General features: G+C 65.5%; 780 protein-coding genes, 8 tRNA genes and 6 pseudogenes (2 of these 794 running past the window's edge). 328 read left to right on the forward strand and 466 right to left on the reverse strand.

What is annotated here, in order from left to right:
- Positions 1-1026 carry the 5' portion of an ABC transporter substrate-binding protein gene (locus S58_RS22490; RefSeq protein WP_015667669.1) on the reverse strand. 66 nt of this gene lie to the left of the window's left edge, so 1026 of the gene's 1092 nt are visible here — the first part of the coding sequence; the start codon lies at positions 1024-1026; its stop codon lies off the left edge, out of view.
- 578 nt (positions 1027-1604) lie between these two features.
- On the opposite strand from S58_RS22490, the gene S58_RS22495 reads away from it, so the two are divergent.
- Positions 1605-3029: an FAD/NAD(P)-binding protein gene (locus tag S58_RS22495; protein ID WP_042340129.1), complete on the forward strand. Its 1425-nt coding sequence runs from the start codon at positions 1605-1607 to the stop codon at positions 3027-3029.
- Here S58_RS22495 and S58_RS22500 read toward each other — a convergent pair.
- From S58_RS22500 to S58_RS22525, 6 genes and pseudogenes are all read right to left on the reverse strand, one after another.
- Positions 3011-3310 (reverse strand): annotated as a pseudogene (locus tag S58_RS22500) (MetQ/NlpA family ABC transporter substrate-binding protein); the annotation flags it as partial. The gene S58_RS22495 and the pseudogene S58_RS22500 sit on opposite strands and share 19 nt — an antisense overlap.
- 65 nt (positions 3311-3375) lie before the next feature.
- Positions 3376-4221 (reverse strand): CmcJ/NvfI family oxidoreductase, encoded by an 846-nt coding sequence (locus S58_RS22505; protein WP_015667672.1) that lies wholly within the window; start codon positions 4219-4221, stop codon positions 3376-3378.
- 185 nt (positions 4222-4406) lie between these two features.
- Entirely contained in the window at positions 4407-4601 is a 195-nt protein-coding gene (locus tag S58_RS22510) for a hypothetical protein (protein ID WP_015667673.1), read from the reverse strand.
- A 574-nt stretch (positions 4602-5175) separates the two neighbouring features.
- Positions 5176-5249, reverse strand: a tRNA-Gly gene (locus tag S58_RS22515).
- 457 nt (positions 5250-5706) lie between these two features.
- Positions 5707-6309, reverse strand: a complete 603-nt coding sequence (locus S58_RS22520; protein ID WP_015667674.1) for a TMEM175 family protein — start codon at positions 6307-6309, stop codon at positions 5707-5709.
- A 152-nt stretch (positions 6310-6461) separates the two neighbouring features.
- The gene (locus S58_RS22525; protein WP_244440626.1) at positions 6462-7403 is read right to left on the reverse strand and encodes a hypothetical protein; all 942 of its coding nucleotides are present in this window, start codon (positions 7401-7403) and stop codon (positions 6462-6464) included.
- A gap of 241 nt (positions 7404-7644) precedes the next feature.
- Here S58_RS22525 and S58_RS22530 point away from each other — a divergent pair, with 241 nt between their 5' ends.
- Positions 7645-9540, forward strand: coding sequence for an acyltransferase family protein (locus tag S58_RS22530; RefSeq protein WP_015667676.1), 1896 nt, complete (start codon positions 7645-7647; stop codon positions 9538-9540).
- Positions 9541-9556: 16 nt separating this feature from the next.
- Here the strand turns inward: S58_RS22530 and S58_RS22535 are convergent, their stop codons facing one another.
- Positions 9557-11455 carry an acyltransferase family protein gene (locus S58_RS22535; protein ID WP_015667677.1) on the reverse strand — a complete coding sequence of 633 codons (1899 nt, stop codon included), beginning with the start codon at positions 11453-11455 and terminating at the stop codon, positions 9557-9559.
- 262 nt (positions 11456-11717) lie between these two features.
- Between S58_RS22535 and S58_RS22540 the strand changes: the two genes are divergently transcribed.
- Positions 11718-12167, forward strand: coding sequence for a hypothetical protein (locus S58_RS22540; protein ID WP_042340133.1), 450 nt, complete (start codon positions 11718-11720; stop codon positions 12165-12167).
- 93 nt (positions 12168-12260) lie between these two features.
- On the opposite strand, the gene S58_RS22545 is transcribed toward S58_RS22540, so the two are convergent.
- The 7 genes from S58_RS22545 to S58_RS22575 form a co-directional block, all read right to left on the reverse strand.
- Positions 12261-27290, reverse strand: a complete 15030-nt coding sequence (locus S58_RS22545) for a T1SS-143 repeat domain-containing protein (protein ID WP_015667679.1) — start codon at positions 27288-27290, stop codon at positions 12261-12263.
- Positions 27291-27701: 411 nt separating this feature from the next.
- Positions 27702-28055 carry a hypothetical protein gene (locus tag S58_RS22550; protein ID WP_015667680.1) on the reverse strand — a complete coding sequence of 118 codons (354 nt, stop codon included), beginning with the start codon at positions 28053-28055 and terminating at the stop codon, positions 27702-27704.
- An 80-nt stretch (positions 28056-28135) separates the two neighbouring features.
- On the reverse strand, positions 28136-29110 hold the full coding sequence (locus tag S58_RS22555) for a transglutaminase-like cysteine peptidase (RefSeq protein WP_015667681.1): 975 nt from the start codon (positions 29108-29110) through the stop codon (positions 28136-28138).
- A 221-nt stretch (positions 29111-29331) separates the two neighbouring features.
- Entirely contained in the window at positions 29332-30666 is a 1335-nt protein-coding gene (locus tag S58_RS22560) for an HlyD family type I secretion periplasmic adaptor subunit (protein ID WP_015667682.1), read from the reverse strand.
- A gap of 1 nt (position 30667) precedes the next feature.
- A complete protein-coding gene (locus S58_RS22565) occupies positions 30668-32863 on the reverse strand; it encodes a type I secretion system permease/ATPase (protein ID WP_042340863.1) in 2196 nt (731 codons plus the stop codon).
- A gap of 265 nt (positions 32864-33128) precedes the next feature.
- Positions 33129-34703 carry a TolC family outer membrane protein gene (locus tag S58_RS22570; protein WP_052351220.1) on the reverse strand — a complete coding sequence of 525 codons (1575 nt, stop codon included), beginning with the start codon at positions 34701-34703 and terminating at the stop codon, positions 33129-33131.
- Positions 34704-35173: 470 nt separating this feature from the next.
- Positions 35174-35259: transfer RNA gene (locus tag S58_RS22575), tRNA-Tyr, on the reverse strand.
- A 213-nt stretch (positions 35260-35472) separates the two neighbouring features.
- Here S58_RS22575 and rlmB point away from each other — a divergent pair.
- Positions 35473-36303 carry a 23S rRNA (guanosine(2251)-2'-O)-methyltransferase RlmB gene (gene rlmB, locus S58_RS22580; protein ID WP_015667685.1) on the forward strand — a complete coding sequence of 277 codons (831 nt, stop codon included), beginning with the start codon at positions 35473-35475 and terminating at the stop codon, positions 36301-36303.
- 55 nt (positions 36304-36358) lie between these two features.
- Here rlmB and S58_RS22585 read toward each other — a convergent pair whose 3' ends face one another.
- Together S58_RS22585 and S58_RS22590 are read right to left on the reverse strand one after the other, a co-directional pair.
- Positions 36359-36835, reverse strand: coding sequence for a hypothetical protein (locus S58_RS22585; protein WP_244440627.1), 477 nt, complete (start codon positions 36833-36835; stop codon positions 36359-36361).
- Between the two features lie 53 nt (positions 36836-36888).
- A complete protein-coding gene (locus S58_RS22590) occupies positions 36889-37353 on the reverse strand; it encodes a hypothetical protein (protein WP_015667687.1) in 465 nt (154 codons plus the stop codon).
- Between the two features lie 315 nt (positions 37354-37668).
- Here S58_RS22590 and S58_RS22595 point away from each other — a divergent pair, with 315 nt between their 5' ends.
- Together S58_RS22595 and S58_RS22600 are read left to right on the forward strand one after the other, a co-directional pair.
- The gene (locus S58_RS22595) at positions 37669-38160 is read left to right on the forward strand and encodes a hypothetical protein (RefSeq protein WP_015667688.1); all 492 of its coding nucleotides are present in this window, start codon (positions 37669-37671) and stop codon (positions 38158-38160) included.
- A 172-nt stretch (positions 38161-38332) separates the two neighbouring features.
- Positions 38333-38407, forward strand: a tRNA-Thr gene (locus tag S58_RS22600).
- A 63-nt stretch (positions 38408-38470) separates the two neighbouring features.
- Here the strand turns inward: S58_RS22600 and S58_RS22605 are convergent.
- From S58_RS22605 to S58_RS22615, 3 genes and pseudogenes are all read right to left on the reverse strand, one after another.
- On the reverse strand, positions 38471-39079 hold the full coding sequence (locus S58_RS22605; protein WP_015667689.1) for a DUF2147 domain-containing protein: 609 nt from the start codon (positions 39077-39079) through the stop codon (positions 38471-38473).
- 171 nt (positions 39080-39250) lie between these two features.
- Positions 39251-39912 (reverse strand): annotated as a pseudogene (locus S58_RS22610) (DUF3313 domain-containing protein).
- A 166-nt stretch (positions 39913-40078) separates the two neighbouring features.
- Entirely contained in the window at positions 40079-40666 is a 588-nt protein-coding gene (locus S58_RS22615; RefSeq protein WP_015667692.1) for a TetR/AcrR family transcriptional regulator, read from the reverse strand.
- Between the two features lie 322 nt (positions 40667-40988).
- On the opposite strand from S58_RS22615, the gene S58_RS22620 reads away from it, so the two are divergent.
- On the forward strand, positions 40989-41489 hold the full coding sequence (locus S58_RS22620) for a flagellar biosynthesis protein FlhF (RefSeq protein ID WP_015667693.1): 501 nt from the start codon (positions 40989-40991) through the stop codon (positions 41487-41489).
- A gap of 54 nt (positions 41490-41543) precedes the next feature.
- On the opposite strand, the gene S58_RS22625 is transcribed toward S58_RS22620, so the two are convergent.
- The gene (locus S58_RS22625; protein WP_042340866.1) at positions 41544-41651 is read right to left on the reverse strand and encodes a hypothetical protein; all 108 of its coding nucleotides are present in this window, start codon (positions 41649-41651) and stop codon (positions 41544-41546) included.
- Positions 41652-41833: 182 nt separating this feature from the next.
- Between S58_RS22625 and S58_RS22630 the strand changes: the two genes are divergently transcribed.
- Positions 41834-42082, forward strand: a complete 249-nt coding sequence (locus S58_RS22630) for a hypothetical protein (RefSeq protein ID WP_015667694.1) — start codon at positions 41834-41836, stop codon at positions 42080-42082.
- 319 nt (positions 42083-42401) lie between these two features.
- Here S58_RS22630 and S58_RS22635 read toward each other — a convergent pair whose 3' ends face one another.
- The 4 genes from S58_RS22635 to S58_RS22650 form a co-directional block, all read right to left on the reverse strand.
- Positions 42402-42641 (reverse strand): DUF6719 family protein, encoded by a 240-nt coding sequence (locus S58_RS22635; protein ID WP_015667695.1) that lies wholly within the window; start codon positions 42639-42641, stop codon positions 42402-42404.
- Between the two features lie 191 nt (positions 42642-42832).
- Positions 42833-43546 (reverse strand): outer membrane protein, encoded by a 714-nt coding sequence (locus S58_RS22640; protein ID WP_015667696.1) that lies wholly within the window; start codon positions 43544-43546, stop codon positions 42833-42835.
- Positions 43547-43903: 357 nt separating this feature from the next.
- Entirely contained in the window at positions 43904-44350 is a 447-nt protein-coding gene (locus tag S58_RS22645; RefSeq protein ID WP_052351247.1) for a hypothetical protein, read from the reverse strand.
- A 158-nt stretch (positions 44351-44508) separates the two neighbouring features.
- Positions 44509-44883, reverse strand: coding sequence for a hypothetical protein (locus S58_RS22650; protein WP_015667698.1), 375 nt, complete (start codon positions 44881-44883; stop codon positions 44509-44511).
- A gap of 290 nt (positions 44884-45173) precedes the next feature.
- Between S58_RS22650 and S58_RS22655 the strand changes: the two genes are divergently transcribed.
- The gene (locus S58_RS22655; RefSeq protein ID WP_015667699.1) at positions 45174-45719 is read left to right on the forward strand and encodes a tetratricopeptide repeat protein; all 546 of its coding nucleotides are present in this window, start codon (positions 45174-45176) and stop codon (positions 45717-45719) included.
- Between the two features lie 305 nt (positions 45720-46024).
- Complete coding sequence (locus S58_RS22660) at positions 46025-47413, forward strand: serine hydrolase domain-containing protein (RefSeq protein ID WP_015667700.1); 1389 nt, start codon at positions 46025-46027, stop codon at positions 47411-47413.
- A 173-nt stretch (positions 47414-47586) separates the two neighbouring features.
- Here the strand turns inward: S58_RS22660 and S58_RS22665 are convergent, their stop codons facing one another.
- On the reverse strand, positions 47587-49182 hold the full coding sequence (locus S58_RS22665) for a S10 family peptidase (RefSeq protein ID WP_015667701.1): 1596 nt from the start codon (positions 49180-49182) through the stop codon (positions 47587-47589).
- Between the two features lie 232 nt (positions 49183-49414).
- Between S58_RS22665 and S58_RS22670 the strand changes: the two genes are divergently transcribed.
- The 5 genes from S58_RS22670 to S58_RS22690 all read left to right on the forward strand — a co-directional run bounded on the left by S58_RS22670 (position 49415) and on the right by S58_RS22690 (position 54783).
- Positions 49415-50098 (forward strand): hypothetical protein, encoded by a 684-nt coding sequence (locus tag S58_RS22670; RefSeq protein WP_015667702.1) that lies wholly within the window; start codon positions 49415-49417, stop codon positions 50096-50098.
- An 18-nt stretch (positions 50099-50116) separates the two neighbouring features.
- Positions 50117-52264 (forward strand): adenylate/guanylate cyclase domain-containing protein, encoded by a 2148-nt coding sequence (locus S58_RS22675; protein ID WP_015667703.1) that lies wholly within the window; start codon positions 50117-50119, stop codon positions 52262-52264.
- Positions 52265-52641: 377 nt separating this feature from the next.
- Positions 52642-53421, forward strand: coding sequence for an NAD kinase (locus S58_RS22680; RefSeq protein WP_015667704.1), 780 nt, complete (start codon positions 52642-52644; stop codon positions 53419-53421).
- A 112-nt stretch (positions 53422-53533) separates the two neighbouring features.
- Positions 53534-54079 carry a response regulator gene (locus S58_RS22685; RefSeq protein WP_015667705.1) on the forward strand — a complete coding sequence of 182 codons (546 nt, stop codon included), beginning with the start codon at positions 53534-53536 and terminating at the stop codon, positions 54077-54079.
- 119 nt (positions 54080-54198) lie between these two features.
- The gene (locus tag S58_RS22690; protein WP_015667706.1) at positions 54199-54783 is read left to right on the forward strand and encodes an Hpt domain-containing protein; all 585 of its coding nucleotides are present in this window, start codon (positions 54199-54201) and stop codon (positions 54781-54783) included.
- Between the two features lie 153 nt (positions 54784-54936).
- On the opposite strand, the gene S58_RS22695 is transcribed toward S58_RS22690, so the two are convergent.
- The 4 genes from S58_RS22695 to folE (S58_RS22710) all read right to left on the reverse strand — a co-directional run bounded on the left by S58_RS22695 (position 54937) and on the right by folE (S58_RS22710) (position 58801).
- Complete coding sequence (locus S58_RS22695; protein WP_015667707.1) at positions 54937-56112, reverse strand: DUF2336 domain-containing protein; 1176 nt, start codon at positions 56110-56112, stop codon at positions 54937-54939.
- A gap of 289 nt (positions 56113-56401) precedes the next feature.
- Positions 56402-57430, reverse strand: coding sequence for a transglycosylase SLT domain-containing protein (locus S58_RS22700; protein ID WP_015667708.1), 1029 nt, complete (start codon positions 57428-57430; stop codon positions 56402-56404).
- 207 nt (positions 57431-57637) lie between these two features.
- The gene (gene hisI / locus S58_RS22705; RefSeq protein ID WP_015667709.1) at positions 57638-58066 is read right to left on the reverse strand and encodes a phosphoribosyl-AMP cyclohydrolase; all 429 of its coding nucleotides are present in this window, start codon (positions 58064-58066) and stop codon (positions 57638-57640) included.
- Positions 58067-58093: 27 nt separating this feature from the next.
- A complete protein-coding gene (folE, locus tag S58_RS22710) occupies positions 58094-58801 on the reverse strand; it encodes a GTP cyclohydrolase I FolE (protein ID WP_015667710.1) in 708 nt (235 codons plus the stop codon).
- Between the two features lie 229 nt (positions 58802-59030).
- Here folE (S58_RS22710) and S58_RS22715 point away from each other — a divergent pair, with 229 nt between their 5' ends.
- Positions 59031-59492, forward strand: a complete 462-nt coding sequence (locus S58_RS22715) for an iron-sulfur cluster assembly scaffold protein (RefSeq protein WP_015667711.1) — start codon at positions 59031-59033, stop codon at positions 59490-59492.
- A 189-nt stretch (positions 59493-59681) separates the two neighbouring features.
- Here the strand turns inward: S58_RS22715 and S58_RS22720 are convergent, their stop codons facing one another.
- Positions 59682-60584: a COG3904 family protein gene (locus tag S58_RS22720; protein WP_015667712.1), complete on the reverse strand. Its 903-nt coding sequence runs from the start codon at positions 60582-60584 to the stop codon at positions 59682-59684.
- 263 nt (positions 60585-60847) lie between these two features.
- Between S58_RS22720 and yidD the strand changes: the two genes are divergently transcribed.
- Positions 60848-61201 carry a membrane protein insertion efficiency factor YidD gene (gene yidD, locus S58_RS22725; RefSeq protein ID WP_015667713.1) on the forward strand — a complete coding sequence of 118 codons (354 nt, stop codon included), beginning with the start codon at positions 60848-60850 and terminating at the stop codon, positions 61199-61201.
- 144 nt (positions 61202-61345) lie between these two features.
- A complete protein-coding gene (locus tag S58_RS22730) occupies positions 61346-61570 on the forward strand; it encodes a hypothetical protein (RefSeq protein ID WP_015667714.1) in 225 nt (74 codons plus the stop codon).
- A gap of 10 nt (positions 61571-61580) precedes the next feature.
- Here S58_RS22730 and S58_RS22735 read toward each other — a convergent pair whose 3' ends face one another.
- Both S58_RS22735 and S58_RS22740 read right to left on the reverse strand, forming a co-directional pair.
- The gene (locus tag S58_RS22735) at positions 61581-62819 is read right to left on the reverse strand and encodes a hypothetical protein (RefSeq protein ID WP_015667715.1); all 1239 of its coding nucleotides are present in this window, start codon (positions 62817-62819) and stop codon (positions 61581-61583) included.
- Between the two features lie 2 nt (positions 62820-62821).
- A complete protein-coding gene (locus S58_RS22740) occupies positions 62822-64198 on the reverse strand; it encodes an APC family permease (protein ID WP_042340869.1) in 1377 nt (458 codons plus the stop codon).
- A 348-nt stretch (positions 64199-64546) separates the two neighbouring features.
- Here S58_RS22740 and S58_RS22745 point away from each other — a divergent pair, with 348 nt between their 5' ends.
- Positions 64547-65791, forward strand: coding sequence for a hypothetical protein (locus tag S58_RS22745; RefSeq protein ID WP_015667717.1), 1245 nt, complete (start codon positions 64547-64549; stop codon positions 65789-65791).
- Positions 65792-65823: 32 nt separating this feature from the next.
- On the opposite strand, the gene S58_RS22750 is transcribed toward S58_RS22745, so the two are convergent.
- From S58_RS22750 to S58_RS22760, 3 genes are all read right to left on the reverse strand, one after another.
- The gene (locus S58_RS22750; RefSeq protein WP_015667718.1) at positions 65824-66195 is read right to left on the reverse strand and encodes a hypothetical protein; all 372 of its coding nucleotides are present in this window, start codon (positions 66193-66195) and stop codon (positions 65824-65826) included.
- 148 nt (positions 66196-66343) lie between these two features.
- Positions 66344-67519, reverse strand: coding sequence for an MFS transporter (locus tag S58_RS22755; protein WP_015667719.1), 1176 nt, complete (start codon positions 67517-67519; stop codon positions 66344-66346).
- An 83-nt stretch (positions 67520-67602) separates the two neighbouring features.
- Complete coding sequence (locus S58_RS22760; RefSeq protein WP_015667720.1) at positions 67603-69039, reverse strand: COG3904 family protein; 1437 nt, start codon at positions 69037-69039, stop codon at positions 67603-67605.
- Positions 69040-69301: 262 nt separating this feature from the next.
- On the opposite strand from S58_RS22760, the gene thrS reads away from it, so the two are divergent.
- Complete coding sequence (thrS, locus tag S58_RS22765) at positions 69302-71389, forward strand: threonine--tRNA ligase (RefSeq protein ID WP_015667721.1); 2088 nt, start codon at positions 69302-69304, stop codon at positions 71387-71389.
- A 130-nt stretch (positions 71390-71519) separates the two neighbouring features.
- Here the strand turns inward: thrS and S58_RS22770 are convergent, their stop codons facing one another.
- The gene (locus tag S58_RS22770; protein WP_015667722.1) at positions 71520-72425 is read right to left on the reverse strand and encodes a hypothetical protein; all 906 of its coding nucleotides are present in this window, start codon (positions 72423-72425) and stop codon (positions 71520-71522) included.
- Between the two features lie 249 nt (positions 72426-72674).
- Here S58_RS22770 and S58_RS22775 point away from each other — a divergent pair, with 249 nt between their 5' ends.
- On the forward strand, positions 72675-73238 hold the full coding sequence (locus S58_RS22775) for a nitroreductase family protein (protein ID WP_015667723.1): 564 nt from the start codon (positions 72675-72677) through the stop codon (positions 73236-73238).
- A gap of 361 nt (positions 73239-73599) precedes the next feature.
- On the opposite strand, the gene S58_RS22780 is transcribed toward S58_RS22775, so the two are convergent.
- The 3 genes from S58_RS22780 to S58_RS22790 form a co-directional block, all read right to left on the reverse strand.
- The gene (locus tag S58_RS22780; protein WP_015667724.1) at positions 73600-76071 is read right to left on the reverse strand and encodes a putative bifunctional diguanylate cyclase/phosphodiesterase; all 2472 of its coding nucleotides are present in this window, start codon (positions 76069-76071) and stop codon (positions 73600-73602) included.
- A 904-nt stretch (positions 76072-76975) separates the two neighbouring features.
- Positions 76976-77146: an RNA polymerase sigma factor region1.1 domain-containing protein gene (locus S58_RS22785; RefSeq protein ID WP_015667725.1), complete on the reverse strand. Its 171-nt coding sequence runs from the start codon at positions 77144-77146 to the stop codon at positions 76976-76978.
- Between the two features lie 235 nt (positions 77147-77381).
- Positions 77382-78461 (reverse strand): hypothetical protein, encoded by a 1080-nt coding sequence (locus S58_RS22790; RefSeq protein ID WP_042340140.1) that lies wholly within the window; start codon positions 78459-78461, stop codon positions 77382-77384.
- A gap of 281 nt (positions 78462-78742) precedes the next feature.
- Between S58_RS22790 and S58_RS22795 the strand changes: the two genes are divergently transcribed.
- Positions 78743-79759 carry a patatin-like phospholipase family protein gene (locus tag S58_RS22795; RefSeq protein WP_015667727.1) on the forward strand — a complete coding sequence of 339 codons (1017 nt, stop codon included), beginning with the start codon at positions 78743-78745 and terminating at the stop codon, positions 79757-79759.
- Here the strand turns inward: S58_RS22795 and S58_RS22800 are convergent.
- Both S58_RS22800 and S58_RS22805 read right to left on the reverse strand, forming a co-directional pair.
- Entirely contained in the window at positions 79746-80174 is a 429-nt protein-coding gene (locus tag S58_RS22800) for a CBS domain-containing protein (RefSeq protein ID WP_015667728.1), read from the reverse strand. The two genes, S58_RS22795 and S58_RS22800, sit on opposite strands and share 14 nt — an antisense overlap.
- A gap of 273 nt (positions 80175-80447) precedes the next feature.
- Positions 80448-81239, reverse strand: coding sequence for a rhomboid family intramembrane serine protease (locus S58_RS22805; RefSeq protein WP_042340871.1), 792 nt, complete (start codon positions 81237-81239; stop codon positions 80448-80450).
- Between the two features lie 528 nt (positions 81240-81767).
- On the opposite strand from S58_RS22805, the gene S58_RS22810 reads away from it, so the two are divergent.
- Complete coding sequence (locus S58_RS22810) at positions 81768-82325, forward strand: PAS domain-containing protein (protein ID WP_015667730.1); 558 nt, start codon at positions 81768-81770, stop codon at positions 82323-82325.
- Between the two features lie 80 nt (positions 82326-82405).
- On the opposite strand, the gene S58_RS22815 is transcribed toward S58_RS22810, so the two are convergent.
- From S58_RS22815 to S58_RS22830, 4 genes are all read right to left on the reverse strand, one after another.
- Positions 82406-85543 carry an nSTAND1 domain-containing NTPase gene (locus S58_RS22815; protein WP_015667731.1) on the reverse strand — a complete coding sequence of 1046 codons (3138 nt, stop codon included), beginning with the start codon at positions 85541-85543 and terminating at the stop codon, positions 82406-82408.
- A gap of 3 nt (positions 85544-85546) precedes the next feature.
- Positions 85547-86869, reverse strand: coding sequence for a hypothetical protein (locus tag S58_RS22820; RefSeq protein ID WP_015667732.1), 1323 nt, complete (start codon positions 86867-86869; stop codon positions 85547-85549).
- A gap of 44 nt (positions 86870-86913) precedes the next feature.
- Positions 86914-88026, reverse strand: coding sequence for a trypsin-like peptidase domain-containing protein (locus S58_RS22825; protein WP_015667733.1), 1113 nt, complete (start codon positions 88024-88026; stop codon positions 86914-86916).
- Positions 88027-88214: 188 nt separating this feature from the next.
- A complete protein-coding gene (locus S58_RS22830) occupies positions 88215-88655 on the reverse strand; it encodes an MBL fold metallo-hydrolase (RefSeq protein WP_244440821.1) in 441 nt (146 codons plus the stop codon).
- Between S58_RS22830 and S58_RS39100 the strand changes: the two genes are divergently transcribed.
- The 6 genes from S58_RS39100 to S58_RS22855 all read left to right on the forward strand — a co-directional run bounded on the left by S58_RS39100 (position 88536) and on the right by S58_RS22855 (position 93250).
- A complete protein-coding gene (locus tag S58_RS39100; protein WP_015667735.1) occupies positions 88536-88907 on the forward strand; it encodes a hypothetical protein in 372 nt (123 codons plus the stop codon). The two genes, S58_RS22830 and S58_RS39100, sit on opposite strands and share 120 nt — an antisense overlap.
- Before the next feature lie 67 nt (positions 88908-88974).
- Positions 88975-89589, forward strand: coding sequence for a PilZ domain-containing protein (locus S58_RS22835; protein ID WP_015667736.1), 615 nt, complete (start codon positions 88975-88977; stop codon positions 89587-89589).
- Between the two features lie 333 nt (positions 89590-89922).
- The gene (locus tag S58_RS22840) at positions 89923-90549 is read left to right on the forward strand and encodes a transglutaminase-like cysteine peptidase (RefSeq protein WP_015667737.1); all 627 of its coding nucleotides are present in this window, start codon (positions 89923-89925) and stop codon (positions 90547-90549) included.
- Between the two features lie 237 nt (positions 90550-90786).
- Positions 90787-91215: a hypothetical protein gene (locus S58_RS22845; protein ID WP_015667738.1), complete on the forward strand. Its 429-nt coding sequence runs from the start codon at positions 90787-90789 to the stop codon at positions 91213-91215.
- 261 nt (positions 91216-91476) lie between these two features.
- Positions 91477-91998, forward strand: a complete 522-nt coding sequence (locus tag S58_RS22850; protein ID WP_015667739.1) for a hypothetical protein — start codon at positions 91477-91479, stop codon at positions 91996-91998.
- A 439-nt stretch (positions 91999-92437) separates the two neighbouring features.
- Positions 92438-93250 carry a dienelactone hydrolase family protein gene (locus S58_RS22855; protein WP_377812144.1) on the forward strand — a complete coding sequence of 271 codons (813 nt, stop codon included), beginning with the start codon at positions 92438-92440 and terminating at the stop codon, positions 93248-93250.
- Between the two features lie 316 nt (positions 93251-93566).
- Here S58_RS22855 and S58_RS38190 read toward each other — a convergent pair whose 3' ends face one another.
- The 3 genes from S58_RS38190 to S58_RS22865 all read right to left on the reverse strand — a co-directional run bounded on the left by S58_RS38190 (position 93567) and on the right by S58_RS22865 (position 94849).
- The gene (locus S58_RS38190) at positions 93567-93707 is read right to left on the reverse strand and encodes a hypothetical protein (RefSeq protein ID WP_160167608.1); all 141 of its coding nucleotides are present in this window, start codon (positions 93705-93707) and stop codon (positions 93567-93569) included.
- Positions 93708-93848: 141 nt separating this feature from the next.
- The gene (locus S58_RS22860) at positions 93849-94157 is read right to left on the reverse strand and encodes a hypothetical protein (RefSeq protein WP_042340146.1); all 309 of its coding nucleotides are present in this window, start codon (positions 94155-94157) and stop codon (positions 93849-93851) included.
- Positions 94158-94318: 161 nt separating this feature from the next.
- The gene (locus S58_RS22865) at positions 94319-94849 is read right to left on the reverse strand and encodes a hypothetical protein (protein ID WP_015667742.1); all 531 of its coding nucleotides are present in this window, start codon (positions 94847-94849) and stop codon (positions 94319-94321) included.
- A gap of 75 nt (positions 94850-94924) precedes the next feature.
- On the opposite strand from S58_RS22865, the gene S58_RS22870 reads away from it, so the two are divergent.
- Entirely contained in the window at positions 94925-95182 is a 258-nt protein-coding gene (locus S58_RS22870) for a hypothetical protein (RefSeq protein WP_042340148.1), read from the forward strand.
- On the forward strand, positions 95179-95346 hold the full coding sequence (locus tag S58_RS38685) for a hypothetical protein (RefSeq protein WP_015667744.1): 168 nt from the start codon (positions 95179-95181) through the stop codon (positions 95344-95346). The genes S58_RS22870 and S58_RS38685 overlap by 4 nt, the downstream gene beginning before the upstream one ends.
- Before the next feature lie 55 nt (positions 95347-95401).
- Here the strand turns inward: S58_RS38685 and S58_RS22875 are convergent, their stop codons facing one another.
- Together S58_RS22875 and S58_RS22880 are read right to left on the reverse strand one after the other, a co-directional pair.
- Entirely contained in the window at positions 95402-95932 is a 531-nt protein-coding gene (locus S58_RS22875) for a gamma carbonic anhydrase family protein (RefSeq protein ID WP_015667745.1), read from the reverse strand.
- Between the two features lie 85 nt (positions 95933-96017).
- Positions 96018-96347 (reverse strand): DUF6949 family protein, encoded by a 330-nt coding sequence (locus tag S58_RS22880; protein WP_042340150.1) that lies wholly within the window; start codon positions 96345-96347, stop codon positions 96018-96020.
- 221 nt (positions 96348-96568) lie between these two features.
- Here S58_RS22880 and S58_RS22885 point away from each other — a divergent pair, with 221 nt between their 5' ends.
- Complete coding sequence (locus S58_RS22885) at positions 96569-97267, forward strand: hypothetical protein (protein WP_042340152.1); 699 nt, start codon at positions 96569-96571, stop codon at positions 97265-97267.
- Between the two features lie 414 nt (positions 97268-97681).
- Here S58_RS22885 and S58_RS22890 read toward each other — a convergent pair whose 3' ends face one another.
- Both S58_RS22890 and cysE read right to left on the reverse strand, forming a co-directional pair.
- Positions 97682-97894 carry a DUF3126 family protein gene (locus S58_RS22890; RefSeq protein ID WP_006611186.1) on the reverse strand — a complete coding sequence of 71 codons (213 nt, stop codon included), beginning with the start codon at positions 97892-97894 and terminating at the stop codon, positions 97682-97684.
- Between the two features lie 270 nt (positions 97895-98164).
- On the reverse strand, positions 98165-98992 hold the full coding sequence (gene cysE, locus S58_RS22895; protein ID WP_015667748.1) for a serine O-acetyltransferase: 828 nt from the start codon (positions 98990-98992) through the stop codon (positions 98165-98167).
- A gap of 609 nt (positions 98993-99601) precedes the next feature.
- Here cysE and S58_RS22900 point away from each other — a divergent pair.
- Positions 99602-100798: a hypothetical protein gene (locus S58_RS22900; protein ID WP_015667749.1), complete on the forward strand. Its 1197-nt coding sequence runs from the start codon at positions 99602-99604 to the stop codon at positions 100796-100798.
- Between the two features lie 241 nt (positions 100799-101039).
- Here the strand turns inward: S58_RS22900 and S58_RS22905 are convergent, their stop codons facing one another.
- Both S58_RS22905 and S58_RS22910 read right to left on the reverse strand, forming a co-directional pair.
- Positions 101040-101789 (reverse strand): alpha/beta fold hydrolase, encoded by a 750-nt coding sequence (locus S58_RS22905; protein ID WP_015667750.1) that lies wholly within the window; start codon positions 101787-101789, stop codon positions 101040-101042.
- A gap of 40 nt (positions 101790-101829) precedes the next feature.
- Positions 101830-103008: a hypothetical protein gene (locus tag S58_RS22910; protein ID WP_042340158.1), complete on the reverse strand. Its 1179-nt coding sequence runs from the start codon at positions 103006-103008 to the stop codon at positions 101830-101832.
- A gap of 252 nt (positions 103009-103260) precedes the next feature.
- Here S58_RS22910 and S58_RS22915 point away from each other — a divergent pair, with 252 nt between their 5' ends.
- Both S58_RS22915 and S58_RS22920 read left to right on the forward strand, forming a co-directional pair.
- Positions 103261-103503 carry a zinc-finger domain-containing protein gene (locus S58_RS22915; protein ID WP_015667753.1) on the forward strand — a complete coding sequence of 81 codons (243 nt, stop codon included), beginning with the start codon at positions 103261-103263 and terminating at the stop codon, positions 103501-103503.
- 10 nt (positions 103504-103513) lie between these two features.
- Positions 103514-104713 (forward strand): FAD-dependent monooxygenase, encoded by a 1200-nt coding sequence (locus S58_RS22920; protein ID WP_015667754.1) that lies wholly within the window; start codon positions 103514-103516, stop codon positions 104711-104713.
- Positions 104714-104724: 11 nt separating this feature from the next.
- Here the strand turns inward: S58_RS22920 and S58_RS22925 are convergent, their stop codons facing one another.
- Entirely contained in the window at positions 104725-105192 is a 468-nt protein-coding gene (locus S58_RS22925) for a hypothetical protein (RefSeq protein WP_015667755.1), read from the reverse strand.
- A 401-nt stretch (positions 105193-105593) separates the two neighbouring features.
- On the opposite strand from S58_RS22925, the gene S58_RS22930 reads away from it, so the two are divergent.
- Positions 105594-105680: transfer RNA gene (locus tag S58_RS22930), tRNA-Leu, on the forward strand.
- 148 nt (positions 105681-105828) lie between these two features.
- Here the strand turns inward: S58_RS22930 and S58_RS22935 are convergent.
- The 3 genes from S58_RS22935 to S58_RS22945 all read right to left on the reverse strand — a co-directional run bounded on the left by S58_RS22935 (position 105829) and on the right by S58_RS22945 (position 107807).
- Complete coding sequence (locus S58_RS22935; RefSeq protein WP_015667756.1) at positions 105829-106449, reverse strand: Crp/Fnr family transcriptional regulator; 621 nt, start codon at positions 106447-106449, stop codon at positions 105829-105831.
- A gap of 550 nt (positions 106450-106999) precedes the next feature.
- The gene (locus S58_RS22940; RefSeq protein WP_015667757.1) at positions 107000-107485 is read right to left on the reverse strand and encodes an SRPBCC family protein; all 486 of its coding nucleotides are present in this window, start codon (positions 107483-107485) and stop codon (positions 107000-107002) included.
- On the reverse strand, positions 107478-107807 hold the full coding sequence (locus tag S58_RS22945; protein ID WP_015667758.1) for an ArsR/SmtB family transcription factor: 330 nt from the start codon (positions 107805-107807) through the stop codon (positions 107478-107480). Before S58_RS22945 ends, S58_RS22940 begins: the two co-directional genes overlap by 8 nt.
- 215 nt (positions 107808-108022) lie before the next feature.
- On the opposite strand from S58_RS22945, the gene S58_RS22950 reads away from it, so the two are divergent.
- On the forward strand, positions 108023-109426 hold the full coding sequence (locus S58_RS22950) for a methyl-accepting chemotaxis protein (RefSeq protein ID WP_015667759.1): 1404 nt from the start codon (positions 108023-108025) through the stop codon (positions 109424-109426).
- 400 nt (positions 109427-109826) lie between these two features.
- On the opposite strand, the gene S58_RS22960 is transcribed toward S58_RS22950, so the two are convergent.
- The gene (locus tag S58_RS22960) at positions 109827-111440 is read right to left on the reverse strand and encodes an ABC transporter substrate-binding protein (RefSeq protein ID WP_015667760.1); all 1614 of its coding nucleotides are present in this window, start codon (positions 111438-111440) and stop codon (positions 109827-109829) included.
- A gap of 262 nt (positions 111441-111702) precedes the next feature.
- Between S58_RS22960 and S58_RS38195 the strand changes: the two genes are divergently transcribed.
- A complete protein-coding gene (locus S58_RS38195; protein WP_160167609.1) occupies positions 111703-111843 on the forward strand; it encodes a hypothetical protein in 141 nt (46 codons plus the stop codon).
- A 99-nt stretch (positions 111844-111942) separates the two neighbouring features.
- Here S58_RS38195 and S58_RS22965 read toward each other — a convergent pair whose 3' ends face one another.
- Positions 111943-113556 (reverse strand): ABC transporter substrate-binding protein, encoded by a 1614-nt coding sequence (locus tag S58_RS22965; RefSeq protein WP_015667761.1) that lies wholly within the window; start codon positions 113554-113556, stop codon positions 111943-111945.
- Positions 113557-113838: 282 nt separating this feature from the next.
- Between S58_RS22965 and S58_RS22970 the strand changes: the two genes are divergently transcribed.
- The 8 genes from S58_RS22970 (at position 113839) to S58_RS23005 (ending at position 124882) form a co-directional block, all read left to right on the forward strand.
- Entirely contained in the window at positions 113839-114969 is a 1131-nt protein-coding gene (locus S58_RS22970) for a M20/M25/M40 family metallo-hydrolase (protein ID WP_015667762.1), read from the forward strand.
- Positions 114970-115434: 465 nt separating this feature from the next.
- Positions 115435-116376 carry an ABC transporter permease gene (locus tag S58_RS22975; protein WP_015667763.1) on the forward strand — a complete coding sequence of 314 codons (942 nt, stop codon included), beginning with the start codon at positions 115435-115437 and terminating at the stop codon, positions 116374-116376.
- 11 nt (positions 116377-116387) lie between these two features.
- Positions 116388-117275, forward strand: coding sequence for an ABC transporter permease (locus tag S58_RS22980; protein WP_015667764.1), 888 nt, complete (start codon positions 116388-116390; stop codon positions 117273-117275).
- A 166-nt stretch (positions 117276-117441) separates the two neighbouring features.
- Positions 117442-119088 (forward strand): ABC transporter ATP-binding protein, encoded by a 1647-nt coding sequence (locus tag S58_RS22985; protein ID WP_015667765.1) that lies wholly within the window; start codon positions 117442-117444, stop codon positions 119086-119088.
- 250 nt (positions 119089-119338) lie between these two features.
- The gene (locus S58_RS22990) at positions 119339-120838 is read left to right on the forward strand and encodes a M81 family metallopeptidase (protein WP_015667766.1); all 1500 of its coding nucleotides are present in this window, start codon (positions 119339-119341) and stop codon (positions 120836-120838) included.
- Positions 120839-120869: 31 nt separating this feature from the next.
- Positions 120870-122033 (forward strand): M20 aminoacylase family protein, encoded by a 1164-nt coding sequence (locus S58_RS22995; protein WP_015667767.1) that lies wholly within the window; start codon positions 120870-120872, stop codon positions 122031-122033.
- Positions 122034-122099: 66 nt separating this feature from the next.
- Positions 122100-123521: an amidase gene (locus S58_RS23000; protein WP_015667768.1), complete on the forward strand. Its 1422-nt coding sequence runs from the start codon at positions 122100-122102 to the stop codon at positions 123519-123521.
- A 470-nt stretch (positions 123522-123991) separates the two neighbouring features.
- Entirely contained in the window at positions 123992-124882 is an 891-nt protein-coding gene (locus tag S58_RS23005; protein WP_015667769.1) for a crotonase/enoyl-CoA hydratase family protein, read from the forward strand.
- A gap of 411 nt (positions 124883-125293) precedes the next feature.
- Here S58_RS23005 and S58_RS23010 read toward each other — a convergent pair whose 3' ends face one another.
- The 4 genes from S58_RS23010 to S58_RS23025 form a co-directional block, all read right to left on the reverse strand.
- Positions 125294-127333, reverse strand: coding sequence for a methyl-accepting chemotaxis protein (locus S58_RS23010; protein WP_042340160.1), 2040 nt, complete (start codon positions 127331-127333; stop codon positions 125294-125296).
- A gap of 92 nt (positions 127334-127425) precedes the next feature.
- Positions 127426-128403 (reverse strand): NADPH:quinone oxidoreductase family protein, encoded by a 978-nt coding sequence (locus tag S58_RS23015; protein ID WP_015667771.1) that lies wholly within the window; start codon positions 128401-128403, stop codon positions 127426-127428.
- On the reverse strand, positions 128403-129008 hold the full coding sequence (locus tag S58_RS23020; RefSeq protein WP_015667772.1) for a 2-hydroxychromene-2-carboxylate isomerase: 606 nt from the start codon (positions 129006-129008) through the stop codon (positions 128403-128405). Before S58_RS23020 ends, S58_RS23015 begins: the two co-directional genes overlap by 1 nt.
- A gap of 232 nt (positions 129009-129240) precedes the next feature.
- Entirely contained in the window at positions 129241-129945 is a 705-nt protein-coding gene (locus S58_RS23025; protein ID WP_015667773.1) for a glutathione binding-like protein, read from the reverse strand.
- A 149-nt stretch (positions 129946-130094) separates the two neighbouring features.
- Between S58_RS23025 and S58_RS23030 the strand changes: the two genes are divergently transcribed.
- Positions 130095-131117, forward strand: coding sequence for a methionine synthase (locus S58_RS23030; RefSeq protein WP_015667774.1), 1023 nt, complete (start codon positions 130095-130097; stop codon positions 131115-131117).
- 324 nt (positions 131118-131441) lie between these two features.
- On the opposite strand, the gene S58_RS23035 is transcribed toward S58_RS23030, so the two are convergent.
- From S58_RS23035 to S58_RS23060, 5 genes are all read right to left on the reverse strand, one after another.
- Entirely contained in the window at positions 131442-131720 is a 279-nt protein-coding gene (locus tag S58_RS23035; protein ID WP_015667775.1) for a hypothetical protein, read from the reverse strand.
- 69 nt (positions 131721-131789) lie between these two features.
- Positions 131790-133304: a glycoside hydrolase domain-containing protein gene (locus S58_RS36795; RefSeq protein ID WP_015667776.1), complete on the reverse strand. Its 1515-nt coding sequence runs from the start codon at positions 133302-133304 to the stop codon at positions 131790-131792.
- A 155-nt stretch (positions 133305-133459) separates the two neighbouring features.
- On the reverse strand, positions 133460-134092 hold the full coding sequence (locus S58_RS23050) for a hypothetical protein (RefSeq protein ID WP_015667777.1): 633 nt from the start codon (positions 134090-134092) through the stop codon (positions 133460-133462).
- A 104-nt stretch (positions 134093-134196) separates the two neighbouring features.
- Complete coding sequence (gpt, locus tag S58_RS23055) at positions 134197-134718, reverse strand: xanthine phosphoribosyltransferase (protein ID WP_015667778.1); 522 nt, start codon at positions 134716-134718, stop codon at positions 134197-134199.
- A gap of 38 nt (positions 134719-134756) precedes the next feature.
- Positions 134757-135494, reverse strand: coding sequence for a competence/damage-inducible protein A (locus S58_RS23060; protein WP_015667779.1), 738 nt, complete (start codon positions 135492-135494; stop codon positions 134757-134759).
- A gap of 227 nt (positions 135495-135721) precedes the next feature.
- On the opposite strand from S58_RS23060, the gene S58_RS23065 reads away from it, so the two are divergent.
- From S58_RS23065 to S58_RS23085, 5 genes are all read left to right on the forward strand, one after another.
- Positions 135722-137140, forward strand: a complete 1419-nt coding sequence (locus S58_RS23065) for a circularly permuted type 2 ATP-grasp protein (RefSeq protein ID WP_015667780.1) — start codon at positions 135722-135724, stop codon at positions 137138-137140.
- Positions 137141-137376: 236 nt separating this feature from the next.
- A complete protein-coding gene (locus S58_RS23070) occupies positions 137377-138321 on the forward strand; it encodes an alpha-E domain-containing protein (protein ID WP_015667781.1) in 945 nt (314 codons plus the stop codon).
- A gap of 153 nt (positions 138322-138474) precedes the next feature.
- Entirely contained in the window at positions 138475-139335 is an 861-nt protein-coding gene (locus S58_RS23075; RefSeq protein WP_015667782.1) for a transglutaminase family protein, read from the forward strand.
- Between the two features lie 227 nt (positions 139336-139562).
- On the forward strand, positions 139563-140321 hold the full coding sequence (locus S58_RS23080) for a hypothetical protein (protein WP_015667783.1): 759 nt from the start codon (positions 139563-139565) through the stop codon (positions 140319-140321).
- Between the two features lie 46 nt (positions 140322-140367).
- Positions 140368-141123, forward strand: coding sequence for an SDR family oxidoreductase (locus S58_RS23085; protein WP_015667784.1), 756 nt, complete (start codon positions 140368-140370; stop codon positions 141121-141123).
- A 205-nt stretch (positions 141124-141328) separates the two neighbouring features.
- Here S58_RS23085 and S58_RS23090 read toward each other — a convergent pair whose 3' ends face one another.
- Entirely contained in the window at positions 141329-142555 is a 1227-nt protein-coding gene (locus S58_RS23090) for an MFS transporter (protein ID WP_015667785.1), read from the reverse strand.
- Between the two features lie 117 nt (positions 142556-142672).
- On the opposite strand from S58_RS23090, the gene S58_RS23095 reads away from it, so the two are divergent.
- Positions 142673-143923: a NupC/NupG family nucleoside CNT transporter gene (locus S58_RS23095; protein ID WP_015667786.1), complete on the forward strand. Its 1251-nt coding sequence runs from the start codon at positions 142673-142675 to the stop codon at positions 143921-143923.
- On the opposite strand, the gene S58_RS23100 is transcribed toward S58_RS23095, so the two are convergent.
- The 3 genes from S58_RS23100 to S58_RS23110 form a co-directional block, all read right to left on the reverse strand.
- A complete protein-coding gene (locus S58_RS23100) occupies positions 143861-145882 on the reverse strand; it encodes an acyltransferase family protein (RefSeq protein WP_015667787.1) in 2022 nt (673 codons plus the stop codon). The genes S58_RS23095 and S58_RS23100 overlap by 63 nt on opposite strands.
- A 220-nt stretch (positions 145883-146102) precedes the next feature.
- Positions 146103-146708 carry a cupin domain-containing protein gene (locus tag S58_RS23105; protein ID WP_015667788.1) on the reverse strand — a complete coding sequence of 202 codons (606 nt, stop codon included), beginning with the start codon at positions 146706-146708 and terminating at the stop codon, positions 146103-146105.
- A 209-nt stretch (positions 146709-146917) separates the two neighbouring features.
- Positions 146918-147202, reverse strand: coding sequence for an usg protein (locus S58_RS23110; protein ID WP_015667789.1), 285 nt, complete (start codon positions 147200-147202; stop codon positions 146918-146920).
- Positions 147203-147582: 380 nt separating this feature from the next.
- On the opposite strand from S58_RS23110, the gene groES reads away from it, so the two are divergent.
- Complete coding sequence (gene groES, locus S58_RS23115; RefSeq protein ID WP_015667790.1) at positions 147583-147897, forward strand: co-chaperone GroES; 315 nt, start codon at positions 147583-147585, stop codon at positions 147895-147897.
- A 90-nt stretch (positions 147898-147987) separates the two neighbouring features.
- The gene (gene groL / locus S58_RS23120) at positions 147988-149628 is read left to right on the forward strand and encodes a chaperonin GroEL (RefSeq protein ID WP_015667791.1); all 1641 of its coding nucleotides are present in this window, start codon (positions 147988-147990) and stop codon (positions 149626-149628) included.
- 165 nt (positions 149629-149793) lie between these two features.
- Here the strand turns inward: groL and lepB are convergent, their stop codons facing one another.
- From lepB to S58_RS23170, 10 genes are all read right to left on the reverse strand, one after another.
- Complete coding sequence (gene lepB, locus S58_RS23125) at positions 149794-150576, reverse strand: signal peptidase I (protein ID WP_015667792.1); 783 nt, start codon at positions 150574-150576, stop codon at positions 149794-149796.
- Between the two features lie 82 nt (positions 150577-150658).
- Positions 150659-151240 carry a 2OG-Fe(II) oxygenase gene (locus tag S58_RS23130; RefSeq protein WP_015667793.1) on the reverse strand — a complete coding sequence of 194 codons (582 nt, stop codon included), beginning with the start codon at positions 151238-151240 and terminating at the stop codon, positions 150659-150661.
- Positions 151241-151392: 152 nt separating this feature from the next.
- On the reverse strand, positions 151393-152733 hold the full coding sequence (locus S58_RS23135; protein ID WP_015667794.1) for an RtcB family protein: 1341 nt from the start codon (positions 152731-152733) through the stop codon (positions 151393-151395).
- 605 nt (positions 152734-153338) lie between these two features.
- Complete coding sequence (locus S58_RS23140) at positions 153339-153626, reverse strand: GIY-YIG nuclease family protein (RefSeq protein WP_015667795.1); 288 nt, start codon at positions 153624-153626, stop codon at positions 153339-153341.
- A 238-nt stretch (positions 153627-153864) separates the two neighbouring features.
- Positions 153865-155016: a slipin family protein gene (locus S58_RS23145; protein ID WP_015667796.1), complete on the reverse strand. Its 1152-nt coding sequence runs from the start codon at positions 155014-155016 to the stop codon at positions 153865-153867.
- 371 nt (positions 155017-155387) lie between these two features.
- A tRNA-Pro gene (locus tag S58_RS23150) sits at positions 155388-155454 on the reverse strand.
- Between the two features lie 553 nt (positions 155455-156007).
- Positions 156008-156544 (reverse strand): HNH endonuclease, encoded by a 537-nt coding sequence (locus S58_RS23155; RefSeq protein ID WP_015667797.1) that lies wholly within the window; start codon positions 156542-156544, stop codon positions 156008-156010.
- A gap of 39 nt (positions 156545-156583) precedes the next feature.
- Positions 156584-156658, reverse strand: a tRNA-Asp gene (locus tag S58_RS23160).
- Between the two features lie 40 nt (positions 156659-156698).
- Complete coding sequence (locus S58_RS23165; protein WP_015667798.1) at positions 156699-156887, reverse strand: hypothetical protein; 189 nt, start codon at positions 156885-156887, stop codon at positions 156699-156701.
- A gap of 1225 nt (positions 156888-158112) precedes the next feature.
- Positions 158113-159285, reverse strand: coding sequence for a DUF2778 domain-containing protein (locus tag S58_RS23170; protein WP_083938661.1), 1173 nt, complete (start codon positions 159283-159285; stop codon positions 158113-158115).
- Positions 159286-159996: 711 nt separating this feature from the next.
- On the opposite strand from S58_RS23170, the gene S58_RS23175 reads away from it, so the two are divergent.
- Positions 159997-160797 (forward strand): FkbM family methyltransferase, encoded by an 801-nt coding sequence (locus tag S58_RS23175; RefSeq protein WP_015667800.1) that lies wholly within the window; start codon positions 159997-159999, stop codon positions 160795-160797.
- 8 nt (positions 160798-160805) lie between these two features.
- Here the strand turns inward: S58_RS23175 and S58_RS23180 are convergent, their stop codons facing one another.
- From S58_RS23180 to S58_RS23190, 3 genes are all read right to left on the reverse strand, one after another.
- Positions 160806-162323 carry a glycosyltransferase family 39 protein gene (locus S58_RS23180; RefSeq protein WP_015667801.1) on the reverse strand — a complete coding sequence of 506 codons (1518 nt, stop codon included), beginning with the start codon at positions 162321-162323 and terminating at the stop codon, positions 160806-160808.
- On the reverse strand, positions 162320-163453 hold the full coding sequence (locus S58_RS23185; RefSeq protein ID WP_015667802.1) for a glycosyltransferase family 2 protein: 1134 nt from the start codon (positions 163451-163453) through the stop codon (positions 162320-162322). The genes S58_RS23180 and S58_RS23185 overlap by 4 nt, the downstream gene beginning before the upstream one ends.
- Positions 163454-163809: 356 nt before the next feature.
- Entirely contained in the window at positions 163810-164010 is a 201-nt protein-coding gene (locus tag S58_RS23190; protein WP_015667803.1) for a hypothetical protein, read from the reverse strand.
- Between the two features lie 155 nt (positions 164011-164165).
- On the opposite strand from S58_RS23190, the gene S58_RS23195 reads away from it, so the two are divergent.
- Positions 164166-164990 (forward strand): DUF72 domain-containing protein, encoded by an 825-nt coding sequence (locus S58_RS23195; RefSeq protein WP_015667804.1) that lies wholly within the window; start codon positions 164166-164168, stop codon positions 164988-164990.
- Between the two features lie 14 nt (positions 164991-165004).
- On the forward strand, positions 165005-165466 hold the full coding sequence (locus S58_RS23200; protein WP_015667805.1) for a DUF488 domain-containing protein: 462 nt from the start codon (positions 165005-165007) through the stop codon (positions 165464-165466).
- Between the two features lie 4 nt (positions 165467-165470).
- Here S58_RS23200 and S58_RS23205 read toward each other — a convergent pair whose 3' ends face one another.
- The 17 genes from S58_RS23205 to S58_RS23285 form a co-directional block, all read right to left on the reverse strand.
- Complete coding sequence (locus S58_RS23205; RefSeq protein WP_015667806.1) at positions 165471-167150, reverse strand: tannase/feruloyl esterase family alpha/beta hydrolase; 1680 nt, start codon at positions 167148-167150, stop codon at positions 165471-165473.
- A gap of 93 nt (positions 167151-167243) precedes the next feature.
- Entirely contained in the window at positions 167244-168557 is a 1314-nt protein-coding gene (locus S58_RS23210; protein WP_015667807.1) for an adenylate/guanylate cyclase domain-containing protein, read from the reverse strand.
- 39 nt (positions 168558-168596) lie between these two features.
- Positions 168597-169757, reverse strand: a complete 1161-nt coding sequence (locus tag S58_RS23215) for an ABC transporter permease (RefSeq protein ID WP_015667808.1) — start codon at positions 169755-169757, stop codon at positions 168597-168599.
- Positions 169754-170692 (reverse strand): ABC transporter ATP-binding protein, encoded by a 939-nt coding sequence (locus S58_RS23220; RefSeq protein WP_015667809.1) that lies wholly within the window; start codon positions 170690-170692, stop codon positions 169754-169756. Before S58_RS23220 ends, S58_RS23215 begins: the two co-directional genes overlap by 4 nt.
- Complete coding sequence (locus tag S58_RS23225; protein ID WP_015667810.1) at positions 170689-171465, reverse strand: HlyD family secretion protein; 777 nt, start codon at positions 171463-171465, stop codon at positions 170689-170691. Before S58_RS23225 ends, S58_RS23220 begins: the two co-directional genes overlap by 4 nt.
- Positions 171462-172124 (reverse strand): TetR/AcrR family transcriptional regulator, encoded by a 663-nt coding sequence (locus tag S58_RS23230; RefSeq protein WP_015667811.1) that lies wholly within the window; start codon positions 172122-172124, stop codon positions 171462-171464. Before S58_RS23230 ends, S58_RS23225 begins: the two co-directional genes overlap by 4 nt.
- Before the next feature lie 320 nt (positions 172125-172444).
- Positions 172445-173470 carry an alcohol dehydrogenase AdhP gene (gene adhP, locus S58_RS23235; protein ID WP_015667812.1) on the reverse strand — a complete coding sequence of 342 codons (1026 nt, stop codon included), beginning with the start codon at positions 173468-173470 and terminating at the stop codon, positions 172445-172447.
- Positions 173471-173609: 139 nt separating this feature from the next.
- On the reverse strand, positions 173610-174023 hold the full coding sequence (locus tag S58_RS23240; protein WP_015667813.1) for a DUF2000 family protein: 414 nt from the start codon (positions 174021-174023) through the stop codon (positions 173610-173612).
- Between the two features lie 126 nt (positions 174024-174149).
- Entirely contained in the window at positions 174150-174554 is a 405-nt protein-coding gene (locus S58_RS23245) for a DUF4189 domain-containing protein (protein WP_015667814.1), read from the reverse strand.
- Between the two features lie 172 nt (positions 174555-174726).
- Positions 174727-176334 (reverse strand): NTP transferase domain-containing protein, encoded by a 1608-nt coding sequence (locus S58_RS23250; RefSeq protein ID WP_015667815.1) that lies wholly within the window; start codon positions 176332-176334, stop codon positions 174727-174729.
- On the reverse strand, positions 176331-177032 hold the full coding sequence (locus S58_RS23255; protein ID WP_015667816.1) for an XdhC family protein: 702 nt from the start codon (positions 177030-177032) through the stop codon (positions 176331-176333). The genes S58_RS23250 and S58_RS23255 overlap by 4 nt, the downstream gene beginning before the upstream one ends.
- Before the next feature lie 3 nt (positions 177033-177035).
- Entirely contained in the window at positions 177036-177359 is a 324-nt protein-coding gene (locus S58_RS23260) for an XdhC family protein (protein WP_015667817.1), read from the reverse strand.
- A gap of 20 nt (positions 177360-177379) precedes the next feature.
- Positions 177380-178585, reverse strand: a complete 1206-nt coding sequence (locus S58_RS23265) for a vWA domain-containing protein (RefSeq protein ID WP_015667818.1) — start codon at positions 178583-178585, stop codon at positions 177380-177382.
- Between the two features lie 133 nt (positions 178586-178718).
- Positions 178719-179627 carry an AAA family ATPase gene (locus S58_RS23270; protein WP_042340161.1) on the reverse strand — a complete coding sequence of 303 codons (909 nt, stop codon included), beginning with the start codon at positions 179625-179627 and terminating at the stop codon, positions 178719-178721.
- A 46-nt stretch (positions 179628-179673) separates the two neighbouring features.
- Positions 179674-180531 carry an FAD binding domain-containing protein gene (locus S58_RS23275; RefSeq protein WP_015667820.1) on the reverse strand — a complete coding sequence of 286 codons (858 nt, stop codon included), beginning with the start codon at positions 180529-180531 and terminating at the stop codon, positions 179674-179676.
- 27 nt (positions 180532-180558) lie between these two features.
- Positions 180559-181044 (reverse strand): (2Fe-2S)-binding protein, encoded by a 486-nt coding sequence (locus S58_RS23280; RefSeq protein ID WP_015667821.1) that lies wholly within the window; start codon positions 181042-181044, stop codon positions 180559-180561.
- 162 nt (positions 181045-181206) lie between these two features.
- A complete protein-coding gene (locus S58_RS23285; RefSeq protein ID WP_015667822.1) occupies positions 181207-181653 on the reverse strand; it encodes an SRPBCC family protein in 447 nt (148 codons plus the stop codon).
- 233 nt (positions 181654-181886) lie between these two features.
- Between S58_RS23285 and pcaD the strand changes: the two genes are divergently transcribed.
- On the forward strand, positions 181887-182669 hold the full coding sequence (pcaD, locus tag S58_RS23290; protein ID WP_015667823.1) for a 3-oxoadipate enol-lactonase: 783 nt from the start codon (positions 181887-181889) through the stop codon (positions 182667-182669).
- 43 nt (positions 182670-182712) lie between these two features.
- Here the strand turns inward: pcaD and S58_RS23295 are convergent, their stop codons facing one another.
- Together S58_RS23295 and S58_RS38690 are read right to left on the reverse strand one after the other, a co-directional pair.
- Positions 182713-183270 carry a hypothetical protein gene (locus S58_RS23295; RefSeq protein WP_015667824.1) on the reverse strand — a complete coding sequence of 186 codons (558 nt, stop codon included), beginning with the start codon at positions 183268-183270 and terminating at the stop codon, positions 182713-182715.
- A gap of 206 nt (positions 183271-183476) precedes the next feature.
- Positions 183477-183626 (reverse strand): hypothetical protein, encoded by a 150-nt coding sequence (locus S58_RS38690; RefSeq protein WP_015667825.1) that lies wholly within the window; start codon positions 183624-183626, stop codon positions 183477-183479.
- A 332-nt stretch (positions 183627-183958) separates the two neighbouring features.
- Here S58_RS38690 and S58_RS23300 point away from each other — a divergent pair, with 332 nt between their 5' ends.
- From S58_RS23300 to S58_RS23320, 5 genes are all read left to right on the forward strand, one after another.
- On the forward strand, positions 183959-184876 hold the full coding sequence (locus S58_RS23300; protein ID WP_015667827.1) for an ABC transporter permease subunit: 918 nt from the start codon (positions 183959-183961) through the stop codon (positions 184874-184876).
- A 13-nt stretch (positions 184877-184889) separates the two neighbouring features.
- On the forward strand, positions 184890-186218 hold the full coding sequence (gene livM / locus S58_RS23305; protein WP_015667828.1) for a high-affinity branched-chain amino acid ABC transporter permease LivM: 1329 nt from the start codon (positions 184890-184892) through the stop codon (positions 186216-186218).
- Positions 186215-187048, forward strand: coding sequence for an ABC transporter ATP-binding protein (locus S58_RS23310; RefSeq protein WP_015667829.1), 834 nt, complete (start codon positions 186215-186217; stop codon positions 187046-187048). The genes livM and S58_RS23310 overlap by 4 nt, the downstream gene beginning before the upstream one ends.
- A complete protein-coding gene (locus S58_RS23315; protein WP_015667830.1) occupies positions 187045-187776 on the forward strand; it encodes an ABC transporter ATP-binding protein in 732 nt (243 codons plus the stop codon). The genes S58_RS23310 and S58_RS23315 overlap by 4 nt, the downstream gene beginning before the upstream one ends.
- Positions 187777-188095: 319 nt before the next feature.
- Positions 188096-189214, forward strand: coding sequence for a branched-chain amino acid ABC transporter substrate-binding protein (locus tag S58_RS23320; RefSeq protein ID WP_042340162.1), 1119 nt, complete (start codon positions 188096-188098; stop codon positions 189212-189214).
- 226 nt (positions 189215-189440) lie between these two features.
- On the opposite strand, the gene S58_RS23325 is transcribed toward S58_RS23320, so the two are convergent.
- Complete coding sequence (locus S58_RS23325) at positions 189441-189845, reverse strand: response regulator (protein ID WP_042340163.1); 405 nt, start codon at positions 189843-189845, stop codon at positions 189441-189443.
- 249 nt (positions 189846-190094) lie between these two features.
- On the opposite strand from S58_RS23325, the gene S58_RS23330 reads away from it, so the two are divergent.
- A complete protein-coding gene (locus tag S58_RS23330; protein ID WP_042340164.1) occupies positions 190095-192869 on the forward strand; it encodes a PAS domain S-box protein in 2775 nt (924 codons plus the stop codon).
- A 171-nt stretch (positions 192870-193040) separates the two neighbouring features.
- A complete protein-coding gene (locus tag S58_RS23335; protein WP_015667834.1) occupies positions 193041-194039 on the forward strand; it encodes a P1 family peptidase in 999 nt (332 codons plus the stop codon).
- A gap of 2 nt (positions 194040-194041) precedes the next feature.
- Here S58_RS23335 and S58_RS23340 read toward each other — a convergent pair whose 3' ends face one another.
- A complete protein-coding gene (locus tag S58_RS23340; RefSeq protein WP_015667835.1) occupies positions 194042-194818 on the reverse strand; it encodes an EF-hand domain-containing protein in 777 nt (258 codons plus the stop codon).
- A gap of 230 nt (positions 194819-195048) precedes the next feature.
- On the opposite strand from S58_RS23340, the gene rpe reads away from it, so the two are divergent.
- From rpe to S58_RS23355, 3 genes are read left to right on the forward strand one after another with little or no spacing between them, the layout of a single operon-like run.
- Positions 195049-195750, forward strand: a complete 702-nt coding sequence (gene rpe, locus S58_RS23345; protein WP_015667836.1) for a ribulose-phosphate 3-epimerase — start codon at positions 195049-195051, stop codon at positions 195748-195750.
- Between the two features lie 12 nt (positions 195751-195762).
- Complete coding sequence (locus S58_RS23350; RefSeq protein ID WP_015667837.1) at positions 195763-196248, forward strand: ureidoglycolate lyase; 486 nt, start codon at positions 195763-195765, stop codon at positions 196246-196248.
- Positions 196249-196292: 44 nt separating this feature from the next.
- Positions 196293-197123, forward strand: coding sequence for a bifunctional allantoicase/(S)-ureidoglycine aminohydrolase (locus S58_RS23355; RefSeq protein ID WP_015667838.1), 831 nt, complete (start codon positions 196293-196295; stop codon positions 197121-197123).
- A 118-nt stretch (positions 197124-197241) separates the two neighbouring features.
- Here the strand turns inward: S58_RS23355 and S58_RS23360 are convergent, their stop codons facing one another.
- From S58_RS23360 to S58_RS23390, 7 genes are all read right to left on the reverse strand, one after another.
- Positions 197242-198573: a dicarboxylate/amino acid:cation symporter gene (locus S58_RS23360; protein WP_015667839.1), complete on the reverse strand. Its 1332-nt coding sequence runs from the start codon at positions 198571-198573 to the stop codon at positions 197242-197244.
- Between the two features lie 523 nt (positions 198574-199096).
- Entirely contained in the window at positions 199097-200551 is a 1455-nt protein-coding gene (locus tag S58_RS23365; protein ID WP_015667840.1) for a serine/threonine protein kinase, read from the reverse strand.
- A gap of 3 nt (positions 200552-200554) precedes the next feature.
- Positions 200555-201295, reverse strand: a complete 741-nt coding sequence (locus S58_RS23370; protein WP_015667841.1) for a metallophosphoesterase family protein — start codon at positions 201293-201295, stop codon at positions 200555-200557.
- A gap of 450 nt (positions 201296-201745) precedes the next feature.
- Positions 201746-202684, reverse strand: a complete 939-nt coding sequence (locus tag S58_RS23375; RefSeq protein WP_015667842.1) for a S1/P1 nuclease — start codon at positions 202682-202684, stop codon at positions 201746-201748.
- Positions 202685-203253: 569 nt separating this feature from the next.
- Positions 203254-203862: a hypothetical protein gene (locus S58_RS23380; protein ID WP_015667843.1), complete on the reverse strand. Its 609-nt coding sequence runs from the start codon at positions 203860-203862 to the stop codon at positions 203254-203256.
- The gene (locus S58_RS23385) at positions 203859-204530 is read right to left on the reverse strand and encodes a hypothetical protein (protein WP_015667844.1); all 672 of its coding nucleotides are present in this window, start codon (positions 204528-204530) and stop codon (positions 203859-203861) included. The genes S58_RS23380 and S58_RS23385 overlap by 4 nt, the downstream gene beginning before the upstream one ends.
- A complete protein-coding gene (locus tag S58_RS23390) occupies positions 204527-205306 on the reverse strand; it encodes a MotA/TolQ/ExbB proton channel family protein (protein ID WP_015667845.1) in 780 nt (259 codons plus the stop codon). Before S58_RS23390 ends, S58_RS23385 begins: the two co-directional genes overlap by 4 nt.
- A gap of 200 nt (positions 205307-205506) precedes the next feature.
- On the opposite strand from S58_RS23390, the gene S58_RS23395 reads away from it, so the two are divergent.
- On the forward strand, positions 205507-206865 hold the full coding sequence (locus tag S58_RS23395; RefSeq protein ID WP_015667846.1) for a sensor histidine kinase: 1359 nt from the start codon (positions 205507-205509) through the stop codon (positions 206863-206865).
- Between the two features lie 10 nt (positions 206866-206875).
- The gene (locus tag S58_RS23400; protein WP_015667847.1) at positions 206876-207523 is read left to right on the forward strand and encodes a response regulator; all 648 of its coding nucleotides are present in this window, start codon (positions 206876-206878) and stop codon (positions 207521-207523) included.
- 201 nt (positions 207524-207724) lie between these two features.
- On the opposite strand, the gene S58_RS23405 is transcribed toward S58_RS23400, so the two are convergent.
- Positions 207725-208312, reverse strand: a complete 588-nt coding sequence (locus tag S58_RS23405; RefSeq protein ID WP_015667848.1) for a TetR family transcriptional regulator — start codon at positions 208310-208312, stop codon at positions 207725-207727.
- Entirely contained in the window at positions 208309-208482 is a 174-nt protein-coding gene (locus tag S58_RS38695) for a hypothetical protein (RefSeq protein WP_015667849.1), read from the reverse strand. Before S58_RS38695 ends, S58_RS23405 begins: the two co-directional genes overlap by 4 nt.
- 286 nt (positions 208483-208768) lie before the next feature.
- On the opposite strand from S58_RS38695, the gene purB reads away from it, so the two are divergent.
- Positions 208769-210070, forward strand: coding sequence for an adenylosuccinate lyase (purB, locus tag S58_RS23415; protein ID WP_015667850.1), 1302 nt, complete (start codon positions 208769-208771; stop codon positions 210068-210070).
- 33 nt (positions 210071-210103) lie between these two features.
- Here purB and S58_RS23420 read toward each other — a convergent pair whose 3' ends face one another.
- Together S58_RS23420 and S58_RS35840 are read right to left on the reverse strand one after the other, a co-directional pair.
- Positions 210104-210868, reverse strand: a complete 765-nt coding sequence (locus S58_RS23420; RefSeq protein WP_015667851.1) for a hypothetical protein — start codon at positions 210866-210868, stop codon at positions 210104-210106.
- 159 nt (positions 210869-211027) lie between these two features.
- Complete coding sequence (locus tag S58_RS35840) at positions 211028-213505, reverse strand: DUF2235 domain-containing protein (protein ID WP_015667852.1); 2478 nt, start codon at positions 213503-213505, stop codon at positions 211028-211030.
- A gap of 343 nt (positions 213506-213848) precedes the next feature.
- Here S58_RS35840 and S58_RS23430 point away from each other — a divergent pair, with 343 nt between their 5' ends.
- Positions 213849-214451 (forward strand): cytochrome b, encoded by a 603-nt coding sequence (locus S58_RS23430; protein WP_015667853.1) that lies wholly within the window; start codon positions 213849-213851, stop codon positions 214449-214451.
- Positions 214452-214680: 229 nt separating this feature from the next.
- On the opposite strand, the gene ftsH is transcribed toward S58_RS23430, so the two are convergent.
- The gene (gene ftsH, locus S58_RS23435) at positions 214681-216528 is read right to left on the reverse strand and encodes an ATP-dependent zinc metalloprotease FtsH (protein ID WP_015667854.1); all 1848 of its coding nucleotides are present in this window, start codon (positions 216526-216528) and stop codon (positions 214681-214683) included.
- A gap of 78 nt (positions 216529-216606) precedes the next feature.
- Positions 216607-217560 (reverse strand): lipid kinase, encoded by a 954-nt coding sequence (locus S58_RS23440; protein WP_015667855.1) that lies wholly within the window; start codon positions 217558-217560, stop codon positions 216607-216609.
- Between the two features lie 572 nt (positions 217561-218132).
- Here S58_RS23440 and S58_RS23445 point away from each other — a divergent pair.
- The 5 genes from S58_RS23445 to S58_RS23465 all read left to right on the forward strand — a co-directional run bounded on the left by S58_RS23445 (position 218133) and on the right by S58_RS23465 (position 223761).
- Complete coding sequence (locus S58_RS23445) at positions 218133-219110, forward strand: TerC family protein (RefSeq protein WP_015667856.1); 978 nt, start codon at positions 218133-218135, stop codon at positions 219108-219110.
- 32 nt (positions 219111-219142) lie between these two features.
- Complete coding sequence (locus S58_RS35845) at positions 219143-220090, forward strand: exopolysaccharide biosynthesis protein (protein ID WP_015667857.1); 948 nt, start codon at positions 219143-219145, stop codon at positions 220088-220090.
- 245 nt (positions 220091-220335) lie between these two features.
- Positions 220336-222078 carry a CYTH and CHAD domain-containing protein gene (locus tag S58_RS23455; RefSeq protein ID WP_015667858.1) on the forward strand — a complete coding sequence of 581 codons (1743 nt, stop codon included), beginning with the start codon at positions 220336-220338 and terminating at the stop codon, positions 222076-222078.
- Positions 222079-222162: 84 nt separating this feature from the next.
- The gene (locus S58_RS23460) at positions 222163-222375 is read left to right on the forward strand and encodes an MJ0042-type zinc finger domain-containing protein (protein WP_042340883.1); all 213 of its coding nucleotides are present in this window, start codon (positions 222163-222165) and stop codon (positions 222373-222375) included.
- A 213-nt stretch (positions 222376-222588) separates the two neighbouring features.
- Positions 222589-223761, forward strand: a complete 1173-nt coding sequence (locus S58_RS23465) for a M20 aminoacylase family protein (protein ID WP_015667860.1) — start codon at positions 222589-222591, stop codon at positions 223759-223761.
- Positions 223762-223930: 169 nt separating this feature from the next.
- Here S58_RS23465 and S58_RS23470 read toward each other — a convergent pair whose 3' ends face one another.
- Complete coding sequence (locus tag S58_RS23470) at positions 223931-224944, reverse strand: zinc-dependent alcohol dehydrogenase family protein (protein ID WP_015667861.1); 1014 nt, start codon at positions 224942-224944, stop codon at positions 223931-223933.
- A gap of 128 nt (positions 224945-225072) precedes the next feature.
- Positions 225073-225207 (reverse strand): hypothetical protein, encoded by a 135-nt coding sequence (locus S58_RS39375; protein WP_015667862.1) that lies wholly within the window; start codon positions 225205-225207, stop codon positions 225073-225075.
- A 185-nt stretch (positions 225208-225392) separates the two neighbouring features.
- Between S58_RS39375 and S58_RS38840 the strand changes: the two genes are divergently transcribed.
- Positions 225393-225662, forward strand: coding sequence for a hypothetical protein (locus tag S58_RS38840; protein ID WP_015667863.1), 270 nt, complete (start codon positions 225393-225395; stop codon positions 225660-225662).
- Here S58_RS38840 and S58_RS23480 read toward each other — a convergent pair.
- Entirely contained in the window at positions 225611-226450 is an 840-nt protein-coding gene (locus S58_RS23480; protein WP_244440628.1) for an HWE histidine kinase domain-containing protein, read from the reverse strand. The genes S58_RS38840 and S58_RS23480 overlap by 52 nt on opposite strands.
- Positions 226451-227056: 606 nt before the next feature.
- Here S58_RS23480 and S58_RS23485 point away from each other — a divergent pair.
- The 5 genes from S58_RS23485 to S58_RS23505 all read left to right on the forward strand — a co-directional run bounded on the left by S58_RS23485 (position 227057) and on the right by S58_RS23505 (position 230661).
- Entirely contained in the window at positions 227057-227470 is a 414-nt protein-coding gene (locus S58_RS23485) for a hypothetical protein (RefSeq protein WP_042340885.1), read from the forward strand.
- 151 nt (positions 227471-227621) lie between these two features.
- Positions 227622-227888 (forward strand): hypothetical protein, encoded by a 267-nt coding sequence (locus S58_RS23490; protein WP_015667866.1) that lies wholly within the window; start codon positions 227622-227624, stop codon positions 227886-227888.
- 98 nt (positions 227889-227986) lie between these two features.
- Positions 227987-228478: a thermonuclease family protein gene (locus tag S58_RS23495; protein ID WP_015667867.1), complete on the forward strand. Its 492-nt coding sequence runs from the start codon at positions 227987-227989 to the stop codon at positions 228476-228478.
- 361 nt (positions 228479-228839) lie between these two features.
- Positions 228840-229943 carry a D-alanine--D-alanine ligase family protein gene (locus S58_RS23500; protein WP_042340168.1) on the forward strand — a complete coding sequence of 368 codons (1104 nt, stop codon included), beginning with the start codon at positions 228840-228842 and terminating at the stop codon, positions 229941-229943.
- An 85-nt stretch (positions 229944-230028) separates the two neighbouring features.
- Complete coding sequence (locus S58_RS23505) at positions 230029-230661, forward strand: hypothetical protein (RefSeq protein WP_015667869.1); 633 nt, start codon at positions 230029-230031, stop codon at positions 230659-230661.
- 35 nt (positions 230662-230696) lie between these two features.
- Here the strand turns inward: S58_RS23505 and S58_RS23510 are convergent, their stop codons facing one another.
- From S58_RS23510 to S58_RS23540, 8 genes are all read right to left on the reverse strand, one after another.
- Positions 230697-230969: a hypothetical protein gene (locus S58_RS23510; protein WP_015667870.1), complete on the reverse strand. Its 273-nt coding sequence runs from the start codon at positions 230967-230969 to the stop codon at positions 230697-230699.
- A gap of 85 nt (positions 230970-231054) precedes the next feature.
- On the reverse strand, positions 231055-232305 hold the full coding sequence (locus S58_RS23515; RefSeq protein ID WP_015667871.1) for an extracellular catalytic domain type 1 short-chain-length polyhydroxyalkanoate depolymerase: 1251 nt from the start codon (positions 232303-232305) through the stop codon (positions 231055-231057).
- Between the two features lie 4 nt (positions 232306-232309).
- A complete protein-coding gene (locus tag S58_RS23520) occupies positions 232310-232729 on the reverse strand; it encodes a hypothetical protein (protein ID WP_015667872.1) in 420 nt (139 codons plus the stop codon).
- Positions 232730-232840: 111 nt separating this feature from the next.
- On the reverse strand, positions 232841-233224 hold the full coding sequence (locus tag S58_RS23525; protein ID WP_015667873.1) for a thiol-disulfide oxidoreductase DCC family protein: 384 nt from the start codon (positions 233222-233224) through the stop codon (positions 232841-232843).
- Between the two features lie 204 nt (positions 233225-233428).
- On the reverse strand, positions 233429-233629 hold the full coding sequence (locus S58_RS39105) for a hypothetical protein (protein WP_244440629.1): 201 nt from the start codon (positions 233627-233629) through the stop codon (positions 233429-233431).
- A complete protein-coding gene (locus S58_RS39110; protein ID WP_244440630.1) occupies positions 233626-233850 on the reverse strand; it encodes a hypothetical protein in 225 nt (74 codons plus the stop codon). The genes S58_RS39105 and S58_RS39110 overlap by 4 nt, the downstream gene beginning before the upstream one ends.
- A gap of 38 nt (positions 233851-233888) precedes the next feature.
- Positions 233889-234647: a hypothetical protein gene (locus S58_RS23535; protein WP_015667876.1), complete on the reverse strand. Its 759-nt coding sequence runs from the start codon at positions 234645-234647 to the stop codon at positions 233889-233891.
- The gene (locus tag S58_RS23540; protein ID WP_015667877.1) at positions 234644-235315 is read right to left on the reverse strand and encodes a transposase; all 672 of its coding nucleotides are present in this window, start codon (positions 235313-235315) and stop codon (positions 234644-234646) included. The genes S58_RS23535 and S58_RS23540 overlap by 4 nt, the downstream gene beginning before the upstream one ends.
- A gap of 406 nt (positions 235316-235721) precedes the next feature.
- Between S58_RS23540 and S58_RS23545 the strand changes: the two genes are divergently transcribed.
- Positions 235722-235937, forward strand: coding sequence for a hypothetical protein (locus S58_RS23545; RefSeq protein ID WP_015667878.1), 216 nt, complete (start codon positions 235722-235724; stop codon positions 235935-235937).
- A gap of 377 nt (positions 235938-236314) precedes the next feature.
- Complete coding sequence (locus S58_RS23550; protein WP_015667879.1) at positions 236315-236641, forward strand: hypothetical protein; 327 nt, start codon at positions 236315-236317, stop codon at positions 236639-236641.
- A gap of 117 nt (positions 236642-236758) precedes the next feature.
- On the opposite strand, the gene S58_RS23555 is transcribed toward S58_RS23550, so the two are convergent.
- The 3 genes from S58_RS23555 to S58_RS23565 are packed head-to-tail and all read right to left on the reverse strand — an operon-like array spanning position 236759 to position 237995.
- Complete coding sequence (locus S58_RS23555; RefSeq protein ID WP_042340886.1) at positions 236759-237172, reverse strand: GFA family protein; 414 nt, start codon at positions 237170-237172, stop codon at positions 236759-236761.
- A 17-nt stretch (positions 237173-237189) separates the two neighbouring features.
- A complete protein-coding gene (locus S58_RS23560) occupies positions 237190-237669 on the reverse strand; it encodes an SRPBCC family protein (RefSeq protein WP_015667881.1) in 480 nt (159 codons plus the stop codon).
- A complete protein-coding gene (locus S58_RS23565; RefSeq protein WP_015667882.1) occupies positions 237666-237995 on the reverse strand; it encodes an ArsR/SmtB family transcription factor in 330 nt (109 codons plus the stop codon). The genes S58_RS23560 and S58_RS23565 overlap by 4 nt, the downstream gene beginning before the upstream one ends.
- Positions 237996-238981: 986 nt before the next feature.
- Here S58_RS23565 and murI point away from each other — a divergent pair.
- From murI to S58_RS23600, 7 genes are all read left to right on the forward strand, one after another.
- Complete coding sequence (gene murI / locus S58_RS23570) at positions 238982-239782, forward strand: glutamate racemase (RefSeq protein WP_042340170.1); 801 nt, start codon at positions 238982-238984, stop codon at positions 239780-239782.
- A 12-nt stretch (positions 239783-239794) separates the two neighbouring features.
- The gene (locus S58_RS23575; RefSeq protein WP_015667884.1) at positions 239795-240568 is read left to right on the forward strand and encodes an HpcH/HpaI aldolase family protein; all 774 of its coding nucleotides are present in this window, start codon (positions 239795-239797) and stop codon (positions 240566-240568) included.
- Positions 240569-240619: 51 nt separating this feature from the next.
- Positions 240620-241006 (forward strand): cupin domain-containing protein, encoded by a 387-nt coding sequence (locus tag S58_RS23580; protein ID WP_015667885.1) that lies wholly within the window; start codon positions 240620-240622, stop codon positions 241004-241006.
- A 97-nt stretch (positions 241007-241103) separates the two neighbouring features.
- Positions 241104-241880, forward strand: a complete 777-nt coding sequence (locus tag S58_RS23585; RefSeq protein ID WP_042340171.1) for a hypothetical protein — start codon at positions 241104-241106, stop codon at positions 241878-241880.
- A gap of 283 nt (positions 241881-242163) precedes the next feature.
- Positions 242164-242781 (forward strand): 30S ribosomal protein S4, encoded by a 618-nt coding sequence (gene rpsD, locus S58_RS23590; protein ID WP_015667887.1) that lies wholly within the window; start codon positions 242164-242166, stop codon positions 242779-242781.
- A gap of 330 nt (positions 242782-243111) precedes the next feature.
- A complete protein-coding gene (locus S58_RS23595; protein WP_244440631.1) occupies positions 243112-243540 on the forward strand; it encodes a hypothetical protein in 429 nt (142 codons plus the stop codon).
- Positions 243541-243615: 75 nt separating this feature from the next.
- Positions 243616-244683: a threonine aldolase family protein gene (locus S58_RS23600; RefSeq protein ID WP_015667889.1), complete on the forward strand. Its 1068-nt coding sequence runs from the start codon at positions 243616-243618 to the stop codon at positions 244681-244683.
- An 82-nt stretch (positions 244684-244765) separates the two neighbouring features.
- On the opposite strand, the gene S58_RS23605 is transcribed toward S58_RS23600, so the two are convergent.
- Genes S58_RS23605 through grxD form a run of 3 tightly spaced genes read right to left on the reverse strand, consistent with a single transcriptional unit; the run spans position 244766 to position 246918 of the window.
- Entirely contained in the window at positions 244766-245983 is a 1218-nt protein-coding gene (locus tag S58_RS23605; RefSeq protein ID WP_042340887.1) for a serine hydrolase domain-containing protein, read from the reverse strand.
- A gap of 30 nt (positions 245984-246013) precedes the next feature.
- Positions 246014-246583, reverse strand: coding sequence for an O-acetyl-ADP-ribose deacetylase (locus tag S58_RS23610; RefSeq protein WP_042340172.1), 570 nt, complete (start codon positions 246581-246583; stop codon positions 246014-246016).
- Entirely contained in the window at positions 246580-246918 is a 339-nt protein-coding gene (grxD, locus tag S58_RS23615; RefSeq protein ID WP_015667892.1) for a Grx4 family monothiol glutaredoxin, read from the reverse strand. Before grxD ends, S58_RS23610 begins: the two co-directional genes overlap by 4 nt.
- A 296-nt stretch (positions 246919-247214) precedes the next feature.
- On the opposite strand from grxD, the gene egtB reads away from it, so the two are divergent.
- Together egtB and egtD are read left to right on the forward strand one after the other, a co-directional pair.
- A complete protein-coding gene (gene egtB / locus S58_RS23620) occupies positions 247215-248468 on the forward strand; it encodes an ergothioneine biosynthesis protein EgtB (RefSeq protein WP_015667893.1) in 1254 nt (417 codons plus the stop codon).
- Positions 248469-248523: 55 nt separating this feature from the next.
- A complete protein-coding gene (egtD, locus tag S58_RS23625; RefSeq protein ID WP_015667894.1) occupies positions 248524-249495 on the forward strand; it encodes an L-histidine N(alpha)-methyltransferase in 972 nt (323 codons plus the stop codon).
- Here egtD and S58_RS23630 read toward each other — a convergent pair.
- Entirely contained in the window at positions 249471-250673 is a 1203-nt protein-coding gene (locus S58_RS23630) for a low temperature requirement protein A (RefSeq protein ID WP_042340173.1), read from the reverse strand. The two genes, egtD and S58_RS23630, sit on opposite strands and share 25 nt — an antisense overlap.
- 40 nt (positions 250674-250713) lie before the next feature.
- On the reverse strand, positions 250714-250953 hold the full coding sequence (locus S58_RS23635; protein WP_015667896.1) for a BolA family protein: 240 nt from the start codon (positions 250951-250953) through the stop codon (positions 250714-250716).
- Positions 250954-251202: 249 nt separating this feature from the next.
- On the opposite strand from S58_RS23635, the gene S58_RS23640 reads away from it, so the two are divergent.
- The gene (locus S58_RS23640) at positions 251203-251568 is read left to right on the forward strand and encodes a DUF427 domain-containing protein (protein ID WP_015667897.1); all 366 of its coding nucleotides are present in this window, start codon (positions 251203-251205) and stop codon (positions 251566-251568) included.
- Between the two features lie 91 nt (positions 251569-251659).
- Here S58_RS23640 and S58_RS36020 read toward each other — a convergent pair whose 3' ends face one another.
- Positions 251660-251833, reverse strand: a complete 174-nt coding sequence (locus S58_RS36020; RefSeq protein WP_042340888.1) for a DUF1328 domain-containing protein — start codon at positions 251831-251833, stop codon at positions 251660-251662.
- A 425-nt stretch (positions 251834-252258) separates the two neighbouring features.
- On the opposite strand from S58_RS36020, the gene S58_RS23650 reads away from it, so the two are divergent.
- Complete coding sequence (locus S58_RS23650; RefSeq protein ID WP_015667899.1) at positions 252259-253455, forward strand: acyltransferase family protein; 1197 nt, start codon at positions 252259-252261, stop codon at positions 253453-253455.
- A 308-nt stretch (positions 253456-253763) separates the two neighbouring features.
- Here the strand turns inward: S58_RS23650 and purL are convergent, their stop codons facing one another.
- Positions 253764-255974 carry a phosphoribosylformylglycinamidine synthase subunit PurL gene (gene purL / locus S58_RS23655; RefSeq protein WP_015667900.1) on the reverse strand — a complete coding sequence of 737 codons (2211 nt, stop codon included), beginning with the start codon at positions 255972-255974 and terminating at the stop codon, positions 253764-253766.
- A gap of 198 nt (positions 255975-256172) precedes the next feature.
- Between purL and S58_RS23660 the strand changes: the two genes are divergently transcribed.
- Positions 256173-256655: a PaaI family thioesterase gene (locus S58_RS23660; protein ID WP_015667901.1), complete on the forward strand. Its 483-nt coding sequence runs from the start codon at positions 256173-256175 to the stop codon at positions 256653-256655.
- A gap of 96 nt (positions 256656-256751) precedes the next feature.
- Here the strand turns inward: S58_RS23660 and S58_RS23665 are convergent, their stop codons facing one another.
- From S58_RS23665 to S58_RS23685, 5 genes are all read right to left on the reverse strand, one after another.
- A complete protein-coding gene (locus S58_RS23665) occupies positions 256752-257489 on the reverse strand; it encodes a tetratricopeptide repeat protein (protein WP_015667902.1) in 738 nt (245 codons plus the stop codon).
- Between the two features lie 162 nt (positions 257490-257651).
- Complete coding sequence (locus S58_RS23670) at positions 257652-258512, reverse strand: amidohydrolase family protein (RefSeq protein ID WP_244440632.1); 861 nt, start codon at positions 258510-258512, stop codon at positions 257652-257654.
- Between the two features lie 16 nt (positions 258513-258528).
- Entirely contained in the window at positions 258529-259329 is an 801-nt protein-coding gene (locus S58_RS23675; RefSeq protein WP_015667904.1) for an SDR family NAD(P)-dependent oxidoreductase, read from the reverse strand.
- A gap of 2 nt (positions 259330-259331) precedes the next feature.
- Positions 259332-259880 (reverse strand): carboxymuconolactone decarboxylase family protein, encoded by a 549-nt coding sequence (locus tag S58_RS23680; protein ID WP_015667905.1) that lies wholly within the window; start codon positions 259878-259880, stop codon positions 259332-259334.
- Between the two features lie 14 nt (positions 259881-259894).
- Positions 259895-260713 carry an alpha/beta fold hydrolase gene (locus S58_RS23685; RefSeq protein WP_042340174.1) on the reverse strand — a complete coding sequence of 273 codons (819 nt, stop codon included), beginning with the start codon at positions 260711-260713 and terminating at the stop codon, positions 259895-259897.
- A 116-nt stretch (positions 260714-260829) separates the two neighbouring features.
- Here S58_RS23685 and S58_RS23690 point away from each other — a divergent pair, with 116 nt between their 5' ends.
- Positions 260830-261768 (forward strand): LysR family transcriptional regulator, encoded by a 939-nt coding sequence (locus tag S58_RS23690; protein WP_277996615.1) that lies wholly within the window; start codon positions 260830-260832, stop codon positions 261766-261768.
- Positions 261769-261782: 14 nt separating this feature from the next.
- On the opposite strand, the gene S58_RS23695 is transcribed toward S58_RS23690, so the two are convergent.
- The 5 genes from S58_RS23695 to purC all read right to left on the reverse strand — a co-directional run bounded on the left by S58_RS23695 (position 261783) and on the right by purC (position 266749).
- Entirely contained in the window at positions 261783-263087 is a 1305-nt protein-coding gene (locus S58_RS23695; RefSeq protein ID WP_015667908.1) for a C4-dicarboxylate transporter DctA, read from the reverse strand.
- Positions 263088-263327: 240 nt separating this feature from the next.
- Positions 263328-264710, reverse strand: coding sequence for a DUF1236 domain-containing protein (locus S58_RS23700; protein ID WP_015667909.1), 1383 nt, complete (start codon positions 264708-264710; stop codon positions 263328-263330).
- Between the two features lie 114 nt (positions 264711-264824).
- On the reverse strand, positions 264825-265526 hold the full coding sequence (purQ, locus tag S58_RS23705) for a phosphoribosylformylglycinamidine synthase subunit PurQ (protein ID WP_015667910.1): 702 nt from the start codon (positions 265524-265526) through the stop codon (positions 264825-264827).
- Positions 265527-265714: 188 nt separating this feature from the next.
- Positions 265715-265957: a phosphoribosylformylglycinamidine synthase subunit PurS gene (gene purS, locus S58_RS23715; protein WP_015667911.1), complete on the reverse strand. Its 243-nt coding sequence runs from the start codon at positions 265955-265957 to the stop codon at positions 265715-265717.
- Between the two features lie 24 nt (positions 265958-265981).
- Positions 265982-266749: a phosphoribosylaminoimidazolesuccinocarboxamide synthase gene (purC, locus tag S58_RS23720; RefSeq protein WP_016843454.1), complete on the reverse strand. Its 768-nt coding sequence runs from the start codon at positions 266747-266749 to the stop codon at positions 265982-265984.
- Positions 266750-267061: 312 nt separating this feature from the next.
- Here purC and S58_RS23725 point away from each other — a divergent pair, with 312 nt between their 5' ends.
- On the forward strand, positions 267062-267385 hold the full coding sequence (locus tag S58_RS23725; RefSeq protein ID WP_015667913.1) for a DUF1476 domain-containing protein: 324 nt from the start codon (positions 267062-267064) through the stop codon (positions 267383-267385).
- Positions 267386-267490: 105 nt separating this feature from the next.
- On the opposite strand, the gene cynS is transcribed toward S58_RS23725, so the two are convergent.
- The 7 genes from cynS to S58_RS23760 all read right to left on the reverse strand — a co-directional run bounded on the left by cynS (position 267491) and on the right by S58_RS23760 (position 274329).
- Positions 267491-267979: a cyanase gene (gene cynS / locus S58_RS23730; RefSeq protein WP_015667914.1), complete on the reverse strand. Its 489-nt coding sequence runs from the start codon at positions 267977-267979 to the stop codon at positions 267491-267493.
- A 46-nt stretch (positions 267980-268025) separates the two neighbouring features.
- Positions 268026-268931 (reverse strand): ABC transporter ATP-binding protein, encoded by a 906-nt coding sequence (locus S58_RS23735; protein ID WP_015667915.1) that lies wholly within the window; start codon positions 268929-268931, stop codon positions 268026-268028.
- Positions 268932-269204: 273 nt separating this feature from the next.
- On the reverse strand, positions 269205-270044 hold the full coding sequence (gene ntrB / locus S58_RS23740) for a nitrate ABC transporter permease (RefSeq protein ID WP_015667916.1): 840 nt from the start codon (positions 270042-270044) through the stop codon (positions 269205-269207).
- Between the two features lie 181 nt (positions 270045-270225).
- Positions 270226-271611, reverse strand: coding sequence for a CmpA/NrtA family ABC transporter substrate-binding protein (locus tag S58_RS23745; protein WP_015667917.1), 1386 nt, complete (start codon positions 271609-271611; stop codon positions 270226-270228).
- A 96-nt stretch (positions 271612-271707) separates the two neighbouring features.
- Entirely contained in the window at positions 271708-272583 is an 876-nt protein-coding gene (locus S58_RS23750; RefSeq protein WP_015667918.1) for a sulfurtransferase, read from the reverse strand.
- Between the two features lie 48 nt (positions 272584-272631).
- On the reverse strand, positions 272632-273753 hold the full coding sequence (locus S58_RS23755; protein ID WP_015667919.1) for an acyl-CoA dehydrogenase family protein: 1122 nt from the start codon (positions 273751-273753) through the stop codon (positions 272632-272634).
- Positions 273754-273786: 33 nt separating this feature from the next.
- Complete coding sequence (locus S58_RS23760) at positions 273787-274329, reverse strand: OsmC family protein (RefSeq protein WP_015667920.1); 543 nt, start codon at positions 274327-274329, stop codon at positions 273787-273789.
- A 247-nt stretch (positions 274330-274576) separates the two neighbouring features.
- On the opposite strand from S58_RS23760, the gene S58_RS23765 reads away from it, so the two are divergent.
- Positions 274577-275257 carry a TetR/AcrR family transcriptional regulator gene (locus S58_RS23765; RefSeq protein ID WP_015667921.1) on the forward strand — a complete coding sequence of 227 codons (681 nt, stop codon included), beginning with the start codon at positions 274577-274579 and terminating at the stop codon, positions 275255-275257.
- A gap of 170 nt (positions 275258-275427) precedes the next feature.
- Here S58_RS23765 and S58_RS23770 read toward each other — a convergent pair whose 3' ends face one another.
- The 7 genes from S58_RS23770 to S58_RS23800 all read right to left on the reverse strand — a co-directional run bounded on the left by S58_RS23770 (position 275428) and on the right by S58_RS23800 (position 285163).
- The gene (locus S58_RS23770; protein ID WP_015667922.1) at positions 275428-275652 is read right to left on the reverse strand and encodes a hypothetical protein; all 225 of its coding nucleotides are present in this window, start codon (positions 275650-275652) and stop codon (positions 275428-275430) included.
- Positions 275653-275685: 33 nt separating this feature from the next.
- On the reverse strand, positions 275686-276795 hold the full coding sequence (locus tag S58_RS23775; protein WP_042340177.1) for a DUF2336 domain-containing protein: 1110 nt from the start codon (positions 276793-276795) through the stop codon (positions 275686-275688).
- Positions 276796-276947: 152 nt separating this feature from the next.
- A complete protein-coding gene (locus S58_RS23780; protein WP_015667924.1) occupies positions 276948-278366 on the reverse strand; it encodes an HlyD family type I secretion periplasmic adaptor subunit in 1419 nt (472 codons plus the stop codon).
- Between the two features lie 10 nt (positions 278367-278376).
- Positions 278377-280494 (reverse strand): type I secretion system permease/ATPase, encoded by a 2118-nt coding sequence (locus S58_RS23785; RefSeq protein ID WP_015667925.1) that lies wholly within the window; start codon positions 280492-280494, stop codon positions 278377-278379.
- Positions 280495-280688: 194 nt separating this feature from the next.
- Complete coding sequence (locus tag S58_RS23790) at positions 280689-282413, reverse strand: C2 family cysteine protease (protein ID WP_015667926.1); 1725 nt, start codon at positions 282411-282413, stop codon at positions 280689-280691.
- A gap of 357 nt (positions 282414-282770) precedes the next feature.
- Entirely contained in the window at positions 282771-283616 is an 846-nt protein-coding gene (locus S58_RS23795) for a hypothetical protein (RefSeq protein WP_015667927.1), read from the reverse strand.
- Positions 283617-283963: 347 nt separating this feature from the next.
- On the reverse strand, positions 283964-285163 hold the full coding sequence (locus S58_RS23800; RefSeq protein WP_015667928.1) for a TrmJ/YjtD family RNA methyltransferase: 1200 nt from the start codon (positions 285161-285163) through the stop codon (positions 283964-283966).
- A gap of 302 nt (positions 285164-285465) precedes the next feature.
- Between S58_RS23800 and S58_RS23805 the strand changes: the two genes are divergently transcribed.
- From S58_RS23805 to S58_RS23815, 3 genes are all read left to right on the forward strand, one after another.
- Complete coding sequence (locus S58_RS23805) at positions 285466-286680, forward strand: NADP-dependent isocitrate dehydrogenase (RefSeq protein WP_015667929.1); 1215 nt, start codon at positions 285466-285468, stop codon at positions 286678-286680.
- Between the two features lie 98 nt (positions 286681-286778).
- Positions 286779-287285 (forward strand): DUF3455 domain-containing protein, encoded by a 507-nt coding sequence (locus tag S58_RS23810; RefSeq protein ID WP_015667930.1) that lies wholly within the window; start codon positions 286779-286781, stop codon positions 287283-287285.
- Positions 287286-287375: 90 nt separating this feature from the next.
- Positions 287376-288155 (forward strand): hypothetical protein, encoded by a 780-nt coding sequence (locus S58_RS23815; protein ID WP_015667931.1) that lies wholly within the window; start codon positions 287376-287378, stop codon positions 288153-288155.
- A 318-nt stretch (positions 288156-288473) separates the two neighbouring features.
- On the opposite strand, the gene S58_RS23820 is transcribed toward S58_RS23815, so the two are convergent.
- The 4 genes from S58_RS23820 to S58_RS23835 are packed head-to-tail and all read right to left on the reverse strand — an operon-like array spanning position 288474 to position 291930.
- Positions 288474-289766 carry an NAD(P)/FAD-dependent oxidoreductase gene (locus S58_RS23820; RefSeq protein ID WP_015667932.1) on the reverse strand — a complete coding sequence of 431 codons (1293 nt, stop codon included), beginning with the start codon at positions 289764-289766 and terminating at the stop codon, positions 288474-288476.
- Between the two features lie 16 nt (positions 289767-289782).
- A complete protein-coding gene (locus tag S58_RS23825; RefSeq protein ID WP_015667933.1) occupies positions 289783-290514 on the reverse strand; it encodes an amino acid ABC transporter ATP-binding protein in 732 nt (243 codons plus the stop codon).
- Complete coding sequence (locus tag S58_RS23830; protein WP_015667934.1) at positions 290511-291164, reverse strand: amino acid ABC transporter permease; 654 nt, start codon at positions 291162-291164, stop codon at positions 290511-290513. The genes S58_RS23825 and S58_RS23830 overlap by 4 nt, the downstream gene beginning before the upstream one ends.
- Before the next feature lie 7 nt (positions 291165-291171).
- Positions 291172-291930 (reverse strand): ABC transporter substrate-binding protein, encoded by a 759-nt coding sequence (locus S58_RS23835; RefSeq protein ID WP_015667935.1) that lies wholly within the window; start codon positions 291928-291930, stop codon positions 291172-291174.
- Positions 291931-292111: 181 nt separating this feature from the next.
- On the opposite strand from S58_RS23835, the gene S58_RS23840 reads away from it, so the two are divergent.
- On the forward strand, positions 292112-292753 hold the full coding sequence (locus tag S58_RS23840; RefSeq protein ID WP_042340179.1) for a helix-turn-helix domain-containing protein: 642 nt from the start codon (positions 292112-292114) through the stop codon (positions 292751-292753).
- 5 nt (positions 292754-292758) lie between these two features.
- On the opposite strand, the gene S58_RS23845 is transcribed toward S58_RS23840, so the two are convergent.
- Together S58_RS23845 and S58_RS23850 are read right to left on the reverse strand one after the other, a co-directional pair.
- The gene (locus S58_RS23845) at positions 292759-294417 is read right to left on the reverse strand and encodes a copper resistance D family protein (RefSeq protein ID WP_015667937.1); all 1659 of its coding nucleotides are present in this window, start codon (positions 294415-294417) and stop codon (positions 292759-292761) included.
- 9 nt (positions 294418-294426) lie between these two features.
- Positions 294427-294792 (reverse strand): copper resistance CopC family protein, encoded by a 366-nt coding sequence (locus S58_RS23850; protein ID WP_015667938.1) that lies wholly within the window; start codon positions 294790-294792, stop codon positions 294427-294429.
- 342 nt (positions 294793-295134) lie between these two features.
- Here S58_RS23850 and ilvD (S58_RS23855) point away from each other — a divergent pair, with 342 nt between their 5' ends.
- The gene (gene ilvD / locus S58_RS23855; RefSeq protein WP_015667939.1) at positions 295135-296973 is read left to right on the forward strand and encodes a dihydroxy-acid dehydratase; all 1839 of its coding nucleotides are present in this window, start codon (positions 295135-295137) and stop codon (positions 296971-296973) included.
- Between the two features lie 260 nt (positions 296974-297233).
- Here ilvD (S58_RS23855) and S58_RS23860 read toward each other — a convergent pair whose 3' ends face one another.
- A complete protein-coding gene (locus tag S58_RS23860) occupies positions 297234-298145 on the reverse strand; it encodes an amino acid ABC transporter substrate-binding protein (RefSeq protein ID WP_015667940.1) in 912 nt (303 codons plus the stop codon).
- Positions 298146-298327: 182 nt separating this feature from the next.
- Between S58_RS23860 and S58_RS23865 the strand changes: the two genes are divergently transcribed.
- Positions 298328-298636 (forward strand): DUF3303 domain-containing protein, encoded by a 309-nt coding sequence (locus S58_RS23865; RefSeq protein WP_015667941.1) that lies wholly within the window; start codon positions 298328-298330, stop codon positions 298634-298636.
- A gap of 148 nt (positions 298637-298784) precedes the next feature.
- Here the strand turns inward: S58_RS23865 and S58_RS23870 are convergent, their stop codons facing one another.
- The 6 genes from S58_RS23870 to S58_RS23895 all read right to left on the reverse strand — a co-directional run bounded on the left by S58_RS23870 (position 298785) and on the right by S58_RS23895 (position 308814).
- A complete protein-coding gene (locus S58_RS23870; RefSeq protein ID WP_015667942.1) occupies positions 298785-299984 on the reverse strand; it encodes an adenylate/guanylate cyclase domain-containing protein in 1200 nt (399 codons plus the stop codon).
- 216 nt (positions 299985-300200) lie between these two features.
- On the reverse strand, positions 300201-301487 hold the full coding sequence (locus S58_RS23875) for a carbohydrate porin (protein ID WP_244440633.1): 1287 nt from the start codon (positions 301485-301487) through the stop codon (positions 300201-300203).
- 401 nt (positions 301488-301888) lie between these two features.
- Positions 301889-304846 carry a bifunctional [glutamine synthetase] adenylyltransferase/[glutamine synthetase]-adenylyl-L-tyrosine phosphorylase gene (locus S58_RS23880; RefSeq protein ID WP_015667944.1) on the reverse strand — a complete coding sequence of 986 codons (2958 nt, stop codon included), beginning with the start codon at positions 304844-304846 and terminating at the stop codon, positions 301889-301891.
- A complete protein-coding gene (locus tag S58_RS23885; protein ID WP_015667945.1) occupies positions 304843-306303 on the reverse strand; it encodes a sensor histidine kinase in 1461 nt (486 codons plus the stop codon). The genes S58_RS23880 and S58_RS23885 overlap by 4 nt, the downstream gene beginning before the upstream one ends.
- Positions 306287-306967, reverse strand: coding sequence for a response regulator transcription factor (locus S58_RS23890; RefSeq protein WP_015667946.1), 681 nt, complete (start codon positions 306965-306967; stop codon positions 306287-306289). The genes S58_RS23885 and S58_RS23890 overlap by 17 nt, the downstream gene beginning before the upstream one ends.
- Positions 306968-307227: 260 nt before the next feature.
- Complete coding sequence (locus S58_RS23895; RefSeq protein WP_015667947.1) at positions 307228-308814, reverse strand: Do family serine endopeptidase; 1587 nt, start codon at positions 308812-308814, stop codon at positions 307228-307230.
- Positions 308815-310526: 1712 nt separating this feature from the next.
- Here S58_RS23895 and S58_RS23900 point away from each other — a divergent pair.
- On the forward strand, positions 310527-311738 hold the full coding sequence (locus S58_RS23900) for a pentapeptide repeat-containing protein (RefSeq protein ID WP_015667948.1): 1212 nt from the start codon (positions 310527-310529) through the stop codon (positions 311736-311738).
- A 74-nt stretch (positions 311739-311812) separates the two neighbouring features.
- Positions 311813-312382: a hypothetical protein gene (locus tag S58_RS37735; RefSeq protein ID WP_144058380.1), complete on the forward strand. Its 570-nt coding sequence runs from the start codon at positions 311813-311815 to the stop codon at positions 312380-312382.
- Positions 312383-312699: 317 nt separating this feature from the next.
- On the opposite strand, the gene S58_RS23905 is transcribed toward S58_RS37735, so the two are convergent.
- The 11 genes from S58_RS23905 to S58_RS38700 form a co-directional block, all read right to left on the reverse strand.
- On the reverse strand, positions 312700-314700 hold the full coding sequence (locus S58_RS23905; RefSeq protein ID WP_015667950.1) for a methyl-accepting chemotaxis protein: 2001 nt from the start codon (positions 314698-314700) through the stop codon (positions 312700-312702).
- A 472-nt stretch (positions 314701-315172) separates the two neighbouring features.
- Positions 315173-316516, reverse strand: a complete 1344-nt coding sequence (locus S58_RS23910) for a methyl-accepting chemotaxis protein (protein WP_015667951.1) — start codon at positions 316514-316516, stop codon at positions 315173-315175.
- 124 nt (positions 316517-316640) lie between these two features.
- The gene (locus S58_RS23915) at positions 316641-317129 is read right to left on the reverse strand and encodes a cytochrome c-type biogenesis protein (protein ID WP_015667952.1); all 489 of its coding nucleotides are present in this window, start codon (positions 317127-317129) and stop codon (positions 316641-316643) included.
- Between the two features lie 5 nt (positions 317130-317134).
- Positions 317135-319114 carry a heme lyase CcmF/NrfE family subunit gene (locus S58_RS23920; protein ID WP_015667953.1) on the reverse strand — a complete coding sequence of 660 codons (1980 nt, stop codon included), beginning with the start codon at positions 319112-319114 and terminating at the stop codon, positions 317135-317137.
- Positions 319111-319662, reverse strand: coding sequence for a cytochrome c maturation protein CcmE (gene ccmE, locus S58_RS23925; protein ID WP_042340182.1), 552 nt, complete (start codon positions 319660-319662; stop codon positions 319111-319113). The genes S58_RS23920 and ccmE overlap by 4 nt, the downstream gene beginning before the upstream one ends.
- A 22-nt stretch (positions 319663-319684) precedes the next feature.
- Entirely contained in the window at positions 319685-320788 is a 1104-nt protein-coding gene (gene ccmI / locus S58_RS23930) for a c-type cytochrome biogenesis protein CcmI (protein WP_015667955.1), read from the reverse strand.
- 138 nt (positions 320789-320926) lie between these two features.
- On the reverse strand, positions 320927-321196 hold the full coding sequence (locus S58_RS23935; protein ID WP_015667956.1) for a hypothetical protein: 270 nt from the start codon (positions 321194-321196) through the stop codon (positions 320927-320929).
- Positions 321197-321305: 109 nt separating this feature from the next.
- The gene (locus S58_RS23940) at positions 321306-322769 is read right to left on the reverse strand and encodes a hypothetical protein (RefSeq protein WP_042340183.1); all 1464 of its coding nucleotides are present in this window, start codon (positions 322767-322769) and stop codon (positions 321306-321308) included.
- Positions 322770-322879: 110 nt separating this feature from the next.
- Positions 322880-324256 carry a sensor histidine kinase gene (locus tag S58_RS23945; RefSeq protein WP_042340891.1) on the reverse strand — a complete coding sequence of 459 codons (1377 nt, stop codon included), beginning with the start codon at positions 324254-324256 and terminating at the stop codon, positions 322880-322882.
- A gap of 60 nt (positions 324257-324316) precedes the next feature.
- Entirely contained in the window at positions 324317-324991 is a 675-nt protein-coding gene (locus S58_RS23950; RefSeq protein ID WP_015667959.1) for a response regulator transcription factor, read from the reverse strand.
- 290 nt (positions 324992-325281) lie between these two features.
- Positions 325282-325434 carry a hypothetical protein gene (locus S58_RS38700; RefSeq protein ID WP_015667960.1) on the reverse strand — a complete coding sequence of 51 codons (153 nt, stop codon included), beginning with the start codon at positions 325432-325434 and terminating at the stop codon, positions 325282-325284.
- A 248-nt stretch (positions 325435-325682) separates the two neighbouring features.
- Between S58_RS38700 and ku the strand changes: the two genes are divergently transcribed.
- From ku to S58_RS23965, 3 genes are all read left to right on the forward strand, one after another.
- Complete coding sequence (gene ku, locus S58_RS23955; RefSeq protein WP_015667961.1) at positions 325683-326672, forward strand: non-homologous end joining protein Ku; 990 nt, start codon at positions 325683-325685, stop codon at positions 326670-326672.
- A gap of 500 nt (positions 326673-327172) precedes the next feature.
- On the forward strand, positions 327173-328174 hold the full coding sequence (locus S58_RS23960; RefSeq protein WP_015667962.1) for a LysR family transcriptional regulator: 1002 nt from the start codon (positions 327173-327175) through the stop codon (positions 328172-328174).
- Positions 328175-328573: 399 nt separating this feature from the next.
- On the forward strand, positions 328574-330070 hold the full coding sequence (locus S58_RS23965) for a porin (protein WP_015667963.1): 1497 nt from the start codon (positions 328574-328576) through the stop codon (positions 330068-330070).
- 335 nt (positions 330071-330405) lie between these two features.
- Here the strand turns inward: S58_RS23965 and S58_RS23970 are convergent, their stop codons facing one another.
- Positions 330406-330570, reverse strand: coding sequence for a Flp family type IVb pilin (locus S58_RS23970; RefSeq protein ID WP_015667964.1), 165 nt, complete (start codon positions 330568-330570; stop codon positions 330406-330408).
- Positions 330571-330956: 386 nt separating this feature from the next.
- Here S58_RS23970 and S58_RS23975 point away from each other — a divergent pair, with 386 nt between their 5' ends.
- From S58_RS23975 to S58_RS23990, 4 genes are all read left to right on the forward strand, one after another.
- Positions 330957-332489, forward strand: a complete 1533-nt coding sequence (locus S58_RS23975; protein WP_015667965.1) for a thymidine phosphorylase family protein — start codon at positions 330957-330959, stop codon at positions 332487-332489.
- A gap of 45 nt (positions 332490-332534) precedes the next feature.
- Positions 332535-334127 carry an MBL fold metallo-hydrolase gene (locus tag S58_RS23980; RefSeq protein ID WP_015667966.1) on the forward strand — a complete coding sequence of 531 codons (1593 nt, stop codon included), beginning with the start codon at positions 332535-332537 and terminating at the stop codon, positions 334125-334127.
- 255 nt (positions 334128-334382) lie between these two features.
- Positions 334383-336506, forward strand: a complete 2124-nt coding sequence (locus tag S58_RS23985; RefSeq protein WP_015667967.1) for an OmpA family protein — start codon at positions 334383-334385, stop codon at positions 336504-336506.
- 12 nt (positions 336507-336518) lie between these two features.
- The gene (locus S58_RS23990) at positions 336519-338369 is read left to right on the forward strand and encodes a hypothetical protein (RefSeq protein ID WP_015667968.1); all 1851 of its coding nucleotides are present in this window, start codon (positions 336519-336521) and stop codon (positions 338367-338369) included.
- Positions 338370-338638: 269 nt separating this feature from the next.
- Here the strand turns inward: S58_RS23990 and S58_RS23995 are convergent, their stop codons facing one another.
- Together S58_RS23995 and S58_RS24000 are read right to left on the reverse strand one after the other, a co-directional pair.
- A complete protein-coding gene (locus tag S58_RS23995; protein ID WP_015667969.1) occupies positions 338639-340222 on the reverse strand; it encodes an MDR family MFS transporter in 1584 nt (527 codons plus the stop codon).
- 178 nt (positions 340223-340400) lie between these two features.
- Positions 340401-340913, reverse strand: coding sequence for a YcgN family cysteine cluster protein (locus S58_RS24000; protein WP_015667970.1), 513 nt, complete (start codon positions 340911-340913; stop codon positions 340401-340403).
- A 341-nt stretch (positions 340914-341254) separates the two neighbouring features.
- Between S58_RS24000 and S58_RS24005 the strand changes: the two genes are divergently transcribed.
- From S58_RS24005 to S58_RS24025, 5 genes are all read left to right on the forward strand, one after another.
- Entirely contained in the window at positions 341255-343534 is a 2280-nt protein-coding gene (locus S58_RS24005; RefSeq protein ID WP_015667971.1) for a transglycosylase domain-containing protein, read from the forward strand.
- 14 nt (positions 343535-343548) lie between these two features.
- Positions 343549-344130: a DUF1214 domain-containing protein gene (locus S58_RS24010; protein WP_015667972.1), complete on the forward strand. Its 582-nt coding sequence runs from the start codon at positions 343549-343551 to the stop codon at positions 344128-344130.
- Positions 344127-344711 (forward strand): DUF1254 domain-containing protein, encoded by a 585-nt coding sequence (locus tag S58_RS24015; protein ID WP_015667973.1) that lies wholly within the window; start codon positions 344127-344129, stop codon positions 344709-344711. Before S58_RS24010 ends, S58_RS24015 begins: the two co-directional genes overlap by 4 nt.
- 134 nt (positions 344712-344845) lie before the next feature.
- Positions 344846-345349 carry a CYTH domain-containing protein gene (locus tag S58_RS24020; protein ID WP_015667974.1) on the forward strand — a complete coding sequence of 168 codons (504 nt, stop codon included), beginning with the start codon at positions 344846-344848 and terminating at the stop codon, positions 345347-345349.
- Positions 345350-345458: 109 nt separating this feature from the next.
- Positions 345459-346949 carry an acetyl-CoA hydrolase/transferase family protein gene (locus S58_RS24025; protein WP_015667975.1) on the forward strand — a complete coding sequence of 497 codons (1491 nt, stop codon included), beginning with the start codon at positions 345459-345461 and terminating at the stop codon, positions 346947-346949.
- Here the strand turns inward: S58_RS24025 and S58_RS24030 are convergent.
- Entirely contained in the window at positions 346923-347783 is an 861-nt protein-coding gene (locus S58_RS24030; protein WP_015667976.1) for an MBL fold metallo-hydrolase, read from the reverse strand. The genes S58_RS24025 and S58_RS24030 overlap by 27 nt on opposite strands.
- A gap of 103 nt (positions 347784-347886) precedes the next feature.
- On the opposite strand from S58_RS24030, the gene S58_RS24035 reads away from it, so the two are divergent.
- Positions 347887-348786 carry a LysR family transcriptional regulator gene (locus S58_RS24035; RefSeq protein WP_015667977.1) on the forward strand — a complete coding sequence of 300 codons (900 nt, stop codon included), beginning with the start codon at positions 347887-347889 and terminating at the stop codon, positions 348784-348786.
- Here the strand turns inward: S58_RS24035 and S58_RS24040 are convergent, their stop codons facing one another.
- Positions 348787-349536 carry a hypothetical protein gene (locus S58_RS24040; protein ID WP_083938826.1) on the reverse strand — a complete coding sequence of 250 codons (750 nt, stop codon included), beginning with the start codon at positions 349534-349536 and terminating at the stop codon, positions 348787-348789.
- A gap of 30 nt (positions 349537-349566) precedes the next feature.
- On the reverse strand, positions 349567-349755 hold the full coding sequence (locus S58_RS24045) for a hypothetical protein (RefSeq protein WP_015667979.1): 189 nt from the start codon (positions 349753-349755) through the stop codon (positions 349567-349569).
- A 397-nt stretch (positions 349756-350152) separates the two neighbouring features.
- Here S58_RS24045 and S58_RS24050 point away from each other — a divergent pair, with 397 nt between their 5' ends.
- Complete coding sequence (locus S58_RS24050) at positions 350153-351118, forward strand: DUF2336 domain-containing protein (RefSeq protein WP_015667980.1); 966 nt, start codon at positions 350153-350155, stop codon at positions 351116-351118.
- Between the two features lie 48 nt (positions 351119-351166).
- Here the strand turns inward: S58_RS24050 and S58_RS24055 are convergent, their stop codons facing one another.
- Genes S58_RS24055 through S58_RS24065 form a run of 3 tightly spaced genes read right to left on the reverse strand, consistent with a single transcriptional unit; the run spans position 351167 to position 354007 of the window.
- A complete protein-coding gene (locus tag S58_RS24055; protein ID WP_015667981.1) occupies positions 351167-351517 on the reverse strand; it encodes a DUF1491 family protein in 351 nt (116 codons plus the stop codon).
- Between the two features lie 53 nt (positions 351518-351570).
- Positions 351571-352254: a peptidoglycan-binding domain-containing protein gene (locus S58_RS24060; protein WP_015667982.1), complete on the reverse strand. Its 684-nt coding sequence runs from the start codon at positions 352252-352254 to the stop codon at positions 351571-351573.
- Positions 352247-354007, reverse strand: a complete 1761-nt coding sequence (locus tag S58_RS24065) for a PAS domain-containing sensor histidine kinase (protein WP_015667983.1) — start codon at positions 354005-354007, stop codon at positions 352247-352249. Before S58_RS24065 ends, S58_RS24060 begins: the two co-directional genes overlap by 8 nt.
- Positions 354008-354465: 458 nt before the next feature.
- Here S58_RS24065 and S58_RS24070 point away from each other — a divergent pair, with 458 nt between their 5' ends.
- On the forward strand, positions 354466-354927 hold the full coding sequence (locus S58_RS24070; RefSeq protein ID WP_015667984.1) for a DUF5330 domain-containing protein: 462 nt from the start codon (positions 354466-354468) through the stop codon (positions 354925-354927).
- Between the two features lie 74 nt (positions 354928-355001).
- Positions 355002-355427 carry a SufE family protein gene (locus tag S58_RS24075; RefSeq protein WP_042340893.1) on the forward strand — a complete coding sequence of 142 codons (426 nt, stop codon included), beginning with the start codon at positions 355002-355004 and terminating at the stop codon, positions 355425-355427.
- Between the two features lie 12 nt (positions 355428-355439).
- On the opposite strand, the gene S58_RS24080 is transcribed toward S58_RS24075, so the two are convergent.
- Together S58_RS24080 and S58_RS24085 are read right to left on the reverse strand one after the other, a co-directional pair.
- Positions 355440-355856, reverse strand: coding sequence for a MucR family transcriptional regulator (locus S58_RS24080; RefSeq protein WP_015667986.1), 417 nt, complete (start codon positions 355854-355856; stop codon positions 355440-355442).
- Between the two features lie 200 nt (positions 355857-356056).
- Positions 356057-356986 (reverse strand): hypothetical protein, encoded by a 930-nt coding sequence (locus tag S58_RS24085; RefSeq protein ID WP_015667987.1) that lies wholly within the window; start codon positions 356984-356986, stop codon positions 356057-356059.
- Between the two features lie 443 nt (positions 356987-357429).
- Here S58_RS24085 and S58_RS24090 point away from each other — a divergent pair, with 443 nt between their 5' ends.
- A complete protein-coding gene (locus tag S58_RS24090; RefSeq protein ID WP_042340185.1) occupies positions 357430-359082 on the forward strand; it encodes a glycosyltransferase family 39 protein in 1653 nt (550 codons plus the stop codon).
- A gap of 106 nt (positions 359083-359188) precedes the next feature.
- Positions 359189-359968 carry a class II aldolase/adducin family protein gene (locus S58_RS24095; protein WP_015667989.1) on the forward strand — a complete coding sequence of 260 codons (780 nt, stop codon included), beginning with the start codon at positions 359189-359191 and terminating at the stop codon, positions 359966-359968.
- 108 nt (positions 359969-360076) lie between these two features.
- Here S58_RS24095 and S58_RS24100 read toward each other — a convergent pair whose 3' ends face one another.
- The 3 genes from S58_RS24100 to S58_RS24110 all read right to left on the reverse strand — a co-directional run bounded on the left by S58_RS24100 (position 360077) and on the right by S58_RS24110 (position 361622).
- Complete coding sequence (locus tag S58_RS24100; protein WP_015667990.1) at positions 360077-360646, reverse strand: hypothetical protein; 570 nt, start codon at positions 360644-360646, stop codon at positions 360077-360079.
- Between the two features lie 88 nt (positions 360647-360734).
- Complete coding sequence (locus S58_RS24105) at positions 360735-361184, reverse strand: Hsp20 family protein (protein WP_015667991.1); 450 nt, start codon at positions 361182-361184, stop codon at positions 360735-360737.
- A 207-nt stretch (positions 361185-361391) separates the two neighbouring features.
- A complete protein-coding gene (locus S58_RS24110) occupies positions 361392-361622 on the reverse strand; it encodes a hypothetical protein (protein WP_015667992.1) in 231 nt (76 codons plus the stop codon).
- A 461-nt stretch (positions 361623-362083) separates the two neighbouring features.
- On the opposite strand from S58_RS24110, the gene S58_RS24115 reads away from it, so the two are divergent.
- Positions 362084-363181, forward strand: a complete 1098-nt coding sequence (locus S58_RS24115) for a trypsin-like peptidase domain-containing protein (protein ID WP_015667993.1) — start codon at positions 362084-362086, stop codon at positions 363179-363181.
- 153 nt (positions 363182-363334) lie between these two features.
- Complete coding sequence (locus S58_RS24120; RefSeq protein ID WP_015667994.1) at positions 363335-364552, forward strand: GGDEF domain-containing protein; 1218 nt, start codon at positions 363335-363337, stop codon at positions 364550-364552.
- Positions 364553-364881: 329 nt separating this feature from the next.
- Here the strand turns inward: S58_RS24120 and S58_RS24125 are convergent, their stop codons facing one another.
- From S58_RS24125 to S58_RS24135, 3 genes are read right to left on the reverse strand one after another with little or no spacing between them, the layout of a single operon-like run.
- Positions 364882-366285, reverse strand: a complete 1404-nt coding sequence (locus tag S58_RS24125; RefSeq protein WP_015667995.1) for a M20/M25/M40 family metallo-hydrolase — start codon at positions 366283-366285, stop codon at positions 364882-364884.
- Positions 366286-366313: 28 nt separating this feature from the next.
- The gene (locus S58_RS24130; RefSeq protein WP_015667996.1) at positions 366314-367630 is read right to left on the reverse strand and encodes a glycosyltransferase family 87 protein; all 1317 of its coding nucleotides are present in this window, start codon (positions 367628-367630) and stop codon (positions 366314-366316) included.
- Positions 367631-367664: 34 nt separating this feature from the next.
- Positions 367665-369275, reverse strand: coding sequence for a helicase HerA-like domain-containing protein (locus S58_RS24135; RefSeq protein ID WP_015667997.1), 1611 nt, complete (start codon positions 369273-369275; stop codon positions 367665-367667).
- Between the two features lie 583 nt (positions 369276-369858).
- Between S58_RS24135 and S58_RS24140 the strand changes: the two genes are divergently transcribed.
- The 12 genes from S58_RS24140 (at position 369859) to S58_RS24195 (ending at position 379929) form a co-directional block, all read left to right on the forward strand.
- On the forward strand, positions 369859-370266 hold the full coding sequence (locus S58_RS24140) for a DUF4332 domain-containing protein (protein WP_015667998.1): 408 nt from the start codon (positions 369859-369861) through the stop codon (positions 370264-370266).
- Positions 370267-370340: 74 nt separating this feature from the next.
- Entirely contained in the window at positions 370341-371198 is an 858-nt protein-coding gene (gene folP, locus S58_RS24145) for a dihydropteroate synthase (RefSeq protein WP_015667999.1), read from the forward strand.
- Positions 371195-371563: a dihydroneopterin aldolase gene (gene folB / locus S58_RS24150; protein WP_015668000.1), complete on the forward strand. Its 369-nt coding sequence runs from the start codon at positions 371195-371197 to the stop codon at positions 371561-371563. Before folP ends, folB begins: the two co-directional genes overlap by 4 nt.
- Positions 371564-371568: 5 nt before the next feature.
- Entirely contained in the window at positions 371569-372060 is a 492-nt protein-coding gene (gene folK, locus S58_RS24155) for a 2-amino-4-hydroxy-6-hydroxymethyldihydropteridine diphosphokinase (RefSeq protein ID WP_042340894.1), read from the forward strand.
- Positions 372061-372161: 101 nt separating this feature from the next.
- Positions 372162-374045 (forward strand): methylmalonyl-CoA mutase subunit beta, encoded by a 1884-nt coding sequence (locus tag S58_RS24160; protein ID WP_015668002.1) that lies wholly within the window; start codon positions 372162-372164, stop codon positions 374043-374045.
- Entirely contained in the window at positions 374042-374506 is a 465-nt protein-coding gene (locus S58_RS24165) for a GFA family protein (protein ID WP_015668003.1), read from the forward strand. The genes S58_RS24160 and S58_RS24165 overlap by 4 nt, the downstream gene beginning before the upstream one ends.
- A 19-nt stretch (positions 374507-374525) precedes the next feature.
- Positions 374526-376682: a methylmalonyl-CoA mutase gene (gene scpA, locus S58_RS24170; protein WP_015668004.1), complete on the forward strand. Its 2157-nt coding sequence runs from the start codon at positions 374526-374528 to the stop codon at positions 376680-376682.
- Between the two features lie 124 nt (positions 376683-376806).
- Entirely contained in the window at positions 376807-377583 is a 777-nt protein-coding gene (locus S58_RS24175; protein ID WP_015668005.1) for a DUF3298 and DUF4163 domain-containing protein, read from the forward strand.
- A gap of 50 nt (positions 377584-377633) precedes the next feature.
- The gene (locus S58_RS24180) at positions 377634-377948 is read left to right on the forward strand and encodes a nucleotidyltransferase family protein (RefSeq protein WP_015668006.1); all 315 of its coding nucleotides are present in this window, start codon (positions 377634-377636) and stop codon (positions 377946-377948) included.
- 1 nt (position 377949) lies between these two features.
- Entirely contained in the window at positions 377950-378291 is a 342-nt protein-coding gene (locus tag S58_RS24185) for a HepT-like ribonuclease domain-containing protein (protein ID WP_015668007.1), read from the forward strand.
- A 1-nt stretch (position 378292) separates the two neighbouring features.
- Positions 378293-379276, forward strand: a complete 984-nt coding sequence (gene meaB, locus S58_RS24190) for a methylmalonyl Co-A mutase-associated GTPase MeaB (RefSeq protein WP_015668008.1) — start codon at positions 378293-378295, stop codon at positions 379274-379276.
- Positions 379273-379929, forward strand: a complete 657-nt coding sequence (locus tag S58_RS24195; RefSeq protein WP_015668009.1) for a pyroglutamyl-peptidase I — start codon at positions 379273-379275, stop codon at positions 379927-379929. The genes meaB and S58_RS24195 overlap by 4 nt, the downstream gene beginning before the upstream one ends.
- Before the next feature lie 40 nt (positions 379930-379969).
- Here the strand turns inward: S58_RS24195 and S58_RS24200 are convergent, their stop codons facing one another.
- Positions 379970-380257, reverse strand: a complete 288-nt coding sequence (locus tag S58_RS24200; protein ID WP_015668010.1) for a GlsB/YeaQ/YmgE family stress response membrane protein — start codon at positions 380255-380257, stop codon at positions 379970-379972.
- Positions 380258-380476: 219 nt separating this feature from the next.
- Between S58_RS24200 and S58_RS24205 the strand changes: the two genes are divergently transcribed.
- Positions 380477-381853: a TIGR03808 family TAT-translocated repetitive protein gene (locus tag S58_RS24205; protein ID WP_042340895.1), complete on the forward strand. Its 1377-nt coding sequence runs from the start codon at positions 380477-380479 to the stop codon at positions 381851-381853.
- 13 nt (positions 381854-381866) lie between these two features.
- On the opposite strand, the gene S58_RS24210 is transcribed toward S58_RS24205, so the two are convergent.
- The 6 genes from S58_RS24210 to S58_RS24235 all read right to left on the reverse strand — a co-directional run bounded on the left by S58_RS24210 (position 381867) and on the right by S58_RS24235 (position 387831).
- Entirely contained in the window at positions 381867-382733 is an 867-nt protein-coding gene (locus tag S58_RS24210) for a DMT family transporter (protein ID WP_015668012.1), read from the reverse strand.
- 69 nt (positions 382734-382802) lie between these two features.
- On the reverse strand, positions 382803-383339 hold the full coding sequence (locus tag S58_RS24215) for a TetR/AcrR family transcriptional regulator (protein ID WP_015668013.1): 537 nt from the start codon (positions 383337-383339) through the stop codon (positions 382803-382805).
- Positions 383340-383539: 200 nt separating this feature from the next.
- Positions 383540-384169 carry a TIGR03809 family protein gene (locus tag S58_RS24220; RefSeq protein WP_042340188.1) on the reverse strand — a complete coding sequence of 210 codons (630 nt, stop codon included), beginning with the start codon at positions 384167-384169 and terminating at the stop codon, positions 383540-383542.
- 467 nt (positions 384170-384636) lie between these two features.
- Positions 384637-386325: a S8 family serine peptidase gene (locus S58_RS24225; RefSeq protein ID WP_015668015.1), complete on the reverse strand. Its 1689-nt coding sequence runs from the start codon at positions 386323-386325 to the stop codon at positions 384637-384639.
- 34 nt (positions 386326-386359) lie between these two features.
- Entirely contained in the window at positions 386360-387265 is a 906-nt protein-coding gene (locus S58_RS24230; protein WP_042340189.1) for a zf-HC2 domain-containing protein, read from the reverse strand.
- Positions 387262-387831: a sigma-70 family RNA polymerase sigma factor gene (locus S58_RS24235; RefSeq protein WP_042340190.1), complete on the reverse strand. Its 570-nt coding sequence runs from the start codon at positions 387829-387831 to the stop codon at positions 387262-387264. The genes S58_RS24230 and S58_RS24235 overlap by 4 nt, the downstream gene beginning before the upstream one ends.
- Positions 387832-388152: 321 nt before the next feature.
- Between S58_RS24235 and S58_RS24240 the strand changes: the two genes are divergently transcribed.
- Positions 388153-389301, forward strand: coding sequence for a GGDEF domain-containing protein (locus S58_RS24240; protein ID WP_015668018.1), 1149 nt, complete (start codon positions 388153-388155; stop codon positions 389299-389301).
- Positions 389302-389312: 11 nt separating this feature from the next.
- Entirely contained in the window at positions 389313-390422 is a 1110-nt protein-coding gene (locus S58_RS24245) for a DUF2336 domain-containing protein (protein ID WP_015668019.1), read from the forward strand.
- A 19-nt stretch (positions 390423-390441) separates the two neighbouring features.
- On the opposite strand, the gene S58_RS24250 is transcribed toward S58_RS24245, so the two are convergent.
- Complete coding sequence (locus S58_RS24250) at positions 390442-391080, reverse strand: NrsF family protein (protein ID WP_015668020.1); 639 nt, start codon at positions 391078-391080, stop codon at positions 390442-390444.
- A 2-nt stretch (positions 391081-391082) separates the two neighbouring features.
- Positions 391083-391628 (reverse strand): sigma-70 family RNA polymerase sigma factor, encoded by a 546-nt coding sequence (locus S58_RS24255; RefSeq protein WP_083938827.1) that lies wholly within the window; start codon positions 391626-391628, stop codon positions 391083-391085.
- A gap of 323 nt (positions 391629-391951) precedes the next feature.
- On the opposite strand from S58_RS24255, the gene S58_RS24260 reads away from it, so the two are divergent.
- From S58_RS24260 to S58_RS24280, 4 genes are all read left to right on the forward strand, one after another.
- Positions 391952-392335, forward strand: coding sequence for a hypothetical protein (locus S58_RS24260; protein WP_015668022.1), 384 nt, complete (start codon positions 391952-391954; stop codon positions 392333-392335).
- An 83-nt stretch (positions 392336-392418) separates the two neighbouring features.
- Positions 392419-393198 (forward strand): enoyl-CoA hydratase, encoded by a 780-nt coding sequence (locus S58_RS24265; protein WP_015668023.1) that lies wholly within the window; start codon positions 392419-392421, stop codon positions 393196-393198.
- A gap of 509 nt (positions 393199-393707) precedes the next feature.
- Positions 393708-395138, forward strand: coding sequence for a TolC family outer membrane protein (locus tag S58_RS24270; RefSeq protein ID WP_144058381.1), 1431 nt, complete (start codon positions 393708-393710; stop codon positions 395136-395138).
- 367 nt (positions 395139-395505) lie between these two features.
- Entirely contained in the window at positions 395506-396471 is a 966-nt protein-coding gene (locus tag S58_RS24280; protein ID WP_015668025.1) for an amidohydrolase family protein, read from the forward strand.
- A 271-nt stretch (positions 396472-396742) separates the two neighbouring features.
- Here S58_RS24280 and S58_RS24285 read toward each other — a convergent pair whose 3' ends face one another.
- The gene (locus tag S58_RS24285; protein WP_015668026.1) at positions 396743-396994 is read right to left on the reverse strand and encodes a TonB-dependent receptor plug domain-containing protein; all 252 of its coding nucleotides are present in this window, start codon (positions 396992-396994) and stop codon (positions 396743-396745) included.
- 171 nt (positions 396995-397165) lie between these two features.
- Positions 397166-398245 (reverse strand): AI-2E family transporter, encoded by a 1080-nt coding sequence (locus tag S58_RS24290; protein WP_015668028.1) that lies wholly within the window; start codon positions 398243-398245, stop codon positions 397166-397168.
- A 1028-nt stretch (positions 398246-399273) separates the two neighbouring features.
- Here S58_RS24290 and S58_RS24295 point away from each other — a divergent pair.
- The 7 genes from S58_RS24295 to S58_RS24325 all read left to right on the forward strand — a co-directional run bounded on the left by S58_RS24295 (position 399274) and on the right by S58_RS24325 (position 406818).
- A complete protein-coding gene (locus S58_RS24295) occupies positions 399274-400449 on the forward strand; it encodes a transporter substrate-binding domain-containing protein (protein WP_015668030.1) in 1176 nt (391 codons plus the stop codon).
- Between the two features lie 14 nt (positions 400450-400463).
- Positions 400464-401087: an ANTAR domain-containing response regulator gene (locus S58_RS24300; protein WP_015668031.1), complete on the forward strand. Its 624-nt coding sequence runs from the start codon at positions 400464-400466 to the stop codon at positions 401085-401087.
- A 240-nt stretch (positions 401088-401327) separates the two neighbouring features.
- The gene (locus S58_RS24305) at positions 401328-402203 is read left to right on the forward strand and encodes a nitrilase family protein (RefSeq protein ID WP_144058382.1); all 876 of its coding nucleotides are present in this window, start codon (positions 401328-401330) and stop codon (positions 402201-402203) included.
- Between the two features lie 44 nt (positions 402204-402247).
- Positions 402248-403411 carry a substrate-binding protein gene (locus S58_RS24310; RefSeq protein ID WP_015668033.1) on the forward strand — a complete coding sequence of 388 codons (1164 nt, stop codon included), beginning with the start codon at positions 402248-402250 and terminating at the stop codon, positions 403409-403411.
- Between the two features lie 62 nt (positions 403412-403473).
- Entirely contained in the window at positions 403474-404310 is an 837-nt protein-coding gene (locus S58_RS24315; protein WP_015668034.1) for a branched-chain amino acid ABC transporter permease, read from the forward strand.
- 43 nt (positions 404311-404353) lie between these two features.
- On the forward strand, positions 404354-406120 hold the full coding sequence (locus tag S58_RS24320; protein ID WP_042340899.1) for a branched-chain amino acid ABC transporter ATP-binding protein/permease: 1767 nt from the start codon (positions 404354-404356) through the stop codon (positions 406118-406120).
- A complete protein-coding gene (locus S58_RS24325; protein WP_015668036.1) occupies positions 406117-406818 on the forward strand; it encodes an ABC transporter ATP-binding protein in 702 nt (233 codons plus the stop codon). Before S58_RS24320 ends, S58_RS24325 begins: the two co-directional genes overlap by 4 nt.
- On the opposite strand, the gene S58_RS24330 is transcribed toward S58_RS24325, so the two are convergent.
- The 6 genes from S58_RS24330 to S58_RS24355 all read right to left on the reverse strand — a co-directional run bounded on the left by S58_RS24330 (position 406815) and on the right by S58_RS24355 (position 418559).
- Positions 406815-409937 carry an efflux RND transporter permease subunit gene (locus tag S58_RS24330; RefSeq protein WP_015668037.1) on the reverse strand — a complete coding sequence of 1041 codons (3123 nt, stop codon included), beginning with the start codon at positions 409935-409937 and terminating at the stop codon, positions 406815-406817. The genes S58_RS24325 and S58_RS24330 overlap by 4 nt on opposite strands.
- A gap of 42 nt (positions 409938-409979) precedes the next feature.
- Complete coding sequence (locus S58_RS24335; RefSeq protein ID WP_377812043.1) at positions 409980-411218, reverse strand: efflux RND transporter periplasmic adaptor subunit; 1239 nt, start codon at positions 411216-411218, stop codon at positions 409980-409982.
- Between the two features lie 168 nt (positions 411219-411386).
- Positions 411387-411869 carry a hypothetical protein gene (locus tag S58_RS38310; RefSeq protein WP_015668039.1) on the reverse strand — a complete coding sequence of 161 codons (483 nt, stop codon included), beginning with the start codon at positions 411867-411869 and terminating at the stop codon, positions 411387-411389.
- A gap of 451 nt (positions 411870-412320) precedes the next feature.
- On the reverse strand, positions 412321-415947 hold the full coding sequence (locus tag S58_RS24345; protein ID WP_015668041.1) for an error-prone DNA polymerase: 3627 nt from the start codon (positions 415945-415947) through the stop codon (positions 412321-412323).
- Positions 415948-416281: 334 nt separating this feature from the next.
- On the reverse strand, positions 416282-417871 hold the full coding sequence (locus S58_RS24350) for a Y-family DNA polymerase (protein ID WP_015668042.1): 1590 nt from the start codon (positions 417869-417871) through the stop codon (positions 416282-416284).
- Complete coding sequence (locus S58_RS24355) at positions 417765-418559, reverse strand: ImuA family protein (protein WP_015668043.1); 795 nt, start codon at positions 418557-418559, stop codon at positions 417765-417767. The genes S58_RS24350 and S58_RS24355 overlap by 107 nt, the downstream gene beginning before the upstream one ends.
- A 183-nt stretch (positions 418560-418742) precedes the next feature.
- On the opposite strand from S58_RS24355, the gene S58_RS24360 reads away from it, so the two are divergent.
- Both S58_RS24360 and S58_RS24365 read left to right on the forward strand, forming a co-directional pair.
- Positions 418743-419981, forward strand: coding sequence for a putative DNA modification/repair radical SAM protein (locus S58_RS24360; RefSeq protein ID WP_015668044.1), 1239 nt, complete (start codon positions 418743-418745; stop codon positions 419979-419981).
- A 100-nt stretch (positions 419982-420081) separates the two neighbouring features.
- Positions 420082-421566, forward strand: coding sequence for a UdgX family uracil-DNA binding protein (locus S58_RS24365; RefSeq protein ID WP_015668045.1), 1485 nt, complete (start codon positions 420082-420084; stop codon positions 421564-421566).
- 104 nt (positions 421567-421670) lie between these two features.
- Here S58_RS24365 and S58_RS24370 read toward each other — a convergent pair whose 3' ends face one another.
- Positions 421671-422840, reverse strand: coding sequence for a M20 aminoacylase family protein (locus S58_RS24370; protein WP_015668046.1), 1170 nt, complete (start codon positions 422838-422840; stop codon positions 421671-421673).
- A 175-nt stretch (positions 422841-423015) separates the two neighbouring features.
- On the opposite strand from S58_RS24370, the gene S58_RS24375 reads away from it, so the two are divergent.
- The gene (locus S58_RS24375; RefSeq protein WP_042340900.1) at positions 423016-424635 is read left to right on the forward strand and encodes a GMC family oxidoreductase; all 1620 of its coding nucleotides are present in this window, start codon (positions 423016-423018) and stop codon (positions 424633-424635) included.
- A gap of 371 nt (positions 424636-425006) precedes the next feature.
- Here S58_RS24375 and S58_RS24380 read toward each other — a convergent pair whose 3' ends face one another.
- Positions 425007-426179: an acyltransferase family protein gene (locus tag S58_RS24380; protein ID WP_015668048.1), complete on the reverse strand. Its 1173-nt coding sequence runs from the start codon at positions 426177-426179 to the stop codon at positions 425007-425009.
- 221 nt (positions 426180-426400) lie between these two features.
- On the opposite strand from S58_RS24380, the gene S58_RS24385 reads away from it, so the two are divergent.
- From S58_RS24385 to S58_RS24400, 4 genes are all read left to right on the forward strand, one after another.
- Positions 426401-427345: a metallophosphoesterase family protein gene (locus tag S58_RS24385; RefSeq protein ID WP_015668049.1), complete on the forward strand. Its 945-nt coding sequence runs from the start codon at positions 426401-426403 to the stop codon at positions 427343-427345.
- 14 nt (positions 427346-427359) lie between these two features.
- On the forward strand, positions 427360-427677 hold the full coding sequence (locus S58_RS24390; protein WP_015668050.1) for a cupredoxin domain-containing protein: 318 nt from the start codon (positions 427360-427362) through the stop codon (positions 427675-427677).
- Between the two features lie 97 nt (positions 427678-427774).
- Positions 427775-428329 carry a sigma-70 family RNA polymerase sigma factor gene (locus S58_RS24395; protein WP_042340901.1) on the forward strand — a complete coding sequence of 185 codons (555 nt, stop codon included), beginning with the start codon at positions 427775-427777 and terminating at the stop codon, positions 428327-428329.
- On the forward strand, positions 428326-429108 hold the full coding sequence (locus S58_RS24400) for an anti-sigma factor family protein (RefSeq protein WP_015668052.1): 783 nt from the start codon (positions 428326-428328) through the stop codon (positions 429106-429108). Before S58_RS24395 ends, S58_RS24400 begins: the two co-directional genes overlap by 4 nt.
- Positions 429109-429414: 306 nt before the next feature.
- Here S58_RS24400 and hpnO read toward each other — a convergent pair whose 3' ends face one another.
- Positions 429415-430806 carry an aminobacteriohopanetriol synthase HpnO gene (gene hpnO / locus S58_RS24405; RefSeq protein ID WP_015668053.1) on the reverse strand — a complete coding sequence of 464 codons (1392 nt, stop codon included), beginning with the start codon at positions 430804-430806 and terminating at the stop codon, positions 429415-429417.
- Between the two features lie 101 nt (positions 430807-430907).
- Between hpnO and S58_RS24410 the strand changes: the two genes are divergently transcribed.
- Positions 430908-431525, forward strand: a complete 618-nt coding sequence (locus S58_RS24410) for a DUF2147 domain-containing protein (protein WP_042340192.1) — start codon at positions 430908-430910, stop codon at positions 431523-431525.
- A 73-nt stretch (positions 431526-431598) separates the two neighbouring features.
- On the opposite strand, the gene hpnN is transcribed toward S58_RS24410, so the two are convergent.
- The gene (gene hpnN, locus S58_RS24415; protein WP_015668055.1) at positions 431599-434187 is read right to left on the reverse strand and encodes a hopanoid transporter HpnN; all 2589 of its coding nucleotides are present in this window, start codon (positions 434185-434187) and stop codon (positions 431599-431601) included.
- Between the two features lie 475 nt (positions 434188-434662).
- Between hpnN and ispH the strand changes: the two genes are divergently transcribed.
- Entirely contained in the window at positions 434663-435589 is a 927-nt protein-coding gene (gene ispH / locus S58_RS24420) for a 4-hydroxy-3-methylbut-2-enyl diphosphate reductase (RefSeq protein WP_015668056.1), read from the forward strand.
- 34 nt (positions 435590-435623) lie between these two features.
- Positions 435624-436772 carry an adenosyl-hopene transferase HpnH gene (hpnH, locus tag S58_RS24425; protein WP_015668057.1) on the forward strand — a complete coding sequence of 383 codons (1149 nt, stop codon included), beginning with the start codon at positions 435624-435626 and terminating at the stop codon, positions 436770-436772.
- 263 nt (positions 436773-437035) lie between these two features.
- Here the strand turns inward: hpnH and S58_RS24430 are convergent, their stop codons facing one another.
- The 5 genes from S58_RS24430 to S58_RS24450 form a co-directional block, all read right to left on the reverse strand.
- A complete protein-coding gene (locus S58_RS24430; RefSeq protein ID WP_377812042.1) occupies positions 437036-437800 on the reverse strand; it encodes a phosphorylase in 765 nt (254 codons plus the stop codon).
- A gap of 305 nt (positions 437801-438105) precedes the next feature.
- Positions 438106-439356 carry a hydroxysqualene dehydroxylase HpnE gene (hpnE, locus tag S58_RS24435; protein WP_015668059.1) on the reverse strand — a complete coding sequence of 417 codons (1251 nt, stop codon included), beginning with the start codon at positions 439354-439356 and terminating at the stop codon, positions 438106-438108.
- Positions 439356-440195 (reverse strand): presqualene diphosphate synthase HpnD, encoded by an 840-nt coding sequence (gene hpnD / locus S58_RS24440; RefSeq protein WP_015668060.1) that lies wholly within the window; start codon positions 440193-440195, stop codon positions 439356-439358. The genes hpnE and hpnD overlap by 1 nt, the downstream gene beginning before the upstream one ends.
- Positions 440192-441070 (reverse strand): squalene synthase HpnC, encoded by an 879-nt coding sequence (hpnC, locus tag S58_RS24445; protein ID WP_015668061.1) that lies wholly within the window; start codon positions 441068-441070, stop codon positions 440192-440194. The genes hpnD and hpnC overlap by 4 nt, the downstream gene beginning before the upstream one ends.
- Positions 441071-441295: 225 nt before the next feature.
- A complete protein-coding gene (locus S58_RS24450; RefSeq protein WP_015668062.1) occupies positions 441296-441529 on the reverse strand; it encodes a hypothetical protein in 234 nt (77 codons plus the stop codon).
- Positions 441530-442012: 483 nt separating this feature from the next.
- Between S58_RS24450 and S58_RS24455 the strand changes: the two genes are divergently transcribed.
- Positions 442013-442507, forward strand: coding sequence for a hypothetical protein (locus S58_RS24455; protein ID WP_015668063.1), 495 nt, complete (start codon positions 442013-442015; stop codon positions 442505-442507).
- A 252-nt stretch (positions 442508-442759) separates the two neighbouring features.
- Here the strand turns inward: S58_RS24455 and S58_RS24460 are convergent, their stop codons facing one another.
- Both S58_RS24460 and S58_RS24465 read right to left on the reverse strand, forming a co-directional pair.
- The gene (locus S58_RS24460; protein WP_015668064.1) at positions 442760-445117 is read right to left on the reverse strand and encodes an efflux RND transporter permease subunit; all 2358 of its coding nucleotides are present in this window, start codon (positions 445115-445117) and stop codon (positions 442760-442762) included.
- A 385-nt stretch (positions 445118-445502) separates the two neighbouring features.
- On the reverse strand, positions 445503-447089 hold the full coding sequence (locus tag S58_RS24465; RefSeq protein ID WP_015668065.1) for a B12-binding domain-containing radical SAM protein: 1587 nt from the start codon (positions 447087-447089) through the stop codon (positions 445503-445505).
- Between the two features lie 616 nt (positions 447090-447705).
- On the opposite strand from S58_RS24465, the gene S58_RS24470 reads away from it, so the two are divergent.
- From S58_RS24470 to S58_RS37745, 11 genes are all read left to right on the forward strand, one after another.
- On the forward strand, positions 447706-449436 hold the full coding sequence (locus S58_RS24470) for a methyl-accepting chemotaxis protein (RefSeq protein ID WP_015668066.1): 1731 nt from the start codon (positions 447706-447708) through the stop codon (positions 449434-449436).
- A gap of 115 nt (positions 449437-449551) precedes the next feature.
- Complete coding sequence (gene folE, locus S58_RS24475; RefSeq protein ID WP_015668067.1) at positions 449552-450172, forward strand: GTP cyclohydrolase I FolE; 621 nt, start codon at positions 449552-449554, stop codon at positions 450170-450172.
- A gap of 205 nt (positions 450173-450377) precedes the next feature.
- A complete protein-coding gene (locus S58_RS24480; RefSeq protein WP_015668068.1) occupies positions 450378-450923 on the forward strand; it encodes a sigma-70 family RNA polymerase sigma factor in 546 nt (181 codons plus the stop codon).
- Positions 450920-451570 (forward strand): ChrR family anti-sigma-E factor, encoded by a 651-nt coding sequence (locus S58_RS24485; protein ID WP_015668069.1) that lies wholly within the window; start codon positions 450920-450922, stop codon positions 451568-451570. Before S58_RS24480 ends, S58_RS24485 begins: the two co-directional genes overlap by 4 nt.
- A 90-nt stretch (positions 451571-451660) precedes the next feature.
- Positions 451661-452257, forward strand: a complete 597-nt coding sequence (locus tag S58_RS24490) for an RNA polymerase sigma factor (protein ID WP_015668070.1) — start codon at positions 451661-451663, stop codon at positions 452255-452257.
- A gap of 16 nt (positions 452258-452273) precedes the next feature.
- Positions 452274-453800, forward strand: a complete 1527-nt coding sequence (locus S58_RS24495; protein WP_015668071.1) for a cryptochrome/photolyase family protein — start codon at positions 452274-452276, stop codon at positions 453798-453800.
- 100 nt (positions 453801-453900) lie between these two features.
- Entirely contained in the window at positions 453901-455184 is a 1284-nt protein-coding gene (gene nhaD, locus S58_RS24500) for a sodium:proton antiporter NhaD (protein ID WP_015668072.1), read from the forward strand.
- Positions 455185-455198: 14 nt separating this feature from the next.
- Positions 455199-457238: a PQQ-dependent sugar dehydrogenase gene (locus S58_RS24505; protein WP_015668073.1), complete on the forward strand. Its 2040-nt coding sequence runs from the start codon at positions 455199-455201 to the stop codon at positions 457236-457238.
- Between the two features lie 181 nt (positions 457239-457419).
- Positions 457420-458313, forward strand: a complete 894-nt coding sequence (locus S58_RS24510; RefSeq protein ID WP_015668074.1) for an SMP-30/gluconolactonase/LRE family protein — start codon at positions 457420-457422, stop codon at positions 458311-458313.
- A gap of 144 nt (positions 458314-458457) precedes the next feature.
- Complete coding sequence (locus S58_RS24515) at positions 458458-459294, forward strand: hypothetical protein (RefSeq protein ID WP_015668075.1); 837 nt, start codon at positions 458458-458460, stop codon at positions 459292-459294.
- The gene (locus S58_RS37745) at positions 459291-461543 is read left to right on the forward strand and encodes a UvrD-helicase domain-containing protein (RefSeq protein WP_015668076.1); all 2253 of its coding nucleotides are present in this window, start codon (positions 459291-459293) and stop codon (positions 461541-461543) included. The genes S58_RS24515 and S58_RS37745 overlap by 4 nt, the downstream gene beginning before the upstream one ends.
- An 18-nt stretch (positions 461544-461561) precedes the next feature.
- Here S58_RS37745 and S58_RS38200 read toward each other — a convergent pair whose 3' ends face one another.
- The 5 genes from S58_RS38200 to S58_RS24545 all read right to left on the reverse strand — a co-directional run bounded on the left by S58_RS38200 (position 461562) and on the right by S58_RS24545 (position 469536).
- Complete coding sequence (locus S58_RS38200) at positions 461562-461957, reverse strand: hypothetical protein (RefSeq protein WP_160167610.1); 396 nt, start codon at positions 461955-461957, stop codon at positions 461562-461564.
- 341 nt (positions 461958-462298) lie between these two features.
- Positions 462299-462679 carry a hypothetical protein gene (locus tag S58_RS24530; RefSeq protein ID WP_042340195.1) on the reverse strand — a complete coding sequence of 127 codons (381 nt, stop codon included), beginning with the start codon at positions 462677-462679 and terminating at the stop codon, positions 462299-462301.
- Positions 462680-462781: 102 nt separating this feature from the next.
- Positions 462782-463660: a transglutaminase family protein gene (locus S58_RS24535; RefSeq protein ID WP_042340196.1), complete on the reverse strand. Its 879-nt coding sequence runs from the start codon at positions 463658-463660 to the stop codon at positions 462782-462784.
- Positions 463657-466191: a circularly permuted type 2 ATP-grasp protein gene (locus S58_RS24540; RefSeq protein WP_015668079.1), complete on the reverse strand. Its 2535-nt coding sequence runs from the start codon at positions 466189-466191 to the stop codon at positions 463657-463659. The genes S58_RS24535 and S58_RS24540 overlap by 4 nt, the downstream gene beginning before the upstream one ends.
- A 30-nt stretch (positions 466192-466221) precedes the next feature.
- Complete coding sequence (locus S58_RS24545) at positions 466222-469536, reverse strand: transglutaminase family protein (protein ID WP_042340904.1); 3315 nt, start codon at positions 469534-469536, stop codon at positions 466222-466224.
- 436 nt (positions 469537-469972) lie between these two features.
- Here S58_RS24545 and S58_RS24550 point away from each other — a divergent pair, with 436 nt between their 5' ends.
- Positions 469973-470170, forward strand: coding sequence for a hypothetical protein (locus S58_RS24550; RefSeq protein WP_008964013.1), 198 nt, complete (start codon positions 469973-469975; stop codon positions 470168-470170).
- 183 nt (positions 470171-470353) lie between these two features.
- Here the strand turns inward: S58_RS24550 and S58_RS24555 are convergent, their stop codons facing one another.
- The 4 genes from S58_RS24555 to hpaR all read right to left on the reverse strand — a co-directional run bounded on the left by S58_RS24555 (position 470354) and on the right by hpaR (position 474675).
- The gene (locus tag S58_RS24555) at positions 470354-471877 is read right to left on the reverse strand and encodes a UxaA family hydrolase (protein WP_015668081.1); all 1524 of its coding nucleotides are present in this window, start codon (positions 471875-471877) and stop codon (positions 470354-470356) included.
- A 113-nt stretch (positions 471878-471990) separates the two neighbouring features.
- Complete coding sequence (locus S58_RS24560; protein ID WP_015668082.1) at positions 471991-472770, reverse strand: HpcH/HpaI aldolase family protein; 780 nt, start codon at positions 472768-472770, stop codon at positions 471991-471993.
- A gap of 136 nt (positions 472771-472906) precedes the next feature.
- Entirely contained in the window at positions 472907-473992 is a 1086-nt protein-coding gene (locus S58_RS24565; RefSeq protein WP_015668083.1) for a malate/lactate/ureidoglycolate dehydrogenase, read from the reverse strand.
- Between the two features lie 167 nt (positions 473993-474159).
- Positions 474160-474675, reverse strand: a complete 516-nt coding sequence (gene hpaR, locus S58_RS24570) for a homoprotocatechuate degradation operon regulator HpaR (RefSeq protein ID WP_015668084.1) — start codon at positions 474673-474675, stop codon at positions 474160-474162.
- Between the two features lie 114 nt (positions 474676-474789).
- Between hpaR and hpaH the strand changes: the two genes are divergently transcribed.
- From hpaH to S58_RS24595, 5 genes are read left to right on the forward strand one after another with little or no spacing between them, the layout of a single operon-like run.
- Positions 474790-475596: a 2-oxo-hept-4-ene-1,7-dioate hydratase gene (gene hpaH, locus S58_RS24575; RefSeq protein ID WP_015668085.1), complete on the forward strand. Its 807-nt coding sequence runs from the start codon at positions 474790-474792 to the stop codon at positions 475594-475596.
- A gap of 22 nt (positions 475597-475618) precedes the next feature.
- On the forward strand, positions 475619-476017 hold the full coding sequence (locus S58_RS24580; RefSeq protein ID WP_015668086.1) for a 5-carboxymethyl-2-hydroxymuconate Delta-isomerase: 399 nt from the start codon (positions 475619-475621) through the stop codon (positions 476015-476017).
- Positions 476010-477548: a 5-carboxymethyl-2-hydroxymuconate semialdehyde dehydrogenase gene (gene hpaE, locus S58_RS24585; RefSeq protein WP_015668087.1), complete on the forward strand. Its 1539-nt coding sequence runs from the start codon at positions 476010-476012 to the stop codon at positions 477546-477548. Before S58_RS24580 ends, hpaE begins: the two co-directional genes overlap by 8 nt.
- Positions 477549-477560: 12 nt before the next feature.
- Entirely contained in the window at positions 477561-478433 is an 873-nt protein-coding gene (locus tag S58_RS24590) for a fumarylacetoacetate hydrolase family protein (RefSeq protein WP_015668088.1), read from the forward strand.
- A 21-nt stretch (positions 478434-478454) separates the two neighbouring features.
- The gene (locus tag S58_RS24595) at positions 478455-480080 is read left to right on the forward strand and encodes a thiamine pyrophosphate-dependent enzyme (RefSeq protein WP_015668089.1); all 1626 of its coding nucleotides are present in this window, start codon (positions 478455-478457) and stop codon (positions 480078-480080) included.
- A 34-nt stretch (positions 480081-480114) separates the two neighbouring features.
- Here S58_RS24595 and S58_RS24600 read toward each other — a convergent pair whose 3' ends face one another.
- From S58_RS24600 to S58_RS24610, 3 genes are all read right to left on the reverse strand, one after another.
- On the reverse strand, positions 480115-481341 hold the full coding sequence (locus S58_RS24600) for an MFS transporter (RefSeq protein ID WP_015668090.1): 1227 nt from the start codon (positions 481339-481341) through the stop codon (positions 480115-480117).
- 64 nt (positions 481342-481405) lie between these two features.
- A complete protein-coding gene (gene alkB, locus S58_RS24605) occupies positions 481406-482059 on the reverse strand; it encodes a DNA oxidative demethylase AlkB (RefSeq protein WP_042340197.1) in 654 nt (217 codons plus the stop codon).
- Positions 482060-482064: 5 nt separating this feature from the next.
- A complete protein-coding gene (locus S58_RS24610; protein WP_042340198.1) occupies positions 482065-482808 on the reverse strand; it encodes a 2OG-Fe(II) oxygenase in 744 nt (247 codons plus the stop codon).
- 192 nt (positions 482809-483000) lie between these two features.
- Between S58_RS24610 and S58_RS24615 the strand changes: the two genes are divergently transcribed.
- Entirely contained in the window at positions 483001-483807 is an 807-nt protein-coding gene (locus S58_RS24615; protein ID WP_015668093.1) for a transglycosylase domain-containing protein, read from the forward strand.
- A gap of 16 nt (positions 483808-483823) precedes the next feature.
- On the opposite strand, the gene S58_RS24620 is transcribed toward S58_RS24615, so the two are convergent.
- Positions 483824-485176, reverse strand: coding sequence for an amidase (locus tag S58_RS24620; protein ID WP_015668094.1), 1353 nt, complete (start codon positions 485174-485176; stop codon positions 483824-483826).
- Between the two features lie 6 nt (positions 485177-485182).
- Positions 485183-485509 (reverse strand): AtuA-related protein, encoded by a 327-nt coding sequence (locus S58_RS24625; protein WP_015668095.1) that lies wholly within the window; start codon positions 485507-485509, stop codon positions 485183-485185.
- 218 nt (positions 485510-485727) lie between these two features.
- Here S58_RS24625 and S58_RS24630 point away from each other — a divergent pair, with 218 nt between their 5' ends.
- The 4 genes from S58_RS24630 (at position 485728) to S58_RS24645 (ending at position 489733) form a co-directional block, all read left to right on the forward strand.
- Positions 485728-486141: a Zn-ribbon domain-containing OB-fold protein gene (locus tag S58_RS24630; RefSeq protein ID WP_015668096.1), complete on the forward strand. Its 414-nt coding sequence runs from the start codon at positions 485728-485730 to the stop codon at positions 486139-486141.
- A 4-nt stretch (positions 486142-486145) separates the two neighbouring features.
- Positions 486146-487285, forward strand: coding sequence for a thiolase C-terminal domain-containing protein (locus S58_RS24635; RefSeq protein ID WP_015668097.1), 1140 nt, complete (start codon positions 486146-486148; stop codon positions 487283-487285).
- A gap of 291 nt (positions 487286-487576) precedes the next feature.
- Positions 487577-488491 (forward strand): SDR family oxidoreductase, encoded by a 915-nt coding sequence (locus S58_RS24640; protein ID WP_015668098.1) that lies wholly within the window; start codon positions 487577-487579, stop codon positions 488489-488491.
- A 126-nt stretch (positions 488492-488617) separates the two neighbouring features.
- The gene (locus S58_RS24645) at positions 488618-489733 is read left to right on the forward strand and encodes an SMP-30/gluconolactonase/LRE family protein (RefSeq protein ID WP_015668099.1); all 1116 of its coding nucleotides are present in this window, start codon (positions 488618-488620) and stop codon (positions 489731-489733) included.
- A 945-nt stretch (positions 489734-490678) separates the two neighbouring features.
- On the opposite strand, the gene ppc is transcribed toward S58_RS24645, so the two are convergent.
- From ppc to S58_RS24660, 3 genes are all read right to left on the reverse strand, one after another.
- Entirely contained in the window at positions 490679-493465 is a 2787-nt protein-coding gene (ppc, locus tag S58_RS24650) for a phosphoenolpyruvate carboxylase (RefSeq protein ID WP_015668100.1), read from the reverse strand.
- A gap of 138 nt (positions 493466-493603) precedes the next feature.
- Positions 493604-495148: an acyl-CoA synthetase gene (locus tag S58_RS24655; RefSeq protein WP_015668101.1), complete on the reverse strand. Its 1545-nt coding sequence runs from the start codon at positions 495146-495148 to the stop codon at positions 493604-493606.
- Positions 495149-495295: 147 nt separating this feature from the next.
- A complete protein-coding gene (locus S58_RS24660; RefSeq protein ID WP_015668102.1) occupies positions 495296-496105 on the reverse strand; it encodes a crotonase/enoyl-CoA hydratase family protein in 810 nt (269 codons plus the stop codon).
- A gap of 103 nt (positions 496106-496208) precedes the next feature.
- On the opposite strand from S58_RS24660, the gene S58_RS24665 reads away from it, so the two are divergent.
- Together S58_RS24665 and S58_RS24670 are read left to right on the forward strand one after the other, a co-directional pair.
- Entirely contained in the window at positions 496209-497084 is an 876-nt protein-coding gene (locus S58_RS24665; RefSeq protein ID WP_015668103.1) for an SDR family oxidoreductase, read from the forward strand.
- A 128-nt stretch (positions 497085-497212) separates the two neighbouring features.
- Complete coding sequence (locus tag S58_RS24670; RefSeq protein WP_015668104.1) at positions 497213-498793, forward strand: fatty acid--CoA ligase; 1581 nt, start codon at positions 497213-497215, stop codon at positions 498791-498793.
- 293 nt (positions 498794-499086) lie between these two features.
- Here the strand turns inward: S58_RS24670 and S58_RS24675 are convergent, their stop codons facing one another.
- Positions 499087-500361, reverse strand: coding sequence for an acyl-CoA dehydrogenase family protein (locus S58_RS24675; protein WP_015668105.1), 1275 nt, complete (start codon positions 500359-500361; stop codon positions 499087-499089).
- 178 nt (positions 500362-500539) lie between these two features.
- On the opposite strand from S58_RS24675, the gene S58_RS24680 reads away from it, so the two are divergent.
- Positions 500540-501319: an enoyl-CoA hydratase-related protein gene (locus tag S58_RS24680; RefSeq protein ID WP_015668106.1), complete on the forward strand. Its 780-nt coding sequence runs from the start codon at positions 500540-500542 to the stop codon at positions 501317-501319.
- A 280-nt stretch (positions 501320-501599) separates the two neighbouring features.
- Here S58_RS24680 and S58_RS24685 read toward each other — a convergent pair whose 3' ends face one another.
- The 3 genes from S58_RS24685 to S58_RS24695 are packed head-to-tail and all read right to left on the reverse strand — an operon-like array spanning position 501600 to position 503766.
- Complete coding sequence (locus S58_RS24685; protein WP_015668107.1) at positions 501600-501986, reverse strand: DUF6285 domain-containing protein; 387 nt, start codon at positions 501984-501986, stop codon at positions 501600-501602.
- On the reverse strand, positions 501986-502975 hold the full coding sequence (locus S58_RS24690; protein WP_015668108.1) for a phosphotransferase family protein: 990 nt from the start codon (positions 502973-502975) through the stop codon (positions 501986-501988). Before S58_RS24690 ends, S58_RS24685 begins: the two co-directional genes overlap by 1 nt.
- A complete protein-coding gene (locus S58_RS24695) occupies positions 502972-503766 on the reverse strand; it encodes an enoyl-CoA hydratase/isomerase (protein ID WP_015668109.1) in 795 nt (264 codons plus the stop codon). The genes S58_RS24690 and S58_RS24695 overlap by 4 nt, the downstream gene beginning before the upstream one ends.
- Before the next feature lie 180 nt (positions 503767-503946).
- Between S58_RS24695 and S58_RS24700 the strand changes: the two genes are divergently transcribed.
- Entirely contained in the window at positions 503947-504726 is a 780-nt protein-coding gene (locus tag S58_RS24700) for an SDR family NAD(P)-dependent oxidoreductase (protein WP_015668110.1), read from the forward strand.
- Positions 504727-504894: 168 nt separating this feature from the next.
- Positions 504895-505728 carry an alpha/beta hydrolase family protein gene (locus tag S58_RS24705; RefSeq protein ID WP_015668111.1) on the forward strand — a complete coding sequence of 278 codons (834 nt, stop codon included), beginning with the start codon at positions 504895-504897 and terminating at the stop codon, positions 505726-505728.
- 237 nt (positions 505729-505965) lie between these two features.
- On the opposite strand, the gene S58_RS24710 is transcribed toward S58_RS24705, so the two are convergent.
- On the reverse strand, positions 505966-506259 hold the full coding sequence (locus tag S58_RS24710) for a hypothetical protein (protein WP_015668112.1): 294 nt from the start codon (positions 506257-506259) through the stop codon (positions 505966-505968).
- A 186-nt stretch (positions 506260-506445) separates the two neighbouring features.
- On the opposite strand from S58_RS24710, the gene S58_RS24715 reads away from it, so the two are divergent.
- Complete coding sequence (locus tag S58_RS24715; RefSeq protein WP_015668113.1) at positions 506446-507057, forward strand: flavin reductase family protein; 612 nt, start codon at positions 506446-506448, stop codon at positions 507055-507057.
- A 40-nt stretch (positions 507058-507097) separates the two neighbouring features.
- Here S58_RS24715 and sorB read toward each other — a convergent pair whose 3' ends face one another.
- From sorB to yghU, 3 genes are all read right to left on the reverse strand, one after another.
- On the reverse strand, positions 507098-507421 hold the full coding sequence (sorB, locus tag S58_RS24720; protein ID WP_015668114.1) for a SorB family sulfite dehydrogenase c-type cytochrome subunit: 324 nt from the start codon (positions 507419-507421) through the stop codon (positions 507098-507100).
- A gap of 11 nt (positions 507422-507432) precedes the next feature.
- Complete coding sequence (sorA, locus tag S58_RS24725; RefSeq protein ID WP_015668115.1) at positions 507433-508632, reverse strand: SorA family sulfite dehydrogenase catalytic subunit; 1200 nt, start codon at positions 508630-508632, stop codon at positions 507433-507435.
- A gap of 490 nt (positions 508633-509122) precedes the next feature.
- Complete coding sequence (gene yghU / locus S58_RS24730) at positions 509123-509998, reverse strand: glutathione-dependent disulfide-bond oxidoreductase (protein ID WP_015668116.1); 876 nt, start codon at positions 509996-509998, stop codon at positions 509123-509125.
- Between the two features lie 172 nt (positions 509999-510170).
- Between yghU and S58_RS24735 the strand changes: the two genes are divergently transcribed.
- A complete protein-coding gene (locus S58_RS24735) occupies positions 510171-511685 on the forward strand; it encodes an acetyl-CoA acetyltransferase (protein WP_042340199.1) in 1515 nt (504 codons plus the stop codon).
- Between the two features lie 16 nt (positions 511686-511701).
- Here the strand turns inward: S58_RS24735 and S58_RS24740 are convergent, their stop codons facing one another.
- From S58_RS24740 to ltnD, 14 genes and pseudogenes are all read right to left on the reverse strand, one after another.
- Positions 511702-512040, reverse strand: coding sequence for a hypothetical protein (locus S58_RS24740; protein WP_015668118.1), 339 nt, complete (start codon positions 512038-512040; stop codon positions 511702-511704).
- A 120-nt stretch (positions 512041-512160) separates the two neighbouring features.
- Complete coding sequence (locus S58_RS24745; RefSeq protein WP_015668119.1) at positions 512161-513255, reverse strand: J domain-containing protein; 1095 nt, start codon at positions 513253-513255, stop codon at positions 512161-512163.
- Between the two features lie 39 nt (positions 513256-513294).
- A complete protein-coding gene (locus tag S58_RS24750; RefSeq protein WP_015668120.1) occupies positions 513295-514260 on the reverse strand; it encodes an MBL fold metallo-hydrolase in 966 nt (321 codons plus the stop codon).
- Between the two features lie 377 nt (positions 514261-514637).
- Positions 514638-516329 (reverse strand): methyl-accepting chemotaxis protein, encoded by a 1692-nt coding sequence (locus tag S58_RS24755; RefSeq protein WP_042340200.1) that lies wholly within the window; start codon positions 516327-516329, stop codon positions 514638-514640.
- Between the two features lie 275 nt (positions 516330-516604).
- On the reverse strand, positions 516605-518233 hold the full coding sequence (locus S58_RS24760; RefSeq protein WP_042340906.1) for a methyl-accepting chemotaxis protein: 1629 nt from the start codon (positions 518231-518233) through the stop codon (positions 516605-516607).
- A gap of 283 nt (positions 518234-518516) precedes the next feature.
- On the reverse strand, positions 518517-520223 hold the full coding sequence (locus S58_RS24765; RefSeq protein ID WP_015668123.1) for a methyl-accepting chemotaxis protein: 1707 nt from the start codon (positions 520221-520223) through the stop codon (positions 518517-518519).
- 238 nt (positions 520224-520461) lie between these two features.
- A pseudogene (locus S58_RS39115) lies at positions 520462-520647 on the reverse strand (methyl-accepting chemotaxis protein); the annotation flags it as partial.
- 4 nt (positions 520648-520651) lie between these two features.
- Complete coding sequence (locus S58_RS24770; RefSeq protein ID WP_015668124.1) at positions 520652-522169, reverse strand: ABC transporter substrate-binding protein; 1518 nt, start codon at positions 522167-522169, stop codon at positions 520652-520654.
- 162 nt (positions 522170-522331) lie between these two features.
- Positions 522332-524035, reverse strand: a complete 1704-nt coding sequence (locus tag S58_RS24775) for a methyl-accepting chemotaxis protein (RefSeq protein WP_015668125.1) — start codon at positions 524033-524035, stop codon at positions 522332-522334.
- A 527-nt stretch (positions 524036-524562) separates the two neighbouring features.
- Positions 524563-526254 carry a methyl-accepting chemotaxis protein gene (locus tag S58_RS24780; RefSeq protein WP_015668126.1) on the reverse strand — a complete coding sequence of 564 codons (1692 nt, stop codon included), beginning with the start codon at positions 526252-526254 and terminating at the stop codon, positions 524563-524565.
- Positions 526255-526563: 309 nt separating this feature from the next.
- Complete coding sequence (locus S58_RS24785) at positions 526564-528591, reverse strand: methyl-accepting chemotaxis protein (RefSeq protein ID WP_015668127.1); 2028 nt, start codon at positions 528589-528591, stop codon at positions 526564-526566.
- 262 nt (positions 528592-528853) lie between these two features.
- Positions 528854-530128 carry a 3-oxo-tetronate kinase gene (otnK, locus tag S58_RS24790; RefSeq protein ID WP_015668128.1) on the reverse strand — a complete coding sequence of 425 codons (1275 nt, stop codon included), beginning with the start codon at positions 530126-530128 and terminating at the stop codon, positions 528854-528856.
- Positions 530125-530907, reverse strand: a complete 783-nt coding sequence (gene otnI, locus S58_RS24795; protein WP_015668129.1) for a 2-oxo-tetronate isomerase — start codon at positions 530905-530907, stop codon at positions 530125-530127. Before otnI ends, otnK begins: the two co-directional genes overlap by 4 nt.
- A gap of 22 nt (positions 530908-530929) precedes the next feature.
- A complete protein-coding gene (ltnD, locus tag S58_RS24800) occupies positions 530930-531853 on the reverse strand; it encodes an L-threonate dehydrogenase (RefSeq protein ID WP_377812142.1) in 924 nt (307 codons plus the stop codon).
- 120 nt (positions 531854-531973) lie between these two features.
- Between ltnD and otnC the strand changes: the two genes are divergently transcribed.
- The 7 genes and pseudogenes from otnC (at position 531974) to S58_RS24835 (ending at position 538214) form a co-directional block, all read left to right on the forward strand.
- Positions 531974-532636 carry a 3-oxo-tetronate 4-phosphate decarboxylase gene (gene otnC, locus S58_RS24805; RefSeq protein WP_015668131.1) on the forward strand — a complete coding sequence of 221 codons (663 nt, stop codon included), beginning with the start codon at positions 531974-531976 and terminating at the stop codon, positions 532634-532636.
- A 22-nt stretch (positions 532637-532658) separates the two neighbouring features.
- Entirely contained in the window at positions 532659-532871 is a 213-nt protein-coding gene (locus S58_RS24810; protein WP_042340907.1) for a hypothetical protein, read from the forward strand.
- 508 nt (positions 532872-533379) lie between these two features.
- A complete protein-coding gene (locus tag S58_RS24815; RefSeq protein WP_015668133.1) occupies positions 533380-534417 on the forward strand; it encodes an ABC transporter ATP-binding protein in 1038 nt (345 codons plus the stop codon).
- A 36-nt stretch (positions 534418-534453) separates the two neighbouring features.
- Positions 534454-535746 carry an ABC transporter substrate-binding protein gene (locus S58_RS24820; protein WP_015668134.1) on the forward strand — a complete coding sequence of 431 codons (1293 nt, stop codon included), beginning with the start codon at positions 534454-534456 and terminating at the stop codon, positions 535744-535746.
- Between the two features lie 129 nt (positions 535747-535875).
- Complete coding sequence (locus S58_RS24825; RefSeq protein ID WP_377812141.1) at positions 535876-536778, forward strand: ABC transporter permease; 903 nt, start codon at positions 535876-535878, stop codon at positions 536776-536778.
- Between the two features lie 2 nt (positions 536779-536780).
- Entirely contained in the window at positions 536781-537683 is a 903-nt protein-coding gene (locus S58_RS24830) for an ABC transporter permease (RefSeq protein WP_015668136.1), read from the forward strand.
- Positions 537684-537929: 246 nt separating this feature from the next.
- Positions 537930-538214 (forward strand): annotated as a pseudogene (locus S58_RS24835) (GIY-YIG nuclease family protein).
- Between the two features lie 211 nt (positions 538215-538425).
- Here the strand turns inward: S58_RS24835 and S58_RS24840 are convergent.
- The 6 genes from S58_RS24840 to S58_RS24865 form a co-directional block, all read right to left on the reverse strand.
- Complete coding sequence (locus S58_RS24840; protein WP_015668137.1) at positions 538426-539130, reverse strand: ABC transporter ATP-binding protein; 705 nt, start codon at positions 539128-539130, stop codon at positions 538426-538428.
- Positions 539114-539845, reverse strand: coding sequence for an ABC transporter ATP-binding protein (locus S58_RS24845; RefSeq protein WP_015668138.1), 732 nt, complete (start codon positions 539843-539845; stop codon positions 539114-539116). Before S58_RS24845 ends, S58_RS24840 begins: the two co-directional genes overlap by 17 nt.
- A complete protein-coding gene (locus tag S58_RS24850; RefSeq protein WP_015668139.1) occupies positions 539842-540846 on the reverse strand; it encodes a branched-chain amino acid ABC transporter permease in 1005 nt (334 codons plus the stop codon). The genes S58_RS24845 and S58_RS24850 overlap by 4 nt, the downstream gene beginning before the upstream one ends.
- The gene (locus tag S58_RS24855; RefSeq protein ID WP_015668140.1) at positions 540846-541724 is read right to left on the reverse strand and encodes a branched-chain amino acid ABC transporter permease; all 879 of its coding nucleotides are present in this window, start codon (positions 541722-541724) and stop codon (positions 540846-540848) included. The genes S58_RS24850 and S58_RS24855 overlap by 1 nt, the downstream gene beginning before the upstream one ends.
- A 157-nt stretch (positions 541725-541881) precedes the next feature.
- Positions 541882-543126, reverse strand: coding sequence for an ABC transporter substrate-binding protein (locus S58_RS24860; protein WP_015668141.1), 1245 nt, complete (start codon positions 543124-543126; stop codon positions 541882-541884).
- A gap of 81 nt (positions 543127-543207) precedes the next feature.
- Complete coding sequence (locus S58_RS24865) at positions 543208-544026, reverse strand: putative hydro-lyase (RefSeq protein ID WP_015668142.1); 819 nt, start codon at positions 544024-544026, stop codon at positions 543208-543210.
- 113 nt (positions 544027-544139) lie between these two features.
- Here S58_RS24865 and S58_RS24870 point away from each other — a divergent pair, with 113 nt between their 5' ends.
- From S58_RS24870 to S58_RS24880, 3 genes are all read left to right on the forward strand, one after another.
- A complete protein-coding gene (locus S58_RS24870; RefSeq protein ID WP_015668143.1) occupies positions 544140-545102 on the forward strand; it encodes a LysR family transcriptional regulator in 963 nt (320 codons plus the stop codon).
- A complete protein-coding gene (locus S58_RS24875; protein ID WP_015668144.1) occupies positions 545099-546349 on the forward strand; it encodes a Zn-dependent hydrolase in 1251 nt (416 codons plus the stop codon). Before S58_RS24870 ends, S58_RS24875 begins: the two co-directional genes overlap by 4 nt.
- 224 nt (positions 546350-546573) lie before the next feature.
- Positions 546574-547485 (forward strand): NAD(P)-dependent oxidoreductase, encoded by a 912-nt coding sequence (locus S58_RS24880; protein WP_015668145.1) that lies wholly within the window; start codon positions 546574-546576, stop codon positions 547483-547485.
- 297 nt (positions 547486-547782) lie between these two features.
- On the opposite strand, the gene S58_RS24885 is transcribed toward S58_RS24880, so the two are convergent.
- Complete coding sequence (locus S58_RS24885) at positions 547783-548856, reverse strand: tartrate dehydrogenase (RefSeq protein WP_015668146.1); 1074 nt, start codon at positions 548854-548856, stop codon at positions 547783-547785.
- A gap of 160 nt (positions 548857-549016) precedes the next feature.
- On the opposite strand from S58_RS24885, the gene S58_RS24890 reads away from it, so the two are divergent.
- The 6 genes from S58_RS24890 (at position 549017) to S58_RS24915 (ending at position 556030) form a co-directional block, all read left to right on the forward strand.
- Positions 549017-549793 carry an SDR family oxidoreductase gene (locus S58_RS24890; RefSeq protein WP_015668147.1) on the forward strand — a complete coding sequence of 259 codons (777 nt, stop codon included), beginning with the start codon at positions 549017-549019 and terminating at the stop codon, positions 549791-549793.
- A gap of 79 nt (positions 549794-549872) precedes the next feature.
- A complete protein-coding gene (locus S58_RS24895; protein WP_015668148.1) occupies positions 549873-551294 on the forward strand; it encodes an amidase in 1422 nt (473 codons plus the stop codon).
- A gap of 338 nt (positions 551295-551632) precedes the next feature.
- Entirely contained in the window at positions 551633-552958 is a 1326-nt protein-coding gene (locus S58_RS24900; RefSeq protein ID WP_015668149.1) for an MFS transporter, read from the forward strand.
- Between the two features lie 26 nt (positions 552959-552984).
- Positions 552985-553647 (forward strand): sulfite oxidase-like oxidoreductase, encoded by a 663-nt coding sequence (locus S58_RS24905; protein ID WP_015668150.1) that lies wholly within the window; start codon positions 552985-552987, stop codon positions 553645-553647.
- 187 nt (positions 553648-553834) lie between these two features.
- Complete coding sequence (locus tag S58_RS24910; protein ID WP_015668151.1) at positions 553835-554200, forward strand: hypothetical protein; 366 nt, start codon at positions 553835-553837, stop codon at positions 554198-554200.
- A gap of 603 nt (positions 554201-554803) precedes the next feature.
- Positions 554804-556030 carry a bifunctional alpha/beta hydrolase/OsmC family protein gene (locus tag S58_RS24915; RefSeq protein WP_015668152.1) on the forward strand — a complete coding sequence of 409 codons (1227 nt, stop codon included), beginning with the start codon at positions 554804-554806 and terminating at the stop codon, positions 556028-556030.
- 182 nt (positions 556031-556212) lie between these two features.
- Here the strand turns inward: S58_RS24915 and S58_RS24920 are convergent, their stop codons facing one another.
- Positions 556213-557259 carry a YeeE/YedE family protein gene (locus S58_RS24920; RefSeq protein ID WP_042340909.1) on the reverse strand — a complete coding sequence of 349 codons (1047 nt, stop codon included), beginning with the start codon at positions 557257-557259 and terminating at the stop codon, positions 556213-556215.
- A gap of 298 nt (positions 557260-557557) precedes the next feature.
- Between S58_RS24920 and paaI the strand changes: the two genes are divergently transcribed.
- Together paaI and paaK are read left to right on the forward strand one after the other, a co-directional pair.
- A complete protein-coding gene (gene paaI / locus S58_RS24925) occupies positions 557558-557953 on the forward strand; it encodes a hydroxyphenylacetyl-CoA thioesterase PaaI (RefSeq protein WP_377812140.1) in 396 nt (131 codons plus the stop codon).
- A 42-nt stretch (positions 557954-557995) separates the two neighbouring features.
- A complete protein-coding gene (gene paaK / locus S58_RS24930) occupies positions 557996-559318 on the forward strand; it encodes a phenylacetate--CoA ligase PaaK (RefSeq protein ID WP_015668155.1) in 1323 nt (440 codons plus the stop codon).
- A 147-nt stretch (positions 559319-559465) separates the two neighbouring features.
- On the opposite strand, the gene paaE is transcribed toward paaK, so the two are convergent.
- The 8 genes from paaE to S58_RS24970 all read right to left on the reverse strand — a co-directional run bounded on the left by paaE (position 559466) and on the right by S58_RS24970 (position 565826).
- On the reverse strand, positions 559466-560545 hold the full coding sequence (gene paaE / locus S58_RS24935) for a 1,2-phenylacetyl-CoA epoxidase subunit PaaE (protein WP_015668156.1): 1080 nt from the start codon (positions 560543-560545) through the stop codon (positions 559466-559468).
- Between the two features lie 99 nt (positions 560546-560644).
- Positions 560645-561148: a 1,2-phenylacetyl-CoA epoxidase subunit PaaD gene (gene paaD, locus S58_RS24940; protein ID WP_015668157.1), complete on the reverse strand. Its 504-nt coding sequence runs from the start codon at positions 561146-561148 to the stop codon at positions 560645-560647.
- Complete coding sequence (gene paaC / locus S58_RS24945) at positions 561142-561918, reverse strand: 1,2-phenylacetyl-CoA epoxidase subunit PaaC (protein WP_015668158.1); 777 nt, start codon at positions 561916-561918, stop codon at positions 561142-561144. The genes paaD and paaC overlap by 7 nt, the downstream gene beginning before the upstream one ends.
- A 133-nt stretch (positions 561919-562051) precedes the next feature.
- Positions 562052-562339, reverse strand: a complete 288-nt coding sequence (gene paaB, locus S58_RS24950; RefSeq protein ID WP_015668159.1) for a 1,2-phenylacetyl-CoA epoxidase subunit PaaB — start codon at positions 562337-562339, stop codon at positions 562052-562054.
- A gap of 15 nt (positions 562340-562354) precedes the next feature.
- Complete coding sequence (gene paaA / locus S58_RS24955) at positions 562355-563344, reverse strand: 1,2-phenylacetyl-CoA epoxidase subunit PaaA (protein ID WP_015668160.1); 990 nt, start codon at positions 563342-563344, stop codon at positions 562355-562357.
- A 78-nt stretch (positions 563345-563422) separates the two neighbouring features.
- On the reverse strand, positions 563423-564304 hold the full coding sequence (gene paaX / locus S58_RS24960; protein WP_015668161.1) for a phenylacetic acid degradation operon negative regulatory protein PaaX: 882 nt from the start codon (positions 564302-564304) through the stop codon (positions 563423-563425).
- A gap of 91 nt (positions 564305-564395) precedes the next feature.
- Positions 564396-564872 (reverse strand): phasin, encoded by a 477-nt coding sequence (locus S58_RS24965; protein WP_015668162.1) that lies wholly within the window; start codon positions 564870-564872, stop codon positions 564396-564398.
- Between the two features lie 150 nt (positions 564873-565022).
- Positions 565023-565826, reverse strand: a complete 804-nt coding sequence (locus S58_RS24970; RefSeq protein ID WP_015668163.1) for a hypothetical protein — start codon at positions 565824-565826, stop codon at positions 565023-565025.
- A gap of 147 nt (positions 565827-565973) precedes the next feature.
- Here S58_RS24970 and S58_RS24975 point away from each other — a divergent pair, with 147 nt between their 5' ends.
- Entirely contained in the window at positions 565974-566894 is a 921-nt protein-coding gene (locus S58_RS24975; RefSeq protein ID WP_015668164.1) for an alpha/beta fold hydrolase, read from the forward strand.
- Positions 566895-567184: 290 nt separating this feature from the next.
- Here the strand turns inward: S58_RS24975 and S58_RS24980 are convergent, their stop codons facing one another.
- The 3 genes from S58_RS24980 to S58_RS37770 form a co-directional block, all read right to left on the reverse strand.
- Complete coding sequence (locus tag S58_RS24980) at positions 567185-568186, reverse strand: alpha/beta fold hydrolase (protein WP_015668165.1); 1002 nt, start codon at positions 568184-568186, stop codon at positions 567185-567187.
- Positions 568187-568323: 137 nt separating this feature from the next.
- Positions 568324-568584, reverse strand: a complete 261-nt coding sequence (locus S58_RS24985; RefSeq protein WP_015668166.1) for a DUF6489 family protein — start codon at positions 568582-568584, stop codon at positions 568324-568326.
- 254 nt (positions 568585-568838) lie between these two features.
- Positions 568839-569030 carry a hypothetical protein gene (locus S58_RS37770; RefSeq protein ID WP_015668167.1) on the reverse strand — a complete coding sequence of 64 codons (192 nt, stop codon included), beginning with the start codon at positions 569028-569030 and terminating at the stop codon, positions 568839-568841.
- Between the two features lie 80 nt (positions 569031-569110).
- Here S58_RS37770 and S58_RS24990 point away from each other — a divergent pair, with 80 nt between their 5' ends.
- The 10 genes from S58_RS24990 to S58_RS25035 all read left to right on the forward strand — a co-directional run bounded on the left by S58_RS24990 (position 569111) and on the right by S58_RS25035 (position 581278).
- On the forward strand, positions 569111-570706 hold the full coding sequence (locus S58_RS24990) for an ABC transporter substrate-binding protein (protein ID WP_015668168.1): 1596 nt from the start codon (positions 569111-569113) through the stop codon (positions 570704-570706).
- 107 nt (positions 570707-570813) lie between these two features.
- A complete protein-coding gene (locus S58_RS24995; RefSeq protein WP_015668169.1) occupies positions 570814-571794 on the forward strand; it encodes an ABC transporter permease in 981 nt (326 codons plus the stop codon).
- Positions 571795-571796: 2 nt separating this feature from the next.
- A complete protein-coding gene (locus tag S58_RS25000; RefSeq protein ID WP_015668170.1) occupies positions 571797-572762 on the forward strand; it encodes an ABC transporter permease in 966 nt (321 codons plus the stop codon).
- Positions 572763-572793: 31 nt separating this feature from the next.
- On the forward strand, positions 572794-573777 hold the full coding sequence (locus tag S58_RS25005; protein WP_015668171.1) for an ABC transporter ATP-binding protein: 984 nt from the start codon (positions 572794-572796) through the stop codon (positions 573775-573777).
- Positions 573774-574769 (forward strand): ABC transporter ATP-binding protein, encoded by a 996-nt coding sequence (locus S58_RS25010; protein WP_015668172.1) that lies wholly within the window; start codon positions 573774-573776, stop codon positions 574767-574769. Before S58_RS25005 ends, S58_RS25010 begins: the two co-directional genes overlap by 4 nt.
- Before the next feature lie 148 nt (positions 574770-574917).
- A complete protein-coding gene (locus S58_RS25015; RefSeq protein ID WP_015668173.1) occupies positions 574918-576720 on the forward strand; it encodes a gamma-glutamyltransferase family protein in 1803 nt (600 codons plus the stop codon).
- A gap of 12 nt (positions 576721-576732) precedes the next feature.
- On the forward strand, positions 576733-577440 hold the full coding sequence (locus tag S58_RS25020) for a DUF1028 domain-containing protein (RefSeq protein ID WP_015668174.1): 708 nt from the start codon (positions 576733-576735) through the stop codon (positions 577438-577440).
- 239 nt (positions 577441-577679) lie between these two features.
- On the forward strand, positions 577680-579191 hold the full coding sequence (locus tag S58_RS25025; protein WP_042340910.1) for an ABC transporter substrate-binding protein: 1512 nt from the start codon (positions 577680-577682) through the stop codon (positions 579189-579191).
- Positions 579192-579441: 250 nt separating this feature from the next.
- On the forward strand, positions 579442-580383 hold the full coding sequence (locus S58_RS25030; RefSeq protein ID WP_015668176.1) for an ABC transporter permease: 942 nt from the start codon (positions 579442-579444) through the stop codon (positions 580381-580383).
- 1 nt (position 580384) lies between these two features.
- Complete coding sequence (locus tag S58_RS25035) at positions 580385-581278, forward strand: ABC transporter permease (protein ID WP_015668177.1); 894 nt, start codon at positions 580385-580387, stop codon at positions 581276-581278.
- A gap of 197 nt (positions 581279-581475) precedes the next feature.
- Here the strand turns inward: S58_RS25035 and S58_RS25040 are convergent, their stop codons facing one another.
- From S58_RS25040 to S58_RS25050, 3 genes are all read right to left on the reverse strand, one after another.
- Positions 581476-584574 carry a MexW/MexI family multidrug efflux RND transporter permease subunit gene (locus S58_RS25040; protein WP_015668178.1) on the reverse strand — a complete coding sequence of 1033 codons (3099 nt, stop codon included), beginning with the start codon at positions 584572-584574 and terminating at the stop codon, positions 581476-581478.
- Between the two features lie 85 nt (positions 584575-584659).
- Positions 584660-585850 carry an efflux RND transporter periplasmic adaptor subunit gene (locus S58_RS25045; protein ID WP_015668179.1) on the reverse strand — a complete coding sequence of 397 codons (1191 nt, stop codon included), beginning with the start codon at positions 585848-585850 and terminating at the stop codon, positions 584660-584662.
- 1 nt (position 585851) lies between these two features.
- Positions 585852-586538, reverse strand: a complete 687-nt coding sequence (locus S58_RS25050; RefSeq protein ID WP_042340203.1) for a TetR/AcrR family transcriptional regulator — start codon at positions 586536-586538, stop codon at positions 585852-585854.
- 280 nt (positions 586539-586818) lie between these two features.
- Here S58_RS25050 and S58_RS25055 point away from each other — a divergent pair, with 280 nt between their 5' ends.
- Entirely contained in the window at positions 586819-588039 is a 1221-nt protein-coding gene (locus S58_RS25055) for a cytochrome P450 (protein ID WP_015668181.1), read from the forward strand.
- A 139-nt stretch (positions 588040-588178) separates the two neighbouring features.
- Here the strand turns inward: S58_RS25055 and S58_RS25060 are convergent, their stop codons facing one another.
- The 5 genes from S58_RS25060 to S58_RS25080 form a co-directional block, all read right to left on the reverse strand.
- Complete coding sequence (locus S58_RS25060) at positions 588179-589177, reverse strand: hypothetical protein (protein ID WP_015668182.1); 999 nt, start codon at positions 589175-589177, stop codon at positions 588179-588181.
- Between the two features lie 16 nt (positions 589178-589193).
- A complete protein-coding gene (locus tag S58_RS25065) occupies positions 589194-589430 on the reverse strand; it encodes a DUF6471 domain-containing protein (RefSeq protein ID WP_015668183.1) in 237 nt (78 codons plus the stop codon).
- Positions 589431-590445: 1015 nt separating this feature from the next.
- Positions 590446-591387, reverse strand: a complete 942-nt coding sequence (locus tag S58_RS25070; RefSeq protein ID WP_042340204.1) for an NAD(P)H-binding protein — start codon at positions 591385-591387, stop codon at positions 590446-590448.
- 63 nt (positions 591388-591450) lie between these two features.
- Positions 591451-592299 carry a VOC family protein gene (locus S58_RS25075; protein WP_015668185.1) on the reverse strand — a complete coding sequence of 283 codons (849 nt, stop codon included), beginning with the start codon at positions 592297-592299 and terminating at the stop codon, positions 591451-591453.
- Entirely contained in the window at positions 592296-593555 is a 1260-nt protein-coding gene (locus S58_RS25080) for a Glu/Leu/Phe/Val family dehydrogenase (RefSeq protein ID WP_042340911.1), read from the reverse strand. Before S58_RS25080 ends, S58_RS25075 begins: the two co-directional genes overlap by 4 nt.
- A 203-nt stretch (positions 593556-593758) precedes the next feature.
- On the opposite strand from S58_RS25080, the gene S58_RS25085 reads away from it, so the two are divergent.
- Positions 593759-594652, forward strand: a complete 894-nt coding sequence (locus S58_RS25085) for a sugar kinase (RefSeq protein ID WP_015668187.1) — start codon at positions 593759-593761, stop codon at positions 594650-594652.
- 22 nt (positions 594653-594674) lie between these two features.
- Positions 594675-595583 (forward strand): ribokinase, encoded by a 909-nt coding sequence (locus tag S58_RS25090; protein ID WP_015668188.1) that lies wholly within the window; start codon positions 594675-594677, stop codon positions 595581-595583.
- Here the strand turns inward: S58_RS25090 and S58_RS25095 are convergent.
- Positions 595580-596815, reverse strand: a complete 1236-nt coding sequence (locus S58_RS25095; protein WP_015668189.1) for an NAD(P)/FAD-dependent oxidoreductase — start codon at positions 596813-596815, stop codon at positions 595580-595582. The genes S58_RS25090 and S58_RS25095 overlap by 4 nt on opposite strands.
- Positions 596816-596926: 111 nt before the next feature.
- Here S58_RS25095 and S58_RS25100 point away from each other — a divergent pair, with 111 nt between their 5' ends.
- Positions 596927-597712 carry an enoyl-CoA hydratase/isomerase family protein gene (locus tag S58_RS25100; protein ID WP_015668190.1) on the forward strand — a complete coding sequence of 262 codons (786 nt, stop codon included), beginning with the start codon at positions 596927-596929 and terminating at the stop codon, positions 597710-597712.
- A 14-nt stretch (positions 597713-597726) separates the two neighbouring features.
- Here S58_RS25100 and S58_RS25105 read toward each other — a convergent pair whose 3' ends face one another.
- The 5 genes from S58_RS25105 to S58_RS25125 form a co-directional block, all read right to left on the reverse strand.
- On the reverse strand, positions 597727-599067 hold the full coding sequence (locus tag S58_RS25105) for a TRAP transporter large permease (RefSeq protein ID WP_015668191.1): 1341 nt from the start codon (positions 599065-599067) through the stop codon (positions 597727-597729).
- Positions 599064-599648: a TRAP transporter small permease gene (locus tag S58_RS25110; RefSeq protein WP_015668192.1), complete on the reverse strand. Its 585-nt coding sequence runs from the start codon at positions 599646-599648 to the stop codon at positions 599064-599066. Before S58_RS25110 ends, S58_RS25105 begins: the two co-directional genes overlap by 4 nt.
- 83 nt (positions 599649-599731) lie before the next feature.
- Complete coding sequence (locus tag S58_RS25115; RefSeq protein ID WP_042340912.1) at positions 599732-600712, reverse strand: TRAP transporter substrate-binding protein; 981 nt, start codon at positions 600710-600712, stop codon at positions 599732-599734.
- A 139-nt stretch (positions 600713-600851) separates the two neighbouring features.
- Positions 600852-602558, reverse strand: a complete 1707-nt coding sequence (locus tag S58_RS25120) for an IlvD/Edd family dehydratase (protein WP_015668194.1) — start codon at positions 602556-602558, stop codon at positions 600852-600854.
- A gap of 144 nt (positions 602559-602702) precedes the next feature.
- On the reverse strand, positions 602703-603521 hold the full coding sequence (locus tag S58_RS25125; RefSeq protein ID WP_015668195.1) for an NAD-dependent epimerase/dehydratase family protein: 819 nt from the start codon (positions 603519-603521) through the stop codon (positions 602703-602705).
- Between the two features lie 89 nt (positions 603522-603610).
- Between S58_RS25125 and S58_RS25130 the strand changes: the two genes are divergently transcribed.
- Positions 603611-604573, forward strand: a complete 963-nt coding sequence (locus tag S58_RS25130; RefSeq protein ID WP_015668196.1) for an SMP-30/gluconolactonase/LRE family protein — start codon at positions 603611-603613, stop codon at positions 604571-604573.
- A gap of 130 nt (positions 604574-604703) precedes the next feature.
- Here S58_RS25130 and S58_RS25135 read toward each other — a convergent pair whose 3' ends face one another.
- Together S58_RS25135 and S58_RS25140 are read right to left on the reverse strand one after the other, a co-directional pair.
- Entirely contained in the window at positions 604704-606134 is a 1431-nt protein-coding gene (locus S58_RS25135; protein WP_015668197.1) for an aldehyde dehydrogenase family protein, read from the reverse strand.
- A gap of 502 nt (positions 606135-606636) precedes the next feature.
- Positions 606637-609000: a dehydrogenase gene (locus S58_RS25140; protein ID WP_015668198.1), complete on the reverse strand. Its 2364-nt coding sequence runs from the start codon at positions 608998-609000 to the stop codon at positions 606637-606639.
- Between the two features lie 140 nt (positions 609001-609140).
- Here S58_RS25140 and S58_RS25145 point away from each other — a divergent pair, with 140 nt between their 5' ends.
- Positions 609141-609602, forward strand: coding sequence for an Lrp/AsnC family transcriptional regulator (locus S58_RS25145; protein ID WP_015668199.1), 462 nt, complete (start codon positions 609141-609143; stop codon positions 609600-609602).
- A gap of 197 nt (positions 609603-609799) precedes the next feature.
- Here the strand turns inward: S58_RS25145 and S58_RS38205 are convergent, their stop codons facing one another.
- Positions 609800-609958, reverse strand: coding sequence for a hypothetical protein (locus S58_RS38205; RefSeq protein WP_160167611.1), 159 nt, complete (start codon positions 609956-609958; stop codon positions 609800-609802).
- 1247 nt (positions 609959-611205) lie between these two features.
- Here S58_RS38205 and S58_RS25150 point away from each other — a divergent pair.
- Both S58_RS25150 and S58_RS25155 read left to right on the forward strand, forming a co-directional pair.
- Positions 611206-612309: a ferredoxin gene (locus S58_RS25150; protein WP_042340205.1), complete on the forward strand. Its 1104-nt coding sequence runs from the start codon at positions 611206-611208 to the stop codon at positions 612307-612309.
- Positions 612310-612366: 57 nt separating this feature from the next.
- Positions 612367-613626, forward strand: coding sequence for a 2Fe-2S iron-sulfur cluster-binding protein (locus tag S58_RS25155; RefSeq protein ID WP_015668201.1), 1260 nt, complete (start codon positions 612367-612369; stop codon positions 613624-613626).
- Positions 613627-613831: 205 nt separating this feature from the next.
- On the opposite strand, the gene S58_RS25160 is transcribed toward S58_RS25155, so the two are convergent.
- From S58_RS25160 to S58_RS25200, 9 genes are all read right to left on the reverse strand, one after another.
- Positions 613832-615004, reverse strand: coding sequence for a fumarylacetoacetate hydrolase family protein (locus S58_RS25160; RefSeq protein WP_015668202.1), 1173 nt, complete (start codon positions 615002-615004; stop codon positions 613832-613834).
- Positions 615005-615118: 114 nt separating this feature from the next.
- On the reverse strand, positions 615119-616072 hold the full coding sequence (locus S58_RS25165) for a DMT family transporter (protein ID WP_042340913.1): 954 nt from the start codon (positions 616070-616072) through the stop codon (positions 615119-615121).
- 197 nt (positions 616073-616269) lie between these two features.
- Positions 616270-617109: an aldo/keto reductase gene (locus S58_RS25170; RefSeq protein ID WP_042340914.1), complete on the reverse strand. Its 840-nt coding sequence runs from the start codon at positions 617107-617109 to the stop codon at positions 616270-616272.
- A gap of 168 nt (positions 617110-617277) precedes the next feature.
- The gene (locus S58_RS25175) at positions 617278-619971 is read right to left on the reverse strand and encodes a nitrate reductase (RefSeq protein WP_015668205.1); all 2694 of its coding nucleotides are present in this window, start codon (positions 619969-619971) and stop codon (positions 617278-617280) included.
- A gap of 19 nt (positions 619972-619990) precedes the next feature.
- Positions 619991-621205 carry an NAD(P)/FAD-dependent oxidoreductase gene (locus tag S58_RS25180; protein WP_015668206.1) on the reverse strand — a complete coding sequence of 405 codons (1215 nt, stop codon included), beginning with the start codon at positions 621203-621205 and terminating at the stop codon, positions 619991-619993.
- A 4-nt stretch (positions 621206-621209) separates the two neighbouring features.
- Positions 621210-621635 (reverse strand): globin family protein, encoded by a 426-nt coding sequence (locus S58_RS25185; RefSeq protein ID WP_015668207.1) that lies wholly within the window; start codon positions 621633-621635, stop codon positions 621210-621212.
- Between the two features lie 84 nt (positions 621636-621719).
- On the reverse strand, positions 621720-622514 hold the full coding sequence (locus tag S58_RS25190; RefSeq protein WP_144058540.1) for an ABC transporter ATP-binding protein: 795 nt from the start codon (positions 622512-622514) through the stop codon (positions 621720-621722).
- A gap of 10 nt (positions 622515-622524) precedes the next feature.
- Positions 622525-623442: a nitrate ABC transporter permease gene (gene ntrB, locus S58_RS25195; RefSeq protein ID WP_015668209.1), complete on the reverse strand. Its 918-nt coding sequence runs from the start codon at positions 623440-623442 to the stop codon at positions 622525-622527.
- Between the two features lie 64 nt (positions 623443-623506).
- A complete protein-coding gene (locus S58_RS25200; protein WP_015668210.1) occupies positions 623507-624823 on the reverse strand; it encodes a CmpA/NrtA family ABC transporter substrate-binding protein in 1317 nt (438 codons plus the stop codon).
- A gap of 677 nt (positions 624824-625500) precedes the next feature.
- Between S58_RS25200 and S58_RS25205 the strand changes: the two genes are divergently transcribed.
- Both S58_RS25205 and S58_RS25210 read left to right on the forward strand, forming a co-directional pair.
- On the forward strand, positions 625501-626334 hold the full coding sequence (locus S58_RS25205; protein ID WP_015668211.1) for a formate/nitrite transporter family protein: 834 nt from the start codon (positions 625501-625503) through the stop codon (positions 626332-626334).
- 66 nt (positions 626335-626400) lie between these two features.
- Positions 626401-628131 (forward strand): bifunctional protein-serine/threonine kinase/phosphatase, encoded by a 1731-nt coding sequence (locus S58_RS25210; RefSeq protein ID WP_015668212.1) that lies wholly within the window; start codon positions 626401-626403, stop codon positions 628129-628131.
- 50 nt (positions 628132-628181) lie between these two features.
- Here the strand turns inward: S58_RS25210 and S58_RS25215 are convergent, their stop codons facing one another.
- The gene (locus S58_RS25215) at positions 628182-629096 is read right to left on the reverse strand and encodes an intradiol ring-cleavage dioxygenase (protein WP_015668213.1); all 915 of its coding nucleotides are present in this window, start codon (positions 629094-629096) and stop codon (positions 628182-628184) included.
- Positions 629097-629244: 148 nt separating this feature from the next.
- Here S58_RS25215 and S58_RS25220 point away from each other — a divergent pair, with 148 nt between their 5' ends.
- Together S58_RS25220 and S58_RS25225 are read left to right on the forward strand one after the other, a co-directional pair.
- Positions 629245-630519 (forward strand): serine hydrolase domain-containing protein, encoded by a 1275-nt coding sequence (locus S58_RS25220; RefSeq protein ID WP_015668214.1) that lies wholly within the window; start codon positions 629245-629247, stop codon positions 630517-630519.
- A gap of 245 nt (positions 630520-630764) precedes the next feature.
- Positions 630765-632279, forward strand: a complete 1515-nt coding sequence (locus S58_RS25225) for a sensor histidine kinase (protein WP_015668216.1) — start codon at positions 630765-630767, stop codon at positions 632277-632279.
- A 45-nt stretch (positions 632280-632324) separates the two neighbouring features.
- Here S58_RS25225 and S58_RS25230 read toward each other — a convergent pair whose 3' ends face one another.
- Positions 632325-633059: a cytochrome c biogenesis CcdA family protein gene (locus tag S58_RS25230; protein ID WP_015668217.1), complete on the reverse strand. Its 735-nt coding sequence runs from the start codon at positions 633057-633059 to the stop codon at positions 632325-632327.
- A gap of 323 nt (positions 633060-633382) precedes the next feature.
- Positions 633383-633628: a hypothetical protein gene (locus S58_RS25235; RefSeq protein ID WP_042340916.1), complete on the reverse strand. Its 246-nt coding sequence runs from the start codon at positions 633626-633628 to the stop codon at positions 633383-633385.
- Positions 633629-634143: 515 nt separating this feature from the next.
- On the opposite strand from S58_RS25235, the gene S58_RS25240 reads away from it, so the two are divergent.
- The 3 genes from S58_RS25240 (at position 634144) to S58_RS25250 (ending at position 637037) form a co-directional block, all read left to right on the forward strand.
- Entirely contained in the window at positions 634144-635373 is a 1230-nt protein-coding gene (locus tag S58_RS25240; RefSeq protein ID WP_015668219.1) for a LysR family transcriptional regulator, read from the forward strand.
- A 7-nt stretch (positions 635374-635380) separates the two neighbouring features.
- Positions 635381-635776: a helix-turn-helix domain-containing protein gene (locus S58_RS25245; protein WP_015668220.1), complete on the forward strand. Its 396-nt coding sequence runs from the start codon at positions 635381-635383 to the stop codon at positions 635774-635776.
- Positions 635777-636218: 442 nt separating this feature from the next.
- Positions 636219-637037: an enoyl-CoA hydratase gene (locus S58_RS25250; RefSeq protein WP_042340919.1), complete on the forward strand. Its 819-nt coding sequence runs from the start codon at positions 636219-636221 to the stop codon at positions 637035-637037.
- On the opposite strand, the gene S58_RS25255 is transcribed toward S58_RS25250, so the two are convergent.
- From S58_RS25255 to S58_RS25265, 3 genes are all read right to left on the reverse strand, one after another.
- The gene (locus S58_RS25255) at positions 637034-638113 is read right to left on the reverse strand and encodes an isocitrate/isopropylmalate dehydrogenase family protein (RefSeq protein ID WP_015668222.1); all 1080 of its coding nucleotides are present in this window, start codon (positions 638111-638113) and stop codon (positions 637034-637036) included. The two genes, S58_RS25250 and S58_RS25255, sit on opposite strands and share 4 nt — an antisense overlap.
- 130 nt (positions 638114-638243) lie before the next feature.
- Positions 638244-639311 (reverse strand): alcohol dehydrogenase, encoded by a 1068-nt coding sequence (locus tag S58_RS25260; protein ID WP_015668223.1) that lies wholly within the window; start codon positions 639309-639311, stop codon positions 638244-638246.
- A 233-nt stretch (positions 639312-639544) separates the two neighbouring features.
- Positions 639545-640666: a CaiB/BaiF CoA transferase family protein gene (locus S58_RS25265; protein ID WP_144058542.1), complete on the reverse strand. Its 1122-nt coding sequence runs from the start codon at positions 640664-640666 to the stop codon at positions 639545-639547.
- 289 nt (positions 640667-640955) lie between these two features.
- Between S58_RS25265 and glgA the strand changes: the two genes are divergently transcribed.
- Positions 640956-642371: a glycogen synthase GlgA gene (glgA, locus tag S58_RS25270; protein WP_015668225.1), complete on the forward strand. Its 1416-nt coding sequence runs from the start codon at positions 640956-640958 to the stop codon at positions 642369-642371.
- Between the two features lie 161 nt (positions 642372-642532).
- Here the strand turns inward: glgA and S58_RS25275 are convergent, their stop codons facing one another.
- The 12 genes from S58_RS25275 to S58_RS25330 all read right to left on the reverse strand — a co-directional run bounded on the left by S58_RS25275 (position 642533) and on the right by S58_RS25330 (position 655651).
- Positions 642533-644656: a methyl-accepting chemotaxis protein gene (locus tag S58_RS25275; RefSeq protein WP_042340920.1), complete on the reverse strand. Its 2124-nt coding sequence runs from the start codon at positions 644654-644656 to the stop codon at positions 642533-642535.
- A 244-nt stretch (positions 644657-644900) separates the two neighbouring features.
- On the reverse strand, positions 644901-646055 hold the full coding sequence (locus S58_RS25280; RefSeq protein WP_015668227.1) for a DUF3734 domain-containing protein: 1155 nt from the start codon (positions 646053-646055) through the stop codon (positions 644901-644903).
- 110 nt (positions 646056-646165) lie between these two features.
- Entirely contained in the window at positions 646166-646351 is a 186-nt protein-coding gene (gene ccoS / locus S58_RS25285) for a cbb3-type cytochrome oxidase assembly protein CcoS (protein ID WP_015668228.1), read from the reverse strand.
- Entirely contained in the window at positions 646342-648543 is a 2202-nt protein-coding gene (locus S58_RS25290; RefSeq protein ID WP_015668229.1) for a cation-translocating P-type ATPase, read from the reverse strand. The genes ccoS and S58_RS25290 overlap by 10 nt, the downstream gene beginning before the upstream one ends.
- 13 nt (positions 648544-648556) lie before the next feature.
- Positions 648557-649057 carry a FixH family protein gene (locus tag S58_RS25295; protein ID WP_015668230.1) on the reverse strand — a complete coding sequence of 167 codons (501 nt, stop codon included), beginning with the start codon at positions 649055-649057 and terminating at the stop codon, positions 648557-648559.
- 21 nt (positions 649058-649078) lie between these two features.
- Positions 649079-650545 carry a cytochrome c oxidase accessory protein CcoG gene (ccoG, locus tag S58_RS25300; protein WP_015668231.1) on the reverse strand — a complete coding sequence of 489 codons (1467 nt, stop codon included), beginning with the start codon at positions 650543-650545 and terminating at the stop codon, positions 649079-649081.
- Positions 650546-650656: 111 nt separating this feature from the next.
- The gene (gene ccoP / locus S58_RS25305; RefSeq protein ID WP_015668232.1) at positions 650657-651529 is read right to left on the reverse strand and encodes a cytochrome-c oxidase, cbb3-type subunit III; all 873 of its coding nucleotides are present in this window, start codon (positions 651527-651529) and stop codon (positions 650657-650659) included.
- 6 nt (positions 651530-651535) lie between these two features.
- On the reverse strand, positions 651536-651700 hold the full coding sequence (locus S58_RS25310; RefSeq protein WP_015668233.1) for a CcoQ/FixQ family Cbb3-type cytochrome c oxidase assembly chaperone: 165 nt from the start codon (positions 651698-651700) through the stop codon (positions 651536-651538).
- Between the two features lie 18 nt (positions 651701-651718).
- Positions 651719-652453 carry a cytochrome-c oxidase, cbb3-type subunit II gene (ccoO, locus tag S58_RS25315; protein WP_015668234.1) on the reverse strand — a complete coding sequence of 245 codons (735 nt, stop codon included), beginning with the start codon at positions 652451-652453 and terminating at the stop codon, positions 651719-651721.
- An 11-nt stretch (positions 652454-652464) separates the two neighbouring features.
- Positions 652465-654084: a cytochrome-c oxidase, cbb3-type subunit I gene (ccoN, locus tag S58_RS25320; protein ID WP_015668235.1), complete on the reverse strand. Its 1620-nt coding sequence runs from the start codon at positions 654082-654084 to the stop codon at positions 652465-652467.
- A 270-nt stretch (positions 654085-654354) separates the two neighbouring features.
- Positions 654355-654780 carry a CBS domain-containing protein gene (locus S58_RS25325; RefSeq protein ID WP_015668236.1) on the reverse strand — a complete coding sequence of 142 codons (426 nt, stop codon included), beginning with the start codon at positions 654778-654780 and terminating at the stop codon, positions 654355-654357.
- 37 nt (positions 654781-654817) lie between these two features.
- Positions 654818-655651, reverse strand: a complete 834-nt coding sequence (locus tag S58_RS25330; RefSeq protein ID WP_015668237.1) for a universal stress protein — start codon at positions 655649-655651, stop codon at positions 654818-654820.
- A 290-nt stretch (positions 655652-655941) separates the two neighbouring features.
- Between S58_RS25330 and fixL the strand changes: the two genes are divergently transcribed.
- From fixL to S58_RS25350, 4 genes are all read left to right on the forward strand, one after another.
- Entirely contained in the window at positions 655942-657453 is a 1512-nt protein-coding gene (gene fixL, locus S58_RS25335) for a sensor protein FixL (RefSeq protein ID WP_015668238.1), read from the forward strand.
- Positions 657446-658063, forward strand: a complete 618-nt coding sequence (gene fixJ, locus S58_RS25340; RefSeq protein WP_042340922.1) for a response regulator FixJ — start codon at positions 657446-657448, stop codon at positions 658061-658063. Before fixL ends, fixJ begins: the two co-directional genes overlap by 8 nt.
- Positions 658064-658141: 78 nt before the next feature.
- A complete protein-coding gene (locus S58_RS25345) occupies positions 658142-658546 on the forward strand; it encodes a response regulator (RefSeq protein ID WP_042340208.1) in 405 nt (134 codons plus the stop codon).
- Between the two features lie 111 nt (positions 658547-658657).
- Positions 658658-659350 (forward strand): helix-turn-helix domain-containing protein, encoded by a 693-nt coding sequence (locus tag S58_RS25350; protein WP_144058543.1) that lies wholly within the window; start codon positions 658658-658660, stop codon positions 659348-659350.
- 14 nt (positions 659351-659364) lie between these two features.
- Here S58_RS25350 and S58_RS25355 read toward each other — a convergent pair whose 3' ends face one another.
- The 4 genes from S58_RS25355 to S58_RS25370 all read right to left on the reverse strand — a co-directional run bounded on the left by S58_RS25355 (position 659365) and on the right by S58_RS25370 (position 665320).
- The gene (locus S58_RS25355; protein ID WP_015668242.1) at positions 659365-660684 is read right to left on the reverse strand and encodes an MFS transporter; all 1320 of its coding nucleotides are present in this window, start codon (positions 660682-660684) and stop codon (positions 659365-659367) included.
- Between the two features lie 98 nt (positions 660685-660782).
- Complete coding sequence (locus S58_RS25360) at positions 660783-661295, reverse strand: PRC-barrel domain-containing protein (protein ID WP_015668243.1); 513 nt, start codon at positions 661293-661295, stop codon at positions 660783-660785.
- The gene (locus S58_RS25365; protein ID WP_015668244.1) at positions 661292-663493 is read right to left on the reverse strand and encodes an amylo-alpha-1,6-glucosidase; all 2202 of its coding nucleotides are present in this window, start codon (positions 663491-663493) and stop codon (positions 661292-661294) included. Before S58_RS25365 ends, S58_RS25360 begins: the two co-directional genes overlap by 4 nt.
- A gap of 63 nt (positions 663494-663556) precedes the next feature.
- Positions 663557-665320, reverse strand: a complete 1764-nt coding sequence (locus tag S58_RS25370) for an ABC transporter ATP-binding protein (protein WP_015668245.1) — start codon at positions 665318-665320, stop codon at positions 663557-663559.
- A gap of 320 nt (positions 665321-665640) precedes the next feature.
- On the opposite strand from S58_RS25370, the gene S58_RS25375 reads away from it, so the two are divergent.
- Positions 665641-666711: a glycosyltransferase family 4 protein gene (locus tag S58_RS25375; protein WP_015668246.1), complete on the forward strand. Its 1071-nt coding sequence runs from the start codon at positions 665641-665643 to the stop codon at positions 666709-666711.
- Between the two features lie 60 nt (positions 666712-666771).
- Here the strand turns inward: S58_RS25375 and S58_RS25380 are convergent, their stop codons facing one another.
- The 5 genes from S58_RS25380 to bioB all read right to left on the reverse strand — a co-directional run bounded on the left by S58_RS25380 (position 666772) and on the right by bioB (position 673107).
- Positions 666772-668637: an alkyl/aryl-sulfatase gene (locus S58_RS25380; protein ID WP_042340925.1), complete on the reverse strand. Its 1866-nt coding sequence runs from the start codon at positions 668635-668637 to the stop codon at positions 666772-666774.
- 163 nt (positions 668638-668800) lie between these two features.
- A complete protein-coding gene (locus S58_RS25385) occupies positions 668801-670066 on the reverse strand; it encodes an adenosylmethionine--8-amino-7-oxononanoate transaminase (RefSeq protein WP_015668248.1) in 1266 nt (421 codons plus the stop codon).
- On the reverse strand, positions 670063-670695 hold the full coding sequence (gene bioD, locus S58_RS25390; RefSeq protein WP_015668249.1) for a dethiobiotin synthase: 633 nt from the start codon (positions 670693-670695) through the stop codon (positions 670063-670065). The genes S58_RS25385 and bioD overlap by 4 nt, the downstream gene beginning before the upstream one ends.
- The gene (locus S58_RS25395) at positions 670677-671801 is read right to left on the reverse strand and encodes an 8-amino-7-oxononanoate synthase (RefSeq protein WP_244440636.1); all 1125 of its coding nucleotides are present in this window, start codon (positions 671799-671801) and stop codon (positions 670677-670679) included. Before S58_RS25395 ends, bioD begins: the two co-directional genes overlap by 19 nt.
- Before the next feature lie 268 nt (positions 671802-672069).
- Entirely contained in the window at positions 672070-673107 is a 1038-nt protein-coding gene (gene bioB, locus S58_RS25400; protein ID WP_042340210.1) for a biotin synthase BioB, read from the reverse strand.
- Between the two features lie 121 nt (positions 673108-673228).
- On the opposite strand from bioB, the gene S58_RS25405 reads away from it, so the two are divergent.
- The gene (locus tag S58_RS25405; protein WP_144058388.1) at positions 673229-673861 is read left to right on the forward strand and encodes a GntR family transcriptional regulator; all 633 of its coding nucleotides are present in this window, start codon (positions 673229-673231) and stop codon (positions 673859-673861) included.
- Positions 673862-673878: 17 nt separating this feature from the next.
- On the opposite strand, the gene S58_RS25410 is transcribed toward S58_RS25405, so the two are convergent.
- Positions 673879-674937: an isocitrate/isopropylmalate dehydrogenase family protein gene (locus S58_RS25410; RefSeq protein WP_015668253.1), complete on the reverse strand. Its 1059-nt coding sequence runs from the start codon at positions 674935-674937 to the stop codon at positions 673879-673881.
- Between the two features lie 180 nt (positions 674938-675117).
- On the opposite strand from S58_RS25410, the gene S58_RS25415 reads away from it, so the two are divergent.
- From S58_RS25415 to soxA, 8 genes are all read left to right on the forward strand, one after another.
- On the forward strand, positions 675118-676509 hold the full coding sequence (locus S58_RS25415) for an MFS transporter (RefSeq protein WP_015668254.1): 1392 nt from the start codon (positions 675118-675120) through the stop codon (positions 676507-676509).
- Positions 676510-676650: 141 nt separating this feature from the next.
- Entirely contained in the window at positions 676651-677100 is a 450-nt protein-coding gene (locus S58_RS25420; RefSeq protein ID WP_015668255.1) for a (2Fe-2S)-binding protein, read from the forward strand.
- 10 nt (positions 677101-677110) lie between these two features.
- Entirely contained in the window at positions 677111-679294 is a 2184-nt protein-coding gene (locus S58_RS25425) for a xanthine dehydrogenase family protein molybdopterin-binding subunit (RefSeq protein WP_015668256.1), read from the forward strand.
- Positions 679295-679349: 55 nt separating this feature from the next.
- Positions 679350-680627 carry an NAD(P)/FAD-dependent oxidoreductase gene (locus S58_RS25430; protein ID WP_042340926.1) on the forward strand — a complete coding sequence of 426 codons (1278 nt, stop codon included), beginning with the start codon at positions 679350-679352 and terminating at the stop codon, positions 680625-680627.
- Positions 680611-681057: a sulfur oxidation c-type cytochrome SoxX gene (gene soxX / locus S58_RS25435; RefSeq protein WP_042340212.1), complete on the forward strand. Its 447-nt coding sequence runs from the start codon at positions 680611-680613 to the stop codon at positions 681055-681057. The genes S58_RS25430 and soxX overlap by 17 nt, the downstream gene beginning before the upstream one ends.
- A gap of 6 nt (positions 681058-681063) precedes the next feature.
- Complete coding sequence (locus tag S58_RS25440; protein ID WP_083938672.1) at positions 681064-681552, forward strand: SoxY-related AACIE arm protein; 489 nt, start codon at positions 681064-681066, stop codon at positions 681550-681552.
- Positions 681552-681872 (forward strand): thiosulfate oxidation carrier complex protein SoxZ, encoded by a 321-nt coding sequence (gene soxZ / locus S58_RS25445; protein WP_015668260.1) that lies wholly within the window; start codon positions 681552-681554, stop codon positions 681870-681872. The genes S58_RS25440 and soxZ overlap by 1 nt, the downstream gene beginning before the upstream one ends.
- Complete coding sequence (gene soxA, locus S58_RS25450; protein WP_042340927.1) at positions 681872-682651, forward strand: sulfur oxidation c-type cytochrome SoxA; 780 nt, start codon at positions 681872-681874, stop codon at positions 682649-682651. The genes soxZ and soxA overlap by 1 nt, the downstream gene beginning before the upstream one ends.
- Before the next feature lie 285 nt (positions 682652-682936).
- On the opposite strand, the gene S58_RS25455 is transcribed toward soxA, so the two are convergent.
- On the reverse strand, positions 682937-683896 hold the full coding sequence (locus S58_RS25455) for a LysR family transcriptional regulator (protein ID WP_015668262.1): 960 nt from the start codon (positions 683894-683896) through the stop codon (positions 682937-682939).
- Between the two features lie 114 nt (positions 683897-684010).
- On the opposite strand from S58_RS25455, the gene S58_RS25460 reads away from it, so the two are divergent.
- The 3 genes from S58_RS25460 (at position 684011) to S58_RS25470 (ending at position 685575) form a co-directional block, all read left to right on the forward strand.
- On the forward strand, positions 684011-684448 hold the full coding sequence (locus S58_RS25460) for a DoxX family protein (RefSeq protein ID WP_015668263.1): 438 nt from the start codon (positions 684011-684013) through the stop codon (positions 684446-684448).
- Between the two features lie 64 nt (positions 684449-684512).
- The gene (locus S58_RS25465; protein WP_015668264.1) at positions 684513-684977 is read left to right on the forward strand and encodes a DsrE family protein; all 465 of its coding nucleotides are present in this window, start codon (positions 684513-684515) and stop codon (positions 684975-684977) included.
- Positions 684970-685575: a TlpA disulfide reductase family protein gene (locus tag S58_RS25470; RefSeq protein ID WP_015668265.1), complete on the forward strand. Its 606-nt coding sequence runs from the start codon at positions 684970-684972 to the stop codon at positions 685573-685575. Before S58_RS25465 ends, S58_RS25470 begins: the two co-directional genes overlap by 8 nt.
- Positions 685576-685641: 66 nt before the next feature.
- Here S58_RS25470 and S58_RS25475 read toward each other — a convergent pair whose 3' ends face one another.
- The 6 genes from S58_RS25475 to S58_RS25500 all read right to left on the reverse strand — a co-directional run bounded on the left by S58_RS25475 (position 685642) and on the right by S58_RS25500 (position 694178).
- Positions 685642-687285 (reverse strand): hypothetical protein, encoded by a 1644-nt coding sequence (locus S58_RS25475; RefSeq protein WP_015668266.1) that lies wholly within the window; start codon positions 687283-687285, stop codon positions 685642-685644.
- 66 nt (positions 687286-687351) lie between these two features.
- A complete protein-coding gene (locus S58_RS25480; RefSeq protein WP_015668267.1) occupies positions 687352-688059 on the reverse strand; it encodes a cysteine hydrolase family protein in 708 nt (235 codons plus the stop codon).
- A gap of 1183 nt (positions 688060-689242) precedes the next feature.
- A complete protein-coding gene (locus tag S58_RS25485) occupies positions 689243-690289 on the reverse strand; it encodes a S1C family serine protease (RefSeq protein ID WP_015668268.1) in 1047 nt (348 codons plus the stop codon).
- A gap of 67 nt (positions 690290-690356) precedes the next feature.
- Entirely contained in the window at positions 690357-691610 is a 1254-nt protein-coding gene (locus S58_RS25490) for a cytochrome c (protein ID WP_015668269.1), read from the reverse strand.
- 8 nt (positions 691611-691618) lie between these two features.
- Positions 691619-693385: a GMC family oxidoreductase gene (locus tag S58_RS25495; protein ID WP_015668270.1), complete on the reverse strand. Its 1767-nt coding sequence runs from the start codon at positions 693383-693385 to the stop codon at positions 691619-691621.
- 1 nt (position 693386) lies between these two features.
- Complete coding sequence (locus S58_RS25500; protein ID WP_015668271.1) at positions 693387-694178, reverse strand: gluconate 2-dehydrogenase subunit 3 family protein; 792 nt, start codon at positions 694176-694178, stop codon at positions 693387-693389.
- A gap of 223 nt (positions 694179-694401) precedes the next feature.
- On the opposite strand from S58_RS25500, the gene S58_RS25505 reads away from it, so the two are divergent.
- Complete coding sequence (locus S58_RS25505; protein WP_015668272.1) at positions 694402-695169, forward strand: thermonuclease family protein; 768 nt, start codon at positions 694402-694404, stop codon at positions 695167-695169.
- Between the two features lie 187 nt (positions 695170-695356).
- Here the strand turns inward: S58_RS25505 and cyoD are convergent, their stop codons facing one another.
- The 6 genes from cyoD to S58_RS25535 form a co-directional block, all read right to left on the reverse strand.
- The gene (gene cyoD / locus S58_RS25510; RefSeq protein ID WP_015668273.1) at positions 695357-695752 is read right to left on the reverse strand and encodes a cytochrome o ubiquinol oxidase subunit IV; all 396 of its coding nucleotides are present in this window, start codon (positions 695750-695752) and stop codon (positions 695357-695359) included.
- A complete protein-coding gene (locus tag S58_RS25515; RefSeq protein WP_015668274.1) occupies positions 695749-696390 on the reverse strand; it encodes a cytochrome c oxidase subunit 3 in 642 nt (213 codons plus the stop codon). Before S58_RS25515 ends, cyoD begins: the two co-directional genes overlap by 4 nt.
- Before the next feature lie 39 nt (positions 696391-696429).
- Positions 696430-697263, reverse strand: coding sequence for a cytochrome ubiquinol oxidase subunit II (locus tag S58_RS25520; RefSeq protein ID WP_042340930.1), 834 nt, complete (start codon positions 697261-697263; stop codon positions 696430-696432).
- A 72-nt stretch (positions 697264-697335) separates the two neighbouring features.
- The gene (locus S58_RS25525) at positions 697336-698664 is read right to left on the reverse strand and encodes a PQQ-dependent sugar dehydrogenase (RefSeq protein ID WP_042340214.1); all 1329 of its coding nucleotides are present in this window, start codon (positions 698662-698664) and stop codon (positions 697336-697338) included.
- An 81-nt stretch (positions 698665-698745) separates the two neighbouring features.
- Positions 698746-700542 carry a chloride channel protein gene (locus tag S58_RS25530; RefSeq protein WP_015668277.1) on the reverse strand — a complete coding sequence of 599 codons (1797 nt, stop codon included), beginning with the start codon at positions 700540-700542 and terminating at the stop codon, positions 698746-698748.
- A 294-nt stretch (positions 700543-700836) separates the two neighbouring features.
- Complete coding sequence (locus S58_RS25535) at positions 700837-702069, reverse strand: acetyl-CoA C-acetyltransferase (RefSeq protein ID WP_015668278.1); 1233 nt, start codon at positions 702067-702069, stop codon at positions 700837-700839.
- 470 nt (positions 702070-702539) lie between these two features.
- On the opposite strand from S58_RS25535, the gene S58_RS25540 reads away from it, so the two are divergent.
- The 5 genes from S58_RS25540 (at position 702540) to S58_RS25560 (ending at position 708529) form a co-directional block, all read left to right on the forward strand.
- The gene (locus S58_RS25540; RefSeq protein ID WP_173424436.1) at positions 702540-703988 is read left to right on the forward strand and encodes an MmgE/PrpD family protein; all 1449 of its coding nucleotides are present in this window, start codon (positions 702540-702542) and stop codon (positions 703986-703988) included.
- Positions 703989-704088: 100 nt separating this feature from the next.
- The gene (locus S58_RS25545; protein ID WP_042340215.1) at positions 704089-705060 is read left to right on the forward strand and encodes an amidohydrolase family protein; all 972 of its coding nucleotides are present in this window, start codon (positions 704089-704091) and stop codon (positions 705058-705060) included.
- 49 nt (positions 705061-705109) lie between these two features.
- The gene (gene dctA / locus S58_RS25550) at positions 705110-706423 is read left to right on the forward strand and encodes a C4-dicarboxylate transporter DctA (protein WP_015668281.1); all 1314 of its coding nucleotides are present in this window, start codon (positions 705110-705112) and stop codon (positions 706421-706423) included.
- Between the two features lie 122 nt (positions 706424-706545).
- Positions 706546-707253, forward strand: coding sequence for an ABC transporter substrate-binding protein (locus S58_RS25555; protein WP_244440637.1), 708 nt, complete (start codon positions 706546-706548; stop codon positions 707251-707253).
- Positions 707254-707611: 358 nt separating this feature from the next.
- A complete protein-coding gene (locus S58_RS25560; RefSeq protein ID WP_015668283.1) occupies positions 707612-708529 on the forward strand; it encodes a PepSY domain-containing protein in 918 nt (305 codons plus the stop codon).
- 3 nt (positions 708530-708532) lie between these two features.
- Here S58_RS25560 and S58_RS25565 read toward each other — a convergent pair whose 3' ends face one another.
- A complete protein-coding gene (locus S58_RS25565; protein ID WP_015668284.1) occupies positions 708533-709261 on the reverse strand; it encodes a TetR/AcrR family transcriptional regulator in 729 nt (242 codons plus the stop codon).
- 102 nt (positions 709262-709363) lie between these two features.
- Between S58_RS25565 and S58_RS25570 the strand changes: the two genes are divergently transcribed.
- The 5 genes from S58_RS25570 (at position 709364) to S58_RS25590 (ending at position 716309) form a co-directional block, all read left to right on the forward strand.
- Positions 709364-710926, forward strand: a complete 1563-nt coding sequence (locus tag S58_RS25570; RefSeq protein ID WP_015668285.1) for an efflux transporter outer membrane subunit — start codon at positions 709364-709366, stop codon at positions 710924-710926.
- Positions 710926-712041: an efflux RND transporter periplasmic adaptor subunit gene (locus tag S58_RS25575; RefSeq protein WP_015668286.1), complete on the forward strand. Its 1116-nt coding sequence runs from the start codon at positions 710926-710928 to the stop codon at positions 712039-712041. The genes S58_RS25570 and S58_RS25575 overlap by 1 nt, the downstream gene beginning before the upstream one ends.
- A gap of 34 nt (positions 712042-712075) precedes the next feature.
- The gene (locus tag S58_RS25580; RefSeq protein WP_015668287.1) at positions 712076-715150 is read left to right on the forward strand and encodes an efflux RND transporter permease subunit; all 3075 of its coding nucleotides are present in this window, start codon (positions 712076-712078) and stop codon (positions 715148-715150) included.
- Positions 715151-715272: 122 nt separating this feature from the next.
- Positions 715273-715977 (forward strand): PadR family transcriptional regulator, encoded by a 705-nt coding sequence (locus S58_RS25585; RefSeq protein WP_015668288.1) that lies wholly within the window; start codon positions 715273-715275, stop codon positions 715975-715977.
- 29 nt (positions 715978-716006) lie between these two features.
- Positions 716007-716309, forward strand: coding sequence for a DUF3861 domain-containing protein (locus S58_RS25590; protein WP_015668289.1), 303 nt, complete (start codon positions 716007-716009; stop codon positions 716307-716309).
- A gap of 330 nt (positions 716310-716639) precedes the next feature.
- Here S58_RS25590 and S58_RS25595 read toward each other — a convergent pair whose 3' ends face one another.
- Both S58_RS25595 and S58_RS25600 read right to left on the reverse strand, forming a co-directional pair.
- On the reverse strand, positions 716640-717479 hold the full coding sequence (locus S58_RS25595; RefSeq protein WP_015668290.1) for a class III extradiol dioxygenase family protein: 840 nt from the start codon (positions 717477-717479) through the stop codon (positions 716640-716642).
- Between the two features lie 5 nt (positions 717480-717484).
- The gene (locus S58_RS25600) at positions 717485-717838 is read right to left on the reverse strand and encodes a protocatechuate 4,5-dioxygenase subunit alpha (protein WP_015668291.1); all 354 of its coding nucleotides are present in this window, start codon (positions 717836-717838) and stop codon (positions 717485-717487) included.
- A 121-nt stretch (positions 717839-717959) separates the two neighbouring features.
- On the opposite strand from S58_RS25600, the gene S58_RS25605 reads away from it, so the two are divergent.
- Positions 717960-718892, forward strand: coding sequence for a LysR family transcriptional regulator (locus tag S58_RS25605; RefSeq protein ID WP_015668292.1), 933 nt, complete (start codon positions 717960-717962; stop codon positions 718890-718892).
- A gap of 16 nt (positions 718893-718908) precedes the next feature.
- Here the strand turns inward: S58_RS25605 and S58_RS25610 are convergent, their stop codons facing one another.
- The 3 genes from S58_RS25610 to S58_RS25620 form a co-directional block, all read right to left on the reverse strand.
- Positions 718909-719295, reverse strand: a complete 387-nt coding sequence (locus S58_RS25610; protein WP_015668293.1) for a VOC family protein — start codon at positions 719293-719295, stop codon at positions 718909-718911.
- Positions 719296-719358: 63 nt separating this feature from the next.
- Positions 719359-720636 (reverse strand): flavin monoamine oxidase family protein, encoded by a 1278-nt coding sequence (locus tag S58_RS25615; protein WP_015668294.1) that lies wholly within the window; start codon positions 720634-720636, stop codon positions 719359-719361.
- The gene (locus S58_RS25620; RefSeq protein ID WP_015668295.1) at positions 720629-721348 is read right to left on the reverse strand and encodes a RibD family protein; all 720 of its coding nucleotides are present in this window, start codon (positions 721346-721348) and stop codon (positions 720629-720631) included. The genes S58_RS25615 and S58_RS25620 overlap by 8 nt, the downstream gene beginning before the upstream one ends.
- Positions 721349-721560: 212 nt before the next feature.
- On the opposite strand from S58_RS25620, the gene S58_RS25625 reads away from it, so the two are divergent.
- Together S58_RS25625 and S58_RS25630 are read left to right on the forward strand one after the other, a co-directional pair.
- The gene (locus S58_RS25625) at positions 721561-723045 is read left to right on the forward strand and encodes an alpha/beta hydrolase (RefSeq protein ID WP_015668296.1); all 1485 of its coding nucleotides are present in this window, start codon (positions 721561-721563) and stop codon (positions 723043-723045) included.
- A 64-nt stretch (positions 723046-723109) separates the two neighbouring features.
- Positions 723110-723463: a DUF2200 domain-containing protein gene (locus S58_RS25630; protein ID WP_015668297.1), complete on the forward strand. Its 354-nt coding sequence runs from the start codon at positions 723110-723112 to the stop codon at positions 723461-723463.
- A 41-nt stretch (positions 723464-723504) separates the two neighbouring features.
- On the opposite strand, the gene S58_RS25635 is transcribed toward S58_RS25630, so the two are convergent.
- Positions 723505-724422 carry a PaaI family thioesterase gene (locus S58_RS25635; RefSeq protein WP_015668298.1) on the reverse strand — a complete coding sequence of 306 codons (918 nt, stop codon included), beginning with the start codon at positions 724420-724422 and terminating at the stop codon, positions 723505-723507.
- Between the two features lie 300 nt (positions 724423-724722).
- Here S58_RS25635 and S58_RS25640 point away from each other — a divergent pair, with 300 nt between their 5' ends.
- Positions 724723-725394 carry a hypothetical protein gene (locus S58_RS25640; RefSeq protein ID WP_015668299.1) on the forward strand — a complete coding sequence of 224 codons (672 nt, stop codon included), beginning with the start codon at positions 724723-724725 and terminating at the stop codon, positions 725392-725394.
- 57 nt (positions 725395-725451) lie between these two features.
- Here S58_RS25640 and S58_RS25645 read toward each other — a convergent pair whose 3' ends face one another.
- Together S58_RS25645 and S58_RS37795 are read right to left on the reverse strand one after the other, a co-directional pair.
- Complete coding sequence (locus tag S58_RS25645) at positions 725452-726996, reverse strand: L,D-transpeptidase (protein WP_042340216.1); 1545 nt, start codon at positions 726994-726996, stop codon at positions 725452-725454.
- Between the two features lie 236 nt (positions 726997-727232).
- Positions 727233-727667, reverse strand: coding sequence for a hypothetical protein (locus S58_RS37795; RefSeq protein ID WP_144058390.1), 435 nt, complete (start codon positions 727665-727667; stop codon positions 727233-727235).
- A 98-nt stretch (positions 727668-727765) separates the two neighbouring features.
- Here S58_RS37795 and fabA point away from each other — a divergent pair.
- Positions 727766-728296, forward strand: a pseudogene (gene fabA, locus S58_RS25655) (bifunctional 3-hydroxydecanoyl-ACP dehydratase/trans-2-decenoyl-ACP isomerase).
- 44 nt (positions 728297-728340) lie between these two features.
- Entirely contained in the window at positions 728341-729108 is a 768-nt protein-coding gene (locus S58_RS25660; RefSeq protein WP_015668303.1) for an alpha/beta fold hydrolase, read from the forward strand.
- Here S58_RS25660 and S58_RS25665 read toward each other — a convergent pair.
- The 9 genes from S58_RS25665 to S58_RS25705 all read right to left on the reverse strand — a co-directional run bounded on the left by S58_RS25665 (position 729062) and on the right by S58_RS25705 (position 739079).
- On the reverse strand, positions 729062-729934 hold the full coding sequence (locus S58_RS25665) for a bifunctional helix-turn-helix transcriptional regulator/GNAT family N-acetyltransferase (protein ID WP_015668304.1): 873 nt from the start codon (positions 729932-729934) through the stop codon (positions 729062-729064). The genes S58_RS25660 and S58_RS25665 overlap by 47 nt on opposite strands.
- Before the next feature lie 366 nt (positions 729935-730300).
- Positions 730301-731236 (reverse strand): sugar-binding protein, encoded by a 936-nt coding sequence (locus tag S58_RS25670; RefSeq protein ID WP_015668305.1) that lies wholly within the window; start codon positions 731234-731236, stop codon positions 730301-730303.
- An 84-nt stretch (positions 731237-731320) separates the two neighbouring features.
- The gene (locus S58_RS25675) at positions 731321-732433 is read right to left on the reverse strand and encodes an ABC transporter permease (RefSeq protein ID WP_015668306.1); all 1113 of its coding nucleotides are present in this window, start codon (positions 732431-732433) and stop codon (positions 731321-731323) included.
- Positions 732433-733194: an ATP-binding cassette domain-containing protein gene (locus S58_RS25680; RefSeq protein WP_173424437.1), complete on the reverse strand. Its 762-nt coding sequence runs from the start codon at positions 733192-733194 to the stop codon at positions 732433-732435. Before S58_RS25680 ends, S58_RS25675 begins: the two co-directional genes overlap by 1 nt.
- Positions 733195-733240: 46 nt before the next feature.
- Positions 733241-734563: a xylose isomerase gene (xylA, locus tag S58_RS25685; protein WP_015668308.1), complete on the reverse strand. Its 1323-nt coding sequence runs from the start codon at positions 734561-734563 to the stop codon at positions 733241-733243.
- Positions 734560-736017 (reverse strand): xylulokinase, encoded by a 1458-nt coding sequence (xylB, locus tag S58_RS25690; RefSeq protein ID WP_015668309.1) that lies wholly within the window; start codon positions 736015-736017, stop codon positions 734560-734562. The genes xylA and xylB overlap by 4 nt, the downstream gene beginning before the upstream one ends.
- 129 nt (positions 736018-736146) lie before the next feature.
- Positions 736147-737175 (reverse strand): LacI family DNA-binding transcriptional regulator, encoded by a 1029-nt coding sequence (locus S58_RS25695; protein WP_015668310.1) that lies wholly within the window; start codon positions 737173-737175, stop codon positions 736147-736149.
- A gap of 119 nt (positions 737176-737294) precedes the next feature.
- A complete protein-coding gene (locus S58_RS25700; protein WP_015668311.1) occupies positions 737295-737627 on the reverse strand; it encodes a PAN domain-containing protein in 333 nt (110 codons plus the stop codon).
- Positions 737628-737780: 153 nt separating this feature from the next.
- Positions 737781-739079 carry a sensor domain-containing diguanylate cyclase gene (locus S58_RS25705; protein ID WP_244440638.1) on the reverse strand — a complete coding sequence of 433 codons (1299 nt, stop codon included), beginning with the start codon at positions 739077-739079 and terminating at the stop codon, positions 737781-737783.
- Between the two features lie 79 nt (positions 739080-739158).
- On the opposite strand from S58_RS25705, the gene S58_RS39120 reads away from it, so the two are divergent.
- Positions 739159-739452: a hypothetical protein gene (locus S58_RS39120; protein WP_244440639.1), complete on the forward strand. Its 294-nt coding sequence runs from the start codon at positions 739159-739161 to the stop codon at positions 739450-739452.
- Between the two features lie 620 nt (positions 739453-740072).
- On the opposite strand, the gene S58_RS25710 is transcribed toward S58_RS39120, so the two are convergent.
- The 3 genes from S58_RS25710 to S58_RS25720 all read right to left on the reverse strand — a co-directional run bounded on the left by S58_RS25710 (position 740073) and on the right by S58_RS25720 (position 744098).
- Entirely contained in the window at positions 740073-741704 is a 1632-nt protein-coding gene (locus S58_RS25710) for a tannase/feruloyl esterase family alpha/beta hydrolase (protein ID WP_244440640.1), read from the reverse strand.
- A 129-nt stretch (positions 741705-741833) separates the two neighbouring features.
- On the reverse strand, positions 741834-743006 hold the full coding sequence (pobA, locus tag S58_RS25715) for a 4-hydroxybenzoate 3-monooxygenase (RefSeq protein ID WP_015668315.1): 1173 nt from the start codon (positions 743004-743006) through the stop codon (positions 741834-741836).
- Positions 743007-743177: 171 nt separating this feature from the next.
- Positions 743178-744098 carry a helix-turn-helix domain-containing protein gene (locus S58_RS25720; protein WP_015668316.1) on the reverse strand — a complete coding sequence of 307 codons (921 nt, stop codon included), beginning with the start codon at positions 744096-744098 and terminating at the stop codon, positions 743178-743180.
- A 133-nt stretch (positions 744099-744231) separates the two neighbouring features.
- Between S58_RS25720 and S58_RS25725 the strand changes: the two genes are divergently transcribed.
- Positions 744232-745395, forward strand: a complete 1164-nt coding sequence (locus S58_RS25725) for a cytochrome P450 (protein ID WP_015668317.1) — start codon at positions 744232-744234, stop codon at positions 745393-745395.
- Between the two features lie 375 nt (positions 745396-745770).
- On the opposite strand, the gene S58_RS25730 is transcribed toward S58_RS25725, so the two are convergent.
- A complete protein-coding gene (locus S58_RS25730; protein WP_015668318.1) occupies positions 745771-746889 on the reverse strand; it encodes an NADH:flavin oxidoreductase in 1119 nt (372 codons plus the stop codon).
- Positions 746890-747070: 181 nt separating this feature from the next.
- Between S58_RS25730 and S58_RS25735 the strand changes: the two genes are divergently transcribed.
- Positions 747071-747394: a winged helix-turn-helix transcriptional regulator gene (locus S58_RS25735; RefSeq protein ID WP_042340936.1), complete on the forward strand. Its 324-nt coding sequence runs from the start codon at positions 747071-747073 to the stop codon at positions 747392-747394.
- A gap of 17 nt (positions 747395-747411) precedes the next feature.
- On the opposite strand, the gene S58_RS25740 is transcribed toward S58_RS25735, so the two are convergent.
- Complete coding sequence (locus S58_RS25740) at positions 747412-748872, reverse strand: AMP nucleosidase (protein ID WP_244440641.1); 1461 nt, start codon at positions 748870-748872, stop codon at positions 747412-747414.
- A 278-nt stretch (positions 748873-749150) separates the two neighbouring features.
- Between S58_RS25740 and S58_RS25745 the strand changes: the two genes are divergently transcribed.
- Genes S58_RS25745 through S58_RS25755 form a run of 3 tightly spaced genes read left to right on the forward strand, consistent with a single transcriptional unit; the run spans position 749151 to position 752046 of the window.
- Positions 749151-749993 (forward strand): shikimate dehydrogenase, encoded by an 843-nt coding sequence (locus tag S58_RS25745; protein WP_015668321.1) that lies wholly within the window; start codon positions 749151-749153, stop codon positions 749991-749993.
- Between the two features lie 23 nt (positions 749994-750016).
- Positions 750017-750868 carry an amidohydrolase family protein gene (locus S58_RS25750; RefSeq protein WP_015668322.1) on the forward strand — a complete coding sequence of 284 codons (852 nt, stop codon included), beginning with the start codon at positions 750017-750019 and terminating at the stop codon, positions 750866-750868.
- Positions 750869-750891: 23 nt separating this feature from the next.
- Positions 750892-752046, forward strand: coding sequence for an ABC transporter substrate-binding protein (locus S58_RS25755; protein WP_015668323.1), 1155 nt, complete (start codon positions 750892-750894; stop codon positions 752044-752046).
- Positions 752047-752116: 70 nt separating this feature from the next.
- On the opposite strand, the gene S58_RS25760 is transcribed toward S58_RS25755, so the two are convergent.
- The 10 genes from S58_RS25760 to S58_RS25805 form a co-directional block, all read right to left on the reverse strand.
- Positions 752117-753076 (reverse strand): Gfo/Idh/MocA family oxidoreductase, encoded by a 960-nt coding sequence (locus S58_RS25760; RefSeq protein WP_015668324.1) that lies wholly within the window; start codon positions 753074-753076, stop codon positions 752117-752119.
- Entirely contained in the window at positions 753077-753940 is an 864-nt protein-coding gene (locus S58_RS25765; protein ID WP_015668325.1) for a class III extradiol dioxygenase subunit beta, read from the reverse strand.
- The gene (ligA, locus tag S58_RS25770; RefSeq protein WP_015668326.1) at positions 753941-754330 is read right to left on the reverse strand and encodes a protocatechuate 4,5-dioxygenase subunit alpha; all 390 of its coding nucleotides are present in this window, start codon (positions 754328-754330) and stop codon (positions 753941-753943) included. It lies immediately after the preceding gene.
- 11 nt (positions 754331-754341) lie between these two features.
- The gene (locus tag S58_RS25775; RefSeq protein ID WP_015668327.1) at positions 754342-755256 is read right to left on the reverse strand and encodes an amidohydrolase family protein; all 915 of its coding nucleotides are present in this window, start codon (positions 755254-755256) and stop codon (positions 754342-754344) included.
- An 8-nt stretch (positions 755257-755264) separates the two neighbouring features.
- A complete protein-coding gene (locus S58_RS25780; RefSeq protein WP_015668328.1) occupies positions 755265-756188 on the reverse strand; it encodes a DUF1932 domain-containing protein in 924 nt (307 codons plus the stop codon).
- A gap of 5 nt (positions 756189-756193) precedes the next feature.
- The gene (gene ligK, locus S58_RS25785) at positions 756194-756889 is read right to left on the reverse strand and encodes a 4-carboxy-4-hydroxy-2-oxoadipate aldolase/oxaloacetate decarboxylase (RefSeq protein ID WP_173424438.1); all 696 of its coding nucleotides are present in this window, start codon (positions 756887-756889) and stop codon (positions 756194-756196) included.
- A 16-nt stretch (positions 756890-756905) separates the two neighbouring features.
- Positions 756906-757931, reverse strand: coding sequence for an amidohydrolase family protein (locus tag S58_RS25790; RefSeq protein WP_015668330.1), 1026 nt, complete (start codon positions 757929-757931; stop codon positions 756906-756908).
- A 49-nt stretch (positions 757932-757980) separates the two neighbouring features.
- Positions 757981-759357: an MFS transporter gene (locus S58_RS25795; protein ID WP_015668331.1), complete on the reverse strand. Its 1377-nt coding sequence runs from the start codon at positions 759355-759357 to the stop codon at positions 757981-757983.
- A 457-nt stretch (positions 759358-759814) separates the two neighbouring features.
- Entirely contained in the window at positions 759815-760714 is a 900-nt protein-coding gene (locus tag S58_RS25800) for a LysR family transcriptional regulator (protein ID WP_015668332.1), read from the reverse strand.
- Between the two features lie 248 nt (positions 760715-760962).
- Positions 760963-761418 (reverse strand): TspO/MBR family protein, encoded by a 456-nt coding sequence (locus S58_RS25805; protein WP_015668333.1) that lies wholly within the window; start codon positions 761416-761418, stop codon positions 760963-760965.
- Positions 761419-761635: 217 nt separating this feature from the next.
- Between S58_RS25805 and S58_RS25810 the strand changes: the two genes are divergently transcribed.
- A complete protein-coding gene (locus tag S58_RS25810; RefSeq protein ID WP_015668334.1) occupies positions 761636-762595 on the forward strand; it encodes an AAA family ATPase in 960 nt (319 codons plus the stop codon).
- A gap of 6 nt (positions 762596-762601) precedes the next feature.
- Complete coding sequence (locus S58_RS25815) at positions 762602-763975, forward strand: VWA domain-containing protein (RefSeq protein WP_015668335.1); 1374 nt, start codon at positions 762602-762604, stop codon at positions 763973-763975.
- Positions 763976-764389: 414 nt separating this feature from the next.
- Here the strand turns inward: S58_RS25815 and S58_RS25820 are convergent, their stop codons facing one another.
- The 4 genes from S58_RS25820 to S58_RS25835 form a co-directional block, all read right to left on the reverse strand.
- Positions 764390-764665: a hypothetical protein gene (locus S58_RS25820; RefSeq protein WP_015668336.1), complete on the reverse strand. Its 276-nt coding sequence runs from the start codon at positions 764663-764665 to the stop codon at positions 764390-764392.
- A gap of 957 nt (positions 764666-765622) precedes the next feature.
- On the reverse strand, positions 765623-766069 hold the full coding sequence (locus S58_RS25825; RefSeq protein ID WP_015668337.1) for a RidA family protein: 447 nt from the start codon (positions 766067-766069) through the stop codon (positions 765623-765625).
- A gap of 21 nt (positions 766070-766090) precedes the next feature.
- Positions 766091-767779 carry a benzoate-CoA ligase family protein gene (locus S58_RS25830; RefSeq protein ID WP_015668338.1) on the reverse strand — a complete coding sequence of 563 codons (1689 nt, stop codon included), beginning with the start codon at positions 767777-767779 and terminating at the stop codon, positions 766091-766093.
- A gap of 177 nt (positions 767780-767956) precedes the next feature.
- On the reverse strand, positions 767957-768451 hold the full coding sequence (locus S58_RS25835) for a MarR family winged helix-turn-helix transcriptional regulator (RefSeq protein ID WP_009026164.1): 495 nt from the start codon (positions 768449-768451) through the stop codon (positions 767957-767959).
- Between the two features lie 303 nt (positions 768452-768754).
- On the opposite strand from S58_RS25835, the gene S58_RS25840 reads away from it, so the two are divergent.
- A complete protein-coding gene (locus S58_RS25840) occupies positions 768755-769927 on the forward strand; it encodes an ABC transporter substrate-binding protein (RefSeq protein WP_015668339.1) in 1173 nt (390 codons plus the stop codon).
- 20 nt (positions 769928-769947) lie between these two features.
- Complete coding sequence (locus S58_RS25845; RefSeq protein WP_015668340.1) at positions 769948-770406, forward strand: cupin domain-containing protein; 459 nt, start codon at positions 769948-769950, stop codon at positions 770404-770406.
- 124 nt (positions 770407-770530) lie between these two features.
- Here S58_RS25845 and S58_RS25850 read toward each other — a convergent pair whose 3' ends face one another.
- From S58_RS25850 to S58_RS25865, 4 genes are all read right to left on the reverse strand, one after another.
- Positions 770531-771778 (reverse strand): flavin-dependent oxidoreductase, encoded by a 1248-nt coding sequence (locus S58_RS25850; protein WP_015668341.1) that lies wholly within the window; start codon positions 771776-771778, stop codon positions 770531-770533.
- Between the two features lie 54 nt (positions 771779-771832).
- Positions 771833-774181: a bifunctional salicylyl-CoA 5-hydroxylase/oxidoreductase gene (locus S58_RS25855; protein ID WP_015668342.1), complete on the reverse strand. Its 2349-nt coding sequence runs from the start codon at positions 774179-774181 to the stop codon at positions 771833-771835.
- 87 nt (positions 774182-774268) lie between these two features.
- Positions 774269-775105 (reverse strand): enoyl-CoA hydratase family protein, encoded by an 837-nt coding sequence (locus tag S58_RS25860; protein ID WP_015668343.1) that lies wholly within the window; start codon positions 775103-775105, stop codon positions 774269-774271.
- Between the two features lie 42 nt (positions 775106-775147).
- On the reverse strand, positions 775148-775909 hold the full coding sequence (locus tag S58_RS25865; RefSeq protein WP_015668344.1) for an SDR family NAD(P)-dependent oxidoreductase: 762 nt from the start codon (positions 775907-775909) through the stop codon (positions 775148-775150).
- Positions 775910-776079: 170 nt separating this feature from the next.
- Here S58_RS25865 and S58_RS25870 point away from each other — a divergent pair, with 170 nt between their 5' ends.
- From S58_RS25870 to S58_RS25890, 5 genes are read left to right on the forward strand one after another with little or no spacing between them, the layout of a single operon-like run.
- Positions 776080-776910, forward strand: a complete 831-nt coding sequence (locus tag S58_RS25870) for an alpha/beta fold hydrolase (RefSeq protein ID WP_015668345.1) — start codon at positions 776080-776082, stop codon at positions 776908-776910.
- Positions 776907-778193 (forward strand): acyl-CoA dehydrogenase family protein, encoded by a 1287-nt coding sequence (locus tag S58_RS25875; RefSeq protein WP_015668346.1) that lies wholly within the window; start codon positions 776907-776909, stop codon positions 778191-778193. Before S58_RS25870 ends, S58_RS25875 begins: the two co-directional genes overlap by 4 nt.
- A gap of 2 nt (positions 778194-778195) precedes the next feature.
- Complete coding sequence (locus tag S58_RS25880) at positions 778196-779710, forward strand: class I adenylate-forming enzyme family protein (protein WP_015668347.1); 1515 nt, start codon at positions 778196-778198, stop codon at positions 779708-779710.
- A 19-nt stretch (positions 779711-779729) separates the two neighbouring features.
- Positions 779730-780824: an NAD/NADP-dependent octopine/nopaline dehydrogenase family protein gene (locus S58_RS25885; protein WP_015668348.1), complete on the forward strand. Its 1095-nt coding sequence runs from the start codon at positions 779730-779732 to the stop codon at positions 780822-780824.
- Positions 780821-781807 carry a 3-hydroxybutyryl-CoA dehydrogenase gene (locus S58_RS25890; RefSeq protein ID WP_015668349.1) on the forward strand — a complete coding sequence of 329 codons (987 nt, stop codon included), beginning with the start codon at positions 780821-780823 and terminating at the stop codon, positions 781805-781807. Before S58_RS25885 ends, S58_RS25890 begins: the two co-directional genes overlap by 4 nt.
- 996 nt (positions 781808-782803) lie before the next feature.
- Here the strand turns inward: S58_RS25890 and S58_RS25900 are convergent.
- The 6 genes from S58_RS25900 to S58_RS25925 form a co-directional block, all read right to left on the reverse strand.
- Positions 782804-783850: a M29 family metallopeptidase gene (locus S58_RS25900; RefSeq protein ID WP_015668351.1), complete on the reverse strand. Its 1047-nt coding sequence runs from the start codon at positions 783848-783850 to the stop codon at positions 782804-782806.
- Between the two features lie 32 nt (positions 783851-783882).
- Complete coding sequence (locus tag S58_RS25905) at positions 783883-784650, reverse strand: ABC transporter permease (RefSeq protein WP_015668352.1); 768 nt, start codon at positions 784648-784650, stop codon at positions 783883-783885.
- Entirely contained in the window at positions 784647-785423 is a 777-nt protein-coding gene (locus tag S58_RS25910; protein WP_015668353.1) for an ABC transporter permease, read from the reverse strand. The genes S58_RS25905 and S58_RS25910 overlap by 4 nt, the downstream gene beginning before the upstream one ends.
- The gene (locus S58_RS25915; RefSeq protein WP_015668354.1) at positions 785420-786265 is read right to left on the reverse strand and encodes an ABC transporter ATP-binding protein; all 846 of its coding nucleotides are present in this window, start codon (positions 786263-786265) and stop codon (positions 785420-785422) included. The genes S58_RS25910 and S58_RS25915 overlap by 4 nt, the downstream gene beginning before the upstream one ends.
- Before the next feature lie 106 nt (positions 786266-786371).
- Entirely contained in the window at positions 786372-788078 is a 1707-nt protein-coding gene (gene ilvD / locus S58_RS25920) for a dihydroxy-acid dehydratase (protein WP_015668355.1), read from the reverse strand.
- Positions 788079-788108: 30 nt separating this feature from the next.
- Positions 788109-789086 (reverse strand): ABC transporter substrate-binding protein, encoded by a 978-nt coding sequence (locus S58_RS25925; protein ID WP_042340219.1) that lies wholly within the window; start codon positions 789084-789086, stop codon positions 788109-788111.
- Positions 789087-789405: 319 nt separating this feature from the next.
- On the opposite strand from S58_RS25925, the gene S58_RS25930 reads away from it, so the two are divergent.
- Complete coding sequence (locus tag S58_RS25930; RefSeq protein ID WP_015668357.1) at positions 789406-789756, forward strand: RidA family protein; 351 nt, start codon at positions 789406-789408, stop codon at positions 789754-789756.
- A gap of 21 nt (positions 789757-789777) precedes the next feature.
- Here the strand turns inward: S58_RS25930 and S58_RS25935 are convergent, their stop codons facing one another.
- The 24 genes from S58_RS25935 to S58_RS38210 all read right to left on the reverse strand — a co-directional run bounded on the left by S58_RS25935 (position 789778) and on the right by S58_RS38210 (position 850866).
- The gene (locus tag S58_RS25935) at positions 789778-790014 is read right to left on the reverse strand and encodes a hypothetical protein (protein ID WP_042340938.1); all 237 of its coding nucleotides are present in this window, start codon (positions 790012-790014) and stop codon (positions 789778-789780) included.
- Positions 790015-790151: 137 nt separating this feature from the next.
- The gene (locus S58_RS25940; protein WP_015668359.1) at positions 790152-791528 is read right to left on the reverse strand and encodes a sigma-54-dependent transcriptional regulator; all 1377 of its coding nucleotides are present in this window, start codon (positions 791526-791528) and stop codon (positions 790152-790154) included.
- Positions 791529-791541: 13 nt separating this feature from the next.
- The gene (locus S58_RS25945; protein ID WP_015668360.1) at positions 791542-793353 is read right to left on the reverse strand and encodes a sensor histidine kinase; all 1812 of its coding nucleotides are present in this window, start codon (positions 793351-793353) and stop codon (positions 791542-791544) included.
- A 197-nt stretch (positions 793354-793550) separates the two neighbouring features.
- Positions 793551-794873 (reverse strand): NAD(P)/FAD-dependent oxidoreductase, encoded by a 1323-nt coding sequence (locus tag S58_RS25950; protein WP_042340940.1) that lies wholly within the window; start codon positions 794871-794873, stop codon positions 793551-793553.
- Positions 794874-794936: 63 nt separating this feature from the next.
- Positions 794937-797213: an NADP-dependent malic enzyme gene (locus tag S58_RS25955; RefSeq protein ID WP_015668362.1), complete on the reverse strand. Its 2277-nt coding sequence runs from the start codon at positions 797211-797213 to the stop codon at positions 794937-794939.
- A gap of 71 nt (positions 797214-797284) precedes the next feature.
- Positions 797285-798604 (reverse strand): dicarboxylate/amino acid:cation symporter, encoded by a 1320-nt coding sequence (locus S58_RS25960; protein WP_015668363.1) that lies wholly within the window; start codon positions 798602-798604, stop codon positions 797285-797287.
- A 48-nt stretch (positions 798605-798652) separates the two neighbouring features.
- On the reverse strand, positions 798653-800398 hold the full coding sequence (gene lpdA, locus S58_RS25965; RefSeq protein WP_015668364.1) for a dihydrolipoyl dehydrogenase: 1746 nt from the start codon (positions 800396-800398) through the stop codon (positions 798653-798655).
- Between the two features lie 263 nt (positions 800399-800661).
- Positions 800662-802209 (reverse strand): dihydrolipoyllysine-residue acetyltransferase, encoded by a 1548-nt coding sequence (locus S58_RS25970; protein WP_015668366.1) that lies wholly within the window; start codon positions 802207-802209, stop codon positions 800662-800664.
- Between the two features lie 23 nt (positions 802210-802232).
- A complete protein-coding gene (gene aceE, locus S58_RS25975) occupies positions 802233-804923 on the reverse strand; it encodes a pyruvate dehydrogenase (acetyl-transferring), homodimeric type (RefSeq protein ID WP_015668367.1) in 2691 nt (896 codons plus the stop codon).
- 420 nt (positions 804924-805343) lie between these two features.
- Positions 805344-805724, reverse strand: a complete 381-nt coding sequence (locus S58_RS25980; protein ID WP_015668368.1) for a hypothetical protein — start codon at positions 805722-805724, stop codon at positions 805344-805346.
- Between the two features lie 177 nt (positions 805725-805901).
- Positions 805902-807233 carry a lysine N(6)-hydroxylase/L-ornithine N(5)-oxygenase family protein gene (locus tag S58_RS25985; RefSeq protein ID WP_015668369.1) on the reverse strand — a complete coding sequence of 444 codons (1332 nt, stop codon included), beginning with the start codon at positions 807231-807233 and terminating at the stop codon, positions 805902-805904.
- 14 nt (positions 807234-807247) lie between these two features.
- A complete protein-coding gene (locus tag S58_RS25990) occupies positions 807248-808315 on the reverse strand; it encodes a GNAT family N-acetyltransferase (RefSeq protein ID WP_015668370.1) in 1068 nt (355 codons plus the stop codon).
- Between the two features lie 39 nt (positions 808316-808354).
- Positions 808355-810046 carry a cyclic peptide export ABC transporter gene (locus S58_RS25995; RefSeq protein WP_015668371.1) on the reverse strand — a complete coding sequence of 564 codons (1692 nt, stop codon included), beginning with the start codon at positions 810044-810046 and terminating at the stop codon, positions 808355-808357.
- A complete protein-coding gene (locus S58_RS26000; protein WP_015668372.1) occupies positions 810046-811026 on the reverse strand; it encodes an alpha/beta hydrolase in 981 nt (326 codons plus the stop codon). Before S58_RS26000 ends, S58_RS25995 begins: the two co-directional genes overlap by 1 nt.
- Positions 811027-811033: 7 nt before the next feature.
- Positions 811034-827455, reverse strand: a complete 16422-nt coding sequence (locus S58_RS26005; protein WP_015668373.1) for a non-ribosomal peptide synthase/polyketide synthase — start codon at positions 827453-827455, stop codon at positions 811034-811036.
- A complete protein-coding gene (locus tag S58_RS26010) occupies positions 827448-834029 on the reverse strand; it encodes a non-ribosomal peptide synthetase (protein WP_042340220.1) in 6582 nt (2193 codons plus the stop codon). Before S58_RS26010 ends, S58_RS26005 begins: the two co-directional genes overlap by 8 nt.
- The gene (locus S58_RS26015) at positions 834029-843748 is read right to left on the reverse strand and encodes a non-ribosomal peptide synthetase (RefSeq protein WP_015668376.1); all 9720 of its coding nucleotides are present in this window, start codon (positions 843746-843748) and stop codon (positions 834029-834031) included. The genes S58_RS26010 and S58_RS26015 overlap by 1 nt, the downstream gene beginning before the upstream one ends.
- Positions 843749-843800: 52 nt before the next feature.
- Positions 843801-844685 (reverse strand): TauD/TfdA family dioxygenase, encoded by an 885-nt coding sequence (locus S58_RS26020; RefSeq protein WP_015668377.1) that lies wholly within the window; start codon positions 844683-844685, stop codon positions 843801-843803.
- A 158-nt stretch (positions 844686-844843) separates the two neighbouring features.
- A complete protein-coding gene (locus tag S58_RS26025; protein WP_015668378.1) occupies positions 844844-845572 on the reverse strand; it encodes a thioesterase II family protein in 729 nt (242 codons plus the stop codon).
- Between the two features lie 19 nt (positions 845573-845591).
- Entirely contained in the window at positions 845592-845822 is a 231-nt protein-coding gene (locus S58_RS26030; protein ID WP_015668379.1) for an MbtH family protein, read from the reverse strand.
- A 360-nt stretch (positions 845823-846182) separates the two neighbouring features.
- Positions 846183-848504 (reverse strand): TonB-dependent receptor, encoded by a 2322-nt coding sequence (locus S58_RS26035; RefSeq protein WP_042340222.1) that lies wholly within the window; start codon positions 848502-848504, stop codon positions 846183-846185.
- A 663-nt stretch (positions 848505-849167) separates the two neighbouring features.
- Positions 849168-849434 carry a hypothetical protein gene (locus tag S58_RS26040; RefSeq protein WP_015668381.1) on the reverse strand — a complete coding sequence of 89 codons (267 nt, stop codon included), beginning with the start codon at positions 849432-849434 and terminating at the stop codon, positions 849168-849170.
- The gene (locus tag S58_RS26045) at positions 849431-850561 is read right to left on the reverse strand and encodes a PepSY-associated TM helix domain-containing protein (protein WP_015668382.1); all 1131 of its coding nucleotides are present in this window, start codon (positions 850559-850561) and stop codon (positions 849431-849433) included. Before S58_RS26045 ends, S58_RS26040 begins: the two co-directional genes overlap by 4 nt.
- A gap of 152 nt (positions 850562-850713) precedes the next feature.
- A complete protein-coding gene (locus S58_RS38210) occupies positions 850714-850866 on the reverse strand; it encodes a hypothetical protein (protein ID WP_160167612.1) in 153 nt (50 codons plus the stop codon).
- A gap of 358 nt (positions 850867-851224) precedes the next feature.
- Between S58_RS38210 and S58_RS26050 the strand changes: the two are divergent.
- From S58_RS26050 to S58_RS26060, 3 genes and pseudogenes are all read left to right on the forward strand, one after another.
- A pseudogene (locus S58_RS26050) lies at positions 851225-851545 on the forward strand (beta-ketoacyl synthase N-terminal-like domain-containing protein); the annotation flags it as partial.
- 158 nt (positions 851546-851703) lie between these two features.
- Positions 851704-852183 carry a peptidoglycan-binding domain-containing protein gene (locus S58_RS26055; RefSeq protein WP_015668384.1) on the forward strand — a complete coding sequence of 160 codons (480 nt, stop codon included), beginning with the start codon at positions 851704-851706 and terminating at the stop codon, positions 852181-852183.
- A 107-nt stretch (positions 852184-852290) separates the two neighbouring features.
- The gene (locus S58_RS26060; RefSeq protein ID WP_015668385.1) at positions 852291-852539 is read left to right on the forward strand and encodes a hypothetical protein; all 249 of its coding nucleotides are present in this window, start codon (positions 852291-852293) and stop codon (positions 852537-852539) included.
- 291 nt (positions 852540-852830) lie between these two features.
- Here the strand turns inward: S58_RS26060 and S58_RS26065 are convergent, their stop codons facing one another.
- On the reverse strand, positions 852831-853715 hold the full coding sequence (locus S58_RS26065) for an SDR family oxidoreductase (RefSeq protein ID WP_015668386.1): 885 nt from the start codon (positions 853713-853715) through the stop codon (positions 852831-852833).
- Positions 853716-853807: 92 nt separating this feature from the next.
- On the opposite strand from S58_RS26065, the gene S58_RS26070 reads away from it, so the two are divergent.
- Positions 853808-854716 (forward strand): helix-turn-helix transcriptional regulator, encoded by a 909-nt coding sequence (locus S58_RS26070; protein WP_015668387.1) that lies wholly within the window; start codon positions 853808-853810, stop codon positions 854714-854716.
- A 51-nt stretch (positions 854717-854767) separates the two neighbouring features.
- Here the strand turns inward: S58_RS26070 and S58_RS38215 are convergent, their stop codons facing one another.
- From S58_RS38215 to S58_RS26100, 7 genes are all read right to left on the reverse strand, one after another.
- Positions 854768-854908, reverse strand: coding sequence for a hypothetical protein (locus S58_RS38215; RefSeq protein WP_160167613.1), 141 nt, complete (start codon positions 854906-854908; stop codon positions 854768-854770).
- Positions 854905-856281 (reverse strand): FGGY-family carbohydrate kinase, encoded by a 1377-nt coding sequence (locus S58_RS26075; protein ID WP_015668388.1) that lies wholly within the window; start codon positions 856279-856281, stop codon positions 854905-854907. Before S58_RS26075 ends, S58_RS38215 begins: the two co-directional genes overlap by 4 nt.
- Positions 856282-856355: 74 nt before the next feature.
- Complete coding sequence (locus S58_RS26080) at positions 856356-857462, reverse strand: autoinducer 2 ABC transporter substrate-binding protein (RefSeq protein WP_015668389.1); 1107 nt, start codon at positions 857460-857462, stop codon at positions 856356-856358.
- 70 nt (positions 857463-857532) lie between these two features.
- Positions 857533-858513, reverse strand: coding sequence for an ABC transporter permease (locus S58_RS26085; protein WP_015668390.1), 981 nt, complete (start codon positions 858511-858513; stop codon positions 857533-857535).
- A gap of 5 nt (positions 858514-858518) precedes the next feature.
- Positions 858519-859508: an ABC transporter permease gene (locus S58_RS26090; RefSeq protein ID WP_015668391.1), complete on the reverse strand. Its 990-nt coding sequence runs from the start codon at positions 859506-859508 to the stop codon at positions 858519-858521.
- Positions 859505-861061 carry a sugar ABC transporter ATP-binding protein gene (locus S58_RS26095; protein ID WP_015668392.1) on the reverse strand — a complete coding sequence of 519 codons (1557 nt, stop codon included), beginning with the start codon at positions 861059-861061 and terminating at the stop codon, positions 859505-859507. Before S58_RS26095 ends, S58_RS26090 begins: the two co-directional genes overlap by 4 nt.
- Positions 861058-861870 (reverse strand): DeoR/GlpR family DNA-binding transcription regulator, encoded by an 813-nt coding sequence (locus S58_RS26100; RefSeq protein ID WP_015668393.1) that lies wholly within the window; start codon positions 861868-861870, stop codon positions 861058-861060. Before S58_RS26100 ends, S58_RS26095 begins: the two co-directional genes overlap by 4 nt.
- Before the next feature lie 179 nt (positions 861871-862049).
- Between S58_RS26100 and S58_RS26105 the strand changes: the two genes are divergently transcribed.
- Positions 862050-864146, forward strand: a complete 2097-nt coding sequence (locus S58_RS26105) for a bifunctional rhamnulose-1-phosphate aldolase/short-chain dehydrogenase (protein WP_015668394.1) — start codon at positions 862050-862052, stop codon at positions 864144-864146.
- A gap of 24 nt (positions 864147-864170) precedes the next feature.
- Positions 864171-865466, forward strand: coding sequence for an L-rhamnose catabolism isomerase (gene rhaI, locus S58_RS26110; protein ID WP_015668395.1), 1296 nt, complete (start codon positions 864171-864173; stop codon positions 865464-865466).
- A gap of 281 nt (positions 865467-865747) precedes the next feature.
- On the opposite strand, the gene S58_RS38075 is transcribed toward rhaI, so the two are convergent.
- Together S58_RS38075 and S58_RS26115 are read right to left on the reverse strand one after the other, a co-directional pair.
- Positions 865748-865852 (reverse strand) — tRNA-Gln (locus S58_RS38075).
- 151 nt (positions 865853-866003) lie between these two features.
- Positions 866004-867329 (reverse strand): NAD(P)/FAD-dependent oxidoreductase, encoded by a 1326-nt coding sequence (locus S58_RS26115; protein ID WP_015668396.1) that lies wholly within the window; start codon positions 867327-867329, stop codon positions 866004-866006.
- A gap of 241 nt (positions 867330-867570) precedes the next feature.
- On the opposite strand from S58_RS26115, the gene S58_RS26120 reads away from it, so the two are divergent.
- Positions 867571-868047, forward strand: a complete 477-nt coding sequence (locus tag S58_RS26120; RefSeq protein WP_042340943.1) for an Lrp/AsnC family transcriptional regulator — start codon at positions 867571-867573, stop codon at positions 868045-868047.
- Between the two features lie 17 nt (positions 868048-868064).
- Here S58_RS26120 and S58_RS26125 read toward each other — a convergent pair whose 3' ends face one another.
- From S58_RS26125 to S58_RS26155, 7 genes are all read right to left on the reverse strand, one after another.
- On the reverse strand, positions 868065-869720 hold the full coding sequence (locus S58_RS26125) for an ABC transporter ATP-binding protein (protein ID WP_015668398.1): 1656 nt from the start codon (positions 869718-869720) through the stop codon (positions 868065-868067).
- The gene (locus S58_RS26130) at positions 869720-870574 is read right to left on the reverse strand and encodes an ABC transporter permease (RefSeq protein ID WP_015668399.1); all 855 of its coding nucleotides are present in this window, start codon (positions 870572-870574) and stop codon (positions 869720-869722) included. The genes S58_RS26125 and S58_RS26130 overlap by 1 nt, the downstream gene beginning before the upstream one ends.
- Positions 870571-871521, reverse strand: a complete 951-nt coding sequence (locus S58_RS26135; protein WP_015668400.1) for an ABC transporter permease — start codon at positions 871519-871521, stop codon at positions 870571-870573. Before S58_RS26135 ends, S58_RS26130 begins: the two co-directional genes overlap by 4 nt.
- 88 nt (positions 871522-871609) lie before the next feature.
- Positions 871610-873217: an ABC transporter substrate-binding protein gene (locus S58_RS26140; protein ID WP_015668401.1), complete on the reverse strand. Its 1608-nt coding sequence runs from the start codon at positions 873215-873217 to the stop codon at positions 871610-871612.
- 51 nt (positions 873218-873268) lie between these two features.
- Complete coding sequence (locus S58_RS26145; RefSeq protein ID WP_015668402.1) at positions 873269-873988, reverse strand: HAD-IA family hydrolase; 720 nt, start codon at positions 873986-873988, stop codon at positions 873269-873271.
- 155 nt (positions 873989-874143) lie between these two features.
- Positions 874144-875520 (reverse strand): aspartate aminotransferase family protein, encoded by a 1377-nt coding sequence (locus S58_RS26150; protein WP_015668403.1) that lies wholly within the window; start codon positions 875518-875520, stop codon positions 874144-874146.
- Positions 875521-875533: 13 nt separating this feature from the next.
- On the reverse strand, positions 875534-876376 hold the full coding sequence (locus S58_RS26155; protein WP_015668404.1) for a GNAT family N-acetyltransferase: 843 nt from the start codon (positions 876374-876376) through the stop codon (positions 875534-875536).
- A gap of 169 nt (positions 876377-876545) precedes the next feature.
- Between S58_RS26155 and S58_RS26160 the strand changes: the two genes are divergently transcribed.
- Together S58_RS26160 and S58_RS26165 are read left to right on the forward strand one after the other, a co-directional pair.
- A complete protein-coding gene (locus tag S58_RS26160; RefSeq protein ID WP_015668405.1) occupies positions 876546-877214 on the forward strand; it encodes a haloacid dehalogenase type II in 669 nt (222 codons plus the stop codon).
- Positions 877215-877228: 14 nt separating this feature from the next.
- Entirely contained in the window at positions 877229-878503 is a 1275-nt protein-coding gene (locus tag S58_RS26165) for an NAD(P)/FAD-dependent oxidoreductase (RefSeq protein WP_015668406.1), read from the forward strand.
- An 18-nt stretch (positions 878504-878521) separates the two neighbouring features.
- Here S58_RS26165 and S58_RS26170 read toward each other — a convergent pair whose 3' ends face one another.
- Both S58_RS26170 and S58_RS38220 read right to left on the reverse strand, forming a co-directional pair.
- Positions 878522-879445, reverse strand: a complete 924-nt coding sequence (locus S58_RS26170; protein WP_015668407.1) for a 2-hydroxyacid dehydrogenase — start codon at positions 879443-879445, stop codon at positions 878522-878524.
- A gap of 57 nt (positions 879446-879502) precedes the next feature.
- Positions 879503-879649, reverse strand: coding sequence for a hypothetical protein (locus S58_RS38220; protein WP_160167614.1), 147 nt, complete (start codon positions 879647-879649; stop codon positions 879503-879505).
- Between S58_RS38220 and S58_RS26175 the strand changes: the two genes are divergently transcribed.
- From S58_RS26175 to S58_RS26185, 3 genes are all read left to right on the forward strand, one after another.
- Entirely contained in the window at positions 879648-880544 is an 897-nt protein-coding gene (locus S58_RS26175; RefSeq protein ID WP_015668408.1) for a GNAT family N-acetyltransferase, read from the forward strand. The two genes, S58_RS38220 and S58_RS26175, sit on opposite strands and share 2 nt — an antisense overlap.
- 280 nt (positions 880545-880824) lie before the next feature.
- On the forward strand, positions 880825-881025 hold the full coding sequence (locus S58_RS39125; protein WP_407637877.1) for a hypothetical protein: 201 nt from the start codon (positions 880825-880827) through the stop codon (positions 881023-881025).
- 467 nt (positions 881026-881492) lie between these two features.
- Entirely contained in the window at positions 881493-882578 is a 1086-nt protein-coding gene (locus S58_RS26185) for an SbmA/BacA-like family transporter (protein ID WP_042340224.1), read from the forward strand.
- A gap of 689 nt (positions 882579-883267) precedes the next feature.
- On the opposite strand, the gene S58_RS26190 is transcribed toward S58_RS26185, so the two are convergent.
- Positions 883268-883342: transfer RNA gene (locus tag S58_RS26190), tRNA-Gln, on the reverse strand.
- Positions 883343-883631: 289 nt separating this feature from the next.
- Here S58_RS26190 and S58_RS26195 point away from each other — a divergent pair.
- The gene (locus tag S58_RS26195; RefSeq protein ID WP_015668411.1) at positions 883632-885410 is read left to right on the forward strand and encodes an acyl-CoA dehydrogenase; all 1779 of its coding nucleotides are present in this window, start codon (positions 883632-883634) and stop codon (positions 885408-885410) included.
- 817 nt (positions 885411-886227) lie between these two features.
- On the opposite strand, the gene S58_RS26200 is transcribed toward S58_RS26195, so the two are convergent.
- On the reverse strand, positions 886228-886920 hold the full coding sequence (locus S58_RS26200) for a phytanoyl-CoA dioxygenase family protein (protein WP_015668412.1): 693 nt from the start codon (positions 886918-886920) through the stop codon (positions 886228-886230).
- A 258-nt stretch (positions 886921-887178) separates the two neighbouring features.
- Here S58_RS26200 and S58_RS26205 point away from each other — a divergent pair, with 258 nt between their 5' ends.
- From S58_RS26205 to S58_RS26225, 6 genes are all read left to right on the forward strand, one after another.
- Positions 887179-888876, forward strand: a complete 1698-nt coding sequence (locus tag S58_RS26205; RefSeq protein ID WP_015668413.1) for a BBE domain-containing protein — start codon at positions 887179-887181, stop codon at positions 888874-888876.
- Positions 888877-889096: 220 nt separating this feature from the next.
- A complete protein-coding gene (locus S58_RS26210) occupies positions 889097-889390 on the forward strand; it encodes an HdeA/HdeB family chaperone (protein ID WP_015668414.1) in 294 nt (97 codons plus the stop codon).
- 640 nt (positions 889391-890030) lie between these two features.
- Positions 890031-890285 carry a hypothetical protein gene (locus S58_RS26215; protein ID WP_015668415.1) on the forward strand — a complete coding sequence of 85 codons (255 nt, stop codon included), beginning with the start codon at positions 890031-890033 and terminating at the stop codon, positions 890283-890285.
- Positions 890286-890299: 14 nt separating this feature from the next.
- Positions 890300-890491, forward strand: coding sequence for a hypothetical protein (locus S58_RS37805; RefSeq protein WP_144058394.1), 192 nt, complete (start codon positions 890300-890302; stop codon positions 890489-890491).
- 317 nt (positions 890492-890808) lie between these two features.
- Entirely contained in the window at positions 890809-891177 is a 369-nt protein-coding gene (locus S58_RS37810; RefSeq protein ID WP_144058395.1) for a hypothetical protein, read from the forward strand.
- Between the two features lie 293 nt (positions 891178-891470).
- On the forward strand, positions 891471-891728 hold the full coding sequence (locus tag S58_RS26225; RefSeq protein WP_015668418.1) for a hypothetical protein: 258 nt from the start codon (positions 891471-891473) through the stop codon (positions 891726-891728).
- 272 nt (positions 891729-892000) lie between these two features.
- Here S58_RS26225 and S58_RS26230 read toward each other — a convergent pair whose 3' ends face one another.
- A complete protein-coding gene (locus S58_RS26230; protein ID WP_015668419.1) occupies positions 892001-893269 on the reverse strand; it encodes a DUF892 family protein in 1269 nt (422 codons plus the stop codon).
- Between the two features lie 357 nt (positions 893270-893626).
- Here S58_RS26230 and S58_RS26235 point away from each other — a divergent pair, with 357 nt between their 5' ends.
- The 3 genes from S58_RS26235 to S58_RS26245 all read left to right on the forward strand — a co-directional run bounded on the left by S58_RS26235 (position 893627) and on the right by S58_RS26245 (position 895025).
- Positions 893627-894127 (forward strand): hypothetical protein, encoded by a 501-nt coding sequence (locus S58_RS26235; protein ID WP_015668420.1) that lies wholly within the window; start codon positions 893627-893629, stop codon positions 894125-894127.
- Positions 894127-894504, forward strand: coding sequence for a hypothetical protein (locus S58_RS26240; protein WP_015668421.1), 378 nt, complete (start codon positions 894127-894129; stop codon positions 894502-894504). Before S58_RS26235 ends, S58_RS26240 begins: the two co-directional genes overlap by 1 nt.
- Positions 894505-894740: 236 nt before the next feature.
- Complete coding sequence (locus S58_RS26245; protein WP_042340226.1) at positions 894741-895025, forward strand: hypothetical protein; 285 nt, start codon at positions 894741-894743, stop codon at positions 895023-895025.
- A gap of 29 nt (positions 895026-895054) precedes the next feature.
- Here S58_RS26245 and S58_RS26250 read toward each other — a convergent pair whose 3' ends face one another.
- The gene (locus S58_RS26250) at positions 895055-895873 is read right to left on the reverse strand and encodes a hypothetical protein (RefSeq protein ID WP_015668424.1); all 819 of its coding nucleotides are present in this window, start codon (positions 895871-895873) and stop codon (positions 895055-895057) included.
- A gap of 237 nt (positions 895874-896110) precedes the next feature.
- Between S58_RS26250 and S58_RS26255 the strand changes: the two genes are divergently transcribed.
- Both S58_RS26255 and solA read left to right on the forward strand, forming a co-directional pair.
- On the forward strand, positions 896111-896875 hold the full coding sequence (locus S58_RS26255) for a crotonase/enoyl-CoA hydratase family protein (protein ID WP_015668425.1): 765 nt from the start codon (positions 896111-896113) through the stop codon (positions 896873-896875).
- Positions 896876-896905: 30 nt separating this feature from the next.
- Positions 896906-898099: an N-methyl-L-tryptophan oxidase gene (solA, locus tag S58_RS26260; protein ID WP_015668426.1), complete on the forward strand. Its 1194-nt coding sequence runs from the start codon at positions 896906-896908 to the stop codon at positions 898097-898099.
- Positions 898100-898110: 11 nt separating this feature from the next.
- On the opposite strand, the gene bla is transcribed toward solA, so the two are convergent.
- Positions 898111-898998 carry a subclass B3 metallo-beta-lactamase gene (gene bla, locus S58_RS26265; protein ID WP_042340227.1) on the reverse strand — a complete coding sequence of 296 codons (888 nt, stop codon included), beginning with the start codon at positions 898996-898998 and terminating at the stop codon, positions 898111-898113.
- A 111-nt stretch (positions 898999-899109) separates the two neighbouring features.
- Here bla and S58_RS26270 point away from each other — a divergent pair, with 111 nt between their 5' ends.
- The 8 genes from S58_RS26270 to S58_RS26305 all read left to right on the forward strand — a co-directional run bounded on the left by S58_RS26270 (position 899110) and on the right by S58_RS26305 (position 908138).
- Entirely contained in the window at positions 899110-900786 is a 1677-nt protein-coding gene (locus tag S58_RS26270) for a bifunctional metallophosphatase/5'-nucleotidase (RefSeq protein WP_015668428.1), read from the forward strand.
- A gap of 109 nt (positions 900787-900895) precedes the next feature.
- Positions 900896-901825, forward strand: a complete 930-nt coding sequence (locus tag S58_RS26275; RefSeq protein WP_015668429.1) for a histone deacetylase family protein — start codon at positions 900896-900898, stop codon at positions 901823-901825.
- 101 nt (positions 901826-901926) lie between these two features.
- Positions 901927-902178: an exodeoxyribonuclease VII small subunit gene (locus tag S58_RS26280; protein ID WP_015668430.1), complete on the forward strand. Its 252-nt coding sequence runs from the start codon at positions 901927-901929 to the stop codon at positions 902176-902178.
- Positions 902179-902662: 484 nt separating this feature from the next.
- Positions 902663-902893, forward strand: coding sequence for a hypothetical protein (locus tag S58_RS26285; protein WP_015668431.1), 231 nt, complete (start codon positions 902663-902665; stop codon positions 902891-902893).
- A gap of 380 nt (positions 902894-903273) precedes the next feature.
- A complete protein-coding gene (dxs, locus tag S58_RS26290; RefSeq protein ID WP_015668432.1) occupies positions 903274-905199 on the forward strand; it encodes a 1-deoxy-D-xylulose-5-phosphate synthase in 1926 nt (641 codons plus the stop codon).
- A gap of 32 nt (positions 905200-905231) precedes the next feature.
- Positions 905232-905789 carry a nucleoside 2-deoxyribosyltransferase gene (locus tag S58_RS26295; protein ID WP_015668433.1) on the forward strand — a complete coding sequence of 186 codons (558 nt, stop codon included), beginning with the start codon at positions 905232-905234 and terminating at the stop codon, positions 905787-905789.
- Between the two features lie 383 nt (positions 905790-906172).
- A complete protein-coding gene (locus tag S58_RS26300) occupies positions 906173-906910 on the forward strand; it encodes a TlyA family RNA methyltransferase (protein WP_015668434.1) in 738 nt (245 codons plus the stop codon).
- Positions 906903-908138 carry a class I SAM-dependent RNA methyltransferase gene (locus tag S58_RS26305; protein WP_015668435.1) on the forward strand — a complete coding sequence of 412 codons (1236 nt, stop codon included), beginning with the start codon at positions 906903-906905 and terminating at the stop codon, positions 908136-908138. The genes S58_RS26300 and S58_RS26305 overlap by 8 nt, the downstream gene beginning before the upstream one ends.
- A 366-nt stretch (positions 908139-908504) precedes the next feature.
- Here the strand turns inward: S58_RS26305 and S58_RS26310 are convergent, their stop codons facing one another.
- The 3 genes from S58_RS26310 to S58_RS26315 are packed head-to-tail and all read right to left on the reverse strand — an operon-like array spanning position 908505 to position 910293.
- Positions 908505-909077: a septal ring lytic transglycosylase RlpA family protein gene (locus S58_RS26310; RefSeq protein ID WP_042340228.1), complete on the reverse strand. Its 573-nt coding sequence runs from the start codon at positions 909075-909077 to the stop codon at positions 908505-908507.
- Positions 908963-909409: a hypothetical protein gene (locus tag S58_RS38315; protein ID WP_162472346.1), complete on the reverse strand. Its 447-nt coding sequence runs from the start codon at positions 909407-909409 to the stop codon at positions 908963-908965. The genes S58_RS26310 and S58_RS38315 overlap by 115 nt, the downstream gene beginning before the upstream one ends.
- Before the next feature lie 32 nt (positions 909410-909441).
- Positions 909442-910293, reverse strand: a complete 852-nt coding sequence (locus S58_RS26315; protein WP_015668438.1) for a DUF1194 domain-containing protein — start codon at positions 910291-910293, stop codon at positions 909442-909444.
- Between the two features lie 223 nt (positions 910294-910516).
- Between S58_RS26315 and clpS the strand changes: the two genes are divergently transcribed.
- Positions 910517-910822 (forward strand): ATP-dependent Clp protease adapter ClpS, encoded by a 306-nt coding sequence (gene clpS / locus S58_RS26320; RefSeq protein ID WP_015668439.1) that lies wholly within the window; start codon positions 910517-910519, stop codon positions 910820-910822.
- 21 nt (positions 910823-910843) lie between these two features.
- Here the strand turns inward: clpS and S58_RS26325 are convergent, their stop codons facing one another.
- The 4 genes from S58_RS26325 to fabI all read right to left on the reverse strand — a co-directional run bounded on the left by S58_RS26325 (position 910844) and on the right by fabI (position 914726).
- Positions 910844-912022: an adenylate/guanylate cyclase domain-containing protein gene (locus S58_RS26325; protein ID WP_015668440.1), complete on the reverse strand. Its 1179-nt coding sequence runs from the start codon at positions 912020-912022 to the stop codon at positions 910844-910846.
- A 57-nt stretch (positions 912023-912079) separates the two neighbouring features.
- Positions 912080-913165 (reverse strand): chorismate synthase, encoded by a 1086-nt coding sequence (gene aroC, locus S58_RS26330; RefSeq protein WP_015668441.1) that lies wholly within the window; start codon positions 913163-913165, stop codon positions 912080-912082.
- Between the two features lie 114 nt (positions 913166-913279).
- A complete protein-coding gene (locus S58_RS26335) occupies positions 913280-913879 on the reverse strand; it encodes a histidine phosphatase family protein (RefSeq protein ID WP_015668442.1) in 600 nt (199 codons plus the stop codon).
- A 13-nt stretch (positions 913880-913892) separates the two neighbouring features.
- Complete coding sequence (gene fabI / locus S58_RS26340) at positions 913893-914726, reverse strand: enoyl-ACP reductase FabI (RefSeq protein WP_035644487.1); 834 nt, start codon at positions 914724-914726, stop codon at positions 913893-913895.
- Between the two features lie 302 nt (positions 914727-915028).
- Between fabI and S58_RS26345 the strand changes: the two genes are divergently transcribed.
- Positions 915029-915517, forward strand: a complete 489-nt coding sequence (locus S58_RS26345; protein WP_015668444.1) for a sigma-70 family RNA polymerase sigma factor — start codon at positions 915029-915031, stop codon at positions 915515-915517.
- Between the two features lie 100 nt (positions 915518-915617).
- Positions 915618-916391 (forward strand): anti-sigma factor family protein, encoded by a 774-nt coding sequence (locus S58_RS26350; RefSeq protein ID WP_015668445.1) that lies wholly within the window; start codon positions 915618-915620, stop codon positions 916389-916391.
- A 351-nt stretch (positions 916392-916742) separates the two neighbouring features.
- Here the strand turns inward: S58_RS26350 and S58_RS26355 are convergent, their stop codons facing one another.
- Together S58_RS26355 and S58_RS26360 are read right to left on the reverse strand one after the other, a co-directional pair.
- A complete protein-coding gene (locus S58_RS26355) occupies positions 916743-917705 on the reverse strand; it encodes a DnaJ C-terminal domain-containing protein (RefSeq protein ID WP_015668446.1) in 963 nt (320 codons plus the stop codon).
- 113 nt (positions 917706-917818) lie between these two features.
- A complete protein-coding gene (locus S58_RS26360) occupies positions 917819-918223 on the reverse strand; it encodes an RT0821/Lpp0805 family surface protein (protein WP_015668447.1) in 405 nt (134 codons plus the stop codon).
- A 125-nt stretch (positions 918224-918348) separates the two neighbouring features.
- Here S58_RS26360 and pdxH point away from each other — a divergent pair, with 125 nt between their 5' ends.
- Positions 918349-918999 (forward strand): pyridoxamine 5'-phosphate oxidase, encoded by a 651-nt coding sequence (gene pdxH / locus S58_RS26365; RefSeq protein WP_015668448.1) that lies wholly within the window; start codon positions 918349-918351, stop codon positions 918997-918999.
- Between the two features lie 135 nt (positions 919000-919134).
- The gene (locus S58_RS26370) at positions 919135-919887 is read left to right on the forward strand and encodes an SDR family NAD(P)-dependent oxidoreductase (protein ID WP_015668449.1); all 753 of its coding nucleotides are present in this window, start codon (positions 919135-919137) and stop codon (positions 919885-919887) included.
- A 266-nt stretch (positions 919888-920153) separates the two neighbouring features.
- On the opposite strand, the gene S58_RS26375 is transcribed toward S58_RS26370, so the two are convergent.
- Both S58_RS26375 and S58_RS26380 read right to left on the reverse strand, forming a co-directional pair.
- Positions 920154-920390, reverse strand: coding sequence for a hypothetical protein (locus tag S58_RS26375; RefSeq protein ID WP_015668450.1), 237 nt, complete (start codon positions 920388-920390; stop codon positions 920154-920156).
- A gap of 413 nt (positions 920391-920803) precedes the next feature.
- Entirely contained in the window at positions 920804-921781 is a 978-nt protein-coding gene (locus tag S58_RS26380) for a magnesium transporter CorA family protein (protein ID WP_015668451.1), read from the reverse strand.
- A gap of 344 nt (positions 921782-922125) precedes the next feature.
- Here S58_RS26380 and S58_RS26385 point away from each other — a divergent pair, with 344 nt between their 5' ends.
- Positions 922126-922746 carry the 5' portion of a L,D-transpeptidase gene (locus S58_RS26385; RefSeq protein ID WP_015668452.1) on the forward strand. It continues 60 nt past the right edge of the window, so the window shows 621 of its 681 coding nt (coding positions 1-621); the start codon lies at positions 922126-922128; its stop codon lies off the right edge, out of view.

Consider the following 922746-nt stretch of genomic DNA (forward strand, 5'->3'; position numbering starts at 1 on the left):
CACGGAAACGACCTTCAGGTCGTCGGCATAGGCCTTCAGCTCCTGCTTGAGCGCAGGGCCATGCGGATGGTGACGGTGGGTGTGATAGCGCACCATGCCTTCGAGGTCGGCGAGCGTCGCCTGCTTCGGCGCATAGGCCTGGAACGATTTGGCCGCGTCGCCCGGGTTCTGAGCCGTGAACATCGCGGCATCGAGCAGCGCCTGGGTGATGGCGCGGCCGACCTGCGGCTCCTCGCGCACCAGGCTGCCGCGCAGGCCGAGGATGCAGCACACCCGGTTCTGGTACTCGCCATCGAGATTGGACGCGACCTCCTGGTAGGACGGATCCTTGAGCCAGAGATAGGCGAGCGGATCGGAGGCGAGGAACGCCTGCACCTCGCCCTTGTCGGCTGCGACGTTGACGACGGCGCCCGGATAGACGCGCCAATCGACATCCTTGACCGGGTCGATGCCGAGCCGCGCCAGCTGGATCGAGAAGAAATTCTTGTCCGGCCCGCCGAGGTCACCGACCGCGACCGCCTTGCCCTTGAGATCGGCGAGCCTGGTGATGCCGGCATCATTGCGCGCGAGCACCCGCATGCAACCGCCATGCGTGCCGGCAGCGATCTTGACGTCGAACCCCTGCTCCAGCGGCTTCAGCCAGCGTAGCGCCATGCCGAGACCGGCATCGCTCTTGCCGGTCGCGATCGCCTCGAGCAGCTGATCGGTCGAGCCGCTGTAGTTGATCAGCTCGACATCGAGATTGTACTTCTTGAAGAAGCCCTGGTCGATCGCAACAGGAACCGGAGTCAGGCAGACCGCACCCGCATTCCAGGACAGTTTCAGCTTGCGCGGCGCGCCGGTCAGCGGCGCTCCTTCGGCCGCCGCCCTGCAGATTGGAAACTGCGAGAGATCAATCTCGGCCGCGGTTCGCAACGACAGCGCCTGCGCAGCGAGGCCGCCGAACGGCGCCACCAAGGCCGCACCGGCGCCTGCCTGCAACAGTCGGCGCCTGCTCAGCGCAGCTGTCTTTTCAGTGTTGTCCATCACCCTCTCCTGCCGACGACGCTCCGCCGACGCGCTGGCGCGTGACGCCCACACTCCGCCGCGGATAGCATCGATGTCTGTTTGAACGAGCGCTTTCGTCAACGCCCCAATGACGGACAAATGATGCGTTCGCATGTGCACATCGTCAATGAAATGGATTTTCGAATGTGGCGCAGCGGCGAACGAATATCTCCACCCACGACGATGTTCACAAAGCAATCAGTTCGTCGCCAGGTCCCGGAAGTCGGATCATCCCGCCCTGCGATCGGAATCGCGCCCCGCCAGGCGACGATGATAGCGCCCTGTTCTCGCCGCGATCCGTTGCCGAAGAAGAATTCAGTCGAACGGATCAGCAATGCTGAGGGAGAGATTCGTGCAGGCCCTGCACCTATAACAATTCTATCGCGCGGTCGCTTTCGACGACACATGTTCGACAACAATCTTGATTTTCTTGGAACAACATCGATCGGAACAACGCAACAAATAGAATATTTGTCTTTCCGACGTCGGCCAATGTTTTACGTGCTAGCATCGGAACGTTACGTATCATCAGTGCTCGCGAGAAAAGGCATCTTTGCATGAGCCGTTTTCCAGAACGACACATGATCATCGTCGGCGGCGGAGCCTCCGGTGTTCTCTTGGCCTATCAGCTGCTGCAGCACCCCGACTCGGATGTCCGGGTCACCCTGATCGAGAAGCGTTCGGAGATCGGCCGCGGGCTTGCCTATCACACCGGCAATGCCGATCACCTTCTCAACGTGCGTGCCGCCAACATGAGCGCGCTGCCTGACGATCCCGACCATTTCTGGCGCTGGCTGTCGACGCAGGAGCATGGCGAGCGGCTTTGTCCAGATCCCTTCTGCTTCGTGCCGCGCCGCGTCTATGGCGACTACATCGCCAGCTTGATCGCACCGCATCTCGCCGAGGCGGACGGCGCGCGGCGCCTCACCATCATCCGCGGGGAATGCGTCGCCGTCAGCGAGGGCCGCAGCGGCGTGACCGTCAGCCTGGCCGACGGCACACGCCAGCTCGGTGATGTCGCCGTGCTCGCCACCGGGCACGACGCTGCAATCCCGCGCTCGGCCTGGCATGCCGACCCCTGGATCTCGCCCTCCGTTCCCGGGTTCAGCCAGGATGCGACGGTGCTGATCCTGGGCACCGGCCTGACGATGGCGGACTACGTGCTGTCGCTGCTGCGCGCAGGCCATCGCGGTCCGATCGTCGCGATGTCGCGACGCGGCCTGATGGCGAGGGGGCATCGGCGCATCAGTCCCTGCAAAATCAGCGAGGACGAGGTTCCGTTTGGCGCCAAAGGCAGCACGCTGTTGCACTGGTTCCGTCAGCGCATTGCCGCTCATATCGCGGAAGGCGGCGACTGGCGTGGTGTCATTGACGCCGTCAGGCCGTTCAGTCACCGTCTGTGGCACGAATTGCCGCAGGCGTCCAAGCGCGCCTTCCTGGAGCATGCGCGGGCGTGGTGGGATGTCCATCGGCATCGGATGGCGCCGGAGGTCGAGGAGCGCGTCGCAAGAGCAATCGCGGACGGGCAGTTGCGCATTGCGGCGGCAAAGCTGGTCAAGATCGCCGGCGGTACCATTGGCGGACGGGCGCATTATCGCCGTCGTGGCCGCAGCGAGATCGAAACCTTGGAGGTCAGTGCGGTGATCGACTGCACGGGGATCGTCAGGGATCCCCGGGCCACCGCCAATCCGGCCGTCCGCAGCCTGTTCGACCAGGGGCTGGCGCGCTGCGATCCGCTGCGGATCGGCATCGAGGTCACGGCCGATTGCGCCGTCGTCGGCGCCGACGGTGCCCCCTCGCAACGCCTGTTCGCGATCGGCCCGCTGACCCGCGCTGCGTTCTGGGAAATCATGGCGATCCCCGATATCCGCAGCCAATGCGCCGCGCTCGCCGGCAAGCTGCTACAGGGCCGGCCGATCGTGGTGCCGGCGCTGGATGCGCCGGCCCTCGCGGCGGCTCCGGATCACCAGGCTGCGATGTAGGTGCCCTTGAAGCGGGTCTGCAGGAACGCCTTGACCGGCTCGGACTGATAGGCCTCGATCAATTGCCTGACCCAGGCCTTGTCTTTGTCCTCCTCGCGCACCGCAGGGATGTTGAGCCACGGCCCTTCGGCATTCTCGCGTGCGATCGCATCCTTGGCCGGATTGAGCCCGGCCTGGACAGCGTAGTTGTTGTTGATCGCGACCAGGGCGACGTCTGCGAGCGCGCGCGGCAGCTGGGCCGCATCGAGCTCGACGAAGCGCAGCTTCTTCGGATTGTCGGAATCGACACCGGGGGACACCGTCCCGCATGTCGCTTGCGCTCATGCGGGCTACGATGGCTACGACCTCATTCGCGATGAAACACCAGCGTCCGCAGCTCGATGCTCTCGCGCGGCGGCGCATCAGCCGGCGTCGTCGGATCGACGAAAGCTGTATGCGGCCCAAAGCGCGTGCGCCCGTCGGTCGCCGAATCGTAGCATTTCAGCAGCAGCGCCTCGTCGGCGGTCATCTCCGGGAAATAGAACCAGCGATGCGCCGGGTTGTAGGTCACCGAATAGGTCTCCCCTTTTCGGTTAGGATAGATCAGGTCGGAGGCGACGAGATCATCTGGCGCGACGGTCGTCCCGTCGCACATCGCGAGCGGCGTATCGCGCAACGGTCCGATGATCGGCCGCCACAGATTGATCACCTGCACCCGTCCGCGCAACAGATCCTCCGCCTCGGCGCCGAGATGCTCGCGCACCCGGTTGGCGCCCGATGCCGCCGTCTGGTCCACGTGCACGCGCGTCGCCGGCTGGCGTGGCCCGCCATCACGAATATCCGCGGCCCCGGCCACGCGCTTGCGGACGGTGTGATCGAAGATGACGACGCGATCGGCGCGCAGGGTCGCGCGAATGAACGCCTCGGCCGCCGGGTAGTAGACGCTGCGGATTTCCTTCTCGCTCGTGAAGTCGCGCACGAATGTCGGGTGACGCACCAAGGCAAACCCCTCGCGATCGAGCGAGAACGATGGCGCGATCGGCCGGCCGTTGAACACCGGCACCTGGCGCGGCTCCGGCAGCGCCGTGGTTTTCGGCTCACCGGGCGGCGGATCGAACGCATAGGTGCGCGGCTTGGCCGAGGTCGGCGCCAGGTAGTTCAGCTCGGCGAGAACGAACGGCAGCGATTCGATTTTTCTCTCGACCAGGCTCATGGAGGTCTCCTGACATTTTTCATGCGATTGCATGTATCTTGGTCCGCCCGGAGGACAGCGGCAAGCTGGCCTCGAAAATAGCAACGCCCTGCTCTCCGCGGCCCTGCAGCTAGCATCGCTTGTCGTGCAGGGCCCGGGCGGTGGACGATTTATGCTTCTTGCAACGCGCGACTCCACAGCCGCACTCAGCCGCGGCGGATACGTCCCCTGGAGGTGACGAGTGCGCGGACCGCGCGTTCGGCTTCGCGCGCGGATGCAAAAGACTGCCCCTCCAGGCTGTCGAAGGCGCGTTCGGACGAGAAGAAGCTGAAGCCGCGCTCATCGCCCGTGACGATGCCGGCGGTGCGATTGTGGACCTCGATGACGAAGGCTGTCGACATGGCTGTTCGTTCGCCGCCTGCGCAGCGGCGCTCCTGTCTGATCTGCAGATTTTGGTAAAGGTGTCGCGTTCGGCTGCAGCGATCAGCAACAGGCCCCGGTCGCCGCGGAGAAGCAGCGTCCGGCGAGGCGCTTGCGCACCAGGCGGAGGGCTGCGGTTCTCGTACTCATCTGGCGATCCGTGGTTGAGCAATGACGGCGGTGACTATCCGCGCAGGACATCGCCAGGTCAATGAAATGGAACTTCAAAGATCCGCAGATCGCGCCAGATTTGTTTCGCGGGGCGCTCACCGAAACAAACGAGCTGCTGTGGAGCCACATATGAGGAAAGCACGAGAGAATTGCACCAACGCGAAAGCCGGGCCGGCCACGCAGGCGCATTGCGGGCCCCCGGGCTTAGAGCCGCCACACGACGCCGAATGTGCTGCCGCCATCGCTGCTGAACATCACGGCGCAAATCGTCAGTGGCGCGAAGATACGACGAGCAGCCCGAACGAAAGGCGGACAATATTCCGGCTGAGCCGGAGTACTCTTGCCGAACAGACCAAAAGAGGTCTCGCAAGTGCCTGAAATCGCTGGAGCGGGTGAAGGGAATCGAACCCTCGTATTCAGCTTGGAAGGCTGCTGCTCTACCATTGAGCTACACCCGCATCGCCGCGTTCCCTAACATGGTCCGCCGCGGGTCTCAACCTCTTCGGAAGGGGCTGAGACCGGGGATGCGGCTCCCGCTGGACAGCCGGCGAATCGACGCCCGACGACCTCGAGACTGCAACGCAGCACGCGGTTGCGGTGCATCAGGTTCCGTATTCGGCCCCCCTACCGTCCGGGCCCAAGCGGCCCTATATTGGCTTCTCCATCAACAACGAAAGGAGGTGATCCAGTGTCTTTCACCAAGCGCTGTCACCTCGCTGGGATCGCCCGCTGAGCGGCTCTTTGATGAGCGACGTTCGATGAGCGCGTGATCCGTCAGCGGATCGCGCCATCACGGCTTGGCAACGGGGCGGTCTCGGCCCTGGACCAGCGAGTTCAAGATCGAAGACGCGGCGGGTCTGATGGCCCGCCGCGTTTTTGTCGCCTACCGTCTCCAGAGGTTCTCAAGAGGGGTTCTCAAGTCGGGTCGTCAGCGGCTTTTTCCGGTTCCGCACGCACGAAGCGCCGGGCCACCAGGCCGCCGAAGCCGAGCATCCAGAAATATTGCACGTACTCCGGGGCCAAGGCTGCGATCGCGATGCCCGGAACGAACACGATGACAGGGAAGACCGCTCCGACGATCTCGGCATGGCGGCCGCCCCTGATCGCGAGCCACCACAGCCCGGCGTTCAGCGACGCGATCGCCGTCAGGTGCAGGCCGTAGAGCACGGCGACGGCGCTCGAGAGCCGGTAGTTGCCGTAGAGCCCGTTGGTGACCGGCAGCAACACGATCGACAACAGGAAGAACAGGTTGAGAATCACGACGCCCCGGCTGCAGAGCGGTTGCCGCGCCAGCCGGCGGTGATGGCTGATCCAGAACACCCCGGCGATGATGAAGCTGAGGACCAGTCCGGCAAGGCGGCCCGAATAAGTGTGGACGAGGTCCAACCAGCCCGGCATCTGCGCGAAATTGGGCTTCGGCAGATCATAGGCCAGCAGCGTCATCGCCACACCGAAGATGGTGTTGGAAAGTGACTCCAGCCGGCGCATCTCGAACAGGTCGGATTCAGGCTCGGTCATTTCGGATCGAAGGGGGCGGCACGCATGCGGGTGAATGTCGGTTCCGCACTATAGCAGGTCTCGGACATCATTGTCTGGTCCGCGCGGCGACGGCGCTCTGCGCGCCGCCGTCACACAAGCCGATGTTGACGTCGACCGCGTCGATTCCAACCTCACCGGCAGGAATAGGTATGGCCGTCGAAGCCGCGATAGCTGCGCGTGGTGGGATTGTAGCTGCGAAACTGGACACAGGCGGGCATGCCGGCGGTGCGCAGCCGCGGCCTGTCCTCGGACTGCGACCGGGCCGCCACCGGGGTCGCGACGGCTGCAGGCTTCGCCATCACGATCATCGATTTGATCGCCGAGATGGCCGAGGGCCTGGCGTCCTTGCCGGCGGCTTTCGGCGCCTCGGTCTGCCCCGCCTTGGGCGCCGGGTCCTTGACGGCAACGACCACGGTCTTGCCGGAGACGAGCTTGCCGGATGACGGCTTGCTCGGCGCCGTGCTCATAGCGGTCCTGCTCGACGCCGCGTTGCCCGCCCCCTTGTCGCCGGACATCGTCTTGGTCTTGCCGGATGCGCCATTGGTGGAAGCTTTGGTCGAAGCCGGCTTCTTCAGGCTCGTGGCGGCCGCGGCGGGATCGAGGGAGACGGCCTTGTGAGCCGCCTCAGGCTTGTCGGCAGCCGCCGCAGGCTTCGGCTCGGCGGGTGCTGGCGTGACTGCCGCCGTCTCGCTCGCTGCCGGCTTGGCGTCAGCGGCCGCCGGCTTATCGGCGGCGGCAGACTGGCTCGGCACGGCCGGCCTCGCGTCCGTCGACGCGGTTCTGTCCTCGGCAGTTGCGGGGTCGTCGGCTGCGACCGGAGCCTCGGCCGGCTTCTTGATCAGCTTCTTGCAGTCGAGCGGAAACACCAGCTCGCCGGACGCGGTGAGCCCGATCGGCTCGCATCCGCCGAACGGCCCGCCCTCCTTGCCGATCTCCTTGGTCACCTCGCCTGTCGATGGCGGCGCGCCGCCAGGCTCTGCGCTGCGCGCAAGCGGGACGCCGACCGCAACCTGAAATAGAAAAATGCCGCACAATAAACCGGCATGGCCGGCCTTCCGCCCCAATGTACGCATGACACGCTCGCTCGACGCACAAACTTCCGCAAGGCCATCACGCCATTGAGGCAAGTCTGTGAAGGCAAGCCGCGGACTCCTGCCGGGATGTCAATTCGATGGCATTGTGACATGTCTGCACGGGCAGCCGCGCCGCAGGAATCCCTCAATACGGTTGCAATCGGAGCCTACCAGGGGTGCCTCGCGCGCGGTGACGACCAGGAATTGACGGCCGCCGCTTCCGAGCGTCCGGACGGTTCTCTTGCGTTCAACCGATCATCGCCCCGACATCGACTGCCTGCGCGCCTTCGCCGTCCTGTCGGTGATCGCGTTTCACTACGACGTCTCGCCGTTCCGCAGCGGCTATGTCGGCGTCGACATGTTCTTCGTCATCTCGGGCTTCCTGATCACGCGGATCATTCATGCCGAGGTCCGGGACGGGACGTTCTCGTTTGCGGCGTTCTACCAGCACCGCGCCCGCCGGATCCTGCCCGCGGCGCTCGCCATGCTTGGCGTCACCCTGCTCGGCGCCAGCGTGATCCTGCTGCCGCGGGATACGGTGTCGGTGGCGCAGCAGGCGCTGGCCATGCTCGCCTTCTGCTCCAACATCCTGCTTTGGTCGCAGCAGGGGTATTTCGACGCCGCCGCCATCACCAAGCCGCTGCTGCACACCTGGTCGCTCGGTGTCGAGGAGCAGTACTATGTCCTGTTTCCCGTCCTCGCGCTGGCGGTCTTCAGGCTGAGGCGCCCGCTGATGCTCGCGAGCCTTGCAACCATCTGCGCGCTCTCGTTGCTGCTCTGCGTGATCCAGACCAGGACCCAGCCGGGCGCCGCGTTCTATCTGCTGCCGGCGCGCGCCTGGCAGCTCATGCTCGGCGCGCTGCTTGCCGTGGAGGCCCTGCCGGCCCTGCGCAGCGAATGGCTCAAGGTCGGCGTGGCCGCGCTGGGGTGGATCGCGCTCGGCGCCTCGGTCAACATCTACTCGCCGCACACGCCCTACCCCGGTGTTGCGGCGCTCCTGCCCTGCCTCGGCACCGCCGCCGTGATCTGGGCCAACCCGGCCCCGAGCAAGGCCGTGCTCACAATGGCGCGGCCGATGATCGTGGTCGGGCTGTGGTCCTACTCGCTCTATCTCTGGCACTGGCCGGTCGTCTCGTTCGCCACCGCCATCTGGGGACCGCCGAGCTCGGGCACGGACAAGCTCGCATTGCTCGGCGCCTGCACGACATTGGCGCTGACGAGCTTCTATCTCATCGAGCAGCCGGGCCGCCGTGCCGCGTGGCCGATCACGGCGCGTGCGCTGGCGGCGACGGGCGCGGCCGCGCTCGCGGCCAGCGCGATCGTGATCTGGTCGTCCGGCTTTCCCGCACGGTTGTCGCCGCAGCAGCAGGCCCTGGCCGGCTTCCTCAGCTACGACCACACCAGCATCTATGAGGATGGCACCTGCTTCCTGAGCCCGGGCCAGACATTCGAGGCGTTGCAGCCCGCCTGCCTCGCGCGGGGCCGGCGTGCCACCGTCCTGCTGTGGGGCGACAGCCACGCCGCGCATCTCGCTTACGGGCTGAAACGCGCTCTGCCGCAGGCCACGCTGCTGCGCGCGACGATGGCGCAATGCGCGCCTTACCAGGAACCGGGCCAGTCGGCCGCCTGCACCGACTACAATGGCCGGCTGCCCGGGCTGGTGCGCGATCTCGCCCCCGACACCGTGATCCTTTCGGGCAATTGGACGCGCACCGCGATGGCGCCGGCCGCGCGCGCGAGCCTGCTCGCCACGATCAGGAGCATTTCCGATGCCGGCAGCAAAGTCCTCGTGGTCGGACCGAGCCCGCAATTCGACCGGCCGTTGCCGCACCTCCTGATCGCGGCGCAACGCTTCGGCGTGGGCGCCGATGGCCACGTGCCTGAGCTGATCGGCGAGGTCGACGCCTTCCTGCGCGCGTTGCTGAAGGACGCGCCGCAGACGAACTACGTGTCGCTGCTCGCGCTGCTCTGTCCCGGCAAGGATTGCATGTTGCAGGCCTCCGACGGCGCCCCGATCGCCTGGGACGACGGCCATTTCACGGCACAAGGATCGGAGCTCGCGGCAGCCCGCATCGTCGCCGCCGCACCGCGGCTTGCCGCTTCGCTCACGCGCGAAAGCGAAGCCGAAAACGAATAGCGACAAGCATGCTCGACTAATCGTCCGAGAGAAAGGCCGCAAAGATCGGCGCCGCGCGCTCGCCCATGCGCTGCGCGCCCGCCACCGTGAAATGACCGGCATCCTGGAACAGCCACACGCCGTCCTGGACGACCGGACAATCCTGGTCGCAATAGACCTCCGTCGGCCTCAACAGCGCCACCTTGGCGAGCGGCATGATCGCCTGCGCCAGCACCGCATCGATGGTCCGGTTCGCCGCCATCGCCTCGGCCCTCGGCACGGCGTCGCACGGCTTGGCCGGTGCATGCCAGCGTGGGCCCGGCAGCATGCGCAGTTGATCGAAGGCGCAGTTCACCGGCCGGACCTGGCCGCCGATCACGAGGAAGTGGCGGCCGGGCCGATCGAGCAGGCGGATCGTCTCGGCCAGATGACCGGCCACTTCGGCGTTGCGGGCCTGCGCCTCCGGCCCGTCGCCGAGGTCGAGATATTGCTGCCACGCCTGGCCGATCACGACGAAATCGGCCCGCGACTGCTGGATACGCGGCAACTCGCTGTCACGCAGCTCCGCACAGACTTTCGCGCGCGGTCCTTCTGCGGTCAGGCCGGCGAGCGTCGGGCAGCCGCTCATGGTGGAGACGTGCCCGATCATGCCGCGCGACTTCAACGGTTCATCCAGCGCCGCGACATATTGCTGGACGTAGGAATCGCCGAGCAGCTCGACGCCGCGCGTGCCTTCGAGATCGCCGAACGCACACATGCGACCTGCCGCCCGGCCACATTTGTTCAGGCCGAAGCCCTGCAGCTGGAATAGCGCGAGCTGATCTTCCGGCAGGCGCGAGGCGACGCCATTGGCACGGAAGGTCACGTGGGTCAGCGCTGCTCCGATGATGAGCACGGTCGCAAAGCTTGCCACCTGCGTCCAGCGCGGCCAGGGGAGCCGCCGCAGCGGCTGCTCGACGGCAACGAACATCAGCGCAGCCACACCGGCCGTCAGCGCGAGCTGGGCCGCAAGTGCCAGCGGCGTCTGCGCGACCTCGCCGAAGATGAAGCGGACGAAGAAGATGACGGGCCAATGCACGAGATAGAGCGAATAGGAGGCGAGGCCGATGGCGCGCACCGGACGGGCCATCAGCAGCGACGTCGGCGCATTGGCCGCGATGATGATTGCAGCCGCGAGGCATGGCGCGAGCGCCGCGACACCGGCATAGGCCTGGGCGCGGCCGATGACGACCAGGCTGCCGAACAGGACGACGTCGCCGCAGGCGGCCAGGATGGAGCGTGCCCGCGGTGACGGCGCGAGGCGCGCTTCCAGCGGTATGGCGAGCGCGCCGAGTGCGAATTCGAACACCCGGAACGGCGTCAGGAAGAACACGGCGTCCGGATCATGCGGCAGCCAGATTGCGGCAGCCGCAAACGACAACAGCCCGATCGCGGCGATGGCGCGGAAGACATGCCCGCTGCGGCAGGCCCATATCAGCAGCAGCGGCGCCAGCGCGTAGAACTGCACCTCCAGCGACAACGACCACAGATGCAACAGCGGCAGCTGGTCCGCGCTCGGTGCGAAATAGGCGCTCGCCTCGCGCCAATACTGAATGTTGGAGATCGACAACAGCCCGTGCGTCGCCTCCTTCGCCAGCTGGCGCAGGGCTTCGGGCGACAGGAACAGCCAGCCGACGGCGAAGGTCAGAGCGATCGTCGTGACCAGCGCCGGCAGGATGCGCCGCGCCCGCCGCAGATAGAACTCGGACAGCGAGAACCGCCCTGCCCTGACGTCGCGCAGGATCTGGCCGGTGATCAGATAGCCCGAGATGACGAAGAAGACGTCGACGCCGGCGAAGCCCGCTTCGAAGCCAGTGATTCTCAGGTGAAACAGAATGACGACGACGACGGCGATCGCCCTGAGGGCATCGATGTCAGCACGATGACTGCGTTCCAATGTGGTTCACCCCCGCGCATTCTTCGAGGCGAACGAAATGGAAGATACGAATGGCAACAGCGGGAAACAGTCATGACATCATCGGACCCATCCCATGACGCCGGGCCGGCAGCGGTGAGGCGGATGTGAAGGAGATTTCTGAAGTCGGCCGAAAATCCGGCGATACGTTGAAGGATCGGCCCGAATGCGGCAATCTGGCGATGCTGAGCGGAGTGCGGGGTTGATGGCGGTGACAGGATCGTTGCAACGGGGATGGCGGGCCATGCGTGGAGGACCCGTGGTGGCGGTGATGCTGGTCGCCGCCGGCGCGGCATTGGCCCAAGCCCAGGCGCCTGCTCCCAACGCGCCTGCTCCCACCCCAGCTCCGAGCACCGTCGAGCGCAATGCCAAGGGGCTCGCCGGCAAGCCGATCCAGGTCGGGATCTATCTCAACGTCCAGCCCGACTGCTCATCCGGCCCGCTTCCCTCGATCCGCCTGGTGACGCCGCCCGGCAACGGCACGGTCACGATCAAGCGCGGCAAGGTCAGCGCCACCAACTACAAGCAATGCCTGGCGCTGGAAGTGCCCGGCTTCATCGCCTTCTACCAGTCGAAGACCGACTTCGCCGGCACCGACACCGTCACGCTCGAGGTCAAATTCCCGCAGGGCCGCACCGAAGTGCAGCGGATCATGATCAATGTCGGCGTCGGGCCGGCGGGGCAGAAGATCTGAGCCACTGCCCTCTCGGAAGCGGGACGCCCGCTCCGGAAAAAAGGGCCGCCTGATCGGCGGCCCTTTGATTTTGCCTGGCGTAGCCCGTCCGGATCAGACGTGGACCTGCGTCTGGGCGTGGCTGTTGTCGATGATCATCTTGATCACATCGTCGCCTGCCGTGAGATTGCCGCCGGTGTCCTTGATCGTGGCGACGTTGGTCCAGCCCGAGCCGGTATTGACCTGCAGTGTCAGGTCGCCATTGTTCAGCACGCTGCTGCCATTGGCGGAGGCCAGGCTGCTGTGCCCGCCGCTGTCGACGAAGCGGACCGCATCGGCGTGATTGCCGGAGACGCTCGCCAGCAGGCCCGAGAGGTCGATGACGTCGCCGGATGTCCCAGTCTGGAAATCCAGGATGGTGTCGAGCCCGCCACCGGCGAGATCGCCGGCGTTCCACTTGAAGGTATCCGAGCCGCCATTGCCGGTGAGCTGGTCGGAGCCGGCGCCGCCGACCAGGACGTCGTTGCTCGACGAGCCGTTGATGACATCGTTGAAGGCCGATCCGATGACACCTTCCATGTTCTTGTAGGTGTCCTGGCCGATCCCGGACAAGGTCGGGCCGGTGGTGTTGCCACTGCTCTGGCTCAACGTGAAGGTGATGCCGGCCGTCGCATCGGAGAAGTCGAGCAGGTCGATCCCGACCCCACCATCGATGGTGTCGTTGCCGCCACCGCCGCGGATGATGTCGTCGCCGTCGCCACCATTGATCGTGTTGGCAGCACTGCTGCCGATCAGGATGTCGTTGCCCGAGCCTCCCGTCACGCGCTCGATATTGGCAATCGAGCTGAAGCCGGTGGCCGTGCCGGCTCCGAGATTGACCGTCACGTCCTCGCCCGTGATGTAGGTCAGCGTATCGCTGCTGCTGCTGCCGAGATCGGCAGTCACCGCCTCGATATTGCTGAGCTTGGTCCCATTGATATCGGTGATCACGCCGCCGGTAAGCGTGGCGTAGACCAGATCCTGGGACGTCGTTCCCTCGATGACGAACGTGTCGGTGCCGGTGCCGCCGTCGACGATGTCGACGCCGTCGTTGACGCCCCAATAGAAGGTGTCGGTGCCGGAGCCGCCGATCGCGACGTCATTACCGCTACCGCCCCGGATGGAGTCGTTGCCGGCGCCGCCATTGATGTAGTCGTTGCCGGCGCCGCCGAGCAGCGTGTCATTGCCGCCGAGGCCGTAGATGCCGTCGTCGTCGGCACCGCCGTTGAAGTTGTTGCCGCCACTCGACCCGATCATGACGTCGTAGCCGTTGTTGGCGTTGGCTTCGAGCGTGTTGTCGACCGTGGCGGTGATCGCATCGCCGTCATTGGCGCTGTAGCCGGACAGCCACGGTGCCGAACCGGTCACCCACGACTTGTCCGACAGCGAATTGATGGTGAGATTGAACGCACCATTGTCGAGCGCGTTGAAGGCGAGATAGGTCGACACCGAGGACACCGAGTCGGTGGCCGTCACCTTGTAGACGTAAAGGCCGGCGTCGTTGTTGTTCGGATCTCCGGTGAACTGGTTGCCGGTCCGGTGAATCCAGCTGTCATCCCCGGTCGAGCTGTAGACCAGGCTGTAGGTGTAGGTCACCGCTCCCATTCCGCCGGAGAACAGCGTCGCCGCGTTCAGGCTGATCACATTCGGCGAGTCGCCGTTCTGCGACAGCGCATAACGTCCGTCCGCGCTCGCGGTGTCCACGACCGCCAGCGGCGCCGGCTCATTGGTGCCGTTGATGGTGACGTCGATGACCTGGGTCGCGGTGCCGTCGACCGACTTCACCGTCAGCGTATCGTGCTTGACATCGCCATCGTTGAGCGCCTGCACGTTGGCGGCCGAATTGTTGAGCGTATAGCCCCAGGCCCCGGTCGCCGCGTTGAAGGTGAAGGTGCCGTAGGTTCCCGCCAGCGACGCCGGCGTCTGGAACTGGGCTTCCCCGGTATCGACGTCGGTGACCGTCAGCGTCCCGGCGGCCGTCAGCGTGCCGTCCTCCTTCACAGTGCCCGCCGCCGGGCCCGCGATCGAGGCCGCATCGTTGACGCCGTTCACCGTGACGGTGACGATCTGCGTGGTCGTCCCGCCATGACCGTCGTCGATCTTCACTGTATAGGTCTGATCGATATGGTCGCTGGCGCGCAGCGACTGGATGTCCGCGTCATTGACGCTGAAGGTCCAGTTCACCTTGTGGCCGGTGTTGTCGACCGTGGCATTGAACGCCCCGTAATAGCTGCTGCCATTCGGAGTCGTGTAGCTGACGGTTTGCGCGTCGCCGTCGGCATCGGTGAAGGCAATCGCGCCGGACGCCTTCTCAACGCCGGGCGTCACGACCGTGCTGGATTGCACCGAGATGTCGTCGATGACGGCGCCGCCACCGCTCGCGAACTTGATCGTCGTCGACGTCGCGGTCGCCGTGAACTGGTAGGTCTGCTCCGTCCAGCCGAGGTTCCAGGCGCTCGTGGTGAGAACGGTTGTTCCGTCGACGCCCGATGTCACGGCGGTGCCGTAGCTCATCACGTAGAAGTCGACGGTATAGGTCATGCCGATGACGGTGCTGATGGTCTGGCTCATCGAGCTTGATGCGCCGTAGAAATCCGCCGAGCCGCCGTCCGTGCGGCCGCCCACGACGGTGACGGCATGGGCCCCCCCGACGGTCCACGCATCCAGCGTGTAGAAGTTGCCGTTGTAGTAGCCGAACGAGCCGTTCTGGATCAGGTTGCCGGTCGGCGCCGCATAAGAGGCGTCCTCGGTGAGGCTTGCCGTGGTCGTGCCCGATCCGAACACCGGGGCATGGTTCGGCGTCGTGACGGAGCCGGTCTGGCTGCTGGTCACGTTCTCGGCAAAGCCCTGGCCGTCGGTGTAGGTGACGTTGGCCGAAATCTTGTGGCCGACGTCGCCGGAGCCGAGCGTGTAGGTCGAGCCGGTCGCGCCGTTGATGACGGCGCCGTCCCGCAGCCAGTGATAGGCGACGTTCGACGCGGCCCCATCCGGATCGCTGCCGAGATTGGCGGTCAGCACCTGGCCCTGCGTCGCAGTGCCCGTCACCGTCACGGTCGCAGCACCATCATTGACCGGCGTGATCGTCAACGTAAAAGCGTCCGAGGCGGCATACTCGCCGTCGCTGGCATAAACAGTGACGTTGACCGCGCCGGCGAAATTCGCCGGCGGGGTGCCGCTGAAGGTGCCGGTCGCCGCGTCGAAGTGCAGCCACGCCGGCAGAGCGCTGCCGTCGCTCAGGTTCGCCGACAGCGTCAGCGGACCATTGGTGCCGTCGAAGCGGCCATCGACATCGGCGAAGGTGTTCGACGGAATGCTGAAGCTGAACGGCTGGTCTTCCGCCGAGTTGCGGTCGACGATCGCGGTCTGCAAGGTCGGCGCGTCGTTGTTGCCGATGATCTGGACTGTCACCGTCTTGGCGGTGCCATCCTCGGTGTAGACCGTGAAGCTGTCGGTCAGCGTGGTCTGGTTTTCCTTCAGCGCCTGGATCGTCGGGTTGTTGTCGTAGAGCCCGTAGGTCCACTTGCCGGCACTGTCGATCATGTACCAGCCATAGCCGGTGGCCGTATTCGAGTCGGCAGTCTGCCAGACATCGTTGTGGCCATCGACGTCGGTCGCATTGAGATCGCCGCGGGCGATGCCGTAGAGCGGGCTGCTCTGGCTGTTGGCGATGCCGCCGAGCTCCGCGATCGTGCCGGTGGTGTCGCCGGTGATCACCGCGGCGTCGTTGACGCCGGTCACGGTGATCTTCAGCGTTGCGGTGTTGGACACCGCGCCGGACGGATCGTGGTCGGTATAGGTGAAGGTATCGATTGCGGGCACGCCCGCCGCCAGCGCATCGGCTTTGTCTGCGACGTACTTATAGGAGCCGTCCGCATTCAGCGTCAGGTGGCCGTAGGTGCCCTCGATCGAGGTACCGACGCCGGTCCCTTGCGTCACACTGCCGGTGCCGGCGACGACGCCGGAGACGACGAGCGAGGTGACGGGATTGTCGACATCGCTGTCGGCGACCGAGCCGCCGGTCGAGCCGCGGATCACGCCGTTCGCGGCCGAGATCGTGAGGGTGTCGTCCTCCAGCACCGCATGGGTGTCGGAGTTCGCCACCGGCGGGTGGTTGGCCGGGATCACCTCGACGCTGACCGTCTGGGTCGCACTCAGATCGCCGCCGCCGACATTGCCGTTGTCGTTGATGGTGATCGTGACCGATCCCGGGTGATCGCTGTTCGGCGTGAACACCGCCGACGCCAGATAGGTGTTCAGATCGCTGATCTTGAACCCGCTCATCGAGAGCAACTGTTCAGCGTTGAAGACGCCGAGCGACGGAATCGACAGCGTACCGCCGGAGATGTCGAACCTCACGGACTCGACGACATCGCCGTCCGCGTCGGAGAAGGTGATTGCGTTGGCGCCTGTGAAAGCGAACGCGGCGCCTTCATTTGTGATCACGTGCGTCGGGGCATGGACCTCCGGTGCGTCGTTCACCGGCGCCACGTTGATCGTCAGCGTGCCGGTGTCCGTCTGTCCGGCCGCGTCACGCACCGTATAGTCGACGGTATCCGCGCCATAGAAGTCTGCCTTGGGGTTGTAGACGTAGGTGCCGTCGGCATTGAAATGGATGGTGCCGCCCTTGGCTGTCGTGAAATCGCCCGCGATCACGCTGAGCGTATCGCCGGTGTCCGGATCACGATCGTTGTGCAGAACGCCCTGCGCCGGGTCGGACACCGTCAGTGTCGTGTCCTCGTTCACGCTCGCCGTGTCATCCACGGCCCTGGGAGCATCCTCGATCGGGTTGATGTTGATCGTGATCGTCTGCGTCGCGCCCAGATTGCCACCACCGACATTGCCGTTGTCGTTGATGGTGATCGTGACCGATCCCGTCGCGTCGTTGTCGGCTGATGGCGTGAACACCGCAGACGCCAGAAGGGTGTTCAGATCGTTGATCTTGAACCCGCTCATGGAGAGCAGCTGTTCAGCGTTGAAGACGCCGAGCGACGGAATCGACAGCGTGCCGCCGGAGATGTCGAACCTCACGGACTCGACGACATTGCCGTCCGCATCGGAGAAGGAGAACGCGTTCGCGCCGGTGAAGGCGAATGGTGTATCCTCGTTCGTCGTCACCTGCGTCGGCGCATGGATCTGCGGCGCGTCGTTGACCGGGGTCACCGTGACATCGATCGTCTGCAGCGCGGTGCTGGCAACGTCGGTGTGGACATGGCCGTCCGACAGCGTGGCCTGGTCGGTGACTTCGGCGACGACCGACAACGAGAACGTGCCGTTGTAGTTCGCGGGCGGCGTGATCTGCAGCGGATGGCTGTCGAACGCGGCGATCGCGGCGGCGCTGTCGATCACCCATTTGCCGGCGTCGGCGCCGGTTCCGGCATGGCCGACCGAGAAGGTCGCCCCGTCCGGATAGCCCGTAATCAGCAGCCGCAGGCTTTCCGAGCCGTCGGTGTCGGTGACGGCGGCGCTGATGAGCTTCAGGTTGATCGTCTGATCCTCGGCACCCGAGGCGGGCCCGAGGTCCATGAAGCTCAAGGTCAGCGAGTCGGCCTTCGGCGCGACGTCGACCGTGACATGCGCTGTCGCGGTGCCGCCATCGCCGTCGCTGACCGTATAGTCGAAGCCGGCGACGCCGGAGAAGTTATGGTCCGGCGTGAACACCGGATTGCCGTTGTTCAGCGAAACCGTGCCGTGCGTTGCATTCGACACACCGGTGACGGACAAGGTGTTGTTGTCGATGTCGGTGTCGTTGTTGAGCAGGCTGAGCAGCGCGTTGACGGTGAGCGGAGCGTCCTCGCTCGTCTGCACCGTGTCGTCATGAGCCACCGGCGGCGTGTTGAACACACCGGTCAGCGTGCGCGTGCCGTCGGTGAAGCCGAAGCTCTCATAGTTCGTGAACGTATCGGTCACGCCATTATGGGTGACCTGCACGCCGATCAGCGTCACGCCGTCGGCCGCGAACACCTTGGTGTAGCTCGCGTCGGCGAAGTTGAAACCGAACTTGACCGTGTCGGTGTCGCCGCCGCCGTCCGACACCACGCTGGTGTTGCCGGCAAAGCGCGTGAGATCGAGCGTGTCGTTGCCGGTGCCGCCGTCGAAGACGATGGTCGAAGGTGCGATCGCGGTTCCGGTGATGTCGGTGATCGTCAGCGTATCGCTGGCGGTGCCGCCGGTGATGGTGACGCGCTCGATCTCGTCGGCGCGGATGGTCGCCCCGTCGGGACCGTCGTACCGGACCAGAATGTCGGTGGCGTTGGTCGCCGCCGGATCGTTCAGCGTCGGGTTGATGTCGGTGCCGCTGGTCGCCTTGCCGATGGTGAAATTGCGCGCATTGCCATCGCCGGTGATCGCAAGCACGTCGTAGTTCGGGGAGGTCGCGCCGGTCTCTGAGCCGCCGTCGATGACGTCGTTGCCGTCGCCCACCGTGTACAGGAAGGTATCGTTGCCGGCGCCGCCGAACAGCCGATCGGCCCCTGCACCGCCCTTGATGATGTCGTTGCCGGCGCCGCCATACAGGCTATCGCCGCCCACGCCGTTGCCGCCGACCAGGATGTCGTCGCCATTCGATCCGTGGGCTTCGGTCACGCCGCCGAGCTTGTCGGTGCCGACCACCTTGTCGGTCACCGCGGCGCGGTCGGTCACGCTGTGCGCCCCGAGCGTCTCGCCGAGGATCGTCTGCGACGTGTCGCCGAGATTGACGAATACCGGCGAGTTCGGCGCGTCATAGCGCACCGTCGTCACCGTGCCTGCGGCATCGACCCGCACGGTGAAGTCGTTGGTCGCCGTATCGTGATCGCGGTCTTCGACCTGGAACGCGAAATTGAGGTCGAGATACTGGCTGGCCGAGCTCGATGTTCCGACCGGGGCCGGGTGATCGAGCGGCTGCAGCAGGGTGAAATTGTAGGCGCCGGTGCCGGCATCCGTCAGCGTCACCGTGAACACCGCAGCATCGGCGGCGTTGCCCGTCACCAGCCCGTTCTGGCCGATATAGCTGCCGCCGCTCATGCGATAGGCGGTGAGCGTGGTGTGGTCGGCCGACATCACATAGGTGAGGCCGATGCCGAGCGAGGTCAGCCCTGCGAGCTGATGACTGGCCGCATCGTAGACCTTCGGCGACGCAGCTGAGAACGTCAGCGACGCGCCCGAGCTGTCGCCATCGGCGCCATAGGTGACCTTCAGGTCGACCGCACCGGTCGAGACGTTGCCCGCGGCCTCCTCGAGCGACACCGTGTTGACGTGCTGCGACGACGGCGTGTCGTCCTTGACGCTGACGAGGAGCTGGTCGTGCAGCGCGATCGCATCGCCATCGGAGTCGGTGGCGGTCACCGCCGTCGACAAATCGAGCGTCAGTTTGTCGTCGTTGCCGTTGCCGACATGATCGAGCGCGCCCTTGAGCCGGAACGAATACTGGCCGGTCGTCGGATCGACCTGGAATTCGAAGATCGTGACGCCGCCCGCCTTCGCGATCAGCGTGTTGTCGACGCCGATGCTGTAGGTGAGCGCCACGCCGCCCGAGGTGAGCGACAGCAGGCCGGGCGCGAGGTTGGTGGTCTCGACGGTGTAGCTGCCGAGCTTGTCGGCGCCGAACGACACCAGCGAGCTGACATTGCCGGTGAAGACGGAATCGTCGGTGTTGCTGTCGCCGTTGAGGTCGCCGCCCCGCGATCCCGTGGTGGTGACCACTGAACCAGTCGACAGCTCGCTCTCATAGACCGTCGTGGTCAGCACGGTCGCGGTCGCCACAGGGCTGTCATCGTTGATCGTGACCGCGAAGGACGAGCTGGTGCTGTCGCCATCGGCATCGGTCGCGGTGAAGCCGAAGGTGAGCTTGACGTCGTTCTCGCCTTGCCCCGCCGGATGATCGACGTGCTTCAGCAGCGTGAAGCTGTAGCTGCCGGCGCCGCTGTCATCGAGCGTGACCTTGAACACCTGGCTCGCGGCCGACGGCGCGTTGCCGTTGACCGGATTGCTGCCGGTGTAGCCATAGACCGTATCGCCGACCACCCAGAGCTTGACCTGGGCGCCGTCGACCTTGAGCAGCCCCGCATCGGTCGACGCGTTCTGGCCGTTGGCGATGCCTGAGAACGCAACCGCGCGGTTGACGGAGCCTGCGTTGTTGTCGTCGGCGCCCCAGGAGATTGCGAGCGAGCCAGTCGCGGCGACATTGGCGCCGGCGACGTCGCCGGTCGCGGCTGCGGTGTTGCCGCCGGACAGGCCGTCCTCGTCGACGACGCCGGCCACCGGCGCGCCGATCGCAGGCCGGCCATTGTCGTCATTGATCGTGACGGTGAAGTTGCCGGAGGCCGCATCCCCGTCGGAATCCGTCGCGGCGAAGCCGAGCTTCAGCGACAGCGCATTGGTCTGGCCGGAGCCGATGTGATCGACATTGTCGAGCAGTTCGAACGTGTAGCTGCCGGAGCCGTCATCGGACAGCGTGATGTGGAACACCTTGCGGTCGCTCGTCGTGAGCTGGCCGCCATTGTCATTGGCGACGCCCCAGATCTCGGTGTCCGACACGCGGATGAACTGCACCGCCGTCCCGTTCGACGTCAGCGTCGGGCTGCCCGCGCCGGTCGTCTTCACGACGTCGCCGGTATGGATCGCGCTGTCGAACGCCACGCTGCGATTGGCCACGCCCGAATTGCTGTCGTCGGCGCCCCAATTGATATTGAGGGCGACATTCGATGCGGTCTGGGTCGCGAACACCTCCGCGCCGGCCGGACCGGTAGTGTTCTCGGTCAGCGATGCGCCTGCGGACGTGCCGATCACCGGCACGTCGTCCTTGACCGAGACCGTAAAGCTGTTGCTCGAAATGTCGCCATCACCGTCGGTGGCCGTGAAGCTGAAGGACAGCTTGACGATGTTCTCGGCGCTGCCGGCGGGATGATCGAGGTTGCCGAGCAGCTTGAAGCTGTAGGAGCCGTCGCTCTGGTCGCTCAGCGACACTTCGAACACATGGGTGCCATGGGCGAGATCGCTGCCGGTGTAGCCGACCAGCACGCCGTTCTCGAAACCGTATTTCACGGTCTGGCCGTCCGACGTCAGCGTCAGATTGTGGCCCGTGCTGTCCTCGGCGTCGACATTCGCGCCTGCGCTCGTGTAGCGGAAGGTGACAGAGCGGTCGCCGAGGCCGCCGCCCGTGGTCTTGTTGCTGTCGTCGGTGCCCCAGGTGATGTTGAGGTCGCCGCTGACCGAGGTCGACTCCTTGGAGGAGTCGGTGCCGTTCGGCAAATCGTCCTCGTCGACGGTCCTGGCATCGCCGACTGCTGCGACCGGCGCGGTGTCGAGGATCGTGACCTTGAAGCTGCTGGTGACGCTGTCGCCGTCGGAATCCGTGGCCTTGAAGCCGAACGTCAGCGGCAGGCTGTCGTCGTTCGGGCCGGACGCCGGATGGTCGATGTTGTCGTACAGCGTGAACTTGTAGCTGCCATCGCCGCTGTCGGACAGCTGGATGGTGAAGACGGTGCGGTGATCGGCGGTGACCGCCGTCAGCAGCGTGCCGTCGCCGGAGATCGTGTAGCTGATCGCCGAGCCGTCGGAGGTCAGGCCGGTCGCTCCAGCCCCGGTGGTGAACGCCACCGCGCGGTTGTGACCGACGCCGGTATTGTTGTCGTCGGCGCCCCAGGAGATGTCGAGGCTGCCGGTCTGCACCGTCGAGTTCGATGCGTCGGGATGGCTGGTATCGTAGCCGTCGGTCGGCAGGCTCGCCTCGCTGACGGTCTCGTCCTTGGCGCAGCCGACGGTCGGCACGTCGTCGGTCACCGCCACCGTGAAGCTGCTGGTGGCGCTGTCGCCGTCGGAATCGGTGGCCTTGAAGCCGAAGCTCAGCGACAGGCTGTCGGCGCCCGCCTTGCCGTGATCGAGATTGTCGAGCAGCGTGAACTTGTAGCTGCCGTCGCCGTCATCGCCGAGCGTGACGGTGAAAACGGTGCGGTGATCGATGGTCACGGCGCTGAGCGTGGTGCCGTCCGCCGAGACCACGTAGCTGATCGCATAGCCGTTCGACGTCAGCCCTTCCGGCGCGCTCGTGTTGAAGAACGACACCGAGCGGTTGTTGGTCGCGCCGGAATCATTGTCGTCGGCGCCCCAGGAAATGGCGAGGTGGCCCGTCTGCACCGTCGAATAAGGCGAATCCGGGAACACGACGTCATAGAGGTCGGTCGGCAGGTTGGATTCGCTGACGGTCTCGTTCTCGGCATGCCCGATCGTCGGGACGTCGTCGACCACCGTGACGGTGAAGGTGCTGCCGCTCGAATCGCCGTCGGAATCGGTCGCGGTGTAGTCGAACGTCAGCTTCAGGACGTTGGTTCCCTGCCCGGCCGGATGGTCGAGATTGCCGAGCAGCTTGAAGGTGTAGGAGCCGGTGCCGTCGTCATCGAGCGACACCTCGAACACGCGCTGCCCGTAGGCCAGGCTGCCGCCGCTGTAGCCGACCAGCACACCGTGATCGAAGGCGTATTTCACCGGCTGACCATCCGACGTCAGGCCGCTGAGGCCGACATCGCTGCCGTTGGTCACATGGACGTCGGCGGCCGCGTTGGACGAATTGGTGAAGCGGACCGAGCGATCGGCCGCGCCGCTGTCGTTGTTGTCGGCGCCCCATTTGATGTTGAGCGCGCCGGTCACCGAGGCATCGTGGCCACCGCCATCATGGCCACCGAAATCCGGGCCGCAGTCGCCGCCGCCGGCGTTGATGTCGGCCTCGCTGATGCTCTTGGCGGTGCCGGTGTGCGCCTCCGGACTGTCGTCGTTGACGCTGACCTTGAACGTGCCGCCGACCTGGTCGCCGTCGGAATCGGTCGCGACGTATTTCAGCGTCAGCGCGATGCTGTCCTCGGTATTCGGTACCGGATGGTCGAGGTTGTCGAGCAGCGTGAAGGTGTACGAGCCGGAGTTCAGGTCGGACAGCTTGACCGTGAACACCGCGGCGTTGGCCGGATTGCCGGTCCAGTTGCCGTTGCCGTCGATATAGTGGTGCCCGTCGTAGCGATAGGCCGTGATCTCAGTGCCGCCCTCGCTGAGCGCGTAGGACAGGGCAACGCCGTTCGAGGTCAAATGCAGCGCGGAGAGCGTGGTGGTGGCGTCGGATGCGAAGGTGACGGCGCGGTCGCCGTTCACCGACGACGCGCCGGCGATCCCGACATTGCCGAGATTGTTGGCGCTGTCGGCGCCCCAGGAGATGCCGAGATCGCCGGTCGCGACGGTGTTCTGGCCGGGGACGTCGCCCGGCCCATCGGCAAGCCCGGTCGGGAGACCATCCTCATCGACCACACCGGTGGCAATCTCGCGGTTCAGCACCGGAGCGTCATCGTTGATCTTGATGCTGAAAGTGTCGCTGACCGCATCGCCGTCGGAATCGGTGGCGACGAAGCCGAGGGTGAGCGTGACGTCGTCCTCGGTGTTGTGGACGGGGTGATCGACATTGTCGATCAGCGTGAAGGTGTAGGCGCCCTGCCCCTGATCGGACAGCGCCACCGTGAACACGGCAGCGTTGGCCAGGGTGCCGGTGGCATGGCCCTCGCCGTCGACATAGGTCTGGTGCGCTTCGTCGTAGCGATAGGCGGTCAGCGTCGTGCCGTCGGCGGAGACGGTGTAGGTCAGCGCGACACCGTTCGAGGTCAGGTGCTGGGCGGTGAGCGTCGAGATCACGTCGGAGGCGAAGGTGACCGCACGGTCGCCGTTGACAGGCGCGCCGGTGATGCCGCCGTCGACATGGCTGTTGGCGCTGTCGGCGCCCCAGCGGATGCCGAGGGAGTCGGTCACCGTCAGATTGACGCCATCGGCGTCGTTGCCATCCTTGTAGCTGTTGCCGGGGTTGCCGAGGCCGTCCTCGTCCACGACCGAGTAGCTTGGCTTCTCGCCGAAGGTCGGCGCGTCGTCGTTGACCTTCACGGTGAAGGTGTCGGTGACCGCATCGCCGTCGGAGTCGGTGGCGACGAAGCCGAGGGTGAGCGTGACGTCGTCCTCGGTGCCGTGAATCGAATGATCGAGGTTGCCGGACAACGCGAAGGTGTAGGAGCCGAAGCCCTGATCCGACAGCGTCACCGTGAACACCAGCGCGGCGCTCTGGTCCGAGGTGGCGTGACCTTCGGCGTCGATGAAGCTCTCACCGTCAAAACGGTAGGCGGTCAGCGCGGTGCCGTTCGGCGACACCTCGTAGTGCAAGGCAAAGCCGTCCGAGGTGAGATTCTGGGCGTCGAGGGTCGCGACCACGTTGGCCGCGAAGGTCACCGCGCGGTCGCCGTTGACCGAGGAGCTGGTGATGCCGCCGTCGACATGGCTGTTGGCGCTGTCGGCGCCCCAGCGGATGCCGAGCGTGTCGGTCACCGTCAGATTGGCGCCGTCGGCGTCGTTGCCGTCCTTGTAGCTGTTGCCGGCATTGCCGAGGCCGTCCTCGTCGACCACCGAATAGCTCGGCTTCTCGCCGAAGGTCGGTGCGTCGTCGTTCACCTTGACGGTGAAAGTGTCGGTGACCGCATCACCGTCGGAGTCGGTGGCGACGAAACCGATGGTGAGCGTGAGGTCGTCCTCGGTGCCGTGCACCGGGTGATCGAGATTGCCCTTCAGCTCGAAGGTGTAGGAGCCGAGGTCCTTATCGGACAGCGACACCGTGAACACGGCGGCGCCCGACAGCCCCTCGCCCTCCAGCGGCTTGCCGTTGGCGTCGACATAGGTCTCGTGGGCGGCGTCGTAGCGATAAGCCGTCAGCAGCGTGCCATTCTCGGACACGACATAGGTGAGCCCAAAGCCGTTCGACGAGAGATTCTGGGCCTCGAGCGTCGTGACCACGTCTGCGGCAAAGGTGACGGCGCGGTCGCCGTTGACCGACGCGCCGGTGATACCACCGTCGACATGGCTGTTGGCGCTGTCGGCGCCCCAGCGGATGCCGAGCGTATCGGTGACCGTCAGGTCTTCGCCATAGGCGTCGTTGCCGTCCTTGTAGCTGTTGCCGGCATTGCCGAGGCCATCCTCGTCGACCACCGAATAGCTCGGCTTCTCGCCGAAGGTCGGGGCGTCGTCATTGACCTTGACCGTGAAGGTGTCGGTGATCGCATCGCCGTCGGAATCGGTGGCGACGAAGCCGAGGTTCAGCGTGACGTCGTCCTCGGTGCCGTGCACCGGATGATCGAGGTTGCCGGACAGGGTAAAGGTGTAGGAGCCATGGCCCTGGTCGGACAGCGACACCGTAAACACCAGGGCGGCGCTCGGATCCGAGGTGGCGTGTCCCTGCGCATCGACGAAGCTCTCGCCATCGACCCGATAGGCTGTCAGCACGGTGCCGTTCGGCGACACCTCGTAGTGCAACGCGAATCCGTCCGAGGTGAGATGCTGGGCCTCGAGCGTGGAGACCACGTTCGAAGCGAAGGTCACCGCGCGGTCGCCGTTCACCGGCGAACCGGTGATGCCGCCGTCGACCGTATGATTCGCATCATCGGAGCCCCAGCGGATGCCGAGCGTGTCGGTGACCGTCAGGTCTTCGCCATAGGCGTCATTGCCGTCCTTGTAGCTGTTGCCGGCATTGCCGAGGCCGTCCTCGTCGACCACCGAATAGCTCGGCTTCTCGCCGAAGCTCGGACCGTCATCGGCGACGTTGACGGTAAAGGCGCTGTCGACGGGGTCGCCGTCGGCGTCGGTCGCGACAACCTTGAAGGTCAGCGGCAGCGACGCGTCGTTGACGCCATTGTGGTCGATGTTGTCGGACAGCGTGAAGGTGGCGCTGCCGGAGCCGGTGTCGGACAGCGACACGGTGAAGATGGTGCGCGCGCCTTCACCCTCGCCTGCGGTGGCGATGATCTCGGTGCCGTTGGCCGACAGCGTGTAGGAGATGGCCTCGCCGTTGGAGGTCAGGCCCAGCGCCTGCAAGGTCGCGATCTCGGACGTCGCGAAGACGAGCGAGCGGTCGCCGTCGACCACGGTGCCGTCGGAGCCGCCATCGACCTTGCTGTTGCCGTTGTCGGCGCCCCAGCCGATGTGGAGGTCCACGCTGGCGGTGGTCGGCTCGAAGCCGTCGCCGCCCACGACCTTGGCGCTGAGCTCGCTCTCGCCGCCGCCTTCACTGCCGCTGCCGGTGTGCTCGGCGACGTTGATCGCCTCGACCGTGCCCGCGACCGGCGAATCGTCGTTGACGCCGATCACGATCGTGACCGGCGCGCTGTCGCCGCTGCCGTCGATCGCGATCACGCTGACGGTCAGGTTGAGCGTATCTTCCGTCCCGATGATCGGGTGATCGAGTGGCTGCAGCAGCGTGACCGTGTAGGTGCCGTCGATGGTGGAGTTCGCGTCGAGCGTGATCGTGAAGACATGGCTCGCCGCGTTCGACGGATCGTTGCCGATGTAGCCGATCAGCTCGGGCTGGCCGTTGACGGTGGTGATCTGCAGATGCACCTCCTGGCCGCCGGATGTCAGCCCGGCGAGACCGGGCTGCGACGCCGCGAACGCAAAGGCGCGGCCGATGACGTCGGTGCCGAAATCGACGTGCAGCGAGCCGGTGAAGCTGGTGGTCAGGCCGCCGACGTCACCACTCCCACCGGGCCTGCCTTCGGACAGGCCATCCTCGTTGAGCACCACGCGATCGGCGACGCCTACGATCGGCGTCGGATTCGGCGTCACCGGATTGCTGCCGAAATTGCTCGTCGTATCCTCGCCCGCGAGCAGCGCCAGCGGGTTGCCGACCGTCAGCGGATCGACCTTGAACGAACCGAAATTGGCGCCGGCGGGGACGCCCGGCGCGCCCGGCGTGCCCGCGGCCGGCAGCACCGATTGATCGGTCGTGATCGGAAACAGCTCCGCGAACTGATCACCATTGATGACCCGGTCCGGCGTGACCTCGAAGGCGACGTCCTTCAGCGGTGCGCCGTTGGTATCGAACACCGGCTCGATCGAGACCGTCGACTGATTGTCGAACAGAACGATCAAACGGCTGCCGATCTTGATGAAGGTCAGCTTCTCGCCGGCGATATCGCTGAAGTCGATCCGGCTCCCGCCATCGAGATGGACCGTGACGGCCTGGCTGCCCTGAGGTTTTTCGATCTTCAGGTTCTTGGCCGAAGGCGGGGATGACTGCGTGGACGTGCCGGTCAACTGGGCCAGCAGGACAGGAGCATTCATTCTCCGCAACCTCCAAATATGAGGCGCTGCCGTGGCGCGCCCATTTCTACGGTTAAACTATTATTAAACTTTAATTTCGGTCAATATTACCGGGGTCTCTTAACCCGACTTTAGGGAGTTTGGGTAAATGCAGTCAAGTGCAGCCGCGGTGACGAAGGTCGACGGGCCGGCCGGAATGCTTGGCTGTTGCGCGGGAATTGAAGACAGACTCAAGAATAGACGTGGTCTATTCTGTATAAACGCGATCCGTCCGGCAGGTATTCGGGCCGCCTATACTGTCGTGGAACAATACGCACGATGCGGGGAAGAGGCGGCAGCGCCCCAAAATAAACAAAATGGAACCCGCCTCCTGCGATTTATTTGCGGGAGACGAGACCTATTCTTCTGAAAGGCTGAAATATGCCGGAGCGGTCAGATGCGGCTGACGACGCAGGGGATCGGCTGGTACTTGCTCAGGTACAACAAAGCCTGGTCATTGATGCCGTCGAGCCACACACCCCGGCCGGCATAGCGATAACCATTGCCCATCGGGATCAGGCGGACCGGAATCGCGTGACGCGGATTGAGGAACAGCCTGGCCGTGACGATGTCGCCGGGCGCGAGCACGGGGCGTGACTGCAGCACATAGCTGCCGCCATTGTCGCAGGCAATCGAGAACGCCGCGCCTGGCAGAATGAGCTCATGGGCCCTGGCCTGACCGGCAAATCCGCCGATCGCCGACGCCATCAGCGTCACCCCCACCATCATCAGTTGCTTGATTTTCACCGCGGCCCCTCCGCTCGCCAGTTTCCCGCGCGCATTAAGACCGCAAATCACACCAACGACAAGCCGCTCAGTCGCGCTATTCAGAGCAACAAGGGCAGACCGGGATCCCCGCTGCCGGCGAATCCAGCCTCGGCCGCCGGAGCCAGATCGCTCTCGCTTTCATGGTGCCGACGTTCGGCATAGGGCGCCGCGAACAGGCTGACGCCGCGGTGATCGATCGCAAACAGCGGCATGAACGACTGCAGATCACGGCCTTCCATCAGCGTGCTCCGGCGGTTGTCGAGCACGAGCCACTTGCCGTCGAGCCGGACTGCCAGAACCGCGTGATCTTGTCGCACGGCCATATCGCGCACCAGAAGCAGCTTCAGATCGGCTTCCGGCGTTCCGGCCGCGAGCATCAGCGCGTATTTGGCAATGGCGTAGTCCTCGCAATCGCCGAGCCCGGTGCGCAAGGTCTGCAGCGGCGAGCTCCAGACATCGGCAACGCCATGCTGCTGATCGTCGCTGACATAGCGCACCGCCTGGTTCACGCTGCGATTGACGATTTCGGCGCGCGCCCGTGCGTCGCTCGCCGATGCCGCCGACCGCGTGAGTGCAACGAAGATGCGCTCCGATGCGGAACAGCGCGCGTCATCTCCATTGCAACGGTCGATCGCCGCCCGCTCGCTGGCCATCGCGCCCTGGATGCCGCGCCATTTCACCCACAGCACGCCTTCCGGCGCGCGGAACGTCATCAGGCCGAACGGCTCGTTGCTGGGTGTCGCGACCGCGGGCCCCTGCGGCGCATCGCTGCCGGTGCGCGACTCCGTCGTGGTGGACGCGAGCTCGACCGGCCCCGAGGCGGCGCGACGCAATCCATCGTGCTTGGCGAGCACGGCGTTGATGGTGAAGAAGCGGACGGGTGGCGCGACCTGCGCATGGCCGCTGCTATCTGGCGAGACCTGCCGGCTCAGCGCCTCGGCGGAGGCCGTCCCCATACAGCCCACCCCCGCGACAAGCGCGAGCGCAAGCCCCAGCGCGCGCGGAAAAACCCGCGGCCGATCGATCCGCAACATGACTGACGCCCCGTATGCTCCGGGGACATCGGCCGACATCATCGCGTCGATCCCTGCCCCGGTCGTTATGGGACCAGGGATAGGACCGGGGCATCTTCGGGCCGGTTAAACAGCGGTCATCGCGGCGGCCATGTTTGCCGACGCGACTAATCGAACCCGACTGGACCGCGTCGTATTTTAACGATTCAGGATCTGGTAACGCTGGTAGCCGGCGCAGCGATTCAGCGCTCGCGCAGTGCCTCGTCGCGCAGCATGCGCGCGGGCCTGACGAGATAATCGAGCACCGATTTCTTGCCGGTCAGAACCTCGACGGTTGCGACCATGCCGGGAATGATCGGGAGCGGATGCTCCGCCGTTCCGAGATAGTTCTTCTCGGTGCGCACCGTGACGCGATAGAACGTCTCGCCCCGTTCGTTCTTGTCGCCCTTCTCGTCGGTGATGGTGTCGGCGCTGATGCGCTCGACGCGGCCGTGCAACGAGCCATACACCGATGAATCATAGGCGCTGAGCTTGACCACCGCCTCGTGGTTGGGACGGATGAAGGCGATGTCCTGCGGCCGGATGCGGCCTTCGACCAGCAGCGTGTCGTCGAGCGGGGTGATCTCCATCAGGCTGGCGCCCGGGGCGACCACGGCGCCGATGGTGGTGACGTTGAGCCTGTTGACGACGCCACGCACGGGCGAACGCAGCTCGGTGCGCCGCACCCGGTCCTGGGCCGATTTGATGTTCTCGTCGAGCACGGCGAGATCGCCGCGGGATTTCGCGAGATCGTCCTCGGCCTGGGCGCGGAACGCCGTGACGATGTTGAGCCGGCGTGCGCGCGCCTCCTGCACCGCCGCCTCGGTCTTCACGATGCTCGCCTGCACGACGGCAAGCTGGCCGCGCATGTCGGTGGCCTGGCGGTCGGCGCGCAGCATCTCGATCTCGGGCACCACCTTCTGGTCGTAGAGCTTGCGGGTCAGGCCCAATTCCCGATTGAGCAGCGCCAGCGTCTCCGAGAAGCGCTTCTCGGTGGCCCTGAGCTCGTCGATCTCCTTGGTCTTCTGCTGCTCCTGCTGCTGCACCACGTCGACGTCCTGCGCGAGCTTGCGCGCATGGGCGTCAAACACGGAGCGCTCGCTCTGCACCGCGCGCGGCGCGTCCGCGACGAGCTCGTCGGGAAACACGACGGGGCTGCGGCCTTCGGTCTCCGCCGCCAGCCGGATCACGCGGGCCGCCATCGCGCCGCGGCGCTCACGAATCTCGCCGAACTGCGAGGCGAAATTGGTGTCCTCGATCCGTGCCAGCGGCTGATCCTTGTCGACGATCGCGCCCTCCTGCACCAGCAGATCGGCGATGATGCCGCCTTCCAGCGACTGCACCACCTGGGTCTGTCGCGACGGCACGACCTTGCCATTGCCGCGCTTGACCTCGTCGAGCACGGCGAAATGCGCCCAGATCAGGAAGGTGAAGAACAGGCCGAGCGAGGCGAACAGCAGCATCCGGGCCGTCTTCGGCGTACGGAGTTCGACGGCCGCGCGGATGTCGTTGGAGAACGCGAAATCACTGTGCGCCATGTCACCTCGTCCCCTGGACCGGCTTCACGGCGTGGCTCGCGGCCGGCGCCGCCGCGGGCTGCTGCGGACGCAGCATGGTGAGAATCTGCGCGGTCGGACCGTCAGCGACGATCTTGCCGGCGTCGAACACCAGGATGCGATCGACCAGCGACAGCAGCGAAGGCCTGTGGGTCGAGACGATGATCGACATCTCGCCGGTCTTGTCGCCCTTGGCCAGGACCTTCAGCCGCTCGAGGAATTCGCCTTCGCTGCGCACGTCGAAATGCGCGGTCGGCTCGTCGAGGAACAGCACGCGCGGCTTGCGGATCAGGACCCGCGCAAGCCCGATCGCCTGCTTCTGCCCGCCCGACAGGCTGCGGCCGCCTTCCGCGATCATCATCTCATAGCCCTGCGGATGGCCCGCGATGAACGTCTCGACACCGGCAAGCCTCGCCGCCTCCAGCACCTCCTCGTCGGTCGCCGCAGGGCGCCCGAGCGTGATGTTGTCGCGCAGCTTGCCGTAGAACAGGTCGGTATCCTGCAGCACGAAGCCGATGCCGGCGCGCAAGTCCGCGGGATCGTATTGCTGGATGTCGATGCCGTCGATCAGGATGCTGCCTTCGGTCGGCGGATAGAACGCGGTGGCGAGCCGCCCGACCGTGGTCTTGCCGGAGCCGACCCGACCGATGATGCCGATCTTCTCGCCGGGCTTGATGTCGAACGAGACGTTGTCGAGCGCCTTGGTCTGGCTTCCCGGATAGGAGAAGCTGACGTTCTTGAACTGGATGCGGCCCTGGTTGATTTCGCGGGCGACGTAGATCTTTTCCGGCGGCCGCTCGCGGTCCATCGACATCAGCCGGTCGATCGAGCGCAGCGCCGACGTCGTCTGGGTGAAGCGCGTCATCAGGCCGGCGATGCCGGCGATCGGACCGAGCACGCGGCCGGACAGCATGTTGGCCGCGACCAGCGCGCCGACGGAGAGCTTGCCGTCCAGGATCAGGAACACACCGACGGTCACCAGAAGCAGGCTGCAGAGCTGGCTGGCGACGCTCGCCGCGGTCATGGCCATCGAGGCCCAGAACTGGACGTCCTCGCTGGAGCGCGCCTGCGCCGCCACCGAGCGCTCCCACACCGTCTGCACCCGGCTCTCGCCCGCCACCGCGCGGACCGTCTCCATCCCGTTCAGCGATTCCACCAGAATGCCGTGGCGCGCCGCCGATTGCGCCTGCATCCGCCGCATCGCGCGGTCGAGCGGCCGCTGGATGAACAGTCCGACACCGATCATCACCGGCAGCATCAGCAGCGGAATCCAGGCGATCGGGCCGGCAATGATGAACAGCACGATGATGAACACGACCGCGAACAGCATGTCGGTCGCCGACACCACGGTGCCGGAGGTGAAGAACTCGCGCACGGAATCGAAGTCGCGCATCTGGTTGGCGAGGATGCCGACCGAGGGCGGCCGCTTGTCCATCTTCAGCGCCATCACATGCTCGAAGATGTTGGCGGCGAGCACCACGTCGATCTTCTTGCCGGTCATGTCGATGATGCGGCTGCGCACGACCTTGAGCAGGAAGTCGAAGCCGATGGCCAGCGCCAGGCCGACGCCGAGCGCAACCAGCGACGGGATCGCGCCGTTCGGAATCACCCGGTCGTAGACGCTCATCGTGAACAACGGCGCTGCCAGCGCCAGGATGTTGACGATGAACGCGGCGATCGCGACATGGCCGTAATTGGCGCCGAAGCGGCTGACTACGGACCAGAACCAGTGCGTCTTCGGCAGTTCGCTGGCGGCCATCACGCGCGGATCGGCGATCGCCGCGGGCCGCACCAGATAGGCGAACCCGACATATTGCGCGGCGACCATCTCGACGCGCTCGATCGCCGGCGCCTCACGATGCGAGGGATCGACGATGGTGACGCGGCCGGCCGCCTCGTCGATCGTCAGCAGGATGCGCGTGGTGCCGTCGTGAAACATCAGCACGCAAGGCAGCACCAGCGCCGGGATTTCGCTGAGCGGCCGTTCGACCAGTTGCGCCTCGAGCCCTGCCCGCTGCGCGGCACGCTCATAAAGGCCGATGCTGAGGACACCGGTTTCGAGCGGCAGGCCCGACAGCAGCGCGCTCCGGCTCAGGGCACGGCCATGATGAGCTGCAAGGTAAAGCAGGCTGTCGCTGAGCGGATCAGGTGCCGGTGCTGCTGGACTCACCGGCGACATCACGGGCGGCGCCTCTTCGAGTTCGAACCTGGTCGGACGAATATTCAACGATTCCTCGAAAATCCATTTGGCCAGCCGAGCCATGCGGGCCTGCATCGATCGCGTATTGCTAATAATTTGCTTTAGCCCAGTTCTTTGGCCCACACCTGACTTTTTCGAGGTTTTTGCAGGTGCTTCTTGACAATCTCAGCGCAAAGTAAATGCGCAAAGTAAATGCGTATGGTGAAAAGCCGGCGCGAGATGCACCGGCTTTCGTTAGTCCCAGCTATTTCGGCGCCGGCCCGGTGGGGCCCTTTGAAAATCCGCCGTACTTTCCTGACGCGACGAACAGCGTCGTATCAGCAGGATCGCTCGAGGCCCAACGATCACCGAAGGTAATCGGCGCCGGCTGGTTCGGCTGGCCGTCATTGGAGCCGAACAGAGGCACCGGACGCGTGGTGTTCAGCGGCTCAGGCCCCGGCGACGGCGCGCTCAGCCGAATGGGCGGCAGGCTGTAGCCGATGAATCCGCTCGGCGTGTCGACCGGCTCCGTCTCCGGAGGATGTCCGGTCTTCAGATAGTTGAGCATCTGCCCCATCGCGGCGAGCAGCTGATAGTCAGCGAACACCACGACCCCGCGCGCCGACACCAGCGACACGTTGGCATTGAAGTACTGGTTCTGAGAGTTGAGGAGGTCGATCAGCGTCCGCTGGCCGAGCTCATACTCCTTGTTGTAGGCGACGAAGGTGCGGCGCGCGGCTTCGACATCGCGGACAAGAGCCGCGACACGATCGGCGGTGATGATCCGGGCCGACCAGGCCTTGTCGATCGATTCCAGCGCATCGCGCTGCAGCCGCGCGTGCTTCTGCTGCTCCTGGATCATCCGCTGCGCGGCTTCCTCGCGGCGCCAGCTGTTCTGGCCGCCATTGAAGATGTCCCACGACGCGACGACCTTGCCGCTCACCTCGTCGTAGCGATTGGTGTAGGTGATGGACTCCTTGCCGGTCGTCGCACGGCCTTCAAGGGACAGCGTCGGCAGGAACGTGCCGGTGGTGGCATCGAAGCCCCGCTTGGCGGCGGTGACGTCGGCAGCGGCAGCGCGCAGCGTCGGGTTGAACTTGTAGGCGATGTCGAGCGATTCCGCCTTGTCTCGCGGCATGTCCGACAGCCGGCCCGGGAAGCGCAGATTGTACGGCTCGACGCCGACGACCTTGCGATATTTCGCCCGTGCCACTTCCAGACTGAGACGGAATTCTTCGAGCACGGCCTGGGCTGCAGCGACGCGTTCTTCCGCCTGCTGCGTATCGCCTTCGCCGGCGCGGCCGCCCTGGAAACGAGCCAGCACATTCTTGCGCAGCTCGAGATGAACCTTGAGGTTCTTCTCGGCCAGTGCGACCAGCCTCGTGTAGCGCACGACGTCGACATAGCCCTCGGCGGCATCCAGGCCGATCAGCTCGGTCCGCTCGAGCACCCGGAATGCAGCTGCATCCACGCGCGCGGCCTGACGCCACACTTCATTGATCGAGGAAAAGCCGTCGAACAGCAATTGACGGACCACCACGCTGGCCTCTCGGCCGCGCAGGTAGCGACCGTTATTGGCCGGCGCAGGCGAGACATATTGTTTAAGCATTTCAGGCCCGGCGCTGGCATCGAGCCGGACCTGCGGCAGGAGCGTTCCCTGGGACTGGCGAAGCTCCGCTTCCGTCGCGCGGCGATTGGCTGCTGCCTCGCCGACACCCGGATTGGTCTTCACCGCCTGGTTGATGGCGTCCTGGATCGTGAAAGGCTCAGCGCCCAAAGCCGGGCTAAAGCTCAATCCCGCAACACATATCAAAATCGGTGTATATATGATCTTCAACATACGGAACCGATAACAAACGCGCGATCAGCTCGCAACGAGAGTCGCCACATGTGCGGCTGAAAATCGACCGGTTGTTGCAGAATGGCGACTCTCCGCCACATTTCCCGGAAAATGGAATGACCGGTTTTGAGGAGTATCAGAATATTGCTGTCGGCACGGCCGTCGATGGACGAAGGCCAACGCCGCTGATTTAATTGTTTAATAAGATGGCTTCGAGAAAGATCTCAGGAAGCAGAATTTTCCGTTTAGTTTCAATATATTGTATGATTTTTTGACATCTACCGCAGCTCGGACGATCGCCGCGGCAGGGACCGCTTCCCTCGTATCATGCGTTCAGGACTGCGCCGCCCAGGCCCCGGTGACAAACCGCGTCTAGGATGGCCTGCACGCACAGCCCAATGCGGGGCACGCCTTCGATGGGGCGATCGCTGAGTTACGGAGTTTCGCGGTGCGCACGGAGAGGCAAAGGATGGTGGGGGAGGCAGGACTCGAACCTGCGAAGCCATGAGGCGGCTGATTTACAGTCAGCTCCCTTTGCCACTCGGGACACTCCCCCGTAACGATGGCAGCTAACGGCCGGCCGCAGAACAGCGGTTGAGCGACAATCAGCGCCATGGAGACGGTAAGACCGCGGGGCCCGATGAGGGCGCGCGCGGCCGGGGCCCTTATGATCGAACCGGAGCTGTAAAGTCAACCAAGGGCGACGAATTTTCCCGCCTCGGCGGTGCGAAATTGCCAGAATCCGCACCGTGTGACAGAAGCTCGTGTCATGAGCGAACGCGACCGAAAGCCCCCTTTCCGCCGGCAGGGTGGCAAATCTCCCGGCAAACCGCGCGGATTCGAACGCTCGCAGCCGTGGCGTGAGCGCGGGTCCGACTCGGACGGTCCGGTCATTCTCTATGGCTGGCATACCGTGACCCTGGCGCTCGCCAATCCGAAGCGCAGGATTCGCAAGCTTTACCTCACCGAGAACGCCGCGCACCGGCTCGCCGACGAACGGATCGAGACGCGGGTCGCGCCCGAGATCGTACGCCCCGGCCAGATCGATCAGCGGCTCGGCCCAGACGCCGTGCACCAGGGCCTGCTCGCCGAGGCCGATCCCCTGCCCTCGCCCGACATCGACACCTTGGCGGCCGAGGGTCTGATCCTGGTGCTCGACCAGATCACCGACCCGCACAATGTCGGCGCCATCCTGCGCTCGGCCGCCGCGTTCGACGTCAAGGCGATCGTCACCACCGCGCGCCACAGCCCGGAAGCGACCGGCGTGCTGGCCAAGTCCGCCTCCGGCGCGCTGGAGCTGGTGCCGATCATCACCGTGCAGAACCTCGCCCGCGCGCTGACCCGGCTCAACGAGCGCGGCTTCCAGACCGTGGGCCTCGACAGCGCCGGGGCTGAGGACATCGCGGCGGTGGCGCTGCAGGAGCCGCTGGCGCTCGTGCTCGGCGCCGAGGGCAAGGGCCTGCGCCAATTGACGCGGGAGACGTGCAGCGTGGTGGCGCGGCTCGACATGCCCGGCGCGATCAAGAGCCTCAACGTCTCCAACGCCGCCGTGCTCGCGCTCTATATCGGCGCGAGCCGGCTCGGGCTGATGCACAAATAGAAAACGCCCGCGCGCATGATGCGCACGGGCGGTGGCGGTGAGCTCGGCCGGTCGATCAGTAGTAGCGGCGCAGCACGCGCTGGCCGTGATAGTAGGACGAGGCGCCCCAGCGATAGCCGCCCTGCGGATGGCCGTACTCCATCGCAGGAGCCATGCGGGTCTCCTCATAGGCGTGGTGACGATGGTGATAGCGATAGACCGGGATCGCGCTCTCCTGGTACACTGGATACGGTGCGAACGCGCCGGGACCGCTGTAGGTCGGGCCCTGGTTCACGTAGTAGTACTGCCGCGTCGGCTCGGCCAAACGCTCATAGCGTACGCCGCAGCTGCCGCATCCGGTCGATCCGTAGCCATAGCCGGGCTGGTAGGTGTAAGTCGGTTGATAGGTGACGGTGGGTGCACACGGGCTGGCATAGCCGCACGGCGCACATGAGGAATAGCCGCAGGCCATGGCGGGCGCGCTGCCTGCAATGGCCAGGCCGGCAATGGCGACAGCTCCTGCGGCGACAAGTCCTGACATCGTTCGACGCATCATTCTCTCCTGTTCATTTGATTTTGTTTGTTTTGGCTTTCGACGGATGGCCGCTACCGGCGATAGGCCGGCGGCGGATTGGGATAGTTGCGCGGGCTCCCGCCCTCCCGTGGCGCGAGGATCACGGCAGGCGGATACATCGGCACTGCCGGCTCGGCCGGCTGCATCTCGGACTGGGCGCCCCAGGAGCGGGAATAGCTCTCGGCCGGCTTCGGCAGCTTGCGATCCGGCGGCGGCTCGATCTCCATCCGGCCATAGCCGGGCGTCGCTCCGAGCGTCGGATAATAGTGACCGACGTGGGGCTCCGGCTCGACCGGCCGCCCGCCATAGAGCGTGGGCTGCATCCAGGGGCCCTTGCCAAGACTGGTCTGGCCTTCGACGACGGCGTAGGACGCATCGATGCCGTTGATGATGACCGGGACGCCGGGCCGCTGGGGGATCACGATATCGAAGCCTTCGCTGGCGAGCGAAGGCGAAGCCGCCCCGATCAGAATCGCAAGAGCTGTTGCAAAACGCATGAATTCACGCCCTGGTTGCCAACTACCAATACCGCAACACGCGCCGCCATGGGTTAAGCGCGCGGTTCAATCTGCCGGTAAGGCTAACGCATGGGCCATTCGCCCGGGTTAATGGGCGCCGCCTGCTTCGGCGAGAACGGTTAATGGATCAGCCGATCGCGGCGGCAAGGATGCTCGGAGCAAGCCGGGCCTCCACCGCCGCGCGGGCTTCGCAAGAGCGCTGGCGCCTCATGTCGTTCCAAAACATTCCCGGCGCGGCGGGAACGACGCGGCCGGCTTGCACTTAGCAGGTGGGGCGCAACGACGGAGTATTCCATGACACGATTTGCTATTCTCGGGGCTGCTGTACTCGCAACGGCGCTGGCCGGCCCGGCCATGGCGCGCGACATGCACCACCGGCACATGAACCACCAGCACGAAGGAATGATGCAGCATCGGCACATGGGCACCCAGGACGGGGCGATGATGCAGCAGCGCACCGACGCCGGGTGGAACAATAACGGCTGGGATCGCCGCAACCGCAACAGCGGCTTCTGGCCGGCCGACGTTGCCGCCGGAGCAGTCGGCACCGCTGCCGGCATCGCCGGTGCAGCCATCGGAACCGCCGGCGCCATCGCCACCGCGCCGTTCCGCACCGCGGATGCCTATGCCTACGGTCCCGGACCCTCCTACGGCCAGCCGAGCTATGATCGCGGCCCGAACGGCTATTACGGTGACTGGAACAGCTACGCCACCCGCAACGGCCTGGTCTGCCGCCCCGGCACCATGTTCAAGGGCAGCGACGGCCTGATGCACATCTGCCAGTAGGCTTGCGCGCCTCGATTGCGTCGACAGGGGCGGCCTCACGGCCGCCCCTTTTGCGACCGGGATTGTTGCCGGCCGAGAGCTGTGACGGCAGTAGCCTGACCGCATCAACTCTGGTAGGAACACCGCGCTTCGGAGCCCCTCGCCGCGCTCCGCCGCCACTCACGGTGCATTCGCCGGCTTAGCTCAGCGGTAGAGCAGCGGTTTTGTAAACCGAAGGTCGGGGGTTCAATCCCCTCAGCCGGCACCATCGACCGTCGCGTTTCAATCCCTCGTGTCTCGATTGCTGTGCCTCTACCCGTTGCGGCATTGCTCAATTCGCCTTGGTCTTGATCGTCCCCGCTGCGGGCGGCTTGGCGGCACCGGCCGTCGGCGGCGGCTTGGGCGCGGCCCATTCCGGATCCGGCAGCGGTCCGCCGCCCTCGCCGGTCGCACCGACGAGCTGGCCCGGCACCAGGTCCGTCACCTGCGCCCAGCCCTGGGTGGCGCAGAACAGCCCGAGCAGGCAGCCTTTGACGGCCAGCATCTTCGGTCCCTCGCGCCAGATCGAAACGCTGTAGGTCTTGCCGTCCTCGGCATTGTAGACCTCGCCCACATAGCGGCCGTCCGGATTCAATTTGAGCCCGAGCAGCATCTGGTGGCCAAGCAGCAGGCGCGCGCGCCTGGCCGGATCGGGATGCAGCCGGTCGCGGAACGGCTGCCCCTTGGCGTCCGCCGTCTCCTTCATCCAGACGATGTAGCCGCAAATGCGATCGGGCATCCCGCCGCAACGCTCGATGCGAACCCGGGCGCGCCCGTCTTCGGTGAGCCAGGTGCCCGCGGGATCGCTGACCGGGGCGGCGTGGCCACGGCTTTCCGCCATCGACAGCAACAGGCTGACGACGATGCGCAGCCCGACGCGAAGGACGAATCTCAATGTCATGTCCAGGGACCTCGTTATCTCCACGGCTTCGAGCCACGCACTCGCGCGGCGCGTTCGAAGTTCAAAACCGGCTCTCCGGCTCCTGCCCGTGCCGGTGCCTTCGATGCCAATTTGTGAAAGCGAAGGTGCCGCGATGCGACTCGACCTGCGTGATCGGAGCATTCGTCCGCATCACTGCAGCTGTGCGACCAGGGCGTCCGCACCCTTGTCGATCCCCGCTTCCGCGGCTGCGAGCGCACCGACGCTGGCCTTGATGTCGTAGGGCGCGGGGTATTGCTTGCTGACGAAGGCGTTCAGCAGCCGTCCGTTGGCGGCATCGAGGATCTCCGCGGCATAGAACACCGAGCCGGTCAGCAGCCCCTCGCCGTCACGCGCGCTCTGCACGCCATTATAGACGGCGCCTGCGAGATCGAAGCGCGAGGCCGTGCCGAGCACCGGCGTGTTGGTGACGGCGCCGGTCAAGGTGAGGCGCACGCGCAGGGTGTTCCGGCCCCGCTGGCTGACGACCTGGAAGCGCGCCGACAGACTCTCCAGGAAGCGCGACCGCATGTAGGCGGCAAGCTTCGCCTTGTCCTGCTCGGACAGCTCGCCGAACTGATGATCGCGGCCACGATAGATCACCACCGGTCGAGCATGACCTTGTCATAGCTGCGCCAATCAGCAGATGCGGCGTAGCGGTAGGGCACGCGCCCCGATGAATCGGATCCATTCGGGGCCAAATAGCGCGTCGATGCCACCTCGGAATAGGCCGCCGGCGTCACCGTGTTGCAGCCACCGCAAAGGCCGGCCACGGCAATTGCCGCAAAGCCGGACGCCCGGGATCGAACCGTCATCTCCTTCTCCTCCGTGTAAGCTGCTGCGAAGCACAATCAGCAATCATTAAAACCGACTGGACGGTTTGTAAAGTAGCGTGATGAACACACGGTCAAGGGGTGAGCGCGCCGCGACAGCAACGGCCAGGGGATCGCGACGTCGTCACCCGCCCCGAACCAACTCCTGTCAAGCGTCCCGAGGCGCTCCCGCCTGCTCGAATGCCGTCCATTGGCTGTCGTCGAGCAGTCGCGCGAACAGGCGATCCAGGTCCGGCTGCTCTAGCGGCGAGACCCGCAGCATGGTCATCAGCGCGAGACCGCGGGCGGCGGCCCAGCGCAGCACCGCGAGATCGGCGTCGCGGGCTTCGGCCCGGACCTCCAATACCCGCTCGGCATCCTTGGCGCGGGCATCCTCCAGCAAAGCGGGCTCCTGGGCGAGCGCGCCCAGCATCGCCTGGGACACGGAGTACTGCTGCGCGATCAGCTCCCGCGAAGCCGCAATCTGGGTGGCAAGTTCGGGCTGACTCACCGCTTCGCCCAGTTCAGCCCTGAATTTCCTGGCGAATTGGTCGAAATGCGTGAACTGCTGTTCAAGCAGAGCCTTGAGCACCGCTTCCTTGTTGGGAAACTGGTGCATCAGGCCGCCTTTGCTCAGGCCGCTTTCGCGGGCAATGGCATCGAGCGTGAGCCGACCCGGACCATCGCGGCCGATGATGGTGAGGGCGGCGGTGAGCGCGGCCTTGCGTGACCGCTCGGAGCGTGAGGGATTGTCCATCGGAAACTGCGGGGCGCCGGGGGTAGCGAGCAGCAAAAATCCCACAAGCGGGACTGCCCGTCCCCTCTTAGGCGAGAGCGCCCCTGCCCTGTCAAGCCAAGCAGAGCAAAGTCGGCAGCCCGACATCCTTGGGAACCATCTGCGCGAGACCGAATTGACGGCGTCGCTCTCGGCGTGTGAGCACGGATCCGGTTCAGACTGTGGCAACAATGTTGTCACATCTCAACCAGGACTCGCGCTTATCCCCAGAAGTCACTGGTGTTCCAACTTGATTTAGGGACCGGCTTTTGTTGCAATTGCGGCAGTCTGGGGGACGACGGGCATGACGTGGAAGGAAGAGCGTGATGCGCTGATCGCGCAGACCATGGCCTTCGTACAGTCGGTCACGGGCAAGCCTGCCGACTTCTCCCAGTTCGAGCTCCCCCCCGTTCCGGTCAGGATCCCGATCGCCCCCCGGCAGGCCGCCGCACCGCGCGAGATCATGTCGGCTGAGCCGGTCGTGGCCGCTGGCACCGCCCCCGACGCGCCGCACAGCGAGCCTCCACAGCAAATGCCTGCCCGCGCGCCCGAGCCCGCCATCATGAAAGAGCAGGCATCCGCCATTCCCGAAGCGTCTCGTCCGGGCCCTGCCCTGCCTGCGCGCTTCACCAGCATCGCCTCGCAGCTGGATCTGCAGCGCGACATGCAGGCGGAAATCCGCGCCCGCGTGGCCCGCTTCCGCGCCCATCAGGAACGTTTCACGCGGGAACGCCAGGAATATTTCAGCTCGGAGCTGGCCCGCCTCAAGGCCTCTGCCGAAGGGACCGGACTTCCCGAGGATTGAGCGGACCACATCGGTGACAGACGGAACGAGCTTCGAAAAACCGGCACGCCGGCCTCACAGCCACGCACACAGCAGCGCCACATTGGCCACGAAGGCAAGCAGCAACCCAAGGGTGAGCGTCAGCTGGATCCGCCCGCAAAAGATGTGGAGATCGGTTCCCATGGGCTTAACCATCTGGCGATTCTAGCCCCGGAGTCCCACGGATTCTTTTTCCAAAAATTTAGGACTCGTTTACGACTCGCGGCGAGCCGAAAAGGCCGCTTTCCGGCCGCGAACGCGCCCGTGTCTCGCTACAACCCCTGTTCATCGTCGGTTCATCCTTCGCTTCTCTGGAGCTGCTTGGAATGCCCTATGCCCTGTTCTGCAACGAGGCCAAGCTGAGCAAGGCCTATCCAACCGAAGCCGACGTCTGGCGGCTGGCGCGGCAAAGCGGACTGGTGGTGGACGTGATGATCAACGCTCGGCGCACGGCCGGGCATCTGCAGCTCGACAATGACTACGAGATCAGGCCCTGCGCCGCCGAGCCGGAGGAGGATCCCTGGCAGAACCGCGTCGAAGCCGAGCAGGAATTCAACATTCCATTCGCGTCCTGATCGACCCGGATATCGGCCGGACGAGCGCAAGCGCTATCCGGCGGCGTCCATTCGCACGTGCGGATCGTTGTGCGCGAGCCCAGCAATGAGATCGAGACTGTCCCAGCAGCAAAAATTTTCGGATTTTTCGCTGCCGTCGCAATGACGCGGAGCGGACGCGCCTGGCCGAGGAGAGCGCCAGCAAGACCCGAGGGCCGTCCGCGCATGGCTGACGGCCCTTCGGGTGAACTTCTATTGAAGCGACAGATATGGCATTCGGCGGGCAGCCAAAGCCGCCCGCCGTGTGATCGCCAAGAAGCCCGCGACTCCAAGCCCGCGACTACGGCGTCGCCGTCGCCAGCGATGCGGTTTCGGACGGAAGGGCGACACAGGCGCGCTTGCGGCTGACGCCGCGGATTGCGCCGGTCACCTTCAGCACCTTCCCCGACGGGCAGGACGCGGTTTGCACCAGCGCGACCTCGTAGGGGGCCAGCATCAACGGTTCGGACTTCAGGACGGTCTGGGCGGAGCACGGCACGACGGCCGCCGACAACAACAGCACGGACAACAAGATACGCATGTGGGATGATCCATCAAACCGGCGGACTCATAATAGCCACTGATGGCGAAAGTTTCACGAAGGTTTGAAAATTTTTTTGCACTGCGTGAGCGACCTCGAAACCATGGCCCGTCACGACGCCGCCACAGCAAAACGCCCGCGCGAGGGCGCGGGCGTGTGGCGATTTGTCGTCCGGCGCAGCCGGGAGCCGGTCAGTACTTGCCGGCGACCGGGCCACCCCAGCCGAAGCGATAGTTCACGCCGAGCTTGACCGTGTGCTCATCGCTGTTGAAGCGGCTGCCCACCACCGGTGCCGGGCCGCCCGTGAAAGTGGTGTTGCCGAAATTGTAGTACTGGTACTCGGCCTTGGCCGACCAGCTTGGCGCGAACATGTATTCGAGGCCGGCGCCGACGGTGTAGCCGCCCTTGGTGTTGCCGCTGGTCGTGAAGCCGGCCGGCACGCCGGCGACGTTCACGCCGAGGCCATTGCCGTCACGCCAGGCATAACCACCCTTGGCGTAGAGCAGCGCCGGTCCCCAGGTGTAGCCGAGCCGGCCGGTCACCGAGCCGAGCTGGTTGGCGCCGGTGGAGCTCACGACCGTTGCACCCGGGAAGCCGAAATTGGTGGTGTTGCGATCCATCCAGCTGTACTGGGCCTCGACGCCCATCACCCAGTTCGGGGCGAACTGGTAGTCGAAACCGCCCTGCACGCCGCCGAGGAAGCGGGCGTTGTTGCCTTCGAGGCTGTTGTTGCCGGCAAAGGCGCCGCCGAGATGGCCGCCGATATAGAACCCGGTCCAGTTATAGACGACCTGCGGAGCCGTGAAGGCCGGCGCCTTGGTGTAGGTGCGCGCGGGCATGTCGGCGGCAAACGCCGGGACAGCCAAAGCGGACAAAGCCACCGCACTCAAAAAAAAGCGTTTCATGGGACGTCCCCGTTATTCATTTGCGACATCTATCGAACATCGTGGCCGCATTTGGGTTGCCCGGTGGCTGTGACGCAGCTGTGATTGCTCGTCGCGTGTCACCAGCGGGCAACAAAGGCCTTTTGTTCCATAGGCTTCCCGAATATTTCGTGAAGCTGCGCGTCTCGCCCGACATTTGGTCGCGCCAAGGCGGCAAAGCGTTTGAACCCGTCTCCTAATTGTGATGCCCGCCGTGCCCCCGCAAGGTGCTGCGACGACGTGGCAGGTCTGCATGGCCGTGTGATCAGCGCGTGACGTGGGAGCCTGGTGATACCGGGACCGGTCCTGCATGGCGCGCCCTGCTCATGCGGGCAGGCGCTACCGCGTCAGGCCCGCGAGCTCGGGAAAGGCCTGATAGCTCGACCCGGCGCAGAGCTCGCCGGCATCCTCGATCAGCCGATCGAAGCGGCCGTCGACATAGACCGCCGCCCGCTCCTTCGCCGGCCGGTAGCTGCCGTCCGACTCGCGCGCCGCATAGCGCAAACAGCTGATATATCGCTGGCGGCCGCCGACGGTCCGCTGCACCGGCTCCGCCAGGACGCCGTCACGCACCCCGACAGGGTTGTTCAGGTAGGTCCGGAGATAGGACACGATCTCGGTGCGGTAGTTCGCCGGAAAGGGCTGGTTCGAGACGCCGCGATCGTCTGTATAGGAGATCCCGCGATTGTCCTCGCTCATGAACGACGCGGGACCGCCGCTCGCACAGCCTGACAGCAGCAACAGAATCACCGCCGCCGGCCGCCAGTTCGTTGTCCCCATGCCCACGGCGCCCGCCTCGTCCGATACCCGTCGCGTCACCGGTTTCTAGCCGAAAGCGGCCGGCGATGGAAATCGCTGCGTCGCCCGGATTAAGTCCGGAAGCAAATCGTCGATGCCGACGCCCCTTGGGCGTCGGCGATCGCTGATACGGGCTTGCGGAGACGTTACCCGCGGCGCGTCGCCGGCGTGACGCGCTTGAAGCTCACCTTCTTGTGGCTGATCGCCTGCGAGACCTTCACCTTGTTGTGATGGCGGATATGCGCGACGTGCCGATGGGAGTGGCGGAGCAGCGAAGCATGCGGCTTGCTCTTCGACTTGCCGACCGTCGGCTTCATCTCGTTGGCCTTGTCGCCGGCCTGCGTCCCGCCCGACTTCGCGGCGTCGGTCTTGGTGGCGTCGGTCTTCGCGGCATCGGTCTTGGCGGTCCCGGTGGTCTGGCTGGACTTCGCGGAAGTGTCGGTTTTTGCAGGACCAGCGGCGAACGCGGGCGCAGCCAGGATCGACACGGCGAGCAGCGCAACAGACATTGACTTCAGCATGGTCGTCTCCGTGATGTGAAGATCTGGAGGTACCATCCAGAGTGGATGGGCTCGTGATCATGGAAACGACCATAGGGAACCGGCACTGAACCCACCCTGAAGTAAAGCTGGGCTTTCAGTTCATGGACATGAAGGGATAGTCATCGAGATGACTGGCCTGTCATCATGTGGCCAGTATAATGCACCGATCGCGGCGCAAAATCCGCGCAAACGACCGGGAATATTTCGCAGCTGCGGAAGTTCTTCTCCGTATGCAGTCACCTGTTGGATCGACAACTCGGGAGATACGAATGAAAAAGTCTGCGATCAGGATTGCCACGCTGGCTCTGTTCTCGATGGCCGTGGCCTCCGGGCCGCTGCTTCTGTCGAAGGCCTATGCCGCGGGAAGCGATACGCCCTCGTCGCCGCCGGCGTCGGATTCGGGCAAGAAGAAGAAGGACAAGAGCTCGAGCATCGAAGATCCGAAGTTCCTCGCGGCCTACCGCACGGCCTACACCTCGATCTATGACCGCGGCGACTATGCCACCGCGATCGAGCAGCTCAAGGCGCTGAACCGTGAGGACGTCGCCGACGTCGCCAATCTGATCGGCTACTCCTACCGCAAGCTCGGCAACTACCAGGCTTCGAAGCAGTACTACGAGCAGGCCCTGGCGGACGATCCGAACCACGTGCGCACCTGGCAGTATTACGGCCTGTGGCAGCTCGAACAGGGCAACCGCGAACAGGCCAAATATCACCTCGACAAGGTGGCACAGCTCGCCGGCACCAACAGCACCGAATATCGGTCGCTCGCCGACGCGCTCGAGAAGCAGCCGGGCACCGGCCTCGTCTACTGAGGACGCGATCGGATACGTCCGATCTCAAAAGTCTGTCTCAGATGCATGGCGCAACCCGAAAGGGTTGCGCCATTTCTGCGTCGTAGCTTCGTAGCCTGGATGAGCGCAGCGACATCCGGGTTCTCCCGTGCAGCTCATGTGAACCCGGATGTCGCTTGGGCTCATCCGGGCTACGGGATGGCTCTTCGCCGCCTGCACGGCTGCGCTTCTGCCCAACCGGCTATTGTCCGCCGCCGTTCCTCCGCTCATGATGCGCTCCTGGCGCACGAACGTTCTCATCGCGCCTCTGAACGGGAGATTGCCTCGTGGAGCCCTGGCTTGGCGCCGCCCTCGGTTACATCAAGGATTGGCTGGCCTTCCAGGTCGCGGTCTCCGAGCAGCCCGGCTGCATCATCGCGATCGCCCATCGTGGCGAGATCGTGCTGGAGGCCGCGTTTGGCCACGCCAATCTCGACAGCGGCGAGAAGCTGACGCCGCGGCATCGCTTTCGCATCGCCTCGCACACCAAGGCCTTCACCGCCGCCGGCATCATGCGCCTGCGCGAGCAGAAGCGCCTGAAGCTCGACGACGCCGTCGGGCAATATGTCAAAGACCTGCACCCCGAGGTCGCAGCGGCGACCATCAGCCAGCTGCTGTCGCACACGGCAGGCCTGATCCGCGACGGGAAGGACTCCGGCCAGTTTACCGACGGCCGCGCCTATCTCGACCACGATGAACTGCTCGCCGAGCTGAAGCTGCCGCCCGCGATCGATCCCAACAGCCGCTTCAAATATTCCAACCATGGCTACGGCCTGCTCGGCCTCGTTATCGAGGCGATCACCGGAGAGCCCTACCCCGCCTGGCTGCAGCGCGAGGTCATCGAGGCGGTTGGCCTGCGCGAGACCGCGCCCGACATGACGCTGCTCGGCAAGGGCTTGCCGTTCGCGCGCGGGCACTCGCGCACCGTGCCGGTTGGCCGCCGCGTCGTGATTCCCGGTGACAATCCGACCAACGCCATCATGGCCGCAGCCGGCGTGGTCGCGACAGCCGCGGACACTGCCCGCTTCTTCGCCCAGCTGGCGCCGAACGCCAAAAAGAGCCTGCTGTCGGTGGCGAGCCGGCGCGAAATGATCCGCAGGCAATGGCGGGTGCCGCAAGACATCGAGGAGGCCTATTACGGGCTGGCGCTGATGAGCGGGACGACGGCCGGCTTCGACTGGTTTGGCCATGGCGGCGGCTTCCAGGGCTACATCTCGCGCACATCGGTCATTCCCGCACGCGAGATCACGGTCACCGTGCTGACCAACGCCCTCGACGGCTGGGCGCCGGCATGGGCGAACGGCGTCAAGTTCATCCTGCAGGCCTTCGCCACCAACGGCGCGCCGTCCCGCAAGACGCGCGACTGGACCGGGCGCTGGTGGACGCTGTGGGGCGCGATCGATCTGGTCCCGTTCGCGGCGCAGGTGATGGTCGCCAATCCGGCCTTCATCAACCCGTTCATCGATGCCGCCCGCATCGAGCCGACGGGGCGCGACGCCGGCCGCATCGTGCAGGCCACGGGCTATGCCAGCCACGGCGAGGCGGTCAGGCGCCTGCGCGGCAAATCCGGCGTCAGCGAGATCTGGCTCGGCGGCGCACGCATCCGCCCGGAGCGCGTCGTGAAGGCCGAGATGGAGCGGAAATATCCGAAGGGCCGCCGCAAGAAGGACGTTTGAGCCCACCGCCGTTCCATTTGCTCCGTCATTGCGAGCGCAGCGAAGCAATCCAGAGTCGTGGGCGGGACTCTGGATTGCTTCGCTGCGCTCGCAATGACGTGGAGAGAGCGTCGCCCGGATGAGCGGACGCCGGCGCCCGCTGGGCAAAGACGGGAGCGCATCCGGGCTAGCTGCTACTTCATCAGCGCCTCGGCCTCGCCGCGAAAGGCTCTGCGCGCATCGTCGCGGGAATAGAACATGTGGCCGCCGGGATAGACGACGAGCTTGACCCGCGGCGGGCGGGCGAAGGCCGGCAGCTGGTCGAGCAGGATCTTCGAGCCGTAATAGGGCGTGGCGAGATCGAACAGGCCGTGACCGACCAGGAGCTTGAGCTTGGGATCGAGCGCCAGGATCTGCCGGAGCTCACCGGTGGATTCCGGCGGGCTGATGCCGCGGCCGAAATCCCAGTTCATGTTCACCGCCCCGCTCAGCAGCTCATAGGAGCCGTCGGGACGCCAGCTCAGCTTGCGCGTCGTCAGCTCGACCGCGGCGCTGGTGAGCGGCGCGGTCAGCACGTCGCCGGAAGGATCGGAGCCGCGCGAACGGCTCGCATCCGGATAGGGATCGAGGCCCAGCACCGAGCCGTCGTAGCGGCCGGTGATGCGGCCGTTCTTGCGATCGAACTCGCGGCGAAACTCCGAGACGTCGAAGCGGCCGGCCAGCCTGCGGCTGACCGCCTGGTCGATCCCGGTCAGGCTCGCGACCTTGTCGGCGATCCGGTTGGTGGCGTCGCGATCGGCCTCGCCCTTCACCAAATCGAGCAGGAAATCACCGCTGGCGTAACGCTCGACATCGGCGAGGTCGGCGCGTGTCACCGGCCCCTTCATCTGCTTCGCGACGGCGGCGAAGCTCGGCAGGCTCGCGACATATTGCATCAGGCTCGAGCCGGAATAGTCGCGGAAATCCATCAGCGGCGACAGCAGGATCAGCCCGCTGATGCCGATGCCCTGGTCGTGCTGCAGATTGTTGACGATCTTCGGCCCGCGAATGCCGCCATAGCTTTCGGCGGTGATGAATTTCGGCGACCCGAGCCGGTCGTGCTTCTCCAGCCAGCGCCGCACCACCAGCGACAGCGCGCGCACGTCGCCGTCGACCGAGAAGAACCGCTTGCGGACCTCGTCGCCGGACGCGACGAAGCGGCTGTAGCCGGTGCCGACGGGATCGACGAAGACGAGATCGGTGAAGTCGAGCCAGGTGTCGGCGTTGGGCATCAGCTCCGGCTGCGACGACGGCGTCACGCTGGCCGCATCGATTCCGATCCGCCACGGCCCGGCATTGCCAAGCTGCAGATAGGCCGACGACGCGCCCGGCCCGCCGTTGAAGAAGAAGGTGACCGGACGGCTGCCGTGCTCGGTACCGTCGAGCTGATACGACGTATAGGCGATGTCGGCCTGCGGCTCGCCCTTGCCGTCGAACAGACGGATCGAGCCGGCGGTGGCGGTGAACGACAGCTTGCGGCCGGGCAGCTCGAGCGTGTGGGTCGTGGTGGAATCGGCCGGCAGCTTGTGCTGCTCGGCCGTCGATGACGACGACGGATTACTGGCGGCACGAGCGCCGGCCGCGGCGGGGCGCGGTGCAGAGGAGGCGCCCTGCTCCTGCGCCGCCGGCGCATCCTGGGCGCGCACGGCCTGGCCTGTGACCAGCGCCGTCAGCGCCACGACACCAACCTGCAAAGCCATCTGCAACGCAACCAGACGCGGCCTCACGGCGGACGACCTCAAACCTGCCATCAACTCAACTCCTCTGCCCCGCGCCTCGACGCGCCCGGTCGAAAGCCCGCTTTCTGTAGCGCATGAACCGCGGCGCACCCACAAGCTCAACCAACTCTTCCGTGATCCACGTCACATCGGGGACGTGCCTGATCCCGCCGTTTGTGCTATGGGCTCGAACCTCTCGATCCCGTCCGACGTCCTAATCCATGGGACAAAAGGCGCGCCGCCGGGTGCGATCACGGAGCACAGCATGAAATTCCCGACGTTCATCGTCGCAGCCCTGACCGGGCTCGCCGCACCGGCGCTCGTTGGGCCGTCGGCGGCCTGGGCCGGGCCGCCGGCTGCCCTGGTCGAGGACGTCCAGGGCGAGGTGGCCGGCGCCGAGCTGATGGACTATGTCGCGCCCGGCCAGGTGATCAAGCTCGGACCCGACGGCGCCGTGGTCATGAGCTACCTCAAATCGTGCCGCCGCGAGACCGTCAGCGGCTCGGGCAGCGTCACGGTGGGGCCCGGCGAAAGCAAGGTCGACGGCGCCACGCTCAAGAGCGACATCGTCAATTGCGACGCCAGCCACGCCCAGGCCACCACACGCGAGACCAGCGAGGTCGCGGCGACGATCGTGCGCAGCCTCGGGCCGGACTCGGCGCCGGTGGCGCAGGCCGTCATCTACGGGGCGTCACCGATCGTCGAGGCCAGGGGACGCGGCACGCTGATCGTCGAGCGGCTCGACCAGCCCGGCGAACGCCAGCAGGTCGAGCTGTCGGGCCGGCAGTTCAAGGGACGGTTCTACGATTTTGCCGGCACCAGCCATCCGCTGACGCCTGGTGGCACCTATGTTGCGAGCTTCGGCGCCTCCCGTCTCGTGTTCAAGGTCGACGCTCAGGCCAAAGCGGGCCCCGGCCCCGCGGTCGGACGCTTGATCCGGCTCAACTGAAGCTGAAAGCAGTTCTCAGTGGCGATCGGACGCCGGACGCGCGACGCGCTTGCCGTCATCGCCATTGCGCTGGCGAGTGCGGCCTTGTTCGTTTCGCCGGCGTTCGAGCGCGGCCGGGGGCTGTCGCTGGATGCGCTGACATGGCTGCGCTTCGAGGGGTTCGGCAACCGCTACGAGGCCGCGACCAGCCCGGCCGTCGTGATCGCGATCGATGAGGAAAGCTATCAGGCGGCGCCTTTCAAGGGCGCGCCGCTGTTGACCTGGACCGGCGAGATCGGCCGCGTGCTGACGGCCGTGCTCGACGGCGGCGCAAAAACCGTCGGCTTCGACATCGTGTTCCAGACCTCGATCGAGCAGTCGGAGATTCCGCTCGGCGACGGCACGCTGGGTGAGCGGACGCGCGGCTTCGACCGCGATTTTTTGCGCGCACTGGCGTCAGCGGCGGCCAGCGGCAAGGTGGTGCTGGGTGAGATCTTCGGCAAGCCGCCCATCCTTCCCGCCCCGGGACAACGCATCGCGGTGCGCCAGCAGCAGAACTTGAGGCCGCTCAACACCTACACCGACAGCGACGATGTCGTTCGCCGCCATCCGCTGACGCTGAATGCCGAAGGCAAGGCGGTGCCGAGCATGGCGCTGGAATTGGCGGCGCGCGCAACCGGCAAGGCGCCGGTCATCGCGGCCGACGGCGTGACGCTCGGCGACTACACGGTGCCCAGCAGCGTGCCCGGCACCATGACGCTGAATTTCGCCGGTGGCGCCGACGACATTCCGACCTACTCCTTCGCCGATCTGCGCGCCTGCGCGCTCAAGGGCGACAAGGACTATTTCCGCCGCGAGTTCGAAGGCAAGATCGTCCTGATCGGCACCGTCGGCATCGAGGATCGGCGGCTGACCTCGAAGCGCTTCGCGACCCGTGCCGAGGGCGCGCGGCGTCCGCGTTGCGTGCTGGGAGAACGCAGGGTCACCGAGACCTTCGCACGCAGCACGATTGCCGGCGTCTACATCCACGCCACGGCGGTGAACAATCTGGTGAGGCAGGACGCCGCGACCGAAATGAGCCGGCCCGCGACTTTTGCGGTCGCAGCCGGGATGGCGCTGCTGGCCGCGCTGCTCGCCCGGCTGCTGCGTCCCACCTCCGCAGCCGCGATCCTCGCGGGGCTCGCGCTGCTCTACACGGCGCTCGCGACCGCCCTGTTCAACCACGCCCAGCTGCTGCCACTGGCGGAGCCGCTGGCGGCAGGCGTGCTCGCGCTGGCTTCGACCACCGGCTATCGCTTCATGGTCTCCGACAAGGACCGCCGGCTGCTGCAGAAGAGCTTTGCCTACTACCTCGCGCCGCGCGAGATCGACCGCATGCTGGCCTCGCGCCGGCTGCCGCAGCTCGGCGGCGAGACCCGCGAGGTCACCGTGTTCTTTTCCGACATCGAGGGCTTCTCGCGCATCGCCGAGCAGATGTCGCCGGAGCAGTTGATGGCGCTGACCAACGAATATCTCTCGGCGATGACGGACGTCATCGAAAGTCATGACGGCTATGTCGACAAATATATCGGCGACTCCGTGGTCGCGGTGTTCGGCGCCCCGCTCGACGATCCCGATCATGCCAAGAGCGCGGCTCGCGCGGCGCTCGACTGCAAGGCGAGGCTCGCCGAGCTCAACCTTTCGTCCACGGCATTCCAGGGCATCAAGGTGGCGCAGCGCATCGGCATCAACAGCGGCGCCGCGCTGGTCGGCAATTTCGGCTCGCAGCGCCGCTTCAATTATTCCGTGATGAGCGACGCCGTGAACGTGGCGTCGCGGCTCGAAGGCGCGAACAAGTTCTACGGCACCACGATCATCGCCTCCGACAGCACGGTGGCGCTCGCCGGCGACGAATTCGCCTGGCGCGAGCTCGACACCATCCGCGTCAAGGGCCGCGAGCAGCAGCTCAAGATCTACGAGCTGCACGGCCGCACGGCCGAGCTGTCCGCGCCGGAGCACGCGCTGCTCGCCGGCTACGCGGCTGGCCTCGCGCATTGGCGGGCCGGCGAGCTTCCGCGGGCCGCCGATTGCTTCGCGCCGGCGGCTGCGAGCGACACCCCCAGCGCGCTGTTCGCCGAACGCGTCGCCGCCGCTCTGAAAGGCGGCACCACCGACTGGGATCCCATCCGCAGTCTGCAGGAAAAATGACGCTGCCATGACGGTCTTGTAGCCAGCATGTCGCTTTCGTCGAAGGGCGAAGGCGGGAGCTCATCCGGGCGACGCTCTCTCCGCCGTCATTGCGAGCGCAGCGAAGCAATCCAGAGTCCCGCCCACCACACTGGATTGCTTCACTCCGCTCGCAATGACGGAGCAAATGGAAATTGCGGTGGGCGTCAGGGGCACCGCTGCCGTAGCCAGACATCATCCGTCGCCGATGCCGCATCCTGAGCCCATTTCCGAGCGAGATCGGCCTTCATCCCGGCCCCATTGCCCTGGCATACCCGGCGCGATGGACAAGCACGGCCAAGGTCGGGTAGACGACACGGCGCCTTCATCCGGCAACCGACCAGCGAGCCTTGCGACGCATGACCACGCCCAAGCGATATGAGCGGATCGCCTTCGTCGCGAGTCCGAGTGGCGAGGCGCAGGCCGCGCTGACGCAGCTGAGCGCACTGTACGGCAATGCCGATCCGGATCTGGCCGACGTCGTGGTGGCGCTGGGCGGCGATGGCCTGATGCTGCAGACGCTGCACGACCACATGCGCTCGGGCAAGCCGATCTACGGCATGCATCGCGGCACGGTCGGCTTCCTGATGAACGAGTTCAGCACCATCGATCTGCATGGCCGGCTCGAAGCGGCGCAGGAATCGGTGATCCATCCGCTGCTGATGCGGGCGACGGACGCCGGCGGCGTCGTTCACATCCATCACGCCATCAACGAGGTCTACCTGTTCCGCCAGACCGCGCAGACCGCGCGGCTGCGCATCCTGATCGATGAGCGCGAGCGCATGCCGGAACTGATCGCCGACGGCGTGCTGGTGGCGACGCCGGCGGGCTCCACCGCCTATAATCTCTCGGTGCAGGGACCGATCCTGCCGATCAATGCCGCGCTGCTGGCGCTGACGCCGATCAGCGCCTTCCGGCCGCGGCGCTGGCGCGGCGCCCTGCTCCCGAACACCGCCTATGTGATCATCGAGGTGCTCGAAGGCGACAAGCGTCCGGTCGCGGCGGTAGCCGACCATGACGAGGTCCGCGACGTCCGGCGGGTCGAGGTGCTCTCCGACAAGACCATCTCGATGCGGATGCTGTTCGACGCCGGCCACAGCCTGGAAGAGCGGATCCTGAGCGAGCAGTTCGGCTATTAGGCGCAGCGCTTTTCGCTGCGTTTGGCCGGACCGCAACGCTTTGTTAACGCGCGGCTCCGTATGGTTAATGCGCGTTGACCACCTTCACCGGTGATGCCTCCAGGCCGGCCCAATGTATCGGATAGACTTCAACAAGCTGCGCTTCCTCGTCTGCGACGACAACCCGCACATGCGTCGCATCCTGCGCACGCTGCTGCATTCGTTCGGCGCGCGCGAGGTCAACGAGGCCGAGGACGGCGCGACCGCGCTCGAAATGTACACCCATTTCTCGCCCGACATCGTCATCACCGACTGGGCGATGCCGATCTTCGACGGGCTCGAGCTCGCGCAGATGATCCGCCAACCGGAAGCGAAGGGGAACCCCTACGCGCCGATCATCATGCTCACCGGGCATTCGGAGAAGCGCCGCGTCACCGTCGCGCGCGACGCCGGCGTCACGGAATTCCTCGCCAAGCCGATCTCGGCAAAGGGCCTCTATCAGCGCATCCTCAACGTGGTCGCCAATCCCAGGCCCTTCATCAAGACCAAGACCTATTTCGGCCCGGACCGGCGCCGCAACACCAACACGGCCTATGTCGGCCCCGAGCGCCGGGTTGGTGGCGAGGCGGAAATCTTCCAGCAGCCGTCGCTGCTGGATAAAGCGCGCTCCGTAGTTTAGGGCGCGGCAGTGAGCCCGCGTTAACGCAATGCGGGGATCGGGGTCCGGTGCGCACGAATCCTCGGTTATGAATCGGGGCAATCGGTCAGAGTGCGTCGGCATCATCAGGGGATATCGAGATGGCGAAAGACAAGGCCCCGGCGATCCAGGTCAAGACCTACGCCTCGCACCATGTGATCACCCAGCCCAATCCGCTGAAGAAGGTGCTGCACCGCGCCGAGGGCAAGGATCTCGACGATCCGATCGCCCGTGCGGAAGCGGCGCTCGCCGGACTGTCCGGCGAATTCAAGTCGTGGATGGACACCGAAGCCGATCGCCTGTCGAAGGCGTATGCGGCCGTGCTCAAGACCGGCTTCGATGACAATGCCTGCGAAGAGATGTTTCGCGCCACCCACGACATCAAGGGCGATGCCGCGACCTTCGGCTATCCGGCGGCGGCCGAGGTTGCCGACAGCCTGTGCCGGATCATCGAGCACGCGCCCGATCTCGAAAAGGTCCCCGCCGAGCTGTTCGAGCATCACGTCAACGCCATCCAGGCGATCGTGCACGATCACACGAAATATGACAGCGTGACGGTTGCGAACGAGCTCAGCCGTCGCCTGCGCCGCGTCGCCGACGACTATCTGGTCCAGGTCAACCGCGACCGCCCCGAGCATCTCGAAGCGATCCTGGCGCCGAGCCTCGTGCCGGGCGATCAGCCGTAGTCGCGAAGGGTTGCGCTCGCAAGACGCGGAAAGAATGTAGCCCGGATGAGTTCCGGCGAAGCCCGAAGGTCTTCGACGAAGCGACATCCGGGGTCTCACGCGCTGCACATGTGAACCCGGATATCGCTGCGCTCATCCGGGCTACAGCACCCCTCACGCTGCGATCAGCCCGAACTCCAGGCCGGCGACGAAATCCTCCGCCATCACCTCATCGCAGAACTCGCGGGCCTCGTCGCGCGCGGATTCGGTGGCGAAGCGGCGCAGCAGAATCAGCAGCGGCTCGGCAGCATCGCGGTCGGTCGTGCAATGCGTCAGCACGCGCTCGACCATCTTGCGGCGCAGGATCGCTGCGCCGCTCAGCGTATCGGCAAAGCCGTTCTCGCGGCAGACGTCGAGCGCGATCCTGAAGGCATCGAAGGTGGTGTCGGGAATGCCGGCCTTGCGCAGCAGCCCCTGCAGGCTCGCGCGACCGCGATCGTTGAGCAGTCCGGACACCCGCGCCCGCGGCATGTCGGCGAGCTCCGACAGCGCGATCTCGAACAGCTCGACGTTGCCGGACAGCAGCGCCCGCAAAATCAGGCCGGCTGTCAGTTGCGACGTCGCGCGCAGATGCTGAACCAGCCCGCGCAATTCCTCGCCGCGCGTGCGCGCCGCGATTGTGATGGTCGAGCGGTCGCGCGCCTCACTGGTGATGCGCCCTGCTCGGTCGATGCTCAGCCAATTCCTGGCGACCACGAACTGCGCCAGCGTCTCGGACAGCTTGTCGACCAGCGCCGCGCGCGTCGCGGCTGGCAGATCGTCAAGCACCAGCATCGCTTCGCGGATGGCCGCGAGATGGCCGTGACGCTCGACGATGCGGTCCCAGGAGAACGGCGCGAGCTCGGCATAGGCATTCTCGATCAACTCGAGCGCGGCAGCCGCGCTGCCGACCTCGGCGATCGCAGCACAGACCGGCGCCGGCAGACCCGCGCGGCGCGCGATGGCGCATTGTGTTTCCGAGTTGCCGGTCGCGACGATGTCGACGAGGTCTGCATCGATCAGCAGCGGCGAATGTTCGAGGATGATGGCGGCGACCGAAGGCTGGTCGGTGGCGAGCGCCTGGACGATGGCGGCGGGCGCCTCTTCCGAGCGCGCGAACACCTCCGCCATCGCCTGCCGCACCAGCGGCGACGGATCGTCCAGCAGCATGAGGAGCGCGCCTTCGGCGGCGCCACGATCCTCGTCGCCGAGATCCGACAACAACCACGCCCGCGCGAGGGCCCTGGTGGCCTCGGCCCGCTCACCGGCGGGGGCGGTTCTGACCCAACTGAGAAACTGCCGAACGATCATGGTCTTTCCGGCTTACGCAACTTGCAAAGAAGGCCACGAGGGCCTCAACAGCACCGAAAATAAACCACGACGCTTAACAAAGCGTTCACCATAAGTGGCTGGTTTTGTTGATGTTTTGTTAAGCCGTCGGCTCAATACAATATTATGATACCTCTCAATGCTTCATTTGGCCGTAGTCTCACGGACGAAACGCGACCATGGCCCGCCACGGGAGCCGTGGCAGGGCGTCGAAAATAATTCTTTTTGATCAAGGACTCAGCGACGGGTGACGACCGCAGCAGTCGGCCCGTCAGCCCGAGAACGTCCCATTGGGATCGCTGAACAGGTCGAGTCGACGCGGAGCACTGCCGCCGCCATCGTTGCTCCCGCCGTCCGGCGACGCTGCGCTGGCGACCGATGAATGGCCCCACAATTCGCGCACGGTCGGCGAGACCGCCTGGTTCGACTGGCCGTCGACCTGGAATAGCGAGCGGAACATCGGATCGGCCGGCCGGCCCGCGGTCGATGCGTCAGCCGTCGTCGCGGACGCGGCCTGCGTCGCGCCACGTGCATCGGGAAACATCGACAAGAAGGTCGCAGTATCCGTAGTTGGCAATGCGCCGCCGCCCGCCGCATTGGCCGCGACATTCGTCGAGCCGCCATAGAGGGCAAGCGCGCCGCGCGTGGCCGAGGAGTTGGCCGCGCCGGAATAGCGCGTGGTCAGGACCGCATAGACCTGCGAGACGCTGCGGGCCTGTCCGTCGCGATCATAAAAGATCGGACGGTTGGCGGCGGCGGCGCTGGGAAAGATCCGGGCCGCGGATGCGTTCGGCGTCTCCTGGGCGCTGGTGATCAGCTTGGCCGCGCCGCCCGCCCCCATGAAATGCGCCATATAGAGTTCGGCATCGGTCGGCCGCCGGCCGATCATGCCGGTGAGCTGAAAGCTGTTGTTCTGCGTCAGCGCCGCCGCCATCGCCGACGACGCCTTGGGGTCGTCGCGCAGCTTCATGATCGCCTGGCGCATGCCGGGATCGCTGACCGTGTAGTCGCCGGACGATGTCCGGGTGATCGCGTCGGCATACTGGCCGTAGCCGAGATCGGCGCCGGCCTGCTTCACCGTGCCGAGCCAGGTCTGGTCGATGAACTGGTAGAGCCCGCGCGCTGATGACGTTGATGCGCCTGCGGTCGGGTTGAAGTCCGACTCCATCTTCGCGGTCGACAGCAGATATTCGAAGCTGGTGCCGACGCTGTCGGCGGCCTGCTTGATCGCGCCGGCGACCTTCGCCCGGACGCTATCGAGGATCCCGGTGGGCGAGGAGTTGGATGCATCGACCGACATAGGAAGACCCGCTGTTTGCAGATTCGCTGGCAGACAAACGCGCCGGAAACATCATGCAAAATGCGATCGGCATGGTTAATGGCGAGTTAATTCGCCACGCCAGGCAGGCCAATGAACGACCGCCAATGAACGACCCCAATTAAACGAGTCCAATTAAACGGGCCCGGACATGTCCGGATGCAGGTCGCTGGCCGACTGCGCGGCTCGCTACTTGCGATAGACCGAAGCGGGATCGAACAGCCGCTCGGCGTCGACGAAGACGAGCCGCGCCTGCCCGCTGTCGTCGGCCCGCTCGACCTTGCGATAGAAGCAGGAGTGGCGGCCGGTGTGACAGGCTGCCCCGAGCTGCTCGACGCGCAGCCAGACCGCGTCCTGGTCGCAATCGGTGCGCATCTCGAGCACGCGCTGGGTCTGACCCGAGCTCTCACCCTTGCGCCACAAGGCGTTGCGCGAGCGGCTGAAATACCAGGCCTCGCCGGTCGCGACCGTCCTGCGCAACGCCTCGTCGTTCATGTGGGCGACCATCAGCACGTCGCCACTGGCGGCGTCGGTGGTCACGCAGGTGACCAGCCCGGCGGCGTCGAATTTCGGCAGGAAGGCCAGGCCTTCCTCGCGCTCGACTGAGGATGAGGACACGAAACTCTCGCTAAGATGCTGGCGGGCCTACCGTTGCGGCGAGCGCACCATGGACAGAAAGCGTCCCTGCTCCGCCGGATTGTCCCGGAACATGCCGGTAAAGCGGCTGGTGAAGGTGATCGCGCCGTGCTTGGCGACGCCACGCACCGACATGCAGGTGTGCTCGGCCTCGATCATGACCGCGACGCCCCGCGGCTTCAGCACCTCGTCGATCGCAGCCGCGATCTGGGCGGTGAGATGCTCCTGGGTCTGCAGCCGGCGGGCGAAGATGTCGGTCAGGCGGGCGAGCTTGGACAGGCCCACGACCCGCTCGACCGGCGTATAGGCGATATGCGCGCGGCCGTAGAAGGGCATCATGTGATGCTCGCATTGCGACGTGAACTCGATGTCGCGAATCAGCACGAAGTCGTCGTAGCCGGCGGTCTCGCCGAAGGTGCGGTCGAGCACCTCGGCCGGGCACTGGTGGTAGCCCTGGTACAGCTCGTCATAGGCCTCGACGACCCGGCGCGGCGTGTCGACGAGCCCCTCGCGGGTCGGATCCTCGCCGATGTAATTCAGCAACGTATAGACGGCGGCCTCGGCCTCGGCCCGCGACGGGCGCGCGCGGTCGGGCCGCACGGCAGCGGCGAGGAACTCAGCCGGATCGAGCTCTGCAGCGCGAGCGTCAGTCAGCTTGGCGTCTAACGGCTTGCTCTCGGGCTTGTTCGCACGCAACGTCTTGATCAAAGTGTCCATCTCAACTCCGTTCGACCGGTCGGCGGTCCGACCGGAGTGTCACCGGCACAGCATCACCTTGAGGGCGTCACCTGCAGAGGCGCCACACGCAGACTGGGCGCTTCTGGCGCCGGACGCCTGTAGATGTGGCTGGAATTCCTGCCAATCGTTTCCATATACTCGCAATATAGGGCGATGAAACCCGGCCGCCAAGGCCGACCCCGCCGGTAATTGGCTGGACCTCAGGCACATGCTGAACGACATCTACAACAAGCGCATCATCGAGCTCGCCGGCAACATTCCGCGGCTCGGACGGCTCGACCATCCGGATGCGTCAGCGACCGCCCATTCCAAGCTGTGCGGCTCGACCGTGAAGGTCGACCTCAAGATGGACGGCCCGGTGGTGACCGACTTCGCCCATGACGTGAAGGCCTGCGCGCTGGGCCAGGCGTCCTCCTCGATCATGGCCCGCCACGTCGTCGGCTCCAGCGCCGCGGAACTGCGCGAGCTGCGGGAGCTGGTCCGCCGGATGCTGAAGGAGAACGGCGCCCCGCCGGAGGGCAAATGGGCCGACATCGCCCTGCTCGAGCCTGTCAGGGATTACAAGGCCCGGCATGCGTCGACGATGCTGACCTTTGATGCCGTGGTGGACGCGATCGGCCAGATCGAGGCCAAGACCAAGGGCGAGGCAGCTGCCGCGGCGCAGGGCTGAACAAGGGGGCTGAACAAGGCCGAAGTCGTAGCCCCGGATGATCTCCGGCGAAGCCCTGGGGGCTTCGACGAAGCGACATCCGGGATCTCAAACGCAGCTCGCGAGAACCCGGATGTCGCTCCCGCCTTCGCCCTTCGGCGCAGTCGTGCGCTCATCCGGGCTACAGGCGGCCCCGGGCTACCGCACGGCCTATTGCTGCGGCGTGGCGGCGACCGTCGCCGGCGGAAGGGCTTCGGCGGTGCGGGACAGTTGCTTGTCGAGCGCCACCGGGAAGCGGTCCTGCTGCTTGTCCTTGTCCTTGGCCTTCTCCGCGGCCTTCGGCGCGAGCTCGGCGACCGGAATCGTGCCCTTCAGCGGCAGCACGTCCGCGACCATGTCCGTGGTCACGAGATTGGTCAGCCGCAACTCGGTGCGCGACAGCTCGTGCAGATCCTCCCAGGGCGGCACGTTCAGCGCCAGCGACAGCAGATCCCCGGCTCCGCCCATGTCGAAGGTGTATTTGGCCAGCCGGCCGATGTCGCGCTCGACGATCATCAGGTCCTGCGCCGTGTAGCTGGCGGCCTTGGCGTCGTCGGCGCGGTCCCCCATCCAGATCTGATGGACCCGCACATGCGACGCATCGGGCACATAGCGGGTGGTTCCAGCCAGCAGCAGGAACACGCACATCGACTCGCAATAGGCTTCGGACACCACGCGCGGCCGGTCGTTGGCCCGGCTCGGCCGCATCGTCATCCCGACCGTCGTGCGCATCTTGAGGCCACGGAACCGGCGCCCGAGCGTAATGGCGTCATTGACCGAGCCGCCGCTGGAGTCGAGCACGAGGGTGGTTCCTGCGAGATCGCGATCCCTGGCGAAATCCTCGAAATCCTTGGGACTGTCGCCGGTGACGATGCCGACCGCGCTCACCCAGCCGCAATTGGGCTCGCAGGCCACCCAGCTAAACCGCATCGGGAGCTTGCGCTCTTCGAGCGCGCCACCGGCGCGCGCCGTGTTCGACAAGGTGGTGATGGTGCCCCCCAGCACCGCCCCAAGCGCTGCAACACCGAGAAGCATCCAGCGCAATTCACGCGACCGCAGCAATCTCACGCCCAATCCGCCCCCCTCGCTAAGCTCGGTACGCAGTTCCTCGTTTCCTTCGCGGCAAGACCTGACAAGCTGGCCTCAAATCCGTTATTAGTCTGTCACATCCTTGTCCCGAAACGTATCCGGGCAATCCCTGAGCGTCCAGCTGCGGCGTGCTGCGGCGCCGCTGAAAACCTGTCATTGTTGCATCACATCACCACAAATGCGCGCGAGCTGCAGTTCCCCGCGCAGGAACCGGTCAAACGTTCGCTCACCGGTCCGGCACGACGCCCATGAAGCACTCATGTCCTCATCCGCGCGGCCACTCGGCGCACATGCAGCCCGATTCGCTGTTGCGAATCCCCAGGCGCGGAGCGCGCGCTCTGATCTGGCTCTATCGCCACACGCTTTCGCCGCTGGTCGGCTACAATTGCCGCCATCTGCCGACGTGCTCGGTTTATGCCGATGAAGCAATCGAAACCTACGGGCTCTGGGCCGGCGGATGGATGACGCTGGCCCGCCTGTTGCGCTGCCAGCCCTTCGGCACCTCCGGCATCGACAACGTTCCGGCCGAGATTCCCCCGCGCGCCCGCTGGTACCTGCCGTGGCGCTATGCGCGCTGGCGTGGCGTCAACGGACCCCATTAGTTGCACTGCATCATCCAATTTGAAGCAAATCGGACTGGCAAGATGTCGTGGCAGGATTAATCTGATGTGATCAGGCGGCCCGTCGGTAGGAACGTCGCCGCTGTTGTTGCATTGATGTCGAAATCCGTTTCGGGAGGACCAGCGATGCGCTGGACGATCAACCCGAGATCGCGCCGATCCCGCACCGGCGTCGAACCCGACCTGCACGGCCATGATCGCATGAGTCACGATGTGCGGCAGGTCGACCTGCTCTGCATCATCGCGCTGCTCATCGTCATTGTCGGCGCCTGGCGCTATCTCGCCGACAGCACCACCCTGCCCCCGACCACGACGACCTACATCGATCCGAGCCAGAGCGTGCACTGGTGAGTGCAGCCCGTCACCAGCGCGGCCAGAAGATGAAGTCGTCGCGCCGCGGCGGCGGTGGATAGACAGGACTATACTCCGGCGGACGCGGCGGACGGCGCGCCCGCGACGGCTGGTAGCTGGTTTCCGCAGGCCCCGTCGCCTCGGCCGAGACCGTGGCGTCGGCCGAAGGCGCTCTCACCGACAGCAGCACGTTCGATTCCCGCGTCCGCCAGCGATAGCCGATGCCAAAGTCCAGCGGCTGCGCGCGATCGAACAGTCTGGCGTAGCTGTTCTGGTACATGTCCGGGAACTTATCGATCGGCCCGGCATAGCGTCCGAACGGGAAGAAGCGCCAGGCCCTGGCATCGTAGCTCGCGAGCGGAATGCCGGAATCGTCCTGGACGATACTGGCGCTGTTCTTCAGCAGCCAGCTGCGAACCTGGGAGAAGCTGTTCGCGTGCAGCAGGTAGGACGCGCTCTTCAGCAGACTGTTGCCGGGAGCGAACGGCTCGCAGAATTTGAGAAAACCGCTGGCCTTCACGCCGGAGTCGGACAGATCCGTCGAAAAGTAATACAGCGTCTTCTGGACACCGTCGGCCCCGGCAAACACGATGCGGGCGCCGGTCGTCGCGTTGCGTGTCGCCGGCTCATTGGCCGCATGCACCACGCCGGTCGCATCCAGCCAGATCAGATCAGCACTGCGGATCGTCTTGCCGGTGCGGGCGAGGAAAACATAGAGGATCGGGAGCGTGCCGTTGATCTCGCCGTCATGCAGGTCGACCTTCATGTTCTTGGTGATGAAGAACGAGAAGCTCAGGATCGACTGCAGCGAACGCTGGACATAGGCGAGCGCCGGGCCGACGCTGCCGCGCGGCAATCTCGTCAGATCCGGGATCGGGCCGGTCGGCTCGAGCGCGGCCATGACATAGGTCACAGCCTTCGGATGGAATGCATCGGCGTAGAGGAAATCCGGCCCCGAAAAGAAGTAGAACATCGCCTGCTGCGGCGTCGCGAGATTGGCATCCGCCCAGCTGCGGATCTTCGACAGCTGCCGCTGCTCGAGCTGATCGAACGCGTTGTCGAAGAACGCCGCGTGCCGGCGCCAGGCCGGGTCCTGCGTCAGCGCGCTCAAGGGGGAGCCCGCCGACGGCGCCATGCCCGCCAGCACCCGTGCCGTATCGTCCGGCGTCACGGTTTGAGCCTGAACCGCAGAGATCATCGACACGATCAGACAGGCGAATAGCAACCACAGCCTCGACACGACGCGCATTCTCACTCCGACCCCGACACGGCTGTTGCGGCGGTCCGTTGCGACCGCGCGTGTGCGAACCAGTAGATCAGCAATCCCGAGAGCATCGCCAAAGCGCCGAGCGCGGCCTGCCAGGGGCGCGTGGTGACCAGATAGTACATCATGAACCCGGTCACGCTGAGGAAGATCAATGGCGTGATCGGATAGCCCCAGGCGCGGTATGGGCGGTCGAGATCGGGCCTGGTGATGCGCAGCCAGAACAGGCCGAGCACCGCGAGGAACGAGCAGCACAAGAGCGAGAACTGGACCAGGTCCAGCACGGCCTCGAAACTCTCCGTGAACAGCATTGCCGTCGCGACAATGAGCTGGAACAGGACGGCGTAGGTCGGCGCGCCCCGGCGCGAGCGACGGGCGAACACCGCGAGCGACGGAATGTCCTCGCCCATGGTCATCAGCACGCGCGGGCCGATCCACATCATCGCTGCGATCGACGGAACCAGCCCGGCACAGATCATCGCCGCGACGAAGCGCCCGCCCGTCTCGCCGAACATGTGGGCACCGGCGATGCTCGCGACCTGGAGCTGGCCCGTGAGCTCGCTCATCGGCGCCGCCAGGAGGAACACCGCATTCAGCGCCATGTAGAGCGCGAGCACGATCAGCGTGCCCGCCAGCAGCGCGCGCGGCAAGGTCCACTCCGGCGCGTGCAGCTCGCCGATGATGTAGGTCGCCGCGTTCCAGCCCGAGAATGCGTACATCACGAACACGAGGCCGGTCGCAAATGCCGCGCTGGTGATATAGCCGATGTCGGCCGCGACCGGCAGGAACGAGACCGGTTGCGGCACCGAGATGGCGGCGCCCGCAATCAGGAACGCCACGATCAGGCCGAGCTTCAGCAGGGTCGACAGCAGCTGGAAGCGGCTCGATTGGCGGATGCCGCCGAGCTGCACCGACGTCACCACCCAGACGGCGCCCAGGGCCAGCACGAGCGGCGGGACCCCGGCCAAAACGGCTCCGCCATATTCGCCGAACGCCATCGCCGCGAGCGCCACCGGCGCCGCGAACCCGACCGTCGACGACACCCAGCCGGCCATGAAGCCGATCGCCGGGTGGAAGGCGCGCGTCAGGAAATTGTACTCGCCGCTCGAGCGCGGAAACATCGCGCCGAGCTCGGCATAGGACAGCGCCCCGCAGACCGAGACGACGCCGCCCACCGCCCACAGCGCCAGAATGGCAAAGCCGGACGGGATGTCCTTGACCTGAAAGCCCAGGCTCGTGAACACGCCGACGCCGATCATGTCCGCAATCACGATCGCGGTCGCGACCGGCAATGACACGGACGCCAGCGCGGCGCCGCCTGACCGGCCCGCCGAGGTCCCATCGTCCGCCTCGGATGCAGCCATTTCGTTGAAGGACGCGCGGCGCCCCTTCCCTTGCTCCAGGCTCATGTTCCGGCCGAAGCATTCAATCATAGTTAACGCGCACTAAATATGGCGGTGCAGAACGGTAATATAGAACCTATTTTTCGAGATCGGGAGCCCCTGGCGTTGCATCGGCCCCGCGCGCGTCTCACAATCACGACAAGATCGCGTGGTGTGTCCCCCTTCTGCACCGGACTTCACCGGGACCATCCTTAACGCGACCTCAACGTCGGCGGCGCAGGTTTAATGAAGTCCGATGGTTGGAAGAGCCGCGCTGCCGGCTCCAGCTCGTCTTGGGGACGGATGATCGCGGCGGATCAGAAACTCGCAATGCCCGGACGTACACGACGATTCGCGTGGACGGGGAGGCGCGCGCGATCGATTGCGTCCGGCTGGCTCCCCGCTGCGGCTGCAGCGACGATATGTCTATCGCTCACTCAATGTGGCCAAGCCCCCAATCCGGAAGCGCTGGCGGCGAATGCCGCGCCCGCGCAGGAGTTGAGCTTCGACGAACGGTTCCCGGCGGCGGAGTTCAGCGACCGTTTCCCATCGACGCGTGAGAGCTTCCAGCTGCACACGCCGTCCGACTTCGCGCCCAAGCCGCCGCCTTATCAGGTCGCCTCGCTGGAGCCGCAGCGCCCGGCTGGACGGCAGCGCGAAGATCTCACGACGCTCGTCAGCATGAAATCGTCGGCCTTCCCTTATTTCGGCAACAATCCCGCATCGGATGCGCCCTTCCTCAACGTCAGCAGCGGCGAGCGGCGCGGCCACCGCAGCTTCTCGGGCCGGGTCTACTGGCAGGACCAGACCTACAATGACAGCCGCGTGCTGGTGCACGTTCCCGAACAGTTCGACGTGCGCAAGCCGGGCGTGATCGTGGTGTTCTTCCACGGCAATGGCGCCACGCTCGAACGCGACGTGCGCGACCGCCAGCTGGTGCCGCAGCAGATCACCGGGTCCGGCGTCAACGCGGTGCTGCTCGCGCCGCAGATGGCGGTCGACGCTGCCGATTCGAGCGCCGGCAAGTTCTGGCAGCCGGGCGGCTTCAAGCGCTTCATGGACGAGGCGGCAGCCAGCCTCGCCCGCCTGACCGGCGATCCGGCGAGCGCCAGGACCTTCGCCAACATGCCGATCGTGATCGTCGGATACAGCGGCGGCTTCCTGCCGACCGCATGGAGCCTCGAGGTCGGCGGCATCAGCGAGCGTGTGCGCGGCGTCGTGCTGCTCGATGCCGTCTATGGCCAGCTCGACAAGTTCGCCAACTGGATCGAGCGCAACCGGTCCGGCTTCTTCATCAGCTCCTACACGCGCTATACCGCACGGCACGATCAGGAGCTGATGGCGATGCTGCGCAACCGCGGCATCGACATCTCCGAGGACATGGACCGTCCGCTGCGCCCCGGCAGCGTCGTCTTCGTCGAGACCGACGAAGGGATCACCCATCGCGACTACGTCACGCAGGCCTGGACCCGCCACCCGGTCAGGGATGTGCTGACGAAGATGGCGGCGGCCCAGCCGCCGATCCGGATCGCGGCCGGGGTCCAGGCGTCCCCGAACGGCACATCGAGCCGCTGAGGCCGATCAGCCTTGGTGGCGAGCGGAACGTCTCAGGACTTCGGCAGCTTCGGCATGTTCTCGACGAAGCCGTTGAAGCAGGCGAGCCGCTCGTCCTCTTCCTTGGTGAACTTACAGTCGGCCACCGCCTTGGCCTTCGTCGCCTTCGGCTTGGCTGCGGGCGGAATGACGCCGTCGTAGCAGTTCAGCCGCTCCTTGGTTCCGTCGTCGATCTCCAGGCAGGCCTGGAGTTTCGCGGCCATCGATTGCGGCTTGGATTGCGGCTTGGCCGGCGCGGCGGCTGCGGTCTTCATCCCCTTCGGCTTGACCTGCAGCAGCGGGCGGTCGCCGACCATCGGGCCGCTCTGCGCAAGCGCAGAGGTGCAAAACAGCACTGCGGCAAGGCTCAATATCGTCTTTTTCATGCCATATCTCTTTCATCCAGACCGTAGAGACGAAAGACGACGCGCCTGACAGGCGCAGTCTCCGCCCCACAGCCTCCCACCACAGCGGCTTTAATCCGGTCCGACCGGTTTTGCCAAGCGCCAAGCCGCTGTTCGCAAGTGGGGACCCTCAGGCCAAAGCCGCAACCGGCGCCCGGGGACGGCTGGCGAGGATGGCGAGCAGCGCCAGCATCACGAAGGCGACGGCGACGTATCCGGTGGCGCCAAGCAGATCGCGCGCGAACAGGCCACCGCCGATCGCGGAACCGATGGCCTGGCCGATATAGAGCACCGAGGTGTTCAGCGACACCGAGGCCGACGCCAATGGCGGCGCCGCCGCGACCAGGCGGACCTGCTGCATGGAGTTGGCCGATGCAAATCCCAGCCCCCAGATCGCCACTGCGACCGCCATCATGGAATATACGCCCGCGCCGGCCGTCCAGACCGTGATCCCCGCGAACAGCAGGCAGGTGAACAGCAGCGAGGCCCGATAGGCGCCCCAGCCGTCGACGATGCGGGTGGCGATGACGACGCCGAGGAAACCGCAGGCGCCGTAGATCGCAAACACCAGTCCGATCTGGTTGGCATCCGCGCCGGTCAGCTTGTTCAGCAGCGGCCCCATGAAGGTGAAGATCACGAACTGTCCCGACATCTGCAGGGTCGTGACCAGGAGCAGCAGCAGCACCATGCGGTTGCGCCCGAGCTCGGTCCAGGTCTTCAGATCGACCGGTGCGCCCTTCAGCCCGGAGGGCAGCCGCCATGTCAGCAGTCCGAAGCTGACCGCTCCGGCGGCGCCGACGGCTAGATAGGCGGCCCACCAGCCCGAATGGCTGGCGATGAAGGTGATCAGCGGAAGTCCAACGGCCGCGGCCAGCGACCAGCCGAGGAACACATAGGCCATGGTGCTGCCGCGCTTGTCCACCGGGCTGATCAGCGCGGCCATGCCCGCCGCCTGCGGCGTATACAGCGCTCCGACCGCCAGCATCAGCAGCCGGACCGTGAGCAGGCTCGCATAATCCGGCGCGAATGCGGATGCGAGATTGCCGAGCGTGAGCACCAGCAGTGTCGCCGTCAGCAGCAGGCGGCGGTCGAAGCGGCTGGTGAGCCAGGCACTCAGCGGCGAGCAGATGCACAGCAACACCGCACCGAACGTGATCAGAAGCCCGGCCGTGTGCACGCCGATGCCGAACCCCGAAGCGAGCTCGGGCAGCATGCCGGCGGGCGCCATCACCGAACAGCCGGTGACGATGTTGCCGAGCATCAATGCGGTCGGGGCGAAACGATGGGGAATCTGGCTGGACGTCATGGGGGCTCATTAGCAGAGATTTTCATGCATCTGCATGAAAACATCTCATGCCGTCCATGACATTCTCTTCTCCGTTCAGACCATTACGGCGCCGGCTGCGCCGAGGCCTGCGGCCACGGAACCTCGGTCCAAGGCACCGGCGCCCCTGAGGGATGGACGACGGCCTTCGGCGGCGGACAGGTGTCCGTCAGCCGCTTCAGCGCGCTCTGCAGACCATCGCCTGCGACCGGAAAGGTCGCGACGTTGGGACGCGCGGCATTCAACAGCGCGTCACGCAGCTCGGCGCCGTCAGCGGAGGCCAGCGCCCGCATCTGGCTTGCGTTCAAGAACACACCCCAGGTCTCGCGGTCGCCGGCCCGCCGTGGCGGCGAAAGAAAGTTGAGCCGGACCTCGCCGCCCGCCAGCGACAGAGCCCCCGCTCCCACCGTGGACACTGCGTTGCGCTCGACGTCGAGCTCGAAGCGATCCTGGTCGAAGCAGACGAGCTGCAGGCGCGTGGTCCGGAACGTGGCCTCGCCATCCTTCCGCGTCAGGATCGTCTTGTAGGCGATGCCGCGACTGGCGGCCTCGAACATCCAGGGGCTCTCGACCCGGTCGCGACGATCGAGCGCAAAGCGCGCGATCTCCTCCCGCGTCAGGATGCGCATGCTCTCGAACGGCACCGACCGGGCCACGGTCAGCAGACCCGGATCCGCCCCGAGCTTGGCGATATAATCGAGCACCATCTTGTCGGAGCGTTCCATCGCCCGCTGCAGGGCCTGCGCCCGCATTTCACGGGTCGGCACGCCGCCGGTGAAGTTCAGGATGACGCGCGGCGAATGCACCGCGAGCGTCACGTCGGGGGCGATGTCGCGCGAAGGCGCACCGAGGATCAGATAGGGGCAGGCCGAATTGCATATCGCGCCGCGCGTCCAGACCTCGCCGTGCAGCTCACGCCCGGATTGCTTGAGCCTGGTGCAGGCCTCGCCTTCCTGGGGCTCGAAGCCGCATTCGCGCAGCGTGGTCCGTCCGATCCGGACCACGGCCTTCTTCTCGCGCAGCATGGTGCCGATCGCGAGCGCCTGCTCGAGATTGCCGCCCGGCGAATTGAAGTAGATCGGCAGCTTCCGCTCGCCGATCTGCTTCATGAACTTGCGGAAGCGCGCCGCGGCGCTGTTGTCGATCTTGCCTTCGGCCGCAATCCAGCCGTCGCAGCCAGGGCCGCAGGCGCCGGGCGCACCCTTGACGAGGGCAAACGAGATCGGCGCGATGCCCTCGCCGATCCCCGGCGATCGCCGCGCCGCGCGGCCCGCAGGCTTGAGCTCCGTGGCAGGCTTGACCTGGGGTGCGGGCCTGGCCGCCATCGCCGGATTGGCTTGCAGTGCCGGCCTGGTTTGCAACGCAGGCTTGGCTTGCTGCGCGGGCTTGGCTTGCAGCGCAGGCTTGGCCTGGAGCACGGACCTCGCCGGCACCGCGGGCTTCGCCGTCGGCGGCACCGCCCCACGCGCTGGCGCGACCATCAGCACGATCGCGAGCACCATTGCCGCAACCCGTATGCCGCCACACCGATGAAGAGAGAGCGGCGCCTCCCCTATGGACACCATCGCCAAACGCGTCCCCACGCCCCGAACACTTGAAGTTGTATCATACCGGCCCGCCGCGGCAATCTCCGCATCGTCCCCAGCGGCGCCAATCAGCCAGTTTTCCCGTCCCTTGCCCGGTTGCAGCCTCCGAATCCCCTGCTATACCGCTTGCTCCCGCTTACCTGCGCTCGTTCGCAGGAGTGAGCTCACGGAGAGACCCATGCCCGATTCCAAGCCTGACCATTCCAAATCCGACCAGTCCAAGCTCGACCCGGCGAAAGCCGAATCCGGCTTCCAATACAGCCTCAGCAATTTGAAGCCCGCCGCCCCGGTCGAGAAGATCACGATCAGCTTCCCCGACGGCGCGAGGCGCGAATATCCCAGGGGCACCACCGGTTTCGACATCGCCAAGGGCATCTCGCCCTCGCTCGCCAAGCGCACCGTCGCCATGGCGCTGAACGGCGACGTCGTCGACCTCAACGATCCCATCCATGACGATGCCAAGCTCGAGCTCGTCGACCGCGACGATCCGCGCGCGCTGGAATTGATCCGGCACGATTGCGCGCATGTGCTCGCCGAGGCCGTGCAGGCGCTGTGGCCGGGGACCCAGGTCACCATCGGTCCGGTGATCGAGAACGGCTTCTATTACGACTTCTTCCGCAACGAGCCGTTCACCCCCGAGGACTTCGCCGCGATCGAGAAGAAGATGCGCGAGATCATCGGCCGCGACAAACCCTTCACCAAGGAGGTGTGGGACCGCGAGAAGACCAAGCAGGTGTTCCGCGACAAGGGCGAGGCCTTCAAGGTCGAGCTGGTCGACGCCATTCCCGGCCAGGAGCCGATCAAGATCTACTACCAGGGCGACTGGTTCGACCTGTGCCGCGGTCCGCACATGACCTCGACCGGCAAGATCGGCAACGCCTTCAAGCTGATGAAGGTGGCGGGCGCCTATTGGCGCGGCGACAGCAACAATCCGATGCTGACCCGCATCTACGGCACCGCTTTTGCCAAGCAGGAGCAGCTCGACGCCTACCTCAAGCAGATCGAGGAGGCCGAGAAGCGCGATCACCGCAAGCTCGGCCGCGAGCTCGACCTGTTTCATTTCCAGGAGGAAGGTCCGGGCGTCGTGTTCTGGCACCCCAAGGGCTGGAGCATCTTCCAGGCGCTGATCGCCTATATGCGCCGACGTCTCGCTGGCGAATATGACGAGGTCAATGCGCCGCAGATCCTCGACAAGTCGCTGTGGGAAACCTCCGGCCACTGGAACTGGTATCGCGAGAACATGTTCGCGGCCCAGTCCGCCGGCGACGAGGCCGAGGACAAGCGCTGGTTCGCGCTGAAGCCGATGAACTGCCCCGGCCACGTGCAGATCTTCAAGCATGGCCTGAAGAGCTACCGTGACCTGCCGCTGCGGCTCGCCGAGTTCGGCGTCGTGCACCGCTACGAGGCCTCCGGCGCCATGCACGGCCTGATGCGCGTGCGCGGCTTCACCCAGGACGATGCGCACATCTTCTGCACCGAGGAACAGCTCGCCGAGGAGTGCCTGAAGATCAACGATCTCATTCTCTCGACCTACTCGGATTTCGGCTTCGAGGGCGAGTTGACGGTGAAGCTCTCGACCCGGCCGGACAAGCGCGTCGGCACCGACGAGATGTGGGATCACGCCGAGCGCGTGATGGCGACCGTGCTGAACGAGATCAAGGCGCAGAGCAACCACATCAAGACCGAGATCAATCCGGGCGAAGGCGCGTTCTACGGGCCGAAGTTCGAATACGTGTTGCGCGACGCCATCGGCCGCGACTGGCAGTGCGGCACCACGCAGGTCGACTTCAACCTGCCCGAACGGTTCGGTGCGTTCTACATCGACGCCGACGGCGCCAAGAAGCCGCCGGTGATGGTGCATCGCGCGATCTGCGGCTCGATGGAGCGCTATATCGGCATCCTGATCGAGCACTATGCCGGCAGCTTCCCGCTGTGGCTGGCGCCGACCCAGGTCGTGGTCACCACCATCACCTCGGAAGGCGACGAATACGCCAAGCAGGTGCTGGCGGCGCTGCGGCGGGCCGGCTTGAGGTGCGAGATCGACCTGCGCAACGAGAAGATCAACTACAAGGTCCGCGAGCACTCGCTGCAGAAGATCCCGGCGCTGCTCGTCGTCGGCAAGAAGGAGGCCGAGACGCATTCCGTCTCGGTGCGCCGGCTCGGCCGCGACGGCCAGACCGTGATGCCCACCGCGGAGGCGATTGCCGCTCTGGTCGACGAGGCGACGCCGCCGGACGTGAGGCGCCGTCAGCGCGAGGCGGCGTGACGTCGTAGCCCGTAGCCCGCATGAGCGCAGCGACATGCGGGTTCACCACCGCTGCGCGTGAGACCCCGGATGTCGCTCCCGCCGTCGCCCTGACGGGCTCCGGCGTGCGCTCATCCGGGCTACGCATCTGTTACGCGGACAGACTGACGCCCGCATCGGTCGCTCTCTCCTCTCTGCCCGCCGCCTGCAGCGCCACCTCGGCGCAGTCGGCCATGTAGAGAAACATCGTCGCGAGCATCTGCTCGATCGCCTCGCGTCCCCGCGGCAGGATGGTGAGGGCATCGTTGCCGGCGCCGCCGCGGGCGAGCACCCCCTGCGCCTCGGCGTCGCGCAGCAGGGTCAGCACGTGCTTGCGCGACACCGAGAAGCGCGTCGCGAGCCCGTTAATCGAGAGCGGCACGGGGCCATCGGGCGGGAACGGCTGGCCCGGCTCGCCGCTCGAGGCCAGGCTGAACAGGATCACCATGCCGGCGGTGCGCTCGGCAAACGGCCCGAGCTCGGGCGCGCCTTCGAGGATCCGCACGCCGGCGATGAAGCGGCGGCCGAGCTCGAGCACGAAGGACTTGACGAAGGCCGGATGGTTCAGCGCGGCGCGATAAGCCACGGCCGCCGGGATCACCGCGCTCATGGCGTCGAACTGTACGCCCCAGCGCTCGCGATGCAGCGCGATCAGTTTGTCGGTGGGCACCAGCGGACGCCGGCGCCGGTTCGGATTGGAGGCGGACGCGACCAGCCCGGTCGCGCGCATCAAGGCCAGCATCGCCTCGCAGCGGCCACCGCTGCACAGGCCGAGCCTGACGCACATCTCTTTCATGGCGCCGACCGTGAGACCGAGCTCGCCGTCCCGCTCTTCGGCGAAATGCAGATACAGCGCGACATGCGGAAACAGCGCCCGCGCCCGGTCGCTCAGCAGCGCATTGAGGATCCGATCACCCCGGTAGAGCCTGACCGCGGCCGCCGTCGAGGCTCGCATCGCCAAGATAAAGCCGGGCTGCGCGCGCAGCCGGATGACGGCGTCGGGTGAAGGTGTCAGCATCGTCATTTGCAGGTCGGACCGTGCACTTGGAGCGCCCCCTCGCGGATCCCTCAGCATTATGTTTTTACCGGCCGGCCCAAGGTTCGACAATTCGCCGGAAGGATTGCGGCTCGGGCAGATGGCCGCAGCTCCCTGCAGCTGCCCTGGCCGAGCCGGGCCGTAGAAGCGATCAAAACGCCGTGCCGTGGCCTCGTTGGCGGCAGTCGCGCATGCTATCTGTCGCCTGAAACGCAAGAAAGATCCCGCCACGTGCCTGATGCCCTTGAACTCCTGAAGACCCGCCGTTCCGTGAAGCCGCGCGAGATGAGCGGCCCCGGCCCCTCGCCCGCCGAGCTCGACACCATCCTGACCATCGGCGCCCGCGTGCCGGACCATGGCAAGCTCGCGCCGTGGCGCTTCATCGTGTTCGAGGGCGACGGCCGCCGCCGCGCCGGCGACGTGATCGCGTCGGTGTTCGCCAGCAAGAACCCGCAGGCCAGCGCCGCCGAGCTCGAGGTCGAGAAGAACCGCCTCATGGAGGCGCCGCTGGTGATCGGGCTGGTCAGCTTCACCAAGCCGCATCCCAAGGTGCCGGCATATGAGCAGGAGCTGTCCGCCGGCGCCAGCGCCATGAACATCCTGACCGCCGCAACGGCGCTCGGCTATGGCGGCTGCTGGCTGTCCGGCTGGTTCATGTTCGACCGCGACGTGATGGACGGGCTCGGCCTGAAGGCCGACGAGAAGCTGGCGGGGCTCATTCATGTGGGCAAGCCGACCAGACCGAGCGAGGACCGCCCGCGGCCGGCGCTGACGGACATCGTGACGCGGTTCTGAGCGCCACAACCTCCGCTGTCGTCCCTGCGAGCGCACTAGCGGATCTACACATCTCATTGGAGCATTTCGATCGGCTCGGCGAAAAACATGAATTATCCGAGTCACTTGCATCGATTGCGCTGACGTCAGATGGTCCAAGGTAGACGCTTCGCTAACCCATTGAAGATGAGTCTGTTTTTGAGATGTGTAGATCCGCTAGTGCGAGCGCAGGGACCCATAACCACCGGCGGCAGTGGCGACACAAGCTCGTTCGACACCGCCCGCCACCACATCTTCTCGGGGTTATGGATCCCGGATCGGCGCGCGCCTACGGCGCGCTTGTCCGGGACGACAGTTGGGGGTGTGGCGGCCGTCATCGCATCTACGCCGCCTTCGATGCTCTCGCGCCGAACTGCGCCAGCAGACCGGCAATCTCCGACGCCGGCCGCGCCGCGCTGAACAGAAAACCCTGGACCTGGTTGCAGCCTTCGGCGCGCAGCCAGTCGAGCTGATCCGATGTCTCGACACCCTCGGCGGTGGTGATGATGTTGAGGCTCTTGCCCAGGCCAGAGATGGCGCGGACGATGGCGAGGCAGTCGGAGCGCTGCGCGAGGTCCTTCACGAAGGAGCGGTCGATCTTGATCTTGTCGAACGGAAAGCTCCTGAGATAGCTCAGGCTGGAATAGCCGGTGCCGAAATCGTCCATCGAGATGCGGATGCCGAGCTGGCGCAGCTGATGCAGCGTCGCGAGATTGGCCTCGGTCTCGGCCAGCAGGATCGACTCGGTGATCTCCAGTTCGAGCCGCTCAGGCGCCAGCGCCGACTGCGCCAGCGCCTGCATCACGACCTGCACCAGGTTGCGGCTGCGGAACTGCACGGCCGAGAGGTTCACCGCGACCTTGATGCCCTCGGGCCATTTGGCCGCTTCATGGCTGGCCTCGCGCAGCACCCATTCGCCGAGCGGCACGATCAGGCCGATGTCCTCGGCCACCGGGATGAAATCCGCCGGCGAGATCATGCCCTTGTCGGGGTGGTGCCAGCGCAGCAGGCATTCGAACGCGGAGATGGCGGTGGTCGCAACGTCGACCAGCGGCTGGTAGTGCAGCTCGAACTCGCCTTGCGCAAAGGCCAGGCGCAGATCATGCTCCATGTCGCGCCGCTTCTGCGCCTGGCGGTCCATCTCCTTCTCGAAGAACCGATGCACGCGGCCGCCGTCCTGCTTGGCGCGGTACAGCGCCATGTCGGCGTTCTTCATCAGCTCCTCCCAGCTCGCGCCGTCGCCCGGCGACAGCGCGATGCCGATGGAGGCGCCGATCACGAGCTCGTTGCCGCCGATGTCGTAGGGCGCGCTGAGCGCCGAGATCAGATGGGCCGCGCTCGCGCTCGCCTCATCGGCCCCGGTCCGCCCGAGGATCACGGCGAACTCGTCGCCGCCCAGCCGCGCCGCAAGATGATCGCCATGCATCTGCTGCCGGAGCCGGCCCGCGACCGCCTGCAGCAGCCGGTCGCCCATCGGATGACCGAAGGAATCATTGATGGTCTTGAACAGATCGAGGTCGATGCACATCACAGCGATGTGCTTGTTCTCCAGCACGGCGCCATCGAGCTCCTGCGTCAGGCGCTGCTGAAAGAATTCACGGTTCGGCAGGCCGGTGAGGCCGTCATGATGCGCCATGTAGGCGATGCGCGCCTCGGCGCGGCGGCGCTCGGTGATATCCACGATTGCGACCAGCACACCGTCACGGCCATCGAAAGCGATTTCGCGTCCGTAGGTCAGCACCTCGATCTCGCTGCCGTCGGCTGTGCGGTGACGCCAGTCGCGGTGAAACTCGTTGCTATCGGCGAGCCGTGACAGCGCATCGTCGAGCGTTTCCCATTCGCCCGGCGGCCACAGGTCCCAGACGCTCATGCGCAGGAAATCCGGCCGGCCATAACCATAATGCCGGACCAGGGCGTCGTTGACGTTGAGGAACTGAGCCGTTGTCCTGTCGAGGATGCACATCGGGACCGGATTGACATCGAACAGCAGCCGGAACGACGCCTCGCGCCGCTTCATCGCCGTGACGTCGGCGATGGTCAGCGAGACGATGTCGCCGAAGGCATGAGCGCCGAGCCGCAGGCTGCGATCGTCGCAGTCGAGCTCGAACTGATCGCGCTGCCCGAGACCGACCACCTTGAACAACCGCGCCAGCACCTCGGGCGAGCACAGCATGTTGCCGCCCTGCTTCAGGCGGTGCCATTGCAGCGTCGCCGACGGCAGCCGGAGCAGGTCGGCCGCCGCGCGATTGTGATGGACGATCTGGAAATCGCTCGGCGCGCCCGCGCTGTCGCGGATGGTCGCGAGCGAGACGACACCGTCATCGGTCGTCGAGAAGATCGCATCGAGCAGATTGTATTGCGTCGTGCGCTCGTTGACATAGGTGCCGACGAGCGTGCTGCCCCAGCGCGAGTTGGTCGGCAGCGCCAGGACGTCATAGGTGCGGACCATGCCGTCGCGCACGCAATGCGCATTGGCGAGATAAGGCTGGCCACTCGCGAGCGCGCAATTGGCGGCCTCCACCAGCACGGTGGCGCAATCCGGCGACACGGAGTCGACGGCGATGTCCCAACGCTCGTCCTGCAGCCATTGCTGGACGTAGCGGCCGCTGCGCGAAATCTGCAGGCGGCCGTCCTCGTTGTTGAGCACCGCGATGTGATCGGCGAGGCGCCCGAGGCTGCCGAGCATGACGTCCTCGTAACGCGGCAATGTCTGGCCGGGCTTCAGCGCCGCCTGCCATTTGCGCCTGAGCACCGGGATGTCGTCGAAGAGATCGTTGCTGATCGTTGCAGGCGCTTTGGTCGTCGCGGCACTCATCATTCCACTCAATCGCCACCCTGTCGGTCCCAGCGGTATCTGAAGCAGACGCGTCTTTAATGAGCTGTAAATCGACTGGCTTCGCGCCGTGCGCGCAGCCATTGTGACAGTTTTAAGTGGTTCCATGGTTATCGCGCATTAGCGACTATGACAGCATCGCTTCAAGTTCATCGTCGATGCCATAACCGTGTGGTCGATACGGATGTGAGTTCGCGATCTCGCGACAATATCTGTCCGAGTTTTGCTGATAGAACCGCCCTTTTCAAACAGAGGGCGCAGGGAAGGCCGGACCTCGACTGAGGCCCGTGGCCCGCCTGCGAAAAAAATGCAGGCGGCAGGTACCACAGGTCAGCCGGAAACCCGGCCCTCCCTGCGCGATGGTCTAACGGCTGCTTCGCGTTCTCCCTGGTGCGCCGGGCTTTCTGGCCACCATATCGCGACAATGCGCTTGCGCGCATTGCGCGGGATATCAGCATCGGGATATCAGGACCGCGCGACTTGACCGTGCGCAGCAGATCGTTCGTCGGCGCGAGAAACCCGCGCTGCAATCCACCACGCCCACCGCTCCCCGCCTCGCGTCTCGTGACGACCGCGATACGCCCCTCATCTCGAGGCGGGATGCGCGGAAATATCCGCCTGATTTGCCCGACGGCGCAAGGACTAGTAACTGCGACAAAGCAACCCGACGGGCAAAGGCGGAAAAGATCGGCGATGCGCGTTGCGCACCACTGCTTCGACAATCACCGCTGTCGTCCCGGCCTTGAGCCGGGACCCATAGCCACCGGCCGTGGTGATGCGGGCCGTTGACAGCTACGTCCCCCGATAGAATCCGCGGTATGGGTCCCGGCGTTCGCCGGGACGACACCGTTGGTGGGACGCGATCCTACAAAACTCTGCGCTCGCATCACTCCTCCTCCAGGCGAATGCCTTCATCGCTGAACGCCTGCATGATCCGCTCGATGTCCTCTGGCTCAACCTCGGCGCCGGGGCAGATCTCGTTCAGCTCGTCGAACGTGATCCAGCCCTTGCGCTCGCCGACCTCGATGGCTTGGCGGATGATGTCGGATATGCGCATGCTGCTCTCCCGGCGAATGGCCCTCATAGATAGGGAGAAGAGCGATCGTAGCCCGCATGAGTGGCAGCCGAAGCCAGGCGGGCTTCGGCGAGAGCGACATGCGGGTTCAGCCGTGCCTCCGCGAGACGCCCAAAATCATTCCCCGCGTCACCCGCCGAAGCCACGAGTACCGTCGTGAACCCGGGGTCGCTGCGCTCGCCCGGGCTACGAGGGCATCATGAGATCGACCCGTCGCTCAGCGCGCCAGCACCTCGACCTCGCCGTCGACGCCGTTGACGACGTTGAAGGAGCGTTCGAACACCTTGCCTTCGTTCTTGGCGATGGCGCGGTAGTCGCCTTCGGAGAGCACGACCTTGGGGAAGGCGCCGATCGATTCCTTGATCACGTCGCCGCCGGGGTTGATGACGGACCAGGCGGTGTTGGCGAGCGCCTCGCCGCCCTTGTCGGAGACCAGCTTCAAGGTGATGACCGCCGCGCGATGGGTGACGGTGACGTCGGTCAGCTTGCTGGCCTGGACGCGGATGTCGGAGCGCACCACGGAATTGGCGTCGCCATAGTTGGAGACGATGTAATAGGTGCCCTCGGGCAGCATCAGCACGTCGCCGGCGGCGACGTTCGGCACCACCGGCGCGCGTTCGCGGCCGTCGAACTGGCTGCCCTTGTAGATCGCGAACGAGATCTGGTTCTGCGGGATCTTGCTGGACCCCACCCGGCCCTCGAGGCGCAAGCCCCCGGCGGGCAGCAGGAACGCCTCGCGATCGGTTTCCGCCTTCAGGCTGACCGAGCGGACCGCGCTGACCAGGCCGAGCGCAACATGGACGACGTAATTGCCGGGCGGCAGCACGATGTTCGGCGTGGCGCCGCGATCCTCGCGCAGCATCTTGAAGGCGCCGGTCTCGTCGGGCCGGTCGGCGAAAACGCGCCAGACCAGGCCGCCATTGATGCCCGGCAGGTCCTTGCCGTAACGCGCCGAGAGCGACAGCACCCCCTGGTTGGGCGCGGCGGCGGGCGGAGCGGCAACCGGCGGAATCGCCGCCGGCGCCCCCGGCGGAATCGCGGCCATCGGCGGTCCCGGCAACGCCTGCGGTGCGGGGGGCACGACGGGACCGGCGCCAGGGCCGGAGGGCGGAGCCAGGCTCACGGCGGCGCCGGGATCGGGCACCGAGGCCGGGGGAACTGGCGGCGGCCGGTCGCCGAACAGCTGCGCGGCGGCGGGAGACATCGCGAGGCCGGCGAGCAGGCACGACAAAACGGGCACGAGCGATCGCCGCCCGCTGCGCCGGAAACTGCTGAACCCGCGACCTGTCGTCATCATCCCTGCTTTTGACCGAAAACGCGGCAAATTCAAGCCTCTACTAAACCCGCGGACGAGCCGGCCCCAAGGCGGCGTCATCAGGCGGCTTGATCAGGCGGCTGATCAAGGCGCCTTGCCCCGGCTCGACGGCTGTCATGACCATGCGATCTGCGGAACCTTCAATTCGGCGGCATCTGGTGTCCCCGGTCAACCGGCATAAAGGATGCTTCTGGTAAGTTGGCGGGCGTCATGAGTCCGTTGCCGACTCGTTGCACACAGTTTGCGTCAGCGTGGAGATCACGGTGCTGGATATCTTGAAAGGACGCCGCCCGAGCGGAACCGAGGGCTCCGATGTCGGCCTCGGGACGATCCGCAAGCCGGTCATCGGCCTTGCCCTCGGCGGCGGTGCGGCGCGCGGTTTTGCCCATATCGGCGTGATCCGGACCCTGATGGCGCATGGCATCGTGCCCGACGTCGTGGTCGGCACGTCGATCGGCGCCGTGGTCGGCGGCGCCTATGCGGCCGGCCAGCTCGATACGCTGGAGGAATGGGCGCGCAGCCTGCAGATGCGCAACATCCTCGGCTATCTCGACATCCGCCTCAACGGTTCCGGCCTGATCGGCGGCGAGAAGCTCGCAGCCCAGCTCGAAGCCTCGCTCGGCCGCATCGCTATCGAGGAGCTGCCGATGAAGGTCGCGACGGTGGCGACCGAAATCCGCACCGGTCACGAGATCTGGCTGACCCATGGCAGCCTGGTCGACGCGATGCGCGCGTCCTACGCCCTGCCCGGCATTTTCGCGCCGGTGCTGATCGGCGATCGCTGGCTGGTGGACGGCGCCATGGTCAATCCGGTGCCGGTGTCGGCGGCGCGCGCGCTCGGCGCCGAGATCGTGATCGCCGCCAACCTGTCGAGCGACGTGTTCACGCATTCGACGACGATCTATTCGCATGGCCAGCCGGTCGAGGTGCCGGAGACGGTGATGGAGAGCTCGCCGCCCAAGCGCCGCTTCGGCAAGCTGTTCTCGCCGGAGCGCGCGGTGAAGCGGCAGTTCTTCGGCGGCGGCGGCCGGCCCGGCATTTCATCGGTGATGGTCGATGCCTTCAACATCATGCAGGACCGCATCACCCGCGCCCGGCTCGCCGGCGATCCGCCCGATCTCCTGATCTCGCCGCGGGTCGGACAGATCGGATGGTTCGACTTCCACCGCGCGTCGGATCTCATCGCATTCGGCACCAGGGCGGCCGAACGCGCGCTCGATTCGATCCAGGACGCGATCGGCGTCGCGACGCCGACCAGCGGCGGGACTATGCCGTCTTGATGTACTGACGCAGCGCTTCCTGCTCGTTCTCGTATTCCTGGACGCGCCACTTCACGACGTCGCCGATCGAGATCAGGCCGACGACGACACCGCCTTCGATCACCGGCAGATGCCGGAACTTGCCGTTGGTCATCATTTCCATGATCGATGCGACCGTGTCCTGCGGCTTGCAGTTGACGACGCGGCGCGTCATCACGCTCGACAACGGCTCGGCGAGAACCGCGGCGCCGCGCTCGCCCAGCGCGCGCACGATGTCGCGCTCGGAGAGGATGCCCTCCATCCGTGCTCCCGACATCACCAGCACCGCACCGATCTTGCGATCGGCCAGCAGCTTGGCGGCGTCAGCGAGTGTGGTTTCGGGCTCGACGCTCTCGACCTTGTGGCCCTTGATGTCGAGGATCGCACGTACTGTCATTGCCTGTCTCCTTGAGAGGCCGGTGCGCCCTCTTGAGCGGGGCGTCGTTGCGGCCGATGCCTGCAGCAGTTTTCAGTCAAGCGAGTTTAGATCGGGAGTCTTCATCAACAGTCTGGCAATGCCCCTGTCGCGTTTGGGTTGCATTGCCGTCGGCAGGCCGGTCCATCACCGAGCGAAATCGCCTGCCTTATTTGCCCGGAATCGTGCCCCGGTTGCATCGGAGGCAAATGATGAATGAAATCACGCCCGCTCGCAAGCGCAGGATCGCGGCAACTAACTGTCGGAAATGTCAGATGGCAACGCAGGTGCAGCATCGTGCCGCACATGCGGGATCGGGTCGAACAGCGCAAACAGGATGAGCCCGGCGACGAAACCGCCGATATGAGCCTGCCAGGCAACATTGGCGCCATCGGCGCCGGGCGTGAGGTCGCCGACGCCGAACACGACGTTGACCCCGAACCATACCGCCAGGAAGCCGAGCACCCGCGGATTGCGCAGCGCACGCGACAGCGACAGCGCCGGCACCGTCGCCGCCGCCTCGGCATCGCCGCGGCTGAACGACAGGAAGCTGCCCTTCACGAAGGCAAAGCGCATCGCCGCCGCCATGGTGCCGGATACTGAGGCCGACGCGCCGATCATCGGCGCCAGCGCATGCTCATGAGTGATGAGGTGCGCCAGCGCGCCGGCCGCCGCGGTCACCGCCATGAAGAGATAGAACCTGACGGCGCCGAAGCGGCGCGCCAATGCGCTGCCGAACGGCAGCAGCCACAGCACGTTGAAGCCGATATGGGTGAGATTGGCATGCAGCAGCGAGTAGCTGACGAACGTCCAGATCTTGGCCGGCGTTCCGCCGGGAAAGGCGCCGTCCATCAGGGTCTGGTCGTACCGTTTCGGGACGAAGGCGAACAGGTCGATGATCCCTGCGTCCCACTCGTCCGGCAGCAGCACACGCAGATGGATCACCGCGATCAGGAGTATGTAGGCGGTCAGCGCGCCCGGCAGGTTGAGGATCGGTTCGCGCGGTGCCTGTCGCGGCGGATCCTGGGGGAGGTCTGGAGAATCCAAGGGGCCGAACGCTTTCGACGAGAGGAACAGACCCGTCAGATAGGCGTCTTTGACAGCGATGTGCAAGCGCACGCGTGCAGAGTTGATGTGCGGCCTGGTGGCCCGAATGAGGCGCAGGGCTTCGAAACGGCGAGTCTTCCAAAAGAAAAGAGGGAGGACTCTGAGAAAGTCCTCCCTCGCGAGATCCGCCGGTCTTTTCGCCGCGGGGAGCCCGGGGTTGTTCCCCACCCCTCCCCGTCGCGGCGACCGGACTTGTTTGACGCCGCCTTCGTGTACCTCACCGTATCGCGGCGGACCTTCCACCTTCCGGCCGCGACCTGATGAACGCATTGTTAACGATCGGGGTGCCGCCGCCAAGCACATCGTTAATTTAACCTTAACGCGCGGAAGGCCGGGGGAAAGCCGGCACGATCGCACCATCGGCATGGACGCTGCACAGCCCCTCCTGCACAACGAACCAGGGAGACGCCTGGACGAAAGCGGGACAGCAATGTCCTGGTGACGTCGAGGGCGCGAGGGGTCATCCAGATGAAACATCCGTCCAATCGCGAGCTCTTCGCCTATTGGAACGACAGGCGCGGCCATGCCAAGGCGCCGGAGCGCTGCGACTTCGAGCCGTCAGCCGTGCGCGAGCTGCTCGGCGACATCTTCGTGCTGTCCTGCGATGCCGACAGCGGCTTTCCGTTCCGCATGGCCGGCACCCGGCTGTGCGCCCTGCTCGGCGGCGACGTCAAGGACAAGAGCTTCCCCGCGCAGTTCACTCCCGCGAGCCGCCGCGAGATCGAGGAGATCGCGATGGTGGTCAGCGAGGAGACGCTGCCGGCGATCGCCGGCGTGACGGCGCTGGCGCCGGATCACACCACCGCCCATTTCGAACTCCTGCTGCTGCCGTTCGCGACCCGCGCGCACGAGCCGATCAGCCTCACCGGCCTGCTCGCACCATTCGAGCCCCCGAAGGGCGCGCTCGGACCGCTGGAAATGGTCTCGTGGCGCTACATCCATCCGCCGGCCGAGCCGATCGTGCCGCGCACGCTGCGCAAGCTCGCGCTCGCCCGCGGCCTGATGGTCTATGAGGGGCTGCGCTGACCAATTGCGACGCGCGTAGTTCGGGCTGCTGTGCGGAGGAAGACGGAAAATTCCACCGCAAATACCAAATGGCGTGACCGCTAGCGGATCGTTGTCAGGGCCGAGAGTTTCGCCTGGAGCCTGTCGCGCACCTTCTCTGCCCCGCTGTTCGGGTTTTTGGCGATGAGTGCGCTGACGACGACGAGGCCCTTGCGATAGGCCTCGACGGCATCTTGCAGGGAGCTGGCATCTTGTCCCGGCTCGCTCTGCTCGCGCGCGGCGTCACCGATGCGCTCGTAGCCTTCCGCCAGCTCAAGTTGACGATTGCCATCGTCGGGAAACCTTGTCGCGAGCTGCAACCGGATTTGCAGGCCGGCATCATATTCCCTGAGCGTGTTTACGAAGTCGTGCTGCCTTCGCCACGCGCTCCCAAGCCTGTCGTGCGCGTCGGCTACGTCGCGCGTCCATGCCACGTTATTGAGGTCCTTTGCGGTGACCTCCTCGCGAATTGCCAGAGCGCTGCGGTATCTGTCGATCGCGCCCGCCGGATCCTGTTCTGCCACCGAATCGCCGATGATGACGTATTGGCGGGCGAGACGAATTTTCCAGTCGACATTGTCGGGATCGTCGCGGGCGAGGCCGGCTGAGAGGTCGACTGCCATCTGGAAATACTTCAATGCGTCGTCAGGCTGGCCTTGCATCTTGTGCACACGGCCGACCTGCTCGTAGATCTTCGACAAGTTGGATCGATAGACGTTGTTTTTGGATTCCCTGCGGACCAAGGCCTCCCGTATCGTCATTGCCTGCTCGTATTCGGCCAGAGCTTCCTTCAGACGATCGTGCGCAGCAAGGACATCGCCAATCCGGGTCCGGGCATCCGCCACGGCCTTCTGCGCATCCGGGTCGTTCGGGTCCTGAGCCAGGAGGGCGGTGCCAATCGCAAGGGATTTCCGGTACCAATCCAGGGCGCCGTTCCAGTCCTTTTTCAGGAGGCTGTCCGCAATCTTGTTCTCGACAAAGGCGATTCTTCGGCGCGCCTCGCTGTCCGCGGGATTCTTGTCAGCCAGCTTCTGCGCAATCCGCAGCGCATAATCAAGTTCCGCTGCGGAGCGCTTCAGATCACGGCCCTCGAAGGCGTCTCCAATCCGGAACGCGACCTCATAACGCAGTTCCTGCCACTCGTCGTTCTCGGCGTCCTTCGCGAGAAGCTGATCAGTGAGGTTTTTGGCCTCTTCGATTCGTTCCACGGTATGGCGATGGTCTCCAACCAGCAGGTACACGTCCGAGGACTTCGTCAGCAGCTTGGCGCGATACTCCATGAATTCCGGCCGTTTCTCGACGGCATCGTAAATCTTCTCCGCACCGCTCAGCAGCCGTCCCGCATTCGAGACCCGGATTTCACCGGTATTGAGCTGCTTCTGGATTACATCGAGCACGCTCCCAACGACGGAAAATGCACTTTGCGCGCTCTTCTGCGCGGATTGTTCCTCCCGGAAAGCCTTTAGCCAGCCCGACACCGCAACGACGAGCAAGGTCGCCATGACAATCAGCGCGCCGTTCCTGGCGCGGGAATATCGTCGCGCCTGCAGTTCGTTGTAGGTTCGACTGGCCGCCACGAGTTCCTTGAGCTCCGGCGCGCCCTCCATGTAGGACGCCGCGTCGTCCAGAGCGGCGCCAGAGAGCAGGTAACCGGCATCGAAGCCGGATGCTTGCCAGCGCTGCGCCGTCGCGATGAGCTGCAGCTTCGCCTTGGACCGGTCCCGCTCCTCCTGCAGCCAGTCGCGCAATCGCGGCCAGCCGTCGATGAGCGCGCTGTGGGCCAGGTCGAAGCGATCGTCGTCCCAGCCGACGCCTGGGCTGCGCCGGACGAGCTCGGCATCCACATATCTCTCCAGAACGTGGTCGACGCGGCCGGCAGGCGCGATCTGCACCAGGACGTCCCGCCGCACCCGGCGGCGGATGAACCCTTCCACGTCGGGCTGCACCAGTTGCAGGAAGACGCACCTCGCGGCGGCCTGGTCGTCAGACGTCAGGCCGGCGTAAATCGTTTCTGCTGTACGGATCAGAGCGTCTCGCGGCTTGCCCACCTTGTGATAGGCTTCCCAGGTGATGCGGTTGCGCTGGCGCTGGTGCCACAGCCTGCCCAGGGTAAATTGCAGCATGGCCAGCGCGCCCGCATCGCCGGCAACGTTCTTGGCGAGGTCTTCGACGATTCCCTCGTCGAACTTGAGCCCGACCGTGGTGGCCGCGCTCTCGATGATGTGCTGCACTTCGGCAGCGTTGGGCGGCCCAAGCGAGAAGCGTGCGGCCGGATTTTCCCCGATCGACTTGAGCGCGGCGAGCTGAAGCGCCGGTTGCTGGTACCGCTCCTCGATAATGAGAATGGTCCGATCCGGCTGACCACGCGTTCCGATCAGTGCCTGAACGAAGCCCTCCCTCGTCTTCTCGTCCGAGCAGATCGTAAAGATCTGCTCGAGCTGATCGACGACCATGATAACGGGTCGCCCCGGAAACAAGCCGTCGAGCAGGCCGCCAAAAGTCTCTGGCGAACGTTCGAGCTTCTGCTTCTGCTCGGTGATCCATGTTTCGAGTTTGGGTAATGCGGGATCGGCAGCGACCTCATGGATGCTCGCGAGCAACGCGGCGAACGGATCTGCTCTCGGCACTACGACCAGAACGAGCGGGCTCTTGCCTTCCCCGGCAAGCTGCGACTTCATCCTTGGGATGACGCCGGCCATTACGATCGATGTCTTGCCGCTTCCCATCGGGCCGGAGACGAGCACGGCTCGCTGCTCGCGAAGCTGCTCCAGAAGTTTTCTGACGGCCTCCTCGCGCCCGAAAAAGCGTCCCGCGTCGTCTTCGTCGAATGGGTTCAACCCAATGTAGGGATTGGCAGCGCTGGTGAGGTCGGGGGCGTGCGATGGGTCGAAGGGGTCGAGGGCTGGCAGCGTGGCAGAGAGAGCCTCCCGATCGCCGGCCGAAAACTGATACGACGTCCAGTAGGTAATGATATTCTGGGCAGCCTCGCGGTCGGCCGGTGAATCTATCCATCGTCCCGCCGCCTGCGCCCGATCGATGAACGCATGGACGTCGGCGAGCAGATCCCGATCGTTCTCTCGATCGCGGGCCGTGCGCATCAGCGCAATGTGTTCGGCGCGCAATTCGGTGAGCGAGGTGAATGTTGACGGCGCCGATCCTGGTGCCGACGCTTCCGGCGCAACTTGGTGATCGTTCGACATGGCTCACACCTTGTCAGATAGTTCTCTCAAAGGCTCACGGATCTTCAGGATGTCGCCGCACTGCGCCTTGAGATCTCGGTCGACATTGAAAAAGTGAAGAAGCGCCGTATCGCGGAAGAGCTTGAAATTTCTGCGCAGCGAACCGAAATTGGTGACGCGACCGGCAATCGTCTCGTCGACGCGGCTGGCATACTCCTTCGCATCCTTGGCCCAGTCCGCCTCAGCCTGCGTGGAAGCGATCTCGTCGACGCGCGATTTGATCGCTGGCCAGAACTCCTTGAACAAGTCGAGCGATTCCGGTGTGTTCTTTTCGATGTTGTCCTCGGCCTCCCAGAAATCCTTCTCGATTCTCTGCCATTTGTCGTGTTCCGCGACCCGGCTGCTCAGCTGCGACTTGATGTTCCTCAAAGACGCGATCGCCTCTTGAAGGTCGGCTGCCGACGCATCTCCCGCTGGCTTGGCAGCGACTGCATTCGCGAGGATTTCGCTCAGCTCTCTCAACGGAAGCTCTTCGGCATATCGGTTGAGGGATGCGTTGACCCTGCTCTGTTCGGAGACGATCACGCTCCGAAACGGGAACACCGCAGTGATCACATCGTGGGAATCCTCATCGCGAACCGCCTTTCGTAATTTCGGAATCGCCGATTCGAGCTCCTCTATCCATCCGCGCACATGCGTCCGATCGGCACCGACCTCCGGCAGCCGTTCGGCCGCCTCGCGCACACGGCTGCAGATTTTCGCAAGGTCGATGACGTGTTGTTGGAGCCCGAACGATGCTTGCGGATCGCGCCCCAGTTCCTTGGCGCAATCGATGATCTCCCGGTAGTGCCGCAACTGGATATCGTGCAGGCAATCATGCAGCTCCTTGTAGTGAAAAAGGGCGTCGATTCTGCTGCTGACCTGGTCGAGCGTCTTGCGCGAGGCGGCGACGACAGAGCGAATCCCGGCGTCCTCCTCGACCTCCCGCCGCAGACTGTTGATCCCGGTGTTGAGCGTCTTGACGCTGGCCGGGGTGGAAATGCGCTGCAGGTGCTCGCCGACGACCCTCTGAAGGGCTTCGTTGGACTGTTGACCCTTCCAGTTCTTGATGCGATTGAGCAGGTCGAGCAGCCGTCCATCCCGCTCGACCATGTCCAGAAAATCGAGAACAACGTTCTGCTTCGGTTGCTCCCAAGACAGTCGATCGGAAACGTCTTTACCCATTGTAAAGCGAACCAGGACCTTCAGATCGTTCATGTTGAACGCATCGCAGATGCTATCGAGTAGCATCTTGTCCAAGAGAGATTCCGGCCCTATCGCGGAGCCGGCAGCGTCTGTCTCGATCATTGGCCTCTACGCCCTTTCACTCGAAGCGAAGCGGACCCGGCGCGTCATGGCGCCTCGAATTCGATCTTTCCTGCAAGCCGCTGGCGGATAACGCCAATCGGAATGCCCTGGTTGAATTTCGGCGAGCCCCAGGCAGGGTCGCCCATGTGATGCATCGCAACCAGCGACCATTCCATATTGAAGCACGGGGACCCCGATGAGCCTCGGTCGCTGTTAGTGGCATAGCGAACCCGTGTGCCGTTGCCGTTCACGCCGAGCACGGCTTGCGTGTCGACGGCGAGTTTCAAAGGGCTCCCGTCCGGATGCTGGGCTATCAGCAGCGGCATGTCGATCTGAAGTGGCGGCTGTGTCTTGGGCATTGCGATCCAGCGCCGTCGAGGGGCACCGGAGCCGGCGTTCTTGTCGATCGGTTCGTTGCCGATGGATCGCGCCAAGCGCGCGAGTACGAAATCGAGTTCGTCCGCCGCTGGAAGATCACGATCCGGCTGACCGTCGGCCTCGGCCTGGCTGTAACGCGCGAAGTCGATGCGCCAGTCTGAAGCGTGTAGCGGCACGACAACTCCTTCCGAGCGCGAGCCGCCGGTGAGAACCTTGTAGTCAAAATGGCAGGTGATCGCGGCCGGACGTGCCGTCCCCTCGATTGCGGACTCGAGCACGTGGTAGTTGGTAAGAACGAGATCCGGTCCGATCAAGAAGCCGGTGCCCATCGCGTTGCCGTCAAACTCGATGCGGCAAACTTGGCCCTCGATCTGCGCCATGCACTCTCGCCACACGCCCATGTCGAAGATCGTGAGTCGCGGACGCACGATGGCTTCGAGGCCGCTTGCCGTGACGCGCTCGGGCGCCCCGGTGACGGACTTGCCCGCGCTCTGCACCGACATCGTCGGCGCCATGCCGAATTTCTCGTAAAGGCGTCGTACTTTCTCGTGGTCCGGCTTCGTAAGATATGCAGCGCGGGCCAGATCGAGGACGATCGTCGCGCCTTTGCGCTCGGCCCAGTCGATCAGCTGAAACGCCACGTAGTCGTTCGGACCGGGGGCAACAATGTTCTCCAGCCGCTCGTTTAACCGAACGCGGACCATCATCTCCAACTCTCTAGGGTTGAACGCTGCGACAAGCGCTTCCTGGAATTCGCCGAAATCGACCCCCGGTATCACCGCACCAACTCCTGAGCGACGTGAGATTCCCGCCCGCCGACGACCGGCATGCGGCGTCTCGTAAAGCCGATGGGCTCGCCGTCTTGGTGCCCCTCATCGCTCCATGGAAGAATGTGCTGCGTTCAAGTTCTACTTTCAAGGGCGTTGTCTACGGTATGTAACCTCTCGGTGAAGCTACGGCCTCCGCCTCACTGCGCGCCGGTCAGCGGCGCGATCGGACTGCCGTCGGGCGCGAACGCTTTGACATCATCGGAGATGATCAACGAGCTGACATCCCGCCCGACGACGAGCGGGCCCTGATAGCTCGTTGGTGTGCGCGCGATCAGCGCATCTTCGGGCACGTTCTGCACCGGTTTCACGGTCGCAAACACGATGTGCGAGTACACCGCGAGCTTCGGCTTCGCCTCGCTGAAGATCCTGCCGGCCTCCTCGGGCGAGGTGTGGTGGTCCTGGATGGCACGGTAGCTCGGAAAGGATGTGAGCAACCCCGGATCGATCACGGCCACCTCATGGATGAGGAGATCGGCAGCTTCCGCCGCCTTCTCGACGCGGGGATCGGGCTTGGTGTCGCCGGACAGCACGACCTTCTTGCCGTCGAATTCGACGACATAGCCGAGCGCCGGCTTGATCTTCTCGCCGCGATTGACCTCGATGGCGCTGACCCTGACGCCGTTGCGCTCGTAGACGACGCCGTCGGCGACGATCCAGCCGCCGCGCAGACCACGACCGCCAGGACGCCCAACAAGGCTCCCAGCCAGCTCCGCACGAACGTCTCTCCCATCTTCGGTGATGTCATTGGCGCGATGCTGCGCCCGGCCATTCTATCAGCTCGCACAGGCCGTGGCAGAGCGCCGAGAGAGCACAACGTAACGCTGAATTAACCGTGCAGGACGTAGTTTCAGCGCTGGATCATCCGGCACGCTAAGAGCCGGCTTTGAGTGGCGAAACATGGCGTTGCCGAATAAAAAACTCTCTCTTCCGGCCGCCGAGGAGCGCCGCCGTTTCCAGCGGGTCAAGGTCCACCTGCTCGGCCGCTACATGCTGCCCGACCGCCGTGAGTTTCCCTGCCAGGTGATCAACATGTCGCCGGGCGGGCTCGCGCTGCTCGCCCCCGGCATCGGCAATGTCGGCGACCGCGTGATCGCCTATCTCGACCATATCGGCCGCGTCGAGGGCAAGATCACCCGCATCATCGACAACGGCTTTGCGATGACGATCGGCGCGACCGCGCGCAAGCGCGACAAGCTCGCGGCCCAGCTGACCTGGCTCGCCAACCGCGACATCCTCAATTTGCCGGAGGATCGCCGCCACGACCGTATCATTCCGCGCAACCCGATCGCGGTGCTGACGCTCGAGGACGGCACCAAGATGACCTGCCGCATCATCGACATGTCGCTGTCGGGCGCGGCCATCGCGGCGGAGACCAAGCCGCCGATGAAATCGCTGGTCATGCTCGGCCGCGTGCAGTCGCGCGTGGTGCGAAATCTCGAGGGCGGCTTCGCCATCGAGTTCATGCACGCACAACTTGCCGAAACGCTCGAAGAGAGCGTTACCGCGCGGTAAAGCCGAAAGTCGCATAAATCCCGCAACTTCACGGAGTGCACGGCGTCCGCCACCGCGGGCGCCGTGTGGCGTTCGGCCATCGCACCGGCGGTCCGATGCAGTTAATGGCCGGGCCGCAAACGGCGCGCAACGCTGCAACGGCAGCGGTTCCCGCCTTAATGCAACGCATTCGATTCAAGCCCGAACGATTCAAATTTTAGCTAGATTCGATTCAAGTGAGAGTCGAATAAGCCCTTTGTTTTACTCGCATTTGCGTCAAATCCATCGTGGCGATTTAGCGGCAGCGAAAAATCTTTGTGAGACACATGGTCCCAACGAAAACGGGGGGCCAAAATGGTCAAGCGGACGGGACAGGCAAAGGGATTGGCGGTCGCAGCCTTCCTGATGGCGATGGGGACGATGGCGCATGCCGGTGATGACCGGGTGCTCTATGCGAGCCTTGGCGACACCACGCGGGCCCCGATCGGCTGGATCGAGTTCTGCACCGAGACTCCCGAGGAATGCCGCGGCGGCGCGTCGCAGGCCCGCGACATCGTGCTCTCCCAGACGGCGTGGCGCGACCTGCTAAAGGTCAATCGCTGGGTCAATGAGAACGTCAAGCCCATCACCGACATGGACCATTGGGGCGTGGTCGAGAAATGGTCGCTGCCGACCGACGGCTACGGCGACTGCGAGGACTACGTGCTGTTGAAGCGTAAGCTGCTGATCGATGCCGGCTGGCCCCGCGAGGCGCTGCTGATCACGGTGGTGCGCGACAAGAAGGGTGAAGGACATGCCGTCCTCACCGTGAAGACCGACAAGGGTGAATACGTGCTCGACAATCAGAACGAGAACGTCGTCGCCTGGACCGAGACCGGCTACCGCTTCGTCAAGCGGCAGTCGCAGAGCGACCCGAATGTGTGGGTCTCGCTCGGCGACGGTCGCCCGGCAGTGGCCACCGCCAGCGCAAGAGAGCGCTGAGGCGCAGGAGAGCGCCAAGCGAGCGCTGAACAGAGAGGCGAGACACGAATTCGAGTTACGCGACCCGGTCACATCCCCACCCCTCCCCGTCCCAGACCGGTTCGCGCGCGGCCAGCTCTCCCCCAAGAGCTGGCCGCAACTTTTTTTGGCCTTGCTTCGACGATATGTCGCACGCAGGCCGCGACAACTCCTCGGCCAACCTTGTTTTCCCTCGACGGTCGGGTTTAGGTTGTCGGCATGATGATGATCCTGCGAAGCGCGGCGCTCGTGGCCGCAGCCCTGACCCTGGCGAACTGCTGCATGTCGGGGACCGGCTGCTCCGGTCCGCTCGCCTCGGCCACTGCGCCCGCGGCCTCTCCGGCGATGGCCGCTTCGCCCACCGTGATACAGGCGCAGCCGACCGCCGCTGCAGCCGACTGGGACGGCCGCGTCGCCTCCTCCGAAGCCGAGGCCGACATGGCGATGGAGCCCGATATCGGCAGCGCCCCGCGCAAGGGCAGCAAGCGCCGCGGCGATTCCCGGGTCGACGTGATGTCGTCCCAGTCGGGCTCCGGCTATCGCAGCGGCCGCATGACCTATGAAGAGGAACAGGCGGCCGACCTCGCCGACGAGGCCCGCCTGAAGCAGAAGCTCACGATCTGCCGGAACTGCAGCGCCAACCAATAAGCCGCTGGCACTGCTTGGCTTCAGGGCTGACGCCCTGCTCGCTAGAAGACGCCGGTACCGCTGCGCCGGGATCCGACCCGGCTGCCGTTTTTCGGGCTTGCGGACCTCTCTTTTGTCCGATTTGCTAATAAAGTCTTGCGGTCGGGATCGGACCGCCCAGGCTCGCGTTTGCTGCCTTGCGGGCGTTCCGGCCGCATGCCTTTTCGCCGCTCCATTTTTCGGGACGGCTTCCGAAGCTTTTTCGATTAGGGTGGTTTCGTGATGAACCCGGTGACGCGCGACACCAGACGCTATCCCGAGAAATCCAGCGCCAGCGCTGTCAGGAGCTCCCAGCCGATCGCGCTCGCGGCCGCCACCCTCGTGGTGCTGATCGCGGGCATCGGCGGCATCGTGCTGTGGCGAGCCTACGGCGCTCCGCCTGCCGCCGAGGCCGAACGCGGCGCGGTGACGCGTCAGCTGCAGGCGCGCACGGTGCAGGCCTCCGAGCAGCTCGTGGAGAAGACCAAGGGCCTCGAAGCCACCCAGCAGGAATCGATCGACCAGCTGCAGATGATGCAGGAGCAGTTGCAGAGCATGCGCCGCCTGCTCGCGGCCCAGCAGGCCGACACCAAGCGGCTGTCGGACCAGGTCTCGACGTTGAAGGATTCGATCGACGGCCTGCGCCAGTCCTTCGCCAGCACGCAGTCCTCGGAGCAAACCTCGCCGGCGTCGGGTAACCGCAGCATCCGCGCCCGCGCTCATGCGAGCCGCAGCGGACACCGGCATCGCCGCAGCCGATCCTGAGCAGTGAACTGAGCAGTGAACTCCTGGCTGTACTAATCCCGCCGAATTTTCCCGGGGTCTTGTGAAGTGCTTCACAGAGCCAGACGGGGATTCGGGCCATCTTGAGTTCACCGGATGGCGAGCCAATTTCAGGATGGCGCAGGGCCAATTTCAATATCCGGGGCTGGCAAGGTCGTTGGCGCCATACTGCGCCGACGACCTTGTTTTTTGTAGTTCACCTCTGATCGCCAGATCTCTGATCGCAAGATCCCTGATCGCAAGGTCTTTGGAACTGCGCTGCGGCGCCGGCCTCTCCGGCTGGTGACTTGCTTTTCCCCGGCACTTCTCTGCTCAATGCGCGCGTCATCTTTCGAGAGGAGCCCTCATGGCCGCCGACCCTGCACTGACGTCCGATGTCATCGGACTGACCAAAGTCGCCCCGTTCTCGCGCCGTGGTTTCATGACGGCATCCGCGGCCGTCACGGCCGGCTACACCTTGGCCGCAGGCCCCGTCCGGGCCGAGGTCATCACCACCGACACCAGCGGCCTCAATGCAGGCGACGCGAAGGTCAAGGTCGCGGACGGCGAGATGCCGGTCTATTTTGCCAGGCCCGCCAGCGCCAGCAATCCGCCCGTCGTCCTGGTCGCGATGGAGATCTTCGGCCTGCATCAATACATCAAGGACGTGACGCGCCGTCTCGCCAAGCTCGGCGTCCTCGCGGTCGCGCCGGACTACTACTTCCGCAAGGGCACCGACCTCACCAAGATCAGCGAGATCAAGGATCTGCTGCCGATCGTGAATGCGAAGCCTGATGCGGAGCTGCTGTCCGACCTCGACGCGACGGTGGCCTGGGCCAAGTCACAGGGCGGCGACACCTCGCGACTCGGCATCGTCGGCTTCTGCCGCGGCGGCCGCAACGTGTGGGAATATGCCGCCCACAATGCCGGACTGAAGGCCGGCGTCGCATTCTACGGTCCGCTGATCGATCCGCCCAATCCGGTCTGGCCGAAGAGCCCGACGCAGCTCGCGCCCGACATGAAGGCGCCCGTGCTCGGCCTCTATGGCGAAGCCGACACCGGCATTCCCGTCGCCAGCGTGGAGGCGATGAAGGCGGCGCTCGCCGAGCACAAGAAGACCGCGGAGTTCAAGATCTATCCCGGCGCGCCGCACGGCTTCCATGCAGACTATCGCCCGAGCTATCGCCAGGAGGCGGCCGAGGACGCCTGGGCGCAGATGCAGGCGTGGTTCAAGAAGTATGGTGTGCTGAGCTGAGGCGACGGCCTCGGAGCCGTAGCCCGGGCGAGCGCAGCGACACCGGGGACGGACCGTCCCCGCATCGCGCTCTCGCCTTCGCCCTCCAGTTGACGCTCATGCGGACCACGCGACTGCGCCCGTTGCGCTTCTCCGCCATTGCGATCGCAGCGAAATAGTCCAGGCTGCCTCCGCAGAGAGATTCTGGATTGCTTCCGCCGACGGCCGTTGGGTGTCGGCGGACACGTCGCCGCGTTCGCAATGACGCGAAAGAGCGCGTGCCGGCGAAATGTCCCGCATGTCGCTTCGCCCATGCAGGTTACGATGGCGCCGCGCGTCAGCGCTGCCGGCGAACCTTCGCCGGCTGCCGGGCGCCTTGCTCGAGCTCCCACACCATCCAGACCAGCGCGATGCCCAGGCTGAAGACGACGCCCATGAAAAGGAAGGTGAGTTCAGGGGATGTGAGTGAGTTCATCATGCCTGGATCCCATGCAAGCGTTACGCCAGCTCTTTCTCCATTGCCGCTCTGTTGCTCACTGCGGCAGGAAAATCGTGACGAGATATCGTTAAGGCGAAGTGACTGGCCAACGCGTCACCCCGCCCCGAGGTTCACCTCAGTTCACTCGCAGACTTCGACGGGTCGCGTGCGCCAGCCGTGCGCTGTCCGCACGCGCTTGCGGATCACGTAGCAGCCGCCGAGATCCTCATAGGTGTAGGGGTAGTAGTAGCCCGGATAGCCACCATAATAGGGATAGCCGAACCCGAAGCCGATCCCGAATCCCGGTCCAAAGCCGCCAAATCCGTGATGGCCGAAGCCATGATAAAAGCCACCGCCGTGGTGAAAGCCGCCGCGCGCCGACGCCGTGACGGGGACCATCATCAACGCGATCACGCCGCCAGCCAGCAATCCCATCCATCTCTTGCGCATCGATCCGTCTCCAAATTGCAGGCAGCCCAACTCAACAGGCAATGACACTGGTCATTACACGCTGGTCTCTTAAACCCTGATTTGGAACAGCTCGCGGGCAACGATGCTCACATCTGCGCGATCGGGTATCCGGATGTCACCACGACGGGCGGCGGCAACAATCAGCAACCGCGGCAGATGCTTTTGACCTTCTGGTCGACCTTCTGATTCTCCTGCTGAATCTCGACATCACCGGCCTGGTTCGGTCCGGTCGCGCCGGTGCCGCCGGCCCCGCGACCTGATCCGGTGGTCACGCCGGAATTGCCTGACGCAGATCCGGCGCCGCTCGCGCCAGAGCCCGATGACTGCGCGGTGCCGAGGCTGTTGGTGCCGTTGGCGTCGGTCGCGCCCGGCTGGGACAGCCGCGCGCCATTGCCGGCGCCGTTCAAATCGCTCGTGTTGCCGAGGCCGGCGGCGTTGCCCGAAGCCGCGCCACTCGTCCCGGTGCCGGCGGTGCCTGTCGTCGTACCCGAACTCGGCGCGCCGGCCGTGCCGCCGGCTGTCCCGCCGCTCGCACTGCTCGCAGCACCGCCACCGGCCGCTCCGCCGCCAGCACCGCCTCCCCCGCCGCCACCACCACCTTGCGCAAACACGGCGGTGGCCGTGGTGAGACCTGCAATCAGGATCAGCATGCTCAACGAATGTCTGGCCATCGGATGGTCTCCCTTTAGACTTCAACCCGACCGGGCAGACCGCGTTCCGGAACGAATGTGGATCGGAGGGGATTGATGAGGCGAGGAGAGCAAGGGTCTGTGCGGAAGCTGATCGCCTTCGACGAGGACACGTTCGACAAGCTCAAGCAGCTCGGCCGTGATCAGATGCTCAGCCTGCAGGACCTCGCCGACGAGGCCTTCATGGACCTGCTCGAGAAGCACGGCGTGCCGGCCGACCTGAAGGATGCCTTGCGCAAGAGCGCGGCTGACGCCGGCGACAGCACAGCAAAGGCCGGGCGCAAACCGAGGAAGAGGAGCAAGACGGCAGCATGAGCACCGACCCCGATCCGTTCGAGCAGGGCGAGCGCGCCGCGCGCGAGAACATTCCGGCCGAGGCCAATCCCTATCAGGACGGCAGCGAGCAACATGCGCTCTGGGCGAGCGGCCATGAACGCATCGCCAGTGCCCGCGAGGCCGGAGAGTCGGAAGGAACGTGACGAGCATAGGTCGACCAGGCCGTCATCGGGGTCGACGCGCGCGACGCTCTCGGTCTCAGCCGATCTTCTTCAGGCCCTTGGTGTAGCGCGGTCCCTTGGCGACATAGGCTTTGGCCGCGATCCCCATCCGCTCGACCTGCGCCGGCTCGAGCGTGCGGACGACGCGGGCGGGCGCACCGATGATCAGCGCGTATTCCGGGAAGTCCTTGCCTTCGGTGATGATGGCGCCGGCGCCGACGACGCTGCCGCGGCGGATGTGGGCGCCATTCATGACGATGGAGCCCATCCCGATCAGCGCGTCATCCTCGACGGTGCAGCCGTGCAGGATCACGTTGTGGCCGACCGTGACGTTCCTGCCGACCCGCAGCGGGAAGCCGGGGTCGACATGGCAGGTGGCGTTGTCCTGGATGTTGGAGCCGTCGCCGATCTCGATCCGGTCATTGTCGCCGCGAATGACGGCGCCGAACCAGACGGTGACCTCAGCGCCAAGCTTCACGCGTCCGATCACCGTCGCATTGTCGGCGATGTAGTAGTTGCCGTCGGCCGGCAACTCGGGCGCCTGCCCGTCGAGTTCGTAGATGGCCATCAAGGTCTCCCGTTCGCAAGGTGACCTTGGCACAGCCCATCGAGCGAATTCAAGCAACGGCGCCGACGCCCGGCGCGAGATGGAACTAGGCCAGCACGCCCGCGGCGCGCAGGGTCATCACGATGAAGGTGCCGGACATCATGCTCCAGAAGCCGGCGATCACGGTCGCCAGCATGACGAACTCGAAGCGGCGGCGCTCGATGCGGGCACCGCGCAGGGTGTTGCGCATGATGATGAAGGGGGCCGCGAACACCAGGAAGGGCACGGCAGCGAAGCGGCGTGGCGTGACGCCCTCCTGCAGCAGCTCGAAACCGGGGGGACGCTCGGCATAGACCTGATAGCCGCTGGCCAAGGCGCCGGCCAAGGCGAAACCGATGAGGAGCGAGAACAGGGAATTGAACGCTTCTGCCGACATCGTACGCACCCACACACTTGCAAAACTGCCCGGTGTGCTGGTTTGGCAAAATCGCAGGCCCGCCGCCACATTATCCTTAAGGAAGGGTTAACCCCGGCCATGTGCGGCGCGCGGCCGCCTGCCGGCAAGATTCTGCAGAAAACCGCATTGACGTGGCATAGTCGCGCTGATTCGCCCTGAGATCCCTTGCCCTCATTCCCCTGCCCCCATTCCCCTGCTCCATGACGATGTTTTCGGTCAGAAGTGCTCGCTGTTCGAACGGACATGGCCACGCCGTGCCGATCGTTGTCGGCTGCGTGCTGGCCGCGTCCGCGGTGGCGCTGGTCGCCTATCTGCTGTGGCCGACATGGCGCGCCACGGCCTTCAAGGGGCCCGAGCGTCTGCCGGTCAGCATCGGCGGCACCCTGTTCAACGTGCCGTCGGCGGCGATCCGGGTGAAGATCCAGCGCCACACCGGCCCGCAGGAGCGCGTCGATCTCGGCTTCGACTATCCGTCGCTGACGCCGCCCGAAGCGCCGCATCACGTCAGTGCCGACCAGATCGACCAGGCGCCGCACCCGATCGATCGCATCTTCGTGTCGATCTCTGCGCATCATGATGCGATGTCGCCCGAGACGCGGCTGAAGACGATCTATCCGCGCTATCTGAACCCCGCCGCGGTCTCGGTGCAGGACGGATTGACGATGCGCGGCTTCCGCGCCGGCACGCCCTATGATGTCGAGGATCTGTTCGTGGCCGAGCAGCCGGCGCTGGTCGCGCGCTGCACCCGCGACGCCGCCACGCCGGGCATGTGCCTCAGCGAACGCCGCGTCGAGGGCGCCGATCTCGTGTTTCGATTTCCGCGCAGCTGGCTGTCGCAATGGCAGGACGTCACCGCCGCCATGGACCGGCTGACGGCGCAGATGCATGCGGTGAAGTAGTTGGTGCCGTAGCCCGGATGAGCGCAGCGACATCCGGAGTCTCCCGTGCAACGCGTGTGAACCTGGATGTCGCTACGCTCATCCAGGCTACGCGATGCGTGCCTTCCGACTAATTTCAGCTCATATCCACAGCGCTTGAATGTCGGATGGATCGGAGCGGTGCTCATGACTGCGCCCTCTCCCCTTGCGGGAGAGGGCATGTAGGACAGAGCCGCAAACGCGCTTGGGTGAGGGGTATGCCTCGACGAGCGCAGCTCGAGGAGAGATACCCCTCACCCAAGCGAGCAAGTTGATGGGCCGGTGTAGCCCTCTCCCGCAAGGGGAGAGGGCACATTAACTTGCACCGCGCCTGCACTGGCACTGCGCCTGAACCGCGCCTGATCGTGGTGCGTTCTCAAGCGCTGCGCAATTTGACTACTCCACCAAATCGTCTTCCAGAATAGCCATCTGGAACTGGAACGAGCGATCGTCGTCCTCATCGTCGACGAACAGCACGCCGATGAACTCCTCGCCGATATAGACTTCGGCTGAGTCTTCCTTCTTCGGCCGCGGCACCACGCGGATCTTGGGATTGCCGAACACGCGCTTCAGATATGCGTCGAGCTTCCTGACTTCCTGAACGTCCACGGGTGATCTCCAATCGCAGCGGGGTTTGCATGGTGTTGAACGCGTGACGAGGCGATTGCGCCTCTGTCCTTGAGCTCGACATTCCAGCCCGTCGATGTTGGCGAGGCAGCGCCAGCTTCATCGAACGGACGTGAAAGGAACGCCGTGGATCTCACTTCATTCCGCCGCGGCAGCGGCGGATCGTCAAATCCACGGACGGTCGATGTGTTGGCACGAAATCCCGCTATTGAAAAGCTCTTGACTTCGAGATTGCAGCGCGCGCGTCGTGGCTCAGATGCCGATCGCGTTGATCATCTGGTCCATGGTGCGCGACGGCTCCGCACATCCGGCCTCGCCGACGATCTTCGCCGGCACGCCTGCGACGGTGACATTGTTCGGCACCGGCTTCACGACGACGGAGCCGGCGGCGATACGCGCGCAATGACCGACCTCGATGTTGCCGAGCACCTTGGCGCCGGCGCCGATCAGCACACCGTGACGGATCTTGGGGTGACGGTCCTCATTCTCCTTGCCGGTGCCGCCGAGGGTCACGCCGTGCAGGATCGAGACGTTGTCCTCGATGATGGCGGTCTCGCCGCAGACGAAGCCGGTGGCATGATCGAGGAAGATGCCGCGGCCGATGCGGGCGGCCGGATTGATGTCGGTCTGGAACACCGCCGACGAACGGCTCTGCAGATAGAACGAGAAATCCTTGCGGCTCTTGCGATGCAGCCAGTGCGCCAGCCGGTGCGTCTGCAGCGCGTGGAAGCCCTTGAAGTAGAGCAGCGGATCGATGAAGCGCGAGGTCGCGGGATCGCGATCGTAGACGGCGACCAGATCGGCCCGAAACGCGTGGCCGAGATCCGGCTCATCGCGCAGCGCATCATTGAAGGTCTGGCGGATCAGGTCGCCGGACAGCGCCGAATGATCGAGGCGGTCGGCGACGCGGTGCACGACCGCATCTTCCAGCCGGCTGTGGTGCAGGACCGTCGAATAGATGAACGTCGCGAGCTCGGGCTCGCGCCGGACGATCTCTTCGGCCTCGTGGCGAATCCGATCCCAGATCGGATCGAGGGCTGCGAGCTTTCCGCTCTGTTGATGGGTCTGATGAATGGCCATGGCCGCTTCTCGCACGTTCAGTGGGCAGGCAATATAGCACGACGCGTGGAATGCTGTCCTCCGCCGGCTGCTCACGGGCGTCGGTCCATGCCAGCCAGCCTCGCTCCCAGAGAACATGGGATTGAGACAATTCCGTTACGTCCCGGTTACGCCGCCCTGCGGCGGCGCGTCGGATGAAGGTGGTCAGCCGGAACCCAAAATCAAGCGGCGCCGACCACCCGACCGTGACGATGTTTCGAGGCCGCGATCGGCAGCCCCGGCTGGGCACCGGCGCGGTCCGATACCTCCGCTGAGACAAAAAGGAACCACTCGAGGCGAGAAAGGCCCGGCGTCCCCCGCTCGATCACGGGGTCAGCTTTACCCGCCATCGCTCTGCGTCTATTGGTGAATATCGCCTTGACCCTATTTTGGCCATGGTGCTCCTAACCGGGGGACGCAGGCATCAGTAACACTCAGATCCTGGACGAACGCGTAACCGAGGCCGGAACGGCCTGGCTCCCCGTCATCGTCATCCCCCTCTTCCTGGTCGCGCCGGCGCTGTGGAACGGCTACCCGCTGCTGCAGTGGGATACGGGCGGCTATCTCGCGCGCTGGTACGAAGGCTATCTGGTGCCGAGCCGCTCGACCGTGTTCGGCCTCTATCTGCATTGGGGCGAGGGGTCGAGCTTCTGGCTCAATCTCGGCCTGCAGGCGCTGGCGACGCTGTGGATCCTGCAGCTCACCTTGCGCGTCCTCGGGCTCGCGCAACCGTTGCGGCTATTGTGGATCGGCCTGCTGCTGATCCTGACCACCGCTTTGCCGTGGCTCGCCAGCATGCTGCTGACCGACATCTTCGCCGGCCTGTCGGTGCTCGCGCTCTTCATCTTGGTGACGCAGGCCCCCCGGATCTCGTCGCTGGAGAGATGGGCGCTGTTCGGCTTCGTCGCCTTCACCTCCGCCACCCACAGCGCCACGCTCGGGGTGCTGTTCGGCCTGTGCTGCGCCGGCTGGATCGCCTTCCCGTTCCTGCGCCGGCAGATCGCGCTCTCCGGCCTGGTCCAGGGCAGCCTGACCATCGTCGCCGGAGCGGCGATGCTGCTCGCGGCGAATTTCGCGCTGTCCGGCCAGCTGGCCTGGACGCCCGGCGGCACCGGCGTCGCCTTCGGCCGCATGCTGCAGGACGGCATCGTCGCGCAGTACCTGAAGGACCATTGCGCGCGCGAAAGGCTGAAGCTCTGCCCCTATCGCAACGAGCTGCCACCCACGGCCGACGACTTCCTGTGGGGCAACAGCATGTTCAACAAGCTTGGCCGCTTCGAGGGCATGAACGAGGAGATGGGCACCATCGTCAAGCAGTCGCTCGCCGCCTATCCGCTGTGGCAGGCCAGGGCGGCGGCGGTAGCGACGGCGGAGCAGCTGGTGCATGTGGCGACCGGTGAAGGCACCAGCGGCTGGGTGCCGCACACCTACGGGATCATCGAACGCTACATCCCGGCGCAGACGAGGGAAATGCGCGCGGCGCATCAGCAGCATTGGGAGATCAATTTCGCCGTCGTGAACTGGCTGCACGTGCCGGTCGCGCTCGGCTCGATGCTGGCGGCGGCGGCGATCGCGGCGCACGCGATCTGGCGCCGGCGCCGCGACGACGTTGCCCTGCTCGCCACGACCGTCACGCTCGCTTTGCTCGGCAACGCCGTGATCTGCGGCGTGATCTCCGGCCCGCACGACCGCTACGGCGCCCGGCTGGTGTGGATCGCCACCTTCACGGTGCTGATCGCAGCAGCGAGGTGGTTCAGCGGCGAGCGCGCGGACGGCTCCGCCGCATGACGCCCCGTAGCCCGCATGAGTGACAGTAGTCGTAGCCCGGATGAGCGCAGCGATATCCGGGGTCTCCTCCACAGCACGTGTGAACCCGGATGTCGCTGCGCTCATCCGGGCTACGCTCTCTCCACGTCATTGCGAGCGCAGCGAAGCAATCCAGAATCCCGCCCACCACTCTGGATTGCTTCGCTGCGCTCGCAATGACGGAGCAAGTCGAAGCGACGGAGCACGTCAGCGGGCTACGCGGTCAGCGCTGCGCGAGAAAATCCACAACGCCGGCCTTGTAGACCTTGTCGCCGACGGCGCGCATGTGATCGCGGTTGGGGATGTCGAGCACCTTCGCGCCTGGAATGAGCGCGCCGAGCGCTGGCCCCGAGCCCGACACTTCGTCTGTGGTGCCGACGGCCACCAGCACCGGCACGGCGATGCGGCCGGCCTCCTCGCGCGAGATCAAGCCACGCGAGCCGCGCATGCAGGCCGCGAGCGCGAGACGGTCCGAGCGGGTCTGGTCGGCGAAAGCGCGGAACGTCCGTCCCACCGGATCCGTCACCTCATCGATCGACGGCGCCTCCAGCGCGGAGGCGACGTTCTCGCCGGGGCCGCCGCCCTCGATCATCGCCATGCCGATGCCGCCGAAGATCGCCGAGCGCAGCCGCTCCGGCGTGGCGAGCGCGATGTGGGCGGCGATCCGGCCGCCGAGCGAATAGCCCATGACGTCGGCCGCAGCGATGCCGAGATGATCCATCAGCGCGGTGACGTCGCTCGCCATCTCCGCGATCGAATACAGCGCGGGATCGTAGAGCTTGGCGGAATCGCCATGGCCGCGATTGTCGAGCGCGATGACGCGACGGCCATCCTTGCGCAGCTCCGAGACCCAGGCCGGATAGACCCAGTTGACGTTCTTGGTCGAAGCGAAGCCATGGACGAGCACGATCGGATCGCCCTCCCCCTCGTCGATGAAGGCAATGTCGACGGCGCCGTTGTGGAAGCTCGGCATCGGAGCTGGTCCCAAAAATCTCGAGTGAAGATGGCGAAGTCTAGCCGCAGGGCGCGGCTGCGACCAGTTCGCCGCTGGCGATGGCCGCCTGCATCTGCCGCAGCCGGCGCCGCCTGCGGCGGTCGAGCCAGGCCTGCGTCGTGCGCTCGGTCATCGACTTGAGCGAGACGACGAAGCCGAACAGGGTCATCACCGCGCTGAACAGCCAGAGCGCGAGATTGAACGCGCCCGCGGTCAGGAGCAGCGCGCCACGGCCGAACAGCTTCAGGATCGCGCGTGTCTGGCCACCCTTGGCCTCGGCGAGCCGGGCGGCGCGGGCGATGTCCTTCGGCCCCTCGGCCAGCTTGAGCGAATCGAGCGCGCCGCGGGTTCCGACCTTCTCGGTGATGCGGCCGACATCCTTGGCGAGCCGCACCAGCGCGCCCGCCTTCTCTGCCCGAAAGGCAGCCCTGATCGCGGTCGCGGTCTCGCCCGGGCGCAACACCGAGCCGGTGGCGACCGCCTGCTGCAGCACGGGCGCATCCACCACCTCGCGTGCCGACCGTCCCGCCCAGGCCGCGAGCCCTTCGCCGAGCCGGCCGACCTTCCGCGCATCCTTGACCAGGGTCAGCCCGGCCCGCACCGGCGCCGCGCCGCCAGCCGAGACGTAGGTCGCCGCGGTCACGGCAAGACCGGCGGTGGCGAGACCCAGCACCAGCCGGTCGGTTTCCTCGCCCATCACCAGGTGCTTGCCTTCGCGCACCGCGTCGCGGATGTCGCCGAACACGAACAGATCGCCGGCCACGGTGCCCGAAAGGCTTGCGACGTCATCGGCCTGCCCGGTGACGAGGCCGGTCGCAAAGCGCCTGGCGACACTCGTCGGCGCCTGCTCCGCCGCGACGGCATCGCTCACCCGCCGGACCTGAGTTTCATCGAGCGCGACCCGATGCTCCCGCGCCAGTGCGACGAAGCTCTCGGCGAGATCGGGGTCGCTGGCGGCGAGCGCGTCGTCGATGCCGCGTGCAATGCGCGTCGGATCGGTCTGCAGGACGGACGTGGTCTGGAGCTCCGACAGCCGCGCCGGATCGTCCTGAGCCGCGATCACGGCTCCGGCACGATGCGCATGCGGCCACAACGCAACGCCGACCGCTGCAGTGAACGCGAGGCCTGCGAGGGCCAGATTGATTCGTCCCGGGATCACGCCGCCTTCACGTTTTCGCGTGGATGACACAACAGACATAGGATCTCCGGTGACGGACACAACGGCCCCGACGAAAGAAGGGCTTCTCGGCGGCCCTGAGTTTGTGTCGAATCCACAGGCCAGAACATAACGGCGTGCGTCTCTCCCAAACCCGGGTTCCCAACACTAGGAATTGGCCTTAAGGCTCAGTATGGTCGCGCCGTTTTCGACTGGTGTGGCCATGCGACGAGTCCCGTCCTGCTCCGTCGTGCTGACCATATACGCTCCCGTTGCCACTCCAAGGTGATACCGATGGCCGACAACATCGTCCCGCATTTCCACAACGATGCCGGCGTCCCCGTCATCGAGATCGGCTCGCATGAGTTCATGTGCGTGGGCGCCAATCCGCCGTTCGATCATCCGCACGTGTTCCTCGATCTCGGCAACGACAACGAAATCATCTGCCCGTACTGCTCGACGCTGTACCGCTACGCGCCTGACCTCGCCGCGGGCGAGGCGCGGCCGCCGGAATGCGTGCTGAAGGACGTCGCCTGATCGGCGTGTCGTGGCATCTCGTACCGTCTTTGTCGCAGGGGCCGGGATCGGCGGCCTGACAGCCGCGCTGGCGCTCGCCACCAAGGGGTTCCGCGTCGTCGTGCTGGAAAAGGCCGAGCGGCTCGAGGAAGTCGGCGCCGGCCTGCAACTCTCGCCCAATGCCAGCCGCATCCTGATCGATCTCGGCCTGGGGCCGCGGCTGACCGCGCGCGCCGTGGTGCCGGAGGCCGTCAGCATCATGAGCGCACGGACCGGCGGCGAAATCGCCCGCCTGCCGCTCGGCGCCGCGGCGAGCGAGGCCGCGGGCGCGCCCTATTGGGTGATCCACCGTGCCGACCTGCAGGCGGCGCTGGCGGCCGAGGCGATGGCGCATCCGGACATCGAGCTGCGGCTCGGCTGCCAATTCGAGGACGTCGCGGCCCACGCCAAGGGGCTGACGGTGGTGCATCGCCGCGGCAATGAGCGCCGCCAGGACGTGACGCTGGCGCTGATCGGCGCCGACGGGGTGTGGTCGGCGGTGCGGCATCACCTGTTTCCGCAGGCGCGCGCCGAATTTTCCGGGCTGATCGCCTGGCGCGGCACGCTCGAGGCGCGGCAATTGCCCCGTGAATACACCAGCGCGCGGGTGCAGCTCTGGATGGGGCCGGACGCACATCTCGTCGCCTATCCGATTTCCGCCGGCCGTCAGGTCAACGTCGTCGCCGTGGTGCCCGGCACCTGGAACCGGCCCGGCTGGAGCACGGAAGGCGATCCGAACGAGCTGAAGGCTGTGTTCGGCCCGCCGCGCTGGCCGGCGGCGGCGCGCCTGCTGCTCAACGCGGTCGATGGCTGGCGCAAATGGGCTCTGTTCGCGGTCCCCGAAGGCATCGAATGGACCGAAGGCAACGTCGCGCTGCTGGGCGACGCTGCGCACGCCATGCTGCCGTTTGCCGCGCAGGGCGCGGGCATGGCCATCGAGGATGCGGCGGTGCTGGCCAAGACCCTGAGCGAGGCCCGTTCCGACGGGCCGGCGGCGATCGAGGGCGCCCTGCAGCGCTATGCCGAGCTGCGGCGTCCCCGCGTCGGCCAGGTGCAGCGTACGGCACGCGATCAGGGCCGCGTCTACCACATGACCGGGCCGCTGGCGCTGGCGCGGGATCTCAGCATCAAGGCGCTGGGACCGCAGCGGCTATCGGCGCGGCAGAGCTGGATCTACGACTGGCGGCTATAGGCTGTGCTGGGTCAGTAGACCGAGCCGTCGCGCGGCAAGGTCGACGGTGTGCGAGGGCTCGTGGACGCCATCGGCCGCACGGTGCGCGCCGGCTTGACCGGCTTGCCGCCCTTTGCAGCCACGGGCGCCGGCGGCGTCTCGACACATTTGTTGCGACGCCAGGCCTCTTCGGCAAATTGCGACTGGCCGCGGACGGCGATGTAATCGTTGCGATAGGCGACCTCGGCGACAACAGCGCCGCCGGCCCCGGTCTCCGCCTTGGCCATCAATCCCTGCAGCTCGGCCGTGCGCCCGGCGAGCGCCTTGCGCTCGGCTTCGAGCTGCTTGCAGTCGTAGAGATCGTACTTGGCGGGATCGGCGAAGGCCGTCGACACGCTGTCGCTCATGCCCGCGCAGCCCGAGAGCAGCGTTCCGCAAGCGAACAGTCCCGCGGCGAGCGCGAGGCGCCAATGGATCGGGCGATGGCAGTCCGTCGTCATGCAGCCTCGATAATGCAGCCGGCTTAAAACATCGTCTCGATCGCGGGTACGCGCCAATCGGCCGCGCCCGGCGTTGCGGACGGCAGCAGCGCACGTCGCAGCGATCTTGTCCGCCCGATTCGTCACCCTCACCTCGTCCACTCGATGGCCCCGGATTCCCTCGGGATCATTTCCCGTGGTGCCTCCGTGCCTTATAACGGCCGCCTCGTCCATGTCATGCATCACGCCAGAACGGACTTCGCGGATCGCTTCAGCTCGGAGGCAATCTCAAAGCAGCTGGTGACGGCGGGATTGAGGCTTTACCAAGGCGGCGGTGCTGGCTTAAGCAGAGGATGAGCTTCGGGGCCGCACGCAACCTCATTCCGTCTCGCCGGATGATGCGCTACGTCTCTGATCCCAAGGCGGACGTGGCGGAATAGGTAGACGCAAGGGACTTAAAATCCCTCGATGGCAACGTCGTGTGGGTTCGAGCCCCACCGTCCGCACCAGGCTTTCACATTCATGCGAGCGACGACGAGTGTGGCTGAGCATCGCGGAAAAGAGCCGGTCCGCCCGCCATGACGACATCGCCTCGATCGCCGACCTTGCTGAGATCGGCACCATCTTCGACGCTGTCCGGCAGGCCGCCCTGCCCGCTCAGTTCAACGCCGCCAACCGCTCGAGGGCAGCGGGATCGGTCACCTGCAGAGTGCGGTCGGCAAGGGTCAGGATGTTGCGTTCGCGGAACAGCGCCAGCACGCGGCTGACATGCACCGAGGTCAGGCCCACCGCATCGGCGATGTGCTGCTGCTTGAGCGGGAATGGATAGCGCTGGTCCGGGATTTCGCCGTGCGCGGCGATCCGCCGTATCAGGCTGAGCAGCAGATGCGCAATGCGCCGCTCCGCGGGGCGCTGGCCGAGCACGGTGATGAGTTCGTAGGAGGCGCGCCCGTTGTCGCCGAGCGAGCGAAACACCTCCATCATGACGAGCTCATCCGCGCGACATTGCGTGCGGACCTCCTCCCCGTCGAGCCGGCTGACCTCGACTTCGGTCAGCGCCTTGGCCGAGAAGCTCATGCCCTTGGAGAAGATCGCCGCCGGCGAGAAGATGTCGCCCGGCAGCAGGAAGCGTAGGATCTGCCGGCCGCCATCCGACAGCTGGATGTAGCGAAACGCCCAGCCGCTGCAGAGCACGAGCACATCGTCGCGTGCTTCGCTCTGGCATTTGATCTGGTGACCGGCCTTGACCGTCATGAACTGCTGATTGAGCCGCGGCATCGCGGCCCGCTCCACGCAGGCATTGAACAGGGCCGCACAGAACCCGGAATTGCGGTGGACACAGCCAACGCAGCGAGGGGACAGACCGCTTTCTGATCTCAGCATCGAGAGCCGTGCTCGCCTTTCACGCATCCGGCGCAATCACGCGTGCACCGGCTGCTCTGAGGCGTACAGCACTACGGCTTGTCACGACCGCCGAAGCCCAGTGTGACGTGCGGCTCTCGCCTCCTCGCTCACTACTGATCTACGGGAGAAACCGGCGCTGAAGATATAACCTATATTAATTAGCCGCATGCGCCATCATCGCGCAGCCGGGCCGGAGGGGGACGACAAAATCAGAGCACCGGATCCGGGCTGTCGAACAGCAAAGCATCTCGAGAGATGAGAGGACGCGACCATGCTTCCGGCATGCGACCTCGATGAGACCGGCAACCCGCGGCACCGCCACCGCCCCAGATGGGCCGGAGACTTCGCCTCTCCCGGCGCCAGCGCTGCAAGACGATATGGCGCCCCTCGGACATCACGCTCTCCCACCCCGATGTTGAACTGCTCACGACGATGATGAGGGGCGTTCCGCCTCTGCCACGAAGCGCTGCAGCAGGCCGGGCCAGCCGCCGTCGACATCCCTGCGCATCGATGCGCCGGCCTCGCTGCCCATCGTTTCAAACTTGTGATGCAGCAGCTCGACGCGCGTCTTCTCCGCTTCCTCCGCAAAGAACCGCACGTCGACCTCCGAACGCATCGCTGCATCCGGCTTCCACTGCGCATTGATCTGCCACACCATGACGAAGCGATGCGGCGGCTCCCACAGCGCGATGGTTGCGACCGGCGTCTGACTGCCATCCTCGGCAATCTCGAGCCAGCGCCCGCCGAGCTTGGGCTCCAGCAGCACCTTTGCGATCGGCTTGCCGCCGACCCCATGCGTATGCGGCCACCAGCGGGTCAGGCCGCTGGTGAACACGGCGAAGGCATGGTCGATCGGCGCCTGGACATGGACCTGCTTCCGAACCGGCGCAATCACGACGGGCTCACTCATTCCTCGTCCCTTTCGTCTGTCGATGCCTGCGCTCGGCCTCGATCTTGAAGGCGAGCAGCGCGTCGTCCCAGAAGCTGTCGAGCCAGTCGCGCAGCTCGGCCAATCCCTCGCGGCGCAACGAGTAGATGCGCCGTACACCTTCGCTCCGCTCCTCGACCAGCCCGGCGTCCTTCAGCAGCTTCAGATGCTGCGATACCGCAGGACGCGACACAGGCAGTCCGGCCGCAATCGCATGGACCGGGCGCGGCCCGTCCCGCAGGCGCTCGAACACCTGCCGCCGCGTCGGGTCCGCAAGCACCGCCAATGCCGTTTCGTAAGCCATGTCTTACCGTAAGCTTGAGCTTACCAAGAGGTCAAGAGAAACGTACGATTGGTACCCGGCAGTCCGGATCACCCCGGTCTTCGCCACCGGCGGTTGCAGCGGGAAACCTTTTGGTAACCAAACCCCGAGCAGGTTGGAACCGAAGGCTGCCGCCTGACGAATCGGCGAGACACAGCGGCATCGCGCGCGCCGCCGCGATCGCATCGAGAGGAAAAATGCTGGGATTCCGCAGCCGCAAAACCAACGAACCGCAGCCCTCTTCCGCGTTCGACACTGCTGCCTCCGACGCATTTCAGGAGGCCCTGGCGCAGTGCCTTGGCGACTGGGCCGAGGGCAAGCTCAACCGCGAGATCGCCAGCCTCGACGCCGCGGCACTGCGCGCCCGGCTCAGGCCTGATCTGATCGAGGCCATCCATCGGCTCGGCACGGCGCTCACCGCACGGGCGTCTCAGGATCTCGATTCCATCGTCGATCTCTGCATCAACAGCAACGAGGCCTCGATCAGCGCGGCCCGCCTGATCGGCGCCTCCAACAATCAGTCCGAGCGCTGCCAGAGCCTCGCTTCGGCGTCGGTCGAGATGCAGGCCTCGGTGCACACCATCAGATCGACATCGACCGAAGCCGCCGCCGAGGCGGCCGCGACCCGCCAGGCCGTCGACAACAGCGTGACCGCCGTGCGCCGGACGCTGCAGACCATGAACGGCATCGCCAGCTCGGTGCGCGACACCTCGGCCAAGATCGCCGATCTCAGCGCGGCCTCCGCGGAGATCGGCTCGATCGTCGGTACCATCGATGCGATCGCCAACCAGACCAACCTGCTGGCGCTGAACGCCACCATCGAGGCCGCCCGCGCCGGCGAGTTCGGCCGGGGCTTTGCCGTCGTCGCGGCCGAGGTGAAAAACCTGTCGCAGCAGACCACCAAGGCGACCGAGGACATCAAGGGCCGCATCGAACGGCTGCAGGCCGAGATGGGCGGCATCGTCGAGGCCATGGCCGGCGGCGCCAAGGCGGTCGAGATCGGCATGACCGAGATGAACGATCTGGCGCAGACGATCGATCAGGCCGGCTCGCGGACCGCGGTGGTCAGCTCCAAGATGGACGAGATCTCCGGCATCCTCGCCGAGCAGAGCGCGGCGACCGACGAGGTGGCGCAGGGCATCACCATCATCGCCGATCTCGCGACCGCCAACGCGAACGAGGTGATGTCGCTCGCCGATACGATGAGCAGGACCGATTCGAAGGTCGGCAAGATGCTGGGCGACATCGCCAGGCTCTCGCTCGACAATCAGGTCGTCCGGCTTGCCAAGGCCGACCACGTGATCTGGAAGAAGCGGCTCGTCGACATGTCCGTCGGGCGGCTGCAGCTCAAGGCGGATGAGCTCACCGACCATCACAATTGCCGGCTCGGCAAATGGTATTATGGCGAAGGTGGCCAGCGCTTCGCCGGCAACGCGGCGTTCCGCGCCCTCGAACGGCCGCACGAGGCCGTGCATCGCCACGGCAAGGAAGCCGCCCGTCTGTTCAGCTCAGGACGCATCGAGGAAGCGCTCAGCGAAATCGGCAAGGTCGAGGTCGCCTCGACCGACGTCCTGGCTTCTCTCGACCAGATCAAGGAGTGATCGCACGACGATGCCCGGACCGTTTCCAGCGCGATGGGTGTTGCAGCCAGGATGTGTCCGACATGCGATCGGGAAAAACGCGCCATCTGGTCCATGCGCCCCGCTGATGGCACGCGACCCGGAAACGATTCGATCCACTCAAGCGCCAACTATAAGTTACAACTTTAGCGGTTCGGAACCCGGAGCAGGACGAGCGCAGCGAAGCAATCCAGAGTCGTGGGCGGGATTCTGGATTGCGTCGCTGCGCTCGCAATGACGGAGCAAGTGGAAACGGCGGAGGACGTCAGCAGCCGCGCGGTCGTAGTCGTAGCCCGGATGAGCGAAGCGATATCCGGGGTCTCCTCCACAGCACGTGCGATCCCGGATGTCGCTTCGCTCATCCGGGCTACGCGGCTCGCGCCTACTCGCTCTTGTCGACGTTCCAGAACACCGGCACCGCCTGGCCTTCCAGCATGCCGGTGACCGATTTGCGCCAGGCGCTCGGCATGAACCACTGCCCGAGCGGCACGTAGATCACCTGGTCATAGACCTCCTGCTGGATCTCGGCGGCGATGCGCTTCTGGTCCTCTGGCTTGCCGGCCTTGGCGAAGGCGTCGCGCAGCTCCTCCATCTTCGGATCGTCAGGCCAGCCGAACGGGCTCTTCTGACCGCGCGCGCCGACGAAGGTGCTGCCGATCGGGTTGCCGGAATCGGCGATCACCGAATTGGTGAAGAACATGTTCCAGCCGCCCTCCTTCGGCGACTTCTGACTGGCGCGCCGCGTCACCACGGTCTGCCAGTCCGTCGTCTGCAGATCGACCTTGAAGCCCGCGGCGCGCAGCAGCTGCGCGGCGATCACCGGCTGCGCCTTCAAGGTGATCGCGTCGCCCGGCGCGAGGATCACGACAGGCGTGCCGTCATAGCCGGCTTCGGCCAGCAGCTTCTTGGCCTGCTCCATGCCGTTGCCCTTGACCAGCGTCTCCGAGCCGAGCTCGGTTTCGAGCGGCGTGCCGCAACCGAACACGGCGCCGCAGACCTTGTAGTATTTGGAATTGCCGACCAGCGCGTCGAGCACGTCCTTCTGGTTCAGGGCGAGGAACGCCGCGCGGCGGATCTTCACATTGTCGAACGGCGGAAACAGGAAGTTCATCCGGCCGAGCGTCTGGTAGCCGAACTTGTTCAGCACGTTCATCGTCAGGTCGGGACTGGCTGACAGCACCGGCTCGAGGTCGAGCGGCGGAAACTCCATGAAGTCGATGTCGCCCGACTGCAGCGCGTTCACCGCGGTCTGGGCGTCCGGCATCGAGATCCACTCGACGCGATCGACCTTGACGACCTTGCCGCCGGCGGTCCAGCTCGGCGGCTCCTTGCGCGGCACGTAGCCGGTGTTCTTCTCATAGACCGCCTTCACGCCCGGCTGGAACTCAGCCTTGACGAACTTGAACGGGCCCGAGCCGATCTGCTCTGATATCTGCTGGTTCGGCGGCGTCTCGGCGAGACGCTTGGGCATCATGAACGGCACGTAGGACGACGGCTTGCCGATCGACTCCAGCACCAGCCCATAGGACTCCTTCAGCTTCAGCGTGATTGTCTTGGCGTCGGTCGCTTCGAGCGAGGCCGTCGCATCCATCAGCTTCTGGCCCATGCTGTCGTTGCGGCTCCAGCGCTGCAGCGAGGCCACGCAGTCCTCGGCGGTGACATCAGTGCCGTCATGCCATTTCAAGCCGTCGCGCAAGGTGAAGGTGTAGGTCAGCTTGTCGTCGGAGACCTTCCACTCCGCCATCTGCGGCTGGACCTGAAAATTGGCGTCGGTCCCGAGCAAGGTGTCGTACACCATGTAGCCATGGTCGCGCGTGATATAGGCCGGCGTGAACACGGGATCGATCACGCGCAGATCCGAATGCATCACCGCCGTGATCGTCTTCTTCGCGGCGGCCAGGGCCGGCGACATCACGGCCGCCGACGACAGAGCCATGACCGAGGCGACGAACCATGAAACGAGCGCGGATGACGACCGGCGCGAAGTGTGTGACATGCGATCTCTCTTGACGTGAGCTTCCATCTGGAGGGCCCTGACACCGATCAAGGCCGGGCGAGGCGTCCTGCGTCGCATCTGCAAACGCTGAGCAGACAAGTCTCGACAGCGAGACTTGCAGCAGTTCCACCGCAGGTCAATCGCCATGGTCGCGTGGTCACAGCATCACGAGGCGCACGGTACGCAGAAGCGGCGATCGCGTCCCGCCATCTGGAACTCAGCTGCTTCTGATCTGTTATGCGCAGCAGCAAGGAGCCCGATGATGCCCAGTGAAGTCACCAAACCGCATGACAGCCGACGCCCGGCCGCACCGATCCGCACCGGCACGACCCGGCCTCAGGACCAGATCAACCCGCCCTTGATGGTCGAGGGTCTGGAAGCGGTGCGCGATCCGCACTGCTGAAGGGCCGCCCAAGCGGGCGACTGCAAGACCAAAAAAAGAAACGCGGCGAAGTTTCCACTTCGCCGCGTCTTGGCTTGCGTCACGAGCGCGGCGCGCCGCCTACTCGCTCTTGTCGATGTTCCAGAAGACCGGCGTCGCCGGGCCGTCCAGGACCCCGGTCAGCGATTTGCGCCAGCCGCTCGGAAGCAGGTACTGCCCGAGCGGCACGTAGATCACCTTCTCGTAGTTCTGCTTCTGGATCTCGGTCGCGATCTTCTTCTGCTCGTCGAGCGAGGACGACCGCGCATAGGTGTCGCGCAGCTTCTCGATCTCGGCATCCTCGGCCCAGCCGAACCAGCCGCCCTTGGTGCCGCGGCCGCCGATCGAGACGTTGACCACGGGATTGGCGACGTCGGCGCCGACCCAGTTGGTGAAGAACATGTTCCAGCCGCCTTCCTTGACAGGCTTCTGGCTGGCGCGCCGCGTCACCACGGTCTGCCAGTCGGTGGCCTGCAGGTCGACCTTGAAGCCGGCCGAGCGCAACAGCTGCGCGGCGACGACCGGCTGCGCCTTCAGCGTGCTAACATCGCCGGGCGCCATGATCGCGATCGGCGTGCCGTCATAGCCGGATTCCGCCAGCGCCTTCTTGGCCTCGGCCATGCCGTTGCCCTTGATCAGCGTCTCCGCGCCGACATCGGTTTCCAGCGGCGTGCCGCACACGAACACCGCGCCGCAGACCTTCTGATACTTCTCGTTGCCGACCAACGCGTCGAGCACGTCCTTCTGGTTCAGCGCCAGGAAGGCGGCGCGGCGCACCTTCACGTTGTCGAACGGCGGATTGAGGAAGTTCATGCGGCCGAGCGTCTGGTAGCCGAACTTGTTGAGGACGTCGATCTTGAGATCGGAGTTCGTCTCCAGCACGGACATCATGTCGTAGGGAAGGTTCTCCATGAAGTCGATGTCGCCCGACTGCAGCGCATTCACCGCGGTCTGCGCATCCGGCATCGTGATCCACTCGACGCGGTCGACCTTCACCACCTTGCCGCCGGAGGTCCAGCTCGCGGGCTCCTTGCGCGGCACGTAGTCGGTGTTCTTCTCGTAGACCGCCTTCACGCCCGGCTGGAATTCCGCCTTGACGAATTTGAACGGACCCGAGCCGATCTGTTCCGGAATCTGCTGGCCCTGCGGCGTCTCGGCGAGCCGCTTCGGCATCATGAACGGCACCAGCGAGGACGGCTTGCCGATCGACTCCAGGACGAGACCGTAGGGCTCCTTCAACTTGAGCACGATGGTCTTGGCGTCGGCCGCGTCCAGGCTCGCCGTGAAGTCCATCAGCTTCTGGCCCATGCCGTCATTGCGGCCCCAGCGCTTCAGCGAGGCGACGCAATCCTCCGCCGTCACATCAGTGCCGTCATGCCATTTCAAGCCGTCGCGCAGGGTGAACGTGTAGGTCAGCTTGTCGTCCGACACCTTCCAGTCGGCCATCTGCGGCTGGACCTTGAAGCTCGAATCGGTCGCCAGCAGCGTGTCGTAGACCATGTAGCCGTGGTCACGGGTGATGTAAGCCGTGGTGAAGCCGGGGTCGATGACGCGCAGATCCGAATGCATCACCGCCGTGATCGTCTTCTTGCCAGCAGCGATGGCCTGCGTGGTCAAAGCCGTCGAAAGCGAAAGCATGGAAACGGCCAGGCTCGTGGCGAGCGTCAGGCGTTTCCAGCGCGGGATGTGGAACATTACGAGGTCTCCTGGAGGAATGGTTTGACCTGAAACTGATCAGATCCAGATCATTCGTTGTGCGTGCAGGTCAATCCTTGTGCGAACTAACACGCTGTAAGTCGTGAGATTTCGACAGTTGCAGAGGTCGCGTTTCGCGTCAATCCGCATTCAGCGCATGCCACGGGCCGCTCAGAATGCCGTTAACGCCCGCATAGCTTTGGCTTTACAAGGCCCCCGCGACTCCGTTTCGTGTCTCGCTCGTGTCGCGAGATCACGACAAAGCCAAGAAGAGAGCACAGCATGAACCCAGCCGATCTGCCCTTTGATACTGAAGCCATGCTGCAGGGCCTGCGCGGCTGGGTCGAATGCGAAAGCCCGACCTGGGACGCTGCTGCCGTCGCGCGCATGCTGGACCTCGCCGCCCGCGACATGGCGGTCATGGGTGCGACGATCGAGCGCATCTCCGGACGGCAGGGCTTCGCCGGTTGCGTGCGCGCCCGCTTCCCGCACCCGAGACAGGGTGAGCCCGGCATCCTGATCGCCGGACACATGGATACCGTTCACCCCGTGGGGACGCTCGCCAAGCTGCCGTGGCGACGCGACGGCAACAAATGCTTCGGGCCCGGAATCTGCGACATGAAAGGCGGCAACTATCTCACGCTGGAGGCGATCCGGCAGCTGATGAAGGCCGCCGTGACGACGCCGCTGCCGCTCACCGTGCTGTTCACGCCGGACGAGGAGGTCGGCACGCCCTCGACCCGCGACATCATCGAAGCCGAGGCGCAGCGCAACACATACGTGCTGGTGCCCGAGCCGGGCCGCGCCGACAACGGCGTGGTGACCGGCCGCTATGCAATCGCACGCTTCAATCTCGAAGCCACCGGGCGCCCCAGCCATGCCGGCGCGCGGCTCGGCGCCGGCCGTTCCGCGATCCGGGAAATGGCACGGCAGATCCTCGCCATCGACGCCATGACGACGGAGGATTGCACCTTCTCGGTCGGCATCGTGCATGGCGGCCAGTGGGTCAACTGCGTCGCCACCACCGCCACCGGTGAAGCGCTCAGCATGGCCAAGCGGCAGGCCGATCTCGACCGCGGCGTCGAGCGCATGCTGGCGCTGTCAGGCACCACCGACGACGTGACGTTCAAGGTGACGCGCGGCGTGACGCGGCCGGTCTGGGAGCCGGATGCCCGGACGATGGCGCTGTATGACAAGGCGCGCGGCATCGCCGAACAGCTCGGCCTGTCGCTGCCCCACGGCTCGGCCGGCGGCGGCTCGGACGGCAACTTCACCGGCGCGCTCGGCATTCCCACCCTCGACGGCCTCGGCGTGCGCGGCGCCGACATGCACACGCTGAACGAATATATCGAGGTCGACAGCCTCGCCGAGCGCGGCCGCCTGATGGCCGGCCTGCTCGCGAGCCTCGCGTGAGCAAGCGGCTCGCCCCGCTGCCGTAGGGTGGGCAAGCAGCCGCCGCAGGCGGCAGCGTGCCCACCGTCGATCCGCGTATTCAGCGGCGAGACGGTGGGCACGGCGCAACCGCGAACCCGCAAGCGGCGACAGCATCTTCGCGCCTTTGCCCACCCTACGGATCATCACGTCGCCTGCTGCGCAGCAGCACGGTTTCATTTTCCGGGACCAATATCGGGCAAGTGGACATTCGCCCCATGGCGCGCGCATGATGGCATGCGGCTTGCAAAGTTTCTCCGCAAAGTTCGTTGCAAAGTTGCCGCGAGATTGTTCGCAAATGCGATGGATCGAAGCGATGGCAACGTCCGCGTCATCAGCGTGCAAACGAACACCGGAGATCTTGAAAGCAATGGATATCGGTGACATGCAAACTCAGTCGCGACACCGTGCGCGTCGTCCCAGCACCATGAAGGCGGTTCTCTCCCGATGATCGGTTATCTGCTTCGCCGCATTCTCGCGGCCATCCCCGTGATGGGCGTGGTGGCGCTGTTCGTCTTCCTGCTGCTGCGGCTGACGCCCGGCGATCCCGCCGCGATTCTCGCCGGCGACAATGCAACTCCCGAACAGCTCGAACGCATCCGCAGTTCGCTCGGGTTGAACGAGCCGCTCTACATTCAGTTCGTCACCTGGATCAATCAGCTCATTCACGGCGATCTCGGCGTTTCCTTGATCTCGAAGGTGCCGGTGCTGCAGATGATCGGCCAGCGCGTCGAGCCCTCGATCTCGGTCGCGATCTCGACCATCATCCTGTCGATCCTGGTCGCGGTCCCGCTCGGCGTCATCGCCGCATGGAAGCACGACACCTGGATCGATCGTTTCGTGATGGGCCTGTCGGTGCTCGGCTTCTCGGTGCCGGTGTTCGTGATCGGCTACATCCTGATCCAGATGTTCGCGATCAATCTGCGCTGGGTCCCCGTGCAAGGCTTCAAGAGCCTCTCGGGCGGCTTCGGCCCGTTCTTCGAACGCATCATCCTGCCGACCTGCACGCTGTCCTTCATCTATGTCGCGCTGATCGCGCGCATGACTCGCGCGGCCATGCTCGACGTGCTCGGCGAGGATTTCGTCCGAACGGCCCGCGCGAAGGGCGTCAGCGAGGTCGCGGTGCTGCTGCGTCATGCGCTGCGCAATGCCGCCGTTCCCGTCATCACCGTGATCGGCACCGGCTTTGCGCTCTTGATCTCGGGCGTCGTCGTCACCGAGAGCGTGTTCAACCTGCCCGGCATCGGGCGGCTCACGGTGGACGCGGTGCTGGCGCGCGACTATCCGGTGATCCAGGGCATGATCCTGCTGACCTCGTTCATCTACCTCGCGGTCAATCTGCTGATCGACCTCGCCTACACCCTGCTCGATCCACGCATCCGTTATTGAGGCCTGCTCCGATGGCGATCGTTACCACTCCTGAGCCGTCGATTCCGGTCACCACGCGACTGGGGCCTCGATTCGGCTTTCTCACCTCGACCCCGATCATCGCGGTCGCCACGATCTGCCTCGCGGTGATCGTGATCGTCTCGGTGCTGGCGCCGCTGCTCGCGCCGCATGATCCGCTGCTGCTCGCGCCTTCGCAGCGGCTGAAGCCGTCGAGCGCGCAGTTCATTCTCGGCACCGATGCCTATGGCCGCGACCTGTTGTCGCGCACGATCTATGGCGGCCGCATCTCGCTGCTCGTCGGCGTCGGCGCGGCCATCGTCTCGATCGCGATCGGGCTGTTCATCGGCCTCGTCTCGGGCTTCTTCAAATGGGTCGACGCCGTGATGATGCGCGTCATGGACGGCCTGATGGCGATCCCGAGCATTCTGCTCGCCATCGCGGTGGTGTCGCTGTCGGGCGCCAGCGTCGGCACGGTGATGATCGCGATCACGATTCCCGAAATCCCGCGCGTCGCACGCCTCGTCCGCTCGGTCGTGCTGACCGCGCGCGAGGAGCCCTATGTCGAGGCCGCGATCTCGGTCGGCTCGTCGCTGCCCAAGATCATGTGGCGGCATCTGATGCCGAACACGATCGCGCCGCTGATCGTGCAGGGCACCTATGTCTGTGCGTCCGCGATCCTCACCGAAGCGATCCTGTCGTTCCTCGGCGCCGGCATCAGCCCGGAAACGCCGACCTGGGGCAACATCATGGCCGAGGGCCGCTCCTACTTCCAGATCAAGCCGTCGCTGATCTTCTGGCCGGGCCTGCTGCTCTCGATCGCCATCCTCTCGATCAACCTGATCGGCGACGCCGCCCGCGACGCGCTCGACCCCCGCATGAAGCAGCGGGAGGGCAAATGACACGCCCTGCAATCGTAGCCCGGATGAGCTCCGGCGAAGCCCGAAGGGCTTCGACGAAAGCGATATCCGGGTTCACCGAGACACTGCGTGCGAACCCGGATGTCGCTTCGCTCATCCGGGCTACGCGCTCACACTTCCTCGCATTGACGACAGCGATAAAAGACAGATGACCGACACCATTCTCGACATCGACAATCTCGTCGTCGCCTTGGGCAAGACGAAGAATCCGAACGGGCCGCGCATCCTCGATGGCATCTCGATCCAGGTGGCCAAGGGCGAGACGCTGTGCGTCGTCGGCGAAAGCGGCTCCGGCAAATCGGTGACGTCGCTGACCACGATGGGCCTGCTGCCGAAGAACGCGCTCCACGCGGTCGGCGGCAGCGTCAAGCTGGTCGGCGAGGAACTGTTGACCGCCAGTGATCGCCGCCTGCGGGAATTGCGCGCCACGCGGATGGCGATGATCTTCCAGGAGCCGATGACCGCGCTCAATCCGGTGGTGCCGGTCGGACGCCAGATCGACGAGGTGCTGCGCGCTCACACCTCGCTCGACGGGCGGGCGCGGCGCAAGCGCATCCTCGACATGATGGAGCAGGTCCACCTGCCCGAGGTCGAGCGCATCTTCGCCTCCTACCCGCATCGGCTGTCCGGCGGCCAGCGCCAGCGCATCATGATCGCGATGGCGCTGGTGCTGGAGCCCAAGCTGCTGATTGCGGACGAGCCGACGACGGCGCTCGATGTCACCACGCAGAAGCAGATCCTGTCGCTGATCCGCGAATTGCAGCGCGACCACGGCACGGCGGTGCTGTTCATCACCCATGACATGGGCGTGGTCGCCGAGATCGCCGACCGCGTCGCGGTGATGCGCCAGGGACGCCTGGTCGAAACCGGGCCGCTCGACAAGATCCTGCGCGACCCCGAGATGGACTACACGCGCAACCTGCTGGCGGCGGTGCCGAGCCTGATCCCGCGTCCGCCCCGGCCCGAGACCAAGGAGCCGGTGGTGCTGGAGACCAACGAGCTCGGCAAGGTCTATCGCGAGCGCTCGTTCCTCGGCAAAGCGCGCGAGGTCGTCGCCGCCCAGAATGTCACGCTGACGCTGCGCAAAGGCCGCACGCTCGGCATCGTCGGCGAAAGCGGCTCGGGCAAATCCACCGTGGCACGCTGCATCGTGCGTCTGATCGACCCGACCTCGGGCGGCGTCCGCCTCGCCGGCCACGAGATCTCGATCCTGACCCGCCGCCTGCTGCAGCCGCACCGCAAGCGCATCCAGATCGTGTTCCAGGACCCCTACCGCTCGCTCAACCCGCGCCTGACGGTCGGCGAAAGCATCTCGGAGGGTCCGGTCAACTACGGCACGCCGCACGACAAGGCGATGGCGCGGGCACGCGAGCTGCTCGAGCTGGTCGGCCTGCCCGCGGACGCCATCTCGCGCTACCCGCACCAGTTCTCCGGCGGCCAGCGCCAGCGCATCGCCATCGCCCGCGCGCTCGCGCTCGATCCCGACGTGCTGGTGGCCGACGAAGCGGTGTCCGCGCTCGACGTGTCGGTGCAGGCGCAGGTGCTGGAGCTGCTCGACGAGATCCAGCGCCGGCTCGGCATCGCGATCCTGTTCATCACCCATGACCTGCGCGTCGCCGCCCAGATCTGCGACGACGTCGTGGTGATGCAGAAGGGCCGCATCGTCGAACAGGGGCCGGCCGGCGAGATCCTGACCCATCCGAAGGAAGCCTACACCAAGTCACTGCTCGAAGCCGCGCCCGGCCGGAACTGGGACTTTGCGAACTTCCGGCCGGTAGCTGAGGCAGTGGCGTAGCAACGGCCGCTCCCGTAGCCCGCATGAGCGACAGCCGGTGCGCGGAACGCGCGGCGGCGACAGCGACATGCGGGATCTCACGAACTGCGGCGATGAACCCGGATGTCGCTCCGCCTTCGCCCTTCGGGCTGCGGCGCCGCTCATCCGGGCTACGCGTTAGCGGCATGCAAAACGGCATCGCTCCATCGCTTGCGTGGGCCGCGAAGGCGGGTCTAACGTCACTGTACGTTCAACGGCCTGAGGCGAAGTAATGACGCGCGTCGCGATTGGCGGCTTCCTGCACGAGACCAACACCTTCGCACCGACAAAAGCGGACTACGACGCCTTCATGCATGGCGGCGGCCGTGCCTCGATCGCTGATGCAGCCAGCGTGCTCACGACCATGCGCGGCATCAATGCCGGCCAGGCCGGCTTCATCGCAGTCGCGGAGGCCAACGGCTGGGAAATCGTTCCAACCATCGCCTGCGCGGCGAGCCCGTCGGCGCACGTCACCAAGGATGCGTTCGAGCGCATCACGACCACGATGGTCGACCGGATCAAGGCGGCCGGTCCGCTCGACGGCGTCTATCTCGACCTGCACGGCGCGATGGTGGCCGAACATCTCGACGACGGCGAAGGCGAGATCCTCGCCCGCGTGCGCGAGGCGATCGGTCCGGACGTGCCGCTGGTCGCGAGCCTCGACCTGCACGCCAACGTCACGCCCGAGATGATCGCGCAGGCCGACGCGCTGATCGCCTATCGCAAATATCCGCACACCGACATGGCCGACACCGGCCGCGCGTCGGCCGAGCACCTCGCGCTGCTGCTGGGCGCGCAGGCCCCGCTTGCAAAAGCGTTCCGGCAGCTGCCGTTCCTGATCCCGATCAGCTGGCAATGCACCAACGACCAGCCGACCAAAGGCATCTACGAACAGCTCGCCGCGCTGCAGAGCGAGGCCGTGCCGACGCTGTCGTTCGCGCCGGGCTTTCCGGCGGCTGATTTCACGCATTGCGGCCCGAGCGTGTTCGCCTATGGCCGCACGCAGGCCGATGCGGACGCCGCGGCGGATGCGATCGCGGCGATCGTCATGGGCCATGAGGATGATTTCGATGGCCGCATCTACACGCCCGATGACGGCGTCCGCCATGCGATGACGCTGGCGAAGACGGCGAGCCGCCCGATCGTGATCGCCGACACCCAGGACAATCCCGGCGCCGGCGGCGATTCCGACACCATGGGCATGCTGCGCGCGCTGGTGCGCAACCGCGCCAGCCGCGCCGCGATCGGCATGATCTATGATCCGCAATCGGCGCTGGCGGCGCATGCGGCCGGCGAAGGCGCAACTGTCACCCTGTCGCTCGGCGGCAAGAGCGGCATATCAGGCGATGCGCCGTTCGAGGAGAGCTTCATCGTCGAGAAGCTCTCCGACGGCCGCTTCATTGCGCCCGGTCCGTTCTATGGTGGTCGCAAGATGGAGATGGGTCCCTCTGCGGCGTTGCGCATCGGCAATGTCCGGGTCGTGCTCTGCTCGCACAAGGCCCAGCTCGCCGACCAGGAAATGTATCGCTTCGTCGGCATCGAGCCGACCGAGCAGGCGATCCTCGTCAACAAGAGCTCGGTGCATTTCCGCGCCGATTTCGAGCCCATCGCTGAACAGCTCCTGATCTGCGCCGCGCCCGGCGCGATGCCCGCCGATCCCTCCACCCTGCTCTGGACACGCTTGCGTCCGGGCATCCGGCTGAAGCCGAACGGCCCGGCGTTCCCAGCTTAGACCCATCAACGACTTCCAACGGAAAGCCATCATGCCCACGATCGACCGCATCCAAGGTTACGCCGACGAACTCACCGCCATCCGGCGCGACCTGCACGCCCATCCGGAGATCGGCTTCGAGGAGACGCGCACCTCCGGCATCGTCGCCGAGAAGCTGTCGCAATGGGGCATCGAGGTGCATCGCGGCCTCGGCGGCACCGGCGTGATCGGCGTGCTCAAGGGCAGGAACGACGGCGGCAAGAAGATCGGCCTGCGCGCGGACATGGATGCGCTGCCGATGGAGGAGAACACCAACCTGCCCTGGCGTTCGACCATCCCCGGCAAGTTCCATGGCTGCGGCCATGATGGCCACACCACGATGCTGCTCGGCACCGCGCGCTATCTCGCCGAGACCCGCAACTTCGACGGCACCGTGCATTTCATCTTCCAGCCGGCGGAAGAAGGCCTCGGCGGCGCGCGGGCGATGATCAAGGACGGGCTGTTCCAGAAATTTCCCTGCGACGAGCTCTACGGCCTGCACAATGCGCCCGACCTGGAGCATGGCGAGATCGCGATTCTGCCGGGACCAGCGATGGCCGGCGCCGACTTCTTCGATATCCGCATCTCCGGCTATGGCGCCCATGGCGCGATGCCCGAGCGCTCCAAGGATGCGGTGGTGATCGCGACCAGCGTGGCGCAGGCGATCCAGACCATCGTCAGCCGCAATGTCGAGCCGCTGCAGGCGGCCGTGGTCTCGATCACCCAGATCCATGCCGGCTCGGCCTACAACGTCATTCCCGGCGACGCCTGGCTGTGCGGCACCGTGCGTGCCTTCTCCGACTCCGTGCGCGCGCTGGTGCGCGAGCGCATGCGCGCGATCTGCGCCGGCATGGCGGCTGCGTTCAATTGCGAGATCGATGTCGACATCCGCGACACGTTCAGCGTGCTGGTGAACCAGGAGGAGCAGTCCAAGGTGGTCGAGCAGGTCGCGCGCACCGTGGTCGAGCCGTCGAAGGTGCTGACGCGCGCGACGCCGAAGATGGGCAGCGAGGATTTCGCCGACATGCTGCAGACGATTCCGGGCGCCTATTTCTGGGTCGGTCATGACGGCTCGGTGCCGGTGCACAATCCCGGCTACGTGCTCGACGACAAGATCCTGCCGATCGGCGCCAGCATGTTCGCGCGCATCATCGAGACGCGCCTGCCGGCGGGCTGATGCCGTCTGACATACGTCAATGAGCGGGCGGCCATCTCATACGAAGTTCGGCGTGGGAGTACCAGCATGCACAAGCCCGTCTCGGATGACGTCACCTCGCTGCACGATCTCTCCGCCGTCGATCTGATCGCCGGCTATCGCGCGCGCCAGTTCTCGCCGTCCGAGGTGATGGACGATGTGCTGGCGCATGTCGCGGCCTGGGAGCCTGCTATCAAGGCGCTGTATCTGCTCGACCCCGACGCCGCGCGAACCGCGGCCAAGGCGTCGACCGAGCGCTGGGCCAATGACGAGCCGGCGGGCGTGCTGGACGGCGTGCCGGCGACGGTGAAGGACAACATCGCCACCAAGGGCCAGCCGATGCCGCTGGGCGCGGCCAGCGTCACGCGCACGCCGTTGGCAGCCGACGCGCCGCCGGTGGCGCGCCTGCGCGAGGCCGGTGCGATCATCTTCGCCAAGACCACGATGCCCGACTACGGCATGCTGTCGTCGGGCCTGTCGAGCTACCATCCGCTGACGCGCAATCCGTGGGATCTCCGCATGAACCCCGGCGGCTCCAGCGCCGGCGCGGGCGCTGCCGCGGCTGCGGGCTATGGCCCGCTGCATGTCGGCACTGACATCGGCGGCTCGATCCGGCTGCCGGCGTCGTGGTGCGGCCTCGTCGGCCTCAAGCCGAGCTTCGGCCGCGTGCCGATCGATCCGCCCTATGTCGGCCGCGTCGCCGGTCCCATGACGCGGATCGTCGACGACGCCGCGCTGATGATGAGCGTGCTGTCGAAGCCGGACAGGCGCGACGGCACCAGCCTGCCGCCGTCCGACCTGCACTGGAAGGTCGCGGAGAAGCCTACCCGCAAGCTGCGCATCGGCCTGATGCTCGACCTCGGCGGCGTCGGCCAGGCGCTGGAGGCGCCGGTGCGCGCAACAACGCTCGCGGCCGCCAAAGCGTTCGAGGACGCAGGCGCCGTCGTCAGTGAGGTGAGAGGTTTTCTGACCCGCGAGATGCTCGACGGCCTCGACAATTTCTGGCGCGCGCGGCTGTGGGACGATCTGGCGCGGCTCGCGCCCGAGGTGCGCGCCAAGACCCTGCCCTACATTTTGCAATGGGCGGAGCGCGGCGCCGCGCTGTCGGGCGTCGAGGTCGTCCGGGGCTTCAACGTCACCATGACCCTGCGCGCGTCGGCCGCAAAGCTGTTCTGCGACTACGACTACATCATCTCGCCGGTCTCGCCGGGCGTGAAGTTTCCGGCCGAGTTCGCCTCGCCCGTCAACGATCCCCAAGCGCCGTTCGAGCACATCACCTACACCGTGCCGTGGAACATGTCGGAGAACCCGGCGATCTCGGTCAATGCCGGCTTTGACGACGACGGCTTCCCGATCGGCCTGCAGATCATCGGCCGCCGCTTCGACGATGTCGGTGTGCTGGGGATGGCGAAGACGTTCGAGAGCCTGCGCGGCGAACAGCGGCCGTGGCCGAAGGCGCCAACCGCGTAGCCCGGATGAGCGCAGCGACATCCGGATTCACCGACACACCGCGTGAGACCCGCATGTCGCCGCGCTCATCCGGGCTACGAACATCTCCACGAGTCATTGCGAGCGAAGCGAAGCAATCCAGAGTCCCGCCCACGACTCTGGATTGCTTCGCTTGCGCTCGCAATGACGGGGAGAGAGTGTGGGCCACATCGCTACTGGATCGCTTGCTGAGAGAACAATGCTGCGCGCGGCGCTTTTGCCCGCCCCGCGGAATGTCATGCGCACTTTGACGCGGCCCAGCGCTGAACTATTGTAGTCCGATCGTCGATCTCAATTTCGCCGTCACTCCGGGGCGTGCGAAGCACGAGCCCGGAGTCCATACTCACGATCGTGGTTATGGATTCCGGGCTCACGCCTGCGGGCGTGCCCCGGAATGACAGCGGAGTTTGTGGCACGCACAACCAACAACAACGACCGCATCAGGAAACCCCATGGCCTACCAGACCATCCTTTACGATGTCGCCGACAAGATCCTCACCATCACGCTGAACCGGCCGGAGAAGCTCAACGCCTTCACCCCGACCATGCAGCGCGAGCTGATCGATGCCTTCGATCGCGCCGACAAGGACGATGGTGTCAGGGCCATCATCGTCACCGGCGCGGGCCGCGCGTTCTGCGCCGGCGCTGATCTTTCTTCCGGCGCCGACACCTTTGACCGCGACGCGAGGCGCGGGCCGGTGAAGCGTCATGCCGACGGCCGTGTCGACTACTCCGATCCGCAGGTGCGCGATGGCGGCGGCCAGGTGACGTTGCGCATCTTCAAGTCGCTGAAGCCGGTCATCGCCGCGGTGAACGGCCCGGCGGTCGGCATCGGCGTCACCATGCAGCTTGCGATGGACATCCGCATTGCCTCGGAGGCAGCGCGGTTCGGCTTCGTGTTCTCGCAGCGCGGCATCGTGCCGGAGGCGGCCTCGAGCTGGTTCCTGCCGCGTCTCGTCGGCATCTCGCAGGCATTGGAATGGTGCTACACCGGCCGGGTGTTCCCGGCGCAGGAGGCGCTCGCCGGCCGCCTCGTCAGCCGCCTGGTGCCGCCAGATGATCTCCTGCCGACCGCACGCGCTCTGGCGCGCGAGATCGCAGAGAAGACCGCGCCGGTGTCGATCGCGCTGATCCGCCAGATGATGTGGCGCATGATGGGCGCGGACGATCCGATGGAGGCGCACAAGATCGACAGCCGCGGCATCTACGCGCGCGGGCGTTCCGACGACGTCAAGGAAGGCGTGGTGTCGTTCCTGGAGAAGCGCCCGGCGCAGTTCAAGAATACGGTCACGGCCGACATGCCGGATTATTTTCCGTGGTGGGATGAGCGGGATTACAGATAGTCTCTCCCCGTCATTGCGAGGAGCACTTGCGACGAAGCAATCCAGAGTCTTTTCGCAGCCCTGGATTGCTTCGCTTCGCTCGCAATGACGGCGGCGCGCCTAGCCTTCGTAGCCCGGATGAGCGCCCGCCGGAGCCCGAAGGGCGCAGACGGAAGCGATATCCGGGATCTAACATGCGGCGTCGGAGACCCCCGCATGTCGCACCGCTCATGCGGGCTACCAGCCTCGCCATCGTCCCGACCTCCGCGCCGGAACTCATAGCTACCGAACGCTGTTTGACGAAGGTTGATGCCCAGGCTGCCTCAAAGACAAATCACGCGGTATGGGTCCCGGCGCGGAGGCCGGGACGACAGCGAGGGTGGAGCGACGCCTTGCGCGCGATGAGCAGCCCATCACATCGCCTGCGATCGCTCACGCCGCCTTGATGCCGCGAATGAAGGCGTCGACATGGCGGCGCATGCTCTCGGACTGGCGCAGCAGCTCGGCCGACGCCCCGAGCACCTGGCTGGCGGTGACGCCGGATTCGTTTGCGGCGGCCGTGACCTGCTGGATGTTCTGCGAGATCTCGTCCGTCCCCTTGGCCGCGTGCTGAACGTTGCGCGCCATCTCGCGCGTGGCCGCGCCCTGCTCCTCCACCGCATTCGCGATCGACGACGCGATCTCGTTCAGCTCGCCGATGGTCGTGGTGATGCCGCGGATGGCGCGGACGGCCTCGGTCGACACCTCCTGCATTCCGGAGATCTGCGCGCGGATCTCGCCGGTCGCCTTGGCCGTCTGCTCGGCCAGCAGCTTCACCTCGCCGGCGACGACGGCAAAGCCGCGGCCGGCATCGCCCGCCCGCGCGGCCTCGATCGTCGCGTTGAGCGCGAGAAGGTTGGTCTGGCCGGCAATGTCGCTGATCAGCCGCACGACGTCGCCGATCCGCTCGGCCATGCTGGAAAGGCCCTGCACGGTCTCGTTGGTCCGCTGTCCCTCCGCGACCGCCTTCTGCGCAATGTCGGCCGACTGCGTCACCTGGCCGCCGATCCCGGCGACCGAGCTCGACAGCTGGTCCGTCGCCGCCGCCATCGTCTGCATGTTGCTCGATGCGGCCTCGGTCGCCTGCGCGACGCTGCTCGCTTCGCCGCAGGTCCGGCTCGCGGTCCGGTTCATCACCGCAGCCGTCGATTCGAGTTGCGTCGAGGCCGCGATCACGCTGTCGATCACGGCCGCGATGTCGCCGCTGAAACGGTCGGTCAGCTCGCCGACCCGCTTCGCCTTCTCGGCGCGCTGGCTCATCGCGTCCGCGTCCCTGGCGGCGAGCTCGGCGCCATGGATCATGTTCTCCTTGAAGACCTGCACCGCCCTTGCCATCAGGCCGACTTCGTCCCGCCGGTCGACGGCGTCGATCGCCGTGCCTACATCGCCCTTTGCCAGCCGCGTCATCGTATCGGCCAGCACGTTGATCGGCCGGGTGATGCTGCGCGCCAGCGCGACGACGATCGCGAGGCTCAGCACCAAGGCCAGCAGCAGCATCACGCCGACGGCGGCGAGGCTGGCCGTGGCCGCGGCCTGCTTGCCAGCCATCAGCGCCGACAGCTCGGCGGCCAGCGCGTCTTCGACCTGCTTCAGCAGGTCGATCCGCAGCGTGGCCGCATCGAACCAGGCTTTGCTCGTGAGCCCCTTGAAATCACCGCTGACGCCACCCTGCTCCACCACCTTGCGCATGGCAACGACGCCGTCGATCGCCGGTCCGGTCATCGCCGCATCGAATGCCGCGCGCGCTCTCGCCGAGGCGGTGGCGCGAAATGCCCCGAAATAGCTGTCCTGTGCCGCAGCCAGCCCCATCGCGCGCGCGTAGGCGGCCTGCTCGAAGCGGCCGGCGGCGAGGCCTCCCGCCACGACCGCGCGCTCCAGGCCGGCGCGCTCCTTGCCTTCGGTCAGATTGCCATAGGCGATGATCGCCTTGGAGATCTCGTCGTCGTCGCTCAGCACCGATATGCCGCTGATCAGGCTGGTCAGCCGGCCGACGATCTCGGTGAGCGAGCCAACCGCCACCGCCGGCGTGACGGCCTGCGCATCGATGTCGCCGCGGCGGCGGTCGAGCTGCGCCAACGCCTGCTCGCTCGCCTGCGCCGCCTCGGCCAGCGCGCCGCTCCGGCGCAGCCCGTCCAATGCGGCGACCGCATGCGCGCGCTCGCCATCGGTCAGCTGGCGCTGCTGATCCAGTTCGGCCCGCATCTGCGTGCCCTTGCTGCTGAGGAAGGCCGACGACATGCCGCGCTCGCGCTGCAGCTCATGAACGAAACGGCTGAGCCTGCCGACGGCATCCGCCGCCGGCTGCATCTGCATCATCTCGACGCGCACCGCCCATTTCGTGGAGATCTCGTAAGCCGCCAACGCAGCCAATGTGAGGATGGGCAGCAATGCAGAAAGGGCTATGCGGTGAAGTATCTTCGACGTCTTCAACATGATCGGCCTCGACCTGTCCGATCATTCTATGAATCCAGTGGTAAAAAAATACAGAGTCCCATCCGCCACATTTTTGGGCAGACGCCTGCCAACTAATCCATCATCAGCGCGACGCGACCGATCGCCTTGCGCTCGATCAATAGCCGCATCGCGCGCGCGTAGTCCGCGAACGGGACGCGATGCGATACGTTGGGCCGCAGTCTGCCTTGCTCGGCGAACGCGAGCAGCGCGGCCATGCGCCGCTTGCCCGATTCAGGATCCTTGCGCGCGGCCTCGCCGGCGCGGACGCCGAGCACACTCGCGCCCTTCATCAGGATCAGATTGGTACGCGCCAGGCCAATGCCGCCGGTGAAGCCGATCACGAGCAGCCGCGCGCCCCAGGCGATGCAGCGCACGCTGTTCTCGAACACCTCGCCGCCGACCGGATCGAACACGACGTCGACACCGCGGCCGTCCGTGATGCGCTTCACCGCATCACGAAACGGCTCGCGCGAATACAGCACGAGATGATCGGCGCCACGCGATTGTGCCACCGCTAGCTTCTCCTCCGACGAGGCCGCTGCGATCACGGTCGCGCCCAGGAGCTTGCCGAGCTCGACGGCGGCAAGGCCGACGCCACCACCGGCGCCATGCACCAGCAGCGTCTCGCCGGCCTCGAGCTGGCCGCGATCGACCAGCGCGTGATAGGCGGTGCCGTGGCCGGCGAGATAGGTCGCGCCTTCCGCGTAATCGAAAGTCGACGGCAGCGGCGTAAGCTGGCTGGTCGCAACCACCGCCTCCTCGGCATAGGCGCCGAAGCGCATGCGGACGATCACCTTGTCACCGATGGCTTGCCCCGTCACAGCGGCGCCGGTCTCGATCACGTCGCCGGCCGCTTCCACCCCCGGCGTGAACGGCAGCTCCGGCTTGAGCTGATATTCGCCGGCCGCCATCAGTATGTCCGGAAAGTTGATGCCGGCGGCGCGGATCTTCAGCCGCACCTCGCCGTCACCGAGTGAGCGCGGCGGTAGGGCCTCCAGCCGCAGCGTCTCCGGCGGGCCGAGCGCGCGACAGACGATCGCGCGTGGCATCAGACGCGCCCCTTCGTCCGCGCCAGCGCCTCGCGGATCAGTGGCAGGCGATCATTGCCGAAATACATGTCGGTCGCATCGAGGAAGATCGTCGGCGAACCGAAGCCGCCGCGCTTGACGACCTCCTCGGTGTTGATGCGCAGCTGATCCTTGATGCCCTGCTGCGCGATGCCCTCGAAGAACGCCTGCGGATCGATGCCGACTCTGCGGCAGACTTCGGTCAACACGTCGTCCTTGGAGATGTCCTGGTCCTCGCCCCAATAGATCTCGAACACGGCGCGCGCGAACGGCACCATGTCCTGCCCCAGCCAGATGCAGCCGCGCATCGCCTTGACGCTGTTCACCGGAAATACCGTGGGCGGCATCTTGATCTTGAGCCCGGCCGAGCGCGCCCAGTCGCCGAGGTCTTTCAGCGTGTAGGCCGCCTTGGCCGGCACCGGCGTCTCACGCTGCGCGTAGACGCTGGGATTGACGGTGTTGAAGATGCCGCCGACCAGGATTGGCCGCCAGACGATGTCGGCGCCGAACTCGCGTGCGAGCGGCTGGATGTTGTGGAAGGCGAGATAGGTCCAGGGGCTGGAGCAGTCGAAGAAGAATTCGATCATCGGGTGTCCTCAATATCTCTATGAGATCGTCGAGAGCGTAGCGGAGTCATTCAGCTTGTACGTTGTGGCCCCTGGATTGCTTCGCTGCGCTCGCAATGACGGCGGAAAGAGTTGGCGCGCACCACTCTCTCCGCCGTCATTGCGAGGAGCGGAGCGAGGAAGCAATCCAGGGGCTGCGACAACGGTCTAGATGGTTTTTCGGCGACGCCCCTCGCACAGCCGTAGAGCTCGCTCACGATCTCCCCCTCATCTCCTTCGCCCGCGCGCCGAACATCACGTGGCGCGTCTCGTCGTTGAACGGCTCCTTGACGAATTTGCCGATCGCGAGTCCCGCCTGCAGCTTGGGCCGCGCGCGCAGCACCGCGTACCAGCGCTTGATGTTTGGATAGTCGTCGAGCGTGAAGCCCTGCGCCTTGTGGGTCATCATCCAGGGGAAGCAGGCGATGTCGGCGATCGTGTAGTCGTCTCCCGCAACATAGGCGCCGGTCTTGCCGAGCTGCACGTCGAGCACGTGGAACAGCCGTGCGACCTCGTCGCGGTAGCGCTGGATCGCATACGGAATCTTCTCGGCAGCATAGAGCGCGAAATGACCGTGCTGGCCCATCATCGGCCCGAGCCCCGCCATCTGCCACATCACCCATTGGATGACGCGCGAGCGCGCGCGCAGCTCCGATGGCAGGAAGCGGCCGGTCTTATCGGCGAGATAGATCAGGATGGCGCCGGTCTCGAACACCGGGAACGGCGCACCGCCATCGGCCGGCGCGTGATCGACGATCGCCGGAATCCGGTTGTTGGGGCTGATCGCCAGGAACTCCGGCTTGAACTGGTCACCGGCGCGAATGTCGACGGGAATGACGGTATAGGGCAGCCCGAGTTCCTCGAGCATGATCGAGACCTTCCAGCCGTTCGGCGTCGGCGCGTAATGGAGATCGATCATGCCTTTTCTTGATCCCTTGCCCGATTCCTGCCGGACCATTATGCCGCGCTGCGGAACATCCGAGGCGGTCTCGTTCTTCTGTACCTGAAGGGTAAGCCATGGCAGACAGGCGCTCAAGCCTGACCGCCCCTACGCCGGAGAGTTCGACCATGCTGTTTCCATCGACCATCGCAGGCTCGCTGCCGAAGCCGGAATGGCTGGCCGAGCCGAACGTGCTGTGGGCCCCGTGGAAGTCGAAGGGCGAGGAGCTTGCGCGCGCCAAGCGCGACGCGACGATCCTGGCGCTGAAGCTGCAGGAGGATTCCGGCATCGACATCCTCACCGAGGGCGAGCAGTCGCGGCAGCATTTCGTGCACGGCTTCCTCGAGCGTGTCGAAGGCATCGACTTCGCGCACAAGGTCGAGATGGGAATCCGCAAGGATCGCTACAAGGCGATGGTGCCGCAGGTCGTGGCCCCGCTGTCGCTGAAGGGCCGCGTGCATGGCGACGAGGCGCGGATCGCGCGCACGCACACCACGCGGGCCGTGAAGTTCACCCTGCCCGGCCCGATGACGATCATCGACACCATCGCCGACAACTACTATGGCGACCGCGTCAAGATGGCGTTCGCGTTTGCCGAGCTGCTGAACCAGGAAGCCAAGGCGCTGCACGACGACGGCATCGACATGATCCAGTTCGACGAGCCGGCCTTCAACGTCTACATGGACGAGGTGCGCGACTGGGGCATCAAGGCACTGGAGCGCGCCGCCGAGGGGCTGACCTGCCCGACCGCGGTCCACATCTGCTACGGCTACGGTATCAAGGCCAACACCGACTGGAAGGAGACGCTGGGCGGCGAGTGGCGGCAGTATGAGGAGACCTTCCCGGTCATCGACGCCAGCACGATCCAGCAGGTCGCGGTCGAGTGCCGCAATTCGAAGGTGCCGATCGAGCTGCTCGGCCTGCTCAAGAACAAGATCGTGCAGGCCGGTGTTATCGATGTCGCCAGCGACGAGATCGAGACCGCTGAGGACGTCTGCAAGACCATCGAGGACGTCATGAAGGTGGTGCCGAAAGAGAACATCATCGCCACGACCAATTGCGGCATGGCACCGATGCGGCGCGAGGTCGCCGAGGCCAAGCTGATGGCGCTCGGCACCGGCGCGAAGCTGGCGCGGCAGCGGTTCGCCTGAATCAGGTGCGGGTTCAGACCCGCGGCGAGGGCGTCGACGGCTCGCCGCGCCCGTCTCGAAGCAATGACGCCTGCCGAGATCGACAGGGGCCTGCGCGCATCGTGCGCGGGGCCATGACACCATCCTCAATGGCGATCGCGCCGGGAGGCGACGCACAAGTGATTCCAGAGTGACGGAAACAGCGCATCCGCGGTGAGCACCCTCACCATGCGATTCGTTGCGACAGCACGTCCGCGCCTTTGCCGCCGCTGCACGACGCCGCCAACATCGCCTCAGTCTTTCATATGCACTCTTCTGTTGTTTTGCGGCAGACCGCGACCATCATCAATCACGGACGGCCGATGGAAACATCGCCTTTTGGTAGCAACTTACCGGATACACAACATTCCACAAGGCAGGGCCGCGCAAGGCAAGGCTACGCAAGGAAGGCAACCAGCCCGCGCGGATTGGAGGGATGATCTGCAGAGGCAGACGATTGCGCCCGGAATCCAGCACGACGTCGTCGCCCGCCTGCAGCGCACGCAGCGTCGCGCGTGGCGTGAGCAGCGGCACATCAAGGTGAGCCGCGAACAGCGGCACGTCGATGGACTTGGCTGATCTCATCGATGTCGGTTGCCCGATCAGCGCGGGCAACCATCGAGCAGCATGCGACTGACGTCGAAGGTCGGCGCCTCACGGCTCGCAAAAGTCGAGGTAGCCCAGCAGGACGCTGTTGCTCAGCGGCCTCGCGTCGCGGCGAAACACGCCGAAGCCATCGGAGGATCCGCCGGGGTTGGTGTTGCCCTCGATCGTGACGATGTTGTCGCCGCTCACCTCGATCACCAGGCCGGCGTGCCCCTTGCCGCCGCCGAGATCGAGCGCGAAGATCATGCCGGGCTTGACCGTCTGCGCGCTGACCTCGGACTTGTGCACGATCTGCGCATCGGTGCGGCGCGCCAGGGTCCACAGGGCGATGACGCCGGCGGTCTTCGGCAGCGGGTTTTCGATGCCCTTGATCTTCGCCGCCTGGTTGAACACCCAATAGAGGAAGCAGACGCACCACGGGAAGCTGTCGGTGGTCGGATCGAGCCCGGCGGTGCGGATGTAGACGTCGACCTCCGGCCCGCGGTTCGAGCCCCGCGGCTGCTCGACGACACCGATCTGGGAGGCCGCGATATCGATCACGAGCTGACGGATCGACGCGTTGCGATCGAAGTCGGCCGAGTTGAAGACCGCGCCCGGACCGAACAGCGCCGCCCATGTGGCGGCATCGACCTCGCCCGTGATCTGCAGCGGCTGGCCGTTGGGTGTCGAGTTGCGGGCCTGGAAGTGGAAGACGGCATTCTGGGTGCCCTCGCCGAAATCGCCGTCGACCACCAGAGGGCCGAAGCGAAGCTCGTTGAGCCTGTTCTGCACGGCCTTGACGCTGGCTGATCCGAACTGGCCACGATGCAATGGCTGGCCCGGAAACGACGGGGCTGCGGGAAAGTCGAGCTCAGCCGGAGCAGCATCGGCGGCCGGCGCCATCGCGGGAGCCACAGCGTCTGCGACGGCCTGGGGCTGCGCCGCCTGACCGAGCAGGAAGCCGCCGAAGTCGGGAAGCTCGAGATTGAGCTGATCCGGATCGACATCGTCATCGAAGTTGCAGAAATGCCTGACCGGCATGCCCTGGAGAATATTCCAGCGCCGCGAGGCATTGAACTGGGCCGTGCCGCGAAATCCGGTCGACTGCGACAGCCAGGTCAGCTGCACCAGGCCGGCGTCGAGCAGCGTCCTGCAGACCGCGCCAGAGCTGTAGACTCCGATGCGGTAGGGACGGCCGGCCCGCTCAAAGGCCGCGGCGATGGCTTCGAAATGCGGCCGGATGGCGATGCTGACATCGGCTTCGGTCGCATCGAAATCGGCCGAGAAGTAGATCGCCGAGCCCGCCGGCTGGCCGATGACGTGCTGCGCGTAGTCGAGCGCGTCTTCCGCTTCCTGCTTGCCTTTGATGGCGCTGAAATCGGCGCGCAGGCGATGGCGGATTTGATAGACGGGCCAGATCCGGATCCCCGCCGCGGACAGCGCTCGCGCCTCATCCGGCTTGAGGATCTTGGGGTTGGAGCGGTTGCGAGTGTAGTAGCGTCCGATTGCGGTGATGCCCTGCGCCCTCATGCAAGGGACCATGCGGGTCGAGGTCTGGTTGGTGTCGAGCGCAACAAAGGCCATCTGATGCTCTCCCGGTTCATCGGCGCGTTTCCCGTGACATCGCTGGGCTGGCGATGGATGGCGCGCCGCGCCACGCTATCGCAACCGTGGCGGGAGCAGTGTGAAGCCGTTCACAGACTCGATCGGCGATGACGAACGCTCGGAAGATCGATCAGTCAGCTGATCTGGCCGCTCGGCCGCGGTCGATCGTGCAGGACCGGACGATAGCCGGCGCGCAGCGCCCGGACCGTCGACGGTGGTGTCAGCAGCAGCGCGGCACCGAGGTCGTCGCGCGCCGCGCCATAGCCGGCGAACGACCACTGCAGCGCCCTGCCCTGCAGGATCACGTAGCTCTCGCCGCCCGCCTGCACCATCGCACCGTCAGGCAGCTCATGCAGGTGCGAAGGCAACGGATGCAGCCGCTTGCGGCCGTGGTCCAGCCGCTCGCGATGCAGCACCTTGTCGATCTCTGCGGCGCGAACACCGCTGACACCATTGCCCTCTTCCCACGCATCGCGGAAGCGTGTGGCATCGTCGCGGCGGCAATAGAAGCAGGGCCGATGGCCGGCAGCAAAGGCGGTGGCCTCGTCGAGGAAGAACAGCTCGGTCCAGCTGCGCTGCGCCATCACCTCGCGGCGTTTGCCGCGGAAGTCGCACAGGCAGACCAGCCAGGCGGGGCTCGACCAGCGCTTCCGCAGCAGCGTCTTCGTCGCCGGATCATGGATGATGCCGCGATTGCCGGTGAACAGGCCGCGATGCAGCGTGGCGACGATGTCGCCTGATGGCGTGACGCGGTTCTGCAGCGGCATGGCGAGCCTTCGGCTGGCGAACAGCGAATGGGGAGTAGCGAATAGCGAACGGCTCGCCCACCCGGATTCCCTATTCGCTACTCCCTACTCGCCACTCGCCCGGCTCACGCCGCGCCATCGCGCAGCGGCGGCGCGAACGACAGCGCGGTGTCCCAGGGGAAGAAGATCCAGGTGTCCTGCGACACCTCGGTGATGAAGGTGTCGACCAGCGGCCGGCCCTTCGGCTTGGCGTAGACGGTGGCGAAATGGGCGTCGGGCAGCATCTCGCGCACCAGCTGCGCGGTCTTGCCGGTGTCGACGAGATCGTCGACGATCAGGAGCCCCTTGCCGGTGCCGCTACCGAGCTTGAGCGTGTCCTCGGAGATCGCCTTCAGGACGTTCAATTCGCCCTGCCGGGTGTGATCGTAGCTCGCGACACCCACGGTATCGATCACGCGCACGCCGAGCTCGCGCGCCACGATCGCGGCCGGCACTAGCCCGCCGCGAGTGATGGCGATGATGGCCGCAAACGGGCCAGCCTCGTTGAGCCGCCAGGTCAGCGCCCGGCAGTCGCGGTGAAACTGGTCCCAGGACACCGGAAAGGCCCGGCCTGCCCGCTCCTCTGCGCTCAACGTCTTGTCCGCCATTGCTCTCGTCCGTGGCTCTTTTGAAAGTTACACCTGCTTTAGCGCGTCACGTTGAGCCCGGCGAGCATCTCCTTCACGGCCGCCATCGCGGCGGCCAGCTTGTCGGCATCGCGCGAGCGCACCACGAGATGCGTGTTCGGCTTCTGGTCCTCGTCGGTGAAGGGATAGCTGCCGATGATGGTGTCCGGGTGCGCCTTGGCGATCTCGCGCAAGGGGCCGCCGATGTCGCCCTCGCGCGCATTGGCGCGGACGGTCTCCGACAGCATCCGCACGCCCGATTTCAGCTTCGGCGCCACGATGTCCATCATCGCCTGCATGATCGAGGGTACGCCGGCCATGACGATGACGTTGCCGAGCTTGAAGCCGGGCGCCAGGATGGTGGCGCTCTGGATCAGCTCGGCGCCATCGGGGATGCGCGCCATCCGCAGCCGCGCCTCGTTGAGCTCCTGCTCGCTCCAGCGCTCGCGGAAGCGCGCCACCACCTCGGGATGGTGGTCGATGCCGACGCCGAATGCCTTGGCGATCGAGTCGGCCGTGATGTCGTCATGGGTCGGGCCGATGCCGCCGGTCGTGAACACATAGGTGTAGCGGTGCCGCAGCGCGTCGAGCGCGGCGATGATGTCGCCCTCGTCGTCCGAGACCACCCGGACCTCCTTGAGGTCGATGCCGAGATTGGTCAGGTATTCGGCGATGAAGCCGATGTTCTTGTCCTTGGTCCGGCCGGACAGGATCTCGTCGCCGATGACCAGCAATCCCGCGGTGACGATGTCGCTCATGGCTTCTCCTCGCATCTCCCTCTCTTTTGGCCCGGGCCGGCGCCAATGTCATCCAGTACGTCACCGGTTATGCCGCGGTTTTGAGCATTGCGCAGCCGGTTTTTCGGGCACGATTTCGGCGCCCGCCGCGAAATGCCGCTGAGGAATGCATATCGGGCTGGCCCGGGCCTTGCTACCATCATGGGGAGTCATGCAGTGTATGGCGAGGCTGGGACACACGGGCATCTATGGCAGTTGCGTTCGACGAGATGAACGAGCCGGGCGGCGAAGTCCGTCAGGCCTATCATGAACTGTCGCGGTGGCTGAAGGAAACGCCGCCGGACGCGCTGGAATATCGCCGTCAGGAGGCGGAGCTGCTGTTCCGGCGGATCGGCATCACCTTCGCGGTCTATGGCGAGGCGGAGGCGCAGGAGCGGCTGATCCCGTTCGACGTCATTCCGCGCATCCTGTCGGCTAAGGAATGGACGTTGCTGGAAAAGGGGCTGAAGCAGCGCGTCAAGGCGCTGAACATGTTCCTGCGCGACATCTATCACGGCCGCGACATCCTGCGCGCCAATGTCGTCCCGGATGACCTGATTTTCCAGAACCCGGTCTTCCGGCCCGAGATGAACGGCCAGGACGTCCCGCACGACGTCTATGTCCACATCGCCGGCATCGACATCGTCCGCGTCGACGCCAACGACTTCATCGTGCTGGAGGACAATGCGCGCACGCCGTCCGGCGTATCCTACATGCTGGAAAACCGCGAAATCATGATGCGGCTGTTTCCGGACCTGTTCGCGCGCCACCGCGTCGCGCCGGTCGAGCGCTATCCGGACGAATTGCTGTCGTGCTTGCGCTCGGTCGCGCCGCTCAGCGCCTCGGCCGAGCCGACCGTGGCGCTGATGACGCCCGGCATCTACAATTCCGCCTATTACGAGCACTCGTTCCTGGCCGACAAGCTCGGCATCGAGCTGGTCGAGGGCCGCGACCTCATCGTCAAGAACGACGAGGTGTTCATGCGCACGACCGAAGGCCTGAAGCGGGTCGACGTGATCTACCGCCGCGTCGACGACGACTTCCTCGATCCCCTCACCTTCCGTCCCGATTCGGCGCTCGGCGTGCCCGGCCTGATGTCGGCCTACATGGCCGGTAACGTCACGCTCGCCAACGCCGTCGGCACCGGCATCGCCGACGACAAGGCGATCTACTCCTACATGCCGGATATCGTGAAGTTCTATCTCGGCGAGGAGCCGATCCTGAAGAACGTGCAGACCTTCCGCTGCCGCGAGCCGCAGGACCTGTCCTATGTGCTCGACCATCTCGGCGAGCTCGTCGTCAAGGAGGTCCACGGCTCCGGCGGCTATGGCATGCTGATCGGCCCTGCCGCGACCAAGGCCACGATCGAGGCGTTCCGCGACAAGCTGAAGCGCGAGCCGGAGGGCTTCATCGCGCAGCCGACGCTCGCGCTGTCAACGTGCCCGACCTGCGTCACGGCGGGGCTTGCCCCGCGGCATGTCGATCTCAGGCCGTTCGTGCTGACCGGCCGCGACCGCACCACCATCGTGCCGGGCGGCCTCACCCGCGTGGCGCTGAAGGAAGGCTCGCTGGTGGTGAATTCCAGCCAGGGCGGCGGCACCAAGGACACATGGGTGCTGGATGAATAGAGGTTGGTTTGCACACATCGAGCCGCTTGCTCGCTGCAACCTCACCCCGCCTGCGGGGGCGCGACGAGCTTCGCTCGCGCTGAGAGGTCGGATTGCATCGAAAGATGCAATCCGGGTGAGGGGGTACAGGTCTTACAACTCGCACCGCCCGTGCGTCAGCCCCTCACCCCACCCCTCTCCCCGTGAAGAACGGGGAGAGGGAGCGCACCGTCTCCTCCGCACCTCATAGATTGCCCATGCTGTCGCGCACCGCCGAAAACCTGTACTGGCTCGCCCGCTATGTCGAGCGCGCCGAGTATCTCGCCCGCACCATCGACGCTACGTTGCGCGTCACGGCCCTGCCCGCGGCCTATATCGGCAAGACCAATGAGTGGGAATCGGCGCTGATGACCGCCGGCGTCAATGTCAGCTTCTACGAGCATTATTCCGAGGCCAACGAGCAGAACGTCGTCGAATATCTCTCCTTCAATCAGTCGAATGCGTCATCGATCAGGAACTGTATCGAGGCCGCCCGGCTCAACGCCCGCTCGGTCCGCACCGCGCTGACCTCGGAGATGTGGGACACCCTCAACGGCTCATGGATCGAGCTGCAGGAGGTGTGGAGCAAGGGCACCAAGACGCGCGAGGAGCTGGCGCGCTTCCTCCGCTTCGTGCAGGAGACCTCGCTGCGCTTCGACGGTTCGGCCTACCGCACCATGCTGCGCAACGACGCCTATTGGTTCTCGCGGCTCGGCCTGCATCTGGAACGTGCCGACAACACCGCGCGCATTCTCGACGTGAAGTATCACGTGCTGCTGCCCGAGGAGGAGCATGTTGGCGGCCCGCTCGACTACTATCAGTGGACCTCGATCCTGCGCTCGGTGTCGGCGCTGACGGCCTATCACTGGGTGTATCGCGAGACGCTGAAACCCTGGCTGATCGCCGATCTCCTGATCCTCAACGACACGCTGCCGCGCTCGCTGGCCAGCTGCTATGGCAATCTCGTCCGCAATCTCGACCAGATTGGCGTCGCCTATGGCCGCCAGGGTCCGTCGCAACGCCATGCCCGCGGCGTCCGCAACCGGCTGGAGCACTCGAACATGGACGACATCTTCCAGCGCGGCGTGCACGAGTTCATCCAGGAGTTCATCTCAGACAATTCACGGCTCGGAGAGATCATCACCAAGCAATATCTGATCTGATCGAGTAAGGTGAAAGCTCTCGGTCACCGTCATGGCCGGGCGACGTCCTGGCCATCCGCGCTTTGCTTGTTCTCCCGGTGAGAAGCGCGCGGATGCCCTGGCCTGCGCCCAGGGCATGACGATGGATAAACCGGCATTCCATCGGACACGACCATGCGCCTGCGTATCTCTCATTCCACCACCTACCGCTACGAGCCGGCGGCGACCGGCGCCATTCAGATCATCCGCATGACGCCCGGCAGCCATGATGGCCAGTATGTGGCGGAATGGCAGATCGACGTGTCGACCGATTCACGCCTCGACATGCATGAGGACGCGTTCGGCAACGTCACCCACGTGATCACCCACGATGCGCTGGAGGAGCTCACCATCACCGCCGAAGGGCTGGTGGAGACGCACGACACCGGCGGCGTGCTGAAAGGCGCGGACGAGCGGTTTCCGCCCGGCTTCTTCCTGCGGCAGACCCCGCTGACGGCAGCCAATGCGGCCATGGCTACGATCGTGCGCGACCTGCGCGCGGAATCGGAAGCCGACGTGCTCGGCTTCCTGCACACGCTGATGACGCAGATCTACGAGCACATGACCTTCGACGAGAGCCCGACCCACAGCGGCACCTCGGCCGCCGAGGCGTTCGGCCTGCGGCGCGGCGTCTGCCAGGATTACGCGCACATCTTCATCGCCTGCGCGCGCGCCGGCGGCATCCCGGCGCGCTTCGTGTCCGGACACTTCCTGCGCTCTGATGGTGCGGTGCACCAGGAGGCCGGTCACGCCTGGGTCGAAGCCTATATCCCCGATCTCGGCTGGGTCGGGTTCGACGCCGCCAACTGCATCTGCACCACGGATGCTCACGTGCGGGTCGCCCTCGGGCTGGATTATCTCGGCGCCGCGCCGGTGCGCGGCACCCGCTATGGCGGCGGACAGGAGACGCTCACCGTGAAGGTCAAGGTCGAGCAGGTCGGACGCGGCGGCCCGTCGCAATCGCAGTCCCAGTCCCAGTCCCAGCGGCAGTCCTGAATTCCGGAACGCGCGCCCCACCACCGGTGTCATTCCGGGGCGGCGCGAAGCGACGAGCCCGGAATCCATTTCTCTACGCGTTCTGTCGCCCGATGGAATCCGGGCTCGCGCTTACGCGCGCCCCGGAATGACACCGATGGTGGAGCTCCGGGCGCGCGCTTCACTGCGGGGGTTGGACGGACCGCCGATTTTCGCTAGTAATTCGCGTAACTGCTCGGGGGACGACGATGACCTATTGCTGCGGAATTCTGGTGCGTGACGGGCTCGTCATGATCGCGGACACCCGAACCAATGCCGGCCTCGACAACGTCTCGACCTTCCGCAAGCTGCACATCTTCTCCAATCCCGGCGAGCGCATCGTGGCGGTCGCCAGCGCCGGCAATCTCGCGGTCAGTCAGTCCGTGCTGTCGACGCTGACGGAGGGCATGGAAGATCCCGAGACTGGCGATGTCGAGACCCTGATGAACGCGCCGACCATGTTCCAGGCCGCGCAGCGCATTGGCAAGGCAATCCGCATGGTGCACGCCACCGAAGGCCCGGCGCTCAAGGCCGAGGACATCTCGTTCGACGTGTCGTTCCTGTTCGGCGGCCAGATCAAGGGCTCGCGGATGCGGCTGTTCATGGTGTACACCGCCGGCAACTTCATCGAATGCACCACCGACACGCCCTACTTGCAGATCGGCGAGCACAAATACGGCAAGCCGGTGCTCGACCGCGCCATGCATTACGACGTCGAGCTCTATGATGCGCTGAAGACCGGGCTGATCTCGATGGATTCGACGATGCGCTCGAATCTCGGCGTCGGCATGCCGATCGACGTGCTGGTGGTGCGCGCGGAGGCTTGCGAGGCCGACCTCAACCATCGCATCGAAGCCGGCGAGCCCTATTTCCACGATCTCCGCTCGCGCTGGTCGGCGGCCCTGCGCGCGGCGCATAACAACATTCCCAGGCCGCCCTATAAGACTCAGAGCGAGTCGAAACACTAAAACTGCAGAGAACACTGCAAACTTTGACAACTGAAGGTGAGGAAACATGGCTGAAGCGGCAAAGAAGATCGCGCTGGTGACGGGCGCAGGCACGGGCGTGGGCCGCGCCGCATCGCTCGCGCTGATGAACTCCGGCTTCACCGTGGTGCTCGCCGGCCGTCGCAAGGAGATGCTGGAGGAGACCGCGAAGCTCGGCCCGTCCGGCATGAGCTTGCCCGTTTCCGCCGACATGATGGACCCCGCCTCGATCGCGGCGCTGTTCGACACCGTCAAGTCGACCTACGGCCGCCTCGACGTGCTGTTCAACAACGCCGGCATGGGCGCGCCGCCGGTGCCGCTCGAAGAGCTGACGCTGCAGCAATGGCAGCAGGTGGTCGCAACCAATCTCACCGCGCCGTTCCTGTGCACGCAGCATGCGTTCCGGATCATGAAGGACCAGTCGCCGCGCGGCGGCCGCATCATCAACAACGGCTCGATCTCGGCGCACGCGCCGCGGCCGTTCTCATCGCCCTACACCTCGACCAAGCACGCGATCACGGGCCTTACCAAGGCCTCGAACCTCGACGGCCGGGCCTATGACATCGCGGTCGGCCAGGTCGATATCGGCAATGCCGAGACGCCGATGACCGAGCGCATGGTCGGCGGCGTGCTGCAGCCGGACGGCCGCATGATGCCGGAGCCGCGCATGGACGTGAAGGCCGTCGGCGACGCCGTCGCCTACATGGCCGGCCTGCCGCTCGACGCCAACGTCCTGTTCATCACGGTGATGGCAACAAAGATGCCGTTCGTCGGGCGGGGCTGATCGCCTCGATCCGGGTGCAGCCCTCGCTCTCTCCCCACGTCATTCCGGGGCGCGCGGAGCGCGAGCCCGGAATCCATACCCACAGGATCGACTGTGAGGCACGCGCGGAGTGAGCATCTCTCGTCGCCATGACCGCTCGTGGTTATGGATTCCGGGCTCATCGCTCCGCGATGCCCCGGAATGACGGAGAGAGCGGCACCCAGCCCTACTCCAGCTTCTCCACATTCCGCAGCTCCGGAAACAGCTTCATCCACGCCAGCGCGATCGCGATGGTGCCGACGCCACCGAGCACGGCGGCGGGCATCGCGCCGAACAAGGCCGCGGTGAGACCGCTCTCGAATTGGCCGAGCTGATTGGAGGCGTTGATGAACAGGAAGTTCACCGCGCCGACGCGGCCGCGCATCTCGTTGGGCGTCGCGAGTTGCACCAGCGAGAAGCGGATCACGACGCTGATCGTGTCGGCGGCGCCGAGAATGGCGAGCGCCAGAACCGAGATCAACATCACGTGTGAGACGGCAAAGACGACGGTGGCCGCGCCGAACACGATCACCGCCTGGAACATGCGCAGGCCGACGCGCCGCTTGATCGTGGTGCGCGCGAGCACCGCGGTCATCGCCAGCGCGCCGACCGCGGGCGCTGCGCGCAGCACGCCGAGCCCGAACGGCCCGGCCTCCAGGATGTCGCGCGCGTAGATCGGCAGCAGCGCGGTGACGCCGCCGAGCAGCACGGCAAACAGATCGAGCGAGATGGTGCCGAGGATCGCCGGATTGGCGCGGATGAAGCGGATGCCGGCGAACAGGTCCGCGTTGCTGCCATCGCGGCGCTCGGCCGGCACGTCCTCCGGCACCTGCATCAGGCCCGTCAGCGCCATGCCGCCGAGCCAGAACAGCATCATGATGCCGTAGGGCAGACCAGGCGCGACCGCATAGGCGAAGCCGCCGATCGCGGGACCGGCGATGGTCGCGAGTTGCGCCGCGCCGCTCGACAGCGCGCTCGCCCGCTGCAACGTGCCCGATGGCGCGATCAGCGGCAGCAGCGCGGCGGTGGCCGGGCTCTCGAACGCACCGGCGATGCCGAGCACGAAGACGGCTGCGAACAGCTGCAATTCGCCGAGCTGGCCGGCATAGGCGCCCCAGCACAGATAGAGCGCGGTGAGCGCCTCGGCGAGCTGACAAAGCTGCACGACGCGCTTGCGCTGGAAGCGGTCGGCGGCACTGCCGGCCGCGAACACGAGCAGGGCCGTTGGCAGGAACTGGATCAGCCCGACCATGCCGAGATCGAAGGCGCGCCCGGTGAGATCGTAGACCTGCCAGCCGATCGCCACCGCGGCGATCTGGCTCGCGAACCGCGACAGGCTGCGGGACGACAGGAACAGCAGGAACGCGCTTTGCTTCAGCAGATCGCGCGCGCCGATCGGGACGGTGGTCGACATGATGGCGCCTGCGTGACGCAGGCTCCTGCGCTTGTCAATTGCAGCCCCGCGCATGGCCGCACGGCATTGCGCGGGGCCGTTCCATCAGCTCATAATCGGGCGGGTTTGGGGGATCTGATGCTTCAGCTGCAATCGGCGTTCGGGATCGTCGCGCTGCTCGCGATCGCATGGGCGCTCGGCGAAAACCGGCGCGCGGTGTCGCTGAGACAAGCCGCGCTCGGGCTGGTGGTGACGATCCTGACCGCGGTCGTCCTGCTCAAGGTCCCGACGGTGGCTCGCGCCTTCGGCGCCATCAACGACGCCGTCGGCGCCATCTCCTCGGCCTCGCGCGCCGGCACATCGTTCGTGTTCGGCTATGTCGGCGGCGGCGCCCTGCCCTTCGACTTGAAGGCCCCCGGCGCCGATTTCGTGCTCGCCTTCCAGGCGCTGCCGATCGTGCTGGTCATGAGCGTGCTGACGACGCTCTTGTTCTATTGGCGGGTCTTGCCGCCGCTGGTGCGCGGCATGGCGTGGCTCTTGGAGCGCACGCTCGGCGTCGGCGGCGCCGTCGGCCTGTCGACCGCTGCCAACGTCTTCCTCGGCATGGTGGAAGCGCCGCTGTTCATCCGGCCCTATCTGGCGCAGATGACGCGCAGCGAATTGTTCCTGGTCATGACCGGCGGCATGGCCGGCATCGCCGGAACCGTGCTGGTGCTGTATGCGACGCTTCTTGCTCCGCTCATTCCCGATGCCGCCGCGCATTTCGTGATCGCCTCGGTGCTAGGCGCACCGGCTGCGATTCTGATCAGCCTGATCATGGTGCCGGAGACGTCGAAGCAGCTCACCGGCGGCACGCTCGGCGACCCCGACACGCAGGCCACGTCGACGATGGATGCCATCGTCAAGGGCACCAGCGCCGGGCTCGAACTGCTGATGAACATCGTCGCGCTGTTGCTGGTGCTGGTCGCGCTGGTTCATCTCGCCAATGCGATCCTGTCGCTGTTGCCCGCGATCGGCGGCGCCGACATCTCGTTGCAGCGGCTGCTCGGCCTCGTCATGGCGCCGGTGTGCTGGCTGATGGGCCTGCCGTGGTCGGAGGCCGTCACCGCCGGCAGCCTGATGGGCACCAAGACGGTGCTGAACGAGCTGATCGCCTATGTCGAGCTCGCCAAGCTCGACACCACCGCGATCGACCCCCGCGCGCGGCTGATCATGCTCTATGCGATGTGCGGCTTCGCCAACTTCGCCAGCCTCGGCATCATGATCGGCGGCCTCGGGACGATGGCGCCGACGCGGCGCGACGAGATCAATGCGCTCGGCCTCAAATCAATCGTCTCGGGCACCCTCACCACCTGTCTGATGGGAGCCATCGTCGGCCTGCTGACGTGAGCCGAGCTCGGTGTTGTCCGGCTGCAGCAGCGGGGCGACCCTCGCCATCACCGCATCCGAGCCTTCCGCCGTGAGATGCGCATGGTCGAAGGAGAGCGGGACATCGCCCGCGGTGAGCGGACAGCGCCCGTTCTCGCAGACGATCGACAGGATCGAGACGTAGGAGAGCCCCTCGCCCGTCGGCAGCGCCGCCTGCATCGCCGCGTCCAGCGCAAAGATATCCGACCGGACGAACGTCGCACCGTCGGGTGTCACGCCGCGCAAGGTCGCGCGCGCCAGCATGGATGGCAGCCGCGCCCGAAACTGCACGGATGGGCCGAGCAGCACCACCGGAATGCCCGCGTCCTGAAGGCGTCCGATGGTCTGTCTGAGGTCGCGCAGCATGCCCGGAAAGCGCGGCGGCCGCGCATTCTCGAGCCAATCGGCCGACATCACCACGAGATCGGGCCGCGCTTGCGCGAAATAGTCTCGCATCTGGCTTGCGAAGGCGCGGCAGGACGCGACGCCCTGTGTCTCCGCGCTGAAGGTCGGCATGCACGTCGGCTGGCTCGCCTGCATGATGTTGACGGTGCGTGGATCGAGGTGAGCTGCGAGGCCGTGATAGTAGTGCGCGGCAAAGCTGTCGCCCCACAGCAGGACGTTGGTCTTGCCGGTCACCGGACGGAGACACTCTGCGGGCACGCGGCCGTCCGGTGTCGTGAAGCAGGTGCCGTAGCGATAGACCGGCTTCATGTCATAGCTGTTATAGGCATCGTAGCGCTGCGCCGCGCGGTCGTCGTCAGACGCGGACCCGGCGCGCAGCAGGCCTACGCCGCTGCCGACGAGCAGCAGCAGGCTCGCCAGCGCGGCCAGGCCGAAGGCGGCGCGCGGTGTCGGCGCGAGTTGCCGCGTCCGGAATGGCTGCTCGACGAAGCGCCAGGACAGCGTGGCCACAGCGACCGTCAGGGCGAACAAGGCCGCCCGCTCCCAGCCCTCGAGTGCGAGACCGGGCTTGGCGAAGCGCGCAAACGCAAACAGCGGCCAGTGCCAGAGATACAGCGAATAGGAGATGCCGCCGAAGAACGCCGCCACATTGAGCGGCGACAGCCGGCTGCGCGGCACGTTGGCAACGCCCACCCCGCTCCACAGGAACAGCGCGGCGCCGAGGCATGGCGCGAGCGCGTTGACGCCGGGGAAGCCCGGTCCGGCACGCAACGACAGGATCGGGATCGCCATCAGCAGCAGCGACAGCGCGCGAGCGAGGCGCTGCGCCAGGCCGGGACGCAATGCGGGCAGGCCTGAAACCGCAACGAGGCTGCCGAGCAGGAATTCCCAGGCACGCGGCGGGCTGAGGAAGAACGCGCTCGCAGATGCGTTGCCTCGCATCAGCATCAGGCCGAGCACGAACGAGCCTGCAGCAAGCAGCGCCAGGGTGAGCGGCAGCGCCAGCCGGCGCCCACGCGCCAGCCGCAGCACGGCCCAGACCACCACCGGCAGCACCAGATAGAACTGCTCCTCGACCGCCAGCGACCAGGTATGCAGCAGCGGCTTCTCGACCGCCGCGTGGTCGAAATAGCCGGACTGCAGCCAGAAGAAGATGTTCGAGGTGAAGGTGACGACGGCGGCCGCGGACCGGAAGAACTCGACGCGCTCGGAGCTCAGCATGTCCTGCGACGCAGGGATCGCCGCGAATGCCACCATGACGTAGAGCGCCGGCAGCAGCCGTCGCACCCGCCGCTCGTAGAATTGCGCGAACGAAAAGCGCGCCTGCGCCATCTCCGACGCGATGATGCCGGTGATCAGGTAGCCGGAGATCACGAAGAAGATGTCGACGCCGACGAAGCCGCCGAAGATCGCGGGCGCCTCGAAGTGAAATGCGACGACGGAGAGCACCGCAATGGCGCGCAGCCAATCGATGTCCTCGCGATGAGCGGGAGGTGAATCTGAAGCTGCGCGCGCGCCGGCGATACGGGGCTGCATCGATGCGCGCATTCGCGGCGCGATCGTGCTCCTTGGAGCGAACTGGACGACAAAGGGCGGCAACGGGACGGGTCAGCCTTACGCAAGCCCACGGCGAACACGTCTGACGGATCCGTCGCCGGCCCATCCGTCCCAATGACGCGAGACTGGATGTCGACACACACGCGCGATGGGACCGCCGTCCATCGCACGCTAATGTTTCCATCCATTTCTGTCGGCTTTACGTCGACAGTTCGACCGTTTTGAAGTCGGCCGGCAGGATCACTTCGAGCAGCTCGACGTCGTTGGAATAGTCGAGGATCATGTGCCGGATCTTCGGCGGCTGGGTCCAGCAGCTGCCTTCTTTCATCAGCGTCTCGCCGACGCCTTCGAGATAGCTCTTCACCCAGCCCTTCAGCACATAGACCATCTGGAAGTCGACGGCATGGGTGTGCAGCTTCGACACCTCGTGCGGATTGCACGGCGGCAGCATGCGGATGACGTGCGCCCGCGCCAGGCCGTGGGTTGCGTGGGCAATGCCGAGGTCGCGGTAGACAGCGTAGGTGCGCAGGCCGTCGGCCTTGAAGTCCTCCTCGCGGTGATGGCTGATCGCGACCTTCTGCTTCGGCCGCCGCGGCGCCGGCGCCAGCCGTCCCTGGCTGACGAGCGCATTGCGCGCGGACGGCGCGGCGGCCGCGCCCGGCTTGGCCGGCACTTTCGCGAGCGTCCTGGTGTTGGTCTTCGTGACGGCCTTCGCCGTCGCCTTGCTGCTCTTGCCAGTCCTCAGCGATGCGGCCTTGGCGGCGGCACGCGATGCGGGCTTGGTGGTGCGGCTCTTCGTGGCCATGGTGCTCTCCCCTGCGAGTCCTCGATGCAAGGTTAGCACACATTGGAGAAGCTCAGCAGAGCCACGACGAGAGGTCGTCATTCCGGGGCGTGCGAAGCACGAGCCCGGAATCCATTGCTCCGCACGTTCTGCCGCCCGATGGATTCCGGGCTCGCGCTTCGCGCGCCCCGGAATGACAGCGTTGGTAGAGCGACCAACGCGCCGTCAACTCAATGCAGCACGAACACGCCGTCGACGGCGCGCAGCTCGGCCGGCTTGATCAGCTTGGAATGCGCCACCGTGACCGAGTACAAGGGGCCCTCGATCTTCTCCTCCCAGAACGCCAGGAAATCCTTCAGAGCCGGGAATTTCGGGAACAGGTCGTAGTTCTGCCAGACGTAGGTCTGCAGCAGCGAGCGGTGATCCGGCATCCGATACAGGATCTGCGCGGTCGTCAGCCCGTAACCCAAGACCTGTTTCCGAAAGTCCTCGGAAACTTCACCCTTCGACGCCATGCCAACCTCCGTTTCTGGAGCGCATGTCCGGTGTGGCGACCGGGATTGGAGCCAGCCGGCGAAGATGCGCTCACTCGTCAAGAAATGTGACGCATGTCATCAATCCATCACAAGCCTAAATGTTTAACGGGCTGTTGAAATATGCTGCATTAGCAGCGACTTAGCCCGGGTGCTAATACGGGGTTTCACGATCCGTTCCGCCGCCATTAACGATATCGGAGCGCTTTGGCAGAGCCCGCGTTCGACTGCCAATTTTTCTGCTACAAGCCCTTGCTCGGCATAGAACTCTCGCTTATCTCCAGCCTGCGTGCTGGCACTCGCCGGCGCCGACTGCCAAAATCCCAGAAACTGAAATCGCCTCAATAAATTAGGAGGACCGTATGGCTTTCCGTCCGCTTCACGACCGCGTCGTGGTCAAGCGCATCGACGCCGAAGAGAAGACCGCTGGCGGCATCATCATTCCCGACTCGGCCAAGGAAAAGCCCTCGCAGGGCGAAGTGATCGCGGTGGGCCCGGGCGCCCGCGACGAGAGCGGCAAGCTGGTCCCGCTCGACGTCCAGGTCGGCGATCGCGTGCTGTTCGGCAAGTGGTCGGGCACCGAGGTCAAGATCGACGGCCAGGAGCTGCTCATCATGAAGGAAAGCGACATCATGGGCGTGATCACCGACACCGCGGCAAAGAAGAAGGCCGCCTAAGCCAAACCCGCTCAACGCTCACCCCTGAGGAGCGCCTGCGGGCGCCCTTTCCGAGGGTGAGACGAATAGTTCAACTCAGGGAAACCCAATATGTCAGCGAAAGACGTGAAGTTCGGCGTCGAAGCCCGCGACCGCATGCTGCGCGGTGTGGACATCCTCGCCAATGCCGTGAAGGTCACGCTCGGTCCGAAGGGCCGCAACGTCGTCCTCGACAAGTCGTTCGGCGCTCCCCGCATCACCAAGGACGGCGTCACCGTCGCCAAGGAGATCGAGCTCGACGACAAGTTCGAGAACATGGGCGCGCAGATGGTGCGCGAGGTCGCCTCGAAGTCCGCTGACGCGGCCGGCGACGGCACCACCACCGCGACCGTGCTGGCCCAGGCCATCGTCCGCGAGGGCGCCAAGGCCGTTGCCGCCGGCATGAACCCGATGGATCTGAAGCGCGGCATCGACCTCGCGGTCGAGGCGGTCGTGGCCGACCTCGTCAAGAACTCCAAGAAGGTCACGTCGAACGACGAGATCGCCCAGGTCGGCACCATCTCGGCGAACGGCGATGCCGAGATCGGCAAGTTCCTCGCCGACGCGATGAAGAAGGTCGGCAACGAGGGTGTCATCACCGTCGAGGAAGCCAAGTCGCTCGAGACCGAGCTCGACGTCGTCGAGGGCATGCAGTTCGACCGCGGCTACATCTCGCCCTACTTCGTCACCAACGCCGACAAGATGCGCGTCGAGATGGATGACGCCTACATCCTGATCAACGAGAAGAAGCTGTCGTCGCTGAACGAGTTGCTGCCGCTGCTCGAGGCCGTGGTGCAGACCGGCAAGCCGCTGGTCATCGTCGCCGAGGACGTCGAGGGCGAGGCTCTGGCCACCCTGGTCGTCAACCGCCTGCGTGGCGGCCTGAAGGTCGCCGCCGTCAAGGCGCCGGGCTTCGGCGATCGCCGCAAGGCCATGCTGCAGGACATCGCGATCCTGACCGGCGGCCAGGCGATCTCGGAAGACCTCGGCATCAAGCTCGAGAACGTCAACCTCTCCATGCTCGGCCGCGCCAAGAAGGTGATGATCGACAAGGAGAACACCACCATCGTCAACGGCGCCGGCAAGAAGGCCGACATCGAGGCGCGAGTTCAGCAGATCAAGGCGCAGATCGAGGAGACCACCTCGGACTACGACCGTGAGAAGCTGCAGGAGCGTCTGGCCAAGCTCGCGGGCGGCGTCGCGGTGATCCGCGTCGGCGGCGCGACCGAGGTCGAGGTCAAGGAGCGCAAGGATCGCGTGGATGACGCGATGCATGCGACCCGCGCGGCTGTCGAGGAAGGCATCCTGCCGGGCGGCGGCGTCGCCCTGCTCCGTGCCTCCGAGCAGCTCAAGGGCCTGCGCACCAAGAACGACGACCAGAAGACCGGCATCGAGATCGTCCGCAAGGCGCTCTCCGCCCCGGCCCGCCAGATCGCGATCAACGCGGGCGAGGACGGCTCGGTCATCGTCGGCAAGATCCTGGAGAAGGACCAGTACGCCTATGGCTTCGACAGCCAGACCGGCGAGTACGTCAACCTGGTCTCCAAGGGCATCATCGACCCGACCAAGGTGGTTCGCGCCGCGATCCAGAACGCCGCCTCCGTGGCTGCGCTGCTGATCACGACCGAGGCCATGGTCGCCGAGCTGCCGAAGAAGAACGCCGGCGGCCCCGCGATGCCTCCGGGCGGCGGCATGGGCGGCATGGACTTCTAAGTCCAGCCTTCCTCGCGAAGACACACGAAGGGCGCGGCGCAAGCCGCGCCCTTTTTGTTTGTGACGTAGCCCGGATGAGCGAAGCGACATCCGGGGCCTCACGAGCCGTGCTGGTGAACCCGCATGTCGCTTCGCTCATGCGGGCTACGACATCTGCGACCGCCGCTACCTCACCATCGTCCCGATCCGCTCGAAGCGGATCCGACCCGGCTTGCCTTTCTCGGCGGCCGCTGTCGAGAAGAAGATCATGGCGGCGCGACCTATGACGTTCTCGATCGGCACATAGCCGATCGCGCTAAGCACGCGGCTGTCGGTGGAGTTGTCGCGGTTGTCGCCCATCATGAACAGGTGGCCGGCGGGCACGACATAGACGCTGGTGTTGTCGAAGAAGCCGTTGTCCACGCAATCGAGCGTCTCGTAGCTCACGCCGTTCGGCAGGGTCTCGCGCCAGCGCTTGACGCGCTCGCTCGCATCGCCGCCGCAGGCTGGCTCTCCGGTCAGATCCTCGACCCGCTCGCGCGCGACGGCTGTGTCGTTGATGTAGAGCACTCCGTCCTTCATCTGGACACGATCGCCGGGCAGTCCGACGATGCGCTTGATGTAGACGGTCGCATTGTCCTTCGGCAGGAAGAATGCGACCACGTCGCCGCGCGCCGGCGTCGCGCCCCAGATCCGCGCCGAGGGCGGCAAGGAGGATGGCCAGGGCAGCGGCCACGTGAAGCGGCTGTAGCCATAGGGATATTTCGACACGAAGAAGACATCGCCGACAAGAAGAGTTGGAATGTTCGAGGATGATGGAATGTTGAACGGCTGAAACAGAAAGGTGCGGATCAGCACCGGCGAGGCCAGCAGCAGGCACAGCAGCACAAAACCTGCGACGAAGATGGCCGCGATCGCCCACCACGGCTCCTGCCGTCGCCTGACCTCTCCGGCGTCCACGCTCGTCATGACGTTCCCCAGCCTACCGCGTACGAGGATGATCGATCGCGACACTGCGCGCAATCGCAAATTGCGCGCAGTGCGGCAACCTTCATCTCGCGCGTCGGTACATCACGTCCGTTCGCAGCACGTATTTGCGGCCCCGGATCACGGGATCGCCCCGATGCATGATTGGATGATGAAACAGCAGTGCCATGCCCTTCTCCGGAATGATGCGCAGCGGACCATCCGGCATCAGGCCGGTGTCGTCGCAGAACGACGTCGCCCCACCTTCGAAATCATCGTTGAGATAGATCAGGAAGGTGAAATAGCTGCGCTCGCCATTGTCGCGTGCGAAATGGCTGTCGCGATGCCAGTCGAACTTCTGGCCGACATCGTAGCGATACAGCCGCAGTCGCTCGTTCAGCCCGACCGGTTGCCAGCGATGCTGGAACGACGGTGCGAGGTGACGGCTCAGCCGCGAATAGAGCGCCTGCGCGCGATCGCGATCATCGACCATAACCCGCTCATTGTTGCGCACGTCCTTTGCCATGATCATGCCCATCGAGGTCGAGATCGGCGCGTCGTTGAAGCCGATCGCCTCACCCCAGCTCACATAATCATCGCACTCCGCGGCGGAGAGGAAATTCGCGATCGTCTCGATATTGTCCGCACGCCAAGTCAGCTCGGTCATGATCATATCTCCTGCAACAATCGCAATCGCGTAGCCCGGATGAGCTCCCGTCTGCGCCCGTCAGGGTGCAGGCGGGAGCGACATCCGGGCCCTCACGCGCTCTAGCCGTGAATCCGCATGTCGCTTCGCTCATGCGGGCTACGAGGCTCCGCTCAATCCTTGAACGGATCGAACTCGCCGTCGCCGGCCATCACCACGGCGAACGGCCGCAGCGTATGCACCACCTTCACCGAGCCGGCGTGCTCGGCGAGCACCTCGGGCAGACGGCGATAGGCCATCGGGCTCTCGTCGAGATCGGCCCCGATCAGGGTGACGCCGCGGCCCTGCAGCCATTCGTCCATCTCGGCGCGCGTGAAACGCCGCTTGGCCTCCTTGCGGCCGAACAAGCGGCCGGCACCGTGCACCGTCGAGTACAGCGAGGCCTTGGCCTCCTCCGACTCGACGCCCTCGATGATGACGGCGTCGTCGCCCATCGAGCCGCCGACAAAGCCGCGCTGGCCGGGAAAGGCCGGCGTCGCGCCCTTGCGCACCACCCACAGATCACGCCCGCCATGGGTCTCACGCCAGGCATAGTTGTGGTGGTTGTGCACGCTGTCGGTGACCACGCCGCCGATGATCTGGCGCACGCGCTCGGTCACCCACTCGCGTCCCGCATAGGCGTAGCGCCCGGCGAGCTGCATCGCGGCGACGTAGCGCTGCCCGACCTCCGAGTCCTCGTCGACCACGGCGGGCGGCACGTTCATGCCGTCCTTGCCGCCGGCGGCCTTGAGGTAGCGCGTGGCCGAGGTGTGGCCGAGACCACGGCTGCCGAAATGCACGCCGATCCAGACGAAGCCGTCTCCGTCGCGCATCAGATCGACATAGTGGTTGCCCGATCCGACCGTGCCGAGCTGTCCGACCGCTTTCTGCCGGTACTCGCCCATATCCGACTCGCGCCAGGCATCGGCATCGTCGAACAGCTCGTGATCGACCCGCTCGGCGTTCTTGCGTCCGATGCCGAACGAGATCACCTTGGCGACATCCTTGATGATCGCGCCGACGTCGGACTCGATCGCGCTGAACTGCGTGTCGAGCCGCACCGCCATGTTGCCGCAACCGATGTCGAAGCCGACACCGGAGATGCTGATCTGCTTCTCATAGGCGATCACGCCGCCGACCGGCTGCGCATAGCCGAGATGACCGTCGGCGCAGATCACCCCGGCCACGGCGTTGCCGACCGCCATGCAGTTCTTCATCTGCGCGATGGTTGCGTCCTCATGGCGACCAAACACCTTCAGCGGGCTGTTCTGGTACTGCGCCGCCTGCGGCCTGCCCGCGACCGTCTCAGCCAGCGCCCCGGCCTCGCGCGCCAGCTGCTCCTTGCGCGCGGCATCGCGGAACGTGCACCACAGCGGCATCGAGCGCTGCCCGGGCCGCTCGACCCGTGCATCCGGATCGAGGCCGGCTTCGACCGCCAGCTGTCGGGCGCGCTCCTGGTAGGGATCGGCTCGCATTTGATGCTCCTCTCTTGCTCATGCACCACACGACCGCGCCAATGCGCCGCCATGATCGGAGTCACCCGGCCTGAGGCCCGGCGACCATTTGTGCAGAGAGATGACTTTGAGGATGCAGTCCCGGTAAGGGAGGTCGTCCGGCGGATCGTCTCTCTGGCCTCGAAGGCAGAGGGACGGCCCGCTGCCTCAACTATGCGTCTGGTCGAATGCTGTGTAGCAGCGCGGTGCTTGCGGAGACGGCCGGCACGCGCACGAGCCAATCACGGCGGCCGCAATGCGGCAGCGCGATGGCCTCGATCAGGCGTGATATCGAATTCGGCATGGATCTCTCGCTGGCGGATATCCGCACAATACGTTGGCGCGTGCTCTTACAGCAAATTCGAAATTTGTAAAGTCGACGATCGAAATCGCGATCGCTTCTTCGCGATGTGCCGTGGACCGAGCACATCATGGCCGATCGTGGCTATGGATTCCGGGCTCATCCGCTACGCGGCTGCCCCGGAATGACGCGTGGAGAGAGCCAGTACACTCTCCACGCGTCATTCCGGGGCGCCCGAAGGGCGAGCCCGGAATCCATACTCATTATAGAAGTTTGAGGCAGGCCTTCAGCCGCAGATGCCTAGGTACAGATCATCCCAATTCGGGTTCTGCTCCTCGATCAGCCTGATCTTCCAGCCGCGCCGCCACTTCTTCAGCTCCTTCTCGCGGGAGATGGCGGCGATGGCGTCGTCGTAGATCTCGAACCAGACGAGCTTGCCGATGTCATAGCGCGAGGTGAAGCTTGGTACAGACTTCGTCCTATGCTCGTACACGCGACGCACGAGATCGTTCGTCACGCCCAGATAGAGAGTGCCGTGCTTCTTGCTCGCAAGCAGATAGACGTAATGCGCCATCGGACAGTCGTGGTTATGGATTCCGGGCTCATCCGCTGCGCGGCTGCCCCGGAATGACGCGTGGAGAAAGCCAGTAAACTCTCCAGGCGTCATTCCGGGGCGCACGAAAGCGCGAGCCCGGAATCCATACTCACCAAACTCAGTTGGTATTTCAACTCTCTCCCACACACCCTTAGACGGTCGAAAGGCCGCCCGTGGGCGGCCTTTCCTATCAACGATGCAGTCTGGCACTCAGCCATCACGCCGCATCCGGCGCCTTCAGCCGCACCAGCTGCGTCAGCAGCGCGTCGAGGCCTGCACCCTCACCGGCATGCAGGTCGATGCGGCCGACCTTCTCGACGAGGCGCTCCAGCGACTCCAGCTCCTTGAGCCGCAGCAGCAGCGGGTTCTCCTCCATCAGCTTGGCGGTGTTCAGGAGCGAGCGCGTCGCCGCGGTCTCCTCCTGGCGGCGGATCAGGTTGGCCTTCGCCGTCCGCTCCGCCTCCACCACCTTGTTGACGAGCTCGCGGATCTCGCCGGGCAGGATCACGTCCTTCACGCCGAGCTCCGTCACCTCGACGCCCGAGCCGTCGAGCCGCGCACGCACGTAGTCGCGCAGCTCGGCATCGAGCGAGGCCTTGGCCGCCAGCACCTCGTCGAGCGTGCGTGACGCCACTGCCTCGCGGATCGCGAACTGCACCAAACGATACAGCCACGCATCCACGTCCGGCGTGGTCGCCACCGCCGCCTCCGCATCGACGATCCGCCGGAACGCCGTCAGGGTCACCCGCAGTGCGATGCGATCCTTGGTCAGCATCTCCTGCGCGGTGATCTCGAGCGCGGTGGGCCGCAGATCGAGGCGCTTGACCTCGATCTTGCGGCCGACGGCCCAGAAGGCGTGCCGGCCCGGCGCCAGCCGATCGGCCAGCTTGCCGTCGACATGAAGCAGACCGGCCTCGTGGTTCTCGACCACCGCCTCGGTCACGATGCCAGGCCGGTTGCGCTCGATCATCGCCAGATGCCGCGCGCTGACGCGTACGTCATCGGTGATGTCGATCCGCTCGACATCGATCCTCGTCGCCACCTTCCAGTAGACGCGGCTCTGCCAGGGCGTGAGCAGATGCGCCGGCCGGCCATCGAGGCTGACGATCGCGATCTCGTTCGCACCGGTCTCCACCGCCTCGAACAGCTCGGCGGCGAGATCGGGCCGTGCGGCCTTCAGCACCGCGTAGCGATCAGCCGGGTACTCGGCCTTGACCACGTCGAACAGCTGGACCGTCAGCCGGTGCAGCGGATCGAGCAGCGCATGACGGCCGGTGCCGAGCACGCGCACGAGCTGGCCGTCACGCCAGACCAGCGCCCGCTCCCCATCCGCCACCGTCACTGACTTCGTCATCACATGCCAGCTCATGGCACTCTCCTGTCACGCAAGGTCCGGCGTCGTGCCGGGCCGTGCTCTGTTGGCTGTCCCTCCATCGGCGACAGCAGTTTCAAACTCAAAGGACGTGAGGACCGGACGGCGCTTCCTGCGCGAACCGAGCGGACCGCGGCTTGAGCGTCGGATGATGCCCGGCGCACGCGTGCGGTCGCGCGAGCCGCAGCCCGCGTGTCCATACGCAGCATTCCCGACAACACGCGACGCGGTATCCACCGCGGCACAGAGCCGGCTCTGCAGTGTCTTGATCTGGTCGATGAGCCTTGCGGCAAAACGGCCGGACCGCGACTGAAGCGCGCGTCCGGTCCTCGTCAGAGGCGCCTAGCTTTTACGCTATTCCGGAGCGCTTGGAGCGGGAGTCGAACCCGCGACCCGATGATTCCTGGTCATCTGCTCTAACCAACTGAGCTATCCTTTGTTCGCCGATCGGATTCGAACCGATGCCCTCGGGCTCACACCCGATGCTCACCATGAGCTTCGACGCGCATCTTCTCTTCAGCGGAATACGCCACCGGAGACCGGCGCGCACCAGTCGGGATCTCAGCGAGCCCGAACCCATGGCCAAAGCGAAGGACGGTGCAAATAGAACAACTATTACGTCAACGCAAGTGTTAGTTTGTCGTTTCGTCAGATATTGCAGATCAGTTGATCATGATGATCGCAACTACATCCTCATCGTCATTCCGGGGCGCGCGCAGCGCGAGCCCGTAATCCATGACCACGAGCGGGAGTTGGTCGAAGACAAGCGCCACTCGCATCGCGCGCCACATCAACAGATGTGGCTATGGATTCCGGGCTCGCGCTACGCGCGCCCCGGAATGACGATCAATCGATACAGCACCTTTGTAGCCCGGATGAGCGAAGCGACATTCGGGTTCACACGCGCCGCTCATGAGAACCCGGATGTCGCCCACGCCGCCGCCCCAGTGGGCGGCGACGTGAGCTCATCCGGGCTACACGACCGTCTTCACCGCTCCAGCTCCGCGTCCCAATACAGATAGTCCTGCCACGTCTCGTGCAGGAATCGCGGCGGGAACAGGCGTTGCGCGGCCATCAGCTCGTGCCGCGTCGGCTCGAAAGGCGGCCGCCGCGGCTTGAGGTAGCGCCGGTCCTTGCGCGCATTGCACGGACTGCACGCCGCGACGATGTTCGTCCACGACGTCTCGCCGCCGTCCGCCCGCGGCACCACGTGATCGAACGTCAGCTCTCCGTGGAGATGACGGCCGCCGCAGTACTGACACGTGAAGCGATCGCGCAGGAAGACGTTGAAGCGCGTGAACGGCACCCGCATCGCCGGCCTGACGTAGTCGCGCAGCGCGATCACCGACGGCAGCCGCATCGTCACGCTCGGGCTGCGAACGACGCGATCGTACTCCGCAACGACGACGTGCGATCCGCTGACCACGGCCCTGATCGCATCCTCCCAGCCGAACACCGACAGCGGAAAGTAGCTCAGCGGCTGGAAATCGGCGTTGAGAACGAGCGCCGGGTTCGTTGCTGACATCGTCGACCTCCTCTCTTCGTTTGATCCGCCCGGTCGTGTTGGCGCCCATGACGGGAATCGAACCCGCCTTTCCGGATCGACAGTCCGGTCCCTTCGCCAGATGGGGACATGGGCAGTTGGACGCGCCCGGCCTGCCCGGGCATGTCATCGTTGATCAGTCTAACGCAGCCGGAGCGTGCTCCGGCCGAACGCCATTGATGTAGTCGAGATAGATCTGGCGAGCGCGTGCCTCAGTGACGCCGCGGCAAGCCATGACGATGCGCACGAACGCAAGCGCCACCGGCGAGCACAGTGCTCGCGCATGGTCGGATGTCTCGGAGTCCGGGATCGTCATGCGGGTCATCAGACCCTCCGCTCTATCTGCGGAGGATGAGATCCCGCCGCCGGTTACGCTCTTGCTGGAATTCGGAGTCCCGGTCTGGCCAGGGACTTCATCAGATCATCTGGACCCTGACAGGCGACGCCCATGCCGGACCAATCGCGCGACCAGGTAAACGGTCGTTCGTTGGCGGGGGCGTTCGCGAGATGTGAGCGCAGGCTCAACACGGTCGTGGTCCTCAAGAGCGCGCCGACAAACGGCGCATCGATTTCGATGGGGCAGAGCTATGCGCAGAATTTCTCGAGGCCGTCAAGGCCGCAGCGCGAAGCGATGATCTTGCAGCCCGCTGCACCGCGACAGATTTGCAACAACCAGACTGCTCGTCGGGCAAATCAGTTGCGCATTCTCGCGAGCGACAAGGTCGCAACCGGTCATTCGCGCGATCGAAAACGCGTGCGCGCGAAAACTCATTTTTCGAGCACGTCCAATGGGATCACCACGCTCACCTGCTGTCCCTCGCATTTTCTTGTTTCCAAAAATCAGAAACCGTGCATTCTATGCCGGTCCCGTCCTCATGAGAGGGGCGCTTCGCGATCGTCATGAACGTGGAGGGCGGGATGCGGTGGGCGTATCGCCTCGCAGCGTGACCTCGGTCATGCCGACGAACGCGGTGATGCGCACGGCGAAATCGTGATGTCCTGACACCCCGACGCTGGTGTCAAGGTCGAGAGAGACGAATGCTCCGACCGATGGTGGCCAGAAAGCCGGCGCACCAGGGAGACCACGTATAAGCCGTCAATCCATCGCGCGGGGAATGCCGGATGATGCGGCTGAACCTGTGGTAACTGCCGCCTGCTTTCTTTGTTGCAGGCGGGCCATGGGTGAGGCCCTCACCCGGCATTCCTCGCGCCCTCTCCTGTATTTGGAGGGCGATGTTGTCAGCAAGACTCGGGCGTCGTCCGCCGCGAGAACGCGGTGTCGTGGCCTGAGCTGTTTGTGTGTCTTCGCTCTCGCGCGATGGCAGGCAGCCGCGGCACGCGACGGCGCGTAGGGTGGGCAAAGGCGCGCCCCCGCTCTGTCCTCGCGCGAGATCGCAATGGCGCCGTGCCCACCACACCTCGCGACGAACACGCCGACCGACGGTGGGCACGCGGCCGCCTGACGGCGGCTGCTTTGCCCACCCTACAGTTCAAGAGCGGTGCTGGTTATGAGAACGAAGATGCAGACCACACATCGACTTCTGCCCGCCTCAGTCGATGCGGGCGAGCACGGCGAGCTTGCGGATGCCCTTGTTCTTGTAGGCATCGAGGAAGGCGGAGTAGTCGCGGAACGAGACGCAGCCGTTGGAATCGCCGTTCGGCCCGAGCATGAAGGTGTGGGCCAGAAGGCCGTTGCGGCCGTGGATCGCATCCTCGCCGCCGATCGGGTTGAGCCGCAGCGCCGGGACGCCGTGGAACAGCGCCTCGCGCGGTTTCAGCTCATAGATGTGCGGCGGCGTGACGCCGCGCATCTTGATCTTCTCCGATCGCGGATTGTCGAGATTGTCGCCGAGGCCCGAATGCGCCTCGAGCTTGGTGCCGTCCGGCAGGTACACCGCCTTGGCCGAAATGTCGTAGACCGCCGTGCTGGTGTCATAGGGCGGTCGGCCGCCGCCCGTCGGGTCCTTGCTGATCGTCGCGGTGATGTTGGCATCAGCCGAAGCGTAGGCGAGCAGCCCGCCGTCCTGGTTCTCCGGCTTGCCCCAGAGCTTCTCCTGGATCGAATGGCGGTCGCCGGACAGCGAAAGCACGGCGGCCTTGGCGCGCTCGGTCATCGCGCGCAGCGAGAAGCCGCTCTTCGGCGCATTGGCCTCGGCGCTCTGTGCGGGCGCCGCGGCCGGCGGCTGCTTGGGATTCGGATTGGCCAGCGCCAGCTGCATCGGCGGCCGGACGTCCTTCTTCGGCGCCTCGGCGACCTTCGCGGTCTCGGCCGGCTTGATCTCGGCAGACTTCATCTCGGAGGACTTGGTCTCGACCGGCCGGGGCGCAGCGTCCGCGAGCTTGGGCAGCGGCGGCGCGCCAGCGGCGGCGTTGGAGGCGATGCCCTGCGGGACGGCGGCGCCGAAGCGGTCGTTGAACATCTGCGGTGTGATGACGGCGACGGTGGCGGCCGGCATGGCCTCTGGGAATGCCGAGAAGGCATCGCCGACGGCGTCGGCCGCGCTGCGTGTTGCGAGCCGCGGCGCCGGGCGCACAGGCTCTTCCTGATCGATGCTGCCCAGGGTCGGATAGGCGTCGGCGGCGATGATCTTGGTATAGACCGTCACCGCGCAGCCCCCGATCAGGCATGCGATTGCCGCGCCACCGATCAATTTGTGAGAGAACGCGATCAGGGAAGATTTCCTGCGGTTTCGTACGGCCAACGCAGCTCGACTGTTACTCATTCACTCACGCCCGAACGAATACTCGAAAACTCTCGCGCGATGCGCCACGGACACCCGCTTTGCATCTCGCAGAAGCACAGAGCTTCATTAAGGCGACTTTTAGTTAAATGCTGATTAAGTTTTGGCGGATTAGAGGCGGGTTAACCATGGAGGTCTGTTTTGCCGGCAAAGAGGGCAAAAACAGGGCAAAATTGCGTGTCCGCCCGAGAAATCGGCTCCGGACAACTCCGGTGTCGGGGTGCCTTTACTCTGCGGCGATCAGTAAAACATCGCACGCAGCGTTAACGATTGCGTGCCCGCGGCGGGGTGCGATCAATCACCTCGCGTTTCGGCGCACCGACGAGGTCAAAGGCGTAGTTTTCGGTGGTCTAAGTTCCCTTCCGAGGCGCAGCCTCGCCGATCTTCTGGACGCCAGCGGAAGTATTCGCCGGGTAAAACCGCAAGTCGATCGACCGTACGACTCAAGGGGCAGGCCACGCGGAATCGAGACCGGCGCACCCCCACTCGCGGTCGCCGGCCATCAGATCGAGGCAGCGGCCGCCAAGGTCGCAATCGCGATGACGGTCGCGCGTGGATCGCCTCCGTAGCATCCGGGATTTTCGGATCTGTGGCCGCTGTCGGCAATATGGTACAGGAAGCGATTCCCAACGGCATTGGTTCGGCCATCGTACCGCGTCCCTCCCCGCCGAGACGACACGAGAGGACTCCCTTATGCAGATCCCCGAACGGAAGCTGGCCTTCGTTCTGGCCTCGACCAATCAAGGTACGATGATCGTCAACCGGCTCGACTATCGCATGGTCGACGCCAACCGCGGCTACGGTGTCGGCTTCCAGATCCTCAACACCGGCGCCTTCGATCCGGGAGAGGTGCAACTCGCCGTTCGCCTGCTCGGGGTGCGCCGCAGGCACTATGGCGACGGCGCGGTCGCGATCGACTGCGGCGCCAATATCGGCGTCCACACCGTCGAATGGGCGAAGGCGATGACCGGCTGGGGATCCGTGCTCTCGATCGAGGCGCAGGAGCGGATCTACTACGCGCTTGCCGGCAATATCGCGATCAACAACTGCTTCAACGCGATCGCCATCCATGCCGCGGTGTCCTCGGAGCGCGGCGTGCTCAATATCCCGAGCCCGAACTATCTGACGCCGTCGAGCTTCGGCAGCCTCGAGCTGCGCCAGCGTCCCAATACCGAGTTCATCGGCCAGGCCATCGACTACGCCAACGACACCGTCGAGGTGCGCAAGCTGCCGCTGGACGATTTCAACCTGCCGCGCTGCGATCTGATCAAGATCGACGTCGAGGGCATGGAGATCGAGGCGCTCGAAGGCGCCGCGGCAACGATCGAACGCTGTACGCCGATCATGCTGGTCGAGAAGATCAAGACCGATGCCGACCAGCTGCGGCAATGGTTCGATCGCCGCGGCTACAAGACCATCGACGCCGACATCAACATGGTCGCGATCCACAGCCGGGACAAGTCGCTGGCGGACATCATTCCGCAGCAGGCCTGAGGCGCATGTCAGCGCTGCAGCTCCGGCGGAGGGGTGCGATCGAGGACCTCGCCCCTGGGCTGGCTGAGCGCGTAGAACGCGTAGGTTTCGATCGTCAGAGGGCCCCGCTTGCGCGCGGCCTCGCCGACCTTCTCGACGCGAGCGAAAGAATCGCTGACGTAGAACCGCGGCCCGATCTGCGCTTCATCCACGAACAGCTGCGTGCCCGCGAGCTGGCCGGCGTCGGGCTCCGGAAAATTGACCCAGCGTATCCGCTGGATCGGCTGCAGCACGCAGGTCCCCGGCGGCAGGTAGAACGACAGCCAGGCGGTGGTGCCATAATCCATAGCGAGCACGCAGGAGGCGCCGGCCCGGACGCGGGCCGCCTCGATCTCGGCCGCCAGCGGTCGCCACCCGACGCCGACGCTGCGCACGGTGGCGTCGCGCCGGTAGCCCGACAGCCAGCCGGTGTTGGCCTGCACGATCAGCGCCACGAACATCACGATGCCGGCAGGCAACGCCCAGCGCAGGCAGAAGGTCGCGGTGCGCTGCTCGCGCGGTTGCCAGGCGACGAGATGCGCAGCAGCAGCCGCAGCCACGACGAAGGCCGGATAGATCGGCGCGAACCAGTTGGCTTCGACCCGGGCATGCAGCCCGTGCCAGAAGAAATAGGCCACGATGACCCACACCATGACCTCGACCAGCACGCGCGAGGCCGCCTCGCCTGCCCTGCGCCGCGCCAGCGCGTAGAGGCCCATCACGCCGAGGATGAAGACGAGCGGTGTGGCGAACACGAACTGGGTGGGAACGAGCTCGGCGATGTAGACCGGCCGGAAGTCCTCGATCCTGGCGCGGCCGAGCTGCTTGATGAACGACACCCATTGGTGATCGGCATTCCAGAGGATGACGGGCGAGAAGATCGCGAATGCCACAAGGCCGCCAAGATAGGGCCAGGGCGACACCAGCCAGGGACGCATCTTCGGCACGGCGAGCAGCCAGATCAGGATCGCGGCGCCGAAGAACATCGCGGTGTATTTCGACAGCAGCGCCGCACCGACCGCGGCGCCGACGCCGAGCCACCAGACGCCCCTGCCCGTCTCCAGAACCTTGGCGCAGAACAACAGCACGAAGCTCGAGGCCACCAGCAGCGGCGCATCGGGCGTCACGATCAGCGTGCCCACGGCGGCCATCAGCGTGACGTTGAGCAGCAGCGCCGCAGTCGCCGCCACGCGTACGCGGCCGAACAGGATCTCGGCTGCGCGATAGACTGCGTAGCTCATGGGAAGGCCGAGCAGGATCGAGACGACGCGGACGCCGAACTCGGTGTCGCCGGCGATCATCGTGCCCAGACGGATCACGACCGCGACCATCGGCGGATGATCGTAATAGCCGCCGGCGAGATGCTTCGACCACATCCAATAATAGGCTTCGTCGAAGGTGATCGGCGTGACCGCGGAGGCGATCAGCCTGACAACGACGAGGCCGGCGATGGTCAGCCAGACATTGCGGACCAGCCGGGCGTCGTCGGCGCCTGCCGCAGGGATCATCGCTTGCGCCAGACGAACAATCCGGAGATCGCGTAGTTCCAGACCACGCCCATCAGCGCGCCGGCGGCGCCCGCCAGCCACCAGATCGGCTCCTGATCGTAGACCGAGAAGGCGACACCGACATTGGCGAGGAGGCCGACCGAGCAGACCAGATAGAACGCGAGCAGGCCGCGCAGAATGGCAAAGCCCTTCAGCCGCTGGTCGCGATAGGTGAGGAAGTTGTTGAGGATGAAGTTCGAGGTCATCGCGATGAAGGCGCCGAGCGCCTGCGCTTCCGCGAACGGCATGTCGAACAGATTGAGACCGAGAAAGAGCGTGGCCAGATGCACGAACAGGCCGATGCCACCGACCATCGCAAACATCAGGAAGCGCAGCGACACCACGTCGTTGGTCATCTTGGCCAGCACGAGGCCGAGGAAATCGAGCGCCACCATCGAGTCGAGCTTGCTCTCGCCATGCAGGCGCGAGCCGAACGTGTAGGGCACCTCGACCGTGCGCAGCCCGCCCTCGGCGCTGGCGATGATGTCGAGCAGGATCTTGAATCCCTGCGTCGACAGTTTTGGCGCGATCTGTTCGAAGCGGTCGCGGCGGATCATGAAGAAGCCGCTCATGGGGTCGTTGACCTCGACCTTGAGCGCGCGGCGCGCGATCTCGGTGGCGAAGGCGCTCGCTCCCGCACGCTTGGTGTCGAAGCTCGCGGCGCTGCCGCCCTCGATGTAGCGGCTGCCGACGACGAGTTCGGCAGCCCCGCTCTGCAGCAGCGACAGCATCTTCGGCAGCTGGGTCTCGTCATGCTGCAGGTCGGCGTCGATCACGGCCGCAAACGGTGCGCTGGCGGCCAGGATGCCCTCGATACAGGCGCCGGACAGGCCGCGGCGGCCGATGCGACGGATGCAACGGACGCGGCTGTCGTTGCGCGACAATTCGCGCACCACCTGCCAGGTCCCATCCGGGGAATTGTCGTCGACGAACACGACCTCCCACGGCACGTCCTTGAACGCCGCCTCCAGCCGCCGGTACAGCGTGGTGACATTGTCGCGCTCGTTGAAGGTCGGGACGACGACCGAAACGATCGGAATATCAGCGGTTTGCAGGGGCACTGGCGGGGCCGGTCGGATGGCTTCGTTCATGGTGCGGATGCGTATATCTGCCGCATCCCGCACTGCCAAGCGCGGCAACCGGGGATGGTGCAAAAAGCCCTGCCTGTGGTGCCGCGGCGCATCGCCTCAAACGACGAGGCCCAAAATGCCAACGACCACAAACAAAGGGCGCGCGTACATCCGGCGCAACCGCTCTGCCGTGGTCGTCTCGGTGCCGGAGCCCTGAGAGCTCGACGACGCCATCTTCACCTAGATGGGGTGTCCTTGCCGGAATGCAAGGGCCATCAAGCCCGTAGCCCGGATGAGCGAAGCGACATCCGGGGCCCACCAGCTGCGTGTGAGAACCCGGATGTCGCTTCGCTCATCCGGGCTACGGCAGACTTGCCCTAGTTCGGAACCTCACGGACCACAGGCCCGCGCACGGCCGGCGCCACGGGCACCGTCTGGACCTGCGTCGGCGGCACATCGACGCGGGCCGGCTGCATCGGGCGGGCCATCGGCCCGACTGGAACGTAATAGAAGGCAGCCGCAAGCACGGCGGCCGCGACGACCGCGCCCAGGAGGCCGCCGACCGATTCTGCTCTCATGTGCATATCTCCCCTTCCCGCCCCGTGCCCTGGATACACGAGGCGCCGGGCGGCTGGAAGAGCCGCCGCGCCACCGCACCGAACTGGCCAGAACCGCCGCAGTTGACTACTGTCCCTACCTCAACACCCCTCCCCATCGGCAACGGAACAACTCCGTGAGCAAAGCTCCTGCACGCGCTTCGCAATCCAAGAGCCACATCTACATCGGCATCGGCGGCTGGACCTTCGCGCCGTGGCGCGGCGTGTTCTATCCGGACAAGCTGCCGCAGTCGAAGGAGCTCGAATACGCGGCCTCCAAGCTGACCTCGATCGAGATCAACGGCACCTATTACGGCTCGCAGAAACCGGAAAGCTTCCGCAAATGGGCGCGCGAGGTGCCCGACGGCTTCATCTTCTCGCTGAAAGGGCCGCGCTTCGCGACCAACCGCCGCGTGCTCGCCGAGGCGGGCGATTCCGTGAAGCGCTTCTACGACACCGGCGTGCTCGAGCTCGGCGACCGGCTCGGACCGGTGCTGTGGCAGTTCGCGCCGACCAAAAAATTCGACGAGGCCGATTTCGGCAAGTTCCTCGAACTCCTGCCGCGCGAGATCGACGGCCGCAAGCTGCGCCACGTCGTCGAGGTCAGGCACGACAGTTTCTGCGTGCCCGGCTTCGTCGCGCTGCTGCGCGAGTTCGCGACGCCGGTGGTGTACGCCGAGCACGGCAAATATCCGGCGATTGCCGACGTCGCCGCCGACTTCGTCTATGCCCGACTGCAGAAGGGCAATGACGAGCTTGCGACCTGCTATCCGCCGAAGCAGCTCGATGCCTGGGCGAAGCGGCTGCAGCTCTGGGCCGGCGGTGGCGAGCCGGACGATCTGCCCCGGGTCGACGACAAGGCGCCCAAGAAGACGCCGCGCGACGTGTTCGCCTATGTCATCCACGAGGGCAAGGTGCGCGCGCCTGCCGGTGCGATGGAATTGATCGAGCGGGTGAGCTGAAGCACGAGGCGCATATGGCCAAGACCAAGACGCTGTTCACCATCGGCTACGAGCAGACGCCGGCCAAGGCGGTACTGGACGAGTTGCAGTCCGCCGGTGTCAAGCTGCTGGTCGACGTGCGCGCGGTGGCGGCGTCGCGCCGGCCGGGCTTCTCCAAGAGCCAGCTCGCCGCGGGGCTCGACGAGCGCGGCATCGGCTATGTGCATCTGCGCGGGCTCGGCACGCCGAAGGAAGGCCGCGAAGCCGCGCGCAGCGGCCATTACGACACGCTCCACAAGATCTACAACGCGCATCTGAAGACGCCGCAGGCGAAGGAGCAGATGGACGAGCTGGAGTCACTGGTGAAGAGCGCGGGTCCCGTGTGCCTGCTCTGCTACGAGCGCGACCACGCCCATTGCCACCGGCAATGGATCGCCGAGATCATCGAGGACCGCGACCAGGTCAAGGTGAAGAACCTGGTCGCACCGCAGACTTGAGCCGTTACTCCGCGACGCAGGTGAAGGACGACGCCTGCTCGACGTCGCCGCTGGTGTACTTCGCGAATTTCGGCCACGGGCACAGCGGCCGCGTGCGCTGCGCGCTCCAGCTCGATGGGACCTCCTTGTTGGCCGCATTGACCGAGGCCGTGATCGCCTCGGGCGCCTTGCCCTTTTCGACCCAGTCCATCAGCGCGCCCAGCGCATCGAACTTCTCCAGGGTGACGCCGCCGCCGCAATGGGTCTCGCCGGGCAGCGCGAACAGGCGGGCGAACGTATCGGCCTTGCCCTGCACGTTGGCATCGAGCTTCTCGTACCAGCGGATGGTATCGTTGATCGAGAACACCGGATCCGCCTGGCCGTGATAGATCAGCATCTTGCGGGCGCCGCTCTGGAATGCCGGCAGGGTCGGATTGTCGACCGCGGGCGGCGCCATGAAGTCCATCGCGGACTCCGTGAACGGGCCGTCCTTCGCGTAGATCTTCGGCGCATCCTTGTCGAAGTCAAAAGCCTGCAGCTTCTCGACGAGCTTGTCGGGCGAGCCTTCGATCTCGACCGGCGGGGTCGAGAAGATGTAGTTCAGCGACGCGCCGCCCATGGTGGCGATGATCGGAAAATTATTCCACGGCGCCACCGGGCTTTCGACCTTCCAGGCACGCCAATTGCCGGTGCCGACGCCGCCGTCGACCGGCCAATCGGAATACAACTGCTCGCCCTTCGAATTGTGCGGCCCGGCGAAGCTCTTCTTCAGCGCATCGACCTTGGCAGCCGGCAGGCAGGCCTCGGTCGCGCCTGCTGCGCAGCGCAGGCTGTCAAAATCGAAGGCCTTCTGGCAGGCCTTGAGGTTCGTCGTCAGACCGTCCTTGGCGCCGTCGAGCCCGTCGCAGACCTCGGTGATCTTCGACGAGATCAGCTTGGCGTCCTCGCGGGTGATCGACTTGCGGATGTCGGCATCGGCCTTTGTCAGCGCCTGCACGTCCCAGGCGTGCTGGACCGCGGCGCGCGGCAGGTTGAAGCCGGGATTTCCGACCAGGAAGCCGTCATATTGCTCGGGCATGCGCTCGGCCGCGACCATGGTGTGGCGTCCGCCATTGGAGCAGCCGGCGATGTAGGAGTAGTCGGGCTTCTTGCCATAATGCGCAGAGATGATCGCCTTCGCGATCGGCGCCAGCGTCGTGTCCGCCGAATAGCCATAGTCGCGCCGCGCCTGCGGATCGAGCCCGAACGCCGAGCCGGCCGCGAGCCCACGCGGCTTGTTGGCGGGATCGTTGCCGGAGTGACCGCTATCCGATGACAGCACGGCAAAGCCGCGCGCCAGCGGCGTCACGCCGCCACTGACGAGACCATCGGCCTTGTCGCCGAGCGCGGGCACCACGACGCCGTCATTGCCGCCATTGACCTGGTGCAGGAAGCGGCCGTTCCAGGTCTCCGGCAGGCGGATCTCGAACTGGATCGCATAGGCATGGCCGTCGACGCCGGTGCGCTCATTGACCTTGCCGGAGACGATGCAATGCCGCGGCAGGCCATCTGCGGCCTCCTGCAGCTTCGATCCGGTCAAGGTCAGTCCCGCGACCTTCAGCGCCTCCGCCGTCACCTTGCTGCAGCCGGCCTCCTCGGCTCGCGCAGCGCTCGCTGCGCCGACAAGGCCGAGCCCGGCCAATACCAACGCCCCGGTTCGGATCATGCATTCCCCCTGACTGTCCTGTTCGTTGGCGGGCAGTTAAACGCGGAGACCCTGCAATGTAAATCGCCGACATCGCGCACCACGCTGCTCGCTCTATTGCAATTGCCACACCTCGAACGGCCGGTCATAGCCCCGTACCGAAACTTCGCCGTGAAAGACCGCGTCACTCGCGCCGTCTCCAGCCGCTTGCCGCACCTCGGACGAGATCAGCAGTTGCGAATCGAGCTCCTTGTTCAGCGCTTCCAGGCGCGAGGCGAAATTCACGGTGTCGCCGATCACGGTGTACTCCTTGCGCCGGGGCGAGCCGATGCTGCCGGCCACCACTTCGCCGAGATGGATGCCGATCCCGATCCGCAACGGCCAGGACGACGCCGCGTTCACACGCCCCATCGCCGCCACCATTTCACGCGCGGCTTCGACCGCCTGCGCGGCTGCATCTCGCGACTCGAACGGCGCTCCGAACAGCGCCAGGAAGCCGTCGCCGAGGAATTTGTTGACGATGCCGCCATGGCGCTCGAGGATCTCGACGAGCACGGCAAACGCGCCGTCCAGACGATCGACGACCTCCTGCGGCGTCTTCGCACGCGATGCTGCGGTGAAACCTCTGAAGTCGACGAACATCACGGCGACCTCGCGGATGTCGCGCGCCTCCGCCGTACCCTCTTTCATCAGACGTTCGACGACCTGCGGCGAAACGTGCTGACCGAACAGATCGGTCACGCGGTCGCGCGCCGATGCGGCCTCGATGCTCGCTGCGAACTGCCGTCGCAGCTGCACGCTGACGGCACCGGCCAGGAGGCCGCACAGCAGGATGATGAAGCTGCGCTCACCGTGATAGTAGATCTCGGGATTCTGGCTGACATCGATGGACGGTCGATCGAGCAGCGCGACCGTCAGCAATTCCGCTGCGGCAACCAGGCCGGTGAAGCTCGACAACCAGAAATCGAGACGAAGCGTCGAGAGAATGATGAAGATGAAGTAGACCAGAGGCGCGCCGAATCCGAGTGCCCTGTCCGCGCCGATGCCTTCGATCTGCAGCATGAGCACGAGCGTGGGCAGCGACGTCTCGACCAGGGCGCTGACGTAGCGCCAGATCACCGGCACGTCCCGGCCGTGGCGAATGTCCGCCTTGATCCTGAAGAGGATGAGAGTCTCAAAGCTGATGAATGCAGCGATGATCGCGTAGACGTAGAGGACCCCGACCCGGCTCGGCCAGATCCACTCCGAGATTCTCGGCTCGAAGATCTCGACGAACATCGAGATGACGAGGAACAGTCCCGCCGTGGCGATCAGCGCTTTCACCCGCAGCAGCTCGGTGTGCAACGTCTGACGCATGAGCGCCCGGTTGAACTCCGCCGACGCCCCCGCCGGCGCATCGCTCGCCTTTCCGATTTTCGAGACCTGCATCCTGCCCCAGCCGCCTCTGTGCCCGGCTGCCATTCTGCCTCAATCGAGGGTGCGACGAAAGCGCAACACGGCGACCGTCATGGCGAACAGCATCAGGCCGAACAAGGCGATCGTATCATACTGCAGGTTCTGAAGCGTCGAGCCTTTGAGCATGATGGCACGGACGATCCGCAGATAGTGCGTGAGCGGCAGGCATTCGCCGACAATTTGCGCCCATTGCGGCATACCGAGAAACGGGAACATGAAACCGGACAGCAGGATGCTGGGCAGGAAGAACATCATCGACAGTTGCATCGCCTGCAACTGATTCTGCGCCAAGGTCGAGAAAGTGTAGCCGATCGAGAGGTTGGCGGCGATGAACAAGGTCGACAGCAGCGCCAGCAGCAACAGGCTGCCGAAGATGGGCACGCCGAACAGGAGCACGCCGATGCCGATGATGATGGACGCCTGCAGGAAGCCGACCATCACGTATGGAATGATCTTGCCGAGCATGACCTCGACCGGCGTGATCGGCATCGACAGCAGGCTTTCCATCGTGCCGCGCTCGATCTCGCGCGTCACCGAGAGCGCCGTGAAGATCAACATCGTCATGGTCAGGATGGTCCCGACGAGGCCGGGCACGATATTGAGGCGCGACGATGCCGCCGGATTGTAGCGGGCGTGAGCCCTGATCTCGAACGGCGCGGCGACCGGATCGCCGGTGTAGAGATCATGCGCGAGCGCCGTCTGCACGATCATGCCGAGCGACGACAACGCCGAGGACGCAGCCACCGGGTCGGTCGCGTCGGCCGCCACGAGCAGCGCCGGACGATCGCCGCGGCGGACCCCGCGCTCGAAGCCGCGCGGGATCTCGACGCCGAACAGAACCTTGCCGGAGAGAAGCAGGTCGTCGAACTCGGCGACGTCTTTGACTTCGCGGGTGAAGCGGAAATAAGCCGTGTTCTCCATCGCCTTCAGGATCGAGCGGCCGAGATCGCTGTCCTCCTGCAGCAGCACCGCCGCCGGCAGATGATGCGGCGTGGTGTTGATGGCATAGCCGAACAGCATCAGCTGCATCACCGGGAGCATCACGATCATCGCGAACGACACCCGGTCGCGCTTGAGCTGAATGAACTCCTTGACCAGCATCGCATAGGTCCGGCGCCAGAAGCCGAACCGCGGCTCCGACGTCGCGTGATGGCGGGCGGGTGCGTCGCTCATTGGAAGTTGTCCCGGGAGCGGTTCATCAGATCGATGAAGACGTCCTCGAGCGACGGCGCGGCAGGCTGCCAGTGCAGCCCGTCCTTGTTGCGCCATGGCGCGATCGAGGACTCCAAGGCCGTGCGGTCGCGGCCCGACACGTGGAGGCTGGTGCCGAACGGCGCCACCATGTCGACGCCCGGCTTGCCGGCAAGATCGGCCGTGAGCTCGCGCAGATCATCGCCGCTGACCGTGTATGTCGTCAGCTCGGATTGCGCGATCACCTCGGAAACGGTGCCGTGCGCCAGCAGATGACCATAGGCGATGTAGGCGATCTCGTGACAGCGCTCGGCCTCGTCCATGTAGTGGGTCGAGACCAGCACGGTCAGCCCTTCGCCCGCGAGCGCATGGATCTCGTTCCAGAAGTCGCGCCGGGCCTTGGGATCGACGCCGGCGGTGGGCTCGTCGAGCAGCAGCAGTTGCGGATTGGGCAGGGTGCAGGCGCCGAGCGCCAGCCGCTGCTTCCAGCCGCCGGACAATTCGCCGGCCAGTTGCCGCTCGCGCCCGGCGAGGCCGAGCCGCTGGACCATGTCGCGCGCGGAGCCTTGGGGATCAGGCATGCCGTAGAGCCTCGCGACGAATTCGAGATTCTCGCGCACCGACAGGTCCTGATAGAGGCTGAAGCGCTGCGTCATGTAGCCGACCCGGCGCTTGATCTTGTCGGCATCGCGGCGGATGTCGAAGCCGAGGCAGGTGCCCTCGCCGCCATCCGGCGTCAGCAGGCCGCAAAGCATGCGGATCGTCGTCGTCTTGCCCGAGCCGTTCGGACCGAGGAAGCCGTAGATCGAGCCGCGTCGCACCTGCATCGACAGATCATGCACCACCTCGCGTCCGCCAAAGGACTTGCTCAGCCCCTTGACCTCGATCGCGATCTCGGCCGGCGTCGCCCCGGTCATTGCTTGTCCGCCACCGGAGTCTTGGCATTTGGATAGATGCTGACCGGCTGGCCCACGCGCAGCGCATCCGGCCGCGACGGCCGTGCCTGGATCAGGTAGACGAGCTTGTTGCGCTCATCGAGGCTGTAGATGACCGGCGGCGTGTACTCCGCCGTCGTCGCCAGGAAATAGACCCGCGCGGTGAGATCGGCGGCGCAATTGTCGCAGGTGACGCGGACCTCGTCTCCAACGGTGAATTTCGGCAGATCCGGCTCCGACACGTAGAAGCGCAGCTTCATGTTGCCGGGCGGCATGATCGACAGCACCGGCCGTTGCGCCGCCACCATCTCGCCCTCACGGAAGTAGATCTGCTGAATCGTGCCGGCGACCGGCGCGATGCCTCTGCGCCGTGCCAGACGGGTCTGCGAGGTCACGAGATGGGCCTCGGCCACGCGCAACGCCGAAACGGCCGAGTCGAGCGTCGCCTGCGTCCCAGCGCCGGTCTTGCTCAGGGCCGCGGCACGGTCATAGGTCTGCTGCGCATTGGCGAGCGTCGCCTTGGTCTGGTTGAGATCGGCCTGCTGCAGATCGTCGTCGACCGAATAGAGGGGGTCGCCGACCTTGACCACGTCGCCCTCATGCACGTTCAGCTTCGTGATCCGCCCCGCTTCATCGGGACTGACGAAGATCATGTCTGCCTCGACCCAGCCCTGATAGCCGGGATCGGGCGTCTCCTTGCAGCCGTTGAAGCTGAAGGCCGTGACGAGCACGGCAAGGCAATGCAGCAGGCTCATGTCGGCCTCCTCGGCCCGAAGATCAGATCGAGATGCGCCTGCAGCATCGCTTCCGCGTCGAGCGGCGCATGGCGCTCGAACAGGCTCTTCCAGAGCACGGCGACCATCATCGGTGCGATCATCAGTTGCGGATATTGCGCCAGCTTGGGTTCGCGGATTTCGCCGCGCGTGATCGCAAGCTGGATTAGCGCGCGCATGGCGGCGAGACCGCGGGAGACGACCTCACGGTAGTAGAAATCGGCAATCGCCGGGAAGCGCGGGCCCTCCGCGATAATGAGCCGGACGAGATCGCCGCGCCTTGTGCCGGCGACCTCCTGCAGGAACATGCGCGCCAAAGCCTCAACCATGTCGCGCACCGAGCCGCCTGCCGGTAGCGGTGCGGCCAGACGGCCGACGAAGGGCACGATCGCGGTGCGGATCAATTCCTCGAACATCGATTCCTTGTCCTTGAAGTGCAGGTAGATCGTCCCCTTGGCGACGCCGGCGCGCTTGGCAATGTCGTCGAGTCGGGTCGCGGCAAAGCCGCGGGCAATGAACTCGTCCATCGCGGCCTGCACGATCGCCACCCGGCGCTCGGCGGCGCGATCAGCTCTGCGCGAGGCGGCGGCGGGACTCGCCGCACGCGACTTGCGCTTGTTGGAGGTGATGGAACCGGACATGGAGTATACAATGACTGACTAGTCAGTCATTGTCAAGATGCCCGGGAGCCCAGATGAGCGCAGGCCAGCGTCCGACGGGCGCAGGCAGAGGCGACAGGTAGGGTCTCACGCGTTGTCTCGGTGAACCCGAATGTCGCTACTCTCATCCGGGCTACGCGTCGTCCCGGTGTCAGCTCAAATCCAGGAGGTGCTCTCGTAGCCCGCATGAGCCGACGCCTAAGCCCAACGGGCGCAGGCGGAGGCGACATGGGGGGTCTCAGGCGTTGCCACGGTGAACCCGGATGTCGCTGCGCTCATCCGGGCTACGCAGCGTCCGCGGCTCAGGTGAAGTCGAGCACCACGCGGCCGTCGATCTTGCCGGCCTTCATGCGGTCGAAGATCGCGTTGATCTCCGACAGCGGCGCGGTGGTGACCTCGGCGCCCACCTTGCCCTCGGTGGCGAAGGCGATGGCCTCGTCGAGATCGCGCCGCGTGCCGACGATCGAGCCGCGCACCGTGATGCGCTTCAACACGACGTCGAAAATGGGCGTCGGGAATTCGCCCGGAGGCAGGCCGACCAGGCTCACCGTCCCCTTGCGGCGGACCATCTTGAGCGCCTGCGCAAAGGCCGGCGTCGACACTGCGGTGACCAGGACGCCATGGGCCCCTCCCCCGGTGATCTGGATCACCCGCTCCACGGCATCCTTGTCGAGCGCGTTGACGGCATGCTCGGCGCCCGCCTCCATCGCCAGCTTCAATTTGTCATCGGCGATGTCGACACCGATCGCCTTCAGTCCCATCGCCTTCGCATACTGGATCGCGACATGGCCGAGACCACCGACGCCGAAGATGACCACCCATTCGCCCGGTCGCGCGTCGGTCTCTTTCAGGCCCTTGTAGGTCGTGACACCGGCGCACAGGATCGGAGCGATCTTCGCAAAGTTCACGTTGGCCGGCAGGCGCGCCGCGAAAGCCGCTGATGCGATGACGTATTCCGCGAAACCGCCATTCACGCTGTAGCCGGTGTTGTGCTGATGCTCGCACAGGGTTTCCCAGCCGGTCTCGCAATATTCGCATCGCAGGCAGGCATCGTGCAGCCACGCCACCCCAACGGCGTCGCCGACCTTGAAATCGGCGACGTCAGGTCCGAGCGCGGCAACGATGCCGGCCGCCTCGTGGCCCGGAATGAACGGCGGCACCGGCTTCACCGGCCAGTCGCCGGAGGCGGCGTGAAGGTCGGTATGACAGACGCCGCACGCCTTCAGCTTGACGAGTAGCTCGCCCGGCCCCGGCACAGGCACCGGCACGTCCTCGATGACCAGCGGCTTGCCGAAGGCTTTGACGATGGCGGCTTTCATGGTCTGCATCAGTCTGCTCCTCATGTTGGGGCGCAAACTAACGAGAGCCGCGACGTTGGGTCTTGATCGGCGTCAAACCCCGCTGCTGCTTTGATGCGCAGCATGTAACAGTTTCATGACGACATGGACGGCCGCGCGGCGCACGATCTCATGCATGAAACTTCAGACCGTCGACGATCTTGTCCACCACCTTGCGTTCGGCACGGAGCGCCAATCCCACCAGGTTGAGATCAGTCCGAGCGACGGCCTTCACCGCCGCACGGTTGGCTTCGTCATGCGTGGTCTTGAACATGTCCTCGGTATAGAGCGCCGGCTTCACACTGCGCGACAATGCGCGATCCAAAGCACGCGCCAGCGCTGCAGGATCCGGGGCGGCGTAGATCAGGATGGGCTGGCCGATCAGCGCGTGATAGGGCGTCGACGATCCATCCTCATAGGGCGCGCCGATGCAGTCGGGAAAGGCGGCGGCGATGCCGCTGGCGAGAAACGCCGCCACGTTCAGCTTCTGCCAGGCTTCGAGATCGTTACGGATGATCAGCGCGATCTTGGTGTCGAATTGCATGTCACTTCCACGGTCCGATGTCCACGAGCGCTCAGAATAGCGGAGCCGTCTCGCGCGTGAAGCATCGAAATTGAAAGCGCGTGCCGCAGAACCCGACGGATGAGTCCATTGGGACTTGAGCCTGGATCAGCCCTTGGCGTCGCAGACCCAGGCGCGGATGACGCATTCCTTGCCGCCATATTTGTAGCATTCGCGCGTTGCGTCGTTGAGCGAGGCCGAGATCTTCGGCCTCACGGCATAGCCGTGCGGACCGCAGGGATTGGTGAGGTCGACGGCGAACGCGGCACAGGCCTTCTTCATCGTCACGGCGGTGCATTCGCCCTTGCACTGCTTCAGCGCGGCCGCCTTGGCGAGATGCTCCGCGGGATAGTCGAACGCCTGACCATAGGCGGCGCACTGGCCGATGGCGAAGGCGCCGGCGGCATGCGCCGGGCTGATGGCGCCGTAGGTCGCAACGCGCGCAGCGCCGACGAGCACGGTCAATCCAAGTGCAAATGGCGCGAACCGTCGCGCGGTCGTGGAAATGATCACCTTTTCCTCCCCCGAGGCCCAATGTCGGCAAATCTAGCCGGGGGTCGTTGAAACTTGGTGAACGAGAGGTTGCGAGGGAGAGATCGTAGCCCGCATGAGCGCAGCGATATGCGGGGTCTCACGCACAGCCTCGATAACCCGCACGTCGCTTGCGCTCATGCGGGCTACGGGCTCACCCGCGCCGCGCGGCTTCCAGCGCCTGCGGGGTGTCGATGTCGAGGAAGGCGCCGTTGCCGTCGACGGGCACCTCGGCGACGGCCTCGGTGTGCTTGGCGATCAGGTGCCGCGCGCCGACGTCGCCATCGAGCGTCATCAGCTCGGCGAAGAAGCGGCGTGACCACAGCACGGGATTGCCGCGGCGCCCCTCGGACACGGGCACGACGATCAAATTGCCGCGATCGGGCGCGAAGGCGCCGATCAGGCGGTCGAGCAGATCGGACGAGACCATCGGCATGTCGCCGAGACAGACCACGGCGCCATCGACACCCTCGGGCACCGCGCCGATGCCGGCCTTGACGGAGCTGGCGAGGCCACCGGCAAAATCAGGATTGCGGACGAAGCGGACGTCGAGGTCGGACAGCGCCTGCTCGACCAGCTCGGCCTGATGGCCGGTCACGACGATGACCTCGCGTGCCCTCGACGCCAGCGCCTGCTCGGTGACGATCCGCACCAGCTTCTTGCCGTCGAGCTCGGCGAGCAGCTTGTTCGGCCCGCCCATGCGCGTCGAGCGTCCGGCGGCGAGCACGACCGCGGCGACCTTGCGCTCGCCGTCGGCCTCCTCCGGCTTGGCGCGCGGCTGCGGCCGGGTCACGATCTCCATCAGGAGTCCTCCGACGCCCATCGCGGTCAGCTCGCTGCGGGTGACCTTGATGCCGGCGAGCAGCCGCATCAGCACCCAGTCGAAGCCGTTCTCGGCCGGCGAACGCGCACAGCCGGGCGCGCCGAGCACCGGCACACCGCCGGCGCTGCCGATCAGCAGCAGATTGCCGGGATCGACCGGCATGCCGAAATGCGCGATGGCGCCGCCGATGCCGGTGATCGCGGCCGGGATCACGTCGCGGCGATCGGCGATCGCCGACGCGCCGAACACGATCACGAGCTCTGCGCCGAGACCCAGAAGTTCTTTGATCGCCACGGCCAGCGCGGCCTGCTCATGCGGCACGCGGCGCTCGGCGATGATCGCAGCCCCCGCCGGCGCGAGACGCTCGGCCGTGACCCGCAGCGTCTTGTCGATCACCTTGGGTGCGAGCCCCGGAAGAATGGTCGAGACCACGCCGACGCGCTTGACGACATAGGGCGCAATGCTGAGCGCGCCCTTGCCCGCCGCCGCCACCGCAGCATCGCGCAGGCGGCCTTCGACGCCGAACGGGATCAGCTTGACGGTGCCGACCATCTCGCCTTCGACCACCGGCTTGAAGGCCGGCAAGGTCGCGAAGGTGATGGCCTCGTCGACGCCGTTGATGCGCTCGACAGCGGCGCGGTCGATCACCAGCACGCCGGCCTGCGCCGCGAACAGATTGGCGCGCCCGGTGAAGGCGCGATCGACATGAATGCCCTCGCCGGCCACCACCTTGGCAACGTCAGCGGCCGCCTCGTCCTCCGAGACGTCGCCGTCCTCGAGCCGGACGACGACGATCTCCTTGACGCCTTCCCTGGCCAGCGCGTCGACCTCGGCGGCCCCGATCAACGTGCCCTTCTTGAGCACCAGCGATCCCTTGCGCAGGGTGTGCACGGTCACCCCGCCGATCGCCTCCGTCGGACTGGCAGGACCGAACTTCATGCCGCCTGCTCTTTTTCCTTGGCCGGCAGCCGCAAGGTCGCGGTGATCTGCGCCATGATGGAGACGGCGATCTCCGACGGCGACACCGCGCCGATGGCAAGCCCGATCGGCGCATGAATGCGGGCGATGTCGGCATCGCTCGCACCCTGCGCGCGCAGGCGATCGCCGCGCTTGGCATGCGTCTTCCGCGAGCCGAGCGCGCCGATATAGAAGCAGTCGCGCGCGAACGCGTGCAGCAGCGCCGGATCGTCGATCTTCGGATCATGCGTCAGCGCGACGAACGCCGTGTAGTGATCGACGTTGAGCGGCGGCAGCGCCACGTCAGGCCATTCGGCGATCAGCGGCACGTCGGGGAAGCGCTCCGGGCTGGCAAAGGCCGTGCGCGGATCGATGACCGTCACGTCGTAACCGAGCGACTTGGCGATCGGCGCCAGCGCCTGGCTGATATGGACGGCGCCGATGATGACGAGACGCGCGGTTGGGGCGTAGACATTGAGGAACAGCCGCTTGCCCGCGGCCTCGACCATGCCGCTCTTGCCCATGCGCAGATGCGTCGTCAGCTCATTGCTCAGCGGGTCCGTGCCGATGGCGGCGGCCTTGACCAGGCGCTGCTCGCCGGAGGCGACGTCGGTGACGAGAATGGCCGGGCGGCGTGCGGCGCGCTCGGCATTGAGTTCGGCGAGCGTGGCAAGCTGCATCGGTCAGCCCACCTTCTCGACGAACACGCGGATGGTGCCGCCACAGGACAGCCCGACGTTCCAGGCGGTCTCGTCGGCGACGCCGAACTCCAGCATCTTGGGCTGGCCGCTGGTGATCACGTCGAGCGCCTCGGTGACGACGGCGCCCTCGACGCAGCCGCCGGACACCGAGCCGAGGAACGTGCCCTCGTCGTTGATGACGAGGTTGGAGCCGACCGGACGCGGCGCCGAGCCCCAGGTCTCGACCACGGTGGCCAGTGCCACGCCGTGACCTGTCTTGTGCCAGTCCTCGGCGGCCCTGAGGATGTCTTCGTCGCGATTGAGCATGGCTGTCTCCTTCGAGCTGATCAGGCGGCGGGCCGGATTGCACTGCGATGATGCGGCGGCAATTGCGACGACAGCGCCGAGATCAGCGTCTCGATCGACGTCAAGTTATGTACCGGGCGGAATTCGTCAACGTGGGGCAGCATGGTTTTGATGCCCTGTGCCTTGGCCTCGAAGCCGGAATAGCGCAGCAGCGGGTTCAACCAGATCAGGCGGCGGCAGGAGCGGTGCAGCCGGTCCATCTCGAAGGCGAGCTTGCTGTCGGCCTCGCGCTCCAGCCCGTCGGAGATCAGCAGCACGATCGCGCCCTGCCCGAGCACGCGCCGCGCCCACAGCTTGTTGAAAGTCTGCAGCGAGGTCGCAATCCTTGTGCCGCCGGCCCAGTCCTCGACATTGGCCGAGCAGCTCGCCAGCGCCTCGTCGGGATCGCGCTGGCGCAGCGCCCGGGTCACGTTGGTCAGCCGCGTGCCGAACAGGAACACCGAAACGCGCTTGCGCGCATCGGTGATCGCGTGGAGGAAATGCAGGAACAGGCGGGTGTACTCGCTCATCGATCCGGAGATGTCGAGCAGCGCCACGATCGGCGCCGGCTTTTCCAGCCGCCCCAGGCGATGGAAGTTGATGATCTCGCCTTCGGTGCGCAGCGCCTGGCGCAGCGTCTTGCGCATGTCGATGCGGTGGCCGCGCGGGTCCGTGGTGTGGCGGCGGGTCTTCAGCTCGGCCTGCGGCAGCCGCATCTTGGCAATGGCGCGCGCGACCTCGGCAATTTCAGCCGCGCTCATCTGCGCAAAATCCTTCTTCTGCAGCACCTCGCGGTCGGACACCGACAGCCGCAGATCCTGCTCCTGGGCCTTCGGCTCCTCATGGGTCTGCGGCCGGGCCATCGCCTCCTGGACGCGGCGCGAAGCCGGCGGCGGCTTCTTCTTGGCGTGGTCCGGCAGCGGCACCGAATCGAGCATCGACTTCCATTCCTCGGCGGGACGGAAGAACAGGTCGAAGGCCTGGGCGAAGATCAGCGCATGCTCGTGGCGCTTGACGAAGATCGATTCGAGCGTGGTGAAGACGTCCGCGCGCTTGCCGATGTCGATGACTTCCAGCGCGGTCATGGCATCGATCACGGCGCCCGGACCCACAGGGAGGCCGGCGGCGCGCAAGGCGCGCGCAAAGCCCGCGATGTTGTCGGCGATGCCGCCGGTCGGCGGCGCGAGGTGATTGATGCTGGTGGGCATGGTCTATCCCCTCGTCATTCCGGGTCATGCGAAGCATGAGCCTGGAATCCATAACCACGATCGTGAGTATGGATTCCGGGCTCGCCCTCCGGGCGCCCCGGAATGACGACCTTTGTTGTTGCGCGACCGCGACTCACGTCTCGCTGGTCGCGTCCTTGATCGCCTTCTGCAGCTGATCGCCCTGCATGCGCGTGATGTCGTCCTGGTACTTCAGCAGCGCGCCCAGCGTGTCGCCGACGACTTCCGCATTCAGCGAGCGGGCATCGAGCTCGGTCAGCGCAGTGGCCCAGTCCAAGGTCTCCGCCACGCCCGGCGATTTGTAGAAATCCTGGTCGCGCAAGGCCTGGACGAAGCGCACGATCTGCTGCGACAGCCGCTGCGAGATGCCGGGCAGCCGGGTCTTGACGATCGCGAGCTCGCGTTCGGCGGAGGGATAGTCGACCCAATGATACAGGCAGCGCCGCTTCAGCGCGTCGTGGATCTCGCGGGTCCGGTTCGAGGTGATGATCACGATCGGCGGATGCGGCGCCTTGACGGTGCCGAACTCGGGGATCGTGACCTGGAAGTCGGAGAGGATCTCGAGCAGATAGGCCTCGAACGCCTCGTCGGCGCGGTCGAGCTCGTCGATCAGCAGCACGGGCGCGCCGGCCACGTCCGGCTCGAGCGCCTGCAGCAGCGGGCGCTTGATCAGATAGCGGTCGGCGAAGATGTCCGACGTGAGCTGATCGCGATCGACGTCGCCGCCGGCTTCCGCCAGCCTGATCGCGATCATCTGCGCGGCCGAATTCCACTCGTAGACTGCGGAGGCGACGTCGAGCCCCTCATAGCACTGCAGGCGGATGAGCTTGCGCCCAAGCGCCGCCGACAGCACCTTGGCGATCTCGGTCTTGCCGACGCCGGCCTCGCCCTCGAGAAACAGCGGCCGCCCCATGCGCAGCGACAGGTAGGTCACCGTCGCCAGCGCCCGCTCGGCCAGATAGCCGCGCGAGGACAACAATTCGAGCATCGCATCGACCGATGTCGGCAGCGCTGCAGCACTCACTGGAGGGCTCATGGGCGAGACCGCCTTCCTTGACCGCGGACGCCCGTCACGAAGCCGGAGCCTCGGGCTCCGCAGCACCCTCTGATCCGGACGAGGCCTTGGCCCCGGCGTTCGCCGCATCGACCGCACGCCGCGCGAGCACGCCGATCAGGTGGGCGCGATATTCGGCGCTGCCGTGAATGTCGCTGTTGAGGCCTTCCGCCGACACCGGGATGCCCTCGAGCACCTTCGGCGAGAAGCGCTTCTGCAACGCCTCCTCGAACGCGGTGACGCGGAACACGCCATTGCCGCCGGCGCCGGTCACGGCGACGCGCACGTCCGAAGGACGCCGCGCGACGAACACGCCGACCAGCGCATAGCGCGAGGCCTGGTTGCGGAATTTCACATAGGCCGCCTTCTTCGCCAGCGGGAAGCTCACCTTGGTGATGATCTCGTCCGGCTCCAGCGCGGTCGTGAACAGCCCAAGGAAGAACTCCTCGGCCTTCAGCTTGCGTTTGTTGGTGACGATGGTGGCGCCGAGCGCCAGACATGCCGCCGGATAGTCCGCCGTCGGATCGTTGTTGGCGATCGAACCGCCGATGGTGCCACGGTGACGGACCGCGGGATCGCCGATCAGACCTGCGAGTTCGGCAAGCGCCGGGATCGCCTCGCCCACCGTGGCGGAGTTCGCCACATCGGCGTGACGCGCCATCGCGCCGATCACGAGGTTGCGGCCCTTCACCTCGATCGTGTCCAGCCCCTCGACGTGGGAGAGGTCGACCAGATGCGGCGGGCTAGCGAGCCGCTGCTTCATGACCGGCACCAAGGTGTGGCCGCCCGCGACCAGCTTGGCGTCCTCGTTCTTGGTGAGGAGATTGGCGGCCTGGCGCACGGTGGCCGGCCGATGGTATTTGAATTCGTACATGGGGATTGTCCTGTGCGCGGCGGCGGCTTAGGCGAGGTCCGATTTGGCCATCGCCTTGGCGCCGGCGGCGATCGATTCCACGATGTTCTGATAACCGGTGCAGCGGCAGAGATTGCCCTCCAGCTCCTCGCGGATGGTCTCCTCGCTGAGCTCGTGGCCCTTGCGGTGCACGAGATCGACCGCGGTCATGATCATGCCGGGCGTGCAGAAGCCGCATTGCAGACCGTGATGCTCGCGAAACGCTTCCTGCATCGGATGCAGCGGCGCGCCGTCGGCAGCCAGCCCTTCGATGGTCCGGACCTCATGACCATCGGCCATCACGGCCAATGTCGTGCAGGACTTCACGGCCTTGCCGTCGAGATGGACGACGCAGGCGCCGCATTGCGAGGTGTCGCAGCCGACATGCGTACCGGTGAGGCGCAGATTTTCGCGCAGGAACTGCACGAGCAGCGTCCGCGGGTCGACGTTCGCCGTGACGGGATTACCGTTCACAATCATGGAAATCTTGGCCATTCAGGACTCTCTATTATCCGCTACCACAGCGTTGCACTGCAGCGCAGCCCAGCAAAATCAGTCGAAAACCATCATATGGGCGCTCCCGGCGGCGGGCAACCTCGCCACCGGACGAGCATGGGTCAGTTGCAGTCAGCTTCGATCCATCAACCTTGAACGGCCTCAACCTTGAACGGCTTTGGCGAAGTTCGCGAAGAATTCGTCGGCCAGCTTCTTGGCTGTGCCGTTGATCAGGCGCTGACCGAGCTGCGCCAGCTTGCCGCCGATCTGCGCCTCGACATTGTAGGTCAGCAGGGTGCCGCCGTCCTTCTCCGCCAGCGCGACGACCGCGCCGCCCTTGGCGAATCCCGCGACGCCGCCCTCGCCTTCGCCGGAGATCTTGTAGCCGTTGGGCGGATCGAGATCGCTCAAGGTGACCTTGCCCTTGAAGCGCGCGGAGACCGGTCCGACCTTCATCTTGGCGACGGCACGGAAGCCGCCATCCTCGGTCCTCTCCAGTTCCTCGCAGCCGGGAATGCAGGCCTTGAGCACGTCCGGATCGTTCAGCTTGGCCCAGACCGACTCTCGCGGAGCCGCCAGCTGGACCTCGCCCGTCATCGTCATTGCCATGAGCATCTCCCCCCGATTGGCGCTGTTAGAGGCATTCAAGTAAAGCACTGAACGCCCAAAAGGAAGGGCGGGCAGCGCCCGGAAGCGTTGCAGAAACGCAGGAGCACCGCAGCATTGCGGGCCTCGCGACCTCCTGGTTTTGATTGGCAGACGGCGGCGGCAATGTTTAGTTCGCCATCAAATCCGCACGATTCTCCCCGGTGGCGCTGCCGCCTTCGACGAGGACTCCGCCCATGCCGATGATCGATGCCGACGGCTGTCTGTTGAATGTGACCGTCGAGGGCCGCGACGGCGGGCCGACCCTGATGCTGTCGAACTCGCTCGGCTCGACCTTGCAGATGTGGGAGCCGCAGATGCGCGCTTTCGCGCAGGTGTTTCGCGTCATCCGCTACGACCGGCGCGGCCACGGCAAGTCGCAGGTGCCACCCGGCCCCTATTCGATCGAGCGATTCGGCCGCGATGCGCTGGCGATTCTCGATGACCTGAACATCGAGAAGGTGCACTGGTGCGGCGTGTCGATGGGCGGCATGGTCGGGCAATGGCTCGCGGCCCACGCCCCCGAGCGCGTCGGCAAGCTCGTGCTCGCCAACACCGCCTGCTACTATCCGGATCCCACGATCTGGGATGCGCGCATCAAGGCTGTTCGGGACCATGGCCTCGCCGGCATTGCCGATACCGTGATCGCCGGCTGGCTGACGCAAGAGTTCCGCGATGCCAATCCGGACGTCGCCGACCGCATGAAGGCGATGCTGGTGGCGACGCCGGTCGAGGGCTATCTCGCCTGCTGCGCGGCGCTGCGCGCGCTGGACCTGCGCGAGGATATTCCGGGCATCAAGAGCCCGACGCTGGTCGTTGCCGGCCGCTATGACAAGTCGACGCCGATTGCCATGGCGGAAGCGATTCGCAGCCGGATCCCCGGCGCCAGCATGACCATCGTCGACGCCGCGCACATCTCGAACGTCGAGGCCGCAGGCGCCTTCAACGACGCGGTGCTCGGTTTCCTCACCCAGCGCTGATCGCGCGCCAACCCGCCAAGGTCCGGCGCTCGCACCGGGATGATCAGAACTTCACGCTTGCCGCAGCGCCGGGAGCCGTGGCGGACACCATCGCCTTCGGCTGAACGGATGCGGAGGACGGCGCGGCCTGCATCGCCGGCTTCTCCACCAGCATGACGATGGCCGTGCCGAGCAGCATCAGCAGCTCCGTGGCATGCAGACGCAACGCCTGCGTCTCGCCGACCTTGGCGGCCATGATCATGCTGAAGAAGCAGAGCGCGCTGCCAAGGCCGAGCGCGATCGACAGCGCTTCGACGTAGCCGGCCATCCTTCGCACTCGCGGCACGAGGATCAGCACCAGGAACATCGCGAAGAAGCCTGCGACCGTCAGTCGCGCCAGCGCGAGCAGCCAGGCGGCGCGGACCGTCTCGATTCCCGAGAGGTGCAGATGGTCGCTGATGAACAGCGCGATCGCGATGTTGGGCCGTTCGAACAGCCCCTGGATCGGCGAGACCATGGTGTGGAACGCGATCACCGTCCAGGCGGGGACGAAATAGAGCGCCAGCAGCACACCATTGAAGCAGCTCAGCCGCCAGTTCCTGATCACACAGTTCTTGATCATGTCACGCCCGCCTTTGCATACCGCCCGCCCGTCCGGCGAGTTCAAGACGAGCTAACGCGCGGCAAATGCAGCCGGCAATTTAAACCCTTTGTTTACCTTAACAGGGCGCCCGGAGCCTCAGGGTACCCGTCCCGGACCTGCGGCGGAGGGGCTGCAGAGGGCGCTGATGTGCCCTCCCTCCCCCATCCGGCCGCGATGTCGCACCGCTAGCGCTTCTCCGGGGCCTCCTCCTGCGCCTGCCCACCGGGCGGTCGCCTGCCGCCGCCCCGCTGCTGGATCGGCTTGCCCTGGGTCTGCCCTTGCTGATTCTGCCCCGGGTTCTGATGGCCCTGGTTCTTGTCCGTCAGGCTGCTCATGTGCGTCTCCCGTCAAAGAGGTAACAAGACAACCAACGCGGGAACGGGCTGATGCGCTGCCTGGCATCCCAACCGATCATTCGTGGCAATGGCCCGGCGCAATGGTGGCAACGGAACTTCGCCATCAAACCAGGCGGGATAAGCCCGCAATTGCGGCAGTGCACGCTGTTGCCGCAGCCGGTTCCTACCTGTTAGGTATTGCGCCGCGCATCGCCTTCGGTGCACAGCTGCTCGGCCTCACGAATGAGGTGAGTGCTTGTCCCGCAGGCCCCCGCCGCGTTGCGAACCACTATCGGCAGTCTCACTCTCGGCAGTCTCACTATCGGCAGTCCATGGATTATTTTGCGCAGCAGCTCATCAACGGCCTCGTCCTGGGCTCGATCTACGGCCTGATCGCCATCGGTTATACGATGGTCTATGGCATCGTCGGCATGATCAATTTCGCCCATGGCGACATCTTCATGATCGGCGGATTCATCGCACTGATCTCCTTCCTGATCCTGGTGTCGATGGGCCTGACCGTGGTTCCGGTCATTCTGCTGATCGTGCTCCTGGTCTCGATGGCGATCACGGCGCTCTATGGCTGGACGGTGGAGCGCATTGCCTACCGTCCGCTGCGGCACTCGTTCCGCCTCGCGCCGATGCTGTCGGCCATTGGCATGTCGTTCGTGCTCACCAACTATTCGCAGGTCTCGCAGGGCGCGCGCGTCAAGCCGGTGCCGCCGATCATCACCGGCGGCTACACGCTGCACGAGGGCGCCAGCGGCTTCGTGGTGCAGCTCTCCAACGTCCAGATCGTGGTTGTGATCACCACCATCGTGCTGCTCCTGCTGTTCACCTGGCTGGTGTCGCGCACCCGGCTCGGCCGCGACATGCGCGCCTGCGAGCAGGACCAGACCATGGCGGCGCTGCTCGGCGTCGACGTCGACCGCACCATCTCGATGACCTTCGTGATCGGTGCCGCACTCGCCGCCGTCGCCGGCATGATGTACCTGCTATATTACGGCCTGGTCGATTTCTTCATGGGCTTCGTCGCGGGCATCAAGGCGTTCACGGCGGCGGTGCTCGGCGGCATCGGCTCGCTGCCGGGCGCCATGCTCGGCGGCCTCGCGATCGGGTTGATCGAGACGTTCTGGTCGGCCTATTTCTCGGTGGAGTACAAGGACGTCGCGGCGTTCTCGATCCTCATCGTGGTGCTGATCTTCCTGCCGACCGGCCTGCTCGGCCGGCCGGAAGTTGAAAAAGTCTGACGACGGAGCCCGTGTGAGCGCGTCAATTCCCGCTTCCTCGAAAGGCTCCGAACCGGTCGGAGTCGCATTCATCCTCAGGAAGGCCTTCCTCAGCGCGCTGGTGGCGCTCGGCCTGTTCTCGCTCATGATCGGCATCCGCACCGAAGCGGGCCAGAGCGGCCAGCTCGTCTACTGGACGCGCTTCAACGAACTCGCCGGGCTCGTCTTCGCGGTGTTCGTAGGCTCGATCGTTGTCGAGTTGTTGCGAATGTGGCTCGGGCCGCGTCGCGGCGTCGGCAGCTTCGTGCCGCAATCGGTCCGGAGCGGGCTGTCCGTTGCCGGGCGCTACCTCGCGCCGGCGCTGCTGATCTTCGCGCTCCTCGTGCCGGTGATCTTCTACAATCAGCGCTACATTCTGGATCTCGGCATTCTGGTTCTCACCTACGTGATGCTGGGCTGGGGGCTCAATGTCGTGGTCGGTCTCGCCGGCCTGCTCGACCTCGGCTACGTCGCCTTCTACGCGGTGGGCGCCTATTCCTACGGGCTGCTGTCGACCACGTTCGGCCTGTCATTCTGGGTGTGCCTGCCGCTCGCCGGCATTCTCGCCGCGTTCTGGGGCGTGCTGCTCGGCTTCCCCGTGCTGCGCCTGCGCGGCGACTATCTGGCGATCGTGACGCTCGCCTTCGGCGAGATCATCCGCCTCGTGCTGATCAACTGGCAGGAGGTGACCGGTGGTCCCAACGGCGTCTCCGGGATCCCGCGTCCGACCCTGTTCGGGATTCCGCTGACCCCCGGCCCCGACGGTCTTGCCGCCCTGCTCGGCATTCCGTTCTCGCCGACGCATCGCATCGTCTTCCTGTTCTATCTGATCCTGGCGCTGGCGCTGCTCACCAACTGGGTCACGATCCGGCTGCGCCGTCTGCCGATCGGCCGCGCCTGGGAGGCGCTGCGCGAGGACGAGGTCGCCTGTCGCGCGCTCGGCATCAACACCACCACGACCAAGCTGACGGCGTTTGCGACCGGCGCCATGTTCGGCGGCTTCGCCGGCGCCTTCTTCGCAACGCGCCAGGGCTTCATCAGTCCGGAATCCTTCACCTTCCAGGAATCGGCGCTGGTGCTCGCCATCGTCGTGCTCGGTGGCATGGGATCCCAGCTCGGCGTAGCACTGGCGGCGCTCGCCATGATCGGCGGCTTCGAGCTGTTCAGAAGCCTCGAAGTGTACCGCATGCTGGTGTTCGGTCTCGCCATGGTGCTGGTGATGATCTGGCGCCCGCGCGGCATCGTCGGCCATCGCGCGCCGACCGTTTTTCTCGAGAAGTCCGAGGCCATCTCGTCGGACCTCGTCAAGGAAGGCCACGGATGAACTCCGCCCCTATCCTCGCGCTCGAAAATCTCACCATGCGCTTCGGCGGCATCGTCGCCGTCAACGCGTTGTCGTTCACCGCGGGCCGCGAGCAGATCACCGCGCTGATCGGCCCCAACGGCGCCGGCAAGACCACCGTGTTCAACTGCATCACCGGCTTCTACAAGCCGACCTCCGGCGTCATCCGCCTGACCCATGACGACGGCACGCAGTTCGAGATGCAGAAGCTGAAGGACTTCAACATCTCGAAGCAGGCCAAGGTCGCGCGCACGTTCCAGAACATCCGCCTGTTTCCAGGCATGACGGCGCTCGAGAACCTGATGGTCGCGCAGCACAACGCGCTGATGCGCGCGTCCGGGCTCACGCTGCTGGGGCTGCTGGGCGTGCCCTCCTGGCGCGCAGCCGAGCGGAGCGCGATCGATGCGGCCGTGTTCTGGCTGAAACGCGTCGGGCTGATCGATCGCGCCGATGAAGCTGCCGGCAATCTCGCTTATGGCGACCAGCGGCGGCTGGAGATCGCGCGGGCGATGTGCACCACTCCCGCTCTGCTCTGCCTCGACGAGCCGGCCGCGGGGCTCAACGCTCGCGAGAGCGGCGCCTTGAGCGAGCTGCTGCTGTCGATCCGGGCGGACCACGGCACGTCGATCCTCCTGATCGAGCACGACATGAGCGTCGTGATGGAAATCTCGGACCGGATCATCGTGATGGACTACGGCGTCAAGATCGCGGAAGGCACGCCACGCGACATCCGCGACGACCCCAAGGTCATCGCGGCCTATCTCGGCACCGACGAAGAGGAAGCCGCTGCTGTGATGGAGGCCGAGGCGTGAGCGCTTCTCTCCTCTCGATCCACAGCCTGCGCGCCTCCTACGGCAAGATCGAAGCGCTCAAGGGTGTTGATCTCGACATCACGGCCGGCGAGATCGTCGCACTGATCGGCGCCAACGGCGCCGGCAAATCGACGTTGATGATGTCGATCTTCGGCCGCCCGCGCGCAAGCTCCGGCCACATCATCTATGACGGCAACGACATCACCCAGGTGCCGACGCATCAGATCGCACGGCTGCGCATTGCGCAGTCGCCGGAGGGGCGTCGCGTCTTCCCGCGCATGAGCGTCGCCGAAAATCTGCAGATGGGCGCCGACGCGGGCGGCTCCACGGAGGCCGAGCGCGCCGTCAGCCTGGAGCGCGTGCTCGCGCTGTTCCCCCGCCTGAAGGAACGCATCGATCAGCGCGGCGGCACGCTGTCCGGCGGCGAGCAGCAGATGCTGGCGATCGGGCGCGCGCTGATGAGCCGGCCGCGTCTGCTGCTTCTCGATGAGCCTTCGCTCGGCCTCGCGCCGCTGATCGCCCGCCAGATCTTCGACGCCATTCGGACGCTCAACAGGCAGGACGGGCTGACCGTCCTGATCGTCGAGCAGAATGCCAACCATGCGCTGAAGCTCGCGCATCGCGGCTACGTGCTGGTGAACGGCCTGATCACGCTGTCGGGCACCGGCGCCGAACTGCTGCAACGGCCGGAGATCCGCGCAGCCTATCTCGAGGGCGGTCGCCACTGAGCGGCCCGCGAAGGCTCGGCCATAATTGCCTTAGCCCTTCGTCTAGTGCGGTGAATTCGCCGTTTCGATCAGCCTGCCCTGCGTGCTTGTCATCGAAGTTTCAACTTCGAAGCGGCACTGGAATCAAGGCGTTGCCGGCGCTGTTCGTCCCCGAAGGTCGCGAAAGAACGTGCGGCGATCTGATACGAACTTCGGAAACCTCACACTGTCGGCCGTGAAATTTGCCGGTGACTTCGGCGGAAAATCAGCCACAATGCGCGCGGTCTGCAGCCCGCCGTTCGGGCTGTTCCGTGTCGACTACCCCCCGCGAGGATTTCTCATGAAACCACTCAAACTCATCGGCCTGGCTCTGGGCGCATCGCTGGCGCTCTCGACCGCCGCTCTCGCCGAAGACATCAACATCGCCGTCGCCGGCCCCATGACCGGCAGTGAATCGGCCTTCGGCCGTCAGATGCAGAACGGCGCCGAGATGGCGGTTGCCGACCTCAATGCCGCCGGCGGCGTGCTCGGCAAGAAGCTCGCTCTGCAGGTCGGTGACGATGCCTGCGATCCGAAGCAGGCGCGTTCGGTCGCCGAGAAGCTCGCCGGTTCCGGCATTCCGTTCGTTGCCGGCCATTTCTGCTCGTCATCGTCGATCCCGGCCTCCGAGGCCTATGCCGACAGCAACGTCCTGCAGATCACGCCGGCCTCGACCAATCCGCTGTTCACCGAGCGCAAGCTGTGGAACGTGGCGCGCGTCTGCGGCCGCGACGATCAGCAGGGCCTCGTCGCCGCCAACTACATCGCGAAGAACTTCAAGGGCAAGAACATCGCGATCCTCAACGACAAGACCACCTACGGCAAGGGTCTCGCCGACGAGACCAAGAAGGCGCTCAACAAGGCCGGCGTCACCGAGAAGATGTTCGAGTCGTACAACAAGGGCGACAAGGACTTCAACGCGATCGTGTCGCGCCTGAAGCGTGAGAACATCGACCTCGTCTATGTCGGCGGCTATCATCAGGAAGCCGGCCTGATCCTGCGTCAGATGCGCGATCAGGGTCTCAAGACCATCCTGATGGCGGGCGATGCGATGAATGACAAGGAATTCGCCTCGATCACCGGCCCGGCCGCGGAGGGCACGCTGTTCACCTTCGGCCCCGAGCCGCGCAACAAGCCGACCGCGAAGGCGATCGTCGACAAGTTCAAGGCCAAGAACATCGATCCGGAAGGCTACACCCTGTACACCTACGCCGCGATCCAGGTGTGGTCGCAGGCCGTGAAGAAGGCCAACACCACCGACGCCAAGAAGGTGATGGACACCATCAAGGCCGGCGAGTGGGACACGGTGCTGGGCAAGCTCGGCTTCGACGCCAAGGGCGACATCAAGCAGATCGACTACGTCGTCTACAAGTGGGACGCCAAGGGCAGCTATGCCGAGCTCGGCGGCAAGGGCTCCTGATCAAGGATCCTGATCGATCATCATCGACATGAAAACGCCCCGGTCCATGACCGGGGCGTTTTGCTGAGAGCGTTGCTTTGGGGCTTTATGCGTTGGCTGAAGGCGAGCAGCGTGCCCACTCGATCAATGACCTCATCAGCAAGGTGGGGCGCACGGCACCATCGATAGTTGGATCGGAGAGAGAGCGCGGCAGTCCCCTCGCCCATCCCTGCAGCTGCGAAACGATTTACCCCGCGCAGGCCGAGAGCGACGCCGCACTCTTGTTGTCCTTCACGGCCGTACGAGCCAGTTCCACCGCATGCATCAGTTCGGCCGGACGGAACGGCTTCTGCAGGTAGACCACGCGGGTCAACTCGTCCGACATCGCGGCGCCGTCGAACGCGCTCATGCCGGATACGGCGACGACCGGAAGATCAGGCATCAGCGCACGCAGACCGCTGACCAGATCGAGGCCGTTCGACTCTTCGAGATAGATGTCGACGATCGCGGCGTCGAAGGCCTGCTCGCGGAACAGTTGCAACCCCGCCGTCGCGGTTCCCGCTTCGACCACGTCGAACTGATTGACGCGCAGCACCATGCTGATCATGGCGCGCACATCCTTCTGATCGTCGACCACCAGGATCCGCATCAACCTCTCCAGGAATTTTTGTTGGACAGCCTACAACATAAGAAGGAATCGGGTACAACTACGGGTATATTTATCCCGACCGCGGTAAAGGTGCAGTTACTCCAACTCACGACTCATTCGACAAAACAGCTTTTCTACAGAACGTTTTAAGCGGTATAATACAACCATTATTAGAATAATTGAATTTTTCGCGCGACGGTAGCGACCACGCACGCTTCAGCACGTTGATGCCTCGCGCACAGGATTTCGGAGATGCAGAGCATCGAGGACACAAGCGAAGTACTTCTATCGACCTCTACCGCAAAGCGCCGAGATCAACTCGCAGCACTCGCTGCGGTTGCAATGTCCGCTGTGCTTTTTGCCGCCGCCGCTCCCTTTGCCAAGGTGCAACTGCCGGCCGTCCCGGCGTTCATCGCGAGCTACCAGTCCGCCTTGGCGCTGAACGATCTGATGACGGCGTTCCTGCTGTTTTCCCAGTTCGTGCTGCTGCGCTCGCGCGCGCTGCTCTGGCTTGCGTCCGGCTACCTGTTCACTGCGCCCGCCGCCTTGCTGCACACGCTCGTGTTTCCCGGCCTCTACTCGCCGACCGGCCTGCTCGGCGCCGGACCGCAGAGCGCGGTCTGGATCTACATGATCTGGCACGTCGGGTTCCCGCTGTTCGTCCTGGCCTATGCGCTGCACAGGCGCGACCGGCCCACATCAGTCGACGCTGTCGCGGCGCCGCTGTTGCTCGCCATTTCGGGCGTTGCGATTGGGCTTGCGGCGCTGATCTGGACCGCAATCGCCTATGATACGTCGCTGCCCGCGCTCGTCAGTGACGGCGCCGCGACGCCGGCCTTGAAGGTCGTCGTCGGCGCCATCTGGTGCGTGACGTCGGCCGCCCTCGTTGTGCTGGCGTGGCGCCGGCCGCATACCATTCTCGACCTTTGGGTCATGGTGGTGCTGTGCGCCTGGTTGTTCGATCTCTCCCTGGCCTCGCTGCTCAATGCCGCGAGGTTCGATCTCGGCTACTATGCCGGGCGCATTTACGGCCTGCTGGCGGCGAGCTTCGTGCTCGGCGTGCTGCTCGCCGACAATGTCGGCCTGCAGGCGAGGCTCACGCGCCTGCTCCAGCAGCAGCGCCGGCAGAATGAAACCGAGCGCGCCCGCTTCATCGCGCGCGAGCGGCTGTTCAGCGCCGTCGTGGAATCCTCCAGCGACGCCGTCATCACGCTGACTCTGCACGGCAAGATCACGTCCTGGAACCGGGCCGCCGAGCAGCTGTTCGGATATGGCGCTGACGAGGCGCTCGGCAACGACATCGGTCTGATCGTGCCCTCCGAGCGGCGCTGCGAGGTCGATGGCATCCTGGAGCGGATCGGCAGCGGCGAGAAGATCGAGCATCACGAGACGGTGCGCCGTCACAAGGACGGCCACGAGATCGAAGTGTCGCTCAGCATCTCTCCGATCCTCGATGCGCGCGGCACCGTGATCGGCGCTTCGAAGGTCGCGCGCGACATCACCGAGAGCAAGCGCACCCGCAGCGCTCTGACCCGGGAAACCGAGGAACGGCGGCGCATCTTCGAGACCTCGCAGGATCTGATCCTGATCGCCGACTCCTACGGCCAGCTGATGCAAGTCAGCCCGAGCTCGCTCGCTGTGCTCGGCTACCGGCCCGAGGAGATGGCCGGCCGCAACGCCAGCGACTTCGTCTATCCGCCCGAGCTCGAAGCCGTGCGCAGCCAGATGCGCGACTGCCGCGGCGGCCGCGACATCCGCAATTTCGAGGCGCAGCTGCTGCACAAGGAGGGCCGCGGCGTCGTCCTGAACTGGATGGCGAGCTGGTCGGAACCGGTGCAGCGCCACTTCTTCATCGGCCGCGATCTCACCGAGAAGCGCGCCGCCGAGGCGCAGTTCCGCCAGGCGCAGAAGATGGAGGCGGTCGGCCACCTCACCGGTGGCGTCGCCCACGACTTCAACAACATTCTCACCGTCATCACCGGCAGCATCGGCATCCTCGCCGACGCCGTTGCCGAGCGGCCGGAGCTCGCATCGATCGCCAAGCTGATCGACGATTCCGCCGATCGCGGCGCTCAACTCACGCGCCAGCTGCTGGCCTTTGCCCGCAAGCAGCCACTGCAGCCGACCGATTTCGACGTCAATGCGCTGATGAACGAAACCGCCGCGCTGCTGCGCCCAACGCTCGGCGAGCACATCGAGATCGAGCGCGTTCTCAGCACCGATCCATGCACCGCGCTGGCCGATCCGAACCAGCTCGCCACCTCGATCGTCAATCTCGCGCTCAATGCACGCGATGCCATGCCGCAAGGCGGCAAGCTCACGCTGGAGACGGCGAACGTCGCGCTCGATCAGGACTATGCCGACGCCAACGCCGAGGTCGTCGTCGGCGACTACGTGATGATCGCGGTGAGCGACACCGGCTGCGGCATCCCGCCGGCCTATCTGGAGAAGGTGTTCGATCCGTTCTTCTCCACCAAGGGCGTCGGCAAAGGCACCGGGCTCGGCCTCAGCATGGTGTTCGGTTTCGTCAAGCAGTCCGGCGGCCACATCAAGATCTACAGCGAGGTCGGTCACGGCACCTCGATCAAGCTCTATCTGCCTCGCTCGGCGGCCGCTCCGACGGCATCGACGGGCCAGCAAGCGCCGGACACGACCGGCGGCGACGAGACGATCCTGATCGTCGAGGACGATCCGCTGGTCCGCCAGCACGTCGTCACGCAGGTGGTGAGCCTCGGCTACACGACCTTGGCGGCCGCCAACGCCGCCGAGGCGCTCGACGTGCTGGAGCGCCATCCGGAGATCGACCTGCTGTTCACCGACGTCATCATGCCCGGGGCGATGAACGGCCGGCAGCTTGCCGACGCTGCGCGCGTGCTCCGGCCTTCGCTGCGAACGCTGTTCACATCCGGCTATACCGAGAACGCCATCGTGCACCACGGCCGCCTCGACGCCGGCGTGCTCCTGCTGCCCAAGCCCTATCGCAAGCCGGAACTCGCCCGCATGATCCGCATCGCGCTGGAGCGGTGAAGCGCGTAGCCCGGATGAGCGCAGCGATATCCGGGTTCACCGAGACAGCGCGTGAGATCCCGGATGTCGCTGCGCTCTCATCCGGGCGACAGGGTCCGCGCGCCAAGACATTGAGCCCCCGCGCCGGGCGCGCTATCCATCCGGCATCATCCCCTGCAGCCGAGGGCGACCGTGCAGAACCTCCTTACCGACATCGCAGGCGTGCGCGTCGGACACGCCGATGATGCGGCACTGGCTTCGGGCGTGACCGCGATCCTGTTCGATCAGCCCGTGGTCGCCGCGATCGACATCCGCGGCGGCGGACCCGGGGTGCGCGAGGATGCGCTGCTCGATCCCGTGAACACGGTGGAACGGATCGACGGCATTGCGCTGTCGGGCGGCTCGGCCTTCGGGCTGGAGGCTGCGAGCGGCATCCAGGCCTGGCTGGCGGAACGGGGCCGCGGCTTCGCCATACGTGACGCGCTGATCCCGATCGTGCCCGGCGCGATCATGTTCGACCTGCTGAACGGTGGCAACAAGGCCTGGGGCCGCTACGCGCCCTATCGTGAGCTCGGCTATGCGGCCGCGGCCGCCGCCGACACGACCTTCGCGCTCGGCAGCGTCGGCGCCGGGCTGGGTGCCACCACGGCCAATCTCCAGGGCGGGCTCGGCTCGGCGTCGGCGACGACGCGAGGCGGCATCAAGGTGGCCGCGATCGCCGTCGTCAATGCGGTCGGCAGCGTCACCGTCGGCGACGGCCCCTGGTTCTGGGCCGCGCCTTACGAGATGGATGGCGAGTTCGGCAGTCGCGGCCTGCCGGCCAGCTTCACGCCGGACATGCTGGCGATGCGCATCAAGGGCGGCCCGGCAGCCTCAGCGTCCGAGAATACGACGATCACCCTGGTCGTGACCGATGCCATCCTGACCAAGGCGCAGGCCAAGCGGCTCGCGATGATGGCGCAGACCGGCATGGCGCGGGCGATCTATCCGGTGCACCTGCCGCTCGACGGCGACATCGTGTTCGCGGCCGCCACCTGCGCCAAGCCGATCGAACCGCTGGTCGAACTGAGCGAACTCGGCATGGTCGCGGCCAATGTGCTGGCGCGGGCCATCGCCCGCGGCGTCTACCACGCGAGGCCGCTGCCGTTCGCCGGCGCGCTGCCGTCCTGGCAGGATCGCTTCGGCAGCTGAGCTTACGCGCTCACCGCGGTCGGTGGAGACGTCGAGGCCGACAGCATCTGGGACTGACGCTGGATCAGCTTCTCGATCATGTTGTAGGACGAGGTCGCGGCGTTCGAGGACGTCGTCGCCGCCGGCGTGTTCAGGGTCACCTTGGAGCCGTCGGCGTAGGTGATCGTGGTCGTGGTCGAGCCGTCGCTGTTGGTGGACGAGGAGCTCGACGCGCCCGACAGCGCTTGCATCAGCGCATCCGCCCCCGCTCCGGACGAACTGCCGGAGCTGCCGGACCCGCCCGAGCCGGCCTGATGGTGATGATGACCGCGACCGCTGCCCGCGCCCTTCAGCGCCGATGTCAGCTCATCCATGCTGACATTGCCGTCGGCATTGGTATCGAGCTTGCCGAATACCTTGTCGGCATTGGCGAGGTTGGTGCCGCCGGCGCCGAGCGCAGTCTCGAACTCGGACTTCGTGATCTGCCCGTCACCATCGCCGTCGATCTGCGAGAACAGATCCTGCAACGGGTTGGCCGTCGAACTCGCGCTCGACGACGTGCCGGACTGGCTCTGCGCCGCCAGCAGCGCGTTCATCGTCTCCGGCGCGATCTGCCCGGAGCTGCTGCTGCCGGAGCTCGACCACGGGCTGAAATTGCCCGAGCTGCTCGAGCCGCCGCCGTTCAGACTGAACAGGCCGCCGCCGGAATTGCCCGATTTGCCGGAACCGGACTTGGTGGATCCCAGCGACTGCAGTCCATCCAGGACCGACGACGCGGCCCCCAGTGCAAGACCCCACATGGCGCAACTCCGAGAAGGCCGCTATGAGCGGCGGCGAAACCAATCCTGCGCCTTCCCTCGCAATCGCCGTGCCAGCGCCAAACCGCTGATATGTCCGGATATTTCGCCACGTTGCTGACGCCTGAACCCGGCAGTTCGTGCCGCGCCCGGCAGATTTTTCCCGCTCGCGTTGCCGGACCGGCCCCTGCATGATACGGCGACATCCCCGATCGCACTGGAACAAGCTGCCCATGACCCAGTCCTTCACGCCGCGTCCGCTCGTCATCGCGCCTTCGATCCTGGCGTCGGATTTCTCCAAGCTCGGCGAGGAGGTTCGCGCCGTCGATGCCGCCGGCGCCGACTGGATCCATCTCGACGTCATGGACGGCCATTTCGTGCCGAACATTTCCTACGGCCCCGACGTCATCAAGGCGCTGCGCCCGCATACGACCAAGATCTTCGACGCGCATCTGATGATCACGCCGTGCGATCCCTATCTCGAGGCCTTCGCCAAGGCCGGCTGCGACCATATCACCGTGCACGCCGAGGCTGGCCCGCATCTGCATCGCTCGCTGCAGGCGATCCGCGCGCTTGGCAAGAAGGCCGGCGTCTCGCTCAACCCGTCGACCCCACTCAGCGTGCTGGAATACGTGCTCGACCTCGTCGACCTCGTGCTGATCATGTCGGTCAATCCCGGCTTCGGCGGCCAGGCCTTCATTCCCTCGGCGATCGGCAAGATCCAGGATCTGCGCGCGATGACGGCTGGCCGGCCCATCGACGTCGAGGTTGATGGCGGCGTCGGCCGCGACAATGCCGGCGCGCTCGCCGCCGCCGGCGCCAACGCCTTCGTCGCCGGCTCGGCCGTGTTCAAGGGCGGCACGACAGAGGCCTATCGCAGCAACATCGCCGCGATCCGCGACGCTGCCGCGTCCGCGCGCGGCGAAGCGATCTGAGCACGGCAGGCAATGCAAAGGCTCACGCCGCAGCCGCTGACCAAAGCGACCTTCGCCCGCTTCGGCGACGTCGTCGAGACCGATGGCGCCGCGCCGATCGAGATCAACCAGGGCTTTGCCCGCCGCTGCAACGGCCTTGCCGTCATCGACGTGACGTCGGGCGGCGCGGCCGTGAACATCAGCCTGTTCGAGGCCAAGCCGCGGCCGCTCCCGATCGAGATCAAGCTGATGGAGCGGCATCCGCTCGGCAGCCAGCTGTTCATGCCGCTGCAGGACCGGCCCTGGCTGGTCGTGGTATGCGACGACCCGCGCGATGCCGCGAGCTATTGCGCCTTTGCCGCGAGCGGCCGCCAGGGCGTGAACTACGCCCGCAACGTCTGGCACCATCCGCTCTTGGTGTTCGATGAAGCCTCACGCTTCATGGTGGTCGACCGCATCAGCGCCGACAATCTCGAGGAGCTGTGGCTGGAGCAGCCGCTGTTTTTGAGCATCCTTTGAATGGTGGCGCGCGGGCGACTGATCCGCGCGCAGGAGAGACGATGATGGACAAGCCGAACTACTTCGTGCCGCATGGCGGCCATCCGCCGCAGACCGATCTGCTCACCGGGCGCGCCGTCTTCACCGAAGCCTACGCCGTCATCCCCAAGGGCGTGATGCGCGACATCGTCACCTCAGCGCTGCCGTTCTGGGACAAGACCCGGACCTGGATCATCGCGCGTCCGCTGTCGGGCTTCTCCGAGACGTTCTCGCAATACATCGTCGAGGTGTCGCCGGGCGGCGGCAGCACCCAGCCTGAGCCCGACCCGGAAGCCGAAGGCGTGCTGTTTGTGGTCGGTGGCGAGATTACGCTCACCATCGCCGGCACCGAACATCGCCTCGGCAAGGGTGGCTACGCCTTCTTGCCGCCATCCTGCAAATGGACGCTGAAGAACGACAGCGCGGCGCCCGCGACCTTCCACTGGATCCGCAAGGCCTACGAGGCCGTCCCCGGCATCCCCGTGCCCGAAGCCTTCGTCACCCACGAGGCGTCGATCGCCCCTGCCCCGATGCCGGAAACGCAGGGCCGCTGGGCCACCACGCGCTTCGTCGATCCGCTCGACGTCCGCCACGACATGCATGTCAACATCGTCACCTTCGAGCCGGGCGCCGTGATCCCGTTCCTCGAGACGCATGTGATGGAGCACGGCCTCTACGTGCTCGAGGGCAAGGCGGTCTACAAGCTCAACCGCGACTGGGTCGAGGTCGAGGCCGGTGACTTCATGTGGCTGCGCGCCTTCTGCCCGCAGGCCTGCTACGCCGGCGGCCCCGGCCGCTTCCGCTATTTGCTCTACAAGGACGCCAACCGCCACATGAAGCTGCGGCCGTTCCGGTGAGGTGAGCGGCGCTCGTGCCCCTCGCCGGTCATTGCGAGGAGCGTAGCGACGACGCAATCCAGAGTCGTTGGCTGAGCTCTGGATTGCTTCGCTTCGCTCGCAATGACGGGTGTAGCAATCACGCCCCCTGGTACTCCACCTCCTCTGCCGTGCCGCGGTCGAGCACGGCCATCGCCTTGGCGTGGTCGAGGTCGTTCTCCCAGGCGGCGACGACGACGGTGGCGACGCAATTGCCGATGAGATTGCCGACGGCCCGCGCAATGCCGACGAACCAGTCGACTGACAGCACCAGCACCAGACCGATCGCGGGGATGGCCGGCACGGCGCCGAGCGTCGCCGCGAGGATCACGATCGCCGAGCCCGGCACGCCGTGCGCGCCCTTGGACGTGATCAGGGATACGCCGAGCACCAGCAGAAGGTCGCTGACCGACAGCGGTGTGTTGGTGGCCTGGGCGATGAACACGACGGCGAGCGTCAGGTAGATCGAGAACGCATCGAGATTGAACGAGTAGCCGGTCGGGATCACCAGGCCGACGACCTCCTGCTTGACGCCCATCGCCTCGAGCTTGCGCATGATCTGCGGCAGCACGGAATCCGACGAGGCCGTCGCCAGCACGATCAGCAGCTCCTCTTTCAGGTAGCGCAGGAACTTGAACAGGCTGAGGCCGGCGATGCGCATCACGATGCCGAGCGCGATGATGACGAACAGCGCCACCGAGACGTAGAACAGCACGACCAGCGCCAGCAGCTGCTTGAGCGAGCCGATGCCGTATTTGCCGACGGTGAATCCGATCGCGCCGAGCACGCCGAGGGGCGCGACCCGCACGATCAGCCCCATCGCCTTGAACAGCACCTTGGCGATGGAATCGATCAGGTCGACCACGGGCTTGCCGGGCTCGCCGACCAGCGCCAGGCTGACGCCGAAGATCACGGCGAAGAACAGCACCTGCAGTACGTCGTTGCGGGCGAAGGCATCGAACACGGTGGGCGGAATGATGTTGAGGACGAAGCCGCCGAAGCCACCGCCCTGCAGCTTATGGGCATTATCGGCGAAGCTCGCGAGCTGCTTGGCATCGAGCTTGGAGACGTCGATATCCATGCCGTGGCCGGGACCGAACAGCAGCGCCAGGACGAGGCCGAAGGCCAGCGCGATCGTGGTCATGCCCTCGAAATAGACCAGCGACTTGACGCCGACACGGCCGACCTTCTTCAGGTCACCGGCGCTGGCGATGCCGTGCACGACGACGCAGAACACGATCGGCGCGACGACCATGGCAATCAGGCGCAGGAAGGCGTCGCTGAAGAATTTGAGCGCCTGCGCGGTCTCCGGTGCGAGGACGCCGATCAGGATACCAACCACGAGCGCAGCCACGACCTGGAAGAACAGCGAGCCGAACAGGCTGCCCTTCGGCGACGCCGTCTGCGCCATGCTCACATCGGTTGCGGCCATCGATCGTCCCCCTCGTCAAACAAGAACGACGCGCCCCACGCGCGTCACAATGTCACTGTGGCGACAGAGCGCTTGAAAGGCAATCGCAGCCGCGCCCGAATTTGAGGCTGCGGATGCTGCTTCGAACGTCATGCTTGAAAGGTGAAGAAATGGGGTTGTGTTGCTCATGACGTGTCCGGTTGCAGCTTCGTAGCCCGGAGGAGCGAAGGCCGGCGCCCGAAAGGGCGGAGGACGGAGCGACATCCGGGGTCTCACGCGCGGTGTCGGTGAACCCGGATGTCGCTTCGCTCATCCGGGCTACGCGGCGGCGGGTGGGCAAAGGCGCGGCCGGGCTACGTCACATGCGAGATCGCAGTGGCGCCGTGCCCATCATTCCTGCTGATGAGTTCGCGGTGGGACTCCGCCGTTGCAACATGCTCCGTCATTGCGAGCGCAGCGAAGCAATCCAGAATCCCTCCGCGGCGGCAGCCTGGATTGCTTCGCTGCGCTCGCAATGACGGGGAGAGAGCGGGGCCTGCACTCCTCATCCCCCCGACACGACCTTCGCCGGCACATCATCATCCTCATCATCCGCCTCCCGCGTGGCATGGCGCGTGCGCACCACCGTCACCGTGCAGCCCGCCTCCGCGGCGACCTTCGCCGAGACGCTGCCGAGCAAGGAGCGCAGCACGGAATCGCGGCGGGCGCCGATGATGATGTGGTCGACCTGGTTGACCTCGGCGAACTCGATGATGGCGGCGGCCGGATCGACCGCTTCGAGCACGTGGACCGTCAGCCGGCTGGCGTCCAGCTTCAGCGGCGTCGCCCAGTGCTTCAGCGCGACCATGCGGTCGATGTGCTTGTTGTTGCCCTCCTCGTCCAGAGTGCGGTCGATCGTGAGACGGCCGAGCTTCAGCACGTTGACGCAGGCGAGCCGCGCCGCCGGCAATGTCGCCAGGATGCGCTGCGCGGTCACGCGCAGCGCGCCGTTGAGCTCCTCGCCGCCTTCCGACGTGTCGATCGCGACCGCCACGATCGGGCTGGAGGCGATCTGCAGCGCGACGTCGGATTTCTGTTCCGGCTGCACCAGGCCGCGATTGAAGCGGCGGCGCCACACCGTGGTGATCGGATCGCGCTTGACCTTCTCCGAGCGCGCCGTGAGCTTGACCTGGTCGGGATGGCCGAGATCGAAGGCGAGCTGCGCGGCCGTGGGATAGCGCCAGACCGGCTCGATCTCGAGACAGCGCAGCACGATCTCCTGCAGCCATGGCGGGTAGTCCGGCTTCAATTGCCGCGGCGGATAGGGATCACGCCACAGCCGCCGGCGCATGCCGCGCAGCGTCTCGGTCTCGCCGAACGGCCGCACGCCGGTGGTGAAGAAATACAAGAGCACGCCGAGCGAAAACAGATCGCTGCGCGGATCGCTGCGGGTGCCCATCATGCGCTCGGGCGCCATGTAGGGCGCGGTGCCGTAAGGCAGGCGGAATTCCTCCTGCAGCAGGTCCGGCAGATGCTTGTGGCACGACAGGCCGTAGTCGATCAGCACCGCCTCTCCCGTGGGCCGGAACATGATGCTGGACGGCTTGATGTCGTGATGGATGACGTGCTGCCGGTGCAGATCGGCGAGCGCGGTGGCGATCCGCGCCACCAGGCTGCGCGCCTCCTCGTAAGGCAGCGGCAGCTCCGGCAGCCGCTTGTACAGAGTCTCACCCGGAATCTGCTCGATCACCACATAGGCCTGGGTGGCGAAATCGCCGGTGCCGAAACAGGCCGGCACGTGCGGCCCCGACAGCTTCGGCAAAATCATCTGCTCCATCTCGAAGCTGACGATCGCCGCGGGGTCCTCGCCCTCGGAGACGCGCGGCACCTTCATCAGGATCGGACGGTCGATGTCGGGACGTGTGACGCTCCACAACGTCGCCATGCCGCCGGAATGCACGCAGTCACCGACCGTGAAGCCGTCGATGACGACGCCGGGCTGAAGCTTGGAGTGTGGCATGCTCTAACGCCCCATCGAGAGCCGCTGCGCCAGCCAGGGCGGCAGGCCGTTGTCGCGAATGCGCTGCGCCGCCGCCTCGACGTCATAGGGCACGCGGCAATAGGTCAGCTCGCGCGTTTTCGTATCGAAGGTCACGAACGACGCCGCCGGATCGCCGTCGCGGGGCTGGCCGACCGAGCCGACCACGGCGAGCCATTGCCGTCCACGCAAGAGCTGAACCGGCATGTTCGCGGTCGGCGTGAAGCTCGTCATCTTGGCGGTCGCCGACATCGAATACAGCGCGGGGCGATGGATGTGGCCGCAGAACGTCACCTGGGCCTCGGTCGCGATCATGCTGCGCGCGGCGTCGGCCGACGACTGCACATAGCGCCAGCGCGGCGGGCTCGACGCCTCCGCATGCACGAACAGACGATCGTCATCGCCGACGCTCATCGGCAGCTCGGCGAGGAAGCGGCGTTGCTCGGCGCTGAGACGTCCGCGCGTCCACTCGATCGCCGCCTGCGCCTCGGCATTCATCGTCTCGCTGGCGGTGGAGATGGCATTGTCATGGTTGCCGCGCACCGCGAGCCCACCATTGGCGACCATCTCCATGACGGTGTCGACCGACCACTCCGGATCGGCACCATAGCCGACGATGTCACCGAGGCAGATCAGCCGCTCGGCGCCCCGTGCACGCGCAGCTTCGAGGCAGGCCGCGAAGGCCTGCCGATTGGCATGGATGTCCGTGAAAATCGCCAGCAGCACTCCGGTCCTCCCGTCCCCAAGCTAGCGGCCGTGGTCGCACGGGGCTTGAGGAACATCAAACCAGGATAGGCCGGCAGGCGCCGAATGTCAGCGGTTCAGGCTCGCGACCGCCCGAGCCTCTGCGCGCGCCCCGAGCGAACGCCGCAGCCCGGATGAGCAGACGCCGAAGCCTGAAGAGCGCAGGCGGATGCGATATCCGGGGTCTCACGCGGTGCGGAGATGATCCCGGATGTCGCTATCGTCGAATCCCTTCGGGCTTCGCCGGAGCTCATCCGGGCTTTAGGCGTGCTGCTGCCGACGATCTCCGCCGTTTCAGCTTGCTCCGTCATTGCGAGCGCAGCGAAGCAATCCAGAGTCCCGCCCACGACTCTGGATTGCTTCGCTGCGCTCGCAACGACGTGGAGAGAGTGTGCGTCATCGCCTATGACCGGATGAGCGGCAGCTCCCCCGCTACCGCAACAACACCTCGAGCAGATTGGCCAGCCGCGCGGCTGCGAGTGCGGCCTGCTTGCGAGCGGTTTCGCGGGCGTTGGTCTCGTACTCGCGGGTCAGCTCGGCCGGCTGCTTGTCGGTGCGCACGGGCGCGGCATAGGCTGTGGTCTTGGCGAGATCGAAGCTCTCCTGGGCCCATGTCGCGGGATCGATGATCTGCGCCTTGGCAGCGTCGGCGGTGACCGATGACAGGCCGCCGCGCTGGTCGGCATCGAAGACGGCGCCGAACACCGTCGAATAGCCGCCGAAGATCCCGTCCCAATACGCATGCAGCGCCAGCGTCTCGCCGTTGGCGGCGACCACCTGCTCCTCGTTGCCGCCGCGGTCGCCGCCCTTGTCCGGCAACGCGGCCGAATAGCGCGCGATGGCGTGCAGCGGCTGATGCAGATCTCCCACCAAATGGATCATCCAGCTGAGACTATACGAGCGCAGGGTCTCCGAGGCGTCGCTGTTCGCCGGCAGCTTCGCGATCATCAGCTTGAGCTGGGACACCGCATCCACGGAGTCCGGGCGCGGCAGCGGTGTATCATCAGCCGAGAACAGCGCGTCCTTGTAGTGCCAATAGGCATGCTTGAGGTGGCCGTACGGCACCAGCTGCTTCGCAGTCGAATCCGTCACCTGGTCGTCGTAATAGTCCGGCTTCATCTTGATGTCGTCGGGCCACGTCGCCGCGTGCACGAAAGCGTAGAGCTGCTCCTGGCCTTGCGGAGCTCCGGCGATCCAATTGGCATAGTCGGGATTGAGCTTGAGCAGCGCATCGGCCCGGTCTCGCGCCGCAGGTGTCAGCTTCTTGTAGGCCACATAGGCAATCTGCATGTGGCCTTCGTCCCACCATGCCAGGGCCGGTGCCGCCGGCGACACCAGCGCAACGACGAATGCAATCGCCAGCCTGCGCATCGCAATGCTCCCTCGAGATCGAATGGACCGGACAAGATCGACTGACGTCATCAGCAATGATCCGGAGCCTAACGCGCGCCGACGGACTTGGCAATTTCACCGTCGCCCGCCGGCAGGCGCGATCGCGGCGGCCTGGCAGCCGTCATGCGCCTGTCATGAAGCGGACGGAGTTATATGCATTGTCACTGTAGCTAACCCCAGCGCCCTTTCGGACGCCGGCTGTCGTTCATCCGGGCACAGGCGACGACGCACACTCTCTCCACATCATTGCGAGCGCAGCGAAGCAGATCCAGAGTCGTGGGCGGGACTCTGGATTGCTTCGCTGCGCTTGCAATGACGGAACAAGCTGAAACAGCGGAGAACGTCGGCGGCAGCACGCCCGTAGCCCGGATGAGCTCCGTCGAAGCCCAAAGGGCTTCGACGATAGCGACATCCGGGTTCATCGCCACTCCTCGTCCGACCCCGCATGTAGCTATCGCCGACGCCCTTTCGGGCGCCGGCTGTCGCTCATGCGGGCTACGGGAGCGTCATTGCGGACGCGACACGTGTTCCTGCTCGGTCGTCGCCCCCTACTGCTCATCCTTCGGCGGCATGCGCGGCGGCAGCAGTGGCGTGAAGGAGACGCCGTCGCCGGCGTTCTTGGCGGCCTTGAACTCGCCGGTGGAGGGATCGCCGCCGGCAGTTTCGATGATGGTCTTCGGCAGGATGTATTCGCGCGCGGCGTCGATGATGCCGCCATCGCCGGTGCCGAAATCGGCGGCGCGGCCGCCTTGCAGATGGCCGGCGGCGATCTGGTCGGCGGCGTGCTGGGCCTTCTCGGCGAGCTTGTCGCTGAAGGGAATGCGGTAGGCACGCGGCACGCCGCTCGGGCGGTTGTCGTCGTCGAGCGTCTCGACCCACAGATAGACCGCGCCGGGATCACCCTCGACGGTGTGCGGATCGACGATCCGCACCTGCAGCACCTTGAAGCTCTTCGGCAACCGGTCGATGCTGGCCCAGCCGAGCAGGCTGCGGGCGCCGACGAAGCTGCCGACATAGAACGCGCTGGTGACGACGACCGCCACCGCCTTGGCCTGCCACGGCAGCCGGGCATAGACCAGCACCAGCAACAGCAGCGCGCCGATCAGCGCGTAGCAGACGGACAGCGTGACGATGACGGTCTGCAGATGGCTCATCATCGCCTGATCATCCTGACGCCGGTCTTGGGATCGAGGTCGGCGCCATTGGCGCGGACGTTGCGGAACGTCTCCAGCAGTGATTTCGGCCTACGCTGCACCTCGACGACCTTGCCTTCCGCGTCGAGCCTGAAGCGCAGCGCGGTCTTCTCGTCGCCGGAATGATCGAGCACCACCTTGTCGTCGAAGATCACCTGCGCCGTCGGATTGAGCTTCTGCACCTTCACCTTGGCCTCGACCGGCGCGCCGCTGACGTTCTGGAAATGCGAGATGTTGACGGTGTATTCGCCGGCCACGATGCCGCGCACCGTGACGATCTCCTCGCGGATCGGCGACGGGATCTTCAGGCCGTTGACCAGGATGAAATCGTTGGCGCCGCCGCGATCGTCGCGGTCGAGCGTGAGAAACCCGGCCTCGCGATGCCGGTACCACGCGATGTTGCCGACGGGGTCCTGCACGAACAGATCGAGATCGTCGGGATGGTTGTCCGGCCAGTCCATCGTGATCAGGAACTCGGCTTTCGAGTCGACCTTGCCGTCCTTGGCGTCCGGCGAGATCGCGAGCACCGCGATGAAGAAGAAGAACGCGACGATCTGCAGCGCCTTGAACAGCATCACGCTGAACGGGTCGAACTGCTCCTCGCGCGGATAGAGCCCGAAATCGTCCATCATGCGCCGTGCTCCGGAGAACGCTCCATCGCGCGCTCCAGCCGCGGCGTCACCCGAGTCTCCGTCAGCATCACGGCATCGGAGAACACCCGTCCCGTCGCCCCATCCAGCAGGTAGTACTGGATGCGCACCAGGATCGAGCCGACGAGGCCGGCGAGCGTGGTGTACATCGCCACCGCCATGCCGTCGCTCATCAGCCCCATCGACGACTTCATCGCCAGCTTGTCGTTGACGTCGAGGCCGGCGATCGGCGCAAGCATGATGATGAAGCCGATGATGGTACCGAGCAGGCCGAGCTTCATCAGGGTGTCCGAGGCAAAGCCGCCGAAGCCGTTGGAGCCGCGCAGCCGATCGGCAAGCGTGCGCAGCAGCAGCGTCTGGTCGAGGCGCCCTGCCCCTTGCGTCCTGGCCTTGGTGACGAGGCTCCTGATGTGGTTGGCGACGAGCCCGGGCGGCAGCAGTTGCGCATCGGGTTCGAGCGCGCGGGCGGCATCGGGTCCGATCAGGACCGCGCGACAGCGCCGGGCGGCGTCCGCCTCGCGCGCGATCGCCCGGGTGCGCCAGAAGCAATGGCCGCACGTGACCACATAGAGCACGGTGACGACGCTCGAAATGTAGGTGCGGTCCGAGGCGACCATCAAATGGAAGTAGCCGTAGCGCGCCAGCACGACCGCCGCGAACACGGTCAGGCCCGTGAAGATCATCCAGAGCAGCAGCGGCCCGCGCTCGGCTGCGTCGCGCGCAGGTTCCACCCTTTCGGCACTGTTGACCACGCTCATGCAGGCACTCCCCGATGGCGGCGCCTGTCGCATGCGGCGCCTTTGACCGCGAAGTTAAGCAGAGCGGCGGAACATCGTCCAAAGACATCTGCCTCGGGGCGCTCGGGAAATTTGCCTGACCTGGCGCTTGCTGCAGTGCATTCGCTTGGCGGGGCACCGGCCGGTTGTTACGCTGCGGCAAAAGCCTTGGAGAGCATCGCATGCGTCTCGTGCTTCAGCTCATCGCGCGCCTCGCACTGATCGTGCTGCTGTGTCTGGCGGCCGCAGCCCTATGGGTCACCGTCGACGCCTATCGCAGTGTGGATCGCGCCACCGCAGCCTCGGCCGACCGGGTCTCGCAGGCGCTGGAGGCGCTGTATTGGCGCGAGCTGCTGTTGCGCAGCAACAGGTCGCGCGACCGGCTGCTGCCGCTGCCCGACTGGCGCACCACCGAGACGATGAAGCTGATCGCACCCGGCATCTGCGTGCAGCTCAAACCCGAGGCCGCCTTCGAAAAGCCGCTGTGCGGCCAGAGCAAGGGCCTCGGCGCCGCGCCGCCGCGCTGGTTCTCGCAGCTCGTCCAAGCCATCCTCGGCGACCACGCCGCGGTCGCGCGAGCCATCAGCGCCCGCGCGACGACCGCCGGCACCGTGTCGGCGATCGCCGATCCCGATGCGGCGATCCAGCTCGCCTGGCAGCGCATCCAGGACAGCTTTGGCGTGGCGCTGGCGATGGCGATCGCGATCGGCGTGCTGGCTTCGCTCGCGATCGCGCATGCGCTGGCGCCGGCGCGCAGCATCGTCCAGGCGCTGCAGCGGATGGCCGAAGGCGATCATCGCCCGGCGCTGCCGCGCTTTCGCTCGATGGAGCTCGCGATGATCGGCCGCGCCGTCGGCGAGCTCGGCGACCGGCTGTCCCAGTCCAACGAGCAGCGTGCCGCGCTGACCGAGCGGTTGCTCGACATCCGCGACGAGGAGCGGCGAGCGCTGGCGCGCGAGCTGCACGACGAGTTCGGACAGAACCTCACCGCGATTCTCGCCTTCGCCTCGACGATCGAGAACGCCGGCGCCGGCCGCGGCGATCAGGTGGCGCAGGACGCGCGCATGATCACGCAGTCCGTCAGCCATCTGATGGCGTGCCTGCGCGGCACCTTGAGCCGGCTGCGCCGTCCGCTGACCGAGGAGCTCGGACTCGAGGCCGGCCTGGTGGCGCTGACCCAGAATTATCAGCACGCCGCGCGGCCGGCGATCCGGCTCGACCTGCACGGCGATCTCGCCGACATCCAGGGCCCGGTCGCGGTGACCGCCTATCGGATGGCGCAGGAATGCCTGACCAATGCGCTGCGCCACACCGACGCACGCGAGGTGTCGCTGCGCGTCGAGCGGCGCTCCGGGCCTGACGGCGCGCTATTGATCTCGATCGAGGATGATGGCGGCGGCGACGCCGGCCAGCTCGTGCAATCGACCGGTTACGGCCTCACCGGCATCCGCGAGCGGATCGCAGCCGTCGGCGGCTCGCTGTCGATTGGCCCGGCCGCGCGCGGGCTCAGCGTGTCGGCCACGATCCCGCTGGCGGCCTGAGACCACCGGCATGCCCGAGCCCTCAGGCATTTCGATTCTGCTGGTCGACGACCACCCGGTGGTCCGCCAGGGCTATCGCCGCGTGCTGGAAAGCCAGGACGGCTTTCGCGTCATCGCCGAGGCCGACAGCGCGGCGGCCGCCTATTTGGCCTTCAAGGCCCATGCGCCCGACGTGGTCGTGCTCGACATCTCGATGAAGGGCGCCAGCGGGCTGGAGGCGATCCGCAACATCCGGGCCCGCGACCATCGCGCCTGCATCCTCGTGTTCTCGATGCATGGCGAGGCGCCGCTGGTGAAGGCGGCGTTCGCGGCCGGCGCCAGCGGCTTCGTCACCAAGAGCAGCGAGCCGTCGGCGCTGGTGCGCGCCATCCGCATGGTGATCCGCGGCGAGCGCGCGCTGAGCGACGACGTCGCCCATGTGCTGGCCGCCGACAGCCTGGACCCGCAGCAGACCGTGCTGGATCGATTGGGCGAGCGCGAGATCGAGATCCTGCGCCAGTTCGCGTCCGGCCTGACCACCGAGCAGATCGCTGCGAACCTTCATCTCAGCGTCAAGACGGTCCAGAACTATCATTATCTGGTGAAGGCGAAGACCGGATTGCAGACCGATGCGCAACTCGTGCGGCTCGCCGTGAACAGCGGGCTGACGGATTTGTAGCAGCGCTCGAGCCGCTCGTTTGCGAGCGAGCTTTCTCCACCCGTCATTGCGAGCGCAGCGAAGCAATCCAGAGTCCCGCCCACCACCCTGGATTGCTTCGCTGCGCTCGCAATGACGTGGTGGGAGATCGCGCCACGCTGCCAATGGCGCCTGCAGCTAGCGCTCCCCTACAGGCCTCGTGCCCGTCACCTATCGCGTGCGCTAGCGTGCCGCCAGCCCGCGCAACAACAAGGTCAGCACGGCATCGACCCGGCCCTGACAGGCGCAATCAGCCCATTCCTCGGCGTGGGCGGGATGGTGAAAACTTCTCGTCGCATCGAAGATCGCGGCGGCCGCGGTCTTTGGATCGGCGACGTCGAATGCGCCCTGGGCGACGCCCTCGGCGATCATGCCCTCGACCTGGGCGATCAGGACCTGCTTGTGGGCTTTGACCACCGAGCAGGCCTCGCGCGCCAGCGTCAGGTAGGTCGCGAACATCTCGGGATCTTCGCAGACTCGTCTCTGCTTGGCGCCGAACAACTCGCGCAGCCAGCGTTCGAGCTTCGCTGGCGCAGGTCCCGGCTCGGCCGCGATCTGCGCCAGCGGCGCGCTGACCCGTTCGAGCCAGCGGCGCGCGACGGCCTCGCGCAGCGACGCCTTGCTCGGAAAGTGCCGGTAGACGGAGCCGTGGCTGACATCGAGCGCTCTCGCGACGTCGACCACCGTCGCTTTGGCGAGCCCATAACGGCGCAACACATCCTCGGTGACTTCGAGAATGCGCTCTGATGTCAGAACCACGGCCTCATTCATGCGTGCACCATATCGGCGTCCGGCGTATGCGCCTTGATCTGCATCGTCTCCGCCCCATCGAGGGACGACGAGACGCGAAACTTCGCGGCCTGCGCCTCCAGGTGACGCGCGACCTGGAGATTCAGCCAGTCCTGGAATTGTGTGTGCAGCAATCGCTTTTCAATCTTCATCGAAGCGGTCCTTCGCAGTTCGAAACCGCTGAACCCATGGTCAGACAGTACAAGGTTGGTCGTAAGCACGATGGCAGAATCGATATACACCATCGCGCTGACAGATTTCAATATCTGTCAGCGCGATTTCGAAAAATGGTATTATAATCCCTCTGATCGGCGAAACAGCGCTCGAACCGCCCCGTTTGTATCGTCCCAGCCGCTCTGCTAGAGCACGGCGTAAAGCCGCTGGCGCCAGTGCGATGCTGGATTCGCCCGCCTTCCCTCCCGCCCTGGAGCGCCGTCGATGATCCCCCGCTATAGCCGTCCCGAAATGGCCTCGATCTGGGAGCCGCAGACCCGGTTCAAGATCTGGTTCGAGATCGAGGCGCATGCGGCGGACGCGCTGGCCGAGCTCGGCACGATCCCGAAGGATGCCGCCAAGACCATCTGGGCCAAGGCCAAGAACGCCACCTTCGACGTCGCCCGCATCGACGAGATCGAGCGCGAGACCAAGCACGACGTCATCGCCTTCCTGACGCATCTGGCCGAGATCGTCGGTCCCGAGGCGCGCTTCGTGCATCAGGGCATGACCTCCTCCGACGTGCTCGACACCTGCCTCAACGTCCAGCTCACCCGCGCCGCGGACCTGCTGCTGGCCGATCTCGACCGCGTGCTGGCGGCGCTGAAGACGCGCGCCTTCGAGCACAAGATGACGCCGACCATCGGCCGCTCGCACGGCATCCATGCCGAGCCGGTGACGTTCGGCCTCAAGCTTGCCTACGCCTATGCCGAGTTCGGCCGCGCCCGCGAGCGCCTGGTCGCGGCGCGCAAGGAAATCGCGACCTGCGCCATCTCCGGCGCGGTCGGCACCTTCGCGCAGATCGATCCCCGCGTGGAGGAGCACGTCGCCAAGGCGATGGGTCTCAGCCCCGAGCCGATCTCGACGCAGGTGATTCCGCGCGACCGCCACGCGATGTTCTTTGCAACCCTTGGCGTCATCGCCTCTTCCGTGGAGCGCCTGGCGACCGAAGTGCGCCATCTGCAGCGCACCGAGGTGCTCGAAGCCGAGGAGTTCTTCTCGGAGGGACAGAAGGGCTCGTCGGCGATGCCGCACAAGCGCAACCCGGTGCTGTCGGAGAACCTCACCGGCCTCGCCCGCATGGTGCGCGCCTATGTGACCCCGGCGATGGAGAACGTCGTGCTGTGGCACGAGCGCGACATCTCGCACTCGTCGGTCGAGCGCATGATCGGCCCCGACGCCACCGTGACGCTCGACTTCGCGCTGGTGCGCCTCGCCGGCCTGATCGAGAAGCTGCTCGTCTATCCCGCCAACATGGCTAAGAACCTCGACCGCCTTGGCGGCCTTGTGCACTCGCAGCGCGTGCTGATCGCGCTGACCCAGAAGGGCGCAAGCCGCGAGGACTCCTACAAGCTCGTCCAGCGCAACGCGATGCCGGTATGGCGCGGCGAAGGCGACTTCCGCACCTTGCTCAAGGCCGACACCGAGGTGAAGAAGTATCTGACGGATGCCGAAATCGACGAGCAGTTCGACCTCGGCTACCACCTGAAGCACGTCGACACGATCTTCAAGCGCGTGTTCGGGTAAGGCTGATCGCGCGTCGAGCAGGCGGACGCCGCGTCAGTCCGCCTCCTCGCACTTGTCCTGCTTGACCTTGAACATCTTCCGGAACTGAGTCTCGAGCGCGCTCCGCATCGCTTCCATCTTCTTCTCGCCGGTATTGCGGAGGTTGTAGTTGATAGCGCAATTGCTCCAGCCGAAATTGACCAGGTAGATCCGCATGCGCTCCTGTCCGTCCGGCCTCTGCGCTTCGGCGGCATAGCGGGCGGCGCAGGCCTTCGGACTGGCGTTGTTGGCGCAGCCCTGATCGACGGTCTGGCGAAACATCTGCTGCAGGTCGGTCTTGCCCTCGATCGCATCGACGAACCGCGCGCAGGCGGCGGCGGGCTGATAGTCGCGCAGCGCCGAGGCCGTCTTGAAGCTGCGGGTCTGCGCCAGATCGAAATCGCAGCTGTCCTTCAGCTCCGCGATCCTGGCCCGGCGATAGTCGTCGATGCCGGGCAGCGCGATGAATTCGAGCCGCGCGGCGGCATCGAGCGTGGCCTTGCAGGTGCGGTCGATCTTGTCGGGGTCGAGCGCCGCGACCGCCTTCGGCTCGAACGCCGGCAACGTGCCCGGGGACTCGAAATCGGACGGGCCGAACAGTAGACGCGTGGTGTTGCGCAGCCGCGTCTCGTCGTGCTTGGCGGGATCGTACCGGACCGTGAAACGGCAGCCGCTGTCCCAGGACATCGTGCGCTCGGCCGCACTAGCGCCCGCGCCACCGATCGTGACGGCGGCGAACGCCAGGCGTGCGATCCATCCGGTCCAGCTTCGTCGCGTCATGGCACTCCTCGCAGGCGACCTATGCCCGCATCCTACCCTGTCCCGGCGCCAACGCTAGCCCGTGCCGCGCACCATCCGAAGCGCGACGTCGTCACGCTTGATGCGGTGATGCCAGACCGCAGCGATCTTCAAGCGCGTGTTCGGTAACAGAGCGCGCAGCTACAGCTTCTTCAACGAGACGGCCGCATTGCCCTTGTTGTTGAAATAGAACCGATACAGCAACCAGGGAAACAGGATGGAGGTGTCGTTGACGTAGACGAACACCTCGCCATCGCTGCGTGCGGTGAACTTGGCTGTCCAGCGGCTGCTGCCGGGCGTTTCCTGCCGGAAAACGGGGAGATGCTCCTCCAGCCCCGTGCTGCCCACCCGCACGATGGGTGCGAACCAGTTCGACCAGATCAGCCGCTTGAACGGGACGCCCGGCAGTTGCGTCCAGGTGCCGTAACCAAAGCCGGCCGGGCTCGCGGCGATGCCGCCGTCGCTCCATGCCTCGCCGACATCGAGCGTGATCTGATACGTCTCGTCCTGGGCCACGCTGAGCCCGGTCGGATAGCAATGATGGCGCGTCTCGAACACTGGCCGGACGCTTCCTCCATGGTATGCGCCGATCTCCGTCTCGTCGACCTCGGTCGGCCTGAGCGTATCCTTGCAGAACAGGCCGGCCGTGTTGGCCGCACCGAACGCCAGCCACCAGAACAGCCAGAACATGATGGCGGTTGGGAATATCCACGTCTTCAGCACGTAGAAGCCGGCGATGTACCAGCCCTGCCGCCGCAGCGAATAGACGGTTGAGCGCCAGCCGGTCACCGGCTTGTGCCGCGAGGGATCGTTCCAGGCGATGCGTGCGGCGTCGCGGATCGTCTGCTGCAGCGAGGTGCCCCACAGGGTCAGGCCGATGGCAGCGGCCGCGCCGACGACCAGCAGACCGGGCGAATCCCGAAACGCGACGAACCATGGGTCGAGAATTTTCGGCAGGAAGGCCGCGGCTCCGTTGACCACCGGATTGACCAGCCCGTGCAAGGGCTCATAGAGCACGCGCGGCCAATAGATGACGAGATACGGGATCGCCACAACGAACAGCAGCGCGAACATGGTGGCGAAATACACCACGCGGCGCAGCCACACCCAGTTCCACACGTCGTCCTGGACGCGGGTCCGCACATGCCCCTTGTCGAGCGGATGCGGCGCATCGACCGGGGTATCGGTCGCGTCGGTGACGCGATAGGTGGCGGGTATGACCACAGGTGCATAACGATCCGGGCCCGACCGGATGCGCTCGAACACGGTGCGGTGGATAGTCGGCTTCACCGGCGGCAACGGCGGCTGCAGGCTCGGATGCAAATCAACGCCAAGGAGTTCGGTCTGCGGCTTGAAAGGCGAATGAAGCAGCCACTTGATGCGACGGACATCGTAGCGGAGCGACAATCGATAGGGCGGCGCGTCATAGATCTCGCGCAGATTGCGCGGCTTGTAGCGGTAATAGGCCGCAAGCCCCTTGCGGGAGTCGTTGAGCTTGTCGAGCGGATCGATCTCGGGGTCGTAGAGCAGGCTGCGCCGCTCGTCGAGATAGACGAGACCATAGGCCTCGGCCCGGTCCAGCATCCAGTCGAGCGCCACATAGGACAGGCCGTCCTGCGGATAGCCGCCGCCGATGTCGGAATGCACGCCGGTGAACCACATCTGGCTGATGCGCTCGCGGTCGCGAGGCGGCAGGTCGGTGCGCAGATGCGGCGGCGGGTCGGCGAGTTTCGCAGCCTCGCTGCGCGGATCGTGATCGATGCCGAACAGCCAGTCCTTCTTGTCGCTCCGGCCCGGAACGGCCTCGTCCCGTCCCCACACATAGCGCTCGTCCCAGATCACCGGGCGGAAGGCGTCGCGCTCCTCCTCGATCGCGAGCGCGTGGCAGGCGCGATGGATCTTCGAACTCATGAACTGGTCCGGCATCGACAGCGGCCAGATCCAATAGTCGATGGCCCGGGTCATCTCCTCGATCGGGCCGCCATAGGCGTCGACGGTGTCCCAGATGCCGACGAAATGCACGCTCTCGACCTCGACCGCGGGCGGGGCCTCGGGCGCCACGCCCTGCACTCTGCGCAGCGTCCTGATTCCCCAGTCGCGCCATCCGCGCAGGTCCAGGCCGATCTTGCCGAGATATCTGAGAATTCCGGTATTGTAGCGACGCCGGTAGCGGCGATAGGCGTCGGCGGCAAAGCGGGCGAGATCCGCTTCATTGTCGCGGTAGGCGACGAGCCCCTGCCCCGCGATCATGGCCGCCACGATACGGATGGTGAAGGCGCCGCGGCTGAAACCGAAGCAGTAGATGCGGTCGCCGCGCTTGTAGTTGCGGCAGCAGAAGCTGTAGATCGCGATCACGTTTCGCTTCAGGCCAAAGCCGAAGATGCCGCCGAGCGCCGCGAACAGCTTGAACGACGAGGTGCCGACGCCATCGTCGTAGAAGGCGATCTGCCGGCTTGGATCGCGGAGATCCAGGACCTGAAACAGGCGCCACACATTGGTCTTGAACACGGCCTTGGCGCTGTTGCCGGTCCCGTCCGACAGCAGGACGATATTCCTTGGACGCGTGCTGCCTGGCTGAGTGTTGCTTGGCTGAGTGTTGCTTGGATGAGTGTTTGACATGAGGCCCCCCGACCATGATGCCGGGAGAGAGCTTGATCCTCAATTGCACGAAAATCAAGGCGCAATCGGTGCGCGAATATCGGTGAGCGACCGGTTAGCTCGCCGCACCTCGCATCATCCGTAGCACGACATCGTCACGCTTGATGCGATGTTCACAGAACCCATCTGCGATTGCGCATGGGCGGACTGCCTCGGTCCGGTGCGAACTCTTCCGAGAGGCAGCGAACCTTTTCGAGGCGCTTCGGTATGGCGCGAGAATGGAATCCTTCGAAACCGACGAGGACACATCTGCGCCGTCTGGTGGTCATCGACTTGTGAGCCGACAGCGGCAACGACATCCATTATGGACCTCACATTGCGCCCGACGATGGAGACCTGCGTGCCGCCGATCGAGACCACCTATGATCCTCTGCTGCGACGGATTCACTGGGCGACCGCTTTGCTCTTCATCACGGCCATGCTGATCGGGCTCTATTGCGGCCTGCAGCCGGCAGGCACATCGCCGCGGCGTGAACTGCTCGAGATTCACAAATCGATCGGCGTCACGCTGTTTCTGCTGGCGATCCTCCGCCTGATCGTGCGCGCGACGACGACCGCCCCGCCCGCTCCTGCGACCTTCGGCTCGCTCGTCCGCGCGCTGTCGCAGCTCAATCATTGGGCGCTCTACGCGCTGCTGCTGGTCATGCCCGTCACCGGCTACATGTTCTCGTCGGCCGGTGGCTATTCGCTGCGCTACTTCTGGACGTTCAGCTGGCCGCGCCTGTTCGCTGGCGACAAGGCGATCGCGCAGGCCGGCGAGATCACGCATGATACGCTCGCCTATGTCGTCTATCTCGTGGTCGGCCTGCACGTTGCCGCCACGCTCTGGCACGAGTTCGTCAAGAAGGACGAGACGCTGGCCCGGATGTGGCCGCGACGGGCCCTTCGTAGCCCGGATGAGCGATAGCGATATCCGGGGTCATCGCGAGCGGTCGCGCTGAACCCGGATATCGTTGCGCTCGTCCGGGCTACAGCATCGACGCGATGCGTAGGGTGGGCAAAGCAGCCGCCCGCAGGGGCGGCAGCGTGCCCACCGTCGACCGGCGAGCTCAGCAGTAAGACGGCGGGCACGGCGCCACCGCAATCTCGAACGTCGCGACAGCACGGCTCTCGCCTTTGCCCACCCTACTCCACAACTACATCGGCTTGGCGGCGGCGACAAGATCACCGGCCCGCTGGTCCGGCTTGAGCAGCGCGGTGAGCTCGGTCTCGTCGAGGGTCTCCTTGACCAGCAGCCGCCGCGCGGCGCGCTCCAGCACGTCGCGCTTGTCCTGTAGCAGCTTGCGGGTTCGCTCCAGCGCTGATGTCACGATGGCGCGCACCTCGGCGTCGATCGCATCGCCGGCCGCCTCGCCATAGTCGGCGCTGCGCGCGGCGCCCGGGGCGAGGAAGGACTGGTTGTCGCGCTCATAGGCGACCGAGCCCAATTGCTCCGACATGCCGTAGCGCGTCACCATTGAGCGCGCGATGTCGGTGACGCGGCGCAGGTCGTCGGCCGCCCCGGTCGACAGATGGCCGTAGACGACGAGCTCCGCGGCACGGCCGCCGAGCAGCACCGCCATCTTGTTCTCGAGCTCCTCGCGCGTCATCAGGAAGCGGTCCTCGGTCGGGCGCTGGATGGTGTAGCCGAGCGCGCCGACGCCGCGCGGGATGATCGACACCTTGTGCACGGGATCGGTACCCGGGAGGCTCATCGCGACGATGGCATGACCCATCTCGTGATAGGCGACGATCTCGCGCTCCTTGGGATTGAGCAGCCGGTTGCGCTTCTCCAGCCCCGCGACGATGCGCTCGATCGCATTGTTGAAATCGTCCAGCGAAACCTCGTCGGCGCCGCGCCGTGTCGCCAGCAGGGTCGCCTCGTTGACGAGGTTGGCGAGATCAGCGCCGGTGAAACCCGGGGTCAGCGCCGCGACCTTCTCGGGATCGACGTCGGCGGCGAGCTTGGCCTTCTTCAGATGCACCTGCAGGATCTGGATGCGGCCCGGCTTGTCGGGACGGTCGACCAGCACCTGACGGTCGAAGCGGCCGGCGCGCAGCAGCGCCGGATCGAGAATCTCGGGACGGTTGGTCGCCGCCAGCAGCACCAGGCCGGTCGAGGAATCGAAACCGTCGAGCTCGACCAGCAGCTGGTTCAGCGTCTGCTCCTTCTCGTCGTGACCACCGGCGAACGGGCCCATGCCGCGGGCACGTCCCAGCGCATCGAGCTCGTCGATGAAGATGATGGCCGGCGCCTTGGCGCGCGCCTGCTCGAACAGGTCGCGCACCCGCGCGGCACCGACGCCGACGAACATCTCGACGAATTCGGAGCCCGAGATCGAGAAGAACGGCACACCCGCCTCGCCTGCGACCGCCTTGGCGAGCAAGGTCTTGCCGGTGCCGGGCGGGCCGACCAGCAGCACGCCCTTCGGCATGCGGCCGCCGAGCCGGCCATAGGATTTCGGGTCCTTCAGGAAAGAGACGATCTCGCGCAGCTCGTCCTTGGCCTCATCGACGCCGGCGACGTCCTCGAACCGGACTCCCGTATTGGATTCGACATAGACCTTGGCCTTGCTCTTGCCGATCTGCATCAGGCCGCCACCGAGGCCGCCGGCGCCGCCCATCATCCGCCGCGACAGCCAGTACCAGACGCCGAAGAACAGCGCGATCGGCATCACCAGCGACAGGATGTCGCCGAGGATGTTGCTCTCGACCCGGCCGGTGAAGGTGACGTTGGCCTTGGCGAGCTCCTTGGCGAACTCCTGATCGACGCGCGTGGTCGCGAAGCGCGTCTGGCCGCCGGGCAACGGCTCCTTCAAGCTGCCTTCCAGGTAGTTCTCGGAGACGCCGACCTCCTTCACCTTGCCGGCGGCCAGGAGATCCTGAAACTGGCTGTAGGGAATGATGGCGACCTGGCGATAGCTCGTCCACGCATTGTGGATCATCATCGCGACGAAGATCGCGATGATCGCGTACCAGAGATTGAAACGGGTCTGCTTGGTCATGGGTCTCTCAATCGGTGATCGGCCGAAAACGCGTGGCCGCGAGCTGCGGATCAAGCGGGCATTCAAACGGGCTTGGCGTCAGGCTTGGTCCTGCCCCGTAGCTTTCGGCACGAAGACGGACACCGCGCGGGGCAGCACGCCGAAACGCGCGGGGGTGAAGGTGACGAGCTCGCCATCGGCATTGATCGGGCGCGGACGCCGGGTGCGGATCTCGAACGACGTGTCGCGCGAGGCCCGCACCTCCTGCCACAGGCCGTGGCGGCCCTTGCGGAAATCATAGGCCATCGCCAGCAGCTTCCAGACCCGGCCGATCTCCAGCGAATAGAGGTCGAGATGGGAATCGTCGATCTCGGCGCGGTGATCGACGGCCATGCCGCCGCCGTAGTAGCGGCCGTTGCCGACTGCGATCTGCAAGGTCTTGACGCGCACCGCGCCGTCGGACGACACGATCATCGCGCGGAACGGCCGCGCATTGGTGAGCACCTTCAGCGCCGTGATCGCATAGCCGAGCCGGCCGAACTTCCGCTTGGTCTCCTTGGTCAGCTGCCGCGCAAGCTCGGCGCTCAAGCCAAGGCTGGCGACGTTGAAGAACGGATGTCCGTTGACCTCGCCAAGATCGATCTGACGGCGGTGGCCGGCTGCAATCACGTCTGTGGCCGCCTCCATGTCCTGGGGCAGGCCAAGCGTGCGGGCCAGATCATTGGCGGTGCCGGCCGGAATGATGCCGAGCGGCAGGCCGGTCTTCACCAGCGCGGGCGCAGCCGCATTCAGGCTGCCGTCGCCGCCGGCAACGACCACCGCTTCCGCGTCGTCAGCATGCGCTTCGATCCACGGTGCGACTTCGCGCGGGCTGTGCGGCGCGGAGATCACGAGGTCATAGCCGGCCGCGCTCAGCCGCGATACGGCAAGGCCGGCCGCCTCGCCGCCGGAGCGGCTGCCACGGTTGATGATCATCAGGAGCCGGCGTACCGAGGCGCTCGGCCGCGCCAACCTGGCGTTCGCGACGATCGTCTGGTCACCCCCCGCAGTCACGACAAGCTCCCGTCCACAAACCGACGCGCGCTGGGCATCAGGCGCGGGTTCCATACAAAGTGACGAGCACGCGTTCGGGTTCCATCACGATCGTCGTCGCCAATCGGCTGCCCCCGGGACGGCCAGGCGGTGTTTCGAAAGCTGTCGGAATCGTCAGAGCTGAAGCAGAAGGCACAAAGGTCATTGGTCACAAGCGACGCGTGTGGCCGCATCTCATCAAACTCCCCAGGAGCGCCCTCAGAGCGGCAAGACCGCCAGCGGCATCTGTCATGAAAGAGAGTCCGACATCATAGTCTCGCAGACTATCAGAGGGGCCCGGATCTCCGGCCCCCTGGAGTTAGTTCGCGGTCGCGCCGCTGCAAGACGGGTTAGGCAGGTAGCAGACACTCTGTCGCACCTCATCGTTCATCTAGCTGAACGTCGACACGCACGCGTGCGCTCTTGAAACCCAATCAGGCGACACATATTTTCGCTTAACACCCCTTGGTCCGGGCCCCTCTGGTGAAGCTGCCGGTGCGCTCACGATGTCGGACCTGACGACATCCATCTCACCGGCCTCGAGAGGACCCGTCGTGGAATTCCTGTTCATCGCGTTTGCCGGCAAGCCCGTCTGGATGTGGCTTGCCTTTATTGCAATCGTGCTCGCCCTCCTCGTCTTCGATCTCGGCATCCTCCATCGCAAGACGCGCGAGATCTCGGTCCGCGAGAGCCTCGTCATGAGCGCCGTCTACATCATGCTCGCGCTCGCCTTCGGCGGCTGGGTGTGGTGGCAGCTGGGCGGAGAGGCCGGCACCGCCTATCTCACCGCATTCACGATCGAGAAGGCGCTGGCGATGGACAACGTCTTCGTCATCGCGATGATCTTCAGCTACTTCGCGATTCCACGCGCCTATCAGCACCGCGTGCTGTTCTGGGGCATCGTCGGCGTGATCGTGCTGCGCGCCATCATGATCGGCCTTGGCGCAGCCATCGTGGCGCAGGCGAGCTGGATCCTCTACGTCTTTGCGCTGTTTCTGGTCGCGACCGGCATCAAGATGCTGGTGTTCAAGGACAAGCCGCATGATGTCGGCGCCAACCCGGCGCTCAACTGGGTGCGCCGCCGCTTCGACGTCACGGACCGCCTGCATGGGGAGCGCTTCTTCGTGCGTCAGCCCGATGCCAAGGGCAAGCTGACCTGGTTCATGACGCCGCTGTTCCTCGCACTGATCCTGATCGAGTTCGCCGACGTCATCTTCGCCGTCGACTCGGTGCCTGCGATCTTCGCGATCTCGACCGACCCATTCGTAGTCTACACCTCGAACATCTTCGCAATCCTGGGGCTGCGCGCGCTGTACTTCGCGCTGGCTGCGATGGTCGATCGCTTCCAGTATCTCAAGCTGGCACTGGCGGCGGTGCTGATCTTCATCGGCTCGAAGATCTTCCTGGCCGACCTGCTCGGGCTCGAGAAGTTTCCGCCGGCGCTCTCGCTCGGCATCACCTTTGGTCTGCTTGGCGCCGGCATCGCCTATTCGCTGTGGAAGACCCGGCCTGCGGTCGGGCAGGCCGAGTGACGAACTCAAGCAAGCATAGGTCGAGCGTGGCAATGAACGATGTCGCACCCAACGAAGAGATGTCGTCGGCGCCGCGCCGCCATAATGGGCCGATCAGCCGGCGGCTGCTGGCCATCGCGCGCACCGTCCGATCAGACGAGCCTTCGGTCGGCGAACTGTTCGACGGCCTGGAGTCGGAGGGGCTGGGCCTCACTCTGCTGCTGCTGACGCTGCCGGCGCTGATCCCGCTGCCCGGCCCGTTCGGCATGGTGTTCGGCACGCTGGTGGCCCTGGTCGCGCTGCAGATCCTGTTCGGCGCCGAGCGGCTGTGGCTGCCGGAGACGCTGCGCCGGCGGCCGGTGCCGCAGCGGCTGCTGCGCAACGTGATCCGCGCCGGGCTCGACTGGGCCGGCTTTGCCGAGCGCGGCCTGCGCGAGGAACGCCTGGTCTGGCTGACCGGGCGCCCTGCGCGGATGCTGCTCGCATTGCCGCTGCTGCTGATGGCCGTCACCATCATCCTCCCGATTCCGATGGGCAATGTGATGCCGGCACTGGCGCTGATCGCCGCATCGATCGGCTTCATGGCCTGCGACGGCCTTGCCGTGCTGGTGTCGATCCTGATTGCCATGGCCGCGGTGGTCTGGACGGCGGTCCTGCTCTACACCGGCGCTGCAGCAGCGGACTACGCGGCCACGCTGCTGGCGCGTCTCGCCGTGCAACTGCGCGCGATGCTGGAGAGCGTCGGCGTCGATCTCGGCTTTGCCGCAGGCGTTGCGACGGCATTTGCGATCGCAACCGGTATCGCCGCCCTCGCCTTCTGGATCCAGGCCGTGCGCCATCGGCGACGCCCGCGCACGGTGGCCGATCCGGCGCAGGACCCACGCGAGCGCACGCGCGCAATGACTCGCCGCGGCCGCGGCCTGGTGGCCGCCGCGAGCATTGCCACCGTCGCCGCCGCGGTCTGCATCGCGACGCGCTTCATGCTCACGGGTTGGATCTGATGTTCCGCCCCTGACGAGCGTGGCCGTGATGCAGATGGGCGTCGCAATGCCCGGCGGACATATCTTCGTGAGCGAGCGTCAGCCCCAACGGTTGCCCTTGTCATTGAAGCAGCAACAAAAAATGCGACCCATAGGTCCTGGCGTGCCAAGCACCACCAGCCGACTGCCAGAAATGCCACTGTCCCTTCCCGCAGGCCGGGGCTATACGAGACATGACTGTCACTAAACGGTTACAGAATCGACACATGCCCGATTCGGACGCAACGGCGGCGATCCGCGGCAGCGACCGTGGCGTCGGCGTGCTGGATAAAGCTCGGTCCGCGAACAGCGATCAAACCGGCGCCGCCGACACCCTCGCGCAGCAACTCCCGGAGCAGACGGCCACGCAGGGTGACGCGGCAGCGCCTGGCACAGACGTCGCGGCACCGTCCTTGCCGGATCCGGCGGCCGGCACCGGCCATGAGATCGAGCTGAAGCTCATCGTCGCGCCCGATCAGCTCGCCGGCTTCAACAACGCACCGATCGTCGCGGCGCATGCGCGCAACAAGGGTTCGCGCAAGCACCTGACATCCGTCTACTACGACACGCCGAAGCGCACGCTGTGGAAGAACGGCTTCACCTTGCGTGTGCGCCAGAGCGGCTCACGCTTCGTGCAGACCATCAAATCGCAGCACACCGACGATCCGCTCAAGCGCGGCGAATGGGAGGCGAGCGTCGCCTCGCTGGCGCCGGATGCGGCGCTGGCGGCCGCGCTGTTGCCGGAGGAACTTCGCGCCACGCTCGCGGATGCGACGCTCGAGATGGTGTTCACGACCGATGTGCATCGTCACGCGCGCCTGCTCGATCTGCCGGGCGCGACGATCGAGATCGCGTTCGACAGCGGCGTCGTCAAGGCCGGCGAGCACAGCGAGGTCGTGAGCGAGATCGAGCTGGAGCTCAAGAGCGGCAATCCGGCCGCCATCTATGAGATCGCGCTGCGCCTTGCCGAGCACGGCCCCATCAAGCCTTCGATCCGCAGCAAGTCGGCGCGCGGCTTCGATCTCGCAGCCGGCGCGGCACCAGGCGCCGAGAAGCCGCGCAAGCCGCGCCTCGATCCGGCGGTGTCGCTGGACGAGAGCTTCGCCATCGTCCTGCGCGGCAGCCTGCAGCATCTGCTGCAGGCGATGCCGGCCGCCGAGGACGGCCGTGATCCGGAAGGCGTGCACCAGCTGCGCGTGGCGCTGCGCCGCCTGCGCGCCGCGCTGCATTTGATGCAGCCGCTCGGCGCCTCGGCGACGCTCGATGGCCTCGAGGCAGATGCACGCTGGCTGGCGCAGAACCTCTCGGCGGCGCGCGACCTCGACGTGTTCCTGACCGACACGCTGCCCGAGATCGCGGAGGCCTGCACCACCGTCACAGGCTTCGACGCGCTCCGCGCGCTCGCGGAACGGCAGCGTGATCTCGCCTATCGCAAGCTGCGCATCGCGCTCGCAGACCGCCGCTGCGCCAGCTTCGTGCTCGGCCTCGGCGAATGGATCGAGGCCCGCGGCTGGCGCAACGACGTCTCCCCCGATGATCTCAGACGTCTCGCGGCGCCTGCGATCGATTTCGCCGGAGATGTGCTGTCGGAGCGGCATCAGAAGGTGCTCAAGCGCGGACGCCGCTTCAAGAAACTCCCCGCCGAGCGGCGCCATCGGCTGCGGCTCGCGTTGAAGAAACTTCGCTACAGCATCGACTTCCTGCTGCCGCTCTACGGCGCGAGCAAGCCGGCAAAGAAATATGCCAGGACGCTCGCCGGCCTGCAGGAGCAGCTCGGTCACTACAACGACATGGCCGTCACCGCCGGCGTGATCGACAGCCTCGGCACCACCTCGACCGACGCGGCGGTCGCGGCCGCCGCGATCAGCGGCTGGCACGCCCACGCGATGGCCGGCGTCGAGGGCCCGTTGCGCGAAGCGTGGCGCGCCTTCGCCAAGGCGCCGACGCCGTGGGAGGCCGAGGACGCGTGAAGCTCGGTTGCCGATGATCTCGGTTGGTGGACTGCATTGATCTGGTTCAAGACGTTCGGTCGAAACGTGTGTCAGCGTGAACGCATGAAGATATCCAGCATGACATGTCCGCATTGCCGTGCAGCCTATGAGATCGCGGAGTCGACGTCCGCCGTGGGCGCTGCCGGTCGGTTCGACTGTGGCGTCTGCGGGACGCCACTGGCGGTGTGGGACGAGCCGAAGCTGCGGGCCTTCCGTCTGGAAGTGCCGCCCGAGCACAAATATCCGCGCGTGCCGACCCCGCCCTGCTTCGCCTGAGACCCGCGTTCCGGATTCCGGAACGTCTCGTCGCGATCTGCCGGCGTCGTCCACGCATCCATGCATAGCGCCATGATCCGGCCAGTGGCGGGCGGCAGCTTGCCTCGCTTTTTGGACCGGGCCATAGTTGCCGGATTGCGCGGCAGCCACGCGGCCTTTCGGGCCGCCTCTGCAGCAGCGCCCCAAATCTCCACAGCGAGCAGATCCCTTCTCATGCCCATCCTCAACAGCATCGCCGCGCTCTCCGATGAAATGGCCGCCTGGCGCCACGACTTCCACGAACATCCCGAGCTGCTCTATGAAGTGCATCGCACCGCCGGCATCGTCGCCGACAGACTGCGCGCATTCGGCTGCGACGAGGTGGTGACCGGGATCGGCCGCACCGGCGTGGTCGGCGTGATCCGCGGCCGCAAGTCCGGCTCGGGCAAGACCATCGGCCTGCGCGCCGACATGGACGCGCTGCCGATCGAGGAGACCTCGGGCGTGCCCTACGCGTCGAAGACGCCGGGCCTGATGCATGCCTGCGGCCATGATGGTCACACCGCGATGCTGCTGGGTGCCGCGAAATATCTCGCCGAGACCCGCAATTTCGACGGCACCGTGATCGTCATCTTCCAGCCTGCCGAGGAAGGCGGCGCCGGCGGCAAGGCGATGGTCGACGACGGCCTGATGACGCGCTGGGGCATCCAGGAGGTCTACGGCATGCACAACATGCCGGGTGTCCCCGAAGGCCATTTCGAAATCTCGCCGGGCGCGATGCTGGCCTCGGCCGATGCGATCCACATCAAGGTCACGGGCAAGGGCGGCCATGGCGGCGCCGGCCCGCACAAGGCGATCGACAGCATCCTGATCGCCGCACAGATCGTCAACGCGCTGCAGTCGATCGTCGCGCGCAACGTCGATCCGCTGAAGTCGGCCGTGATCTCGGTCTGCGCGATCCATGGCGGCACCACCTTCAACGTGATCCCCGAAACGGTCGAGATGCTCGGCACCGTGCGCACGCTCGATCCGGAGATCCGCGACCTCGTCGAGAAGCGCATCGTCGAGGTCGTCGAGGCCACGGCGCGCGCCTATGGCGGCTCGGCCGAGGCGATCTACGAGCGCAAATATCCGGTGACGATGAACCATCCCGCCCAGGCCGCTTTCGCCGCCGACGTCGCCCGCGAGATCGCCGGCGGTGAGCGCGTCAACGACCGCGCCATTCCCCTGATGGGCGGCGAGGATTTTGCATTCATGCTGGAAGCGCGGCCCGGCGCCTTCGTGTTCCTCGGCATGGGCCCCGGCAACGAGTGCCACCACCCGGCCTACCGCTTCAACGACAACATCCTCAGCGCCGGCGCATCCTACTGGGTGAAGCTCGCCGAAAAGAGCATGCCGGCGAACTGATCACCCCGTGAAGACGTAGGGTGGGCAAAGCAGCCGCCGAAGGCGGCAGCGTGCCCACCGTCGGGCCGCATTCTTCGCCGCAAGATGGTGGGCACGGCGCCACCACGATCTCACGCGGCGAGACAGCACGGCCGCGCCCTTGCCCACCCTACATTCTACCTAACCTGCTTTATCCGATCGCGATCGCCACCTTGCCGAAATGCGTGCCGCTCGACATGTAGTGGAACGCCTCGCGCGCCCCGGTGAACGGAAACACGCGATCGACGACCGGCTTGACCTGATGCAGCGCCAGCGCATTCGCCAGAGCCTGCAGATCCTCGACCGATCCGACCGTGACACCCTGCAGCCGCTGCTGCTGCATCACCATCAGCGGCAGGCGCAGCTCTGATGCCGGCGCGCCGGCCAGCACGCCGATGAAGGCGATGGTGCCGCCGATCCTGGTGGCGCGGATGGACTCATTGAGCGTGCCGACGCCGCCGACCTCGACGACGAGATCGACACCCTGCCCGGTGATTTCGCGCGCCTTCCTGCCCCAGTCCGTCGTCGTCCTGTAGTTCATGACGACATCGGCTCCCATCGCCTTCAGCCGCTCGATCTTGGCCTCGCTCGACGAGGTCGCAATCACCCGGGCGCCCGCCATCTTCGCGATCTGCAGCGCCGCGATCGAGACGCCGCCGGTGCCCTGCGTGAGCACGGTCTGGCCCGGCCTGATGCCGCCGAGCTTGACCACCGCGCTCCAGGCGGTGACGCCGGCGCACGGCAAGGTCGCGGCCTCGATGTCGGTGAGATGCGCCGGTGTCCGCACCAGCGCATGCGCAGGAAAGATCCGATACTCCGTGAGTGTGCCGTCGACCGCGCCGCCGAGCGCCGCGCGCATCCTGGCCTCGCTTGGCTCGCCGCCGATCCAGCTCTCGAAGAAGCTGCCGATGATGCGGTCGCCCGGCGCCAACGCCGTCACGCTCTCGCCGACAGCCTCGACCACGCCCGCGCCGTCCGACAGCGGCACCAGCGGAAACTTCTGCCGCGAGCCGTAGCCGCCCTTCACGGTCAGCAGGTCACGGTAGTTGAGGCTCGCCGCCGTCAGCCGCACCAGCACCTCGCCGCGCCCGGGCTGCGGCACGGGCTTGTCGACCAGCGCGAGCGCATCGATCCCGCCCGGGCCCTGCAGCTCATAGCATCTCATCCGATGTCTCCCGCCCTCGGCCGCGCTGTCACCGCACGCATTCCCGACCGATGGTGGAGCGTTTCGCATCCTTGATCAAGCCGCCCCTCGTTCCGCGTCGCGGACAAACAAGCCGCACGTCGCGGCGTTCACGGCATGAACCGGCCGGGCGCCGGCAGCTGGTCGTCATCGATCAAGGGGATCACGAGGGAGTTGAGCACATACTCCGTGCCCAGCCACGTCATGATCGTGGAAATCAGCAGCACTGCGGCCAGCAGCATCATGTCGCGTCGGTCCATTGAACAAATACGGCGCAATGATGTGACCGTTTCACATTGGAGCCATGCTTACGACGCGCCTGTGGAACTCTCGCACCGCATGGGCGCTGCGGCGCCAGAGGTCCAGCCTGGCTGCTCCCACACAGTTCGCCCGTGATCGAAACGTCAGGGGCGGATCCAGGGCTAGAGGGATGACACCCTTCCCGCCACCGGGCTTCACCATGACCGACAAATTCCCGCTCGCGACCGAGCTCGCGCTTCTGCTGCTGCTTTCCGCGCTCTGGGGCGCGTCCTACAGCATCGGTGTGCTGTTGCTGGGCGAGCAATTGTCCCTCACCGCCTGGGCGGGGCTTGCCTGCGTGGTAGCGGGCGTCATCGCCATGACGCTGCCGACCAACGCCGCACGCGATCATGCATCGGCCTCGAACCTGATGCGGCATACGAGACCGCCGTCGCGATAATCCTGCTCGATACTGCCGCCGATGGCCGCAAGGCTCGCACGGATCATGCGCGTGCCGAATCCCTCACCTTGCGGCGGCGCCACCGGGGTCGGATTGAGCTCGTGCCAGGTCACGACGCGGCGGCCACCATCTTGCGCGACCTGCACCTCGAGCCGGCCGCCGTCGCCGCGCAGCGCGCCGTATTTGACGGCATTGGTCGCGAGCTCATGAAACACCAGCGCGAGATTGCGGATGGCGTCCGGCCCGAGCTGCACGTCGGGCCCGTCCACCGTGACCGCTCCCGATGACCGATAGGGCTGCAGCTCGGCCTCGAGCAGCATGCGCAGGGTCATGATGCGCTGATCCGACCAGGCGAGAGTATTGGCGCGCGCGACCGCGTCGAGTCGCAGCGCGATCGCCTCGCCCTTGTCGCGATCCTCGCCCGACAGACTCGACCGGACGATCGATTGAAACAAGGCGAGCTGATTGTTGACGCGATGCCTGAGCTCGCCGAGCAGCAATTCGCGCGCATGCTCGCTGCGCTTCAGCGCCAGCAGCGCATTGCGGCAGAGGTTCACGAGCCAGATGGCCAGCGCCGAGGTGCCCAGGAACGCGACGAGATTGACGGCCTCCTCATGCCCGGGACGATCGGTGAACCCGATCAGCACGACGGCGGCCGACAGCCAGGCGGCAAAAATGGCCGGGGGAACTCCGCCGAGCAGCGCGGCAAAGACCACCGCCGGGAAGAAGGTCGCGTAAGGCAGCGTTGCGCCCGCGAAATCCAGCCCGATGCGGCCGGCGGTCGACATGGCGACAGCAACGACCGTGAGCACAAGCGTGGTCGCCGACCACGGCCTGCCCCGAATGATCCAGTCTGAAAAACTCCGACCCACGCGCACGATTGACCCCGAAGCCAAACCTCTATCGCCGTAGGCGAAGCGGAACAAGCTGAAGGAACTGCCGATCCTGACGAAAGTTTTGGAACTTTTCTGACGTAGTTGCGTTCAGCTGCCGTTTTGCGGGAAGTGGAACTCCATCCTGCCGCGACATGGAAAGAGCGGCGCATGAAACCACCACGGTGAGCGAGCGTCTCCAAGAGAGACCGCCGGCATGAGAACCATCTCTGAAAGCCGCCGGCGTGAGAGACGATCGTGCAGCGCTTCGGTGCAGTCGCGATTCCTGGACGACACGTCCTGCGACCTGCCGCAAGGGTTGCGCCATCGTGGCTGCGGATCATTGAGACTGTAGGTGTTGCCTGCAGGGACGCTCTCGCTCCGCCCGGAGTTCGACCAGCCTCCCGCACACCGCAACGGTATTCGAGCGCTCCGTTGTGAGCCGGCTTGTAGTTCGGCGGCTCGCACGGCGCAAAACCTAGCGGCTTGCCGCTGAGCGCCGCAGCGTCGATCATGCTGGTCATGACGACGAAATCACGCGAGAGACTTTATGGCGCCGGCATCCGCATCGCGCAGGAGCAGGCCGCGCGCGCCCGCAAGGAAGCCGATCGTCTGGCCTGCGATGCGTGGAATAGGCGCATGCTCGGCTACAAGGGGCCGGCGCAGCCCTCGCCGCTGCTCGGCGACGCGCTCAACGCCGGCTACTACTATCTCGAAGTGCGCTGTCTCGGCTGCGACACCAACCAGACCGTCGCGCTCGACATCATCAGACGTCCCAAGACGACTCCGATCCACGAGCTCGAGCGCTACATGCGCTGCCAGGATTGCTCGCGGCTGCGCGGCCATCCCTACAAGCGCAGCGCGCTGGTGGCTTTGCGCGAGACCAAGATCTCGGCCGCGCATCCGGCATCGATATGGTGGCCCGATGACCGCTAGGCGCACGGACCACGCTCGAGGTCGGCATCGAACGTGGCTCAGAGGTACTCCGGTCGGACGACGCATCGATCGATGAATTTTTCTAAGACAGCGCGGAACAATGTCGAGCTCCGGCGGTTTCGAAATTTGCCGGCGCGGCAGGGAAGTAAACATGTCAGAGTTGATGACCCAGCCGGACAAGCTGCGGGCCGACGCGGCCGAGTGCGCCCTCATCCGTGATCTCGCCACCGATCGCGACAAGCGCGAGCTGTTCGCACGGCTTGCCGAACATCTGAGCACACTCGCTGTCGAAGTGGAGCGTCGCCCGCACGCAGGGCTCCAGCCTCAGCTGAGCGACAACGGCAACTCACGCCAAGCGGGCGTGGTCGCTGATGCCGGGACCTCGGCCACACAATCGCGCAACTCGGCTTCGCTATAACACGTCACGAGCAGCGTCTGATTCGTCCGGCGACGAAACGACGATCCCCTCGTGCACGGGTGCCGATCTTGCGACTGTCTCTTCCTCACCTCGCCTGCATGGCTCTGTTGCTTGCATCGGCGCAACCCGCCGCCGCGCTCGACCTCGTCGGCCGCGGCAGCATCGTCGATGGCGATACGCTGGACATTCACGGCGCGCGCATCCGCCTGTGGGGCATCGACGCTCCCGAGACCGCGCAACTCTGTCGCGGCCGCGACCGCAAGCCCTATCGCTGTGGCGCGCTCGCCGCCAACACGCTCGATGCCTTCACGCGAGGCAAGATTCTCCGCTGTACGCCCGTGGACGGCGATCGCTATGGCCGCATCGTCGCGCGCTGTGCGGCCGGCGTCACCGATCTCGGCCGGTTCATGGTGTCGCGCGGGCTTGCGATCGAGGAGCCGCAATATTCGCACGGAGCCTACGCCGCCGATCAGCTCACCGCGCGCCGCGCCGCCCGCGGCCTCTGGTCCGGCCGCTTCGTCGCGCCGCCGCTGTATCGCAGCTGCATGCATGAAGGCGGCACGATTTCGCTGTGTTCGAACGGTGAGTAGCCGGCCTGTAGGCTGAGCAAAGGCGCAGCCGTGCGGTCTCCTCACGCGCCCCTTGCAATGGCGCCGTGCCCACCATCTCACGACCGAATACGCTGCACGACGGTTGGCACGCTCCGCCGGACGGCGGCGCTTTGCCCACCCTACAGATTGCGCCTCGGTCATTGCGAGCGAAGCGGCGCAATCCAGGGCCAGGGAGCAAGTCTGGATTGCTTCGCTGATCTGGTCGCGATGCGCGACCAATGGCTCGCAATGACCGAAAAAGCGAGGGCCGAATTCCTCCGCAACGATCGCGTCAATTGCCACGCTCTCTGATCCGGCTGTAAGGTCACACACCGCAAGTACCCGGGGCTGGCTGACGATGATGACAGAAAAGACAACGCGCGTGGCGATCCTGTTCGGCGGGCGCTCGGCGGAGCATGACGTGTCCCGGGCCTCCGCCGCCAACATCTTCCGTTCGCTCGACGCCAGCCGCTACGCCATCACCTTGATCGGCATCACCAGCGACGGCCGCTGGGTGCTCGCCGACGCTGCGAATGACGGCACCGCCACGGCGTTGACCGTGCCTGCCGACGGCCCCCAGATCGTGCTGCTGCCGGCCGGCCAGGGCCGCGCGCTGGTCATCGGCGATGGCACAGCCGGCACGCGCGACCTCGTCTTCGACGTCGTCTTCCCGGTGCTGCATGGCCCGAACGGCGAGGATGGCACCGTGCAGGGCGCGCTGGAGCTGGCCGACGTCGCCTATGTCGGCGGCCGCGTGTTGGGATCGGCGGCGGCGATGGACAAGGACGTCGCCAAGCGGCTGCTGCGCGATGCCGGCCTGCCGATCGTGCCGTTCGTCACGATGACGGAAGCAGCGCCGGTCACCTATCAGGATGCGGTTCACGCCGTCGGATCATCCGAGCTGTTCGTCAAGCCGGCCAATCTCGGCTCATCGGTCGGCATCTCCAAGGCGCGCAACGAAGCGGAGTTCGACGCCGCCTGTCGCCTCGCGCTGCGCTTCGACCGAAAGATCCTGATCGAGCGCTGCATCACGCCGGTGCGCGAGATCGAGTGCGCCGTGCTCGAGCACGCCGACGGCAAGGTTGCGGCCTCCGAGCTCGGCGAGATCGTGCCGGCCGACAGCCATGGCTTCTACTCCTACGAGGCGAAGTACACCGACGCATCGGGCGCCTCGCTCCACGTCCCGGCGCAGCTCGAGCCGGCGCTTTCCGAGCGCATCCGCAAGCTCGCGACCGAGGTGTTCGGCGTGCTCTGCTGCGAGAGTCTCGCACGGGTCGATTTCTTCGTCCGCGGCGACGAGGTCTACGTGAACGAGGTCAACACGCTGCCCGGCTTCACCAACATCAGCATGTATCCGAAAATGTGGGAAGCCACCGGCCTGCCCCAGCCCGCGCTGATGGACCGCCTCATCGCGCATGCGCTGGCGCGGCATGCCCGGCTGAGGCAGCTGGCGTCGCAGCGGTGAGGCTCCTATATACGGCCAGTGACATCGTCACGCCGTTCACGGATCGGCTCCGGCGAACGCGAGCAAGCGAAGCCGAGACCATCACGTGACACGACACCGCCGATCCCTCGTCCGGCCGCTGCTGGCCGCGCTCTGTCTGATCGTAGCGATCGCCGCACCGGCGCGGAGCGAAGACGAAGCCTCGCACATCACGAAGCTCGAGAACCGTGAGTTCGACGGCATCAGCTTCAAGGGGCAAAGCGAGTTTGAAATCCACGACCCGGAGCTGTTGCCGAAGCAGCTGGTGCGGGCGATCGAGCCCGGTTGCGAGTACAGGAGCGGTCTCAAGGAACAACCGGTCCGTTTCATGGCCGTGGACGGATGGCGGTTCGCGATCGTCCCTTGCTCCGCTATTGTTGGATGGGATGAGATATTCGATCTCCGGGAGATGAGGCGGCCGCGACTGTTGCAGATCCCGATGGCCAACTGGGATCGCGGCTTCGTTGCAACCTCCCAACCTGGTGCTGTCACCTGGAACAAGGAGGCAAAGGTATTCGAAATTACACGTCGTACCGATCTTTGTCCGAGCCCGACGACTCGCCACATCTACCGGCTCATGCCCGCCGCATGGGCGCCGGTCCTGGTCCGCATCGATGTCCGGAAGGACGGCTGCGTTGATGGTGAGTGGGCCACCATCTGGGAGGCGCCGGCCTGGCCGACGCAGGAGGATCTTCGTTAGACGCTCATCGACAGGCTGCGCGACGTCAAAGCCGATCAGATCAGCGTCGCGACCTCATAGATCATCACGGCAGCGCCGAGGCAGCGACGCCAGGGATTGACGCCGCGCAGGAGTTCGTCGAACGCCCATACGACGAGGCCGGCTTTGACCAGGCAATCCAGATCGAAGCCGGCGCGTGCGGGAGGATGCCAGATCCAGCTCACGACGCTTGCCACGAGCACGATCCACAGCGCCGGGTTCGGCATCTGCGCGATCGTGATCTCGCCGGTCTGGCGATTTCGGAAGAACCAGTCGAGACATCGGCGCATCGCACCACCGGCTTGAGATGTGAAATGGCTTGCGTGACCGCGCGCGATTGCGTGCAGCGTCAGCGGGATGACCTTCCGCCCGCATCTAACCGTCCGCGCGCGCATGCGCGAGGAAGAAGCGCAGCATCTCGCGCGATGCGTCCGGGCCTTTCGGATCGGTGTAGGAGCCGGCCGGACTGCCTCCCGACCAGGCGTGAGCGGCGCCGTGGATGGTCCAGTACTCCGACGTCACCTGCCCGCGATCGGTCAGGATCTTCCGCGTATAGGCGTGGCCCCCGGGCTCGCGGCCGCGCACCACGGACACCGTCCCGCGCGCGCCGGCGGACTGGGCGATCCGGTCGCTGTTGATGGGATGCACGGTCGCGTCGCGATCGCCATGGAAGACGATGGTCGGCACGGCCGGGCCACGCGCGGCCGCAGGCGCGGCGCCGCCCTGACGCATGGCCATCAGCGCCGAGGGCAGATCGCGGGCGGCCCCGCAGGCGAGGCCCGAATGGATGCCGGCGGCCGCGTAGAGATCGGGATAGGTGGCGGCCATGATGGCGGCGGCGGCACCTCCGGCCGACAGGCCGGCAACGTAGACCCGCCGGGGATCGACCGCATGGTCCTGCATCACCTGGCGGGTGATGCCTGCGATCAGGGATGGCTCGCCGCCGTCGCGCTGCTGGTCGCCGGTGCGAAACCAGTTCCAGCATTTCGATTGATTGGCGCCGCTCGGCTGCTCGGGATAGACGACGAAGCAGCCCTGCTCCTCCCCTGCAAAATTCATTCGCGTGCCCGCGGCGAAATCGTCCGGGGATTGCGTGCAGCCATGCAGCATGACGACGAGCGGCAGCTGGCGTCCATGCGTCCCGCTCGGGATCAGCAGCTTGTAGGACCGGTGACCGGCCGCATTGCTGAAGCCGCCTTGGACAAAGCGCGCGCCCTCGGGCGCGATCTCATGCGCCGCCGGCGCGCGCAGGCCGGGACCTCGCAAGCCGCCCCCCGGGAGACCGCCAAATCCGTCACGACGGACGAAGCGCTTGCGCGCCAAAGCGGACGCGCCCCGCGAGGGCATGTCTTGCTTTGAAGTGCCTTGCGCTGTCGTGTGTTGCACAGTGTGCACCTGCGCAGCCGCGTCCCTGGCGGCGGACCGCGCGCGCTCGCCGACGCGCGTGGCTTCGCCGTCGATGGTCAGGGGTGAAAGCCGCGCCGGCGTTGACCTCGCGGGACCGGCCTCTGCCGCAGTTGGGGCGCCGACACCGTGCAACATGCGCTGCAGGAGTGCCGTGGCCTCGACCAATTGGCCGGCCCGCGTCAGGCGCGTCGCTTCGCGCATGATATCCTGATCGAGCATGACGCTACCTCATTCTGTCGGCGAGAGCGGCCTTGACCGCGGGGGTGGCATGGAGCGCGCCCAGCACCGCGACCGAGGCGATGGTGGCGCGGGCGAGCTCAGGCGTGACATCGGCGGCGATGGTGGCGAGCCCCAGGACATTGATCTGCAGCATCTCGCCAGCGCGCTGCACCGCTTCGAGATCAGCGCGGCTGAAGTTGCGCAGGCCCAGGTCCAGGCTGTGGCGCAGCGTGGACTGCTTGAGCACGTCGGCATGGCGATCGAGCTGGTTGCGGATCGCGGTGCGGATGAAGTCGGTGCGGTTGGAATAGAATCCCTCCTGCACCATCAGGTCGACCTGACCAAGATCGACATAGCCGAGATTGACCGTGATCTTCTCGGTGTCGGGCGCTTTGGCGCGGAGGGGGAGGATATTGTCGGGCATCGCTGGCATCCGTTTTACCATCCAATTGGATGTTCTATGGATGGCATATGGATGTCGGTCCGAGCCGTTCAAGGCGCCGGCGCATTCTTGAACGCACGGGCCGCCGAAACGTCACCCGCGCGGGGCACCGTCGGAAACCGCCCTGCGCTGCTGGAGGCGCGCGACGCGGCGGGAAATGAACGGCCGCACGGGAAGAAACAGCCGGTAGCCCAGTTCCAGCCCAGCCAGGACGCCCGGCAGCGACGCCAGGCGTGCCGCCCAGCGCCATCTCGGCAACCGCCGCCAGACCTCGACGAAGGCCGCGGCGCCCGAGAGCACCCGCCCATCTCCCGCGCGGACGTGGAACCGCTGCATGGCCTCTCGCTGGGTCATGCCGTCCGGCGCCGCGGCGTCCGCGGTCGAGACGTCGACGAAGCACAGCGCGCCGGCCTCGTCGGTGCGACGGTAATATCCGATTTCCGCCCGGCACAGCGGACAGGAGCCGTCATAATACACGGTCGATCTTGCTTGCTCTGGCTCCACACGGCTCTCCTTGGCGGCGGACCGATCTCAGCCCATGACCCGATACGTCCGGGCGGGCGGTTTGGGTCTGCGTTCCCCCGGGATCGTGATCAGCCCGACGGCTCCCGGCACGCAAAGGACGCAAGTTACGGTGACAGTGCACGAAACTATGCCGGTCCCCCGCAACGTCCCTCCCGCTTAATCCTCCTCCGCCGGCTTCGGCCCGCGTTTCGCCGGCTTGAGCACGCGTCCGGTCATCTTCTCGATCCGCGCGAGGAAGCGGTCGCTGCCGATCGGACGGCCGATGCTCTCGGCCGCGCGCAGGCGGGCGAGCAGCGCCTCCTCGTCCTCCGGCGCGTGGCCCAGCAGCCCGGCCATGTCCGGGAACATCTTCTTCACGGCTCGCGCGCGGTCACGCCGTCGTCGCGCCCGCGCAGATGCGCGCGTGTGCTCGACCACGCCCAATCCTGGGGCCGCGCCACCATCCGCGCTCGCACCGGGTTGAGGCTGACATAGCGCAGCGCGGCGGCGAGATGCGCCTCGTCCATCGCCACCGCGCCGAACCGCCCCTGCCAGAAATGTCCGCTGCGCTTGGGATGCAGTCCAGTGCACATAACCATGCGACCCGGCAACAGAAGTTCGGCTGCGCCAGTCATTGCTAAATGCCGTCGGTTTCAATCATTCTGGTGCGGTTGGGCTTGAAAATTCCGCTCTTGGAATAAACCGCGCTGTTCGTCTTCTGGTCGATTCTGATTTCGTCGAGCCAAGGTGCCTTGATTTCTAGCCGTGTCAGCAGCGGAGCATCCGGAGCGGCCTCGATCGTCACGGACTGTAGTTCGATATTGGCGCCGATCACGCTGGAGAACTCCTCCGGGCAGAGCTGCTGCGCCTGCTCATAGGGCTGGCCGGTCGGAAACCAGATGAAGGCGGGGTAGGAATCGTCCCCCAGGTCGAGCTTGCCCCCGCGGAGACCAGCTAGCGCCGCCGGCTCGAGGCGGAATTTGCCGGGCAACGACTCCGCTGGAAGCGGCGGCTTGCAGGCCTTCCGGCTGGTCCATACGTCGACGTCGTAAGCCATCGCTGCGACCAGCATGCCGTATTGGCCAAGATCGATGACCGGGGCGACGCCCTTTACGACGGTATAGGTCGCCTCGCCAGTCCCCCAAGACGCTCCCCCTCTCCAATAGCGTACCGAGATGATGCTTGAGCCGGACTTCGCGACTCCATTGGCGCTGACCGAGAAGGACAGCCGATAGCGAAAGCTTGCGTCGCTTCCACCGCAAGCCGACAGCAGCAATGATAGACAGCCTGCAATAAGACCCACTATGCCGCGCCGCCCCATCATCATGCAATATCCGGTTCCGGTGACAGTGCACAAAACTGCGTACCCCTCGCTGTAGCGTGCCTCCTCGCTCAATCCTCCTCTGCTGGCTTCGGCCCGCGCTTGGCCGGCTTGAGCACGCGGCCGGTCAGCTTCTCGATCCGCGCGAGGAAGCGGTCGCTGCCGATCGGACGGCCGATGCTCTCGGCCGCGCGCAGGCGGGCGAGCAGCGCCTCCTCGTCCTCCGGCGCGTTTCTCAGGAGCCCGGCCATGTCCGGGAACATTGTCTTGACCGGCTCGCGCGCGGTGACGCCGTCGTCGCGCCCGCGCAGATGCGCGCGTGTGCTCGACCACGCCCAATCCTGGGGCCGCGCCACCAGCCGCGCCCGCACCGGGTTGAGGCTGACATAGCGCAGCGCGGCGGCGAGGTGCGCCTCGTCCATCGCCACCGCGCCGAACCGCCCCTGCCAAAAATGTCCGCTGCGCTTGCGGCGCGCCTGGATGATGCCGGCATAGATGCGATGCACCCGCGACAGCGCCCGGCGCAAGCCGTCAGCATCCGACGGCACCAGGATCAGATGCACGTGGTTCGGCATCAGGCACCACGCCCACACCGCGACGCCGGCCGCCTCGCAATGGGTCGCGAGCAGGTCGCGGTACAGCGCGTAGTCGTCGTCACCGAAAAAGGTTCGCGCGCGGCCGTTGCCGCGCTGGGTGACGTGGTGCGGCAGACCGGGAATGACGACACGGGCAAGACGGGCCATGCGCCATCCTGCGCGTTCGGACGACGGGTGTCAAATTAAGTGCACTGTCACCGTAATCCATGGCGCCGTGCCCCCTCTCGCGACGCAAGCCGCCCCGCCCCAGGCACGGCTATCGCATATGACAAATCTGAGTTTGTCGCGAAACTGTATCCTCATCGTCATGCCCGGGCTCCGTCCCGGGCATCCACGTCGTTCTCAGCGCGCCGGACGACGTGGATGGCCGGGACACGCCCGGCCATGACGACGTGGAGAAATATGAGCGCAAAGCTGCGATCGTCAAATGCGATCGCCCTGCCGCCCAGGGGTCCGCGACACGACCGCAATCAGCCGATGCACGCCCGATCCGACACATGCCCGCCATACGCCGCGGCTACCAATCGAACGCACAGCCTTGATGAGGAGCACCATGGCCGACAACGACCTCGACGTCTACCTGACCGCGCGCAACGTGCTGGTCGAAATGCGCCTGAATTTGGCCAAGGCCGTTTCGGCCGGTTACAAGAAGGGCGAAACCGAAACTGCGGTCAAGAGCCTCGTCGAGGTCCAGCAGGCCATCGACGTGATCGACCACGCGAGCGAGGAGCTGGAGGAGCCCGACGAGGGCGAGCACGACGAGGACTGAAGCACTGCGCGATCAGCCCGTGCCGTGCTGCATCGACCATCCTCAGAGTGAGTACGACACCGAACGTCTCCTGCAGGGAGATTGAGGTCCGTAAGGTGGGCAAAGGCGCAGCCGAGCCGTCGCCTCACACCCAGTTCGTCATGGCGCCGTGCCCACCATCACCGCCCCGCATGCCGCCCGACGGCGGGCACACGCCGCCTGACGGCGGCGCTTTGCCCACCCTACGCGATCACTCATGAGAGGGGAGATGTCAAAATGAATGGTGGCTGCAAGCTCGGACGCAGCCAAAATGGGGAAGAGAGGGATTGGTTCGCCTTGGACTGGACGCGAGCCGTCGGATCCTGCGGAGAGAATGCGATTCAGATTGGAGAGTCTTGATGTCAAACGCCGATATCACCGAAAATGATCTAGACGTTATGGAAATCATGATCTCCGTGATGCGGAGCAAGGATGCATCAGCGGAAACAGCAGTTCTGGCGGCCGAGGCTATTGCGGCTCATGCGCGATTTAATATCCGTTTCGGTAATCTCAAAGAGGCGCTTACCAAATCGGATGACGAAATGTTGGCCCTATTGGACGAGTCCGAGGCTCTGGTAGTGAGTTGCAGGAACTCAGTCAAAGTGTTTCACGAAACTGGTGACAAGGAGCGGTTGCACGCGAGTCTTGTCCATCTCAGGGACGCATTCGATAAGCTAGCAATCTAGTTCGAAATTACGAAATTACGAAACTACGGTGACAGTGCACCTAATTCCCGACTGTCGCGCAACTTCGATTCAGGCGGGCCCCATCGGTGAGCGCGCCTCGATCCCGGCCGCCCGGCGTCACCGCGGCGGCATCTTGTCGAATCTCGGCAGCGCCGGATCGAGGTGATCCCAGGCCTGCCCCGCCGCCGTCCAGGACACCAGCTGCGGCTTGTAGCGGCTGGGGTCGTCGAGGCTCGCTGGCGGAACAATGAACACATCGGGCATCGCGGGAAATGTCAGGTGGACGTGCGAGCCGCAGGTCGGGCAGAACGCGCGCTGCTTCACGGTGCCGCCGTCGCCTGTGCTCTGCCAATGCGACACCTCGCCTTCGACCTTGACCTCCGCCGCAACGAAGGTGAGGTGCGATTGATGCCCGGTGCCGCTGTCGCGCTGGCATTGCCGGCACTGGCAGTCCAGCATCACGGCTGGCTCGCCCGAGATCTGGTAGCGAACCGCGCCACAGGCGCAGCCGCCGGCATAGGACTGGGTCATGTCGTTCTCCCGTTGCATCAGTGCAGCTGTTTCGACGACGCCTCTTCGCCGGCGATCCGGTCGAGATTGGCGACGACCTTCTTCCAGCCTTCGCTCATCTTGCGATAGGCGGTCTCATTGGCCGGAAGCACGAAGCCGGAATGCACCAGGCGCAGGCGCGTGCCCGTCTCGGCCCTCGACAGGCTGAAGGTGACCACCGTCTCCAACGGCGCGCCGTAGCCGACGTTGCTGTCGTGGCCGCCCTTCCACGCGTAGGACAGCCGCTCGTTCGGCGCGACCTCCAGCACCTCGCAGTGAATGGTGCCGTCCCATCGGCCGGCCGGCGTGGTCTGGAAGGTGAAACGATTGCCGACGACGGCCTCGAACCCCGTGGGTGCCATCAGCCAGCGGCCGATCAGCTCGCCATTGGTCAGGGCTTTCCAGATGACCTCCGGCGCATGGGGGAAAATCTCCTCCACGACGATGCCCTGCGTATCCGGCTTCACGGTCTGGTTCATGGATCGATGTCCTTCAGCAAGTTTCTCAGATCGGCAAAACGGTCGCGCCAGAACACGCCGTAGTGGCTCATCCAGTCGGCCAACGGCGCGAGGCCGCGTGGCTCGGCGCGGTAGTAGACCTTGCGCCCTTCTGGGCGCTCGCAGACCAGACCGGCCTGCTTCAAGGATTTCAAATGCTGCGAGATGGCGCCCTGCGTCACGGTGCTGCCGCGGGTCAACTCGACCACGGTGATCTCGTCGGCCTCGACGATGCGCTCGAACACCGCGCGCCGCGTGGGGTCGGCCAGCGCGCGCATGACGGCCGTGATGGGTTCAGACTGGATCATGCGAAAGCAATAGCCTTCACTAATTCATTAGTCAACACTAATATTATCGAAAGATCCGCGTAGCATTTCGCCGCCGCGACCCATCTCCTGCGGAATCGCGCCGTAGGAAAATCCGAATTTCTTCTCTTCCGCTTTTCAGAAACACATGCTATGTTGCGTCCATCCCGCCTCACTTGAGGGGCGTTTCGCGATCGTCACGAGCGTGGAGTGCGGGATGCGGTGGGCGTGTCGGGTTGCAGCGTGAGCGATCATGCCGACGAACGATCCGATGCGCACGGCGAAATCGTGTGGTTCTGGCATCCCGTTGCTGATGCCAAGCTGGCGCTGCAAGTTCGACGAGCGCGCTGGCGACGGGGGCAAGACAGCCGGTCCCCGGGGAGATCACGTATAAGCCGTAACGCCATCGCGCGGGGAAGGCCGGGAGGATCGGCTTGTACCTGTGGTTCCTGCCGCCTGCATTTTTTTCGCAGGCGGGCCATGGGTGCGACCGGCACCCGGCCTTTCCCGCGCCCTCATCTTCGAGAGGGCGATGAGACGAGCAACACTCGGACGCGAAAGCGGGTGCGAGGATGAAAGCGCATGTCCATCGACCGTCATTGCGAGGAGCGAAGCGACGAAGCAATCCAGAGTCCTTGCGGGACTCTGGATTGCTTCGCTGCGCTCGCAATGACGCTTTCATCTCCGCTGTCATCCCGGGCAAGCTGCGACGACGCGAAAGCGTCGGCGCGGCGCCGACCCGGGACCCAGACGCCGCGGCGGCCGTGTGAGTCACGATGGAGCGGACAGCATTGGCGGCGATTTCTGCCGGTGGTTATGGATCCCGGCGTTCGCCGGGATGACACTGAGATTTTGGCAGGCGCTGTGGTCTCCATAGGCATCTTTGAACCTTCGCCTTCGCCGCCGGAACACATCCAGACGCCCTATTCCCGCCAAACCCAGCATAAAAACCGACTGAACCCACCTCCCCATTCCGGTACACTCGCCACGTGACCCATCGCCCGACGATTCTCGTGTTCGACTCCGGCCTCGGCGGCCTGTCCGTGCTGCGCGAGGTCGTGCGCGCCCGCCCCGATGCGCATTACGTCTATGTCGCCGACGACGCCTTCTTTCCCTACGGCCATCACAGCGAGCCGGCGCTGATCGCGCGCGTGGTGCCGCTGATGGGCGAGTTGATCGCGGCGCACCGGCCGGGCCTGATCGTGATCGCCTGCAACACCGCCTCGGTGCAAGTGCTGGCGCCGCTGCGCGCTGCCTACGCCACGCCCTTCGTCGGCACCGTGCCGGCCATCAAGCCCGCCTGCGCGCAGTCGCAGACCAGGCGCGTCTCCGTGCTCGGCACCAAGGCGACGGTGCAGCGCGAATACACCCACGCCCTGATCCGCGACTTCGCCGGAGGCTGCGAGGTCACCCTGGTCGGCTCCCCCGAGCTGGCCTCGCTCGCCGAGGCCGCCCTCAGCGGAACCACCGTCAGCGATGACGCGATCGCCGCCGAGATCGCGCCCTGCTTCACCGGCGACGCCGCCGACCCCGCCGGCCGCACCGACACGGTCGTGCTGGCCTGCACGCATTATCCGCTGCTGCTCGACCGGCTCGAACGCCTCGCGCCGTGGAAGGTGACCTGGATCGACCCGGCCCCCGCGATCGCGCGTCGCGTCGGCGACCTGTTGGGTCCCTCGACCGGCCATGCCGGCGACGACGGCGGCGCCACGATGATCTTCACCTCCAACAAGCCGCATCAGCTCAGCCGCGCACTCACGCCCTATTTCGGCGGCCGTGTTCCGGCCTGACGGAGGCCCAGCATGTCTGCGACGCCCAAACCGCTCAATCGCCTCAAACAAGCCTGGCGCGACAAGCGGCCGACTTTCGGCGCCATAGCCACCATCCCGAGCATACAGACCGTGCGGATCATGGCGCAGTCGCTCGACTGGATCATCGTCGACCTCGAGCACGGGCCGATCGACCTTTCGACCGCGCATGCGATGATCACGGCCACGGCAGGCACGCCCTGCGTGCCGCTGGTGCGGATCGCCGCCAACGAGCCGCATCTGGCCAAGGCGCCGATGGACCTCGGCGCGCTCGGCATCAACTTCCCGATGATCTCGAGCCGCGCTGATGCCGAGAAGGCGGTGCGCAGCGTGCGTTATCCGCCCGTTGGCGACCGCCTATGGGGTCCGTTCCATGCGCCGTTCCACTGGAACGTCTCGATGGCCGAGTACATGGCGACCGCCGATGACGACATGATCTGCATGGTGACGATCGAGCATGTCGAGGCGGTCGAGCGCATCGACGAGATCATGGCCACGCCCGGCATCGACATTGCCGTGATCGGCCCCGGCGACTTGGCCACCTCGATCAACAAGCGCGGCCAGCTCGATGATCCCGCAGTGAAATCGCTGATCGCGCGCGCCGAGGCCGGCATTGTCAAATCGGGCGTGCCGATCGGCGGCGCGGCGCGCAGCGCCGAGCAGGCCAACGCGATGATCGATCGCGGTTATCTGGCGCTGGCGCTCGGCTTCGACTGGTCCTTGTTCCAGCGCGGCATTGCCGCAAGCTTCGAGGGGATCAGGCGCTGATTCGGCGTCGCTTCACGTTCCGAACGAAAAACAACATAGGGGGAGAAGACCATGATGAAGAAGACGATTTTCGGCCTGTCGCTGGCCGTGCTCGGGCTCGGGGCCGCACTGGCGCAGCAGCCGGCGATCAAGCGGACCATGCTGCAGAAGACCGATTTCCCCGACGGCTATGCCATCGTCGAGGCGATCGCCGAGATCACGGCCGGCGGCGCGGCGGGCCGCCATACCCACCCCGGGGTCGAGACCTCGTACATCCTTGAGGGAGAGGCCGAGCTGATCATCGAAGGCCAGCCCGACCGGCACCTCAAGGCGGGGGATTCGTTCCAGATCCCGGCCGGGGTGGTCCATGACGCCAAGGTCCATGGCGACAAGAACCTGAAGGTGCTCGGCGTCTACGTGGTCGACAAGACCAAGCCGCTCGCCTCGCCGGCGCCATAGACCGGCGCTTCCGTAACCCGGCCTGCGGTGTTAACAGCAGCCGCCGCCGGGATCGGACCAGGCCAACCAGAACCAACGGGGAGCGACACGTTTCAGGATGCGCGGAACCACCAGGACAATCTCGTTGCCGCGCCGCCTGATCATCGATCTGATGCGCGCCTCCTGCGACGTTCCGTTCGTCTCGCTGGCGCGGACCCTCAACATCCGGCCGCTGCTGGAGGCCCGTGGCGCCGCCGCCTCCCCGCCGGGCTTCGCCGCGGTCTTCGTCAAGGCGTTCGCACTGGTCGCCAGGGACGAGCCGACCCTGCGGACGCTCTACGTCAAATGGCCCTGGCCCGCTTTCTACGAGCTGCCGCGCAACATCGCGATGGTGGCGACCGCCCGGGTCGAGGATGGCGAGCCCTGCGTGCTGCCGCAGCGGGTCGGCGATCCCGACCGGCTGACATTGGCCGAGGTCGACGCCATCATCCGCTGGGGTAAGGAAGCACCAGCCGATCAGGTGCCGGCATTCCGCAAGATGCTGCTGACCACCCGCCTGCCCTGGCCGCTACGCCGGCTCGCCTGGTGGGTCGGGCTCAGCTTCGGCCGCCAGCGCGCCAACTGGTTCGGCAATTTCGCCGTCACCGGCGTCTCGGCCTATGGCGGCGGCGAGCTGCATGCGCTCAGCCCCGGGCCCTACATCCTGAGCTTCGACGTCGCCAAGCCCGACGGCACCATCGGTGCCATGATCCGCTGGGACCACCGGGTCACGGACGCCGCCCTCATCGCCCGGACCTTTGCCCGCCTGGAAGAGGTGCTGAATGGCGAGATCGCGGCCGAGATCAGGGCGTCGCGGGCCTCCGAACCCAAGCCGGTCCGGGCGATCGGCGCCTGAGCGGACGGAATCGGTGCCGTTTGCGACTTACGACGGCCGTCGAGCATGAAATTGAGCGGGAGGGACGATTTGATCGCAAAAAGTGGTCCTAGCGGTTTGACAGAACGGCGGTTTCTCCCGTAGAAACCGCCCTGCTCGCGGGCCGCTTTCGGCCCGCGTTGCGTTTCGCGACCCGTGGCCTCGTCCCTTCATGCTTTGGGGACGGGCCTGTCGGTGGACCGGATTTTCCGGACACACAGGAGGGCGCGTTTCCTCAAACCCTAACTTAATCGAAGAGGACGCGATGACTAAGCGCAGTGAGGCGAAGTACAAGATCGATCGCCGCATGGGCCAGAATATCTGGGGCCGCCCGAAGAGCCCTGTCAACCGCCGTGAATATGGCCCCGGCCAGCACGGCCAGCGCCGCAAGGGCAAGCTCTCGGACTTCGGCGTGCAGCTGCGCGCCAAGCAGAAGCTGAAGGGCTATTACGCCAACATCTCCGAGCGCCAGTTCCACGGCATCTATGTCGAGGCCGGCCGCATCAAGGGCGACACCGGCGAGAACCTGATCGGCATTCTCGAGCGCCGTCTCGACACCGTCGTGTTCCGCGCCAAGTTCGTCTCGACCATGTTCGCCGCGCGCCAGTTCATCAACCACGGCCACATCAAGGTGAACGGCCGCAAGGTCAACATCTCGAGCTACCAGGTCAAGCCGGGCGACGTGATCGAGGTCAAGGAAGCCTCGAAGCAGCTCGCCGTGGTGCTGGAAGCCACCCAGCTCGCCGAGCGTGACGTGCCCGACTACATCGAGGCCGATCACTCCAAGATGACCGCGAAGTTCATCCGCATCCCGGCGCTGTCGGACGTGCCGTTCGCGGTGCAGATGGAGCCGCATCTGATCGTCGAGTTCTACTCGCGCTGATCTTGACCGGACGGAAGTCCGATCCCATCTGATAATCCGAAGGCCCTGGCACGCGCCGGGGCCTTTTCTTTTTGGACTTCTTTCGGATCAGGCGAACCGATTCCCGAATGCCACACTTGCCACGAAATCGCCTCAACGGTGGCTGACAGCGAATCCGTCCCGTGATTCACTGTCTGCAGTTGTAAAGTAAGCGGGGCGTTCGCCATGGAGTTCAACAGGCGCAATATCATCTTTGGCGCGTTGCCGACCGATGCGGTCGGTGCTCCGCCTCTGCCGCCGTTGCGGGCACCGCCCCTCAGTGCTTCACCGTTACGCGCACGGACCTCCGGCGTGCGCTACCGCTTCAACGACGGTCTCTATCCGTCCACCGTCTTCGACCTTCTCGAACGCTCCTGCTGGCACGTCCAGTCCGATGCGACAGCCCATGTGATCCGCCATGTCGGAACCGGGCTCACCTTTGCCGACGCGCAGCTTCGCACCGATCCGTTCGCGCTCGAGCTTCTGCATTGCTTCGACGATTCCCGCGAGCTCGCCGACGAATGGCACACCATGCTGGTCGGCTGGGCCGCGGTGAACATGGGCTGGAACGTCAAGCGGCAGCGTCCGGGCGCCGCGTTGCTTCTTTCGCCGTCGCGACAGAGCCCGATGGACTCCTGGGTGTTCGATTGCACCGAGGCGCCGCCGCTGGTCGCCGAGCCGATCGAGACCCGGCCGTTGCGGCGGCCGGACATCTGGCTCAATCCGCCGCGCGCGGCGTAGCTCGCGGAGGAGCGTTTTGCGGGAGCATTGCGAGTTGGGTAAGGTCCGGCCGTGAAAGCCGAACGAGGACTGCCGATGTATTACACCCCGCCCCCGCGCGATCCCAAGGCGCCGCCCGTGCGCGTCAACCTGTTGTCGGATACGCAGACCCGGCCTACCCCGGCGATGCGCGAGGCGATCGCGCGGGCGGAGGTCGGCGACGAGCAGATCGGCGACGATCCGACCGTGCACGAGCTCACCGCCCGCGTCGCCGCCCTGCTCGGCAAGGAAGCCGCGGTGCTAATGCCGTCGGGCACGATGTGCAACGTTACGGCGACACTGGTGCATTGCCGGCCGGGCGACGAGATCCTGGCGCACGAGACCGCGCACATCATCTCGCGCGAGGGCGGCGCGCATGCGGCGCTGGGCGGTTTCCAGGTCACGCAGCTGAAGGGCCCTGACGGGCAGTTCACGCCGGAGACGTTCCGCGCCGCGCTGCATCCGCGCAGCCGCTACCAGCCGCCGCAGACGGTCGTCAGCGTCGAGCAGACCGCCAATATCGGCGGCGGCACGATCTGGAAGAAGGCCGCGCTCGACGAGATCGTCGCGATCGCCAAGGCCCAGGGCATGGCGACGCATATGGACGGCGCGCGGCTGCTCAATGCCACCGTCGCCACCGGCATTCCGGCGGCCGACATGGCGGCAGGCTGGGATTCGGCCTGGATCGATTTTTCCAAGGGGCTCGGCGCGCCGATCGGCGGCGTGCTCGCCGGCAGCGCCGCCTTCATCGACGAGGTCTGGCGCTGGAAACAGCGGCTCGGCGGCGCAATGCGCCAGGCCGGCGTGGTCGCCGCAGCCTGCATCTACGCGCTGGACCACCATGTCGACCGGCTGGCCGACGATCACGCCAATGCGCGCGCGCTGGCGCGCGGCCTGTCGCAGATCCAGGGCGTCGAGGTGCAGGAGCCCGAGACCAATCTCGTGTTCTTCAAGCCGGATGGCGCAGGCGTCAGCGGCGAGAAGATGGTGAGCGGACTCCGCAAGCGCGGCGTGCTGCTGGCCATGATGGACGGCCGCATCCGCGCCTGCACCCATCTCGACGTGACCTCGGCGATGATCGAAGAGACCATCGGCCATGTCCGGGAGATCGTGCGCGGCGCTTAACCTCGTAGCCCGGATGAGCGCAGCGACATCCGGGGTTCGCGATGCAGCACGTGAGACCCCGGGGTCGCTCCGCTCGCCCGGACTACGCGAGCGCGCCATAGACCAGCTGCCGCACATCGCTCGCGATGCGGCCGCGCTGCGACGGCGCCTGCATCATGACGATGACGAACAGATCGTCGGCGGGATCGATGAAGAAGAACGTCCCGCCGACACCGTCCCAGCCATATTCGCCGGATGGCAACGGTGGTCTCTCTGTGATGCGCACGGAGAATCCCAAGCCGAAACCGTGGTCGGCACCGGGGAAATAGAGGTCATCGCGACGAATCCCCACTCCCACCACATGATCCCGCGTCATCAACGCGACGGTCTCGGGCTTCAAATAGCGGCGACCGTCGAACATGCCGCCATTCAGCAGCATCTGCGCGAACCGCGCGTAGTCGGAGATGGTGCTGATCATCCCCGCCCCGCCCGACTCCCAACGTCTGCGGCGGATCGGATCATCCAGGCCGGCAACGGGACGATCGAACCAGTCGCGCGGCGACGGCTCGGCAACGCGGTTGCGCCGGCTCGGGTCAGCCAGGAAGAAGGCCGTCTCGTGCATGCCGAGCGGACCGAGCAGCCGGTCCCGCTCGAACTGAAACAACGAGCTGTCGGAGGCGATCTCGATCACCCGTCCGAGCACGTCGGTCGAGTGGCCGTAGTCCCACAATGTCCCCGGCTGCTCGGCGAGCGGAAGCTTGGCGAGACGCGCGGCGAATGTCTCGTTGTCGATGTCGCCATCGAACAGCTGCGCATTGGCGTAGTGCCGGCGAACCGCCGTCTCGCCGTAGAAGCCGTAGGTGAGACCCGAGGTATGGCGCAGGAGGTCGAGAATGGTGATCGGACTAGCAAGCGGCCGACCGTCGACCTTTACATCGGCGAACGCAGGAATGTAGGTCGAGAGCGCATCATTCAACCTCAGCCTGCCGTCATCGACCAGCATCATCGCCGCCACCGACGTGACAGGCTTCGACATCGAATAAATGCGGAAAATCGCATCCTCCGCCATGGGCGAGCGGGTCGCCGGATCGCACAATCCGAAGCTCTGCAGCAGGACCGGATTGCCATGCTGCTGGACCAGCACGACCGCGCCGGGAATGGTGCCGGCGGAGACCTCGTTGCGGAAATAGTCGGAGACCTTGTCGAGCCGCGACCGATCGAGATCGCGCGGCGACGGTCCGCCCGCGCGGGCCAAGGCAGGCAGCATGGGCGCGGCCAGGAATGCGCCGAGCAGCGACCTTCGCGAGACCTGCCGAGCCACCTTATCGGCTCCGCCGCCGGCCGGCCGCAATCATCTCGCCGAACGCGCGCGAGCGCGGCTGGCGATCGCCTCGCTCAGGGCCTGGTCGTGCAGCTCGGCGCTCTGTTCGGAGAAGCAGCAGAACACGATCTGGGACAGCGAGGTCTCCGTGCTGATCGCCTCGATCGAGGTCGCGACCGCGATCGACGCTGCACGATCGGCGGGAAAGCGGAAGATGCCGGTCGAGATCGCAGGAAATGCGACGGAGTCGAGGAGGAGCTTGTGACACAGCTCAATCGAGCGCCGGTAGCACGACGCCAGCAGCTCCGGCTCGCCGCGGTCACCGCCCTGCCAGACCGGGCCGACGGTGTGAATCACATGACGGGCCGGCAGGCGATAGCCCTTGGTGATCTTGGCCTCGCCGGTCTTGCAGCCATGGAGCATGCGGCATTCCATGACGAGGTCCGGACCCGCGGCGCGGTGAATCGCGCCATCGACGCCGCCACCACCGAGCAACGACGAATTCGCGGCGTTGACGATGGCGTCAACGCCGAGCTTGGTGATGTCGGCTGTGATGACCTCGAACCGGGTCGCGCCGATCTTTCGGACTGGATAGCTCAGGCCGAGGCTGCCGTGCCGACCGGAACGCCCTTGTCGGTGAACAGCTGCTGCAGCTCGCCGCTCTGGAACATCTCGCGGATGATGTCGCAGCCGCCGACGAACTCGCCCTTCACATAGAGCTGCGGGATCGTCGGCCAGTTCGAGAACGTCTTGATGCCGTTGCGCAGCTCGGCGGATTCGAGAACGTTGAGGCCCTTATAGCCGACGCCGACATGGTCGAGGATCTGCACGACCTGGCCGGAAAATCCGCACTGCGGAAACTGCGGCGTCCCCTTCATGAACAGGACGACGTCGTTCGACTTCACTTCGTTGTCAATGAATTGCTCAATGCTCATCTTCGCTTCCTCTAGGGCGTCTCAAGGAACGCCTGGGGCTCGGTGCCGCTCCGATCGCGCCAGGACGCATTCCGCCCGGGCCGACCGTCACTCCCTCTATATGTAGCGCAAACCGTTGTTCAGCCAAAGTAAAATGCCAAGGAGCCACCGTTGCGGGGGCCACCATGGCCTGCGGACATCAATAAGATAGCCCGCCACGAGGGTTTTATCCGGTAACCAAGCGCCTATTTAGGACGAACTGTCCAAAGGAACTTGTTCCTTGGAACATCGTTTTCTCCCGGCATACGGAGACCCTCGTGACCAGTTCAGCGTCCGCCACGGCCCCGCCCCCCATCACCGATGCGCCGCAGGCCCCCAGGCCCGGACCTGTGGCCGGGGGCCTGATCGAGGCGTTTCTGGTGGTTCGAGGCGAGACCGAGCGCCGGGCTGCGCCGCTGAGCCCGGAGGATCAGGTCATCCAGTCGATGCCGGACGCCAGTCCGGCCAAATGGCACCGCGCCCACACCACCTGGTTCTTCGAGCAGTTCGTGCTGGGGGAGCACTGCCGGGGATATACTCCCTTCCATCCGGATTACGCCTTCCTGTTCAATTCCTATTACGTCAGTGCCGGCCCGCGCCACACGCGGGGCGAGCGCGGCCTGATCACCCGCCCGGGCGCGGCCGACATCACCGCCTATCGCCGGCATGTCGATGCGGCCATGGTCGAATTCCTGGGCCGCGCCGACGCGGCGACATTGGAAGCCGTGGCGCCCCTGGTCGAGGTCGGCCTCAATCACGAGCAGCAGCATCAGGAGCTGATGCTGACGGACATCCTGCATGCGTTCGCGCAGAACCCGACGGCGCCGGCCTACGATCCGTCATGGAGCTTTCCTGCCCCCGCCCATGCGGGTGAGGGCTGGATCAACCTTCCCGAGGGCATCCACACCGTCGGGCACGCCGGCGACGGCTACCATTTCGACAATGAGCGGCCGGCCCATCGGGCCCTCGTCGGACCGGTGAGACTGGCGCGCAACCTCGTCACCAATGCCGAGTGGCTCGCCTTCATGGATGGCGGCGGCTATGAGACGGCCACGCTCTGGCTCATGGACGGTTTCGCCACCGCGACGCGCGAGGGCTGGCAGGCTCCAGGCCACTGGTACAAGGTCGAGGGTCAGTGGCGCATCATGACGCTCGGCGGGCTCCGTGCCGTCGATCCGAATGCGCCCGTCTGCCACGTCAGCTACTACGAGGCCGACGCCTTCGCACGCTGGTCCGGCAAACATCTGCCGACCGAGATGGAATGGGAGGTCGCCGCGCGCGGCCATCAGCTCAACGACGCCTTCGGCGTCGTCTGGCAATGGACCCGCAGCGCCTACAGCCCCTATCCCGGCTATCGCGCGATCGAGGGCTCGCTCGGCGAATACAACGGCAAGTTCATGGTCAATCAGCTGGTGCTGCGCGGGTCGTCGCTGGCGACGCCGGCCGGCCACAGCCGCGTCACCTACCGCAATTTCTTCTATCCGCATCACCGCTGGCAGTTCACGGGGTTGCGGCTCGCCGAATACGACTGAGCAACTCACATCAACGACCCGACACGTCGCGCCCGTGCGCGTCCAGGAGAGTATCATGAACGTGCATGTCAATGCTCTAGTCAACGCCCATCTTCCTGACGAGAAGACGTCGGCCTTTGCGTCGGATGTGGTGGCAGGTTTGACGCATCAGCCCAAGCAACTGTCGCCCAAATATTTCTATGACGCTGCCGGATCCGACCTGTTCGAGCAGATCACGCGATTGCCGGAGTACTACCCGACCCGCACCGAGCTCGACATTCTCCGGGATCGAGGCGCCGAGATCGCCGCAATCATTGGTGACAACGCCGCCCTGGTCGAGTTCGGAGCCGGCGCGACCACCAAGGTGCGTCTGCTGCTGGAAAGCTGCCGCTTCGCGGCCTACGTCCCGGTCGACATCTCCGGCGACTTCCTGACGGCACAGGCCGACGATTTGCGGCGCGACTTCCCGGAGCTCGCCGTCCATCCGGTCATTGCCGACTTCACCACGGCCTTCAAGTTGCCCGCGGCCATCGAAGGACAGCCGAAGGTCGGCTTCTTTCCGGGATCGACGATCGGCAATTTCGAGCCGCACGAAGCCTGCCGCTTCCTGCGCTCGGCGCGTGAGATCCTGGGCGTCGGGGCTCGCATGATCGTTGGCGTCGACCTCGAGAAGGACGAGCGCGTTCTGCATGCCGCCTACAATGATGCGGCCGGCGTGACCGCGCGCTTCAATCTGAATCTGCTGCTGCGGATCAACCGGGAGCTCGGTGGCAATTTCGACCTGTCGGCCTTCGTCCACCGGGCGATCTACAATCGCGAGCAGCACCGCATCGAAATGCATCTGGTCGCGCGCAAGCAGCAATCGGTTCGCCTGCTGGGCACCACGATCTCGTTCCGGGCCGGCGAGAGCATCCACACCGAGAACAGCTACAAATACAGCATCGAGCGGTTCGGCGCGCTGGCGCGCGGGTCGGGCTGGAAAGTCCAGACCGTCTGGACCGACGCGGCGAAAATGTTCTCGGTTCAGGCGCTCGTTGCCGAAGCGTGAGGCTCCGGTTTCGAGCGCAGCGAGAGCGTCTCCCAGAGGGCCACGATCGCCAGCAGCACGCTCGTCAGGGCTGAAAGAACCAGCGGCGACAGCTCGGTCGCAAACCAGCTGAGCCCGATCAGGGCCAGCAGGCCCGCACCGTGCGACAGCTGCAGGAAGCCGCGGATCCTGAGCTTGAACAGGATGGTCCCGAGCAGGAACACGAACGGACCGCCGATCGTCGTTGCCGCCGTATTCCAGTCGGCATGTCCGAGCGGATGCTTCAGGACGATCTCGTCGGACACCGCCGAGACGATGATGCCGGCGACGATCGGCATGTGCAGATAGGTGTAGGCGGAGCGCGCCATCAGCCCGGACTGGGTCGACCGCGAAATCACCTCCGAGCCCGCCTCGGCCCCGCGGTTGAAATACACCGCCCACATCGCGACCGTGCCGACGAAGGCGCCGGCAAAGGCGGCGATGTTGGCCCCGGTCCAGTCGAGTTCGGCCAGGGTCGCGCCGGTCACCACGATCGATTCGCCGAGCGCGATGATGATGAAGAGCGCGCAGCGCTCCGCCATGTGGCCGCCCTCGACCATCCAGTCGTCCACCGTCGACCCGCCGAGGCCTGGAATCCAGAAGCGGACGGCCGGCGAGATGTATTCGAGCGTGAGCGCCGCCCCCCAGAGCGCCATCCGCGCCGAGCCGTCGGCAAAGCCGCCGAGCAGCCAGAGCACCGCCGAGGCGCTCAGCCAGGACAGAATACGAGCCGCGTTCAGGCGCACGGCGGATCGCTGCGGCGGGGTCGCCGTAAGCCAGAACGCCGTCCGGCCGACCTGCATGGCGGCGTAGGCGATCGCGAACCACAGGCCGCGATCCTCGAATGCCCGCGGGATCGACATCGACAGCACGAGGCCTGCCAGCATCAAGGCAAACAACAGGCCGCGGACCAGCGCCTTTTCGGGATCGAGCCAGTTGGTCACCCAGGCGGTGTAGACCCACACCCACCACACCGCGAGAAACAGGGCAGCGGTCTGCGCAGCGCCCAGCGGGGTGAAATGGCCGATCAGGTAATGCGAGATCTGCGTCACGGCGTAGACGAAGACGAGATCGAAGAACAGCTCGACGAACGTAACCCGGCTGCGCTGGTTCGGCTCGAGCACGCGGAACAGCGCGCCACGCGGATTGTCCACCGCCATCTCCCCCAAGGATGCGTGCTGCCCTGCCTATTCCGGACGGTCAGCGCGGGTCAGGCACCCCGGTCTGCAACGCCAGGGCATGCAGCACGTCACCCATCTGCCCGCGCAGCGATTGATAGACGAGCTGGTGCTGCTGCACGCGGGACTTGCCGCGGAAGGCCTCCGAAATCACGGTCGCGGCGTAATGGTCGCCATCGCCGGCGAGATCGCGAATCGTCACCTGGGCGTCAGGGATGGCAGCCTTGATCATCTGCTCGATATCGTGGGCATCCATGGGCATCCCGGTGCATCTCCTTCTGTCGGGCGACGGGTGGTGCAAGGCCTGCGGTGCGCCTGCAGCCCCCATCAGTGCGCCGTCAAAGGCGGCGAATCAAGGCGTTCTCGCGCGACCGTGATGGTCGAATTTAGCGCGAACCGCTTCCGAGGTCACGCCCGGAACCACTATATAGAAACATCAGGCAAAAAGCGCCGGACCGGGTGCCGCACCCCGATGCCGGATCCGCGAAGGTTATCACACTAAGGTTATGACATGAAGCTGCCAGGACCGGATCACCCCATCACCATCACCCGTAACCCGAAGCGTGTGCGGGTGCTCGCCGACGGCGTCGTGATCGCAGATACCACCAGTGCGCTGACGCTGAAGGAAGCAAGCTACCCGGCTGTTCAATACGTGCCGCGCGACGATGCCAACATGGCGGCACTGCAGAAGACCGATCGCGTCACGCATTGCCCCTACAAGGGGGATGCCAGCTATTTCAGCATCGTTGCCAACGGCAAGACGCTCGACAACGCGATCTGGAGCTACGAGGCGCCCTTCCCGGCCATGACCGAGATTTCAGGCCATCTGGCGTTCTATCCCGACAAGGTGCGGATCGAGGAAGTTGCGGCTGACTAAGGTCTGACGGATCGACCGCCGCGGGTTGGCCCGAAGCCAGCACCGGCGCGGCGGTCGCATCCCCAAAACCTTCAGCTTCACGAAGTCTTTGCTACACCCTGAAGATCGTGAGCCCGAGGATCAGGAGCACCAGGAAGATCACCAGGAAGACGTAGAACAGGATTCGCGCGATGTCGGCGGAAGCTGCCGAGATTCCCGTGAAGCCGAGAATGCCGGCGACCACCGAGATCACGAAGAACAGCAGCGCCCATTTGAGAAGAGTCACGGTATATTCCTCCGGTCCAGCGCCGAGCCGGCGCGTCGCCTCTCTAACGACGCCGCTGGGAACCGGTTCCTTCGAGCGACCGAGGGCGCGGAGATTTCCGCTGCTCCGGACCACGGAAGCGTAACTTCGTAGGTGGTCTGTCCGTAAAGACAACGAGTGCGAAAAATCGGCTTGTGTGTGAGAAATCGGCTTGCAGGCCGCTGCACTTGCTGATTTGCAGCATCGACGACGAACATTTGGTATTCCGGCGCCGTCATGCATCGTTCGGGACAATGCCCCGGCGAATGATGGTGCCAAAGTTACACGAGCTCATTTATTGCAAGCTCGCAGCCTTGGATTGACGCATGCATCACCGCCCGCAGCGGGGGGGATGCTGATGTCACGCCAGCGGCAAGGGCACGGCTGCAGCGGCGCTGGGGGACGACATGGTCATATCTGTTACGCAATCGGCGGCGGCCGCGAAGGTCGAGCTTCAGGCCCGCCCGCGCGCCAGGGCGCGCAATGCAGCTCTCGACCACGCCCGCACCTTCCTGACGCTGGTGGTGCTGCTCCACCACGCCGTGATTCCCTACACCTATTTCGGGCACACCGATCCGACGTCCTTCCTCGGCTTCGATGGCATCGTGCTGGCCACCGACAGCTTCTTCATGGCCATGTTCTTCTTCCTCTCAGGCCTGTTCGTGTGGTCGGGGCTTGCTCACAAGTCGACGCTGCAATTCTTGCGCGACCGGCTGCTGCGCCTTGGCTTGCCGTTCGCCGTCGCGGCGCTGACCCTGATTCCGATCGCCTATTATGCGATCGAGCTGCGCGCCAACCCCGAGGCCACCTTCACGGCGTACTGGTGGAAGACGGTCACGGTCGGTCCATGGCCGAGCGGACCGATCTGGTTCATCTGGGTGCTGCTGGCGCTCGACACCTCGGCGGCGCTGCTGTACCGGGTGTCGCCGCGCCTGCTCGAGCCGATCAACCGGCTGTCGCAACGCGCCTTCGAGCATCCGCGCGACTTCTTCCTGGTTTTCCTCCTGATCACGGGCTTGCTCTACATTCCATCCCGCGTCTATTTCGGCCCGAATAACTGGTTCGAGGCCGGTCCGTTCTCGGTCCAGGTCAGCCGCATTCTGCTCTACGCCGCCTATTTCTACGTCGGGGCCGGCATCGGCTCAGCCAATTTCGAACGCGGGCTGCTGGCTGCGGAAGGGCAGATCTCGCAGCGCGGGCTCGGCGCCTGGACCGTGGTGACGATCGTGCCCTACGCGCTGTTGTGGGTGCTGATCACGATCAAGCGCCAGGTGCTCGGCAATCCGCCTCAGCTGCCGGATTGGTACGAAGCGGCGTACGGATTCTTCTTCGTGATCTTCAGCGCCGCGATCCTGTTCGCGATCCTGTCCTACTTCCTCAACAACCGCCGCTCGGAATTCTCCGTGCTCGACCGCATGCAGGCCGATGCCTATGGCATGTTCCTGGTACACTACCCGATCGTGCTGTGGCTCCAGTACTGGCTGTTCGATCTCAATCTGCCGGCCATCGCCAAGGCCACGATCGCCTTCGTCGCCACCGTGCTCCTGAGCTGGGGCGCAACGTGGGTGCTCCGGCAGATCCCGGGTGCGAAGAGCGTGCTCTAGGAATTGTTACCGTCATTGCGAGGAGCGAAGCGACGAAGCAATCCAGGAGTCCCTTCGGAGCCCTGGATTGCTTCGCTGCGCTCGCAATGACGCGCTGGGAAAGGCCCACGGCGCTCACAACAAACTCCGCTGTCGTCCCTGCCTAGTGCGCAATTGCGCACGCGGCGCAGGGACCCATAACCACAGGAGTTTGTTGTTGGCGCGGGTCAACGACCAGCTGCCCAGCAACTCCGGTCCCGGAGTATAGGTCCCGGATCGGCGCCACGTCGGCGCGTTGCGCCGCCGTGGCTTGTCCGGGACGACAGCGGTTAGGCGGCGCTACCACCCATGTAGTTCGGCAGCCAGCTTTCGAACCGGGTCTTGAGCGACGCGATCTCGACCGCAGCTTCGCCGGCGATGGCCAGCGCGGTGCCGCCCGTCGTGCCGATCCGCGTGCAGGGCACGCCGGCGCCGCGCATCTTGGCGAGTACGCGGCCGGCCTCGGTTTCCGGCACCGTCACGAGATAACGCGCCTGGTCCTCGCCGAACCAATAGGCATGCGGCACGATCGACGCCGGCGCAGCCAGCAGCCGCGCGCCGATGCCGGAGGCCATCGCCATCTCGGCGAGCGCCACCAGCAAGCCGCCATCGGACAGGTCGTGCGCCGCGGTCGCCGTGCCCGCATGGATCATGCCGCGCACGACATCGCCGATGCGCTTCTCGGCAGCGAGATCGACCGGCGGCGGGGCGCCCTCCTCGCGGCCGCAGACATCGCGCAGATACGCCGACTGGCCAAGCCAGCCATGGGTGTCGCCGACCAGCAGGATCGCCTCGCCCTCGGCCTTGAAGGCGATGCTCGCCGACTTGGTGAAGTCGTCGAGCAGACCGACACCGCCGATCGAAGGCGTCGGCAGGATCGCGCGGCCATTGGTCTCGTTGTAGAGCGAAACGTTGCCGGACACGACCGGGAAGTCGAGCGTGCGGCAGGCTTCCGCGATGCCCTGCAGGCAGCCGACGAACTGGCCCATGATCTCAGGCCGCTCCGGATTGCCGAAATTGAGATTGTCGGTGATGGCGAGCGGCCGGCCGCCGACAGCCGTGATGTTGCGCCAGGCTTCGGCGACGGCCTGCATGCCGCCTTGATACGGATCGGCCTCGCAATAGCGCGGCGTCACGTCGACGGTGAGCGCGAGGCCCTTCGGGCCGTCCTGGACACGCACGACGGCGGCATCGCCGCCGGGGCGCTGCACGGTGTTGCCGAGAATGACGTGGTCGTACTGCTCCCACACCCAGAGCTTGGAGCACAGATCCGGAGTTGCGATCAGCTTCTCCAGCGCCGGGATGATGTCCATCGGTGGCTTGACGTCGCGGGCATGGATCACCGGCAGCGCCGATGAGGCGACATGCGGGCGGTCGTAGAGCGGCGCCTCGTCGCCGAGCTCCTTGATCGGCAGGTCGGCCATCACGTCGCCGCCATGCTTGACGACGAAGCGCTTGCTCGGCGTGGTGTGGCCGACGACAGCGAAATCGAGGCCCCATTTGCGGAAGATCGCCTCGGCTTCCTTTTCCTTCTCGGGCTTGAGCACCATGAGCATGCGCTCCTGGCTTTCCGAGAGCATCATCTCGTAGGCGCTCATGCCGGTCTCGCGCGTCGGCACGGCGTCGAGATCGAGATCGACGCCGAGATCGCCCTTGGCGCCCATCTCGACTGCCGAGCAGGTCAGGCCGGCTGCGCCCATGTCCTGGATCGCGATCACGCAATCCGCCGCCATGATCTCGAGGCAGGCTTCCAGCAGCAGCTTCTCGGCGAAGGGATCGCCGACCTGAACGGTCGGGCGCTTCTCCTCGGAGGAATCGTCGAACTCCGCCGAGGCCATCGAGGCGCCATGGATGCCGTCGCGGCCGGTCTTGGAGCCGAGATAGACGATCGGCATGTTCACGCCGGAGGCCGCCGCATAGAAGATCTTGTCGGCGTCGGCGAGGCCGACCGCCATGGCGTTGACCAGGATGTTGCCGTCATAGCGGGTGTGGAAGCGGGTCTGGCCGCCGACCGTCGGCACGCCGAACGAGTTGCCATAGCCGCCGACGCCGGCGACCACGCCCGACACCAGATGCCGGGTCTTGGGATGCTCCGGGGCGCCGAACGACAGCGCGTTCAGGCAGGCGATCGGCCGCGCGCCCATCGTGAACACGTCGCGCAGGATTCCGCCGACGCCGGTGGTGGCGCCCTGGTACGGCTCGATGTAGCTCGGATGGTTGTGGCTCTCCATCTTGAACACGACCGCCTGGCCGTCGCCGATGTCGATCACGCCGGCATTCTCGCCCGGACCCTGGATCACCCAGGGCGCCTTGGTCGGCAGGCCCTTGAGATGGATGCGCGACGACTTGTACGAGCAGTGCTCGTTCCACATCGCCGAGAAGATGCCGAGCTCCGTGAAGGTCGGCACCCGCCCGATCAGCTTCAGGATGCGCTCATACTCGTCGGGCTTCAGGCCGTGGGCGGCGACGAGCTCGGGGGTGATCTGCGGTTCATTGCGCATGGAGAAATGCCTCTGCCCCGTGGGCCGCTGGTCCCGTGAAGCCTGTTCATAGAAAGATAGGGCTGACGGGAAAAGGCCTTTTACGGCCCTATTCCGCCCTGTCCAGAGCTTTGGCCCGGGGGCCAGGAACGAGTAGATTTGCAGATTGGCGACCAATCGGATTTAAGACGGTAAATCAACAGTTAAAGGCCCTCGCACGTGCACGATCTGACCCGTTCCGCCTTCGAGAACCGCCCCGGTATCCATATCGCCACGGACGGCGAGTTCGCCGGCTGGCGGACCTGGATGCGCGACAGCTACGAATCCCACACCGGGCCGTTCTGGCACCGGATGGAGGACGACGGCACGATCCGCTGCGCCTTCCGGGTCGAGAAGAAGCATTTGAACGGCGGCGGCAACGTCCATGGCGGCTGCCTGATGACCTTCGCCGACTATTGCCTGTTCGCGTTCGCCGCGCCGATCATGCAGGGCCCGGGGGTCACGGTGTCGTTCTCGTCCGAATTCCTCGATGCCGCGCGCGAGGGCGAACTGATCGAGGCCACCGGCGAGGTCACCCGCGCCGGCGTCTCGCTGATCTTCCTGCGCGGCATGCTGCATTCCGGCCCAAAGCCGCTGTTTTCGTTCTCGGGCACGATCAAGCGCATCAGACGGCGGACGCCGGAGGCGGCGAACTCGCCGTAGCCGGAGTCGTAGCCCGGATGAGCGCAGCGACATCCGGGGTCTCACGCGCGCTATCGGTGAACCCGGATATCGCTGCGCTCATCCGGGCTACGGGCCCTACCCCGCGATCTGCTTCTCGGCGATCGCGATCCATTCCGCCTGGGCCTTGCGGACATGGCGCGGGGCGCGCTTCATCTGGATCAACAGCTCGGTGAACACGATCTTGGCTTCGGCAATCCGGCCGACCAGCTTGAGCAGCATGCCGTAGCGGACTTTCGCTTCGCTACCCGGCGCATAGTCCAGCAACGCCTGATATTCCTCGATCGCCTCGTCGGTGCGGCCGGCCTCCTGCAGCGCCCGCGCGTACAACAAATGCGCCTCGGCCGAATTGTAGTCCGGCCAGCTCTTCTGCAGCGCATCGAGCGTCGCCAGCGCGTCCGCAGGACGGCGGCGCGCAAACTGCGCCTTGGCCTTGCCGAGCGCGAACAGCGGCTCGTGGCCCATCGGCAGGCTGAGGATGTGGTCGTAATGCTGCTCGGCCTCGTCGTAGCGGCCGATCGCGACGCATTCTTCGGCGAGCGCCGCACGGTTGGCGATCGTGTCCGTGATCGCGACGCGATCGGACAGCTCGCGGTAGTATTTCTCGGGATCGAGCTTGTTGGCAACGCGCTTGCGCGCCTTCTGCACGTCGTGGCTGCCGAGCCATTCGGGCACCAGCTCGACCACGATGTAGGCGAGCGCGCCGATCATCGGCACCATCAGGATGATGAAAGCCCAGGGCTGCAGCCGTCCGGTACGCGAAGCATGGTAGATCAGCGAGATATCGAGAAGCAGAACAACGAGGGCGACAGGCACGGCAGACCCCACTCACGGCCGGAACTTTACACGCCGACGTTGATAACGTGACCAAGCGCGGCCGACAATCCCACGTCTTTGCAGGCCATGTTGACGACATCAGTGTGACGCGGCGACGTCACGGACGGTTCAAAGAGCGCACGTTGAGTGATGTCGAAGAGGTCAGCGCGGCGGAGTGTCGAAGCCGAATAGCTTGGCAGGATTGTCGACGAGAATCCGGCGCCGCAACCAATCCGACGGCGCGATCTCGGTCAGCAGATCGACCAGCGCGGCGTCGTCGGGCATCGGACCACTGATGTTGACGTGCGGCCAATCGCTGCCCCACAGCACGCGCTCCGGCGCGTGCGCGGCGAGATCGCGGGCGAACGGCACGACGTCGCGATAGGGCGCGCCCATCAGCGAGATGCGGTCGGCGCCGCTGAGCTTGACCCAGACCCGTCCGCTGTCGAGCAGGCGACACAGGATCTCCCGGCCTGCGGCGAGGTTCTGGCTCAGATCCGGACGGGCCATGTGGTCGATGACGACGCGCGCCTCGATCGCTGCGATCAGATCGGCGTAGCGGATGAGATCGGCGCCGGTGACGTGGATGGCGACATGCCAGTCGAACGGCCTGACGAGCGCGAGCACGGCCTGGATGCGCTCCGGCGCCGGCGCGCCGCCGAGATGCGCCAGGAAGTTGAAACGCGTGCCGCAGACGCCGGCCACGTCCAGACGCGCGACCTCCTTGGCGGAGACATCCGGCCCGAGCACGGCGACGCCGCGATAGCGGCCGCGCCCCACGGCAAGGGCATCGAGCAGCGGGCGATGGTCCCGGCCGTGGCCCTGGCTGTGCACGATGACGGCACGGTGGAAGCCGAGCCGGTCATGTAGCCGGCGCAGCGCCGTTTCCGGCGCCTCCGGCGGCGTGAAGCTGCGATCGCCCGGCAACGGAAAGCGATCGAACGGGCCGAAGATGTGGCAATGCGCGTCACAGGCGCCGGGCAACAGCACGCCGCGCTCGGCCGGGATCGAAACGTCAGGCATCGCAGGGCTCATGGTCTCAGTCACAGCGGGCGCTCATGCCGCCATCGACGATGATCTCGGTGCCGGTGATGAAGCGGGCCTCGTCGGAGACGAGAAACAGCGCGGCGTTGGCGGTGTCGCGGCCGTCGCCCATGAAGCCGAGCGGAATTCGGGCCTGCCGCGTCTGCAGCAGCGCCGCGACATCGCCGCCGGCGCGCTGGCCGGCGAGGCGGGCCTCGACCATCGGGGTATGCATCTGGCCGGGCACGACGGTGTTCACGCGCACCCGCTGCGGCGCATACTGCACGGCGACGACGCGCGAGAACTGGATCACCGCAGCCTTGGCCGAGGCGTAGCCGACCTGCGCCGACCCGGTCCAGCGGATGCCGGAGGTGGAGGCGGTGTTGACGATGGCGCCGCCGCCCTGCGCGGCCATGTGCGGAAGCGCCGCCTTGCAGGTCAGGAACACGCTTCTGAGGTTGAGATCGAGCTGGCGGTCCCAGCCCTCCTCCGTCAGTTCGACCGGGCCGCCCGGCGCCGATCCGCCGACATTGTTGACGAGAATGTCGACCCGTCCGAACGCGGCGATGCAGGCATCGACCATGGCGCTGACCGCCGCCGCGTTGGTGACGTCGCAGCTATGAGCGGTGATCGTGCCGCCTTCGGCATGGGCGCGGGCCAGAGTCTCGTCCATGCGTTCGGCGTTGCTGTCGACGGCGAACACCTTGGCGCCCTCGCGCGCGAAGATGACCGCGGCCGCCCGGCCGTTGCCCCAGCCCGGACCGACGCATCCGGCACCGGTGATGATCGCGACCTTGCCGTCGAGGCGCTTCGTCATGCTCAGGGCTCCAGCTCCGGCCTCTCGCCATCCGGCAGGCCGATCTCGAAGGCGTTGAGGGTGAGCGCCACCAGCGCGTAGTAGCCGATGATGCCGACGAGATCGACCACGCCGCGTTCGCCGAGGGCATCAGTCGCAGCCGCATGCAGATCATCCGGCACCCGGCCGGTCGCGAGCAGCAGTTTCGTGTAGTCATGAACAAGTTTCGCTTTGGGGTCGGTGAACTCAGGCGCACGCCGCATCGCGAGCGCGTCGATGACGGCGGGGTCGATGCCGGCCGCAAGCCCGTCGCGCTTGTGGGCGTACCATTCGACATGCGAGGTCCAGTGCCGTGCGGTCACCAGGATCGCGAGCTCGGACAGCGCCGGCGGCAGCGACGTGTCATAGCGGACGAACTCGCCGAGCTTCTGGGCGCGGCGCCCGAGCTCCGGACTGTGCAGCCAGGCCCGCAGCGGCGCCGGGATGCGGCCGCGCTTTCCCGCGATGGCCTCTTCCGCCACGGCACGCTGCGCATCATCCATATCGGCGAGCGTGAGCTCCTTGATCCGCATGCGATCACTCCCGGTCACGAGGCGCGCGGCAGCACCGGCCGTGCTGCGGGTGGCGCGAGAAACGCGAGCAGGCGCCGCGCCAGCTCGGCCGGCGCCTGCACCTGCATCAGATGACCGGCCTCGTCGATCCTCGCGTAGTCGGCGTGCGGGATCATCAGCGCCAGCGCCGCGACCTGCGCCTCCGGCCGCAACAGATCATGCGCTCCGGCGAGCACCAGACAGCGGTGCGGGATGTCGCGCAGACGGCCGCGCAGGTCGACCTCGGCGAACGCAAGATTGTTATGGGCGTAGCCGACCGGATCATTGCCGAGGAAGCGGCCGAGATAGGTGAGATATGTATTGCGGTCACGCCGCAGCGCGGGCGGATAGGAGCGGTCTAGCGTCTCGGCCGCCACCGCCCGCATGCCGGAACGCATGCACAGCTCGGAGCGCCGGGCCAGATAGTGCACGCGATCGGCATCGACGCTGAGCGCAGGCGCGCACAGCGCCAGCGCGGACACGCGGTCCGGATAGGCCAGCGCGAAGCTGACCGCCACCGCAGCCCCGGCCGCGACGCCTGCAATGTCGATAGGTCCCTCGATCCCAAGCGCGGTCAGCAGCCGGTCGAGATCGCAAACATGATCATCGAAGCTGAAGGATGATCGCGGCTTCTCCGACAGGCCAGCGCCCCGCAGATCATAGCGCAGGATACGTCGCCCCTCGCCGAGTTCGGACATCAACGCATCGAAGCTTTCGAGGCTGCCGCCGAGCTCGTGCAGCAGCACCAGCGTCTGCGCTCCGCTGCCCCGCAGCTCGTAGCGCAGGGTCAGTCCGTCCAGGTGGATCCAGTTCATCGGCAAGGCGCTCGTCTCATCCCAATTGGCGCCGGCACGGCGGCGCGGTTTGACTCGCCATGGCCCGCTTGCAATAGATCGCGGCGGGCGGCGGCGCGGAGGACATAGCCATCGACATCCGCGAGCTTCGTTACTTCGTGCAGGTGGCGCGCGCCGGCAGCCTGAGCCGGGCGTCGACGATGCTCAACGTCGCGCAGTCCGCGCTGAGCCGTCAGCTGATGAAGCTGGAGGACGAGCTCGGCGTCGCGCTGCTGGTCCGCCACGGCCGCGGGGTCCGTCTGACGCGCGCCGGCACGACGTTTCTCGAGCATGCCCATGCGGTGCTGCTGCAGATCGATCAGATGCCGGGCGCGGTGCGCTCGCCGGATTCGAGCTTCGCCGGCCACATCGTGCTGGGGGTGCCGCCCGTGGCCGGCCTGCGCATTGCGCCATCGGTGGTGGTCGAGCTGCGTAAGCGCTGGCCGCAGGCATCGGTACAGGTTCGCGAGGGCATCAGCTCCTCGCTCGAGGAGTGGCTGCTGGACCGCCGGCTCGACATCGCCGTGCTCTACAATCCGCCGCCGCTCGACGGCATCGCGCTGGCGCCGATCCTTCACGAGCGCATGGTCGTCGCCGGCCCGCCGGCCAAACGCGGCGAGGCGGTCGCGGAGACCATCAGATGGCGCGAGCTGGCCGGGCTGTCGCTCATCCTGCCGAGCCTTCCGCACAGCAATCGTCGCCTGATCGAGCAGGCCGCCATCCAGAACGGCGCGCGCCTCAACGTCGCCTTCGAGGTCGACAGCGTCAGCATGACCAAGGCCATGGTCAAGCGCGGCCTCGGCGCAACCATCCTCGCTTATGCAGCGGTCGCGGCCGAAGCCAAGCGCGGCGAGCTCACCTTGCGGTCGATCGAGCGACCGCCCCTGATCTCGACCGTCTCGATCGGAATGCCCAGGGAACGGCAGCCGACTTGGCTGGCCGAGGAGCTGCTGGCGCTCGTCCGCGAGGTGATTGCGCAGAGTGTCGCCGACGGCGACTGGCCCGGCGCCAAGATCATCGGCGACTACGTTCGCTGAAGCCTGCGCCGATCTCATTCGCCGGCACCGACGATCGCCGCGCGCGCGGCCTCGGCCTCATCGGCGACCGGTGCCGCCGTGCCCGCGAGATAGGCGTCGAGCTTGGCCGTATCCAGCGCATTCTCCCAGCGCGCGATGACAAAGACGGCGACGGTGTTGCCGATGACGTTGGTGAGCGCCGTGCAGGTCGCCATCAGCCGGTCGATCCCGAACAACAGGCCGAGGCCGTTGAGCGGCAGCACCCGCACCGACTGAAGCGTTGCTGCGAGCTTGATGAAGGCGCCCCCGGCAACCGTCGTTCCGCCCTTCGAGGTCAGCAGCATCACCGCGAGCACCGCCACCTGCTGGCCGTAGGTGAACGGCGTATCGGTGGCCTGGGCGATGAAGCCCACGGCGATCGCCATGTAGATGCCGGTGCCGTCGAGATTGAAGCTGTAGCCGGCCGGCAGGACGAAGCCGACGATCGATCCGTCGCAGCCGGCCTGCTCGAGCTTCTGCATCAGGCGCGGCAGCGCGACCTCGCCGGAGGCGGTGCCGAGCACCAGCAGGAGCTCCTCGCGGATGAGCCGCAGCAGCTTGAGCAGCGACAGCCGCATGATGGCGCAGACGCTGCCGAGAACGACGGCCACGAAGAGGACAGCCGTGATCCAGTAGAGCAGCACGACCTTGCCGAGATAGAGCAGCGTGCCGCTGCCATGGGTGCCGATCGCCGCCGCCATGGCGCCGAAGGCGCCGATCGGCGCCAGCTTCATGATGAAGCCGAGCATGCGGAACAGAATATCCTGCCCTTCCTCGATGCCATGCAGGATCGCCGAGTCCTTCTTCAGGCCGACGCTCAGCGCCGCACCGACCATCACCGAGATCAACAGGACCTGGAGGATCTCGCCCTTGGCGAAGGCGTCGACGATCGTGGTCGGAATGATGCTGAGGAAGAAGCCGACGGCGGTGAAGTTGCTTGCCGAGTTGGAGAGGCGCGTCACGCTCTCATTGAGCGCGAGATTGCCGGCGTGCAGTCCGGCCCCCGGCTGGAAGACGTTGACCGCGATGAAGCCCACGACCATGCCGAGCGTGGTCAGGATCTCGAAATACAGCAGGGATTTGAAAGCGAGCCGGCCGAGCTGGCGCATGTCGCGCACATGGGTCAGGCCGAGCACGACCGAACAGAAGATGATCGGTCCGAGCATCATGCGCAACAGCGCGATGAACGCGTCGCCGAGCGGTTTCATCTGAACGGCGGCCTCGGGCGCCGTCAGGCCGACAACGATCGCGATGATGATCGCGATCAGGACCTGGACGTACAGCTGGCGGATGATCGCCATGGCTCGTTTCGCTCCCCTCATGGACGAGATGGAATCCTCGTTCCCGTTTGTGGGCGAACTAGAGCAGACGCAGGCGCGCTATGTCCAAATCAATCTTTAGATTGCGTGCTATGCCGGCCAGGCATGGCTCGCGGCCAGCGCCCAGACATCGTAACTGAGGCGATCCGGCATGCCGTCGGCGAGCAAAACGGGCGGAAGCGCGTTGCGCTCCCGCCCTTGGCCGCTCACATGGAGCAACTGCTATTGCTGCTGGTCGATGACCTGGACCACCTTCTGGTCACGCGGATCGATCAGCACGACCTGATCGCCGATCGCCAGATACTGGTAGTTCGCGAGTTCCGGATTGGCGCGGGCGAGTTCGTCGGGCACGCGACGCAGGCTCAGGCAGCTCGAGCCGGATGAGGTTGATGACGACGTCGTCGTCGATCCGACGGTGCCCGTCTCCGTCGCCGCGCGGCGCAGGATCTGGCGCTGATCGTCGGACAGCACGATGCGGGTCGAGTTCACGCCATAGCTGCCGCGGTCATAGCCGCCGCGATCGGCGCGCATGCCGTTCTGCGGGATGACGTCGACGATCTCGCGGCTGCGCGGGTCGATGATCGCGATCTCGTCATGCACGACCGTGTATTCGTAGCCGCGATATTCCGGCACGATGGTCACGATGTCGGTCGGCAGCGGACGCGGCCGCACGCGCTCCGGCAGGCGCTCGCCGACGTTGATGCGAATGTCGATATCAGTGCGGGCGCGGTCGAAATCGTGATCGCGGCGCAGCTGATCGACCACGCGCGTCTTCTGCTGGTCGTTCACCGAGACCTGCGTGCTGGTGCGGTTGCTGTTGGTCTGGGCCTGATTGTTGGCCTGTCCAGTCGCATCCGGCTTGCTCGCGCCGGCCGGACCGGTCGGCTGGTTCTGCTGCGCGGTGGTATTCTTGTTATCAGTGCTGCCCGGCTGGTCGGCCTGTTTGTTGCGATCGGTGGCCTGCTTGTCAGTGGCCTGCTTGTCGGCGGCCTGCTTGTCGGCGGCCTGGTCCGACGTACCGGTCTTGCGTTCATCCTGGCTTTGCCGGCTCTTGTCGGCGCCGTTGCGATCGGCCTCGCGATCCGACTTCCGGTCCGTCGCGCCCGACTTGGTCTCGGTGGCCCGATCCTCGCCCTTGCGCGGCTCGTCGGCGCGGCCCTGCTGCTGCTTCGCGTCAGCCTTGCCCTTGCTGTCCGGCTGCTTGTCGGCCTGCTTGCTGTCGGACGGCGACTTGGTCTCTGCGCTCTCCTTGGCGTCGCGATCGCGCTGGGCCGAGGCGGGTCCGCCCTTGCTCTGTTCTGCGCTCTGCTTGGCATCGTGCGCCGAGCGCTCCGGCGAACGCTCTTGAGCCTGTTCCCGGCCCGCTGCCGCCGGCGACGGCTCGCTGCGGCGCAACTCCTGCGCGTTCTGCTTCGTCTCTGACGCGCCGCGTTCCGTAGCCGCTGCACCGCCCTTGGCCTCAGCGGCCGGACGCGCTGCCTCGCGCGGCGACGCAGCTGCAGCGCCGCCCTCGTGCTTCATCTCCGATTGCGCCGATGCAGCACCCGATGCCGTGCCGATCGTGAGGATGATTGCGGCCGTTCCCAGCCAATGTTTCGTCGTCATATGAAAACCTCCTTGGTTCCATGCCCCGTGGGAATCGGGCGGACAACGCAAACAGCCGCCCGGCGTTGCCGGACGGCGCGAGAAAAAACTACGGAACGATTTGGATGAACGGCGTCAGGCCGCGCGATCGAGATGGGCGACCAGGCCGGCGAACAGGCCGCGGCCGTCGGTGCAGCCCATGATGTCCTCGACGTGATTCTCGGGATGCGGCATCATACCGAGCACATTCCCGTTCTCATTGACGATGCCGGCGATCGAATGCGCGGCGCCATTGATGTTGCTGGTGTCGCCGACGTTACCTTCCGCCGAGCAGTAGCGATAGAGCACGCGGCCGTCGCCGTTGAGCCGCTTCAGCGTCTCCTCGTCCGCGGCATAATTGCCCTCGCCATGCGCGACCGGCACGCGGATCACCTGGCCCGCATTGTAGCCGCGGGTGAACGGCGAGTCCGAGCGCTCGACCCGCAGATGCACGTCCTTGCAGATGAATCTGAGCCGGTCATTGCGCATCAGGATGCCCGGAAGCAGCCCCGATTCGCACAGGATCTGGAAGCCGTTGCAGACGCCGAGCACGAGGCCGCCCTTGGCCGCGTGATCGCGCACCGCATCCATGACGGGCGCCCGCGCCGCGATCGCGCCACAGCGCAGATAATCGCCATAGGAGAAGCCGCCGGGGACGACGACCAGATCGGTGCCCTTGGGCAGCGACGTCTCGGCGTGCCAGACCATCGCCGGCTCATGGCCGGAGATCATGCGCAGCGCCCGCGCCATGTCGCGTTCGCGATTGATGCCGGGGAAGACGAGAACGGCGGATTTCATGATCTTTAAGTGCTTGCTCGAGGATCGCTCCCTCGCGGCCACGCGAGAGTATTTGAGTCAGACGAGAGCTCCCGGTTCAACGCGCGCACGCCGGCAAGGAGATCATCGACCGAATGTTCGACATGGACCAAGTCACGCGAGATCTCCAGCATAAGCTCGTAGATCTCGCGGACCGTCACAGCCATCGCCTACCCCAAGAGCTCCACCCGGTAATTCTCGATCACCGTGTTGGCGAGCAGCTTGTCGGCGGCCGCCTTGAGCGCAGCCTCCGCCTTGGCCTTGTCGGCACCGGCGAGCTCGATGTCGAACACCTTGCCCTGCCGCACGCTCGCGACGCCGTCGACGCCAAGCGATTTCAGGGCACCCTCGATCGCCTTACCCTGGGGATCGAGGACACCGGATTTCAGCGTCACCGTGACACGCGCTTTCACGTCATTCACCTCAGAAACTTGCCCTTAGCTCTTGACCAGGACCGGACCGGAGCCCGCCGGACGCTCGTTCTCGATGAGGATGCCGAGCCGCTTGGCGACCTCAGTATAGGCCTCCAGAAGGCCGCCAAGATCACGGCGGAAGCGGTCCTTGTCGAGCTTCTCGTTCGACTTGATGTCCCACAACCGGCAGGAATCGGGGGAAATCTCGTCGGCGACGATGATCCGCATCATCTCGTTCTCGAACAGCCGGCCGCATTCCATCTTGAAATCGACGAGGCGGATGCCGATGCCGAGGAAGAGCCCGGTCAGGAAGTCGTTGACGCGGATGGCGAGCGCCATGATGTCGTCGATCTCCTGGGGGGTGGCCCAGCCGAACGCGGTGATGTGCTCCTCCGACACCATAGGGTCGTTGAGCTGGTCGTTCTTGTAATAGAATTCGATGATCGAACGGGGCAGCTGGGTGCCTTCCTCGATGCCGAGGCGCTGCGACAGCGAGCCCGCCGCCACGTTGCGCACGACGACCTCGAGCGGCACGATCTCGACCTCGCGAATCAGCTGCTCGCGCATGTTGAGCCGGCGGATGAAGTGAGTCGGCACGCCGATGTCGTTGAGGTGCTGAAACAGGTACTCCGAGATCCGGTTGTTGAGGACGCCCTTGCCTTCGATCACCTGGTGCTTCTTGGCATTGAAGGCGGTGGCGTCGTCCTTGAAGTGCTGGATCAGGGTGCCCGGCTCGGGACCTTCATAAAGGACCTTGGCCTTGCCTTCATAAATGCGACGCCGACGGCTCATTGGGATGTACCGTGTTTTGTTGAAATCCATGAAATGGTGGGCTCCGGATGACTTTAGGACAGGACCACGACGGAGCTGCCGCGAGGGCCTGGACCTGAATGAAACAGAACAAGAACCGGGCCTGTGGGAAACCTATCTCATTGGTGTCCCGAGCACAATCGATCCAGACCGTGGGAGCGGAGTTTTACCGCCCTTCCCTGCGGCCCCGTATCCGTTGTATTGGCAAGGTGTTCCAATTATTTAGGCGTGCGGACACCGACCCGCAACCGCCTGCGCGGTTAACCCTTTTCGGCAACACTGGAAGTTCCGGCCATGACGACGTTCGATAAGCGCGAGGACGCCTTCGAGAGGCAATTCGCCCATGACGAGGAATTGAAATTCAAGGCGGAAGCCCGCCGCAACAAGCTCCTCGGCCTGTGGGCGGCCGAAAAGCTCGGCAAGAGCGGCGCGGACGCCGATGCCTATGCCAAAGAGGTCGTCGCGGCCGATTTCGAGGAAGCCGGCGATGCCGACGTGCTTCGCAAGGTGCTGGGCGATCTCACCGCCAAGGGTGCCGCCGTCACCGAGGCGGACGTGCGCGCCAAGATGAGCGACCTGCTCGCGACCGCCGTGGCCCAGATCAAGGCGGGACAGTGAGAAGAAGCGAATAGCGACGGGAGGCGAATAGCGAATGGCGAGTAGCGAATAGGGAGATCCTTCCCCGACCGCTACGCCCTGCTCGCTATTCGCACTCCCTGTTCGCTACTCTTCCTTGAAGCCATATTCCGGCACGTTGCCGCTGGCGCCGTAATATTTGTACGGCAGGAACTTGCCCGACATCGAGATCTTGACGCGATCGCCCTTCGGATTGGGCAGGCGCTCCATCACCATGTCGAAATCGATCGCCGACATGATGCCGTCGCCGAACTCCTCCTGGATCAATTCCTTCCACGCCGGGCCGTTGATCATCACGAGCTCGTAGAAGCGGTAGATCAAAGGATCGGTCGGCGGCATCTGCACGCCCTCGCCCCGCATCGGCGTCTCGTTCAGCATCGAGATTTCGCTCTTGGAGAGGCCGAACAGCTCGCCGGCGTTGGCCGCCTGCGGCTTGGTCAGCTTCATCTGGCCGAGAATGGCGCCGACGATCAGCACCTCGGAATAGCCGCCGATCTGCTCGCAGATGTACTTCCAGCTCCAGCCCTTCTCGCGCTTGATGTCGAGCAGCTTCTCGGTGAGGTCGGATCGCTTCATGCTTGGTCTCCCTTGATGGGCCTTCGTTGAGGGTTTCTTCTGAGCGTCAGCGCGCGACCGCCTGCGGCGCGTCGCTCTCGGCCGGCTTGGACACGACGATCGTCGGCTCCGTCCGGCCAATCTTCACCACCGGCACCTTGCGCGGATCGTGATCGGGCGTCTCCGCGGTGAAGATCTTGCTGCGGCTGACGAGGAAGTCGATGATGTGGTTGCGCAGCGCGTAGTACAGCGGATGCCGGTGCAGGTCACCGCGCAGACGATCTTTCGGCAGCGGGTTCTCGACGATCTCCGCCAACACCGCGCCGGGCCCGTTGGTCATCAGCACGATCTTGTCGGCCAGATAGATCGCCTCGTCGACGTCGTGGGTGATCATGAACACGGTCTGCCCGGTCTCGACGCAGATGCGCCGGACCTCGTCCTGCAAGGTCCCGCGCGTCAGCGCATCCAGCGCCGAGAACGGCTCGTCCATCAGCATGATCTTCGGTGTGATCGCCAACGCCCGGGCAATGCCAACGCGCTGCTTCATGCCGCCGGACAGCTCCGACGGCCGCTTGTGCTCGGAGCCGGCGAGGCCGACGAGTTCGATGTATTTCAGCGCATGCGCCTTGACCTTGGCGCGATCCCATTTGCGCCATTTGGATGAGACCGCATAGGCGACGTTGCCGAGCACGGTCCGCCACGGCAGCAGCGCATGGCTCTGGAAGATGACGGCGCGGTCGAGGCTGGGGCCTTCGATGGCCTGGCCGTCGACGACGACCACGCCCTCGCTCGGCGCATCGAGCCCGGCGAGGATGTTGAGCACCGTCGTCTTGCCGCAGCCGGAATGCCCGATCACGCAGACGAACTCGCCGCGGGTCATGCCGAGCCACAGGTTCTCGAAGATCGTCGTGCTGCGCGCGCCATCATAACGCTTGGCAATGCCCTCGATGGAGATGAATTTGTCGGAGGTCATCCTCGAACTCTCCACGAAGCACGTGCGCTCCCTCTCCCCGTTCTTACAGGGTCGCGACGAGCTTCGCTCGCGCTGAGAGGGTCGGGGTGAGGGGCAGCCCCGCGAGAGGTGCGCGTGGAGCGTAGAGGTAAGGGGCCGGCGCTCCGGGAGTGTACGTCGAGAGACCTGTACCCCCTCACCCGGATCGCCCGCTGACGCGCGCGATCCGACCTCTCTCCGCAGGCGGGGAGAGGTAAGAAGGCAGCTTCGCTTGGGATCACGACCGTCATACCCCTACTCCGGAAACGTCACGAGCCGCGAGACTCGGGCCAGGATCTGGTCCAGCGCCATGCCGACGAGACCGATCAGCAGGATGGCGATGATCACGTTGGTGATCGACAGGTTATTCCACTCGTTCCAGACGAAGTAGCCGATGCCGGTGCCGCCGACGAGCATCTCGGCGGCGACGATCACGAGCCAGGCGATGCCGATCGAGATCCGCATGCCCGTCAGGATCGTCGGCGCTGCGGCGGGCAGGATGACCGTGAAGGCCCGGCGAAAATTCCCGACTTCGAGCGTGCGGGCGACGTTGATCCACTCCTTGCGGACGCTGGCGACGCCGAAGGCGGTGTTGATCAGCATCGGCCACACCGAGCAGATGAAGATCACGAAGATCGCCGACAGGCTGGAATCCTTGATCGTGTAGAGCGCGAGCGGCATCCAGGCGAGCGGCGAGATCGGTTTGAGGATCTGGATGAACGGATCGAGCGCCTTGCTCATCAAGGGCGACATGCCGATCAGGAAGCCGAGCGGAATCGCGATCGCCACAGCAATCAGATAGCCGAGCATGACCCGTCCCAGCGAGAAGGCGAGCTGGATGCCGAGGCCTTTGTCGTTCGGTCCATTGTCATAGAATGGCCGCTTGAGATGCTCCCACAGCTTGACGCCGACATCGAGCGGCCCGGGCATCGCGGATTTGCCCTGCGTGGCGGTCAGTCCCATCAGCTTGGCGTATTCGGGACTCATGGTGGCGGTCGTGCCCGTGCTGCGCGTGGCGAGGTGCCAGGCCCCGAGGAACACGGCGAGCAGCACGATGGAGACCACGGCGGCGCGCAGGCGGAGTGAGGCGGTCATACGTCGCCCCACCAACAGCTGTCGTCCCTGCGAACGCAGGGACCCATAACCACCGCCGGCAGTTGGTGGAAAAGATTGTCGCTACCGCCCCTACCCCAAGACAGGTCACGGCGTATGGGTCCCCGCGTTCGCGGGGACGACAGCGGTGGCCTGGTCGGCAGCGTCACGTCTAACTCCCCCATCACGACGCCTTCTTGATCTTGAAGCTGGCGACGTAGTCATCCGGCTTGGTCGGATCGAACGGCTTGCCCATCACCGAGAACGACTTGTAGGAGTCTTTCGGCGGCGTCAGGCCCATCTCGGTCATGACCTTGCGGGTGTCGGTGGCGAGATAGATCTGCTCTGCGACCGATTTGTAGTCGACGTCGCCCTTGATCTGGCCCCAGCGCTTCATCTGGGTCAGCATCCACACCGCGAAGGACTGCCACGGGAACGGATCGAAATCGACCCGCTTCGGATCGGTCTTCACCCCGCCGAGGCCGTCGGCATAGGTGCCGGTCAGGACCTGCTCCAGCACCGTCACCGGCGCGTTGATGTAGTTGGCCGGCGCGATCGCCTCGGCGATCTGCTTGCGGTTCTCGGCCTTCGCCGCGTACGCCGTTGCATCGACGATGGCGCGGGTCAGCGCGGCAAAGCTGTTCGGGGCGGCCGTGATGAACTCGCGGCTGGCCGCGAAGCTGCAGCAGGGATGGCCGTCCCAGATCTCCTTGGACAGGATGTGCAGGAAGCCGACACCGTCATAGATCGCACGCTGGCAGATATTGTCGGGCGCCAGGAAGCCGTCGATGTTGTCGGCGCGCAGGTTCGCCACCATCTCCGGCGGCGGCACCGAGCGCAGCTGAACATCGGTATCAGGATCGATGCCGTGCTCCGCGAGATAGTACCGCAGCAGATAATTGTGCATCGAATAGTCGAATGGAATGGCGAACTTCATGCCCTTCCAATCCTTGGGATCGCGCTTGTCCTTGTGCTTCATCGCCAGCACGATGCCCTGCCCGTTGATGTTCTCGATCGCAGGCACGGTGAACGGGATCGGCTGCGCACCGAGGCCGAGCGAGATCGCGATCGGCATCGGCGCCAGCATGTGCGAGGCGTCATATTCCTTGTTGATGGTCTTGTCGCGGATCACGGCCCAGCCGGCGGTCTTGACGACCTCGACGTTCAGCCCGGCCTTGGCGTAGAAGCCGAGCGGCGCGGCCATGATGATCGGCGTCGCGCAGGTGATCGGGATGAAGCCAACCTTGAGGTCCTTCTTCTCCGGCGTGCCCGCTTCGGCGAAGGCTTCCGTCGCCGTCTTCAGCGGGAAAAACTGCGAAACCGCGGCGAGCGCCGTGGCGGCGCCCACCGACTTCAGGAACGCACGTCGCGTCGTGGCTTCCGGAAATACCGCGCGCAGCACGGCTGACGCCACGACGTTCTCATAACGCTTCTCATGAGAGAGGGCCACTGGCTCACAGCGCAGCGCCAGCGCGGCGTGCTCATGTTCGGCCGGACTGCGATGCTGGCCGCAAATACAACCGGCATTCACGTTTGCCTCGGCATCGAACGGATCATCGAAAATCGACATGTGCTGCGCCCCTTTGTCACACCTGCGCTGACTGCGCCCTCGAACGGCTCATCCGGCCGCATTTTTCAGCGGCCGGATGTGCATATCATGCAGCTTCTATGCCGCTTTGCTGGTCAGCGCCGGCGTTGGCAGGCCCTCTTCGATCGGCAGCGACGGGTCGCGCGACCACTCGTTCCACGAGCCGAAGTACATGCGCACATCCTTCACGCCGGCGTTCTTCAGTGCGAGGAACGTGTTCGACGCGCGTGCGCCCTTGAAGCAGTAGAGATAGACCGGCGTGTCGACCGTGATGCCGACGGTGGCGCATTCGGCGAGGATCTCGTCCTTCGACTTGAAGCGCGGGCCTTCCCCGGTCGGCTTCATCATGCGGTACCATTCGAGCCAGACGGCGCCGGGGATGCGCCCCTTGCGCGGGCAGAAATCCTTGCCGTAGGGCGAGGACGAGTCCCCGATCCACTCGTCGACATCGCGGACGTCGAGGATCGCGATGGCCGGATTGCCGACGGCGGCCAGCATGGCCTTGGCGTCGATCAGGATGCTGCCCGCCTCCGGCACGATCGCGAACGAAGCCTTGGTTGGCGACGGCACATCTGTGGTCACCGGCATGCCGGCGGCGACCCAGGCGTCGTAGCCGCCGTGCAGCACCTTGACCTTGGGATAGCCGAGCATGGTCAGCAGGAAGTAGCCGCGGCACGACTGGCCGAAGCCGGAGTTCATCGACTGCTCATAGACGATTGCGGTCTCGCTGCCGGACAGGCCAGCTGCGCCGAACGCGTCGGCGAACTTGGTCTTCAGTTCTTCCATGCCTTCGGGAGTCGACGTCGCGAGATAGGTGAAGATCTCATGGACGTTGACGGCGCCGGGAAGATGTCCCGCACCATAGGCGTCGGGATTGCGCGTGTCGATCACGACACACGGCTCGGTCTTGATGAACTCGGCGAGTTCGCCGGCAGTAATCAGAACGTCCGTCATGGCAGGCCTCTCCTGGTGGGATGTGTTGGTGTGCCGTTCTCGCCGGCGTCAGCCGTCGGCGAGCATCTTGCGGAGCTGTTTGGTCGCGGGGGTCACGATCGCGACGAAATAGGCCTCGCGCAGGCGACGTTCGGCGCGATTGCCCTTGAGGTAGCCGCGCGCTCCGCAATGGAGCATCGCGGCATGAGCCGCAGCGACGCTGGCCTCGCCGGCCCGCAGGCGCAGAGCAACGACCTTGCGCCAGTAGGTCTCGTCGGTGTTGTAGGGATCAGCGGCGAGAATGGCCGTCTCAGTTGCGAGCTCGTCGGCGAGCGCACGGAAGTCGACCGGCTGTTGCGGCAGATAGCGGTTGACGTGGCCGAGCGGCGCCGCGACCTCCTGCATGATCTTGATGCAGTCCTTGATCAGGCCGAGCGCCATGCCGGCCTGCAGCAGGATGAAGCCGGCCCGGATCTTCTTCACGAACGGACCAGCGGGATCGGCGAGGATCAATTCGTCCGGCACGAACAGGTCGCGGAACTGGATGCCGTAGGTGCCGGTGCCGTCCATTGCCAGGAACGGCTGGCATGGCTGCAAGGTCACCGCCGGATCGGCGCAATCGGCGACGAACATCACGATCTCGCCGGGCGCATCCTCGCGTTCGAAGATGGTGCCGAACATGTGGTCCGGCCCCAGGTTCGAGACCCAGGGCAGCGCCCCGCGCACGACGTAGCCGCCCTCGACCTTCCGGCCCTTCAGCTTGAGCTTCTCGATGCCGAAGAAGCTCTTCATCGGGTTGGAAAGCCCGGTGCCGCCAAGCAGCCGACCGCTCGCGACATCGTCGAGCAGACGCTCCTTCAGCGTTTCGTTCGACGAATTGGCGACGTACCAGACCAGCGTATTCTGGCACCACGCCATGAACGCCGAGGCGCCGCAGACCTCGCCGATCGCACCGATCGCGTCGATGGCGCAGTTGAGATCAGCCGCTCCATCTTCCGGCACGTGGCTGCTCCACGCACCGACCTCGCCGAAGCGGCGGAGCACGTCAGCCGGGTACACCGTTCCGGCGTCGATTCCGCAGGCCAGCGGCGCGAGCTCGTTGCGCGCGATCGCCGCGACCTGCTCCACGATCGACGGCACGGGCATCACGCCCGCGCCATCGATCGCCAGATGCTGTCCGAGTGAACCCATGACGTCCTCCGCTTCTCAGGCACTCAACCCAGATCAGATCCCGACTTCGAGATTGACCGGGCGCGTGAAGGTGTTGGCGACCGGCGACCACTTCTTCACGTGATCGACCAGGGCCTGAACCTCGTCCTTGGAGATGCCTTCGCACTCCATGTCTACCTTGACGCGCACATCGGTGAAGCCGACCGGCTTCTCGCTCACGTCGCCTGTGCCCCAGACAGCGGTGATGTTGAGGTCGCCTTCGAGCTCCAGTTCGAGCTTGTTGACGGTCCAGCCGCGATGCACGGCGTTGGCGTGCAGGCCGACGGCCAGGCACGAGCCGAGCGCGGCCAACGAGGCTTCCGACGGATTCGGCGCAGTGTCGTCGCCGAGCAGGCCCGGCGGCTCGTCAACGATGTAGGGTGCGAGGTTGCGGATGTAGTTGGCGTGACGAAACTTGCCTTCGGCCACGGTCTTGCACTTCAGGGTCTTGATGACCTTGGGGTTGGCCTTGCCGTTGGCGATGAGCTGTTCGAGCCCACCTTTGTCGATGGGGGCGAGGCAGCCCGTCAAAGCCGTCTTTTGAACCACAGCGGTCATCTCATTTCTCTCCCTGGGATGAGGATACCGAACGGTCTGTATCCTGCACGAAGCGTGCCAGCGAGACCGGATTTCAAAAGGCGGAATGATCTTCGCGGCTTACACGATCATGGCGGAACGGCGTCTGCTCCCGCCTGCTCAAGTGCGATGCAGAATGCTGCCCATCGCGATCAAATTGAGCGCAACGCCGCCCCAACGGCATCAGCAGTCTTGCTGACTCGGGCGCACAGCGATTAAGCTTGCGCCCATGGGCAAGTCAGCTGCGGGCAAACGAACCGGCAAGAAGCCAGCGGTCGCGAGAACGATGGCCACTGTTGATGATGAATCCGCGCGCGGCCGCCTGCTCGGCGCGGCGACGCATCTGTTCTGCAAGAACGGCATCAACGCCACTGGCATTGACGCCATCATCAGCGAGGCCGGTACCGCCAAGACCACGCTCTACAAGCTGTTCGGGTCGAAGACCGCGCTCGTCACCGCCGTGCTGGAAAGCGAAGGCAGGCAGTGGCGCGAATGGTTCATCGCGGAGATGGAGACCGGCGGCGGCGATGCGCAAACCAAGCTCACGCGCATCTTCCCGGCGCTGAAGAGCTGGTTCAGCGAGGAGCGCTTCTACGGCTGCCCGTTCATCAATGCGGTGGGCGAGCACGACAAGGATCAGAAGCAGTTTCGCACCATCGCGATGCGCCACAAGAAGGTGGTGCTGGCCCATATCGAGAAGCTCGCCCGCGAGATGGGGGCCGTGGAGCCGGAGAGCTTTGCGCATCAGCTCGCGCTGTTGATCGACGGCGCGATCGTGGCGGCGATGGTGTCGCGCAATCCGGAGGTTGCCGACACGGCCGGCCTGGCGGCGAGCGCGCTGTTCGAGCCGGCGAAGCAAAAGACGGCCAAGCGTCCCGGAAAAGCTGATCCGCAGCTTGCGACGGTGTAGACTAGGCCCATCGTCGCCGTCACGTTGGTACCCGGGCTACGAGCTTTTCGTTTGAAGGGAGAGATGGTGCGTTACTTGCGTGGATCGTAGGGCCGCGCGCATCGCGATCCAAGAGCAATCGCGATCCAAAAGCAAACGTCCTGCCGTTGCAGCGGACCACGTCGCGAGACCTAGCGAAAGTAATCCGTCACGAGCTGAATATCCGCACGATCCGCGCCCGCGCCGTTGAGGCTCGCATCGATGACGCGGCGACAGGCCGCGACCGCGGTCTCGTCGCCGAGCTCGTTGGCGGCTTCGAGCACGTGCCAGGCCGCGTCGATCGCTGCGTGATCGGCCGACGCCGCGCCACGGCCAGGCTGTTGCCGGTCGGCGGGTCGGAAACCCAGATCATTCATTCGCGATCACCTGTCGTTTCATGCCGGGCTGCCTCAATGCGCAAGGGCGCGCGGTGTGCCGCTCCTCGCGGGATTCTTGCGCGACTGATAGAATTCGAGCACGCTGCGCGAGGTCTGCACTTTGATCTTGGCATAGTCGCGCTCGAGATCCTGCAGTTCGCCGGCGGTGATGCGCTGGTCGCGCGCGCCGAGGAAGGCGAGCGCCATCGTGGTATCCCAGGAGAAGTCGAGCGCCCTGGCCAGCATCAGCAGCATCTCGCGATCACGATCGAACAGCGCCCGCTCGACGACGTCGGGCGGCAACCCCGACAGTAGCGCCAGGCCGATCATCACCTCTTCGACCTTGTGGGCGACGGCATAGCCCGCGATGGCCATCTCGTGTAGATTGCCGAGGCGATGCTGGATCGAGACGGTGCGCTTGGCAACGAAGTAGTTGCGAGAACCGGGCCCGAACTTGGACTGAAGATCGCCGGCGATAGTGGCGACCGAGCTATGGATCTCGCCGAGAAGCTCCGGCCGCTCGCCGGCCAGCCGTTTGCCGACGTCGTCCGAGGCCTTGGCGATCAGCTGCTGGAACAGGTGCCGGGGAATGTCGAGGCGCCGCCCGAGATGCTCGGCGAGGATCGAATCGTTCTCGGCCCGCTGCACCATGTGCAGAAAACCCTGGCCGGAGAACTGCGCGCCGTGATTTCGCGCCACCGCAGTGGCGACCGCGCGGTTGCCGCGCGAGGCCAGCACGTCGGTGACCGCCGGGCTCAATGTCTTGCGCTCGGCGATCGCGAGCAGATGCTCCTGGCTCTTGGTGCTGGCGTTCTCGACCAGCGTGGCGTCATCGAGCCGCTCCGAGTCGCGCAGCACCGGGCCCGCGACGTAGATCTCATCGTCGAAGGCGAGCTTGCGGATGACGCTCGCCGGTGAATATTCGATCCTGGCGAGGCGATCCGCGAGCTTGGCACGCGCCTCGGTCTCGATCTCGTCGGCGAGCCGGCCGATGACCTCGCCGAAGGTCGCGATCTCGTCCTCGCAATAGCGTCCGGCGAGCAGAAGGTCCGTCGCATGCCACAGCGCGCGCTCACGGCTGTCGGCGGTGCCCCGCGCAATCGCATCCTCGAGGTCCCGCAACACCGATCTGGTTTCGTTCATGATGAAAGCCGCAACGTCCCAACGAGGAAAAGGCAATGCCGCAACATACCTCTCGAACGCGAGCGTTCCGTAAGCGCGTCCATGAGGATTTGACGGGGACCATTCGATTAAATTCGCGCAGGTCCGTTAAGCATGCCGGCGAACCGGCGTCCTCAGCGCTCGCGCATCGCATCGTGAACGTGCTCGCGCAACGGCGCCAGCAGGAAGTCGATGATCCGCCGCTTGCCGGTCAGGATCTCCGCCTTGACCGACATGCCCGGCACCAGCGCCGCCATGCGGCCGTCGACGTCGAGCGTGCTGCGGTCGAGCGCGATGTGCACCATGTAGCGCAGGCGCTCGCTGGCCTCGACCCGGTCGGTCTGGTCGGCCTGCCGTTCGGCGCCCTGCACGCCGTTCGGATTGACGGGCGCTGCCTCGGCATCGCGGTCGACCGCGGTCACCGCGCCGGCGAGCAGCCCGTAGCGCGTGAAAGGAAACGCATCGACCTTGAGCTCGACGCGCTGGCCGACCTCGACGAAGCCGACATCGCGGTTCTCGACCACAGCCTCGACCTCGATCCTCTCGTCGTCGGGAACGACCGACAACAGCTGCTGCGCCGGCGTCACCACGGCACCGGCGGCAGCGAGATGCATCTGCTGCACTGTACCGTCGATCGGCGCGCGCAGCGTCTGCAGTTCGGCACGACGCATCGCCTTGGTCAGCGCCTCGCCGGCGGCGCGGGCGCGCTCGCGCGCGGTGGCGAGATCGCGCATCGCCTTGTCGCGGATGTCGGCCTCGGTCGCGACGATCTTCTGGTCGAGCCCGGCGATCGTGGCATCGAGCGAGTTGATCTTGGCGCGTGTGATCTCGAGCTCGGCGCGGGTCTCGACCAGGAGCTGCTGGCTTTCCAGCCGCGCGATGATCGAAGCATTGCCGATCTCGCTCGCCTTGATGCGGATATCGGCGCGCTGCGCGACCATCGGGAGCGTCTGCTCGTATTTGCCTGCGGTCTGCAGCAGCGCCTCGCGCTCGGCGACATGCTGGGCGCGCTCCTGCGCCAGCGCCGCCAGTTGGCTGGCACGCATCGCGGCCTGTGCGGTCAGCTGGGCCTGTGCCCGGTCGCCGTCGAGCGGGACGGCACCGACCACGAGATCGAACGGCGCGGTCGTCACGCCATCGAGAAAGGCCGCCAGTCGGACCTCGTCGAGCAGGCCCGCGATCAGATCGCTGCGGGCGCGATCGGCCTCCGCGGTGACCGCCGTCTTGTCGAGCTCGATCAGCGCATCGCCGGCGCGCACCCGCTGCCCCGGCTGCACCAGGACGGCCTTGACGCTCGCCGTCTCGAACGGCTGCACGACCTGCGTACGGGTGTGCGAGATCACCTTGCCGCTGGCAACCGCGACGATGTCGACCTTGCCGAACACCGCCCAACCGAGCGCCGTCAAGGTCACCGCGCACAGCGCCAGCGCCGTCAGGCGTCCGAGCGGGTTGGGCGGCGTCTCGGCAATTTCGAGCGCCGCCGGCAGGAATTCCTGCTCTGGCGTCGCGCTCCCGAACGAGACCGCACGCAGAAGGTTCGCAGGCGTCGCCATCCTCATCTCCTCAGCGGCCTGCGGACTGGATCCGATGCAGCGTCGCGTAGCGGCCGCCGCCGTCTACCAGCTGCTCGTGGGTGCCGTCCTCGATGATGACGCCGTTCTCGATCGTCAGGATGCGGTCGGCGTTGCGTACCGTCGACAGCCGGTGCGCGATGATCAGCACGGTGCGGCCGCGCACGATGTCGCGCATGTTGGCCTGGATGATGCTCTCGGATTCGTAGTCGAGCGCCGATGTGGCCTCGTCGAAGATCAGGACACGGGGATCGCCAACCAGCGCACGCGCAATCGCGATGCGCTGGCGCTGGCCGCCGGACAGCGACACGCCGCGCTCGCCGATCTTGCTGTCATAGCCCTGCGGCATCCGGCAGATGAATTCATGCGCGCCGGCAAGCTTGGCCGCATCGACGATCTTCTCCATCGGCAGCGCGGGATCGGCGAGTGCGATGTTCTCGCGCACCGAGCGGTTGAACAGCACGTTCTCCTGCAGCACGACGCCGATCTGCCGCCGCAGCCAGGATGGATCGAGCACCGCAGTGTCGACGCCGTCGACCAGCACGCGCCCCGCCTCGGGCTGGTACAGACGCTGCGCTAGCTTCGCGATCGTGCTCTTGCCGGAGCCGGAGGGGCCGACGATGCCGACCACCTGCCCTGACCCGATCTTCAGGGAGACGTCGCGCAGCACCGGCTGGGTGTTGAGGCCATAGCGGAAGGTCACGCGCTCGAACTCGATGGTGCCCTCCAGCGGCGGCTGGTTCTGCTCGGCGCCACCGCTATGCGCCTCCACCGGTGTGTTGAGGATGTCGCCGAGCCGCTCGACGGACAGCCGCACCTGATGGAAATCCTGCCAGACCTGGACCAGCCGCAACACCGGACCCGACACCTGGTTGGCCAGCATGTTGAAGGCGACGAGCTCGCCGACCGTCATCTTGTTGGCGATCACGAGGCCGGCGCCGACGAACAAGGTCAGCGCACCGACGCCCTTGTTGAGCAGGCTCGCGGCCTGGCTCGCCCAATTGCCGATCTGCGACGCCGAGAACGACGCGCCGACATAGCTCGCGAGCTGCTCCTCCCAGCGCCGCTGCATCAGGGGCTCGACCGCCATCGCCTTGATGGTTTCGACGCCGGTGACGCTCTCGACCAGAAATGCCTGGTTCTCGGCGCCGCGGCGGAATTTCTCGTCGAGCCGGCGCCGGAACGCCGGTGTCGTGGCGAGCGACAGCAGCGCATAGACCGGCAAGGTCGCGCAGACGATCCAGGCCAGGGTCGCGCTGTACAGGAACATCACCGCGATGAAGACCGCGGCAAAGGCGAGATCGAGCACCAGGGTGATCGAGGACGAGGTGATGAACTGCCGGATCGTCTCCAGCTCGCGCACCCGCGCCACGCTGTCGCCGACGCGCCGACTCTCGAAATAGGCCAGCGGCAGCCGCATCAGATGCCGGAACAGCCGCGCGCCGAGCTCGACGTCGATGCGGTTGGAGGTGTGCGTGAACAGATAGGTGCGCAGGCCCGACAGCACCGCCTCGAACAGCGCGATCAGCGCAAGGCCCACGACCATGACTTCGAGCGTCGACAGGCCGCGATGCACCAGCACCTTGTCGATCACGACCTGGAAGATCATCGGCGTCGCCAGGCCGAACAGCTGGATCACGAACGACGCCAGCAGCACCTCGATCAGGATGCGGCGATACCTGCCGATGGCGGCGACGAACCAGCTGAAATTGAACCGGCGCGCGGTGTCCGACAGTTCCGCCCGCTTGGCGATCAGGATCAGCTGGCCGGACCAGATGGCTTCGAACTCGGAAAACGTCAGCAGACGCGGCCCGGCATCGGCCATCGCCTGAATCAGAACGCCGCTGTCGGTCACCTTACCGATCACGGCAAAGCCGCCGTCCTCGAGCACCGCGAGCGTCGGCGTGGGCGTCGTCTTCAGGCGCGCTGCTTTTGATTTGACGAGTCTTGCCTTGACGGGGAAGCGCGCGGCTGCGCGCAGGAGATCATCGGTTGATAGCGCGTCGCTGCGGCCGGCCTCGTGCTGGATACGGCCGGGATCGGCAACGATGCCGAGCAGATGCAGCGACAGCGCCAGCGCCCATGCGCCCTGATCCGTACACGCCTGCATCGACTGGTCCCGCCTCGTGGTCTCGACAATCCCCGCCGACACACTCCGAAGCCCGCGTTGGCACGACGTTAAGCTGGATGCTTAACAGATGGCGCACGGTGCCAGGCCGCGCAGCCAGAGCGTACCGGGCTGGTACGACAAGACCGTCCCAGTCATACTGGGACGGTCCATTTCTCAGTCGCCGAACTTTTAGATCAGGCCGCCATCGGCATCGCCAGCGTATGCTGCTGTGAGCCCAGCCCTTGCGTGAACGCGACGCTCGAGGAGCCGCCGTCAGGAAGCGAGGCGATCGCCTGGACGAAGCCGGAGGCCGCGGCAGAGAGATCGTTGACGTCGGCGGTGAGCTTGAGGCCCGACGATGTCGTGGTCGTCGTCGCCGCCAGCTTCTTGGCGTCGCCGACATTGTCGACGGTGATGGTGTCGCCGGCCGCGAGCAGCGTCGCGAGGCTGACCTCGAAGGTGGTCTGCCAGTATTGTCCGGACGCCGAGCCCCAGGGGTTGCGGACCTGCAGCATGCCGTTTGAGCTGTTGTAGCCGTAGATCGACATCGCGTGATTGGCGACCAGCGTAGTCTTGCCGGTCGAATCCTTGGCATTGGTGTAGGACGACAGGATGACGTCGTCGCCCGCGGCAAGGCTGGCGGCGATGGTCGCCAGCACGCCCGATGTCGAGTTTCCGGTCGTATAGGCGTTCACGCCGAACGACGAATTGTAGACCACCTTGCCCCACGAGCCGCCCATGGCGCGGAAGTCGGTGATCTGGCTGGCGCCGGTGATCGCTTCGAGCGCGATCTCGGGCGCGCCGCCATTGCCTATCGTGGTGTAGGAATTGCCGTAGTTGATCGAGTTGCCGGTGTAGACGCCGCTGGCCTGCAGCTCGGCATAGGCCTTCTCGGCGAGGCTCGCCCAGATCGCGCTGCCGCCATTGTTGAAGATGTTGCCGCCATTGGCGAGCGCGGTATTGACGGTGACGTAGCGCGCCGCACCGTTGACGTAGAATCGCACGCCGTAGGTGCCGTTGCCGTTGGTGGTGAACATCGACGAGATCACCGACTGCTCCTTGTAGGCGACCTCGGCGAGGCCCGAGAGCAGGTAGCAGTCCCCCAGGTAGCCCTGGTTGATGTCATTGATGCCGGCGCCGGCGGCCGCGAACAGCGGCTTGGTCGAGTTCGAATAGGATACCGAGAACTGAGTGCTGCCGAGGATGACCTTGGACGACGGCAGGTCGGTGCCGAGGAACCACTTGCCGATCAGCTCGGCGAATTGCAGCTCGGTCGAGCCGGTCGCGAGATTACCGAGCGCCACCGAGCCGGCAGCACCGCCGGTCCAGGTCGCGTTCGCGGCATTGCCGTTGACGAGCGCCTGCATGATGGACGCAAGGTAGCTCGAGGTCGAGACGCCGTTGTTGAGATTGGCGGCAATGGTCCTGAGGTCGGCGAACTGGCTCGCGCTCAGCTTGGTCTTGGTGGACGCGAGCGACGCATCGATGTCGGTGAGCACCTTGAGCAGGCCGGCATAGGTGACGGTGCCGTTGGTGATGGCGGCCGTCATGTCGGCCTTGATCGCGGCATTGGTGAGGGTGCCGACCCAGGCCGGTGCGGCCGTCTTGGTCGTGGACGTTGCGGCGACGGTCGAGCTGGCAGTCGTCGTGGTGACGCCCGTGGTCGCGCCCGGTGTCGTGGTCACGGTCGCCGCGACGCTGCAGAAGTTGCCGTAGATCGCGACGGTCGCCGATGAATCCGCGTTCGCAGCGGCAGCCCACGACGCGGCCGGCGCCTGTGCGGCGGTCGCGGCTTGCTGGCTGGCCAGCCAGAGCGGTGTGAGATCGGGCGTGAGCCAGCTGTCGTTCGGGGAGAAACCGGTCTGGTCGCTGGCGTCGTCGGCGTGCGGGTTGCGTAGGCCCTGCGGCTTGATCGGCATTGGTCGAGGCTCTCCATGAACGATGTGGTCTCAGGTGATCGCCATCGCGATCGGACCGCCATCGTTCGCATCAGCCGTTGCCGTGAAGCTGCGCGATCCGTTCGAATTTTAGAAATTTGTCTCGATCAGCAGTATCCGGCGGCCGTTCGATCGGTAGGAGTTTACGGATCGACAGCAAACGACGCGCACGCGGTATTAGTACGGAGAGAATGTGGGCGTACCGACGGGGGCGGTCCTGCATCAGCCTGACCGCGACCCGCCCGAGACTATGCCTCGACATTCGTCATGGCGACCGCCGCCTCTAGATCGGCCGCGCCAATCGTATTTCGCTCGTCATGCGCGCGCCGAGACCAGTGATCACGGCATAATGCTGAGAATCCGCGCCTCCGCGTTGGCGACCGATCGCTCGCCCGATGTCGGCGGGCACTCGGCTGCGGCGCGGTCGATCAACCTGATGGCGTCGGCTTCGCGGCTCTGCTGCAGCATCAGCTCGCCGGCAAAGAAGCTCGCCTCGCAGCGACGCGCCTTGCGCACGGCCGGACCACCGCGATCAGCCGCCGCAAGCACCGCCTCCGGCGTTGTCTGCCCGAGGAACAGGCGGACGATCGGCGCCGGCCATTTGCTCATGTCGAGCCGCTTCGCGCTGTCGGCGAGCTCGCTCGGCTGACCGGCCCGGCGGCGCGCCAGATCCAGCCACAAGGCCGCATCGGCATTTCTGGGATCCATCTCGCTGAGCCATCTGAAATCATCCTGCGACTGCTCCAGGAGACCCGCCTGGAAACGCGCGATCCCCAATGCGCGATAGGCCTGCGTTCGGTAGCCGTTGCGCCCGAACGCCCGTCCGAAGCGGGACGCCGGCTGCGGCTCGCTCTCTTGCTGATCGGGAGCGGCGCGGTCGAATGCGGCCAGAAGACCGGCCGAGGACTGCTCGATGACGATCTTGTAGTCGTCGATCGCATGGTCGACATCGCCCTTGCGGAGATAGGCTCCGGCGCGCGCGAAGCGGGCCTCGATCACCTGCGGCGTCGCCGGCTTGCCGTGCTCGATCACCACGCTGCAGCCGGCAATGCGCGCGTCGGCGCCGGGATCGGCCGTGGTCGTGCACCGTTTCGCTTCGGCCGCTTCAGCACGCGCCGGCAAGCCGGAGATCAAGCCGATGATCAGTGCACAACCGAGATACAAGCGCCATCGTTGCGTCGTCATGAATGCCCCCTTGGTATTCCTATGTTGGGATGATGATACCAACACCAACCGGGCGAACCACAATCTGACATTGCATTCACGAATCATCGTTCAGCCGGTGTAAACGGGATCGCAGACTCAGGCCGACTTTGCGGGATCATCTCCTCAGCGTTGGGAGACGCGCTCTGACGTCTTCAATCGGCGATTGCGCCGCCGAGTCATGCTTGGTCGAATGGACCAACGTCCGTCCGTGGCGGGAGCGCTGAATTTTCGGTCAGCACCTGCGGGGGGCGACGCGACCGTCGACGATGATGACCAGGGACGACAGAAGCGGCGGCGCGACACGGCGGATGCAAACCGACGGTCGGCTACTTCGCCTCGGCGATCATCGCCTGCAGCCGCACCAGCTCCTGCTCCAGGTCAGCCTCGACATCCGCCGCCTTCACCTCGGTGACGCGATAGTCGCGGCTTTCGAGCCAGGCGCGGCGGGCGGCGCGGTCGGTGACGACGCCCTCGCTCTCGTCGGCGCCGACCAGCTCGATGGCGAGGCGGTGGATGAAGGAGACGAAGTCGGGGATGTGGCGGCCGACCGGAGTCTGGCGCTTGAACTGGCCGGCGAAGCGGCGGTCGCGCGACAACGCGTGCCACAGCGCCCGCTCGGCGTCGGTCGGGTTGCGGCGGAGCAGCCGCGCCAAGCCGCGCAGCGAGCCGCGCGAATCCGGCAGGTTGGCGACCGTGCCCTGCTCGGCGATCAGTGCACGCAGCCGGGTCGCCTGCTCGCTGTCGAGCACGCCGCCCTTGGCCGGCCCCTTGCGCCCTTCGGCGATCGCCATGACCACGCCGTGCAGGGTGTGGATGTCCTGCCGGCTCGGCTCCATGCGGAAGAAGATGTTGCGCAGATTGACCAGCATGGTTTCGCGCTTCTCGGCGGGCCGCAGGAATTCGACCCGGTCGAGCTCGCGCACGAGGTTCTCGAAGAACGCCTCCATCTGCTCCTGGGAGGAGCGCTCGGAGCGCTCGGGCATCGCGAACGGAAGCGCACCCGATGTCACCAGCTTGAACCATTCATAGCCCATCAGCAGCACGGCCTGGGCGAGGTTCAGCGAAGCGAAGCCCGGATTGACCGGATAGGTGACGATGCGGTTGGCGCGGGCGACCTCCTCGTTGGTCAGCCCCGCCCGTTCGCGGCCGAACAGGATGCCGGCCCGGCCGCCGGCGGCGATCTGGCCCTGCATCTCCCGGGCGGCCGCCTCCGGCCCCATCACCGGCTTGGCCTGGTCGTGGGAGCGGGCCGTCGTCGCAAACACCAGATCGAGGTCGGCGATCGCCTCCGGCAGCGTGTCGAACAGCCGGACATGGTCGATGATGTGGTCGGCCCCGGCCGCCGCCCGCTGGGCCGCGATGTTCGGCCAGCCGTCGCGCGGATTGACCAGGCGCAGCTCGGTCAGCGCGAAATTGCCCATCGCGCGCGCGGCCATGCCGATGTTCTCGCCGAGCTGCGGCTCGACCAGGATCACCACCGGCCCTGCGATCTCCAATCCCACCTTGGTCTTGTCGGTGCCCGACACGATCTGCCCTCAACTTCCACGTCACGTTAAAAGCGCCCGCGCCGCGCCCTGCCCGCTCCGTTGGCCCGGCTGACGAGAATTCTCAAGCAAAATAATCGGCTTAGCCAAGAATTCTACGGTTTGCGCGAAACTGCAGCGGCCGCCCTCGCGGCCGTTGCCCACCGCATGAGCGGGCTGCGAAAATCAGCACCGGTCGCATACCGGGTGCGCTTCCGCCCGCGGTGCAGCAGTGCTATGACGCGCTTGATTTCACAAGCGCTTTCCATTCCTGGCGCGCTGTTCCCAAGAAGGCCCAATCGATCATGGCAAAAATCAAGGTGACCAACCCGGTCGTCGAGCTCGACGGCGACGAGATGACCCGGATCATCTGGCAGTACATCAAGGACAAGCTGATCAACCCGTTCCTTGAGATCGATCTGCAATATTACGACTTGGGGATGGAAAGCCGCGACAAGACCAACGACCAGATCACGATCGATGCCGCCAACGCGATCAAGAAGGTCGGCGTCGGCGTCAAATGCGCCACCATCACCCCGGACGAAGCGCGTGTGAAGGAATTCGGCCTCAAGGAGATGTGGAAGTCGCCGAACGGCACCATCCGCAACATCCTCGGCGGCGTCGTGTTCCGCGAGCCGATCATCTGCAAGAACGTGCCGCGTCTGGTCCCCGGCTGGACCAAGCCGATCATCATCGGCCGCCACGCCTATGGCGACCAGTACCGCGCCACCGACTTCAAATTCCCCGGCAAGGGCGTTCTGACGATGAAGTTCGTCGGCGACGACGGCACCGTGATCGAGAAGGAAGTCTTCAAGGCGCCCGGCCCGGGCATCGCGATGGAGATGTACAACCTCGACGAGTCGATCTACGACTTCGCCCGCGCCTCGCTCAACATGGGCCTCTCCAAGAACTATTCGGTCTACCTGTCGACCAAGAACACCATCCTCAAGGTCTATGACGGCCGCTTCAAGGACATCTTCCAGGAGGTGTACGAGAAGGAGTTCAAGGACAAGTTCGAGGCCAAGAAGATCACCTACGAGCACCGCCTGATCGACGACATGGTCGCCGCGGCGCTGAAATGGTCGGGCGGCTACGTCTGGGCCTGTAAGAACTATGACGGCGACGTCCAGTCCGACACCGTGGCGCAGGGCTACGGCTCGCTCGGCCTGATGACCTCGGTCCTGATGACGCCGGACGGTCAAACCATGGAGGCCGAGGCCGCCCATGGCACCGTGACCCGCCACTTCCGCGAGCACCAGAAGGGCAAGGAGACCTCGACCAACTCGATCGCCTCGATCTTCGCCTGGACCCGCGGCCTGTCCCACCGCGCCAAGCTCGACAACAATGCCGAGCTGGCCAAGTTCGCGGCCGCCCTGGAGAAGGTCTGCGTCGACACCGTCGAGTCCGGCTACATGACCAAGGATCTCGCGCTGCTGGTCGGCGCCGACCAGCGCTGGCTGTCGACCACCGGCTTCCTCGACAAGGTCGCGGAAAACCTGACCAAGGCGATGGCGGCCTGAGCCGCCTCCCCATTTCCGCCTTTCGGTTTTGCCACTATGGTCACGGGCCGCGCCAAAAGCGCGGCCCGTTGCCGTTTTGCTGACCCGAAGGAATGACCATGCGCATCATCCCGACGCTTTCGCTGCTGCTGCTCGGCGCCCTGGCCGGCCGCGCCCATGCCGCCGAGACCACCATCCCCGATGCGCTGGTTGCGGCCGGCGAAAAGGCCGTACTGACGCTGCATGCCGAGGGTGCCCAGGTCTACGAGTGCAAGACCGACAAGGACGGCAAGCTGGCCTGGGCGTTCCGCGAGCCGATCGCCACCCTGTTCGAGGGCGGCAAGACCATCGGCCGCCACTATGCCGGACCGAGCTGGGAGCATCAGGACGGCTCGATCGTCGGCGGCCGGGTGCAGGGCACCGCGGTCGGCGCCACCGACAACGACATTCCCTGGCTGAAGCTCGAGGTCGTCTCCCATAGTGGCGGCAACGGCATCATGTCGGCGATCACCACCGTGCAGCGGATCAACACCTCGGGCGGCAAGCTGGCGGGCGCCTGCGACGCGGCCTGGCAATTTCGCAGCGTCGCCTACTCCGCCGACTACGTCTTCCTCCGCAAGGAGTGAGCGGATGGGACGGCCCGTTGCCCCAGGCCGCCAGGCCCAAGCCGTGCCGGCGCGACGCGCCGCATGTCCGGAAGCATCGGAGCCCGGAGGATGAGATCTCCGCTCGCCGAGTGGCCACGCCCGTACTATGTGGCGGGCGGCAAGGATGCCGTCCTGCTCTACGTGGTCTATGGCTGGGTGGATATCGATCGGCCGCTGTCCCGGAGCATCTATCGATCCAGCGGCGTCCCTGACGGCGTCGATCTCCTGGCTTGCGGGCCGACGGCGCATCCCGGCCTGGTGAGCCGCTTTCGCACCGGCCGTCCCTGGACTCAGCTCACGGCCGAGGACCCTGATCTGGCGGCGATCGTTGCCGCGCAGGATTTCTGCCTCGTGATCAAAGGCGACATCGCCGACCCGGCGACGCTGAGCTATTTTCGCGACGTGATCGGTCTGCTGACCTTCTGCCTCGATAACGGCGGCGTCGCCATCTACGACCCGCAGATCCTCAAATGGTGGAGTCCGTCGGAATGGCGCACCCGCGCCTTCGCGGTCGAGCATTGTGCGCCACGGCATCACGTCGTCATCTTGATCTCGCGGGAAGCTGAGGGCACCGAGTGGATTCACACCCGGGGAATGCGCAAGTTCGGCCGCCCCGACCTCAGCATCCACGGCGTCCGCGCGCAGTATCGGGCGGCCGTTATCGAGCTCGTCAACCGCTTCATCGAGCTGCTCGCTTTTGGCGCCGTCGTGCCCGACGGGTTGGACCTTCAGCTGCCCGCCCTGCCGGCAGGCATGATCTGCTGGCACAGAGGCAGTAATGACGACCCCGATTTCGACAACGAACATATCGAGATCGTATGGACCGACGCAGAGGCCCGGACCGGCTAGGGCAAGATGCATTTTGGTTTATCGAATAGTCGGCGACGATTTCCGTTCACCTCTCCCGAAGGGCTAAGAGATTAACTCCGGAAGTTGGGCGCGAGTTCTCACCGCGACAGCGGTGCGCTCCCTCGCCCCGCCCTTGCGGGGCCGCGACGAGCGCGTCGCAAGATGTGTGAATGTCACAGCCCGAAGGAAGAGGTGAACGGAGACCGTCGCGGACTATTCGGTCCAACCAAAACGCATCACGTCTAAGTCGCCACCGCGTGTCCTCTTGGCGATCAAGCCAGATCAGTCCGAACATCCACCCCCGGACGAAGGGCCCGTTCAGAGTCCAAACCGATCCCGCACCCGGCCAGCGATCACGGCGCTGGTCACGGCGACCGGCCACAACGCATGCAGCGGGATCGGCTTGATGCCCGTGATCGGCATATCGATCTGCGCGCTCGCGCCGCCGATTAGGCGGCGCGCCAGCTGGGCGCCCATCGCGGTCGATAGCGCCACGCCGCGGCCGTTGCAGCCGAGCGAGATCAGGATGCTCTCGGCCGGCTCGTGGATGTGCGGATAGTGGTCTTTGGTGATGGCGAGGCGGCTGTTCCAGCCGTGGGTCCAGGCGCCCCCCTTGAGCTGCGGCCAGAGCCGCTCGGCGTAGCGCATGAGATAGGCGACATCTCCCGGCGAATTGATCCAGCGCATCGGGCCGCGGCCGCCCATCAGCAGCCGGTTGTGCTGATCGATGCGGTAGTAGACGGTGATGTGGCCGCTCTCGTACAACACCGGCCGCGTCGGCATGATTGCGCGCGCGACCTCGTCCGGCAGCGGCGCGGTGGCTGCGATCGAGGAGAACACTGGAATGATGGTGCGGCGGAGCGCCGGCCAGAGATCGTCCGTAAAGCCGTTGGTGGCGATCAGCACCTTGTCGGCGTGCACCACCGCGTGCGGCGTCTGGATGCGCCAGCGCGTGCCGTCGCGGCGCAGGGACAGCGCCGGAGTCTCGCCGTGAACGGCTGCGCCCGCCGCGATCGCCGCGCGCGCCAGCCCGCGCGCATAGTTGAGCGGATGCAGGTCGCCGCCGCGCGCGTCGAACATGGCGCAGACATAGCGGTCGCTGCCGGTCACCTCGCGCAGCTGCTCCCGATCCATCAAGGTCACCGGCATGCCGCGGCGGATGCATTGTCGAGCGGTGCTTTCGATCGCAGCCGCGCTCGCCTCATGATAGGCGGCGCGCAGCGTGCCCTGCTGCCGCGCCTCGCAGGGAATCTGGTAGCGGCGGATCAGGTCGTGGGTAAAGTTGGTGGTGCCGTAGGCGAAGTCGATCATGCGGCGGCCGAGCTCGGGACCGAAATCGGCTTCGATCTGATCCGGGTCATGCTTCAGGCCCGGATTGGTGTGGCCACCATTGTTGCCTGAGGCTCCCCAGCCCGGTTCCTGCGCTTCGAGCACTACGCAGTCGGTGCCCTGCTCCGCCAGATGCAGCGCGGTCGAGAGGCCGGTGTAGCCGCCGCCGATGATCGCCACCGAAACAGTCCTGTCGACGTCGAGCAGCGGCGTTGCTACGGGCGCCACCGCCGTGTCGGCGTAGACCGACGGAGGCAGAGGAATGCGAGAGGGCGTGATCATATCGGACACCGGCAAGTCACAGCGGATGCAGCACGCGGCGCAAGAAATCTTGCGTCCGCGGATGCTGCGGTTGATTGAGCACGGCCTTCGCGGGCCCCTGCTCGACGATGACGCCGCCGTCAATGAAGAGGACGCGGTCGGCGACGTCGCGGGCAAAGCCGATCTCGTGGGTCACGACGACCATAGTCATGCCGTCATCGGCCAGCTTGCGCATCACACCCAGGACGTCGCCGACGAGCTCGGGGTCGAGCGCCGAGGTCGGCTCGTCGAACAGGATCGCCTTGGGCTGCATCGCGAGTGCGCGGGCGATGGCGACGCGCTGCTGCTGGCCACCGGAGAGCTGCGGCGGATGCACGTCGGCCTTGTCAGCGAGCCCGACCTGCGCGAGCAGCGCCCGGCCGCGCTCCAGGGCCGCCGCGCGCGGCTCCTTCTTCACGTAGAGCGGTCCTTCGATGACGTTGTCGAGCGCGGTGCGGTGCGGAAACAGGTTGAAGCGCTGGAACACCATCGAGACCTGGGTGCGGATCGCCACGATCGACCGCGCATCGCGGTTGACGCGCAGGCCCTCGATGCTGATGGTCCCGCGATCGTAGCTTTCGAGCCCGTTGATACAGCGCAGGATTGTCGACTTGCCGGAGCCGGAGGGGCCGATGATGCAGACCACCTCACCCTTGTCGACCGACGCCGTGATGCCCTTGAGCACCTCGACCTTGCCGAAGCTCTTGTGGACGTCGGACAGCTCGATCATCGCTTGCCCGCCCGCTTCTCGACGTGCCGGACCAGGAGGATCAGCGGGATGCTCATGGTGAGATACATCAGCGCCACCAGCGTGAAGACGCTGGAGTTCTTGAAGGTCGAGGACGCGATCAGCTTGCCCTGCAACGCCAGCTCGGCAACCGTGATGGTCGAGGCCTGTGAGGAGTCCTTCAGCATCATGATCATGACGTTGCCGTAGGGCGGCAACACGATGCGCACCGCCTGCGGCAGCACCACGCGGCGCATCGTCATCCACCAGCCCATGCCGATTGATTGCGCCGCCTCGATCTGGCCCTTGTCGATCGCCTCGATGCCGGCGCGAAAGTTCTCCGCCTGATAGGCCGAATAGGCGATGCCGAGGCCGAGAATGGCGGCCTGCAGCGCCGACAAGGTCACGCCGAGATCCGGCATGACGAAGTAGAGATAGAACAGCAGCACGATGATCGGGATGCCGCGGATCAAATTGATCAGGCTCGCGCTCAGGCCCGACAGCAGACCGATGCCCGAGACCCGCATCATCGCCCAGACGAGCCCGAGCACGGTCGAGAGCAGCAGCGATCCCAAGGTGACAACGATCGTCAGCGCGACGCCGTTGAGCAGGATCGGAAAGAACTCGACGGCGTCGTGCCAGAAGCCCTTCATCGGCCGGTCAGCCCTTCAGGCCCCATTTGTCGAGGATCTTGTCCACCGTCCCGTTCGCCTTCAGCTTGGAAAGCGAAGCGTTGATCTTGCCGAGCAGCTCGGCCTCGCCCTTGCGCACGCCGATGCCGACCGAGCCGACCGTGACGGGCTTGTAGCCGGCGACGAGGCGCGCTTCGGGGAAGCCGCCCTGCTTGAGGTTGTAGGCCAGGATCGGATAGTCGGCGAAGCCCGCCTTGAGGCGGCCGGTGTTCACGTCGCGCAGGATGTCGGGAATGGTGTCGTAGGCCTTCACGTCGGAGAACAGCCCGGATTTCTTTAGCGCATCGACGAAGGCGGTGCCGATTTGCGCGCCGACCACCTCGCCTTTGAGATCGTCCTGCGACGCGTAGGCCTTGGTGTCGGACTTCGGCACGATCAGGCCCTCGCCGTAGGTGTAGATCGGATCGGAGAAATCGATCACCTCCTTGCGCGGCGCGGTGATGAACATCGCCGCCGCGATGATGTCGATCTTGCTCGAGGTCAACGACGGAATCAGCGCGGAGAACGGCATCGGCTCGATCTGCACGTTGAAGCCCGCATCCTTGCCGATCTCGGTCATGAGATCGACCATGACGCCCTGGATCTGATTGGTCTTGGTATCGAGGAAGGTGAAGGGAATGCCCGTCGGGGTCGAGCCGACCTTGAGCACTTGCTGCGCCGATGCCGGCGCGACGGCGAACATCGCGAGCGCCGCCACCGCGGCCTGGACCAAACGCTTCAACGGCATCGCATTCCCCTTCGGGTACGACCGATCACGGCGTGTCTCACAAGCGCGATGGCAAACGTTGCGGGCTTCGCTGTTTCGGCCTATTTTCACCAATATGAAAATTTGGTCACACTTTTCCGGGTCATGCAAGCGGTTTTCATGCACATGAAGGAAGCGGTCTGACGTGAGTGGCGGCAAGAGAATGCTCAAACCAGGCGCAACGAAGCCTTCGCGGAAGGCGAAGACGGCGGCCAAGCCGGCCACGAAGCCGGTCGAACCGGCGATGGATGTCGCGGTCGGCCGCCGCATCCGCGATCTCAGGCGCAACAGACAACTCTCGCTCGAGACCGTCGCGGCCAGGACCGCGCTCTCGATCGGCTTCCTCAGCCAGATCGAGCGCGGCCTGTCATCACCGTCGCTGCGCGTGCTGATCGCGCTCGCCGACGTGCTCGGCGTCAGCATCGCGGCGCTATTCGGCGCAAGCCCGGGCGGCGATGCCGCCTCGGACGCGGTGGTCACACGCGGCCAGCAGCGCCCGGAGCTGAAACTGTGGCGTACCGGAGTTTCAAAACAGCTGCTCAGCGCCGCCGGCGGCGACAACAAGCTCAACCTATTCCTGGTGCATCTGGAGCCCCGTGGCTCGACCGGCGACGAGCTCTACACCCATGACGGCGAGGAAGCCGGCCTCGTTCTCGAAGGCGAGATGATACTGACGGTCGATGCCGAGACCTGGTCGCTCAAGCAAGGCGACAGCTTCCGCTTCGCCAGCCGCAGGCCGCACCGCTTCTCCAATCCGGCCGGTGATGCGAAGGCGGTCGTGCTGTGGGTGAACTGCGTGACCTGAGCGGATTACGCCTCGCGATAATCCAGCAGGATCAGACCGACCAGAACGAAGGCCACCGGCCAGACCCAGGCGGCGGCGCGGCTGATCCGCCCGTCCATGCGCAGCTCCAGCCAGCGCGCCCATCCCGCGATGATGCCGCACAGCGCCAGTGGCGTGTGGCTCATCTCGATCAGCAGCTGGTCCTTGATGTTGGCGATGGCGTGCGAATGCGTCATCAGCAGCGCGCCGCCGGCGGCGACCGTGAGCGGAAACACCAGCGCCGCCCGCCCCGCAGCCTTGCCGCGCAGCCGCACGCGCCATTCGAACAGGCCGAACAGGATGATCAGCACCACGAACAGCCGGTGCTGCGCCACTTCGGGATCGCGCAACGAGGCGAAGAAGCCGATCGGGCCGAGCGGCCAGGCCATCTCGTCGGCGCGCAGGAACAGGAACGCCGCCATCAACAAAAACAGCAGCGGCCAGTGTCTTGCCCAGCGGCCCCAGGAGAAGCGCTCGATCAGCGCGAGCAGGCCGATCAGCACCACGAAGATGCCGGCCCAATGGTGGTTGTATTCCGACCAGGCGATGTCGGCGGCGCTGCGCGGCAGGATCACGCCTTCGCCGGGCACATAGGCCGGCGGCGCGGTCACGCGCTGGGCGTCGGCGGCATCGATCCTGGCCTGCAGCTGCGAGATTGTCAGTTCGTCGACCGACGGGCTCGTCAGCCGCGGCCATTGCGGCGCGGCGCGTTCGACGACCTCAGGCCAGCTGAGGCGGTCCTGGCTGAGATCGATGCCGGGCGGCAGCGAGGTCAGCGATCCCGCGGTCAAAAGCACCGTGAGCCCGATGCCGAGCTCGACCTCGACGAAGCGCTTCATCCGCAACAGCGGTGCCGTGGGATCGCGGCGGCGCAGCCGTTCCACCGCAAAGTAGTTGCCTGCGCCGAGCACAAGCAGCATCAGCAGCATCGCGACCTTGGCCGAAACCATCACGCCATAGGCGGTGCCGTAGATCGCCGCGAACGAGCCGAGATAGGCGACGGCCATGATCGTGCCGCCGAGCACGATCGCGGCTACCGAAACCATCGACATCAGTGAATAGCGCGGGCCGATCAGGCGAAGATCATCGTCGGTCTTGCAGCCGTTCAGCGCCATCAGGAAATACGGCAGGCCGCCGATCCAGACGCCGGCGCCGAGCATGTGCAGGAAGTCGGCCGCAAGCAGCGGCCAGCGCAGGTCGAGCCGGCTCGCCGCATGGGTCAAATTGAGCTGCATCGCCAGCGCCGATAGGGCCAGCCCAACCAGCGCCACCGCGCGCCAGGTGATCCACGTCCCCGTCCTGGCCAGCAGCGCAATCCCAAGCGCACAGACAGCGACCGCAATGCCGGAACGCGCAAAATCGGCCCCTGCGGCCTCGCCCAAGGAGAGATCGAGCGTGCCAGTGAGCGCCGCCACGTTGACCGCGAGCGAAGCCAGCACGACCACGAACCAGACGAAGGCGCTGCGGCGCAGGAATCGCTGCCCCCTCTTAGCCACCACGATCGCGTCGGCGGAAAGACGGTCCTGCAGCGGACGCAGCAGCAGGAGCTGGAAGGCGAGGCCGCCGATCGTGAACGATTGCGCAAGCAAGGTCAGCCCGCGCAGCACGACCGACACATAGCCGAAGATGTCGAGAAACAGCGCCACGGCCGCAGGCTAACGTACGTTGAATGGAATGTCGCCGCGGGTGATGTGGCCGTCGACGCTGAGCACCTGCCACTGCAGGTGCCACGCCCCGGGGCTGAGTGTCCTCGCCTGCGCGTCGATCTCGTCGGCCGGCGTATCGGTGGCGGGCGTCAGCGCCTGCTCCGCGCCATCGGGCGCGCGCAGCTTCAGCCGCGAGCGGGCGTGATCGATACGGCTGTTGAAGCGCAGCCGGATCGCGACGGCCGACGTGTCGATCGTCGCCCCCGACGCCGGCTGCGCGGAGACGATAACGGCGTGCGCCAAGACACCGTGTGGAAGGACCAGCAGCATCGCGGCGAGGGACAACAGGAGGCGGGATCGCGGGACGGACGGCATGGGATCAATCGACGACGGGCTGACATGCGCCGGGCTTCCCGAGGACGAGAGCAGCGCAGGAAAAGAACTTCCTCGTTCTATTGTACGGTACTCACGTGTTCCGTAAATAGCCACAAAGTCGTGACCCGCGCAGGCCGGCGCCGGGCCATGGATCGCCATGCACGCGCTGCACTGAATGCGAGCCGGCCTGCCCTCCCGGCATCCCCGGACGGCGAAATTTAGGGTCGAATCGTCAAGCACTTCGCTGTATGCCTCGCCGCGTCATTGCCGCCCGTCCGGCTCGGCCTGCCGCCCGGCCCGCGGACCAACATTGCCTTTCGAGGAACGCCTAAGGAAACCGCCATGCCCGCCTATCGCTCCCGCACCTCCACCCATGGCCGCAACATGGCCGGCGCCCGCGGCCTGTGGCGCGCCACCGGCATGACCAATGAGGATTTCGGCAAGCCGATCATCGCGGTCGTCAACTCCTTCACCCAGTTCGTGCCGGGCCACGTCCACCTCAAGGACCTCGGCCAGCTGGTCGCGCGCGAGATCGAGAAGGCCGGCGGCGTCGCCAAGGAGTTCAACACCATCGCGGTCGATGACGGCATCGCGATGGGCCATGACGGCATGCTCTACAGCCTGCCCTCGCGCGAGCTGATCGCCGACAGCACCGAATACATGGTCAACGCGCATTGCGCCGACGCCATGGTCTGCATCTCCAATTGCGACAAGATCACCCCTGGCATGCTGATGGCCGCGATGCGCCTCAACATCCCCGCCGTGTTCGTCTCGGGCGGGCCGATGGAGGCCGGCAAGGTCACGCTCGGCGGCAAGCTGCGCAAGGTCGACCTGATCGACGCGATGATCACGGCCGCCGACGACAAGGTCTCGGACGCCGATGTCGAGGTGATGGAGCGCTCGGCGTGCCCGACCTGCGGCTCGTGCTCGGGCATGTTCACCGCGAACTCGATGAACTGCCTGACCGAGGCGCTCGGCCTGTCGCTGCCCGGCAACGGCTCGGTGCTGGCGACCCATGCCGACCGCAAGGGCCTGTTCGTCGAGGCCGGTCATCTGATTGTCGATCTCGCCCGCCGCTACTACGAGCAGGACGATGCGTCCGTGCTGCCGCGCAACGTCGCCAACTTCAAGGCGTTCGAGAACGCAATGAGCCTGGACATCGCGATGGGCGGCTCGACCAACACCGTGCTGCATCTGCTCGCCGCCGCCTATGAAGGCGAGATCGGCTTCGGCATGACCGACATCGACCGCCTGTCGCGGAAAGTGCCGGTGCTGTGCAAGGTCGCGCCATCCGTGCCCGACGTGCACATGGAGGACGTGCATCGCGCCGGCGGCGTGATGGCGATCCTCGGCGAGCTCGCCCGCGCCGGTCTCGTCCATACCGACCTGCCGAGCGTGCATTCGGCGTCCCTCAGCGCTGCGCTGGAGCGCTGGGACATCAGCCGCACGGCGAGCGAGAGCGTCAAGACCTTCTACATGGCCGCGCCCGGCGGCGTGCCGACGCAGGTCGCATTCAGCCAAGACCGCCGCTACGAGGAACTCGATCTCGACCGCGAAAAAGGCTGCATCCGCGATGTCGCGCACGCCTACTCCAAGGATGGCGGCCTTGCCGTGCTGACCGGCAACATCGCCGTCGACGGCTGTATCGTGAAGACCGCGGGTGTCGACGCCTCGATCCTGAAATTCTCAGGCCCTGCGCGCGTCATGGAGAGCCAGGACGCTGCGGTCGAAGCGATCCTCACCAACAAGATCAAGGAAGGCGACGTCGTCGTCATCATCTATGAAGGCCCGCGCGGCGGCCCCGGCATGCAGGAGATGCTGTATCCGACCAGCTATCTGAAATCGAAGGGCCTCGGCAAAGCGTGCGCACTGATCACCGATGGCCGCTTCTCCGGCGGCACCTCGGGGCTGTCGATCGGCCACGTCTCGCCGGAAGCCGCCGAAGGCGGCCTGATCGGCCTTGTCAAGGACGGCGATCGCATCGAGATCGACATCCCCAACCGCGCCATCCATCTCGCGGTGTCGGATGCGGAGCTCGCCCAGCGCCGCGCCGCGATGGAGGCCCGGGGGGACCAGGCCTGGAAGCCGAAGACCCGCGCCCGCAAGGTCTCGACCGCGCTGAAAGCCTACGCCGCCTTCGCCTCCAGCGCCGCCAAGGGCGCCGTGCGGATCGTGAAGTAAGTGAATGAGGCGCATGAGACGCGCCGCTCTGTCCGCTGGCTCGGTGTACCTCGCCCCGCTTGCGGGGAGAGGTCGGATTGCATCGTCAGATGCAATCCGGGTGAGGGGGTACAGGTCTAGCCGCTGACACTTCCCGTGCGGCTGCCCCTCACCCCAACCCTCTCCCCGTAAGAACGGGGCGAGGGAGCGCACCGCTCGCGGAGCAACTAATTACGTCTCACCACTTGATAGAATTCACACGCCAACCCATGCGGCGTCTATCAATACGCCTTGGGGTCCCCGCTGTCGTTCGGATGCGCGAAGGCTTTTGCCAGGACCGGCGTCATTGGGAAGTTGAAATTCACGCCCTTCGGCGGCACCGGGGTCATGAACCACTTCGCGTAGAGCGTCGCGATCTCCGGGCTCGTATAGAGTTTGGTGGCGGCGCGGTCGACGACGGCCTTGAAGGCGGGATCGTCCTTGCGCAGCATGATGCCGTAGGGCTCCGGCATCGAGAACTGGTCGGTCGAGATCGCAAAGTCCGACGGCGTCTTCGCGCTGGCCACGAGGCCGGCGAGCAGGATGTCGTCCATGACATAGGCGTCGGCGCGGCCGTTCTCGACCATCAGGAAACCCTCGGCATTGTCCTTCGAGGTCAGGATGTTCATGCCGAGCTGGCGCGCGGTGTTGGCCTCGAACAGCTGCTTGATGTTGCTGGTGCCCGATGTCGAGGCCACCGTCTTGCCCTTCAGATCGTCGATCGTCTTGAGCCCGCTCGACGTCTTGGCGACGAAGCGGTTGGCGGTGAGGAAGTAAGTCGGCGAGAACGACACCAGCCGCTGGCGCTCGATGTTGTTGGTGGTCGAGGCGCATTCGAGGTCGATGGTGCCGTTGGTCATCAGCGGAATGCGCGTCGCCGACGACACCGGCGTCAGCTTGACCTCGAGCTTGTCAAGCTTGAGCGTCGCCTTGATCTCGTCGACGATCTTGCCGCAGATGTCGAGCGCGAAGCCGAGCGGCTTCTGGCTGTCGTCGATATAGGAGAATGGCAGCGAGGTTTCGCGATAGCCGATCGTGATCGCGCCGGTCTCCTTGATCTTCTGCAGGGTGCCGGAGAGCTCCTCGGCACACGCAGGTGCTGATAGCACCGTTGCAACCAGGGCCGCGTACGCAACAAGACATGCCTTCTTCATCGGTCCTCTTCCGCGTTGATGCAAGTTCCCTCACGAAAGCAAGGACTGGGCCAAGGAGGCCGCGCCTCGAGAGCCCGGCGCGCCAGTCCGGGCACCCCCTGCCGGGCTGCCGCCCGGCTCAGGCTGGTCCCCTGCCCCAATCCGGCTCACAATGCGCCGGACAATGCACGACGGAGACAGGCATGCTGTTCATGGTCATCGAACGCTTCAAGGACCGCGATCCGATTCCGGTCTACCGCCGCGTGCGCGACGTCGGCGTCAAGTTTCCCGACGGCCTGCAATATCTCGGCAGCTGGATCGAGCCGAATTTCGACCGCTGCTTCCAGCTGATGGAATGCGACGACGCCCGCTTGCTGCAACAGTGGATCCTGTCCAACGCGCACGACACCGGGATGACCTTCGAGATCGTGCCGGTGGTGACGAGCGCGGAAACGCGCGAGGTGGTGGCGCCGTATCTGGATGAGGCGCAAACGGCGGACAAGTCCGCGTAGGGTGGCAAAGGCGCAGCCGCGCTGTCTCCGCACGCGAGATCGCTGTGGCGCCGTGCCCACCGTCTTGCTGATGAGTTCGCGGAAAGACGGTGGGCACGCTGCCGCCTGGCGGCGGCGGCTTTGCCCACCCTACGACTACGAAGATGCCCTACCCCTCATACGAGAACAGCTCGATCGGGTCGCTGAAGCCGCGGACCGGATACTCGCCGACGCGCTCCAGCGCGAACTCGCCTTCGAGATGCTCGGCGAAGGCGCGCGACAACAGCACGTTGCGGCCGACCTGCTTTGTCAGCGCTTCCATGCGCGAGGCCATGTTGACGGCCGGGCCGATCACCGTGAAGTCGAGCCGGCTGACCGAGCCGATGTTGCCGTACATGACGTCGCCGAGATGGACGCCGATGCCATAATTGAGCGGCGCCCGCCCGGTTTCGGCATTGCGCGCGTTCAGCGCCGCCATCGCCTTGCGCGCGTCGGTCACGGCGTGCAGCAGATTGGCGCAGGCCTGCGGCTGGCTGAGCGGAAAGATCGCGAGCAGGCCGTCGCCGATGAATTTCAGGATCTCGCCGCCATGCTGCGTGATCGGCTCCACCATCGCGTCGAAATAGCCGTTGAGCAGATCGATGACGTCGTCGCGCGGCCAGTTGTCGGAGATTCGGGTGAAATCGCGCAGGTCGCAGATCATGATCGCCGCGCGCACCGTCGTGCCGCTGCCGCGCCGCGTGGCGCCGGCCAGGACCATCTCGGCGGCGTGCGGTCCGACATAGGTTTCGAGCAGGGTGCGCGCCAGACGATTCTTGATGCGGATCTCGCTGACCAGCGCCAGGATCGGCATGAGCCTCCGCAGCGCATCGATATGCGCCTGCTCGAAGCCGCCACGGCGGTCGGTCGCGAAGGTCACGATGTGGCGCTTGCCCAGCGTGTGGTAGATCGGCCAGGCGACATAGTCGGTCAGGCCCTGCGCCCGCATGTCGTCATAGACCGCATGCTGGCGGCCGAGCTCCGGATCGCGCGCGAGGTTCTCACGGATTTCTTCAACGCCGTCATGGATCTCGCTGGCGGGGCTGCCGATGTATTCCGACCGCTCCCTGACGTCATAGTCGACGCGGGCGATGTCGGCGCCCTGCATGCCGTCGCTCCACAGCATCCGGGCGCCGAGCCACTGCGGATGGTTGATCTGGACGTGCAGCGAGGCCCGCTTCACCGGGATGCCCGCGCGCTGCAGGCGGATGCACATCTGCGCGAAGATGTTGTCGATGAAGCGCTCGTCACTTGTCCCGCTGGTGAGCCAGTCCACGACGTCGTCGCCCAAGCGCTGGCCCGGGGCGAGAGGGGCTTCTGATGCAGTCATGGCGGTCTCCTGGCCTCGGCGCGACGGTTCAGGAGATGTCGTATCGCAGTGCGAAAGAGTCAATCGACGTCATGTCTCACCGCCTGCCCGAATGGGCAGGCGCCGTTAGCCTCGGCAACGGAGCGCTTAGGGGTATTCGCAAGCCACGAACGCCGCCGCACCTGGCCTGGGCGGATGATTCGATTGCTCATCCGCCCGTCCGATCATCCTGCGATCTCAGAAGTGAACCACGCTACGGATACCAAGAACCACCGCGTTGCTGGTTTTCAAGCCCGCACCGTTGAAGCCGCGTCCGCCCGGATTGATCACATACTGGGCGTCGAACTTCAGGTTCATCCAGCCGGTCGCCTGCCAGCCATACCAGGCCTCGATCGGCACCTCGTTGCCGCCGGCATTCGGCGTCAGCGCCGCCGAGTTCACATGCGTCGTGCCCACAGCGAAGCCGACTTCGTCCTCGGGACGAAACGAGAAGGTGCCGGTGTGCTTGACGCCCCAGGAGATCTGGTAGTCCTGGTACGCCGTGCGGTGATCGGCAACGCTGGTGTTGAAGAAGGTGTACCAGCCCTGCGCCTTGGGACCATCGACCGTCAGACGCTGCAGGATCGATTCGTAGAAGCCATAGCGGCCACGCGTGCTGCTGAGGTTCTGATCGCCGACGCCGGGGCCGCCGTTGACAACGGCGATGATGCCGGGCAGGCCGCCATCGATCGTCGACGCGCTGTCATACCAGCCGCCGAAGCGCCAGGTGCCGTTCAGCGGACCGCTCGGCTCCCACACCACTTCCACCGGCACCAGCACGCCCGAAGCGGGGGTGGAGCGCGGAATGCCCGGCGCCAGATAGACGCCGGCGTCCGACGTCGTCAGATAGTTCGGATTGGCATCGTAGACACCGACGGAGAGCTTCCACTCCTTGGTGAAGTTGTAGTGCACGACGCCGGCCCACTGGCTCACCGGCCAGTTGTAGATATAGCCGCCCTGGATGTTGCCGGGCTGGCCGCCGCAGAAGGTCAGGTTGATGAACTCGCACTGGCCGAAGAAGAAGTCCGAGCCGACCGGCAGCCGGCCGCCCTTGAGCACGAGGCGGTCATCGAACAGCTTCTGCTGATAGTAGAACTCGGTCAGGCGCAGGATGTTGCCGCGGCCGAACACCTCGTTGGTCAGCTGCAGCGCCGGAATGCCGGCCTCGCTGTTGAGATTCTTGCCGAAGCGGTCGACCAGCGTGACACCGATCAAGCCGCCCTGGATGCCGGCGAGCTTGGCCATGTCGAACTTGGCCTCGAACCACAATTGCCCGGCATTGGCCGAGGTGTTGCGGGAGCCACCGGACAGATTGGTGACGGCCTCGTCACCAAGCGTGAGCGCGAGCGAGATGCCCTGCTCCTTCAATCTGGTACGGCCGAGATCGCCGAACAGATACGGCCGCGTCCAGAAATCATCGACGCCAGCATAGGGAATCGGCGGCGCCTTGGTCGGCAGATCGGCCGCAACTGCGCCACTTCCCATCAAACAAGACAAAGCAACCCCTACGCCGCACATGCGCGCGGTCGTCGCAAACCCACTCATTTTCCTGCTCCTCGCAGCGTCCCCAGGCTCTGGCTGTTTTTCTGTCGTGTCCGGCCCAAAGCCTTCGTTCCGGACACGCTTCCCCACGGCTCAATCCCGGCCGCCGCTCATTCAAGGAGCGAATTCGTCAACCTGAGATTGGAAGGCGATCCTAGCAAGCGCCGAGGTGCCTTTGAATAGTCATATTATATCGGGGAGTCGGTATAACCGTAACTGTGGCATGGTTGTCACATACCGTGGTGCGGAAATGGTGGGACATGGGTCCGTCCCGAAGAAGGCGCCAAACTCAGGAGCACGTAGATGCGCCGGCGCCCGCGCGGACAAGCAAGCGGCGAGTGCGCTCACGCCTCGAGCAGCGCGGTGAACACGCGGCGCACCTCGCTCTGCGTCTCGCGCAGGCGCGCCTCCAGCGCCGAGAAGTCCGGCGCGTCGCCGGCGCGCGCCATCACCCGCAACAGATCGTCGCCGGCCTGGTCCGGCTTGAACTTGTCGCTGACGCAGAGCCGCAGAATCTGCGTCAGGTCGTGATAGAGCCGCGCCGCCTGGCGCAGGATCACGGCTTCCGCGCGCGGCATCACGCCGAGCCGCTCGGCGCTGTCGAGCACCGCGAGCGAGCTGACGTCGAGGATCTCCGGCGTCGTCGCCGCGTGGATGAGCTGCAGATATTGCGCGACGAAGTCGATGTCGACCATGCCGCCGGCGGCGTGCTTGAGGTCCCACAGATCAGCCTCGCCCTTCTCGGCGGCGATCGCGCGGCGCATGTCCGCGACGTCGCGCGCGATCGCGGACGCATCGCGAGCGCGCCGGAGCGCGGCCTGGATGATCACCTCGATGCGGGCACGAAACGCCGGCGAGGCCGAGATCACCCGCGCGCGCGTCAGCGCCATGTGCTCCCAGGTCCACGCTTCCTGCTCCTGATAGTGCGCGAAGGAATCGATGTGCGAGGCCAGCGGGCCGGCGCGTCCCGAGGGACGCAGCCGCATGTCGATGTCGTAGAGCACGCCGTAATTGGTGCGCGAGGTGAAGGCGGAGATCAGCCGCTGCGTGAAGCGGGCGAAGTAGTGCGCACCCTGCAGCGAGCGCTCGCCATCGGAGTCGGGCGCGTCGGCGTCGAAATCATACAGCAGGATCAAATCGAGATCCGACGACGCCGTCATCTCGCGCGCGCCCAGCCGCCCCATGGCGACGATCGCGGTCTCCTGGCCCTTGATGCGGCCGTGCTGGGCGGCGAAGCGCTCGGTGACGAGATCATGCACGGTGTGCACGATGCCCTCGGCGACGTCCGCAAACGCCGTGCCGGCCTGCTGCGCGGAGACCGTGCCGGAGAGGATGCGCGTGCCGATCAGGAACAGGCTCTCCTGGCCGAACAGCCGCAGACGATCGAGAAATTCCTCGTAGGTGCCGGCGTCCTGCAGGGTCGCGGCGAGACGCTGCGACAATTCGCGCTTGTCCGGGATCGCGCCGAAGAAGCGCGGATCGATCAGGCCGTCCATCAGCCGCGGCTGCCGCGCCAGCATGTCGCCGAGCCGTGGCGCGGCGCCCAGCACCAGCGCAACGAGCGCAACCAGATCGCGGTTCTGTCCGAGCAAGGTGATCAGCCGGCCGCCGAGCTGCAGCGCCTGCAGGAAGCGGTCGAAGGCGACGACGGCACGGTCGGGCTCATCGGCGTGGGCGAGGCCGTCGATCAGCGCGGGGAGAAACTCGGTGAAGCCGGTCCGGGTCGCCTCGGCGCGAAACACGCGGTACTCGCCCGCGAGCCATTGCTGCAGGGTCTTCGCGACCATGACCGGATCGCGAAAACCCAGTCCGGCGAGATGCTCCATCAGGCGCGGCTCGTCCGGACCGGCACCGTAGTTCACTGCGGGAAGGCTGACGGTGCCAGTGGGATCGCCTTCGAACAGCCGGGCGTAGTGTCCCTGCACGACGTTGAGCTCGAACAGCAGATCGGCCGCAAAGCGCTCGCGGCTCTCATAGCCGAAAAAGCACGCGAACCGGCTGACGCCCTCGACGTCGTCGGGCAGGCTGTGGATCTGCTCATCCGCCATCATCTGCAGCCGGTGCTCGACCCGGCGCAAGAACTGATAAGCGATGCCGAGCTCGTCGCGGGCCTGCTCGGTGATCCAGTTGCTGGCGGTGAGCACGTCGAGCGCCTGCAAGGTCGGGCGCACCCGCAGCTCCGGGTGGCGGCCGCCGGCGATCAGCTGCTGGGTCTGGGCGAAGAACTCGATCTCGCGGATGCCGCCGCGGCCGACCTTGACGTTGTGCCCCTCGACCGCGATCTCGCTGTGGCCGCGATAGACCTGCATCTGCCGCTTCATGTCATGGACGTCGGTCAGCGCCTGGAAGTCGAGATGCTTTCGCCAGACGAACGGCGACAGCTCGGCCAGCATCGCCTCGCCCGCTGTGACATCGCCGGCGCAGACGCGGGCCTTGATCATGGCGGCGCGCTCCCAGGTGCGCCCTTCCCGCTCGTAGTAATGCAGCGCCGCCTCGGTCGACATCGCCACTTGCGTCGAGGCCGGATCGGGTCGCAGCCGGAGGTCGACGCGGAACACGTAGCCGTCGCCGGTGCGGTTCTGCAGCAGCCGCGCCAGCGCCTGGGTGACGCGAACGAAGAACGGCTGCGGCTCGATGTCGCGCGCCAGCGAATTGACCTCGGGATCGAAGAACACGATGAGGTCGATGTCGCTGGAGTAGTTCAGCTCGCCGGCGCCCATCTTGCCCATCGCGAGCACGAACAGGCCGCTGCCCTGCTCCGGATCGTCGGCATCCGCAGGCGAGAGCCGGCCGCGAGCGGCCTCCTGGCGGAGCAGATGCCGCAGCGCCATCTGCACAGAGGAAACCGCCACGTCGGTCAGCGCCGCCGTCACCTGCATCACAGGCCAGACGCCGCCGATGTCGCACAGCGCGATCAGGAGCGCCGCCTCGGCCTTGAGCCGCCGCAGCAGGCTCATCACCTCGGCTTCGCTGGAAGCGGCGAACACCTCGCGGCCGGTGCGCGTGATCAGCTCGATCAGATGCGCCTGCGGCTCGCAGCGCAGCAGGCGGTCGAGGCGGCGGGCGTCGGCGCGGGCGAGATCGAACAGATAGGGCGAGCACTCGGCGATGCCGAGCAGGATGGTCCGGGCCCAGCCGCCGGCGAGCAGCGCGCGGAGCGATGCGGCCAAGGGCGGCTCGAGCTCGGCGAGCCAGTCATCGAGACGCTGCTCTGCTTTGGCGGGCGCACGGACATGCGGGCCGGCAACGAAACGTTCGGCCAGGATCTGCCCGTCCGCGTTTCCCGGCGCGGATGAGATCATGCGGCCTTCTGTGGCACATCCTGCGTCGGCGCCGCAAGCTTGGCGGACAGGCCCGTCCCTGCGGGCAGCACCAGCGTCGCGACCAGCCCCGGCCGGGCATCGCCGAGCCGCAGCTCGCCGCCATGCAGGGTCGCCACCGCCGATGCGAGACTCAAGCCGAGCCCGGAACCGGGCAAGGTGCGGCTCGCCTCCAGCCGCACGAAGCGCTCGACGGCGTGCTTGCGCTCGGCCTCGGGGATGCCCTCGCCATGATCGGTGACGCTGAGCAGGACCTGGCCGCCCTCGCGCCGCGCCTCGATCAGGATCTCGCGGCGACTTGCCGCAGCCGCCGTATCGAGCGGCACCGCCGCCGGCTTGCCGTACTTGATCGCGTTCTCGACCAGATTGGCGAGCGCCTGGCTGATCAGCTCGCGATTGCCATGCACCGGCGCGGCCGCGGCCTTGACGCGCAACGTCATCTCGTTGTCTTCGGCGAGCGGCTCATACAGCTCGTGGATGCCGCCGGCGACATCCGCCGCATCGAATTCGACCATGTCGCCGCGTGCCTGCCCCGACTCCGCGCGCGCGATCATCAGGAGCGCATTGAAGGTGCGGATCAGGCCGTCGGATTCCTCGATCGTCCGCTCCAGCGCGCCGCGATATTCGTCCTCCGAACGCGACTTCGCCAGCGCCTCCTCGGCGCGGTTGCGCAGCCGCGTCAGCGGAGTCTTGAGATCGTGCGCGATGTTGTCGGAGACCTCCTTGAGGCTGGTCATCAGCGCCTCGATGCGCTCCAGCATCGCGTTGAGATTTTCGGCGAGACGATCGAGCTCGTCACCGCTGCGCCCGACCGGCAGCCGGCCCGAGAGGTCGCCGTCCATGATCCGCCGCGTCGTGCCGGTCATCGCATCGATCCGGTAAAGCACCCGCCGCGCCACGAAGATGCCGCCGCCGATGCCGAGCACGACGACCACGAGCACCGACCATTGCGCCGCCTTGGCGACGATGCCGATCAGCCGCCGCCGCTCCTCGAGATCGCGGCCGATCAAGAGACGAAACCCGCTCGACAGCTGCGTGACATAGACCAGCGCGCGGTGGTTATGATCGCTGGTGTCATCGAGCCGGCGATAGAAGGTTTCCGACCACCCGGACGAGCCCATCACGCCGGGCGCGAGCGAGCCGACATTGCCGGCGATCATCTGGCCCGTCGCGGTGGTGATGAGATAGAGATTGGCGCCAGGTCGCAGCGCGCGACTCTCGATGGCCCCGACGGTCCAGCGCAGGCCGCCGCGGGTGTAGATGTCGGTCATCTCGCTGATCTCGGCGGTGACCGTGGTCGAGATCTGCTCGGTGATCATGCGGCGCGTGTTCCAGGCGAAATAGCCGAGCAGCGAGGCTGCGAACAACGCAAACAACAGCAGATAGACCAGCGTCAGCCGGAACGCCGTGGTGCGGATCAGCTTACCGAAGGCCGTCACGAATCATGTACCCCGCGCCGCGGATGGTATGGAGCAGCGGCCGCTCGAAACCCTTGTCGATCTTGGAGCGCAGCCGCGAGATGTGGACGTCGATCACGTTGGTCTGCGGGTCGAAATGATAGTCCCAGACGTTCTCCAGCAGCATGGTGCGCGTCACCACCTGGCCGGCATGCTTCATCAGATATTCGAGCAGCCGGAACTCGCGCGGCTGCAGGGTCAGCTCGTCCTTGCCGCGCGCAACGCGATGCGACAGCCGATCGAGCTCGAGATCGCCGACCTTGTAGGTGGTCTCCTCGGCCGGCCCGCCATGACGGCGCGACAGCACTTCGACGCGGGCGAGCAGCTCGGCGAAGGCGTAGGGCTTGGGCAGGTAATCGTCGCCGCCGGCGCGCAGGCCCTTGATGCGGTCGTCGACCTGGCCAAGCGCGGACAGGATCAGGACCGGGGCGCGGTTGCCCTTGTCGCGCAGCGCGCCGATCACGGACAGGCCGTCGCGCTTCGGCAGCATCCGGTCGACCACCAGCACGTCGTAATCCCCGCTCTCGGCCATGGCGAGGCCCTCCTCGCCGTCGCTGGCGAGGTCGGCGACATGTCCGACCTCGCGGAACGCCTTGACCAGATAGTCGGCGGATTCGCGGTCGTCTTCGATGATCAGCAGGCGCATTGCGGAAACGGGGGCAGTCACGGTTCGATGTCCATCTACATGGCCCGGCCGCAGTTTCCGTGCAAGGCGGCGCGCGCCCGGGGGTTAACGAGACGGGAAAGTTGGGCGGCGAGGCTGGGGGACCTCACCGCCCGGAGTTCCTTCCGACGGAGGGGGGCGTTTTCCTACGGAAGGTGTGACGGGAGCGGGACTTCGCCCGCCCCCAGGAAGAACCGCCGACGCGGGGGCACATGCCGGCGATCCTCCATCTCGTGAAACCTTCAGCCCTTGGCGAGCGGGACTGCGACGAAGCGCGACTGGCCGCCGCTCTTCACGCGCATCAGCACGCTGTTCTTGTTGTCGGCCTTCGCCGCATTGATCGCCTCGCGCACGTCGCCGGCCGAGGTCACCGACTTGCCGGCGACTTCGAGGATGACGTCGCCTTCCTTGAAGCCGCGATCGGCGGCCGCGCTCTTCGGATCGACCTCGGTGACGACGACGCCATCCTTGCCGGCGCCGGCGACGCTCGAAGCCGGAGCGACGGTCATGCCGAGCTTGGGCACATCGGCGCCGCGGGTCGGGCTCGAATTGTCGTTGCCGCCAGTGTCGGCCTTCGCCTCGATTGTGTTCGGCAGCTTGCCGAGCGTCAGGTTGATGGTCTTCTCCTGGCCCTTGTGCAGGACGTTGAGCTTGACCGAGGCGCCCGGCGCGATGCCGCCGATGGTGCGGGCGAGCTCGCGCGCGTCCTTCACCGCCTCGCCATTGACCGAGGTGATGACGTCACCCGATTCGATGCCGGCCTTCGCCGCCGGACCATTGGCCTGCGGCTCGGCGACCAGCGCGCCCTCGGCCTTCTTCATGCCGAGGCTGTCGGCGATGTCCTGCGTCACCGGCTGGATCTGCACGCCGATCCAGCCGCGGCTGACCGAGCCAGAGTCCTTCAGCTGCGCGATCACGCTCTTGACCGTCGAGGCGGGAATCGAGAACGCGATGCCGACGCTGCCGCCGGACGGCGAATAGATCGCGGTGTTGACGCCGACCACGTTGCCGTCGACATCGAACGCCGGACCACCCGAATTGCCCTTGTTCACGGGCGCGTCGATCTGGATGAAATCGTCATAGGGGCCGTTGCCGATGTCGCGGCCCACGGCCGAGACGATGCCGGCCGTGACCGTGCCGCCGAGGCCGAAGGGATTACCGACCGCCAGCACCCAGTCGCCGATCCGCGGCTTGCCGTCGGCGAGCTTGGCGAACGGGAAGCTCGAAGAGCCCTCGACCTTGATCAGCGCGAGGTCCGTGCGCTGGTCGGTGCCGATCACCTTGGCGCTGTAGGTCTTGCCGTCGTCGGTCGTGACCTCGACCTTGTCAGCGCCGTCGACCACGTGGTTGTTGGTCACGGCATAGCCGTCGGCGGAGATGAAGAAGCCGGAGCCCTGCCCGGTGACGGCCCGGCCGCCGCGGCCGCCGCGCCCGCCCGGCATGCCGGGAATGCCGTTCTCACCGCCGAAGCGGCGGAAGAAGCGCTCCATCGGCGAGCCCGGCTGGAACGGCGTGTCCTCGTCATTGTCGTTCTTGGCGACCTTCTCGGCGATGTTGACCTTGACCGAAATCACCGACGGCTTCACCCGCTCCACGATGTCGGCAAAGCCGACGGGGCGCGCGACCTTGCTAACCTCGTTCGCGACCTGCGCATTGGCCGGGCTAGAGAACAGGTTCAGCGGCGTCCCCGACGGCGCCAAGCCATAGGTGGCGACACCGAGGCCCGCGACGACGGAGGCCATCAACGCGAACTTGCGCGCCGAGAACAGCCCGCGCCGCGGCTGGCGATAGGATGGGAGGGAGGACAGGTCGGTCGGACGGTCAGTCATACGGTTTTCTCCGCAAGCGATTTTGGTCAAGGGCTAAATTCTGTGTCCCGGGCTATGCGCCCCGTTCGCAAGTGAAGATGGGACTTGAAGCCTTACGGCGTGCTGGCTGCGGCGTTAAACTTCTGTAATGCACGGTGGCGAAGACTGCGGCGGAATGGCGCAGATGGTGGGAAGCGGACGAAAAGTCTTTTTGCCTCAGTTGCTTGCCGAAACACCTCAAGCCGCACGAGCGCCATTGGTGTGACCTGCCCGACCAAAGTCGTACGGCGCCCCACGGTCACTCCGCAGGGCGGGTCAGCCGCTGCGTAACCCGCCGCCACCCCGCCGCCCGGCCCAGACGGCGGATGACGCTTGCGCCACTCCGCCCTCCCCATCCCGGCTGCGTCCAGGCCCCGTAGCCCGCATGAGCGAAGCGACATGCGGGATCACTGCGTCCGTCACTGCCGCGCAAGCTCCCACCCCGCCCTCACCTGTCATTCCCCGCGAAAGCGGGGAATCCAGCACGCCGCGGCCTCCCGGCTCAACAATCACCGCCTCGGCGTACTGGATCCTCCGCTGGAGCCTGTCCTCGGGCTCGCCGAAGGCGAGACCCGGGAACGGAGGATGACAGCAGAGTGTGCGGCACCCTGCCCACCCCAATCTCCGTCATTGCGAGCGCGGCGAAGCGGGGAATCCAGCACGCCGCGGCCTCCCGGCTCGACAATCACCGCCTCGGCGTACTGATCCTCCGCCTCCGCGGAGGATGAAGCGGAGTGTGCGGCACCCTGCTCGCCCCAATTTCCGTCATTGCGAGCGCAGCGACGTGTCCGCCGAAGCCCATCGGGCGAAGGCGGAAGCAATCCAGAGTCGTGGGCGGGACTCTGGATTGCTTCGCTGCGCTCGCAATGACGCGGAGGCATCCTGATCCACACTATCAAACAGCCCTTGGAGCTAAGCATCATCGCCCTCGCGACGCAGTCCGCGCCCGAGTCATGCCCGTCAACTCGCACCCTCACAGCGAGGGCGCAGGGAAGGCCGGGAGCTCGCCGCCCCCATGGCCCCCGTGCGAACAAAAAGCACGGGGCAGGAACCACAGGTTCGGCTGGGACATCCCGGCCCTCCCTGCGCGATGGTGTTAACGCTTATACGTGATCTCCCCGGGGACCGGCTGTCTTGCCCCCGTCACCAGCGGATCATCACCGCCAGCTTGGCCGCAGCGTCGGGCGACCAGGACCACACGATTTCACGTCCGCAGTCCGCCGTTCGTCGGCAAGGCCAAAGCCCCGCTGCGGCAGCCCGCGTCCATCGCATTCCATCCCGACGTCCGTGACGATCGCGATACGCCCCCTCGGTGGTACGGAACGGGCGGAAGATACGGGTGATTTGGGGTGGGAGGCAAGAGGATTTTTGATTTTCGGAATAGATCGACGGGTTTCTGAACATTGGGCGGCTGGGGCGACGGGCAGTCAGCGTCAGAGCTTGGCACTACCTGTCCGCTTCATCTGACCATTGAGAGCCCATAAGACCTGCATCAAGAATCCCACCGATTCGTTTTTGCATTCCTTGGCGAGTATCTTCGATATCTAAGACAGATTCGTTGAACGCGACAACATATTGACCGCACGTCTTATCTAGATAGATGAGGACTAAGGTACGCCGCACTTTCGGCTTAGCGTAAATCTCAGCGGCTATTCGAATCGGAATTCCGAGGACAATCAGGACGCCAGCTCGCAATGAAACACGAAAAAGCTAATGGTGGTCTTAGTGTTTTGAGTGCACGCTCGCTTGACTTCCTAAGGATGCGTGGAAGAGAGATACTCGTTTTTCTGAGAGCGTCCTGGGTCTTCTTGACATTCGTAGTTGCCTTTTGCGTCCTTCTTTTTCTATTCAGTGCTCTCGATTGGGCGTTCTGGGCAGAGCAGACCTACGATGCAAAAGGCGCAATCACCGAAACGAAAATTGACCGTCTAAAGATCATTCAACAGGTTGGCCTGTTTATTGTGGCCGTGATCGGAGTTGGATTGGCGATCTGGCGCTCGCACACGGCCTATCGACAGGCCAATGCTGCTCTTGAACAATCCAAAACGGCTATTCGGCAGGCTGAAATTGCCGAAAATGGGCAACGCTTTGACAGGTATGCGCGCGCAGCACAGATGCTTGACAACGAAAAAGCCGCGGTTCGGCAGGCAGGCATCTATCTTCTTCGCGAGTTGGCAGCTAGCGACTCCACCCACCGGCCTTTGTGTGTGGAGCTCCTTGCAAGTTTTATTCGCTCTCGAAACACCGAGGGATTTGAACAGTTCGGTAGCGACACAGGATTCACTGATAAGCCCACGCCGCCGGACGTTGTCGATGCACTAAAAGCTCTTTGTTCTGCGCGCTCAGGATTGAAGGTCGATATTGATTTTACGAAATGCACCTTCAACAACATCGGATTTAATCCTCGGCACAATTTCTCAGGATTCGAGTTTAGAAATTGCATGTTCTCGCAGATGAGTGGCCATGGCGCGACGTTTGACGGTAGCACACTGAGTGATACCACGCTTCGGTATTCCACGTTGCTTCAGGCCAACATGCGCGGCGCCCACCTCTTTAGCTGCGATTTCAGAGGAGTTGAATTCGAAAGTGCGAACCTAAGCAATTCGGAGTTTTGGACCTGCACATTTACGGAGTGCACGTTCGAGAACTGCAATGTGAGCGGCGCGAAGTTCTACGACGATGATGTAAATTTCAAAATCCCGTTCGATCCCACGCTTCTTAAGGATGCTTGGGCGTGGCAGAATAATCTGCCAAAATTAGGTGCACCATTTTTGGGAACGGTCTACGACTCTGGAGTGAATGGGCAAGAGCGGAAAGCCTTCGAAAGGGCTCGGGAGCAAAGGCGCCAGCAGGGGTTGGATTTCTCAGAGTTCGCCCCCAGTGAAAAACTGAAGATCGTCCAATAAATCGAGCATAGCCAGACGCGCGCAGCGATATGGCCCACGCAACGGCCAATTCATAGATTGACGTGGAAGCCCTCATGACCAAAAAACCTCTCCCGGTTAAGAAGAAGGAATTCATGGAGGAGCACCTGCCCTATGAAATTACGTTGATGCGCGAGTCCTATAAACTTGCGCTCATTCCCAAACCTTGGGCCGAGCACAACTCTTTCATTGTCGCCTTTCTCAACTCAAGCCGAAATTTGATAGAGTTCTTCAAGAACAAGCCATCATGCGACTTTGACCCAAGAATGTTTACTCGGTCTACATACCAAATCGAAAAGCGATTTCTTCGCGATACCATTCTGACGGAAGTGAACAATCAAATATCTCACCTCACAAGCAAACGCACAAAAGTATTGAATGAAAAACTTGGCGAGAAGCTTTGGGCCGAACTCAATGCCAATCTGGAGTCCGAAATTTCTCGGTTTGAAAAAGCTCTTACCGACGAATACAAGCGAATATGGAAGTTACCACAGAGCTTCGCGATCTCGACATCTAACGTCTCGGGACAATCTTCATCTCCGACTTCCACAGTGACCGTTACAACAGATTCGCGCACAGATTGTTTGATCGCCGGCCCGACAGGTCCGTCCGGCCCTCAAAGATGAGACAAGTTGCGGACACAGTTGTACCCCATCCAAATTCCAGGCGGCAAGCTCCGGAGCTGAACCTTTGTGGTTGCGTCGTACAGTGAGCGTAGCCCGTATGAGCGCAGCGATGTCCGGAGTCACCTCCACGGCTCGTGTGAACCCGGATGTCGCTGCGCTCATCCGGGCTACGGGGACTGCTTGCCCGATCGGCAGTGCGTAGGGCGGCTTAGTTAGCCGGAGGCGTAAGCCGCCTCTGTTTATTGGGTGGGGATGGCGGATTACGCTGCGCTAATCCGCCCTACGCGTCCGCGATCGACGCGACTCTTCGTGCCACATCACGCCGCCTGCAACGACCGCAGGAACCTGCTCACCTCCCGCTTCAACCGCCCGCTCTCCGCCGACAGCGAGCGTGCCGCCGTCAGCACCTGCGACGATGCCGAGCCGGTCTCCGACGCGCCGCGTTGGACGTCGTCGATGTTGCGGGAGACGCGCTGGGTGCCGTTGGCGGCGTGCTGGACGTTGCGGGAGATTTCCTGGGTGGCGGCGCCCTGCTCTTCCACGGCGGCGGAGACGGCAGCTGCGATCTCCGACAGGCGGCCGATGGTGCTGCCGATCTCCTTGATCGAGCCGACCGACTCCTCGGTGGCGGCCTGGATGCCGGAGACCTGCTGGGCGATCTCGCCGGTGGCTTTCGCGGTCTGCTCGGCCAGCGCCTTGACCTCGGCGGCGACCACCGCAAAGCCACGGCCGGCCTCGCCCGCGCGCGCCGCCTCGATGGTGGCGTTGAGCGCCAGCAAATTGGTCTGGCCGGCGATGGAGCTAATCAGCTCGAGCACGTCGCCGATGCGCGCGGCGGCCTTCGACAGGGTGCCGACGCGCTCATTGGTACGGTTGGCCTGCGCCACCGCCTCGCCGGCGATGCGGGCGGATTCCTGCACCTGGCGGGAGATTTCGCTGACCGAGGACGACAGCTCCTCGGCGGCGGAGGCGACGGTCTGCACGTTGGACGAGGCTTCCTGCGAGGCGGCCGCGACTTCCGCCGACAGGTCCTGGCCGCGCGTGGCCGTGCTGGTCAGGGTGCCGGCGGAGGCTTCGAGCTCGCTCGAGGCATGCGAGACGGCATCGACGATCTCGCCGACCGCCTGCTCGAACTGGCGGGCGAGCCTGGCCATGTCGGCCTTGCGCTGCTGCTCCTGCCGCGCCTCGGCGTCGCTGTGCTCGGCGCGCAGACGCTCGGTCTCGGCCATGTTGTCCTTGAACACCTGGATCGCCTTGGCCATGGCGCCGATCTCGTCGCGGTTGCCGCGACCGGGAATCTCGACGGCGACATCGCCGCTCGCGAGCCGGCCCATCGCCCGCGTCATCGCCGCCAGCGGGCCGACGATGCCGCTGGCAATCAGGAAGGCGACGAGGCAGCCGAACAGCACCGCAACAATGCCGACGATGATCTGCATCGACGTCGTGTGCGCGATCGCGCTCTCGGCCGTCATGCGCGAGCCGTGATATTCGGCATTCACGCCTGTCTCGGCGGCCTTGAGCTTGTCGATGCTCCCGGCGATCAGCGGCTCGATGGCGTTGGCATAGACGTCCTCGGACTTGAGCGCCGCGGCGGCGGTGGCCTCGAACGCGGTCTTGTTCAGCTCCAGCGAGGCCTTCACCGGCGCGATCGCGGCGAGGACGCTCGCCGGCGGCGTCGCGCCCTCCAGCGTGGCGAGACGCTGCTCGACATTGTCGACGCCGGCGCGGAAGGCCGAGGCCGACTTGGTGTCGCGCAGCGCCAGGAAGCGCCAGGTCGCGATGCGCACGAGCTGGAGGCGGGAATCGATGTCGGCGACCGCCGTCATCACCTCCGGCTCCTTGCTGATGCGCGCCGCGATCGAGAGTTTTGCGGTCTTGGCGGCAAGGTCCTCGCCGCCCGGCAGCAGCGCGGCGCGGCCGGACTTGATCTGCTTGACGGCGGCGCTGAGCGCGTCGCGCTGCGTCTGCATCTGGGCGATGTCATTGAGGAGCTCGCCATAGAGCTTGCGCCGCTCCGCGGACAGCGGGTCCTTCGCCGCCGCCTGCAGCAGCTCGGTCGCAGCCGCTTCGCGCTCGGCGGCCTCCTTGAGGGCCGGCTCGTTCGCGTCGTGGATGTAGCGCAGATTGGCGCGCTGGATCGCCTGCAGATGATTGGAGATCTGCAGGATGCGCGCCGTGCTGTCCGACAGCGCCGACATGCTCGCGACCTGGTCGCGGATAGCCCACAGGTTCCAGACCGCCACTGCGGCCATGATCACGCTGACGGCCACGAGCGCCGCGAAGCCGGCGTAGAGGCGCCCTCTGATCTTCAATTTCATCATGTCCCCGTCCGCTCCCCCCAAGAGCGGCAGGCGGGCGAACCGACATCACCCCGCGCCTGCCTTGCAGCGGCCACCTGATCCGGCGACTCACAGCTGTGCCTATGCACGATGGGGGATATTTACTAATAGCGGGTTAGAGGGTACCGCGCGGGCGCTACGTAGCCCGGATGAGCGATAGCGATATCCGGGTTCACATCGGCAGCGCGCGAGACCCCGGATGTCGCTATCGCTCATCCGGGCTACAACACTGCCGGTGTGACGCGAGCGGCCTCGACAAAATCCGCTGTCGTCCCCGCGAACGCATGCGTTCGCAGGGATGACAGTGGAGGGCTGGGTGACGGCTTCGCGTCATGGCGGGCGACAAGCGTAGCCCGGATGAGCGGAGCGATATCCGGGTTCACATCGGCAGCGCGCGAGACCCCGGATGTCGCTTCGCTCATCCGGGCTACGGGAGTCGTGCCCGCGGCGATCAGCTCGCCTTCACGCTCACGATGAACGCATCGACCTCGCGCTTCAGGGTTTCGGCCTGCTGTGACAGGTCGCCGGCGGCGTCGCGGGCGTCGGTGGCGAGGCGGCCGGTTTCGGCCGAGGTGGAGGTGATCTGGGCGATGTGGTTGGAGACCTCGAGGGTGCCGCGGGCGGCTTCCTGGACGCTGCGGGAGATGTCCTGGGTGGCGTTGCGCTGCTGCGAGGTGTCGACCTCGATGCCGGACATGATGGCGCTGATCTCGCTCAGGGTCGTCGAGATGCCGTCGATGGCGCCGCGGGTCTCGGCGGTGATGCCCTGGATGCTGGCGACATGCGCCGAGATCTCGTCGGTCGCCTTGCTGGTCTGGTTGGCGAGGTTCTTGACCTCGGAGGCGACCACCGAAAAGCCGCGGCCCGCCTCGCCGGCGCGCGCGGCCTCGATGGTGGCGTTCAGTGCCAAGAGGTTGGTCTGCGAGGCGATCGCCTGCACCAGCTGGACCACGGCGCCGATCTTCTCGGCGGCGTCCGACAGCGAATGGATGGTGTTCTTGCTCTTCTCGGCCTGCGAGGCCGCGCCTTCGGCACGCTGGGTGGCGTCGGAGACGCGGCGGCTGATGGTGCCGATCGAGCTCGTCATCTCCTCGGCCGATCCGGCCACGGTCTGCACGCTACGATTGGCGTGGTTGGCGGCGGCCTCGACCGCATTGGCCTTGGACGAGGTGTCATTGGCGGCGCGCGACAGCGTCTCCGCATTGCTCTTCAGCCGCACCGCCGACGCGGCCACGCTGCCAACGACGCTGGCGACGAGGTCGTTGAAGCTGTGGATGCGGCCGTCGAGAAAGCGCGAGCGCTCGCCCTGGCGCTGCGCCTCGTGCAGCTCGCGCTCGGTCAGGCGCTGGCGCTCGATGCCGTTGGTCTTGAACACTTCGAGCGCGCCGGCGAGCTGGCCGATCTCGTTGGTGAGGCCGAGACCCGGAATGCGCGTGTCGAATTTCTGGTCGGCGACGTCGCGCATGGCGCTGACCATCGCGGCGAGCGGACGCAGGATGCCGTTCTGCACGGCGGCATAGGTCATCAGGCAGACGGCGCTGGCGAACACGGCAATCGCGACGCAGGCGGTGATGAAGTAGGAGAACGCCGACTGCGCCTGCTGATAGATCAGCATCGCATGATCGCGCGCCGGACCGCTCAGATTGGCGAAATCCGACGACAGGCCGGTGATCTGGTTGTTGAGATACAGCACCGCGATGAAGCCGGTGCCGCCGCCGATCGCCAACAGCATCAGAAGCGAGGCCACGACGCCCCCCACGAGGAAGCGGATCGTCAGATTGCTGTTGGAGAACATTTGGCTTTGCCTGGACGCGTCACATGAAGGTTCGCGCCAAAGTTTCAGACAAAGGTAAAATAAGATGAAAGCTCCTGATCGTTGCGACTACGGAGGCCTCGCCCGAAGCCCGTAGAATTGCGGATCAGGACGCCGGCGGCTGCTTCTCGGCTGCCATCAGCGCGGCGAGCCGCGCCTCTTCGTCAGGCGTCAGCTTCGGCGCGGCCTCCGTGCCGCGCTGGCCGCGGCGGCGCACCTGCAGCCACAGTGCGAGGCCGCCGCCGAGCAGGAGCACCGGGGGCAGCAGCCACAGCAGCAGGGTCTGGCGCTCGAAGCGCGGCTTCAGCAGCACGAACTGGCCGTAGCGCGCGACCAGGAAGTCCAGCACCTGATTGTCACTGTCACCGGCAGCAAGGCGCTCGCGCACCAAGAGGCGCAGGTCGCGCGCCAGCGGCGCGTCGGAATCGTCGATCGACTGGTTCTGGCAGACCATGCAGCGCAGCTCGCGCGACAATTCGCGGGCGCGGGATTCCTTCGCCGCATCCGACATGATCTCGTCGGGCTGCACGGCATGCGCGGCGGGGACCCCGAGCAGAGCCAGCGCCAGCAGCGCCGAGCTGAGAATACCTCGCATCCGCCCTACTCCGCCGCCTGCAGGCCGCGCAGGCCGCGCGCCGGCTGCGGGGCGCCGACACGCAGCCGCCGGTCCGACAGCGAGAGAAGTCCGCCGAACGCCATCAGCACCGGGCCGAACCAGATCAAGAGCACCAGCGGCTTGTGATAGATGCGCACGGCGAGGCCGCCATCGGCGGTGGTGTCGCCGAGCGAGACGTAGAGCTGGCTGACGCCGCGGGTCATCAGCGCCGCCTCCGTCGTCGACATGCCGCGGGTCGCAAAGCTGCGCTTGCTCGGCGTCATCACGGCGAGCTGGCGGCCGTTCTCGCTGATCACGAAGGTGCTGACGACCTCGGCGAAGTTCGGGCCCTGGCGCTGGGTCATGCCGTCGAACTTGATCTGGTAGCCGGCGAGATTGCGGATGTCGCCCGGACGCAAGGTGCTGATCAGCTCGCTATTCCAGGTGGTCTCGCAGACGATGCCGAGCAGCGCGACGCCGAGGCCGGCATGCGCGAACGCCGTGCCCCACACCGAGCGCGGCAGCCCGCGCGTCCGATGCAGCGCGGTCTTGAAGGGGACACGCGCGATGCCGCTGCGCTCGACGAGGTCGACGACGGCGCCTGATATGACGAACACGCCGAGGCCGATGCCGAGCGGCGCCAGCGCGCTGCCGCCGCGCGCCCAGGCCCAGGCGATTGCGATCGCGACCAGCGCGGTGACGCCGGCCGCGAGCAGCCGCTGCATGGCGGCGACGAGATCGCCGCGCTTCCACGCCAGCATCGGGCCGAACGGCACCATCAGCAGCAACAGTGCGAACAACGGGCCGAAGGTGAGGTTGTAGAAGGGCGCGCCGACCGAGAGCTTGAAGTCGAGCGCCTCCATGATGACCGGATACAGCGTGCCGAACAGCACGGTGGCGCAGGAGACGGTGAGCAGCAGATTGTTCAAGACCAGCGCGCCCTCGCGCGAGATCGGTGCGAACAGGCCGCCCTGTTTGAGCGCGGTGGCGCGGCCGGCGAACAAAGTGAGGCTGCCGCCGATGAACAGCACGAGGATGCCGAGGATGAAGACGCCGCGCGTCGGATCGCTGGCGAAGGCGTGCACCGAGGTGATGACGCCGGAACGCACCAGGAAGGTGCCGAGCAAGGATAGCGAGAAAGTCAGGATCGACAGCAGGATGGTCCAGACCTTGAGCGCGTTGCGCTTCTCCATCACGACAGCGGAGTGCAGCAGCGCGGTGCCGGCGAGCCAGGGCATCAGCGAGGCGTTCTCGACCGGGTCCCAGAACCACCAGCCGCCCCAGCCGAGCTCGTAATACGCCCAGTACGAGCCCATGGCGATGCCGAGCGTCAGGAAGATCCAGGCCATCAGCGTCCACGGCCGCACCCAGCGCGCCCAGGCCGCATCGATGCGGCCTTCGAGCAGGGCTGCGATTGCAAACGAGAACGAGATCGAGAAGCCGACATAGCCGAGATAGAGCATCGGCGGATGCACCGCGAGGCCGATGTCCTGCAGCACCGGATTGAGATCGCGGCCCTCGATCGGCGGCGTGGCCAGGCGGGCGAACGGATTCGAGGTGGTCAGGATGAACAGATAGAACGCGCTGGCGACCCAGGCCTGCACCGATAGCACGCGGGCGCGCAGCGACGGCGGCAGATTGTTGCCGAAGGCCGCGACCATGGCGCCGAACAGCGCCAGGATCGACACCCACAAGAGCATCGAGCCTTCGTGGTTACCCCAGACGCCGGTGATCTTGTAGAGCAGCGGCTTCATCGAGTGCGAGTTCTCGAACACGTTGGCGACGGAGAAGTCCGAGGTCACGTGCAGAGTGATCAGCGCAATGAACGACAGGCCGGCGAACAGCAATTGCGCCAGCGCCGCCGAACGGCCGACATTCATCAGCGCGACGTCGCGCTGGGCAGCGCCCAGCATCGGCACGGTCGACTGGATCAGCGCCAGCGCGAGCGCCAGCACCAGGGCATAATGTCCGCTCTCTGCAATCACTGCGTCGCTCCCGCGGTGCTCTTGTCAGCGCCCTCGCGCATCGACACAGGACTTGGACTGGCTGCGCCGGCTGGACTGGCTGCGCCGGCTGGTTTGGCCGCTTGCGGCTTGCCGTAATCGTCCTTCCAATGGCCCTGCTTCTTCAGGCTGTCGGCGACTTCCTTCGGCATGTAGGTCTCGTCGTGCTTGGCGAGCACGGTATCGGCCTTGAACACGCCTTCAGCATCGAGCGCGCCCTCGGCGACGACGCCCTGCCCTTCGCGGAACAGATCCGGCAAAATGCCCTTGTAGGCGACCGGCAGCTTGGCGCCGCCATCGGCCACTTCGAAGCTGATGGCGAGATCGTCGCCGCGCTTCAGCGAGCCCGGCTGCACCAGGCCGCCCAGGCGGAAGCGCTTGCCGGGCGCGACATGCTTCTCCGCGACCATGGTGGGCGTCGAGAAGAACACGATGGAGTCGCGCAGCGCATTGAGCACCAGCCCGGCTGCGACCGCGAGCACGAACAGCGCCCCGCCGATGATCGTCAAACGCCTCTGCTTGCGTGTCATGCCCGTGTCCCGTTGGTCCCGCTCATCCATCAAGCCCGAAAGTCTTCACGCCCTCGTTGAGCTGCCGCAACCGCTCAGCGTCTCCCGACACCGCCTGCCGCGCATCCGACAGCGCGCCTTTGGCCTTGTCGAGATCACCCATCACGACATAGGCGCGCACCAGCCGCAGCCAGCCCTCGACGTCGTCGCCATTCTGCTTCAGCCGCGTCGCCAGCCGCTCGACCATGCCGCGGATCATCGTATCGCGGTCGTCGGCGCTCATGTCCTTGGCGGCCGCCATCGCCTCGCTCGGCAGCGCCGGCACCTCGCCGCCGCCGACCCGGCCGAGCGCAGCGGCAACCAGCGGCCGCCACGGCGCATCCGCCGGGGCCTTGCCCAGCATCGCCCGCCAGATCCCGGCGGCATCGTCCTTGCGGCCGTCCTGCTCGGCGGCGAGGCCGAGATAGTAGTTCGACTTCGGCTCGTCGGCCTCGAGCGCATGAGCACGCTCGAACTCGGCCTTCGCCTCGGCGGTGACGACGCCGCCGGCGGCGGCCGTGATCATCTCGCCGAGATCGGCGCGCTTGGCCGCGCCGTCGCCGGCATAGGTGATCATGTTGCGGTAGGCGCGAATGGCGTCCTCGGTGCGGCCGAGCCGCGCCAACACCGGGGCGAGCACGGTCCAGCCGCGGCCGTCGGTCGGGTTCTTCTGCAGATGCTGCTCGACCTGCGACACCAGCGTTTCCAGCGGCTGCGTGCCGTTGGCGGGCGCCGCGCGCGCGGTCAGCGGAAAGTCCGGCAATTGCGGCGAGCCGAGCGGCAGATAGACGGCGAGCGCCACGATCGGCAGCCCGATCAGCGCCAGCACGGCCGCCGCCCGGCGCAGGCCGAGGCTCGGCGTCACCGCCGCCTCGCTGTCCTGGTCCGCGGCAGCCAAAAGGCGGCGGCTGATCTCGACCCGCGCCGCCTCGGCCTCGACCTTGCCGATCAGCCCGGTTTCGACGTCGCGCTCGATCTCGGCCAGCTGGTCCTTGTAGACGACGACCTCGCGACCACCCGACGCGGCCCGCGCGCCGAGCCCGAGCGGCAGCAGGACGGCGAAGATCGCCGCGGCCGTCATCACGGCGAACACGAACCAAAGCGTCATCGGACAGGGTTCCAGTCAGCGCCAACCGGCAGGCGCGCCTCGCGCCGCTTTTAACCAGCACCGTTCCCGGCGGCAATTCACATTTGCCGCCGTGGTACCCCAGCCGTCCGCGCTGAAAAACTCAGGAAGATTACGTAATTAGGGGACCTCGAACTCGGCGCTCTTGGCGAGATAGCTGCCGTGCCCGTTCAGCGCCACCAGGAAATAGGTCCCCGGCCTGACATGCTCGGTGAGCTTGATCCGCAGCGATCCGACCGGGACCGGCGAAGCAATGGTGGTGACGGGGTCGGGGAGTGGCGCCCCGCTCGTCTTGTCGACGAGCACGACCTTGGCCTTGATCATGAGGTTGCGATAGGTCGCGCACACGACGCGGTTCTCGACCTCGACGAAGTTGATGATGGAAATCATGGTCTTGATGAAAAAAGGCTGGACTTGACGAAAGGAACCTATGCGTGGCCCCGGGCCGGGGTCAACCTAAAATTGCAAAATCGAAATCGATGGAATGATAGCAGATGTATCAGCCGGCGCGCGACGATTTTCGCTCGCCGCTCAAGGCATTTTCGGCCGCGCGGCTCATCAATTGTGCGTAGTCGTTGCCGAACAGGACGTGGCAGAAGCGGATCGCCGCCGAGACCTGCGACTGCCGGTAGGCCCGGGCCCGCGCGTCGCCGGAGCGCAGCGACTGCACCAAGGCTTCGGTCGCTTTCTCGACATATTGCTGCAGGTCGGAATAGGTCCGCAGCGTCACCTCGTTGATCGCAAGCTCGCTCGCATAATTGCGGCACACCGCGACGAACTCGATCAGCGCCGCCACCTCCTCGACCTCGCCGCCGTCGACGCCGGCACCGGCCGGAATGTCCTTGTCGGCGCGCTGGCGCAGGATGCGGCGGGCGCGGCCCGGCACACTGTCGATCTCCGATTGCAGCGCATTGGAAATGTCGGCGCGGATCGCCGTGAGCTGCTTGCCCCAAGTCGATTCCGAGCGCAGGTCGAGCTCGGTGCGCAGGCCACGGACGCCATCATGCAGCGTCTTCAGCGTATCGCCGAGATTGGCGAAATGCCCGCGCCGGATGTCGGCGCGCAGCACCGTGGCGAGGCCGGCGAGATCGTTCAGCGCAATCGTCACGGCGACGCCGAACGGGGTCGCCGCAACCCGGAGCTCGTCGTCGGAGGCGGCAATCTTGGTAGCCAGGCGGATGATCTGCCAGGGCGCGGCGAGCCGCTGCATCACCAGCGACAGCGCGAACGGCAGCATCAGCGGCGTCTGCAGCGACGGCACGTTGATCGCCTCGGTGACCGAGGCGATCTGCGAATCGCCCAGCGCACGGATGATGCCGGGCAATCGCCCATTCAGGCCGTCGAGCGCCTCGCGGTTCTGCAGCACGAGCGCGATCGGCAAAAGATCCTCGATGACGCTGGGGGCGCCGATGCGGGCAAGCAAGCGCTGGCGGTCGCCAGTCGCGTTCGGGCCGACCAGCTTCATCAGCGCCTCTGCGGCGGCAAGCTGCAGCTTGCGCGCGGCCAACTCGACCTCGCGCGAACTCTCGCTGGAGGCCGACATCGCGGCGTCGAACTCGGCGTATCTCTCAGGCGCGCCTTCGCGGCCGAGCCACTGCCATACCGACAGCAGCGAGGCGCGGCGGATCTGGCCGGGTCGCAGCGGTCCGGTGGAATCGGTGAGGAACGGCTCGAGCGGCCGGAATAGCCGGCGCGGTCCGTCGCCGCTCTGGCGGCGCTCGTCGCGCGGCTGGGTCCGCACGGTCTCGACGGCGGGCGGAGGCCGGACCGGCTCGGCGGCAGGCGCCGGAGCCGGCGGCGCGGGACGCGCCACCTTGCGCAACTCTCCGAGCACCAGCGTGGCCACGGCCACGTCCTGGCCGCGCTCGATGGCGCGCTCGAATTCGCGCATCAGGAGCGACTGCGCGTTCGGCGGCAGCTGCCCGAGATATTCCCTCAATCGCTCGTGAGCTGTCTGACCCATGCGCCGGCGTGCAAATTTCCACGGCGAGAGCGCACATCGCGCACCCCTGCCCGGACCATAGCCCCCGCGGTATTAAGAACACCTTTAGGATGGCGAGATTCGCCGCCCTGTCAAACGCCGGGCAGCCTCAGCTCGGCCCGCAGGCCGCCGATCGGCGCATCGCTGAGCGCCAGATGGCCGCCATAGAGCGCGGCGAGGTCGTTGACGATCGACAGCCCGAGCCCCGATCCCGGCTTGGATTCGTCGAGGCGCTGGCCGCGGCGCGAGACCTGGGCGCGTTCAGCGGGCGACAGGCCCCGCCCGTCATCGTCGACCACGATCCGCAGCATCGGCGCCGCCCCCGGCTTGGCCGGCGTTTCGACCGTGACCTCCACCGAGACCCGCGACGTGGCCCATTTGCAGGCATTGTCGACCAGATTGCCGGCCATCTCCTCCAGGTCCTGGCGCTCGCCGCGAAACCTGGCGGCGGGATCGACCGTCGCCTCGACCACGATGCCGCGCTCGCGATGGATCTTTTCCATGGTGCGGCGCAGCGCCTCGATCGCCGGCGCCACCTCGGTGACGGTCGAGACGATGGTGACGCGCGCGGCGATTCGCGCCCGCTCCAGATGATGGGCGACCTGGTCGCGCATCACGTCGGCCTGCTCCATGACCTTGGCCGCAAACGGATCGGCCGCGTGGGTGGTCGCCTCGTTGACGATCACCGACAGCGGCGTCTTGATGGCGTGGGCGAGATTGCCGACATGGGTGCGCGCGCGCTCGACGATCTCGCGATTGGCGTCGATCAGCGCGTTGGTTTCGCGCGCCAGCGGCGCGATCTCGACCGGAAACTCGCCCTCCAGCCGCTCGGCCCGGCCGGAGCGGATGTCGGCGATCGATTCCGAGATCCGCTTCAACGGCGCGAGGCCGTAATTGACCTGGAAGACGGTCGTGAGCAGCAGCACGATACCAAGCGCGGTGAAGGTGCCGCCGAGGTAATAGTCGAAGCTGCGGGTCTCGTCGAAGATCTCCGAGGCATCGCCGGCGACGCTGACTAGGAATTTGCCGTCGGCGCCGAGATCGACCGGGCGCTCGACCATGCGCAGGTCCTGGTTCTCCGGTCCCTCGACGTAACCGATCCGGATGCCGGCCGCCGTCAGCTCGATCCCCTGCTCCTCGAGCTTGGGCAGCTTCTTGTCCCACAACGAGCGGGAGGCCCGCACCTCCGGCTTCTCGGTGTCACTGCGGGTGATCTGCCAATACCAGCCGGACAGCGGCAGCTCGAACAGGGGTTCGCCGAGCGACTGGAATTGGCGGTCCGGCGGGTCGTCGGGGGTCGCGACCTCCGCGATCAGCGTCCGCAGATAGAGGTTGAGCCGCCGGTCAAAGGCGCGCTCGGTCGCGTTGCGATAGACCGAGGACAGCACGATGCCAGTAATGGCGAGGATGACCACGAGCCACGCGGTCGCGGACAGGAACAACCGGGTGGCAAGTGAACTCTGGCGCATCATCGCAAATTAGCGAAACGACCGGCGCCCGGCCACCTCGAATGGCGGACGCCGCTCGGATCAGGCGCTGGCGGCCGGCGGCGGCGTCAGCAGGTAGCCGAGGCCGCGGACGGTCTGGATCACGTCGCAATCGAGCTTCTTGCGGATACGGCCGACGAAGACCTCGATGGTATTCGAGTCGCGGTCGAAGTCCTGGTCGTAGAGATGCTCGACCAGCTCGCTGCGCGAGACCACGCGGCCGGAATGGTGCATCAGATAGGACAGCAGGCGGTATTCGTGTGAGGTCATCTTGACGGGGTTGCCCGACACGCTGACCTTGCCGGTGCGGGTGTCCAACGTCACCGGCCCGCAGGTCAGCTCGCTCTGGGCATGCCCGGCGGAGCGGCGCAGCAGCGCGCGGATGCGCGCCAGCACTTCCTCCAGATGGAACGGCTTGGCGACATAATCGTCGGCGCCGGCATCGAAGCCCTGGACCTTGTCGCTCCAGCGATCCCTGGCGGTCAGGATCAGCACCGGCATCGCCCGGCCATTGCGCCGCCACGCTTCCAGCACCGAGATGCCGTCCATCTTGGGCAGGCCGATATCGAGCACGACGGCGTCGTAGGGCTCGCTGTCGCCGAGATAGTGCCCCTCCTCGCCGTCGAAGGCACGGTCGACCACGTAGCCGGCGTCACTCAACGCCGTGGTGAGCTGACGATTGAGATCCGGGTCGTCCTCGACAACGAGCAGACGCACGCTTGCCTCCAGAGCTGAACTGCACGATTTCCGCCCTCAAGATGAACCGGAAGGCCGTGAACCCCGCATGAACGGAACCCGACCCACGACGTTACTTTTTGGTCATCTCGACGTGGCTGGCCGGCAAGGGCCGACAGAATTGGGGCGGATATAAGCTCTGGACTGCGGCAATGAAAAGCCCGGCCGTGCGGCCGGGCTGAAGCTTCTGAGACGGTGGGCGCCGCTCGCCGGTAAGGGTTATCCCTGCCCGGCTCAGGCCGAGCTGAACGATCCCGGCTCCGTGCAGGCCCTCAGGTGTGGAAGAACACGAACCAGACGAGGCCGAGCACCAGCAGCGCCAGCCCGGTGGAGATGGCGAGCATCGCCAGGACCGACGGTCCCGGTTCACCCTGCCGCGCTTCGGTGGGGGTTTCGACGATCCGCTGATGTCGTCTGATTGCCATGGCGTCCTCAGCTCGCTGGTATTCAAATCGAACGCGGTAGCGCGTTCTCTCATTCCGCTCCCCTTGGCAACGTCGGGCGCCAGATGAGGTTCCGGCCGCGCTGATGGCTGCGACCGGTTAACGCCGATGCGAGAATCTGCAGGCCGCCTTGTTGAATCCGCAGCGTCGGATGTTATCCTCGCGGACGCCGCGACAACTACGTCCGCAGCAGCCCGGTCCGCAAGCAAGCCTGCAGTTTGGAGTAAGTCATGGCCCCGCGCGCCAATTGGAAGGGTTTTCTGCGCCTCTCGCTCGTGACCTGTCCGGTCGCACTCTACCCGGCGACATCGGAGTCCGAGAAGGTCTCGTTCAACCAGATCAACCGCAAGACCGGGCACCGCATCAAATACAGCCGGGTCGACGCCGAGACCGGCGAGGAAGTGGCCAATGACGACATCGTCAAGGGCTACAAGGTCGACACCGACACCTACATCGAGGTGACGAAGGACGAACTCGACGACATCGCGCTGGAGTCGACGCATACGATCGAGATCGACGAGTTCGTGCCGCACACCGACATCGACAGCCGCTATTTGATCCGTCCCTATTACCTCGTGCCCGACGGCAAGGTCGGCCACGACGCCTTCGCCGTGATCCGCGAGACCATCCGCAGCATGGACAAGGTCGCCATCGGCCGCGTGGTGCTGACCAACCGCGAGCACATCATCGCGCTCGAGCCGCTCGGCAAGGGCCTGATGGGAACGCTGCTGCGCTATCCCTACGAGGTGCGCAACGAGCAGGAGTATTTCGACGACATCCAGGACGTGAAGATCACGAAGGACATGCTGGATCTCGCCAAGCACATCGTCGAGAAGAAATCGGCCGACTTCGAGCCGGAGAATTTCGAGGATCACTACGAGGCCGCGCTGATCGATCTCATCAACAAGAAGCGTAGCGGCGTGACCATCGCCGCCAAGGCGGCGCCGAAATCGAGCGGCAACGTGATCAACCTGATGGACGCCCTGAAGCGAAGCCTCGCCAGCGAAGGCGACAAGGCGCCCGCCGCGGCCGCCCCTGCTCCGAAGGCCAAGGCAAAGAAGCCGAAGAAGCGCGTCGAAGGGCAGCGCGAGATGCTGCTGCCGATCAGCGGCAAGAAGGCCAGGGAGCCGCAGGCAAAGGACGAGCCGAAGAAGGTCGAGGAGCCGAAGAAGTCCGAGAAGACCGCCCGGACGACCGCGCGCTCGCGCAAGGCCAGTTGACGCATCGATCCCGCGACGCCTCCTCGAAGATCCGGGACCTCCGCAGGTGAGCTGCCTTGCGCGGCTTCACCTGCGTTCCAACTGCACTGTCGGCATCGATGGCGAGCGGCACCGTTAGCGATAAACTCTCATCAGCGTTCAGGCGCAGACGACGACACACCGCATCCAACGTCGTGTCCCGATTCGTGGCGCGACATCTGTCTGGCTCAGGTGAGTTGATCCGACAACGCAGCGCCGGCGATCAGGCGCGGATTTGTGATCACCGAGACATCGCTTCACTGCTTGCGCGATGAGCACGTCGCGCCTAGCTCTGCGGCGCGGGTCATGATCCGGCGCGACTTCTTCCTGATGAAGACTTCCTGACGGAAGAGAGGAGTGCCCGGTCGGTGATGGTAGGACCGACAGTGGCGGAGTCGTCCTGGCTGCACGACGCGGCGTATCAGGGGGATGTGGATGTTTCAGCACGATGCGGACCGACGCCAGGCGCAGCGCGCCTAGCGATGGCACGGGTTCAGCTGTCAGAGCTCTCAGCATTCGCGGCGGTTGCGGATTCCTTGAGCTTCACCAAGGCTGCCGCTCATATCGGTTGCTCCTTGCCCACCATCAGCCAGACGATCAAGAGCCTCGAAGAGCAATTGGACGTCAGGTTGTTCAATCGCACCACGCGCAGCGTGGCGCTCACCGAGGCCGGCGAACGGTTGCTGGCGGAGATTCAGCCGATTCTCGAGCGCGTCGATCAGGCCATCGAGAGCATCAACGCTTTTCGCGACAAGCCCGTCGGGACGTTGCGATTGACCGTGTCCCGTGTGTTCGCGATGAGAGGGCTTGGGCCCTTGATCAGGTCGTTCCTCGCCTACTACCCCGACATCCAGCTCGAACTGGCGATCGACGACACCAACAGCGACATCGTGCGCAATCGCTTCGATGCCGGCATCCGGTCCGGGCACAGGGTCGAGCGCGACATGAAGGTCATCCGCGTCTTCGACGACTGCTGTTTCATCGCGGTTGCCTCTCCCGCGTACCTCGCAGCGCATCCGGCTCCCTCGGTGCCGGATGATCTCCAAATCCATAATTGCATCCGGCACCGCTTTCCCGCCGACGATACGCTGCAGCAATGGGTGTTCGACAACGGTGGCCAGCATGCGGAAATTGCCGTGGACGGCTCGCTGATCGTCAACGATTTCGATCTTGCGCTGAATGCCGCGCTCAACGGCGTCGGTGTTGCTTACCTGGTCGAGCCCATGGTCGAGTCTCATCTGGCCGAAGGACGGCTGGTGCGGCTGCTGCCCGATTGGAACTACGCCACGCCCGGCCTGTATCTCTACCATCCGAGCCGCCGGCAGCCACCCATGCCGCTGCAGGTGTTTCTCGATTTCGTCAAGCGGTGGCGCAGCGGCGCCACGCTGGACGCGATCATGACCGCCGTCGAGTACGATGGAAACGGGCTGGTTGCGGCGACGTCACATCGATCGTCCCTGCAGATCGACTCAGGCCGCCGCTGACATCGTTCAGAACCGGACATTCGTTGCACACCGTCAACGACGGTGTGCACGCACGACCGCGTGCACGGTGATTGTTAGTGACGCTGCGATTGTTCGGGAATCCCACCTACCCTATTCACGATTATCACCATTAACAAACTGACACCCCGACGCCAAAACCGTCGCGTGACCGCGTCGAAGCTGGTGCGAGCGGTCAGCGTGTCAACGACGACCGAGTCAATCACGAGCAAACCAGAGCACGTCAGCAAACTGAAATTGGCTCATGCACGCCTGTTCAATCGTTCCGTTAGTCGAGCCGATCGGCGGAGCAGGAACCGCGGGTGCGAGAGCAGCAATCTGGCGAAGCCAGAGGCGACACGCGGGGGCCGTGTGCATCGCCGATCAACCGGAGAAACGGAAATGAAGACGTTGAGGGGCCTGCTTCTCGGAACGGGAGCAGTGATATTGTCCGCCGCGGCGGCTCAGGCCGCGGATCTTCCGCTCAAAGCCAAGGCCGTCGAGTATGTGAAGGTGTGCTCGCTCTATGGTACGGGCTTCTACTACATTCCCGGCACCGACACCTGCATCAAGCTTGGTGGCTATCTGCGCGCCGAAACCGCGCTGTGGACCAACAGCAACTATGGTGGCGCCTATTCGGGTCAGGCCGGCGCCGACAACCGCCTGAGCAACCGCTATCAGATGCGCTCGCGCGAAGATCTCAACATCGATACGCGGACGGCGACCGAGTATGGCGTGGTCCGCACCTATTTCGACGCGGTCCTGACCTGGACCTCGGGCTCCAATGCAGGAGCCGGCGCTGGTGCAACGTCCTACACGGGCGACGGCATTTCCGGCGGCTCGCTCGGCGTCTACTACGCCTTCATCCAGTTCGCCGGCTTCACGATGGGCAAGGCGGTCTCCACGTTCGACGCGCCCTGGACCAACTATCCCGGCAACAATTTCGACGGCCTCGTCGGCGGCAGCGGCTCCAACAACGGCGTCAACCAGTTCACCTACACCGCCGATTTCGGCCAGGGCATCACGGCCGCGGTCTCGCTGGAGGACCAGACGCAGTTCTTCACCACCAACATCTGGAACACGTCCGGGATCACCGCCGCCGGCGTGCTGGGCGGCGCCTACGGCACGAGCAGCTTCGGCGGCACCGTGTCCCCCGATATCATCGGCATGGTCCGCGTCGACCAGGCGTGGGGCATCTTCCAGGCCTCGTTCGCCGCGCACGACAATCACACCGCCTATTATGGTGCGAGCGAGACCTCCGGTCATCCGTCCGACAAATGGGGCTGGGCCGCGCAGCTGGCGCTGTCGATCAAGAACATCCCGACCGGTCCGGGCGACGTCGTCAACCTGCAGGCGGTCTATACCGACGGTGCCAGCCGCTACAACTTCCAGAGCCTGGCGAACACATCCTACACGATGTACGGCAGCAGTGGCGTGACCGGCGCCTATCAGAGCGTCGGCTTTGCCGGCGTCGCCGACGCGGTGTTCAGCAACGGCAGCGGCTTGTCGACCGTACAGACCTGGGGCATGCGCGGCGCCTTCACCCACAACTGGGACCCGCGCTGGAACACTGCGGTGTACGGCGCCTATGCCCAGGTGCGCTATGGCCAGACGGGATCGAGCCTGATCTGTGCCGGCATCGCCGCGACCGCGATGCTGACGGCGGGCTCGACGTGCAACCCCGACTTCAATCTCGGACAGATCGGCCTCATCACCCGATGGACGCCGGTCAAGGGCCTGACCTTCTCGGCCGATGTGACCTACAGCCACCTCGACCAGAAATACTCGGGCACGGCGATTGCTCCGGCCATCGCCAGCACGGCCAAGCCCGCCGCGATCTATGAGCTCAAGGACCAGGACACGGTGAGCATGCTGCTGCGTGCTCAGCGCAACTGGTAGGAAAGGAGACTGTTGAACCTCCAAGTGCTCCACGAGCTTCCGGCGATGCCCCGCCGGAAGCTCTTTTTTTGAAGACAAGTCGCGACGACTGACTAGACGAGCGTTTCTTAGAACCAGCGATAGTTTCCGGGTTGAGCTTTCGCCGTCCCCACTGCTGTCCTGCTCCGCGAAGGCGGAGCATCCAGTACTCCGCGGCGGAAGATTATGAACCGAGACGTCACGGCGTACTGGATCGTCCGCCTTCGCGGACGATGACAGCCGGGTCTACATGATCAATGTGCCAGGACTTTGGAAACGGTCGTCTAGATCAAGCGGGCGGCCATTTGATCGGGCAGCTATTTGATGGAGGTGTTGATCGAGGTGAACTTGCTGCTCAGCGTCGAGCCGACGCCGTTCACCGCCGCCAGGATCACGATGCTCAGCCCACCGGCAATGATCGCGTATTCGATCGAGGTCGCGCCAGCCTGATTCTTCAGGAAGCTCGCAATCAACTGCCGCATCTGCCACTCCGGTCGGGCTCGATCATCTGACGCGCCGGAACGGCACGCGCAAAGGCCGGGACGGACGCCCCAGCGGAACCCTCGATTATCGGCTTGAACAATCGGTTAACCCGATCAGGTAGCCCCCGAGCTCGGATTCCGATGCCGGGGATCATTTCGCGCGCCCCCTCCTGCTCACCGGCCGCGGCCGAAAGGGATCGCAATCCCATGAATCTGTTCCGTTTTATTTTTATCGAGGATCCCGATCGGCGGGTGCGGACGGGTCCGCCCGTTCGGAATTCTCCGCTGACATATTCAGAAAAAATTCGGCTTATCCGGCAGATGGCGCGTCATGATCTGGGTCAACGGTCATGGCGGCGACCGACATAATGTCTATCCTGGCCACCATGACCACAGCAGACACCGCCCGCCCCCAGCTCAAGATCCGCAGCGTCGCGCTCGACACCGGCCGCGAGAACGTTGTCGTCATTTCGCGACGCTCGCGGGCGCTGCGGCCCGAGGTCTTCAGCGGGTTCAGCCGGGTCGAGCTGCGTTGCAATTCGCGGACGCTGCTCGCCACCCTGCTGATCACCGACGACGACGCCCTCGTCGGCCCCGACGAGATCGGCCTGTCGGAGCCGGCGCTGCGCCGCTTCGCCGAGCCGGCCGGTACGCTCGCGACGGTGTCGCCCGCGGCCCCGCCCGACAGCCTCGAGGCGGTCCGCGCCAAGATCCGCGGCGAGACCTTGAGCGACCAGGCCATCGCGGCCGTGATCGACGATCTCGCCCACTACCGCTATTCCGACATGGAGATCGCGGCCTTCCTGATCGGCTCGGCGAGCTTCATGACCTCGGGCGAGTTGCTGGCGCTGACGCGCGCGATGGCGAATGCCGGCACTCAGTTGAAATGGCCCGAGCCCGTCGTGGTCGACAAGCACTGCATCGGCGGCATTCCGGGCAACCGCACCTCGATGGTGGTGGTGCCGATCGTCGCCGCCCATGGCCTGACCATCCCCAAGACCTCCTCGCGCGCGATCACCTCGCCGGCCGGCACCGCCGATACGATGGAAGTGCTGGCGCGGGTCAATGTCGGCGCCGAGGAGATGAAATCGATCGTCGCCGCCTGCAATGGCTGCGTGATCTGGGGCGGCCACGTCAACCTGTCGCCGGCCGACGACGTCCTGATCTCGGTCGAACGCCCGCTCAGCCTCGACACCCGCGAGCAGATGGTCGCCTCGATCCTGTCGAAGAAGCTCGCCGCCGGCTCGACGCATCTCCTGCTCGATCTGCCGGTCGGCCCGACCGCCAAGCTCACCAGCGGCGCCGAGGCGATGCGGCTGCGAAAACTGTTCGAATTCGTCGGCGACCGGTTCGGACTCAAGGTCGAGGTGATCACGACCGATGGCCGCCAGCCGATCGGCAACGGCATCGGCCCGGTGCTGGAAGCGCGCGACGTGATGGCGGTGCTGGGCAATGAGCCATCAGCCCCGGCCGATCTGCGCGAGAAGTCGCTGCGGCTTGCGGCGCATCTGCTGGAATATGATCCGAAGCTGCGCGGCGGCGCCGGCTATCATAGGGCACGCGAGCTGCTCGACAGTGGTGCGGCGCTGAAGCAGATGCTGAAGATCATCGACGCGCAGGGGCCGTCGGAGTGCCGCAGCGAGCTCGGCGATCTCGCCTTCGACGTCCGGGCTGAGCGCGACGGCGTCGTCTCCGCGATCGACTGCCTGCGGCTGAACAGGCTGGCGCGCACCGCCGGCGCCCCTGTAAACAAGGGCGCCGGCATCAGGCTGTTCAAGAAGATCGGCGATCGCGTCGACCAGGGTGAGCCGCTTTATCGCGTGTTCACCTGCGACCCGTCGGAGCATGATCTGGCCGCGGCGGCAGCCGGCGCCAACCACGGTTATGCCTTCGCTGACGGGGCGAACGGTCGCCCCTGATGAGCCGCCATTGAACATGATCCATCGTCTTTGGGAGACCACCGCATGAGTGTGACCGTTCGCTTCTGCGGTGCCGCGCATACCGTAACCGGGTCCTGCTATCTGGTCCGCACCGGCAAGAGCCAGATCCTGATCGACTGCGGCCTGTTCCAGGGGCAGAAGACGCTGAAGGAGCTCAACTACGGCGACTTTCCGTTCCGTCCCGCCGACATCGATGCGGTGCTGCTGACGCACGCCCATATCGATCATAGCGGCCTGTTGCCCAAGCTGGTGCGCCTGGGCTTCGACGGCAAGATCTTCGCCACGCGCGGCACCATCGATCTGTGCTCGTGGATGCTGCCCGATGCCGGCAATATCCAGGAGCAGGAGGTGCTGGCGCTGAACCGCCGCAACATCGCGCGCGGCCGCGGCGAGGTCAGCCCGATCTATACCCAGGCCGACGCGATCGCCGCGCTGCAATACTTTCAAGCCGTCGCCTACGAGACCTGGACCGACATCATTCCCGGCGTTCGCGCCCGCTACTGGAATGCCGGGCATCTGTTGGGCTCGGCCTCGATCGAGATCGAGTTCGAGGGCCAAGGCGCCGATGGCGCGCCGCTGCGGCTGTTGGCCTCGGGCGATGTCGGGCCGGACGCCAAGCTGCTGCAGCCCGATCCGACAGCGCCCGAAGGATTCGACTACGTCATCTCGGAAGCGACCTATGGCGACCGCATCCGCGAGCCGACCACGCCGGAGCTGCGCAGAAATCGTCTGGCCGGCGAGGTGCGCGATGCGGCTTCCGCAAAAGGCGCGCTGCTGATCCCGGCCTTCGCGGTCGAGCGGACGCAGGAGCTGATCGTCGATCTCGTCGGCCTGATGGAGCGCGGCGAGATTCCGGCCGCGCCGATCTTCCTGGACTCGCCGCTCGCGATCCACGCCACCGAGGTGTTTCGTGCGCACACCGAGAGCCTCGACGGCGGCAGCGATGTCGGCCGCCTGTTGTCGTCGCCGCATCTGCGATTCACCGAGACGGTCGACGAAAGCAAGGCGATCGCCAAGCTGACCGGCTTCCACATCATCATCGCCGCCAGCGGCATGTGCGACGCCGGCCGCATCCGGCACCATCTGAAGCGCTGGCTGTGGAATAACCGTGCCACCGTGCTGCTGGTCGGCTATCAGGCCAACGGCACGCTCGGCCGCTTCCTGCAGGACGGCGTCAAGGCGGTGCGGATCCAGGGCGAGGAGATCAAGGTCGCCGCGCGCATCCGCATGATCGACGACTATTCCGGCCATGCCGACGGCGCCGAGATCGCGCGCTGGATCGCGGCCCGCCGCCCGATTACGCGCGGCCTGTTCCTGTCCCACGGCGAGGAGGCCGCGATCGCGGCGCTGGCTGAGCGCGTCGCCGAGCGCATCGTGCCGGGTGCGAAGGTGTTCTCGCCCCTGCTCGACGACGTCTACGAGCTCACGAGCGCCGTGCCGACACCGCTCGACGTCGCTCGCCGGCGGCGGCTGGCGCCGGAGGCCGTGACCCGGCTCGACTGGCACAACGACATGTCAGGCCTGCTGCTCGATATCCATGAGCGCATCGAGCAGGCGGCCGACGACCGCGCCCGCGGCGTCATCATCCGTCGTCTGCGCCGGGCGCTCGAGCCGTGAGTTTGTTCCCGATGCCTCGGTCGTCGAACGGTCACACTTTGATCGCAACCTCGACTGGTCCGATCATCGACCAGGAAGCGACCGAGGCCTGAGGAGCGAAGCTGCCGGAAATCCATCTTGGCTTGTGCATAGCCAATGGCACAACGCGCAGACGGCTGGCCTCCCAGGGTGGTTCTGCTACGCTCAAGGCGTGGTTCACGGTGACGGATCGATCCGGGGTGAACCCGGCGCAGGTGGGGAAACGGGGGCTCTCACATGCATCAACCATCGAAATGGTGGGCGGGGCTGATTGCTGTTGCGGTGCTCTGGCTCGCGGCAATGGTCTTCAAGACAGCAAGTGTGGAAGACGATATTGCGCCGCGGGCGCGGGCCGCCGTCGCGGCGTCTGCGCCCACGACCGCCGCGGCACTGAAAGTCTCGGTTGCGGGTCGCGACGTTCGTATCGAGGGACCGGAGTTCAGCCCTGATCAGCCGGACCGGCTGAAAGACGCGGCGACCGTGGAGGGCGTCCGGCTCGTCGATGGCCGTTACGACAAGCTCCCGACACCGAAGCCCTATGCCTTCCGCGCTGCGCGCAACGGCTCGCAGCTGGTGCTCGAAGGCGGCGTGCCGACACCTGCGGTCCGCAATGCCATCGTCAATGCTGCCCGCTCCGCGTCTGCCAGCGAGGTCGTCGATCGGCTCGGCTATGCCTTGGGGGCGCCGGCCGAATTCGCGGCCATCGCGAATCATGGTGTGGCGCAGGCCGGAAAGCTCAATGGCGGCACGTTCTCGCTTGCGGACAAGGCCTATTCGATCGCCGGCACGGCGGCCTCGTCCGACATCTATGAGGCGACCATCGCCGCGACGCAGCAGCTGCCGGGCGGCGCCCTGCTCACCAATGTGGCCATCCTGCCACCGGAGGCGAAGCCGTTCATCTGGAGCGCGGTGCGCGAGGGCAACACGGTGGTGATGTCCGGCGTCGTCCCGACCGACGACATCCGGCGCGGGCTCGAAGCCGCCGCGGCCAAGGCCTGGCCGGGCACGTCCGTGATGCACCACATGCAGATTGCGCGCGGCGCTCCCGCGGGTGATTTCGATGCCTATACGAGCTACGCGCTGACCGAACTGGGACGGCTCGGCACCGGGCGCGTCGTCATCTCGGACGCCACCTACGCGATCTCAGGCGAAGCGCCTTCCAGCGCGGCGTATGACGAGGCGATCGCAGGTGTCGGCAATCTGCCGGCCGGGCTGACCCTGGCGAAGGCCGAGATCGTGCCGCCCGAAGTCAAGCCGTATCGCTGGTCGGCGGAGTTCGACGGCACCCACCTCAGCCTGGCGGGTCTCGCCCCCAGCACGGCCGTGCGCGAGGCGATCCTCGGCTCGGCGAACGGACAGTTCGACGGCAAACCCATCAAGAACCAGATCGGCATCGCGCGCGGCGCTCCCGACGGCGACGTGGCGAAGGCCGGCGGGAGCCTGCTGCAGCAACTCGCCAGGCTCTCGCAGGGCAGCGCCGCGATCAACGAGACCCAGGTCTCGATCAGCGGCGCCGGGCTTGCCAACGTCACCGCCGCGTCCGTGCGCGAGCAGCTGGCCAGCACCCTGCCCGCGCCATTTGCGATCGCATCGGTCGACGTCCGCGACGGCCCGGTCTCGCCCTACGCATTCGGGCTGCAGAAGCAGGACGGCCGCGTCCGGCTGAGCGGCTACGTGCCGGACGAGGCCGCGCGGCGCGATCTCGTCGGCGCCGCCACGTCGAGCTTCGTCACCGAGACGGTCGAGGACGGCCTGAAGATCGCCGACGGCGCGCCGAAGGATTTCGTCACGTCGCTGAAGGCCACCTTCCCGGCATTGGCCCGGCTGTGGTCGACCACGCTGGCGGCGAAGGACGCCTCGATCACCATCGAGGGCGATGCGATCTACGACAAGTCGGCCGAGCAGGTCCGCAAGGAGCTCGCCGACGCGACCGCCGGCGGTGAGGTCAAGCTCGCCGACATCAAGATCGGGCTCAAGCCGGAGAGCCCGCCGCTTCCGGTCGACGCGTGCCAGCCGGCCTTCAACGGCCTGCTCGAGAAAGGCCGTATCCGCTTCAACACCGGAAGCGCCGATCTCAGCCGCGAGTCGCTGGCGCTGCTCGATCATCTGGTCGACATCGCACAGCGCTGCAAGGAGGCCGAGATTTCGATCGAGGGCCACACCGACAGCGTCGGCGAACCGGAGGACAACATGGAGCTGTCCAAGCGGCGCGCGGCGGCGGTGGTCGGCTATATCGGCGATGCCGGCATCGACACGTCACGCATGACCTCGGAAGGCTATGGCGAGACCAAGCCGGTCGCCTCCAACGATACGCCAGAGGGCCGTGCGCAGAACCGGCGCATCGAATTCGTCGTCAAGTGAGGCGCTGACATCATGATGTACGACCTTGCGACATTCTTTCTCTGGATCCTCCTTGCGCTGGTCATCGGCGGATTCGTCGGCTGGCGCACCTGGTCGGATGCGAAGCGACCGGACTGGCTGAGGAGCTGGCTGCTGCCGGCGACGCTGGCCTTCGCGATCGGCGTTCTCGTTGCGATGCTGAGCCTGTTGCCGGGACGCGCCGGGCTGTGGCTCGAGCTCGCGCTGCTGATGGTCGGTGCCTATGTGTTCGGCTGCCTGATCGGCGGACAGCTGAAGGATTTCTTCGGTCTCGATGCCGCGAGGGCGTCGGCGCCGGCAGCCCCTGCAAACAGTCTTGCCTTCGTCGCGCAGGCGGCCGGGGCGCGCCCCGTGATCGACAGCCCGCCACAATCGCCATCACCGGCTACGCAGGCGGCGGCCAGTGTTGAGGCCGATCGCGCCGCGGCTGAGACCGCGGCCAAGGCAGAGGCCGATCGTCTTGCGGCTGAGGCGGAAGCGGAGCGGCGTGCGGCCGAAGCCGCCGCGCAAGCCGAAGCCGAACGTCTCGCAGCCGAAGCCGCGGCAAAGGCCGAAGCCGACCGCCTCGCTGCGGAAGCGGCGGCGAAGGCCGAAGCCGAGCGTCTCGCCGCAGAAGCCGCCGCGAAGGCCGAAGCTGATCGCCTTGCGGCGGAAGCTGCGGCGAAAGCCGAGGCTGACCGCCTCGCTGCGGAAGCCGCAGCGAAAGCCGAAGCCGAACGTCTCGCTGCTGAAGCCGCCGCGAAGGCGGAAGCCGATCGCGTTGCCGCGGAAGCTGCGGCAAACGCAGAGGCCGAGCGCCTCGCCGCAGAGGCCGCGGCGAAGGCCGAAGCTGATCGCGTTGCCGCGGAAGCTGCAGCAAAAGCCGAATCCGAACGTCTCGCTGCTGAAGCTGCGGCCGAAGCCGAGCGCGCTGCCGCGGAAGCTGCGGCGAACGCAGAGGCCGAGCGCCTCGCCGCCGAAGCCGCAGCAAACGCCGAAGCCGAGCGCCTTGCCGCCGAAGCTGCAGCGAAAGCCGAGGCCGATCGCCTCGCTGCGGAGGCTGCAGCGAATGCCGAGGCTGATCGCCTGGCGGCCGAGGTTGCAGCGGTGGCCGCCGAGCAGACTTCGGAAACGACCGATGGCAGGCCGCCGGCCCTGCCCGCCCCCGATGGCGCCGCCGACGATCTCAAGCTCATCAAGGGCATCGGACCCAAGAACGAGCGTATCCTCAACGACGTCGGCGTCCATCATTTCAGCCAGATCGCCGAGTGGACGCCGGCTCATGCAAGCTGGGTCGGCCATCACATGGCCTTCCCCGGCCGCATCGAGCGCGAGCATTGGATCGCCCAAGCGAAGCTGCTCGCGGCCGGTCTCGACACCGCGCATTCCAGCGCGGTGAAGTCGGGCGCGATCACGATCGACGAGCAGGCCGATGCGCCCTTGAGCGAGGATGAGGCCAACGCGCTGGTCGCGCAATTGCCGGAACTGATGCCGTCGGTCGAGAACGAAGCGGCACATGCCGGCAGCCGGCCGCTCGGGCTGGCTTCGCCGCGCGGCGGTCAGGCCGACGATCTCAAGCTGATCAAGGGCATCGGCAAGCAGAACGAGGCGCGGCTGCACGGCCTCGGCATCTGGCATTTCGATCAGATCGCGGCCTGGACCGCCGAGCACGCCAAATGGGTCGGCTCCTATCTCGCCTTTGCGGGTCGGATCGAGCGCGAACAATGGGTCCCGCAAGCCAAGGAGCTCGCGAGCGGCGGAACGACCGAATTTGCGAAACGCGTCGAAGCTGGTCTGGTGAAGTCATCGCTCGACGACGGCTCGCGCGGCCAGGACAATGTCGAGGCCGTCGAACCGCGCGAATAGCACGGCGGATCAGAGAAGTCCTAGCATGCTGCTAGATGCAGCGCCCTCTCCCCTTGCGGGAGAAGGCATCTCCGGACCATCCGCGCACGGGATTGGGTGAGGGGTATCCCTCCGCGGGTGAGGCGCGCGGAGACATACCCCTCACCCGACCGACATTGCCGCACTTTCGTGCATGCCCTCTCCCACAAGGGGAGAGGGCACAATCATGAGCACCACGCACATCTTCCGACGTTCAGGCACTGCCGCAATGGTTTCGATGTTTGCCAATGCTACTCTGCCATCTCGACCGGCTCGTTGCGTGACGGGCCGGCGAGCGGCCGCTCTTCCATCAGCATCATGCAGATGGAGGCGCAGGCCAACATCGCGGTCGCTGCCGCATAGACGAAGCGGAAGGCGTGGATCATGTCGGCTTCGGCAATGCCGCTGACGGCGCCATGCGCGCCCTCGGCGAGCGAGATGTCGGCGCCGAGCACCATCAGCAGGATGGCGCTGAAGGCCGCGACCGTGAACGACGACATCATCGAGCGGAAGAAGTTCATGGCGCCGGTGATGGTGCCGATCTGCGAGCGGTCGACCGCGTTCTGCAGCGACACCACCGAAATCGGGAACGCCGTGCCGAGTCCGATGCCGAAGACCGACAGCAGCGCCATCAGCACCCAGAGTGACGGCGTCGTGACCGTCATGACCGCGGCTGCGACGGTCCCGATCAGGGTTCCGACGATGGCGACACGCTTGTAGTGCTTGACCCGGGCCATGGTGCGGCCGGCAATCGCAGCGCCAAAGGTCGAGATCGCCGCGATCGGGATCAGGCCGAGGCCGGCTTCGCTCGGGGTCAGATGATAGACCAGCTCATAATACAACGGCAGGTGGACCGTGAGCCCGATCAGCGCACCCAGCGCGCAGCCGCTCGCCATCAAGCCGTAGGGCACGACCGTGCCGCCCATCAAAGGCAGCGGCAGGAACGGCTCGTCCGCCCGCTTTGAATGCCAGACGAAGCCAAGCCCGAGCGCCACGGCACTGCCGACCATCGCCAGAATGGTCGGCGAAAGCCAGGCCAGCTTGTGGCCGCCCCAGGTCAACACCAGCATGAAGACGACGGCGGAGGCCATCAGCAGCAGGCCGCCCGCCCAGTCGACCTTGCGCAGCCGGTGATAGACCGGCAGCCGGCCCATCTTGGGCAGCAGTAGCGCCAATGCGGCGACCGCGAGCGGGACGTTGATCCAGAAGATCATCGACCAGTGCAGATGGTCGGCGAAGAATCCGCCGATCACCGGACCCAGCAGGCCGGCAAGCAGCCAGACGCCGCTGAAATAGGCCTGGTACTGGCCGCGCTCGCGCGGGCTGACGACGTCGGAGATCACGGTCTGCACCACCGGCATGATGCCGCCACCGCCGAGTCCCTGCAGGCCGCGGGCGACGATCAGCACCGGCATGCTCGGCGCCAGCGCGCACATGACCGAGCCGACCACGAAGAGGCTGAGCGCCGTGACGATCATCGAACGGCGGCCATAGATGTCGCACAAAGTGCCGAACACCGGCGCCACGGCGGTCGAGGCCAGCAGATACGCGGTGATCACCCAGGACAGATTGGTGACGTCCTGGAACTCGCGGCCGATGGTCGGCAGCGCTGTCGCGACGATGGTCTGGTCGAGCGCGGCCAGGAACATCGTCAGCAGCAGGCTCATCAGGATGGTGCGGACCTCGGCCGGGGTCAGCGGCACCGGGGGCGCCAGCGACGGCGCATCCTCGATCGCCTGCACCTGCGGCGGAATGGCCGGCAGCTCTGCGGCAATCTCTTCGGGCAAGGATTGGGACGCGGCAGGATAATGGCTCTGCCGATCGAACTTGTTCATGGGATGAATGCTGTGCCGGGCGCGACAAACGCCGCGCAGATTCACTGGATAGCGAACTACTTAGGGCATAATTTTCCCTTGCGGCAGCGGTTTCAGCGCATGGGTGCATCCCGACGCACGATGACGGTCGCGGCGAATTGAATTGCTGCGAGCGCGAAGTGATCGAAACCGAAAGGGTCTATTTCGGCCGGCGCTTCAGCTTGGCGCGCTTTGGCAGCAGCACCGGCCATTGCACGATGTGATCCTCGAGCTGGTCGGCCGGCACGTTGTCCTCGGTGCCCTCGACACGGCCGCGCACGGAGACGCCCGCTTCATGTACCGTCTGGGGATCGCCCGAAATCAAAGGGTGCCACCAGTAGAGATCGCGTCCCTCCGCGGCCAGGCGGTAGCCGCAGCTCGGCGGCAGCCAGGTGATGGTGCGGACGTTCTCAGGTGTCAGGCGAACGCAATCGGATACCTGTTCGGACCGGTTCGGGTAGTCCTTGCAGGCACATAGCCCCGCATCCAGAAGCCTGCAGGAAATGTGCGTGAAATAGATGTCGCCGGTATCTTCGTCCTCGAGCTTCTCCAGGCAGCAGCGCCCGCAGCCGTCGCACAGGCTTTCCCATTCCACCTCGGACATCTCTTCCAAGGTCTTGGTTTTCCAGAACAATCCCTCCTGGTCGGAGGGACGTTTGAGCGGTGCGGTCATAAGGCGAATCCAAGCGGAGGGCGGCGTGGCCGCCATCTAGGTGCCGAGCCCCGAGCCGCGCAAGGGGCGGCATGACTGTTCAGGCACGACGTTAGCTTTGTGCATCAAATTGTGAGCGGAACCATTGGTTTGTGCCCCCTGCTCGGCTAGATAGGATAGTGAGTCACTCCGGCGGCGGCGCCGGCAACGCGGCTTAGGTGCGGGACCTCCGGTCGAGGTGCCCAACTTTGCAGTGCCTTGGGTTTGCCGCAACAATCGCGCAAGACCCTTCGATGGCCCCAGCCTCCGTGCTGAGTGCTTTCGAAGCCCGCTGACACGCTTTCGAAACGACCAGGGTTCCCGTGCGGCAGATCATTCCAGACGATTGGAAGAAGCGGATCAACAATTTCCGCCTGGATCTCGACGCCCGCTTCGATTCGGCGCTGTTCTCCTCCCTGCGCGGCACCCGCGAACTCTACGAGCGCTATTCGGCGTTCATGGACCGATTCTATGTCGGCGGCTGGAAGCGCTGGGTGTTCGTCGAGCCACTGTCGGAAGCGGCCACGATCGGTCTCGGCGGCCTGGTCCTGATGCTCGCATTGGCGATCCCCGCTTTCCGGGAAACCGCTGACGAGGACTGGCTGAAGAAATCCGACCTCGCGGTCACCTTCCTCGACCGCTACGGCAGCCCGATCGGCAGCCGCGGCATCAAGCACAACGACTCGATTCCGCTCGAAGACTTCCCGGACAATCTGATCAAGGCGACGCTCGCCACCGAGGATCGCCGCTTCTACGACCATTTCGGCATCGACATCGCCGGCACCGCGCGCGCGCTCGTGACCAACGCCCAGGCCGGCGGCGTCCGCCAGGGTGGCTCCTCGATCAGCCAGCAGCTCGCCAAGAACCTGTTCCTGTCGAACGAGCGCACCATCGAGCGCAAGGTCAACGAGGCATTCCTGGCGATCTGGCTCGAAACCCGACTGACCAAGAACGAGATCCTCAAGCTCTATCTCGACCGCGCCTATATGGGCGGCGGCACCTTCGGCGTCGACGGCGCGGCGCATTTCTACTTCAACAAGTCGGTGCGCGACATCAACCTGTCGGAAGCGGCGATGCTGGCCGGCCTGTTCAAGGCGCCGACCAAGTTCGCCCCGCACATCAACCTGCCGGCCGCGCGCGCCCGCGCCAACGTCGTGCTCGACAACCTGGTCGATGCCGGCTTCATGACCGAGGGCCAGGTGTTCGGCGCCCGCCGCAATCCTGCCTTCGCGGTCGACCGCCGCGACGAGAGCTCGCCCAACTACTATCTCGACTATGCCTTCGACGAGATGCGCAAGCTGGTCGACACGTTCCCGAAATCCTACACCGAGCGCGTGTTCGTGGTGCGGACCTCGATCGACATGAACGTGCAGCACGCGGCTGACGAGGCGATCGAGAACCAGCTGCGCCAGTTCGGCCGCGACTACCACGCGACGCAGGCGGCGACGGTCGTCTCCGACCTCGATGGCGGCATCCGCGCCATGGTCGGCGGCCGGGATTATGGCGCCAGCCAGTTCAACCGTGCCACCGATGCCTACCGGCAGCCGGGCTCGTCGTTCAAGCCTTATGTCTATACGACCGCGCTGCTGAACGGCTTCAAGCCGACCTCCATCGTGGTCGACGGCCCGGTCTGCATCGGCAACTGGTGCCCGCAGAATTATGGCCACTCTTACTCCGGCTCGGTGACCCTGACCCAGGCGATCACCCGCTCCATCAACGTCGTGCCAGTCAAGCTGTCGATCGCGCTCGGCGGCAAGGAGGGCCCCAAGGCCGGCCGCGCCAAGATCATCGAGGTCGCCCGCCGCTTCGGACTCAAGGCACCGCTGCCCGACACGCCGTCGATGCCGATCGGCTCCGACGAGGTGACCGTGCTCGAGCATGCGGTCGCCTATGCCACCTTCCCGAACAAGGGCCGAGCGGTGACGCCTCACTCGGTGCTGGAGGTCCGCACCGGCGCCGGCGACCTGGTCTGGCGCTGGGACCGCGACGGTCCGAAACCGAAGCAGGCGATCCCGGCCTCGGTCGCCGCCGACATGGCGGGCATGATGAGCCACGTCGTCAGCGAAGGCACCGCGCGCCGCGCCGCGCTCGACGGCATCCCGACCGCCGGCAAGACCGGCACCACCAACGCCTACCGCGACGCCTGGTTCGTCGGCTACACCGGCAACTTCACCTGCGCGGTCTGGTACGGCAATGACGACTATTCGCCGACCAACCGCATGACCGGCGGCTCGCTGCCGGCGCAGACCTGGCACGACATAATGGTCGCGGCGCATCAGGGCGTCGAGGTCAAGGAACTGCCCGGCGTCGGCATGGGCGAGAAGCTGCCGCAGCCGGTGAACGCGGCGATGGCGCAGGCCGGCCAGCCGAAGACGCTCGAGATCAAGCCGGGCCCACCACCGGTGCTGACCCGACGCGGCGCGGAGGTCCTGGTCCAGGTAGAGAAGATGCTCGACGATGCGGCACGCGTCGCCGAGAAGGCGGTGCCCGCCGACCCGCGCAAGCCCGGCAAGCCGGTGTCGTCGAGCGCGCTCGCCTTTCCTGAAAACTACGCCGCGGCCACCGCTGACGGCGTGACCACCCCTGCCCTGCGCAAGAACTGACGACAGCGATTCCCGTGCGGCTGCTTTTCATCACCTCGATTGCGCTCCTGATCGCCACCGGCGTCGGCATCGGCGCGACCTGGATGACCACGACGCGCGGCACCGAGTTCGGCACGCTCACGATCGGCGCCTGGACGGCACGCCCGAAGACCGGCACGGCCGACGTCGACCCCTATGCGCGCGCCACCATCACCCGCAATGGCGAGCTGCCGATCGGCACCGGCGACGGCGTCGCCTTCACCGCCACCGCTGACGACAAGAAGAAGCCGCTCGACGGCCGCTGCGACATCCTCGTCAGCGGCGTGACGCCGCCCGCCCGCTTCTGGACGCTCACGCTGTACGACCGCAAAGGCCATCTCGTCGCCAACACGCTGCAGCGCTACGGCTTCACCAGCCAGGAGCTGGTGCGCGGCGCCGACGGCTCGTTCGAGATCCGCGTGGCCGCGCGCTCGCGCTCCGGCAACTGGCTGCCGACCGGCGGCATCGAACGCTATGCGCTGATGCTGCGGCTCTACGACACCCCGGTGGGCGTGGCGACGCGCACGCAGCGTGACGCGCCGATGCCTGCGATCACGACCGTGGGCTGCCCCTCATGATCCGGCTGCTGTTCACCGTTGTCGTTGGTGTGCTGCTCGGCGGCGTCGTGCATCTCGTCAGCGTGCTGGCGCTGCCGCGGATCTCGACGCAGGACGCCTATTCGCGGCTGACGCCGATGACCAAGCTGAACGCCGTCACGCCGCTGCCGCTCGCCGATCCCGGCAACTCGCCGATGCCGTTCATGGACCCGGCGTTCGCGATGGCAATCTGCCGCTATGATCTGTCCGAAGGCCCGCTCAAGCTCACGGTTCCCGTGAGCCAGGCCTACACGTCGGTGTCGTTCTACACGCGCAACGAGATCGCCTATTACGCGATCAACGACCGCTCGGCGGGCAAGCGCGTGATCGAGTTGGACTTGATGACTGAGGCCCAGCACGAAGACCTGCCCGAGGACGAAGAGATCACCGCCGCTGACCGGCTCATCATCGATTCGCCGAGCGCGACCGGCCTGATCGTGCTGAAGGCGCTGGCCGCCGAACCAGGCCTCATGCCGCAGGCGCAGGCCTCCCTTGCAGCGGCCAGCTGCGGCACCCAGGCCGAGCCGCCGGCGAAATCGGAGAAGCCGCGCGGCAAGCGGTAAGACGCTACGACGGCCTGGGATCAGCAGGTTGGATCAGCAGGACAACGCTCTCTTCATCCTTCGTGGCATAGTCGTTGTCGCTCGCCGCTGCTATGACGCACCAGGACGGCGGAGCTTCGCTCAAAAAGTAGGTCATGCCACTCGAAATCGAACGGAAGTTTCTCGTCAAGTCCGACGCATGGCGGGACCAGGCGACACATAGCGAGCGTCTTCGCGATGGTCTCGTCGCACGTCAGGACGGCCTCAAGGTTCGCGTCCGCTGCTACGGCAATCGGACGACGCTCTGCGTCAAGAGTGGCCGGCGCGGGCTGTCACGGGAGGAATTCGAATACGACATCCCGCGTGATCACGCCGAGGCGATCTTCGCCCATTGCGAGGGGCGCATCCTGGAGAAGACGCGTCACTACGTGCCCGGCGAAAGCGGCATCTGGGAAGTCGACGTCTATCACGAGGCGCTCGAGGGCACGATCATCGCCGAAATCGAGCTGCCGACCGAAACAACGGTCGTGAAGCTTCCGGACTGGATCGGTGAGGAAGTGACCGGCGATCCGCGCTACAGCAAGGCCAACATGCTGACCGAGCGTTTGCGCGCGGCAAAGGTCCGGGAGCTCCGACGCGCGTGCCTTGCAAGCCAGTGATGCGCGGACGACCCGCCGCCGATTGACCCGTATCAAGTCACCCGCGAATTGCACATCCTAAACAGCGCGGGTTTTGGCGGTCCGAACGATCGCGCACGGAGTTGGCACGATGAGTTCATCGCAGGTGATGTCGCAGGCGCTGCGCGCCAAGGTCATGTCGGCGGAGGATGCCGCCGCGCTGGTCGAGCCCGGCAGCCATGTCGGCATGAGCGGCTTCACCGGCTCCGGTTATCCCAAGGCGGTGCCGCTCGCGCTGGCGCGCCGGATCGAAGCGGCACATGCGCGCGGCGAGCCATTCCGCATCGGCGTTTGGACCGGAGCCTCCACCGCACCCGAACTCGATGGTGCGCTCGCCAGGGCTGACGGCATCGACCTGCGCCTGCCCTATCAGTCCGACCCGGCGACGCGGCAGCGGATCAACGCCGGCAGCATCGACTACATCGATCTGCATCTCAGCCATGTCGCGCAGTTCGTGTGGTTCGGCTTTCTCGGCCATCTCGACGTCGCCGTGATCGAATGCGCCGGCATTCTCCCGGACGGGCGGCTGATCCCCTCGACCTCGATCGGCAACAACAAGACCTGGCTCGATCTGGCCGACCGCGTCATCATCGAGGTCAATTCGTGGATGAACCCGGCGCTGCTCGGCATGCACGACATCTATTACGGCACCCGGCTGCCGCCGCATCGCAAGCCGATCCCGATCGTGGCGCCCGGCGACCGCATCGGCGAAACCACCTATCGCTGCAATCCGGACAAGGTCATCGCCGTCGTCGAGACCCATGCACCGGACCGCAACACCAGCTTTGCAGCGCCGGACGATGTCTCCGGTGCCATTGCCGGCCACATCCTGGAGTTCTTCGAACACGAGGTGAAGCAGGGCCGCCTGCCGCGCAACCTGCTGCCGCTGCAGTCCGGCGTCGGCAATGTCGCGAACGCCGTGATGGCCGGGCTCGATGACGGCCCCTTTCCGCATCTGACCGCCTACACCGAGGTGCTGCAGGACGGCATGCTCAATTTGATCCGTTCGGGCCGCATGGATCTGGCGTCGGCGACCGCGCTGTCGCTGAGCTCGGAAGCTGCGATCGAGTTCAACCGCGAGATCGAGTTCCTGCGCGACCGCATCGTGCTGCGGCCGCAGGAGATCTCCAACCATCCCGAGGTGATCCGCCGGCTCGGCGTCATCGCGATGAACGGCATGATCGAGGCCGACATCTACGGCAACGTCAATTCGACCCATGTCCGCGGCAGCAGCATCATGAACGGCATCGGCGGCTCCGGCGACTTCGCCCGCAACGCCTATCTGTCGATCTTCATGACGCCGTCGACCGCCAAGAACGGCACCATCTCCTGCATCGTGCCGATGGTCACCCATGTCGACCACACCGAGCACGACGTGCAGATCCTGGTCACCGAGCGCGGCCTCGCCGATTTGCGCGGCCTGTCGCCGAAACAGCGCGCCCGCATCATCATCGAAAAGACCGCGCATCCGCGCTTCCAGCCGGCGCTGCTGGACTACTTCGAACGTGCCTGCCGCGATTCCGCCGGCAAGCATACGCCGCATCTGCTGGACGAATCATTCCGTCTTCTCAGGCCCGAGTGAGCGGCGCGGCCGGTCAGCACAGCCGCATGATTCGTAGTCGACGGGATCGTGACTGTTCACAATCGTGATCCTGTCGCCATGATCGCATTTGAGGCGCCGCAGCCGCTCCTGGTTGGCGACGCGCGTGGCGCGGTCCAGATCACCCTTGCGCTGAAACAGCCCGAGCAGCAGCGGCATGCGCGGCCGTGCGTCGAGCTGTCCGTGAAAGAAATACGCATCGCCGGCGTGCAACAGCCATTTGTCGCCGCGACGCACGGCCACGCCGCAATGCCCGGGCGTATGGCCCGGCAACGGGATGATCAGGATATCGCCGCTGCGATCGACGGCCGCGCGAACGCCGCGAAAGCCGAACCAGTCCTCGCCGTCGTCGCCGTAGAACTGCCAGTCGGGCCGATGGCGCCATTGCCCGGCGACATAGCGGCCGCGCGGCGGCGACGGCGCCCCCTCGACGGCCATTGCATGCTCCTTGCGATGAACGTGCACCTTCGCTCTGGGAAAGTCGCCGATGCCGCCGGCGTGGTCACGGTCGAGATGGGTGAGCAGGATGTGCCTGACCTCACCGGGCGAGAAGCCCAACGCCTTCACCTGCTGCAGCGCCGTCTCGGATGGATCCAGCCGCGGCGCGGCCTGCCTTACCCAGCGCCGCCCCAATCGTGCGGGCTCGGCGATGTCGGCAGCACCGATGCCGGTGTCGACCAGGACCAGGCCGTCGTCACTCTCGATCAGCAGGCAGTGGCAGACGAGGCGGGCGCGCGCGAACAGGCGTCCGCTGCCGCTGACCAGCCGGCCTCCGCGTGGGCACATCGTCCCCGCATTGATGTGGTGGACGCGCATCGATCTCCTCCCAGGCTTTGTCCTTTGAAATCCTGCGCATCCTTGCGGATCGCCGTGCGATAAGTAAAATATTGTTGAATGATACCAATCATAGGCTTCTCCTATGGATATCCGCGAGCTCCGCTATTTCTCCGCCGTGTTCGAGGAACGAAGCCTGACGAAGGCCGCGGCGCGCTGCTTCGTATCCCAGCCGTCGATTTCGCTGGCGATCGCCAATCTCGAGGCGGAGCTCGGCGCAGAGCTGTTCCTTCGCCATCGCAAGGGCGTCGTGCCGCTCGAGGCAGCCGAGCGCCTGCAGCCGATCGCCCGCCGCATCGTCGATGAGGCCGATGCAGCCCGCAACCTGTTCCGGCACGGCGCCCCGAAGCAGGTGCTCAAACTCGGCCTGATGCGCACCCTCGACGGACGGCGCGTGACGGCGCTGCTCAAGCCGCTCACGGCGCGCCGGGATCTCAAGCTTCACATCGTCGCTCCGACCGAGCCGGCCGACGCGCGCATTGTCGCAAAGAGCCTCGTCGGCGATGGCGAGCATTTCCTGTCGATGTGGAGTGAGCGCTATGTTGCGGCCCTCCCGCTTGCCCATCCGCTCACCTTGAAGCCGCGCCTGCGGGCGGCCGATCTCGCCGACATCGCGATGATCGACCGTTGTCATTGCGAGCACAGCGCGCTGGCCGGGCGCGGCGGCAAGCCACGGGAGATTGCCGCCATTGCTGAAACCGAGGATTGGGCCCTGGCTCTCGTTGCCGCCGGCGTCGGCGTTGCGATCGTGCCCGAAGGCGTCGTCCACAACAGAAACGACGTCGCCGTCCGCGAGATCGAGCTGACGTTGAAGCGTCAGGTGGGATTGGCCTATCCGGCGTCGCACGCACCGTCCGAGGCGCTCAAGACGCTGATCGCGACGTTGCGGGCGACAGCGCCGCAAAAGCAGCGGGCGGCAGCAAGGCGTCAAAAGCGGGTGCCGGCCAAGCCGGAACGGCGCCGGGTCAAAGTGCCGTCGGCTTAGTCAGCCGCGCGTGGTCAGCGGCCGCTCGATGAGGGGCCGCGCGGCGACCGGCGGATTGGCGGTCTGGGCGGCCAGCTCATTGATGAGGCGATCGGCGTCGGCGGCCATGCCGTCGGGTGCCTGCAGCACCAGCCGCTCCAGCGCCCAGCGATAGGATGAGACTCGCTGTTCCAGGCTGATCTGCACCCATTGCACGATCAGCGAATTCTCCTGCATGCGCGCGACCGCATCCGCCTTCTCGCGCGGCGACAGCTCGGTCATGTATTTCATGCTGGCATCGCGCTTGCGGTCGAGGTCGATGACGCGGATCGCTGAGGCGAAGAACGGCTCGAAGCGCGTGATGTCGTCGCGCACGTCGTCGATCAGCTGCTGATAGCGCGAGGCATGCGAGCGGTGCGGCTCGTCGATCAAAGCGCGGCCATAGGCGGTGCGGTCGAACACCACCTTCTGGCGCCAGGGTGACGCTGACGGCTGATAGTCGCCGAACACGGCCTTCCAGGCGGGACGCGAATGCGGCGGCTCGATCAGCGGATAAGCGAGATCGCGCAGCTGCCGCTCATTGTCGGTCAGCTGGAATTGCGAGGGCTTGACGCCGACGCTGGCGGTGGCTTCCGCCCCGATCCATTTATGCATGTCGTCGTTGCGCATATCGGCGCGGGTGCGGCCGAAGTCACCGCCGCTGCAGGCGCTGAGCAGCTCACCAACGAGAAGGACTGCAAGGATCGGCGCTACACGCCGGACCGGAAGCATCATGGCCGGCATTCCCATTCCCCCGGATGGTCAGCGGCGACGGCGGCGGCGGCTCGGAGCGGTGCCCTCGCGGGGGCCGCGATCGTCGGTCGTGCTCTCGCGCTCGATCCGAACGACGGGGAGAATCAGGATCGTTCCCATGCCCTCCTGCGGCGCGCCGGTCACGGCAGGCCGCGCGCGGCGCGCAACGTCCGCCGGGAATTCAATGATGGTCGCCATGTCTACTCTCTTTCGTGCCCGAAGTTCTTACCCCCTAAAACCTCCCCATCGCCCGAACTTCGCAGGCAAGAGGGCACGCACAACTGACGATCACGAATGCCGAGCTCATGAAGCAGCGAGGAGGCATCCGGCGCGGCGAAGATCAGGCCGGCCGCGTGACGAGGCCAAGGCGAGATCATCGAACGGGTCGATTAAGATCAGGACGTGGTTAAGAGGTTCTTAATGCGCACACGATGAACACGGATCGCGTGCAGAGGCCGGGGAAATGGCGAGCCAGCGTTGCGCCTTTGTCTCACCGGGCAATTTCGGCCCATCTTCACCGATTATTTTCCTTAACGGCCCATTAAAACAACTGGGCTCTAATCCGCGCAACGATTGCCGAAGTTGCGTACCCGACATGACAAGATCATCGCTGTTCCCCGGCTTCGACGGGCTGCTCACGCTCTCGCGCCGCGAAGGAGTCGACATCAAGCCGACCTTGCTGCGCGTGCTGACCGACCTCTATGTTCAGGCGAGCGCGCATTCCGCCGATGAGGAGCGGCAATTCGTCGAGCTGGCCTCCCGGCTCGTCGACGACGTCGATGATGCCACCCGTGCGGCGGTGCGGGCGCGCCTTGCCATCTATCCGGCGACGCCGGTCGAGATCCTCAAGAAGCTCGGGCTGCGCCCGGCGCAGGACGAGACGGCGCTGTCGCTCGCAGGCCCCCTTCCCGTAGCGCTGCGATCGCCGCCGTCCAGGATGACGACGCGGGATGACGCGGCCGCCCCGGGGCTGTCGATGCAGCCGAAGGATGCCGCCGAGCTCAGCGAGATGTTCATGCGCGCGGCGCCGAACGAGCGCATCACCATCCTGCAGAATCTCGCCACGACACCGCTGAAGCCGGCCGCGCCGACGCCGCAGCACCGCGCGGCGCACGCGATCGAGGCGCTGGAGATGGCGGCGTTCAATGCCGACGTCGAAACGTTCACGACCGAGCTCGGCGAAAGCCTGATCCTGCCTGCACGCATCACCCTCGAGGTCGTGAATGATCCGAGCGGCGAGCCGCTCGCCTGCGCCGCGAAGGCCTTGGGCATGCCCGCACCGGTGTTCGAGCGGGTGCTGCTGTTCCTCAAGCCGGAGATCGGTCAGTCGGTCCAGACCGTTTTCAGGCTGTCCCGCTTCTACGGGCGTCTCAGCGAGCGCGCGGCGTTGATCATGCTGGCGGCATGGCGAGGCTCGGCCATGGCGGCGATCAGGGCCAAGCATCGCACCGCGCTCTATGATGATGAGCGCCAGCACGTCCGCGCGAGCACCGCGCGGACCGGCACGCATGGCCCTTCCAAGCCGATCGTGCGCACGGGAACCGAAGGCTTCAAACGCTGACGAGGCGGCCTTCGGGCAGAGCGCCGTCCCGGCTGCCGATACAGCGGATTACGGTTGTTCGCGCGCGAGATCGAGGAAATGGCGGCCCTGCTTGTCCTCGGTCTCGACGATCCAGGCATCGGGGTCGAAGCGCAGCTCCTTGCGGAGACGCTCGTCGACCTCGAACTCTGCCATCGGCTGCGGCGACGCCGGCACGAAAAGGCGTTCGAACGGCCGGCTATCGTCATAGACGGTCTGCGGCGCCGGCACGTAGAGCTGAGCCGTGCGATCCATCAACGCGACCTTGATGAAGACGGCGCCCGCCTCCTCCGCGCCGCGGCGACTGACCGCGCCGAACACGCCGGCCGACTGGCAGCGCCGGAGATAGGCGCTGACCCAGATGCTCGTTTTCAAGCGCATGATGATTCAAGCCAGAATGAAAGCGCGCTGCCATGCGCAGCCGACGGCCTGCTCTATTCGATCGGGTGACCGATGACAATTGCAAGCTCGCGCACCAGGCGGTCCGAGACCTGGCCGGTGACCGGCAACTTGCGCTCACGCTCGAACTTCTGGATCGCGGTCTGGGTATCGGAACCGATCATCCCGGTCGGCTTCAATTGACCGTAGCCATATTCGGTCAGCGCACGCTGAATGGCGGCGACGCGGCGCGCATTGCCGCCCTGCTGCGTGGGCTGCGGGCGCGGCGTGTTGCCCTGGCCGCCGCTGACCGACCTGACGAGATCCGCCAGGGGGTCGGCATATTTCTGATCCGACCGCGCATCCGCCGTTCGCTGATCGGCCGCCCTCTGTTCGGCTGGACGGGTCTCGATCACCTTCGGATCAAAGGGAGAGATCGCGGCTTCCATCGGCCGAGGCCGCGGCAACGGGTTGGAGCTGGCGAGCACGGGCGGAATGGTCACAATGGAACCGAACATCGGCGCCGGATGCGGCCCCGATTGCAGGAACACGGCATTCACGATGATCGCGCTGACGGCGGCGCAGGCCAGCATGCCGGCAAACAGATCCTTCGGACTGTAGAGCATGGCCCGCATCAGCCAGCCGCGACCATCAGCAGCTTCGACCACGGCGGCGGCCGCAGTGGCGCGCTTGCGACGGCGCGGCGGCGCCGGATCATCCTCTGAAGCTCGTCTAGGCACTCTTCTTCACCTGAAACACCTGCCCTGTCTGGACAGAGCGCGAAGGTGGCAGCGGCGTGATGGTGGCGCCGATGGTCGCCTCCGCGACGAAATTGATCGGGAGGGCGATCGTGACCGTCGTCCCCTCGTCGAGCTTGCTTTCTATCGACATTTCGCCGCCGTGCAAGTTCACGAGGCTCTTCACGATCGAGAGACCGAGTCCGGTTCCCTCGTGACGGCGCTGATAGGTCTTGCCGGCCTGGAAAAAGGGATCGCCGATGCGCTTGAGATCGTCGGCCGCTATGCCGACGCCGGTATCCGTGATTCGCATCAGCAGGCGCGAGCCATCGACACCGGCGGACACCGCCACCCGGCCGCCGCGCTCGGTGAACTTGATGGCGTTGGAAACGAGGTTGAGCACGATCTGCTTGAAGGCGCGCGGATCGCCGGTGATGACAGGCAGATCATGCGGCGCATCTGCCGACAGATCGACGCCGTTTTCGCGCGCGCGCAGTGCCAGCAGGTTGCAGCAATTGATCAGGGCCGCGCGCGGCGCAAACGGCTCCGGCGTGATCTCGAAATTGCCGGACTCCATCTTCGACATATCGAGGATGCCGTTCACGACCGACAGCAGATGCTGGCCGGAATCGTTGATCAGCTGCGCGTATTCGCGGCGACGGGCTGCGTTCAGCACCAGCGCCTGCTCCTGCATCAGCATCTCCGAGAAGCCGATGATGGCATTGAGCGGCGTGCGCAGCTCGTGGCTCATGGTCGCGAGGAACCGCGTCTTGGCTGCGTCGGCGCGCTCCGCCGCGCTGCGTGCCAGCTCGAGCGCCTGCTCCTGCAGCTTGCGATCGGTGACGTCGCGCATGACGGCGACCACTTCCTGCTCCGGTCCCTTCGTCAGGCCGGCGCGATCGAGCGGTCGGCAGCGCATCTCGACCCAGATGAAATCGACCGGTTGATGCGCGCCACGGCCCTCGCCCGGCGCATCACGCCGCAGACGGAACTCGACGCTCGAGGCTTCGCTGCCGCCGGCAGCTTCCGACAGCGCCGTGAGATAGGCCGGCCGGTCGGCAACGTGGACGCGCTCGAACAGGCCATGCCCATGCAGCTGAGCCACCGGCGCTCCGAGCAGCGTCTCGACCGCCGGCGAAATGAACATGACCGCTCCGTTGCGGCGTTGGCGCGAGATCACGTCGCTCATGTTGCGGGCGAGCAGACGATAGCGCTCCTCCTCCATCGACAGCAGCGTCACGCTGGTGCGCGCGAGCGTGTCGGCGGCGAAGGCGAGCACGGCCGCGTAGAGCGTGGCGGAAGCGACGCCGAAGGCGAGCAGCGTGCTCCGCAACTCCGGATTCGTCTCGGGCTTCGGCAGCCAGCCGAAATGCCCGATGAAGATCAACAGCAGCGCGCATGACAGTGCGAGCGCAGCGGAAAACACGACGACGCGGCGCGATGCCGAGAACGCAGCCTCCAAGGGGATGACGATCAGCCACACGGCTGCAAAGGAGTCGATGCCGCCGCTCTTGATCGACACCGCCATGATCAGTGCGGACAGCGCCAGCGACGACAGCGCGCAGGCGCTCTCATAGCGACCGGTGCGCGACAGATACCAGGACAGCAGGATCGGCGCGATCAGCCACGCGAAGGCACCGACTTCCAACGCGCTCGGCGCGCCGCGCATCGCGAGATAGGCCGGGAACGCCGCGAACACGGCGAGGCTGCCAAGCAGGCGCGGCGCGATGAAGGCGCGATGGCGCGCGCGCGTCATCGCATCAGTTCGAGCCGATGGATGCAATAACGCATCGAGACAATCGCGGATGATACTCAACACACTCACGGCTCTCGCGCCTCGGCCTGTCGGTTTGTTCTCGAGAAGAGAGAACGCGCCGGGACGCCCCCTGTCGTCGTAAGTCACCGTGTCAGACTCGCATTAAGCGAACGCTAAGGGCACGGCTGCGGTGGCGAGGCCATTCAGCCGGGATGGTGAATGCATCGTTTCCGGCCGCGGCGACGGTTGCGAAAGCGCCGCGATCTACAGCCGGTTGCAAGACGCACGCGGCGCGTGCCAACGGAAAATTTACGTCGAAAAAAGTTCGGCGCCCGGTTTCGCGAATTCTCAACCAATTAAGCCCAATGCAAGCAGTCGCGACATAAAACAAAGCAGCTGCGATCTCGCTGGCGCGGTCAGGACAGACGCGAGATCAGCAGCCCGGTCGGGGTTGCGTGATGTTCTTTCTGCTTCGGATGGCATTCTGGCTCGGGCTCGTGCTGGTGCTGCTGCCGCGCGAGAAGAGCCCGGACACCGACAAGCTGCCGCAGATCAATGCGCATGAGGCGGTGCAGGCCGCGACCGCGGCCGTCTCGGACATGAGCCAGTTCTGCAAGCGCCAGCCGCAGGCCTGCGAGGTCGGCGGCCAGGCGGCGACCGTGATCGGTCACCGCGCCCAGGAAGGTGCGCGCAAGATCTACCAGATCATCACCGACAAGCCCGAAACCGCAGAGAAGCCGACCGCCGCCGACAAGTTCATCGGCCCGGTGAAGCCCGCCAGTCTCAACAGGCGCGCCAACGATCAAACCGGCTCGATCGATCCGCCGGCGGTCGAGGAGGTTCCCGCAAGCGACGCTCCGGCCGACACGCTCTCCGCCGATGATCTCGCCGCCGAATGGCATCTGCCGACGACGCCCTGATTGCAGCGGAACCGAGTGTCGCTTTCGTCCTCCCGAACGCCTATATCAGGGTCTGGACGGGACCGAAGAGCACCATGACGATCGACGATATCCGCGACAATTTTGCCCTGCTGGACGATTGGGACGACCGCTACCGATACGTGATCGAGCTCGGCCGCACCCTGGCGCCGATGCCCGAGGACGAGCACTCCGCCGCCAACAAGGTGCAGGGCTGCGCGAGCCAGGTCTGGCTGTCGAAGCACGTCGATGGCAGCCGCGCCGTGCCGGTGCTGAACTATCTCGGCGACAGCGATGCCCACATCGTCCGCGGCCTGATCGCGATCCTGCTGACGCTCTATTCGGGACGGACGCCGCAGGAGATCATGACCATCGATGCGCCCGCCGTGTTCGAGGAACTCGGATTCCGCGAGCACCTCACGCCGCAGCGCTCCAATGGCCTGCGCTCGATGGTGGAGCGCATCCGCCGGGACGCTCGCGAAGCGCTCGCTGCGGCATCCTGATCGGTCCGGCTGCTACTTCTCACGCTCCGGGCGCTGCTGTCCCAGGCCCATTTTCTTGGCGAGCTGCGACCGGGTCACCGCGTAGTTGGGTGCCACCATCGGATAGTCCGCGGGCAGGTTCCATTTGTCGCGATACTGCTCCGGGGTCATGTTGTACTGCGTGCGCAGATGCCGCCGCAGCGACTTGAAGCGCTTGCCGTCTTCGAGACAGACCAGATAGTCCGGATGGATCGACTTCTTCACCGGGACGGCGGGCCGGGCCGGCTCGGGCGCCGGCTCGCTGCGCCCGGCCGCAACGCGCGTGAGCGCGGCATGCACCTGGCTGATGAGCGAGGGAATCTCCGCCGCCGGAGTCGGGTTGTTGCTGAGATAGGCCGAGACGATGTCGGCCGTCAGATCGATAAAGCTCTTGCCGGCCGCTTCGGTCATCGAAAACTCACCCCCGCTCCCGCGCGCCCACTTCGTTCGCAAGTATCACCCTGCCGAGCGGCCGCTTTGTCTTACGATTTTCCAAGCAATATGGGCAAATGACTGGCGAAATGACAAGAAGGTGAGGACTTCTTCTTGAGAAGACTCTCCTCACCCAAGTACTGTGTCCCGTATCCCGCCTTATTCGGCCCTGATCCGTGTCAGGTGCGGCCTTCCAGATGGGTCCGCAGCTCGTCGATGGAGGCGAACCGCATCATGCCCTCGGGCATCTGCGCTTCGATCGAGCCGTCCGAATAGAGCGAATACGCCATCCCATCGACGACGCCGGACTTCACGATGCTCACGGCGGGCGCGTCCATGTCCCGTGGTTCGGCAGCAGGGGCCGGCTCGGGCTCGACGAAGGCCGGCGCGGCACGCGCCAGTCGCCGGGGGAATGGCGGCCGCGGCGCGTCCGGTGTCCGCGCCCGCTCCGGCCGCGACCAGCTGTTCTCGAACGGCGAGCCGGGCTCGGCAGCCGCGGGCTCGTCGAGCGGCACGGCCGGCGGCTCGCTGAGAGGCGGCGACCGAAAATCCGTCGGCATCGGCTCGCCGGCGCGCTTTTCCGCGCGTTCCCGCTCGCGGCGCGAGGAGGATGTGAACAGCAGATTGCGCCGGGGCCGCTCGGCCGGCTCTGCCGACGGCTCGTCGGCCTCCTGCGCCGGCTCCGCCGCGCGCAAGGAAGCGGACAACGGCAACGACAAGGGCGACGACGGCAAAGGGGACGACGACAAAGGCGATGACAGGTCGGGCATCCGCGGCCGTGGCCGCGGCGAACCGCCCTCGCGCCAGACGTCCTCCGTCGGAGGCGCCGGGGGAGGCTCGAGCTCGGCCTTGTTGCCGGCGCCCGGCAGTTGGAGCGGCCTGACGTCCGCCTCCAATGCGGTGCGTTGCCGCAGCCGTTGGGAGATGATCTTCAGCTCACCGAGCACGGCTGCCAAGCCGAACAGGATGAGCCCGCTGCAGACACCGAGGGTTCCCGACAGGATCAGCGTGTTGCCCATGCTGAATTCCTTGACCGGAATACCCCAGGCGATCGCTCCAAGCCCGGCCAGCATGGCAAGGGCCCCAGCGGCCAACAAAGCACTCATCATTCGAACCCATCCCCTAATGCGCCGGTTCCGGACGAGGTCCCGACCGGTATCACACTAGTTAGCTGCGGTTGCCCGCGTCCCTTGAATCCCGGTTCTAGTCGAAATCCGCGACAATTTGCAGCAGAAGTTCGACCATACCGCTTACCCTCACGGCCAGAGCAGCCGGACGCGCCACGCTCATGCCACAATCGATCCCGGCAACCCACGGAACCAGCTAGGGTTCCTCCGGGTTTGTCCCGAGCCTCATGGTTCAGGACGCGTTCATGTCACTGTGCCAATATGGCGCCAAGCAGCCGAAATTCGGGCTCCTGCTGCACTGCGATGGAAGCGTGATGCTCATATTTCCAACACCTCGGAAACCGGGACGCGCTATACGCAAGCGGGGAAAACAGGCCTGAAGCGCGGAAGCGGGGTCGTTAGGGGACGCCGGGTCACTATCAGCCATGACATCGATAACCACTTCGGTCCTCGAGACGCCGACACGGCGGACACTCGAGCGGACTTGTGACGATCTTGCCATGTTCGTGCTCGCCGCCGTCGCGGTGGTGGCCGGACTGACGTTCCGCGATTATGGCCTCGGCTGGGACGACTACACCCATGCCGAATACGCCGATCTGTTGCTGCGCATGTACGGTTCCGGGTTCAGGGACCAGGCGGCGCTCTCGTTCGCCAACCTCTATATGTACGGCGGCGGCTTCGACATGGTTGCAGCCCTGCTGCACAAGATCCTGCCGCTGGAACTGTTCGAGACACGCCGGCTGGTCGGCGCGGTCGTCGGCCTGATCGGCCTCGCCGTGACCTGGCGCCTGGCGCGCCGAATCGGCGGCGCCGTGGCCGGTGTCGCAGCCCTGCTGCTCCTGGCGCTGTGCCCGATCTTCTACGGCCACATGTTCATGAACCCGAAGGATGCGCCCTTCGCGGTCGCCATGGTGGTGCTGCTGATGGGGCTCGTCCGGCTCGCCGACGAATATCCCTACCCGTCGCCGCGCACGATCCTGATCCTCGGCCTCGGGGCCGGGTTTGCAATCGGCTCGCGCATCCTGGGCGGCATGGCCGTCGTCTATGCGATGGTCGGCTTTATGCCGCTGTTCATGGAGGAATACCGCAAGCAAGGGCCCCGCGAGGCGATCCGCCGCTTTGCCCAAGTGCTCTACATGCTCATCCCGGGCCTGATCCTCGGCTACCTGATCATGGGCCTGATCTGGCCGTGGTCGATCATCGAACCGGCCAACCCGTTCCGGGCCCTGACCTATTTCTCGCACTTCTTCGAGAAGCCCTGGAAGGAGATGTTCGACGGTGCGCTGGTCTCGGTGCCGGACATGCCGTGGTCCTATCTGCCCACTTTGTTCGCGCTGCAGCTGCCGGAGCTGATGATCGCCCTCTTCGCGGCCGGCGCGGTGGCGTCACTGATGTCGCTGTCGCGGCCCGACATGCCGGCGCGACAGAAGAGCATCCTCCTGATGCTGACGCTGGCAGCCACGCTGCCGATCCTGATTGCGATCGTCAAACGCCCTGCGCTCTACAACGGCATCCGGCATTTCGTGTTCGTGATCCCGCCGATGGCGGTGCTCGGCGGCGTCGCGTTCTCCTGGCTGCTGTCGTGGCTCAATGCCGACGAACGCCGCAGCTGGCAGCCGGTCGCCATCGCCGCGTTCGGCTTCGGCCTGCTGCTGCCGCTGGCCGAGATGATCCGGCTGCACCCCTATCAATACACCCACTTCAACTACATCGCCGGCACCGTGCGCGAAGCCGATACGCGCTTCATGCTGGATTATTGGGGGCTGGCGCTGAAGCAGGCCTCGGACGGACTCAAGGAACAGCTCGACGAGCGCCAGGAGGTCCCGCCGATCGGACACAAATGGAAGGTCGCGGTCTGCGGTCCGCAGCGGCCGGCCCAGGTCGCGCTCGGCCCCGACTTCACGATCGGCTGGGACAGCCATGCCGCCGACTTCGCGATGACGCTCGGCGAGTTCTACTGCAAGGGACTGACCGCCCCGGTGATGGTCGAGATCAAGCGCGACGACGTCGTGTTCGCCCGCGTCTACGACATCCGCGGCCGCAGCATTTCCAGCCTGCTGTCGATCCCGGCGCCCTGAGGCGCCGACTCGGCCAAACGACATGACTGCTCCCCTGCCCCCGCGCCTTGTGGCGCGGCGGTGGGCCGCCTAGGCTCCGATCAACCCTCGGAAATCGGAGAGCGCCATGTCGCCAGCGGAAGCCCGCCTGAAGGAAGTGCCGTCGAACATGACGGAAGCGGAATGGTCGCAGCGGGTCAACCTCGCCGCCGCCTATCGCCTGGTGGCGATGTTCGGCTGGGACGATCTGGTCGACACCCATATCTCGGCCCGCGTGCCCGGCCCCGAGCACCATTTCCTGATCAACCCCTACGGCCTGCTGTTCGAGGAGATCACGGCTTCGAGCCTGATCAAGGTCGACCTGTACGGCAACCAGCTGTCCGAGAGCGAGTACAGCATCAATCCCGCCGGCTTCACCATCCATTCTGCGATCCACGAGGTGCGCGAGGATGCCGGCTGCGTCATCCATCTCCACACCATCGACGGCGTCGCCGTGTCGAGCTGCGCCGATGGCCTGCTGCCGCTGAACCAGATCGCGCAATACGTCACCCACGACCTCGCCTATCACGACTACGAAGGCGTAGCGCTGGACCATGACGAGCGGCCGCGGCTGCAGCACGACCTCGGTACCAAGAACCACATGCTGCTGCGCAATCACGGCACGCTGACCGTCGGACGCTCGGTCGCCTCCGCCTTCGAGCGCATGTATCACCTGGAGCGCGCCTGCTCGATCCAGGTCCGCACCCGCACGCTGGGACCCACCGCCTATCCGGTCCGCGACGAGGTCGTCGACAAGAACGCGAAGCTGTTCGACAACCAGGATCGCGTCGAGCTGCGCTCCAATCAGCTGGTCTGGCCGCCGCTCCTGCGCAAGCTCGATCGCGTCAACCCCGGCTACCGGAATTGATTTCTGCGGGTTGATCGGCTAATAAGAGCCATCACCCTCTACACGTGTTGGAATGAAACGCCGCCCAATTCCGGGCGGCGTTTTTTTGGTCGGATGCGGCGTCGCCCTTCAGCACCGCCCTGCGCGGGCCGAGCCTTGCTGTACGAAGCCTTGCTGTACGAAGCTTCGCCGTTCCGGCAGACCGTGCAGTTGCTGCAGCTCCTCCGCCAGCCGGCGCTCGACGAAGCGACGCTCATGGTCGGCGAGCCGGGTGGCGAGCAGCTTGCGATAGCGCCGCACATTGGCTTCGCGCGAAAAACGCAAACGGGCAGCCGTCCTCATTCGCGCGGCGACACCGGACGGAGCGTCCGACGCGGCGCCGTCAACGTCGACATCGATGCGGGGAACGACGCGCATGGCGGCCCCGCCCCGCGGCCGTGGTGGCTGATCCTCGCGGTCGAGCTGCCGCAGCGCGCCGAGCACGTCGGCCAGATGCAGTGGGCGGGCGATCCCGGGGACCTTGCGCAGGCCGGGCTGCGACTCGACCGCATACATGTCCGATGCCCAGGACGACAGGATCAGCCGCTTTTCGGCCAGCGACAGCCTGGTGTCATTCAGCAGGTCGGCCGGGGATTCGTAATGTGAAACCGGATGAAACCCGGCACCGCCCGCGGTGATCGAAACACTGCGTTCGCTCATGGCGTCTCTCCTACTCTCCTTTCACAAGAGACTGATGCTTCATGGGCGCAGGCGACAGCGCGCCCGCGCCGCTCGTGAGAAAAGGCCTTCAGGCGGCCTTCTGCGTCGCGATCTGCTCGAGCGGCGCCGTGCCGATCGCAATGCGGCGCGGCTTCATGGCCTCGGGGATCTCGCGCACCAGTTCGATCCGCAGCAGGCCGTTGTCGAACGAGGCCTTCGTCACCTGCACGTAGTCGGCCAGATTGAACTGCCGCTTGAAAGGCCGCGACGAGATGCCCTGGTACAGGTATTCACGGGCCTCCTTGTCGGCCTTGCGGCCTTCCACCGTGAGCACGTTGTGCTCGGCCGTGATCGCCAGTTCGTCCGGCGCGAAGCCGGCGAGCGCCAGCGAAATCTGGTAGCGGTCGTCGCCGATCCGCTCGATGTTGCAAGGGGGGTAGTTGTCCTCGACTGCGCGCTGCGTCTCGTCGAGCATGTCGAACAGCCGATCGAAGCCGACGGTCGAACGCCACAGCGGGGTGAAGTCGTAGGTCCTCATAGCCAAGTCCTCCAAAGAGCAAGATGGATACGAAGGAGCGCCGGCCGATGCAGGACTACTCGAGGACCAGACAACCGGTCAGCGCCCAGAGTTCAGCCGGGCCCGCGAGGCACCCGGCGCCGCCGAAGCGGCAGCAGACGACTTAGAAAAACCCTGGCTGGTTTCAAGCCCCTCCCGAGATTTTTTATGCCCGGTTTCCGCAGGGCGTCAGGCGGCCGCGGCGGACAGCCGTTGCAGCCGCATCGTCGCCTCGCGCAGCACGCTCACCAGCCGATCGCGCTCGCGCGGATCGATATCGCCGCGCGACAGCACGACCTGGCAATGCGCGACGACGCGTTGCTCACTCTCGATGAGAAACCGCGTCAGCCGCCTGGGGTCGGCAACCCCCATGACGGACGCCGGGTTGGGCGGCGGATGATTGTACTGCCAGGCAGGCATGATCGCCCCTGCAACGCGCGCTGCGCCCAGATCCGGGCGGCGCGAGAGCGCGGCCGCACCTCCCGTCGACCGTCGTTTCGTCGATAGCCCGGCCTCGCGAAATTGTGGCCAGTTCTGGACGGATTGCGGTCGTCGTCCCGATTGATAGCTGCGCGTTGTGGCCGATCCACGGCCGCAGCAGCGGCAGAAGCTGATTTTGTTAGCTACCGTCCTCCGTGTCGAGCCGCGATGAGCTTCCGCCTCATGACCCGTCGCGGTCCGATGCGACGTCCTGTAGCCCGCATCCCGTCAGGCCCTCAGGGGGGCGAGCAACGACCCAGGAAAGCCGAACTTTTCGTTCAAGAGGATGCCGAAAATTCTTGGCGCTCGCCGGCAACGGCCGCCGGGGCAGATCTCGACATGCCCTGGAGCCTTTCCCCAGCAGCGCCAAAAATCCTCATCACACGCGTTGGTGGACCATGATGCAGCTGCTGCCCTCTCTCCGGCCCATCCTGCTGGGGCCGGCCTTCCTGTTTTGCCTGGCGATCGGCCCGACCCTGGCCCAGATTCCCGACCTCAAGCTCGGCCGCGTCCCGACACTCGCGCCACTGGTCAAGGAGGTCACCCCGGCGGTCGTCAACATCTCGGTCGAGGGCAAGATCCGACAGGACAATCCGCTCTACCAGAACCCGCGATCCCGCGACTTCGCCGACGTCCCCAAGCAGGTCGAAAGGCAGGTCAGCGCCACCGGCTCGGGCGTGATCGTCGATGCCCAGCGCGGCTATGTCATGACGGCCAACCACGTCGTCGAACATGCCGACGTGGCGCAGATCAGGACCAAGGACGGCCGCAAATTCGCCGCGCGCCTCGTCGGGCGTGATCCCGCAACCGACATCGCGCTGCTGCAGATCGACGATCCGACCGATCTCAGGGCCATCGCGCTCGGCAACAGCGACGCGCTCGAAGTCGGCGACTTCGTGATCGCAGTCGGCAATCCGTTCGGCCTCGGCCAGACCGTCACCTCGGGCCTCGTCAGCGCGCTCGGACGTACGGGACTCGGCAAACAGGGCTATGAGGATTTCATCCAGACCGACGCCGCCATCAACCCCGGCAATTCCGGCGGCGCGCTGATCAGTCTGCGCGGCGAGCTGATCGGCATCAACACCGCGATCATCTCGCCTGGCGGCGGTAATGTCGGCATCGGCTTTGCCGTGCCGATCAACATGGCGCGCCGTGTCATGGAGCAGCTGGTGCAGAGCGGGCGCGTGGACCGCGGCCGCATCGGCGTCACCCTGCTCGACCTGGACTCACCGAGCGACGGCCGCGTTCAAGGCGCGCGCGTTGCGGACGTCAGCGCCGGCTCGCCCGCCGAGCGCGCCGGCCTGCGCAAGGGCGACATCATCGTGAAGGCAAATGACATGCCCGTGCGCAGCGCCACCCAGGTCCGCAACCTCATCGGCCTGACGCCGGTCGGCCAGCGCGTTCGTCTGGTGTTCGAGCGCGACCGCGCGCTCGGCAATGCGACCGTGGAGGTCGCGCCGGTGGCGGAGGAGCGCGCGCGTGTGCGTAGCTCGGGCTGAGACCGGCACATTCAACCTTCAGTCCGTGACGGACGGTGCACTCGACGTGTAGTAAATTTTTACCGCGCATCAAGCATGCAGCGAGACGCGGATACCTCCCTAAAGGCCTGTTAAGTGCCCTGCCGCTTATTGCAACCCCGCGGAGGTATTGAAATGCGGGGTGATGGTCTGGCTTTCAGTTTGCCACGCTGGCGCGTCGTGCGCTGGCTGGCAGACCCGGGATATCCGGTGTCGCACGACGTTCGTCTTGCGTTGATCGGCGAGCTCTATGGCTGCTGGTCGGTTTTTGCGGGGGGCGCCATCAACACCATCGCGGTCGCTGCAGCGCTCGCGCTCCGCACGCCGACCGCTCCCTTCATCGGATGGTTCATCCTGGAAGTCGTGATCTGCCTGTCACGGCTGATGGTGATGATGACGGCCTATCGGCGGGCGCGTGAGCAGCGCTCGACTCCTACCGATCTGCATATCGTGCTTGCGGTCGCGTGGAGCGCCAGCGTCGGCCTTGGCGTCGGCGTCAGCCTGGCGTCCGCCGACTGGGTCGCAGCTTCGCTCGCCTGCATTTCCGCGGCAGCCATGGTCGGCGGCATCTGCTTCCGCAATTTCAGTGCGCCGCGCGTCGCCGGCACGATGATCCTGTGCAGCATCGGCCCGGTGCTCCCCGGCGTCGCCATCTCGCACGAGCCGCTGCTGTTTGCGATGTATCTGCAGATGCCGGTGTACTTCCTGGCGATGACCGGCGCAGCCTTCCGCCTCAACAAGATGCTGGTGGCGGTCATGCATGCCAAACGTGAAAGCGACGAGCGGGCGCGGCTCGATCCGCTCACGGGCCTGAACAACCGCACCGGCCTGATCGACGCGCTGCAGAGCCGCCTCGCGAGCACGACCGGCGGACAGCGGAACTTCGCCGTCCTCTATCTCGATCTCGACGGCTTCAAGCCCGTCAACGACACGTTCGGCCATGCCGCAGGCGACGAGCTGCTGAAGATCGTCGCCGCGACGCTGCGCGAAATCGTCTCTCCGGCCGACGTCATCGCCCGCATCGGCGGCGACGAGTTCGTCGTGCTTGCCGATGATCCGGCGATCGATCACGCCTTGGCGCTCGGCGAGCGCATCATCGAGGTGATGACGGCGCCGATGACGCTGCCGGGCGGCGCCCGAATCAACATCGGCGTGAGCGTCGGCATCGCCACGTCGCCCGATCACGGCGCAGATCCCGAATCCTTGTTGTTTGCTGCGGATGCCGCGCTTTACGAAGCCAAGTCGAACGGCAAGTCGTGCTGGCGGCTGGCCTCCGCCGAGGCCAATCTCGCAGCCTTGCGCAAGATCGCGGGCAACGACCCGACAGCAAAGTCAGTCGCCAGCGCAGCTTGAGATCGGCCTCGTGCAACGACCGACGCAGTCGTAGCCCGGCTGAGCGGACGCCGCGCGCCCGCAGGGCGTGAGGCGGAAGCGACATCCGGGTTCATGGCGACCGCGCGTGAGACCCCGGATGTCGCTGTCGCCGACGCGCTTGCGCCCGCCGGCTGGCGCTCATCCGTGCTACGGACGACTGCCTGAGCCAAGTACGACTCTCTCCCCCGTCATTCCAGGGCATTCGCGCGCAAATGGCGAAGCCATTTTAGAGCAGCGCGAGCTACGATGCGCAATTGCGCATCGTAGCTCGCGCTTCGCGCGCCCCGGAATGACGAAGGGTGTTCAGGCTACCGCGGCATCTCCGCAAGCGCCGCGAGGATGCGGGCCCAGGAGCGGATGCCCTTGTGGTAGCTCTTGAGGTCGTACTTCTCGTTCGGCGAATGGATGTTGTCGTCGTCGAGACCGAAGCCGACCAAGAGCGAGTCGAGACCGAGCGTCTTCTTGAAGTCGGTGACGATCGGGATCGAGGCGCCCGAGCCCATCAGGATGGTTTCCTTGCCCCACTCCTCGGTCAGCGCCTGCTTGGCGGCGGCGAGCGGCTTCATGGTCCAATCGAGCGCGATCGCAGCTCCCGCTGAATGATCGCCGAACTCGACCGAGCAGTCGGCGGGAATTCGCGCCGACACATAGTCGCGGAACGCCTTGCGGATCTTCAGCGGGTCCTGGCCCTCGACCAGGCGGAACGAGACCTTCGCATGGGCCAGCGACGGGATCACCGTCTTCGAGCCCTCGCCGATATAGCCGCCCCAGATGCCGTTGATGTCGCAGGTCGGCCGCGACGAGATCTGCTCGATCAGCAGGCGGTCCTTCTCTCCGGCGGGGATCGACAGCCCGATCGGCTTGAGGAAGCTCTCGGGCGTAAGGTTCAGCTTCTTCCACTGCTCCAGAACCTCGGGCGGCACGTCCTTCACGCCGTCGTAGAAGCCGGGGATGGTGATGCGGCCATCGGCATCGAACAGGCCACCGAGAACCTCGGTCAGCACTCGGATCGGATTGCGCGCGCCGCCGCCGAACACGCCCGAATGCAGGTCGCGATTGGCGGCCTTGATCTTCACTTCTTCGTAAAGGAGCCCACGCAGCGAGGTCGTGATCGCCGGCGTGTTCGGGTCCCACATGCCGGTGTCGCAGACCAGGGCGAAGTCGGCCTTGAACTCGTCCTTGTTCTCCTCGAGGAACGGCACGAAGTTCTTCGAGCCGACCTCCTCCTCGCCTTCGATCAGCACGGTGACGTCGAGCGGCAGCGACCCCGTCACCTTCTTCCAGGCCCGGCAGGCCTCGACGAAGGTCATCAGCTGGCCCTTGTCGTCCTCGGCACCGCGCGCGACGATGATCTTGCGGCCATCGGCATGGTCGGCGACCACGGGCTCGAACGGCGGACGATGCCAGAGCTCGAGCGGATCGACCGGCTGCACGTCATAATGGCCGTAGAACAGCACATGCGGCTTGGCTGCGCCGTGGCCGTTGCTCTTGCCGACGATGGCCGGATGGCCCGCCGTCGGGCGCACCTCGGTGGCGAAACCGACCGTCGTGAGATCCTTGGCGAGGTGGTCGGCCGCAGCCTTGCAGTCTGCCGCGAATGCCGGATCGGCCGAGATCGACTTGATGCGGATCAGCGCAAACAGCCGCTCCAGGCTGTTGTCGAAATCGGCATCGATGTGATCGAGAACGGATTGAAGCTGCGCATTGGCCATGGCCACGGGATCCTTCGCAATTTGACGTCTATTGGCTCGCTTGTAGCTCCGTTGCGCGGTCCGGGCCAGCCTCCTGCGGCGCGAGCGGATGCCGCATGTGCCAGGCCAGCGCGCCGGCGATCAAGAACGTCGCAGCGAGATTGTTGCCCCAGGCCTGGAAGTCCCTCGGGAACAGCGGCAGCGCCAGCAACATCAGGATGCCCGCTCCCCCGAGCGAGAGCCATGTCGCCATTCTCACCGCCGGCCGCGGGTCGAACGCCGCCCGGTGCATCAGCACGGTGATCGGAAAGAACAACCATATGAAGTAGTATTCCCGCGCCAGCGGCGAGGCGACCGTCATGAGACAGAACAGGAGGCCAAGTTCCTCGGCGTCAGAGCGCGCGGTTCGCCGCTTCTCGGCGGGGATGACGAGCACGAAGGCAAGGCCGAGCACCGCACAGACCACGAGCACGACGAGGTTGGCGGCCGAGAAGGAGATGTCGACCACGTTCATCGTGCGGACTGGACGGGACGGATCGTCCTGATTGTAGTTGACCGGACGCGTCAGCCGGTGGGTCATCGCGATGATCGATTGGTTGACCCAGGACCAGTTCTGCTCGTCGCGCTGGCCAAAACCTTTCTCGGAGCTCGCGCCGACCATCGCCTGGTACCAGGTCTTCAGTTCCGCAGCGTTGTGCTGCAGACCGCGCACCGGTGCGGGCACCACGAACAGGAGCACCAGCGTAAACGCGATCATGCTGGCGGCCGCCGCCCATTGCCGCCGCCAGACGAGATACGGCAATACCGCGACCGGAAACACCTTGATGGCCGTCGCGAGCGCAAACATGCTGCCGGCGAACCAGGGGCGCGCCTGCTGCATGAGCCAGAATCCATACAGCATCAGCGCCAGCAACATCAGGTTTGGCTGTCCGAGATCGAACATGTCGAACACGAAACTGATGGTGACGAAGGCCGGCAGGAAATACAGCCACGGAGCGGGCACCCGGCCCGATCCGGTCATCGTGTGCGAGAACTGCCCTGTCATCCACCATGCGATGACGTTCAGCAGCGACAGGCAGGCGTACAGTGCGACCTTGCCGAACCACGCCGGGACGGCGAGCAGCACGGCGGGCAGCGGCGGATAGAGAAAGTCAAAATAGTCGCCCAGATTCTTCGGATAGAGGTCGTTGCCCTGCAGCACCTGCTGTCCGGCCCAATACCACAGCGGGTAGTCCTTCGTCTTGCCGCTGCCCAAGAGCTCCGGGACCAGCACGTCAGCCGCGAGCAGAATGCTGCAGAGAAGGAACAGGATGTCGACCGGCACGAGCAGTGACGGCCATTTCAATACACGCGACTTGTGAGGCATCAGGACATCACGCCGGCGGCGAACGAAGCAACGCTCATCGCCGCAGCAATCCCCCGAGCGCGCCGCGGACCAAGGTGCGGCCGATCGAGCTGCCCAGCGAGCCACCGACCTGCTTGCCGAGATCGGCGGCAATCCCGCCCACGACCTTGTCGGTCACGGAGCGCGCGACGTTGCGCGCGATCACCTGCGTGGTCGACAACTGGCCGCGCTTGACGTTGGTGCCGAAGATCGTCGCGGCAATGTCGCCGAGCTTGCCGAGCACGCCGCCGGACGAGGCTTCCGCCGTGGCCGCGGTTCCGGCAATCCTGTTCTGCAACACCTCATAGGCGGACTCGGCGTCGATCTCGGTGTCGTATTTGCCCTTGACCGGGCTTGCGTCCATGATCGCCTTGCGTTCTTCCGGCGTGATCGGCCCGATCCGAGCGGACGGCGGCCGGATCAGGACACGCTCGACCATCGCAGGCGTGCCGTTGCCCTCCAGGAACGACACCAGCGCCTCGCCCTTGCCGAGCTCCATGATCACCTTGCCGGTGTCGAGCTTCGGATTGGGGCGGAACGTCTCGGCGGCCGCGGCCACCGCCTTCTGATCACGCGGCGTGAAGGCTCGCAGCGCATGCTGCACCCGGTTGCCCAATTGCCCGAGCACGCGATCGGGGACGTCGAGCGGGTTCTGCGTGACGAAATAGACGCCCACGCCTTTGGACCGGATCAGGCGCACCACCTGTTCGATCTTGTCCATCAGCGCCTTCGGCGCGTCGTTGAACAACAGATGCGCCTCGTCGAAGAAGAACACGAGCTTGGGCTTGGCGAGATCGCCGACCTCGGGCAATTCCTCGAACAGCTCCGACAGCATCCACAGCAGGAACGTCGCGTAGAGCCGTGGATTCTGCAGCAGCTTGTCGGCGACGAGGATGTTGATCATGCCGCGGCCGTCGCGGTCGGTCTTCATGAAGTCCTTCAGCGCCAGCGCCGGCTCGCCGAAGAACTTCGTGCCGCCCTGGTTCTCGAGCACGAGCAGCTGACGCTGGATCGTGCCGACGGTGGCGCGGGTGACGTTGCCGAACGACTGCGCCGCCTTGCGGATCGGCGCCAGCGGATCGGCTGCCGCGTCCGCGCCCTTCTTGCCTGCCTCCGGAATGATGGCATCGAGCAGCGCGCGCAGATCCTTCATGTCGATCAGAGCGAGGCCGTTCTCGTCGGCGACGCGGAATGCGACGTTCAGCACGCCTTCCTGGACGTCGTTCAGATCGAGCATTCGCGCGAGCAGCAGCGGGCCCATCTCGGTGACCGTCGCACGCACGGGATGTCCCTGCTCGCCGAACACATCCCAAAATACCGTCGCGAATTCATCGGCCTGATAGGTCAGGCCGAGGTCACTCGCGCGCTTGAGGATGAAATCCTTTGCTTCTCCCGGCCGTGAGATTCCGGAGAGATCGCCCTTGATGTCGGCGGCAAAGACCGGAACACCGGCGCGTGCAAAACCTTCGGCCATCACCTGCAGCGAAACGGTCTTGCCGGTGCCCGTGGCGCCGGTGACGAGTCCATGGCGATTGGCAAACGCGAGCGTCAACCAGGCCGGCTGCTCGCCAGCACCCACGAGAATCTTGTCCTCAGTATCGGCCAGTGACTTTCCGGATGGTGCCATGATGGTGCGTCTTTCGAGATTGATCGTTTCGCATCGCACGTGGTGCGTAGCATCGCGTGCGGTAACATAGTTTAGTTTCGTAGCTTGGAACCAGAGGCCGGGTGTCTCACTTCTTCGACAGCCGCTTCCAATACCACGTGAACCGGGACAACGCGTATCTTCGTCGGTAGATTCAACATCGGGTCTTGCATCGCTGCAACAGTTCAAGATCGATCGCGAATCGATTCGCGGACCGGACCTGCTCGTCGCTTGTAATTCACGGATCGTCCGATCAAGATGAACTCAGCGAGGACGTCCGGTCTTGGGGGACCGGATGAAGACGGGGTTCACATGAACGAGCCGATTGAGCCGCTGGCTAGAATGGCCGGCATCGATGGAGCCGTGCCTAAAAGGTCCATCGAACAGCCGACCTGCGTTTTGCTTGACGTCCTTCGCAGCAATCGATCGCACCAACAGCCGCTGCGACTGTTCACGCGTGAACTTTCCGAGCTCGGCCGCGACATAATCGCAACGGCCCCGATGGCGGCACGCCCATCCAGCCCGAGCCACTCCGCCTGAAGCACCTTTTGCGCGCCTGAGTATCATGACATATTCGATCACCGAATTCGAAGGCATGACGTCCTTCTATGCCTCGAAGCTGAAAGCTTTGGGCATCCGGACCACCGATGCATTTCTCGAAGCGGCCCGCACCGTGAAGGGACGCAAGGCGCTCGCCGCCAAGACCGGGATCAGCGAGCAGCAGCTGCTCGATTGGGCAAACGTCGCCGATTACATGCGCATTCCCGGCATGGGCAAGGCCAAGGTTTGCCTGGTCCGCGCCGCCGGCGTTCCGACCGTCCGCGAGCTGGCGCATCGCAACCCCGCCCGCCTGGCGCAGAACATCAAGGAAGTGAACACGCGGCGGCGGCTGGTTCGCATCCTGCCGTCGGAGAAGTCGGTCGGGCAGCTGATCGAAAAGGCGCGCCGGCTGGAGCCGAAGATCAGCTACTGACCAGGCCCCAGATTGGCCCGCTTGTGCAGCGCCACACCTTGACTTGACCGTGGCAACCGCGCAAAGCGGCGCGCATGAGCGCCCTTTCGCCGCACGCCGCCTCGGACCTCGCGTCGAGCCACCCGCTGCTGCGGCCGTGGCTGGCGCGTCCCTACCCCGCGGTGATGGGCATCCTCAACGTCACGCCGGATTCGTTCTCCGATGGCGGCCGTTTCAATGCGCCGGACCGCGCCATCGAACAGGCGAGGGGCATGATCGCAGCCGGCGCCGACATCATCGACATCGGCGCCGAATCGACCCGGCCCTACACGGGCGCGGAGCCGGTGACGGCCGAGGAGGAGCTCGCGCGCCTGAAGCCCGTCCTGCCCGCGATCGTCGCACTCGGTGTGCCCGTGTCGATCGACAGCATGAAATCCCGAGTTGCCGACTTCGCGCTGGAACAGGGCGCGGCGATCGCAAACGACGTCTGGGGCCTGCAGCGCGACCCCGCGATGGCCGAAATCGTCGCCGCGCATGGCGCGCCGATCGTCGTCATGCACAACCGTGCGGATGTGGATCCTGGGATCGACATCATCGCCGACATGCTCGGCTTCTTCGCGCGCTCGCTCGACATCGCCGCCAAGGCCGGCATTCCCGCTGGGAATATCGTGCTCGATCCCGGCATCGGCTTCGGCAAGACGGCGGAGCAGAGCATGATCGCGCTGGCGCGCCTGGGTGAGTTTGCGCGCTTCGGGCTGCCGCTGCTGGTCGGCGCCTCGCGCAAGCGCTTCATCAATTCGGTGGTGACGTCGGAACCGCAGCAACGGCTCGGCGGATCGATCGCGGCGCATCTCATCGCGGCTCAGCGCGGCGCTGCGATCATCCGGGCGCACGACGTCGCCGAGACGGTTCAGGCCGTGCGCGTGGCAGCAAGCATCGAGGCACTGGGATGACCGATACGATCTTCATCAAGGGCGTCCTGATCCATGCGCGTCACGGCGTGCTGGAGCATGAGAGCGAGGTCGGGCAGCGCTTTGTGATCGATCTCGAGCTCTACACGGACCTGTCGGACTCCTCGCGCAGCGACCGCCTCGCCGACACGGTGTCCTACTCCAACGTGGTGGAGACCGCGACCGCGGCCTTCAAGGACACCAACTACCGCCTGCTCGAACGTGCCGCCGGCGCCGTGGCCGATGCCATCCTGTCGACCTTCGCGCGTATTCGCGCCGTGAAGGTCACGGTGCACAAGCCGCATGCGCCGATCGCCGCCATCTTCGAGGATGTCGGCGTGGTGTTGACGCGCTCGCGCCATCCGTGACCGCGATGGCCAGCGCGCTGATTGCTCTCGGTGGCAATGTCGGCGACGTCCGAGCGACCTTTCGGCTGGCCATTGCAGAGATCTGCCGGCGCGCGCAGGCCACGCTGGCCGCGCGCTCCTCCGACTACGCCACCCCGCCCTGGGGCGAAGAGCAGCAGCCGCCATTCGTCAACGCGTGCATCGCGATTGACACCGCGATCGCGCCGCGTGCACTGCTCGCCATTCTGCACGATGTCGAGCGCATGTTCGGTCGCAATCGTGCGCAGGAGACGCGATGGGGTCCGCGCACCCTCGACCTCGATTTGATCGCCTATGACGACGTAACCCTCGACACGCCTGATCTCACGCTGCCGCATCCGCGGCTGTTCGAGCGTGGCTTCGTGCTGGTACCGCTGGCGGAGATCGTGCCCGAGCGCCGGATTGCCGGGCGCCGCGTCGACGAGGCGGTGACACGCGTTTCGCGCGACGGAATCCGGCCGCTGCCCTCCGCCGAATAGCCGAGAGGCACGGCGAAACAACCGTTTGGCTTGGCGGTCGCGACGTGGCATTTTGCGCCACAACAATCGCGATAACAGACGCCCGGGAGACGCGAGCCGACATGACGACCGAGACCGACAATCTGCGATTTGCCGCCGATTTTGCTCCGGCCAGCGAGGCGGACTGGCGCAAGCTGGTCGATGGCGTGTTGAAGGGCGCGGCGTTCGAGAGACTGGTCGGCAAGACCTATGACGGGCTCGAGATCCAGCCGATCTATCCGCGCGCCAAGGATGCCGCGCCGGTCGCCGGCCGCGCACCGGCAGCGGCTTGGCAGGTGATGCAGCGCGTCGATCATCCCGATCCGGCCAAGGCCAACACGCAGGCGCTGCTCGATCTCGAGAATGGCGCGACCGGCCTGACGCTGGTATTCGCCGGATCGAATGCGGCGCACGGATTTGGCCTTGCAGCTGACAAGGACGCGCTGGCGCGCGCGCTCGACGGCGTGCATCTCGACGCTGCGATTGCGATCGAATTGCAGCTCGGTGAGTCCTCCGTGGCGGCCGCTTCGCTGCTCGCCGACGACGTCCGGCAGCGCGGCTTCAAGCCATCAGCCTGCGACATTCGTTTCGGCCTCGATCCGATCGGGGACGCCGCCAGCCGCGGCGCGAGCGCGCATGACGCCTCGACGCTCGGTGGCAACTCGGGCGCGCTGGTGAAGCAACTGCACGGTGCCGGCTTCAAAGGCCCGTTCCTGGCCGCTGACGGTCGCGTCGTGCACGATTCCGGCGGGTCGGAAGCGCAGGAGCTCGCCTTCGTGCTCGCCTCCGCCGTCGCCTATCTGCGTGCGCTCGAAGCGAGCAGCATCGCGCTGGACACCGCGCGCGAGCTGATCTATGCGCGGCTCGCCGCCGACACCGATCAGTTCCTGAGTTTGGCGAAATTCCGCAGCCTTCGCCGACTGTGGGCGCGCGTCGAAGAGGCCTGCGGCCTGGCGCCAAAGCCGCTCTTCATCTCCGGCGAGACGGCGTGGCGCATGCTCACCCGGCGCGATCCCTATGTGAACATGCTGCGCGCCACCATCGCGACGTTTGCGGCCGGGCTCGGCGGCGCCAACGCCGTCACCGTGCTGCCGCACACGGCTGCGCTCGGCCTGCCCGATACGTTCGCGCGACGTGTAGCCCGCAACACGCAGTTGGTGCTGCTCGAAGAGAGCAATCTCGCGCGCGTGGCCGATCCCGCGGCGGGTGCCGGCGGCCTCGAGGCGCTGACGAGCGCGCTGTGCACCAGCGCCTGGGCGCTGTTCCAGGAGATCGAGAAAGCCGGTGGCATCGTGGCCGCGCTGCAGGCCGGACTGATCCAGTCCAAGGTCGCAGCCGTCAGACAGGCGCGCGACGCCAACATCGCCAGGCGGCGCGACGTGCTGACCGGGGCCAGCGAGTTTCCCAATCTTGGCGAGGCCGAGGTCGCGGTGGAAGCGGTCGCGCCGCTCGCGGCACCGGCGATCGCGAACGCCGCGCTCACCTTCGCGCCTCTCGCGCCCATCCGCCTCGCGGACGGCTTCGAGCAGTTGCGTGACCGCTCAGACGGCCTGCTGAAGCGCAAGGGCCAGCGCCCCTCCGTCTTCCTCGCCAATCTCGGCACCGCCGCCGACTTCACCGCCCGCGCCACCTTCGCCCGCAGCTTTTTCGAGGCCGGCGGCATCGCAGCCGTCGAGGGCCAAGTGGATGGCCAAGGCGCCTCCGATCCGGCCGCGCTGGCGCAGGCCTTCGCTGCCTCCGGGGCCGCCATCGTCTGCCTCTGCTCCTCCGACAAGGTCTACGCCGAGGCCGCGGTTCCGGCGGCCAGGGCCCTTCAGGCGGCCGGCGCGCGACATATCTATCTGGCAGGCCGCGGCGGCGAGCACGAAGCCGCGCTGCGCGACGCCGGCGTCGGCAGCTTCGTGTTTGCCGGCGGCGACGCATTGAAGACGCTCGCGGACGCCTACGCGCATCTGGAGTCAGCATGACCGACGAAAGCAAACCCGTCCTCACCGGCGGCTGCCAATGCGGCGCGATCCGCTACGCGCTGATGGCGGCGCCGAGCAAGGTGAGCATCTGCCATTGCCGGATGTGCCAGAAGGCATCCGGCGCGCCATTCGCATCGTTCGCGGAGATCGATCGCGAGAGTTTCGCCTGGACGCGCGGCCAGCCGGGAACGTTTCGCTCCTCCTCGATCGCCGATCGCTACTTCTGTGCCGCCTGCGGCACACCGCTCGGCTTCGGCCGCATCGACGGGCCGCGGATCGAGATCATGACCGGCACCTTCGATCGGCCGGACCTGATGGCGCCGACGCGGCAATATGGCTCGGAATCCCGGCTCGGCTGGGTGGTCGCGATCGCCAATTTGCCGAGCCAGACCACGCAGCAGAACTACGGACCGGACAAGATGGCGACCATATCGAGCCATCAGCATCCGGATCATGATTGAGAGATGAGGACACGAGGCAATGGGCCGCATTCCTGATTTCAGCGCCATCGCGTTCGAGCCGACTGCAGCGCCCGCTCCCGCAGGCCATGCCGAGCCATGGCTGACGCCCGAGGGCATCCCCGTGAAGCCCGCCTATGGCGAGGCCGATCTCGCCGGCATCGATTTCCTCGACACCTGGCCGGGCATCGCGCCGTATCTGCGCGGCCCCTACCCGACGATGTATGTCAACCAGCCCTGGACGGTCCGGCAATATGCCGGCTTCTCCACGGCGGAGGATTCCAACGCGTTCTATCGCCGCAACCTCGCCGCCGGCCAGAAGGGCCTTTCGGTCGCGTTCGATCTCGCCACCCATCGCGGCTATGATTCCGATCATCCGCGCGTCGGCGGCGATGTCGGCATGGCCGGCGTCGCGATCGATTCCATCTACGACATGCGCACGCTGTTCGCCGGCATCCCGCTCGACCAGATGAGCGTGTCGATGACCATGAACGGCGCGGTACTGCCGATCCTCGCGCTGTTCGTCGTCGCCGCCGAAGAGCAGGGCGTGCCGCCGGAAAAGCTGTCGGGCACCATTCAGAACGACATTCTGAAAGAGTTCATGGTGCGCAACACCTACATCTATCCGCCGTCGCCCTCGATGCGGATCATCTCCGACATCTTCGCCTTCACCTCGCAGAAGATGCCGAAATTCAACTCGATCTCGATTTCCGGCTATCACATGCAGGAGGCCGGCGCGACGCAGGATCTCGAGCTCGCCTACACGCTCGCCGACGGCGTCGAATATCTGCGCGCCGGCATCGCGGCCGGCCTGGACGTGGATCGCTTCGCCCCGCGGCTGTCGTTCTTCTGGGCGATCGGCATGAACTTCTTCATGGAGGTCGCCAAGCTCCGAGCCGCACGGCTGTTGTGGGCCAAGCTGCTGAAGCCGTTCAATCCGAAGGACGCGCGCTCGCTGTCGCTGCGCACCCACAGCCAGACCTCGGGCTGGTCGCTGACCGCGCAGGACGTCTACAACAACGTCGTGCGCACCGCGGTCGAGGCGATGGCGGCGACGCAAGGGCATACACAGTCGCTGCACACCAACGCGCTCGACGAAGCCCTGGCGCTGCCGACCGACTTCTCCGCCCGCATCGCCCGCAACACCCAGCTGTTCCTGCAGCAGGAAAGCGGCACCACCCGCATCATCGATCCCTGGGGCGGCTCATACTACGTCGAGCGGCTCACCCGCGATCTCGCCGCCAAGGCCTGGGGCCACATCCAGGAGGTCGAGGAGCTCGGCGGCATGGCCAAGGCGATCGAGGCCGGCGTGCCGAAGCTGCGCATCGAGGAGGCTTCGGCCAAGACCCAGGCGCGCATCGACACCGGCCGCCAGTCGGTGATCGGCGTCAACAAGTTCAAGCCCACGGACGAGCCGCCGCTCGACGTGCTCAAGGTCGACAATTCCACCGTGCGCCGGCTGCAGATCGACAAGCTCTCTCGGCTGAAATCCGAGCGCAAGCAGGCGGACGTCGATGCGGCGCTGTCAGCGCTGACGCGCTCGGCCGGCGAAGGCAATGGCAACCTGCTGGCGCTCGCCATCGAGGCCGGCCGCGCCAAGGCGACCGTTGGCGAAATCTCCGACGCGCTGGAAAAAGTGTTCGGCCGCCACCGCGCCGAGATCAAGTCCATCACCGGCGTCTACAAGCGGGAGGTCGCCGCCATGTCCGGCAAAGCCGAGAAGCTGCAGGCACTGATCGAGGCGTTCGAAGAGGCGGAAGGGCGACGGCCACGCATCCTGGTCGCCAAGATCGGCCAGGACGGCCACGACCGCGGCCAGAAGGTGATTGCGTCAGCCTTCGCCGATCTCGGCTTCGACGTCGACATCGGGCCGTTGTTCGCGACCGCCGACGAGGCGGCGCGCCAGGCGGTCGAGAACGACGTGCACATTCTCGGCGTGTCGTCGCTCGCAGCCGCGCATCTCACCGCCGTGCCGGAGCTGAAGGCCGCGCTGAAGAAACAGGGCCGCGAGGACATCATGATCATCATCGGCGGCGTGGTGCCGCCGCAGGATTACGACGCCCTCTACAAGGCCGGTGCCGAGGCGATCTTCCCGCCGGGCACCGTGATCGCCGATGCGGCCGAGGAGCTGATCCGCAAGCTCAACACGCGGCTCGGCCACAGTCAGGCGGCGGAGTAGGTTTCAGATTTCACATGTCGCTTGCCTGCGCGCGGTCCGTCGATCGCGCGCGGATCACGCTTGCCGCCATGAACCTGCGGACTGGCCGGCGATACGCAAAGAGAGTTCTTCAAGGTTTTCATCGATGACCCGACTGCACCTGTTCGCCGCCCCCCTGTTCAGCCTGCTGTGGCTGTCGCCCGCTTTCGCGGCCGAGCCCAAGCCGGACGCGACCATCACCACCAAGGCGATCGAGGCCAACGTCACGCTCGATGCGCAGATCAAGGCGGACGCGCCGCTGGCCGCGTATTGCCTCGCCGACGGCAGGAAGTGGATCGACAAGAATGCCGGCGATGCCGCCAAGGAGCGCAAGGAGGATCCGCAAGCCTTCAGCGACGGCAAATGGTCGTTCGAGCGCAAATATTCGCTGCGCTCTGATGTCGCCGACCGCTATGTCAGCATCGTCAGGGACGACTACATGGACACGCGCGGCGCGCATCCCAACAGCGACGTCAACACCATCCTCTGGGACAAGGCCGAGGCCAAGCCGATCAGCATCCGTCCGTTCTTCACCGAGACCGCCGACAACGGCCCCACGATGAAGGCGATGCTGAATGCGGTCATCACGTCGCTGAAGGCCGAGAAGAAGAAGCGCGGTGCCACCGAAACGGCCTCCGCCGAATGGTTCAAGGGGCTGGAGCCGAAGCTCTTGAAGATCGGCGCGGTGACGCTCGCGCCTTCTACAGCAGCCGGAAAAAGCTCCGGCCTGACCTTCCACTACCCGCCCTACGCCGTCGGCCCCTACGCCGAAGGCCAGTACGTCGCCTTCGTGCCGTGGGAGACGCTGAGGCCATATCTGAGCCCTGAGGGCCAAGCGATTTTCGGCGGCAGCCGGCCGAGGCAGGACGCGGAAGAGCAGTGAAGCCGGCGGGCAGCCGTGCAGCCGTTGGCCGGATATGCTAGATTGTTCTCATGAACGACGTCGCTGACATTCCCCTCATGACGATCATCGGCCGGCTGCAGGCTCTTGCACCGGCCCTGCGGAGCGCTGGCATCACGCGGCTGTCGCTGTTCGGTTCGCGCGCGCGCGGCGATGCTCGTCCTGACAGCGACCTCGACGTGCTCGTGGAAACCACGGCCCCCGGCCTCCTTCCCGCATTCGATCACTTCAAGGTTCAACACCTCATCGAGGACGACATCGGACTGCGCGTCCAGATCACGCAGCGGGCGCTGTTGAAGCGGCGGATCGCCGACCGAATTGCGGATGACCTGATCGAGGTGTTTTGAGGTGCCTCCGACCGTCGAAGACCGGCTGCGGGACATTGCCGAAGCCATTACAGAAATCGAACAGCTTGTCGCCGGCGCCGATCTCGCGGCCTTCAGCTCAGACCGTCTGTTGCGCCTTGCGACCGAGCGTCTGCTTGAGATCATTTGCGAGGCCTCCCGCAGCATTCCAGACAGCATCAAGAGCGAGAGTCCGACGATCCACTGGCGGAAAATGATCGACTTCGGAAACCTGCTGCGGCATGCCTATCATACCACCGACGTCGCCGTCGTTTGGGACGTCGTCGTCGGCGAACTGCCGGCCTTGAAGATGTTCATCAGCGGCAAGCTGGCCGACTTGAAATAGAATGATCTCGCAGCGCACCGACACCACCTCATTAGCCAACGCCTTGCGCGCCGGCAGCCGCGCGGCGCTGGCGCGCGCAATCACGCTGGTCGAAAGCCGCCGCGCCGACCATCAGGCGGCGGCGCGCGAGCTGGTGCAGGCGCTGCTGCCGCAGACCGGAAGCGCGATCCGCGTCGGTATTACCGGCTCGCCCGGGGTCGGCAAGTCCACCACGATCGACGCGCTCGGCATGTACCTGGTCGGACAGGGCCACAAGGTCGCGGTGCTCGCGGTGGATCCCTCCTCCGCGCGCACCGGTGGTTCCATCCTGGGCGACAAGACGCGGATGGCGCGGCTGTCGCATTGCGAGCAGGCCTTCATCCGCCCCTCGCCATCCTCAGGCACGCTCGGCGGCGTCGCCGCCAAGACGCGGGAGGCGATGCTGCTGTGTGAAGCCACCGGCTTCGACGTGATCCTGGTCGAGACGGTCGGCATCGGCCAGTCCGAGACCGCGGTCTGCGACATGACCGACTTCTTCCTCGCGCTGATGCTGCCGGGCGGCGGCGACGAGCTGCAGGGCATCAAGAAGGGCCTGGTCGAGCTCGCCGACATGATCGCGATCAACAAGGCCGACGGCGACAATATCAAGCGCGCCAACATCACTGCGGCCGACTATCGCGGCGCGCTGCATCTGCTCAGTCCCCGCTCCGAGCATTGGCATCCGCCGGTCGTGACCTATTCGGCGATATCAGGCACCGGGATCGCCGAGCTATGGCAGAAGGTCCTCGACCATCGCAAGGCGATGATCGCCTCCGGCGAGTTTGCGAGCCGCCGGCGCGAGCAGCAGGTGAAGTGGATGTGGACCATGCTGGAGCAGCGGCTGATGGCGCGGCTGCGCACCGACCCGTCGATTCGCACCAAGGTGAAGAAGCTCGAGACCGAGGTTGCGGAGGGGCGCGTCACACCGGCGCTGGCGGCCGAGCAGCTTGCGGAGCTGCTGAATTGAGCGAGCGGCTGCGCATCCTCATCACCGGTTTCGGCCCGTTTCCCGGCGCGCCGTCCAACCCGACCATGCCGCTGGTGAAGCGCCTGTCGGAGCTGCGGCGGCCGGCGCTCGATGACGTAGACATCAGCAGCCACATCTTTCACGTGACCTACAGCACGGTGGATCGCGAGCTGCCCGCGCTGATTGCCGAACGGCACCCGCATGCGCTGTTGATGTTCGGTCTCGCCGGACGAACGCGTTATCTTCGTATCGAGACCCGCGCCCGGAACGCGGTCACCACCAGCTTCCCCGATGCCGATCGTCACGTTGCGCGCAAGGGCACGATCGTGCCGGGTGCGCATCCGATGCCGTTCGGTCCGCACGTGGCGCGGTTGCTGCGCGCGGCACGCGCCACGGGCATCGATGCCCGCCCGTCGCGTGATGCCGGCAGCTATCTCTGCAACTATCTGAGCTGGCGCGCGATCGAGGCGACCAGAGCCGCCGATGGCCCGCGGCTCGCCGCCTTCATCCACATTCCTCCGTTGCCACGAGCCGGCACGGCGTTGCCGCACGGCAGCTCGCGCATCACGCTGGAGGCGCTCGTCGACGCCGGCGAAGCGATGTTGATGGAGCTGATCAAGCTCGTGCGACAGGCATCCTGTCGCACGAGCTGACGTCGATAGTGGTACGACCGCTGACCGTCAGCGCCGGTTATCAGACGCTCCAGCGGCGCCGACCGCCAAATCCCCCGCCGATCAGGCGCAGGATGAGCAGCAGAACCACGGCGCCGATGAAGGCGTTGATGATCGCGGCGACCAGTCCGACACCCAGATGAATTCCGAGCTGCGGCAACAGCCAATTGCCGATGAAGGCGCCGACGAGGCCGACGACCAGATCGCCGATCAGGCCGAAACCACCGCCGTCCATGACGCGGCCCGCGAGCCACCCGGCGACGATGCCGACGAACAGAATAACCAGTAGACTCTCATTGGACAGATGCATGACCCTCTCCTCGTCGATCCATTGCGGGAACAATGTCCGCGAGTCCCGTTGGTTCCCTCGGGGAGAGGCCGATCTGCAACCAATGTCAGCGGCGATCCGATGGGAAGCTTTAACCCTACCTGCAACTATCCCATGCGTCCGCACTCATCCTCAGCATCAGCATTGAGGCTTTCAGTTTAAGTCCTGGCAGCACGTCATCTTTTGCGCGAGACGCTGACCATGGATGTCAATCGCCGCCGCATTCTGGCCGGATCGGCTGCCGGTGCTGCCGGAGCCTTGAGCTGGCCGCCGGATGCCGCACAGGCCACCCCCTTGATCTCCACGCTCGGCCGCGACGCCACGCAGTACGGCGTCAAGCCCAACAGTCCCGACGACCAGACCCGCGCTTTGCAGCGCGCGATCGACGAAGCGACGCGCGTTCAGGCGCCCCTGGCGCTGCGGCCCGGCACCTACCGAACCTCGATGCTGCGGCTCGCCAAGGGCAGCCAACTCGTCGGCGTCAGGGGTGCTACGAAGCTCGTATTCACCGGCGGCGGCCCGTCGCTGCTGTCGGCAGAAGGCGCAGATGGCCTCGACATCACCGGCCTGTCGCTCGACGGCGGCACGATCGCCCTGCCCCAACGCCGCGGCCTGCTGCATGTGGCAGCAAGCCGCGACACCCGTATCGCCGATTGCGAGATCACCCGCTCCGGCGGCAGCGGCATCTGGCTCGAGCAGGTTTCGGGCGATATCAGCGGCAACATCCTCACCGACATCGCCGTCACCGCGATCGTGTCGTTTGATGCGCTCGGCCTGATCGTGTCGCGCAACACCATCAAGGGCACGCGCGACAACGGCATCGAGATCCTGCGCACCGCGATCGGGGACGACGGCACCATGGTGCTCGATAACAGCATCGAGGACATCAAGGCCGGCCCCGGCGGCTCCGGCCAGTACGGCAACGCCATCAACGCGTTTCGCGCCGGCAACGTCATCGTCAGAGGCAACCGCATCAGGAATTGCGACTACTCGGCGGTGCGCGGCAACTCCGCCTCCAACATCCAGATCGTCGGCAACGGTGTCACCGACGTGCGCGAGGTCGCGCTGTACTCCGAGTTCTCGTTCGAGGGCGCCGTGATCTCAGGCAACACGGTGGATGGCGCCGCGTTCGGCGTCTCCGTCTGCAACTTCAACGAAGGCGGCCGCATCGCAGTCGTCCAGGGCAACATCATCCGCAACCTGATCCCGAAGCGGCCGATCGGAACGGCGCCCGACGACGATGCCGGCATCGGCATCTATGTCGAGGCCGACTCGTCGGTCACCGGCAACGTCGTCGAGAATGCCCCGTCCTACGGCATCGTCGCCGGCTGGGGCCGCTATCTGCGCGACGTCGTCATCTCCGGCAACGTGATCCGCAATGCGCTCGCGGGCGTCGGCGTTTCCGTCGTCCCGGGCGCCGGTGCAGCCGTCGTCAGCAACAACATGATGTCGGGCACGCCCGGTGGCGCCGTAATCGGGCTCGATCACATCAAGCCGGTCACGTCCGACCTCACGCAGGAAGGTGCGCAGCGATTTGCGCAGCTTGTGATCGGCGGCAACGCCGTGCGCCGAAGCTGAGCCTGGCCTCCGCTCAGGCGCGTATCGGTCGAAGGCCAGGCCTGACTTGCGTCAGGGCGACGCCGATGATTGCGAGCAGCCCACCCGCAATCAACTGCGGGGTCACGAGGTCGCCAAGGAATAGAACGCTCGAAGTGACGGCGAACACTGGAAGCAACAGGCCAAAAGGCGCCACGCGGCTCATCGAGCAGCGTGCGATCAACCAGAACCAAAGGCCAAACCCGACAATTCCTCCAATGAATATCGTGTAGGCGAGCGCCAGCCAGCCGCGCCCATCCGCCGCGACAAGGCTGCCCAGTTGCCCATGTTCAACGAGCAACGACGTCAGCATCACCTGCGGCACCGTGAGCAGCGACGACCATCCCGTCAGCATCAGAGGGTCAAAAGGGCCGTGGCGTTTGGTCAGAACGTTGGACACCGCGAATGCGAAGGCTGCTCCAACCACCAGAAGCAGCGGAAGCACGTTTGCCGACAGGCCCGGCCCTGCGGCCAACACGACCACGCCGACGAAGGCAAGCGCGACTCCAGCGGACGTGGTGGGAGACGGCCTCTCCGCGAGCAGCGGCCACGCCAGCAGAACGGTGAAGGGCGTCGCGAGTTGATACGCAACGGCCGACATGCTGCCCGAGCCGAGCCCAAGGCCGACATAGAACAGCCCGAAATTCAGTCCGCCGAGAAAGAGGGAAATCGCTGCGATATGACCGAGCTGTCGACGCGTGGGCGTCTTGACGAACGGGACGAGCAGCAGCGCGATCGCCAGAAAGCGAAGCGCGAGGAAGAACAGCGGCGGAAATTCCGTCACGCCGACCTTGATGACCACGAACTGATAACCCCAGAGCAAAGGAACGGCCACGGCGCAGACGATCTGGATGGCAGACATGGAATTCTTCCTTTCAAGACCGATCAGTCCAGATATTGATGCACCATTGCCGAGCCCTCGATCTGTGATCTAGCTGATGAAACGATCGATCAGAGCGTCGACGGTGGCCTGCGACGTGATGGATGTCGGACCCGGTTTGGCGACCACGCGCAGCCCCTCGACGAAACAAACGAGGATGCGCGCGGCGCTTGAAGGCTCGACGCCATCGGCCAGCCTGCCCGCCGCCTTCGCACGAGACAATGCATCCGCCACCTTGACTTCCATGGCTTTGAAAAAGCCTGCGATGCGTCGGCCGGCTTCGGCATCCTGGCCGGCAAGCTCCATGGCCGTGGCCACCAGCAGGCAGCCGCGCCGGCCATTGGCGCCGCGTGTGCGTTCGACATAGCCGGTCAGGTAGACCCGCAGGCTCTCGACAGGGTCTCTGCCATCGTCGAGTTCGCTCTCCATCCGTGTCAGGGCTTCGGCGATGTAGCGGTCTAGTGCGAGCAGGAATAGCGAGTGCTTATCACCGAAAGCGGCGTAAAGGCTGCCGCGAGAGAGCTTCGTTGCGCGAAGAAGGTCCGGGAGCGCGGTGGCGTGGTAGCCGCGCGACCAGAACACACCCATGGCTCGTTCGACAGCGGCATCCACGTCGAAACTTCGCGGCCGGCCACGTTGCAGCTGCGTCGGGGGTTGGTGGCTCATTGACCATATATAGACCGATTGGTCCTTAAATGGCAAGCAGCTCCCGCGCTGCGATCTCGCCGGAGATGAATGGTGCGCCCTGAAGCGACGCCCCCGAAAAGGCGGCGTCCAAGGCGCGTCGCCTAGAATGCCACCGCCAGTGCCGGATAGCGGCGCTCGATGGCATCGAGATCGACGACCGGTTCGTCATACTCCGCGTCGGACTGGATGCCGATGCTCAAGGCGCGCTCCAGCGCGGACATGTCGATGCGCGGCGCAGCTCCGGCCGGCTCCGGCGCGATGTCCTCTTCGACCACCTCGACGACGTCCTCCAGGTCGAAGTCATCCCCGGCCAGCTCGATCTCGGACTCGATGATGATCTCGGACTCCGCGAGGATGGCTTCGAGCGAACGCGGCACCTCGATCGAACGATGCGCGACGGGATGAGTCTCAATGGGACGCAGCTCGATCGGCTCCGGCTTCGTGAGGCGCACGGGCGCCGGCGCGGGGCGCGCGGACCGCGTCGTCGATGTCACGACCGGCGTCTGGCTGGGCACGATGCTGACAGCCTCGGGCTCGACGGACAGCGCCTTCCAGGTCTGTACGGCGGCCTTGGCGTGCCGGATGTCATCCAGCAGCGATTGCTCGGTGTAGTAGCGGCGCCAGCGGCCACTCTGGAACAGCTCGGTGAGATGGTCGAGGCGCCGTTCGGCAAGCGCGCACCAGCGCGCAGCCAGTTCGCGGCTGCAAGCCACGTCCGGTCGATGTGTCATAGGGGAGCCCGCTAGAGGGGGACGGACGCACTGGGCACGAATCAACGCAACGTGACGTGAATATTTTGTGGAAAAGGTTAACAAAGTCTAGCTAACGCCATCTTCTTTGGCAGCCAAACCGTAGTCATGCGGAAAATTCGCCCGCGTTTTTGCGGGCCGCGGCGATTTTCGACAACGCCGGCGCGACCGCCTGTCACCCCTGACAACCCCAGGGTGTCGCGACGGTGGGCCGCACAACAGCCGAATGAGACGCCGTTCTGGCTTCAGCAGCGCCGCAAACGAAAGACCCGTCCGGGGGGACAACCGGACGGGTCGAGCCATATGGGCGCTTGGGGTGGATGGGCGCTCGCGCCGTATATAGCCTTGGGGAGGGGATCACCGCTCCCACATACCTTCTGTCGAGATCGCCCCGCAGTACGTTCAAAAGCGAGACGGGAATTTTCCAACATTCACGAAAACGTTGATCCCTATTGCTGCGCAGGGCGAAACGCATCGCCGGCCGGAGATGCCTGCGGCGCCATCGCCGCGGCCGATGCCGGGCGCAGTTCGCGCGCGGGGGTCGGATCCTGTCCCGTATCGCGCGCCAGCCCTGCGGGCGGGGCAGCCGAGACGGCCGGCGCGTCCTGCGGCTGCATCACCGCCTGCACGGCCGCAAAGGCGTCCGCCTCGCCTGCCCCGAACAGATCGTCTCGTCCGGGCGAACCGAGATCGCGCGCGGTCCTGGTCAGCACAATACGGACCGTCTCCGGCTTCAGCGCCGGATTGCGTTCCAGCACCAGCGCCGCGAGCCCGCTGACATAGGCAGCCGAGAACGACGTTCCCGAGATGATCTGATACTTGCCGTCGGGTGCCGGCAGGAAGATGTCGGCGCCGGGCGCAGCCAGCGCGATGTAGTTGCCCCGGTTCGACGCCGTCAGCAGCTGGTCCCGGGTGTCGGTCGCGCTGACGGCAATGACGTTCGGATTGGCGGCGGGATAGAGCGGCGGCGATTTTGCGCCGGCATTGCCAGCGGCCGCGACCATCACGACATCCTTGGCCGCGACGGCTGCGATCGCACGCTCGATCACCGCATCCTTGGGCCCGGCGAAGCTCATATTGACGATCTGCGCGCCGTGCAGCTCCGCGTAGTCCAGCGCCTTCAGGATCACATACGAGCTGCTCTCCGGCCCGCCGCCCTTCTTGGGCGCGCCGAACGCGCGGATGGCGATGATCCGCGCATAGGGCGCGCTGCCCATCAGCCGCGCATGCGACACGATCACGCCGGCGATGCCGGTGCCGTGGACATGCGGCCCTTCGTCGCCACCCAGCGCGTCGAACGCATCGAACGCCGCATCGGCGAATTCCGGATGCTTGAGATCGACCCCGGAATCGATCACCGCGATGGTGACGTTGGAGCCCTGCGCCAGTTTGTGCGCTTCGGGCAGCCGCAGCTTCGCCAGCGCATATTGCGCCGGATCGCCCTCCACGACGGCTGCGCTCTGCTGCAGCATGTAGCGATAGTTCGGCTGCACCGAGCGGACGCTGCGGTCCGCAGCGAGCAGGCGACTGACCGTTTCCACCGAGCGGCGGTCGGTGATCCGGAACAGGCCGATGGTGGCGCCGATCAACTGAAAACTCTGCGAGCTGATGCGCTGCAGGCCGTGACGGCGCGCCAGAGCATCGGCCTGGTCGGTCGAGAGGCTGCCGTCGATTTCGGCGACCAGCTCGTTGGCGATGATGCGGGGATCGCCGGCCGCGGCGGCCGTGGGCTCGCGCCGTTGCGAAGCCTTGGCCGATTTTCCTTTGCCCGCCCTGCCCTCGGCTGCGGCCGCTCCGCTCTGGCCGGCATCGCCACCGGTTCGCCGCAGCTCGATGCATTCACCCGACGCGCTGCGATCGGCGGGGCTGCAGGACGCCTGCAGGTTCGGCGAATAGCGCACGTTCGGCAGCGCCGGACGCATGGCCATGCCGGAGAGATTTGGGGCCGGCGTCCGCAATGCTGCGCCGGGAGCCATGCTCGGCACGCGGCTCTGGATGTTGATGGTCGGTGAACGCATCATCGCCTGCGCCGACGCGCGCAGGTCTCCGCTCCCCAACGCCAGCGCCGCGACGGCGCTCAGCACGGCGAGATATCTTGCGAATCTCAGCACGGCGCTGGAGGACTTGTTGAGCGACATGGGAGCCTCCGGATCACGTCACGGACGGCACCGGCTATTGCGCGGCCACCGCGAGGCTGACGATCTTCTCTCGCGCCAGACGGCCGATCAGGGCGTCGGCCTCGGCCTTCGACAACGACCGGTCGCCGAGCTGCAGCCTGAACAGGCCGCCCTTGGCGCCTTCGACGATCGAGGCCTGATAGCTGTCCAGCAAGGCCGTGATGTCGGCCATGCGCGCATCCGGAGCAAACCGCACCAGGGCGTAGACGGGCGCGGCCGATGCGGCGACCTGCGGTCCGAGACCACGGATCAAGGGCGCGGCGGGCGCCGGGGCTTCGGCCACGCGCGAACGCGCCATGCTCTCGGGCGCCCGCTCCGCGGGAGCGGCGGCGCTCGGCGGCGGCGGCGCGGCGGGCCTGGGTTCGGCGGCGCCGCTGGCCGCAGCTCTGGGGCTGCCCACCGGCTCGTGGGCGATGGCCTTGTCCTGGCTGACGGCGTCCTGGCTCGCGGAGTCCGCGCTGACCGAGGCGGTCTGATAGGTCGCCGTCTGCGAGCGCATCAGGACGGCTCCGATGATGCCGGCCTGCGCCAGCACCAGCAGCGCACCGAGGCTCACCGTCCACACCAGCGTCCGCGGCGACAGGCTCTCGAAGAACGCCATGATCCGCGCGCCGAAGCCGGGCGACGGCTTCGGTGCCTGCTCCGGCTCGGCCTCGATCGCGGCGAACAGCTTCTGCATCGCGCGCATCGACGGCGCGCCGAGGGTTTCGTTGAGCGCGATGGTCTCGGCGTACTCGCTCTGGATTTCGGCATATTGACGGGCGAGACCGGCGTCGGTGGCGAGCGCCTCCTCGACGCGGCGCATGTCGCGTGCGTTCAGCGTGCCGGCCGCGTACCACGGCAACAGCAACTCGATTTCACTGGGCTCTTGCTCCAGCATCTTCCTGCTCAAAGCCATCATGGCCAGCCTCGCTCAATGCCGGCCGCCTTCAGGAGTTCGGCCAATTTCTTGCGCGCATAGAACAGGCGCGTCTTGACGGTGTTTTCCGGAATTCCGACGATCTCGGCCACCTCCTCCACGGATTTCTCGTGGTAGTAGACGAGATCGACGATCTCCCGGTGGTCAGGCGAAAGCGCCGTCAGGCACTTGCGCAAGGCTTCCCCGGTATTCTTCTTCTGAACCGCCACTTCCGGATCGTCGGACGTGTCCTCGATCGCATTCGCCGCCTCGTCTTCCAGCTCAACGTCCTTGCGGCGCCGAAGTGCCGACAGCGCCTTGAATCGCGTAATCGCCAGGAGCCAGGTGGAGACCGCGGAACGGCCCTCGAACTTGCCGGCCTGGCGCCACACGTCGAGAAAAACCTCGCTGATGAGATCTTCCGCGACCTGTTCGTCCCGCACGAGCCGGAGCCCGAAACGGTACACCCTGACATGGTGCCGTCCGTACAGCACCTGCATGGCGAGCCGGTCGCCTTGAGCGATCCGGGTCATCAGGGTTTCGTCTGACGCCGCTGCTGTCACGCTCAATGGCCGTCTCGCAAAGTTGGTCGGGAAGAATGCGCCCGCGGTTCGAATACAACCGCAAAATTCTTGAAAATACCGGAAAGATACGTCTCCGCGTGTGACCTGGCACACAGACTTGGCAATTTCCTTGGTAATTCCGGTGCGGCTCGGCCGATCTCGACCGGCGGGTTCGCGTCCCCCATGTTCCGTCCCATTCTCACCGCGCCCATACGCTGGCTCGCCCGTCACGCCAGAGTTCCGGGGGCGCCTCGCCCAGTTCCCATAGATACCAAAGCTAAAGGCTTTCCCACGTAGATTTTTGGGCAGCGTCCGATTTGCGAACAGATGGGCATCATGGCACCGCCTCTTTCGATCCCGCTCGTTGCCGAGACGGGCGGCTCGACGTCGCCGCCGTCGAGCGACCTGCGCGCCCGTCGCGCCGGCCGGCGCCGGCAGATGCTGGCGATGACCGCGGGATGCTACCTGATCGACGCCGTCATCCTGCTGATCTACGCCCAGGCCGGCACCGTGCCGGTCACGATCGCTCCGTCCTACGCCGCGATCGGCATTCTCATCGTCGCGCTGTGGACGGCGCTTTCGGAGAGCGGATTCAACGACCGCTTCCGCGACCACTATCTCGTGGTGCCGCAATCGCTCGCCAGCATGATGCTCACGGTGACGTTCTGCTACATCGCGCCGGAAGTCAGCATCCTCTTCCTGTGCACGCTTTACATCGTCGTCGCCTTTGCCTCGCTGCGGGCGACGCCGCGCCAGAGCGCGATCTGCTGGACATTCCTTGCGATGGGGCTGGCCGGATTGTTCCTGCTCACCGACAAGCCGCTCGGCATGCCGCATGACAGTGGCCTGGAACGGCTCGCGACCCTGCTGGTATTCCTCCTCACCATCGCCGGCTGCATGTCGCTCGGCATCTTCTCCAGTGCCCTGCGCGAGACGCTGTATCAGCGCGGGGTGAAGCTGACGGAGGCCTATCGCCGCATCGAGGAGCTGGCCGAGATCGACGAATTGACGGGGGCGCTGAACCGGCGCTCCATCATGGATGTACTGGACGAGGAGCTGGCGCGATCACGACAGGGCGGCAAGCCCTGCTCGATCGTGCTGATCGATCTCGACTGGTTCAAGCGCATCAACGACACCCATGGTCATCCGACCGGCGACGACGTGCTGCGCACCTTCGCCATCACGATGTTCGCCAACATCCGCGGCGGTGATCGTTTCGGCCGCTATGGCGGCGAGGAGTTCCTGCTGGTCCTGCCCGGCGCGCCGGCGGACGCCGCGGTGCGGCTTGCCGAACGGCTGCGCCAGATCATCGCGGGCCTGGATTGGAGCGCGTTCTCGACCGGCCTGCAGGTCACGTTCTCTGCCGGCGTGGCGGCGCCGCGCGGCGACGAGACCGCCGATTCCCTGCTCGCCCGGGCCGATCATGCGCTCTACGAATCGAAGGCGCACGGGCGCAATCGCGTCACCACCGCCTGAGCCATCCTCGCATGAACCCGAAACCCGCGCCCAACGAGAGCCTGCTCGACGAGCTCGAGGACACGCTTGCGCACGGCACCGTGGCGCGCCGGGTCGAGACCCTGCGCAAGGTGACCGACCTGTTCGTCGATGGCGCCGTCGACTTCGCCGACGACCAGATCGCGCTGTTCGACGACGTCTTCGAATGCCTGATCGACCACATCGAAACCTCCGCCCGGATCCTGCTCGCTCGCCGGCTGGCGCCGCTCGATTGCGCGCCGCCGCGCACGCTGCACCGGCTGGCCGATGACGATGCCATCGAGGTCGCCGGTCCCGTGCTGTCGAAATCCGAACGGCTCGACGAGGCCGCGCTGATCCGCACCGCCGAGAGCAAGAGCCAGGCGCACCTGCTGGCGATCTCGATCCGCCGCGTGCTGAGCCGCGCGGTCACCGACATCCTGCTCCGGCGCGGCAACGACGAAGTCGTTCACAGCACCGTCAGCAATCCCGGCGCCGACCTGTCGGACCGCAGTTTCGACACGCTGCTCGACCGCGCCGCGCTGGACGAGAATCTGGCCGCGTGCCTCGCGATGCGGCCCGACCTGCCCCGCCACCTTTATCTGAAGCTCGTCGCCAAGGCCTCCACCACGGTCCGCGCGCGGCTCGAAGCCGCCAATCCCAGCCTGGCGCCGCAGGTCTCCTCGGCGGTGCGCACGGTGACGCGGCGCGCGCGATCGAGCGCGGTGGCGTTGACCAGCCAGACCGAGATCGCGCATGCGCTGGTCCGCTCGCTGCATGCCGATGGCCGGCTCGACGACGGCCTCGTGGTTCAATTCACCGAGCAGCGCAAGTTCGACGAAGCCAACGCCGCCGTTGCCGCCATGGCCAACGTGCCGGTCGCGGTCGCCGAGAGCATCATGATCGAGAGCCGCGCCGAGGGCGTCATGATCCTCGCCAAGGTCGCCGGCCTGTCATGGCCGGCGGTCGAATCGATCATCCTGATGCGCGACGGGCTGGCCGGGGCGGCGCCGACCGACCTCGTCGCCTGCAAGGCCACCTATGCGCGGCTGCGGCGCTCGACCGCGCAGCAGGTGCTGCGCTTCCATCGCGTGCAGGATGCCGCGACGCTGATGCAGGCGTGAGCGCGCCGGTTTCGCAATCTCAATAGCGCAGCACCCGCGCGCCGATCAGGGCGCCGAGCCCGGCGACGATGAGCGCCGCCAAGGTGTACCAGGTGGCGACGAACAGCGGCGAATCGTCGTTGCAATGCGCGGCATAGAGCGTCGCGGCAACGCCCGCCGAAATCAGCCCGGCGATCGCCCCGGCCATGGCCGGGCGCGACGGCGCGCCGTGGCGCAGGCCGAACAGCGCGGCGCCCAGGAGCGGCAGCGACAGCACCGGGATCGCGCTCATGCACAGCATCGAATTGTGGCCGACCAGCCGCGTCATCATCGGCGCCCGCTGCGGCAGCATCATCTCGGTGGCGATGCCGCCGATCAGGATGACGATGGGCGCGATCAACAGCCAGCCCCAGCCGTGCAGCGACGCCTCGGGGCGCGACAGATGCAGGCTGATGATCAGCGCCGGGATGGCCAGCGCCGTGGTGACGATGAATTTAAGGTCGAAGAACGGATTGCGCACCGCGAGCCAGATGTCGGGCCGGACGCCGAGGCCGACGAGCAGCATCGCGGTCGACACCGGCGTCGCCGCCATCAAGGCCAGCGCCATGATGATGCCGACCGGCTGCGCGCGCTGCGCATTGTCGGCTGCGAGTGAGCGGATGAGCTGATCGGTGTCCATGATCAATTGTCCCGTAGCTTCGCCGTGAGGCTGGAGAGCGCCCGGTGCAGCGCCACCCGAACCGCGCCCTCGCTCATCGAAAATCTCTGCGCGGTCTGCTTGATCGAAGCCGCTTCCACCGCAATCGACTGCAGCACGTCGCGCTGGCGCTGCGGCAACGTCTTCAGCTGCGCTTCGACCTCGCTGGCCGAGACGGTCGGCGCCGCAGGCTCGTCAGCCAGAATCTCCGAGAAATCGTCGATGTCGACGAACACCCGCCGGCCGCGCCGGCGCAGCATGTCGATCAACTTGTTGCGCGCGATCGCGAACAGCCAGGGCGCGAACGGCGCGTTCACGTCCCAGGTGTGCCGCTTGAGGTGAACCGCCAACAGAATTTCCTGCACGATATCCTCGGCCTGATCCGGGGGCTGGCCGGCGCGCGCCAGACCGCGCCGTGATGCTGCGCGCAACACGGGCGTGATCGCCTTCAGCAGACGATGATAGGCCTCGTCGTCTCCGGCGACGGCCTGACGCATCCAGCCCGTCCACTCGTCGTCACGTTCGCGCACCTGCGCTCCCACCCATCAATTCGCCCGAACTTTCAGATTGTTACTTCGCGATGCAGCTGATCACTAGTTCGTGATCAAGGGCTTGGCCTCGGAACCATCCGAGTTACGCCACATCGCGAGCACGCCGCCGGGCAAGTCTCGGAACCGCTGCATAGCACCGAATCGCGCGTTGCAGGATCGAGTTTGTAGAGGGCGTCGCAAAAGTCGGGCGCCGCCCAGCTTTTGCCCTGAGCGGCAGGAAGATACCCATTTTCTGCCCCGTTCTCGACATCTGTCGGGGTCTCACTCCCGCTTGGGCTGGCGGGACGGGGAGAAGACTGACGATGACGATCCAAGCCAGTGGACGTTCAGCATTGATCATTGCCGCCGCGTTCGTGCTTGGGCTCACCGGCACTGGATTGGCACGCGCGGCCGAAACGCAGACCTACAGTCCGTTCCTGCCGCTCGGGTCCGACAGCGCTCCGGCTGCGAAGCAGGACGTGTTTCCGGCGCCGATGGCGGTCGAGGCGCAGGCGGCGCCCGCCGCGCCATCGACGGACGCGGCATCGAGCGAATCGGCGCCCACCGAGAATGCCACCGTGAACCTCGTCACCGTGAGCAATGACGACAGCTCCGGCTGGGACAAGGCCTCGATCATCGGCAAGATCTTCATTGCCTGCGGCACCCTGCTCACTTTGGGCTCGGCCGCCCGGATGTTCATGATCTGAGGGGCCGCGCGGCGCCTCTCCTACTTGATGCGCACCCCTGCAGCGGGCACATTGGCCGCTGTTTTGATTTGCGGGGTGGGAAAATGAGCGTTTACGAGCACATCATCGTCGAGGGCAAAGGCGCGGTCGGCGTCATCACCTTGAACCGGCCGAAGATGCTCAATGCGCTGTCGTTCGGCGTCTTCCGCGAGATCGCCGCGGCGGTCGACGACCTCGAGGCGGACGACGCCATCGGCTGCATCGTGATCACCGGCAGCGAGAAGGCGTTTGCCGCCGGGGCCGACATCAAGGAGATGCAGCCCAAGAGCTTCATCGACATGTTCTCGAGCGACTTCACCGCCATCGGCGGCGACCGCGTCGCGCGCTGCCGCAAGCCGACCATCGCTGCGGTTTCGGGCTATGCGCTCGGCGGCGGCTGCGAGCTGGCGATGATGTGCGACTTCATCATCTGCTCCGACACTGCCAGGTTCGGCCAGCCCGAGATCACGCTCGGCACCATCCCCGGCATCGGCGGCACCCAGCGCCTGACGCGCGCCATCGGCAAGGCCAAGGCCATGGATCTCTGCCTCACCGGCCGCATGATGGACGCGGCGGAAGCCGAGCGCGCCGGCCTCGTCAGCCGCATCGTGCCGGCCGACAAATTGATGGACGAAGTAATGGCCGCGGCCGAGAAGATCGCCGCGATGTCGCGCCCGGCAGCCGCGATGGCCAAGGAGGCCGTCAACCGGGCCTTCGAGACCCCGCTGTCCGAAGGCATGAACGTCGAACGCAACCTCTTCCACGCCACCTTCGCCCTCGAAGACCGCGCCGAAGGCATGGCCGCCTTCATCGAGAAGCGCAAGCCGGTGAACAAGAACAGGTGACGTGTCGGAACGCAGTTCAGTCGGATCGAGTCTCCTAAGATTGAGTTCGAGCTCTCACCGCGTTCACGGTGCGCTCCCTCGCCCCGTTCTTACGGGGAGAGGGTTGGGGTGAGGGGCAGCCACACCCAATGAAGCGTATTGTTAGACCTGTACCCCCTCACCCGGATTGCATCTTTCGATGCAATCCGACCTCTCCCCGCCCTAGCGAAGCTTCGCTTCGCCCTCGCGGGGCGAGGTGCACCGAGCAAGTTGCCAATCGCTCGCACATCACTGACGCGATTCGCACTGACGCGATTCGCGCCGAGTACTTGCAACCTCCCTCGCCTGCGTACTCACCCACCTACCGCGCAGCCCTTTCGCCAGCACCTGCGACGATTGGTCTGTGGCGAGAGCGCCACAACAAACCATGGAAAAGCCTGCCAGATTCCACATCCACGGTTTGTGTGTGGCTGCCGTCAGCCTTAAACAGGTAAACGACTGGTTAAGACATTGAGACGCGGCGGAGTCGGATGGTGGGTCGAGCCAAAGAATTTGGCGTCGGCAGGGTGCATGCGCGGCGGATGGGCTTCGGCCTGATCCTGGGCCTGATCCTGACCGCCGGCCTTGTCGCAATCTGCTCGCCCGCGCGTGCCGAGGATCTCGCGGCCGCGCTCGCCAAGGCGTATCAGACCAATCCGACCCTCAATGCCGAGCGCGCCCGCCAGCGCGCCACCGATGAGAACGTGCCGCAGGCGCTGGCCGGCTATCGCCCGCAACTGATCGCGAGCCTCGGCGCCGGCCTGCAGGCGGTGCGCAACCTGCTCCCCACCAATACGATCCAGACCGCGACCTTGAAGCCGTGGACCATCGGCGTGACCGTCACGCAGACGCTGTTCAACGGCTTCCGCACCGCCAACAGCGTGCGCATGGCCGAGCTGCAGGTGCAGTCGGGCCGCGAGGCGCTGCGCAATGTCGGCCAGGGCGTGCTGCTCGATGCCGTCACCGCCTACACCAACGTGCTCGCCAACCAGTCGCTGGTCGAGGCGCAGCGCTCCAACGTCGCTTTCCTGCGCGAGACGCTGTCGGTCACGCAGCGCCGCCTCAACGCGGGCGACGTCACGCCGACCGACGCGTCGCAGGCCGAGGCGCGGCTGTCGCGCGGGCTGTCCGACCTCAACGCCGCCGAGGTCAACCTCGCCATCAGCCAGGCCACCTATGCGCAGGTGATCGGCATGACGCCGAGCCAGCTCCGCGCCGCCGACCCGATCGACCGCCTGCTGCCGCGCAGCCGCGAGGATGCGACCGCGCTCGCCAGCAAGGAAAACCCGGCGGTGGCCGCCGCCAGTTTCGACGTCGACGTCGCGTCGACCTCGATTCACATCGCCGAGGGCGCATTGCTGCCGAGCGTGACCTTGCAGGGCAATGTCAGCCGCAGCCGCGATTCGGATCAGACGCTCGGCACCTTCGGCACCGACCAGGCCTCGATCGTCGGCAGCGTCACCGCGCCGATCTATGACGGCGGCACCGCGGCCTCGCAGACCCGCCAGGCCAAGGAGGTCGCGGCGCAGAGCCGCCTGGTGCTCGATCAGGTTCGCAACCAAGCCCGCACCGCCGTGGTCAGCGCCTGGGTCGCCAATGAAGGCGCCAAGGTCGCCGTCAGCGCCTCGGAGGCTGAGGTGAAGGCCGCCACAGTGGCGCTACAGGGCGTTTCGCGCGAGGCGCAGGGTGGCCAGCGCACCACCGTCGACGTGCTCAACTCGCAGGCCGATTTGATCCAGGCCAAGGCGCGGCTGATCGGCGCCCAGCGCGACCGCGTCATCGCCTCCTACACGCTGCTCAGCGCCGTCGGCCGCCTCGACGTCAAGAACCTCAATCTGAACACGCCGGACTATCTGCCCGAGGTTCACTACCAGCAGGTCCGCGACGCCTGGCACGGCCTGCGCACGCCGTCGGGGCAGTAGGACCCTTCACGATTATGAGCCTCGCCCCAGACGGGCGAGCACCACGGGTCTCCTGACGATGGCGGAGAGATGGCAGAGCGCGGCCTCACCCTCAGCTGTCGTCCCGGGCAAGCCGGAACGGCGCGCCAGCGCCGTGGAGGCGCCGACCCGGGATCCATACCCCCAGGACGATGTCGTGGAACGAGATCGGAGCCACGCGTGTGCCGCCACACGACCTCCTGTGGTTATGGATCCCCGCGTGCGCGGGGATGACACCGAGTTTTTGCGACGCTGTTCGCTCTTGCCCCCTGCTCCGCGCCGGTTCACGCTCCTCTCTCGACAACACGCGCGTCACGCTCAACGCACGCGCGACATCCGGGAGGATCACATGCTCAACCGCCGCAGCCTGTTGCTGGCTTCGCTCGCCGCCGGAGTGACGATGAACACCACAGCCGTCCGCGCCAAGGCGGCGCAGCCCGCGACGCCGGTCGATTTCGACGTTCCCGCCGACGCCTGCGACTGCCACACCCACATTCACGGCGACCCGGAAAAATTTCCGTTCTTCGCCGGCCGCGTCTACACGCCGGAGCCGGCCTCGCCGGAGGAGATGGCGGCGCTGCACAAGGCGCTGCACATCCAGCGCGTGGTGATCGTGACGCCGAGCGTCTACGGCACCGACAATTCGGCAACGCTGTTCGGCATGAAGGCGCGCGGCAACGATGCCCGTGGCGTCGCCGTCATCGACGACAAGACCACGGAGGCGCAACTCGATGCCATGAATGCCGACGGCTTCCGCGGCATCCGCCTCAATCTCGCGACTGGCGGCATCAATGATCCCTCCGTCGGCCGCGCCCGCTTCCAGACGGCGGTCGAGCGCATGAAGGCGCGCGGCTGGCATGTCCAGCTCTACACCAACACGCCGATGATCGCGGCGATCAAGGATCTCGTGCTGCAATCACCGGTGCCGGCGGTGTTCGATCATTTCGGCGGCGCTCAGGCCGCGCTCGGCCTCGAGCAGCCGGGCTTTGCCGATCTCGTCGAACTGGTCCGCAGCGGCAAGGCCTATGTGAAGATCTCCGGCGCCTACCGCGCCTCGACGCGCGCGCCCGACTATCCCGACGTGATCCCGTTTGCGAAGGCGCTGATCGAAGCCAATCCCGACCGCATCGTCTGGGGCACCGACTGGCCGCATCCGGACTCCACGATCCGTCCCGACCGCAAGCCCACCGACATCGCGCCCCTGTATCAGATCGACGACGGCCGCCTGATGAACCAGCTCACGGTCTGGGCGCCGGATGCCGCGATCAGAAAGAAGATTCTGGTCGACAATCCGGCGAGGCTGTACGGGTTCTGAGGATTGATCGGCATGACGCAACCGTGGCCGCGATGACGCTGCGGTAGCCCGCATGAGCGCAGCGACATGCGGGTTCACACGCGCTGTGCTGGAGAACCCGGGGTCGCTTCGCTTGCCCGGGCTACTTCATCGCATCAGCCTCATAGTCGGTGTCAGGACGTAGGGCGGGTCAGCGCAGCGTAACCCGCCGGACGACTCGACGCTGCGCGACGGCGGACTACGCTGCGCCAGTCCGCGCGACCAACGACGCTTAGCTGATCCGGCCTGCGCGCTAGCGTCCGATCGTCACGCCCGCGGTCGAACGCAAGGCATCCCTGAGGCTCGTCGCCTTCATGTCATCGAGAACCTGCCGCGTCAGCACCGTGGTCTGCCCGGGAGTGTCGAGGATCGTCTCTCCACGCGATGACGAAAGACGGTCGGCCTTATAGCCGATTGCAGGGTCGCGATGCCGTTCGGCGGCGGCCGCAGCTCCAGCCGAAAAAGCGACGACGATCACGACCATTCGCAGAAGCTGGGTCGGCATGCGACCTCCGGGTTGATGAGGCGACCCGAGACTATCACGTCGGCCGCCCGCGATAAACGGGCGAGATGGCTCGCGTGCTCGGGCGAGGAACTGATCAGATCGTAGGGCGGGTTGCCGGAGCGCAACTCGCAGCGCAAGACTCTCCTCTACATTGCGGCGGATCACCCTCCGCTAATCCGCCCGACGCGGATCGTCAGGCGCCGCCCCACTCTCGCGCCGCACGGCCGTAAACATGTCCCAGATCGCGATGAACATCGCCGCGATCACCGGGCCGAGGATGAAGCCGTTGAGGCCGAACACCTCGATGCCGCCCAAGGTCGAGATCAACACCACGTAGTCCGGCATCTTGGTATCCTGCCCGACCAGGATCGGACGCAGCAGATTGTCGACGAGCCCGATCACGAGCGCGCCATAGGCGATCAGGATCACGCCGTGCCAGATCGCGCCGGTGGCCAAGAGATAGAGCGCGACCGGAAACCACACGATGCCTGCTCCCACCGCCGGGAGCAGTGACATGAACGCCATCACCACCGCCCACAGCAGCGGCGCGGTGATGCCGAGGAACCAGAAGATCAATCCGCCGAGCGCACCTTGCGCCAGGGCGACGACCAGATTGCCCTTCACGGTGGCACGGATGACGATGGTGAACTTCGCGAGCAGCGCGTTGCGTTGCTGGTTGCGCAGCGGAATGGCGTCCGCGATCCGCTTCGACAACGTCTCTTCGTCGCGCAGCAGGAAGAACAGCAGATAGAGCATGAGGAACAGGCTGACGAAGAACTCGAACGTGCCCTGACCGATGTTCAGCGCCTGGCCTGCAATCACCTGGCTGCCCCTCAGCAGGAGGGCCGACAGCCTGTCCTTCAGGCCAGCGAGGCTGCCGAGCCCGAACCGGTTGAGCAGATCGACGATCCATGCAGGAAGCGCCTCCAGCATTTTCTGAAAATACTGACCTATGTCCAATTGCCCGGCCTGTGCCTGGGCGTAGACACCCGCCGCCTGCTGCGCCAACGCCGTGCCGATCAGCGACAATGGAATGATGACGATGAGGATGACGAGCAGGACGACGACGGCAGCCGCGAGACCATCCCGGCCGTGCATCGACCGCGACAACTGCCTGTGCAGCGGCGCGAACACGATCGCCCCGACGACGCCCCACAGCACGGCACCATAGAACGGCAGCAGGATCCAGCCGAGCGTCAGCGTGATCGCGATCAGCAGGAGCAACAGCACTCGGTCTTCGAAACTGCGCATTTCAACTTTCCGTCTGGCCGCGACATCTCGACCGTCATGGTCTTTCGGGGCATCGCGAGCCGGCCAAGGCCGAATTCAATAGCGGTCAACGCGGGAACGCGCCATGTGGGCTCCAATCTGATCGCGAGATCGATGCGGCACGATGTACGGCATCCACCGCGGCGTCGCAGCTCGTAACACGTCCAACCTCAGGAACGCACGCTCCCTCCCCACGTCATTCCGGGGCGCGCACAGCGCGAGCCCGGAATCCATAGCCACGACCGTCGAAGAGGAGCAAGCTGCGCGTGGCCTCACCTCGCGCCGCATCAGCCGTTCGTGGTTATGGATTCCGGGCTCAGCTGCCGGCGCGGCTGCCCCGGAATGACGACTGAGCGAGTAGCGAGGCCCTGCGCCAAACCACGAATTTGACGCCCGCGATCAAGGACAAAGCCGGTTTCAAGAGCTTCCGCAAAAAATAAATGACTTCCGAAAATCAGCAAATCATGCGTATAACATCCGCGTTCCGGTCCGGATGAGGGGCGTACGCGTCGTCACGAGACGTTGGGCCGGCAATGCGGTGGACGTGAGGGCATCGGCGCGCATCATGTGCGGACGAACGATGTTGTCGCGGACGTGAAATCGCGCGGTCCTGGTCTCCCGGTGCTGAGGCCAAGGTTGCAGAGTCCTGATGAGCTCTGCGATCGACGGGGTCAATCAAGCCGGTCCCCGGGGAGAACGCGTATAAGCGTTAAAACCGCCGCGCAGGGAATGCCGGGATGTCTCGGCTGACCTGTGGTTCCTGCCGCCTGCATTTTTTTCGCAGGCGGGCCATGGGTGCGGCCAGCGCCCGGCATTCCCTGCGCCCTCATCATCGTCGAGGGCTCGCCTGCCGCATGATCCGGACGCCCAGGGCGTCGCGGCAACGCGGTCGCTCGCAGCGACGAGGAACCTCGCCGGAGTCCCTGCCCCGTTGCCAACCGCCCAACGAGTCGCAATAGTCCGCGCTTTCCGAGCCGGCCCGACCGGCCCGTCGACCTGGAGGCATGATGATGACGACGAGACCGACCGCAAAATCATCCGACAAGGATGCCTGGCGCGTCGGCGTGCTGTTCTCGCGCAGCGGCCTGATGGAAGTGACGGAATCCGAGCACTTCTTCGGCACCGCATTGGCGATCCAGGAGATCAACCAGGGGGGCGGCGTGCTCGGCCGCGAGATCGAGGTCATTGCCTATGATCCGGGATCGCAGCCCGAGACCTTCCGCAAGCTCGCCGACCGCCTGCTCACCGAAGACGGCGCCTCCGTCGTATTCGGCTGCTCGACCTCGGCCGAGCGCAAGGCTGTGCTGCCGGCGATCGAGCGGCGCAACGGCCTGCTCTGGTATCCCTCGCTCTACGAGGGTTTTGAATATTCGCCGAACGTGATCTACACCGGACCGGCGCCGAACCAGAACGCGTTCCAGCTTGCCGAATACATCGTGCGCAAGCACGGCCCGCGGGTCTATTTGATCGGCTCGGACTACATCTATCCGCGCGAATCCAACCGCATCATGCGCGACCTCGTCGAGTCCTATGCCGGCCGCGTGGTCGGCGAGCAATATGTCACGATGGAAGCAACCGACGCCGAACTCACGCGCAGCCTCGACGCCATCAGGGATGCCGCGCCGGACGTCGTGTTCTCGACCATCGTCGGCCGCACTGCGCAGCGCTTCTACCGCATGTATGCGCGTTCAGGCTTCGATCCCAAGCGGCTGCCGATCGCCAGCCTCACGATGGCCGAAGGCGAGGTCCGCGCCATCGGCGCCGAATACTGCGCCGGCCACCTGACCGCGGCGAGCTATTTCGGCACGCTGGCGCGCGACAGCAACGACCGCTTCAAGGCGGCGTTTGCGGCAACTTTCGGCGCGGAGACGCCGGTCAGCATGTGGAGCGCGTCGGCCTATGCGCAGATCAAGCTGTTTGCGCGGGCGCTGGAGCAAGCCGGCAGCCTCGACACGCAGAAGCTGGTCGAGGCCGCGCTCGGCCTCAGCCTCGAAGCGCCGGAGGGGCCGATCCGCATCGATCCCGACAACAACCACGTCTGGACGACGCCGCGGATCGGCCGCGTCCGCTCCGATGGGCAGTTCGACATTGTCTGGGAGAGCAAGAGCCCGATCAAGCCGGATCCCTACCTCTCGGTGTCGCCGATCGGCGGCCGCTGGCTGAGCGAAGAGGCGCTGTCGGCATGAGGCCGGATGACCGCATGAAACCCGGCGTGCGCCGCCTCATCGAGGATCTGCGCGGCGCGCGCGTGCTGGTGATCCATCCGCGCGATGCCGAAGGCGATGCGCTGATCGACCAGCTCAAGCGCATCGGCTGCAACGTGCGCGGCGTGTGGCCGCCTCCGGTCGCGCTTCCGCACGACATCGACACCGTGTTCCAGCTGATCGAGACGTCGGAGGAGATGATCTTTCCGGAAGGCACCAGCGAGCATCCCCTCACCTTCATCGCCATCGTCGACTACGAGAATCCGACCATCCTGAAGCGGCTGCTCGACAGCAATGCGCATGGCGTCGTCAACAAGCCGATCCGCTCATTCGGCATTCTCTCTTCGCTGGTGCTGGCGCGCTCGCTGCGCGGCTACACGCGCAGGCTCGAAGGCAAGGTGCAGAAGCTCGAGGAGACCTTGAAGGCGCGGCGCGACGTCGACAAGGCGGTGAAGATCCTGATGGGGCTGAAGCAGGTCGGCGAGGTCGAGGCCTATGAGCTGATCCGCGCGCAGGCGACGCAGAAGCGCGTGGCGATGGCCGACATCGCGATCTCGATCATCAATGCGCAGGAGACGCTCGGCGGATTGGGGGTGCTCGATGCCCCGGCCTCGCGCTGAGCGGGTGTTTCCGCGCTCATGCGTTGGGCAGCGCAGGCCTGAAATTTTTGCAGGCGATGGCGTTGACTTCGTTTCGCGCATGAGAGTTACTTGGGGCAGTTGCGGACATCGGATGTCCGCCAATGGCCGGTCGGCCATTTCACATCAGGCTATGTAGCCCTCGCATTGCGCCGCAAGGCGCAGTCGGGGGCTTTTTGTTTGGCGCGCGCGACCCTCGCGAACGCAACGGAGACTCGTGCCTTGACGACGGATGACGACAGCAAAGTGCGGATCGCCTGCATCCAGATGCAGCCGATGGTCGGCGAGTTGGCCACCAACCTCGCCCACAGCCTCGATCTGATCCAACAGGCGGTGGCGCAAGGCGCCAGGCTCGTGGTGCTCCCCGAGCTCGCCTCCTCAGGCTACGTGTTCAGATCGCGCGAGGAGGCCTTCGCCGCATCGGAGACGATCCCCGGTGGCCCGGCCGTGACCGCATGGAGCGAGATCGCGGCCAAGCACGGGCTGCACCTCGTTGCCGGCATCTGCGAGCGCGACGGGACGAAACTCTACAACAGCGCGGTGCTGATCGGGCCGAAGGGCTACATCGGCACCTTCCGCAAGGTGCATCTGTGGAACGAGGAGAACCTGTATTTCGAACCCGGCAATCTCGGCTTTCCCGTCTATCACACCGAGATCGGCCGCATCGGCATGGCGATCTGCTACGATGGCTGGTTCCCGGAGAGCTACCGCCTCAATGCGCTGCAGGGCGCCGACATCGTCTGCGTGCCGACAAACTGGGTGCCGATCCCCGGCCAGGCTCAGGGCCGCGAAGCGATGGCCAACACCCTGGCGATGGCGGCCGCGCATTCCAACTCGATCTTCATCGCCTGCGCCGACCGCGTCGGCGTCGAGCGCGGCCAGCCGTTCGAGGGCCAAAGCCTGATCGTAAGCTACACCGGCTGGCCGGTCGCCGGCCCTGCCAGCCGCGACCAGGAGGAGATCGTGATTGCGGATGTAGCACTGGGCGAGGCCCGCCGCGCCCGCAATTGGAATGCGTTCAACCAGGTCCTGCGCGACCGCCGCTCCGACGTTTATGACGAGATGCTCGGCAGCGACGTCAAGCGCGGCTGGTACTGACAACTTCGCAAGCTTCTGTTTCGACCATTCACGGAGGACAATCGATGACATCGCGTTTGCTGACTACTTCGCTGGCGCTCGCCCTTGTGGCGGGAACGGCGCTCTCGCCTGCCCTGGCCGCCGATCCGATCAAGATCGGCGTTCCCGTCGGCCTCTCCGGCGCCAACTCCGTCGTCGCCCCTTCGGTGGTGCAGTCCGCCGAGCTTGCGGTCGAGGAGATCAACGCCAAGGGCGGCGTGCTCGGCCGCAAGCTTGCGCTCGAGGTCGCGGATGATGCGTCGGGCGCGGCAGGCGCCCAGAAGGCGTTCGACGCCCTGATCTTCCAGAAGAAGGTCAACGTCCTGATCTCGATGGAGACCAGCGCCGCCCGCAACGCCGGGCTGCCGATAGTCGCCCGCGGCAAGACGCCGTTCATCTACACCTCGTTCTACGAGGGCAAGTCCTGCAGCCCCTACCTCTACGTCAACGCCTGGGTACCGGATCAGCAGGTGCCGCCGATCGTCGACTACTTCAACAAGGAGAAGAAGGCGAAGGGCTACTTCCTGATCGGCTCCGACTACGCGTTCGGCCGCGGCATGCTCGCCTTCACCAAGGCTTATATTGAGAAGACTGGAGGCAAAGTGGTCGGCGAGGAGTACCTGCCGATGGACGGCTCCGACTGGACCTCGATCATCTCCAAGCTCAAGGCATCGGGCGCGGATGCGCTGATCACCTCGACCGCGGGCGGCGCGCCGAACGTCACCCTGACGAAGCAGCTGCGCGCCGCCGGCGTGAACCTGCCTTACGGCAATCTCGCCGTCGACGAGGGCACCGCCAAGGGCATGGGTGCCGATGCGGCCGGCATCTTCCTGTCTGCCTCCTACGTGACCGGCATCGACACCCCCGCCAACAAGACCTTCCTCGCATCGATGGCCAAGAAGTTCGGCGCCGAGCTGAAGACCCCGAATGATCTTTCGGTTCCGCAATATGAGGCGGTCTATGCCTACAAGGCCGCGGTCGAGAAAGCCGGCAGCACCGATCAGGACAAGGTGCTGAAGGCGCTGGCCGAGGTTTCGGTCGACGGTCCGCGCGGGAGCATCAAAATGGACAAGCAGCGCCATGCGCCGCTGACCATGTATCTCGGCCAGGTCCAGGCCGACGGCAGCGTCAAGGTGATCCAGAGCTTTGCGAATGTCGATCCCGGCGCGCAGTGCCCGGGCAAGTCCTGATCGCGTAAAATCCTGCGGGGCGGACGCGCGTCCGCCTCGCAACCTCTCGACTGGAAGTGACCATGCTGACCGTCGCCCTCGATGCCGTCACGACGGCCGCCATGCTCTTCATCATTGCCGCCGGACTCCTGATCGTGTTCGGCGTCATGAAGATCATCAATTTCGCCCACGCCGCCTTCCTCACAGTCGGCGCCTACGCCGCGCTGGTCGGCGCCCAGCTGAACCTGCCGTGGTTTCTGGTGCTGCCACTCGCCTTCGCGGCCGGCGCCGTCTGCGGCGGGATCACGGAGGTCGTGATCGTGCGGCGTCTCTACAAGCGTCCGCTCGATGCGATCCTCGCCACCTGGGGGCTCGGCATCGTGCTCGGCCAGCTCATCACCCTGATGTTCGGCCGCGAGGTTCAGTTCGTGCAGGCCCCGATCTCGGGCACGGTGCATCTGCTCGGTACCGATTATTCGGCCTACCGGCTGGTGATGATCGTCGCCGCCGTGATCGTCGCGCTGCTGTTCGCCGGTCTGCTCAACGGCACGCGGCTCGGTCTGTCGACCAAGGCCGTCATCATGAACGAGATGCTGGCGCAGGGGCTCGGTGTGGACTCTTCCCGCGTACGGCTCATCACCTTCGCGCTCGGCAGCGGTCTTGCGGCCCTGTCGGGCGCGCTGATCACGCCGCTGTCCAGCGTCGATCCGAACATGGGCGTGCCCTGGCTGATCGGCGCGTTCATGCTGGTCATGGTCTCCGGCGGTTCGCTGCTGGCGCTGGCAGGCTCCTGTCTCGTGCTCGGCACGTTGCAGGTGCTGGTCTCCACCTTCGTCAATCCGATCCTCGGCGGGCTGACCATTGCGATCTGCGCCGCCATCGTCCTGCGGATTCGGCCGGAGGGCTTTGCCCGTGCCTGATGCGCGTCCGCTCGCCTCGCCCGACACACCGGCGCGCCGTCCGATGCCGCGCCTGATCGTCCCAGGCTTGATGGTGGCGATGGCGGCCGGCGTGATCGTCGTCGCGCCGCTGCTGCTCGATAACTACCTCGTAAACATCCTCGTGCGCGCCTGCTTCGTCGCCATCGCCGCCATTACGGTCGACATCATGTGGGGCTATTGCGGCACGCTGACCTTCGGCCAGTCGGCATTCTTCGGCATCGGCGCCTACGCGCTGGCGATCATGTTCACCGAATACGGCTTCGGCACTTGGCAAGTGTGCGCAGCGATCGCAGCGGCGATGGCCGTCGCTGCGGCGGTCGCCGCTTTCACCGGCTGGCTGTCGTTCTATCCCGGCTCGACGCCACTCTACGCCTCGGTGATCTCGCTGGTCGTTCCAATCGTGCTGGTGCAGATCCTTTATTCCGGCGGCACCTTCACGGGCTCCTCCAGTGGCCTCGTCGGCTTCGAGAGCTTCGATCTCGAGATCGAAACCTGGCTGCGACTCGCCGGTCTCGGGCTGCTTGCGACCTCGGTGCTCGCGCTCGTCGTGATGCGCAGCGACACCGGCCGCCTGCTGGCCGCGCTGCGCGACAATGACGCGCGCTGCACCTATCTCGGCATCGACACCTCGCGGCTGCGCATCATCGTCCTCGTCCTGTCTGCTGTCGTCTCCGCGCTCGCCGGTTTCTTCTATGCGGGCTTTGGCGGCGTCGCCGCGCCCGAAAACGCCAGCTTCACCTTCGGCACCAATCTCGTCATCATGGTCGCGCTCGGTGGCCGCGGCACCGTGATCGGCCCGGTGATCGGCGCGCTGTGCATGGAAGTGGCGAGCGCCTATCTCGCCAATAGCCTGCCCTACGTCTGGGAGCTGATCGTCGGACTGGCGCTGATCGTCGTGATCCTCGTCTTCCCCGATGGCCTGCTCGGCGCAGTGATGCGCCTGTTCAAGCGTGGCGGCGGTGCGGGGCGAGGCACGGCGACGATGCTGCGCCAAGCCGCTGCCGCCACGGCGGTCAACAATCCGGACGCCGTCGCCATCGAAGTCCGCGCGCTCGGCAAGCATTACGGCAGCCTCTCGGTGCTGGACGGCGTGGAGTTCACTGCGCATCGCGGCGAATTGCTGAGCCTGGTTGGTCCGAATGGGGCCGGCAAGACCACCTTGATCCGCTGCCTTTCCGATGGGCGCGAACGCTCGACGGGCGACGTCGGGATCGCCGGCCATGACATTGCGCGGCTGTCGCCGGATCGCGTCGTCCGTTTTGGGCTCGGCCGCAAGTTCCAGACAGCGTCCGTATTCGAGACGCTGACGGTGGCCGAGTGTCTGCGTGTGGCGCGGACACACGCCGATCCGCCGGCCCTGACGTCGCGCTCCGCGACGCTTGAGCTTCCGCCAGCAGCCATGTCCGTCGTCGAACGGTCCGGGCTCAGCGAGCGGCTCGATGAGGAAGCGCGCAATCTCAGCCATGGGCTGAAGCAGGCCCTCGAGCTCGCGATGGTGCTCTCGCTGGAGCCCGACGTGCTGCTGCTGGACGAGCCGACCGCCGGACTGACGCGCGCCGAGCGCCAGAGCTTTGCCGACATCCTCACCGCCCTCGCCCGCCGCGACCGCCTCTGCATCCTGCTGGTCGAGCACGATCTCGATTTCGTCCGCGAGATCTCCTCGCGCATCATCGTGCTGCACCAGGGCCGCCTCGCGCTCGACGGCTCCGTCGACGAGGTCGTCAACAGCGAGCTCGTCCGCGAGATCTACACCGGCCAGCACGTGCCGCATGCGGAGGTGCCAGCATGAGCACGATGCTGGGGGTCAACGAGCTGGCCAGCGGCTATGGCTCCTCCGAGGTGATCAGCAATGTCGGCTTTGCACTGGCAAAAGCCGAGACGCTCGCCATCGTCGGCAAGAACGGCATGGGCAAGACCTCGCTGCTCAAGGCCATCACCGGCTTCCTGCCGGCGTGGCGCGGCAGCGTGCAGCTTGCAGGCAAGGACGTGACGCGGGTGGCGCCGCATCTGAAGCGGAAGATGGGGCTGGTCTATGTTCCGCAGGAGCATGCGCTGTTCCAGGACCTGTCGGTGCGCGACAATCTCCGGCTCGGCGTGCTCACGGATGACGACATGCCCGCCCGGTTCGAACAGGTCGGCAGTTGGTTTCCGGTCCTTACCAAGCGGCTGAACCAGCGCGCCGGGACGCTGTCGGGCGGCGAGCAGAAGATGCTGATCGTGGCGCGGGCGCTGATGGCGAAGCCCGAGGTGCTGCTGCTCGACGAGGTCACCGAGGGCCTGCAGCCCTCCGTGGTCGATCGCCTGTCCGAGGTGCTGGTCCGGGTCCGGCGCGAGATCGGCACCTCGATGATCGTGGTCGAGCAGCACCTGCCGTTCGCGCTCGGGATCAGCGACCGCTACCTCGTCTTCAAGCGCGGCGAGATCGTCGATGCCGCCGCGGTCGATGGCGATGCCGCCGCGCGCATCGACGCGCACATGCGGATCTAGCGAAGCCGCCGGCGCGAGAACAGCGAGATCAGCACCGGCAGCGTGATCAGGATGACCACCGGCGCCAGCATCATGCCGGTGACCACGACGATCGCGAGCGGCTTCTGCACCTGCGAGCCGATGCCAGTCGACAGCGCCGCCGGAAACAGGCCGATGCCGGCGACGACGCAGGTCATCAACACCGGGCGCAGCTGCAATTCGCCGGTGCGGATGACGGCCTCGATGCGGTCGACGCCTTCGTCGATCAGCTGGTTGAACTGCGACAGGATGATGATGCCGTCCATCACGGCGATGCCGAACAAAGCGATGAAGCCGATCGCGGCCGAGACGCTGAACGGAATGCCGGTCAATACGAGGCCGACGACGCCGCCGAAGATCGCCATCGGGATCACGCTCATGGCCAGCAACGTGTCGGCCATCGAGCCGAAATTGAACCACAGCAGCACGCCGATCAGAGCGAGGCTGATCGGCACCACGATCGACAGCCGCTTGATCGCGTCCTGCAGATTGCCGAATTCGCCGACCCATTCGACGCGCGAGCCGGCCGGCAGCTGCACCTGGTCTGCGACCTTCTGCTGCGCCTCCTGGATCGCGCTGCCGAGATCGCGCTCGCGCACCGAGAACTTGATCGGCAGATAGCGCTCCTGCTGCTCGCGATAGATGTAGGCGGCGCCCGACACCAGCTTGATGGTCGCGACCTCGCTCAGCGGAATCTGCGTGATGCCGTTCGGCCCCTGGGCGCCGATGCGCAAATTCTCGATTTTCTCCGCGCTCTTGCGATATTCCGGCGCCAGGCGAACGATGATCGGGAAATGGCGGTCGGAGCCCGGCTCGTACAGATCGCCCGCGGTGTCGCCGCCGATCGCAACCTTGATCGTGGCGTTGATGTCACCCGGCGCCAGCCCATAGCGCGCCGCCTTGGCGCGATCGATGTCGATCTGCACCGTCGGCTGGCCGAGCGAGGTGAACACCGCGAGATCGGTCACGCCCTGCACGGTGGACAGGACCGTCTTGATCTTGTTGGCGGTGTCGGTCAGCGCCTGGAGGTCGTTGCCATAGAGCTTGATCGAGTTCTCGCCCTTCACGCCGGACACCGCCTCCGAGACGTTGTCCTGCAGATATTGCGAGAAGTTGAACTCGACGCCGGGAAAGCGGTCATCGAGCTGCTTCAAGAGCTCCGCGGTGAGCTGATCCTTGTCCTTGGTGCCGGGCCAGTCCTTCACCGGCTTCAGCGGCGCGAAGAACTCGGCATTGAAGAAGCCGGCGGCGTCGGTGCCGTCGTCGGGACGGCCGTGCTGCGAGACCACGGCCTCGACTTCGGGCCGCGCGCGGATCATCTTGCGCATCTCGTTGACGGAGGCGTTGCCCTCCTGCAGCGAGATCGTCGGTGGCAGGGTCGCGCGGATCCAGAGGTTGCCCTCTTCCAGCTTGGGCAGGAATTCGAGACCAAGCAGCCGGCCGACCACCACGGTGAGCAGCACGAGGCCGACCGCGCCGGTCATCACCAGGTTGCGGTTGCCCACCGCCCAGCGCAGCGCCGGCGCATAGATCGCGTGCAGCAGCCGCATCAGGCGCGTCTCAGTCTCCTCGACATGGGTCGGAAGAATGATCGCGCTCAGCGCCGGCGTCACCGTGAAGGTCGCGAGCAGACCGCCGGCCAGCGCATAAGCATAGGTGCGCGCCATCGGTCCGAAGATGTTGCCTTCGACGCCGCTCAGGGTGAACAGCGGCAGGAACGCGGCGATGATGATGGCGGCGGCAAAGAAGATCGAACGCGACACGTCCGCTGCGGCCGAGAGGATCGCGTGGCTCTTCATGCCCATCATCGTCTCGGGCGAGATATGGCTCTCCTCGGCCGCGGACAAAGGCGTGGTCTGCGTCAGCCGGCGGAAGATCGCCTCGACCATGATGACCGTGGCATCGACGATCAGGCCGAAATCGATCGCGCCGACCGACAGCAGATTGGCGGACTCGCCGCGCAGCACCAGGATGATGACGGCAAAGAACAGCGCAAATGGAATGGTGGCGCCGACGATCAGCGCGCTGCGCAGATTCCCGAGGAATATCCACTGCAGCAGCACGATCAGGCCGATGCCGACCACCATGTTGTGGAGCACGGTGTGCGTCGTGGTGTCGATCAGGTCCTTGCGGTCGTAGATGCGCTCGATGCGCACGCCCGGCGGCAGGATGGTGGAGCGATTGATCTGGTCGACCAGTTGCTCGACCCGCGCGATGGTCGGCGAACTCTGCTCGCCGCGCCGCATCAGGACGATGCCCTGGACGATGTCGTCGTTGTTGTTGAGGCCGGCGATGCCGAGCCGCTGCTTTTCCGCGATGGTGACGGTGGCGACATCCCTGACCAGGACCGGATTGCCGCCGCTCTGCGACACCATGGTGTTGGCAAGGTCGTCCATCGAGCGGATCAGGCCGACGCCGCGCACCACCGCCGATTGCGTGCCGATCTCGACCGTGTTGCCGCCGACATTGATGTTGGAGTTGCCGACCGCCTGCAGCAGTTGCGGCAGGGTCAGGCCGTTGGCGACGAGCTTGTTGAAATCGACCTGGATCTCATAGGTCTTGGTCTTGCCGCCCCAGCCGGTGACGTCGACGACGCCCGGCACTGCGCGGAAGCGGCGCTGCAGCACCCAGTCCTGCAGGGTCTTGAGGTCGAGCACGCTGTAGCCGGGCGGGCCGCGCAGCCGGTAACGATAGATTTCGCCCACCGCGCTCAACGGCGAGATCTGCGGCGTGACGTTGCCCGGCAGCGGCGACAGTTGCGACAGCCGGTTCAGCACCTGCTGCAGCGCCTCGTCATAGGTGTAGTCGAACGAGAACTGCAGCTTGACGTCGGACAGGCCGTACAGCGAAATCGTTCTGATAGTGCGCAGGTTCTTGATGCCGGCGACCTGGGTCTCGATCGGGATCGTGATGTAGCGCTCGATCTCCTCTGCCGACAGGCCGTTGCTCTGCGTCACGATGTCGACCATCGGCGGGGTCGGATCGGGATAGGCTTCGATGTTCAGCTGCTGGAAGGCGATCACGCCGCCGATCAGAATGGCGACGAACATTCCGACCATGAGGAAGCGCCGCTGGACGGCGATGGCGACGAGGCGGTCCATTCAGATCGGCACTTTCAGGAAGGCAGGCAGGGAGACCGCATCTCAGCTGCCCGAGGCTGCGCGATCGATGAACAGGCTGCCCTTGGTCACGATCTGCTCGCCCGAGCTCAGATTGTTTTCGACCGCGACCTGATCGCCATTGATCAAACCGGTCTTGATCTTGCGCAGCTCGATCGACTTGTCGGGACGGGCGACCCAGACGCGGACCTGGTCGCCTTCGTAGATCAGCGCCTGTCGGGGCACTGCGACGGCGGGCTGTTCGCCTGGCGAATAGATCGTCACATTGGCGAACATCTCGGGCTTCAGCAGGCCATCCTTGTTGTCGATGGTCGCGCGGACGAGCAGCCTGCGGCTCGCCGGGTCGATCGAAGCGGCGACGTAGTTGATGCTGGCCTTGAGCGGCCGGCCGGGCAGCGCCAGCACGTTGACGAGAATCTCCTCGCCGACGTTCACCAGGGCCGCATCGCTCTCGCGGACGAACGCCGTGAGCCAAACGGTGGAGAGATCGCCGATCACGAACACCGGATCGCTCGCGCCGGAGTTGACGTATTGCCCGGGGCCGACCTTGCGCTGCACGACCGTGCCGGCGATCGGCGAATAGATCGTGATCTCGCGGTCGATCACGCCCTTGCTCTGGAAATCGGTGATCGCGGCATCCGTGAAGCCGAGGATGCGCAGCTTGTTGCGCGCGGCCTCGAGCGCCGTTTGTGACGACCGCATGTCATTCTGGGCCTGAACGGAGGTCGCCTCCGCCTGCTGAAAATCCTTCAGCGGAATCGCCCGGCCTTCGAACAGGTCCTTGGCGCGCTTGTACTGGATGTCGGCGAGGTCGAGCGCGGACTTTGCCTTGTTCATCGAGGTGATGGCGGCGATGAAATCGTTCTGGGCCTGTACGGTGTCGGCCGCCTCGATCACGAACAGCGGCTGGCCCTGCTTGACGTTGTCGCCCGGGCGGGCAAGCAGCTTGGTGACGCGGCCGGCATAGGGGGAGAACACCGGTGTCGAGCGGTCCTCGTCGACGGCAACCTTGCCCTCGGTGACGTGCTCGGCACGGAAAATCTTGTCGCAGACCGGCTCGATCGTCAGCGTCGCCCATTCCGCAGCCGATGGCGTAAAGGTGGTGCCGTTGCGCTTGGACTGGCTGGAGAGCTCGATATTGTCTTTCGCAGCCGATCCCGACTGGAATTGCATGTAGCCATAGCCGCCCGCGCCGGCCATCGCCAGGGCGGCAAGGCCGATCAGCAGCCGCCTGGTGCTGATCATCTGCGGGGATGGATTCATGTCAGACGCCATGGCTGGTCAGATCGGCTCGCTTTATCTGTCGACGATTCCGGCTCTGGCGGTCTCATCGTTGCGCTAATAGTGCGGAACTGGAGCTTTAAACAACCTAAAAATCGCCCCACTCGCCTCTGTTTTGCTTTAAAAATTTGAAAGTTGAACGACAGCCGTTCAGCTTGCATTCAGCTCGTTTTGGGCGATCGCGGGTTCACTGCGACGCACCATGAACACGTTGCGGGCACGATGGATCGCCGTGACGGTGATGCCGGCCGACAGGCCAACCTCCGCGGGTACGCGCCTACTCCGGCCTGAAGTCCATGCTCCGGGTTTGCGTTCCGGCTCGAACAGGATCGCAACGTCGTGCGCTTCCCCCAAAATCGAGTCATGGTTTCCATGGCCCTGCGATTGGCGACGGTGCATCGTGCGATCATCGATTGCGGCCTCGATCAGGTCACTGTGACGCGCACATGAAGACGCAGTCTCGCGGCGCCGATGCGTCCGAGTCTTGCCGATGGTTTCACCCTCTCGTGAAGAGGGCGCAGGGAAGGCCAGGCGTCGGCTGACGCCTGCGGCCCGCCTGCGAAAAAAATGCAGGCGGCAGGTACCACAGGTGCAGCCGAGAACGCCCGGCCTTCCCTGCGCGACGGTTTTCACGTTTACTGCGTGCTCTCCCCGGTGTCCGGCTTGTTAGCCACCGTCGTCAGCGGGATCATCGTCACCCGCGAACTTGACGCCAGCATCGGGGCGTCAGGACCACACGCCTTCACGTCCGCAAGCTGCCGTTCGTCCGCGCAAGGCTTAGCCCCACGCTGCGGCATCTCGCAGCCATCGCTCCCCGCCCCGCGTGTCGTGACGATCGCGCGCAACGCCCCTTCTTCATGGAGCGGGATGGGCGGACTAGAGCATGATTTCGGAAAAAATGAAAGTGGAATTTTGGGGTGGGCGCGAATTTTCTGAATTTGTGAACTTGCGTACGACGCTCCCGATAATCGTGATTTCACGCCCGGAACCGGCAAGCACGTCACGATGCGCGATGCGCGCCGTGCCTTTGCCCACCCTACGGACTCGCGATGAACCGTAGGATCACGCCGAGCCTCCCATCGCCCTAATGAAAGTCCCGCGACCGCGGCAGGATGCGGACGTTGCGGGGGTGGCTGACGCGCTGGGCGGGATGGTCGGGGTGATCGCGGCGGTCGTCGTTCAGCGGCTCCGCCGGCATCGGGCCGTGTGGAACGGCTGATGCGCCGAGGCGATCGTCCGACAGCAATGCGAGGTCGGCGCTGCGGTCGACCAGGCGCTCGGCGACGAGATGGACCACCTTCTCGGGGCTGCTCTGGATGCGGCCTTCGACCAGCACGAGGCGCGCGCCCATCACCTCCTTGCGGAAGGTCTCCATCACCTTCGGCCACACCACGATGTTGGCGATCCCGGTCTCGTCCTCCAGGGTCATGAACACCACGCCCTTGGCGCTTCCGGGCCGCTGCCGCACCAGCACCACGCCGGCGCAGCGGACGCGGCGCCGATCGTTGGCATGATTGACGTCGCGGCAGGCCAGCACGCCTTCGGCAGCGAAACGCCGGCGCAGGAACTCCATCGGATGGCCCTTCAACGACAGGCGGATGGTCTGATAGTCCGCGACGACGTGCTCGGGCAGCGGCATCTCCGGCAGCGGCTGGGCGCCCTCGTCCGGCTGCTCACGGGCGATGGCGGCTTCGAACAGCGGCAGCGGCACGTCGTCGGGCAACCGCCGCACGGCCCATATTGCTGCGCGGCGGTCGAGCCCGAGCGAGCGGAACGCATCGGCATCGGCAAGTAACAAGAGCGCACGCTTGGGCAAGGCGGTGTCGCGGGCGAAATCCTCCAGCGAGCTGAAGGGACCGCGGGCACGGGCCTCGATGATGCGGTCGGCCCAGTCGTCCTCGTGGTCGTCATTTTGAAGCGGCGTGTGAATTTGTTTGTCGTTGTCATTCCGGGGCGACGCGCCAGCGTCGAGCGATCGAAACGCATGAAGGGCTTGTGAGTCAGCCGCTGTCTCCTCACCGTCATTCCGGGATGCGCCCCCTTGGGCGCAGGCCCGGAATCCATAATCACGACTCGGGGTTATGGATTCCGGGCTCGCGCTACGCGCGCCCCGGAATGACGGTGGAGAGGTCGCTTGCTCATCCAAGAACGATGGTGCGGAAGCAGCCAGCGTCTCCCTCCGCATCTTCTCCGACAATTTCTTGATCCGCTCCTCGTCGCGGTCGATCCAGCGGAAGCCGTCGATCTGGCGGAAGCCGAGGCGGACGGCGCAGTATTGGCCGTCGGTCTCCTCCAGCGTGTTGTCGGCGAAACTGTAGGACACGTCGATGTCGCGAATTTCGACCTTGTTCTTGTGGGCGTCGCCGACGATCTGCGCCGGCGCATAAAAACCCATCGGCTGCGAATTCAACAGCGCGCAACAGAACGCATCCGGATGGAAGCATTTCAGCCAGGACGAGACGTAGACGAGCTGGGCGAAGCTCGCGGCATGGCTTTCCGGAAAGCCGTAGGAGCCGAACCCCTTGATCTGGTCGAAGCAGCTCTTGGCGAAGGCGGGATCGTAGCCGCGCGCGATCATGTTGCCGACCATCTTCTCCTCGTAGGAGCCGATGGTGCCGACGTTGCGGAACGTCGCCATCGCGCGGCGCAGGCCGTTGGCCTCCTCGGGCGAGAATTTTGCGGCTTCGATCGCGATCCGCATCGCCTGCTCCTGGAACAGCGGCACGCCGAGCGTCTTGTGCAAAACCTTGTGAAGTTCGTCGGCCGGGCCATTCGCTGGCGCCGGATAACTGACCTGCTCAAGACCGTTGCGGCGGCGAAGATAAGGATGCACCATGTCGCCCTGGATCGGCCCGGGCCGGACGATCGCGACCTCGATGACGAGATCGTAGAAGGTGCGCGGCTTGAGGCGCGGCAGCATGTTCATCTGCGCCCGGCTCTCGACCTGAAACACGCCGAGCGACTCGCCCTTGCACAGCATGTCGTAGACTTCGGGGTCTTCGCGCGGCACCGACGCCAGATCGTAATGAATGTGCTTGTGCTGCGCGATCAGCGCAAAGCTCTTGCGGATGCAGGTCAGCATGCCCAGCGCGAGCACGTCGACTTTCATCATGCTGAGCGCGTCGACGTCGTCCTTGTCCCATTCGATGAAGGTGCGGTCATCCATCGCGGCGTTGCCGATCGGCACGTAACTATCAAGCCTGTCCTGCGTCAGCACGTAGCCGCCGACATGCTGCGACAGATGACGCGGAAAGGTGATCAGCTCCCCGGCGAGTTCGACGGCGCGGCGGATCATCGGATTGTCAGGATCGAGGCCGGCCTGGCGCACCTGCATGTCGGAGAGGCCGTCGCCCCAGCTGCCCCACACGGTGTCGGCGAGCACCGACGTGACGTCCTCGGTCAGGCCGAGCGCCTTGCCGACGTCGCGGATGGCGCTGCGCGGGCGATAATGGATGACGGTGGCAATGATCGCGGCGCGGTGGCGGCCGTAGCGGCGATAGACATACTGCATCACCTCTTCGCGCCGCGAATGCTCGAAATCGACGTCGATATCAGGCGGCTCCAGCCGCTCCTTGGAGATGAAGCGCTCGAACAGCAGATCGATCTTGGTCGGATCGACCGAGGTGATGCCGAGTACATAGCACACTGCCGAATTCGCCGCCGAGCCGCGGCCCTGGCACAGGATGCCTTCGCTGCGCGCGTAGCGGACGATGTCGTGGACGGTGAGGAAATAATGCGCGTAGTTGAGCTCGGCGATCAGCGCCAGCTCCTTGGTGAGGACGGCGCGCAGACGGCCGTCGAGATGGTCGCCGAAGCAGGTCTTGGCGCCGGCCCAGGTCAGGTCCTGCAAATGTCCCTGCGCGGTCTTGCCCGGCGGCACCGGCTCGTCCGGATATTGGTATTTGAGCTGGTCGAGCGAAAAGACGATGCGGTCGGTGAAGCGGATGGTCTCGGCGATGGCGTCGGGATGATCGCGGAACAGCCGCGCCATCTCGTGACCCGGTTTGAGATGGCGCTCGGCGTTGGCCTGCAGACGTCGGCCGATGGTCTCGATCGAGGCCTTCTCGCGGATGCAGGTCAGCACGTCCTGCAGCATGCGCTGGCTTGGGTGGTGATAGAGCACGTCATTGGTGGCGATCAGCGGCACTTTGGCCGATGCGGCGAGACGCGCCAGCCGCGCCAGCCGGCGGCGATCGTCGCCGCGGTACAGCAGGCTGCCGGCGAGCCACACGCCTTCGGCGGGGCTGTCCTTGAGGCGCGCAAGGATTTTGTCGAGGACGGCCTCGTCGAAGCGATGCGGCGGCATCAGCACCAGGAGTTGGCCTTCGATGGATTCGAGGAGATCATCGAAGCTCAGGCGGCAGTCGCCCTTGGCAACCTTGTCGAGATCGCTGCCGCGCTTGCCGCGGGTGAGCAGCTGGCACAGCCGGCCATAGGCCGCGCGGTCGCGCGGATAGACCAGGATGTCCGGCGTGCCGCAGGTGAAGACGAGACGTGCGCCGTAGAGGAGCTTCGGCTTGTAGCTCAGGCGGTCGCTGCTCAACTCGCTATAGGCGCGCACGATGCCGGCGAGCGTGTTGTGGTCGGCGATGCCGATGGCATGGAGGCCGTACGCGGCGGCCTGGTGCACATAGCCCTGCGGATGCGAGCCGCCGTGCAGGAACGAGAAATTGGTGGTGATGCCGATCTCGGCATAGGGGATAGGGGTCATGGCGTGACCGCGGAGGCTGGGGCGGCGCGCTGCCCATGCGATGCAGAAGACGGCCCTTCACAAGGCGGCTTGCGCAGCTGCCCACCCTCCCCTGGAGGGGGAGGGTCGACGCGCGCAGAGCGCGCGGCGGGGTGGGGTGAGCCCAGCAAATGGTCGTCACGACGTCGACAAGTCAGGATTGTGAACGTCTCGGCTCCTGCGAAAATCAGCACCGCGAACGCGGATGAGCTGTCACCCCACCCCGGCTCGCATGCGCGCATGCGAGCCGACCCTCCCCCTCCAGGGGAGGGTGAGCAGCGAGCTTGCCGCGAGATGAGTGCGACCGCCCTGCTCCTCATGCGAACAGCCCGTGCATGTACCAGGCGGGCTGCACCGGCACGCCCTGCTGCGGCTCGAGCTCGCGGTCATACAAACCGTCGCGGTAGAGCCAGAAGCGCAGGCCGTGTTCGTCCTCGACGCGGAAATAGTCCCGCGTGAGGCCCTGCCCGTCCGGCCGCCACCATTCCATCGCGACGCGCTCCGGGCCTTCGGCACGGACCACCGCATGGGCGGCGCGGCGCCAGACGAAGCGTGCAGGCGGGCCGTCGGGCACGCCGGCGATCACTTGAATCGCCTCGGGGCGCTCGAACAGCCGCAAGGGTCGCAGCGGCGGCTCGCCTTCAACACGCTCGGGCCAGTCGGCCGCACTCGAAGCTGGGAGATTTTGCTGCGCCGGCAGCGGCAGCGCCGCACGTTCCGGAATATGCGTGTCCACCGGCAGATGCACGACCACGCGTTTTCCCCCGATGCGCGCGGCGATACGGTCGATCAAGGCCGACAGTTCGTCATTGTCATGCACATGGGCGTCGAGATCGCGCTGCTGCTGCGCCACGATCTCGCTGCGGCTCGCCGACAGCCGCATCATGTCGAAGCCGAAGCCGGGATCGAGCGGATCGTTCAGCGCCTCGAGCCGCTCGCGAAACAGACGATCGATGACAGCGGCTTCGGTGACCGGCTGGCCGGTGTCGACCGCGATGACGCGCACCATTCCATCGGTGCGGAAGAAGCAGGCCTCCAGCCGCCGCGCGCCCTTGCCCTGCTGCGCCATCGCCGCCACGAGCATCGCCGCCAGGCTGGACAGGCTGGCCGCGATCACCGTGTCGGTCGCGACCGGCTCGGCGAAGCGCTTGTCGACGATGTAGTCCGGCGGGACTTTGCGCGGGCTGATCGGCGCATCGGCGTCGCCAAGCGCCTGGGCGAGCACGCGGGTGAAGGCGGCGCCGAAGCGCGCGGTGATCTCGTTGCGGCCACGCGTGGCGACATCGCCGATGGTCTTCAGGCCAGCGCGGCGCAGACCGAGCGTGATCGCCTCGCTGCCGCCCAGCGCAGCCACCGGCAGCGGCGCGACCGCGGCCGCCTCCTCGCCGTCAGGCACGATGCGGCCATGCACCTGCCGGTTCAGGGTACGCGCACACACGGCGTTGGAGGCGATCGCCGCCGACACAGTGAAGCCGTGCGCGGTCAGCGCGTCGCAGACCGACTGCATCAGTCTGGCTTCGCCGCCGAACAGATGCACGCAGCCGGTGATGTCGAGCGAAAGCCCATGCGGCGGGTCGAGCGCCACCAGCGGCGTGAACCGGTCGCACCAGTCGGCGATGCTCTCCAGCATCTGAGCATCGGCGGTAAGATCGGCCTCATGCGCGACGAGGTCGGGACAGACCGCGCGGGCGTTCGCCAGCGGCTGGCCAAGGCTGACGCCATGGCGCACGGCGACCTCGTCCAGCGAATGAATCAACAGCGCATTGGCGTCCTTGATGACGACGACCTGCGGCTTGGCCTCAGGCGGAGCGCCTGTGAGGGCCTGCTGACGCTTGATGCGATCGATGGGCAGGCGCGGCAGCCACAGGCTGAGGATCCGCCGCCGGTTCGCTGAAACGGCACGCATCGGGGGTCCACTCCATGATCCATCGTCCGGTCTGGCCGTGACGGTTGCGAATGAGCTCGGCATCGAGGCGCGGCGCGCCCCACGCCATCCAGGGCGCCGAGGGCAGCGACGGCGCGGTGCGGACGATCCAGCGCGTCTCGGCGGTCGAGGGTTCGGGCGTAGCTGCAATGCGCAGCATGAGCGCGGTGACGCCGGACTCCTGCGCCGCCAGGGTCAGCTTGCGGCTGGCGACGAGATCGAGCTTTTGCGTCTCGCCCCACACCTCCAGCATCACACTTCCCAGCGCATCGCAGGCGAGCGCGTCGGCGGCGGTGCGAAGCGCATGATCGAGATCGGGCGCGCGCACGATGACGAGACGGCGCGGATCGAGCCCGAGCTCGGCGAGCCCGCTCATCGACAGCGCGCCCATCTCGCGTTCGGCGAAATCCTGCCGGATCCAGATCAGTGGCCGGCGCGCGGCGGCACGCGCGGCCAGCCCGCACAGGAAGCCGGTCGCGGCTGCGGCCTGGCGGCCGGTCTCGGCGAACACCTCGTGCAGCGCGCCGGTGGCGAGGCCGCCCTGCAGCACCGCATCCGCCTCGTCATGGCCGAGCGCGACCCGGCGCATGTCCTGTGCGCCATCGGCCGCCTCGAGACGGGCAATGCGGCCGCGCAGGCGCGCGAGCGTATCCATGCGTGCGCCGGTCATTCGTCGCCGCTCCTTTTCAATCCATCGTGCGGGTGCTGCCGTTCTTTCTGTGAGCAGGCAGTGAACCCGCGACGACCCTCTTTGTTCATGATACGTTCTAATATAAAGCTAACGCCTTCGAGAGAGTCAATCGGGATTGCCCCGGATCTGATTCAACGAATGGAATCAAAGGGATTCAAAGCCATGGAGCTGCTGCGCAAACTCGAGATCCTGGCCGATGCCGCCAAGTATGACGCGTCCTGCGCCTCCAGCGGTACTGAGATGCGGGACTCGCGCGACGGCAAGGGGCTCGGCTCGACCGCGCCCGGCATGGGCATCTGCCATTCCTATGCGCCGGACGGGCGCTGCATCTCGCTGCTCAAGGTTCTGCTGACCAACGCCTGCAACTTCGACTGCCTGTATTGCGTCAACCGCGCCTCCTCCAATGTCGCCCGCGCGCGCTTCACGGTCGACGAGGTGGTGAAGCTCACCATCGACTTCTATCGCCGCAACTACATCGAGGGGCTGTTCCTGTCGTCGGGCATCATCCGCAGTCCCGACTACACGATGGAGCAGGTCGTCTCCGTCGCGCGCAAATTGCGCGAGGAGCATCGCTTCCGTGGCTACATCCATCTGAAGACGATTCCGGAGGCCGACGAGGCGCTGATCGCCGAGGCCGGTAGATATGCCGACCGGCTCAGCATCAACATCGAGACGCCGCTGGAAGAGAGCCTGACGCAGCTCGCGCCCGAGAAGGACCAGCGCGCGATCCGCCGCACCATGGGCCGTCTCCGGCTTAAGCTCGACGAGACGGCGGAGGCCAAGAAGACGGTGCGCCGGGCGAAGCCGCCGCGCTTTGCGCCGGCCGGCCAGAGCACGCAGATGATCGTCGGCGCCGACGAGGCCAACGACCGCGTCATCCTGTCGACCTCGGCCAATCTCTACGGCGCCTATAAGCTCAAGCGCGTCTATTACTCGGCCTTCAGCCCGATCCCCGATGCCAGCCGCGCGCTGCCGCTGCAGGCGCCACCTCTGGTGCGCGAGCATCGGCTCTACCAGGCCGACTGGCTGATGCGGTTCTACGGCTTCGATGCCGACGAGATCGTCGAGGAGAACGAAGGCATGCTGCCGCTCGACATCGACCCCAAGCTCGCCTGGGCGTTGCGCCACCGCGACCGCTTCCCGCTCGACATCAACAAAGCCAGCCGCGAGGAGCTGTTGCGCGTGCCAGGATTCGGCACCCGCACCGTGCAGCGCATCCTCGCCACACGCCGCACCACCACGATCCGCTTTGCGGATCTCGCCCAGCTCAACGTTGTCAGGAACAAGGCGCTGCCGTTCATCGTTCTCTCCGATCACCGGCCGTCACCGTCTTTGCTCGACGGTGCCGGCCTCAGAGCCCGGCTGCGGCCGAAACCGCAGCAGCTGGGATTTGGATTCTAGGAGAAGCCGTCATCGCGAGCGCAGCGACGCGATCCAGGGGCCGCACGAGACGTCTGGATTGCTTCGTCGCTTCGCTCCTCGCAATGACGAGAGAGGTGAGATGCACGTCGTAACCCTCGACAGCGACACCGATTTCGACGGCTGGCGCAAGGCCGCCCGGGCGCTGGCGATGAACGATGTCAGGCCGGCGGATGTGACCTGGCGCGTCAAGGGCGCAGCGCCCGATCTGTTCGACGATGAGGCCGAGACGCAGCTGCCCGAGGTGCCCAAGGGCGCGTTCTCGGTGCCGGCCAGCTTCATGGAGCTGGCCGAGAGCGCGATCCTGCACAGCGATCCCACCCGCTTCACCCTGCTCTATCGCCTGCTGTGGCGTCTGCGCACCAACCACGACCTGATGGAGATCGCGACCGATCCCGATGTCGCGCAGGCCAACGCGCTGGCGCGCGCCGTGCGCCGCGACGTTCACAAGATGCATGCCTTCGTCCGCTTCCGCGAGGTCGGCCGCGAGCGCGAGGCCCGCTACGTGGCCTGGTTCGAGCCGGAGCACCACATCGTCGAGCGCGCCGCGCCGTTCTTCGCCAGCCGCTTCGCCGATATGCCCTGGTCGATCCTGACGCCCGAACTCTCAGCGCATTGGGACGGCAGCCGCGTCTCGTTCACGTCAGGTGTTAGCAAGGCCGAAGCACCCACTGAAGACCGGCTCGAAGAGGTCTGGCTGCGCTATTACGCCAGCATTTTCAATCCGGCACGGCTGAAAGTGAAGGCGATGGAAAAGGAGATGCCGAAGAAATACTGGCAGAACCTGCCTGAAGCCAAGCTGATCCAGCCGCTGATCGCAGCCGCGTCCAGGCGCACATCCGCGATGATCGCCGAGCCTGGCACCGAACCGCACAAGCCGCAGAAACGCGTCGAGGAGACCGCGATGACCCGCACGCCTAAAGCCCACGCGCATGCTGCTGCTCAGACCTCACATGATGTCGAGCCGACCGATCTTCAGACGTTGCGTGAAGAGGCCGCCGGCTGCCGCGCCTGCCCGCTGTGGAAGGACGCCACGCAGACCGTGTTCGGCGAGGGCCCGGCGCATGCGCCGCTGATGCTGGTCGGCGAGCAGCCCGGCGACAAGGAGGACCTCGCCGGCCACCCCTTCGTCGGCCCGGCCGGCCAGATGCTCGACCGCGCGCTGGAAGAGGCCGGCATCGACCGGAGCAAGGTCTACGTCACCAATGCGGTGAAGCATTTCAAGTTCGTAGCCAGAGGCAAGATCCGGCTGCACCAGAAGCCGGCGACGCCAGAGATCAAGGCCTGCCGCCCGTGGTACGAGCGCGAGCTCGCCGCCGTCCGCCCCGCCCTGGTCGTGGCGATGGGCGCGACCGCCGCGCAGTCGGTGTTCGGCAAGATCACGCAGGTCACCAAGAACCGCGGCCAGATCGTCGACCTGCCCGACGGTCCCCAGGCGATGATCACGGTGCACCCGTCGTATCTCTTGCGGCTGCCCGACGCCGAGGCCAAGGCGCGGGAGTATGAGCTCTTCGTCAAGGACCTGAAGGTCGCCGCCGCCGCGCTCAAGCGCGCGCACGCGGCGTGACGCCCGGCTGAAACGCAAATGGCCGGGCCTGCGCCGCGCCGGAGGGGCTTCGGCCCCGCAGGCGGGACAAGCCCGGCCATGACAAGCAAGCAGGTGCGAACAGCTCACGCCGCCAGCGTGTTCTCCACCACCTTGATGAAGAACGAGGTGCCGTAGACGATCGCCTCGTCGTTGAAATTGTAGGCGGGGTGATGCAGGCCGGCGCTATCGCCGTTGCCGACGAAGATGAAGGCGCCGGGGCGGGCTTCGAGCATGTAGGCGAAATCCTCGCCGCCCATCATCGGCGGCATCTCATGCACGTTGGCATCGCCCGCGACCTCCTTGGCGGCTCGGATGGCGATCTCGGTCTGCTCGGGATGATTGACGACCACGGGATAGCCGCGCGTGTAGTCCAGATTGATCCTGGCGCCGGTCATCTGGGCGACGCCGGTGACGACCTCGCGGACACGCTTTTCCATCAGCTCCCGCACCTTCGGCGTCAGCGTCCGTACGGTGCCGCGCAGCACCGCGCTGTGCGGGATCACGTTGCGGGCATTGCCGGCGTGAAACTCGCAGATCGAAAGCACGGCCGCCTCGAGCGGGTCGACGTTGCGCGCCACGATCTGCTGCAGCGCCGTGACGAGCTGGGCTCCGACCATGAGCGAGTCGATGCAATTGTGCGGCTTGGCGGCATGGCCGCCATGGCCCTCGATGGTGATGTCGACCGAGTCGGTCGAGGCCATCAGCGCGCCCTGGCGGATCGCGAAGGCGCCGATCGGCAGCCCCGGTCCGTTGTGCATGCCGTAGACCTGGTCGATCTTGAAGCGCTCGATCAGGCCGTCCTTGATCATCGCATCGGCGCCGGCGCCGCCCTCCTCGGCGGGCTGGAAAATGACGGCGACCTCGCCGGCGAAGTTGCGGGTCTCGGCGAGATAGCGCGCGGCGCCCAAGAGCATCGCGGTGTGGCCGTCATGGCCGCAGGCATGCATCTTGCCCGGGGTCTTCGACGCGTAAGGCAGCCCCGTGATCTCCTCGATCGGCAGCGCATCCATGTCGGCGCGCAGGCCGAGCACCTTGACGTCGCCAGCGCCGGGCTTCCGGCCCTTGATGACGCCGACCACGCCGGTCTTGCCGAGTCCCGTCGCGACCTCGTCACAGCCGAACTCGCGCAGCCGATCGGCCACGAAGGAGGCGGTCCGGTGCACGTCGTACAGCAGCTCGGGATGCGAATGGATATCCCGCCTCCAGGCCTGGATATCGGGCTGCAGATCGGCGACGCGGTTGACGATGGGCATGGGGAATCTCGTAACTCCAAAGGGATATTTGCGCCGTTTTAGCATGCAAAACTCGCACCGCCCAACATTCAGGCTGCGCCTGTCTCATGGCTGGGTCAACCAGCCATGAACGTGGCGCTTGTCCGGCGCGGCCCCGGCTGACTAAAAGCCTCCCAACGATGGGAAGGGAATGCCGATGCCGAGACAGCTCACGGGGGATTACGACCATATCGTGGTGGGCGCCGGCACCGCCGGCTGCATCCTCGCCAACCGCCTGTCGGCCGATCCGAACACCCGCGTCCTGATCCTGGAGGCCGGCGGCAACGACAATTGGATCTGGTTCCATATTCCGGTCGGCTACCTCTTCGCGATTGGCAATCCGCGCTCCGACTGGATGTTTCGCACCGAGGCCGAGCCGGGCCTGAACGGCCGTTCGCTGGCCTATCCCCGCGGCAAGGTGATCGGCGGCTGCTCGGCGATCAACGCCATGATCTCGATGCGCGGCCAGGCCGCCGACTACGACCATTGGCGGCAGCTGGGTCTCTCCGGCTGGTCCTATTCCGACGTGCTGCCGGTGTTCCGGCGGCTGGAGGACCACTTCCTCGGCGAGAGCGAGCACCATGGCGCCGGCGGCGGCTGGCGCATCGAGGCGCCGCGGCTCTCCTGGGCGGTGCTCGACGCAGTCGGCGACGCCGCCGAGCAGATGGGCATCCGCCGCATCCCGGATTTCAATACCGGCGACAATGAAGGCATCAGCTACTTCCACGTCAACCAGAAGCGCGGCCGGCGCTGGTCCTCCGCGCGAGGTTTTCTCAAGCCGGCGCTGAACAGATCGAACCTGCGGCTGGAAACGCAGGTGCTGGTGGATCGTCTGATCATCGAGAAGGGCCGCGCCGTCGGCGTGCGCTTCCAGCAGAACGGCGAGACGATCGAGGCCCGCACCAAGGGCGAGGTGATCCTGAGCGCGGGCTCGATCGGCTCGGTGCAGGTGCTGCAGCGCTCGGGCATCGGACCGGCGGATTGGCTCTCGGAGCTCGGCATCGATGTCGTCATTGACAAGCCCGGCGTCGGCCGCAATCTGCAGGACCATCTGCAGCAGCGCGCGATCTACAAGGTGTCGGGCGTGAAGACGCTGAACGAGACCTACTACTCGCTGCTCCGTCGCGGCCTGATGGGGCTCGACTACGCCTTCCGCCGCCGCGGGCCTCTGACCATGGCGCCGTCACAGCTCGGCATCTTCACGCGCTCGGATCCGAGGCGCGATCGCGCCAACATCCAATTCCACGTGCAGCCGCTGTCGCTCGACAAATTCGGCGATCCCCTGCATCGTTTCCCGGCGATCACCGTCAGCGCCTGCAACCTGCGTCCGACCTCGCGCGGGACCGTGCGTATCCGCTCCGCCGGGATCGACGAAGCGCCCTCGATCGCGCCGAACTATCTGGCCACGGAAGACGACCGCCAGGTCGCAGCCGATGCCATCCGCGTCACGCGCCGGCTGATGAAACAGAGCGCGCTCGCGCCGTATCAGCCGGAGGAATATCTGCCGGGCCCGTCCGTGGGCGACGACGACGCCGCGCTCGCCAAGGCCGCCGGCGACATCGGCACCACGATCTTTCACCCTGTGGGCACGGCGAAGATGGGCACGGCGGACGATCCGATGGCGGTGGTCGACGAACGGCTGCGGTTCTACGGCATCGACCGCCTGCGCATCGCCGACGCCTCGATCATGCCGACGATTACGTCGGGCAACACCAACACGCCCACGGCGATGATCGCGGAAAAGGCGGCGATGATGATTTTAGAGGATGGGCGCTGACGGTCGTGCCGGAATCGTAGGGGTGAGCAAAAAGCCACGCATGCGATGCAGCCCGCGTTGCGCTGAGTTTTTGGGCGCTGTGCCTCCATCCGCCTCCGATAATTTTGACAGACGGCGCTGTGCGATACAGCGCCCTCTCCCCTTGTGGGAGAGGGCATCTCCGGCCTATCCACGCCCGCGGTTGGGTGAGGGGTATCTCTCCGCGAGCGACGCTCGTTGAGGCATACCCCTCACCCAACCGAGCTTGCTGCACCGTCCTACATGCCCTCTCCCACAAGGGGAGAGGGCACATTCACTCGCACCGAGCCTCGTCTTATTGACTCTGAGTGTCACGGTAAGGAGTTCGACGATAGCTGCCGCCGCACGTTGGCCTAGATGATCCGCGCCACCAGCGGAGTTCGCCGCAACAGCGTTGCTGCGAACCAGCTCACCGACAGCGTACCGATCAGCACGATCGCAAACTTCACGGCCGCAGGCCAGGCCGGGTCAAACACCAGATATTGCAGCCAGAGCAGCGGCAGGAAGTGCAGCAGGTAGATGCCGTAGGCGGAGGGCTGCATGCGGTCCATCAGCGTCAGCGGCGCGCGCGCCCAGCGCAGGAAGAAGGCCGGCACGCCGAACGCCATTGATGCGCAGAAGCTCGCGACCGCGCTGCCGTAGGCGGCACGCCACCACAGCGGCGGGGTATCGAAATCGGCGATCCAGTTGTGATGCGCGTAGGCCAGGAACAGGATCATGCCGTAGCAGCCATAGGACAGAGCGAACCAGACCAACCAGCGCCGCACCAGCGCGCCCTGAGCGGCGAACGGCCCGGTCGTCAGTCCAGCCGCCCCCATCGCCACACCGGCAATGAAGAAGACCGGATAAAGCAGCGACCGGCTCGCCTGCAGCGGCAGCGGGAAATGCCCCGGCATGAACCATACGCCGTCGCCGAACCAGAGATGCGGCGGTAGATAGGCGGCGTTCGCGATCAGCAGGAAGATCAGGAAGCCGGCGATCGGCCGGCGCTGCAACGCCTCCGCCAACCTGCCGAGCGTACCGAATGCCCGCGGCGCCGCCAGCCATGCGAGCACCGCGACGACGTCGAACACCAGCAGCACGCCGAGAAACCAGGCCGAGCCCGACGGCCACGGACCTTCACTGATCATGCGCCACCACACCGTGGTGAACTGATCCTCGGCCACATAGTAGCGATAATAGGCGATCGGCATGATGACGAAGATCGAGACGATGTAGGGCACGCCGAGCCGAAGCACGCGGCGCCCAACATAATCAGAAGCGCCACGCTTGGCCAAGCTCGCCGGCACGAACAGGCCGGAAAGGAAGAACATGCACGACATGAAGTAGCTGTCGTTGAACAGCGCCACCAGATCGAAGCCGAGCCAGTGCATGCGGTCGCCGCCCTGGCCGAAATAGGTGTAGTTGATCGCGGAGTGATAGAGCACGACCGAGAGCGTGATGAAGGTCCTGGCGCGGTCGAGCCCGACGATGCGGCCGGCCATCATATCGGCCTGTTGGAGGTTCGGGATCACGCGGTCATGCATCGAAATGCTTCCGGTCCATCAGACGCCGCCATGCGGCACCGAACCTCAATATATTTCGCGCGGCGCTTCGCCGATATCCTGCTTGAGAAGGAGAGCCGCGCGCCCCTGGGGCATGATCACGAACGCGTCATCGCAAGATCGGCCACGGACGTCGGGAATAAAGCCGCCCCGACTCCACTCTCCTCACCCGCAAGCCCGATGACGGGCAACGGGAGAGTATGATGAGCCTTGGTGATCAAGACGAGAACGGCGTCAGCCGCCGCAGAGTGTTGGAATGCATGACCTGGGCCGGCACCGGCGTGCTCTGGACCCTCTCCGGCGGCGTGCCGCGCTCGCTCGGCCTCGTCGACGCAGCGCGGGCCGCCGAGCAACAGGCCTCCGGCCTCACCTTCCTGCAGATCAGCGACAGCCATGTCGGTTTCGACAAGCCGGCCAATCCCAACGCGATCGGCACGCTGGAGGAGGCCGTGAACCGGATCAAGGCGATGCCGGTGAAGCCCTCCTTCATGATTCACACCGGCGACATCTCGCACCTGTCGAAGGCGGCCGAGTTCGACGATGCCGACCGCATCATCTCGCAGACCCGGCTGGACGTGCATTACGTGCCGGGCGAGCACGATTTCCTCGACGAGGACGTCAAGCTCTACAAGGAACGCTACGGCAAGGGCAGCCGCGGCGCCGGCTGGTATTCGTTCGACGCCAATGGCGTGCACTTTATCGGCCTCGTCAACGTCGTCGATCTCAAGGCCGGCGGGCTCGGCAATCTCGGCGCCGAGCAGCTCGCCTGGCTGGAGCAGGACCTCAAGGGCCGCTCGAAATCGACCCCGATCGTGGTGTTCGCGCACATCCCGCTGTGGACGGTGTATCCGGAATGGGGCTGGGGCACCGAGGATGGCGGCCGCGCGCTGGACGCCCTGAAGGGCTTTGGCTCGGTGACGGTGCTGAACGGGCACATCCACCAGGTGATGCAGAAGGTCGAGGGCAACGTCACCTTCCACACAGCGCGCTCGACCGCGTTCCCGCAGCCGGCACCCGGCACAGCTGCCTCGCCCGGCCCGATGAAGGTCGAGGACGCCAAGCTGCGCAGCCTGCTCGGCATTGCCAGCATCGACTTCAAGGTCGGCGCCGAACGGCTCGCCATCATCGACACGCCGCTTGCGGGCTGAGGGACGAACACGCGATGATCCAGTCTGTTCTTCGCGGCGCCGGCCTGGTCGCCGTGCTGCTTCTCGGCGCCACGCCGCTGCGTGCAGAGACCATCAAGGTCACCATCGACAACTTCACCTTCACCCCGGCCCAAGTGACGGTGAAGGTCGGGGACACCGTGACCTGGACCAATCACGACGATATCCCGCATACGGTGGTCTCCGCCGGAAAATACCGATCGAAAGCGCTCGACACCGACGACAGCTTCTCCTTCACGTTCGCAGCCGCCGGAGATTACAAATATTTCTGCTCGCTGCATCCGCACATGACGGGGGTGGTCAAGGTTGAGTAGCATCTCGAACCAGGGCATGAGCATCGTCGCATGGACCGGTCGGCGGCGCGCCGACGGCCGGTCCGTGCGACCGCGAACCGAGCCGGAGACCCCACCGGTGACAACGACGAGCGACGATCCCGACAAGGCGCGACGTTTCCGCGACGCGGCGCTGCCCTATCTCGACGACGTTTACACGTTGGCGCGCTATCTGCTGCGCAACCCAGCCGATGCCGAGGATGCCGTGCAGGAATGCTATTTGCGCGCGCTGAAGCATTTCGACACCTACCGCGGCCCTGCGATGAAGCCATGGCTGTTCGCGATCCTGCGCAATGTCTGTCACGCCGAATTCGCGCGCCGTGCCGGCGCGCCGGTCAAGGCGCTCGACGATGCGCCGGAGACAGCCGAGCAGCAGCCGCTCTGGCAGGAGAGCGCGGAGACACCGGAAGGCGCCGTGTTGCGCGAGCGTGATGCGTCGGCGATCCGGCGAATGATCGACGCGCTGGCCGAGCCGTTTCGCCAGACCTTCGTGCTGCGCGAGATCAACAATCTGTCCTACCGCGAGATCGCGGAGGCCGCGGGCGTACCGGTCGGCACCGTGATGTCGCGCCTCGCCCGCGCCCGCGCGATGCTGCGCACCGCCTGGCTCGCGCAGGAGGAGCCACAGCCATGACTTGCGATGAAGCCGAGATCCTGATCCATGCGCTGGCCGACGGCGAGCTCGATGCCGGCCACGCTCTGGAGGTCGAAGCCCATGTTGCTGCCTGCCCGCGCTGCGCCGCGGAGCTTGCCGCCATCAGGCAGATGAAGCAGATGCTCGCAAGCACCGACCTCAGCTACAAGGCGCCCTCCGCCTTGCGCCAACGCATCGAGGCCGCATTGCCGGCGGCTGAGCCGGCTGTCGTGACGCCGCTCCCCGTCCGGCCGAGCCGCCGCTCGCTGCTGAAGGGCTTTGCGATGGGCTCGGCCGTGTCGGCGCTGGCTGCCACCGGCCTCGTCGCGATCGTGCTGCGCAATGACGACCAGCAGCGGATCGAGGCCGAGATCGTCTCGGCGCATCTGCGCTCGCTGCAGGCCGGCCACCTGACCGACGTCATCTCGACCGACCAGCACACCGTCAAGCCCTGGTTCAACGGCCGGCTCGACGTCGCGCCACCGGTGATAGACCTCACCGCTCAGGGATTCACCCTGATCGGCGGACGGCTCGACTATGTCGACGCCCGCCCGATCGGCGCGGTGGTCTATCGCCGCCGCCAGCACGTCATCAATCTGTTCGTGGCGCAGACCGCAGGGCTCGAGCGGCGCGCAGCGCGGATGGACACCATCCAGGGCTTCAACATCCGCAGTTGGCGCGACCGCGGCCTCAGCTATTGGGCGATCAGCGATATCGGCGCCGACGAGCTCCAGGAGTTCGGCGAGCGGTTCGAGCTGGCGATCAGCACGAGCAGCTGAGACGAGCTTTCGAGTAGCTTGTACCTGCGTTATGTGAACATTGGAGACGAATCGCGATGCAAGTGAGTGCGCCCTCTCCCCTTGCGAGAGGGCATCTCCGGCCCATCCACGCATGGAGGTTGGGTGAGGGGTATCTCTCCGCGAGCGGCGCACGAGGAGAGATACCCCTCACCCAACCGCGTTTGCCGCCCTCTCCTACATGCCCTCTCCCGCAAGGGGCGAGGGCGCTGTAATGCACAGCGCGGAGCTGAGCGACTTCGTTCTAAGCGACGCGAGCTTTGCGCCTTTGCCCACCCTGCACGCTCATCACGCCGATTTGCGGATCGCGTTGTCGACCAGGGTCTTGCCCAGCGACCAGATCGCGCCGGGCACCTTGTGGCTCTGGGCGATCACGTCGTCGAAGGCGCGCTCGATCCAGGCGCAGTCCTCTTCCGTGATGGTGAGGGGTGGAAGGAGCTTGATCGTGTGCAGGCCGTGGCCCGCGACCTGGGTCAGAACTTTGTGATCCTTGAACAGCGGGACCGTGATCAGCTGGCAGAACAGGCCCTTGTTGGCGCTTTCGAGCACGTTCCACGACGCCTTGAGGCGGAGTGATTTCGGCGGACCGAACTCGATGCCGATCATCAGGCCCTTGCCGCGCACTTCCTTGAGCAGCTCATAACCTGGCACCATCCGCGTCAGCGCCAGGCGCAGCTCGGCGCCGCGCTTGGCGGCGGCCTCGACCAGCTTCTCGGTCTTCATCACCTCGAGCGTCGCGATGCCCGCAGCCATCGCAAGGTCGTTCTTGGCGAAGGTCGAGCCGTGCACGACAGCGCGGTCCATGCGGTTGAAGATCTTGTCGAAGATCTGCTTGCGCGTGAGCAGCGCGCCGACCGGCACATGGCCGCCCGACAGTGCCTTCGAGAGCAGCACCATGTCGGGCTCGACGTTCCAGTGTTCCACGGCGAGGAACCGCCCGGTGCGGCCCATGCCGGTCTGGATCTCGTCGGCGATGAACAACGAGCCGTATTTCTTGCACAGCGCAGCGGCGCCGGGCAGGAACTCGTCGGAGGGCATGTTCACGCCCTTGCCCTGGATCGGTTCGACGATGAAGGCCGCGATCTCGCGCGAGGACAGCGCCTGCTCGAGGGCGGCGAGGTCGTTGAACGGAACGGCGGTGCAGCCCGGCAGCAGCGGCTCGAAGCCGGTGCGGAAGTTCGAATCTTCCGTCAGAGACAGCGCGCCGTAGGTGAGGCCGTGATAGGAGTGCCCGCAATAGACGATGCCCGGCCGGCCGGTCGCGCCGCGCGCGAATTTGATCGCGGCCTCGACGGTCTCGGCGCCGGAATTGGCGAAGAACACCTTGTCCAGATACGGGACATATTCCAGCAGCCGCTCGGCGAGAATGCCCGCCAGGGTCGAGACGTCGAGCTGCACGAGATTCGGAAGATCGCTATCGAGGACGCTCTTCAGAGCGTCCCGCAAGGTGGGATGATTGCGACCGATTGCAAAGACGCCAAAACCACTCAGCAGGTCGAGATAGCGGGCTCCATCGCGATCGTAGAGATATTGCCCTTGCCCCTTCTGGAACCCAACATCATATCCAATCGTCTTTAGAACGCGGACAAGCTGCTCGTTCAGATGCCGAGAGTGCATCGTGCTGCGCTGCGCTTGGCGCTCCACAAACATCTCGGAAACGTCTAGATTGGGTTTTAGCATCGGCTACATACTTCGGTTGATGGACGTGACGTCAACTGAAAACGCGCAATGCGGCGTTTTGCCCTCATTCGCACCATCAAAGCAAGCACGGGTTTCTGCCAATGTTGCATCGCCTTAGATATCTCATGTCGACAACGATAACATACTCTGCAGTGTTGTTCGCAGCAGGAATTTCTTCTGCTGTGGCCGCCGACCCGACCGGCGACTGGCGGGTGGCCGACGGTGTGGCCAATATCCGAGTCGCACAATGCAATGGCAGCATGTGGGGCGTGGTGGCCTGGGAAAAGACCCCGGGCGGGCGGGACAGCAACAACCCCGATCCGGCCCGGCAGAGCCGGCCGACGCTCGGCATGCCGATCCTGATCGACATGAAGAAGAAGGCCGGCGCCGAGGCGTGGGAGGGCCAAGTCTACAATGCCAAGGACGGCCAGCTCTACAGCTCGACCATCACCCCGACCGATCCCGATCACCTGGAAATCAAGGGCTGTGTGCTCGGCTTCCTGTGCGGGGGCGAAACCTGGACGCGGGTCGCCCCGCCGATCCCGTCGAGCCCCGTGAACAGCATGGCCAAAGGTACACAGAGACCAATCGCGCCGGCCCCCGCCCAGGCTCCGAAGGCCACGACCGGCGCGGTGGCGATGGCCGCCAAGCCGGGCCAGAAGCCCGCCGATCAGGTCGGCGACATCTGCCTGCTCCCGGACATTGCGCGGGCCCGCTGACAGCCTTCCACCCATCAATAAAAAAAGGCGGCCGAGTGCATCGGCCGCTTTTTTCTTTTCGGCCGCCTGCAGCCTATTCGTGGACCTCGCGCGGCTTGCCCATCAGGGCCGGCTGGAACAGCAGCACGGCGGCGAGCGTCGTGACCAGCGACAGCGCCAGCAGCTTGCCCATGCTGGAGGTGCCGGGGTGGCTCGACAGCCACAGGCTGCCGAACGCGGTCGCAGTGGTCAGCGCGCTGAAGAAGATCGCCCGGGTCAGGCTGGTCTGCAGCAGATTGGTGCGGCCGCCGCGCCACGCCACCACGTAGTAGATCTTGAATGCCACACCGATGCCGAGCAATAGCGGCAGCGCGACGATGTTGGCGAAATTCAGCGGCAGCTTGATCAACACGCAGATCTCGAGCGTGACGGCACCGGCCACCAGCAGCGGCACCAGCGTCATCAGCACGTCGGAGAACCGCTTCAAGGTGACCCACAGCAGCAGGCTGATCACGACCAGCGAATAGATGCCGGCGTGAATGAACGCCTTCACGATCGTGTCACCCGACTTCAGGATCGAGACCGGGCCGCCGATCGCGTTGGGCTCGGCCGTCAGCACCGCATTGGCGAACCGCCGGAGATTGTCGTTGTCGTTCGGATCGCCCTTGGGCTGCGCCTCGACACGAATCAGCCCGTCCTTGCTCTTCCACTGCGACACCAGTTCGGGCGGCAGATTGGCCAAGGTGACCGGCTGCGCCTGCAGCGTGGCGCTGAGCTGCGCCAGCGTGATCTTCCACGGCTCGACGAACACCGCCTGCGCCTTGTTGCGCACCGCCTCGCTGGCGCCTGCGAGCTTGGCGAGCGCATCCGCCAGGCGCCGTGACGCCACTGCGCCGGGGCCGTTGCCCTCACCCGCCGTGCGGCGGAGATTGTCGACGGTCGAGTTCAGCGCATCGACATTCTCCTTGTCGCTTGGCGCCGCATCGACCTGATCCGGATTGAGCGCAGGCCCGAGCACCTTGGCGCCCTGCGCGATCAGCTTCAGCTTGGCCGGCTGGTCCTCGGGCACGAAGCTGTCGAGCGACATCACGCGCGCCACTTCGGGCAGCTTCTCCAGCTTGGCCTCGATCGCCTTGGCCTCGGTCTCCGAACGGGTCAGCACGTCGATGGCATTGGCGCCCGTGTTCGGATCCTTTCGCAAGTCGAGATAGGTCGCGATCGATTCGGCGTGCGGATTGCGCAGGTTCATCGGGTTGAAGTCGAACTTCATGTAATAGAGCAGCGGCAGGCCGGCGATGACCAGGCCGAGCGTGCCGACGATGATCGGCACGCGGTGCTTCTCCAGAAACTCGTCGACCGGCGCCAGGAAGGCGTAGCCGACCGGCTCCTTCTCGCCGGGCGGGTTGAGGATCTTCAGCAGTGCCGGCAGCACCGTGATCGAGGACAGGAAGGCGATGATCATGCCGGCGCCGGCGATGGCGCCGAGCTCGGAGATGCCCTTGTAGTCGGTCGGCAGGAAGCACAGGAAACCGGCAGCGGTTGCCATCGCCGCGAGCGACAGCGGCACCGCCGAGCGCCGCGCGGCCTCGGCGAGCGCCTCGGGCAGGTCGTCGTTCTTGAACCGCTCGGACCGGTAGCGGACGCTGAACTGGATGCCGAAATCGACGCCGAGGCCGATGAACAGCACGGCGAACGCGACTGACAGCAAATTGAGCGAGCCGACCATCATCAGGCCGACCGCCGTGGTGAGGGCGAGGCCGATGAACAGGTTGATGAATACGGCCGAGATGATCTTGGCCGAATGCAGCGCCAGCCACAGGATGACGAGCACGACGACGACGGTGCCGATGCCATTCGTCACGGCGCCTTCCTGGACGGTGGCGTATTCCTCGTTGGCGATCGGCACCGGTCCGGTCAGCCTGACACGCGCATGAAACTTGTTCGGGAAATCGAGCTCGGCGGCGGCCTGCCGGATCGCATCGGTCGCGGCCTTGCCGGGCTCGAGCGCCTCGTAGTCGAGGATCGGCTTGAACTGGATGAAGGCGCGCTTGTCGCTGTCGGCGAGCGGCTTGTCGGAGATCAGCTGGCGCCAGGAGAAGGTCGCGTCGCCCTTGTCGAGCACGGTCTCGACGGTCTGCGAGATGTAGTCGAACGGTCGCGCGGCGCTGTCGAGCTTGACCTGGCCGCGCTTGACGCCGGCCAAGCCTGTCTCCAGCGCGCCGGTCAGGCCGCGGATCGAGGGGTCGCCGGCCATGATCTCGATCAGGGGGGCGGCCGCGGCGAACTGATCGGTGAGCTGCTTGACCTCGTCGGTCGGCAGAAACAAGAGGCCGTTCCGGGCGAAGAACTCGCCGCCGCCCAGCATCTCGACCGAGGAGAAGTTCGTGGTGTCGCCCTTGAGCTTGCTGGCGAGCGCATCGGCCGCCACGCCCGTCATCTCCGGCGTCGCCGCCTCGACCACCGCCAGGATCATCCGATCGCGATCGAACGCCTGCTCGTACTGCTGGTCGCGCTTGCGCCAATCGAGCTCCGGCGAGATGAGCTTGTTGATGTCGGTATTGATGGCGAAATGGCGCGCCGTGTAGACGCCTGCGCCCACCGACAAGAGGAGGCCAGCAATCAATGTCGGCCACGCAAACCGGGTGCAGGCCTTGACGATCGAGACGACAAACGTTGTCAGCACTTCTCAACTTTCTAATGTTCAAAGAGCTGGGCGGAAACGTCCGCTTCATGGCGGAGTTCCCTGGCCAGCGCCAAGCTCGGAGCAAGCCCCAATGGCGGGTAGTGCCCAGCCATGGAGACGAGGATGGTCCCTGGACGGCGGATCAGGTCGAACGATGCACGGAACCGTCGGGGCGGCTGATATAGCGGCTGTTCTCGGCGGTAAAGTGACGAACGAGTGAGAGCATAAGTAACTCAGTAAACTCGCTTAATTTGTAAGTATTTTAATACCTTCCGAAGTTTACGCACTGTGTGCCGCCGGTCACATGCGAGACGTTTGCAGACCGGCTTTCCTCTTGGCTCCATTTTTGACACAAAGCCTGCGCTTCCATCGTGATCAGCGCGCAAATGGGGCATTCGCTTGGTGCGGATATTGCAGCCCCATCGCACGCACGGAGGTGACGGGTCGAAAGCGAGGCAACGTGGCTGGACGTCCAATGCAGGTGTATCTCGCGCAACCGCGCGGTTTTTGTGCTGGAGTCGTACGCGCGATCGAGATCGTCGAGCGCGCGCTGGAGAAGCATGGGCCGCCCGTCTATGTGCGTCATGAGATCGTGCACAACAAATACGTGGTCGAGAGCCTGAAGGCCAAGGGGGCGGTCTTCGTCGAAGACCTCTCGGAGGTGCCGCCGCGGGCCGTGACCGTGTTCAGCGCCCATGGCGTGGCACGGACGGTCGAGGACGAGGCAGCCGCCCGCGGCCTTCCGGTGCTCAATGCCACCTGCCCGCTGGTCACCAAGGTCCACAACCAGGGCAAGCGTTATATGTCCAGAGGCCGTACTCTGGTATTGATCGGGCATTCTGGCCATCCCGAGGTCGAGGGAACCATGGGCCAGGTTCCTGGACCGGTGCATCTGGTCCAGAACGTGACCGATGTGGCCGCCCTGCCCCTGCCGCTGGATACCCCGATGGCCTATATTACCCAGACCACCCTCAGCGTGGACGACACCAAGGACATCATTTCCGCCCTCGAAGCCCGCTTTACAGACCTTCAAGGTCCCGATATCCGGGATATCTGCTATGCGACACAAAACCGGCAATCTGCGGTAAGGGACTTAGGCAAGCTGGTGGACGTCATCCTGGTGGTAGGCGCCGCCAACAGCTCCAACTCGAACAGATTGCGCGAGATCGGCACCGAGGCCGGGGTCGCGAGCTATCTGATCGCCGATGGCAGCGAACTTGATCCGGTTTGGCTGAAGGACGCCAAGGCCGTCGGCATCACTGCCGGCGCCTCGGCTCCCGAAGTCCTCGTCGACGACGTGATACAGGCCCTGCGGCGCATCGGACCGGTCGAGGTCGCGGTGGTCCCGGGTCGGGAAGAAAACATCGAATTCCGCCTGCCGGCCGAGCTGGTCGCGGGCTGATCACACCTCGTTTGGTCCAGAAAGAAGAGACGTAATGGCAATCCCCTTCCATAAGGAACTGCGTATCGGGGCCTATCTGATGAAGCAGAAGCTTCTCGGCCGCAAACGCTATCCGCTCGTGCTGATGCTGGAGCCGCTGTTTCGCTGCAACCTGGCCTGCGCCGGCTGCGGAAAGATCGACTATCCCGACGCGATCCTCAACCGCCGCATGTCGGCGCAGGAGTGCTGGGACGCCGCCGACGAATGCGGTGCGCCGATGGTGGCGATCCCCGGCGGCGAGCCGCTGATCCACAAGGAGATCGGCGAGATCGTGCGCGGCCTGGTGGCGCGCAAGAAGTTCGTCTCGCTCTGCACCAACGCGCTGCTGCTCGAGAAGAAGCTCGATCTGTTCGAGCCCTCGCCCTATTTGTTCTTCTCGGTGCATCTCGACGGCCTGCGCGAGCACCATGACCACGCGGTGTCGCAGAAGGGCGTGTTCGACCGCGCCGTGTCCGCGATCAAGGCGGCCAAGGCCCGCGGCTTCACCGTCAACGTCAACGCGACCATCTTCGACAATCATCCGGCCGAGGAGATCGCGAAATTCCTGGACTTCACCACCGAGCTCGGCGTCGGCGTCACCATGTCGCCCGGCTATGCCTATGAGCGCGCCCCGGACCAGGCGCACTTCCTGAACCGCACCAAGACCAAGCAGCTGTTCCGCGACGTCTTTGCGCTCGGCAAGGGCAAGAAGTGGAATTTCATGCATTCCGGCCTGTTCCTCGACTTCCTGGCCGGCAATCAGGAGTTCGAGTGCACGCCCTGGGGCATGCCCGCGCGCAACATCTTCGGCTGGCAGAAGCCGTGCTATCTGCTCGGCGAAGGCTACACCAAGACCTTCAAGGAGCTGATGGAAACCACCGAGTGGGACTCCTACGGCACCGGCAAGTACGAGAAGTGCGCCGACTGCATGGCGCATTGCGGCTACGAGGCCACCGCGGCCAACGCGGCGCTGACCAACCCGATCAAGGCGATGTTCGTGTCGCTGCGCGGCATCAAGACCGAGGGCCCGATGGCGCCGGAGATCGACCTCTCCAAGCAGCGTCCGGCACAGTACGTGTTCTCGTCCGAGGTGCAGAAGCGCCTGTCCGACATCCGCAAGGACGAGGCGGTGGAGGCGCAGCAGAAGGCGTCCACGGCGGCCTGATCCGCAGCCACGTCGACAGACAGTAAAAAGGCCGCCGAGCAATCGGCGGCTTTTTTCGTTGGGGTCATATCCGGGAGCACAGCGGGTTCAGGCGTCCACGCCTCGGCGCAAAGCTCTCTCCACGCGTCATTGCGAGCGCAGCGAAGCAATCCAGAGTCCCGCACACCACCCTGGATTGCTTCGCTGCGCTCGCAATGACGGAGCAGGCTGAATGAGCGGAGAAATCTCGTCTCCAAAATAGGAGAGCGCTCGCGAGTCGGGCTTCACGCCTCGGCGGCGGCCAGCGTTTCCGTCTCGAGGAAATGCTCGGCAGCCAGCAGGCCGCTCAGCAACAGGTCGCGGGCGCCGCGCAGCGAGCGTAGAGCGCGGTTGAACTCGATGCCGGTCGACACCAGGCCGCGCAGCACGGCCGGGTTGCGGGCGACGCCGCGCAGGATCATCGGCAGATCGATGTCGCCATTCGGCTTGATCGCGTCCTTGGCCAGCGACGGCAAGGTGCGATGGGCGGGATCGGAGATCACGCGCAGCGCGGCGAAGGGAAGCCCGTATTCGGCGGCATAGGCGGCTGCGATGTGGCTCTCCATGTCGACAGCGGCGGCGCCGGTCTTCATGCGCAGCGCGGCCTTGCGGGCCTGCGCCACCACCACCTCTTCGGCGCCTGCGAGCACACCGCGCACGACGCGGTTCTTCTTCAGGGCGGCGCGGGCGATCTGCTCCTCGCGCAGCGACAGTCCGGACAGCCAGCGTGCATCGCCCGCCGTCACCTCGGTGGCGACGACGATGTCGCCGGCCTTCAGGCTCGGATCGAGACCACCCGCCACGCCGAAGCTGACGACGCCGCGGATCGAGGTCGGATCGAACACGGTGAGCAGCGAGCGCAATTGCTTGGGATCGCTCGAGCTGCAGATGACCATCATGCCGGGCCCGGCGGCAATGCGGGCCTCCTGCACCAGTCCCGTCACGACCAAGACCGGCCGCGGATCAATCGGGCGATCCGCGGACGTATCGTCCCCCATCCCCAACTTCACAATCCGACCCCTGACACCTTATCCGACATCGCTTGCCGACGTCGCTTCGTCTCTTGTTCAAAAGCCTCGACCGCGGCGGCGCCAGAACGGAAAGACCTTAACAAACCGAGGATTACGCAGAAAAAATCCGCGAGGAAACCCCGTTTGCGCCGCACTGCACCCGCACACGATGCGTTTTTTGCCCGGTGTTGCCATTTGGTCCCGCCGACTGCCGTTCCAACTCGGAACAGAGTCCGCGCGGCCACACCGCTCACGGAACTTTAAGCAAAAACTACGCCACGAAAATGTGAGACTCGTGTCGCTGATCAGCCCCGCCCGAGCAGCAGCTCCGCAGCACGGTCGCCGGAGCGCACCGAGCCCTCGATGGTCGCCGGCAGGCCGGTGTCGGTCCAATCCCCGGCCAGGGCCAGATTGCCGAAGGCCGTCTTGGTGCCCGGCCGCAGCGCGTTCTGTTCCGGAGTGGCCTCGAAGGTGGCACGGCGCTCGCGCACGATCTGCCACGGGGGCAGCTCGGCCGAAATGCCCGCGGCCTTGCAGACGTCGGCCCAGATCGCACTGGCCAGCTCCTCGCGCGGCATGTCGACCAGGCGATCGCCGTTGCTGATGGTCACCGAGAGCCGCTCTGGGAAGGCGAACAGCCATTCGACCAGGCCCCCGACCACGCCGAGCAGCGCCGGCGCGTCCTTCGGCGGCGTGATGCGGAAATGAGCATTGACGATGGCGCGGTAATTGGTCGGCCCCGTCAGGCCCGGCAGCAGGGCCATCGCGGGCCGTGGCGGCACCGCCAGCACGACGACGTCGGACGGCCCGAGTGCGACGGTCTCGTCACCCCCGAAGCGCAGCCCCGTCACCCGGCCACCGGCCTGGTCGAGGCCGCGAAGCTCGCGGCCGATCCGGACGCTGCCACCCTTCCCTTCCAGGAATTTCACCGCCGGATCGATCAGCACGCCCGACAACCCATCACGCGCGATCAGGGGGCGGCAGGCCTGGCCGCCGGCCAACAGCGTCTCGCGGACGATGGCGCCAGCGAGCCCCGCCGAGCCTTCCGGCGGATCGCAATTCAGCGCCGCCAGCAGCAGCGGCTGCACCAGGCGATCATACAGCGTGCCCTTGCAGGCAATGGTGGCGCCGATCGTCTTCGACGTGCTCGCCCAGATCAGCGGCGACAGCGCGAGATAGTCGCTCAGGCTCGTATCGGGCACGCGGCGGCTCTCGTCGAACACCCACAGCGGCAGCCGGCCATTGCCGAGATCGAGCAGCCAGCGCTGCCCGGTCCGGATGTCGACGAAGGCGAATTGCGCGTCCTTCGGCCCGACCAGACCCGCCTCGGAGCCGATCGTGCGGGCATAGGACAGCACGTGGTGATTGGCCGAGAGCAGCAAATGGTTGCCGTTGTCGATCACCAGATCGGTCGCGGCGTCGTAATAGGAGCGGCAGCGGCCGCCGAGCTGCTGCGTCGCCTCGTGGACATGGACAATGTAGCCCGCATTGGCGAGCCGCACGCCGGCGGAAAGGCCGGACACGCCGGCGCCGATGATGTGAGCGGTCTTGGTCATCAGATGAGAGCGTAACGGAGGATGATGCCGATTTTCGTGAGCTTGCTCACACGCACCGGCTCGCGCGGCAGCGCGAAGCCACGCTCGAGCAGCAGATCGAACACGGCGCGGTAGTATTTCGACATGATCCGCGGCGCGCGAACGGCACGCCGGCGATTGCGCCGCATGATCTCGTCGGCCTTCTCGAAATGCGTCTTCGCCCTGACCGCAACGGAGTTGCAGACCTTGGGCAGCGCGCGCTCCTGCATCACCTTGACGGGATCGTCGCCGGTGATGCCGGCGAACAGCAGCGCCTCGCGCGGCAGATAGAGCCGGCCGATGCCGGCATCCTCGTCGATGTCGCGCAGGATGTTTGTGAGCTGCAGCGCTCGGCCGAGATGGTGGGCGAGCAGGATGCCATCCTCCTCGGGCATGCCGAAGATGCGCACCGAGAGACGGCCGACGGCGCTCGCCACCCGGTCACAATAGAGGTCGAGGGTGGCCAGATCAGGCGCGCGGATCTCCTGCGGCACGTCCATCTCCATGCCATCGATGATGGCCAGGAAATCCTCCCGCTTCAGCCCGAACGCCTTCACCGACGCCACGTAGTCGTGCAGGCGCGGTGGCGGATTGCCGCGATAGAGCGCGTCGATGTCGTCGCGCCATTTCTGCAGCGCCGCCAGCCGTTCGGGCCGCGGCCCGTCGGAATCGGCGATGTCGTCGACCTCGCGGCAGAAGCTGTAGACCTGGAACATCGCATCGCGCTGGGCGCGCGGCAGGATGCGCATGGCGGCATAGAACGAGCTGCCGGAGGCCGCCGTGCCGTGATCGACGTTGTCTGCGGTCGCCTCGAGGGTCATGCGCCGGCTGCCGATTTGGTGACGGGATGACGTCCGGCCACACGGCGGATGATCTCGCCCATCACAGAGGTAAAGGTGAGGCCAAGCATGCCGGTCGGCGAAAGATGGACCCGCTCGCTGAGGGGATCGCGCACCTTGAGCAACGCCACGATCCGATCGGCGAAGCCCTGGATCACCGCGATCTCCAGCCCGAAGCGGAAATCCTTGACGCCGCTGTTGAGGTCCCTGCCCTCCTCGAGCAGGGCCGCATTGCGCACCGCGAGCTTCTGCAGGCAGGACAGCAACTGCGGCGGCGCCTTGGCTTGGCCGAGCATCTCGACGGTGGCGCCAGCTTCCGCCAGCGCGTCGCGCGGCAGATAGACGCGGTTGAGCGCCTTGTAGTCCTTGCCGCAATCCTGGAGGTGGTTGTTGATCTGCAGCCCGGCGCAGATGGCATCCGACGCGGGCCAGGTCGAGGTGGACTCGCCGTGCACGTCGAGCATGAAGCGTCCGACCGGCATTGCCGAATAGCGGCAGTAGTGAATGACCTCGTCCCAATTCTCGTAGCGCAGCTTGGTCACGTCCATGCGGAAGGCGACCAGCAGATCGAGCGCATGACGCGGCGGCATGCCGCGTTCCGCGAGTGCCCGGCGCAGGCTGACGGCGACGTCCTGGGTCTCGCCCGTTCCGGTCAATTCGGCCTCGAGCAGATCGAGCAGCCGCAGCTTCTCTTCACCCGGCAGTTCCGGATGATCGGCGATGTCGTCGGCGGTGCGGACGAAATTGTAGAAGGCGAGGATCAGGGCCCGATGCTCGGGACGGATGATCCACGAGGCCACCGGAAAGTTCTCGTCCCGGTGTGTCTTGCCGGATCGCAAATCGCTCGCGGTGGTCATGACGAAACAGCTATCAGGTTGAAAGGGCGCTACCGAAAACAATGCCCGCCGCTTCGCTCATGCGAACGGATTGCTGGCCTCCATATAGGCGAAGATCCAGCCAAAACCAATGCAATCGATATCGGAGCAGCCAATGCGCCCGGGCCGCCGTCCGCGCCTGAAGGGCGGGCCAGCGGCCGTTAACCAAGACGGGTCCGAAAACAACCCGTGACGAGCGGCAACCGCTTACTGGTTGTGGGTCTTCAGCACCTGATCACAGGCCGGGCTGATCTTGGGGCGGTTCTCCTTGAGGCACGCCAGGATGGTGAAGTCACCCTGATCGATGACGGCACGGCAGAACTTCTGAACGTCGCGCGTGCAAGCCGCCTGCTCCTCGGCGGTCCCACGCGCGCCTTGCGCGAAGGCACCGGTGGAAGCCGTCAGCGACAGCAGGGAAAGTGCCAGGAAAATCTTACGCATCGTGTTCCTTCATTTTGACAGCAGAGGAGACCTCCCGGGGTCGCCGATGCTGCCCGGGAAACACCTGTTTGGTTTGGCAAGGACCGCAAGCCCCCCAGCGCCGGAGGTACGCTGCCAAATGCGGCCAAATTTACGCCCTATGCTCCCAAGCGCATCAAGCTTGGGCATCACAGCTTTGGCATAAACAAGGCTTTGATACTAGGGCATTATTTTCGGAACACGTTTTTCGCATTTGGCTGTTGCAAGCATGCCGCGGCCACCGTTAGATGCAGCGCCGCCGGAGCTGCCGACTTGCAGCGGTTTTGCGACGAAGGACGCTGGTCTGATCCATCGCACGTGCCGGCAGACATGATGACATCACGACATCCGGTCGCAGCGCCCGACCGGCCGTCATTTGAACCTAACCTTAGGCGAGAACACCAAAGTGTTCGAAGCGGCGTTATACGCCGGCACAACGGTGTCATTTTGGATGGGAAACTCGATATGAAACTGTTCGGCTCACCTTTCTCCGGCCGTGTCGTCAAGGCCGCCGGCCTCGGAGCAGCTTTGTTCATGGCGGCGACGGCAGTTCAGGCTCAGTCGGGCCCGTTCGCCGGCTTCGACGGCTCGTGGTCGGGCAACGGCACCGTCGCTCTGTCCGACGGCACCACCGAGCGCATCCGCTGCAAGGCCAGCTACAAGGTGGCCGGCGCCACTCTGAAGCAGAGTCTGCAATGCGCCAGCGACAGCTACAAGTTCCTCCTCTCCAGCGACGTCGTCAGCCAGGGCGACCGCATCTCCGGCAATTGGAGCGAATCGAGCCGCAACGTGAACGGCGAGCTGCAGGGCACCGCCGGCAACGGCCAGATCGACGTGTTCGTGCAGGCCGCCGGCTTCGCCGCCAGCATCACCTTACGGACCAGCGGCAACAAGCAGGTCGTGCAGATCTCGTCGAAGGGCGAGATCCGCGGCGTCAACATCACGATGTCGAAGACCTGAACTGATCTATCAGCTTCTGAATAAGCAAGCGGCCCTGACCATGTCAGGGCCGCTTTGTTTGCGGTGCCTCCAGGGCATTCTGGTCCCAGATTCCATCACCGCTGTCATCGCCCGGCTTGACCGGGCGATCCAGTATTCCAGAGGCGGTCGTGATAGAATCGACAGGCCGCGGCGTACTGGATCGCCCGGTCAAGCCGGGCGATGACAGCTGTGTGCTGGGCTTAGACCAAGCGACTCACCCTACACCGGACCTCACACCGGCTTGCGCTTCAGCTTCTGCGACAGGTTGATCAGGAACATCGCGGTCGGGCGGAGGATGAAGAGATCGGCGAACAGCGCCGCCACCATCGAGAAGGCGCTGAGCCAGCCGAACAGCCGCAGCGACGGCAGGTCCGAGAACACGGTGACGACGAGGCCGCAGGCCAGCACCACCGTGGTCAGGATCAGCGCAGGTCCGACCAGCACCGTGGCCCGCTCCACGGCGATCGCCGCACTGACGCCGGGGGCGCTCTCCATCCGCAGCCGGTTGAGGAAGTGGATGGTAGCGGACAGGCCGAGGCCGAAGGAGACCGTGAGCGCGACCACGCTGGCGAATTGCAGCCCCTCCCCCATAGCCCACAGCACGGTGCCGGACATCACGACGGGGAAGATGCCGGGCAGGATGCAGGCGAGCATGACCACCCAGGAGCGGAACGCCAAGCCAATGAACATCGCCACCAGCGCGAACTCGATGGTCAGCCCGTGGTTGAGCTTTTCGATCATGCCGGCGGAGTTGCGCGCAGCGATGGCGGCCAGACCGGTGACGGCGACTTCATAGCCGGGATGCTTCTTTCTCACCGCATCGAGCTCGCGATCGAGCTTGTCGACCACCGGCAGCAGCTGGCTGGAATCGAGGTCGGGCACACGGCCGGCGACCACCACCGCATCCTGCTCCTTGTCGATGAAGCGGCGCACGAGGTGCTCGGGGATCAGGCTGACATATTCCTGCAGGGTCGCGGTATCGGATGAGCCCGCCTTCTCGGCGAGCCAGCGCCGGAGCGTCTCGACCGACCAGACATTGCCGACACCCGCGGTCTTTTCGACCGTGGCGTGGACGTCGGCGATCGTCTGCAGCGTCTCCGGCGCATAGAGCGAGGCGCCCTTCGGAAACTGGATGAGCACGTTGACCGGGTTGGCGCCGGTCAACTTGGCATCGAGCCGGTTGCTCGCCGCAACCGCCTGTTGCTTGTCCGGCACCTGGTCGGCAAGGCGATAGCGCGGCTCCAGGGTCGAATACACCACCGCGAGCGAGCCGACGAACACCACCGCGATCAGGCTGAACAGGCCGGGGCGGCCGACCATGCGCACCGCAATCCAGTAGCAGAAATTACGCAGCGCCTGGACGCCGGCATCGGCCCCCTGGAACTTGACCGCGAACGTCTTCTCATTGCGCACCAGCAGCACGCCGAACACCGGCACCAGCGACAGCACCGCGATCAGCGCGATGACGGTGGCGGCGAGCCCCGCCTCGCCGAACTTGCGGATCAGGTCGCTGTCGGAGAACTGCAGGGCGATGAAGGAAATGCCGGCGGTGGCGTGGGTCAGCACGCAGGCAGGGCCCACGACCAGCACGGCGTTCTTGAACGCCGTCACCTTGTCCTGCCCCGCAATCAGCCGGTCACGCGCGGCGAAGGTGAGCTGCATCGAGTCCGAGAAGCTGATGACCATGATGAGCGGCGTCATCACGTTCAGGAACATGTTGAGATTGAAATTGGCCCAGCCGAGCGCGCCGAGCGCAAGCAGGATCGCGATCAGCGGCGGAAACGCCGCCGCGATCATGAAGGAGACCTTGCGGAAGAAGATGATGGCGATGATGCAGCCGGCGAGAATGCCGAGCACGTTGTAGGTCAGTCCGTCACGCTCCACCGCATTGCGGATTTCGAGCTGCATGACGGGCACGCCGGACAATTGGACGTTGAGGCCGGTGTCGGCGAGGTCGTCGGTCATCAGCTTTCTGATCTCGCCGATCACCTTGCCGAGGTCGTTCGACGCGACCACCTTGGGCTCGAGCGAGAGCACGACCAGCGCCAACGTGCCATCCTCGGACAGCAGCTTGCCGCGAATGATCTCGTTGGACTTCACCGTCTCGATGAACTTGTCGTAGGCCTCGCCCTCGGGCAGATCCGACGGAAACAGCGCCGCCGGCAGCTTGCCGGGCGCCGGCGCCTGGCGGGCCGAGAACAGCGACACCAGGCCGCGCGTGCCCTCGACCAGCTGCAGGTCGGTGACGAAGTCGCGGAGCTTCTCGAGGTTCTGCCGGGCGAGCAGCGTCTTGCCCTCGACCACGACGAGCACGTCGAATTCCTCGGCCGGAAACTTCTTCGTGACCTCCTCGTACTGATGGAATTCCTTGCTGTCGGAGCGGAACAGCTGGCTGAGCGAGTCATCGATCTGGATGCGCTTGATGCCGAAGACGGCGGCAACGATCAGGAGGACCAGGACGACGCAGGAGAGGATCGGCACCTTGACGGCGAGCAGGCCGAGGCGTTCGATACCGAAGGCGATGCTGTCGGCCGGCCGGTGCTCGACCTTCTCGACATGGACTTCGTTGTCGTGCCTGACTTCCAGCATGCGGTGTCCAGTGGTTAGGGCGCGGCCCCATTCGGGAGGCTCGAGCGCATAGGGCAGAATTAAGGCCGCTCAACGAAGCAGAAATGACGGGATTGTGGCCCGCAGCCGGAGCTAATCCTTGAAAACACGTGAAAATTCGTCCGGCCGAGGTCTAGCAGGGTTCACTCCCCGGCCGCAACCGTGCCAGGCCACACAACACGGCGAGCGAGCTCCGCTTGGGATCACGCCACGATTCTGGCACGCTTGAAAAGGCTCGCGCGGCCCAAGCCACAGCGCGGCGGCACGGATACCTGACGGACTCAACGACCGGTATGATGCGGCTCTCCGCCTGCACCGCTGCCAGGCCTCGCAGCCTGCAAGCCGCAGGTCGAAACCGAGGCCGCCCTCATCCGGCGGGAACGGCGGCCTCGCGCAGCCGGATCGAGTAGTTCGACGCGTTCTGATGACCGCGCGAGGCCGCGCGCGCGAACATGATCAGATGGTGGGCGATCATCGTCACCGCGATGAAGTTCTCGATCTCGCCCCGCCTGAGCTGGCCCCAGGCGAAGCGCCAGAACGGACGCTTGTAGTCGCCGAGGACGCCGACCTTCCAGATGATCTTGCCCATCATGACGAGGCCGCGCCGGATGTTGGGCCAGCTCTTCATCTCGTCGCTGACCGGCACCTTGATCCGTTTGGAGTAGGTATGGTCGCATTGATGCTGATAGCGTTCATAGAGCCGCTCGGGCTCATAGGCCACGGCCATGCAGCGCCGCCACGCGGACACCACCTCGTCATAGGGCATCAGGAAATTGACGTTCGAATCGCGGCTGTCGTCGTGAATCAGCCTGCCCTCGCGCTCGAGGCGATCCCACAGCGGCGTCTTCGGCAGCGCCTGCAGCAGATTGATCGTGAGCAGCGGAATCCGGCTCTCGTCGACGAATTGCAGCAGCGCGTCCGCGGTCTGCGGCGTGTCGGTGTCCAGTCCCATGATGATGCCGGAGACGACCTCCATGCCGTAGCTGTTGATGGTCCTGATCCCCTCAAGGATCGGCACCATCATGTTGTGGTCCTTCTGCATCGCGGTCAGCGCGTCGGGATCGGGCGTCTCGATGCCGCAGAAGATCGTGATGAAATAGGCCTCCCGCATCTTCTCCAGGATCTCGGGACGCTTGGCGATGTTGAGCGTGGCCTCGCAGGCCAGCCGCATCACGTAGCCGGTCCGCTTCTGCCATTCGATCAGATGCGGCAGTAGATCCATGGCAGCCTTGCGGTTGCCGATGAAATTGTCGTCGACGAAATACACCGAGCCGGTGACGCCGCATTCCCTGAGCTTGTCGAGCTCGGCGATGATCTGCTGCGGCGTCTTGATCCGGGGATTGCGACCATACAGGCCGGGGATGTCGCAGAATTCGCACTGATAGGGACAGCCGCTGGAATACTGGATACTACCGAGGAAATATTTCCTCACCTCCGCGAGCTCATAGGCCGGGACCGGGAAATCGGTCATTGCCACGCGCTCCTTGGTCTGGAGCACCACCTGCTGCGCGGGCCGTGACGGGTCGCGCGCCAGTCGCGCGATCAGGTCATCCGTCGCATCGCCGAGCTCGCCGACGTGGAGATAGTCGAAGCTTGGATAATAATCGGGACAGGCGCTGACCGACGGGCCGCCGAGCGCGACCGGCAGGTCGAACGCATGCGCCCGCTGGCAGATGTCGTTCATCTGCTGGCGCTGGATGTGCATGCCGCTGACGAACACGACCTCGGCCCAGGCAAAATCGTCGGCTGACGCAGGATGAATGTTCTCGTCGATGAACCGCACCTGCCAGGAGCGCGGCAGATAGGCCGCGATCAGCAGCAGTCCCTGCGGCGGCATGAAGGCCTGAATGCCGTCGGTCAGCGGATAGGCGTATTCGAAGGTTCCGAACGACGAGGTGTAGCGCGGAAACACGCAGAGAATGCGACGTACCGTCTCGATGCCCTCGAACCTCATCGACTGCCCTCGCGATCACTTGTACCCCGGAAACACCATAGGGCGATGAGCTCGACTGCGCCACCCCTTCCGGAAAAGTTGAGCCGCATGCGGCGTCCGCAAATCCTGCAGCAAGCGCCCCGCCATTTCATGCGCAAGGATGTGGGCTGCCATGCCGGACTTGCCCGCTTTGTGCAGCATGACGGCCGCAGCGCGCGGCGCAGAAGCTACCAAGTCCACACGACGAAAATCATCTCGGCAGTCCGAAGTTCCGATCAGGTCGCGCCTCGGACAGACCGCCGCACTCGCTCGGGCCGCGCCGATGCCGACGACGTTCTGCGTCCGTGACAGCGACAGGCGAACGCGGTGCGAAGCGCGCCGGGACGGACCTGTTTGCAATGCATTTGCAAGGGAGCAGGCGCCGGCCGACGGTTCTCGACATCCGTAGTCAAGCGGATATCGCAGCGCCTTATCCCCGCATCCAAGCCGCAGCTAATCGATTGAAAAACAACGCAAAGTACGCAGGGGTTGTATCGTACTGACGGTGTCCACTTAACGCTTTCTCCATGAAGCTTTTGCATAACTATTAACAATCCAGCATCTCTGCCTTGCAGCCCAACCGGCGGTAATCCACCTCATGACCTCACGTCAGACGTCGACGGCGACCCGCCATTCCATCGCGGCCAAGCTCTACGCGATCTTCGCGCTGTTCGCGCTGCTGACCGCCGCGATCACCTGGCTGTCGGACTACAACTCGCGGCGCGCGGCCGAGCTCACCAAGGCGATCGAGACGGCGAACCTCGCAGCGCTCAACGTGCAGCTGGTCAACGGCCTGGTCTACGCGGTCGTGATGGAGTCCCGCGGCGTCTACATGTCGACCGAACCGGCGGTCGTGAAGCGCTATGGCGAGGGGCTGCTCAAGTTCAATGCCGAGATCCTCAAGGTCGTCGACAAGTGGCAGGCGATCGTGCAGGCCGACGACGCCCAGCAGTTCGCGACCTTCAAGAAGCGCATCGAGCAGTTCGTCGATTTCCGCAAGGAGCTGGTCCGCCGCGCCAACGAGATCAGCCCGGCGGCGGGGCGTGAATGGGGCGACAACGACGCCAACCGGTCGGTCCGCTCGGCCCTCAACAAGGATCTCGACGAGCTCTCGAAGGTCTATCTCGAGCGTGGCCGCAAGATCGGTGAGGACACCGAAATCAACCGGAAGCTCTCGCTGGTCCTGACCGGCCTCGGCGGCGTGATGTTGCTGCTGGTCGTCGCCGGTGTCGTCATCATCGCCCGCTCGGTTGCGCGCCCGCTGTCGCAGATCACGGAGACGATCCGCAAGGTTGCGACCGGCACCGAGAACGTCGAGGTGCCGCATGCCGGACGGGCCGACGAAATCGGCGAGCTCGCGCGCGCCATCGGCGTGTTCCAGCAGGCCATGGCCCACAACCGCGATCTCAATGCCCAGGTCTCGCAGGACTCGAAGATCCGCGAGGCCCGCGCGCGTCATATCGAGACCGCTGTCGAGGAGTTTCGCACCGCCATCGGCGGCGTGATGCGGACGGTCACCGAGAACGCCGCAGCGATGCGTACCACCGCCGAGACGATCACACGGCTGACGGGGAACGCCAACGAACGCGCCGTGACCGCCGCCGGCGCCACGTCGCAGGCTTCGACCAACGTCTCGGCCGTCGCGAGCGCGGCCGAGGAGCTTTCGACGTCCGTGGAGGAGATCGGCCGCCAGATCCGGCAATCCGCCGGCGCGGTCGAGCAGACCGGCCAGCGCACCGTGAAATCGATCACCGAGATCGAGGGCCTCGCCGCCGCCACGCAGCGCATCGACGGCGTGCTGACCCTGATCCAGACCATTGCCGAGCAGACCAACCTGCTGGCGCTGAACGCCACCATCGAAGCGGCGCGGGCCGGCGATGCCGGCCGCGGCTTTGCCGTCGTCGCCCACGAGGTCAAGGCGCTGGCCGGCCAGACCGCCAAGGCGACCGAGGAGATCAGCCAGAACGTCGGCCTGATCCAGGCCTCGACCAAGACGGCGGTCGATGCCGTGCGCGAGATCGGCGACGCCGTGCGCGGCATCAACGAGATCACCTCCAACATCTCCAACGCCATCCAGCAGCAGGATCAGGCCACCCGCGAGATCTCGGTCAACGCCCAGTCGACGGCCCAGGGCAACCAGACGCTGGTCATGAACATCGGCTCGCTGCGCGACGCGATCGGCGAGACCTCGACGGCCGCGGCCTCGGTGCTGTCGGCCTCAGGCGACCTCAACGCGACAGCGCAGACGCTCGCCCACGAGGTCGAAAAGTTCTTCCAGAACCTGCGCTCCGGCCCATCGGCCGAGACGCAGCTGCGCAAGGCGAGCTGAGCGCCGACGGCCGGCGGCCAGCATGGGCCCCGACGGCGGACGGTGTTCGTGCAAAACACCGCCACGGTGATCCAGGACACGTCGGGTTCCGTTTCCTGGCTTTCGGAGAGCCCCCGTGCGCGAGACAGCCAAGACACTGCCGTTTGCCTGTGACCCGGTCCGTGTCACCCAGGACGACGTCGAGGACGCCATCCGCACCATCCTGACCTGGATCGGCGAGGACCCGTCGCGCGAGGGCCTCTCGGAGACGCCGGCCCGCGTCGCCCGCGCCTACAAGAGCTACTTCGCCGGCTACGCGCAGAACCCTGAAGATTATCTGCGCAAGACGTTCGAGGAGACCGCCGGCTATGACGAGATGGTGCTGCTGCGCAACATCCCGTTCCAGAGCCATTGCGAGCATCACATGGCGCCGATCATCGGCCGCGCCTGGGTCGGCTACGTGCCGCGCAGCCGGGTCGTCGGCATCTCCAAGCTCGCCCGGGTCGTCGAGGCCTATGCCAGCCGGCTGCAGATCCAGGAGCGGATGACGGCCGAGATCGCCAACATCATCGACGAGGTGCTGCAGCCGCAGGGCGTGGCGGTGGTGATCAAGGCGGCGCATCACTGCATCAGCTCCCGGGGCGTCAAGAAGCACGGGGTCGACCTCACCACCAGCCGGATGCTCGGCTGCTTTCGCACCGATCCGATGAGCCGGCAGGAGTTCCTGGCAATGGTGAATGCCGACCTCAAGGATTGACGGCAACGAAAAATCGCCGCCCGATGTGATCCAGCCGGTCATCGCCAGCGTTCCCCAATATCGAACAGGCGTGCCGGGGACCATGACCACGCGATTGAGAGCGGCTAGATTAGCGCCATGGAACGTGGCATCTTCCCGGCATCAATTTGCACGGGCATCCGGTGGCCGTGCCAGGATGAATGTGAGCAGAGGGCCGAAGGCAACTGTGGATTGGGCGGAATTGATCGGACGCGTTGCCATCAGCGGCGACCGTGAGGCGTTCAAGGCCCTGTTCGCGCATTTCGCGCCCCGCATCAAAGGCTTCCTGATCAAGACCGGCTGCAATGCCGACGAGGCCGAGGAAATCGCGCAATCCACCATGGTGGCGGTGTGGACCAAGGCCGGCCAGTTCGACCCGTCGACGGCGGGAGCGGCCGCCTGGATCTTCACCATTGCGCGCAACCAGCGGATCGACGTCGCGCGCAAGGCCTCCCGCGAGGGCCGGCTGAGCCAGGCGGTGGGTGTCGACGACGAGGCCGATCCGACGCTCGCCGCCGACCAGATCGTGTCGCGTGTCGAGGATGCCACACGGGTCGCGGCTGCGATCGAAAGATTGTCGGTGGAGCAATCCACCGTGATCCGCCTGTCGTTCATCGAGGAACGACCCCATTCGGAAATCGCGGCCGTGCTCGGACTGCCGCTTGGTACGGTGAAATCACGAATCAGGCTGGCGATGAACCGCCTGAGAGATCTTTTGGACGACGCGACATGACGATCAGCCATCACCCGCCGGAAGACCTGCTGGCCGACTATGCCACCGGTGCGCTCGACGAGGCCGAGCAGCTCGTCGTCGGCGTCCACGTCGCCGACTGCGCGCGGTGCCGCCGCTTCGTGCGCACCATCGAGAAGCTCGCCGGCGCATCGCTCGATGCCGCCGAGCCGGTCGCGATGGGAGCGGACGCGTTCGACGCCGTGATGGCGCGCATCGACCGCAGGCCGCAGGCCGCGCCGCGCGTGAGCGAGGTCGCCGCGCACGATCCGGAGCTTGCCGGCCTGCCGGAGATGGTCAAGCGCTGCAAGATCGGCAAGCGCCGCCGCGTCGCGCCGGGCATCAGCATGCGTCCGATCCTGCTCTCCGGCAACGGCAAGTCGCGCGCCTTCCTGCTGCGCTCCGAGCCGGGCGCGCGCATGCTGGAGCACTCGCATTCCGGCAACGAGCTGACCTGCGTGCTCAAGGGCAGCTTCAGCCATCTCGGCGGCTATTACGGCCCCGGCGACTTCGACTATGGCGACGACGAGGTCGATCACCGCCCGGTGGTCGGCGATGAAGGCCCCTGCCTGTGTCTCGTGGCCATGACCGGCGATCTGCGCATGCACGGCCTGCTCGGCCGCATCATCAGCCCGTTCGTCCGGCTCTGAACGTCCTCCATCCGACGTTGCGCAAGGCCGCGGGTGATCCGTATCGCAACGCGGCTCGTTTCCGTTCAAGAAGCGAACGGAGGAGCAATGATGCGGCCAGCAGGCGCGAAGCAGCAAGGTTACGTCGCGCATCTCGGCCATCTGCTGGGACGCGCCGGACGCGACGATGCACAAGCCTTCGCCGAGCTCCATGCGTTGACTGTCGTGAAGATGCGCAAGACCGTCCGCGCCCTGCTGTCCTCTCCGGCCGATCTCGATGACATCCTGCAGGACGGTTACCTGAAGATATGGCGGCATGCGGCGAGCTTCGATCCGTCGCGCGCCTCGCCCATCACCTGGATGTGCACCATCATGCGCAACACCGCGATCGACGCGCTGCGGACGACGCGCGTCCCGACCTCGGAGCTCGACGAGGCGCTGACCATTCCTGATCCCGCCGGCAGCGCCGCCGATGAGTTCGACTACACGTCGGCGGAACCGATCGCCCGTGAAGCGCTTGAGCGGCTCCCGGAGGAGCGTCGGCGACTGCTGGCACTCGCTTATCTCGAAGGCGAAAGCCGGACGCGGCTGTCGGAACGGTTTGGCGTGCCGGTCGGCACCATCAAGACCTGGCTGCATCGCAGCCTGGTCGCGGTGCGCAAGGACTGCCTCGGACGCGCCCACACCGTTACGGCCGCGGCGGCCTGATCTGCGGCATGATGTGATGACCAGGACACGTGCCGTGAGACATCTCGTCGTGGTGCTCGGCGATCAGCTCGACGCCGACTCCGCCGCGTTCGACGGCTTCGACCCGCAGCAGGATGCCGTGCTGCAGATGGAGGTCGCGGATGAGGCGACCTATGTGCCGCAGCACAAGATGCGCATCGCCTTCTTCTTCGCGGCGATGCGTCACTTTCATGCCGATCTCGAAGCGCGCGGCCGCATCGTCCATTACGTCCGGCTCGACGACCCCGCCAACACCGGCGCGCTCGACAGCGAGATCGCGCGCCATCAGGCTGCGCTACGGCCACAGGCGACGATCGTGCTGGAGCCCGGCGACTGGCGCGTGCGCGAGGCCTTGCGCAAACTGCCGCAACGGGCCGAATTCCGCGCCGACCGCCACTTCCTGTGCACGGCGGACGAGTTCGACGCGTTCACGGAGCGTCATCCCCGCCCGATCATGGAGACGTTCTATCGCGCGATGCGGCGCAAGACCGGGCTCCTGATCGACGACAGCGGCCGTCCGATCGGCGGCAGCTGGAATTACGATGCCGAGAACCGCAAGGGCTTTGGCAAGAGCCGGCCGCCGATCCCCGTCGCGCGGTCCTATCCGCCCGACGCGATCACGCGCGATGTCATCACGCTGGTCGCGTCGCGCTTCTCGAACAGCCCGGGCAAGCTCGACCGGTTCGACCTCCCGGTCTCACGTGTCGACGCGCTGACCGAATTGTCGAACTTCGTCGCCTGGCGACTGTCGCTGTTCGGCACGTATCAGGACGCGATGCTGACCGATGAACCCTTCCTCTATCATTCCCGGCTGTCGGGCGCGCTGAACCTGCACATGCTCGATCCGCGCGAGGTGGTGAAGGCCGCGCTTGCCAACCGCAACGCGCCCCTGAACGCGCTGGAAGGTTTCGTGCGCCAGATCATCGGCTGGCGCGAGTTCGTGCGCGGCGTCTACTGGCAGCGCATGCCACACTACGCCGAAGAGAACGCGCTCGACGCCAATCTGCCGATGCCGCGCTTCTACTGGACCGGCGAAACCGACATGCGCTGCCTGGCGCAGGCGATCGGCCATACCATCGACCACGCTTATGCGCATCACATCGAGCGGCTGATGGTGCTCGGCCTGTTCGCGATGCTGCTCGGAGTACGCCCCTACGACGTGCACCTCTGGCACATGTCGATGTTCCACGACGCCGTCGACTGGGTGTCGCTGCCCAACACCCTCGGCATGAGCCAGCATGGCGATGGCGGCGTGGTCGGCACCAAGCCCTATGCGGCGTCGGGCCACTACATCGACCGCATGAGCGATCATTGCCGCAATTGCCGCTACGATCCAAAGCAGGCGACCGGCGACAGAGCCTGCCCGTTCACGACGCTGTATTGGAGCTTCCTCGCCAAGCACCGCCGCCGCTTCGCCGGCAACGGCCGGATGCGCAACCAGTACGTCAACCTGGACCGCCGCAGCGCAGCGGAGATCCGCGCCATCCGCAGCCACGCCGACGCGATTACCGCCTCCCTCGTCTAATTCCCTGCGAGGCGGCACGGCTTGCTGGCGGGCGGCCGATCGGTCATATCTTGGGCAGTTCCTTCCCGCCAGCCGATCCCAGCCCCGGAATGCCCCGCCCATGACCGCCGCCATCGTCGCCGTCTTCACGCTCGCCTATGCCGTGGTGGCGCTGGAGCACCCGTTCCGGATCAACAAGGCGGCCACCGCCCTGGTCGGCGCCGGGCTGATGTGGACGATCTACGCCGTGATGGGGGCGACCGCATCGGAGGTTGCGTCAGAGCTCAACGACTCCGTGGCGTCAACTGCCCAGATCATCTTCTTCCTGATCGGCGCGATGACCATCGTCGAGGTCATCGACGCCCATAACGGCTTCGAGGTCGTGACCTCGCTGATCGGCACCCGCAATCAGGTCACGCTGGTCTGGCTGGTCGGCTTCGTCACCTTCTTCCTCAGCGCCATGCTCGACAACCTCACCACGGCGATCGTGATGGTGTCGCTGATGAAGAAGCTGTCCGGCCGCGACGAGGACCGGCTGGTGTTCGCGGCGATCATCGTCATCGCCGCCAATGCCGGCGGTGCCTGGTCGGCGATCGGCGACGTCACCACGACCATGCTGTGGATCGGCGGCCAGATCACGCCGCTCGCGATCATGAAGGCGGTCTTCATCCCGTCGTTGCTGAACCTGCTGGTGCCGCTTGCGGTCGTCGGCTTCACCTTGCGCGGCAAGCAGCTCGTGCCACCGGCAAGCGCCGGCCTCGCCTCGATCAGCCCGATCCTGCCATTCGAACGCAATTTGATGTTCTTCATGGGCCTGGGCATCCTGGTCGCGGTGCCGCTGTTCAAGGCGGTGACGCACCTGCCGCCGTTCATGGGCATCCTGTTCGGCCTCGGCCTGCTCTGGATGGTCGGCGAGATCATCCATCGCGCGAAGGCCTCGGAGCAGAAGCAGCGCCTGACGCTGGTGCATGCGCTGACCCGGATCGACATGCCCTCGATCGTGTTCTTCATCGGCATCCTCCTGGCGGTCGCCGCACTGGAGCACACCCACATCCTGCAGGCGCTGGCGCAATGGCTCGACCGATCAGTCGGCCGGCTCGACCTGATCGTGATCGTGCTCGGGCTCGCCAGCGCCGTGATCGACAACGTGCCGCTGGTCGCGGCATCCATGGGCATGTACAGCCTGAGCCAGTTTCCGCCGGACAGTTTTCTCTGGGAGTTCGTCGCCTATTGCGCCGGCACCGGCGGCTCGATCCTGATCATCGGCTCGGCGGCCGGCGTCGCCGCGATGGGGCTCGAGAACATCCACTTCTTCTGGTACGTGCGCCGCATCAGCGGCATCGCTCTGCTCGGCTATTTCGCGGGCGCCGCGGCCTACATCATCCAGTACAATTTGATTCACTGAGCGGACGACGTTTCATGAAATGGTCGTGGCAGATCCTTGCAGCCGTCGCGACCGCCCTGCTGATCAGCATCGCAGACGGCCGCGCCGGCGACGCGACGAGCCGCAGCGGCTACGCGCTCGGCGCCGCGACTTGCGGCGACGCTCCCCTCGCCTTCCCGCGCCTGCAGATCGACATGAAGGCCGGCTTCTGCGCCGGTCTCGTCGCCAGCCGCGACGACGGCCTGAGATTTCCGCGCGGCATCGTGCAGATCCCCGGCCATCAGCTGTTCGTGGTCGCGGACATGGGGGGCTGGGGCCATGACGACGGCCGGCTGCTGATCCTCGATCCCTCCGCGCCCGCAGGCCAGCGCATCCGCGAGACGATCACCCGGCTGTCCTATCCGTTCGGCCTTGCCGCCGGCCCCGACGGAAAAATCTACGCCTCGAGCGACACCGCGATCCTCCGCTTCGATCCGCTTGTCGCCGATCCGAAGGCGACGATCGAGACCATCATCCGCGACCTGCCTGGACGCCGCCTCACCCTGCCCGACGGCGTCAGCATCGCCGAAAGCGCACATCCGCTGAAGGCGTTCGTCTTCGACCGCACCGGGCGGCTGTTCGTCAATGTCGGCTCCCACAGCGACAACTGCCTGTCATCGGCGCCGGGCCGCTGCGCGGCCGGTGAAGGCGCGTCACCGCTGGCTGCGATCTGGCTGTTCACGCCGCCTGCGGGCGGCATCTTTCCGGCGCTGAGATCCGGCGATCCGAGCCCGCCGCACGACGTCTACGCGCGTGGCCTGCGCAATTCGATGGCGCTGGCGCTGCATCCGCGCTTTCCCGAGCCCGGCACCGCCTTCCTGCAGGGCGAGAACGCGCGCGACCTGCAGGATCTCTTCGCGCCCAACGAGGAGATCAACGCGATCGAGCAAGGCCGCCACTATGGCTGGCCGTATTGCTACGATCTCGGGACGCCGAGCCCCGAGTTCAGGCGCCTGCTGCAGTCCGGCAGCTTCAAGGATTTCTGCAGTTCAGCCGCGTACAGAAAGCCCTGGTCGCTGCTGCCGCCGCACGGCGCGCCGCTCGGCATGCTCTACTACACGGCCGATCGCTTCGACGAATTGAAGGGCAAGCTTTTGGTCGGCCTGCATGGCTACCGCCCGACCGGCAGCCGGCTGCTCGCCTATGAGGTGGACGAGCGCGGTTTCCCCAAAGTCAGCCCGGCGCCGGTGCGCTATCATGTCAGCTGCGCCGCCGAGCCGACGCGCGCCTTCCAAACCGCTGCAGGCGAGGTGCCGGCGGCCGCCTTCGACGAGATCATCTCCGGCTGGCATCGCGTCAATGGCATCCGCCCGCAGGGCGCGCCGGTCGGCATGACCACAGCCAGCGACGGCACAATCTGGCTCGTCGAAGACAAGAACCAGACCGTGATCCGCATCGATCGCACCGGCGAAGCCGCACCCGAGCCGCTGACCTGTGACATAAGGAGCGATCAGCTGATCGATCGGCTGACGGCCATGGTCATGGAGGACGCAGCGAGCCGCGCGCGGCTGACGACTCTGCGTAAAGGCGTGATCGAGACACATTGCAGCGGCTGCCACGCCGATTTCGGCCTCAAGGCCGGGCAGTCCGATGCCGACAAGGACCGGGCCGTGTTGCGCTTCATGCTGGCGCAGGACGGCTGGATCTATCCCGGCGACCCCACAGCCGGCCGGCTCCGGCAGCGATTGCGCGGGTTGGGGGCCGAGCGGCAGATGCCGCCGGGCGGCAACCTGATCAAGACGGAACCAGGTTACGCCAAGCTGCTTGATGTCGCCGACGCGCTCGTCGCCCGCATGATCCCGGGAGCCCGGATGCGGGTCAAACCGGGCGGTCCGCCGCATCGCAAGTTCTTCGCGGCAGACGGCCGCGAATGCGGCGACATTCCGTTCGGCAAGGTCGTCGTGGTGACAGAGAGGTCTGCCGTCAATAAGCCCGGCTTCAGCCGTTTCTTCCGGCCGGCCGACACGCATCTCAATGGCACCTGCACGGACGACGATGGCTATTACATCCAACAGCAATTCCTGGTGCCGCTCTGACGACAAGATCGTCTTTCGTAGGGTGGGCAAAGGCGCAAGACGAGGCTTCCTCCGCCCAAACGCGGTCTCGAGCGCGCCGTGCCCACCGTCACGGCCGCCGGTGCGCGTGGCCGGTGGGCACGCGCCGCCTGCGGCGATCGCTTTGCCCACGCTACGCATCTCGCACTTGGCGACATTCGTCATGCTCGCCTTCGCGACCGTCCCTGCCCTCGCCGCCTCGAAGCTGTTCGAGAGCGCGCAGCTCACGCCATCAGGTGAATACACCTTTGGCATCGAGGGACCCGCCGCCGACCGGGACGGCAACCTGTTCGTTGTGAATTTCGGCAAGCCGGGCACGATCGGCAAGCTGGCGCCGGAGGCGACCGTCTCCGAAAAATTCACCGAGCTGCCCGAAGGCAGCGTCGGCAATGCGATCCGCATCGACGCGGCCGGAATCATGTACGTCGCCGACTACAAGCGTCACAACATCTTCGCCATCGCGCCCGGCACGACCGAGCCCGGCCTCGTCTTTCATGCCGACGACATGAGCCAGCCCAACGACATCACGCTGGCGCGCGACGGCACGATCTATGCGAGCGACCCCAACTGGAAGGCGCGCAGCGGCCGTATCTGGCGCATCGCCAAGTCCGCCGACGGATCGCTGCAGGGCACGGCCATGACGCCGCCGCGCGCCATGGGCACCGCCAACGGCATCGACCTCAGCCCCGACGGCCGTACGCTCTATGTCGGCGAGTCCAACAGCGGCGAGATCTGGTCCTACGCCATCGAAGGCGACACGCTGACGCGGCCCAAGCTGATCAAGACCCTCGAGCCGAACACGATCGACGGCCTGCGCACCGACACCAGCGGCCGGCTGTTCGTCGCCCGCATCCTCAAAGGGACCATCGCCGTGCTGGCCCCTGACGGCCGCGCCGTCCGCGAGATAGCCCTCAAAGCCAAGGAACCGACCAACCTGGCCTTCGGTGGCAGCGACGGAAAGACCGTGTTCGTCACCCAGCGCCAAGGCGGCTTCATCGAGTCGTTTCGCACCGATGTGGAAGGGCGAGAACATTGTTTGCAGATGCGAAGGTGCTAATCACCGGCTTAGGAAAATAATCACCAAGCCGCACCCCCTTACCCTCACAACCGGCGCGGCGGCTGGACCGCGTAATTAGACTTGTCGACATCTCCGAAAGGTTGCAACATTAAATAATTCCCGCGTCGGACCGAGAACAGATCCATGGTTCCTACACTGCAACTAATCGAAACTGAAGTGACTCAATCCACCGCACCTTTCTTGCAAGGTGACATTATCCGACTATTGCCCGAGAGTGAGCGGCCCGATCCAGCTCTAGGTGTTATCATCAATGCGGATTGCGACCTAGTCAACTGTAAGATCGACGGCTTTGTGTCATACTTCCCAGTCTATTCATTCTCGCGCTATTTCGAAAAGTTTTGGATACCCACCTACATCGAGGCAAGGCGCCTAGAACTGCTAAATCAAGTGACTCAGATATGCGCTCTTCAGACAGACAATTACGACGCGCTTACAAACTGGCTTCGCGACGACGCCGCAAACATTGTTATTGAGAACCTTTCCAAGACATACTCGGTCAGACCAAATACAATTGCTCCGAAAATTGCAGAACTCTCGCTCATTGAGCGATCAAACACTTTCGACGCGCGACTACTTGAGCGCATCTTCGAAGAACAACACCTCGAGAAAAAGGATGCCTTTGCGAAGCTAGCTCGCCGAGCTCTGAAGAACCTCGGTGACGGCAATTTCTTTATTAACGAGATAGCTGGATTAGACCAAATCGGCTTCGTAATCCGAATGCGACGGATATACGGAATCGACGCAGAGCACGTCCATCCCTCTCCTCCCTCGATCACGTCGCCAGGAAAGCACACCAGCCTGCACGCCGTACGAATCGCGAAGCTTTCAAACCTTTATCGTTTTAAGATGGCCCAACTTTTCTCATATCAATTCTCTCGCATTGGACTTCCGGATGAGATCACCAGATTGAACGAAATTGCTGCGGAGGCCGCCGCACTAGAAATAGGAACCAACTCATGATTAAAGGTCTCGTCTTCGACCCAAGCTCATTCTTCTCTGTTCTTCAGTGCGAGATCGACGATGATTGGTTCGAACACTACGAAATTCCTACCGCGCTTCATTCTGTGAAGAGAATACCGTGCGGCGACCTCGTTTTTTTCCTGGACATCGCCCTGAACGATGAAACGAAGCCGATCATAGTCATCGACCTTACCGAACCATACCCCATTTTCCGAAAAGATCGCGTGGATCGCTACGTCCTAGACCGCCTATCAACCGTTGGCCGCGCCATATTAACCAACAGCGTTTCAATCCCTTTCAATTGGCACTCTCACGGACAGGGATCACTGCAGTCCGTCTACGCCGCAAACAAAAACATCGGCGGCGGCTCCCGAATTCACTTCGACTCAAATCCAGCAGGCAACAAAGATCTCTTGTTTTTCTCCCGCGTGGACGCGCCAATTGAATTCAGCAAGCTCCACACTGCCGACGACGTTTATCTGAGCGCCAGATCCCTTCTTAACGAGGCGATCAAATCCCCCCCTCCCAGACGCATTAACCCGGCGAACGTAACAGGCATCAACCTGAGTCGGCGACTTCCCGAGTCTTTTTCTCGCGGAGCCACACTAGATCAATGGTACGAGACAAAGCTTACTGAAGAACAAAGAGAATTTGTCGACAAGTCATACGACGGTCCAGTGCGCCTAAGGGGGGCAGCCGGTACAGGAAAAACACTGTCATTAGCCGTCAAATTTGTAAGAGACGCCCTCGCGTTTCATAGGAACTCTACAAGCAGACGACTATGCTTTTTGACACACAGTTCAGGCACCGTCGATCAGGTCACTGGAATATGCTTAGAGCTCGATTCAAGAGGGATACTGACCGGCCAAAGCAAGCACGTGATTACCCACATTAGAACGCTTTACGACCTAGCCTATGATTACCTCAAGTTTGATCTAGATGACTTAACCCCCCTATCACTGGACGGCCGAGACGGCCGAAAAATGCAAGCAGAACTAATTTCTGGCATTCTTATCGAAATGCGATCCGATGTCACTCTCGCGCGATTTAGAGATATATCGGACAACCTCCAAGCGTCGTGGGCAGCACAAAAATCTAGCGACGCCCACCAACGCCTAGTCCTTGAATTAATGAATGAGTTTGCCAGCATCTTGGATGCAGACGGGATTTGGGCTGGCACAGAAAAAGGCGAAAAGTACGCAAAGGGCCAAATCGGATATCGAGCAGTCTGGCTGATGAGCTTGCCAACCGAGCGCGATCGCCGGTTTGTACTCGAAATTCACAGACGGTATCGATCGCTGTTGACCGAAATGAACACTCTTAGTGTCGACCAAATGGTCGCTGACTTCAACTCGTTTCTAGACAGCAATACGTGGGACAGATTGAAGAGCACAAAAGGGTTCGATGCGATTTTTGTCGACGAACTCCATTTGTTTACGTCAATTGAGCGGCAGGTACTTCACAAGCTTATCCGAAACACGATCGGAGGTGACGGCATAACAACAAGGCCGCCGATCTTTATGGCTTACGATGTCAAACAAAGCCCCCGAGACACATTTACATATGTGGGCGAAGGTGACGGCACACTTTTCTCAGCCTCAACTCAACTTCAAAAATCTGAGCTCGTAAAACTTTCAAAGGTTTTCAGGTACACCCCGCAAATCGCGGAGTTTTTGTATGATCTCGACGCCACCTTTCCGGCAATCGATCTTGCCGGCGAGTGGGAGAAATTCGCAATCACGGCAGAGGTCGCTGACGGCGACATTCCTTCATTGTCCATATTCAAGGATGAAGCGGAATTGCTACGCCGCGTATTCGATACAGCACACGATCAGGCACGTAGGCTAGGCGGAAAGCGGGTTGCGATTCTATGCGTAAACGACCAATTGTTCGACCACTACGATAATATTTCAAGAAAACGATATGAGGGACGAATAATCCATGTAAATTCTCGTGAACCAAATTTGGATCTTCGACATGCTGGAAAGAAGGTAATATTCAGCATGCCTGAATATGTTGCAGGACTTCAATTCGAGGTGGTTCACTTGCTTCATGTTGACGCTCAAGACTACCCTAAAGAATTGAGTATCGGCGAGCAGCGCCGAGTAATCTCTTCCATCTACCTGGGATCCAGCAGGGCCGAGCGAGGCCTACATTTGCACTGTTGCGAGTCTCGCGGGGGTCACGCTTCATTGCTAAACCTTGGCATCAAGCGCGGATCGCTCACTGTAGAACGATTGATCGACTGAGCCGGACCATCCGAATCTTTAGAAACCGAAGATGCCCGTCGTGCCAGTTTGTCGCAAGGAAAACACTTGCGCCGTCGGGCAAATCAGACCGATGTTTCCGACCATCCCGGGCTCGTGAGAGGGGCGGATCGCGATCGTCACGAACGTGGAGCCTGGGGAGCGGTGGGCGTGTGGTGCTGCAGCGTGATCAGTCGCGCCGACGAACAGCATGATGCGCACGGCGAAGTCGTGATGTCCTGACACCCCGATGCTGGTGTCAACCTGGCGCAATGCGATCGCGCTGGGGATGGTGGCCAGAAAGCCCGGCGCACCAGGGAGACCACGTATAAGCCGTAAAGCCATCGCGCAGGGAATGCCGGTTGACCGGCTTTGCCTGTGGTTCCTGCCGCCTGCATTTTTTCGCAGGCGGGCCATGGGTGAGGCCCTCACCCGGCATTCCCTGCGCCCTCTCGCTAATCGGAGGGTCGAGACAACCAGCATGGCTCGGACATATCGTGTCGCGAGGACGCAGTCACATACCCAACCGTCATGCCCGCGCAGGCGGGCATCCAGTACACCGCGGCTCCTCGATTCCATCTTTGCTGCCAATAGCTACCGGACCACCTTCGCGGACGATGCCAGCGGATGCGCAACGGATGAAATGTGTCGAACATCAACTCATACCGCCCGTCATCGCGGGCGCAGCGAAGCGATCCAGAGCCCCGCGTGAGGCTCTGGATTGCTTCGTCGCTATCGCTCCTCGCAATGACGTCGAACTACCGCCCGTACACCACCGGCGCGCCGCGAACGATTAAAGGCGGCGGCAGGTCGCGCTGCCAGACGCGGCCGTCGTCGAACTGGATGCGCATGCCGTCGGGCGAATAGACCGCGCTTTCGTCACGCGCATCGATCCACAGCCGGCTGTTGGGAGCATTCCAGTCCGGCCAAGCCTGCAGGGACTCGCCGGTCTCGGTGGTGAGATTCACGGCATCGCCGTTCTGGGTCACGAAGGCCGGCGCGCCGATCATGCCGTCGCGGCACATCTGAATGCAGCGGTAGGTGCCGGTGAGGTTGGCGCTCGGCTGAGCCGAAGCGGTGCCGGCGACGCAGGCGCCGAGCAGGCCAAGGACGATTGCAACATTTTTCATCTCGATCACTCCATCGCTCGAAAGGGTCAGCCAGCCCCCGTTCGGGCCCCTCCGGCGGATCAAGTGCGATGCGAGAAAAATGTTCCGGCGGCCCCCAAATGGGAACCTGCGCTACTCGACCATGACGACGTCGACGGCGACGCCGAGCTTCTGCTTGCGCGAGCCGACGATGATGCCATCGACCGGCGAAACATCCGAGAAGTCACGGCCCTGGCCCAGGATGATGTGATCATTGCCGACCACGAGATCATTGGTCGGATCAAATCCGATCCATCCCAGCGTCTCGCCGCACCACAGCGACACCCAGGCATGGGTGGCGTCTGCGCCCTGCAGCCGCTTCTCGCCTTCGGGCGGAATCGTGCGCAGATAGCCACTGACATAGGCCGCCGGCAAACCGAGCCCGCGCAGCCCTGCGATCATCACGTGAGCGAAATCCTGGCAGACCCCGTGGCGATTGTCGAACACCTCGCGGAGCGGCGTCGAGATCACGGTGGCTTTGGGATCGTACTTGAACTCCTGGCGGATGCGCCGCATCAGATCGGCGGCGCCGGCCACGATGCCGGTGCCGGCCGGAAAGCTCGCGGATGCATAGTCCGTCACCGGCTCGAGCACCGGCACCAGCGCGCTGGCGAAGACGTAGCCGATCGGCGACGACGGACCCAGGCTGGTGGCCTCGAAGGCGTCGTCGCGCACATGCTCCCAGGCCCGGCTCGGCGCGTCGCGCGCCGGGGGCCTGCGCGACAGCTTCACGCGCGAGCGCGAATCGATGCGCAGATGGCGGTGCTGGGTGTCGATGATGACGCTCTCGGTCAGCGTGCCGAAGAAATCGCGCCGCGACGTCCGCTCCGATGGGCGCGGCCGGATGTCGACGCTATGCGAGATCAGCTCCTGGCCGTCGCCGCTTGCCGGCTCCAGCCGCAACGAGCAGCGGGCGAAGCTGACGGCGCTTTCATATTCGTAGGTCGTGACATGCCGGATGTCGTAGATCACGCGAGACCCGTCAGCTTCTCCGGCCGCGACGCGTTCGGGCCGTGCGGGAAATAATGCTGTCCGATCGCCTCCGACAGGCTGAGCAGGTCCTGCTCCAGCGCAAACAGTGTACGGCCGTCGAGATGAGCTGCTTCCGCCGCCGTCAGCCGCGCCCGCAGCGACACTGCAAGGCGCTGCGGACGCTCGATCAGGCCATTTTCCTTCAGCACCGGCAGGCCCGCGATGTGATCGTTCAGCACCTCGATCTGGAACGCGACCGAGCGCGGATTGTAGAGATCGAGCACGACGAGATCGCGGATCGGCGCCAGCGAAGGGCCGATCAAATAGCGCGAGCGATAGGTGATCTGGCAATCGACCAGGGTGAGCAGGATGTCGAGGTCCTCGGGTGTCGCCTCGTCATAGCCGAACTGGCGCGCGAAGCGCGCGGTGTTGATGGCGCGCTCGGCGCGGCGTCCCATGTCGAGGAAGCGCCAGCCGGCAGCACGATTCATGTTCTCCTGGGCGAGGCCGGCGAAGCTCGCGAGCTTTTCCAGCAGCAGCTCGGCCGTGCTGAGGATGGCGTCGTCGTCATCGACATCCTCGGCGAGCCGGTTGGACATCTCGGTGATGACCTGCCACGCGTCCGGCGACAGCCGCTCGCGCAGCGAGACCGCGGTGCGCTGCGCCGATTTCAGCAACGACAGCGCCGAGCCGAACCGATCCTCGGCCTGCAGCGCCTCGTCGGCCACGCGCGGTCCCTGGGTGCGCGAGGTCTGCGCGATGGCGCCCCACGCCAGCAGCAGCCGCTGGATGCGCTCGGCGGCGTTGAGCTGCGCCGGCGCGCCCTTGCCGGGATCGCGATGCTGGGCGGCGAGCGCGCGGATCAGCCGCAACGTCGCCTCGGCCCGCTCCAGATAACGTCCGAGCCAGAACAGATTGTCGGCGGCGCGGCTCGGCAACACGCCGGCGATGCGGCGGATGCGGACGTTGTCGGAGCCCGGCAGCAGGCTGTGCGCGGCCACCGCCTTGTCGGCGACGACCCAGACGTCGGCGGCGCGCGCGCCATCGCCCATCGACACTGCGCGCGCATCGAGCGCGTCGGCGATCCGGCAGAAGCCGCCGGGCATCACCGTCCAGCCATCGGCGGTCGCAGCCGCGAACACGCGCAAAACGAACGGTCGCGGCGCGATCCGGCCGCCTTCCCACACCGGAGTGGTCGACAGCCGCACGACCTCCTGGCCGACATAGTCGATGCCGCGCTGGGCGATCGCGGCGCGCAGCCGCTCGCGCTCGGCGACCGAGAGCTCGCTGACCAGCACCGGACCGCTGTTTGCAAAGCCCGGCACCGCGCGGCCATAGGCGCCTTCGATCGCGAACTCGTCGAGCCGCGACAGCACCTCGTCGCGCGCCGACTTCTGGCCGCACCACCAGGTCGCGATATGCGGAATCTTGAGATCCTCGCCGAGCACGCGGCGGCACAGGCTCGGCACGAAGCCGAGCAGCGCGCGCGCCTCAAGCACGCCGGAGCCCGGCATGTTGGCGAGCACGACGCCGCCCTTGCGCACGACGTCCATCAGTCCGGCAACGCCGAGCCGCGAGGCCGCGTCGAGCTCGAGCGGATCGAGCGAGTTGGAATCGAGCCGCCGCAGCAATACGTCGAGACGCTTGAGGCCGGCCACGGTGCGGATATGCACGCGGTCGCCGCTGACGGCGAGATCGTCGCCTTCGACGAGCAGGAAGCCGAGATAACGCGCGAGCGTCGCGTGCTCGAAATAGGTCTCGCTGAAGGTGCCCGGCGTCAACACGCCGATGCGCGGCTCGTCCCGATCGGCGCTGGCACGCAGCGCGTCGCGGAACGCCTCGAAGAACGGCGCCAGACGCTCGACGTTCATCGATTTGTAGATCGAGGAGAACGCGCGCGACAGTACCAGCCGATTTTCCAGCGCATAGCCCATGCCGGACGGCGCCTGGGTCCGGTCGCTCAGCACCCACCAGCGCCCGTCGGGACCGCGGCCGATGTCGGCGGCATAGATGCTGAGGAAACGTCCGCCCGGCGGTTTGATGCCGCAGACCGGACGCAGATATTCGCTGGAGCCGGCGACGGCAGCCGCAGGCAGCGCGCCGCTCGCGAGCAGCCGTCCCTCGCCATAGATGTCCTGCAGCACGCGTTCGAGCAGCTCGGCGCGCTGAATGATGCCCTGAGACAGTTGCGTCCACTCGGCCTCGTCGATCAGCAGCGGCAGGTGGCTCAGCGGCCACGATCGCTCGGCATTGTCACCCGGCGACCGATAGGTGACGCCCGCCTCGCGCAAGTGACGATCGGCCGAGGCGAACCGGCGTTCGATATCGGTGGGCGCGAGTGCTGCGAAGGTATCGGCGAAGCGGGTCCAGACCGGCCGCGGCTGGCCATCGGCACCGATGAACTCATCGGGAATCCCGGGCAGCCTGGTGTAGTCGCGGGCCCATTGCGCGGCGCGACGCAGGACCGGACGTGCCGCCGGCCGACCGGCGGCGGGGCTCGCTCCCTGGTCCTGGCCGCTCGAGCCGTCCATACCCTGGTCCTCCGCACCAACTCCGTTCCATCAATGCAGGAGCGGCCTGCGCAAGTCGAGGGTCATCGGGAATTCATTTGTGCGTTCCTCGGGCGGCAACGCGATTCGTCCCGGAGTGTGGCCGTGATCCTGGAAGCGGGCGAGCCGCCGCGCCTCCGCCTCGTAGGAGTTGATCGGCTTGGTGTCGTAGCTGCGGCCGCCGGGATGGGCCACGTGATAGACGCAGCCGCCGAGCGAGCGGCCATTCCAGGTGTCGATCAGGTCGAAGGTCAGCGGCGAATGCACGGGAATCGACGGGTGCAGGCCGGAGGCCGGCTGCCACGCCTTGAAGCGCACCGCGGCCACGGCTTCGGCCGAACGACCGGTGAGGGTCATCGGCATTCTCCTACCATTGCAGGTGACGAGATGCCGGCCCTCGACGAAACCTTCAGCCTTGACTTGAAGTCGCTCGACCGAGGAATCGACATAGCGAACGGTGCCGCCCGCCGCCCCCTCCTCGCCGAGCACGTGCCAGGGCTCCAGCGCCTGCCGCAGCTCGAGCGTCACGCCGCCGTGCTGGACGCGACCGAAGGTCGGAAAACGGAACTCGAGCTGTGCCTGGTACCACTCCGGCGAGAAGTCGTACCCGGACGACCTCAGCTCATCCAGCACATCAAGAAAGTCGTCCCAGATGATGTGAGGCAGCATGAAGCGGTCATGCAGCGCGGTGCCCCAGCGCACGAACCTGCCCTCCTGCGGTTCGCGCCACAATTTCGCGATCAGTGCGCGGATCAGGAGCTGCTGCGCCAGCGACATGCGCGGATCCGGCGGCATTTCCAACGCGCGAAACTCCACGAGGCCGAGGCGACCCGTCGGTCCCTCCGGCGAGTAGAGCTTGTCGATGCAGATCTCCGAGCGGTGGGTATTGCCGGTGATGTCGACAAGCAGATGCCTGAACAGCCGGTCGACCAGCCACAGCGGCACGCTCTGCCCGACTTGCGGCACGTTGGCGAGCGCGATCTCCAGCTCATAAAGGCTGTCGTGCCGCGCCTCATCGATGCGCGGAGCCTGGCTGGTCGGCCCGATGAACATGCCGGAGAACAAATAAGACAGCGATGGATGCCGCTGCCAGTACAGGACGAGGCTCTTCAGCAGATCTGGGCGGCGCAGGAACGGCGAATCCGGCGGCGAGCTGCCGCCGACCACGACATGGTTGCCTCCACCGGTGCCGGTATGACGGCCGTCGATCAGGAAGCGATTGGCGCCGAGCCGCACCTTGGCGGCGTCCTCATAGAGGCCGAAGGTGATGTCCACCGACTGGCGCCAGCTCGAGGCGGGCTGAATGTTGACCTCGATGACGCCGGGATCGGGCGTCACCTTGATCACCTCGATGCGCGGATCGAATGGCGGCGCATAACCTTCCACGTGAACCTTGACCCGCATCGCCTCGGCGGTCGCTTCGACCGTCGCGACCAGTTCGAGGTAGTCCTCGATTTTTTCGACCGGCGGCATGAACACGCAGAGAATGCCGTCGCGGATCTCGACCGAGATCGCGGTACGCACGCCCAACACGCTCGAATACTGATACTGGACGTCCTGCTGCGGTTGCGGCGCGCGATCGAGCTTCTGCAGCGGCGGCACCTGCGGCACGATCACCGGACGCCCCTGCGCGAACACCGGCAGCGGGCCGCGCGCCTCCATCGGGTCCTGCTCGTGGATATACGGGAAGTCCTCCGGCGGAATGTAGACCAGCGAGCCGATCGGCAGTCGCAGGCCGAGCGGGGAGTCGCCCGGGATCAGGAACAGCCGCTTGCGCCTGAGACCCCAGCGCTCGCTGCGCCAGCGTTTGGATTGCGCATTCCAGCGCTGAACCGGCAGCACGAAGCCGCGCGGAATATGCAGCCCCTCGTCGAACACGCGCGCCATGCGCGCGCGCTCTTCCGGGTCGGCAAGCTTGGAGTCCAGCGCATCGACGTTCTCAGGCAGGGCAGCTTCCTTCTGCAGCCAATGCGCCGGATCCTCGAACGCCGGCATGACGTAGTCCGGCTCGAGCCCGAGCGTCTCCGCCGTCGTGTCGAGGAAGCGCTGCGCGTCCGCGATCGTGGCCGCGCGTGGTCCGTCGATGCTCGCGATCAGGTCCGGATTGCGCCAGATCGGCTCGCCGTCCTTGCGCCAGTAGAGCCCGAACGCCCAGCGCGGCAGGCTTTCGCCAGGATACCATTTGCCCTGGCCATAGTGCAGCAGACCACCCGGCGCAAAGCGCGATCGCAGACGCCTGATCAGGCTGTCCGCCAATCCACGCTTGGCCGGACCGACCGCGGCCGTGTTCCACTCCGCCGATTCCATGTCGTCGATCGACACGAAGGTCGGCTCACCGCCCATCGTCAGGCGGACATCGTGGGCCGCGAGATCGGCATCGACGGCCTCGCCGAGCTGATCGAGCTTCGCCCACGCATCATCCGAGAATGGACGTGTGATCCGCGGCGCTTCGCGGATCCGCTTCACGCTCATGTCGAAGCCGAATTCGACCTCGGCAAAGCTGGCTCCGCCGGTGATGGGCGCGGCCGATCGGTAGTGCGGCGTCGCTGCAACCGGAATGTGGCCCTCGCCGGCGAGCATGCCGGAGGTCACGTCGAAGCCGATCCACCCAGCACCGGGCAGATAGACCTCAGCCCAGGCGTGCAGATCGGTGAAATCGTTCTCGACCTCTACCGGGCCTTCGACCGGATCGATGTCGGGACGCAGCTGGATCAAATAGCCGGATACGAAGCGGGCGGCGAGCCCGAGATGCCGCAACGTCTGAATCAGCAGCCACGCGGAATCGCGACAGGAGCCCGCAGCCGACGACAGCGTCTCCTCCGGCGTCTGAACGCCGGCCTCCATCCGAATGATATAACGAATCTTTTTCTGCAACTGTGCATTGAGTTCGACGAGATAGTTGACGGTGTTGTCGGCCTCGCGGGGAATCGACTTCAAGTATTCCGCGAACAGCGGCCCCGGCTCGATCGTTTCGAGATAGGGCGCCAGCTCCGCCTTCAGCCCATCCGGATATGCGAACGGGAAACTGTCCGCGTAGGGCTCGACGAAGAAATCGAACGGGTTGATCACGGTCATCTGTGCCGTGAAATCGACCTCGATTTTCAGTTCGTTCACCTTCTCCGGAAAAACGTAGCGCGCCAGCCAGTTTCCCTGCGGATCCTGCTGCCAGTTCACGAAATGGTTCGGCGGCGTGATCTTGAGCGAATAGCTCAGCACGGGCGTCCTGGTATGGGGTGCAGGACGGAGACGGATGGTCTGGGGACCCAGATCGACCGGACGATCATACTTATAATGGGTGACGTGATGTAATGCGACGTAGATTGACACGTGGGTTCGGCGCTCCAGCAACTTTTTTGAGCAGAACATTGCTATGCTCAGGGATCAAGCACTAACAAAGGGCAGAGCTGCCTATTGAACTATCCTACGCCCCCTACGCGGCATTCAGGATGGCTTCGAACCCTCATCCGGCCCGGATCGGACGTCTCAGTTGCACGCACCGGCCGCTTTTTCGCCGGCAACGAGTGCCGATAACGGCCGGCGATGAGGAACGGGAGAAGAACAAACAAGCCGAATGAGCGTGTTCCCTGTGAGTTGTCCACAGCCAAGTCTGATTTTACTCACGGAAGATTGACCAATTCGCCATAGTTCGGGTTAACCCCTCGTGATGAACTAACAAGAACTAATAGCGTTGCACCCGCCGCAATCGCTTGATAGCTCGACTACACGTGCTATTTAGGACCCCCATTGTCAAAAGGAGAATCAAGTGGCGAAGACAGCTAAGAAGGCAGCTACCAAGAAGTTGGCGCGGAAACCCTACACGCCCGCCGACATCAAGCTGCTGAAGCAGCACTCCAAGTCGAAGACCCCGGTGGCCAAGATCGCCAAGGCGATGAAGCGGACCGAAGGCTCGCTCCGTCAGAAGGCTCTGGCGCTCGGGATCGGCCTGGGCCACCAGCGGTAAATTGTTCGGCGCCGCTGTCGCGCGAGCGTCAGCACGGCCAGCCTGCGGCGGCGCTTCTCACCCGACATCTGATCTCAGTTGCGATCAAATCTCAGCTAAGTGGCGATCTCAGCTGCGATCAGATGCCGGCACAGAAATGGCCGGCAACAGAATCTCGACAGCTGAATAGCTGAGTTGGCCCGGCTACATCGTCGCCCCGAGCACCCACGGCGCGAACTCGGCCCCGCCGAAATCGAAGCTCTCGCTCTTGGTCGGCTGCCCCGAGGCGGTCTTCAGCATCAGCTCGAAGATGCGCTGTCCGCACTCCTGCACCGTCTCCTCGCCCTCGAGGATGGTGCCGCAGTTGACGTCCATGTCGTCTTCCATCCGCTTGTACATCGGCGTATTGGTCGCGAGCTTGATGGATGGCGCCGGCTTGCAGCCGAACACGCTGCCACGTCCGGTGGTGAAGCAGACGAGATTGGCGCCTCCAGCCACCTGCCCCGTCGCTGCGACCGGGTCGTAGCCGGGCGTGTCCATGAACACGAAGCCCTTCTTGGTGACGGCCTCGGCATAATGCAGCACGTCCACCAGATTGGTGCTGCCGGCCTTCGCCATCGCGCCGAGCGACTTCTCGAGGATGGTGGTGAGGCCGCCAGCCTTGTTGCCCGGGCTGGGATTGGCGTTCATCTCCGCGCCTTCGCGCGCCGTATACTCCTCCCACCAGCGCATCAATGAGACCAGTTTCTCGCCGACCTCGCGACTGACAGCACGTCGGGTCAACAGATGTTCGGCGCCATAGGTCTCGGGTGTTTCCGACAGGATGACCGTGCCACCATGCCGCACCAGCAGATCACTGGCGGCACCGAGCGCGGGATTGGCCGAGATGCCGGAATAGCCGTCCGAGCCGCCACATTGCAGAGCGACCGTCAGCTCGCTCGCCGGAACCGTCTCGCGCCTCACCTTGTTGGCGTCGGTCAGCGCTTCCTTCACGAAGGCGATGCCGGCCTCGACGGTCTTGCGGGTGCCGCCGACTTCCTGAATGTCCATCGCGCGCAGGCGGCCGGCGAGCTTCTGCTCCTCCATCAAGCCACCGATCTGGTTGGCCTCGCAGCCCAGGCCAAGTACGATCACCGCAGAAAAATTCGCGTGCCGCGCGTAGCCGCCGAGCGTTCGGCGCAACAGCTTCAGCGGCTCGTCGAGCGTCATGCCGCAGCCGGTCTTGTGCGTCAGGGCCACGACACCATCGACATGGGGATAGTCGGCGAGCGGATCGTCGCCGGTAAACGGATTTCTCTTGAAGACGTCGGCGACCAGGCTCGCGACATGCGCGCTGCAATTCACCGAAGTCAGAAGCCCGATGTAGTTGCGGGTCGCCACCCGACCATCGGGGCGGCGGATGCCTTCGAAGGTCGCCGGAAGATCGAAGTTCGGCGTCGGCTTGACGTCGACGCCATAGGCGTAGTCCTTGGCAAAGTCGCCCATGCCGCAGTTCTGTGTATGAACGTGCTGACCAGGCGCGATCGGCGCGGTGGCGAAGCCGATGATCTGGCCGTAGCGCCGGATCGGCTCGCCCAAAGCGATCGGACGCACTGCGACCTTATGCCCCGCCGGGATCCGATCCATCGTCGTGACGCCTTCGGCGACCGCCAATCCCGGAGGCAGGCTCGCACGAGCGATCAGAACGCTGTCCTCGGGATGAAGGCGGATGACGGGGGTCGGAGCCATGGCACGATCTCTCTATTAATACGCGAACGAAGCGAGGCGAGCGAACGGCGGTTGGGAGAAGCGAGTGGAAAGACCCTGCTCGCTACTCCCTCCTCGCCATTCGCCTCTATCTCTTACGCCTTGCCGCCGGACTCTTTCCGGGTCTGCGCCACCTGCTGGCGGGCGTAGACCTGCATCAGCCCGACCTCGTTCGACAGGGTCACCAGCTTGAAGCCCATGTTGATGGCACGGACGGCGCCTTCGGCGCCGCTGCAATGGATGCCGGGATTGAGGCCGCGCTTGCCGCATTCCTTCACGATCTTCTCATAGATCTTGAGGATCTCCGGCTCGTCGCGATCGAGCTTCGGCACCAGGCCATAGGAGAAACCGAGATCGGACGGACCGATATAGACGCCATCGATGCCTTCGACGTCGAGAATGGCTTCCATGTTCTCGACCGCGGTCTTGGTCTCCATCATCGGCAGCAGCACGATCTCGTCATTGGCCGTCTTCTGATACTCGCCGGCGCTCCCATACATGCCCGAGCGGATCGGGCCGTTCGAGCGGACGCCCTTCGGCGGATATTTGGCGTAGGAAACGAGGTTGCGGGCCTCCTGCGGTGTGTTCACCATCGGGCAGATCACGCCATAGGCGCCGCCATCGAGCACCTTGCCGATGACACCAGGCTCGTTCCACGGCACGCGCACCATCGGGGTCACCGGATGGCCGTGCATGGCCTGGAAACACTGCACCATCGAGAGATAGTCCTGCACCCCGTGCTGCATGTCCACGGTGACGCTGTCGAAGCCACACTGAGCCACGACCTCCGCGGAAAAGCCCGAGGGGATCGCGAGCCAGGCATTCACCACCGTCTTGCCTTCGGCCCAGAGCTGCTTGACCTTGTTGTTCGCCACGACTTCGTTTCCTTCCCTTGTTGTTGTTCAATCGAACCGTCTAGTTGACCTTATCGTTCTCGCCAATGGCGCCGCGAGGCGTGATACCGTCATCTTTGTTCCGCTTTGTGTCGCGATCCCCGCGATCACACCGATATCACGATGTCGCCCGCTGAATGCTCGCCTCGCTGACACCCACTTCGCGCGCCGTGTTCACTATTGCCGCCCAGGTGTCATCGGGCAAGGGCACACCATTGGCCGTGCGCTCCGCCCGCATCTTGCGCTCGGTGTCACCCGGCACCAGCACCTGATCGACGCCTGACACGGGCTTGGTCGTCCGGATGAAATCCGTGTAGCGCGCAATCTCGCCATCGAAGAAGTCGGCGGGATCGACCACCTTCGGGTCGATGTAGATCGCGAGCATGCCGTTGGCGAAGCGCCGGTTCGCCGACGTCGCACCGGTGCCGGTCAAGGCGCCGCCGAGCAGCTCGCAAATAAAGGCGAGTCCCGATCCCTTGTGCTCGCCGAAGGCGCGGATCGCCCCCGTCCCCTTGGTGTGATCGCGCGTCCCTTCCGCCTCATAGGGCCCATACAGCACCGCGGGATCCTCGCTCAGCGTGCCGTCGGCATCGATCAGCGCGCCCTTGGGCAGCTTCTTGCCGCCACGACTCGCCACCAGCACCTTGCCTTCGGCGACGATGGAGGTCGCGAAATCCAGCACGATCGGATCCTGCCCGTGGCGCGGAATACCGACGCAATACGGCGCCGTGGAGAACCGCTTCTCGACGCCGCCATAGGGGGCAACCAGCAGCGAGCCCGCCGCGGTCACGAAATGAATCGACACGAGCCCTTCGGCCGCCGCCATTTCGGCCCAGTCGCCGACACGGCCGAGATGGCCTGAATTGCGCAGCGCCAGTGCGGCAAGGCCGCTCGCCTTGCAGCGCGCGATACCGATCTTCACGGCCTGCGGCGTCACGGTCTGGCCGTAGCCGAACTTGCCGTCGACCACGACCAGGGACGGGGTATCGACCACGACCTCCGCGGTCTGGTTGGGGACGATCGATCCCATCTTCTGCCAGCGGATGTAAACGGGCACGCGGATCACGCCGTGGCTGTCATGCCCGGTCAGGTTGGCCGTCGTCAGATAGGTCGCGATCCGGCGGGCCTCCTCCGGCGAAGAACTGGCGTGTTCGAAGACGTCAGCAACGAAATCGATGAGGCGCGCAACCTTGATAGTGACCATGACAACTCGCGGGTTCGATCAGCATGCGAAAACAGAGTTAGCATGGTTTGCCATGCCTGCGACGCACGCCCTCTCCGCTCGACTGCATCGCTTCTTATCAAACTGTTGGAGACCCTGCCAAGCAGGAGGCCTGAGGACGGATAAAATTGGAGCATCTCGGCACGACGTCAGTCATCGGCGTCCTCATCGAGATCGACGTCGCCGCCCATGCTCTGCTCGAGCTCGCCCAGCATTTTGTGCAACGCGGCAAGCTTACGTGCGCCATAGCGCCGCGCAATCGAGGCATAGACCGCCTCCGAGTTCGGCGCGACCTCGGCGATCAGCTTCAGACCCTTCGAAGAGATCGACAGCAGCCCACGCCGCAGGTCACGCGCGTCGACCTCCCGCTCGATCAGGCCGCGCGCCTCCAGGTCGCGGACGATGCGGGACAGGCTCGGACCGAGCAGGAACGCAACCCGCGCCAGCTCCGTGACCTCGATCGCATCGACGGCCGCCAGCGCACGCAGGATCCGCCATTGCTGCTCCGTGAGGCCGTGGCGCCGCAGGCTCGGGCGAAACTGCCGCATCACGGCCTCGCGTGCCCGCAGCAAGGCCATTGGCAACGACTGCGAGAAATCGCGCATCGGCAGCTTGCGGGCCTCCTTCGCTGCGGCTTTCGCAGCCTTCGCCCTGGTCTCGCTCATCTCACCACCCTCGCCCACCCCAAGGTTTGCACTGCAGCAGACATCATTTCGGTTTGCCTGACAAAACTTAACATGTTAATCATATGCCACCACCTGTCTTGCGAGGGATGACGCATGCCCCTGTCGAGCGACCAGATTCACAGCTGCGCCCTGCGCCTGGATCAGGCCGAAAAGGCACGCCGTCAGATCCGGCAACTCTCTCAGGAGTATCCGGACATCACGATAGCCGACGCCTATGCGATCCAGAAGGCATGGATCGACATCAAGGTGGCCGAAGCCCGGATCATCAAGGGGCACAAGATCGGGCTGACATCCAAGGCGATGCAGAGTGCGCTCAACATCGACGAGCCGGATTCTGGCGTGCTGCTCGACGACATGTTCTTTGCCGATGGGGGTCTCGTCCCCTCCGACCGCTTCATCGCGACGCGGATCGAGGCCGAGCTTGCCTTCGTCATGAAGCACCGTCTTTCGGGACCGGACTGCACGATGTTCGACGTGCTCAACGCGACCGACTTTGTGGTGCCTGCCCTCGAAATCCTGGACACGCGCATCGAGCGCGTCGATCCCGTGACCAAGGCGACGCGCAAGATCTTCGACACCATCGCCGACAACGCGGCGAATGCCGGCATCGTGCTCGGCGGCCGGCCGCTGCGGCCGCTCGACGCCGACCTGCGCTGGATCGGCGCTCTCTGTTATAAGAACGGGCAGCTGGAAGAGACCGGGTTGGCGGCCGGCGTCCTCAACAACCCGGCAACCGCCGTGGCATGGCTCGCCAACAAGATCGCCGCACAGAGGCTCGCGCTGGAACCGGGACAGGTGGTGCTGGCGGGCTCCTTCATCCGGCCGATCGAGGCCCGCAAGGGCGATACGATCCAGGCCGATTATGGTCCCTGCGGGACAGTGAGCTGTTATTTCGCCTGATACACCGTCGGAGTGATCTGTCATGCCGCATTTCAGCATCGAATACTCAGCCAATCTCGATTCGCGTCTCGATATGAACGCGGTTTGTGAGATCGTGCGCAAGGCCGCCAGCGAAACCGGCATCTTTCCGGTCGGCGGCATTCGCGTTCGCGCCATCCGCTGCGAGCACTATGCGATTGCCGACGGCAAGATTGACTACGGCTTCCTGGCGATGCTGCTGCGGCTTGGCGAAGGCCGCGACCTCCCTGCGCGGCAAAAAGCCGGCGAGCACGTCTTCAAGGCTCTCTCGGCCCATCTCGATCCGGTCTTTGCGAACAGCAAGTTCGCGCTGTCCTTCGACATGCAGATCAACGACGCCGCGACCAGCTGGAAGCGCAACAACATTCACGACGCCCTGAAAGCGGAGGCATCCCATGGATAAGGCCACTCCCAAAGCCGACATCTACAAGGCCAATCTCGACCGTGCCGCTCCCCTGCTCGCCAAGATCAAGGACGAGGGCATCGGCCATTTCATCGACGGCAAGGTGGTGCCGGCGATCTCGGGCGCGACGTTCGAGACGACGTCTCCGATCGACGGCGCCGTACTGGCCACGGTCGCGCGCGGCAATGCCGAGGACATCGACCGCGCCGCGACGGCGGCATCGCTGGCCTTCAAGTCCTGGCGCGACATGGCGCCGGCGATGCGGCGCAAATTGTTGCATCGCCTGGCCGACGCGATTGAAGCCAATGCCGACGACATCGCCGTCCTCGAATGCGTCGACACCGGGCAGGCCTACCGCTTCATGGCCAAGGCCGCGCTCCGCGCCGCCGAGAACTTTCGGTTCTTCGCCGACAAATGCACCGAGGCGCGCGACGGCCAGAGCACGCCGAGCGACGAGCACTGGAACATCTCGACCCGGGTGCCGATCGGGCCTGTGGGCGTGATCACGCCGTGGAATACGCCGTTCATGCTGTCGACCTGGAAGATCGCGCCCGCGCTCGCGGCCGGTTGCACCGTCGTGCACAAGCCGGCGGAGTGGTCGCCGATCACGGCGCAATGGCTCGCCAAGCTCGCCAAGGAAGCCGGTATTCCCGATGGCGTGTTGAACACGGTGCATGGTTTTGGCGAGGACGCCGGCAAGGCGCTCACCCAACACCCCGCGATCAAGGCGATCGGCTTCGTCGGCGAGAGCTCGACGGGATCTGCGATCATGGCCCAGGGCGCGCCGACCCTGAAGCGCGTGCATTTCGAGCTTGGCGGCAAGAACCCGGTGATCGTGTTCGACGATGCCGATCTCGACCGCGCGCTCGATGCCGTCGTGTTCATGATCTACTCGCTCAATGGCGAGCGCTGCACCTCGTCCAGCCGCCTGCTGGTGCAACAGAGTATCGCCGAGACCTTCACGGCCAAGCTCGCCGCGCGCGTGCGCGCGCTGAAGGTCGGGCACCCGCTCGATCCGGCGACGGAGATCGGGCCGCTGATTCATGAGCGGCATCTCGCCAAGGTCTGCTCCTATGCCGACATCGCACGACAGGACGGCGCGATCATCGCCGTCGGCGGCAAGCCTTATGCAGGACCGGGCGGCGGACACTATGTCGAGCCGACGCTGGTGACGGGCGCAAACCAGACCATGCGCGTCGCGCAGGAAGAAGTGTTCGGCCCATTCCTGACGGTGATCCCGTTCCGCGACGAGACGGATGCGATCGAGATCGCCAACGACGTGCAATATGGCCTCACCGGCTATGTCTGGACCAGCGACATGGGCCGTGCGCTACGCGTCGCCGACGCGCTGGAGGCCGGCATGATCTGGCTGAACTCGGAGAATGTCCGCCATCTGCCGACGCCGTTCGGCGGCATGAAGGCGTCCGGCATCGGCCGCGACGGCGGCGACTATTCGTTCGACTTCTACATGGAGACCAAGCACGTCTCGCTCGCGCGCGGCACCCACAAGATCCAGCGGCTCGGCGTCTAAGGAGAACAGCCCATGACCTCCCCTCGCCTCGCCACCTATGCCGTCGACGGCTCGGTCCGCTACGGGCTTGCCACCGACAACGGCCTCGTCGATCTCTCCGCGCGTTTCGCCAGGGATTTTCCGACCCTGCGCGAGGTGATCGCAGCCGGGGCTCTGCCCCGGCTGATCGATGCCGCCTCCAAGCTTTCGCCCGATCACGGTCTCGACGCCATCACTTGGCTGCCGCCGATCCCGTCGCCCGAGAAGATCATCTGCATCGGCGTCAACTATCCGGACCGCAACGCCGAGTACAAGGACGGCCAGGAGGCGCCGAAATATCCGTCGATGTTCATGCGCACGCCGCGCTCGTTCGTCGGCCACGAGGCGCCGCTGGTGCGCCCGCGCGCCTCTTCGCAGCTCGACTATGAAGGTGAGCTGGTGCTGATCATCGGCAAGGCCGGACGTCATATTCCGGAGAGCGCCGCGCTGGATCACATCGCGGCACTGACGCTGTGCAACGAGGGCACCATCCGCGACTGGGTGCGGCACGCCAAGTTCAATGTCACCCAGGGCAAGAATTTCGATTCCACCGGCAGCCTCGGGCCGTGGATCGTGCCGTACAACGACGAAAGCCAGATCGCCGATATCCGGCTGACGACGCACGTCAATGGCGAATTGCGCCAGGACGACCGGACGTCGCGGCTGATGTTCGGCTTCCGCTATCTCATCAACTACATCTCGACCTTCACGACGCTGGTGCCCGGTGACGTGATCGTGACGGGCACGCCGACCGGCGCCGGTGCGCGGTTCGATCCGCCGCGCTATCTCAAGCCCGGCGATGTCATCGAGATTGCCGCCGAAGGCGTCGGCACATTGCGCAACGGCGTCGTCGACGAAGCTCTGTAAAGTCAGAAACGGAATGTCAGCATGACCACCATGACCGGCGGCGAAGCCATCGTCAGCGGGCTCGTCGCCCACGGCGTCGACACCGTGTTCGGCCTGCCCGGCGCGCAGGTCTACGGCCTGTTCGATGCCTTCCACCAGGCGCAGTTGAAGGTCGTCGGCGCCCGCCACGAGCAGGCCTGCGGCTACATGGCGTTCGGCTATGCCCGCGCCAGCGGCAAGCCCGGCGTGTTCAGCGTCGTGCCCGGCCCCGGCGTGCTCAATGCCGGCGCGGCGCTGCTGACCGCGTTCGGCTGCAACGAGCCGGTGCTGTGCCTCACGGGACAGGTGCCGACCGATTATCTCGGCCGTGGCCGCGGCCATCTGCACGAGATGCCCGACCAGCTCGCGACCTTGCGCACCTTCGTGAAATGGGCCGAGCGGATCGAATATCCCGACAGTGGGCCGACACTTGTGTCGCGCGCATTCCAGGAAATGATGTCAGGGCGGCGCGGCCCCGCGGCGCTGGAAATGCCGTGGGACGTCTTCACGCAGAAGGCCGAGACAGCCGCAGCGAAGGCGCTGCCGCCGTTCGCGCCGCCGCAGCCGGATCCCGACCGTATCGCCAAAGCCGCCGCGCTGATCGCGGGCGCAAGGACGCCGATGATCTTCGTCGGCGCCGGCGCGATCGACGCGCGCGAGGAGATCCTCGAACTGGCCGAGATGATCGATGCGCCGGTGGTCGCCTTCCGCTCCGGGCGCGGCATCGTCTCCAATGCGCATGAGCTCGGGCTCACCATGGCCGCGGCCTACAAGCTCTGGCCGACCACGGACCTGATGATCGGCATCGGCTCCCGCATGGAGCTGCCGGCCTCGTTCCGCTGGCCGTTCAAGCCGGATGGATTGAAGTCGATCCGCATCGACATCGATCCCGCGGAGATGCGGCGCCTCGTGGTCGACGCGGGCATCGTCGCCGATGCGAAGGCGGGCACGGCCGCGCTGGCCGCTGCCGTGAGCAAAGTCGGCTATCGCAAGATTTCGGGACGCCGCACAGCGATCCGCGAGGCGACAGCTGCGACGCTGCAGGAGATCCAGAAGGTACAGCCGCAGATGGCCCATCTGAACGTGCTGCGCGAGGTGCTGCCGCACGACGCCATCGTCACCGACGAACTGTCCCAGGTCGGCTTCGCCTCCTGGTATGGCTTCCCGGTCTACGAGCCGCGCACCTTCATCACCTCGGGCTATCAGGGCACGCTCGGCTCGGGCTTCCCGACCGCGCTCGGCGCCAAGGTCGCTCATCCGGACAAGCCGGTGGTCGCGATCACCGGCGATGGCGGCTTCATGTTCGCCGTGCAGGAGCTGGCCACGGCCGTGCAGTATAATATCGGCGTCGTCACGCTGGTGTTCAACAACAACTCTTACGGCAATGTCCGGCGCGACCAGCGCGAGCGCTTCGACGGCCGCGTCGTTGCCTCCGACCTCGTCAATCCGGATTTCGTCAAGCTTGCGGACTCCTTTGGTGTCGCCGCGAGCCGGGTGACCGCGCCGGATCAGTTCAAATCTGCACTTGAGAAGGCGCTCGCCCATGGCGGGCCTTACCTGATCGATGTCGAAGTGCCGCGCGATTCCGAGGTGTCGCCATGGGCCTTCATCCATCCGCCGAAGCCGTAAGCCGAAGGGCGCGGCGGAGGGTGACCGGCGGAGGTCATGACGAGGACGCCCGCCGCGCCTGCAATCCGGCCGCGGCCATCACCAGCAGGCCGGCGCCCGCGACGAGCCAGCACGCGACCGGTGCCCATTGCACCAGCGGCGCATAATCCGGCAGCTTCTGCAGGCCGCCGGCGACCGCAGCCATCCGCGCCAATGTCGCAAGCGCCAATGCGGAGAACACGAGCCCGGTGACCTTGCCCTCGGCGCCATCAGTGCCGATCGCGAGCGCAGCCGAGATCGCGCTCATCATCATGCAGCCCCAGGCCGCACCGGCGACGAACTGCGCCGCGATCAGCATGTTCAACGCGCCCGCAAGCTCTGCGATCACGATCGCGATCGCACCGAGCAGACCGGCTATTCCCATCACGATGAGTCCGCCGCGATGCTTCACGATCACGCTCGCCGGGAACAGCACGAGATTGAAGCCGATCCAGAACACCGGCATCAGCCATTGCAGGTCATCCGGCTTGGCAAAGCGGAGGTAGAGGGTCGAGCTGTTGATGCTGAAATGCAGCTGATAGCCGAGCGCGAGGATCACCATCGCGCCGATGAACAGCAGCGGCAATCCCCGCAGCGGCTTGGGCTCAGCCCTGGCGGGTGCCTGCCTTGTCGCCGGACCAGCGTCCTGCGCAACCCGCGACAGGCCGAGCGCCGTCAGCAGCAGCACGACTGATGAGATGATGAAAGGCAGCCGCGGATCGTAGTCGCGCAGGATCACGCCGAGATAGGGCGACACCGCACCGGCCACGCCATAGCCAAGCATGACCAGCGCCGCGAGAAACGGAATCGTCGGCCGTGCCGCGTGGCGCCCGAGCAGGGTCAAAGGCGGCGCCCGCAGCACCGACGAACTGATCGCCCAGATCACGATCAGTCCGATGAACAGGGCCGGCCTGGCCGAGCTCGCCACGAAGGGCAACGCCACGAAGGCGCCGCAGGAGATCGCCGTCAACACGCCGACGAACAAGCCGAACCGCACGGCGATCGGCCCGATGCGATCCGCGGCGATTCCCATCGCCGTGTCGGACAGGGTGAAGATGGCCTGGTCCAGCATCAGGATCAAAATGACGGCGGAGGGAGCGATGCCGGCCTGGGCTGCGAGCTTGGGCAGATAGATCACGTAGGTGGTCCACAGCAAGGTGAACACCAGCTGCAACAGCGCGAGATGAAGTCCCAATCGCGTCGCCGTCGGCGCGCGCGCGTCCACATGTTCGATCGTGCTCATGGCCCTCTCCCAGCCTTAGCATAGAGCCGGGGATGCCCATTGCAAATGAGCGGATCGCGGAGGGCTATCGCGCGCGACGGAAGGTCAGGTTGATGCGCCGGCGGCCAAGCAGGCCATGCTCGCCGTCGGCCAGCGGCGCCACGCCGTGAAAGGCGAGCCGCGCCGGGCCGCCCCAGACGACGACGTCGCCGTGTAGCAACCGATAACGTTGCGCCTTGTCGGTGCGTTTGAGGCCGCCGAACAGGAAGGTCGCGGGCAGTCCCAGCGACACCGAGACGATCGGCGCGCCGATATCGCGCTCGTCGCGGTCCTGATGCAGCGACATCTTGGCGCCCGGCTCATAGCGATTGATCAGGCAGGCATCCGGCGCGAAGCCGGGAAAGCCTGCCTCACGCGCCGCCTGTTCCGCAAGCTTGCGAAACAGCGGCGGCATCGCTGGCCAGGGCTTGCCGCTCTCGGGGTCGACCGGATCGTAGCGGTAGCCGCTGCGGTCCGTCACCCAGCCGAACGAGCCGCAATTGGTCATCGCCACCGACATCTGGTGGCCGCCCGGAGTGACCATCTGGCGGAACGGCGCCTGCGTGATGATCGCCTCGATCGCGGCGATCAGCTCCGTCTCGTGCGGCCGCGCAAAGCCGCGCAGCAGCATCGCACCCGGCCCGAGCGGCTCGCGCGCCGGTCCGACATCGTCGAGTCCGTCGAACAGATCAGCCGTCATGCCCCTCACTTCGCATCGTGAAAGATCACGCCCAGCGTATGCCGGCGGCCGGAGCGCAGCCGGCTGACGCCATGGCGCATGTTGACCCTATAGCTGCCGCGCGTGCCCTGCACCGGGCGATTGTGGACCGCGAACACCACGGCATCGCCTTGCCGCAGCGGCACGACCTCGGCCCGCGACTGCATGCGCGGCCGCTGCTCGGTCAGCACGAACTCGCCGCCCGCGAAATCGCGCCCCGGCTCGGACAGCAGGATTGCGACCTGCAGCGGAAACACGTGCTCGCCATAGAGATCCTGGTGCAGGCAGTTGTAGTCGCCCTCGACATATTGCAGCAGCAGCGGCGTCGACCGTGTCTGGCCGGCCTCATGGCAGCGGGCGAGGAAATCGTCGTGCTTGCTCGGGTATCGGATATCGGTGCCCATGGTCGCATTCCAGCGATTGGCGACCGGGACGAGATGCGCATAGAGCAGCGGCCGCAGCCGCGCGATCGGATCCGGCAGCGGATAGCTGAAATATTTGTACTCGCCGCGCCCAAAACCGTGCCGCGCCATGACGACACGACTGCGGAAGTGGTTGTCATCCGGATAGAGCGACGCCAGCGCCCGGCATTCATCGGGTGAAAGTAGCTGCGCCAACACAGCGCAGCCGCCGGCATCGAGGTCGCGTTCGACCACCGCCCAGTCGATCGTGTCGACCCCGGTCGCGGCGGCAGAATCGATGTCGGGAGCTACCTGCTTGAGTCTGGCCATGCGATTCATCCCAGCTGTCATTCCGGGGCGGCGCGAAGCGACGAGCCCGGACTCCATCCTCACGATCGTGGTTATGGATTCCGGGCCTGCGCGCAAGGGCGCGCATCCCGGAATGACGATGGTGTGACAGAAAGGGCAGCGGCCGCCACCCGTTTCCTGGACGTTTTGGCATCATGGTGCCGGAGCGCCCCAATGAACCGGAACGCTTTCGGCGGAACCAATCTTCTGACGATGCAACGTCCACGCACCAAACGCCTCTTCATCCTGTTCGGCAGGTCGATCCTGGCCGTGCTCTCGCTCGCTGTCGTCCTGGTGCTCTACGCCGAAGGCTATGTGATCTGGTACTTCGAATACGGCCTCGGCCTCCCCACCGAGAGCCAGCTTGCGGCTCTGCCGACCACAGGTCCGCTGTGTGCGGCGAACCCGGGCAGCTCCTATGTGCCGCTCTCCGAGATTCCACCTCTGGTCCGGAAGGCCGTCGTGGCGTCCGAAGATCGTGATTTCTACGAGCGGACGTCGATCGGCCCTCTGGCCCGGCTCGCATCCAACATTGTGGCCGGCCGCCGGCCGGGCAATTCGAGCATTATCCACGCGGTCAGCCGGCAATGTCTTTGGACGCTGGTTCCGGAATGCTGCAAGGGACCGAACCTCGAATGGCAGTTCGGCACACAGGTCTTCACGGGCCGTATCGAGCGCACGTTCACGCGCGATCGCATCCTGGAAGCCTATCTGAACAATGCCTATCTCGGCCGCGGCGCCTATGGCGCTGCCGACGCGGCCACCGCCTATTTCGGCAAATCGCTTGCGAGCCTCGACATCGACGAGATCGCCCTGCTCCTCACGCGTTTCCGAATGCCGATGACCTCTCGGCACGACAGCGAGTGGCGCAATCTCATGCTCGACAGGATGCTGGCGGCCGGTCTCATCGACCAGGCCCAGGCGACCGCCGCCAAGGCCGCACCACTGTCCTTGATCGCTGGCCCGCTCCGCAAACCCTGAGCGCTCGCGGCCGCCGTCAGCCCCGCACCACGCCCTCGACCCCGGCCGCGATCTCCAGCAGCTTGCGGTCGTTGCCGCCGGACTGCGCCAGCATCAGGCCGACCGGCACCTCGCCATGGCGATGCGCCGGCAGCGAGATCGCGCAGCCGTCGATCATGTTGATGAAGGTGCAGTTGCGTAAGCTCCGGATATTCTCGCGGGCGAAGACCTGGTCGTCGGCGAGGTCGGCGATGACAGGCGCCGCGTTCGCCGTGGTCGGCATCACCAGCGCATCGTAGGGCGCGATCCGCGCGGCGGCGCGTGTCACCAGCGAACGGCGGCCGTTCAGCATCTCGATGTAGTCGGGCACGGTGATCGCCTCGCCGCGCGCGATGCGCACCGAGACGCGCGGATCGTAGACATCGCCCTTGCTGGCAAGCAGGAAGCGGTGCCAGGCATAGCTCTCGGCGGCGGCAAAGCCGCCCTTCATGCCGATGATGCCGACATCGAGAAACTCAGGGAATGCGATCCGCTCGATCAGCGCGCCCTGCCGCGCCAGGGTGTCCAGCGCGCGCTCGAAGGTCTCGGCCACCTCGGCATCGAGCTCGTCGAGCACGACGGTGGTGGGCACCGCGAGCCGCAGGCCCTTGACCGGCCTCCGCGCCAGCGGCCGGATCGGCTCGTCGGCCAGCACGGAATCGAGCACCGCGCAGCACGCGACCGTATTGGCGAGCGGACCAAAACTGTCGAGCGTGGTCGACAGCGGCACGCCGCCGTCGAGCGGCACGCGGGCCTGCGTCGGCTTGTAGCCGACGATGCCGTTGAAGGCGGCCGGGATGCGGCAGGAGCCGCCGGTGTCGGTGCCGAGCGCGCCATAGGCCATGCGGTCCACCACCGAGACGGCAGCGCCCGAGGACGAGCCGCCGGGGACATGGCCGATGTCGCGCTTCCACGCGCTCTTCGGCGTGCCGTAATGCGGATTGATGCCGATGCCGGAATAGGCGAACTCCGTCATGTTGGTGCGGCCGATCACGACGAAACCCGCCCGTCGCAGCCGCGCCACGACCGGCGCATCGGCGTCCGCCGGCGCCGAATCCTCCAGGGCGCGCGAGCCGGCCCGGGTCACCTGACCCTTGATGTCGAACAGATCCTTGACCGAGACCGGAATGCCGGCGAAAGGCGACGGCGCCGCATTGGCCTTGCGCAGCGCGTCCATGCCGTCGGCAGCCGCCAGCGCCGCCTCCTTGTCGACGTGGATGAAGGCGCGCTGGCCTTCTCCGGCCGGATCGGCGATCCGGGCCAGACAGTCCTCGACCAGTTTGCGCGAGGTGATGCGGCCGGCGGCGAGATCGTCGGCCAGCGCGGCAAGGGTCGGATTTGAAGCGGTCATGGCGTCCTATCGGGTGTGGTCGGCGGCATCGGCCGCGATGTCCAGATCGAGCAGCGCCGAGCTCAGCGATTTGCCGTGCGCATCCAGCGCCAGCGAGCGGGTGACCCCGCCGCCGAGCGCCCGGCTCATCACGAAATTCAGCGCCGCAATGTTGGGCAGCTCATAGCGGACCACCTCGCCCTGGACAATGCCGGCGAAGTGCGCCTTGACCCGCTCCGCCGTCACCTGTGCGAGCAACAGCGGATAGTGCTTCGGATCGTAGGCGATGACCGAGATGTTCGACGTATCGCCTTTGTCGCCGGTCCTGGAATGGGCGATATCACGCAGCTTCATCTCGGCTCCGATCATGCGATACGCATCAAAGACCAATTTTCGTCGGGCGGCAATTGCGGCCTGCCTGCTGATCTTGCCACCTCTGCTCTTGGGCACCTCTGCGCACGCCGGAGGGCCGCATGCGTGACGTGATGGACCGTTGACGCGTCTGCGTCAAATGGCGCATCACATCCGACAAACGAGCGGGCGACGGAGCCTGCCAGGGGAGGACAATCCGGATGGCCGAGGCAATGCGCGCACGTCCCAAGCCGACACCCGAGACACAGCATTTCTGGGACGGCACCAGAGCCGGTGAGCTGCTTCTGCAGCGCTGCGACGCCTGCGCGCATGTCTATTTTCCGCCGCGCCCGTTCTGCCCGTCCTGCGCCAGCCGCGAAGTCAGCGTCTTCAAGGCTACGGGCAAAGGCACGCTCTACAGCTACGTCATCAATCATCGTCCCGCCGCCCCGGGCTTCACGCCGCCTTACGCGATCGCCGTCGTTGCGCTCGAAGAAGGCCCGCGCATGATGAGCAACATCACCGGCTGCGCGCAGACGCCTGAGGCGCTGCAGCTCGACATGGCGCTCGAAGTGACGTTCGAGCCGCTCGACGAACAGATCACCCTGCCCCTGTTCCGGCCGGCGAAAGGCTGAGGCGATGCGCAGAAACCAGGTTGCCGTCGTCGGCGCGGCCGAGACCACCGAGCTCGGCATCATCCCGAGCATGTCGCAGATCCAGCTGCATGCGGATGCTGCGCTCAACGCGATCGCCGATGCCGGTCTGAAGCTGTCCGACATCGACGGCTTCGCCACTGCGGTCGAGACGCCGCAGCAGATGTGCCATTATCTCGGCATCACTCCGACCTGGGTCGACGGCACCTCGGTCGGCGGCTGCTCCTTCATGCTCCATGTGCGGCACGCGGCGGCAGCCATCGAGGCCGGCCTGTGCAAGACCGTGCTGATCACGCATGCCGAGAGCGGCAAGTCGATGATCGGCAAGCAGCCGCGCTCGATTCCGCCTGACAGCCTGCAGGGCCAGTTCGAGGCGCCGTTCGGCGTGTTCGGGCCGCCGAGCATGTTTCCCATTCCCGTGCTGCGCTACATGAAGACCTACGGCATCACTCATGAGCAGCTCGCCATGGTGGCGGTGGTGCAGCGGGAATGGGCGGCGAAGAATCCGCGCGCGATGATGAAGGACCCGATCACGGTCGACGACGTGCTGAACTCGCGCATGATCGCCTACCCGTTCCGCCTCTTGCAATGCTGCCTCGTCACCGATGGCGGCGGCGCGCTGATCATGACCTCGGCCGACCGCGCCAAGGATTTTCCGCAAAAGCCGGTGTACATTCTCGGCACCGGCGAGAGCGTGGAGACGCCGATGGTCAGCCAGATGGAGACGTTCGATTCGTCGCGTGCCTTCAAGGTCGCGGGTCCGCTCGCCTTCAAGGAGGCCGGCATCACGCACGCCGATGTCGACCATCTCATGATCTACGACGCATTTGCGCACCTGCCGCTGTTCGGGCTCGGCGATCTCGGCTTCATGCCGCATGAGGAGACCGGCCCGTTCATTGCGGCCGGCCACACGCGGCCGGGCGGCAAGCTGCCGCTCAACACCAATGGCGGCGGCCTGTCCTACATGCATTCGGGCATGTACGGCATGTATGCGCTGCAGGAGAGCGTGCGCCAGATGCGCGGCATCGCGCCGGCACAGGTGCCGAATGCGAAGATCTCGGTCTGCCACGGCGTCGGCGGCATGTTCGCAGCGTCAGGGACGATCATTTTTACGAACGAGAGGTAACGACGCTCGTCATCTTCGTGGCGATCTCATCTCCCTGCCCTTGCGGGCGCAGTTACCGCAACTGACGATCGTTTGGAGCGGCAGCGGGGCCTCCAACGTCCTTCGAGACGCCCGCCTGCGGCGGGCTCCTCAGGACGAGGGCGGATTTGGCCGAGAGATGTCAACCCTCATGGTGAGAAGCGCCTCTTGGCGCGTCTCGAACCGTGAGGCCCCGACTGTCCGATAAACATTCGAGCCTCTCCGTCGCCGGCGGGACGAGGTAGGGTCACACATCAAGCCAAGGAACCCATCATGACCAAATCGCTTCAGGACAAAGTCATCATCGTCACCGGCGCCGGCCGCGGCATCGGCCGTGAGATCGCGCTGCTGTGCGCCGCCGAAGGCGCCAAGGTCGTCGTCAATGATCCCGGCGTCGCCTCCGACGGCTCCGGCACCAGCGCTGCGCCGGCCGAGGAGGTCGTCGAGGAGATCAAGAAACGCGGCGGCACCGCGGTCGCGAATTTCGAGAGCGTGTCCGAGGCGATCCCCGCCAGCAAGATCGTGAAGGCCGCGACCGACCATTTCGGCAAGCTCGACGGCGTGGTCAACAATGCCGGCATCCTGCGCGACATGATCTTCCACAAGATGAGCATCGACGCGTTCGAGCAGGTCATCAAGGTCCATTTGATGGGCTCGTTCTACGTGGCCCACTCCGCCGCACGGCTGTTCCGCGAGCAGGAGAGCGGCGCTTTCGTGCACTTCACCTCGACCTCGGGCCTGATCGGCAATTATGGCCAAGCCAACTACGCCGCGGCCAAACTCGGCATCGTCGGGCTGTCGAAGTCGATCGCCCTCGACATGGGCCGCTTCAATGTCCGTTCCAACTGCGTCTCGCCTTTCGCCTGGAGTCGCATGATCGGCACCATTCCCGCCGAGACCGAAGCCGAGAAGGAACGTGTCGAGCGGATGAAGCGGATGGGACCGGAGAAGATCGCGCCCGTCGTCGCCTATCTGCTGAGCGATGCCTCGAAAGATGTCACGGGCCAGATCTTCGCGGTGCGCATGAACGAGATCTTCCTGATGGGCCAGTCACGGCCGCTGCGTTCGGTGCACCGCGGCGAAGGCTGGACACCGCAGACGATCGCCGAACATGCGATGCCGGCGCTCAAACCGTCGTTCTACAAGCTCGATCGCTCGGCCGATGTGTTCGGCTGGGATCCGATCTGAGATTTGCAGCGCGAAAAATCAGCTTGCAGCGCACACCATCTCAAGTTGTTTTTTATTTGAACAACCCGCTGAAAGCCACGATTTCGTCGTATGCTCGCCTCCCAACAAGAAACTGGGAGGACACACATGACGAATTCACGGCAGAATACGGCGCAGGATTCGCCGGTCGGAGCTGACGGCTTCGACCGGCGCACGCTCCTCAAAGGCGTCGCAGGCTTTGCCGCCGCGGCGGCGGCCGTCTCGCCCGCGCTTGCGCGCGATTACGGTCCGCATGCGGAACCACAGCGCTATCCCGATCCCGACATCGTCGTGATCGACGAGAAGCGCTTCAAGGCCAAGGTCGGCAACACCACGATCAAGCGCCTGTTCACCGGCTGCCTGTGGGCCGAGGGGCCGGCGTGGAACACACAAGGCCAGTACCTCGTCTGGAGCGACATCCCGAACAACCGGCAGCTGCGCTATCTCGACGACGACGGCCATATCTCGCAGCAGTTCCGCAAGCCGTCGAACGAATCCAACGGCAACACCTTCGACTATGAGGGGCGGCAGATCACGGCCGAGCGCACCCGCCTGGTCCGCTTCGAGCACAATGGAACGGTGACGGTTCTCGCCGAGAAGGCCAACGACAAGCCGCTCAACGGCCCCAACGACATGGTCGTCAACCCCAGCGACAAGTCGATTTGGTTCACCGATCCCGGCTACGGCTCGATCAACCTCTATGAAGGCCAGAACGCGCACAACGGCTCGAACCAGCCGTTTCAGAAGGAAGCGGTGTACCGGGTGGATGCACAATCCGGCGCCGTCACCAAGGTCGCCGACGAGCCGTTCAAGCCGAACGGCATCGCCTTCAGCCAGGACTACAAGAAGCTCTATGTCTGCGACACCGGCATCACGCATTATCCGAACGCCAAGAACGTGATCTGGCAGTACGACATCAACGGCGACAAGCTCTCCAACGGCAAGGTCTTCATCGACATGACGCTGGACGGCAAGTCGGGCTTTCCGGACGGGCTGCGGGTCGACACCGACGGCAACATCTGGGTCGGGGCCGGCTGGGTCGGCGAAGGCTATGACGGCGTCCACATCTTCGCGCCGGACGGCCAGCGCATCGGCCAGATCAAGCTTCCGGAGATCTGCGCCAATGTCTGCTTCGGCGGCAAGAAGCGCAATCGCCTGTTCATGACCGCGAGCCAGTCACTCTATGCGGTCTATGTCGAAACGCAGGGCGCGCATATCTGCTAGTTTGAACCGGCACTCTCACCACGAGTCGTCCCCGCGAACGCGGGGACCCATAACCACCGGCCGTCGTTGTCGCAGAAGGTCTCAGACGCTCTGCCCTATCGAGAAGCCACGGCGTATGGGTCCCCGCGTTCGCGGGGACGACACCATTGGTCAGGCACGGTCCCGCCAAGAACTCGGCTGTCGTCGCGGCCTTGAGCCGGAACGACGATGGTGGTGACGCCGCGGGAATGGCCATCGTCCGATAAAAAGAAAACTATTGCGCTTTTTCGGAAATCATGATTACCTCTCGCCATCCCGCCTCATGCAAGGGGCGTAGCGCGCGATCGTCACGACACGCGAGGCGGGGATGCGATGGCCGCGATGGAGTCGCAGCGTGTCCGAAGGGATGCGCGGACGAACGGCCTTGTTGCGGACGTGAAATCGCGTGGTCCTGGCGCCCCGATGCAGGCGTCAAGTCCGTGGTGATGCCCAGTGCATCGCACGGGCGACGGTGTCTACGAGCCGGCACACCGGGGAGATCGCGTATAAGCGTGAAGACATCGCGCGGGGAATGCCGGTGATCGGCTGAACCTGTGGTGACTGCCGCCTGCTTTCTTTTCTGCAGGCGGGCCATGGGTGAGGCCTTCACCCGGCATTCCCCGCGCCCTTGCACTCTCGTGAGGGACGAACTGATCGCAAAGCTCGGGCATGATGTGCCGCGAGACCGTCAGTGCATGCGCCTTGCTGCCTGACCTGCTGTTCGAGATATGAAGCAGTCTCTTTCCACGCGTCGTCCCGGACAAGCCCGACGACGCGCAGCGTTGGCGGGCGCCGATCCGGGATCCATACTCCGCGGCGGTCGTGATGAGCAAAAAGCCAATGACCAGCGCGCCTCAAACCGCTCCCTGGGGGTATGGATCCGGGCGTTCGCCGGGACGACAGGGAGTTTGTGGCCGCGGTCCGAGACTACCCCGTATTCCTCAGCCCCGCCGAGATGCCGTTGATCGTCAGCTGAATCCCGCGCAAAACCTGCTCGTCCGGGTTCTGCGCGCGATGCTCCTTCAGAAGCTCGACCTGCACATGGTTGAGCGGATCGAGATAGGGAAAGCGGTTGCGCACCGAGCGCTCCAGCAGCGGGTTGCCCTGCAGCAATCGCTCCTGGCCCATGATGTCGAGCAGCGTCTCGATCACCAGATTCCATTCGCGGCGGATACGGCCGAAAATCTTTTCCCGCAACGCTTCATCCGGCACCAGCTCGGCATAGCGCGAGGCGATGGCGATCGAGCTCTTGGCCAGCACCATGTCCATGTTCGACAGCAGCATGCGGAAGAACGGCCATTCGCGATACAGCTCGCGCAGGAACGGCATGCCCTGCTCCGGATTTTCCGCGATCCAACTTTCCACCGCGCTGCCGAAGCCGTACCAGCCCGGCAGCATCAGCCGGCACTGCGCCCAGGAGAACACCCAGGGAATGGCGCGCAGATCCTCGATCGCACGGGTCTTCTTGCGCGACGCCGGACGGCTGCCGATGTTGAGCGTGGCGATCTCGTTGATGACGGTGGAGGACCAGAAATACTCGACGAAGCCATCGGTCTCGTAGACCAGGCCGCGATAGGCCTTGAAAGCGAGCTCGGAGAGCCGGTCCATCGCGGTGAGGTATTCGCGCTTCGGCGCCGGCTGGCGCGGATGCAGCAGGCTCGCTTCCAAGGTCGCCGCAGCAAGAATATCCAGGTTGTTGCGCCCGACCTCCGCGTTGGAATATTTGCTGGAGATGATCTCGCCCTGCTCGGTGATGCGGATCTGGCCGTTCACGGCGCCGCCGGGCTGGGCGATGATGGCGTCGTAGCTCGGGCCGCCGCCGCGGCCGACCGAGCCGCCGCGGCCGTGGAACAGACGCAGCCGCACGCCATGGCGCTCGAAGATGTCGACCAGCCCGATCTCGGCCTTGTAGAGCTCCCAGCCCGAGGTGACGAAGCCACCGTCCTTGTTGCTGTCGGAGTAGCCGAGCATGACCTCCTGCACGGCACCGCGGCTGTCGACCAGGCGGCGATAATCGTGCAGCGCCAGCATCCGGTCCATGATGCCGCTGGAGGCCTGCAGATCCTCGATGGTCTCGAACAGCGGCACGATGTTGACGCCGCAGCGGCCGGAGGGATCGATCAGTCCGACCTCCTTCAGGAGCAGCGCGACCTCGAGCATGTCGGACATGCCCTTGCACATCGAGATGATGCATTGGGAAATCACGTCGGCGCCGAAGGTGGCGTGCGCGTCGGCGGCGGCGCGGAACAGCGCGAGCTCACCGACCGTCTCGTCGCTGTACTTGATGAATTGCGACACCAGCGGCCGCGTGTTGCGCAGCTCGCTGACGAGCAGGCCGACCCGCGCATCCTCGCTGAGCGCGAGATAGGACATTCCGGGCATCGCCGTATCGATCAGCTCGGCGACCGTGCGCTCGTGCACGGCCGAGTTCTGCCGGATGTCGAGCCGCGCCAGGTGAAAGCCGAAACAATCAATGGCGCGCCGCAGCAGCCGCAGCCGCCCGCGCGCGATCACCTCGGCATTGTTGGCGATCAGCGAGCGATGCAGCACGTCGAGATCGTCCTGGAACTCCTTGACGCTGTCATAGGGCGCGACCGCCCCCACCGGCAGGCGGCTGATCTGGATGCCGAGCTTCTTCGCAGTCGCCGCCAGCCGGGCATAGATGCCGGACACGGCCAGACGATACGGCTCCCCGATACGATGCGGCGAAGTGTCGGGCGAGCGTTCGGCCAGCGCGCGCAGTTCTTCCGACACGTCGGCGAGATGGGCCGCCATGGACAATTCGCCGCCGAGCAGATGCAGCTCTTCGAGGTAGTAATGCAGCGCGAGGCTGGATTGCAGCTTGAGCGTTCCACGCATCACCTCGGCGGTGACGAACGGATTGCCGTCGCGGTCGCCGCCGATCCAGCTGCCCATGCGCAGGAAGGAGGCGAGGTCACCCGCAACCTCGGCGCCGTCGTTCAGGCGGTCCTCCAGCGCGCACAGCAGCCGAGGCACCTCGCGCAGGAACGTGTAGTCGTAGAACGACAGGCCGTTGGTGACCTCGTCGAGCACGGTCAGCTTGGTCCGGCGCAGCAGGTTGGTCTGCCACAGGGTCAGCACGGCGCGGCGCAGCGCCTCGTCATTGGCCTCGCGCTCGTCCGGCGTGAGCTGCATCCGCTCGCGGCGGTCGAGCAGCATCGCGACCTCCATCTCGCGGTCCATCGTGCTCTTGCGCCGCACCTCGGTCGGATGCGCGGTGAGGACGGGACTGACCAGCGCGGTGGAGAAGAACTTGCGCAGGTCGGCCGCCTCGAATCCCGCCGACTTGGCGTGGGCCAGCGTCGAGGCCAGCATGCCGGCGCCGCCATTGGCGTCGCTCTTGGCGCGCATGCGGCGGATGTTGTTCTGGTCCTCGGCGATGTTGGCGAGGTGCGAAAAATAGCTGAAGGCGCGGACGATGCGGACTGTCTCCGCGGTCGTCATGCCGTCGAGGATGTGCTCCAGCTCATGCCGCGCCTGGCGATCTTCGTCGCGATGGAAACGCACCGAGGTCTGGCGGATGCGCTCGACGAGGTCGAACACATCGGCGCCCTCCTGGTCGCGGACGGTGTCGCCGAGGATTCGGCCGAGCAGCCGGATGTCATCCCGGAGCCTCGCATCCTCCTCCATCGCCTGCGCTTCAGCAGCGCGATTGGGTCGTGTATCCTCGGATGGCATGATTTGCGGCGACATGGATGCGCTCTCCAGCAGCTGCCTATTTACGGGTCAGTCTGCCGTATCTGTACCGCAGCGCAAGATCAAGAAAGAGGCGTCGCTTGCCTCATTCGATGCGGTCCCCGGCTCTTTTGGTCGCCGAGCGGCACCGCTCGATCAAATCTTCCGGCCGGCATTCTCCCAATAGGGATCGCGCAACCGCCGCTTGAAGATCTTGCCGGAATCCTCGCGCGGCAATTTGTCGTGGATTTCGATGTGCTTGGGCACCTTGTAATCGGCCAGCGACGCCCTCAGCCGGATCTTGATCTCGCTGGTGTCGAGCATGACACCGGACTGCGGCTCGACCACCGCCATCAGGGCTTCGCCGAACTCGGCATTGGGAATGCCGAACACGGCGCAATCGTGGACGCCGGGCACGGCGTGCAGCACGGCCTCGATCTCGGCCGGATAGATGTTGACGCCGCCCGAAATCACCATGTCGCGCTTGCGGTCGCACAGAAAGACGTAGCCATCGGGATCGATGTAGCCGACGTCGCCCGAGGTGATGAAGCCGTCGCGGTCGATCTCGGCCCGCTTCTCCGGCTTGTTGTGATAGGTGAAATCCGGATTGGCGGCGATGCGCGAATAGATCTCGCCGATCTCACCCTGCGGCAGGATGCGGCCGTCCTCGCCGAGAAAGCGCAGCTCGGCCCCCGGCGAGACCTTGCCGACGGTGCCGGGCTTGTTCAGCGCATCCTCGGAGGTCGCGAAGGTCACGGCGCCCGATTCGGTCGAACCGTAGAACTCGTAGATCACGGGCCCCCACCATTCGATCATCGCGCGCTTGACGTCGGCCGGACACGGCGCGGCGGCATGGATGACGTGGCGCAGCGACGAGACGTCGTAGCGGCGGCGGACCTCGTCCGGCAGCTTCATCAACCGGATGAACATCGTCGGCACCATGAAGATGGTATCGATCCGCTCGGCCTGGATGATGCGGAGAAACTCCTCCGGCTCGAAGCGCGGCATGAGCACCAGCGCGCCGCCGAGGCGGCCTGCGCGCAGGCCGAAGGCATTCGGCGCCGAATGGTACAGCGGCCCCGGCAGCAGCGCGCGCGCCCCCGGCTTCAGGCCATAGATCAGCGCCCGCATGCGCTCGGCCGATGTCGCTTGCTCGATCGTCGGCGCGGCGCGGCGGACACCCTTGGGATGACCGGTCGTCCCCGACGTGTAGATCATGTTCTGCGGTTGCGGCACCTGCGGCCCGGTGTAGGGGCTCTGCCGAGCAAGCCAGCCGTCCAACGCGATGGCAAAGTCGGGCGTTGCGAGCAGCTCGGCGTCGATCCTGTAGTTGGACAAGATCTCCGGCGGCGTCGGGACGCTGATCACGGTAACACCAGATGGGATGAGTCCACGAAGCTGGTGCAACAGATCGGCGTGGCCGATCAGCACACGCGTCGCAGAATCCTTGAGGATGTAGTCGATCTCCTCCGGCTTGAAGTGCCAATTGACCGGCACGCCATAGGCGCCGAGCCGCATCGCGCCATAGGCCGCCTCGATGAAGGCGATGTCGTTGCGCATCAGCATGCAGACGCAATCGCCCTGGCGCACGCCGAGTTGCGCGAGGCCACTGGCGATCCGCGCGGCATGATCGGCGATGTCGGCATGAGTGCGGCGGCGATCGCCGGAGATGATGCCGCAGAACAGGGAGGACGTTTCCATTCTTATTGCCTTGTCCGATCTGGCGTCGGTTCGAGTGTCGTTGTCATTCCGGGGCGATGCGGAGCATCGAACTCAGGTGCGCACTTGCGCACCAGAGAATCTCGAGATTCCGGGTCTGCTCCTTCGGAGCATCCCGGAATGACGGCGCTAATCAGCAAACTTCGGCGCGCGCTTCTCGATGTTGGCGCGCACCGATTCGAGCTGGTTGGGGCTGCCGATCAGCTTCTGCTGCTCGACCGATTCGGCAAGCAGCGCCGGGCCGGGATCGACGGAGAGATTGTTCAGCATCCGCTTGGCGGCGCGGATCGCATCCGGGTTCTTACCCGCGATCTCACGCGCCGTCTCCAGCGCGGCCGCGCGCGGATCGGCGCAGATGCGCGTGACAAGGCCGTAGGCCTGCCCCTCCTCCGGCGAGAACACGCGACCGGTGTAAGTCAGCTCACGCAAGATGTCGTCACGCATAAGGCTGGCCAGGATCGGCGTGCCCGCCATGTCCGGCACGAGGCCCCATTTGATCTCCATGATCGACATCTTGGTATCCGGCGCGACGTAGCGCATGTCGGCGCCGAGCGCGAGCTGGAAACCGCCGCCATAGGCCACGCCATGCACCGCAGCAATCACCGGCACAGGCAGCTGGCGCCAGCCCCACACCGCCTGCTGCGCGAAATTGGCCTGGCCGTGGGTGCGAATGGTGAGGTCGCGCTTCTCACCTCCCGCGATGCCGTTGCCCCCCGTTTCCTTCATCGCCGCGAAGCGGCCCATGTCGAGCCCGGCGCAGAAGGCGCGGCCCTCTCCGGACAGCACCACCGCCCGCAGGCCCTTCTCCTTCGAGAGCCGTTCGGTGGCCCCGACCAGCGCCTCGAACATGCCGATGTCGAGCGCATTCATCTTGTCGGCGCGGACCAGACGGACGTCAGCGACGCCGCCGGTAATCTCGATCGCGACCCGGTTTTCCATGATGCGGTTGTCCTCTCGGATGTCTTTGTGACTTTACAGAAGGCTGTTCGAGCGATTTAGTCAATCGACCAATTAACTCACAACATGTCAGGCGGAAACTCCCATGTTCAAGGACAATCTCCTCGAAGGTCGGCGCATTCTGGTGACGGGCGGCGGCACCGGACTTGGCAAGTCGATGGCCGGACGCTTTCTCCAGCTCGGCGCGGAAGTGCATATTTGCGGCCGGCGGAAAATCGTCTGCGACGAGACCGCGACCGAGCTGATGGACCTCTTTGGCGGGCGCGTGACCAGCCACGGCGTCGACATTCGCAACGCCATGGCCGTGGAGGAAATGATCGAGGCTATTTTCCAGGAAGGCGGCCTGACCGACCTCATCAACAATGCCGCCGGCAACTTCATTTCCCGCACTGAGGAATTGAGCCCGCGCGGCTTCGACGCCGTCGCCAACATCGTCATGCACGGCACGTTCTACGTGACGCAGGCGGTCGGCAAACGCTGGATCGCTGCGAAGCAGCCGGGCAACGTCGTGTCGATCACGGTGACCTGGGTGCGCAACGGCTCGCCCTATGTCGTGCCATCGGCGATGAGCAAGTCGGCCATTCACGCGATGACGATGTCGCTCGCGACCGAATGGGGCCGCTACGGCATCCGCCTCAACACCATCGCACCCGGCGAGATTCCGACCGAAGGCATGAGCAAGCGCATCAAGCCCGGTGACGAGGCCGGCGCGCGCACCAAGGCGATGAACCCGATGGGCCGCGTCGGCACCATGGAGGAATTGCAGAACTTGGCGGTATTCCTGATCTCCGGCGGCTGCAACTGGATCAACGGCGAGACCATCGCGATGGACGGCGCGCAGGCGCTGGCGATGGGCGGCAACTTCTATCAGCTGCGCGACTGGAGCGACGACGACTGGACCAAGGCCAAGGAATCGATCAAGGCACAGAACGAGAAGGACCGCGCGACGCGCACGAGCTGATGACGCAAGCGCCCTGTTGATCGGCGACGCGCGCCCTGTAGACTGATCGAACGATCCTCGCTCCGGCGCGATCCGGAGCCAGGAAGACAAGACAGAAAACGAAGAAAAAGATACATCGGAGGGGAAACATGTCCGTCTCGACGGCCGCGTCGACGCTCGTCGACGTCGTGCGCGACAGAGCGCAAACGCTGGGCTCCGCCACCGCCTATGAGTTCGAAGGGCGTGTCACCAGCTTCGCAGAGTTCGACCGCAAGACCGACCAGGTTGCGAACGCGCTTAGAGCGCTTGGCCTCAAGCCGCATGAGCGCATCGCCTATTTTGGCAAGAACAGCGACAGCTATTTCGAGCTCCTGGTTGGCGCCATGAAGGCCAATGTGGTGATGGCGCCGGTCAACTGGCGGCTCGCCGGTCCCGAGGTCGCCTTCATCGTCGAGGACTGCAGGGCTCCCGCGCTGTTCGTCGGGCCCGAGTTCATCACGATGATCCGTGACATCCGCGACCAGCTGCCGAGCGTGCGGCACATCATCACGACCGAGGGCGGCGCGCCGGAGTGGCAGGACTACACCGCCTGGCGCGACGCGCAGAGCGCGGACGATCCCGGCGTGGCGATCACGCCGCAGGACATCGCGCTGCAGCTCTACACCTCCGGCACGACGGGCAAGCCGAAGGGCGCGATGCTGTCGCACGCGAACTTCCTGAACCTCGTCAACACCGGCAATCCGGATGAGAAGCCGGACTGGAACAAATGGTCGACCGACGACGTCTCGTTGATTGCGATGCCGATCTTCCACATCGGCGGCTCCGGCTGGGGCCTGATGAGCCTCTATCACGGCGCCCGCGGTGTCGTCGCACGCGAGTTCGACCCGACGAAGATCCTCGACTTCTTCGAGCAGTCCGGGATCACCAAGCTGTTCATGGTGCCCGCCGCGATGCAGTTCGTCGTGCGCCAGCCGCGGGCGCGGCAGGTCGATTTCTCGCGGCTGAAATACATGCTCTACGGCGCATCGCCGATCCCGGCCGCGCTGCTGAAGGAATGCATCGACGTCTTCAAATGCGGCTTCGTGCAGATGTACGGCATGACCGAGACCACCGGCACCATCATCGCGTTGCCGCCCGAGGATCATATCGAGGGGCTGGAGCGGATGCGCTCGGCCGGCAAGCCGCTGCCGGGGATCGAGGTCGCGATCATTGATGTCGACGGCAGGCCGCTGCCGCCGCGTCAGGTCGGCGAAATCGCCACCCGCTCCGGCTCCAACATGACCGGCTACTGGAATCTGCCGGAGGCGACCGCGCGCACGCTCGGCAAGGACGGCTGGCTGCGCACTGGTGACGCCGGCTACATGGATGAGGACGGCTACGTCTACATCCACGACCGCATCAAGGACATGATCATCTCCGGCGGCGAGAACATCTATCCGGCCGAAGTCGAGAGCGCGCTCTGCGACCACCCGGATGTCGCCGAGGCCGCCGTGATCGGTATTCCCGACGACAAATGGGGCGAGGCGGTCAAGGCGATCGTCGTGATGAAGCCCGGCAAGCGCGCGACCGAGACCGACATCATCAACTTCACCCGCACCCGCATCGCCGGCTTCAAGACGCCGAAGAGCGTCGACTTCCTCGACGCTTTGCCGCGCAATCCCTCCGGCAAGATCCTGCGGCGGAATCTGCGCGACCCGTATTGGGCGGGCAAGGACCGGCAGGTGAATTGAGTGGACGCAGCACTATCTGCCGCTCGCTCGAGGCCGCGCATGCCTTGCGCTCGTGATGACGCCTATCGATGAGCACCGCGTTGCCACGCGATCCGTTCGTAGGGTGGGCAAAGCGCCGCCCCCGGCGGCGCGTGCCCACCGTCTCTCGGAATCCTCGCAAGCCCATGGTGGGCACGGCGCGCGCGAGAACACGGCATAAAAGCGGCGGCGTATGCGCGCCTTTGCCCACCCTACGCACTCTCCTCGTCGTTGCGAGCGAAGCTCGCGATGACGATGCGCCAGTCAAGACTCCCTCACCTCTTGTTCGCCCCCATATACCCGAACAGGAAGCCCGCCACCTTGCGCATCTGGATCTCCTCGCTGCCTTCGGTGATGCGATAGCGGCGGTGATGGCGGTAGATGTGCTCGAACGGCTTGTGGCGCGAATAGCCCATGCCGCCATGGACCTGGATGGCGCGGTCGGCCGCCTCGCAGCACAGCCGGTTAGCCCAGTAGTTGCACATCGAGACCTTGTCCGACAGCGTGTGCTCCACCTGCGCCTGCGTCAGCTGATCCATCTCCCACGCCGTCTTGCGGATCAGGAGCCGGAGCATCTCGGCTTGCGTGGCCAGCTCCACCAGCGGCCACTGGATGGCCTGGTTCTCGGCCAGCGCCTTGCCGAACGGCTTGCGCTCGCGCGCATACTTCACACTCTCGTTGATGCAGAACACGGCCGCACCGAGCGAGCTTGCCGCCTGCCGGATGCGGTTCTCGTGCACGAAGCATTGCGCCAGCGACAGCCCGCGCCCGACCTCGCCGAACAGCGCATCCTCCGGTACGAACACGTCGGTGAAGCTGACGCGCGGATGGTCTGTCGGCATGTTGAAGGTCCAGAGATATTCCTCGACTTTGACGCCGTCGGTCTTCGCCGGCACCAGGAAGCAGGTGATGCCGCGCGCGTCGCCGTCATTGCCGGACGTGCGCGCGAACAGCGCGCAGTGGGTGGCGACATGCATGCCGGTGGTCCACATCTTCTCGCCATTGATCAGCCAGCCCTTGACGTTGTCGCGGGTCGCGGGCTCGGCCCTGGTTTCCATATGCGTCGCGTCCGAGCCGTGATGCGGCTCGGTCAGGCCGAAGGTGATGCGGTACTTGCCGGTGATCGAGCCGTCGATCATCGCCTTCTGGTCGTCGCGGCCGTAGCGGTCGAGCATGGTCACGATCGGCAGATTGCCGACGATCGAGTGCTCGTTCTGCAGGTCGTTGTGCAGGCCGAGGCCCTTCGACGCAAAATGCTCGCGGATCACGGCCATCCACAGATTGGAGCCGTCCTTGCCGCCATAGCGCTTGGGAATGGCGAAACGCAGATGGCCGGCGGCGTCGGCGCGGTCCTTGGCCTTGCGCAGCAGAACTTCCCAGTCATGCCGCGGCAGCCCGCCATTCTCGAAATCGGTCCGTGCCCATTCGCGGCGATGATCGAAGAAGCGGATGTTGTCGTCGGCCTCCTCCAGCGGCTCGATCTCGGCTTCGATGAAGCGGTCCAATTCGTCGAGATAGGCGACGAGCTCCCTCGGCAAGGAAAAGTCCATGGCGTGTCTCCCTGTGCGTTTCGTTGTTGTTCTTTGTTTTGGCCGGCGCTGTTTCCGCCTGCGCCCACCGCGTGCTTGTGACGCGCAGCGCAGTTGCGTATTTGGATGGGCGCAAGGTCCGTGCAGGCGCTAAGCTCACACAGGCCCGCCAATCATCAGCAATCAGAAGGAACGGCCGATGGAGCTGAAATTCTCGAGAGTGGCGCGCAAGGGCCCGGTGACGATCGTCACGCTGGCGCGTCCCGAAGTCTACAACGCGCTGCACACCGACGCGCATTACGAACTCGAGGCGGTGTTCGACGGCTTCGCCGCCGATCCCGAACAATGGGTCGCGATCGTCACCGGCGAGGGCGACAAGGCGTTCTGCGCCGGCAACGATCTGAAATGGCAGGCGGCCGGCGGCAAGCGCGGCTGGGGCAGAAGCGGTTTCGCCGGCCTCACCTCGCGCTTCGACTGCGACAAGCCGATCATCGCAGCCGTCAACGGCGTCGCCATGGGCGGCGGCTTCGAGATCGCGCTGGCCTGCGATCTGATCATCGCCTCGGAGAATGCGACCTTCGCTTTGCCCGAGCCGCGCGTCGGCCTCGCCGCACTCGCCGGCGGGCTGCAGCGTCTGCCGCGCCAGATCGGCATGAAGCGGGCGATGGGCATGATCCTGACCGGACGCCATGTCGGCGCGCGCGAGGGTCATGAGCTCGGCTTCGTCAACGAGGTGGTGCCGCAGGGCGAGGCGCTGGCGGCGGCGGAGCGCTGGGCCGAGACCATCGCCAGGAACTCGCCGATGTCGATCCGCGCTTCCAAGCAGGCGATCGAGAAGGGTCTTGCGGTGTCGCTGGAGCAGGCCATCACCGAGCAGCGCGACTATCCGGCAGTGCAGGCGATGATCCATTCGCAGGATTACATCGAGGGGCCGAAGGCGTTCTCCGAGAAGCGGCCGCCGAATTGGCTGGGGCGTTGAGCGCCAGGCAAGTTCGTCATTCCGGGATGCGCCGCCAGGCGCAGGCCCGGAATCCATAGCCACGATCGGGAGTATGGATTCCGGGCTCGCGACTGCGTCGCGCCCCGGAATGACGGCTGAGGTCGTAAATACGCCTGCCCCGCTCTCTCCGCCGTCATTGCGAGCGGAGCGACGTGTCCGCCGAAGCTCGTAGCGCGTAGGCGGAAGCAATCCAGACTTCCACCGCGGGGACAGTCTGGATTGTTTCGTCGCTGACGCTCCTCGCAATGACGGCGGAGTGCTAGGCGTCATCCCGGCCCCTCCCCGCCTCGCGCTTGTAGGACGCGTAGTTCGGCTGATCGACTGCGAGCTTGTCGAGGGTGGTCTGCCAGAGGTGCTCCCTGACGCCCGGCGTCGCGAGATCGACGGTGCCGCTCGCGATCTGCTCGGCAAGGGCTCGGTTGAGATCGAGCAATGTGCCGTGCTTTCCCAGCAACTCCTTCAGCCGCGCAAGCTCCACAGCCTCCGCCGCCGAGGCCTGCATCAGCTGCCGTACGACGAGGTCGAGCGCGTTGATGCCGACCCGCAGCTTGAAGGCCTGATGGCCCGAGATCAACGGCGCGATGTCGTTGCGCAGGAAGTCGGCGACCGCCTGCACCAGCTCAGTCGGTGTCGGTTCATCCTGCATCAGCCTTCTCCTCGCGGCGCAAGCAGCCGCAGCAGATCGATCTCGGTCTCCGACGCGCGGCGGCCGATCATCGCGCGCTCCATCGAATGATCAGGACCAATACGAAAACGCTGCATCATGCCGCAGCACATCACGCCCCAGCGCAAGGTGCCCATGACTTCCCAGAATTTCACCCTGACAGCATCGACCTTGCGTCCCGCAGCTTCGTAGCCGCCGAACAGCTCTTCGCGCGAGCCGAAGCCGCCGACAGGCTTGTCGATCTCGCCGAAGCGCCAGGAGTTGACGCAGATCCAGCCGAGATCCTCCATGGGATCGCCGAGATGGGCGAGCTCCCAGTCGAGCACGGCGCGCACGCCGTCGGGACCGATGATCAGATTGCCGTTGCGGAAATCGCCATGTACCAGCGTCACCTCGGCCGAAGGTCCCGGATCGTTCTGAGACAGCCAGCGCAGCGCCAAATCGAATACCGGCCGCGGCCAATCGAAGCTGCGATACTCGCGCGCGATCTCAGCGATCTCCGTCGTCGCGTTCATCTCGCGCAAGTCCGGCAGCGCATCCCGCGCGATGCCGTGAATGCGCGCCGCGATGCCGCCGAGTTGCCGCGCGAGGCGCGGACGCGCTTCCGCATAGTCGACATCGCGCAAGATCTTGCGGGCGATGGTCTCGCCCTCGACGCGGCGCATGATGAAGCCGGTGCCGAGATCGTCCGCAGGCCGCAGCACGCAAAGCACCTCGGGCGACGGCACGCCGGCCGCATAGGCGAGCCGCATCAAGACCGCCTCGTTGTCGAGGCCGGCGGCGCGTCCGGGCGCGGCCCCGTACCCCCTGGGCGAGCGGCGCAGGATCGCGCCGATATCGCCCTCGGGGTGGACAATGTCGAAGCGCCACGTCTCCTGGCTGGCGCCGCCGGAGAGTTTTGCGGCACCGCTCACGCCGGTCGCTCCCGGCATGAAAGCGGCGACGCAGCGGGACAGTTCGGCCTCGATCATTGGCCCTTGAACTTGGCCGGCCGCTTCTCGAGGAACGCGGTGACACCTTCCTTGAAATCGGCAGCGCTGCCGGCGATGCGCTGTGACTGGAATTCCTCGTTCAACTGCTCCTCGAACGAATTCTCCGGACTGTCCCAATACAGCTTGCGGATCTGCGCCAGCGCCACCGTCGGACCATTGGCGAGATCGTGCGCGAGCTTCATCGTCTCCTCTTTCAGAGCCGCATCGTCATAGACGCGATTGACGAGCCCCCATTGCAGCGCCGTCTCGGCCGGCAGCTTCTCGCCGAGCAGCGACAGCTCGATCGCGCGCGCCTTGCCGACGAGGCGCGGCAGCAGCCAGGTCGAGCCGCAATCCGGCACCAGGCCGATGCGGCGGAAGGCCTGCAGGAAGTATGCGGATTTGGCGCACAGGATCATGTCGCCCATCAGCGCGAAGCTCATGCCGGCGCCGGCGGCGGGGCCATTCACCGATGTCACGATCGGGCAATGCAGATTGCGCAGACGGCGCAGGAACGGATGAAAGGCGGTCTCGAGCGCGGCGCCGGCATTGCTGCGGCCCGGCTTGGCCTGCGCATTGCGACCCTGCAGATTGGCGCCGGTGCAGAACGCACGCCCGGCACCGGTCACGACCAGGCAGCGCACCTCCGCTTTCCGCTCCTCGATCTCGTCGAGCGCCTCGGCGAGTCCGCCGAGCATGTCGATGGAGACCGCGTTCATCACCTCCTGGTGGTCGAGCGTGAGGATGGCGACGGGCCCGTCGAAATCGAGCGTGACGTGCTTGAACTGCATGGTTTCCTCTCAAGAGCTTTTCGATGGCTGCATTCTTCGCGGCGGAAATACGAAGCACAGCCCGGTTCGTGCGGCATATTTGATTTTTGCGCTTCGCTTGTCCATGGTTGCATCATCCAAATAAACGCAAGCCGCGCACAGCGCGCTCACATCATCGCGGAAACGCCCAAGAGAGCACCCATGACCATGTTCGATCTCACCGGCCGTGTGGCCGTCGTCACCGGCGGCAATGGAGGCATAGGCCTCGGTATCGCCCAGGCACTTGCGTCCAGTGGCTGCAATGTCTCGATCTGGGGCCGCAACGCCGAGAAGAACAAGGCCGCCGCGGCGTCGATGGCCTCAGGCCCAGGCAAGGTCGACACGCGGGTTTGCGACGTGACCAGCGTCGCCTCCGTCGCCGAGGCGATGAAGGCGACGCTCGACACCTTCGGCCGCGTCGACGGCTGCTTCGCCAATGCCGGCATCGGCGGCGGCGGCCGCAAGCCCTTCATCGAGCGCAGCGAGGAGGAATGGCGCACGATGTTCGCGACCAATCTCGACGGCGTGTTCCACGCCTTCCAGGCCGCCGCGCGGCACATGACGGCGCGCGCGGAAGCCGGCGACCCGTTCGGCCGGCTGGTTGCCACGTCCAGCCTCGCCTCGCTGTTCGGCACCGCCCGCAACGAGCACTATGCGGCAACCAAGGCTGCGCTGAACGCGCTGTGCCGCGCGCTTGCCGTCGAGCTCGCACGCCACGGCGTGACCGCGAATGCGATCCTGCCCGGCTGGATCAAGAGCGACATGACGGCTGGCATCATGGCCAACGACAAGTTCGTCGCCAACGTCATGCCGCGGATTCCGGTGCGCCGGTTCGGCGAGCCGTCGGATTTCGGCGGCATCGCGGTGTATCTGATGAGCAAGGCCTCGTCCTACCATACCGCCGATTGCTTCGTCATCGACGGCGGCTATACCGCCTTCTGACCCCGCCCGAGCGGAGGTGAGCCGGACCGTCCTTTCGCTTCCTTGCGAAAGGTTCCGGCGCTTTATGCCCAGATTTCGGAAATTTAATGTGCCTGACGGTGCCACGCCCCCGTGACCTCGGCGTTGTCCATCATCACATAGCGATGAGAGTTGACAGGGAAGGATGCCATGAAGCGCGGTGTGACGGTTTTGGCCTGTGTGTCTGCCCTGGCTGTAGCCGGCTACTTTGCGATGGCCAAATGGGGTATCCAGCACGAGAGCCGAGAGTTCTTCGATGCCGAGCGGCAGCGGCCGATCACGGTCGACGTCGCAGTGCGCCAGGACTACGAGATGAAGGCCAATGCCGGGCTGTGGCGGCTGCCGGTCGCCATCATCAGCAACGGCAACACGGTGAAGAACACCGAGTACTCGTTCCTGGCGAACGTGTTTGCCGCCCGCGGCTATCTGGTTGCCAGCGTCCAGCAGGATCTGCCGACCGACCCGCCGCTCGTCACCGATGTCGGCCAGCCCTATGTCGGCCGGCTCGGCGTCTACAAGAAGGGCGAGGCCAACATCCTTTGCGTGCTGAACGAGATGAAGAAGCGGCATCCGAACGCCGACTACGCACACCTGACACTCGTCGGCCATTCCAATGGCGGCGACACCGCGATGTATTTCGCCAAGGAGCATCCGAACATCGTCAGCCAGGTGGTGACGCTGGACAATCTCCGTGTCCCGTTCGTGATCAGGGACAAGCTGAAGATTCTCTCCTTCCGTTCCGACGATCCCCAGTTCAAGACCGATCCCGGCGTGCTTCCTTCGCAGGTCGGCAAGAAGAGCGGCATCGACATCATCAAGACCGAATTCCAGCACACCTGGATGAGCGACCGGGGCCCTTACACGGCGCGGGAACGGATCCAGGCGACGCTCGACAAATATCTCGGCGGTGACGCGACCAGCGAGCTGGCACCGGCCGATACGGACAACCTGATCGTCAACAATGCGGCAGCCGCGCTGCCCTGACGCCAGCTGAACGTGGCTAACTGAAGGCGAAATACACGGCAGCGCCATCTCGGGCGCGATGCGCGCCCGAGCTTTGCTGGTCGGTCTCCTCGAAGCGAAACGATGGCGCGGGGAATAATGCCGGGTGATGGCCTCATCCGGCACAAGCCTCGTTGCGTGCGACAAACCGGCGCGACGGGCAGACAACGCAGGGCAGCCCCGCATATCGCGCGGCCGCCATGCGCTGCCCGACGAGAATTACTGCTGCGGCTTCTTGACCGGCGGGCCGCTCTTGTTGCCCGGCATGCCCTTGACGTTCGACGGATCCTGCGCGCTCACGTCCGGGTTTTGCCGGTTGATCGTGGAGGACGAACCCACGGTGCCGGTTTCCGTCGCCGAGAGTCCGTTCTTGTTGCCGGGCGCGCCCTGGATGCCCGCTCCGGAATTCTGCGCGCTCGGCGGCGGCGTGGTCTGCTGCTGCCCGCCCTGTGCCAGGGCTGAGCTGGCCGAGACGACGAACGCACACGCAATCAAGCTGACGATTGGTTTCATTGGCGTGACCTCCATTTTGTAGTTGCTGTGCTGTTCGAACGTGGCGCCGCCGCAGCCGTTCCCCGGAACACCAGATTCAGAAAGCGCCGCTGCAGCGGTGATGCGCAGCCGCTGCCCGCTTTATCGGCTTCCGCATTGCACCACCGCCAACTACCCTCCGACGACTCACCGCACCCAGAGGCCGCCATGCAATACCTCTCGACCGATCTCAGCCCGCGCGAGCGCTACAAGATCCTGACCTCGTTCGTGCTGCCGCGACCGATCGCCTGGGTGACGACAACGAGCGGGACGGGGATCGTCAACGCAGCCCCCTTCTCGTTCTTCAACGTGCTCGGCGAGGACCCGCCGCTCTGCGTGTTCGCCATCAACCTGCGTCCGGACGGCCGGGTGAAGGACACGCTGGTCAACATCCGCCGCGCCGGCGAGTTCGTGGTCCACATCACCGACGAGCCGCTGGCAGAGGCGATGCACGAGACCGGCGGCGACTTTCCACCTGAGATCAGCGAGCCCGATCATCTCGGGCTCAGGCTCGCGCCGTCGCGCATGATCGCGGTGCCGCGGCTGGCGGACGCGCCGTTCGCGATGGAGTGCAAGACCTGGCAGCTGATCGACGTCAACGGCGATCGCGTGCTGGTGCTCGGCGAGGGCCTTGCCTTCCACATCCGCGACGAATTGTGGGACACCGAGAAGATGCGGGTCGCGATGGAGCTGTTCCACCCCATCGGCCGCATGTTCGCCGACCGCTACTGCCGCACCAACGACCGGATGGATTTCCCGCCGGCCAAAGGCGCGGGGTGACCTCTCTCACCGCCGCACCACGGCCTCTGCTGGCCGAGCCTCAGTAGGCCGCGGCGAGATAATCGACGATCTTGCCGACGTCGGCTTCGTCGATCGGCGCGGCATAGACCTTGATCATCTTGGTGACCTCCGCCTGCCAGAAGTCCTTCTTGTTCTTCATCGGCGGTTGCGTGTTGATGTAATCCGCCGAATGACAGGCCGTGCAGTTGCCCTGCACGACCTCCAGATTCGGTCCCGGCTTGAAGACGGCCACTTCCTGCGGAATCTGATAGTTGACCGGAGCTGCGGTGACCGAGGCTGGGCCGCTCGCAAGCCAGCACAGGCCGCAACTCATGACGATGGCGATGAGAGATGTCCGTTGCATGGTCATGCTCCCTAGGCCACCGCGACGCGCACGGTTTCGACGACGTTGCGCAAATAGCCAGCCGGATTCCAGCGCGGCGCGTCCGGCTGCGTCTCACCGGAATTGCTGGTCGCCCGGACCTTGAGTTCGTGAGCGCCTGAGGCGAGCTTCACCGGCAGTTTCCATTCGCGGAACGAATATTTGCCGAGGTCCTTGCCGAGCTTGGCGTTGGTCCAGGTCTTGCCGCCGTCGGTCGAGACCGCGACCTCCTTGATGCCTGCCCCGCCGTCGAATGCCATGCCCCGAAGCGTGGTGCGGCCGGTCTTCAGCTTGGCGCCGTCGGCGACGCTGGTGATGAACGAGCGCACGGTGAAGCGGTTGATCGGGATCGTTGCTTTCGGCGTGGTGCCGGGCTCGACCGCATTGTTCGGCGTATCCGGAATCCGGTACGCCGACTTCATCCAGAAGCCGTCGAACACGCTGTCGATCACGGTGATCTCGTTCAGGTGCTTCACCCAGTAGGTACCGTAATAACCGGGCACGATCAGGCGCAGCGGAAAGCCGTTGAGGAACGGCAGGTCCTCGCCGTTCATGCCGTAGGCCAGCATCACCTCGCCGCTCATGGCATGATCGAGGTCGAGCGCCTTGACGAAATCCGGCGTCTTGTCGACGATCGGCCCGTCCATGCCGCCGAAGGTGACCTGCCTGGCGCCGGCCTGCACGCCTGCCATCTCCAGCACGCTCTTCAGCGGCACGCCGCGCCACCGCGCATTGCCCATGGCGCCGTTGCCGAGTTGGCCGCCAGCGACACGCGGCTCGAAAAAGCCGCGGCTGTTGCCGGAGCATTGGTTGACGGCGACGATCTCGGTCGCCTTCATCTTCCGGATGTCCTTGAGCGACAGCTTGAGCGGCTTGTCGACCTTGCCCTTGATCTCGAGCGTGAACTTGTCCGGATCGAGATCGTAGGGTAGGCCCGCCAGATGATAGCGGACGAAGAACGCGTTGTTCGGCGTGATCGGACCGTCATTGAACACCGCGAACGGCGTTTCAAGTTGCGGCGGCCGGCTGGTCAGGCCGATCATGGGCCGTTTCTGCGGATACTTCACCAGCGGCCGTTCGCCATTGGCGAAGGGCAGTGTCACGACGTCCCCGGCCAGTGCGCTGGTCCCGCCAAAGCCGCCCAGCAACGCAGCGAGCCCCGCTCGCTTGAGCAGGTCGCGTCTGTCGATCATGGTACTCCCTCCGGAGTTGTCGTTCCGGCCTGCGGTCATCACCGCAGGTCCAGCTCAGTCGATGGTGTCGGCTTCCGGCACCGGCCACCGTTCCGGATGATGGTTGCACGATTCTCCCGCCGTGAGGAGAGGTGCAAACGTCCGTCCCGCCGCGCTCCTGGAACTCGCAGGGTGGGCAAAGCGCCGCCGTCAGGCGGCGCGTGCCCACCGACGGTGCCGGCAAGGGACCAAGGTGGGCACGGCGCTGGACAGCCATCGCATGCCGCGATGACCTCGGCGCGCCTTTGCCCACCTACGCGCTGTGCAGCACGCGATTGCATCTCAGCTGTCATCACCCGCGAAGGCGGGTGATCCAGTATTCCAGAGACAGTCGTAATAGACGGAGAGGCCGCGGCGTACTGGATGTCCCGCCTGAGCCGGTCATCGGGCTCGCCATAGGCGAGACCCGGTGGCGGGGCATGACAGCAGAGTTTTAGGCCCGAGCGCAGCTCTAAGTCGCCTGCCCGACCTTGTCCTGCGTCTTGGTATCGAAATCGCTGGCGTCGTGGCGCTCGTGGAGCTGGCTTTTTGGATCGCCGGAGACGCGGTTGACCATGCGGCCGCGCTTCACCGGCGTGCGCTGCGCAATCTGGTCAGTCCAGCGCTGGACGTTCTTGTAGTCCTGCACCGAGAGGAATTCCCCGCCCTCATAGAGCAGGCCCTTGGCGAGCGCACCGTACCACGGCCAGACCGCGATGTCGGCGATGGTGTAGTCGGGGCCGGCGAGATATTCGCTCTCGGCGAGACGGCGGTCGAGCACGTCGAGCTGGCGCTTCACCTCCATCGCGAAGCGGTCGATGGCGTATTCGATCTTGGTCGGCGCATAGGCATAGAAGTGACCGAAGCCGCCGCCGAGATAGGGTGCGGCGCCCATCTGCCAGAACAGCCAGGACAGGCATTCGGCGCGCTTGGCCGGCTCGGTCGGCAGGAAGGCACCGAACTTCTCGGCGAGATGGACCAGGATCGCCCCCGACTCGAACACGCGGATGGGCTCTGGCCCGCTGCGGTCCAGCAGCGCCGGGATCTTGGAGTTCGGGTTGATCGCGACGAAGCCCGAGCCGAACTGATCGCCCTCGCCGATGCGGATGAGCCAGGCGTCATATTCGGCGCCTGAATGACCGAGCGCCAGCAGCTCCTCCAGCATCACCGTGACCTTGACGCCATTCGGCGTCCCCAGAGAATAGAGTTGCAAGGGATGACGCCCGACAGGCAATTCCTTCTCAGAGATCGGTCCCGCGATCGGCCGGTTGATGTTGGCGAAGCGGCCGCCGCTCGCCTTGTTCCAGGTCCAGACCTTGGGCGGCACGTAGCTGTTCTGTTCGGACACGAGAAACTCCGGCGTGAGCGGCAAAAGGAGCGAAGATTTTAGGCGCATATGCCGTGAAGCGGAAGCCATGCTGCGCGCGGACGGCGCCCACATTTTCTGCATTGCGCGGTCGAACCTGCGATGACAGAACGGAGACAAGACAACAATGACGGCCCGTCCCTTGGAAACGCCGATGACTGCAAGTGCCCTGCCCCCGGAACGCATTCCCGTGATCGTCGGCGTGGGCGAGATCGTCGATCGCCCCAAGGATATCGGCGACGGTCTCGAGCCGCTGGCGCTGCTCGAACAGGCGATCCGCCGGGCGGAAAATGATGCGGGCGCAAAGCTCATCCATGACACCGGCTCGCTCGACGTCGTCAACTTCCTGAGCTGGCGCTATCGCGATCCCGAGCAACTGCTGGCCCAGCGGCTCGGCGTGACCCCGGCGCATTGCTATTATGGTCCGGTCGGCGGCGAGAGCCCGATCCGCTATCTGCACGAGGCTGCCTTGCGCATCGCACGCGGCGAATGCGAGGTCGCCGTGGTCTGCGGCGCCGAAGCGCAATCGACCGCGACCAAGGCCGAGCGCGCCGGCGTGACCTTGCCGTGGACGCCTTTCGCCCATGACGTCGAAGAGCCGAAACGCGGCGCCGCGTTTCAGAAGCCGCTCGCGGTGAAGCTCGGCGTGTTCCGCCCGGTTTCGGTATATCCGTTCTACGAGGTCGCGAGCGCCGCCAAATGGGGCCAGACACCGCGCCAGGCGCTCGCCGAATCCGGCGAGCTGTGGTCGCGCTTTTCCGCGGTCGCCGCCTACAACCCCAATGCCTGGCTGACGCGGCATTTTGCGCCTGACGAGATCACGACGCCCTCCACCGACAACCGCCCGATCGCCTGGCCCTACACCAAGCTGATGGTCGCCAATCCCATGGTCAACATGGGCGCGGCGCTGATCCTGACCAGCCTGGCGAAGGCGCGCGCGGCGGGCGTTGCCGAGAGCCGCATGATCTATCCGCTCGGCGGCGCGTCGGCGGAGGATCCGCGCGACTATCTCACGCGTGATCAGTTCGCCGAGAGCCATCCGCAGAATGCGGTGCTGCGGGCCGCGATGAATCTGGTCGGCGGCAAGGGGACGGCGTTCGACGTGATCGAGCTCTACAGCTGCTTCCCCTGCGTGCCGAAGATGGCACGGCGAACCCTTTGCCTCGGCGCCGATGTCGAACCGACCGTGACCGGCGGACTGACCTTCTTCGGCGCGCCGCTCAACACCTACATGACGCACGCCGCCTGCGCGATGGTGCGCAGGCTGCGCGGCGGCGGCGCCAGGCGGGGCCTGCTCTATGGCCAGGGCGGCTTCGTCACCAAGCATCATGCGCTGGTGATCTCACGCGAGCCGCCGCCATCGCTGTCACAGGAGGTGAGCGTGCAGGCGGAAGCCGATCGCCATCGCGCCGCTGCACCGGCCTTCGTCAGCGAGGCCAGCGGCAACGGCCGGGTCGAGAGCTTCACCGCGCTATTCGATCGCAACGGCGATGTCGAGCATGGCGTGGTGATGCTTCGCACCGAGCAGAACACGCGCACGCTGGCGCGCGTGCCGGCGCAGGACACAGCCACGCTGGCGCGGCTGATGGATCAGGACAGGACGCCGGTCGGCGCACTCGGCACCATCACGATGACCGCCGACGGGGTACCGGAGTGGCGGGGGAATTAGCTCAGCCTCCGTCACCTCACACGTCTCGCGCCTCGCGCTGCCAGCGCGCATAGGCAATGTCCCAGCTGGGCTCAGCGTCGGACACGAAGCCGAGCGTCTTGCCGGCACCGAGATCGCGGAAGCCGATCATGGCGCGGCGGTGCGCGCCGCTTTTGACATAGGCGCGCATGCTGGCTTCGTCGGTCCAGACCGTCAGGGTGTGGTAGATGCCATTTACCGGGCGGAGCGCGACGCGCAGATTGCCGGACGCCGCACGCGCTTGTCGCACGGCGCGCAGCGTGTGCCACCAGAACCGCACCAGGCGGGTGATGCCGCGATGCGGACGGAAGCCGGTGACGGAAACATACACGTTCATGGCGCGCTCCTGGGATCGCGGACCGCCACGCAGCTCCATCGGCCGCACGGACAGCTGTGAGCACAACGCTGCTCGGCGCATCCTGGATGTCAGACGGCGCAACGAGCCCAGCGAGCCGCTTCAGCGCCCATCGCGCCTGGACGGCGCATTCTCAGGCAGCGCACCCGTGGTCTCCGCAGCCGCCGGAGACGCGTGGCTGTCGCCCGCGAGTTGCTGCTCGCGCTTGCGCTCGAGCGCCTCGTCGCGGCGGGCGGCGGCGATCGCCAGGCCAGGACTGAGCTTGAGCGCCTGATTGAAATCGGCGAGCGCGCGATCGTAGCTCCCCTTTGCCAGCCAGACTGCGCCACGGTCGCTGTACAATTCGGGATCGCTGAAGCTCATGCGCACCGCGCGATCGAGATCGACCAGGGCCTCGTCGAGCTCACCCTTCTGCTGAAACGCAAGGGCGCGATCATGAAACAGCGCGGGGTTGTTCGAATCCAACCTGATCGCCCGCTCGTAGTCGGCCAGCGCGCGGTCCCAGCGTCCCATGCGGCCGAGGTCCCGGGCACGGTAGCGGTAGATGTCGGCAATCCGGGGCGCGAGCCGGACCGCCTCGTCGAAGTCGGCGACGGCGTGCTCCAGATCGCCCTGCTGACTGCGTTCCAGCGCGCGCCTGAGGAAAGCCGCAGCCGTCGTCGGCCCCACCGGCGCTACGGCTCTGGCGTCGGCGGCGGGCGGCTGAGCGGCAGCGCCGATCGCCGGTGGCGGTGATGCCGGACGCATGGCGTTGGCGGTGTCCTGCACGGGCGGCGGCGCGGCCGCCTCGCGTTGCGGCTCGGATCGCGGCTGCGGCGACGGCTGCAGGGTGACCGAGCGCGTCGGCGGCGGCTTGCTCGTCCAATCACCAAGCGACGGCAGCAACAGGATCTCGAGCCCGATCAGGATGGCGCTGAGCACGGCGGTCGCCGCGGTGAACTGCAGGATCGCGTCCCAGCGTTCACGCCGGACGCGGTTGCGCTCGAAGGCGAGATGGTCGTCGTACTCGGTACGCAGGTCAGGGTCGCGCAGCACCTTGTAGGCGACGATGATCATCTTGAGCTGATGCTCCGACGCCGCATCGCCACCCCCTCTGAGATCTGGATGGTGCGCCTTTGCAGCCTGTCGAAAGGCCCGCTTGATCGTATCGAGATCGGCGCGCGGCGAAACACCGAGCACCTCGTAATGCGTTTTCATAATTCAGCCTCGCGGCCCGCTCCCCCGCTCCGTTCGGGATCACGCGGGAAGCATGTCGAGCGCATAATGGGCGCCATCGCGAACGAGCCGGCCAAACCCGGGCCATGGAAAATGCGAACCGCAGATCAACATCCTTTCTGCAAGCACACGATCGAGCAATCTGCGCCGGCTGACCTCGGCGGCAGGGCCGTCCTGGTCATAGGCGCCGTGCCATTCGGGATGGCTCAGGCAGAACGCCGGCACGTAGGCGGTGTCGCCGGAGATCATCAGCTGCTCCGGACCGGAGCTGAGATGAAACGCGGTATGGCCCGGCGTGTGGCCGGGGACGCTGACGAAACGAATGCCGGGCACGACCTCGTCCTCGCCCTCGACCGGCAGCACGTTCTTCCAGCTCGGGATCACGCCCTGGATGCGGCGGGCCAGCGATTGCCGCCAGGGCGGCAGGCGGCTGGTCAGCGAAGGATCGGTCCAGAATGTGTATTCAGCCGCTGCCACGATGATCTCGGCATTGGGAAACACCGGCGCATCGGTGTCCTCGCCGAGCAGCCCAAATATGTGATCGGGATGGAAATGCGAGATGAGGATGGTGTCGATCTCGTGCCGATGGATGCCGGCCGCTTTGAGATTGTCCAGCATCCGGCCCGAAATGAAGATGGAGTCGGAATTGTAGCCCTGCACCTGGCCGCCGCCACCGGCGTCACACAGCACGGTCTTGCCCTTGAGCCGCACCACGAAGGTGGAGATCGGCACGGGGACGAAGGCGGAGTTGAAGCCTGCTGCGCGCAGCGCATCCTTGACGTCGCTGATGCTGGCATTGCTGAAGAAACCCGCTTCGTGCGGCTTCTCCCACATCCCATCGTAGAGCGCGGTCACCTCGGCATCGCCGACCGTGATCCGGTAATAGCCGCGCTCCGGGTCCGTCGTGCGACGACGCGGCTTGGCGGCAACGACGGCAAGACTCGCATCGAGACCGAGGGCGGCCGCGGCGGTGGCCGCCGACAGCACCAGGCTCCTTCGCGAAAGTCCACCCGCAATCGAATTGCCCGCCACTAAAATGTACCGCCGGTTGAACAAATATCGAATGCAAGTAAATCTCTGCACCTTAGCGGGATTAAGGCGTGACGGGGGCCTTTCTGGCAGGGGGTGTCATGTGTGTGGAGTTTGCAACGGTGCGGTGCTGATTAGGTCGCTCGAAGCACCACCGAGCTGCGCCGAACGGCGCAAACATGCGCATCCACGACGAGGCGGATCTCATGTCGGTTGCGGTCGGTCGGATCGGAGTTGTAAGGCAGCAACGGCAGCCGGCCGCGCCGCACCGTTCGGCTATCGGACGTGACCGCGGCCCATCTCAACCGCGGTCACTCGCTCGGTCGCCGTCGGGATCAGGCAGCGCGAACCGATTGCAGGAAGCGGCTGACCTCCTGTTTGAGGCGATTGCTGTCGCCCGAAAGCTGGCGTGCGGCGGTGAGCACCTGGCTCGAGGTGTCGCCGGTCTCGCTGGCGCCGCGCTGGACGTCCGAGATGTTGGCGGACACCTGCTGCGTGCCCATCGCAGCGTGCTGGATGTTGCGCGAGATCTCGGAGGTCGCTGCGCCCTGCTCCTCGACCGCGGCCGCCACGGTCGCTGCGATCTCCGAAAGGCGTTCGATCGTCGTCGAGATCTCCCTGATGGCGCCGACCGATTCCTGCGTGGCTCCCTGGATGCCGGAGATCTGCTGGCCAATCTCGCCGGTCGCCTTGGCGGTCTGCTCGGCCAGCGCCTTGACCTCGGACGCCACGACCGCGAAGCCTCGGCCCGCTTCGCCGGCCCGCGCGGCCTCGATGGTGGCATTGAGCGCCAGCAGGTTGGTCTGGCCGGCGATCGTGTTGATCAGCTCGACGACGTCGCCGATCCGGGTGGCGGCCTTGGACAGCTCCCCGACGCGGTCATTGGTACGGCGGGCCTGCTCGACGGCATCGGAGGCGATGCGCGCCGATTCCTGCACCTGGCGGCTGATCTCCCTGACCGAAGAGGTCAGCTCTTCGGTCGCGGACGCTACCGCCTGAACGTTCGCCGAGGCCTCTTCAGACGCCGCTGCAACAGTGGTCGAGAGCTCCTGCCCGCGCACGGCGGTGCTCGACAGCGAGTTGGCCGAACTCTCCAGCTCGCCCGACGCCGAGGAGACGGTCTCGACGATCTTGCCGATCGCGCCCTCGAAATTGTCGGCGAGCGTCGACATCTCCTGCTTGCGCGAAACGGCCGCGCGCTGTTCCTGCTCCAGGAGCTCCCTGGCATTGAAGCGCACCATCGTCTGCACGGTCTGCAGGTTGCGCAAGGCGCGGCCGATCTCGTCGTCGCGCTCGATGTGCATGCGGGTGTCGAGCTTGCCCTGGGTGATGCTCTCCATCGTCTCGTTCAGATGATCGAGCGGCCCCGCGATCACCTTCATCGTGCGCAAGCCGATCAGGCCGCAGAGCACGACACCGGCCGCCGCAATCCCTGCGCCGGTCATGCCGCCGAGCCCGCCCTCGCCAAAGGAGATCACGCCGAGCACGATCAGAAACAGCGCCTGCAGGCCGACCAGCGTCCGCAGCCTTGCTGCGATCGTGCCGGTGAACATCGCGAGGTGGTCGAACACCGAGCGGCGGCGGACGATGCCGTCCTCGATCTTGTAGCCGTGCGGCTTCTTTTCGCGGATCGCGGCATAGACCTGCTCGGCTTCTGCGCGCTGGTCGGACGGCAGCTTGGTGCGTACCGACGTATAACCGACCAACTGGCCGTCCTTGAGGATCGGCGAGGCCGTCGCCAGCACCCAATAGTAGTCACCATTCTTGCGGCGGTTCTTGACGGCGCCGACCCAGGGGCGGCCCGCCTTGAGGGTGGTCCAGAGATTCTCGAACGCCTCCGGCGGCATGTCGGGATGGCGCACGATGTTGTGCGGCTGCCCCATCAGCTCGGCTTCGGTGAAGCCGGCCGCGTTGACGAAGTCGCGGTTGAAGAAGGTCAGCTTGCCCTTGGCATCGGTCTTCGACACGATCAGGGTGTCATCCGTGACCGGATATTCGACGGCGGTGACGGGCAGGTTCTTGCGCATGGCGCGGCTCTCGATCGACGATAATGGTGGGGAGGCCATGCCTTCCTTTGGCATGGCGACGGTTGCGGCGGATGACGTCGATTATTGTCGACGCCGATTAACCTAAGATAAAGTTGGCGCAACCGGGAAAGTACGGCGTGGGATGCTTGTGATTTGGAGTTGCACCATCGCGCAAGGCGGTGCGCACCCGACATCGGCATGAACCGCACGAAAAAACGGCGGCAACCCTGTTGCCGCCGTCGTTTCGAAAGGTCCTACGGCCGCGCAGGGGAGGATCAGGCGGCGCGCACCGTCTCCAGGAAGCGGCTCACTTCGACTTTCAGCCGGTTGCTGTCAGACGACAGCGCCTGGGCTGCGGACAACACTTCCGACGAAGCCGAACCGGTTTCGTTGGCCCCGCGCTGCACCTCGACGATGTTGGTCGAGACATCCTTGGTGCCCTGCGAGGCGTGCTGGACGTTACGCGAAATCTCCTGCGTTGCCGCGCCCTGCTCCTCGACGGCCGCGGCGATCGTTGAAGCGATTTCCGAGAGCCTCTCGATGGTCCCCGAAATCTCCCTGATGGCTCCGACCGATTCCTGGGTCGCGCTCTGGATCCCCGAAATCTGCTGACCGATCTCACCGGTCGCCTTCGAGGTCTGCTCGGCCAGCGCCTTGACCTCGGTCGCAACCACCGCGAAGCCGCGGCCAGCCTCACCGGCACGCGCCGCCTCGATCGTGGCATTGAGCGCCAGCAGGTTGGTCTGGCCGGCGATGGTGTTGATGAGCTCGACGACATCGCCGATCCGGGCGGCAGCCTTGGACAGCTCGCTCACCTGCTCGTTGGTCCGCCGTGCCTGGGTGACGGCCTCACCCGCCATGCGGGCCGATTCCTGCACTTGGCGGCTGATCTCGGTCACCGATGACGAAAGCTCTTCGGTAGCGGAGGCGACCGATTGCACGTTGGTCGAGGCCAGCTCGGAGGCCGACGCAACCGTGGTGGTGATCTCCTGTGCGCGTTCGGCGGAGCGGCTCAGCGAATTGGCCGACGTCTCCAGACGCCCCGAGGCACTGGAGACGGCGTTGACGATGTCGCCGACGGTCTGCTCGAAGCGGCCGGCAAGATCCATCATGTCGCGACGGCGATGCTCGGCCTGTCGGCGCTCCGTCTCCTTCTGCTCGGCCTCGAGCGCCTGGACGCGGATGGCGTTGTCCTTGAAGATCTGCACGGCCTTGGCCATGTCGCCGACTTCGTCAAGGCGATCGGAATAGGGAATCGTGACGCTCAGATCGTTGGCGGCAAGCCGCCCCATCGCCGCGGTCATGCTGGTGATGCCCCGGGTGACCGCGGAGTTCAGCACGAGCAGCGCGAGCAGCGCGATGACGGCCATCGTGATGCCACCCGCCAAGATCGCCGTCTTCGACGAGGCAAGCGCGGCGTCCGCAGCGTCGGCCCGGGTCTGCAGCAGCGACGCTTCGGCATCGACCACCTCCTTCGTCAGACCGCGCAGAGCATCCATGTACTTCTTGCCGGCGCCGGAGGACATGATCTTGTGAGCCTCCGCTACCGTCTGCGGATTGCGCATCAGCGCGATTTCCTTCTCCGCCACGTCCTGCCGCCAGCCGGAAGCGGCCTTCTCGATCTGCTCGAAGCGGCGCTGCTGGGCCGGGTTGTCAGACGTCAGTTGCTTCACCTCGGCCAGCGCCTTCTTGAAAGCTGCATCAGAATTCTTGTAGGGCTCCAGGAAGTTGTCGGTGCCGCCGATGAGGAAGCCGCGCACACCGGTTTCGGCATCCACCATCGCAGAGACCAGCGCCTTGGCCTGGTCCATCACCTGATAGGTATGGACGGTCCAGCCGTTGTTCTGGGCCAGCGTGGACAGATTCTGCCACGTGACCACGCTGGCGATGGCAGACACCACCATCGTCAGCAGGAAGGCGGCCGCGATCTTGCGCGACGTCTTCATGTTCATCAAAAACGACAGCATGTGGAGCCCTCTGGAGAATTGCGGCCCCTGCAGTGGCAGGCGGCGAGTTGACAGGCGATAGTGACAATTCGCCTTGATGCGTTAAAACATGTGTTAAGAATTGTGGTCGTAGTTTCCCGGGGTACTGGCGCACCCGCTCCTTGGGAGAGTATCCGGCGCAAGCAAAAAGGGCGCGGCCTCTCGGCCACGCCCTGATCTCGCCGGCAGCCGCGCTCTGCGATCAGGCGGCGCGGACGGTGTCCAGGAAACGTCCGACCTCGATCTTCAGCCGGTTGCTGTCACCCGACAGCATCTGCGCCGCCGAGAGCACCTGGGACGAGGCCGAGCCGGTCTCGCTGGCGCCACGCTGCACCTCGGCGATATTGGATGACACCTGCTGGGTACCGATCGACGCCTGCTGGATGTTGCGCGAGATTTCCTGGGTCGCCGCGCCCTGCTCCTCGACGGCGGCCGCGATGGCCGAGGAGATTTCCGACAGCTTCTCGATGGTGCCGGAGATCTCGCGAATGGCGCCGACCGACTCCTGGGTCGCCGACTGGATGCTGCCGATCTGCTGGCCGATCTCGCCGGTGGCCTTGGCGGTCTGCTCGGCGAGCGCCTTCACCTCCGAGGCGACCACAGCAAAGCCGCGACCCGCCTCCCCGGCGCGCGCCGCCTCGATGGTCGCGTTGAGCGCCAGCAGATTGGTCTGGCCGGCAATGGTGTTGATCAGCTCGACGACGTCGCCGATGCGGGTCGCAGCCTTCGACAATTCGCCGACCCGGTCGTTGGTCCGCCGCGCCTGGTCGACCGCCTCGCCGGCCATGCGCGCGGACTCCTGCACCTGACGGCTGATCTCGGTGACCGAGGACGCCATCTCTTCGGTCGCGGACGCCACCGACTGCACGTTGGTCGAGGCTTCCTCGGAGGCGGCGGCGACCGTAGTCGCGAGCGTCTGCGAGCGGCTGGCCGTCGATGTCAGGGTGGTCGCCGACGCTTCCAGCTCGGTCGACGCCGACGACACGGTGTGCACGATCTCGCCCACGGCGGACTCGAAGCCGTCGGCCATCTTGTGCATCTCGGCGCGGCGCTTCTCGGCCATCAGCTTGTCCATCGCGATCTTGGCCTCGGCCTCCTGCTGCGCCTTCTCGGCCAGCATCACCTTGATGCCGCCAACGGCCTCGGCGGTTTCGCCGATCTCGTCGCCGCGTCCTTCGCCCGACACCGCGACGTCTTCGCCCTTCGCCATCCGCTGCAGCACGGCGACCAGCGCACGCATCGGCTTGGCGATGCCGTATTGTCCGATCACGAAGCCGAGCGACAGCCCGAGCACGATCCCGAAGCCGGCCACGGTAATCAGCATGCGCGAGGTCTTCTCATATTGCTCCTCGGCATCTTTGGCGAGATTCTCGACCCGCGCGTTCAGACGGTCGGCGACATCCTTCACCCGCGCCTGAAGCTTTTCGGCGTCGGCGCGGCTCTTCATCGCGGCGTCGCGCATGCGTTCGGTCTGCTCGTTCAGTTGTACGTCCTTGACCGTCCCGATGATCCGAAACGTTTCATCGATCCCCTTCTCGTACTCCGCATAGGCGGCACGAACGTCGGGGATCATCGCCTTGGCCTGATCGTCATTGGTCTTCGCAACTTCGGCAAGATGCTCGGTGAACAACTTGCGCTGCTCCTGTGCGACTTTCAGGGCGGCATCGCGGTTCTCCGCGTGCGGGTCGAGTGCGGCGCGGAATTCAGCGCGGTTCATTGCGATGACGTTCTGGTTGGCCCGGGCAGCGTGAAGCGCCCGATTGGCGGCCATGGCCATCTTGCTGGAATCTTCCGCCACGATCCCCAGCGCGCTGATGGCGAACCAGCTGATCGTGACAGCCACGGCGGCCATCAGCACGACGATTGCAAGGATTTTAGTCAGCACACGAAAGCGGGAGAGAAACGACATCGATTACCTCATTCGGACCTAAAGGGAGGCACGGATGAAGGCTCTGCTTCGCCATTGATGCTGAAGAGAGACATCTTTGCCCCATCTGTACAATGTTGGACAGATGGAACTTTCTCTGTTGAATCGAAAGATAGATTAATTTTCGGAACCGTAAGATTCCGGCCGGGCTGCACCGGACGCGCATCCGACGCGCGGCCGGACAGAACCCGCGCGTCTCGAGCCATGAAGGGCTGCGCCAAGCTGCGCGCGCCTTCTCCAGAAAGCGCGACACTTCGATCTTAAGCCGGTTGCTGTCACGCGACAGCATCTGCGCCGCATAGAGCACCTGGGATGAGGCGGTGCCGGTCTCGCTGGCGCCGTGCTGCACCTCGGCGATGTTGGACGAGACCTACTGGGTCCCGATCGACGCCTGCTGGATGTTGCGCGGTTCATTCCAGCTCGATCGCCTGATAGGCGCCGGTCTCGTCGAGCGCCGTACCCCAGATCTTGTGCGAGGCCTGGTGCTCGGCGGGGGCGAAGTTGAGCAAGGCTCCAAGGCCGAGATCGATGTTGCGCATGGACTCGAGCGTATCGATCAAGCGCTCGGTGTCGAGCTGCGGGCCGGCCTTCTTCAGGGCTTGAACGAGGATGCTCGCCTCGATGTAGCCTTCGAGCGAGGTGTAGTCCGGCGGCTCGCCGGGGAAATGCTTCGCCAGCGCGACCTTGTAGTCGAGCACCAGGCTCGAATAGCCGGAGACGGCGGGGACGGCCTGGGTCACGACGACCCCCGCCGCGTAGCGCGGGCCGAGCAGCATCAGCTCGTTGGCAAGCGCCGAGGCGCCGACTGCCGACACGTTGACGAAGATGACGCCGGGGAGCGCGTCGTGCGCCTTTTCGATGAACTTCGCCGCCGCGCGCGAGGTCGCGACCATGATCACCGCGCGGACGGGCACCTTCTGAGCCTTGAGCTGGTTGATCGCAGGCTCCACATCCACAGTGTTGCGGGCGTAGTTGGCGCGCAGGATCGCGGCGTCGTTGAGGCCGAGGGCGCGATACGCCTTCGCCACCCCGGCAAACCCTGCATCACCGAAGGTATCGTCCTGCGCGAACAGCGCAATCTGGCGCGGCTGGATCCGGCGCAGCTTCACCAGATAGCGCACCAGCGCGTCGGCTTCTTCCGAATAGCTCGGCCGATAGTTGAAGACATAGCGGTCCGGAGGATCGTGGCGCGTGACGTTCGCTCCGGTGTAGGGGCTGAAGAACAGCACCCGGCGCTCGAGTGAATAAGGGATCGCGACGGCGGCCGTGGCGGTCCCGAAATTGCCGATGAAGCCGAACACCTGCTCCTTCTCATAGAGCTGCTTCATCGCGTCGAGCGTGCGGTTCGGATCATAGCCGTCGTCGGCGACCATGAGCTTGAGCATGCGGCCATTGACGCCGCCGGATTCATTGACGCGGTTGAAGGCCGCTTCGATACCGACCTTGAGCAGGCGACCGGATTCCTTGTTCGCGCCCGACATCGGCACCACGCTGCCGAAGATGATCTCACGGTCCGTGACGCCGCGAACCGGCGAGGTTGTCGTCGCGCCCGTCGCCCCGGTTGCCGCGACGGAGAGCTGTCCGACCGTGGCGTCGGGCGTCGCACCTGCCGCCGGTGCACCGATCGACCGTTCGAGGTCTCCGAGCTGGAGCTCGGCGCGTCGGCAGTCCTGGCGCCCGCTCGCCACCGCGGCGCGACCGTCGGCGATGTGGCGATCGAACAGCCGCGTCAGCTCGCCACGATCGGCGTCGTTGTTCGACGCCTCCCGGATGACGGCCTGGAACTTGCCGATGACGGCCTGGATACGTGGACGCGGAATGTCGTTGCAGGCAAGCGCCGACCCGATGACGGGACCGATTTTACCGCTGAGGTCACGCACGACGGTCAGGTTCTCGCCAGGCGCGGCATGGCTTGGAGTGGCGACCATGAGCGCGAGCACAATCGCCGAACAACTCGCAAATGATTTCGTAGGGTTCACGACAGCGTTGCGAGGCCGGAAGTCAAGGAAGGTGATCATGACAGGAATTCAAACCCATTGAGACGTGTTGGCCTGGGAGTTCATTCAGCCCGTGAGGTCGTTGCAGATCCGTCAGGCGGCCCGGACCGATTGCAGGAAGCGGCTGACCTCGCGCTTCAAGCGGTTGCTGTCGGTCGACAGCCCCTGGGCGGCTTCCAGCACCTCGGTCGAAGCCGAGCCCGTCTCGGTGGCACCGCGCTGCACGTCGGTGATGTTGAGGGACACCTGCTGGGTGCCGTGCGCGGCCTGCTGCACGTTGCGCGAAATCTCACGCGTCGCTGCGTTCTGCTCCTCCACCGCAGCGGCGATCGTCGATGAGACTTCCGACAGCCGCTCGATGCTCCCGGAAATCAGCCTGATCGCATTCACCGATTCCTGCGTCGCCGCCTGGATGCCCGTCACCTGCTGGCCAATCTCGTCGGTCGCCTTGGCGGTCTGCTCGGCCAGCGCCTTCACTTCGGCGGCGACCACCGCAAAGCCCCGCCCGGCCTCGCCGGCGCGCGCCGCTTCGATGGTGGCGTTCAGCGCCAGCAGGTTGGTCTGACCGGCGATGCTGTTGATCAGTTCGACCACGTCACCGATGCGGCTCGCCGCGCGGGAGAGCTCGCTCACCCGTTCGTTCGTCCGCTTCGCCTGCTCGACGGCTTCATTGGCCATGCGCGCCGACTCCTGCACCTGACGACCGATCTCGGTGACCGAGGACGTCATTTCCTCGGTGGCGGAGGCGACCGACTGCACGTTGGTGGAGGCTTCCTCGGAAGCGGCCGCCACTACTGTCGCAAGCTCGCCGGCCCGCACCGCCGTCTTGCTCAGCGTGTCCGCGGACACTTCCAGCTTGGACGAGGCCGAGGACACGGTGTCGACGATCTCGCCGACCGCGCCCTCGAAGTCGTCGGCCATCTTGTGCATGTCGGCCTTGCGGCGGGCCAGCGCCCGCTGCTCGGCTTCCTTCTGCTCGGCCTCCAGCGCGTGACGTGCGACCGCATTGCTCTTGAACACTTCGACCGCACCTGCCATCTCGCCGATCTCGTCGCCGCGGCCGATCCCGGGCACCTCGACGTCGAGGCGGCCGCCGGCCAGGCTCTTCATGGCCGCCGTCATCCGATGCAGCGGGCCGGTGATGCCGCGTCCGACGATCGTCGAGACGACGAGCAGGACCAGAAGAACGAGCCCGGCCGCCATCAAGGACTGCCGGGTCGACGCCCAGGCCTGCGCCGACAGGTCGTCGATGTAGACGCCGGTGCCGACGAGCCAATTCCAGGGCGCGAAGCCCGCAACATGCGTGAGCTTGGGCTGCGGGGTCTCGGAGCCCGGCTTCGGCCAGTCATAGTCGACGAAGCCGCTACCGTGCTGCCGGACGACGTCGACCATTTCGATGAACAGCTTCTTGCCGTTCGGATCCTTCATGTCGGAGACATCCTGGCCGACCAGCTTGGTCGAGATCGGATGCATCAGCATTCGCGCCGTCATGTCGGTGACGAAGAAATACTCAGAACCGCCGTAGCGCAGCATCGAGGCGCGCTCCAGGGCGCGCTTCTGGGCCTCGGCCACCGAGATCGTTCCCTTCTGTGCGGCGGCATGCTCTTCGGCGAAGATGCCGAGCGCGAGCTCGGTCAGATGCCGGAGCTCGAGCTGCTTCTGCTGCTTGAGGCCGGCGGCGAGCTCACGGGAATTGAAGGCGGCAAGGCCGATCAGGCCAATGAAGCTCAGTCCGATCAAGGCATAGATCTTGATGCCGATCGTGAGCTTGAGGCGAGAGGGTGGTGCAAGCGACATGTCAGTCTCCACGGGCGCGACTGTGGTTGTTGGGCGCTCGGGGAACAGATCGTGTCGATGGGCCTGGGCTCGCCCTCGCATGCACGCAAACAGGCCCGACAGCCCATGCGTGGAACCGTATGAAACACGGTATTAGGTCTGGTTAACGCGATGTCCGTGCAAATACGGAGCGGCAACCGGAATCGGTTGTCACTCGGCCCAGATCGGTAACGCGCTCCGGCTCTGCCGTGCGGCGCGTTGTCTCATGTGGTTCGAGGCTGACGAGGAAAGCGCCTTTTGCCCGTGGAGCTCGGCCGCGCCAGTTTGCGAACGGCACCACTATGCCCGCCGACTCTTAATGCAAGTTAAATACGCAGGTTGAACACGCAGGTTAATCGGACGGGTCCCGATCCCTGTCTCTCGCGCCCGCGACGGAGTCGTCTCGGGCGAAGTGGCGCTGGGACGAAAAGGCCGCAGGCCCTGCGGCCTGCGGCTGACTGATGATCCCGCTCCCGATCGCGATCGAGGACGCCGAACTCTCGCAACAGCTAGGCGGCGCGGACGGTCTCCAGGAAACGGCTGACCTCGGTCTTCAGACGGTTGCTGTCGGTCGACAATGATTTGGCCGCCGTCAGGACCAGGGACGACGCCGATCCGGTCTCGCTTGCGCCGCGCTGCACGTCGGCGATGTTGGCCGAGACCTGCTGGGTGCCCTGCGCCGCCTGCTGCACGTTGCGCGAGATTTCCTGGGTTGCCGCGCCCTGCTCCTCCACGGCCGCGGCGATGGCGGAGGCGATCTCGGACAGCCGTTCGATCGTGCCCGAGATGGTCCGGATCGCGTTCACCGATTCCTGTGTCGCCGCCTGGATGCCGGAGATCTGCTGGCCGATCTCGCCGGTCGCCTTGGAGGTCTGTTCGGCCAGCGCCTTGACTTCGGTGGCGACGACGGCGAAGCCCTTGCCCGCTTCGCCGGCGCGCGCCGCCTCGATGGTGGCGTTGAGCGCGAGCAGATTGGTCTGGCCGGCGATGGTATTGATCAGCTCGACGACGTCGCCGATGCGGGCCGCGGCCTTGGACAGCTCACCCACCTGATCGTTGGTGGTGCGCGCCTGGGTGACCGCCTCGCTCGCCATGCGCGCCGACTCCTGCACCTGGCGGCTGATCTCGGTCACCGATGACGACAGCTCTTCCGTGGCAGAGGCGACCGACTGCACGTTGGTCGAGGCTTCCTCCGAGGCGGAGGCGACCGTCGTGGCCAACCGTTGCGAGCGGTCGGCCGTCGACGTCAGTGTGCCGGCCGAGGCCTCCAGCTGGCTCGATGCGGAGAACACGGTGTTGACGATGTCGCCGACGACGGCCTCGAACTCACGCGTGACGGCGTCGACCCGGCGGCCGCGCTCGATCTTCGCTTCGGCGTCCTTGGCTGCCGCCTCGTCGGCCGCCTTCTTGGCGATCAATGCGTCCTTGAAGATCTGCAGCGCATTGGCCATCGCGCCCATCTCGGTCTTCTCGCCCCGATGCGGAATCTCGGCGGAGAGATCGCCCTCGCCGAGGGCCTGCATCGGCTCCACGATCGACGTGATCCCCTGCGAGACACTCCGCACCATGAGGTAGCTGACAAGCGCGCCGATCATCAGCATCACGCCAACGATCACGGCGAGCGTGGCAAAGGACGTCGAATAGGTCGAAGCCGCATCGGCCGATGCCTTGTCCGCACCGCTGTTGTTGAGGTCGATATCCTTCCTCAGGAACTCGTCGGCCTGCAGCCCGATCTTGTTGACGGTGTTCTGGTTCAGCTCGTGCGCGTCGTGCGGGATCTGGCCGGCCGCCTTGCGCGACAGCTCCATCACCTTTTCGGTGCCCGCCAGATATCTGTCCCAGGTGGTCTTCCAGTCCTGATAGATCGCCCGCTCCTCGGCCGAAGAGATCATCGGCTCGTAGAGCTTGATCGTCTTGTTGACGACGTCGTTCGTGGTTGCTGCCGTCTTCTCCTGTGCCATCTTGTCGTCGAGCGTCTCCGCTAGCATGTGCTCGCGGATCACGTTGCGATAGGTGATCGTCGCGGCCCGGAGGTCACCAAGAACGCGCACGCTCGGCAGCCAGTTGGTCGTGATGTCGACGGTGTTGGCATTCATTGTGCGCATGCTCGAGACCGCGAGCAGGCCCATGGCGGTAAGAGCGACAAGAAGCAGCGCGACGACCGAAATGATCTTCGCGCGAATGGACATGCTGGCGAACATGAAAGTATCCCCTGGGATCGGCGCCCTTCGGCCAGGACCGGCGAGTGCGCTAACCGACTTGATGGTTAAGCAGAGCTTGCATTTTGCGAAACCGATCATGGAACCGCGTTAAAATCGCACACCGTAGTAGTACGGATTCGCTGCCCTTTAACGCGGCACCGCCTGGCCTGCGCGGCGGCCCGTTGGCAAAGCTGAACTTTGGAGAACGCCGCGGCTCCCGTTTCGTCGATCCCTCTCGCGCCAAGGCCGGGGTCGATGCCCCGGCCTTCAGTCAGATCAACACTGGGATGGTGCTGCCAGGGGCCCGCCTCACGCCGCCCGCACCGAGCCCAGGAAGCTCGCGACCTCCTGCTTCAGGCGGCTGCTGTCACCCGACAGGGCCTGCGCCGCCGAGAGCACCTGCGTGGAGGCCGAGCCGGTTGCCGCAGCGCCGCGCTCGACGTCGGCGATGTTGGCCGAGACCTGCTGCGTGCCATGTGCCGCCTGCTGCACGTTGCGGGAGATCTCCTGCGTTGCCGCGCCCTGTTCTTCGACCGCCGCGGCGATCGTCGACGAGATTTCCGACAGGCGTTCGATCGTGGAGGAGATCTCCCTGATGGCGGAGACGGACTCCTGGGTCGCGACCTGGATGCTCGAGATCTGCTGGCCGATCTCGCCGGTGGCCTTCGCGGTCTGCTCCGCCAGCGCCTTGACCTCGGAGGCGACCACGGCGAAGCCGCGGCCGGCGTCACCGGCGCGCGCGGCCTCGATGGTGGCATTGAGCGCCAGCAGGTTGGTCTGGCCCGCAATGGTGTTGATGAGCTCGACGACGTCGCCGATGCGGGTGGCGGCCTTGGACAGTTCGCTGACGCGCCCGGTCGTGGTGCGGGCCTGGCCGACGGCATCATTGGCGATGCGCGCGGATTCCTGCACCTGACGGCTGATCTCGGTCACCGAGGAAGCCATCTGCTCGGTCGCAGACGCCACCGACTGCACATTGGTGGTGGCCTCTTCAGACGCGGAGGCGACGGCCGTCGTCAGGCCCTGCGAACGCGTGGCAGCCTGGGTCAGCGTGGTCGCCGACTGCTCGAGCTGGCTCGACGCCGACGAGACGGTATTGACGATCTCGCCGACCGCCGCCTCGAACTGCTCGGCCAGCCGCTGCATGTCGGCCTTGCGCTGGCGTTGGGCCATTGCATCCTGCGCATTCTTGGTTTCCGCCTCGGCCCGCGCCTTCTCCTCGGCATTGCTCTGGATGACGGTCACGGTCTTGGCGAGATCGCCGATTTCATCGCCGCGCGATGCGCCGGGAATGACGATGTCGAGACGGCCGCGCGCCATGTCGCCGAGCGCCGTGTTCAGCCGCGTCAACGGCCGCGCGATGCCCAGGAACGAGAACACGACCGAACCGATCACCGACAACAAAACCGCCAGTCCGACGAACAGCGTGATATAGCTCGCCTGCGCGGCGACCTGGTCGGCTTCGAACCGAGCGCTCGCGTTGCGCGCGCGCGCGTCCTGAATCGCAGAGGACATCAGCTCGCCGGCCTCGCCGAGATAGATGAGCGTGCGGTCGCGCAGCACGGCTTCCTTGATCCCCTCGGTCTTCACCACCTCGTCGTTCGCGGCGACGAAGTCCGACGCGAGGCCATTGAGCTTGGTGATCGTGGCCTGGATCTCGCGATCGTCGGCGAGCATGCGGGCGTCGGTCAGCGAGCTCTTCAGCCCCGGCACCGTCTGCTTCACGGTCAGGATGGTCGCGGCATCGCCAGTCATGCCGAACCGCCAGGCCTGCGACCGCATGTAGTTCAACTTGGCATCGGCGGCGTGAAGCTGGCGCTCGACGCGCTCGCGGAAGGCGAGGTTCGGCAGCGACGGCGAGGCGAGCAGCGCCTTCAGGCTGGTGTTCCAATCGTTAGAGACGGCGCTGCGCTTCTCGATCTGCGTCAGCAACTTCTTCTGCGCCTCGGCGAGATCGACTGCTCCCGTGGCATAGCTTGTCATCAGCTCCTTGATCCGGGTCAGCCGGGCGCGATTGTCGGCGGTCGATACGTTGGCGAGCGCGGCGTCGATGTCGGTCACCATCGCGGTCGAGAACTGCTGAATGTCGGCGGCGGCCTTCTCTGCCTCGGCCGGCGCCCGCGCCAGCCGCGCCGAGCGGCCGCCGAGCTGGGTCTGCTGCATGCTGATGCTTGCCGACAGGACGCTCTCGACCACGCGCCGCGCGCGCTCGGCCTGCTGGTTTGCCTGGCTGACTGCTCTCTCCGCCATCATCTGGTTGGCGATCATGCCGACCGCGAGAGATGCGCCGATAGCGCCAGCAAGCCCGAGTTTGTAGCCGATCCGATTCAGTTTCATTGCCCCACCCACAGAAGGACGCGTCACGCGACGGTCCGTGTAGGAGGTATAGCGGTGAGGTCCCTAGAGACCGTTAATTTACGGGAGTCATCGCGCAATACACGCGAAAAACTTCTGCTTTTTCGGTGTGCGTCTCGGCGATTATGGCAGCACAGCCGTGCCGCCGCGGCTCACAAACTATGCAGATGATGCATTCGGAATCGGGCGGCGTGCGGGGCGTTCCGAAATCCGGAACGCATTCACGCAGCAGGCTGAAGCGCTGCTACCGCATCAGCTCCAGCGCATCGGCAAAGAATTGTGGCCCGCCGAAATTGCCGGATTTCAGCGCCAGCAGCATCCCGCCGCCTGCGCCGATCGCGCGCAGCACGGGTACGCCGGCCGCAATCTCCGGACCGACCAGGAAGCCCGGGATCGTCAAGCGGTCGACGACCGCCCCGGACGTCTCGCCCCCCGCGACAATCAGTCGCCGGACGCCGGCCCGGATCAATCCCTCCGCAACATCGGCCATCGCCTGCTCGACGGCATGCCCCGCGGCCTCTCTGCCGTGCCTCGCCTGCAGCACGCCGACCTGATCCGGCGTGGCGCTGGACGCGATCAGCACCGGTCCCTGGGCCAGACGCTCGAGCGCCCAGCCGAGCGCGCGCTGGGTCTCATCGCGACCGCCGAGCAGAGCCTCGGCGTCGAGCCGCAGCACCGGCATGACGCGCTCCGCCTCCGCGATCTGCTGCAGGGTCGCCTGCGAGCAGCTGCCGGCGAGGCAGGCGGCCGCCCCGCCAACCGGCGCGTCGGCATGATGCGCGAAGGCGTGGGAGTGCACATGACCGGCCTCGACCAGCGCGCGCGCCAGCCCGAGCCCGATGCCGGAGGCGCCGACCGAGACGCGGCTCTTCAGGGCAGCCGCACCGATCGCGGTCAGATCGGCATCGAACACGGCATCGACGATGGCAGCACCAGTGCCCTGCCCGGCCAGCTCTTGCAGCCGGTGGCCGATCGCCTCTGGGCCATGCACGACCGTGGCGAGATCGACGAGCCCGATCTTCCTATGGCTCTGGCGCGCCAGCACGCGGACCAGATTGGCATCGTGCATCGGGTTGAGCGGATGATCCTTCAGCGGACTTTCATTGAGCGGCACGGCGCCGACGAACAGATTGCCCTGATAGACGGTCCGCTTCGTTTCCGGGAAGGCCGGGGTCACCAGCACGATCGCGTCGCCAGCATCGCCGGCGAGCGCGTCCATGACCGGGCCGATGTTGCCGGCATCGGTCGAATCGAAGGTCGAGCAGATCTTGAACAAGACATGGCGCGCGCCGCGCGCGCGCAGCCATTTGTCGGCCTCGCGCGAACGAGTGACCGCGAGCGAAGCCTCGATCGAGCGGCTCTTCAGCGACACCACGACGGCATCGACCTCAGGCAGCGCGAGATCCGCGGCGGGCACGCCGATCGTCTGCACCGTGCGCAGGCCGGCGCGGGTCAGGGTGTTGGCGAGGTCGGAGGCGCCGGTGTAGTCGTCGGCGATGCAGCCGAGCTTCAGGGTCACGGCTTCACTCCCTTGTAAGGTGCGAACCAGCCGAGCCCGTTCTCGGTGCGGCCGCGCGGATTGTACTCGCAGCCGACGAAGCCGCCATAGCCGAGCCGATCGAGCTCTTCGAACAGGAACGGATAGTTCAGTTCCTCGCCGTCAGGCTCGTTGCGCGAGGGGATGCTGGCGATCTGGACGTGTCCGGTGATGTCGCTCATCTCGCGCAGCCGCATCGTGACGTCGCCATGGATGATCTGGCAGTGATAGATGTCGAACTGCAGCTTCAGGTTCGGAATCTTGAGTTCGCGGATCAGATCGCGGGCGAAGCCGAAATCATTGAGGAAGTATCCCGGCACGTTGCGCGGATTGATCGGCTCGATCACGACGTCGAGACCATGCGGCGCAAAGAACTCCGCCGCCCAGGCCACCGACTTATAATAGGCCTCCACTGCTTTCGCATCATGGCGATCGGCGATGCCCGCCATCAGATGCAGCCGTTTCACACCGGTGGCCTTGGCAAAAGGCAGCGCCGTCTTCAGGCTCGCCTTGAGATCGTCGAACCGCTCCGGCAGCGCCGCAAAGCCCTTCTCCCCAGCGTCCCAATTGCCGGGCGGCAGGTTGAACAGCGCCTGGATGAGGCCGTTGTCATCAAGCCGCCTGCCGACTTCCTCGGCCGGATGATCATAGGGAAACAGGAATTCCACCGCGGTGAAGCCGGCCTTGGCGGCGGCCGCAAAGCGGTCGAGGAACGGATGCTCTGTGAACATCATCGAGAGATTGGCGGCAAAGCGGGGCATGGCGTGAGAACTCGTCGTCTTGTTACTTGGAGGAGTCCGGCAATTTCGTGCCGGTGACCTGCGCATACATCCGCGCTACCGACGCGTCGTCGTCACGCCCCATCCCGGCGGCCGATGTCATCAGGAACATCTGCAGCGCTGCGGCCGAGACCGGCACCGGAAAGCGGTGGCTGCGCGCCATGTCCTGGATGATGCCGAGGTCCTTGACGAAGATCTCGACTGCGCTGCGCGGCGTGTAGTCGCCGTCGAGCACATGCGGCATGCGGTTCTCGAACATCCAGGAATTGCCGGCCGACGCGGTGATGACCTCATAGACCTTGCGGATGTCGAGCCCCTGCTTGGCGGCGAAGGCGATGGCTTCGCTCGCGGCCGCGATGTGCACGCCGGCGAGCAGCTGGTTGATCATCTTGAACGCGGCGCCCTCGCCGGCCGCATCGCCGAGCTCGTAGAGCTTGGCCGCCATCGCATCCAGCGCCGGACGCGCCTTGGCAAACGCAGCCGGGCTGCCCGAGGCGAGAATGGTCAGCTCGCCCTGTGCTGCGCGCTGCGCACCGCCGGAGATCGGCGCGTCGAGATAGTGCCGGCCGGTGGCTTCGAGCTGCTTGGCCAGGCGGCGCGCCACGTCGGGATCCATGGTCGCGGAGGAGACGAACACGGCCTCCTTCGGCATGGTCTCAGCCGCGCCGCCGGGACCAAAAAGAATGGCTTCCGTCTGCGCCGCATTGACGACGACGCTGACCACGATGTCGGCCTCTCGGGCCGCCTCGGCAGGGCTGTTTGCCCCCTTGCCGCCATCGGCCACGAAACGCGCCACGCTATCGGCCGAGACGTCGCATCCGGTCACCTCGAACCCTGCGCGCTTGAGCGAGGTCGCCATGCCGAATCCCATCGAGCCAAGCCCGATCACGGCGACTTTCAATTGCGATGGCGACGGCATGCGGCAGATCCCTGAAGCGTTTCCCGATGGCGTCCGGTTGGCCCGGACTATGGCCTGGGTATCACGGCTTGGCCGCGTTGCCAAAGCGTGAGACAAAGCGGCAAAACAGCGACGTGCGAGGAAAGACCCGTGGCGGACACTGCGATTCGCGAAGCCATCTGCCGGTTCGGCCGCTCGCTGTTCGAGCGCGGACTGACGCCGGGCTCGTCCGGCAACATCAGCGTGCGGCTCGACGACGGCGGCTGGCTGGTGACGCCGACCAACGCCTCGCTCGGCTTCCTCGATCCGGCCAGGCTGTCGCGGCTCGATGCCCAGGGCACGCTGGTCTCGGGCGATGCGCCGACCAAGGAGGTGCCGCTGCACACGGCGCTGTACCAGACCCGCGATGCGGCGCGCGCGGTGGTGCATCTGCACTCGACCCATTCGGTCGCGATCTCGATGCTGCCGGAGATCGATCCGCTGATGGCGCTGCCGCCGCTGACACCTTATTATTTGATGCGCTGCGGCCAGACCGCGCTGGTGCCCTATCATCGGCCGGGCGATCCCGCAGTCGCCGATGCGATCAAGGGGCTGGCCGGAAAATACGCCTCGGTGCTGCTGGCCAATCACGGGCCCGTCGTGTCCGGTGACACGCTGGAGGCCGCCGTGTTCGCGATGGAGGAGCTCGAGGAGACCGCAAAGCTGTATCTGCTGCTGCGCGGGCTCAACCCGCGGCATCTGTCGCCGCAGCAGGTGGACGATCTGGTCAAGGTCTTCGGCCTCACCCTGCCCGATCACAGCGATCATCACTGATCCCACCGGCGGATGGATGGGCATGCACTATTTCGCAACGACACCAGCCGAGATCGATGCCGCCGTCCGGGTGCTCTACGAGGAGGCCCGCTTCTATCGCTGGTTTCCGACCGCAACCGACTCCTATGACGCGTTCGCCGCCTCCGATCCGATCGCGGTCAGCGAGCTGCGCGGCATCGCCGAGCGCATGCTGGTGGCCGCCGCGCAGGCCAGATCGTGGGCACGACGGGTCTAGCTTGCGGCCAAGCTTCCCTGCACGCGGCGGACGCTGCGCCGCCTTGTCGCTCATCAAGCTGCCTTGCGTGTGGACGGCAACGATGCCTAATATTGAGGCAAGGCACGGCTGCGACCGCAATCAGGGACGGACTGAACGACGAGGAAAGCACCGACAGCGCCGCGCTGGTGCGGCGCGATGATGCACCCAGCTCGTCCACCGTCGATTGCGACCTCACCCGTTCAGCACGCCGAAGCAGGGAAAGGACAGGCAAAATGCCTCCACATCGGCGTGGGCGCGGCTGTTTGCCCGGATTGGCGCCAGATCTGAGCGGGCCGCCGCCAGGACCGGGGACTGCCCTGTCCATCATTGCATGCGCATTTCACCCAACGCGCAATCTTCGCGCACCGCGCCGACCGCATGCCGATCCTTGGCATACCCGTTGCAGACATGTGACGGGTCGGACCGCCGGCGCGCCGCGGCGCGGGCTGCGATCATGACCGACACAGGACAGGACGACGGAGGGCGGATGGCGGCGGGCGCGAGCTTGGAACTGGTGAAGGTGACGAAAATGTACGGTCACGTCACCGCCGTCGACGCGATCGATCTGCGGATTCCCGCCGGCTCCTATTGCTGCCTGCTCGGTCCGTCCGGCTGTGGCAAGACCTCCACCCTGCGCATGATCGCAGGCCATGAGTCCGCGACATCGGGCGACATCATCGTCGGCGCGCGCAACGTCACCGAGCTGCCGCCGGCCGGGCGCGGCACGGCGATGATGTTCCAGTCCTACGCGCTGTTTCCGCATCTCTCGGTCATCGACAACGTCGCGTTTGCGTTGAAGATGAAAGGCGTGTCCAAGCCCGAGCGCCACGCCAAGGCGCGCGAGTTGCTCGATCTGGTGGACATGCAGAGCTATGCCGGCCGCCTACCAGCGCAGCTCTCCGGCGGCCAGCAGCAGCGCGTGGCGCTGGCGCGGGCGCTGATCACCTCGCCGCAGATCCTGCTGCTCGACGAGCCGCTGTCGGCGCTCGATCCGTTCCTGCGCTTGCGCATGCGCGCCGAGTTGAAGCGGCTGCAGCGAGAGCTCGGCCTCACCTTCGTCCACGTCACGCATGGCCAGGACGAGGCCATGGCGCTGTCCGACCTCGTGGTGCTGATGAATGGCGGCCGCATCGAGCAGCAGGGCAGCCCGCGCGAGATCTTCAACCATCCGCGCACCGAATTCGCAGCACGCTTCATCGGCGGCCATAACGTGATTCCTGTGAACGGCGAGACCTTTGCCGTGCGGGTCGACCGCATCCAGCTGAAGGCGCCGAATGCTGCGATCGACGGGCCGGCGGTGCCGGGCACCATCAGCAAGATCGAATACCAGGGCACGTATGTGCTGGTCGCGGTGGCGACCGACGGCGGCCCGGAGGTCTCGGCCCAGCTCAGCGACGATCAGTTCGATGCCGAGACCCACAATATCGGCGAGCGCGTCGTCCTGACCTGGAATCCGGCGCTCGCCGATGCGCTGACGCCCCGCCCTGCCGCCGCAGCCGCGCCGGCTGCGGAGCTGGTCGCCTGATTTTCGTCTGCTCGTTTTGTCCTCAAGGAGATGATCATGACTGATCGATCGAAGAAGACCACCATCAGCCGCCGCACGCTGCTCAAGGGCGCGGCCGGCGTCGCCGGCTTCGCGGCCGGCTCGGGCACGCTGCTCAGCGCGCCCTATGTCCACGCCGCCGATGCCAAGGTGCTGCGCTATCTCGGCACCGCCGTGAACGAGGGCGACGAGATCTCCAAGAAGTGCCTCGCCGACACCGGCATCAAGATCGAATACATCACGGCGACCACCGACGACGTCACCAAGCGCGTCATCACCCAGCCGAACTCCTTCGACGTGCTCGACACCGAATATTTCTCGCTGAAGAAGCTGGTGCCGTCGGGCAACATCTTCCCGCTCGATGCACGCAAGATCAAGGAATTCGACAACATCACGCCGGTCTTCACCAAGGGCGAGCTGCCGAACGGCAAGAAGATCGGTGGCCAGGGCACGGCACCGTGGAAGGTGCTCTATCTCGAGGGCGCTAACTCCAAGACCTTCTCGGCGACGCCGACCGAGTATGTGACCCTGATCCCGACCGTGTACAACGCCGACACGCTCGGCATCCGTCCCGACCTGATCAAGCGCCCGATCTCATCCTGGGCCGAGCTGCTCAACCCCGAATTCAAGGGCAAGGCCTCGATCCTCAACATTCCCTCGATCGGCATCATGGACGCCGCCCTCGTCGTCGAAGCCACCGGCCAGTACAAATATGCCGACAAGGGCAACATGACCAAGGCCGAGATCGACCTGACCATGAAGGTGCTGACCGAGGCCAAGAAGGCCGGCCAGTTCCGCGCGTTCTGGAAGGACTTCAACGAGTCCGTCAACCTGATGGCCTCGGGCGAGACGGTGATCCAGTCGATGTGGTCGCCGGCCGTCACCAAGGTGCGCTCGATGGGCATCGCCTGCACCTTCCAGCCGCTCAAGGAAGGCTATCGCTCCTGGGCGTCCGGCTTCTGCGTCTCGAAGGCGGTGGGCGGCAGCCCGAAGCTCGACTGGGCCTATGAGTTCGTCAACTGGTACCTGTCCGGCTGGGCCGGCGCCTATCTGAACCGCCAAGGCTACTACTCGGCCGTGCTCTCCACCGCCAAGGCCAACATGACCGAGGACGAGTGGGGCTACTGGATGGAAGGCAAGCCGGCGAAGAGCGACATCAAGGCGCCGGACGGCACCCTGATGGAGAAGGCCGGCGCGGTGCGCGACGGCGGCTCCTACGACGACCGCATGGGCGGCGTCGTCTGCTGGAACGCCGTGATGGACGAGAACGACTACATGGTGCGCAAGTGGAACGAGTTCATCGCCGCCTGATGTGACCGCCATTGCTGCCGCGCCCGTGACGTCGTGGGCGCGGCAGCCCTTATCCCCGCCGCCCCAGCCATTCGCACCGGAGGACAGGTCTTTCCCGTGGCCGTGACGATCGACAATACGCCTGACACCCTGGCGCCGGCGGCGAGCGGCCTACGCAAGATCGCCGTGCGTTCGATCGCCTGGCTGCAGGCCGGTCCGATGATGCTGGTGTTCGCGCTGTTCTTCCTGCTGCCGCTGGTGCTCGTCGTCATCGTCAGCGTCTGGGACTACAACGAATATGAGATGATCCCGGCGTTCAGCTTCCGCGGCTACACCGACACGTTCGAGGGCTGCGTCGCCAACCTGCCCGAGCTGTGCACGATCCTGAAGACCTATCTCAAGACGCTGAAGCTGTGCCTGTTGACCTGGGGCCTGACGCTGCTGATCGGGTTCTGGGTCGCCTACTTCCTCGCCTTCCACGTCCGCAGCAAGACCTGGCAGATCGTGCTGTCGCTGTTGTGCACCATCCCGTTCTGGACCTCCAACGTCATCAGAATGATTGCCTGGATTCCGCTGCTCGGCCGCAACGGCCTCGTCAACCAGGGCCTGATCGGCGCCGGCGTGGTCAACAAGCCGGTCGAGTGGCTGTTGTTCTCCGAATTCTCGGTGGTGCTGGCGCTGGTTCACCTGTTCACATTCTTCATGGTGGTGCCGATCTTCAATTCCATGATCCGCATCGACAAGCGGCTGATCGAGGCCGCCTATGATGCCGGTGCAAGCGGCTGGCAGACGCTGGTCAACATCATCATTCCCCTGGCCAAGCCCGGCATCGTGATCGGCTCGATCTTCGTCATCACCATCGTGATGGGCGACTTCGTCACCATCGGCGTGATGGGCGGCCAGCAGATCGCCTCGGCCGGCAAGATCATCGAGTCCCGCCTGTCGGCGCTGCAGTTCCCCGCTGCCGCCGCCAATGCCGTGATCCTGCTCGGCATCACCGTCCTGATCATCTCCGCGCTGACGCGGATCGTCGACGTCCGCAAGGAGCTCTAGCGATGGGAGACAAGCGCCCGCGCTCCTTCTATATCCTCGCCTTGTTCTTTTCGGCCTATGTGCTGTTCCTGTACGGGCCGATGATCGCGATCTACATCCTGTCGTTCCAGGGGCCGGACGGCGGCCTCACGTTCCCGATGAACGGCGTGTCGCTGACCTGGTTCGGCAAGGTGTTCTCCGGCGGCGGCATCGTCGACATCGGCGCCGCCTTCAAGCGCTCGCTGGCGCTCGGGCTCGTCGTGATGGTGATCACGGTGGTGCTCTCGGTCGCCGCCGGCATGGCGTTCCGCAAACCGTTCCGCGGCGCCACGATGCTGTTCTACACGGCGATCGCCAGCCTGATCATGCCGTCGATCATCACCTCGCTCGGCATCGCCCTCGAATTCCGCCTGATCGACGACTTCGTCAACAAGCATGGCGCCGATGTCGGGCTCGGTTGGCTGGCCGACGGCTACACCACCGCCATGGGCCTGTTCAGCTCCGGCTTGGGCGCGCATCTGACCTGGACCTTGCCGTTCGGCCTCCTGATCATGTTCGCGATCTTCAACCGCTTCGACGGCCGGCTCGAAGAAGCCGCGCGCGACCTCGGCGCCACGCCCTGGCAGACCTTCCGCCACGTCGTGCTGCCGATCATCCTGCCCTCCGTGGTCGGCATCGGCCTGTTCGGCTTCACCCTGTCCTGGGACGAACTCGCCCGTTCGAGCCAGGCGATCGGCTCGGTCAACACGCTGCCATTGGAATTGCAGGGCCTGACCACGACGGTGACCAAGCCGGATATCTACGCGCTAGGCACGCTGACATCGGCAGTGTCGTTCGTCGTGATCTTCGCCGCGCTGTCGGTCATCCTGGTCCTGCAAGCCCGCCAACGCCGCCAGGGCTCCGATGCCGGCAAGGGCATGTTGTAGGCCTCGACGGATCATAACTCGGCCTCGATTGTTTCGAGGTCGCGTCTTGCGCTGAAGTAATCCAGACCTTCTAATTGGCTAGCATCCCTGGATTGCTTCGCTACGCTCGCAATGACGCTTGTGGTGAGCACCGAACGCGCCTCATACTCCGTCATCGCGAGCGCAGCGAAGCGATCCAGGGGCCGCAAAAAAGACTCTGGATAACTTCGCTCCACGCGGGTCGCCCTGGACGTCGCAGTCGATCCGATGAAACAACCATGCGTTTACATCATGGCGAACAGGCGCAATGGAGCGCTCTATGTCGGCGTGACGAGCGATCTGCCTCAACGCGCCCATCAACATCGTGAGGGAATCGTACCCGGATTTACCAAGAAGTACGGATGCAAGTTTCTCGTCTGGTAAGTCCATGAGACGATGATGGCTGCGATCGAACGCGAGAAGCAGATCAAGGCGGGCAGCCGAAACAAGAAACTGGCTCTGATCGAGGCGATCAATCCGCAGTGGAATGACTTGTACGATAGTTTGATCTGATGCCAGCGAAAGCACGACAGCAAGACCGTTTACGGGTCTGGCATTCCTGGATTGCTTCGCTGCGCTCGCAATGACGGTTGTGATTGGCATCACGCCCTCCACGAACTCCGTCATCGCGAGCGCAGCGACGCGATCCAGGGGCCGCGAAAAGGCTCTGAATCGCCTCGCTCCGCTGCGATGATGCCGGAAGCGGCAGCGCAGTCCGCCCCGACTACAGCCCCAGATACGCCCTTCTCACGTCCTTGTTGCCGCTGATCTCCGCTGACGTGCCCTGCATCAGCACACGCCCCGTCTGCAGGATGTACGCCCGGTCCGCGATCTCCAGGCATTCGGCCATGCGCTGCTCCACGATCAGCACGGTCATGCCGGCGTCGCGGATGCGCTTCACGGCCTGGAAGATCTCGTCGACCAGTTTCGGCATGATGCCCTGCGACGGCTCGTCGAGCATCAAAAGGCGTGGCCGCGTCATCAGCGCGCGGCCGATCGCCAGCATCTGCTGCTCGCCGCCGGACAAGGTCTCGGCGCGCTGCTCGAGCCGCTCCGACAGCCGCGGAAACAGCTTGAACACGAAGTCGAGCGGCTCCTCGCGATTGGGCTCGCTGCGATAGAGATAGCTGCCGAGCCTTAAGTTGTCGCGCACCGAGAGCCGCGGAAACAGCCGGCGGTTCTCGGGCACATAGGCGATACCCTTCGCGGTGATCAGATGCTGCGCCATGCCGTCGATGCGGTTGCCGTCGAAGGTCACGCTGCCCGCCCGCGGCCGCTCGGCTCCGGCGATCGACTTCAACAGCGTCGACTTGCCGGCGCCATTGGCGCCAGCAACGCAGACGATTTCGCCCTTCTCGACATCGATCGAAACGTTCGAGATCGCAACCAGGCCCTGATAGGCGGTCGTGACGTCACGCACCGACAGCATGGCGGTCTCCGAGATAGGCGGAAATGACTTTGGGATCGCGGACGACATCCGCAGGCTTGCCTTCGATCAGCACCTTGCCGAGGTCGAGCACGATGGCGCGGTCGACCAGCGGCATCACGATCTCCATGACATGCTCGACCATCAGCACCGTGATGCCGGTGTCGCGCACGCGGCGCACGAGCTCGACACCCTTCTGGGATTCGACAGGGGTCAGGCCGGTCAGGACCTCGTCGAGCAGCAGCAGCTTCGGCTCGGTCGCAAGCCCACGCGCCACTTCGAGCCGCCGCTTCTCCGAGGGCACGAGGTCGCTCGCCAGCACGTCGGCACGGGCATCGAGCCCGCAGAAGGCCAGCACCTCATGCGCCTTGCGCCGGGCATCGCGCATGTTGGTGGTGCGCACCAGCGCGCCCACGATGACGTTCTCGATCACCGTCATGCTCTCGAAGCTCTTGACGACCTGAAAGGTGCGGCCAATGCCGCGCTGGCAGCGCTCGGCGGCCGGCAGCGCCGTGACGTCCTCACCATCGAAGATGATCGTGCCTTCGGTCGGCTTGAACGCGCCGGCGATCAAATTGAACAAGGTCGACTTGCCGGCGCCGTTCGGGCCGATCAGGCCGACGATCTCGCCGCGCCCGACCGAGATCGAGACGTCGGAGTTCGCCGTCAAGCCGGAGAAGCGCTGGGTGATGTTGCGGGTTTCCAACAATGCGGTCATGACGCCACCGCCTCTCGCACCGGCTGCGCTGCCGGCTTCCGCTTGCGGGAGAACAGGCTGACCAGCCCCTGCGGCCGCGCCAGCGAGATCGCAATGATCAGGCCGCCATAGACGATCAGATCGACGCCGCGGCCGGAGCCGCCGATATAGGAGCGCGTCAGTTCGGTCAGCGGGATCAGGATGACGGCGCCGAGCATCGGGCCCCAGAGGGTGCCGATGCCGCCGAGCACGGCGGGCAGCGCCATGAGGAGCGAGAACTGGAAGCCCATCACGCTCTCAGGGTCGATGTAGGAGACGAACTGCGCATAGAAGCTGCCGCCGATCGCGACCAGGAAGGCGGAGACGGCCGCGGCGCCCATCTTGGAGTTGAACACGTCGACGCCGAGGCTTTCGGCGGCGACGGGATTGTCCTTCACCGCGCGCCACCAATAGCCCCACTTGGAATCCTCCAGCCGCCAGGTGACGAACCAGGCGACGCAGGCAAGCGTGAGCGCAAAGTAGAAGTATGGCAGCTTCGAACGGGTGAACTGGAAGGTCAGCCAGGAGTCGTGCCGCACCGGAATGTCGATGCCGAGCGCGGCCCCGGCCCAATCCCAGTTCTGGAACAGGAGCAGCGTGATCTCGGCGATCACGATGGTCGCGATCACGAAGTAATGGCCGCCGAGCCGGAAGCAGGGATAGCCGAGCGCCATCGCAATCACGGCGGAGATGAGCCCGCCGGCGATCATGCCGAACCACGGCAGCACGCCGAACTTGGTGAACAGGATCGCGGTGGTGTAGGCGCCGAGCCCGAAATACAGTGCGTGTCCGAGCGAGATCTGACCACAATAACCGGACAGGATGTTCCAGCTCTGCGACAGCGCCGCATACATCAGGGTCAGCACCATGATGTTCTGGACATAGACGTCCTTGACGAACAGCGGCACGGCAGCAGCGATGGCCGCAAGGAAGGCGGCGATGACGAGGTCGCGCCGGCGACGTTGAATGAATGCCTGGTCCATCAGATCGATCCGAACAGGCCGCGCGGGCGGATGAAGACGACGAGGAGATAGACGCCGTAGATGCCGACGGTCTTCAATGACGGCGGCAGGATGAGTGTGGTGGTGGCTTCGACGAGACCGACGACGATGCCGCCGGCAAAGGCGCCGAACACACTGCCGAAGCCGCCGAGCGCCACCGTGACGTAGGCGATGGTGGCGAACGAGGCGCCGACGTCCGGGAAGACGTAGAAGAAGATCGACATGACGGCACCGGCGAGGCCGACCAGCGCAGCGCCGAGACCCCAACCGAGCGCGAACACCTTGTTCTTGTCGATGCCGACCAGCGCCACCGCACCGGCATCCTCACGCGTCGCCTCCAGCGCACGGCCGAAATCGGTGCGGTGGATGAAGAAATACAGCCCGGCGAAGGCCGCGATCGCGATCAGCGCGCCGACCAGCTGCGGCTGCGGCAGATAGATGCCGCCGATCGAGATCGTCTTGCCGCCCAGCCAGGAGTGCGGGATGCTGCGATAGTCCGGCGTGAAGAAATACTGCGCGACGCCGCGCATCAGCACCGCGAGGCCGAAGGTGGAGAAGATCTGCACCATGCCGGTATTGGCCTTGGCCCTGACCGCAAATCGGACGACCAGCAGATAGACCACCGCGCCGAACACGAACAACGCAGCCGCCACCAATGGCGCCGACAGCAACGGGTCGAGTGCGAAGTAGGCGAACAGGAAGAAGCTCGCATACATCGCGATCATCAGGAACTCGCCATGGGCGAAGTTCACGACGTCCATCAGGCCGAAGATGAGCGCAAGCCCCACGGCGATCAGGCCGTAGAGCAGGCCCATCAGGAGGCCGCTGGCGAGACTTTGGATGATCGTTTCTGCTGTCACTGCAATTGCTCCCCCGTCATTGCGAGCGAAGCGAGGCAATCCAGACCTTCTGTTAGGCTCCTGGATTGCTTCGTCGCTGCGCTCCTCGCAATGACGGAGCAAAGCCGATGCTCCGTCATGGATCGATAAGAACGCCGCCCATCGCCCTCTGAAATTGTTACTTCATCGGCCAGCTGGCTTCCGCCACCGCGGCCTGGGTCGGGAAGATCGTGACGAACTTGCCGCCGACATATTGCAGCAGCACCGGATCGGCATCGTTGTTCTGGCCGCTCTCGTCGAACTTCACCCGCTTCCAGGGCATGATGGTCTGATCGCCCGGCATGTCGGTCGCGGCGAGCGCGTCGCGGATCTTCTCGCCGTCGGTCGACTTGGCGCGGTTGATGGCGTCGGCCATCACGATCAGGCCCATGAACTGGCGCGACGAGTAGTCGTTGAAGTCCTTGCCCGACTTGGCCTTGAACATGTCGTTGATCTTGCCGACCATCGGCCGCTTGGCGGCGAGGTCGAGCGAGAACGAGCCGCGCGAGATCACGCCTTCGAGCTTGTCGCCGACCGCGTCATACAGCGCCTTCTCGGAGAAGCCTGCGTCCTGCGCCACGATCGCGTTCGGCTTGTAGCCGAGCTCGGCCATGGTCTTGACCAGCAGGATGCCGTCGGTGGTGTAGCTCGACGGCATCAGCACGTCGGCGTTGGCGGCCTTGAGCTGCTGGACCTCCGCCGACAGCGACGGCGAATTGGCGCGGTACTTGATGTCGGCGACGATCTTGTAGCCGCGCTCGTTGGCGAGCTTGAGCTGGGCGTTGCTCGAATCCGTGCCGAAGATCGTATCCTCGTGGAACAGCGCCAGGGTCTCGATCTTGGTGCCCTTCTTCTTCAGCGCATCGAAGAAGTCGAACATCGCCTGCGAGAACATCTCGTCATGCGGTGCGGCGCGGAAATAGTATTTCAGGCCGCGGCGATGCAGGCTCGGCGAGGAGTTGTCGGCCGACAGATACGGGATCTGGTAGCGCTCGCAGATCTGGCTCGCGGTGACCGCGACGGCGCTCTGATAGGAGCCGATGACGGCAACCACCTTCTCCTGCGTGATCAAGCGCTCGGCCTCGGCGCGGCCCTTCTGCGGGTCGGCCTGGTGATCGGCGAACACCAGCTTGATCTTGGCGCCGCCGAGCCCCGGCAGGCCCTCGGTGCGGGCGAGCGGCAGGTCGAAATCATACTTGCCGTTGATGATCTCGGCAGCGGTCTCGAAAGCACGCTGCGCATCGACGCCGATCTGGGCGCTGGCGCCGGAGAAAGGATAGATGACGCCGATCTTCACTTCGGACGTCTGCGCGCGGGCGGCGATCGGACCGAGCGCAGCGGCAGCGGTGGCTCCAAGCAGGACGTGACGGCGCGTGATGGTCATTGCAAGATCCTCTGATGAAAGCGCATCGATGAAGCGGTTGGCTTCGGCGGTAAAGGCTCAAAAAGCGGCACGAGCTGCCTATTAGAGAACGGCGAGATCCTTGTTCCTGAGATCGGTGATCAGCATCAGCCCCGGCGCATGGGTGATAGCAAAAGGCAGCCTGGCGGCTGCTATCACCGCCTGCGGCGTGACACCGCAGGCCCAGAATACGGGAATTTCATCGGCCGCGACGCGGACCGGATCGCCATAGTCCGGCTTGCCGATGTCGGCGATCCCGATCTGCTCGGGATGACCGAGATGTACCGGCGCGCCGTGCACCGCGGGAAAGCGCGTCGTGATCTGCACGGCGCGGATCGCCTGCGCCGGCTTGAACGGCCGCATCGACACCACCATGGGACCGGCAAACGGACCCGACGGCGTGCAGGCAATGCTGGTGCGATACATCGGCACCCGGCAGCCCTGCTCGATATGGCGGATCGGCAGGCCGTCGGCCATCAGCGCCTCTTCGAACGAGAACGAGCAGCCGAGCACGAAGGTGACGAGATCGTCGCGCCAATGCGCCATCAGGTCGGTCGGCTCCTCCACCATCTCGCCGTCGCGCCAGACGCGATAGCGCGGCACATCGGTGCGGATGTCGAGATCGGCACCGAGCGCCGGAATATACGGATTGCCGGGATCGGACATGCCGATGATCGGGCACGGCTTGGGATTGAGCTGGCAGAAGCGGTGGAAGGCGCCGGCATATTGCTCCGGCAGGATCGCGAGGTTGCCTTGCACGAAGCCGTTGGCAACTCCCGCCGTGCTCCAGCCCTTGCCGGCGCGATAGTCCAGGCGGGCCTGACGGCTGGGAAGAAGCCCGACCTCGCCGGCTGATTGCTGCACTGCCACAGAAACAGTCATTTGTGCCATCTGCCTAATATCTCGACAAACTCACTGAATATCAGCCATGCTATAAAGTCTAATCTTCATTTTTAATCAGGATCGATAAGACAAATTGATCCAAGGCGGGGCCGATGTTGGATTTCCGTTCCATCGAAACGTTCCTCTGGGTGGTGAAGCTTGGCAGCTTCCGCGGCGCGGCGCAGCGCCTCAACACCACGCAGCCGGCCATTTCCCAGCGCATCGCCCAGCTCGAGCGCGAGCTCGGTGTCAAGCTGCTCAACCGCGACCACCGCGTGGCATCGCCGACCGCAAGCGGCCGGCAGATGCTGGTCTACGCTGAGAAGCTGATCGGCCTGCGCGCAGAGATGCTGGCGGAAGTCGGCGACCGCTCGGCGATGCGCGGCGTGCTCCGGCTCGGCGTTGCCGAGACCATCGTGCACGACTGGCTGCCGCGGCTGATCAAGAGCGTCAACGAGAGCTATCCGAACCTGTCGCTGGAGATCGAGGTCGACGTTACGCCGAACCTGCACGCGCGGCTGCTGGCACAGGAGATCGAGCTCGCCTTCGCGCTGGGCTCGCCGACCGAGTCGGGCATCCGCAGCCGCGTGCTGTGCGACTATCCGATCAGCTTTCTCGCCAGCCCCGCGCTGGGCTTCGGCAAGGGAATCGTCACGGCGGAGCAGATGGCGCGGTTTCCGATCATCACCTTTCCGCGCAAGACGCAGCCCTATGACAACGTGCGCTCGCTGTTCAACCGCCCGCATCTGCCGCCGATGCGGCTGCACGCCAGCGCCTCGCTCGCGACCGTGATCCACATGGCGATCGAGGGCCTGGGCGTCGCCGTCATCCCCGCCGCGATCGTCGCCAATGAGCTCGCGACCGGCCGGCTGCAGGAGCTGAAGACGGACTTGCGGATTCCGCCGCTGACCTTCACCGCAAGCTGGCTGTCGTCGCCGGAGATGGTCGCGATCGAGCGTGTCGCGGAGCTCGCAGCCCGGACGGCGCAGACGGCCAGCCATCCCTCTGCATCGGTTGACGCCGTTGCCGTGGCGCGCGATGGACAGGATGCCGGAGTACAGGGATTTCAAGCATGAGCCGCGCCGTCACCAATCTGCAGATCGATTCCACCCGCCTCTGGGACAGCATTCACGAGACCGCCAAATTCGGCGCCACGCCGAAGGGCGGCGTGCGCCGGCTGACCCTGAGCCAGGAGGACAAGCAGGTCCGCGACTGGTTCCGGAAAGCGTGCGAGGGCGCCGGGCTCGAGGTTCACGTCGACACGCTTGGCTCGATGTTCGCTGTTCGCAAGGGACGCGACATGTCGAAGCTTCCGGTCGGGCTCGGCTCGCATCTCGACACCCAGCCGACCGGCGGCAAGTTCGACGGCATCCTCGGCACGCTCGGCGCGCTGGAGGTGATCCGCACGCTCAATGATGCCGGCATCGAGACCGACGCGCCGCTCTGCATCGTCAACTGGACCAACGAGGAGGGCTCGCGCTTTGCGCCGGCGATGATGGCCTCGGCCGCCTATGTCGGCGACTTCACGGTGGACGACATATTGTCGCGCAAGGACGCCGAAGGCACGACTGTCGGCGCGGCGCTGGACGGGATCGGCTATCGCGGCGAGACCAAGGTCGGCACGCAGAAGTTCTCCGGCTTCGTCGAGCTGCACATCGAGCAGGGCCCGATCCTGGAGGCCGAAAACAAGACCATCGGCGTCGTCGATCACGGCCAGGGCGTGTTCTGGTACGACGGCAAGGTCACGGGCTTCGAGAGCCATGCCGGCTCGACGCCGATGCCGCTGCGGCGCGACGCGCTGCTGGCGCTGTCGGAGTTCGCGCTCACCCTGGAGCAGATCGCGATCAAGCTCGGGCCGAATGCGGTCGCCACCATCGGCGAGGCCGTGATTGCCAATCCCTCGCGCAACGTGATTCCCGGCGAGATCGCCTTCACCATCGACTGCCGCAGCGCCAATGCCGACACGCTCGACGCGCTCGATGCCAGCCTGCGCGCAGCTGCGGGCGAGATTTCAAAGAAGCGCCGCGTCGAGATCGCGATCGACCAGGTCTGGCGCAAGCCACCGACGCATTTCGACCCCAAGCTGGTCGACGCCGTCGAACGCGCCGCCGGCACCCTCGGCTACGCGCACCGCCGCATCACCTCCGGCGCCGGCCACGACGCCTGCAACCTCAACACCATCATGCCGGCGGCGATGGTGTTCGTGCCCTGCAAGGACGGTATCAGCCACAACGAGCTCGAGGACGCCACGCAATCCGACTGCGCCGCGGGCACCAACGTGCTGCTGCACACGGTGCTGTCGCTGGCGGGCGTGGCGTCGTAGTGGGCTGACTGCTCTCGCTCGTTCCTACTTTCAGCTATCATCCCCGATCTCAATCGCGCGGGCACACTGAGCTCCCCTCCCCCTTGCGGGGAGGGGTCGGGGGTGGGGGTCCACACGGGCAGTCTCGCCCGGAGCCCCCCTCCCCAGCCCTCCCCCACAAGGGGGGAGGGAGCGCACCTTTGCCTGCGCAGCCACTTCGCATCCTTCGTAAAGGAGACTATCCCGTGCGCGGAGTATTCATCGACGCCAACTCATCGCTTGCCGAGATCTTCGAGCGGCAGCGCCAACCAGGCGATCCCGAGATGCGCGTGCATCTCGATCCCGACATCAAGCCGGAGGACTGGCCCGCCATTCTCGATGGCGCCGAGATCGGCATCGTCGACCACACGGCGTTGCCAACCGATGTCGCCAGGCAGTGCAAGGGGCTCAAGCACGTCGTGTTCCTCGGCACCGGCGCACGCAGCTACATGAACCCCGACGAACTGGCCGAACTCGGCATCACCGTCCACCTGATCAAGGGCTACGGCGACACGGCCATCGCGGAGGCCGCGATCGCGCTGATGTGGGCGTCGGCGCGCGGCCTCGCCCAGATGGACCGCGAGATGCGCGCCGGCAACTGGCTGCGCGACGATGGCATGCAGTTGACCGGCAAGACCCTCGGCCTGATCGGCTTCGGCGGCATCGCCGCCGAGGTCGCGCGCATCGCGTCGGGCAGCGGCATGAAGGTGATCGCCTGGAACCGCTCGCCAAAGAGTCATCCGGGCGTCGACTTCGTCGATCTCGATACGCTGCTGAGGCAGAGCCACGTGGTGTCACTGCATCTGCTGCTCAACGACGAGACCCGCGGCTTCCTGTCCCGCGACCGCATCGCGCAGATGCGCCCCGGCGTGATCTTCGTCAACACCGCCCGCGCCGCCATCGTCGACGAGGCCGCCATGATCGACGCGCTCCGCTCCGGCCACATCCGCCACGCCGGCCTCGACGTCTTCAACACCGAGCCGCTGCCGGCCGGCCACGTACTCACGACGATCCCGAACGTGACGCTGTCGGCGCATTCGGCGTTCCGTACGCCGGAAGCCAGCGAGAACCTGATCCACGCCGCGTGGGAGCACTGCCGCAGGGAGGCGGGAGCCTAACAACCCTCTCCTCCGTCATTGCGAGCGAAGCGAAGCAATCCAGAGTCCCGCGACGACTCTGGATTGCTTCGTCGCTGCGCTCCTCGCAATGACGGTTTCTGCCGGAGCCGTGGCCTCAACCACCACTGTCGTCCCGGCGAACGCCGGGACCCATACCGCGTGGTCCATCGAGAGCGGACGGTGGCACGCGTAGGGCGGATTAGCGGAGCGTAATCCGCCATCGTACAACGGCGAACAGGAAGGCGGGTTACGCTCCGCTAACCCGCCCTACTCAGTACTGGCGAACCCGCCTACTGGCTAATCCACCATGTCGGCAACCGCCTTGCCGCAGGCCGTAGTATCCGCATTGCCGCCGAGATCGCGCGTTCGCAGCGTGCGTTCGCCGAGCGTGCGCTCGATCGCCCCGACGATTGCCTGCGCAGCTTCCTTCTCGCCGAGATGCTCCAGCATCATCGCGCCGGACCAGATCATGCCGATCGGGTTGGCAATGCCCTGCCCCGCGATGTCGGGCGCCGAGCCGTGCACCGGCTCGAACACCGATGGGAAATTGCGCTCCGGATTGATGTTGCCCGACGGCGCGATGCCGATCGTGCCGGTGCAGGCGGGGCCGAGATCGGACAGGATGTCGCCGAACAGATTGGAGCCGACGACGACGTCGAACCAGTCCGGATGCAGCACGAAGTTCGCGGTGAGGATGTCGATGTGGTACTTGTCCCACTTCACGCCCGGATAGTTCTTCGCCATCGCCTCGACGCGCTCGTCCCAATACGGCATCGTGATCGAGATGCCGTTGGACTTGGTGGCCGACGTCAGATGCTTCTTCGGCCGGGACTGCGCGAGCTCGAAGGCGAACTTCAAAATGCGATCGACGCCGGTGCGGGTCATCACCGTCTGCTGCGTGACGAACTCGCGATCGGTGTCCGGGAACATGCGGCCGCCCACGGAGGAATACTCGCCTTCGGTGTTCTCGCGCACCACCCAGAAATCGATGTCGCCGGGCTTGCGGTTTGCCAGCGGCGACGGCACGCCCGGCATCAGCCTGACAGGACGCAGATTGACGTACTGATCGAACTCGCGGCGGAACTTGATCAGCGAGCCCCACAGCGAGACGTGGTCGGCGATCTTCGCCGGCCAGCCGACCGCACCGAAATAGATCGCGTCATGGCCGCCGATCTGCGCCTTCCAGTCGTCCGGCATCATCTGGCCGTGTTTCTCGTAATAGTCGTAGCTCGAGAAGTCGAAATGATCGAACTGCACCGCGACGCCGTGCTTCTTCGCGGCCGTCTCGATCACGCGCAGCCCCTCGGGCATGACCTCCTTGCCGATGCCGTCGCCGGGAATGACTGCGATGCGATAGGGCTTCTTGCTCATCGAGCGGATCCTCAGTTGATTGGGCCGGTCAACCGGCCGATCTTTTCAACAGTCTGAATGAACCAAACCAGAGTGAAGCGCAACGCTGCGGTGCAAGATTGACCGCATGGCTGACGCGCCCGACAATCCGGTCTCCTCCAGAATTCAGCGAGAGTTTCCCATGGATCTTCACCTGCGCGGCAAGCGCGTTCTCATCACCGGCGCCTCCAAGGGCATCGGCGCCGCGGCGGCCGAAGCGTTTGCCGAGGAAGGCTGCCACGTCAGGCTGGCCGCCCGCAGCGCCGACCGGCTCTCAGCGCTGGTCGAGCAGCTCCGCTCCAAGCATCAGATCGATGCGGCGGCGCATGTGGTGGACCTTCGCAGGTCCGAGGATGTGACGCGGCTCGCGCAGGAGGCCGCCGATATCGACATCCTCGTCAACAATGCTGGCGACATTCCCGGCGGCGCCATCGACAAGATCGACGAGGCGGCCTGGCGGCACGCCTGGGACTTGAAAGTGTTCGGCTTCGTCAACCTGACGCGGCTGGTCTACGCACAGATGAAGGCGCGCGGGTCTGGCGTCATCATCAACGACATCGGCGCCGCCGGCGAGAAGTTCGACGCCAACTACATCTGCGGCAGCGCCGGCAATGCGGCGCTGATGGCCTTCACCCGCGCGCTCGGCTCCAAGAGCCTCGCCGACAACATCCGCGTCGTCGGCATCAATCCCGGCCCGGTCGGCACCGATCGCCACGTCAGCCTGCTCAAGACCCGCGCCAAGCATCAGTTCGGCGACGAGAACCGCTACACGGAATTCCAGAAAGGCCTGCCGCTCGGCCGTCCCGCGCATGTCAGGGAGATCGCCGACCTGATGGCGTTCCTGGCGTCCGACCGCGCCGGCTATACGTCGGGCGTGATCTATACCGTCGATGGCGGCATCAGCGCAGGGTGGGGTTGACAGCGGCGATCTTTCCACGCCGGGCGAAACATGGTCTACAGCGGTTCGCCGGGATGCTTCCAATCAGGAGAACCAAGCTTTGGCCGACCAGGGATTGATCCGCGAGACCGCCTGCACCGTCGTCGACAAGTTGAAGTCCGGCGAGGTCACGCCGCTCGATTGCCTGGATGCGCTGGAAGTGCGCATCAACGCCGTCGACGACAAGGTCAATGCGCTGCCGACCCTGTGCTTCGATCGCGCGCGCGATCACGCCAAGGCGCTGATGAGCAAGCCGGCCAATGCGCGCGGGCTGCTCGCCGGCCTCCCCGTCCCGATCAAGGATCTCACCGACGTCGCCGGCGTGCTGACCACGCAGGGCTCGCCGATCTTCAAGGACCGGATTCCGGAACGCTCCGATCTCCTGGTGGAGCATCTCGAAGCCAATGGCGGCGTGATCTACGCCAAGTCGAACACGCCGGAGTTCGGCGCCGGCGCCAACACCTTCAACGAGGTGTTCGGGGCGACGCGCAATCCCTGGGACACGTCCCGCTCGGCAGCTGGCTCATCGGGTGGCGCGGCGGTCGCGCTCGCGACCGGCATGGCGTGGCTCGCGCATGGCTCCGACATGGGCGGCTCGCTGCGCAATCCCGCGAGCTTCTGCGGCATCGTCGGCCTGCGTCCGAGCTTCGGCCGCGTCGCACAGACGCCGACCACGGCCGTCGACCGCAACCTCGGCGTCCAGGGCCCGATGGCCCGCAACGTCGAGGACCTTGCGCTGCTGCTGGACGCGATGAGCGGTGAGTATCCCGCCGATCCGATCTCGCTGCCCTCGCCCGCGATCTCGTTTCTGGCGGCCGCCCGCTCCGGCAGGAAGCCAATCCGCGTCGCCTACTCGCCCGATCTCGGCATCACGCCTGTCGATCCCGAAGTCGCCGCGGTGACCCGCAAGGCGGCGCAGCGTTTTGCCGAGCTCGGGGTGATCGTCGAGGAGGCGCATCCGGATTTCAGCGAGGCGCACGAATGCTTCCACGTGCTGCGCGCGCTCGACTTCGCCATGAGCAAGGCCGAGCTGTTGCGCACCAAGCGCGAGCAGTTGAAGCCCGAGGTGATCTGGAACGTCGAGGAAGGGCTGAAGCTCACCGTCGCGCAGATCACCCGCGCCGAAGCGCAGCGCGTGGCGATCACGGCGCGCGCCGTGAAATTCTTCGAGACCTATGACCTGCTGCTGGCGCCCGCGACCATCGTGCCGCCCTTCCCGGTCGAGAACCGCTACGTCGCCGAATGCGCCGGGCGGAAGTTCGACAACTACGTGCAGTGGCTCGGCATCGTCTACGCGATCACCTTGGCCTGCTGCCCGGCGCTGTCGCTGCCCTGCGGCTTCACGGAAACTGGCCTGCCGGTCGGATTGCAGATGATCGCGGCGCCGCGCGCCGACGCCAGGCTGCTCGCCGGCGCCAAGGTGCTGGAAGATGTTCTCGGCATTGCCAACTCGACCCCGATCGATCCGCGCGCGCCGAGGTGAAACGGTCCTCCTCACCCTGAGGAGCCGCGCAGCGGCGTCTCGAAGGGTGAGGCCCGAGTGGGGCCTCATGGTTCGAGACGCCCGCCGTAGGGCGGGCTCCTCACCATGAGGGTTGAGAGTATCGCTCACCGACGCGTTTCGGCGTTCTCGGCATATTCTTCCCCCTCACCCTGAGCAGCTCGCCGAAGGCGAGCGTCTCGAAGGGCGAGGCCCCGATCTGCGTCGCGCAGCACAAAGTTCCCATTCCAGGAACATGGGACCCCTGCCGTTGTTCTATATTGGCAATTCCGCCGGCTGCCGTAGAACGGCCGTAAATCACGCTTGCCCGGAGACCGGAGATGACTAACCAGGCGGTCGAGCCTGCCGCAGAGCCCGCCATGACGTTCACCGACGTCGAACGCCGCATCAAGGCGATCCTGATCGGTTCGGCCGGCAACCTGGTCGAGTGGTACGATTTCTATGCCTACACGGCGTTCGCGCTGTATTTCGCGCCGGCGTTCTTCCCGTCCAAGGACCCCGTGGTCGAGCAGCTCAACGCCGCCGTGGTGTTCGCCGCGACTTTCCTGATGCGCCCGCTCGGCGGCTGGCTGTTCGGCTATATCGCCGATCAATACGGCCGCCGGCTGTCGCTGACGGTCTCCGTACTCTGCATGTGCTTCGGCTCGCTGATCATCGCGGTCACCCCGACCTATGCCACCATCGGAATAGCCGCGCCGATCATCCTCGCGCTCGCCCGCGTCATCGAGGGCCTGAGCCTCGGCGGCGAGTACGGCGCCAGTGCCACCTACCTGTCGGAGGTCGCCGACGCCAAGCATCGCGGCTTCTATTCGAGCTTCCAATACGTCACCCTGATCGGCGGCCAGCTCACCGCGATCGTCGTGCTGCTGCTCCTGCAGAAAGTGTTCCTGACCACTGACGAGCTGAAGGCCTGGGGCTGGCGCATTCCGTTTGCGATCGGCGCCGGCCTCGCCATCTTCACCGCTGTCATGCGACGCAACCTGCACGAGACCGAAGCCTTCGTCGAAGCGAAAAAGACGGTCGGCCCATCCGGGTCGATCGCCGCGCTGTTCAAATATCCGCGGGAGCTGTTGCTCGTGGTCGGGCTCACTGCCGGCGGCACGGCGGCATTCTACACCTTCACGACCTACATGCAGACCTTCGTCAAGCTCTCGGTCGGCCTCACCGAGGACCAGACCACGATGGTCATCTTCGGATCGCTCTTGTTCGCCTGCGTGCTGCAGCCCGTGTACGGCGCGATCTCCGACCGCATCGGCCGCAAGCCGCTCTTGATCTTCTTCGGTGTTGCCGGCACGCTGTCGACGATCCCGATCCTGAGCGCGCTGAAGGGCACCAAGGAGCCGTTCGTCGCGTTCCTGCTGATCTGCGGCGCCTGGCTGTTCACGGCCGGTTACACCTCCATCAACGCCGTCGTGAAGGCTGAGCTGTTTCCGACCAACGTCCGCGCGCTCGGCGTCGGCCTGCCTTACGCGATCACGGTATCGCTGTTCGGCGGCACCGCGCCGGCGATCGCGCTCTACTTCAAGAGCATTGGTCACGAGAGCTGGTTCTACTACTATCTCACCGGCGTGATCTTCCTGTCGCTGCTGATCTATGCGACCATGCGCGACACCAAGCATGCCTCCGCAATGCACCGGCATGAATGAGCGGTCGCGATGAACGAGGTGCCGAGATGGCCGACGAGTCCGAGCTTCCGCCCGAGAGCAAGCTGACCCGCAGCAAGGAGCGCTGGGCCCGCGAGGGCAAATTCCTGACCGGCCGCGTGGTGCGTCCCGAGGACCAGCGCCTGCCGCCGGGCCAGCACCTGACCCGGGACTGGCCAGTGCTCGATCTCGGCCTGACGCCGGAGATCTCGCGCGAGCGCTGGCGGCTCGACGTCTATGGCGCGGTCGAGACTCCGCTGTTCTGGGATTTTCCGGCTTTCCTTGCCCAGGAGCAGCGTCAGTTCGTCTCCGACATCCATTGCGTGACGACCTGGTCGCGCTACGACAATCAATGGGAGGGGCTCGCCACACGCGACCTGCTCGCCGCCTGCCGGCCGCGCGACACGGCTGATTTCGTCGTGCTGCATTCCTATGACGGCTACACCACCAATCTGGCGCTCGAGGATTTCGCCGCTGAAGATGCGCTGCTCGCACATAGCTGGTCCGGCGCGCCGCTCACCCGGGAGCATGGCGGCCCGGCCCGCGTCGTGGTGCCGCATCTGTATTTCTGGAAGAGCGCGAAATGGCTGAAGGCGATCGAATTCCTCGATCACGATGCGCCCGGCTATTGGGAGGTGCGCGGCTATCACAACCGCGGCGATCCCTGGGCCGAGCAGCGCTATTCGGACTGACGGGCTCCGTTGAAAGCCTCGCGAAGCGGTAGGGCGGGCAAAGACGCGAACCGTCGTGCCCACCGTCTTTCGCCGAAAAGAAAAGAACGGTAGGCACCCTTCGCTTTGCCCACCCTACGATCTGCATGTTATGGCTTCAGCGCCAATACGCGGTCGCCGCGATGTCCGAACGTGCCAGAGATGCAGCATGGAGTTCACCTCAGAAACCGGCAAGATCCCCAAGGGCTATGGGTATCTTCTCAAGCCGAGCGTCATCCTCGCCGCACTGACCGCAAGAGATCTCGGCGGCATCCGCATCCACCTCGTTCGCAGCCACGGCAGGCGTCTGTTCGATGCGCGATATCGGCCGCCGGACGGCGACATTCCTTATGAGCGTCTCAACATCAAAGTGGGCACAGCGCACGAGCGCGACTTGCCCCCACTTCGCCGGCAGGCGAAGGACGAAGCGCTGCCGGCGCTCGTCCGATGGATTTCCGATCTTGTCGCGCAAGACCTGCCGACGGCGATCCGGCGCGGTGAACAGGAGATCGAGCTGCTGCCCCCGCGAGAATGATCATGGCCTGGTCGGGCCAAGCGGCTGCCGGGCCGGCCAAAACATTCCTCTTGCTATTTTCTGAAAATCGTGATTTATTCTCCGCCATCCCGCCTCGTTGCAGAGGGACGGATCGCGATCGTCACGGACGTGGAGCGCGGGATGCGGTGGGCGCAACGGGTCGCAGCGTGGTCTTCCATGCGGACGAACGATCCGGTGCGCACGGCGAAATCGTGTGGTCTTGACGCCGCGGCGCTGGCGTCAAATCGCGGTGCTGTTGACGCGCATCGCGGTGACGGGGGCAAGACAGCCGTTCCCCGGAGAGAGCACGTATAAGCCGTTCCAACCATTGCGCAGGGAAGGCCGGGATGTCCTCAGCCGTACCTGTGGTTCTGCCGCCTGCATTTTTTCCGCAGGCGGGCCATGGGGGCGGCAGGCTCCCGACCTTCCCTGCGCCCTCTCGATGGCGAGAGGCGCGAGATATCCGCAAAGCTCGGGCCGTGCAGGCCGCGAGACGGCGTCATCATATCTGCGTGGTGGCCCTATCTGTTGTATGACAATGTGAGACGATGCGCTGTCATCGCCTCGCGCGGCAGTGAAGACGCAACGATTGGGGACCACATCATGTCGACCGAACGTTTCCAGTTTGAAGGCGCAGGCGGCGAGCAGCTTGCGGCTGCGCTCGACCTGCCCGATGGCGAGCCGCGTGCTTACGCGCTGTTCGCGCATTGCTTCTCCTGCGGCAAGGACACCCACGCGGCGCGACGCATTGCGATGGCGCTGACGGCGCACGGCATTGCCGTGCTCCGTTTCGACTTCACCGGATTGGGCTCCAGCGAAGGCGACTTCGCCAACACGACGTTCTCCTCGAACGTCGCCGATCTCGTCCGCGCCGCTGATCATCTGCGCGAGACGCGGCGGGCACCGGCGCTGCTGATCGGCCACAGCCTCGGTGGCGCCGCGGTGCTCGCGGCAGCATCCGAGATTTCAGATGCCAAAGCCGTCGTGACGATCGCCGCCCCCTCCGATCCCGCTCACGTCACCGGCCTGTTCAAGGACAGCCTCGACGCCATCCGCCGCGACGGCTCGGCCGAGGTCTCGCTGGCCGGGCGCCCATTCCGGATCAAGAGCTCCTTCCTCGACGACGTCGCCGAGCAGCGGCTGCTCGACAAGATCGCGCATCTGCACAAGGCACTGCTGGTGATGCATTCGCCCGTCGACGACACCGTCGGCATCGACAACGCCACCCGCATCTTCGTGACGGCCAAGCATTCGAAGAGCTTCGTCTCGCTCGACCATGCCGATCATCTCATCAGCAACAAGGACGACGCGGCCTACATCGCCGAGGTGATCGCCAGTTGGGTCGGTCGCTACCTTGGGACGCGCGCGCCCTTTCCGGCTGGCGCGGCGGCCGAGGACGGACCGCGCGCGGTCGTCGTGCGCGAGACGCGGACGAGCAAGCTGCAGCAGAGCATCGCGCTCGGCCCGCACCATCTGACCGCCGACGAGCCGGTCGCGGTCGGCGGCCAGGATACCGGCCCGGGGCCTTACGACCTGCTGCTGGCAGCGCTCGGCGCCTGCACCTCGATGACGATGCGGCTCTATGCTGATCGCAAGATGCTGCCGCTCGACCGTGTGACCGTCACCTTGCGCCACAGCAAGATCCACGCCGAGGACTGCGCGGAGTGCGAGACCAAGGTCGGCCTGATCGATCAGCTCGAACGCGACATCGACATGGACGGCGCACTCGACGACGAACAGCGCAAGAAGTTGATGGAAATCGCCGACAAGTGCCCGGTGCACCGAACCCTGACGTCGGAGATCCGCATCGTCACGCGCGCCGTGGAGTGACTGACAACCACAGCTTGATGCATGAGGTTGGATTGGCGCGTCACTCGCAATCCCACTTCTTCCATGGGGCTACGAGTTCACGCATCTCCAGAGCTCGACGCAAGTTCTCACAGCGACAGCGGGGCGAGGTGCACCGAGCCAGCCGCAAGCTATGTCTTCGTTCAACTGAAACGCATCGCGATTTAGTGCGCCGCCTGTGGCTCGATCTTCAGCGGCCGCACGCGCAACGCGCCGCGCAGGCCGGCCGCGGTGCCGATGAAAATGCCGGCGATAGCGATGAACGACGGCAGCGCCAGGGTCGACAATCCGGTCAGGCCCTGCCCGACCGAGCAGCCCAGAGCCATGACGCCGCCGACGCCCATCAGCGCGGCGCCGCCGGCCGAACGCAGCATGTGATACGGCGAATGAAAACCTTCGAGCTTGAAGCGGCGCGTGACGACTGCCGTGATGAGGCTGCCGGCGAGCACTCCGGCCACGGTCGCGATCCCGAAGCTCACCGTCGAACCGGTCGAGAGCATCACATATTGCAAGCCATCGGCGATCGGCGCGACGAAGGTCAGCGACGCCACCGGCACCGGATTGAAATCATCGGCGCCGAGAGTGCCTGTCGCAAACCAGCCCGCCGCGATCAACAGGCCAACGATGAGGCCTGCGAGCACCTGCCCCGGGGCGCGCCGAAACGGCGCATGCACGAAGGCAAAGGCGATCAGACCACCACCGAGCGCGAGCGCCGGCAACAGCCGCGCCGGCGTTCCATGCAGGCCGCCGATCGACAACAACGCCGGCAGCGAGGTGGCGGTCGCCATGGTCTGCGAGACCTGGGTCAGCGCGATCCGCAGCGGCGCGACCAGGCCCTTCAAGGTCATCTCGGCGGCGATCGCGAGCACCATCACCACCACGAAGGAGCGCAGATTGCCGCGGCCGAGCAGCACCAGCGCGCGCGAGCCGCAACCGTTCGCCAGTACCATGCCGTAGCCGAAAAGGACGCCGCCGGCGAACATCAGCGGCACGGAGAAGCTCGGCTGCAGATAGATCGACTTGCCGAGATCGACGCCGCCGCTGGCCGCGAGGACCTGCGTCGCAACGATCGCGATCCCCATCGCGAGCGCGTAAGTCCGAGCCAGACGGCCATCGCCCTCAGCCCACCAGCCGCGCAGGCTGCTCATCATGCAGAAGCCGCTGAGCAGGCCGACCATGCCATAGACCAGGCCGATCGCGAGACCGGCCATCACGGCCAGATTGGCTGCTTCGGGCAATTCCGGTGTCCTTCTGGTTGCGGAAAAGATGCGGCGAAACACAGGCCGCGCAAGCATCGCTTTCGCTTGACGCGCGAGGAATATTCGCCACGATATCGAGCTTAACTAGTTCAGAATGCTTGTTCCAACAAGCATCAACGGGAGAGAACGCCGTGGTTTCACAAGCCCAACCTTCTGGGTGGCCGATTGCCCGTGCGTGTGTGGAGGCCGGGCGGTGAGCGGCGAAACCGCGCTCTCACCCGATGCGCTTGCCCGCGCCTGCGCCGATGCCATGTGGCAGGATGACCGCGCGAGCCAGGGGCTCGGCATGCAGATTGTCGAGATCGGCCCCGGCTGCGCCACGTTGCAGATGACCATCCAGCCGCACATGGTCAACGGCCATGGCATCGCCCATGGCGGCTTCATCTTCACGCTGGCCGATTCCGCGTTCGCATTCGCCTGCAACTCGCACAACGACCGCACGGTGGCCGCGCAGGGCAGCATCAGCTTCATCCGCCCGGGCAAGCTCGGCGATGTCCTGGTGGCGCGCGCGAACGAAGTCTCGCGCAGCGGCCGCTCGGGCATCTACGACGTCCGCGTCAGCGCCGGCGATACCGTCATCGCTGAATTCCGCGGCCATTCCCGCAGCATCGGCGGCACACTGGTGCCGACCGGCGCCACCAGCTGAGCCCTTCCCTTACGCCCCGCGCCATCGCCGGAGGACCTGACAATGACGAAGCTTCAATCCGCCGGCGCTTACGTGCCCGAGATGGACGAGACCGAGCGCGCCTCGCGCGACGAGATCATGGCGCTGCAGACCAAGCGCCTCGCCTGGTCGCTCAAGCATGCCTACGACAACGTTGCCCATTACCGCCGCGCCTTCGACAAGGCCGGCGTGCATCCGTCCGACTTTCGCGAACTCGCCGATCTCGCCAAATTCCCGTTCACGGTGAAGACGGATCTGCGCGACAACTACCCATTCAACATGTTCGCCGTGCCGCGCGAGCAGCTGGTACGGGTGCATGCGTCGTCGGGCACCACGGGCAAGCCGATCGTCGTCGGCTATACCAGAAGCGATATCGCCACCTGGTCGCACGTGATGGCGCGCTCGATCCGCGCCGCCGGCGGCCGCAGCGGCATGATCATCCACAACGCCTATGGCTATGGCCTGTTCACCGGCGGCCTTGGCGTCCACTACGGCGCCGAACAGCTCGGCTGCACCGTGGTGCCGATCTCCGGCGGCATGACCGAGCGCCAGGTGCAGCTGATCAATGATTTCAGGCCCGACATCATCACGGTGACGCCGAGCTACATGCTGGCGATCCTCGACGAGTTCAAGCGCCAGGGGCTCGACCCCAGGCAGAGCTCGCTCAAGATCGGCATCTTCGGCGCCGAGCCCTGGACCAACGCGATGCGCGCCGAGATCGAGGACACGTTTGCGATGGACGCCACCGACATCTACGGCCTGTCCGAGGTGATGGGTCCGGGCGTCGCCCAGGAATGCCTGGAGACAAAGGACGGGCTGCATATCTGGGAGGATCATTTCTATCCGGAGATCGTGGATCCCGACACCGGCCGTGTGCTGCCCGACGGCGAGATGGGCGAGCTGGTGTTCACCTCACTGACCAAGGAAGCGTTTCCGGTCATCCGCTATCGCACCCGCGATCTGACGCGGCTGCTGCCGGGCACGGCGCGGCCGGGCATGCGGCGCATGGAGAAGGTGACGGGCCGCTCCGACGACATGATCATCCTGCGCGGCGTCAATTTGTTCCCGTCGCAGATCGAGGAGATCCTGCTGTCGACCGAATGGTGCGGCGGCCATTTCATGCTGGAGCTCACGCGCGAGGGCCGCATGGACGAGCTGACGATCTACGCGGAGTCCCGCGCGGAGCACTGGGACGACAGCGGCCTCGGCGAGCATGCCGAACGCATCTCTATCCACATCAAGAACACCATCGGCCTCACGGCAAAGGTGAAAGTGGTGGCGCCGGATACGCTCGAGCGCTCGGCTGGCAAGGCGAAGCGCATCAAGGACAAGAGGCCGGTGGACTAGGCGTTGGAGTTGTGAGGTGTGAGCTACAGCAAATGGCCCGGCGGTTCGTCATTGCGAGCGAAGCGAAGCGAAGCAATCCAGGACTGTGGATGGAATTCTGGATTGCTTCGTCGCTTCGCTCCTCGCAATGACGACCAGAAAACGTCCTCACATATGGTCGTAGTCCACCACCACGCGCTCCGTCACCGGCTTGGCCTGGCACGTCAGCACGAAGCCGGCCTGCAGCTCCCACGGCTCCAGCGAGTAGTTCAGCTCCATCTCGGCCTTGCCCTCGACCAGCTTGGCCCGGCAGGTGGAGCACATGCCGCCTTTGCAGGCGAATGGCAGGTCGACGCCGGCGCGGAGCGCGGCGTCGAGGATGGCCTCGTCTTCGGCGACCGGCACCTCGCGGCGCTTGCCGTCGATGATGAGCGCGGCGATCGCCTTTGGCGGTGCCGAATCCGGCACGATGGCCTTGGGCCGCGGGGTGCCGCCGGCACCGGAGACGAAGCGCTCGACATGGACACGCTCATCGGCGATGCCGAGCGCGCGACACGTGGCTTCGATGTCCTCGCTCATGCCCGTGGGGCCGCAGATGAAGACGTGATCGACGCTTTCGGCCGGCACCAGCGAGCGCAGCAGCAGGCGCACCTTCCCGCCGTCGAGGCGGCCGTGCAGGATCGGCAGATCCTGCTCCTCGCCGGAGATGACATGAAACACCGAGAAGCGATCGAGGAAGCGATCCTTCAGTTCCTCGAGTTGCTCGCGGAACAGCATGCCGGCCGTGGTGCGGTTGCCGTAGAACAGGAAGAAGCGGCTGTCGGGCTCGCGCGCGAGCACCGCCTTCACGATCGACAGGATCGGCGTGATCCCCGAGCCGGCGGCAAAGCCAACGTGCGTCCGCGCAGCCGCTGGATCGAGCGCCACGCCGAAACGTCCCGTCGGCGTCATCACATCGACCTCGTCGCCGCGCTTCAATTCGTCGGTGACGAAGCTGGAGAACGCGCCGCCATCGACGCGCTTCACGGCGATGCGGATCTCGTTGTCGTCAGGGCCGGAGCAGATCGAATAGGAGCGCCTGATCTCCTCGCCGCCGAGCGTCGTCTTCAGCGTGAGATATTGCCCTGGCGCGAACCGATAGTCCGCCGCCAGCTCGTTCGGAATGACAAAGGTCAGCGACACCGCGTCCGGCGCCTCGCGGCGCAGGTCACGGACGGCGAGACGGTGAAAACGTGGTGGTGTCGACATCGAACCTGTCTCCGCGTCATTGCGCGCGCAGCGAAGCAATCCAGAGCCGCGCGCTCGGCTCTGGATCGCGTCGCGGCGCTCGCGATGACGGTTGTCGCATCAGTGGCACTTGAAATAATCGAACGGTTCGCGGCACGATCTGCAGCGCCACAACGACTTGCATGCGGTCGAGCCGAACTCGGCGAGTTGCTCGGTGTCGACGGAGCCGCATTGCGGACACGCGACCTCGGCGACGCCGAACAGCGCGCGGCGGCCGCCTGCAGGTTGCGGCGGGGCGATGCCGTACTCCCGCAGCTTGCGCCGCCCCTCCTCGCTCATCCAGTCCGTGGTCCAGGCCGGCGACAGCACGGTGCGCACGCGGCTGCCGGCAAACCCCGCACGCTCCAGCGCAAGCTCGATCTCCAATGCAATCATGTTCATCGCCGGACAGCCGGAATAGGTCGGCGTGATCGCGACCTCGACACGGTCGCCCACCACCTCCACCTCGCGCAGCACGCCGAGATCGTCGATCGTCAGCACCGGGATTTCCGGATCGGCCACCGCTGCGGCCGCCTCCCACGCGCGTTGGCGCAACTCTGCAGGGCTGGTGTCCGCGACTACCATGTCGCACCGGGGAAGCTGCGCTGCATGTATTGCAGCTCACTCAGGAGATGGCCGAGATGCTCGCTGTGGCGGCCGTCGCGGCCGCCCTGCTGCATCCAGTCGTTCTCCGGCAGCACCAACGTCGCCTCGCGGGCGACACGCGACGCGAGCGACAGCCATTCCGGCAGCAGCATCGTCGGATCGATCGCGACGCCGGACTCGATGAGCTCACGCTCACTGTCGTCGACACCGAACATCTCGCCGGTAAAGGCCCAGAGGTCATCGATCGCGGCTTGCGCGCGGGCGTGGCTCTCCTCGGTGCCGTCGCCGAGCCGGATCACCCATTCGCTGGCATGACGCAGGTGATAGGCGCATTCCTTCTCCGACTTGGCCGCGATCGCCGCCAGGGTCGCATCGGTCGATCCCATCATGCCGCGCCAATAGAGATCGGCAAACGCCGCATAGAACAGCTGCCGCACCATCGTGTGCGCGAAGTCGCCATTGGGGCGCTCGACCAGCAGCAGATTGCGGTACTGCCTGACATCACGGAGGTAAGCGAGCTTGTCCTCGTCATGGCCGCGGCCCTCGATCTTGGCGGCGTAACCATACAGCTCCCGCGCCTGGCCGATCAGGTCGAGCGCCATGTTGGACAGCGCCATGTCCTCTTCGAGCATGGGCGCATGGCCACACCATTCCGACAGCCGATGGCCGAGGATCAGCGCATCGTCGGCGCGGCGCAACGTGTACAACACCAGCGGCGTTTCGGAGACCGTGATCGAAGGAGCAGTCATGGTTATGGTCCGATCAGCTCGCTACGAACTCCGTCATTGCGAGCGCAGCAAAGCAATCCAGTGATACATCCGAGCAGGCAGTCTGGATTGCTTCGCTGCGCTCGCAATGACGACGGCTAAGAGCCGTGCACGATCACATATGCCCGACTTCCTCGGGGACCTCGTAGAACGTCGGGTGACGGTAGATCTTGGATTCCGCCGGCTCGAACATCATGCCCCTGTCGGCGGGATCGGACGCGGTGATGGCGCTCGACGGCACCACCCAGATCGACAGGCCCTCGCCGCGGCGGGTGTAGAGGTCGCGCGCGGCCTGCAGCGCCATGGTCGCGTCGGGCGCATGCAGCGAGCCGCAATGCTTGTGCGCGAGCCCGTTGCGGCTGCGGATGAAGACTTCCCACAACGGCGTGTTCGGCGTCGCCATCACTGATCTCCCCTGCTATTCGGCGGCCTGCGCCATCTGGCGCCGCGCGCGCTTCTCGGCATAGGCCGCCGCAGCCTCGCGCACCCAGGCGCCATCGGCATGCGCCTTGCGGCGCGCCGCCAGCCGATCGCGGTTGCACGGGCCGTTGCCGGCCAACACCTGCTTGAACTCGCTCCAGTCGATCGGACCGTGCACCCAGTGCCCCTGCTCGTCCTGCTTCATCCGGGGATCAGGAATGATGAGGCCGAGATACTGCGCCTGCGGTACGGTGGCATCGATGAACTTCTGGCGCAGCTCGTCGTTCGAGAAGCGCTTGATCTTCCACTTGGTCGAGGTGTCGCTGTGCTGGCTCGCCTGGTCGGGCGGGCCGAACATCATCAGCACCGGCCACCACCACCGGTTCAGCGCCTCTTGCGCCATCGCCTTCTGCTCGGCCGAGCCGTGGCACAAGGTCAGCATGATCTCGTAGCCCTGGCGCTGGTGGAACGACTCTTCCTTGCAGACGCGGATCATCGCACGCGCATAGGGACCATAGGAGCAACGGCACAGCGGGATCTGGTTCATGATCGCGGCGCCGTCGACCAGCCAGCCGATCACGCCGATGTCTGCCCACGTCAAAGTCGGGTAGTTGAAGATCGAGGAATACTTCGCCTTGCCGGCCAGCATCGCATCGACCAACTCCTCGCGCGAGGCGCCGAGAGTCTCGGCGGCGGCGTAGAGATACAATCCGTGGCCACATTCGTCCTGGACCTTGGCGAGCAGCGCCGCCTTGCGGCGCAGGCTCGGCGCACGCGTGATCCAGTTGCCCTCGGGCAGCATGCCGACGATCTCGGAATGGGCGTGCTGGGAAATCTGCCGGACCAGCGTCTTGCGATAGGCCGACGGCATCCAGTCGTTGGGCTCGATGCGCTCCTCGGCATCGATGCGCGCCTGGAATCGTTGGGCGCGCGCGGCGTCCTCGACGAGGGTGCCCTCCTCGGGCGAATTAAGCGCCTGCGTGTACATGAGGCGGCGTCCTCCCAGGACTTGGTTGGCAGCAATATATAACGAGAATCTATCTTTGCAATCGAATTTTGTAATATATCAAGGCGCCTCATGCGCGTCGGCGAACCGCCGCAGCAGCGCCGCCCCAGCTGCCGGCAAGGGCCCTTCCTCATTGGTCGCGTGGGCATCGAGCCAGCGCTCGGAACCGGGCAGCAACAGCCGGTAGATCGCGCCGCATAGAATGCGCGCCTGCTGCCCCGGCCAATCCCGCGGCAACAGCTCGGCCGGCAGCAGCGGATCGCGCAACACGATCCGGCGATAGTGATGGATGAGCAGGATCCGGGCGGTGAAGGCCTGGGCGTCGGACAGCGCCTCGCCGCGTCCGATGCTGGCCTCGAGCGGCGCAAAGGAGGCGCTGAACTTGCGATAGGCGTCGGCCGTGCGTTCCAGCGCCCAGCTCTCGGCGACCAGCCGCCGCGCCATCTCGGAACCGGCTGACGCCTGCAGGCGGATTGCTCCCTCCACCGCGTCCGGCACGGCAATGCTCGAGGGCGCCACGAACACGCCGGGCAGCGGGCTGCCGAAGCCGGCGTCGCGCAACACGGTCCGCGCCTGCTCGCGATCTTCGGCGCTGCCGATCAGCAGCAGCTCGAAGCTGCCGTTCCATTCAGCCGGCGGCGAATCGTAGATGTGGCGGGTGGCGCCGGCAAAGGTCTGCTCGCCGCGCCGGGTCAGGCGGTAGAAGCTGTTGCGGCCGCTCTTGGTCCGCTCGAACCAGCCCTCCGCCGTCAGCCGCGACATTGCCGTGCGCACGACGCTGCCGTCGATCGCGAGCCCTTCGAAGAAGGCGAGCAAGGTGCCCAGCCAGACGCTGCCGCCGCGCGGCACGATGGCGTCGCCGAACACCGTGATGATCAGCGACCCGGTGCGCGATGGCTCGCTCTTGAGCTGGTCGACGATGCGGGACAGTGGCTGCGGCATGGCGCCCGCTTTAGCCGGTTTCGCCTGATCACAAAAGAAAAGGCCCGCCTGAAGCGGGCCTTGCAGATGGATCGACTGACGCTGGAGGCGATCAGGCGGTCTTGTTGTAGGCCTTGGCCAGGTTCTCCTGGGCGACCTTGGCACCCTCGGTGACGAGCTTGCTGACATACTCGCTGGTCGACTTGGCGCGGGCGACGAGCGCCTCGCCGCGGGCACGGGCCAGCTCACCCTGGATCTGAACCGCTTCGCTGATCGACTTGGCGGACGCCAGTCTGTCGATGCCGTCGAAGAACGCTTCGGTATCCTGATAGAGCGCCTGCTGGAAGTTGCGGCTGATCTTGCCGGCTTCGGTCACGCCGTCGAACACGGCGGTCTCGATCGCCGAGGTCACCTTCTCGGAGCCTGCGAGGGCCTCCGCGGCGCGTTCCTTGGCAGTGGACGCGGTCTTCTTGACGAACTCCCGCGCGGACTCCGGAACTTCCATCGTCGGCAGATTCTTGAACGCGTCGGTCACCGGCGCAAAGGCATCCTTGACGGTGTCGAACACGGTGTTGGTCTCGGTGGTCATGGCTGTCTCCATCCTCAATTTTTCTGAGCTATGGGCTCACTCCGTCCCTCATGAAACCGGAGTGACTCAGCTATATCAACATTAATGGTGCGTTGCAACATTAATGTTGCAACGCACCATTGAAAGATTGCCGTGTGAGGGAGGGATCGGTCAGGCCCTCGATGGGCTCTCACCAGAATTCTGCGGCCCGCCGCCGGTCTGCGGCTTCTTATTCCGGGATTTTCCCGGACGCTGCCCGGCGTCGGCAGCCTTGGGAGCGACATCGACGGGCTCGGGCTGGGCTTCGGCCGCGGTAGAAGGCTTCAACAACGAATCGAGCGCCGTCCGGATCTCACGCAGCTCAGCCTCGATCCCGGAGGGATCAGCAGCCTTGGCTGTATTCAGCATCTGGTCGAGCAGCGCTTTGATCTCGCTCAACTGGGGCGAGACATCGGCCGGCGGTTTGGTCTGAGGTTGCGGAACCTTGGACGCGGCAACAAGCTCGTTCAGCAAGGCCTTGATTTCGCTCAGTGCGGGCGTGACGTCGACCTGAGGGGCCGCAACCGGCGGCGGGACCTTGGATGCGGCGACAAGCGCGTCGAGCAAGCTCTTGATTTCGTTCAACTGCGGAGCAAGATCGGCCGGCGGCTTCGACGCCGGCAGCGGCACCTTTGCGGCGCCCAGCAGCTCCTTCAGCACCGCCCGCGTCTCCGCCAGCTCGCCTTCGATCGACGCCAGCCGCTCGTTCAAGGCGGTGAGCTGACCGCGACTCGGCACGTTCATGCCGGCGAAGTAGTTTTCCATCAGATCGACCATGGGCTTCTGTCCGTTTCCAGAACCAGTTGCGGAATCATCGGAGGATGGACGGGTTGTCGCACCCATCGGGCGCAGGCGTGTGAAGGCCGTGAAGCTCTTCTGCATCTCACCGACCATTTGCTGCCAGAACGCGATCGGGTCGCCGGACTTGTTCACCATCGGCACGCTCCTTCAGACCAACACAAGACTCAAACACAACCTATCATAGCACGCTCTCGCTGCGATGCGGCAGCATCATGCGGCCGCTTCTCTCACGCTGCGGAACCATGCCATAGAGGAACGGTTGGCGTTGAAAGAGGGATCCCCGTGACTGCAACCGCCCATCAGTTGCCGCAGATCGCGCGCGCGAACGGTATCGACATCTGCTATGAAATCTTCGGCGATCCCACCGCGCCCCCTCTCCTGCTGATCATGGGCCTGGGCGCGCAGATGGTCATCTGGGACGACGAGTTCTGCGAGCGATTGGCGGCGCGCGGCTTCCGCGTCATCCGCTTCGACAATCGCGACATCGGCCAGTCGAGCAAGCTGCATGGTGGCCGCCGGCTGACGCCGTTCGAGCTGCTCAAGCTGCGCTTCTTCCAAATTCCCGTCGCGGCACCCTACAGGCTGCTGGACATGGCCAAGGACACGGTCGGCCTGATGGATGCGCTCGACATCAAGTCGGCGCATCTGGTCGGCGCTTCGATGGGCGGCATGATCGCGCAGGAGATCGCGCTCTCGTTTCCGCACCGTGTGCATTCGCTCACCTCGATCATGTCGACCACCGGCAATCCGCGCATTCCGCCGCCGACGCGCGAGGTCGCGATGCTGCTGATGGCGCCGCCGCCGAAGACCAGGGACGAGTACATCAAGCGCTTCCAGAAGACCTGGAAAGCCCTGCGCGTCGGCTCCTTCCCGGAGGACGAGGCCCGCGACGTGGCCCTTGCCGAGCGCTGTTTTGCGCGCGGGCTCAACCCCGCGGGAGTCGGCCGCCAGTTGCGGGCGATCCTGGCCTCGGGCAGCCGCAAGCCGCGGCTGCATCTGGTGACGGCGCCCACGCTGGTGATCCACGGCAAGGTCGACCCGCTGGTCCATCCCACGGCCGGCAAGGACACCGCCGAGTCGATTCCGAATGCCAAGCTCCTGATGATCGACGGCATGGGCCACGCCATCCCGATCCCGACCTGGCCGCAGATCATCGACGCGATCGCCGAGCACGCACATGGCGCGAATGCGCAGGCAGCTTAGGAGAAGAGCGCTCAGTTGATCGATCTGGCTGCCCCGCCCACAGCTGTCATCCCGGCCTAGTGCGCAATTGCGCACGCGGCGCCGGGATCCATACCGCGTGATGTCTGAAATGGGCAGGCGGCACGTTCCACGCACCTCATTGAATGCGGTGGTTATGGATCCCGGATCGGCGCCCGCCGACGCGTTGCGTCGGCAGGCTTGTCCGGGACGACAGCTGTCGTTTGGCTCGGCCGTTGCCTCTCGCTTGCCGTGTCATCTGCCTCGGCCGTTCAACCGAACCGCCGCGCTCTTCAACCGAACCTTCTTCGCCGCCACTCGATCAGCTTGGCGCTGACCTCTTCAGGCTGCTCCTGCTGCGTCCAGTGGCCGCTGTCGCGGACGAGATATTTCTCGAGATCCGGTATCAGCTTCTCCATGCCGTCCGCGGCTGAGGGCGGCAGCACGGCGTCGTTCTCCGCCATGATCATCAGCGACGGCACGCGCACGGTATGATCGAGATTCTCCGCACGCTGCCAGTTGCGCGTCATGTTGCGGTACCAGTTGATGCCGCCGGTAAAGCCGGTGCGCGTGAACGTCTCGACGAACACCCGCTTCTCCTCGTCCGACAGGATCCGCTGCCGTGCATCCTTCGCGGCGTCGTAGGCTGCGATCATCTGCGGGAAGGCAAGGTTGAGCGAGCTCGATGCCGCGATGCCTGCAACGGGAGGCTCCGGGGGCGGCGCATCGGTGCGCGGCAACGGCTTGCGCATGAACGCGTCGAAGGTCTGCTCGACGCGGGCAGCGAAGATGCGATCCGGCTCGCGCGCGGGATTCTGGAACTGCACGATGTACATCATGTCGCCGAAGCGCTTGCGCATGATCGCGATCGGATCGGCCGGTGCACGCGGCAGGTGCGGCGTGTTGATACCGACCACGCCGGCAACGCGCTGCGGATAGCGCAGCGGCATCTGCCAGACGACGAAGCCGCCCCAGTCGTGACCGACGAAGATCGCCTTGTCGATTCTGAGATGATCGAGCAGCCCGACGAGATCGGCCGTGAGATGTTCGAGGTCATAGGCCTCGACCGGCTCCGGCCGGTCGGTGGCACCATAGCCGCGCTGGTCGGGCGCGATGACGCGGATGCCGGCGTCGGCCAGCGCCTTGATCTGATGCCGCCATGAGAACGCCAGCTCGGGCCAGCCGTGACAGAGGATCATCGGCGGCTGGTCGGTCGCAGGGCCGGCCTCGTAGTAGCCCATGCGAATGCCGTTGGTCGTCGCGAACTGCAGCGGCGGCATGTTCATCGCGCTCATCCGTCCTCCCTGCCGCAGGCGCTTGCGAGGCCCGCCGGCGATCCATGTCGCCTATCGTGCAGATTGGACCCGGTCGCGGCAAGCCCATCCTGGCAGGCGGACCGGAAGTCCGGATGGTCGCGAGGCGGCGTGCCCGGTCAGGCCGACTTCTTGTCGCTGGAACGACTGCCGCCGAGCCCGGTCATCGTCAGCATCATGTCCTGGAACCGCTCGGCCAAGCGGGGATCGAAGGTGAACCAGCTCTGCATGATGGCTTCGGGGGTCAGCTTGTCGATGTTGCTGGTCATCTGATGCTGCAGCCGGTCCATGACCGCGGACTGCATCGGACCGACGTCGGGAAGTCCGAAGAACTGCCGCGCCTCGAGCGGGGTGCAATCGATCTCGATATTGACTTTCATGTCCGCTCCAGCGCTGTTCGAACCGTGCCCACCTCGCCTCCAGTCGGGTCCCGAGACCACGGGACGCCCGTCCGAAGCCGGGTGGCGAGCAGCACAGTATCACCGCCCCGCCCCCCCTCTAGCAAGCGGCGCGTTGCTGCAGGTGCGCAATTCCCAGGACATGGTCAATCCCGGCGCCTCGGACCTCCGGCGCGACTTCGAAGCCGCCGCGTGCGCTGCACAGCGACGGCCGGGGATAACCATATCGTTTAGGCTTAAACAAACTGCACTTGTGTGCCGCCGCTGAACTCTGGCAACATATTCGGATCGACGTGCCGCGGGTCCTTACGGCGCATCGTCAGCCAGAGCATCGGGATGATCGCATTCCGGCGCGGCATCAGACTTGCAAGCACATCGCCCGGCGTCTTGTTGCTTCTTGAGGTTCGTGCAAGAGGCGCTGCAGACATCACGAACTTCGAAGCAAAGCGGGCCGGACACAATCGCGCCTGCCGATAAAACAAGCGTCAAACGCGGAGAATTTGAACATATGTCGGGACGCAAATCCCTGCTCATCGCAGGCGTCATCGCCTTTGGCCTCGCGGCGCTGCCGGCCTCGGCCCAGAGCCTGCGCTATGCCAACCAGGGCACCCTGAAGTCGCTCGATCCTTATACGTTCAAGGAATCGACCACGATTGCGCACCACGCCCATGTCTATGAAGGGCTGACCGCGCGCGACAAGGATCTGAAGATCATCCCCGCGCTGGCCGAGAGCTGGGAAACGCCCGAGCCGACCCGCTGGCGCTTTCACCTGCGCAAGGGCGTCAAGTTCCACAATGGCGAACCCTTCACCGCCGACGACGTGATCTTCTCCGCCGACCGTGTCCGCGCCACCGGCTCCAACTTCCTCTCCAACGTTCCGCCGGACGCAAAATTCGTCAAGGTCGACGACTACACCGTCGACGTGAAGCTCGATGCTCCCAATCCCATCCTGATCTCGCAGTGGGATACGTGGTACATCATGAGCAAGAAGTGGTGCGAGGACAACAACTCGGTCGCGCCGACGCCGGTCTCGGCAACCACCCCGAGCTACGCCGCGCTGCATGAGAACGGCACCGGCCCCTTCATCATCGAGAGCCATCAGCCCGGCGTGAAGACGGTGTTCAAGCCGTTCGCAGGCTGGTGGAAGAAGCCCGAGCACAATCTCAAGGAGATCGTGTTCACCACCATCTCCTCCGACGCCACGCGCGTGGCGGCGCTGCTGTCCGGCGAGGTCGACATCATCGAGCCGGTGCCGGTGCAGGACATCGGCCGCGTCGATTCCAGCCCGAACGCGCAGGTCCTGAAAGGACCCGAGCTGCGCACGATCTTCCTCGGCATGGACGAGTCGCGCGACGAACTGCTCTACTCGAACGTGAAGGGCAAGAACCCGTTCAAGGACGTGCGCGTCCGCGAAGCCTTCTACAAGGCTGTTGACGTCGAGCTGATCAAGACCCGCGTCATGCGCGGCCTGTCGACGCCGTCGGCGCTGATGATCGCGCCGGAGCTGTTCTCGCTCTCGAAGGAGTTCACGCGGCCGAAATACGATCCGGACGCCGCCAAGAAGCTCCTGACCGAGGCCGGCTATCCCGACGGATTCGAGGTCGGGATGGACTGCCCGAACGATCGCTACGTCAACGACGCCGCGATCTGCCAGGCCGTGGTCGGCATGCTCGCCCGCATCGGCGTCAAGGTGAACCTGAACGCGCAGCCCAAGGCGCAGTATTTCGCCAAGGTGCTGAAGCCCGGCGGCTACAACACCTCGTTCTTCCTGCTCGGCTGGACGCCGTCCTCGATGGACTCCCACAACGTGCTGCACGACATCATGGGCTGCCGTGACGACGCCAAGGACCCGACCCGGGGCGAGGCCAATCTCGGCAACTACTGCAACAAGGAGTTCGACGCCCTGACCGACAAGGTCCTGGTCGAGACCGACACGGCCAAGCGCAATCAGCTGATCAAGCAGGCGTTCGAGATCGGCATCAAGGACTACGGCTACATCCCGCTGCATCAGCAGGCCGTGGCCTGGGGCGTCTCGAAGAAGGTGAAGATCCCGCTGCGCGCCGACAACGAGGTGATGCTGTTCCTGGCCACCAAGTCCGAGTAGCCGCACGCCCAGACAAGTCCCGGAAAGCAGAACTGCTTTTCGGGACTTTTCATTTCACGCGGCAGGTGCTACCCGCCGCCGCACCTCGAACGACCTGAAAGGATCAGATGCTCGCCTTCGCGCTTCGCCGAGCGATCCAGGCCATCGGCGTCATGATCGCCGTCGGAATCATCTCGTTCGCCATGTTCCGTTTCGCCGGCGATCCGGTGAGTCAGCTCGTGCCGATCGACGCGTCGGCCGCGGAGCGCGCCAGCATCCGCGAATCGCTGGGTCTCGACGATCCGTTCATCGTGCAGTTCGGCCGCTATCTGTTCGACGCAGCGCAGTTCAAGTTCGGCGTCTCCTATCAGTTCCGGCAGCCGGTCTCCGATCTCCTCAAGGAGCGCATGCCGGCCACCCTGGAGCTCGCGGTCTGCGCGACGATTCTTGCGCTGGTCTTCGGCATCATCATGGGCGTGTTCTCGGCGTTGCGCCGCGACTCCCTGATGGCGAAGCTGTTCCAGATGGTGTCGCTGATCGGCATCTCCCTGCCGACCTTCCTGATCGGCATCCTGCTGATCTATCTGTTCTCGGTGACGCTGGGCTGGCTGCCGTCGTTCGGTCGCGGCGATGTCGTGAAGCTCGGCTGGTGGACGTCGGGCCTGTTCACGGTGTCCGGATGGAAGGCGCTGATCATGCCCTCGATCACGCTCGGCCTGTTCCAGATGACCCTGATCATGCGGCTGGTCCGCGCCGAGATGCTCGAAGTGCTGCGTACCGACTACATCCGTTTCGCCCGCGCCCGCGGGCTGACGACGCGTGCGATCCATTTCGGCCACGCGCTGCGCAACACGCTGGTGCCGGTCATCACCGTGGTCGGCCTGCAGTTCGGCTCGGTGATCGCGTTCTCGATCATCACCGAGCAGGTGTTCCAATGGCCGGGCATGGGCCTGCTGTTCGTGCAGGCCGTGCAGAACGTCGATATCCCGATCATGGCGGCCTACCTCATCATGGTCTCGCTGATCTTCGTCACCATCAATCTCGTGGTTGATATCCTCTACACCGTGGTCGATCCGCGCCTGCGCGCGACCATCAGCCGTCCGGCCTGATCATGAGCGATGCAGCCCTGCCCCACCCGACACCCGCCGAAGCGCCGCGCGCCACTGAAGGTTGGCTGAAACGCGCGCTCGCGAGCGATCTGTTCTACTCGTTCCGCCGCTCCAAGCTGACGGTCGTCGCGGCCGTGGTCACGCTGCTGTTCTTCCTGCTGGCGATCTTCGCGCCGCTGCTGTCGCCGCAGAACCCGTTCGATCCGGCGCAGCTGCAGCTGTTGAATTCGCGGATCTCGCCGCTGTGGACCGCCGATGGTCAGAGCCCGTTCCTGCTCGGCACCGACGAACAGGGGCGCGACGTGCTCTCGGCCATCCTCTACGGCCTGCGCATCTCGCTGCTGGTCGGCATTCTCGGCGTGGTGTTTTCCGGCGCGCTCGGCATCGGCCTCGGCCTGATCGCCGGCTATTTCGGCGGCCGCGTCGACACCGTGATCATGCGCATCGCCGACGTGCAGCTCACCTTCCCGCCGATCCTGATCGCGCTGCTGGTCAATGGCGTCGCCAAGTCGGTGTCCGGCAATCATCTGGAATGGCTGAGCATGCTGGCCGTGCTGGTGCTGGCGATCGGCCTCTCCTTCTGGGTGCAATATGCGCGCACGGTGCGCAGCTCGGTCCTGGTCGAGAAGAACAAGGACTACGTCGCCGCGGCCCAGCTGATCGGCCTGCCGGCGCCCGTCATCATGCTGCGCCACGTGCTGCCGAATACCACGGGCCCGGTGCTGGTCATCGCGACCATCAACCTGGCGCTCGCGATCATCACCGAGGCGACCTTGTCGTTTCTCGGCTCCGGCATGCCGGAGACGATGCCCTCGCTCGGAACGCTGATCCGGATCGGCAACAACTATCTGTTCGCCGGCGAATGGTGGATCGTCGCCTTCCCCGGCCTCGCGCTGGCCGGGCTGATCCTCTCGATCAACCTGCTCGGCGACTGGCTGCGCGACGCCCTCAACCCGAAACTGCGATGATTCCGTTCATGCGTATGAAGGCCTCGACCTCATGACCGCCCCCGTTCTGTCCGTGCGCAATCTACAGGTCGAGTTTACGAGCAGGCGCGGGACCTTGCGTGCGATCGACGGCGTCTCCTTCGACATCGCCAAGGGCGAGGTGCTGGGCGTCGTCGGCGAATCCGGCGCCGGCAAGTCCGTCACCGGCCTTGCCGTGATCGGGCTGATCGATCCTCCCGGCCGCATCTCCGGCGGCGAGATCCTGCTCTCCGGCCTGCGCATCGACAATCTGCCGCCAGAGGAGATGCGCCAAGTCCGCGGCAAGCGCATCGGCATGATCTTCCAGGATCCGCTGACCTCGCTCAATCCGCTGTACCGCGTCGGCGACCAGATCATCGAGACCATCAAGACCCACACCAATCTCACCGACCAGCAGGCGCGCAAGCGCGCCATCGACCTGCTCGCGGAGGTCGGCATATCAGCGCCCGAGAAGCGCATCGACGGCTACCCGCATGAATTCTCCGGCGGCATGCGCCAGCGCGTCGTGATCGCGCTCGCGCTGTGCGCCGAGCCGGAGCTGATCATCGCCGACGAGCCGACCACCGCGCTCGACGTCTCCGTGCAGGCCCAGATCATCTCGCTGATCAAGCGGCTCGGCCGCGACCACGGCACCGCCGTGATGCTGGTGACCCACGACATGGGCGTGATCGCCGAGACCTGCGACCGCGTCGCCGTGATGTATGCCGGCCGCGTCGCCGAGATCGGCCCGGTGCAGGAGGTCATCCAGAATCCGCTGCACCCCTACGCCAAGGGCTTGATGGGCGCGATTCCGACCTTGGCCGGCGAGGACAAGCGGCTGGTGCAGATTCCCGGCTCGATGCCGCGGCTGTCGGCGATCCCCGCGGGCTGCTCGTTCAATCCGCGCTGCAGCGCAGCCTTCGAGCGCTGCCGCGTCGACCGGCCGGAACCGCTGCGACACGGCACGCAGGCGGTCGCCTGTCATCTGTATGATCGCGCGACGGAGACCGCGGCATGAGCGATTTCGTCGAGGTCAAGGATCTGCGCCGGGTGTTCGACGTCTCGAAACCCTGGCTCAATCGCGTGATCGAGCGCCAGCCGCAGGAGTTCTTGAAGGCGGTCGACGGCGTCAGCTTCGGCATCCGGAAGGGCGAGACGTTTGCCCTCGTCGGCGAATCCGGCTCCGGCAAGACCACGGTCGCGCGCATGGTGGTCGGGCTGCTGGCGCCGACCTCGGGGGAGGTCATCATCGATGGCGTGTCGATGAGCGAAGCGCGCCAGGCCCAGGTCCGGCGCAAGCTGCGCCGCCGCATCCAGATGGTGTTTCAGGATCCCTACGCCAGCCTCAACCCCCGCTTCCGGGTGGACAGCATCATCGCAGAGCCGATCCGGGCCTTTGACATCATCGAGGGCGAGCGCCAGATCAAGGATCGTGTCGGCGAGCTGCTGACGCTGGTGGGCCTGCATCCGGACGACGGCCAGAAATTTCCGCACGAATTCTCAGGCGGCCAGCGCCAGCGCATCGCGATCGCGCGCGCGCTCGCCTCCGAGGCCGAGTTCATCGTCTGCGACGAGCCGACCTCGGCGCTCGACGTCTCCGTGCAGGCGCAGATCCTCAATCTGATGCGCGATCTGCAGGACAAGTTCGGCCTGACCTATCTGTTCATCAGCCACAACCTCGCGGTCGTCCGCCACATGGCGAGCCGCATCGGCGTGATGTATCTCGGCCGCATCGTCGAGATCGCCGACGGGCGCACGCTGTTCAGCGATCCGCGCATGCCCTACACCAAGATGCTGCTCGGCGCGGTGCCGGACCTGTCGATGTCCGGCCGCCAGCGCATTCCGGTGAAGGGCGAGATCCCGAACCCGATCAATCCGCCACCCGGATGCACGTTCAATCCGCGCTGTCCGCTGGCGTTCGACCTGTGCCGGCGAGAGCCGCCCGAACTGATTGGCGGCGTTGCCTGCCATGCAGTGAACCAGCCGGCCGCAATGGCCGTTCCTGCATGAGTCGTGTGAAGCGGCGAGACGGAATTTGAATGAAGTCGTCATTGCGAGGAGCGAAGGGACGAAGCCATCCAGAGTCCCGCCGGAACCCTGGATTGCTTCGCTATCGCTCGCAATGACGGCGAGTACTTAGGATAGGTCAAGGCCACCAATGAGCTTCATCAATCCCGATCCCTTCACGACCCGCCCGGAAATCGACGGCACCTTCGGTGTCGTCACCTCGACGCACTGGCTCGCCACTGCCGTCGGCATGGCGATGCTGGAGCGCGGCGGCAACGCCTTCGATGCCGGCGTCGCGGCGGCCTTCACCCTGCAGGTGGTCGAGCCGCATCTCAACGGCCCGGGCGGCGACGTGCCGATCATCCTGCACGACGCCAGGCGGGGAAAAACCGAGGTGATCTGCGGCCAGGGCCCGGCGCCCGCCGGCGCCACCATCGCGCACTACAAGAGCGAAGGCCTCGACATGGTGCCCGGCACCGGGCTCCTGGCAGCCTGCGTGCCCGGCACGTTCGAGTCCTGGATGCTCTTGTTGCGCGACTACGGCACGATGCGGCTGCGCGACGTGCTGGAGCCTGCGATCGCCTATGCGCGCGACGGCTATCCGCTGGTCGAGCGCGTCTCGGCGACGATCCAGACCGTGGAGCAGCTGTTCAAGACGCATTGGCCGACGTCGGCCGCGCTCTACCTGCCGAACGGCGAGGTGCCGCGGCCCGGCACACTGTTCACCAATCCCAAGCTCGCCGAGACCTACGCGCGCATCCTGAGCGAAGGCGAGAGCGCCGGCGGCGATCGCGATGCGCAGATCGAGCGTGCCCGCAAGGCGTGGTCGCAGGGTTTCGTCGCCGAGGCAATCGACCGCTTCTGCCGGACCCAGGAGGTCATGGACGTCTCCGGCGCGCGCCACAAAGGCGTGCTGACGGCCGACGACATGGCGCGCTGGCAGCCAACCATCGAGGCACCGCTCACTTACGAGTACGGCCGCTACACCGTGTGCAAGGCCGGCGTCTGGAGCCAGGGCCCGGTGCTGCTGCAGCAGCTTGCGCTGCTCAAGGGCTTTGCGCTCGACGGCCTCGATCCGACCGGCCCCGATTTCATCCATTGGCAGATCGAAGCCGCCAAGCTTGCGTTTGCCGACCGCGAGGCGTTCTACGGCGATCCCGCTTTCGCCGACATCCCGATCGCGACGCTGCTGTCCGATGCCTACAACGACGAACGGCGCAAGCTGATCTCCGACAAGGCCTCGCTGGAGCTGCGGCCCGGCACGCTCGAAGGCTACGGCGCCGAGGTGAAGCTGCGCCAGGCCGAGGGAAATCGCGAGGCCGTCGGCGCGATGGGCTCGGGCGAGCCGACCGTCGGCCGTTTTGGCGAGGTGCGCGGCGACACCGTGCATTTCGACATCATCGACCGCGACGGCAACATGATCTCGGCGACGCCGTCGGGCGGCTGGCTGCAATCCTCGCCTGTAATCCCTGAGCTCGGCTTCTGCCTCGGCACGCGCGCGCAGATGTTCTGGCTCGAGGAGGATCATCCGGCCGCGCTGGTGCCGGGCAAGCGGCCGCGCACCACGCTGTCCCCGAGCATGGCGCTGCGCGACGGCGAGCCTTACGTCGCCTGGGGCTCGCCGGGTGGCGATCAGCAGGACCAGTGGAACACGCAGTTCTTCCTGCGCCACGTCCATGCCGGCATGAATCTGCAAGAGTCGATCGACGCCCCGGCGTGGCACTCCGAGCATTTCCCGATCTCGTTCTGGCCGCGCACCGCGCGCCCCGGCGTGCTCGTGGTCGAGAACCGGGTGCCCAAGGCCACCGTCGAGGAGCTGCGCCGCCGCGGCCATGTCGTCGAAATCGGCCCCGACTGGTCGGAGGGGCGTCTCACCGCCGCCTCGCGCGTCGGACGGCGCCGCCGCGCCGCGGCCAATCCGCGGGGCATGCAGGGCTACGCTGCCGGACGATAGAGGGCGCTGACGATGACCTGGTCGATCATTGCCAAGGACGACCTGACCGGCCAGATCGGCATCGCCGTCGCCACGCGCTTCTTTGCGGTGGGCGCCCGCGTCCCCTTCATCGTCGCAGGGCGCGGCGGCATCGCCACCCAGGCGCTGGTCAATCCCTATTACGGCATCGACGGCGCGGCGTTGCTGCGCGATGGCCGGCATCCGCGCGAGATCGTGCAGCTGCTGACAGCGGCCGATCCAGGCCGCGAGAGCCGGCAGATTCACATCCTCGATTGCGACGGCCAGATCGCAGCCCATACCGGCCGCGACTGCATCGACTGGTGTGGCCATCTTCAAGGGGAAGGCTTCTCGATCGCCGGCAACATGCTGGCCGGCGCGCAGGTGCTGGACGAGACCGCGAGCGGCTATCTCACGAACAGCGCCCTGCCCTTCGCGCAGCGGCTGATCGCGGCGATGAAGGCCGGCGAAGCCGCCGGCGGCGACAAGCGCGGCAAGCAATCGGCGGCGCTCCTCGTCCACGGCAAGGACGAATGGGCCGAGCTCGACCTGCGCATCGACGACCATGCTGATCCGCTCGCCGAGCTGGAACGCCTGGAGTGCGTCAGCCGCACCCACTGGGCCGTCTTCAGGCAGTTCATGCCGACGCGTGACAATCCCGGCGGCGTCACCGATCGCGCCGTCATCAATGCCGCCGTCGCCGCCGCTGCCGGTCAAACATGACCGGCCGCAGGCGACCGTTCGCAATCGAATGCCCACGCTTGAGGCAACGCATCGCCGCCTTTTTCGACACGACATCTGCACCCGTCGTGACGCTCGTCGCAGCCGCAGCAGGCTGAGCCACGCGGAAGGACAGCATGAGCTCGGGGTTGGTATGGATAGTGCACCGACGCAGCTCAAAGGCGCGGTGCAATCGCGCAGGCGACAGACGAAGGCCGCATTCGCATGAGGGAAATCATATGATGAGGAATTGGCGCTCGGCCCTGGTTGCGGCCGCTTTCACGGTCTCGTTCGGCGCGGTCGCGCACGCGCAGACGACGCTGCGCGTCGGACTGGCCGAAGACCCCGACATGCTCGATCCCTCGCTGGGACGCACCTATGTCGGCCGCATCGTGTTCTCGGCCTTCTGCGACAAGCTGTTCGACATCGACGAGAAGCTGAACGTCGTGCCGCAGCTCGCGCTGTCGCATGAGACCTCGGCCGACGGCAAGGCGATGACGATCAAGCTGCGCCCCGGCGTCAAGTTCCACGATGGCGAACCGCTCGACGCCGAAGCCGCGAAATTCTCGATCGAGCGTCACATGAACATGCCCGGCTCGTTCCGAAAATCGGAACTCGCCAGCGTCGATCATGTCGAGGTCGTCGATCCCCTGACCATCCGGCTGGTGCTGAAGACGCCGTTCGCGCCGCTGCTGTCCCAGCTCACCGACCGCTCGGGCATGATCATGTCGCCCAAGGCGGTGAGGGAGGAAGGCGACAAGTTCGGCCTGCATCCGGTCTGCGCCGGACCGTACAAGTTCGTCGAGCGCGTGCAGCAGGACCGCATGGTGTTCGAGAAGTTCGCCGACTACTGGAACAAGGACAATGTCTTCATCGACAAGATCGTCTACCAGCCGATCGTCGATGCAACGGTGCGGCTCGCCAACCTGAAATCCGGCGGGCTCGACCTCGTCGACCGCGTGCTCGCCACCGACATCAAGGATGTGCGCGACGACAAGAACCTCGTGCTCGCCACCGCGCCGGAGCTCGGCTATCTCGGCCTCACCATCAATGTCGGCAGAGACAAGGCCAAGGGTCCGCTCAGCCAGTCGGAGAAGGTGCGCCAGGCGCTCGACCTGTCGATCGATCGCGAGGCGCTGAACCAGGTCGTGTTCAACGGCGAGTTCACCGCCGGCAACCAGTGGGTGCCGCCATTGCACCCTTACTATCAGAAAGCCTTTCCCGTCCGGCCGCGCGACGTCGCCAAGGCGAAGGCGCTGCTGAAGGAGGCCGGCGTCACCCCCCCCATCAGCGTCGACTACATGATCCCCAAGGGCGCGGAATACGAGGCGATCGCGCAGGTCGTGCAGTCGATGGCCGCCGAGGCCGGCTTCGACATCAAGATTCGCGTCGTCGAATTCGCCACGACCTTCAAGCAGGCGCAGGCCGGCGAATTCCAGATCTTCCAGATCAACTGGAGCGGCCGCATCGATCCCGACGGCAATTCCTACGTATTCCTGCACAGCGGCGCGCCGCAGAACGACGGCGGCTATTCCAATCCGGAGGCCGACAAGGTCATGGAAGAAGCCCGCGCCATCGCCGATCCGGCGCAGCGCAGCGCGCTCTATGAGAAGCTGACCAAGGTCGTGCTGAACGACGAGCCGATCATCTATCTGTTTCACCGCAAGCTGCTGTTCGCCCACACCAAGAAGCTCGAAGGCTACAAGCAGCTGCCCGACGGCCTCGTGCGCGTGATCGGACTGAAGCTGAAGTGAGCATCCGGACCGAGGCTGACGTGATCATTCAGGCTGGAGCCGAAGTGGGCGTCTCACCTGTGCCAGCGCCTCGCGCGAGGTCTGCTCCCTCCCCCCTTGTGGGGGAGGGCTGGGGTGGGGGGTGCCACGCACTCCGAATCCCCGTGGGGCACCCCCCTCCCTGTCCCTCCCCCACAAGGGGGGAGGGAACGCTGACGGAGCCGCCTGCCTCTCGTCGCAGGTCTGTTCATCGCAGCGCGAGACTCTCATCATGCTGACCTTCCTCGCCAACCGCCTTGCGCAGATCGTCCCGACGCTGTTCTTCGTGTCGATCCTGATCTTTTCGCTGCAGCAATTGCTGCCCGGCGACCCCGCGCTCGTCATGGCGGGCGAGGAGCGCGACCCGGCCGTGATCGAGCAGATCCGCAAGCAGTACCGGCTCGACCAGCCGATCCCGGTCCAATACGCCTATTGGGCCAAGGGCGTCCTCACCGGCGATTTCGGCGAGTCGCTGCGCGTGAAGGTGCCGGTGCGCGACCTCATCGTGCAGAAGCTGCCGGTGACCTTGCAGCTCGGCCTGATGGCGATCGTGATCGCCTTCCTGATCGGCATTCCTGCCGGCATCATCTCGGCGGTGAAGCAGGGCACGGCCTGGGACTACGGTGCCAATCTGTTCGCGCTGTGGGGCATCTCGACGCCGAATTTCTGGCTCGGCATCATGCTGATCTTCCTGTTCTCGATCAAGCTCGGCTGGCTGCCCGCCTCCGGCTACGTGCCGCTGACGGAGGATTGGCGGGCGAGCCTCGCCGCCACCATCATGCCGGCCTTCGTGCTCGGCAACGCAATATCGGCGATCCTGATGCGCCACACCCGGAGCGCGATGCTGCAGGTGCTGCACAGCGACTACATCCGCACCGCGCGCGCCAAGGGCATCTCCGAGCGCCAGGTCATCCTTGGCCACGCGCTGCGCAATGCCTTGACACCCGTCATCACGCTCGGTGCGCTCGAGCTCGGCACGCTGCTCTCCGGCGCCGTTCTGACCGAGCAGATCTTCTCCATTCCCGGCTTCGGCAAGCTGATCGTCGACGCCGTCTTCAACCGCGACTATGCCGTGGTGCAGGGCGTCGTCCTGGTCACCGCGACCGTCTACATCACGCTGAACCTGATCGCCGACATCGCCTATGTCCTCGTCAATCCGCGGCTGAGGAGCTGACATGGCCGAAACCATCCTGACAGCCCCATCTGTGTCACACGGCCTCGCCCCGCTCGAACGCCCGGTGCAGCGCGCGTTGCGCCGCGTCGTCAAGCGCAAGGGCGCAATGATCGGGCTCGGCCTCATCGTGATCTTCATCGTGCTCGCGGTGTTTGCCCCGCTGGTCGCGCCCTACGATCCCGTGGCCACGAGCTGGTCGCTGGTCCGCAAGGCGCCTACGGCCGCGCATTGGTTCGGCACCGACGATCTCGGCCGCGACGTGCTCGCCCGTGTCATCTACGGCGCGCGCGCCTCGCTGATGGCCGGCGCGATCTCGGTCGTCATCGCGCTGTCGATCGGCGTTCCCATCGGCATGCTCTCAGGCTACCGCGGCGGCTTCGTCGATGCCCTGATCAGCCGCATCACCGATGCGATGCTGGCCTGCCCGTTCCTGATCCTCGCGATCGCGCTGGCGGCATTCCTGGGGCCGAGCCTCGGCAATGCCATGATCGCGATCGGCATCACCGCGACGCCGATCTTCGTGCGGCTGACCCGCGGCGAGGTCATGAGCGTCAAGGTCGAGGAATATGTCGAGGCGGCGCGCAGCGTCGGCGACTCCGATTGGAAGATCGCGGTCAAGCACATCCTGCCTAACATCATGCCGGCGCTCTTGGTGCAGGCGACGCTGTCGGTCGCCGCCGCGATCATCGCCGAAGCGGCGCTTTCCTTCCTGGGCCTCGGCCAGCAGCCGCCGAACCCGTCCTGGGGCAGTATGCTCAACGCCGCCCAGCGCTTCCTCACCAACGCGCCATGGATGGCGATCTGGCCGGGGCTCGCGATCTTCCTCGTCGTGCTGTCGCTGAACCTCCTGGGCGACGGCCTGCGCGACGCGCTCGATCCGCAGCAGGAGAAGTGATCTCCCGTAAACGCTGAGCTGCGTCACTCGTGTCGTCTTGGCCGGGCTTGGGTCGACGATGACGAGCACAGCTCGGACGCGTCGCGCGCGTCGGCGCTGGCCCGGGACGATAGTGGAGAGCATCGAGAGAACCTACCAAAACAAAACGGCGGCTGCAGGGGCAGCCGCCGTTGATCTCGATGAGCGCGCGTGACGGCTCAGGTCGCCTTCAGCGCGTGGTCGGTCTCGGCGTCGAACTGGGCGATCTCCCGGGCGCGCTGGGACTTGGCGGCGGCCTGGTGGTTGGTGGCGATCACCGTGTAGACCGCCGGCAGCACGAACAGCGTGAACAGCGTGCCGATCGACATGCCGGCGACGACGACGAGGCCGATCGAGAAGCGGCTGGCGGCGCCGGCACCGGTCGCGGTCAACAGCGGGATCAGGCCGGTGACCATCGCCGCCGTGGTCATCAGGATCGGCCGCAGGCGAATGCGCGCCGAGGTTTCGATCGCCCTGCGGCGATCCATCCCCTCGTTCAGCTGCAGCTCGTTGGCGAACTCCACCATCAGGATGCCGTGCTTGGTGATCAGCCCGACCAGGGTCAGCAGGCCGACCTGGGTGTAGATGTTCATCGTCGCCATGCCGAAGAACAGCGGGATCAGCGCGCCGACGATCGCCATGGGCACGCTGATCATGATGACCAAGGGATCGCGCAGGCTCTCGAACTGCGCCGCCAGCACCAGGAAGATGATGATCAGCGCGAAGCCGAAGGTGATGGCGAGCTGATTGCCCTCCTGGACGTATTGGCGGGCATCAGCGAGGTAGTCGTGGCTGAAGCCCGACGGCAGGTTCTTGGCCTCCTTCTCCAGGAAATCCACGGCCTGGCCAACGGTGACGCCCGGCATCGGCACGGCCGAGAAAGTCGCCGAGTTGAGCTGGTTGAAATGCGTCAGCGAGTTCGGGTCGGTCCCGGTCTCGATGCTCACGACCGTCGACAGCGGCACCTGCTGGCCGGCCGCGGTCGCAACGTAATAGCCGGACAGCGATTCCGGTGACAGCCGCTTGTCGCGCGGCACCTGCGGGATCACCTGGTAGGAGCGGCCCTCGAGGTTGAAGCGGTTGATGTAGTTGCCGCCGAGCAGCACGGCGAGCGTGTTGCCGATCGCCTGCATGTTGATGCCGAGATCACTGGCCTTGCTGCGGTTGATCCAGACCCGCACCACCGGCTGGTTGAACTCGAGGTCGCTGTCGGAGACGATGAACATGCCGCTCTTGCGCGCGGCGTCCTTCAGCTTCGCCATCTGCTCATAGACGGCCTGGAAACCGTTGGTCGAGCTGATCACCATCTGTACCGGCAGGCCACCCGGGCCGCCCGGCAGCGCCGGCAGGTTGAAGGCGAAAGCCTGGACGCCTTCGATCTTCGACAGCTCCGCCTGCACCAGCGGCTTCAGCTTGATCGAGGAGCGCGTCCGCTCGTCCCACGGCTTCAGCAGCATGCCGGCAAAGCCGCCCTGCGGACCGTTGATGCCGTTCAGCGCGAACCGCAGGTCGGTCTCCGGGAACTTGGCGAACGCCTTGTCGAGCTTGTCGCTGTAGAAATTGATGTAGTCGATGTTGGCGTATTTCGGCGCCTTGGTGACCGAGAATACGATGCCCTGATCCTCCTCCGGCGCCAGTTCCTTGGAGGTGTGCATGTAGAGGAAGCCGACCAGGCCGAGGATCGTCAGCGCGAACAGTCCCGTGACCGGCCGGTAGTCGAGCGAACGGTCGAGCTGGCGGCCGTACCAGCGCGTCATCGCGCCGAACACCCGGTTGACGAGACGCGCGAAGCGGCCCTCCTCCGCGCTGCGCAGCAGCACCGAGCACATCATCGGCGACAGCGTCAATGCGATCACGCCGGAGACGATGACGGAGCCGGCGAGCGTGAAAGCGAACTCGCGGAACAGCGAGCCGGTGAGGCCGCCGAGGAAGCCGATCGGCGCGTACACCGCAGCCAGCGTGATGGTCATCGAGACGACAGGGCCTACGATCTCGCGGGCGCCCTGCAGCGCCGCCTGGACCGGCGCCTTGCCCTCCTCCAGATGCCGATGGATGTTCTCCACCACCACGATGGCGTCGTCGACGACGAGGCCGATCGCGAGCACCATGGCGAGCAGGGTCAGCAGGTTGATGCTGAAGCCGAGCGCGAGCATCATCGTGCAGACGCCGATCAGCGACAGCGGGATCGTGACCACGGGGATGATGACCGAACGCAGCGACGCCAGGAACAGGAAGATCACGACGATGACGATGAGGACGGCTTCGCCGAGCGTGTGCTCGACCTCGTCGATCGACGACTGAATGAACTTGGTGGAGTCATAGGCCACCTTCATCTTCATCGACGGCGGCAGGTTGCGCTCGAGGTCGGGGAACAGCGCGCGCACGCCCTTGACGATGTTGAGCGGATTGCCCTGCGGCGTCGCATCGACGCCGATGAAGATGGCGCGCTCGCCATTGAAGGCGACGCTCGCATCGGTGCTCTGCGCCGCGAGCTCGACGGTCGCGACGTCCTCCATGCGGACGAAGCCGCCGTCCTTGGCCTTGACGATCATCCGCTTGAACTGGTTGACGTCGGTCAGGCCGGTATTGGTCGAGATGTTGGAGACGGTGAAGTAGCCCTTGGCCTGGCCGGCGGCGGACTGGAAATTGTTGGCGGCGATCGCGGCCGCGACATCGGCCGGCGACACGTTGCGTCCGGCCATCTTTTCCGGATTGAGCCAGAGCCGCATCGCGAAGGTCTGGCCGCCCAGGATGGTGGCGGACGCGACGCCGTCGACCGTGGACAGCACCGGCTGCACCACGCGGGTCAGATAGTCCGAGATCGCCGATCCCGTCAGCTCCTCGCTGGAGAAGCCGATATACATCACCGACGTGGTCTGGCCGGTGGTCTTGGTCACGATCGGGTCGTTGGATTCCTTCGGAATCAGATAGCGGACCGAGTTGACCTTGGCGAGCACCTCGGTGAGCGCCTGGTTCGGATCGAAGTTCAGCTTGATGTAGACCTGGATCGTGCTGGTGCCCTGCACCGACGACGAGGTGATGTAGTCGACGCCTTCGGCCGACGCCACCGCCTGCTCCAGCGGCGTGGTGATGAAGCCCTGGATCAGGTCGGCCGATGCGCCGGGATAGACGGTCGTGACGTTCACGACCGTGTTCGACAGTTTCGGATATTGCCGGATCGGCAGCACGGTCGCGGCGCGCAGGCCGAGCAGCAGGATCAGCAGGCTGACCACGACCGACAGCACCGGGCGCTTGATGAAGATATCGGTGAAACGCATCGCGGCAATCTCGTCAGCAGGAGGCAGCTTCGGGGGTCAACGAGCCGCCTCGTCATGGCGGCCCGTCCTTGGATCAGCGCAACGCTTAGTAGCGCGGCGGCTTGGCCGGCATCGGCGGCGGCGGATCGGTCGAGATCGAGACCGCGGCGCCGGACTGGATCTTGAGCTGACCGACGGCGACGACACGGTCGCCCTCCTTGACGCCCTTGATGATGACCGCGCGGCCGTTGATGCGGTCGCCGGTCTGCACATAGGTGCGATCGGCCGTCAGCGTGGTCTTGCCGTCGTCGGTCTTCTTCTCGTTGATGACGAACACCGAGTCGCCATAGAGCGTGTAGTCCACCGCCGTCTCCGGCACCGTCAGCACCGGCGGCTTCTCCGGCAGCACCACGGTGGCGGTCGCGAACATGCCCGGCTTCAGGATGCGCTCCGGATTGGCGATCGTCGCCTGCACCCGGATGTTGCGGGTGTCGGTCGCGATCTGCGGCTCGATCGTCGTGATCTTGCCCTCGAACGTCCTGCCCGGATAGGCATCGACGCCGACGCGCACGATCTGGCCGACCTTGAGCTGGCCCGAGTCCTTCTCGGTCACGGTGAAGTTGACCCACAGCTCCGACAGATCGGTCAGCGATACGATCTGGGTGCCGGCGCTGAGATACTGGCCGACCTCCACCTTGCGGACGCCGAGTTCGCCGTCGAACGGCGCGCGCACCAGCTTCTGCGCGATCAGGGCCTCGGTCTTGGCGATGCCGGCCTGCGCCTGGTCATAGGCGGCCTGGGCCTGATCGACGGTCGCCTGCGGGCCGAACTGGCGCGACGCCAGCTGCTTGGCGCGGTCGAGCGACAGCTGCGCCACCGTCACCTGGGCCTTGTAGTTGGCGAGATCGCCCTGATCAGGCGCATCATAGAGCTGCACCAGCGGCGCGCCCTGCTTCACGGTCGTGCCCGGGGTGAACATGATCTCGGTGATGCGGCCGCTGACATCGGAGGTCACGTTGACCTGATGCACGGCGGCGAGATCGCCGACGGCCATCAGGAGGTTCGGCACCGTCTCCGGGGTCGCCGTCGCGGCGCTGACGTTGATCGGCGGCGGTTTGTTGTTGGCGAAGAACTGCGCGATCATCTTGTCGCGGAACATGTTGAACCACACGAAGCCGCCAACCAGCGCCGCGAGCAGGCAGCCCACGACGATGAACCACAGCACCGGGCGGGTGCGCTTGCGCGGCTTGTCGTCGATCGGCTTTCCGGAGAGCTTGGGTTCGGTCGCAATGTTCATGTCATGCACTTTCTGCCGTCGCCGGCCGGGCCGGAGGTTGCGACAATTCGTGGTCGAGATAGCACGCAATCGCGGCGTCGGTCAGTCCGATGCCGCGCAGGATGAACTCACTGAGCTGGCGCTCCAGGCTCGCTGCGGTTCCATAGGGCACACACGGGGTCGATGGAAGCCGCGTCAATGCCGCCATCAACACGGTGTGATGGGCAAACCAGAACAGATCGCGAGGGGCCGCCGCCGATCGCACCGCTTCGCCGGAGGTGACAGCGCCTTCCAGGCATTGGACGAATTTGGCGCCAATCAGATCGTCGATCTTCGTATAGAGAAACCGGGCAAACTCGCCATCCTCGAGATGGCTCGTGACCATCAGTCGCAGCCGCTGCTCTTCCTCGTCGTTGAGGCCGTCGGCGATGCCCAGGAAATGCCGGACCATGCCGGCCATCAGCTTGACCAAGGTGGCGGTCGAAGGTTCCTGTCCAAGAAGCAGCTCGAAGTCGGGATCGGCCTCGCACTCCTCGGCGAGGATGTCGGCATAGAGCGCCGCCTTGGACGGGAAGTGCTTGAACAGCAGCGCTTCCGAGATCGCCGCCGCGGCAGCCACGCTCTTGGTCGTCGTCCCGGCATAGCCGTGACGCGCGAAGCAACGCTTGGCTGCACCGAGGATCAGCTGCCGCCGGAGATCGCTTGTCATGCGCAAAGTGGACATCGCCTGTGAGTAAATACTCACTTGATCTATGTCAAGAAACATGCCGCAACGCAGCAGCGACCGGTGGCCAAGTCCTTGAAATCGCTGGGAAGGACGCTCCGTCGTCGATGGCAATAATATACCGCTCAACAAGGCGGATCTGCGGCACGGCCCGCGCACGCAGATGAGGCCTCGACGGAGCGCCCCTGCCCGGCGGATTTTCTTCTGACCCCGGCCGTGCGACGGTCGCGCCGATAAGACCAAGAATCGGCCGGGAGGACCAGAGATGACCGACGACGCCGCGCTCGCCAGCCAATTCGATCTCGAGCGCCTGACGCCGGAGTTCTATGCCGATCCCTACCCGACCTATCGCGCGCTGCGGCAGCATGCGCCGGTCAAGCGGCTGCGCAACGGCTCCTACTTCCTGACCCGCTACGACGATCTCGTCACCGCCTACAAGGCGACGAAGACGTTCTCGTCCGACAAGAAGCGCGAGTTCGCGCCCAAATACGGCGCCTCGTTGCTGTACGAGCATCACACCACGAGCCTCGTCTTCAACGATCCCCCGGCACACACAAGGGTGCGCCGCCTGATCATGGGCGCGCTGTCGCCGCGCGCGATCGCCGAGATGGAGCCGGCCTTGATCGCGCTGGTCGACGGGCTGCTGGACCGGATCGCAGCGAAGGACCGGTTCGAGCTGATCGACGATTTCGCCTCCGCCATTCCGATCGAGGTGATCGGCAATCTGCTCGGCGTTCCGCATGACGAGCGCGCGCCGCTGCGCGACTGGTCGCTGGCGATTCTCGGCGCGCTGGAGCCGGTGCTGTCGGCGGAGCAGCTGGCCCGCGGCAACCAGGCCGTCGGAGATTTCCTGACCTATCTAAGAGGTCTGGTGGCGCGGCGGCGCACGACGCCGGGCAATCCCGAACGCGACGTGCTGACGCGGCTGATCCTGGGCGAAGCCGATGGCGAGCGGCTGAGCGAGACGGAGCTGCTGCACAATTGCATCTTCCTGCTGAATGCCGGCCACGAGACCACGACCAATCTGATCGGCAACGGCCTCGTTCTGCTGTGCCAGCATCCGGCCGAGCGACAGCGGCTGATCGAGGAGCCCGGCCTGATCCGCACCGCCGTCGAGGAGATCCTGCGTTACGAAAGCTCCAACCAGCTCGGCAACCGCATGACGACAGAAGCTGTCGAGCTCAGCGGCGTCAGGCTGGAGGCCGGCACCTCCATCACACTATGCATCGGCGCCGCCAACCGCGATCCCGCCCAGTTCGACGATCCCGAGCGCTTCGACATCGCCCGCCCCGCCAACCGCCACCTCGCCTTCGGCACCGGCGCGCACCAATGCGCGGGGATGGCGCTGGCCCGGCTGGAAGGCGCGGTCGCGATTGCGCGCTTTCTCTCACGGTTTCCGAACTACCAGCTCGACGGCTCCCCGGTCCGCGGCGGGCGGGTGCGGTTTCGCGGCTTTGCGAGCGTGCCGTGCGTGGTCGAGGGGTGAGGCGAAGATCGCGTTGCGCGGAGTGATCGGAGCACGTCAGTCCGTGCTCTGTAGGGCGGATTAGCGCAGCGTAATCCGCCGGTGACACGGCCGGATGCTGTTGAAAGACCGGGTATTACGGCGCAAACGCCACAAGCGCCTATTCGCCCTTTGTTGGGGCGTACTGAAATTGCACGTTCATTCGTGGTGGCTGCTGAAATCCGGGCGGCGGCGAGATAACGAGCGGCTCGGTTGGGACAGGAAGTTCACCTTCTTCCGCTATCGGAGTTTGGCCGGGACGATACAGGCAGTCCTCATCATATGCATTATACCGCCCATATGGGCGCACTGTCAGAACCGAGGCGGGATGGCCGGATATTACTTCGGGCATCACTCTGGGGTCGGTGAATACCTCGACCGACACGCAAAATTCAGTCCTATGCCTCGCACTATCGGGAAAGATGTCGTCGTATTCCATCCACCCATAAATGAAGGTCTTTTTTCTTCCTTCGTGGGTAGCGAGAGCGTCTTGAATGAATACGTCGACTTGAAAATAAGTGCGGGACTGCGGTCCTATGACACCGGCAACCAATCCATCATGGGTCCTGTCGGCAAAACGGAAATCATGGGGCAAATCATCGACGACAACCAAGTTTACGCAGCTAACGTAGTTGCGGGCTGGAGTTCTTCCGGAATTGAGCACGTTGACGTTTATTCTGTGCACTATGATCGTATGATACTGCGATATCGTTACTATACTTATATCGCTGATCATTATGAAGGCTCTCTCCACGACAGTCAAAGCACGCTCAGCAGTGACGGCGGCCCGTTGTGCAGTCTCGGCACTCACATTGGCTATCGCGATTTGTCTTTCGCCGGCCTCCCAGAGCTTGTCAGTAGATTGCCGCAGAGAGAGGGTGAACCACGCGATGAATGCCGTCGCTATAGCCGTGATGGCACCGTTCAAAGCATCGAGTGTAGTTCCTATTTTATGGAACGCGTAAGACAGCATATTGTAGGAGGCGCAGTCTTTTGCGCCGGTATTTGCTGGCTCGCATATCTCGTAATGCGCCGTAAAATCTGAGCTAAATAAGAAAATTAGCAGCATCACCGCAAAGCCAAGCACGAAACCAACTGCTAAATCAGGTGACCGCCTCATACCTAGAGCCTCGCCGCTAAATCTCCTCCAAAGCTACTCCTTCGAGTTCCAATGCCGCAATACACGCAAGGAAGAATGTCGCCGGGAATGTTCCCCGCGCCAGTTTATTCGTGATCGAGGCCTCGGTTTCCTTCAGCCCATGCTTCCGAAGTCGCCTCGCCAGATCGGCATAGGTGACCTCGGCATCTTTCCACTTATGTTTTAGGAATGCTGCAGCGCGCTCGGCCCATGCCTCTTCCGACTTGATATTCATGGCGCCTCCATTCCAGAGGCTATCATATCTGATAGGCTGCTGTGACAAGTCCGCAACCTATCACATATGACAGGCCTCATAGACGAGAGGGGCATCATATGGCACAGCACTTCCTTCTTTCCCGGGCGGCTAAGACCCTCTCGCTGGCCCAGGTTTTCCAGATGAAGGACGAGGAATCCGAATTTGAGCAGAACTCGAGCATCACCACTCCTTCGCCTTCGAATTCAGCTCGCGTCTCGTCACCATACCGATCGACGGGCGGCTCGTCCGCGCTACGTTCGAGGCAGAATGCACGATCGGCCAGCGCTTCACAAACGTCTCCGTCTGAATCGCCCGCGTCGAAAAACTAATTTCATAAGCCGGCCCAGACAGATACCGCATCCAGTACTTCCCGCGAATAATTCCTCTTTCTTTTTTCCAGAAATCATGGTTGGATATCGCCGTCCCGTCTCGATAAGAGGGGCGCTTCGCGGTCGTCACGAACGTTGAGGCGGGATGCGGTGGGCGTGTTGGTGTCGCAGCGTGGTTGTTCCGCGCCGACGAACGGCATCGATGCGCACGGTCAAGTCGCGTGGTCCTGACACCCCGACGCTGGTGTTACGTTTGCGTCGACGCTCGCGCGTCGCGCAGGCAACGGTGGCCAGAAAGCCCGGCGCACCGGGGAGATCGCGAAGCAGCCGTGAAAACCATCGCACGGGGAATGCCGGGTGTTTTCGGCTGAACCTGTGGTTCCTGCCGCCTGCATTTTTTTCGCAGGCGGGCCATGGGTGCGGCCAGCGCCCGGCATTCCCCGTGCCCTCTGCTCAGAGAGGGCAGGTCCATCGGAAAAGCTCGGACGCGAAACGCGCCGCGAGATGGTGACCGCATGTCTCACCGGCATCAGCAAAAGTCTTACCGCCTCAACACAACCCTCACCATCGTCATTGCGAGCGAAGCGAAGCAATCCAGGGCCGCGCCCGCGACTCTGGATTGCTTCGTCGCTTCGCTCCTCGCAATGACGGGGAGAGACCGGGACTCAAAACACCGCGTGGTCACCGCGCTCCGCCTCCGCCTCGCCGCGGATCAGCTTGGCGTAGTAGTCGAACAGCGTCTCCGAGCCCGTCGACGGCGTGGCGTCGGCATCGTAGCGGCCGGTGGCGGGGTTGAGCACCAGCATGGATTCGATGGCGTAGTAGCGGCCGATGCGGGCGAGCTCCGCCTTGTCGGCGAGCGAGGGCACGATCCGCCTGGCCAGATCGAGCCCGCCGATGATGGCGTCGAGCAGCGCCACCGGGACGTGCCGGAATTGCGGCTTGCGTCCCAGCAGCGCGAACAGATGCTCGCCCTGTTCGATCGGCGTAATGGCCGGCCCTGGACCGCCGATCGGCAGCACCTTATTCCAGCGGCTTTCATCATCGAGGCACCCGGCCAGATAGCCGCCGAGATCGTCGTCGCTGATCGGCTTGCACGCCGTCAGGCGGCCGTTGCCGAACACGAGAAATGGTCGGCCTTGCCTGACGCGCTCGACCTGCCCCGACAGCGATTTGAAGAACGCCGTGGGCCGGATGATGGAATAGGTCAAGCCTGCCGCAATCAGCTGCGCCTCGAACGCCAGCTTGGCCTGTTGAAAGGCGAGCAGCGGCTTCTGCACGCAGATGGCGGAGAGCAAGACGAAATGACTCACTCCGGCATTTCGCGCCGCCTCGAGCACGTTCACGTGGGCCTGGTAGTCGATCGCCTGGGCATCCCTGGGCACCCCGGTCCGCGAGGCCATGCAGGACATGACGGCGTCGAAATGCTCGTCGCAAAAGCCGTCGCGCGCGAGCGAGGTGGGATCGGTGACGTCACCCGTCCTGATGGTCACATGCGGGACCTTCACAGCGTCATGGCGTGGCCGACCGAAGCAGACCACCTCGTGCCCGCACGCGACCAGTGCACGAGCTGTGGCACGGCCAATGGTTCCTGTCGCACCGAGCATGAAGACGCGGCGGGGACGACGCACGGCGGCGGCAGAGTCAAGTGGCGACATCATCGCACCGGCTCACTCCGCCGCGCGCGGGGTCTTCTCCAGGATCAACGTGTGGATACCGCAGGTGCCGCTATAGAGGCTCATCACCCGCGTGCCCGGCTTGCGGCCGGCGCGGGGCTCGGACACCTGCAGGCCGGCGGCCAGCAACCGTGCGCGCGTCGCATCGATGTCGGCCACCCGCCAGCTCAGGCCCCAGAGCTTGTCGTGCGCCTTGTCGTTGCCGGCGACCGGACGCTTCACCACTTCGACGATCAGGTCGCCGCAGCGGAAGAACATCAGCTGCCCCCATTCCTGATGGGTGCGGTCGAGCGCCATGTCGAGGCCGAGCCGTGCGCCATAGAGCGCGGCCGCGCGTTCCGGATCTTCGGTGGAGACAACGACGTGGTCGAGGCCAAGAACGGCGGAGTCGGCGGTCTTTTCGGAAGGCGGGCGCCGCTCGGCCAGCTCCAGGAAGAACATGCGCACGCCACGGGTCAGGTCGGTCATGGCGCGCGTACGCTTCCAGTGCAGCGTCCGGCCCGAAACACGATCGGTGTTCTCGACCTCGGTGATCGGGTCCGGCTTCAGCGCCACGCGCTCCAGCCTACGATGCATCCTGGCGATATCGTTGGTGGCGAAGCAGATGCTGGCGAGCCCCTCGCCCCAGATCTTGATGACGTTGCGGATACGGTCGGCAGCGGGGCTGGCGCCGGCCGGGGCCATTAGCTCCAGGGTCATGTTGTCCAGCGTGAAGAGGACGCGGTCGGCGCCCTCCCCCGAATTCTGCCAGGACGGCTTGCGCGCGAGCAGCGCCTCGAAGGCGGCGGTGCCTGCGGCGACGTCCTCGATCAGGACGACGACGTGGTCGAGCCCGGTGATCACGGAAACAGCCCCCGCGAGTTCTTGGCGGCGCGCACCTTTTCCACCCCGATCGCCATCGCCGCGGTCCGGTGCGAGATGTCGTCGGCCTTGGCGCGCGTCACCATCCGCTCGAAGGCGCGATCGAGGATCTGGTACTCGCGCCGCATCACCTCCTCTTCTTCCCAGAACAGCTGCTGCAGGTCCTGCACCCATTCGAAGTAGCTGACGACGACGCCACCGGAGTTGCAGAGAATGTCGGGAATGAGAAAGATCTCCTTGCGGCGCTGGTCGAGCACCAGGTCGGCATCCGGCGTGGTCGGGCCGTTGGCGGCCTCGGCAATGACGCGGCACTTCAGATGCGCGGCCACCTTGGCATCGATCACACGCTCGACCGCCGCAGGCACCAGGATGTCGCAGGCCAAGGTCAGGATCTGGTGCGGATCGAAGGCGAGCTCGGTGGAGAAGCCGGCAATGCTGCCGGTCCTGGTCGCGTGCTCCATCAGCGCCGGGATATCGAGGCCACGGGGATCGTGGAGCGCGCCAGTATGATCGCTGACCGCAATCACCTTCATGCCCATCTGGTGGAAGCCCAGCGCGGCGTAGGAGCCGACATTGCCGAAGCCCTGCACCACGGCCGTGGACTTGGTCGGGTCGATCCCGAGCTCGTCCATGACCCGGCGCGAGACGTGGGCAACGCCGCGTCCGGTCGCCTCGCGGCGGCCGAGCGTGCCCCCGGAGAACACCGGCTTGCCGGTGACGATCTCCATCACCGTCTGGCCCTGGTACATGGAATACGTATCCATGAACCACGCCATGACCTGCTCGTTGGTGCCCATGTCGGGCGCCATCACGTCGGTGTGCGGGCCGACGAAGGGAATCATTTCCTGCATGTAGCGCCGCGACAGCGATTCGAGCTCGCGCCGGGACAGTTTGGACAGATCGACGTTGATGCCGCCCTTGGCGCCGCCATAGGGCAGGCCCACCAGGGCGCACTTCCAGCTCATCCAGATCGCGAGCGCCGCGACCTCGCCGATGTCGACCGTCGGCGCGAAGCGCGTGCCGCCCTTGGTCGGCCCCATCGTCAGCAGATGCTGAACCCGGTAGCCTTCGTAAACCGCAATCGTACCGTCGTCGCGATGGATCGGACACGAGACGGTGATCGCCCGCTTGGGCAGGAGCAAACGGTCGCGTTCGTCGCCTGGGATACCAAGATGATCGGCGATCACATTGAATTGGTTGGCGGCCATTTCGAACACCGGACCCGCATAGACAGTCATCTTCCACTCCCGAATCTGCTCCTGCAGGCCGGCAACCATAGCGCGACCGAAGAGGCGGCGGCAGGGGGCTGGCGGTTGCACCGGGCCGATCTCAACCACCATGGTGACGATTTTACGAAGAATTTCAGCGTTGATCCGCCTCGACCGCTTGCTAATCTGCGGTGCCGGGGCCGCGATCACCCCTTAGTGAGATAGAAATACCCATGCAGGCCCTTTTCATCGGACAGACCTACATCGACGTCACGTTCATCACCGACCACATGCCGACCGGGGATGAGAAGCACGTCGCATCCGACTACGCCGTCTCGTTCGGCGGCAATGCGGTGACTGCGGCATTTTGCTGCGCCAAGCTCGGCATCGTGCCGGACCTGATCGCGACGATCGCGAACGACTGGCTTGGCCGCATGTTCCAGGACATGACGGCGAAGTACGGCATCTCCGTGCATCCCCGGAAGGTCAATGCTTCGTCGCTGTCCTTCATCATGCCGAAGGATGGCAAGCGCGCCATCGTGCGCTGCCGCGACGATGCGCATATCCACCCGTTCCCGCTGCTCAACCTCGGAAATTGCCGGGCGCTTCATGTCGACGGCCACCAGCCCGACGCCGCAATCCATTATGCCAAGCTGTGCCGCGAGGCCGGCATCCTGACCTCGCTCGACGGCGGCGGCCTGCGCACCAATACGCACGATCTCCTGGAATACATCGACGTCGCGATCGTCGCCGAGCGCCTCTGCGAGCAGATGGACCTGACGCCGGAGAAGATGCTCGACTACCTCAAGAGCCGCGGCTGCCGCATCGGCGGCGTCACCCAGGGCGAGAAGGGCCTGCTGTGGTACGATGAGCTCGGCGCGGTGCATACGCTGCCGGCCTATCCGATCCCGCGCGAGCGTGTGATCGACACCAACGGCGCCGGCGACGTCTTCCACGGCGCCTATGTCTATTCCTACCTCGCCAATCCCGCGAAGAGCTGGAAGGAGCATTTCGAGTTCGCGCGCGCGGCCTCGACGTTCAAGATCCAGAAGCTCGGCAACGAGGCCGGCCTGCCGACGCTCGCCGACATCGATCTGGTGAGGCAGGAATTCGAGGCCCGCGTCTAGCGGCGCGTGAGGGAGACGTCATATGGGCCGTGTCATCGTCGCCGGCAGCATCAACATGGATGTGGTGGCGACGGCCGAGCGGCATCCGCGCATCGGCGAGACCGTCGCCGGGCAGTCGGTGATGTACTTCCCGGGCGGCAAGGGTGCCAACCAGGCGGTATCAGCGGCCAAGCTGGGCGTGCCGACAGCGCTGATCGGCCGGCTCGGCCGTGACGGATTCGGCGCGCAGTTGCGGGCCTTCCTCGCCGATCAGGGCATCGATCTCGCTGCCGTAAAAGAGAGCACCAGCGCATCAACCGGGACGGCGATCATTACGCTGGCGAAGGCCGACAACACCATCGTGGTGATCCCGGGCGCCAATGCCGAGCTGGGCGCCGAGGATTTGGCGCAGGTTGCCCTGGCAGCGGGAGACGTGGCCGTCAGCCAGTTCGAGATTCCGCAAGCGACGATCGCGGCGTTCTTCCAACGCGCGAAGGCCGTCGGCGCGACCACGATTCTCAACCCGGCCCCTGCCAGCGCGTTCGACAGCGGGCTGTTTGCGCTGATCGACGTCCTCGTGCTCAACGAGACCGAGCTCGGCTTTCTGGCCGACATCGAGCTCGGCGATGCCCCCTCGCTGCAGCAGGTGAAGGACGCGGTTCGGGCGCTCAAGCCCAATTCCGACCAGACGGTCTGCGTCACACTCGGCGCGCGCGGCGCGGTTGCCGTCAGCGATGGCGAGGCCAGGCTGGTCGAAGGCCGCGCCGTCAAGGCCGTCGACACCACCGGCGCCGGCGACTGCTTCGTCGGCGCGCTCGCCGCAAGGCTGTCGCAGGGCGCGCCGATGGCCGAGGCGATCGGCTATGCCAATCTGGCCGCCTCGATCTCGGTGCAGCGGATGGGCGCCGGCCCGTCGATGCCTTCGGCCGAGGAGGTGCGCGCGCTGCTCTAGGCGAGAGCGCTCTTCAGATCGAAGCTCGGATCAGCGGCCTTGTCTGCGTCGATCGTGCCGCCCGCCCCGAGCAGCTTGCGGCCGAACATGTGGTCGCCGGCCTTGTTGACGGATTCGATGCCGACCAGCCGGCCCTCCTTGTAACAGAATGCGGAGAACGCCTTTTGCGCCGGGTCACCGCGCAGCACGACCTGGTCATAGCCCGTGGTGAGCCCCGCAATCTGGAGCTTGTCGTTGGCCTGATCGCTCCAGAACCACGGCTGGCCGTCATAAGGCTTGGCGTCGCCGGTGAGGCGCGCCGCGACGCAGCGGGCGTGGTCGGTGGCGTTCTGCACCGATTCCAGCCGCAAGGTGCCGCCGAAGCGCTGGCTGGAAAACAGCGCGCAGTCGCCGATCGCCGAGATGTGCGGATCGCCGGTCAGCAGATATTCGTCGACGACGATGCCCGCGCCGACCTGCAATCCAGCCTCGGCCGCAAGCTCGACATTCGGCAGCACGCCGACGCCGACCACGATCAGATCTGCCGGGATGTGCCGGCCGTCGCTCAGGCTGACGCCGGTGACCTTGTTGCCGTCGGCCTCGATGCTGGTCGCCTGCACGCCGAGATGGATGCGCACGCCGGCATCGGCATGCTGCTTCTGGAAGTAGTCGGAAATCTCGGCCGTCACCGCCCGCGCCATCACCCGCGTGCCGAGCTCGAGCACGTCGACCTCGAGGCCCTTGATGCGCGCGGTGGCCGCGAATTCGAGCCCGATGAAGCCGGCGCCGATCACGACCACGCGCCTGGCATCGCCGAGCAGGGTCCTGAGCGCTTCGCTGTCGTCGAGGATGCGCAAGTAACGGACGGCGGGGAGACTGGCGTTGGGAATGTCGAGCAGGCGATTGCGGGCACCGGTCGCGAGCACGAGGTGCCCATAGTCGAGTGCCTTGCCGGAGGCGAGCAGCACCTTGCGCGCGTCGCGCTGAACCGAGATGACACGGTCGTAGACGAGGTCAATGCTCTGGTCGGCATAGAATTTCTGCGGCCGGAACATCAAGGTCTCGGGACCGCCGGTGCCCTTCAGATACGCCTTCGACAGCGGCGGACGCTGGTACGGCAGATGCGACTCGTCGTTGATCAGATGGATGGGATCGGCAAAGCCTGCCTGACGCAGCGAGGCGGCGAGCTGAAAGCCCGCATGCCCCGCACCAACGATCACAACCGGTCCCTTCGTCACTGCTCCCTGCCCCATTCTGTCATTTGTCCATGCAGCGGAACCGGGTTGTGGCAGACTTCCCCGGCATTGTCACCGGTCCCGGTGTGCAGTTTAAATGCGGCAACAACCACATCCCGGGAGGAATGAATGTCGGACGCAACAGCGGAACCTGCCCGTCTGGGCATTGACGGTCCGATCGCGACCATCACGCTCCACCGTCCGGCGGCGTTCAATGCCATCGACCTCGCCATCGCCAAGCGGCTGGAGCAGCTCGCCGCCCAGGTCGAAGCCGACGAGACCATCCGGGTGCTGATCCTGAAGGGCGAAGGCCGCGCGTTCTGCGCCGGCGGCGATCTGCAGACGATCGGCGCTGCGGCCGAAGCCGGCACCATCACTCCCGTGGTCAGCGAGCTGCTGCACCACTATCACGCCTTCATCGCGCGCCTGCGGCGCATGCCCAAGATCGTGCTGGCCAGCGTGCACGGCTCCGCCGCCGGCGCCGGCCTGTCGCTGGCCTTCGCCGCCGACCTCTGTATCGCCGCCGAGGAAGCGCGATTCACGCCGGCCTATTCCAAGCTTGGTGTCTCGCCGGATGGCGGTGGTACGATCGGAGTGGTCGCCAGCGTCGGCGTCAGGCGCGCACTGCAGATCTTTCTGGCCGAGGACAGCTTTACGGCCGCGCAGGCCTATGAATGGGGCCTCGTCACCAAGGTCGTCCCCGCCTCCGAGCTTGCCGCGGCCACCCAGACGCTCGCGCAGCGTTTGGCGCAGAACATGCCGGCCGGGATCTCCGCAACCAAGGCGCTGATCCATCGCGCCCCGACCAGCTCGGTCGAGGATCAGCTCGCGGCCGAACGCGACGCGATCATCAATTGCATGCATACCGACGAATTCGTGACCGCGACACGGAAGTTCACCCGCAAGGACAGATAGAGGATTTGCCTCACTCAATTCGGGCAAATGTAACCGGTCCCGGCTGGCGACTTGAAGCAGCCGACCGACTCCGGAATGACGTGCTTGGGCAGCCACAGCACGACGCTGGGGAAATAGATCGTGAAGGTGATGGTGATCAGGAACACGACATAGATCGGCAGCGCCGCACGCAATGCCTTGCCGAAACTGACGCCGACGAATTTCGACGCCATCAACAGCACCAGCCCATAGGGCGGCGTGATCAGGCCGAACGCGAGCGTGGCGATCAGCACCACGCCCATGTGCACGCCGTTGATATCGCCGGCCTGCGTCAGCGCGTTGACCAGCGGCATGAAGATGATGATGGTCGGCACCGGCTCGATGAAATCGCCGATCACGGTGAACAGCAGCACCATCAACAGCATGATCAGGTGCGGATCATTGCCGGCGATCGAGGTGATCCAGTCGGTGATGAAGATCGCACCGCGCAGATAGGCCAGCATCCAGCCGAACGCATTGGCGGCGCCGATGGTGATCAGCGGCAGCGAGAAGATCAGTCCCGCCAAGCAGAAATCGTAAGGGATCTTCTTGAGGTGACCGCGGTTGAGCGCCGGGATGACAACCAGGATGATCCAGGCCACCGCGACCACGCCGGCCTCGGTCGGCGTAAACCAGCCGGTCAGGATGCCGCCGAGCAGGATCACCGGGATCATCAGCGGCAGCGCCGCATCTGCGCCCGCGAACATTACTTGCCGGAGCGGCGCGCGCGGCTTGCGCAGCCCGGAGGGACCGAAGAAGTAGCAATAGATCATCAGTCCGAAGCCGATCATGAAGCCCGGCACCACGCCGGCCATGAACAGACCGGCGATCGAGACATTGCCCACGGCGCCGTAGACGACCGCGGTGATGCTCGGCGGCACCAGCGCCGCAATGGTCGAGGCGGCCGCAATGATGGCTGCGATGAACGCCGGCTCATACCCTTCCCGCCGCATCGGTCCGCCGAGCGCGCGACTCATGACCGCGACATCGGCGGTGGTCGATCCCGACATTTCCGAGAAGAACATGCTGAACACGACGACGACCTGCGACAGCCCACCCCGGATATGCCCGACCAGCGACACCGACAGGTTGGCGATCCGAACCACGACATTGGCGGAGCTCATGAGCTCGCCGACCAGCAGAAAGAACGGGATCGCAAGCAGCGCCTCAGAATCCACGCCATCGAAGATCTTCTGCACGATCGCTGCGAGCGAGACGTCGGCGAGGAAGGCGCCGACGAACACGCCTGCCAGCAGCGAAAACGGCACGGGCACGCCGAGATAGCCGAACGACAGGAAGCAGATGGACATCAGCGCGAGGATGATTGGAGGGCTCACGTCCGATCGCTCCGACCAGCGCTGGTGTGCGGCGGCGGAATCACAGCCTCGTGTTCCGGTAACTCCGGATGATCGAAGCCATTGGCGATGCCATTGACCAGCTGCTCAACGGCAAAGAGCGCGATCAGCACGCCGGAAAGCGGAATGATGATGTAGAGCGAGGCGATCGGCGTACCCGAGGGCAGCCGAAAGCTGCCGAAGCCACGGAGAAAGTTCAGGTACCCGTACCAGACCAGGCACAGCGCGACCCCGAGCACGACGAGACGCAACACGATCTCGACGACGAGGCGCGGCATGCCATGCATGGATTCGGCGATCGCGGTCAGGTACAGGTGATCGTTGCGGCGCGTCGCAACCGCAGCGCCGACGAAGATCGCATAGACGAACAGGCTGGACGTGACCTCCTGCAGCCACAGCCAGGGATGGCCGATGGTGCGCGTGACGATGTCGGCGGTTACCGACATCGAGAAGCCGAAGCACAGCGCGCCGCACAGCATCATCAGCACCAGCTCGAGCGGGTCGAGCTGGCGCCACTTCAGATGACGCTGCCGTTGCAGCACGAGCTTGTCGGCGATGGACATCGGCTTACTCGTCGTTCCCGATCACGCTCCCTCGTCTTCGCAGACGCCGGGAGCCAAACTGCGGAGCTTCTCGTTGCAATGGCTCAATTGATCGCACGGATCAGGTTCTTGATCTTTTCGGCGTGCGGGCCGAGCTCCTTCGCAAGCTTGTCGAGATAGGGATCGGCGATCGTGGTGAAGCTCTTCTTGTCGACGTCCTCGACGATCTTGACGCCGAGCGATTTGAGCTTGGTGGCCGCCGTTCGTTCCAGCTCGAATGCCTTCGCCGGCTCCTTCGCGCTGATTTCGGCAGCCGCCGCCAGCACCCATTGCCGCTGCTCGGCCGACAGGCTCTGCCAGAGCTTGTCGCTGATGAAGACCAGGGCATTGTTGGCCTCATGCTCCGTAAGCGACAGCACCGGCGCCACCTCGTAGTGTTTGTTGACGAGATAGACATTGATGCTGTTTTCCGCAGCCTCGACCACGCCGGTCTGCAGCGAAGTGTAGACGCTGCCGAACGGCATATGCACGGTCTGTGCGCCATAGGCCGGGAACATCGTGTCCTCGGTCGCGGTGGCCTGGACGCGGATCTTCATGGCCTTGATATCGTCGACCTTGTGGATCTCCTTCTTGCTGTAGATGTGGCGTACGCCCTGAGAGCCCGTGCCGATCACGTGAAGGCCCTGCGTGGTCTCGTCGATCATGGTCCTGATCGCCTCGAACACCTGCGGATCGGCCAGCCCCTTGATCACATGAGCTTCATTGCGGAACAGGAAGTGCAGCGACATCACGCCCGCCTGGGGCGAAATCGTCGCTGTGTTGGCGGAGGAGACGATCGCGAAGTCGACATCGCCTGCCTTGACCAGTTGCAGGATCTGCGGCTCCTGCCCGAGCTGCGCGCCCGGATACTGGTCGATGAGCATGCTGCCCTTGCTCAGCTCCTTGAGCTTGTCGGCAAACAGGTCTCCGGCGATGGAATAGCCGGTGTTCCGGGGTTGATCGTAGGCGAAGCGATAATGCTTGACGTCCTGCGCGCTCGCAGCTGCGGCAGAAGCGATCGCAACTGCGAACGCCCACGCACTAATGAGCTTGCTACGACCTCTCACGAGCCCCTCCCCGAGTTATGATTTTCGGGGATCATCCCACCGGCCGCGTCGGATTGTCAATTGAGGACGCCCCGCCACTCGCGGCGCCGCCCATCGCTACCGATGATGGGTAAGTAGCTCAGCCCTTGCCCCTGCGGCGCATGAAGTCGAAATCGCAGCCGTCATCAGCCTGCAGAATGGTCTCATGAAACAGATGGGCGTAGCCGCGCTCGGCCCATTCCGGCGTCGGCTGCTGTTGCAGCGCGGCACGGCGTTTCGCCAGCTCAGCGTCGTCCACCAGCAGATCGATACTGCGTTTGGCGACATCGAGCCGGATCATGTCTCCGGTCCGCACCAGCGCGAGCGGGCCGCCGACCGCTGACTCAGGGGTGATGTGCAGAACGATCGTGCCGAACGCCGTGCCGCTCATCCGCGCATCAGAGATGCGCACCATGTCCTTGGTGCCGCCGCGAGCGAGCTTCTTCGGGATCGGCAGATAACCTGCTTCCGGCATGCCCGGCGCGCCCTTCGGGCCAGCATTGCGCAGCACCAGGACGTCGTCGGCGGAGACGTCGAGATCGGGATCATCGACCCGCAAGGTCATGTCCTCGATCGACTCGAACACGACGGCGCGGCCGGTGTGCTGCAGCAGCTTGGGGCTCGCAGCCGAGTGCTTGATGACGGCGCCGCGTGGAGCGAGATTGCCCCGAAGCACCGCGAGCCCGCCTTCGGGCTTGATCGCGTCCTTGCGCGCGCGGATCACGTCCTGGCCCGGCACGTCCTCGGCTGCGGCCACGATCTCGCGCAGCGACTGGCCGGTGATCGACCGGCAGTCGAGGTCGATGAGATCGCCGAGTTGCTTCATCAACTTCGGCACGCCGCCGGCATGGTGGAAATGCTCCATGTAGTGATCGCCGGACGGCTTGAGGTCGACGAGCACCGGCACCTCACGACCGATCTCGTCGAAGGCATCGAGGTCGATCGCATGCGGCGTACGTCCGGCGATCGCGGTGAGGTGAACGAGACCATTGGTCGAGCCGCCGATCGCCTGCAGCACCACCTGCGCATTGCGGAACGCGGCCGGCGTCAACAGCTCGCTTGGCTTCGGCCCTTTCGCGTTGGCCATTTCGGCCGCCACCCGGCCGCTCGCTTCGGCCGAGCGGAAACGCTCCGCATGCGGCGCGGGGATCGTCGCACTCATCGGCAGCGACAGGCCGAGCGCCTCGGTGATGCAGGCCATCGTCGAGGCCGTTCCCATCACCATACAGGTGCCGACCGACGGCGCCAGCCGGCCGTTGACCGCCTCGATCTCGCTATCGTCCATCTCGCCGGCGCGATACTTCGCCCACAGCCTGCGACAGTCGGTACAGGCGCCGAGCACCTCGCCTTTGTGATGCCCGACCACCATGGGGCCCACGGGAATGACGACCGTCGGCAGATCGGCCGACACTGCTGCCATGATCTGCGCCGGCAAGGTCTTGTCACAGCCGCCGATGACAACCACGGCATCCATCGGCTGCGCCCGGATCATTTCCTCGGTTTCCATCGCCATCAGGTTGCGCAGATACATCGAGGTCGGATGCGCAAAGCTCTCGGCGATCGAGATGGTCGGAAACACGAACGGCATCGCGCCCGACAGCATGACGCCGCGCTTCACTGCCTCCAGGATCTGCGGCACGTTGCCGTGGCAGGGATTGTAGTCGCTGTAGGTGTTGGTGATTCCGACGATCGGGCGGTCGAGCGCGTCGTCGGAATAGCCGGCCGCCTTGATGAAGGCCTTGCGCAGGAACAGCGAAAATCCGGCATCGCCGTAAGCGGTCAGTCCCTTGCGCAAGCCGTCGGTCATGGTCGTTCTTGTCTTTCATTTATCTCTTGGTCATTCCGGGGCGCGCGAAAGCGCGAACCCGGAATCCAGAAGTGTCTTACTCTCTCAATGTCGAGATTCCGGGTTCGCGTCCTGCGGACGCGCCCCGGAATGACGACCTCCGCATCAACCCCAGTCGATGATCCGGCTGGTGTCGCCGTCGAATTCGGTGCTGCAGAACGCACCACCCTGGAAGTAGTCGCCGATCGGATCGGCAGGCAGCTTGGCCTGCTCGGCGAAGGCGTGCTCGCGGAAATCCTCGGCGCGGCCCGTCGGGCGGTAGCCGAGATCGTAGGCACGCTGGTTGTCCCACCAGGCGCGCTCGTTCAGCGAGGCTCCGTACAGCACCTCGAAGTAAATGTCCGGATGCTCCAGCCCGATACGGCAAAGCTGCACCAGATCCTCCGGCTTCAGCCAGATCGACAGCCGACGCCGATCGAGCGGCTTGTCGCCGAAATTGCCGATGCGGATGCACGTCACCTTCAGCCCGTGCTTGTCGGCATAGAGCGAGCCGAGGGCCTCGCCGAACACCTTGCTGACGCCGTAGCGGCCGTCGGGGCGCGGCTGCACGTCGTTGTCGATCTTGCGGTGGCGCGGATAAAAACCCACCGCATGGTTCGACGATGCGAACACGATGCGCTTGACGCGCTTGCGGCGGGCCGCCTCAAAAAGGTTGTACCCGCCGATGATGTTGGCCTGCAGGATGTCGTTCCACGAGCCCTCGACCGAATAGCCGCCGAAATGGATGATGCCGTCGACGCCCTCGCACAGCGCCTCCACCTGGGCGAGGTCGGCAAGATCGGCCGCCTTGAACGTCTCCTGGCTGGACAGATCCGCCGGCGCCCTGAGGTCGCTGAGCAGCAGGTCCGGATAGATTGGCGGCAGCAGCTTCCGCAAGGAAGTGCCGATCCCACCGCTCGCACCGGTCATCAAGATACGTGGCATTTCATCCCTCGTGTTCGGCCCGCAGGTTTGCGGTCGTTGAGCTCCAATGATAGCAGAGATCGCAAACGCGCAATAACGGGACCAGCAAAATGCCCGACGGAAACGCTCAAGGCTTTCATCCTGCCACCTTCTACCCCGATCCGGCGATCCAGGCGCTCGACCCGCGCTTCGAAAAGTACTGGCTCAAACTGTCGGCCGTCGAACGGCTGGCGACGGGACTGCGGTGGGCCGAGGGTCCGGTGTGGTTCGGCGACGGGCGCTACCTGCTGTGCAGCGACATCCCCAACCAGCGCATCCTCAAATGGGAGGAGGAGACCGGGGCCGTCTCGGTGTTCCGCAAGCCGTCGAATTTCGCCAACGGCAATACTAGGGATCGCCAGGGCCGGCTCGTCACCTGCGAGCATGGCGGCCGCCGCGTCACCCGCACCGAGTATGACGGGTCGATCACGGTGCTGATGGACTCCTTCGAGGGCAAGCGGTTGAACTCGCCGAACGATGTGGTCGTCAAATCTGACGGATCGATCTGGTTCACCGATCCGACCTTCGGCCTGCTCGGCAATTACGAGGGCTACAAGGCCGAGCCGGAGATCGACACCCACGTGTACCGGATCGACGGTGCCACCGGCCAGGCGACCATCGTCGCCGAGGGCGTGCTGGGCCCGAACGGGCTGTGCTTCTCGCCCGATGAATCCATCCTCTACGTCGTCGAATCCAGGGGCGTGCCGACCCGCAAGATCCTCGCTTATGACGTGTCCGCGGATGGCACCAGGCTGTCCAACAAGCGTGTTCACATCGATGCCGGTCCGGGCACGCCAGACGGCATGCGCTGCGACATCGACGGCAATCTCTGGTGCGGCTGGGGCATGGGCAGCCCCGAGCTCGACGGCGTCATGGTGTTCGCGCCCGACGGCGCGCCGATCGGGCGCATCGCTCTGCCCGAGCGCTGCGCCAACCTCTGCTTCGGCGGCCTCAAGCGCAACCGCCTGTTCATGGCCGCCAGCCAGTCGATCTACGCGCTCTACGTGAACACGCAGGGCGCGTTGGGGGGCTGATTGGCCGTCATTGCGAGGAGCCCCCGGGTCTCGCCTCTGGCGAGCCCGAGGGCAGGCTCCGCGACGAAGCAATCCAGACTTCCTTTTTGGCCCTGGATTGCTTCGCTGCGCTCGCAATGACGGGGACCGATCAAGCCGCGTTGTAGCCCGCGACGGCCTTGACCTCGAGATACTCCTCGAGGCCGAACTTGCCCCACTCGCGGCCGTTGCCGGACTGCTTGTAGCCGCCGAACGGCGCGGTGCGGTCGTTCGGGACGCCCTGCAGGTTGACGTTGCCGGCGCGGATCTTGCGGCCGACCTCGCGGGCCTTCTCGATCGTGCCGGCCGAGACGTAACCGGCGAGACCATAGGGCGTGTCGTTGGCGATCTTGACCGCCTCGGACTCGTCCTGCGCGCCGATGATCACCAGCACCGGGCCGAAGATCTCCTCGCGCGAGATCGTCATGTCAGGCTTGACGTCGGCGAAGACGGTCGGGCGGACATAGAAGCCCTTGTTGACGCCCTCCGGCAGGCCGGGACCGCCGGCGACGAGGGTGGCGCCCTCCTCGATGCCCTTGTTGATGAGGGCCTGGATCTTGTCCCACTGGCCGCGATTGACGACCGGACCGATGGTGGTGCCCTCGCCGCGGGGATCGCCGGCCTTGGTTTTGTCGGCGACGCCCTTCGCGATCGCAGCGACTTCTTTCATCTTCGAAGCCGGCACGATCATGCGCGACGGCGCGTTGCAGGACTGGCCGGAGTTGTTGAACATGTGCATGACGCCGCCGGTCACCGCCTTGACCAGGTCGGCCCCCTCCAGGATCACGTTCGGCGACTTGCCGCCGAGCTCCTGGCTGACGCGCTTGACGGTCGGCGCGGCGCGCTTGGCAACGTCGATCCCGGCGCGGGTCGAGCCGGTGAACGAGATCATGTCGATGTCCGGATGCTCGCTCATGGCGGCGCCGACCTCCGGCCCGAGGCCGTTGATCAGGTTGAACACACCCTTCGGCACGCCCGCTTCATGCAGGATCTCGGCGAAGATCAAGGCCGACGTCGGCGTGAACTCCGAGGGCTTCAGGATCATGGTGCAGCCCGCGGCGAGCGCAGGCGCCACCTTGCAGGCGATCTGGTTGAGCGGCCAATTCCACGGCGTGATCATGCCGACCACGCCAACCGGCTCGCGCACCACCACGGACGCCGGCAGCGTCTCCTCGAACTCATATTTCTTCAGCACATCGAGCGTCGACATCAGGTGGCCGAGACCGGCGCCGGCCTGCAGCTTCTCCGCCATCGGCAGCGGCGCGCCCATCTCGTCGGAGACGGCGGCGCCGATTTCCTTCATGCGGCCCTTGTAGACGGCGATGATCTTTTCGAGCAGCGCAACGCGCTCCTCGCGCGAGGTCTGCGAAAAGGTCTCGAAGGCGCGCTTGGCGGCGGCGACGGCCTTGTCGACATCGGCCTTCGAGCCTAGCGCAACCTCGTACATCGCCTCTTCAGTCGCCGGATTCACGACCGGCGTGGACTTCTTGACGACCGGATCGACCCAGGCGCCGTCGATGTAGAATTGCAGGCGATTGACCATCGGAAAACCTCTTCACGTGGAAGCATATGGAGGGGGCGGCAGCGCGCGGGCCGGCATCCTGGCACGAACGATCCGGGGGTTGAACCCGCCACATGCGGGGTCCGGGGTTGCGCTTGGGATATAGGATCAAGCCCGCGACCGGCGCAAGCCGACGGGCCTGCGTTTCGTCGTCGCTCCATTTTGCATCGCAGCAATCGTGACACCTCCCTTTCCATTTCCACAACTCGATCATTCCGGACGGCAGAATTCCCACTCCTGCAGATTCATTTCGGAGATGTGAACTGCTTCACAGCGTGGCCCGGTCGACCCGGTTAGTGTGCCTTGCGTGGCTGCTCCAGTATCTCGAAAGGACGCTGGAAAATATTTGATAACGAACGATTTCGTCCGTCTTTACTGGGTATGTTTTTCAGCACGTAGCCTTTTGATCCAAGTTGCGACGCCGTCTCCTTCATCCAGGTGGGGGAGACGGCGCAGCTTTTTGGGGCCGCGCCATCCTCCACCCTTACACCGCCATTTTCCGATGCCGCACCGGTGCGCCGGTGAGGCTCTCGGCCGCGTCGATGATCGCGTTCGCGTCCATGCCATTGTGGCGATAGAGATCGTCGATCGTGCCGGTCTGGCCGAACTTCTCGACCCCCAGCGCCTCGACGCGATGGCCGCGCACCGAACCGAGCCAGCCGAGCGTCGCCGGGTGGCCATCGATCACGGTCACGATGCCGCAGTCGCGCGGCAGCGGCGCCAGCAGCTGCTCGATATGGCTGAGATGCTGCACGCCACGGCGATGTCGCCGCAGGCTGCGCGCTGCCGTCCACCCGGCATGCAGTCGGTCGGCCGATGTGATCGCGAGCAGGCCGACGTCACGCCGAGACTCTCCGATCAGCCCGGTCGCCTCGATCGCCTCCGGCGCGACCGCACCGGTATAGGCGACGATCACCTCCGCATTCGGCCCAGGCTTGCGCAGCCAATAGGCGCCCGCCGCGATGTCGGACTCCAGCTCAGGCGTGATGATCCGCTGCGGCTGGTCGATCGTGCGCGTCGACAGCCGCAGATACAGCGAGCCGCCCTCGCCGGCCGCGGCTTGCATGTGGGCAAAGCCCCATTTCATGATCGCCGCGAGCTCGTCGACGAAAGCCGGCTCGAACGACGACAGCCCGTCCTGCGCCATGCCGATCAGCGGCGTCGCGATCGACTGATGGGCGCCGCCTTCGGGCGCGAGCGTCACGCCCGACGGCGTCGCCGCCACCATGAAGCGCGCGTCCTGGTAGCAGGCATAGTTCAGCGCATCGAGGCCGCGCTCGATGAAGGGATCGTACAAGGTCACGATCGGCAGCAGCCGGGCGCCGTTGATGGAATGCGACAGGCCGAGCGCCGAGGCCATGATGAACAGGTTCATCTCGGCGATCCCCAGCTCGATGTGCTGTCCCTTCGGCGAGGCCGCCCAGTTGAAGGTCGACGGGATCTTCTCGCTGCGGAACAGGTCAGCCTTCTCGGCGCGCGCGAACAGACCGCGGCGGTTGACCCAGGCGCCGAGATTGGTCGAGACGGTGACATCAGGCGACGAAGTCACGATGCGCGACGCCAGCAGCGTGTCGCTGCGAGCGAGATCATTGAGGACCAGGCCGAACCCCTGCTGCGTCGACATCTGCGCGGCAGCGGTGAAGGTCAGCCGCTCCGGCACGTCGAACACGGCATCATCGAGCCGGCGGCCGTCACGATTGAACGGCACGGAGGCGAGGAACGACTCCAGCTTTGCTTCGTCCTGCTTCAGTCCCTCGAACTTGTCCCACTCGTGACCGGGGCGGATGTTCTGCTGCGCGCGCCACTTCTCCATCTGGGCAACGGTCATCAGCCCGGCGTGATTGTCCTTGTGGCCCTGGAATGGCAGGCCGACGCCTTTGATTGTGTAGGCGATGAAGCAGACCGGACGGTCATGATCGATCGACTCGAACGCCTCCAGCATGCTCGCCATGTCGTGGCCGCCGAGATTTGACATCAGCGCCAGCAGATCGTCGTCGCTGCGCTTGTCGAGCAGCCGGGTCACGTCGCCCTGGTCACCGATGTCGTCCTGAATGTGCTTACGGAACGCCGCGCCGCCCTGGAAGCACAGCGCGGCGTAGAGCTGGTTCGGGCAGTTGTCGATCCAGCGGCGCAACGCCTCGCCGCCGGGTTCGGCAAAGGCCTCGCGCATCAGCCGGCCGTATTTGACGATCACCACGTCCCAGCCGAAATTGCGGAACATGGTCTCGAACTTCTCCCACAGGCCTTCGCGCACGACGGCGTCCAGACTCTGGCGGTTGTAGTCGACGATCCACCAGGTGTTGCGCAGGCCGTGCTTCCAACCCTCGGCGAGGGCCTCGAAGATGTTGCCCTCGTCCATCTCGGCATCGCCGACCAGCGCGATCATGCGACCTTCGCGGCGGTCCTTCATCCAGCCATGCGCGTGCACGTAGTCCTGCACCAGCGAGGAGAACAATGTCTGCGCGACGCCGAGGCCGACCGAGCCGGTCGAGAAGTCGACGTCATCGACGTCCTTGGTGCGCGACGGATAGGACTGCGCGCCCTTGAAGCCGCGGAAATTCTCCAGCTTCTCGCGAGTCTGCCGGCCGAACAGATACTGGATCGCGTGGAACACCGGGCTCGCATGCGGCTTCACCGCGACCCGGTCCTCGGGGCGCAGCACCGAGAAGTACAGCGCCGACATGATGGTCGCGAGCGAGGCGGACGAGGCCTGGTGGCCGCCGACCTTCAGCCCATCGGTGTTCGGCCTGATGTGGTTGGCGTGGTGGATGGTCCAGGACGACAGCCACAGCGCCTTGCGGGTCAGCGCGTTCAGGATGTCGAGACGGTCTGACGATGGCGAGGCCATGGCGCTGCTCTCCGGGGGATTCGTTAGATCCTGGAATTTTAATCCTGTCGGCGCGGCCATAATTCTCAAATTTTCGCGCGCGGCGGGGTATTATTGGGATATTTTCCCGTCCAATCGCCTCCTTCAGGGATACTCTCCCAATGTCCGACCTCGACGCCATCGACCGCAAGATCCTCGGCCATCTCCAGGCCGACGGCCGCATCACCATGCAGGAGCTCGCCGGCAAGGTCGGGCTCTCGGTGTCGCCCTGCCATCGCCGCGTCAAACTGCTGGAGGAACGCGGCGTCATCACCCGCTACATCGCGAGCGTCGACCAGAAGGCGCTGGGACTGCACGTCTCCGTCTTCATCTCCATCAAGCTGGCGCGGCAGAAGGAGGAGGACCTGAAGCGGTTCGAAAAAGCGATCTCGGCCTGGCCCGAGGTGCTGGAGTGCTATCTGATGACCGGCAATCGCGACTACCTGCTGCGCGTGGTCGCGGCCGATCTCTCCTCCTATGAGGCGTTCCTGAAAACCAAGCTGACGCGGCTCGACGGCATCGCCTCGATCGAGTCGAGCTTCGCGCTGAGCCAGGTGAAGTACTCGATTGCACTGCCGGTGTAAGGCACGTCGCCTCGCAACCCATCGCCGTCGCCCCTGCGAACGCAGCGGCCCATGCGCGGCGGCGGCTGTGGCGAAACAAGACTGGTCCGGCATCGCACGCAACAACACCTCCGTGTGGTTGATCCCGGATCTGCGCGTGCTGCCGGACAACGCTACGCGTTGCCGGGCGCACGTTTGTCCGGGACGACAGCGGAGGGCTAGGCGACATTTTCCGTCATCGCGAGCGCAGCGAAGCGATCCAGAGCCATACGAACGGCCGGGATTGCACCAAAAGTCTGGATTGCTTCGCTGCGCTCGCAATGACGCCCGTGGTCTCTTTCAATGCTCACAGTGTCCGACAGCACTTGCTGATCCATGCGAATACACCTCCGCGATCTCGCGGCGCGTGTTGCGTCCGAGCTTTGATCCAGCATCGCCCTCCTCAAACAGAGGGCGCAGGGAAGGCCGGGCGCTGGCCGCGCCCGTGGCCCGCCTGCGAAAAAAATGCAGGCGGCAGGTACCACAGGTCTGGCCGAACACGCCCGGCCCTCCCTGCGCGATGGTTTTGACGGCTGCTTCGCGTTCTCCCTGGTGCGCCGGGCTTGTTGGCCACCATCACGAGCGCGATGCGGTCAAGCATCATCACTCGCTTGACACCAGCATCGGGGTGCCAGGACCGCGCGACTTGACCGTGCGTGCATCATTGTTCGTCCGCGCGAATGATCACGCTGCAACGATACACGCCCATCGCATTCCGCTGCCGACGTCCATGACGACCGCGATACGTCCCCTCCGACGCAACGGAACGGGCCGGACTCTAATGCTGATTTTACGAAACTGGCAAGCGGTTTATTTTTCAGCGGAGGGCTGGACAGGATTTTCGCACGCGACCTGATTTGCCCGACGTGCAGCCAAACGCCGCCGCGGTCCGTAACGGAAACGGAGAGTTGCGGTTCCTCATGGTGAGGAGCGCCGAAGGCGCGTCTCGAACCATGAGGCCCGAGCTGGGGCCTCGCCCTTCGAGACGCCCGCCTTCGGCGGGCTCCTCAGGGCGAGGAGAGGAGGCTTGCCGCGAGACCTGAGACGTCAGTGGGCCAGCACGGCGTTCGCGTACTCTTCGTGAGGGCAACGCTCATGCTTGAAGACAGCTCTGCTTTCGGGTGCGCCCCTCAGGTGAGGAGGCGCGCAGCGCCGTCTCGAAGCATGAGCGCACCAATAGAATCTGCACGCGCGGCGCCTTGATCAGGCCCACGCTGTGTCACAGCCGAGGCCGTCATTGATCCAGATCAAGTACTCTCGAAAACATCTCTCGATCCGGATCAAATCCTTGAAGTTCCTCGATTTGATCCAGATCAAACGGCCGCAGGCCGACCGCAGCATGGCCCAGGGACGTCCATATTGGCCGTCAAAAAGCGCCACATCTCGCCGTCAGATTCCGCGATACAGCATGCGCTGATGACGCGAACTAACAGGCTTGGCGGAACAGTCCGGCCCGTCGTCGTCACACCAGCGCGGCCGTACAGAGAAACCAGCGTCCTGGAAAGCAATGCGAAACAACAGCGCTCAACGTTCGGCCCAACACCACTACGCTTCGCACCAACGGCAGGCACGGCCCCTCACCCACGTGGCGGTGAACGTGTCTCCCGCCCGATATCAGCCGGCGGCGCAGCCCGGCAGCCGCAGCACCGGGCGGGCCGAGCGGCGGTTCTGGCTGACGATGCAGACCGTGATGCTGGTCGTCGGCGTGCTGCTGGTGAACCTGCTGCTGTTCTTTCCTCCCGTCGGCATCGCGCTGATGTGGAATCTGCTGATTCCGATCGCGCCGGCGCTGGTGACGATCTCGCCGGGCCTGTGGCGCAACATCTGCCCGATGGCGACCTTTCATCTGCTGCCGAACAAGATGGGCATCTCGCAGAACATCCGGATGCCGGAATGGGGTGCGGCGACCTTGGCCGTGATCGGCGTGACGCTGCTCTTCATCGTCGTGCCGATGCGGCGCATCGGACTCAATGTCGACGGCCCGCTGACCGCGTTGATGCTGCTCTCCGCCGCGTTCATGGCGTTCGCGATGGGCTCGGTGTTCGAGATGCGCTCGGGCTGGTGCACCTCGCTGTGCCCGATCCACCCGGTCGAGCGGCTCTACGGCACCAATCCGGCGCTGACCTTCAAGAACGCCCGCTGCAACATCTGCGAGGCCTGCAGCAATCCTTGCCCCGACTCCACGCCGGAGCTGACGCCGACCGCGGGCGTGCCCACCAAGGTGCAGCAGTTCCTCGGCAACTTCCTGATCGGCAGCTTTCCGGGCTTCGTCTGGGGCTGGTTCCAGGTGCCGGATTATCCGCCGCAGCAGGTCGACCAGGCTGCAATCATCACCGCCTATGTCTGGCCGTTTGGCGCCGCGGTCATCAGCTACGTCATCTTCAGGTTCGGCGAGCACCTGCTGCGCTACAAGCCGGCCACCCGCACCAAGATGCATCGCATCTTCGCCGCAGCCGCGATCAGCACCTACTACTGGTATCGCCTGCCCGGCCCGGCATCATTGCTGCCGGACTGGTTTCCGCTGGTCTCGCACCTCGTCACGACACCGTTCTTCTTCTGGTTCCTGGTGCTGCGCAGCCCGAAGGTGAGCTGGCTGAAGCGGCCGGTGATGGCGTCGAACTACTGGTCGAGCCGGTTCGAGACCACCGCCAACAAGAACCTGATCCGCGTCACGCCCGGCAAGGCGTGATCCCGCAGCATCCTCTCAGCAATCACAGTCACAGCGTATCCGATCGGGGAGTTGATCATGTCGAACTTCAGGACCGTCACCGTCAAGGGCCGCCAGTTCCGCGTCCGCGCGGGCGACGTGCTGCTCGATGGCGCGCTCGCCAACGGCGTCGAGATCCCGTTCGACTGCCGCGCCGGCACCTGCGGCACCTGCATGGTTCATGTCTCCAAGGGCCAGACGGTGTGCGGCGAGACGCACACGCAAGGCATGATCTATGCGTGCCAGGCACGCGTGGTGTCCGATCTCGATGTCGAGATGGAGGACGTGCCCGAGATCGATACCAGCAAGGCGCGGCTCGTCGGCCTGCGCGAGGTCGCGCCCGACATCATGGAGCTGATGATCGCCCCTGAGAAGAGCATCAGCTATCTGCCGGGGCAGTATTTCAAGTTCACCTTCAACGGCTATCCGGCACGCGCCTACAGCCCGACGGCGTCGTTCGACGGCCGCATCGGCGGCCGCGTCATCCATCTCAACATCAAGAAGGTGCGCGGCGGGCGTGTCACGACTGCGCTCGGCAGCGGCATTCGTCCCGGGCATCGGCTGCGCATCCAGGGTCCGTACGGCCACGCGTTTCTTCGTCCGGGCGGCACCGGCCGGCTGATCCTCGTCGGCAGCGGCACCGGCTTCGCACCGATCTGGGCGATCGCGGCGATGGCGCTGCGCGAGAACCGCAGCCGGCCGATGGTGATCATCGCCGGCGCCAAGAAGCTGCAACAGCTCTACATGACGCCGATCCTGGCGCAATTGGCGCGGCTGCCGAACGTGACGATCATTCCGACCGTCGAGGAAGGCCCGATCGATCATCCCTCGATCCGCACCGGGCGCATCGAGCCGCACATGCCGACACTGACAGCCTCCGACGTCGTCTATGCCTGCGGCTCGCCGCGCATGGTCAGCGCGCTCGCCGGCATGGTCGAGAAGGCCGGCGCGACCTTCTATGCCGACCCGTTCGACTCCGCGCCGCCGGAAGCGCCGTCCGGCCTGATCGGACGCATCAAGACGCTGGTGGCGCGACGGCCGGCCGAGCCGGAGCCGAGCCGCGACAGCGGCAAGGGCCGCGAGGCCTCGCTCGATCCGTTCGAGCGCGCGCTGTCGCTGGTGCCGAAGGATCCGATCGATGACGATCTCGGCCTGCGCCGCCCCGAGCCACGCCGCAGCACAGCCGCCGAGCGCGACCATGCGCTATCGCTGGTCCACGAGCGCGCCGCGCGCGGCGATCCCGCGCGGCTGCAGGAGAGGACACGCCGCGCGGGCGAGATGGCGTCGGGGCATGTGTGAGGAAGCGCCTGCCCCATCCCCGCCGTCACTCCGGGGCGCTCGCGTCAGCGAGCGAGCCCGGAGTCCATAGCCACGAAAGGAAGTGACGAGGCACGATCGTCGCTCAGTTCGTATCACTCACGACCGCTGCGGCGTACGGATTCCGGGCTCGCGCTGCGCGCGCCCCGGAATGACGGCGTATGTGGATGCGTCGTGGGCTCAAATTTCAAATCAGCTTGCGCCGTGCCAGGCTGCGCATCAGCGCGCCGACCCCGAAGGTCCACGGCTCGCATTCGTCGCTGTTGCGCATGCGGTTGACGAGGCGGCCGAGCTGCGGGGCTGAAATGGTGACGATGTCGTCGCGCTTGTGGGTGAAGCCCTGCCCCGGTGCGTCGCGGTCCTTCACCGGCGCGAACATGGTGCCGAGGAACAGCGCAAAGCCGTCGGGATATTGATGCACGGCGCCGATGGTCTGGGCGACGAGGTCGGTCGGATCGCGGCTGATCTTCGAAATCGAGGAATGGCCGTCGAGCACGAAGCCGTCGCTGCCGGTGACGTTCAGCGCAACGTCCATCTTCCTGACGTCGTCGAGCGTAAAACTCTTGTCGAACAGGCGCAGCAAGGCGCCGATGGCGCAGGAGGCGTTGTTGTCCTTGGCCTTGGACAGCAGCAGCGCCGAGCGGCCCTCGAAGTCGCGCAAGTTCACGTCGTTGCCGAGCATGGCGCCGACGATCCTGCCGCGGCTCGACACCGCCAGCACGACCTCCGGCTCCGGGTTGTTCCAGGTCGATTTCGGATGCAGTCCCGCATCCATGCCGGTGCCGACCGACGACAAGGTGGGCGCCTTGGTGAAGACCTCGGCATCGGGGCCGATGCCGACCTCGAGATACTGGCTCCAGGCGTTCTGCTCGATCAGCACCTGCTTGAGGTGCATCGCCTGGTCGGAGCCAGGCTTCAGCTTGGAGAAATCGTCGCCGACGAGACGCACCACCTCGGTGCGGATCGCCTCGGCGGAGGCCGGATTGCCGCGCGCGCGCTCCTCGATGACGCGCTCCAGCATCGAGATCGCGAAGGTGACGCCGGCGGCCTTCAGCACCTGCAGGTCGACCGGCGCCAGCAGCCAGGGTTTGGCGGGATCGCGGCGGTCGGGCGGGGTGTTGGCGAGAATGTCGGCGAGATCGCCGATGCGCTGTCCGCCCATGCCGCGGAGCGCGCTGGCAGGATCGTCCTGCTCGCACAGCGCGCTGACCGTCGGGAAAGCCGAGGTGACGTCATAGACGCCATCATCGCGGACGGCCACGACGGCCGGACCATCGACGTCGGGCCGCCAGACCCGGCCGACAAGCGTTCCGCTGGTGCCGTCATCGGGCAATACGGATTCGGGCGTGAGATTAATCATGACGGCGTGCTCCCCTGTTGTTCTTGTTGCTCAGGGCACACCTAGCATCGGCGCTGGCCGGCTCCAAGCCACGCACAGTCTCATTCTGGGCGGAGCGGAGCGACGGAGCGCCGCTCAGGGATTCGGCGAGCTCTCGCCGGCGACCTGCAGCAGTTGCGAGCGGCGGACGCGCTCGCGATGGGCGGTGTAGAGGCCGCTGGAGACGATGAAGGCGGCGCCGACGATGGTCCAGACGTCGGGCACCTCGCCGAACACCAGGAAGCCGAGGATGCTGACCCACAGCAGCTGGGTGTAGGAGAACGGCGCCAGCACCGAGGCGTCCGCATAGCGGAACGCCAGCACCACGATCCACTGCCCCATGGTCGAGGCGACCCCGACCAGCACGCCGAAGGCGATGTCCTGCCAGGACGGCGTGGTCCACACGAACGGCACCATCGCCGAGAGCAGGCAGACGCCGGCGATCGACGAATAGGACATGATCGTGATCGCGTGCTCGCGCCCGCTCATCATGCGCGTCATGATCAAGGTGCAGGCCCAGGCGAAGGCCGAGACGATCGGAAACAGCGCGGCAAGATGGAACGCGCCGGTGCCGGGTCGAAGGATGACGAGAACGCCGCACAGGCCGACCGCGGTCGCGATCCAGCGCCGCAGGCCGACCTTCTCGCTGAGGAAGATGATCGACAGCGCGGTGACGAACAGCGGCGCGACGAAACCGGTGGCGGAAGCTTCGGCAATCGGCAGATAGCGCAGGCCGGTGATGAAGAAGACCGAGGACCCCAACAGCGCAACGCCGCGCAGCAACTGGAACTTGAGCTGTCCGGTGCGCATCGCAAACAGCGGCGAGCCCGGGATCATCGCCGGCACCATGATCAGCGCGAATACGACGAAGCGGATCCAGGTGATCTCGATCGAGGGCAGCGTCTTCGACAGATATTTTGCCGTCACGTCCGAGGTGCCGAGGAACACGGTCGACAGCAGGATCAGCGCGATGCCGCGGAACGGCCGGTCGGCGCGGGCGGGCGCGCGCTTGCGCTGATCTCGCGGCTTCTCCTGCACGGACGTGGGCACGTCGTCGAGGCGCGCGGCGGCAGCCGCACTCGGTGGCGGGGTCACGGTCGAACTCGAAGTTGAGGAGACAGGACGATTCGGTGAGTGGCGACAAAACGCCAATCACGGCGTCGCGACAACCCATGGAAAGCGGGCAGCCGATATGCGCTGGCTACGCGCCGGAGTAGCAAACATCCGTAATTTTCCGTGATGCTGCACTACAGCATGGGCAGGCCGCGCGGCTTGGGCCCGCGCGGAAAGGCGCGGTCGATCGCGGCGATCTCGGCTGCGGTGAGATCGATGTCACCGGCCGCGGCGTTCTGCTCGGCATGCTCCGGCCGCGACGCTTTGGGGATCGCGAGCAGCGACGACGCCCGCGTCAGGAAAGCGAGCGCGACCTGGCGCGGCGTTGCGCCGTGCTGTTCGGCGATCCCTTGCAGTACCTCGCCGCCGGTGCTGCGGCGTTCCGGAAAGTCGTCATGGCCGAACGGCGAATAGGCGACCACGGCGACGCCGTGCTGGCCGCACCACGGGATGACCGCATGCTCGATGGCGCGCTCCTGCAGATGGTAGAGCACCTGGTTGCAGGCGATCTTGCCCTCGCCCGCGACGTCGAGCAGTTCTTCGAGATCGTCGACGTCGAAATTGCTGACGCCCCAGGACGCGATCTTGCCGGCGGCCTTCAGCTCCTCGAACGCTGCCACCGTCTCCTCCAGCGGATGGGAGCCCGGCCAATGCAGCAGATAGCAGTCGAGGCGGTCGGTCTTGAGCCGCTTCAGCGAACGCTCGCAGGCGGTGATGGTGCCCTTGCGCGAGGCGTTGCTCGGCAGCACTTTCGACACCAGGAACACCTCGTCGCGCCGCCCGGCGATCGCCTCGGCGATGACCAGCTCGGCATCGCCATACATCTCCGCAGTGTCGATGTGGCTCATGCCGAGATCGAGCCCACGCCGCAACGTGGCAATGGCGCGGCTGCGATCGGCGTGGTCGAGATACCAGGTGCCCTGCCCGATAACGGAGACGCCAGCCCCGCCGGTTCCGAATGTCTTGTGCTTCATGCGGGCGAGCATAGAGGATGGGGCGCGCGTCGTCGATCACCCCACGCCGTCATTGCGAGGAGCCGCAGGCGACGAAGCAATCCAGAGTCGTCGCGGGACCCTGGATTGCGTCGCTTCGCTCGCAATGACGAGGGCTGCGCCCTCGTCCGACCGCCGCAGCGCTTTGCTTCAGCTCGCCACCTTCACGGAGCCTGCGTCCTGCGCCGGCACCTGCGCGATCAGCCGCTTCATCTCGGGAATGCACGAGCCGCAATTGGTGCCGGCCTTGAGCTGCGCACCGATCGCGGCCGGCGTGCGCGCGCCGGCCGCGATCGCGTCGCAGATCGTGTCGCGGCCGACGCCGAAGCAGGCGCAGACGATCGGGCCGCCGCCGACGCCATCGGGCGCGCGGCCGGACAGCAGCATGCGGCGCTGCTCGTCGTCGAGGCGATCGGCGGAAAACATCGTCTTCACGACGTTCCAGTCGCCGGCATCGTGGCCCGGTCCGACGAAGACACAGGTCGCGATGCGGTCGCCGGCGAACGACGCGGCGCGATAGACGCCGCCGCCGACATCCATGTAGTCGGCGACGTCGTCGGTGGCGTGGGCCTTCAGCCAGGCCGGCCAGCGCATGAGGTCGCCATTGTCGGCGAACAGATAGCCGAAGCCGCCCGAAACCGTGGCGCGCACCCACCACAGATTGGACGGCAGCGCGAGCTCGGTGCGCGACAGGATGAAGCCGCGGAACACGTACTCGTAGGGGCTGATCGCGGCCGGCGTCGCCTTGGCCTCGGGTTGGCCGGAGAACGGATCGGTGTGGGAGGCGACCAGCGCGCCGACACGGCCATGCGAGGCATTGCTCTCGTTCCAATGGATCGGCGCGAACAGCATGCCGCGCTGCTGCCGCTCGCTGACCACGACCTTGAGGATGCACTGGCCGTGATCGGTGATCACCTTGGCGAAGCCGTCATGCATCAGGCCGTATTTCAGCGCATCGTCCGGATGCACCTCGACGAACGGCTCCGGCAGATGTGCCCCGAGCCGCGGGCTCAGGCCCGTGCGGGTCATCGTGTGCCACTGGTCGCGGATGCGCCCGGTGTTCAGGCGCAACGGGCGCGCGGCGGTGGTCTCGTCGCGCAGCGCCGGCACCTCGGGGGCGACGAAGCGCGCCTTGCGATCGTTGGTGAAGAAGGCGCCATCGGCGAAGAAGCGTGGTGACGGCGGCTTGCCCGCAGGCGCCGGCCACTGCACCGGCGCCAGAGAGTCATATTCATCGTCGCTGAGCGTCGCCAGCGCGCCGATGTCGAAGTCGCGGCTGCCGTCGTTCTCGAACGCCGACAGCGCCGCATGCTCGCGGAACACGTCGGCCGCAGACATGTAGTCGAAAGCCGCAGTGTGGCCGAGCCGCTTGCCGACCTGGCTGACGATCCACCAGTCCGGCATGGCCTCGCCGGCCGGCGCCAGGAAGGCGCGCTGGCGCGAGATGCGCCGCTCGGAATTGGTCACGGTGCCCGACTTCTCGCCCCAGGCCTGCGCCGGCAGCAGCACGTGGACGCCGGCATCGACGGTGTCGTTGGAGCGGACGTTCTCGGAGACGACCAGCAGCTCGAGCTTCTTCAAGGCAGAGCGGACCAGATCGGCGTCCGGCAGCGACACCGCCGGATTGGTGCCGATCACCCACAGCGCCTTGATCTCGCCGCGCGCGATCGCCTCGAACATCGCGACCGCCTTCAGCCCCTCATGGGTGGCGATGTCGGGCGCCTTCCAGAAGCGGCGGACACGATCGATGTCCGGCGGCGTGAAGCCCATATGGGCGGCGAGCTGGTTGGCGAGGCCGCCGACCTCGCGGCCGCCCATCGCGTTGGGCTGGCCGGTCAGCGAGAATGGCCCCATGCCGGGCTTGCCGATGCGCGCGGTGGCGAGGTGGCAATTGAGGATCGCATTGACCTTGTCGGTGCCCTGCGCCGACTGGTTGACCCCCTGCGAATACAGCGTGACGACCTTGGGCGTGTCGCGGAACAGCTTGAAGAAGGCGGCGACGTCAGGCTCGGACAGGCCGGTGGCGAGCGCGGTCGCTGCGGTGCTGCCGGCAAGGCTGCGGGCGCGTGCGAGGGTCTCGTCAAAGCCCGCCGTGTGGCGCGCAATGTAGTCGCCATCGAGCGCGCCGCTGTCGGCGAGGTGCACCAGCAGGCCGGAGAACAGCGCCGCATCGGTGCCCGGCTTCAATCCCAGGAACAGATCGGCTTCGCTCGAGGTGTCGGTGCGGCGCGGATCGATGACGACGAACTTGGCCCCACGGGTCTGCTTGTTGGCCAGCATGCGCTGGTACAGCACCGGGTGGCACCAGGCCGCGTTGCTGCCGACGAAGACGAGAAGATCGGCCTGGTCGAGATCCTCATAGGTGCCGGGCACCGTGTCGGCGCCGAAGGCGCGGCGGTGGCCGGCGACCGACGAGGCCATGCACAGCCGCGAATTGGTGTCGACATTGGCCGAGCCGAGAAAGCCCTTCATCAGCTTGTTGGCGACGTAGTAGTCCTCGGTCAGCATCTGGCCCGAGAGATAGAACGCGACCGCGTCCTCGCCGTCGCGGGCGACGATATGCTTCAGCCGGGTCGCGACGTGGTCGAGCGCATCGCTCCACGCCACCCGCTGCATGCCGCCCTTGCAGCGGATCATCGGATAGAGCAGCCGGCTCTCGAGCCCCAGCGTCTCGCCGAGCGCCGAGCCCTTCGAGCAGAGCCGGCCGAGATTGGCCGGATGCGACGGATCTCCGGAGATCGCGGCGCCGCCGCTGCCGTCGGGCGTGGCCAGCACGCCGCAACCGACGCCGCAGTAAGGACAGGCCGTGCGCACCGTGCGCAGCTTCGTATCGACTGTCGTCATCGTCGTGCGCGGCCCCTTCTCACGCTGCCTGCGGCCGCGCTGCTGCGCGGCCAAACATCATCGCCGTCCGGATCGATGCAATCGGCTCGCGGTTGCGGATCAGGTCGCGATACCACAGCGCGTCCTGAGTCTCCCCGATCAGCACGGCGCCGGTGAGGCGGCCGTCGGCGACGACGAGCTTTTTGTAGATGCCGCGCCTGGCATCGTTCAGCACCATCGCCTCGCTGCCCTCGGCCCCCATGAAATCACCGGCCGAGAACACCGACACGCCCGAGACCTTGAGATTGGTCGAGACGACGCTGCCGCCATAGGCCGCCTTGCGACCGGCCAGATGCCGCGCCAGCACCCGCGCCTGCTCATAGGCCGGCTCCACCAGGCCATAGCAGGTGCCGCGATGCTCGGCGCATTCACCGAGCGCGAAGATGCCCGGCGCCGAGGTCTGCATCGCATCGTCGACGACGATGCCACGGTTGACGGCAAGCCCCGCCTCCTTCGCCAAGGTCACGTTCGGCCGGATGCCGGCAGCGAAGATCACCGCGTCCGCGGCGAGGCGCCGCCCGTCGGCCAGCTCGACGCCCTCGACGCGGCCTTCGCCGTGGATGGAAGCCGTGCTGGCATTGAGCAGAACCTCGATCCCCTTGCGCGCCACCAGCGACTTCAGCAACGCGGCGGCCGGCGCATCGAGCTGGCGTTCCATCAGGCGGTCCATCAGGTGCAACAACGTCACCTTGGCGCCGGCACGCGCCAGACCATAGGCCGCTTCCAGCCCGAGCAGCCCGCCGCCGACCACCACCACGCGGCCTTTCTTCGCCGCCAGCGCCAGAAGCACGTCGGTATCGCGGCTGTCGCGGAACGTGTGCACGCCCGGCAGATCCGCGCCCGGCACCGGAAGCCGCAGGGGCAGCGAACCGGTGGCCAGGACCAGGCGCGAGAACGCCACGTTCTCGTCGTTCTCGATCTGGAGCTCGCGGCGGCCGACATCGAGGCCGGTCGCGCGCGCGCCGTACTTCAACGTCACGCCGCGCTCGCGCCACCAGGACGCCGGCTTGAGCTCGATCTCGTGTGATTCGGCCTCGCCGGCCAGCACCGATGACAGCAGCACGCGGTTGTAAGCGAGCCGCGGCTCTTCGCCAATGACGGCGATCGCATAGCGGCCGAGCGCGGTCTGCGACAGCTCCTCGACCAGCTTTGCAGCGGCCATTCCATTGCCGACGATGACGAGTGGTTCGCTCAAGGATCTACTCCGCCGCCTGCGCCTTGCCGTAGGCTTCTGAAATCATGTAGCCGGACAGCGTGCCGTAGGCGGCCGTCCAGGCCTGTGCAACGTCATCGGTCCATGCGTCACCGAGCCCCTTCTCCAGCGTCCATAGCAGCGCGGACCCCACGACGGGATAATGCTCCGGCTTGGCGCCGTAGCCGACATGACGCTTGGCGAGCGCGCTCGCCGCCGGCAGGATCGCCGGCAAATTGGTCAACCCGTTCACGACGACCGCCAAGGTCGCCATCAGCTTCTTGCGCTGCTCGGTGAGATCGTCGGGAAACATTGCGCGGACCTGCGGCGCGACCTCGAACAGGCGATCGTAAAAGATCGTCGCGGCCTGATCGGAGATCGGCGCGACCTTGGCGAAGCTATCCTGAACCAATTCGATCTGAGACGGCGTCATCGGAAATCCTTAGGTTGGAAACGAGAACCCGTTAGTCGCCCGGGGCGGAGGACGGTTCGATTCGTCCTCGGCCTTCCGAAATCGTCACGCCGCCTCGACGAAGCGATGCCGCTCATAAAGGAATTCCAGCACGCGCTGGCGGCACTTGACGTAGGTGGCGTTGGTCGCGAGCTCGAGCCGCTTGCGTGGACGCGGCAGCGCAACCTCGAGCACCTCGCCGATATGCGCACTCGGACCATTGGTCATCATCACGATGCGGTCGGACAGCAGCACGGCCTCGTCGACGTCGTGCGTGATCATCAGGATGGTGTTGCCGAGCTTCTGATGCAGCGCCATCACCGAGTCCTGCAGATGGGCCCGCGTCAGCGCGTCGAGCGCGCCGAACGGCTCGTCGAGCAGCAGCACTTTCGGCTCCATCGCCAGCGCACGCGCGATGCCGACGCGCTGCTTCATGCCGCCGGAGATCTCGTTGGGCCGCTTGTCCTTGGCATGGCCCATCTGAACGAGATTGAGATTGTGCATGGTCCAGGCGTCGCGCTCGGCCCGAGTCTTGGTCTTGCTGAACACCTTGTCGACGCCGAGCCGCACGTTCTCGTAGACGGTGAGCCAGGGCAGCAGGCTGTGGTTCTGGAACACGACGGCACGGTCGGGCCCCGGCGAATTGACCTCGCGCTCCTCCAGCAGCACGCCGCCGGTCGTCGCGGTGGTGAGTCCGGCGACGATGTTGAGCATCGTCGACTTGCCGCAACCGGAATGACCGATGATCGAGACGTACTCCCCCTTTGCGATCGAGAGATTGATGTCCTTCAGCACCTCCGTGGTGGCAGTGCCGCGGGTAAAAGTCTTGTCGACATGGTCGAGCTTCAGATAGGCCATGATCTTGTCCCTCTCAGTTCGTTGCGGTGCCGCGGGTGACGACCTTGCCAACGAAGGCAATCAGGCGGTCGAGCACGAAGCCGATGATGCCGACATAGAACAGCGCCAGGATGATCTCGCTGATATGCGAGGAATTCCACGCATCCCAGATGAAGAAGCCGATGCCGACGCCGCCGATCAGCATCTCGGCCGCGACGATCGCGAGCCATGACAGGCCGATGCCGATGCGCAGGCCCGTGAAGATGTAGGGCGCGGCCGCCGGGATCATGATCTTGGCGAAGAACTCCAGCGGATTGAGCTGCACGACAGCCGCAACGTTGCGGTAGTCCTGCGGGATGTTACGGATGCCGACGGCGGTGTTGATGATGATCGGCCACACCGAGGTGATGAAGATCACGAAGATCGCCGACGGCTGGCCGTCGCGGAACGCGGCGAGCGACAGCGGCAGCCAGGCCAGCGGCGGGATCGTGCGCAGCACCTGGAAGATCGGATCGAGACCGCGCATCGCCCACACCGACTGGCCGATCAAGGTGCCGACCGCGACGCCGACGATTGCGGCGATCGCGTAGCCGATCGCGACACGGCGCAGGCTGGCCTCCAGGTGCCAGAACAGCCCCTTGTCGATGCCGCCATGGTCGAAGAACGGATCGAGGATCAACTCGCGGGTGTCCATGAACACGCGCGACGGCGGCGGCAGCGCCGAGCCGGCGCGGCGGCAGAGCAGCTCCCAGACGATCAGGAACAGCGCCAGCACGATCAGCGGCGGCACGACGCGTACCGCGACCTCGCGGGCCATCTTCACATAGCGCTCGGCACGCGGCGGCTGCTTCGGCGTCATCGTCACGACGGACGCAGACGTGACGGACGCAGACGTGGACGCCGTCGGCACGACGTTGGGGGCGCGATCATTGGTCAACGCTGGCATGGACATCGGAAAGTTTTCTCCGTGCAATGAGAGGGGCCGCGCGCTCCTCCGCGCGCGGCGAGAATCCTGATCAGACGTCGACGCGCTTGATCGACAGCGACTTCAGATAGGCGGCCGGATCTTCCGGATCGAATACCTTGCCATCGAAGAACGTCTCCTTGCCGCGCGACTTGGCGGTCGGGATCTCAGCGGCGGCCACGCTCAGCTCCTTGGCGGCCTCGCGCCAGATGTCCTCGCGGTTGACCTTGGCGATCAGCGATTTGGCATCGAAGCCCGCTTCATATTTGCCCCAGCGGATGTCCTCGGTGATGAACCAGAGGTCGTGGCTCTGGAACGGATAGGAGGCGAAGTCGCGCCAGTACTTCATGATGTGCGGCGAGTTCTCGACCACCTTGCCGGTGCCGTAGTCGAACTTGCCGGCGGTGCGCCCGGCGACGTCCTCGACCGGGCAGTTCATCCACTGCCGCTTGGCCATGATGGTCGCAAGCTCCTGCTTGTTCTCCATCTTGTCGCACCACTGCTGGGCCTCCATGATCGCCATGGTCAGCGCCTTCGCGGCCTTTGGATATTTGTCGACATAGGCTGACCGCATCGCGAAGGACTTTTCGGGATGCTTGTTCCAGATCTCGCCCGTGGTGACGGCGGTATAGCCGATGCCCTGGTTGACGAGCTGCGCATTCCACGGCTCGCCGACGCAGAAGCAATCCATCGTGCCGACCTTCATGTTGGCCACCATCTGCGGCGGCGGCACCACGATGGTCTCGATGTCCTTGTCCGGATCGATGCCGCCGGCCGCGAGCCAGTAGCGCAGCCAGAGATCGTGGGTGCCGCCCGGGAAGGTCATCGCCGCCTTCACCGATTTGCCGGCCGCCTTCTTCTTCTCCAGCGCAGCCTTGAACGGCGCGGTATCGAGGCCGAGCTTCAGGTCCGCATATTCCTTGCCGACCGAGATGCACTGCGCGTCGAGATTGAGCCGCGCCAGGATGTACATCGGCGTCGGCTGGTTGTTCTGCGTCACCTTGCCCGAGGAGATCAGATACGGCATCGGGGTCAGGATGTGCGCGCCGTCGATGCCGTTGCCTTCGGAGCCGAGCACGAGGTTGTCGCGCGTGGTGCCCCACGAGGCTTGCTTCTGCACGTCGACGTCGGGCATGCCGTATTTGGCGAAGATGCCCTTGTCCTTGGCGACGAACAGCGGGCCGGCATCGCTGAGCGCGATGAAGCCGAGCTTGGCGCTGGTGACTTCCGGCCCTGCCCCCTGGGCGAAGGCTCCGCCCGGCAAGTTCAGCTTCGCGGCTGCAAGCAGCGCAGCCGTGCCTGCGCCGGCCTTGAGAAGCTGACGACGGCTGAGGCCGTTGCGGCGAGCAGGATTGGCAGTCTTCGTCATGAGTGCTGTCGTCCTTTGTGTGAAGAGCGCTCGATGGGTGAAATGGCCGTCCGTTGCGGGTCGCTGCACCACGCACAGGAGGGCGTGTTCCGAGGAAGCCTCGGAAGGGGCAGCGTCACGATTCGGATGTGGGTACACGGACGGCATCGATGGCGTCGCCCAAGGTCTTTCAAGCTTCGTGCCAACGCACCAATTTGGAATTTTCAGGCTAGTTCAATCGCTTAGTGGATGCATAACAATCGATCAGAGGCCGGAGGCCGCATCCAAAATTTGCGATTCGCCCACTTTTTGTGCGGCGCACACAAAGTGGGCATGCCGCGGTCGTTCCATGGGCATCAGACCGCCCAAACAGCCCGTCGATGCAGCTGCGGCGGCGACACTCCGACGCAACAACTTGAATTCTCTAGGATTCTTGTTGGCGTCAAATTTTGGCACAGGCGTTGCTTCTAAGCCTTGCAAGTCAACGATGACTGCGGTTCGCCGGACTGTCGACGCCGATGGCGCCTGATCTCCGGGACGGACGCGCGCAAGCGACCGAGGTTTCTCGGCGCTAACGTCGTGACGCCCTTCCCGCATTCGACATCCGATCCGCCTGCCCGTGGCGATGTCCCTTGAGAGCCAGACCTCTCGCAAGGCAGCGCGCAATCTATTCCCGAGAGCAAGCAAAGGACGTTTGAATGTCGTATCTCGCGCCTTCAGAATTCGTGACCAAGATGGTGGACGCAGGCGAGTCCAAGATCTTCATGTCCACTCGCGACACCGTCATCCGCGCCTACATGGCGGGCGCGATCCTGGCGCTCGCCGCCTGGTTCGCCGTCACCATCAACGTCAACACCGGCCAGCCGATCATCGGCGCGCTGCTGTTTCCGGTCGGCTTCTGCATGCTCTATCTGCTCGGTTTCGATCTCCTGACCGGCGTGTTCGTGCTGTCGCCGCTGGCGCTGATCGACAAACGTCCCGGCGTGACTCTCGCAGGCGTGCTGCGCAATTGGGGCCTCGTCTTCATCGGTAACTTCGCGGGGGCGCTGACCGTAGCCTTCATGATGGCATTCGTGACCACGTTCGGCTTCACGCAGGAGCCGGACAAGGTCGGCGCCGTCATCGGCAACATCGGTGAAGGCCGTACGCTGGGCTACGCGGCACACGGCGCCGCCGGCATGGCGACGCTGTTCATCCGCGGCATGCTGTGCAACTGGATGGTCTCCACCGGTGTGGTCGGCGCGATGATCTCGACGACCGTGCCGGGCAAGGTGCTGGCGATGTGGATGCCGATCCTGGTCTTCTTCTACATGGTGTTCGAGCATTCGGTGGTGAACATGTTCCTGTTCCCGTCGGGGCTGATGCTGCATGCGAAGTTCTCGATCATGGACTACCTGGTCTGGAACGAGATCCCGACCGTGCTCGGCAATCTCGTTGGCGGCCTCTCCTTCACCGGCCTGACGCTGTATGCCACCCACATCAGGACGCAGCCGAAGCGCGATGCCAAGATCGCCGCTCGCGCCGCCGCCTGATTTCGTTTCCCCTCGGGAGCCCGTCGCCGATAAGGTCGGGCTCCCTCACTTCGCCCCACAGCCCAGATGCCATTGCGGATCACCATCGGAGCGCATTCCGACAAAGGGCAGAAGCCGGGCAACCAGGACTTCCACGGCGCTCTGATTCCCGATGAGCCGGCGCTCAGCCTGAAAGGCATCGCGATCGCCATCGCCGATGGCATCAGCAGCAGCGAGGTCAGCCACATCGCGAGCGAGTCGGCGGTCAAGAGCTTCCTGACCGACTATTATTGCACGCCGGATGCGTGGTCTGTGAAGACCTCGGCGCAACGCGTGATCACGGCGGCCAACTCATGGCTTTACGCCCAGACCAGGGCCAGCCAATATGCCTATGATCGCGACAAGGGCTATGTCTGTACGCTCAGCGCCATCGTGATCAAGGCGGCCACCGCGCATCTCTTCCATATCGGCGATTGTCGGATCTCACGCCTCGCCGGGCATTCGCTCGAGCAGCTCACCGACGATCATCGCATCGTCATCTCGTCGCAGCAGAGCTATCTCGGGCGCGCGCTCGGGGTCAATCCGCAGGTCGAAATCGATTATCAGGCTGTCAGGATCGAGCGCGGCGACATCTTCGTGCTCGCGACCGACGGCGTTCACGAGCATGTCGGCAAGCGCTTCATCGCCAACGTGTTGAAAGAGAATTCGCACGACCTCGATGAGGCGGCCCGCATCATCGTCGCCGAGGCGCTGGCGCAGGGCAGCGCGGACAATCTCACGATCCAGATCGTACGGATCGACGAGCTCGGCGCCGGCGCTGCCGCCGAGATCCCCGTCCAGGCCGAGCAGCTGCCGACGGCGCCGCTGCTGGACGCGCGGATGATCTTCGAGGGCTACCGGATCGTGCGCGAGATCCATGCCAGCAGCCGCAGCCACATCTATCTGGCCGTCGACGTCGATACGGAGCTCACTGTGGCCATCAAGGTGCCGTCGATCGACCTGCGTGGCGATCCGGCCTATTTGAAGCGTTTCCTGATGGAGGAATGGATCGCGCGGCGCATCGACAACCCGCACGTGCTGAAGGCGATGTCATCGCCGCGTCGCCGCGATCATCTCTACGTCGTCACCGAATTCGTCGAAGGCCAGACCTTGGCACAATGGATGGTCGACCATCCCAAACCCGATCTCGATGTTGTCCGCGACATCATCGAGCAGATCGCTCGGGGGCTGCAGGCGCTGCATCGGAAGGAAATGCTGCACCAGGATCTGCGGCCGCAGAACATCATGATCGACCGGACTGGGACCGTGAAGATCATCGATTTCGGATCGGTGCGTGTCAGCGGCGTGGTCGAGGCCGACCCGGCCGCCGACCACGACAGCATCCTCGGCACCCAGCAGTATACCGCGCCGGAATATTTTCTCGGCGAAGGCGGCACCGAATGGTCCGATCAGTTCTCGCTCGGCGTGATCACCTACCAGATGCTGACGGGGCGACTGCCGTACGGCGCGCAGATGGCGCGCGCAAGAACCCGGGCGCAGTTTCGCAAGGTCCGCTATCTGCCGGCCTCCGGCGATGACCAGGCAATCCCCCTCTGGATCGATGGCGCACTCCGGCGCGCCGTCCATCCCGTTGCCGCCAAACGCTACGAGAGCCTCTCCGAATTCGTCTTCGACCTTCGGCACCCCAATCCCGCCTATGCCGGCGGCGGCCAGACGCCGCTGATCGAGCGGAATCCGCTGTTGTTCTGGAAAGCCACGACTGCGCTGCTCGCGATCGCAGTCGTCATCCTGCTCGCGGCGCGCCACGGCGGCTGGTAGGCGAGCCTGCCGCCCAAGGACCTGCCGCCCAAGGACCTGCCGCCCCAGGATCAGGCGGGTTCAGGCGTGACCGCGCCGAGCGGCTTCGGCGCCACGCCAGCGCCCGGCTTCATGCGGAAATCATAGGTCATCAGGTGCCACGGTCCGACGGCCAGCTTGCCGTCCGGCATCACCGCATCGCTGCGCGGTTCCACCTGGGCGACGAGCTCGTCCTTGACGCCGAAGACCACGTCGCTGTCGAGGTATGCGTCGCCGCCGACGAAGACGTGGGTGATCAGCGGCTCGTGGCCCTTGGCGTCCACCAGGAAATGCACGTGAGCCGGCCGCATCGGATGGCGCTTGGTGCTCACGATCATCTGGCCGACGGGACCGTCCGTCGGGATCGGATAGCTGCACGGCAGGATGGTGCGGAAGAAGAAACGCCCATCGGCATCGGTGAGGAAGCGCGCCCGGGACGACGGACCATCGCTTGCGTAGGAGGGCCGCTGTGAATCATAGAAGCCTTCGTCGTCGGCGTGCCAGACGTCGACAGCCGCGCCTGCAAGCGGTGCGCCGGACAGGTCCGTCACCCGCCCCTGGACGAACATCTTCTCGCCCTTGAGATCGGCCGAAATGTCGGTGCCATGTGGCGTCACCCTGTGCTCGCCGACATAGAACGGACCGAGCACTGTGGTCTCCGTGGCCCCTGCACGCTCCCGGTGATTGACGGCGTCGACCAGCATCGAGACGCCGAGCACGTCGGACAGCAGGATGAACTCCTGCCGGCTTGCGGTGCAGGTCTGGCCGGTGCGGGTCAGGAAGTCGATGGCCGCGCCCCATTCGTCGAACGTGAGATTGGTCTTGCGGACATAGTCGTGCAGCGAGGCCACCAATTCCTGCATGAGGAATTTAACCCGTGGGTCGGGTGTCCCATCGAAGCTCTTGATGACGGCGTCCGTGAGCTCGGCTTCGTTGAATTGCGTCATGGGCAGTCCTCCTGCGGCCGAGGCTACATCAGCCCGGCGGGCGCTGCCATTGGAAGCGGGGCAATTTTCCGCTATCACCGAACTCCCCCGCCTTGCGCGCAAGCCCTCCGCGCGCGGCCACGAAAACCGAACGACAGCGGAGACGCCGATGCTCGCCCCCACTCCCGCCTCGCCCGAGACCGTCGGCATGTCGAAAGCCGCGCTCGACCGCATCGATGCCCATCTGAAGCAGCGCTATGTCGAGGCCGGCCGCTTTCCCGGCACGCAGCTGCTGATCTATCGCCGCGGCAAGATCGTGCATGCGAGCTCGCAGGGCTATGCGGACGTCGAACGCAAGGTGCCGGTCGCGGACGACACGATCTACCGCATCTATTCGATGACCAAGCCGCTCACGTCGGTCGCCTTCATGATGCTGGTCGAGGAAGGCAAGATCGCGCTCGACGAGCCGGTCGCGAAATACATCCCGGAATGGAAGAACCTCGGCGTGTTCGTCGCCGGCACGGCACCCGCTTTCATGACCCGGCCGCCGGCGCGGCCGATGCTGATCGTCGACCTCCTGCGCCACACCTCCGGCCTCACTTATGGCTTTCAGCAGCGCTCGAATGTCGACGCCGCCTATCGCGACGCCAAGATCGGCGCGGTCGAGAAGGCCGGCACGCTGCAGTCGATGATCGATGATCTCGCGCGGATTCCGCTGGAGTTCTCACCGGGCGAGGCCTGGAACTACTCGGTCTCGACCGACGTGATCGGCTATCTCGTCGGCAAGATCGCCGACATGCCGTTCGAGCAATTCCTCAAGGAGCGTATCCTCGATCCGCTCGGCATGACCGACACCGGCTTCCACGTCCCCGCAGCGAAGGCGCACCGGCTGGCGGCCTGCTACTCGGCCGACCCCGGTGGCGCCCTGTCGTTCCACGCTGCCGATCGCAAGGGTGGCCTGACCCTGCAGGACGATCCCGCCACCAGTTCGTTCCTGAGCCCGCCCGCCTTCGTCTCCGGGGGCGGCGGCCTGTGCGCGACCACGGCGGACTATCTGACGTTCTGCCGCGCGCTGCTCAATGGCGGCGAGCTCGGCGGCGTCAGGCTGCTCGGTCCCAAGACGCTGAAGCTGATGACGTCGAACCACCTTCCCGGCGGTGTCGATCTGCCCACGCTGTCGCGCTCGATGTTCGCCGAAGCGGCCTATAACGGGATCGGTTTCGGCCTCGGCTTCTCGGTGACCATGGATCCCGCGAAGACGCTGATTGCCGGCAGCGCCGGGGAATATGCCTGGGGCGGCGCGGCCTCCACCGCGTTCTGGATCGACCCGGCCGAGGACCTGATCACGATCTTCATGACCCAGGTGCTGCCGTCGAGCGCCTATCCGATCCGGCGCGAGCTGCGCACGATGGTGTATGCGGCCATCACCGAGAGCAACGTGTAGGCGCCGCGCGGGCGGCGAAGCCGATCAGGGAACCGGACCCGGCGCACCATGCGCTTGGCGCACGCGCGCCGTTCTCCTATGCTGACAGTGATGTGAACGGCTGCAACCGCAGCGCCGTTGCGGACGCCGCCGCGCGCGCCTGCTATGCTCCGGCCGCAGACGGTCGACGCTGCCCTCCTGCACATTCCCTCGCCCGGCCCGGCACGGTGCGCAGGGATCAAGAAACGCATCTCAAAGGGACATCAGTGCCAAAGCTCTCCCTGCCGGTCCGGCTTGCTCTCCTGGTCGCAGGGACGACGCTGCCGCTCATCTTGTTCGCGGGCGGGATCGTCTTCCACAACTACATGCAGGACCGCAGCGACGCGCGGCAGCGCGTGCTGGAGACGGCGCGCAGCATCCGACTGACGCTCGATGCGGAAATGCAGCGCATGACCGGCGGCGTCCAGGTCCTGGCGCTCACCGATGCCCTGAAGACCGGTGACTTCGAGCGTTTCCGACCGATCGCAATGGGCTTCCTCGAGCAGTACGGCAAGAACGGCGCGATCGTGGTCGCCGACCGCAGCGGGCACCAATTGTTCTCGTCGGCGACGACGGAGACGGCGCAGCTGCCGCCGCGCAACAACCGCGAGATCACCGCGCGTGTGTTCGAGACCCGGCAGCCGCAATACTCCGACCTCTTCTTTGGCGTGGTGAAGAAGAGCCTGATCGTCACCGTGGAGGTTCCGGTCTTTCGCGGCGATGAGGTCGTCTACGACATCTCGTTCAGCCCGCCGATCGAGATGTTCCAGACCATTCTGGAAAAGCAGCGACTGAGCGCCGACTGGACATTGTCGCTGCTCGACCGCCAGGCGACGGTGTTCGCGCGCGTGCCCAATCCGGCCGAGACGGTCGGCAAGAAAGCCTCGCCGTCAGCCTATGATCGCATGATCCGCGAACAGGAGGCGACGCTGTCGAGCCTGTCGCTCGAAGGCGTGCCGCTGCTGTCGAGCTTCACACGCTCGACCGTGACCGGCTGGATCATCGGTGCCGGCATCACCGAGAATTCGCTGGTCGCACCGCTGTGGCGCAACCTCGCCATCACCAGCCTGATCGGCGGCATCATGCTGGCGATCGGCCTCGCCTTCGCGGTACGGATGGCGACGACGATCGCGCGCGCCGAGATGTTGCACGATCTCCTGATCGAGGAGCTCAACCATCGGGTCAAGAACACGCTGGCGATCCTGCAGGCGATCGCAGTCCAGACCTTCCGCAGCGCCAGCCGTCCCGAGCGCGAGAAATTCGAGGGCCGGCTCGGAGCACTCGCCGAAGCACACAATCTTCTCAGCATGGAGAAATGGCAGGGCTCCGAACTCGAGGACGTGATCGGACGCGTGCTCAAGCCGTACCGGCTGAACAGTCCCGATCGGATCAGGATCTCCGGCCCGAAGGTCGCGCTGTCGCCGCGACTGGCCGTCGTGCTGTCGATGATCATCCACGAGATCGCGACCAATGCAGCCAAATACGGCGCGCTCTCCAACGACGCCGGCACTGTCGATCTGTCCTGGGAATTCACGCAGGGCGATACGGCCAAGAAGCTGCCGGGCCGTCTTCGGCTGGTGTGGCAGGAAACCGGCGGCCCGATCGTATCAGCGCCGATCCAACGCGGCTTCGGCTCCCGCCTGATCGAGCGCAGCGCGCGCGATCAGCTCGGCGGCGAGGCCACTGTCGACTTCCTGCCGCCGGGCGTCGTCTACTCCATCAGCTTCGAGCTCGACGAGTGACGCGACTTGGAAAGCTTTCTTTGCAGTCCGTCTTGGCAGCGCGCCTCAGCCAAACCTCTGCAGCACCGGAAAGGTCTCGAGCAGCCAGATGCTGAAGGTCGAGACCGCGCCGGTCAGAAAGCCGATGCCGGTGACGACCATCAGCACGCCCATCGCGCGCTCGACGTTCACGAGGTGGCCGCGCATCCTCATGAACAGCGCCGAGAACTGCTCGATCATGAAGGCCGCGACCAGGAACGGAATGCCGAGGCCGGCGGAGTAGACCGCGAGCAGGCCGGCTCCCTTGGCGACCGTCGACTCGGCGGCGGCGATCGAGAGGATCGCGGCCAGGATCGGACCGATGCAGGGCGTCCAGCCGAAGGCGAAGGCCAGCCCCATGACGTAGGCGCCCCACAGGCCGACCGGCTTCGGAATCGGCAGCCGCCCCTCGCGCATCAGCAGCGCGATCCGGGTCATGCCGAGGAAATGCAGGCCCATGATGATGATGACGATGCCGGCAAGGATCGACAGCTGCTCCGACCAGGCGCGGATGAAGCCGCCGATCAGGGACGCGCTGGCGCCGAGCATCACGAACACGGTGGAGAACCCCAGCACGAACAGGGCGGCGGAGATCATCACCGCACGGCGCGATGCCGCCGGCGGCTCCTCGCTCTCGATGTGCTCGATCGTGGCGCCGGTGAGATACACCAGATAGGGCGGGACCAGCGGCAGGACGCAGGGCGACAGAAAACTGACAAGGCCAGCAATGAATGCCGCCGGAATCGATACGTTCTGAATCATGCAAGTCCCGCAATACGCCCCTTGAGCGGCGTCCTGACGCCGGGGCACGATGCTTCATGCCGCCGATACGGGAAATAGGCAACAGAAGCGCCGAAGTTACGGCCGACGCTCGCCGCCGCCGGCTTCCAGGCGCAACAGAAACCGAAACGGGCCAAGATCTCGAAATTTGCGGGCGCGGCGCGCGATCAGGGACGGTTCTCGCTGATTGCAGCCTGCTATCTCGGGGGCTCGCGCGGCGCGCCCGCGGGACGGCGTCATCCTCACTGCGATCACGACAGATCACAAATGCGCGAAATGCACCTTTGTGCGCATAACGAACCGTGCTATTTGACGACTCGCAGCAGGGGCTGGCGGCGCTGACCGGGCTGCAGCTTCGGATCGCGCAGCTTGTCAGGGTTGTCAGCTTGAACCATCTCGTCGCAAAGCGCCTTCAGATCGTCTTCGCTCAGACGGTTCAACTTCATGCGCAGATCGAGGATGGCGACGGACACCAAGTGCGCCGATTCGCGATTGCCGGTCGCCGCAAGCGTCGCGCGGCACTGCTCCAGAGACGCGAGCACAGCAAGCATTTGTTCGTCTGAATTGGCCACGAGCATCGTTCCGTTCTAGCGTGCGACGAAATGGAGCCGAGCAAGTCCCGACTCGCAGATGGCTTCCAAATACGTCATATCGTTGCTTCCCTGCGCGCTCCCCATACGGCTCTGACGCGCCTTTCGACCAGCGCTACGGTCGGCTCGCCGATGTCCCGAGACGGGCCCGTGCGAAGACGAATCGTCGAACCCTAGCATTCGATCAGTCAGCGTCGTCATCCGTTCATCAAGATAGCATGACACGCGACCATCTTCGAATACCATTTCACGGTGGTTGAAGCAAAAACCATCGATGTTCTGCCCGATTCGCGCTAAGCGTGTCCTCGTCATACCTTGTGTGTTCTCCCGCGCGGCCGCGGGTGGTATGACCATGCTGCAGAGGATGGAAGCCGGAAGACTCATCTCGAACGTCAATGTCTCAACCAATCTATGGCATCGAACCAGCCATGTTCCGTAATTTATCGGTATCACTCTAGCAGGCGGAGCGAGCTTGTATGCGCGTTGCGGCGGAACGGGGCGTTCCTCAGAAGGAACGCCAAGAGGTAGCCGAGTCCAGTGCGACGCTGGCTCCGGCCGCGCATGGCGATTCACCTGCCGCTGTCGGAACGGATGCCGAGCCGGTCAGAGATGGTGGCCGCGACAGCGGCGCGAGCTCGCCGACGAGCAAGCAGGCTGCGCGCGCCACGACGGGCCGCACAGTTCCCGCCAAGGCGTCCATCAACAAATCGGCGCTGGCAAGCCTGACCGACTGGGACGCCGCGCGGATCTTTCTCGAGGTCGTGCGGGCCGGCAGCTTCCGCTCTGCAGCCGAACGCCTTACGCTCTGGATCAATGCCGTCCGGCGCCGCATCGATGATTTCGAGCGGCAGATCGGCGCGACGTTGTTCACGCGCGACGTTCACGGCGCGCGCCTGACCGACGAAGGCGCGCTGGTCGTGTCTGCGGTCGAGCGCATGGAAGCGGCGTCGTTCGAGCTGCTGCGTGCGGGCGACGGTCTCGCGAGCGCTGCATCGGGTGAAGTCCGCGTGGCCGTGACCGAAGGACTGGGCACCTTCTGGCTCGCCCCCCGGCTGGTCGAGTTTCAGCAGAGCTTCCCGAACGTCATGGTCGACCTGTACTGCGCGATGCGCTCGGCCGACGTGTCGCGTCACGAGGCCGACGTTGCGATCCACCTGTCGCGGCCGGCGGCGCTCGACGTCAAGCTGGTCAGGCTCGGGCGCATGCATCTGATGTGCTTTGCGAGCGAGAAATATCTCGAAGCGTATGGCGTCCCAAGGTCGATCGACGAGCTGCTGAAGCACCGCCTGGTGCTGCAGGTGGCCGACGAGGCTGCGGCGAACGCCGCTTTCGCGACCATCTTTCCCGGCTTCGAGCAGCGGGAGCTGATCGCGATGACCACCAACGTCTCCAGCGCCAATTATTGGGCGGTCGCCCACGGCGCCGGTATCGGGGTCTTCCCAACCTATGCGAGTGCTCTCGGCGGGAAGATCATACCCCTGGAGGTTGATCTGAAATGGTCCTACGATATCTGGCTGTCATATCATGCCACCACCGGACGCATCCCTAGGGTGCGCCACATGATCGACTGGCTCGTGGAGGCTTTTAACCCTGGCAAATACCCGTGGTTTAAAGACGAATTCATTCATCCACAGCAACTTAAAACAGTATATATGGGTGAACCCCTGACCCATCTATTCGGGGGATTTCCGACGGAAGGACGGTAAAATCAGTATGAATAAATCAGCGGCAAAGAAGATGAAGCAGCGCAGTGCGGGCAAGCCCGACATTGAGCTTGGCAAGCGAATTCGCCTGCGGCGTGTAGAGCAGAAGATTTCGCAGGCAGAGCTGGGCGAAAAGCTGGGCGTGAGCTTCCAGCAGGTCCAGAAGTACGAGAAGGGCGTCAACCGTGTCGGCGCTGCGCGTCTGCAGCAGATCGCCACCGCGCTCGACGTGCCCGTGACGTTCTTCTACGACGGCGACAGCAAGGCCCGTGAGGTCGAAAGCCTCCTGTTCCTGGACTCAGCCTTCAGCCTGCGGTTGCTGCGCGCCTACAGCAAGATCAAGGACCAGACGGTGCAACGTCAGCTGGTGTCCTTGATGGAATCGATCGCAGCGAACGAAGAATAGGCCAGAGAATAGGCCGGGCCGTCTGTTCACTCAGACAGGCCTGTCTCGTGATGGGTATGGGCCATCTTCGCTCGAGGGCGCAACTTGGGGGCGCCAGGCGCTCAGCCAGCTCGGGCGAGTTCACTGGCCTTCAGGCCGATCGATCGGTGCGGCCGGCACGCCGGCTCTGCTCGTCCGCCCAGCAACGGCTGCGCGGTCCGGGCTCCTGTCACCTCTATCCTGCCCTCTCTGCCGTCATAGGAAGTGGCGGCACGCTGGCCAATGCGTGCTGAACACCGCCGACACGCTGCGGACCTCGCGGTCCGCTCGCGCGCGTTCGTTCGTCTCCAGGATCGCCCGCCTCGACGGCGTCGTTCATGCGCGGCTCGAGGCCCGATCTCGCGTTGACGGCGCACCGGGCACGGTGAACGATGGGCCGCCTGCCCTCCCGCCACGGTTTGCCATGCCCCTCACGTCCGCACCTCCGACCGCCTTTGCCGAGGGTAAGATCCTCATGACGGTCGATGATCGGGTCGGGATCATCACCTTCAACAATCCCGACAAGCGCAACGCGATGTCGCTGGAGATGTGGGAGGGGCTCGGCCAGGCACTGGTCGCTCTGCGCGACGATGCCGACATCCGGGTCGTGGTGCTGACCGGGGCGGGCGACAAGGCCTTCGTGTCCGGCGCCGACATCAGCCAGTTCGAGCAGAGCCGCCACAACGCCGCTGCTTCCGAGGACTATGCCCGGAAGAGCAGCGCCCAGCGGGCGCTGCTCGCCGACTATCCCAAGCCGACCCTCGCCTGCGTCCGCGGCTTTTGCCTCGGCGGTGGCCTGCAGATCGCGATGCTGACCGACATGCGCTTCGCGTCGGAGGACAGCCAGTTCGGCATCCCCGCCGCGAGGCTCGGCATCGCCTATGGCTATGACGGGCTGCGCAACCTGGTGGCTCTGGTCGGCCCCTCACAGGCGCGGCTCCTGCTCTATACGGGCCTGCGGATCGACGCCGCGGAGGCGCTGCGGATCGGCCTTGTCGATCGGATGATGGCCAATGACGAGCTGCTGCCGGCTACGCTCGACATCGCCCGCACGATCGCGGGCAACGCCCCGCTGGCGGTGCAGGCCGCCAAGATCACCATCGCCGAGGTGCTGAAGGACGAGAGCCACCGCGACCTGGCGGCGATCAGGCGGATCGGCGACGCCTGCATGGATTCGGAAGATTTCCGCGAGGGCCGCCGCGCCTTCATGGAGAAGCGCAAGCCGGCCTTCAAGGGACGCTAAAGCGCGTCCAGCACCGCCCTGGTCACATCCACCGTGCCGGCGCTGCCGCCGAACTCGAACGGCTTGAGGCCTGACGCATAGACCTTGTCGACCGCCTGCTCGATCCGCTGGGCCGCCTCGGCCGCTCCCTCGATGCCGCTGACGTCTGCCAGCCAATCCAGCATCATCGCGGCCGACAGGATCATCGCGGTCGGGTTGGCCTTGCCCTGCCCCATGATGTCGGGCGCGGTGCCGTGGCAGGGCTGGAACACGGCATGCGTATCGCCGATGTCGGCCGAGGGCGCCATGCCCATGCCGCCGACGAGACCAGCGGCGAGATCGGACAGGATGTCGCCAAACATGTTCTCGGTGACCAGGACGTCGAAATCCCACGGGCGCTTCACCAGCATCAGGGCGCAGGCGTCGATGTAGAGGCGGTCCGTCTTCACGTCCGGATGAAGTTGAGCGACCTCGTCGAAGATCTTGCGGAAGTAGGCGAAAGCCTTGAACACGTTGGCTTTGTCGACGCAGGCTAAAGTGCCGGAGCGGCCGCGTGCCTTGCGCCGCGCCGCCAGCTTGAAGGAGAAGTTGAAGAGCCGCTCGGAGGTCTTGCGCGTGATCACCAGCGTCTCGCGCGCCTCTTCATGTGTCACCACACCTTTGCCCATCGAGGCGAACAGGCCCTCGGTCGACTCGCGGATGACGACGAAGTCGATGCCGCGTTCGGCGGCGCCGACGATCGGGCTCGGCACGCCCGGGATCAGCCGCGCCGGGCGCACCCCGGCATAGAGATCGAAATGGAAGCGCAGCTCGATCTGCGGTGCGATCTCGGTGTTGTCGGGGTAGCGCACCGACGGCAGGCCGCAGGCGCCGAGCAGGATCGCGTCGGCCTCTTCGCACAGCCGGATCGTTGAGTCGGCGATCGACACGCCGGTCGCGAGATAGTTGTTGGCGCCGGCCTGGGCTTCCGTGAAGCGGAACGACAGGCCGGCTTTGGCCTCGACCTTGCGCAACACCTCGAGCGCCGGCGCCATCACCTCCGGCCCGATGCCGTCGCCGGGGAGAACTGCAATGTGGAGTGCGTTGGTGGAGGGCATGCTTTTTCTTCGTCACACGAGGGATTTGACGCCGTCATTGCGAGCGAAGCGAAGCAATCCAGGGCCCAGGTTGAGACTCTGGATTGCTTCGTCGCTTCGCTCCTCGCAATGACGATGGAGTGGGTGTGTCCTACGGCGTTAGCACGGCGCGGCCGACCAACTGGCCCTTCTGCAACTCGTGCAGCGCGTCGTTGGCCTTGGCGAGCGGCATCGGGGTGACCGGGATCGAAGGGATGTGCTTGGTCCGGACGAGGTCGAGCAGCTCCTTCGTCTCGCGGAGATTGCCGACATAGCTGCCCTGGATCGTGACCGCCTTGATCGGAATGAGCGGCAAGGCCCAGGGCGCGCCGCCGCCGAACAGGCCGACCATGACGAGCTTGCCGCCTTTGGTCAGGCAGTCGAAGCCGAGCTGCGCGGTGGCCGGATTGCCGACCAGGTCGATCACGGCCCGGATCGGCTCGCCCGCCGCCTTGGCCAGTTGCTCCAGCGCGTCCGGCGCCTTGCCGTCGACGGCGGCGAGCGCGCCAGCCGCGAGTGCTGCCTCACGCTTGCGCGCATCGATGTCGACGACGATCGCCCCCTTGCCGCCCATTGCCTTGAGCAGCGACAGCGCCATCAAACCCAGACCACCGGCGCCGAAGATCACGATCGGCGAGTCGAAATCCTTCTCGACCTTCTTGAGCGCGCTGTAGGTGGTGACGCCCGAGCAGGCATAAGGAGCGGTCGTGACCGGATCGAGCCCTTTGAGATCGATCAGATGGCGCGGATGCGGCACCGTCATGTGGTCGGCATAGCCGCCGTCGCAATAGACGCCGAGCGAGGCCGGCTTCAGGCACATGTTCTCGTCACCCGCGAGGCACGTCGCGCATGTGCCGCAGCCGATCCAGGGATAGACCAAAGCGACATCGCCGACCTTCAGCCCGCCTTTTTCGACCTCGGTAACTTCGGGCCCGAACGCCACGATCTCGCCGGCGCTCTCATGTCCCATGGTCCGCGGCAGCGACACACCGCGGTCCTTCAAGGACAGCGGCTTGCGGCCGTGGCCGAGATCGTAGCCGCCTTCCCAGATGTGCAGGTCGCTATGGCAGACGCCGGCCGCCTTGACCTTGATCAGCACCTGCTTGCCGAACGGCTGCGGCGTCGGCTCGTCGACCTCGGTCAGCGGCGCATTGAAATCGGTGACCTTGAAGCTCTTCATGCTCTCACTCCCGTGGTCCGGTGCTGGCGGGACCGGACGGCGCCATGACGGGACGAACGGGCGACGGCTGCGCACGGCAACGGTGCCTCGACAGATCCTCCCGGCATGGGCGCGTCCGGCTGGTCCGGACTGTTCTTGCGACCTCGCGACATTGGCCGGAAACGCGCGGAGCGGCAAGGCTTCGCGCGGCACTGGCGATCATGGCTGCCCTGCAGCCTTTTGTCTCAGCGAACTCAGCGCTTTGTCAGCTCGATTGCACCGACCTCCTGAAGCACATCCGCAGTGTGCTCACCCAGGCTCGCAGCCCGTGCGCCGGCGGCGACTTTTGCCCCCGACATCCGAAACGGCTGATTGACGACCTTGAAGCCGCCGGCCGCATCCTCGACGTCTGCGAGCGCGCCGCGATGCGCGATCTGAGGATCCGCAAGCGCTTCGGCGACGCTGCGATAGGCCGAGCTCGGCACCCCGCCTGCGTTCAGGGCATCCAGGCATTCGGCGACGCCGAGCGGGCGCGACCAGGCTTCGACGCCCTCCATGAGCTCGCCCCAGTTTGCCCGCCTGTCGGAATATTTCGCAAACCTGTCGTCGCTCACCCAGTCCGGATGGCCGATCACCGTCATCAGGTTTTGGAAGGTCTTCTCGCTGGCGATCGCGATCATGACATAGCCATCGCGGCACTCCGCCGGACCGAAGGTCGGCCGCGATGGCTGTGCGACCGGAAATTGCGACCACTGCGTCTCGTTCAGGGTCAGGCTCAGCATCGACTCCAGCATCGAGCAGTCGACGTGCTGGCCCCGTCCCGACCGCTCGCGCTGGTACAGAGCGGAGGCGATGGCGCCGAACGCGTAGGTCCCGGTCACGACGTCGGCGTGATAGATGCCGCAATAGTCCGGCCGGCTGCGGTCGGGCTGGTAGGCCAGATGCGCCATGTCGTAGCCGGAGGCGGCATGGATCACCGGCGCATAGGCCGGGAGTTCCGCCGACGGGCCGGTCTGGCCATAGCCGGAGATCGAGCAGTAGATCAGACGGGGGTTCCACCCGCCGCCGAGGGTTGCGTAGTCGAGACCGAGCCGCTGCATCACGCCGGGCCGGAAATTCTCGACCACGACGTCAGCCGTAGCAGCCAGCCAACGCGCCGCTTCGACACCCTCGCGCGATTTGAGATCGAGCACGACGCTCTTCTTGCCGACGTTGAGCTGGCCGAAGGCCGTCGAACAACCACCGCGGATCGGCAGCCGGGTGCGCATGGTTTCACCTTCGGCTGACTCGATCTTGATCACCTCCGCCCCCATATCAGCAAGCATGCGGGCACAGTGCGGGCCGGCGATGGTGGTCGAGAAGTCGAGGACGCGCAGTCCTTCGAAGCATCCTGTCAAACGGCTCTCATCGTTTCCCACTAGACTCACCCTGGCAGCTCCCTGGTTTGGACTCTTCTCGCTTGGCACAGAGGCCAAAAGGTCCGCTTTGCCGTCGCAGATTCACGAAGCGTAAGCCATCGACGGCGGTGCGCCTCGTTTCTAGATCGAACCATTCGATGCTGAAAGCGTTTCGCCTCGCGCCGCGATGCGGCAACGCTTTCGTTGATATTCACATTTGGACCTTTTCTTGCATAGGACGGTCATGGGGCTTGATCGAGGACATCTCTTGCGGGTTCTGTTCGTTACGACCGAAATGGACGATTTCGTCCGGGTGGGCGGACTGGCTGCCGTTTCCGCCGCGCTTCCCAGAGCACTTCGCTCACACACCGACGTCAGGATCATGCTGCCCGGCTACCGGGACGTGATCGAACAACTCACCCACATCGAGATCGTCGGCCAATGCGACGCTCTGGCGGAAATGCCGGCATGCTCGCTCGGCCGCTCGTCGACGCGCGACGGCCTGCCGGTCTACGTCCTGCTCTGCGACGAGCTTTACGACCGGCCTGGCAATCCCTACGGCGACGAGAACGGACAGGACTGGGCCGACAACGACATCCGCTTCGGCCGCCTTGCCGCCGCCGCCGCCGAGCTCGCCGCGGGCACGCTGGACAAGAACTGGGCGGCAGATCTGGTCCACGCCAACGATTGGCAGGCGGCGCTGGTGCCGGCCTATCTGGCGTGGCGCGAGGTCGAGGTTCCCTCGATCCTCACCATCCACAACCTCGCCTATCAGGGCCTGTTCCCGCGCGAATCGCTGCGACGGATCGGCGCGCCGGAATCGTCGTTCCACATCGACGGGCTGGAGTTTTACGACAAGCTGTCGTTCCTCAAGGGCGGACTGGTCTATGCGTCGCATCTGACCACGGTGAGCTCCACCTACGCCCAGGAGATCACCACCTCGGAGCTCGGCTGCGGCCTGGAAGGCCTGCTTCGCCAGCGCTCCAACGCGCATGAGCTGACCGGCATCCTCAACGGCATCGACGAGAGCTGGGACCCGCGCTACTGCCAGCAACTGGCGCAGCCCTTCGCCGCCGGCGACTGGAAGGGCAAGAAGGCCAATGCCGATTACGTCCGCAAACAGTTCGGGCTCGCGGTGTCGCGCGGCCCGATGTTCGGGCTGGTCGCACGTCTCGTGCATCAAAAGGGTATCGATCTGGTGCTCGAAGCCGCCGACGAGATCGTCGGGGCGGGTGGGCAGATCGTGGTCACCGGCACGGGCGAACCCCGCATCGAGCGCGCCCTGATGGAGGCCCATCGCCGCCGGCCGGATGCGATCGGAGTGGCGATCGGCTTCAACGATGCGCAGGCACGGCGGATCTTCGCCGGCAGCGACTTCACCCTGATGCCGTCGCGGTTCGAGCCGTGCGGCCTCAGCCAGATGTATGCGCAACGCTTCGGCTCGCTGCCGATCGGCCATCAGACCGGCGGCCTGGCCGAGACCATCACCGACGGCGAAACCGGCTTCCTGTTCCAGAAGCCGTCAGCCGAATCCTTCCTCGGCGGCGTCAAGCGCGCATTCTCGGCCTTCACCAGCACGGAAACGTTGAACGCGATGCGCCTGTCGGCGATGGCGCGCTCGTTCAGCTGGGATCTGTCGGCCGCCTGCTACAATGCGCTGTACCGGAAGATGCTGACGTCGTAGCGCGGTGCATAGCGCGTAGCCCGGATGAGCGCAGCGACATCCGGGTTCATCTCCACATCTCGTGAGAGCCCGGATATTGCTGCGCTCATCCGGGCTGCGGTTAGACAACAAAAAGCCCGGACGACGTCCGGGCTTTTTCCTTTGGCGCCGGGAGGCTGAGCTTACGCCGCGCGGACCGCTTCGAGGAAGTTGCCGACCTCGCGCTTGAGACGGTTGGAGTCGCCGGCGAGCGATTTGGCCGATGACAGCACCTCCGCGGAGGCTGAGCCGGTCTGCGCCGCGCCGCGCTGCACGTCGGTGATGTTGGACGAGACCTGCTGGGTGCCGTGAGCGGCCTGCTGCACGTTGCGGGAGATTTCCTGGGTGGCTGCGCCCTGCTCCTCGACGGCGGCAGCGATCGCCGCGGCGATCTCGGCAAGGCGCTCGATGGTGGAACTGATCGCCTGGATCGCATTGACCGATTCCTGCGTCGCCGCCTGCACGCCGGAAATCTGCTGCGAGATCTCGTCGGTCGCCTTCGCGGTCTGCTCGGCCAGCGCCTTCACCTCGGTCGCGACCACCGCAAAGCCGCGGCCGGCATCGCCGGCGCGCGCGGCCTCGATGGTGGCGTTGAGCGCCAGCAGATTGGTCTGCCCGGCGATGCTGTTGATGAGCTCCACGACATCGCCGATGCGCGCCGCAGCCTGCGACAGGTCGGCAACGCGGCCGTTGGTCTGGCGAACCTGCTGCACGGCATCTCCAGCCATGCGCGCGGAGGCTTGCACTTGGCGGCTGATCTCATGCACCGAGGACGAGAGCTCTTCGGTGGCCGACGCCACCGACTGGACGTTGGCGGAGGCTTCCTCCGAGGCTGCCGCCACCACGGTGCTGAGCTGCTCCGAACGGCTCGCGGTGTTGGTCAGGGTATCCGCCGAGGTTTCGAGGCCGGAGGCGGCCGACGACACGGTGTTGACGATGTCGGCGATCGTGGCTTCGAAATTGCGGGTCAGCGTATCCAGCTTCCGGGCGCGATCGATCTGCGCCTGCGCATCACGCTGCGCGGCCTCGTCGGAGTCCTTCTTGGCGATCAGGGCGTCCTTGAACACCTTGAGCGCGCGCGCCATGGCGCCGATCTCGTCCTTGCGGGCCTCGCTCGGAATGTCCGCGTTCAACTCGCCATTGGCGAGGCGCAGGGTCACGCCGGTCAGACCGACGAGTGGTCCAATGACCCCGCGGACGACGCCGAGGACGACGCCAACCGACACGATGGCGACCAGAAGCAGGATGCCGAGCGCGCCGAACAGGCGCAGCCGCGCCCCCTCGATGGCCTGATCGATCGCCTGATGCGCCGACTTCAGCGCCGCGTCGCGCAGCACGATCACGTTGTTCAGCATCGGCGTGGTCCAGCGGCCCCACTCCTCGGGGGTGACCGGCGAAGGTTGACCGTCGCGCGCCGCGGTGACGATCTGACGATAGCGGCGCTCACCGTCGCCCATCAGCGTCGAGCGGACATGTTCGAGCGCAGAGCTGACGTCCGGATTGTCGCGCACGCTGCGCGCAGCGAGCTCCATCTGCTGCCACAGCAGGGTCACCTGCCCGCTCTGCTCGGTGACCTCGGCGAGGCGTGCCGGCGTCCAGTTCAGGCTCTGGATGAAGAAGCGAAGAACCGCGGAGCGCGCACCGTTCACCGTCCGCATCGATTGCGACAATTGTGCGAGTTGCCCCGACGGCAGCAGGTTCTCGACGTCGCCACCGACCCGCGACAGCTCGATTGCGGTCGCGTCGATCGCGGCATTCAATGAATCGGCGGCGCGACCGAGGCCGTCGATCGTTGCCGCCTGGATGTTGGCCGGCCGCTGCGCTGCAGGCAGCCCGACGGCGCCGCGAGCCGCGGACCGGATACCGCGAAGAGTCTGCTCGGCAGCGTCGATGTTGCTGGTCGCCAATCCTGCTGTCTTGGCGGATGATCTGGCCTGGTTGAGCAGGTCGTCGGTGCTCGCGATGGTCTTGTCGAGCTTGGCTGCATCGTCGGCCGAAGCGGGCGCCGGAGCAGCCAGCAGATTCCAGATGTTCCGTTCGAGTGGAATCTGGGCGTTCACCTTCATCACCAGCTCGAAAGCGTCGAGGACGCGTCGCGCCTGCTCGCGCTTGACGAGATCTCCCCAGCCGCTCCAGGCGAGCACGCAGGCAAAAGCCATCGCGAAGAAGCCGGTCAACAGATTGCCGGCGAGGATCTTCCATTTGAGACTGAGGGCTCCAGCCTCCGCCTGAAGTGTCCCGTTCTGCATCGTCGCGCGCTTGGACATGGCCATTCCCAATCAACGCCGTTTCCGGGGCTGTCACGTTCGCGAGCGGCCGGCGCGTCTGCGCCAGCGCCCTCCGGCGACGTCCCGCGCGGTCGGCAAATACGGATCACGGCAAACGCTGCCGCCGCCTCAATGATTAAGAACGAACTACAACTAATCCCTTAAACCTAACGGATGCGAGCGGTATCGGAATGCAGCCTGACTGCACGATCGGATACGAATATGCGGTCGGAGCTGCGATCTGCTACTCGGCGGCCGCCGCAGTTGCAAACGGTGGATCGTGCAACACGACTCCGGAGAGAAGATCGAACTCGCCCGCCCAGGGCGTCCGTTGCAGGGCCGATTGCGTGTGCTGATAGCCGGCGCTCCAGCGCGCGGTGATGCCGCGCTCGCTGAAGTCGATGTCCTTGGCATGGTTCTCGCGATCGAGCTGCGGCGCCAGCAGCCGGACGACATGCATCCGGGTCTGGCAGCCGTAACTGATGAGTTCGCGAACCGCCGGATCATTGCGCGCCTGTTCCGGCAGGCGCGCCGCCAGATGATTGATGATGTGGCGGAGCCGGTGAAGCTGCTCCTGGCGCGCAATCTGGCTGCCCATGCGGCTCGCATACTGGACGTCCTTGTGACGGTTGAACACCTCCGCCATGGTCAGAGGCTCGGCCCCGTCCGGATTCCACAGATTGACCGCGAAGATGAGCGAATCCCGGCGCGGATTGTCGTCGAATACGACCTCCGTTGGCGTGTTCGAGAGGATGCCGCCGTCCCAATACAGCTCGCCGTCGATGCGGACCGCGGGGAAAGCTGGAGGCAGCGCGCCCGAGGCGAGGATGTGGCGGACGTCGAGCGCGCCGTCACGGCTGTCGAAATAGTGCATGCGGCTGGTCCGGACATGCGCCGCACCGACGGTGAGGCGGGGGCCCCCCCCGTTCAGGAGATCGAAATCCACCAGTTCCTGCAGCGTCTCGCGCAGCGGACCGATCGCGTAGTAACCGGCCTGCTCGGCACCGAGCGGAAAGACATCGCCGGCATGAGCGAGCGCGTTCGGCGTGAAGAAGCCGGGAATTCCCTGCGTCACGGTGGTCCAGTAGGACAGCCTTTCGTTGAAATCCGCAAAGGCGGTACGGAGGGCCCAGGCCGGCCGTCGATGCATCCGTGTCCAGAATTCCTGCAGCCGCCGCGTACGCTCCTGCACTGGACTGCCGACGATCAGTGCCGCATTGATGGCGCCGATGGAGGTGCCAATCAGCCAGTCCGGCTCCACGCCAGCTTCGCTCAGGGCCTGGTAGACCCCGGCCTGATACGCTCCGAGCGCTCCGCCTCCCTGCAGCACCAGGACGACCTGTCCGGGAAGCTTGCTGCGATCGATCATCACGCGCTTCGTGTCGACACCCTCGGCCATGTCTGCCCCTTCATCCGCGTGAGCTCTAGGTCTGTTCGCAATTCCCGCGTCATTGTTACGCCGCGGCCATCGATGCGAACAGTGTCGGCGCTCTCGCGGACGGGCCGGGCTCAGGGCCGACCGGCAGCCGCCTCGGGCTGAGCCGGCGGCGCCGGCTCGTCGTCATCTGCGATGGCGCGCCAGGCCGCGCCTTCGAGATCCTCGTACTGGCCGCTCTTGAGCGACCACAGAAAGCCGACCAGTCCGGCAAGGCCAAGCGCGAGAGCGAGCGGAACGAGAATGATCATCACTTCCATGACGAGGCCTCCCCGGCGACCTTGCGGGCGCGCAGCGCATTCAGCATCACCAGGATCGACGAGCCCGACATCGCGGCCGCCGCGATCAGCGGGGTGACGACGCCGCTGATCGCAAGTGGCACCGCGAGGACATTGTAGCCGACTGCGAGCCACAGATTCTGCCGCATCAGATGCAGTGCCTTGCGCGCATAGTCGATCGCGGCCAGCACCGGCGCCAACGGGCGGCCGAGGAAGACGAGATCGGCGGTGGCCTGGCTGAGATGCGCAGCCGAGATCGGCGACATCGAAACGTGCGCGGCGGCGAGCGACGGCGCATCGTTCATGCCGTCCCCGACCATCATCACCTTCACGCCTGAACGCTTCAGCTCCTCGATGCGAGCGATCTTGTCGGCCGGCGTGACGCCCGCGCGCCACTCGCTGATTCCAAGCGCCTTGGCTGCCGCGGCCACCGCCGCCTCGCGATCGCCCGAGAGGATCTCGACCTCGATGCCGCGCCGCTGCAGGCCGGCGATGATCTTGGCCGCATCGGGTCGCAGGCCCTGGCGCACCGAGAACAGGAACGCCTCGGTGCCGCGGCTGAAGGCAACCACGGAAGCCTCCGGGTCGAGATTTGCATTCCGTGAAGCGAGCGCCTCGGCGCCGCAGAAGGACGGTCGACCGAGCCTGATCTCGACGCCGTCGACGACAGCGCGGACGCCTTGTCCAGGCTCTTCGACCGCGCCCATCAGCGGCGACCGCGCCTTCGCGGCCTGTGCAACGGCGGATGCGACCGGATGATGGCTCGACAGCGCGAGCTGTCCTGCCAATGCGAACACATCGGCTGGAATATCGGCGGCGTTGACGACCTCCAGCTCCGGCAGCGTCAAGGTGCCGGTCTTGTCGAAGATGACGTGATCGGCCTCGGCGAGGCGCTCGATCGCATCGCCGGCATTGAGCAGCACGCCGGACTTGAACATCGCGCCCGAGGCAACAGTCTGCACGGTTGGAATCGCAAGGCCGAGCGCGCAGGGACAAGTGATGATCAGCACGGCGATGCCGGTCACGATCGCATCGTGCCAGCCTGCGCCCGCCAGCACCCAGCCGAGCACGGTGAGCGCCGCGGTCGCATGCACCACCGGCGCATAGAGCCGCGAGGCGCGGTCGGCCAGCCGCATGTAGCGCGAGCGCGCCTGCAGCGCATTGTCGAGCAGGCGGGTGATGTCGGCGAGCAGCGTGCCCTCGGCCGCCGCAGACACGCGGACGCGCAGCGTGCCGGAAATGTTGAGGGAGCCGGCATAGACCGCGGTGCCCTGCTCGGCCGGGACATAGAGCGTCTCACCGGTGATCAGGCTCTGATCGATCTCGGAGCGCCCTTCGACCACGACGCCATCGACGGCGCAGCGCTCGCCGGGCCGCAGCAGCACGAGATCGCCGGCGCGGACGGCCGCGACCGGCACCTCGGAGATTTCATCGGAGCCGACGAATTTGGTCGCGGTCTCCGCCTTCAGCGCGGCGAGATTGCCGGCGACCGCACGCGTCCGCCGCCGCATGTTCTGGTCGAGATAGCGGCCGACCAGCAGGAAGGTCAGCAGCATGATCGCGGCATCGAAATAGGCGTGCTCGGCGTGGTGGAAGGTCTCGACGATCGACATGCCCAGCGCCAGGATGACGCCGATGCAGATCGGCACGTCCATGTTGACGTTGCCGCTCTTGAGCGCGCGCCACGCAGAACGAAAGAACGGCTGGCCGGCATAGGCCGCGGCCGGCAGCGCGATCACCGCCGACAGCCAATGGAAGAAGTCACGCTGCTCCGGCAGCATGTCGCTGACATTGCCGGACCATACCGGGATCGACAGCATCATCACGTTCATGGTCGCGAACGCAGCGACGCCCAGGCAGCGCAGCAGGAAGCGCGACTCCTCGGCTTCGGTCGCTTCCGCGCTCGCCTTCTCGAACGGATAGGCCTTGTAGCCGAGCTCGGCGAGACGATCGATGAATTTGGCCGGATCGAGCGTGCCCTGCTTCCATTCCAAGGCGACGCGGCGATCGGTGAGATTGACGCGCGCCAGGGTCACGTCGGGCAGCGCCGACAGGCCGCGCTCGATCTTGGCCATGCAGCCGGCGCAGCTGACGCCTTCGACCGCAAGGTCGATATGGTTCAGGCCGGCGCCGAGATCCTTGACGTAGTGGGAGAAGTCACGCGTCACATGCATGGTCGGAATTCCCTCAGTTCAGCAGCACGCGATTCTTGGACAGGAACATGCGGCGGCCGCTGGAGTCGCCTTCCAGCACGAGGTCCCACTGACCGGGCGCGATCGCTTCCGCGGTGCCGCGATAGATGCCGCCGCCGACCTCGGCGAGTGCGACCTCCTGGTCGGCGCGCTTGTCGGCGGGACGCTCGAGCCGGCCCTGGAATGTCAGGCCCGACACCGGATTGCCGTTGGCGTCACGCGCATTCACCTGCACGATGGCGCCGCCGCCGGCGCCGCGCTCGATATGCGCCTCGACCTGCCAGCGCCGCGCCTCCTGAGCACGCGCCGCCGCGATCTCCTTCTCATAGCCGAGACTTGCGCTGTAGGCGCTGTCGACGTCGGTGCCCGGCAGGGTCGAGATCGCCATCTTCATCATGTAGACGTTGACCCCGATCACGGTCCCGAAGAAGGCGATCAGCATGGCGAGCACCATGCGTCCGGTCAACGGCTTGGATCGTTCGGAACGGCTGGCCATTGGCGGGCTCCTTCGAGTCTCTTAAGGGCTGACGAAATTGTCGGTGGCGGAGGCGACGACGCCGAGGCCGATGTCGGTGACATGGAACTTGACCGGGATCGACTTCTCCGGATTGCTCTCCTCGGGCGCGGTCACCAGCAGACGCAGCTCCTCGGTCTGGTCGCGTCCGATCACGATCATCGGCCGGTCCGGAGTCACCGAATCGGCGCCGACGACGTGGACGGCCGCATTGGCGGGCCCTTCGATGTCGATGGCGATGACGCGGTCGAAGCCGTGCTTGTTGAGGACGCGCACCGTATAGGCATTCCGGATCGAGCCGTCGGACAGCTTGATCGCGATCGGGTTGCGGTCGTGCAGCACGTTGACATCGAGCAGCGAGCGGGTCGCGAGCTTGTAGACCATCGCGCCGCCGACCACCGCGATGATCGCGGCATAGGCGACGGTGCGGGCACGCACGAGCTTGTAGACCGGCGGCTTGCCTTCCTGGCGGCGGTGGATGTTGATGTCGTTGTCATAGCCGATCAGCCGCGTCGGGCGGCCGATCTTGGTCATGACGGTGTCGCAGGCGTCGATGCAGAGGCCGCACTGGATGCAGTCCATCTGCGACCCGTCGCGGATGTCGATGCCGGTCGGGCACACGGCCACGCACTGCTTGCAGTCGACGCAGTCGCCGGCCGGCTGGCCGAGCGCGCGCAGCTCGGCGGCCTTCTTGACCGACATGCGGCTCTCGCCGCGGTCATAGCGATAGGTGACGTTGAGCGCCCATTCGTCGGTCAGCGCGGCCTGGATGCGCGGCCACGGGCACATGTAGACGCAGACCTGCTCGCGCATGAAGCCGGCGAGCGTATAGGTCGTCGCGGTCAGGATCGCGATCCAGATATAGGCCAGCATCGGCCCCTGAAAGGTGACGAGCTCCTTCACCAGGGTCGGCGCGTCGCTGAAATACAGCACCCAGGCGCCGCCGGTCCACCAGGCGATCAACAGCCAGATCGAATGCTTGAGCACGAGCTCGGAAATCCGCTCCAGCTTCATCGGATCGCTGGAGGCATCCTTCTTCATGCGTTCGCGGCGGTCGCCCTCGATCAGGCGCTCCACGGCATAGAACAAGTCGGTCCACACCGTCTGCGGACAGAGATAGCCGCACCAGATGCGGCCGCCGATCGCGTTCATCAGGAACAGGCCGATGGCGGCGATGATCAGGAGGCCGGTGAAGTAATAAACCTCCTGCGGCCACAGCTCGATGAAGAAGAAATAGAAGCGGTGGTTCGGGAAATCGATCAGCACCGCCTGGTCGGGCGCGCCGAGGCCGCGATTCCAGCGCACGAACGGCAGGAAGTAGTAGACGCCGAGGCAGAAGCCCATCAGGCCCCATTTGATCCGGCGGAACGTCCCGGAGACGCTTTGCGGATAGACCTTCTTGTGCGCGGCATAGAGCGGACCGTAATCGTCCACCGGCTGCAGGTCGTCCGGGTTGACGGTCTTGTTCATGGCTTGCAGTTCATGGCTGGGGTCTTCTCGCATTTGCGGCCGAAGGTATGCCCACCTCCGGCCGCTCAGTTGATCCAGCTCAATTGAAGGGAAAGTTCTGTTGGATGTCCGTTACTTTCCTCCGCCGAGCGAGTGGACGTAGACCGCCATCGCCTTGATCGTGGTCGGGTCGAGACGGCCTTCCCAAGCCGGCATGACGCCGTTGCGACCATTGGTGATGGTCTCGATCAGGGTCGCCTCGTCGGAGCCGTACAGCCAGATCTTGTCGGTCAGGTTCGGCGCCCCGACGTCCGGATTGCCCTTGGCGTTGTCGCCATGGCAGGCCACGCAGTTCTCGGCGAAGATCTTGGCGCCGGCCTTGGGGTCATAACCCGGCCGGGTCGGGAGCCCCGCCAGCTCGCGGACGTAGTTGGCGACCGTGACGATCTCCGCCGGCTTCAGGACACCGTCCTTGCCGAAGGCGAGCATCTGGCCCTCGCGGGTCTTCGGGTGACCCGAGCGCACGCCGTACAGCAGGGTCTGCTGGATCTGCTCCAGCGAGCCGCCCCACAGCCAGTCGTCGTCGTTCAGGTTCGGGAAGCCCTTGGCGCCGGCCGCACCGGTCCCGTGGCAGGCGGCGCAATTGTCGCCGAACACGGTCTTGCCCTTGGCGCGCGCCAGGGCAAGCATCGCCGGATCCTTCTCGATGTCGGCGAGCGAGGCGGTGGCCAGCGCCGCCATCTTGGCGCCGCGAATCTTCTCGAGGTTGGCGAGCTCGACCGCCACGTCCGCGCGGGACGAGTAGCCGAACAGGCCCTTTGTGTTGCTGGAGATGGTCGGCCAGGCCGGATACACGATCCAGTAGCCGATCGCCCAGACGATGGTGATGTAGAAGGTGATCACCCACCACCGCGGCAGCGGGGTGTTGAGCTCCTTGATGCCGTCCCAGGCATGGCCCGTCGTGGCGGTGCCGGAGACGCTGTCGACTTCGGTATGGTCAGCCATGTTGAATTACTCCTCGCGCAACGGCATGCTCGCCGCTTCGTCGAAAGCGGCCTTGTTGCGAGGCCAGAGGGCGTAGGTGACGATCGCGATGAAGATCGCGACGAAGATCGGGGTCCACAGCGTCGTCACGAGTGACGACGCGATGTTTTCGACTGCAATGATGGGCTTCATGATGTTCGCCTCTCGATCTCAGCGCAGGTTGGCTTTTTCGTTGTAGATCTTGAAGTCGACGAGCGTCCCAAGCATCTGCAGATAGGCCACCAGCGCGTCCATCTCGGTCGGCGCACCCGCCTTGCCGTCGAAGTTGCGCACCACGGCCTTCGGATAGCGCTTGGTGAGCGCCTCCGCGCCGGCACCATCGGGATCGACCTGCGCCTTGAGGTCGGCGGCGGCGTTGGCGATCTGGTCGTCGGTGTAGGGCACCCCGACCGCGCGCAGCGTCTTCAGATGATCGGCGACGTTGGTCGCGTCGAGCTCGGTCTCCTTGAGGAAGGGATAACCGGGCATGACCGACTGCGGAACGATCGCGCGCGGGTTGTTCAGATGGGTGACGTGCCAATCGTCGGAGTATTTGTTGCCGACGCGGGCGAGATCAGGCCCCGTACGCTTGGAGCCCCACTGGAACGGGTGGTCGTACATGCTCTCCGCGGCGAGCGAGAAGTGGCCGTAACGCTCCACTTCGTCGCGCAGCGGACGGATCATCTGCGAGTGGCACAGATAGCAACCCTCGCGGACATAGATGTTGCGGCCGGCCAGCTCGAGCGGCGTGTAGGGACGCACGCCGTCGACCGCCTCGATCGTGCTCTTCAGGTAGAAGAGCGGAGTGATCTCGACGAGGCCGCCGATCGCGATCACCAGCAGGATGCCGATGACCAGGATGATCGAGTTCTTCTCGAAGACTTGGTGTCGTTGCCAGAATGACATGGTTGGATACCTCACTCCGCCGGCTGAAGAGCGACGGGCGACTGAACTTCTTCCTCACCGACACGGACCGTCATCCAGAGATTGTAGGCCATGATGAGTGAGCCGATCAGGAACAGCGCGCCACCGGCGGCACGGATGATGTAGAAGGGATGCATCGCCTCGACGGTCTCGATGAACGAGTATTCGAGGAAGCCGAGCGCCGTGTAGGACCGCCACATCAGACCCTGCAGGATGCCCGAGACCCACATCGCGGAGATGTAGAGCACGATGCCGAGCGTGGCCGTCCAGAAGTGCCAGTTCACGAGCTTGAGGCTGTAGAGACCCTTGCGGTTCCAGATCCACGGCACCAGGCAGTACAGCGCGCCGAAGGACACGAAGCCGACCCAGCCGAGCGCACCGGAGTGCACGTGACCGATGGTCCAGTCGGTATAGTGGCTGAGCGAGTTGACCACCTTGATCGACATCATCGGACCTTCGAAGGTCGACATGCCGTAGAAGGCGACCGACACGACCAGCATGCGCAGCACGGGGTCAGTCCGCAGCTTGTCCCACGCGCCCGACAAGGTCATCAGGCCGTTGATCATGCCGCCCCAGGAGGGCATCCACAGCATGATCGAGAAGGTCATGCCGAGGGTCTGCGCCCAGTCCGGCAGCGCCGTGTAGTGCAGATGGTGCGGGCCGGCCCAGATGTAGAGGAAGATCAGCGCCCAGAAGTGGATGATGGACAGCCGATAGGAATAGATCGGCCGCTCCGCGCGCTTCGGGATGAAGTAGTACATGATGGCCAGGAAGCCGGCGGTCAGGAAGAAGCCGACAGCGTTGTGGCCGTACCACCACTGGAACATCGCATCCTGCACGCCGCCCCAGGCGATGTACGACTTCGAACCGAAGAACGACACCGGAAGCGCCGGGTTGTTGCCCAGATGCAGCACGGCGATCGTGACGATGAAGGCCAGGTAGAACCAGTTCGCCACGAAGATGTGCGGCTCCTTGCGCTTGATGACCGTCACCAGGAAGACGAGCAGATAGACCACCCAGACGATCGTCAGCCAAAGATCCGAATACCACTCGGGCTCGGCGTACTCCTTGCCCTCGGTGACGCCCAGCAGATAGCCGGTGCCTGCGATGAGGATGAAGAAGTTGTAGCCGACCACCACGAACCAGGGCGCTAGATCGCCGGCGAGCCTGGTGCGGCAGGTCCGCTGCACGACGTAGAACGACGTCGCCAGCAGCACGTTGCCGCCGAAGGCGAAGATGACCGCCGAGGTGTGCAGCGGCCGCAGGCGGCCGAAGCTGGTCCAGGGCAGATCGAAGTTCAGTGCGGGCCAGGCGAGCTGCGAGGCGATGATGAGGCCGACGGCGAAGCCGGCGATGCCCCAGAACATGGCCATGAAGGAGGAGAACTTGATCGGCCCGAGATTGTAGTTCGGCCGGCCGTTGATCTCCTGCGGCGGCAGCTCGCCGCGCTCGAAGTAGCGGTTGAGGATGAAGAAGACGGACGCCGCGCTGGCGGCAGCCGCGAGCGAGGCGTGGAACGCGAAGGCCGTATCCAGTGCCTTCGCCGCAGCGAAGACGCACAGGAAGGCGGTGACGGCAAAAGTGAGCGACAAGCCACTTTCGCCGATGGTCATGGATTTTGTTGAGGACGCGCTCATGCGGAATCTCGCTGAAAGAACACGAGCCCAGCAACCACAATCGTTCACACGTGGAATTGATCGAAATCAACTTTGCGACCGGTTCGCCTGTAAACAGCCTGACTGTTGCCATGCGGAGGCGCACACCGGAGCGGCTTCGAACACTCGCAAACGAATAGTCCCGCGCGCAGGAGAATGCGGGCGGGACCAATTGGTCTTAGACTTCCGTATCAGTTCCGCCGGAATCAGTTCCGGATCGAGCGGCCGTCAGTCCTTGGCGGCGGCGGCGAGCGCCCGAACGATGTCCTCGCGGGCAACGATCCCGACCAGGCTGTTGTCACCGTCGGTCACGGGGAGGCTGCGGATGCGGTGCTCGACCATCAGCTGCAGCACGCGCGTCAACTTCGTGTCCGGCCGGACATAGATGAATTCGGACGTCATCACGTCGGCAACCGTCCGGTTCATCAGGTCGCTGTAGCGCGGCAGCATCTGGTTGGGCGTGAAGGCGAAGCACTTCAGCACGTCGAACTTGGTGACGATACCGATCACCTCGTCGTTCTCGACGACGGGATAGGTGTTGTAATCGTCGCGGTCGAACATCTCGCCGAGCTCGCGAATCGTCGTTTCGCGGGTCACCGTCGTGACGTTCCGCGTCATGGTGCTGCCGGCGGTTTCCTCGAGAAATCTGTACAAGGCGGCAATCCTGTTCTCGGATGAAGCGGTTGGAGTTTCAGTGCGACAGCAGCACGCAACGCGCAGTGCGCGTCACCAGATGCTCGGTGACGCCGCCGAGCACGAGCTCGCGGAATCGCGAATGACCATAGGCGCCGGCAACGACCAGGCCCGCGGAAAGATCCGCGGCAACCGCATCGAGCCTGGCCGCGACGTTGCGCCCCTGCCCCGGTTGCTCGACCTTGGCCGATGCGACGATCTTGTGACGGCCGAGCCATGCGACGACGTCGGCGATGCGCGCCTCGCAGGCACCGTAGTCCGAGGTGTCTTCCGGGATCTCGACCACGACCACTTTGGCCGCCTTGGCGAGCAGCGGCAGGGCGTCGGCGACCGCGCGGCGCGCCTCGGGCGTCTCCTTCCAGGCCACGAGTACGGTCGACAGATCGAGCCCGGTCGCATTGTCCGGCACCACGAGGAGTGGCCGGCCGGTCTGCATGACGAGATCCTTGGGGCTTGCGACCGTGAAGGAATCGGACAGGCCGGGCGGCATGCTTCCGGTCACCACGATGTCGGCGGCGCGGACCTGGGCCAGCACGTGGCGCACCGGGAAATCCAGCGCGCTGCGCCAGTTCAACGAAGCGGCGCGCCCCCCCACCACCGAGCGAAACTGCCGTTCGAGCTCCGCCAGCCTGGTCTGCAGCGCGGCCTCGCTCTGCTCGATCAGATCCTGGGCCTGCTCCCCGGTCGTAAAATACAGCGGCGGCGCGAATTCCGCAGCCGCCACGCCGATCATGCCGGCGTCGAATCGCGCCGCAAGATCGCCCGCGACCTGGAGACGGGCGTCATTCGGCTGGTCGAGCGCAAGGCTCACCATGACAGTCGCGAACGTCATCCGCCTCTCCAAACATTGCTTCCATGCAGCTCTTAGAGGTGAAATCACCCACCGTGATGAGATAGATCAATGTGCGGCCGCGGAACGCCGGCGGCGAGAAGCGGTCGGAACCGGGCTGAAGATTGGAGAAAGCCTTGAATTGTCGAGCCAAAATTCAAGTCAGCCGGCGATCGTGACGGCGCAATCTGATATAGAATAACGTCACGGCCGGCTCACCCTGTGGCCGGGGCGACGGCGACTGCCGAAACCACTCATCTCGTCAACAACTGCGAATCAATCGAAGGCTCGAAGTGCGCGGCGTTACCCAACCCTTTCCCGACGCATCCGTCCGGCCAGACGACGCCAGGGCGCTGGGCTTCGGTGCCTGGGATCTCGACCTGGCCAGCGGCGATTTCTACTGGTCGGTGACCACGCGCAAGCTGTTCGGCGTCCCCGCCGACCAGCCGGTCACCTACGGCTCGTTCCTGGCGCTGCTCGCGCCGGAGGACCGTACCCCGGTCGAAGCGGCGATCGAGCATTCCCGCCATCAGGGCACCGGGTTCGACATGGCGTTCAAGGTGCCGCATGGCGGCCACTGGATTCGCGTGCTCGCCGGAGTCGTTCCCGACGAGGCCGGCGAGCCGCGCCACCTGCGCGGCATCGCCCTCGACATCGACCAGGAGAAGCGGCTGGAAGAGGCGCTGCGGATGCGCGAGCAGCATCTCCGGTCGATCCTGGACACCGTGCCCGACGCCATGATCGTGATCGACGGCACCGGCACGATCCAGTTCTTCAGCGCTGCCGCAGAGCGCATGTTCGGCTACACCGAGAAAGAGGCCGTCGGTCTCGACGTCAGCGAACTGATGCCGGAGCCGGACCGCTCGCGTCATGCCAGCTACCTCCTCCGCTATCATGCCAGCCGCGAGCGCCACATCATCGGCATCGGCCGTATCGTGACCGGCCGCCGCCGCGACGGCGCGACCTTCCCGATGCATCTGTCGATCGGCGAGATGCAGTCCGGCGGCAAGCCCTATTTCACCGGCTTCGCCCATGATCTCACCGAGCATCAGCAGACCCAGGCGCGGCTGCGGGAATTGCAGTCCGAGCTGGTGCACGTGTCACGGCTCAGCGCGATGGGCGAGATGGCCTCGGCGCTGGCGCACGAGCTCAACCAGCCGCTCGCGGCGATCAGCAACTACATGAAGGGCTCGCGCCGCCTGCTGACCGGCAGCAGCGATCCCAACACCGCAAAGATCGAGAGCGCGATGGACCGCGCCGCCGAGCAGGCGATTCGCGCCGGCCAGATCATCCGCCGCCTGCGCGACTTCGTGTCGCGCGGCGAATCGGAAAAGCGGGTCGAGAGCTTGTCCAAGCTGATCGAGGAAGCCGGCGCGCTCGGCCTTGCCGGCGCGCGCGAGCAGAATGTGCAGCTGCGCTTCCAGCTCAATCCGGAGGCCGACCTGGTGCTGGCCGACCGGGTGCAGATCCAGCAGGTGCTGGTCAATCTGTTTCGCAATGCGCTCGAGGCGATGTCTCATTCCGCACGGCGCGAGCTCGCTGCCAGCAATCGCAGGATCAGCGACGACTTGATCGAGGTCGCAGTGTCCGATACCGGAACGGGATTCCCCGACGACGTCATGCCCAACCTCTTCAAGACGTTCTTCACGACCAAGGACACCGGAATGGGAGTCGGCCTTTCGATCAGCCGTTCCATCATCGAGGCCCATGGTGGGCGCATGTGGGCCGAGAACAACGAGGCAGGCGGCGCGACATTCCGCTTCACCCTGCCCGCCGCCCCAAGCAAGGTTGAGCATGATGGCTGAACGGGCGAAGGTCTATGTGATCGACGACGACGAGGCGATGCGGGACTCGCTGAACTTCCTGCTCGATTCCTCGGGCTTCGAGGTTACGCTGTTCGAGCACGCGCAGGCTTTCCTGGATCGCCTGCCCTCGCTCGGCTTCGGCTGCGTCCTTTCGGACGTGCGGATGCCGGGCATCGACGGCATCGAGCTGCTCAAGCGCATGAAGGCGACCGGCAGCAGCTTTCCGATCCTGGTGATGACAGGCCATGGCGACGTGCCGCTTGCGGTCGAAGCGATGAAGCTCGGCGCCGTCGACTTCCTGGAGAAGCCGTTCGAGGACGAGCGGCTCATCGCCATGATCGAAACGGCGATTCGTCAGGCCGAACCAGCTGCGAAAAACGAATCCGTCACGCAGGACATTCTCGTGCGCATCGCCAGCCTGAGCCCGCGGGAGCGGCAGGTGATGGATGGACTGATGGCCGGCCTCTCCAACAAGCTGATCGCGCGCGAATACGACATCAGCCCGCGAACCATCGAGGTCTACCGCGCCAATGTGATGACCAAGATGGGCGCCAACAGCCTCTCTGAACTGGTGCGGCTCGCGATGCGCGCGGGCGCCCTGAAGGATTGAGCTAGATCAAGCTGACTTGACAGTTTTGGGTGTTATGTTGTGCTTCGGTTCAACATGACATTTTTCGCGGCACGTGCCATGTCGGCTCCAACAAAACCCAAGGTCTACGTAGCCGATGACGATGCCGATGTCCTCGGCTCGCTGCGTTTCCTGCTGGAGGCCGACGGCTTCGACGTCCGGACCTTTCGCAGCGGCACAGCCCTGCTCAACGCGTCGGACCATGCGTCGCCCGACTGCTTCGTGCTCGATTACAAGATGCCCGAACTCAACGGGGTCGAACTCGCCGAAAGGTTGCGTAAGCAGGGCGCAACCGCTCCAGTCGTGCTGATCACGGGTCACTATGACGACCGGCTGGCGGCGCGCGCCGCTGCCGTCGGCATTCAGGACTTCCTGCTCAAGCCGCTGCTCGACGACAATCTGGTGAAGCGGATCCGCAAGGCGATCGCAAACGAGCATTCGGCTACCGCACAGCGCGCGTCCTGACAGCCCGACCTACGTACATCTACGTAAGGGACCCCCCTTAAGATAACGGCCCAAATGTCCTTAACGGGAGCCGCCGTGTACCACATCGCCATCCGCCGCAAGGAGATGGTCATGCTCAATCAGCCGCTTACCAATTCGGTCGTCAGCACCAACGCCCCCCACGCCATCCCCTCTCCTGCAGCCAACCCTTTCGCCGAGATCACCGGCCACGCCGGGCTGATCGCCAGCGAGTTCTCCTACAAGAAGGACGAGGAGATCTATGGCGAGGATGAGCCGGCCGAGTACGTCTACCAGGTGATCTCTGGCGCCGTTCGCAGCTACAAGCTGCTCTCCGACGGCCGTCGCCAGATCGGCGCCTTCCATCTTCCCGGTGACGTGTTCGGCCTCGAATTCGGCTCCGTGCACCGTCTCGCCGCCGAAGCCATCATCGACACCACCGTGCGCCTGGTGAAGCGCCGGAGCCTGGAACAGGCCGCCGGCGTCGACGTCACCGTCGCCCGCAAGCTCTGGACCATGACGGCCGGCGACCTCCGCCACGCCGAGGATCACATGCTGCTGCTGGGCCGCAAGACCGCGATGGAGCGCGTTGCGACCTTCCTGCTCGAGATGGACCGCCGCCTCGCCGTCGCCGGCATGATGGCGCTGCCGATGTGCCGCCGCGACATCGGCGACTATCTCGGCCTGACCCTCGAGACCGTATCTCGCGCACTGTCGCAGTTGCACAGCCAGGGTGTTCTCGGCTTCTCCGGCGCCCGCCAGATCGTGCTCCGCAACCGTCAGCGCCTGCGCAGCATGGACGCCTGAGGCGTCCTTGGCACTCACACGCTCCCTGCGCGCTGCCGTGTCTCAGGCATCAGCAGCCCGATCAGAACCAGACCCGCGAGCGCCACGCCTGACAATCCCAGGAAGGCGGTGGCGCTGCCGAACCGGTCGCTGACGAAGCCGGCCGCCACGGTCGACAGCGACGCGCCAATGCCGGTCGCGGTGCCGACGATTCCCTGCGCCAGATTGAAGTGACCGCTGCCGAAGGCCACGTCGGCCACCGTCAGCGGAATCATCACGGCGAACACCGCGGCGGTGACGCCGTCGAAGATCTGCACGGCCACCAGAACATAGGGGTCGTGCACGACGGCAAACAAGGCGCCGCGAATCGCGAGCGCCGCAAAGCCCAGCATCAACAGCGGCCGCCTGCCCCATTGTTGCGCCAGCGCGCCGACCGAGGGCGAGGTCAGCGCCACGATCGCCTGCGGCACGACGATGCAGAACGCGATCAGCATCGGCGCCCATTCGCTCGATTTCGTCGTCACCACCCCCGCCATCAGCGGCAGCATCGCCGCATTGGCGAGCTGCAGCAGGAATACGCCGAGCGCAAACACGAGCAGCGCGCGCTGGCGCAGCAGGCCGAGCAGGCTGGACAGCCGCGCCACCTCCCTGTCCTCCTGGTGGGCCACGCCATGCGCGCGCGCAATGTCGATTTCGCGCTCGCGGATTCGCGACAACGCGATCAGCGTCGGAAAGGCGAGAATGAAGGTGACCAGGAACACGGCGCGGCTGGACAGCAGATAGCCGCAGGTCCCCATCACCGCCGCGGCCACGCCATTTCCGAGTGAGGCAAAGCGCGCATTACGGCCGAGCCGCTCCGCCATGCCACGCGGTCCGACCAGGCCGAGGCTGATCGCCGCGATCGCCGGGCCAAGAACGCAGCTCGCCGCCGCATGAAACGTCGCGGCACTCGCGATCACGGGAAAGATCGGCCACGCCGCATAAGCGAGCGCACAGCAGCCGATGGTCGCAATGGCAAGCCCGGCGACGCGCCGCTCTGATCTGGCTGCATCGATGATCGCGCCGCCTGGCATCTGCCCGATCAGTCCGACAATGCCGCCGATCGACAGCACCAGGCCGATCTGGGCCTGGGTCCATTTCTGAGTCGTCAGATACACCGCGATGAACGGGCCGAATCCGGTCTGCACGTCGGCCAGGAAGAAGATGAACCAGTCGAGCCCGCGCAGGCTCTGCCGCGACGGCGCGGGCTTTCCAGAATGGCCGAAGTCGTGCGCGACATCCGCGCGCGCGACGGCGTCCCTGCCATCCGGCTCGGGCTCGCGGTCGGGCGGTATGGACGGCCGTGCAATCGGCATCGCTCTCACGGTCTCAATTCATGACGGTCGCGGAAACATCGAGATCCACCATTGCCGGCGCACGCGGGCGTGCCGGATCGGCGGTCTCACGCATCAACTCAATGATCGAAAATCCAGGGCGACAGCTTGCCGGCGGCGCCGAGCACGACGACAGGCTTGTCCTCCTTGTATTCGGGCGCGGCCTTCACCTGCTCCTTGGTGAGGTCGAGCGTGACCTGGTCGCTCTTCTCGGCGATGTGCTTGAAATCGAGCGCGGTCCAATCGACCACGATCTTGCGGCTGCCGACGCCGAGGAAGCCGCCGAAATCGATCACCGCCGCGCGCACCGTGCCGGTGAGATCGACGATGACGTCGACGATGTGGCCCATGTCCTCGCCGGTCGAGCTGCGCACGTCGCGCCCCAGCACGCCATGCGCATCGCGCGCACCGAGAATGGTGACGGAAGGCGGCGGTGCCGGCTCCTTCGCGGGCGCCGCCGCGTCCTTGGCGAGAGGTGCCGGGGCGGCGGCCTGCTGCGCATAACCGCCTGACGCATGCAGCCCCTGCAGCAACGCCAGCGCTGCCAGCCAGCGAACAGTGCGGCTGCGCCTATCCTGTTTCGCTGCCGTCATTGCGCCAGCACCAGCGAGACCTGGATCCGACCGCGCCGTCGCAGCACCTCCATCGAGATATCCTCGCCGTGGCGGCGAACGCGCAGGTCGATCGTCGAGCTGCCGAGCCTCAGATCGCGCAGCACCACCCAATCCAGAAAGGCCGGCAGCCGCGGATTGCGCAAACGGATCTCGCCGCGTGCGGCGTCGAACTCGAGCCCGAGGGCGGCTTCGAGCAGCGTGAAAGGCGTCGCGCTGGCCCAGGCCTGCGGCGCGCACGCCACTGGATAGAGCGTCGGCCCGCGATGCGTCTCGCGCCGGAAGCCGCAGAACAGCTCCGGCAGGCGGCGCAGATCCATGTAGGCCGCCGCCTCGAACAGGCCCCTGAATACCTGCTCGACCGCATGCTTGAAGCCATAGCGCGACAGGCCGAGCGCGATCAGCGCATTGTCGTGCGGCCAGATCGAGCCGTCGTGATAGGACATCGGATTGTAGCGGGCCTCGCCACGGGCGACGGTGCGGATGCCCCAGCCCGAGAAGAAATGCGGCCGCAGCAGATCGGCCGCGACCTTGCGGGCGCGGTCCTCGCGCACCATGCCGCTGAACAGCAGCTGGCCGGCGTTGGACGTGCGCACGCGGCACGGCTGCTTGTTGCCGTCGAGCGCGAGCGCGTAGGTGTTGAGATCCTCGCACCAGAAGGCGTCCTCGAAGCGTGTCGCGAGCAGCGCCGCCTCGGTTTCGAGCCGGTCCGCCCGCTCGGCCTTGCCGAGCCGGCGCGCGCAACGTGCCGCCAGCTGCTTGCCGGCGAAGACGTAGCCCTGCACCTCGGCGAGCGCGATATGGCCTTCGGCGAGGCGGCCGTCGGCATGGAAGACGGCGTCGTAGGAATCCTTCCAGCCCTGGTTGGAAAGGCCCTGCTCCGACGCCCGCTGATATTCGACGAAGCCGTCGCGATCGGGATCGCCGGGTCCGTCGATCCAATTCAGCGCCTGCTCGATCGCCGGCCACAGCTCCTGCAGGGTTTCCATGTCGCCCGTGCGCTCGATGTACAGCCCGGCGAGCAGCACGAACAGCGGCGTCGAATCGACGCTACCGTAATAGCAGGCGAACGGCACCTCGCGCAGCGCCGCCATTTCGCCGCCGCGCATCTCGTGCAGGATCTTGCCGGGCTCGGCATCCGCCAGCGGATCGGTCTGCCGCGCCTGGTAAAAGGCGAGCCGGCGCAGCACGCCGCGGGCGATGCGCGGATCGACCCACAGCATCTGCATCGCCGTGATCAGCCCGTCGCGGCCGAACGTCGTCGAGTACCAGGGAATGCCGGCATAGGGATAACGCCCCTCCGGCGTATCCGTCATCAGGATGTTGAGATCGGCCGCCGCCTGGCACAGCACCTCGTTGAGGATGTCGTTCGAGGTCTCGATGCTGGTTGCGCCCTGCGTGCAACGGCGCATCTCGCGGCGATGCGCGAGCAGGCTGCGGAAGAAACGTCCCGGCCGCTCGCCGGCCTTGGCGTTGCACGTCACCGCCACGAACAGCGAGGTCGATTGCTGCGGGTCGAGATCGAAATGATAGGTCGCGACGTCGACCGCGAGGCGGGTCGGATGAGGATCGAAATGCAGCGCTGTCGTGCGCGTCACACCGTCCAGCCCGCGATAGTCGAGCACGACGTCGGACGGCCCGGCGAGACGGCTGGAGCCGGTGCCGCGCCGCGCACGCACGCTGCCGCGAACCTCGAAGAGGTCGGCAAAGTCGTTGTCGAAAGCGAGCCTGAGATCGAAGCTGGCGCGCCTGTCGCCGTGGTTCTGAACGCCGATGCGCTGGTAGGCGGTGCCGCGCCAGAGAAAGATCGTGCGCACGACGTGCAGCACGTCCTTCGGCAGCACCAGCCGGCCCTGCTCGTAGATGTCGGGATTGGTCAGATCGACCGTCAGGCTCGAATTGTCGTCGCGCAGGCTCGATCCCAACAGCAGCGGCTGGACGTCGTCGAGCGTCAGCTCGAGCCGCGCCAGATAGCGGGTGTCGGCGTTGAACAGACCATCCGGACCTCCTGCGGAGGCGCCGATGTCGCCATGGCCGTCGAGCACGATGAAGGTGTCGTCGTGCTTGAGCGAACGCCGCGGCCGCGCCGCGGGCCCGGTCATCGGAATGTAGAACGGCTGCTCGGCCGGCTCATCGGTCCGAGCGATGGATGTCAGTGTGCTTGCGAGTTCGGCTGGCATGTTGACCTCGTGCGAAGTAGGAGCCGGCGCGGGCGCGACCGGGAACGCGACGCGACACGCCGATCAGGCGGCGAACTTGGCGAGCCGGTTCAGCTCCTGGGTGACGAGCTCCCGATACGGGCCCTCGCCCTGCATCAGCCTGTCCGGCGCGCCGTCCTCGATGATCCGGCCCGATCTCAGCACCACGATCCGGTCGAAGTTACGCAACGTCGTGAGCCGATGCGCGATCGCGATGACCGTACGCCCGCGCATCAGACGACTCAATGCCTCGCGGATCGCCTCCTCGGACTCGCTGTCGAGCGCAGCCGTGGCCTCGTCCAGCAGCAGGATCGGCGCATCCTTGAGGAAGGCGCGCGCGATCGCGATGCGCTGGCGCTGGCCGCCCGACAGCTTGACGCCGCGATCTCCGACCATCGTCTGCAATCCCTCGGGCAGCCGCTCGACGAAATCGCAGCGCGCGGCGATCGCAGCGCGCAGCACCTCGTCGTCGGTTGCACTCGGGCGGCCGTAACGGATGTTCTCCAGAATCGAACGATGAAACAACGAGATGTCCTGCGGTACCACCGCAATGGCCTCGCGCAGGCTCTGCTGGGTGACTTTGGCGATATCCTGGCCGTCGATGGCGATGGAGCCTGCCTGCGGATCATAGAATCGCTGCAGCAGCGTGAACAGGCTGGACTTGCCGCCGCCGGACTGGCCGACGAGGCCGACGCGCTGGCCTGGCTGCAGGCGGAGCGTGAAGCCCTCGAACAGCTTGTGTCCGCCGGGATAGTGGAAGGTGATGTTGTCGAAGGCGATCGCGGCGCCACTCTTGACCAGCGGCTCGGCCTCGGGGTGATCACGCAGCTCATGCGGCTGCAGCAACGTGGCGATGGCCTCGCTCATCCGCGCGACATGCTGGGTGACGTCGACCAGAGCGACGGCCAGATCGCGGGTCGCGTTGAGAATGCACAGGCCGAGCGTACACACCAGCACGACGTCGCCGGTGGTTGCTCCGCCCCTCTGCCACAGCGAGATGGCCCACGCCATCAGCGCCACGGTCAGCACGATCGTCACCGATGCGTGCAGAATGCGCAGCTTCTCGAGGTAGCGCAGACTGCGCCCGCGGGCGTCGAGTTCCTTGTTCACCGTCGCATCGAAGCGATCATGCTCGTGGCGCAGCCCGCAGAAGGCACGGACCAGCGGCATGTTCGAGATGACGTCGACCATCTCGCCGTCGACCATCGCGGCCTTGTCGGCGAAATCGTCGTGCAGCGGCTTGCCGGCCGCAGCCAGCCGGAACATCGCCAACACCATCATCGCTGCAATCAAGAGCAGCGCGATGGCCATCGGGCCGCTGACGGTTCCGATCAGGCAGATCGCCGCCACCGTCGCGAGGCATGGCGGCAGTACATTCCAGACGAACATGTTCTCGACGTTGAACACGGCGTTCGAGGTTGCCGTGATGCGGCTCGAGAGCATGCCCGGCAGGCGGTCGCCAAAGTAGCTCGGCGAATGACCGGTGAGATGACGGAAGATGTCGCGCCGGAGATCTCCGGTGACGCGGACGAAGGTAGAGCTCGCGATCCAGCTGGCGACGCGCCAGAGGATGTTGTCGGTCGCAATCAGCGCCATCAGCAGCACGAATGCGGCCCATACATTTCCGCCACGCGAAGGCCCTGCCGAGAGACTGTCGACAAGCGCTTTCACGCCGTATTGCGTGCCCACCGAACAGGCAACGGCACCGATGACAGACATCAGAATGATGAGATGGGACGCCGGCCGTTCGCGCAGATAGCGCATCACGAAGGGAAAGGGCCGGTGTGCGTAACCTGAAAGCTGATCCATGGGCCGTCCGTGAGAGAGATTTCGCGTTTTTGCTGCTGAAGTGGCGGCGCTCGATCGGAACCGATCAGAAGCGACGTGTCGTCTCGTGGTCCCGCAGCATCGCCGTCGCGGCGTCAGCGCATGTCGACATTCACAGCACTCGCAGGGTTGGAAGCACCAGATGGCATCAATGAGACGTCGCGCAGAACGACGCCGCGAACGACGTCGATGGAAGAAAGTGCATTGGATCAAGGAACTTCGCAAATGCGAGAACGTTCCCGTCTGGCTATCGCCGGATCGCGGAGGAACCCTTTCCATGATCACATATAGGAGACGATGAAATGCGCATTGCGCAGGTTGCTCCGTTGACGGAGGCGGTGCCTCCCAAGCTCTACGGCGGTACCGAGCGAGTGGTCCATTGGTTGACCGAAGAGCTCGTCGCCCTCGGCCATGATGTCACGCTGTTTGCGAGCGGCGATTCCCAGACAACGGCCAGACTGTGCCCGACATGGCCGAAGGCGTTGCGACTCGATGGCTCGGTCCGCGATCCCAATGCCCTGCACATGGTGATGCTAGAGAACGTTCGGCAACAATGTGACGATGAAGCGTTCGACGTCCTCCACTTCCACCTCGATTACTATCCGTTCTCGCTGTTCCATCGGCAGCCGACCCCCTTTCTGACCACGCTGCATGGCAGGCTCGATCTTCCGGAGCATCAGCCGGTCTTCTCGACATTCAAGGATGTTCCCGTCGTCTCGATTTCGGATGCGCAACGCCGGCCGGTTCCAAATGCGAACTGGATCAGCACCATTCTGCACGGCCTTCCCGCGAAGCTGCTGACGCCGAGGCCGGTGACGCCGAGCTATCTCGCCGTGCTGGGACGGATCGCACCCGAGAAGGGCGTCCATAGCGCCATCAAGATCGCGATCCGATGTGGCATTCCGTTGAAGATCGCGGCCAAGGTCGATCATGCCGATCAGGACTATTACGATCAGGTGATTCGTCCCTTGATCACCGGCAATGCGCTCGTCGAGTTCATCGGCGAGATCGGCGATCATGAGAAGCCGGAGTTCCTGTCCGGCGCGCTCGGCCTGCTGCTGCCGATCGATTGGCCGGAGCCGTTCGGCCTCGTCATGATCGAGTCGATGGCCTGCGGCACGCCCGTGATCGCCTACAACCGTGGCTCGGTCCCCGAAGTGATCGACGACGGCATCACCGGCTTCATCGTCGAGGATGAGCTCGGCGCCGTCGCGGCCGTCAACCGCCTGCACGATCTCAGCCGTGCCCGCGTCCGCCAGCAGTTCGAGCGCCGCTTCACCGCCCGGCGCATGGCGCTGGACTATCTCGCCGCCTATCGCCGCCTGATCGAAAAAGCCGAGCCGCGCATCAGGCTGGTCAGCAGCGCCGAATAGCACAGCGGAGGTCGGGCAATTCGAAGCGCGACCTCCAACTCATCTCACGTCACCCTCGTCTCACGTCACCCTTGCGCGCTTCGGTTCGACGATCTCGAACATGCGCGGGAATTCGTCCATCAGTGACATCAGTTCGGCAAGCCGCATCGGGTTGCCGACGAAGCTGATCTTTCCGGCCGCGACCGCTTCCGGAAACGTCGTCGCCTTGGCGATGATCTCGTCGAGCGTCGCGCGCGCCAGCGTGAAGCCCGCGTCGGCCGTGGAGGCCTGCACGCCCACCGCATAGGTCAGCGCGCAGTTCTGCAGGGTGAGCACGAAGCGCTCGCCGGTGTCGGTGAACGTCCAGTTCAGCACGATGTGCCTGCCCTCCGCCTTCGGCCCATTCAGCCTGACGCCGAGCACGTCCCATATCTGCTCCGTGCGCAACGCGGCCAAAGTCTCGCGTGGCATGCCGGGGCGCGGCGGGACCTCGGGCATGCCGTGGCGCAGCTCCTGCGCGCCGAACAGATAGGCATTGCGCCAGGTCGCGCTCTCGGCGGCATAGCCGAGCTGCTCCAGCGTGTCGGCCAGCAGCGCGCGGGCCTCGGCATTGTCGGGCTCGGCAAAGACGAGATGACCGACCGCCTGAGCGACGAAGCGAAATTCCCCCTTGGTGAAGTCCTCGCGCGCCCGCGCCAGCAATGTCTCGGCGCCTCCCATATACGCGACGTATTTGCGCCCGGCTTCGACCGGCGGCAGCGGATCGAGGTTGACCGGATTGGCGTCGTACCAGCCGAGATATTTCTGGTAGATCGCCTTCACGTTATGCCGGATGTGGCCGTAATAGCCGCGCGCATGCCAGGCGCCTTCGAGGCTTTTCGGCAGAGTGATCTGCTCGGCGATCTCGCTGGCCGTCAGCCCGTGATTCATCAGCCGCAGGGTCTGGTCATGGGCGAACTTGTAGAGATCGCGCTGCTCGCGGATCATCGCGTCGACACGGCTCACACCCCACACCGGCCAATGATGCTGGCCGCACATCACCTCCGCCTTGCCGCCCCATAGCTGCAGCGCCTCGCCGAGATATTTGGACCACGCCAGCGCATCGCGGACGTCGGCGCCGCGAAACGGCAGCAGATTGTGGAAGTTGTGCGTGCAGTTCTCGGCGAGGTTCAACAGCTTGTAGCGCGGCACGAAGAAATGCATCTCCGCCGGCGCCTCGCTGTTGGGCGCCATCTGGAATTCGAAGCTGACGCCGTCGATCGTCCGGGTATCCCCCGTCGCCATGATCAGGTCGGTCGGACGGAGCAGTGCGACCGAGCCCGCCGCCATCGACTTGCCGAGCCCGCAATCGACATGGCCCTTGGGGCCTTTCACGAGCAGCGGCCCGAACTGATATTGCGCCCGGCGCAACATCGCAGGACCGGCAATGATGTTCTCGGACACCGCGTGCTCGATGAACAGGTTCGGGGCGATCAGCGGCACGCGGCCGCTGGTGACGGCGTCCTCGTCGACCACGCCGCGCGCGCCACCCCAATGATCGGTGTGGGTATGCGTGAACATCACGGCCGTGACCGGCCTGACACCGCGGTGCTGGTAGTAGAGATCCAGCGCTGCGCGGGCACCCTCGATCGAGGTCAGCGTATCCACGACGATCACGCCGGTGTCGCCTTCGATCAGCGTCATGTTGGCGATGTCGAGTCCGCGCACCTGATAGACGCCGGGGACGACCTCGAACAGGCCGTGCTGCATGTTCAGCTTCGCCTGCCGCCACAGGCTCGGATTTACGGTTGGCGGCGCCTCCTCCGCCTCGAGGAAGCCGTAGGGCGCCACGCTCCAGACGGTGCGCCCCTGCGCCGTCGTGACCTTGGCCTGGTCGATGGTGCCGAGAAAGCCGCGGGCCGCGTCGTCGAAATCGGCGGTGTCGCCGAATGGCAAGGCCTCCAGCATGGCCTGCTGCGCCGCGCACACGGCCGCACTGGCCTCCTTCAGCTCCTTGGAGCTATCACCGCCGACCGGCGCATTCATGGCTTCCCCTCCCGCAACGACGCTTGTGTGGCGCGATGCTAATGCGGGGGATCGTCGAGCGCAAATCTCCGGCGGCAGAGCGCGCTCAGAGCACGTGATCGACGGCCTCGTCGATGGTGGCGTAGACCGCTTCGAGGTCGCCAGCGGTGACGCAGTAGGGCGGCATGACGTAGATGGTGTGCCCGAGCGGACGCAACAGCACATCGCTGTCGCGGAAGAAGGCTTGCAGCTTCGGACCGACGTCCGCGAGGTATCCGGGCTCGTCGGCGTGGAGGTCGAGCGCCGTGATGGTGCCGCAGCGGCGCAGATCGGAGAATCGCTCGTCGTAGCGCAAACGGGCGAGGCAGCGCTCCTGCAAGGCGGCGACCGAGGCGATCCGCGCGCGCATTTCCGGCATTCGCCACAGTTCGAGATTGGCCCGCGCCGCCGCGCAGGCGATCGGATTGGCGGTGTAGGAGCTGGAATGAAAGAACGTGCGCGCCCGGTCGGTCGACACATGCGCCGCGAAGATGGCGGCACCGCAGAGCGTGACCGCCAGCGGCAGCGCGCCACCGGTCAGCCCCTTCGCATAGCAGGCGATATCGGGCGCGATGTCCGCCTGCTCGCAGGCGAAGGGCGTTCCGGTGCGCCCCCAGCCCGTCATCACCTCATCGGCTATGAAGAGCACGCCGAAGGCCTGGCAGATCCGGTGCATCTCGCGCAACACCGCGGCCGGATACATCAGCATGCCGCCGGCCCCGAGCACCAGCGGCTCGACGATGAAGGCTGCCGGCTGGTCTTTCTCGCAAGTCGCCGCCAGCGCATCCAGCGTCGCCTGCTCGCGGCCGGCAGCCGGAAACGGGACGACCGCGACATCGAACAGCAGCGGCTCATAGGAGGCATTGAACACGCCGCGCGCGCCGACCGACATCGCCCCGATCGTATCACCGTGATAGGAATGCTCCATTACCACGATCCGCGTGCGCGGCTCGCCGATATTCCTGAAATAGCCGAGCGCCATCTTCAACGCGACCTCGACGCTGGTCGCGCCGCTGTCGGAGAAGAACACGTGATCCAGGCCTGGCGGAGTGAGCGCCAGCAGTCCAGCGGCCACCTGCTCGGCCGGCTCATGGGTATGGCCGGCGAAGATGACCTGGTCCAAGCGCTCGGCCTGCTCCTGGATGGCGCGCACGATGTGCGGATGGCAATGGCCGTGGGTGACCACCCACCAGGATGCGATGGCGTCGATGATCCGCCGTCCGTCCGCGGCATGAAGATAGGCGCCCTCGCCGCGGATGATGGGCGTCATCGCCGGCTGCAGCGCATGCTGGGTGAAGGGGTGCCAGACCGGCGAGGTCGATCGGTGTCTCATCGCGCGAAATCCGTCCGCCGGAATTGAGCAGCGAAGGCGTGCTGAAGTGATGGGGCATCGAGCGGCGAGAGCCACGGCAGCCGGCCGAGACGGCCCACTGCGCCAAGACGGCAGATCGTGTCCTCGTTGTCCGCGTTGGCTTCACCGATGAAAGCGATGCCGATGATGTCGATGCCGCGGCTGCGCAGCGCCGCAAGCGATAGCAGCGAGTGGTTGATGGTGCCGAGGCTGGTGCGCGCGCACAGCACGACCGGGCACTGCCAGCGCGCGAAGACGTCGAGAAACAGCGTATCGGAATCGAGCGGCACCATGACGCCGCCGGCGCCCTCGATGACGACCGGCCGGCCGCCGGCCTCCGGAGGATGCAGGCCGACCGGATCGATGCTGATGCCTGCGAGGCGTGCCGCGCGATGCGGCGAGGCCGGCTCCGCCAGCCGATAGGCTTCGGGAATCACGCGATCGTCGGAGAGCTCGGCGAGCCGCTGGACGCGGCAGGCATCCGTCTCCTCCGTGAGCCCTGCCTGCACCGGCTTCCAATAGCAGGCGCCGAGCAGCGCGGTCAGGCCGGCGGCGAACACGGTCTTGCCGATGCCGGTATCGGTGCCGGTGACTACGATGCACTGCGCCATGACCGCTTCGCTCCGATTTCATCGACGAGCGCATCGAGCAGCGCCGTGATCGCCGCCTCATCGACATTCAACGTGAGCGACAGCCGCAGACGCGCCGTGCCGGCCGGCACCGTCGGCGGGCGAACACCGCGGACGTCGAAGCCACGCAGTTGCAGCGCCAGTGCCAGCTCCATCGCAGCCGCATTGTCGCCGACGATATAGGGCACGATCTGCGACGACGACCACGTCTCGCCGAAGCGCGCGACAATCTCGCGATGGGTGAAGGCCACGAACTGCGCCAGCTTCTGCTGCCGTTCGGGCTCATCCTTCAGGATCGCGAGCGCCTCCAGCACCGCCACCGCCATCAGCGGCGACGGCGCTGTGGCGAAGATGAAGGGGCGGCAGCGGTTGATCAGCGTGTCCAGCAGCACGCGGCTGGCGGTGACCAGCGCGCCGGCTGCCCCCAGCGCCTTGCCGCAGGTATGGACGATCACGACGCTCTCGCGTCTCTCGTAGCGCGCGGCAAGGCCGCGGCCGTGCTCGCCTTGCACGCCGGTCGCATGCGCCTCGTCGATCAGCACGAAGCCGTCATGGCGCTCGGCGAGCGCGACGAGATCGTCGAGCGGCGCAAGATCACCATCCATGCTGTAGAGGCTTTCCACCACGATCCAGGGCCGGCCGACGCCGCCATCCCTGCGCCACGCCAGGATGGCGTCATGAGCGGATTGCGGATCGTTGTGATTGAACTGGCACATCTCGGCGCGACCGGCACGGGCGCCCTCATGGGTGCTGGCATGAACCAGTTTGTCGAGCACGACGAGATCGTCGCGCTGCGGCAACGTCGTCAGCACGGCGTAATTCGCGACATAGCCGGAGCCGAAGAACAGCGCGCCCTCGGCGCCGAAGAAGCGCGCCGCCTCGGCTTCGAGCCGCTCGTGCTCCTCGCAATTGCCGCGCAGTAGGCGCGAGCCGCCCGCCCCCACCGGCGTCCCCGCCTCCATCGCCGTCGCCACTGCGCGCTTGATGCGCGGCGCCTGCGCCAGACCAAGATAGTCGTTGGAGGAAAAATCGAGACCGGATCGCGGGACCAGCCGCCGCAGCCGGCCATCGGTCGCGAGGCTTTGCATCGCCTGCGTATAGGTTTCCAACCTGCCAGAAGACCTGTCACAAGAAGACATGGGCACACATCCGCTCTGTTTGGTTCAGCCGACACCGCCCGAAGCGATGACTGTGAGTATCCAGGTTCGAGCCGCCGCTCTTCACGCCGTCATGGCCGGGCTTGTCCCGCCCGCGCGACCGAAACCGCTTCGGCGCGGCGGCGACCCGGCCATCCACGTCGAGCCTCCGAGAATCAAAGGCGTGAAAGTCCGGGCATGACAAACAACTACTAGCGGGTCAGACCAGAGACGATTCCGCCATCTCGCTTGCTGCGCCCGAACGCCCTGACAGGGACGACGTCATGCCGAGCCGCGCGAGCAGATCGGCGTCGCGATCGGCTTGCGGATTGGCCGTGGTCAGCAGCACGTCACCGATGAAGATCGAGTTGGCGCCGGCGAGCAGGCACAGGCTCTGGAGCTCGTCGCTCATATATTGACGCCCCGCGGACAGCCGCACCACGCTACGGGGCATCAGGATGCGCGCCACCGCGATCAACCGCACCAGCGCGATCGGATCGGGCCGATCAGCCGTGTCGTTGACCGGCACCCCCTTGACCTCGTTCCACATGTTGATCGGCACGCTGTCGGGATGGGCATCGAGATTGGCCAGCAGCACCAGCATGCCGAGCCGGTCGTCGACCGCTTCGCCCATGCCGATGATGCCGCCGCAGCACACCTTGATGCCGGCCTCGCGCACATGCGCAAGGGTGTCGATGCGATCCTGCAACGTCCGCGTCGTGATGATCTGGTCGTAGAACTCGGGCGAGGTGTCGACATTGTGGTTGTAGAAGTCGAGCCCGGCCTGCTTGAGCCGCTGCGCCTGCGGCGGCGTCAGCATGCCCAGCGTGACGCAGGTTTCCAGTCCCAGATCCTTCACCGCGCTCACCATGTCGCAGACCTGATCGAGATCGCGATCCCTGGGACTGCGCCAGGCGGCGGCCATGCAGAACCGCTCGGCCCCCGCTGCCTTCGCGCGCCGCGCGGTGGCGATGACCGCGTCCTGGTCCATCAGCTTGGTCGCCTTGAGGCCGGTGTCGTAATGCGCGCTCTGCGAGCAGTAGCCGCAATCCTCCGGACAGCCGCCGGTCTTGATGCTGAGCAGGCTCGCCGTCTCCAGCCGCGTCGGATCGAAATGCCGGCGGTGCACCGACTGGGCGAGGAACATCAGGTCGGGAAACGGCAGGTTATAGAGCGCCTCGGCCTCGTCCCTGGTCCAATCATGGCGGACGGCGCCGCCCCCCATTCGACCCGGCAACCCGCTGCTCACATCGGCCATGCACATACGCTCCACAAATCATAGATTATCATATTAATTATCTATGATAATCCTGTATTGAAGCACCGTAGATGACGAGAGCTTTTGCCGCACGGATTTTTTCGATAGATAATCTATGGACATGCCTGAGGAAAACTTCACCACAGCCCATCGCATCGCCGAGGCGATCAGCAACCGCATCGTCAGCGGCGCGCTGCCGCCGGACGCTCCGCTGCGACAGGACCACATCGCGCGCGAGTTCGGCTCGAGCCACGTGCCGGTGCGCGAGGCCTTCCGGCAGCTCGAGGCGCTCTATCTCGTGGTCGCAGCGCCGCGGCGCGGCGTGCGAGTGGCGCCGCTCGATGCGAAGTCGACCACGGAGATCGTCGAGATGCGCGTCGCGCTCGAAGTGATCGCGCTGCGCAACGCCGCGCCGCGCTACACGCCGACACATCTCGCCGCGATCGAGCTCGCGCTGATCGAGGCTGACAATGCCGAGACCATCCAGGAGTTCGAGACCGCGAACCGCGCCTTTCACCGCGCGCTGGTCACGCCTTGCGCAATGCCGCGGCTGCTGGCGAGCCTCGACGGCTTGCGACTGGCCAATTCGCGGCTTGTGCTGGCGATGGCGCGCAACGCCGGCTGGCGCCCGCGCACCAACCAGGATCACCGGCTGATCCTGCAGGCCCTGCGCGCTCGCCAGATCGGCCACGCCTGCGAGCTGCTGACCCGCCACAACCAGACCATCGAGCGCCTGGCCCGGCCGGGCGTATAGTCCTCAGGCTTGTGTGCTCAGGTTTGCAGTCGCGCGGCGATGGCAGCCGCGGCCTCGGCGGTCCCGAGCGCGCCGCCGACATCGCGCGTCGCTTGGCCCTGCCCGATGGCCGCGGCGACGGCGGTCTCGATCGCAACTGCTGCCGAGACGAAGCGCGGCTGCCCGCTGCGCACGCCATGCCAGTCCAACAGCAGCGCCGCCGACAGGATCAGCGACACCGGATTGGCGATGCCCTGTCCGGCGATATCGGGCGCCGAGCCGTGCGCGGCCTGGGCCATCGCGTAGCGGGTGCCCATGTTGAGCGCGCCGCCGAGCCCGAGGCTGCCCGACAGCTCGGCCGTGAGGTCGGAGAGGATGTCGCCGAACATGTTGGTGGCGACCAGCACATCGAACCGGCCGGGGTCGCGCACCACATGCGCCATCACGGCATCGACCAGCACCTCGTCGACCGCAAGCTCGGGATAGCGCGCTGCCGTCGCCTTGCAGATGTCGAGGAACATGCCGTCGCCCATCCGCAGCACATTGGCCTTGTGCACGATGGTCAGGCGCTTGCGTCGCTTCATCGCGAGCCCGCATGCGACCTCGGCGATGCGCTCGCAGCACTGCCGCGTGATCCGCCGCAGCGAGATCACCACGTCCTGCGTCACGCGCAGCTCGCCATTGCCCTCCTCCATGTTGCGGTCGGCATAGAAGCCCTCGGTGTTCTCGCGCACGACCACGAGATCGAATTCGCCGACGCGGTTGATGCGTCCGGGATAGGTGCGCGCGGGTCTGATATTGGCGAACAGATCGAGGGTCTTGCGAAAATAGCGCGACGGATTGATCTCGCCGCGCGCCTCGTCCTTGAAGTCGAAGGTCGCGGTCGGTCCGAGGATCAGGCCGTCGGCGGCCTTGGCGAGATCAAGCAGCTCCGGCCGCACGGTGGTGCCGAACTGCGCCAGGCTCGCATGTCCCACCGCATGCTCCTCAAGCACCAGCCCAAGCTGGAATCGCTCGGACACGGTACTCAGCACCTCCGATGTCGCCGCCGTGATTTCCGGTCCGATGCCGTCTCCCGGCAGAACGACGATATGCATGGCAGCCCCCTCGCTTCGCGACGACCGGCGCGGTTTGAGCATGCCGGCCGGCGCGGTGTCACGCGATTGTTGGCGTCGTCGCGGGCATCAGCGCATGCGGCCATGCGCGGGGATGGCTGGGGCGCCCGCCCGGTCCAGTGTACACGCTCACCTCGACGCTCCCGCCAATCGAAGGTCTCCATGTCCATTCGCCAACATGCGCCCAGGCTTGCCACAGCGGGCGACGGACTGCCGCCAGGCCAGCGCCCGTGGGCGATCGCCGCGATCTTCACTGCGCTGTCGATGGCCTCGCTCGACGTCGCCATCGCCAACATCGCGCTGCCGTCGATCTCGGCCGATCTTCACGTCTCGCCGGCCGAGGTGGTCTGGGTCGTCAACATCTACCAGATCGCATTGGTGGCAACCTTGCTGCCGCTGGGCGCGCTCGGCGAGATCGTCGGCCATCAGCGCATCTATCTCGGCGGCCTCCTGCTGTTCACGCTGGCCTCGGTCGGCTGCGCGCTGGCGTGGTCGTTGCCGACATTGGTGATCGCCCGCGCGCTGCAGGGCCTCGGTGCCAGCGGCATCATGAGCGTCAACACCGCGCTGGTGCGCTACGTCTATCCGGGAAAAATGCTCGGCCGCGGCCTCGGCCACAATGCGCTGGTGGTCGGCATCTCCTTCACCTTCGGGCCGACCATCGCGTCCGCCATTCTCTCGCTCGGCTCATGGCCGTGGCTGTTCGCGATCAATCTGCCGTTCGGCGTGATCGCCATCCTGATCGGCCTGAAGATGCTGCCGCGCACGCCGCGCGCCGATCACGGCTTCGACTTCCTCGGCGCCGGGCTCGCCGCGCTCTGCCTCGGGCTCTTCATCACCGGCATCGGCAGCGCCGCGCATGGCGCCACGCCGGTCACGGTCGTGGCTGAGCTGGTCGGCGCCCTCGTGCTCGGCATCATTCTCACCCGCCGCCAGGCCGATCATCCGGCGCCGATGCTGCCGATCGACCTGTTCCGCCGCGGCGTGTTCGCGCTCTCGGCCGCGACCGCCGTGTGCTCGTTCTCCGTCCAGGGCCTCGGCTTCGTCTCGCTGCCGTTCTACTTCGAGGACATATTGCAGCGCTCGCAGGTCGAGACCGGCTTCTTCATGACGCCCTGGCCGCTGGCAGTGACCATCATGGCGCCGATCGCCGGCCGGCTGTCCGATCGCTTTCCCGCCGGCCTGCTCGGTGGCATCGGCCTCGTGATGCTCGGCACCGGCATGGCGCTGCTGGCCATGTTGCCGGACAATCCAAGCATCCCGAACATCGTCTGGCGCATGCTGATCTGCGGCATCGGGTTCGGCTTCTTCCAGGCGCCGAACATGAAGGCCATCATGTCGAGCGCGCCGCCGCATCGCAGCGGCGGCGCCAGCGGCATCGTCGCCACCGCACGGCTGACAGGCCAGACGACAGGCGCTGCGCTGGCCGCCCTGTGCTTCAGCGTCGCTGGTCGCGACGGGGCGACCTTGGCGCTGGCGCTCGGCGCGGGCTTCGCCGCGCTCGGCAGCGTGATGAGCTTCCTGCGGCTTGCGGTTGCGCCGCCGCGCGGCTGATGAGCCGGGGCAACAAACAACCCCGAGGCATGACAAATCTTCCCACACCATAAACGCATATTCTTGATTTGAAGGATTCCAGGGTTCGCGCCACAGTGCCGGCCTCAGTTCAACTGGCGAGTTGAACGAAAGGGACCTGCGATGGCAAACCTGACGATTAACGGCAAAGTCATTGATCTCGACGTCGAGCCCGACACGCCGCTGCTGTGGGCGATCCGCGAGAACGCCGGACTGACCGGCACCAAATATGGTTGCGGCATTGCACAATGCGGCGCCTGCACCGTGCATCTCGATGGCGCGGCCGTGCGCTCCTGCGGCGTCACCGTCTCCGAGGCCGTGGGCAAGCAGATCACCACGATCGAAGGGCTCGCCAGCGACGGCGGCCTGCACAAGGTGCAGCAGGCCTGGCTGGAGAACGACGTTCCGCAATGCGGCTATTGCCAGAGCGGCATGATCATGGCCGTGGCCGCGCTGTTGAAGGACAATCCGAAGCCGAGCGATCAGGACATCAACGACGCCATCACCAACATCTGCCGTTGCGGAACCTTCGCGCAGGTGCGCGAGGCGATCCACGCCGCCGCGAACGCCTGAGGAGCTCGGCATGAACCAGCATGTGACGCCGCGCCTCAACCGCCGTTCCTTCGTCATCGGCTCCGCCGCGCTCGGCGGCGGTCTCGCGCTCGGCCTCGACATCCCCTTTGGCGGACCACAAATCGTGCGCGCCGCGGACGGCTCCCCCGAAGTCAACGCATGGGTCGTGATCCGCCCCGATGACACCGTCGTGATCCGCGTCGCCCGCTCGGAGATGGGCCAGGGCACGCTGACCGGCCTCGCCCAGCTCGTCGCCGAGGAGCTCGCCTGCGACTGGAGCAAGGTCACCACCGAATATCCGACGCCCGGCCAGAACGTCGCGCGCAAGCGGGTGTGGGGCGATTTCTCCACCGGTGGCAGCCGCGGCATCCGCTCGTCGCAGGACTACGTCCGCAAGGGCGGCGCCGCCGCGCGCATGATGCTGATCCAGGCCGCCGCCGATCAATGGAAGGTCCCGGCTGCCGAATGCTCCGCAGCCAACAGCGTCATCACGCACAAGGCCTCGGGCAAGACCACCACCTACGGCAAGGTCGCCGAAGCCGCGGCGAAGCTGACGCCGCCGGCCGATGTGAAGCTGAAGGATCCGAAGGACTGGACCCTGATCGGCAAGGGCGTGAAACGGCTCGACACCGCCGACAAGGTCACCGGCGCGATGATCTACGGCGCCGATATCAAGCTGCCGAACATGCTCAACGCCGCGATCAAGGATTGCCCGGTCACCGGCGGCAAGCTGAAGAGCTATGACGCGACCAAGATCGCCGGCATGAAGGGCGTCAAGAAAGTGGTGCCGGTCGGCGCCACGGCGGTGGCCGTCATCGCCGACACCTGGTGGCACGCCAAGACGGCGCTCGACGCGCTCCCCATTGTCTGGGACGAAGGCGAGAACGCCAAGGTCTCCTCGGCCTCGATCGGCAAATGGCTGGCGGAAGGACTGGAGTCCGGGCCGGCTTTCGTCGGCAACGAGAACGGCGACGTGAAGGCTGCGCTCGGCAACGCCGTGAAGAAGGTCGAGGCGGTCTACAACTATCCGTACCAGAACCACGCCACCATGGAGCCGATGAACGCGACCGCGCTCTACACGTCGGACCGCTGCGAGGTCTGGTGCGGCACGCAGAACGGCGAGGCGGCCTTCGCCGCCGTGCTCGAAGCCTCAGGCCTCCCGGCGGACAAATGCGAGGTCCACAAGCTGATCCTCGGCGGCGGCTTTGGCCGGCGCGGCCAGACCGACTATGTCCGCCAGGCCGTGCTGATCGCCAAGGAGATGCCGGGCACGCCGGTCAAGCTGATCTGGTCGCGCGAGGAGGACATGACGCATGGCCGCTATCACCCGATCACCCAGTGCAAGATGACCGGCGGCTTCGACGCCGACAACAATCTGACCGCGCTGCACATGCGCATCTCCGGCCAGTCGATCCTGTTCAGCCTGCGGCCGGACGCGCTGGTCAACGGCAAGGATCCCGCGACCTTCCAGGGGCTCGCTCCGTCAGGCGAAGCGACGATCGGTTATTCGGTGCCGAACCTGCTGATCGAGCATGCGATGCGCAACCCGCACATCAATCCGGGCTTCTGGCGCGGCGTGAACGTGAACCAGAACGCAATCTACCTCGAATGCTTCATGGATGAGCTCGCCGACGCGGCCGGCCAGGACCCGCTGGAATTCCGCCGCAAGCTGATGGCCGATCACCCGAAGCATCTCGCCGTGCTGAACGCCGTGGCCGAGAAGATCGGCTGGGGCACGCCGGCGCCGGAAGGCGTGCATCGCGGCCTGGCGCAGCTGCATGGTTATGGCAGCTATGTCGCCGGCGCTGCCGAAATCTCGGTGATCGACGGCAGCAAGATCAAGGTCCACCGCATCGTCGCCTCGACCGATCCGGGCTACGTCGTCAATCCGGCGCAGGTCGAGCGGCAGATCGCGGGCTCCTTCGTCTACGGCCTGTCGGCGCTGTTCTACGGCGGCTGCACCGTCAAGGACGGTCGCATCGTTGAGACCAATTTCGACAGCTACAACTCGATGCGCATCGCCGAGATGCCGAAGGTGGAATCGATCATGATCCCGAGCGGCGGGTTCTGGGGCGGCGTCGGCGAGCCGACCATCGGCGTCGCGGCACCTGCGGTGCTGAATGCGTATTTCGCCGCCACCGGCAAACGCATCCGCTCGGTGCCGCTGCGCGACCAGAACATCACCTTCGCATGATCAGCGTGGCGGCAGCCGTTCGGAACAATGGCTGCCGCCATGCACTTCTGAAATGATGAGAGTGCCCCCACAACGCACGCGCAGAGAGGTCAGCGGCCTGATCGCGGCGAGCGCCGCCCTGCTCGCCGCGCCTGCTGTGTTGCGTGCGCAGACGGCGGCGCGTGTCATCGTGATCGGCGGTGGCTTCGGCGGCGCCAGTTGCGCCCGCGCGCTGCGCCAGGCCGATAGCAAGCTCGACGTTACCCTGGTCGAGGCTAATACGACGTTCACATCATGCCCCCTCAGCAACGAGGTCATCGCCGGCCTGCGCGACATCGGCGCCCAGCAGTTCGGCTACGACAAGATCGCTGCCGAGGGCGTGCGCGTCGTCTTGCAGGCGGCCACCGCGATCGATGCGCAAGCGCACAAGGTCACGCTCGCCGATGGCAGCACGCTGCCCTATGACCGTCTCGTGCTGGCGCCCGGCATCGACATCGATTTCACCGCGTTGCAGGGCTACGACGAGGCAGCATCGACAGTGATGCCGCATGCCTACAAGGCCGGCGAGCAGACGCTGCTGCTACGCAAGCAGATCGAGGCGATGCCCGACGGCGGCACTGTCGCGATCGCAGTCCCCGCCAATCCATCACGCTGCCCGCCCGCTCCTTACGAGCGCGCCAGCCTGATCGCGCATTATCTCAAAACTCACAAGCCGAAATCGAAGGTGCTGGTCCTCGACGCCAAGGACAATTTCTCGCAGCAACGGCTGTTCGAGCAGGCATGGAAGCAGCTCTACGACGGCATGATCGAGCACATCCCGCTGTCGCAGGGCGGCCGCGTGACTGGTGTCGAGGTGGCGACGCGCACCGTCATCACCGAGTTCGGCAACTACACGCCCGATGTCGCCAATATCATCCCGCCGCAGAAGGCCGGCCGCATCGCCGCGCTGGCAGGCGCCGCCGACCGCACCGGCTGGTGTCCGATCGACGCCGCCACCTTCGCCTCGAAGCTGGTCCCGGACATCCATGTGATCGGCGATGCCTGTCTCGGCGGCGGCATTCCGAAGTCGGCGGGCGCCGCGCAGGCGCAGGGCAAGGCCTGTGCGGCCGTGATCGCGCGCGACCTGGGCGGCCGGTCGTCCGAGCCGCCGCCGCTGACCGGCGTCTGCTATAGCATCGTCGCGCCGGACTACGCGTTTTCACTGGCCGGCGTGTATCAGCCGAAGGGCGACCTCTTCGCCGAGGCCGAGGGCGGACGCAGCAGCGCCGTCGACGCTTCGCGCGAGACACGGGCGACCGAGGTCGAGGCTGCGACGACATGGTTCAAGGCGCTGACCCATGATGCCTTCGGCTAGCAGGATCATGGGTGTGATCATGGCCACCGTGCCCACACTCGCGGTGGCGCAGACGCTTGCGCCGTATGCAATCACAGGCGACGGCATCACCGACTCGCTGACCAGCCAGCCTGGCGACGCCGCACGCGGCCGTGCGCTCGTCGCCGAGCGCAGCTCGACCTGCCTGCTCTGCCACTCCGGCCCGTTTCCCGAGGTGCGCTTCCAGGGTGATCTCGCGCCAAATCTGGCCGGCGTCGGCAGCCGCGCGACATCAGCGCAATTGCGGCTACGGCTGGTCGATGCCAGCCGGCTCAATCCCCAGACGATCATGCCGTCCTACTACCACGTCGACGGGCTGACGCGTGTCGGACGGGCTTGGCGCGACAAGCCGATCCTGTCAGCGGAACAGATCGAAGACATCGTCGCCTATCTCGCAAGCTTGCGCGAGTGAGACCATATGAGCAGCATGTTCGACCCGATCCACCTCTCGCGCCGCCACCTGCTGCAACTCGCTGGCACCCTGACGGCGGCCGGCACGCTGCCGCTCATCACGGTTCGTCCCGTGCAGGCCACCCCGGCGATGCTGACGTCCGCGATCCGCAATCTCGTCGGCGAAGCCAACGTTCGAGTCGGCAAGGTGAGACTGGACATTCCACCGCTGGTCGAGAACGGCAACACCGTGCCGATGACCGTCAGCGTCGATCACCCGATGACCGCGGAGAGCTATGTCAAAAGCATCCACGTCTTCAACGAGAAGAACCCGCAGCCCAACGTCGCCAACTTTCATCTGACGCCGCGGGCCGGCCGTGCCCAGGTCGCGACCCGCATCCGGCTCGCCGACAGCCAGAAGGTGGTCGCGATCGCAAAGCTGTCCGACGGCTCGTTCTGGTCCGTCAGCGTCGACGTGATCGTGACGCTCGCCGCCTGCACCGAGGAGACGCCGTGATGGCCGCAGCCCTGGTCAACGTCCCCGCCAAAGCCAAGCGCGGCGCCGTCATCGAGATCAAGACGCTGATGAGCCATGTCATGGAGCCCGGCTATCGCCACACCGCGGCCGGCGAAATGGTGCCGCGCGACATCGTCACCAGCTTCGTTTGCAGGTTCAACGGCACCGAGATCTTCCGCGCCGACCTGTTCCCGGCCATCGCCGCCAATCCGTTCCTGTCGTTCTTCACCACTGCGGGCGAGAGCGGCCGGTTCGAATTCGAATGGATCGGCGACAATGGCTTCGTCGCCAACGCCTCCGCCGCGATCACGGTCGAATGATGCGGCGGCACGCGCTGCTCGCAATCGCGACGGCAGCGAGCCTCGCTCTGCCGGCGGTGGCCGGCGAGATCACGGCGTCCGCGCGACGCTCCGGATACGACTTCATGTCATCGGACACCAAGGCGATGCAGGACGATGACACGGCCAATCCCGCGATGCTGTCGGTGCTCGACGGCGACACTCTGTGGACCACCAAGGCCGGCGCGGCGAACAAGGCCTGCAGCGACTGTCACGGCGATGCCGCCGTGAGCATGAAGGACGTGGCCGCGCGCTATCCGGCATTCGATGTCATCAGCGGCGCGCCCGTCGATCTCGGCCAGCGCGTCAATCTCTGCCGCAAGCAGCATCAGCAGACCGATCCATTCGCGCCCGACAGCCGGGAGATGCTCGCGCTCACGGCGCTCATCGCAAAGCAGTCGCGCGGCACGCCGATCACCGCCGGCGACGATCTACGGCTCGCCTCAGCCGTCGCGCACGGACGCGATCTGTTCATGCAACGGCAGGGACAATTGAATCTCGCCTGCACCAACTGCCACGACGACAATTGGGACAAGCACCTCGCCGGCTCCGCGATCACGCAGGGACAGCCGACCGGCTACCCGATCTACCGGCTGGAATGGCAGGCAATGGGTTCGCTGCAGCGGCGCATCCGCGGCTGCATGACCGGCGTGCGCGCCCAGGCCCTCGACTTCGACGCGCCCGACATGATCGCACTCGAGCTCTACCTGATGTCACGCGCGCACGGCATGCCCATGGACGCACCGGCGGTGCGGCCGTGAATGAGCGCTTACCAAAAACGTGGTTCCGTTGAGCTCAAGTAGTGCGGCTTGCTCAGTGCACCTCGCCCCGCTTGCGGGGAGAGGTCGGATTGCATCGAAAGATGCAATCCGGGTGAGGGGGTACAGGTCCAACGACTCGCAGCACCCGTGCGTTTGCCCCCCCGTGAAGAACGGGGAGAGGGAGCGCACCGGCGGTACGGCAACATATCGAGTCCAAGCTGCAGAGATTTTCAGTCAGTACCTTGAATGAGCAGATGTCAGAATAGATCGGACGTAGCTAGACCGTCACGCCCCCGCCTTCCGTCCCTTCCGCGCCCGCGCCGCAGTCCCGTCGATCGCCGGTGGCGGGCCGTCCGAGGCCTGCTTCATCAGCGGATCGGCGGCGACGAAGTCGATGAAGGTGCGGACCTTGGCCGAGAGATATTTGCGGCTGGGATAGACCGCCATCAGCGGAGCCCTGATCGTCATCGCCCCCGGCAATACCGGCTCCAGCCGCCCCGCGGCGAGGTCGTCGGCGATCAGCCAGCGCGGCAGCACGGCCATGCCCATGCCGGCGACGGCGGCATGGTGCAGCAGGGTCTCGTTGCCGCTGATCAGCACGTCGTTGAAGGCGAGCGTCACGTCGCCGTCCGGGCTCGGCCATGTGATCGTCCTTACGGGATACAGCGCGTATTTCAGCATTGCATGTCCGTTGAGATCGGCCAGCGTCGCTGGCCGTCCCGCGGCCGCCAGATAGCTCGGCGCGGCGACGAGCTGCATCAGGATCGGTGACAGCGGACGCGCGATCAATCCCTCCCCTGGCGTGGCGGAGACGCGAAGCGCGAGATCGAAGCCCTCGTCGACGAGGTTCACGAGCCGGCCGCTGAGATCGATGTCGAGCACGACATCCGGATGGCGAGTACGATACGCGGCTAGCACGGCCGCGAACAGCGGGTTCGCGAACCACACGGGCGCACTGAGCTTCAAGGTCCCACGCGCAATCACGGTCGCCTTGCTGACGACGGCCTCGACCTCGTCGAGCGAGTCGAGCATCTGCCGCACCTGCTCGAAATACACGGCGCCGGCCTCGGTCAGCCCGACCCGCCGGCTGGTGCGGTTGAGCAGCCGGGTCGACAGCCGCTGCTCCAGCTGCATGACGTGCTTGGAAGCCATGGCCGGCGACAGGCCAAGGCGATCCGCCGCCGCGGCAAAACTCTTGAGCTCCGCGACCTGGCAGAACACCCGAATACTGACCAGCGTGTCCATTCGTCATCAACCCATAGGAAATGATGCTTCAACGCCAGACATAATGATCAAACAAGAAGAAATCATCACTGTCCGCTCACAAGCCCCCGTTCCTCCCGTTCCGGAGACCCCACCTTGTCCAGCACCACATCGACCTCCGACCTCGCGCCGCTGCGGCCCTCGCGGGCGCTCCGCATCGGCCTGTGGACCGCCCAGACCATGATCTTCCTGCTGTTCGGCTTCGCGGGCCTCACGAAGCTGTTCACGCCGATCAAGGAGCTGGCGCAGATGATGCCGTGGACCGGCGAATATTCGGTCGCCTTCGTCCGCACCATCGGCCTGATCGATCTCGCAGGCGGCCTCGGCATCCTGCTGCCGTCGCTCACGCGCATCATGCCGCGCCTGACCGTGCTCGCCGCGCTCGGCTGCGTGACGCTGCAGGTCTTCGCCATCATGTTCCACGTCTCGCGCGGCGAGGCCGTGGTGACACCGCTCAATCTGGTCCTGCTGGCACTGTCGCTGTTCGTGCTGTGGGGGCGCAACACCAAGGCGCCGATCCTGCCGCGCAGCTGACCGGACAATCGCCGGCCTTGGAATAGCCACGGCCGGCGGCTTCCCTTGCGACAAGGACGCAGTGATGAGCGAACCCGTTCAAGATCTGTCGCGGCGCGGCTTCCTGGCTGGCGCGACGGCCCTCGGCGCACCAGCCCCCGCCGTGCCGGCCGTCGTCCAGCGGCGCGCCGGCATCGTCATTCTGATCGACAGCAATGAGCCGCATGTGATGGGTCACGCCATCAGCTATTCGGGCAATCTGACGCGACACTTTGCCGGTCTCGGACAGACCCCGCCAATCGAGGTCGTCGCCAACGGCCAGGGCATCGAGGTGTTTCGCGCCGACAAATCGCCGCTGAAGGAGCCGCTCGCCGCACTGCGCCAGATGTATCCGAATGTCGGCTTCAGCATGTGCGCGTCGTCGAAATCGATCGCGGAGAGCAAGGAAAATCTCATGATACAGCTGATCGACGGTGCCAGCCTGGTGCCGTTCGGGGTCGGCCGCGTCGTCGAGTTGCAGCGTAAAGGCTGGGCCTACATTCATGGCTGACGAAGATGGTCTCCGGACGCGGCGTCGCCTGCTGGGGCAGGGCCTCGCGCTTGGCACTGGCCTGCTGCTGTCGGGCCGGGCCCGCGCGCAACAGCCGGATCCTCCGCGGCTCGACTCCGGCCGCAGCCAGTTCATCCTGGTGCGCCCACGAACAGCCGTGGCGCCGCTGCGGCTGCAGGACATGAGCGGCAAGGACGCCACGCTCGCGCCGAAACCGGGTCACGTGACCCTGGTCAATTTCTGGGCCACCTGGTGCCCTGCCTGCAAGACCGATCTGCCGACCTTGGCCGCGCTCGAACGCACGCCGCTCCAGCGCCTCGACGTCTGGACCATCTGCGCGGACCGCCGCGACATCAGGACCATCCGCCGCTACGCCCAGCAGGTCACGATGCCCCGCGCCTCCTTTGCCGATCCGCATGCGCAGGCGACGAATCCGACCAATCCCGATGCGTCCGCTTTCGCGCTGCCCGCGATGCCGATCACCTATCTGATCGGGACCGGCGGCCTGATCGAGGGCTACATCACCGGCGCGCCCGAGTGGCTATCGCCGCCCGGCCAGGCCCTGCTCCGCTATTATCTCGACCTGCCCGCCGCGTGACCGCTGCGAGAACGCAGAACCGGCGGCCATGCCGCCGGCTCGCCTCTTCTTCATTCCTGTCCGCAGCTATTCCGCCGGCGCTGCATGCATCTCCGCGTGCGGGACATAGCTTTCGGACATGCCGAGCCGTCCCAGTGCAAACAGGCCGCCCGCGACCACGACGTAGGCCAGGGCCACTGCGGGCGTCACGCCGAACCCGACCGCTTCGCCGTGCATGAAGCCGAAGAACGTCATGACGGCACCGGCGAGCGCAAAGGCTGCCGCCTTGGTGAAGTCGCGCTCGATGACGAACACGCCGATCGCGCCGAGCACGAGGCCGGCGAGGATCGAGCCGCCCCCCATGACTTCGAGCCCGTGATAGAGCACGCCCTGCTGCGGCAGCGCGGCGATCGCGGCGGTCTTGACCGCATCCGCCTTGTCGGCCGCCATGCCGCCGACCGCTTGTGCCGCCGTCATCGTCGAGGCCAGCATGGTGTCGATCTGCAGCTTGGCCCAGGCGGCGAGATGCGGCGTGAACGCGAGCACGATCGCCGGCGCATGCTTGACCGGCGTGGTCTGGAACGCCTGCGCGCCGATCAGCATGCCGATGTAGAGCAGGATCGGCGAGATCGCGACCACCGGCACCAGCGCCAGCAGCACAGAGATGATGCCGAGCCAGGACAGCACGATCACCATCACACCGGTCGCCGCCGAGTAGCCGATGCGGCCGCCCATCGCCTTCCAGCCGGGATGGCCGATATAGACGGCGTTGATGAAGGGGTTGCCCATCATGCAACCGATCAGGCTGACGATGCCGTCGGCGGTCAGCACGCGCGTGGTCGGATATTCGTCGCCCGCGGCTTCCGCGCTCTCGACATTGTCCATCGCCTCGACGAGGTCGTAGATGCCGAATGGAATCGCCGTCACCAGGATGATGCCGAGATATTCGAAGCCGGAGAACACGGTGCCCACGGCCGGCAGCGGCACCGAGAAGCCGAAGCTCGCAAAGGCATCACCGACGCCCTTGACGCTGAGACCGCCGAGACCGAGGCCGAACAGGTTCGAGCCCCAGGCGATGATCATGCCCACCGCGATCGCCACGAGACCTGCCGGCAGCCCCTTCGGATATTTCACGCCGCCGAACCAGCTGACCAGGATGATCGCGAAGCAGACGAGGCCGATCTGCGGCGTCATGTACATTTCGAGTGCCGGTCGCATCGAGATGAAGGTGACGGAGACGCCGGCGAGCGTGCCGAGCAGCGCCGCGCGCGGCGTGATCTTGCGGATGAACGGCGCGATGAAGCCGCCGATCATCAGGATGAAGCTCTGGAAGAACACCCAGACCAGGCCGGCCGACCAGCCCTTCAGGGGATCGCCAGTCTTGAGCGTGATCGGCAGCATGATCACGAAGGTGACGATGAACATGTGCGGCACGCTGACGCCGGAGGGCAGCGCGCAGACGTCTGTGCGTCCGGTCTTCTGTGCCAGGCGGTAGGCGAGGAAGGCGTAGTAGAACGTCGACAGGCACATCATCAGGCCGAGCGCCGGCAGGATACGGCCGAACACCAGGCTGTCCGGCATCTTCAGCACGAAGCGCAACAGCCCGGTAAGGACGAGCATGTTGACGAGAATGTTGGTGCCGAAACCGAAGAATGCGTTCCAGTCGCCTGGTGTCCAGAGCACCGGCTTGAAATCCGCTTTGACCGAGCCTGCCGTCCCGCTTCCGCTCATCGCCTTGCTCCCCTTGTGATTAAGCGCTCAACGTCTCCGAACTCACGATCAAGAACTCACTCACGACTACGAACTCATGGCTTCGAGAACCGCGGCGGACGGCGCGACCCAGCCGAAAATGCCGCCTTGGGCCTTGATCATCCTCAGGCCCATCTCGTGGAATTCCGGGAAGTAGGATGCACAGCCGTCCGAGATCACGACGCAGCGATAGCCGCGGTCGTTGGCCTCGCGCACCGTCGTGTTGACGCAGACCTCGGTGGTGACGCCGCACACCAGCAGGTTGGCGATGCCGTGCTGCTTCAGGATGTTGCCGAGTTCGGTGGCGTAGAACGCTCCCTTGCCGGGCTTGTCGATCACGACCTCGCCCTCGGCGGGATACAGCGCCGGAATGATGTCGTGGCCGGGTTCGCCGCGAATGAGAATGCGCCCCATCGGGCCGGGATCGCCGATGCGCAAGGACGGCGCGCCGCGCTCGACCTTGGCGGGCGGCGCATCCGAGAGATCCGGCTTGTGGCCTTCGCGGGTGTGCACGACGAGCATGCCCATATCGCGGGCGGCCGCCAGCACGTTGGCGATCGGCGCGACCGCACGCGCGAGCTGCGACACGTCGTTGCCGAGCGTCTCGCCGAAGCCGCCCGGCTCCATGAAGTCGCGCTGCATGTCGATGATGACGAGCGCGGTCGCGGCGAGATCGAGCGTGATCGGCTCCGGCTCGGCTGTGATCGTCGCGGTTGCCGATGCAGATACAGATGGGTTCGCAGATGGGTTCGCCATATCAGCCGCTGCCTCCCGCGAGAATGCGTCGCAACAGACGAAGCAAGCGCTATGCCATTGTGTACAATCGGGCGCGGCGCGATGGAGGTGACGAAGTCATAACTAATTCAACGGCTTGAAAGGATGCCTGAAACTGCTCGGTTGCTGGGCAGTGGCCAGGGAGGCCGTCTCAGCTCATTTCTTGAGCGGCCATTGCATGCAACGATCAACATGCTGCACGCCCATGAACCAACGAGAGAGGCCGTGACGTCCCGTCCATATCGCCGGAACGTTGAACCACGCTTTGCGCCCAGCAGGCGCCACGACAACGGTGTCATTCCGGGGCGCTCGCAGGACGAGTCCGGAATCCATCTGATCACGCGACCCGTTGTGGGATGGATTCAGGGCTCATGCTGCGCACGCCCCGGAATGACCGAGGAGAGATTTCCGGAGATCAACACGCCGGACGATGAGGCCAGCCTGCCCACGATTTTACTTCTGAAAAAAATAAATATCTTGCGCTTTTACGGAAATCATGATTGTCTATGCGCATCCCGCCTCACTGCGGAGGGGCGTTGCGCGCGATCGTCACGACACGCGAGGCGGGATGCGATGGCCGCGAGAGATCGCAGCATTCTCTTCGACGAGGGTGCGGACGAACGATCGCTGCGGACGTGAAGTCGCAGCGTCCTGATACCCCGACGCTGGTATCAACCTGGCGCAATGCTAACGCATTGCGTGGGGGATGGTGGCCAACAAGCCCGGCGCGCCAGGGAGACTGCGTATAAGCGTGAAGACCATCGCGCAGGGAATGCCGGTTACGGCTGCACCTGTGGTACCTGCCGCCTGCATTTTTTTCGCAGGCGGGCCATGGGTGAGGCCTTCACCCGGCATTCCCTGCGCCCTCTGCATAATTTGCGAGGGACGAACTGATCGCACCTCGGGCGCAACGCGCCGCGAGAACGCGCTGACATGTCCTTTGCTGTTTGAGCCGTGAATCCGCCCCACCCGAACTCGTCGTCCCGGACAAGCCATGACGCGCGTCAGCGCGGCATGGCGCCGATCCGGGACCCATACGCCGCAGCAGTCATAAAGGGCAAAATGCCAATGACCCGCCTGCCCCAAACCGCTCCCTGGGGGTGGGTCCCCGCGTTCGCGGAGACGACAACCGAGGTCATGGCGACAGCTCAGCGTCCCAGGGAGATCACGACGCCTGCCTTGCCGCCGGCTTGCGCTCCACGGGATCAATGTCGATGCCGCGCAACCGTCCCAGCCGCAGCACGTCCATCGCCAGCGTGCGGCCGATGCGGTCGCGATCCAGCACGCGGATCAGATCGTCGACGCCGTTGATGTCGACGCCGTCCAGCCTGATGACGACGTCGCCCGGCAGCAGACCGGCGCGTCCTGCCGGTCCGTCCGGCTCGATCTGCATCAACAGCGCGCCCATCTTGTTGTCGACGCCGGCCAGCACCGCATGACGCCGCGGCACCGGCGCGGTCTGACCGGAGACGCCGATATAGGCGCGGCGGACATAGCCGTGGCGGATGATTTCCGACAGCACGAACTGCGCGGTGTTGCTGGCGACCGCAAAGCAGATGCCCTGCGCGCCCTGGATGATGGCCGTGTTGATGCCGATCACCTCGGCGGCCGACGACACCAGCGCGCCGCCGGAATTGCCGGGGTTGAGCGCGGCATCGGTCTGGATCACGTCCTCGATCATGCGGCCCGAGACCGAACGGATCGAGCGGCCCAGCGCCGAGACGACACCTGCGGTCACGGTCGATTCGAAGCCGAGCGGATTGCCGATCGCGACCACGAGCTGGCCGCGGCGCAGGCTCTTGGAATTGCCGAGCGCCGCATAGCGCAGGTCGCGCGCATGGTTGGCACGCAGCAGAGCGAGATCGGTGTCGGGATCGACGCCGAGCACCTGCGCATCGGTGACGACGCCCTCGACGTCGCGCAGCCGGATGCTCCTGGAGGTGCCGACCACATGGCTGTTGGTCAGCACGAGCCCGTCGGGCGAGATCACGATGCCCGAGCCGAGGCCGCCGCGCTCGCCGCGGGAGCCTGCGGTCGAGCCGGCTTTGGGCCCGGTCTCGACGCGCACGACGGCCGGCCCGACGCGCTCGGTGACGTCGATGACGGCATTGGAATAGGCATCGAGCAGCGCCCGGTCATCGGCCGGGGCAGCAGACGACGCTTGCGCCGGCGACAGCGCGTCGCCGGCGAGATCTGAGGTAAAGTCCAACATGGCGAAATTTCCTTCGCCTCGTCAGATGGGTAGCGGGCCGCTCCAGTGCAAGGCGGCCGCTCGGCCGCTAGTCGGCGGCTCCCGTCACCTTTGCGCGAATGGCCTTCACCGCGTCCGCCGTCACCGGAGCGGCTGCATTGCCCCAGCTGTTGCGGACGTAGGTCACGACCGCAGCGATCTGCTCGTCGCTGAGCCGGAAGCCGAAGGACGGCATCGTCGGGGCGGTCGGATGCGTCGCGGTTGCCGCGGCCTGTCCGCCAGTGATGACGACGTGGATCAGCGACGCCGGGTCGTCCTGGGTTGCGATCGTTGCACCCGCAAGCTTCGGGAATACGCGCGGGATGCCCTCGCCGCTGCGGACATGGCAGGCGGCGCAGGTGTCGACGAAGATCGCCTCGCCAACCTTCATGCGGCTGTCGCTGGCGGCAACGGGGGTCGGCGCCGGCGAGCCGGCCGCGCCCCGCTCCTTGAGGTACACCGCCATCGCCTTGAGGTCGGCGTCCGCCATCCTGGACGTCGAGTTCTCGACCACGTCCTTCATCGGACCGGAGGCGAGGACGCCGCGCGCCTGCCCCGTCTTCAGATATTGCACGACCTCATCGACCGACCATTTGCCGAGCCCGGCCTGGGAGTCATTGGTGATGTTCGGCGCAGTCCAATGATCGACCACGCCGCCTTCGAAATGGCGGTCGTTCTTGTTGGCACCCAGCGCGTTCAGCGGCGTGTGGCAGGCGCCGCAATGCCCGAGACCCTCGACCAGATAGGCGCCGCGATTGTATTCGTCCGATTTGGCGGGATCCGGCTTGAACTCGCCGGGAGTGAAGAACAGTGCGTTCCAGACCGCCATCGAGGCCCGGATATTGAACGGAAACGGCAGCGTGCTGCGATTGACGCTGTTCGACACCGGCTCGAGCGAGCGCAGATAGGCGAAGATCGCGTCGGCGTCCGCGCGCGTCACCCGCGTGTAGTAAGGGTACGGCAATGCCGGATACAGCCGCGTGCCGTTCGGACGCCGGCCCTCGTGCAGGGCGCGAGCGAAATCGTCCGCGCTCCAGCTGCCGATGCCGGTTGCATTGTCGGGCGTGATGTTCGGCGTCATGATGGCGCCGAACGGCGTCTGCAGCGCGAGGCCGCCGGCGAACGGCGTGCCGTTCGGCGCGGTGTGACAGGCGACGCAGTCGCCCGCCGTGGCCAGCGCCTTGCCGCGGCCGATCTCGACGTAATTGTCGGAGTCCGCCAGCGCCGCGCTGGGCGCAGTGAGCAGAATCGCTGCAAGCAGATGACGCAGCCGGAGGCGATGGCCGACCCGAGTCTTGTTCATGATCGCGCTCATTGCTGCACCAGCGCCCCAGGTGATTTCAGGTATTTTTTCTGAATGGCGTCGAGCGCCCAATAGGTCAGCGCCCCGACCGTGCCGGTCGGGTTGTAGCCGGCATTCTGCGGGAAGGTCGATGCGCCCATCACGAAGACGTTCGGCACGTCCCAGGATTGCAGATAGCGGTTCAGCACGCTGGTCTTGGGATCGGAGCCGGTCACGGTGCCGCCGGTGTTGTGCGTGCTCTGGTAGGGCACGACGTTCCACGGCGTATTGAGACGGTTGATCTGGGTCGTCTTGGCGCCCATCGCCTTGGCGATCGCCTCGCAGCGTTCGGCCATCCAGTTCGCCATCTTGATCTCGTTCGGCTGATAGTCGAACGTCATGCGCATCAAGGGACGACCGAGCTCATCCTTGTAGGTCGGGTCGAGGTCGAGATAATTGGCGCGATAGCTCATCACGCTGCCCTGTGCGCCGACATTGGTGACGCGCTGATAGGTCTCGCGCACCGCCTTCTTCCAGGCCGAGCCCCAGGTCGGCGTGCCTCGCGGCGTCGGGCGATACATGATCGGCCGGCCATTGGTGTAGGCATTGGTGATCGAGGCGCCGCCGACGAAGCCGTGCGGACCGTGATCGAAATTGTCGCTGTTGTAGTCGTCGAGCGCCGCGCCGAGCGAGCCGGCCGCCGCGAACGGATTGAAGTTGACGTTGTCGAAGAACGCAGTCGCACCCGAGCCGGTCTGGTAGGCGTAATTGCGGCCGACGACGCCCTCACCGGTGCCGGCGTCGTAAGGCTTGCCGATTCCCGACAGCAGCATCAGCCGGACGTTGAACAGGCCATAGGCGCACAGCAGGACGAGATCGGCCGGCTGCTCCCATTCCTCGCCATTGGCGTCGACATAGACGACGCCGGTCGCCATCTTGCCGTCGCCCGACAGCGTGACCTTGGTGACCTCGCATTCGGTGCGGGCCTCGAAATTGGGCTCGCGCACCAGCGCCGGCAGCACACAGGTCTGCGGCGACGACTTCGAGTAGTTCGAGCAGCCGAAGCGCTCGCAGAAGCCGCAATACGTGCACGGCGCCATGCTGCAGCCATAGGGATTGGTGTAGGCCGACGACAGGTTGGCCGACGGCCGCGGGAACGGGTGCAGGCCCATGCCGGCCGCAGCCTTCATGAACAGCTCCTGCGAATAGCCCTGCTTCATCGGCGGCGTCGGGTAGTCGCGCTCGCGCGAGCCCTCGAACGGATTGCCGCCGGCCTGCGTCTGCCCCTTGATGTTGCCGGCCTTGCCGGAGATGCCGAGGACATATTCGAACTTGTCGTAGAACGGCTCGAGCTCGTCATAGCTCATCGGCCAGTCCTGGATCTGATTGCCTTCCGGCATGATGCCTTCGCCGTAGCGCTCGATCATCTTGCTGCGCAGACGGAAATCATCGGGCAGGAAGCGCCAGGTCTGGCCATTCCAGTGCGAGCCGGCACCACCGACGCCGTTGCCCGGCAGGAAGCTGCCCCAGCGCCGGATCGGCAGCGCCGTCTGCGACGAATTGTTGCGCATGGTCAGCGTTTCCTGGCGCGTGCGCAGGAAGATGTCGTGCCGCACGGCGTAGCGCAGCTCGTCCGGCGCAGTGCCGATGTTGAAATCGGTGGCGGTGTCGCGCCACGGGCCGCGCTCGATCGCGACGACGTCGAGCCCGGAGCGGCACAGTTCGAGCGCCATGATCGAGCCGGTCCAGCCGAGCCCGACGATGGCGACATCCTTGCGTGGAAGACGGCGTACCATGTCAGCGCACTCCCCAGGCTGGCTGGCCTTGCAGGCTGACCGGAGGCAGCGTGTATGGCTTGTTAGGATTGTCGATCACGTCGCGGAAGTCGTAGCGCACGCCCGGGAAGCCGATCAGCTTCCAGCCGGCCATGTCCTTGTTGCCGCCGTAGATCGGATCGGCGAAGAAGCCCTCCATCGTGTTGGTATGGACGGCATTGAACAGCATGCGGCTGGAGAAGCCTTCGAACTTGATGTCGCCCTTCTCCATGCCGGCAAGCAGCTTGTCCTTGTCCTCGCCCGAGAGGTCGACGAAGCTGCGCCCACCGAAATTGGCCTTGCAGTAGGCTGCGAGCGCAGCCAGACCCTGGCGATATTGCTGGCGCGGCGTGAGCGGCGACTGCAACCCCTGCGTCGGCAGCGGATTGGTCGCAAACGGTCCCTTCATGTAGAGCCAGTCGTGTCCGCCATAGGGACCCGTGAGCTGGCGATCGATGAAGGTGGTGACGCCCGAATCCTTGGCGCCGGGTCCGAGTTCGTCGGCAGGAATCAAACGGTCGATGATGGCGTCGACCACGGCCGCTTCATCGGCAGTGAAGAACAGCCAGCCGCCCGGCACCACCGGGGTGACCGGATAGGCTTCGTTGGGCCGCCAGGGCAGCACCTTGGTCACGACCTTCGCGGTGGCACCCGTCGTGGTGATCAGAAGCGCCGCCGTCGCCAGCAGGCTGCGTCGCGACATGCCGGAATGTCGTGGCGTTTCGGTCGGCGGCGCGAACTTCGCGCGCATGGCCGAACGATCGTCGGTGTGCATCGTCTCTCTCCGCAGGGCGGATCGCGTGATCGATCCGCAGGCGCTCTTCTTAGACAGATTCGTTAACAATTCTGTCGCCGTTTGAATGCAGCAGGCTCATGGCGCCCTGCGTTGAGCGACGCTAGACCAACACCACGACCAGGAGCTGCTGCGGCAACGCACAAATTGATCATCCATTGTTCCGGATGTTAGGACTGCACTGTGCACGGGCAAGGAGTGGGGCATGCGGATATCGACCACGATACTTTGGACTTTGACGGTCATCGCCATCGTGTCGGGCGCGATCGGCCCGGCGACGGCGGCAAGCGCAATGGTCCGGAGCGGCGACACCATCCAGCTTGGCGACAGCGTCTTCCGGCTCGACGGCATCGATGCGCCGGAGGTCGATCAGCTCTGCATCGATGATCACGCCGATCCCTGGAGCTGCGGCGTCGAGGCGCGCGAACAGCTCGGCAAGCTGATCGGTGGGCGCGCGGTGCGCTGCGACGATCTCGGCCCGGACAAGCCGCTGAAGACCCGCAAGATCGGGATCTGCACCGTCGACGGCGACAAGGTGAGCCTGAACCAGCAAATGGCGCGCGCGGGCTACGCCGTCAGCGCCGACCCCGCCGCCAGATATCGCGCCAAGGACGATGTCGCTGCGGCAAAGGAGGCGCTGAGCGGATTGTGGAAAGGCTGCTTCGTCGCACCGGGCGAGTTCCGCAGCGACAAGAAGGACGGCGCCCTGCTCGGCGCCTCCTGCCGCGCGGACCGCGACCGCGAGATCCGTGCCGTGCTCTTCCCGGACGCGCCGAGCGCGCCTCCAGGCTGCAGCATCAAGGGCAAGTTCGCCGTGCGCGCCCGCGTCACCGGCAACATCGGCATCTATCATCTGCAGGGCTGCCCGAGCTATCCCGCGACGACCGAGCCCGACCGCTGGTTCTGCTCGGAGGACGATGCCCGCGCCGCCGGCTTCCGCCGCGCCTTCAACTGCCGGGCAGCGAAGAAGTGAGATCGGCGCGTCGCGGCGTTGAACGTCGATGCAATCCGCACCCTTCGTGCCGCCCCTGGATTGCTTCGCTTACGCTCGCAATGACGGTAGTTGTGGCGGGCAGCGAACGTCTCAAAACCTCCGTCATCGCGAGCGCAGCGAAGCGATCCAGGGCTCAGCAAAGACTCGACGATCTCAGCAACCATGCTCAATGCTGCACCTGCATCAGCTGATCCATCGGCATCATGTTCTGATTGAGGTTCGCCATGATCCACAGCGAGCCGCCGACCACGAGCAGGACGATCAGCAGCCCAAAGGCCAGTGCGAGCACGTTGTTGGTGTTGTCCGGCCCGGTCGTGATGTGCAGGAAGAACACCAGATGCACGCCCATCTGCGCGATCGCGAGGACGACCAGCGCCACCGGGATCGACGGCTGCCAGACGAGGCTGGTCCCGGCAATGAAGAACGAGGTCGCCGTCAGCACGACCGCAAGCCCCAGCCCGGCGACATAGAACAGGATCCGCGAGCGCAGGCTGCCATGCTGCTGCTCGCCAGGCGCCAGATCGCCGCGATCGTCGGACTCGGCCTGGGCATGTTCGCTCATGTCGCGCTCCCGAGCAGATAGACCACGGAGAACACCGCGACCCAGATGATGTCGAGCGCGTGCCAGAACAGCGCGAAGCACAGGATGCGGCGCTCGATGTCGGCGCGGAATCCCTTTGCCACGACCTGGGCCATCATGGTGAGCAGCCACAAGATGCCGGCCGCGACATGCAGCCCGTGGCAGCCGACGAGGGTGAAGAACGCCGACAGGAAGGCGCTGCGGCTCGGCCCATCGCCGCGGCCGACCAGATCGACGAACTCTCTGACCTCGAGCAGCAGGAAGCCGGCGCCGAGCAGGCCGGTGACGGCCATCGCGACCTGAAACCACAGCGCATTGTGGCGGTCGGCGGCGATGCTGGCCATGCCGCAGGTGAAGCTCGACAGCAGCAGCAAGCCGGTCTCGATCGCGACGTTGCGGATGTCGAACAGTTCGGCGCCGCCCGGACCACCGGCGGTCCCTCCCGACAGCACCGCGAAGCTCGCGAAGAAGCAAGAGAACATCACGATGTCGGAGAGCAGGAATATCCAGAACCCGAAGCCGGTCACAATCCGCTTTGGCGCCGGGCCGGGATGCTCGGCGGCGCGGAGGTGATGCGGGTCGGCATGAGCGGGCGCCTGCGCGACTGATGTCACCGACATCGGCGCGCTCCACTCGGAAAGACGTCGGTGTGAAAGACATCAGTGGGCATGGACCGCTCCACCTTCCGGCCGCGACTTGTTCTCGCTCAGCTGTGGTCCCGGCGCGGGCGGGATCTTCTGGCTGGCGATCTTGCCGAACAGCTCGGGGTCCGCGAGCCGGTAGCTCTTCGGCGTCTTCTCGACCGATTGCGCCGCGAGCTGCTTATAGCTCGCCTCATCCAGCACCTGGTCGCCCTTCGCTGCCGTCGTCACCCAGTTGGCGAAGTCGGGCTGCGATACGACGTGGGTGTCGAACATCATGTCGGGGAAGCCGTCGCCGCTGAACTGCGAGGCGAGGCCCTTAGTCGTCCGGACATGATCGGCGCGCAGGTTCAGCCGCGTCACCATGCCGTTCATGGTGTAGATCATGCCGCCGAGCTGCGGAATGAAGAACGCGGTCATGACGCTGCCCGACGTCAGCTCGAAACGCAGCGGCGCGCCGATCGGAACGGTCAGCGTATTGACGGTGGCGATGCGCTGGTCGGGATAGATGAAAAGCCATTTCCAGTCGAGCGACACTGCCTGGATGCGTATGGGAAGACCGGTGCCGTCGACGGGCTTGCCTGGGTCCAGCTCGTGCGAGCCGATCCAGGCGACGCCCCCGAGCAGGATCACGGTGAGCGCCGGAATCGACCACACCACCAGCTCGACCGCGCCGGAATAGGCAAAGTCCGGCCGGTAGCGCGCCTTGGTATTGGAGCTGCGGAACCAGTAGGCGGCGGCGAGCACGGCGATCGAGGTCGGAACGATGATCGCCAGCATGATGATGACGGAATCGATCAGGATCGTCTGCTGGGCGGCGGCGATCGGCCCTTGCGGATCGAAGATGTTCATGCGCTCATCCGGCATTCAACCCCGCTCCCAACCCATGTCGGCTGCGGAGGTTCCTGCACCGGAGGCGACCGCTCAGCGGCTGACGCGCCAGATCGTGCCGTTGCCGTCCTCGGAGATGAGAAGGCTGCCGTCACGCGCCACGGTGACGCCGACCGGCCGACCCCAGACCTCGCGGTCGTTGACGACGAAGCCGGTGACGAAGTCCTCGTACTCGCCGGTCGGCATGCCGTCCTTCAGCCTGACCCGGATCACCTTGTAGCCCGTGCGCTTGGAGCGGTTCCACGAGCCGTGCTCCGCCGCGAAGCCATCGCCGCGATACTCCGGCGGGAACAGGTTTCCGTCGTAGAAGGTCAGGCCGAGCGAGGCGGAATGCGGCTGCAGCAGCACGTCGGGTACGGTGATCTTGCCCTTCAGGTCAAGGCGCTCATTGGCATGGCGCGGGTCCTGGTTGTCGCCCATGTAGTACCAGGGCCAGCCATAGAAGCCGCCCTCCTTCACCCGCGTGACGTAGTCCGGCACCAGATCGTCGCCGAGCCCGTCGCGCTCGTTGGTCGAGCACCAGGGCACACCGGTTGCGGGCTGGATGGCGAGGCCGACGCAGTTGCGGATGCCGGTGGCGAACAGGCTGCGGTTCTGGCCGTCGGGATCGAACGCGAGCACGCCGGCACGGTCGGTCTCCCCGCCCCAGGCCGCGCCCAGCGGATGGGCCTTGATCCAGGCCGCGAGCCCGCCGGCCGGCTCGCCCAAGGCTTCGCCGACATTGCCGGCGGAGCCGACCGAGACCAGCATGCGCCTGTCGTCCTTGGTGAACACGACGTCGCGGGTCGAATGGCCATATCCCGCCGGCAAATCGGCGATCGTCTGGGCCGCGCCCGACGCCTTCATGTCGCCTGTACGATACGGAAAGCGCATCACGCGCTCGGTGCTTGCGACATAGACCCATTGCGGATCGGCGCTCGGATAGAACGCGATGCCGAAGGGATGACCGAGCCGGTCGGCGAAGACCTCGCTCACGGCGACCTTGCCGCCGTCCTCGCTCGGGCGCAGCACGCGGATGCGGCCGGCCCGGGTCTCGGCGACGAAGATGTCGCCGTTCGGCGCGGTGCGGAGGATGCGCGGCCCGCTCAGCCCTTCCGCGAACAGCGCGATCTTGAAGCCGTCGGCGACCTTGGGCACGGCCGACGCCGGTCGTTGCACCACACGCGAGACATTGGCGGCCGATGCCGTCGCGCCCGGCCTCGGCAGATCCTCGGGACGGATCAGCCTGATCGTGCCGGGCGTATCGCCCTGCCAGTTGCCGAATGCGTCCTTGCCCCTGAGAACTGCAGGCTCGGCGACAGCCGCAGCCGGCGCCAGCGCGCTCAAAGTGGCCAGGGCAGCCGTTCTCATCCATCTCGTCATGCAGTCCTCGCGCGTCTCGACCGGCCGGCAGCCTATCCCGGTCCAGGCCCGGAGATCACGTGTCGCGGCGATGTGACGCGATCACGACAGCGCGCCGAGCACGCCGCGCGTCGCCTGGTCGATCTCCTCGACATAGCGCCGGCGCGCGAACGACTCGGTCAGGAAGCCGATCACCTTGCGGCTGTTCTCCGATTCCAGCACCGCCAGCTCTTCCGCGCCGGAATCGTCGAAGATCTTCATCGCCGTCTTGACGTTCATTTCGGGCAACAGCGCGACCTCGAAATATTTCGCGAGCTCGACCACCTGGATCTCGTCGGCGATGGAATCCAACTCGCCGGAGAACAGGTCCGGCAGCGACACCAGCCCGCAATAATCGTCGCTGTTGTTGACCACCACGACCGCCTGCCGCGTGCCCAGCGCGAATTCGCGCCGGCAGGCCGCGATCGTGGTCGTGGTCGGCACCTTCGCGACGTCGGAGCGCATCAGCCGCTCGACCGTGAGGTTGCGCAGCCAGCCCACGTCGTTGGCGCTGCGGATGGTCTCGCCGCGCAAATGCAGGCGCCAGGTCGAAAACGAGTGCCCGAACAACACGCGCACGCACACCGAGGTCACGATGCAGGCGCCCAACACCACCGCCGTGACGTCGACGCTGCGGGTCATCTCCAGCACCAGGAACGACATCGTCAGCGGCCCGCCGACGATGGCGACGCCGAGCGTCGCCATGCCCGTAAGCATCGCGACCAGCGGGTCGAGTGCGAGCCCGAGCCCGGCCAGCGCGAGCACACCAGCGAACAGCTTGCCGAGCAGGCTGCCAATGAACAGCGAGGCGAAGAACAGACCGCCGCGGAATCCGGAGGCCAGCGAGATCAAGCAGGCGGCGAGCTTGAGCACGATGATGGTGGCGATCATGCCGACCGCCATCTCGCGATGCAGGTCGAGCAGCATCGCGCCGTGCCCTGCCGCCAGCACCTGCGGCGTCACGATCGCCATCGCGCCGACGCAGACGCCGCCGATCGCCGGGCGCAGCCAGACCGGAATGCGGACGAACAGCCGCTCGACCGCCGGCGAGGCCCGCATCACCACGATGCCGATGCCGGCGACGAGCAGCGCCAGCACGAACAGCGCGATGTACTGCTCGAACCCGACCGCGCCGACCTTCTGGACCTCCAGCGAATACGGCGCGCCGGCGAGATATTGCGACGTCAGCGCGCCCGCCAGCGACGCCGCCAGGATCGGCGCGGCGCTGCCGACGGAGTAGACGCCGACGATCAGCTCGCACGCGTAGAACGCACCGGTGATCGGCGCGCCGAATGCGGCGGCGATGGCTGCAGCGGCGCCGCAGCCGAGGATCAAGCGCATGTCGTTGCGGCGAAGGGTGAGATACTGCCCGAGCAGCGAGGCGATGCCGGCGCCGATCTGGGTGTAGCCGGCTTCGAGACCGACCGAGGCGCCGGAGCCGTTGGAGACCAGGGTCTGGCCGCTCACCACGACGCTGTCGCGCATCGACAGCCGCCCACCGCGCAGCGCATTCGCTTCGACCGGATCGACAGCGGGCGCGATCTTCCAGCGCCGCCGCAGCCACTCCATGACGCCGAGCACGAGGCCGCCGATGGCCGGCGCGATCAGTGCAATGACGGGGTCTATCCACGCATTGGCGCTGAGCCGAACGTCGATCGGAATACCGTAGATGAACACGTGCGCGAACTGCGCGATCAGGCTCATCACCGTCACGGTCGCGCCGGTGGCAACGCCGATCACAAGCGCCAGCGGTATCAGGTAGAACTCGTTGCTGCGCAGCAGCGCCCGCAGCCGCGTGACCACCCGGTTCGAAGCCTTGCGATCGATGATATGCGACAGCCTGGAGAGCACGAGAGCCATTTCTTCTACGATGAGGCCTCTCCGTGGCAATAACCCGTCGCAACTAGCGGAACAAGCGCGAATTCCAGTCCAAGCGAAACGTGGTTGACCGGTCCGGAAACTGGAACCGGCGCAGGGCCGGCGCGAGACGAAGTCTCAACGGCGCAATGCGGGGAAAGTCGCAAATCATGCGGCGCGAGCGTAGCCCCGACGATGAGCAACGGCGTATCCGCGCCGGCAGCGGCAAAGACAATCGCACTCGCCGCGGTGGGCCGCAGCGGGTGCCGACAACTCGAATCAAGAGATAGAGAGCGCTCAGACCCGCTCGATGATGATCGCGGGCGCCATGCCGCCCGCCGCGCACATCGTCACCAGGCCGCGCTTGAGATCGCGCCGCTCCAATTCGTCGAGCAAGGTGCCGATCAGGATGGAGCCGGTGGCGCCGATCGGATGTCCCAGCGCGATCGAGCCGCCATTGACGTTGACCTTGGCGCGATCGAGCTTGAGGTCGCGGATGTACTTTTCGGCGACGACGGCAAAGGCCTCGTTGATCTCGAACAGGTCGATGTCGTCGATGGTCAGCCCGGCCTTGGCCAGCACCTTGCGCGTCGCCGGCACCGGAGCGTTCAGCATCAAGGTGGGGTCGTCGCCCATGTTCGCCATCGCCACCACCCGCGCCCGCGGCTTCAGGCCATGAGCCTTGGCGTAGGTCGGCGATGCCAAGAGAATCGCGGCCGCGCCATCCACCACGCCCGAGGAATTGCCGGCGTGATGCATGAACGCGATCTCGAGGCCGGGATAGCGCTGCAGGATCAGGCCGCGATAGGTCGTGCCCTTGTCGTCGAGCGCGTAGTCGGCGACGGCCGGAAAGGCCGGCTTCAGCCCGGCGAGCGCCTCGGCCGTGGTCTGCGGCCGCGGATATTCTTCGTGGTCGAGCGCGAGGCTGCCGTCGTCGCGATGGACCGGCACCAGGCTCTTCTTGAAGTGCCCAGCCGCAATCGCGGCCGCCGCACGCTTCTGGCTCTCCAGCCCGAGCGCGTCGACATCGGCGCGGGTGATGCCTTCCATGGTGGCGATGGCATCGGCGCAGACGCCCTGGTGCGACTGCGGATGCAGCGCGCGCAGATGCAGATTGCCCGCATCCATCATCAGCGGTCCTTCGCCGCGCCGGCCCTCCATCGACATCATCTCGCAGCCGCCGGCGACGACCAGGTCCTCCTGCCCGGCCATGATCGAGCTTGCTGCAATGTTGACGCTGGTGATGCCGGAGCCGCAGAAGCGGTCGAGCGTGACGCCGGAGGCGCGAATGTCGTAGCCGGCGTCGAGCGCCGACATGCGGCCGAGGTCGCCGCTCTGCGGGCCGCGCTGCGACGAGCAGCCCCAGATGATGTCGTCGACATCGCCGGTATTGATGCCGGTCCGATCCGCCAACGCGCGCAGCACGGTGGCGCCGAGGTGCTGCGGATGCAGCCCGGCGAGCGCGCCCTTGCCCGCCTTGCCGATGCCGCGCGGGGTCCTGCAGGCGTCGATGATCAGCGCGTCCACCATGGTGTTTCCTTTGCCCGATGTTGTTTGTGAGGTCGGCAGTCAGGCAGCGACACAGCACCCGCAGGACTACCCTTGCTGTCGCATAACATTCCGGCGGCTCCGTCCACAACGCGGGTTCAAGCTGTCAGCCTATGACGGGAATGCACGACATAGCGTTGAAGCCATTCACCTTTCCGCCACGCGAACAATTCACTTCAGCTCCCGTGATCGACGGCCCTCCTGACACGCTGGTTGAACCAGGCCCCGATCTCGCGCCGGCCCGCTGCAACGCACGTCGAACCACCGCATTCGCGACATTGCCGAACGCACCCGAGAGCATTGTCCAACCAAGAGAACTGACCGTTCACCTAAGGCTCCTTGTAAAGCCCGGGAGACTGCAGGATCGTGGCATGCCAGGAGCGGATCGGACCAGGATCGTTCCGCCGGCCAATTGCAACGGACGCCACGAGGCGCCGCATCGGGAGAACGCCATGATCGCGATGTCACGCCGCCGACTTATGGCAGGTGCTGCCGGCCTGTCGCTCGCAGCTCTTTCCGGCACGTCTGCAGCCGCTGCGGAGGCTGTCAGTTCCGACAGCAAGGACGTCACGAAGACGCTGGCCCGCTACCTCGTCAACGCGCGTTACGAGGACCTGCCGGAGAACGTCCGCAAGGAAGGGGTGCGGACGCTGCTGAACTATGTCGGGGTCGCCATCGGCGGCTCGCATCACGAGACGGTCGACATTGCCGTGTCGGCATTATCGCCGTTCTCCGGTCCACCGCAGGCCGGGCTGTTCGGCCGTAGCGAGCGGTTCGACATCATGACCGCCGCCTTCGTCAACGGCGTCTCCAGCCACATCTTCGATTATGACGATACCCACCTGAAGACGATCATTCATCCGGGCGGCCCGGTGATCTCCGCCATCCTGGCGCTCGCGGAGATGAAGCCGGTCAACGGCCGCGATTTCCTGAACGCGCTCGTGCTCGGGGTCGAGACCGAATGCCGGATCGGCAACGCCGTCTACCCCAACCACTACGACGTCGGCTGGCACATCACCGGAACCGCCGGCGTGTTCGGCGCGGCCGCCGCCGCGGGCCGGCTGATGGGCCTGACCGAACAGCAGATGGTGTGGGCGCTCGGTCTTGCGGCCTCTCAGCCCGTGGGTCTGCGCGAATCCTTCGGCTCCATGAACAAGAGCTTCAATCCCGGCCGCGCCGCCGCCGACGGCCTGTTCGCAGCGATCCTCGCCTCCAAGAACTTCACCAGCTCCGATGGCATGATCGAGGCCAAGCGCGGCTGGGCCAATACGATCAGCACCAAGCAGGATTATCGCGAGATCACCGGCGAGCTCGGCCAGCGCTACGAGGCTGCTCTCAACACCTACAAGCCGTTCGCCTGCGGGATCGTACTGCACCCGGCGATCGATGCCGCGATCCAGCTGCGCGACGAGAACAAGCTCACCGCAGCGCAGGTGAAGTCGATCGACATGAAGGTCAATCCGCTGGTGCTCGAACTGACCGGCAAGAAGACGCCGAAGGAAGGGCTGGAGGGCAAGTTCAGCGTCTATCACGCGGTCGCGGTGGCCCTGATCGAAGGCGCCGGCGGCGAGAAGCAGTTCTCCGACCGCGCGGTGCGCGATCCCGCCATCATCGCGCTGCGCGGCAAGGTCAATCCGGTGATCGATCCGGCGATCAAGCCCGAGCAGGTCGAGATGTCGATCGCGCTCGCCGACGGCCGGGTGCTGACCAAGCGCATCGAGCACGCCATCGGCAGCCTGGAGCGGCCGATGAGCAATGCCGATCTCGAGCGCAAGTTCAGGGATCTTGCCGATGGCATCATCCCTGCTCAGCAGATCGCGACCGTGATGGAGCGTTGCTGGAACGTGGAAACGCTGGCGAGCGCCGCCGACATCGTCGCGGCCGGCCGCAAGGCCGCCTGATCGCGACGCCCGCGGCAAACCGATCACGACCATGACACGCGCGGAGGCCGGGCGGACGTCCCTGCTGGTCACCGCGGCCAATCAATGGAGAACACCTGTGATGTTGCGACGAGATCTGCTGGCCACCATGGCCGGCTTGGGAACCGCCACCGTGCTCGGCGCAGCACCCGCGCGAGTCGATGCTGAGGAGGCCAAGATCCCCAGCATTGCCGGCCCGGATCCGGCCACGAAGACTCCGGGCTTCAATGCGCCGCCGGGCAGCGTCGACACCCACACCCACATCTTCGGGCCGGCATCGACCTATCCGTTCTCGCCCACCCGCCCCTACACGCCGCCCGATGCGCCGCTCGAGATGTTCCGGGCGCTGCATGCCAAGATCGGCGTCGAGCGAGCGGTCATCGTCAACGCCACCGTCCACGGCACCGACAACCGCGTCGTCACCGATGCGATCGCGCAGAGCAACGGCAACTACAAGGGCGTCGCCAACATCAATGCGGCGATGTCGGATGATGATCTCGCAGCGCTCGGCAAGGCCGGCATCTGCGCCTGCCGGTTTGCGTTCCTGCGCCGCCTCGGCGGGGTCGGCGACATGAAGGTGTTCCGCACGCTGGTCGACCGTGTCGCGGCGATCGGCTGGCATGTCGACATCTACCTCGAGGCCGGCACGATCCAGGAGTTCGTGCCGATCCTGAAGGCGCTGCCGGTCACCTATGTGATCGATCACATGGGCACGATCAGCGCCGCGAAGGGCATTGAGGACGCCGAGTTCAAGGCTCTGCTCGACCTGCAGGCCGGCGACGAAAAGTGCTGGGTCAAGATCACCGGTCCGGAGCGCGCTTCCGCAGCCGGTGCGCCCTTCCACGACGCCGTGCCGTTCGCCCGGAAGCTGATCGACAACGCACCGGATCGCGTCATCTGGGGCACCGACTGGCCGCACCCGAACGTCAAGATCATGCCCAATGACGGTGATCTGGTGGATCTGATCCCGCTTTTCGCGCCCGATCCTGCCGTTCAGCACAAGCTGCTTGTCAGAAATCCCGAACGGCTGTTCAAGTTCGAGGCCAAGAGCTGAGCCGACCGTCAGCACCTCCGCCTCCAGGCCATCACCGACAGGACCGATCATGACTGCCACGACCCTCGCCGCCGACAGCAAAGCAGGCGCCCGCCGCGCGTGGTGGAAGGAGCTATGGGTCCAGGTCATGATCGCGATGGCCGCGGGCATCCTGCTCGGCGCCGTGAAGCCGGATCTCGGCGCCCAGATGCAGCCGCTCGGCGACGCGTTCATCAAGGCGATCCGGATGCTGATCGCGCCGATCATCTTCTGCACGGTCGTCAACGGCATCGCCCACATGGCCGACATGGCCAAGGTCGGCCGCGTCGCGATCAAGGCGCTGGTCTATTTCGAGGTGATCACGACCTTGGCGCTGATCATCGGCCTCACCGCCGTGAATCTGTTCCAGCCCGGCGTCGGCATGAACGTCGATCCGGCGACCATCAACTCCGCGACCATCGAGCCCTACGTCAAGCAGACCGCGGCGGTCGGCTTCGTGCCATTCCTGCTCAACATCATCCCGCAGACCTTCGTCGGCGCCTTTGCCGAGGGCAACATCCTGCAGGTGCTGTTCATCTCGGTGATGTGCGGGTTCTCGCTGATCTGGCTCGGCGACCGCGCCAAGCCAGTGACCGACGTGATCGAGGTCGCCGGGCAGATGATCTTCGGCGTGGTCAGGATCGTGATGTGGGCCGCCCCGCTCGGCGCCTTCGGCGCCATTGCCTTCACCGTCGGCAAGTTCGGCATCGGCTCGCTGGCGAAGCTCGGCCTGCTGCTCGGCAGCTTCTATTTGACCTGCGTCATCTTCATCGCGGTGGTGCTCGGGCCGATCGCCGCCTTCGCCGGCTTCAGCCTGTGGAAGCTGATCCGCTACATCCGCGACGAGGTGCTGGTCTGCATCGCGACCACGTCGTCGGAAACGGTGCTGCCGCGCATGCTGGTCAAGCTGGAGGCCGCCGGCTGCGAGCGCAGCATCGTCGGGCTCGTCATCCCCACCGGCTATTCGTTCAATCTCGACGGCACCTGCCTCTATCTGGCGACCGCAGCCGTGTTCCTGGCGCAGGCGACCAACACCCAGCTCGACATCAGCCACCAGATCGGGCTGCTGCTGATCCTGCTGGTGACATCGAAGGGCGCAGCCGGCATCGCCGGCGCCGCCTTCGTCGTGCTGGCCGCAACGCTCGCCGCGACCGGGACGATTCCGGTCGCCAGCGTCGCGCTGGTGCTCGGCATCCACAGGCTGATGTCACAGGGGCTGACGCCGACCAACCTGATCGGCAATGCGGTCGCGACCATCGTGATCGCAAGGTGGGAGAACGCGTTGGACACCACGCGTCTGAAGCAGGTGCTGGATGGCGGAGCCGGAAGCGAGCTGACTGAATAGGCCAGGACTTAGCGAGGCGACCGATGGACTGCGCAGCGACCATCCTCAGGCGGGCCGTCATTGTTGCTTTCGTCGCGTGTACGGCGCTCGCTCCGGTTCGAAGCGATTGCGCCGACGTCGACATGGCGCGCATTCTCGCGCCGACCGGGCACCTGCGCGCGGGCCTCTATCCGGGCACGCCGACATCGGTCCTGCCGGATGGGACCGACAATCCCCGCGGCGTCGGCTACACGATCGGCAAGGAGATGGCGCGCCAGCTCCATGTCGACTACGCGCCGGTCGTGTTCCCCAGGAATGCGGAGGTGCTCGAGGCCGTCAAAAGCGGCGCGGTCGACGTGGCCTTCACCAACGCATCGCCGGCGCGCGCGAAGAACATGGATTTCGGTCCCGTGTATCTGGAGATCGAACTCGGCTACCTGGTGCCCGACGGCTCGCCGCTCTCTGACATCGGCGACGTCGATGCCACCGGCCGCAAGGTCGGCGTCACCGCCGGCAGCACGTCGGACGCGACGCTAGGGCGCGAGCTGAAGAACGCGACGCTGGTCCGGGCGCCGACGTTGAAGGACGCCACGAACATGCTGGCGAGCCATCAGATCGACGCCTTCGCGACCAACAAGGCAACCTTGTTCGAGATGACCGAGCAGGTCCCCGGCTCGCGCGTGCTCGACGGGCGCTGGGGCGAAGAGCGCCACGCCATTGCCATTCCCAAGGGCCGCGAGGCCGGACTTGATTTCCTGCGCAGCTTCACGGCCCACATTCGCTCGTCTGGGCTGGTGAGCGCCGCCGCGGACCGCGCCGGATTGAAGGGCGTTGTAGCGCCCGGCAAATAGCCCTGCCGATACCGGCGCTTGGCATCACCGACGAGAGGGCATCGCCAAATCGGCCCCGCGACTGGATCTCTCTACGACAGATCGCAGATGAACTCCCGTTGCGAACAGACATCATTCACGCAGACACAGATCTACATTTGCCGCATTGATGCCGATCAAACGACGCATGACCTAAAATTAATAGTTATCTCCTTTCGTACCGCCGCTGCGCTCAGCTAATGAGAGCGCAGCGGATGACAGGCTGGTATCGCGGCATCGTCCAGCGAGAAACGATCAGAAACGGTCACGGAGCGAACGCCTGCGGACAAACGGTCCCGTCGCATCACGCCGTGTGCCGGACGATCATTCGGAGACGATCATGAACAAACAGCTGCTGCTCAAACTCCACCGCTGGATCAGCCTGACCTTCGCCCTGCCGTTGCTCGTGATCATCGTCACCGGACTGATCCTCTCGTTCGAGCCAATGGCGCAGGTTGCTGCCGTCAAGCCCGGCAGCGTCGATCCGGCGCGCGTGGTCGCGCTGATCAAGCAATACGATCCGGACGGCAAGGCGCGCGGCATCGCGATCAATCCGACGGCTCAGCATCTGACGCTGCAGGGTCGGCCCGGCACCGAGCTCGACATGGCCACCGGCGCAGCGGCAGACAAGCCCGTCACGGGAAGCGTGTTTCAGTGGGCGCGCACGACCCATGAGCACCTGATCGGGATAGAGGGCCTCACGACGATCTCCACCATCGGCATGATCGTCATCATGATCATCGGCATCCTGATGGGGCTGCCGCGGCTGCGCAACACACTGTCGGGCTGGCACAAAGGCGCGGCATGGTTCACGCTGCCGCTGATCCTGTTGAGCCCGCTGACCGGGCTCCTGCTCGATCCCAGCAACAGCTTTTTCAGCACGCCGCCGGCCGCGACCAGGAGCATCACCCTGCCGGAGGCGGTGAGCCTCGTCGCGAAGGATCATGATCTCGCCACCGTCAACATGATCGGCACGCGCGGCGGACGGATGATGGCGCGGATTATCGAGGGTGACGAACTGCGCGCCTATGCGGTAACCGCCGACGGTCTCTCTGCGCTGCCGCGCAACTGGGTGCGGCTGCTGCACGAAGGCAACTGGTCGCTGATCGGCAGCACGGCCAACGTGGCGATCTCCGTGGTGCTGCTGACGCTGCTGATCACCGGCGTGCTGATCTGGACGCAGCGCCGGCTGCGCCGCCCGAAGCGGACGAGGGACCCACAGGCCAAGCCGGCCATCGCGTCATCCGTGATCTCCTGACGATCACGGGCGCTTGGCAGCCGACGCACGCGGACGCCTCGAAGCGGACGTCGAGATGGCCCTCGCCGGCCGCCTTGACCTCGCTTCGGTCCGTCCATAGGCCGCGATGAACACCTTGATCCCGCCTTCGATCTGAGCGCGGGACACGGCCGGGCTCGGCGCCTTCATGGACAGCGCCCAGGTCAGCGGCAGCCGGCCCTGGATCAAGGTCAGGAATTGCGTAGCGGCGAGCCTGGCATCGGGGACATCGAGCAGACCTTGCACCTCGGCCGCACGCAGAAACGCGGCGACCTCCGCGTCGCAGCGGTCCGGCCCCGCCGTCATGAACGCCTCCGCAATCGCCGGATAGCGCGAGGCGCAGGACATCACGAGCCGGTGCATTGCCAGCCCTCGGCCGTCCAGAAACATCGCCAGGAAGCGGCGCGCGATCTCACGCAGGTCCCGCTCCAGGTCGATGGGCCGCTCATCCCGGATCCACAACGTCTCGCCCATGCTTCGGCAATCCGCCTCGACCAAAGCGAGCAGCAACGCATCCTTGTCGGCGAAATGACCATAGAGCGTCGCCTTCGACACGCCGGCATGGCGCGCGATCGCGTCCACGCTCGTGGTGTCGAAGCCCCCCGCCATGAACAGAGTCCGCGCGCTCGCCAGGATCTGCGCGTGCTTACGCTCTGTGCGCCCGGGGCCTGCAACCGAAGTTGACGGCGCTGCATGCGAAGAAGATGTGACCATGCTCCTCCCTATCATCAACGTGACTTGACTCAAGCCTGCCACAAACAGCATCTTCCCTCAAGAAGAACGAAACGGTTTAGTTTTATGAAGGATGATGTCCAAATGTTTCTGTCCTCACGGGGGCGGGTCCTGCAACGCCGCGCGGCGGCTGCACCGCTCGGCCTCATCGGGGGCAGCATGCTGCTCGCATCCTGCGCCATGGGACCGGACTTCATGTCACCCGATGCGCCGGCCGTGACCGGCTATGTGACCGGAAATCGGCTCGGCCCGACTGCCGACGCATCGACGCCAGGCGGCGCGGTCCAGAGCTTCGCATCAGGACACGACCTGCCGGGCACCTGGTGGGCACTGTTTCATTCGCGGCAGATCAACGCCTTCGTCGAAGAGGCGATTCGCAACCATCCCGACATCGAGGCCGCGCAATTTGCGCTGCGCGCCGCGCGCGAGAATGCACTGTCGCAACAGGGTTCGCTGTTTCCGCAGGTGAGCGCCAACGGATCGGCCGAGCGCACGCAGGCCTCGACCACCCAGAACGGGCAATGGCCCGGCCAGACCTCGCTCTACACGCTCTACGGCAGCTCGGTCAGCGTCAGCTATGCGCTCGATTTGTGGGGCGGCACGCGGCGCCAGGTCGAGGCGCTGCAGGCGCAGGCCGACTACCAGGCGTTCAAGATGGAAGCGACCTATCTGGCGCTGACCGCCAATGTGGTGACCGCTGCGATCACCGACGCCTCGCTGCGCGACCAGATCGCGGCGACCGAAGAGATCATCAAGGCCGAAACCGATCAGCTCGGCCGCATCCAGCGCCAGTTCGACGTCGGCGCCATCTCCAAATCCGACGTGCTGTCCCAGGAGGCGACGCTGGCGCAGGCCAAGGCGACCTTGGCCCCGCTGCAGAAGCAACTGGCGCAGCAGCGCAATCAGCTGATGGCCTATCTCGGCCGGCTGCCGAGCCAGGATCGCGGCGAGCACGTGACGCTCGCGGAGCTGAAGCTGCCGCGCAAGCTGCCGGTGTCGCTGCCCTCCTCGCTCGTGCGTCAGCGTCCCGACATCCGCCAGGCCGAGGCGACCTTGCATCAGGCCACCGCGACGGTCGGCGTCGGCATCGCCAACCTGCTGCCGCAGGTGACCTTGTCCGGCAGCTACGGCGCGAGCGGACCGGAACGATTGTTCTCGCCGACGACGCTGGTGTGGGATGCGGCCTCGAGCGTCAGCCAGAAGCTGATCGACGGCGGCGCGCTCTATCACACCAAGGAGGCCAATGTCGCGAGCTTCGAGCAGGACCTGTCGCTCTACAAGAGCGCGGTCATCACCGCGTTCCAGAACGTCTCCGACTCGCTGCGCGCCATCCAGTATGACGCCGAGGCGTTGAAAGCCCAGGCTGCCGCCGAGAAGGCCACCGCCGACAGCCTGACCATGGCGATCGAGCAGTTCAAGAGCGGCGCCGTGCCCTACGCCAACGTCATCACCGCGCAGCAATCCTACCTCAACGCGCGCGTCTCGCGCATCAAGTCGCAGGCCACGCGCTTCACCGACACCGCGGCGCTGTTCCAGGCGCTCGGCGGCGGCTGGTGGAATCGCCAGGATGAGACCCCGGCGGCGCTGCCCCGCGCCAATCCCGGCTATTTCGCCGGCCCCAATCATACGATCCAGGAAGCAATGTAATGACCAAGCGCATGACGATCATGCTGGCCGTCATGGCCGTTCTGTTCGGCGGCCTCTACGGCTTCCAGACCTTCAAGGGCATCATGATTGCCAAGGCGATCGGCGCCATGGCCAATCCGCCGCAGACGGTTTCGACCGTGGTTGCGGAGACGGCGCCGTGGCGCTCCAACCTCACGGCGGTCGGCTCACTGCGCGCCGTCAATGGCGCCGACCTGGCGCTGCAGGCCGCAGGCATCGTGCAGAGCATCCAGTTCAATTCGGGCGACAGCGTCGAATCCGGCCAGCAATTGCTGCAACTGGTTGCCACCGACGACGTCGCCAAGCTGCAATCGCTGCAGGCCACCGCAGAGAACGCCGCCATCGTCGTCAAGCGCGACGAGGAACAGATCAAGTTCAACGCCGTGAGCCAGGCCACGCTGGACAGCGACCGCGCCAACCTCAAGAACGCGCAGGCGCTGGTGGCGCAGCAGAAGGCGATCGTCGAGCAGAAGACCTTGAAGGCGCCGTTCGCCGGCCGGCTCGGCATCCGCGCCGTCGATCTCGGGCAGTTCCTCAGCGCCGGCACGACCATCGTGACACTGCAGAGTCTCGACCCGATCTTCGTCGACTTCTATCTGCCACAGCAATCGCTCGCCGACATCCGCATCGGCCAGGACGTCGGCGTTTCAGTCGATTCATTTCCCGGAGAGCGCTTCAAAGGCGAGATCTCGGCGATCAACGCCAAGGTCGATTCCACCAGCCGCAACGTCCAGGTCCGCGCCACCCTGCACAACAACGCCGCCCGGCTGCTGCCGGGCATGTTCGCCAAGGTCGAGATCGCGACCGGCAAGCCTGAGCAATTGGTCAACGTGCCGCTGACGGCCATGGTCAGCAATCCCTATGGCGACCTCGTCTACATCGTCGATGATCTCAAGGACGGACTTGGCAAGGCGAGGCAGATGTTCGTGAAGAGCAAGCCGGCCAAGGGCGACCGTGTCGCGATCACCGACGGCGTCAAGCCGGGCGAGACGGTCGTGATCGCAGGCCAGCTGAAGCTGCGCAATGGCAGCCCGCTCAAGATCGACAATTCGCACGTCCCGGTCGCCGAAGCCGCACCCGACGTCGTCGACCAGTAATCGCGTCAGCCTCCGACCGACAGAGCCATCCCCCATGCGTTTCACAGACATCTTCATCCGCCGGCCGGTGCTGGCGCTGGTCGTCAGCGCGCTGATCCTCGTGCTCGGCCTGCGCTCGATGACGACGCTGGCGATCCTGCAATATCCGCGCACGCAGAACGCCATCGTCACGGTGAGCACCGCCTATGCCGGTGCCGATAGCGACATCATCGCCGGCTTCATCACGACGCCGCTCGAGAATGCGATCGCCCAGGCCAACGGCATCGACTACATGACCTCGAGCAGCGTCACCGGCAGCAGCACCATCACGGTCAACCTGCGGCTCAACTATGATTCCGGCAAGGCGATGACCGAGATCAACGCCAAGGTGAACTCGGTCCTGAACCAGCTGCCGACCGGTACGCAACAGCCGACCCTGACCTTGAAGGTCGGCCAGACCATCGACGCGATGTATATCGGCTACGCCAGCGACGTGCTGGCGCCGAACCAGATCACCGACTATCTGACGCGCGTGGTGCAGCCGAAGCTGCAGGCCGTCTCGGGGGTGCAGACGGCCGAACTGCTCGGCGCCAAGAAATTCGCGCTGCGCGCCTGGCTCGATCCCGACAAGCTCGCCGCCTACGGCCTGACCGCGACCGACGTGTCGACGGCGCTGTCGGGCAACGACTACATCTCCGGGCTCGGCACCACCAAGGGCCGCCTGGTGCAGGTCGATCTCGCCGCGGCAACGAATCTTCATTCTTTGGAGCAGTATCGCAACCTGGTCGTGAAGCAGGTCAACGGCGCCATCATCCGCCTGCGCGATGTCGCGAGCGTCACGCTCGGCAATGACGACTACGATTCGGCGACCCGCTTCAACGGCAGGACCGCGGTCTATATCGGCATCCAGGTGGCGCCGACCGCCAACCTGCTCGACGTGATCAACGGCGTGAAGGCGATCCTTCCCGAGCTGCAGCGGCAGCTGCCGAACGGCATCAGCAGCGAGATCCTCTACGACTCCACCGATTTCGTGAACTCGTCGATCGACGAGGTGATCCATACCCTGGTGGAAGCGATCGGAATCGTGATCGTCGTCGTGTTCATGTTCTTAGGATCGTGGCGCTCGGTGCTGATCCCGGTGATCGCGATTCCGCTGTCGCTGATCGGCACCTTCGGCCTGATGCTGCTGATGGGCTTCTCCATCAACCTGCTGACCTTGCTCGCCCTGGTGCTCGCGATCGGCCTCGTCGTCGATGACGCCATCATCGTGGTGGAAAGCGTTCACCGCCTGATCGACGAGGGCGTGGCGCCGGTCGAGGCTGCGATCCAGTCGGCGCGCGCGCTGGCGAGCCCGATCATCGCCATGACGGTCGTGCTGATCGCGGTCTATGTGCCCGTCGGCTTCCAGGGCGGCCTCACCGGCGCGCTGTTCACCGAGTTCGCCTTCACGCTCGCCGGCGCCGTCACGGTCTCGGCGGTGATCGCGCTGACGCTGTCGCCGATGAACTGCGCCTGGCTGTTGCGCCGGACCGAGCGCGATGCGACCACGCTCGAGGCGCGGCTCGTGAGGACGATCGACCACGTGCTCGAACGGCTCGCGCACGGCTATCGCCGCGCGCTCGAAAGCGTGTTCACCACCAAGCCGGTGGTCGTGGTGTTCGCGCTGCTGCTGCTGGCGATGATCCCATGGCTCTATGTCAGCTCGACCAGCGAGCTCGCGCCCGACGAGGACCAGGGCATCGTGCTGTCGCTGACCAACTCGGCGCCGTCGGCCACGCTCGATCAGCGCCAGTTCTACGGCCAGCAGCTGTTTGGCCTGATCGCGCAGCGGCCGGAGACGCGCACCGTGTTCCAGATCGACACCCCGACGCAGGCCATCGGCGGCTGGGTCCTGAAGCCGTGGGATGAGCGCAAGGCGACGACCAAGACCCTGCAGCCGGAGTTCCAGCAACTGCTGAACGGAATCGCCGGCGCGCGCTCGGTCGCGTTCCAGCCCTCGCCGCTGCCGGGCAGCAACGGCCTGCCGATCCAGTTCGTCATCGGCACCACCGGCGCGTTCTCGGAGCTCAACGACGTGTCGCGCGATTTCATGACCAAGGCGCTGGCGAGCGGTCAGTTCATCTTTCTCGACAGCGATTTGAAGATCGACAAGCCGCAGACCACGGTGGTGTTCGACCGCGACAAGGCCGCCGACCTCGGCCTCAAGATGAGCGATCTCGGCGGCGCGCTCGCGACCATGCTGGGCGGCAACTATCTCGACTATTTCAGCCTGGAGGGCCGCTCCTACAAGGTGATCCCCCAGGTCCGGCAGAACGACCGGCTGACGGATGGACAGCTGCTGGACTATTCGATCCGCACCGGCGGCAATGCCATGGTGCCGCTGTCGACCGTCGCCCGACTTGAGCACAAGACGATCCCGGAACAGCTCAATCACTTCCAGCAGATCAACGCCGCGACGATTTCCGGCGTGGCAATGCCGGGCGTGGCGATGGGCGACGCCCTCGCCAAGCTGAAGGAGATCGCGACGTCGCTGCCATCGGGCTATTCGATCGATTACGGCGGCGCGTCGCGGCAGCTGGAGAAGGAATCCGGCGGCTTCGTCACCACCTTCGTGTTCGCGCTGATCATCATCTTCCTGGCGCTGGCTGCCTTGTTCAACAGCTTCCTCGATCCGATCATCATCCTGGTGTCGGTGCCGATGTCGCTGGCCGGCGCGCTGATCTTCATCAGCCTTGGCATCGGGGGCGCCAGCATCAACATCTACACTCAGGTCGGCCTGGTCACCCTGATGGGCCTCGTCAGCAAGCACGGCATCCTGATGGTGGAGGTTGCCAACGAGCTGCGCGAGCACGGCAAGGACCGCACCGAGGCCATCATCGAGGCGGCGACCGTGCGGCTGCGGCCGATCCTGATGACGACGGCCGCCATGGTGCTCGGCGTGATCCCGTTGATCACCGCGAGCGGCGCCGGCGCCGTGTCGCGCTTCAACATGGGCCTCGTGATCGCCACCGGCCTCAGCATCGGCACCCTGTTCACGCTGTTCGTGGTCCCCGTCGCCTACGCGCTGATCGCCCATCGCGGCACGGCGCACCAGGCAGCGGCCGGACATGCGGTGGCGGCCACGCCATAACGAAGTAAAAATATAAGCTAACTCAAAGCATTACATGAAAACCCGGAGCTTCGCGCCGATCGGCATTGACAAACGAAATACTAAAACGATATATCGTTCGTGCACAACGGAGATCATATCGTATGAGACATCATCATCATTGGACATTCGGCCGCCCGGGTTGGGACGACGATCGCGAGCATCGTGGCTGGCGTCATCGCCGCCACCCTGAGAGCCGACACGGCTTCGACGAGGCCGGCGAGGACGTTCGTCTTGCCGGCCGCGGCCCCGGCTTCGGCCGCCACCGCGGACCCGGCCTGTTCGAAGGCGACGGCCGCCGCGGTGGTCGTGAGGAGTTCGGGCGCGGCGGCGGCGGACGGTTCTTCGGCCCCGGCGACCTGCGCAGCCTGCTGCTGTGGCTGATCGGCGAGAAGCCGCGCCATGGCTATGAGCTGATCAAGGCGGTCGAGCAGCTGGTCGGCGGCGCCTACTCGCCGAGCCCCGGCTCGGTCTATCCGATCCTCAGCCTGCTCGAGGACATGGGCCAGATCGAAGCGGCGTCGGCCGAGGGCGGCAAGAAGCTGTTCGCCATCACCGACGCCGGACGCGCGGCGCTGAAGGACGACGCGGCGGCGATCGAGGGCCTGCTCAGCCGGATGCGCATCATGGCGCGCACCATGGGCGGCATGCGCCCGCCCGAGCAGGTGCTGCAGACCGTGCAGACGCTGAAGATGGCGCTCAAGATGCACCGCCCCGGCTGGAGCGAGGCAGAAGCGAAGCGCGTCAGCGACATCCTCACCCGCGCCATCGCCGAGATCCAGGGCGACGACGACGGCGCCGCGACCTGACCACTCTGCCATCTGTGAGGAGCCAAGAGATGCCCCACGCCTACGCCATCGAAGTGACCGACATCAGCCCACGCACCGACGACCGCGTGGGACCGAGCTACGACTTCACCTTCACCAACCATGACGATCTCAACGAGATCGTCGCCCGCTTCCAGCGCCGCGACCTGTTCGACCACAATGAGAGCAAGGCCTTCGTCACCGGGCTCAAGCTGCTCGGCGGCGTGATGCTGAACCATCGCGCCGAGCCGCTGTTCGCCGAGTTCGCACCGGCGTTCAAGCAGTTCATGAAGACGCTGAAATCGGGCGCGAAGCCGCAGGAGGCGCAGGCGTAACGTCTGGCAATTTGAGTCGGGCACGCGCCTTTCGAACGGTGCGCTCCCTCTCCCCGTTCTTCACGGGGAGAAGGTTGGGGTGAGGGGCAGCCGCACGGGAAGTGTTGGTGGTGAGACCTGTACCCCCTCACCCGGATTGCATCTGCGATGCAATCCGACCTCTCCCCGCAGGCGGGGAGAGGTGAGCCGACCAAGCCGTGAGATGTGGGCTCAAGTCAAACATCTGAGTGGTCGGACAACCCACTTTAGCTCGTCAGCTCGTAACGAAAAGCGCGCGGGACATCTGGCCCGCGCGCTTGTTCCTTCTTGAAATGCCGCAACGATGCGCCGCTAGCCCGCCGGCTCCAGCACCATCAGCCCCGTCGCGGTGTTTGAGATCGGGATGTGATAGTTGGCGTGCTCCTTGCGCACCTTCTCCGGCAAGGTGCCGCGCGCGACCATCCAGTTCAGGAGCTCGACGCCCTGGGTGCCCGACAGTTCGACCAGCTCGGCCGTCGAGTATTTCGTCGCCCAGGCCGGGTCGTCGACCATGCTGGCCATGAACTTCTCGTCGAAATCCTTGTTGATGAAGCCGGCGCGCTCGCCGTCGAGCTGGTGCGACAGCCCGCCGGTGCCCATGACGACAACGCGCTGATCCCCAGGCCAGGACTCGATCGCCCGCGCCAGCGCCTGGCCGAGCTTGTAGCAGCGCGCGGCCGAGGGCAGCGGCGCCTGCACGGTGTTGACGACGACGGGCACCACCCGCACCGGCCATTTCTGGTCGGGCCAGCACAGCGCCATCGGCAGCGTGAAGGCGTGATCGACCGCCATCTCCTGGCAGGTCGTGAGATCGAAATCTTCCTTCACCAGATGCTCGATCAGGTGCCACGACAATTCGCTGTCGCCCTGGAACGGCGCGGTCTGGGGAATGCCCCAGCCTTCGTCGGCATTGCTGTAGCTGTCGGCCGCGCCGATCGCGAAGGTCGGCATCTTGTCGAGGAAGAAGTTCAGGCCGTGGTCGTTGTAGACGAGCACGACGACATCCGGCTTCACCTTGGCGAGCCATTCGCGCACATGCGGGAAACCGTCGAAGAACGGCTTCCAATACGGATCCTGCTGCAGCCCCTTGGCGATCGCGCCGCCAATGGCCGGAACGTGGGAGGTGGTGATGCAACCGACGATCTTTGCCATGACGATTACCCCCTGGCCGCCAGCAGCTTGGCCTTGAACTGCTCTTTCGTCAGCCCGGTCTGCTGCGCGCCGATATCCTGCATGTCGAGCCCGAAAATGCCGGCGAATTTGGCGAGGTAATAGGCGTTGCCGCCGGCCTCGATCAGCTCGAGCACGTTGCGATGTCGGATCGCGTCGCGTTGCTGGGCGTTGAGGCCAAACTTCGCACAATAGCCGTCCTCGTCGGCGACGAACGCCTTGCGGTTGGCGGCATCGTTGAACGAGTAGCACATCTTGTTGAGCGCATAGCCCTTGCGGGCCTGCTCGCCGTCGAAAATGGTGGTGCCGGGCACGGGCTGCCGGGCTGACGTGGTGGACATCGAAACCTCCCCTGTGATGCTTTGAACCGTCGCGTTTGATCTGGATCAAATACAGCGCGTTCCATGCCGCCAGTATCGCCTGATGACACAACCAATAAAGGCCGCGCGACCGATCTGATCCATGAGCCAATTCGATCATTTGGACCTCGACGGCCATCTGCTGCAGCTGCTGCTCGCCGTCATCGAGGAAGGCTCGGTGACGCGCGCCGCACTCAGGCTCGGCGTCACGCAGTCCGCCGTCAGCCATCTGCTCGACAAGCTGCGCGCGATCACCGGCGACCCGCTGTTCGTGAAATCCGGCCGCGGCATCGTGCCGACCGCGCATGCGCAGCTGCTCGCGCTGCGCGCCCGGGCTTTGCTCGACGATCTCAGGAGCTTTTCGCACGCCGCCGCATTCGAGCCGGCGAAGATCTCGGCGCAGGTGACGATCGCGGCCAATGATCTGCAGCGTGATCTGCTGCTGCCCTCGCTGCTGCGCTACGCCCGCGCGCAGGCGCCAGGCCTCAGCCTGCGCGTCATCCCTTCAGGGGCCCCCGTGCCGGACATGCTGCGCGAGGAGCACTGTCAGCTCATCATCACGCCGCGCCCACCTGAGGGCAGTGACATCCTGCAGAAGCGGCTGTTCGAGGACAGCTACCGCGTGTTCTACGATGCGAGCCAACGCGAGCCGCCGGAGAGCCTGGAGGATTATCTCGCCAGCGACCACGTCACGGTGCTGTACGAGCCGCGCCGCCGGTTGGATATCGACGAGGTGCTCGCCGAGCGCGGCCTCGTCAGGCGCTTCGCGGCGCACGTGCCGGGCTTCGGCGGCATCGGACCGTTCCTGCGCGGCAGCCGCATGATCGCGACGTTGCCGAGCCTGTTGCGCGCCTACATGCTGCGTGGCCTGGCGGTCGCGCCGGTGCCGGTCCCCTGCCCCGCGATGCCGATGTACATGGTCTGGCATCTGCGCCACCAAGACGATCCGATGCACCGCTGGCTGCGCCAGCAGCTCGAGATCGTGGTCGCGCCGAGCCTCGCCGCCGCGGCCGAGCACATGCCGGTGTTGGCGTAGTCCATCCGAAAGCGCCTCACTCCGGCGTGTGGCAGACCGCCTCGACGTTGTTGCCGTCGGCATCGCGCACGAAAGCGCCGTAATAGTTCTCGTGATAATGCGGCCGCAGCCCGGGCGCGCCATTATCGCTGCCACCTGCCGCGATTGCGGCCTGATAGAACGCATCGACCGTGGCGCGATCCTTGGCGTGGAACGCGACATGCGTCGAGGTCGCGGCCGTGCCGCCGGTGCCGATCCAGAAATCCGGACGGCCATCGCCGAAGCCGGCATGATCACCATGGCCTCCGGTCTGCGCGTCGGTGATCTCCATCATCAGGACATAGCCCAACGGCGCCAGCGCAGCCGCATAGAACGCCTTGGCGCGGGCGAAGTCGGAAACCGGAAATCCCACATGGTCGAGCATGACTGTCCTCTCAGATCGTGACGACCGACGATAGGGCTGCGCCGCAGCCTCTGCAACGGAGGATCACTGCGACAGAATGCGACGCGCGGTCTGCTGCCCGCTCGCCAGCGCCGCCTCGACCGTGCCCATGTCGCGGCCGCGATATAGCGCCTCGCCGGAGATCAGCACCGGTCCAGCGGCACCTTTCGTCAGCACGTCCTGGGCGCGCCGCGTGTCGAGCGTCGCGTAGGAATAGGCGCCGCGTGCGAACGGATCCCTCGCCCAGTTGGTCGCTGACGCCGCGACGAGTTCCGTCCTGAGATCGCCGACCGGCTTTGCGAAGATGTCGGCGAGCGCCGCAACTCCCATGTCGATCAGCGCCGGATCATCGAGCGCAGCGTAGGCGCTCGTCGGCGGTCCCGAGAGCCAGCCGGTCAGCACGGCATGATCGCTCGGGTGCTGCGTCCACCACACCGGCACCGCGGCGTCCGACAGCACGAACAGCGTGTCCGAGAGATCGTGCTCGTTCGCTGCCATCCACCAGCGGCGCTCGAACCGCAGCAGCAGCTTGATGACATTGCCGAAGCCGATGTCGGCTGTGGCCGCCACCTGCCCTTGCATCGCCGTCGGCAGCGCGATCGTTTGCACGAGCGGCAACGGCACGGTCAGAATGACGACGTCCCCGCTGTGCGCGCGGCCGTCGGCGCAACGGACCTTCGCCCCATCGCCTTCGCTCTCGATCGCGGTGACGACCGATTGAAACGCAAATGTGACGCCGCGCGCGCGGCATTCGGCGGCAAGACAATCGACCAGCGCGCCGTAGCCGCCGACGATGCGCGTCTGCGGGCCGCGCTCGCCGCCCATCCACTCGTCGCGCAGCGCGAACACGCTGGCGCGGTCGGGATCGGCGGCGTCATAGCCCTGCACCATGCCCAGCACGGATTCGCGCAAGGCAGCGAACTCCGCGCCTGAGAAATGACGCTCGAGCAGCGTGGTGATGGTGAGGTCCTGGTCGAGCCTGGCCAGCACGTCGTGCAGCCGGTCCATCTGCCGATCGGCCGGATCCTCGTCGGAGAACCTGCCGTTCGCGACATGCCAGCGCGCGCCTTCGATCGGCTGCGCCGACAGCCCGGCCTCGGCCAGCAACCGATACGTGACCGGCGCCTCACCATGAATGAACTCTGCGCCGGCCTCGGCTCTGTATCCGAACACGCCTTCTGCAAGCGGATGGATGCGGCCGCCGCAGCGCTCGCGCGCCTCCAGCACCGTCACGTGCCTGCCGGCGCGGGCGAGCTCGCGCGCCGCCATCAGGCCCGCCGCCCCGGCGCCGACGACGATGATGCGATCCCGTCTCTCACCCATGACTGGCCTGGGCAGGCAAGGCGGAGCCGTTGCTGATCCTGTAGCGCAGCCACACCGCGCCGCCTTCGAGCGGCTTGCAGCTTTCGAGCGTCATCGCCGTGATCGGAGCCCGCTCGCCCGAGTGGGCTTCGGTCGAATCGAACACGCTGGGCGCGCCCTTGGCGCCGTCGATCGCGGGACACAGGACGAGGTTGAACTCATCGACCAGGCCGGCCCGGAGGAACGCGCCATTGGTCCCGCCGCCGCCTTCGAGCAGCAGGCGCTTGACGCCGAGCTCGCGCGCGACGACGTCGAGCACATCAGCGAGATCGAGCTCGGTTGCTCCGGCAAAGATGTAGGAGACACCCTCGCTGCGCAGACCCGCGAGATGCGCGTCCGACACCGCCTCGGTGAGCACGGCCACGATCGGATCGCCGCCGATGTCGGACCGGCCCCAGCAGATCTTGCCATGGGCATCGAGCACCACGCCATGGGCCTTGGCATCGCGCCTGATGATCCAGTTCTCGCGCGGAAAGCGCTCGGTGGTCGTCGCCGGATAAGCCGTGCCCTTCGCGAATTCCTGGCCGGTGACGCGGCCGATCAGCCAGGCATCGCCGCCGAGTTGGTCATGCACCTGCTCGAACAGATCACCCGAGCCCTTCGGACGCCATCGGCTCGGCAGGGTCCGGCCATCGACGCTCGATGCCATCAGACAGATGACGTCCGGTTTCATGCATCCTCCTTGTCACCGCTCCACGCCTCACCGAATATGGCTCCCGCGGCGTTGTCAACGAAGCCGCGTGCGTTTCGTTCGATGGCACATGCTCTTCGACTGCGCCACGAAGCCTGTCGCTGTGACCGCACATTTGGCTGCCCTGGGGTCGGTTGGAAACGGAACAGGCCATGGAGATCACACCGCGCAAACGAACCGCCGCAGGTATGCGTATGGCGGCGTTGCTCGCCGCGACGCTGGCCGGCCTCGCTCTGTGCGTGGCTGGAATCTGGCGGCTCGAAGCCGAGCGCACCGGTGTGACGATGACTCCGCTTAAGGCCGGCACGACACCCGTCACCATCTATCGGCGCGACGGCGCAGCGCCGGCGCCGGTCGTCGTCATCGCCCATGGCTTCGCAGGCTCGCGCCAGTTCATGGAGGCCTATGCGCTGACCCTGGCGCAGGCGGGCTATGTCGCCGTCGCGTTCGATTTCGAGGGCCATGGCCGCAATCCCAGCCCGATGTCCGGCGACGTCACGCGCGTCGATGGCACCACCCGGAAGCTGATGAGCGAGGTCGGCCGCGTCACCGACGCCGCGCTGTCTCTGCCGGGCACCGATGGCCGGGTCGCCCTGCTCGGGCATTCGATGGCTTCCGACATCATCGTGCGCCAGGCCCTGGCCGATCCGCGCATCAGCGCGACGGTGGCGATCTCGATGTTTTCCGAAGCCGTCAGCGCGAGCACGCCGCGCAATCTGCTGATCATCACGGGCGAATGGGAGACAGCCCTGCGCAGGGACGCGCTACGCAACCTCAGGCTCGCCGATCCCGCCGCGCGCGAGGGCGACACGGTGGACGATCCCGCGGGGAATGGCGGGCGCCGCGCCGTCGTTGCCCCCGGGGTCGAGCATGTCAGCGTGCTGTATTCGACGACGGCCTTGCGCGAGGCGCGCGACTGGCTCGACCGGGTGTTCGGCCGCACGAGCAGCGGCCCGGTGGCGGCGACCGGCGGCGCGATCGCGCTGCTGCTCGCGGGCATCGTGCTGCTGGCATGGCCTCTGGCCGGGCTGCTGCCGAGGGGCGATGCGCCGCCACCCGCAATTCCGCTGCGCAGTCTTGCGATCGCCACGCTGGTGCCGGCCGTCGTCACGCCGATCGTGCTGCGGTTCGTCGAGACGCGCTTCCTGCCCGTGCTGGTCGCGGACTATCTCGCCGCGCATCTGCTCGTCTATGGCGCGCTGTCGCTCTCGCTGCTGCGCCTGCGGGGTGTTCGCTTCGGCCGCGTCGCCTGGGTCTCGGCATTGGCGCTGGCCGCCTACGGCATCATCGTTTTCGGTGGCGCGCTCGACCGCTACGTCGCATCGTTCATGCCGATCGCGGCCCGCCTGCCGATCATCGCGGCGATCGCCGTGGGCGCCGTGCCCGCCATGCTGGCCGACAGCATCGCCAACCAAGGGGGCCACGCGGCGCTGTGGCGCACGGTGTGGATACGAGCCGCCTTCCTGGCTTCGCTCGGCGGCGCGGTGGCGCTCGATTTCAAGCGGCTGTTCTTTCTGCTGATCATCATTCCCGTGATCGTGCTGTTCTTCACGGTGTTCGGACTGATCGGCGGCTGCGTCGGCCGGAGGACCGGCTCGCCGATGGCTGATGGCATCGGCCTCGGCCTGATCCTGGCGTGGTCGCTCGGGGTGTCGTTTCCGATGTTCCTGCCGGGCTAGCGCTCCGTGTCCAACGTGCACGAACGGGCCGCTCCATGATATCAAGCTCAGAGAGGGAGCAGTCATGGCGAAACACCGCATCTACACGACGAGTGTCGCAAGCGTGTACCGGCTTTATGTCGCGAAGGCCGAGAAGAAGGGACGCACCAAGGCAGAGGTCGATCAGGTCATCTGCTGGTTGACGGGCTATGGTCAGAAGCAGTTCGAGACTGAGCTGGACCGACAGACCGATTTCGAGACCTTCTTCGCGCGAGCGCCGGCGATGAATCCGTCGCGGACCTTGATCAGGGGCACGATCTGCGGCGTCCGCGTCGAGGATGTCGAAGAACCGACGATGCGGGAGATCCGCTATTTGGACAAGCTGGTCGATGAGCTGGCCAAGGGCAAAGCGATGGACAAGATCCTGCGCAAGCCGTGAACTCGCCGCTCCCCCGCAGCAACAACCTTCAGGGTCTCGGCTCAGTCCTGCTCCTGCCCCGGCGCCTGCCGCAGCATGAAATGGCCGAAGGCCGTCGCGTGCGGCTTCGTCGCATCGTCCTGCCAGGCACGGGCCTCGAACGCGACCACGCGGCGGCCCTGCTTGACGATCGATGCCGACGCGATGCTGTCGAGCGCGCGGCCCGAACGCAGATAGTTGATGGTGAGGCCGATCGGCTTCGGTGGCGCTGATGCGCCGAGCTCACGCATCACGGTGATGATCGCCGCTGTTTCCAGGAATGCGCCGGTCATGCCACCATGGATCGCCGGCAGCACGGGATTGCCTATGATCCGGTGCGAGAACGGCATCACGAGCGTGTCGTTCTCCGCAAGGCGAATGCCGAGGCAGCGCGCGAACGGGCTGGTGGCGAACGGCCCCGTCGGATCCTCGGGCGCCTCGAGCGGCGGCGGCGCGCCGCCGAAGGCCGGCCGATCGGTCAGCATGTTGGTGCGATTGGCGCCGACCATGAAGCAGGCCGTTGCGGTCGCAACCGGTTCGCTCTCTTCCTCCTGATAGGCCGTCGCACGCACGAAGGCGATCGAGCGCGTGACGCGGAAGCACACGGCATGCGCCTTGATGTCGAGGCCGGGCGTCGCCGGTTTCTGATAGTCGATGCGCAGATCGAGCGTCGCGATGGCACGGCTGCCATCGAGCGCGAGCTGCACCGCCATGCCGCAGCTCTCGTCGAGCATCGCGGTGACGACGCCGCCATGGATCACGCCGGTCTCGCTGTCACCGACGAACACGGGGCGATAGGGCAAGGTCGACCAGGCTTCGCCGGGCGCGAAACGGTCCATCCGGAGCCCGCTGATATGACCATAGACCGAGCGGCGATTCCTGATCGCTTCGGCGAGCTCATCAAATGCCGGGGGCGCGGCGGGAGTCGGAGTGTCGGACATCACCGGATTCTAGAGCATGATCTGGTACACGTGCGAAGCGTTTTCCGGGATGCTCGTGATGCGCACGGGATCGCGCTCGTCGAACTGCGGATGTCAACGGCGCATCATGATGCACGCGCAACTTCGAGATGCGTTTCAGCGGTGCAATCGCGTTCAACGCACGGCTTCGAGCCGGCACGGCCGACACCGCGTGCCCCGCAAATCTACGTGCATGAAAAGTTGCGCCAGCGCGGCGCGCTTAGAACATTGGCAACCTTAATATGGTCATAATGGTCCCAATCAAATCCCGGAGACCAGTCGATGCGCAGATCCACCAAGACGCCGGACGCCCCGCCGAGCAGCGGCACGGCCTCTCTACGAATTGTCCTGAGCCTGGCGCTCGCAGCGAGTGCCGGCGTGATGTGGTGGAGCAATGGCGCCAACAGCTTTTCCTTCGCGACGGGGGCGCCCTCGCTGGAGACTCGCGTCGCGGCCCTCACGTCGGAGCTCACCCAGCTCAAGGCCGAGACGGCCAGGCTGCGCGACAACCAGGCCGACACGTCCGGTGAGATCGTCCAGCTCCGCGCCAGCCTCAGCAGTGCCGAGACCGGCCTGGCGACGCTGCGCACCGCCGCCGACGACAGCGAAGCGCGCCGCCGCGATACCGCCGACAAGATCGAGTCCGACATCGCCTTGTTGAAGCGCTACACGATCCGCCTCCGCTCGGCGCAGGAGGATGCCTCGGCCGATCTCGGCGGGCTGCGCGCGGCCGCGGCAACCAGCGAGATCGGCATCGAGCAGCTCCGCACGGCCACGGGTGAGATCCGCCAGCAGGTCGCCCGCATCGAGATGGCCCGCGAGGCGACCAGCTCGATCGGCCGGACTCACAAGCATCGCGTCAGGCGAATCGCGCGGGCTCCCCAAGCCGAGCCGCAGATCGCGCAGCCGTTCCTGGCGCAGTGGCCGGGCGTGGTGCCTGCGGGCCGCAATTGAGCTGAACGGGACTTCGACCGCCCGCGCGCCTGCGCGGTTGCCAACCGTGCGGGCTGGTTACCACCAGCCCGGCTGGACCGGCCGGAAATAGGTCTGAGGCGGCGCACGCCGGCGCGGTGGGGCCACGGGCTGGCCGTCCCAGCTGCGCTGGAAGAAGTTGCCGAAGCCGTCGTCATATTCGTCGCCGCTCGCGACGTTCACGTCCGCCGTCGGCCGGCGCGTGATGAAGCCGCCCTGCGGCTGATTGCTCAAGACCGCGACGAACTCGGTGCGATAATTGGTCTCGGTCGACAGCGGCTCGTCCGAGACGATGATCGAGGATCGCGCCACGGCCGTCGGCGCGATCCGGGCCAGCACGTCGCGGGGAATGGTGATGCGGTCGAGCGCGTCCTTCGCGTCGTCGCCGTCGTCGATCGTCACCGCCGTCCAGCGCAGCCCTGAACCGTTCTGCGCCACCGCCGTGAACACGTGGGTGCCGAGGGGCCGGTCGGGATCGCGGATCGTGACCGGTGCCTCGAGCGAGGTATCGAACACTTCGCCGCCACCGTCGCGCGCCGGCTTGTGCGTGTTGCGCCTGACATAGAGCATCTGCGTCGAGCGGCTGATATAGACCGAGACCGGCTCGGTCGCGAGCTTCGCCTCCTCGGCCGCCTTGGCGATATCGGTCTTCTTGCCGGCGGCCGCCTTGGCGGCTTCCTTCGTCGTTGCGGCGGCGTCGAGCTTGGCCGTCGTGTCGGTCCGGGCGGCGTCCAATTGAGCCGCCGCGTCGGCGGCATTGGCCACGGCCTTCTGCTTCGCCTCCTCGGCCTGGGCCCTGGCCTGATCGGTCTTGGCTGCGGCGAGCTTCCTGTCGGCGATCTTCAGCTCGGCATCGGCGCGCGCCTTGGCCTGCTCCAGCTTCCGCAGCGCGGCCTTCAGCGACTTGGCCTCGCGATCGGCGATCGCGGCGGCGGTCTTGGCCTCGCCGGCGGTCTTGGCGGCATCCTCAGCCTCGCGGCCAAGTGTCGCGGCGCGCGACGGGGCGGCCGCCAGCGCCTCGGCATTCGGAACGAACAAGGCAGGATGCGAAAAATCGACCGCGGCGACGTCGCCGGGGGCGATGATCACACGCATGCCGATCCAGGTCTGGTCGAACAGCTTCTCGGCAAATCCATAGGGCATCCGCACGCAGCCATGCGAGGCGGCGTAGCCGGGCAACGGCCCGCCATGCAGCGCGACGCCGTTCCAGGTGATGCGCTGCATGTTCGGCATCCACGCATCGTCATAGAGCGTGGAGTGGTGGTCCTTGTCCTTCTCGATGATCGCGAACACGCCGGCCGGGGTCTCGCGGCCCGACACGCCGGTCGACACCGGCGCTCGCCAGATCCAGCCCTCCGAATCGTAGAACGTGACCTTCTGGGCCTTGATCGACACGATCGCCATGATCGGCTCGCCATGCGGGCGCGGCGCCGTGGCTTCGACGACCGGCGCCGGGCGCGCCTGCCGCGCGTCCGCGCCGGAGCCGGGCAGAGCCAGCACGGCCAGCGCCGCGAAGGCCGTCAAGACCGATCCCCGACGCCGTGTCATGCCGGTGGTCCGAGCTGCCGTGGATCGTCTCACCATGCGCTATCCCGATGTTCGCTGCGGTTCCGCCCTGCGCCGCCAACGCGACACATCACGATCTATACGCTCGATCACGTCTTGGGGTGAAGTAAGGCAGGGAGGTTAACGACATGCTGGCCCGACATGGCCGGCAAGCCCAACCGTGGCGAAAGCGCGACAAAACGCGCACATTGACGCACGTTCGGTTCATCCTGCGCCAAGACTGCGTCGAGAGCGCTCGGCGCAACGGGTTCCCATCACGGTCGCTCGGTGCCTCGCTGATCGAGATGCTCCGCGAGCATGAGCGCCAACCGCGCGCCCTCGGCATGTGTTACCCTAGGGTCGAGGCTACGGGCGTAGTCCCTGATCTCGTCGATCATCTTACTCACGCGATCCTCATCCTCGCACCCTCTTACCTCGCGCAGCCTCGTCATGAGATCGGCACGCATGGCGATCTGCATGGCCAGCGGCGCGAGCTCCTCAGGACTGCGCATCGTTTGACGAACGGGCTGCGAAGGTTTTTCAAGATGCCCTTCGGCCGTTCGTCCTCTGTCATCTGCGATCACTCCAATCGCCGCTCGGCGGATTGATACGCCCACTCTTTGGGCTGCTCCATGATTTAACACGAGTCTGCTGCATCGGCCGGAATCGAACTCGTGCGCTATTTTCCGCCGCTCGCGCTTGAACGGCATGCGCTGCGATCCCATGCTTTATGTTATGCGGAGGCGTCGCAAGGCGGACACCGAGGCTCGTTTTTCGACGTCCAGCTGTTGAACGGAGAGATGGCACCTTGCCCAACCCGCACGACTTTCACACGCCGAAATCGTCCTACACGAAAGAGGACCTGCTCCAATCCGGCGACGGCGGCTATTTCGGTCCGGGCAATGCATAGCTGCCGGCGCCGCCGATGCTGATGATCGATCGGATCACCGAGCTCAGCCTGGACGGCGGCGCCTACCGCAAGGGCCATATCGTCGGCGAGTTGGATATCACGCCAAGACTCTGGTTCTTCGACTGCCTGTTTCGCGGCGATCCGGTGATGCCGGGATGCCTGGGGCTCGACGCGATGTGGCAGATGGTGGGGTATTGGCTGGGCTGGTCGGGCTCGCCCGGCAAAGGCCGCGCCACCGGTGTCGGCGAGGTGAATTTCAAAGGCCAGATCACGCCGGATATCCGCTGTGTGCGCTATGAGGTCGAGATGCGGCAGGTCAAGCGCGGCCGGCTGGTGCTCGGCATCGCCGACGGCCGCGTGCTCGCGGACGGCAACAACGTCTACGAAGCACGAAACATGAAGGTGGCGCTGGTCGGGGCTGCAGGTTGACGCGGCCGCATCGCGTGCTTCAACACATTCAGGGTTGAGCCATCATGTCAGCAGAGTTCATCCTCGTCGCGGGTCCGATGGTCCGCGCCGCAAGCTGGGAGCCGACGGCTGACGATCTCCGTCAGGCCGGCTGGCCGGTGCAGGTGCCGGATATTCTGGCTCATTGCGCCGAGCCGCCTGCCTGGCACACGTGGTCTCGGCATCTGCTCGACCACGTCGCGCCTGCCGCAGGGCCGATCCTGGTCGGGCACAGTTCGGCAAGCGTGCTGGTCGCTGATCTCGCAACGAAGCTTTCCACCCGCGGGGTGATCATCGTCGACGGCGATATTCCGCCCACGCAGGGCCGCGCAGCTCCTGTCCGGCCGGCCCTTCACGATTTCATCCGCAGCCTCGCGGCGGAAGACGGCACGCTGCCGGTCTGGTCACGCTGGTTCTCGCATGTTCCCGAGCGCGCCGCGCTTGTCGGCCTGGATCGTCTGGCTCATGATCCTCCCGCGCTTGCGCAGTTCGAAGCGGGACTTCCCACCATGCCGATCAGCTGGTTCGACGATGCGATCGATCTGGCGCCCTGGGATCATGTGCCTGCCGGCTTCGTTCAGACATCGGCGATCTACGACCATGCCGCGGCCGAAGCGCTGCGGCGCGGCTGGCCTGTCGAGCGGCTGAGCGGAAGCCATCTTCATCCGACGTTGTGTCCGGCCGAAACAGCGAGCGCGATCTTGTCCATCGCGCGACAGCTCGATGCGCGCGTAGGCAGCATCCCGCTCACAGCTGCTTCTCGAAGAACAGGTCCGGATAGGGATCGTCATTGAAGCGCTCGATCTCGGTCCAGCCGGTGCGGCGATAGAGCTGCATGGCCTCCGCGAGCGCGCTGTTGGTGTCGAGGCGCAGCGTCGTGATCGAAAGTCTGCGCGCGGCGGCCTCGGCCGCCTCCATCAAGCGCCGGCCGAGGCCGAGGCCGCGCGCGGCGGGGGCGACCCACAGCCGCTTGATCTCGGCGATATCACCGCCGGTGCCTTTCAGTCCGACGCAGCCGAGCGGCAGGCCGTCGGACAGCGCGATGAAGAACGCGCCGCGCGGCGGCATCATGTCCTGGGCGTCCGGATCACGCGATAGCGCCACGTCGAAGCCGCGTTCGAAACGGCGCGACAGCTCGCCGTAATATTCACCGAGGCAATAGCGCGCCTGGTCGCCGCGCGGATCGACCTCGTCGATGCCGATGCGGCTGCGTCCGAGCGCGGCGGCGACCATGTCCATCGCCGCGAGCAGCGCCTCGGGCTGGCTGTGGCGCGCCAGCATCGACTGGGCCTGCGCATTGGAGAGCGTCTCATACGCTTCGAACTCGCGCCGGCCGGCGCTCGTGAGCTTTGCGATGCGGCGGCGCGCATCATCAGGATGCGGCTTCGTCGTCACCAAACCCTCCTCCTCGAGGCTGCGCAACAGCCGGCTCATCAGTCCCGAGTCGAGCGCGAGATAATCGCGCAGCTCGGCGACGTCGCTGCGGCCGTGACCGATCGCGTTGAGGACGCGAGCGGCGCCGAGCGGACGCCCGCGGCCGAGGAACGACGTATCGAGCGCGCCGACCTCCGAGGTAACGGCGCGGTTGAAGCGGCGGACGCGGGAGATTGGGTCGAGCATAATATCTGACTTAGGTCCGATATATGATATTGTCAATCGATTGAGGCACGCCATGGCGCCACCCACCGCCGTCATCATCCGCCCCCGGGTCTCGCCTTCGGCGAGCCCGAGGACAGGCTCCAGCGGATGATCCAGTACGCCGCGGCCCCTCGATTGATCACAGCCGCCTCTGGAATACTGGATCGTCCGCCTGCGCGGACGATGACAGTGGCGTTAAACGATCGCCTGCTCTCCACTGGGCTGGGACAAAGCGAACGGCGGCCGGGTCAAGCGCCGGCACCTCATGCATCGTCCAAAACAAAAAAGGGCGGTCCAGCCGCCGGCCGAAGCCGGTTGCCGGACCGCCAGGTTTTCCCCGGGAGGAACTTAGTTCAACAGCTTCGCCACGTTGTCCTTGGTGACGAGGTCGAGACCCGTGTAGATCACGTCGGGCACCTTCTCGCCCTTCTTGAGCGCGAGCAGCGTGTCCATCGCCTTCTCGCCCATCTCGAACGGGCGCTGGCCGGTGAGCGCGTTGGAGTAGCCGTCGCGGAGCAGCTCGAGCTGCATCTTCAAGGTGTCGGCGACGACGAGCGTCAGCTTGCCGGCGTCGATGTCCTTGCGGTTCTTGTTGACGAAGGCCTTGTAGCCTTCGGGCGCGAACATCGGCCAACCGCCGATCGGCACGATGGCGCCGAGATCGGGCGTGGCGGTCCGCAGATCGGACATCTGCTGCACGGCGAGCGCGGGATCGTCGTTGCAGAAGGTCGGCGAGCCCGCCACCTCCACCCACTTCGTGCCCTTCAGGGATTCGCGGACGCCATCGACACGCTCGGCCAGGTTCTTGGCGCCGGGGCCGCCCGAGACGATCGCGTACTTGCCGCCCTCGGGCTTCAGCTGCGCGAGCTGCTTCCCGAGCGCCAGGCCGAAATCCTTGTTGTTGGTGCCGATATAGGCTGATCGCTTGGAGCCCGGCGCATCCGCATCGAACGTGATGACCGCGATGCCCGCCGCCGCCGCCGCCTCGATCGACTTGGTCATGGATGGAACGTCGGCGACCGAGATGGCGATGCCGTCGACCTTCTGGGTGATGAAGTCCTGGATGATCTGCGCCTGCGTGGCCGGCTCGTGCTCGACCGGGCCCTTGTAGATGCACTCGACATTGCCGAGCTCCTTGGCGCGCTTCAGGCAGCCGTCGCGCGCGACGTCGAAGAACGGATTGTTCATCGCCTTCGGCACGATGGCGAAACGGTATTTGGTCTCGGCCTGCGCCGGGGCCATCAGAATCGCGAGCGACGCAACCGCATAGAGCAACTTCTTCATGGTGTTCCCTCCTCCATGTCTATCCGTGATTGTCTGTGCCGGGCGCGGATAGACGTAAGCAGTCACATCCCGGACAGTATCTCGTCACAACAGCCGCGCGCGGAGGCGGTCGACCAGCACGGCGGCGATGATGATCACGCCGACCAGGGTCTGTTGCCAGTAGGAATTGACCTGTGCCAACACCAGACCATTTCTGATCACCTCGAGCAGCACGCAGCCGACGATGGCGCCGAGCGGACCGCCGATGCCGCCGGCGAGGTTGGCGCCGCCGATCACGGCGGCTGCGATCACGTTGAGCTCGTAGGACGTCGCCATGTTGGCGGGCGCAGATCCGAGCCAACCGGAGATGATGATGCCCTGCAGTCCGGCGGCGAGCGCGCCGATCACATAGACCTCGATCTTGACGCGCGGCACCGAGACGCCGGTCAGCTCCGCCGCCTTCTCGTTGCCGCCGAGCGCGAACACGTGACGGCCGAACGCGGTGTGGTGCAGCACCAGCGCCATCACCAAGGCGAGTATGATGAGATAGATGAACGGCGCGGGAACGCCGGCCACATCACCCTGCGTCAGCGCATAGAAATACACCGCGTCCGGCCCGCCCGGAAAGCTGCCCTTGCCGTTGGAGACGACATAGCCGAGGCCGCGCACGATCGACAGCATGCCGAGCGTGGTCACGAACGGCGACAGGCCGAGCAAGGCGATACAGGCACCGTTGATGAGGCCGACGAGCAGCGACACCGCGAGGCCGGCCAGCACCGAGACGATCAGGATCAGGCCGGGCACGTTGGCGACCACGGTCTTGCCGTCGGCCGCGAGGTGCACGAACAGCGACGCCAGCGGCATGCCCGGCGTCGATAGCGTCGTCATCACCATCGAGGTGATCATCGCCGCAAAGGCCATCAGCGAGCCGACCGAGAGGTCGATGCCGCCGGTGATGATCACGAAGGTGATGCCGAGCGTGGCGATCGCGATGAACGAAAAATTCTTGGCGACGTTCTGCAGATTGCCTTCGGTGAGGAAATAAGGACTTGCAAAGCTCATCACGACGATGAGCGCGAGCAGTGCCAGCGTCACATAGGCGGTCTGCGAGGCGAACAGGCCGCGATTCCACCATTTCGTGGCGCCGACATTGGTGAAGGTGACCTGCAGGTCGGGCGCTGCGGTTTCCGGCACCTGGGTTTCCGATGGAACGGACATCACGCCGCCTCCTTGGCGCCGGTGATCAGCGCGGTCACTTCCTCCGGGCTGGTCTCGCCGACCGGCTTATCGGCCTTCTTCTCGCCGCGCCGCATCACCACGACGCGATCGCAGACGGCGAAGATGTCGGGCATGCGGTGCGAGATCAGCATCACGGCGATGCCCTGCTCTTTCAGCCGGTGGATCAGGCTCAGCACCTGCTCGACCTGGCGCACCGAGATCGCCGCGGTCGGCTCGTCCATCATCACGAGCCTGGCGTTGGAGAGCCGCGTGCGCGCGATCGCCACCGCCTGGCGCTGGCCGCCGGACATGTCCTTGACGAGATCGTTCGGCCGCGTCTCCGAGCGCAGCTCGCGGAACAGCTCCAGCGCGCGCGCCTCCATGCCCTTGTGATCGAGCAGCACCAGCGGCCCGAAATTGCGCTTCAGCTCGCGGCCGAGAAACACGTTGGCGGCGGCGGTCAGATTGTTGGCGAGCGCGAGGTCCTGATACACGACCTCGATGCCGACGCTGCGCGAATCCATCGGGCGATGGAAGTGCACCTCGCGGCCGCCGAAATGGATCGTGCCCTGGCTCGGCGGGAAGTTGCCGGCAATGATACGCACCAGGGTCGACTTGCCGGCGCCGTTGTCACCCATCAGGCCGACCACCTCGCCGGCAGCGATCGAAAGATCCACGCTCTGCAGCGCGCGGATCGCGCCGAACTGCTTGCCGATGCCTTTCAGCTCCAGAACCGGCTGCCCGGCTGCGGCCATGCTCATGGCGGTGCTCCCGTCGTCGTTGGTCGTCGCGCCCAGACTGCTGGCGTCAGACATAGCGGTTCACCACGCTCTCGAGATATTCCTGCCGGCCCGAGCGCGGTTGCGGATCGAGGCCACCTTCGACGGCGCGGTCGGCCAGCGCGGCGAGCGAGCGCCGGCCGGCCAGGATCGCCCGCCCCTCCTCGCCGTCCCAGCCGGCATAGCGCTGCGCGAGCGGCGCGGTCAGCGCACCAGCTTCAAGCATCTCGTCGGCCGCGATCAGCGCGCGCGCACAGGCGTCCATGGAGCCGACATGGGCATGCAGCAGATCGTCGGGATCGATCGACTGCCGGCGGATCTTGGCATCGAAGTTGAGCCCGCCGGTGGTGAAGCCACCGCCCTTGAGGATCTCATGGAACGCGAGCACCAGCTCCGGCACGTTCATCGCGAACTGGTCGGTGTCCCAGCCCAAGAGATCGTCGCCGCGGTTGATATCGAGCGAGCCGAACACGCCGAGCGCCTGCGCCAGCATGATCTCGTGCTGGAACGAATGGCCGGCGAGGATGGCGTGGTTCTGCTCGATGTTGAGCTTGACGTCGTCGAGCAGGTCATAGCGCCGCAGGAAGCCGTAGCAGGTGGCGACGTCGAAATCATATTGATGCTTGGTCGGCTCCTTCGGCTTCGGCTCGATCAGCAGCGGGCCCTTGAAACCGATCTTGTGCTTGTGCTCGACCACGAGCGAGACGAAACGGCCGAGCTGGTCGAGCTCGCGCTTCATGTCGGTGTTGAGCAAGGTCTCATAGCCCTCGCGGCCGCCCCACAGCACGTAGTTCTGCCCGCCGAGCCGGTGCGTCACTTCGAGCGCGGCACGCACCTGTCCAGCCGCATAGGTGAAGACATCCGGATCTGGGTTGGTCGCGGCACCCGCCATGTAGCGGCGGTGCGAGAACAGGTTCGCGGTGCCCCACAGCAGCCGCACCTTGGCCGAGGCCATCTTCTGCTCGAACAGGTCGGCGATGGCATTGAGGTTGGCGACGGACTCCTTCAGCGTCGCGCCCTCGGGCGCGGCATCGACGTCATGGAAGGTGAAGAACGGCACGTCGAGCAGACGGAACAGCTCGAACGCGACATCGGCCTTGGCGCGCGCCATCGCCATCGCATCATCACCATGCTGCCACGGGCGCAAAAATGTCTCGCCGCCGAACGGATCGCCGCCCGGCCAGCACAGTGAATGCCAGTAGCAGACCGCGAAGCGCAGATGGTCCTCCATCCGCTTGCCTCGGACGATGCGATCCTTGTCGTACCAGCGAAACGACAGCGGGCTGCGTGACTCGGGCCCGCCATAAGCCACGGTCGCGCCGGTCTGGAAAAAGGGAGCCTGGACGTTCACGAGTTGCACTCCTTGAGAGCAGGATAGAGCCTGCGCCAATGCGCATAGGCGTCGTCGTAAGCCGCGCGCTGCGGGGCGCGGGGTTCAAAACTCTGCAGCCGTTGCGGCTTGCGGCAGACATCGGCTGGTGCTGCGCCGGTCGCGGCGAGACGGCCGAGCCTGGAAGCGCCGATGGCGGCGCCGACCTCGCCTTCCTCGACCCGGTGCACGGTGACACCGAGCACGTCGGCCATGATCTGCGCCCACAACGGGGATCGCGAGCCGCCGCCGACGAGATCGAGCTCGGTGATCTCACGATCGCTGCGGCCGAGCGCGCCGAGCATGTCGCGCGCGGCAAACACGACACCTTCGAGCACCGCCTGCACGAGATCGCCGCGCGACGCCGCGCTGCGCAGGCCGACGAAGGCGCCGGCCGCATGGGCGTCATTGTGCGGCGTCCGTTCGCCGTCGAGATAAGGCAGGAATTGCACCGGACTCGGACGCTCGACGCTCGCGCCCAGCGGCGCCAGCAGCACGGCCTCCGGCGCTTCGAGGATGCGAGCAAGCCAGGACAGCGAGGCCGCAGCCGACAGCATCACGCCCATCTGGTGCCACAGCCCGCCAAGCGCGTGACAGAACGCATGCACCGCGGATTCCGGCGCCGGCGCGAAGCGGTCGGTCACCCGGAACAGCACGCCGGACGTGCCCAGCGACAGGAACGCATCGCCGGGCGTGATCGCGCCAAGCCCGATCGCGCTCGCGGCATTGTCGCCGGCACCGCCGGCGATGACGACGTTCGCAGCCATGCCCCAGCGCTGCGCCAGCTCGCGCGAGAGCACGGCGCTCGGCTCATTGCCTTCGACCAGACGGGGCATGTGATCGAGACCAAGTCCCGTGGCAGCGAGCAGCGTCTGCGACCAGCGCCGCGCGCCGACATCGAGCCACAAGGTGCCGGCCGCGTCCGACATGTCCTCGACCATCTCGCCGGACAGGCGATAGCGCACATAGGCCTTTGGCAGCAGAACCTTCGCCACCTCGGAGAAGACCTTCGGCTCGTGCTTCGCCACCCAGACGAGCTTCGGCGCGGTGAAACCGGGCATCGCGAGATTGCCGGCGATCGCGTGCAGCTCTGGACAGCGCCGTTCGAGCTCGGCGCATTCGGCTTGCGAGCGACCGTCGTTCCACAGAATGGCGGGACGCAGCGGCCGTCCGTCGCGGCCGAGCAGGGTCGCGCCGTGCATCTGGCCGGACAGACCGATGCCGCTGACGGCGGCCGTCTCACGCGGATGGGCGCGAGCGAGATCATCGACCGCGCCAATGACGGCCTCGACCCAATGATCCGGATTCTGCTCGGACCACAGCGGTTGCGGATGCGACAGCGCCAGCGGACGCGACGCGCTCGCGACCAGCGCGCCCGCCTCGTCCTCCAGCACGGCCTTCACGCCGGAGGTGCCGACATCCAGTCCGAGATACACGACGCTCACTCCTCCCACGCGGATCACCAGATGTCGGCGATCTGCGTCGCCTCGAAACCAGCGGTCCAATTCTTCTTCCCTGCCTATCCTGCGCTGTGCGCGGCGCTGCAACCGCGCCGCGCCGGCAGCTCACGGCAGGTTGTCCCGCATCACGATGTCGATGCGGATCGTTTCCTGTTCGCTCAGAAGCGCCTCGCCGCGCGCCAGCGCCAGCAGCACGCGCACGGCCGAGCGCGCCTCGTGTCCCGGATTTTGCGAGATCGCCGCATCCATTACGCCCGACAACAGCAGCTTGCGCGTCAGCGCGGTCACGTCGTGGCCGACGAACACGGTCTCGCCGGCGCGGCCGGACTCGGTCAATGCCTTGGCGACACCGGCCGTGCCGGCACCGACATTGTAGAGACCGACGATATCGCGATGCTCGGCCAGCAATTTGCGCATGAGGTTTTCTGAGCGGTCATCTTCGTCATGCCCCTCAGCGACAGGCAAAACCTCAAATTGTCGAAACTCCGCCGCCATCACCTGGCTGAAGCCGAAGATGCGCTCGGCATGATCGCGCAGCGACTGCGAGCCCGCCATGATCGCGACCCGCCCGGTCCTGCCCCCGGCAAAGCGCCCGACGAGCGCGCCGGCGGTGCGGCCGGCGGCGATGTTGTCGATCCCGACATAATGGTGTCGCCGCGACGAGGGCACGTCGGAAACCAAAGTGACGACCTTGGTGCCGGATTCGACGAGATCGTTGATCGCGGCACGCACGCTCGGATGATCGAGCGCGACCACGGCGACGCCGTCGACGCGGCCGACCAGGTCTTCGAGCCGCTCCGCCAGGACAGCCGCATCGAACACGTCCGTTGCCAGCACGTCGACCGAGAGCCGGCGCGCCGCCATCCAGTTTGCGAGCTCACCGAGATGCGCCTGGATCTGCTGCATGAAAGGGTTGCCCCCGGACGGCATCACGAAGGCAAAGCGCCGCGAGCGCGCCCTCGCCAACTCCGAGGCTGCCGCATGCGGCTGGAACGCACTGCGCGCCATCGCGTCCTTGACGCGCCGAACCGTGTCGGGCCGTACGCCCGGCCGATTGTGCAACACACGGTCGACGGTGGCGAGGCTGACGCCTGCCTGCCGCGCAATGTCCCGCAATGTCAGCGGTGCGTTCATGCTCCTCCCCTTCGGGTTGAGGAACTTAGCGCGTTTTTTGAGGTACGCAACTCATTTCTGAGGGGCACACCTCCGGGGCTCCCGGACCGACGGGATGACGTTGCTCGAGAACCTGGCGCCTAGTCGATCCTCTGGCCGCCCGATACGCCGGAAATACAGCACGGATTGGCCCGCGCGCGCGGCACGATGCTCTTCAGCCAGCACCGTGCGGGCGGCTGCTGCAGCCCGTGCCAGTTGGCCGGCGCCTTGACGTAGGTCCAGGCGCGGCACCGCGGCATCTCGCGATTGCAGGTCTGCCGGCAGGCCTGCGCATCCTCATAGGTGTCGAAGCTGCGGTAGTCGGCGCCGGGCCGATCGATGTTGGTGGAAAAAGCGTCCTGCGCCGACGCGGGGTCGAACTGTCCAAAGGTGATCAAGACCACCGACGCGACGATCAAGTGACGAAGATGCATGGCAAACTCCCGTCAACCTGGGCGGACAAATAAGAGCCCCTCGAGGCCATTTGTCAAACGCAGCCTGCGCTCCGTCACCCTGCGCGATGTCAGCGCTCCCGACGTCGTCAACAGCAGCGATCTCAATCCTCGGACTCGGCAAGCCCGCATCAACTACACGAAGGCGACCTCGATCCGCTTGTCGGAGCGCGAGGTCATGCGGCAGGCCCGGGAGAAACCGTCGCTGGCGATTGCGAGCTTGAAGTGCTCGGGCACGTCGGCCATCGAGATCACGTCGAGCGACGCCGCCGTCTCGGACAGCGCCCGAACCGTGCAATCGAAGGACGACCGTCCTGCATTGAACGCGATCTGTCCCGCCTTGAACACCCGCCGCAGCGAAGGCGCGATCGATGGCGCTGCCTCGACCCATGCGACGCCCCGGTTCCGGCCACTGTCCTTCGCCGAATACATCGCCAGATCGGCACGCTCCAGCAGAGCCTCGAATCGCAGCCCGCGAGCGAGATCCGCCGCGCCAAAGCTGGCCGTGACGCGGATCGGTCCGCATGGACTTTCGATCGCAAGGCCCGCGATCGCCATCCGCACCTTTTCGAGCACCGCGAGGCCGTCGCGGAGACCCGTATGCGGCAGGAGGACACCGAACTCCTCCCCGCCAAGACGGCCGATGGCGTCCGAGGCTCGCAGTACGGCCCGGCAGGCCTCGACCACCCTGGATAGGACGAGATCGCCGACGGCGTGGCCGTAGCTGTCGTTCACCAGCTTGAAGTGATCGATGTCGATCAGGGCGCAGGTGAGCTTCTGTCCGTGCCGCTCGGCGAGCGCCCGCAAACGCTCGCCTTCGTTGCGGAAGGCGCGGCGCGACAGCGCGCCGGTCAGGCCGTCGCGCATGCTCAGATTGCGCAGCATCAGCTCGTCGACGGCAATCGCAGCGAGATCCTTCAGCACGTCCACATCATGGGCACTGAACTCACGCGGCGTCGTATCCATGACGCACAAGGTGCCGATATTGACGCCGGAGATGCGAAGCTGCGCGCCGGCATAGAATCGAATGAAGGGCCTGCCGTGGACGAGCACATTATCCGCCAAGCGCTCGTCCCGATGCGTGTCGGGGATGATCAGGGGCTCGAGCTCCCTGATCGCATAGTTGCACAGCGCCGGCCGGCGCTCGCCCTCGCGATCCGCCATGCCCACGGCCGACTTGAACCATTGGCGATGGCCGTCGATCAAGGTCAGCGTCGACATCGGGACGCCGAAGATCTTCCGGCACAGCCCGGTGAGACGATCGAACGCGACCTCACTGGGCGTATCGAGAATGTCGAGTTCCGCGAGAGCTTCCAGGCGGCGCGCATCGTCATCATGGACTGACATCGGCAACTCCTCGCCGATACCCTGCCGCGGGCGACTTAACGCCGGATTTAAGAGAAGTATGAGGGAACTCCTAACAGGATCGCGCAAACCGGGAACCGAGCCAAGGACCGGACGGACGCGATGGCACGACGCCCCAGCCACGTGCTGGTTGAGGCGGACGCCAGGAATGTCCGGACCCGAGGCGGGCCGAGCGCCCGGGAAGAGCCCGACCTCCGGTTCGGGCAAGATCAGCCGCGATGGGATCGGGCGTCGCCTCTTCAGTTTTTCGGCATTTCGAAAAGAAAACTCTTTCGCTTTTTCGGAATATGTGTTTATCTCCCGGCCATCCCGCCTCAACGAGAGGGGCGTTGCGCGCGATCGTCACGACACGCGAGGCGGGGATGCGGTGGCCGCGAGAGATCGCAGCATTCTCTTCGACGAGGGTGCCGACGAACGATCGCTTGCGGACGTGAAGTCGTAGCGTCCTGATACCCCGATGCTGGTATCAACCTGGCGCAATGCGAGCGCATTGCGCTGGGGATGGTGGCCAAAAAGCCGGCGCACCAGGGAGACTGCGTATAAGCGTGAAGACCATCGCGCAGGGAATGCCGGTTACGGCTGCACCTGTGGTACCTGCCGCCTGCATTCTTTTCGCAGGCGGGCCATGGGTGAGGCCTTCACCCGGCATTCCCTGCGCCCTCTGCATTTCCGGAGGGACGAACTGATCGCAGAGCTCGGGCCTGATCGGCCGCGAGATTACGTGCTCATGTCGATCGCTGTTTGAGCCGTGAAGCAGCTCCACCCACCGCTGTCGTCCCGGGCAAGCCGTGACGTGCAAGGCGCGTCGCGGCGCCGACCCGGGACCCATACGCCGCGGCCGATGTGGGGCGCGAGATAGCAACTACCAGCCTGCCTCAAACCACTCCCTGGGGTTATGGGTCCCGGCGTTCGCCGGGACGACAGCGGGGTTTGTGGCACAAGCGTTCCGTCTCACCATGCGTCATTGCGAGCGCAATGACGAGGAGAGATGCACCGAAGGAGAGATGCAATGACGGAGGAGAGACGATGCATTATCCTCACGCCCTCCTCCACCCTGCCCCGCTACGGCGCGCAACTGAAGCTCGCGGCCTGCTCGACCGGACCCGATTTGTAGCGCGGCCAGGCCGGCCAGCGGCACAACGGCAGGCTGCGCGTGACCGTGAACGCCGGCGCTTCGATCTTCTGCTCCGCGACATGCAGATCGCCCGGCGCCTTGCTGGTCTCGACCCAGTCCACCAGCACGCTCAGCATGTCGACATTGGCCGGCGCGCCGTTGCCGACGTGATCGACGCCCGGCGCGGTGTAGAGCCGCACGAACGCCGAGGTCTCCGCCTTGCCGAGCTTGCGCTCCACGCTCTCGAAATAGCGGATGCCGGCATAGGGGCTCTGCGCGTAGTCGGCCAGATGCTCGAGCATCACCAGCTTGCCGCCATGGTCGCGGAAGCGGCTGAGATCGGGATCGGTGGAGTCCATCAGCTGCGAGACCTGCAGCAGACGGTCCTTGTAATCCTCCGGCCGATATCTGGTGACATCGAGCTTCGGATCGCGCGCGAATACATATTGCGTGCCGCCGGCGCCGAACACCCAGGCGATGCCGTTGGCGGGCGTCGGTGGCTGCGTCGGCGCCGCCTTGCCGAGCCACCACGAGATCCACCCGCCGGCCGAGGCGAAGCCCTCGGTGTCCTCGCCGGAGACGCCCCAGCCCGGATAATCGTCGAGCCCGTTGGCCAGGGCAAACGAGAACTTGTAGGGCGCGTGCAAGGTCGTGATCGCCTGGATCTGCGCATCGTTCAGACAGGCGTCGCCACTCTTGCCGTCGGGGCAGCGCAGGCTCTCCGGCTTGAAGCTCGCCTTGCAGCCGACGGCGTCGGCGACCAGCCCGTCCTCGACGCCATCAGCCTTGTCGCAGCTCTTGCGCACAGCATCCGCCACCAGCTTGACCTGCGCCGGGCTGATCCATCCCTCGCCCATCGTGACCAGCCCGCCACGCGTGCCGGCATGCTGCAGCCCGACCCAGTTGATCACGGGCACGCGGGCAAAGATGCCGTCGAAATCGTCGGGATAGCGCTGCGCCATGGTCAGCGCCTCGCGGCCGCCCTCGGAGGAGCCCATGAAGTACATTCGTTCCGGCGTCCTGCCGTAGGCACGCTGGACAATGGCAACGGCCGCATCGCGCACCTTCTTGTAGGCAACGTGCGCGAAGTTCTCGAACGCCTCGTCGTTGAGCGCGAAGGTCTGCGGCGGCTCGCCCGGCTTCGCCTCATGGCCGGAATCGGTGCCGTAGGTGACGAAGCCGCGCGCGAGCGGCGAAGGCTTGTCGAACGGATAGGCCGGCGGCAGGCCGAGCCCCGTGATCAGGACGCCGTTGAAACCGCCGCCGCCATATTGCAGCGAGCGGCCGTTCCAGTCGCTGGGAAGATTGACCTCGAACTTGATTGGAGGCGCCGCCGGATCCTTCGGCTCGATATGCCCGAGCACCTTGCAGAAGGCGGGATTGGCCGGAACGACACGCGCGGCCGGCGAGCCCGCCTTTTCGGCGACGGACAACTCCGACGGTGTCTGCATCGCGGCCGTATCGATCCGCACCGCGCCATCGGACATGCCGGCCAATCCGCTACAGGTCGTCGCGGCGTCGCCGAGCCAGGTTGCGGCGCTAGCGCAAGACAGCCCGGTCAGCGAGCTCAAAACAGCCATTGCGCTCGCGCGAGGCAAGCTCGTCCATCTCATGGTCAGTTCCTTCCCTCGACGGTCCCGTTGGGCCGGGACCTCTCATCCGCGCCGAGCCAGCGCGGATTCGCTTCGGCTGTTGTAGCAGGCCTTCAGCTAGAACGGCAGCCCGACATAGTTCTCCGCCAGCGACCGCTGCGCCGCCTCGGAGGAGAACAGGTAGGCGAGCTCGGTGTCCTGCAGCCTGTCGTCGTAGGACAGCCGGTCGGGGAAGCGATGCAGCAGCGTCGTCATCCACCAGGAGAAGCGCTGCGCCTTCCAGATCCGAGCCAGCGCGCGCTGCGAATAGCCGTCGATGCCGGTGTCGTCGCCCTTTTTGTAGTGATCGAGCAGCGCGTGGTAGAGATAATAGATGTCGGACGCGGCCGAGTTCAGCCCGCGCGCGCCGGTCGGCGGCACGATGTGGGCGGCGTCGCCGGCAAGGAACAGCCGGCCATAGCGCATCGGCTCGGCGACGAAGCTGCGCAGCGGCGCGATGCTCTTCTCGATCGACGGCCCCGTGATCAGCTTGGCGGCGACCTCGGCCGGCAGGCGGCGCTTCAGCTCCTCCCAGAACGCATCGTCGCTCCAGTCCTCGACCTTGTCGGTGAGCGGCACCTGGACGTAGTAGCGGCTCAGCACCTGCGAACGCAGCGAGCACAGCGCGAAGCCCCGCTCGTGCTTGGCGTAGATCAGCTCCGGCGACACCGGCTTGGTGCGCGACAGCACGCCGAGCCAGCCGAACGGGTAGACCCGCTCGAATTCCTTCAGCCTGTCGTGCGGGATCGATTTGCGGCTGACGCCATGAAAGCCGTCGGCGCCGATGATGTAGTCGCAGTCGACGCGGATCACCTCGTCGCCGCTGCGATAGGTCACGTAGGGCTTGTCGGAGGCGATGTCGTGCGGCGTCACGTCGGCCGCGTTGTGCACGACCTTGCCGCCGAGCTTGTCGCGGGCCTCGTAGAGATCGCGCGTCAGCTCGGTCTGGCCATACACCATCACCGAATTGCCGCCGGAATATTTGTGCAGGTCGACGCGGTCGAGCTTGCCGTCATGGGCGATGTAGAAGCCGTGATGGATCTCGCCCTCGCGGTCCATGCGCTCGCCGCATTGCGCCTCGCGCATCAGCTCGGCGAAGCCGTGCTCGAGCACGCCGGCGCGGATGCGCGACAGCACGTAGTCGCGGCTCGACTTCTCCAGGATGATCGTGTCGATGCCCTGCAGGTGCAGGAGCTGCGACAGCATCAGGCCCGAGGGGCCGCCGCCGATGATGCAGACTTGGACTTTCATGGGCGTGTTCTCCCGGATTCGCGCAAACGCGGTTGTTGTGTTTGCTTTTCAGTCGCGGATTCTAGCAAGAAACGCGCTTTGTCACTTGGATGGACGCTGCATTCTCTTGCACTTTTCCGACACCATGCCGCGCTGCAAAAGGAGCGTGACGGCGGTATCCGGCTGCGCCGCTCAGTGCGCCGCAAGCGCGGTGCTGTCACTAACGCCCATCGCACGGCGGTAGTCGCGCGGGCTCGCCCCGGTATGGCGCTTGAAGAAACGGCAGAAATAGGCCGGGTCCTTGAAGCCGAGCTCGAACGCCAGCTTCGAGACCGGCGCTGCAATATAGGTGAGCCGCCGGCACGCCTCGCGCGCGAGCCGCGCATGGACGATGTCGAGCGCGGACTGGCCGGTCTCGGCCCGCGTCAACCGGTTGAGCCGCTCCGGCGTCATGCCGAGCTCGTCGGCATAGCGCGCCACCGACCAGTGATCGCGGTGACGCGCCTCGACCAGCACGATGAAGCGCGTGAACAGATCAGCATGCCCGCTGCCGCGCCGCGCGCCCTGCGACTGCCGCGCGCTCTGCTGCGCCAGGCGCCACACGATCGATCGTCCGAGCCAATGCGGCACCGGCGACGCCGCGGAATCGGCGGCGGCGAACTCATCGGCAAGGTCGACGAACAGCGCGCCGATCCGGCCCGTCGCAACGGCCTGCGGCTCCAGATGAAGGATTTGCGGCGCTGCAAACAAGTCGCGCAACGCCTCGCCGGTCGCCGGCACGTCGCCCTCGATCACGGCCCGCGGGTTGAACGTCAGCACATGGCCGTCGGTGTCGCGCGAGAAACGGAAGGCGTGGACCACGCCGGGGGGAATGATCACGGCGACCGGACCGGTGCAGCGCTCGCGGCTTTCGTCCAAGGCGATCTCCGCCGGGCCGGAGGCGACCCAGAGGATCTGGTGCAGGCCCTGATGGGTATGGGCCTCGATCTCCCAGCGATAGAGCTTGCTGCGCACCTGGATCGGCTCGATGTGCAGCATGTCCGGCTGTGCGGCGGAGGCCTCGCCGTACAGCGCGAACGCGGGGATCGACGGCTTGGTGCGAAAGCGCGGCATGAGCGTGAGCTAAACCAGAATGTCGGAAAAGTGCAAGTCTTGACCGGCGTTCGTGTCTCACGCCGCGGCCACGGCTCGGCTAGATCAGTGAAAAGAACAACAATGACCACACTCAATGGAGAGGAGGCCCAAGATGTTCACGTTCGACCCCTATTCGCCCGCGGTCGATGCCGACCCGTTCCCGTTCTACAAGACCCTGCGCGACGAGCACCCCTGCTTCTGGAGCCCTCAGGCTCAAGTGTGGATCCTGTCGCGCTATGCCGATGTCGCGGCGGCCGGCACCAACTGGCAGACCTATTCCTCCGCCAAGGGCAACCTGATGACCGAGCTGCCGAACCGCGCCGGCGCGACGCTCGGCACCACCGATCCGCCGCGCCACGACCGGCTGCGCGGCCTCGTCCAGCACGCCTTCATGAAGCGCAATCTCGAGAGCCTGTCCGGTCCCATTCGCGACATCGCGCGCGACAGCGCCGAGGCGCTGCGCGGCCAGGACCGCTTCGACTTCATCGAGGCCTTCTCCTCGAAGTTCACGGTGCGCGTGCTGTTCGCAGCGCTGGGACTGCCGCTCGGTGACGAGCAGACGGTGCGCGACAAGGCGGTGCTGATGGTGCAGAGCGATCCGGTGAGCCGCGCCAAGGGACCGCAGCACATCGCGGCCTACAATTGGATGCAGGACTACGCGGCCGGCATCATTGCCGAACGGCGCGCGCGACCGCAGAACGATCTGATCTCGCATTTCAGCATGGCCGAGATCGACGGCGACAAGCTCGACGAGCGCGAGGTGCTGCTGACCACGACGACCTTGATCATGGCCGGCATCGAGTCCCTCGGCGGCTTCATGAGCATGCTGGCCTACAACCTTGCCGATCACGCCGAGGCGCGCCAGGCCGTGGTCGCCAATCCCGATCTGCTGGCAGATGCCGTGGAGGAGTCGCTGCGCTTCAACACCTCGGCCCAGCGCTTCCGCCGCTGCCTGCAGAAGGACGTCCCCCTGCACGGCCAGACCATGCGCGAGGGCGATTTCGTCTGCCTCGCCTACGGCTCCGCCAATCGCGACGAACGCCAGTTCGCCAATCCCGATGTCTACGACATCAGGCGCAAACCGCGCGGCCATCTCGGCTTCGGCGGCGGCGTGCACGCCTGCCTTGGCTCCGCGATCGCGCGCATGGCAATCAAGATCGCCTTCGACGAGTTGCACAAGGTGGTGCCGAACTATCGCCGTACCCAGGAGCAGCTGCCCTGGATGCCGTCCTCGACGTTCCGCAGCCCGATGTATCTGGAGTTGGCGGTGCATTGATCAGGAGACGCGGCAGGCGTCGAACGAGATATGAGGAGAATGACTTGGCTTCGGCGCGTAGACCATCTCCCTCGTAGGAGAGAGGTAGGAACATCTCATGGCGAACGCAGTGCACCCTCCCTCCTTGCGGGAGAGGGTGCACTGAGATGCGAAGCATCGCAGGCGGGTGAGGGTCTGCATCCGCATGCGCTTATGCGGAGAGAGCCCCCTCACCCGGCTCGCATTTCGCTCCGCTCATGCGCTCCACCCTCTCCCGCAAGGCGAGAGGGTACACCGATCGGGTGGTTACTGATCGAATCCAACTAACGCCGCAGCCCGTCTAGGGCCGCGAGAGGAGAACTCGAACAAACCCACATGACCGAGCCCATCAGCAGCTCAAACCAGCTCACCCAGATCGGCGGCGTTGAAGCCCTTGAGCCCCGCCTTGTCACCCGACTTGATCTTGGCGACCCAGTCGGAATCGCTGATCAGCGCGCGGCCGACGGCGATGAGATCGAACTCGTCCTTGGCCATGCGCTCCAGCAGCGCGTCGAGATCGGCCGTCGTCGACGGTTTGCCGGCGAACGCCGAGAAGAAGTCACCGGCGAGGCCAACCGAGCCGACGCTGATGGTTGCGGCGCCGGTGATCTTCTTGGCCCAGCCCGCGAAGTTGAGCCCCTTGTCGCCGTCGACATCCGGGAATTCCGGTTCCCAGAAGCGCCGCTGCGAGCAGTGCAGGATATCGACGCCGGCATCGACCAGCGGCTGCAGCCAGTCGGCCATCAGCGCCGGGGTTTCGGCGAGACGGGCCGCATAGTCCTGCTGCTTCCATTGGCTGACGCGCAGGATGATCGGGAAATCGGAGCCGACGGCCTTGCGGATCGCGGCGACGATCTCGCCGGCGAAGCGCGAGCGCTCCTTGATGGTCGGGCCGCCATAGCGGTCCTCGCGCTTGTTGGTGCCCGACCAGAAGAACTCGTCCACCAGATAGCCGTGCGCGCCGTGAACCTCGACCGTGTCGAAGCCGATCCGCTTGGCGTCAACAGCAGCCTGCGCGAAAGCCGCGACGGTGTCGGCGATGTCGTTCTCGGTCATCGTGTTGCCGCGCGGCTTGTCCGGCGCAACCAGCCCGGACGGGCTCTCGACCGGCGCGTCGGGCTCCCAGCGGCTCATGCCCTTCGTCGAGCCGGTATGCCAGATCTGCGGCCCCATGCGGCCGCCGGCGGCGTGCACGGCGCTCGCGATGCTCTGCCAGCCGGCCAGCGCTGCGTCGCCATGGAAGAACGGGATGCCTGGCTCGTTGCGCGACGCCGGGCGGTTGATGACGGTCCCTTCGGACAGGATCAGCCCCACCCCGCCTTCGGCGCGGCGGCGGTAATAGGCGGTGTTGGCCTCGCCGGGAATTCCCTTCGGCGCCGCATTGCGCGTCATCGGCGCCATGACGATGCGGTTCTTCAGCTCCAGCGTCTTCAGACGAAACGGACGAAACAGCACGCTGGTATCGAGGTCGGACATTCAGGGAGCTCCATTGCGTTCGGAACCGCTCCAGTATACTTCGTAAACCTGAAGTCAATCAGGCACCCGAAGTCGCTCAGGTATACCCGAGGAAACCACCATCGTGACCGATGTGTCGACGTCCGAGACCGCCCCGCCTCGCTGCAAGCCGCAGCACTTCTCCTCGGAATGCCCGAGCCGGGTGCTGATCGACCAGATCGCCGACAAATGGTCGATGATGGTGTTGGCCGTGCTCGACTCCGGGCCGCTGCGCTTCAACGCGATCAAGAAGCAGCTCGAGGGCGTGACCCAGAAGGCGCTGACTCAATGCCTGCGCCGTCTCGAGCGCAACGGCCTGGTGGCACGCGAGGTGATCGCGGACTCGCCGGTCGCGGTCCAATACGAGATCACGCCACTCGGCCGCACCTTGCAGCCGCCGTTCCGCGCGCTCTATGCCTGGACGATCGCCAAGATGCCGGAGGTCGAGCAGGCACGTCAGGCCTTCGACCAGCGCCGGGCGCGCTGATCCGAAGCAGCCGCGCGCTACTGAAACGCGACCTCGGCGAAGCTGCGCAGCTTGCGCGAATGCAGCCGTTCCGACTCCTGGTGCTTCAACAGCTCCAGCGCCTTCAGGCCGATCTGGAGGTGCTGGCCGACGCGCTGCCGGTAGAAATCGCTGGCCATGCCGGCGAGCTTGATCTCGCCATGCAGCGGCTTGTCGGAGACGCAGAGCAAGGTGCCGTAGGGCACGCGGAAGCGATAGCCGTTGGCGGCGATGGCGGCCGACTCCATGTCGAGCGCGACGGCCCGCGACTGCGACAGCCGGCGGATCACGGCGGGGCCGGAGATCTCCCAGTTGCGGTTGTCGACGCTGGCGACCGTGCCGGTGCGCATCACCCGCTTCAGCTCGAAGCCGGAATAGCCGGTCACCGTCTCCACAGCCTCTTCGAGCGCGACCTGCACCTCGGCCAGCGCCGGGATCGGCACCCAGGGCGGCAGCTCCTGGTCGAGCACGTGGTCCTCGCGGACGTAGCCGTGGGCGAGCACGTAGTCGCCGAGCCGCTGCGTGTTGCGCAGACCCGCGCAGTGTCCGACCATCAGCCAGGCGTGCGGACGCAATACCGCGATGTGATCGGTGACGTTGCGCGCATTCGACGGGCCGGTGCCGATGTTGATCAGCGTGATGCCCTGATGCCCCGGCTCGACCAGATGAAGCGCCGGCATCTGCGGCGTGCGCGCCGGCGCCGACCCCGTCGTGCCGCCGCCGAGGCGCCCATTGCGGGTGATGACATTGCCGGGCTCGACGAACGCCTCGGCGGCGCCCTGCCCGGCCGCGAGCTGCTGGCGGCCCCAATCGGCGAAGGCCTCGACATAGAACTGATAGTTCGTGAAGATCACGAAGTTCTGGAAGTGGTCCGGATCGGTCCCTGTGTAGTGATAGAGCCGGCGCAGCGAGTAGTCGACGCGCGCAGCGCGGAACAGCGACAACGGCTCGGGCATGTCCGGCTTGAGCTTGAGCGTGCCATCGGCGATGGCGTCGTCCATCGTGGCGAGATCCGGCGCATCGAACACGTCGCGCAGCGAGCGCGTCACCAGCGGGCTCTCGTGATGCGGCAGCGCCGTCTCGATGTTGATGTCGCGCCGATAGGCGAAATGCACCGGGATCGGCTCGGCCGACTCGCCGATCTCGACCGGCACGCCATGGTTTTCGATCAGCAGGCGGATCTGCTCGGTCAGATAGGAGCGGAACAGATCCGGGCGCGTCACGCTGGTCTCGTGGACGCCCGGCCCGGCAACGAAGCCATAGGCCAGCCGCGAGTCGAGCCGCGCGTGGCTCGACGTGGTCAGACGAACGAATGGATAAGTCGCCCGGATCCGCGTCGCCGGCACGACGCCATTGGCATAGGCCTCGAAGTGCCCGCGCAGGAACGCGGTATTGCGCTCGTAGATGTCTTCGAGGCGCGCCACCGCCGCAGCTGCATCGGTGAAACTTTCGGTGGCCATGGGTGGCGGCGATTGCACGGTCAATGGCGATCCTTTGGGTCCGGTCGGAATTCGCCGGGTAGACGGGCGGCGAGAGGTGAATCATCGCCCCCGTTTTGCCCGAGCGAGGGCTCCGCGATGGTGCACCCGAACGGCGCATCGAGGCAACGATGCACTGCATTGCGAGAGGATATTATGTCTGAATGTTTCAATTGCCTGTGTGGATCATTGATCATAAGACGGATTCGTCATCGGCCGGGACAGGTCGAGGTCTGAAGGGTGGGAGGTCGTAGCGCAGCATGTCGCACGCGAACGGATTCGGATTGGCCGGCGTCATCGGCATGCCCGTCACTCACTCCCGCTCTCCCGCGATCCACAATTTCTGGCTCAACGCGCACAACCTGCGCGGCACCTATGTGCCGCTGGCGGTTCAGCCGGAGCGACTCAAGGATGCCCTTGTCGGGCTGGTGGCGCTTGGCTTTCGCGGCTGCAACGTCACCATGCCGCACAAGCAGACCGCGATGGCGCTGCTCGATCGGGTCAACGACACCGCGCGTCGCATCGGCGCCGTGAACACCATCGTCGTCGAAGCGGACGGCACGCTGAGCGGCTTCAACAATGACGGCAACGGCTTCGTTCAGAGCCTGCGCGATGCGAGACCGGACTGGCGCGCCGACAAAGGCCCGATTCTGCTGCTCGGTGCCGGCGGCGCCGCGCGCGCCGTGGTGGTTGCGCTGCTCGAGAACGGTGCCCGCGACATCCGCATCAGTAACCGCACTGCCGAGAAGGCGCAGGCCATCGCGACCGAGTTCGGATCGGCCATCAGCACGGTGGCGTGGGACGATCGCTCCGCGGCCGTCGCAGATGCCGCGCTGCTGATCAACAGCACCGATCGCGGCATGATCGGCAAGCCGTCGCTGGAGATCGATCTGGGGCGACTCTCAGCCAGGACGCTCGTGGCAGACTTGATCTACACCCCGCTCGAAACGCCCTTTCTGGCAGATGCGCGTGCCCGCGGCTGTACGACTGTGAACGGGCTCGGCCTGCTGCTCAACCAGGCACGTCTCGCCTTCAAGGCCTGGTTCGGCGTGCTGCCCGACGTCACGCCCGAGTTGATCAAGGCCATTCAAGCGACGTTCTGAACGTCGGTCAGGAACAGTCGACCATGGCACTTCCGGTAAGCCCGAGGATCGACTGCCACATCCACGTCACCGACCCCGCCCGCTTTCCCTATGCGACGGACACGCCATACCGTCCGAGCGGTCAGGAGATCGCGCCTGCCGCGCATCTCATCCGCGTGCTCGATGTCTTCGACGTGCGCCATGCGCTGATCGTGGCGACCAATTCTGGCTATGGTTCGGACAGCCGCATCCTGCTCGATACGCTCCAACTCGGAAACGGGCGGTTCAAGGGCGTCGCGGTCGTCGAGAAGGGTGTCGAGATCAAGGAGCTGCAACGGCTCAAGGCCGCCGGCGTCATCGGCATCGCCTTCAACGTGCCGTTTCACGGCACCGACTATTACCGCGATGCCGCAGCGCTGCTGGAGAAGCTGGCCGACCTCGACCTGTTCCTGCAGGTCCAGGTCGAGCAGGATCAGCTGCTCGACCTGCTGCCGCTCATTGAAAGGTCAAAAGTCCGTCTCGTGTTCGATCACTGCGGCCGGCCTGCCGTCGAACATGGGCTGGAACGCGCCGCCTTCCAGGCGCTGCTCGCGCTCGGCCGCGAGCGTGATGCCTTTGTGAAGCTATCCGGCACCTACAAGTTCGCGCGGCAGCCCTATCCCTACGCCGATACGTGGCCGTTCATCGCCGCGCTCGTCGATGCCTTCACGCTCGATCGTTGCGTCTGGGGCTCGGACTGGCCGTTTCTGCGCGCGCCCGAACGCCTCGATTACGGGCCGCTGCTGGCCGGCATCACCGCGATCTTTCCAGATCCCAACGATCAGCATCGGCTGCTATGGCGAACGCCATCGCGGCTGCTGGGCTTTGCAGAGACACCGATGAGTTCGTCACCATAAGAAAAAATAAGGGGGAGGATATCGTGAGACATCTGGGACGACTGAGCGGCGTTGCGCTGGCCGCTTCGCTGTGGGGCTTTCATGCGCATGCCGAGAACACGGTCTACATTCCGGACGTGGTCGAGCTGTCCGGTCCAGGTGCCGTATCGGGCACGAACTGGCGCGACGGCGTTGCGCTCGCCGTCGACGAGCTCAACGCGGCCGGCGGCATTCTGGGCCGCAAGATCGCAACCGAGCATCTCGACACCCAGAGCAATCCCGGCGTCTCGCGCGCCCAGGTCCAGAAGGTGCTCGATCGCGAGCCTTATGTCGTGCTTGGTCCGATCTACTCCGGCTCGGTCAAGGTCAACATGGCGCTGACCCAGCAGGCGGAGGTGCCGCAGATCGTCGGCGCCGAGGCCGCTGATATCACCACCCAAGGCAATCCCTGGATCTTCCGCACCGCCTTCGGACAGCAGTTCAGCATGCCGAAGATCGCCAATTACCTGCACGACCAGCTGAAGGTGAAATCGGTCGCGGTGGTCTGGGTCAACAACGATTTCGGCAAGGGCGGCCACGACAGCTTCGTCAAGGAGATGAAGACAAGAGGCATCGAGGTGGTGTCGGATATCTCGACCGAGCAGGGCCAGGTGGATTTCGGCTCGGACGTGATCAAGTTGAAGAACGTCAAAGCCGACGCCGCCTTCGTCTACACCAACGAGGAGGAAAGCGCGCGCTTCCTGATCGAAGCCAAGCGGCAGGGATTGTCGGTGCCGCTGTTCGGCGAGACCACGCTGCTGAGCCAGAAGGTCGTGGAGCTGGCAGGTGCTGCTGCCAATGGCGTCCGGGGCCATGTCGGCCTCAGCGCGGATGCGCCGATCCCCGCAATTCAGGAATTTGCAAGAAAGTTCACCCAGCGCTACCGCTACGCGCCGGACCACAACGGGATCAAGGGCTACACCGCCGTCTACCTCGTCAAATACGTGACCGAGATGATCGGCAAGTTCGACGGCCACGCCTTCGGCGCCACCATGAAGGGGCTGACGCTGACGCCCGACAAGGCACCGGGGATGCTGATGGAAGCGAGCTGGGACCAGAATGGCGACATCGATCGCGAGAGCTTCCTGGCCGAGATCGTGGACGGCAAGCAGAAGATCGTGGCGACGCTGCCCAAGCTGAAGCCGTCGAAGGCGCCATAGGCGCGCGGCGGACGCAGTCCACTTAGACGTGTCCTCCCCGCGCGCCACGCGCGCGAGGAGGACAATTGTCTCAGCCCTTGGCGAGCTGCTCGTCGAGGTCGTGCAGCACCTGGTAGCAGGGCAGCACCTGGGCGACGCTCGCGTTCGGCTCGCGGCCCTCGCGGATCGCGGCGAAGAACTCACGGTCCTGCAGCTCGATGCCGTTCATGGAGACGTCGACCTTCGAGACGTCGATCTTCTCCTCCTTGCCGTTCACCAGATCGTCGTAGCGGGCGATATACGTCCCGGTGTCGCCGATGTAGCGGAAGAAGGTGCCGAGCGGGCCGTCATTGTTGAACGACAGCGACAAGGTGCAGATCGCGCCGTTGGCGGCCTTGAGCTGGATCGACATGTCCATGGCGATGCCGAGATTAGGATGGATCGGTCCCTGCACCGCATTGGCCTTCACGATCGGCGAGCCCGCCTGATAGGCGAACAGGTCCACCGTGTGAGCGGCGTGGTGCCACAACAGATGGTCGGTCCAGCTGCGCGGCTGGCCCAGCGCGTTCATGTTGGTGCGGCGGAAGAAATAGGTCTGCACGTCCATCTGCTGGATGTGGAACTCGCCGGCCTTGATCTTCTTGTGCACGAACTGGTGGCTGGGGTTGAAGCGGCGGGTGTGGCCGCACATCGCAACCAGGCCCGTCTCCTTCTGCAACTCGACGACCTGCTGCGCGTCCTTCAAGGAGTCGGCGAGCGGGATCTCGACCTGCACGTGCTTGCCGGCCTTGAGGCAGTCGATCGCCTGTGCCGCATGCATCTGCGTCGGCGTGCAGAGAATGACCGCGCCGACCTCCGGCAGCTTGAGGCTGTCGGAAAGCTCGGTCGAGACGTGCTTGATGCCGTATTTGTCGGCGACTTCCTTGGTCTGGTCGAAGCGGCGGCCGACCAGCGACACCACCTCGACGCCGTCGATGTTCTTGATGCCGTCGAGATGCTTGATGCCGAAGGCGCCGGCGCCGGCAAGCGCGACCTTGATCGTGTTGGCCATTTAGTTGTTCTCCAGGATCACATGGCCGACAGCGGTGTTGCTGGCCGGCACATGGTAGAAGCGGTGACGCACGGTCGGCGCGTTGCCCTTCTTGGTCTCGTTGACGTCGCTCATGGCGCCGCGCGCGATCAGCCACATCACCAGCTCGATGCCCTCGCTGCCGGCCTCGCGGACGTAGTCGATATGCGGCACCTTGGACAGCCCTTCCGGATCGTTGATCAGCCTGTCCAGGAAGGCGTTGTCCCATTCGCGATTGATCAGGCCGGCGCGCGGGCCCTGCAGCTGGTGGCTCATGCCGCCAGTGCCCCAGATCTGCACGTTGAGCGGCTCGTCATAGCTCTCGATCGCCTTGCGGATCGCCTTGCCCAGCATGAAGCAGCGGCGGCCCGACGGCACCGGATATTGCACGACGTTGACGGCGAACGGGATCACCGGGCACGGCCAGGCATCGACCTGGCCGAAGATCAGGCTCAGCGGCACGGTGAGGCCGTGGTCGACGTCCATCTTGTTGACGATGGTGAGGTCGAAATCGTCCTGGATCACCGACTGCGCGATATGTGCGGCGAGCTTCGGATGCCCGATCACCTTGGGCACCGGGCGCGGGCCCCAGCCCTCGTCGGCAGGCTGATACTCGGCCGCGGTGCCGATCGCGAACGTGGGAATCATGTCCAGGCTGAAGGCGGTCGCGTGGTCGTTGAAGACCAGGAACACGACGTCAGGCTTCTGCTCCTTCTCCCACTGCTTGGCAAAGTCGTAGCCGGCGAACACCGGCTTCCAATAATCCTCACCGGTCTTGCCGAGGTCGAGGGCCGCGCCGATCGCCGGGACGTGCGAGGTGAAAACGCTTGCGGAGATTTTTGCCATTTACTTCTTCTCCCCGGTGTAGCGGTTGCCCTCGACCGAGCGGCCGCCCTTGATCATCATCTCGCGGTACTGGTCTTCGGTCATGCCGGTCATGCTGCCGGCCATCTGCTGAAAACTCTTGCCGTCGGTCGCGCCGATCTTGGCGAGGAAGTAGATGTTGCCGCCGAGCGCAATGCAGCGGTTGAGGTCGCGGTCGAGCACCGCCTGCTTCTGCTCCTCGCTCATCGGCCATTCGTCGAGATAGGCGCGCTCATCGGCCTTGAAGCGGGCGCGGTTCTCCGCCTTCATCAAGGACATGCAGAACTGGTTGAGATGATAGCCCATCCGCGACATGTCGGCGTCGAAGATGGTCGTGCCGGGAACGTCGGTATAGGGTTTGTCGAGCGACATCGCTTCCCTCCTCAGGATTCTTCGGGCCAGTACAGCCGCATCGGATTGTCGACCAGGAGCTTCTGCTGCAGCTCCGCGGTGACGGCAATATGCGGAATGAAATCGACCAGCAGGCCGTCGTCGGGCATGTGGTCCTTGAGATTCGGATGCGGCCAGTCGGTGCCCCACAGCACGCGGTCCGGGAAGGTCTCGACGATGCGCCGCGCGAACGGCACCACGTCGCGATAGGCGTTCTGCTCGCCGTTCAGCGCCGGCGGTCCCTTGACCGACAGACGCTCCGGGCAGCTCACCTTGGACCAGACGTTGCTGTGCTCGCGCATGAACTTCACGAACAGCTCGAACTCCGGGCCGTCGACCGGCTTGTTCACATCAGGACGGCCCATGTGGTCGACCACGACCGTGGTCGGCAGCGCGGTGAAGAAGTCCCACAGCTCCGGCAGATCGACGGCTTCGAAATAGATCACGACATGCCAGCCGAGCTTGTTGATGCGGTTGGCGATCTCGATCAGTTCGTCCTTCGGCGTGAAGTCGACCAGGCGCTTGACGAAGTTGAAGCGGACACCGCGCACGCCGGCATCGTGCATCGCCTTCAGTTCATCATCGGTGACGCTGCGCTTGACGGTGGCGACGCCGCGCGCCTTGCCGCTGGAATGCACGAGCGCATCGACCATGGCGCGGTTGTCGGCGCCGTGGCAGGTCGCCTGCACCACGACGTTGCGGGCGAAGCCGAGATGGTCGCGCAATGCATAGAGCTGCTGCTTGGAGGCGTCGCAGGGCGTGTATTTGCGCTCGGGCGCGTAGGGGAATTCGGCGCCGGGACCGAACACGTGGCAATGCGCATCGACACTGCCGGCCGGCACCTTGAAGCGCGGCTTCGAGGGGCCGTCGTACCAGTCCAGCCATCCCGGGGTCTTCTGGAACTCCATGAGGTTCCCTACTCCTTGGATTTGATCTTGTTGATGATACGATCGGCCTCGGTGCGCCAGTCCAGGCTGCGCGCGAATTCTTTCGTGCCGCGCGTGCCGAACAGGCCGTCATCGGCGAGATCGGCCACCCAGGCCTGGCGCTCGGCGGTGCCCTGCGCCGACCACGGCGTCAGCCCGATGTCACGCACGGTCTCGGCGACTTCCCGAACCTCCTCGGCACGGCGGCGGCCATGCTCGATGACGCGCTGAAAGAAATAGGCACCCTGCTTCTCCCAGTCGATGCCCGGAAAAGTCTCCTTCAGCGAGGCCAGCACGGCGTCCTCGACGCCATAGGCGCGCGCGGTGGTGAAGCTCTCGATGACCATGGCCTCAAGGCCCTTGATCATGATGCTGCGGCACATCTTGGTCGCCGACGCCACACCAAGCTTGTCGCTGACAGGCTTGGCGGCAAAGCCGAGGTCGTTGAGCAGCGGCGCCAGCTCGCGCGCCCCGGCGCCTCCCAGCAGCAGCGGCACCTTGATGCGATACGGCGGCACCGATGTCATGACCGCGCCTTCGACATAGCGCCCGCCGGCGCCGTCGATCAGCGCGGCCGCGCGCTGCTTGGCGCCGGGCGAGGCCGAGTTGAAGTCGAGGAACCAGGTGCCGGCCTTCACCGCAGGCGCGCAGGCCTCCGCCACGGCCACATCCTGGCTGGCGGTGACCGCGGAAACGATGAAGTCGGCCTGCGCCGCGAGCTCGGCATGCGATGCCGTCAGCGTCACGCCGATGCTCTCGGCGTGACTGCGCATCGCGTCGCCTCGGCTATCAGCCAGTTTGACATCATAGGCCGAAACGCGCACGCCATCTTTGCGCAGATCCTCGGCGAGGATCTTACCGACCTCGCCGTAGCCGATCAGCCCGACATGCCATTGGTTAGACGCTGTCGTCATGCCACTCAATCGATGTATTTGAGCCCGGCCTTCGCCAGCGGCTCACGCATCTTGTACATGTCGAGGCCGAGCACGCCCGACGCCAGCTTCTCGCGCTTTTCGGCCTCATTGGCCTCGCGCGCCGCTGCCGCGTCGGCCGCCTGGTGCGCGACCGCGGCCGGCACCACGACGATGCCGTCGACGTCGGCAACGATCACGTCGCCCGGATTGACGGCGACACCGGCGCAGACCACGGGAATATTGACCGAGCCGAGCGTCGCCTTGACCGTGCCGCGGGCGCTGATGGCGCGCGAAAACACCGGGAACTGCATCTCGGTGAGATCGGCAACGTCACGCACGCCGCCGTCGATGACGAGGCCCTGGGCGCCGCGGGCGCGAAAACTGGTGGCGAGGAGATCGCCGAAGAAGCCGTCGGTGTTCTCCACCGTACAGGCGGCGACGACGACGTCGCCGGGCTGGATCTGCTCGGCCGCGACATGCAGCATCCAATTGTCGCCGGGCTGCAGCAGCACGGTGACGGCGGTGCCGCACATCTTCGCCGTCGGATAGATCGGCCTCATGTAGCACTGCATCAGGCCGACCCGACCCATCGCCTCGTGGATGGTGGCGACGCCGAACTTGGACAGCTTCTCCACCGCTGCCTTGTCCGCGCGGGTGATGCCCTTCTTGACGATGCCGAGATTGTTCATGGGTGTGCTCATATCCGCTGTCCCTAAATTACTTGCCCTGAGCCTTCAACGCGGCGTCGAGCCGCGGGAACACGCGCCGCGCATTGCCTTCGTAGATCTGGTGGCGCTGCTCGGGGGTCAGCTTGGCGGCCTCGATGTAGCGCTTGGTATCGTCGTAGTAGAAGCCGGTCTCGGGATCGATCCCTCTGACAGCACCGATCATCTCGCTCGCGAACAGGATGTTGTCGATCGGGATCACGCCGGTCAGCAGGTCGATGCCGGGCTGATGATAGACGCAGGTATCGAAGAAGATGTTGTTGAGCAGGTGATCCTTCAACAGCGGCTTCTTCATCTCCTGGGCGAGACCCCGGAACCGGCCCCAGTGATACGGCACGGCGCCGCCGCCATGCGGGATCAGGAACTTCAGGGTCGGGAAGTCCTTGAACAGGTCCGAGGTCAGGCACTGCATGAACGCCGTGGTGTCGGCGTTGAGATAATGCGCGCCGGTGGTGTGGAAACAGGCGTTGCAGCTGGTCGAGACGTGGATCATCGCGGGGATGTCGAGCTCGACCATCTTCTCGTAGATCGGATACCAGTGCCGATCCGACAGCGGCGGCGAGGTCCAGTGGCCGCCCGAGGGATCCGGGTTGAGATTGATGCCGACGAAGCCGTACTCCTTGATGCACTTCTCGAGTTCGGGAATGCAGGTCTTGGGGTCGACGCCCGGCGACTGCGGCAGCATCGCGACGCCGATGAAATTGTCCGGGAACAGCTGGCTGACGCGGTAGCACAGCTCGTTGCAGATGCCGGCCCAGGTCGAGGACACCTGGAAGTCGCCGATGTGGTGCGCCATGAAGCTCGCGCGCGGCGAGAACACGGTGAGGTCGCTGCCGCGTTCCTTCATCTTCTTGAGCTGGTTGCTCTCGATGCTCTCGCGCAGCTCGTCGTCGCTGATCTTGAGTTCGGACACCTTCGGCATCACGGAAGGATCCTTGATGCCCGCGATCTGCCGGTTGCGCCACTCTTCCAGCGCCTTCGGGGCCGTCGTGTAATGGCCGTGCACGTCGATGATCACGTCAGTCTCTCCCTCGAAAATTGCTCTCGTTCCGGCCGCTGCGAACCGTTCAATGCGCCACCACGGCGGAGCCGACATCCTTGCCGCTGGCGCGGCCCGTCGGTCCCACGGCCTGCTTTACCACAAGGGCGAGCGCTGCGATCAAGCCGGGAACCGCGATCACGGTGAAAATCTCGCTGAAGGTCAGGTGCCGCGCGGTCAGCTCGGCGACCAGGAAGGAGCCGGCAATACCGCCGAAGCGGCCAATGCCCATCATCCAGGCCACGCCGGTGGCCCGACCCTGGGTCGGATAGAACGCCGCGGCCAGCGCCGGCAGCGACGACTGTGCCGTGTTCATGACCACGCCGGCGACGAACACGATCACCACCAGGAAGCCGATGTTGCCGACCGCCTGCCCGATCAGGAAGATCGTCACCGCGGTCAGGGCATAGCCGACCGCGACGATACGGTTGGCGTTGAACCGGTCCATGAGGAAGCCGAAGAACACCGCGCCGACGCCGCCGAGCGGAAACAGCGCCGAAATCAGCGTGGCCGTCTGCGGGTTGAGCCCGACATCCTTGAACAGGATCGGCATCCAATTGATCAGCGAATAGAAGATCACCAGGCCCATGAAATAGGTGACCCACAGCATCAGCGAGCCGATGCGCAGCACAGGCGACAGCACCATGCCGATGCCGGTGGCATTGACGCGGCGGGTGGTCTCGGCGTGCTCCGGCTCGAGCATCACGAACTGGCCGACCTCAGAGGCCGCAGCCGAGATCCTGCGCATCACCTTGCGGACACGTTCGACGCTCGCACCGCGCGACAGCAAATAGTGCACCGACTCCGGCAGGATCGCGATCAGCAGCACGGTCAGCACCAGCGGCGTGACGCCGCCGAGCACCAGCACGCTGCGCCAGCCCCATTGCGGGATCATCCAGGCCGCGAGGAAGCCTCCGAGTGCAGCACCCAAGGGGAAGCCGCAGAACATCAGATTGGTCATCGTCGCGCGCAGCCGGCCCGGGCAGTACTCGCTGAGCAGGGTCACCGCGTTGGGCATGGCGGCGCCGAGGCCGATTCCGGTGACACAACGCAGCACGGTGAGCTCGGTCAGGTTGGTCGCGAACGCCGATGCCAGACAGGCGATGCCGAAGATCATGACAGAGCCGACCAGCACGACCTTGCGGCCGAGACGGTCGGCGATCGGCCCTGCGAACAGCGCGCCTCCGGCGAGGCCGAACAGCGCCGCGCTCAGCACAGGGCCCAGCGCCGATTTCTCGATCCCCCACTCCTTCAGCAGCGACGGCGCGATGAAGCCGATCGCCGCGGTGTCGAAGCCATCAAGAAGAACGATGACGAAGCCGAGCGCGAAGATCAGCCATTGGAACGCGGAGAACTTGTGGTCGTCGAGAAAGGCCTGGACATCGACACGGGCGGTCGTTGGCATCGCTTCTGCTTTCCTTGGGGTGCTGTTCTGGCTCGTTGACCGAGGTCCGCAGGGGCACGTTCCCAAAGCGATCGAGTCCTGCAGCTTCGGCGGCTTGACAGGGTATGTGACCGAGCGAAGCAGCCCGCACCAGCGCCGGGCGGCATCTATCAGCTATTCCGAAATGGCATAAGATATCAGATGAGCCATGCTGATTTTAGAATGGGTCTCGACAATCTCCGTTGCCAGCTTCTGCCCACATGGACGCCGCAGCTTCCACCCTCCCCTGGAGGGCCCTGGAGGGGGAGGGTCGGCTTACGGAGCGCGAAGCGAGCCGTGAGGCGGGGTGGGGTGATCTTTCCGCTGGCACCGGTGCACGTAGAGAGATCACCCCACCCCGCTCGCCCGCTTCGCGCGCGAGCGACCCTCCCCCTCCAGGGGAGGGTGACACTGCCCGAGCCGAATCGGCATAGCCAAACTAGCGCGGCAATTTCTTGATCAGCGCCGTCGCCAGCTTCATGGTCTGCTGCGCCAGCGGCGTCGGCCGCTTGTGCGCTGAGGTCACGAAGCACAGCACGCTGGTCGGGGCCGGCTCGGTCAGCGGCCGGATGGAAAGCTCCCCCGCCCGCCCGGACGCCGCCACGCCGCTCGGCGTCAGCACCGCGTGGCCGTAGCCGGCGCAGACGAGGTCGATGATCGAGGGCACGCTCGACACCTCCCAGGCGATGTCGAGCCTGATGCCGGCGAGCGCCGCCTGCGTCTCCAGCAGGCGCCGCATCGCATGGACTCGCTCCGGCATGATCAACTTGTAGCGCGACAGCTCGGCCATCGGCAGCGGCGCGGTGACACGGCGCTTGCCCTTCGGTGCATGGCTGACCAGTGCGAGCGGCTCCTGCAGCACCGGCGTGATCTCGATGCCGGCCTGCGCTTCGGGATTGTAGACCATGCCGACGTCGATGCGGCCGCTGGTGATCCATTCGACGACATGCGTCGACAGGCCCTCGACGACCGCGAGCCGCGCCGCGGGAAACTCCTTGCGGAAGCGCTCGATCAGCGGCAGCGTCAGCTGGCGAGCGATGCTCGGCGGCAGGCCGATGGTGACGCGGCCGACCGGCGCGTCACGGCTGGCGCCGAGATCCTCACGCGCATGCGCCACCAGTTGCAGCACGCCTACGCTGTGATCGAGGAGCCGCTTGCCGGCCTCGGTCAGCGCCACGCCGCGGCCGTTGCGCGCGAACAGCTGCTGCTTCAGCTCGGATTCCAGCGCCCGCACCTGCCGCGACAGCGCCGGCTGCGCCACGTCGAGCACGGATGCCGCCTTGCTGAACGAGCCGAGCTCGGCGACCTGCACGAAATATTCGAGCTGCTTGAGGTTCATGGGTGGGGGGCTCGGATGTCGGCCGCGACTTTGCCCAGCCGCCCGCCCCACCCCAAACTGTCGTCCCTGCGAACGCAGGGACCAATAACCACAGGCCCTGATTGTTGAACGAGAAAGGCGACTCCGAGTCCTTTTCGACAATCGGCCGTCCGCGGTATGGGTCCCTGCGTTCGCAGGGACGACAGCGGAGGAGTTGGCGGCAGCATGCCGGATCGTCTACAGCTTCGCTCCATCACCGCCGCCTCATCTCAATTCAGTACGTTCACCGCAAGATTCAGCACCGACGCAAACCCCACCCAGCACGCATAGGGCACGAACAGCAGCGCTGCGATGCGGTCCTCGCGCCATTGCATCACGATGAAGGCCATGATCAGCACGAACATGCTGACGATGATCACAAGCGCCAGCCACATCAGGTGCGCGGTGAAGAACACCGGCGACCAGGCGAAGTTCAGCACCAGCTGGCCCCACCATACCTGCATCACGGCACCGCTCTCGACGCGCTCATAGGTGCGCCAGCCGGCGATTGCGACGAGGATGTAGATCACGGTCCAGGCGATCGGAAACAGCCAGTTCGGGGGCGTGAACGGCGGCTTGTTCAGCGAGCCGTACCAGGCTCCCGGCAGGTTCGACGCGCCGATGATCCAGCCGCCTCCGACGACGAGGACCAGCAGGACGAGGAGATGCAGGATGGATCGGTTCATATTCCGCTCGGCGTGATTTACAGGGTCCGTCCGTTGGCGGCCGGCAGCCATGCGCCCCGGGCAACCTCGCACGCACTGGACAAGGGTGTCCCGGGCGCGTAGCCAGGACATAACACAACGCCAACAAAAGTCAGGGTTTTCGCCTGACAATCACGTCAAGGGACCGGAACGTCGATCACGTCAGCTCCGGGTCCCGCAATCGATCGGAGCGCAATCCGTGGCTGATCCGCAGGCCCCCTCTTCAGCCGTCGCCGCCATCGAGGCCGTCGAAGCCGGCCTTGCGGCGCAGGGCTATATCGCCAGCCGCCAGATCGCGACCGCGGTGTACCTGTCGCAGGCCATCGACAAGCCGATTTTGGTCGAAGGCCCGGCCGGCGTCGGCAAGACCGAGCTGGCCAAGGCGATCGCGGCCTGGCGCGGCCTGAAGATGATCCGGCTGCAATGCTACGAGGGCCTCGACGAGGCCAAGGCGCTGTACGAGTGGAAATACGCCAAGCAGCTGCTCTACACCCAGATCCTGAAGGACAAGCTCGGCGAGGTGCTCGGCGGCGCGCAGACGCTGCACGCGGCGCTCGACCAGCTGCACGATTTCGGCGACGTGTTCTTCTCCAAGGAGTTCGTCGAGCCGCGGCCGCTGCTGCAGGCGCTGCTGGAGCCGCAAGGCTGCGTCCTCCTGATCGATGAGATCGACAAGTCCGACGCCGAGTTCGAATCGCTGCTGCTCGAGATCCTCTCCGATTTCCAGGTCACCATCCCCGAACTCGGCAGCATCGCCGCCGCGAAAGCGCCGACGGTGATCCTGACCTCCAACTCCGAGCGCAATCTCGGCGACGCCCTGAAGCGGCGCTGCCTGCATCTGCATATCGGCTTTCCCGAGCAGAAGCTGGAGGAGCGCATCGTCGAGAGCCGCGTCGCCGGCATCTCGCAGACCTTGCGCCGGCAGCTCGTCGCCTTCATCCACGACGTCAGGACGCTCGATCTGAAGAAGCAGCCGTCCGTCAGCGAGACCATCGACTGGGCGCGCGTGCTGGTGCTGCTGCAGGCCGCCGAGCTCGGCCATGAGGTGGTCAAGGACACGCTCAACGTGCTGCTCAAATACGAGTCCGACATCGAGGTGGCGCTGCCGCAGGTGACGAGTTTCGTCGCCAAGGCGCAGCGCCAGAACATTTTTGGTTGAACCCGCATGCAGGAGAACCTGCACCGCTTCTTTCGCGCCGCGCGGGGCGCCGGGGTGCACGTCTCGCCCGCCGAGAGCATCGACGCGATGCGCGCGGTGGCGAGCGTTGGCGTCGCCGACCGCACGGTGCTGCGCGACAGCCTGCTGCTGACGCTGGCCAAGAGCGAGGATGAGAAGAAGGCGCTCGGCGCCTGCTTCGACCTGTTCTTCGCGCATGTCGATCCCGCGCAAGCGCAGGCCGAAGAGGCCGCGCAACGGGACGCGACGCAGGATCAGGTGCCCGCAGCGCCGCAACCGGCGCAGCCGCCCGGCGAGCAGGCGACCGCCGAGCTCGGCCCGCTCGCCCGGATGCTGCTGGCACAGAGCACCACCGATATCTCCGCTGCGATCGCCAACGCGTCGAGCGCGGTCGGCCTGTCGGAAATCCGCTATTTCACCCAGCGCGGCCTGTTCTCCAGCCGCATGCTGGAGGCGATGGGCATCCAGCGGCTGCGCGACGATCTCGACACGCTGACCGAGAGCAATCCGGCTCACGCCGAGCGGCTGCAGGCCGCGCTCGACGGCCTGCGCGAGACGGTGCGCGATGCGGTTGCACAGGCGCTGGCGCTGTACGGCCGTGAGGAGACCGAAAATTTGCGCCACGAGATCCTGCGCAATGCGCAGCTGTCGCGCATCGAGCCACGCCAGGTCGCGGCGATGCGGGCGCTGATCCGGCAGATCGCGCGGCGTCTGCGCGAGCGCTACAGCAAGCCGCGCAAGCGCCAGCGCCGCGGCCATCTCGACGTGCGCCGCACGATCAGGCGGAACGCGGCCTGGGGCAGCGTCCCCTTCCTGACGGCGTGGAAGCGACGGCATCGTGACCGGCCGAAGATCGTGGCGCTGTGCGACGTCTCCGGCTCGGTTGCCCGGGTGTCGGACTTCTTCCTGCTGCTGATCCACAGCCTGCACGACGTCGTCAGCGACGTCCGGTCGTTCGCCTTCTCCGGCCACCTGATCGAGGTCAGCGAGATCCTCGAGACGAAGTCGGCCGAGGAGGCCATGGCGGAGATCATGGACAAGGTCGGCTTCGGCTCATCCGACTACGGCGCGTCGCTGGTCGATTTCGAGCGCCAGTTCATGGCGTCGGTGACGCCGCAGACCACCGTGATCGTGCTCGGCGACGCCCGCAGCAACAAGCTCGACCCGCGCGCCGACATCCTGAAGCAGATCTCCGAACGCGCCAAGCGCGTGGTCTGGCTCAACCCCGAAGGACGCATGACCTGGGGCTGGGGCGATTCCGAGATGCCGCGCTACCAGACCTTCTGCAACGTAGTCCGCCCCTGCGCGACCGCGCAGCAGCTGGAGCGCGCGATCGGTGATATCGTGGCGGCGTATCAGTAAAGCGAGATATCGCCACCAGCGACGGATCTCTCCGCCGTCATTGCGAGCGAAGCGAAGCAATCCAGGGCCAAAGACAAGATTCTGGATTGCTTCGTCGCTGCGCTCCTCGCAATGACGTGGTCAAAGCACGTCCCGTTGGAGGGCTAGGCGGACTGTGCGATACAGCGCCCTCTCCCCTTGTGGGAGAAGGTAGCTCCGGCCTGTCCACGTACGCAATTGGGTGAGGGGTATCTCTCCGCGAATGATGCTCGCGGAGAGATACCTCTCACCCCACCGAGCTTGCCGCACCTTCCGAGATGCCCTCTCCCACAAGGGGAGAGGGCGCTTTCATATGCACCGCGCCGGATCTTCCGACGTTCAAGCGCTACGGTGACGATTAAGGTTTCTGCACGGCTACACAGAAGGCCGCTGGCTCTACCGTCCCCCCGCCGCGCGCTTCAGCAGCGCCGCGCGCTGCGGATCGGTGAAGCTCACGCCCGACTTCTTCTCGACGACCTTGATAGCCCACGATCGCAGCGGATCGTCGTCGACGCGTGCCGGCTCCCGCAGCATGCCCACGCTCATTTCAAGCAACTTGGCATCCGCTGGATGCTCAATGGCTCCGCCGCCATAGCTCAGGACGACGAACGCACCGACCGCAGCCCCGACACACGCCGCAATTGCGGTCAACACGACCAGCTTCCAATCCACGATATGCCCCCTACTCACATGCGCCACGTCGCTGCCACGCTCGAACAGATTTTTGGCTGCGGCATGGCGATCTCACGCCTTTCGTTCGACGGCGCACGTTCGTGCCGCCCCAATTCGGAGCCTGCCAGGCATCTCAAGTCGCGATAGCTACTCCATGTCGCGAGACCGACACGTGCCGATCGCTTTGTGTGAGCTCTGTGTGATTGCCCGTCGCATGACCCATGTCGCAGCAATCGGAGCTTGCGCCCGACGGGCAAATCAATTGCGCGATTTGTCGGGATCGTTCGCTCTCCGCAGCCATGCCAGACGCAAAAAGCGCGTGCGGGTGAAAACTAATTTGTTGCGCCATCTCAACGTGATCTGTCGCATCACGCCTTCAATGTCGAAAGTTTCACTTTCGTTTTTCCAGAATCCGTGTCACTCCTCCACCCATCCCGCCTCAACGAGAGGGGCGTTCGCGCGGTCGTCACGAGACGCGAGGCGGGGAGGCGGTGGACGTGTCGGGTTGCAGCGTGGCTTGGTCTGCGCGGACGAACAACATCGATGCGGACGTGAAGTCGTGTGGTCCTGGCCTCCCGATGCCGAGGTCAAGCCTGCAGTTGATGCGAGAGCACCAGCGCGGGCGATGGGGGCAACAAAGCCGGTCCCCAGGGAGAGCACGAAGCAAGCGTTAAAACCATCGCGCAGGGAAGGCTGGGCTCATCCGGCTGCACCTGTGGTTCCTGCCCCGTGCTTTTTGTTCGCACGGGGGCCATGGGCGTCAGCCGACGCCCGGTCTTCCCTGCGCCCTCGATTTTTGGGGGTAAACGATCAGCACAGCTCGGGCGCATCAGCGCCGCGAGAAGGAGACGGCGTGTGTGCGTTTCCCCATTGTCCTCCCGTTCACGCGAAGCCCGGAGGGCGCGAGGGACCTTCGCAAAATCGAAGCCAGTCGAGGCGCCGTCCTGGACGCGGCGTTCAGCGAGGCACGACCGCTGTGGCCTCGATCTCCACCCGCGCCGCCTTCTCGACCAGCCGCACCACCTGCAACAGCGCCATCGCCGGATAGTGAGCGCCGAAGATCTCGCGATAGATCTTCCCGAGTTCCTTCAGATTCCCGAGATACTCGTCCATGTCGACGACGTACCAGGTCAGCCGCACCAGATGCTCCGGCCGGGCGTTGCCCTCGGCCAGAATCGCGGCGATGTTCTCCAGCGCCTGCCGGACCTGGGCGACGAATCCATCGGCGAGCTTCTCATTTGCGTCCCAGCCGATCACGCCGCCGGTGACGACGATGCGCCCTTCCCCGCTGATGCCGTTGGCATAGCCTTTCGGCATCGGCCAGCCGCTCGGCTGCAGCACGCGCAGACCCGCCGCGTCATCCGGATTCACCACGGCGAGCGTGGGCGCTTTGGTCGTGCTCACGAACGTCTCTCCCTGTCTGTCCTAGGCTGCCGCGCCGGACGGCGCGGCGGCAGCTTGCGCGATCTGCCGCAGGGCGAACCGCTTCAGCTTGCCGGTCTCGGTCTTGGGCAGCTGCGTCACGAACTCGATCGCGCGCGGATATTTGTACGGCGCGATCTCGCGTTTGACATGTTCCTGCAACTCGGTCACGAGCGCCGGGGTGCCCTCCGCGCCCGCCGCCAGCACGACGTAGGCCTTCACGACCATGCCACGGGCCTCGTCGGGAGCGCCGACTACGCCGCATTCGGCAACGGCCGGATGCGTCAGCAGCGCCGCCTCGACGTCGGTGCCGGCGATGTTGTAGCCGGAGGACACGATCATGTCGTCCGACCGCGACTGGTACCAGAAGTAGCCGTCCTCATCCATGACGTAGGTGTCGCCGGTGACGTTCCAGCCGTTCTGAACATATTTGCGCTGGCGCTCGTCTGCCAGATAGCGGCAGCCGGTCGGCCCGCGCACCGCGAGCCGCCCCATCGTACCCGGCGGCAAATCGCGGCCGTCATCGTCGACGATCTTGGCCTCATAGCCCGGCACCGGCTTGCCCGTGGCGCCCGGACGGATCTCATCCTCGACGGCGCTGATGAAGATGTGCAGCATCTCCGTCGAGCCGATGCCGTCCATCAATTTCAACCCCGTGGCCTTGAGCCAGGCGTCGAAGGTCGGCTTCGGCAGGGTCTCTCCGGCCGAGACGCATTTGCGCAGCGAGGAAATGTCGCGCCCGTCGAGCTTGCCGATCATGGCCCGGTAGGCTGTCGGCGCGGTGAAACAGACGGTCGCCTTATAGCGCTCGATGGCGGCCAGCATGTCGTCCGGCGTCGTCTTTTCGAGCACGACATAGGACGCGCCGATATGCATCGGAAACAGCACGCCGCCGAAGCCGAAGGTGAAGGCGAGCGGCGCCGAGCCGATGAAGCGATCGCTCTGGTCGGCACGCAGCACGTTGCGGGCATAGCCGTCGCAGACCGCGAGCATGTCGCGGTGGAAATGCATCGTGCCTTTCGGATCACCCGTCGTGCCGGAGGTGAAGGCGATCAGGCAGAGATCATCGGAGGCGGTATCGACGGCCGTGAAGCCGGGGCTTGCGTCGGCGATCAGCGCTTCCAGCGCGTCGGGCTGGCCGTTGCCCCAGTACACCACCTGCTTCAGCGCCGGCGCGACCGCGCGGGTTTTTTCCATCTCGTCGGCCAGCTTGCCGTCGCACAGCGCCAGTGCGATCTGCGCCTTCTGGATCGGATAGGACAGTTCCTTCGCGCGCAACAGCGGCATGGTGGCGACGACGATGCCGCCGGCCTTGATGACGGCGAGATAGGTCGCGACCATCATCGGATTGTTGGCGGAGCGCAGCAGCACGCGGCCGCCGGGCACCAGGCCGAGCTTGTCGACGAGCACATTGGCAATCTTGTTCACCAACGTCTGCAGCTCGCGATAGGTGGAGCTGACCTCGGTACTGATGATGCAGGGCGCATCGCCGTGCCCTTCCGCGACCCAGCGATCGACGAAATGCGTGACGCAGTTGAGCCGCGGCGGATACTGGAATTCAGGCCGGCTGAAGACGAAATCGGGCCACAGCTCGCGCGGCGGCAGGTGATCCTGCGCGAACGTATCAACGTGGGCGCTATGCGCCGCTGCGTTGGTGCTCTCCGGCTGCTGGGCCTTGGCGGCAGTGGCCATCACACGCTCCTGTCTGAAGGGAAGAACGCCCGGCACGTTTCAGTCCTAAACATTTTAGACTTAAAACATTCGGACGCAAGAGCGGAAGAGAGCCGAAGATTGTGCACTGCCCGCAAATTGTTTGAGCGTTTGCTGTGCGCGATAGCTGGGTGGCCCGACCGGTGCGCCCCCCTCGCCTCAATCCTGCCGGCGCTGCACGGCCTTCTGCGCCGATCCCTTGGTCTTGGCCAGCAGGCGCATCAACTCGCGCACATCCTTTTCGGTCAGCTCGCCGAAGATGTCCGCGATCCAGGTCTCGTGCTCGGCCGCCATCTTGCGAAACTCGGCACGGCCGAGCTTGGTCAGCCGGATCACCTGGACCCGGCGGTCGGTGTCGGAGGTGCGGCGATCGAGATGGCCGGATTCGACCAGGCGCTCGACCAGCCCGGTCACGTTGCCGTTCGACACCATCATGCGCTTGGAAACGTCGGACAGCGTCATGCCGTCAGGCGCCTTGTCGAGCTGCGCCATCAGGTCGAAACGCGGCAGGGTGACATCGAAGCGCTCGCGCAGCCGGCCGCGGATCTCGCCCTCGATCAGCGTCGTGCAGGTGAGCAGCCGCAGCCACAGCCGCAGCTCATCGGCGTGGTCTTCGGGCAGCTCGACGGCCTTGGTCTCGGAATCAAGAGTCATGACGGAATCACTTGCGCAACGTTCAGCCACCTCGGGCGAGGCCCGCGAGTGTGGCCTTCAGGAGCTTCCGGGAGCAAGGAAAAACGTACCTTCGTCCAGCGTAGAACGAGGCGCGGCAACTTCCTTTAACCTTCAAGCAATTGGCGCGGCGCTTGCATGAGGCCGAAACTGCCCTTTCCGCAAGCGGCTCGCTTGCGGCTGAGGGCGTGATCGGACTAGGCTTGAGACCAAGCTGCGGTCTGACCCATCATTCGGTCAGGTGAAAAACATAAACCTGAATTTCCGCATCCCGGGGGAGTTGTCATGAAAGTGAGTTCGAAGCTGGCCGGTCTTGGCGTGATCGCCTGTGTGATGGCGCAGCCGGCGCTGGCCGCCGACAAGATCAAGATCGGCGTCATCGTCACCCTGTCAGGGCCAGCCGCCGCGCTCGGCGGGCAGGTCCGGGACGGCTTCAATCTCGCGATCAAGGACCTCGGCGGCAAGATGGGCGGCCGCGAGGTCGAGGTGGTCGTCGCCGACGACGAGTTGAAGCCGGATGCTGCGATCACTAAGGTCAAGGGCCTGCTCGAGCGCGACAAGGTCGACTTCGTCGTCGGACCGATCTTCTCCAACATGTTGCAGGCGATCCATCGCCCGGTCACCGAGAACAAGACCTTCCTGATCAGCCCGAATGCCGGCCCTTCCAGCTATGCCGGCAAGGAGTGCAGCCCGTTCTTCTACGTGACCTCCTACCAGAACGACCAGGTGCATGCGATCCTCGGCAAGGTCGCGCAGGATCGCGGCTACAAGCGGATGTACCTGCTGGTGCCGAACTATCAGGCGGGACGCGATTCCGTCGCGGGCTTCAAGCTCGACTACAAGGGCGAGATCGTCGAGGAATCCTACGTTCCGCTCAACACGCTCGACTTCCAGCCCGAGCTGTCCAAGATCTCCTCGCAGAAGCCCGACGCCGTGTTCACCTTCATGCCGGGCGGCATGGGCGTGAACCTCGTGAAGCAGTTCAAGCAGGCGGGCCTCGCCGACACCATCCCGGTGCTGTCGGCCTTCACCGTCGATGAATCCACCCTGCCCGCGCAGCAGGACGCCGCGGTCGGCATGTTCGGCGGCGCCGACTGGGCACCCAATCTCGACAATCCGCAAAGCAAGAAGTTCGTCGCCGGCTATGAAGCCGCCTACAACAGCGTGCCCGGCACCTACGCCATGCAGGCCTATGACGCTGCGCTCCTGATCGACAGCGCCGTGAAGGCGGTCGGCGGCGATCTCGCCAACAAGGACGCGGTGGCCGGCGCATTGAAGAAGGCCGACTTCACCTCGCTGCGCGGCGGCTTCAAGTTCAACACCAACGGCTATCCGATCCAGGACTTCTATTTGACCAAGGTCGCCAAGCGCCCTGACGGCAAATTCCAGACCGAGATCGTGCAGAAGGTGTTCGAGAGCTACGGCGATCGCTACGCCAAGGACTGCGTGGCCAAGTAACGACAGGGAGCGAAACCAACATGAACCATCCGGAAATTGCCGGCATCACCCGGGCCAATGAGGGCATCCAGGGCATCTCCTGGAACATCCTCGGCCAGGTCTACGTGCCGAAGAGCCGCACCGAGCACAGCTTCTCCTGGCATGCGACGTTCCCGGTCGGCACCTTCGTGCCGCCACACATCCATCCTGACCAGGACGAGTATCTCTACATCCTCGAAGGCCGGCTCGACTTCTTCCTCGACGGCGCCGAGGAATATGCGACCGCCGGCGATACGGTGCGGCTGCCGATGGGCAAGCCGCACGGCATCTTCAACAAGTCGCAGCAGACCGCGAAGACGCTGTTCTGGGTGTCGCCGACGCGCCGCCTCTACGACCTGTTCTGGGCGATCCACAACATGCGCGAGCAGAACCCCGACGACGTCGTCAAGCTCGCCGCCGAGCACAACATCCACTTCCTGCCCCCGCCTCCGGGGGCATAGGTCAGATCAACCCTGGGCTTACGAGCCATCGCGCGGCAAACGGTGCGCTCCCTCTCCCCGTTCTTCACGGGGAGAGGGCTGTGGGGCGAGGGGCAGCCGCGCGAACGGTGCTCTTGAGCCTACGCTACGAAGCCTGCCGCGTGACCATCCGCGCGGCAAAGCCGGCCCGGCTCGCATAGCCGCGCACGATGCCCTCGCGGGCCTCGTAGTTGAGGATGGTGTTGATGTCCGTAAAACCCTGCGGGGCAAGCTGCTCGACCGCATCGATCACGCCCTCGGGGCCGCCACGGCGGTTGGCGGCAACGATGTCGGCAGTCATCGGCAGCCGCTTCTGCTCGTAGGTCATCAGCGCCTGGCGGGGGTGCTCGGAACGAACAAGCGCATCGGCCAGAGCACGCGCGTCGAGAATGGCCTGCGAGGCGCCATTGGAGCCGACCGGATACATCGGGTGGGCAGCGTCGCCCAGCAAGGTGACGCGGCCGCTCGACCAATACGGCAGCGGATCGCGGTCGCAGCAGGGATACTCCCAGAACTCCGGAGTCGCGCGCACCATGGCGGCGAAGTCGACCTGGGGAATGGAGAAGCCGTTGACGTGCGGCATCAGTTCGTCGGCCTTGCCGAGCCGCGACCAGTCCTCGCGCCGCGGCGGCGTGGTGTTGGCATCGCCGATCCGCACCAGCACGGCCCAATTGGTGAGGCGGCTCGCCGGGCTCGACCCCTCCGCAATCGGGTAGATCACGGCCTTGGCGTTGAGACCGCCGGCGATGATCATCGACTGCCCGGTCAGGAACACCGGCCAATCGGTGGCGCCGCGCCACAGCATCAGACCGTTCCAGCACGGTGCGCCCTCATTGGGGAACAGCGTCTGCCGGACCTTGGAATGGATGCCGTCGGCGCCGATCAGGACGTCGCCACGGACAGTGTGGACATGAGCACCCGTGCGGTCGAAGAAGTAAGCGGTGACCCCACCCTCGTCCTGGGTGAACGATCCGAGCCGGCAGCCTGTATGGACCTTCTCCGGTCCGAGCCGCTCCATCACTGCCTGATGGATCACGCTCTGCAGCCGGCCGCGATGGATCGAGAATTGCGGCACGTCGTGGCCGGCGTCCAGACCGCGTGTCTCGTGCCAGACCTCCTGGCCGCGCCGGGTCAGATAGAACAGCTCGGAGGTGCGGATCGCAACCTGATCGAGCCGGTCGAGCAGCCCGAGCTGGGCGAGTTCGCGGATCGCGTGCGGCAGGGTGTTGATGCCGACACCGAGTTCGCGGATCGTATCCGCCTGCTCGAACAGCTCGCAATCGATGCCTCGCGCCCGCAGCATCAGGGCCGTGGTCAAACCGCCGATACCGCCGCCAACGATGATCGCCTTCATCGCGCCCTACTCCACTCACACCGGACGTTCCGGACAACAGCGTGGCACGGAGCCTTACTCCGCCGCAAGCGGCTTCGCAGCCTCGGCCTTCAGCTCCGCCCGCGTTTTCGGTTTAGCCTTAATCTTCAGCTCCTCGAAGTCCTGCCGATCGCGCACGCTGTTGCGGAAGATCTGCTCCTTGCCCGGCAGATATTGCGGCGGACAGAACGTGTCGGCGCCATACCAGGCGGCAGCCTTCATGGTGAAGGAGGGATCGACCAGATGCGGGCGGCCGAGCGCGACGAGATCGGCGCGGCCGGCAGCGAGGATCGTGTTGACCTGATCGGCCGACGTGATGTTGCCGACGCACATGGTCGCGACACGGGCCTCGTTGCGGACCTGATCGGAAAACGGCGTCTGAAACATGCGGCCATAAATCGGCTGCGCCTCGCGCACGGTCTGGCCGGTCGAGACGTCGACGAGATCGACGCCCGCCTCGGCGAAGGCGCGGGCGATCAGCACTGCATCGTCGCCGGTGATGCCACCCTCGGCCCAGTCGGTCGCGGAGATGCGCACCGACATCGGCTTATGCCCCGGCCACGCCGCGCGCATCGCGGCGAACACTTCGAGCGGGAAGCGCAGCCGGTTCTCCAGCGCGCCACCATATTCGTCGGTGCGCTTGTTGGTCAGCGGCGAGATGAAGCTCGCCAGCAGATAGCCATGGGCGCAATGCAGCTCGAGCATGTCGAAGCCGCAACGTTCGCCGCGCGCGGTTGCAGCGACGAAGTCGGCCTTGATGCGGTCCATTGCCGCGCGATCAAGCTCGCGCGGCACCCGGCTATCAGGGAAATACGGCAGTGGCGATGCCGACACGACATCCCAGCCGCCCTGCTCCAGCGGACGATCCATGCCGTCCCACATCAGCCTGGTCGCGCCCTTGCGTCCGGCGTGGCCGAGCTGCAGCACGAACTTGGCTTGCGAGTTGGCGTGAACGAAATCTACGATGCGCTTCCAGGCGGCTTCCTGCGCGTCGTTCCACAGGCCGGCACAGCCCGGCGTGATGCGGGCGTCGCGGCTGACACAGATCATCTCGCTGAAAAGAAGACCTGCGCCACCGATCGCGCGCGAGCCGTAATGCACGAGGTGGAAGTCGCCGGGCACCCCTTCCTCGGCCGAGTACATGCACATCGGCGACAGCACCGTGCGGTTCGCGATCGTCATCTCGCGCAGCTTGAGCGGCTGGAACATCGGCGCGACAGGCTGATCGACATCGACGTCGAAACCCCTGGCACGAACCTGTCGCGCGAAAGCCTTGTCGACCTCCGCCACGAAATCCGGCGCGCGCAAGGTGAGATTGTCGTAGGTGATCGCCTTCGAGCGCGTCATGACGCCGAAGGCGAACTGCACCGGATCGAAATCCCAGAACCGGTCGAGATGCTCGAACCAGACCAGCGACACGTCGGCCGCATGCTGGGTCTTCTCGACCTCCTCGCGACGGCCATGCTCGTACAGATCGAGTGCGGCAGCAATGTCGGGCGCGCGCTGCATCGCGTCTGCGAGCGCGATGGCGTCCTCCATGGCGAGCTTGGTGCCGGAGCCGATCGAGAAATGCGCGGTCGACTTGGCGTCGCCGAGCAGCACCATGTTACCCTTGACCCAGCGCCTGTTGCGGATCATCGGGAAATTGCGCCACATCGAGCGGTTGATCAGCAGCGGATGGTCGCCGAGAAACCAGCCGAAGATCTCTTTCATCCGGTCGGCGGATTGCCGCTCGTCCAACCCGGTCAGGCCAGCGCGCGCGAACGTCTCGGGATCAGTCTCGAAGATCCAGGTCGAATGCCCCGCCTCATACTGATAGGCGTGGGCGATGAAGGGACCCCATTCCGTCTCCTGGAAGATGAAGGTGAAGGCATCGAGCGGCTTGGTCGATCCCATCCAGGCGAACTTGTTGGCGCGCAGGTCGACCTCGGGCTGGAAATGGTCGACATGCTTCTCGCGAAAGCGGCTGTTGATGCCATCGGACAGCAGGACGAGATCGGCATCCGCGAACAGCGCTTCGTTGTCGATATCGACCTCGAACTGCAAGGTGACGCCGAGCTCGCGCGCGCGCTCCTGCAGGATCGTCAGCAGCGTGCGGCGCGAGCAACCGCAGAAGCCGTTGCCGCCGACCCGATGCACCGTGCCGCGGAAGTGGACGGCGATGTCATCCCAGTAGGCGAACTCCTGGGTGATACGCTGGTAGCTCGGAAGGTCGTATTTCTCGAAATTGTCGAGCGTGGCGTCGGAGAACACCACGCCGAAGCCGAACGTATCGTCGGCGCGGTTGCGTTCGTAGACCGCGATGTCGGCGCTCGGCCGCTGCTTCTTGAGCAATATCGCCGCGTAGAGACCGGCGGGTCCGCCGCCAATGATCGCGATCTTCATGAGCGCCTCCGCAAGGGTGCCGAGCCAACGGAAATTATTTTAAACCTAAAATATATCCTGGCAAGCCCCTTCGGTTCCTTCTTCCAGTCAATTGCCCCGGAAGACCGGCTTGGACTTCGCGGCAAAGGCCTCGAACGCGCGGTTGAAATCCTCTGTTGTCATGCACAAGGCCTGGGCAACTGCCTCGGCCTCGATCGCCTCCTCGACCGACATCGCCCATTCCATCGCCAGCATGCGCTTTGTCATGGTGTTTGCGAAGGTCGGTCCGTTCGCGATCTCGGTCGCCAGGACCACCGCCTGCGCCAGCACCTCGCTTGGCGCGACAATGCGGCTGAAGAAGCCCCAGCGCTCACCCTCGTCCGCGCTCATGAAGCGGCCGGTATAGAGCAACTCGGAAGCGCGGGACTGACCGATGATGCGCGGCAGGATCGCGCACGCGCCCATGTCGCAGCCGGCGAGACCGACCTTGTTGAACAGGAACGCCACCTTGGCGCCCGTCGCGGCCAGCCGGATGTCGGAGGCCATGGCGACAATGGCGCCAGCGCCGGCACAGATGCCCTCCACGGCGGCGACGATCGGCTGCGGACAGGCGCGCATCGCCTTGACGAGATCGCCGGTCATTCGGGTGAAGGCGGTGAGGCCCTTGGTGTCCATCTTGACCAGGGGCCCAATGATCTCGAACACGTCGCCGCCGGACGAAAAATTGCCGCCGGCCCCGCTTACGACGATCACCTTGACGTCGTCATCGAAGGCGCAGGCGCGGAAGAAATCAGTCAGCTCACGATAGCTCTCGAACGTCAGAGGGTTCTTCCGCTCGGGCCGGTTCAAGGTCACCGTCGCAACGCGGTCCTTGACCGTCAGCAGGAAATGGCTGGGCTTGTAGTCCGCCAGCGGCACGGTGACGGGATTGGCCGGTCTCGACATGATAGTTCCCTCTCTTCGACTGTTCTGATTGGCCGTTGCGGCTCAAACCTCGCCGCCGGCCACCGCGATCGCCTGCCCCGTGATCGCACCCGCACCGGTGCCGCACAGCCACAGCACGGTGTCTGCCACCTCCTGCGGTGCGATCAAGCGCCCCTGCGGATTGTGCTTGGCGAGTTCGGCAACGGCCTGCTCGCGGCTGCGTCCGGTCTTCTTCATGATGTTGTCGACGCTGTCGGCAACAAGATCGGTGTCGGTGAACCCGGGGCATACCGCGTTCACCGTGACGCACGTCGTGGCCAACTCGAGAGCGAGCGAGCGCGTGAGACCGACGACGGCATGTTTCGCGGCCGTGTAGGCGCTGACATAGGGATAGCCCTTGAGGCCGGCGGTGGACGCCACCGTGACGATCCGGCCGTAAGGTCTGCCCTTCATGGCCGGCAGTACCGCCTGCACGGCATGCACGACGCCCATGAAATTGATGTCCATCATGCGGCGGAACAGCGCGGCATCGGACTTGAGGAAGGGCGCGGATTCCGCGCTTCCGGCATTGGCGACGAGAATGTCGATCGGCTGCCGTGCGGCTGCGTCATCAACTGCGGCATCGAGCGCGTCCCGATCGGCGACGTCGGCAATCGCGGCATGATCGGCGCAGCCTTGCGCGACGGCTTCATCGAGCGTTGCGCCGTTGCGGCCGACGATCGTTACGGTTGCGCCCGCGAGCTTCAAGGCCCGCGCGATCTCGCGGCCAATGCCGCGGCCGCCGCCAGTGACCATCGCGTGCGCTGCTGCAGGCAGTCCCGACATCCGTGCGCCTCCTCGTCCCTTGCGACACCGTCGCAATCTCCAAGTTATTTTAAACTTCAAATTTTTGCAACAACGCGCCCGAAGCGGCTTGACACCCGGCCTGTCGCGGCTAGCGTTCATGAGCCTCGCGCGAGCAACGTTGCCGTTGGAGGCACACCTCGGAGGTCTGCGTGCCTGCTTCGCAAATCCTGACCACGACGGACGGCCGCTTCGGCTATGAAGCAGCCGGCGAGCCGCGGCGGCAGACCATCGTCTTCCTGCACGGCATCGGCGGTGCGGCGCTCGCATGGCGCGGCCAGCTCGAACATTTCGGTGAGCACTATCATGCGGTCGCCTGGGACATGCCTGGCTATGGTCGATCCGCTCGGCTCGATAGCATCAGCATCACCACACTTGCGGACGCGCTTCAGGACTTCCTGATCCAGATCGATGCCCATGCCCCGATCGTGGTCGGTCATTCCATCGGCGGGATGATCGTGCAGGAGTGGCTGATGACCCACCGACAATCTGCAGCCGCCGTGGTGCTGGCACAAACGAGTCCGGCGTTCGGCAAGAGCGACGGCGACTGGCAGAAATCCTTCATCGAAGCTCGCCTCGGCCCGCTGGACCGCGGCGCGACGATGGCATCATTGGCACCCGATCTGGTCAGGGAACTGGTCGGCGATGATCCCGATCCTGCGGGTCTTGCGCTTGCGACGGCGTGCATGGCGGGCGTGCCCGAAGCGAGCTATCGCGCCAGCATGCTGGCCCTACTCGGCTTCGACCGGCGACAGGCCTTGAAGGAGATCAAGGTGCCGACCTTGGTCCTCTCGGGCTCGAAAGATCGCAACGCGCCGGCGCCGATGATGGAGAAGATGGCGAGCTTCATCCCCGGGGCTGACTATGTGGAGCTTCAGGGCGCCGGGCATCTCGTCAATCTCGAGCGCCCTGAAGAGTTCAACGCGGCGCTCGCGTTCTTTCTGAAAACGCATGCAACGACAGCCGCTGTGGAGGCATCATGACCATTCAGGTCCAGAAGACGGCAACCGCTGCAGGTCAGGCGCTCGATGCGCCGATGTTCGACCGCGGGGCCTACAGGCTCACGGCCGAGCAGGCCGACATCATCACCCGCGCCAGAGAAATCGGCCAGAGCGTGCTCGCGGGCCGCGCCGCGGGCTATGACCGCGATGCGATTTTTCCGACCGAGAACTACAAGGATTTGCACCGCGCGGGGCTGCTCGGCATCTCCGTTCCCAAAGCCCAGGGCGGTCTCGGCGCCGGCTACCAGACCTATGCACTGGCCGCTGCCGAGATCGGCCGCTATTGCGGCGCGACCGCGCTGACCTGGAACATGCACGTCTGCTCAACCCTGTGGTCGGGCCCGCTCGCCGACGATCTCGACATGGATGAGGAGATGCGGGCGGCGCATGAGCGCCGGCGCGCCATCCACTACAAGCGGATCATCGACGACGGCGCGATCTACTCGCAGCCGTTCTCGGAGGGCGGCGCGGCCGCGGCGGGCGGCGTCGCCTTCGGCACGGAGGCGAAGCCGGTGAAGGGTGGCTGGCTGATCAACGGCAAGAAGATCTTCGCATCGCTTGCGGGACATGCGGACTATTACGGCGTGCTGTGCACGGAGGTCAGCGAGGGCGAGAAGGCATCCCGCCGCAACACGCTCTACCTTGCTGTGCCGGCGAAAACCGAGGGTGTGTCGGTGGTCGGTGACTGGGACCCGCTGGGCATGCGCGGCACGGTCTCGCGCACGCTGCTGTTCAAGGATGTCTTCGTCGAGGAGGACGCGGCCCTGATGCCGCGCGGCGTCTACTTCCAGGCGGCGATGCGGTGGCCGCACATGTTCATGACGTTGTCGCCGACCTATATGGGCCTGGCGCAGGCCGCCTATGATTTCACGCTCAAATATCTGCGCGGAGAGGTGCCGGGCATGCCGCCGGTCAAGCGGCGGATGTATCCGACCAAGCAGATCGCCGTGGCGCAGATGCAGATCAAGCTGGAGCAGATCAAGGGCATCTGGTTCCAGGCCGTCACCGAGGCTCGCGCCAATCCCAGCAAGGAGCAGGTGCTGCGCGCCTATGCGGCGCAGTACTCGGTGATGGAGGGCGCCAATGAGCTCGCGGCGCTCGCCATCCGCACCTGCGGCGGCCAGTCGATGCTGAAGACGTTGCCGCTGGAGCGGATCTATCGCGACAGCCGCTGCGGTTCGTTGATGCTGCCCTGGACCGCCGAGCTTTGCCTGGACCGCATCGGCCGCGAGGCGCTGTACGAGCCCGGCGAGACGGACGACTGAGCGTGGACCTCTGCAGCCTGATCGAACGCAACGCCGCGTTCACGCCTGAGAAGCCGGCGATCCATTTCGAAGGCACGACGCTGAGCTATGCTGCGTTCAGCGACCGCATCGCTGACATGGCGCGGGCGCTGAAATCCGAGTTCGGCGTCGGCCGCGGCGACCGCGTCGCGATCCTCAGCTTGAACCGGCCGGACTACCTGGTCGTGCTCTATGCCTGCGCGCGGCTCGGCGCGATCCTGGTGCCGCTCAACTGGCGGCTCGCGGTGGCCGAGCAGGTCTTCATCCTGTCGGATGCGGCGGCCAAGGTGCTCGTACTGGAGCAGGCCTTCGCGCCGGTGCTGCCAGCACTGGCGGAGAGCCACCCGGAGACGGTGCCTGTCGGCATCGACTTCGCGCCGCCTCGCGGCTTCACAATCGACGCGTTGCTGGCGCGCGGCCATGGCGACGACCGCAACCCGCACATCGATCTCACCTGCCCGCTGCTGATCGTCTACACCTCGGGCACCACGGGCCGGCCGAAGGGCGCGGTGCTGCGCCAGGAGGCGCTGCTGTGGAACGGCGTGATGAGCCAGCACATGCATGGCCTCACCTCCGACGATCACGTGCTGACCGTGCTGCCGCTGTTCCATGTCGGCGGCCTCAACATCCAGACCACGCCGGCGCTGCAGCACGGCGCCACCGTGACGCTGCACGCGCGCTTCACGCCGGACTCCACGCTCGCAGCGATCGCAACCGAGCGGCCGACGCTCACCGTGCTGGTGCCTGCGACGATCCAGGCCGTCACCGAGCATCCGGGCTGGACAACCGCCGACCTGTCGTCGCTCAAGGCCGTCTCCACCGGCTCCAGCATCGTGCCGCCGGCTCTGATCGATCGCATCACCGCGCGCGGCGTGCCGGTGCTGCAGGTCTATGGCTCGACCGAGACCTGCCCGATTGCGATCTACACCCGGCTCGGCGGCGATGTCTCGCGCACCGGCTCGACCGGCCTGCCCGGTTTGTGCTGCGAGGCCAAGATCATCGACCGGGATGGCAACGAGGTTCCTGCTGGAACAGCGGGTGAGATTGCGGTGCGCGGTGCCAACGTGTTCTTCGAATATTGGGGCAATGCGAAAGCCACGCAGCAGGCGATCCAGGACGGCTGGTACCGCACCGGCGACATCGCCCAGCGCGACTCGGAGGGATACTTCTTCGTGCTCGAGCGGAAAAACAATATGATCATCTCCGGTGGTGAGAACGTCTACCCGGCCGAGATCGAGCGGGTGCTGGGCGAGCATCCCGATGTCGTCGAGTGTGGCGTGATCGGCCGGCCGGATCCGCGCTGGGACGAGGTGCCGGTGGCATTCGTCGTCAAGCGCCAGGGCTGTTCGCTCGACGCCGAGACGCTGCGCGCGCATCTGCAGTCGCAGCTTGCGCGCTTCAAGGTGCCCCGCGACATCGTCTTCGTCGACGATCTGCCGCGCACCGCGCTCGGCAAGGTGCAGCACCATGTGCTGCGCCAGATCGATGGACCCACATGATCGAGACGGAGAGGCGATCTTGAAAATAGCAGTGCTCGGCGGCGGCAATGGCTCGTTCGCGGCCGCAGGCGATTTCGCGCTTCAGAGACACGAGGTGCGGCTGTGGCGACGCGATGCGGACGCCGTGGCGCAGCACCGGGCGGCGGGCTCGACCATCATCGTCAAGGACGTCAATGGCCGCCACGAGGTCAGGCTCGCGCTGGTCACGACCGACATCGGCGAGGCCGTCCGTGGCGCCGAGCTGATCCTCTGCCCCGCGCCGGCCTTTGCGCAAGCAGACATTGCGAAGCAGCTGGCGCCGCATCTGACCGACGGCCAGGTCGTGTTCCTGCCGCCGGCCACGTTCGGCACGATGATCTTTGCAGCCGCCGCCCGCGACGCCGGCAACAAGGCTGTCGTCAGCTACGCCGAGACCGGCACCCTGCCGTGGCTGACGCGCAAGCACGGTCCGTTCGAGGTCGCGATCACCATCCGCGCCAAGCGGCTCCCGGTCGGCGTGTTTCCCCTGAGGACGGCGGAGCATGCGCTCGCGGTGATCGGCCGCGCGTTTCCCGGCGTGATCGAGCCGTGCGGTGACGCGCTGTCGGGCGCACTGATGAATGCCGGCTGCATCATCCATCCGCCGCTGATCGTGATGAATGCAGGTCCGATCGAGCATTTCGAGCGCTGGGACATCCACAAGGAGGGCACGCAAGCCTCGATCCGCCGCGTCACCGATGCGCTCGACGCCGAGCGGATCGCGGTGCGCGAGGCGCTCGGCTACGGCGCGCCGCATTTCCCGCTCGCGCATCACTACGCGAGGGACGGCGAGATCTGGATGTATGGCCGCGGCTCGCATGACCGGCTCACCGATTCCGGTGACTGGCGCGAGCAGCTGGTGCTGACGCAGCATCGCTACATGCGCGAGGATTTGCGGCTCGGCCTGTCGCTGCTGATCTCGGCCGCCGAGCTGACCGGCACATCGACGCCGCTCGCCCGCGGTTTTCTCGCGATTGGCGGCGCGATCTGCGGCGAGGATTTCATGGCGACCGGGCGAACTCTTTCCAGTCTCGGCCTCGGCGGCCTCGATCGGACCGCGCTGCAGGCGCTGCTCCGCGACGGATCTGCCGCATGAGCGCCCGCGGTCACATCGCCTGCCTCGGCGCCGGCCGCATGGGCCGCGGCATCGCCACGGCCTTCGCCTATGCCGGCCATCCCGTCACGATGATCGACATCAAGGCGCGCACGCCGGAGGCGTTCGCGACATTGCAGAGCGAGGCGCTCGGCGAGATCAGCGCCACGTTCGCCACGCTGGCGCGACTGGGCCTGCTGCAGTCGGCCGATGCCGAGAGGCTGATGAGCAAGATCGACGTCGCGCCGGCCGGCGCGAGGCACGATGTGCTCGCGAAGACCACGCTGGTGTTCGAGGGCGTGCCGGAGATCGTCGACCTCAAGCGAGAGGTGCTGGGTGCGGCATCGCGCGCGGTCGCGCCCGAGGTCATCATCGCCTCGACGACGTCGACCATCCTGGTCGACGACCTCTCCGGCGCCGTGGAACGCCCCGAACGCTTCCTCAACGCACACTGGCTCAATCCGGCCTATCTCATCCCGCTGGTGGAGATCTCGCCGGGCAAGGCGACCGATCCTGATGTCACCGTACGGCTGAAGGCGCTGCTCGAAGGCATCGGCAAGGTGCCGGTGGTCTGCGCTGCGACGCCGGGCTTCATCGTGCCGCGCATCCAGGCGCTCGCGATGAACGAGGCGGCGCGCATGGTCGGCGAAGGCGTCGCCAGCGCCGAGGAGATCGACAAGGCGATCCGCTACGGGTTCGGCTTCCGCTACGCGGTGCTCGGCCTGCTCGAATTCATCGACTGGGGCGGCGGCGACATTCTCTATTACGCCAGCCGCTATCTCGAAGGCGCGCTGGGCAGCGACCGCTATCGCGCGCCCGAGGTGATCGAAAAGAACATGGCGGAAGGCCGCCTCGGCCTGCGCACCGGCGCCGGCTTCCTCGATTATTCCGGGATGGATGTCGCAGCCTATCGCGAGCAACGGCTCGGCGCGCTGGTCGAGATGCTCCGCCATTTCAAGTTGGCCCGGCCGCCGGTGATGGATTGAAGAGGCGCAGCTGTAGGGTGGGCAAAGGCGCGCCACGCTGTCGCCGCATCGTGACGACGTCTCGCGCGCCGTGCCCACCATTCGCGCGGATACACGGTGGGCACGCGACCGCCCTGCGGGCGGCTGCTTTGCCCACCCTACGGCACCGTCCCTGTGGACAGGTCTCTTCACATCTCAAACAGCGCAAGACGTGACACCACAGTCTCGCGGCGCATCTCGCCCGAGTCATGCATCGAACATGTCCCTCTTGAAATGCAGAGGGCGCAGGGAATGCCGGGTGAAGGCCTCACCCATGGCCCGCCTGCGAACAAGAATGCAGGCGGCAGGTACCACAGGTGGTGCCGATCAACCGGCATTCCCTGCGCGACGGGCTTACGGCTGCTTCGCGATCTCCTCGGTGCGCCGGGCTTGTTGGCCACCGTCATCCGCGTGATGCATCAGCACCAGTGCGAACTTGACCTCAGCGTCGGGAGGCCAGGACCACGCGACTTGACCGTCCGCAAGCGCCCGTTCGTCCGCACATCCAAAGGACATGCTGCGAGCTCTCGCGGCCATCGCATCCCCACCTCGCGTGTCGTGACGATCGCGCGCAACGCCCCTCTGCGGTGAGGCGGGATGGCGAGAGAAGATCACGATTTCTGTAAAAGCGCAAGAGATTTATTTTTTTCAGAAGCAATGGAGAGGCGGGGTCGGCTTCGTGGCGCGCGTCGTCATTGGGCCTGACCTGTTGCCGCGACGGCGGTGGGCTCCCCTCCCCCCTGCGGGGAGGGGTCGGGGGTGGGGGTCCACGAGTCGTGCTCGATTTGAGGGGCTCTTCAGCTTTGCCGCCGGTCGCGCCGACCGCGTGGCCGACCCTGCGCGTTCCAACTGTTGAAAGCAGAGGGACTCACAACGAAGTTCGGAGCGTGTGGACCCCCACCCCCAACCCCTCCCCGCAAGAGGGAGGGGAGCACACTGCCGCTACGGCACCTGCACGAACGCACCCCCGATAAGCGACTACCCGAACACGTCCTGCAGCACGCCGTCCTTGATCACGGCGATGCCATCCAGCTCGATGGTGGTGCCCATCATCGGCAGGTCGAAATGGCCGGCGGTGTAGCGGCCGGCGAATTCGTTGGCGCCGGTGGAGAACAGGAAGTTGCCGGGCACGGCGCGCAGCTCGGTGCCGTTGGTGTCGCGCTGGTCGTACATCGTCAGCGCCTCGTAGCGGGCGCCGGGGTTCATGCCCCAGCCGACATGCGACACCGCATAGGCCTCGCGATCGCCCCAGGAGGCGAGATAGGCGCGCATCATCGCGGCGTCGGCCCCCTCGCCTTCCAAGTTGGTGACGTAGTCGTCGCGCAAGGTCATCGTCACCGGCGAGGAGAGATAACGCTTGAAGGTGAGGTTGATGTCGCCCGGCGCCATCACGATGGTGCCGTTGACGGAGCCGCTCTTGGGGAAGCTGACGACGATGCCGCCCGGCCAATGCGCGAGCGTGCCGGGGCGGTCGGTCCAGCCCCACACGCCGACCGTGGAGGCGCCCTCCATGATGACGTCGAGATCGGTGCCGGCCTGCGACGTCACGCGCATCCGCTTCGTGCCGCGCAGCATCTTCGCGGCGGCGCGCACGCGCTTCTCCAGCGCTGAATCCGGCACCATGCGCTCGAGCGCCTCCGGGTGCTCGTTCGAGATCACCAGGATGCGGGCACCCGCTTTCAGGATCTCCGGCGTCTCCACCGCGTGCATCAAGCCTTCGATGGTGCAGTCGACGACGAAGCCGGCCTGCTGCAGGGCGGTCACCACCGGTCCGAGCTTGCCGATCGCCTCCGACGCGCCGGTGGAGCGCACCGGCACCGGATGGCGGTTGCGCGGGGTCGGCACCACGACATGGAACGGCCGCGCGCCCATCCGCAGCAGCGCCAATTCCGCCAGATGGACGTTGAGCGCGCGCGACTGCGTCTCCGACAGGATCGCGGCGGTGTCGCCGGACTTCACGGCACAGCGCTCGAAGATCTCGCAGAATGCGTCGATCCACTTCGCCTCGATGCGATCCGCCAGCATGGTCGTTCTCCCGATTCTTGTACGCGTTCTTATCAGACCGAAGGGAAGCCGCGCAGCAGATAAGCGCGCAGGCCCTGCAGCAGGCCGTTGAGGATCAGCCCCAGCAGCGAGATCGTGATCAGCGGCACGAACATATCGACCGCCTGGAAGGTGCGCGCGGCCGTCACCAGGACATGGCCGAGCCCGTCGGTCGAGGTGATCATCTCCGCCAGGAACACCACGATGCAGGAGATGACGAGACCGATGCGGCAGCCGGTCAGGATCGAGGGCATCGCCGCCGGCAGCACCACCTTCCACAACACGTCGCGCGGCGGCGTGCCGGCCGCGAGCGCCGACCAGATCAGCTTCTGCTCGACGGTCGTGGCGCCGTAATAGGTCGACAGCAGGATCGGAAACAGCGCGTCCGCCGCCACCAGCATGATCTTGGATTCGTGGCCGAAGCCGAGCAGCAGCAGGAAGGCCGGATAGAGCGCGACCTTCGGCAGCGGCGCCAGCACGCGGACGATCGGCCTGATCACGGCGTTGACCGGTGGACTGACGGCGGCGGCAATGCCCGCGGCGACGCCGATGACGACCGCGATCGCGAAGCCTGCAAACAGCCGGAACAGCGTCGCCGCGATGTCCTGCTGAAAGGTCACGCTCGTGAGAAGCTGGGCCATGCGCTGGAACACCTGTCCCGGCGGCGGCAGCAGCGTGGCAGGCGCATAGCCATACGACACCAGCCCCTGCCACAGCAGCAGGACCAGCACGATCGGCGCGGCTCCGAGCAATAGCTCGTTGGTGGTGCGCGTGGTCATCATGAGAAGCTCAGGGGCATGTCGAACTGCGGCTCAGACCAGCGCACCAGCCAGCCGCGGATGACTTCGAACACCGCATCGAGACAGATGCCCATCGCGCCGATGATGATGATCATCGCGAACACCGTGTCGTACTGGCCCATGTCGAGCGCATTGAACAGGATGTTGCCGGCGCCGGACTGCCGCGCGATCATCTCGCTCGTGACCATCGTGATCAGCGCCAGCACGAGGCCGGTGCGGCAGCCGGTCAGGATCTCCGGCAGCGCGGCGGGCAACACGATGCGCAGCAGACGCTCCCCCGCCGACAGGCCCATCGCCGCGCCCGACCACAGCATCTTCTCCTCCACCGCCTTGGCGCCCTCGAAGCTGTGATAGATCACCGGCAGGCTGACGCCGAGAAAGATCACGAGCGTCTTGGAGATGTCGCCGACGCCGAGCCAGAGCATGATGATCGGCATCAGCGCCGCCTTCGGCACCGGGTAGATCAGCATCAGCAGCGGATTGCAGAAGGCGGCGGTCGACCGGCTGCGCCCCATCAACAGCCCGAGCGGAATCGAGAACGCGAGCGCCAGCGCAAAGCCGATCGCCATCCGCCGCAGCGAGGCCAGGATGTTGATCAGCGCGTCCTTGTCGGACAGGATCGGCGGGACGGCGCGCAGCGACTCCAGCGCCGTCGGAAAGCTGTCGTTCTTGAGCCCGAGCGAGGCGAGCTGCCACGCCAACAGCAGGCCGCAGCAGGCCAGCACCGGCGCGAGCGGCTTCAACAGGCCTTTCATGACGGCAGCTCGTTGTCACCGGAATCGTCGAACATCCGCTCGATGTCGACGATGTATTTCTGATAGCGCGGGTCGAGCAACAGCTCCTCGCGGCGGCGCGGCCGCGGCAAATCGATGTCGATCACCTCGCGGATGCAGCCGGGCGAGCGCGACATCATCACGACCTTGTCGGACAGGAACACGGCCTCCTCGACCGAATGCGTCACGAACAATACGGTCTTGCGGTCGCGCTCCCAGATCTCCAGAAGGTCGTTCTGCAGCCGCGTGCGCGTATGCGCGTCGAGCGCGCCGAACGGCTCGTCCATCAGCAGCACCTCAGGCCCGTAAGCGAGCGTGCGCGCCAGCGCGACGCGCTGCTTCATGCCGCCGGAGAGCTCCTTCGGATAGAATTTCTCGAAGCCGGTCAGGCCGACCATGGCAATCAAGGCTCGCGCGCGGGTCTCGGCCTTCCCCGGCTTCATGCCCTGCTGCAGCGGACCGTACATCACGTTGCCGAGCACGCTCTTCCAGGGAAACAGCGCGAACTCCTGGAACACGGGACCGCGATCGGGGCCCGGCCCCGTGATCGCCTTGCCCTTCATCTTTGCGGTGCCGCTGGTCGGACTGACGAAGCCGCCGACGATGTAGAGCAAGGTCGACTTGCCGCATCCGGAAGGACCGAGGATGGAGACGAACGCGCCCTCCTCCACGCTCAGCGAGATATCGGACAGCGCGGTATGGTCGCGACGCGACGAGGTCTTGAACACCTGCGACACGTGATCGATCTCGATGATCGGCTCGGCCGGGCCGCGGCCGAGCGGAACGCCCGCGAGTTGACCTGGCCGGATCGGGGTCACGCCCATGTCCGCTTCTCTTTCCGATGCAGCACGCTCAGACGCTCCCCAGGGGACGACAACGCCAACGGTCGAGAGATTAGCAAGAACTCTGCCAATCGTCGTTGCTCGCGGCTCATTGCTGCTCCTGATCGAACCAGGGCCATTCGGCCGGACCGTCATGCGTGATGGCGCCGAGCGGAGCCTGTCCGACCAGTTTCGCATATTTCGCCAGCGCGCCGGCGCGATGCCGCGGCGGGCGTTGCGACCAGGCGGCGCGACGGACGGCAAGCTCGCTCTCGTCGATCCGGACATCGAGCGTGCGCGCCTTCGCATCGATGCGGATCGGATCGCCGTCGCGCACCAGCGCCAAGGGACCGCCGACGAAAGCTTCCGGCGAGACGTAGCCGATGCACATGCCCCGCGTTGCGCCGGAGAAGCGGCCGTCGGTGATCAGCGCCACCTTCTCGCCCATGCCCTGGCCGTAGATCAGCGCGGTGACGCCGAGCATCTCGCGCATGCCGGGGCCACCGACGGGGCCCTCGTTGCGGATGATCAGCACTTCGCCTGCCGCGTAGTTTCGGGCACGTACCGCAGCGACGCAGGCCTCTTCGTCCTCGAACACCCGCGCGCGCCCCTCGAACACCAGGCTCTTGAGGCCGGCGACCTTGATGACCGCGCCATCCGGCGCGAGGTTGCCTTTGAGCACCGCGACGCCGCCATCGGCCATGATTGGCTTGGTCGGATGGAACACGACCTCGCCGTCCGGTGCGTTGGCTGCGCCATATTCTTCGGCGAGCGTCCGGCCGGTGACCGTCAGGCAATTGCCGTCGATATGGCCGCTCTCGATCAACGCGCGGATCACCACCGCGGCGCCGCCGATGTCGTAGACGTCCTTGGCGGTGTACTTGCCGCCCGGCCTGAGATTGCCGATCAGGGGTGTGCGCGCGAACACCTCGCCGACATCGTCGATCGTGAAGCGAATGCCGGCCTCGTTGGCGATCGCCGGCAGATGCAGCGCGGCGTTGGTCGAGCCGCCGGTCGCGGCGACGATGGCGGCGCCGTTCTCCAGGGCCTTCCGGGTGACGATGTCGCGCGGCAGCGGACCGCCGTTGGCGAGCATCTGCATCACCAGCCGCCCGGCCTGCCGCGCGACATGGTCGCGCTCGGCGTAGACGCCGGGAATCATCGAGACGTTCGGCATCGACAGGCCCATCGCCTCCGACACCATGCCCATGGTGTTGGCGGTGAACTGCCCGGCGCAGGCGCCGATGGTCGGCAGGCACGACAGCTCGATGCCCTCTAGCGTCTGCGCGTCGATCTCGCCGGTCATGTAGCTGCCGACAGCCTCGTAGGAATCGAGCACCGTCAGCGTCCTGCCTTGATACTTGCCGGGCAGCGCGCTGCCGCCATAGATGAAGATCGACGGCACGTTGCAGCGGACCATGCCCATCATGACGCCGGGCAAGGTCTTGTCGCAGCCGCCGAAGCCGATCAGCGCGTCGTAGGCGAGGCCGTGGACCACGGCCTCGATCGAATCGGCGATCAGCTCGCGCGAGAACAAAGAGAATTTCATTCCCTCATGGTTCATGCTGATGCCGTCGGAGACGGAGATCGTCGCGAACTCGCGCGGCGTGCCGCCGGCCTCGGAGATGCCGGTCTTGGCCGCCTCGACCTGGACATCATGCGTCATGTTGCAGGGCGTCTGCTCGCCCTTCTGGCTGACGACGCCGATCATCGGCTTCGCGATGTCGGCATCGTCCAGCCCCATCGCGCGCATGAAGGCCCGGTGCGGGGCGCGATCGAGCCCCTCCACCGTCACGCGCGAGCGCAGCTTCTTCATCGACAACGGGCTCCGCGCACGCGCCACCTGCTACTGGATCGGCGCGACGATCGTGGGATGCTTGAACTGCGCGACGTCCAGCTTCGGCAGCATCCCGGTGTCGGCATAGATGTCGAGCATCTTCTGGATCGCCTCGAAGTTCGGCGCCGCCACCGGATCCCGGCCGAAATCATTGTCCTTCAGCAGATACGTGTCGATGACCGCGACAGGCGCCTTCATGACCTCCGACACCACCTTCAAGGTCTCGTCACGGTTGGCGAGCGCCTTCTTCATGCCGGCGGTGATGTCGCGGACATAGGCCTTCACGAGGTCCGGGTTCTTGTCGACGAAGTCGGCGCGGCAGGCCTCGAGGATGTGCACGATGTTCGGCATCGCCTGCGACAGCTGGAACAGCTTGCGCGTGCCGCCTTTGGCTTCGGCGCGTGCCGCGAAGGGCTGGTTCATGTTGACGGCATCGACGCGGCCCTGGCGCAGGGCATCTTCGGACACGGCGAAACCGACCTCGACCAGCTTGATGTCCTTGGCCGGATCGAGCCCGGCCTGCTTCAGGAGCATGTTGAACGGGCCTTGCGTGCCGCCGCCGATGACGGAGATGCCGACCGTCTTGCCCTTCAGATCCGCGATGGTCTTGATCGGCGAGTCGTCCTTGACGGCCCAATAGACCGAGAAGCCGCCGGGCTTCTCGTAGACGTGCTGGGCGACGATATAGGCCTTGAGCCCGCCGCCGACGACGCCGTTGGCCAGCGACAGCGGCGCCTGCGTCGCGCAATCGAGCGCGCCGGCAGCGAGCGCCTGCGTCATCGGTGCCGTTCCCTGGAACTGGGTCCATTCGATGTTGTAGGTCTTGCCGAGATCCGGAAATTCGGTCGGCCGCTTCATCATCCAGTACTTGGATTCTTCCGCCGGAATGGTCCAGCCGACGCGGATCGTCTGCTGTGCAAATGTCGGCTCCGCACTGCTCGCCAAAGCCATTGCTGCCAACGCCGCCAGCATCAACCGTTTCCGCATCACGCCCCTCCGCCATCCTCAAAAAGGAACTTCGCGGGGAATGTTTCATGTCTCAAATATCCGTGCAAGCGCGGAAAACGCCCCGGCTTTGCCTCAGCCATGGGCAACTTTCGCCGCATCGCGACAAGGCGTTGTCAACCGAAGAAAGAGAAAGGCCGCCCTCCGTATGCGCCCGCCCGCTGCGACAACGTCAGGTCGCATCAGCCGTGGTCAGCGGAATGTGGTGAACGAAGCGCATCCGGCATGTCGCAGGCGACTGGCGCCGCCGCGTTGCACGCGCTAGGGAGAGGCCCCGAATTACCTTTTGAGGAGCTCTTCGATGTCCATCCAGCGTTTCGAAATCGGCCCGCGCATGAGCCAGGTCGTCGTTCACGGCAATACCGTCTATCTCGCCGGTGTCGTCGCGCAGAAGACGGCCGGGGAAAGCGTCACCAAACAGACCGAAGAGATCCTCTCGATCATCGACGGCCATCTCGCCAAGGCCGGCACCGACAAGTCGAAGCTGCTGTCGGCGACGATCTATCTCACCGACATCAAGACGTTCGGCGAGATGAACGCCGTCTGGGACGGCTGGGTCTCCACCGGCAACACACCGGCCCGCGCCACGGTCGAGGCCGGGCTCGCAGCGCCGCAATACACGGTCGAAATCATGGTGATCGCGGCGAAGTAGCCTGCGCGCCGCCGCGACACGCTACTTGGTCTCGCGGCGGCCTGTGCGTGGATTGAGTGGATCCTGCCGCTGTCGCGTGAGCCCTTCCGGCAGCACCGGTTCGGTGCCCGGCAAGGGCTCGGCGCGGACGTCGGCGCCCCACTGCTCCTGTTGGTGGGGCGTCGTCTTGTCCTTCACCTGTTGCGGCTGCGGCAGCCCGTCCTTGCTGACGGGATCATAGGCGCCGGAGCGCAGGTCGCGGGTGTCCTTGCCTGTCATGGTCATTCAACGAACCTTCGGCAAGGTTCGTTCCTCGCCTTCAACGCAGCAAGCTCGCGCCACCGATCGTAGCGATCGTCGGAGTCAGGCTCCAGAACGGCCTCCTTCCGGATACCTGATGACACCCGGCGCGGCTCTCAGGAGCCCGTCCGAACCGGCGCGCCCTCGCGGATGCTGTCGACCTTGACGGCGAGCCGCTTGATCTTGTCGTACAGCGTCTGCTTCGGGATGCCCAGCAGCGCAGCGGTCGCCTGCACGTCGCCGAGCTTGCGCCGCAACGCGTCCTCGATGATCGAGCGCTCGATGTTCTCCAGCTGCCGCGGCAACGACAGCTCGGAGGATCCCGCGACCGATCGGCTGAGTGCCCTGCGATCGAGCACGCCGAGCACGAAGCGGTCGGCGACGTTGCGCAGCTCGCGCACATTGCCGGGCCACGCATAGGTCAGCAGCAGCGACATCGTCGCGTCGTCGACGATCGGCGCATCGCGCTCGAAGCGTCGGGCGGCCTCGAGCGTGAAATGCTCGAACAGGATCGGGATGTCCTCGCGCCGCTCGCGCAATGGCGGCAGCTCGATGAAGGCGACGCCGAGGCGATAATACAGATCGGCGCGGAACAGCTTCTGCTCGCTGAGCTCGAACAAATTGGCCTTGCTGGCCGCCACCACGCGGCAATCCACCGCGACCGGTCTGTTGGAGCCGACGCGCTCGATCGAGCGGTCCTGCAGCGCCCGCAGCAGCTTCACCTGCACGCTCGGCGGCATGCTTTCGATCTCGTCGAGGAACAGCGTGCCGCCATGGGCATATTCGATCTTGCCGATCCGCTGCCTGGTGGCGCCGGTGAACGCGCCGGCCTCGTGCCCGAACAATTCGCTCTCGACGAGCGACTCCGGCAAGCCCCCGCAATTCACCGGCACGTAGTTGCCGCTGCGCCGGGCACTGTGGGCGTGCAGGCAGCGCGCGACGACGTCCTTGCCGGTGCCGGTCTCGCCATAGATCGTGACGTCGACATTCGTCGAAGCCAGGGTGGATACCAGCCGGCGCACCTCCTGGATCTGCGGCGAGCGCCCGAGCAGGCTCGCTTCGATGCCCTGGCGATCAGCAAGCGCGGAGCGCAGCGCGCGCACTTCCAGCGTCAGACGCCGCTTGTCGAGCGCGCGGCGCACCACCGAGACGAGCTGCTCGGACGAGCACGGCTTCTCGATGAAGTCATAGGCGCCGTTGCGCATCGCCTGCACCGCCATCGAGATGTCGCCATGGCCGGTGACGAGGATGACCGGCAGGTCCGGGTCGAGCCGGTGCAGCTCGGACAGCCATTCGGTGCCGCTTTTGCCGCGCAGGCGCACGTCGCTCACGACCACGAACGGCATGTCGGCGCGGACGATGGCGCCAGCAGCCTCCACCGAGGCGAACGGCGTGACCGGGAGACCGGCGAGTTCGAGCGCCTGGACGGCGCCGATGCGCACGTCGTCATCGTCCTCGACATAGATCACGCCGACCGGCTGGACAGGATTCATGCGATGCCCCTCGTCAATCAGCCAGCGGCAGCAGCACGACGAATTCGGCGCCGGAGGGCTCGAGATTTCTCGCCTGCAGCTCGCCACCGAACGAGCGCGCGATATGATTGGCGAGCACGAGACCAAGACCGAGTCCCTTGCCGGCGGGCTTGGTCGTGACGAACGGCTCGAACAGGCGCTGCAGGACCTCGGGCGCAATCGCGGGACCGCTGTTGCTGATGGCGACATGGCACCGCGCCGCCGGCCCGTCCTCGCGCACGGCCTGGATGTGGATCGAGCGCTGCGCGGCGCCGTCGACGGCATCCAGCGCGTTGGCGACGATGTTGCAGAACAGCTGCTCCAGCCGGGTCTGATCGGCGGTGACGTGGAGACCCGGCGCGAGATCGATGGTCAGCTCGACGCCGCCGTCCTTGACCCGCCCACTGAGGATCTTGAGCGTCTCCGACAGCGCCTGCTCGACCGACACGGCGTCGAGCGGCTCATTCGACTTGTAGGCAAAGACGCGCAGCTGGCTGGTCAGGCGGCCGAGCCGGCGGACCAGTTCGCCGATGCGGACGAGATTGCCGCGGACCTCGCCGATCAGCCCGCGATCGACGAACTGAATGGCATTGTCGGCGGTGGTCTGCAGCGCCGCCAGCGGCTGATTGATCTCGTGCACGAGGCCGGCCGACATCTGGCCGAGCACGGCGAGCTTGCCGGCATGCACCAGCTCGTCCTGCGCGGCGCGCAGCTCGGCGGTGCGCTCCTGCACCCGGATCTCGAGCCTGTCATTGGCGGCCTGCAGGGCGGCCTGGCTCGCCAGCCGCTGCCTGATCTCGTTGCGGCGCTGCGCGAACAGGCCGAGCGCCAGCAGCGCTGCGATGCTGGCGAAGCCGGACAGCGCGCCGATGATGAAGGCGGTTCGCCTGACCGGCGTCTCGTCGTCGAGCAGCAGAAGCCGCCACTGCCGCCCGTTGAGCGGACGCTCGTCGACGCTGTAGTCCGCGCCGCGCCCGGTCGACACCCGGCCGCCGCGATCCGCGGTCTCCGTGAACGCCCAGCCCAGCGGCTCGAGGCTGGAGCTGCCATAGGGCTTCGACGTCGCGATCTCCTCGAGCGCGTCCACCGAAAGCGGCGTCAGCGGGCGCAGGCGCCATTCGTCGCGCGAGGCGAGAATGGTGACGCCGCGGGCGTCGACCAGAACCATGTCGCTGCCACGGTTGCGCCACTCGCGCTCGAAGGCATCGAGGTTGACCTTGACCACGGCGACGCCGATCGTCTGTCCCTGGCGCTTGACCGCATAGGACAGATAGTAGCCGGCGCGCGCGCTGGTGATGCCGATGCCGAAAAAGGCGCCGCGGCCGGTCGCCAGCGCCTGGCGCATATAGGGCCGGTAGGACAGGTTGCTGCCGACCGGCGTGCCCGGCTGGTCGAAGTCGGCGGCGGCGAGCGCATCACCGGCGACGCTGAGGACGTAGAGGTTGTCGGCGCCGGCCAGCAGGTTGATCGACTTCAGGTACAGGCTGACGTTCTGCTGCAGCGCACGATCATCGGGCGTGCCGAGCAGCCGGTAAACGTCGGGCGACGTCTCCAGCAGCGATGGCAGATATTCGAACCGCAGCAGGTAGCCGTCGAGCTGCGCAGCCTCGACGGCCAGCCGCTGCTGAGCCGCGGCATGCAATTGATCGAGGCCGCGGGAGAACGCGATCGCATAGCCGAGCCACGCCGCCGCCCCGACCAGCGCGACCGCGAGCAGGCCACGAACGAGCCAACCCGCGCGGCCGGGGACCACCGCGGCGATGTCGGGCTGTCCCTCGAGGCCGATCCGGAATGGAACGTCCGTCATCTCCTGAACCAGGGCAATCCTCGGCGTATGATGGGGCGCCGGCCGCGCTCCAAGTCGATGTGCCGCAAGTCTAGGGTCTCGCCTGGGAATAGGCGACAGCAAAATCCGCCGCCGGGAATGCCGCAATGCAACGGGATGGCGGCCCCGTGTGGAGGAAGCAGGGCCGTTGCAAACGTCGATAGCGAGGCGGCCGCTCATCAGTGCAGCTTGACGTGCGGCTCGGTGCGGCGGGTGATCAGGCGCGCCAGCGTATCCAGCGTCACCTTGGCGAAACCGTGCAGCGCGTATTCGTGCATCTTGTACAGCAACAGATACATCATCCGCGCGAACAGGCCTTCGAACACCAGATTGCCGCCGACCAGCGCGCCCATCATCGAGCCGACCGTGCTGAACTCGCCGAGCGACACCAGCGAGCCGAAATCGTGATAGCGGTAGTCCGCCAGCGGCTCGCCCCTGATGAAGCGCGGAATCTGCTTGTAGAGGTGGGAGGCCTGCTGGTGCGCCGCCTGCGCCCGCGGCGGGACGTTGCCGCGCTCGCCCCACGCGCAGGCCGAGCAGTCGCCGATCGCGAAGATCCGCTCGTCGCGCGTGGTCTGCAGGGTCTGCCTGACCACGAGCTGGTTGATGCGGTTGGTCTCGAGCCCGGCGATGTCCTTCAGGAAGTCGGGCGCCTTGACACCAGCGGCCCAGACGATCAGCTCGGCCGGGATGACGCGGCCATCGGTAAGACTCACCTGTTGAGCCCCGACCTCGGCGACCTTGGCGCCGACCAGGACCTCGACGCCGAGCCTTGCGAGCAGCTTCTCGGTCTCACGCGAGACCCGTTCCGGCAATGCCGGCAGCACCCTGCCCGCGGCTTCGATCAGCGTGATCTTGATATCCTTCTCGGCATCGACCTGGTCGAGGCCATAAGCCACCACCTCCCGCGTCGTGCGATGCAGCTCTGCGGCAAGCTCCACGCCGGTCGCACCGGCGCCGATGATCGCGACCTTCAGCTGGTGCAGAGCGATCGGCGACGACTGCGAATGGGCGCGGATGCAGGCATTGATCATGCGCTCGCGAAAGCGGCTGGCGTCGCGCTGCGATTCCAGCTTGATGGCGTGATCGACGACACCGGGCGTGCCGAAATCGTTGTTCTGGCTGCCGATGGCGATGACGAGCACGTCGTAGGGGAAGGTCCGCTGCGGCGTGACCTCGCGCCCCTCCGCATCGAGATAGGGCGCCACCAGCACCTCGCGCTTGTCGCGATCCAGGCCGATCATGTCGCCGATGCGGTAGTGGAAGCCGTGCCAATAGGCCTGGGCGAGATAGTCGACCTCGTGCGCGGAGATGTCCATGCTGCCGGCGGCGATCTCATGCAGCTTCGGCTTCCACACATGGGTGCGGTTGCGCTCGACCAGGGTCACGTCGAGCTTGCCCTTGCGGCCGTATTTGTCGCCGAGCCTCGTCGCAAGTTCCAATCCGCCGGCACCGCCGCCGACGATCACGATTCGCGGAACACCTGACTGCGCGACGGCCATCATCAAACCTCTCCCAGCGTGACCGTGGCACGGCGGAGTGACGCCCAGATCACTCCTGATGCATCATGTCTTCGGCACCGCTGCGCCTGCCACCGCGACCGCCGCCATGTTCACGATGCGCCGGACCGTGGACGATGGCGTCAGAATGTGCGCCGGCTTGGCGGCGCCGAGCAGGATGCCTCCCACGGTGAGCCCCTGCCCTGCCGCCATCCTTAGCAGATTATACGAGATGTTGGCGGCATCGCGATTGGGCATGACGAGCACATTCGAGGGACCCTCGAAGTCAGAATCAGGAAACTCCTGATCGAGCACTGCCTGGGACAGCGCAGCGTCGCCGCGCATCTCGCCTTCCACAACCAATGCGGGTGCGCGTTCGTGAATGATGACCCGGGCCTGGCGCATCTTCTGCGCTTCGGGCGAGGCCGAGCTGCCGAAGCTCGAATGCGACAGCAGCGCCACGCGCGGCGTGATGCCGAAGCGCCTGACCGCAGCCGCCGCCAGCAACGCGATCTCCGCGACCTGCTCGGCATTGGGATCGGCATTGTAGTGGGTGTCGCAGATGAACAGCTGATGCTGCGGCAGGATCAGCATCTGCATCACCGCAAGCGTCCTCACGTCATCGCGCAGCCCGATCACGTTGCGAATGACGGCCAGATGATCGGCGGTGCGGCCGACGACGCCGCACAGCATGGCGTCGCCGACACCGCGCGTGAGCAGCAGCGAGGCAAGCACCGTGGCATTGCCGCGCACCTCCGACAGCGCCAGGCCAGCCGAAACGCCCTCGCGCTCGCGCCGGGCGTGATACAGCTCCGCGCATTCGGCATAGACGCGCTCATCCTGCGGATCGAGGATCTCGCAATCATGGCCCGGCGCGAGCCGCAGGCCGCAGGCCTTGATCTGCTCCTCGATGACGGCCGGGCGGCCGACCAGCTTCGGCCAAGCAAGCCCCTCATCGACGATGATCTGGGCTGCACGCAGCACGCGCTCCTCTTCGCCTTCCGCCAGCAGCAGCGACTTGCCGTGCCCCTTGGCGACCGCAAACACCGGCTGCATCGCGTTGCCGGAGCGATAGACGAACCGCGCCAGCCTCGAGCGATAGTCGGCCATGTCCGCGATCGGACGCCGGGCCACGCCGGTGTCGGCCGCGGCCTTGGCGACCGCCGGAGCAATGACCTCGATCAGGCGCGGGTCGAACGGTTTTGGAATCAGATAGTCGCGCCCGAAGCGCAGCCCCTCGCCCTTGTACGCCGCCGCAACCACCTCCGGCACCTCGGTCATCGCGAGATCAGCCAGGGCACGAACGGTCGCCAGCTTCATCGCGTCGTTGATGGTGGTGGCGCCGCAGTCCAGCGCGCCCCTGAAGATGAAGGGAAAGCACAGCACATTGTTGATCTGGTTCGGGAAGTCCGACCGCCCGGTGCCGATGATCGCGTCGGGACGCACCGCCAGCGCATCCTGCGGCATGATCTCCGGCGTCGGATTGGCCATGGCGAAGATCAAGGGATCGCGCGCCATCCGCTTGACCATCTCCGGCTTCAGCACATTGCCGGCGGAGAGGCCGAGGAAGATGTCGGCGCCGTCGATGATGTCGTCGAGCTTGCGCGCCGACGTCTCCACCGCATAGCGCGCCTTGTTGTCGTCCATGCCCTCGGCGCGGCCGGCATAGACCACGCCGAACACGTCGCTGACGACGATGTGCTCGCGCCGCAATCCGAGGCTGACGATGAGATCGAGACAGGCGAGCGCGGCGGCGCCCGCACCCGAGCACACCAGCCTGACGTCGGCGATGTCCTTCTTGACCAGCTTCAGCCCGTTGAGGATCGCGGCCGCCACGATGATCGCGGTGCCGTGCTGATCGTCGTGGAACACCGGAATCTTCATGCGCTCGCGCAGCTTCTGCTCGATGTAGAAGCATTCCGGCGCCTTGATGTCCTCGAGATTGATGCCGCCGAAGGTCGGCTCCATCCGTGCGATGGTGTCGATCAGCGCGTCCGGATCGGTCTCGGCGAGCTCGATGTCGAACACGTCGATGCCGGCGAATTTCTTGAACAGGCAGGCCTTGCCCTCCATCACCGGCTTGCCTGCCAGTGGTCCGATATTGCCGAGGCCGAGCACCGCGGTGCCGTTGGTGACGACCGCAACGAGGTTGCTGCGCGCCGTCAGTTCGTCCGCCTGCGACGGATCCGCAGCGATCACCAGGCATGGCTCGGCCACCCCAGGCGAATAGGCCAGCGCCAGGTCGCGCTGCGTCGCCATCGCCTTGGTCGGCACCACGGAGATTTTTCCAGGCGCCGGCAGGCGATGATATTCGAGGGCGGCGTCTCTCAGGTCCCGGTCCATCGTGGTCCTCGAACTCGCGTGCGTGTTGGCGGGGAGCCGGGACTGGCCATGCCAGTCCCGGACGATCAGTGCTAACCGGTGGTGACGGCGACTTCGATGTCCGACGGATCGATGTCTTGATCGAGCGCGGCGCGCAGCTTGTCGCGGTCGAGCTCGCCCTCCCACCAGGCGACGATCACGCAGGCGACGCCATTGCCGCACAAATTGGTCAGCGCGCGGCACTCGCTCATGAACTTGTCGATGCCGAGCACGATCGCCATCCCCGGAACGAGTTCCGGGCGGACCGCAGCGAGCGTGCCGGCGAGCGTGATGAAGCCGGCACCGGTGATGCCCGAGGCGCCCTTGGAGGTCAGCATCGCGACCACAAGGATCGTGATCTGCTCGCCGAAGGAGAGGTGCACGTTCATCGCCTGCGCGATGAACAAGGTCGCCAGGGTCATGTAGATGTTGGTGCCGTCGAGATTGAACGAATAGCCGGTCGGAACCACGAGGCCGACGACCGGCTTGGAGCAGCCGAGGCGCTCGAGCTTCTCCATCATCTGCGGCAGCGCGCTCTCGGACGAGGAGGTGCCGAGCACGATCAGCAACTCGTCCTTGATGAACTTCAGGAACTTGAAGATCGAGAAGCCGGCGATGCGGGCGATGATGCCGAGCACGACCACGACGAAGGTGAGCGCCGTGAGATAGAACGTCGCGATCAGGCCGGCGAGGTTGCCGAGCGCCTGCGGGCCGTAGCGGCCGATGGTGAAAGCCATGGCACCGAATGCGCCGATCGGAGCGGCCTTCACGACGATGGCAATGACGCCGAAGATCGCGTGCGCCGCGTCGTCGATGAAGGCCCGCATCGTGTGGCCGCGCTCACCGAGACTCATCAGGGCGATCCCGAACAGGATCGAGAACAGCAGCACCTGCAGGATCTCGCCTTGCGCGAACGCACCGACGACCGTGTCCGGAATGATGTGGAGTACGAAGTCGACCGACTTCATTTCGCTCGCCTGCTTGGCGTAGTTGGCGACCGCCGCGGCGTTGCTCTGGCCCTGGAACCCGGCTCCCGGCTGGATGAAGTTGCCGACGATCAGCCCCAGCGCGAGCGCAAACGTCGAGACGATCTCGAAATAGATCAGCGCTTTGACGGCGACGCGACCAACCTTCTTGACTTCGGAGACGTGCGCAATGCCTGAGACGACGGTGCAGAAGATGACCGGCGCGATCACCATCTTGATCAGCTTGACGAAGCCATCGCCGAGCGCCTTGATCCACTCGTTCTTGCCGAACTCCGGCCAGAGCCAGCCGACGATGACGCCGAGCACGATGGCGACCAGGACCTGCACGTAAAGGACCCGGTAGAACGGCTTCTTCGGTGCCGCGGCGGCGGTTGTGGTTGCAGACATCGTATCTTCTCTCCCTGGTCTCACTCGGTCTACGTCCGGGACGTCCGGCTATTTTCGTTTCTGCGGCGGCAGATCGGTGCAATGCCCTTCGAACACCTCGGCAGCCATGCCGATGGATTCGCCGAGCGTCGGATGCGGATGGATGGTCTTGCCGATATCGGCCGGCTCGCAACCCATCTCGATGGCCAGGCAGATCTCGCTGATGAGATCTCCGACATGGGTGCCGACGATGCCGCCGCCGATGATACGGTGGGTGGTCGCGTCGAACAGCAGCTTCGTGAAACCCTCGTCGCGGCCATTGGCGATGGCGCGGCCCGACGCCGCCCAGGGGAAGACCGCCTTGCCGAACTTGATGCCTTCGGCCTTGCACTGCTCCTCGGTCTTGCCGGCCCAGGCCACCTCGGGATCGGTGTAGGCCACCGATGGGATCTGCCGCGCGTCGAAGTAGGATTTTTCGCCATGCGCGGCTTCGGCCGCGACATGGCCTTCATGCACGGCCTTGTGCGCCAGCATCGGCTGTCCGACGACGTCACCGATCGCGAAGATGTGCGCGACATTGGTGCGCATCTGCTTGTCGACATTGATGAAGCCACGGTCGGTGACAACGACGCCGGCCTTGTCGGCTGATATCGCCTTGCCGTTCGGGCTGCGGCCGACGGCCACGAGTACGAGATCGTAGAGCTGCGGCCCTGATGGCGCCTGTTCGCCGTCGAAGCTCACCTCGATGCCGGCGTCGGTGGCCTTGGCGCCGACGGTCCTGGTCTTCAGCATCACCTTGTCGAAGCGGTGGGCGTTGATCTTCTCCCAGACCTTGACGAGATCGCGATCGGCCCCCTGCATCAGGCCGTCGAGCATCTCGACGACGTCGATGCGCGTGCCGAGCGTCGAATAGACCGTCGCCATTTCCAGCCCGATGATGCCGCCGCCGATCACCAGCATCCGCTTCGGGATCGACTTCAGCTCCAGCGCGCCGGTGGAATCGACGATGCGCGGGTCGTCTGGCAGGAACGGCAGCTTCACCGCCTGGCTGCCGGCGGCAATGATCGCCTTGGCGAAGCGGATCGTCGTCTTGCCGCTCGCGGTCGCGACCTCGAGATGATGGGGATCGACGAAGCTGCCGACGCCGGTCACCACCTCGACCTTGCGCGCCTTGGCCATGCCGGCGAGGCCGCCGGTCAGCTTCTTGATCACGCCGTCCTTGAACGCACGCAGCTTGTCGAGATCAATCTGCGGCGCGCCAAACGAGATGCCGTGATCGGGAAGATGCTTCACTTCATCGATGACGGCGGCGGTATGCAGCAGCGCCTTGCTCGGGATGCAGCCGACATTGAGGCAGACGCCGCCGAGCGTGCCGTAGCGCTCGATCAGCACCGTCTTCATGCCGAGATCGGCGGCGCGGAATGCCGCGGAATACCCACCCGGTCCGGCGCCGAGCACCAGCATCTCGCAGTCGATGTCGGCCTTGCCGGAGTAGGACGAGGCGATCGGCGCGGGCGCGGCTGCTACGGCGGACGGCGCAACGGCCGGGGCCGGTGTTGCGCTGGCGGTCACACCTGCCGTCTCCAAACTGAGGACGACCGAACCTTCGCTGACCTTGTCGCCAGTCTTGATCCAGAGCTCCTTGACCGTGCCGGCGTGCGACGATGGGATTTCCATCGAGGCCTTGTCGGACTCGACAATGATGAGGCTGGTATCGACGGCCACCGTCTCGCCCGGCTTCACCAGTACCTCGATCACGGCCACGTCCTTGAAGTCACCGATATCCGGCACCTTCACGTCGATCAGCTGAGCCATGCCGTGGTCTCCTTCGGCGTTCCGGTGGGCGCGCACATCTTTGCGAGCAGGAGTCGAGCCGCTACGTCGGCGGCAGTGCGCTCCCTCTCCCCGTCCTTCACGGGGAGAGGGTCGGGGTGAGGGGCTCTCTCCGCGAGCACGGTGCGCGGAGAGTCCCCCTCACCCGGATTGCATCTGCGATGCAATCCGGCCTCTCCCCGCGCGCGGGGAGAGGCAAGCACTGCACATGCCGTCAAATACCTGCTCATCACCATCGCCGGTCCTCAGAACAGCACGCGCCGGAGATCGGCGAGCACGGTGGCGAAATGGACGTTGAAACGAGCAGCCGCCGCGCCGTCGATGACGCGGTGGTCCCATGACAAGGACAGCGGCAGGGTCAGCCGTGACGTCCAGGTCTTGCCGTCGGCCGAATGCTGCTTCCAATAGCCCTTGCATACGCCCATGATCGCAACTTCAGGCGCGTTGATGATCGGGGTAAAGTAGATGCCACCGATGCCGCCGAGCGAGGAGATCGAGAAGGTGCCGCCCTGCATCTGATCAGGCTTGATCTTGCCTTCGCGCGCGAGCTTCGCGAGGTCGTTCATCTCCTTGGCAATCTCGGGGATCGACTTCTTGTCGGCATCGCGGATCACCGGCACCATCAGGCCGTTCGGTGTGTCGGCGGCGAAGCCGATGTGCCAGTAGTTCTTATAGACCAGCGTATCGCCGTCGAGACTGGCGTTGAACTCGGGAAACTTCTTCAGGGCCGCGACGGCCGCCTTGACCATGAACGGCAGCAGCGACAGCTTCACGCCGCTCTTCTCCAGCTCCTTGTTCATTTTGACGCGGAACTGTTCGAGCTCCGTGATATCGGCCTCGTCATGGGTGGTGACGTGCGGGATGACCACCCAGTTTCGATGCAGATTGGCGGCTGAGATCTTCTTGATGCGGCCGAGCTCCTTGCGCTCGATCGGACCATATTTGGCGAAGTCGACCTTCGGCCAGGGTAGCAGATCGAGCCCCGTGCCTCCGCCCGCGCTGGCGGCCGCTTGCGGCTTGGCCGGCGCGGCGCCGCCTTTCGCAAACGTCTCGACGTCCTCGCGCAGGATGCGGCCGTGATTGCCCGAGCCTTTGACCTTGCCGAGGTCGACACCCAGTTCGCGCGCGAGCTTGCGGACCGCAGGACCAGCGTAGGCGAGCGCAAAAGCGGCGTCATCGGCGGCGGCAACGGGCGCCACGGCTGCCGGCGCAGATTGCGCCGGAGCTGGCGCGCTCACCGCCCCAAGCGCTTCGCCGGTCGCCAGCACCAGGATGATGGCGCCCTCGCTGACCTTGTCGCCGATCTTGACCTTGAGCTCGCGCACCGTGCCCGAGAGCGGCGCCGGCACCTCCATGGTCGCCTTGTCGGATTCCAGCGCGACAAGCGGATCCTCCGCCTTCACATTGTCGCCCGGCTTGACGAAAATCTCGATCACCGGAACGTCCTTGAAATCGCCGATGTCGGGCACACGCACCTCGGCCACTCCGGCCGGCGCACTCACCGGCGACGGCGGCGCGCTGACGACGGGGCGCGTCTCGGCCTGCGCCGAACCGGCATCCTCGAACTGGACGATGACGACCCCCTCGCTCACCTTGTCGCCGAGCTTGACGACGACGGCCTTGACGATGCCGTCGCGCGGCGACGGCACTTCCATGGTCGCCTTGTCGGATTCCAGCGCGACGAGCGGATCCTCCGCCTTCACGCTGTCGCCCGGCTTGACGAAAATCTCGATCACCGGGACGTCCTTGAAGTCGCCGATGTCGGGCACCTTGATGTCGATCACACCAGTCATCGCTCTGTCCTCGGCTCGCCGCTTCACAGGGTCCAGGGCGCAGCGCACCCGGTGTCGATCTGATATTTCGCGATCGCTTCCGCGACGATCTCCGGCTTGAGGCGGCCGTCATCGGCCAGCGCCTTGAGCGCGGCGATGGCGACGTAGTGCCGATCGACCTCGAAGAAGCGCCGCAGCTTGACGCGATAATCGCTGCGGCCGAAGCCGTCGGTGCCGAGCACGACGTAGCGGCGGCCGGCGGCATGGACGTATTCGCGGATCTGGTCGGGATAGTTGCGCATGTAGTCGGTCGAGGCGACGACCGGACCTGCATGGCCATCGAGCTGTGCCTCGACCCAGCTCTTGCGGCGCGGCTCGGTCGGATGCAGCAGGTTCCAGCGCTCTGCCGCCATGCCGTCGCGGCGCAGCTCGTTGAAGCTCGTTGCGCTCCAGACGTCCGCGGTGACGCCGAAATCGGCCTTGAGCAGATCGGCAGCCGCGATCACCTCGCGCAGGATCGTGCCGGAGCCCATCAGCTGGACACGGGGCGCCTCGGCCTTCGCCTCACCGCCGCTCTTGAGCAGATAGAGGCCTTTGAGAATGCCCTCCTCCGCACCCGCTCCGGCCTCGGCGAGCGCCGGATGCGGATAGTTCTCGTTCATCAGGGTGATGTAGTAGTAGACGTCCTCCTGCGCTTCGTACATGCGGCGCATGCCTTCGCGGATGATCGTCACGACCTCATAGGCGAAGGTCGGGTCGTAGGACACGCAGTTCGGAACGGTTGCCGCCAGGATATGGCTGTGACCGTCCTCGTGCTGCAGGCCTTCACCATTCAGCGTGGTGCGCCCTGCTGTGCCGCCGAGCAGGAAGCCGCGGGCGCGCATGTCGCCGGCAAGCCAGGCCAGGTCGCCGACGCGCTGCAGGCCGAACATCGAGTAGTAGATGTAGAACGGGATCATCGGAACGTCGTTGGTGCTGTAGGACGTCGCCGCGACGATCCAGCTCGACATCGCGCCGCCCTCGTTGATGCCCTCCTGCAGCACCTGGCCGCTCTTGTCCTCGCGGTAATACATCAGCTGGTCGGCGTCCTGCGGACGGTAGAGCTGGCCGACCGAGGAATAGATGCCGAGCTGGCGGAACATGCCCTCCATGCCGAAGGTGCGGGATTCGTCGGGCACGATCGGCACGATGTGCTTGCCGATCGCCTTGTCGCGCACCAGCGTGCCGAGCATCTGCACGAACGCCATGGTGGTCGAGATCTCGCGCTCGCCGGTGCTGTCGAGCAGGCGCTGGAACGTCTGCAGCGGCGGGATCGGCAGTGACGTGGATGTCCGCCGGCGCTGCGGCAGGCTGCCTCCGAGCCGCTCGCGCTGAGCGTGGAAGTATTTCATCTCCGGGCTGTCATCCGGCAGCCGGATGAACGGCACCTTGGCGAGGTCCTCGTCCGCAACCGGCACCTGGAAGCGGTCGCGGAAGCCGCGCAGCGCGTCCTGGGTCATCTTCTTGGCCTGATGCGCGATCATCTGACCCTCGCCGGATTCGCCCATGCCGTAGCCCTTGACGGTCTTCGGCAGGATCACGGTCGGCTGGCCCTTGTGGTTGACCGCCGCGGCATAGGCGGCGAACACCTTCTCCGGATCGTGGCCGCCGCGGGTCAGCTGCCAGATCTCGTCGTCGCTCATGTCGGCGACGAGCTGCTTCAGCTCGTCATATTTGCCGAAGAAATGCTCGCGGATGTAGGCGCCGCTCTTGCTCTTGAAATCCTGGTACTCGCCGTCGACGCACTCCTCCATGCGCTTCAGCAGCAGGCCAGTCTTGTCCTTCTGCAGCAGGCGGTCCCAGCCCGAGCCCCACAGCACCTTGATGACGTTCCAGCCGGCGCCCCGGAACACGCTCTCCAGCTCCTGGACGATCTTGCCGTTGCCGCGCACGGGGCCGTCGAGCCGCTGCAGGTTGCAGTTGATGACGAAGATCAGGTTATCGAGCTTCTCGCGGCCGGCGAGCGAGATCGCGCCGAGCGACTCCGGCTCGTCGGTCTCGCCGTCGCCCATGAACGCCCACACCTTGCGGCTCGCGGTCTTCGCGAGCTCATGGTTCTCGAGATATTTCAGGAAGCGCGCCTGGTAGATCGCGACCAGCGGGCCGAGCCCCATCGATACCGTCGGAAACTGCCAGAAGTCCGGCATCAGCCAGGGATGCGGATAGCTCGACAGCCCCTTGCCGCCGGTCTCCTGGCGGAAGCCGAGCAGCTGCTCCTCGCTCAGCCGACCTTCGAGGAAGGCGCGTGCATAGATGCCGGGTGAACAGTGGCCCTGCACGAAGATCAGATCGCCGCCGTGGGTCTCGGTCGGCGCATGCCAGAAATGGCCGAAGCCGATGTCGTAGAGCGTGGCCGCCGACTGGAAGCTTGCGATGTGACCGCCGAGCTCGGAACTCTCCTTGTTGGCGCGCAGCACGATCGCCAGTGCATTCCAGCGGATGACCGATCGCAGCCTGTGCTCCATGGCACGATCGCCCGGCAGCGCGGGCTGCTGGTGGACAGGGATCGTGTTGCAATAGGGCGTCGTCAGCGACTGGCCGACCGGCAGACCCTCTCGACTGGCCGCGTCGAGCACGGCCTTGACGATGAACCGGGCGCGCGCGTCACCGCGATGGCCGCGCACGGCCGCGAGAGCATCCAGCCATTCCCGGGTTTCCAGCGGATCCAGGTCGTTCGCGTCCGCAACTGTCATCATCGTCTCCCCCTGCATGCCGGGCCGAAGTCACACGTCCATACACGCGCCGCCCCTGCGTCCGGGCGTCACGACGCGTCGCGCAGGCGGGATCGCCTGCTCGCTGGGTCTCAGATGAAGGATGGGTGGTGGGCTGGCATCCGGACGTCCCCTCGCGTCTGTTGTTCTGGAGCTGGTGCTCGTTTGGGGGCTATTTAAGCAGCATTCGTGCCAGCGGAGTGGCGCGGCGCGATGCGGCCGCATGTCCTTCAGATTGCTACCGTTTGCAAACCATCACGAGAGCACGCCCGGGACACCGTCAGGCGACCCGTCTGAACTTTCGGAAACAGGCGGCTCCGATCGCCCGAAAATCCGGACGAACCTTGGTTGCCCGGGCGCGATCGACAGCCGGCCGTGATGCCTGCCGGATCGCCCGGCAGGTCGTCAGCCCGGCTCCTCGGGACTCGTCTTGGATTCCGCCTTTGGTGCCGCCTTGGGTAACCCCTTGGGATCCAGCCGTCGCCGTCGCGCGCCCACGCGCGAACGCCGGATGCGCCGCTTGCGAAACTCCAACCCGCACATGACGATATCGATGCTCTCGGCCGGACGGCGCAGACGGCGGCCGTGAAAGCCGAGCCACTTCTCGATCTGACGCACCAAAATGCGATCGAGCTCGAAACGTCGCAGCAGCTCGTCCCGCGTATGCAGCGACGCAATGTCGACGACGTAATCGAACCGTTCCGACATGGTCCGGCCAACGAGCCGCGCGTAGTCACTTGATACCAGCAAAGTCACGACCCGCTCAGGCAGATGCGGCTCACTCATTTCCCATTCCCGAACTCCGCCGTGCTTGCTGGCCGATCCAAGATGTCGGCCCCCCGGCAAGCGCAATCACGACGACCACTGATGTTCATCCGATCGCGACGCTCCATGAGCGTCACGATCACCAAAGGCTGTTTCGCCGACTTGTGGGCTCATGCGCGTCGGCCCACGGCGCTGCGCTCACGAGTACACACGTTCGACCAGTTGCGGATCCTGCTCCGGGCCGCGCTGCTTCGCCGACGTCGCCACCAGCGACGCCATGATCTCCTGGGCTCGCATCGGCAGCACGGACAGCAGCGTGTCGCTCAGGCCATGAGAGGTCTCGGAACAGCCCTGCAGATAGACCCTCGGTCGAAACGCCGGACTGGTCTGAACACGATAGTCGCGATCGAGCCCGCTTCCTTCGACATAACGGCTGATAGGATCGAGAAAAGCCGGAAATGGCGAGCGCTCGTAGCCGGTGGCCAGGACAATCGCGTCATAGGTCGCGCGGTGACGGACGTCCTCGTCCTTGTTCAGAAGCTCGAGCGCGATGCCTTCCGGGCCGGCTTCGGCACCGACGATCTCGCTTCGGGGATGGAGCGCAAGTTTTCGCGTGCCGGAGACGCGCTGCTGATAGGTCATCCGATAGAGCTGGTCGAGCAGCTCGGGATCGACGACAGCATAGTTCGTGTTCCGGAAACTTCTGATGATTGCGCCGCGCTGGCTCTCCTCGCGCGAATGGAAATAATCGGTGTACTCCGGATTGAAGATCTCGTTGACGAACGGACTGCTGTCGGACGGCTTCAGTGCGTGTCCGCGGAATATGAGATCGACATGGGCATTCGGAAACCGCTCGCTCAGATCGAGGGTGACCTCCGCGGCGCTCTGGCCGCCACCGACGACCGCTATACGAGGTGCCTCGCCGTTCAGTGCAGCCGTGATCGGCGATTCGAGATACGCACTCGTGTGCACGACGCGCGGATCTCCCGCAATCGCTCGAAATCCGGCCGGGACATGCGGCACGCCGCCCACCGCGACCACGAGGTTGCGCGCAATATGCACCCGCTCAGCTCCATCCTCCGTCCGGGTCGACACGCGGAGCGCGACCACGGACTGGCCGCTGCCGACCGGCTCGACGGCAACGACCGTCTCGCCATATTCGACCAGCGAGCTGAACTGGCCTGCAGCCCAGCGCAGGTAGTCGTTGAACTCGATCCGGCTCGGATAGAACGTCTTGCAATTGGTGAAGTCGAGCAGCCGGCCCGATTTATGCAGATAGTTGATGAACGTGAACGGGCTGGTCGGGTCGCGCAGCGACACGAGATCCTTGAGGAAGGAGATCTGCATGCTGCTGCCGGGCAGCAGCATGCCGCCATGCCACTTGAAGTGCGGCTGCCGCTCCACGAACAGCGAACGGCAGCTCACACGCTGCTGTCGCGTGCAATCGTCGAGCGCGATCGCCAGCGCGAGATTCGACGGCCCGAAGCCAACGCCGACGACATCATATTCAGGAGAGGGATGGTACGTCATGAGGTGATGCTCCGTCAGCGTTGGGTCTCTGGCGTCGCGTCCTTCGCAACCGGCTGCCACAGCCGATCACCAAAGAAGCGTTCACGAAGCAACATGACCAGTGTTGCTCGCTTGTGTGGGAATTCGAAATTCTTGATCCGGGCAAATCCGGCGCGATCGAGATTGCGCAGCTGCTGTGCATGGGCGGCCGCCGGCTCACCGACGATCCGCTGGGTGCGGCAATCGTCGAGGAAGATGTAGTGCATGAGCGAGGGAAGCCATGCGGTGATGAAATCGCGGCCGCGGAACGCGTCCTCGCCGACGATCACATGCCAGCCGCGGTCGTAGTCCGCGGCATCGTAGAACGGCGCGATCCGGTTCTCCTTGGCCCAATAGAGCTCGAAATAGCCGAACGGCTGCTCGCCGAAGCAGCCGATCAAGGGCAGCATGTGCGGGTCCGACAGGATGCGCGAAAGATAGTCGCGATGCTTGTCGAGCTCTCCCGCCTCGTTCCAGAACACATCCACGCGCGGATCGTTGAGCCAGCGGTGAACCAGCGGCAGGTCCCGTTCGATGTCGACGACCCGAAAGCTGACGATGTCCGACAGCCACGGAATGAAGCGCGTATAGACCGGGCCAGCCGGCTTCGGCGGGCGCCGCGGATGACGCTTGCCGTCGGTCATCACATAGGACAGCGGAAACGCGGGGCGCGCCGCATCCGGCAGCCAGCTCTCGCGCAGCTGCATCACCACCTCCGGCAGCAGCACCGGCCTGCCATCCATCACCACCGCGAGACCCTGGCGCGTCAACATCGTTGCCGCAGCCCGCCTGTCTCCGAGGTCCAGGACGAGCCGGTCGAGCGACGGATGCCAGCCGAACAGCGCTTCGGCGGCAGCCGCAATTGCGCGCAGCAGCAGCTGCGGATCATCGACGCCGTCGCACATGATCAGCCGCATCCGATCGGCATCGAGCCGCACCGACAGCAGGGCCGCACCATCCCGGACCACCCGAAGGCTTGCATTGTCGCGGACCACCGACATCGCGATGTCGGTCCCGACGAGGAATGTCTGAGCGCTCCCGACGACGCTCGCACCTGCATTCATGCGACTCTCCCCCTGTTGCCTTGCACAGCGTCATCACGACTACGGTCTCGACGAACGCTTCGGTCGTGCGATCTCGCCTTGTTGCTCCGAACCATCCTCTTCGAGCCGTCCATTGCGCAGCCGCACGATCCGATCTGCGCAATGGAAGTAGCGGTCGTCGTGCGAGATCACGATGATCGTCTTGCCCAGACGTTTGAGGTCGGCGAGCAGCTCCGTGTAGAAGATCTGGCGGAACGCCGGGTCCTGATCGGCAGCCCATTCGTCGAACACGAGCACGGGACGACCTTCGATCCAGGCATTGATCAGCGCCAGGCGCTTGCGTTGTCCGGTCGACAGGTCCGTGGTGGAGAACGCGCCGTTTTCGACCGCGACCTTGTGGGCCAGCTCGAGCCGATCCAGATAGCGCTGCGCGATCTCCGGTGTGTGATCGCCCTGCCGCAGCAGCGTATCGAACAGGTAGTAATCCGAGAACACGGTGGTGAAGAGCTGCCGATAATCATCGCGCGACCGGCCGACGACCGGAACGCCATCGCGCAGCAGCAGGCCATGATCTGGCACGTAGAGCCCCAGCAGCAGCTTGATCAATGTCGTCTTGCCGCTGCCGTTCTCGCCGACGATGAAGACGATCTCGCCGCGCCGGATGCGGAGATCGACCGGGCCGAGCCTGAAGGGCCTTTCGGCGGAAGCGGCCTGAAACGAGTAGGAGACGCCGCGCAGCTCGATCGATTCGATCTCATCGTTGATCCGATTGACGGGATCTTCGAGCAGATCCGACTCGGCCGTGGCGAAACGCTCCGACAGTTCCGCAATCCGCCGCATCGCCACCTGCGCGCGTCCGAGCGAGGGCAGCATGCCGATGAGCTGATCGATGGGTCCGCGCATGAACAACAGCACCAGGACGAAACCGCTGGAGACCGATGGCGGGCTGTCCGGCCACAACAGCGGCCGCAGCACGAGCGCGGTCCCGATCACCAGGAACAACAGCACCGTCCCGAGCGCGCGCGCGGTGACCAGGAGATTGATGGCCCCAATCTGCACGTCGCTGATCCTGTCGACGGTGCGCTGGATCAGGTCGACATGCACGTGATGCCGGCGGGGCCGGTGGAGACGCAGCTCCTTGGCGCCCTCCGCGATCGTGCGGTAGTGCTTCTGCAGATCGTCCTCATACTGGCGGGCGAGATGGAACCCGGACATTCCGCGCTGTCTCGCCCGGAAATGGGCGAACGATCCGAGCGCGATCAACGCCGCCGTGACCAGGAACAACGGCCATGACAGCACGGCCAGATAGACGAGGCAGCCCGTGACGACGACGCCGGAGACCAGGAAGGCCGGAAAGAAGAATGCGAAATCGCTGATCGCATCGACGTCCTTGGTCAACACGGGGATCAGCCGGTGAGTCCGGTAGGATTCCAGCTCGTCGATCGGCGCCATCAGGATCTTGGCCGCCAGCGATTTGCGCAGCGACGCGATGATCCGCTGTCCCACGACGTTGGCGCTGATGTCGGAGCCGACCGACCCGATCACGATCAGAACGCAGAGCCCGGCAAACGAGGCGATCAGGCGGCCGATATCGGCCGAGCCGGCATAGAGGCCCTTGTTCACCACGGCGAGCAGGCCGGCAACGCTGGCGCCGCCGACGAGGCCGAGCAGAATGGCGCAGAGAACCAGCTTCCAGTACGGCCGCAACAGGCTTCCGACGTGCACGATCCCAGGATCGGATGAGGTCATCATCAGTAGCCAGCTCCAACATGTCGGGCGAAGACGTCGGCGAGCGCGGCGCCGATCTCGCCACGGGCCTGCAGCGCATCGGGGACGACGTTCCCCATGCGCAGGAACTCGTGGACCATGCCGGGATAGACCTTGAGATCGACGGCAACGCCGGCTGCCCGCAACCGCGCGGCATAGTCGCGTCCCTCGGCGACCAGCGGGTCGAACTCGGGCAGCACCATCAGCGCGGGCGCAACGCCGGCGAGGTCGGTGGCCGCGAGCGGCGCAAACCGCCAATCGTGACGATCAGCCTCGTGGCGCAGATAGTGGTTGAAGAACCAGTCGACCGTCTCGTGCTCCAGGAGAAAGCCCGAGCCGTATTTGGCGTAAGACTCCGAGATCTGCTGCGAGCTGAGACTGGGATAGGCCAGCACCTGGAGCAGAGGCTGCGGCAAGGCGCGATCGTCGCGGGCCGCAATGGCCAGCGCCGCCGCCAGCGTCCCACCCGCGCTGTCGCCACCAACGGCCATGCGCCGCGGGTCAAGGCCCACGGCAGCTCCCTCTCGCCCGATCCAGGCGAGCGCATCGACGCAATCCTCGAACGCCGTCGGAAACCGGTGCTCGGGCGCGAGCCGGTAGCCGATCGACAGCACGGCCGCGCCGCTGTCGCTCGCAAGCCCGCGACACAGCGGCTGATGCGAGTCGAGGCTGCCGACCACGAAGCCGCCACCATGCATGTAGAGCAGCACCGGCTGCGGATCGGCACAGTCCAGCACGCGAGCCGAATAGAGTCGCGCAGCGATCTCCGTTCCATCGCGCACCGGCAGCGTCAGCTGCCTCTCATGCGCGAGTGGCGGCGGGTCGACATCCAGCAACGGCGACGAAGCTTCGAAATCCGCGCGCGCCTGCGCCGGCGTGAGTTGCGGGAACGGGATACGCACACCGGACTCCGTTCCCAGCTGGATCATTTCCAGCAGCGCCGCGATATCGGGATGAAGGCTCATGGTCACCTCATTCTGCTGGTTCGGGCTGCAGGGCTTGCGTCGCCTGGATCGCTATGCGGGGCTCCAGCCACGAACAGATCGCCGAGAGGAAGGTCTCGTTGCTCAGGATCGAGAAATGGTCGTCGCCGACGACGCCGAGGTCTGCCGCATGCGGTAGCTCGGCTTCGAGCCAATCGCGCTGCTGCAGGCGGCCCGAGGTCCACCAGCACCCGGGCGCGACACGGAGATGCGCAGGCCAGTCAGCATGCTGCGCCAGCCGTTTTAGATGTCGTCCGACCGTGAATGCGCCGACGATGTCGTCGACCCCGAGCAGCCGATCGCGCGATGCTGCCGGTACCGTGCTGATCGCGTCGTCGATCAGCCGCCTGATCGCCTCGTCGCTGGCCGGCTGGCCGGCGGCGCTGATCGCCGCCGCCTGCGACCTGATGATCGACAACTGCACGCCAGGTACAGCAACGGACAGCAGCCCGAGCAACTCGTCGGCCCAATGCTGCCCGGCGGATTGCGGCTCACCGCGCGGCCTTTGTGGAACGAAGCTGTCGATCAGCGCGAGATGCTCGACGCTTTCGCCACGTCGCTCCAGCTCGGCGGCGACCATGCATGCGATCAGCCCGCCGAGCGACCAACCGATCAGATGATAAGGTCCCCTGCCCTGCGCCCGCACGATCTCGCTGGCATAGTCCACGGCCATCGCGGCCAGCGATTCATCGGTGAAAGACGGCGCGATCAATGTCCGGCATTGCAGCCCGAAAAGCTGGCGCTTCCCTTCCAGTCGGCGCGCCAGCGGCGCATAGTCGAACACCGTGCCGAAGCCGCCGTGGAAGCAGAACACGGGGGGCGTGCCGGGGGCCGGCGCATTCAGCGGCAACAGCGCCGAAGGTCGCGCCAGATCGCTCGCCGGCCGGCCAAGCAAGGCCCTGATCGTCGGCTTCTGCAGCAGGTCGCGCAGCTTGATCTCGCGGCCGAGGACCGGCTCACGGCGGAGCCGCGCGATCACCTTCAGGCTCAAGATCGAGTTGCCGCCGAGCTCGAAGAAATTGTCGGTGACGCCGACCTGCGGCACGCCGAGAACCTCGGCCCACAGCTGCGCCATCGCCGTCTCCTCAGGACCATCGGGCGCGATGAACACGCGCTCGGCAGCGGCCTCCGGGGCCGGCAGCGCCCTGCGATCGACCTTGCCGCTCGAGAGCGTTGGAAGACGGGAGAGCACGATGATCCTGGCCGGGACCATATAGGCCGGCAGCCGGTCACGCAGCCCGGCCGTGAGGCTGGCACACAGCCGCTCCGATGCCGGGCCAACGAATTCGCTTGCATCCTTCGGCGCGACATAGGCGACGAGCTGGTTGCCACCGGCGCCCCGTACAGCGAGCACGGCAGCCTGCGCGACGGTGGGCTCCAACAGCAAGGCCGACTGAATCTCGCCGAGTTCGATTCGGAAGCCGCTGACCTTGACCTGATCGTCACTGCGCCCGAGATATTCGATCGTGCCGTCGACGTCCCAACGAGCGAGATCGCCGGTGCGATAGAGGCGTGCGCCGGCCTTGGACGCAAACGGATCCGGAACGAAACGCTCCGCGGTCATGCCAGGCTTGGCGTGATAGCCGCGTGCCAGGCCGAGACCGCCAATGTACAGCTCACCGGCTGCGCCAGCCGGCACGATGTTCAACCGACTATCAAGGATATAGGCAGTGCGGTCACCAACGGGAACGCCGATCGGCGCATAGGCTTTGTCGCATTCGGCGCGGCCGTCGACCTTCCAGACGAGCGGCGTCACAACGGTCTCGGTGGGACCATAGCCGTTGATGAGGATCTGCGGTTTCAGTGCCTGCTTCACTTTGTCGAAGCCGGCCCTGGGCATGGCCTCGCCGCCGAACGAGTACAGCTTTACTGGCGGTCGATGACCGGTCTGCTCCGCCCATTCCGCGACCTGCTGCAGATAGGCCGGCGGCAGTCCGACATGCGTGACACCTTGCGCATGCAGCATCTCGACGGTCTGCTCCGGGGTCCACAGCTCCGCATCGCGCATCACGAGCCGCGCTCCCTGCGAGAGCACGGTGAGCCACCGCTCATGGGCCCCATCGAAGGCCAGCGACAGAAAATGCAGCTCGCGCGAATCCGCTTCGATCTCGTAGAGCGCAGCGGTCGCGCGGCAATGCATGGCGAGAGGCCCATGCGCGACCGCGACGCCCTTTGGCCGCCCGGTCGAACCCGACGTGTAGATCACATAGGCGAGGTTGTCCTGGTGCAGGCCCGGCTGCGGCGTATGATCCGGTCCCGTCTCGAAGTCAAAGCGCGCAAGATCGATGCACTCGACACCATCGGGCGCGGGAACGTCGCGGGAGCCGGACAGCAGGAACGCCGCACCGCTGTCGTGCATCACATACGAGATCCGCTCCGGCGGCAGCTCGGGATCGAGCGGTACATAGGCCGCGCCGGCCTTCAACACGGCGAGCAGCGCCACGATCGTTGCGGCCTCACGCTCGACGACGACGCCAACGCGCTGGTCCGGCAAGAGCCCCTTCGCGATCAGGTGATGCGCGAGGCGATTGGCGCGGCGATCGAGTGCGCCGTAGGACAGGCTGCTGCCGCCGATCACCAGCGCTGTTCGTGCGGGATCGATGACTGCGTGCCGGCCGATCGTCTCATGGACCAGCGGAGCCGATGCGGCGGGCACCGCGTGAGCATTGCAACTGAGCGCGCGCGCGTGACCGTGGCTGGTTGCGGCATCGATCGCGCCGACCCGGGCTTCGGGATCCTGTGTCAACGCCGCGAGCAGATGCTCGAACTGCGCTCTGATCTGCTCAGCCTCCGCCGATGTGAAATGGCTCGGCATGTACGTGTACTCGACCTGGAGCGTGTCCTCGACCAGGACCGACAGATCCATCGGATAGTTGGTCACGTCGACATTGCGTAGCCCGCCGAACTGGAGCGAGCCGTCGCCCTGCAGCAGGCCGCGTTCGACGGGGTAGTTTTCGAACACGATGATGCTGTCGAACATGGTCTCGCCGGCGCGGCCGGCCCAGCTCTGGATGTCGTAGAGCGGCGTCTGCTCATAGTTGCGGATCGCGGCGTTGCGGCTCTGTATCGCACGCAGCCAGTCGCCGATGGAGGAATCAAGCGGAGGCGTCTCGATCATCGGCAGCGTATTGATGAAAAGGCCGATCATCTGCTCGGCCCCGTCGAGACCGGCCGGACGGCCGGCCACCGTGACGCCGAAGCTGACCGTCTGCTGTCCCGTATAGCGCTGCAGCAGCAGCGCCCAGACGCCCTGGATGAGCGTGTTGAGCGTGATGCGCTCGCGGCGGGCAAACGTCTTCAAGACCGACGTCGCATCCGCGTCGAGCCGCGTGTACACGCGCCGGTGCCCCTGTTCATCGTAGCGGCGGGCGCCGAATGCATCGGCCAACGGCGTCGGCTGGTCGAAGGCGGACAGCTGTCCGCGCCAGAAGCGCTCGGCGGCATCAGCGTCCTGGGCCAGAAGCCAGGCGATGTAGTCACGATAATGCGTGGGATTGGGCGCGAGCCTGCGCCCGGCATAACTCTGCAGGATCTCGCCGATGAAGCGGGCCGAGCTCCAGCCATCCATCAGGATGTGATGATAGGTCCAGATCAGGCGATGGCGATCGTCCTCCACGCGCAGCAGGCGCACCCGCTGCAACGGCGGCCGCGCGAGATCAAACTCGGCATCACGCTCTCCGGCAAGTACCGCCGCGAGGCGCGCCTCGTCGATCACCTGGCCACGCCAATCCTCGGTTTCGAACGGTAGCGTCGCCTGATGATAGACGGCCTGCAACGGCGAGCCGGACAGCTCACGCCAGAGAAAGCCCGTTCGCAGCATCGGATGGCGCGCGGAGACGTCCTGCCACGCCGTACGCAAGCGCTCGACATCGAGGCCGCCGATCTCGACGCTGATCTGGTTGACGTAGACGCCACTGCCGGCGTCGCGCAGGCTGTGGAACAGCATGCCCTGCTGCATCGGCGACAGCGGATAGATGTCCTCGATACGGTCCCAATCGAGACCGAGCCGTGCCAGCTCTTCATCGCTCGAGCCCGACAGCACACCGCGCGCCACGGCGGCTCGCTTCTCGTCCTGCGCCGCCCGACACAACGGCGCGAGCAGCTCGATGGTCTGGTGCCGGAACACGTCTCTCGGCTCCAGCAGGAGACCGGCTCGGCGGGCACGGCCGACGATCTGCAGCGAGATGATGGAGTCGCCGCCGAGCTCGAAGAAGTTATCGGTGACCCCGACATCGTCCTGGTGCAGCAGCTCGGCCCAGATCGCGGCGAGCGCGGCCTCGGTCGAATTGCGCGGCGCGACGCGTTGTGTCTCGTTGGTCCGCGCATCGGGTCGCGGCAGCGCCTTGCGGTCGATCTTGCCGTTCGGCGTCAAAGGCAGCCGTGGCAGCACCATCACCCGCGACGGCACCATGTAGTCCGGCAGCGCCGAGGTGAGCGCAGCGCGCAACGCCGCGCCGTCGAGTGCATCATCGCCGCTGACATAGGCGATCAGCTGTCGGCTGCCGCCGAGCTCCTGCGCCACCACGACGCTGTCGCGCACGCCGCTCTCGCCGCGCAGCCGCGCCTCGATCTCGCCGAGCTCGATGCGATGGCCGCGGATCTTGACCTGATGGTCGACGCGGCCGACATGCTCGAGCACGCCATCGGCCCGCCAGCGCGCGAGGTCGCCGGTGCGGTACAGCCGCGCACCGGCCGTCCCGAACGGATCCGGAATGAAGCGCTCGGCACTGAGAGCCGCCCGGTTCCAATAGCCGCGCGCGAGCCCCTCGCCACCGATGAACAGCTCACCGGCCACGCCGATCGGGGCCAGGTTCAAATCATCATCGAGCACGTACAGCGTGGTGTTGCCGATCGGACCGCCGAGCACCGGCGTCGGATCGTCGGCATCGAGCCGATGCCGCGCCGACCACACCGTGGTCTCGGTCGGCCCATAGAGATTCCAGACCTCGCTGCTCAGCGCGACCAGCCGTCGCGCCAAGTCGGGCGCCAGTGCCTCGCCGCCGCTCAGCACACGGCACCGCTCCGGTATCCACGTCTCCGTCGCCTGGTGATCGAGCAGCATGCGCCAGCTCGATGGCGTCGCCTGGATCATGGTGACGCCATGTCCTGCCACGATCGTCTTCAGCGTGGCCGGATCATGCGCGGCGGCGCGATCGGCAAGCACGACGTTGGCGCCACGCGTCAGCGGCAGCCAAAGCTCCAGCACCGCGATGTCGAATGACAGCGACGTCAGCCCGAGCACGCGGTCCTCGCGCGCAATGCCCGGATACTCCGCCATCGTTGCCAGGAAGTTCGCCACCGCGCCATGACGCACCATCACGCCCTTGGGCAGCCCGGTCGAACCGGAGGTGTAGATGACATAAGCGAGGCTTTCTGGATGCACATCGACGTCGAGGTTTCCGGTGTCGCCCGCATTGTCGTCCATGGCGTCGTCGAGCAGCCACGCCTCGGCGCCGCTGCGTTCCAGCGCTGGCGCAAAGCGCTCGCGCAACGAGTCCTGCGTGAGCAGCAGCGTCGCGCCGCTATCGCCCAGCATGTGGGCGAGGCGCTCGGCCGGATAGTCGGGATCGAGCGGCAGGTACGCCCCACCCGCCTTCAGCACCGCGAGCAACGCCACCATCATCGTGATGCTGCGCTCCAGTGCCAGCCCGACGACCACGTCGGCACCGACACCGCGGTCTCTGAGCCGGCGCGCCAAGCGGTTGGCTTGCGCGTTCAGCGCGCCGTAGTTGATCGTCTCCTCACCATGCGCGACGGCGATCGCATCGGGCGCCTGCGCTGCTTGCGCCTCGACCTGCGCGACGATCGCAGTGAATATATCTGCGCCGGCCGTATCGTTGACACGCGCCAGGGTCGCGAGATGGTCCGGATCGATCGGCGCGATGTTGCCGACCGACTGCTCGGCATCGCCGCTGATCGCCGCGAGCAGTTGCACGAAAGCCGCTTGAAGCCGAACGATCTGGCCTTCGTCGAAATGCCGCCGCTGAAAGTTGAATACGAGCCGCAGCTGACCGTCGAGGCCGACGCTGACGAACAGCGGATAGTTGCTGGTCTCCAAAATCCTGGTCCGGCCAGCGACGAGCCGTCCGCCCTTCGATTTCAGCGCCTGATCGACCGGATAGTTCTCGAACACCAGGATGCTGTCGAACAACGGACGTCCGGCGCGTCCGGCCAGCCGTTGAATGTCCGCAAGCGGCATCCAGCCATGATCCCGCAGAGCAAGATTGCGGTCCTGCAGGTTGCGCAGCCATGCGCCGACACTGAGCTGCGGATATTCGCGATCGACCACCGGCAACGTGTTGATGAACAGGCCGACCATGTCTTCGGCCCCGGCAACAGCCGCGGGCCGATCTGACACCGTCACGCCAAAGCAAACCGTGTCCTGGCCAGTGTAACGACGCAGCAATTGCGCCCATGCGGCTTGAACGACCGTGTTCAAGGTGACGCGCTCGCGGGTCGCGAATTGCTGCAGCCGTTCGCTCAGATCCTGGTCCACCGCCATGACGCGAGAGCCGTGGTCCATCGGTCCGTTGCTGCCGGCCGGTGCCACCAGGCTTGGCTCGTCGAGCTCGATCAGGGCTGCGCGCCAGAATTGCGCGGCGGCCTCGTGATCCCTCGCCTGGAGCCAGGCGATGTAGTCGCGATAGTGCAGCTGCTGCGCCGGCAGCGAGCCATGCTCCAGCAGTTGCATCACCTCTGCCACGAAACGCGCTGAGCTCCAACCATCCATCAGGATGTGATGATGGGTCCAGATCAGCCAATGACGGTCGTCATCGAGCCTGACCAGCGTCAGGCGCTGCAACGGCGGACACGCCAGATCGAAACCTTCCGCACGCTCACGCTGGGCGACCGCGTTCAGGGCGGCGTCGAGTGCTGCTGGCAAAAGTCCCGCGGCGCGGGTACGCCAATCGTCCTCGGTGAAGCGTATCTCCGCATGGCGATAGACCACCTGCTGCGGCGGTCCCGACAATTCGCGCCAGAGAAAACCGGTGCGCAACAGGGGATGGCGATCACTGACGGCCTGCCAGGCCGCCCGCAGCTCACCTGCGTCGAGGCCGCGTATTTCGGCGGTCAGCTGGTTGACGTAAACTCCGGTGCCGTCGTCGTTCAGCGCATGGAACAGCATGCCCTGCTGCATCGGCGACAGCGGATAGATGTCCTCGACCTCGCGCCACTTCAGTGGAAGCGCGTCGATCTCGGCCTGGGTCAGCTTCGACAGCGTGACATCGGACGGCGTCAATCCACTTGCCCCGCTGGTGCAGTGATCGACGAGTTCGAGAAGCGCGGCTTCGAAACAGGCGGCGAGACGCGCGACCGTTGCTGCTCGATAACGTTTTCTGCTGAAGCCGAACGACACCTGCAGCCGGCCGCCAAGCACACGGGCATTGATGCTGAGGATGTGACGCAACGGACTCGATGCGGCCCGGGATGATCCCGCGCTCTCCGGCGCAACCGCGAACAATGCGGCCTCGCCTGCGCCATCATCCACCTGACCGAGATAGTTGAAGCCGATGCGCGGCTCACGGCCTGCACCAAGCACGGCACGCTGTGCTTCAGAGCCGAGATGGCGCAGGATGCCGTAGCCGAGCCCCCGATGCGGAACGGACCGGAGCATTTCCTTGGTCGCCTTGATCAGCGTGGCCGGCTCTTGTGCCCCGCCCGCGAGCGCCACGGGAAACGCCGTCGTGAACCAGCCGACGCTGCGCGACAAATCGAGCCCCGCGCCGATCTCCTCTCGGCCATGACCTTCGAGCTCGATCGCGATATTTTCCCGTCCGGACCATAGCCACAGCGCCCGCGTCAGCGCCGCAAGCAGGAGGTCATTGACCTGGGTCCGGTAGGCCGCAGGAGCCATGCCCAGCAGGCGCGCGGTCAGCGCGGAGTCGATGACCAGGGGCACTTCATCCGCATCGGCGACCGTGTCAGGACCGTCATGGTCATCATCGCACGACAGTTCGTCCGCCTGCGGGATCGCCGACCAATAGTCCAGCTCCCTGGCCAGTTCATCGGAGCCGGCATATATCTGCAGCGCAGCGCCCCACTGCGCGTAGGCATGGGTCTTCGGCGGCAGCGTTGCCGCCGCGTCTCCGCGCAACATCTGCTCGTAGGCGGCGGCCAGATCCTCGAGCAGCACGCGCCAGGACACGCCATCGACCACGAGATGATGGATCGCGACGAGGAGCCGCTGCTCACCCGACGGAAGGTCCATTCCGACGGCGCGAACCAGCGGGCCATGTGCGAGCGAGAGCGTAGCCTGCACCTCGGTTGCCAGTGCCGTGACAGCATCGGCATTGGCGAGCTTGCACGTCCGGAACAACTCCGCGAGCGCCGGTGAAGGCCCATGCTCGGCGCGCCAGACGCCATCGGCTCGTTGGAAGCGCAGCCTCAGCGCATCGTGGTGAGCGACGACCGCTGAAAGCGCGTGCCCCAGCACAATCCAGTCGAGCCGGCGCTGCGGCTTGAGCAGCAAGGCCTGATTCCAGTGGTCCGGCTTCTCCAGATCCTGCTCGAAGAATCTGAGCTGAATCGGCAGCAGCGGCTGTGGGCCGATAACGAGGCCCTGCTCTGCCGTTGCTTCGAGCTGGACTGCAGACCGGGCCTCGCGCGCCAGAGCCTCAAGCGTCTGGTGTTTGAAGACATCACGCGGCTCGATCACGACGCCGGCGCGACGCGCGCGACTGACCATCTGCAGCGAGATGATGGAGTCGCCGCCGAGCTCGAAGAAATTGTCGGTGATCCCGACATCGGGCTGACGCAGCAGCTCGGCCCAGATCGCCGTGAGCACGATTTCGTTCGGCGTCCGCGGCGCGATCCGCATGGCCGCGCCGGCACTCTCCGGCGCCGGCAGCGCCTGGCGGTCGACCTTGCCGTTGACCATCAGCGGCAGCCGGTCGAGCACCACGATCCGCGACGGCACCATGTAATCGGGCAGTTGCGCCGCCAAGGCGTCGCGCAGCGCCGCGCCATCGAGCGCGCTGTCGCCGCTGACATAGCCGACGAGCTGCCGGCCCGCGCCAAACTCGCGCGCGACCACGACGGCCCCGCGAACCGACGGCTGCTGCAACAGACGTGCTTCGATCTCGCCGAGCTCGATGCGGAAGCCGCGGACCTTCACCTGATGGTCGGCCCGGCCGACATAATCGATGGCGCCATCACTGCGCCAGCGCGCGAGATCGCCGCTGCGGTAGAGCCGCGCACCCGGCGGCCCAAACGGATCGGCGATGAAGCGCTCGGCCGTCAGCCCGGCCCGCCCGAGATAGCCGCGCGCAAGCCCGGTGCCGCCGATGTAGAGCTCGCCCGTCGTTCCTTCGTCCACCAGATTGAGGTCGGCGTCAAGAATGCGCAGCACCGTCCCGGGGATGGGGTATCCGATCGGAACGCGGCTGCCGCTCGGACTGCGGCAATTCCAGAAGCTGGCGTTGATCAGGGTTTCGGTCGGCCCGTAGCGGTTGTCGAAGCGGATGGTGGGAAATACCGCACGGACCTGGTCCATCAGCTGGACCGGCAGCGCTTCTCCGCCGGAAAACAGCCGCTTCAAGCTCACGCATCGTCTCGCTGCGGGCTCAGCGATGAATTGCGCAAGCATCTGCGGCACGAAATGCAACGTGGTGACATCGTGAGCGATGATCGCATCGATCAACCGCCCGGGCTCGCGGTGCGCGCCGGGAGCAGCGATCGCAAGCCGCGCCCCAACCGTCAGCGGCCACAGGATCTCCCAGACCGCGACGTCGAAGCTGAACGGCGTCTTCTGCAGCAGCGTCTCACTGGCGTCGAGCCGATATTCGGCCTGCATCCACGCCAGCCGTGCGGCGAGAGCGCCACGCGTGCAGGCGACGCCTTTGGGCACACCGGTCGAGCCCGACGTGTAGATCACATAGGCAAGGCTCTCGGGACGCACCGGGATCCTCAGGTCGGCGGTATCGCGCCTGGCAGCCGTCTCCGCGCGAGCATCATCCGCCGTTCCAACAACGATCAGGTCGACGCCGGCGTCGGCTGCCGTCAGGGTAAGCCGGTCGCGTAGCTGTGTCTGTGTCAGCACCAGCCGCGCGCGACTGTCGCGCAGCATCGCAGCGATGCGCTGGCTCGGATAATCCGGATCGAGCGGCAGATAGCCCGCTCCAGCCTTCAACACCGCCAGCACGGCGACGATCATGTCGATGCTGCGTTCGAACGCCAGCCCGACTGGAGCATCCAGGCCGATCCCGCGCGCGCGAATCCGGCGGGCCAGACGGTTGGCGCGCGCATTCAACTCGGCGTAGCTGATCCGCTCGCCCTCGCAGATCAAGGCGGTCGCGGCGGGAGACCGCCCGGCCTGCTGCTCGATCTGCGCCACGACATCGATCACATCGTCAGTGGTCGCCGGCGCGGCAATACCTACGCTCCAGTCGAGCACCCGCTGCTTCGCAACGTCATCCAAGCCGTGCAGCTCTGCGATCGGCCGGCTGCTTCCGTCGGCGATACGGTCGACCAGGCCAGCTAAGGCCGCCTGAATCCGCCCGATCTGCTGCCGGTCGAACCGGCCACGGTCGTAGCGGAAGCCGAGCCTGATGCCGGCTTCGGTGACGAAGACGGCGAGCGTCAGCGCATAGTTCGTGATCGAGAGCTGCTCGGCGCGGCCTGTGCGGGGGCCGTCTCCCGGCTGAGCGCGCAGCACCTCGTCGACCGGATAGTTCTCGAAAACGAAGATCGTGTCGAACAGCGGACGCCCGGCGCGGCCCGCGAGTCGCTGGATCTCGTAGAGCGGCAGCCAGCCATGCTCGCGCAGGTCGACGTTGCGATCCTGAACGCTGCGTAGCCAATCGCCGACCGACGTCTGCGAACTGGTGTCGTCGAGCATCGGCAAGGTGTTGATGAACAGCCCGACCATCTCCTCCACGCCCGCAATCTCGGGCGGCCGGCCGGAGATGGTGGCGCCGAAGCAGACGGCCTGCTGGCCGGTCAGCCGCCGCAACAGCTGCGTCCACGCGCCCTGCAGCATGGTGTTCAAGGTCACCCGCTCACGCCGCGCCGCGGCCTGCAGCCGCTCGGTCTGCGCCGCATCGATCAAGAGGTCGAGCGAGGCATGGCCGGCCGCAGGCTCCGCCGGCCCGCCGAGGGCATCGGCAAGCAGGGTGGGTTCATCGAGTGGAGAAAGAAGCCTAGACCAGAACGCGCCTGACGACTCGCTGTCCTGGCGCTGCAGCCAGTCGATGTAGTCGCGGTACCTGCCCCGTGGCGCAGACAGCGCCCTGCCCCGTACATGCTGCATGATCTCGGCGATCAGGCGTGCCGCACTCCAGCCGTCGAGCAGGATGTGATGATGAGTCCAGATCAGCCGGTGAACACCGCCGCCGAGATCGATCAGTCGGACCCGCTGCAGCGGAGGACGTGACAGGTCGAAACCATCTCGTCGTTCGGCGAAGGCCGCGTCGGCGAGCGCAGCGGCGCGAGCGGTCGTATCCATCAATGCGACTCGGTCGCGCCAATCCTCGACAACGAAAGGGACCTCGGCGTGGCGACAGACCAGTTGCTGCGGCGTGCCCGACAATTCGCGCCATAGGAAAGCGGTTCGCAGCACGGCGTGCGCCGCCGTCATCGCCTGCCACGCCTCGCGCAGCCGCGTCGGGTCGACGCCGCTGACGTCGACGGCGATCTGGCTGACATAGCTGCCGCTATCGGCATCGCGGAGCGCGTGGAACAACATGCCCTGCTGCATCGGTGACAGCGGATAGATGTCCTCGATCTCGCGCCAGTCGCGCGAGGCTCCCAATAGATCGAGCTCCGGCTGGCTCAGCCGCGACAACGGAACGTCGGACGGCGTGATGCCGCGCACGCCGCTCGTACAGTGTGCGACGAGCTCGCGCAGAGCCGTCGCATAGCAGGCCGCGAGCCGTTCGATCGTCTCGCGGCGGTAGCGCTTGCGGCCGAAGCTGAACGTCAGCCGCAACTCGCGGTCCAGCACCTGGCCGTTGATGCTGAGCCAGCGGCCGAGCGGCGCGCTGGCGCTGCGCGACGGCCCCGCGCTTTCCGGCGCCACGGCAAACGCGCCGCCAGAGCCGACGCTGGCGCCGAACTGGCCGAGATAGTTGAAGACGATGCGCGGCTCCGCGCCGTCCACCAGCGCCTCGCGCTGTCCCCGGCTGCCGCAGTGGCGCAGCACGCCATAACCAAGGCCGCGGGATGGAATGGCGCGCAACTCCTCCTTGATCGATTTGATCAGCGTCGCGTCATCGCTCGCACCGTTGGACAGACGGACGGGAAAGGCGATCGTGAACCAGCCGATCGTCCGCGACAGCTCCACATTGTCGAACACATCTTCGCGGCCATGGCCTTCGAGCTCGACAAGAACATCATCGCGCCCGCTCCAGGTTCCGACTGCACGGGCGAGCGCGGCGAGCAGCAAATCGTTGACATGGGTCCGATAGGCGGCGGGCGCGTCTTTCAGCAGCTGCGCCGTCAGAACCGCATCGAATGTGACCGCCACATCCTCGCCATCGGCAACCCGGTCGACGTCGCCATGGTCGTCGTCGCAAGGCAGATCACCGGCCACGGTCCGCGTCCGCCAGTAGTCGAGCTGGCCTGCCAGCTCCGCGCTCGCAGCGTAGGCTTCGAGCCTCCGGCCCCACGACGCCACGGTTTCGCTCTTCGCTGGAAGCGCAATCGCCGCAACACCCTGCGCGGCCTGTTCGTACGCCGACGCGATATCTTCGAGCAACACGCGCCAGGACACGCCGTCGACCACGAGATGATGCACGACGATCAGGAGCCTCTGGCTGCCGTCCGCCACGTCCATTCCCACCAAGCGGAGCAGCGGACCCTGCAGGGAGAGGCTCGCTTGAGCGATCGCGGCAACCGAGGTGATGTCGGCGGCATCGGCCACGATGCGCGTCCACAGCAGATCGGCGAGCGACGGCATCTCGCCATATCGTGCCTGCCACGCGCCATCGACCTCAGCGAATTGCATCCGCAGGGCGTCGTGATGCGACACGACCGCCATCACAGCCCGGGCCATCGCGCCCCAATCCAGCCGTGCTCCGGGCACAAGCAGGACGGCCTGATTCCAATGATGCCGTTCACCCGCGTCCTCGGCGAAGAAGCGACGCTGGATCGGTAACAACGGCACCGGGCCACCGTCGGACTCGACCGGCCGCGCCGACGCGCCCAGGACCACTTCACTGCGCGCGACACGCGCCAGCTCCTGGAGCGTCTGGTGCCGGAACAGATCGCGCGGCTCGATCGAGAGGCCGCGCTGACGCGCCCGCCCGACCACCTGCAGCGAGATGATGGAGTCGCCGCCCAGCTCGAAGAAATTGTCGGTCAGCCCGACGTGCGGACGCCCGAGCAGCTCCGCCCAGATCGCCGCCAACGTCACTTCCGTTGGCGTCTGCGGAGCAACATAGTTCGCGTCTGCCGCCAGTTGCTGCGGAACGGGCAAGGCCTCACGATCGACCTTGCCGTGGGCCGTGAGCGGCATCTGCGTCAACGGCACGATCCGCGTCGGAACCATGTAGTCCGGCAGCTCCTGCAGCAGAGCCGTCCGCAGCGTCGTCTCGTCGATGTCGCCGGCGCCGCTGACGTAGCCAATGAGCTGCTGTCGCCCGCCGATGTCGCGCGCGACCACCACGGCCGACCGGACACCGGTTTGGCGCATCAGGCGCGCCTCGACCTCGCCCGGCTCGATCCGAAAGCCGCGGATCTTGAGCTGGTGGTCGGAACGTCCGACATAGTCGATCACGCCATCGGCGCGCCAGCGTGCCAGATCGCCGGTGCGGTACAGCCGGGCCCCCGGCTCGCCGAACGGATCGGGGACGAACCGCTGCGCCGTCAGGCCCGGTCGATTCCAATAGCCGCTTGCGAGTCCCTCGCCGCCGATATGCAGCTCACCGGTGACGCCGACCGGAACGATGTTGAGGTCGCCGTCGAGAACGAGCGCGGAGCGCCGGCCGACCGGACGGCCGATCGGCGCATAGGCGCAGTCGATCTCGGCATCGGCATCGACCTTCCAGACCAGAGGCGTGACCACCGTTTCCGTCGGGCCATAGCCATTGATCAGCTTGCGCGGCCGCAGTGCGTGCCTGACCTTGTCGAAACCCGATTTCGACATGGCCTCGCCGCCGAAGGAATACAGCGACACCGGCGGTGGATCGCCGCGCCACGCCGCGAAGTCGGCGAGCTGTTGCAGATAGGCTGGCGGGAAGCCAGCATTCGTGACCTGCTGTGCACGCATCACGTCGAGCGTCTGCTCGGCCGACCAGAGATCGGCATCGCGCATCACCAGCGCGGCGCCGCAACTCAGCGCGGTCCATAACCGCTCATGCGCACCGTCGAAGGTGAACGAAAGGAAGTGCAGCTCGCGCGATTGCCGGTCCATCTCGTAAAGCTCGGCGGTGGCATCGCAATGCATTGCGAACGGCCCGTGGGCGACGGCGACTCCCTTCGGCACGCCGGTCGAGCCGGACGTGTAGATCACATAAGCGAGGCTCTGCGGATCGACCTCGACCGCAGGATCGACTTCCGTTTCCTCAGGTGAGATGAGGCCGAGATCGAGGACGCGCACACTGGGCATCGCCGGCAATTGCGTCGAGCCGACGTCGGTCAGCACGACGCCTGCGCCGGCATCGCGGATGGTCGCCGACAGCCGCGCCGGCGGATGGTCCGGGTCGAGCGGCAGGTAGACGGCGCCCGTCTTCAGCACCGCAAGAAAAGCGGCGACCAGATCAGGCGACCGCTGCATCGAGATGCCGACCAGCGCACCAGGGCGGACGCCGTGCGCCCGGAGATGCCGGGCGATCGCGTTGGCACGGCGATCGAGTACCGCATAGCTGATCGTCTCAGCACCAAAGAGCAACGCCGGTGCGTCCGGCGTTTCCAGCGCGTGCTGGACAAAGCTTCGATGCACCGGCCGGAACGGCGCAAACGTACGGGCACACTCATTCCACCGGGTCACGTCGTCATGTTGCTGCTTCGAGAGCAGATCGAGCGAAGCGATGGGGCGCTCCGGGTCTGCGATCATCGATTCCAGAATGGTGCGCCAATGTGCAGCAAGGCGCTCGATCGTCGTCCGGTCGAACAGAGCGGTGGCGAACGAAAACAGCGCCGAGATGTCGCCCGACGGCGCTTCCTCGCTGTCGACGGCGAGGTCGAATTTGACCGTGTTGATCTCCGGCGCGATCGTCTCGATCTGCAGCTCGGCAGCGGCGGGGACGTCCGCCATCTCGCGCCGGCGCTGATGATTGTAGAGCACTTGAAACAGCGGGTTATGGCTCAGGCTTCGCTGCGGCTGCAGCACCTCCAGCAACCGTTCGAACGGCAGATCCTGGTTGTCCTGGGCCTCGAGCGACGCCTCGCGCAGCAAAGCGATCAACTCAGCGATCGTGCTGCGACCGTCGATCGTCGAACGCAGCACCTGCGTGTTGACCAGCAGGCCGATCAGCCGTCGCGTCTCCGAGCGATCGCGATTGGCAAGCGGAACACCGATACTGATGTCGGGCTGACCGCTATAGCGGTACAACACCAGCTTCAGCGCTGCGAGCAGAACCACGAACAGCGTCGTCTGGTGTCGCCGCGCCAGCTCACGCAGGCGATCGGCCAGCGTTGCGCCGAGCGCAAGGCGTACGCCATCGCCTGACTGGTCGGCCTGAGCCGAGCGGGCGCGGTCGAACGGCAGCTGCAACATTGCCGTGTCCAGGAGCCGATCGGTCCAGTAGCGGAGCTGCTGCTCTCCCTCCGCCGCACTGATCCAGAGCTGCTGCCAAGCCGCGAAATCGGTGTATTCGATCTCGAGGTCCGGTAACGGCGCGACCTCGCCCCGGACCACGCTCTGATAGAGCTGCCAGAACTCGTCCGTCAGCACCTGCATCGACCAGCCGTCGGCTACGATGTGATGCAGCGTCACCGCGAGGATGTGATCCTCCTCGCCGAGCGCCAGCAGCGCCCCACGCAGCAATGGACCGGCTTCGAGATCGAACGGCAGCGCTGCCTGTTCGAGCAGCACGCGTCGCGCCTGCTCCTCGCGGTCATCACCGCCAAAGATGATCCGGCGCAGCTCGACCGGCTGCGACGGACAAACGATCTGCTCGGGCTCGCCGCCCTCCTGCCGGAACACAGTGCGGAGCGCGGCATGGCGAACGACCAGTCCGTCGAGAGCCCGCTGCAAGGCGTCGACATCGAGCCGGCCACGCAGACGGATCGCGATAGGCATGTTGTAGGCCGAGCTGCCCGGATCCATCCGCCACAGGAACCAGAGTCGTGCCTGGGCGGACGACAGTGGTGCTCGCTGCAGGTTCTGCCGCGCGATCGGCAGGATCGACAGATCGATGCCCTTTGCGGCCAGTTGCGCGAGGAAGGCGCGCTGCTTCTCGGCATCGAGACGCGCGAGGCGGCGGGCGATCTCGCTGAGCTGCTGGGTCTGAAGTCCGGACTGGTCATTCATTGGCGAGCTCGACTTCCTGCAGCAGATCGAACATGGCGGCGATGTCGTCGCTGCGCGTCTTCACCGGCTGTTCCGCAGCGAGCGCGGACGCCATGCTCTCGACGGTCGTCAGCTCGAACAGTCGCTTCAGCGGCAAATCCCGCGCGAGATCGCGTTTGATCCGGCCGACGAGTTGAACCGCGACCAGGGAGTCGCCGCCGAGCTCGAAGAAATTGTCGGTGACGCCGACATCGTCCTGGTGCAGCAGCTCGGCCCAGATCACTGCGAGTGCGGCCTCGGTCGGATTGCGCGGCCCGACGCGTTGTGTCTCATTCGCCCGGGCGTCGGGTCGCGGCAGCGCCTTGCGGTCGATCTTGCCGTTCGGCGTCAAAGGCAGCCGTGGCAGCACGACCACCCGCGACGGCACCATGTAGTCGGGCAGCACCGCCGACAGCACCATGCGCAGACTGCCACCGTCGAGCGTGTCTTCGCCGCTGACATAGCCGATCAGCTGCCGGCTGCCGCCCAGCTCCTGCGCCACCACGACGCTGTCGCGCACGCCGCTCTCGCCGCGCAGCCGCGCCTCGATCTCGCCGAGCTCGATGCGATGGCCGCGGATCTTGACCTGATGGTCGACGCGGCCGACATGCTCGAGCACGCCATCGGCCCGCCAGCGCGCGAGATCGCCGGTGCGGTACAGCCGCGCATTGGCCGTCCCGAACGGATCCGGAATGAAGCGCTCGGCACTGAGAGCCGCCCGGTTCCAATAGCCGCGCGCGAGCCCCTCGCCACCGATGAACAGCTCACCGGCCACGCCGATCGGGGCCAGGTTCAAATCATCATCGAGCACGTACAGCGTGGTGTTGCCGATCGGACCGCCGAGCACCGGCGTCGGATCGGCGGCATCGAGCCGATGCCGCGCCGACCACACCGTGGTCTCGGTCGGCCCATAGAGATTCCAGACCTCGCTGCTCAGCGCGACCAGCCGTCGCGCGAGATCGGGCGCCAGCGCCTCGCCGCCGCTCAGGATGCGGCAACCTCCAGGTATCCACTCCTGCATCGCCTCGTGATCGAGCAGCATGCGCCAGCTCGACGGCGTGGCCTGGATCATGGTCACGCCGTGCTTGGCAACCAGCACCTTCAGTGCAGCCGGATCATGTGCAGCGGCGCAATCGGCGAGCACGATCTGGACGCCATGGGTCAGTGGCAGCCACAGCTCCAGCACCGCGATGTCGAATGACAGCGACGTCAGCCCGAGCACGCGATCCTCGCGCGCAATGCCCGGGTGCTCCGCCATCGTTGCCAGGAAGTTCGCCACCGCGCCATGACGCACCATCACGCCCTTGGGCAACCCGGTCGAACCGGAGGTGTAGATGACGTAAGCGAGGCTTTCAGGATGCACGTCGACGTCGAGGTTATCAGTGTGGCCATTGGCTTCTCTCGCCGTCACATCGAGCAGCCAGGCCGCGACGCCGCTGCGTTCCAACGCCGGCGCAAAGCGCTCGTGCAACGTGTCCTGCGTGAGCAGCAGCGCAGCGCCGCTATCGTCCAGCATGTGGGCGAGGCGATCGGCCGGATAGTCGGGGTCGAGCGGCAGGTAGGCTCCGCCCGTTTTGAGCACCGCGAGCAGAGCCACGATCATCGTGACACTGCGTTCCAGCGCCAACCCAACGATCACGTCAGCAGTGACACCGTGGTCTCTGAGGCGACGCGCCAGGCGGTTCGCGCGCGCGTTCAGCGCGCCGTAGCTGATCGTCTCCTCACCGTGCACGACGGCGATCGCGTCGGGCGCCTGCGCGGCCTGCGCCTCGAACTGCCGGTGCAAGCACGAGGTGTCCAGCTTCTGGGCCGTCGCATTCCAACTGTGCAGCAACCGCGCGCGATCGTCGACCGGAACGACGTCGAGCTCGCGTATCGGTGTGTGCGATGCAGACTCCAATGCCGAGGCCAGTTGTTCCAGGGCCTGCTGCACCATCCCGCAGACCCGGTCCGGCGCGACCGGCGCCGCGACCTGAACGGTGAGGCGAAGCCCATCGCCATCGTCGTCCACCGCCAGCATCAGCGGATAGTTGGTGCGCTCCTCCACGCCGAGCCATTCGATGCCCTGCAAGGGATCGGCGAGCTCCGCCTCGGCTGGCTGCTCATCTTTCTGGGCATGACGAAAATTCAGGATCGCTGAAAACAACGGTGTCGGCGGCGCAACGCCGCTGCAGCGTTGCGCCATCGCCAATGAGGCATGCTCATGCTTCATCAGCTCTGCCAGCCGTGCATGTGTCACGCGCACGCTTTCTTCGACCGAGGTGCCGTCGAGATCGAGGCGCAGGGGCAGCGTGTTGATGAACAGACCCAGGCTGCGATCGATCTCGGTGCCGGCCTGCATGCGGCCGAACAGCACCGTTCCGAACACGACCTGCTTGCGCCCACTGCTGCGCGCTAGCACCTGTCCCCAGGCAATGTGGCAGAGGCTTGCAAGACTCACCCCGAGCCGTCGCGCCTGCGCCCGCAACCGCGCATCGAGTGCCGGCGGCATCCCGAGCTTCGCTTCGGACACGCCCTCACCGTCGCTCCGCACGTTGATCAAACCGAATGGCGTCGTCGGCGCATCGATGTCGGACAGCATGTCGCGGAAGAACCGCTGCTGCATATCCTGCCGGGCGGCATCGCGGGTCTGCGCCACGAGATTTCGAAACGGCACTGGCGTCGACAGGAGTTGCCGGCGGCCGGACAGAATGGCCCGCACCTCATGATGCATCGCCTGCAAGGTCGAATGGTCACCGATCAGATGGTGCAGCTGGACCAGCACCAGAAGGCGATCAGTTTCGGCGTCACGCGCCACGGCAAACCGCAACAACGGCGCCTGCGCAAGATCGAGCCGGCTGGATCTGGGATCGAAGCGCCGGGCGAGCTGCAGATGCGCCGGCTCATCACCATCGAGCTTGACCTCCGTGACGTTCAGCGGTGCGCGGCGCCAAACCGCCTGTGCCGGCGTGGACAAGCCGTCCCAGACGATCGACGTCCGCAGAACATCGTGCCGATCGATCACCTCCTGCACGGCAGCAAGATAACGATCCAGCAGATCACGGCCGGAGAACGCCATCTGCGCCACCAGCACGTAGGGGTCGCCCTCAGTCGCCAGCATATGATGAAACAGGATGCCCTCCTGCAGCGGCGACAGCGCGTAGATGTCCTGAACATTGCCGACGCCGCCCGGCACGCGATCGACCACGCGATCGATCTCGGCTTGCGTCAGCGCGATCAGCGGCAGCATCTCGGGCGTGATCGCCGACGTCTTCGCCGTGATCACGTTGGCGGGGATCGCAACCTCCCGGCTGTGCTGCAGGCTCGCGGCAAGATCGCGCAGCACCGGCTTGGCGAATATCGTATGCGCATCGGCCGACAGTGCGTGGCGCTTCAAGCGGTCCAGCAGGCGGACGATCAGCAGAGAGTGGCCGCCAAGCTCGAAGAAATGATCGTTGCGTCCGACCCGCTCTACGCCGAGCAGCTCGCACCATATGTCTGCGAGCATCTGCTCGATCGCGCCCTGAGCAGGCTCGTGGCCCCGATGCGAGAACGCCCGGTCATCCGGAGCCGGCAGCGCACGCCGGTCGACCTTGCCATTCGGCGTCAGCGGCAGCGCGGCGACGCGCACGATTGCCGTAGGGACCATGTAGTCCGGCAGGCAGGCCTGCAGATGGGCGCGCAATTGCCTGGTCCACTCGTCCGCGTCACCGGCGTCGCCGGACGGCACGACATACGCGACGAGTTTCACCTCGCCTGGCGTATCGCGCCGCGCCAGCACCGCGGAATCACGCACGCCGTCATGCGCATTCAAACAGGCTTCGATTTCGCCCAGCTCGATGCGGAAGCCGCGGATCTTCACCTGGTGGTCGTTGCGGCCGAGGAATTCAATGTCGCCGTCGGCCAAATAGCGGCCGAGATCGCCGGTCCGGTACATCCGGGCATCGGGAGTGAGACCGAAAGGATCGGCGGCGAAACGCTCCGCCGACAGCTCCGGACGGTTGAGATAGCCGCGGGCGACGCCTGCCCCGCCGATCCAGATCTCGCCGACTGCGCCGCGCGGCACGGGCAGACCTTCGGCATCGAGCAGATAGATGCGTGCGTTGGCAATCGGACGACCGATCGGCACGACGCCGCCGACGAAGCCGGGCGGACGGCGCCATGCGGTCGCGCAGACCGTCGCTTCCGTAGGGCCGTAGGCGTTGAAGACGGCGAGGCTCGGCGGCAAGCTCGCGATGAGCTCCGGCCTCGGCAGTTCGCCAGCCAGAACAAGAGTCTCGAGATCCGCGAGGCGTGCCAGATCCGGGCGGCCCTGCAGCACTGCGGGGGGCAGCGTCGCATGCGTGATCCGATGCTCGGACAGATAGTTCAGAAGCCCCGACGTGTCGCGATGCTCCCGGTCGCCGAGCAGATGCAGCTCGGCGCCGGAACACAGCGCCATCACGATGTCCCACGCACTGGCGTCGAAGCTGAAGGACGCGAACTGCGCGATCCGGCTGTGCGGGCCGACATCGAACAGCGCGGCCTGGGCGAATGCAAGATTGACCAGTCCGCGATGCTCGATCATCACACCCTTCGGCCTACCCGTGGAGCCCGATGTGTAGATCACGTAGGCGAGATGGCGGGACGTCAAGCCGGCGGCAACGACGTCCGGCGCATGGTCCGGCAATCCTGCCCACGCTGGAGCATCGCGCCTCACATCGATGGCGGGGCACGCCACTGCTCCGAGCGTCCTCGCTCCGTCTTCGTCGCACAGCAGGAGAATCGGAGCGGCGTCCGCCACGATCTCGCGCAGCCGCTGTGGCGGATAGGCCGGATCGAGCGGCAGATAGGCGGCGCCTGCCCTGAGCGTCGCGAGGACGCTGACGATCGTATCGATGCCGCGCTGTTGGCAGATCGCGACAAGACGATCCGGACCGGCACCGAGCGCAACGAGGTGGTGCGCGAGGCGATTGGCCCTGGCCTCGAGCTCGCAATAGGTCAGTCGGACGTCATCATGGACGAGAGCCACCGCGGAGGGACGCCGACGCGCCTGCTCGGCTATCAGCTCCTGGATACAGCACTCGGATGGATACGACGCCTGCGTGCGATTCCAGGTGGCAAGCAGCAGCGAACGCTCTTCAGCCGACAGAAGATCGATCCGATGTACCGGCCGATCGATGTCAGCGACTATGGCCCGCAGCACGGCCAGCAGATACGCCCGGTGACGCTCCACCGTGGTCTCGTCGAACAGCGCCGTCGCGAAGTTCAGCTTGCCGAAAATACGGCCGCCGCTTTCGCTCAGATCGAGCTCGAGGTCGTATTTGATCTGCCGCTGCTCGGTCGGGACGCGCTCGACCGTAAGACCCGGAAGCTCGAATGCGCCGAGATCGTTGCTCTGCCACGCGAACACGACCTGAAAGATCGGCGTATATTCCGGCTGGCGCGGGGGCTGGAGCACTTCGACCAGATGTTCGAACGGCAGGTCCTGGTGGTCCTGCGCCGTGAGGACCGCCGCCTTCACGCGGCCGATGAACTCGGCCACGGTCGGCGCTTCCGAGACGTCGAGGCGCAGCGCCAGCATGTTCACGAAGAAGCCGATCAGCCCTTCGAACTCTGGGCGCGTCCGGTTAGCCGTCGGCGTGCCGATGACGAGATCATACTGCCCGGCAAGCCGCGCCAGCACGACGGCCCAGGCCGACAGCACGATGACGAACGGCGTGGCGCCAAGCGCCAGCCCCAGCCGCCTGATCTCGGCCGACAGCTCGTCGTCGATCTCAACCGGCACTGCGGCGCCGGAAACGGATCGCGGCGCGGACCTCGGCCGGTCGGTCGGCAGCGTCAACAAAGGCGGTGCATCCCCGAGCACGGCCGTCCAATGATCGAGCTGTTGCCGCAACCGTTCTGTCGTCAACGACCGGCGCTGCCACGCGGCATAGTCGGGATATTGGATCACAAGCGGGCGCAACGGATCGGCCTCGCCCGCGACGAAGGCGCCATACAGCGCGGACAGCTCGCGCACGATGATCCCCATCGACCATCCGTCGAAGACGACGTGGTGCTGGCTGAGCAGCACGACATGTTCATCGTCATCGAGCCGGATCAGGCTGCTACGGATCAGCGGGCCCGTGGCGAGATCGAACGGCACGGCCATGCTCGCATCGAGCACGCCGCACAGCCGCTGCTCGCGATCGGCAAGGCCGCGAAGGTCATGCATCTCGAGTGGCAGCCCGGCGTCCAGTGGCAGCAGTTGCACATGCGGCTCACCACCGTGAGCAATGAAGACCGTCCGCAGCGCCTCATGTCGCGCAAACAGACGGTCGAGGCTGCGACGCCATGCATCGACGTCCAGCCGCCCTCGAAGACGAAGGACTGCATCGATGTGATAGTTCGTATTCGGGCCTTCGAGCTGCGCCAGCAGCCACAGTTGCTGCTGCGCGTAGGACAATGACAAATTGCGCTCACGATCGACGACGGCGATCGTATCGGCTTCACGTTTCCCGACGTTGCGGCCACGCGCTCGGGCGGCCAGCGCCAGGCGCTGCAGTGCGTCCGGATCGAGATCCCGCAGGCTCCGCTTGACTGATTCTCTACTCATCACACCTCCGCCTCGATCAGTTCCTGGAGCTCGCGCTCCTCGAATTCCTCCTCGATCAGGCTGATCGAGACGATGCGGGCGAATTCCGCCAATTCGGAATGGGCAAACAGCTTGGAGAGCTGTACCGAAACGCCGAACTCCTGCGCGACCCGGCTCATCAGCCGTACGGCGAGCAGCGAGTGGCCGCCGAGCTCGAAGAAGCGATCGTTGCGGCCGACACGGTCCACGCCGAGGAGCTCCGTCCAGATGCGAGCGAGCGTGATCTCGATTTCCCCGATGGGAGCCTCATACGCGTGCCGTGAGGTTTCGCCTTGCCAAGGTGACGGCAGCTTGCGGCGGTCGATCTTGCCATTCGGCGTCAGCGGCAGCCGCGGCAGCACCATCACGCGCGATGGCAGCATGTAATCCGGCAACAGCGATGCGAGATTCGTGCGCAGTTCGGCGCCATCGAGCCGCTCTTCGCCGCTGACATAGCCGATGAGCTGGCGGTCTCCTCCGAGCTTCTGCGCCACCACAACGCTGTCGCGCACCCCTGGCAGCTCCAGCAGCCGCGCCTCGATCTCGCCGAGCTCGATTCGATGGCCACGGATCTTCACCTGATGGTCGGCGCGGCCGACATAGTCGAGCACGCCATCGGAGCGCCAGCGCACCAGATCACCGGTCCTGTACAGCCGCCCTCCGGCAGCATCGAATGGATCGGGAATGAACCGCTCCGCGCTCAGCGCGCCACGCTTCCAATAGCCGCGCGCCAAGCCCTCACCGCCGATGAAGAGCTCACCGGCGACATCGACCGGAGCGAGATTTAGGTTGGCATCGAGCACATAAAGCGTGGTGTGGCCGATCGGGCCGCCGAGCACCGGCGCCGGATGATCGGCATCGAGCCGATGGCGCGCCGACCACACCGTGGTCTCGGTCGGGCCATACATGTTCCACACGTCGCGCCCGAGCTCCGCCAGCCGTCGCGCCAGATCCGGCGGCAGCGCCTCGCCGCCGCTCAGGACGCGGCAACCCCAGGGCAGCCACGGCTCCGATCCCTCGTGATCGATCAGCATGCGCCAGCTCGACGGCGTTGCCTGCATCATCGTCACGCCATGCCTGGCGACCAGCGCCTTCAGGTCGGAAGGATCATGCGCCGCGCTACGATCGGCCAACACGATCTGCGCGCCGTGGGCCAGCGGCAGCCACAGCTCGAGCACCGCGATGTCGAACGACAGCGAGGTCAGTCCGAGCACGCGGTCATCGGAGACGATGCCCGGCTGCTCCGCCATCGCCGCCAGGAAGTTGGTCAGCGCCCCATGGCGCACCATCACGCCCTTGGGCGATCCGGTCGAGCCGGAGGTGTAGATGACATAGGCGAGGCTCTCGGGGTGAATGGTGACGTCGAGATTGCCGGCCTCGCCTGCCTCCTCTGCCGCACTGCTATCGAGCAGCCAGGCCTCGGCACCGATCTCGGCCAGCGCCGGCGCAAACCCAGCGTGCAATGTCGCTTGCGTCAGCAGCAGTCTGGCCCCGCTGTCGCGCACCATGTAGGCGAGACGCTCGGCCGGATAGTCTGGATCGAGCGGCAAATAGGCCGCGCCCGTCTTCAGCACCGCAAGCAGCGCCACCATCATCATCGGCCCGCGCTCCAGCGCCAGGCCGACCACCATGTCGGCGCCGATGCCCCGGGCTCTCAGTCGCCGCGCCAGCCGGTTCGCCTGCGCGTTCAGCTCGCCATAGCTCATCGCGTGGTCGCCGCTGATGATCGCGGTCGCATCAGCGGCTCGCGCCGCCTGCGCTTCGATCTGCGTCACGACGCAGGGCGCCGCGACGTTCAAGGATCGTCCGGATGTCGTCTGGCTGGCAGCGCTTCCGCTCCAACGCAGGATACACGCGAGCGCATCGCAACCGATTGCGTGGAGACAGCCTGTCGGACGGGTAGCATCAGCCGAGATCTGCGCCAGCCAGTCCCGCATGGCTGCGCTCAGCAGCCGAACCGCGCGCTCACCCAGTTGGGCACGATCATAGTTGAAATCCAGCCGAAGCCCTTCAGCGCCATCGAACGCCGCGACTGCGAGCGGATAGTTGGTCGGCGTCACGTGCTCGACCTTGCCGATCCGCCGCCCCGCACTTTCTTGATCTGTCAGCGCCTGATCGATCGGATAGTTCTCGAACACCATGATGCTGTCGAACAGCGACTGGCCCCCCTCACCCGCAAGGCGCTGGATCTCGTGCAGCGGCATCCATTCGTAGTCGCGCGCGGCGACGTTCTGCCCTTGCAGGGCCCGAAGCCAGTCCCCGAGCTCGGTCTGCGGATGCGGGCCGTCGATCAGGGGCAGCGTGTTGATGAACAGCCCGACCATCCCCTCGGCGCCTGCGAGCTCGGCCGGACGTCCTGCGACCGTGACGCCGAAGCAGACGCGGTCCTGTCCGGTGAATTGCCGCAGCAGCTGCACCCAGGCGCCCTGCAGCAATGTGTTCATCGTGATCCGCTGCTGCGTCGCGAACCGGCGCAGATGCACCGTGAGATCGCCGTCCAGAACCGAGGTCACCCGGCCGTGGCCTGTCATCCCTGCAATCGTGCCACTTGCGCGCAACGTGTCTGCCAGACGGGTCGGCTCATTGAACTTGCGCAAGGTCCGGCGCCAGAACTCAGCTGCAGCCGTCTGGTCGCGGGTCTGCAGCCAGGCGATGTAGTCGCGGTAGCTGCCTTGCGCGACGGCCGGCGCTCCGCCGCCGATCTGCTGCAGGACATCGGCGATCAGCCGGGCCGAGCTCCAGCCGTCGAGCACGATGTGATGATGCGTCCAGATCAGCCACACCTTGTCCTCATTGAGCCGGATCAGCCGCAGCCGCTGCAGGGGCGGACGCGTGACATCGAAGCCAAGCGCGCGCTCCCGCTGCGCCGCTTCGGCCAACGCCGCATCGAGATCGCTGCCAGCACGCTGCGCGCCGCGCCAGTCGTCCTCGACGACCGGCGCATCGAGGCGGCGATGGACGATCTGCTGCGCCGCTCCGGACAACTGCTCCCAGACAAATCCGGTCCGCAGCACCGCATGACGCGCGCTTGCCTCCTGCCAAGCCTCGCGCACCTGCGCCGGGCTCACGCCGCGCAGCTCGACCGCGAGCTGGTTGACATAGGCGTCGTCCTTGCCGTCGCGGATGGCATGGAACAGCATGCCCTCCTGCATCGGCGATAACGGATAGATGTCTTCGACATTGCTGCAGTCGAGCGTCGCGCAGAGCCGATCGAGCGCGGCCTGATCGAGCCCCGACAGCGGAACATCCGACGGGGTGAGACAGGGGGGAGTGCCGAGGCAATGGTCGACCAGACCACGCAGCGCGGCTTTGTAGAGCTCTGCGAGCCGTTCCACCGTGGCGCGGCGATAGCGACGCCGGCCATAACGGAAGGCAAGGCTAAGCTGCCCTTCGCGCACCTCGCCATTGACGGTGAGCCACGCCCGCAACGGCGTATCGGCGGCGCGCATCGAGCCGGGAGATTCGGGCGCCATCCGGTATGCGGCTTTGGCTCCGAGATCCGCGTCGAAGCGGCCGAGATAGTTGAAGACGATCCTGGGGCTTGGCGTCCGCGCCAAGACGTCACGATGCTCGGGCGCACCGAGATAGCGCAGCACGCCGTAGCCAAGACCGTGGTCGGGTATGGACCGCAAGGTTTCCTTGACGCGCTTGATCAGCGCGCCGTCGGGCTCGCCACCGCCGCCGAGACGAACCGGGAAAGCGCTCGTGAACCAGCCCACCGTCCGCGTAATGTCGGCCCCGGCGAAGATGTCTTCGCGACCATGGCCTTCGAGCTCGATCGCGACGTCCTCGCGCCCGCTCCAGTTCCAGATCGCGCGCGAAAGCGCAGCGAGCAGCAGGTCGTTGACCTGGGTGCGGTAGGCGGCCGGTGCGGCCTCGAGCAACCGCGCGGTCAACGCCGGATCGACGCTCAGCACCACCTCGTCGGCATCGGCTTCGACGTCGACGCCGCCGTGATCATGGTCGCACGGCAAATCGCTGCCTGACGAGGACGCCAACCAGAACGGCATCTGTTCCGCCAGCCGCTCAGAGCTCGCATGCGCACTCAGCCGCTGCGCCCAGGATGACGGTGAATCGCTATTCGGCGGCAGGGCGACCGCTGCGCCGCTCGCGATCTGCGCACAGGCGGAGGCGATGTCCTCGAGCAGGATGCGCCAGGATACCCCGTCGACTGCGAGATGATGGATGGCGACCAGCAGACGCTGACTGCCGTCGACAAGGTCAAAGCCGACAGCGCGCAGCAAGGTCCCCGAGGCCAGCGAGAGGCTCGCCTGCGCCGCGGCTGCAATCGCGCCGATGTCACCAAGCTGGACTCCACTTCGGATCCAGAGCAGGTCCGACGCAGCCGGCACGTCGGCTGGCGAGCCCTGCCACACCTCCCCCACCCGACGATAGGCGATGCGGAGCGCGTCGTGATGCATCACGACAGCCGCAAGTGCACGCTGCAGCACGCTCCATTCGATCTGCGCCTGCGGGATCAGCAGCACCGCCTGATTGAAGTGATCGCGGTTGGCGATCGTCTCAGAGAAGAACCGCAATTGGATCGGCAGCAGCTCCGCAGCGCCGGCGTTCACGGCGCGGCGTGCTGCTGCCGGCGACGTCACGGCCGGTGTGGAGGTGGTCACGACCACACCGGCCAGCGCCGCTATCGTCTGCTGCGCGAACATCTGCTTCGGCGTCAGGATCATGCCGCGCTTGCGCAGCCGCGCGATGATCTGCAGGCTGAGAATGGAATCGCCGCCAAGCTCGAAGAAGTTGTCGTTGCGACCGATGCGGTCGCGACCCAGCACCTGCTGCCACACCGCCGCAATCGCCTGCTCGGCCGCTCCGACGGGGGCGGCATAGACGGCAACGGTCTCGTCGTCCGGTTGAGGCAGGGCGGCACGATCGAGCTTTCCATTCGCCGACAACGGAAGACGCTCAAGCATGATCACGCGCGTCGGCACCATGTAGTCCGGCAACAGTGCCGCAAGCTGCTGCCGAAGCCCGTCCGGCCGCAACGTCGTGCCAGGTGCAGCCACGCAGTAGGCCACCAGCTCCTGACGCTCCTGGTCGGCGTCGATGGCGCGCGCGACGACAACGGCGTCGGCGATGCCTTGTCGCGACGTGATCACGCGGGCAATCTCGGCCGGCTCGATGCGGTAGCCGCGCAGCTTTATCTGATCGTCGCGCCGTCCCAGGAAAATGATGCGCCCCGCCTGATCACAGCGCACGCGGTCGCCGGTGCGATAGAGGCGCTCGCCCGCAGGCCCGAACGGATCGGGAATGAATCGCTCCGCGGTCTGGCCGGGCGCGCCGCGATAGCCGCGCGCGAGCCCCGCTCCGCCGACATAGAGTTCGCCGGCGGCTCCGCACGGCACTTCGTTCAACGCATCGTCGAGCACATGAGCGCGCAGGTTCGCCAGCGGCAGCCCGACGGGGACGGCACCGTGGTCTGCCTCGCCCCATTCATGGGTGGTCACGCCCACCGTGGTCTCGGTCGGACCGTAGTGATTGATGATCCTGCACTGCGGGCGCAGGCGGCGGACATCCTCGATCAGGGCGGGATCGCTGGGCTCACCGCCAAGGATCAACACGTCGCGCGGCAGCATGTCGGCCGAGCGGCGCGCCCGCAGCAAGCCGCGCAAATGGCTCGGCACGATCTTGAGAATGCCGACCTCGCCATCACGCATGGCCTGCGCGAAAGTATCGGCGTCGAATGCCGCATCCGCCGCCAGAAGATTCAAGGTCGCCCCGGAGGCGAGCGCACCGAACAGCACGGTATGGCCGAGATCGGCTGCAACGGTCGAGACCATCGCCATGCTGGCCCCTGCCCTCGGCTGCAGCCGCGACAGCAGCGCCTGCACATAGTTTGCGACCGCCCCGTGCGAGACGGCGACGCCCTTTGGCGCGCCGGTCGATCCGGACGTGTAGATGACGTAGGCGGTTTGCGCCGGATGGGCTCCAAACGGAACGAACACGTCGGAGGAGTCGTTGCCGCGCCCTTCGGCGTCGATGACGAGGCAATCCAGCGCTTCCGCAGCGGCCAGACGGTCGACGTCCGCGATCAGCCGGGTGATGGCGCCGTCGTGAAGGATCCGTTCGATGCGCGCGACCGGCCATGCCGGATCGAGCGGCACATAGGCGCCGCCAGCCTTCAACACGCCGAGCAACGCCGCGACGAAGGCCGGCGACCGTTCGATCCATAGCGCCACCGGCGTCTCTCGCGTGACGCCGTGAGCAGCAAGCGCGCGCGCGATCCGGTCCGACCACCGCTCGAGCTCGGCGACGCTGACCTCGATCTGCCCCTGGCGCAGCGCGATCTGGTCGCCGCGATCAGCAGATGCGGCGGCGATCAGACCGAGCATGTCCGTGAAGGCGAAGCGCCGCACGTCCTGCGCCACGACCTGCCGGACATCTCGCGCCAGCGTGAAATCGGCCAGCGGCCGGTCGATGCCGTCGGCGATCTGCTGCAGGAAATCGACGAGCTGACGTCCGACCCGTTCGACGCTGGCCACGTCGAACAGATCGGTCGCGTAATTGAGGCTCGCGGTCATGTTTGCGGCGCCGTCGACGATGTCGAGCGCGAGATCGAAATGCGAGCCGGCGAGATCGATGATGCGGGCGTCCGCGCGCAGACCGTCCACCGCGGTGAAGCCGCGCGGCGCCGCCATGTAGTTGAACTTGACCTGGAACAGCGGATTGTGTCCGCCCGAGCGGGCCGGCTTCAGCGCATCGACCAGACGGTCGAAGGGGATATCCTGATGCGCAAGCCCGGAGATGACCTCTTCCTTCGCCTGCTCCAGCAGATCGGCGAAGCTCATGTCGTCCGCGATGTCGGCACGGAGCACCAAGGTGTTGACAAAGCAGCCGATCAGCGATGCGAGCTCCGCCTGCCGGCGTCCGGCCACGGGCACGCCGACGCGCAGGTCCGACTGGCCGGAGTAGCGAAACAACAGCAATTGATAGGCGGCGAGCAGCAGCATGAACATGCTGACGCGCTGCTGTCGGGCGAGCGACCGCAGCTTCAGCGCCAGATCCGACGCGATCTCGACATGGATCGTATCGCCGCGATAGCTCTGCACGGGTGGACGTGGCCGATCGAACGGCAGCACGAGCGGCGAATGCGTCTCGCCGAGCCGCCGGCGCCAGTAAGCGAGCTGCTGGTCGGCCTCGGGGCTGCCGAGCCATTCGCGCTGCCATGCCGCGTAGTCGGCATACTGGATCGCAGACGGTGCCGGTAACGTCCCTGCCCCACGCCGGAGCCCGTCATAAATGGCGGATATCTCGGCAAGCAGGACGTCGAGCGACAGACCATCGGCCACGATATGATGCGCTGTCAGCAGCAGCTCGTACCGGTCGTGGGCAAGCTGCATCAAAACGGCGCGCAGCAGCGGGCCGTGGGCGAGATCGAACGGCCGGCCCAGTTCGTCTCGTGTGCGCGCTGCGACCCGCTGCGCACGATCGGCCCGGGGGCAGCGGCGCAGATCCTCGACGGCGACAGGAATGTCGAGCGCCGCATGGATCACCTGCTTGGCGCGGCCATCCTGCGCCACGAAGGTGGTGCGCAGCGCTTCATGGCGAGCGACGACCTCGGTCAGGGCCTGCACCAGTAACGCCTGGTCGAGATGCCCCTCGAACTGAACCGCGCAGGCAATGGTGTAGGCCGTGCTGTCCGGATCCATGCTCCAGAGGAACCAGAGCCGCTCCTGCGCCGGCGACAACAGCTCGCGCGCGCCGGGCGGCGCCGCCCGCAGCGGGAGCACTCTGCACTTTCCGTTCGTCGCATCAACCTGGGCCGCAAGTGCGGCCAGCGTCGGTGCATCGAAGAAGCAGCGAAGGTCCAGCTCGACACCAAAACGGTCGCGCACCATCCCCGCAATCTGCGCAGCGGCGATCGAATTGCCGCCGAGCATGAAGAAGTCGTCGTCGCGGCTTACTTGGGCGACACGCAGCACGTCCTGCCAGATCGAAGCAAGACGGCGCTCGGTCTCGCTCGCAAGCTCTGAAACCAGCAACAGATCGGCGTCCTGGCGTCCCCGCTCGAAGACCATGAAACTGTCGAGCGTGCCCTGCGCCCAGCCGGCCCGGCAGGCCGAGCGTTGCAGCTTGCCGCTGGTCGTCAGCGGTATGCCTTGGGGGTTGAGCAGAACGACGACCGCCGGATACTCCTGCGTCTGTCTCATCACCGCTTCGCCGATCGCCTTGATCAGCACGTCCGACGGCGTTCGTCGCAGCACCACCCTGCTGAACTCGGCCGCGATGCCGATCCCTTCGGCTCCGTCGATCTCGACGGGGAACGCGGCGACGCGGCCTTTCCGAACCGACGTCACGTCCGTCTCGACGGCTTGCTCCAGGTCGAACGGATAGATGTTCTGGCCGCGAACGATCAGCAGATCCTTGAGCCGGCCGGTCACGACCAGCGTGCCGTCGCGGACAAAGCCGAGGTCGCCGGTCCGCAACCATCGCGCACCGTCGCGTGCGACGAAGGCCTGCGCCGTCGCCTGCGGATTGTTCCAGTAGCCCTTCGCCACACTCGGACCTGCGACCCAGATCTCGCCGATCTCGTTGGCGTCAGCCTCGGCGGACGCATCGGATCTCATGATCCGCACCGCATGACCGTCAGCCACGGTGCCGCACGCCATCAGGTCGGTACCTTCGTCCGCCTCCGCAATACGTCCGCTGCCCAGCGCGACCGGATCGAGCGTCTGACACGCGGCCTGGCTTTGGCGATCCCCCGCCGTTACCAGCAGGGTTGCCTCAGCCAGGCCGTAGCATGGCGTCAGCGCACGAGAATCGAAGCCGGTGGTCCGAAAGCGCTCCGCAAAACGCTCGAGCGTTGCGCGGCGGACGAATTCAGAACCGGAAAACGCGAACCGCCATCGGCTCAGGTCGAGACGCGCGATGGCTTCGTCGGACACCCGGTCCACGCACAACGCGAATGCAAAGTCCGGCCCGCCACTGCATGTGCCGCCATGGCGATGAATTGCGTCGAGCCAGCGCCGCGGCTGTTCGAGGAAATTGCGCGGCGACATCAACACCGCGGTGAAGCCCGTGAACAGCGGATTCAGCAATCCGCCCATCAGCCCCATGTCGTGGTAGAGCGGCAGCCAGCTGACGAATACGTCGTCCCTGGTTCCGCCAAGGGCCTCCTCTATCGCGATCTCATTGGCGACGAGGTTTCGGTGGGTGACGCAGACTCCCTTCGGCTGCGAGGTCGAGCCCGACGTATATTGGAGAAACGCGATCGCATCGCCCTTCAAATCCGGCTCGCGCCAGGACGCTGCTGCATCGACCCGCAACGCGTCGACCGCGACGATATGCGCGACGGTCCGGCCGAGAGAGGCTGCTATGCTGTCACGAAGCCGCGCCTGAGTGAGAATGAACCGTGGCGACGCGTCGCGCAGAATGCCTTCGAGGCGGCTGGTGTAGCGCTCCTTGCCAGCTTCCGGCGGATAGGCAGGCACCGCGATGACACCAGCATAGAGGCAGGCGTAGAACGCGACGGCATAGTCCGGCCCGTTCGGCAACAGGAGAACGGCACGTTCGCCTTCACCTGCAAGCTCCTGCAAATGGGCCGCGAGCGCGCGAATGCGCTGATCCAGAGCGGCGAACGTCAGTTCCTCCGCGACGTCATCGCCTTCGATGAAGCGCAGCGCCACATGGTCCGCACGCAGGACTGCATGCTCGCGGAGGCGTTCGACCAGAGTTTCTATCCGCATCTTCTCAGGTACCCGATAAGCAGCGTGGCGTTCGATCGGCGGGAGGGTCGGCTCAGTGCAACCGATGGGCTTGCGCCATCGCGACGATCACCCTGCGCGGTCCCTTGAACGGCTCGCGCGCATGCGCCGTCAGCATGTTGTCGAGCATCACGACGTCGCCGGCCTGCCAGGGAAAAATGATCTTGTGCCGGTCGAGCACGCCGCGCACCGTGGCCAGCGTCTCGTCGTCGATCGGCGAACCGTCGCCATAGAAGGCATTGCGCGGCAGCTCGAGCGGATCGCCGACGATATCGAGCAGGCTCTCGCGCAACTCCGGTGCGAGGCTGGAGACATGAAAGAGGTGCGCCTGGTTGAACCACACCGCATCCCCGGTGACAGGGTGGACCGCGATGCCCTGGCAGACCTGCCGCGTGCGCAGCTCGTCGCCATCCTTCCATTCACAGATGATCGAATGGGCAGCGCAATAGGCCTCGACCTCGGCCTTCGATTCCGTGCCGAACACCTGCCTCCAATCGACATCGAGGCCGCTGCCGTAGTTACGGACATACATGACACCCCGCTCGGCGAAACGATTGCGAATCGCGGTGGGCATGTCGCGGTGGATGAGCCTGCTGTCGGCGATGGGCGTCTCGCCGCCCTGCTGGGCAGGCTGCTGGCAGTAGAACCAGATCTTCATCGGCCAGTCGCGCGTATAGGCCTGCTCGTTGTGGAGCGGGATGCTCTGGTGCGGCGGATATTCGGTCGATGTGTAGACACCGGAGCTGACCTGCGACCGTGGTGTCGAACCGAATTCGTATGCGAGCAACGGATGGCCGAAGCTAGCAGCAAAGCTCCTGAACGCCTCCGCTCCGTCGAGATGGAAGTCACGGAAGAGAATTCCGCCGCACGCATAGAGCTGACGCTCGATCATGTCGCGGACCTCATTGACGGCCTCCATGAGCGGCTGCTGCTTACGACCAGCCCGCAAAAGGAACGGCAGAGCTTCTTCATCTATCTTAGGTTGTGACATGAGCATGATGTCTCCTCACCCTTCGTCGAATTCAGCATCAAATTCTCTTCGCCAGCCAATCCGGGCCGGCCATCAGCGCACGATACTCAGCGCCCCTCGCATGCGACCTCAAGCCTGGGCAATGCCTGACGCGCCAGCGCTGCGGCCACGAGGTTCAACAGATCTGCCTGCCGTGTGTGAATGAAGAAATGATCCCCCGGCAGCATGTCGAGCCCAAACACTGCCGACGTCTCCGCCCGCCAGGCCTTCAACGCCTCCGGACGCGTCTCGTCCTGGTCGCCGCCGAATACGTGAAGCGGACAGGGCAACGGCTGACGGCGCTGATAGACGTAGTTCCCACACATCAGGAAATCCGCCCGCAGGATCGGCAACGCGCCGCGCATGATCTCGGTACTTTCCAACGCCTCTTGCGGCGTGCCTTTCAGCCTCAGAAGCTCGTCGCGCAACGCGTCGTCGCCGAGCGGCTCCTTCCATCGGCTGCCGTCACGCATAGCCGGCGCTTCCGTTCCCGACACGAACAGCATCTGCGGCCTCGGCGCACCAAGTGCAAGCAGCCGGTGCGCGAGTTCGAAGGCGATCAGGCCACCGAGACTATGGCCGAACAGAGCATAGGGCGCCGCCAACGGCGCACCGATCAGTTCGGAAGCAAGCTGGCCGGCCAATGCGATCGGATCCGTCTGCAACGGCTCGTCCATCCGCACGCCGCGTCCGGGCCATTCCAGCGGGACGACATCGATCCAGGACGGAAGATGTCTCCTCCAGCGCGCATACACCATGGCGCTGCCGCCGGCATAAGGCAGACAGATGAGCCGCATTGTCGCCAACTCCTTCGCGTCAGGACTCGGCCGATGCCGACGCGTTCTCCTGCATGAATTTGCGAAGCGAGAGCGGCCGCATGTCGGTCCACACCTGCTCGATATGGTCCAGACATTCCTTCTTGTTTCCCGTCACGCCAACAGCCGTCCACCCGCCTGGAATTTCCTTGAACGTCGGCCAAATCGAATATTGTTCTTCATGATTCATGACGACGGTGAAAGTGACGTCATCTCTGTCGAAGACCATCATGAGCGGCTACTCCTACTAACAATCGACGGCGATGAACTACGAGTAATGCAGTTGATAATGACAGTCAAAGTGATACCGCCGATCAGAGTTTTTAATCTCTCCAAGGTGACGCGGCGGTGACGACTCAACATCAGGATGCATCAGCGACAAGCCGATGATTCATCGAATCAGACGGCTTTGGTCTCGGGGATCGAGACGGAGCTACGCTGTTCTGACGCGCCCCGATGCGATCGATAAGCGGGTCGTACACCGGCAATTTTCATCGCATTGAAACAAGCTCGCTCCGCGTCGGTCAAACTAACAAGGCCGCCGCACCTCTGCCGTGCGGCGGCCCCATCGCTGTCACTAAGTATCGACGTTTCAGAAATTGAACGTCGTCGACATCAGATAGGTCCGTGGCGCGCCCAGGGTGATCACGCCGCTATAGGCGGACGCCCAGTATGCCTTGTTGAAGACATTCTCGACGCTGGCGCGAACGACGATGGGTTTTCCGTTCCAGGGCGAGGTGAATGTGTAACGCGCCCCGAGATCAACGCGCGTCCAGTCCGGCAAGGAGAGCTTGTTAGCCGTATCGACATATTGTTCACCGGTGTAGACGACACGTCCGGTCAGGGTCAGATCCCTCACGAATGGCGTATCCCATTCTGCACCGAGATTCACGGTCAGCTCGGGCACGCCGACCGCACGTTTGCCGTCATTCGCCGTCCCCGTCTTCTCCTGAACACCGTGGATATAGGCAACACCACCGAGCAACCGGAGGGTCGGCGTCAACTCGCCGAACACGTTGAACTCGGCGCCAGTGTTTCGCTGCAGACCATTCATGACCTGAGTCAGCTGTCCAACGGTTCCCGTCGTAATGACGCTCGGCTTCGTGATGTCGAAGGCGCTAACCGTCGTCGTGATGCGGCCGAAATCAACCTTGATGCCGGTTTCGACTTGCTTGGTCTGCCCCGGCGCGAACACCGCGCCTGTGTTGGTATAGCCGGTAGGAACAACGACCGGAGTCTGCAGGCCCTCGATATAGTTGGCATAGAGCGAGACATGCTCGACCGGCTTGACGACAACGGTGTAGGCCGGTGTCCAGACCGACGTATCCGCAAACGGACGGCTGACACCGTTGGGAAGATAGTTCGCCAACTCGGTGCCTGCGGTCTGCCGGCGCACACCGACCGTGAGCTGCACCCGCTCGTTCAGGATCGACATCGTGTCCGAGACGCCGACGCTCCAGAGGTTGGCGCCGACGCGCTGACTTCCGGAGAGGGTCGGGAAACCCGGCAACGCGACATTCGTGGGCTCGGTGTACAGGTTCCACGAAATTGGCGCGCTGGTCGTCAAATTCTGACTGTAGGTTCGATCGGTGATGGAGTAGCCGACATTTGCCACATGCTTGACCGGTCCCGTATCCGCGGTGGCGCGAAAGCCCGCTTCGCCCGCGTACGTCGTGTAGGTCTCGCTTCCCGTGCCTGGATTCTGGACGGCGATGGCACCCGCATTGGAATTAAGGATCGGCGACGGATACCGGTAATTGATGTTGCTGTCGTGATAGCCGAACGATGCGTAGGCGGTGATCTTGTCGTTCAGATCCACTTCGCCTTTGATCGTCGAATAGAAGTCCGTGGGCACGTAATACGCCCAGGGAACCTGGAAGTTGGTGCCTGCCGCTGGTGGCGCCGGAATGCTGGTGACGGTCGCGGTGTTGACGCCGAAGAACCGCAGCGGCGGCGTCAGATTATCGGCCTGATAGCCGACATCGGCATCGATACGGACGTTCTCGCCATGATAGTCGACGGCGAGATGGGCGTTGCCGAGTTCGTCGTGCTGCCGGTTCCAAGGCGTGTCGCCGTTCGAATAGCCACCGTTGAAGCGAACGCCCCACTCCTTGTGCTCGCCAAAACGACGGCTGACGTCCATCTGCTCGCCGAATTGCGACTTCGAGGCGTAGGTCGTCGTGAGTTGCGTGATGTCCCTGTCCGGCGCGTGCTTGGTGACGAGATTGACGCTGCCGCCGACAGCGCCGCCGCTCGACGCGCCGGTGCCGCCCACCGTCATGCCGTTGAGAAGAGCTCCCGGCCCCTTCAGCAGCTCGACCCGCTCGATGAAATTCGCAGACGTCGAATAGTATGGCGCAATGCCGGCCAGCCCGTTCAAGGCGTAGTCGCCGCTGTCATATTGGAAGCCGCGGATGAAGAGGCTGTCGGCACCGCCGCCGGCGGCCTGCACTGTACGCACCGAGGGATCGTTGATCAACACGTCGCGGATCGTGCGCGCCTGCTGGTTCTGCATCAACTGCGACGTGAAGTTCGTCTGGTTGAACGGCGTGTTCATCACGCTGCGATTACCGAGCAGGCCGAGCCCGCCGCCGCTTGCGACCTGGCCGCCGGCATAGGGCGACGGAGGCGCGCCGATGGTGCCCGTCGAGGGCGTCATATAAGGAACGGGCGCTCTGGGGGGCAGATTGCGGGTGGCGACGCGGCGCTGCTGGGCGGCGCGCGTCGACGTCGCCTGGGTTCTCTGCGCGGTCTGCCGGGCTCTCGGCTTCGGCGCGTCGACCGTCACATCGGGAAGCTTGGTCTGCGCGAAGGCTTGCTGAACACCCCCGATGTTCAACGTGAGCGCCAATGTGCTCACAACACCCAATGTAATTGTCAACCTGACGTCTTTATCCGTAACGCGAGAAACCATCCTGACACCCCGATCATTCCAAGTTCAATCTTGGTCCGACGGTGCTCCTAACACACAGGTATTTGAGGATGGCGCCACGCGACGTAGAACCCGTCTAACGAGCGACGGCTTTTTCGCCGCGTGTAGCTCAACGGATTGTCGCTGCTATGAGATTTTTTGTGCGGGCGTTCTTCGAATCCTTCCAAAGAAGCGCACGTCTCGCATGCGCCGCGGTGAATGGCGCATCCGCTTCACGGTAATAGAGACAGGTGACGCAACTCACAAACGTCAATCGGCACGATCCGATTGAACGCGCATCACCGCACAATACATACGCGTCTATCACTCTGCCACTTTTGAATCAATCTTTGCTTGTAGCGATGCCGCAAATCTGCCCGCAGGCGCTCCGATCGGAGTCGCAACGACGGCGCATGTATCTGATTGTTGCTGTCGGCGACGACGCGGCGAAGCCGATTCGATTCCGGCGCCACGTTCGAAGCCCATGCGGCAGCGTGCCAAGGGGCAACCGCCGATGGACATCGATGATCGATGTTGAAAGACGTATTCGTCAGATCCGATGAAGGAGTCCGCGGTGCGACAGAATTGCGCAGCGCAGACGCCCCGGCGACTGAGCATCAAAACCGAGGAAATAGACTATCGCTGCCAAACGAGCGGCGTGGCGCCTCAGCTCGCCGCCTCGCCTGCGTCGGCGTGGGCCACGCCCGGCGCCACCTTTGAGCCGATGTTCCATCTCGCGCCGTAGATCAGCGCGAGCAGAATCGGAACAGAGAGCCCGAGCCAGCACAGGCCATCCCAAACACCGTCACCGAACAGTCCGAACGTCAGCCCGGCGGCGGCGACGAGGCCGATCAGCAGCGGCGCGCGAAACACCTGCCATGTCGAGAGTTGCGCGATGCGCGCCGACGGCGCGGAGGGGGGCGAAGAGCTCATGGCGACACCACCGCCGGCGCCGCCGGTGCAACGACGATCGGCGACTTTCGCCTGCTGCCCCATCGCTTCGCGACCCACAGGTACAAGCCGCTGCACAGCACGACGATGGTGATCATATCGAGCAGCGCCCAGATGATCTTCAGCGGGAGTCCGCCATAGTCACCGAAGTGCAGCGGCCGAGACACTTGCAGCGCGCGCAGATACCAGGACACTTCCGGCGCCACCACCTTGGCGCTGTCCTGGGCATCGATCAGCACCGGCTGAAACATGCGCGCGGTGAACGGCGTCCGCCCCTTGGTCCAGACGATCACGTGCTGCGGGCTGCCGAACCGCGCGGTGGTCGGCATGGTGACGCTTGCCACAAAGCGATCAGGAAACGCCGTGCGGACGGCATCGACCGCGGCTTCGACGGATTTCGCCTCGGCCAGCGGTTTGCCTTGATAGGGAGCGAGCAGCGCCGGCATCGTCTGCGCGCGCCAGAGATCAAACAGCGGCACGGCCAGCGTGTTGATGGTGCCGGTCAGGCCGACCGCGAGCGCCCAGCTCACCGTGACGATGCCGAGCAGATTGTGCATGTCGAGCCATTTGAGGCGCGCCGAGCGATCCCGCACGGTTCCGAACTGGAGCCGGCGCATGAAGGGCCAATAGACGACGATTCCCGAGACGATGGACGCGGCGAACACCAGTCCCATCAGGCCGAGAAAGAGCTCGCCGGGCAGGCCGGTGAACATGTCGCGGTGGATGCGCAGGATGACGTCCATCACATCCTGGCGCGGCGCCTCCTCGCCGAGAACGGCACCGGTGCGGGCATCCACCGTCAGGCGATGAAACTGCCCCGGCACCGGGATCGCCGTCGGCGACATCGCGACCACCACCAGCGGCTCCGCCTCCTTGAACATCGCGAACATCACGTGCTGTTCGGGCAGTTGCTGCCTGGCCGACGCGATCAGCCGGTCGAGCGGCAGAACGGGCGTGCCCGGCGGCATCGAAGGTGCGGAGATTTCGTCCTCGAAATAATGATTGATCTCGTCATGGAAGATCAGCGGCAGCCCCGTCAAACACAGCATCAGCAGAAAGATCATGCTGATCAGCGACGTCCACGTATGAACCTGAACCCACAGACGCATTGCGCTTCAACCCACCTTGCTTCACCACGACCGCGACGCGCAACCCACGCGCCGAACAGATACGTTCGACATGACCATCCAAGAGATCGGCGCCTTGGCTGGCCACGAAGCGCATCGCAAACCGTCATTGAACTCGATACACCCAGAAACGATTAGACAAAGAGAACGGCGCGCACGATGGGCGCATGCAGCTCATCCCACTCTGGCGCGCCGACGATGGCGTCGACAGATGTCAAAACAACAAGGACTTCCGCCGCCGAAAAACAATCGAGAGCCGGCATCATGCTGAGCATCTCGGACTGCATCAATCCAATTCGCGGACGGTGCTGCTGGAATTGCTTTAAGGTAGAGCGCGAAATGTGGCTTGCCCCACCGGTGACGCGCTCGCAACTTGAGCTTTGCGTGTTTGGAGTGGGGCATAATCCCGGACGCCGCGTGCAGGACGGGAACCGCAGCACGACGAAAGATGGGCGGCTTCTGCGCGCCAATGTTCAGACTACTCGCCTCGGTCCTGGTCGAACGTCGACCATAACTCTGTGATGATGGTCTGCGAGACGGCCTCGTGATCGCGCGAAATGCTTCGCGCTGCATGGCGATGACGATCAACGCGTGCATGAGCCTTGGCTCGACCAGCATCATCTTGGCGTGGCGGTGCAGGCAATGGGGCGAACGGCCACCGTGATTGCATCGGGCATCGGCGGCTTTCCGGCCATCGTCGAGGCGGTTCGCACCACCGATAAGCGCGGCGTGAGGCACCTTTCGCCATTCACCGTGCCGTCCTTCCTCGCAAATCTCGCGGCCGGCCATGTCTCGATCCGCTACGGCTTCAAGGGGCCGATCGGGACACCGGTCACCGCCTGCGCCGCGCGCGTGCAGGCGATCGGCGATGCGGCACGCCTCATTCGCACTGGAGAAGCCGACGTTGCGGTTTGCGGCGGCTCGGAAGCCTGTATCGATCTGGTGAGCCTTGGCGGCTTCGCCGCGGACGCCGATCCTATGCTCCCGCGTGAAGGCGGCGCAATAATCGGCTCAAGCAGGGGAACCGTGTCCTACGGACCGCGTTAACTCCATAACGGAGTGGTGTAGCGCCACTCCGTATTTTCCAGACGAATCATCGGCCGACTAGAGGCAAAGGAAGGGCCATGCGCGCCTTGATCCTAGCATTGTCCATCCTGGCAATCGTCGACAGCACGTACGTTGCCAACGCCGGTATGAGCAGCACACCTCGTGAAACGTCGGCGCCCGCCGATCCGGTGATCGCCACCAACGAAGCGACGCAGGAGACCGAAGATCAGATCGGCCTCACCAGGACGAAACGTCGTGAAGTGCAACGCGGGCTAACCAGGCTCGGGTTCGACACCAAGGTCAACGGGAAGTTCGACGAGAAGACTCGCGCCGTCATCACGCGGTGGCAGCAGGAGAACGGCTATCCCACGACCGGCTTCCTAAACACGGCCCAGCACAAGGTACTGGCGGACGCCGCAACGGAGGCTGGCAAATCTGACCATCAAGCGCGTCGTCACGCTGGAGGGCGTGCTCGCTCTTCGCGTGGTGGCGGTGGCCCAATCGGCGCGATCGGCGGCGCGATGCACAGCGTCGTGGGCGGATTATTCCGGAGGTGACTCGGGATCATAACCAGCGCCCGAGGCGAGGCGTGGAACCGTCCCGAACTCCGCGGCATTGATGCCCAACAAGCCAACAACCGCCCTCAGCAAAATGAGAAGTGATCATGAGCCACGAACCGGCGCTCCCGCCGTTCCTCTATGAGGGGCTCTACCCTGCCCAGGAGAAGAAATCCGCCATCGCTGCCTTTGCAGGTGTCGTAGCGCAGGCTGCGAAACAGGTGCGCAACGCCGTGGAGTTCGGACGCAAGCCGGGAATGCCGCTCAGCGTCCTCAGCAACGTCGCCCGCGAGGCGCCGCTTGCTTCTCTGTTGATCGCGTTCCTTTTGGGCGCCGCAATAGCACGGCGCAGGTAAACGCCGCCGGACATCGGACCTTCCCGGGGGGCTCAACCAGATAGCTCTACGTGGCGCTGCCTTGCCGCGAATGACTACCCGAATACGCCGGGGCAAGCGAGGCGTACAACCAAACGACGATCTCGACCGCGAGAGCTCTTCTAATTCGCCTTGAAAGCGGACCTTCCGCGCCGCACCGCCCTGTTCGGAAATCAGACCTCGCGCCGCGCTATGAGCGGAGATCAGCCACGGACCGACGGCGAACGTTGAAGCCCGTGGCCTTTGACCTTGTCTCTGTCCGTGCGTCTCGGCCTAGAAGTAGCCGGGCTGGCTGATGTCGGCGATCAAGCCAATCCCAACCGGCTTCCAGCCCAACAATTGCTGCGTCAAGGCGCTGGACGCCGGCATGTCCAAACCGGCGAACATCGCCAGCGGTCCGTAAAAATCACCCGCCTCTTCTTTCGGGATCGAAACGACCGGCACGTTCAAAGCGCGACCGATCACTTCGATGACCTGGCGCATGGGCACGCCCTCTTCACCGACGGCGTGATAGACCCCGTCTGCCGCACCTGTCTCCAACGCCAGCCGGTACAAGCGGGCGACGTCCTGCCTGTGCGCCGCAGCCCAGCGCTCGGCGCCTTCGCCGACATAGGCGGCGGCGCCTTTCTTGCGCGCCAGTTCGACCAGGTAGGAGATCAAGCCGGCCTTTCCGGCAGCACCGTGAACCTGCGGCAGGCGTATCGCCATCGCGCGTACCCCGCGCTTGGCGTAGGCCAGGCCGGCCTGCTCGGACACCCGCGGGACATGGGGACTGGAATCGCGCCGCATATCCTCGGTGACCACGACGTTTGAGGCAACGAGACCCGTTCCCGATGTGACGATAAAAGGCTTGTTTGTGCCGACCAGCACGTCGCCCATGGCCTCGATGGCAGCCTTGTCGATCGCACCATTCTCCGCGAATCGTGCAAAATCATGGATGAAGGCGAGATGGATCACGCCGTCCGCATAGCTTGCACCGCGCTTCAGGCTGTCGAGATCCTGCAGCGAGCCCCGATGAACCTCCGCGCCCAGTTGTTCGAGCGTCCGAACGTTGTCCTCGGAGCGCGCGAGGCCGACAACCTGATGCCCGTTTGCGATGAGTTCTCTGGTGGTTTCGACGCCGATGAATCCGGCGGCGCCGGTGACGAAGACGCGCATGATGGGCAACTCCCTGTTCAAGATGACGGGATATTGCTAAGCTCCTCATTCGGGTAAAGTAGTGAGATTATACAGGTATAAGCGCTAACAGGATGACGGCCGCAAACCCGCTTGGGGCTTATCTGAGGGATCGCCGCGCCAAACTCGATCCGACGGCGTTTGGCTTGCCGCTGAAGCGACGGCGAACGCCGGGACTTCGGCGCGAGGAAGTGGCGCAACGCGCGAATGTGAGCGCCACCTGGTACACATGGCTTGAGCAAGGGCGCGGCGGTTCGCCCTCCGCCGATGTGCTGGATCGCATCGCCCGCGCCATGATGCTGACCGACGTCGAGCGCGAACATCTGTTCCTGCTCGGCCTGGGTCGGCCTCCTGAAGTCCGTTATCACGCGCCCGAAGGCATCTCACCCCGCCTGCAGCGCGTGCTCGACATCCTGGAATGCAGCCCCGCTTTCATCCGCACGGCGACATGGGATGTGATCGCCTGGAACAGCGCTGCGGCGGCGGTCCTCACCGACTACAGCGCGCTGCCGGATGGGCAGCGCAATGTCCTGCGCCTGATTTTCCGCGACAGCCGCGTAAGGGCCGCGCAGCCGAAGTGGCAAAGCGTCGCGCGCTACGTCGTGGCCTCCTTCCGCGCCGATGTCGCGCGCGCAGGCGCGGCCCGCAACGTGCAATCCCTGGTCGATGAGCTCTGTGCGACAAGCCCTGAGTTCGCAACCATGTGGCGCGACAACGATGTGCAAGGCCATGGCGACAACGTGAAGGTTCTGCACCATCCCATTGCCGGACCGCTCTCGATGGAATTCTCGGCTTTCGCCGTCGATGGGCGGCCCGACCTCAACATGGTGATCTACAATCCTGCGACGCCCGCGGATGCGGACAAGATCCGCGCGCTGCTGAAGCCCTCTGCCGAAGCCGGCACGAGCAGCCCCGATGCGGCCTGCCACAGCCGTAACGAAACCTCTGCGGTATGTTGGCGGGCGGAAGAAAAGATTCCATAGGCGACGCAACATCCGCTTTGGGTCCAAGCGGTCCGATGCTGGCATCCTGCTTCAGTTCAGGTTTGGGATCGGTCCGGACATCCAGCCTGGGGCTTGGCGGGCCGTGCTGTCCTGCACGCCGACGAGGTCGTCTCGCTCAAGATCTCTGATACCGACAACCACCGCATGATAATCCGCGTCGAGCAGGCTCACCGCTGCTCACGATCGGACAAGGCTTCGGCCCATGCCTGTCGATAGGCATGCAGGCCTTCGACCGCTCGCGATTGCACGGCCGTCAATCGCGGCGCTTGACGCGGTGCCGGCCATGTCGCGAGCAGGGCAGCGCCGCGCGCGGTTCCGGCAGCGTCCGTGCTCGCAAACACCGGCTGCGTTGGGCGCAGCGCCGCGAGAAGCATGGCGTAGCAGGGATTGGCGGCGAAACTGCCTTCGACGATGAGGTCGCCGCCGGCAGCACCGAGGCGCGTCAGCATCAAATCGCTCATCAGCGCGACATAGAGCGTCGCCAGAGCCGCCCGGTCGGCAGGCGCGATCTCGCCGAGAATTTCCCCCCGATACGAGGCGAACGGGCCACCTCCACCCTGCCCGGCAAAGCTCGGGAGCGCCATGGCGCCCGATGCGATCACGCGCGCGAGCGAAGCCTGGTCCGGATTGGCGTGCGCGCCGGCGAGTGCAGCATATTCACGCCCGCCCATGAAACGTCCGGTTGGGACGGGACGTCCCTCGACGTCGACATTGACCAACGTGTCGTCGACAGGATCGAGGCCATCCGGGCTCAGACCAGGGGCCATCAGGATCACCCAGGTGCCGGTCGACAGCAGCGTGAACGGCTGCCGGCGTGAACCCAGATGCGGCAGCAACGAAGCGTTCGAGTCATGCACCCCGCAGAGCACGTCGATGTCATCGGCCAGTCCCGTCGCGGCGGCGAGATCCGGCTTGATCGGAGCGAGACGCCGATAGGCCGGCTGCAGCGGCGGCATCAACCGGCTCACATCGAGCGCCGAGACCGCGCTGGAAAACCGGCTATGCAACGGCTCCCACAAATCGGAATGTGCACCGATCGACGTCACCTCGGCCGCCGCGACACCCGACAAGCGCCACGCCCAATATTGCGGATAGGCAAGAAGATATTTGGCCCGAGCGAACGGCTCGGCGAAGTGGCGCTGCTGCCAGGCCAATTGCCGGGCGATGTTCTGCCCGGCGGGCAAGGCCGGCGAGAACGTTTCGGAGAAGGGTGGCCGCAGCGGCGCATAAAGCGGCTCGATTTCCTCGACGTCGGCGAATTCGTAATCCATCACCGGCAGCACCAGGCCGTCGTCGTCGATCAACGCGGCCGCGCAGCCATGGGTCGTTGGAACGATCGTCGCGATCGGGCCGGCCCTGTTGGCATCCGCCAGCGCGCCGAGCAGGAATGCCCAGATCTGCTCAACATCCGCATGTGGGTAAGGCGGCCCGGGCACCACGCGGTTGGGCATCGCGCGCTCCCACACGAGCGCGCCGTCAGAGCCGAAGGTCGCGACCTTCACATTGGTCTTGCCGATGTCGAGGACCGCGGTGACGCCACGCATGCTGTCCGCCCTCGTGTCTATTACGCGCAAAGCCACGCCGGCCTCCCGTCACGAGAGGCCGGCGCGAGGTACGATCAGAAATCGAAGTCCTTGATGTTGTCCTTGGTAAAGATGAACGGCGATCCCAAGAGGATTTCGCTGCCGTTGATGACATTGAGCTTGCCGAGCTTGCCGGCCTCGACCGAGGTCGCACCGGGCTTGAGCTTGCCGTCGACCACCGCACGCATCACATAGGTCGCGGCGTAGCCGAGATCGACCGGATTCCACAGCACGACGGACTTGACGCAGCCTGCATTGACATAGGGCTTCATCGCATTCGGCGTGGCCAGGCCGACGACGGCGACCTTGCCGCACAGGCGCGCCTTGGTCACGGCTTCGGCCGAAGCAGGCGTCGCAACCGACGTCATGCCGAACAGGCCCGCGAGCTTGTCACCATATTTGTTGATCAACGTGGTCGCCTGGTTGAGCGAGAGCACGTTGTCCTCCTGCGCCTCCACCGTCTCCAGCCATTTCAGCTTGGGATGGCATTTGGCGGCGTAGGCCGACATTTCAGCGATCCAGCGCGCCTGGTTGGGCGTGGTGAAGGTGCTGGTGACGATGGCAAATCCCTTGTCTTCGCCGGCTTCCTTGGCCATCGCGTCGATCATCGCCTTGGCGATGCCGTTGAACTCGGCCTGGTTGACGAACCACTCGCGCGCATCGGGCTGCGCATTGGCGTCGTAGCCGACGACGTGGATGCCCTTTGACAGCGCCTTCTTGAGGACAGGGGCGATCGCGACCGGATCATTGGCGGCGAACAGGACGCCGTCGACGCCGCGGGTGATGTAGTTGTCGATGAACTTGATCTGCTCGTCGATCTTGGCCTCAGTGGGTCCGTCGGTGGTCACCTTGACGTTGCCGAGCTCCTTGGCGGCGTCCTGCATGCCCTTGGTGGTGGCGTTGAAGTAGCCGATCCCGATCAGCTTGGGCACGTCGACCAGAGTGATCGGCTTGCCGGCCTTGTCGGCTGCGCCGGTGACCTTGCCGCCATCATAGGGCTTGGCCGCTGCGGCCGCGGCCGGACTGGCGTCGCAGGACAGCGGGCTGGTCGGAAGATCGTCGGCTCCGTCCCATTTGTCCGCGGCAGAAGCGGAGCCGCTCGCCATCGCCGCGCCGAGGATCAGCAGCGCGGCCGTCTTCATCCTACGATGTCTGATGGTCGTCTTCATCTTGACCTCCCTACAATGCCGCTTCTTGCGGCTTATCACCCCATCAGCTCGCGACCTCGCGACGTCCGTGGAGAGAGCTTGCGATCAGCGTCGATGCGATCAGGACCGCACCGATGACGATGATGGTGGCGTCACCCTTGACCCCGGTCAGCGCCAGCCCGTTCTTCAACAGCTGGATCATGACGAGGCCGATGACCGTTCCCCAGATCGTCCCTACTCCGCCGAAAATACTGGTGCCGCCGAGGACCACGGCGGCGATGACATCGAGCTCGTAGCCGGTCCCCATGTCCGAACGCGTCGTGGTCACGCGCGACACCAGAACCCAGGCCGACACGCCCGCGGCCAGGCCCGACAGCGTGTAGATGATCAGCTTCGTCCGATCGACCGGCAGTCCGGAAAACCTTGCAGCGGTCTCGTTGTGGCCGATCGCATAGAGCGTACGGCCGAAGGTGGTGCGGTCCAGGACGATGCCGGCCGCGACGATGCCGGCCAGCAGAATCCAGAGCTGCATGGGAACGCCCAGCCATTCCCCCTGGCCTAAGAAGAAGAACCATTCGGGATAATTGCGCACCGAGCGCGCCTGACTGATGCCTTCAGCCAACCCGCGATACAGCGCCAGCGTGGCGATGGTCATGATCAGCGGCGGCACCCGGACACGGGTGATCATCAATCCGTTGACGAAGCCGGCCACGCCGCCGACGCCGACGGCAAAGACGACGGCCAGCGGCAAGGGAAAGCCGAGATTCTTCCAGGAATAGCCGAGGATGATCGCGCAGAGCCCGACGATCGATCCGACTGAGAGATCGATGCCGCCGGTGATGATGATGAACGTCATCGGCAGCGCGAGCAAACCGACCTCCGTCATCAGGCGGCCCTGGTTCAGAAGATTGTCGATCGTCAGAAAGTTCTCGTTGAACACGCAGAGGATTGCCAGCGCGACGGCGAGGATCGCCGCCAGCAACGTCTCGTGGCGAATGAGCCAGCGCGGCGCCGATGATCGGATTTCGGTTGCGAGCACCGCCATGGCGACTATCCCCCCACCTGACGGCGCCGCCGCCGCAGGATGTCGGCGATGACCGTGACCAGGATCAGCCCGCCCTGCACCGCGTGGATCCAGTACGGCGAGACATTGATGAACACCAGCGCGCTGGCGATCTCGGCAATCAGGATCGTCGCCAGGGTCGATCCAATGACGGTGCCGACACCGCCCAGGATGCTGACGCCGCCGACCACCGCAGCCGTGATCACCGTCAGTTCCAGATTCGGCGGCACGGTCGACTGGATCACCTTGAGCTGGGTCGCGAACAACAGCGTCGCGATCCCTGCGAACAACCCGTGCAGCGCGAACACCATCAGAACGGTGCGTCGGGGCGATACGCCGCACAGCCGCGCGGCTTCGGCATTGCCGCCGGTGGCATAGATCGCGCGTCCGCTGGCCGAGTAGCGCATCCACAGCGCGGCCAGGATCGTCGCGGTGACCATGATCAGCACCGGCATCGGCAGCAGCCCGAACAACTCGATATCGGCGAGATGGAAGGCCTGCGGCAGGTCGGTGATCCATCGGCCGCCGGTGACGCTGATCAGGCCGCCCTTGAGGATGGACAGCATCCCGAGCGTCACGACGATCGAGGGAATTCGAAGATAGGCGACGACGGCGCCCTGCAACGCCATGACGAGGACGCCGACCACGAGCGGCGTGAGCCAGACCAAGACCATCGGTACTCCCGCGACGGCGAGAGATCCGCTGATCGTAGCGAGAACACCGATGAGGGAGCCAACCGAAATATCGATGTTGCCTGATACGATCACCAGGGACATGCCGATCGCCGCGACCGCGACATAGGCATTGCCGAGCACGATGTCGGTCAGATTCCGCGTTGCCAGAAAGCGCGGATTATAGAGGCCGACCAGCACCGCGATGAGAACGATCGCGAACGACAGCAGCGCTTCCTGCGAGGCGAGCCAGCGCAGCGCGCGGCCGTCCCCGGATTGTGCCGGTGAGATCGCAAGCGTGCTCATGCCGCCCTCCCCGCATCAGCGCCCTGGCTTCCCATCATCGCGGCACCGACCGCTTCAGGTGTGGCGTCCGCGCGCGCAAACTCTGCGGCCAGTCGGCCTTCACGCATCACCAGCACGCGGTCGCTCATGCCGAGCACCTCCGGCAGCTCGCTGGAGATCATCAGGATGGCGAGGCCCTGCGCGGCGAGCTGACACATCAGGCGGTGGATCTCGGCTTTGGCGCCGACATCGATGCCACGCGTGGGCTCATCGAGGATGAGCAGCTTCGGCTCGTTGGCGAGCCACTTGCCGAGCACGATCTTCTGCTGATTGCCTCCGGACAAGCGGCCGACCACCTGCTCGACCGAACCTGTCCTGACGCGGAAGCGGTTGACGCCGGCCTCGGCCATGCGCGCTTCCGCTGCGGAGTCGATGAAGCCGAACCGCGCCACCCTGCCGAGACTGGCGAGAGAAAAATTCTCACGCACGGTCATGGGGCGGACAAGGCCCTGCATCGCGCGGTCTTCAGGCACATAGGCAATGCCGAGCGCCCGTGCGGCGGCGGGCGATCGGATCTCAACCGATCGCCCGGAGATCAGGATCTGGCCGGACTCCGCCGGCGTCGCGCCAAAGATCGTCTGCGCCAGCTCGCTCCGTCCGGAGCCGACGAGGCCGGCAAGGCCGACGATCTCGCCGGCGCGCACGGTGAGGCTGATGCCCTTGGTCAGGGGACGCCGCACCAGATCGCGCACTTCCAGCACCGGCGCGCCGATCGGCACGTCGACCTTGGGAAACAGGCTTTCGATCTGCCGGCCGACCATCATCTGCACCAGCTCCGCCGACGAGGTCTCCGCCACCTTGCGGGTGCCGACATGGGCGCCGTCGCGCAGCACCGTCACCCGGTCGGCAAGCTGGAAGATCTCGTCCATGCGGTGGCTGATATAGATGATGCCGACGCCGCGTGATTTCAGCCGTCGCACCAGATCGAACAGCCGCGTCACGTCGTATTCGGTCAACGCGGCCGTCGGCTCGTCCATGATCAGCAGCCTCGCATCCTGCGACAGCGCGCGCAGGATCTCGACGCGCTGGCGATTGCCGACGCTGAGCGAGCCGACGATCCGCCCGGGCGTGAGGTCGGTGATCTCTAGCGAGGCCAGCAGCGCCTCGGTCCTGGCCGCCATCGCCTTCCAGTCCAGCCATCCGCCACGGCGACGCGGCGCGTGTCCCATGAAGACGTTTTCGGCGACCGAGAGATCGCGGAACAACAGCAGTTCCTGATAGATCGTCGCGATGCCGGCGCGGCGCGCATCATCCGGAGACAGGAAGCGAAACGGCTGTCCGTCGACATTGATGGTGCCGGCGTCGGGCTGATAGACCCCGGAGATGATCTTGATCAGGGTGGACTTGCCGGCGCCGTTCTCACCGAGCAGCGCATGGACTTCGCCCGGCGCGACCTCGAACGAGACGTTGGACAGCGCACGGACGCCGGGGAAGAATTTCTCGATGCCCGACACGGCCAGCAGCGGTGGCGTCGCGCCGTCCTCTTGCACAACAGCGCTGCCTGCGTCGCTCATGCGGCCACCACCTCGTCAGGCGCATCAGACGCAATCATCACCTCGACGCCGGCGTCACTGAGCATGTCGAGCGCGTGCTTCGGCGCTTCTGCGTCCGTGATGAGGGTCGATATCCGTGACAGCGGGCAAACCACGAGGCTGCCGCGCGGCGTGAATTTGGAGCTGTCCGCCAGCACGACCAGTCTGTCGGCGCGCTTCATCAGCTTGGTCTCGGCGCGCGCGATCAAGGGATCGCCTTCGATGACGCCGAGCGGGCCGATCGAGATCGCGCTCATGAACATGCGCGAGGCTGAATAGTGCTGGATCGCATCTTCTTCGAAGGGCGACACGATCAGCTTCTGATCGCGGTAGACCTCGCCGCCGGGCAATGCGACCCGGCAACTCGACTCGTGGATCAAGGTCTCGGCCAGCGGATAGGAATTGGTGAGAACCTTGAGACGGCGCTCGCGCAGGAATTCGCCCATCTGAAACGTGGTGGTGCCGCCATTGATGATGATGGCGTCGCCGTCGCTGCACAGCGCCACCGCAGCGCGCGCGATCGCGCGCTTGGCCGCGACGTTGAGCGTCTTGCTGATCTCGAAGGAGCGGGTCGCCAGCGCCGGCGCGTCGCCTGCCGCTGTCGGCGGACCGGGCATCGCCTCCAATCCGCCGCGCACCCGGATCGCGGCGCCCATCTCGGCGAGCCGCGCAAAATCGCGCCTCGCGGAAGCCTCGGACGCACCGGTGGCACGACAGACATCGGCAATACGAACCAGCGGCTGCTGCTTCAGCATTGCCTTGATTAGTTGCCAGCGCTCGCGTTCGTGCACGGCCCTGTTTCCTCCCGACGCCCTAGCTAGTCATGAAGTTCGCGTGCGGTCAACGTGAAACCTCCAGTTTCATTCAAGATCAATCACGCTGCACAGCAACATCGATCACACGATGATTGACCATGATCGATTGCGATACTATCGTCCGCGTAATCAGAGAGATCAGGGAGGAGAGGGTCATGACCAAGGCTGCGGCCGAGCCGCTTCCCGATCTCTGGAATGATGCTCACGCGGCGGAGCTGGATGAGCCGGGGCTGCTGCTCTACCGCTCCAACCTGCTCGGCAGCGACCTTCGCATCACGAATTTCGGCGGCGGCAATACGTCGGCCAAGCTCGCGATGACCGATCCGTTGACGCAGCAGCCGGTCGACGTGCTCTGGGTCAAAGGCTCCGGCGGCGACCTGGGATCGATGAAGCGCGACGGCTTCTCCACGCTCTATCTCGACAAGCTGCTCGGCCTCAAACAGCTCTATCGCGGCGTCGCTCATGAAGACGAGATCGTGGCGCTGTTCAATCACTGCACCTTCAATCTCAACCCGCGCGCGACCTCCATCGACACGCCGCTGCACGGCTTCGTGCCGTACCGTCATGTCGATCATGTCCATGCCGACGCCGTCATCGCCATCGCCGCCTGTGCGAACGCAGAGGAGCTGACGAAAGAAGTGTTCGGCGGCGCGATCGGCTTTCTGCCCTGGCAGCGTCCCGGCTTCGACCTCGGCCTCAAGCTTGGCGCCATGGCGACCGAGCATCCCGAGTATGTCGGCGTCGTGCTCGGCGGCCATGGCCTGTTCACCTGGGGGCCGACATCGAAGGCGGCCTATCAGACGACGCTGCGCATCATCCAGCAAGCGGCCGACTGGCTCGCCGCGCACGAAAAGCAGCCCGCCTTCGGCGGCGCCGCCTGCGACGCCGCCACGCCCGATACGCGGCGCAAAATCGCAGCGGCGCTGATGCCGCTGATCCGCGGCAAGATCTCGCGCGGCGAGCGCAAGGTCGGGCATTTCACTGATGCGCCCGAGGTGCTCGACTTCGTCAATTCCCGCGCGCTGGATGAACTGGCGCCGCTCGGGACCTCCTGTCCCGATCATTTCCTGCGCACCAAGATCCGTCCGCTGGTGCTGCCTCATGCCGGCCATGTCGACGACGTCGACAAGATCGCCAATGCGCTGGACGCGCTGCTCGATGCCTATCGCGCCGACTATTCCGCCTACTATCAGCGCTGCAAGCGGCCGAATTCGCCCGCCATGCGCGATCCCAATGCGGTGATCTACCTGGTGCCCGGCGTCGGCATGTTCTCCTTCGCCAAGGACAAGGCGACGGCGCGCATCGCCTCAGAATTCTACATCAATGCCATCAACGTCATGCGCGGCGCGTCCGGCGTCAGCCGCTATGTCGGCCTGCCGGAACAGGAGGCGTTCGATATCGAGTACTGGCTGCTCGAAGAGGCCAAGCTGCAGCGCATGCCCCCGCCGAAATCGCTGGCCGGCAGGATTGCCTACATCACCGGTGGCGCCGGCGGGATCGGCGGCGCGACGGCGCTGCGGCTGCTCGACGAAGGCGCCTGCGTGGTGCTCGCCGACATCGACCAGGAAGCGCTCGACGCGCGCGTGCAGGCGATCGTGCAGCAATTCGGCCGCGACAGCGCGATCGGAATCCGGGTTGACGTGACCGACGAGGCCAGCGTCATCGCGAGCTTCGAGCACGCCATTCTCACCCATGGCGGCATCGACATCGTGGTCTCCAATGCCGGCATCGCCTCCGCCGCGCCGATCGAAGACACCAGCCTGGCGCTGTGGCAGAAGAACATGGATGTGCTTGCCACCGGCTATTTCCTGGTGGCGCGCGAGGCCTTCCGGCTGATGCAATCGCAGCAATGCGGCGGCGCGATCGTGTTCGTCGCCTCCAAGAACGGCCTCGCCGCTTCGGCCGGCGCGTCGGCTTATTGCGCAGCCAAGGCGTCGGAGATCCATCTGGCGCGCTGCCTTGCGCTGGAGGGCGCGCCGCATGGCATTCGAGTCAACACCGTCAATCCGGATGCGGTGCTGCGCGGCTCCAAGATCTGGGCCGGCGATTGGCGCCGGCAGCGCGCCGCCTCCAACAAGGTGTCGGAGGACGAGCTCGAGGAAGTCTACCGGCAGCGCTCGATGCTGAAGCTCCCTGTGCTGCCGGAGGACATCGCCGAGGGCGTCTATTTCTTTGCCAGCGATCTCTCGGCTAAGTCGACCGGCAACATCCTCAATGTCGATGCCGGCAACGCCCAGTCCTTCACGCGGTGAAACGCCGATCCTCGGGAGATGAGCATGACCGGCTTTGTCATCAGCGAGGATTTTCTGCAGAGTGAGAATGCCGCGCGAAGGACCGCGCTCGATGAGGATTACGCGGCGTTGTCGCGCGCGCTGGCGCGCCGCGGCATCGACAGCGAGGCGCTGACACGCAAGGTCATGGCTTTTGGCGTCGCCATTCCGACCTGGGGCGTCGGCACCGGCGGCACGCGCTTCGCGCGCTTTCCGGGCCCGGGCGAGCCACGCCATCTGTTCGACAAGCTGGAGGATTGCGCCACCATCCACCGCCTCTCCCGGGCGACGCCGACGCTGTCGCCGCACTTTCCGTGGGACACGACCAGCGACTACGCCGCCTTGCGCGAGGTCGCCACCGGCTACGGCCTCGCCTTCGACGCGGTGAACTCGAATACGTTTCAGGACCTGCCGAACCAGACGCATTCCTACAAGTTCGGCTCGCTCTCCCATGTCGATCGCGCCGTGCGCGCCCAGGCGATCGCGCACAATGTCGACTGCATCACCGTCGGGCAAAAGCTCGGCTCGAAGGCGCTCACGGTGTGGATCGGAGACGGCTCCAACTTCGCCGGCCAGTCGAACCTGACCCTGGCGTTCGATCGCTATCTCGAAGCGATGGCCGAGATCTACGCAGTGCTGCCTGCGGATTGGCGGGTGTTCCTCGAGCACAAGCTGTATGAGCCGGCGTTCTACTCGACGGTGATCTCCGATTGGGGCAGCAGCCTCGCGGCCGCGCAGGAACTCGGGCCGAAGGCGCAATGTCTGGTCGACCTCGGCCACCACGCGCCCAACGTCAACATCGAGCAGATCGTCGCCCGCCTGATCCGCTTCGGCAAGCTCGGCGGCTTCCACTTCAACGATTCGAAATATGGCGACGACGATCTCGACGCCGGCTCGGTTGAACCGTTCCGTCTGTTCCTGGTGTTCAACGAGCTGATCGACGCCGAGCTGCGCGGGGCAAAGGGTTTTGCGCCAGCCTACATGCTCGACCAGTCGCACAACGTCACCGACCCGATCGAGAGCCTGCTGCAATCCGCGATCGAACTGCAGCGCGCCTATGCCCAGGCGTTGATCGTCGACCGCGTCGGCTTGGCGGCCGCGCAAGCCGCCAACGACGCGCTCGGCGCCCATCTCGAACTCAAACGCGCCTTCACCACCGATGTGTCGCCGATCCTTGCAATGGCGAGACTGCGCGCCGGCGGCGCCATCGCGCCGATCGAGACCTATCGCGCCTCCGACTATCGCAAGCACAAGACCAGCGAGCGGCCGCCGGTGGCCGGGACCTCGGCCGGGATCGTATGATGGAAGCAGGCCAGAGCTTTGGATGACGTCTCCGAGATCATCGTCGGATCGGATCAAGCAACAAGAGCAATTTGGTGGTCGATCAGGCCGCGACCTATCGGCACACCGCACAAGGGAAAGGCTACGCCCGGCGCACAGCGCCTCGCATCCTCGCGGCAACACGCAAAATGCGAGGCCACGTTTTGGCCAACACAACGCAACCAGAATTTCCGAACGCCGCGTCCGGCACGTTTCCGAACAGCAAAATCGTGAAAATATAAGATACCGGCTTTGCAAGAACCTGGCTGGGGCGGGAGGGATCGAACCTCCGAATGGCGGAATCAAAATCCGCGTGGTCCGCTAGATAAGTCGACGCGCATTCAAGGCTTTCCAATAGCGCCACCCAAACAGACTGACCGACACGAGCCATGGGCGAGACGGCCGTAGCGCCTCAAACAGAAGTCCTTTCCACCCGTCGTCCGGCCCCCGGGTGGATCTGGTGACGCCAGCCGGGCTGATGCGGCTTCGAGCAGATGCCCGCACATCTGCATCCGGTCGTCAGAAGTCGGCGACCTTCGTCCCGCCACGCCGCGCGAAGCGTTCGGGAGCGTAGGGCTTGGCATCGACGATCGGGGTCGCGGCAGTGGCGAGATCGGCGATGAGGTGACCGGCACCCGGGCCGATGCCGAAGCCGTGCCCACTGAACCCCGCGGCGACGATCAGGCCGGGCAGCGCGCCCAGCTCGCCGATCACCGGCACGCCGTCCGGCGTGGAATCGATGTAGCCCGCCCAGGTCGCCGTGACCTGGCTCCGCTTCAACGCCGGCAGCAGCTCGATTGCGCGCGCATGGGTGAGGCGGATGGTCGCCTGATCCGGCTTCGGATCGAGGATGCGGGTGCATTCCATGGGCGTCGGCTCATCGAGCCGCCAGCGACCGAGCGTCTCATGGCCGGCGCGCAGGCCTTCCAGGCCGCCGGGCAGCAGATTGCGCCAACGCTTGACGAACATCGGCAGGAACTGCGGCGCGAAGCGCAGTTGCTGCAAGGTCGGATCGACACGCCCGCGTCCGCTGATTGCGAGTGTATGGCCACCATCGCCGCGCTTGGTGATCGAAACGCCGGCCGTGTGCAGCGCCGGCGGCAGCGGCGCGTTGGACGGCGACAGGGCGAGCGCTGAGGAACGGATGGACGCAATGGGAAGCGCGACGCCGATCTGATGGCAGAACGAGGACGCCCAGGCCCCAGCCGACAGCACGGCCAGCGGCGTGCGGATGGTGCCGCGCTCGGTGACCACCGCCGACAGCCGGCCAGCGCTGGTCTCGACGCCGCGCACGGCGCACATCTGATGCACCGTGCCGCCCTGCTTCATGATCGCGCGCGCCACGGCCGGCGCGGCATCGGCGGGGCTGGCGGTGCCGTCGGTCGGCGAGAACACGCCGCCCTTCCAGCTGCGTCCAGTGGCAGCGCCGCGCTCGCTGGCCTGCCGACTGTCCAGCATATGCGTAGTGATGCCGGCCGTCTTGGCGAATTCGCCCCAGCGCGCCCAGCCGGCGAGCTCCGCATCGTCATTGCTCAGATAGAACAAGCCACAGCGCGAGAAGCCGGTCGCCTCGCCGCTGTCGCTGGTGAAGCGCTCCCACAGATCGAGGCTGAGGGTCGCCATCGGCAGCTCGCGCGCGTCGCGGTTCTGCTGCCGGCACCAGCCCCAGTTGCGGCTCGACTGCTCGGCCCCGATCCTCCCCTTTTCGATCAGCGCCACCGCAAGCCCGCGCCGCGCCAAGTAGTAGGCGGCGAACACCCCGACGATGCCGCCGCCGATGACCACGGCATCTGCGTGCCCGGGCAGCGTTGGCGATGTTTCAACGTGCACCAGCGGGACGGGCATGCGGTCTCTCCGACGTTCGGCAGCATCAGGCTAGAACGGTATCGCGCGCGGGAGACGCCGGATTCGGCAGCCAGGCAGCATTTGATGCTACAAGCCACCAGGCCTTCGGCGTATTGTTTTGCATTGCCTAAATCAGCCTCATGCGGCCTCATTCTTGCTTTGGCGAAGTTCGTTTGGCACAACGGCAGAATTTTCTGCTGTAATGTGGACCGGACGCGTCGTCACTCGGGACCCCGGCTTCATGAAGCTCGATCGCATCGACATCAAGATCCTGCACGAACTGCAGAAGAACGGCCGCGTCACGAATGTGGAGCTCGCCGAGCTGGTCAACCTGTCGCCGAGCCCATGTCTGATGCGGGTGAAGAAGCTGCAGGCGGAAGGCTATATCGAGGGCTATTCGGCGCAAATCTGCGTCTCGAAGCTCGGCCAGACGCTGACCGTGTTCACCGAGGTCACCCTGAAGAACCATCGCCAGATCGACTTCGCCCGCTTCCTCGCCGCGGTGGAGAAGATCGACCAAGTGATCGAGTGTCACCTCGTCTCCGGCGGCTACGACTACATGATGAAGTTCGTCACCGCCGGGATCGGCGAGTATCAGACCATCATGGAGCGGCTGACCGACATGGACATCGGCATCGAGAAATATTTCAGCTTCGTCGTGCTGAAGTCGCCGATCGTCAAGCCCTATCTGCCACTGACCAGCCTGTTCGAGATGTAGGCTTCCGCCGGCGCCTGTCAGCGCTGACCATAGGCGCGGACCTGCTCGGGATCCTGGCGCAGATTGTCGAGCCATGCCGGATCGAGCTTCGGCACCGAAGATAGCAGCAGCTGCGTGTAGGGATGCTCCGGCTTCGCCATGGCCTCGGGCGTGATCTGCTCGATCTTGCGGCCGCGATACATCACGACGATGTCGTCGCAGATCGCCTCGACCACCGACAGATCGTGGCTGATGAAGACATAAGCAAGATCGAGCTCGCGCTGCAACTCCTTGAGCAGATCGATGACCGCCGCGGCGACGACGCTGTCGAGCGCCGAGGTGATCTCGTCGCACACGATCAGCTTCGGATCGGCGGCCAGCGCGCGCGCGAAGTTGACGCGCTGCTTTTGACCGCCGGACAGCTCGGCCGGCCGGCGCAGCCGCAAGCTTCGCGGCAGCTTCACCATGTCGAGCAACTGATCGATGCGGGCGCTTCGCGGCTTGCGCGACATGTCGTGATAGAATGTCAACGGCCGGGCCAGAATGTCTTCGACCGTATGCGCCGGATTGAGCGCCGTGTCGGCATGCTGGAACACGATCTGCACTTGGCGCAGCTGGTCCCGGCTGCGATGTCGCGCGCTGAGCCGGAGCTCGCGCCCGTCGAACACGACGCCTCCCGCAAACGGTGGCAGGATGCCGGCGATGGCGCGAGCCAGCGTCGATTTTCCGCACCCAGATTCGCCGATGATGCCGAGATTGCGACCGCGCGCCACGCGCAGGCTGACATTCTCGACAGCCACGATCGCAGGCCTGCCGTCCGAGCGCGGCGGACCATAGCCGACCGACACCTCGTGAACCTCGAGCAGCGCCTCGGCTGTGGCCGAAGACGCGTCACGGCGCGGCTCATGATCCGGCGCGACGGCCGCCAGCAGCTGCCGCGTATAGGGATGCTGCGCGCGGTCGAGAATGTCGGCTGTCATGCCGCTCTCCTGCACCTCGCCATTCCTGAGCACGACGATGCGGTCGGCGATCTGGGCGACGACGGCGAGATCATGCGACACGTAGATGCCGGCGATGCGGTGTGCCGATATGACCGATTTGAAAGCCCGGAGCACCTCGACCTGGGTGGTGACGTCGAGCGCCGTGGTCGGCTCGTCGAAGATGAGCACCTTGGGGCTTGCGATCAGCGCCATCGCGGCGGCGAGCCGCTGCAGCTGGCCGCCAGACACCTGGTGCGGATAGCGATGTCCTATCGTCTCCGGATTGGGGAGTGACAGCGCGCGAAACAGCGCGACAGCCCTGGTGCGCGCCTCCTCCAACGGCATCACGGCATGTATGCGTACGACCTCGATCACCTGCTCCATGATCCGGATCGCCGGATTGAACGCCGCGGCCGCGCTCTGCGGCACATAGGCGATCTTGGCGCCGCGCACGGCCGCCTTGTCCTTCTCAGACAGCGCCACCATGTCGACGCCGTCGAACATGACCGAGCCGCCGACGATCTTGCAGCCGGCCCGCGCATGGCCCATCAGGCTCATCGCGATGGTGGTCTTGCCGGACCCGCTCTCGCCGATCAGCGCGACGATCTCTCCTTCGACGATGTCGAGGTCGACGCCCCTGATGATCTCGATCGTGCGGCCAGAATCGGTGGTCGCCTCGACGCGAAGATCGCGGATCTGGACCAGGCTCGTCATTACAACGCCTCCCGGTCGCGGATCTTTGTCGGCAAATTGTCGATCAACAGATTCACCGCGATCGTCAGGCTCGCGATCGCCAATGATGGAAAGATCACCGCCGGCGCAGCGTAGGGCAAACCGCCGATGTTCTCACGCACCAGCGCGCCCCAATCAGCATAAGGCGGCCTCACGCCCAGGCCGAGGAACGACATTCCGGAGAGCAGCAGCACGATGAACACGAAGCGCAAGCCCAGATCGACCAGCACCGGACCGAGGATGTTGGGCAGGATTTCCGCTCGGATCAGATACAACAAGCTCTCACCGCGGATGCGCGCCACCACGACGAAATCCATGGTGTTGATATTGACCGCCAGCGCGCGGGCGAAGCGATAGGCGCCAGGAATATAGATCACGGCCATGGTCACGATGAGAACGGGAATCGAGGAGCCGACAGCGGCGACGACGACGAGGCTGAACAGCTTGCTCGGGATAGAGCTGAGCGCATCGAGCAGCCGACTCAGCACCATGTCGACGATACCGCCCGTGATCGCGGCGATCATGCCGAGCATGACGCCAGAAGCGCCGGCGATGATCACGGACGCCACGGAAATGCCGAGCGTGTAGCGCGCGCCCATCAGGATGCGCGAGGTCATGTCGCGGCCGAGATAGTCGGAGCCCAGCCACAGCGCGCGGCTCATCGGACCGAAATAGTCGGTGTCGACGATGTCGCCGATCGGATGCGGGACGATATAGGGCGCGGCCACCGCAACCGCGATCCAGAACATCACGATCAGCGCACCGGTCACGCCAACCGCATTGATGCGGTAGCCGATCAGAGACTTGCGGCTGGGAGATGTCGTGGCGCTCGTCATCGCAGCCTCGGATTGGACAGGATGGCGATGATGTCGGCCGTAGTGGTCAGCAGCAGGAAGCCGAAACAGAAGATGATGGCGCAGCTCTGGATCAGCGGCAGGTCGCGGGTCGAGACCGCATCGACCATCAGCTTGGCGACACCGGGATAGTTGAAGATGGTCTCGACGATGATGACGCCGCCCAGGAGATAGGACAGTGACAGCGCGACCGCGTTGACAATCGGCCCGAGCGCATTAGGCAGCGCGTGACGCAGCACGACCCGGCCGCGCGAGGCGCCCTTCAGCAGCGCCATTTCGACGTAAGGCGTGTTCAGCGTTTCGACCACAGCCGCCCGGCTCATCCGGATCATCTGCGCCGAGATCACGATGGTGAGCGTGACGACCGGCATGGCATAGGCACGGGCGAAATCATAGGCGGTGCGGATCTCGCTGGTGAAGGACACGGCAGGAAGCCAGTTGAGATAGACCGCGAACAGCAGCACTGCGAGCGTCGCGATCATGAACTCCGGCACCGACACGACGCCAATGATCGCGATGGTGAGACAGCGGTCATACAAGGTGTTGCGCAGCATCGCCGCGGTGATGCCGAGCGTCAGCGCCAGCGGCACCGCAATGATCGCGGTGAGGCCGGCGAGCTTGAGGGTGTTGACGAGGCGCCCGGCGATCAGCTTCGCCACCGGCATGTTGTTGGCATAGGAGAGTCCGAGATCGCCATGCGCTACGCCGGCGAGCCAGCGCAGGAAGCGAAAGATCGCGGGATCGTCGAGGTGCATCGCCTTGCGCAGGCCCTCGACCGCCTCCGGCGTCGCCGCCTGCCCAAGCAGGATCGTGGCAGTATCGCCGGGCAGCATGGCGGTGGCGAAGAAGACGGCGAATGAAACAATGATCGCGGTGACCAGCGCGATGGCCAGCCGGGACAGGACGAGTGATGCGATCCGATGTTTCAAACTGTGCGCCCGCGAGCCTGATCAGAGGATGATGGTCGTAGCCGCAGCGCCGGTCTCACTGACAGGCGCTACCCGCCTCCGACGGCATTCACGAATCGAGCCAGACATATTCAGCGAAGGCATAACCCATCATGCCGCCGAGCGGGCTCGGCTCCAAGCCTTTCAGCTTGGACGAGGTGGCATCGATGTTGGAGATGTAGGCCGGAACGATGGTGCCCGCCTCCTCCGCGATCATCACCTGCATCTCGGCATACATCTGCTTACGCTTGGCCTGGTCGAGCAGGCCGCGCGCCTCAAGCATCATCTTGTCGAACTTCTCGGACTTGTAGCGGCTCTCGTTCCAGGGCGCCTCGGAGGCGTAGAGCAGCGAGAACAGGATGTCCGGCGTCGGGCGCGGATTGATGTTGCCGAAATGGACCGGTGCCTTCAGCCAGTAATTGTCCCAATAGCCGTCCGACGGAACGCGCTGCACGTCCAGCGTCAGGCCGATCGCGGCCGCCGAGGCCTGGATCACCATGGCCATCTCGATCGCGGAATTAGCGGCCTCGGAGGTCACCACCGGAATCGAGGTGCCGAGCACACCGGCCTTCTGGAACAGCGACTTCGCCTTGTCCGGATCGAACGGCTTCGGCTTGAGGTCGGAGTTGTGGAAAAAGTTCGCCGGGGACACCGGCTGGTCGTTGCCGACGACGCCGAAGCCGCGCAGCACCGATTTGACGATCTGCTCGCGGTTCACCAGGTGCTTCATGCCGTCGATGAAGTCCTTCTTGTTGCCCGGCGCCATGTCGAGGCGGATGTTGAGGTCGGTGTAGTTCCCGGTCGTCGACTTCGACAGCGCGATCCCCTCCTTCCCCTCGATCAGCCGGAGCGAGCGCGGATTGATACTGGCCGCCAGCTGGATGTCGCCGGACAGCAGCGCGTTGACGCGCGCATTCTCCTCGGTGATCGCGATGAACTCGATCTGGTCTAGGTAAGGGCCATCCTTGAAATAGTTCTTGTTGCGCATCCCGATCGAGCGGACGCCGGGCTCGAACGCTTCGCGGACGAAGGCGCCGGTGCCGTTGCCCTGGGAGAAATCGGTGGTGCCGTCGGCGACGATCATGAAGTGATGCAGCGCGAGGATCATCGGCAGGTCGGCGTTCGGGCTCGCCAGGGTGATCTCGACGGTGGTCTTGTCGACTGCCTTGAAGCCGGTCATCTGCGCCGCGATCTTGGCGACCTTGGAGCCGGTGGCCTTGTCCAGATGTCGCTTCAGCGAGAACACGACGTCATCGGCTGTCAGCGGCTTGCCGTCGTGGAAGGTGACGCCTTTCTTTAGCTTCACGGTCCAGGTCTGCGCGTCCTGGGACTCGATCGACTCCGCAAGTTCCATCTGCGCCGCGCCGCTCTTGTCCAGCGTCGTCAGCCGATTGTAGAACGAGCAGCACCGCACGTAATCGGTCGAGAACGACGCCTTGGCCGGATCGAGCGTATCGGCCGTCGAGGTCGACCAGCCCGCGGCCTTGATCGCGCCGCCCTTCTTCGGGGAGGCCGCGAATGCGCGCTCGGCGCGACCGAGGATGGTGCTGCCGGCAGCGAGCGCGGCGCCATTGGCAACCATCATCTTCAGGAGATCCCGGCGTGACGCGCCGCGCCGGATCGCCGCCTCGACCCGCCCATCATCATCAGCCGTCCAGTTGGTGATCTCGTGGCTCATGTCATCCGTCCCCTGTTCGCGATCCGGCAGAATGAAGTCGTCAGTGGCTCGTCATGTCGCAGGAACGTGGTTTACCGCGTCGGCCAGTTCGGCCATCGAATGGAAGTGGAAATCAGGCTTGGTGAACGAAGCGGGCTCAATCGTGCCGCCATAGCCCTGCTTGTCGTGGCGCCGCTCGATCCAGCAATTGGTGATGCCGAGCTGACGGGAGATGCCGATGTCGTGGTACTGGCTCTGAGCGACGTGCAGGATCTCAGACCTGCTGCCGCCGTCACGTTCGACGAACTCGAACACCTGCGTGAAGAAGGCCGGATCCGGCTTCTCCGCCCCGGTATCGTCGACCGTGAAGGTCGCATAGAACGGCGAGCCGAGTTCGCGCTCGAAATGATCCAGCGCCCAGCGCCGCGCATTGGTCATCGCGATCAGCTTGTAGCGCCTGGCGAGGCGAGCCATCGCCGCGGCGCTGTCGGGAAAGGCTTTCCAACGCGCGGCTGAATCGCGGAAACGTTCGCCGAGCGCGGCCTGCCTGGGCAGGCCGAGTGGCGGCGCGATGATGTCATAGACTCGGACGAGATCATCGGGAAAGCGATCGGCATCGGCGGCATAGCGTGCAGCGCGGTAGAGGCTGAGCGCCTGCTCGCCGTCGATCGCCGTGCTCGCTTCCGCCGCGATCTCGCCGAGGCTCGTGATGATCCCGCCCTCGAAGTCGATCAGCGTGCCGACCACGTCGAATGTCAGGTATCTGAATTGGGCGAGATCGAGCTTGGTCATTCTTTGAGGCCTTCCTCGTCGTCGATCCTAGTGTGAAGCCGGGTTCCGGCGAAAACGTCCGAATTACCGGGACCCGACGGCAGAAAATTGCGAATAGGAGCAGGTGTCGACATATCGGCGTTGCTGCACACGCAGCGATCTGCTCCTGCCCGCTTTCACGCCATGGCCTGGCGAACGTCCGGGTCCGCCAGGGTCTGGTCGAGCGTCCGCGCGGTCCGCTCGATGATGTCGTCGATCTCGATTTCGCTGCAGCACAGCGGCGGGGCGTAGCCGAGCACTCCCGTCGGGAAGGCGCGGATGACGAGACCGTTGGCCCAGGCGCGATCGAAGATACGGCGCGACGGCTCGGCGCTGGCCGGCAGCGGCGTCTTCTTCTCCTTGTCGGTCACGAGCTCGATCGCCGCCAGCAGGCCGCGGCCGCGGACCTCGCCGACCAGCGGATGATCCTGCAGCGCACGCAGGCCAGCCATCAGCCGGGCGCCGGCGCGTCGGCCGTTCTCGAGGAGGCCATTCTCATAGAGATCCAGCACGGCAAGGCCGACGGCGGCGCTCACCGGGTGCGCCGAATAGGTATAGCCATGCCCTACGGCGGAGGCGCCGGCGCCATCGGCAATGACGCCATAGACGTGATCGGACATCAGCACCGCGCCCATCGGGACGTAGCCCGAGGTCAGGCCCTTGGCCACTGTCATCAGGTCCGGGACGATGTCGTCGTCAGTACATGCGAACAGCGGACCGGTGCGGCCGAAGCCGGTGATCACCTCGTCGGCGACGAACAGGATGCCGTACTGCCGGCAGCGCTCGCGCATCGCCTTCATCCAGCCATCGGGCGGCACCAGCACGCCGCCGGAGCCCTGGATCGGCTCGGCATAGAACGCCGCCACCCGCTCGGGACCACCGACCTCGGCGATCTTGGCCTGGAGCGCCGCGAGCGACGCCGCGATGATCGCCTCGGGATCGCTGCCGACCGGGTTGCGGTAGGGATAATGCGACGGAATCTTGTGCTGCCAGTTGAGGGGCACGCCAAAGTTGGCGTGGAAGGCGGGCAGCGCCGTGAGGCCTGCGCCGACCGTCGAGGAGCCATGATAGCCCTGCTGCAGGGTGATGAACTGATCACGCTGCGGCTGGCCCCTCGCGTGCCAATAATAGTGAATGAAGCGCACCGTGCTGTCGACCGCGTCCGAGCCACCCAGCGTGAAATAGACATGGTTGAGATCGCCCGGCGCACGCTCGGCCAGCGCAGCCGCCAACCGAATTGCGGGCTCCGAAGCAAGGCTGAAATAGCCGGTGGCATAAGGCAGCTGGCGCATCTGGCGCGCCGCCGCCTCGACGATGCTCTCGTGGCCATAGCCGGCGTTGACGCACCACAGGCCGGCGAAGCCGTCGACCAGATGATGACCGGAGGCATCGGTGACGATCGCTCCCTTGGCCGACGCGAGGACCCGCGCGCCCGCGGCCTCGTGTCCGCGATAGGAGGCGACCGGATGCACCAGGTGGGCGCGATCGAGTTCGATGAGCGAGTTGCTGAGCATGATGATCTCCGGTTCAGCCGAACGCCTGGCTGGCCAAGGCAAATAAAGTCGGGGAGCGGCGCCTCGTGTCGGCAGCGGCCGGCCTGTGCATGACGATGCCGCCACCGACGTGATCGAGGCCCAGGCTCGTCAGCCACGGCGCAAGCCCGCTGTCGATGCCGGTATCGACGCGGATGAATTCGCCCACGCGCCCGGCGAGACATTGCGCGATCAGCGCCTTCGCGTCGTCGATGTTGAAAGCGACAACGGGGCCGATCACGAGACCACGGCCGAAGCGGCGCTGCCCGGCGAAACCTGCCGCCCGGCCCTGCCGCTCCAGCACCGCGAACGCGCCGACGGATGCGATATGGGCGATCAGCTCGCGGCGATCCGCACCGAAGGCAGCGATGTCGAGCGCGATGATGACGGCGATGTCAGCGGGCGTGGCAGCACGCATGGCCTCATGCGGCGCGACAGCTTCCGCGAGATGCCCCTGATGCTGCGCGATCTCGCCGTGGCGACGGAAGCCGAGCTTCTCATACAAAGGCAGTCCATCTTCTGTCGCGACGAGCTGCAGCCGGCGGCCGCCGGCGAGCGTCGTCGCCTGCTGCATCAGACGCCGGCCCAGCCCCCGGCCCCGCTCGGCCGCATCGACGATGACCATGTTGATGGTGCCGGCATCGTCGCCATAAGGCGTCATGAGCACGGTGCCGATGACGCGGCCGTCGGCGGCGAGAGCGACGCAGCCTTTGCTCAACGCGAGCGCCATCTGCCAGTCCTCGCGGCGATGCGGCCAGTCCGCCTGTTGCGACAGCTGCGTCGCAGCCTCCAAGTGATCCCCGCTGAAAGCGACGAGGCTCGCGGCGTCGGACATCATGTCATGCACTCCGGTTTCAGCAGGAGTCTGGGCGAGCCGCGCCCGGCAGATCGTCTGAAGGTCATGACGCCGGCGATATCTTCAGCCGCCGAACCGGGGCAAAGCCGCATCTTATGCTGGCCTACCGGCCTATCATCTGAGGCCGAGACCACGACCGGCATGAGGACCCATGAGCCGCTTTCGTTCGAAATACGTGACCTTCGACTGCTACGGCACGCTGACCAATTTCGAGATGGCGGAAGCCGCGCGCGATCTCTACAGCGCGACGCTCTCCGAGCCGGCGATGACGGAGTTCGTGAAGGTCTTCTCCGCCTACCGCCTCGACGAGGTCCTCGGCGCGTGGAAGCCCTATGCCGAGGTCGTCAGCAACGCACTGGCGCGCAGCTGCCGCAGGATCGGCATCGCCTTCAAGCCCGAAGATGCCGAGATGGTGTATCAGCGCGTGCCGACCTGGGGTCCGCATCCCGATGTGCCGGCGGGCCTCGCCAAGGTGGCGAAGGAGATTCCGCTGGTCATTCTCTCCAACGCCATGAACGTGCAGATCCCCTCGAACGTCGCCAAGCTCGGCGCGCCGTTCCATGCCGTGTTCACCGCCGAGCAGGCGCAGTCCTACAAGCCGCGGATGCGCGGCTTCGAATACATGTTCGACATGCTCGGCTGCGGCCCGGAGGACATCACGCACTGCTCCTCGTCGTTCCGCTACGATCTGATGACGGCGCACGACCTCGGCATCAAGAGCAAGGTCTGGGTCAATCGCGGCCATGAGCCGGCGAATCCGTATTACGGCTACACCGAGATCAAGGATATCTCCGGGCTGCCCGGCGTGTTCGGTCTCTGAGCAGAGTGCCCGCGATGAAGTATGTCTCCTACTGGCGCGACACCGCGACCGCCTTTGCCGGCGGTCACACCGGGCCCGTGGAGGGGCACTACGACGTCGCGGTGATCGGCGGCGGCTTCACGGGACTCGGCGCCGCGCTGCAGCTCGCCAAGGCCGGCGCCAAGGTGATCGTGCTCGAAGCGGATCAGGTCGGCTCCGGCGCGTCGGGGCGCAATGGCGGGCACCTCAATAACGGGCTCGCCCACAGCTATCCGGCCGCCAAGGCCGAGCTCGGCACTGCGCGCGCGATCGCGCTCTACAAGGCGTTCGACGACTCGATCGACACGCTGGAGCGGCTGATCGCCGAGGAGAGCATCGCCTGCGATTTCCGCCGCTCAGGCAAGCTCAAGCTGGCTTCCAAGCCAGCCCACTTCGATTCGATCGCGAAGAACTTCGAAGCGATTCATCGCGAGGTCGACCCGGAGACAGCCCTGCTCTCGCCGGCCGAGCTGAGGTCCGAGATCGGCTCACCCTTCCATGGCGGCATGCTGTTCAAGAAGAGCGGGATGATGCACATGGGCCGCTTCGCCGCCGGGCTTGCCACGGCCGCGAGCCGCCACGGCGCCGTCATCGTCGAGCAGGCCGCGGTGACCGAGCGGGTGCAGGACGCCAAGGGCTTCCGCCTCACCACCGCCAAGGGCACGGTGAGCGCCGAGCAGGTGCTGCTCGCCACCGGCGCCTACACACCGTCGAGCTTCAGCTACTTCCGCCGCCGCATCATTGCCGTCGGCAGCTTCATCATCGCGACGCGGCCGCTGACGGAGGCCGAGGCGGCGTCGGTGCTGCCGGGCCATCGCACCTATGTCAATTCGATGAACATCGGCAACTACTTCCGCCTGTCGCCGGACAACCGCCTGATCTTCGGCGGCCGCGCACGCTTCTCGGCGACATCGGATCAGCAGTCCGACGCCAGGAGCGGCGCGATCCTGCGCGCCGCGATGGAGCAGATGTTCCCGCAGCTATCAGGCATCGCCATCGACTATTGCTGGGGCGGCCTGGTCGACATGACCGCCGACCGCTATCCGCGCGCCGGGCGCCAGGACGGGCTGTGGTACGCGATAGGCTATTCGGGCCACGGCGCGCAGCTCTCGACCCATCTCGGCATGATCATGGCCGATGCGATGCTCGGCCGGCCGGACCGGAATCCGATGAAGGACGCCGGCTGGCCGGTCGTGCCCGGCCATTACGGCAAGCCGTGGTTCCTGCCGTTCGTCGGCGCCTACTACAAGACCATGGACTGGATCCGCTGAGCCGTGACGCGCCGGCGATCAGTAGCCCCGGCTGCGGTCGACGAGGCCGACAGGATCGAGCCCGGCGCGATGCCGCTTGATGTTGTCGGCCACCGCCAGCGCCGCCGAGTCCGGCTGCGTGACGCTGGCGACATGCGGCGTGATCAGCACGCGCGGATGCCGCCACAACGCGTGGCCGGCCGGCAGCGGCTCCGGATCAGTGACATCGAGCACGGCCCCCGAGAGATGCCCGCTGTCGAGCGCCGCGAGCAGCGCCGCCTGGTCGAGCTGCGCGCCTCGGCCGGTCTGCACCAGCGCGGCGCCCTGCGGCAGCCTGGCGAGCAGCTCGGCATTCAGCAGCCCGCGCGTCTCGTCCGTCAGAGGCAGCAGGCAGACCAGGATGTCGGTGGCCGCCAGCATTCGATCGAGACCGTCGGCACCATGATGCGTCGTCACGCCGGCGATATCGCGCGGGCTGCGGCTCCAGCCGGACAACGGAAAGCCGAACGGCTTCAGCCGCTCCAGCACCGCCTGCCCGAGCAGGCCGAGGCCGAGCACGCCGATGCGCCGCGCGTGCGCCTGCGGCTGCGCGACCGCGCGCCACAGCTGCTGCCGCTGCTGATCGAGATAGACCGGCCAGTTCCGATGCAGCGCCAGCACCGCCAGCGCGACATATTCCTGCATCATCCTGATGATGCCGTCCTCCACCATGCGGACGATCTTGACCTCTGCGGGGACAGAGGCCGCATTGAACTGATCGATGCCGGCGCCGATCGAGAACAGGATCTCCAGATTGCGGTAGAGGCTCAGATTCGGCGGCACCAGCCAGGTGATCATGTAGCTGACGGCAGCGGGATCGACCCTGGCGGGATCGATCTCGAACGGCAGGTCCGGCAGCTCGCGCGCCAGCACCTCGCGAAAGATCGCGCCGCGCCTTGCATCCGAGTTGAAAAGAAAGGTCATGACGGTCATCCCAGGCGGAGGGGCCGATCGTCATGTCCGAGCCTCGTCCCGCAGCCGTCATGCTAATCGCGCCGGGAACGTATTCCATGCCGAATGCGGATGAGGATTGAGTGGAATGTTGCGCGGATCTGTCCGAAAAATAGGCATGAGGACGTCCGGCGCCGCCTTGCGGCCGCTTGCGGCAACCGACAGGAAGACGAGCATGGATGATCCTAGCGTCGAATCGCGCGCCGTCGACGTGTTCGAGATGCGCCTCGCCGACATCGGCACGGTCGATGTCGCGCAGCTCGTGGCGCTGTCGGTGTCGGTGCGCTGGCCGCATAGGGCCGAGGACTGGCGGCTGATGCTCAGCCTGGGCCGCGGCGTCGTGGCTCTCGACGAGATCGGCCGCATCTGCGGATCGGCGATGTGGTTTCCCTACGCCGACAGCTTCGCAGCCGTCGGCATGGTCATCACCTCGCCCCGCCTGCAGGCGCTCGGCACCGGCCATTGGCTGATGACGCGCGTGATCGCGGCCTGCGGCGAGCGCAGCCTGCGCCTGAACGCGACTCACGCCGCCTACCGGCTGTACCGGTCACTCGACTTCAAGCGGGAGAAGACGCTGTACCAATGTCAGGGACGCGCCAACGGCGCCGCCGCGGCCGCGGTCGACCGCAGCGACGTCCGGCAACTGAGCGAGCGCGATCTATCCCTGCTCATCGAAGCCGATGCGCACGCCTATGGCGCGGCGAGGGCCGAGCTGATCACGGCCTTGTTCCGGCAATCGACCGGCACCGGCCTGCTGCGATCCGGGCGGCTCGCCGCCTTCGCGCTGTGCCGGCGGTTCGGACGCGGCCACGTCATCGGACCGGTGGTGGCCGCATCCGATGCAGATGCGATCGCAGTGGTCGCCCCCCACGTCGCCGCCCATGCGCGCCAGTTCCTGCGGATCGACACCCACAGCGAAGGCGACGCCTTCCGCGCCTTCATCGCCAGCGCCGGCCTCGCCCTGTACGACACGGTCACGACGATGTCCCTGCGCCGCGGCGTCAACGACCCCGGCCCGCGCGCCGCCGACACGCCCATGAGCTACGCCGTGGTCAGCCAGGCCTTCGGCTAGCAGACGCCGGTGCCGCGCCGCGGACCTGCGCACGGCCCCGCTGCCCTCGCAGGCCCTTTGGCCGCGCGCACCCCGGCGCACGTGATGCGCCTCCCGACCGTTGATGAGAAGCCAATTACAGCTTCGCCGCTCTCCGCTCTACCCGCGAAGCGGTGATCGCAATTCCGCCACTTCTCCTTGCCGACACCGTCGCTGAGGTCGGCAATTGCTCCGGCCGGGACGGCGACAAGTTCGAGCGCTTCGGACTACCCCCCTCCGTGCGGCCCTGGTCCGCGCCCCCTTGATCAAGGAATGTTTCTGCAATCTTGAATGTCGCGTGACAGATACCAGCATGGTCCTGCGGTACAATCTCTTCGTTCTCGAGGTCGCGCGCGCGTGGATCGATCCCGCCCAGAAACAACCCAATACGCTTCACCACCATGGATACGGCTCCTTCACCGTCGATGGTGCTACGCTCAAGCTGAAGTCGAAGAAGAGATAAACGCGACCCACGACGGCGATTGACTGACGCGCCTCTGCTGCGGAAGCAACATTTCAGCGATACCAGCAGTGACCGTGCCGGCAGACGCGACGGTGGGGATATATCCAATGCGGACCCCAGCAGGAGCGATACCAATGATAGCCAGTCTCGCCCACACGATAGCAGCCCGCCCTAGCGCTTGTTGGTGCCATGGCGCCTAACACCACGATCCCCGCGATGGCGACAAACAACGCTACTTTCTGCATTGTATTCTCCTCGAACAGCCTGAAAGCCACATATTTGTGTCAATCGACCGTGTCGTGCACGTTGACGTAGATCAACGCACAGGAAAGCTTTGTCGGTCGTAATTGGCAAGATCACTATCCGGTCGCGCAGCGCCGCCGAGTGAAGAGGTGACCTATTTCAGCCGAATGGGACTTGGCCGTAGGACGTAGGCCAGAGGACCACGGCACGCACAAGGCGCGCGGATGCTGAGACCGAAATATCTCGTTCCAGAAGAGAGACAGCTCTTGCTTCGCTTCTGGCAAAGCGCATCTGGATATTGGCGCGGGCCATCAGCCTGGGGGGCATGGCTCCTGGTCATTGGACTGATCGCTAATGTCGTTCTGCAGCTTCTAACACAATATGCACTGAATTTTTGGAATCGAGATTTCTTCGACGCGGTCGGTCGGAAGGATCAAGCGGAGCTCGTGTCTCAGTCGATCCGGTTCGTGCCGCTCGCGGCGGCGAGCATCGCACTGACTGCGTCCTCAGTATGGGGGCGCATGACCTTGCAACGATCATGGCGCGCGTGGCTCAGTAACCAACTTTATGACTTCTGGCTCCAGAATGACCGCCACACCATACTCGGCCTCGTTGCCGGCGACCACGATGCACCCGAGTATCGCATCGCGGAAGACGGCAAGATTGCAACCGATCTGCCCGTCGATCTCGTGATTGGCCTCCTTCAATCGCTGCTCACGATCGCGACATTCATTGGAGTGCTCTGGTCGGTCGGGGATAGCCTTACGATCGATATCGGCGAATCCGTCCTGACGATTCCCGGCCACCTCGTCCTTGCGGTTATTTCGTATTCAGCGCTGCTCGCGGCCGGCATTTGGCTGACTGCCGGTAAACTGACCCGGGTTATCGAGGAAAACAAGCGCGTGGAAGCTGAGCTGCGAGCAATCGGAACTCATGTGCGGGAGACCGGCAAGGCGAAGAATTCGCTCGGCGCTACAACGGATGGACGGCATGCCGTGGGCGCAGCGTTGAAGGCGGTGATTGGCGTCTGGCGCATCTATTGCTGGCAACTGATGCGAATGACGCTGGTTACTTACTCCGGCCTCCTCGTCACTCCCGTGATCGGCCTTCTGCTATGTCTCCCAAAATATCTCGCCGACACCATGACGCTCGGCGAAGTGCTCCAGGCGTCGACTGCGTTCGTTGTCGTACAATCTGCGTTCAACTGGTTCACAGACAACTACGCCAAATTGGCCGAATGGGCTGCTTCCGCCAATCGGGTTGCTTCGCTCCTGCTTGCATTGGACCAAATTGGCCCGCCTCGCCAATGAGCGATGATGATGAGACGAGATCTTGGCGGATTTAATTGTCGTCGATCGGGTGGGCTTAGGGCCGGCCGACGCGCTCGAGTTGGCGCACGCCCGCCTCCTGGTCGGCCAAGCTCTGCTGCTGCGCGACGGCTGCAGTCGCAAGACTCCGATCTTCCCGGACTGCTCGATCGGCACAATCCGGATCTGGTCGAGCTTCTCGGCAATCTGGACCATGGATGGGATGCGCGATTGGCGATCGAGAAATCCGATCCGCAAAAGGATGGTCGTCGGGATGCTACCCACATCCCGCACGCGTTTACGCATGATAAACGATATGTCCGTCCCGGCGCCAAGACTGTCAGCAAGCCCTACTCGTTCTCCGGCATGCAGAAGATCGTTCAACGGATGCCGAAGGAAATTGGTCTGCCCGTCACGTTCACACTCGACGCCTGCCGGCATGGCGGGATGACCGACTTGAGGAAGCCGAACTTACCGAGGGACAGGGCCGCGCCCTGTCGGCACACCGCACGAGGGAAAGCTACGCCGGCTATGCCAAGCGCCCAGCTCCGCGCATTCTTGCGGCCACACGCAAACGACGAGCTCACGTCTTGGCGAACACAATGCAAACAGAGCTTCAGAATGCGGCGTCTGGCGAGTTTCAGAACAACAAAATCGTGAAAATGTAAGATCCTGAAAGCACGTCAGAAACCTGGCTGGGGCGGGAGGGATCGAACCTCCGTATGGCGGAATCAAAATCCGCTGCCTTACCGCTTGGCTACGCCCCATCAGGCCGATCGGGATCGCGACGGGCCGAGGGCCCCTGCCGATTCCGCATCCGTCCGGAGGTCTATAGAGCACGCCCTCCCATTTCAACCGCTGCGCCGCAGGAATTTTCCCAGCCCGTCCGCCGATCCGCCGCCCCGGCGAATTCGTCAATCCGAGCAGGCATTTATCCCGCCCGGCCGGGGCCGCCGCGGCAGCCTGCCGCGGAAACACCCGAAAAAGTTGAGGCCCGGCCGGTTTCATGGGATGACGGCGACCAAACCGGCAAATTCGAGCCTCTGAGGAAACGCCATGACCTATCGCGCCCCGCTCAACGACATGCTGCTCGCCCTCAACCATGGCGCCGGGCTGAAGGCGGCGGTCGAGGCCGGCCATTACGGCGATTTCGATCCCGACATCACCACGGCCGTGCTCGAGGAGGCCGGCAAGTTCGCCTCTGACGTGCTGGCGCCGCTCAACCAGGTCGGCGACAGGAACGGCGTCAAGCTCGCGGACAAGAAGGTGACCACCGCACCGGGCTGGCCCGATGCCTACAAGCGCTGGACCGAGGCCGGGTGGAACGCGGTGTCCGGCCCCGAGGCGCATGGCGGCCAGGGCCTGCCGCTCGCCATCAACGCCGCCTGCACCGAGATCTGGAGCGCCTCCAACGTCGCCTTCGGCCTGTGCCCGCTGCTGACCTTGTCGGCGATCGAGGCGCTCGACGCCCATGGCAGCGACGAACTGAAAGACATCTATCTCGGCAAGCTGATCTCCGGCCAATGGACCGGCACCATGCAGCTGACCGAGCCGCAGGCCGGCTCCGACGTCGGTGCTCTCAGAACCCGCGCCGAGCGCGCCGCCGACGGCAGCTACCGCATCACCGGCAGCAAGATCTTCATCACCTATGGCGACCACGACATGACCGACAACATCGTGCATTTCGTGCTCGCGCGGCTGCCGGATGCGCCAGCCGGCACCAAGGGCATCTCTCTCTTTTTGATCCCCAAATTCCTCGTCAATGCCGACGGCTCGCTCGGCGCCCGCAACGACATCTATGCCAGCGGCATCGAGCACAAGCTCGGCATGCACGCCTCGCCGACCTGCACCATGACCATGGGCGACGACGGCGGCGCCATCGGCTATCTCATCGGCGAAGAGAATGCCGGCATGCGCTGCATGTTCACGATGATGAACCAGGCCCGGCTCGGCGTCGGCCTCGAAGGCGTCGGGGTCGCCGATCGCGCCTATCAGCAGGCGCTGGCCTACGCGCAAGACCGCAAGCAGGGCCGCGCCGTCGGCAGCAAAGGCACCGGCTCGGACCCGATCATCGCCCATCCCGACGTCAAGCGCATGCTGATGCAGATGCGCGTCCTCACTGCCGCCTCGCGCTCGATCTGCTACGCCACCGCCGTCGCGCTCGACGTGTCCGTCCGCGCCAAGGATGCAGGCGTGCGCGCTGAGGCCGCCGCGCGCGGCGCGCTGCTGACGCCGATCGCAAAAGCGTTCTCCACCGACATCGGCAACGAGGTCGCCTATCTCGGCGTCCAGATCCATGGCGGCATGGGCTTCATCGAGGAGACCGGCGCCGCGCAGCATTATCGCGACGCCCGCATCACCGCGATCTACGAAGGCACCAACGGCATCCAGGCGATCGACCTCGTCACGCGCAAGCTGGGCGCCAATGGCGGCGCCTCGGTGTTCAAGCTGCTCGACGAGCTGACCGAGATCGTCCGCCGCGTCGAGGCCTCGAACGATCCGGCGTTCGGCACCACCGGCGCCAAGCTGCGCGACGCGCTGGGTGCGCTCGACCGTTCCAGCCGCTGGCTGCTGGAAAAGCTCGGCACCGCGCCGAACGACGCGCTCGCCGGCGCGACGCCATACTTGCGCCTGTTCGGCTCCGCGCTCGGCGGCTGCATGCTCGCCAACGAGGCGCTGGCCGCGCGCAGCGAGAACGAGACGGAGGGCGCACGTCACGTGGCGCTGGCCCGCTTCTTCGCCGAGACCTTTGCGGTGCAGGCACCGTCGCTGGAAAAGACCGTCACCGACGGCGCCGACGCCGTGCTCGCCGCGGATGCCGTGCTGGTGGCGTGAGGGGCACGTCTTGGTTGGCATCGCGAGACTCTGACCTCGTACCGCGGCTGATCGCCGGGCTCCCACCCTCCCCTGGAGGGAGAGGGTCGCGTCACGAGGCGCGAAGCGACACGTGAGGCGGGGTGGGGTGATCTCTCCGCGGGCACAGACGTTCGCGGAGAGATCACCCCACCCCGCTCGCCCGCTGCGCGCGCGATCGACCCTGCCCCTCCAGGGAAGGGTGATATCCGGGCTCGCCACTTCATTTGATCCATATTCCAAGACAGCGGCTTACGGCAGATTGGAAATGAGCACCCGCGATCTCGCGGCGCATTCCGCGCCCGAGCCATGCTCTCAAGTTCCGCCCTCTCCAGATGGAGGGCGCGAGGAAGGCCGGACCTCGGCTGAGGCCCGTGGCCCGCCTGCAGAAAAAAAGCAGGCGGCAGTCACCACAGGTACAGCCGGACAGACCCGGCCCTCCCCGCGCGATGGTTTTAACAGGCTATAGCGCGCTCTTCCTGGTGCACCGGGCTTTCTGGCCACCATGTCGCGCAATGCGCTTTTCGCGCATTACGCTGGATACTAGCATCGGAGTATCAGAACCACACGCCTTCACCGTCCGCGAGCAGCCGTTCGTCCGTGCTATCAGCACTGCGCCCGCCCGCGTCCACCGCATCCCGCTGCCAACGTCCGTGACGACCGCGAACCGTCCCCTACCGTGCAACGGGATGGGCGGATCCTAATGCTGATTTGGCGAATCCGTCAAGGTATTTATGTTTTTCAGAATCTCTTGACAGGATATCGTGACAACTCATCGATTTGCCCGACGGGTGACCACTCACACCCCCAACCATGCCAACCCGCCCGGCAATTCAGCCGCCGCAAAATCCACCTGCAGCACGCGGCGGTGGCCGGGCTGCTTGGATGGCTCGGAGGCGTGCAGGATCGGCGTCGCATAGAGCCAGATGTCGCCGGGCTCGGCGTGGCACACCGCCGTGCCGCAGCGCGCGACCACCTTGGGCACGTCGGCTTCGGCGATGCGGCCGAGGCGGTGTGAGCCGGGGGCGATCAGCAGCGGGGCGTTACCGCCGGGCACGGCGTCGAGATGCACGCGCAGGGTCACCATCCGCGCAAGCACCTCATAGGGCGGCGCGACGTGCTGCAGGCCGGCCTTGGTGGTCCAGGGACCGAAGCCCGCGACCTCGATGCGCTCGCGGACGACGATGGTGCGGTCCTGATGCCATGGCACGGCCCAGTTCGCGGCGGCCGTCTTGTCGAAATAGACCGCGCGCACCGGGCGCGCGGCTTCGCCGAGCGCTGCGGCCGCGGCGCGGCCGACCGGACCGGCGCTCGCCAGGAACGGCGCCAGCGCAACGACACCGTGCAGACGTATGCCGGCCTCCTCCGGCGCATGGCCGGACAGTGCGTCTTCCAGTCCGTGCAGAGCGGGCGCGTCGAGCGCCGCCGCCATGTGCAGCGCGCCGGATTCGGTGAATTGTGTTCGTTGCCGGGGAGAGAGAGTGAGGGTCATGCGGAGGGAAGATTAGAGCGCGAGGTCGGAGATTGGCAATCAGGACAGCAGCGCTTGACGAGGTCCGGCGCTGGCGAACCGATATGCCCCGGAAGCCGCCGGCCATCAGCCGGGAGCATCGATTGTATCGAGACAAAAACTCAATCAAAGATTGACGACAAGACGAGGAGTTGCTTCCCTGCCCCGCCGTTCCGGTACGCACCACGCAAGCGATGCGACGGAAGAGCACTCGGCAGGCGAGGCAGGAGGGAGGCGGCCATGGAAGCCCACGGACTGTTGAAGCGGCGGACGGCGGCCGGCGGATCGATCGCCAGCCTGCTTGCATCGACGGGGCGACCGGCGGCACAGGCAAAGTCCGAATTCGTTGCTGCGGCGGGCGCTGCCGCCGGTGCCGATCTGCTGGTGCTGGAGCCGGACAGTCCGCAATTCGCCGGGCTCACGCAGGGGTTCAACCGGCGCTGGCTGGCGCCGAACTGCGTGGTGATCTTCGTCCCGCTGACCGAGCAAGGCGCACAGATCGCACTGGCCAAGGCCATCGGCTTCGGTCCCGGCCATGTCCGCGTGCGCGGCGGCGGCCACTGCTACGAGGATTTCGTTTTCAGCGAGCAGACGCTGGCGCTCATCGATGTCAGCCTGCTCGACGAGATCGGCTTCGACTCACAACAGGGGGTCTATTATGCCCAGAGCGGCGGCACCAATTGGGACCTCTACCGGCGGCTCTATTGGCACTACGGGCTCACTCTGCCGGCTGGCTCCTGCTACTCCGTAGGCCTCGGCGGTCACATCTGCGGCGGCGGCTACGGCCTGCTGTCGCGCGAATTCGGCCTGACCGTCGACTGGCTGAGCGGCGTCCACGTCGTGACGGTCGACCGCAACCGCAACACGCTGTTCAAGCGCGTCAATCGGCAGAGCGCGCCGGGGCCGGACCAGAACCTGTTCTGGGCGCATACCGGTGGCGGCGGGGGAAATTTCGGCCTGATCACGCGCTATGAGTTCGCCACGCTGCCGAAGGCGCCGCAGCGCGCCGAGATCTACACCATGAGCTGGAGCTGGGCCGACACCATCGTGCCGCAAGGCGGCAAGGCCTATCTCAAGCAGATCATCGAGAGCTTCGAAGCCCTGACCCGGACCCTGCCGCCGTCGGCCTTCGCGCTGCTGAAGCTCGCGCACGAGGCGGCCGGCGCCGTTTCGCTGGTCGTCCAATACGCCTATGACGGCGCGCCGGGATCGTCGACGATCCCGGGATCGTCGACGATCCTGCCTTTGCTGGAAGCCACGCTGAACCAGTTCGGCATCTACGCGGCCGCGACCCCACATCGCGGCGCGCTGATCGGTCATCCCATCTATCTCGCCAATCCCATCCCCTATCAGGATCTGACCTGGTTCGAGGCGGTCCAGACCCTCAACGGGTCCGGCCCGAACCAGAAGGGCAAGTACAAGTCGGCCTATATGCGCAAGGACTTTCCCGATGATCAGATCGCAACCATCTACCGCTATCTGAGGCTCTATCCGACCGAAGCCGACGGCGAGCCGATCGACATGTCGCAATCGCTGCTGCAGGTCGACAGCTACGGCGGCAAGATCAATACCGTCCCCCCGCAGGCCACCGCCGTGTGGCAGCGCAGCTCGTTGTTCAAGCTGCAGTACCAGACCTATTGGCAGGACGTGGAGAGCGGCCCCAGCCCGAACGGCGAAGCGCATATCCGCTGGATCGGCGACTTCTATCGCGACATGTACGCCGCCTATGGCGGCGTGCCCGACCCGGCGAAGGACCCGTCGAACAATGTCGACGGCTGCTACATCAACTATCCCGACACGGACCTCAACCAATATGGCGGTCGCGAGGGAGCGCTCAGACTCTATTACGGCGGCAACCTGCAGCGTCTGACCCAGGCGAAGGCGGAGTGGGACCCGCTCGACTATTTCCAGAACGACCAGTCGATCATCGCAGCGTGACGGCGAGCGCGGCCGGTTCTGCCGCGGGGACTCGCGACGGCAGACGTTGGCGACCGCCAAGCCGGGCGTCACATCCACTCGACTCACCGCCGCCGTCCTTGACTTCGGCAGTCGGTCCAGCCAGTTCTATCTGCACCCGGTTCCGCCTCCATCTCGCGAAGGCACCGGCAAGGCTCTGCATAGTTCATTGTTTTTCAACATAGTCATTCGGAGAACGAATATGAAATCATTCGTCGCGACGCTGTTTGCCACCGCCTTGATGCTGTCGTCCGCACCGGCCTCGGCCGTCGTTCTCGATCTCTCCACCATGAGCTGCAAGCAGTTCATCGACGGCGGCGAAGACGAGATCAGGATGGTGCTGACCTGGATGGATGGCTGGTACAAGGGCGACCAGGACGAGGCCATCATCGACACCGACGTGTTCGTCGAGAACGCCAAGAAGTTCGGCAAGTACTGCGCCGAGCATCCGACGGTCAGCATCGTCACCGCCGCGGAAAAGATCCTCGGCAAGTAGGCCTTGGTGGATTGTCCAAAGCGTAGGGCGGGTTAGCGTTAGCGTAACCCGCCGAGCTTTCGCGAATGGGATGGTAGGCGCTCGCTCGCCCGCAGCGTTCCATGGATGATAGACAACGGCGGATTACGCCAACGCCAATCCGCCCTACTCGCCAAGCGACTGAAGCAACAAGGTCAGCAATGCGCGATCAGACGCCTGATGCGCTTCGGCGGAGCCCATGCCAATTGTCACACTCGAGAATCAAACCGGAATAGTGATCAAAATTGAACAGCCAGGCCCTCTCGGAATGGCTCCTGTAGGGACCGACGGCATAGCCGACCTGTGGCGTCCAATAGATACGGCTTCAGCGCGTGACCCGCGTTGAGGCCGTATTTGGCTCCTTTTTCCCCGCCCCTCCCGCTGTCCAGCGGTAGCGCAGTCAGCGTCGCCGTCATCTGTTCGCGCCGGCCGGTGAGTTGTTTTGCGTTCGACTCTGATAGGCGCAGAACTCTGAATATGCTGATCCACACCTCGTTCGCACCGGCCCCGAGGTCCTCTTTGCAGGCAACGCGTGATCTCCGACTGCATAGTCCAACTAAAGAATTGAACGATATCCGGTCGGCTTGCGTTAGGGTGCGGCACACCCAGACCGGAGGGTCAAATGTTCTTCTATCCCTGGTTTCCAGCGCTGATGTTGGCAATGGAGTCGGGCAATGTCATCAACTACAGACTAGCCAAAATTGCCTATGGCGGACCATCGGCTGCCGCCGAAGCGAGGATGATGATCGGCGAAAAAATCGACGCAGCACTGAAGGCCGGCTCGATCTTGTTCGGAGGAGGCAGCTCAGCGCAGGTGATCTCATTCTATAGGGAGCAAGTCGCCGAGAATGCCTCTCGTTTGGGCTCGAAGAGCTGATCGGAATACGGATATTGCGTACCGACCCGGTTAACGGAACGTATCTGGCCGATGCCGGGGGAGCCATTGGCCGCATTCTTCGCCGCAAGTCGTTGCAAGCGCGTTCCGGCCTGTTCAGGCGCGTGGCGGTCGAGCGCGGTGTAGAGATCGCTTGGCGCCGCTGGCGCTGCGGCGATGTGCAAAGCGCCGGCTTCGGCAAATTGTGATCTTTGCTGAGGGCAGAGCGTGAGCGTTATGCACGCGGGAAGATTGGAGCGCGGCGACTGAGCTTGGCAATCGCTCTCGGCTTTCACCGCGTCATTCCGGCACGCACGAAGACGCCGCACAGCGAAGCTGTGGCGCCGGGACGCGAGCCCGGAGGAGGTTTGAGTGGCCCGGTCTTAACCCTGCGTTAAGGCAGCGGCGCTTGGACATACTCAGACGCAATTCGCTACGCCCGCTCCGACCGGCATCTGCGTTGAAGAAGCGAGCCGAGCGCCAGCTTGCGCACGGCCTTTCCGTCTCTTCTTCACGCGAGAGTCCCATGTCGATCAGCTCCGTCAGCACGCCCATCGCGAGCGCCACGACCCAGGCCACCACGGCCGCATCATCCACCTCGTCCACGTCGCAGACATCATCATCGTCGGCCACGAGCTCGGCGAGCAGCACGTCGGAGAGCTCCTCCGGCGGCGGCAGCTCCTCGTCGGGCAAGACCGTGGTCAGCGATGTCTCGATCACGCTCGATGGCGTCACCACGACGACGATCACCTATTCCGACGGCTCGACCGAGGTGACCAAGACCGCCGCCAGCTCGGACGGTAGCAGCAAAGGCGCGCAGACCTACAACGCGCAAGGCGCGACCGGCACCTCGGCGAGCAGCACGGCTGCGTCGACCCAGGGAGCGACGGCCTGAGAGCCCACCCCGATCGCGTGTCCCGTCCTGCAAGATGCGCGTCGCGCTGAACGACGGCGTGACGCGCACCCGTGACTGCCGCATTGCGAACGCGCGAGTTCCAACCGAGGAACCTTGCGCGCATCGCATCAGGCCGGCGACACCGCAACGGCGCGCGCGACGGCCCTTGCCCTGCAGTGACGCCGCGAAGCAACAGTCCGATCGAGATGTCATCACGGTCGCATTGTTAATTTGCGTGGCCGATCCGAGTCAGCGCTGTTGGCAGGATCATCTGCTGACGGGGGAGGATGTCGATGTTGCGGGGTGTAATCGGCGCGGCGCTGCTGATGCTGGCGATGGGTTCCGAGCTGCAGGCGGCCAACGACGCAGGCGCGGAGACGCGGATGTCGTGCTCGGAAGTCCGCTACTACGTCGAGAAATATACCGCCGAGGTCGCCGAGATGTATGCGCGCAGCCGCGGCGCAACCGAGGCCCAGATCAGCCGCGCGCGGCGGTGCCTGACGCCCATCCACTTCCGCCGGGCGGAGCGGTGGCGGAGCTACACGGAGTAGGCGCCGGACGCGATTGAAGCGCTCCTCTTCGCATCAGAGTTTGATGGCGCGAATCCCGCCGTTGGATTGTGGCACCGCGGACGCCCCGGCTTTGCTCGTCATACCCCGCGCAGGCGGGGTATCCAGTACGCCGCAGCCTCTCGGCCGATCACTGCTGTTCCGGAGTACTGAATCGCCCACCTCCGCGGGCGATGACAGTTGAGTTTGTCGCGCGACACGTCTGCTTCAAGGCAGTCTGCATCGCGCGATGCGCCTAGCGGACGTCCCTCGTCTCATGCCTGCTCGATCGCGGCCGGCATCTTGGCGACCGACATCAAGGAGCGCGCGACCTGGTTGAGGAGCTGGTCGGCGTTCTCCTCCTCGGCCAGCGACTTCGACAGCAGCGCGACGACGGCGCTGTGGCGGAGCTGGGAGGCGAGATTGCGGGCGGTGGTGTAGCCTGACATCTCGTAATGCTCGACGCGCTGCGCGGCACCAATCAAAGCCAGGTCGGCGGCGGCATCCTCCTTGTCCTCGCCTTGCGTCATGATCTCCTGGCCTTCCTCGACCAGGCCCATCATGCCCTTGCAGGGTTTGGCGCGCGGCGTCTTGCCGAGCAGATCGAAGCATTCGTTGATGCGCTCGATCTGCGCCTCGGTCTCGACCAGATGCTGCTCGAACAATTCGCGCAGCTGGTCGAAACGGGCGGCCTCCGCCATCTTCGGCAGCGCCTTGGTGAGCTGCTTCTCGGCATGAAGAATGTCGCGCAGCTCCTCGATCAGGAGATCGCCGAGGCCCGCCTCGTCGACCGGCGGCGAGCTCTCGGTGACGATCGCATTGGCCGCGCCGTTCTCGGCGGCCTGAATCGCCGGCGAGTCCGTGAACACCCAGTCGCCGCCCTCGTTCCACGGGCCGCGGGTGTCGATCTCGCCGTGATCGCCCGATCCGGTGGAGTCATTGAAGAACTGATCGACCAGTCCAGGGGTGGGCGCGATGCGGCCGATGCTGAAGGCCGGCTTGTTCATGCTCTCCAGCGCCAGCGCGAACGCCTTCATGTGGGTGATCTCGCGCGTCATCAGGAACTGCAGCGCGTCCTTGGTGCCGGCATCGTCGGTGAAATTGATCAGCCGTTCATAGACGATCTTGGCACGCGCTTCGGCCGCGATGTTGCTGCGCAGGTCGACGTCGAGCTCGCCGGTGATCTTGAGATAATCGGCGGTCCACGGATTGCCCTGCGAGTTGAACAGGTTCACGCCGCCACCGCCGCAGATCGCGATCAACGGATCGGCCTCGGCGGCCTCGCGGTCGAACTTCGCCGGCTTCAGGTGCATGCGCGCGAGCGTGCCGACCACCTCGAGATGGCTGAGCTCCTCGGTGCCGATGTCCATCAACAGATCCTTGCGATCAGGATCCTCGCAGTTGAGGCCCTGGATCGAGTACTGCATGGCGGCCGCGAGCTCGCCATTGGCGCCGCCGAACTGCTCGAGCAGCATGTTGCCGAAGCGCGGATCGGGCTCGTCGACGCGAACGGTGAACATCAGCTTCTTGACGTGGTGATACATGGGAGGCCTCGGACATTGGGGGACGCAGCTCAAGTCCGAACGGCCGGAGGTACAGGGTTGTTCCTCCTGCTGATGCGAAACATCGCCGGTCGTGCGGACCAGAGCCGCGGCGTGCCGGACCGCCCTCGCCCGCCTCTCATATGCACGCTGAGTCTCGCATGATAGGTCCCGCCGCGGCGGATGGTGTCATCGGCGCTTAGCGGGCCGGTGCGAGGAGCTTTGCGCGAGGAACTTGTTGAGATCAGCGCTCCCGGCGCGCCCGGCCCGGATTACCGCTGGACAACCTGTTGGCAGCTGAGCAACTGCCTCTTGCTAAGCTTTTACCTGCTCGCCTAAGCTGTTCCACTGGAGAGTGAGATGTTGATGCGAACACCCGCCAGGGAGAAGCCAGGACTCGGCGAGCGCCTCCGCCGGGTCATCGAGCGACTCCGCGACCACGCATCCACGTTCACGCCGTCGTCGCTGGGCGGAGCCGCAGCACGCAATCCCTCCTATCATGTCGTCGACGAAGAGTTCGATGACAGCAACATGGAGGTGGCGCTGGCGGCGCTCATCGACTCCATCGAGCGGCCGGCGAAGACGGCGCCGGCGCGCTTCCCGAGCCTCGCGCGCGTGACCGCATCACGCCAGGCGCCGCACATCCCGGTCTACGAACGGCCGCCCTATTTCGATCTCGAGCCGCGGCAATTCGAAGTCGAGCCGCGGCGGACGCCACACGATGAGCCGGCCGAGCGGATCGTGCCCGAGGACGAGCTGTCGGAGTTGCGGAAGGATCTCATGAGCGCGATCTCGGCGCGGCTCGGATCGCCCGACGACCATCTGGCGACGATCAGGACTCTGCTGAGGTCCGTGAAGTAATGTGGGGCCGCAGCAACATCGGCAAGACCGTCGAGGAGCTGACGGACCATCTGCGGCTCGTCGATCATGTGCGCGCGCTGCAGGAAGGCCAGAAGGAGATCGCCGAGGCGATCAGGGCGGTCAACCATCGCCTGACCTCGATGGAGGCCGAGTTCAGGACGCTGAAGGCCGAGACCCAGCGCGACGCGTTGCGCGAGGTGCAGCACGCGGTGACCGCGGTCCAGGGCTCGGTCCATGACGAGCTGACACGGATGGCGACGCGGCTCGTGGTGCTGGAGCAGGCGCTGCGGCGCGAGGCCGTGCGTCCCCCGGCACCGCCGGCCGGCAACCCGCGCGGCGTTGCGCAGCCACCGCTGCGCTCCGACGGCACCAAGTAGCCGGCGGACTTGCGGTTGATCGGGCGCGCCAAGACCGGCCGCGCCCCACGCGCGTCAGCCATGCAGAACACGCAAACGTTGCGAGACCGTCGTTGACACATCGTTAACCCGTCGGCGCGAGCCTCGCGGCGGACCTCACGCACGAGGCCAAAGGCGACGACAGTCCCGTCGCAGGGTGCGGACGTCAGCACCGGATCCGCAGCCCGCATCGGCCTCACATCCGAGCGAGGCGAGCCATGCCCATCAATGCCATCGGCTCCGTCACCACGACTTCGGCGGCCCCCGCGGCGACCGCCCTCGCGCGCGCGGGATCGCGCTCCGCGGTCAGCACGGCCGGCGTGCCCACGGCGAGCAGGATCGTGATCAGCAAGGTCTCGATCACGGTTGCCGGCGAGATCATCACCACGACAACCTATTCGGACGGCACAACCGGGGTGACGGTCTCCACAGCACCGCCGAGCACGGGGCTGCAGACCTACACCGCCCGGGGAACTCTCAGCGGCGGGCGCATCGCCGCGTGAGACGGCGCGCTTGGCGTCGCCGGCGGCGTTCAGCGCAGCCTGGCCGCGCGGCTCGCGATGTCGATGACGACGCTGCCGGTCTTGGCGTAATCCTTCGGCACCGAGCCCTCGCCCGCCGCCGGCTCGCGCATGTCCTCCGCATCCTTATTCGGCTTCGGAAAGCCTTTGCCACAGGCTGTCTCGATCGTCTCGCGGTCGGCATAGCTCACGCCCGCAACGACCGTTCCGGGGCTCGGCCCGACCGCGAGCTTCGACAGATCGAAATATTTCAGCTGCTCAGAGCAGCGGACGAAGTTGGTCAGATAGGCGCTGGTCGTGTCTTCGGCCTGCAGCAGAACGTCGTAGGACAAATTGAAGGACCCGTCGCTGCCGCTGTCGAAGACGATGCGCGCCACGCTGCTCTCGATCACCCCCTGCCCCATCCACCCGGTCAGGCAGACGAGCACGTCCTGCGCGCCGACCCGCGCGCCGATCACGCATTCGCTCACGTCCACGCCTGGCTGGAAGCCGAGAAATTTGTAGGCGCGGCCAGCCTTCTCGAACACGGCGACGCCGCCGAAATTGGTGACGTGCGGCTCGCAGCCGCTGCCATAGCTCACCAGCAGCAGGGGATTGCCTGCGGCCAGGAACCGTCCCTGCTGCCGCCCCGGCTGCAGGGTGACGTCACAGCGGCCCTGCTCCGCGGGATAGGATCTGGCGTCCTTGCAGGTCGAACCGGCGATCGCCTTGGGCGCGCAGAACAGCGACAGCAGCGCGCGATCGGTGGTGGCGGTGCTGGCAGCGTCGGCCGGACCCGGAAGGGCACTGCAGAGCAACAACGACACCAGCACCAAAAGACATTTCGTCATCGAATTCGCCTTGCGAGACATCACGCTTCGCGCCGGACGATATCCGATGCCAATGCTGTTGCAAATCCGCCCTAAACCACCGCGAGCATTGGCCTGCGACCACATGCGCGGCTACATCGCTCGGCAATGGCCGCTTCCGGCCTTGGCGCGACCTGCGGATGATGTAGGCTGCGATGAGCGATACGACTCGACGACAGCAGCGACATCGCCGCCACCGGCGCATACGATGAGGGGCCCATGACCGACCATCTGATCGTCACCGACGAAAGCGAGACCCGGACGATCAAGCTCCGGCGGCCGGAGAAGAAGAACGCGATCACCCAGGCCATGTATCTCGGCATGAGCGATGCGATCGACACGGCGCAGAACAATCCGCTGGTGCGATGCATCATCATCACCGGCGGCTCCGGCGTGTTCACCGCCGGCAACGACCTCGAGGATTTCCTGCATGCGGGCAGCGCCGGCGATGACGCCGTGCGCACCTCGGCCGCAACCAAATTCCTGTATTCGCTGGCCCACAACGTCAAGCCGATCATCGCCGCGGTCGACGGCGTCGCCATCGGCATCGGCACCACGATGCTGTTTCATTGCGACTATGTGCTGGCCTCGACGACCGCGACCTTCGCCACGCCCTTCATCCATCTCGGCCTGGTGCCGGAGGGCGCCTCGAGCCTGCTGATGCCGCGGACAATGGGCTATCAGCGGGCGTTCGCGATGCTGGTGATGGGCCGCACGATGACGGCGGCGGACGCGCAGATCGCCGGCTTCGTCAACACGGTGGTGGCGCCGGGCCATACCGAGGTCGAGGCGCACAAGGTGGCGCGCGATATCTGCCGGCTGCCGGCCGAGGCGGTGGCGATCGGGCGCAAGCTGATCCGCACCGCGCCGGACGAATTGACCCGCCGCATCGACCAGGAGGCCTATCTGTTCGCCGAGCGCATGACCTCGGAAGAGGCTGTCAGCGCCTTCAAAGCGTTCCTGTCGCGCAAGAAGAAGAAATGAGCGGAGCCGTCGCGAAGGTGCGGAGCCGGCATGTCGCAGTTTGATGTGATCGTGATCGGCTGCGGCGCGGTCGGCAGCGCCGCCGTGCTGCATCTCGCCAAGGCCGGGCGCCGCGTGCTCGGCATCGACCGCTTCCAGCCGCCACATAGATTCGGCTCGACCCATGGCGAGACCCGCATCACCCGTGCGGCGATCGGCGAAGGCGTCGACTACACGCCGCTGGCGCAGCGCTCGCACGCGATCTGGCGTGAGCTGGAGCGCGAGACCGGCGCGCGGCTGTTCGCGCAATGCGGCTGCCTGTTCATCCCGAGCCGGGATGGCGGCGAGGTGCATGGCGTCAGCAGCGCGCAGTTCTTCGCCAACATCGAGACCGCGGCGCGGCTGCACGGCGTCGACGGCGAGACCCTCTCATCGGAGCGGCTGCGCGCCGACTATCCGGCCTTCGCCACCACGGCGGGCGATCGCGCCTTCCTCGATCGCGAGGGCGGCTATCTCCTGGTCGAGGACTGCGTCCGCGCCGAGCTTGCGGTGGCCGCGCGCCATGGCGCTACGCTTCTGGCCGGCCGGCGGGTCACATCGTTCCGCCGCGCCGCGGACGGACTCACGGTGACCATGGACGACGGCACGACAGCGAGCGCGACGGCGCTGATCGTCACCACAGGACCATGGATCACCGAGCTGATCGCGCCCCTGCGCCGCCGCGTCCACGTCACGCGCCAGGTGCTGTACTGGTTCGAACTCCTCTCGCATCCGGAGCGCTTCGGCCCCGATACGCCGGTGTTCATCTGGGACGTCACCGGCCGCGAGCGCGCCGCGTCCGACATCTACGGCTTTCCCTGGCTCGGCTCGCCGGATAACGGCGTGAAGATCGCCAACGAGGTCATGACAGGCGCGGCCGATCCGGATCACGTCACCCGCGAGGTCACGGCGGAGGAAGTCGCCGCGACCTACGAGACCTACGTCCACCCGTTCCTGCCGGATCTCGGCCCGCGCTGCCTGCGCAGCGAGGTCTGTCTCTACACCAATGCCAGCGGCGGCCGCTTCATCATCGATCGCGATCCCGGCGATGCCGACGTGATCTACGCCTCGGCCTGTTCCGGTCACGGCTTCAAGCATTCGCCGGCGGTCGGCGAAGCGCTGGCGGCGATGGCGCAGGGCGAGACGCCCCGCGTCGATCTCTCCGACTTCACGCTGGGCCGGCTGCCAGCAGCCGGCCCGGCATAGCATGCGCGCAACTACTTGCCGGACTGCAGCGCCGCGGTCTGCTTGGCCAGGCCCTCGTTGAACTGCGTCTCGAGCTTGTCGAGATAGGTGTTGAACTCGCCGGGGTTGACGAACGGGTTCGGCGCGCCCTCGGCGATCTTGGCCCGCTTGCCGGCCATGTCGTACATCTCCGGATGCGGCGCCAGCAGGATGTCGGGATGCGCCGTCTTGGCCCAGGCATAGGTCTTCCTGTAGTCGTCGACGATGCCCGGATAGGTCGGCCGGCCCACCAACTGGTTGAGGGCGACGGTGGCGCTGCAGAAGAAGATCAGGCTGCGGGTGGCGCCGCCATCCTTCACGTCAGTGGTCCAGCTGGTGCAGCCCGGCGAGTGGCCGGGCGTCTCATGTGCCGTCAAGGTGACGCCGCCAAGCGTGACCGTGTCGCCCTCGTGCACGGCGCGATCGACCTTGACCGGCGGGAAGCCGAGATGGCGCTCCTCCTCGCGGCCCGGATAGAAGCCGCCTTCGAGCAGCGGCACGTCCTTGGCGCCCGCCACCATCTGGGCGCCGGTCTCCTGCTTGATCTGCGCGAGGCCGCCGGTGTGGTCGATATGGGCATGGGTGTTGAGGATGACCTTGATGTCGGCGACCTTGAAGCCGAGCTTGCCGATGCTGGCCTCGATCTGCGCGGTCGATTCCGGCATCACGGTGTCGATCAGGATATGGCCCTGCGGCGTCGTGATGAGGTAGGAGGCGAGCCCGTTGGTGCCGACATAATAGATGTTGTCGATCACCTTGAACGGCTCGGTCGGCGTATTCCACGCCGCGATCATCTGCTTCATCAGGTCCGGCAGCGATTGCGCCGCAGCGGAGCCGGCGGCGAGCGACAACGTCGCGGCGAGCAGCAGCATTCTTTTCATCAGGGCCTCCCGATTCCCGGTATTGTTGTTATGAAGTGATCTTATGTCATCGCGACGATGGCGAGGCAATCGGGCTTCGTCTCGCCGCCCTGCATCAAACGTGACCCTGCCATGAGCCGCCTCAGCCGCATCGCCGTCGCCTGTCTTTTCGCCGGTCTCACGGCAGTGTGTCTCGCCGCCCTGCCCGTTCACGCCGAGGACGAGCCGGTGTCGTTGCGCATCCTCGCCATCAACGACTTCCACGGCAATCTGAAACCGCCGGCATCGGGCATCCGCGTCACCGATCCCGCCGATCCGACCAAGAGCACCGTGGTCCCTGCCGGCGGCGCCGCGCAGATGGCAAGCCTGGTCAAGCTGCTCGCCGACGGCCAGCCCAACACGATCTTCGTCGCCGCCGGCGACCTGATCGGCGCCAGCCCATTCCTGTCGGCGATGTTCCACGACGAGCCGACCATCGAATCGATGTCGCAGATGGGGCTCGCATTGTCGGCGGTCGGCAATCACGAGTTCGACGAGGGCAAGGAGGAGCTGCTGCGGATGCAGAACGGCGGCTGCCATCCGACCGATGGCTGCCGCGGCCCGCAACCTTTCACCGGCGCCACCTTCCACTATCTCGCCGCCTCGACCTTCCTCGCCGGCACCGACAAGACGGTGTTTCCGTCCTACGAAATCCGCACCTTCGAGGACATCCCGGTCGCCTTCATCGGGCTGACGTTGAAGGGGACCGCGGGCATCATCTCGCCGGCGAGCGCGGCCGGGCTCGACTTCCGCAACGAGGCCGAGAGCGTCAACGCGCTGATCCCGGAGCTTAAGGCCAAGGGCGTGCAGGCAATCGTCGTGTTGATCCACGAGGGCGGCTGGCCGTCCGGTGGCATGAACGAATGCCCCGGCCTCTCAGGCCCGATCGTCGACATCGTCAAGGATCTCGACAGCGCGGTCGACATCGTGATCTCCGGCCACACCCATCAGGCCTATGTTTGCACCATCGACAAGCGGCTCGTCACCTCCGGCGACAAGTTCGGCACGCTGGTGACCGCGATCGACGTCAAGCTCGACCGCTCGACGCGCGACGTGATCAGCGCCACCGCGACCAACATCGTGGTCGACGCCACACTGCCGAAGGACCCGGCGCAGACCGCGCTGATCGACGCGTATGAGAAGCTCGCCGCGCCGATCGCCAACCAGCCCGCCGGCACCATCACGCAGGTGTTGTCGCGCATGCCCAACATGTCCGGCGAGAGCGTGCTCGGCGACGTCATCGGCGATGCCCAGCTCGCAGCCACGTCAGCCGCCGCCAAGGGCGGCGCGGTGATCGCGCTGACCAATCCCGGCGGCATCCGCACCGATCTCGCCCGTCGCGATGACGGCGCCGTCACCTACGCCGACGTGTTCGCGAGCCAGCCGTTCCGCAACCAGCTGGTGACCGTGACCTTGACGGGCGCCGAGATCAAGGCGGCGCTGGAGCAGCAATGGCTCGATCCGGCGCGGCCACGCATCCTGCAGGTCTCCGATGGCTTCGCCTATGCCTTCGATGCGAAACAGCCCGCCGGCGCACGCATCGATCCCGTGACCATGACGCTGAACGGCAAGACGATCGATCCGGCCGCGTCCTATCGCGTGACCATCAACAACTATCTCGCGCTCGGCGGCGACGGCTTCACCGCGTTCAAGACCGGCCGCGATCCCATCGTCGGTCCCTATGACGACGAAGCGCTGTTTGCATATCTGAAGTCCAACAGCCCGCTGGCCCCGCCGCCGCGCGGCCGCATCCTCAACAAGGCGCCATGAGACCCCGGAATGGCCGGGAAACCGGTCATATCCCGGTCAGGGCTCTTTCCGAGGCTGCGTTCAGCGCATAGATTGGGCACTCCCGTAACGCGCGAGTGGCAGAGCCCTGATGTCGACGCTGTATCTCTCTCATGAAGCCTGCCTCGATCACGCCACGCCCTCGGGACACCCCGAGCGCGCCGATCGCTTGCGCGCCGTCGAGGAAGCACTGACCGAGGAACGCTTCGTTCTGCTCGACCGCGACGAGGCTCCCGAGGCCGACATCGAGCTGGCCCTGCTCTGCCACAACGAGCACTACGTCACCGAATTGCGCCAGATGGCTCCGACCTCGGGCATCATCTATCTCGACGGCGACACCTCGATGTCGCCCGGCACCTGGGAAGCCGTGATGCGCGGCGTCGGCGGCGCCGTGGCCGCGACCGAGTCCGTCATGTCCGGGCGGCACAAGAACGCCTTCGTCGCCGTGCGCCCGCCCGGTCACCATGCCGAGATCGCGAAGCCGATGGGCTTCTGCTTCTTCGACAACGTCGCGATCGCGGCCCGCTATGCCCAGCGCACCTTCGGCATCGAGCGCGCCGCCATCGTCGATTTCGACGTCCACCACGGCAACGGCACCCAGGACATCTTCTGGGCCGACAAGAGCGTGATGTACTGCTCGACCCACCAGATGCCGCTGTTTCCGGGCACCGGCGCCCGCGGCGAGCGCGGCGAGCACGACACCATCGTCAATGCGCCGCTGGCCTCCGAGGACGGCAGCCTGGAGTTCCGCTCGGCGTTCGAGAACCTCATCCTGCCGCAGCTGACCAAGTTCAGCCCCGAGCTCGTGATCATCTCGGCCGGCTTCGACGCCCATTATCGCGATCCGCTGGCGTCGCTGAACCTGCGCGCGGAAGATTTCGGCTGGGTGACCCGGAAGCTGATGGATCTCGCCGACAAAACCGCTGGCGGCCGCGTTGTCTCCGTGCTGGAAGGCGGCTATGACCTTCAAGGACTTAAAGAATCCGTATCGGCCCATGTTGCGGCGCTGACCGGGGCGTGATCCCCAGGTTCCGGCCGATGCGACCCCGGCAGGGCCTGACAGGGCCGTGAGCGGGGTGTAAAAGCACGGCCCCGGAGTTCAGTGATCTGCAGGGAACCCGCATGGCGGACAACACCGTAACCGACGTCAAGAAGCTGTCGTTCGAGCGCGCGATCGAGGAGCTGGAATCGATCGTGAAGCGGCTTGAGGACGGCAAGGTGCCGCTCGAGGAGTCGGTGGCGATCTATGAACGCGGCGAGGCGCTGAAGCGGCGCTGCGAGGAGCTGCTGCGCCAGGCCGAAGCCCGGGTCGAGAAGATCACCACCGACGCCAGCGGCCGCGCGACCGGGACCGCGCCGCTCGACGTGCAATAGCCAAGGCTGCCTGCGAACCCGCCTAGCAGGACCCTCGGCCACGCCGGACTCCTGGTTCGAGAGCCGCCAGATGGCGCGCTTCATTGCGAGGACCCGGGCCCACCCCTGCTCTCCGGCACACAGCCGAAGTTTATTTTCAAACCTGTTGCGCGGATGGACCGCGGGATAAGACCGCCTGCCAACCATGCAAGCCAGCCGAAATTCGGTGCATTGCCCCCCTTTGAGTCAACGACCAGGCTGCTCGGGTGCCCCGAAGAGGATTTCGACCCGATACAATCGGGTGTTTGCGGTCTCGGCGGTGAGGTCCGTTAACCTCGTTGCTTGAAGCCCCCCGGGGATCGAATATCCCGTGCGCGTCCGGGAACCACCGAGGTCGCCAATGCGCTGCCAGGGCTTCGTGCCGATCTGCTTCGGTGAGATCATTCGGCCCGAGCATTACAGCACGTTCCGCCGGTAGGCCTTCATCGCCCGCTCTCAGCACGTCATGGCCAACCAGCGGCCGCACGCCTATGACTTCTTCATGATCGTCTGCGGAGGCATCCCCTCACGCGAACGCATGGCTCATCCCGCGCCCGCGTGTGCAATCGCCCGCGGATCGGATCTTGCGCCGCGGCAGAAAGCCTCGAAGGAGCTGGAGTTTCCGGGTCTTTCCGGGGGTACGGCTGCCGATGAATTGAGCACCGGGAAGGAACCGCAGGCCCGCCTCGAAGGTTAAGCCTGATGGCCGAGCCCCCGTTTGCGGGGCTTGCCATCTCGCGCCGGGTTGGCTTTAAGACGCGCTTTGGTGTAGAGCTTCTTGGAACTGTGGGCTTTTGGGGGCGTCCAATCCCTTCCCAAGCCTGGAACTAAACGCCTGCAACGGCAAGCGAAACTGACTTGGCTGAACGAATTGGCGACCGTTCGCGACAAACGAGGACGACAAGGCCGCCAAGAGTGACTTACATCACATAGATCGATCCGAAACCCGGCTAAGTTCTGGTCTGCGGCTTCGATCCGCGCGGATGTGCCCTTCAAGGTATCGGGTTTCGCCGCACGTTACGATGAACCTCTCTGACGTCGGCCCTTGAAACCGACCTGCAAAATTGGAATGTCACCGTGACCACATTTAGTAAGACGCCGCTTCTCGACACCATCAAGACTCCGGAAGATCTGCGCCGGCTGAAGGTCGAGCAGGTCCGGCAGGTCGCCGACGAACTGCGCCAGGAGACCATCGACGCGGTCTCGGTGACCGGCGGCCACTTTGGCGCGGGTCTCGGCGTGGTCGAGCTGACCACCGCGATCCACTACGTGTTCGACACGCCCCGCGATCGCCTGATCTGGGACGTCGGCCACCAGGCCTATCCGCACAAGATCCTGACCGGTCGCCGCGACCGCATCCGGACACTCCGCACCGGCGGCGGCCTCTCCGGCTTCACCAAGCGCACCGAGAGCGACTACGATCCGTTTGGCGCCGCGCACTCCTCCACCTCGATTTCCGCCGGCCTCGGCATGGCCGTCGCCCGTGACCTCGCGGGCGGCAAGAACAACGTGATCGCAGTGATCGGCGACGGCGCGATGTCCGCCGGCATGGCGTACGAGGCCATGAACAATGCCGGCGCGATGAACTCCCGCCTGATCGTGATCCTCAACGACAACGACATGTCGATCGCCCCGCCGGTCGGCGCGATGTCGGCCTATCTGTCGCGTCTGTACTCCGGCAAGACCTACCGCACCCTGCGCGATGCCGCGAAGCAGCTCGGCCAGCATCTGCCGAAGGTGATCGCCAACCGCGCCAGCCGCGTCGAGGAATATTCGCGCGGCTTCATGATGGACGGCGGCACGCTGTTCGAGGAGCTCGGCTTCTATTATGTCGGCCCGATCGACGGCCATAACCTCGACCATCTGCTCCCGGTGCTGAAGAACGTGCGCGACATGGAGACCGGCCCGATCCTGGTCCACGTCGTGACCCAGAAGGGAAAGGGCTACTCGCCGGCGGAAGCCGCGGCCGACAAATATCACGCCGTGGCCAAGTTCGACATCGCCACCGGCACCCAGGCCAAGGCCAAGCCGAACGCGCCCGCCTATCAGAACGTGTTCGGCCAGAGCCTGGTCAAGGAAGCCGAGAAGGACGACAAGATCGTTGGCATCACCGCCGCGATGCCGTCCGGCACCGGCATCGACATCTTCGCCAAGGCGTTCCCGAAGCGCACCTTCGACGTCGGCATCGCCGAGCAGCATGCGGTGACCTTCGCCGCCGGTCTTGCCAGCGAAGGCTACAAGCCGTTCTGCGCGATCTACTCGACCTTCCTGCAGCGCGGCTACGACCAGATCGTGCATGACGTCGCGATCCAGAGCCTGCCGGTGCGCTTCGCGATCGACCGCGCCGGCCTGGTCGGTGCCGACGGCGCCACCCACGCCGGCTCGTTCGACAACGCCTATCTCGGCTGCCTGCCGAACATGGTGATCATGGCGGCGTCCGACGAGGCCGAGCTGGTGCACATGGTGGCGACCCAGGTCGCGATCAACGACAAGCCGAGCGCGGTGCGCTATCCGCGCGGCGAAGGCCGCGGCGTCGAGATGCCGGAATTCGGCGTCGCCTTGCCGATCGGCAAGGGCCGCATGATCCGCCAGGGCAAGCAGGTCGCGTTGCTCTCGTTCGGCACCCGTCTTGCCGAGTGCGAGAAGGCGGCCGACGAGCTCGCCGCGCACGGCCTGTCCGCCTCGATCGCCGATGCGCGCTTCATGAAGCCGCTCGACGAGGAGCTGGTGATGAAGCTTGCCCGCGAGCACGACATCCTGATCACGATCGAGGAAGGCTCGATCGGCGGCTTCGGCTCCCATGTCATGCAGTACCTCGCCGACCAGGGCATGCTCGACGGCGGCCTGAAGATGCGCTCGATGGTGCTGCCGGACGAGTTCCAGGATCACGATACGCCGGCGGCGATGTACGCGCGCGCCGGGCTCGACGCCAAGGGCATCGTCCGCAAGGTGTTCGAGGCGCTCGGCAAGGACTACAAGGCTGAGGTGGTCAAGCTCGCCTGAGGCGGGCCTGGCCAGGCCGTCACCGGTGAACCATGAAGATTTATCTGGCAGGTCCTGACGTGTTCCTGCCGGATGCTCTTGAGATCGGCCGGCGCAAGGTCGCGATCTGCGCGCGCCACGGCCTGACCGGCCTCTATCCCCTGGACAATGACGTCGACCTCGCCGCCTCCGATGCCTCGCGCGTGATCTTCCGCGGCAACGAGATGATGATGGACGATGCCGATGCCATCATCGCCAATCTCACCCCGTTTCGCGGCCCCGGGGCCGATGCAGGCACCGTCTACGAACTCGGCTACATGGCCGGCCGCAGCAAGCTCTGCCTCGGCTATTGCAACGATCCCACGCTCTATGCCGATCGCGTGCGGCGCTTCACGTCGGTGGCCGAGCGAGACGGACGCCTGGTCGATGCCGAGGGCCTGACGGTCGAGGATTTCAGCCTGCCCGACAATCTGATGATGATCCACGCGCTCGAGCTGCACGGCCATCCGCTGGTGCTGCCGCGCGAGCGGCCGAAGGATGTCTGGCACGATCTGGCGGCGTTCGAGATTTGCGTGAAGCTCGCGGCGGAGCGGCTGGGCGCGGAATCGTAGGGTGTGCAAAGCGACGCCGACAGGCGACGCGTGCCCACCGTCTCATCCGCGTGTTCATCATCGACATGGTGGGCACGGCGCGTCAATTGCGATACGACCTTGCGGAACCACCGGTGCACGCGCCTTTGCCCAGCCTACGCATCGCGCGTCGACGCACCATCCTGGCCACAAACTCAAATGTCGTCCCTGCGAACGCAGGGACCCATAACCACAGGACGTTGTGTTGGGCAGACTCGGAGTTACCATCTTCCTACAAACTACGTCCTGTGGTTATGGGTCCCGGGCAAGCACCGGCGCGCTTCGCGCGCCGGTGCTTGCCCGGGACGACACCGAATTTGGCGTACGACCTTCACAACCCATGACAACTCATCACGCCGCAACACATGTCCCCTCCCCGCAAACGCGCTGATGTCCTCCTGGTCGAACGCGGCCTGTTCGAGAGCCGTGCGCGGGCGCAGGCGGCGATCGAGGCTGGCCTGGTGTTCGCCAACGACAAGCTCGTCGCGAAGGCTTCGGAAGGCATTCCGGCCGACGCCGTGCTGCAGGCCGAGCCAGCGCATCCCTGGGTCTCGCGCGGGGGCGTGAAGCTTGCGGCGGCGCTGGAGCACTACGGCATCGAGGTCGAAGACCACGTGTGCCTCGATGTCGGCGCCTCCACCGGCGGCTTCACCGAGGTGCTGCTGGCGAATGGCGCGGCCGTGGTGTTCGCGGTCGATGTCGGCCGTGATCAGTTGCACCCATCGCTGCGCGATCATCCGAAGATCGTCTCGATGGAGCAGACCGATATCCGCAGCTATGACGGCAAGCGCCTGCCGCAGCGGCCTGACATCGTCGTGATCGACTGCAGCTTCATCTCGCTGAAACAGGTGCTGCCCGTTGCATTGTCGCTGGCGGCATCGCCGATGAGCCTGCTGGCGCTGGTCAAGCCGCAATTCGAGGCCAAGGGCGCGCACGGCAAGGGCGGCATTATCAAGGACACGGCCGTGCATGAGGCCGTCTGTGCCGACATCGCCGTCTTTGCGGCCTCGCTCGGCTGCAGCGACGTCGAGATCTTTCCGTCATCGATCAAGGGCGGCGACGGCAACGCCGAATTCTTCCTGGGAGCGCGCCGCCATGGTTGAACGTCTGATCATCGACCATGTCGGCCATCGCGGCGACGGCGTCTCGCTGGCATCTGGCGAAGCGCTCTACGTGCCCTACACGCTGGCGGGCGAGACCGTCGAAACCGCCGCCATTCCCGGCCATCCCGACCGCCGCAAGCTGCTCGCGGTGGAGACGGCGAGCCGTGAGCGGATCGCGCCGTTCTGTCCGCATTTCGGCGTCTGCGGCGGCTGCGCGATCCAGCATTGGCAGCCGGCGCACTACCAGGCCTGGAAGCGCAACATCGTCATCGAGACGCTGCGCGCCGCCAGGATCGAGTGCGAGCTGGCTCCGCTGATCGATGCCCACGGCACCGGCCGCCGCCGCGCGACCTTCCACGCCCGCATGGGCACCCATGACATTCTCAGGGTCGGATTCTCGGCAGCCAACAGCCACGACATCGTCCCGATCGACCGATGCCCGATCCTCGATCCCGGCCTCGACGGTGCGCTGGAGGCCGCATGGGCGCTGGCGGAGGCGCTGAAGCCGACCGGCAAGCCGCTCGACATTCAGGCGACCGCGACCAGCAACGGCCTCGACGTCGACATCCGCGGCTCCGGGCCGCTGCCGCCGCCACGCATCGCCGCCTTGTCCCGCCTCGCCGAGCAGCATCGCCTGGCGCGGCTGACCCGCCATGGCGAGCTGGTGCTGATGCGCGATGCGCCCGTGGTCACGATGGGCACGGCGCAGGTGACCTTGCCGCCCGGCTCGTTCCTGCAGGCCACCGTGCAAGGCGAGGAGACGCTGGCGCAGCTGGTGATGGAGCGCACGGGCAAGGCCAAGCACGTCGCCGACCTGTTCTGCGGCGTCGGCCCGTTCGCGCTGCGGCTCGCCACGCGCGCACGCGTCACCGCCATGGACAATGACACGGGCTCGATCGCAGCGCTGCAGAAGGCGGCGGGTACGCCCGGCCTCAAGCCGATCAAGGCCGAGACGCGCGACCTGTTTCGCCGTCCGCTGATGCCGCCGGAATTGCGCGAGATCGACGCCGTCGTGTTCGACCCGCCGCGCCAAGGCGCACAGGCCCAGGCCAAACAGCTCGCAGCCAGCAAGGTGCCGGTGATTGTCGCGGTGTCGTGTAACGTCACGACGTTCGCGCGCGATATCCGCATGCTGCTCGACGGCGGCTACAAGCTCGAGACCGTGGTGCCCGTCGACCAATTCCGGCATACGCCGCATGTCGAGCTGGTGGCGCGGCTGGTTCGGTGAGGCTGGACTAATTAGTTACAGAGCCTGCGGCCGCGCCAAGTCTCACCCTCCACCCTTGGTAGGTGCGTCCGAGGCTCTGGTAGTTTGACGCAAGCTGGTGCACCCAAGACGCTGCGCTCCCTCTCCCCGTTCTTACGGGGAGAGGGTTGGGGTGAGGGGCAGCCGCACGGGAAGTGTCAGCAGGGGCAAACGCACCGTGTGTGTGCGTGGATAGACCTGTACCCCCTCACCCGGATTGCATCTTCGATGCAATCCGACCTCTCCCCGCAAGCGGGGCGAGGTGCACCGAGCTCGCCGAAAGATCTCGGCCTACTCTGCGCAGCAGCAAAGCGTCAGTGCTGCGGTGCTAAGTCCAGCGCGCGAGCCCTACCTCACCACATCGACCTTCACCTGCGCGACGCCGGTGTTCACCATGCCGAGCGCCTGCGCCGCCGAGTAGGACACGTCGACTACGCGTCCCCCGACGAAGGGGCCGCGGTCGTTGACGCGGACCACCACCGAGCGGCCGGTCTTCACGTTGGTGACCTGCAGGCGGGTGCCGAATGGCAGGCTGCGATGCGCCGCCGTCAGCTCAGAAGGGTCGAACCGCTCGCCGCTCGCGGTCTTCTGTCCTTCGGAATAGTAGCTGGCGAGACCTGACGACGCGGAGCGCGTCGCGGGCGGGCTGAGCTCGGCGTGGCGCACGCGGACGACCGAGTCCGGCGCCCGCTCCACGCGTTGCACAGGCGGCCGGAAGCCGATGTCGGCCTGCTTCGTCGGCGAGGTCAATCGCGCCTGCCGCACCGCCGATGACTGCGCACAGCCCGCCAGCGAGGCGGCTGCCGCTAAGACCAAAGCCGCCCGCACCAGCCGGCGGGCAGATCCCGCCGTTCCAGAGCGCAGCGATGAAGGGAGCGAAGTGTGGTGTCCGCGACGTGCTGTCCGGTCGATGATACGCATGTTCTGTGCGCCTCCGCCTCAACCCCTTCATGGTCGCGGCCCAATCGCGGCAGCACGGTGGCAAAGTGAATGTTGGCGGCCTGCAACTCCTGGTTTTCGGGCTGAGTGTGGTTTTGCCGCAACAGGCACGTCGGATCGGTTGCTGGCGCACCGTTTTCCACACCCGATCCATTGCCTTCGATCACGACCTGAAACTTCGGAATGCGCTGCGCGACACGTAAGCGCGCAGACGAAGCGCGCGACATGATGCGCGGGAAGCGGTGGTGGCGAGCGCCCGTACCGGGCTTCGCGAGGCCGGGAATGCGCGCGACAGTCGATTCATCATCACGCACGGTGGTGACGACGGCGTTGCCCGATCTTCAGCTCAACGCCCCCAGCGATCCTGCCAGATCTTCTCGCCGATCGTGCAGGACACACGCGGCTCCTTGCTGGGATCGTCGGCGACCGGCACGAAACGCGGCGGCGGCGTGTGTCCGGCGACCTCCATGAGCAGCTTGGTGCGAATGGCTTCCTTGAACTCTTCGCGGCTCTTGATCGTCACGACGAACGAACCGCGGCCGCCGGTCACGCAATCCCTGTAGTAGAGGTCGAGGTTCTCGATATCCATGGTCGAATAGGACGGCTCCTTGACCATGATCGGCAGGCCGTTGATGGTGATGCCCTTGTTGACGGCCTCGTCGCGCGCGATCGTCACCGGCGAGGGGCCGTTGTTGTTCGGCCCGTCGCCGGAGATGTCGATGACGCGGCGCAGGCCACGATACGGGTTCTCGTCGAACAGCGGCATCGCGAAGTAGATCGCTCCGGATATCGAGGTGCGCGATGCCCGGCGGATCGGTGTCTTCAGGATCTCGGCAGCGACGGCGTCGGCACTTTCCGGTCCGTCGATCAGGCGCCAGGGAATGATGATCTTCTGGTCGCTCGAGGCGGCCCATTCGAAATAGGTCACGGCGATGCGGCCATGGAGTCCATTCTTCAGCGCCTGCAGGAATTCGCGCGAGCTCAGCGCCTGCGCGTAGCCCTCGCGCTGGATCGCGAGCTCGTCCAGGTCCATCGAGTAGGACACATCGACGGCGAGGATCAGCTCGACGTCGACGGAGGTCTCCTTCTCGCTCGGCTGCTGTGCCAGCTGGGCCCTGGGCGCTGCCACGACGGTGGCGACGTCGCCGGCCAAGACGCCCGCCAGACACACCATCCCGATCGAGATCCACCAGCGCATGAGCTGCCCTCCAATCGCGTCGGATGATGGTGACATGCAATCGGCGGAGAGCAAAGCGCGAACAGGCGGCTCCATTCACTTTCCAGTTAGCTGTGTTGGTCAGCTCAATCGATGGCCACGCCGAGCGATCTTCGCACGGGGCTTCAGCCCGTGGTTTCCCGGAGTGGCCGAAGGCTGTATTGTGGCGTGTCCGCCGCATCAGGAACACACGGGCGCGCCCTGCATGAACGATACCGTCACCAAGCCGAAGACGAAGGTCCGTACCAAGGTCGAGCGCCCGCGGCTCTACAAGGTGCTGCTCGTCAACGACGACTTCACGCCGCGCGACTTCGTCGTAATGATCCTGAAGGCGGAATTCGGCATGACCGAGGACCAAGCCTACAAGGTCATGATCACGGCCCACAAGCTGGGCGTCTGCGTGGTGGCCGTCTTCACAAAGGACGTCGCGGAGACCAAGGCCACGCGCGCGACCGACGCCGGCCGCGCCAAGGGCTACCCCCTGCTGTTCACTACCGAACCCGAAGACTAGGCCGAAGAACTCAGCCGAGAACTAACTCTCCTCCTCGCGGAGCCCGAACACACGTTGCTCCTTCGCGAGGCCCGCGATCGGAAATTCGCCGAGATCGGTCCAGGGCTCGGGACAGGCGGCGGCAAAGGCTTCGGAAGCGACCACCGTGCGCTTCAGCCGCGCCGCCATCTTCTCCAGCCGCGCGGCGAGATTGACGGCCGGACCGATGCAGGTGAAGTCGAGCCGGTTGCCGCCGCCGATATTGCCATAGAGCAATCGTCCGACATGCAGCGCGACGCCGAAGCGAAAGCGCTCCCCGTTGTCGCGCACGGCGTATTCCAGCGCGTCGACGCGGGCCCGCGACGCGCGCGCCGCTGTGAGCACGCGGCCGCAGACCTCGGTCGGGTCACCGTCCTGCTCGCGAATTGGAAACACCGCGAGCAGGCCGTCGCCCATGAACTTCAGCACCTCGCCGCCCTGCTCCCGGATCGGATCAACCTGGCAGTCGAAATACTGGTTGAGGATCTCGACCACGTCTTCGGCCGGCAGCCGGTCCGACAACGGCGTGAAGCCGCGCAGATCCGACAGCCAGATCGCCGCATCCAGCGTGTCGGTGTGGCCGCGGCGGATCTGGCCGCCGAGGATGCGCTCTCCGGCGCTGTTGCCGACATAGGTGTCGAGCAGCATCGATGCCGTGCGCCGGAGCGTGATGATCTCGGTGTAGCGGGCCAGCGCCGGCATCAGCGACCGGATCGCATTCAGCTGCTCGTCGGTGAAGCCTCCTGGAGATTTGGTGGTCCAGCTCGACGCATGGACCGCGCGGTCGATGAAGGTCATCGGCAAGGTGAGATAGTCGGTCACACCTTCGGCGCGCAGATCCATCAGGATCGGAAAGCGCTCGGCCTCCGGACTGCGAGGATCGGCCCTGAACTCCCCGCCATGCTCGAACACGAGCGCGAGCGGACTATCCGTGTAGGCCGGCGTGCTCTCGAAGCCGAAATCGACCGTGCCCATCTCGACCTCGGCGCCTTGGCGCCAGATGAAGCTGCGGCCGGCGATATCAGGATGAAGGGTGCGGACGAACACGCCGACGCGCCACAACGGCACGCCGAGCCTGAGCAGCCGATCGCAGCATTCGGACATCATCTGGCTCGGCGTCGCCGCGGAACGCGCGCCGTCGACCAGCCAGTCCTTGATGTCCCGCAGCTTGGAAATGTCCATGGGCCGACATTAAGCGAGCAGCGTGACAACGGCAAACAGACGTACGCCCGTCTGCCGCTAACCGACCTGGCCGCGATGGCGCAGCAGGTGATCGGCGAGCACGCAGGCCATCATTGCCTCGCCGACGGGAACCGCGCGGATGCCGACGCAGGGATCGTGACGGCCCTTGGTCAGGATCTCGGTCTCGTGGCCGGCGCGGTCGACCGTCTGGCGCGGCGTCAGGATCGACGAGGTCGGCTTGACCGCGAAGCGCAGCACGATCGGCTGTCCGGTGGCGATGCCGCCGAGGATGCCGCCGGCATTGTTGGAGAGGAAGCGCGTGCCGTCATTGGCCGAGCGCATCTCGTCGGCATTCTGCTCGCCGGTCAGTTCGGCCGCGCCGAAGCCCGCGCCGATCTCGACGCCCTTCACGGCGTTGATGCTCATCATCGCCGCGGCGAGGTCCGCATCGAGCTTGCCGTACAGCGGCGCGCCGAGCCCTGCCGGCACGCCCTCGGCTATGATCTCGAGCACGGCGCCGATCGAGGAGCCGGACTTCCTGATGCCGTCGAGATAATCCTCGAAGAACGCCGCCTTGTCCTTGTCGGGGCAGAAGAACGGGTTGCGCGCGATCTCGTCCCAGTCCCAGTTGCCGCGGTCGATCTTGTGCGGCCCCATCTGCACCAGCGCGCCGCGCACCTTCACATCCGGCAGGACCTTGCGCGCGATGGCGCCGGCCGCGACGCGCGTGGCGGTCTCGCGCGCCGAGGAGCGGCCGCCGCCGCGATAATCGCGGAGGCCATATTTGGCTTCATAGGTGAAGTCGGCGTGGCCGGGCCGAAACTTGTCCTTGATCTCGGAATAGTCCTTGGAGCGCTGGTCGGTGTTCTCGATCAGGAGCGCGATCGGCGTGCCCGTGGTGACCTGCACGCCGGTATCGGGATCGGCCATCACGCCGGAGAGAATCTTCACCTGGTCCGGCTCCTGGCGCTGGGTGGTGAAGCGCGACTGGCCGGGACGGCGACGATCGAGATCGACCTGGATCTCCGCCGCCTCCAGCGGAATCCGTGGCGGGCAGCCGTCGACCACGCAGCCGATGGCCACGCCATGGCTCTCGCCGAAGGTTGTGACACGGAACATGTGGCCGAAGGTGTTGAAGGACATGAGCGATCTACCGATGGAAAGCCGTCATTCCGGGATGGTCCGCAGGACCAGACCCGGAATCTCGAGATTCCGGGTTCGCCTCTCACGAGGCGCCCCGGAATGACGGGGAATAGACTAACTGAACTTCTCGAACCCGTTCTCGCCGAACACATAGACAGCGCCCTGCTGGATCGGCAGGTCGACGGCGCGGTTCGGCGTCTCGAAGCCGAGAGCAACCATCAGCGCCCGCGCCGTGCCGCCATGGGCGACCGCGACGATATCGTCCGTGAGCTCATCGTACCAGTCACGCACGCGGGACTCCACATCGGCGTAGGTCTCGCCGCCCTCCGGCGCCAGCGACCATTTGTCGGTCAGCCGCTTGGCATAGAAGGCGGGATCGGCCGCCTGCATTTCCGGCAGCGTCGCCCCCTCCCATTTGCCATAGCCGATCTCGCGCAGCCGGGCATCGAGAGCGTAGCCGTCCGCTGGCAGGCTCAGGGTCTCGCGCACCAGCTCCATCGTCGCGCGGGCGCGGCTGAGCGGGCTCGCGACGTAAGGCAGGCGTGCCGCGTCACGACCGTTGCGCGCGACGAGCTCGGCCAGGATGTTGCCCGCCTGGACTGCCTGCACGCGGCCGAGCGCATTCAGCGGAATGTCCTGCGTGCCCTGAAGCCTTCCGAGCGCATTCCATTCCGTCTCGCCGTGGCGGATGTAGTAGATCGTGGGCCGGGGCATTGCAGGCGATACGCTAGTCCTTGGCGCCAACGGAATTGCTGAGCGAGATGTCGGGCGCCTCCGGCCGCTTCATGCCGACGACGTGATAGCCGGAATCGACGTGATGCACCTCGCCGGTGACGCCGCGCGACATGTCGGACAACAGATAAAGCGCGCTGTCGCCGACCTCGTCGATGGTCACGGTCCGGCGCAGCGGCGCGTTGTACTCGTTCCACTTCAGGATATAGCGGAAGTCGCCGATGCCGGAGGCCGCCAGCGTCTTGATGGGACCTGCCGAGATCGCGTTGACGCGGATGTTCTTCTCGCCGAGATCGGCGGCGAGGTAGCGCACGCTGGCCTCCAGCGCCGCCTTGGCAACGCCCATCACATTGTAGTGCGGCATCCACTTCTCGGCGCCGTAATAGGTCAGCGTGATGATCGAGCCGCCGTCGGTCATCAATTTCTCGGCGCGCTGCGCGATCGCGGTCAGCGAGTAGCAGCTGATCAGCATGCTCTTGGAGAAATTGTCCTGCGTGGTCTCGATGTAGCGGCCATCGAGCTGGTCCTTGTCGGAGAAGGCTATAGCATGCACGACGAAATCGATCTTGCCCCACTTCTCCTTCAGCACGTCGAACACGGCGTCGATGGTGGCGGGATCGGTCACGTCGCAATGGCCGAGCACGAGGCCGCCAAGCTCAGCGGCGAGCGGCTCGACCCGCTTCTTGAGCGCGTCGCCCTGGTAGGTCAGTGCGATCTCCGCACCGGCCGCGCGCGCGGCTTTCGCAATGCCCCAGGCGATCGAGCGATTGTTGGCCACGCCGAGAACGACCCCGCGCTTGCCCTGCATCAAACCTGAAATCTGCGCCATGCGGCTTCCCATCGAACTGATTATTAGAGCATGATCCGGAAAAGTGGAAACCGGTTTCCGAAAGATCATGCTCAAACAAGGAGACGGGCATGATGCGTTTCCGTGGAAACGCCTCATGCTCTGAGGACTGGACGTACACCACCGGTCTGGCCCGGTACAGCCCCATTCCGCCCGCTCTGTGGCAAACTCCCGGGCCGGCTTGCCGGGTCGGAATAGTCCTGTCATCACGGGGTTATGGTCTACGCAAGGCGCGGTTGCGGCCCACGTCTTGATCACAGCAAAGCCTGGCCGCAGGAGACGAGATGAGCGCGTTCCGGCAGAGCGTCGAGGCCATGATTCCAGCACTGCGCCGCTATGCCCGGGCGTTGGCGCGCGACATGGATGCCGCCGACGATCTGGTCCAGGACACCCTGGTGCGCGCGCTGCGATCGGAGCGGCTGTTCCTGGGCGGGGACATCAGGAGCTGGCTGTACACGATCCTGACCAATCTGAACAAGAACCGCCGACGCTCGCTGGCGCGGCGACCGCACTTCATGCCGCTCCAGGATGACAATCCCGACGCCAGCGGCACCGAGGCCGAGAGCCGCGACATCGAGCGCGCGCTCGCCACACTGGTCGAGGAGCAGCGCGCCGTGCTGCTCCTCGTCGTGCTCGAAGGCATGAGCTATCGCGAAGTGGCCGACATCCAGGGGGTGCCGATCGGCACCGTGATGTCGCGCCTCGCCCGGGCACGTGCGCATGTCCGCGCCGCGCTCGAGGGCGAGCGGCCGGCGCTGAGGAGGGTGAAATGACCGTGCGATCCACCGCACAAAAGCCGCGCTACCGGGTTCGCTTGACCAAGGCCGCTGCGGCCGCGCCCCGGCGCGGACGTTCGACTGCAACGAGATCCAGATGATGACCGACCCGACCATTCCCGTCACCGAAGACGAGCTGCACGCCTATGTCGACAACGAGCTGCCGGCCGAGCGCCGCAGCGACGTCGAGCACTGGCTCGCGGCGCATCCGGCGGACGCCGAACGGGTGCAATCCTGGCGCAGCATGGCCGAGGCGCTGCATGCCCGCTACGATGCCGTCGCCAACGAGCCGGTGCCGCCGCGCCTGGATCTCGACCAGCTGGATCGCCGGCCGCGACGCTGGATCCTCGGCGCGATGGCCGCAAGTGTCGCCGCCTTCGCCCTCGGCGGCGGAGTCGGCTGGATCGCGCATGGCGCGGCATCGTCGCCCGCGCTGCTGCAGAACCTCGCCGGCGACGCGCTCGATGCCCACCGGCTGTATGTCGTCGAGGTCCGCCATCCGGTCGAGGTCCCCGGGAACGAGAAGGCCCATCTGCAGCAATGGCTGACGCGGCGCTGCGGCCGCACCGTGCAGGCGCCCGAGCTGGAGACCACCGGACTGAAGCTCGTCGGCGGCCGCCTGCTGCCGGGACCGACCGGCCCGGCCTCCTTCCTGATGTATGAGAGCACCTCTGGCGAGCGCTTCACCGTCTATGCGACCAAGATCGGAATCGAGGCGGCCGAGATGCGCTATACCGCCCAGGGAAATACCGCCGCGCTGTCCTGGGCAGAGCGCGGCGTCAGCTACGTCGTCGCCGGCAGCAGCGACCGCACGCGCCTTAACCAGGTTGCCCGCCTTGTTTATGACCAGTCCGAACGGACGGGCGGCTAGCGACGGGACATCCGAAGATCTTGCCCGTCGGATACTCCGTCACGATTCCCGATATGATCTGAACGGCTTGCCGGCGGGCTGCAGACCACGGACGAGACGGCAGCATGACCGGCCTCTCTGGCGCTGCGGATAAACGAAAGCCTGCGCCGCAATTCCGTCACTGGAAATCTGGAATCAGGTCACCGACGCGTCTCAATATCGCGCCAAATGTTCACGAAAAAATGAGCAGTGTTCGATCCGCCGATCGACACGGAAGCGGCCTCGATTGGGGTTTTGTACCGCGCTGGTCCCCCTCTCGAGGCCGCACTTTTTTCTCTCAGATTTTCACCTGACGGTCCCGAATGCACAGCCTTACGAGAGGCTGCTGCGCGGATTGTAGGGATGGCGGTCGCGCCATTTGGTCATCAACGCCTCGAGGTCGGCGTCGTTGCCGTCGGGCAGCACGATCCGGGTGGTGACGAACAGGTCCCCCGTGGAGCCGTCGCTCTTCGGCAGGCCTTTGCCCTTCAGCCGGAAGGTGCGGCCGCTGGAGGTGTTCTTCGGGATCGACAGCTCGACAGCGCTCCCCAGCGTCGGGGCGCGCACCTTGGCGCCCAGCACGGCCTCATAGAGCGCGATCGGCAGGTCCAGCTTGAGATCGCTGCCCTCGACCTTGAAGAACGGATGGGGCGCGATCTGGATCGTGATCAGCAGGTCACCCGGCCGGTGCCCGGGTGCGCTCTCGCCCTGCCCCTTGAGCCGGATCTGCTGGCCGGCGGTGACGCCGGCCGGAACCTTGACGTTGAGCTCCTTGCCCGACGGCAGACGCACGCGCTTCTCGCCGCCCTTGACGGACTCCTCGAGCGTCACCGCCATCGCCACCTTCAGATCGAGATCGACCCCGACGCCGCCGGGATCGAACTCGAACGGGCTGCCGCCGCCGGCCCGCGCGCCGCGCTGGGCGCCGCCGAACATGCTGTTCAGGATATCCTCGAAGCCGCCGCCGCCGAAGCCGCCGCCAGGCCCGCCGCCACTGCGGAAGGTATAATTCTCGAAGCCCCCCGGCCCGCCTCGACCGGCGCCGCCGCCGCCAGGGAAGCCCTGGAAGCGCGGCTTGCCGTCAGCATCGATCTCCCCGCGATCGAACTGCTTGCGCTTCTCCTCGTCGCCCAGGATCTCATTGGCCGAATTGATCTCGGCGAACTGCGCCGATGCCTTCGGGTCATCCTTGTTGCTGTCGGGATGGTGCTTCTTGGCGAGCTTGCGATAGGCGCTCTTGATGGCCGCAGCGCTGGCGCTTCGCGGCACCCCCAAGACCTCATAGGGGTCGCGCATCCGTCACGTCTCCTTACAGAAAGTCAGTTATACTAACCTACGGGCTTCCCGCCCGCTTCGCATTTCATCTGGGGAGTCCGTTGTATTTTTGCAACGGGTTCCAGAGGTCCCGGCTAGCTTTGCTGCCAGGGTTTGAGCGTGTGGATGTCCCAGCGTCCACGCTCGATCCGGCACGCCGAGCCCTGCAGCCAGCGCTCGGTCTTGCCATTGACGTAGCTTGCCAGGAAATCCCGGCAAGTGCGGCCGTTGTCGGCCGTGTAGGATTTGGCGATCGGCGTCACCGAGCCCCGCGCGCCGGTCTGCGGATTCTGCCAGGGCTGGCTGGAATCCTTGCTGCCCTTGGTCAACACGTCCGACGCCGCATTGCGGGCAAAGGCGAGATCGCCTTCGGTCGGCTCGCGCTCGGGCGGCGGGCTGATCGATCCGGTAATCTCTGCATCATCCATCTTGGCGTAGGCCGATTCGGGGCGCGACAGGCTGCAGCCGCCACCGGACAGGCCGATTAGAATGAGTGTCAAAGCGGTGCCGGCATGACCGATCGCGGATAGGCCAAGCCGGACCGATGCCCTATATAGGACCGGACCAGAATGGACTTGCGCGCGCCTGGCCGCGGGTGAACGCAAAACTCGGACTCCCCATACACATGACCGACCCCACGAGCATCAAACACCAGACAACCTTAACATCCGGTACATCGGCTGATTTTACCCAGGCCGGCGAGCCGTTTGCGCTGTTTGCCGCCTGGTTTGCGGAGGCCAGCAAGAGCGAGCCCAACGATCCGAATGCGATGGCGCTGGCGACGGTCGACGACAGCGGACTGCCTGACGTGCGCATGGTGCTGATGAAGGGCTACGACGAAGACGGCTTCGTGTTCTATAGCCACCAGGCCAGCCAGAAGGGCCGCGAGCTCGCTGCCAATCCCAAGGCCGCCCTGCTGTTTCACTGGAAGTCGCTGCGCCGCCAGGTCCGCATCCGCGGCCTCGTGACGCCGGTGACCGACGAAGAAGCCGACGCCTATTTCGCGACCCGGCCGAAGCAGGCGCAGCTCGGGGCCTGGGCCAGCAAGCAGTCGCAGCCGCTGGAGAGCCGCTTCGCCTTCGAGCAGGCGATCGCCAAGGTCGCCGCGCAATACATCCTCGGCGAGGTGCCGCGGCCGCCGGGCTGGAGCGGCTGGCGGATCACGCCCATCGGCATGGAGTTCTGGCACGACCGGCCGTTCCGCCTGCATGATCGCATCGAATTCCGGCGCGAAGCCGCGGGCCAGCCGTGGACCAAGGTGAGGATGTATCCGTAAGCCCATTGCGGACCGCCCTGCTTCTCCTCGCGCGAGCGTCGAACACGACGTTCGACGCATTGCGCATCAAACGCGCACCGAACACGTAACCATTGTGGTAAGTTGATCCCTCCGGGATCGTGAGAGACCCAGTTCATGGCGACTTCTTCCAACCAGCCGCGGCGCACGATGCTGCTGACGGGCGCCAGCCGCGGCATCGGCCACGCGACGGTGATCCGCTTCTCGTCTGCCGGCTGGCGCGTCCTCACCTGTTCGCGGCACCCATTCCCGGAGGAATGCCCGTGGGGCGCGGGCCCCGAGGACCATGTCCAGGTCGACCTCTCCGATCCGCAGGACACGCTGCGAGCGATCGCCGAGATCAAGCAGCGCATCGACGGCGGCGAGCTGCATGCGCTGGTCAACAACGCAGCCATCTCGCCCAAGGGTACCGGCGGCGCGCGGCTCGGCACCGTCGACACCGACCTCGACACCTGGAATCACGTCTTTCGCGTCAACTTCTTCGCACCGATCATGATGGCGCGCGGACTGATCAAGGAGCTCAAGGCCGCCAAGGGCTCGGTGGTCAACGTGACCTCGATCGCCGGCTCGCGCGTGCATCCGTTTGCCGGCGCGGCGTATGCGACCTCGAAGGCGGCATTGGCCGCACTCACACGTGAAATGGCATCGGATTTCGGCCGGGTCGGGGTGCGCGTCAACTCGATCGCCCCGGGCGAGATCGACACCTCGATCCTGTCGCCGGGCACCGAGAAGATCGTGCAGGAGCAGATCCCGATGCAGCGGCTCGGCACCCCCGACGAGGTCGCCAAGATCATCTACGTGCTGTGCACCGAGACAAGTTCCTACGTGAACGGCGCCGAGATCCACATCAATGGAGGCCAGCACGTCTGAGGTTGGTCAACGAGCGGCAACCAAGACGTCCGGCTCGTCCCTGACTTGGTTCATGCCGGCTTGCCGCTCTCGACGAGTCCCGGGCGACCGCGCCAAGGCGCGATTAACGCCATCCGCAAAGATCGACGCCGACGATCCGGGCGCCACAAACTAACAGCGCCCCCGGAGGGAGCGCTGTTCAGGTGGCCGTATTGGCATGCTGGATTTCAGATGGGTAGCTGCGCGTGTCGCCCCCACGGAAGTACCGTCGGGTCGAGAACGTTGGTTCAACCTTCGCACACCAAGCCACGCAGGATCTGCGCCGCGCGCCAGCGCAGGCGGGCGGATTCGACGTTGAGCGCGCTGGAGCAATCATCCTCGCGCTCGTCGTCGTCGAGATCGGCACCGCAGTAGCGGCAGGTGCGCGGCGACAGCGCATGCACCACGACGATATCGGCGCGGCTGCGCTGATAGTTGGCGAGCTCGACCACGTTGTTCGATGCCGTTATGCGTTTCTCAACCATTGCCGCCTCTTGACCCTGGGCGCGATGAATGCGCCCTCAAGCTCCGCTTGCATGCCACACGCCGAAGCGCTCGTTGTTGGTCATGCTCACAAGCTGACTTATCGCAGAGAAGTTTCGATCAAACGTTCAGGGTTCCCGTCAAATTTTACCTGAGGAATTGAGGCGGCTTTGCAGCGGTCTGAGAGGCTCTCTAATATGAATTTTTAGTACACCAACGTGTCTGTTACTTAGCGTGCATACCCCTCGCGCTCGGCTGATTTTGCCGACGAACACGTCGAGCGCCGGTCGCTAACAACAAGGCACCAGTGAGGCTTAGTTGAGGGCGCTAGGTGACGCCGCAGCCCTGGCGCAAATCGACTCCGGGACCCGATTGATCGCGCCCGATCGATGCGGCTGATTTCAGGCCGGCCGCGCTACAGCCACTTCTTCCACTTGAAGATCCAGTACGGCACGATTGCGCAGATCAGCATCAGCACCAGCGCCATCGGGTAGCCGTGCGCCCATTCGAGCTCCGGCATCATCTTGAAGTTCATGCCGTAGATCGATGCGATCAAGGTCGGCGGCATCAGCACCACCGCCATGACCGAGAACAGCTTGATGATGTTGTTCTGCTCGAGATTGACGACACCGAGCATCGCGTCCAGCACGAAAGTGATCTTGCTTGCGAGATAGGAGGCGTGGTCGGTCAGCGAGGCAACGTCGCGCTGCATGGTCTTGAGCTGCTCGCGCATGTCCTTCGACCACTTCACGCCTTCGACCACCGCCGACAGGAAGGTGACGACGCGTCCGATCGACACCAGGCTCTCGCGCACCTTCGAGGTCAGGTCGCCCTTGCGGCCGATCGCGATCAGGATCTGCGAATACTGCTTGGCGTGGCCGTGACGCTCATTGTTCGGCTCGAAGATCTCATGGCTGACCTGGTCGATATCGGCCCCGACCTTCTCCAGGATGTCGGCGCAGCGGTCGATCACCGCGTCGAGCAATTCCATCAGCACCATCTCGCCGGTGATCCCGGGCGCGCAACTGCGGGCGAGCTTGGCCTCGACCACCGCGAACGGCCGCGGCTGGTCGTAGCGTACCGTCACCAGACGGTGGCCGGCCAGGATGAAGGTGACGGCCGTGGTCCTGGGCATATCGCTGTCCGAGTGACACATCAGCGTGGCCGTCATGTAGCGGGCGCCGTTCTCGATGTAGAGACGGCTGGAGATCTCGATCTCCTGCATGTCCTCCCGCGTCGGCACCGAGATCCCCGCCAGCTTCTCGACCGCCCGGTCCTCGGCGCTGCTCGGGTTGAACAGGTCGACCCAGACCGCGTTATCCGGCAAAGCCGAGGGATCGGTGATCGCCGCCTTCTTCAGCGCCGCTTCGGCCGGGACGAACACCGAGAACATCGAGAAACTCCGAATCGCAGAACGTAATTTTCGGGCGGATTAGCGGTGGGATGCTGCTGCCTTGTGACGCAGCTTGCCGATACGGTCCATCGGATTTCTCGCCACCCGCCCAAGCGGCCTGGGTTCAGCCCCGTTGGCGCTCCAGCGTGCCATTCGGAGCACAGCTGTGGATGACGGAGCGGAACTTTGCGGCAAAAAGGCAACAATCACGGCGCTGCAGCGTGACTTGTGCGTGTAGTGGCTGGAATTGAGACCAATTTTGACGATAATGGGACGCATGGAATCGCGCTGTGATGGCACGATTTGGTCATTGCAACGTCCGCTGTCAATTTGGAATCGGTGACATGTCGCTGAAGGTGAAACTAGGACTCCTGGCCGCCGGCCTGATGCTGTCGGGCTGCATGCAGGCCACGACCTATGAGGCGACGAACACCCAGGCCTTCAAACCGAAGGACAAGGAGCTTCTCGCGAAGATCCGCTATGCCAACACGCCGGTGGCCGAGCCTTATCGGCGCGCGATCGTCGATTATCACCGCAAGGAAGCCCCGGGTTCCATCGTGGTCGATTCCGACAGCCACTATCTGTATTACGTGCTCGATGGCGGCAAGGCGATCCGCTACGGCATCACCGTCGGCGAAGAGGCGATGGCATGGTCGGGTATCGCCAAGGTTGGCTCGATGACCGAGTGGCCGGCCTGGCATCCGACCAAGGGCGAGATCGAGCGCCTGGGCGTGCCGACCTTCGTCGCACCTGGCCCCGACAATCCGATGGGCTCGCGCGCGATGTACCTGTACGCGAACGGCAAGGACACGCTGTTCCGTATTCACGGCACCAACCAGCCGGAATATATCGGAGCGTCGATCTCGTCAGGCTGCATCCGCCTCACCAACGAGGACGCGATCGATCTCTATAACCGGGTCAAGGTCGGCACCATCGTCGTGGTGCTGGATCCGAAGAAGGGCGAC

The organism is Bradyrhizobium oligotrophicum S58 (assembly GCF_000344805.1).
Classification (GTDB): domain Bacteria; phylum Pseudomonadota; class Alphaproteobacteria; order Rhizobiales; family Xanthobacteraceae; genus Bradyrhizobium; species Bradyrhizobium oligotrophicum.

Bases quoted from the DNA above. Each gene is read 5' to 3' on its own strand.
- S58_RS23085 (WP_015667784.1), top strand. From the start codon at position 140,368: ATGGCTGAAGCGGCAAAGAAGATCGCGCTGGTGACGGGCGCAGGCACG.
- S58_RS25125 (WP_015668195.1), bottom strand. From the start codon at position 603,521: ATGCCACGTATCTTGATGACCGGTGCGAGCGGTGGGATCGGCACTTCC.
- S58_RS24465 (WP_015668065.1), bottom strand. From the start codon at position 447,089: ATGAGGTTCGAGGGCATCGAGACGGTACGTCGCATTCTCTGCGTGTTT.
- S58_RS24330 (WP_015668037.1), bottom strand. From the start codon at position 409,937: ATGGACCGCCTCGTCGCCATCGCCGTCCAGCGGCGCTTCCTCATGGTC.
- S58_RS22650 (WP_015667698.1), bottom strand. From the start codon at position 44,883: ATGCTGAAGTCAATGTCTGTTGCGCTGCTCGCCGTGTCGATCCTGGCT.
- S58_RS24620 (WP_015668094.1), bottom strand. From the start codon at position 485,176: ATGACCGCTTCAAATCCGACCCTTGCCGCGCTGGCCGACGATCTCGCC.
- S58_RS24845 (WP_015668138.1), bottom strand. From the start codon at position 539,845: ATGACCGCATTGTTGGAAACCCGCAACATCACCCAGCGCTTCTCCGGC.
- S58_RS23755 (WP_015667919.1), bottom strand. From the start codon at position 273,753: ATGGGTTCACTCGGACAGCATCTGGCGATCGATGGCGCGGGCGTGATG.
- S58_RS24775 (WP_015668125.1), bottom strand. From the start codon at position 524,035: ATGTCGCTTGCACCACCCTCTCGCCTCAAGCTCACGATCGGCATCAAG.
- S58_RS25980 (WP_015668368.1), bottom strand. From the start codon at position 805,724: ATGAGTGAGCCGCATCTGCCTGAGCGGGTCGTGACTTTGCTGGTATCA.
- S58_RS25005 (WP_015668171.1), top strand. From the start codon at position 572,794: ATGACCGCCCCCGTTCTGTCCGTGCGCAATCTACAGGTCGAGTTTACG.
- S58_RS24015 (WP_015667973.1), top strand. From the start codon at position 344,127: ATGATCCGGCTGCTGTTCACCGTTGTCGTTGGTGTGCTGCTCGGCGGC.
- S58_RS23880 (WP_015667944.1), bottom strand. From the start codon at position 304,846: ATGATCTCATCCGCGCCGGGAAACGCGGACGGGCAGATCCTGGCCGAA.
- S58_RS22860 (WP_042340146.1), bottom strand. From the start codon at position 94,157: ATGCGCAAGAGATGGATGGGATTGCTGGCTGGCGGCGTGATCGCGTTG.
- gpt (WP_015667778.1), bottom strand. From the start codon at position 134,718: ATGGCGGACAAGACGTTGAGCGCAGAGGAGCGGGCAGGCCGGGCCTTT.
- S58_RS24230 (WP_042340189.1), bottom strand. From the start codon at position 387,265: ATGATGGCTTTGAGCAGGAAGATGCTGGAGCAAGAGCCCAGTGAAATC.
- S58_RS25865 (WP_015668344.1), bottom strand. From the start codon at position 775,909: ATGTCGGGACTGCCTGCAGCAGCGCACGCGATGGTCACTGGCGGCGGC.
- S58_RS25470 (WP_015668265.1), top strand. From the start codon at position 684,970: ATGGCTGACGAAGATGGTCTCCGGACGCGGCGTCGCCTGCTGGGGCAG.
- S58_RS25010 (WP_015668172.1), top strand. From the start codon at position 573,774: ATGAGCGATTTCGTCGAGGTCAAGGATCTGCGCCGGGTGTTCGACGTC.
- S58_RS26175 (WP_015668408.1), top strand. From the start codon at position 879,648: ATGGATGATCCTAGCGTCGAATCGCGCGCCGTCGACGTGTTCGAGATG.
- S58_RS26270 (WP_015668428.1), top strand. From the start codon at position 899,110: ATGAGCCGCCTCAGCCGCATCGCCGTCGCCTGTCTTTTCGCCGGTCTC.
- S58_RS22745 (WP_015667717.1), top strand. From the start codon at position 64,547: ATGCCCGGACGTACACGACGATTCGCGTGGACGGGGAGGCGCGCGCGA.
- S58_RS24700 (WP_015668110.1), top strand. From the start codon at position 503,947: ATGACCATGTTCGATCTCACCGGCCGTGTGGCCGTCGTCACCGGCGGC.
- S58_RS25205 (WP_015668211.1), top strand. From the start codon at position 625,501: ATGTCGTATCTCGCGCCTTCAGAATTCGTGACCAAGATGGTGGACGCA.
- S58_RS24285 (WP_015668026.1), bottom strand. From the start codon at position 396,994: ATGCCGACCCAGCTTCTGCGAATGGTCGTGATCGTCGTCGCTTTTTCG.
- S58_RS24225 (WP_015668015.1), bottom strand. From the start codon at position 386,325: ATGTCGCTCAACAAGTCCTCCAGCGCCGTGCTGAGATTCGCAAGATAT.
- S58_RS38205 (WP_160167611.1), bottom strand. From the start codon at position 609,958: ATGGATCAGCAAGTGCTGTCGGACACTGTGAGCATTGAAAGAGACCAC.
- S58_RS24565 (WP_015668083.1), bottom strand. From the start codon at position 473,992: ATGGTCACTATCAAGGTTGCGCGCCTCATCGATTTCGTTGCTGACGTC.
- S58_RS25580 (WP_015668287.1), top strand. From the start codon at position 712,076: ATGCGTTTCACAGACATCTTCATCCGCCGGCCGGTGCTGGCGCTGGTC.
- S58_RS25245 (WP_015668220.1), top strand. From the start codon at position 635,381: ATGAATAAATCAGCGGCAAAGAAGATGAAGCAGCGCAGTGCGGGCAAG.
- S58_RS22695 (WP_015667707.1), bottom strand. From the start codon at position 56,112: ATGATCGTTCGGCAGTTTCTCAGTTGGGTCAGAACCGCCCCCGCCGGT.
- S58_RS23215 (WP_015667808.1), bottom strand. From the start codon at position 169,757: ATGAGCGACGCACCCGCCCGCCATCACGCGACGTCGGAGCCGCGGTTC.
- S58_RS23100 (WP_015667787.1), bottom strand. From the start codon at position 145,882: ATGCAGCCCCGTATCGCCGGCGCGCGCGCAGCTTCAGATTCACCTCCC.
- S58_RS23420 (WP_015667851.1), bottom strand. From the start codon at position 210,868: ATGACGCGACGAAGCTGGACCGGATGGATCGCACGCCTGGCGTTCGCC.
- soxX (WP_042340212.1), top strand. From the start codon at position 680,611: ATGATGCCTTCGGCTAGCAGGATCATGGGTGTGATCATGGCCACCGTG.
- S58_RS24995 (WP_015668169.1), top strand. From the start codon at position 570,814: ATGCTCGCCTTCGCGCTTCGCCGAGCGATCCAGGCCATCGGCGTCATG.
- S58_RS22505 (WP_015667672.1), bottom strand. From the start codon at position 4,221: ATGAGCCTGGTCGAGAGAAAAATCGAATCGCTGCCGTTCGTTCTCGCC.
- S58_RS24670 (WP_015668104.1), top strand. From the start codon at position 497,213: ATGTCCGTCTCGACGGCCGCGTCGACGCTCGTCGACGTCGTGCGCGAC.
- paaB (WP_015668159.1), bottom strand. From the start codon at position 562,339: ATGGCGACGCCGAACACGCCGTTGTGGGAAGTCTTCATCCGCAGCCGC.
- S58_RS25525 (WP_042340214.1), bottom strand. From the start codon at position 698,664: ATGACGAGATGGATGAGAACGGCTGCCCTGGCCACTTTGAGCGCGCTG.
- S58_RS24495 (WP_015668071.1), top strand. From the start codon at position 452,274: ATGACCAGGACACGTGCCGTGAGACATCTCGTCGTGGTGCTCGGCGAT.
- S58_RS25610 (WP_015668293.1), bottom strand. From the start codon at position 719,295: ATGCTCGACCATGTGGGATTTCCGGTTTCCGACTTCGCCCGCGCCAAG.
- S58_RS24690 (WP_015668108.1), bottom strand. From the start codon at position 502,975: ATGATCGAGGCCGAACTGTCCCGCTGCGTCGCCGCTTTCATGCCGGGA.
- S58_RS23260 (WP_015667817.1), bottom strand. From the start codon at position 177,359: ATGCTCAATCGCGACGAAGACATCCTCAGGGCCGCCGAGGACTGGCAC.
- S58_RS23735 (WP_015667915.1), bottom strand. From the start codon at position 268,931: ATGACCTCCGACAAATTCATCTCCATCGAGGGCATTGCCAAGCGTTAT.
- S58_RS37770 (WP_015668167.1), bottom strand. From the start codon at position 569,030: ATGTCTGCAGCGCCTCTTGCACGAACCTCAAGAAGCAACAAGACGCCG.
- S58_RS24980 (WP_015668165.1), bottom strand. From the start codon at position 568,186: ATGAGCGCGATGAACATGCCGCCGCTGCAGTTCGCGACGACCAACGGC.
- S58_RS24740 (WP_015668118.1), bottom strand. From the start codon at position 512,040: ATGAACGTGTATGTTTCCGTCACCGGCTTCCGTCCGCATCGCGGCATC.
- S58_RS24250 (WP_015668020.1), bottom strand. From the start codon at position 391,080: ATGGACACCGATCAGCTCATCCGCTCACTCGCAGCCGACAATGCGCAG.
- S58_RS24900 (WP_015668149.1), top strand. From the start codon at position 551,633: ATGACTAACCAGGCGGTCGAGCCTGCCGCAGAGCCCGCCATGACGTTC.
- S58_RS24450 (WP_015668062.1), bottom strand. From the start codon at position 441,529: ATGCGTAAGATTTTCCTGGCACTTTCCCTGCTGTCGCTGACGGCTTCC.
- S58_RS23140 (WP_015667795.1), bottom strand. From the start codon at position 153,626: ATGGCGCATTACGTCTATCTGCTTGCGAGCAAGAAGCACGGCACTCTC.
- S58_RS25670 (WP_015668305.1), bottom strand. From the start codon at position 731,236: ATGAAGAAGTTGCTCTATGCGGTTGCGTCGCTCGCGATTCTGATGGCC.
- S58_RS25410 (WP_015668253.1), bottom strand. From the start codon at position 674,937: ATGCATATCGTCGTTCTGCCGGGAGACGGCATCGGACCGGAAATCACG.
- S58_RS22970 (WP_015667762.1), top strand. From the start codon at position 113,839: ATGAACCCAGCCGATCTGCCCTTTGATACTGAAGCCATGCTGCAGGGC.
- S58_RS37795 (WP_144058390.1), bottom strand. From the start codon at position 727,667: ATGCCGTTCAAGCGCGAGCGGCGGAAAATAGCGCACGAGTTCGATTCC.
- S58_RS35840 (WP_015667852.1), bottom strand. From the start codon at position 213,505: ATGTCAAACACTCATCCAAGCAACACTCAGCCAAGCAACACTCAGCCA.
- S58_RS23945 (WP_042340891.1), bottom strand. From the start codon at position 324,256: ATGCGCCAGAGTTCACTTGCCACCCGGTTGTTCCTGTCCGCGACCGCG.
- S58_RS24610 (WP_042340198.1), bottom strand. From the start codon at position 482,808: ATGGCCAGACTCAAGCAGGTAGCTCCCGACATCGATTCTGCCGCCGCG.
- S58_RS23035 (WP_015667775.1), bottom strand. From the start codon at position 131,720: ATGAGATCAGCCAAGTCCATCGACGTGCCGCTGTTCGCGGCTCACCTT.
- S58_RS25385 (WP_015668248.1), bottom strand. From the start codon at position 670,066: ATGAGACACCGATCGACCTCGCCGGTCTGGCACCCCTTCACCCAGCAT.
- S58_RS24125 (WP_015667995.1), bottom strand. From the start codon at position 366,285: ATGGCCAATGCGCAGCTTCAATCCGTTCTCGATCACATCGATGCCGAT.
- S58_RS25170 (WP_042340914.1), bottom strand. From the start codon at position 617,109: ATGAAGCACAAGACATTCGGAACCGGCGGGGCTGGCGTCTCCGTTATC.
- S58_RS24680 (WP_015668106.1), top strand. From the start codon at position 500,540: ATGGAGCTGAAATTCTCGAGAGTGGCGCGCAAGGGCCCGGTGACGATC.
- S58_RS25630 (WP_015668297.1), top strand. From the start codon at position 723,110: ATGGCGAAACACCGCATCTACACGACGAGTGTCGCAAGCGTGTACCGG.
- S58_RS26045 (WP_015668382.1), bottom strand. From the start codon at position 850,561: ATGCGTCTGTGGGTTCAGGTTCATACGTGGACGTCGCTGATCAGCATG.
- S58_RS23190 (WP_015667803.1), bottom strand. From the start codon at position 164,010: ATGAGAGCAGAATCGGTCGGCGGCCTCCTGGGCGCGGTCGTCGCGGCC.
- S58_RS24485 (WP_015668069.1), top strand. From the start codon at position 450,920: ATGACGATCAGCCATCACCCGCCGGAAGACCTGCTGGCCGACTATGCC.
- S58_RS26305 (WP_015668435.1), top strand. From the start codon at position 906,903: ATGGTTGAACGTCTGATCATCGACCATGTCGGCCATCGCGGCGACGGC.
- scpA (WP_015668004.1), top strand. From the start codon at position 374,526: ATGGGCCGCATTCCTGATTTCAGCGCCATCGCGTTCGAGCCGACTGCA.
- S58_RS26010 (WP_042340220.1), bottom strand. From the start codon at position 834,029: ATGAGTAGAGAATCAGTCAAGCGGAGCCTGCGGGATCTCGATCCGGAC.
- S58_RS24335 (WP_377812043.1), bottom strand. From the start codon at position 411,218: ATGAATCCATCCCCGCAGATGATCAGCACCAGGCGGCTGCTGATCGGC.
- S58_RS25310 (WP_015668233.1), bottom strand. From the start codon at position 651,700: ATGAAGCCCATCATTGCAGTCGAAAACATCGCGTCGTCACTCGTGACG.
- S58_RS23910 (WP_015667951.1), bottom strand. From the start codon at position 316,516: ATGTTCTCCAACAGCAATCTGACGATCCGCTTCCTCGTGGGGGGCGTC.
- S58_RS24815 (WP_015668133.1), top strand. From the start codon at position 533,380: ATGGCGGCGGGCGCGAGCTTGGAACTGGTGAAGGTGACGAAAATGTAC.
- S58_RS26160 (WP_015668405.1), top strand. From the start codon at position 876,546: ATGAGCCGCTTTCGTTCGAAATACGTGACCTTCGACTGCTACGGCACG.
- S58_RS22755 (WP_015667719.1), bottom strand. From the start codon at position 67,519: ATGACGTCCAGCCAGATTCCCCATCGTTTCGCCCCGACCGCATTGATG.
- S58_RS25730 (WP_015668318.1), bottom strand. From the start codon at position 746,889: ATGTCCGACCTCGATACCAGCGTGCTGTTTCGTCCGTTTCGTCTGAAG.
- S58_RS24180 (WP_015668006.1), top strand. From the start codon at position 377,634: ATGAACGACGTCGCTGACATTCCCCTCATGACGATCATCGGCCGGCTG.
- S58_RS26210 (WP_015668414.1), top strand. From the start codon at position 889,097: ATGAAATCATTCGTCGCGACGCTGTTTGCCACCGCCTTGATGCTGTCG.
- S58_RS22915 (WP_015667753.1), top strand. From the start codon at position 103,261: ATGGCCGACAACATCGTCCCGCATTTCCACAACGATGCCGGCGTCCCC.
- S58_RS24870 (WP_015668143.1), top strand. From the start codon at position 544,140: ATGTTGGATTTCCGTTCCATCGAAACGTTCCTCTGGGTGGTGAAGCTT.
- S58_RS25645 (WP_042340216.1), bottom strand. From the start codon at position 726,996: ATGGTGAGACGATCCACGGCAGCTCGGACCACCGGCATGACACGGCGT.
- S58_RS22735 (WP_015667715.1), bottom strand. From the start codon at position 62,819: ATGCGCGTCGTGTCGAGGCTGTGGTTGCTATTCGCCTGTCTGATCGTG.
- S58_RS23145 (WP_015667796.1), bottom strand. From the start codon at position 155,016: ATGAGCTGGCATGTGATGACGAAGTCAGTGACGGTGGCGGATGGGGAG.
- S58_RS24350 (WP_015668042.1), bottom strand. From the start codon at position 417,871: ATGCGTGCCGTTTCAGCGAACCGGCGGCGGATCCTCAGCCTGTGGCTG.
- S58_RS24245 (WP_015668019.1), top strand. From the start codon at position 389,313: ATGAACCCGAAACCCGCGCCCAACGAGAGCCTGCTCGACGAGCTCGAG.
- S58_RS26335 (WP_015668442.1), bottom strand. From the start codon at position 913,879: ATGCCCCGGCCCACGATCTACTACATCCGCCACGGCGAGACGGAATGG.
- S58_RS24360 (WP_015668044.1), top strand. From the start codon at position 418,743: ATGGAGCTGCTGCGCAAACTCGAGATCCTGGCCGATGCCGCCAAGTAT.
- S58_RS25600 (WP_015668291.1), bottom strand. From the start codon at position 717,838: ATGTCCACCACGTCAGCCCGGCAGCCCGTGCCCGGCACCACCATTTTC.
- S58_RS25795 (WP_015668331.1), bottom strand. From the start codon at position 759,357: ATGCCAACGACCGCCCGTGTCGATGTCCAGGCCTTTCTCGACGACCAC.
- S58_RS25210 (WP_015668212.1), top strand. From the start codon at position 626,401: ATGCCATTGCGGATCACCATCGGAGCGCATTCCGACAAAGGGCAGAAG.
- lpdA (WP_015668364.1), bottom strand. From the start codon at position 800,398: ATGGCTCAGCTGATCGACGTGAAGGTGCCGGATATCGGTGACTTCAAG.
- S58_RS24830 (WP_015668136.1), top strand. From the start codon at position 536,781: ATGGGAGACAAGCGCCCGCGCTCCTTCTATATCCTCGCCTTGTTCTTT.
- hpaR (WP_015668084.1), bottom strand. From the start codon at position 474,675: ATGAGCGAGACCAGGGCGAAGGCTGCGAAAGCCGCAGCGAAGGAGGCC.
- S58_RS25970 (WP_015668366.1), bottom strand. From the start codon at position 802,209: ATGACTGGTGTGATCGACATCAAGGTGCCCGACATCGGCGACTTCAAG.
- S58_RS25250 (WP_042340919.1), top strand. From the start codon at position 636,219: ATGCCCCTCACGTCCGCACCTCCGACCGCCTTTGCCGAGGGTAAGATC.
- nhaD (WP_015668072.1), top strand. From the start codon at position 453,901: ATGACCGCCGCCATCGTCGCCGTCTTCACGCTCGCCTATGCCGTGGTG.
- S58_RS24385 (WP_015668049.1), top strand. From the start codon at position 426,401: ATGAGCCTTGGTGATCAAGACGAGAACGGCGTCAGCCGCCGCAGAGTG.
- S58_RS23870 (WP_015667942.1), bottom strand. From the start codon at position 299,984: ATGACTGCATCAGAAGCCCCTCTCGCCCCGGGCCAGCGCTTGGGCGAC.
- hpnO (WP_015668053.1), bottom strand. From the start codon at position 430,806: ATGCTAAAACCCAATCTAGACGTTTCCGAGATGTTTGTGGAGCGCCAA.
- S58_RS25480 (WP_015668267.1), bottom strand. From the start codon at position 688,059: ATGGCGAACCCATCTGCGAACCCATCTGTATCTGCATCGGCAACCGCG.
- hpaH (WP_015668085.1), top strand. From the start codon at position 474,790: ATGCCCCTGTCGAGCGACCAGATTCACAGCTGCGCCCTGCGCCTGGAT.
- S58_RS25345 (WP_042340208.1), top strand. From the start codon at position 658,142: ATGTCGGCTCCAACAAAACCCAAGGTCTACGTAGCCGATGACGATGCC.
- S58_RS24130 (WP_015667996.1), bottom strand. From the start codon at position 367,630: ATGCCTCACAAGTCGCGTGTATTGAAATGGCCGTCACTGCTCGTGCCG.
- S58_RS23805 (WP_015667929.1), top strand. From the start codon at position 285,466: ATGGCAAAAATCAAGGTGACCAACCCGGTCGTCGAGCTCGACGGCGAC.
- S58_RS22835 (WP_015667736.1), top strand. From the start codon at position 88,975: ATGGCGTTGCCGAATAAAAAACTCTCTCTTCCGGCCGCCGAGGAGCGC.
- S58_RS25740 (WP_244440641.1), bottom strand. From the start codon at position 748,872: ATGGCCACCGAAAGTTTCACCGATGCAGCTGCGGCGGTGGCGCGCCTC.
- S58_RS25910 (WP_015668353.1), bottom strand. From the start codon at position 785,423: ATGAAAGGCCTGTTGAAGCCGCTCGCGCCGGTGCTGGCCTGCTGCGGC.
- S58_RS23540 (WP_015667877.1), bottom strand. From the start codon at position 235,315: ATGGCCCGTCTTGCCCGTGTCGTCATTCCCGGTCTGCCGCACCACGTC.
- S58_RS24345 (WP_015668041.1), bottom strand. From the start codon at position 415,947: ATGACCCCTATCCCCTATGCCGAGATCGGCATCACCACCAATTTCTCG.
- S58_RS23360 (WP_015667839.1), bottom strand. From the start codon at position 198,573: ATGGCCGCAACCGATGTGAGCATGGCGCAGACGGCGTCGCCGAAGGGC.
- S58_RS26000 (WP_015668372.1), bottom strand. From the start codon at position 811,026: ATGAGCCTTCATCCCGATATCGCGGCGCTGCTGGAAATGATCCAGCTG.
- S58_RS25030 (WP_015668176.1), top strand. From the start codon at position 579,442: ATGCTGACCTTCCTCGCCAACCGCCTTGCGCAGATCGTCCCGACGCTG.
- S58_RS23990 (WP_015667968.1), top strand. From the start codon at position 336,519: ATGATGTACGACCTTGCGACATTCTTTCTCTGGATCCTCCTTGCGCTG.
- S58_RS23070 (WP_015667781.1), top strand. From the start codon at position 137,377: ATGCTGTCGCGCACCGCCGAAAACCTGTACTGGCTCGCCCGCTATGTC.
- S58_RS25375 (WP_015668246.1), top strand. From the start codon at position 665,641: ATGCGCATTGCGCAGGTTGCTCCGTTGACGGAGGCGGTGCCTCCCAAG.
- S58_RS25840 (WP_015668339.1), top strand. From the start codon at position 768,755: ATGAAAGTGAGTTCGAAGCTGGCCGGTCTTGGCGTGATCGCCTGTGTG.
- S58_RS24120 (WP_015667994.1), top strand. From the start codon at position 363,335: ATGCGGGGTGATGGTCTGGCTTTCAGTTTGCCACGCTGGCGCGTCGTG.
- S58_RS24510 (WP_015668074.1), top strand. From the start codon at position 457,420: ATGCTCGCCTTCGCGACCGTCCCTGCCCTCGCCGCCTCGAAGCTGTTC.
- S58_RS25950 (WP_042340940.1), bottom strand. From the start codon at position 794,873: ATGGCCGTCGCGCAGTCAGGTGTTCCGCGAATCGTGATCGTCGGCGGC.
- rpe (WP_015667836.1), top strand. From the start codon at position 195,049: ATGACCCAGTCCTTCACGCCGCGTCCGCTCGTCATCGCGCCTTCGATC.
- S58_RS25220 (WP_015668214.1), top strand. From the start codon at position 629,245: ATGCTCGCCCCCACTCCCGCCTCGCCCGAGACCGTCGGCATGTCGAAA.
- S58_RS26150 (WP_015668403.1), bottom strand. From the start codon at position 875,520: ATGCTCAGCAACTCGCTCATCGAACTCGATCGCGCCCACCTGGTGCAT.
- S58_RS25725 (WP_015668317.1), top strand. From the start codon at position 744,232: ATGTTCACGTTCGACCCCTATTCGCCCGCGGTCGATGCCGACCCGTTC.
- S58_RS26280 (WP_015668430.1), top strand. From the start codon at position 901,927: ATGGCGGACAACACCGTAACCGACGTCAAGAAGCTGTCGTTCGAGCGC.
- S58_RS24645 (WP_015668099.1), top strand. From the start codon at position 488,618: ATGACGAATTCACGGCAGAATACGGCGCAGGATTCGCCGGTCGGAGCT.
- S58_RS25925 (WP_042340219.1), bottom strand. From the start codon at position 789,086: ATGCGGAAACGGTTGATGCTGGCGGCGTTGGCAGCAATGGCTTTGGCG.
- S58_RS22520 (WP_015667674.1), bottom strand. From the start codon at position 6,309: ATGACCGAGCCTGAATCCGACCTGTTCGAGATGCGCCGGCTGGAGTCA.
- S58_RS25135 (WP_015668197.1), bottom strand. From the start codon at position 606,134: ATGGTCAATCGCCTGCAATTCTACATCGACGGCGCCTGGGTCGATCCG.
- S58_RS25545 (WP_042340215.1), top strand. From the start codon at position 704,089: ATGTTGCGACGAGATCTGCTGGCCACCATGGCCGGCTTGGGAACCGCC.
- S58_RS23060 (WP_015667779.1), bottom strand. From the start codon at position 135,494: ATGAGCGACATCGTCACCGCGGGATTGCTGGTCATCGGCGACGAGATC.
- S58_RS22935 (WP_015667756.1), bottom strand. From the start codon at position 106,449: ATGCCGCGGCTCAATCAGCAGTTCATGACGGTCAAGGCCGGTCACCAG.
- S58_RS22715 (WP_015667711.1), top strand. From the start codon at position 59,031: ATGCTGAACGACATCTACAACAAGCGCATCATCGAGCTCGCCGGCAAC.
- S58_RS25240 (WP_015668219.1), top strand. From the start codon at position 634,144: ATGCGCGTTGCGGCGGAACGGGGCGTTCCTCAGAAGGAACGCCAAGAG.
- S58_RS23310 (WP_015667829.1), top strand. From the start codon at position 186,215: ATGAACTCCGCCCCTATCCTCGCGCTCGAAAATCTCACCATGCGCTTC.
- S58_RS24205 (WP_042340895.1), top strand. From the start codon at position 380,477: ATGGATGTCAATCGCCGCCGCATTCTGGCCGGATCGGCTGCCGGTGCT.
- S58_RS22605 (WP_015667689.1), bottom strand. From the start codon at position 39,079: ATGACATTGAGATTCGTCCTTCGCGTCGGGCTGCGCATCGTCGTCAGC.
- groES (WP_015667790.1), top strand. From the start codon at position 147,583: ATGGCTTTCCGTCCGCTTCACGACCGCGTCGTGGTCAAGCGCATCGAC.
- S58_RS22995 (WP_015667767.1), top strand. From the start codon at position 120,870: ATGCCCACGATCGACCGCATCCAAGGTTACGCCGACGAACTCACCGCC.
- S58_RS25695 (WP_015668310.1), bottom strand. From the start codon at position 737,175: ATGAACGCACCGCTGACATTGCGGGACATTGCGCGGCAGGCAGGCGTC.
- S58_RS25355 (WP_015668242.1), bottom strand. From the start codon at position 660,684: ATGCCGATTGCACGGCCGTCCATACCGCCCGACCGCGAGCCCGAGCCG.
- S58_RS24215 (WP_015668013.1), bottom strand. From the start codon at position 383,339: ATGGGTGTGTTCTGGTCGCGCGGCTACCACGCCACCGCGCTCCCGGAC.
- S58_RS23765 (WP_015667921.1), top strand. From the start codon at position 274,577: ATGGGCAAGTCAGCTGCGGGCAAACGAACCGGCAAGAAGCCAGCGGTC.
- S58_RS26140 (WP_015668401.1), bottom strand. From the start codon at position 873,217: ATGAGCCACGAGATCACCAACTGGACGGCTGATGATGATGGGCGGGTC.
- S58_RS25500 (WP_015668271.1), bottom strand. From the start codon at position 694,178: ATGCACACCGACGATCGTTCGGCCATGCGCGCGAAGTTCGCGCCGCCG.
- S58_RS22595 (WP_015667688.1), top strand. From the start codon at position 37,669: ATGACACGATTTGCTATTCTCGGGGCTGCTGTACTCGCAACGGCGCTG.
- S58_RS22945 (WP_015667758.1), bottom strand. From the start codon at position 107,807: ATGGCTTACGAAACGGCATTGGCGGTGCTTGCGGACCCGACGCGGCGG.
- S58_RS25595 (WP_015668290.1), bottom strand. From the start codon at position 717,479: ATGGCAAAGATCGTCGGTTGCATCACCACCTCCCACGTTCCGGCCATT.
- S58_RS23585 (WP_042340171.1), top strand. From the start codon at position 241,104: ATGCGCGGAACCACCAGGACAATCTCGTTGCCGCGCCGCCTGATCATC.
- S58_RS23935 (WP_015667956.1), bottom strand. From the start codon at position 321,196: ATGATTTCCATCATCAACTTCGTCGAGGTCGAGAACCGCGTCGTGTGC.
- rhaI (WP_015668395.1), top strand. From the start codon at position 864,171: ATGACCGGCTTTGTCATCAGCGAGGATTTTCTGCAGAGTGAGAATGCC.
- cysE (WP_015667748.1), bottom strand. From the start codon at position 98,992: ATGGCCATTCATCAGACCCATCAACAGAGCGGAAAGCTCGCAGCCCTC.
- S58_RS24910 (WP_015668151.1), top strand. From the start codon at position 553,835: ATGGAGTTCACCTCAGAAACCGGCAAGATCCCCAAGGGCTATGGGTAT.
- ntrB (WP_015667916.1), bottom strand. From the start codon at position 270,044: ATGACCGCCTCACTCCGCCTGCGCGCCGCCGTGGTCTCCATCGTGCTG.
- S58_RS25040 (WP_015668178.1), bottom strand. From the start codon at position 584,574: ATGCGTTTCACCGATATCTTCATCAAGCGCCCGGTGCTGTCGGTCGTG.
- S58_RS25415 (WP_015668254.1), top strand. From the start codon at position 675,118: ATGTCCATTCGCCAACATGCGCCCAGGCTTGCCACAGCGGGCGACGGA.
- ispH (WP_015668056.1), top strand. From the start codon at position 434,663: ATGCAGGTGTATCTCGCGCAACCGCGCGGTTTTTGTGCTGGAGTCGTA.
- S58_RS25835 (WP_009026164.1), bottom strand. From the start codon at position 768,451: ATGACTCTTGATTCCGAGACCAAGGCCGTCGAGCTGCCCGAAGACCAC.
- S58_RS25750 (WP_015668322.1), top strand. From the start codon at position 750,017: ATGGCACTTCCGGTAAGCCCGAGGATCGACTGCCACATCCACGTCACC.
- S58_RS23975 (WP_015667965.1), top strand. From the start codon at position 330,957: ATGACCACAGCAGACACCGCCCGCCCCCAGCTCAAGATCCGCAGCGTC.
- S58_RS23005 (WP_015667769.1), top strand. From the start codon at position 123,992: ATGGCCTACCAGACCATCCTTTACGATGTCGCCGACAAGATCCTCACC.
- S58_RS25565 (WP_015668284.1), bottom strand. From the start codon at position 709,261: ATGGTCACATCTTCTTCGCATGCAGCGCCGTCAACTTCGGTTGCAGGC.
- S58_RS22730 (WP_015667714.1), top strand. From the start codon at position 61,346: ATGCGCTGGACGATCAACCCGAGATCGCGCCGATCCCGCACCGGCGTC.
- S58_RS22810 (WP_015667730.1), top strand. From the start codon at position 81,768: ATGAAACATCCGTCCAATCGCGAGCTCTTCGCCTATTGGAACGACAGG.
- S58_RS24220 (WP_042340188.1), bottom strand. From the start codon at position 384,169: ATGACACATCGACCGGACGTGGCTTGCAGCCGCGAACTGGCTGCGCGC.
- S58_RS22690 (WP_015667706.1), top strand. From the start codon at position 54,199: ATGGCGAAAGACAAGGCCCCGGCGATCCAGGTCAAGACCTACGCCTCG.
- S58_RS26105 (WP_015668394.1), top strand. From the start codon at position 862,050: ATGACCAAGGCTGCGGCCGAGCCGCTTCCCGATCTCTGGAATGATGCT.
- S58_RS24320 (WP_042340899.1), top strand. From the start codon at position 404,354: ATGCCGCGCCTGATCGTCCCAGGCTTGATGGTGGCGATGGCGGCCGGC.
- S58_RS22620 (WP_015667693.1), top strand. From the start codon at position 40,989: ATGACGTGGAAGGAAGAGCGTGATGCGCTGATCGCGCAGACCATGGCC.
- S58_RS25915 (WP_015668354.1), bottom strand. From the start codon at position 786,265: ATGGGCGTGACCCCGATCCGGCCAGGTCAACTCGCGGGCGTTCCGCTC.
- S58_RS24810 (WP_042340907.1), top strand. From the start codon at position 532,659: ATGCACTATTTCGCAACGACACCAGCCGAGATCGATGCCGCCGTCCGG.
- S58_RS23110 (WP_015667789.1), bottom strand. From the start codon at position 147,202: ATGGCGTCGAAGGGTGAAGTTTCCGAGGACTTTCGGAAACAGGTCTTG.
- S58_RS23600 (WP_015667889.1), top strand. From the start codon at position 243,616: ATGTATTACACCCCGCCCCCGCGCGATCCCAAGGCGCCGCCCGTGCGC.
- S58_RS23390 (WP_015667845.1), bottom strand. From the start codon at position 205,306: ATGAGCGTGGTCAACAGTGCCGAAAGGGTGGAACCTGCGCGCGACGCA.
- S58_RS24265 (WP_015668023.1), top strand. From the start codon at position 392,419: ATGAGCGTTTACGAGCACATCATCGTCGAGGGCAAAGGCGCGGTCGGC.
- S58_RS25605 (WP_015668292.1), top strand. From the start codon at position 717,960: ATGAGCCAATTCGATCATTTGGACCTCGACGGCCATCTGCTGCAGCTG.
- S58_RS25405 (WP_144058388.1), top strand. From the start codon at position 673,229: ATGCCTGAGGAAAACTTCACCACAGCCCATCGCATCGCCGAGGCGATC.
- fabI (WP_035644487.1), bottom strand. From the start codon at position 914,726: ATGGCGCAGATTTCAGGTTTGATGCAGGGCAAGCGCGGGGTCGTTCTC.
- S58_RS23840 (WP_042340179.1), top strand. From the start codon at position 292,112: ATGCTCAAACCAGGCGCAACGAAGCCTTCGCGGAAGGCGAAGACGGCG.
- S58_RS25070 (WP_042340204.1), bottom strand. From the start codon at position 591,387: ATGCTCGGTGCGACAGGAACCATTGGCCGTGCCACAGCTCGTGCACTG.
- S58_RS22635 (WP_015667695.1), bottom strand. From the start codon at position 42,641: ATGCGTATCTTGTTGTCCGTGCTGTTGTTGTCGGCGGCCGTCGTGCCG.
- S58_RS23130 (WP_015667793.1), bottom strand. From the start codon at position 151,240: ATGACCGAGCTGACTTGGCGTGCGGACAATATCGAGACGATCGCGAAT.
- S58_RS23970 (WP_015667964.1), bottom strand. From the start codon at position 330,570: ATGCGGCAGTTGATTGCGAGCTTCCTGAAGAATCAGGCTGGCGCGACC.
- S58_RS25875 (WP_015668346.1), top strand. From the start codon at position 776,907: ATGACCATTCAGGTCCAGAAGACGGCAACCGCTGCAGGTCAGGCGCTC.
- S58_RS25800 (WP_015668332.1), bottom strand. From the start codon at position 760,714: ATGAACCTCAAGCAGCTCGAATATTTCGTGCAGGTCGCCGAGCTCGGC.
- hpnC (WP_015668061.1), bottom strand. From the start codon at position 441,070: ATGACCACCGCGAGCGATTTGCGATCCGGCAAGACACACCGGGACGAG.
- S58_RS24705 (WP_015668111.1), top strand. From the start codon at position 504,895: ATGAAGCGCGGTGTGACGGTTTTGGCCTGTGTGTCTGCCCTGGCTGTA.
- S58_RS25775 (WP_015668327.1), bottom strand. From the start codon at position 755,256: ATGGAGTTCCAGAAGACCCCGGGATGGCTGGACTGGTACGACGGCCCC.
- S58_RS22790 (WP_042340140.1), bottom strand. From the start codon at position 78,461: ATGATGACGACAGGTCGCGGGTTCAGCAGTTTCCGGCGCAGCGGGCGG.
- S58_RS24455 (WP_015668063.1), top strand. From the start codon at position 442,013: ATGAAACTGTTCGGCTCACCTTTCTCCGGCCGTGTCGTCAAGGCCGCC.
- S58_RS25160 (WP_015668202.1), bottom strand. From the start codon at position 615,004: ATGATTAATCTCACGCCCGAATCCGTATTGCCCGATGACGGCACCAGC.
- thrS (WP_015667721.1), top strand. From the start codon at position 69,302: ATGCCCGATTCCAAGCCTGACCATTCCAAATCCGACCAGTCCAAGCTC.
- S58_RS26375 (WP_015668450.1), bottom strand. From the start codon at position 920,390: ATGGTTGAGAAACGCATAACGGCATCGAACAACGTGGTCGAGCTCGCC.
- S58_RS24110 (WP_015667992.1), bottom strand. From the start codon at position 361,622: ATGCCTGCCTGGCAGTACAATCATCCGCCGCCCAACCCGGCGTCCGTC.
- S58_RS23785 (WP_015667925.1), bottom strand. From the start codon at position 280,494: ATGCAGGCGTGTACGGATCAGGGCGCATGGGCGCTGGCGCTGTCGCTG.
- S58_RS25615 (WP_015668294.1), bottom strand. From the start codon at position 720,636: ATGGGTGAGAGACGGGATCGCATCATCGTCGTCGGCGCCGGGGCGGCG.
- S58_RS25995 (WP_015668371.1), bottom strand. From the start codon at position 810,046: ATGATGACCTCATCCGATCCTGGGATCGTGCACGTCGGAAGCCTGTTG.
- S58_RS24640 (WP_015668098.1), top strand. From the start codon at position 487,577: ATGACCAAATCGCTTCAGGACAAAGTCATCATCGTCACCGGCGCCGGC.
- S58_RS23225 (WP_015667810.1), bottom strand. From the start codon at position 171,465: ATGAGCCTGCTGCATTGCCTTGCCGTGCTCGTCACGGCCTTCAGCTTC.
- S58_RS23760 (WP_015667920.1), bottom strand. From the start codon at position 274,329: ATGACCGCTGTGGTTCAAAAGACGGCTTTGACGGGCTGCCTCGCCCCC.
- adhP (WP_015667812.1), bottom strand. From the start codon at position 173,470: ATGCAGACCATGAAAGCCGCCATCGTCAAAGCCTTCGGCAAGCCGCTG.
- S58_RS22905 (WP_015667750.1), bottom strand. From the start codon at position 101,789: ATGCCGAGCTTCCACAACGGCGCCGTCGACATTGCCTTCATCGACGAG.
- S58_RS24045 (WP_015667979.1), bottom strand. From the start codon at position 349,755: ATGGCGACCATCATTGAATTCCCGGCGGACGTTGCGCGCCGCGCGCGG.
- S58_RS23545 (WP_015667878.1), top strand. From the start codon at position 235,722: ATGGCCGACAACGACCTCGACGTCTACCTGACCGCGCGCAACGTGCTG.
- S58_RS26300 (WP_015668434.1), top strand. From the start codon at position 906,173: ATGTCCCCTCCCCGCAAACGCGCTGATGTCCTCCTGGTCGAACGCGGC.
- dctA (WP_015668281.1), top strand. From the start codon at position 705,110: ATGACTGCCACGACCCTCGCCGCCGACAGCAAAGCAGGCGCCCGCCGC.
- S58_RS24055 (WP_015667981.1), bottom strand. From the start codon at position 351,517: ATGCGCTTGAAAACGAGCATCTGGGTCAGCGCCTATCTCCGGCGCTGC.
- S58_RS24270 (WP_144058381.1), top strand. From the start codon at position 393,708: ATGGTGGGTCGAGCCAAAGAATTTGGCGTCGGCAGGGTGCATGCGCGG.
- S58_RS23180 (WP_015667801.1), bottom strand. From the start codon at position 162,323: ATGATCCCTGCGGCAGGCGCCGACGACGCCCGGCTGGTCCGCAATGTC.
- S58_RS23365 (WP_015667840.1), bottom strand. From the start codon at position 200,551: ATGCCACACTCCAAGCTTCAGCCCGGCGTCGTCATCGACGGCTTCACG.
- ku (WP_015667961.1), top strand. From the start codon at position 325,683: ATGGCCCCGCGCGCCAATTGGAAGGGTTTTCTGCGCCTCTCGCTCGTG.
- S58_RS25850 (WP_015668341.1), bottom strand. From the start codon at position 771,778: ATGAAGGCGATCATCGTTGGCGGCGGTATCGGCGGTTTGACCACGGCC.
- S58_RS25675 (WP_015668306.1), bottom strand. From the start codon at position 732,433: ATGTCCGTTCCATCGGAAACCCAGGTGCCGGAAACCGCAGCGCCCGAC.
- S58_RS22910 (WP_042340158.1), bottom strand. From the start codon at position 103,008: ATGTCTGTTGTGTCATCCACGCGAAAACGTGAAGGCGGCGTGATCCCG.
- S58_RS25720 (WP_015668316.1), bottom strand. From the start codon at position 744,098: ATGCCGCGCTTTCGCACCAAGCCGTCGATCCCCGCGTTCGCGCTGTAC.
- S58_RS25330 (WP_015668237.1), bottom strand. From the start codon at position 655,651: ATGACGTTCGCGACTGTCATGGTGAGCCTTGCGCTCGACCAGCCGAAT.
- S58_RS24915 (WP_015668152.1), top strand. From the start codon at position 554,804: ATGTCGACCGAACGTTTCCAGTTTGAAGGCGCAGGCGGCGAGCAGCTT.
- S58_RS23965 (WP_015667963.1), top strand. From the start codon at position 328,574: ATGAAGACGTTGAGGGGCCTGCTTCTCGGAACGGGAGCAGTGATATTG.
- S58_RS23775 (WP_042340177.1), bottom strand. From the start codon at position 276,795: ATGAACGAAACCAGATCGGTGTTGCGGGACCTCGAGGATGCGATTGCG.
- S58_RS23105 (WP_015667788.1), bottom strand. From the start codon at position 146,708: ATGGCCACGAAGAGCCGCACCACCAAGCCCGCATCGCGTGCCGCCGCC.
- S58_RS25660 (WP_015668303.1), top strand. From the start codon at position 728,341: ATGTCAGCAGAGTTCATCCTCGTCGCGGGTCCGATGGTCCGCGCCGCA.
- S58_RS23265 (WP_015667818.1), bottom strand. From the start codon at position 178,585: ATGCCCACCAGCATCAATCACCTCGCGCCGCCGACCGGCGGCATCGCC.
- S58_RS39375 (WP_015667862.1), bottom strand. From the start codon at position 225,207: ATGATGCTGCTGGCCGCAGTGCTGCTGATTTCCACGATCATGACGTGG.
- S58_RS23280 (WP_015667821.1), bottom strand. From the start codon at position 181,044: ATGGCCAAGATTTCCATGATTGTGAACGGTAATCCCGTCACGGCGAAC.
- S58_RS24695 (WP_015668109.1), bottom strand. From the start codon at position 503,766: ATGCAGTTCAAGCACGTCACGCTCGATTTCGACGGGCCCGTCGCCATC.
- S58_RS23010 (WP_042340160.1), bottom strand. From the start codon at position 127,333: ATGTTGAAGACGTCGAAGATACTTCACCGCATAGCCCTTTCTGCATTG.
- solA (WP_015668426.1), top strand. From the start codon at position 896,906: ATGTCGCAGTTTGATGTGATCGTGATCGGCTGCGGCGCGGTCGGCAGC.
- S58_RS23635 (WP_015667896.1), bottom strand. From the start codon at position 250,953: ATGCCCATGGATGCCCACGATATCGAGCAGATGATCAAGGCTGCCATC.
- S58_RS26055 (WP_015668384.1), top strand. From the start codon at position 851,704: ATGCGCGCCTTGATCCTAGCATTGTCCATCCTGGCAATCGTCGACAGC.
- S58_RS23135 (WP_015667794.1), bottom strand. From the start codon at position 152,733: ATGCGAGCCGATCCCTACCAGGAGCGCGCCCGACAGCTGGCGGTCGAA.
- S58_RS23155 (WP_015667797.1), bottom strand. From the start codon at position 156,544: ATGTCAGCAACGAACCCGGCGCTCGTTCTCAACGCCGATTTCCAGCCG.
- S58_RS25860 (WP_015668343.1), bottom strand. From the start codon at position 775,105: ATGTCGAGACCGGCCAATCCCGTCACCGTGCCGCTGGCGGACTACAAG.
- paaA (WP_015668160.1), bottom strand. From the start codon at position 563,344: ATGTACACGCAGGCGCTTAATTCGCCCGAGGAGGGCACCCTCGTCGAG.
- S58_RS23200 (WP_015667805.1), top strand. From the start codon at position 165,005: ATGGCCAAGACCAAGACGCTGTTCACCATCGGCTACGAGCAGACGCCG.
- S58_RS22540 (WP_042340133.1), top strand. From the start codon at position 11,718: ATGCGTGGAGGACCCGTGGTGGCGGTGATGCTGGTCGCCGCCGGCGCG.
- S58_RS22740 (WP_042340869.1), bottom strand. From the start codon at position 64,198: ATGGCTGCATCCGAGGCGGACGATGGGACCTCGGCGGGCCGGTCAGGC.
- S58_RS24865 (WP_015668142.1), bottom strand. From the start codon at position 544,026: ATGACTGTTTCTGTGGCAGTGCAGCAATCAGCCGGCGAGGTCGGGCTT.
- S58_RS38690 (WP_015667825.1), bottom strand. From the start codon at position 183,626: ATGAGCAGCCTGACGGACAAGAACCAGGGCCATCAGAACCCGGGGCAG.
- aceE (WP_015668367.1), bottom strand. From the start codon at position 804,923: ATGATGACAGTTGCGGACGCGAACGACCTGGATCCGCTGGAAACCCGG.
- S58_RS24300 (WP_015668031.1), top strand. From the start codon at position 400,464: ATGAAACCCGGCGTGCGCCGCCTCATCGAGGATCTGCGCGGCGCGCGC.
- S58_RS24655 (WP_015668101.1), bottom strand. From the start codon at position 495,148: ATGGAAACGTCCTCCCTGTTCTGCGGCATCATCTCCGGCGATCGCCGC.
- S58_RS25765 (WP_015668325.1), bottom strand. From the start codon at position 753,940: ATGGCAAAAATCTCCGCAAGCGTTTTCACCTCGCACGTCCCGGCGATC.
- S58_RS22670 (WP_015667702.1), top strand. From the start codon at position 49,415: ATGAAATTCCCGACGTTCATCGTCGCAGCCCTGACCGGGCTCGCCGCA.
- S58_RS24555 (WP_015668081.1), bottom strand. From the start codon at position 471,877: ATGGCTCCGACCCCCGTCATCCGCCTTCATCCCGAGGACAGCGTTCTG.
- S58_RS25185 (WP_015668207.1), bottom strand. From the start codon at position 621,635: ATGACGCCGTCTCAGATCGAATTGGTTCAGGATAGCTTCGCCAAGGTC.
- S58_RS25465 (WP_015668264.1), top strand. From the start codon at position 684,513: ATGAGCGAACCCGTTCAAGATCTGTCGCGGCGCGGCTTCCTGGCTGGC.
- S58_RS24580 (WP_015668086.1), top strand. From the start codon at position 475,619: ATGCCGCATTTCAGCATCGAATACTCAGCCAATCTCGATTCGCGTCTC.
- S58_RS26145 (WP_015668402.1), bottom strand. From the start codon at position 873,988: ATGACCAAGCTCGATCTCGCCCAATTCAGATACCTGACATTCGACGTG.
- S58_RS26285 (WP_015668431.1), top strand. From the start codon at position 902,663: ATGGCCAACCAGCGGCCGCACGCCTATGACTTCTTCATGATCGTCTGC.
- S58_RS24685 (WP_015668107.1), bottom strand. From the start codon at position 501,986: ATGCAGGATGAACCGACACCGACTGAGCTGGTGCAGGCGGTCGCCGAC.
- S58_RS25295 (WP_015668230.1), bottom strand. From the start codon at position 649,057: ATGGCCAGCCGTTCCGAACGATCCAAGCCGTTGACCGGACGCATGGTG.
- S58_RS38685 (WP_015667744.1), top strand. From the start codon at position 95,179: ATGAGCACCGACCCCGATCCGTTCGAGCAGGGCGAGCGCGCCGCGCGC.
- S58_RS24755 (WP_042340200.1), bottom strand. From the start codon at position 516,329: ATGCGCAAGAACCTGCCCGTCACCGCCGTCGAATATCCGGTCACGGAT.
- S58_RS25060 (WP_015668182.1), bottom strand. From the start codon at position 589,177: ATGAGGCGGTCACCTGATTTAGCAGTTGGTTTCGTGCTTGGCTTTGCG.
- S58_RS25745 (WP_015668321.1), top strand. From the start codon at position 749,151: ATGTCGCACGCGAACGGATTCGGATTGGCCGGCGTCATCGGCATGCCC.
- S58_RS24860 (WP_015668141.1), bottom strand. From the start codon at position 543,126: ATGACCATCACGCGCCGTCACGTCCTGCTTGGAGCCACCGCTGCCGCT.
- S58_RS38190 (WP_160167608.1), bottom strand. From the start codon at position 93,707: ATGATGAACTCACTCACATCCCCTGAACTCACCTTCCTTTTCATGGGC.
- S58_RS24710 (WP_015668112.1), bottom strand. From the start codon at position 506,259: ATGAAACCAATCGTCAGCTTGATTGCGTGTGCGTTCGTCGTCTCGGCC.
- paaC (WP_015668158.1), bottom strand. From the start codon at position 561,918: ATGACTGCTCCTTCGATCACGGTCTCCGAAACGCCGCTGGTGTTGTAC.
- S58_RS22615 (WP_015667692.1), bottom strand. From the start codon at position 40,666: ATGGACAATCCCTCACGCTCCGAGCGGTCACGCAAGGCCGCGCTCACC.
- S58_RS23250 (WP_015667815.1), bottom strand. From the start codon at position 176,334: ATGAAGTTCGGTCCTGCCAGTCCGACGGAGGCGATCGGCGGGGTGACC.
- S58_RS25430 (WP_042340926.1), top strand. From the start codon at position 679,350: ATGAGAGTGCCCCCACAACGCACGCGCAGAGAGGTCAGCGGCCTGATC.
- ilvD (WP_015668355.1), bottom strand. From the start codon at position 788,078: ATGAAGAAGCTGCGCTCGCGCGTGACGGTGGAGGGGCTCGATCGCGCC.
- S58_RS26345 (WP_015668444.1), top strand. From the start codon at position 915,029: ATGAGCGCGTTCCGGCAGAGCGTCGAGGCCATGATTCCAGCACTGCGC.
- ppc (WP_015668100.1), bottom strand. From the start codon at position 493,465: ATGTCGCCGCAAATCATGCCATCCGAGGATACACGACCCAATCGCGCT.
- S58_RS24630 (WP_015668096.1), top strand. From the start codon at position 485,728: ATGGCCGAGGCAATGCGCGCACGTCCCAAGCCGACACCCGAGACACAG.
- S58_RS24390 (WP_015668050.1), top strand. From the start codon at position 427,360: ATGATCCAGTCTGTTCTTCGCGGCGCCGGCCTGGTCGCCGTGCTGCTT.
- S58_RS25140 (WP_015668198.1), bottom strand. From the start codon at position 609,000: ATGGCCTCGCCATCGTCAGACCGTCTCGACATCCTGAACGCGCTGACC.
- S58_RS22845 (WP_015667738.1), top strand. From the start codon at position 90,787: ATGATGATGATCCTGCGAAGCGCGGCGCTCGTGGCCGCAGCCCTGACC.
- S58_RS23430 (WP_015667853.1), top strand. From the start codon at position 213,849: ATGGACCTCACATTGCGCCCGACGATGGAGACCTGCGTGCCGCCGATC.
- S58_RS25085 (WP_015668187.1), top strand. From the start codon at position 593,759: ATGCAGGCCCTTTTCATCGGACAGACCTACATCGACGTCACGTTCATC.
- S58_RS25930 (WP_015668357.1), top strand. From the start codon at position 789,406: ATGTCCATCCAGCGTTTCGAAATCGGCCCGCGCATGAGCCAGGTCGTC.
- alkB (WP_042340197.1), bottom strand. From the start codon at position 482,059: ATGACGGCTGATCTGTTCGACGGACTCGACGATGTCGGACCGGCGCGC.
- S58_RS24325 (WP_015668036.1), top strand. From the start codon at position 406,117: ATGAGCACGATGCTGGGGGTCAACGAGCTGGCCAGCGGCTATGGCTCC.
- S58_RS25380 (WP_042340925.1), bottom strand. From the start codon at position 668,637: ATGCTGGAGGCCTTGCCATTCGGCGACACCGCCGATTTCGACGACGCG.
- S58_RS24505 (WP_015668073.1), top strand. From the start codon at position 455,199: ATGAAATGGTCGTGGCAGATCCTTGCAGCCGTCGCGACCGCCCTGCTG.
- S58_RS26240 (WP_015668421.1), top strand. From the start codon at position 894,127: ATGTGGGGCCGCAGCAACATCGGCAAGACCGTCGAGGAGCTGACGGAC.
- S58_RS25990 (WP_015668370.1), bottom strand. From the start codon at position 808,315: ATGAATGCAGGTGCGAGCGTCGTCGGGAGCGCTCAGACATTCCTCGTC.
- S58_RS22590 (WP_015667687.1), bottom strand. From the start codon at position 37,353: ATGCGTTTTGCAACAGCTCTTGCGATTCTGATCGGGGCGGCTTCGCCT.
- S58_RS23405 (WP_015667848.1), bottom strand. From the start codon at position 208,312: ATGAATGAGGCCGTGGTTCTGACATCAGAGCGCATTCTCGAAGTCACC.
- S58_RS23890 (WP_015667946.1), bottom strand. From the start codon at position 306,967: ATGCGCCTGCTGATCATCGAAGACGACCGCGAATCCGCCGACTATCTG.
- S58_RS23685 (WP_042340174.1), bottom strand. From the start codon at position 260,713: ATGAACTGGATCCACCTGGACGGACTGACCCTGCGCTACGAGCTGCGG.
- S58_RS23255 (WP_015667816.1), bottom strand. From the start codon at position 177,032: ATGCAGCTTGCCACGCTCGCCGAACTCAATGCCGAGCGCGCCGCACGC.
- S58_RS24370 (WP_015668046.1), bottom strand. From the start codon at position 422,840: ATGCCCATCGTCAACCGCGTCGCCGATCTGCAGCCCGATATCCAGGCC.
- S58_RS24240 (WP_015668018.1), top strand. From the start codon at position 388,153: ATGGGCATCATGGCACCGCCTCTTTCGATCCCGCTCGTTGCCGAGACG.
- S58_RS26155 (WP_015668404.1), bottom strand. From the start codon at position 876,376: ATGATGTCCGACGCCGCGAGCCTCGTCGCTTTCAGCGGGGATCACTTG.
- ntrB (WP_015668209.1), bottom strand. From the start codon at position 623,442: ATGTCCATGCCAGCGTTGACCAATGATCGCGCCCCCAACGTCGTGCCG.
- aroC (WP_015668441.1), bottom strand. From the start codon at position 913,165: ATGTCCTTCAACACCTTCGGCCACATGTTCCGTGTCACAACCTTCGGC.
- S58_RS22960 (WP_015667760.1), bottom strand. From the start codon at position 111,440: ATGTCACACACTTCGCGCCGGTCGTCATCCGCGCTCGTTTCATGGTTC.
- S58_RS24165 (WP_015668003.1), top strand. From the start codon at position 374,042: ATGACCGACGAAAGCAAACCCGTCCTCACCGGCGGCTGCCAATGCGGC.
- hpnH (WP_015668057.1), top strand. From the start codon at position 435,624: ATGGCAATCCCCTTCCATAAGGAACTGCGTATCGGGGCCTATCTGATG.
- S58_RS26255 (WP_015668425.1), top strand. From the start codon at position 896,111: ATGACCGACCATCTGATCGTCACCGACGAAAGCGAGACCCGGACGATC.
- S58_RS22990 (WP_015667766.1), top strand. From the start codon at position 119,339: ATGACGCGCGTCGCGATTGGCGGCTTCCTGCACGAGACCAACACCTTC.
- S58_RS23895 (WP_015667947.1), bottom strand. From the start codon at position 308,814: ATGACTGACCGTCCGACCGACCTGTCCTCCCTCCCATCCTATCGCCAG.
- S58_RS23460 (WP_042340883.1), top strand. From the start codon at position 222,163: ATGAAGATATCCAGCATGACATGTCCGCATTGCCGTGCAGCCTATGAG.
- S58_RS25955 (WP_015668362.1), bottom strand. From the start codon at position 797,213: ATGGACCGGGACCTGAGAGACGCCGCCCTCGAATATCATCGCCTGCCG.
- S58_RS25110 (WP_015668192.1), bottom strand. From the start codon at position 599,648: ATGTCCATCGCCGACAAGCTCGTGCTGCAACGGCAGCGTCATCTGAAG.
- S58_RS25945 (WP_015668360.1), bottom strand. From the start codon at position 793,353: ATGACGGACGTTCCATTCCGGATCGGCCTCGAGGGACAGCCCGACATC.
- S58_RS23175 (WP_015667800.1), top strand. From the start codon at position 159,997: ATGCAGATCCCCGAACGGAAGCTGGCCTTCGTTCTGGCCTCGACCAAT.
- soxA (WP_042340927.1), top strand. From the start codon at position 681,872: ATGCGGCGGCACGCGCTGCTCGCAATCGCGACGGCAGCGAGCCTCGCT.
- S58_RS25900 (WP_015668351.1), bottom strand. From the start codon at position 783,850: ATGCTGGCGGATCGCATCGAGGCGAAGTGGATCGACGCATTCTGCGAG.
- sorA (WP_015668115.1), bottom strand. From the start codon at position 508,632: ATGATCGACAGACGCGACCTGCTCAAGCGAGCGGGGCTCGCTGCGTTG.
- S58_RS25130 (WP_015668196.1), top strand. From the start codon at position 603,611: ATGCCCGACGGAAACGCTCAAGGCTTTCATCCTGCCACCTTCTACCCC.
- S58_RS25045 (WP_015668179.1), bottom strand. From the start codon at position 585,850: ATGAACATTGCGACCGAACCCAAGCTCTCCGGAAAGCCGATCGACGAC.
- S58_RS24675 (WP_015668105.1), bottom strand. From the start codon at position 500,361: ATGGACTTTTCCTTGCCGAGGGAGCTCGTCGCCTATCTCGACGAATTG.
- S58_RS25620 (WP_015668295.1), bottom strand. From the start codon at position 721,348: ATGAAACCGGACGTCATCTGTCTGATGGCATCGAGCGTCGATGGCCGG.
- S58_RS22855 (WP_377812144.1), top strand. From the start codon at position 92,438: ATGACGGCATCCGCGGCCGTCACGGCCGGCTACACCTTGGCCGCAGGC.
- S58_RS22565 (WP_042340863.1), bottom strand. From the start codon at position 32,863: ATGTCGCCGGTGAGTCCAGCAGCACCGGCACCTGATCCGCTCAGCGAC.
- S58_RS25665 (WP_015668304.1), bottom strand. From the start codon at position 729,934: ATGCTCGACCCAATCTCCCGCGTCCGCCGCTTCAACCGCGCCGTTACC.
- S58_RS26020 (WP_015668377.1), bottom strand. From the start codon at position 844,685: ATGGAGGCCGTCAATGAGGTCCGCGACATGATCGAGCGTCAGCTCTAT.
- hpnE (WP_015668059.1), bottom strand. From the start codon at position 439,356: ATGACCAAGACCGCTCACATCATCGGCGCCGGCGTGTCCGGCCTTTCC.
- S58_RS23550 (WP_015667879.1), top strand. From the start codon at position 236,315: ATGTCAAACGCCGATATCACCGAAAATGATCTAGACGTTATGGAAATC.
- S58_RS24210 (WP_015668012.1), bottom strand. From the start codon at position 382,733: ATGTCTGCCATCCAGATCGTCTGCGCCGTGGCCGTTCCTTTGCTCTGG.
- S58_RS22570 (WP_052351220.1), bottom strand. From the start codon at position 34,703: ATGTTGAAGATCATATATACACCGATTTTGATATGTGTTGCGGGATTG.
- S58_RS24100 (WP_015667990.1), bottom strand. From the start codon at position 360,646: ATGAGCGAACGCAGTGTTTCGATCACCGCGGGCGGTGCCGGGTTTCAT.
- S58_RS23810 (WP_015667930.1), top strand. From the start codon at position 286,779: ATGCGCATCATCCCGACGCTTTCGCTGCTGCTGCTCGGCGCCCTGGCC.
- S58_RS24715 (WP_015668113.1), top strand. From the start codon at position 506,446: ATGCAATACCTCTCGACCGATCTCAGCCCGCGCGAGCGCTACAAGATC.
- S58_RS23240 (WP_015667813.1), bottom strand. From the start codon at position 174,023: ATGCAATTCGACACCAAGATCGCGCTGATCATCCGTAACGATCTCGAA.
- S58_RS22655 (WP_015667699.1), top strand. From the start codon at position 45,174: ATGAAAAAGTCTGCGATCAGGATTGCCACGCTGGCTCTGTTCTCGATG.
- S58_RS23850 (WP_015667938.1), bottom strand. From the start codon at position 294,792: ATGCCGTCCGTCCCGCGATCCCGCCTCCTGTTGTCCCTCGCCGCGATG.
- S58_RS24140 (WP_015667998.1), top strand. From the start codon at position 369,859: ATGACATATTCGATCACCGAATTCGAAGGCATGACGTCCTTCTATGCC.
- ligA (WP_015668326.1), bottom strand. From the start codon at position 754,330: ATGTCGCTCGACAAACCCTATACCGACGTTCCCGGCACGACCATCTTC.
- S58_RS26370 (WP_015668449.1), top strand. From the start codon at position 919,135: ATGGCGACTTCTTCCAACCAGCCGCGGCGCACGATGCTGCTGACGGGC.
- meaB (WP_015668008.1), top strand. From the start codon at position 378,293: ATGATCTCGCAGCGCACCGACACCACCTCATTAGCCAACGCCTTGCGC.
- S58_RS26380 (WP_015668451.1), bottom strand. From the start codon at position 921,781: ATGTTCTCGGTGTTCGTCCCGGCCGAAGCGGCGCTGAAGAAGGCGGCG.
- S58_RS22750 (WP_015667718.1), bottom strand. From the start codon at position 66,195: ATGAAAAAGACGATATTGAGCCTTGCCGCAGTGCTGTTTTGCACCTCT.
- S58_RS22510 (WP_015667673.1), bottom strand. From the start codon at position 4,601: ATGTCGACAGCCTTCGTCATCGAGGTCCACAATCGCACCGCCGGCATC.
- S58_RS23515 (WP_015667871.1), bottom strand. From the start codon at position 232,305: ATGCTCGATCAGGATATCATGCGCGAAGCGACGCGCCTGACGCGGGCC.
- S58_RS24920 (WP_042340909.1), bottom strand. From the start codon at position 557,259: ATGGCCGGTCTCGCGATCGGCCTGGTCTATGGCATGGTCGGCCTGCTC.
- S58_RS26170 (WP_015668407.1), bottom strand. From the start codon at position 879,445: ATGACCTTTCTTTTCAACTCGGATGCAAGGCGCGGCGCGATCTTTCGC.
- S58_RS23900 (WP_015667948.1), top strand. From the start codon at position 310,527: ATGAAACACGAAAAAGCTAATGGTGGTCTTAGTGTTTTGAGTGCACGC.
- S58_RS25000 (WP_015668170.1), top strand. From the start codon at position 571,797: ATGAGCGATGCAGCCCTGCCCCACCCGACACCCGCCGAAGCGCCGCGC.
- S58_RS26185 (WP_042340224.1), top strand. From the start codon at position 881,493: ATGCTGAGACCGAAATATCTCGTTCCAGAAGAGAGACAGCTCTTGCTT.
- S58_RS23700 (WP_015667909.1), bottom strand. From the start codon at position 264,710: ATGACGACGAAACATTGGCTGGGAACGGCCGCAATCATCCTCACGATC.
- S58_RS24310 (WP_015668033.1), top strand. From the start codon at position 402,248: ATGACATCGCGTTTGCTGACTACTTCGCTGGCGCTCGCCCTTGTGGCG.
- S58_RS25710 (WP_244440640.1), bottom strand. From the start codon at position 741,704: ATGGCTGTTTTGAGCTCGCTGACCGGGCTGTCTTGCGCTAGCGCCGCA.
- S58_RS23995 (WP_015667969.1), bottom strand. From the start codon at position 340,222: ATGAACAAGTTCGATCGGCAGAGCCATTATCCTGCCGCGTCCCAATCC.
- S58_RS23650 (WP_015667899.1), top strand. From the start codon at position 252,259: ATGGTCATATCTGTTACGCAATCGGCGGCGGCCGCGAAGGTCGAGCTT.
- S58_RS23860 (WP_015667940.1), bottom strand. From the start codon at position 298,145: ATGAAGAAGGCATGTCTTGTTGCGTACGCGGCCCTGGTTGCAACGGTG.
- S58_RS25035 (WP_015668177.1), top strand. From the start codon at position 580,385: ATGGCCGAAACCATCCTGACAGCCCCATCTGTGTCACACGGCCTCGCC.
- S58_RS23330 (WP_042340164.1), top strand. From the start codon at position 190,095: ATGCAGAGCATCGAGGACACAAGCGAAGTACTTCTATCGACCTCTACC.
- S58_RS26230 (WP_015668419.1), bottom strand. From the start codon at position 893,269: ATGTATCACCACGTCAAGAAGCTGATGTTCACCGTTCGCGTCGACGAG.
- S58_RS37810 (WP_144058395.1), top strand. From the start codon at position 890,809: ATGTCGATCAGCTCCGTCAGCACGCCCATCGCGAGCGCCACGACCCAG.
- S58_RS24065 (WP_015667983.1), bottom strand. From the start codon at position 354,007: ATGACGCGCGCGCGCCATCGCGCCTTCATCGCGCCGCGCCTGCTTGGC.
- S58_RS22865 (WP_015667742.1), bottom strand. From the start codon at position 94,849: ATGGCCAGACATTCGTTGAGCATGCTGATCCTGATTGCAGGTCTCACC.
- S58_RS39110 (WP_244440630.1), bottom strand. From the start codon at position 233,850: ATGGTTATGTGCACTGGACTGCATCCCAAGCGCAGCGGACATTTCTGG.
- S58_RS23905 (WP_015667950.1), bottom strand. From the start codon at position 314,700: ATGAAATTGAAGATCAGAGGGCGCCTCTACGCCGGCTTCGCGGCGCTC.
- cyoD (WP_015668273.1), bottom strand. From the start codon at position 695,752: ATGAGCGAACATGCCCAGGCCGAGTCCGACGATCGCGGCGATCTGGCG.
- S58_RS23065 (WP_015667780.1), top strand. From the start codon at position 135,722: ATGGCAGTTGCGTTCGACGAGATGAACGAGCCGGGCGGCGAAGTCCGT.
- S58_RS22870 (WP_042340148.1), top strand. From the start codon at position 94,925: ATGAGGCGAGGAGAGCAAGGGTCTGTGCGGAAGCTGATCGCCTTCGAC.
- S58_RS23640 (WP_015667897.1), top strand. From the start codon at position 251,203: ATGAAGCTGCCAGGACCGGATCACCCCATCACCATCACCCGTAACCCG.
- S58_RS26355 (WP_015668446.1), bottom strand. From the start codon at position 917,705: ATGCGCGACCCCTATGAGGTCTTGGGGGTGCCGCGAAGCGCCAGCGCT.
- S58_RS26080 (WP_015668389.1), bottom strand. From the start codon at position 857,462: ATGAAGACGGCCGCGCTGCTGATCCTCGGCGCGGCGATGGCGAGCGGC.
- S58_RS23680 (WP_015667905.1), bottom strand. From the start codon at position 259,880: ATGCGGATCAAGGAGCTCACGCTCGCCGATATGGATGATGCGCAGCGT.
- S58_RS22850 (WP_015667739.1), top strand. From the start codon at position 91,477: ATGAACCCGGTGACGCGCGACACCAGACGCTATCCCGAGAAATCCAGC.
- S58_RS23940 (WP_042340183.1), bottom strand. From the start codon at position 322,769: ATGGGTCAGACAGCTCACGAGCGATTGAGGGAATATCTCGGGCAGCTG.
- paaK (WP_015668155.1), top strand. From the start codon at position 557,996: ATGACGAAGCTTCAATCCGCCGGCGCTTACGTGCCCGAGATGGACGAG.
- S58_RS24990 (WP_015668168.1), top strand. From the start codon at position 569,111: ATGTCGGGACGCAAATCCCTGCTCATCGCAGGCGTCATCGCCTTTGGC.
- S58_RS23090 (WP_015667785.1), bottom strand. From the start codon at position 142,555: ATGTCGACCACCGTCCCGATCGGCGCGCGCGATCTGCTGAAGCAAAGC.
- S58_RS26085 (WP_015668390.1), bottom strand. From the start codon at position 858,513: ATGGCGGTGCTCGCAACCGAAATCCGATCATCGGCGCCGCGCTGGCTC.
- S58_RS24200 (WP_015668010.1), bottom strand. From the start codon at position 380,257: ATGCATCTGTCCAATGAGAGTCTACTGGTTATTCTGTTCGTCGGCATC.
- S58_RS25275 (WP_042340920.1), bottom strand. From the start codon at position 644,656: ATGTCCAAGCGCGCGACGATGCAGAACGGGACACTTCAGGCGGAGGCT.
- S58_RS22700 (WP_015667708.1), bottom strand. From the start codon at position 57,430: ATGTCGGTCGATGCATCCAACTCCTCGCCCACCGGGATCCTCGATAGC.
- S58_RS23220 (WP_015667809.1), bottom strand. From the start codon at position 170,692: ATGACCGGGGCGACGCCGGCCGAGATCGCGATCGAGGTCAAGGGGCTG.
- S58_RS25530 (WP_015668277.1), bottom strand. From the start codon at position 700,542: ATGGCTCTCGTGCTCTCCAGGCTGTCGCATATCATCGATCGCAAGGCT.
- S58_RS26325 (WP_015668440.1), bottom strand. From the start codon at position 912,022: ATGGACATTTCCAAGCTGCGGGACATCAAGGACTGGCTGGTCGACGGC.
- S58_RS26235 (WP_015668420.1), top strand. From the start codon at position 893,627: ATGTTGATGCGAACACCCGCCAGGGAGAAGCCAGGACTCGGCGAGCGC.
- S58_RS23340 (WP_015667835.1), bottom strand. From the start codon at position 194,818: ATGTGGGGTCTTGCACTGGGGGCCGCGTCGTCGGTCCTGGATGGACTG.
- S58_RS22820 (WP_015667732.1), bottom strand. From the start codon at position 86,869: ATGATCGAGACAGACGCTGCCGGCTCCGCGATAGGGCCGGAATCTCTC.
- S58_RS26275 (WP_015668429.1), top strand. From the start codon at position 900,896: ATGTCGACGCTGTATCTCTCTCATGAAGCCTGCCTCGATCACGCCACG.
- folK (WP_042340894.1), top strand. From the start codon at position 371,569: ATGGCCAGCGCGCTGATTGCTCTCGGTGGCAATGTCGGCGACGTCCGA.
- S58_RS23015 (WP_015667771.1), bottom strand. From the start codon at position 128,403: ATGCCACGCGCGATCGTCTGTCGCGCGCTCGGCCCGCCGGAGACGCTG.
- S58_RS23875 (WP_244440633.1), bottom strand. From the start codon at position 301,487: ATGGGAAGTGGCGCAGTTGCGGCCGATCTGCCGACCAAGGCGCCGCCG.
- S58_RS23320 (WP_042340162.1), top strand. From the start codon at position 188,096: ATGAAACCACTCAAACTCATCGGCCTGGCTCTGGGCGCATCGCTGGCG.
- S58_RS23985 (WP_015667967.1), top strand. From the start codon at position 334,383: ATGCATCAACCATCGAAATGGTGGGCGGGGCTGATTGCTGTTGCGGTG.
- S58_RS22760 (WP_015667720.1), bottom strand. From the start codon at position 69,039: ATGGTGCTCGCGATCGTGCTGATGGTCGCGCCAGCGCGTGGGGCGGTG.
- S58_RS26090 (WP_015668391.1), bottom strand. From the start codon at position 859,508: ATGAGCACGCTTGCGATCTCACCGGCACAATCCGGGGACGGCCGCGCG.
- S58_RS26025 (WP_015668378.1), bottom strand. From the start codon at position 845,572: ATGCGGCTCATCTGTCTGCCTTATGCCGGCGGCAGCGCCATGGTGTAT.
- S58_RS24840 (WP_015668137.1), bottom strand. From the start codon at position 539,130: ATGCTGTCGGTGCGTGACGTCACGACCGCCTATCAGGGCCTGGTTGCG.
- S58_RS26015 (WP_015668376.1), bottom strand. From the start codon at position 843,748: ATGCGGATAGAAACTCTGGTCGAACGCCTCCGCGAGCATGCAGTCCTG.
- S58_RS25455 (WP_015668262.1), bottom strand. From the start codon at position 683,896: ATGGACACGCTGGTCAGTATTCGGGTGTTCTGCCAGGTCGCGGAGCTC.
- S58_RS24745 (WP_015668119.1), bottom strand. From the start codon at position 513,255: ATGAAAACGCATTACGAGGTGCTCGGTGTTTCGCCGCGCGCCGATCTC.
- S58_RS25350 (WP_144058543.1), top strand. From the start codon at position 658,658: ATGCTCAATCAGCCGCTTACCAATTCGGTCGTCAGCACCAACGCCCCC.
- S58_RS23400 (WP_015667847.1), top strand. From the start codon at position 206,876: ATGCCCGAGCCCTCAGGCATTTCGATTCTGCTGGTCGACGACCACCCG.
- S58_RS23790 (WP_015667926.1), bottom strand. From the start codon at position 282,413: ATGCCGATCAAGCCGCAGGGCCTACGCAACCCGCACGCCGACGACGCC.
- S58_RS25890 (WP_015668349.1), top strand. From the start codon at position 780,821: ATGAGCGCCCGCGGTCACATCGCCTGCCTCGGCGCCGGCCGCATGGGC.
- S58_RS25935 (WP_042340938.1), bottom strand. From the start codon at position 790,014: ATGACAGGCAAGGACACCCGCGACCTGCGCTCCGGCGCCTATGATCCC.
- S58_RS38195 (WP_160167609.1), top strand. From the start codon at position 111,703: ATGCCCAGTGAAGTCACCAAACCGCATGACAGCCGACGCCCGGCCGCA.
- S58_RS23385 (WP_015667844.1), bottom strand. From the start codon at position 204,530: ATGATGGACGATTTCGGGCTCTATCCGCGCGAGGAGCAGTTCGACCCG.
- S58_RS24375 (WP_042340900.1), top strand. From the start codon at position 423,016: ATGCCGAGACAGCTCACGGGGGATTACGACCATATCGTGGTGGGCGCC.
- S58_RS24985 (WP_015668166.1), bottom strand. From the start codon at position 568,584: ATGAAAGTCAATATCGAGATCGATTGCACCCCGCTCGAGGCGCGGCAG.
- S58_RS23745 (WP_015667917.1), bottom strand. From the start codon at position 271,611: ATGTCGATTTTCGATGATCCGTTCGATGCCGAGGCAAACGTGAATGCC.
- S58_RS25535 (WP_015668278.1), bottom strand. From the start codon at position 702,069: ATGGTGGACGCGCTGATCATCGACGCCTGCAGGACCCCGCGCGGCATC.
- S58_RS24290 (WP_015668028.1), bottom strand. From the start codon at position 398,245: ATGCGCAGTTTCGAAGACCGAGTGCTGTTGCTCCTGCTGATCGCGATC.
- S58_RS22585 (WP_244440627.1), bottom strand. From the start codon at position 36,835: ATGCGTCGAACGATGTCAGGACTTGTCGCCGCAGGAGCTGTCGCCATT.
- S58_RS25515 (WP_015668274.1), bottom strand. From the start codon at position 696,390: ATGTCGGTGACATCAGTCGCGCAGGCGCCCGCTCATGCCGACCCGCAT.
- S58_RS23470 (WP_015667861.1), bottom strand. From the start codon at position 224,944: ATGAGATGCTATGAGCTGCAGGGCCCGGGCGGGATCGATGCGCTCGCG.
- ftsH (WP_015667854.1), bottom strand. From the start codon at position 216,528: ATGACCAAGCAGACCCGTTTCAATCTCTGGTACGCGATCATCGCGATC.
- S58_RS25025 (WP_042340910.1), top strand. From the start codon at position 577,680: ATGAGGAATTGGCGCTCGGCCCTGGTTGCGGCCGCTTTCACGGTCTCG.
- S58_RS23770 (WP_015667922.1), bottom strand. From the start codon at position 275,652: ATGAATGATCTGGGTTTCCGACCCGCCGACCGGCAACAGCCTGGCCGT.
- S58_RS23095 (WP_015667786.1), top strand. From the start codon at position 142,673: ATGCTTCAGCTGCAATCGGCGTTCGGGATCGTCGCGCTGCTCGCGATC.
- S58_RS25485 (WP_015668268.1), bottom strand. From the start codon at position 690,289: ATGTTGGACTTTACCTCAGATCTCGCCGGCGACGCGCTGTCGCCGGCG.
- S58_RS26195 (WP_015668411.1), top strand. From the start codon at position 883,632: ATGACCTATCGCGCCCCGCTCAACGACATGCTGCTCGCCCTCAACCAT.
- S58_RS25640 (WP_015668299.1), top strand. From the start codon at position 724,723: ATGCGCAGATCCACCAAGACGCCGGACGCCCCGCCGAGCAGCGGCACG.
- S58_RS23695 (WP_015667908.1), bottom strand. From the start codon at position 263,087: ATGGCGATCATCCGCCAGCTGTACGTCCAGGTCCTGATCGCGATCATC.
- S58_RS25080 (WP_042340911.1), bottom strand. From the start codon at position 593,555: ATGACTGTCTATGCGGGTCCGGTGTTCGAAATGGCCGCCAACCAATTC.
- S58_RS25635 (WP_015668298.1), bottom strand. From the start codon at position 724,422: ATGTCCGACACTCCGACTCCCGCCGCGCCCCCGGCATTTGATGAGCTC.
- S58_RS39100 (WP_015667735.1), top strand. From the start codon at position 88,536: ATGGATGAGGAGATCGGCAGCTTCCGCCGCCTTCTCGACGCGGGGATC.
- S58_RS23075 (WP_015667782.1), top strand. From the start codon at position 138,475: ATGCGCCTGCGTATCTCTCATTCCACCACCTACCGCTACGAGCCGGCG.
- S58_RS38210 (WP_160167612.1), bottom strand. From the start codon at position 850,866: ATGCAGTCCGAGATGCTCAGCATGATGCCGGCTCTCGATTGTTTTTCG.
- S58_RS25540 (WP_173424436.1), top strand. From the start codon at position 702,540: ATGATCGCGATGTCACGCCGCCGACTTATGGCAGGTGCTGCCGGCCTG.
- S58_RS26095 (WP_015668392.1), bottom strand. From the start codon at position 861,061: ATGAGCGACGCAGGCAGCGCTGTTGTGCAAGAGGACGGCGCGACGCCA.
- S58_RS24090 (WP_042340185.1), top strand. From the start codon at position 357,430: ATGACATCGATAACCACTTCGGTCCTCGAGACGCCGACACGGCGGACA.
- S58_RS24595 (WP_015668089.1), top strand. From the start codon at position 478,455: ATGACCACCATGACCGGCGGCGAAGCCATCGTCAGCGGGCTCGTCGCC.
- S58_RS22625 (WP_042340866.1), bottom strand. From the start codon at position 41,651: ATGGGAACCGATCTCCACATCTTTTGCGGGCGGATCCAGCTGACGCTC.
- S58_RS24785 (WP_015668127.1), bottom strand. From the start codon at position 528,591: ATGAAACTGAATCGGATCGGCTACAAACTCGGGCTTGCTGGCGCTATC.
- hpnD (WP_015668060.1), bottom strand. From the start codon at position 440,195: ATGACCCTCGAGGCGACCGCAGACAACGTCGATCACGGCACGGCGGCC.
- S58_RS22925 (WP_015667755.1), bottom strand. From the start codon at position 105,192: ATGACGACGGACTGCCATCGCCCGATCCATTGGCGCCTCGCGCTCGCC.
- egtD (WP_015667894.1), top strand. From the start codon at position 248,524: ATGAACGTGCATGTCAATGCTCTAGTCAACGCCCATCTTCCTGACGAG.
- S58_RS26200 (WP_015668412.1), bottom strand. From the start codon at position 886,920: ATGACCCTCACTCTCTCTCCCCGGCAACGAACACAATTCACCGAATCC.
- S58_RS23025 (WP_015667773.1), bottom strand. From the start codon at position 129,945: ATGATCGATCTCCATTACGCGCCGACGCCGAACGGCTGGAAGGTCTCG.
- S58_RS23275 (WP_015667820.1), bottom strand. From the start codon at position 180,531: ATGTACGAATTCAAATACCATCGGCCGGCCACCGTGCGCCAGGCCGCC.
- ligK (WP_173424438.1), bottom strand. From the start codon at position 756,889: ATGAGCACACCCATGAACAATCTCGGCATCGTCAAGAAGGGCATCACC.
- S58_RS22545 (WP_015667679.1), bottom strand. From the start codon at position 27,290: ATGAATGCTCCTGTCCTGCTGGCCCAGTTGACCGGCACGTCCACGCAG.
- S58_RS24160 (WP_015668002.1), top strand. From the start codon at position 372,162: ATGACGACCGAGACCGACAATCTGCGATTTGCCGCCGATTTTGCTCCG.
- S58_RS24600 (WP_015668090.1), bottom strand. From the start codon at position 481,341: ATGAGCACGATCGAACATGTGGACGCGCGCGCGCCGACGGCGACGCGA.
- S58_RS22785 (WP_015667725.1), bottom strand. From the start codon at position 77,146: ATGCGCATATCCGACATCATCCGCCAAGCCATCGAGGTCGGCGAGCGC.
- S58_RS24490 (WP_015668070.1), top strand. From the start codon at position 451,661: ATGCGGCCAGCAGGCGCGAAGCAGCAAGGTTACGTCGCGCATCTCGGC.
- S58_RS25805 (WP_015668333.1), bottom strand. From the start codon at position 761,418: ATGAACCGATCCATCCTGCATCTCCTCGTCCTGCTGGTCCTCGTCGTC.
- S58_RS23795 (WP_015667927.1), bottom strand. From the start codon at position 283,616: ATGACGACGCAACGATGGCGCTTGTATCTCGGTTGTGCACTGATCATC.
- S58_RS24040 (WP_083938826.1), bottom strand. From the start codon at position 349,536: ATGCTTCCGGTCCGGCGTGTAGCGCCGATCCTTGCAGTCCTTCTCGTT.
- ilvD (WP_015667939.1), top strand. From the start codon at position 295,135: ATGCCCGCCTATCGCTCCCGCACCTCCACCCATGGCCGCAACATGGCC.
- S58_RS25360 (WP_015668243.1), bottom strand. From the start codon at position 661,295: ATGACGGCAGCGAAACAGGATAGGCGCAGCCGCACTGTTCGCTGGCTG.
- S58_RS25585 (WP_015668288.1), top strand. From the start codon at position 715,273: ATGAGACATCATCATCATTGGACATTCGGCCGCCCGGGTTGGGACGAC.
- S58_RS25575 (WP_015668286.1), top strand. From the start codon at position 710,926: ATGACCAAGCGCATGACGATCATGCTGGCCGTCATGGCCGTTCTGTTC.
- S58_RS24885 (WP_015668146.1), bottom strand. From the start codon at position 548,856: ATGAGCAAGAAGCCCTATCGCATCGCAGTCATTCCCGGCGACGGCATC.
- S58_RS25475 (WP_015668266.1), bottom strand. From the start codon at position 687,285: ATGAGCGGAAGCGGGACGGCAGGCTCGGTCAAAGCGGATTTCAAGCCG.
- S58_RS22555 (WP_015667681.1), bottom strand. From the start codon at position 29,110: ATGTTGCGGATCGATCGGCCGCGGGTTTTTCCGCGCGCGCTGGGGCTT.
- S58_RS23080 (WP_015667783.1), top strand. From the start codon at position 139,563: ATGACCTATTGCTGCGGAATTCTGGTGCGTGACGGGCTCGTCATGATC.
- S58_RS25100 (WP_015668190.1), top strand. From the start codon at position 596,927: ATGTCGGACGCAACAGCGGAACCTGCCCGTCTGGGCATTGACGGTCCG.
- S58_RS24135 (WP_015667997.1), bottom strand. From the start codon at position 369,275: ATGGCACCATCCGGAAAGTCACTGGCCGATACTGAGGACAAGATTCTC.
- S58_RS25395 (WP_244440636.1), bottom strand. From the start codon at position 671,801: ATGCAAAGCCTCGCGACCGATGGCCGGCTGCGGCGGCTGGTCCCGCGA.
- pdxH (WP_015668448.1), top strand. From the start codon at position 918,349: ATGACCGACCCCACGAGCATCAAACACCAGACAACCTTAACATCCGGT.
- sorB (WP_015668114.1), bottom strand. From the start codon at position 507,421: ATGCAACGGACATCTCTCATCGCCATCGTCATGAGTTGCGGCCTGTGC.
- S58_RS25495 (WP_015668270.1), bottom strand. From the start codon at position 693,385: ATGGTACGCCGTCTTCCACGCAAGGATGTCGCCATCGTCGGGCTCGGC.
- S58_RS24770 (WP_015668124.1), bottom strand. From the start codon at position 522,169: ATGGTCGCCACTCCAAGCCATGCCGCGCCTGGCGAGAACCTGACCGTC.
- S58_RS38700 (WP_015667960.1), bottom strand. From the start codon at position 325,434: ATGGCAATCAGACGACATCAGCGGATCGTCGAAACCCCCACCGAAGCG.
- S58_RS24000 (WP_015667970.1), bottom strand. From the start codon at position 340,913: ATGACCGCACCGCTCAAACGTCCCTCCGACCAGGAGGGATTGTTCTGG.
- S58_RS23960 (WP_015667962.1), top strand. From the start codon at position 327,173: ATGGCACGGGTTCAGCTGTCAGAGCTCTCAGCATTCGCGGCGGTTGCG.
- S58_RS25155 (WP_015668201.1), top strand. From the start codon at position 612,367: ATGTCGAACTTCAGGACCGTCACCGTCAAGGGCCGCCAGTTCCGCGTC.
- S58_RS23480 (WP_244440628.1), bottom strand. From the start codon at position 226,450: ATGTCGACCGCCGGCCGCATCGGGCTGGATTTCGCGGGCGCAACGCTG.
- S58_RS24400 (WP_015668052.1), top strand. From the start codon at position 428,326: ATGACTTGCGATGAAGCCGAGATCCTGATCCATGCGCTGGCCGACGGC.
- S58_RS24020 (WP_015667974.1), top strand. From the start codon at position 344,846: ATGCCACTCGAAATCGAACGGAAGTTTCTCGTCAAGTCCGACGCATGG.
- S58_RS24970 (WP_015668163.1), bottom strand. From the start codon at position 565,826: ATGGTGAACAAGTCCGGCGACCCGATCGCGTTCTGGCAGCAAATGGTC.
- S58_RS24025 (WP_015667975.1), top strand. From the start codon at position 345,459: ATGAGTTCATCGCAGGTGATGTCGCAGGCGCTGCGCGCCAAGGTCATG.
- S58_RS25280 (WP_015668227.1), bottom strand. From the start codon at position 646,055: ATGGCCGAGGGTGTCGACACGAAGCGCGTGATGATCGATCGCAGCAAG.
- S58_RS24780 (WP_015668126.1), bottom strand. From the start codon at position 526,254: ATGTTCGCCAGCATGTCCATTCGCGCGAAGATCATTTCGGTCGTCGCG.
- soxZ (WP_015668260.1), top strand. From the start codon at position 681,552: ATGGCCGCAGCCCTGGTCAACGTCCCCGCCAAAGCCAAGCGCGGCGCC.
- ccoO (WP_015668234.1), bottom strand. From the start codon at position 652,453: ATGTCATTCTGGCAACGACACCAAGTCTTCGAGAAGAACTCGATCATC.
- ccoN (WP_015668235.1), bottom strand. From the start codon at position 654,084: ATGACCATCGGCGAAAGTGGCTTGTCGCTCACTTTTGCCGTCACCGCC.
- S58_RS26250 (WP_015668424.1), bottom strand. From the start codon at position 895,873: ATGACGAAATGTCTTTTGGTGCTGGTGTCGTTGTTGCTCTGCAGTGCC.
- S58_RS24070 (WP_015667984.1), top strand. From the start codon at position 354,466: ATGTTCTTTCTGCTTCGGATGGCATTCTGGCTCGGGCTCGTGCTGGTG.
- S58_RS24175 (WP_015668005.1), top strand. From the start codon at position 376,807: ATGACCCGACTGCACCTGTTCGCCGCCCCCCTGTTCAGCCTGCTGTGG.
- S58_RS26060 (WP_015668385.1), top strand. From the start codon at position 852,291: ATGAGCCACGAACCGGCGCTCCCGCCGTTCCTCTATGAGGGGCTCTAC.
- S58_RS25120 (WP_015668194.1), bottom strand. From the start codon at position 602,558: ATGACCGACGGCTTGCGCAAGGGACTGACCGCTTACGGCGATGCCGGA.
- S58_RS25985 (WP_015668369.1), bottom strand. From the start codon at position 807,233: ATGACGTACCATCCCTCTCCTGAATATGATGTCGTCGGCGTTGGCTTC.
- S58_RS25855 (WP_015668342.1), bottom strand. From the start codon at position 774,181: ATGAAGATCGCGATCATTGGCGGCGGACCCGCCGGTCTCTACGCGGCG.
- S58_RS24660 (WP_015668102.1), bottom strand. From the start codon at position 496,105: ATGGAAAACCGGGTCGCGATCGAGATTACCGGCGGCGTCGCTGACGTC.
- S58_RS24850 (WP_015668139.1), bottom strand. From the start codon at position 540,846: ATGGACCAGGCATTCATTCAACGTCGCCGGCGCGACCTCGTCATCGCC.
- S58_RS22940 (WP_015667757.1), bottom strand. From the start codon at position 107,485: ATGAGTGAGCCCGTCGTGATTGCGCCGGTTCGGAAGCAGGTCCATGTC.
- purC (WP_016843454.1), bottom strand. From the start codon at position 266,749: ATGAGCCGTCGGCGTCGCATTTATGAAGGCAAGGCCAAGGTCCTTTAT.
- S58_RS25490 (WP_015668269.1), bottom strand. From the start codon at position 691,610: ATGAACAAGACTCGGGTCGGCCATCGCCTCCGGCTGCGTCATCTGCTT.
- S58_RS24080 (WP_015667986.1), bottom strand. From the start codon at position 355,856: ATGACCGAAGCGGCCGGCAAGAGCTTTATCGATCTGACGGCCGACATC.
- S58_RS25255 (WP_015668222.1), bottom strand. From the start codon at position 638,113: ATGCCCTCCACCAACGCACTCCACATTGCAGTTCTCCCCGGCGACGGC.
- S58_RS22685 (WP_015667705.1), top strand. From the start codon at position 53,534: ATGTATCGGATAGACTTCAACAAGCTGCGCTTCCTCGTCTGCGACGAC.
- S58_RS25960 (WP_015668363.1), bottom strand. From the start codon at position 798,604: ATGTCTGCAACCACAACCGCCGCCGCGGCACCGAAGAAGCCGTTCTAC.
- S58_RS24820 (WP_015668134.1), top strand. From the start codon at position 534,454: ATGACTGATCGATCGAAGAAGACCACCATCAGCCGCCGCACGCTGCTC.
- S58_RS23030 (WP_015667774.1), top strand. From the start codon at position 130,095: ATGCTGTTTCCATCGACCATCGCAGGCTCGCTGCCGAAGCCGGAATGG.
- S58_RS26125 (WP_015668398.1), bottom strand. From the start codon at position 869,720: ATGACGAGCCTGGTCCAGATCCGCGATCTTCGCGTCGAGGCGACCACC.
- S58_RS22975 (WP_015667763.1), top strand. From the start codon at position 115,435: ATGATCGGTTATCTGCTTCGCCGCATTCTCGCGGCCATCCCCGTGATG.
- S58_RS23050 (WP_015667777.1), bottom strand. From the start codon at position 134,092: ATGCCGCTGCAGAACCGCGTCACGCCATCAGGCGACATCGTCGCCACG.
- S58_RS23165 (WP_015667798.1), bottom strand. From the start codon at position 156,887: ATGACCCGCATGACGATCCCGGACTCCGAGACATCCGACCATGCGCGA.
- S58_RS25175 (WP_015668205.1), bottom strand. From the start codon at position 619,971: ATGACGACAGTCGATACGAAGCTGCGCACGGTGCGCACGGCCTGTCCT.
- S58_RS22680 (WP_015667704.1), top strand. From the start codon at position 52,642: ATGACCACGCCCAAGCGATATGAGCGGATCGCCTTCGTCGCGAGTCCG.
- S58_RS23815 (WP_015667931.1), top strand. From the start codon at position 287,376: ATGAGATCTCCGCTCGCCGAGTGGCCACGCCCGTACTATGTGGCGGGC.
- ccoP (WP_015668232.1), bottom strand. From the start codon at position 651,529: ATGGCTGACCATACCGAAGTCGACAGCGTCTCCGGCACCGCCACGACG.
- S58_RS23780 (WP_015667924.1), bottom strand. From the start codon at position 278,366: ATGGCGACGCCTGCGAACCTTCTGCGTGCGGTCTCGTTCGGGAGCGCG.
- S58_RS25015 (WP_015668173.1), top strand. From the start codon at position 574,918: ATGAGCTTCATCAATCCCGATCCCTTCACGACCCGCCCGGAAATCGAC.
- ccmE (WP_042340182.1), bottom strand. From the start codon at position 319,662: ATGACACGCAAGCAGAGGCGTTTGACGATCATCGGCGGGGCGCTGTTC.
- S58_RS22965 (WP_015667761.1), bottom strand. From the start codon at position 113,556: ATGTTCCACATCCCGCGCTGGAAACGCCTGACGCTCGCCACGAGCCTG.
- folE (WP_015667710.1), bottom strand. From the start codon at position 58,801: ATGGACACTTTGATCAAGACGTTGCGTGCGAACAAGCCCGAGAGCAAG.
- S58_RS23355 (WP_015667838.1), top strand. From the start codon at position 196,293: ATGGACAAGCCGAACTACTTCGTGCCGCATGGCGGCCATCCGCCGCAG.
- S58_RS24105 (WP_015667991.1), bottom strand. From the start codon at position 361,184: ATGAGGACCTACGACTTCACCCCGCTGTGGCGTTCGACCGTCGGCTTC.
- S58_RS26205 (WP_015668413.1), top strand. From the start codon at position 887,179: ATGGAAGCCCACGGACTGTTGAAGCGGCGGACGGCGGCCGGCGGATCG.
- paaX (WP_015668161.1), bottom strand. From the start codon at position 564,304: ATGCCGCAGCCACTGTCCCGCATCGTCGACCAGCTCAAGAGCGAGCCA.
- S58_RS26350 (WP_015668445.1), top strand. From the start codon at position 915,618: ATGATGACCGACCCGACCATTCCCGTCACCGAAGACGAGCTGCACGCC.
- S58_RS23750 (WP_015667918.1), bottom strand. From the start codon at position 272,583: ATGACGGACGTTCTGATTACTGCCGGCGAACTCGCCGAGTTCATCAAG.
- S58_RS23000 (WP_015667768.1), top strand. From the start codon at position 122,100: ATGCACAAGCCCGTCTCGGATGACGTCACCTCGCTGCACGATCTCTCC.
- paaE (WP_015668156.1), bottom strand. From the start codon at position 560,545: ATGTCGACACCACCACGTTTTCACCGTCTCGCCGTCCGTGACCTGCGC.
- S58_RS23500 (WP_042340168.1), top strand. From the start codon at position 228,840: ATGACAGAAAAGACAACGCGCGTGGCGATCCTGTTCGGCGGGCGCTCG.
- S58_RS22880 (WP_042340150.1), bottom strand. From the start codon at position 96,347: ATGTCGGCAGAAGCGTTCAATTCCCTGTTCTCGCTCCTCATCGGTTTC.
- S58_RS24315 (WP_015668034.1), top strand. From the start codon at position 403,474: ATGCTGACCGTCGCCCTCGATGCCGTCACGACGGCCGCCATGCTCTTC.
- folP (WP_015667999.1), top strand. From the start codon at position 370,341: ATGAGCGCCCTTTCGCCGCACGCCGCCTCGGACCTCGCGTCGAGCCAC.
- S58_RS23285 (WP_015667822.1), bottom strand. From the start codon at position 181,653: ATGGCAATGACGATGACGGGCGAGGTCCAGCTGGCGGCTCCGCGAGAG.
- S58_RS24540 (WP_015668079.1), bottom strand. From the start codon at position 466,191: ATGGACGGCTCGAGCGGCCAGGACCAGGGAGCGAGCCCCGCCGCCGGT.
- grxD (WP_015667892.1), bottom strand. From the start codon at position 246,918: ATGAGCATTGAGCAATTCATTGACAACGAAGTGAAGTCGAACGACGTC.
- S58_RS26315 (WP_015668438.1), bottom strand. From the start codon at position 910,293: ATGCGCTGGTGGATCTCGATCGGGATGGTGTGTCTGGCGGGCGTCTTG.
- S58_RS26310 (WP_042340228.1), bottom strand. From the start codon at position 909,077: ATGCGTATCATCGACCGGACAGCACGTCGCGGACACCACACTTCGCTC.
- S58_RS23725 (WP_015667913.1), top strand. From the start codon at position 267,062: ATGACGACGTTCGATAAGCGCGAGGACGCCTTCGAGAGGCAATTCGCC.
- S58_RS35845 (WP_015667857.1), top strand. From the start codon at position 219,143: ATGAACGATGTCGCACCCAACGAAGAGATGTCGTCGGCGCCGCGCCGC.
- S58_RS25555 (WP_244440637.1), top strand. From the start codon at position 706,546: ATGGCGCGCATTCTCGCGCCGACCGGGCACCTGCGCGCGGGCCTCTAT.
- S58_RS25145 (WP_015668199.1), top strand. From the start codon at position 609,141: ATGTCCGACCTCGACGCCATCGACCGCAAGATCCTCGGCCATCTCCAG.
- bioD (WP_015668249.1), bottom strand. From the start codon at position 670,695: ATGGCGCAGTGCATCGTAGTCACCGGCACCGATACCGGCATCGGCAAG.
- S58_RS25420 (WP_015668255.1), top strand. From the start codon at position 676,651: ATGGCAAACCTGACGATTAACGGCAAAGTCATTGATCTCGACGTCGAG.
- S58_RS37745 (WP_015668076.1), top strand. From the start codon at position 459,291: ATGATTAAAGGTCTCGTCTTCGACCCAAGCTCATTCTTCTCTGTTCTT.
- S58_RS25905 (WP_015668352.1), bottom strand. From the start codon at position 784,650: ATGATGACCACGCGCACCACCAACGAGCTATTGCTCGGAGCCGCGCCG.
- S58_RS23465 (WP_015667860.1), top strand. From the start codon at position 222,589: ATGCCCATCCTCAACAGCATCGCCGCGCTCTCCGATGAAATGGCCGCC.
- S58_RS25235 (WP_042340916.1), bottom strand. From the start codon at position 633,628: ATGCTTGCTGTGCTCGCGTCTCTGGAGCAGTGCCGCGCGACGCTTGCG.
- S58_RS24365 (WP_015668045.1), top strand. From the start codon at position 420,082: ATGCACGTCGTAACCCTCGACAGCGACACCGATTTCGACGGCTGGCGC.
- S58_RS23210 (WP_015667807.1), bottom strand. From the start codon at position 168,557: ATGCAGGTCTCGAAAATCGGAAAGGCGAGCGATGCGCCGGCGGGGGCG.
- S58_RS26075 (WP_015668388.1), bottom strand. From the start codon at position 856,281: ATGCGTGGCGTCACCGCGGTCCTCGACATCGGCAAGACCAATGTGAAG.
- S58_RS24890 (WP_015668147.1), top strand. From the start codon at position 549,017: ATGGATCTTCACCTGCGCGGCAAGCGCGTTCTCATCACCGGCGCCTCC.
- S58_RS38840 (WP_015667863.1), top strand. From the start codon at position 225,393: ATGACACCCTTCCCGCCACCGGGCTTCACCATGACCGACAAATTCCCG.
- yidD (WP_015667713.1), top strand. From the start codon at position 60,848: ATGAAGCACTCATGTCCTCATCCGCGCGGCCACTCGGCGCACATGCAG.
- S58_RS25365 (WP_015668244.1), bottom strand. From the start codon at position 663,493: ATGCCAGCCGAACTCGCAAGCACACTGACATCCATCGCTCGGACCGAT.
- S58_RS24280 (WP_015668025.1), top strand. From the start codon at position 395,506: ATGCTCAACCGCCGCAGCCTGTTGCTGGCTTCGCTCGCCGCCGGAGTG.
- S58_RS23490 (WP_015667866.1), top strand. From the start codon at position 227,622: ATGTCAGAGTTGATGACCCAGCCGGACAAGCTGCGGGCCGACGCGGCC.
- S58_RS38220 (WP_160167614.1), bottom strand. From the start codon at position 879,649: ATGCTCGTCTTCCTGTCGGTTGCCGCAAGCGGCCGCAAGGCGGCGCCG.
- S58_RS25940 (WP_015668359.1), bottom strand. From the start codon at position 791,528: ATGAATCCTGTCCAGCCGGTCGGCGTGATCTATGTCGAGGACGATGAC.
- S58_RS24295 (WP_015668030.1), top strand. From the start codon at position 399,274: ATGACGACGAGACCGACCGCAAAATCATCCGACAAGGATGCCTGGCGC.
- S58_RS23675 (WP_015667904.1), bottom strand. From the start codon at position 259,329: ATGACGAAGCGCCTCGACGGCAAGGTCGCGATCATCACCGGTGCCGGA.
- S58_RS24075 (WP_042340893.1), top strand. From the start codon at position 355,002: ATGACGATCGACGATATCCGCGACAATTTTGCCCTGCTGGACGATTGG.
- paaD (WP_015668157.1), bottom strand. From the start codon at position 561,148: ATGGTAGTCGCGGACACCAGCCCTGCAGAGTTGCGCCAACGCGCGTGG.
- S58_RS25560 (WP_015668283.1), top strand. From the start codon at position 707,612: ATGAACAAACAGCTGCTGCTCAAACTCCACCGCTGGATCAGCCTGACC.
- S58_RS22875 (WP_015667745.1), bottom strand. From the start codon at position 95,932: ATGGCCATCTACGAACTCGACGGGCAGGCGCCCGAGTTGCCGGCCGAC.
- S58_RS23830 (WP_015667934.1), bottom strand. From the start codon at position 291,164: ATGAAGGGCTTCTGGCACGACGCCGTCGAGTTCTTTCCGATCCTGCTC.
- S58_RS24085 (WP_015667987.1), bottom strand. From the start codon at position 356,986: ATGATGAGTGCTTTGTTGGCCGCTGGGGCCCTTGCCATGCTGGCCGGG.
- S58_RS26120 (WP_042340943.1), top strand. From the start codon at position 867,571: ATGAAGCTCGATCGCATCGACATCAAGATCCTGCACGAACTGCAGAAG.
- S58_RS23495 (WP_015667867.1), top strand. From the start codon at position 227,987: ATGGCTCTGTTGCTTGCATCGGCGCAACCCGCCGCCGCGCTCGACCTC.
- S58_RS24030 (WP_015667976.1), bottom strand. From the start codon at position 347,783: ATGCGCGTCCACCACATCAATGCGGGGACGATGTGCCCACGCGGAGGC.
- S58_RS26245 (WP_042340226.1), top strand. From the start codon at position 894,741: ATGCCCATCAATGCCATCGGCTCCGTCACCACGACTTCGGCGGCCCCC.
- S58_RS22780 (WP_015667724.1), bottom strand. From the start codon at position 76,071: ATGAGTGCCGCGACGACCAAAGCGCCTGCAACGATCAGCAACGATCTC.
- S58_RS22980 (WP_015667764.1), top strand. From the start codon at position 116,388: ATGGCGATCGTTACCACTCCTGAGCCGTCGATTCCGGTCACCACGCGA.
- S58_RS25680 (WP_173424437.1), bottom strand. From the start codon at position 733,194: ATGAGCATGGCCGCAGCCGGGCAGCCGGTTCTGGAGCTGAAAGGCATC.
- S58_RS22630 (WP_015667694.1), top strand. From the start codon at position 41,834: ATGCCCTATGCCCTGTTCTGCAACGAGGCCAAGCTGAGCAAGGCCTAT.
- S58_RS22985 (WP_015667765.1), top strand. From the start codon at position 117,442: ATGACCGACACCATTCTCGACATCGACAATCTCGTCGTCGCCTTGGGC.
- S58_RS23560 (WP_015667881.1), bottom strand. From the start codon at position 237,669: ATGAACCAGACCGTGAAGCCGGATACGCAGGGCATCGTCGTGGAGGAG.
- S58_RS22770 (WP_015667722.1), bottom strand. From the start codon at position 72,425: ATGCTGACACCTTCACCCGACGCCGTCATCCGGCTGCGCGCGCAGCCC.
- S58_RS25440 (WP_083938672.1), top strand. From the start codon at position 681,064: ATGAGCAGCATGTTCGACCCGATCCACCTCTCGCGCCGCCACCTGCTG.
- S58_RS23555 (WP_042340886.1), bottom strand. From the start codon at position 237,172: ATGACCCAGTCCTATGCCGGCGGCTGCGCCTGTGGCGCGGTTCGCTAC.
- S58_RS38200 (WP_160167610.1), bottom strand. From the start codon at position 461,957: ATGGCCCGCCTGCGAAAAAATGCAGGCGGCAGGAACCACAGGCAAAGC.
- S58_RS23170 (WP_083938661.1), bottom strand. From the start codon at position 159,285: ATGAGTAACAGTCGAGCTGCGTTGGCCGTACGAAACCGCAGGAAATCT.
- S58_RS23485 (WP_042340885.1), top strand. From the start codon at position 227,057: ATGACGACGAAATCACGCGAGAGACTTTATGGCGCCGGCATCCGCATC.
- S58_RS38695 (WP_015667849.1), bottom strand. From the start codon at position 208,482: ATGAAGATTGAAAAGCGATTGCTGCACACACAATTCCAGGACTGGCTG.
- S58_RS24875 (WP_015668144.1), top strand. From the start codon at position 545,099: ATGAGCCGCGCCGTCACCAATCTGCAGATCGATTCCACCCGCCTCTGG.
- S58_RS23510 (WP_015667870.1), bottom strand. From the start codon at position 230,969: ATGCGCCGATGTCTCGACTGGTTCTTCCGAAATCGCCAGACCGGCGAG.
- S58_RS25020 (WP_015668174.1), top strand. From the start codon at position 576,733: ATGACCTGGTCGATCATTGCCAAGGACGACCTGACCGGCCAGATCGGC.
- S58_RS24625 (WP_015668095.1), bottom strand. From the start codon at position 485,509: ATGAAGCTGCGTGATATCGCCCATTCCAGGACCGGCGACAAAGGCGAT.
- S58_RS26130 (WP_015668399.1), bottom strand. From the start codon at position 870,574: ATGACGAGCGCCACGACATCTCCCAGCCGCAAGTCTCTGATCGGCTAC.
- S58_RS24905 (WP_015668150.1), top strand. From the start codon at position 552,985: ATGGCCGACGAGTCCGAGCTTCCGCCCGAGAGCAAGCTGACCCGCAGC.
- S58_RS25065 (WP_015668183.1), bottom strand. From the start codon at position 589,430: ATGAATATCAAGTCGGAAGAGGCATGGGCCGAGCGCGCTGCAGCATTC.
- S58_RS25215 (WP_015668213.1), bottom strand. From the start codon at position 629,096: ATGACGCAATTCAACGAAGCCGAGCTCACGGACGCCGTCATCAAGAGC.
- groL (WP_015667791.1), top strand. From the start codon at position 147,988: ATGTCAGCGAAAGACGTGAAGTTCGGCGTCGAAGCCCGCGACCGCATG.
- S58_RS22815 (WP_015667731.1), bottom strand. From the start codon at position 85,543: ATGTCGAACGATCACCAAGTTGCGCCGGAAGCGTCGGCACCAGGATCG.
- S58_RS26115 (WP_015668396.1), bottom strand. From the start codon at position 867,329: ATGCCCGTCCCGCTGGTGCACGTTGAAACATCGCCAACGCTGCCCGGG.
- S58_RS25230 (WP_015668217.1), bottom strand. From the start codon at position 633,059: ATGATTCAGAACGTATCGATTCCGGCGGCATTCATTGCTGGCCTTGTC.
- S58_RS36795 (WP_015667776.1), bottom strand. From the start codon at position 133,304: ATGGCCTTTGTTGCGCTCGACACCAACCAGACCTCGACCCGCATGGTC.
- S58_RS23380 (WP_015667843.1), bottom strand. From the start codon at position 203,862: ATGATGAGCCATCTGCAGACCGTCATCGTCACGCTGTCCGTCTGCTAC.
- S58_RS24760 (WP_042340906.1), bottom strand. From the start codon at position 518,233: ATGGTGGTGTCTGCCATCGCCAGCGTGGTCACGTGGCAGAATCTGTCC.
- S58_RS24665 (WP_015668103.1), top strand. From the start codon at position 496,209: ATGTTCAAGGACAATCTCCTCGAAGGTCGGCGCATTCTGGTGACGGGC.
- S58_RS24380 (WP_015668048.1), bottom strand. From the start codon at position 426,179: ATGCATGACCGCGTGATCCCGAACCTCCAACAGGCCGATATGATGGCC.
- S58_RS24965 (WP_015668162.1), bottom strand. From the start codon at position 564,872: ATGACCACCGAGACCAACACCGTGTTCGACACCGTCAAGGATGCCTTT.
- rlmB (WP_015667685.1), top strand. From the start codon at position 35,473: ATGAGCGAACGCGACCGAAAGCCCCCTTTCCGCCGGCAGGGTGGCAAA.
- S58_RS25050 (WP_042340203.1), bottom strand. From the start codon at position 586,538: ATGACAAGCGATCTCCGGCGGCAGCTGATCCTCGGTGCAGCCAAGCGT.
- fixJ (WP_042340922.1), top strand. From the start codon at position 657,446: ATGGCTGAACGGGCGAAGGTCTATGTGATCGACGACGACGAGGCGATG.
- S58_RS23295 (WP_015667824.1), bottom strand. From the start codon at position 183,270: ATGATCAAGAACTGTGTGATCAGGAACTGGCGGCTGAGCTGCTTCAAT.
- S58_RS22640 (WP_015667696.1), bottom strand. From the start codon at position 43,546: ATGAAACGCTTTTTTTTGAGTGCGGTGGCTTTGTCCGCTTTGGCTGTC.
- S58_RS24470 (WP_015668066.1), top strand. From the start codon at position 447,706: ATGACCTCACGTCAGACGTCGACGGCGACCCGCCATTCCATCGCGGCC.
- S58_RS23630 (WP_042340173.1), bottom strand. From the start codon at position 250,673: ATGGCGGTGGACAATCCGCGTGGCGCGCTGTTCCGCGTGCTCGAGCCG.
- S58_RS25780 (WP_015668328.1), bottom strand. From the start codon at position 756,188: ATGACGACAGCGTCTAACCAATGGCATGTCGGGCTGATCGGCTACGGC.
- pobA (WP_015668315.1), bottom strand. From the start codon at position 743,006: ATGAAAGTCCAAGTCTGCATCATCGGCGGCGGCCCCTCGGGCCTGATG.
- S58_RS23455 (WP_015667858.1), top strand. From the start codon at position 220,336: ATGCCCGATTCGGACGCAACGGCGGCGATCCGCGGCAGCGACCGTGGC.
- S58_RS26040 (WP_015668381.1), bottom strand. From the start codon at position 849,434: ATGAGCTCTTCGCCCCCCTCCGCGCCGTCGGCGCGCATCGCGCAACTC.
- purB (WP_015667850.1), top strand. From the start codon at position 208,769: ATGATCCCCCGCTATAGCCGTCCCGAAATGGCCTCGATCTGGGAGCCG.
- S58_RS25370 (WP_015668245.1), bottom strand. From the start codon at position 665,320: ATGGATCAGCTTTCAGGTTACGCACACCGGCCCTTTCCCTTCGTGATG.
- S58_RS23205 (WP_015667806.1), bottom strand. From the start codon at position 167,150: ATGATCCGAACCGGGGCGTTGGTATTGGCCGGGCTCGGCCTTGTCGGC.
- S58_RS39120 (WP_244440639.1), top strand. From the start codon at position 739,159: ATGTCCGGACCCGAGGCGGGCCGAGCGCCCGGGAAGAGCCCGACCTCC.
- clpS (WP_015668439.1), top strand. From the start codon at position 910,517: ATGAACGATACCGTCACCAAGCCGAAGACGAAGGTCCGTACCAAGGTC.
- S58_RS26165 (WP_015668406.1), top strand. From the start codon at position 877,229: ATGAAGTATGTCTCCTACTGGCGCGACACCGCGACCGCCTTTGCCGGC.
- S58_RS37735 (WP_144058380.1), top strand. From the start codon at position 311,813: ATGACCAAAAAACCTCTCCCGGTTAAGAAGAAGGAATTCATGGAGGAG.
- S58_RS25290 (WP_015668229.1), bottom strand. From the start codon at position 648,543: ATGCATGTGACGCGTGACTTCTCCCACTACGTCAAGGATCTCGGCGCC.
- purL (WP_015667900.1), bottom strand. From the start codon at position 255,974: ATGCGCAATGAACCGCAGATCACCCCCGAGCTCGTCGCCGCCCACGGC.
- S58_RS25090 (WP_015668188.1), top strand. From the start codon at position 594,675: ATGGGCCGTGTCATCGTCGCCGGCAGCATCAACATGGATGTGGTGGCG.
- S58_RS26295 (WP_015668433.1), top strand. From the start codon at position 905,232: ATGAAGATTTATCTGGCAGGTCCTGACGTGTTCCTGCCGGATGCTCTT.
- S58_RS25760 (WP_015668324.1), bottom strand. From the start codon at position 753,076: ATGGCCAACACGATCAAGGTCGCGCTTGCCGGCGCCGGCGCCTTCGGC.
- S58_RS23350 (WP_015667837.1), top strand. From the start codon at position 195,763: ATGCAAAGGCTCACGCCGCAGCCGCTGACCAAAGCGACCTTCGCCCGC.
- S58_RS24260 (WP_015668022.1), top strand. From the start codon at position 391,952: ATGACGATCCAAGCCAGTGGACGTTCAGCATTGATCATTGCCGCCGCG.
- S58_RS25055 (WP_015668181.1), top strand. From the start codon at position 586,819: ATGACCGACGACGCCGCGCTCGCCAGCCAATTCGATCTCGAGCGCCTG.
- purQ (WP_015667910.1), bottom strand. From the start codon at position 265,526: ATGAAATCCGCCGTTCTCGTCTTCCCCGGCATCAATCGCGAACGCGAC.
- S58_RS23520 (WP_015667872.1), bottom strand. From the start codon at position 232,729: ATGCCCGACAATATCCTCCCCCTCCGCGCCAAAGCGCCCGACACCGAG.
- S58_RS24095 (WP_015667989.1), top strand. From the start codon at position 359,189: ATGTCGCCAGCGGAAGCCCGCCTGAAGGAAGTGCCGTCGAACATGACG.
- S58_RS25200 (WP_015668210.1), bottom strand. From the start codon at position 624,823: ATGACGAAGACTGCCAATCCTGCTCGCCGCAACGGCCTCAGCCGTCGT.
- bla (WP_042340227.1), bottom strand. From the start codon at position 898,998: ATGAAAAGAATGCTGCTGCTCGCCGCGACGTTGTCGCTCGCCGCCGGC.
- S58_RS25260 (WP_015668223.1), bottom strand. From the start codon at position 639,311: ATGAAGAGCTTCAAGGTCACCGATTTCAATGCGCCGCTGACCGAGGTC.
- S58_RS24460 (WP_015668064.1), bottom strand. From the start codon at position 445,117: ATGCTGGAAGTCAGGCACGACAACGAAGTCCATGTCGAGAAGGTCGAG.
- S58_RS24615 (WP_015668093.1), top strand. From the start codon at position 483,001: ATGAACCGGAACGCTTTCGGCGGAACCAATCTTCTGACGATGCAACGT.
- S58_RS26030 (WP_015668379.1), bottom strand. From the start codon at position 845,822: ATGATGGTCTTCGACAGAGATGACGTCACTTTCACCGTCGTCATGAAT.
- S58_RS22525 (WP_244440626.1), bottom strand. From the start codon at position 7,403: ATGCGTACATTGGGGCGGAAGGCCGGCCATGCCGGTTTATTGTGCGGC.
- S58_RS22665 (WP_015667701.1), bottom strand. From the start codon at position 49,182: ATGGCAGGTTTGAGGTCGTCCGCCGTGAGGCCGCGTCTGGTTGCGTTG.
- S58_RS24035 (WP_015667977.1), top strand. From the start codon at position 347,887: ATGGATATCCGCGAGCTCCGCTATTTCTCCGCCGTGTTCGAGGAACGA.
- S58_RS23565 (WP_015667882.1), bottom strand. From the start codon at position 237,995: ATGATCCAGTCTGAACCCATCACGGCCGTCATGCGCGCGCTGGCCGAC.
- S58_RS23020 (WP_015667772.1), bottom strand. From the start codon at position 129,008: ATGATCGAATTCTTCTTCGACTGCTCCAGCCCCTGGACCTATCTCGCC.
- rpsD (WP_015667887.1), top strand. From the start codon at position 242,164: ATGACTAAGCGCAGTGAGGCGAAGTACAAGATCGATCGCCGCATGGGC.
- S58_RS23575 (WP_015667884.1), top strand. From the start codon at position 239,795: ATGTCTGCGACGCCCAAACCGCTCAATCGCCTCAAACAAGCCTGGCGC.
- S58_RS24050 (WP_015667980.1), top strand. From the start codon at position 350,153: ATGACAAGATCATCGCTGTTCCCCGGCTTCGACGGGCTGCTCACGCTC.
- S58_RS23375 (WP_015667842.1), bottom strand. From the start codon at position 202,684: ATGCGCAGGCTGGCGATTGCATTCGTCGTTGCGCTGGTGTCGCCGGCG.
- folB (WP_015668000.1), top strand. From the start codon at position 371,195: ATGACCGATACGATCTTCATCAAGGGCGTCCTGATCCATGCGCGTCAC.
- hpaE (WP_015668087.1), top strand. From the start codon at position 476,010: ATGGATAAGGCCACTCCCAAAGCCGACATCTACAAGGCCAATCTCGAC.
- S58_RS25570 (WP_015668285.1), top strand. From the start codon at position 709,364: ATGTTTCTGTCCTCACGGGGGCGGGTCCTGCAACGCCGCGCGGCGGCT.
- S58_RS23915 (WP_015667952.1), bottom strand. From the start codon at position 317,129: ATGCGAGGTATTCTCAGCTCGGCGCTGCTGGCGCTGGCTCTGCTCGGG.
- S58_RS23825 (WP_015667933.1), bottom strand. From the start codon at position 290,514: ATGATCGAGCTGTCCGACGTCCACAAGAGCTTCGGCAAGGTCGAGGTG.
- S58_RS24115 (WP_015667993.1), top strand. From the start codon at position 362,084: ATGCAGCTGCTGCCCTCTCTCCGGCCCATCCTGCTGGGGCCGGCCTTC.
- S58_RS26065 (WP_015668386.1), bottom strand. From the start codon at position 853,715: ATGCGCGTCTTCGTCACCGGCGCCGCCGGATTCATCGGCGTCGAAACC.
- S58_RS26005 (WP_015668373.1), bottom strand. From the start codon at position 827,455: ATGAATGACCAGTCCGGACTTCAGACCCAGCAGCTCAGCGAGATCGCC.
- S58_RS25425 (WP_015668256.1), top strand. From the start codon at position 677,111: ATGAACCAGCATGTGACGCCGCGCCTCAACCGCCGTTCCTTCGTCATC.
- S58_RS25505 (WP_015668272.1), top strand. From the start codon at position 694,402: ATGCGGATATCGACCACGATACTTTGGACTTTGACGGTCATCGCCATC.
- S58_RS24355 (WP_015668043.1), bottom strand. From the start codon at position 418,559: ATGACCGGCGCACGCATGGATACGCTCGCGCGCCTGCGCGGCCGCATT.
- cynS (WP_015667914.1), bottom strand. From the start codon at position 267,979: ATGAAGCGATCCGACCTCACCGAGAAGCTGCTCGACATCAAGCGCGAG.
- S58_RS22560 (WP_015667682.1), bottom strand. From the start codon at position 30,666: ATGGCGCACAGTGATTTCGCGTTCTCCAACGACATCCGCGCGGCCGTC.
- S58_RS26035 (WP_042340222.1), bottom strand. From the start codon at position 848,504: ATGGTTTCTCGCGTTACGGATAAAGACGTCAGGTTGACAATTACATTG.
- S58_RS22950 (WP_015667759.1), top strand. From the start codon at position 108,023: ATGCTGGGATTCCGCAGCCGCAAAACCAACGAACCGCAGCCCTCTTCC.
- S58_RS24765 (WP_015668123.1), bottom strand. From the start codon at position 520,223: ATGTCGTTTCTCTCCCGCTTTCGTGTGCTGACTAAAATCCTTGCAATC.
- S58_RS25815 (WP_015668335.1), top strand. From the start codon at position 762,602: ATGCAGGAGAACCTGCACCGCTTCTTTCGCGCCGCGCGGGGCGCCGGG.
- S58_RS22800 (WP_015667728.1), bottom strand. From the start codon at position 80,174: ATGACAGTACGTGCGATCCTCGACATCAAGGGCCACAAGGTCGAGAGC.
- ccoS (WP_015668228.1), bottom strand. From the start codon at position 646,351: ATGGAAGTGATGATCATTCTCGTTCCGCTCGCTCTCGCGCTTGGCCTT.
- S58_RS24410 (WP_042340192.1), top strand. From the start codon at position 430,908: ATGTTGCATCGCCTTAGATATCTCATGTCGACAACGATAACATACTCT.
- S58_RS25625 (WP_015668296.1), top strand. From the start codon at position 721,561: ATGGCGGCGTTGCTCGCCGCGACGCTGGCCGGCCTCGCTCTGTGCGTG.
- S58_RS26215 (WP_015668415.1), top strand. From the start codon at position 890,031: ATGTTCTTCTATCCCTGGTTTCCAGCGCTGATGTTGGCAATGGAGTCG.
- ccoG (WP_015668231.1), bottom strand. From the start codon at position 650,545: ATGAACAAGACCGTCAACCCGGACGACCTGCAGCCGGTGGACGATTAC.
- S58_RS23230 (WP_015667811.1), bottom strand. From the start codon at position 172,124: ATGTCCGGTTCCATCACCTCCAACAAGCGCAAGTCGCGTGCGGCGAGT.
- S58_RS23185 (WP_015667802.1), bottom strand. From the start codon at position 163,453: ATGAACGAAGCCATCCGACCGGCCCCGCCAGTGCCCCTGCAAACCGCT.
- bioB (WP_042340210.1), bottom strand. From the start codon at position 673,107: ATGGCCGATGTGAGCAGCGGGTTGCCGGGTCGAATGGGGGGCGGCGCC.
- S58_RS23395 (WP_015667846.1), top strand. From the start codon at position 205,507: ATGCGTCTCGTGCTTCAGCTCATCGCGCGCCTCGCACTGATCGTGCTG.
- S58_RS23300 (WP_015667827.1), top strand. From the start codon at position 183,959: ATGGATTATTTTGCGCAGCAGCTCATCAACGGCCTCGTCCTGGGCTCG.
- pcaD (WP_015667823.1), top strand. From the start codon at position 181,887: ATGCCGATGATCGATGCCGACGGCTGTCTGTTGAATGTGACCGTCGAG.
- S58_RS26070 (WP_015668387.1), top strand. From the start codon at position 853,808: ATGACGGCCGCAAACCCGCTTGGGGCTTATCTGAGGGATCGCCGCGCC.
- S58_RS24635 (WP_015668097.1), top strand. From the start codon at position 486,146: ATGCGCAGAAACCAGGTTGCCGTCGTCGGCGCGGCCGAGACCACCGAG.
- S58_RS26225 (WP_015668418.1), top strand. From the start codon at position 891,471: ATGTTGCGGGGTGTAATCGGCGCGGCGCTGCTGATGCTGGCGATGGGT.
- S58_RS24735 (WP_042340199.1), top strand. From the start codon at position 510,171: ATGACTGCAAGTGCCCTGCCCCCGGAACGCATTCCCGTGATCGTCGGC.
- S58_RS25845 (WP_015668340.1), top strand. From the start codon at position 769,948: ATGAACCATCCGGAAATTGCCGGCATCACCCGGGCCAATGAGGGCATC.
- S58_RS22885 (WP_042340152.1), top strand. From the start codon at position 96,569: ATGACGATGTTTTCGGTCAGAAGTGCTCGCTGTTCGAACGGACATGGC.
- S58_RS23980 (WP_015667966.1), top strand. From the start codon at position 332,535: ATGAGTGTGACCGTTCGCTTCTGCGGTGCCGCGCATACCGTAACCGGG.
- S58_RS23580 (WP_015667885.1), top strand. From the start codon at position 240,620: ATGATGAAGAAGACGATTTTCGGCCTGTCGCTGGCCGTGCTCGGGCTC.
- S58_RS25520 (WP_042340930.1), bottom strand. From the start codon at position 697,263: ATGAACATCTTCGATCCGCAAGGGCCGATCGCCGCCGCCCAGCAGACG.
- paaI (WP_377812140.1), top strand. From the start codon at position 557,558: ATGTGGCAGGATGACCGCGCGAGCCAGGGGCTCGGCATGCAGATTGTC.
- S58_RS22840 (WP_015667737.1), top strand. From the start codon at position 89,923: ATGGTCAAGCGGACGGGACAGGCAAAGGGATTGGCGGTCGCAGCCTTC.
- S58_RS22495 (WP_042340129.1), top strand. From the start codon at position 1,605: ATGAGCCGTTTTCCAGAACGACACATGATCATCGTCGGCGGCGGAGCC.
- ccmI (WP_015667955.1), bottom strand. From the start codon at position 320,788: ATGACGCTTTGGTTCGTGTTCGCCGTGATGACGGCCGCGGCGATCTTC.
- S58_RS23835 (WP_015667935.1), bottom strand. From the start codon at position 291,930: ATGCCGTTGAAGCGTTTGGTCCAGGCCGCGGTGGCGGCGCTCGCGATG.
- S58_RS24515 (WP_015668075.1), top strand. From the start codon at position 458,458: ATGGTTCCTACACTGCAACTAATCGAAACTGAAGTGACTCAATCCACC.
- S58_RS25095 (WP_015668189.1), bottom strand. From the start codon at position 596,815: ATGGGGCAGGGAGCAGTGACGAAGGGACCGGTTGTGATCGTTGGTGCG.
- S58_RS23865 (WP_015667941.1), top strand. From the start codon at position 298,328: ATGCTGTTCATGGTCATCGAACGCTTCAAGGACCGCGATCCGATTCCG.
- S58_RS24590 (WP_015668088.1), top strand. From the start codon at position 477,561: ATGACCTCCCCTCGCCTCGCCACCTATGCCGTCGACGGCTCGGTCCGC.
- S58_RS23820 (WP_015667932.1), bottom strand. From the start codon at position 289,766: ATGATCACGCCCTCTCGCATTCCTCTGCCTCCGTCGGTCTACGCCGAC.
- S58_RS23670 (WP_244440632.1), bottom strand. From the start codon at position 258,512: ATGCCTGACGTTTCGATCCCGGCCGAGCGCGGCGTGCTGTTGCCCGGC.
- S58_RS25700 (WP_015668311.1), bottom strand. From the start codon at position 737,627: ATGCATCTTCGTCACTTGATCGTCGCGTCGGTGGTCTTGATCACCTTT.
- S58_RS25590 (WP_015668289.1), top strand. From the start codon at position 716,007: ATGCCCCACGCCTACGCCATCGAAGTGACCGACATCAGCCCACGCACC.
- S58_RS25830 (WP_015668338.1), bottom strand. From the start codon at position 767,779: ATGGCCACTGCCGCCAAGGCCCAGCAGCCGGAGAGCACCAACGCAGCG.
- lepB (WP_015667792.1), bottom strand. From the start codon at position 150,576: ATGACGAGCGTGGACGCCGGAGAGGTCAGGCGACGGCAGGAGCCGTGG.
- otnI (WP_015668129.1), bottom strand. From the start codon at position 530,907: ATGCCCCGCTTTGCCGCCAATCTCTCGATGATGTTCACAGAGCATCCG.